The 664,793-nt window shown below is 68.5% G+C and carries 661 protein-coding genes, 8 tRNA genes, 1 other RNA gene and 3 pseudogenes; 402 read left to right on the top strand and 271 right to left on the bottom strand.

Annotation, left to right across the window (positions count from 1 at the left end; genetic code table 11):
• Window positions 1–14 precede the first annotated feature (14 nt).
• Genes AC5Y31_RS00300 through AC5Y31_RS00320 form a run of 5 tightly spaced genes read left to right on the top strand, consistent with a single transcriptional unit; the run spans window position 15 to window position 5,810 of the window.
• Window positions 15–1,418 carry a phosphomannomutase/phosphoglucomutase gene (locus tag AC5Y31_RS00300; RefSeq protein ID WP_499977367.1) on the top strand — a complete coding sequence of 468 codons (1,404 nt, stop codon included), beginning with the start codon at window positions 15–17 and terminating at the stop codon, window positions 1,416–1,418.
• The gene (locus tag AC5Y31_RS00305; protein WP_499977368.1) at window positions 1,415–2,536 is read left to right on the top strand and encodes a TobH protein; all 1,122 of its coding nucleotides are present in this window, start codon (window positions 1,415–1,417) and stop codon (window positions 2,534–2,536) included. Before AC5Y31_RS00300 ends, AC5Y31_RS00305 begins: the two co-directional genes overlap by 4 nt.
• Before the next feature lie 8 nt (window positions 2,537–2,544).
• The gene (gene manA, locus AC5Y31_RS00310; protein ID WP_065024628.1) at window positions 2,545–3,786 is read left to right on the top strand and encodes a mannose-6-phosphate isomerase, class I; all 1,242 of its coding nucleotides are present in this window, start codon (window positions 2,545–2,547) and stop codon (window positions 3,784–3,786) included.
• Entirely contained in the window at window positions 3,787–4,719 is a 933-nt protein-coding gene (locus AC5Y31_RS00315) for a cation diffusion facilitator family transporter (RefSeq protein ID WP_499977369.1), read from the top strand.
• 5 nt (window positions 4,720–4,724) lie between these two features.
• The gene (locus tag AC5Y31_RS00320; protein WP_499977370.1) at window positions 4,725–5,810 is read left to right on the top strand and encodes a type I-U CRISPR-associated protein Cas7; all 1,086 of its coding nucleotides are present in this window, start codon (window positions 4,725–4,727) and stop codon (window positions 5,808–5,810) included.
• 5 nt (window positions 5,811–5,815) lie between these two features.
• Here AC5Y31_RS00320 and AC5Y31_RS00325 read toward each other — a convergent pair whose 3' ends face one another.
• Genes AC5Y31_RS00325 through AC5Y31_RS00335 form a run of 3 tightly spaced genes read right to left on the bottom strand, consistent with a single transcriptional unit; the run spans window position 5,816 to window position 8,611 of the window.
• Window positions 5,816–6,214, bottom strand: a complete 399-nt coding sequence (locus AC5Y31_RS00325) for a PaaI family thioesterase (protein ID WP_065024631.1) — start codon at window positions 6,212–6,214, stop codon at window positions 5,816–5,818.
• A gap of 7 nt (window positions 6,215–6,221) precedes the next feature.
• Window positions 6,222–7,136 (bottom strand): alpha/beta fold hydrolase, encoded by a 915-nt coding sequence (locus AC5Y31_RS00330; protein WP_065024632.1) that lies wholly within the window; start codon window positions 7,134–7,136, stop codon window positions 6,222–6,224.
• Between the two features lie 32 nt (window positions 7,137–7,168).
• On the bottom strand, window positions 7,169–8,611 hold the full coding sequence (locus tag AC5Y31_RS00335; RefSeq protein WP_499978083.1) for an adenylate/guanylate cyclase domain-containing protein: 1,443 nt from the start codon (window positions 8,609–8,611) through the stop codon (window positions 7,169–7,171).
• 269 nt (window positions 8,612–8,880) lie between these two features.
• Here AC5Y31_RS00335 and AC5Y31_RS00340 point away from each other — a divergent pair, with 269 nt between their 5' ends.
• The 5 genes from AC5Y31_RS00340 (at window position 8,881) to AC5Y31_RS00360 (ending at window position 12,935) form a co-directional block, all read left to right on the top strand.
• Window positions 8,881–10,116 carry an alkane 1-monooxygenase gene (locus AC5Y31_RS00340; protein WP_065024633.1) on the top strand — a complete coding sequence of 412 codons (1,236 nt, stop codon included), beginning with the start codon at window positions 8,881–8,883 and terminating at the stop codon, window positions 10,114–10,116.
• Window positions 10,116–10,283, top strand: coding sequence for a rubredoxin (locus AC5Y31_RS00345; RefSeq protein WP_065024634.1), 168 nt, complete (start codon window positions 10,116–10,118; stop codon window positions 10,281–10,283). Before AC5Y31_RS00340 ends, AC5Y31_RS00345 begins: the two co-directional genes overlap by 1 nt.
• The gene (gene alkX, locus AC5Y31_RS00350; protein WP_499977371.1) at window positions 10,280–10,909 is read left to right on the top strand and encodes a TetR family transcriptional regulator AlkX; all 630 of its coding nucleotides are present in this window, start codon (window positions 10,280–10,282) and stop codon (window positions 10,907–10,909) included. Before AC5Y31_RS00345 ends, alkX begins: the two co-directional genes overlap by 4 nt.
• A gap of 76 nt (window positions 10,910–10,985) precedes the next feature.
• Entirely contained in the window at window positions 10,986–12,443 is a 1,458-nt protein-coding gene (gene ahcY, locus AC5Y31_RS00355) for an adenosylhomocysteinase (RefSeq protein WP_065024635.1), read from the top strand.
• Between the two features lie 150 nt (window positions 12,444–12,593).
• On the top strand, window positions 12,594–12,935 hold the full coding sequence (locus AC5Y31_RS00360; RefSeq protein ID WP_499977372.1) for a hypothetical protein: 342 nt from the start codon (window positions 12,594–12,596) through the stop codon (window positions 12,933–12,935).
• 9 nt (window positions 12,936–12,944) lie between these two features.
• Here the strand turns inward: AC5Y31_RS00360 and AC5Y31_RS00365 are convergent, their stop codons facing one another.
• Window positions 12,945–13,334, bottom strand: a complete 390-nt coding sequence (locus tag AC5Y31_RS00365) for a hypothetical protein (RefSeq protein WP_499977373.1) — start codon at window positions 13,332–13,334, stop codon at window positions 12,945–12,947.
• 81 nt (window positions 13,335–13,415) lie between these two features.
• Between AC5Y31_RS00365 and AC5Y31_RS00370 the strand changes: the two genes are divergently transcribed.
• The 5 genes from AC5Y31_RS00370 to AC5Y31_RS00390 all read left to right on the top strand — a co-directional run bounded on the left by AC5Y31_RS00370 (window position 13,416) and on the right by AC5Y31_RS00390 (window position 19,318).
• Window positions 13,416–14,045: a dTMP kinase gene (locus tag AC5Y31_RS00370; RefSeq protein ID WP_499977374.1), complete on the top strand. Its 630-nt coding sequence runs from the start codon at window positions 13,416–13,418 to the stop codon at window positions 14,043–14,045.
• A gap of 51 nt (window positions 14,046–14,096) precedes the next feature.
• A complete protein-coding gene (mtrA, locus tag AC5Y31_RS00375) occupies window positions 14,097–14,783 on the top strand; it encodes a two-component system response regulator MtrA (RefSeq protein ID WP_019737852.1) in 687 nt (228 codons plus the stop codon).
• 22 nt (window positions 14,784–14,805) lie between these two features.
• Entirely contained in the window at window positions 14,806–16,455 is a 1,650-nt protein-coding gene (gene mtrB, locus AC5Y31_RS00380) for an MtrAB system histidine kinase MtrB (RefSeq protein ID WP_499977375.1), read from the top strand.
• Window positions 16,455–18,281 (top strand): MtrAB system accessory lipoprotein LpqB, encoded by a 1,827-nt coding sequence (lpqB, locus tag AC5Y31_RS00385; RefSeq protein WP_499977376.1) that lies wholly within the window; start codon window positions 16,455–16,457, stop codon window positions 18,279–18,281. Before mtrB ends, lpqB begins: the two co-directional genes overlap by 1 nt.
• Window positions 18,282–18,415: 134 nt before the next feature.
• Window positions 18,416–19,318, top strand: a complete 903-nt coding sequence (locus AC5Y31_RS00390; protein WP_499977377.1) for a hypothetical protein — start codon at window positions 18,416–18,418, stop codon at window positions 19,316–19,318.
• Between the two features lie 684 nt (window positions 19,319–20,002).
• Here AC5Y31_RS00390 and AC5Y31_RS00395 read toward each other — a convergent pair.
• On the bottom strand, window positions 20,003–20,665 hold the full coding sequence (locus AC5Y31_RS00395; protein WP_499977378.1) for a DUF8548 family protein: 663 nt from the start codon (window positions 20,663–20,665) through the stop codon (window positions 20,003–20,005).
• Window positions 20,666–20,772: 107 nt separating this feature from the next.
• Entirely contained in the window at window positions 20,773–22,215 is a 1,443-nt protein-coding gene (locus AC5Y31_RS00400; protein ID WP_499977379.1) for a WS/DGAT/MGAT family O-acyltransferase, read from the bottom strand.
• 238 nt (window positions 22,216–22,453) lie between these two features.
• On the opposite strand from AC5Y31_RS00400, the gene AC5Y31_RS00405 reads away from it, so the two are divergent.
• Window positions 22,454–23,551: an Acg family FMN-binding oxidoreductase gene (locus AC5Y31_RS00405; RefSeq protein ID WP_499977380.1), complete on the top strand. Its 1,098-nt coding sequence runs from the start codon at window positions 22,454–22,456 to the stop codon at window positions 23,549–23,551.
• Here AC5Y31_RS00405 and AC5Y31_RS00410 read toward each other — a convergent pair.
• The 6 genes from AC5Y31_RS00410 to AC5Y31_RS00435 all read right to left on the bottom strand — a co-directional run bounded on the left by AC5Y31_RS00410 (window position 23,487) and on the right by AC5Y31_RS00435 (window position 30,391).
• Window positions 23,487–25,196, bottom strand: coding sequence for a GAF domain-containing sensor histidine kinase (locus AC5Y31_RS00410; RefSeq protein WP_301634282.1), 1,710 nt, complete (start codon window positions 25,194–25,196; stop codon window positions 23,487–23,489). The two genes, AC5Y31_RS00405 and AC5Y31_RS00410, sit on opposite strands and share 65 nt — an antisense overlap.
• Window positions 25,189–25,857, bottom strand: coding sequence for a hypoxia response regulator transcription factor DosR/DevR (gene dosR / locus AC5Y31_RS00415; protein ID WP_065024643.1), 669 nt, complete (start codon window positions 25,855–25,857; stop codon window positions 25,189–25,191). Before dosR ends, AC5Y31_RS00410 begins: the two co-directional genes overlap by 8 nt.
• The gene (locus tag AC5Y31_RS00420; RefSeq protein WP_499977381.1) at window positions 25,854–26,531 is read right to left on the bottom strand and encodes a universal stress protein; all 678 of its coding nucleotides are present in this window, start codon (window positions 26,529–26,531) and stop codon (window positions 25,854–25,856) included. The genes dosR and AC5Y31_RS00420 overlap by 4 nt, the downstream gene beginning before the upstream one ends.
• A gap of 94 nt (window positions 26,532–26,625) precedes the next feature.
• Window positions 26,626–27,393, bottom strand: a complete 768-nt coding sequence (locus AC5Y31_RS00425; protein WP_065024645.1) for a slipin family protein — start codon at window positions 27,391–27,393, stop codon at window positions 26,626–26,628.
• Window positions 27,386–28,039 (bottom strand): hypothetical protein, encoded by a 654-nt coding sequence (locus AC5Y31_RS00430; RefSeq protein ID WP_499977382.1) that lies wholly within the window; start codon window positions 28,037–28,039, stop codon window positions 27,386–27,388. Before AC5Y31_RS00430 ends, AC5Y31_RS00425 begins: the two co-directional genes overlap by 8 nt.
• 6 nt (window positions 28,040–28,045) lie before the next feature.
• Complete coding sequence (locus AC5Y31_RS00435; RefSeq protein WP_499977383.1) at window positions 28,046–30,391, bottom strand: nitric-oxide reductase large subunit; 2,346 nt, start codon at window positions 30,389–30,391, stop codon at window positions 28,046–28,048.
• Window positions 30,392–30,569: 178 nt separating this feature from the next.
• Here AC5Y31_RS00435 and AC5Y31_RS00440 point away from each other — a divergent pair, with 178 nt between their 5' ends.
• From AC5Y31_RS00440 to secA, 3 genes are all read left to right on the top strand, one after another.
• Window positions 30,570–31,217, top strand: a complete 648-nt coding sequence (locus tag AC5Y31_RS00440; RefSeq protein ID WP_065024648.1) for a ComF family protein — start codon at window positions 30,570–30,572, stop codon at window positions 31,215–31,217.
• Between the two features lie 131 nt (window positions 31,218–31,348).
• The gene (hpf, locus tag AC5Y31_RS00445; RefSeq protein ID WP_082966436.1) at window positions 31,349–32,053 is read left to right on the top strand and encodes a ribosome hibernation-promoting factor, HPF/YfiA family; all 705 of its coding nucleotides are present in this window, start codon (window positions 31,349–31,351) and stop codon (window positions 32,051–32,053) included.
• 108 nt (window positions 32,054–32,161) lie between these two features.
• Window positions 32,162–34,942 (top strand): preprotein translocase subunit SecA, encoded by a 2,781-nt coding sequence (gene secA / locus AC5Y31_RS00450; protein WP_499977384.1) that lies wholly within the window; start codon window positions 32,162–32,164, stop codon window positions 34,940–34,942.
• A gap of 24 nt (window positions 34,943–34,966) precedes the next feature.
• On the opposite strand, the gene AC5Y31_RS00455 is transcribed toward secA, so the two are convergent.
• On the bottom strand, window positions 34,967–35,551 hold the full coding sequence (locus AC5Y31_RS00455; RefSeq protein ID WP_499977385.1) for an Rv3235 family protein: 585 nt from the start codon (window positions 35,549–35,551) through the stop codon (window positions 34,967–34,969).
• Window positions 35,552–35,752: 201 nt separating this feature from the next.
• Between AC5Y31_RS00455 and AC5Y31_RS00460 the strand changes: the two genes are divergently transcribed.
• From AC5Y31_RS00460 to AC5Y31_RS00480, 5 genes are all read left to right on the top strand, one after another.
• Window positions 35,753–37,147: a WS/DGAT/MGAT family O-acyltransferase gene (locus AC5Y31_RS00460; protein ID WP_065024652.1), complete on the top strand. Its 1,395-nt coding sequence runs from the start codon at window positions 35,753–35,755 to the stop codon at window positions 37,145–37,147.
• Window positions 37,144–37,965, top strand: a complete 822-nt coding sequence (gene ppk2 / locus AC5Y31_RS00465) for a polyphosphate kinase 2 (RefSeq protein WP_499977386.1) — start codon at window positions 37,144–37,146, stop codon at window positions 37,963–37,965. The genes AC5Y31_RS00460 and ppk2 overlap by 4 nt, the downstream gene beginning before the upstream one ends.
• A gap of 25 nt (window positions 37,966–37,990) precedes the next feature.
• Window positions 37,991–38,506 (top strand): DUF6912 family protein, encoded by a 516-nt coding sequence (locus AC5Y31_RS00470; protein ID WP_065024654.1) that lies wholly within the window; start codon window positions 37,991–37,993, stop codon window positions 38,504–38,506.
• Window positions 38,507–38,573: 67 nt separating this feature from the next.
• A complete protein-coding gene (locus AC5Y31_RS00475) occupies window positions 38,574–39,719 on the top strand; it encodes a ferredoxin reductase (protein WP_065024655.1) in 1,146 nt (381 codons plus the stop codon).
• Between the two features lie 82 nt (window positions 39,720–39,801).
• A complete protein-coding gene (locus AC5Y31_RS00480) occupies window positions 39,802–41,064 on the top strand; it encodes a fatty acid desaturase family protein (RefSeq protein ID WP_065024656.1) in 1,263 nt (420 codons plus the stop codon).
• 17 nt (window positions 41,065–41,081) lie between these two features.
• Here AC5Y31_RS00480 and rsgA read toward each other — a convergent pair whose 3' ends face one another.
• Together rsgA and aroA are read right to left on the bottom strand one after the other, a co-directional pair.
• Window positions 41,082–42,062, bottom strand: coding sequence for a ribosome small subunit-dependent GTPase A (gene rsgA, locus AC5Y31_RS00485; protein ID WP_499977387.1), 981 nt, complete (start codon window positions 42,060–42,062; stop codon window positions 41,082–41,084).
• Entirely contained in the window at window positions 42,059–43,351 is a 1,293-nt protein-coding gene (aroA, locus tag AC5Y31_RS00490; protein WP_499977388.1) for a 3-phosphoshikimate 1-carboxyvinyltransferase, read from the bottom strand. Before aroA ends, rsgA begins: the two co-directional genes overlap by 4 nt.
• Window positions 43,352–43,706: 355 nt before the next feature.
• On the opposite strand from aroA, the gene AC5Y31_RS00495 reads away from it, so the two are divergent.
• Window positions 43,707–45,287 carry a serine/threonine-protein kinase gene (locus AC5Y31_RS00495; RefSeq protein ID WP_065024658.1) on the top strand — a complete coding sequence of 527 codons (1,581 nt, stop codon included), beginning with the start codon at window positions 43,707–43,709 and terminating at the stop codon, window positions 45,285–45,287.
• Between the two features lie 89 nt (window positions 45,288–45,376).
• Here the strand turns inward: AC5Y31_RS00495 and AC5Y31_RS00500 are convergent, their stop codons facing one another.
• The 4 genes from AC5Y31_RS00500 to AC5Y31_RS00515 form a co-directional block, all read right to left on the bottom strand.
• Window positions 45,377–46,594 (bottom strand): PPE family protein, encoded by a 1,218-nt coding sequence (locus tag AC5Y31_RS00500; RefSeq protein WP_499977389.1) that lies wholly within the window; start codon window positions 46,592–46,594, stop codon window positions 45,377–45,379.
• Window positions 46,595–46,608: 14 nt separating this feature from the next.
• A complete protein-coding gene (locus tag AC5Y31_RS00505; RefSeq protein WP_301634308.1) occupies window positions 46,609–47,811 on the bottom strand; it encodes a PPE family protein in 1,203 nt (400 codons plus the stop codon).
• Window positions 47,812–47,820: 9 nt separating this feature from the next.
• Window positions 47,821–48,120 (bottom strand): PE family protein, encoded by a 300-nt coding sequence (locus AC5Y31_RS00510; protein ID WP_065024661.1) that lies wholly within the window; start codon window positions 48,118–48,120, stop codon window positions 47,821–47,823.
• Between the two features lie 216 nt (window positions 48,121–48,336).
• Window positions 48,337–49,374, bottom strand: a complete 1,038-nt coding sequence (locus AC5Y31_RS00515; RefSeq protein WP_065024662.1) for an LLM class flavin-dependent oxidoreductase — start codon at window positions 49,372–49,374, stop codon at window positions 48,337–48,339.
• 92 nt (window positions 49,375–49,466) lie between these two features.
• Between AC5Y31_RS00515 and AC5Y31_RS00520 the strand changes: the two genes are divergently transcribed.
• Window positions 49,467–50,192, top strand: coding sequence for a class I SAM-dependent methyltransferase (locus AC5Y31_RS00520; protein ID WP_065024663.1), 726 nt, complete (start codon window positions 49,467–49,469; stop codon window positions 50,190–50,192).
• A gap of 16 nt (window positions 50,193–50,208) precedes the next feature.
• Window positions 50,209–50,964 carry an SOS response-associated peptidase gene (locus AC5Y31_RS00525; RefSeq protein ID WP_499977390.1) on the top strand — a complete coding sequence of 252 codons (756 nt, stop codon included), beginning with the start codon at window positions 50,209–50,211 and terminating at the stop codon, window positions 50,962–50,964.
• A gap of 50 nt (window positions 50,965–51,014) precedes the next feature.
• On the opposite strand, the gene AC5Y31_RS00530 is transcribed toward AC5Y31_RS00525, so the two are convergent.
• Window positions 51,015–52,322, bottom strand: coding sequence for a PPE domain-containing protein (locus tag AC5Y31_RS00530; RefSeq protein ID WP_499977391.1), 1,308 nt, complete (start codon window positions 52,320–52,322; stop codon window positions 51,015–51,017).
• 4 nt (window positions 52,323–52,326) lie between these two features.
• Complete coding sequence (locus AC5Y31_RS00535; RefSeq protein WP_499977392.1) at window positions 52,327–53,676, bottom strand: PPE family protein, SVP subgroup; 1,350 nt, start codon at window positions 53,674–53,676, stop codon at window positions 52,327–52,329.
• 211 nt (window positions 53,677–53,887) lie between these two features.
• Between AC5Y31_RS00535 and AC5Y31_RS00540 the strand changes: the two genes are divergently transcribed.
• A complete protein-coding gene (locus tag AC5Y31_RS00540) occupies window positions 53,888–54,631 on the top strand; it encodes a response regulator transcription factor (RefSeq protein ID WP_065026594.1) in 744 nt (247 codons plus the stop codon).
• On the top strand, window positions 54,628–56,043 hold the full coding sequence (locus AC5Y31_RS00545) for a sensor histidine kinase (protein WP_499977393.1): 1,416 nt from the start codon (window positions 54,628–54,630) through the stop codon (window positions 56,041–56,043). The genes AC5Y31_RS00540 and AC5Y31_RS00545 overlap by 4 nt, the downstream gene beginning before the upstream one ends.
• On the opposite strand, the gene AC5Y31_RS00550 is transcribed toward AC5Y31_RS00545, so the two are convergent.
• Window positions 56,040–57,011 (bottom strand): dimethylarginine dimethylaminohydrolase family protein, encoded by a 972-nt coding sequence (locus AC5Y31_RS00550; protein ID WP_499977394.1) that lies wholly within the window; start codon window positions 57,009–57,011, stop codon window positions 56,040–56,042. The genes AC5Y31_RS00545 and AC5Y31_RS00550 overlap by 4 nt on opposite strands.
• Window positions 57,012–57,029: 18 nt before the next feature.
• Entirely contained in the window at window positions 57,030–57,890 is an 861-nt protein-coding gene (locus tag AC5Y31_RS00555) for an SDR family oxidoreductase (RefSeq protein WP_207511814.1), read from the bottom strand.
• Between the two features lie 270 nt (window positions 57,891–58,160).
• Between AC5Y31_RS00555 and AC5Y31_RS00560 the strand changes: the two genes are divergently transcribed.
• From AC5Y31_RS00560 to AC5Y31_RS00575, 4 genes are all read left to right on the top strand, one after another.
• Window positions 58,161–58,796, top strand: a complete 636-nt coding sequence (locus AC5Y31_RS00560; RefSeq protein WP_082966647.1) for a TetR/AcrR family transcriptional regulator — start codon at window positions 58,161–58,163, stop codon at window positions 58,794–58,796.
• An 84-nt stretch (window positions 58,797–58,880) separates the two neighbouring features.
• Window positions 58,881–59,054 (top strand): CsbD family protein, encoded by a 174-nt coding sequence (locus AC5Y31_RS00565; protein ID WP_065026598.1) that lies wholly within the window; start codon window positions 58,881–58,883, stop codon window positions 59,052–59,054.
• Between the two features lie 109 nt (window positions 59,055–59,163).
• The gene (locus AC5Y31_RS00570; protein WP_301634321.1) at window positions 59,164–59,478 is read left to right on the top strand and encodes an aminopeptidase; all 315 of its coding nucleotides are present in this window, start codon (window positions 59,164–59,166) and stop codon (window positions 59,476–59,478) included.
• Window positions 59,479–59,502: 24 nt separating this feature from the next.
• On the top strand, window positions 59,503–60,009 hold the full coding sequence (locus AC5Y31_RS00575) for an anti-sigma factor antagonist (protein WP_082966643.1): 507 nt from the start codon (window positions 59,503–59,505) through the stop codon (window positions 60,007–60,009).
• 9 nt (window positions 60,010–60,018) lie between these two features.
• Here AC5Y31_RS00575 and AC5Y31_RS00580 read toward each other — a convergent pair whose 3' ends face one another.
• Window positions 60,019–60,528: an aminoacyl-tRNA deacylase gene (locus tag AC5Y31_RS00580; protein ID WP_065026599.1), complete on the bottom strand. Its 510-nt coding sequence runs from the start codon at window positions 60,526–60,528 to the stop codon at window positions 60,019–60,021.
• 193 nt (window positions 60,529–60,721) lie between these two features.
• Between AC5Y31_RS00580 and AC5Y31_RS00585 the strand changes: the two genes are divergently transcribed.
• Both AC5Y31_RS00585 and rsrA read left to right on the top strand, forming a co-directional pair.
• Window positions 60,722–61,384, top strand: coding sequence for a sigma-70 family RNA polymerase sigma factor (locus tag AC5Y31_RS00585; protein ID WP_207511817.1), 663 nt, complete (start codon window positions 60,722–60,724; stop codon window positions 61,382–61,384).
• A complete protein-coding gene (gene rsrA, locus AC5Y31_RS00590) occupies window positions 61,381–61,677 on the top strand; it encodes a mycothiol system anti-sigma-R factor (protein WP_065026601.1) in 297 nt (98 codons plus the stop codon). The genes AC5Y31_RS00585 and rsrA overlap by 4 nt, the downstream gene beginning before the upstream one ends.
• A gap of 36 nt (window positions 61,678–61,713) precedes the next feature.
• On the opposite strand, the gene AC5Y31_RS00595 is transcribed toward rsrA, so the two are convergent.
• Together AC5Y31_RS00595 and AC5Y31_RS00600 are read right to left on the bottom strand one after the other, a co-directional pair.
• Window positions 61,714–61,788, bottom strand: coding sequence for a 50S ribosomal protein bL37 (locus AC5Y31_RS00595; protein WP_011728008.1), 75 nt, complete (start codon window positions 61,786–61,788; stop codon window positions 61,714–61,716).
• 104 nt (window positions 61,789–61,892) lie between these two features.
• Complete coding sequence (locus AC5Y31_RS00600) at window positions 61,893–62,324, bottom strand: hypothetical protein (protein WP_131810610.1); 432 nt, start codon at window positions 62,322–62,324, stop codon at window positions 61,893–61,895.
• Between the two features lie 301 nt (window positions 62,325–62,625).
• On the opposite strand from AC5Y31_RS00600, the gene AC5Y31_RS00605 reads away from it, so the two are divergent.
• Window positions 62,626–62,841 (top strand): biotin/lipoyl-binding carrier protein, encoded by a 216-nt coding sequence (locus AC5Y31_RS00605; RefSeq protein ID WP_065026621.1) that lies wholly within the window; start codon window positions 62,626–62,628, stop codon window positions 62,839–62,841.
• Between the two features lie 28 nt (window positions 62,842–62,869).
• On the top strand, window positions 62,870–64,357 hold the full coding sequence (locus AC5Y31_RS00610) for a sensor histidine kinase (protein WP_065026603.1): 1,488 nt from the start codon (window positions 62,870–62,872) through the stop codon (window positions 64,355–64,357).
• Between the two features lie 75 nt (window positions 64,358–64,432).
• On the opposite strand, the gene AC5Y31_RS00615 is transcribed toward AC5Y31_RS00610, so the two are convergent.
• Window positions 64,433–64,687, bottom strand: coding sequence for a WhiB family transcriptional regulator (locus AC5Y31_RS00615; protein ID WP_019737187.1), 255 nt, complete (start codon window positions 64,685–64,687; stop codon window positions 64,433–64,435).
• Between the two features lie 243 nt (window positions 64,688–64,930).
• On the bottom strand, window positions 64,931–65,908 hold the full coding sequence (locus AC5Y31_RS00620; RefSeq protein ID WP_499977395.1) for a diacylglycerol/lipid kinase family protein: 978 nt from the start codon (window positions 65,906–65,908) through the stop codon (window positions 64,931–64,933).
• A 55-nt stretch (window positions 65,909–65,963) separates the two neighbouring features.
• Between AC5Y31_RS00620 and AC5Y31_RS00625 the strand changes: the two genes are divergently transcribed.
• On the top strand, window positions 65,964–66,374 hold the full coding sequence (locus AC5Y31_RS00625) for a hypothetical protein (protein ID WP_065026605.1): 411 nt from the start codon (window positions 65,964–65,966) through the stop codon (window positions 66,372–66,374).
• Here the strand turns inward: AC5Y31_RS00625 and AC5Y31_RS00630 are convergent.
• Together AC5Y31_RS00630 and AC5Y31_RS00635 are read right to left on the bottom strand one after the other, a co-directional pair.
• Complete coding sequence (locus AC5Y31_RS00630) at window positions 66,316–67,431, bottom strand: isochorismate synthase (RefSeq protein WP_499977396.1); 1,116 nt, start codon at window positions 67,429–67,431, stop codon at window positions 66,316–66,318. The genes AC5Y31_RS00625 and AC5Y31_RS00630 overlap by 59 nt on opposite strands.
• Before the next feature lie 5 nt (window positions 67,432–67,436).
• Window positions 67,437–68,033 carry an acid phosphatase gene (locus AC5Y31_RS00635; RefSeq protein WP_499977397.1) on the bottom strand — a complete coding sequence of 199 codons (597 nt, stop codon included), beginning with the start codon at window positions 68,031–68,033 and terminating at the stop codon, window positions 67,437–67,439.
• A 100-nt stretch (window positions 68,034–68,133) separates the two neighbouring features.
• On the opposite strand from AC5Y31_RS00635, the gene AC5Y31_RS00640 reads away from it, so the two are divergent.
• On the top strand, window positions 68,134–68,934 hold the full coding sequence (locus AC5Y31_RS00640) for a ParA family protein (protein ID WP_082966646.1): 801 nt from the start codon (window positions 68,134–68,136) through the stop codon (window positions 68,932–68,934).
• Between the two features lie 9 nt (window positions 68,935–68,943).
• On the opposite strand, the gene AC5Y31_RS00645 is transcribed toward AC5Y31_RS00640, so the two are convergent.
• Both AC5Y31_RS00645 and AC5Y31_RS00650 read right to left on the bottom strand, forming a co-directional pair.
• A complete protein-coding gene (locus AC5Y31_RS00645) occupies window positions 68,944–70,179 on the bottom strand; it encodes an Rv3212 family protein (RefSeq protein WP_499977398.1) in 1,236 nt (411 codons plus the stop codon).
• 14 nt (window positions 70,180–70,193) lie between these two features.
• On the bottom strand, window positions 70,194–71,699 hold the full coding sequence (locus AC5Y31_RS00650) for a DEAD/DEAH box helicase (protein ID WP_499978087.1): 1,506 nt from the start codon (window positions 71,697–71,699) through the stop codon (window positions 70,194–70,196).
• 255 nt (window positions 71,700–71,954) lie between these two features.
• Here AC5Y31_RS00650 and AC5Y31_RS00655 point away from each other — a divergent pair, with 255 nt between their 5' ends.
• Together AC5Y31_RS00655 and AC5Y31_RS00660 are read left to right on the top strand one after the other, a co-directional pair.
• Window positions 71,955–72,650 (top strand): ferritin-like fold-containing protein, encoded by a 696-nt coding sequence (locus AC5Y31_RS00655; protein ID WP_301634341.1) that lies wholly within the window; start codon window positions 71,955–71,957, stop codon window positions 72,648–72,650.
• 96 nt (window positions 72,651–72,746) lie between these two features.
• Window positions 72,747–73,028, top strand: coding sequence for a DUF3107 domain-containing protein (locus AC5Y31_RS00660; protein WP_065026612.1), 282 nt, complete (start codon window positions 72,747–72,749; stop codon window positions 73,026–73,028).
• A 51-nt stretch (window positions 73,029–73,079) separates the two neighbouring features.
• On the opposite strand, the gene fasR is transcribed toward AC5Y31_RS00660, so the two are convergent.
• Complete coding sequence (gene fasR / locus AC5Y31_RS00665; RefSeq protein ID WP_065026613.1) at window positions 73,080–73,763, bottom strand: HTH-type transcriptional activator FasR; 684 nt, start codon at window positions 73,761–73,763, stop codon at window positions 73,080–73,082.
• Between the two features lie 201 nt (window positions 73,764–73,964).
• On the opposite strand from fasR, the gene AC5Y31_RS00670 reads away from it, so the two are divergent.
• The 3 genes from AC5Y31_RS00670 (at window position 73,965) to AC5Y31_RS00680 (ending at window position 77,196) form a co-directional block, all read left to right on the top strand.
• Window positions 73,965–74,999, top strand: coding sequence for a DUF3152 domain-containing protein (locus tag AC5Y31_RS00670; protein ID WP_065026614.1), 1,035 nt, complete (start codon window positions 73,965–73,967; stop codon window positions 74,997–74,999).
• 90 nt (window positions 75,000–75,089) lie between these two features.
• A complete protein-coding gene (moeZ, locus tag AC5Y31_RS00675; RefSeq protein WP_065026615.1) occupies window positions 75,090–76,268 on the top strand; it encodes an adenylyltransferase/sulfurtransferase MoeZ in 1,179 nt (392 codons plus the stop codon).
• A gap of 73 nt (window positions 76,269–76,341) precedes the next feature.
• Complete coding sequence (locus AC5Y31_RS00680; protein ID WP_065026616.1) at window positions 76,342–77,196, top strand: TIGR02569 family protein; 855 nt, start codon at window positions 76,342–76,344, stop codon at window positions 77,194–77,196.
• A gap of 2 nt (window positions 77,197–77,198) precedes the next feature.
• On the opposite strand, the gene AC5Y31_RS00685 is transcribed toward AC5Y31_RS00680, so the two are convergent.
• Both AC5Y31_RS00685 and AC5Y31_RS00690 read right to left on the bottom strand, forming a co-directional pair.
• Window positions 77,199–77,495, bottom strand: a complete 297-nt coding sequence (locus AC5Y31_RS00685; RefSeq protein WP_499977399.1) for an MGMT family protein — start codon at window positions 77,493–77,495, stop codon at window positions 77,199–77,201.
• Window positions 77,495–78,289 (bottom strand): alpha/beta fold hydrolase, encoded by a 795-nt coding sequence (locus AC5Y31_RS00690; RefSeq protein WP_499977400.1) that lies wholly within the window; start codon window positions 78,287–78,289, stop codon window positions 77,495–77,497. Before AC5Y31_RS00690 ends, AC5Y31_RS00685 begins: the two co-directional genes overlap by 1 nt.
• A 57-nt stretch (window positions 78,290–78,346) precedes the next feature.
• On the opposite strand from AC5Y31_RS00690, the gene AC5Y31_RS00695 reads away from it, so the two are divergent.
• The 4 genes from AC5Y31_RS00695 to nudC are packed head-to-tail and all read left to right on the top strand — an operon-like array spanning window position 78,347 to window position 86,940.
• Window positions 78,347–81,448, top strand: a complete 3,102-nt coding sequence (locus tag AC5Y31_RS00695; protein WP_499977401.1) for an ATP-dependent helicase — start codon at window positions 78,347–78,349, stop codon at window positions 81,446–81,448.
• Entirely contained in the window at window positions 81,445–84,897 is a 3,453-nt protein-coding gene (locus AC5Y31_RS00700) for an ATP-dependent helicase (protein ID WP_499977402.1), read from the top strand. Before AC5Y31_RS00695 ends, AC5Y31_RS00700 begins: the two co-directional genes overlap by 4 nt.
• A 55-nt stretch (window positions 84,898–84,952) precedes the next feature.
• Window positions 84,953–86,029 carry a potassium channel family protein gene (locus AC5Y31_RS00705; protein ID WP_065023575.1) on the top strand — a complete coding sequence of 359 codons (1,077 nt, stop codon included), beginning with the start codon at window positions 84,953–84,955 and terminating at the stop codon, window positions 86,027–86,029.
• A complete protein-coding gene (nudC, locus tag AC5Y31_RS00710; protein ID WP_499977403.1) occupies window positions 86,026–86,940 on the top strand; it encodes an NAD(+) diphosphatase in 915 nt (304 codons plus the stop codon). Before AC5Y31_RS00705 ends, nudC begins: the two co-directional genes overlap by 4 nt.
• A gap of 14 nt (window positions 86,941–86,954) precedes the next feature.
• On the opposite strand, the gene AC5Y31_RS00715 is transcribed toward nudC, so the two are convergent.
• Window positions 86,955–87,215, bottom strand: coding sequence for a mycoredoxin (locus AC5Y31_RS00715; RefSeq protein WP_065023573.1), 261 nt, complete (start codon window positions 87,213–87,215; stop codon window positions 86,955–86,957).
• Window positions 87,216–87,282: 67 nt separating this feature from the next.
• Between AC5Y31_RS00715 and AC5Y31_RS00720 the strand changes: the two genes are divergently transcribed.
• Both AC5Y31_RS00720 and AC5Y31_RS00725 read left to right on the top strand, forming a co-directional pair.
• Window positions 87,283–89,376, top strand: a complete 2,094-nt coding sequence (locus AC5Y31_RS00720; RefSeq protein ID WP_499977404.1) for an ATP-dependent DNA helicase UvrD2 — start codon at window positions 87,283–87,285, stop codon at window positions 89,374–89,376.
• Between the two features lie 239 nt (window positions 89,377–89,615).
• Entirely contained in the window at window positions 89,616–89,864 is a 249-nt protein-coding gene (locus tag AC5Y31_RS00725) for a WhiB family transcriptional regulator (RefSeq protein ID WP_499977405.1), read from the top strand.
• A 4-nt stretch (window positions 89,865–89,868) separates the two neighbouring features.
• Here the strand turns inward: AC5Y31_RS00725 and AC5Y31_RS00730 are convergent, their stop codons facing one another.
• The 4 genes from AC5Y31_RS00730 to AC5Y31_RS00745 all read right to left on the bottom strand — a co-directional run bounded on the left by AC5Y31_RS00730 (window position 89,869) and on the right by AC5Y31_RS00745 (window position 92,876).
• Complete coding sequence (locus AC5Y31_RS00730; RefSeq protein ID WP_499977406.1) at window positions 89,869–91,218, bottom strand: macrolide-binding ATPase MABP-1; 1,350 nt, start codon at window positions 91,216–91,218, stop codon at window positions 89,869–89,871.
• A gap of 55 nt (window positions 91,219–91,273) precedes the next feature.
• The gene (locus AC5Y31_RS00735) at window positions 91,274–92,140 is read right to left on the bottom strand and encodes a TOMM precursor leader peptide-binding protein (RefSeq protein WP_499977407.1); all 867 of its coding nucleotides are present in this window, start codon (window positions 92,138–92,140) and stop codon (window positions 91,274–91,276) included.
• Between the two features lie 107 nt (window positions 92,141–92,247).
• Window positions 92,248–92,394, bottom strand: coding sequence for a hypothetical protein (locus AC5Y31_RS00740; protein WP_499977408.1), 147 nt, complete (start codon window positions 92,392–92,394; stop codon window positions 92,248–92,250).
• Window positions 92,395–92,471: 77 nt separating this feature from the next.
• Window positions 92,472–92,876 (bottom strand): hypothetical protein, encoded by a 405-nt coding sequence (locus AC5Y31_RS00745; protein ID WP_499977409.1) that lies wholly within the window; start codon window positions 92,874–92,876, stop codon window positions 92,472–92,474.
• 430 nt (window positions 92,877–93,306) lie between these two features.
• On the opposite strand from AC5Y31_RS00745, the gene AC5Y31_RS00750 reads away from it, so the two are divergent.
• Together AC5Y31_RS00750 and AC5Y31_RS00755 are read left to right on the top strand one after the other, a co-directional pair.
• On the top strand, window positions 93,307–93,891 hold the full coding sequence (locus AC5Y31_RS00750; protein WP_499977410.1) for a hypothetical protein: 585 nt from the start codon (window positions 93,307–93,309) through the stop codon (window positions 93,889–93,891).
• Window positions 93,888–94,928: a helix-turn-helix domain-containing protein gene (locus tag AC5Y31_RS00755; protein WP_499977411.1), complete on the top strand. Its 1,041-nt coding sequence runs from the start codon at window positions 93,888–93,890 to the stop codon at window positions 94,926–94,928. Before AC5Y31_RS00750 ends, AC5Y31_RS00755 begins: the two co-directional genes overlap by 4 nt.
• A gap of 67 nt (window positions 94,929–94,995) precedes the next feature.
• Here the strand turns inward: AC5Y31_RS00755 and AC5Y31_RS00760 are convergent, their stop codons facing one another.
• From AC5Y31_RS00760 to AC5Y31_RS00770, 3 genes are all read right to left on the bottom strand, one after another.
• Window positions 94,996–97,644 carry a site-specific DNA-methyltransferase gene (locus tag AC5Y31_RS00760; RefSeq protein WP_499977412.1) on the bottom strand — a complete coding sequence of 883 codons (2,649 nt, stop codon included), beginning with the start codon at window positions 97,642–97,644 and terminating at the stop codon, window positions 94,996–94,998.
• The gene (locus AC5Y31_RS00765; protein ID WP_499977413.1) at window positions 97,634–100,708 is read right to left on the bottom strand and encodes a BPTD_3080 family restriction endonuclease; all 3,075 of its coding nucleotides are present in this window, start codon (window positions 100,706–100,708) and stop codon (window positions 97,634–97,636) included. The genes AC5Y31_RS00760 and AC5Y31_RS00765 overlap by 11 nt, the downstream gene beginning before the upstream one ends.
• A gap of 78 nt (window positions 100,709–100,786) precedes the next feature.
• Window positions 100,787–102,142, bottom strand: coding sequence for a zinc-dependent metalloprotease (locus AC5Y31_RS00770; RefSeq protein WP_499977414.1), 1,356 nt, complete (start codon window positions 102,140–102,142; stop codon window positions 100,787–100,789).
• 46 nt (window positions 102,143–102,188) lie between these two features.
• Here AC5Y31_RS00770 and AC5Y31_RS00775 point away from each other — a divergent pair, with 46 nt between their 5' ends.
• A complete protein-coding gene (locus tag AC5Y31_RS00775) occupies window positions 102,189–103,208 on the top strand; it encodes a YlbL family protein (RefSeq protein ID WP_499977415.1) in 1,020 nt (339 codons plus the stop codon).
• 55 nt (window positions 103,209–103,263) lie between these two features.
• Window positions 103,264–106,227: a UPF0182 family protein gene (locus AC5Y31_RS00780; RefSeq protein ID WP_499977416.1), complete on the top strand. Its 2,964-nt coding sequence runs from the start codon at window positions 103,264–103,266 to the stop codon at window positions 106,225–106,227.
• 5 nt (window positions 106,228–106,232) lie between these two features.
• Here the strand turns inward: AC5Y31_RS00780 and AC5Y31_RS00785 are convergent, their stop codons facing one another.
• From AC5Y31_RS00785 to AC5Y31_RS00860, 16 genes are read right to left on the bottom strand one after another with little or no spacing between them, the layout of a single operon-like run.
• On the bottom strand, window positions 106,233–107,483 hold the full coding sequence (locus AC5Y31_RS00785) for a TetR/AcrR family transcriptional regulator (protein WP_499977417.1): 1,251 nt from the start codon (window positions 107,481–107,483) through the stop codon (window positions 106,233–106,235).
• The gene (locus tag AC5Y31_RS00790) at window positions 107,480–108,256 is read right to left on the bottom strand and encodes an oxygenase MpaB family protein (protein ID WP_499977418.1); all 777 of its coding nucleotides are present in this window, start codon (window positions 108,254–108,256) and stop codon (window positions 107,480–107,482) included. Before AC5Y31_RS00790 ends, AC5Y31_RS00785 begins: the two co-directional genes overlap by 4 nt.
• Before the next feature lie 2 nt (window positions 108,257–108,258).
• On the bottom strand, window positions 108,259–109,176 hold the full coding sequence (locus AC5Y31_RS00795) for an oxygenase MpaB family protein (protein WP_499978088.1): 918 nt from the start codon (window positions 109,174–109,176) through the stop codon (window positions 108,259–108,261).
• A gap of 25 nt (window positions 109,177–109,201) precedes the next feature.
• The gene (locus AC5Y31_RS00800) at window positions 109,202–109,381 is read right to left on the bottom strand and encodes a hypothetical protein (RefSeq protein WP_301634373.1); all 180 of its coding nucleotides are present in this window, start codon (window positions 109,379–109,381) and stop codon (window positions 109,202–109,204) included.
• Window positions 109,382–109,436: 55 nt separating this feature from the next.
• Window positions 109,437–110,237, bottom strand: a complete 801-nt coding sequence (locus AC5Y31_RS00805; protein WP_499977419.1) for a hypothetical protein — start codon at window positions 110,235–110,237, stop codon at window positions 109,437–109,439.
• Window positions 110,234–110,749 (bottom strand): Rv1363c family protein, encoded by a 516-nt coding sequence (locus tag AC5Y31_RS00810; protein WP_499977420.1) that lies wholly within the window; start codon window positions 110,747–110,749, stop codon window positions 110,234–110,236. The genes AC5Y31_RS00805 and AC5Y31_RS00810 overlap by 4 nt, the downstream gene beginning before the upstream one ends.
• 20 nt (window positions 110,750–110,769) lie before the next feature.
• The gene (locus AC5Y31_RS00815) at window positions 110,770–111,363 is read right to left on the bottom strand and encodes an Rv1363c family protein (protein ID WP_499977421.1); all 594 of its coding nucleotides are present in this window, start codon (window positions 111,361–111,363) and stop codon (window positions 110,770–110,772) included.
• Window positions 111,364–111,380: 17 nt separating this feature from the next.
• The gene (locus tag AC5Y31_RS00820; RefSeq protein WP_499977422.1) at window positions 111,381–112,652 is read right to left on the bottom strand and encodes an MlaD family protein; all 1,272 of its coding nucleotides are present in this window, start codon (window positions 112,650–112,652) and stop codon (window positions 111,381–111,383) included.
• The gene (locus AC5Y31_RS00825) at window positions 112,649–113,764 is read right to left on the bottom strand and encodes an MlaD family protein (protein ID WP_499977423.1); all 1,116 of its coding nucleotides are present in this window, start codon (window positions 113,762–113,764) and stop codon (window positions 112,649–112,651) included. The genes AC5Y31_RS00820 and AC5Y31_RS00825 overlap by 4 nt, the downstream gene beginning before the upstream one ends.
• A complete protein-coding gene (locus AC5Y31_RS00830) occupies window positions 113,761–114,897 on the bottom strand; it encodes an MlaD family protein (protein ID WP_499977424.1) in 1,137 nt (378 codons plus the stop codon). The genes AC5Y31_RS00825 and AC5Y31_RS00830 overlap by 4 nt, the downstream gene beginning before the upstream one ends.
• Window positions 114,894–115,928 carry an MCE family protein gene (locus AC5Y31_RS00835; protein ID WP_499977425.1) on the bottom strand — a complete coding sequence of 345 codons (1,035 nt, stop codon included), beginning with the start codon at window positions 115,926–115,928 and terminating at the stop codon, window positions 114,894–114,896. The genes AC5Y31_RS00830 and AC5Y31_RS00835 overlap by 4 nt, the downstream gene beginning before the upstream one ends.
• On the bottom strand, window positions 115,925–116,974 hold the full coding sequence (locus tag AC5Y31_RS00840) for an MlaD family protein (protein WP_499977426.1): 1,050 nt from the start codon (window positions 116,972–116,974) through the stop codon (window positions 115,925–115,927). Before AC5Y31_RS00840 ends, AC5Y31_RS00835 begins: the two co-directional genes overlap by 4 nt.
• Window positions 116,971–118,419, bottom strand: coding sequence for an MlaD family protein (locus tag AC5Y31_RS00845; protein WP_499977427.1), 1,449 nt, complete (start codon window positions 118,417–118,419; stop codon window positions 116,971–116,973). The genes AC5Y31_RS00840 and AC5Y31_RS00845 overlap by 4 nt, the downstream gene beginning before the upstream one ends.
• 3 nt (window positions 118,420–118,422) lie before the next feature.
• Window positions 118,423–119,286 carry an ABC transporter permease gene (locus tag AC5Y31_RS00850; RefSeq protein ID WP_499977428.1) on the bottom strand — a complete coding sequence of 288 codons (864 nt, stop codon included), beginning with the start codon at window positions 119,284–119,286 and terminating at the stop codon, window positions 118,423–118,425.
• Window positions 119,286–120,173: an MlaE family ABC transporter permease gene (locus tag AC5Y31_RS00855; protein ID WP_499977429.1), complete on the bottom strand. Its 888-nt coding sequence runs from the start codon at window positions 120,171–120,173 to the stop codon at window positions 119,286–119,288. The genes AC5Y31_RS00850 and AC5Y31_RS00855 overlap by 1 nt, the downstream gene beginning before the upstream one ends.
• 4 nt (window positions 120,174–120,177) lie before the next feature.
• A complete protein-coding gene (locus AC5Y31_RS00860; protein ID WP_499977430.1) occupies window positions 120,178–120,411 on the bottom strand; it encodes a hypothetical protein in 234 nt (77 codons plus the stop codon).
• 415 nt (window positions 120,412–120,826) lie between these two features.
• Here AC5Y31_RS00860 and AC5Y31_RS00865 point away from each other — a divergent pair.
• Window positions 120,827–120,900 (top strand) — tRNA-Met (locus tag AC5Y31_RS00865).
• A 75-nt stretch (window positions 120,901–120,975) separates the two neighbouring features.
• On the opposite strand, the gene AC5Y31_RS00870 is transcribed toward AC5Y31_RS00865, so the two are convergent.
• Entirely contained in the window at window positions 120,976–124,134 is a 3,159-nt protein-coding gene (locus AC5Y31_RS00870) for a bifunctional cytochrome P450/NADPH--P450 reductase (RefSeq protein WP_499977431.1), read from the bottom strand.
• A gap of 254 nt (window positions 124,135–124,388) precedes the next feature.
• Between AC5Y31_RS00870 and AC5Y31_RS00875 the strand changes: the two genes are divergently transcribed.
• A complete protein-coding gene (locus AC5Y31_RS00875; RefSeq protein WP_499978090.1) occupies window positions 124,389–125,666 on the top strand; it encodes an APC family permease in 1,278 nt (425 codons plus the stop codon).
• A 168-nt stretch (window positions 125,667–125,834) separates the two neighbouring features.
• Here the strand turns inward: AC5Y31_RS00875 and AC5Y31_RS00880 are convergent, their stop codons facing one another.
• The 5 genes from AC5Y31_RS00880 to lipP1 all read right to left on the bottom strand — a co-directional run bounded on the left by AC5Y31_RS00880 (window position 125,835) and on the right by lipP1 (window position 131,129).
• Window positions 125,835–126,038: a cold-shock protein gene (locus tag AC5Y31_RS00880; RefSeq protein ID WP_125225453.1), complete on the bottom strand. Its 204-nt coding sequence runs from the start codon at window positions 126,036–126,038 to the stop codon at window positions 125,835–125,837.
• Window positions 126,039–126,250: 212 nt separating this feature from the next.
• Window positions 126,251–127,657 (bottom strand): TIGR00366 family protein, encoded by a 1,407-nt coding sequence (locus AC5Y31_RS00885; protein WP_499977432.1) that lies wholly within the window; start codon window positions 127,655–127,657, stop codon window positions 126,251–126,253.
• Between the two features lie 25 nt (window positions 127,658–127,682).
• On the bottom strand, window positions 127,683–128,270 hold the full coding sequence (locus tag AC5Y31_RS00890) for a TetR/AcrR family transcriptional regulator (protein ID WP_301634398.1): 588 nt from the start codon (window positions 128,268–128,270) through the stop codon (window positions 127,683–127,685).
• Entirely contained in the window at window positions 128,267–130,093 is a 1,827-nt protein-coding gene (locus AC5Y31_RS00895; protein WP_499977433.1) for a flavin-containing monooxygenase, read from the bottom strand. The genes AC5Y31_RS00890 and AC5Y31_RS00895 overlap by 4 nt, the downstream gene beginning before the upstream one ends.
• Window positions 130,094–130,211: 118 nt before the next feature.
• Entirely contained in the window at window positions 130,212–131,129 is a 918-nt protein-coding gene (gene lipP1 / locus AC5Y31_RS00900; protein ID WP_499977434.1) for a LipP1 family hormone-sensitive lipase, read from the bottom strand.
• An 81-nt stretch (window positions 131,130–131,210) separates the two neighbouring features.
• Here lipP1 and AC5Y31_RS00905 point away from each other — a divergent pair, with 81 nt between their 5' ends.
• Window positions 131,211–131,594 carry a MerR family transcriptional regulator gene (locus AC5Y31_RS00905; RefSeq protein WP_499977435.1) on the top strand — a complete coding sequence of 128 codons (384 nt, stop codon included), beginning with the start codon at window positions 131,211–131,213 and terminating at the stop codon, window positions 131,592–131,594.
• A 48-nt stretch (window positions 131,595–131,642) separates the two neighbouring features.
• Complete coding sequence (locus tag AC5Y31_RS00910; RefSeq protein WP_499977436.1) at window positions 131,643–132,146, top strand: STM3941 family protein; 504 nt, start codon at window positions 131,643–131,645, stop codon at window positions 132,144–132,146.
• Here the strand turns inward: AC5Y31_RS00910 and AC5Y31_RS00915 are convergent.
• Window positions 132,143–133,120 (bottom strand): NADPH:quinone oxidoreductase family protein, encoded by a 978-nt coding sequence (locus AC5Y31_RS00915; RefSeq protein WP_499977437.1) that lies wholly within the window; start codon window positions 133,118–133,120, stop codon window positions 132,143–132,145. The two genes, AC5Y31_RS00910 and AC5Y31_RS00915, sit on opposite strands and share 4 nt — an antisense overlap.
• 103 nt (window positions 133,121–133,223) lie before the next feature.
• On the opposite strand from AC5Y31_RS00915, the gene AC5Y31_RS00920 reads away from it, so the two are divergent.
• The gene (locus AC5Y31_RS00920) at window positions 133,224–134,210 is read left to right on the top strand and encodes an alpha/beta fold hydrolase (RefSeq protein WP_499977438.1); all 987 of its coding nucleotides are present in this window, start codon (window positions 133,224–133,226) and stop codon (window positions 134,208–134,210) included.
• Window positions 134,211–134,215: 5 nt separating this feature from the next.
• Window positions 134,216–135,214, top strand: a complete 999-nt coding sequence (locus AC5Y31_RS00925) for a TIGR03617 family F420-dependent LLM class oxidoreductase (protein ID WP_499977439.1) — start codon at window positions 134,216–134,218, stop codon at window positions 135,212–135,214.
• On the opposite strand, the gene AC5Y31_RS00930 is transcribed toward AC5Y31_RS00925, so the two are convergent.
• Both AC5Y31_RS00930 and AC5Y31_RS00935 read right to left on the bottom strand, forming a co-directional pair.
• Window positions 135,211–136,326: an Rv3169 family protein gene (locus AC5Y31_RS00930; protein WP_499977440.1), complete on the bottom strand. Its 1,116-nt coding sequence runs from the start codon at window positions 136,324–136,326 to the stop codon at window positions 135,211–135,213. The two genes, AC5Y31_RS00925 and AC5Y31_RS00930, sit on opposite strands and share 4 nt — an antisense overlap.
• Window positions 136,326–137,483, bottom strand: a complete 1,158-nt coding sequence (locus AC5Y31_RS00935) for a phosphotransferase family protein (RefSeq protein WP_499977441.1) — start codon at window positions 137,481–137,483, stop codon at window positions 136,326–136,328. The genes AC5Y31_RS00930 and AC5Y31_RS00935 overlap by 1 nt, the downstream gene beginning before the upstream one ends.
• Before the next feature lie 27 nt (window positions 137,484–137,510).
• On the opposite strand from AC5Y31_RS00935, the gene AC5Y31_RS00940 reads away from it, so the two are divergent.
• Genes AC5Y31_RS00940 through AC5Y31_RS00950 form a run of 3 tightly spaced genes read left to right on the top strand, consistent with a single transcriptional unit; the run spans window position 137,511 to window position 139,805 of the window.
• Window positions 137,511–138,110 (top strand): TetR/AcrR family transcriptional regulator, encoded by a 600-nt coding sequence (locus AC5Y31_RS00940; protein WP_499977442.1) that lies wholly within the window; start codon window positions 137,511–137,513, stop codon window positions 138,108–138,110.
• A 4-nt stretch (window positions 138,111–138,114) separates the two neighbouring features.
• The gene (locus tag AC5Y31_RS00945; RefSeq protein ID WP_499977443.1) at window positions 138,115–138,810 is read left to right on the top strand and encodes a PIG-L deacetylase family protein; all 696 of its coding nucleotides are present in this window, start codon (window positions 138,115–138,117) and stop codon (window positions 138,808–138,810) included.
• Window positions 138,807–139,805 (top strand): Gfo/Idh/MocA family protein, encoded by a 999-nt coding sequence (locus AC5Y31_RS00950; RefSeq protein WP_499977444.1) that lies wholly within the window; start codon window positions 138,807–138,809, stop codon window positions 139,803–139,805. Before AC5Y31_RS00945 ends, AC5Y31_RS00950 begins: the two co-directional genes overlap by 4 nt.
• Before the next feature lie 16 nt (window positions 139,806–139,821).
• Here the strand turns inward: AC5Y31_RS00950 and AC5Y31_RS00955 are convergent, their stop codons facing one another.
• The 26 genes from AC5Y31_RS00955 to AC5Y31_RS01080 all read right to left on the bottom strand — a co-directional run bounded on the left by AC5Y31_RS00955 (window position 139,822) and on the right by AC5Y31_RS01080 (window position 165,960).
• A complete protein-coding gene (locus AC5Y31_RS00955; protein ID WP_499978092.1) occupies window positions 139,822–140,277 on the bottom strand; it encodes a flavin reductase family protein in 456 nt (151 codons plus the stop codon).
• 66 nt (window positions 140,278–140,343) lie between these two features.
• Complete coding sequence (gene nuoN, locus AC5Y31_RS00960; protein ID WP_065025217.1) at window positions 140,344–141,927, bottom strand: NADH-quinone oxidoreductase subunit NuoN; 1,584 nt, start codon at window positions 141,925–141,927, stop codon at window positions 140,344–140,346.
• Window position 141,928: 1 nt separating this feature from the next.
• The gene (locus AC5Y31_RS00965; protein WP_065025216.1) at window positions 141,929–143,503 is read right to left on the bottom strand and encodes an NADH-quinone oxidoreductase subunit M; all 1,575 of its coding nucleotides are present in this window, start codon (window positions 143,501–143,503) and stop codon (window positions 141,929–141,931) included.
• Window positions 143,500–145,437: an NADH-quinone oxidoreductase subunit L gene (nuoL, locus tag AC5Y31_RS00970; RefSeq protein WP_499977445.1), complete on the bottom strand. Its 1,938-nt coding sequence runs from the start codon at window positions 145,435–145,437 to the stop codon at window positions 143,500–143,502. Before nuoL ends, AC5Y31_RS00965 begins: the two co-directional genes overlap by 4 nt.
• 14 nt (window positions 145,438–145,451) lie before the next feature.
• Complete coding sequence (gene nuoK / locus AC5Y31_RS00975) at window positions 145,452–145,751, bottom strand: NADH-quinone oxidoreductase subunit NuoK (protein WP_065025215.1); 300 nt, start codon at window positions 145,749–145,751, stop codon at window positions 145,452–145,454.
• A complete protein-coding gene (locus tag AC5Y31_RS00980) occupies window positions 145,748–146,554 on the bottom strand; it encodes an NADH-quinone oxidoreductase subunit J (RefSeq protein WP_065025214.1) in 807 nt (268 codons plus the stop codon). Before AC5Y31_RS00980 ends, nuoK begins: the two co-directional genes overlap by 4 nt.
• Complete coding sequence (gene nuoI / locus AC5Y31_RS00985) at window positions 146,554–147,129, bottom strand: NADH-quinone oxidoreductase subunit NuoI (RefSeq protein WP_082966505.1); 576 nt, start codon at window positions 147,127–147,129, stop codon at window positions 146,554–146,556. Before nuoI ends, AC5Y31_RS00980 begins: the two co-directional genes overlap by 1 nt.
• On the bottom strand, window positions 147,116–148,351 hold the full coding sequence (gene nuoH / locus AC5Y31_RS00990; RefSeq protein ID WP_499977446.1) for an NADH-quinone oxidoreductase subunit NuoH: 1,236 nt from the start codon (window positions 148,349–148,351) through the stop codon (window positions 147,116–147,118). Before nuoH ends, nuoI begins: the two co-directional genes overlap by 14 nt.
• Window positions 148,348–150,762, bottom strand: coding sequence for an NADH-quinone oxidoreductase subunit G (locus AC5Y31_RS00995; protein WP_499977447.1), 2,415 nt, complete (start codon window positions 150,760–150,762; stop codon window positions 148,348–148,350). Before AC5Y31_RS00995 ends, nuoH begins: the two co-directional genes overlap by 4 nt.
• Window positions 150,759–152,096 (bottom strand): NADH-quinone oxidoreductase subunit NuoF, encoded by a 1,338-nt coding sequence (gene nuoF, locus AC5Y31_RS01000; RefSeq protein WP_065025210.1) that lies wholly within the window; start codon window positions 152,094–152,096, stop codon window positions 150,759–150,761. Before nuoF ends, AC5Y31_RS00995 begins: the two co-directional genes overlap by 4 nt.
• A 14-nt stretch (window positions 152,097–152,110) precedes the next feature.
• A complete protein-coding gene (gene nuoE, locus AC5Y31_RS01005; protein WP_065025242.1) occupies window positions 152,111–152,884 on the bottom strand; it encodes an NADH-quinone oxidoreductase subunit NuoE in 774 nt (257 codons plus the stop codon).
• Between the two features lie 44 nt (window positions 152,885–152,928).
• On the bottom strand, window positions 152,929–154,233 hold the full coding sequence (nuoD, locus tag AC5Y31_RS01010) for an NADH dehydrogenase (quinone) subunit D (RefSeq protein WP_499977448.1): 1,305 nt from the start codon (window positions 154,231–154,233) through the stop codon (window positions 152,929–152,931).
• Window positions 154,233–154,934 (bottom strand): NADH-quinone oxidoreductase subunit C, encoded by a 702-nt coding sequence (locus AC5Y31_RS01015; protein ID WP_499977449.1) that lies wholly within the window; start codon window positions 154,932–154,934, stop codon window positions 154,233–154,235. Before AC5Y31_RS01015 ends, nuoD begins: the two co-directional genes overlap by 1 nt.
• The gene (locus AC5Y31_RS01020) at window positions 154,931–155,485 is read right to left on the bottom strand and encodes a NuoB/complex I 20 kDa subunit family protein (RefSeq protein WP_065025207.1); all 555 of its coding nucleotides are present in this window, start codon (window positions 155,483–155,485) and stop codon (window positions 154,931–154,933) included. Before AC5Y31_RS01020 ends, AC5Y31_RS01015 begins: the two co-directional genes overlap by 4 nt.
• A gap of 22 nt (window positions 155,486–155,507) precedes the next feature.
• Window positions 155,508–155,885, bottom strand: a complete 378-nt coding sequence (locus AC5Y31_RS01025; protein ID WP_065025206.1) for an NADH-quinone oxidoreductase subunit A — start codon at window positions 155,883–155,885, stop codon at window positions 155,508–155,510.
• Between the two features lie 218 nt (window positions 155,886–156,103).
• Window positions 156,104–156,508 (bottom strand): Rv3143 family two-component system response regulator, encoded by a 405-nt coding sequence (locus AC5Y31_RS01030; RefSeq protein WP_499977450.1) that lies wholly within the window; start codon window positions 156,506–156,508, stop codon window positions 156,104–156,106.
• A 97-nt stretch (window positions 156,509–156,605) separates the two neighbouring features.
• Window positions 156,606–156,950: a DUF6285 domain-containing protein gene (locus tag AC5Y31_RS01035; RefSeq protein WP_499977451.1), complete on the bottom strand. Its 345-nt coding sequence runs from the start codon at window positions 156,948–156,950 to the stop codon at window positions 156,606–156,608.
• Entirely contained in the window at window positions 156,947–157,930 is a 984-nt protein-coding gene (locus AC5Y31_RS01040) for a phosphotransferase family protein (protein ID WP_499977452.1), read from the bottom strand. The genes AC5Y31_RS01035 and AC5Y31_RS01040 overlap by 4 nt, the downstream gene beginning before the upstream one ends.
• Window positions 157,927–159,168, bottom strand: coding sequence for an acyl-CoA dehydrogenase family protein (locus AC5Y31_RS01045; RefSeq protein WP_499977453.1), 1,242 nt, complete (start codon window positions 159,166–159,168; stop codon window positions 157,927–157,929). The genes AC5Y31_RS01040 and AC5Y31_RS01045 overlap by 4 nt, the downstream gene beginning before the upstream one ends.
• Window positions 159,169–159,189: 21 nt before the next feature.
• Window positions 159,190–159,804: a TetR/AcrR family transcriptional regulator gene (locus AC5Y31_RS01050; protein ID WP_301634435.1), complete on the bottom strand. Its 615-nt coding sequence runs from the start codon at window positions 159,802–159,804 to the stop codon at window positions 159,190–159,192.
• Window positions 159,805–159,812: 8 nt separating this feature from the next.
• Window positions 159,813–160,712, bottom strand: coding sequence for a hydroxymethylglutaryl-CoA lyase (locus AC5Y31_RS01055; protein WP_499977454.1), 900 nt, complete (start codon window positions 160,710–160,712; stop codon window positions 159,813–159,815).
• Complete coding sequence (locus tag AC5Y31_RS01060; RefSeq protein ID WP_499977455.1) at window positions 160,709–161,917, bottom strand: CaiB/BaiF CoA transferase family protein; 1,209 nt, start codon at window positions 161,915–161,917, stop codon at window positions 160,709–160,711. The genes AC5Y31_RS01055 and AC5Y31_RS01060 overlap by 4 nt, the downstream gene beginning before the upstream one ends.
• The gene (locus AC5Y31_RS01065) at window positions 161,914–163,098 is read right to left on the bottom strand and encodes an alpha/beta hydrolase family protein (protein ID WP_499977456.1); all 1,185 of its coding nucleotides are present in this window, start codon (window positions 163,096–163,098) and stop codon (window positions 161,914–161,916) included. The genes AC5Y31_RS01060 and AC5Y31_RS01065 overlap by 4 nt, the downstream gene beginning before the upstream one ends.
• Window positions 163,095–164,189 carry a homogentisate 1,2-dioxygenase gene (locus AC5Y31_RS01070; RefSeq protein ID WP_301634442.1) on the bottom strand — a complete coding sequence of 365 codons (1,095 nt, stop codon included), beginning with the start codon at window positions 164,187–164,189 and terminating at the stop codon, window positions 163,095–163,097. Before AC5Y31_RS01070 ends, AC5Y31_RS01065 begins: the two co-directional genes overlap by 4 nt.
• 191 nt (window positions 164,190–164,380) lie before the next feature.
• Window positions 164,381–165,163, bottom strand: coding sequence for a crotonase/enoyl-CoA hydratase family protein (locus AC5Y31_RS01075; protein WP_499977457.1), 783 nt, complete (start codon window positions 165,161–165,163; stop codon window positions 164,381–164,383).
• Window positions 165,164–165,177: 14 nt separating this feature from the next.
• Window positions 165,178–165,960, bottom strand: a complete 783-nt coding sequence (locus tag AC5Y31_RS01080; protein WP_499977458.1) for an SDR family oxidoreductase — start codon at window positions 165,958–165,960, stop codon at window positions 165,178–165,180.
• 69 nt (window positions 165,961–166,029) lie between these two features.
• Here AC5Y31_RS01080 and AC5Y31_RS01085 point away from each other — a divergent pair, with 69 nt between their 5' ends.
• Window positions 166,030–166,641, top strand: coding sequence for a TetR/AcrR family transcriptional regulator (locus AC5Y31_RS01085; protein ID WP_499977460.1), 612 nt, complete (start codon window positions 166,030–166,032; stop codon window positions 166,639–166,641).
• An 83-nt stretch (window positions 166,642–166,724) separates the two neighbouring features.
• Here AC5Y31_RS01085 and AC5Y31_RS01090 read toward each other — a convergent pair whose 3' ends face one another.
• The 3 genes from AC5Y31_RS01090 to hisN form a co-directional block, all read right to left on the bottom strand.
• On the bottom strand, window positions 166,725–167,933 hold the full coding sequence (locus AC5Y31_RS01090) for an acyl-CoA dehydrogenase family protein (protein WP_499977462.1): 1,209 nt from the start codon (window positions 167,931–167,933) through the stop codon (window positions 166,725–166,727).
• 45 nt (window positions 167,934–167,978) lie between these two features.
• A complete protein-coding gene (locus tag AC5Y31_RS01095; RefSeq protein WP_499977463.1) occupies window positions 167,979–169,370 on the bottom strand; it encodes an acyl-CoA dehydrogenase family protein in 1,392 nt (463 codons plus the stop codon).
• A gap of 110 nt (window positions 169,371–169,480) precedes the next feature.
• Entirely contained in the window at window positions 169,481–170,293 is an 813-nt protein-coding gene (gene hisN, locus AC5Y31_RS01100; RefSeq protein WP_499977464.1) for a histidinol-phosphatase, read from the bottom strand.
• 23 nt (window positions 170,294–170,316) lie between these two features.
• Between hisN and AC5Y31_RS01105 the strand changes: the two genes are divergently transcribed.
• Entirely contained in the window at window positions 170,317–170,631 is a 315-nt protein-coding gene (locus tag AC5Y31_RS01105; RefSeq protein WP_065025020.1) for a hypothetical protein, read from the top strand.
• 6 nt (window positions 170,632–170,637) lie between these two features.
• Here AC5Y31_RS01105 and AC5Y31_RS01110 read toward each other — a convergent pair whose 3' ends face one another.
• A complete protein-coding gene (locus AC5Y31_RS01110) occupies window positions 170,638–172,002 on the bottom strand; it encodes an FAD-dependent oxidoreductase (RefSeq protein WP_499977466.1) in 1,365 nt (454 codons plus the stop codon).
• 97 nt (window positions 172,003–172,099) lie between these two features.
• On the opposite strand from AC5Y31_RS01110, the gene prfB reads away from it, so the two are divergent.
• The 10 genes from prfB (at window position 172,100) to AC5Y31_RS01160 (ending at window position 179,462) form a co-directional block, all read left to right on the top strand.
• Window positions 172,100–173,206 carry a peptide chain release factor 2 gene (prfB, locus tag AC5Y31_RS01115; protein ID WP_065025018.1) on the top strand — a complete coding sequence of 369 codons (1,107 nt, stop codon included), beginning with the start codon at window positions 172,100–172,102 and terminating at the stop codon, window positions 173,204–173,206.
• A gap of 4 nt (window positions 173,207–173,210) precedes the next feature.
• Complete coding sequence (locus tag AC5Y31_RS01120; protein ID WP_301634454.1) at window positions 173,211–174,113, top strand: mechanosensitive ion channel family protein; 903 nt, start codon at window positions 173,211–173,213, stop codon at window positions 174,111–174,113.
• Complete coding sequence (locus AC5Y31_RS01125; protein WP_499977468.1) at window positions 174,110–174,655, top strand: Rv3103c family proline-rich protein; 546 nt, start codon at window positions 174,110–174,112, stop codon at window positions 174,653–174,655. Before AC5Y31_RS01120 ends, AC5Y31_RS01125 begins: the two co-directional genes overlap by 4 nt.
• A gap of 50 nt (window positions 174,656–174,705) precedes the next feature.
• The gene (gene ftsE, locus AC5Y31_RS01130) at window positions 174,706–175,395 is read left to right on the top strand and encodes a cell division ATP-binding protein FtsE (RefSeq protein ID WP_065022893.1); all 690 of its coding nucleotides are present in this window, start codon (window positions 174,706–174,708) and stop codon (window positions 175,393–175,395) included.
• Window position 175,396: 1 nt separating this feature from the next.
• Complete coding sequence (ftsX, locus tag AC5Y31_RS01135) at window positions 175,397–176,290, top strand: permease-like cell division protein FtsX (RefSeq protein ID WP_065022876.1); 894 nt, start codon at window positions 175,397–175,399, stop codon at window positions 176,288–176,290.
• A 2-nt stretch (window positions 176,291–176,292) separates the two neighbouring features.
• Window positions 176,293–176,793, top strand: coding sequence for an SsrA-binding protein SmpB (gene smpB, locus AC5Y31_RS01140; RefSeq protein WP_065022891.1), 501 nt, complete (start codon window positions 176,293–176,295; stop codon window positions 176,791–176,793).
• Entirely contained in the window at window positions 176,790–177,635 is an 846-nt protein-coding gene (locus AC5Y31_RS01145) for a DMT family transporter (RefSeq protein WP_082966272.1), read from the top strand. The genes smpB and AC5Y31_RS01145 overlap by 4 nt, the downstream gene beginning before the upstream one ends.
• A gap of 23 nt (window positions 177,636–177,658) precedes the next feature.
• Window positions 177,659–178,492, top strand: coding sequence for a maleylpyruvate isomerase family mycothiol-dependent enzyme (locus AC5Y31_RS01150; RefSeq protein WP_065022875.1), 834 nt, complete (start codon window positions 177,659–177,661; stop codon window positions 178,490–178,492).
• A 109-nt stretch (window positions 178,493–178,601) separates the two neighbouring features.
• Window positions 178,602–178,994, top strand: a transfer-messenger RNA (tmRNA) gene (ssrA, locus tag AC5Y31_RS01155).
• A 99-nt stretch (window positions 178,995–179,093) separates the two neighbouring features.
• Window positions 179,094–179,462, top strand: a complete 369-nt coding sequence (locus AC5Y31_RS01160) for a DUF488 domain-containing protein (RefSeq protein WP_065022874.1) — start codon at window positions 179,094–179,096, stop codon at window positions 179,460–179,462.
• A 9-nt stretch (window positions 179,463–179,471) separates the two neighbouring features.
• Here the strand turns inward: AC5Y31_RS01160 and AC5Y31_RS01165 are convergent, their stop codons facing one another.
• On the bottom strand, window positions 179,472–179,972 hold the full coding sequence (locus AC5Y31_RS01165; RefSeq protein WP_499977470.1) for a hypothetical protein: 501 nt from the start codon (window positions 179,970–179,972) through the stop codon (window positions 179,472–179,474).
• A 172-nt stretch (window positions 179,973–180,144) separates the two neighbouring features.
• On the opposite strand from AC5Y31_RS01165, the gene AC5Y31_RS01170 reads away from it, so the two are divergent.
• From AC5Y31_RS01170 to AC5Y31_RS01195, 6 genes are all read left to right on the top strand, one after another.
• Window positions 180,145–181,470, top strand: coding sequence for an MFS transporter (locus AC5Y31_RS01170; RefSeq protein WP_082966270.1), 1,326 nt, complete (start codon window positions 180,145–180,147; stop codon window positions 181,468–181,470).
• The gene (locus AC5Y31_RS01175; protein WP_499977472.1) at window positions 181,352–182,902 is read left to right on the top strand and encodes a PucR family transcriptional regulator; all 1,551 of its coding nucleotides are present in this window, start codon (window positions 181,352–181,354) and stop codon (window positions 182,900–182,902) included. The genes AC5Y31_RS01170 and AC5Y31_RS01175 overlap by 119 nt, the downstream gene beginning before the upstream one ends.
• Before the next feature lie 58 nt (window positions 182,903–182,960).
• On the top strand, window positions 182,961–184,217 hold the full coding sequence (locus tag AC5Y31_RS01180) for an NAD(P)/FAD-dependent oxidoreductase (protein ID WP_065022872.1): 1,257 nt from the start codon (window positions 182,961–182,963) through the stop codon (window positions 184,215–184,217).
• Window positions 184,218–184,262: 45 nt separating this feature from the next.
• On the top strand, window positions 184,263–184,712 hold the full coding sequence (locus tag AC5Y31_RS01185; protein WP_065022871.1) for a GreA/GreB family elongation factor: 450 nt from the start codon (window positions 184,263–184,265) through the stop codon (window positions 184,710–184,712).
• 73 nt (window positions 184,713–184,785) lie between these two features.
• Window positions 184,786–184,858: transfer RNA gene (locus tag AC5Y31_RS01190), tRNA-Ala, on the top strand.
• 309 nt (window positions 184,859–185,167) lie between these two features.
• Window positions 185,168–185,467 carry a hypothetical protein gene (locus AC5Y31_RS01195; protein ID WP_301634620.1) on the top strand — a complete coding sequence of 100 codons (300 nt, stop codon included), beginning with the start codon at window positions 185,168–185,170 and terminating at the stop codon, window positions 185,465–185,467.
• Window positions 185,468–185,615: 148 nt separating this feature from the next.
• Here the strand turns inward: AC5Y31_RS01195 and AC5Y31_RS01200 are convergent, their stop codons facing one another.
• Genes AC5Y31_RS01200 through AC5Y31_RS01210 form a run of 3 tightly spaced genes read right to left on the bottom strand, consistent with a single transcriptional unit; the run spans window position 185,616 to window position 188,641 of the window.
• Window positions 185,616–186,581 (bottom strand): D-2-hydroxyacid dehydrogenase family protein, encoded by a 966-nt coding sequence (locus AC5Y31_RS01200; protein WP_207511563.1) that lies wholly within the window; start codon window positions 186,579–186,581, stop codon window positions 185,616–185,618.
• A 1-nt stretch (window position 186,582) separates the two neighbouring features.
• On the bottom strand, window positions 186,583–187,851 hold the full coding sequence (locus tag AC5Y31_RS01205; protein WP_499977474.1) for an amidohydrolase family protein: 1,269 nt from the start codon (window positions 187,849–187,851) through the stop codon (window positions 186,583–186,585).
• Between the two features lie 19 nt (window positions 187,852–187,870).
• Window positions 187,871–188,641, bottom strand: a complete 771-nt coding sequence (locus AC5Y31_RS01210) for a class II aldolase/adducin family protein (protein WP_065022868.1) — start codon at window positions 188,639–188,641, stop codon at window positions 187,871–187,873.
• A gap of 66 nt (window positions 188,642–188,707) precedes the next feature.
• Here AC5Y31_RS01210 and AC5Y31_RS01215 point away from each other — a divergent pair, with 66 nt between their 5' ends.
• Together AC5Y31_RS01215 and AC5Y31_RS01220 are read left to right on the top strand one after the other, a co-directional pair.
• Window positions 188,708–189,547: an MBL fold metallo-hydrolase gene (locus tag AC5Y31_RS01215; RefSeq protein ID WP_499977475.1), complete on the top strand. Its 840-nt coding sequence runs from the start codon at window positions 188,708–188,710 to the stop codon at window positions 189,545–189,547.
• A complete protein-coding gene (locus AC5Y31_RS01220) occupies window positions 189,544–190,815 on the top strand; it encodes a cytochrome P450 (RefSeq protein WP_499977477.1) in 1,272 nt (423 codons plus the stop codon). The genes AC5Y31_RS01215 and AC5Y31_RS01220 overlap by 4 nt, the downstream gene beginning before the upstream one ends.
• Here AC5Y31_RS01220 and AC5Y31_RS01225 read toward each other — a convergent pair.
• From AC5Y31_RS01225 to AC5Y31_RS01240, 4 genes are all read right to left on the bottom strand, one after another.
• The gene (locus tag AC5Y31_RS01225; protein WP_499977478.1) at window positions 190,805–191,602 is read right to left on the bottom strand and encodes a L,D-transpeptidase; all 798 of its coding nucleotides are present in this window, start codon (window positions 191,600–191,602) and stop codon (window positions 190,805–190,807) included. The genes AC5Y31_RS01220 and AC5Y31_RS01225 overlap by 11 nt on opposite strands.
• A gap of 155 nt (window positions 191,603–191,757) precedes the next feature.
• Window positions 191,758–193,068, bottom strand: a complete 1,311-nt coding sequence (locus AC5Y31_RS01230) for a macrolide-binding ATPase MABP-1 (protein WP_499977479.1) — start codon at window positions 193,066–193,068, stop codon at window positions 191,758–191,760.
• A gap of 26 nt (window positions 193,069–193,094) precedes the next feature.
• A complete protein-coding gene (locus AC5Y31_RS01235) occupies window positions 193,095–193,286 on the bottom strand; it encodes a YbdD/YjiX family protein (RefSeq protein ID WP_234787248.1) in 192 nt (63 codons plus the stop codon).
• Window positions 193,265–195,529 (bottom strand): carbon starvation CstA family protein, encoded by a 2,265-nt coding sequence (locus AC5Y31_RS01240; RefSeq protein WP_065022864.1) that lies wholly within the window; start codon window positions 195,527–195,529, stop codon window positions 193,265–193,267. The genes AC5Y31_RS01235 and AC5Y31_RS01240 overlap by 22 nt, the downstream gene beginning before the upstream one ends.
• Window positions 195,530–195,632: 103 nt before the next feature.
• Here AC5Y31_RS01240 and AC5Y31_RS01245 point away from each other — a divergent pair, with 103 nt between their 5' ends.
• From AC5Y31_RS01245 to AC5Y31_RS01260, 4 genes are all read left to right on the top strand, one after another.
• Window positions 195,633–196,391: an SDR family NAD(P)-dependent oxidoreductase gene (locus AC5Y31_RS01245; protein ID WP_064854723.1), complete on the top strand. Its 759-nt coding sequence runs from the start codon at window positions 195,633–195,635 to the stop codon at window positions 196,389–196,391.
• A gap of 21 nt (window positions 196,392–196,412) precedes the next feature.
• Window positions 196,413–198,578 (top strand): acyl-CoA dehydrogenase family protein, encoded by a 2,166-nt coding sequence (locus AC5Y31_RS01250; RefSeq protein ID WP_499977481.1) that lies wholly within the window; start codon window positions 196,413–196,415, stop codon window positions 198,576–198,578.
• Window positions 198,579–198,690: 112 nt separating this feature from the next.
• Window positions 198,691–200,430 carry a ubiquinone-dependent pyruvate dehydrogenase gene (gene poxB / locus AC5Y31_RS01255; RefSeq protein ID WP_499977482.1) on the top strand — a complete coding sequence of 580 codons (1,740 nt, stop codon included), beginning with the start codon at window positions 198,691–198,693 and terminating at the stop codon, window positions 200,428–200,430.
• A gap of 172 nt (window positions 200,431–200,602) precedes the next feature.
• Window positions 200,603–201,070 carry a 2-isopropylmalate synthase gene (locus AC5Y31_RS01260; protein WP_065022861.1) on the top strand — a complete coding sequence of 156 codons (468 nt, stop codon included), beginning with the start codon at window positions 200,603–200,605 and terminating at the stop codon, window positions 201,068–201,070.
• Between the two features lie 27 nt (window positions 201,071–201,097).
• Here the strand turns inward: AC5Y31_RS01260 and AC5Y31_RS01265 are convergent, their stop codons facing one another.
• Window positions 201,098–202,573, bottom strand: coding sequence for a cytochrome P450 (locus tag AC5Y31_RS01265; RefSeq protein ID WP_065022860.1), 1,476 nt, complete (start codon window positions 202,571–202,573; stop codon window positions 201,098–201,100).
• Window positions 202,574–202,706: 133 nt separating this feature from the next.
• On the opposite strand from AC5Y31_RS01265, the gene AC5Y31_RS01270 reads away from it, so the two are divergent.
• From AC5Y31_RS01270 to AC5Y31_RS01280, 3 genes are all read left to right on the top strand, one after another.
• A complete protein-coding gene (locus AC5Y31_RS01270; protein WP_499977484.1) occupies window positions 202,707–203,354 on the top strand; it encodes a TetR/AcrR family transcriptional regulator in 648 nt (215 codons plus the stop codon).
• Window positions 203,355–203,415: 61 nt separating this feature from the next.
• On the top strand, window positions 203,416–204,291 hold the full coding sequence (locus AC5Y31_RS01275) for an SDR family oxidoreductase (RefSeq protein ID WP_499977485.1): 876 nt from the start codon (window positions 203,416–203,418) through the stop codon (window positions 204,289–204,291).
• 39 nt (window positions 204,292–204,330) lie between these two features.
• On the top strand, window positions 204,331–205,725 hold the full coding sequence (locus AC5Y31_RS01280; RefSeq protein WP_499977486.1) for a sensor histidine kinase: 1,395 nt from the start codon (window positions 204,331–204,333) through the stop codon (window positions 205,723–205,725).
• On the opposite strand, the gene AC5Y31_RS01285 is transcribed toward AC5Y31_RS01280, so the two are convergent.
• Window positions 205,695–206,375 (bottom strand): response regulator transcription factor, encoded by a 681-nt coding sequence (locus AC5Y31_RS01285; protein ID WP_301634647.1) that lies wholly within the window; start codon window positions 206,373–206,375, stop codon window positions 205,695–205,697. The genes AC5Y31_RS01280 and AC5Y31_RS01285 overlap by 31 nt on opposite strands.
• A 149-nt stretch (window positions 206,376–206,524) precedes the next feature.
• Between AC5Y31_RS01285 and AC5Y31_RS01290 the strand changes: the two genes are divergently transcribed.
• From AC5Y31_RS01290 to nrdE, 4 genes are all read left to right on the top strand, one after another.
• Window positions 206,525–207,199: a DedA family protein gene (locus AC5Y31_RS01290; protein WP_499977488.1), complete on the top strand. Its 675-nt coding sequence runs from the start codon at window positions 206,525–206,527 to the stop codon at window positions 207,197–207,199.
• A 402-nt stretch (window positions 207,200–207,601) separates the two neighbouring features.
• Window positions 207,602–207,841, top strand: a complete 240-nt coding sequence (locus AC5Y31_RS01295; RefSeq protein WP_065022854.1) for a redoxin NrdH — start codon at window positions 207,602–207,604, stop codon at window positions 207,839–207,841.
• 56 nt (window positions 207,842–207,897) lie between these two features.
• Window positions 207,898–208,365 carry a class Ib ribonucleoside-diphosphate reductase assembly flavoprotein NrdI gene (gene nrdI, locus AC5Y31_RS01300; RefSeq protein WP_064854715.1) on the top strand — a complete coding sequence of 156 codons (468 nt, stop codon included), beginning with the start codon at window positions 207,898–207,900 and terminating at the stop codon, window positions 208,363–208,365.
• The gene (nrdE, locus tag AC5Y31_RS01305) at window positions 208,332–210,503 is read left to right on the top strand and encodes a class 1b ribonucleoside-diphosphate reductase subunit alpha (protein WP_301634652.1); all 2,172 of its coding nucleotides are present in this window, start codon (window positions 208,332–208,334) and stop codon (window positions 210,501–210,503) included. The genes nrdI and nrdE overlap by 34 nt, the downstream gene beginning before the upstream one ends.
• A 4-nt stretch (window positions 210,504–210,507) precedes the next feature.
• Here nrdE and AC5Y31_RS01310 read toward each other — a convergent pair whose 3' ends face one another.
• Window positions 210,508–210,900, bottom strand: a complete 393-nt coding sequence (locus tag AC5Y31_RS01310) for a DUF5997 family protein (RefSeq protein ID WP_301634654.1) — start codon at window positions 210,898–210,900, stop codon at window positions 210,508–210,510.
• Window positions 210,901–210,928: 28 nt separating this feature from the next.
• Here AC5Y31_RS01310 and AC5Y31_RS01315 point away from each other — a divergent pair, with 28 nt between their 5' ends.
• Window positions 210,929–211,642 (top strand): LysR family substrate-binding domain-containing protein, encoded by a 714-nt coding sequence (locus tag AC5Y31_RS01315; RefSeq protein WP_301634655.1) that lies wholly within the window; start codon window positions 210,929–210,931, stop codon window positions 211,640–211,642.
• A gap of 2 nt (window positions 211,643–211,644) precedes the next feature.
• Here AC5Y31_RS01315 and AC5Y31_RS01320 read toward each other — a convergent pair whose 3' ends face one another.
• Window positions 211,645–212,733, bottom strand: coding sequence for a helix-turn-helix transcriptional regulator (locus tag AC5Y31_RS01320; protein WP_065022887.1), 1,089 nt, complete (start codon window positions 212,731–212,733; stop codon window positions 211,645–211,647).
• Window positions 212,734–212,883: 150 nt separating this feature from the next.
• On the opposite strand from AC5Y31_RS01320, the gene AC5Y31_RS01325 reads away from it, so the two are divergent.
• A complete protein-coding gene (locus AC5Y31_RS01325) occupies window positions 212,884–214,281 on the top strand; it encodes a cytochrome P450 (protein WP_301634658.1) in 1,398 nt (465 codons plus the stop codon).
• Here the strand turns inward: AC5Y31_RS01325 and AC5Y31_RS01330 are convergent.
• On the bottom strand, window positions 214,275–215,456 hold the full coding sequence (locus tag AC5Y31_RS01330; RefSeq protein ID WP_301634659.1) for an NAD(P)/FAD-dependent oxidoreductase: 1,182 nt from the start codon (window positions 215,454–215,456) through the stop codon (window positions 214,275–214,277). The two genes, AC5Y31_RS01325 and AC5Y31_RS01330, sit on opposite strands and share 7 nt — an antisense overlap.
• 119 nt (window positions 215,457–215,575) lie before the next feature.
• Here AC5Y31_RS01330 and AC5Y31_RS01335 point away from each other — a divergent pair, with 119 nt between their 5' ends.
• On the top strand, window positions 215,576–216,313 hold the full coding sequence (locus tag AC5Y31_RS01335) for a TetR/AcrR family transcriptional regulator (protein ID WP_499977490.1): 738 nt from the start codon (window positions 215,576–215,578) through the stop codon (window positions 216,311–216,313).
• 24 nt (window positions 216,314–216,337) lie between these two features.
• Here AC5Y31_RS01335 and AC5Y31_RS01340 read toward each other — a convergent pair whose 3' ends face one another.
• Window positions 216,338–217,561 carry a PucR family transcriptional regulator gene (locus tag AC5Y31_RS01340; protein ID WP_499977491.1) on the bottom strand — a complete coding sequence of 408 codons (1,224 nt, stop codon included), beginning with the start codon at window positions 217,559–217,561 and terminating at the stop codon, window positions 216,338–216,340.
• Between the two features lie 155 nt (window positions 217,562–217,716).
• On the opposite strand from AC5Y31_RS01340, the gene AC5Y31_RS01345 reads away from it, so the two are divergent.
• From AC5Y31_RS01345 to nrdF, 3 genes are all read left to right on the top strand, one after another.
• Window positions 217,717–219,672, top strand: coding sequence for a hypothetical protein (locus AC5Y31_RS01345; protein ID WP_499977492.1), 1,956 nt, complete (start codon window positions 217,717–217,719; stop codon window positions 219,670–219,672).
• Window positions 219,673–219,792: 120 nt separating this feature from the next.
• On the top strand, window positions 219,793–221,304 hold the full coding sequence (locus AC5Y31_RS01350; protein WP_499977494.1) for a flavin-containing monooxygenase: 1,512 nt from the start codon (window positions 219,793–219,795) through the stop codon (window positions 221,302–221,304).
• Between the two features lie 97 nt (window positions 221,305–221,401).
• Window positions 221,402–222,376: a class 1b ribonucleoside-diphosphate reductase subunit beta gene (gene nrdF, locus AC5Y31_RS01355; RefSeq protein WP_207511561.1), complete on the top strand. Its 975-nt coding sequence runs from the start codon at window positions 221,402–221,404 to the stop codon at window positions 222,374–222,376.
• A 28-nt stretch (window positions 222,377–222,404) separates the two neighbouring features.
• Here the strand turns inward: nrdF and AC5Y31_RS01360 are convergent, their stop codons facing one another.
• Together AC5Y31_RS01360 and AC5Y31_RS01365 are read right to left on the bottom strand one after the other, a co-directional pair.
• Complete coding sequence (locus AC5Y31_RS01360; protein WP_499977497.1) at window positions 222,405–223,106, bottom strand: nitroreductase family protein; 702 nt, start codon at window positions 223,104–223,106, stop codon at window positions 222,405–222,407.
• 18 nt (window positions 223,107–223,124) lie between these two features.
• The gene (locus AC5Y31_RS01365) at window positions 223,125–223,760 is read right to left on the bottom strand and encodes an HD domain-containing protein (RefSeq protein WP_207511571.1); all 636 of its coding nucleotides are present in this window, start codon (window positions 223,758–223,760) and stop codon (window positions 223,125–223,127) included.
• A 152-nt stretch (window positions 223,761–223,912) separates the two neighbouring features.
• Here AC5Y31_RS01365 and AC5Y31_RS01370 point away from each other — a divergent pair, with 152 nt between their 5' ends.
• The 3 genes from AC5Y31_RS01370 to AC5Y31_RS01380 all read left to right on the top strand — a co-directional run bounded on the left by AC5Y31_RS01370 (window position 223,913) and on the right by AC5Y31_RS01380 (window position 226,608).
• Window positions 223,913–224,857, top strand: coding sequence for a GlxA family transcriptional regulator (locus tag AC5Y31_RS01370; protein WP_499978095.1), 945 nt, complete (start codon window positions 223,913–223,915; stop codon window positions 224,855–224,857).
• A 143-nt stretch (window positions 224,858–225,000) separates the two neighbouring features.
• Window positions 225,001–226,146, top strand: a complete 1,146-nt coding sequence (locus tag AC5Y31_RS01375; RefSeq protein WP_207511569.1) for an MFS transporter — start codon at window positions 225,001–225,003, stop codon at window positions 226,144–226,146.
• A 48-nt stretch (window positions 226,147–226,194) separates the two neighbouring features.
• Window positions 226,195–226,608 (top strand): DoxX family protein, encoded by a 414-nt coding sequence (locus AC5Y31_RS01380; RefSeq protein ID WP_065022840.1) that lies wholly within the window; start codon window positions 226,195–226,197, stop codon window positions 226,606–226,608.
• Window positions 226,609–226,613: 5 nt separating this feature from the next.
• Here AC5Y31_RS01380 and AC5Y31_RS01385 read toward each other — a convergent pair whose 3' ends face one another.
• The gene (locus AC5Y31_RS01385; RefSeq protein ID WP_499977498.1) at window positions 226,614–227,288 is read right to left on the bottom strand and encodes a FadR/GntR family transcriptional regulator; all 675 of its coding nucleotides are present in this window, start codon (window positions 227,286–227,288) and stop codon (window positions 226,614–226,616) included.
• Window positions 227,289–227,429: 141 nt separating this feature from the next.
• Here AC5Y31_RS01385 and AC5Y31_RS01390 point away from each other — a divergent pair, with 141 nt between their 5' ends.
• The gene (locus AC5Y31_RS01390; protein WP_499978096.1) at window positions 227,430–228,596 is read left to right on the top strand and encodes a CynX/NimT family MFS transporter; all 1,167 of its coding nucleotides are present in this window, start codon (window positions 227,430–227,432) and stop codon (window positions 228,594–228,596) included.
• A 14-nt stretch (window positions 228,597–228,610) separates the two neighbouring features.
• Here AC5Y31_RS01390 and AC5Y31_RS01395 read toward each other — a convergent pair whose 3' ends face one another.
• On the bottom strand, window positions 228,611–229,663 hold the full coding sequence (locus AC5Y31_RS01395) for an NAD(P)-dependent alcohol dehydrogenase (RefSeq protein WP_499977500.1): 1,053 nt from the start codon (window positions 229,661–229,663) through the stop codon (window positions 228,611–228,613).
• A 132-nt stretch (window positions 229,664–229,795) separates the two neighbouring features.
• The gene (locus AC5Y31_RS01400) at window positions 229,796–231,388 is read right to left on the bottom strand and encodes an adenylate/guanylate cyclase domain-containing protein (RefSeq protein ID WP_499977502.1); all 1,593 of its coding nucleotides are present in this window, start codon (window positions 231,386–231,388) and stop codon (window positions 229,796–229,798) included.
• A gap of 304 nt (window positions 231,389–231,692) precedes the next feature.
• Here AC5Y31_RS01400 and AC5Y31_RS01405 point away from each other — a divergent pair, with 304 nt between their 5' ends.
• The gene (locus AC5Y31_RS01405) at window positions 231,693–233,573 is read left to right on the top strand and encodes a hypothetical protein (protein WP_499977503.1); all 1,881 of its coding nucleotides are present in this window, start codon (window positions 231,693–231,695) and stop codon (window positions 233,571–233,573) included.
• Here AC5Y31_RS01405 and AC5Y31_RS01410 read toward each other — a convergent pair.
• A complete protein-coding gene (locus AC5Y31_RS01410) occupies window positions 233,566–234,597 on the bottom strand; it encodes an iron-siderophore ABC transporter substrate-binding protein (protein WP_065022885.1) in 1,032 nt (343 codons plus the stop codon). The genes AC5Y31_RS01405 and AC5Y31_RS01410 overlap by 8 nt on opposite strands.
• A gap of 185 nt (window positions 234,598–234,782) precedes the next feature.
• On the opposite strand from AC5Y31_RS01410, the gene ctaD reads away from it, so the two are divergent.
• Together ctaD and serB are read left to right on the top strand one after the other, a co-directional pair.
• Window positions 234,783–236,507 (top strand): aa3-type cytochrome oxidase subunit I, encoded by a 1,725-nt coding sequence (ctaD, locus tag AC5Y31_RS01415; protein ID WP_064854812.1) that lies wholly within the window; start codon window positions 234,783–234,785, stop codon window positions 236,505–236,507.
• A 58-nt stretch (window positions 236,508–236,565) separates the two neighbouring features.
• Complete coding sequence (gene serB, locus AC5Y31_RS01420; protein ID WP_499978098.1) at window positions 236,566–237,792, top strand: phosphoserine phosphatase SerB; 1,227 nt, start codon at window positions 236,566–236,568, stop codon at window positions 237,790–237,792.
• A gap of 59 nt (window positions 237,793–237,851) precedes the next feature.
• Here the strand turns inward: serB and AC5Y31_RS01425 are convergent, their stop codons facing one another.
• The gene (locus AC5Y31_RS01425; RefSeq protein ID WP_499977505.1) at window positions 237,852–239,237 is read right to left on the bottom strand and encodes a PE-PPE domain-containing protein; all 1,386 of its coding nucleotides are present in this window, start codon (window positions 239,235–239,237) and stop codon (window positions 237,852–237,854) included.
• 139 nt (window positions 239,238–239,376) lie between these two features.
• Between AC5Y31_RS01425 and AC5Y31_RS01430 the strand changes: the two genes are divergently transcribed.
• From AC5Y31_RS01430 to AC5Y31_RS01475, 10 genes are all read left to right on the top strand, one after another.
• Window positions 239,377–240,231, top strand: coding sequence for an ABC transporter ATP-binding protein (locus AC5Y31_RS01430; protein WP_065022833.1), 855 nt, complete (start codon window positions 239,377–239,379; stop codon window positions 240,229–240,231).
• Window positions 240,228–241,031, top strand: coding sequence for an NUDIX hydrolase (locus AC5Y31_RS01435; RefSeq protein ID WP_065022832.1), 804 nt, complete (start codon window positions 240,228–240,230; stop codon window positions 241,029–241,031). Before AC5Y31_RS01430 ends, AC5Y31_RS01435 begins: the two co-directional genes overlap by 4 nt.
• Window positions 241,028–241,762, top strand: a complete 735-nt coding sequence (locus AC5Y31_RS01440; protein WP_082966276.1) for an enoyl-CoA hydratase — start codon at window positions 241,028–241,030, stop codon at window positions 241,760–241,762. The genes AC5Y31_RS01435 and AC5Y31_RS01440 overlap by 4 nt, the downstream gene beginning before the upstream one ends.
• An 82-nt stretch (window positions 241,763–241,844) precedes the next feature.
• A complete protein-coding gene (locus AC5Y31_RS01445) occupies window positions 241,845–242,855 on the top strand; it encodes a histidine phosphatase family protein (RefSeq protein WP_065022830.1) in 1,011 nt (336 codons plus the stop codon).
• 131 nt (window positions 242,856–242,986) lie between these two features.
• The gene (locus AC5Y31_RS01450; protein WP_065022829.1) at window positions 242,987–244,078 is read left to right on the top strand and encodes a histidine phosphatase family protein; all 1,092 of its coding nucleotides are present in this window, start codon (window positions 242,987–242,989) and stop codon (window positions 244,076–244,078) included.
• Between the two features lie 191 nt (window positions 244,079–244,269).
• Window positions 244,270–245,334, top strand: coding sequence for a histidine phosphatase family protein (locus tag AC5Y31_RS01455; protein ID WP_065022828.1), 1,065 nt, complete (start codon window positions 244,270–244,272; stop codon window positions 245,332–245,334).
• Between the two features lie 159 nt (window positions 245,335–245,493).
• On the top strand, window positions 245,494–246,546 hold the full coding sequence (locus AC5Y31_RS01460; protein WP_499977506.1) for a histidine phosphatase family protein: 1,053 nt from the start codon (window positions 245,494–245,496) through the stop codon (window positions 246,544–246,546).
• A 34-nt stretch (window positions 246,547–246,580) separates the two neighbouring features.
• On the top strand, window positions 246,581–247,549 hold the full coding sequence (locus tag AC5Y31_RS01465) for a class I SAM-dependent methyltransferase (RefSeq protein WP_499977508.1): 969 nt from the start codon (window positions 246,581–246,583) through the stop codon (window positions 247,547–247,549).
• The gene (locus AC5Y31_RS01470) at window positions 247,546–248,754 is read left to right on the top strand and encodes a THUMP-like domain-containing protein (protein WP_499978099.1); all 1,209 of its coding nucleotides are present in this window, start codon (window positions 247,546–247,548) and stop codon (window positions 248,752–248,754) included. Before AC5Y31_RS01465 ends, AC5Y31_RS01470 begins: the two co-directional genes overlap by 4 nt.
• A 77-nt stretch (window positions 248,755–248,831) precedes the next feature.
• Window positions 248,832–249,533 carry an esterase gene (locus tag AC5Y31_RS01475; protein ID WP_499977510.1) on the top strand — a complete coding sequence of 234 codons (702 nt, stop codon included), beginning with the start codon at window positions 248,832–248,834 and terminating at the stop codon, window positions 249,531–249,533.
• Window positions 249,534–249,603: 70 nt separating this feature from the next.
• Here AC5Y31_RS01475 and AC5Y31_RS01480 read toward each other — a convergent pair whose 3' ends face one another.
• Window positions 249,604–250,911: an outer membrane protein assembly factor BamB family protein gene (locus AC5Y31_RS01480; RefSeq protein ID WP_499977513.1), complete on the bottom strand. Its 1,308-nt coding sequence runs from the start codon at window positions 250,909–250,911 to the stop codon at window positions 249,604–249,606.
• Between the two features lie 83 nt (window positions 250,912–250,994).
• Between AC5Y31_RS01480 and AC5Y31_RS01485 the strand changes: the two genes are divergently transcribed.
• From AC5Y31_RS01485 to AC5Y31_RS01510, 6 genes are all read left to right on the top strand, one after another.
• Window positions 250,995–251,735 carry an acyltransferase gene (locus AC5Y31_RS01485; protein ID WP_065022823.1) on the top strand — a complete coding sequence of 247 codons (741 nt, stop codon included), beginning with the start codon at window positions 250,995–250,997 and terminating at the stop codon, window positions 251,733–251,735.
• 60 nt (window positions 251,736–251,795) lie between these two features.
• Complete coding sequence (locus AC5Y31_RS01490) at window positions 251,796–253,181, top strand: cryptochrome/photolyase family protein (RefSeq protein WP_499977515.1); 1,386 nt, start codon at window positions 251,796–251,798, stop codon at window positions 253,179–253,181.
• Window positions 253,182–253,324: 143 nt separating this feature from the next.
• Window positions 253,325–253,816, top strand: coding sequence for a TspO/MBR family protein (locus AC5Y31_RS01495; RefSeq protein WP_065022821.1), 492 nt, complete (start codon window positions 253,325–253,327; stop codon window positions 253,814–253,816).
• Between the two features lie 4 nt (window positions 253,817–253,820).
• Window positions 253,821–254,864: a type 2 isopentenyl-diphosphate Delta-isomerase gene (fni, locus tag AC5Y31_RS01500; protein WP_499977516.1), complete on the top strand. Its 1,044-nt coding sequence runs from the start codon at window positions 253,821–253,823 to the stop codon at window positions 254,862–254,864.
• Between the two features lie 148 nt (window positions 254,865–255,012).
• Window positions 255,013–255,471, top strand: coding sequence for an SRPBCC family protein (locus AC5Y31_RS01505; protein ID WP_065022819.1), 459 nt, complete (start codon window positions 255,013–255,015; stop codon window positions 255,469–255,471).
• 13 nt (window positions 255,472–255,484) lie between these two features.
• The gene (locus AC5Y31_RS01510) at window positions 255,485–255,871 is read left to right on the top strand and encodes a hypothetical protein (protein WP_301634696.1); all 387 of its coding nucleotides are present in this window, start codon (window positions 255,485–255,487) and stop codon (window positions 255,869–255,871) included.
• Window positions 255,872–255,913: 42 nt separating this feature from the next.
• Here AC5Y31_RS01510 and AC5Y31_RS01515 read toward each other — a convergent pair whose 3' ends face one another.
• Window positions 255,914–256,663, bottom strand: coding sequence for a DUF1990 family protein (locus AC5Y31_RS01515; RefSeq protein ID WP_499977521.1), 750 nt, complete (start codon window positions 256,661–256,663; stop codon window positions 255,914–255,916).
• A gap of 80 nt (window positions 256,664–256,743) precedes the next feature.
• On the opposite strand from AC5Y31_RS01515, the gene AC5Y31_RS01520 reads away from it, so the two are divergent.
• Together AC5Y31_RS01520 and AC5Y31_RS01525 are read left to right on the top strand one after the other, a co-directional pair.
• Window positions 256,744–256,977: a hypothetical protein gene (locus AC5Y31_RS01520; RefSeq protein ID WP_065022817.1), complete on the top strand. Its 234-nt coding sequence runs from the start codon at window positions 256,744–256,746 to the stop codon at window positions 256,975–256,977.
• On the top strand, window positions 256,974–257,705 hold the full coding sequence (locus AC5Y31_RS01525) for a DUF1990 family protein (protein ID WP_499977523.1): 732 nt from the start codon (window positions 256,974–256,976) through the stop codon (window positions 257,703–257,705). Before AC5Y31_RS01520 ends, AC5Y31_RS01525 begins: the two co-directional genes overlap by 4 nt.
• A 7-nt stretch (window positions 257,706–257,712) precedes the next feature.
• On the opposite strand, the gene AC5Y31_RS01530 is transcribed toward AC5Y31_RS01525, so the two are convergent.
• Genes AC5Y31_RS01530 through AC5Y31_RS01565 form a run of 8 tightly spaced genes read right to left on the bottom strand, consistent with a single transcriptional unit; the run spans window position 257,713 to window position 265,222 of the window.
• Window positions 257,713–258,708, bottom strand: a complete 996-nt coding sequence (locus AC5Y31_RS01530; protein WP_499977524.1) for a DUF5914 domain-containing protein — start codon at window positions 258,706–258,708, stop codon at window positions 257,713–257,715.
• Window positions 258,705–260,228: an FAD-dependent oxidoreductase gene (locus tag AC5Y31_RS01535; protein ID WP_499977525.1), complete on the bottom strand. Its 1,524-nt coding sequence runs from the start codon at window positions 260,226–260,228 to the stop codon at window positions 258,705–258,707. The genes AC5Y31_RS01530 and AC5Y31_RS01535 overlap by 4 nt, the downstream gene beginning before the upstream one ends.
• On the bottom strand, window positions 260,225–260,950 hold the full coding sequence (locus AC5Y31_RS01540; RefSeq protein WP_499977527.1) for a class I SAM-dependent methyltransferase: 726 nt from the start codon (window positions 260,948–260,950) through the stop codon (window positions 260,225–260,227). Before AC5Y31_RS01540 ends, AC5Y31_RS01535 begins: the two co-directional genes overlap by 4 nt.
• Entirely contained in the window at window positions 260,937–261,248 is a 312-nt protein-coding gene (locus AC5Y31_RS01545; RefSeq protein ID WP_065022812.1) for a lycopene cyclase domain-containing protein, read from the bottom strand. The genes AC5Y31_RS01540 and AC5Y31_RS01545 overlap by 14 nt, the downstream gene beginning before the upstream one ends.
• Window positions 261,245–261,568 (bottom strand): lycopene cyclase domain-containing protein, encoded by a 324-nt coding sequence (locus AC5Y31_RS01550; RefSeq protein ID WP_301634704.1) that lies wholly within the window; start codon window positions 261,566–261,568, stop codon window positions 261,245–261,247. The genes AC5Y31_RS01545 and AC5Y31_RS01550 overlap by 4 nt, the downstream gene beginning before the upstream one ends.
• Window positions 261,565–262,527 carry a phytoene/squalene synthase family protein gene (locus AC5Y31_RS01555; RefSeq protein WP_499977528.1) on the bottom strand — a complete coding sequence of 321 codons (963 nt, stop codon included), beginning with the start codon at window positions 262,525–262,527 and terminating at the stop codon, window positions 261,565–261,567. The genes AC5Y31_RS01550 and AC5Y31_RS01555 overlap by 4 nt, the downstream gene beginning before the upstream one ends.
• On the bottom strand, window positions 262,524–264,047 hold the full coding sequence (gene crtI / locus AC5Y31_RS01560; RefSeq protein WP_499977530.1) for a phytoene desaturase family protein: 1,524 nt from the start codon (window positions 264,045–264,047) through the stop codon (window positions 262,524–262,526). Before crtI ends, AC5Y31_RS01555 begins: the two co-directional genes overlap by 4 nt.
• Entirely contained in the window at window positions 264,044–265,222 is a 1,179-nt protein-coding gene (locus AC5Y31_RS01565; RefSeq protein WP_499977531.1) for a polyprenyl synthetase family protein, read from the bottom strand. Before AC5Y31_RS01565 ends, crtI begins: the two co-directional genes overlap by 4 nt.
• A 448-nt stretch (window positions 265,223–265,670) precedes the next feature.
• Here AC5Y31_RS01565 and AC5Y31_RS01570 point away from each other — a divergent pair, with 448 nt between their 5' ends.
• A complete protein-coding gene (locus AC5Y31_RS01570; protein ID WP_499978101.1) occupies window positions 265,671–266,711 on the top strand; it encodes an ATP-grasp domain-containing protein in 1,041 nt (346 codons plus the stop codon).
• Between the two features lie 26 nt (window positions 266,712–266,737).
• On the top strand, window positions 266,738–268,756 hold the full coding sequence (locus tag AC5Y31_RS01575; protein WP_499977532.1) for a hypothetical protein: 2,019 nt from the start codon (window positions 266,738–266,740) through the stop codon (window positions 268,754–268,756).
• Window positions 268,757–268,760: 4 nt separating this feature from the next.
• On the opposite strand, the gene AC5Y31_RS01580 is transcribed toward AC5Y31_RS01575, so the two are convergent.
• Window positions 268,761–269,738 carry an LLM class flavin-dependent oxidoreductase gene (locus AC5Y31_RS01580; protein WP_499977534.1) on the bottom strand — a complete coding sequence of 326 codons (978 nt, stop codon included), beginning with the start codon at window positions 269,736–269,738 and terminating at the stop codon, window positions 268,761–268,763.
• 72 nt (window positions 269,739–269,810) lie between these two features.
• Here AC5Y31_RS01580 and AC5Y31_RS01585 point away from each other — a divergent pair, with 72 nt between their 5' ends.
• A complete protein-coding gene (locus AC5Y31_RS01585) occupies window positions 269,811–270,758 on the top strand; it encodes an alpha/beta hydrolase (protein WP_499977537.1) in 948 nt (315 codons plus the stop codon).
• Here AC5Y31_RS01585 and AC5Y31_RS01590 read toward each other — a convergent pair.
• A complete protein-coding gene (locus tag AC5Y31_RS01590; protein WP_065022880.1) occupies window positions 270,721–271,389 on the bottom strand; it encodes a winged helix-turn-helix transcriptional regulator in 669 nt (222 codons plus the stop codon). The genes AC5Y31_RS01585 and AC5Y31_RS01590 overlap by 38 nt on opposite strands.
• 62 nt (window positions 271,390–271,451) lie before the next feature.
• Between AC5Y31_RS01590 and AC5Y31_RS01595 the strand changes: the two genes are divergently transcribed.
• Window positions 271,452–272,330: an alpha/beta fold hydrolase gene (locus tag AC5Y31_RS01595; protein WP_499977541.1), complete on the top strand. Its 879-nt coding sequence runs from the start codon at window positions 271,452–271,454 to the stop codon at window positions 272,328–272,330.
• Window positions 272,330–272,653, top strand: a complete 324-nt coding sequence (locus AC5Y31_RS01600) for a TfoX/Sxy family protein (RefSeq protein WP_065022804.1) — start codon at window positions 272,330–272,332, stop codon at window positions 272,651–272,653. The genes AC5Y31_RS01595 and AC5Y31_RS01600 overlap by 1 nt, the downstream gene beginning before the upstream one ends.
• Here the strand turns inward: AC5Y31_RS01600 and AC5Y31_RS01605 are convergent.
• From AC5Y31_RS01605 to AC5Y31_RS01620, 4 genes are all read right to left on the bottom strand, one after another.
• Window positions 272,650–274,695, bottom strand: a complete 2,046-nt coding sequence (locus AC5Y31_RS01605) for an MMPL family transporter (RefSeq protein ID WP_499977544.1) — start codon at window positions 274,693–274,695, stop codon at window positions 272,650–272,652. The genes AC5Y31_RS01600 and AC5Y31_RS01605 overlap by 4 nt on opposite strands.
• 7 nt (window positions 274,696–274,702) lie before the next feature.
• Window positions 274,703–275,947 carry a glycosyltransferase family 4 protein gene (locus tag AC5Y31_RS01610; RefSeq protein WP_499977546.1) on the bottom strand — a complete coding sequence of 415 codons (1,245 nt, stop codon included), beginning with the start codon at window positions 275,945–275,947 and terminating at the stop codon, window positions 274,703–274,705.
• Window positions 275,948–276,020: 73 nt separating this feature from the next.
• Entirely contained in the window at window positions 276,021–277,541 is a 1,521-nt protein-coding gene (locus AC5Y31_RS01615) for a 1,4-alpha-glucan branching protein domain-containing protein (RefSeq protein WP_065025404.1), read from the bottom strand.
• Window positions 277,538–278,332: a class I SAM-dependent methyltransferase gene (locus tag AC5Y31_RS01620; protein ID WP_499977549.1), complete on the bottom strand. Its 795-nt coding sequence runs from the start codon at window positions 278,330–278,332 to the stop codon at window positions 277,538–277,540. The genes AC5Y31_RS01615 and AC5Y31_RS01620 overlap by 4 nt, the downstream gene beginning before the upstream one ends.
• A gap of 196 nt (window positions 278,333–278,528) precedes the next feature.
• Here AC5Y31_RS01620 and AC5Y31_RS01625 point away from each other — a divergent pair, with 196 nt between their 5' ends.
• The 9 genes from AC5Y31_RS01625 to mnmA all read left to right on the top strand — a co-directional run bounded on the left by AC5Y31_RS01625 (window position 278,529) and on the right by mnmA (window position 288,706).
• Window positions 278,529–279,320: an electron transfer flavoprotein subunit beta/FixA family protein gene (locus tag AC5Y31_RS01625; protein ID WP_499977552.1), complete on the top strand. Its 792-nt coding sequence runs from the start codon at window positions 278,529–278,531 to the stop codon at window positions 279,318–279,320.
• A gap of 34 nt (window positions 279,321–279,354) precedes the next feature.
• A complete protein-coding gene (locus AC5Y31_RS01630) occupies window positions 279,355–280,311 on the top strand; it encodes an electron transfer flavoprotein subunit alpha/FixB family protein (RefSeq protein WP_301634728.1) in 957 nt (318 codons plus the stop codon).
• A gap of 46 nt (window positions 280,312–280,357) precedes the next feature.
• Entirely contained in the window at window positions 280,358–283,120 is a 2,763-nt protein-coding gene (locus AC5Y31_RS01635; protein WP_499978104.1) for an AAA family ATPase, read from the top strand.
• A gap of 92 nt (window positions 283,121–283,212) precedes the next feature.
• Window positions 283,213–283,956: an NAD(P)H-binding protein gene (locus tag AC5Y31_RS01640; protein ID WP_301634730.1), complete on the top strand. Its 744-nt coding sequence runs from the start codon at window positions 283,213–283,215 to the stop codon at window positions 283,954–283,956.
• On the top strand, window positions 283,953–284,678 hold the full coding sequence (locus AC5Y31_RS01645; protein WP_301634732.1) for an SDR family oxidoreductase: 726 nt from the start codon (window positions 283,953–283,955) through the stop codon (window positions 284,676–284,678). Before AC5Y31_RS01640 ends, AC5Y31_RS01645 begins: the two co-directional genes overlap by 4 nt.
• Window positions 284,679–284,754: 76 nt before the next feature.
• A complete protein-coding gene (locus AC5Y31_RS01650) occupies window positions 284,755–285,570 on the top strand; it encodes a GNAT family N-acetyltransferase (protein WP_499977555.1) in 816 nt (271 codons plus the stop codon).
• On the top strand, window positions 285,567–286,385 hold the full coding sequence (locus AC5Y31_RS01655) for a lysophospholipid acyltransferase family protein (RefSeq protein WP_499977558.1): 819 nt from the start codon (window positions 285,567–285,569) through the stop codon (window positions 286,383–286,385). The genes AC5Y31_RS01650 and AC5Y31_RS01655 overlap by 4 nt, the downstream gene beginning before the upstream one ends.
• Before the next feature lie 49 nt (window positions 286,386–286,434).
• Entirely contained in the window at window positions 286,435–287,619 is a 1,185-nt protein-coding gene (locus tag AC5Y31_RS01660) for a cysteine desulfurase family protein (protein ID WP_499977561.1), read from the top strand.
• Between the two features lie 10 nt (window positions 287,620–287,629).
• On the top strand, window positions 287,630–288,706 hold the full coding sequence (gene mnmA, locus AC5Y31_RS01665) for a tRNA 2-thiouridine(34) synthase MnmA (RefSeq protein WP_499977562.1): 1,077 nt from the start codon (window positions 287,630–287,632) through the stop codon (window positions 288,704–288,706).
• A 9-nt stretch (window positions 288,707–288,715) separates the two neighbouring features.
• Here mnmA and AC5Y31_RS01670 read toward each other — a convergent pair whose 3' ends face one another.
• Entirely contained in the window at window positions 288,716–289,291 is a 576-nt protein-coding gene (locus tag AC5Y31_RS01670) for a sensor domain-containing protein (RefSeq protein WP_499978105.1), read from the bottom strand.
• A 94-nt stretch (window positions 289,292–289,385) separates the two neighbouring features.
• Between AC5Y31_RS01670 and AC5Y31_RS01675 the strand changes: the two genes are divergently transcribed.
• The 3 genes from AC5Y31_RS01675 (at window position 289,386) to AC5Y31_RS01685 (ending at window position 291,258) form a co-directional block, all read left to right on the top strand.
• Window positions 289,386–290,399 carry a uroporphyrinogen decarboxylase/cobalamine-independent methonine synthase family protein gene (locus AC5Y31_RS01675; RefSeq protein WP_499977564.1) on the top strand — a complete coding sequence of 338 codons (1,014 nt, stop codon included), beginning with the start codon at window positions 289,386–289,388 and terminating at the stop codon, window positions 290,397–290,399.
• 68 nt (window positions 290,400–290,467) lie between these two features.
• Window positions 290,468–290,956: an SRPBCC family protein gene (locus AC5Y31_RS01680; protein ID WP_065025393.1), complete on the top strand. Its 489-nt coding sequence runs from the start codon at window positions 290,468–290,470 to the stop codon at window positions 290,954–290,956.
• Window positions 290,953–291,258, top strand: coding sequence for an ArsR/SmtB family transcription factor (locus tag AC5Y31_RS01685; RefSeq protein WP_109470806.1), 306 nt, complete (start codon window positions 290,953–290,955; stop codon window positions 291,256–291,258). The genes AC5Y31_RS01680 and AC5Y31_RS01685 overlap by 4 nt, the downstream gene beginning before the upstream one ends.
• On the opposite strand, the gene AC5Y31_RS01690 is transcribed toward AC5Y31_RS01685, so the two are convergent.
• Together AC5Y31_RS01690 and AC5Y31_RS01695 are read right to left on the bottom strand one after the other, a co-directional pair.
• The gene (locus AC5Y31_RS01690) at window positions 291,253–291,648 is read right to left on the bottom strand and encodes an MmcQ/YjbR family DNA-binding protein (protein WP_499977566.1); all 396 of its coding nucleotides are present in this window, start codon (window positions 291,646–291,648) and stop codon (window positions 291,253–291,255) included. The two genes, AC5Y31_RS01685 and AC5Y31_RS01690, sit on opposite strands and share 6 nt — an antisense overlap.
• Window positions 291,649–291,664: 16 nt before the next feature.
• Window positions 291,665–292,516, bottom strand: coding sequence for an EamA family transporter (locus AC5Y31_RS01695; RefSeq protein ID WP_499977570.1), 852 nt, complete (start codon window positions 292,514–292,516; stop codon window positions 291,665–291,667).
• A 214-nt stretch (window positions 292,517–292,730) separates the two neighbouring features.
• On the opposite strand from AC5Y31_RS01695, the gene ligA reads away from it, so the two are divergent.
• Window positions 292,731–294,806: an NAD-dependent DNA ligase LigA gene (gene ligA / locus AC5Y31_RS01700; RefSeq protein ID WP_499977572.1), complete on the top strand. Its 2,076-nt coding sequence runs from the start codon at window positions 292,731–292,733 to the stop codon at window positions 294,804–294,806.
• Here ligA and AC5Y31_RS01705 read toward each other — a convergent pair.
• Window positions 294,803–295,468: an ACT domain-containing protein gene (locus tag AC5Y31_RS01705; protein WP_499977574.1), complete on the bottom strand. Its 666-nt coding sequence runs from the start codon at window positions 295,466–295,468 to the stop codon at window positions 294,803–294,805. The two genes, ligA and AC5Y31_RS01705, sit on opposite strands and share 4 nt — an antisense overlap.
• 39 nt (window positions 295,469–295,507) lie before the next feature.
• Between AC5Y31_RS01705 and gatC the strand changes: the two genes are divergently transcribed.
• The 4 genes from gatC to AC5Y31_RS01725 all read left to right on the top strand — a co-directional run bounded on the left by gatC (window position 295,508) and on the right by AC5Y31_RS01725 (window position 298,873).
• Window positions 295,508–295,807: an Asp-tRNA(Asn)/Glu-tRNA(Gln) amidotransferase subunit GatC gene (gene gatC / locus AC5Y31_RS01710; protein WP_065025388.1), complete on the top strand. Its 300-nt coding sequence runs from the start codon at window positions 295,508–295,510 to the stop codon at window positions 295,805–295,807.
• Window positions 295,804–297,285, top strand: a complete 1,482-nt coding sequence (gene gatA, locus AC5Y31_RS01715) for an Asp-tRNA(Asn)/Glu-tRNA(Gln) amidotransferase subunit GatA (protein ID WP_499977575.1) — start codon at window positions 295,804–295,806, stop codon at window positions 297,283–297,285. Before gatC ends, gatA begins: the two co-directional genes overlap by 4 nt.
• A 97-nt stretch (window positions 297,286–297,382) precedes the next feature.
• Window positions 297,383–298,414: an ATP-dependent 6-phosphofructokinase gene (locus tag AC5Y31_RS01720; protein WP_065025409.1), complete on the top strand. Its 1,032-nt coding sequence runs from the start codon at window positions 297,383–297,385 to the stop codon at window positions 298,412–298,414.
• Window positions 298,415–298,519: 105 nt separating this feature from the next.
• Window positions 298,520–298,873, top strand: coding sequence for a hypothetical protein (locus AC5Y31_RS01725; protein ID WP_499977577.1), 354 nt, complete (start codon window positions 298,520–298,522; stop codon window positions 298,871–298,873).
• Window positions 298,874–298,877: 4 nt separating this feature from the next.
• Here AC5Y31_RS01725 and AC5Y31_RS01730 read toward each other — a convergent pair whose 3' ends face one another.
• Entirely contained in the window at window positions 298,878–299,264 is a 387-nt protein-coding gene (locus tag AC5Y31_RS01730; RefSeq protein ID WP_301634752.1) for a DUF2237 domain-containing protein, read from the bottom strand.
• A 33-nt stretch (window positions 299,265–299,297) separates the two neighbouring features.
• Here AC5Y31_RS01730 and tenA point away from each other — a divergent pair, with 33 nt between their 5' ends.
• The gene (gene tenA, locus AC5Y31_RS01735) at window positions 299,298–299,966 is read left to right on the top strand and encodes a thiaminase II (RefSeq protein WP_301634754.1); all 669 of its coding nucleotides are present in this window, start codon (window positions 299,298–299,300) and stop codon (window positions 299,964–299,966) included.
• 23 nt (window positions 299,967–299,989) lie between these two features.
• Window positions 299,990–301,492 (top strand): Asp-tRNA(Asn)/Glu-tRNA(Gln) amidotransferase subunit GatB, encoded by a 1,503-nt coding sequence (gene gatB, locus AC5Y31_RS01740; protein WP_499977582.1) that lies wholly within the window; start codon window positions 299,990–299,992, stop codon window positions 301,490–301,492.
• 278 nt (window positions 301,493–301,770) lie between these two features.
• Here gatB and gjpA read toward each other — a convergent pair whose 3' ends face one another.
• Window positions 301,771–302,820: an outer membrane porin GjpA gene (gjpA, locus tag AC5Y31_RS01745; protein ID WP_499977585.1), complete on the bottom strand. Its 1,050-nt coding sequence runs from the start codon at window positions 302,818–302,820 to the stop codon at window positions 301,771–301,773.
• Between the two features lie 317 nt (window positions 302,821–303,137).
• Window positions 303,138–304,259: a PQQ-dependent sugar dehydrogenase gene (locus AC5Y31_RS01750; RefSeq protein ID WP_065025382.1), complete on the bottom strand. Its 1,122-nt coding sequence runs from the start codon at window positions 304,257–304,259 to the stop codon at window positions 303,138–303,140.
• Window positions 304,260–304,511: 252 nt separating this feature from the next.
• On the opposite strand from AC5Y31_RS01750, the gene AC5Y31_RS01755 reads away from it, so the two are divergent.
• Window positions 304,512–305,216: a DoxX family membrane protein gene (locus AC5Y31_RS01755; protein WP_499977587.1), complete on the top strand. Its 705-nt coding sequence runs from the start codon at window positions 304,512–304,514 to the stop codon at window positions 305,214–305,216.
• Between the two features lies 1 nt (window position 305,217).
• Here the strand turns inward: AC5Y31_RS01755 and AC5Y31_RS01760 are convergent, their stop codons facing one another.
• Window positions 305,218–305,556: a PH domain-containing protein gene (locus AC5Y31_RS01760; protein WP_499978107.1), complete on the bottom strand. Its 339-nt coding sequence runs from the start codon at window positions 305,554–305,556 to the stop codon at window positions 305,218–305,220.
• 151 nt (window positions 305,557–305,707) lie between these two features.
• On the opposite strand from AC5Y31_RS01760, the gene AC5Y31_RS01765 reads away from it, so the two are divergent.
• The 8 genes from AC5Y31_RS01765 to AC5Y31_RS01800 all read left to right on the top strand — a co-directional run bounded on the left by AC5Y31_RS01765 (window position 305,708) and on the right by AC5Y31_RS01800 (window position 315,090).
• Window positions 305,708–306,358: a TetR/AcrR family transcriptional regulator gene (locus AC5Y31_RS01765; protein ID WP_499977589.1), complete on the top strand. Its 651-nt coding sequence runs from the start codon at window positions 305,708–305,710 to the stop codon at window positions 306,356–306,358.
• On the top strand, window positions 306,355–307,221 hold the full coding sequence (locus AC5Y31_RS01770) for a metal-dependent hydrolase (protein ID WP_499977591.1): 867 nt from the start codon (window positions 306,355–306,357) through the stop codon (window positions 307,219–307,221). Before AC5Y31_RS01765 ends, AC5Y31_RS01770 begins: the two co-directional genes overlap by 4 nt.
• A gap of 204 nt (window positions 307,222–307,425) precedes the next feature.
• Entirely contained in the window at window positions 307,426–309,291 is a 1,866-nt protein-coding gene (locus AC5Y31_RS01775; protein WP_301634763.1) for an acetolactate synthase large subunit, read from the top strand.
• Complete coding sequence (ilvN, locus tag AC5Y31_RS01780) at window positions 309,291–309,803, top strand: acetolactate synthase small subunit (RefSeq protein WP_065025377.1); 513 nt, start codon at window positions 309,291–309,293, stop codon at window positions 309,801–309,803. Before AC5Y31_RS01775 ends, ilvN begins: the two co-directional genes overlap by 1 nt.
• Window positions 309,804–309,848: 45 nt before the next feature.
• Window positions 309,849–310,850, top strand: coding sequence for a ketol-acid reductoisomerase (gene ilvC, locus AC5Y31_RS01785; RefSeq protein ID WP_301636274.1), 1,002 nt, complete (start codon window positions 309,849–309,851; stop codon window positions 310,848–310,850).
• A 121-nt stretch (window positions 310,851–310,971) separates the two neighbouring features.
• Window positions 310,972–312,447, top strand: coding sequence for a biotin carboxylase (locus tag AC5Y31_RS01790; protein ID WP_301634764.1), 1,476 nt, complete (start codon window positions 310,972–310,974; stop codon window positions 312,445–312,447).
• Between the two features lie 43 nt (window positions 312,448–312,490).
• Entirely contained in the window at window positions 312,491–314,077 is a 1,587-nt protein-coding gene (gene serA, locus AC5Y31_RS01795) for a phosphoglycerate dehydrogenase (RefSeq protein WP_499977593.1), read from the top strand.
• A complete protein-coding gene (locus AC5Y31_RS01800; protein ID WP_301634767.1) occupies window positions 314,074–315,090 on the top strand; it encodes a 3-isopropylmalate dehydrogenase in 1,017 nt (338 codons plus the stop codon). The genes serA and AC5Y31_RS01800 overlap by 4 nt, the downstream gene beginning before the upstream one ends.
• Window positions 315,091–315,102: 12 nt before the next feature.
• Here AC5Y31_RS01800 and AC5Y31_RS01805 read toward each other — a convergent pair whose 3' ends face one another.
• Genes AC5Y31_RS01805 through AC5Y31_RS01820 form a run of 4 tightly spaced genes read right to left on the bottom strand, consistent with a single transcriptional unit; the run spans window position 315,103 to window position 318,462 of the window.
• The gene (locus AC5Y31_RS01805) at window positions 315,103–316,302 is read right to left on the bottom strand and encodes an MFS transporter (protein ID WP_499977596.1); all 1,200 of its coding nucleotides are present in this window, start codon (window positions 316,300–316,302) and stop codon (window positions 315,103–315,105) included.
• Window positions 316,299–316,982 (bottom strand): GntR family transcriptional regulator, encoded by a 684-nt coding sequence (locus AC5Y31_RS01810; RefSeq protein WP_065025371.1) that lies wholly within the window; start codon window positions 316,980–316,982, stop codon window positions 316,299–316,301. The genes AC5Y31_RS01805 and AC5Y31_RS01810 overlap by 4 nt, the downstream gene beginning before the upstream one ends.
• Window positions 316,979–317,698 carry an aspartate racemase/maleate isomerase family protein gene (locus AC5Y31_RS01815; RefSeq protein WP_301634771.1) on the bottom strand — a complete coding sequence of 240 codons (720 nt, stop codon included), beginning with the start codon at window positions 317,696–317,698 and terminating at the stop codon, window positions 316,979–316,981. Before AC5Y31_RS01815 ends, AC5Y31_RS01810 begins: the two co-directional genes overlap by 4 nt.
• The gene (locus AC5Y31_RS01820; RefSeq protein ID WP_065025369.1) at window positions 317,695–318,462 is read right to left on the bottom strand and encodes a maleate cis-trans isomerase family protein; all 768 of its coding nucleotides are present in this window, start codon (window positions 318,460–318,462) and stop codon (window positions 317,695–317,697) included. Before AC5Y31_RS01820 ends, AC5Y31_RS01815 begins: the two co-directional genes overlap by 4 nt.
• 81 nt (window positions 318,463–318,543) lie before the next feature.
• Here AC5Y31_RS01820 and AC5Y31_RS01825 point away from each other — a divergent pair, with 81 nt between their 5' ends.
• Together AC5Y31_RS01825 and AC5Y31_RS01830 are read left to right on the top strand one after the other, a co-directional pair.
• Window positions 318,544–319,524 carry a D-2-hydroxyacid dehydrogenase gene (locus AC5Y31_RS01825; RefSeq protein WP_301634774.1) on the top strand — a complete coding sequence of 327 codons (981 nt, stop codon included), beginning with the start codon at window positions 318,544–318,546 and terminating at the stop codon, window positions 319,522–319,524.
• A gap of 12 nt (window positions 319,525–319,536) precedes the next feature.
• Window positions 319,537–320,910, top strand: coding sequence for an amidase (locus AC5Y31_RS01830; RefSeq protein ID WP_499977598.1), 1,374 nt, complete (start codon window positions 319,537–319,539; stop codon window positions 320,908–320,910).
• 72 nt (window positions 320,911–320,982) lie between these two features.
• Here the strand turns inward: AC5Y31_RS01830 and AC5Y31_RS01835 are convergent, their stop codons facing one another.
• From AC5Y31_RS01835 to AC5Y31_RS01860, 6 genes are all read right to left on the bottom strand, one after another.
• Entirely contained in the window at window positions 320,983–321,474 is a 492-nt protein-coding gene (locus tag AC5Y31_RS01835; protein WP_499977600.1) for a DUF3830 family protein, read from the bottom strand.
• A gap of 8 nt (window positions 321,475–321,482) precedes the next feature.
• Window positions 321,483–322,373, bottom strand: coding sequence for an ectoine hydroxylase (thpD, locus tag AC5Y31_RS01840; protein ID WP_065025366.1), 891 nt, complete (start codon window positions 322,371–322,373; stop codon window positions 321,483–321,485).
• On the bottom strand, window positions 322,370–322,777 hold the full coding sequence (locus AC5Y31_RS01845) for an ectoine synthase (protein WP_499977602.1): 408 nt from the start codon (window positions 322,775–322,777) through the stop codon (window positions 322,370–322,372). The genes thpD and AC5Y31_RS01845 overlap by 4 nt, the downstream gene beginning before the upstream one ends.
• Complete coding sequence (ectB, locus tag AC5Y31_RS01850; protein ID WP_065025365.1) at window positions 322,774–324,045, bottom strand: diaminobutyrate--2-oxoglutarate transaminase; 1,272 nt, start codon at window positions 324,043–324,045, stop codon at window positions 322,774–322,776. The genes AC5Y31_RS01845 and ectB overlap by 4 nt, the downstream gene beginning before the upstream one ends.
• A 187-nt stretch (window positions 324,046–324,232) precedes the next feature.
• A complete protein-coding gene (gene ectA, locus AC5Y31_RS01855; RefSeq protein WP_065025364.1) occupies window positions 324,233–324,742 on the bottom strand; it encodes a diaminobutyrate acetyltransferase in 510 nt (169 codons plus the stop codon).
• Between the two features lie 25 nt (window positions 324,743–324,767).
• Window positions 324,768–326,042 (bottom strand): MFS transporter, encoded by a 1,275-nt coding sequence (locus AC5Y31_RS01860; protein ID WP_301634777.1) that lies wholly within the window; start codon window positions 326,040–326,042, stop codon window positions 324,768–324,770.
• A 42-nt stretch (window positions 326,043–326,084) separates the two neighbouring features.
• Here AC5Y31_RS01860 and AC5Y31_RS01865 point away from each other — a divergent pair, with 42 nt between their 5' ends.
• From AC5Y31_RS01865 to AC5Y31_RS01880, 4 genes are all read left to right on the top strand, one after another.
• A complete protein-coding gene (locus AC5Y31_RS01865; protein WP_499977603.1) occupies window positions 326,085–326,882 on the top strand; it encodes a fumarylacetoacetate hydrolase family protein in 798 nt (265 codons plus the stop codon).
• Window positions 326,879–328,342 carry a glutamate--tRNA ligase gene (gltX, locus tag AC5Y31_RS01870; RefSeq protein ID WP_301634779.1) on the top strand — a complete coding sequence of 488 codons (1,464 nt, stop codon included), beginning with the start codon at window positions 326,879–326,881 and terminating at the stop codon, window positions 328,340–328,342. Before AC5Y31_RS01865 ends, gltX begins: the two co-directional genes overlap by 4 nt.
• Before the next feature lie 118 nt (window positions 328,343–328,460).
• Window positions 328,461–328,532 (top strand) — tRNA-Gln (locus AC5Y31_RS01875).
• Window positions 328,533–328,606: 74 nt separating this feature from the next.
• Window positions 328,607–328,679, top strand: a tRNA-Glu gene (locus tag AC5Y31_RS01880).
• Between the two features lie 58 nt (window positions 328,680–328,737).
• On the opposite strand, the gene AC5Y31_RS01885 is transcribed toward AC5Y31_RS01880, so the two are convergent.
• Window positions 328,738–329,238 carry a pyridoxamine 5'-phosphate oxidase family protein gene (locus tag AC5Y31_RS01885; RefSeq protein WP_499977605.1) on the bottom strand — a complete coding sequence of 167 codons (501 nt, stop codon included), beginning with the start codon at window positions 329,236–329,238 and terminating at the stop codon, window positions 328,738–328,740.
• A 97-nt stretch (window positions 329,239–329,335) separates the two neighbouring features.
• Window positions 329,336–330,037: an IclR family transcriptional regulator gene (locus AC5Y31_RS01890; RefSeq protein WP_301634781.1), complete on the bottom strand. Its 702-nt coding sequence runs from the start codon at window positions 330,035–330,037 to the stop codon at window positions 329,336–329,338.
• Window positions 330,038–330,067: 30 nt separating this feature from the next.
• On the opposite strand from AC5Y31_RS01890, the gene leuC reads away from it, so the two are divergent.
• The 3 genes from leuC to AC5Y31_RS01905 all read left to right on the top strand — a co-directional run bounded on the left by leuC (window position 330,068) and on the right by AC5Y31_RS01905 (window position 333,005).
• The gene (leuC, locus tag AC5Y31_RS01895) at window positions 330,068–331,495 is read left to right on the top strand and encodes a 3-isopropylmalate dehydratase large subunit (RefSeq protein ID WP_499977606.1); all 1,428 of its coding nucleotides are present in this window, start codon (window positions 330,068–330,070) and stop codon (window positions 331,493–331,495) included.
• A gap of 28 nt (window positions 331,496–331,523) precedes the next feature.
• Window positions 331,524–332,120, top strand: a complete 597-nt coding sequence (leuD, locus tag AC5Y31_RS01900) for a 3-isopropylmalate dehydratase small subunit (RefSeq protein WP_499977607.1) — start codon at window positions 331,524–331,526, stop codon at window positions 332,118–332,120.
• Window positions 332,121–332,318: 198 nt separating this feature from the next.
• Window positions 332,319–333,005, top strand: a complete 687-nt coding sequence (locus tag AC5Y31_RS01905) for an HU family DNA-binding protein (RefSeq protein ID WP_065026156.1) — start codon at window positions 332,319–332,321, stop codon at window positions 333,003–333,005.
• 47 nt (window positions 333,006–333,052) lie between these two features.
• On the opposite strand, the gene mutT1 is transcribed toward AC5Y31_RS01905, so the two are convergent.
• From mutT1 to cofC, 3 genes are read right to left on the bottom strand one after another with little or no spacing between them, the layout of a single operon-like run.
• Window positions 333,053–333,985, bottom strand: a complete 933-nt coding sequence (mutT1, locus tag AC5Y31_RS01910; RefSeq protein WP_499977609.1) for an 8-oxo-(d)GTP phosphatase MutT1 — start codon at window positions 333,983–333,985, stop codon at window positions 333,053–333,055.
• A 43-nt stretch (window positions 333,986–334,028) separates the two neighbouring features.
• A complete protein-coding gene (locus AC5Y31_RS01915; RefSeq protein WP_065026157.1) occupies window positions 334,029–336,233 on the bottom strand; it encodes an RNA degradosome polyphosphate kinase in 2,205 nt (734 codons plus the stop codon).
• Window positions 336,230–336,907 carry a 2-phospho-L-lactate guanylyltransferase gene (cofC, locus tag AC5Y31_RS01920; RefSeq protein WP_499977611.1) on the bottom strand — a complete coding sequence of 226 codons (678 nt, stop codon included), beginning with the start codon at window positions 336,905–336,907 and terminating at the stop codon, window positions 336,230–336,232. Before cofC ends, AC5Y31_RS01915 begins: the two co-directional genes overlap by 4 nt.
• Window positions 336,908–336,982: 75 nt before the next feature.
• Here cofC and AC5Y31_RS01925 point away from each other — a divergent pair, with 75 nt between their 5' ends.
• Both AC5Y31_RS01925 and AC5Y31_RS01930 read left to right on the top strand, forming a co-directional pair.
• Window positions 336,983–338,017 carry an NAD(P)H-dependent glycerol-3-phosphate dehydrogenase gene (locus tag AC5Y31_RS01925; RefSeq protein WP_301634786.1) on the top strand — a complete coding sequence of 345 codons (1,035 nt, stop codon included), beginning with the start codon at window positions 336,983–336,985 and terminating at the stop codon, window positions 338,015–338,017.
• A 27-nt stretch (window positions 338,018–338,044) separates the two neighbouring features.
• Window positions 338,045–339,148, top strand: a complete 1,104-nt coding sequence (locus AC5Y31_RS01930; RefSeq protein ID WP_499977613.1) for a D-alanine--D-alanine ligase family protein — start codon at window positions 338,045–338,047, stop codon at window positions 339,146–339,148.
• 88 nt (window positions 339,149–339,236) lie between these two features.
• Here the strand turns inward: AC5Y31_RS01930 and AC5Y31_RS01935 are convergent, their stop codons facing one another.
• Entirely contained in the window at window positions 339,237–339,782 is a 546-nt protein-coding gene (locus AC5Y31_RS01935) for a DUF3515 domain-containing protein (RefSeq protein ID WP_499977615.1), read from the bottom strand.
• Between the two features lie 40 nt (window positions 339,783–339,822).
• On the opposite strand from AC5Y31_RS01935, the gene AC5Y31_RS01940 reads away from it, so the two are divergent.
• Genes AC5Y31_RS01940 through AC5Y31_RS01950 form a run of 3 tightly spaced genes read left to right on the top strand, consistent with a single transcriptional unit; the run spans window position 339,823 to window position 341,756 of the window.
• Window positions 339,823–340,779 (top strand): thiamine-phosphate kinase, encoded by a 957-nt coding sequence (locus tag AC5Y31_RS01940; protein ID WP_499977617.1) that lies wholly within the window; start codon window positions 339,823–339,825, stop codon window positions 340,777–340,779.
• Between the two features lie 9 nt (window positions 340,780–340,788).
• Window positions 340,789–341,079 (top strand): DUF1330 domain-containing protein, encoded by a 291-nt coding sequence (locus AC5Y31_RS01945; RefSeq protein ID WP_499977619.1) that lies wholly within the window; start codon window positions 340,789–340,791, stop codon window positions 341,077–341,079.
• Window positions 341,076–341,756, top strand: a complete 681-nt coding sequence (locus tag AC5Y31_RS01950; RefSeq protein WP_499977620.1) for a uracil-DNA glycosylase — start codon at window positions 341,076–341,078, stop codon at window positions 341,754–341,756. Before AC5Y31_RS01945 ends, AC5Y31_RS01950 begins: the two co-directional genes overlap by 4 nt.
• A gap of 6 nt (window positions 341,757–341,762) precedes the next feature.
• Here the strand turns inward: AC5Y31_RS01950 and rpmB are convergent, their stop codons facing one another.
• Window positions 341,763–341,954, bottom strand: coding sequence for a 50S ribosomal protein L28 (gene rpmB / locus AC5Y31_RS01955; protein ID WP_019735921.1), 192 nt, complete (start codon window positions 341,952–341,954; stop codon window positions 341,763–341,765).
• Between the two features lie 184 nt (window positions 341,955–342,138).
• Here rpmB and AC5Y31_RS01960 point away from each other — a divergent pair, with 184 nt between their 5' ends.
• Genes AC5Y31_RS01960 through AC5Y31_RS01975 form a run of 4 tightly spaced genes read left to right on the top strand, consistent with a single transcriptional unit; the run spans window position 342,139 to window position 347,321 of the window.
• Window positions 342,139–343,785, top strand: coding sequence for a DAK2 domain-containing protein (locus AC5Y31_RS01960; protein ID WP_499977623.1), 1,647 nt, complete (start codon window positions 342,139–342,141; stop codon window positions 343,783–343,785).
• Window positions 343,786–343,787: 2 nt separating this feature from the next.
• Entirely contained in the window at window positions 343,788–346,016 is a 2,229-nt protein-coding gene (recG, locus tag AC5Y31_RS01965; RefSeq protein ID WP_499977624.1) for an ATP-dependent DNA helicase RecG, read from the top strand.
• Window positions 346,013–346,726 (top strand): HNH endonuclease family protein, encoded by a 714-nt coding sequence (locus AC5Y31_RS01970; RefSeq protein ID WP_301634795.1) that lies wholly within the window; start codon window positions 346,013–346,015, stop codon window positions 346,724–346,726. The genes recG and AC5Y31_RS01970 overlap by 4 nt, the downstream gene beginning before the upstream one ends.
• Window positions 346,727–346,733: 7 nt before the next feature.
• The gene (locus tag AC5Y31_RS01975; RefSeq protein ID WP_499977627.1) at window positions 346,734–347,321 is read left to right on the top strand and encodes a GNAT family N-acetyltransferase; all 588 of its coding nucleotides are present in this window, start codon (window positions 346,734–346,736) and stop codon (window positions 347,319–347,321) included.
• 4 nt (window positions 347,322–347,325) lie between these two features.
• On the opposite strand, the gene AC5Y31_RS01980 is transcribed toward AC5Y31_RS01975, so the two are convergent.
• Complete coding sequence (locus AC5Y31_RS01980) at window positions 347,326–348,165, bottom strand: aldo/keto reductase (RefSeq protein ID WP_065023901.1); 840 nt, start codon at window positions 348,163–348,165, stop codon at window positions 347,326–347,328.
• A gap of 1 nt (window position 348,166) precedes the next feature.
• Window positions 348,167–349,012, bottom strand: coding sequence for an aldo/keto reductase (locus AC5Y31_RS01985; protein ID WP_065023900.1), 846 nt, complete (start codon window positions 349,010–349,012; stop codon window positions 348,167–348,169).
• Between AC5Y31_RS01985 and AC5Y31_RS01990 the strand changes: the two genes are divergently transcribed.
• The 6 genes from AC5Y31_RS01990 to coaD all read left to right on the top strand — a co-directional run bounded on the left by AC5Y31_RS01990 (window position 349,011) and on the right by coaD (window position 356,000).
• Window positions 349,011–350,129: an alpha/beta hydrolase gene (locus AC5Y31_RS01990; RefSeq protein ID WP_499977630.1), complete on the top strand. Its 1,119-nt coding sequence runs from the start codon at window positions 349,011–349,013 to the stop codon at window positions 350,127–350,129. The two genes, AC5Y31_RS01985 and AC5Y31_RS01990, sit on opposite strands and share 2 nt — an antisense overlap.
• Window positions 350,130–350,194: 65 nt before the next feature.
• On the top strand, window positions 350,195–350,947 hold the full coding sequence (locus AC5Y31_RS01995) for a DsbA family protein (protein WP_499977631.1): 753 nt from the start codon (window positions 350,195–350,197) through the stop codon (window positions 350,945–350,947).
• Window positions 350,944–351,555, top strand: a complete 612-nt coding sequence (locus AC5Y31_RS02000) for a vitamin K epoxide reductase family protein (RefSeq protein ID WP_499977633.1) — start codon at window positions 350,944–350,946, stop codon at window positions 351,553–351,555. Before AC5Y31_RS01995 ends, AC5Y31_RS02000 begins: the two co-directional genes overlap by 4 nt.
• A gap of 10 nt (window positions 351,556–351,565) precedes the next feature.
• On the top strand, window positions 351,566–354,949 hold the full coding sequence (locus AC5Y31_RS02005) for a pyruvate carboxylase (RefSeq protein WP_499977634.1): 3,384 nt from the start codon (window positions 351,566–351,568) through the stop codon (window positions 354,947–354,949).
• On the top strand, window positions 354,946–355,512 hold the full coding sequence (gene rsmD / locus AC5Y31_RS02010; protein ID WP_301636277.1) for a 16S rRNA (guanine(966)-N(2))-methyltransferase RsmD: 567 nt from the start codon (window positions 354,946–354,948) through the stop codon (window positions 355,510–355,512). Before AC5Y31_RS02005 ends, rsmD begins: the two co-directional genes overlap by 4 nt.
• A gap of 11 nt (window positions 355,513–355,523) precedes the next feature.
• On the top strand, window positions 355,524–356,000 hold the full coding sequence (gene coaD, locus AC5Y31_RS02015; RefSeq protein ID WP_301634803.1) for a pantetheine-phosphate adenylyltransferase: 477 nt from the start codon (window positions 355,524–355,526) through the stop codon (window positions 355,998–356,000).
• Between the two features lie 77 nt (window positions 356,001–356,077).
• Here coaD and AC5Y31_RS02020 read toward each other — a convergent pair whose 3' ends face one another.
• The gene (locus tag AC5Y31_RS02020; protein ID WP_499977638.1) at window positions 356,078–357,328 is read right to left on the bottom strand and encodes an HNH endonuclease signature motif containing protein; all 1,251 of its coding nucleotides are present in this window, start codon (window positions 357,326–357,328) and stop codon (window positions 356,078–356,080) included.
• 51 nt (window positions 357,329–357,379) lie between these two features.
• Window positions 357,380–358,039, bottom strand: a complete 660-nt coding sequence (locus AC5Y31_RS02025; protein WP_499977639.1) for a TetR/AcrR family transcriptional regulator — start codon at window positions 358,037–358,039, stop codon at window positions 357,380–357,382.
• Between the two features lie 74 nt (window positions 358,040–358,113).
• Between AC5Y31_RS02025 and AC5Y31_RS02030 the strand changes: the two genes are divergently transcribed.
• From AC5Y31_RS02030 to AC5Y31_RS02040, 3 genes are read left to right on the top strand one after another with little or no spacing between them, the layout of a single operon-like run.
• Window positions 358,114–358,848 carry a DUF1989 domain-containing protein gene (locus AC5Y31_RS02030; RefSeq protein ID WP_499977642.1) on the top strand — a complete coding sequence of 245 codons (735 nt, stop codon included), beginning with the start codon at window positions 358,114–358,116 and terminating at the stop codon, window positions 358,846–358,848.
• Window positions 358,842–359,447, top strand: coding sequence for an urea amidolyase associated protein UAAP2 (locus AC5Y31_RS02035; protein ID WP_499977644.1), 606 nt, complete (start codon window positions 358,842–358,844; stop codon window positions 359,445–359,447). Before AC5Y31_RS02030 ends, AC5Y31_RS02035 begins: the two co-directional genes overlap by 7 nt.
• The gene (locus AC5Y31_RS02040) at window positions 359,444–361,441 is read left to right on the top strand and encodes a 5-oxoprolinase/urea amidolyase family protein (RefSeq protein ID WP_499977647.1); all 1,998 of its coding nucleotides are present in this window, start codon (window positions 359,444–359,446) and stop codon (window positions 361,439–361,441) included. The genes AC5Y31_RS02035 and AC5Y31_RS02040 overlap by 4 nt, the downstream gene beginning before the upstream one ends.
• On the opposite strand, the gene purU is transcribed toward AC5Y31_RS02040, so the two are convergent.
• On the bottom strand, window positions 361,438–362,388 hold the full coding sequence (gene purU, locus AC5Y31_RS02045) for a formyltetrahydrofolate deformylase (protein ID WP_499977651.1): 951 nt from the start codon (window positions 362,386–362,388) through the stop codon (window positions 361,438–361,440). The genes AC5Y31_RS02040 and purU overlap by 4 nt on opposite strands.
• 143 nt (window positions 362,389–362,531) lie before the next feature.
• Between purU and sepIVA the strand changes: the two genes are divergently transcribed.
• Genes sepIVA through mutM form a run of 4 tightly spaced genes read left to right on the top strand, consistent with a single transcriptional unit; the run spans window position 362,532 to window position 365,478 of the window.
• The gene (sepIVA, locus tag AC5Y31_RS02050) at window positions 362,532–363,269 is read left to right on the top strand and encodes a cell division protein SepIVA (protein ID WP_065024449.1); all 738 of its coding nucleotides are present in this window, start codon (window positions 362,532–362,534) and stop codon (window positions 363,267–363,269) included.
• A gap of 39 nt (window positions 363,270–363,308) precedes the next feature.
• Window positions 363,309–363,923 (top strand): YceD family protein, encoded by a 615-nt coding sequence (locus AC5Y31_RS02055; protein WP_499977655.1) that lies wholly within the window; start codon window positions 363,309–363,311, stop codon window positions 363,921–363,923.
• Window positions 363,920–364,639, top strand: coding sequence for a ribonuclease III (gene rnc, locus AC5Y31_RS02060; RefSeq protein ID WP_065024451.1), 720 nt, complete (start codon window positions 363,920–363,922; stop codon window positions 364,637–364,639). Before AC5Y31_RS02055 ends, rnc begins: the two co-directional genes overlap by 4 nt.
• 2 nt (window positions 364,640–364,641) lie before the next feature.
• Window positions 364,642–365,478, top strand: coding sequence for a bifunctional DNA-formamidopyrimidine glycosylase/DNA-(apurinic or apyrimidinic site) lyase (gene mutM / locus AC5Y31_RS02065; protein ID WP_499977662.1), 837 nt, complete (start codon window positions 364,642–364,644; stop codon window positions 365,476–365,478).
• Window positions 365,479–365,482: 4 nt separating this feature from the next.
• Here the strand turns inward: mutM and AC5Y31_RS02070 are convergent, their stop codons facing one another.
• Both AC5Y31_RS02070 and AC5Y31_RS02075 read right to left on the bottom strand, forming a co-directional pair.
• Window positions 365,483–366,262, bottom strand: coding sequence for a PIG-L deacetylase family protein (locus AC5Y31_RS02070; protein ID WP_499977664.1), 780 nt, complete (start codon window positions 366,260–366,262; stop codon window positions 365,483–365,485).
• 28 nt (window positions 366,263–366,290) lie between these two features.
• On the bottom strand, window positions 366,291–367,394 hold the full coding sequence (locus AC5Y31_RS02075; protein ID WP_499977668.1) for a helix-turn-helix transcriptional regulator: 1,104 nt from the start codon (window positions 367,392–367,394) through the stop codon (window positions 366,291–366,293).
• A gap of 217 nt (window positions 367,395–367,611) precedes the next feature.
• Between AC5Y31_RS02075 and AC5Y31_RS02080 the strand changes: the two genes are divergently transcribed.
• From AC5Y31_RS02080 to AC5Y31_RS02115, 8 genes are read left to right on the top strand one after another with little or no spacing between them, the layout of a single operon-like run.
• Window positions 367,612–367,824, top strand: coding sequence for a hypothetical protein (locus AC5Y31_RS02080; protein ID WP_499977670.1), 213 nt, complete (start codon window positions 367,612–367,614; stop codon window positions 367,822–367,824).
• 51 nt (window positions 367,825–367,875) lie between these two features.
• Window positions 367,876–368,262 (top strand): nuclear transport factor 2 family protein, encoded by a 387-nt coding sequence (locus AC5Y31_RS02085; RefSeq protein ID WP_499977672.1) that lies wholly within the window; start codon window positions 367,876–367,878, stop codon window positions 368,260–368,262.
• 48 nt (window positions 368,263–368,310) lie between these two features.
• Complete coding sequence (locus AC5Y31_RS02090) at window positions 368,311–368,727, top strand: OsmC family protein (RefSeq protein ID WP_499977674.1); 417 nt, start codon at window positions 368,311–368,313, stop codon at window positions 368,725–368,727.
• Window positions 368,714–368,995, top strand: a complete 282-nt coding sequence (locus tag AC5Y31_RS02095) for an acylphosphatase (protein WP_499977675.1) — start codon at window positions 368,714–368,716, stop codon at window positions 368,993–368,995. The genes AC5Y31_RS02090 and AC5Y31_RS02095 overlap by 14 nt, the downstream gene beginning before the upstream one ends.
• Before the next feature lie 19 nt (window positions 368,996–369,014).
• Entirely contained in the window at window positions 369,015–372,605 is a 3,591-nt protein-coding gene (smc, locus tag AC5Y31_RS02100; RefSeq protein ID WP_499977677.1) for a chromosome segregation protein SMC, read from the top strand.
• A 47-nt stretch (window positions 372,606–372,652) separates the two neighbouring features.
• On the top strand, window positions 372,653–373,945 hold the full coding sequence (gene ftsY / locus AC5Y31_RS02105) for a signal recognition particle-docking protein FtsY (protein WP_499977679.1): 1,293 nt from the start codon (window positions 372,653–372,655) through the stop codon (window positions 373,943–373,945).
• Window positions 373,946–374,002: 57 nt separating this feature from the next.
• Window positions 374,003–374,980 (top strand): glycoside hydrolase family 6 protein, encoded by a 978-nt coding sequence (locus tag AC5Y31_RS02110; protein ID WP_499977681.1) that lies wholly within the window; start codon window positions 374,003–374,005, stop codon window positions 374,978–374,980.
• Window positions 374,981–375,022: 42 nt separating this feature from the next.
• Window positions 375,023–376,459, top strand: a complete 1,437-nt coding sequence (locus AC5Y31_RS02115; RefSeq protein ID WP_499977683.1) for an amidase — start codon at window positions 375,023–375,025, stop codon at window positions 376,457–376,459.
• 21 nt (window positions 376,460–376,480) lie between these two features.
• Here the strand turns inward: AC5Y31_RS02115 and AC5Y31_RS02120 are convergent, their stop codons facing one another.
• Window positions 376,481–377,257 (bottom strand): SDR family NAD(P)-dependent oxidoreductase, encoded by a 777-nt coding sequence (locus tag AC5Y31_RS02120; protein WP_065024464.1) that lies wholly within the window; start codon window positions 377,255–377,257, stop codon window positions 376,481–376,483.
• A gap of 197 nt (window positions 377,258–377,454) precedes the next feature.
• On the opposite strand from AC5Y31_RS02120, the gene AC5Y31_RS02125 reads away from it, so the two are divergent.
• The 6 genes from AC5Y31_RS02125 to AC5Y31_RS02150 all read left to right on the top strand — a co-directional run bounded on the left by AC5Y31_RS02125 (window position 377,455) and on the right by AC5Y31_RS02150 (window position 386,127).
• Window positions 377,455–378,789 (top strand): PE-PPE domain-containing protein, encoded by a 1,335-nt coding sequence (locus AC5Y31_RS02125; RefSeq protein WP_499977685.1) that lies wholly within the window; start codon window positions 377,455–377,457, stop codon window positions 378,787–378,789.
• A gap of 161 nt (window positions 378,790–378,950) precedes the next feature.
• Window positions 378,951–380,375, top strand: a complete 1,425-nt coding sequence (locus tag AC5Y31_RS02130) for a hypothetical protein (protein WP_499977687.1) — start codon at window positions 378,951–378,953, stop codon at window positions 380,373–380,375.
• A 30-nt stretch (window positions 380,376–380,405) separates the two neighbouring features.
• Entirely contained in the window at window positions 380,406–381,815 is a 1,410-nt protein-coding gene (locus tag AC5Y31_RS02135) for a phytoene desaturase family protein (RefSeq protein ID WP_499977689.1), read from the top strand.
• Window positions 381,816–381,975: 160 nt separating this feature from the next.
• Window positions 381,976–383,448, top strand: a complete 1,473-nt coding sequence (locus tag AC5Y31_RS02140; protein WP_499977691.1) for an ammonium transporter — start codon at window positions 381,976–381,978, stop codon at window positions 383,446–383,448.
• Window positions 383,354–383,692 carry a P-II family nitrogen regulator gene (locus AC5Y31_RS02145; RefSeq protein ID WP_301634845.1) on the top strand — a complete coding sequence of 113 codons (339 nt, stop codon included), beginning with the start codon at window positions 383,354–383,356 and terminating at the stop codon, window positions 383,690–383,692. The genes AC5Y31_RS02140 and AC5Y31_RS02145 overlap by 95 nt, the downstream gene beginning before the upstream one ends.
• 32 nt (window positions 383,693–383,724) lie before the next feature.
• Entirely contained in the window at window positions 383,725–386,127 is a 2,403-nt protein-coding gene (locus AC5Y31_RS02150) for a [protein-PII] uridylyltransferase (protein ID WP_499977693.1), read from the top strand.
• Window positions 386,128–386,779: 652 nt separating this feature from the next.
• Here the strand turns inward: AC5Y31_RS02150 and AC5Y31_RS02155 are convergent.
• Window positions 386,780–387,961, bottom strand: coding sequence for a PPE family protein (locus tag AC5Y31_RS02155; RefSeq protein ID WP_499977694.1), 1,182 nt, complete (start codon window positions 387,959–387,961; stop codon window positions 386,780–386,782).
• 26 nt (window positions 387,962–387,987) lie between these two features.
• A complete protein-coding gene (locus tag AC5Y31_RS02160; protein ID WP_499977696.1) occupies window positions 387,988–388,821 on the bottom strand; it encodes a PE family protein in 834 nt (277 codons plus the stop codon).
• A gap of 303 nt (window positions 388,822–389,124) precedes the next feature.
• Here AC5Y31_RS02160 and ffh point away from each other — a divergent pair, with 303 nt between their 5' ends.
• Window positions 389,125–390,681, top strand: a complete 1,557-nt coding sequence (ffh, locus tag AC5Y31_RS02165) for a signal recognition particle protein (RefSeq protein WP_065026437.1) — start codon at window positions 389,125–389,127, stop codon at window positions 390,679–390,681.
• Between the two features lies 1 nt (window position 390,682).
• On the top strand, window positions 390,683–391,750 hold the full coding sequence (locus tag AC5Y31_RS02170) for an amidohydrolase family protein (RefSeq protein ID WP_499977698.1): 1,068 nt from the start codon (window positions 390,683–390,685) through the stop codon (window positions 391,748–391,750).
• Between the two features lie 11 nt (window positions 391,751–391,761).
• Here AC5Y31_RS02170 and AC5Y31_RS02175 read toward each other — a convergent pair whose 3' ends face one another.
• Window positions 391,762–392,634 (bottom strand): D-alanyl-D-alanine carboxypeptidase family protein, encoded by an 873-nt coding sequence (locus AC5Y31_RS02175; RefSeq protein WP_065026439.1) that lies wholly within the window; start codon window positions 392,632–392,634, stop codon window positions 391,762–391,764.
• Between the two features lie 47 nt (window positions 392,635–392,681).
• Between AC5Y31_RS02175 and AC5Y31_RS02180 the strand changes: the two genes are divergently transcribed.
• From AC5Y31_RS02180 to trmD, 5 genes are all read left to right on the top strand, one after another.
• Window positions 392,682–393,101, top strand: a complete 420-nt coding sequence (locus tag AC5Y31_RS02180) for a nuclear transport factor 2 family protein (RefSeq protein ID WP_065026440.1) — start codon at window positions 392,682–392,684, stop codon at window positions 393,099–393,101.
• Between the two features lie 168 nt (window positions 393,102–393,269).
• Window positions 393,270–393,755, top strand: a complete 486-nt coding sequence (rpsP, locus tag AC5Y31_RS02185) for a 30S ribosomal protein S16 (protein WP_301634860.1) — start codon at window positions 393,270–393,272, stop codon at window positions 393,753–393,755.
• Between the two features lie 8 nt (window positions 393,756–393,763).
• Entirely contained in the window at window positions 393,764–394,006 is a 243-nt protein-coding gene (locus tag AC5Y31_RS02190; protein ID WP_019736217.1) for an RNA-binding protein, read from the top strand.
• An 11-nt stretch (window positions 394,007–394,017) separates the two neighbouring features.
• Complete coding sequence (gene rimM, locus AC5Y31_RS02195) at window positions 394,018–394,539, top strand: ribosome maturation factor RimM (protein WP_499977700.1); 522 nt, start codon at window positions 394,018–394,020, stop codon at window positions 394,537–394,539.
• Window positions 394,536–395,225 carry a tRNA (guanosine(37)-N1)-methyltransferase TrmD gene (trmD, locus tag AC5Y31_RS02200; RefSeq protein ID WP_065026443.1) on the top strand — a complete coding sequence of 230 codons (690 nt, stop codon included), beginning with the start codon at window positions 394,536–394,538 and terminating at the stop codon, window positions 395,223–395,225. The genes rimM and trmD overlap by 4 nt, the downstream gene beginning before the upstream one ends.
• A 26-nt stretch (window positions 395,226–395,251) precedes the next feature.
• On the opposite strand, the gene AC5Y31_RS02205 is transcribed toward trmD, so the two are convergent.
• Entirely contained in the window at window positions 395,252–396,148 is an 897-nt protein-coding gene (locus tag AC5Y31_RS02205; RefSeq protein WP_499978109.1) for a serine hydrolase, read from the bottom strand.
• A gap of 394 nt (window positions 396,149–396,542) precedes the next feature.
• Here AC5Y31_RS02205 and rplS point away from each other — a divergent pair, with 394 nt between their 5' ends.
• From rplS to AC5Y31_RS02260, 11 genes are all read left to right on the top strand, one after another.
• On the top strand, window positions 396,543–396,884 hold the full coding sequence (rplS, locus tag AC5Y31_RS02210; protein WP_019736221.1) for a 50S ribosomal protein L19: 342 nt from the start codon (window positions 396,543–396,545) through the stop codon (window positions 396,882–396,884).
• Window positions 396,885–396,956: 72 nt separating this feature from the next.
• Window positions 396,957–397,811: a signal peptidase I gene (gene lepB / locus AC5Y31_RS02215; protein ID WP_065026445.1), complete on the top strand. Its 855-nt coding sequence runs from the start codon at window positions 396,957–396,959 to the stop codon at window positions 397,809–397,811.
• A 3-nt stretch (window positions 397,812–397,814) separates the two neighbouring features.
• Complete coding sequence (locus AC5Y31_RS02220; RefSeq protein ID WP_065026446.1) at window positions 397,815–398,522, top strand: ribonuclease HII; 708 nt, start codon at window positions 397,815–397,817, stop codon at window positions 398,520–398,522.
• Complete coding sequence (locus AC5Y31_RS02225; RefSeq protein ID WP_012393608.1) at window positions 398,519–398,824, top strand: DUF2469 domain-containing protein; 306 nt, start codon at window positions 398,519–398,521, stop codon at window positions 398,822–398,824. The genes AC5Y31_RS02220 and AC5Y31_RS02225 overlap by 4 nt, the downstream gene beginning before the upstream one ends.
• A gap of 41 nt (window positions 398,825–398,865) precedes the next feature.
• Complete coding sequence (locus tag AC5Y31_RS02230; protein ID WP_499977703.1) at window positions 398,866–399,531, top strand: GNAT family N-acetyltransferase; 666 nt, start codon at window positions 398,866–398,868, stop codon at window positions 399,529–399,531.
• A gap of 116 nt (window positions 399,532–399,647) precedes the next feature.
• The gene (locus tag AC5Y31_RS02235) at window positions 399,648–400,016 is read left to right on the top strand and encodes a YraN family protein (protein WP_499977705.1); all 369 of its coding nucleotides are present in this window, start codon (window positions 399,648–399,650) and stop codon (window positions 400,014–400,016) included.
• A complete protein-coding gene (locus AC5Y31_RS02240) occupies window positions 400,016–401,527 on the top strand; it encodes a YifB family Mg chelatase-like AAA ATPase (RefSeq protein ID WP_019736226.1) in 1,512 nt (503 codons plus the stop codon). Before AC5Y31_RS02235 ends, AC5Y31_RS02240 begins: the two co-directional genes overlap by 1 nt.
• Entirely contained in the window at window positions 401,524–402,660 is a 1,137-nt protein-coding gene (gene dprA, locus AC5Y31_RS02245; RefSeq protein WP_499977707.1) for a DNA-processing protein DprA, read from the top strand. Before AC5Y31_RS02240 ends, dprA begins: the two co-directional genes overlap by 4 nt.
• Before the next feature lie 37 nt (window positions 402,661–402,697).
• Window positions 402,698–403,555: a siderophore-interacting protein gene (locus tag AC5Y31_RS02250; RefSeq protein WP_499977710.1), complete on the top strand. Its 858-nt coding sequence runs from the start codon at window positions 402,698–402,700 to the stop codon at window positions 403,553–403,555.
• A gap of 4 nt (window positions 403,556–403,559) precedes the next feature.
• Window positions 403,560–404,720, top strand: coding sequence for an alpha-hydroxy-acid oxidizing protein (locus AC5Y31_RS02255; protein ID WP_499977711.1), 1,161 nt, complete (start codon window positions 403,560–403,562; stop codon window positions 404,718–404,720).
• A gap of 31 nt (window positions 404,721–404,751) precedes the next feature.
• Complete coding sequence (locus tag AC5Y31_RS02260; RefSeq protein WP_499977713.1) at window positions 404,752–405,651, top strand: tyrosine recombinase XerC; 900 nt, start codon at window positions 404,752–404,754, stop codon at window positions 405,649–405,651.
• Between the two features lie 2 nt (window positions 405,652–405,653).
• Here the strand turns inward: AC5Y31_RS02260 and AC5Y31_RS02265 are convergent.
• A pseudogene (locus tag AC5Y31_RS02265) lies at window positions 405,654–406,121 on the bottom strand (M23 family metallopeptidase); the annotation flags it as partial.
• 247 nt (window positions 406,122–406,368) lie between these two features.
• On the opposite strand from AC5Y31_RS02265, the gene rpsB reads away from it, so the two are divergent.
• The 3 genes from rpsB to AC5Y31_RS02280 are packed head-to-tail and all read left to right on the top strand — an operon-like array spanning window position 406,369 to window position 409,477.
• Window positions 406,369–407,205, top strand: a complete 837-nt coding sequence (rpsB, locus tag AC5Y31_RS02270; protein ID WP_024443212.1) for a 30S ribosomal protein S2 — start codon at window positions 406,369–406,371, stop codon at window positions 407,203–407,205.
• Window positions 407,206–407,220: 15 nt separating this feature from the next.
• A complete protein-coding gene (gene tsf, locus AC5Y31_RS02275; protein ID WP_065026455.1) occupies window positions 407,221–408,036 on the top strand; it encodes a translation elongation factor Ts in 816 nt (271 codons plus the stop codon).
• Window positions 408,037–408,067: 31 nt separating this feature from the next.
• The gene (locus AC5Y31_RS02280) at window positions 408,068–409,477 is read left to right on the top strand and encodes an amidase (RefSeq protein ID WP_499977715.1); all 1,410 of its coding nucleotides are present in this window, start codon (window positions 408,068–408,070) and stop codon (window positions 409,475–409,477) included.
• Window positions 409,478–409,523: 46 nt separating this feature from the next.
• On the opposite strand, the gene AC5Y31_RS02285 is transcribed toward AC5Y31_RS02280, so the two are convergent.
• The 8 genes from AC5Y31_RS02285 to AC5Y31_RS02320 are packed head-to-tail and all read right to left on the bottom strand — an operon-like array spanning window position 409,524 to window position 417,269.
• Window positions 409,524–409,946 (bottom strand): MarR family winged helix-turn-helix transcriptional regulator, encoded by a 423-nt coding sequence (locus AC5Y31_RS02285; protein ID WP_499977716.1) that lies wholly within the window; start codon window positions 409,944–409,946, stop codon window positions 409,524–409,526.
• A 39-nt stretch (window positions 409,947–409,985) separates the two neighbouring features.
• Window positions 409,986–411,458: a hydrogenase large subunit gene (locus AC5Y31_RS02290; RefSeq protein WP_499977718.1), complete on the bottom strand. Its 1,473-nt coding sequence runs from the start codon at window positions 411,456–411,458 to the stop codon at window positions 409,986–409,988.
• Window positions 411,455–412,921 (bottom strand): proton-conducting transporter transmembrane domain-containing protein, encoded by a 1,467-nt coding sequence (locus AC5Y31_RS02295; RefSeq protein WP_499977720.1) that lies wholly within the window; start codon window positions 412,919–412,921, stop codon window positions 411,455–411,457. The genes AC5Y31_RS02290 and AC5Y31_RS02295 overlap by 4 nt, the downstream gene beginning before the upstream one ends.
• Window positions 412,921–413,577, bottom strand: coding sequence for a hypothetical protein (locus AC5Y31_RS02300; RefSeq protein ID WP_065026460.1), 657 nt, complete (start codon window positions 413,575–413,577; stop codon window positions 412,921–412,923). The genes AC5Y31_RS02295 and AC5Y31_RS02300 overlap by 1 nt, the downstream gene beginning before the upstream one ends.
• Window positions 413,574–414,527 (bottom strand): respiratory chain complex I subunit 1 family protein, encoded by a 954-nt coding sequence (locus tag AC5Y31_RS02305; protein ID WP_109470883.1) that lies wholly within the window; start codon window positions 414,525–414,527, stop codon window positions 413,574–413,576. The genes AC5Y31_RS02300 and AC5Y31_RS02305 overlap by 4 nt, the downstream gene beginning before the upstream one ends.
• A gap of 5 nt (window positions 414,528–414,532) precedes the next feature.
• A complete protein-coding gene (locus AC5Y31_RS02310; RefSeq protein ID WP_499977722.1) occupies window positions 414,533–416,473 on the bottom strand; it encodes a proton-conducting transporter transmembrane domain-containing protein in 1,941 nt (646 codons plus the stop codon).
• On the bottom strand, window positions 416,470–416,943 hold the full coding sequence (locus AC5Y31_RS02315) for an NADH-quinone oxidoreductase subunit B family protein (protein WP_065026463.1): 474 nt from the start codon (window positions 416,941–416,943) through the stop codon (window positions 416,470–416,472). Before AC5Y31_RS02315 ends, AC5Y31_RS02310 begins: the two co-directional genes overlap by 4 nt.
• Window positions 416,940–417,269 (bottom strand): ArsR/SmtB family transcription factor, encoded by a 330-nt coding sequence (locus tag AC5Y31_RS02320; protein ID WP_234787510.1) that lies wholly within the window; start codon window positions 417,267–417,269, stop codon window positions 416,940–416,942. Before AC5Y31_RS02320 ends, AC5Y31_RS02315 begins: the two co-directional genes overlap by 4 nt.
• Before the next feature lie 153 nt (window positions 417,270–417,422).
• Between AC5Y31_RS02320 and pyrH the strand changes: the two genes are divergently transcribed.
• From pyrH to rlmN, 4 genes are read left to right on the top strand one after another with little or no spacing between them, the layout of a single operon-like run.
• A complete protein-coding gene (gene pyrH, locus AC5Y31_RS02325; RefSeq protein WP_301634935.1) occupies window positions 417,423–418,196 on the top strand; it encodes a UMP kinase in 774 nt (257 codons plus the stop codon).
• A gap of 16 nt (window positions 418,197–418,212) precedes the next feature.
• Window positions 418,213–418,770 (top strand): ribosome recycling factor, encoded by a 558-nt coding sequence (frr, locus tag AC5Y31_RS02330; RefSeq protein ID WP_065026466.1) that lies wholly within the window; start codon window positions 418,213–418,215, stop codon window positions 418,768–418,770.
• Between the two features lie 22 nt (window positions 418,771–418,792).
• Entirely contained in the window at window positions 418,793–419,650 is an 858-nt protein-coding gene (locus AC5Y31_RS02335; RefSeq protein ID WP_499977723.1) for a phosphatidate cytidylyltransferase, read from the top strand.
• A gap of 24 nt (window positions 419,651–419,674) precedes the next feature.
• Window positions 419,675–420,769: a dual-specificity RNA methyltransferase RlmN gene (gene rlmN, locus AC5Y31_RS02340; protein ID WP_499977724.1), complete on the top strand. Its 1,095-nt coding sequence runs from the start codon at window positions 419,675–419,677 to the stop codon at window positions 420,767–420,769.
• Between the two features lie 21 nt (window positions 420,770–420,790).
• On the opposite strand, the gene AC5Y31_RS02345 is transcribed toward rlmN, so the two are convergent.
• The gene (locus tag AC5Y31_RS02345) at window positions 420,791–421,042 is read right to left on the bottom strand and encodes a DUF2631 domain-containing protein (protein ID WP_065026469.1); all 252 of its coding nucleotides are present in this window, start codon (window positions 421,040–421,042) and stop codon (window positions 420,791–420,793) included.
• A 157-nt stretch (window positions 421,043–421,199) separates the two neighbouring features.
• Here AC5Y31_RS02345 and AC5Y31_RS02350 point away from each other — a divergent pair, with 157 nt between their 5' ends.
• From AC5Y31_RS02350 to AC5Y31_RS02420, 15 genes are all read left to right on the top strand, one after another.
• Window positions 421,200–422,036, top strand: a complete 837-nt coding sequence (locus AC5Y31_RS02350) for a helix-turn-helix domain-containing protein (protein ID WP_499978112.1) — start codon at window positions 421,200–421,202, stop codon at window positions 422,034–422,036.
• Window positions 421,990–422,391 carry a VOC family protein gene (locus AC5Y31_RS02355; protein ID WP_065026470.1) on the top strand — a complete coding sequence of 134 codons (402 nt, stop codon included), beginning with the start codon at window positions 421,990–421,992 and terminating at the stop codon, window positions 422,389–422,391. The genes AC5Y31_RS02350 and AC5Y31_RS02355 overlap by 47 nt, the downstream gene beginning before the upstream one ends.
• 19 nt (window positions 422,392–422,410) lie before the next feature.
• Window positions 422,411–423,592: a 1-deoxy-D-xylulose-5-phosphate reductoisomerase gene (dxr, locus tag AC5Y31_RS02360; RefSeq protein ID WP_499977725.1), complete on the top strand. Its 1,182-nt coding sequence runs from the start codon at window positions 422,411–422,413 to the stop codon at window positions 423,590–423,592.
• Window positions 423,589–424,806 carry a M50 family metallopeptidase gene (locus AC5Y31_RS02365; protein WP_065026471.1) on the top strand — a complete coding sequence of 406 codons (1,218 nt, stop codon included), beginning with the start codon at window positions 423,589–423,591 and terminating at the stop codon, window positions 424,804–424,806. The genes dxr and AC5Y31_RS02365 overlap by 4 nt, the downstream gene beginning before the upstream one ends.
• Before the next feature lie 13 nt (window positions 424,807–424,819).
• A complete protein-coding gene (gene ispG, locus AC5Y31_RS02370) occupies window positions 424,820–425,983 on the top strand; it encodes a flavodoxin-dependent (E)-4-hydroxy-3-methylbut-2-enyl-diphosphate synthase (protein WP_065026472.1) in 1,164 nt (387 codons plus the stop codon).
• A 55-nt stretch (window positions 425,984–426,038) separates the two neighbouring features.
• Entirely contained in the window at window positions 426,039–426,890 is an 852-nt protein-coding gene (locus tag AC5Y31_RS02375; RefSeq protein WP_065026473.1) for a GNAT family N-acetyltransferase, read from the top strand.
• A gap of 166 nt (window positions 426,891–427,056) precedes the next feature.
• Window positions 427,057–428,859: a penicillin-binding transpeptidase domain-containing protein gene (locus tag AC5Y31_RS02380; protein WP_499977727.1), complete on the top strand. Its 1,803-nt coding sequence runs from the start codon at window positions 427,057–427,059 to the stop codon at window positions 428,857–428,859.
• A gap of 34 nt (window positions 428,860–428,893) precedes the next feature.
• A complete protein-coding gene (locus tag AC5Y31_RS02385) occupies window positions 428,894–429,487 on the top strand; it encodes a DUF1707 SHOCT-like domain-containing protein (protein ID WP_065026475.1) in 594 nt (197 codons plus the stop codon).
• 102 nt (window positions 429,488–429,589) lie between these two features.
• Entirely contained in the window at window positions 429,590–430,447 is an 858-nt protein-coding gene (gene map, locus AC5Y31_RS02390; RefSeq protein ID WP_499977728.1) for a type I methionyl aminopeptidase, read from the top strand.
• Window positions 430,448–430,519: 72 nt separating this feature from the next.
• Window positions 430,520–431,083, top strand: a complete 564-nt coding sequence (locus AC5Y31_RS02395) for an alpha/beta fold hydrolase (protein ID WP_065026477.1) — start codon at window positions 430,520–430,522, stop codon at window positions 431,081–431,083.
• A gap of 89 nt (window positions 431,084–431,172) precedes the next feature.
• Window positions 431,173–432,912, top strand: a complete 1,740-nt coding sequence (locus AC5Y31_RS02400; protein ID WP_499977729.1) for an AMP-binding protein — start codon at window positions 431,173–431,175, stop codon at window positions 432,910–432,912.
• 63 nt (window positions 432,913–432,975) lie between these two features.
• On the top strand, window positions 432,976–434,340 hold the full coding sequence (locus tag AC5Y31_RS02405; protein ID WP_499977731.1) for a glutamine synthetase family protein: 1,365 nt from the start codon (window positions 432,976–432,978) through the stop codon (window positions 434,338–434,340).
• A gap of 13 nt (window positions 434,341–434,353) precedes the next feature.
• Window positions 434,354–435,055: a gamma-glutamyl-gamma-aminobutyrate hydrolase family protein gene (locus AC5Y31_RS02410; protein WP_065026480.1), complete on the top strand. Its 702-nt coding sequence runs from the start codon at window positions 434,354–434,356 to the stop codon at window positions 435,053–435,055.
• Window positions 435,052–436,413 (top strand): aldehyde dehydrogenase family protein, encoded by a 1,362-nt coding sequence (locus tag AC5Y31_RS02415; RefSeq protein WP_499977732.1) that lies wholly within the window; start codon window positions 435,052–435,054, stop codon window positions 436,411–436,413. The genes AC5Y31_RS02410 and AC5Y31_RS02415 overlap by 4 nt, the downstream gene beginning before the upstream one ends.
• Window positions 436,414–437,190 (top strand): 3-oxoacyl-ACP reductase, encoded by a 777-nt coding sequence (locus AC5Y31_RS02420; RefSeq protein WP_499977734.1) that lies wholly within the window; start codon window positions 436,414–436,416, stop codon window positions 437,188–437,190. It begins immediately after the preceding gene.
• A 4-nt stretch (window positions 437,191–437,194) separates the two neighbouring features.
• Here the strand turns inward: AC5Y31_RS02420 and AC5Y31_RS02425 are convergent, their stop codons facing one another.
• From AC5Y31_RS02425 to mtr, 3 genes are all read right to left on the bottom strand, one after another.
• Window positions 437,195–437,866, bottom strand: coding sequence for a hypothetical protein (locus tag AC5Y31_RS02425; protein ID WP_499977736.1), 672 nt, complete (start codon window positions 437,864–437,866; stop codon window positions 437,195–437,197).
• 148 nt (window positions 437,867–438,014) lie between these two features.
• Window positions 438,015–439,811, bottom strand: a complete 1,797-nt coding sequence (locus AC5Y31_RS02430; protein ID WP_499977738.1) for an acyl-CoA dehydrogenase — start codon at window positions 439,809–439,811, stop codon at window positions 438,015–438,017.
• Window positions 439,808–441,196, bottom strand: coding sequence for a mycothione reductase (gene mtr / locus AC5Y31_RS02435; protein ID WP_499977739.1), 1,389 nt, complete (start codon window positions 441,194–441,196; stop codon window positions 439,808–439,810). Before mtr ends, AC5Y31_RS02430 begins: the two co-directional genes overlap by 4 nt.
• Before the next feature lie 41 nt (window positions 441,197–441,237).
• Here mtr and mqo point away from each other — a divergent pair, with 41 nt between their 5' ends.
• The 4 genes from mqo (at window position 441,238) to AC5Y31_RS02455 (ending at window position 447,390) form a co-directional block, all read left to right on the top strand.
• Window positions 441,238–442,719 (top strand): malate dehydrogenase (quinone), encoded by a 1,482-nt coding sequence (gene mqo, locus AC5Y31_RS02440; protein WP_499977741.1) that lies wholly within the window; start codon window positions 441,238–441,240, stop codon window positions 442,717–442,719.
• 9 nt (window positions 442,720–442,728) lie between these two features.
• Window positions 442,729–443,946 carry a uroporphyrinogen-III C-methyltransferase gene (gene cobA, locus AC5Y31_RS02445; protein WP_499977742.1) on the top strand — a complete coding sequence of 406 codons (1,218 nt, stop codon included), beginning with the start codon at window positions 442,729–442,731 and terminating at the stop codon, window positions 443,944–443,946.
• Between the two features lie 33 nt (window positions 443,947–443,979).
• Window positions 443,980–445,560: an MFS transporter gene (locus tag AC5Y31_RS02450; RefSeq protein ID WP_082966625.1), complete on the top strand. Its 1,581-nt coding sequence runs from the start codon at window positions 443,980–443,982 to the stop codon at window positions 445,558–445,560.
• Window positions 445,561–445,632: 72 nt separating this feature from the next.
• Window positions 445,633–447,390: a proline--tRNA ligase gene (locus AC5Y31_RS02455; RefSeq protein WP_499977744.1), complete on the top strand. Its 1,758-nt coding sequence runs from the start codon at window positions 445,633–445,635 to the stop codon at window positions 447,388–447,390.
• On the opposite strand, the gene AC5Y31_RS02460 is transcribed toward AC5Y31_RS02455, so the two are convergent.
• Window positions 447,387–447,845: a ferritin-like domain-containing protein gene (locus AC5Y31_RS02460; RefSeq protein ID WP_499977745.1), complete on the bottom strand. Its 459-nt coding sequence runs from the start codon at window positions 447,843–447,845 to the stop codon at window positions 447,387–447,389. The genes AC5Y31_RS02455 and AC5Y31_RS02460 overlap by 4 nt on opposite strands.
• Window positions 447,842–448,360, bottom strand: a complete 519-nt coding sequence (locus AC5Y31_RS02465; RefSeq protein ID WP_065026364.1) for a hypothetical protein — start codon at window positions 448,358–448,360, stop codon at window positions 447,842–447,844. The genes AC5Y31_RS02460 and AC5Y31_RS02465 overlap by 4 nt, the downstream gene beginning before the upstream one ends.
• A gap of 183 nt (window positions 448,361–448,543) precedes the next feature.
• On the opposite strand from AC5Y31_RS02465, the gene rimP reads away from it, so the two are divergent.
• The 8 genes from rimP to AC5Y31_RS02505 all read left to right on the top strand — a co-directional run bounded on the left by rimP (window position 448,544) and on the right by AC5Y31_RS02505 (window position 456,727).
• The gene (gene rimP, locus AC5Y31_RS02470; RefSeq protein ID WP_065026365.1) at window positions 448,544–449,077 is read left to right on the top strand and encodes a ribosome maturation factor RimP; all 534 of its coding nucleotides are present in this window, start codon (window positions 448,544–448,546) and stop codon (window positions 449,075–449,077) included.
• On the top strand, window positions 449,074–450,117 hold the full coding sequence (gene nusA / locus AC5Y31_RS02475; RefSeq protein ID WP_065026366.1) for a transcription termination factor NusA: 1,044 nt from the start codon (window positions 449,074–449,076) through the stop codon (window positions 450,115–450,117). The genes rimP and nusA overlap by 4 nt, the downstream gene beginning before the upstream one ends.
• A 149-nt stretch (window positions 450,118–450,266) precedes the next feature.
• Window positions 450,267–450,539 carry a YlxR family protein gene (locus AC5Y31_RS02480; protein ID WP_064856620.1) on the top strand — a complete coding sequence of 91 codons (273 nt, stop codon included), beginning with the start codon at window positions 450,267–450,269 and terminating at the stop codon, window positions 450,537–450,539.
• 77 nt (window positions 450,540–450,616) lie between these two features.
• Window positions 450,617–453,352: a translation initiation factor IF-2 gene (gene infB / locus AC5Y31_RS02485; RefSeq protein ID WP_499977748.1), complete on the top strand. Its 2,736-nt coding sequence runs from the start codon at window positions 450,617–450,619 to the stop codon at window positions 453,350–453,352.
• 2 nt (window positions 453,353–453,354) lie between these two features.
• Window positions 453,355–453,834: a 30S ribosome-binding factor RbfA gene (gene rbfA / locus AC5Y31_RS02490; protein ID WP_065026368.1), complete on the top strand. Its 480-nt coding sequence runs from the start codon at window positions 453,355–453,357 to the stop codon at window positions 453,832–453,834.
• Window positions 453,815–454,819 carry a DHH family phosphoesterase gene (locus AC5Y31_RS02495; protein ID WP_499977750.1) on the top strand — a complete coding sequence of 335 codons (1,005 nt, stop codon included), beginning with the start codon at window positions 453,815–453,817 and terminating at the stop codon, window positions 454,817–454,819. The genes rbfA and AC5Y31_RS02495 overlap by 20 nt, the downstream gene beginning before the upstream one ends.
• 16 nt (window positions 454,820–454,835) lie before the next feature.
• Window positions 454,836–456,155: an MATE family efflux transporter gene (locus AC5Y31_RS02500; protein WP_499978114.1), complete on the top strand. Its 1,320-nt coding sequence runs from the start codon at window positions 454,836–454,838 to the stop codon at window positions 456,153–456,155.
• 11 nt (window positions 456,156–456,166) lie between these two features.
• Window positions 456,167–456,727: a sugar O-acetyltransferase gene (locus AC5Y31_RS02505; RefSeq protein ID WP_499977752.1), complete on the top strand. Its 561-nt coding sequence runs from the start codon at window positions 456,167–456,169 to the stop codon at window positions 456,725–456,727.
• Here AC5Y31_RS02505 and AC5Y31_RS02510 read toward each other — a convergent pair.
• Entirely contained in the window at window positions 456,724–457,497 is a 774-nt protein-coding gene (locus AC5Y31_RS02510; RefSeq protein WP_499977754.1) for an enoyl-CoA hydratase, read from the bottom strand. The genes AC5Y31_RS02505 and AC5Y31_RS02510 overlap by 4 nt on opposite strands.
• A 43-nt stretch (window positions 457,498–457,540) precedes the next feature.
• Between AC5Y31_RS02510 and AC5Y31_RS02515 the strand changes: the two genes are divergently transcribed.
• Together AC5Y31_RS02515 and AC5Y31_RS02520 are read left to right on the top strand one after the other, a co-directional pair.
• Entirely contained in the window at window positions 457,541–458,101 is a 561-nt protein-coding gene (locus AC5Y31_RS02515) for a DUF1802 family protein (protein ID WP_499977756.1), read from the top strand.
• 300 nt (window positions 458,102–458,401) lie between these two features.
• Window positions 458,402–460,141, top strand: coding sequence for a hypothetical protein (locus AC5Y31_RS02520; RefSeq protein WP_499977757.1), 1,740 nt, complete (start codon window positions 458,402–458,404; stop codon window positions 460,139–460,141).
• A gap of 60 nt (window positions 460,142–460,201) precedes the next feature.
• On the opposite strand, the gene AC5Y31_RS02525 is transcribed toward AC5Y31_RS02520, so the two are convergent.
• Both AC5Y31_RS02525 and AC5Y31_RS02530 read right to left on the bottom strand, forming a co-directional pair.
• The gene (locus AC5Y31_RS02525; protein ID WP_499977759.1) at window positions 460,202–460,957 is read right to left on the bottom strand and encodes an enoyl-CoA hydratase; all 756 of its coding nucleotides are present in this window, start codon (window positions 460,955–460,957) and stop codon (window positions 460,202–460,204) included.
• Between the two features lie 22 nt (window positions 460,958–460,979).
• On the bottom strand, window positions 460,980–461,291 hold the full coding sequence (locus AC5Y31_RS02530) for a hypothetical protein (RefSeq protein ID WP_499977761.1): 312 nt from the start codon (window positions 461,289–461,291) through the stop codon (window positions 460,980–460,982).
• 408 nt (window positions 461,292–461,699) lie between these two features.
• On the opposite strand from AC5Y31_RS02530, the gene AC5Y31_RS02535 reads away from it, so the two are divergent.
• Window positions 461,700–462,002: a hypothetical protein gene (locus AC5Y31_RS02535; RefSeq protein ID WP_301634993.1), complete on the top strand. Its 303-nt coding sequence runs from the start codon at window positions 461,700–461,702 to the stop codon at window positions 462,000–462,002.
• Complete coding sequence (locus tag AC5Y31_RS02540; RefSeq protein ID WP_499977763.1) at window positions 461,957–462,733, top strand: DUF5642 family protein; 777 nt, start codon at window positions 461,957–461,959, stop codon at window positions 462,731–462,733. The genes AC5Y31_RS02535 and AC5Y31_RS02540 overlap by 46 nt, the downstream gene beginning before the upstream one ends.
• Here AC5Y31_RS02540 and AC5Y31_RS02545 read toward each other — a convergent pair.
• Window positions 462,686–464,320 carry a CocE/NonD family hydrolase gene (locus AC5Y31_RS02545; protein ID WP_499977764.1) on the bottom strand — a complete coding sequence of 545 codons (1,635 nt, stop codon included), beginning with the start codon at window positions 464,318–464,320 and terminating at the stop codon, window positions 462,686–462,688. The genes AC5Y31_RS02540 and AC5Y31_RS02545 overlap by 48 nt on opposite strands.
• A gap of 7 nt (window positions 464,321–464,327) precedes the next feature.
• Complete coding sequence (locus AC5Y31_RS02550; RefSeq protein ID WP_065026378.1) at window positions 464,328–464,909, bottom strand: DUF3558 domain-containing protein; 582 nt, start codon at window positions 464,907–464,909, stop codon at window positions 464,328–464,330.
• A gap of 115 nt (window positions 464,910–465,024) precedes the next feature.
• On the opposite strand from AC5Y31_RS02550, the gene pptH reads away from it, so the two are divergent.
• The 9 genes from pptH to AC5Y31_RS02595 all read left to right on the top strand — a co-directional run bounded on the left by pptH (window position 465,025) and on the right by AC5Y31_RS02595 (window position 473,154).
• Window positions 465,025–465,990 (top strand): ACP phosphodiesterase PptH, encoded by a 966-nt coding sequence (gene pptH / locus AC5Y31_RS02555; RefSeq protein WP_065026379.1) that lies wholly within the window; start codon window positions 465,025–465,027, stop codon window positions 465,988–465,990.
• On the top strand, window positions 465,987–466,658 hold the full coding sequence (gene pptT, locus AC5Y31_RS02560) for a 4'-phosphopantetheinyl transferase PptT (RefSeq protein WP_065026380.1): 672 nt from the start codon (window positions 465,987–465,989) through the stop codon (window positions 466,656–466,658). Before pptH ends, pptT begins: the two co-directional genes overlap by 4 nt.
• Complete coding sequence (truB, locus tag AC5Y31_RS02565) at window positions 466,655–467,545, top strand: tRNA pseudouridine(55) synthase TruB (protein ID WP_499977766.1); 891 nt, start codon at window positions 466,655–466,657, stop codon at window positions 467,543–467,545. Before pptT ends, truB begins: the two co-directional genes overlap by 4 nt.
• A 162-nt stretch (window positions 467,546–467,707) precedes the next feature.
• Window positions 467,708–468,343 (top strand): TetR/AcrR family transcriptional regulator, encoded by a 636-nt coding sequence (locus tag AC5Y31_RS02570; protein ID WP_065026381.1) that lies wholly within the window; start codon window positions 467,708–467,710, stop codon window positions 468,341–468,343.
• A gap of 115 nt (window positions 468,344–468,458) precedes the next feature.
• Window positions 468,459–469,664, top strand: coding sequence for a lipid-transfer protein (locus AC5Y31_RS02575; RefSeq protein WP_499977770.1), 1,206 nt, complete (start codon window positions 468,459–468,461; stop codon window positions 469,662–469,664).
• 15 nt (window positions 469,665–469,679) lie between these two features.
• Entirely contained in the window at window positions 469,680–470,132 is a 453-nt protein-coding gene (locus AC5Y31_RS02580; protein ID WP_065026383.1) for a type II toxin-antitoxin system Rv0910 family toxin, read from the top strand.
• An 11-nt stretch (window positions 470,133–470,143) separates the two neighbouring features.
• Window positions 470,144–471,013 carry a MaoC/PaaZ C-terminal domain-containing protein gene (locus AC5Y31_RS02585; protein ID WP_499977773.1) on the top strand — a complete coding sequence of 290 codons (870 nt, stop codon included), beginning with the start codon at window positions 470,144–470,146 and terminating at the stop codon, window positions 471,011–471,013.
• A gap of 9 nt (window positions 471,014–471,022) precedes the next feature.
• A complete protein-coding gene (locus AC5Y31_RS02590; protein ID WP_499977774.1) occupies window positions 471,023–471,892 on the top strand; it encodes an SDR family oxidoreductase in 870 nt (289 codons plus the stop codon).
• Between the two features lie 17 nt (window positions 471,893–471,909).
• Window positions 471,910–473,154, top strand: coding sequence for an acyl-CoA dehydrogenase family protein (locus AC5Y31_RS02595; protein ID WP_499977777.1), 1,245 nt, complete (start codon window positions 471,910–471,912; stop codon window positions 473,152–473,154).
• A gap of 18 nt (window positions 473,155–473,172) precedes the next feature.
• On the opposite strand, the gene AC5Y31_RS02600 is transcribed toward AC5Y31_RS02595, so the two are convergent.
• Window positions 473,173–473,604, bottom strand: a complete 432-nt coding sequence (locus AC5Y31_RS02600; protein ID WP_499977779.1) for a type II toxin-antitoxin system Rv0910 family toxin — start codon at window positions 473,602–473,604, stop codon at window positions 473,173–473,175.
• Between the two features lie 39 nt (window positions 473,605–473,643).
• Between AC5Y31_RS02600 and AC5Y31_RS02605 the strand changes: the two genes are divergently transcribed.
• Both AC5Y31_RS02605 and AC5Y31_RS02610 read left to right on the top strand, forming a co-directional pair.
• Window positions 473,644–474,684 carry an AraC family transcriptional regulator gene (locus AC5Y31_RS02605; protein WP_499977780.1) on the top strand — a complete coding sequence of 347 codons (1,041 nt, stop codon included), beginning with the start codon at window positions 473,644–473,646 and terminating at the stop codon, window positions 474,682–474,684.
• A gap of 76 nt (window positions 474,685–474,760) precedes the next feature.
• Window positions 474,761–475,647, top strand: a pseudogene (locus AC5Y31_RS02610) (metal-dependent hydrolase).
• Between the two features lie 9 nt (window positions 475,648–475,656).
• Here the strand turns inward: AC5Y31_RS02610 and mntR are convergent.
• On the bottom strand, window positions 475,657–476,346 hold the full coding sequence (gene mntR, locus AC5Y31_RS02615; RefSeq protein ID WP_499977782.1) for a manganese-binding transcriptional regulator MntR: 690 nt from the start codon (window positions 476,344–476,346) through the stop codon (window positions 475,657–475,659).
• A 24-nt stretch (window positions 476,347–476,370) separates the two neighbouring features.
• On the opposite strand from mntR, the gene AC5Y31_RS02620 reads away from it, so the two are divergent.
• From AC5Y31_RS02620 to AC5Y31_RS02675, 12 genes are all read left to right on the top strand, one after another.
• Window positions 476,371–477,354 (top strand): bifunctional riboflavin kinase/FAD synthetase, encoded by a 984-nt coding sequence (locus AC5Y31_RS02620; RefSeq protein WP_499977783.1) that lies wholly within the window; start codon window positions 476,371–476,373, stop codon window positions 477,352–477,354.
• Between the two features lie 131 nt (window positions 477,355–477,485).
• On the top strand, window positions 477,486–477,755 hold the full coding sequence (rpsO, locus tag AC5Y31_RS02625; protein ID WP_065026407.1) for a 30S ribosomal protein S15: 270 nt from the start codon (window positions 477,486–477,488) through the stop codon (window positions 477,753–477,755).
• A 289-nt stretch (window positions 477,756–478,044) separates the two neighbouring features.
• Window positions 478,045–480,303: a polyribonucleotide nucleotidyltransferase gene (locus AC5Y31_RS02630; RefSeq protein WP_499977785.1), complete on the top strand. Its 2,259-nt coding sequence runs from the start codon at window positions 478,045–478,047 to the stop codon at window positions 480,301–480,303.
• Window positions 480,281–481,594: a M16 family metallopeptidase gene (locus AC5Y31_RS02635; RefSeq protein ID WP_499977787.1), complete on the top strand. Its 1,314-nt coding sequence runs from the start codon at window positions 480,281–480,283 to the stop codon at window positions 481,592–481,594. Before AC5Y31_RS02630 ends, AC5Y31_RS02635 begins: the two co-directional genes overlap by 23 nt.
• 15 nt (window positions 481,595–481,609) lie before the next feature.
• Window positions 481,610–482,635, top strand: coding sequence for a nitronate monooxygenase (locus AC5Y31_RS02640; protein ID WP_499977789.1), 1,026 nt, complete (start codon window positions 481,610–481,612; stop codon window positions 482,633–482,635).
• Between the two features lie 145 nt (window positions 482,636–482,780).
• Complete coding sequence (locus AC5Y31_RS02645) at window positions 482,781–483,689, top strand: metal-dependent hydrolase (RefSeq protein ID WP_499978115.1); 909 nt, start codon at window positions 482,781–482,783, stop codon at window positions 483,687–483,689.
• Between the two features lie 20 nt (window positions 483,690–483,709).
• The gene (locus AC5Y31_RS02650) at window positions 483,710–484,639 is read left to right on the top strand and encodes an alpha/beta fold hydrolase (RefSeq protein WP_499977791.1); all 930 of its coding nucleotides are present in this window, start codon (window positions 483,710–483,712) and stop codon (window positions 484,637–484,639) included.
• 1 nt (window position 484,640) lies between these two features.
• Entirely contained in the window at window positions 484,641–485,714 is a 1,074-nt protein-coding gene (locus AC5Y31_RS02655) for a PDR/VanB family oxidoreductase (protein ID WP_499977795.1), read from the top strand.
• A gap of 76 nt (window positions 485,715–485,790) precedes the next feature.
• The gene (locus tag AC5Y31_RS02660; protein ID WP_499977799.1) at window positions 485,791–486,807 is read left to right on the top strand and encodes an alpha/beta hydrolase; all 1,017 of its coding nucleotides are present in this window, start codon (window positions 485,791–485,793) and stop codon (window positions 486,805–486,807) included.
• A gap of 78 nt (window positions 486,808–486,885) precedes the next feature.
• Entirely contained in the window at window positions 486,886–487,623 is a 738-nt protein-coding gene (dapB, locus tag AC5Y31_RS02665; protein ID WP_065026399.1) for a 4-hydroxy-tetrahydrodipicolinate reductase, read from the top strand.
• A gap of 29 nt (window positions 487,624–487,652) precedes the next feature.
• The gene (locus AC5Y31_RS02670; protein ID WP_428844366.1) at window positions 487,653–488,090 is read left to right on the top strand and encodes a tetratricopeptide repeat protein; all 438 of its coding nucleotides are present in this window, start codon (window positions 487,653–487,655) and stop codon (window positions 488,088–488,090) included.
• A complete protein-coding gene (locus AC5Y31_RS02675; RefSeq protein ID WP_301635025.1) occupies window positions 488,087–488,548 on the top strand; it encodes an NAD(P)H-dependent oxidoreductase in 462 nt (153 codons plus the stop codon). Before AC5Y31_RS02670 ends, AC5Y31_RS02675 begins: the two co-directional genes overlap by 4 nt.
• Window positions 488,549–488,603: 55 nt before the next feature.
• Here the strand turns inward: AC5Y31_RS02675 and AC5Y31_RS02680 are convergent, their stop codons facing one another.
• The gene (locus AC5Y31_RS02680; protein WP_499977802.1) at window positions 488,604–489,998 is read right to left on the bottom strand and encodes a fatty acid desaturase family protein; all 1,395 of its coding nucleotides are present in this window, start codon (window positions 489,996–489,998) and stop codon (window positions 488,604–488,606) included.
• Between the two features lie 15 nt (window positions 489,999–490,013).
• Window positions 490,014–491,111 (bottom strand): ferredoxin reductase, encoded by a 1,098-nt coding sequence (locus tag AC5Y31_RS02685; protein WP_499977805.1) that lies wholly within the window; start codon window positions 491,109–491,111, stop codon window positions 490,014–490,016.
• A gap of 110 nt (window positions 491,112–491,221) precedes the next feature.
• On the opposite strand from AC5Y31_RS02685, the pseudogene AC5Y31_RS02690 reads away from it, so the two are divergent.
• Window positions 491,222–491,383: pseudogene (locus AC5Y31_RS02690) on the top strand (flavodoxin family protein); the annotation flags it as partial.
• 29 nt (window positions 491,384–491,412) lie between these two features.
• Here AC5Y31_RS02690 and AC5Y31_RS02695 read toward each other — a convergent pair.
• Entirely contained in the window at window positions 491,413–491,718 is a 306-nt protein-coding gene (locus AC5Y31_RS02695) for a CDGP domain-containing protein (RefSeq protein ID WP_499977807.1), read from the bottom strand.
• Window positions 491,719–491,840: 122 nt separating this feature from the next.
• On the opposite strand from AC5Y31_RS02695, the gene AC5Y31_RS02700 reads away from it, so the two are divergent.
• On the top strand, window positions 491,841–492,050 hold the full coding sequence (locus AC5Y31_RS02700; protein WP_065026403.1) for a hypothetical protein: 210 nt from the start codon (window positions 491,841–491,843) through the stop codon (window positions 492,048–492,050).
• 15 nt (window positions 492,051–492,065) lie between these two features.
• Here the strand turns inward: AC5Y31_RS02700 and AC5Y31_RS02705 are convergent, their stop codons facing one another.
• The gene (locus AC5Y31_RS02705; RefSeq protein ID WP_499977809.1) at window positions 492,066–493,553 is read right to left on the bottom strand and encodes an HNH endonuclease signature motif containing protein; all 1,488 of its coding nucleotides are present in this window, start codon (window positions 493,551–493,553) and stop codon (window positions 492,066–492,068) included.
• A 152-nt stretch (window positions 493,554–493,705) separates the two neighbouring features.
• Between AC5Y31_RS02705 and AC5Y31_RS02710 the strand changes: the two genes are divergently transcribed.
• From AC5Y31_RS02710 to AC5Y31_RS02760, 11 genes are all read left to right on the top strand, one after another.
• Window positions 493,706–494,134, top strand: a complete 429-nt coding sequence (locus tag AC5Y31_RS02710) for a VOC family protein (protein WP_499977811.1) — start codon at window positions 493,706–493,708, stop codon at window positions 494,132–494,134.
• 47 nt (window positions 494,135–494,181) lie between these two features.
• Window positions 494,182–494,631, top strand: coding sequence for a hypothetical protein (locus AC5Y31_RS02715; RefSeq protein WP_065022925.1), 450 nt, complete (start codon window positions 494,182–494,184; stop codon window positions 494,629–494,631).
• 10 nt (window positions 494,632–494,641) lie between these two features.
• Window positions 494,642–496,168, top strand: a complete 1,527-nt coding sequence (locus tag AC5Y31_RS02720) for a class I adenylate-forming enzyme family protein (RefSeq protein ID WP_499977813.1) — start codon at window positions 494,642–494,644, stop codon at window positions 496,166–496,168.
• Complete coding sequence (locus AC5Y31_RS02725; RefSeq protein WP_499977816.1) at window positions 496,165–499,296, top strand: acetyl-CoA carboxylase family protein; 3,132 nt, start codon at window positions 496,165–496,167, stop codon at window positions 499,294–499,296. Before AC5Y31_RS02720 ends, AC5Y31_RS02725 begins: the two co-directional genes overlap by 4 nt.
• A gap of 29 nt (window positions 499,297–499,325) precedes the next feature.
• The gene (locus AC5Y31_RS02730) at window positions 499,326–500,570 is read left to right on the top strand and encodes a DNA recombination protein RmuC (protein ID WP_499977820.1); all 1,245 of its coding nucleotides are present in this window, start codon (window positions 499,326–499,328) and stop codon (window positions 500,568–500,570) included.
• 9 nt (window positions 500,571–500,579) lie between these two features.
• Window positions 500,580–501,230 (top strand): TetR/AcrR family transcriptional regulator, encoded by a 651-nt coding sequence (locus AC5Y31_RS02735; RefSeq protein ID WP_499977825.1) that lies wholly within the window; start codon window positions 500,580–500,582, stop codon window positions 501,228–501,230.
• Window positions 501,231–501,291: 61 nt separating this feature from the next.
• Window positions 501,292–502,107 carry an SDR family oxidoreductase gene (locus AC5Y31_RS02740; protein ID WP_499977829.1) on the top strand — a complete coding sequence of 272 codons (816 nt, stop codon included), beginning with the start codon at window positions 501,292–501,294 and terminating at the stop codon, window positions 502,105–502,107.
• 22 nt (window positions 502,108–502,129) lie between these two features.
• Window positions 502,130–503,347 (top strand): acyl-CoA dehydrogenase family protein, encoded by a 1,218-nt coding sequence (locus AC5Y31_RS02745; protein ID WP_499977834.1) that lies wholly within the window; start codon window positions 502,130–502,132, stop codon window positions 503,345–503,347.
• Window positions 503,344–504,120: an SDR family oxidoreductase gene (locus tag AC5Y31_RS02750; protein WP_499977839.1), complete on the top strand. Its 777-nt coding sequence runs from the start codon at window positions 503,344–503,346 to the stop codon at window positions 504,118–504,120. The genes AC5Y31_RS02745 and AC5Y31_RS02750 overlap by 4 nt, the downstream gene beginning before the upstream one ends.
• Window positions 504,065–505,138: a phosphotransferase family protein gene (locus AC5Y31_RS02755; RefSeq protein ID WP_065022931.1), complete on the top strand. Its 1,074-nt coding sequence runs from the start codon at window positions 504,065–504,067 to the stop codon at window positions 505,136–505,138. The genes AC5Y31_RS02750 and AC5Y31_RS02755 overlap by 56 nt, the downstream gene beginning before the upstream one ends.
• Window positions 505,135–506,487, top strand: coding sequence for an MFS transporter (locus tag AC5Y31_RS02760; RefSeq protein WP_499978118.1), 1,353 nt, complete (start codon window positions 505,135–505,137; stop codon window positions 506,485–506,487). Before AC5Y31_RS02755 ends, AC5Y31_RS02760 begins: the two co-directional genes overlap by 4 nt.
• 12 nt (window positions 506,488–506,499) lie before the next feature.
• Here the strand turns inward: AC5Y31_RS02760 and AC5Y31_RS02765 are convergent, their stop codons facing one another.
• A complete protein-coding gene (locus tag AC5Y31_RS02765; protein ID WP_499977842.1) occupies window positions 506,500–507,240 on the bottom strand; it encodes a dienelactone hydrolase family protein in 741 nt (246 codons plus the stop codon).
• 23 nt (window positions 507,241–507,263) lie between these two features.
• On the opposite strand from AC5Y31_RS02765, the gene AC5Y31_RS02770 reads away from it, so the two are divergent.
• From AC5Y31_RS02770 to AC5Y31_RS02780, 3 genes are read left to right on the top strand one after another with little or no spacing between them, the layout of a single operon-like run.
• Window positions 507,264–508,064 (top strand): thymidylate synthase, encoded by an 801-nt coding sequence (locus tag AC5Y31_RS02770; protein ID WP_065022966.1) that lies wholly within the window; start codon window positions 507,264–507,266, stop codon window positions 508,062–508,064.
• Window positions 508,061–508,543, top strand: coding sequence for a dihydrofolate reductase (locus tag AC5Y31_RS02775; protein WP_499977845.1), 483 nt, complete (start codon window positions 508,061–508,063; stop codon window positions 508,541–508,543). Before AC5Y31_RS02770 ends, AC5Y31_RS02775 begins: the two co-directional genes overlap by 4 nt.
• Complete coding sequence (locus AC5Y31_RS02780) at window positions 508,543–509,751, top strand: winged helix-turn-helix domain-containing protein (protein ID WP_499977849.1); 1,209 nt, start codon at window positions 508,543–508,545, stop codon at window positions 509,749–509,751. Before AC5Y31_RS02775 ends, AC5Y31_RS02780 begins: the two co-directional genes overlap by 1 nt.
• Window positions 509,752–509,765: 14 nt before the next feature.
• On the opposite strand, the gene AC5Y31_RS02785 is transcribed toward AC5Y31_RS02780, so the two are convergent.
• Entirely contained in the window at window positions 509,766–510,488 is a 723-nt protein-coding gene (locus tag AC5Y31_RS02785) for a DoxX family protein (protein ID WP_499977853.1), read from the bottom strand.
• A gap of 90 nt (window positions 510,489–510,578) precedes the next feature.
• Window positions 510,579–510,815 (bottom strand): microaggregate-binding protein 1, encoded by a 237-nt coding sequence (gene mbp1 / locus AC5Y31_RS02790; RefSeq protein WP_065022935.1) that lies wholly within the window; start codon window positions 510,813–510,815, stop codon window positions 510,579–510,581.
• A gap of 258 nt (window positions 510,816–511,073) precedes the next feature.
• On the opposite strand from mbp1, the gene AC5Y31_RS02795 reads away from it, so the two are divergent.
• From AC5Y31_RS02795 to AC5Y31_RS02810, 4 genes are all read left to right on the top strand, one after another.
• Window positions 511,074–511,772: a sensor domain-containing protein gene (locus AC5Y31_RS02795; protein WP_499977859.1), complete on the top strand. Its 699-nt coding sequence runs from the start codon at window positions 511,074–511,076 to the stop codon at window positions 511,770–511,772.
• A gap of 31 nt (window positions 511,773–511,803) precedes the next feature.
• A complete protein-coding gene (thyX, locus tag AC5Y31_RS02800; RefSeq protein ID WP_499977863.1) occupies window positions 511,804–512,556 on the top strand; it encodes an FAD-dependent thymidylate synthase in 753 nt (250 codons plus the stop codon).
• 86 nt (window positions 512,557–512,642) lie between these two features.
• Window positions 512,643–513,491 (top strand): 4-hydroxy-tetrahydrodipicolinate synthase, encoded by an 849-nt coding sequence (dapA, locus tag AC5Y31_RS02805; protein ID WP_428844298.1) that lies wholly within the window; start codon window positions 512,643–512,645, stop codon window positions 513,489–513,491.
• A 7-nt stretch (window positions 513,492–513,498) separates the two neighbouring features.
• Window positions 513,499–515,175 carry a ribonuclease J gene (locus AC5Y31_RS02810; RefSeq protein WP_499977867.1) on the top strand — a complete coding sequence of 559 codons (1,677 nt, stop codon included), beginning with the start codon at window positions 513,499–513,501 and terminating at the stop codon, window positions 515,173–515,175.
• A gap of 1 nt (window position 515,176) precedes the next feature.
• Here AC5Y31_RS02810 and AC5Y31_RS02815 read toward each other — a convergent pair whose 3' ends face one another.
• Both AC5Y31_RS02815 and AC5Y31_RS02820 read right to left on the bottom strand, forming a co-directional pair.
• Entirely contained in the window at window positions 515,177–515,986 is an 810-nt protein-coding gene (locus AC5Y31_RS02815; RefSeq protein WP_065022940.1) for a mycofactocin-coupled SDR family oxidoreductase, read from the bottom strand.
• Window positions 515,986–516,303 carry a putative quinol monooxygenase gene (locus AC5Y31_RS02820; RefSeq protein ID WP_301635057.1) on the bottom strand — a complete coding sequence of 106 codons (318 nt, stop codon included), beginning with the start codon at window positions 516,301–516,303 and terminating at the stop codon, window positions 515,986–515,988. Before AC5Y31_RS02820 ends, AC5Y31_RS02815 begins: the two co-directional genes overlap by 1 nt.
• A gap of 150 nt (window positions 516,304–516,453) precedes the next feature.
• Between AC5Y31_RS02820 and AC5Y31_RS02825 the strand changes: the two genes are divergently transcribed.
• A complete protein-coding gene (locus AC5Y31_RS02825; RefSeq protein ID WP_499977873.1) occupies window positions 516,454–518,952 on the top strand; it encodes an FtsK/SpoIIIE family DNA translocase in 2,499 nt (832 codons plus the stop codon).
• Here the strand turns inward: AC5Y31_RS02825 and AC5Y31_RS02830 are convergent.
• Window positions 518,949–520,304, bottom strand: a complete 1,356-nt coding sequence (locus AC5Y31_RS02830; protein WP_499977875.1) for a wax ester/triacylglycerol synthase family O-acyltransferase — start codon at window positions 520,302–520,304, stop codon at window positions 518,949–518,951. The genes AC5Y31_RS02825 and AC5Y31_RS02830 overlap by 4 nt on opposite strands.
• Before the next feature lie 161 nt (window positions 520,305–520,465).
• Here AC5Y31_RS02830 and AC5Y31_RS02835 point away from each other — a divergent pair, with 161 nt between their 5' ends.
• On the top strand, window positions 520,466–520,972 hold the full coding sequence (locus tag AC5Y31_RS02835) for a DUF421 domain-containing protein (RefSeq protein WP_499977876.1): 507 nt from the start codon (window positions 520,466–520,468) through the stop codon (window positions 520,970–520,972).
• A gap of 63 nt (window positions 520,973–521,035) precedes the next feature.
• On the opposite strand, the gene AC5Y31_RS02840 is transcribed toward AC5Y31_RS02835, so the two are convergent.
• Entirely contained in the window at window positions 521,036–521,560 is a 525-nt protein-coding gene (locus tag AC5Y31_RS02840) for an amino-acid N-acetyltransferase (protein ID WP_499977879.1), read from the bottom strand.
• Between the two features lie 85 nt (window positions 521,561–521,645).
• Here AC5Y31_RS02840 and pgsA (AC5Y31_RS02845) point away from each other — a divergent pair, with 85 nt between their 5' ends.
• The 4 genes from pgsA (AC5Y31_RS02845) to pspM all read left to right on the top strand — a co-directional run bounded on the left by pgsA (AC5Y31_RS02845) (window position 521,646) and on the right by pspM (window position 524,376).
• Window positions 521,646–522,209 (top strand): CDP-diacylglycerol--glycerol-3-phosphate 3-phosphatidyltransferase, encoded by a 564-nt coding sequence (gene pgsA, locus AC5Y31_RS02845; RefSeq protein ID WP_301635064.1) that lies wholly within the window; start codon window positions 521,646–521,648, stop codon window positions 522,207–522,209.
• Window positions 522,210–522,299: 90 nt separating this feature from the next.
• The gene (clgR, locus tag AC5Y31_RS02850) at window positions 522,300–522,623 is read left to right on the top strand and encodes a transcriptional regulator ClgR (RefSeq protein WP_499977882.1); all 324 of its coding nucleotides are present in this window, start codon (window positions 522,300–522,302) and stop codon (window positions 522,621–522,623) included.
• 82 nt (window positions 522,624–522,705) lie between these two features.
• Complete coding sequence (gene pspA, locus AC5Y31_RS02855) at window positions 522,706–523,530, top strand: phage shock protein PspA (RefSeq protein WP_499977883.1); 825 nt, start codon at window positions 522,706–522,708, stop codon at window positions 523,528–523,530.
• A 3-nt stretch (window positions 523,531–523,533) separates the two neighbouring features.
• Window positions 523,534–524,376, top strand: coding sequence for a phage shock envelope stress response protein PspM (gene pspM / locus AC5Y31_RS02860; protein ID WP_065022947.1), 843 nt, complete (start codon window positions 523,534–523,536; stop codon window positions 524,374–524,376).
• On the opposite strand, the gene AC5Y31_RS02865 is transcribed toward pspM, so the two are convergent.
• On the bottom strand, window positions 524,373–524,786 hold the full coding sequence (locus tag AC5Y31_RS02865) for a DUF5313 domain-containing protein (RefSeq protein WP_065022948.1): 414 nt from the start codon (window positions 524,784–524,786) through the stop codon (window positions 524,373–524,375). The two genes, pspM and AC5Y31_RS02865, sit on opposite strands and share 4 nt — an antisense overlap.
• Window positions 524,787–524,792: 6 nt before the next feature.
• Window positions 524,793–525,233, bottom strand: a complete 441-nt coding sequence (locus AC5Y31_RS02870; RefSeq protein ID WP_499977887.1) for a limonene-1,2-epoxide hydrolase family protein — start codon at window positions 525,231–525,233, stop codon at window positions 524,793–524,795.
• A gap of 42 nt (window positions 525,234–525,275) precedes the next feature.
• Here AC5Y31_RS02870 and AC5Y31_RS02875 point away from each other — a divergent pair, with 42 nt between their 5' ends.
• Window positions 525,276–526,448, top strand: coding sequence for a glycosyltransferase (locus AC5Y31_RS02875; RefSeq protein WP_499977889.1), 1,173 nt, complete (start codon window positions 525,276–525,278; stop codon window positions 526,446–526,448).
• Between the two features lie 10 nt (window positions 526,449–526,458).
• Window positions 526,459–526,653: a DUF3046 domain-containing protein gene (locus AC5Y31_RS02880; RefSeq protein WP_064855124.1), complete on the top strand. Its 195-nt coding sequence runs from the start codon at window positions 526,459–526,461 to the stop codon at window positions 526,651–526,653.
• On the opposite strand, the gene AC5Y31_RS02885 is transcribed toward AC5Y31_RS02880, so the two are convergent.
• Window positions 526,644–527,294: a TetR/AcrR family transcriptional regulator gene (locus tag AC5Y31_RS02885; protein ID WP_499977894.1), complete on the bottom strand. Its 651-nt coding sequence runs from the start codon at window positions 527,292–527,294 to the stop codon at window positions 526,644–526,646. The genes AC5Y31_RS02880 and AC5Y31_RS02885 overlap by 10 nt on opposite strands.
• Window positions 527,295–527,366: 72 nt before the next feature.
• Here AC5Y31_RS02885 and AC5Y31_RS02890 point away from each other — a divergent pair, with 72 nt between their 5' ends.
• The 3 genes from AC5Y31_RS02890 to recX all read left to right on the top strand — a co-directional run bounded on the left by AC5Y31_RS02890 (window position 527,367) and on the right by recX (window position 530,309).
• Window positions 527,367–528,599, top strand: coding sequence for an oxygenase MpaB family protein (locus AC5Y31_RS02890; protein ID WP_499977896.1), 1,233 nt, complete (start codon window positions 527,367–527,369; stop codon window positions 528,597–528,599).
• Between the two features lie 161 nt (window positions 528,600–528,760).
• Window positions 528,761–529,813, top strand: a complete 1,053-nt coding sequence (gene recA, locus AC5Y31_RS02895) for a recombinase RecA (protein ID WP_207511577.1) — start codon at window positions 528,761–528,763, stop codon at window positions 529,811–529,813.
• Entirely contained in the window at window positions 529,779–530,309 is a 531-nt protein-coding gene (recX, locus tag AC5Y31_RS02900; protein ID WP_499978121.1) for a recombination regulator RecX, read from the top strand. Before recA ends, recX begins: the two co-directional genes overlap by 35 nt.
• A gap of 3 nt (window positions 530,310–530,312) precedes the next feature.
• On the opposite strand, the gene AC5Y31_RS02905 is transcribed toward recX, so the two are convergent.
• From AC5Y31_RS02905 to AC5Y31_RS02925, 5 genes are all read right to left on the bottom strand, one after another.
• A complete protein-coding gene (locus AC5Y31_RS02905) occupies window positions 530,313–530,534 on the bottom strand; it encodes an Rv1893 family protein (protein WP_065022955.1) in 222 nt (73 codons plus the stop codon).
• A 63-nt stretch (window positions 530,535–530,597) separates the two neighbouring features.
• Window positions 530,598–531,482 carry an amino acid ABC transporter permease gene (locus tag AC5Y31_RS02910; RefSeq protein WP_499977899.1) on the bottom strand — a complete coding sequence of 295 codons (885 nt, stop codon included), beginning with the start codon at window positions 531,480–531,482 and terminating at the stop codon, window positions 530,598–530,600.
• Complete coding sequence (locus tag AC5Y31_RS02915; protein WP_499977902.1) at window positions 531,479–532,156, bottom strand: amino acid ABC transporter permease; 678 nt, start codon at window positions 532,154–532,156, stop codon at window positions 531,479–531,481. Before AC5Y31_RS02915 ends, AC5Y31_RS02910 begins: the two co-directional genes overlap by 4 nt.
• Complete coding sequence (locus AC5Y31_RS02920; protein ID WP_499977904.1) at window positions 532,153–532,953, bottom strand: glutamate ABC transporter substrate-binding protein; 801 nt, start codon at window positions 532,951–532,953, stop codon at window positions 532,153–532,155. Before AC5Y31_RS02920 ends, AC5Y31_RS02915 begins: the two co-directional genes overlap by 4 nt.
• Entirely contained in the window at window positions 532,953–533,702 is a 750-nt protein-coding gene (locus AC5Y31_RS02925) for an amino acid ABC transporter ATP-binding protein (protein ID WP_065022959.1), read from the bottom strand. The genes AC5Y31_RS02920 and AC5Y31_RS02925 overlap by 1 nt, the downstream gene beginning before the upstream one ends.
• 68 nt (window positions 533,703–533,770) lie before the next feature.
• Here AC5Y31_RS02925 and miaB point away from each other — a divergent pair, with 68 nt between their 5' ends.
• Together miaB and AC5Y31_RS02935 are read left to right on the top strand one after the other, a co-directional pair.
• Entirely contained in the window at window positions 533,771–535,264 is a 1,494-nt protein-coding gene (miaB, locus tag AC5Y31_RS02930; protein ID WP_301636295.1) for a tRNA (N6-isopentenyl adenosine(37)-C2)-methylthiotransferase MiaB, read from the top strand.
• The gene (locus tag AC5Y31_RS02935) at window positions 535,261–535,866 is read left to right on the top strand and encodes an Rv2732c family membrane protein (RefSeq protein WP_065022960.1); all 606 of its coding nucleotides are present in this window, start codon (window positions 535,261–535,263) and stop codon (window positions 535,864–535,866) included. The genes miaB and AC5Y31_RS02935 overlap by 4 nt, the downstream gene beginning before the upstream one ends.
• Here AC5Y31_RS02935 and AC5Y31_RS02940 read toward each other — a convergent pair.
• The 3 genes from AC5Y31_RS02940 to AC5Y31_RS02950 all read right to left on the bottom strand — a co-directional run bounded on the left by AC5Y31_RS02940 (window position 535,832) and on the right by AC5Y31_RS02950 (window position 538,402).
• Window positions 535,832–536,512 (bottom strand): phosphodiesterase, encoded by a 681-nt coding sequence (locus tag AC5Y31_RS02940; protein ID WP_499977909.1) that lies wholly within the window; start codon window positions 536,510–536,512, stop codon window positions 535,832–535,834. The genes AC5Y31_RS02935 and AC5Y31_RS02940 overlap by 35 nt on opposite strands.
• Entirely contained in the window at window positions 536,512–536,970 is a 459-nt protein-coding gene (locus tag AC5Y31_RS02945; protein WP_301635084.1) for an SRPBCC family protein, read from the bottom strand. Before AC5Y31_RS02945 ends, AC5Y31_RS02940 begins: the two co-directional genes overlap by 1 nt.
• Window positions 536,971–537,070: 100 nt before the next feature.
• Window positions 537,071–538,402: a DUF349 domain-containing protein gene (locus AC5Y31_RS02950; protein WP_499977911.1), complete on the bottom strand. Its 1,332-nt coding sequence runs from the start codon at window positions 538,400–538,402 to the stop codon at window positions 537,071–537,073.
• Between the two features lie 356 nt (window positions 538,403–538,758).
• Here AC5Y31_RS02950 and AC5Y31_RS02955 point away from each other — a divergent pair, with 356 nt between their 5' ends.
• From AC5Y31_RS02955 to AC5Y31_RS03000, 10 genes are all read left to right on the top strand, one after another.
• A complete protein-coding gene (locus AC5Y31_RS02955) occupies window positions 538,759–539,637 on the top strand; it encodes a DMT family transporter (protein ID WP_499977912.1) in 879 nt (292 codons plus the stop codon).
• A 56-nt stretch (window positions 539,638–539,693) separates the two neighbouring features.
• Entirely contained in the window at window positions 539,694–540,611 is a 918-nt protein-coding gene (locus AC5Y31_RS02960; protein ID WP_065024006.1) for a DMT family transporter, read from the top strand.
• Window positions 540,612–540,621: 10 nt separating this feature from the next.
• Window positions 540,622–541,290: a class III extradiol ring-cleavage dioxygenase family protein gene (locus AC5Y31_RS02965; protein WP_499977915.1), complete on the top strand. Its 669-nt coding sequence runs from the start codon at window positions 540,622–540,624 to the stop codon at window positions 541,288–541,290.
• A complete protein-coding gene (gene miaA / locus AC5Y31_RS02970; RefSeq protein ID WP_499977917.1) occupies window positions 541,287–542,192 on the top strand; it encodes a tRNA (adenosine(37)-N6)-dimethylallyltransferase MiaA in 906 nt (301 codons plus the stop codon). The genes AC5Y31_RS02965 and miaA overlap by 4 nt, the downstream gene beginning before the upstream one ends.
• Before the next feature lie 4 nt (window positions 542,193–542,196).
• Complete coding sequence (gene dapF / locus AC5Y31_RS02975) at window positions 542,197–543,075, top strand: diaminopimelate epimerase (RefSeq protein ID WP_499977919.1); 879 nt, start codon at window positions 542,197–542,199, stop codon at window positions 543,073–543,075.
• Window positions 543,072–544,472 carry a GTPase HflX gene (hflX, locus tag AC5Y31_RS02980; RefSeq protein WP_499977921.1) on the top strand — a complete coding sequence of 467 codons (1,401 nt, stop codon included), beginning with the start codon at window positions 543,072–543,074 and terminating at the stop codon, window positions 544,470–544,472. The genes dapF and hflX overlap by 4 nt, the downstream gene beginning before the upstream one ends.
• A 267-nt stretch (window positions 544,473–544,739) precedes the next feature.
• On the top strand, window positions 544,740–546,062 hold the full coding sequence (locus AC5Y31_RS02985; protein WP_499977922.1) for a DEAD/DEAH box helicase: 1,323 nt from the start codon (window positions 544,740–544,742) through the stop codon (window positions 546,060–546,062).
• Window positions 546,063–546,137: 75 nt separating this feature from the next.
• Window positions 546,138–547,229 (top strand): methyltransferase, encoded by a 1,092-nt coding sequence (locus AC5Y31_RS02990; RefSeq protein ID WP_499977924.1) that lies wholly within the window; start codon window positions 546,138–546,140, stop codon window positions 547,227–547,229.
• Between the two features lie 93 nt (window positions 547,230–547,322).
• Window positions 547,323–548,483, top strand: coding sequence for an acyl-CoA dehydrogenase family protein (locus tag AC5Y31_RS02995; protein WP_065024000.1), 1,161 nt, complete (start codon window positions 547,323–547,325; stop codon window positions 548,481–548,483).
• Between the two features lie 198 nt (window positions 548,484–548,681).
• Complete coding sequence (locus AC5Y31_RS03000) at window positions 548,682–550,631, top strand: LGFP repeat-containing protein (protein WP_234787352.1); 1,950 nt, start codon at window positions 548,682–548,684, stop codon at window positions 550,629–550,631.
• Here AC5Y31_RS03000 and AC5Y31_RS03005 read toward each other — a convergent pair whose 3' ends face one another.
• From AC5Y31_RS03005 to AC5Y31_RS03015, 3 genes are read right to left on the bottom strand one after another with little or no spacing between them, the layout of a single operon-like run.
• The gene (locus AC5Y31_RS03005) at window positions 550,632–551,081 is read right to left on the bottom strand and encodes a nuclear transport factor 2 family protein (protein ID WP_499977926.1); all 450 of its coding nucleotides are present in this window, start codon (window positions 551,079–551,081) and stop codon (window positions 550,632–550,634) included. It abuts the gene before it with no gap.
• A gap of 17 nt (window positions 551,082–551,098) precedes the next feature.
• Entirely contained in the window at window positions 551,099–552,082 is a 984-nt protein-coding gene (locus AC5Y31_RS03010) for an NAD(P)H-dependent flavin oxidoreductase (protein WP_065023997.1), read from the bottom strand.
• Window positions 552,079–552,759, bottom strand: a complete 681-nt coding sequence (locus AC5Y31_RS03015) for a helix-turn-helix transcriptional regulator (protein WP_499977928.1) — start codon at window positions 552,757–552,759, stop codon at window positions 552,079–552,081. The genes AC5Y31_RS03010 and AC5Y31_RS03015 overlap by 4 nt, the downstream gene beginning before the upstream one ends.
• A gap of 92 nt (window positions 552,760–552,851) precedes the next feature.
• Between AC5Y31_RS03015 and folE the strand changes: the two genes are divergently transcribed.
• A complete protein-coding gene (folE, locus tag AC5Y31_RS03020; protein ID WP_065024010.1) occupies window positions 552,852–553,457 on the top strand; it encodes a GTP cyclohydrolase I FolE in 606 nt (201 codons plus the stop codon).
• Window positions 553,458–553,472: 15 nt separating this feature from the next.
• Here folE and lexA read toward each other — a convergent pair whose 3' ends face one another.
• Complete coding sequence (lexA, locus tag AC5Y31_RS03025; protein ID WP_065023995.1) at window positions 553,473–554,174, bottom strand: transcriptional repressor LexA; 702 nt, start codon at window positions 554,172–554,174, stop codon at window positions 553,473–553,475.
• Between the two features lie 212 nt (window positions 554,175–554,386).
• Here lexA and AC5Y31_RS03030 point away from each other — a divergent pair, with 212 nt between their 5' ends.
• The 3 genes from AC5Y31_RS03030 (at window position 554,387) to AC5Y31_RS03040 (ending at window position 556,020) form a co-directional block, all read left to right on the top strand.
• Entirely contained in the window at window positions 554,387–554,890 is a 504-nt protein-coding gene (locus tag AC5Y31_RS03030; RefSeq protein WP_499977930.1) for a LysM peptidoglycan-binding domain-containing protein, read from the top strand.
• Between the two features lie 144 nt (window positions 554,891–555,034).
• The gene (nrdR, locus tag AC5Y31_RS03035) at window positions 555,035–555,499 is read left to right on the top strand and encodes a transcriptional regulator NrdR (RefSeq protein WP_065023993.1); all 465 of its coding nucleotides are present in this window, start codon (window positions 555,035–555,037) and stop codon (window positions 555,497–555,499) included.
• A 35-nt stretch (window positions 555,500–555,534) separates the two neighbouring features.
• Window positions 555,535–556,020 carry a peroxynitrite isomerase gene (locus AC5Y31_RS03040; protein ID WP_065023992.1) on the top strand — a complete coding sequence of 162 codons (486 nt, stop codon included), beginning with the start codon at window positions 555,535–555,537 and terminating at the stop codon, window positions 556,018–556,020.
• 6 nt (window positions 556,021–556,026) lie between these two features.
• Here the strand turns inward: AC5Y31_RS03040 and AC5Y31_RS03045 are convergent, their stop codons facing one another.
• Window positions 556,027–557,001 carry a proteasome assembly chaperone family protein gene (locus AC5Y31_RS03045; protein ID WP_065023991.1) on the bottom strand — a complete coding sequence of 325 codons (975 nt, stop codon included), beginning with the start codon at window positions 556,999–557,001 and terminating at the stop codon, window positions 556,027–556,029.
• A 266-nt stretch (window positions 557,002–557,267) separates the two neighbouring features.
• Here AC5Y31_RS03045 and AC5Y31_RS03050 point away from each other — a divergent pair, with 266 nt between their 5' ends.
• Window positions 557,268–558,326, top strand: a complete 1,059-nt coding sequence (locus AC5Y31_RS03050; RefSeq protein WP_065024009.1) for a DUF4192 domain-containing protein — start codon at window positions 557,268–557,270, stop codon at window positions 558,324–558,326.
• A gap of 68 nt (window positions 558,327–558,394) precedes the next feature.
• On the opposite strand, the gene AC5Y31_RS03055 is transcribed toward AC5Y31_RS03050, so the two are convergent.
• The 3 genes from AC5Y31_RS03055 to AC5Y31_RS03065 all read right to left on the bottom strand — a co-directional run bounded on the left by AC5Y31_RS03055 (window position 558,395) and on the right by AC5Y31_RS03065 (window position 560,787).
• Complete coding sequence (locus AC5Y31_RS03055) at window positions 558,395–559,087, bottom strand: iron-dependent transcriptional repressor DtxR (RefSeq protein ID WP_065023990.1); 693 nt, start codon at window positions 559,085–559,087, stop codon at window positions 558,395–558,397.
• A 132-nt stretch (window positions 559,088–559,219) separates the two neighbouring features.
• Window positions 559,220–560,185: a sigma-70 family RNA polymerase sigma factor gene (locus AC5Y31_RS03060; RefSeq protein ID WP_064855086.1), complete on the bottom strand. Its 966-nt coding sequence runs from the start codon at window positions 560,183–560,185 to the stop codon at window positions 559,220–559,222.
• Between the two features lie 128 nt (window positions 560,186–560,313).
• Complete coding sequence (locus tag AC5Y31_RS03065; RefSeq protein WP_499977934.1) at window positions 560,314–560,787, bottom strand: DUF3099 domain-containing protein; 474 nt, start codon at window positions 560,785–560,787, stop codon at window positions 560,314–560,316.
• A gap of 66 nt (window positions 560,788–560,853) precedes the next feature.
• On the opposite strand from AC5Y31_RS03065, the gene AC5Y31_RS03070 reads away from it, so the two are divergent.
• Window positions 560,854–561,093: a DUF3039 domain-containing protein gene (locus AC5Y31_RS03070; protein ID WP_064855156.1), complete on the top strand. Its 240-nt coding sequence runs from the start codon at window positions 560,854–560,856 to the stop codon at window positions 561,091–561,093.
• 3 nt (window positions 561,094–561,096) lie between these two features.
• Here AC5Y31_RS03070 and AC5Y31_RS03075 read toward each other — a convergent pair whose 3' ends face one another.
• Together AC5Y31_RS03075 and AC5Y31_RS03080 are read right to left on the bottom strand one after the other, a co-directional pair.
• On the bottom strand, window positions 561,097–562,047 hold the full coding sequence (locus AC5Y31_RS03075) for a YihY/virulence factor BrkB family protein (RefSeq protein ID WP_499977936.1): 951 nt from the start codon (window positions 562,045–562,047) through the stop codon (window positions 561,097–561,099).
• Between the two features lie 75 nt (window positions 562,048–562,122).
• Complete coding sequence (locus AC5Y31_RS03080) at window positions 562,123–562,317, bottom strand: DUF7455 domain-containing protein (protein ID WP_065023987.1); 195 nt, start codon at window positions 562,315–562,317, stop codon at window positions 562,123–562,125.
• Window positions 562,318–562,437: 120 nt separating this feature from the next.
• Here AC5Y31_RS03080 and AC5Y31_RS03085 point away from each other — a divergent pair, with 120 nt between their 5' ends.
• On the top strand, window positions 562,438–562,791 hold the full coding sequence (locus tag AC5Y31_RS03085; protein ID WP_499977938.1) for a DUF952 domain-containing protein: 354 nt from the start codon (window positions 562,438–562,440) through the stop codon (window positions 562,789–562,791).
• Here the strand turns inward: AC5Y31_RS03085 and AC5Y31_RS03090 are convergent.
• The 5 genes from AC5Y31_RS03090 to cei form a co-directional block, all read right to left on the bottom strand.
• The gene (locus AC5Y31_RS03090) at window positions 562,742–563,029 is read right to left on the bottom strand and encodes a hypothetical protein (RefSeq protein WP_065023985.1); all 288 of its coding nucleotides are present in this window, start codon (window positions 563,027–563,029) and stop codon (window positions 562,742–562,744) included. The genes AC5Y31_RS03085 and AC5Y31_RS03090 overlap by 50 nt on opposite strands.
• Window positions 563,030–563,081: 52 nt before the next feature.
• Entirely contained in the window at window positions 563,082–564,164 is a 1,083-nt protein-coding gene (locus AC5Y31_RS03095) for a methyltransferase (RefSeq protein ID WP_499977940.1), read from the bottom strand.
• A gap of 7 nt (window positions 564,165–564,171) precedes the next feature.
• Window positions 564,172–565,692, bottom strand: coding sequence for an RNA polymerase sigma factor (locus AC5Y31_RS03100; protein ID WP_065024008.1), 1,521 nt, complete (start codon window positions 565,690–565,692; stop codon window positions 564,172–564,174).
• Window positions 565,693–565,880: 188 nt separating this feature from the next.
• The gene (ppgK, locus tag AC5Y31_RS03105) at window positions 565,881–566,699 is read right to left on the bottom strand and encodes a polyphosphate--glucose phosphotransferase (protein WP_065023983.1); all 819 of its coding nucleotides are present in this window, start codon (window positions 566,697–566,699) and stop codon (window positions 565,881–565,883) included.
• Window positions 566,700–566,724: 25 nt separating this feature from the next.
• Window positions 566,725–567,375, bottom strand: coding sequence for an envelope integrity protein Cei (gene cei / locus AC5Y31_RS03110; RefSeq protein WP_065023982.1), 651 nt, complete (start codon window positions 567,373–567,375; stop codon window positions 566,725–566,727).
• A gap of 168 nt (window positions 567,376–567,543) precedes the next feature.
• Here cei and AC5Y31_RS03115 point away from each other — a divergent pair, with 168 nt between their 5' ends.
• Window positions 567,544–567,846 (top strand): DUF4193 domain-containing protein, encoded by a 303-nt coding sequence (locus AC5Y31_RS03115; protein WP_013829371.1) that lies wholly within the window; start codon window positions 567,544–567,546, stop codon window positions 567,844–567,846.
• A 9-nt stretch (window positions 567,847–567,855) separates the two neighbouring features.
• Here the strand turns inward: AC5Y31_RS03115 and AC5Y31_RS03120 are convergent, their stop codons facing one another.
• Window positions 567,856–568,341: a DUF3093 domain-containing protein gene (locus AC5Y31_RS03120; RefSeq protein ID WP_065023981.1), complete on the bottom strand. Its 486-nt coding sequence runs from the start codon at window positions 568,339–568,341 to the stop codon at window positions 567,856–567,858.
• A gap of 25 nt (window positions 568,342–568,366) precedes the next feature.
• On the opposite strand from AC5Y31_RS03120, the gene dut reads away from it, so the two are divergent.
• Both dut and AC5Y31_RS03130 read left to right on the top strand, forming a co-directional pair.
• Window positions 568,367–568,831, top strand: a complete 465-nt coding sequence (gene dut, locus AC5Y31_RS03125; protein WP_065023980.1) for a dUTP diphosphatase — start codon at window positions 568,367–568,369, stop codon at window positions 568,829–568,831.
• Between the two features lie 30 nt (window positions 568,832–568,861).
• Window positions 568,862–569,662, top strand: coding sequence for a DUF3710 domain-containing protein (locus tag AC5Y31_RS03130; RefSeq protein ID WP_065023979.1), 801 nt, complete (start codon window positions 568,862–568,864; stop codon window positions 569,660–569,662).
• 119 nt (window positions 569,663–569,781) lie between these two features.
• Here AC5Y31_RS03130 and AC5Y31_RS03135 read toward each other — a convergent pair whose 3' ends face one another.
• Window positions 569,782–570,483, bottom strand: coding sequence for an alpha/beta hydrolase (locus AC5Y31_RS03135; protein WP_499977942.1), 702 nt, complete (start codon window positions 570,481–570,483; stop codon window positions 569,782–569,784).
• Window positions 570,484–570,563: 80 nt separating this feature from the next.
• On the opposite strand from AC5Y31_RS03135, the gene AC5Y31_RS03140 reads away from it, so the two are divergent.
• Together AC5Y31_RS03140 and AC5Y31_RS03145 are read left to right on the top strand one after the other, a co-directional pair.
• Window positions 570,564–570,935, top strand: coding sequence for an OB-fold nucleic acid binding domain-containing protein (locus tag AC5Y31_RS03140; protein WP_499977944.1), 372 nt, complete (start codon window positions 570,564–570,566; stop codon window positions 570,933–570,935).
• Between the two features lie 29 nt (window positions 570,936–570,964).
• On the top strand, window positions 570,965–571,633 hold the full coding sequence (locus AC5Y31_RS03145; protein WP_499977946.1) for a DUF3159 domain-containing protein: 669 nt from the start codon (window positions 570,965–570,967) through the stop codon (window positions 571,631–571,633).
• On the opposite strand, the gene AC5Y31_RS03150 is transcribed toward AC5Y31_RS03145, so the two are convergent.
• Together AC5Y31_RS03150 and AC5Y31_RS03155 are read right to left on the bottom strand one after the other, a co-directional pair.
• Window positions 571,619–572,281, bottom strand: a complete 663-nt coding sequence (locus tag AC5Y31_RS03150) for a potassium channel family protein (RefSeq protein ID WP_499977947.1) — start codon at window positions 572,279–572,281, stop codon at window positions 571,619–571,621. The two genes, AC5Y31_RS03145 and AC5Y31_RS03150, sit on opposite strands and share 15 nt — an antisense overlap.
• Window positions 572,278–572,946, bottom strand: a complete 669-nt coding sequence (locus AC5Y31_RS03155; RefSeq protein WP_082966372.1) for a potassium channel family protein — start codon at window positions 572,944–572,946, stop codon at window positions 572,278–572,280. Before AC5Y31_RS03155 ends, AC5Y31_RS03150 begins: the two co-directional genes overlap by 4 nt.
• Before the next feature lie 103 nt (window positions 572,947–573,049).
• On the opposite strand from AC5Y31_RS03155, the gene AC5Y31_RS03160 reads away from it, so the two are divergent.
• The 3 genes from AC5Y31_RS03160 (at window position 573,050) to AC5Y31_RS03170 (ending at window position 576,991) form a co-directional block, all read left to right on the top strand.
• Window positions 573,050–575,047: an APC family permease gene (locus tag AC5Y31_RS03160; protein ID WP_301635147.1), complete on the top strand. Its 1,998-nt coding sequence runs from the start codon at window positions 573,050–573,052 to the stop codon at window positions 575,045–575,047.
• Complete coding sequence (locus tag AC5Y31_RS03165; RefSeq protein ID WP_499978126.1) at window positions 575,035–576,219, top strand: class I SAM-dependent RNA methyltransferase; 1,185 nt, start codon at window positions 575,035–575,037, stop codon at window positions 576,217–576,219. Before AC5Y31_RS03160 ends, AC5Y31_RS03165 begins: the two co-directional genes overlap by 13 nt.
• Window positions 576,220–576,331: 112 nt before the next feature.
• A complete protein-coding gene (locus tag AC5Y31_RS03170) occupies window positions 576,332–576,991 on the top strand; it encodes a DUF6629 family protein (protein ID WP_499977950.1) in 660 nt (219 codons plus the stop codon).
• A gap of 101 nt (window positions 576,992–577,092) precedes the next feature.
• Here the strand turns inward: AC5Y31_RS03170 and AC5Y31_RS03175 are convergent, their stop codons facing one another.
• On the bottom strand, window positions 577,093–577,545 hold the full coding sequence (locus AC5Y31_RS03175) for a GbsR/MarR family transcriptional regulator (RefSeq protein WP_065023143.1): 453 nt from the start codon (window positions 577,543–577,545) through the stop codon (window positions 577,093–577,095).
• Window positions 577,546–577,595: 50 nt separating this feature from the next.
• On the opposite strand from AC5Y31_RS03175, the gene AC5Y31_RS03180 reads away from it, so the two are divergent.
• Genes AC5Y31_RS03180 through AC5Y31_RS03190 form a run of 3 tightly spaced genes read left to right on the top strand, consistent with a single transcriptional unit; the run spans window position 577,596 to window position 579,915 of the window.
• Window positions 577,596–578,480, top strand: coding sequence for an ABC transporter ATP-binding protein (locus tag AC5Y31_RS03180; protein WP_499977953.1), 885 nt, complete (start codon window positions 577,596–577,598; stop codon window positions 578,478–578,480).
• Complete coding sequence (locus tag AC5Y31_RS03185; RefSeq protein WP_499977954.1) at window positions 578,477–579,175, top strand: fluoroquinolone export ABC transporter permease subunit; 699 nt, start codon at window positions 578,477–578,479, stop codon at window positions 579,173–579,175. Before AC5Y31_RS03180 ends, AC5Y31_RS03185 begins: the two co-directional genes overlap by 4 nt.
• The gene (locus tag AC5Y31_RS03190) at window positions 579,175–579,915 is read left to right on the top strand and encodes an Rv2686c family ABC transporter permease subunit (RefSeq protein WP_499978128.1); all 741 of its coding nucleotides are present in this window, start codon (window positions 579,175–579,177) and stop codon (window positions 579,913–579,915) included. The genes AC5Y31_RS03185 and AC5Y31_RS03190 overlap by 1 nt, the downstream gene beginning before the upstream one ends.
• Before the next feature lie 21 nt (window positions 579,916–579,936).
• Here the strand turns inward: AC5Y31_RS03190 and AC5Y31_RS03195 are convergent, their stop codons facing one another.
• Window positions 579,937–581,226: an ArsB/NhaD family transporter gene (locus AC5Y31_RS03195; protein WP_499977956.1), complete on the bottom strand. Its 1,290-nt coding sequence runs from the start codon at window positions 581,224–581,226 to the stop codon at window positions 579,937–579,939.
• Window positions 581,227–581,338: 112 nt separating this feature from the next.
• Complete coding sequence (locus tag AC5Y31_RS03200) at window positions 581,339–581,794, bottom strand: CBS domain-containing protein (RefSeq protein ID WP_064855066.1); 456 nt, start codon at window positions 581,792–581,794, stop codon at window positions 581,339–581,341.
• Window positions 581,795–581,841: 47 nt separating this feature from the next.
• Between AC5Y31_RS03200 and dxs the strand changes: the two genes are divergently transcribed.
• Window positions 581,842–583,755: a 1-deoxy-D-xylulose-5-phosphate synthase gene (gene dxs / locus AC5Y31_RS03205; protein WP_499977957.1), complete on the top strand. Its 1,914-nt coding sequence runs from the start codon at window positions 581,842–581,844 to the stop codon at window positions 583,753–583,755.
• On the opposite strand, the gene AC5Y31_RS03210 is transcribed toward dxs, so the two are convergent.
• From AC5Y31_RS03210 to AC5Y31_RS03220, 3 genes are read right to left on the bottom strand one after another with little or no spacing between them, the layout of a single operon-like run.
• Window positions 583,736–584,158 carry a PACE efflux transporter gene (locus AC5Y31_RS03210; protein WP_301635160.1) on the bottom strand — a complete coding sequence of 141 codons (423 nt, stop codon included), beginning with the start codon at window positions 584,156–584,158 and terminating at the stop codon, window positions 583,736–583,738. The two genes, dxs and AC5Y31_RS03210, sit on opposite strands and share 20 nt — an antisense overlap.
• Before the next feature lie 5 nt (window positions 584,159–584,163).
• The gene (locus tag AC5Y31_RS03215) at window positions 584,164–585,435 is read right to left on the bottom strand and encodes a ribonuclease D (protein WP_065023150.1); all 1,272 of its coding nucleotides are present in this window, start codon (window positions 585,433–585,435) and stop codon (window positions 584,164–584,166) included.
• A 1-nt stretch (window position 585,436) separates the two neighbouring features.
• Window positions 585,437–586,018 carry a DUF3000 domain-containing protein gene (locus tag AC5Y31_RS03220; protein WP_065023151.1) on the bottom strand — a complete coding sequence of 194 codons (582 nt, stop codon included), beginning with the start codon at window positions 586,016–586,018 and terminating at the stop codon, window positions 585,437–585,439.
• A 244-nt stretch (window positions 586,019–586,262) separates the two neighbouring features.
• On the opposite strand from AC5Y31_RS03220, the gene hemE reads away from it, so the two are divergent.
• From hemE to hemQ, 3 genes are read left to right on the top strand one after another with little or no spacing between them, the layout of a single operon-like run.
• On the top strand, window positions 586,263–587,312 hold the full coding sequence (gene hemE, locus AC5Y31_RS03225) for a uroporphyrinogen decarboxylase (RefSeq protein ID WP_065023152.1): 1,050 nt from the start codon (window positions 586,263–586,265) through the stop codon (window positions 587,310–587,312).
• Window positions 587,309–588,670: a protoporphyrinogen oxidase gene (locus AC5Y31_RS03230; RefSeq protein ID WP_499977960.1), complete on the top strand. Its 1,362-nt coding sequence runs from the start codon at window positions 587,309–587,311 to the stop codon at window positions 588,668–588,670. Before hemE ends, AC5Y31_RS03230 begins: the two co-directional genes overlap by 4 nt.
• A gap of 29 nt (window positions 588,671–588,699) precedes the next feature.
• The gene (hemQ, locus tag AC5Y31_RS03235) at window positions 588,700–589,401 is read left to right on the top strand and encodes a hydrogen peroxide-dependent heme synthase (RefSeq protein WP_499977962.1); all 702 of its coding nucleotides are present in this window, start codon (window positions 588,700–588,702) and stop codon (window positions 589,399–589,401) included.
• A gap of 18 nt (window positions 589,402–589,419) precedes the next feature.
• Here the strand turns inward: hemQ and msrB are convergent, their stop codons facing one another.
• The 4 genes from msrB to AC5Y31_RS03255 are packed head-to-tail and all read right to left on the bottom strand — an operon-like array spanning window position 589,420 to window position 593,498.
• Complete coding sequence (msrB, locus tag AC5Y31_RS03240; RefSeq protein WP_065023155.1) at window positions 589,420–589,827, bottom strand: peptide-methionine (R)-S-oxide reductase MsrB; 408 nt, start codon at window positions 589,825–589,827, stop codon at window positions 589,420–589,422.
• Complete coding sequence (gene aftC, locus AC5Y31_RS03245) at window positions 589,824–591,122, bottom strand: arabinofuranan 3-O-arabinosyltransferase (protein ID WP_499977966.1); 1,299 nt, start codon at window positions 591,120–591,122, stop codon at window positions 589,824–589,826. The genes msrB and aftC overlap by 4 nt, the downstream gene beginning before the upstream one ends.
• A gap of 23 nt (window positions 591,123–591,145) precedes the next feature.
• Window positions 591,146–592,705, bottom strand: a complete 1,560-nt coding sequence (locus AC5Y31_RS03250; protein ID WP_499977968.1) for an alpha/beta hydrolase — start codon at window positions 592,703–592,705, stop codon at window positions 591,146–591,148.
• Between the two features lie 10 nt (window positions 592,706–592,715).
• On the bottom strand, window positions 592,716–593,498 hold the full coding sequence (locus tag AC5Y31_RS03255) for a pyrimidine reductase family protein (RefSeq protein WP_065023158.1): 783 nt from the start codon (window positions 593,496–593,498) through the stop codon (window positions 592,716–592,718).
• Here AC5Y31_RS03255 and zapE point away from each other — a divergent pair.
• Window positions 593,497–594,579 (top strand): cell division protein ZapE, encoded by a 1,083-nt coding sequence (zapE, locus tag AC5Y31_RS03260; protein ID WP_499977971.1) that lies wholly within the window; start codon window positions 593,497–593,499, stop codon window positions 594,577–594,579. The genes AC5Y31_RS03255 and zapE overlap by 2 nt on opposite strands.
• Before the next feature lie 170 nt (window positions 594,580–594,749).
• On the opposite strand, the gene AC5Y31_RS03265 is transcribed toward zapE, so the two are convergent.
• The 6 genes from AC5Y31_RS03265 to AC5Y31_RS03290 all read right to left on the bottom strand — a co-directional run bounded on the left by AC5Y31_RS03265 (window position 594,750) and on the right by AC5Y31_RS03290 (window position 598,496).
• A complete protein-coding gene (locus AC5Y31_RS03265) occupies window positions 594,750–595,283 on the bottom strand; it encodes a hypothetical protein (protein WP_499978129.1) in 534 nt (177 codons plus the stop codon).
• A gap of 74 nt (window positions 595,284–595,357) precedes the next feature.
• Window positions 595,358–596,104, bottom strand: a complete 747-nt coding sequence (locus AC5Y31_RS03270; protein ID WP_499977973.1) for a Clp protease N-terminal domain-containing protein — start codon at window positions 596,102–596,104, stop codon at window positions 595,358–595,360.
• Window positions 596,105–596,164: 60 nt separating this feature from the next.
• Window positions 596,165–596,722, bottom strand: coding sequence for a DUF4352 domain-containing protein (locus tag AC5Y31_RS03275; protein ID WP_499977975.1), 558 nt, complete (start codon window positions 596,720–596,722; stop codon window positions 596,165–596,167).
• 202 nt (window positions 596,723–596,924) lie between these two features.
• Window positions 596,925–597,167 (bottom strand): hypothetical protein, encoded by a 243-nt coding sequence (locus AC5Y31_RS03280; RefSeq protein ID WP_499977977.1) that lies wholly within the window; start codon window positions 597,165–597,167, stop codon window positions 596,925–596,927.
• A 243-nt stretch (window positions 597,168–597,410) separates the two neighbouring features.
• Window positions 597,411–598,019, bottom strand: coding sequence for a hypothetical protein (locus AC5Y31_RS03285; RefSeq protein WP_499977979.1), 609 nt, complete (start codon window positions 598,017–598,019; stop codon window positions 597,411–597,413).
• 48 nt (window positions 598,020–598,067) lie between these two features.
• A complete protein-coding gene (locus tag AC5Y31_RS03290; protein WP_499977981.1) occupies window positions 598,068–598,496 on the bottom strand; it encodes a tyrosine-type recombinase/integrase in 429 nt (142 codons plus the stop codon).
• Window positions 598,497–598,728: 232 nt separating this feature from the next.
• Here AC5Y31_RS03290 and AC5Y31_RS03295 point away from each other — a divergent pair, with 232 nt between their 5' ends.
• The 6 genes from AC5Y31_RS03295 to AC5Y31_RS03320 all read left to right on the top strand — a co-directional run bounded on the left by AC5Y31_RS03295 (window position 598,729) and on the right by AC5Y31_RS03320 (window position 602,493).
• On the top strand, window positions 598,729–599,856 hold the full coding sequence (locus AC5Y31_RS03295; protein ID WP_499977983.1) for a tyrosine-type recombinase/integrase: 1,128 nt from the start codon (window positions 598,729–598,731) through the stop codon (window positions 599,854–599,856).
• A 203-nt stretch (window positions 599,857–600,059) separates the two neighbouring features.
• On the top strand, window positions 600,060–600,266 hold the full coding sequence (locus AC5Y31_RS03300) for a helix-turn-helix domain-containing protein (RefSeq protein ID WP_499977985.1): 207 nt from the start codon (window positions 600,060–600,062) through the stop codon (window positions 600,264–600,266).
• Window positions 600,267–601,042: 776 nt separating this feature from the next.
• Window positions 601,043–601,327 (top strand): hypothetical protein, encoded by a 285-nt coding sequence (locus AC5Y31_RS03305; protein WP_499977987.1) that lies wholly within the window; start codon window positions 601,043–601,045, stop codon window positions 601,325–601,327.
• A 251-nt stretch (window positions 601,328–601,578) separates the two neighbouring features.
• Window positions 601,579–601,767 (top strand): hypothetical protein, encoded by a 189-nt coding sequence (locus tag AC5Y31_RS03310; RefSeq protein ID WP_499977989.1) that lies wholly within the window; start codon window positions 601,579–601,581, stop codon window positions 601,765–601,767.
• Window positions 601,764–602,150 (top strand): HNH endonuclease, encoded by a 387-nt coding sequence (locus tag AC5Y31_RS03315; RefSeq protein ID WP_499977990.1) that lies wholly within the window; start codon window positions 601,764–601,766, stop codon window positions 602,148–602,150. Before AC5Y31_RS03310 ends, AC5Y31_RS03315 begins: the two co-directional genes overlap by 4 nt.
• 4 nt (window positions 602,151–602,154) lie before the next feature.
• Window positions 602,155–602,493 carry a hypothetical protein gene (locus AC5Y31_RS03320; RefSeq protein ID WP_499977992.1) on the top strand — a complete coding sequence of 113 codons (339 nt, stop codon included), beginning with the start codon at window positions 602,155–602,157 and terminating at the stop codon, window positions 602,491–602,493.
• A 184-nt stretch (window positions 602,494–602,677) separates the two neighbouring features.
• Here the strand turns inward: AC5Y31_RS03320 and AC5Y31_RS03325 are convergent, their stop codons facing one another.
• Window positions 602,678–603,307: a hypothetical protein gene (locus AC5Y31_RS03325; RefSeq protein ID WP_499977994.1), complete on the bottom strand. Its 630-nt coding sequence runs from the start codon at window positions 603,305–603,307 to the stop codon at window positions 602,678–602,680.
• A gap of 46 nt (window positions 603,308–603,353) precedes the next feature.
• On the opposite strand from AC5Y31_RS03325, the gene AC5Y31_RS03330 reads away from it, so the two are divergent.
• From AC5Y31_RS03330 to AC5Y31_RS03360, 7 genes are all read left to right on the top strand, one after another.
• Window positions 603,354–604,829, top strand: a complete 1,476-nt coding sequence (locus AC5Y31_RS03330) for a terminase large subunit domain-containing protein (protein ID WP_499978131.1) — start codon at window positions 603,354–603,356, stop codon at window positions 604,827–604,829.
• A 27-nt stretch (window positions 604,830–604,856) separates the two neighbouring features.
• On the top strand, window positions 604,857–606,215 hold the full coding sequence (locus AC5Y31_RS03335; protein WP_499977995.1) for a phage portal protein: 1,359 nt from the start codon (window positions 604,857–604,859) through the stop codon (window positions 606,213–606,215).
• Window positions 606,215–606,658 carry a hypothetical protein gene (locus AC5Y31_RS03340; protein ID WP_499977997.1) on the top strand — a complete coding sequence of 148 codons (444 nt, stop codon included), beginning with the start codon at window positions 606,215–606,217 and terminating at the stop codon, window positions 606,656–606,658. Before AC5Y31_RS03335 ends, AC5Y31_RS03340 begins: the two co-directional genes overlap by 1 nt.
• Window positions 606,659–606,729: 71 nt before the next feature.
• The gene (locus tag AC5Y31_RS03345; protein WP_499977998.1) at window positions 606,730–607,002 is read left to right on the top strand and encodes a hypothetical protein; all 273 of its coding nucleotides are present in this window, start codon (window positions 606,730–606,732) and stop codon (window positions 607,000–607,002) included.
• Window positions 606,999–607,343: a hypothetical protein gene (locus AC5Y31_RS03350; protein ID WP_499978000.1), complete on the top strand. Its 345-nt coding sequence runs from the start codon at window positions 606,999–607,001 to the stop codon at window positions 607,341–607,343. The genes AC5Y31_RS03345 and AC5Y31_RS03350 overlap by 4 nt, the downstream gene beginning before the upstream one ends.
• Before the next feature lie 87 nt (window positions 607,344–607,430).
• Entirely contained in the window at window positions 607,431–608,261 is an 831-nt protein-coding gene (locus AC5Y31_RS03355) for a phage major capsid protein (protein WP_499978002.1), read from the top strand.
• Window positions 608,262–608,287: 26 nt separating this feature from the next.
• Window positions 608,288–608,581 carry a hypothetical protein gene (locus AC5Y31_RS03360; protein ID WP_499978006.1) on the top strand — a complete coding sequence of 98 codons (294 nt, stop codon included), beginning with the start codon at window positions 608,288–608,290 and terminating at the stop codon, window positions 608,579–608,581.
• A 278-nt stretch (window positions 608,582–608,859) separates the two neighbouring features.
• On the opposite strand, the gene AC5Y31_RS03365 is transcribed toward AC5Y31_RS03360, so the two are convergent.
• From AC5Y31_RS03365 to AC5Y31_RS03380, 4 genes are all read right to left on the bottom strand, one after another.
• Entirely contained in the window at window positions 608,860–609,081 is a 222-nt protein-coding gene (locus AC5Y31_RS03365) for a hypothetical protein (protein ID WP_499978008.1), read from the bottom strand.
• A 149-nt stretch (window positions 609,082–609,230) separates the two neighbouring features.
• Window positions 609,231–609,305 (bottom strand) — tRNA-Val (locus AC5Y31_RS03370).
• 17 nt (window positions 609,306–609,322) lie between these two features.
• Window positions 609,323–609,393 (bottom strand) — tRNA-Cys (locus tag AC5Y31_RS03375).
• Window positions 609,394–609,423: 30 nt separating this feature from the next.
• A tRNA-Gly gene (locus AC5Y31_RS03380) sits at window positions 609,424–609,496 on the bottom strand.
• 159 nt (window positions 609,497–609,655) lie between these two features.
• On the opposite strand from AC5Y31_RS03380, the gene AC5Y31_RS03385 reads away from it, so the two are divergent.
• Window positions 609,656–609,730 (top strand) — tRNA-Val (locus AC5Y31_RS03385).
• A gap of 11 nt (window positions 609,731–609,741) precedes the next feature.
• Here AC5Y31_RS03385 and AC5Y31_RS03390 read toward each other — a convergent pair.
• On the bottom strand, window positions 609,742–610,587 hold the full coding sequence (locus tag AC5Y31_RS03390) for a hypothetical protein (RefSeq protein ID WP_499978010.1): 846 nt from the start codon (window positions 610,585–610,587) through the stop codon (window positions 609,742–609,744).
• Between the two features lie 193 nt (window positions 610,588–610,780).
• On the opposite strand from AC5Y31_RS03390, the gene AC5Y31_RS03395 reads away from it, so the two are divergent.
• The 4 genes from AC5Y31_RS03395 (at window position 610,781) to AC5Y31_RS03410 (ending at window position 617,361) form a co-directional block, all read left to right on the top strand.
• Window positions 610,781–613,504 (top strand): type I restriction endonuclease subunit R, encoded by a 2,724-nt coding sequence (locus AC5Y31_RS03395; protein ID WP_499978012.1) that lies wholly within the window; start codon window positions 610,781–610,783, stop codon window positions 613,502–613,504.
• Window positions 613,501–614,763, top strand: coding sequence for a restriction endonuclease subunit S (locus tag AC5Y31_RS03400; RefSeq protein ID WP_499978015.1), 1,263 nt, complete (start codon window positions 613,501–613,503; stop codon window positions 614,761–614,763). The genes AC5Y31_RS03395 and AC5Y31_RS03400 overlap by 4 nt, the downstream gene beginning before the upstream one ends.
• Window positions 614,760–615,656 (top strand): GIY-YIG nuclease family protein, encoded by an 897-nt coding sequence (locus AC5Y31_RS03405; RefSeq protein ID WP_499978016.1) that lies wholly within the window; start codon window positions 614,760–614,762, stop codon window positions 615,654–615,656. Before AC5Y31_RS03400 ends, AC5Y31_RS03405 begins: the two co-directional genes overlap by 4 nt.
• A 172-nt stretch (window positions 615,657–615,828) precedes the next feature.
• A complete protein-coding gene (locus AC5Y31_RS03410) occupies window positions 615,829–617,361 on the top strand; it encodes a type I restriction-modification system subunit M (RefSeq protein WP_499978017.1) in 1,533 nt (510 codons plus the stop codon).
• Between the two features lie 20 nt (window positions 617,362–617,381).
• Here the strand turns inward: AC5Y31_RS03410 and AC5Y31_RS03415 are convergent, their stop codons facing one another.
• From AC5Y31_RS03415 to AC5Y31_RS03435, 5 genes are all read right to left on the bottom strand, one after another.
• Window positions 617,382–618,389 (bottom strand): nucleotidyl transferase AbiEii/AbiGii toxin family protein, encoded by a 1,008-nt coding sequence (locus AC5Y31_RS03415; RefSeq protein ID WP_499978019.1) that lies wholly within the window; start codon window positions 618,387–618,389, stop codon window positions 617,382–617,384.
• Window positions 618,389–619,012, bottom strand: coding sequence for a DUF6088 family protein (locus AC5Y31_RS03420; protein ID WP_499978021.1), 624 nt, complete (start codon window positions 619,010–619,012; stop codon window positions 618,389–618,391). The genes AC5Y31_RS03415 and AC5Y31_RS03420 overlap by 1 nt, the downstream gene beginning before the upstream one ends.
• Before the next feature lie 163 nt (window positions 619,013–619,175).
• Window positions 619,176–619,943, bottom strand: coding sequence for an esterase (locus AC5Y31_RS03425; protein ID WP_499978023.1), 768 nt, complete (start codon window positions 619,941–619,943; stop codon window positions 619,176–619,178).
• Between the two features lie 152 nt (window positions 619,944–620,095).
• On the bottom strand, window positions 620,096–620,716 hold the full coding sequence (locus AC5Y31_RS03430) for an antibiotic biosynthesis monooxygenase (RefSeq protein ID WP_065023163.1): 621 nt from the start codon (window positions 620,714–620,716) through the stop codon (window positions 620,096–620,098).
• 91 nt (window positions 620,717–620,807) lie between these two features.
• On the bottom strand, window positions 620,808–621,473 hold the full coding sequence (locus AC5Y31_RS03435; RefSeq protein WP_499978026.1) for a DedA family protein: 666 nt from the start codon (window positions 621,471–621,473) through the stop codon (window positions 620,808–620,810).
• Window positions 621,474–621,590: 117 nt separating this feature from the next.
• Between AC5Y31_RS03435 and AC5Y31_RS03440 the strand changes: the two genes are divergently transcribed.
• The 6 genes from AC5Y31_RS03440 to AC5Y31_RS03465 all read left to right on the top strand — a co-directional run bounded on the left by AC5Y31_RS03440 (window position 621,591) and on the right by AC5Y31_RS03465 (window position 626,251).
• Window positions 621,591–623,243 carry an acyl-CoA synthetase gene (locus AC5Y31_RS03440; RefSeq protein ID WP_499978027.1) on the top strand — a complete coding sequence of 551 codons (1,653 nt, stop codon included), beginning with the start codon at window positions 621,591–621,593 and terminating at the stop codon, window positions 623,241–623,243.
• Between the two features lie 152 nt (window positions 623,244–623,395).
• The gene (fdxA, locus tag AC5Y31_RS03445) at window positions 623,396–623,740 is read left to right on the top strand and encodes a ferredoxin (protein ID WP_064920404.1); all 345 of its coding nucleotides are present in this window, start codon (window positions 623,396–623,398) and stop codon (window positions 623,738–623,740) included.
• The gene (locus AC5Y31_RS03450) at window positions 623,737–624,492 is read left to right on the top strand and encodes a helix-turn-helix transcriptional regulator (RefSeq protein ID WP_065023166.1); all 756 of its coding nucleotides are present in this window, start codon (window positions 623,737–623,739) and stop codon (window positions 624,490–624,492) included. Before fdxA ends, AC5Y31_RS03450 begins: the two co-directional genes overlap by 4 nt.
• Window positions 624,489–624,914 carry a hypothetical protein gene (locus AC5Y31_RS03455; protein WP_301635177.1) on the top strand — a complete coding sequence of 142 codons (426 nt, stop codon included), beginning with the start codon at window positions 624,489–624,491 and terminating at the stop codon, window positions 624,912–624,914. The genes AC5Y31_RS03450 and AC5Y31_RS03455 overlap by 4 nt, the downstream gene beginning before the upstream one ends.
• Before the next feature lie 45 nt (window positions 624,915–624,959).
• Window positions 624,960–625,298, top strand: coding sequence for a cupin domain-containing protein (locus AC5Y31_RS03460; RefSeq protein WP_499978029.1), 339 nt, complete (start codon window positions 624,960–624,962; stop codon window positions 625,296–625,298).
• Between the two features lie 65 nt (window positions 625,299–625,363).
• Window positions 625,364–626,251, top strand: coding sequence for an NAD(P)H-dependent flavin oxidoreductase (locus AC5Y31_RS03465; RefSeq protein WP_499978132.1), 888 nt, complete (start codon window positions 625,364–625,366; stop codon window positions 626,249–626,251).
• Here the strand turns inward: AC5Y31_RS03465 and AC5Y31_RS03470 are convergent.
• Window positions 626,248–626,952 carry a helix-turn-helix transcriptional regulator gene (locus AC5Y31_RS03470; RefSeq protein ID WP_499978031.1) on the bottom strand — a complete coding sequence of 235 codons (705 nt, stop codon included), beginning with the start codon at window positions 626,950–626,952 and terminating at the stop codon, window positions 626,248–626,250. The genes AC5Y31_RS03465 and AC5Y31_RS03470 overlap by 4 nt on opposite strands.
• Window positions 626,953–627,045: 93 nt before the next feature.
• Here AC5Y31_RS03470 and AC5Y31_RS03475 point away from each other — a divergent pair, with 93 nt between their 5' ends.
• A complete protein-coding gene (locus tag AC5Y31_RS03475; protein ID WP_065023170.1) occupies window positions 627,046–627,501 on the top strand; it encodes a DoxX family membrane protein in 456 nt (151 codons plus the stop codon).
• 64 nt (window positions 627,502–627,565) lie between these two features.
• Here the strand turns inward: AC5Y31_RS03475 and AC5Y31_RS03480 are convergent, their stop codons facing one another.
• Entirely contained in the window at window positions 627,566–628,063 is a 498-nt protein-coding gene (locus tag AC5Y31_RS03480; RefSeq protein WP_499978032.1) for a DUF1990 domain-containing protein, read from the bottom strand.
• A gap of 85 nt (window positions 628,064–628,148) precedes the next feature.
• Here AC5Y31_RS03480 and AC5Y31_RS03485 point away from each other — a divergent pair, with 85 nt between their 5' ends.
• The 8 genes from AC5Y31_RS03485 to AC5Y31_RS03520 all read left to right on the top strand — a co-directional run bounded on the left by AC5Y31_RS03485 (window position 628,149) and on the right by AC5Y31_RS03520 (window position 636,299).
• The gene (locus AC5Y31_RS03485) at window positions 628,149–628,772 is read left to right on the top strand and encodes a PaaI family thioesterase (RefSeq protein WP_499978134.1); all 624 of its coding nucleotides are present in this window, start codon (window positions 628,149–628,151) and stop codon (window positions 628,770–628,772) included.
• Between the two features lie 84 nt (window positions 628,773–628,856).
• Window positions 628,857–630,902 carry a threonine--tRNA ligase gene (thrS, locus tag AC5Y31_RS03490; RefSeq protein ID WP_499978034.1) on the top strand — a complete coding sequence of 682 codons (2,046 nt, stop codon included), beginning with the start codon at window positions 628,857–628,859 and terminating at the stop codon, window positions 630,900–630,902.
• Window positions 630,899–631,471: an ATP adenylyltransferase gene (locus tag AC5Y31_RS03495; protein WP_499978035.1), complete on the top strand. Its 573-nt coding sequence runs from the start codon at window positions 630,899–630,901 to the stop codon at window positions 631,469–631,471. Before thrS ends, AC5Y31_RS03495 begins: the two co-directional genes overlap by 4 nt.
• Window positions 631,468–632,130 carry a phosphatidylinositol phosphate synthase gene (gene pgsA, locus AC5Y31_RS03500; RefSeq protein WP_301635187.1) on the top strand — a complete coding sequence of 221 codons (663 nt, stop codon included), beginning with the start codon at window positions 631,468–631,470 and terminating at the stop codon, window positions 632,128–632,130. Before AC5Y31_RS03495 ends, pgsA (AC5Y31_RS03500) begins: the two co-directional genes overlap by 4 nt.
• A gap of 17 nt (window positions 632,131–632,147) precedes the next feature.
• Window positions 632,148–633,071 carry a phosphatidylinositol mannoside acyltransferase gene (locus tag AC5Y31_RS03505; protein WP_499978135.1) on the top strand — a complete coding sequence of 308 codons (924 nt, stop codon included), beginning with the start codon at window positions 632,148–632,150 and terminating at the stop codon, window positions 633,069–633,071.
• Window positions 633,071–634,195 (top strand): glycosyltransferase family 4 protein, encoded by a 1,125-nt coding sequence (locus AC5Y31_RS03510; protein ID WP_499978036.1) that lies wholly within the window; start codon window positions 633,071–633,073, stop codon window positions 634,193–634,195. The genes AC5Y31_RS03505 and AC5Y31_RS03510 overlap by 1 nt, the downstream gene beginning before the upstream one ends.
• Window positions 634,195–635,244: an NUDIX hydrolase gene (locus AC5Y31_RS03515; RefSeq protein ID WP_499978037.1), complete on the top strand. Its 1,050-nt coding sequence runs from the start codon at window positions 634,195–634,197 to the stop codon at window positions 635,242–635,244. Before AC5Y31_RS03510 ends, AC5Y31_RS03515 begins: the two co-directional genes overlap by 1 nt.
• 32 nt (window positions 635,245–635,276) lie before the next feature.
• A complete protein-coding gene (locus AC5Y31_RS03520) occupies window positions 635,277–636,299 on the top strand; it encodes an alcohol dehydrogenase catalytic domain-containing protein (protein ID WP_499978039.1) in 1,023 nt (340 codons plus the stop codon).
• 72 nt (window positions 636,300–636,371) lie between these two features.
• Here AC5Y31_RS03520 and AC5Y31_RS03525 read toward each other — a convergent pair whose 3' ends face one another.
• Window positions 636,372–637,154, bottom strand: a complete 783-nt coding sequence (locus AC5Y31_RS03525) for a Coq4 family protein (protein WP_013829320.1) — start codon at window positions 637,152–637,154, stop codon at window positions 636,372–636,374.
• 58 nt (window positions 637,155–637,212) lie between these two features.
• On the opposite strand from AC5Y31_RS03525, the gene AC5Y31_RS03530 reads away from it, so the two are divergent.
• From AC5Y31_RS03530 to pdxT, 4 genes are all read left to right on the top strand, one after another.
• Window positions 637,213–637,866: a TetR/AcrR family transcriptional regulator gene (locus AC5Y31_RS03530; RefSeq protein WP_499978041.1), complete on the top strand. Its 654-nt coding sequence runs from the start codon at window positions 637,213–637,215 to the stop codon at window positions 637,864–637,866.
• 72 nt (window positions 637,867–637,938) lie between these two features.
• Window positions 637,939–638,856 (top strand): pyridoxal 5'-phosphate synthase lyase subunit PdxS, encoded by a 918-nt coding sequence (gene pdxS / locus AC5Y31_RS03535; protein ID WP_041319931.1) that lies wholly within the window; start codon window positions 637,939–637,941, stop codon window positions 638,854–638,856.
• Between the two features lie 9 nt (window positions 638,857–638,865).
• The gene (gene tesB, locus AC5Y31_RS03540; RefSeq protein ID WP_499978044.1) at window positions 638,866–639,711 is read left to right on the top strand and encodes an acyl-CoA thioesterase II; all 846 of its coding nucleotides are present in this window, start codon (window positions 638,866–638,868) and stop codon (window positions 639,709–639,711) included.
• Window positions 639,708–640,304 carry a pyridoxal 5'-phosphate synthase glutaminase subunit PdxT gene (gene pdxT, locus AC5Y31_RS03545; RefSeq protein ID WP_499978047.1) on the top strand — a complete coding sequence of 199 codons (597 nt, stop codon included), beginning with the start codon at window positions 639,708–639,710 and terminating at the stop codon, window positions 640,302–640,304. The genes tesB and pdxT overlap by 4 nt, the downstream gene beginning before the upstream one ends.
• Before the next feature lies 1 nt (window position 640,305).
• Here pdxT and AC5Y31_RS03550 read toward each other — a convergent pair whose 3' ends face one another.
• Window positions 640,306–642,309, bottom strand: coding sequence for a cellulase family glycosylhydrolase (locus tag AC5Y31_RS03550; protein WP_499978048.1), 2,004 nt, complete (start codon window positions 642,307–642,309; stop codon window positions 640,306–640,308).
• A 189-nt stretch (window positions 642,310–642,498) separates the two neighbouring features.
• On the opposite strand from AC5Y31_RS03550, the gene AC5Y31_RS03555 reads away from it, so the two are divergent.
• From AC5Y31_RS03555 to ruvB, 4 genes are all read left to right on the top strand, one after another.
• Entirely contained in the window at window positions 642,499–643,254 is a 756-nt protein-coding gene (locus AC5Y31_RS03555; protein WP_499978049.1) for a YebC/PmpR family DNA-binding transcriptional regulator, read from the top strand.
• A gap of 81 nt (window positions 643,255–643,335) precedes the next feature.
• Window positions 643,336–643,893, top strand: a complete 558-nt coding sequence (gene ruvC / locus AC5Y31_RS03560) for a crossover junction endodeoxyribonuclease RuvC (RefSeq protein WP_065023185.1) — start codon at window positions 643,336–643,338, stop codon at window positions 643,891–643,893.
• A complete protein-coding gene (ruvA, locus tag AC5Y31_RS03565) occupies window positions 643,890–644,480 on the top strand; it encodes a Holliday junction branch migration protein RuvA (RefSeq protein WP_499978052.1) in 591 nt (196 codons plus the stop codon). The genes ruvC and ruvA overlap by 4 nt, the downstream gene beginning before the upstream one ends.
• The gene (ruvB, locus tag AC5Y31_RS03570; RefSeq protein ID WP_065023187.1) at window positions 644,477–645,529 is read left to right on the top strand and encodes a Holliday junction branch migration DNA helicase RuvB; all 1,053 of its coding nucleotides are present in this window, start codon (window positions 644,477–644,479) and stop codon (window positions 645,527–645,529) included. Before ruvA ends, ruvB begins: the two co-directional genes overlap by 4 nt.
• 3 nt (window positions 645,530–645,532) lie before the next feature.
• Here the strand turns inward: ruvB and gabT are convergent, their stop codons facing one another.
• Together gabT and AC5Y31_RS03580 are read right to left on the bottom strand one after the other, a co-directional pair.
• The gene (gene gabT / locus AC5Y31_RS03575) at window positions 645,533–646,873 is read right to left on the bottom strand and encodes a 4-aminobutyrate--2-oxoglutarate transaminase (protein ID WP_109470668.1); all 1,341 of its coding nucleotides are present in this window, start codon (window positions 646,871–646,873) and stop codon (window positions 645,533–645,535) included.
• Window positions 646,874–646,904: 31 nt separating this feature from the next.
• A complete protein-coding gene (locus AC5Y31_RS03580; protein WP_499978053.1) occupies window positions 646,905–647,225 on the bottom strand; it encodes a hypothetical protein in 321 nt (106 codons plus the stop codon).
• Window positions 647,226–647,403: 178 nt separating this feature from the next.
• On the opposite strand from AC5Y31_RS03580, the gene yajC reads away from it, so the two are divergent.
• The 6 genes from yajC to AC5Y31_RS03610 all read left to right on the top strand — a co-directional run bounded on the left by yajC (window position 647,404) and on the right by AC5Y31_RS03610 (window position 655,915).
• Window positions 647,404–647,712 carry a preprotein translocase subunit YajC gene (yajC, locus tag AC5Y31_RS03585; RefSeq protein ID WP_499978055.1) on the top strand — a complete coding sequence of 103 codons (309 nt, stop codon included), beginning with the start codon at window positions 647,404–647,406 and terminating at the stop codon, window positions 647,710–647,712.
• A gap of 172 nt (window positions 647,713–647,884) precedes the next feature.
• Entirely contained in the window at window positions 647,885–649,978 is a 2,094-nt protein-coding gene (gene secD / locus AC5Y31_RS03590) for a protein translocase subunit SecD (protein WP_499978056.1), read from the top strand.
• Window positions 649,979–649,982: 4 nt separating this feature from the next.
• Entirely contained in the window at window positions 649,983–651,299 is a 1,317-nt protein-coding gene (gene secF / locus AC5Y31_RS03595; RefSeq protein WP_499978058.1) for a protein translocase subunit SecF, read from the top strand.
• 6 nt (window positions 651,300–651,305) lie between these two features.
• Window positions 651,306–652,964, top strand: a complete 1,659-nt coding sequence (locus AC5Y31_RS03600) for an ABC transporter substrate-binding protein (RefSeq protein ID WP_499978061.1) — start codon at window positions 651,306–651,308, stop codon at window positions 652,962–652,964.
• The gene (locus AC5Y31_RS03605) at window positions 652,961–653,506 is read left to right on the top strand and encodes an adenine phosphoribosyltransferase (protein WP_499978063.1); all 546 of its coding nucleotides are present in this window, start codon (window positions 652,961–652,963) and stop codon (window positions 653,504–653,506) included. Before AC5Y31_RS03600 ends, AC5Y31_RS03605 begins: the two co-directional genes overlap by 4 nt.
• An 87-nt stretch (window positions 653,507–653,593) precedes the next feature.
• The gene (locus AC5Y31_RS03610) at window positions 653,594–655,915 is read left to right on the top strand and encodes a RelA/SpoT family protein (protein WP_065023206.1); all 2,322 of its coding nucleotides are present in this window, start codon (window positions 653,594–653,596) and stop codon (window positions 655,913–655,915) included.
• Between the two features lie 80 nt (window positions 655,916–655,995).
• On the opposite strand, the gene AC5Y31_RS03615 is transcribed toward AC5Y31_RS03610, so the two are convergent.
• Window positions 655,996–656,880, bottom strand: coding sequence for a peptidylprolyl isomerase (locus AC5Y31_RS03615; protein WP_499978064.1), 885 nt, complete (start codon window positions 656,878–656,880; stop codon window positions 655,996–655,998).
• A gap of 110 nt (window positions 656,881–656,990) precedes the next feature.
• Here AC5Y31_RS03615 and AC5Y31_RS03620 point away from each other — a divergent pair, with 110 nt between their 5' ends.
• From AC5Y31_RS03620 to AC5Y31_RS03630, 3 genes are all read left to right on the top strand, one after another.
• Complete coding sequence (locus AC5Y31_RS03620) at window positions 656,991–657,668, top strand: MBL fold metallo-hydrolase (RefSeq protein WP_499978137.1); 678 nt, start codon at window positions 656,991–656,993, stop codon at window positions 657,666–657,668.
• The gene (gene hisS / locus AC5Y31_RS03625) at window positions 657,665–658,966 is read left to right on the top strand and encodes a histidine--tRNA ligase (RefSeq protein ID WP_499978066.1); all 1,302 of its coding nucleotides are present in this window, start codon (window positions 657,665–657,667) and stop codon (window positions 658,964–658,966) included. The genes AC5Y31_RS03620 and hisS overlap by 4 nt, the downstream gene beginning before the upstream one ends.
• An 81-nt stretch (window positions 658,967–659,047) precedes the next feature.
• Window positions 659,048–659,572: an Rv2576c family protein gene (locus AC5Y31_RS03630; RefSeq protein ID WP_082966308.1), complete on the top strand. Its 525-nt coding sequence runs from the start codon at window positions 659,048–659,050 to the stop codon at window positions 659,570–659,572.
• 7 nt (window positions 659,573–659,579) lie between these two features.
• Here AC5Y31_RS03630 and AC5Y31_RS03635 read toward each other — a convergent pair whose 3' ends face one another.
• Window positions 659,580–660,095: a helix-turn-helix domain-containing protein gene (locus AC5Y31_RS03635; protein ID WP_499978068.1), complete on the bottom strand. Its 516-nt coding sequence runs from the start codon at window positions 660,093–660,095 to the stop codon at window positions 659,580–659,582.
• Between the two features lie 44 nt (window positions 660,096–660,139).
• Here AC5Y31_RS03635 and AC5Y31_RS03640 point away from each other — a divergent pair, with 44 nt between their 5' ends.
• Together AC5Y31_RS03640 and AC5Y31_RS03645 are read left to right on the top strand one after the other, a co-directional pair.
• On the top strand, window positions 660,140–660,925 hold the full coding sequence (locus tag AC5Y31_RS03640; RefSeq protein WP_499978070.1) for an aldolase: 786 nt from the start codon (window positions 660,140–660,142) through the stop codon (window positions 660,923–660,925).
• Window positions 660,926–660,955: 30 nt separating this feature from the next.
• Window positions 660,956–661,828: a dihydrodipicolinate synthase family protein gene (locus tag AC5Y31_RS03645; protein WP_499978071.1), complete on the top strand. Its 873-nt coding sequence runs from the start codon at window positions 660,956–660,958 to the stop codon at window positions 661,826–661,828.
• A gap of 7 nt (window positions 661,829–661,835) precedes the next feature.
• Here AC5Y31_RS03645 and ypfJ read toward each other — a convergent pair whose 3' ends face one another.
• Entirely contained in the window at window positions 661,836–662,711 is an 876-nt protein-coding gene (ypfJ, locus tag AC5Y31_RS03650; RefSeq protein WP_499978073.1) for a KPN_02809 family neutral zinc metallopeptidase, read from the bottom strand.
• Window positions 662,712–663,192: 481 nt separating this feature from the next.
• Here ypfJ and AC5Y31_RS03655 point away from each other — a divergent pair, with 481 nt between their 5' ends.
• Both AC5Y31_RS03655 and AC5Y31_RS03660 read left to right on the top strand, forming a co-directional pair.
• Entirely contained in the window at window positions 663,193–663,492 is a 300-nt protein-coding gene (locus tag AC5Y31_RS03655; protein ID WP_065023201.1) for a PE family protein, read from the top strand.
• Window positions 663,493–663,506: 14 nt separating this feature from the next.
• Window positions 663,507–664,727 (top strand): PPE family protein, encoded by a 1,221-nt coding sequence (locus AC5Y31_RS03660; protein WP_499978074.1) that lies wholly within the window; start codon window positions 663,507–663,509, stop codon window positions 664,725–664,727.
• The last annotated feature ends 66 nt before the right edge of the window (window positions 664,728–664,793 follow it).

A 664,793-nucleotide genomic window follows, 5' to 3' on the forward strand; every position in this document is an offset into this window, starting at 1 on the left:
CAGGAGCCCTGTCCATGTCTCGGCCCGCTGCGGCTGTCCACCGTGTGATCAAGGCGTACGACGTACGTGGCCTGGTCGGTTCGGAGATCGATGAATCACTGGTTACCGAGGTCGGGGCCGCATTCGCCCGGCTGATGGGCGACGAGGGCGCCCGCCAGATGGTGATCGGCCACGACATGCGCGAGAGCTCGCCACCACTGTCGGCGGCGTTCGCCGAAGGGGTGGTCGCCCAGGGCCTCGACGTGGTCCGGATCGGTCTGGCTTCGACCGACCAGCTCTACTTCGCCTCCGGCTCGCTGGACTGCCCGGGCGCGATGTTCACCGCCAGCCATAATCCGGCCGCCTACAACGGGATCAAGCTATGCCGGGCGGGCGCCAAGCCCGTCGGCGCCGACACCGGCCTGGGCCGGATCCGCGACGAGCTGATCGCCGGCGTGGACCCGGGTGCCGGCCGGTCCGGGCAGCGCGGCGCCATCACCGATCGGGACGTGCTGGACGACTACGCGGCGTTCTTGCACTCCCTGGTCGACATCAGCGGCTCGCGCCCGCTGCGGGTCGCCGTCGATGCCGGCAACGGGATGGCCGGCCACACCGCCCCGGCGGTGTTCGGCTCAATCGAGGCGGTCACGCTGCTACCGCTGTACTTCGAGTTGGACGGCAACTTTCCCAACCACGAAGCCAACCCGCTGGACCCGGCCAACCTCGTTGACCTGCAAGCCTTCGTCCGAGACAGCGGTGCCGACATCGGCCTGGCCTTCGACGGCGACGCCGACCGGTGCTTCGTCGTCGACGAGCGCGGTGAGCCGGTGTCCCCGTCGGCGGTGACCGGTCTGGTCGCCTCCCGCGAGCTGGCCCGCGAGCCCGGTGCGACGGTGATCCATAACCTGATCACTTCGCGGGCGGTGGCCGAACTGGTGGCCGAGCGCGGCGGTACCCCGCTGCGGTCGCGGGTCGGGCACTCCTACATCAAGGGGCTGATGGCAGAGACCGGCGCCATCTTCGGCGGGGAACACTCGGCGCACTACTACTTCCGTGACTTCTGGGGCGCCGACTCGGGCATGTTGGCCGCCCTGCACGTGCTGGCCGCACTCGGCGAACAGCAGCGGCCGCTGTCCGAACTGACCGCCGACTATCAGCGGTATGCGGCCTCCGGCGAGATCAACTTCACCGTTGATGACGCAGCGGCGTGTGTGGAGGCGGTCCTCGCGGCGTTCGGCGAGCAAGCCTCCGTCGACCGCCTGGACGGGGTGACCGTCGATCTGGGTGAGGGCAGCTGGTTCAACCTGCGCAGCTCCAACACCGAACCGCTGCTGCGGCTCAATGTGGAGGCGCCCGACGCCGCCGCGGTGGATGCGGTGGTGGCCAAGGTCGCCGAGCAGATCGAGGCCGTGCCCGCCGCCGAGAAGTCACGGTCGTGAACGCGTTCTCTTCCACCGTTGACCTCGACGACACCGAGGCGCTGCTGGCCGCCGACCGGGACGGGGCGCTGTGGGCCGCGTCGATGGCCGGGGCGCAGGTGCGCGCCACCGCCGCGGCGGTCGCCGAGGGCGCCTTGGACGCGGTGCGCAGCGACAGCCGGGACTATCCGCCGCGCACGCTGATCTGGGTGGCGACCCGCGGAACGGCGGCGTCGGCGGGCAGCCTGCTGTCCGCGGCTCGCGGGGACTCGGCTCGCGAACCGCTGGTGCTGGCCGCCGAGGCCCCGGCGTGGATCGGGTCGCTGGATGTGCTGGTCGTCGCCGGTGATGATCCGGGGGATCCGGCGCTGGTCGCCGCCGCGGCGGCCGGGGTGCGGCGCGGCGCGCGGGTGGTGGTGGTCGCGCCTTACGAGGGCCCACTGCGCGATGCCACCGCAGGCCGGGTCGCGGTGCTGGAGCCGCGGCTGGGTGTCCCGGACGAGTTCGGCCTGCCGCGCTACCTGGCCGCCGGGCTGGCGGTGATGGACGCTGTGGAGACAGCGGCCACCGCGACCGACCTGGGCGCGCTGGCCGACGAACTCGACGCCGAGGCGCTGCGCAACAGCGCCGGGCGCGAGCTGTTCACCAATCCGGCCAAGATGTTGGCGGACCGGATCATCGGCCGCGAAGTCGCGCTGGCCGGTGACTGCGCGGCGACGCTGGCGCTGGCCCGGCACGGCTGCGCGGCGATGCTGCGGATCGGGCTGACCACGGTGGCCGCGACCGGACTGGCCGATGCGGTGAGCGCACTGCGGGCCCGGGCCGCCGCGGGATCCGCCGACATCTTTCATGACGAGCAGATCGACGGCCCGGCCGCCGACCGGCTGCGGGTGCTGGCCTTGACGCTGGCCGCCGACCGTACCGTGGTCGCGGCCCGGGTCAGCGGTCTGGACGACGCCGACCTGGTCGGCGCGGGGGATGTGCCGCTGTCGCCGGGGGCGCCGGAGGAAACCGCGGCACCGGCTGGGTTTTTGGAGGCGCCGGCGCCGACCGGCCCCGGCGGGGTCGAACAGCAGCTTGCGGTGTTGGCCGTGCGGTTGGAGATGGCGGCCGCCTATGTGCGACTTGTGCGGGGTTGACGAGAACTGTGGAACCACTACGCGGCGCGATACGGACCTACGCCTGGGGCTCGAGGACCGCTATCGCCGAGTTCACCGGTCGGCCGGTCCCAGCGGCACACCCGGAGGCCGAGCTGTGGCTGGGCGCGCACCCCGGGGACCCGGCCTGGCTGGAGACTGCCGACGGTGAGGCATCGCTGCTGGACGTCTTGACCGCCGACTGGGAGGGGCAGCTCGGCGCGGTGGCGCACGCCCGCTTCGGTGACCGGCTGCCGTTCCTGGTCAAGGTGCTGGCCGCCGACGAGCCACTGTCCCTGCAGGCCCACCCCAGCACCATGCAGGCCATCGAGGGCTACGAGCGTGAGGAGCGGCTCGGGGTTCCGGTGTCCTCGCCGATCCGCAACTATCGCGACACCAGCCACAAACCGGAACTGCTGGTGGCGCTGCAGCCGTTCGAGGCGCTGGCCGGTTTCCGGCCCGCGGCGCGGACCATTGAGCTGCTGCGGGCGCTGGCGGTCTCGGACCTCGACCCGTTCATCGACCTGCTCGGTGCCTGCCCGGACGGTGGCCAGTCCGACGCCGACGGCCTGCGCGCCCTGTTCACCACCTGGATCACCGCACCCCAGCCCGATCTCGACGTGCTGGTGCCCGCAGTGCTCGAAGGGGCCATCCAATACCTCAGTTCCGAGGCCGGCGAATTCGCCGCGGAGGCCAAGACGGTGCTCGAACTCGGTGAGCGCTACCCGGGCGACGCCGGCGTGCTGGCCGCGCTGTTGCTCAACCGGGTCAGCCTGGCCCCCGGCGAGGCGATCTTCCTGGCAGCCGGCAACCTGCACACCTACCTGCACGGTGTCGGGCTGGAGGTAATGGCCAACTCGGACAACGTCCTTCGCGGCGGGCTGACGCCCAAGCACGTCGACGTCCCGGAACTGCTGAGGGTGCTGGACTTTACTCCGACCACCGCGGAGGCGCTGCGATCGGCGGTGCACACCGAGGGACCCGAGGTGGTCTACCAGACCCCCGCCGAGGAGTTCGCGGTGTCACGGCTGACGCTGGACGGCGCCTACCTCGGTCATGAGGTGGACGCGCCGGCCCACCATGACGGCCCGCAGATCCTGCTGTGCACCGAGGGCTCGGTCACCGTGCACGCCAAGACGGGGACGTTGACGCTGCACCGTGGCGAGTCGGCCTGGGTGCCCAGTGACGACGGGCCGATCCGGCTGCTGGCCCAGCAGCCGGCGGCACTGTTCCGCGCGACGATAGGCCTGTGAGTGTCCTCGTCCGGTAGTACCAGGGCGATCGTCGCGGCGCTGGTCGCCAACGCCGGAATCGCCGCGGCGAAGTTCGTCGGCTATCTGATCACCGGCAGCGCCGCCATGCTCGCCGAGGCGGTGCACTCGGTGGTCGACACCTCCAACCAGGCGCTGCTGCTCTACGGCCAGCGGGCCGCGGCCAAAGCTCCCGATGCGCTGCACCCGTTCGGGCACGGACGCAGCCGCTACTTCTGGTCGTTCGTGGTGGCGCTGGTGCTGTTCAGCCTCGGCTCGATGTTCGCGATCTACGAGGGCTACGAGAAAGTCCGCCACCCGGTCGAGTTGAGTTCCCCGCTGGTGGCGGTGGCGATCCTGGTGGTGGCAATCGGATTGGAAACCTACAGTTTTCGCACCGCGGTGCGCGAGTCGCGTCCGCTGAAGGGCGAGGGCAGTTGGTTGCGGTTCCTGCACACCTCGCGCAACCCGGAGCTTCCGGTGGTGTTGCTGGAGGACACCGCCGCGCTGATCGGCCTGATGCTGGCGCTGGCGGGGGTGGGCTTGAGCATGCTCACCGGCAACCCGGTATGGGACGGCGTGGCGACCCTGGGCATCGGCGCGCTGCTCGGGGTGGTCGCGGTTTTCCTGATGGTCGAGATGCACAGTCTGCTGATCGGGGAGGGCGCCACCGTCGCCGAGGACCGGGCCATTCGTGCGGCGCTGGAACAGACCGCCAACATCACCCGGCTGATCCACATCCGCACCCAGTACCTGGGGCCCGACGAAATGTTGGTGGGGGCCAAGATCGCGGTGCTTCCCCGGCTGGATCTGGCCGCGATCGCGGCCACCATCGACGAGGCCGAAGCCAACATCCGCGCGGCCGTGCCCGCAGCCCGGGTCATCTTTCTCGAACCTGACCTGGACCGCACCCCTGTGCCAGACTCGCTGGAGTAGAAAGGTTGACCGTTTTGTCCCGCTTCTCCTACCAACAGCTCACCGCCGCGTGTCAGGCCGGCGGGGCCAGCACCTTGAGCCTGGCCACCGAGTTGGCGCCGGCGGGCGGCCCCCACGCCGCGATCAGCCCGGCCCGACGGGCCGGACGCGGCCCGTCGGCCATCGCCACCGAGACCCGCCTGATCGATGGCAATCCGACGGCGACAGTGGTCGTCGACGACAACCAGGGCCAGATCCAGCGCGTGGAAGCCGCGATCCTGCAAGGCATCCGAGATCAGCACCCGGTACTGAGCCGGGTGCCGCGCATGGAGGTCTCCTACGAGGGCGGCCGGACGGTCTACACCGATCTCGAACTGCCGCAACGGGTTTTCGACGGCCACTTTCTGACCGGGTCGATCGACGCCCACCCGGCGATCGCCCACCCGGTCTACCGGGCCGCTCGGGAGAGCGCCCCCGAAAACGCCCGCGCCCTCATGGAATTGAGCCCCGGCAGTCTGGCATTCGGCGCGATCGACGCCGCCCGCGGCACCGGTCAGAGCCGCTTTCGCGGGGCGGTCTCCGGTGAGATCATCGGCGTGCTCGTCGAAGGCGCGGCGGCGGATTCGCGCGCGGGCTCCGACACCGTCTGCTGCAGCCGCATCCTTCGCACCCAGGTACTCAGCTTCGCCGCCCTACGGCAGCTGCGATTCGACTGCGGCCCCGCCGGCGACGAGGCATGCCGGGCGTTGCTGGGCGCCTACGCGCTGGCCGGATTGGCGCGCTCGAATGCGGAGCTGAGCATCCGCGCCAACTGCGATCTGGTCGAGACCGGGCCGACGACGCTCAAACTCGACGCCCGCGACGGCGACTTCGTCGAGCTGGCAGCGCTTTCCATTGAGCAGGCCGACGAACTGCTGGAGCGCGCGCTGGTGCAGGCCTACCGGGAGGCCGACATCACCTGGCGCGGCCAGGTGCTGCGGGTCACCGGTAATTCGGGCGCCTACGCCGCGGCTCAGAACGGGGGAGTGGCGCAGGAGGCACCGGTCGCGCATGAGCCGCGCCGGTTCCGGCTGCCGCACTTCATCGAGAGCCGGCGCACCGCGGCGCACTGACCGCGCTACCCGGCGGGCAGTTCGATGGCCGCGAAGTTCACCGTCGCGGTGGCCGCGAGCTCGTCGTCGTTGCCCCGGTAGATGTCGACCTGCACGACCACCGAGCGTCGGCCGGTGCGCAGAATGGCTGCCACCGCCCGGGCCGGTCCGATCTTGATCGGCCGCAGGTAGCGGATGAAGAGATCGGTGGTGGCGATGCCGTTGCCGAATGCCGTGCTGCGAGCGGCGAGCTGCCCGGCCGCGACATCGGCCATGGTGGCGATCAACCCGCCTTGCAGTCCGCCGGCGGTGTTGACCACCCGCTCGTCGACGGGCATCTCCATGGTCAGGGTGCCGTCCGCCGACGGCACTTCCTGCAGGCCGAGCTGGGCGAACAGCTCCCTGATCGATTGGGGCGCGGTCATGGCTCGGTCAGCGCGACTCGACGCGGTCCCAGGCCTCGTCCATGGCGCGCAGAATCTCCTCGGCGCGACCGAGCCCGGCCAGGTGGCTTTCCCCGGCGATCGGATACAGCCGGGCGTCGGGGAGCAGGGAGACGGCGTGTTCCCCGTGCGCGAACGGAACGATGTGGTCGGCGTCGCCATGCCACCAGTGCACCGGCACCTTCACCTCGTCCAGCCGGAAACCCCAGTCACGGGCGAACAGCACGGCGTCGGCGATGGGAGCGGCGAGCTGCTTACGGGAGCCGTTGAGCAGGTCATCGAGGAACATCGCCTTGAACTCCGGCCGGCCCAGCAGCCGACGGTCGCCCTCGGGGGAGATCAGCGCGTAGAGCTCCAGCGCCGGTTCGGCCACCGGCCGGATCATTCGGATCAGACCGGTGGCCAGGATGCTGATCGGGCGCCCGGCGCGCTGCAGCACCGGCTCGGCGATCCGGGCCAGCGTCATCAGGCCGCTGTCGATGGCGTCGGGGCCCACCGCCGGGGCGACCCCGCCGAGGATCCCGGCGGCCACCACCCGCTCGGGCATCGCCGCCGCGCACGCCAGGGTGTAGGGGCCGCCGCCGGACAGCCCGATGACCGCCATCTTGTCGATGCCGAGCGTGTCGGCCACGGTGCGCAGGTCGTCGGCGAACTGGGACACCGTCTGGTACTGATACGGCGTCGAGGAACCGATGCCGGGCCGGTCCACCCCGATCAGGCGAATGTTCGCCTCCTTGGCGTAGACCCGCGCCTCGACCGGGATCTGGCGGCGGGCGCCGGGGGTGCCGTGCAGCCAGAACATCGCGCGGCCCTGCGGAGCGCCGAACTCGGCGAAGCCGAGCTGACGGTCTTCACCGACGGCAATGTTGCCCTCGATCTGCGGGCGGGCGATCGCGTAAACCATGCCCCGAGTGTGGCATGAGTCTGGGAGCTGGGTCACATCCCGGTTGTCGGCATGGACATCACCGTGGGCTGGGCACGCCCGCGCAGCACCGCCGAGCCGTGCCGCGCCCAGTTCCTGCGCTCGTGCTCGTCGGCGCGTTCCAGCGCGGTCTGCGAGCACAGCACGCGGGCGCTGACGGCCTTGGCGCCGTCGGCCAACCGCGCCGCCTCGTTGACGGCGTCACCGACCACCGTGTACTCGTAGCGGTTCTCGCTGCCGATGTTGCCGGCGAACACCGGACCCGCCGAGACGCCGATCCCGAAGTCCACCAACGGCAGTCGGCGAAGCGCGGTGTGCAGGGTGCGGGCGGTGGCCAGCGCCGCCGCGGCCGCACCGTCGACGGGGACCGGGGCGCCGAACACCGCCAGGGCGGCGTCGCCCTGAAACTTGTTGATCGAGCCGTGCTGCGCGTCGACGGCGGCCACCACGATGCGGAAGAAGTCGTTGAGCACCGCGGCGACCTCGTCCGGGGGATGGGTGGCCGCCAACTCCGTCGAACCCACCAGGTCGATGAACAGGATCGCCGCCTCCTGCACGTCGCCGGCGAGCGCGCGCTCCTGCTCGACGGCCAGGCGGGCCACCTCCGGGCCGACATGCCGGCCGAACAGATCCCGCAGCCGGTCGCGTTCGCGCAGGCCGGCCACCATCCGGTTGAATCCGGTTTGCAGCCGGCCGATCTCGGAGTGTTCGTAGACGCTGACCGAGACGTCCATCTCGCCGTGCTGGACCCGGGCCATCGCGGCGACGACCTCGCCGACCGGATCGGAGACCGAACGAGCCACCAGGATCATGGCGCGCATCCCGAGCAGCACCGCGACCAGGCACAGCACCAGCACCGGGGTCTCCACCGAGGCGCTGCGGTCGATGACCCACCCCATCCGCCGGCAGGCGATCAGGACGACGATGGCCGCGGCGGGCAGCGCGCAGGTGATGAACCACATGGTGACCAGCCGGGCCAGCACGCCGGGAGCAGTGGCGCGGACATCGGTATTGCGCCAGGTGGCCGCCACGATCGGCCGGAAGGTGCGGTGGGTGAACAGCATGCTGGTGCACACCGAGGCGGTTCCGCCGAAGACGACGACCATGGCCAGCAGCACGATCAGCCCGACGTCTGTCGAGCGCAGCGCGGCCAGGCCGATGGCCCCGCCGATCACCCAGGTGCCCAGCACGATCGTCGACTGGCGCCGCAAAATGTTGATCGCGCCCTGACGTTGCCCGGCGTCGGGCTGCTGACCGGCGGTGTACCAGCGCAGCGACGGCACGATGTTGGCCGTTCCCGCGATGACCACGGCCAAGGTGCCCAGCCCGACCAGCGCCGCGGTCAGGATCACGTGCTGCGGGCGCAGCAGGATATTGGCGCCGGTGGGGGTTTCACCGCTCAGGGACAGCACCACCGCGATCGCTTCGGCGCTGGTGAGCAGGTGGGCAAAGGCCAGCCCGGTCGCATAGTCGGCGCCGACCCGGAAGGCCGAACGGGGCCGCGAAGCCGCGCTCGAACCCGTCCTCGAACCTGCGCCCGTCATCGCGGTGGTGCCCATCGGTGCGTGCCCTCTGCAGTCAAAGTGCACTCAAAGCTATACGGATCCGTCGACCGCAGTGCGCCAAATCTGTGTGTACAAATTGCCATCGAATGTCTAGACGGCCGACGTACAAACAGGTAATGTCCATCCGCAACGGTGGTCGAACTCACAAGGAGGGGCTCGGGATGGCGCAAACGGGCGCGGCGGCGGCAGCTCCGCAGGCATGGCGGGACAAGAAGCGATACCTGTGGCTGATGGGCTTGATCGCTCCGACCGCACTGTTCACCATGTTGCCGATCATCGCGGCGATGAACCGGCTCGGCTGGCACACCGCCGCGCAGCTGCCGTTCTGGATCGGGCCCATCCTGGTCTACCTGCTGCTGCCCGCGCTGGACCTGCGCTTCGGCGTCGACGGACAGAACGCTCCCGATGAAGCCATGGCGCAGCTGGAGAACGACCGGTACTACCGCTACTGCACGTATGCCTACATCCCGTGCCAGTACGCCAGCGTCGTGCTGGGCGCCTACCTGTTCACCGCCACCGACCTGAGCTGGCTGGGTGTCGAGGGGTCACTCAGCTGGTTCGCCAAAATCGGGCTGGCGCTGTCGGTGGGGGTGCTGGGCGGCGTCGGCATCAACACCGCCCACGAACTGGGCCACAAGCGCGACTTGCTGGAGCGCTGGCTGTCCAAGATCACCCTGGCGCAGAGCTGTTACGGCCACTTCTACATCGAGCACAACCGCGGCCACCACGTGCGGGTGGCCACCCCCGAAGACCCGGCGTCGGGCCGGTTCGGCGAGACGTTCTGGGAGTTCCTGCCGCGCACCGTCGTCGGTGGGCTGCGTTCGGCGTGGCAGCTGGAGGCGGCGCGGCTGCGTCGGCTGGACAAGAGTCCCTGGCGGTTGTCCAACGACGTGCTCAACGCATGGCTGATGTCGGTGGTGTTCTGGGGCGTGCTGATCGCGGTGTTCGGCCCGGCGCTGATCCCGTTCGTCGTCATCCAGGCCGTCTACGGCTTCTCGCTGCTGGAATCGGTGAACTACATCGAGCACTACGGCCTGCTGCGTCAGACCCGCGCCAACGGCCGCTACGAACGCTGCACGCCCGAACACAGCTGGAACTCCGACCATCTGGTCACCAACCTGTTCCTCTACCACCTGCAGCGGCACAGCGACCACCACGCCAACCCGACCCGGCGCTACCAGACGCTGCGCAGCATGGCCGAGGCGCCGAACCTGCCCAGCGGGTACGCGTCGCTGATCGGGCTGACCTATATCCCGCCGCTGTGGCGGAAGCTGATGGATCACCGAGTGCTGGCGCACTACGGCGGCGACATCACCCGGGCCAACATCGACCCGCGCCGGCGGAAGAAGATCCTGGCCCGCTACGGGGCCAGCGACATCGAGCGGGCGGCCGCGTGATGGCGAGCTACCGCTGCCCGGGCTGCGACTACGTCTACGACGAGGCGCTCGGCGCACCCCGGGAAGGATTTCCGGCCGGCACGGCGTGGGCGCAGATCCCCGAGGATTGGTGCTGCCCGGACTGCGCGGTCCGCGAGAAGCAAGACTTCGAACAGGTCCAGGCGTGACACCCACTAATCTCGCGGTGGTGAAACGCATTCCCTACGCCGAGGCATCCCGGGCGCTGCTGCGCGACTCGGTGCTCGACGCGATGCGGGAGCTGCTGACCAGCCGGGACTGGTCGTCGATCACGCTGGCCGCGGTGGCGGAGGCGGCCGGCGTCAGCAGACAGACCATCTACAACGAGTTCGGCTCGCGCCAGGGCCTGGCGCAGGGCTATGCCATCCGGCTGGCCGACCGGCTCGTCGACTCCGTCGAGCGCGCGATCTACGGCAACGTCGGCGACGTCCATGCCGCGTTCCTGGAAGGGTTCCGGTCCTTCTTCTCCTCCTCGGCCGCCGACCCGCTGGTGATCTCGCTGCTGACCGGTGTCGCCAAGCCCGACCTGCTGCAGATCATCACCACCGACAGCGGCCCGATCATCACCCGCTGCTCGCAGCGGCTCACGTCGTCGTTCATGCACAGCTGGGTCAAGGCCAGCGAGGAAGACGCCGGCATCCTGGCCCGGGCCATCGTGCGACTGGCCATGAGCTACGTCTCGATGCCCCCCGAAGCCGACCACGATGTGGCCGCTGACCTGGCCCGATTGTTCACCCCGGCGGCAGAGACCTATGGGGTCATCGGCGGCGATTGACCCGCTCGAGCATTCTCCGACCTCCGCCGGTAGCTTGTAGCGGAGCTGATTTCACTGAACCTACGGGGGCGCACTGATGAGTTTGACCGCGGACAGCCGCAACGGCATCGACTACAAGGTGGCCGACCTGTCGCAGGCCGAGTACGGCCGCAAGGAGATCCGGCTGGCCGAGCACGAGATGCCCGGCCTGATGGCGCTGCGTAACGAGTACCACGGCGTCAACCCGCTCAAGGGCGCCCGCATCACCGGCTCGCTGCACATGACGATCCAGACCGCGGTGCTCATCGAGACCCTGGTCGACCTGGGCGCAGAGGTCCGCTGGGCGTCCTGCAACATCTTCTCCACCCAGGACCATGCCGCCGCTGCGGTCGTCGTCGGGCCGCACGGCACCGTCGAGGAGCCCAAGGGCACCCCGGTGTTCGCCTGGAAGGGTGAGAGCCTGGAGGAGTACTGGTGGTGCGCCGAGCAGGCCCTGACCTGGGACGGCGAGCCGGCCAACATGATCCTCGACGACGGCGGCGACGCCACCATGATGGTGCTGCGCGGCGCCCAGTACGAGAAGGCCGGCGTGGTCCCGCCGGCTGAGGACGGCGACTCGCACGAGTGGAAGGTCTTCCTGAACACCCTGCGCGAGCGTTTCGAGACCGACAAGACCAAGTGGACCAAGATCGCCGAGTCGGTCAAGGGCGTCACCGAGGAGACCACCACCGGCGTGCTGCGCCTGTACCAGCTGGCTGCCGCCGGTGAGCTGGTGTTCCCGGCGATCAACGTCAACGACTCGGTCACCAAGAGCAAGTTCGACAACAAGTACGGTTGCCGGCACTCGCTGATCGACGGCATCAACCGCGGCACCGACGCACTGATCGGCGGCAAGAAGGCCCTGGTCTGCGGCTTCGGCGACGTCGGCAAGGGCTCCGCGGAGTCGCTCAAGGGCCAGGGCGCCCGGGTGACGGTCACCGAGATCGACCCGATCAACGCGCTGCAGGCGCTGATGGAGGGCTACGACGTCCAGACCGTCGAGCAGGCCATCGGCGACGCCGACATCGTCATCACCACGACCGGCAACAAGGACATCATCACCCTCGAGCACATGAAGGCGATGAAGAACCAGGCCATCCTGGGCAACATCGGGCACTTCGACAACGAGATCGACATGGCCGCCCTCGAGACCTCCGGCGCCACCCGCGACAACGTCAAGCCGCAGGTCGACGTGTGGACCTTCGGTGACACCGGCAAGTCGATCATCGTGCTTTCCGAGGGCCGGCTGCTCAACCTGGGCAACGCCACCGGGCACCCGTCGTTCGTGATGAGCAACAGCTTCTCCAACCAGGTCATCGCCCAGATCGAGCTGTGGACCAAGGGCGATGAGTACGACAACGAGGTCTACCGGCTGCCCAAGCACCTCGACGAGAAGGTGGCCCGCATCCACGTCGAGGCGCTCGGCGGCACGCTGACCAAGCTGACCAAGGACCAGGCCGAGTACATCGGCGTCGACGTCGAAGGCCCCTACAAGCCGGACCACTACCGGTACTGATCTTTAGGCCTGGCAAAACCCCCGTTCCGGCGCCGGAACGGGGGTTTTTGCGCGGGGAACCTCCCGCGTGCGAGAGCCGCCGAGGCGGCGGGTCTCCGCTCCGAGGACTACGGTGGATGCAGAAGCTGATGAAGAGGGGAGACTGAGTCCATGAGTTCATCGCGATCGATTTCCACAGCGATCAGCCGCATCGCGGGTGCCGCCGTGCTGGCCGGCGCCATGGCGGTCATCGGTGTTCCCGCCGGTGAGGTCGCTGTCGCGGCGGCCAGCCCCGCGGTCGCCGGTCCCTTCGTTCCCGCTGACCTACCGCCCGGCGTCGATGGGATGCCGTTGGGCGGCGGCTGGGGACACGGCGGTGGCGGTCACGGTGGTGGCGGCCACGGCGGTTGGGGCCACGGCAACGTGGGCAAAGGCAATTGGGGCAACAACGGCTGGATCAACGGCGGCCGGATCAATGGATTCATTCACAGCGGAGGGCGCGGCGGCTGGTAGGCCAGCCGCTCAGCGCTTGGCGTGAGCCATGATCTCCGCCGGCGTGCCGCAGGCTTTTGCGTCACTGATCGACGGCCACCGGTCGGGCATCCCGGACTGATCCGGTCCACCATCATCGCCCTCGGGCGGGTCGATCGGGTGGCTGCCCGCGAAATCGATGACTCGCTGGATCTCTTCGGGCGTATAGCCGTTGTGGGACTGGGTGAGCACGAAGTCGCTGTAGGCGACACACAGCGCCTGGTAGGCGGGCTTGATGCTGTTGGAGGCCGCGTACTCGGTTTTGCCGTGGGTGACGAAAGCGAAGAACGCCGCTATTGAAGCGGCCACTGCGGCGATCACGGCGGCAGCCGCCGTGATCCAGTTCGCCCCGCTGCGTCGAGAACCTGTATCTGCGGTCATGAGCTTCCCCCTGGGTCGGCGGATGTCAGTTTAGCGGTCAGCGGTACTCCGGGTGGCAGGAAACGTGGGTAGGCTGCCGCCGTGCTGATTGCGATCGAAGGGGTCGACGGTGCCGGCAAGAACACCCTGAGCCGGGGCCTGCGGACGGCGTTCGAAGCCGCCGGGAAATCGGTGGCCACCTGCGCGTTCCCGCGCTACGGCAGCTCGGTGACCGCCGACGTCGCCGCCGAGGCGCTGCGCGGGCAGCACGGCGACCTGGCCGATTCGGTGTACGCGATGGCGTTGCTGTTCGCGCTGGACCGGGCCGGCGCCAAAGAGGAGATCGCGGGCCTGCACACCAGCCACGACGTGGTGATCCTGGACCGGTATGTGGCCTCCAGTGCGGCCTACAGCGCCGCCCGGCTGCATCAGGACGCCGGCGGCGAGGTGGTGGGCTGGGTGCGGCAGCTGGAATTCGAGCGGCTGCAGCTGCCCGCGCCGGACTGGCAGATCCTCCTGGACGTCCCCGCCGAACTCGCCGCCCAGCGCGCCCGGAATCGCGAGGCGCACGACACCGCCCGGGCCCGCGACAGCTACGAGCGCGACGACGGTCTGCAGCGCCGCACCGGCGAGGTGTACCGCGGACTGGCCCGGGCCGGGTTCGCCGGGCGGTGGCAGCTGGCCGGCCCGACGGTCTCGGCGGCCGAGCTGGCCGGCGCTCTGCACGTTTAACCTGCGAAACACGCGCGTGGTAGCAGGATTTTGTCTCGATCTGATGACACGATGTACGCCATGAGGCAAAGGATTCTCGTCGTCGACGACGACGCTTCGCTGGCCGAGATGCTCACCATCGTGCTGCGCGGGGAGGGTTTCGACACCGCGGTCGTCGGTGACGGCACCCAGGCGCTCACCGCGGTGCACGAGCTGCGGCCCGATCTGGTGCTGCTGGACCTGATGCTGCCCGGCATGAACGGCATCGACGTGTGCCGGGTGCTGCGCAAGGACTCCGGGGTGCCGATCGTGATGCTCACCGCCAAGACCGACACCGTCGACGTGGTGCTCGGTCTGGAGTCGGGCGCCGACGACTACATCATGAAGCCGTTCAAGCCCAAGGAACTGGTGGCCCGGGTGCGCGCGCGGCTGCGCCGCAACGACGACGAGCCGGCCGAGATGCTCTCCATCGCCGACATCGACATCGATGTACCGGCGCACAAGGTGAGTCGTGCCGGTGAGCAGATCTCCCTGACGCCCTTGGAGTTCGACTTGCTGGTGGCCCTGGCACGCAAGCCGCGCCAGGTGTTTACTCGTGAAGTGCTCCTCGAACAGGTCTGGGGATACCGGCATCCGGCCGACACCCGGCTGGTGAACGTGCACGTCCAGCGCCTGCGGGCCAAGGTGGAGCAAGACCCGGAGAACCCGACCGTGGTGCTGACCGTTCGAGGAGTGGGTTACAAGGCCGGACCTCCGTGATCCCCACCGGGGAGCGGCGCACGTGATCTTCAGCTCCAGACGGCGCCCCCGGCGGTCGGGTCCCCTGCTGCTCGGCGTGAACACGCTGCGCCGCGCGGCGCAGGTCGCCTGGCGCCGGTCACTGCAGCTGCGGGTTGTGGTGCTCACGATGGGGTTGTCGGCTGCGGTCATCCTGGCGCTCGGATTCGTTTTGACCAGCCAGATCACCGACCGGGTGCTGGAGGTCAAGGTTCGGGCGGCCACCGAGCAGATCGAGCGGGCCCGCGTCACGGCCGGCGGCATCGTCGGCGGTGAGGAGGCCCGCTCGCTGACCTCGAGCCTGCAACTGGCCCGCAACACGCTGATGAGCAAAACCGGCCCGGCCGCCGGCAGCGGAACCGCGGGCGCGTTCGACGCGGTGCTGGTGGTGCTCGGCGAAGGCCCGCGGGCGGCGACCACCGCCGGGCCGGTCGAGCAGGTGCCGGCCGCACTGCGCGAATTCGTCAAGGCCGGACAGGTCAGCTACCAGTACGCCCCCGTGCACGTGGAGGGGTTTTCCGGCCCGGCGCTGGTGATCGGGACGCCGACGACGTCGCGGATCACCAACCTGGAGCTGTACCTGATCTACCCGCTGGGGACCGAGCGCAACACGATCAGCATGGTGCGCGGCACCATCGCCACCGGCGGCCTGGTGCTGCTGGTGCTGCTGGCCGGCATTGCGCTTTTGGTGTCCCGCCAGGTGGTGCTGCCGGTGCGGTCGGCCTCGCGGATCGCCGAACGGTTCGCCGAGGGGCACCTGTCCGAACGCATGCCGGTACGCGGCGAAGACGACATGGCCCGGCTCGCGGTCTCGTTCAACGACATGGCCGAGAGCCTGTCGCGCCAGATCACCCAGCTCGAAGAGTTCGGTAACCTGCAGCGCCGGTTCACCTCCGACGTCAGCCATGAGCTGCGCACCCCGCTGACCACTGTGCGGATGGCCGCCGACCTCATCCACGACCACAGCGAAGACCTGGAGCCCTCGCTGCGACGGTCCACCGAGCTGCTGGTCAGCGAACTCGACCGGTTCGAGTCCTTGCTCAACGACCTGCTGGAGATCTCCCGGCACGACGCCGGGGTGGCCGAGCTGTCGGTGGAGTCGGTGGACCTGCGCTCGACGGTCAAGAGCGCGCTGGACAACGTGGGACATCTGGCCGCCGAGGCCGGCGTCGAGCTGCGGGTGGACCTGCCGAGCGAAGGGGTGATCGCCGAGGTGGATCCGCGCCGGGTGGAACGCATCCTGCGCAACCTGATCGCCAATGCGATCGACCACGCCGAGCACAAGCCGGTGGTGATCCGGATGCGCGCCGACGACGACACCGTCGCGGTCACGGTCCGCGACCACGGGGTGGGGCTGCGGCCGGGGGAGGAGAAGCTGGTGTTCAGCCGGTTCTGGCGCGCTGACCCCTCGCGGGTGCGGCGCTCCGGGGGGACCGGGCTGGGGCTGGCGATCAGCGTCGAGGACGCCCGGCTGCACCAAGGCCGGCTGGAGGCCTGGGGCGAACCCGGCAAGGGCGCCTGCTTCCGGCTGACCCTGCCGCTGGTGCGCGGCCACAAGGTCACCACCAGCCCGCTGCCGATGAAGCCGGTGACCGCCGCCGAGCGCCGCGAGCGTCGGCAGCGGGCGCGTGAACACGCCGAGCGGAGCGGGTGATGGCGCGGGTTCGGATGCGGCGGTCCAGCTTCGTCTCTCCTGCGTCGAGCCTCGCTAACCGCCGGCTGCACGCGGTGGCGCTGATACTCGCCCTGATAAGTACCGCCCTGGCGTTGGCGGGCTGCGCCGGAGTGCCCAGCACATCGGCCCCGCAGGCGATCGGCACCGTGCAGGCGCCGCCGCCGACGGTGCTGCCCAAACCCACCCCGGGCATGGACCCCGATGTGCTGTTGCGCGAATTCCTCAAAGCGACCGCCGACCCGGCCAACCGGCACCGCGCGGCACGGCAGTTCCTCACCCAGTCGGCGTCGGATGCCTGGGACGACGCCGGCAGTGCGCTGCTGATCGACAACGTGGTGTTCGTCGAGACCCGCAGCGCCGACCGGGTCGCGGTCACCATGCGCGCCGACATGCTGGGTTCGCTGTCGGACATGGGGGTGTTCGAGACCGCCGAGGGCGCCCTGCCCGCCCCGGAGCCGATCGAACTGCTCAAGACCTCCGACGGCTGGCGCATCGACCGGCTGCCCAACGGAGTCTTCTTGGACTGGCAGCAGTTTCAGGCCACCTACAAGCGCAACACGCTGTATTTCGTCGACCCGACCGGCAAGACGGTGGTTCCCGATCCGCGCTACGTCGCGGTGTCCGACCCCGACCAGTTGGCCACCGAGCTGGTGTCCAAGCTGATCGCCGGCCCGCGCCCGGAGATGGCCGGGGTGCGCAACCTGCTGGCGGCACCGTTGCGGCTGCGCGGTCCGGTGACCCGGGCCGACGGCGGCAAGAGCGGGGTGGGCCGCGGCTACGGTGGGGCGAAGATCGACCTGGACAGCCTGTCGACCACCGACCCCAACAGCAGGCAATTGCTTGCCGCCCAACTGATCTGGACGCTGGCGCGGGCGGACATCAAGGGCCCGTACGTGATCACTGCCGACGGTGCGGCGCTCGACGACCGGTTCCCGGATGGCTGGACGACCTCCGATGTGGCCACCACCGACCCGGGCGCCTCCGACGGCGCCGGCGCCGGAATACATGCGCTGGTCGGCGGGTCGCTGCTCGTCCTGGACGGACAGCAGGCCAACCGGGTGCCCGGGGCGTTCGGGCGGGAACCCGACCAGGAGGCGGCGGCGTTGTCGCGCAACGGACGTCAGGTGGCCTCGGTGGTGGTGCACCCGGGTGCCCCCGACCCGCCGGCCACGTTGTGGATCGGAGACCTCGGCGGCGAGGCGGTGCAGGCCGCCGAGGGGCACACCCTGTCGCGGCCGAGCTGGTCGCTGGACGAAGCGGTATGGGTGGTCGTGGACGGCAACAACGTGCTGCGCGCGATCCAAGAGGTGGCCTCGGGCCGCCCGGCCCGGATCCCGGTGGACTCCGGGGCGATCAACGCGCGGTTCCCCGGACCGATCAGCGAGCTGCAGCTGTCCCGCGACGGCACCCGGGCCGCCATGGTGATCGGCGGACAGGTGATCCTGGCCGGCGTCGAGCAGACCGCGGCCGGCCAGTTCGTGCTGAACTATCCGCGCCGGCTGGGCTTCGGGCTCGGCTCCTCGGTGGTGTCGCTGAGCTGGCGCACCGGCGACGACATCGTGGTGAGCCGATCCGACCCGAAGCACCCGGTGTCCTACGTCAACATCGACGGGGTGAACTCCGATGCGCCCAACGGCAATCTGCAGCTGCCGGTGTCCACGATCGTCGCCGACCCGTCCACGGTCTATGTGGCCGACCCGCGCGGGGTGTTGGCGCTGTCGTCGTCGCGGGCCGAGGACGAACAGAGCTGGTCGCCGCTGGGCCCGTTCATGGTCGCCGGCGCACAGCCGGTGCTGCCGGGCTGAGCCGTAGCGGGGAGGTTGTCAGAGTTCGCCGATACTGTCCGTCTATTGATCTGCTCCGATCTGCTCGTCTGGCTTGCTTGATCGATGTAGGTCGGCATTATGGTCAGGTAACTACGCAGAGGGGATAGCTGTCGGTGGCGCAGGAACCGTACATTGATCAGTTGAGGCGACTGAATCGCAAATCAGACTTGGCGAATGCGCTCAACGCTGCACAGCTCCTCCAGCACCAGCGGATCATCTCTCAGAACAGGGAACTTCTCGATCTGCGGCATCAGCAGCTCGCTGAGGAACGTCAGTACCGCTTCAAGATGTGGCTCCAGTCGCCGGCGGGTGTGGATTTTTCGGCGTGGTACACGAAGGCGTCCGATCTGCTCGCCGCGATACGTGCTTTTGACGAGGCTTGGCAAGGCGTCTGGGCCGCCGAGGTCGGTGCTGCTGTGCCACCGCAGGAGCGGCAGCAGGTCACCACTAATCGCTATCTGCCGAGGCCAGTACCGGTGGCCGTCAAGAAGGCGCTCAACCCGATCCTGCTAGGTGGCGCGACCGCATTCTTTTTGTTGGTTGTCGTCACGGACATGGTGGGGCGGGTGTTCGATGGCTGGTACTGGGTGATACTGATCTTGCTTGCCGTCTCGGCTGGTGCGCTCACCTGGACATCGCTGTTTGACGATCCCAATTTTGCCCGGGCTGAAGAAGCGATGGCAAATAGATTGCGCGCCAGGAGGATTGACCTGTTCGGGGTAGATCCTCTGACTGCGCCAGCTCCGGGTTGGTCTGTGAATTGCGAAGATATCGCGATTCGGCAATCGATAGAGGCGGTGATGGAGAATGCGCCGATGCAATTTCCTGGGCGAGGGGAATTGCCGGATCTCCGCGCTCCTCGATGTGTAGATCCGGCCACCGTTCGCCTGGCGCCGCATCGGGATCTGCTCGCGGTCAGCCCTTTCGCGCCACTGGGCTCGGCATTGCAGGCATTGTCGGACAGTGATGGAGCAGGGGACAGTGGCAGTCCAGCTATTTCTAACGAGGAGCGGTGATATCGCCACAGGGACACCCTGACTACAGGGCGATGGGTGGCCCTGCAAACCTCCGATTTGCTACGTTCACGAGCGTTGCGGTGGCATTGACAGTGTTGGCCGTTGGGGTGGTAGTTGCGATCCTTCAAGGCGACCGGTACTCGGAATCCTCCGTCGTAGGATCACGTCCGACGGTCACTACTCGGACGGCACCTCCATCCCGGCCGGGATTGCCTTCGGCGCAACCGGTACCAGAACAGCGATCAACCACGCAACGGATACCTGAACGGAGCGACAATCAGTTGCGGTGGGGATTCCAATCCCCGTCGGGAAATATCGGCTGTCTCCTGGATGGTCTGGTGAGTCCGGCCACAGTGAGCTGCGTAATCCGAGAACACACGTACGCCGCCCCAGAGTCGTTGAGTCCGGGCTGCGCACCCGAAGATCCGCATCGGTTCGACATGACCGAAGGCCAGTCGCCATCTATAGCGTGTGCTGCCGGGTTGGGCGATTTTGGTCTTCCCGTTCAGCAGTACGGAAAGCCACTGTCGGCAGGCAGCATCACCTGCGTAACTCATATCGATGCCGGTGTCACATGCAACGACGACCGAACCGGGCATTTCTTTCAGGTTGCGCGCCAAGCGTATACCGCTGGTTGAGCGCGTTGCTTGTCTCCGGACCGGGCGGAAACTCGGCAACCAAGCTCTAGCTGCGGCGGGGGTTGCTCATGTGCCGCCAGATGGAATGATCGAGGTCGGAGCTGGACATTTCAAGCTGTTCGGCAGCTGCCGACACCAACGCGGTAACGGCGTCAGGGCCCGGGCGCCCTCCGATGGCCTCACTGACGAATCGGGTAACTAGAGTGTCGGGTTTGACTCCATCGGTACCAAGGAGCATGAGGAAATAGGACCAGGTAACTGGGCCAAGACCGACAGTGCCGCAGTAGGCGATCTTCTGCTCGGGAGAATTCCGGTCGACATCGGTTGCGTGCCTTACGCCAGCTTCGCTGAGCCGCCTAGCGCAGTTGACGATCGCCTCAACCTTGAGGACGCCGCCCGTCTTCTGCCGGTTGGCGAGTGTCTCCGACAATTGTGTCGGTTCGATATCCGCTAGAATTTCCAGGTCGTCCCACTCAGTGCGTCCCGATGCGGCCTGGTACCGCTTGAGCGAGCCGCGGACGCCGGTGTCCGCAGTGACGCCGTATCGCGCGCGGATCGACAGAGCGGCATCGATCAACGCGAGTTCGATGCTTTGAGGCCAGCCACCTGGCGATTTGCGGATTGTGATGGTCGATTTGATGGTCGTCACCAGATGTTCGACGTCTGCTGAGAACGGTGCCATGCCACCAACTTTCTGAATACCGGTCATTCGATAGCCCAGTAAACCAAGCGCCTACGACGTCTTCGCCGGTTCAACAAGGATGCCCGGTTGCAGGGCGGTAACGCAGGTTGATCGGCGATACTGCGGATCTTCGCCTATCCCGTCGCCACCAGTGACGGGCGCCGGTGTTCGGCGTGCTCCCGGTTAGTCTTGCGCCGCTTGGCGGCGGCCACCAGCCGGGCCACCGCCGTCTCGATGCTGCGGGCGAATTCGTCGACGTCGGGCATGGTGTCGTAATCGGCCAGTACGCCGAAGAACAGGCTCTCGGCGTAGCTCAGCATCGCCACCCCGGTACGCAGCTGCAGCGCGATCGGCGGCACCGGGAGCACGTCGAGCACCGTGCGGCCCATGATGTGCAGGGTCTGCGACGGACCCGGCACATTGGTCGCGATGGTGGTGACGCCCTGTTGAGGCAGCCGCGTCAACAGCCGCACCGCCCATGCGGTCAGCGGGAACGGAATGTGGTTGGCCGCCGAGACGAACGCACTGCCGGCTTGGCGCTGCCCGGTGCGCTTGGTTCGGCTCAGCCGCGCGTGCACCAGTTTCAGCCGCCGCACCGGGTTGTCCTCCTCCACCGGCAGGTAGGGCAGCATCACCGACACCCGGTTGTCGGTCGCGTCGACGGCGTCGCCGCCGCGGGTGGACACCGGCACCAACGTGCGCAGCGTTTCGGGCAGCGGGCGTTCGCCGCGGCGGTGCAGCATGCCGCGGTAGGCCTCGGTCAAACCGGCCAGCGCGACATCGTTGAGGGTCACGTCGAACGCCTGACAGATCTGGTGGACGTCGGCGAGCGATACCTTCGCCGAGCTGTACCGGCGCATCGCGCTCATCGGTCCGTTCAACGAGGTGGGGGTGCCCTGGTGCAGCAGCCCGGCCGACAACTCGACGGTGCCGCGGGCGGCCCGTAGGGCCGCGGCGCTGATCGCGGTCGACACATTCCACAGATCGGCGGCCCAGGCCGCCGGGCTGGTATTCACGGCGGGAAGCCCGAAATGCCATTCGCCCGAATGCGATTCGTGCGAGCCCCGAAGGTGGCCGGCGAAACTCGCCACCCCGTCGCCGAGGTCGCCGCTTTCATCGCAGAGCCCGGTGAACAGGTGCGAGGTCGCGATCCCGTCGCCGATACAGTGGTGAATTTTGACCAGCATGGCCCACCGGTCGCCGGTCAGCCCCTCGATCACCCAGATGTGCCACAGCGGCCGATCCCTATCCAGCCGGCGTGCCATCTGGTCGGCGACGAAGCCGAACAGTTCGGCGTCGCCGCCCGGGTCCGGCAGCGCGACTCGCCGCAGGTGATGCGCCATGTCGAAGTCGGGATCGGCCACCCACTGCGGCGGCGCCAGGTCGAACGGGTGCACCAGCAGTTTCTGGCCGAACCGCCGGCAGCCGCTGATCCGCGCACCCAACGCGGAGACCAGGGCGGCGTAATCCGGCGGCGGCCCTTCCAAGATGACCAGGCCGCCGATCGCCAGGCTGATGTGGCGGTCGGAGTCCTCGGCCTCCAGAAAACCCGCGTCCAGTGTGGTCAGTTGCTCCATGATGCGGACCTCCCGCCTGCGTCCGCTCCTTATGATCCGCCCGCACCGGCCGGGGCCGGCAGGGCCAGAAGTCCCTACTCACCGACGCTTGCGACCCGGTGGCCCAAAGTCCTTTCCAGCCGGGGCCTTCCTGCCCTGTGCGGACCTACCGGCCCAGGAGCATGGTGAAAAAGTCACGGGTCCTTGGGTTCGGTGCCAGATCGGCTCAAGACCGTGCCGGAAGAATGGGGGCCGGATCATGGATGACCAGCCTGCCGGCTACCCGGACCCCGCGGCCGTCCGAGAGACCGTTCGCACTGCGCTTGAGCTGGCGATCCGCGCACCGTCGGTGCACAATTCCCAGCCGTGGCGCTGGCGGGTGCAGACGGCGACACAGCCGCCTCGGCTGGAGCTGTTCGCCGACCTCGGCCTGCACCTGCGCAGCGTGGATCCCGACGGCCGCGGTCTGATCCTGAGTTGCGGCGCGGCGCTGCACCATTGCGTGGTCGCCCTCGCCGCGCTGGGTTGGCGCAGCAAGGTCCACCGGCTGCCCGATCCGGCCCACCCCGAGCACCTGGCGTCGATCGAACTGTTCGGGCCAGCTCCCGGGCGGCTTTCCGAACAGGTCCCCGAGCAGATTGACGTGGCACTGGCTGCGGCGATACCGCGGCGGCGCACCGACCGCCGCTACTTCAGCGGCTGGCCGGTGGCGGCGGCCGACGTTGCGCTGATGGGTGCCCGCGCCGCCCGCGCGGGGGTGATGCTGCGCCGAATCGACGCGTTCGACCGGCTGAATGCGGTTGTGGCGCAAGCTGTCTTCGCCCACCGCAGCGACTATGACTACCTCGCCGAGCTGGCGAGGTGGAGCGGTCGGTACGGGTCGGTGGCCGGCGTCCCGGCACGCAGTGTTCCGGCGCCGAGTGCCGGCACGCCGATTCCGGGGCGGCTGTTCGCCGACCCGCTGCTGGCCCAGCCGCCCGGTGCCGGTCCGGCCCAGGACCGCGCGGTGATGCTGGCGTTGGGCACCGACGACGACGACCGGCTGGCGCAACTGCGTGCCGGTGAGGCCACCAGCGTGGTGTTGCTGACCGCGACGGCGCTGGGGTTGGCCAGCTGCCCGGTCACCGAGCCACTCGAGATCGCCGAAACCCGCGCCGCGGTACGCCGCGACGTCTTCGGCACCAGCGGCTATCCACAGATGTTGCTGCGGGTGGGCTGGGCCCCGATCAACGCCGACCCGCTGCCGGCGACCCCGCGACGCTTCCTCGATGACATCGTGGAGTGGCTGCCTGCTACGTCATCAGCGGTGCGGACCAGCGCAGTACGGTGCCGCCGCCCGGGGCCGGTTCGATGCTGAAGGCGCCGCCGGCCTGCGCGGCGCGCTGGCGCAGGTTGTCCAGGCCGCTGGGGGTGATGACCTCCGGCATCCCGCGGCCGTTGTCGGTCACCTCGATGGCCAGGTCGTCTTCGACCTTGATCTGCACGCTCAACGCGGTGGCGCCGGAATGCCGAACCGCATTGCTGACCGCCTCGGAGACCACTGCCTCGGCGTGATCGGCCAGCGCCGGTTCGACCACCGACAGCGGGCCGACGAACTGCACGGTGGTGTGCAGCCCCGATCCGGAGAACTGCGCGACGGCGTTGTCCAGCCGCTGCCGCAGCCGGGTCACCGCCGAGGAGGTCCCGTGCAGATCGAAGATGGTGGTGCGGATCTCGCCGATGATCTCCTGCAGGTCATCCACCGCGTCGCTCAACCGGCGCTGCACCGCGGCGGAGCGGGCCCGCGGAATGGTGCCCTGCAAGGACAATCCGACGGCGAACAGTCGCTGGATCACATGGTCATGAAGGTCGCGGGCGATGCGATCCCGGTCGGTGACCACGTCGAGTTCGTGCATGCGGCGCTGCGACGTGGCCAACTGCCAGGCCAACGCGGCCTGGTCGGCGAACGCGGCCATCATGTCGAGTTGTTCGACACTGAACGGATTCGCGGAGCCGTTTCGCGCCACCACGACGACGCCGGCCACCGCGTCCGCGGCGCGCAACGGCAGGATCAGAGCCGGGCCGGTCACGTCGACGCCGGCCAACCCCAGCCGGTCCACCTTGCGCGGCATGCGCCGGGCGAATGCCTCGCCGACCGGGGTCCCGGTGACCGGGATGGTGTCACCGGCGATCATCTCCATTGCCGCGCCCAAGGTTTCGACCACCAAGAGTTCTTTGACGTCGGCGTCGAAGGTGTCCGCTTCCAGCGGGATGGCCACCAGCGCCGACTCGGCGCCGGTGAGCTTGCTGGCTTCCTCGGCGATCAGCCGGAACACCGTGCTGGGATCCGTTCCGGACAACAGTTCAGTGGCGATGTCACGGGTGGATTCGATCCAGGATTGGCGCGCCTTGGCCTGTGCGTACAACCGGGCGTTGGCGATGGCGATCCCGGCGGCGGCCGCCAGTGCCTGCACCAGCACTTCGTCATCCTCGCTGAACGGCAGCCCATTGGCCTTCTCGGTGAGATACAGATTGCCGAAGACCTCGTCCTGCACCCCCACCGGCACGCCGAGGAAGGTGCGCATTATCGGGTGGTATGACGGAAACCCCACCGACGCAGGGTGTTTGGTGAGGTCATCGAGGCGCAGCGGGCGGGGTTCGTCGATCAGCAGGCCCACCACGCCCATGCCTTCGGGCAGCCGCCCGATCCGCGCGAAGGTGTCGTCGTCGATGCCCTCGTAAACGAACTCCCGCATCCGGCGGTCGTGGTCGTGCACTTCCAGCGCACCGTATTTGGCCTCGACCAGGTTGGTGGCGGTCTGCACGATGGAGCGCAGTGTGGCGTCGAGCTCCAGCCCGGAGGTGACCACCAGCATCGCCGCCAGGAGACCGTCGAGGCGGTCGCGGCCCTCCACGATCTGCTCGACCCGGTCCTGCACTCCGACCAGCAGTTCGCGTAGCCGCAACTGGGACAGCGTGTCGCGCAGGGGGCCCGGGCCGTCGGGGGATGCGTCGTCAGACATTCCGCGAGCGCTCGAGTTTGGTGGCGAAGACGGCGGCCTGGGTTCGGCGTTCCATGCCCAGCTTGGCCAGCAGTCGCGACACGTAGTTCTTCACGGTTTTCTCCGCCAGGAACATCCGGTCGGCGATCTGCTTGTTGGTCAGGCCTTCGGCGAGCAGGCCCAGCAGGATGCGTTCCTGTTCGGACAGCCCCGACAGCGGGTCGGGCTTGGCGGTGGCGCCGCGCAGTTTGGCCATCAGTGCGGCGGCGGCACGGTTGTCGAGCAGCGAGCGTCCGGCGCCGACGTCCTTGACGGCGCGGGCCAGCTCCATGCCCTTGATGTCCTTGACGATGTAGCCGCTGGCACCGGCCAGGATGGCATCGAGCATCGCCTCGTCGGAGGTGAACGAGGTGAGGATCAGGCAGCGCAGCTCCGGCATGCGGGACAGCAGATCACGGCACAGCTCGATGCCGTTGCCGTCCGGCAGGCGTACGTCGAGCACCGCCACGTCGGGCCGCAGGGCCGGGATGCGCGCCAGCGCCTCGGCGACCGATCCGGCCTCGCCGACGACGTCGAGTTCCGGATCGGCGCCGAGCAGGTCGATCAGGCCGCGGCGCACCACTTCGTGATCGTCGACCAGAAAGACCGTGACGGTGGCGCGCCCTTTCGCCGCGGCGGTCATCGCGGCGTCCCGCCGACGGTGAGCACCGAACAGCCGCCGGTGCCGCCGGCCCAGCCCAGGCTGCGCCGATCGCGAGTTCCCGAGACGAACAGCTGGATCGACTCGGCGTGCGCGGCGAGGTAGCCCTCGACGTCACCGGAGGTGACCAGCTGCAGCGGCGCGTGACGCAGCTCGGCTTCGGCCCTGGCCCATCCCAGCACGGTCTTATTGTCCGGTGACGCATCGATTTCGGCAACGATCGCCCCGTCGTGTCGGGGAGTGCCGGGGCCGCGGATCACGGCCACCGGGCAGTCGGTCGATCCGGCCAGCGCGGCGGCGGTCGAACCGGCGCGATGGCAGGTGTGGGCCACCCCGACCGATCCCACCACGACCATTGCCGCCGAGTGGGACAGTTCGATCAAGGTGGCGAGCGGGTTTCCGTGCAGCGCCTCGGTTTGGACTTGCACGCCGGCGGTGGCCCGGGCCGCCTGGCGGGCCTGCGACAGCGCGCTGGAGGCGGCGGCCTGCGGGTCGGGGGGTTCGGCCGGATCGCCGGCCGAATGGATGACATAGACCAGCTTCAGCGGCAGGTTCCGATCGGCCGCTTCGCCGGCCGCCCAGACCGCGGCGCTGTGCGCGGCCGGCGACCCGTCGATACCGACGACGACCGCCTGTGTTGACTCCCGATCACCCATGATGGCTCCCGACTGGCCGGCCGGACGTCGACCGCGCCCGGCACTGCCCAGGGTAACCGCGCCGACACGCCGAGAGCAGGGCCATTGGTCCATCTCAGCGTCTGGGTGCGCCGCCCCCCAGAAACGGGGTGATGATGTCCACCGGCAGCGGGAAGACCACGGTGGAGTTCTGGTCGGCGCCGAGCTCCAAAAGGGTTTGCAGGTAACGCAGTTGCAGCGACGCGGGATTGCGCGACAGCGTCTCGGCGGCCTGGCTCAGTTCCTCGGAGGCCTGGAGCTCACCGCGGGCGTTGATCACCTTCGCGCGCCGTTCGCGCTCGGCCTCGGCTTCGCGGGCCATCGCGCGCTGCATCGACTCCGGGATCTCCACGTCCTTGATCTCGACCACCCGGACCTGCACGCCCCACGGCTCGGTCTGGGTGTCGATGATGGTGCGCAGGTCGGCGTTGAGGTCGTCTCGGTGCGCCAGCAGGGTGTCCAGATCGGCCCGGCCCAGCAGCGAGCGCAGGGTGGTCTGGGCGATCTGGGAGGTGGCCACCGCGTAGTTCTCCACCGCGAGAATCGCTTTGAGCGGATCGACCACCTGGAACATCACCACCGCGTTCACCCGGGCGGGCACGTTGTCGCGGGTGATCACCTCCTGCGGGGGGATCGTCAGCGTCACCACCCGCTGGTCGACGCGGATCATCTTGTCCACCAGCGGAACCAGGATCCGCAGTCCCGGCTGATACAGGGGGCGGGCATGCCCGACCCGGAAGACGACGCCCCGCTCGTATTCCCGCAAAACGTGGATCGAGAAGTAGGCGAGCGCAGCCAGTACCGCGATCACGATCACCGCCACGGTGATCAGGCCCTCACTCATTGACGCGCTGCCTCCTCGAGTTCGAAAAGCCGCCCCAGCGGGTGGAGTATCGGTCGATGGCCGCTTCGACCTGGTCGAGCTGCGCCTGCGGGTCGATCCGGTGCGGTCTGTCGTGCGGGGCGTCCTGTGGGGGGTTTGAGGGAGTGTTCCACAGATGGCGGAGCAGTGGGGAGCCGCCGGCGAGCACGATCAGGATCGCTGCGGCCAGCACCAGCACATCGGCGGGCCGGTGGTTGCCGATCAGTGCCGCCAGCGGCATCACCACCCCGAATCCGGCCACCGCGCAGGCGATGCCACGGTGGAACCGGCCCGCCTCGGAATGCGGCCAGGGGTCGACCGGCCGGCTGATCTGCCGACCATGATTCGACGTGGTGCAGGTGTCCTTGACCGGGCAGGCGTTGCAGATCGACGGCGTGGCCTGGTACCGCATCACCCGGTTGTCCGGGTCGAACGAGGTCGGCCAGAGCCACTGGTCCTCCGGGCATTTCCAGGCGTCGTGATCTTCGTGGTAGGTGAACTTTCCGGTGCGCCACTGGGCGGCGCGATCGGAGGTCCGCTTGGCCATGCCGTCGAAGCCCCACGCGAAGGCGAGCAGGAGCAGCGCGTAGCCCGACATCAGCCACACCCATGCTCCCGGCATCGTCATCGTCGATCAGCCCTGTGTCGCGGCTTCGGTCTCGGTCGCGTCGGTCGCCACCGAGGTGTACAGCGCGTGCTCCGGCAACTCGTCGACGGTCTGACCGGAACGGAAGTGCCGCAGTGCAATCCAGGCGATCCAGCAGAACGGCACGACGCCGCCGACGATCAGGATCGCATCGCCTGGCAACCGCAGCCACTCCAACACGGCGTTGCCCGGCTGAGTGATGTAACCCAGCGACCGCGCTTCGAAGTAGCCGGCGTTGACCGAGTGGAACAACTGCAGCACACCCAGCGGCAGCAGGGTGACGAACACCATCCAGGCCAGGCCGATGTTCATGCACCAGAACGACAGCCGGGCCAGCTTGTTCGGCCACTTGTCCGCCGGGATCACATACCGGAAGGCGAACATCGCCAGGGCCACCGCGAGCATGCCGTACACCCCGAACATCGCCGCGTGCGCGTGGTTGGCGGTCAGCGCGGTGCCGATCTCGTAGTAGGACACCACCGGAAGGTTGATCAGGAAGCCGAAGATGCCCGCGCCCAAGAAGTTCCAGAACCCGACCGCGACCAAGAACATCACCGCCCAGCGCGCCGGGAAGTTGTGCTCACCGCCGGCTTCCTGGCGAGCGCCCAGCTGCAGGAATGCCCATGCCTCCACGGTCAAGAAGGTCAGCGGGATGACCTCGGCGGCGGAGAAGAAGGCACCCAGCGCCATGTGTTCGACCGGGGTGCCGGAGAAGTACAGGTGGTGCATGGTGCCGATCACGCCGCCGGCGGAGTACAAGATGATGTCGAGGAAGATCACCAGCAGCGCAACCTTCTCCCGCACCACCCCGAGCTGGACGAACAGGTAGGCCACCATCGCGGTGGTGAACAGCTCCAGGAAGTCCTCGACCCACAGGTGCACCATCCAGAACCGCCAGAAGTCGGCGACCGAGAAGTGCGTCTCGCTGCCGGCGAGCAGGCTGACCGCGTAGAAGGCCGGGATGGTCAGGCCGGTGAAGAAGAACACCCAGGGCAGGTTCATCCGCGAGGTGCTGGCCAGCTTGGAGCGCATGCCGCGCCAGATGATGAAGATCCACAGGAACAACCCGACGATCAGCAACAGCTGGAATACCCGCGGCAGGTCCAGGAACTCCCACTGCTGCGACAGCACGGTGCCGGGCTCGACCTTGCCGAAGATCGACAGCGCCTCGAATCCCAGGGACCCGAAGACCACCACGGCGAGCGCTCCGAGCAGGCCGTATACCAGCCACGACTGCTTGGCGGGCTCGCGGCGGGTGATGAAGGGCACCAAGAAGATGCCGCCGGCCAAAAACGCTGCGGCGGTCCAGAACAGCGACAGTTGCAGGTGCCAGGTGCGGGCCAGGTTGTAGGGCAGGAACTTGGCGAGGTCGATCCCGTAGAACTCCGCCAGGTCCGCGCGGTAGTGCTCGACGGCGCCGCCGAGCAGTGTCTGGATCAAGAACAGCACCGCGACGACGGCGAAGATCCAGACCGCGGCCCGCTGGGAGCGGGTCAGCGGCACCTCGCCGGGTTGACGGAACTCGAGCCTTGTCGTCTCGGCGCCGTGCCAGCCGATGTTCTGGCTCCACCGGCCGTAGACGGTGAACATGATCCCGATCCCGCCGAGCAGCGCGATGAGGGACAGCACCGACCACACCACGACCGATCCGGTGGGGCCGTTGTCCACGCGCGGCTCCGAGGGCCAGTTGTTGGTGTAGCTGTAGGCGTGGCCGGGCCGGTCGGCCGCCGACGCCCACGCGGTCCAGGCGAAGAACGCGGTCACGTCGCGGATCTCGCCCGGGTCGGTCATCATGTGCGGCAGCAGGCCGTATTTGGTGGAGGCTTCGCCGAAATAGTCGGCGTAGTGCCGCTGGATATCGGTGAACGCGCGGGCCTGTTTGTCGGTGAAGACCAGGGTGCCGGTGTCGGCGTTGTAGCGGTTGGTCCGGAACTCGGCGACCACATCGTCGTGCGGGCTGGTCACGCCCTGCGCCTCGAACTGGCCGGTGACATTGTCGGTGGCCATCCGCAGGTATTCGGCGGTGTAGTCCGGGCCCAGGTAGGCGCCGTGGCCCAGCACCGAGCCGTACTGCATCAGTCCGCGGGCCTGGAACAGGGTTTGGCCGCGGGTGATGTCGTCGCCGGTGAACAGTTGTTGTCCGGTCTCGGTGACCACTTTGTCCGGCATCGGCATCGATGCGGTGTAGGTGCGGTAGGCCAGGATGCCCATCACCAGGAATCCGAAGATCATCACCAGGGCCACGCCTTGGGCCCAGCCTTTGCCGATCAACGCCGTGGCGCCACCGGATTCGGGCTCTGCTGACGTGTCCAACTGCGTTGGTTTGGAGGTCATGGACGGCGACGCTAACAGTATCGAGGAATAAAATTCGTGAATCTGTAAGGGACCTCACGGTTTCGGCGTTTGGTGATGCTGCTACTGCGGACTAAAGGCCCCTTGACATGCGAATACGACATGACGTAGCACGACTTTTAGGGGCCGGTTGTCGGTGGCCGGTGCCAGTCTCGAGCGCATGCTCGACGGTGGGTTGGATCTGGTGCTTCCCCGGCAGTGCGGTGGCTGCGGCGCCCCGGCCACCGGTTGGTGCGCCGGCTGCGCGGCGCAGCTCGCCGTCGGGCCCGACGAGCCCCGCCTGGCCAGTCCGCGGCTCGACCCGCAGGTGCCGGTGTTCGCGCTGGGCCGCTACGCCGGGGCCCGCCGTCAGGCGATAGTCGCGGTGAAGGAGCGGGGGCGCACCGACCTGATCGCGCCGCTGGCTCTACCGCTGGCCGTCGCGCTGTACCGGTTGCTGTGCTGGGGGATGCTCGACCTGCCGCTGACGATCATTCCCGCGCCCACCCGGCGCAGTGCCGCCCGCCGCCGCGGCGGTGACCCGATCGGGCGGATCGCGGCCGCGGCGTCGGCCCGGCTTCCAGGCCTCACGGTGGCGCCGGCGCTGCGGATGCGGGCACTGACCCGGGACTCGGTCGGGCTGGGCAGCGGCGCCCGCGAACGCAACGTCGACGGCCGGGTGGTGCTGAGCCGGCGCCGGCTGCCCCCCGGTGACGTACTGATCGTCGACGACGTCGTCACCACCGGCGCCACCCTGGCCGAGTCGGTGCGGGTGCTGCGTTCCGGCGGTGTTGCGGTGGCCGCCGCATTGGTGATCGCGGCGGCTTGATGGCGGTGCGGCCACCAACTCGCAACGGGTCCGTCAAAGCAGTGGCACGTATCCGGCGGCATGGCTACGGTCGTCATCAAGGACGGGAACCGTGAGTACGTGGTCGAGACGACGAGAAAAGAGTGTCGAGCATGGTAAGTCAATTCGTGGAAACCAGCCGTGCGCCGGTCGATGCCGACGAGAGCCTCGATCAGTCGGGCGCCGAAATCGTGGTCAAGGGCCGCAACGTCGAGATACCGGACCACTTTCGGGTCTATGTCTCGCAGAAGCTGGCCCGCCTGGAGCGGCTGGACCGTTCCATTCGCCTGTTCGACGTCGAGCTCAAGCACGCGAACAACCGCCGGCAGCGAAAGTCCTGCCAGCAGATCGACATCACCGCGCACGGCCGCGGGCCGGTGGTCCGGGGCGAGGCCCGTGCCAACAGCTTCTACGCCGCCTTCGAGGCCGCGATCGACCGCCTGGAGAGCCGGCTGCGCCGAGGCAAAGGCCGCCGCAACGTCTCCTACGGCGACAAGACTCCGGTCTCGGTGGCCGAGGCGACCGCGCTGGATCCGGAACTCCTGGCTGCGGCGTTCAACCGGGACGGCATCGCCGAACCGGACCGCGACGGGTCCGGGCACACCGACGGCGCGCTGCATGATGGCCACGACCACGAACCGGGCCAGATCGTCCGCACCAAGGAGCACTCCGCGACGCCGATGTCCGTCGACGATGCGCTGTATGAGATGGAGCTCGTCGGGCACGACTTCTTCCTGTTCCATGACAAGCAGACCGACCAACCCTCGGTGGTCTATCGCCGGCACGCCTATGACTACGGCTTGATCCGTTTGGTGTGACGCCGTTTGAATGACACCGCCGGAACCCGGCGGGGCCGCCCCTTGCAACAGTGTCACCTACCATGGGTGACGCTCGATTAATGCCGAAGACTGAGTAGGGGACCAGCCGTGCTGTCCAAGTTGCTGCGTTTTGGTGAAGGCCGCATGGTCAAACGGCTCAGGAAGGTCGCCGACTACATCGACACGCTGTCCGGAGACGCCGAGGCGCTCACCGACGCGGAGTTGCGGGCCAAGACCGACGAGTTCCGGGAGCGCTACGAAGGCGGCGAATCCCTCGATGACCTGCTGCCGGAGGCGTTCGCGGTGGCTCGCGAGGCGGCCTGGCGGGTGCTGAGCCAGCGGCCGTTCCACGTGCAGCTGATGGGTGGGGCGGCGCTGCACTACGGCAACGTCGCGGAGATGAAAACCGGTGAGGGCAAGACCCTGACCTGTGTGCTGCCGGCCTACCTCAACGCGATCTCCGGCAAGGGCGTGCACGTCGTCACGGTCAACGACTACCTGGCCAAGCGCGACGCCGAGTGGATGGGCCGCGTGCACCGCTTCCTGGGTCTGGAGGTCGGGGTGATCCTGTCTCAGATGACCCCCGACGAGCGGCGGGTCGCCTACAACGCCGACGTCACCTACGGCACCAACAACGAGTTCGGCTTCGACTACCTGCGCGACAACATGGCGCATTCGCTGGAGCAGCTGGTGCAGCGCCCGCACAACTTCGCCATCGTCGACGAGGTGGACTCGATCCTGATCGACGAGGCGCGCACCCCGCTGATCATCTCCGGGCCGGCCGATGGCGCCTCCAACTGGTACACCGAGTTCGCCCGGATCGTGCCGCTGATGGAAAAAGACGTCCACTATGAGGTGGACCTGCGCAAGCGCACCATCGGTGTGCACGAGCTCGGGGTGGAGTTCGTCGAGGACCAGCTGGGCATCGACAACCTCTACGAGGCAGCCAACTCGCCGCTGGTCAGCTACCTCAACAACGCCCTGAAGGCCAAAGAGCTGTTCAACCGCGACAAGGACTACATCGTCCGCAACGGCGAGGTGTTCATCGTCGACGACTTCACCGGCCGGGTGCTGGTCGGGCGGCGCTACAACGAGGGCATGCACCAGGCCATCGAGGCCAAGGAGCAGGTGGAGATCAAGGCCGAGAACCAGACGCTGGCCACCATCACCTTGCAGAACTACTTCCGGCTCTACGACAAACTCGCCGGGATGACCGGCACCGCCGAGACCGAAGCCGCCGAGCTGCACGAGATCTACAAGCTGGGCGTGGTGCCGATCCCGACCAACAAGCCGATGGCGCGCACCGACCAGATCGACCTCATCTACAAGACCGAGGAGGCCAAGTTCGCCGCGGTCGTCGACGACCTGGCCGAACGCTACGAGAAGGGTCAGCCGGTGCTGATCGGCACCACCAGCGTCGAGCGCTCGGAGTACCTGTCCAAGCAGCTGACCAAGCGGCGCGTCCCGCACAATGTGCTCAACGCCAAGCAGCATGAGCGCGAGGCGCACATCATCGCCGAGGCGGGCCGGCGCGGTGCGATCACCGTGGCGACCAACATGGCCGGCCGCGGCACCGACATCGTGCTCGGCGGCAACCCGGACTTTCTGGCCGACCAGAAGCTGCGCAACCAGGGCCTGGACCCGGTCGAAACCCCCGAGGAGTACGAGGCCGCCTGGGACGAGACGCTCACCGCGATCAAGGCGGAGGCGGCCGCCGAGGCCAAGGAAGTGATCGAGGCCGGCGGTCTGTACGTGCTGGGCACCGAGCGGCACGAGTCGCGGCGGATCGACAACCAGCTGCGCGGCCGGTCCGGCCGCCAGGGCGACCCCGGCGAGTCGCGGTTCTATCTGTCGCTGGGTGACGAGTTGATGCGCCGGTTCAACGGTGCGGCACTGGAGTCACTGCTGACCCGGCTGAACCTGCCCGACGACGTGCCGATCGAGGCGAAGATGGTCAACCGGGCGATCAAGAGCGCCCAGACCCAGGTCGAGCAGCAGAACTTCGAGATCCGCAAGAACGTCCTCAAGTACGACGAGGTGATGAACCAGCAGCGAAAGGTGATCTACGCCGAGCGTCGCCGGATCCTCGACGGCGAGAACCTGGCCGAGCAGGCCCACGACATGCTCGTCGACGTGATCACCGCCTACGTCAACGGCGCCACCGGCGAGGGCTACGCCGAGGACTGGGATCTCGAACAATTGTGGACCGCGCTGAAGACGCTGTACCCGGTCGGCATCGACTACCACGAACTGCTGCACGCCGCCGACGTCGGTGAGGCTGACGACCTGACCCGCGAGGAGCTGCTCGAGGCGCTGCTCGCCGACGCCGAGAATGCCTACGCCGCGCGCGAGGCCGAGGTCGACGGCACCGCCGGGGCCGGCGCCATGCGGGAGCTGGAACGCGGCGTGCTGCTGTCCGTCCTGGACCGCAAGTGGCGCGAGCACCTCTATGAGATGGACTACCTCAAGGAGGGCATCGGCCTGCGGGCGATGGCGCAGCGCGACCCGCTGGTGGAATACCAGCGCGAGGGCTTCGACATGTTCACCGGCATGCTCGACGGGCTCAAAGAGGAATCGGTCGGCTTCCTGTTCAACGTCGCCGTCGAGGCCGCACCGGCGCCGTCGGTGGCACCGGTGGACGCTCCGCAGGGGCTGGCGGAATTCGGGTTGCGCGCCAAGGGAATCGACGGCGCCAACGGGGCCAAGGGCGTCGACGGCGCCGACGGTACCGCGGGGCTGACCTACTCCGGTCCCGACGAGGACGGCTCGGCGCAGGTGCGGCGCAGCCGCGACCTGCAGCCGGCGGGTGCGGCATCGCGGCGTGAGCGCCGGGAGGCGGCCCGCCGCGAAGGCCGCGGACCCAAACCGCCCAAGACGCGCAAGAGCTGACCGCCCGCAACCAGCGCGAAGCCCTCAGCCGATGTGCAGGGCGACGATCTGCCAGGCCATCACAGCGCCGGGTCCGGCCACCCGCTCGATGCGGCAGGCCAGCGCATGCGTACGCCGGCCACGCCGGTAGGTGCCGAACGCCTCGACGGCGCTGGTCGGCTCGGCGGGTTCATGCGGCGGTCCCAGCTTCGCCTCTCCTTCGTCGAGGCTCGCTGAACCGCCGGAATCGACCTGTTGCACGCGCACCCGCTGCAGTGTCGCCGGCCCGCCTCGGGCCCTGTCGACGGGCCGCGCCGCCAGTACCGATTCGGCCAGCCCGGTGGCCAGCAGCGGATGCAGATGCGCCGTTGGACGACGCCCATCGATCGCCTCCAGGACCCGGCGTAGCGCGGCGTCGGCGAAGACCGCGGCCGACTGCAGTGGGCCGGCCAGCCCGCCTCGCGCCGGCCGGTGCGGCCACAGTCCCGGCGGATGCCCGCGGCCCGGCCGCGACGAGGGCGCCGATACCGGCGGTACGGGCCGGCACGGAACCGCCGCGCGCGCCGGTGGTTCGTAGTCGATGACCGGCGCGACGCTCGAGCGCACGGGCGGGTTCGGGTTGAGGGTCACAGCAGCTCTCCACGAGTCGATCCGATCGGACAGCCCTGCTGGAGAGTGGCAGGATGTGTCCGGCGATCATGGCACAATCGCGGCGCGGCCGTATCCGCGTGCGCGGCGCAACGGCGGCGGGCTACCGTGAGCGGCAGTGTTTCTCCGGTTCGGGGCGCTTGCAGCGCCGTTCGGATCGAGTCGGCTGGGAGGGCGGGCTTCATGGTGAACCGGTTGTCGGCGACGGATGCGGCCTTCTACCAGTTGGAGAACACGACCACGCCGATGTACGTGCAGTCGCTGCATGTGCTGCGCAATCCGCGGGGCGGGCTGAGCTACGAGAAGTTGCTGGCCACCGTCGAGCAACGGCTGCCGCAGGTCCCGCGTTACCGGCAGAAGATCCGCGAGGTCAGCATGAGCCTGGCCCGCCCGGTGTGGGTGGACGACCACGAGTTCGACATCACCTATCACGTACGTCATCTCGCGGTCCCGTCTCCGGGCAGCGACCGGCAGTTGCACGAGCTGATCGCGCACCTCGGCCAGCAGCCGCTGGACCGGCTCCGGCCGCTGTGGGAGCTGTACCTGATCGAGGGCTTGGCCGACAATCGCATCGCGCTGTACATCAAGTCGCACCAGGCGCTGGTGAACGGAATGGCCGCACCGGCCCTCGGGCACGTTCTGGTCGACCGGACGCAGCGCCCGCCGCCGTTCGACGAGGACATCTGGGTGCCGCGCCGCGAGCCCGGCGCCGTAGAACTGGTCCTGGGCGCGGTCGGGGACTGGATGGCGGCGCCGCGCACCCAGCTGCGGGCGGTGGGGTCGACGGTCGGCAGCCCGCTGAGCTGGTGGGGTCGCAAGGCGTTCGACACCGCCCGGGCGGTCGCGCGCGGCACGGCGCCGAACAGTCCACTCAATACCCAGGTTTCGCAGAACAGGCTCTTCACCGTGGCGCAGGGCAAGCTGGAGGACTACCGCACGGTACGGGCCCGCTATGACTGCGCCATCAACGACGTCGTGCTCGCGGTGATCACCGGGGCGCTGCGCAATTGGTTGCTGTCCCGCGGCGAGCCGGTCGGATCGACCCGCACGGTGCGGGCCATGGCGCCGCTGTCGGTGTACCCCGACCACGAATACGACACCGCGGGCCAACCCATCGGTGCGGTGACCCCGTTCCTGGTGGATCTGCCGGTCGGAGAACCCAATCCGGTGGTGCGGCTTTCCCAGATCGCCTACGCCACCGAATCGCACCCCACTTCGACCGGCTTGGTGGACGCCCGCACCATCCTGACCGTGTCAGGGTTCGCACCACCGACGCTGCACGCGATGGGAGTTCGGGTTGCGACCGCCTTCGCGGGGTTCTCCGGGCGGGTGTTCAACCTGTTGATCACCAATGCTCCCGGCGCCCAGCGCCAGCTCTACGTCTGCGGCGCCAAGCTGCTCGAGACCTATAGTGTGCCGCCGCTTTTGCCCAACAAGGCGTTCACCATCGGGGTCACGTCCTACAACGGCACGCTGTACTACGGGGTCAACGCCGACCGCAAGTCGATGAGCGACGTCGGGCTGGTCTCGGCGCTGCTGGACGAGGCCCTCGCGGAGCTGCTGGAGGCGGCCACATGAGCGGCGAGCCCGCCGCCCGCCGAATCGCCGACAACGTATACGAGGCCGAGTTGCACCGGCTGCAAACCGAATTCGTCAAACTGCAGGAGTGGGTGCGGGCCACCGGCGCCCGGGTCGTGGTGATCTTCGAAGGCCGCGACGCCGCCGGCAAAGGCAGTGCTATCAAGCGCATCACCGAAAGCCTCAACCCGCGCGTGGTGCGCGTGGCGGCGCTTCCGGCGCCCACTGAACGCGAACGCGGGCAGTGGTACTTCCAGCGTTACGTCGCGGCGCTGCCGACTCGCGGCGAGATCACCCTTTTCGACCGGTCCTGGTACAACCGCGCCGGTGTCGAGAAGGTGATGGGATTCTGCACGCCGGACGAGCACGCGCGCTTTTTGGAGCAGGCCCCGGTCTTCGAGCAGCTGCTGGTCGACGACGGAATCCTGCTGCGCAAGTACTGGTTCTCGGTCTCGCAAGGCGAGCAGCTGCGCCGCTTCCGCAAGCGCCGCAACGATCCGCTGCGGCGGTGGAAGTTGTCTCCGATGGACCTCGAGGCGGTGAACCGCTGGGATGACTACTCACGGGCCCGCGACCAGATGATGGCGCACACCGACGTCGCGGCGAGTCCCTGGTACGTGGTCGAGTCGGAGATCAAGAAGCACGCGCGGCTGAACATGATGGCGCACCTGCTGTCGACGATTCCCTATTCCGAGGTGGCGCGCCGGCAGGTGGACCTACCGGAGCGGCTCGTCGACACCGGGAACTATCAGCGCCCCGATCGCGAGAACTACCGGTACGTACCCGACTACGCCGCCACCTTGACGGGCGAGGCGTGAGCGGGCGCGGCTAAGGTCTTCGCTCATGCGGGTTTACATCCCGGCGACGCTGGCCATGCTGGCCCAACTGGTCGCCGACGGTTCACTGCTGGCGGTCAGCGGGACCGCGTTCGCGGTGACGCCGGCCCTGCGGGAGTCCTATGCGCACGGCGACGACGACGAACTCGCCGAGGTGGCCCTTGCCGAAGCGGCCATGGCCTCACTGCGGCTGCTGGCCGGGGCCGCGACGGACACCGCGGAATCGGCCGGCGAGCTGCCGACCCGCAGGGCGGTGCTGGTCGCCGAGGTCGAGCCGGTCACCGCCCGTCCCGAACTGGATGCCGCCGTGGTGCGGTTGGCCGGGCCGGTCGAGATCGGCGACGTGGTCGCCGCGTATGTGGACAACGCGGCCGCCGAGCCGGCGGTGCGTGCGGCGGTGGCGGTGATCGACGACGCCGATCTCGGTGACGAGGATGCCGAGCTGGCCGTCGGCGACGCCCAGGACCACGACCTGGCCTGGTATGCCACCCAGGAGCTGCCGTTCCTGCTTGACCTGCTGTGATGTCGGCCGGAGCAAGCTGCGCTACCGTAGTTTTTCCGACCCCCGGGCAGCGAGCAGGGAAGTTTCAGTGAGCAAGAAGTATTCGTCGATCAACGCCAACATCGGCGACACCAAGCGTCCGACGGTCGCCGGTGCCGACCGCCATCCGGGCTGGAATGCGCTGCGCCGCATCGCCACCCGCATCACCACGCCGCTGCTGCCGGATGACTATCTGCGGCTGGCCAACCCGTTGTGGTCGGCGCGCGAACTGCGCGGCCGGGTGCTGGAGGTGCGCCGCGAAACCGCCGATTCAGCGACACTGGTCATCAAACCGGGCTGGGGTTTTCACTTCGACTACTCCGCCGGCCAGTACATCGGCATCGGCCTGCTGGTCGACGGGCGCTGGCGCTGGCGGTCCTACTCGTTGACGTCTGCCCCGGTGAGCGGGTCGCGCACCATCGCCATCACCGTCAAGGCGATGCCCGAGGGCTTCCTGTCCAGCCACCTGGTGGACGGCGTGGCTCCGGGCACCGTGGTGCGGCTGGCCGCTCCGCGGGGCGAATTCGTGCTGCCCGACCCGGCGCCGGCCACCGTGCTGTTTCTGACCGCCGGCTCCGGGATCACGCCGGTCATGTCGATGCTGCGCACCCTGGCCCGCCGCGACGGCATCACCGATGTGGTCCACCTGCACTCGGCGCCCACCGCCGCAGACGTGTTGTTCGCCGAGGAGTTGGCCGCCTTGGCGCGGGAGCACCCCGGCTACCGCCTGCTGCTGCGCACCACCCGCTCCCAGGGCCGGCTTGACCTCTCCGGCCCGGATTCGCTGGACGCCGAGGTGCCCGACTGGCGCGGCCGGCAGACCTGGGCGTGCGGGCCCACGGCGCTGCTGGGTGACGCCGAGCGCATCTGGGCGGCGGCCGGGATCGCCGACCAGCTGCACATCGAGCGATTCACGGTGGCGCGCACCGCGGCGGCCGAGGGCGGGGGGACCGTCACCTTCGCGGCCAGTGGCAAGAGTGTCGTCACGGATGCGGCCACCACCCTGCTCGAGGCGGGGGAGAGTGCCGGGGTGCAGATGCCATTCGGCTGCCGCATGGGGATCTGCCAGTCCTGCGTGGTGGAGCTGGTGGCCGGGCAGGCCCGCGACCTGCGCACCGGCGCCGACCACGAACCGGGCACCCGGATTCAGACCTGCGTCTGCACGGCCGCCGGTGACTGCGAGCTGGACGTCTGACGGTTACCCGTTGGTAACCTACGCAAACGTAGGTTACGATTGAGTAGGTCAAGCAGGAACACATGTTGGGAAAGGCGGTTCGATGGCGGTAACCGACGTCGAGGTGTTTGCGCACCTGACCGACGCCGATGTGGAGAACTTCGCCACTGAGCTCGACGCCATCCGCCGTGACATCGAGGCCTCCCGCGGCGAGCGCGACGCCCGCTACATCCGCCGGGTCATCGCCGCCCAGCGGGTGCTCGAGGTGACCGGCCGGGTGCTGCTGGCCGGCGGTTCGCGACGCTCGGTCCGCTGGGCCGGCACCGCGACCCTGGGGGTGGCCAAGATCATCGAGAACATGGAGATCGGCCACAACGTCATGCACGGCCAGTGGGACTGGATGAACGACCCGGAGATCCACTCCGGCGGCTGGGAGTGGGACATGGCCGGGGTGTCCAAGCACTGGCGCTTCACCCACAATTTTCAGCACCACAAGTACACCAACATCCTCGGGATGGACGACGATGTGGGCTACGGGCTGCTGCGGGTCACCCGCGATGCGCCCTGGAAGCGCTTCAACGTGTTCAACCTGTTCTACAACGCCATGTTGGCGATCGGGTTCGAGTGGGGAGTCGCGTTGCAGCACTTGGAGATCGGCAAGATCTTCAAGGGCCGCAGCGACCGTGCGGCGAGCCTGGTCCGGCTGCGGGAGTTCTCCGGCAAAGCCGGCCGGCAGCTGTTCAAGGACTACGTCGCGTTCCCGGCGGTGACCGCGCTGTCGCCCGGCGCGACGTTCTGGGCAACGGTGCGGGCCAACGCGATCGCCAACGTGATCCGCAACGTGTGGTCCAACGCGATCATCTTCTGCGGTCACTTCCCGGACGGGGCCGAGAAGTTCACCAAGACCGACATGGCCGGTGAGTCACGCGGCCAGTGGTACCTGCGGCAGCTGCTGGGCAGTGCCAATATCGACGCCGGGCAGCCGATGCGGTTCATGAGCGGCAGCCTGTCGCATCAGATCGAGCATCACCTGTTCCCGGACCTGCCGAGCAACCGCTATCCCGAGATCGCGGTGCGGGTGCGTGCGCTGTGCGCAAAATACGACCTGCCCTACACCTCGGGGCCGTTCCTGGTGCAGTACGGCAAAACCTGGCGCACCATCGCCAAACTGTCGCTGCCGGACCGGTTCCTGCGCGACACCGCCGACGATGCCCCGGAGACCCGCAGCGAGAAGATGTTCGACGCGCTGGAGCCGGGCTACTCCGGGACCGACCCGGTGACCGGGCGGCGCCGCGGGCTCAAGACCGCGATCTCGGCGGTGCGGGGCTGGCGCCGGGACAAGGGCATCGACGGACTGGCGGCCTGACCTCAGCCCTGCGGTCCCTAGGTCTCGCGCAGCGTCGCCAACAGCTGTCGTGCGGCGGCGACCCGCCGTGCGGCCGGCCCGGTGAGTGTGTCCAGGGCACATTCGGGATCGGCGGGAGGTCCCAGGTGCCCGCAGCCGCGCGGACATCCGGTGATCGTCTCGGCGAGGTCGGAGAACGCCATCAGCACGTCGTCGGGGGCGATGTGGGCCAGGCCGAACGATCGGATACCCGGGGTATCGATCACCCAGCCGGATCCGACCAGTCGCAGCGCCACCGACTGGGTGGAGGTGTGCCGCCCGCGGCCGATGACGGTGACTTGACCGACAGCTCGATCTGCTTGGGGGACAAGACGGTTCACCAAAGTTGATTTGCCGACCCCGGAGTGGCCCAGCAGCACGGTGATCCGGTCGACCAACAACGCGCCCACCGCCTCGAGCGGATCGTCGCGGCCGGCGGTGACCACCGTGAGGTCCAGATCGGCGAACTGGCCGGCGAACGGTTCCGGATCGGCCAGGTCGGTCTTGGTCAGGCACAGTATCGGCGCCAGGCCACCGGCGTAGGCGGCGATCAGCGCCCGCTCGACCAGGCCGGTGCGTGGCGGCGGGTCGGCCAGGGCCACCACGATCAGCAGTTGGTCGGCGTTGGCGACCACCACCCGCTCGGTCGGATCGGTGTCATCGGCGGTGCGCCGCAACACCGTTCGCCTGGCTCCGCGCCGGACGATGCGGGCCAGCGTGTCGGGCCGGCCGGACAGGTCCCCGACCATGTCGACGTGATCGCCGACGACGATCGGTGTGCGGCCCAGCTCGCGGGCGCGCATCGCGGTGACCTGGCAGTCCGGGTCGCCGTCGAGCACGCACCCCCAGCGACCGCGGTCGACGCTGACCACCATGGCCGACTGCGCGTCGGCGTGCTCGGGGCGGATTTTCGTTCGCGGCCGGGAGCCCCGGCCGGAACGGACCTTGACGTCGGATTCGTCGTAGTCGCCGGGCTTCAAGCGCCCGAACCCGACTCGGCCAGCATTTCCGCCCACATCCGGGGGAACGCCGGCAGCGTCTTGGCGGTTGTCTCGATGTCCTCGACCTCGACGTCGGCGACCCGCAACCCGATGATCGCGCCGGCGGTGGCCATCCGGTGATCGGCATAGGAGTGCCAGGTTCCGCCGTGCAGCGGTGTCGCGGTGATCACCAGGCCGTCGGCCGTCTCGACGGCCTGGCCGCCCAGCCGGTTGATCTCGGTGGTCAACGCCGCCAGCCGGTCGGTCTCGTGCCCGCGCAGATGCGCGATCCCGCGCAGGTGCGACACCGACCCGGGTGCGGCCAGGGCGGCCAGCGCGGCCACCGTCGGCGTGAGCTCGCCGACCGCGCGCAGGTTCACGTCAAAGCCTTCATAGGTCCGCAGTCCGCGCACCTCCAGCTGGGTATCCGAGTGATCGACGACGGCGCCGGTCCGGCTGAAGATCTCGGTGATGACGGCGGCGGGCTGCACGCCGGCGCTCGGCCAATCGGCGATGCGCACCGTGCCGCCGGTGACCACCGCGGCGGCCAGGAACGGGGTGGCGTTGGACAGGTCCGGCTCGATTTCCCAGTGCCGGGCCGCCGGCGTCCCCGGTCGCACCCGCCAGCAGTTCGGGGTGGTGTCGTCGACGTCGATTCCCGCTTGGCGCAGCATCGTCACCGTCATCGCGATGTGCGGCGCCGAGGGCAACGACGCACCGGTGTGCAGCACGGTCAATCCGGCGTCGAAGGCGGCGCCGACCAGCAGCAAGCCGGAGACGAACTGCGAGGACGCCGAGGCGTCGATCGGCACGGTGCCGCCGGCGACCGATCCGGCGCCCTTGATCGCGAACGGCAGCGTGTCACCGTCGACGGCGATACCCAGGCCGCGCATCGCGTCCAGCAGCGGCGCGATGGGCCGGTCGCGGGCCTGCTCGTCACCGTCGAAGATCACCGGAGCGGTGCCCAGCGCCGCCAGCGGCGGCACGAACCGCAACACGGTGCCGGCCAGACCGCAGTTCAACCGGGTATCGGGCTCGGGGTCGATCTCGCCGCTGACCGTGACCTGGTGGGCCACCGCCTCGACCCAGAACCCCAAAGCGCGCAGCGCGTCGAGCATCAAATCGGTGTCGCGGCTGCGCAGCGCACCGGAGAGGGTGGAGACTTGCCCGCCGCGCGCCGCCGCCAGCGCCGCCAGGATCAGCGCCCGGTTGGTCTGGGACTTCGAGCCGGGCACGGTGACCGTGGCGTCGACTGGGGTGCTGGTGGTCGGGGCCGGCCAAGTCGTCACAGGTTCATCCTGCCAGCGTTTCGCTCCGGTGCTGGTATCCGGCGGTTCAGTGAGGCTCGACGGAGGAGAGGCGAAGCTGGGACCGCCGCATCAACCCGGCGGTTCAGTGAGGCTCGACGGAGGAGAGGCGAAGCTGGGACCGCCGCATCAACCCGGCGGTTCAGTGAGGCTCGACGGAGGAGAGGCGAAGCTGGGACCGCCGCATCAACCCGGCGGTTCGGTGAGGCTCGACGGAGGAGAGGCGAAGCTGGGACCGCCGCATCAACCGGGCGGTTCAGGCGCTCGGTAGCGTTCTTTGCCGGTTGGCCGCTTTGCATCACCCGGCCGTTCACCCAGGATCATTACCATTGAGGACATGGCTCTGGCAGTGGGCTCGATTTTTGCTGAGTACACCATCCTCAAACTGTTGGGGGCTGGTGGCATGGGCAAGGTGTACCTTGCTCAGCACCCCCGGCTGCCGCGCCGCGATGCGCTGAAGGTGCTTCGCCGGTCATTGAGCGCCGACGAGGAGTACGAGGAGCGCTTCCGGCGCGAGGCCGAAGCGGCCGCCGTGCTCGACCACCCGAACATCGTGCGGGTGCACGATCGCGGCGAGTTCCGCGGGCGGCTGTGGATCGCGATGGAGTACATCGACGGCGAGACGCTCGGCGAACTGATCTTCCGCAGGTTTCCGGCCGGAATGCCGGCTGCTGACGTCGTCCCGATCGTCGCCTCCATCGCCGACGCGCTCGACTACGCCCACCGCAAGGGCGTGGTGCACCGCGACGTCAAACCGAGCAACATCTTGGTGACCGAGCAGGAGGACGGCGGGCTGAACGCGGTGCTGGCCGATTTCGGCATCGCCCGCCAGCTCAGCGGCCCCAGCGGTCTGACCGCGAGCAATTTGGCGATCGGCACCATCGCCTATGCCGCGCCGGAGCAACTGATGGGTTCCGAGGGGCTGGAATTCGCCGACCAGTACGCGCTGGCCGCCACCACCTTCCAGATGCTCACCGGCACGCCGCCGTTCCAGCACGACAACCCGGTGACCGTGATCAGCCACCATCTGAACACCCCGCCACCGCTGGTCAGCGCGCAGCGTTCTGAGCTGCAGCCCTTCGACGACGTGCTCGCCGCCGCGCTGGCCAAAGACCCCGCCGAGCGGTTCCGGAACTGTTCGGACTTCGTCACGGCGCTGGCCGAGCGGCTCGACGACTCGGACGCAGATGAGCCCTCCGACGCCGCCAGCACCGTCGTGCGGGGCGTTCCGGTACCGGCGTCCCTGGTCGCGCCGCGTCGAAGCCGGCTGGCCGTACTGGCCCGACCGGCGGTCGTGCTGCCGCTGGCGCTGGTGCTGGTGGGGTCGGTGGCGACCATCGTTCCGGGGCTGCTGGCCGACGAGCAGCCGGAGACGGCCATTGCGGCCGGTGAGGCGCCGGCCGCCATCGTGCCGCCGCCGGCCAAGGCGCCGGCGTTCGAGGGAACCTACCGCGTCGATGCCAACCGGGCGGGGGAGAAGTACAACGGTGTGCCCAATCCCCAGCCGCCCAACGTGAGCACCTGGTGGGCCGTCCGGTCGTCGTGCGACCACAACCTGTGCACCGCCACGGCGACCATGCTCGACCAGAAGGATCACCGCAAGGCGGCCACGCTGCCCGAAGGCGGCACCGACATGGTGCTCGAGTACGCCGGCGACACCTGGCGGTCTCGGCCCCAGCAGCTGGCGGCGCCGTGTCTGGGCCCCGACGGGCGGCTGGGCAACCAGACCACTACGCAGGTGCTGTCGCTGGAGCCGACCATCGCGGGCGTGCTGCACGGGGCGATGGTCGCCACCGTCGATACCAACGAGTGCGGCCAGCGCGGGGCTCAGATCTGGGTGCCGGTGGTCGCCAGCCGCTTCGGTGACGCGCCGGCCGAGGTAGTCGGCGATATCCCCAAGCCGGCCAAACCGGCCTGATTCGAACTCGACGACGCCCAGCGTGAAGCTGACTTCACGTTCGACCGTCGAGCGTGAAGCCAACTACCCGTTGGGGCGTTAAACCGCGGTTACCCGGCGCTCGGCGGCCGGTTCATCACCCGGTGGCGATAGCCGTAGCGCGGCACGAACCGGAAGCCGGTGGCCCCGCCGGCGGCAGCAGCACTGGACCCGGGCATGCCGGCCATTCCGGGGATACCGGCCCGGGGCATCACGCCGGCCTCCGTTGCGGCAGTCGTTGCGATCCGGCTGGACACCAGCGTCGCCGCGGACGGGTTGGCCGAAGCCGGTGCGACGGGCCAACTCTGCGGCACCGAAAGGGCTCCGACCTGGATACCGCGGCCCAGCGAGGCCGACGGCGTGGCGGCGCCGAAACCCGGGGTGTGGGCGGCCGCGGTCCCCGCGCTCTTGGTCGCCTCTACGGCCGGCGCCAGGGTTGCCAAGAATGCCTTGGAGTCCGCGACGGCCGGCCCGGAAACCTCCCAGCCGTTGAGCCCCTGGCCGACGGAGTCGCCGATCCGGAAGAGACCCATGGAGGAGTTGGCGAGGCGGGTGTAGGTCGTCAGCTGATTGACCATCTGTTGCAGGGCTGCCGTGGTAGGCGGCACGGTGCCGCTCCCCGGTGCGGCGGGTGACCCGGTTGCGGTGCCAGCCTGCGCGAGCGACTGCATGGCGGTCAGCGACTGTGACGACGCCTGCGAGGCCGCGGAGTTGCCGGCGGCCTGGGTGGTCGCGGCGGCCTGCGCAGCGGGCGCGGTGGGATTGGTGGTCTGCGGCGGCGAGGTGAACTCCGACAGCTGGGTGGCCGCAGCCGAACCTCCCGCGTAGCCGTACATCGCCGCGGCATCCTGCGCCCACATCGCCGCGTAGTGGGCTTCGGTCGCCGCGATCGCCGGGGTGTTCTGGCCGAAGAAGTTGGTGGCGACGAGCGTCATCAGCTGGACCCGGTTGGCCAGCACCACCGGCGGAGGAACGGTCATCGCGTACGCCGCCTCGAAGGCGGCCGCGGCGGCCTTGGCCTGGCTGGCGGCCAGCTCGGCCTGGGCTGCGGTGGTCTTGAACCAGGTGGTGAACGGTAGTGCCGCGGCGGCCATGGCGGTGGCCGAGGGCCCGCGCCACGGGCCGCTGGTCAGATCCGCGATGGTCATGTCCACCGCAGCCGCGGTCAGACTCAACTCTTCGGCCAGCACATCCCAGGCCGTCGCAGCTGCCAGCATCGGGCCGGACCCGGCTCCCGCGTACATCCGTGCGGAATTGATCTCCGGTGGCAGTGCCCCGTAGTCGATCACTTGGCCCCTTGGTGCTATCCGCCGAAGGGACGCCGTGGCATGACGGTCAACGCCGTCCCGTAGCGAGGCGCGCCGAACCCGCGGTATCCGGCACCGGCCGCGCCGGCCGCGGCCGCCGGGACACCGGGCATACCGGGCATACCGGTCGGGGGCGTCATCGGCGTCGTACCGAGGATCCCGCCGGCTGACGGAACCGAAGCTGCCGCCGCGGGTCCGACCGGGACCCACGAGCCGCCGGAAACCGGTCCCAGTGCGCTCATCGGCGGTGCGGGCGGGACCCAGGCGGGCGGCACCGAGAGGCCGCCGATCGAGCCGGCCGCGCCCGAGGCGGCGTTGGCGGCACCCGATGCCGCAGCACCGGCGGCACTCGAGGCAGCACTGGAGGCGCCCTTCATCGCGTCAGCACCCAGCTTCTGCAGCCCGAGCACACCGCTGACACCACGCCAGACCGCACAGATGTTGTTCGACTGCAGGTTCGAGCCGGTCACCAGCTGGGTCATCAGCTGGTTGCCCAGGTTGTAGTTCGGGTCGTCGAGGATGTCCTGGGCCGGGTTGCCGGTGGTGTCGGTCGCCTGCGACGTCAGCGAGTTCACCAGGCCCTGCAACGTGCCGGACGCCTTGGTGGCCTGCGTCCCGGTGGCGCTGGCGGTCGCCTGGGCGACCGCGTTGCCGGTGGCGGCCTCGCCGCCGGGGTTGGTCGGGTTCGGCGGGGCGGTGAACTCATTCAGCGTGGTCGCTGCGCTGGACTGGGCGTGATAGCCGTACATCGCCATCGTGTCCTGCGCCCACATCTCGCCGTGCTCGGCTTCGGTGGCCGCGATCGACGGGGTGTTCTGCCCGAGGATGTTGGTGTTGACCAGCTGCTGCAGCAGCTGGCGATTGGCCGTGACCGCCACCGGCGGCACGATCGTCGCGCGCGCCGTCTCGTAGGCGGCTGCGGCGGCGCGGCCCTGCCCGGCGGCCTGCTCGGCCTGCGCAGCGGTGAGCTCCATCCAGTTGATGTAGGGCGCCGCCGCGGTGGCCATCGTCGCCGAGGCCGGCCCCAGCCATTCCTCGGAAGTCAGTTGGTTGATGACCGCCCGGTACGAAGCCGCGATCGATTTCAGTTCGGCGGCCAGCGAACTCCACGCCGACGACGCCACGGTCATCGGTTCCGAGCCCGGCCCGGCATAGATCTTGGCGGAGGTGATCTCCGGCGGAGAGGACAGGTAATCCATGGCCGTGACCTAACCGGCCGCGGCCGCGTTGGCGGCCTCGGTGGCGGCGTAGGCGTTGGCACCGTTGCTCAGGGCGTTCACGAACATCTCGTGGACGGCCGCGGCCTGGGCGCTGACGGCCTGGTAGGCCTGGGCGTGGGCGGCGAACTGCGCTGCGGTCAGCGCGGAGACCTCGTCGGCGGCGGCGGGAACGACGCCGGTGGTGGGGGCCGCGGCGGCGGCACTGTGGGCGGACATCGCCGACCCGATGGTCCGTAGGTTGGCAACCGCGGCCAGTAGCGCCTCGGGCTGCGTGGTTACGAACGACATAACGCTCCTCGTCGAGTCCTTCGTCTCTGCGATCATCGATCGCGCTACCCCGGTTGGGTACACCCCAGACGCTAGGCGATTTCGACGCCGCGACACACCTGCGGACGTGCGTTTTCGGAGACTGTCAGCAGTTGTTCACCGGCCGTTCGGAACCGCGCCTGTTTCATTCACCGAACCGCACCGCGAAGTCGTGCAACCGTCACCGGCAGTTCACCTTCAGTTCATCGTGTCGGCCAACAGCGCCAGAGTGGATTCGCGTCCCGGCGCGGTGGCCGGGTCGGTACCCCGGCGGGCCGAGGCGACCGGATTGAGCATCACCTCGTCGACCCCGAACCGGCGGGCCAACTCCCGCAACTGCGCGAGCGCCTCGGCCGGCGTTCCCACCACCGCACGCTCGAGTTCGCCCCGGGCGAAGCGCTGCTGCTGCGGCGTGAGACTCGCCTGCTGGGCTTCTTCGACCAGTTCCAGGCGGACCGGCGGTTGCCCGGTCGCCGTCCGCGCCTGCAGATGCAGGTGCGGAAGTGTCAAAGCGGTTGCCTCCGCGTGTGTTTCGGCGACCACGATGTTGACGGTCAGGAAGGTGATCGGCTCGCCGGCGACCTCGCTCGGCACGAACTCCGACCGGTAGAGGGCCAGTGCCTCGGCGGTCTGCTCGCCGAACAGGTGATGGCCGAACACGTAGGGCAGCCCCTTGGCCGCAGCGACCCGGGCCGAGGCCATCGAGGAGCCCAGCAGGAAGACGCGCGGTGAGCTCAGCGCGTGCGGCGTCGCCCTGAGCACATAACTGCCGTCGGGCAGCTCCACCGACACCCCCGCCGAGCCCAACAGGGCGATCAGGTCGTCGAGATGGTCGGGAAAGTCATCGGTGTCCCGATCGCCGCGGCCGACCGGACCGCGCAACACCATCGAGGCCACCGGGTCCGCGCCCGGAGCCCGTCCGATTCCCAGGTCGATGCGGCCGGGGTAGGCGGCTTCCAGCAGCGCGAACTGCTCTGCCACCGCCAGGGGTGCGTGGTTGGGCAGCATCACCCCGCCCGAGCCGATCCGTACCCGCGAGGTGGCGGCCGCCAGCATCGCGATCAGCACCGCGGGGCTGGTCGCCGCGACCGACGGGACGTTGTGATGCTCGGCGACCCAGTAGCGGGTGTAGTCGAGCCCGTCCGCCAGCTTCGCCAGGCGCATGGTGGCCGCCAGCGCGTCCGGACTGGACTGGTCGGTGCGTACCGGCGCGAGGTCGAGCACTGAGAGACGCACAGCGGCGATCTTGCCATCACCGGGCCGGTCATCGTTGTTCGTACACCGCCCGTTCTGAATGCGTTAACCGGCGTCACGCACAGTGGGCAGCGATGAACAGCGATACCGACTTCGTCGGCGAGGCCCCATCCGGGCCGCCCGAGCCCTGGGACATCGGCCGCCCGCAGCCGGCGGTGCAGCAACTCGTGGCCTACGGAGCGCTGCGCGGCGAGATTCTCGATCCCGGCACGGGCCCGGGGCACCACGCGATTTACTATGCGGCGCAAGGTTATTCGACGACCGGAGTTGACCAGTCCCCGGCCGCGATCGCGCAGGCGCAACGCAACGCCGCGGCGGCCGGGGTGACGGTCGACTTCCAGGTGGCCGACGCCGTCGAGCTCGCCGGGTTCGACGGCCGGTTCGACACCGTCGTCGACAGCGCGTTCTACCACGTCTTCCAGGACGACGAGGAAACCCAACTGCGTTATGCGCGAGCCCTGCATCGGGCCACCACGCCGCAGGCGCGGCTGTTCATGTTCGAGGCGGGCCGCCACAATGTCAACGGCTGGCAACTGGACGGCCTGTCACCCGAGCGGTTCGGGCCGGTGCTCGCCGAAGCGGGGTGGCGCATCGACCACATCGGAACCACCACCTATCAGGGCACCTTCGACCCCAATGCCTTCACCGAGATGATCGCGGTGATGGAGGCGCTCGGCCGGGAGGACCTGGTGGCCGGGGTTCGCGCGCTGGCGCAGCGGTTCGCGATCCTGCAGCCCCTGCTCGAAGACAACCTGGTGCACATGCCGTTCTGGGCCGTCACCGCCACCCGACTCGATTAGCTGCCACCATGGAGGCATGTGCGGGCGTTTCGCGGTAACCACCGATCCGGCGCTGCTGGCCGAGCGGATCGATGCGGTTAACGAGGTGCCGGCGGACGCTGATTCGGGTCCGAGCTACAACGTCGCCCCCACCGACCCGATCGCGGCCGTGGTCAGCCGGCACACCGATCCCGACGATATGCCGACCCGCCGGGTCCGGCTGATGCGGTGGGGGCTGGTGCCGCCGTGGACCAAAGCCGGTCCCGACGGCGCGCCGGTCGCCGCCGGCCCGCTGTTGATCAACGCCCGCGCCGACAAGGTCACCACCTCGCCGGCCTACCGCTCGGCCGCCGAACACCGGCGCTGCTTGGTGCCGATGGACGGCTTCTACGAATGGCGCGCTGAACCCGCCGGTTCAGCCGGCAAGAAGGCCCGCAAGACACCGTTCTATATCCACGGTGACGGCGCGATGCTGTTCGCGGCCGGCCTGTGGTCGGTCTGGCGGGGCGACCGGCGATCCGCCCCGCTGCTGAGCGTCACGATCATCACCACCGATGCGGTCGGCGAACTCGCCGGGATCCATGATCGGATGCCGCTGCTGCTGCCCGAAAGCCGTTGGGACGCTTGGCTGGATCCGGATTCCCCGGTGGACACCGCGCTGCTGGCCGAGCGTCCGGACACGCGGGGGATCGTGCTGCGTGAGGTGTCGACACTGGTCAACAGTGTGCGTAACAACGGGCCGGAGTTGATCGCGCCGGCCGAGCCGCAGCCCGAGCAGGCCTACCTGCTGTAGCCCGATGGCGGCGACCGATTTCGTCGCGCTTGCGATCGCCGCTAGCCGACCTACCGGCCGACCAGGGCGCGTTTCTCGGCGGCGTACTCGTCCTCGGTGAGGATGCCGGCGCTGCGCAGCTCGGCCAGTTCGCGCAGTTCGACGTCGGCGCCCATCAGCAGGCCGAAGGCCGACTCCGGGGTCAGCTCGGGCAGCTCGTTGGGGCGCTGGGCCGGCCGTCGCGGCGTGGTGCTGCCGGTGGTCGGGACCCGCTGGCCCCGGGCGGCGCCCGCGCTGGCCCGGCCCGCCAGCCCCGCCGCGGCCATCCCCACCGCGGGAACCATCGTCTCGCCGGCGGCGACGGCTCCGGCCGCCTGGCCGGTGGAGGCACCGGCGGACACCAACGACACGCCGACCTGCCCGATCGCCGACGGCACCGCAGACGCCCAGGCCAGCGGCACCGACAAACCGCTGATCGAGGTCGCCGAGGACATGCTGGCCACCACCGGGAGGGCGCCGGCCAGCGCGGCCCGAGCCACTTCCTCGACTATCCCGAAGACGCCGAGCGGATCGATCAGGAAAGTGCCGAGCACATCGATGCCGAACGTGCCGATCGAGTCGACGACGAGTTCGAGGCCGGCGTTGGAGAGCTCGATGGTGGGCGCGCTGGCCGAGGCCGCGGCCGTCAACGGGCCGATGACACCGGCCAGCGCCGACGCACCCGCCGACGAGCCGGCCGGGAAGGTGGAGCCCTGCAGCGCCTGGGTGATGCCGGCGAGGAGCCCCTCACCCTGGCCCTCGGCGGCGCTGGCAGCGGCCTGCCCCACCGCACCTGCCTGGGCGGCGGCCCCGGCGGAATTGGTGGTGCGCGGCGGCTGGGTGAACGGGACGAGCTTGGTGGCGGCGGCCGCACCGGCGGCGTAGCCGGACATGGCGGTGGCGTCCTGGGCCCACATCTGCGCGTAGTGGGCCTCGGTGGCCGCGATCGCGGCGCTGTTCTGGCCCAGGAAATTGGTCGCGACCAGCGTCAGCAGCAGGCTGCGGTTGGCGGCGATGACCGGTGGCGGCACCGTCATGGCGAACGCGGCCTCATAGGCGGCGGTGGCGGCCCTGGCCTGAATGGCGGTCTCCTCGGCCTGGACCCCGACGGTACGCATCCACTGGGCATACGGCGCGGCGGCCGCGGCCATCGCGGCGGCGCTGGGGCCCGCCCAGCCGGACGACAGCTCGGTGAGCACCGACTCGTAGGCCAGGCCCGCGCTGTTCAGTTCGGCGGCCAACGCATCCCAGGACGACGCGGCTGCCAGCAGCGGGCCCGCGCCGGCGCCGGAATACATTCGGCCCGAGTTGATCTCCGGCGGTAAGAACGCGAAATCCATGGTGTTACCGGCCGAGTAGGCGCCGCTTCTCCTGAGCGAACTCTTCTTCGGTGAGGATCCCGGCGTCGCGCAGGTCAGCCAGCTCCCGCAGCTCGCCGGAGATCCGGGTGATCGGACCGTTCAGCGGTCGCACCGGCGGCGCCGCCGGCTCCTGCGGCCGGTCGGGCAGCTTGACGGTCGGGCGGGCCGGCCGCTTGGCGGCCGTTTTCGCGGCCGCCTTGCCAGACGCGGCGCCGCCGCGCCCCCGCCCGACGCCGGCGGTGGCGCGCCCGGCCAGACCGGCGGCGGCCATCGCGGCCAGCGGCAGTGCGGTGGCGCCGGCCGCGACCGGTAGGGCGCTCTCGGCGGCCGTGGGCAACGCCCCGCCGACCTGCTGGATCACCGTGGTGGTTGGGGCGGCGGTGGCCCAGGCCTGGGGCACCGACAGCCCGCTGAGCGTGGCGGCCTCGCCCATTTCGGCGCTCACCGGGGTCACCGCGCTGGCCAGTGCCATCTCCGGCAGCAGTTCGCTCTCGATCTCGCCGATCCCGATCAGGTCGATACCGAAGGAACCGGCCGCGTCGACGCCGAACGTGCCCGCCGAGTCGATCACGAAGGTGCCGAACAGGCTGGCCGCCAGCGCCGCGTAGGAGGCCGCCACACCGGGCTCCAGGGCCGCCGCCGACCCGATCGAACTGAACAGGGAGGCATCGGATCCGGCCGCCGCGGCACCCGGTGTGGTCAGGCCCTGCAGCGCCTGGGTGACCGCCGAGGCCACCGTATCGGCGTGACTGCCGGTCGCGGTGGCGGCCGCCTGTCCGACGGCGCCCGCCTGGTTCGTCGCCCCCGCCGGGTTGGTGGTCTGCGGCGGCTGGGTGAACGGACTGAGTCTGCTGGCGGTCGCGGAACTACCGGCGTAGCCGTACATGGCGGTGGCGTCCTGGGCCCACATCTCGTAGTACTGGGCATCGGTGGCCGCGATGGCCGCGGTGTTCTGGCCCAGGTAGTTGGTGGCCAGCAGCGTCATCAGCTGGGTGCGGTTGGCGGTGACCACCGGCGGCGGAACGGTCATCGCGAACGCGGCCTCGTAGGCCGCAGCGGCCGTTCGGGCCTGGGCCGCCGCGTACTCGGCCTGGGCCGCGGTGGCATGCATCCACTGGGCATAGGGGGTGGCAGCGGCCGCCATCGCCGCGGAGCTGGGTCCGGCCCAGCCGCTGGACAATTCGTCGATCACCGAGTCGTAGGCCAGGCCGGCGGTGTTCAATTCAGCGGCCAGCGAGTTCCATGCCGTGGCGGCGGCCAGCAACGGCCCGGCGCCGGCCCCGGAGTACATCCGGGACGAGTTGACCTCCGGTGGCAGCGCAGCGAAATCCATTGCTAGACAATTCTGTTGGTGGTAAACATCATGGTCTCTCCTGAATCCCCCCGGTTCGCGTCGGTCGACGGGCCGCTGGGCGCACCACTGTCCGCATTCGCTGGTGGGACGGTAAACGGTGAACTTGAAGTGAACCTGAAGAATCCGGCAGTCGACGAAAATCGGCCGTCGGGCGCTCCACATCCGGACGTGGCGGTGTTATCAATGGACCATGGCCGATTCCCGGTCCGCCGAGCGGCGCGGCGGCAATCCCTCAGCGCGTGCCGCCGAGAGCTTCAGCGTGGGAACGCCCCGGGTGCTGGTGGTGGAGGATTCGGAGACGATCCGCGAGATGGTCAGCGAGGCGCTGGTCGACGCCGGGTATCTGACCGACGCCCAGGCCGACGGCAGCGGGCTGGAGGAGGTGCTCGACGGGTTCCGGCCGGATCTGGTGGTGCTCGATGTGATGCTGCCCGGACGCGACGGCTTCGCCCTGATGGATGTGATCCTGCGCTGGGGCGAGGTCGGCGTGGTGCTGCTCACCGCGCGCGACGGCCTGCCCGACCGGCTGCGCGGGCTCGACAGCGGCGCCGACGACTACGTGGTCAAGCCGTTCGAGCTCGCCGAATTGGTGTCGCGGGTCGGGGCGGTGCTGCGCCGCCGGGGCCGGCTGCCGGCGGCCGTGCAGTTCGGCGACCTGATGGTCGACGTCGACGCCGGGGTGGCCTCGCGCTCGGGGACTCCGCTGGGTCTGACCGCCACCGAGCTGCGGGTGCTGGTCTATCTCGTCGAACAGCGTGGCCGCATCGTCAGCAGCGCGCAGATCCTCAACGCGGTGTGGGGCTATGAGGCCTACGATCCCAATCTGGTCCAGGTCCACATCAGCGGCCTGCGGCAGAAGCTGGAGGCGCACGGGCCGCGGATCCTGCACACCGTGCGCGGGATCGGCTACCGGCTGCAACTGTCGGCCTCATGACCGCCACCCCGTCGCTGCGGCGCCGCCTGACGGTGATGGCGTTGGGACTGCTCGCCCTGTTGATGCTCACCATGGGCCTGGTCATCAACACGACGTTGACCGCGATGGCCAACCGCAGCCTCCACGAGCGGCTGTCGATTGCCACGCAGCGCGCCGATTCCCTGGTGGCACTGGGGATTTCCGCTGACCAACTGGCCGAGCAGCTCAACGGCGGCGTCGTCAGCGCACTCGTGGTCACCGCGGACGGAGCCAGCTACGGTGATCCCGCGATCGAACCCGACGCGACCACCGGATCGAGGTTTCCGCCTCCGCCGCTGGAACCCGACGACACCGCGACGGTGTTGGTGCACCCGCTGGCCAACGGCGACCGGGTGATCCTGGTCGCCGACACCACCGAGGCGGTCGAGACGATGCACCGACTGCAACGCCTGATGATCGAAGCCGGGCTGGGAACTCTGCTCGTGGCGGCGATTCTGCTGGCCGGGGTGAGCCGGGCCATGCTCGCTCCGCTGGACCGGCTCACCGATCTGGCCCGTGACATCACCACCGGCGACCGCGGCCGCCGGTTGCGTCCCGACCGGCCGAGAACCGAACTCGGCCGCGCGGCAAGCGCTTTCGACGATATGCTCGATGAGCTGGAGGATTCCGAGAAGCGCGCGCAGCGGGCCGCCGACGCGGCGCAGCGCGCCGAAGCGGCGGTACGGCGTTTTCTGGCGGACGCCGCCCACGAATTGCGCACCCCGATCGCCGGCATTCAGGCCGCCGCCGAACAGATCGCCGGCAACGTCGGCCAGGACGTCGGCCAAGACGGCCAGGACGCGGTCGACCCCGAAGTGCTCCGACAGCATCGCCGCGCCACGATGCTGCTCACCGAAGCCCGCCGCGCCACCCGGCTGGTCACCGACATGCTCGACCTGAGCTACATCGACGCCGGTCTGCCACTGGAGCTCAAGGACGTCGATCTGATCGGGATCGTCGACACCCAGCTCGAGCGGGCGGCGTTACTGGCCCCGCAACTGAACCTGGGCCGCACCGGTCTGGACACCTTGGCCGTCCGGGCGGACCCCACCCGGCTGGCACAGGTCCTGTCGAATCTGTTGGACAACTCCCGCCGCTACACCCCGCCCGGTGGGCAGATCAGCGTCGACGTGCGACGCGTCGGCGGCGCGGCCGAAGTGACCGTCACCGACACCGGGGTCGGGATCCGCGCCGAGGACGCCGAGCGCGTCTTCGATCGGCTGGTGCGCCTGGACAGCGCCCGCGGCCGCGACCACGGCGGCGCCGGGCTGGGTCTGCCGATCGCGCGGGCGCTGGCCGACGCGCACGGCGGCCAGCTGACCTGTGTGTCCCACGACGGCGGCGCCTGCCTGCGACTGGTCCTGCCGATGACCGGGCCGCGACCGACCGGCTAGCTGCGGCGCAGCAACGGCTGGGTGCTGCAGCGGAACGCGCCGCCCAGCGATCGGCCGATCCCGAAGCCCACATACTCGACGGTCACGCCACGGCGTTCCAGCTGGTCACCGACCCCGCCGAAGGCCGGATCGGTCACATAGACGCCGGGGCTGATCGGCAGCCCATTGGTGATCAGCTCCTTGGCCTGCGGCAGTGAAACCGAAATCCGGTCCCAGGATGCCAACGACTCCGGAACCCCGTCGAGCAGTGCCTCTTCGCACACCACCATCAGCCCGTCGCGGATCAATCCGAGCGCGCAGTCCAAGTGCAGGATCTGCCGGTTGAGCCGGACGACCTCGACGGTGTAGCCCTGTGCGCCGAGGAGTTTCTCCAGCCAGCGCGCGCCGAGGCCGTTCGACGCCAGGCCGGAAGTGCCGACGAAGACGTGCTTGCCGAGCACCAGGACGTCGCCCCCCTCCAGGAACGGGCCGGGCCCCAGCGTCGCGTCGTCGTCGGCGGTGATCTCGGGAACCGGGACGGCGAGATAGCTGCAGGCCGCCGGATACACCCGCTCCAGCACGATGTCGCGCACCGGGAAGATTTCGCGGCGGCGGTGCCGAAACCGAACCGAGCCCTCGATCACGACGTTGCCGACGGTGAAGAACGGGTCGCGCACAAAGAAATTGGCGTACCCGTCGTGAGCTGATTTCTCGGCGGCGGTCAGCATCCGCGGCCGCAGCACCTCCACGCCGTAGCGGCGCAAAACCGCCGCGAAATTCTCGCGCTCCTGCTCCCACGCGCGTTGGCGCTGCGGATGTGCGACACCGAAATCCTGCCCGGCGGAGACATTTTCGGATTCGCCGGGCGGCAGGAACGCCAGTTCGGACTCCGGAATATGTTCCGGCAGCGCCAGTTCGGATTGTGCGAGGACCACGGTGCGCAGCGGCGCGAACTCGCTCTCGACAAAGACCGGCGGGTTCTCGGACATGTCTCCGGGGTGCCGGTGCTACGGCTGCACGTAGCCCGGTGGGTTGACGGTGTCCACCCACAGGTCCACACCGAGGTCGCTGCCGGGAACGCAGTCATAGACCGACAGGTCGGTGACGCCGGACTCGAGCAGTACGTCCTCGCAGAGCAGCGAGTTGCCGGTGTAGGAGCCGGCCGGCCGGGTGATGATCGCGTAGGCGGCGTCGGCGTAGACCTCGGGCGTGCGGGCCCGGGCCATCGCCTCGTCGCCGCCGAGCAGATTCTGCACCGCGGCGGTGGCGATCAGGGTGCGCGGCCACAGCGTGTTGGACGCGATCCCGTGCGAGCGCAGCTCTTCGGCCATCCCCAGTGCGCACAGCGTCATCCCGAACTTGGCCATCATGTAGGCGGTCGGCTTGAGCCACTTGGATTCCAGCCGGATCGGCGGCGACAGGGTGAGGATGTGCGGGTTGTCCCGTCCGATCATGTGCGGGATGCAGGCCTGCGACACCGCGTAGGTGCCGCGCACCTCGATCTCGTTCATCAGGTCGAAGCGTTTCAGCGGCACCTCGAGGATCGAGCCCAGGTTGATCGCCGAGGCGTTGTTGACGCAGATGTCGATCCCGCCGAACCGCTCCACCGCCGTCGCGACGGCATTGCGCACCGAGTCCCCGTCGCGGATGTCGCCGACGATCGGCAGTGCCTGCCCGCCGGCGTCCTCGATCTCGGCGGCCGCGGTGTAGACGGTGCCGGACAGCTTCGGGTGCGGTTCGGCGGTCTTGGCGATCAGCGCAACGTTGGCGCCGTCGGCGGCGGCCCGCTTGGCGATCGCCAGGCCGATCCCGCGGCTGGCACCCGAGATGAACATGGTCTTACCGGAGAGTGGTCCTGGGGTTGGCATGGAGTCACCCTATGCCGTGGTCACCGGCGCGGTGAGCGTCCCGGCCAGAACCCGTGCTGCGCGCCCGGCTTACGACGTAAACTGTGGACCGATCGCCACGCCTGGGAAGATGTGATGACTCGACTGATCATCCGGCGGGTGCAGTGAAAAAGGGGTGTTCCGGTGGATGCCGACGATCTCGATGCCCAGCGGCCGTCGGCCGCCGCGGGCTTCGGCACCGTCGAAACTCTGCGCTCGTCGTCGCAGTTGAGCCGCGACGCGATTCTGGAGATGGCGATCGAGTTCATCGACCGCCACGGCCTGTCGAAGCTGACCATGCGGGCGCTGGGCGCGGCTTGCGGCGTCGAGGCGATGGCGCTCTACCGCTACGTGCACGGCCGCGGTGACCTGCTGACCGGTGTCGTCGACCACATCATCGACCGGCTTTATGCCGACCAACTCGCCGCGCGGCGACAAGAAGACGGCTGGCAGGACTACCTGATGCGGCTCGCGCACGGGGTGCGCCAGATCGCCCTCGACCATCCGGAGGTCTTCCCGCTGGTCGCCACCCAGGCCCCCGAGGCGCCGTGGGTTCGGCCGCCGCTGCGCAGCCTGCGCTGGATGGACAGCTTCCTGGACACGCTGATCTCCTACGGGTTCGACGACAGCGCCGCGGTGGAGTCCTACCGCTCCTACACCACCTTCCTGATCGGGCACCTGCTGTTGGAGGTGTCCGCGCGCGGCGCGCAGCTTCACCCGGACGAGGCCCTGCTCGACGACAGCTGCCGGCCCGCGCGCGACCTGTCGAGTTATCGGCAGTTGCAGCGGCTGCAGCCGATGTTGTCCCAGGACCACAGCAGCGCCGAGTTCGAAGAGGCGCTGGAAGCCATGCTGGACCGGCTCGAGCTGCTAATCGCCCGACACTGAGGTCCTCCGCCCCCGACCAGTGTTTACGTCGTAAACCGGGTGGGTATTCGCCTGTCACACGCACGCATGAGGGAGGAGCTTCGCATGGGACTGGCGGACAAGGCGAGAAACGCTGCGCAGAACGCCGCAGGCAAGGTCAAAGAGGCCACCGGGAAGGCTACCGGCAATGACCACCTCAAGAACGAGGGCAAAGGCGACCAGGGCAAGTCAAGCCTGAAGAAGGCCGGCGAGAACATCAAAGACGCCTTCCGAGACTGACCGACAACCGAGAACGCCCGCCCCGCCCGAGTTCGGGCGGGGCGCGTTTCGGTCCGGGCGGCGCGCCGCCCGGCGACGGAGTATGCCGGGCACAGACGGGGAGCGGCAGATGGCGGTGCGGAGACTCGTCCGGCCGGTGGGGCTGGCGGCGTTGTGTGCGGCGCTGATCGCGCTGGTGGCACCGGTGTCGATTTCCGACGGCGACGGTGGTTCGATCGGCTGCGGCACCATCGTCGCAGCGGATATCTCCGGCGCCCTGGATGCCAATTCCGAGAGCCTTTCCGCAGTTCTGGTGGCCAGCCAGAGCGCTCCGCACACCAACTACGTCGCCGGGTGCCAGTCCTCGCTGTCGAGCCGGCGGGCCTGGTCGGTGGCGCTGGCGACGCTTGGGCTGATCGCCGTCGCCGTTGGGTTTACAACGTAAACGATTCGGCGTAGCTTCATCCGCATGCTCTTCGGTTTACGCCGTAAACTCGGTCGCTGCGCGGTATGGCGCGGCTGCGGGGAAGCGTCGGGCCAGGCGGGTATCGCCGAATTGTCGGCCCAGGATCGTCCGGTCCGGCTCAGCGAGGTGCTCGCCTCGGTGACGGCTCCTCCGGACGACGAGGTGCGCGTCGTGCTGGAACGCAGCGGCTCGGCGCTGGTGGTCTCGGCCGGCGGCAGTGTCGACGCGTCGAACGTAGCCGTGTGGCGGCGACTGGTCGGCGAAGCCGCTGCGGTCACCGCGGTCCCGGGTCCGCTGATCGTCGACGCCAGTGGGCTGGAGTTCATGGCGGTGTGCGCGTTCGGCGTATTGATCGAGGAATCGGCCAGGTGCCGGCGCCGGGGCATCGAGCTCTGCCTGGTGAGCGGCCAACCCATCGTCGGCCGGGTGGTGAAAGCGGTAGGGCTCGACGGCGAGTTGTCGTTCTGCGCGACCATCGACGACGCGCTGGGCGGCACGCCGCGCGTCTGAGGCCGGCTCTCACCGGGCGCTGATATCCGCGACGACCGCAACGGTCAGCCGGATCAGATCCGCCGGCGCCACCGCCACGTCCCAGCCGCGCCGGCCGGCGCTGCACAGCACCCGGCCGAAGTCCGCTGCCGAGGCGTCGACGACCGTCGGCAGCGCCCTGCGCTGGCCGAACGGCGAGATCCCGCCCAGCACGTAACCGGTCGCTCGTTGCGCCGCCGCCGGGTCGGCCAACGCCGCTTTGGGCGCGCCCAGCGCGGCGGCGACGGACTTCAACGACAGCTTCGCCGGTACCGGCAGCACCGCGACCGCCAAAGCGAGCGGCGCCGTCCCGGAGAGCTCCACGATCAACGTTTTGAAGACCTGCTCGGGCCGCACGCCGGCCGCCCCCGCGGTGGCGAGCTGCTCGACGGCCTCGGCTCCGAAAGAGCGCTGGTCCGGGTCGTGGTGGTAGCGCAGCACCTCGTGGGGCACCTGAGCGGCGATCAGGGCCGCGATGGCCCGGGTTGCCGCGCGACTCACCGAGCCAGGATACGGCGGGAAATAGCGTCGTGGCCGACGCTGTTGAGCAAGGCAGTGTGCGGTCACTACGCGCAGTTGTCGGTCACAGTCCTAGGATCGGGAAGGAGTCCGGGTGTCAACGGCGATCGGTCTGTTGGAAATCGAGCCATCGTGGGTTGTGGGCACCGCGACAGAAGGGACTGCAGCGATCAAGATGGCTGACGCCGAAAGTGTGACCGATACCGCGGCTTCGACGGAGACGACGACCCCGGTGCGCTCCGACGAGACCGACGAGCAGCTGACCGCGCGCTTCGAGCGTGACGCGATCCCGATGCTCGATCAGCTCTACGGCGGCGCGCTGCGGATGACGCGCAATCCCGCCGACGCCGAGGACCTGCTGCAAGAGACCATGGTCAAGGCCTACGCCGGCTTCCGGTCCTTTCGGGAGGGCACCAATCTCAAGGCGTGGCTGTATCGCATCCTGACCAACAGCTACATCAACAGCTACCGCAAGAAGCAGCGCAAGCCCGCCGAATACCCGACCGATGAGATCACCGACTGGCAGCTGGCCGCCACCGCCGAGCACTCGTCGACCGGCCTGCGCTCGGCGGAGGTCGAGGCGTTGGAGTTGCTGCCGGACACCGAGATCAAAGAGGCGCTGCAACAGCTTCCCGAAGAGTTCCGGATGGCGGTGTACTACGCCGACGTCGAAGGGTTCCCCTACAAGGAGATCGCCGAGATCATGGATACGCCGATCGGCACGGTGATGTCGCGTCTGCACCGCGGCAGGCGCCAGTTGCGCAGTCTGTTGGCCGATGTCGCCAAGGACCGCGGGTTCATCCGTGACGGTCAGGCATCGGAGGAGGTGTCGTCGTGACCGAGCACACCAGTGACTGCGCCACCCCGGGCCCCGGCGGCCCGGCCGCCGACTGTTCCGAGGTCATCGCCGAGGTATGGACCCTGCTGGATGGCGAATGCACCGTCGAGACCAGGGCCAAGCTGCGCCGGCACCTCGAGGAATGCCCCGGCTGCCTTCGGCACTACGGAGTCGAGGAGCGGATCAAGGCGTTGATCGCTCGCAAATGCAGTGGCGACAAGGCGCCGCGCCAGCTCTACGAGCGGGTCCGGCTGGAGATCAGCCGCACGACGATCATCCACCACGAAGGCTAGGCGGCCCGAGAAGGCCAGGACGGCTAGGGACAGCGTTTAAGCGTTGGGGCGCTTGCCGTGGTTGGCTTTGCTGTGCTTGCGATCGCGCTTCTTGCGGCCACGCTTTGCCATGATCGGTCCTCCTAGCATCTTCCGGCTGCATAGTCTCTCACACCCCGAGGCGTGACGCCGGTGGCGGGGCCTGGGGGTCGACCGGGCCCCGCCGCCGCGGTCACTTAGTGGAAGCTGCGCGCCCCGGCCAGCGTCTGCGGCACGATTGCGGCCGGCCCGGCCGCGGGCGGGGTGCCCGGCGGTGGAGTCCCCACCCCCGGAGCCCCCGGCACACCAGCGGTAGGCGGGGTCAGCGAACTGACGTCGCTGGGCATGATCGAGCCCACCCCGGGCACCACGCGGTTGAGCATGCCGTTGAGCGCCTGCAGGAAGGAGTTGGCGGCATTCACCCCCGCCGACGAGCTTCCGGCGGCCGGTCCGGGCACGCCGGGCAGCGCCGGGGCGCCGATCGGGGCCGGGATCGGTAGCGGGTCGTCGACCAGCGTCGGGGCGGCTTTGGCGGACGCCACACCGAATCCGAGGCTGGCCAGCGTCATGGCGCCGGCGCACACCAGCGGCAACCGGACTCGTGGGTTCGCAAAACGGTTTTCAGACAACGCGCACTCCTCAGTTCGACTTCGATTCGTCCCCCGCGTCACGGCGAATACGTCACGCGTTCGAAACACTGGAGTAACGGTGCTATGCAATTGTCACAGCAGAAACACGACACGGTCACGGAAGGAACTCTCTAGAACCGCTTAATTGTCTTGGAGTTCACTTAGTCGGCGCACCGGGCGGATGCCGGCGAGGGCGCCAACCGTGCGCCCCGCTCAAGCCCCGAGCGGGGTTGTGGTTCCATAAGACGGAGAATTTCGGGTGATCGCCGGAACCGTCGACTGGATGATGAACGAGGTGAAGATGGCCGAGGACGTTCGCGCGGAGATCGTGGCCAGCGTGCTCGAAGTCGTGGTCCACGAGGGCGAACAGATCGACGAGGGCGACACCGTGGTGTTGCTGGAGTCGATGAAGATGGAGATTCCGGTGCTGGCCGAGTCCGCCGGGACCGTCAGCAAGGTGGCCGTGAAGGTCGGAGACGTCATCCAGGCCGGCGACCTCATCGCCGTGATCAGCTGACCGCAGCATTCGCCACGTGACATGACCCATGTCCACCCTCGGTGACCTGCTTGCCGAACACACCGTTTTGCCGGGCAACGCGGTGGACCACCTGCACGCCGTGGTCGGGGAGTGGCAACTGCTGGCCGACCTGTCCTTCGCCGACTACCTCATGTGGGTGCGCCGCGACTCCGACGCCAGCGGCGCGCTGGTCTGCGTCGCGCAGTGCCGGCCCAACACCGCGGCCACGGTGCTGCTCACCGACGCCGTCGGAACCGTCGCCGACGCGGCGTCGATGCCGCTGGTGTTCGGGGCGTTCGAATCGGGCGTGATCGGGCGGGAAGGTCTTGCCGGGCAACGCAATACGGAGGCCGTGCCGGTCCGGCACGGCGGCCGGGTGGTGGCTGTGCTGACCCACCAGACCGCGTTGGCCGGCGGGCGCGAATCCAGCCGGCTGGAGGCGGCCTACCTGGACTGCGCGGCGGACCTGGTGCACATGCTCTCTGAGGGCACCTTCCCCGACGTCGGTGACATCGCGGTGTCGCGCTCGAGTCCGCGGGTCGGCGACGGCTTCATTCGCCTCGGCGTCGACGGCACGGTCAGCTACGCCAGTCCGAACGCGCTGTCGGCCTACCACCGGATGGGCCTGGCCGCCGAACTCGCCGGCCATGACCTGGTGGCCGTCACCCGGCCGCTGATCTCCGACCCGTTCGAGGCGCACGAGCTGGCCGAGCACGTCCGCGATTCGCTGGCCGGCGGATCGAGCATGCGGTTCGAGGTCGACGCGGCCGGCGCGGTGGTGCTGCTGCGCACCCTGCCGCTGATCGTGCACGGCGAGCCGGCCGGGGCCGCGGTGCTGGTCCGCGACGTCACCGAGGTGAAGCGCCGCGACCGCGCGCTGCTGTCCAAGGATGCGACGATCCGCGAGATCCATCACCGGGTGAAGAACAACCTGCAGACCGTAGCGGCGCTGCTGCGCCTGCAGGCCCGCCGCACCGCCAACACCGAAGGGCGCGACGCGCTTCTGGAATCGGTGCGGCGGGTGTCGTCGATCGCCCAAGTGCACGAAGCGCTGTCGATGTCGGTCGACGAGGTGGTAAACCTGGACAAGGTGGTCGACCGGATCCTGCCGATGATGAACGACGTCGCCAGCGTGGACACGCCGATCCGGGTGGCGCGCACCGGCACGCTCGGCACACTCGACGCCGACCGGGCGACCGCCTTGGTCATGGTGATCACCGAACTGGTGCAGAACGCGATCGAGCACGCCTTCTCCGCGGATGCGGACCGGCGCGGGGTGACGATCCGGTCCGAACGGTCGGCGCGCTGGCTCGACGTGGTGGTGCACGACGACGGCCACGGCCTGCCCGCCGGGTTCCGGCTGGAGACCTCGGACCGACTCGGCCTGCAGATCGTCAACACCCTGGTCTCGGCGGAACTGAGCGGTTCGCTGACCGCGCGCGACGCCCCGGGCGGCGGGACCGAGATGGTGCTGCGGATTCCGGTCGGAAGCCGGCGGACCCGTCAGGCGCTGTAAGGGCCCCCGGAAAAGGCGCACAGAACGACGCGGCCCCGACCAGGTCGGAGCCGCGTCGATAGTCCTCTGCTGGGGTCAGACCCCGCTGCGCGCCCGGGTCCGGGCGTTGCGGCGCTTGAGGGCGCGCCGCTCGTCCTCGCTCATGCCGCCCCACACACCGGCGTCCTGGCCGGTCTCCAGCGCCCAGGTAAGGCACTCGGTGACCACCGGGCACCGGGCGCAGACCTGCTTAGCGGAAGCGATCTGAGCAAGTGCGGGCCCGCTGTTTCCCACCGGGAAGAACAGTTCCGGGTCCTCGTCACGACAGACCGCCTTGTGGCGCCAATCCATAAGTCTCCAACTCCTCACTCTGAGCGCAGCAGGGCGCGCACCTTGTTTTTCGGCTGTTATAAGCGGCGGCAAGAAATGAATACGGCTTGCTTCCGATCGCTCGATCGTTTCACAGCTTGGACAGATGTCAAGAGTGTCCGTTATCACGTGGCCAACGTCACCCTTGCGCGGGGCTGCTCCCAAACCGGCGCACCGGGTGTACTACAGTGGTTTCAACTGTGTGCTCATTGGCCGCATTGGGCGCTATCTCCGCAGTTCAGCGGGGCTTTTCGGCGCAGGAGCGACGACGTTGAGGGCGTCGGGCACCGCGCGGAACGTCATCGCACTGCGCAGTCCGAGGTACTCACCGTCGATCTGGGTGGCGATCGGTGTGTCGCCGGCATCGACGCGCAGAACGGGCACATCGTCATCCCGGATGAGCTGCTTGGCGCTCAGCTTCGGCCGCTTGGACAGCATCTGCCGGACCAGCCGCAAGGTGGGCAGCACCTTCATGCTGGTGGTCGCGAACACCCCCAGCCCGGCCTCGAACGTGGTGTCGGGGTTGGTCCACACACAGCGTTCATCGGCATAGGTCCAGGGGCTGCAGTTCGAGATGAACACGAAGTGCACGCCGGCGACCGGCTCGTCGTCGCCCAGCTGCAGCGTCAACGTCGGCGCGCGGCGCGTGGTGGCCAGCACGGCGGGAACCGCCGCCCGAATGTAGCGCAGCGCGGTGACGGCGTGGCCCTTCTCGCGCTCGGCCTCCACGGCGGCCACCACCTCGCCGTCGACGCCCATCCCCGCGTTGAGCACCGACCACCGCTCACCGCAGTCGATCAGCCCGATCCGGCGCCACCGGGGTTGGCCGCCACGGCCGTCGATCAATTCGATCACCTGGTTGGTGGCGACGGTCGGGTCGGCGGCAATCCCCAGCGAGCGGGCGAAGACGTTCGCCGAACCGCCGGGCACCACCGCCACCGCGGGCAGGTGTTTCGGCGGTGCGGAACCGGGCGGTCCGAGCAGGCCGTTGACCACGCCGTGCACCGTCCCGTCGCCGCCGTGCGCGATGACCAGATCGACCCCATCGCGGGCCGCGGCCTGGCTGATCTCGATGGCGTGGCCCCGGTAGTCGGTGTGCACCACGCTGAGGTCGAGGCGGCTCTTGAGCGCGTAGGCCAGCAGGTCACGTCCGGCGGCGGTGGTCGAGGTGGCATTGGGGTTGACGATCAGCACGGCGCGCACGGGATACCAGTCTATGGGCATCGAAGCGATGACACCTGGTGGTTAGGCTGGCGGCGTGAACGCCGCCGCCGACCTACCGCGCGCTGTGCGCGGTGCGGGCCTGATCGTCGCCGTCCAAGGGGTGGCCGGGCTGGCGGTCGCCGCGGCGCTGGTGGTACGCGCCGTGGCCGGAGCGGATCAGCGGGTGGTCAACGGCTACGGCACCGCGGCGTGGTTCGCGCTGGTCGGGGCCGCGGTACTGGCCGCCGGCTGGGGGTTGCTGCGGGGCCGGCGGCTCGGTCGCGGCATCGCGGTGTTCGTCAACATGACGCTGCTGCCGGTGGCCTGGTACCTGGGAGTCGGCTCGCACCGCTGGGGCTACGGCGTGCTGGTCGGCGCGGCCGCGGTGGCGGTGCTGGCGGCGCTGTTCAGTCCCGCGGCGCTGCGCTGGGCGGCGAAACGCCAAGCGCCGTCAGAATCGTGCTGAACTTCGTCACGGTCTCGGCCAGCTCCTCGTCGGGATCGGACTCGGCGACGATCCCGCCACCGGCATGGGCCAGCGCGGATCGCCGGTCGGCGGACAGTTGCGCGCAGCGGATCGACACCACCCAGGCGCCGTCGCCGCCGGCGTCGCACCACCCGACCGCGCCGGCGTAGAAACCGCGGTCGCCCTCCAGCCGGCCGATGAGGTCGAGCGCATCCGCCGTCGGGAATCCGCCGACCGCCGCCGTCGGGTGCAACGCCAGCGCCAAATCCAAAGCGGTGGTGGCGGATTCGTGGAGCCGGCCGGTGATCGGGGTGCTCAGGTGCCAGACCGCGGCGGTGCCGGTCAACCGCGGCGCGGGCGCGATGTCGAGTTCGGTGCACAGCGGCGCAAGCGCGGTGCGCAACTGGTCGACGACCAGTTGGTGCTCATGGCGGTTCTTACCGGATTCGGCCAGCGCGGCGCCGTTGGCGGCGTCGACGGCCGGGTCGGGGGAGCGCGGCGCCGAGCCGGCGAACGGCCGGCAGGTGATCCGGTCGCCGTCGCGGGCGACCAGCAGTTCGGGGCTGGCGCCCACCAGGGCCGCCCCGGCATAGGCGTCCCCGGCGGCGCTCAAATCGACCAGATATCCGTAGCCGCTCGGATCGGCGGCGACCAGCCGGCGCAAGACGGTGCCGGCGTCCAGCGGCGCGTCGGCGGCCAGGAGCAACCCGCGGGCCAGCACCACTTTGCGCAGGGCACCCGGCGCCGCGGTCAGCTCGTGCAGGGCCCGGCGGATCCGGGCGCGGTGCTCGCTGGGCTCCGGCAGCTGCGCGGCGATGCGCACGGCGGGCAATGCCGACTCGGGCCGTGGCGACAGCGCATCGTCGCGACGGACTTGGTCCGGTGCGAACAGTGCGCACGCGTCTCCAGGGCGGAAAGGCAATGCGCCCACCACGATTGGCGCTTGACCGGACGTCAGCGCGGCCTGCGCGGCGCTGACATCACAGAAACCGGTCGCCGCCCCCTCGGCCACCAGCGTTCCGGTCGGTCCGGACAGCACGAACGACGGTGTCGTCAAAATCCTCAGACTCCCGGCCCGGTCAGCCCGAGCGCGGTGAGCTGGCGCACGCCGTGCTCGAATCCGCAGACGGCCATCGACGCCGCGGTCATCCCGAAACGCGCACCGTCGGCCAACGGCAGCTCGAGCCAGCGGGTGATCACCGCCCGGGAGAAGTGACCGTGGCCGACGAAGACCACGTCGCGCGCGGCCAGCTGCCGCAGCGCCAACGCGACCACCCGGTCGGCGCGATCGGTGACCTGCGCCACCGTTTCACCGCCCGCGCTGCCGTGCGTCCAGATCAGCCAGTCCGATTCGGATTCCCTGATCTGCTCGGTCGTCAGTCCCTCGTAGCGGCCGTAGTCCCATTCGGCGATGTCGTCGGAGATTTCATCGACGTGCAGGCCGGCGAGCTGGGCCGTGACCTGGGCACGCTTGCGCGGGCTGGAGATCACCAGCGGGTTGTCCAGCCGGAGCTTGGCGAGCGTCGAGCGGAGGGCGACCGCCTGGCGCCGGCCGGTGTCGGTCAGCTCCAAATCGCTGCGCCCGGTGTGCCGCCCGCTTGCCGACCACTCGGTCTCACCGTGGCGCAGAAGCAGCAACCGGTGTTCCTCGATGCTCACGCCCGTCGATTCTGCCCGACGGCGGACACCGAGCCGCGTTTGGTGCTGCGGGGGCCGCAAGCCGTGCCAGTATGGCGGTGGTGCAAAGGGAGGAAGCATTGTGAGCCGACTGCGGATATTGGCGGTTGCCAACCAGAAAGGGGGCGTGGCCAAGACCACGACGGTGGCGTCGCTGGGGGCGGCGATGGCCGAACTGGGTCAGCGGGTGCTGCTGGTCGACCTCGACCCGCAGGGCTGCCTGACCTTCTCGCTGGGGCACGACCCCGACAAGCTGCCGGTGTCGGTGCATGAGGTGCTGCTCGGTGAGGTCGAACCCAACGCCGCACTGGTGTCGACCGAGGAAGGCATGACGCTGCTGCCGGCCAACATCGACCTGGCCGGCGCCGAGGCGATGCTGTTGATGCGCGCCGGCCGCGAGTACGCCTTGGCGCGGGCGCTGGCCAAGCTCGATGACGAGTTCGACGTGGCCGTCATCGACTGCCCGCCGTCGCTGGGGGTGCTCACCCTCAACGGGCTCACCGCCGCCGGCGAGGTTATCGTGCCGTTGCAGTGCGAGACACTGGCCCACCGCGGCGTCGGCCAATTCCTGCGCACGGTGGCCGACGTCCAGCAGATAACCAACCCGAAACTGCGCCTGCTCGGCGCGTTGCCGACGCTGTACGACTCGCGCACCACCCACAGCCGTGATGTGTTGCTCGACATCGCCGACCGGTACGGTCTGGCGGTGCTGGGCCCGCCGATCCCGCGCACCGTGCGATTCGCCGAGGCCAGCGCATCGGGCGCGTCGGTGATCGCGGCCCGTAAAAACAAAGGGGCCCAGGCGTATCGGGAGCTGGCCGAAGCGTTGCTCACCTACTGGAAGAAGGGCAAGACGCTGCCCACCTTCAGCCCCGAGATCTAGCCACCGCCGTCAGCCCAGCGCGACCACGGTGTCGCCGCGCTGCTCGAGCACCGTGGGGCCCGACACCGCCGGAAACACCGCCGCCACTCCAGGCGGGCGGCTGACCGGGATGAGGCGTTCGAATGCGCCGGAGTGCTGGTCGAACACGCCCACCCCGCCGGTCACCGGAATCAGCAGCCGATCGGCCATCAGTGCCGCCGGTCCCAGCGGAACCCTGGCCCCGGCGGCCGGGACGGTGTAGCGGTAGGCCAGGGTTCCGGCGTCGAACACCATCACGGCATCGCCGGTCCACCAGCACACCAACCCGGTGGGCCGGGACACCTGCAGGGCGGCGCTGGCGGCGGTGGGTTTGCCCGGCAGCAGCGTCTTGGCGATCGTGGTGCCGGTCTGGTCGACCACCTCCACCCGGGGCTGCGGCGTGGGCAGATAGACCGCGGTATTGGTGCCGGAGTCGGAGTCGGTCACCGCCAGCACCCGGGCGCCGGAGTCGGCGGCCACCCCGGGCTCGGGCACATGCTGGCGCTCCGGCTCGTCTTCGTCCTTTCCGGGGCGCAGCAGGGTCAGTTGCAGATCGTCCTGTCCCGGGCAGGCCTCGAGCACCGAGACCGCCGACGACGCCGAGGCGGCCGACACCAGGGTGCAGCCCTGGCCGCGGCCGCGAGCCGACGGTTTCACCCGGGCGTCGATCTCGCCGTAGGACAGCGTCCGGACCATGTCCGAGCGCCACAGCTCCAGCCGGGTACTTCCGGCCGAGAGCACCGCACTGCCCTCGGAGGTGACGGTCACGCTCTTATCGGCATAACTGGTTCGGGCCGGTCCGCGCTGGCCGGTCGCGGCGACGATCGTGCTGACCTGGCCGCAGCCGCGGGAGTCCGGATAGACCGCGACGGCATAGCGGTAGATCCAGGACACCGCGCACAGGTCGACGTCGCGGGCATAGCTCCAGCGTTCCTTGCCGGTGCCAGGTTCACGTCCGGTCAGCTGTGGCCCGTCACCGGTGATCACCGTGCCCGAGACCATCACCGGCGCCCGGGTGACCGGGCTGGGCGCCGTCCACAGCTGGGTCAGTGCCGCCGGCAGCATAGCGGCCGACGGAGGGTTGCTCGACGAGTCCGTCGCGGGCCGGCTGACGGTGGCGCGGGCGTCACTGGTCCACCACACGATCACCCCGGCGACGACGACCGCGACCGCGATCACCGCTGCGGCCACCAGATCGCCACGGGTGCGGCGCTCCGGTCGCACCATCTCGGCGGCCCGGCTCAGTTGCCGTTCGCGGCGGCCGCCGCCTTGCTCGGCCGCCGGCGACGACGGCGGCGTGGCGCGCTGTCGTCAGAAGACCCGCCGGTCCGGGCCTCGCCGGCATCGCCGGGCCGGGCGGCCTGCGGCGCGGCGTCGGCCGCGCCGCCTTGGCCGCCGCGGGTACGCCGCCGCGACCGGTTGGGGTTACGCGGCGCCCGCTGCCGGTCGGCGGACGTCTCGCGGCGCTCGCCGGGTGTGCCCTCGGCCCGCTTGGCCGGCGACCGGGTCGGTTTGCCGATGGTGCCGCTGGCTTCGGCGGGGATGTTCAACTCGGTGAACAGGTGCGGAGAGCTGGAATAGGTCTCCGCCGGATCCGGGCAGCACAGGTTCAGCGCCTTGTCGATCAGCGTCCAGCGGGCCAGCTCATCCCAGTCGACCAGGGTCACCGCGACACCGGTCTTCCCGGCCCGCCCGGTGCGGCCGATGCGGTGCACGTAGGTCTTCTCATCGTCGGGGCACTGGTAGTTGATGACGTGCGTGACGTCGTCGATGTCGATGCCCCGGGCGGCCACGTCGGTGGCGACCAGCACATCGATGTCGCCGGTGCGGAACGACTTGAGGGCCTTCTCCCGGGCCACCTGGTTGAGGTCGCCGTGCACCGCGCCCACCTTGAAACCGCGTTCGCCCAGGTCGTCGGCCACCTTCTGCGCGGTGCGCTTGGTGCGGGTGAAGATCATCGTGGCGCCGCGGCCGCGGGCCTGCAGCACCCGGGCGACCAGCTCCGCCTTGTCCAGCGCGTGCGCCCGGTAGACGAACTGCTCGGTGGCGTCGTGTACCGCCGAGGAGTGCGGCGCCTCGGCGCGGATGTGGGTGGGCTGGTTCATGAAGCTGCGGGCCAGCGTGATGATCGGGCCGGGCATGGTCGCCGAGAACAGCATCGACTGCCGGTCGTCGGGGATGCGGGCCAGGATGCGCTCGATGTCGGGCAAAAAGCCCAGGTCCAGCATTTCGTCGGCCTCGTCGAGCACCAGCACCGTGAGGCCGCCGAGCTGCAGGTGGCCCTGCTGAGCCAGGTCGAGCAGCCGGCCCGGGGTACCGACCACCACGTCGGCGCCGGCCTGCAGCGCCTCGATCTGCGGCTCGTAGGGCCGGCCGCCGTAGATGGCCTGCACCGACAGCGGACGGTCCCCGGCTGTCAGGTACTTGGCCGCGTCGGCCAGGTCGCCGGAGACCTGGATGCACAGCTCACGGGTCGGCACCACGACCAACGCCCGCGGAATGCCGGTCAGCGGCCGGTCGGTGCTGGTGCTGACCCGCTGCAGCAGCGGGATGCCGAAGCCGAAGGTCTTGCCCATGCCGGTGCGGGCCTGGCCGATCAGGTCATCGCCGGCCAGGGCCAGCGGCAACGTGAGCTCCTGGATCGCGAAGGCATGTTCGATGCCGTCCTCGGCGAGGGCGCGGACGATCTCGTCGCGGACGCCCAATTCGGCGAAGCTGGGGGGAGAGGTGGGACGGGTGGTGGAGATAAGCGGGGTCATGCGCTGGCAGATGCCTTTCGAAGTCGGCGCGGTAGATAGGTCGATCGCGGTGTGGTCGGGGCGCACACGCTGTGACGGTCGATACCTGACTTGCCGATTCGGGGGCCCTGCACTCGCTGAGGAGGCGGGCCAACCGCGTGTACGCACATTGCGCGGCAGCGCCGAATCGGCACTGCCTGCCCGTCATACTACCTGGTCGGGCCGGGCATCGGTCCAATCCGGCGGAACGCCTACAGTGTGGTGATGAATTCGGTTCCCTCGACCGACCCGCTGACCCAGGCTTCGCCGCCGCGACTGTCCGCCGATCATCCCGGCATCAACGAGCTTTTCGCCGTGCTCGCCTACGGCGAAGTGGCGGCGTTCTATCGGCTCACCGACGAGGCCCGCATGGCACCGGATCTGCGCGGGCGGATCTCCATGGCGGCCATGGCCGCCGCCGAGATGGGTCACTTCGAGTTGCTGCGCCAAGCTCTAGACAGTCGCGGTGTCGACGTGGTGGCGGCGATGTCGAAATACGCTACAGCCCTTGACAATTACCACCGGCTCACGATGCCCAGCACCTGGCTGGAAGCACTCGTCAAGACCTACGTCGGCGACGCGATGGCCGCGGACTTCTACCTGGCGATCGCCGACGGCCTGCCCGACGAGGCGGCCGACGTGGTGCGGGCGGTGCTCGCCGAGACCAAGCATTCGCAGTTCGTCGTCGACGAGGTGCGCAGCGCCGTCACCTCCAGTGCCAAACAACGCAGCCGGCTGGCGTTGTGGTCGCGCCGCTTGCTCGGCGAGGCGATCACCCAGGCGCAGTACGTGCTGGCCGACCGCGACGAACTCGTCGACCTGGTGATCTCCGGCGCAGCCGGACTGGGCCATCTGGCCGGGTTCTTCGAACGGGCCCAGCACACCCACGACGAGCGCATGCGCGAGCTGGGATTGGCCTAACGGGCGATCGCCAGTCCGGTATCGCCGACGGCGAACAGCCGGTGGCTCCCAACTCCGGGACCGTCCACTAGCCTGCTTAACAACGCCCACCGCGACATGAAAGGGGCCGGCGTGGAGGTCAAGATCGGGGTCACCGACAGTTCGCGCGAACTGGTCATCAACAGCGCGCAGACGCCAGATGAGGTCGAGGAACTGGTCGCGACCGCGCTCGCGCAGGGCCCGGGCAACGGGGGACTGCTGTCGCTGACCGACGAGAAGGGCCGTCGGTTCCTGGTGCAGACCGCCAAGATCGCCTATGTGGAGATCGGCATCGCCGACAGTCGGCGGGTCGGGTTCGGGATCGGTTCCGACGCCGCGAGCGGGGCCAGTTCCGCCTAGCGGTGGTCGCAAGCGCGGCGAAGCCGGGCGCAGCGGGCCATCGCCATCGATCTAGCGGGTGAGCGGCACGTGTGACAACCCGCCCCAGGCGAACGCCACCGTTCCGTCCACCGCGTCGTCCTTGGAGATCGGACGGTCACTGTCCAGCCAGTAGCGGGCGCAGTCCACGCTGACCGCGACCAGCCCCACCGCCACCGCCCGGGCCCGGTGCGGGTCCAGGCCGGAATCGCGGCTGACCAGATCGAAGATCGCGTCTATGCAGGATTCGGTGGCGACCCGCACCTGGACCGCCACCTGCGGCTCGGCGACGTTGTCGTTCTCGAAGATCAGCCGATACCCCTGGCCGTCGTGTTCGATGAAGTCGAAGAACGCCTGCACCGCCGCGCGCAGCCGCTGGCGGTTGTCGGTGGTGGTCCGCAACGCCTGCCGCACACCGGAGACCAGGTTCTCCACGTGCCGGGCCAGCACCGCCAGGTACAGCTCCAGTTTCGACGCAAAGTGCTGGTAGAGAATCGGTTTGCTGACACCGGCGCGCTCGGCGATCTCGTCCATACCGGCCGCGTGGTAGCCGCGGTCGACGAACACCTCACTGGCTGCGATCAGCAGCTGGCCGCGCCGCTCGTCGCGGGGAAGCCGACTGCCCCGACGGCCGGCCGCCGGCGCCTTGGCGCTGGCCGGGGCGCGGCCGGCCGCCTTGGCGCCGCCCCGCTCGGCCGTGTCGATCGGTTTGCTCATCGACTCCTCAATCCGGGTTTCCGCGGCCGACGAAAGAGGTATCCGGCGGCCGGTGCGTGAGAGCGAGACTACGCGCTGCACGCTTCACTTCCGCCAGCGACATCCACCAATGCGGTGCGGACGGGTTCGGTACGCCCCACACCGCCGCCCGCTGGCGCGGCGAAGAGTCCCAGCTCGCAGTGCTTGTGTCATCCTGAGAAGGTGACCTACGACCCGGGGCAACACGGCGGCGGTCGAGCCCCGGTGCTTCGGGATCGTTTCCGCGAACCCCTGCGCGCGCAACGTGACCCGCTGGCCGCCGGCGCCGGGCGGCTGCGGTCGGACCGCGACGTCCACCGGCAGTGGCGCAAGCAGAGCTGGCTGGGCAGGTTCGTGTCCACCTACGGCTGGCGCGCCTACGCGCTGCCGGTGCTGATGGTGCTCACCGTGGTGGTGGTGTACCAGACCGTGACCGGAACCGGGGTGCGCGCCCCGGACATCGACGAGCCGGTCCAGGGCCCGCCGACGATCGGATCGGCCGGCACCTCGATCATCGGTGCGCCACCGCGGGGACTCACCGAATTCGACGTCAACCTGCCGACCGGCATGCTCCCCGACGGTGGCCCGTTCACCGAGGCCGGCGACATGGCGTGGCACATCATTCCCGGCACCGGATCGGTGTTCGGCCGGGGCAGCGAGAAGGTGTTCGCCTACACCATCGAGGTCGAGAACGGCATCGACACCACCGCCTTCGGCGGCGACGAGGCGTTCGCCCGGATGGTCGACCAGACCTTGCGCAACCCCAAGGGGTGGACGCACACGCCTCAGATCGGGTTCGTCCGGGTGGACGCGACCAGCGGGGTCGATCCCGATTTTCGGATCTCGCTGACCTCGCCGATGACGGTCCGGGAGGGCTGCGGCTACGAGATTCCGCTGGAGGCGTCCTGTTACAACCCGTCCTACGGGGCGAGGTCGGAACCGCGGGTGTTCATCAACGAGGCCCGCTGGGTTCGCGGCGCGGTGCCCTTTCAGGGCGACATCGGCTCCTACCGGCAGTACCTGATCAACCACGAGGTCGGTCACGCCCTCGGCTATCAGCACCACGAACCGTGCGAGAAGCAGGACGCCCTGGCCCCGGTGATGATGCAGCAGACGTTCGGCACCTCCAACGAGGACGCGGCGAAGTTCGACCCGGACTGGGTCAAGCCCGACGGCAAGACCTGCCGGTTCAACCCGTGGCCTGCTCCGATTCCTTGAGATCCGGCTCGGGAAGCGTCGCGGGCCGTTTGTCGTTGACCCCATCAACTGCTGTGATGGTGGTGGATGCGATTTTGAGGAGAGCTGTCGGTGTCGAATTCGCTGCCGCCGCTGGTGGAGCCGGCCGGCGAGCTGACCAAGGATGAAGTCACGCGCTACAGCCGCCACCTGATCATCCCGGACGTCGGCGTGCAGGGACAGCAGCGGCTGAAGAACGCCCGGGTGCTGGTGATCGGGGCCGGCGGGCTGGGCGCGCCGACGCTGCTGTACCTGGCGGCCGCCGGCGTCGGCACCCTCGGGATCGTCGACTTCGACGTCGTCGACGAATCCAACCTGCAGCGCCAGGTCATCCACGGCGTCGCCGATGTCGGCCGCTCCAAAGCCGAAAGCGCCCGCGATTCGATCAAGGCGATCAACCCGCTGGTCCGGGTGCAGCTGCACCAGGTCCGGCTTGCGCCGGACAACGCCGTCGAGCTGTTCTCCCAGTACGACCTGATCCTGGACGGCACCGACAATTTCGCCACCCGTTACCTGGTCAACGACGCCGCGGTGCTGGCGCACCGGCCCTATGTGTGGGGGTCGATCTTCCGTTTCGAGGGCCAGATCTCGGTGTTCTGGGAGGACGCGCCGAACGGCCGGGGCCTGAACTACCGGGACCTGTACCCCGAACCGCCGCCGCCGGGGATGGTGCCGTCCTGCGCCGAGGGCGGGGTGCTGGGGGTGCTGTGCGCATCCGTCGGGTCGGTGATGGGCACCGAGGCGATCAAGCTGATCACCGGGATCGGCGAGTCGCTGCTGGGCCGGCTGATGATCTACGACGCCCTGGAGATGAGCTACCGCACCATCGCGATCCGCAAGGACCCCTCCACGCCCAAGATCACCGAGCTGATCGACTACGAGGCGTTCTGCGGGCTGGTCTCCGACGAGGCGGCCGAGGCGGCGGACGGCTCCACCATCACGCCGGCCGAGCTGCGGGAGCTGCTGGACTCCGGGCGGCCGCTGGCGCTGATCGATGTGCGCGAACCGGCGGAATGGGAGATCAACCGGATCGAGGGGGCCCGGCTGGTTCCGCAGTCGATGATCAACTCCGGCGAGGGGTTGGCGACCCTGCCCCAGGATCGGATGTCGGTGCTGTACTGCAAGACCGGCGTCCGCTCGGCGGCGGCCCTGGCGACTCTGAAGAAGGCCGGATTCGCCGACGCGGTCCATCTGCAGGGGGGAATTGTGGCGTGGGCCAAGCAGATGGAACCCGACATGGTGATGTACTGACAAGCTGGGACCGCCGCATGAACCAGCGGCGAGGCTCCCCGATGCCCTGACCGTGACCGCTTAGGCTGACCGTGTGACTGTCGAGCCGCCGCCTGAGCATGTGCTGGCGACGTTCGGCCTTCGCGGCGTCGCGCCCACCCCGCTGGGTGCCGGCTGGGAGGACGGCTGGAAATGCGGGGAAGTGGTGGTGTCCATGGTGGCCGACCACGCCCGGGCCGCGTGGTCGGCGAAGGTGCGCGAGACGCTGTTCGCCGACGGCATCCGGCTGGCCCGGCCGGTGCGCTCCACCGACGGACGCTATGTGGTGTCGGGCTGGCGGGCCGACACCTTCGTGGCCGGCAGCCCGGAGCCCCGTCACGACGAGGTGGTCTCCGCGGCGGTTCGGCTGCATGAGGCCACCGCCAAATTGGAGCGGCCGCGTTTCCTCACCCAGGCGCCGGTGGCGCCGTGGGCGGACGTCGACGTGTTCATTGCCGCCGATCGGGCGGCGTGGGAGGAACGGCCGTTCGCCTCGCTGCAGGCCGGCGCCCGGCTGGCCCCGGGCTCGGTGGACGGCCAGCGCTCGATTGACCTGATCAATCAGCTCGCCACCTTGCGCAAGCCCACCAAGGGTTCCAGCCAGTTGGTGCACGGCGACCTCTACGGCACGGTGCTGTTCTCCGGCGCCGCGGCGCCCGGGATCACCGACATCACGCCGTACTGGCGCCCGCCGTCGTGGGCTGCCGGGGTGGTGGTGGTGGACGCCCTGTCGTGGGGTGAGGCCGACGACGGACTCATCGAACGCTGGGAGTCACTGCCTGAGTGGCCGCAAATGTTGTTGCGCGCGTTGATGTTCCGGCTCGCGGTGCACGCCCTGCACCCGCGGTCGACGGCCGAGGCGTTCCCGGGCCTGGCGCGCACCGCGGCGCTGGTGCGCTTGGCGCTGTAGCGTCAGAACCGGTGCCGCGCGGTGCGCAGATCCACCTTGCCGTCGGCGGCCAGAATCCCTTCGGCGCGAAGCCGTTCCAACTGCCGGGTGCTCAGGTGCGGCGCCGGCTGACCGGACGCCCGGATTACCCGATGCCACGGCAGATCGGCGGAATCTGTGCGCATGATCCATCCGACGATGCGGGGGGTGGAAAGCCCTGCTGCGCAGGCGATGTCGCCGTAGGTGGCGACCCGGCCGGCGGGGATCGCGGCGACCAGCGCGCGCACCGCCTCCACTTGGGCTTCGGTCACCGGAGCCATCAGGTCACGGGCAACCGGGCGCGGATCAACTCGGCAACCTCGCCGGGCCTGGCGTGCGGCACCATGTGCTGGCAGTCGAGGTCCACCAGCCGGAAATCCGGTCCCAGCCGTTCGGTCAGCGCGGTGATGAGTTCTTCGCCCACATACGGCGGTGAGGTTCGGGTGGCCCGCACCAGCGTGGTGGCGGTACCCGGCGCCGGCAGGACGATGCCGCGGGCCAGCTCGCTCCAGTACGACATCATCGCCGGGACGCTGATGCGCCAGCCGACACGCCCGCTCGGCAAGGTGATGAGGTGTTCGTCGACTTCGGCGTCGAGCACGGCCGGGGCCACGTCGGCCCAGGAGCCGTGTTCCTTTTCCGCGCGTGCTTCGGCGGCATCGGGATAGTCCGGGGAGGCCAGCATCGCGTCGGCGATCTGCGCCATCCAGCCGCCGTCCAAGCCGACCGCCGGATCCAGCAGCACCAGCGCGCCCACCAGATCCGGATGGCTGGCGGCCAGCTGTAGGGCCACCGCACAGCCGAACGAATGCGCGACCACCAGGACTGGCCGATCGGCCGAGCGCTTGAGCAGCGCGGCCAGCGCACTCACGTTGGCGTCGAGGGTCCACGGCGCCGCCCACGACGAGCGGCCGTGACCGATCAGATCCGGTGCCGCGACGCTGAATTCCCCCAAATGATCGTCGGCCAAGTGTTGCCAACGCTGGCCGTGTCCGGTCAGGCCGTGGATCGCCAGGATCTGGACCGGTGCGGGCGGTCCGTAGCGGTGCACGTGCAGGAGATGATCGGAATTCACTCGTTGATGGTGCCAGCCGCGGCCGGACTTGTCAGAGGGCAGTGCTGTCATGGCGGTATGACGCAGCACTGGGGATCGCATGCCGCCGAAGCGCGCGCCGCGCTCGATCCGGCAGGGCGCGGCGTCCTGCGGGTGTTCGGCGGGCCCGGGACCGGTAAGACCAGCCTGCTGCTCGACACGGCGGTGGCCCACGTCGCCGACGGCCTTGACCCCGAATCGGTGCTGCTACTCACCCCCGGCCGCATCGGCACCGCTGCACGCGCCGCGGTGACGGCGGCGCTGCTGCGGGCCCGCCCGCCCGGCCGGCCGGTGATCCGGGAATCCGTCGTGCGCACCGTGCACGGCTACGCCTTCGCGGTGCTGCAGCGCGCCGCGCGCCGGGCCGAGGCCGCACCGCCCCGGCTGGTCACCGGGGCCGAGCAGGACAGCGTCATCCGCGAACTGCTCGCCGGTGACGGAGCCGCAGCCTGGCCGCCGTCGTTGCACGCGGCGCTGGCCACCGACGGCTTCGCCACCGAACTGCGGGACTTGATGGCGCGCTGCGCCGAACGCGGCGTCGACGCGGCCGAGCTGGGCCGGCTCGGCAAGCGGTGCCGCCGCCCGGAGTGGGCCGCCGCCGGTCGCTTCGCCCGGCAGTACGAGCAGGTGATGCTGCTTCGCGCTGCGGTCGGCACCGCGGCACCCCAGGCGACCACGCCGGCCATGGGTGCTGCGGAACTGGTCGGGGCCGCGTTGGAGGCCTTCGCCGCCGACCCCGACCTGCTGGTCGAGGAACGCCGCCGGATCCGGTTGCTGCTGGTCGACGATGCCCAGCAACTCGACCCGCAGGCGGCCCGGCTGGTGCGGGTGCTCGCCGCCGGCGTGCAGCGCAGCGTCATCGCCGGCGATCCCGATCAGGCGGTGTTCGGCTTCCGCGGTGCTGAGCCCGCCGCCCTGCTCACCGACGACGCACCCGCCGTGCAGCTCTCGGTCTCGCACCGCTGCGCCCCGGCGGTGGCTAACGCCATCAACGCCATCGCCGCACGGCTGCCCGGGCCCGGCCCCGCCCGCCGCCTCGAGGGCACCGGGCCCGACGCCGGCTCGGTCGCCGTGCGCACCGCGGCCTCCGGTCATGCCGAGGCCGCGTTGATCGCCGACACGCTGCGGCGCGCCCACCTGGTCGACGGCGTGCCGTGGTCGCAGATGGCGGTGATCGTCCGCTCGGTGCCGCGCGCGGCGACCCGGTTGCCCCGCACCCTGGCCGCCGCCGGCATTCCGGTGACCCTGCCCGCACCCGGCGGCCTCCTGGCCGATCAGCCGGCGGTGGCCGCCCTGCTGGGCGTGCTGGAGTGCGCCGTCGACGGCGTCGACGGCCGTCGGGCACAGGACCTGCTCACCGGCCCGATCGGGCGCATGGATCCGATCTCGCTGCGTCAGTTGCAGCGCATCCTGCGCCGAGGCGGCTCGCGGGAAGCAGATTCCGGCGACCGGTTGGCGGCGGTGCTGTCCGGTGACTCCGGCCAGCTGCCGGCCGCTCATGCGCGCCCGCTGCGGCGGGTGCGCGCGGTGCTGCAGGCCGCGGCCCGCAGCCACGCCGACGGCCGGGACCCGCACTACACGCTGTGGCAGGCCTGGAATCGGTCCGGGCTGCAGCAACGCTGGTTGTCGGCGACCGAGCGCGGCGGGACGGCCGGCGCCCAAGCCGGCCGGGACCTGGACGCGGTGACCGCGCTGTTCGATCTCGCCGAGCAGTACACCGCGCGCACCGCCGGCGCGACCCTGGCCGGGCTCGTCGACCATGTCAGGGCCATGCAACTGGTGATGCCTCGCGCCGAACCCGCGGCCGGCGTCGATGCGGTCGCTGTGCTCAGCGCGCATGCCGCCCTGGGCCGCGAGTGGGATCTGGTCGTCATCGCCGGTGTGCAGGAAGGACTGTGGCCCAACACCGTTCCGCGTGGCGGCGTACTGGGCACCCAGCGGCTGCTGGACACCCTGCACGGCCTCGGTGACGAAGTCTCGGCCCGCGCACCACTGCTGGCCGAGGAACGGCGGCTGCTGGTGGCGGCCATCGGCCGGGCGCGTCGCCGGGTGATGATCACCGCCGTCGACGGGGAAGGGGACGGCAGCGCCGAGGAGCAGATCCCGTCGGAGTTCGTCACCGAACTCGCGGCCTGCGCCACGCCCGATGACGCCCGGACGCCGGCACCGCCGGTCGTGGCCCCGTCGGTGCTCTCGGCGGCCGGGCTGGTGGGCCGACTACGCGCTGTGGTCTGCGCGCCGGAAGCAGAGCTGAGCGATTCTGAACGTGCCGACGCCGCAACGCAACTGGCGCGGCTGGCGGCTGCCGGGGTGCCCGGTGCCGACCCGGCCGGCTGGCACGGCGCCGCGCCGGTGAGCACCGAGGAACCGCTGTGGCGCGCCGAGGATGGGCGGGGCGTCACGCTGTCGCCCTCGGCGTTGCAGAGCCTGCTGGACTGCCCGCTGCGCTGGCTGGCCGAGCGCCACGGCGGGTCCGACGGCCGTGACCTGCGCTCGACGATCGGGTCGGTGATGCACGCCCTGGTCGCCGAATCGGCCGTCACCGCAGCGGAATTGCTGGCCGAGTTGGACCGGGCCTGGCAGCAGCTGCCGTTCGAGTCGGCGTGGTACTCGGCCAACGAACTCCAGCGGCACCGCGCCGTGATCGAGACGTTCCTGGCGTGGCGGGCACAGACCCGGGGTGAGCTCACCGAGGTCGGCACCGAGGTCGCCTTCGACGGGGTGATCGACGCCGGGGACGGGGTGCGGCTCCGCGGTCGGATCGACCGGATCGAACGTGACGCCGCCGGACGGCTGGTGGTCGTCGACGTCAAGACCGCCAAGACCCCGGTCAGCAAGGACGACGCGCAACAACACGCGCAGCTGGCCGTCTATCAGCTGGCGGTGGAAGCCGGCCTGATCGGATCCGGTGAGCAACCCGGTGGCGCCCGGCTGGTCTACCCGGCCAAGCCCGGAGCCGGCGGCGCCACCGAGCGCGAACAAGACCCGCTCACCGCCGAAACCGGCGGCCAGTGGCGCGAGCGGATCGCGCAGGCGGCCGCGGCCACCGCCGGGCCGCGGTTCACCGCCCGAGTCAACGACGGTTGCCGGCACTGCCCGATCCAGCCGATCTGCCCGGCCCACACGCGGAGCGGCGCATGAACCCGCGTTACAGCCCGGCTGAGCTGGCTGAGGCGCTCGGCTTGCACCAGCCCACCGCGGAACAGGCCGCGGTCATCGCCGCGCCGCCGGGCCCGCTGGTGGTGATCGCCGGAGCCGGCGCCGGCAAAACCGAGACGATGGCCGCCCGGGTGGTTTGGCTGGTCGCCAACGGCTACGCCGACCCGGGCCAGGTGCTGGGGCTGACGTTCACCCGCAAGGCCGCCGGCCAACTGCTGCGCCGGGTGCGCTCCCGGTTGGCCCGGCTGGCCGGCGCCGGCCTGCTGGCTGCCGAACCCGGCGGTTCAGCGAGGCTCGACGGAGGAGAGGCGAAGCTGGGACCGCCGTATGAACCCGGCGGTTCAGCGGCATCGGCTCCGGTGGTGAGCACCTACCACGCGTTCGCCGGCGCGCTGCTGCGTGAGCACGGGTTGCTGCTGGGCATCGAGCCCGACACCCGGCTGCTCACCGAGACCGGGTTGTGGCAGCTGGCGTTCGAGGTGGTCAGCGGTTACCCCGGCGAGCTGCGCACCGACCGGGATCCGGCCGCGATCACCTCGATGGTGTTGCGCCTGGCCGGGCAGCTGGCCGAACACCTGGTGGACACCGAGGCGCTGCGAGACACCCACCTGGAGTTGGAGCGCCTGGTCCACACCCTGCCGCCGGGACCACGTCAGCGCGCCGAACCCAACCAGACGTTGCTCAAGATGCTCGACACCCAGACCGAACGTGCGCAGCTGGTACCGCTTATCGACGCCCTGCATCAGCGGATGCGCGCGGAGCGGGTGATGGACTTCGGCACGCAGATGGCCACCGCCGCGCGGCTCGCGCAGGCCGACGAGTCCGTCGGCGCCCGGCTGCGCGCCACCTACCGGGTGGTGCTGCTCGATGAATACCAGGACACCGGGCATGCCCAGCGCATCGCGTTGTCGGCACTGTTCGGCGGGGGATCCGACGACGGCCTCGCGCTGACCGCAGTCGGCGACCCGATCCAGTCGATCTACGGCTGGCGCGGCGCCTCGGCCACCAACTTGCCGCGCTTTGCCACCGACTTCCCGCTCTCCGACGGCACCCCGGCTCCCACCTTGGAGCTGCGGACCAGCTGGCGCAACCCGCCGGAGGTGCTGCACGTGGCCAACGAGGTCTCCGCGGAGGCGCGGCGGCGCTCGGTCACCGTGCACACGCTGCGGGCGCGTCCGGATGCGGCACCGGGCGAGGTGCGGCTCGCGCTGCTGCCCGACCTGACCGCCGAACACCAGTGGGTCGCCGAGGCGCTGCAGCGCCGCTACCGCCAGGCCGAGGCTGAGGGTGTCGCTCCGCCCACTGCGGCGGTGCTGGTGCGGCGCAACGCCGACGCCGCGCCGTTCGCCGAGGCGATCCGGGCCCGGGGCGTCCCGGTGGAGGTGGTCGGGCTGGCCGGGCTGCTGTCGGTGCCCGAGGTCGCCGACCTGGTGGCGATGCTGCGGCTGGTTTCCGAGCCGACGGCCGGGGCCGCGGCGATCCGGGTGCTGACCGGTGCGCGGTGGCGGCTCGGCGCCGCCGACCTGGCCGCGCTGTGGCGGCGCGCCGCCGAGCTGGTCCGCCCCGACCACGCCACCGAGCCGGTCTCGGCCGCCGAGATCGCCGCGCAGGCCGGACCCGATTCCGACACCGCATGCCTGGCCGACGCGCTGGCCGACCCCGGGCCAGCGGAGCGCTATTCGGCCACCGGGTACCGGCGTATCGCCGCACTGGCCGAGGAGCTGAGCGCGCTGCGCGGCCACCTGTGGCATCCGCTGCCCGACCTGGTGGCCGAGGTGCGCCGGGTGCTGGGCCTGGACTGTGAGGTGCTCGCCGCGCAGCCGGTGGCCGCCGCGTTGGGCACCGAACAGCTCGACGCGTTCGCCGACGTGGTCGCCGGCTATGTGGAGGGCGTCGGCGGCCCGGCAACCCTGCCGGGTCTGCTGGCGTACCTGGATGCGGCCGCCGTGGTGGAGAACGGGTTGGCGCCGGCCACTCCGGTGGTCGCCGCTGACCGGGTTCAGGTCCTCACCGTGCACGCCGCCAAAGGACTGGAATGGCAGGTGGTGGCGGTACCGCACCTGGTGGCGCGGGTGTTCCCGTCGACCGCCTCGCGGCGCAACTGGCTCTCCGATGCCGCCGAGTTGCCGCCCCTGCTGCGCGGTGACCGCGCCGAGCCCGGCGGTTCAGCGAGGCTCGACGTAGGAGAGCCGAAGCTGGGACCGCCGCATGAACCCGGCGGTTCAGCGAGGCTCGACGTAGGAGAGTCGAAGCTGGGACCGCCGCATGAACCCGGCGGTTCAGCGAGGCTCGACGTAGGAGAGTCGAAGCTGGGACCGCCGCATAAACCCGGCGCCCACGGTGTCCCGGTGCTCGACACCGGCGCGGTCACCAATCGAAAGCAGCTGTCCGACGCCATTTCCGAGCACCAGCGCCGGCTGGACCAGCGCCGGGTCGACGAAGAGCGCCGGCTGCTCTACGTCGCGGTCACCCGCGCCGAGGAGACCCTGTTGGTCTCCGGTCACCACTGGGGAGTCGGTGAGACCAAGCCGCGTGGGCCGTCGGACTTCCTGACCGAACTCAAGGCGGTCATCGAGGAGTCCGGCGCCGGAGTCATCGAACACTGGGCGCCGGCGCCGGCCGACGGCGAGCCAAACCCGCTGTGCGACAACGCCGCAGAAGCCGTTTGGCCGACGGACCCGCTCGGCTCGCGCCGCGACTCCGTGGTAGCCGGAGCCGCACTGGTCGCCGCCGCGATGGCCGGGGACTCCGCGGCGTCGGCCGACAGCCCGTGGGCCGCCGACGTCGATGCGCTGCTGGCCGAGCGGGCCCTGGCGGCCGCACAACCGGACCGAACGCTGCCCGGCCAGGTCTCGGTGAGCAATCTGGTCGAGCTGAGCCGCGACCCGGCCGGCGCGGCGCAGCGGCTGACCCGCCGGCTCCCGACCCGCCCGGACCCGCATGCGTTGCTGGGCACCGCTTTCCACGACTGGGTGCAACGGCTCTACGGTGCCGAGCGGCTCTTCGAGCTCGACGATCTACCGGGCGCTGCCGACGCCGACACCGCCAGGGCCGACGCGCAGGAGCTCGCCGGCCTGCAGGAGGCGTTTTTGGCCTCGCCGTGGGCGGCCCGCTCACCGGTCGCCGTGGAGGTGCCCTTCGAGATGGCCGTCGGGCACACCCTGGTGCGCGGGCGGATCGACGCGGTCTTCGCCGAGCCGGACGGCGGCGTCACCGTGGTGGACTGGAAGACCGGTGCGGCCCCGGCCGGGCCGGAGGCGCAGCGGCACGCCACGGTTCAGCTCGGGGTGTACCGGCTGGCGTGGGCCGCGCTGAGCGGCTGCCCGGAATCGAAGGTGCGGGCCGCGTTCCACTACGTGCGCACCCGCACCACCGTCGTCCCCGACGAACTGCCCGAGCTCGCCGAGCTGACCGCGCTGCTCAACGGTTGACGACCGGTGTGGTTACAGTGGGTCCGTGCGTCAGGCTGACCGATGACCGCCCGTCGTGGCAGGAGCTAGCTGGCGACGGCTGCGTCGTCTCGACGAGGCGCTGACCGCCCAACCCAGTCACGCGCTCGTCGGCGTCCTGCGCATCCCCCAGGGACAGTCCAGTCCCGGCCGCACCGTCTACCGGCGCTCCCTGATCGCGCTGGTGGCCCTGCTGGTGTCCACGATCTTCGTCTACATCGACCGGGACGGCTACCAGGATGTGCAGGGCGACCGGCTGACCTTTTTGGACTGCCTCTATTACTCGGCGGTGACACTGTCGACCACCGGGTACGGCGATATCACGCCCGTCACCGAGTTCTCCCGCCTGATCAACGTCGCGATCATCACCCCGCTGCGGATCGCCTTCCTGATCCTGTTGGTCGGGACGACCGTGGAGGCGTTCACCGAGACTTCTCAGCAGGCATTCCGCATTCAGCGTTGGAGGAAAAGAGTGCGAGACCACACCATCGTCATCGGATACGGCACCAAGGGCAAAACCGCGATCGCCGCGATGCTCGGCGACGACGAGACCACCCCGAGCGACATCGTCGTGGTGGACAGCGACCGGGCTGTGCTGGAACGGGCGAAGAGCGCCGGCTTCGTGACGGTAGACGGCGACGCGACCAGGTCGGACGTGCTGCGGCTGGCCAGTGCCCAGCGCGCAGCGGCGATCGTGGTCGCCACCGGCGACGACGCCAACGCGGCACTGGTGACCCTGACCGCCCGCGAGATCGCCCCCGAGGCCACCATCGTGGCGGCCATCCGGGAAGCCGAGAACCAGCACCTGCTCGAGCAGTCCGGCGCCAACTCGGTGGTGGTGTCCTCGGAGACCGCCGGGCGGCTGCTCGGCATCGCCACCACCACGCCCAACGTGGTGGAGATCATCGAGGATCTGCTCACCCCCGACGCCGGCTACGCCATCGCCGAGCGGGAGGTGGAGCAGAAAGAGGTCGGCGCCTCGGCGAAGCATCTCACCGAAATCGTGCTCGCCGTCGTCCGCGACGGGCAGCTGCTGCGGCTGGACGCACCGGAAGTCGATGCGATCGAGACCGGTGACCGGCTGCTCTACGTCCGTACGGTGGGCAACCAGTGAGCTTCCAGCTGCGCCAGGTGCCCCTGCTGTCGCGGATCGGCGCCGACCGGGCCGACCAGTTGCGCACCGACACCGACGCGGCCGTCGCCGGCTGGCGGGCCGCCGCACTGCTGCGGGTCGATCCCCGCAACCAGGTGCTGGTCGCCGACGGCCGGGTGGTGTTGCACGACGCCGGCGAACTCGGCGACATGCCCCCACCCGACGCGGTGTTCCTGGGCCGCCTCGAAGACGGCCGGCACGTCTGGGCGCTCCGTGGTGCGCTGCAGGCGCCGCCCGACGGCGACGTTTCGGTGCTGGACCTGCGGGCCATCGGAGACGTCTTCGACGACACCAGCGCGCAGCTGGTGTCCTCGGCCATCGCCTTGCTGAATTGGCATGAGAGCGCCCGGTTTTCCGCCGTCGACGGCACACCGACCAAACCGGTGCGCGGCGGGTGGGCGCGGGTCAATCCCGTCACCGGCGCCGAGGAGTTCCCCCGGATCGATCCGGCGGTGATCTGCCTGGTGCACGACGGCGCCGACCGGGTGGTGCTGGCCCGCCAGCACAATTGGCCGGTGCGGATGTTCTCGCTGCTGGCCGGGTTCGTCGAGGCCGGCGAGTCGTTCGAGGCCTGTGTGGTCCGGGAGGTCCACGAGGAGGTCGGGCTGGCGGTGCGCGACGTCAGTTACTTGGGCAGCCAGCCCTGGCCGTTCCCACGCTCGCTGATGGTGGGCTTCCACGCGGTCGCCGACCCGGGGCAGGAGTTCGTGTTCAGCGACGGCGAGATCACCGAGGCGAACTGGTTCACCCGCGACGAAGTGCGCGCCGCGTTAGACGCCGGGGCCTGGAGCGGCGGCTCGGCGGAGGCGAAACTGCTGCTGCCCGGGTCGATCTCGATCGCCCGGACGATCATCGAGTCCTGGGTCGGCTGATCCCGCGGAGGCGATCAGCTGCTGAGCCGATCCAGTTTCGCCTTGACCTCGCGGCCGGTCGGGTTGGTCAGCGTCGAGCCGTCGGCGAAGCGCAGCGTCGGCACCGTGCGGTTGCCGCCGTTGGCTTCCTCGACGAACTTGGCGGCGGTGGGATCCTGCTCGATATCGATCTCGTCGTAGCCGATCTCGAACTTCTCCAGGGCCTTCTTGAGCTGGCGGCAGTAACCGCACCATTGCGTGGTGTACATGATGAGCGGCGGATCGCTAACAGTCATAGCTCTCAAAGCTAGTCGCTGAGGATGGCGGGCCGCTCGCGGCCGGGCGTCGGAGGTCCCTGTCAAGATGGACGCCATGGATGCGCTGATCGCCGGCTTGGACGACGAGCAGCGCGCCGCCGTCCTGGCGCCGCGGGGGCCGGTGTGCGTGCTGGCCGGTGCCGGGACCGGCAAAACCCGCACCATCACCCACCGGATCGCCCAACTGGTTGCGGCCGGTCACGTCGCGCCCGGACAGGTGCTGGCGGTGACGTTCACCCAGCGTGCCGCCGGTGAGATGCGCTCGCGGCTGCGTGCCCTGGGCTCGGCCGCCGGCAACCCGGCCGGCGTCGGCGCGGTGCAGGCGCTGACGTTCCACGCCGCCGCGCGCCGGCAGCTGCGCTACTTCTGGCCGCGGGTGGTCGGCGACACCGCCTGGGAACTGCTGGACCGCAAGTTCGGGGTGGTCGCCCGGGCCGCCGGCCACGCCGGGCTGCGCCTCTCCAACGACGACGTGCGCGACGTGGCCGGCGAGATCGAGTGGGCCAAGGCCTCCCTGATCGGGCCGGAGCAGTACCCGGAGGCGGTGGCGGCCGCCGGGCGGGACACCCCGATCGAGGCCACCAAGCTCGCCGACGTCTACGCCGGCTACGAGGCGCTGAAGGCCCGCGGCGAAGTGGCCATGCTCGACTTCGACGACCTGCTGTTGCACACCGCCGCCGCGATCGAGAACGACGCGGCCGTGGCCGCCGAATTCCGGGACCGTTACCGCTGCTTCGTGGTCGACGAATACCAGGACGTCACCCCCCTGCAGCAGCGGGTGCTGTCGGCCTGGCTGGGCCAGCGTGACGACCTGACCGTGGTCGGTGACGCCAACCAGACCATCTACTCGTTCACCGGCGCCTCGCCGCGCTACCTGCTCGACTTCACCCGCCGGTTCCCCGAGGCCGCCCTGGTGCGCCTGGAACGCGACTACCGCTCCACCCCGGAGGTGGTGTCGCTGGCCAACCGGGTGATCGCCGCGGCCCGCGGACGGGTGGCCGGCAGCAAACTCAAACTGATCGGTCAGCGCGATCCCGGCCCGGCACCGACCTTTCGGGAGTACCCCGACGAGGTCGCCGAGGCCGCCGCGGCGGCCAAGTCGATCGCCCGGCTGATCGAGGGCGGCACCGCGCCGGCCGAGATCGCCGTGCTCTACCGGATCAACGCGCAGTCGGAGGTCTACGAGGAGGCCCTGACCGAGGCCGGAATCGCCTACCAGGTCCGCGGGGGAGAGGGCTTTTTCACCCGCCAGGAGATCCGCCAGGCGCTGGTGGCGCTGCGGCGCGCAGCAGAGCGTGGCGCCGACGGGCCGCTACCTGACGTCGTGCGCCAGGTTCTCGAACCGCTCGGGCTGACGGCCGAACCGCCGAGCGGGACCAAGGCCCGGGAACGCTGGGAGGCGCTGGGCGCGTTGGCCGAACTGGTCGACGACGAAGTGGCACAGCGCCCCGACCTGGATTTGCCCGGCTTGCTGGCCGAACTGCGGATGCGTGCCGACTCTCGCCACCCGCCGACGGTGCAGGGCGTCACGCTGGCCTCGCTGCACGCCGCCAAGGGGCTGGAGTGGGACGCGGTGTTTTTGGTGGGCCTGGCCGACGGCACCCTGCCCATCTCGCATGCCCTGGCGCACGGCCCGGACAGCGAGGCCGTCGAGGAGGAACGCCGGCTGCTCTACGTCGGCGTCACCCGCGCCCGGGTGCATCTGGCGTTGAGCTGGGCGCTGGCGCGCGCCCCGGGCGGGCGGGCGTCGCGCAAACCGTCGCGGTTCCTCAGCGGGATCGCGCCGCAGGCCGATGCTGCGGCGACACCGGCCCGGCGCCGAACCCGCGGCGCTCCGAAGCACTGCCGGGTCTGCAACAAGACGCTGAGCACACCGGCGGCCATCATGCTGAGCCGGTGTGAGACCTGTGCGGCCGACGTCGACACCGAGCTGCTGGTGGCGCTCAAAGATTGGCGACTGCGCACCGCCACGGAGCTGAAAGTGCCTGCCTACATAGTTTTTTCGGACAACACGCTGACCGCGATCGCTGAGATGCTGCCCGTCGACGAGGCCGCTCTGGTGGCCATTCCGGGCATCGGTGCGCGCAAGCTCGAACAGTTCGGTTCCGACGTGCTCGAGCTGGTCCGCAACCGGGACTGAACACGCAGGTCAGAAATTCGGTTGTGCATCCCGGGCGGCAACCGTTAACCTGCCTAACCATGAACACCCCGAACACGATCGGCGTACATGCGGCTGCTGCGGCGGCGCATGCCGCTGCCGGCGTGTCCGTGCATCGGGGTTTTGTCTAACGCATCAGCTCAAGCCGCCCGATGGCCACGGACCCAGACCAGGATCCGTGGCCATATTTTTTGCGTTATTCCCAGAACAGGTGACCAGCGATGATGAAGAACCGACCCGAGCTTCCGTGCAATCGTGATCCCGACCTGTGGTTCGCCGACGACCCCGCGGACCTGGAGCGGGCCAAAGCGCTCTGTGCCGGCTGCCCGATCCGCCGGCAGTGCCTGGCGCTGGCACTGCAGCGCGCCGAACCCTGGGGGGTGTGGGGCGGCGAGATCCTCGACCGCGGCACCGTCATCGGTCGCAAACGCCAGCGCGGGCGCCCGCGCAAGGAGCCGGTGGCCGCCTGAGTGCCTAGGGTCCGACCGCTACGGCGTCGGGATCGGTGAATCCGGGCACCAATTCCTCGGAGAGCCGCTTGATCGGCACGTGCGCGTCGAGCTGGCACATGATCGCCGTGGTGGAGGCCAGCACCCGCATCGGCATCGCCAGCTTCGGCGGCAGATCCAGCTGACGGGCGGTCTTGAGTTGCTCGACGGGGCGTTCCAGCTGCTTGCCGGCCATGCGCATCAGCCATTTGCGGCTGTAATGGAACACCTCGACCTCCACCGGCTCGACGTACTGGCGCAGCATCTCGTCGATCTCGCGTACCGAGACCTCCTGGCCCTTCTGGATGAAGCCGCCTTTGCGCATCGTCGCGATGACCTGGTCGTAGTCGTTGTCCCGGGCGTAGCGCACCGCGGCGCCCAGCTCCGGGGGGAAGCCGCCGGGCATCGGCGCCACCGCGCCGAAGTCGATCACGCCCATCCGGCCGTCCGGGAGCAGCATGAAGTTGCCCGGGTGGGCGTCGCCGTGGATGAGCTCCAGCCGGCGCGCGGCGTCCCAGGTGAACTCGGCCAGCCGGGTGCCCATCAGGTCACGTTGCTCGACGGTGCCGTTGCGGATGATCTCGGCCATCCCGACGCCGTCGATCCACTCCTGGATCACCGCCTTGGGGGCGCTGGCCACCACGTTCGGGATGAGAAAGTGCGGGTGGCCCGCGTAGGCCTTGGCGAAGATCCGCTGGTTGTCGGCTTCCAGCCGGTAGTCCAGCTCCATCTCGGTGCGCTCGATCAGCTCATCGACGACACCTTGGACATCGACACCGGGCGCCAGCTGCTTGAAGACGCCGGTCAACCGCCGAATGGTCTTCAAGTCGGCGCGCAGTGCCTGGTCGGCACCGGGGTACTGGATCTTGACCGCCACCTGGCGGCCGTCGCCCCACACGGCCTTGTGCACCTGGCCGATGCTGGCCGAGGCGATGGGGGTGTCGTCGAACGAGGAGAACCGTTCCCGCCACTTGGTGCCCAGCTGGGCGTCGAGCACCCGGTGTACCTTGTCCGCGGGCAGCGGTGGGGCGTCCTTTTGCAGCTTGGTCAGCGCCTCCCGGTAGGGCTCGCCGAATTCCTCGGGGATGGCCGCCTCCATCACCGACAGCGCCTGCCCGACCTTCATCGCGCCGCCCTTGAGTTCACCCAGGACGGTGAACAACTGGTTGGCCGCCTTCTCCATGAGCTCGGCGGTGACCTCGTCCTTCGACTTGCCGGTCAGCCGCTTCCCGAGACCGAGAGCGGCCCGGCCGGCGAAACCGACGGGCAGACTGGCCAGCTTCGCATTGCGCGCCGCACTCCCGCGCTTGATCTCTGACACCTGTCCATCATCCATGATGTCGTTGTGGCGCTGGTCACCGCGTGCGAAATCGCCGGTACACGGCGTGCGGTCAGCAGTCGCACAGCGGGTGGCGCTCCCAGCGCCGGGTCATGATCGACCCGGTGGCCAGATCCAGTTCGAGGGTGGCGTTGAGCGTCGGCGGGGGAGCCAGGCCCCGATCGGTGGCCGTCCCGCGCACCGCCGCGATCACCTTGTCGACCTGGCTCAGCGCCAGGGCCACCGTCGCCAGCACCGTCGCGCGGTCGGTGTGGGCGACGGTGTCGCGCAGCTGGGCGGCCACCGCCGGCCAGGAGGCGTCGCGATCGCGCCGGTGCAGATCGGCACATCCCAGGCAGCTGGTCTTGCCGGGAAGCACGAGCGGGCCGACCACTCCGGTGCCGTCGCGCACTCGCACCGGCAGGTGCGGCACCCGCTCGGCGTGCAGCTCGCGCACCAGCCGCGGATCGGTGACCAGATAGTCGGTCAGCACTACCAGATCCGTGCCGGCGGTGCTCACCTCGGCGTGTGGGTGGCTGCTGCGCCGGACGACGGCGCCCGAGCAGCGCAGTGACTCGACCAGTAGATCCGACAGTGGCCCGCGGCCGTGCACCCGCAGCGACACCGCCCGGTGCGGCCGGCGCGGGCCGCGGATGACGGCGACGCGTGCCTCGAGCAGCGCCCCCAGCAGGCTGTCGAGCTCCGCACCGTCCACCGGGCCGTGCCGGGCGGCCTCGATCCGCAGCTCGGCAGCGGTGGCGGGGGTCTGCATGCAGCGCAGCACGGCGGCCAGCCCGGTAGCGCTCAGGCCAGGTGGCGGCTGCACCAGGACGGCCCGCTGCGGATCCCAGCCGACCTGCACCGCCCCGTCCGGACGCAGCAACACCGGTCGCGCCGGGTCCAGCGTGTAGGCGGGTGTCTCGGACTCAACCCTGCTCACAGACCGACCCTGTCACGCCGGGGGGTGCGGCCGACTCCCGTTATCCACAGGGCCGGCCGCGGTACCCGTTCACGCGTCCAGGGCCTGGTCCTCGTGGCGCTTGATGATCAAGTTCGGGGGACGCGGATTTCCGCGGCCCCGGCCATCTCCTGCGCCTTGGCGTTGGTCATCCGTTCCCCGTTGGCGAGGTAGACGACCTCCTGGTCAAGATCGATGTCGTCAGCCGGGTCGATCTCGTAACCCTTGGCATCCATGTTCACCACTCCAGTGTGCTCGAGGACTCCGCAAGCCGGCTGCCGGAGCGGTGCGATGAACTCTGAGCCGCGAGGCTTCAGTCGACTACTCGCACTTCAAACGGGATCGCGATAGAGCCGCCGCCCTCGATCGTCTGAATCAGGGTCCTCCGGCCACCTATCTCCTCCGCGATGCCGATATGAGTTATCCAAAACCGGTTCTCGCCTGAATGGGCATCGATTGAGATTGTCTCGTCGCCGACTACGCGTGGGACGCCACTGCCGTCGACCACCTCGGTGATCATCCGATACGGCTTCTGGTGGTCGTCCGGCCCAGCCTGCATCAACGTGATGAGATGTCCGAACCCCATGAGCATGTCACCCGCGTCGTTGAACTGCCCCGCGCGGGGAACCGCGATCCAATCGAGCACACCGCCGATCACATTGAGCTTGTTGTCGACAACTTCGGCATGTTCGGCGAGGAAAGCACCTGTTATTTGCATCTGCTCAACGTACGATCTCGGTCCGACAGAAGCCGACGACCGCACGCCAGCAGGGCTAGAACCTCTAACTCACCATGTCGAGCGACGCGCTCAGCTTCGTCACCGGGAATTTGACCCCGCTCACTTCACGTACGTGGTCGCCACCCATTCGTCAGCTTCTTGTCCACGACCAGTCCCGGTTCGACGGCCGGTAGCCGGGCAGCACCACCACCAGCACACGGTCCGGGCTGGACTACGGCGTCCGAGCAGCGGAGTGATCGGGCAACAGATCCGACTGCGGCCCGCGGCCGTAGGTCCGCGTGTCATGGCAGCGCACTGCTAGTGGACCTCCGCGCTAACTTGTCGTGCCTGCAAAACCAGTCGATTGTCAGCAGCGGCTGGTATATTTTCTGGTATGTTTTCACGACTTTATCCGCTTGATGGCGAAGTCATGGCGGAACTCGGAGATAAGTTCCTGGATGCTCTGGTCGGCGCTGTCAGAGGCGCACGCGGCGACATCGCGGATATGCGCGAGTGGCGGCCCGGTTGGTTTCCGGCCATGCACAGTCGTTGTCTTTCCAACCTCATCCACGACCGGATCTGGGCGCGGTTGATCGCCGTCATCGAAAGCGACCCGAACACCGAAATCATCGAGTTCGGTCCCACCCGCGAGATCGCGGTCGGCACGCACCTTCGGCTTCGGGTCAAGCGGCACCACACCGGTGACACGATCAGCACCTACCCGACTCGGACCGCAATCGAGTTCTGGCAGCAGGGCAGCCAGTACGCCTTTCCGGGACTCGACGAGATCCGCATGGGGGTGGGGTATCGGTGGGACCGCGATACCCGCGAGATCGGTGCACCGGTCCTATCGCTGCGTGACGGTAGGGATAACGTCATCTGGGCCGTCGAGCTGGATGAGCCAGCCGAGGCCGTCAAGGTCACGTGGATCCCGATCGAGCCGACGCTGCCGACCCTCGACTTCGGGGACCTCGACCACGAGGGTGACGAGCCAGGAGCATCGGGGGAGCAATGAACCGCCTGGGAGACGTGCTCGCGATCGCACGCAAAGCGCGAGGACTCACCCAGACCGAGCTGGCCGACCTGGTGGGCCTCACCCAGCCCGCAATCAACAGGTATGAATCGGGCGACCGCGACCCAGACGAGGACATGCTGGCCAAGCTGGCCGGTGTTCTCGGGGTGACCGAGGGACTTCTCGCGCACGGCAACAAGTTCCGCGGCGCGTTGGGCGTCGAAGCGCACATGCGGCGCCAAAAAACCACCAAAGCCTCGGCGTGGCGGCAGCTGGAGGCGCGGTTGAATCTGCTGCGGGTACATGCGTCATTTCTTTTCGAAGAGGTGTCGATGGCAAGCGAACAACATGTTCCCGCGTTCGACGGAGAATTCACCCCTGCCGAGGATGCTGCTCGGATGGTGCGTGCGCAGTGGCGGATGCCGATGGGGCCGGTCGTCAACCTCACCCGATGGATCGAGGCCGCCGGATGCCTGGTGTTCGAAGAGGACTTCGGCACCCAGCGCATCGATGGGTTGTCACAGTGGGTCGGTGACCACCCCGTGATGCTGATCAATGCCAACGCCGTGCCGGACCGCAAGCGGTTGACCGTCGCTCACGAGCTTGGCCATTTGGTGCTCCACTCTAACGGACCCACCGAGAACATGGAGACCGAAGCCACCGCGTTCGCTGCTGAGTTTTTGATGCCGGCCAACGAGATTCGTACCGAGCTGCGTCAGCTTGACCTGGGAAAGCTGCTGGAACTCAAGCGCGAATGGGGCGTTTCGATGCAAGCCCTGCTAGAACGCGCCTACCGGATGGGCCTGGTGTCGGGTGAGACGCGCACCAAGTTTTACAAGGCTATGAATGCCCGCGGCTGGAAGACCAACGAACCGGGAGTCGAGTTCCTGGCCAAGGAAAAGCCCAGGCTGCCGGCCCACATCGGACAGCTACTCAAGAGCCGAGGATTCACCGACCAGCAGGCCGCCGCAGTCGCTGGATACCGCGACCTCGCCGATAGCCCCTTCCGGCCCGAGAGCGGCCACCTGCACTTGGTCTGAGGGCGGGCCGTCCTCCGTTGATTACCGCGCCACGGCCGTCATTGGGTGTTGGGCGAGGCGGACGGGCTCAGACCCCGAAGACCTTCATCACCTCATCGCCGTAGTCGTTGATCACCTTCACCGCGATCTTGCCGGTGTCGGGTTTGGCAAACGGCCGGGATTCGGTGCGGTGCAGGCTGGCCCAAGCGTCAACATCGATGTCGGCTTTCAGCGCGGTCTTGAGCCGCCGGTATGGGTCGTTGCCGCCGGTGAAGTAGCAGTGCCGGACGAAGAACGATTCCTCGTCGTAGTTGGTGTCGATCATCCACAGCGCGATTTGGCCGGTGTCGTTGTTGCGGATCTCGCCGGTGGTGGGGTCGTAGACGTCGACCCCACGCAACTCCACGATCACTTGGCCGTCATCGGTGTCGCGCAGCTCGATGTCGGGTTCGCCGAAGACGGTGAACAGGTTGCCGGCGCCGGTCTTCTTGAGTTCGGCACCGATCAGCAGGTCGGCGTTCATCCGAACCAGCAGCACCGGGATGCGGCCGAGTTTGCGCTCCCCGGCCACGTTGGCGAAACCGTCGTCGCTGGCCTCGACGGTCACTCCGTCATCTTCGGTGACACCGGTTGCCTGCGGGTCGAAGGCGAAACCCAACACGCACAGCAGGTCGATGTCACCGGCCCGGATCGCTTCCTTGGCAGCGCTTTTGATGAACGACGCGCTGACCGTCCCGTACTGCGGTCCTAGCGCCAGTCCGACCCGGCCGGCGTCGTTGCGTTCGCCGACCGCCTGGATGAACTCGCCGGCATAGGACTCCACGGTGGCGAACTCGATGCGTTCCTTGCGCTTGCCGTTTTGGATTCCGGCCTTGGCCAGGTTGTCCAGGATCGATTGTTCGAAGGTGGGGTTGTCGGCCTGCTGCGCGGCCACCGATTCGCTGATCGTCTCCCGGTTGGCGTCCTCGACGGTGCCGGCGAACGCCAGCGAGCGGTGCGGGGAGAGGCTTTCGACGGTGAACGGGCCGGTGACCCGGACCTTCTTGGTGTCCTCGTACGGCTTGTCGTAGAGCTGCTCGAAGTCGGCGTGCCGCTTGATGGCCGCGTCGATCTCCGCCCGCGACATGCCCTCTTTGATGTCGGGGTTGTTGGCGATCGACTTCAGTGTGACGTGCTGGACGCGCTCGTAGACGAAGCCGTGCCGGATATCGTTGGTGACCGGGCCTGGGGGAGCGGGCTTTCCGCTGACCGCGGCTTCCTTGGTCTTGCCCGCTTCGGAGTCGGCGATCAGGTAGTAGGGGAACTTGGCGCCCATCAGCCGCTGGCGGGCCAGTGCCAGGGCCACCCGGGAGGTGTCCATCGTGATCCAACGCCGGCCCCACTGCTCGGCGACGAAAGCCGTTGTGCCGCTGCCGCAGGTCGGGTCGAGGACCAGGTCGCCGGGGTCGGTGCACATGAGCATGCAGCGTTCGATGGTGCGTGTCGCGGTTTGCACGACATAGATCTTGGGATCGGCACGGCTTTGAACACCGCCGATGTCGGTCCAGGAGTTGCTCACTGCGAATGCTGGGAAGTCATCGAGGTATCGAACATACGCAAGTGTGTTGCGAGTCCGAGCGACCCGCCCAGCGAGCTGGAGCCTTCTCATGCCGTGCTGATTCGTTTTCCATCGGCTCTGCATCGTTGGCGTAAACTTCTGTCCGTCCACCTCGACGGGGAACCAGGATGCGGCACCTTCGCCCTTTGCACGGCCTTGGCTTTGGCTTGTGAGGTTGTCGAGTCGATACAGACGTCCGGAGTCATCTGTCTGGTTGTATTTCGACGCCCCAGCGCCACCGGCAGCCTTTTCAAGGTATACCTGTCGAAACTTCGCTTGATCTCGGTCCTTCGCATACCAAACGATGTAATCGGTTGTACCAGCAAGGAAGTCACTCGTTGCGCCGGCGGTTGTCGCGAAGGTGATCAGGCTAATGAAATTCTCGCTCCCGAACACCTCATCCAGCACACACCGCACCAAATGCACGTTCTCGTCGCCGATCTGCACGAAACAAGATCCGCTCTCGGTCAGCAGATCCCGCGCCACTACCAGCCGGTCCCGCAGGTAGGACAGATACGAACTGATGCCCAGCTCCCAGGTGTCACGAAAGGCCTTGATCTGCTCGGCTTCCCGCGCCGCGTCTTCCATCTTGCCGTCTTTGACGTCGCGTTTGCGGGCTGACACCTGCCAGTTGGAGCCGAACTTGATGCCATAGGGCGGGTCGAGGTAGACCATCTGCACCTTGCCGCGTAACAGCTCCCGCTCGGCGAGTGATCCCATCACCTGCAGCGAGTCGCCGAGGATCATCCGGTTCGACCAGTTGGCGGGGTGCTGGTAGAACTCCAACTGCGACAGCTCGTCCAGTCCGTCGAAGGAGTCGAACAGTGACAGCTCCGGTTCGTCTTCTTCACGATCGGCGGTGCGGCGCAGATTCTCGATCAGCACCCGCGGGTCGATCTTTTCCTGGATGTAGATCGGCGGTGCGTCTACCTGCAGATCTGCCGAATCCTGCTTGTCCTTACCGCGCCATACCAGCTGCGGGTCCAGGCTCGGGTCACGCGGGTAACGCAGCGGCGGTTGGCCTTCGATGGCCGGGTCGATGAACTCCTGGGCGTCGGCGGTGGGGATGTTGGCGCGCTTGTCGCCGTGCTGAATGGCCTCCACCGGCGTGGGGCCGGTCTGGACTTTCTTACGCGCCACGTCGCACCTCGTTGTAGTCCAACAGATCGGGGTCGCCGATGATTGGCGCATCGGCGTACAGGCCGTCAATCGCCTCGTTCAATACTTCACGCACGCTGGCCATTTGGGTGATCTCAATGTAGCCCCAGCGGCCGAAGCCGCCGTGGTTGTTGACCGCCGGACACCAGCTGTCCCGGGCGGTGCGGGCTTTCTCTTTCGTAGGTCCGGGGCTCTTCTGGCCGCCGGAGACCTCTACGATCAGCACCCGGTCGAAGTCCTCACCGTCGGGGCGTACCAGCCGCAGCAGAAAATCCGGGACGTAGGCGTGCGAGCGGCCCTTGTGCACATACGGGATCGCGAAGCCCAGGTGGTCGTTTTTCACGAACGCCGCGACGCGGGAGTTGAGTTCACATTCCAACGCCAGGATCTGCTCCCAGGTGTTGGTGCCCACACCGTCGAGCACCACATGGCTCACCTCGGATTTGGTCGCCTCGATCGCCGGCTTGTGGGTCAGGAAGCTCACTTGCTCCGTGGAGCCTTCTGGGGCGAAGCGCCGCAGCATCGGCCGCAGCCGGGCCTGGCGGTTGTCGTCTTGGCGGGCGATCGCGTTGACGATGGCTTCGACGGCTTCGGCCTGCTTTTCGGCGCTGGTCACCAGATAGCCGATGTTGCGCCCGGATTCGACCCGGACGCATTCGTCGATCCACTGGGAACAGATCTTCACCAGCTGGGGGAACAGCCATGGCCGCAGGTCGGCATCGTCGTGCTGGTAGTGGGTCATCAGCAGCCTGCGGGCCAGGTGAAACGCCACCTCCTGGGTGCGGAAGGTTTTCGGGTCGCGGTCGTCGCTGCGTTCGCTGCGCCCGACGATGCCGGCCGATTCGGTCCAGGTCGGTACCGTGCCGGTGCTGAGCACGAACGCGTCGGCGCCGTCGCTGGAGAAGATCAGCTGCGCGTCGGGGATCTCCATCCGGTAGCCGTCGAGTTTCGGGAACCGGATCCGCAGATGTTCGCGGCCCCCCAGCGAGCGCACCTCAAGGGCCGGCGGGCGCGGTGGTGATTCCTTGGTGGCGTGATCGGAAGGGATGAACGCGAACGGGATCCCGTAGATCTGGGCGTACTCGGGTTCGAACATCCCGTCGTCGTTGACCGCGTACGAGCGTCGGCGCAGCCCGCGGCCCACCACCTGTTCGCACAACAGCTGGCTGCCGAACGCGCGGATGCCGAGGATGTGGGTGACGGTGTTGGCGTCCCAGCCCTCGGTGAGCATGGCGACGCTGACCACGCAGCGCACCCCGGCGCCGAGCGCACCCGGCTTGCCGACGGTGTTCATCACCTCGCGCAGCAGATCTTCGTCGGTGATCTTGTCGGTGTCGGCACCGGGATGAGCCAACCGGTACTGGGTTTTGAACGCCTCGATCTCGGCGGCGGCCGCAGCCTTGAAGTCCGCCTTGAGCGCTTCACCGGATTCCAACTGGGCCGAATCGACCAGGATGGTGCGGGGCCGCTCGACCAGCGTGCCGTTCACCACGTTGCTGAATAGATCCAGGTTCCCCGGACGCAGCACGGTCTGGCCGGTGGGCGCCTCGATCTGGCATCCGGCGATCCAGTCGTAGACCAGCTTGGACACCACCGTGTTGGGGCAGACCACGATGTAGACCGGGGGCGTCTCGCCGAGCGGCTGCAGATTTTGCTGCCAATGCTTGTAGGACCGCTCGTAGCTGCGGTACAGGCTGCGCAACGCGCCTTCGAGCACCTCTGGCGGTGGCCAGTTCTTTAAGTCGAGATCGTTTTTCGATTTACGTTTGGGCAACTTGTCGCCGATGTGATCCCACAGCCGCAGATAGGTCACCAGCTCTCCGGCGGCGTCGTCATCAACCGGGGTTTGCGGCACCTTGACGATCCCGGACTCGATGGCGTCCATCAACGAGAAATCGCTGACGGTCCACGGAAAGATGTAACCCTCGTTGTAGCCCGAACCGGACAGGTAGAACGGTGTTGCCGACAGGTCGTAGATCGCCTTGACGCCGATCCGCCGGTTGATCGCCTGAATGCCCTTGAACCACACCCGCGCGTCTTCGTTGGCGGCGGCCTGTTCAGCGGTGAGCTTGCCGTGCCCGGCAACAGCCTCGATCGGCTTGTCCTGATAGCAGTGGTGGGCCTCGTCGTTGAGCACGACGATCTCCTGGCGTCCCTTGGACTCCGCCACCCCGAAATCGCGCAGCACCCGGGTCACCATCGCCTCCGGGGTCTCTTTGAACGGGTCGGTCGATTTACCGGCCAGCAGGATCTGCCGGGTGGTTTTGCTGACCCCCTTGATCTCCTTGGCGTCGCGCAGCAGAAACGAGTGGTAGTTGGTGATGATGATCTGCGCCTGGTGCAGCGCCCCGCCGAGGTCGGGTGGGATGAGGTCACGCGCCGCGTAGTAGTTGCCGGGATCGCCGGGGAACAGCACCCGCAGCCGGTCGCGGATGGTGATACCGGGGGTGATCACCAGAAACCGCTTGGCGAACCGGGCGTCCCGGGGGCTGTGCACCTTGTTCAGGGTCTGCCAGGCGATCAGCATCGCCATCACCACGGTCTTGCCCGAGCCGGTCGCCATCTTCAGTGCTAGGCGGGGCAGCGCAGAATTATGTGCGGCGTTCTCGTCGTCGACGCGGCGACGCCAGTCGGTGTAGCCGTGCCGCCCGGAGACCTCTCCCAGGAAGATTGCGGTTTCGGCCGCCTCGCGCTGGCAGAACAACACCCGGTTCTCCCGGGCGGGGTCCGACCAGTGCTGGAGCAGTTTCCGGCTGATCGGCGTGACGCGCTCATAGTCACGTCGGCGCCACTGGTCGACCTCGCGGCGCAGCTCGTTGATCAGGTCGTTGCGTTTACGGCGTTCGCCGGTGAGATCGAAATCGATCATCTCCTGCACACCGGCCCCGCGGGCGGTCTTGCGGGCGGCTGCGATCGGAATGAAGGATTCACTGGGCCGCCGGCCGCCATTGATCTCACCGGTCGGTCCATTGGGTCCGATGGCGAAATGCCTGGTCGGCGGGTCGTAGGGGCCGTTGAGGATCGGATTGTCGATCGGGTCGGCCATCCCACTCCCTTAGCTTCTGCTGTCAGCCGAACTGACTCTAGGCGTAGCCAGGGACAAATCTCGGGCGAACCCGGCGAGTCACTTATCGCCGGTGTCGTCGCGGTCCTCGCTGCCGCGCTGGAACTCGGCGATCGCCGCATCGATGTCGCTGGTCTCACCGCCCAGCATCCGGTCGATGAACGCGGCCGGGTCATCGAGGTCGGCGGCTTCGGGCAACAGGTCCGGGTGCTGCCACACCCGGTCGCGGGCGTCGACTCCGACGGCCGCGGTCAGCCGCTCCCACAGCACCGCGGCTTCGCTGAGCTTGCGCGGGCGCAGTTCCAGGCCGACCAGGGTGGCGAAGGTCTGCTCGGCCGGACCGCCGGTGGCGCGGCGCCGACGCAGCGTCTCCGACAGCGCGGCGGTGCCGGGGATCCGGTCACCCAGCGCTGCTGTCACCACCGTGCGCACCCAGCCCTCGATCAGCGCCAGCAGGGTCTCCAGTCGCTCCAGGGCGGCCAGCTGCTCCGGCGTCGACTTGGGTTCGAACACCCCCTGATTGAGCAACTCCTCCATCGCCGACGGGTCGGCCATCATCGCGGACGGGTCGAAGCCTTGGGCCAGCTCCTCGATACCCCGGATGTCGATCTGCATGCCGCGCGCGTAGGCCTCCACCGCGCTGAGCAGCTGGTTGGCCAGCCAGGGGACATGGGAGAACAACCGATGGTGGGCCGCCTCGCGGGCCGCTAAGAAGGTGACGATCTCACTGCGCGGCTGCTCCAGGCCCTCGGCCAGTTCCTCGATCGCCCCGGGCAGCAGGGCGGCAATTCCTTTGGGCCCCAGCGGCAATCCGATGTCGGTCGAGGTCAGTACCTCTCCGGACAACCGGCCCAGCGCCTGGCCCAGCTGCGATCCGAACGCCAGCCCGCCCATCTGCGACATCATCGACAGCAGGGGGCCGGCCATGCTCTTGGCCTCCTCCGGCAGCGCCGAGGCCCACACCGACGACACCTGCTCGGCCATCGGGTCGCACAGTCGCTGCCAGGTGGCCATGGTGTGCTCCACCCAGTCCACCGGGGTCCACGCGGCCGAGCCGGTGGTGCCGGCCGGCAACGAGGTCACCCCGTTGAGCCACGTCTCGGCCAGGTGCACCGCGTCGCCGATGGCGGTGGCGGTCGACCCCGTGACCGGCGCGACCGAACCGATCGAGCGGGCCGCGACCTGTCGGGCCAGGTCGTAGTTCACCGGCCCGGCCGGCCGGCCGCCGCCCACCGTGCCGGCGCTGCTGAACATCTGGCCGAGCTGCGTGAAGATCTGGCCCAGGTCGGAGATGTTGAAACCGGCACCCATTCCGAACGGATCGCTCGGCCCGGAACCCGAACCAGGTTCGCGCCCCCCGGGTCGCTCGCGGTCGGGGTCGTCCCCGGAAGAGAAACCGAAGGGCAGATCAGCCATAGACACAACCGTACCCACCGGCATCCGGCCGTTTACCATTCCCGGGGTGAACAGGCGGATTCTCACGCTGTTGGCGGCGCTGCTGCCGGTGGTCGTGTTCGGCGTACTGCTGGCGGCGGTGACCGTGCCCTTCGTGTCGCTGGGGCCGGGCCCTACGTTCGACACCCTGGGGATGGTCGAGGGCAAGCAGGTGGTCGACATACAGGGCACCACGACGCATCCGACGACCGGGCACCTCAACATGACCACGGTGTCCCAGCGAGACGGGCTGACCCTCGGCGAGGCGCTGGCGCTGTGGCTGTCCGGACGCGAGCAGCTCATGCCCCGTGACCTGGTCTATCCGCCGGGAAAGTCGCGGGAGGAAGTCGACGAGGACAACGACGCCGATTTCCGTGCGTCCGAGCAGAGCGCCGAGTACGCCGCCCTGGGCTACCTGCGCTACCCGAGCGCGGTCACCCTTGCCGACGTCCACGATCCCGGGCCGTCGGCGGGCGCGCTGCAGCCCGGTGACGCCGTGGACGCCGTCAACGGCGAACCCGTGTACACCGTCGAACAGTTCACCGCGCGGCTGGCCGGCACCAAGCCCGGCGAGACGGTGGCCATCGACTACCGGCGTAAGAACGCCGCGCCCGGCACTGCCCGAATTACGCTGGGAGAGAACAAGGACCGTCCCAACGGATTTCTGGGCGTGTCGGTGCTCGACGCGCCGTGGGCGCCGTTCACCGTCGAGTTCAACCTCGCCAATATCGGCGGCCCTTCGGCCGGGCTGATGTTCTCCCTGGCCGTCATCGACAAACTCAGCACCGGCGGGCTGGCCGGTGAGAACTTCGTCGCGGGCACCGGGGTCATCAAGGCCAACGGCGAGGTCGACTCGATCGGCGGCATCAGCCACAAGATGATCGCGGCGAAGGAGGCCGGCGCGACGGTGTTTCTGGTCCCCGCCGAGAACTGCTACGAAGCCCGATCGGACGACAACGGGCTGCAGCTGATCAAGGTCGACAGCCTTGCCCAGGCGGTGGATGCGTTGCGCACGCTCACCGGCGGAGGTCAGCCACCGTCTTGCTGAGGCCGGGTTGGCTACAGTGGGGCGGTCAGGACCACCGAGCTAGGGAGCGTGGCACGTGGGTATGCGGCCCACCGCGAGAATGCCGAAGTTGACCCCGCGCAGCCGGATCATGATCGGCAGCGCGCTCGTCGTGATCCTGTTGCTGCTGGTCGGGCCGCGGCTGATCGACGGCTACGTCGACTGGTTGTGGTTCGGGGAGCTGGGCTATCGGTCGGTTTTCGTCACGACGCTGCTGACCCGGGTGGTCGCCTTCGTGGTGGTGGGCCTGATCGTCGGCGGCATCGTGTTCGCCGCGCTGGCGATGGCCTTCCGGGCCCGGCCGGTGTTCGTGCCCTCGGGCGGCGCCAACGATCCGGTGGCGCGCTATCGCACCGCGGTGTTGTCACGGCTGCGGCTGGTCGGATTCGGGATACCGGTGGCCATCGGGCTGCTGGCCGGCATCGTGGCTCAGAGCTATTGGGTGCGCATCCAGTTGTTCCTGCGGGGCGGTGACTTCGGGATCGCCGACCCGCAGTTCGGCAAAGACCTCGGCTTCTACGCCTTCGACCTGCCGTTCTACCGGCTGGTGGTCGGGCTGCTGCTGGTGACGTTCTTCCTGGCCACCCTGGCCAACCTGACCACCCACTACATCTTCGGCGGCATCCGGTTGTCCGGCCGTGCCGGCGCGCTGAGCCGTCCGGCGCGTATCCAGGTGGTCAGCCTGATCGGCACCCTGGTGCTGCTCAAGGCCGCCGCCTACTGGCTGGACCGCTACGAGCTGCTCAGCCACACCCGCACCGGCAAGCCGTTCACCGGGGCCGGCTACACCGACATCAACGCGGTATTGCCCGCCAAGATGATCCTGCTGGCGATCGCGCTGATCTGTGCGGTGGCGGTGTTCTCGGCGATCGTGCTGCGCGATTTGCAGATTCCGGCGATCGGCCTGGTGCTGCTGCTGCTGTCGTCGGTGGTCGTCGGAGCGGGCTGGCCGCTGATCATCGAGCAGTTCAGCGTCAAACCCAACGCGGCGCAGAAGGAGAGCGAGTACATCTCGCGTTCGATCGCCGCGACCAGGCAGGCCTACGGGCTGACCGAGGACGTGGTCACCTATCGCGACTACAGCGGTGACGCACGCGCTACGGCAGCACAGGTGGGCGCCGATGTCGCCACCACCTCCAACATCCGGCTGCTGGACCCGACCATCGTCAGCCCCGCGTTCACCCAGTTCCAGCAGGGCAAGAACTTCTACTTCTTCCCCGACCAGCTCACCATCGACCGCTATCGCGACAGCGACGGCGAGCTGCGCGACTACGTGGTCGCCGCCCGCGAGCTCAACCCCGATCGGCTGATCGACAACCAGCGCGACTGGATCAACCGGCACACCGTCTACACCCACGGCAACGGGTTCATCGCCTCGCCGGCCAACACCGTGCGCGGAATCGCCAACGACCCCAACCAGAACGGCGGTTACCCGGAGTTTCTGGCGAACGTGGTCGGCGCCAACGGCAGTGTGGTCTCCCAGGGACCGGCCCGCCTCGACCAGCCGCGTGTCTACTACGGCCCGGTGATCGCCGACACCGTCGCCGACTACGCCATCGTCGGACGCAACGGCCCGGACCGTGAATACGACTACGAGACGAACGTCGAGACGAAGAACTACACCTACACCGGTGCGGGCGGCGTCAACATCGGAAACTGGCTGGCCCGCAGCGTGTTCGCCGCGAAGTTCGCCGAACGCAACTTCTTGTTCTCGTCGGTGATCGGCTCGGACAGCAAGATCTTGTTCAACCGTGACCCGGCCGGCCGGGTGCAGGCGGTGGCGCCGTGGTTGACCACCGATTCCACGGTGTATCCGGCGATCGTGAACAAGCGCCTGGTGTGGATCATCGACGGCTACACCACTTTGGACAACTACCCGTACTCGCAGCTGACCTCGTTGTCGTCGGCGACCATGGACTCCAAAGAGGTGGAATTCAACCGGTTGCTGCCCGACCGGCGGGTGTCCTACATCCGCAACTCGGTGAAGGCCACCGTCGACGCCTACGACGGAACGGTGAGCCTGTACGCCCAGGACGAGCAGGACCCGGTGCTGCGGGCCTGGATGAAGGTGTTCCCCGGGACGGTCAAACCCAAGTCGGAGATCTCACCCGAGCTTGCCGAGCACCTGCGCTATCCCGAGGACCTGTTCAAGGTGCAGCGGATGCTGCTGGCCAAGTATCACGTCAACGACCCGGTGACGTTCTTCTCCACGTCGGACTTCTGGGACGTGCCGCTGGATCCCAACCCGACCGCCAGCAGCTTCCAGCCGCCCTTCTATATCGTCGCGAAAAACCTTGTCAAGGGCGATGGTTCGGCGTCCTACCAGCTGACCAGCGCGATGAACCGGTTCAAGCGCGACTACCTGGCCGCCTACATCAGCGCCAGCTCTGATCCGGACACCTACGGCAAGATCACCGTGCTGACCATCCCGGGTCAGGTCAACGGCCCCAAGCTGGCCAATAACGCGATCACCACCGACACCGCGGTCAGCCAGGACCTCGGGGTGATCGGGCGCGACAACCAGAACCGCATCCGGTGGGGCAACCTGCTGACCCTGCCGGTGGCTCAGGGCGGGCTGCTCTACGTCGAACCGGTCTATGCCTCGCCGGGTTCCAGCGACGCCTCGTCGTCGTACCCGCGGTTGATCCGGGTGGCGATGATGTACAACGACAAGATCGGTTACGGACCAACGGTTTCTGACGCCCTCAACGGGCTGTTCGGGCCAGGAGCCGGCGCGGCAGCGACCGACATCGCGCCCACCGACGGCGGCGCCGCGGCCCAGCAGCAGCCGCCGCCGGCGAGCGCTCCGCCCGCCGCGGCGGTGCCGCCCCCGCCGGCGGGCAACGCCGGGATGTCGGCGGCGAAGGTCGCCGCGCTGCAAGAGATCGAGGCGGCGATCACCGCGGTGCGCGAGTCGCAGCGCCGCGGCGACTTCGCGGGCTACGGGTCGGCGCTGCAGCGCCTCGACGACGCGATGGCGAAGTTCAACAGCACCAAGTAGCGTCCTCAGGCACCGAAGAGCACGGCGTGCATCAGCGCGCGCACGCACGCCTGGGGGTAGGCGCGGTTGGTGGCCGGTGATTCCGCCGCGTCCGTTTCGGGCCGGTCGTAGTGCACCAGGCGGCCGACGTCGACGACCAGGCCCATCGCAGCGTGTACCAGGAAACGAGCGTCGGTTGCGGTGAGGTCGGGGCGCACCGCGATGAGCAACCGGACCCAGGAGTCGATGGTGGACCGCTGCACATTGCGCAGCACCTTCTGGTCGGCCGGCGTGAGATTGACCCGTTCGCTGTAGTAGACCGAGGCCAGCTCCGGGTTGGCGAACGAGGTGGCGACAAAGGCATCGACCAGTTGGGTCAGCGCTTCTCGCGGTTGCGGCCGGTTGCTGTTGACCCGGGACAACTCCGCCGATAGCCGGTCGGAGGAGCGCCGTAGCGCGGTGCTGAGGATGTCGGCCTTGCCGGGGAAGTAGCGGTAAATGCCCGCGACGCGCACGCCGGCCGCCTTGGCGATCTGGGCCATGCTGGTTTCTGCGTAGCCGCGTTGGTGGAACAACATCATTGAGGCGTGCAACAGCGCTTCGTAGGTTCCGGCATCCGGGGTGAAGATGCGCCACGCGGGCGCCCCGGGCGAAAAATCGTCCGGCGTGGGCAACTCCGCGTTCAGCAATGCCGACGACGCCGCGGTCAGTACGTCCCTGATGTCCTCGGCCGGGGCGCGCACACGATGGTCGGCGATACCGCCGGCGACGCTGAGCAATCCGGCCGACAGCATCCGGAGCTGCAAGACGGTCGAGGCGGGACGCAGCTCGGCCAGCGGCTCCTGCAAGCGGCGGTTGATCAGCCGCAACTGATCGACGAGGCGGGCCTCGTCGGCTTCTCGGAGGTAGCGCGACTGCCAGCGGTAGAGGCCACCGGATTCCCGATTACGCAGTGCGACATCGATAATGGCCTGTACCAGCCGATCGAGCACCGGCTCGTCGTCAGATCCGGCCGCTGGATCGGTAGCCAGATCGGTAGCGGTGACCAGTTGCTGGCTCAGCGCCAGCACGGCGTCGCGGAACAGGTCGTACTTGCTGGCGTAGTGCCGGTAGAGGGCCGGAGCGGAGATGCCGACCTCGCCGGCGATGGCTTCCAACCGCACCGAGTGGTAACCGAGCGCGCTGAAGGCCTCGGCGGCGACGCGGGCGATCTGTTCCTTGCGGTCCTTGGGGCGTCGCCGGACCGGGGGCGCCGCCTCAGAAAGGTGTTGAGTCACGGGGAATCTCGCCTCCCGCCAAGTGCCGCGCGCGCTCGGGCATTCCAGTGGTGCCGGGGTGCCAGGGTGGACAGGCGGGCCAGCCGGGCGAACTGCCGCAGCGATCGCCGGTCGGCGGCTGTGACGGTGATTCCGGTGAGTTCTCGGGCCCGGGGATGCTGCAAAGCGCGGATGGCCGGGTGCGGGACCGCACGCATCCACCAGTCGGTGGGAGCGAAAATCTGCTCACGGTACGGTTCGAAGTGCGGGCCGGCGAACAGTTTTGTGTCGCAGTAGTTCTCGAAGTAATCGAGGAACTCCGGCCAGCTCGGCGGCATCGACCGGCTCGAAATGCCATACCTGCGGTACCAGGCGCAGCATTCCTGATAGAGCTGCTCGTGTTCGGGCCCGTCGAGGGGCCGAATGAAGGTGTTGACCATGACGAACAGGGACTCTACGTAAGCGGCATGCTGAAAATGGAACGTATCGGGGCTGAGCGCATGATACTTCTGGCCGAAGCTGTCGAGGCCCTTGACGTGCTCGTGGGAGAACCGCATCTGCGGGCTCATGTCGACACCGGTGTAGACGTAGTTGACCGCCTGGGTGACGGTGCGCTTCTTGTGCAGCCAGATGCGGTCGCGCATCAACGCGTGCTCGGTGATGCCGGCGGCGATACCCGGGTGCAGCATCAGCAAACATACCGCCCTGGGCAGCACGAACAGGAAACGCCGGTCGGCCAGGACATGCCACAGCATGCTGTCGGAGTCCAAATGGTCCACGGTGGCGGGCGACATGATCAGAGCAGCGCCTTGCCTCGGCGGATGCGATAGCGCAGGACCGCCATCACCACGCTGTAGTTGAACGTGCGGATGAACCGGGGGATGAAACGGTTCACGAACGACACGAACAGGAACAGATTCTCGAACTGACGCTGTTCGGTCTCGGACCATTCGACGTCGAGCAGCTCTCGGAACATGGGGGGAAGAAAACCGATCGACAAGAACCGCAGCAGTGGTGCGAAGACCACGCGGAGGAGCGGGTTGATCATCTTGAGGTTGAACAATCGCATCAGGTATTCGCGGATCGGATCGCTCATTTCGAGAGTCTGGCAGGTGGCATTCCAGTAGGTGTCGAATTCGGCGCGGCTGGCCGGCCACTGATCAGCCGTGACCTGCAGACCGGTGGCGAGCGGCCGGGCATGCTGGTAGAAGTACTCCGCCTGCTCTTCGGTCATCTTGCCGCGCAGCAATTGATAGGTGTCCTCGTAGAAGACGAACAGACAAGCCGCTACCCACAGTTGCAGATCACGATCGAAGGCGTTGTATTTGACCGGGCTGTCCGCGGTGGAACGGACCTGCCGGTGTACCACGTTGATCGCCTCCCGGTAGGCGTCGCGTTCCCTGTCGGTGCCCAGCACCGCGAGCGCCATGTATTGGGCGGTGGTGAGCAGTCGCTTCCACGGATGTTCCATCAGCGCACCGGATTCGACCCGGCTCTCCACCACCCCGTAGCCGACACCGGGGTGGCACATCTGCATGGCGACGTTCGCGGCGGCTGCGGCCGCCGACCAAAAGTCCAGTGCCTCCGTGAGATCGAACTTTTCATCATCCCAGCGCGGGGTGTGCTGGCCGACGTGAATGCGAGTCTCGGCGGTGGTCAGTTGCCGGTGCCGGGCGTGGTCTTGTTCACGGTCCTGTTCGTGACAGGTCGACATTTCAGCGATCCTTTCCAAACGGCGGCTACGGACTGGCGAAGTACTGCGGCAGCTGGGTGAGTGCCCAGATGACACCGGCCGCCCCGACGAGCGCACCGCAGACCAGCACCATCAGCACCCCGGCGCGAAGCAGCCGGGCCTCGGGGGAGGCCAGGATTCGCAGCATGCTGACGACCAGGTCGATGAGCCGCACCAGAAGCATCATCTTCGGGGTACTCCTATCAGTGCGTGGTTCATCCGGGTGATCGATGTGGGCAGGGTCATGTTCCACCGTATTCGGGTCGCAGTGACGCCGACATTGCGGTGAGCGGCACCCGGACGACCACGGCGCCGCCGTCCATGGACCACACCAGCCGGTCCGGCGGCTGCGGATTCTCGCGAAGCATCGGGGCATCGGGCAGGTACAGGATCAGCTCTTCGGGTGACAGCGCGAAGGCCCGATAGCCGCCGGTGTAGCCGGCTCCGGCCGGGCCGGGCTGGAATTCCGCCACCGTGAAGGGGTAGGTGTTGGGGGTGTGCGGGGGAGCCGCCGCATCCAGCGCCGCCGGCAGCACCGGGGCGGCCGCGTCCGCGATGACGCGCATCGGGTCGACACCGGGCTTGAACAGGTCATCCAGGGCCAGGCGGCGTCCGGCGGCCATATCGAAGACGAAAGTGCGATAGGCATTGTTGGCCTGCATGCCGAAGGGCTCCAGGCACTCATGGACGACGAGCGACTGCACGGCGCCGGGACCGGCAAAGCTGTCGTAATAGGCGATCGCGCTGCTGTCTCGTATCGCTTCGGCGCCCGAATCGCGCCAACCGGTCATCAGCCGCTGGTAGAAGTCGCGCACGACCGGGCCGGACACTGGTTGGTCGAGCAATGGCTCGGGTAGGTCAAAGGCGATGTAGCGCTCCGCCTTTCGCGACGACACGACCAGGGTGGTGCAGCGCTGCCCGTCCCAGCGCGCCTGCAGCTCATCGCAGAAGCCCGGCGCGGAGCCGACGGCGGGCGGTGCCGGCGCTGTGCTGACGGCGGCGAGAAGAGCCGCTAGGACGCAGACCGCGTTGCGGGTACTCATGGTTGTTGTTGTCCTGCCATCACATCGCTGGCCAGCCAGCGTCCGGCTTCTTTGCGCAGGGTGATCGTCATGGCGGTGATGTCGGGTGGCGCCTTGGCGATCCGGTCCGAGGATTTCAGTGCCGCACTGGTGAAGGTCTGCTCGACGAACAGCAACACGGTCGCGGTCGCGGCGTCGGCAGACTTCACCGCCGAGTCGACGACGGTGCCGCTGGTGGTCACCTGGTTGGCGATCAGCATCGCGCGAAGCTCGGCGCTCTGCTTGGCATAGCGGTCGTGGAAGGTGCCGGTCGAGCGGTCAAGCAGCTCGGTGATCTGCCGGTCGACGGTGGCCGGATTCGCGGTCGTGAGGGCCACCGCGTATGACGCTGCGGCGTCCAGCGCTTCCCGGCCGGCGACAGCCGACCGGTGGTGCTGGTAGAGCAGCCAACTCTGATATCCGGTGCCGCTTAGTACCCCGACCGCGCAGAGCACGGCAGCCGGGCGCACGATGCGCCGCAGTCGCGTCGTCATACGTTGCCCCTCGTCGCTGCTCAAATCAGATCCACACTGCTGGCCAACCACCGGCCGTCGATGCGTTCCATAGTCATCTGGATGCGGTTGCGGTCGAGGCGTGGTTCGGAGCGGACCGCGTTGGTGATGGACTGGTCCACGAACAGCAACACCTCCACCCGGTTGGTGGTCGCGGATTTGAGGGCCGCGTCGAGGACGATGCCTTTGCCGGAAGCGTTGTTATCGATCAGGATCTGACGTAACTGCTTGGCCCCCAGGGTGTAGGCGTCCTTGAACTGGCCGGTCGCACCGTCGAGCGCGCGGGCGTAATTGCCGTCGATGTCGGCGGTGTCCAGGGTCGTCAACACGAGGGCGTAGTCCTTGGCGGCCGCCAGGGCGGCCTGCCCGGCGGCGGTGCGCGCATCGACTTGGTGCAGGCGCCATCCGGCGTAACCCGAGTACGCCAGGGCACCGATCAGCAGAGTGGCCACCAGGGCCGCCGCCACCCGGCGGCGCCCGGCCAGCGGCACGGCCGGCGCCACGGGTACGTTCTCGGCGGTCTCCGCGTCTGGCGCATCCGCCTCGAGCTGGTCGTCGATTTGGTCGAAGACGTCCGGGTCGGCGGTTTTTCCCATGTGGCTCGGCTTTCTCGTCAATTGGGGATCCATGCGGGCAGCTGCGGGCCGCCATCAGGCGTGGGCAAGGTGTAGGGCGGGTAGACCGGCGGCGGTTCCAGGGTCGCCAGCGGGTCGTGGCCCGCCGGCGGCCCGGCGGTGTCGTCACCCGGGGGGCGTGGCGCATTGCGCGCACCGCGAACCAGTAGCGACGGGTCGTCGTCGGGGCAGTAGGTGTAGCGGTACGGGGCGGGGAAATTCACCGCCGACGGCGGCTTTCGCGGCAGGTTGTAGTCGCAGCGGTGCCGGGGGTAGATGTCGGCGATCACCCAGATGCCGCCGTCGTGCACGGTGCCGGCCAGCCGATCCACCAGGGAGCCGTGATCGGGGCGCCAAAGGTCCTGCAGGGCGGGCACCCGCAGGTAGAAGATCTGCGACAGGGTGGTCAGGTTGCCCAGCAGTGCGTACACGTTCTCCCGGTTGTCGCCGATGAACCTGTCGACCTGGCCGAGTTCGGTGCTGCCGAGATCGACAAGCGTGCGGAAACCGCCGTCCATCTTGTTGACGCCGCCGAGGATCTGCTGAAGGTCAGTGCTGGTGCCGCTCAGCCCCGGTGCGACATCGCTGAAGGTGGTGAACGTGATCCGGGTGTTGCGGAGCATGCTGACGGTCTCTGGCAGGACCCCATCGAGCGTCGAGGCCAACAGCACCGTGCCATCCAACAGCGCCGACAGTTTCTTGCCGCCCTGCGGGCTGACCCGAAGTTCGCTGAACACAGCCGTCAGCTTCTCGGCGTCGACCTGGCCCAGGGCGCCGCGGCTGTCGTCGATGATCTGGGGCAACGACACCGGCACACTGGTCTGCTCCTGGCCGACCAGGGATCCGTTGGTGAGGTAGGGACCGTCGTCGTGGTCGGGACGAAAATCGAGGTATTGCTCACCGGCCACCGACAGCCCGGATACCCGTACCCGGGTGTCGCGGGGAATGGGCCGATCGGCGCGCACCGCGACGACGGCCTCGGCTCCGGCCGAGGTCAGCTGCACGCCGGTGACCCGGCCGATCGGGATTCCGCGCAGGGTGACGTCCTGGTTGACCAGCAGCCCGCCGGATTGTGGGAGCAGCACCCGCACCGAGATCGTCTTCTGCGCCGGGTTGATCCCGACGCCGAAGATCGTCACGTAGGCCGCCGCCACCAGCGTGGTCAGCGCCAAGCCGATGCCGGACAACAGAATACGGCGCCGGTAGCCGGCCTGCACCAGCCAGACACCGAGCCGGGCGAGCAGGTCGAGGAGGTCGAGGAAGGGTCTCATCGCTGCGCTCCGTAGATCCGGGACAGCAGCATGTTCCACTCATAGCGCAGGTCGCCGATCATCAGATGCCAGTCGGTGCCGTCGGTCCAGTGGAATTCGGGGTCGCCGGGGTAGTTCTTGTCGGGCCAGGGCACCAGCGTGATCTTGTCGATCTCTCCTTTGACGTGTGCGGCGGGGCCGTTCAAGGTCTTCATCAAGATGCCCAGGAACCGGTTGAACGACATCAGCGACAGTTCGGGGTCGATGGCGATCTCGTTGAACACCCGCGCCAGCTTGTTGAGGTCGGCGCTCACACTGCGGGTATCGGTGCCTTGCAGCGACGGGAATCGGGACAGTTGACGGGTGATTCGCGCCCCGGTATCGACCAGGTCGATCAAGTCGGAGGTGTTGTCGGAGATGACGTTGAGGGCCGGCGCCAGGTGGGTCAAGGAATCATCGAAGGTGTTCTGGCGCGCCGACATGGTCGCGGCCAGTTCCGATGATCTGCGCAGGGTCAGGTCCAGTTGCTGCGAGCGGGCGCTCATCCGGGACAGCAGGGTCGCGGTCTGGTCCAGCAGCAGGCCGAGCTTCTCGCCTCGCCCGCCGACCGCCTTGCCCGCGCCGTTGAGCATGGACACCAGGTGGCGCACCGTGCCGCCGTTGACCAGCGTCGCCATCGAGCTGATCAGTTCCTCGATGGTCGGGGCGTTGGCGGTTGATTCCAGCGGCAGCACCGAGCCGGTGTGCAGCAGCGGCGCGTCGTCGGGCCGGTTCTTGTCGGGCCAGATCTGCACGAAGATGTCGCCGAGCGGGGTGGCCGAGCGCAGTTCGGCGGTGCTGCCGGCATACAGCGGCACGGCGGATTTGATCCGCATGGTGATGTAGGCGTTGAAGTCCTGCGCCCGAATCGATTCGACCTCACCGATCTGCGCCCCATATAACCGCACCTTGGCCTTCTCCGGCAGGTTCAGGGCGTCGGAGAAGACCGCGGTGATGGTGTAGTAGGGCCCACCACCGCCGGGTGCGGGCAGGGCCACGCTTTCCAGATCCAGGCCGCAGCCGACCGTCAGCAGGGCCGTCGCGACCGCGACCGCCGCGCGAGCCCCGCGAACGAACCCCGTCGGCCGTCTCATGGCTGCCCACCGATCCCGTCCTGCATCAGGTCGAGCATGCTGCCCAACCCGAAATCCGGCCCGTAATCCTGCAACGTCCCGGTCGCGCACGCGAGCTGCCGCAGGCCCATCAAGTTGCAGACCTCCTTGCCGAACTGACTGTTGAGCAAGGTCTTTCCCAGCAGCAGGTGCACCCGCAGACTGCCCGCCTTGTCATCGATGACGTTGTAGAAGTTGTCGATGAACAGCGGGCCGGTGTCGAGGATCTCGCGGAGGTCACGTTCGTTGTCGGTGAGTGTCGTGGCGACCGTGCGGACACCGGTGAAGGCGTCGCGCAGCCGGTCCTGGTTGCCTTCCAGCAGTCGCGAGGTCTCGGCCAGCAGCCGGTTGATCTTGGCTCCGGTGTTTCCGGCGCCGAGGTTCTCCGCCGCCAGGATGTCGCTGAGCTGGTGAATATAGGAGCCGAATTCTCGCAGAGCAGCATCGTTCCGGGATGCCGCCTCGCTGAGTTCGGCGACGCCTGTGATGATCGTCTGGATGGTTTTCTTGCTGTGCGCGCCCTTGTCCGATCCGACTTGCAGGGCTTCGGAGAGCCGGCCCAGTGTCGCTTTGATGTCCGGTCCGTTCCCGACGGTGATCTTCGATCCAAGCGCCACGAATTCGCCGAGCGGGCCCTGGTTGTGCTCGTCGCCGCGTAATGCGCTGCCCAGCTTGTGCATCATCGCCAGGGTCCGTTCGAACTCCACCGGCGTGCGGGTGCGGTCCAGACCCAGCACGTCGCCGTTGCGCAATTTGGGCCCGCCGGTGTAGGCCGGGGTGAGCTCGACGTGACGGTCGGTGAGTACCGAGGAGGACACGGTGACGGCTTCGACGTCGGCGGGAATGTCGACGCGCGCGTCGATGGCGAGCTTGACCTCGACGTAGCCGCCCTTGGGAGTGATGCTGGTGACCTTGCCGACGTCCATGCCCAGCACCGACACCCCGTTGCCGGTGTAAAGGCCGACGGCATCTTGGAATTGGGCGGTTACCCGGGTCTTGTGCACGGCGACCCGCGGCAGGTCGGGAATCAGCTGCGGTGCGACCGCGGCGCCGGTGACGGCGAGGACCAGCGCGGCCGCACCGACGACCAGGTAGAGCTTGAGGCTGCGGCTCATTCGCAGTCCTTGAAGTACTCGACCAGGTTGAACTGCCGGGCGCGTCCGCTCAACGCGCACATCCAGGAGTCGACGAAGATGCCGGCCGGCAAGAAGACATCGGCGGCGTTGCCGCTGCCGGTGGCGTTGGCGAAGTTGCGCAGCGCCACCGGGGTGGATTGCAGAAAGCTGCGCAGCAACGCGTCGTGGTCGGCGGTCATCGTCATGAACTCATGGAAGTCGGCGATCATCTGGTTGACGGCCGCCTCGTCGCCCAGGATCCCGTGGGTGCGCTCGACCAGCAGCGTGGCGCTGGCGAACAGTCGTTGCACGGCAGCGCGGCGGGTGGCGATCTCACGCAGCACGTCGCGGCCCTGCATGACCAGCGCGCCGAGGTTGGCCCGCTGACCCCGCAGCATGGTGGTGAGCGTTTCGGTGTTGGTCAGCAGCGTGCCCAGTTGCTCGCGGCGGTCGGCGATGATGTCAGCCATCGCCTGCAGGTTGTTCAGCGCCTGGGGCAGTTCGTCGGCGACCCCGCCGAGGTTGGCGTTGAGCAGGTTCAGCGAGTCGACGAACCGGTTGGCGTCCACCGGCCCCAGGGTGCGGGTGGCCCCGGCGAGGGTCCGCTGCAGATCGTAGGGAACGGCGGTGCGCGCCAAGGCGATCGTGCGGTTCTCGAGCTGCCCGCTGCCCGCCGGGGACAGTTCGAGGTAGCGCGATCCCAAGATGGTGGTCAACTTGATCGCGGCGCGGGTGTCGACGCCCAGCGGGATGCCGCGCTCGACGTTGAATCCGACCACCACGTGATCGCCGGCGAGCTTGACGCGTTCAACGCTGCCGACCTTGACGCCGGCGATGGTCACCACGGCTCCGGAGCGGATTTGGGCGGCCTGGGCGAATTCGCCTTGGTAGCGGGTTTTTCCGACGCCCAGCCCGGAGTAGACCACGGTGGCCATCAGCACCGCGGCGATGATGATGATCGAGATCACCCCCAGCCAGGGCCGGCTGAAGGACTCGAGGGGGCGTTTGAAGGCGGCGGGGATCGGGCTCATCGGCACGCCGCCGAGTGCTGGTGGGCGAGGCCTTCGCTGGCGGTGGTGGCGCCGACGAACGCCCGGAACCAGTGGAACAGGCCGCGCCACAAGCCGAAGTCCAGTTCGCAGGCGTAGACGTCGCTGTAGGTGCCGCTCTGGGTGATCCGGGCCAGCCCCTGCAAGACGTACGGCAGGTTGGCCGCCATGTAGGCGAACCGTTCGCGGCCGTCGTTGACGCCGTAGTTGAGCAGCCCGGGCTGGCGCCCGATGAACTCTTCGAGATCCGGCGCGATGTTGTCGACGATGGTCGACAGCCGTGCCATGGTGGCGTTGATCGAGCCGACCGAGTCGACCAGCGGTTGGCGGTGGTTCGCCAACGTGACCATGGTGTCGCGCGACTGGCGAATCATGTTCTCCATGTTGGTGCTCTGGCCGGCCAAGTCGGTCATCAGCTGATCGAGGTTGGTGATGAGCGCGCTGAGGACTTCGTCGGGACCGGCGAAGGTCTCGGCCATCTGCGAGGCCTGGGTGATCAACATCAGCATCGATGTCTTATTGCCTTGCAGGGCAAGAACTGTCGCGTTGCTGATGTTATCGACCTGTTCGGGGTCCAGCTCGGCGAACAGCGGCTCGAACCCGTTGAGCATGTAGGAGACGTCCAGCGACGGGTTGGTGCGTTCGATCGGTATCTGGCCATGATTGGGCAGGATGTCGTGGGTGTCGCCGGGCCCTTGGGCCAGCCCAAGATAGCGCTGCCCGATGATGCTCTGATACGTCACCGAAGCGATCGTGTTCTGGTAGAGCTGTTGGCTGCGTTGCACACGGAACTCCACTTTGGCGGTGGTGCCGGCCAGTTTCACCCGGTCGACCCGCCCGACCCGCACCCCGGCGACGCGTACGTCGTCGCCGGGCACCATCCCCGAGGCGTCGCTGAAGATCGCCGAGTAGCTGTAGGTGGGTCCGGCGATGTCGCGGCGCAAGGTGTTGTAGACCATCCAGGTGACGGTCAAGGCGAAGGTGGTGAAGACGGCCATGCCGATCACCGATTTGCGGCGACTTCTCATCGGCCACCTTCTTTCGCTGCCGGGGACAGGTGCACCGTGCTGCCGCGCAGCAACGGCGCCAGCAGCAGCAGCGTGGGGGTATCGGCACTGCCGGTGATCCGGCTGATCTGCTGCTTTTCCAGCGGGCTGCCGACCAGTCCGACATTGCCGCCGATGACCGCGCCCGCAGGTTCGGCGGTGGGGGCTTCGGCCGGCAGCGGCGGCGGTCCCGGGGGCCCGGGGACCGGCGGGCCCTGCGGGTCGCCGGGCATCGAGTGCCGCGGCGGAGTGACATTGGGGCGATTCTCGGTCATGCCCGGGGTGGGGGAGACGCCCTGAGACTCCAGCGCGGGAAACAGGTCCGGGGCGGTGGGCACCTCGGGTGCGGTGGCGCAGCTCGGTCCGGCCAGCTCGCCGTAGCGGGGGCAGTCGGCGCGGACATAGGTGCGGCTGGGCGTCAGCGCGATCGCCGCCTTGACCTGGAGAAGATTCTCGTTGGGATCCCAGATGACGTCGTAGATCCGGTTGGCCAGGGTCTGCAGCTTTGTTGAGACGCCGTGGAACTCGTCGGCGTGATCTGCGATCACCCCGAGGGCCGGGGAGAACTGGCTGGTGATGGTGATCATCCGCTCGGTCTGATTCTCCAGGGCGCTCGCCAGCGTGGTCGCGGTGTCGGTTCCGCCCGTCAGCAGGCTGGACAGCTGCGGTCCCTTTTCGGCGATGGTGGCCATGGGCTGAATCGAGCGGTCCAGCGCATCGAACAGTTCAGGGGACACCCGCTGCAGGCCTTCGGCCGCCGCGGTCAGCGCCGACAGGGTGGTCGGGTCGGTGTCGTCTGCGGCGACGACGGAGTTCAGTTGCGCCAGAATCTCGTTGAGGTTGTGGCCGGCGTCGGTCAGCTCCTGGCCACGCCCGTGCGTGGCGGTGCCCAGGGCGGCGATCACCCCGACGGTGGTGTCGTCGGGTTTGCGGCCCAGGGGGCTGATCAACTGTCGGAGCTTGTTCAGCACGTTCTGGAACAGCACGGTGGGCAGCGACTCGTCTTCGAAGACCACCGAGCCCGAGCGCAGATGGTCGGGAGCGGCGCCGTTGTCCACCAACTGGATCGCCGAGACGGCGAACAGGTTGGCCGGCACGACGCGGGCGGTCACGGTGTTCGGGATCTGGGCCGCGTGTTCGGGTTTGAGCACGACGTGGACTTCGTTGGGCAGCCCGTGCGTGGACGGGGTGATGTCGGCGACCGAACCGACCAGCAGTTCGTGGTATTTCACATCGGAGCGAGGTGGCAGGCCGTCGCCGATGTTGGACAGCCGCACGTCGATCCGGACCAGGTTGTCCAGCCGGCCCTGGGATTTGGCGACCATCAGCGTCGCGGTGGCGACGGCGACGACGACGAACACGACGCCCAGCGCGAACACGCGGAGGTTGGAGGGTCCGCGCGGATCGGTGTCGAACGAGTTGGGCATCGTCTAACCCCCGAACCTGGCGCCGGACTCGACGCCCCACAGTGCCATGGTCATGAACATGTTCACCACGACCACCGCGGTGACACTGGTGCGCATCGCGCGTCCGGCGGCGACGCCGACGCCGGCCGGGCCGCCCGAGGCGATGAACCCGTAATAGCTCTGGATGGTCGACGACACGAACACGAACACGGTGGCCTTGAACGTCGCGTACAGCACGTCGCGGCCGTTGACGAACAGCGAGAAGTAGTGCAGGTAGGACCCATTGGATTGGCCGGAGATCAAGATGACCGAGAACTGGCAGGACAGGTAGGCGATACCCAGCGCCACCAGGAACAGCGGAACGACCGCGATGACCGAAGCGACCGCCCGGGTGGTGACCAGGAACGGGATGGGGTTGATCGCCATCGCCTCCAGCGAGTCGATCTCCTCGTTGATGCGCATCGCACCGAGCTGGGCGGTGAAGCGGCACCCGGCCTGGGCGATGAACGCCATCCCCACCATGATCGGGGCGAGTTCACGGGTGGTGGCGAATGAGGAGATCAGCCCGGTGGCCGGCCCCAGGCCTAGTAGGTCCAGCACGTTGTAGCCCTCGACAGCGACCAGTGCGCCGGCGATCGCCCCCAGCGCCAGCGCAACGGCGATGGTGCCCCCGCCCACCACGATCGAGCCGTTGCCCCAGGCGATGTCGGACAGCAGCCGCAGCATCTCGCGCCGGTAGTGCCGGAGCATGATCGGGATGGATGCGAGCGTGCGTCCGAAGAAGTGCACCAGGTGCCCGGCGCGGGCCACCGCCAGGAAGGCGCCGCCGAGGAAGGCGACGACCGCACGGAGACCGGGGAGCCCAAAAGCACTGGGAATGGCCGTCATTACAGCGCCTGCCTCGGGAACAGGATCACATAGAGCTGGCTCATCAGTACGTTGACGAACATCAGCAGCAGGATGGACTCGACCACCGCGGCGTTCACCGAGTTGGCGACTCCGGCCGGCCCGCCGTGGCTGTCGAGGCCCTTCTGGCAGCTCACGATCGCGACGATCATCCCGAAGACGATGGATTTGGCGAAAGCCAGCCACATGTCGCCGACATCGGAGAACGACGAGAAGGTGGCGATGAACGAGCCGGCGGTCCCGTTCTGCAGGAACACGTTGAAGATGTAGCCGGCAACGTAGCCGACGAAAAACGTGATGCCGGTGAGCAGTACGCCGACCGTCATCAGCGCGGCCAGCCGGGGCACCACCAGGCGCCGCACCGGCGAGACCCCCATGACCTCCATGGCCTGGATCTCTTCGCGCATGGTCCGCGATCCGAGGTCGGCACAGACCGCGGAGCCGACGGCCACGGCCAACAGCATCGCGGCGACCAATGGTGCGGCTTGGCGGATGATGACGAGTCCGGTGGCCGCGCCGGCAAGTGATGAAGCACCGACCTGTCCGGCCAGCACACTGAACTGGATCGAGAGTGTCACCCCTACCGGGATGGTGACGAACACGGTTGGCAGGAAGGCGGCGCCGGCCACGAAAGCTGTCTGGTCGATGAATTCACCGACGTCGAAGCGCCCGCGGAACAGGTCGACGAACAGGTACTGGATCGCGCGAACGCCCAGCACCACCTGGCTTCCGCCGGTGCCCAGCGACTGGATCGGGTGGCTTTTCAGGTAGTGCAGAAGCCAGTCGATCACGGCCCGCAGGCCGGGCCGGCCGACCAATTGCTGCTCTGCGAGGCGGATCAGGCGTCCCGGGGCATCCGATGCGGTCATCGAGTCACTGCATGCAGACGTCTGCGACCAGCAGCACCGGCCACGACACGATCGACCCGAGGAAGGACACCACCAGGTCCACGCCCTGCATCTCGTGCAGGTGAGCGGTGTGCGTCAAGGACCAGATCAAGCCGACGATCAGGTAGGGCGTGCCGAGGATCAGGCCCAGGCCGATGAGTTCACCGACGCTCATCCGATAGCTGAGCAGCCGGCCGATGTTATTAACGATTCCGGGCATCCGTCGCTTCTCCCACTGCGGTGGCCCTGCGCCGCACCGAGGGGAATGTGACGCAGGGCGCAGCTGGCGCTGCGGATGCAGCATGACACAGCGGGCGTAGCCCCGCAAGGGACAAGTTAATTTCGATCTGAGGTCGTGTGGAGCCGGATGGACCCGTTAAATGCTGCCTGGCAGCGGAAAACGCCAGGAATGACAGATCAAGTTATCCCGCATCTGAGCCGCTTTGGCGTGGTGGTCGAATGTGGACGGACTGCGCTGCGCGCGTTCGGGGTGCGGTGTCGGACGGGCCGCGACCTTCGGACGGACCGTCCCGGAATTGTTAATCAACGTTACGCCTGTTTTCCGGGTCGGCCGGTCTCGCGCGGCGGGCGATTTGGCGCCTTGGGCCCCCGTTCGGTAGCCTCATAGATACCGACGCGGGGTGGAGCAGCTCGGTAGCTCGCTGGGCTCATAACCCAGAGGTCGCAGGTTCGAATCCTGTCCCCGCTACTAAAGAAAGTGGCCCCCAGGCGCAAGCCTGGGGGCCACATTCGTGCCATGGGTCGGTTGCTCGTCCGAGCACGCTCACCCAGCCCACACATCCTCGACGTAGCGGTCGGACTCCACCAGGCCGATAAGCCAGTCGCGGGCTCGGCTCTCGTCGCCGCCGGTACGCGCGCGGTAAATGTCGATGAAGGCCTGCCGTACCGCCGGCGCCATCTGGGCGCCGTCACCACACACGTAGACGTGGGTGTGCTTGGCGGGGTCGCCGAGCAGCTCCCAAACCTCGTCGGCGTCGGCGGCGATCCGGTCCTGCACGTAGCGCACACCGTCCTGCGGTGCGCGGGAGAAGGCGGGGCGCATCCGGACGACCCCTGCCGCTTCGGCGGCCTCGAACTGCTCGCGGAAGATGTAATCCACGTCTGGATTTCGGACGCCGAAGAAACACAGAGCCGGCGCGTAAGGCTCCCCAACCTGTTTGGCCGCCAGGCGATCGCCGAGGAAGCCGCGGAACGGGGCAACACCTGTACCGGCGCTGACCAGGATCACATTCTTCGCAGGGTCGGCACCGGCACGGAACGCCTGGCGGGCCGGATCGACCCGCGCCCGAATCTGTGTGCCGGGGGCGGCGGCGGCCAGATGATTGGAGGCCACGCCCTGGAACAGTCCATGTCCGGACCGGGCCGGCGCATCGAGCACGCTGACCACCAGCCCGACCAGCCCTGGTGTCAGGCGGGAGGACGACGCGATGGAGTAGTGGCGGGGTGTCATCGGCTCAAGCAGTTCGAGTAGCTCGGCGCCCGTCAGTTCGCACGCTGGGAACTCCACCAGGCACTCGAATGGACTCAAGGGGCAGGGATCGGCCGATTCGGCGAGCTGCTCGAGGCGTTCACGCTCCGGTGGGCACGGGTTGGATGCGGCCAGGCGCCGCAATTGGCTCGGCGTAACCGGCTTTCGCAGCTCCACGAAGTGGGTGAGCAGTTCGCGCGCGCTCACCTCCCGATCGAGTGCGATCAACCGCCGCGAAGTGCGCCGAGGATTGATCGACAGCCGCCGTTCGGCTTCGATGCCGAGAAGCTCGAGCACCGTGCTGACGAGATCTGGCGGATTGTCCGCGAGGACTGTCAGGTGATCACCGGTCTGGTATTCGACTCCCTCGGGAAGGACAACGCGGACAAAGTGTTTTGCTCCGCCGAGGATCGCGTCGTCGCCCACCAGTGCGGTGTTGCCCAGGACGATCATGGGTGTCACCGCGAAGCGAGCGTCGATCGCCGCAGTGACCGGCCCGATGATCGGATGCATTGCGTAGAGCGGTTCGTCGGTGTCGGCGACCGGCGCCGCGTCCGGATCGCCGAAGTGCTCGCAAAGCGCTTCGTGCAACGCCACAGAGAATTCTTCGACCGTGCCGTTGAGATCCCCTGAGGTGTCGGCGGAGGTCAACGGGATCAGCGGCTGGGCGCCCAGCTGGGTCAGGCGTTCATCGATGTGCTTGGGCACCGCCTGATAAGTGTCGGCCCAGTTGCGATCTCCGACACCGAGTACCGCGAAATACGGAGCACCGTCGAGAGCGGCATCGGCACCGAGCAGCCAGGCGAGGAAGGCACGTGCGTCGTCGGTCGGCTGACCGTTGTAGGACGCGGCGACGATCACGATCGCATCCGTCTTCGGCAGGGTGCCGGCGAAGTCGTCCAGGGGCGCTACGGTGGCGGCACAACCAAGATCGGTGGCCTCTTCGGCAAGCTGCTTGGCCAGTGCCCGGCAGGTTCCGAGGTTCGAGCCATGTAGCACGGCCAACGTGGTGCCGGATCTGACCGCGGTGCTGGCCCCCAACGCGCTCCGCTTGGGTGTCGGGGCGGCCGACGCTGCTGCGCTGCGGCGGTCTTCAGGTGTTCGCCGGATCAGGCCGAGACGGAAGCCCATCGGACGCCGGCTGCGCTCGCTGTCGAACCGCAGCACATAGTGGTGCGAGTCGATCAGGCGATACCGGTGGACCACCCGGGCGATCGTCATGGTGGCCTCGTGCAGCGCGAACTGGCGTCCGATGCAGGATCGCGCCCCGGTGCCGAAGGGTTTGAACACCGCACCGGGCCTGCCGGCGGATTGGGCGGCGTCGAACCTGTCCGGATCGAAGAGTTCGACGTTGTCACCCCATTCGGGCTGACGATGAAGCGCACCCGTGAGCACGGAAACCGCCTCGCCCCGCATGATCGGGTAGCTATCGCCGATAGCGGTGTCCACCAAGGCCGTTCGGTCGAATCCTACTACGGGCGGAGACAACCGCAGCGTCTCGTTGATCACCTGCCGCAGATACCCGAGCTTTCCGATGTCGTCGTAGGTCGGCAGATAGTCGTCGTCCACCCCGAACACGGCATCGACTTCGGTTGCGACACGGGAGAGTACTGCCGGGTGATGCAGCAGGTTGTAGAGCGCGGTGGGCATCAACTCCGACGTGGTCAACTGGCCGGCGATGAGAAACGTCATGATCTGGTTGCGGATGTTGTTCGGACTCAGGAGCGGCCCGCCGTCGGAGTCGCGCTCAAGCATGACGTAGAGCAGATCGTCGAGTTCGGGTGTGGCAGTCGCCCGGTGCTGCTCGATCAGTTCGTCGAAACTGCGATGCAGATGCTCCAGTTCCTGGCCGAGTTGGGCGATGCCCTCGGTCTCTGCGAGCTTGCCCAAGGCCGCGGTAAAACTCTGCGGGATGGGGGCAAGGCCGTCGTGGCTGAACGAGTCGAATCGTGCGCCGAAGCCGGCAAGGCCGACGGTGTCCATCGCGAGCTTCTGCAGGTCGGTCGACGCATCCGCGGGTCGATGCCCGACGCAGCTATCCCAACGGTCGATCAGCTGGGTGCCGATGTCGAGCATGGCGCCGTGGTAGTTGCGCAGCCCGGCATTGCTGAAACCCGGCATCAAGACGTCGTGGGCCTTCTGCCAGCTCGGCTCACCGTGGTACGCGGTGAACAGACCGTCGCCGGCGAGCTGGCGGACCCGCTCCAGAGGTCGCATCGGATTTTTGGCGAACCGGTTCTCGTCGCACAGTTCTTCGACCAGCTCACGTGAGCACGCGTACAGCTTTCGCACACCGCTGTAGTCGGCGTAGAAGAGCGGCCCGTGGAGCTCGCCGAGTATGTCGATGGGCAGTGCATAGGGGCGGCCGACGAGGTCAGACGACGGTGGCAGCGGTCCCTCGGCGGACGGAACGTTGGCCAGTTCCGGTGGCAGCGACGCGGTGAAGTCGGCCATATCGGGCAGCATAGGCCGCTGCTGGATCCCGTTCCGGCGCAATGGTGATCATTGGCCTGGGGTTCATTTGACGCGGTCTGCCCTGTTCCCGATCGGTGAAGGTGACCGCCTCTCCGCGGTTGAACACCTAGTCGCGGCCATCAGCTCAACGGTTACATCGGCATCAGCAGCGAATATCGTGATAGGTCAACCTCGATTGATCGATTGTCGATGTGTCTGCGAAGTGGGGATCAGCTATGCCGGACGAGCCGGAGATGTCAGCGCCCGGTGCTGAACCGGCCACGCCGGCGACCTTGCGGCGCCAGTTGGGTGTCTTCGACGCAGTGACGATCGGACTGGGGTCGATGCTCGGGGCGGGGATCTTCGTGGCGTTGGCTCCGGCGGCGTTGGCAGCCGGCGAGGCCCTGTTGGTGGGGTTGGCGATCGCGGCGGTGATCGCATACTGCAATGCCACCTCTTCGGCACGCTTGGCGGCGGTGTATCCGACCTCGGGCGGCACGTATGTGTACGGGCGCGAGCGCCTGGGCCCGTTCGAGGGATACCTGGCCGGCTGGGGGTTCGTGGTCGGTAAGACCGCGTCGTGTGCGGCGATGGCGTTGACGGTCGGGTTCTATGCGTGGCCGGCGCATCCGCACGCGGTCGCGGTGGCCGCGGTGGTGGCGTTGACCGCAGTGAACGTGGTGGGTGTGCAGAAGTCGGCATGGCTGACCCGGGTGATCGTGGCTGTCGTGCTGGCGGTGCTGGCCGCGGTGATCGTGACCGCCCTCGGCGCCCGCGGAGGCCCGCTGGTGGTGGCCGCCGTGCCCTCGGCGCCGGTGGGGGGAGTGCTTCAGGCGGCGGGACTCCTTTTCTTCGCGTTCGCCGGCTACGCGCGCATCGCCACGTTGGGTGAAGAGGTACGTGACCCAGCCCGCACCATTCCCCGGGCGATCCCGATGGCTCTGGGGATCACCCTGGTGGTTTATGCGCTCGTCGCGGTCTCGGCGTTGAAGGTGCTTGGCTCGCAACGTCTTGCGGAATCGTCGGCGCCGTTGGCGGAGATCGTGACCGACGCCGGCGCACCCTGGCTGGCTCCGGCGGTTCGGGCCGGGGCGGTGGTCGCCGCAACCGGATCGCTGCTGGCGCTGATTTTGGGGGTGTCACGTACGACGCTGGCAATGGCCCGCGACCGATATCTGCCGCCGGGGCTGGCAGCGGTCCATCCGCGGTTCGGGGTGCCCCATCGCGCTGAGCTGGTCGTGGGGGTCGTGGTCGCCCTCGTGGCTGCCACTACCGATATCCGGGGCGCGATCGGTTTCTCGTCGTTCGCTGTACTGGTCTACTACGCGGTAGCGAACGCCTCTGCCTGGACCCTGTCGGCCGGAGAACGCCGTCCACCCCGGCTGGTGCCGATCACCGGGTTGGCCGGGTGCCTTATCGTGGCGTTCGCCTTGCCGCTCTCGTCGATCCTGGCTGGACTCGCAGTGTTCGCCGTCGGAATCGCCGCCTACGGTGCTCGGCGGTTCGGCGCGGCTAGCGGCAGGGACCGATAGCGAGCGCGGAAACCGCAACCGTGATGTCTCGAATCCCCGTACCGAGCGCGCGACACGCACCGCGTCCAACCCGTCGGTCCTACCCGCCCGATCAAGCCCAGTACACGGATCAAAAAAAGGGCTGCCGCAGCGTGCGCTGCGACAGCCTTTTGAAGTCTGTGTGTTCGATCAGATTACCGAAACGCCCACAGCCTGTGGACCTTTCGCGCCCTGTTCTACCTCAAACTGAACCCGAGCGTTCTCTTCGAGCGTGCGGAATCCGCCGCCACTGATCTCGGAATAGTGAACGAAGACGTCAGGCGCTCCGCCGTCGGGGGCGATGAAGCCGAAGCCCTTTTCGCCATTGAACCATTTCACAGTGCCCTGTGCCATTACTTAACTTCTCTCATTTTTCCAAGCGCATCACGCAAGATGCGCGTCATTGACGGTAGCACGGTGGATTGCCTGGTCGCGGCCCACTGCTGTGCAGCGAGCAGAGAACGATGGAGGTCAGGTTGTGGTGATGGGCGTCACCCAGCCCACACATCCTCGACGTATCGAGCATCCGACAAGCAAGAGCCGATATCAAGGAATGGCGACTGCGCTCACATCACCCATGGTGCAATCAACGTCATCGCCCCCATCACCGCCAGGCCGATGACGAACGCGACGACCGTAAAGCCCATCACCTGGCGGACATTGAGCTTCGCGATCGCCAGCAGGGGCAGTAGCCAGAACGGCTGGATCATGTTCGCCACGCCCTCACCGACGGCGACGGCCATGGAGATCAACCCGAGATAGGCCGGCGAGTGCTGGCCGATCGCCAGCGCCGAGTCGACCGCAATCGGGCCCTGCACCGCCCAGTGCCCGCCGCCGGAGGGCACGAACAAGCTGATGATCACCGAGCCGAGGAACGTCAGGAACGGCAGCGTGTACTGCGTCGCGCCGTTCACCAGCGTCTGGGCCAGCAGCGCCTGCAGCGGCTCGGCGTCCCCGGCGCCCCGGTAGGCGAGCAGCCCCACCAGGCCGCCGTAGAGCGGATATTGCAACAGCAGCGGCCCGGATACCTTCGCGGCCCCGGTGAAGGCCCGGATGAACCGGATCGGCGTGCGGTGCAGCAGCGCACTGGTGATGGTGAACAGCATGATCATCGAGGAGATGTTCAGCGCGAAACCACTCATCACGAAATACACGATGCCCGCGGCGAACACCAGCACGTTGAGGATCCACTGGTTTTCCAGCCTTTCGGCGAACGTCTTGGCGGCCTGCGGCTCGAGCGGCTGATCGTCGTCCTCGAAGACCGCGGGATCCGGTGCAAGGCTGACCGACGGCTCCATCCGCCACACCGCGAGCGCGAGCACCGCCAGCACGATGATCGCCGACAGCCAGCTGTAGGGCTGGAAGATGGTGTGGCGCAACGGCACGACGAATCCGGCGATCTGGTGGATCACATTGATCGGGCTGGAGGCATCGGTGTTGGCCAGCGCGATCGACGACGAGAGCCCCTGTGTCCAGACGATGAAGCCCATGAATGCCGCGGCGATCAGGTAGCCGAAATGCGAGTCGGGGAAACGCCGCGCGACCTGGCGGGCGACCAGCGCGCCGGCCACCAGTCCAAGGCCCCAGTTCAGCAGGGACAGAACGGCACTGACGGCAAAACACAGCAGCGCCGCCTGGACCTGGTTGCGCGGCATCTCCGCGACTCGGACGATGGCCCGCTTGAGCACCGGCGCCTCGGCCAGCGTGTAGCCGGTCACCAGGATCAGCACCATCTGGAAGGCGAAGGTGAAGATATTCTGTGGCCCCCACACCCCGCTGTACCAGGCGGTCAGCATGCCGTGAGCCGACGCTCCGCGTACCAGCACGGCGACCAGTCCGGCGACGATGAGCGTCAGGATCACCGCGAACAGATACGGATCGGGCATCAAGCGTTCGACGTAGCGGACGCTCAGCCCGGTGAGCGACTGCATGATGCCCCGACGTTTGGCCTGCTGCGCCGAGTTCGTCGTCATGGGGTGGACCCTTCCCTGGAACGTCTCAGCGCATGGTGGCGTGCAGGGCGTCGGTCATCGCCTCGATGGCGGCCTCGCGCTCCAACGGCCAACCGTCGACCAGCCACAGATGCATGAAGGAGTCGACCATGGTGTACATCATCGCGATGGCCAGCCGCAGCTGCGCCTCGGTGGCACCGGGCATGGCGTCGGCCTCGATCCACTCGGTGACGTTGGCCTCCATGGTGGCTCGGTGCGCCGCGGCGAACTCCGGATCGGCCGCGCGCGCTTGGTGCAGTGCGGTGTAGAGCTGCGGTGCGGAGGTGTAGAAGTCGACCACCTTCTCGAAGAAGGCTCGAATCGACGGCCGTCCCGACCGGCCGCCGCGCGGGGCGTCCTGCTGGGCCCACACGGTCATCCGGGTGTTGCGCAGCTCGCGCAGCACCGCCGCCTTCGAGTCGAAATGCAGGTAGAACGTCGCCCGCCCGATCCCAGCCCGGCGCACGATGTCATCGACGGTCACCGCGACGTAGCCGCGTTCGGCGAAGGCCTCCAGCGCGGCGGCCATGATGTGGTCGCGGGTCATGATGCGGTGCCGGTCGCGCATCGTGAGTCTGGGCGCGGCGGAGGTCATTTGAGGATCACCCCCTCCAGCTGGCCGGTGGAGCGCCAGGCGCTGAGCATGTCGAAGAACTCGACGGGCTTGCCGCCGAAGTTGGTCGCCAGCATGCCGTGCGGATTCTCCCGATCCCCCTCGGAACTCAGGTAACTCGGCGTGCACTCGGCGTAGAAGGCCCGGGGCTTCTCCGACGCCGCATACATGGCGGCCAGCCACTGCTCCTCGGCGGCCTTGGTGGCCTCGATGGTGCTCGCACCGCGCTGCACCAACGTGCTGACCAGGTAGGCGAAATGGCGGGCCCGTTCCTCGGCGGTGTGGGTGTAGTTGGGGGAGACCCCGGACTGGGTGTAGCCGAGGAAGAAGCAGTTGGGGAAGCCGTGGGTCTGCAGGCCGTGCAGCGTCCGCATGCCCTTGGCCCACTTGTCACTCAGGCGCACGTCGTCGCGGCCGATGATTTCGAAGCCGAGCCGGCGGGTGAACTCGGTGCCCACCTCGAAGCCGGTCGCGAAAACCAGTGCGTCGACTTCGTATTCGACGCCGTCGACGACGACGGCGGTCTCGGTGAACCGCTCGACGCCGCGTCCGTCGGTGTCGACCAAGGTGACATTGGTCCGGTTGAAGGTGTCGAGGTACTGGTCGTGGTAGCCGGGACGTTTGCAGTTCAGCCGGTACCACGGCTTGAGCGATTCGGCGGTCTTGCGATCGCGCACGGTTTCATCGATTCGTGCGCGCAGCCGTTCCATCGCCTCATAATCGGCGCGGAACAGGAAGTCGGCGATCTCGGTGGGCGTCATCTCTCGGCCGAGGCGCCGGGTCTCCCGGATCACCGCGGATTCGCTCAGTTGCAGGGCCTTCTGCGTCCAGCCGTCGTCGGTGAGATCGAGGTCCATCTCCACACCGCAGGTGACGCGGGTGAAGTTCTCCATCCGCTCGCGTTGCCAGCCGGGCTTCAGACTTGCCGCCCACTGCGGGTCGGTGGGGCGATTGCCGCGTACCGAGACGGTGCTCGGGGTCCGCTGGAATACGTAGAGCTGCTGGGCCCACTCGCCCAGGTGCGGGACGCACTGCAGCCCGGTCGAACCGGTGCCGATGACGCCGACGCGCTTGTCGGCCAGCGCGGTCAGCCCGCCGGATTCGTCGCCGCCGGTGTAGCCGAAGTCCCAGCGGCTGGTGTGGAAGGTGTGCCCGCGGAACTCGTTGATGCCCGGAATGCCCGGCAGTTTCGGCCGGGTGAGCGATCCCGGCGAGACGGCGACCACCGTCGCGGTGAACGCGTCGCCGCGATCGGTGCTGATCTGCCAGCGTTTGGCCGACTCGTCCCAGCGCAAGCCGGTGACGGTGGTGCCCAGCAGCGCGTTGTCGTACAGGCGATAGTGCTTGGCGACGTTCTGCAGGTGCTCGCGGATCTCCGGGCCGTGCGCGTAGCGCTCGGTGGGAACGTAGTTCAGCTCTTCGAGCAGCGGCAGATAGATGTAGGACTCGACGTCGCACTGCACGCCGGGGTAGCGGTTCCAGTACCAGGTGCCGCCGAAGTCGCCGGCGGTGTCGATCATCCGGATGTCGTCGATGCCGGATTCCTGCAGCCGTGCGGCAGCGATCAGGCTACCCAGACCGGCGCCGATGATCGCCACCTGGACGTGGTCGTGCGCCCGGTCGCGTTCGGTGCGCTCGGTCCACGGGTCGTCGGCATAGTGCGAGAAATCAGCGGTGACCTCGATGAACTGGCTCACCGCGTCGGGCCGCAGCCGCTTGTCGCGTTCGAGCGCGTACTTCGCCCGTATCCACTCGGGGTCATAACCCGCCGGTTGAGGGTCCAGGGAAGCCGCCGTAGCTGGCATCGCGTCGTGCTCCTCGCGTCATCCAATCTCGCTGGACATAGCGTCCAGTGAACAGACTAGGCGATATTTTGTCAGACACAACGTCTATGGCATCGGTGTTGGGGGGCCTCGCCCGCCGCTACGACATCAGCGCGGCCGCGATGTCGTCGAGCGCCCGCTTGGCGTCGTCGAATGGCCAGCGGATGAATTCGTGGATCATGCCGTCGTAGCGATTGATGCTGACGCGAACTCCCGCCTGGCGCAGTCGCGCACCATACTGTTCGCCCTCATCGCGCAGTGCGTCGAACTCGGCGGTGACTATGAGCGCCGGCGGCAGCTGGTGCAGGCTGGGGACCAGCAGCGGCGAGACGTACCCTTCGAGCTTCTGGTGCTCGCCGGTGAGGTAGTGGTCCATGAACCACTGCTGCGTCGCCCGGCTGATATTGCCGTACTTGCCGGCGAACTCCCGGATCGAGACGTTCGATCGCCGAAAATCCAGGTCTGGGTAGATCAGAACCTGGTGGGCGATAGCGGGCCCGCCGGTGTCGCGGGCCATCAGGGCGACGACGGCTGCCAGGTTTCCCCCGGCACTGTCACCGGCGACGGCGATGTTCGTGCCGTCGCCGCCGAATTCGGCGGCGTGGTCGGCCACCCAGGTCGTGGCCGCGAAGGCGGCGTTGATCGCTGCCGGATATTTGTGTTCGGGGGCTAGCGGATAGTCCACGGAGACGACGACTCGGCCGGTGCGGTTTGTCAGGGCTCGGGCCAGTCCGTCGTGGGTGTCGAGGTCGCCGAGCACGAAACCGCCGCCGTGGAAGAAGACGATGACCGGGCGTGACTCGTCCGGCTGCGGGTGATAGATCCGGACCGGTAGGTCGCCGGCTCGCGTCGCGATGATGCGGTCCCGAACGCTGGCGACGGACTCGCCGTTGCCCAGGCTTTGGGTCAGCAGACCCATGGCGTGTCGGACTTGTTGGGGAGCGAAGGTGTGCAGGTCGGCGAAGTTGGTGCCGGCCAAGCGGTCGAGGTGGTCTTGGGCCTGTGGGTGGAGTGGCATGACGCTCGGATTCCTTTCCTTGCGGGCGGTTCCTCGCTAGTCTCTGACTTGAACCGCACTTCAAGTCAAGGAGAGAAGGCCATGCTGGACATCGCCGAAGTGGCCACCCGGTCCGGCTTGGCGTCATCGGCGCTGAGGTTCTATGAACGGCGGGGACTGATCAGCTCGGGCGAACGCAACGGCCTGCGCCGCACCTACGAACCTGCGGTGCTCGACCGGCTCGCGCTGATCAGCTGCGCCAAGGCGGCCGGCTTCACGCTTGCCCAGATCGAGCGGTTCCTGCGGGCCACGCCCAGCGACACCGAATTGCGGGCGCGAATGGCCGAGAAGGCCCACCAACTCGACGAGGAAATCGCCCGGCTCACCCGGATGCGCGACAGTCTCACCCACGCTGTGACCTGCACCCACACCCCGCTGGTCGAGTGCCCGGAGTTCAAGGCGCGCATTGCCGATGCCGACACTTAGCGCTATGCCGCACTAATGTCATCGGGGTCGACACACCGGGAGGGGCACATGCCGTTCGAAGCTCATCTGGACCGGCGCAAAATCGCTTCGCTGGTCGCCATCGGCGTGGCGTTCGTACTGGCGGGGGTGTGGTTGGCCGGGGGATTCGGGCCGGTAGGGCCGATCCGCGGCTGGTCACCACAGGCCTTGCACGTCTTCGGCTGGATCGCGATCGTTTTCTTCGGCTTAGGTCTGGCGGTAGTCGCCCCGCGGCTGTTCCAGTCCGGAGTCGAGGTCCGTATCGACGCCGAAGGCGTCTACGGGCGCCGCAACGGCAAACGGGTGATCCCGTGGAGCGCCGTCGAGCGCATCGCGACCGTGGACGCCGGCCGGGTGCAGCTGGCGTACCTGTTTCTCAACGATGCGGCCGCCTTCACCGGCCGGAAAAGGCTGGGCGCGAAGTCCTTTGGGGACGTCGGGCTGTCGCTGCAGGGAACCGACGGGAACTTCGCCGACATGCGCGCCGCCTTCGACTACTTCGCGCCGGGCAAGCGGGACGACGCCGTCACCTAATCGCGCAGTCGCAGCACGACTTTGCCGGCCGCGGTGCGGTTCTCCAGTGCTGCGAGCGCATCGGCGGCCTGCTCCAGGGCGAACACCTCCGGTTGCGGCGCGGACACCGTCCCGGAGGCCAACAGCGGCTCCAGCGTGGACCACTGCCGCTCCAGCTCGCCCGGATGCGACATCACCCACGCGCCCCAGCCGACCCCGACCACGTCGATGTTGTTGAGCAGCAGCCGATTCACCTTCACCGTCGGAATCTCACCGCCGGTGAACCCCACCACCAGCAGTTTGCCGCCGGGGGCCAGCGAGCGCAGCGAGTCGGTGAACCGGTCACCGCCGACCGGGTCGAGCACCAGATCCACTCCCTTGCCGCCGGTCAGTTCGGCGACCGCCTCGCGGAACCCGTCGGCCGGCACCGTGTCGGTGGCACCGGCGGCCCGGGCCACCTCGGCCTTGGCGGGGGTGGAGACCACGGCGATCACCCGCGACGCCCCCAGCGGGCCGGCCAGCCGCAGCGTCGAGGTGCCGATGCCGCCGGCGGCGCCGTGCACCAGCACGGTGGCGCCCTCCGCCAACTGGCCGCGCGTGGTCAGCGCGAACAGCACGGTGAGGTCGTTGAACAGCAGCCCCGCCCCGGCCTCGAACGACACCGTGTCGGGCAGCTTGAATACCTGGGCGGCGGGCAGCGCGATCACCTGCGCCATCGCGCCGTTGAGCATGGTCAGAGCCGCCACCCGGTCACCGGCGCGGACATGGGCGCCGGGCGGAGCGCTGCGCACCACCCCGGCGGCCTCCCCGCCCGGTATGAACGGCAGTTCGGGTTTGTGCTGGTAGAGGCCGCGGGACTGCAGCACGTCGGGAAACGCCACCCCGGCGGCGTGGACGTCGATGACTACGGCCCCGTCGTGGCCGGTCGGCTCGTCGAGGTCGACCAGCCGGGCGGCGCCCGGTCCGTCGAGCTGAGATATCTGTACCGCGCGCATGGCGCCCCCTTCGTCAGGTGGAGAGCAGTGGCCTACCGAAAACCTAGACCACGACGCTAGACTCGCGGTGCGGCAGCGTTGCCGCATCTCCGATGGAGTGGCAATGAGTTCTCAAAGGTCCGATCGGCGGCGTAGAGGTGTCGACAGGTTTCCGGCGGCGTTGCCGTCCGGCCGCACCATGGCGGTCCGGGCAGCCGACGGAACCCGCCTGCACGCCGAGGTCTTCGGCCCACCCGATGGTTACCCGATCGTGCTGGCGCACGGCATCACCTGCTCCCTCCGGGTCTGGGGCCATCAGATCGCCGACCTGACCCGCGACTTTCGGGTGATCGCCTATGACCATCGCGGCCACGGGCGCAGCGAGGTGCCCAAGCGCGGCGGGTACAGCCTGACGCATCTGGCCTCCGATCTCGACTCGGTGCTGGAAGCCGCTCTGGAGCCGGGGGAGCGCGCGGTGATCGCCGGGCACTCGATGGGCGGAATCGCCATCAGCGCCTGGTCGGACCGGTACCGACACCGGGTCGCCCAGCGTGCCGACGCGGTCGCGCTGATCAACACCACCACCGGGGACCTGCTTGCGCACGTCGACCTGTTCCGGGTGCCGCCACCCCTGCACCGGACTCGGGTACAGGCGGCGCGCCGGGTGCTGCTGACCTTCGGCAGCGTGCCGATCGTGGGACCGGCGAACCTGGCGGTACGGCAGTTCGTGCACATGCTCGCCGTCGGTGGTGAGGCCGATGCCTCTGTCGCACCGCTGATCTGCGAGCTTTTCGCCAAGACCCCCGCGGCCAGCCGCGGTCACTGGGTGCGGGCGCTCGTCGACTCGCTCGGCCCCTCGCACATCAGTCTGGAGGGTCTGACGGTCCCGACCCTGGTCATCGGCAGCACCCGCGACCGGCTGCTCCCGATCATCGCTTCGCATCGGATCGCCTCGGCCGCACCCAATCTCGTCCGGTTCGTCGAGATGAGCGGGGGGCACTGCTCGATCCTCGAGCACCCCGACACGGTGAACCGTGAGCTGCGTGACCTCGTGGAGCTGGCCACCGGATCCGTCGACGGCCTCGCGGCCGATCGCGAAATCATCTCCTAGCGGCGGTGAAAGTCCTCACCGCGCTGAGCGGGCTGACCGGCGTCGCCGAGCAGGCGCGCGAACTGCGCGACGCCGGCGTGCACGGGGTGTTCACTTTCGAGGGCCCCCATGACGTGTTCGCGCCGCTGACGCTGGCGGCCGGCGTGGGCGGGCTGGATCTGATGACCAACGTCGCGATCGCCTTTCCGCGCAACCCGATCCATCTGGCGCATCAGGCCAATGATCATCAGCTGCTCAGCGGTGGGCGGTTCGTCCTGGGGTTGGGCACCCAGGTGCGCGCCCAGATCGAGAAGCGGTTCGGCGCCGACTTCGACCACCCGGTGCAGCGCATGGTCGAACTGATCGCAGCGCTACGGGCGATCTTCGACTCCTGGGACACCGGTGCCCGCTTGGATTTTCGCGGCGACTACTACCGCCACACCCTGATGACCCCGACGTTCAGTCCCGGGCCGAACCCGCACGGCGCCCCGCCGATCTTCCTCGGCGCATTGGGGCCCCGGCTGACCCGGGCGGCCGCCGAGCACGCCGATGGGCTGTTGGTGATGCCGTTCTCCACCAAGCGATTTCTGCACCAGGTCACGATGGCCGCCGTGCGCGCCGGGCTGCAGCGGGCCGGCCGGCGCGAAGAGGAGTTCGCCGTGGTGCCCGAAGTCATCGTGGCCACCGGAGCCACCGACGCTGAGCGGGAGGCCGCCGAAGCCGCCACCCGGATGCTGCTCGGCTTCTATGCGTCGACTCCCGCGTATGCGCCGGTGCTGGCCGAACACGGCTGGCAGGACCTGCAGCCCGAACTCAACGCGTTGTCCAAGCAGGGCCGCTGGTCCCAGATGGGTGCGCTGATCGACGACGAGGTGTTGCACACCATCGCCGCCTGCGGCACACCGGCGCAGGTGGCCGCGCACATCCGTGACCGGGTCGAGGGCATCTCCGACACCGTCTGCGTCTACCAGGCCGCGCCGGTCGCCCCGGCGCTGATCGGCGAGATCGTCACCAACCTCGCTTAAGGCGCCATGGTGACCCAGTCGGGGAACCCGGTCGGGTCGTGCCGGCCCAGTACACCGTGCTCGTAGAGGCCCCAGCCCTCCACCGGGGCGGCGTCGCCGTCGCGGCACACCGCCCGCCCCACGTGGTCGATCATCCCGAAGCTGGTGCGCCCGAGGACGCTCGGATCGGTCATGTCGTAGGTCAGCCGCTCGGTGAACTTCTCGCCCTTCCATTCCCCGTGCAGCCAGTCGCTGTCGCCGCCGTAGCCGCCGCCGACGTGAATCGGCACCGGCAGTTTGGATTCCACCTCGAAGACCACCGGGGTGCCGTCGGGCCGGGTCGCTTCGATGGTGGCCCCGGTGGCGATGCGGGTACCGGAGCGGTAGCGGGTGGAGACCCGCGGCCAGCCCAGCTGTTCGACCCGGCCGTCGCGCCAGATCCGGGTGCAGTCGTTGAGCGAACGGAACCCGTCGGGCTCCTCCTGGATGATCATCACCACCGCGAAGTCGTCGAACGCGATCGGCACGTACAACCACCACATGCCGTCGAACGGCGGGTCGGCGGGCCGGCCGGCCGGTTCGCGTTCGCCGACCGGGCGAATACCCCAGGACCGGTCGCGCGATCCGATCCAGACCGATGGGTCGACGGCGATCTGCTCGCCGTCGATGACGATCTGCCCACTCCAGGAGCCCAGTTGGGCGAAGCGCTGCGCGTCCAGCGTCACCCGGGTACCGGTGCGCAGGATGTGCCTCTGCTCCTGCACCACGTCGAACAGGCCCTCCCAGCGCAGGTCCAGCGCGATGCCCTCGGTCTCGTCCATGACCACCCGCAGCGAACGCAACGGGTCGGTGACCTCCACCCGATAGCTGCCGACGTGCTGGTTGAGCCGGTCGGAGTCGATGGCGTCGGAGAGGTGCACCGCGGTCTGAGTGTCACCGCGGCGGACCAGCACGAAGGCGTCCTTCACGCCGAGGTTGGGGTAGTAGCCGCACCCGGTGATCAAGAAGATGTCCCCGGAGCGGTCGTGGGCGTTCAGGTAGCACCGGTCGTAGAAGTTGCGGTCCGAGGAGCCCGGCCAGGCGATCGGTTGCGGCAGTTGGTGAACCGGGTATTCGTCGAGAGGTCCCAGCATCAGTTCTGTTCTCCGATCAGCTTTTTCAGCAATCCTGCGTGGTAGAAGAGGGCTTCGGGATTGTCGGGCTTCTCCATCTCCCCGAAGTGCACCCGGCGGGCCCCGGTGCGCATGAACACGATCGCCCACATCAGGCCCGCGTAGACGTAGAACCAGTGCAGGTCGCCCAGTTCGACGCCGGTGAGTCGCTGGTAGCCGGTCCGGACGTCCTCTTCGCGCAGCACCTGCGGCAGGCCGGGCAATCCGGCCAGCCCGGCGAGTTCCTCGAACACCAGGTGCGCGAAGATCACCCAGGACACGTCCAGTTCGCGCGGCCCGAGCGCCACCATCTCCCAGTCCAGCACGGCGACCGGGCGGAAGTCGCGGTAGAGCACGTTGCCGATCCGGGAGTCGCCCCAGCACAGCACCGTCTCGCCGGCGGCCGCGTCGGCCGGCCAGTTCGCCTCCAGCCAGGCGATGGTGCGGTCCAGCAGGGGCGAGCGGCCGATGTCGGGTACCGCGAACTCATACCAGTCGCGGATGTGGGCGAAGTGCCGCTGCAGCGCGGACTCGCCGCTGCGTCGCTCGTCGAGGAAGTCGAACGTCGTTGCGGCATCCGGGATCTGGTGCAGCTTGGCCAGTACCTCGATGGTGGCGTCCTGCAGGGTCCGTTGCTGTTCGTCGGCTGCGTCGGCGAACCAGTTGCTGCCGAAGGTATAGGGCATGACGTCGGGGGGCACCTGGCCGTCGATGCGGTCCATCAAGAAGAACGGCCGGCCCAGGACCTCTCCGGTGGGTTCGATCCAGCGGACCTTGGGCACCGGGACGTCGGTGAGTTCCCCGACGCGTCGCATCACCTCGAACTGATGGTCCAACCGGTAGGTCTCGAACACCGGGATGTCTTCGCCGGCCGGGGCCACCCGCATCACCCAGCGCTGCTCGACCGGGGTGCCGTCGGCGATCCAGCGGCCGGTGAGCATGATCGTCTCCGACGACATGCCGTTGGTGTCGACGCCGCTTTCCACGGTGATCTCCGGCGTGGCCCCGCCGGGCAGCTGCGTCGCAAGCCAGCGAGACATTACCGTGGGCAAGGTGGTGACATCACGGCTGGAACGCTGGATCCGGCCAACATCTCGTTCCACAGTCGGTTGGTCGACCACGGTTGCATCCTCCGTCACACTAATTACGATACGACAGGTAGCGTTATGAAAGCAGAACCTTCATCGGTTGACAAGGGACCCGGGGCCGGGCGGCCCCGTGATCCCCGTATCGACGCTGCCATATTGAAGGCCGCCGCGGAACTGGTTGTCGAGGTCGGATATTCGAATTTGAGCCTGGCGGCCGTCGCCGAGCGGGCCGGCACGACCAAGACCGCGCTGTACCGCCGCTGGCCCAGCAAGGCCGAACTGGTGCACGAGGCCGCCTTCTCGGTGCCGCCGACGGCGGTGACCGCGCCGCCGGGGGATGTGGCCGGCGACCTGCGGGCGATGATGGCCGGTGCGCGCGATGCGTTCACCAGCCCGGTGGTGCGGGCCGCCTTGCCCGGCCTGATCGCCGACATGGCCGGCAATGCCGAGCTGACCGCCCGCATCCTCGAGCGATTCGCGGGCCTGTTCGAGGTGATGCGCGGATGGGTGGCCGATTCGGTGCGCCGCGGTGACGCGCGTGATGTCGATCCCGGCCGGTTGGTCGAATTAATCGGCGGCGCAACGCTGTTGGGCATGATGTTGCGCCCCGACGATGATCTCGGCGGGGATTGGGTGGAACAGACCGCCGACATCATCGCCCACGGTGTGATGGCATAACCCGATGTCCGCCTCGACCGAACCGCAGCCCTTCCCGGCCGACTGGGCATCGCTTCTGGTGCTGGTGCCGCATCCCGACGATCCCGAGTACGGCACCGCCGCCGCGGTCGCCAAGTGGACCGCCGCCGGCAAGACCGTCCGCTACGCGCTGGCCAGCCGCGGCGAGGCCGGAATCGCCGGGATGGATCCGCAGCAGGCCGGGCCGGTCCGGGAGGCCGAGCAACGGCGGGCGGCGGCCATCGTGGGCGTGGAACCGATCGAAGGGGTCGACTTCTGGGACTTCCCGGACAGCAATATCCGTAACACGCCGGAGCTGCGCGCCAAGATCGCCTCGGTGATCGCCGACGTCCGCCCCGACGTGGTGGTGGCGATCTACGGCGGCGCGCAGTTCGCGCCGGGTGCTCCCAACCAAGCCGACCACATCGAGTTCGCCGCCGCGGTCACCGACGTCTGGGACGCGCTGGACAGCCCGCCGCGCTGGCTGTTCCAGAACGGGCCGGCGCCCACCCACGTCGAGATCGTGGACGGCTACCTCGACACCGCGGTGGATTCGCTGGCCGCGCACGAGGTCTACCTGTCGGTGCTGGATCCGAAGACCCCGGTGCGTGAGCAGGCGCGGGCGGTGATCGACATGACCAGCGCGACGCTGGCGGGCCGGCGGGTGGCCGGTTTCATCCTGGAAAGGACCACCGACCGATGACCCCTTCGCGGCCCGGACTACGCATCGGTGTGCTCGGTGCGGCGCGGATCACCCCGATATCGCTGCTCAAACCCGCAGCCGATAACCCGGAGGTGGTGGTCAGCGCGGTCGCGGCCCGCGACGGCGGACGTGGCCGCGCCTTTGCGCGCAAGCACGGCATCGGCCGGGTGCACGATGGCTACGACGAGCTGATCGCCGATCCGGACATCGACGCGGTCTACAACCCGCTGCCCAATAACCTGCACGGGCGGTGGACCCGCGCGGCGCTGGCCGCCGGCAAACATGTGCTGTGCGAGAAGCCGTTCACTGCCAACGCCGCCGAAGCCCGCGAGATCGCCGAGGTGGCCGCAGCGACCGACCGGGTGGTGATGGAGGCGTTCCACTACCGGTATCACCCGATGACGTTGCGCATCGAGGAGATCATCGCCTCGGGGGAGCTGGGCACGCTGCGGCGGGTGGACGCTGCGCTGAGCTTCCCGCTGCCGCGGTTCTCCGATATCCGCTACGACTTCTCGCTTGCCGGCGGCGCATTGATGGACGCCGGCTGTTATGCGGTGCACATGGCCCGCACCTTCGGCGGTGCGACCCCGGAAGTCGTTTCGGCACAGGCGAAGTTGCGCGATCCGCAGATCGACCGGGCCATGACGGCACAGTTGCGGTTCCCGGCCGGACACACCGGGTCGGTCCGCTGCTCACTGTGGTCGACGAACCTGCTGCAGGTCAGTGCTCGGGTGATCGGCGATCGGGGGGAGCTGCGGGCGCTCAACCCGCTGATGCCCCAGTACCTGCACCGGCTGCGGGTGCACTCCCAGCACGGCAAGCGCGTCGAACGCTTCACCCACCGGGCCTCCTACGCCTTTCAGCTCGACGCGTTCGCCGACGCGGTGCTGCGCGGCGCGCCGGTGCGCACCACGCCGCAAGACGCGATCGAGAACATGACCGTCATCGACGCGATCTACCAAGCTGCCGGCCTGCCGGTGCGCCGGCCGAGCTGACCGTCCACCGGCCGCCTCAGGCGCGGTGGCCGGGTTCGATGTCGCCGACATCGGAGAACGCCAGCAGGTCCCCGGCGTTCTGGTCGGCGTGCCCGGCGACGGGTTCCAACAGGTAACCCAGATGGTCGCCGAGCTCGATACGGCTCAGCGTCTTGCCGACGAACCAGGCCGGCGCATCGTCGAGGATCGGCATTCCCGCCGGCCCGCGATGCCAGGAGCAGCGCGCGAACTTGTCGATGTCGTCGCCGGTTTCACCGCCGAAAAGCCGGGCCAGCTCGATGTCGCGCCGCGACAGGACATGCACGGCCAGATGCTCGGACTGCGCCGCCACTCCGAAGGTGTGGTTGCGTTCGGAGACCCCGACCAGAAACCGCGGCGGCTGCAGGCTGGTCTGGGTGGCGAACCCGACCAGACAGCCCGAGCGATGCCCGTTGGCCTCGGTGGTCACCACGAACATGGTGTAGTCCAGCATCGCGACCAGGCGCTCGAATTCGTCCACCCGTCCATGATGTACCCGCCGCGACGGGCCCGCCGGGGATCAGCGCGCGAACACGGTGGCGGCATCCACTAGGTCGAGCAACGGCTGCGGGAACACTCCCAGCCCGATGGTGACCGCGGCGCACAGCGCGATCGCCGCCTTGCTCCAGACGCTGGGCAGCACCAGCTGCGGCGGGTCGGCGGGGGAGTCGGTGAAGAACATCAGCACGATCACCCGGACGTAGAAGTAGGCGGCGACCCCGCTGGTGACCACGCCGATCACCACCAGCGGGACGGCGCCGCTCTCGGCGGCGGCCTTGAACACCGCGAACTTGCTGACGAAGCCGCTGGTCAACGGGATGCCCGCGAACGCCAGCAGGAACATTGAGAACAGCAGTCCCACAACGGGATAGCGCTGCCCCAGGCCGGCCCACCGGGACATGTCGAGCTCTTCCTCGCCGCCCGAGCCGCGGATCAGGTTCACGACCGCGAAGGCGCCCACCGTGGAGAAGCTGTAGGCCACCAGATAGAACAGCGTCGAGGAGACACCGGCCGGGATGGCGGCCAGCACGCCGGTCAGCACGAAGCCCACGTGGGCGATCGAGGAGTAAGCGAGCATCCGCTTGATCTCGGTCTGGGTGATCGCCGCGATGGTGGCGACCACCATGGTCAGCACCGAGATCAGCCACAGCAGCGGACGCCACTGGTCGTGCAGGGCCGGCAGTGCCACATAGACGATCCGCAGCATCGCCCCGAATGCGGCGACCTTGGTGGCGGCCGCCATGAAGCCGGTGATCGGTGTGGGCGCGCCGACGTAGACGTCGGGCACCCAGGAGTGAAACGGTACGGCGCCGACCTTGAAGAACAGTCCCACCAACAGCAGCCCGGCGCCGATCAGCGCCAGCGGGTCGCGGCTGTGGGCGAACAACTGCTCGCCGATTTCGGGCAGTGCCAGCGTTGCCGTCGCGCCATAGATCAGGGCCGCGCCGAACAGGAACAGCGCCGAGGAGAATGCGCCCAACAGAAAGTATTTCAGCGCCGCTTCCTGCGACAGCAGTCGCCGGTAGCGGGCCAGTCCGCACAGCAGATACAGCGGCAGCGAGAGCACTTCCAGGGCCACGAACATCGTGACCAGGTCGTTGGCGGCGGGGAACACCAGCATGCCGCCGACCGCCAGCACGGTCAGCGGGAACACCTCGGTCTGGGTGAAGCCGCTGCGGGCGGCGTCGAGTTCGGTGGCGCTGCCGGGGACCGTGGATGCCTGCGGGGTGAACGAATCCAGCCCCCGGGGCACGGCGGTCGCGGCGCCCGGTCCTTCGGCGGCGCCGACGTTGCGTTCGGCGATGAAGACGACGGCCATGATCCCGACCAGCAGTATCGTGCCCTGCAGCACCAGCACCGGCCGGTCGACCGCCACCGCGCCCAGCACCGCGATGTGGCCGACGGCCGGCAAATCCCGGCCCACGGCGACGACGGCGGCGAACGCGGCGGTCAATCCGCCGACGGCCAGCAGGACCTGCGCCAGGTAGCGTGCCCGCCGTGCCACGAACGCCTCGAAGAGCACGCCGGTGACCGCGGTGCCGAAGACGATCAGCAGCGGCAACAAAAGGTCGTATTCGATATGGGGTGTTGGCATGCCCGACATGTCAGTGCGCCCCCTCAGCGGTCAGCGGTGCCGGGTCGGTCTGACCGATCGTGGTCAAGGTGTGCTCGACGCCCGGGTTGATGATGTCCAGCACCGGTTTCGGGTAGAAGCCCAGAAACAACAGCAGCGCGAGCAGCGGTGCGACGACGACGAGTTCGCGCGGCACCAGATCGCGGATGCGTTCGTTGCCGGCGGTGACCGGGCCGGTCATCACCCGCTGGTAGAGCCACAGCATGTAGATCGATGACAGCACCAGTGCGGTGGTGCCGACCGTCGCCGCCAGCCAGTACCGGTTGAAAGTGCCCAGCAATACCAGGAATTCGCTGATGAACGGGGCGAGTCCGGGAAGTGACAGGGTGGCCATCGCCGCGACCATGAAGGTGCCCGCCATGACCGGGGCCACCTTCTGTACGCCGCCGTAGTCGGCGATCGACCGGGTGCCCCCGCGCCGGGAGATCAAGAACCCGGCGATCAGGAACAGTGCCGCGGTGGACAGTCCGTGGTTGAGCATGTACAGCGTCGAACCGCTCTGGCCCTGGCTGGTCATCACGAAGATCCCCAGGATGATGAAGCCGAAGTGCGAGATCGACGTGTAGGCGATCAGCCGCATGATGTCGCGCTGGCCAATCGCCACCATCGCGCCGTAGACCACCCCGATCACCGCCAGCACGATGATGGCCGGGCGGAAATACGTTGAGGCGTCCGGGAACAGCTGCAGGCAGTAGCGCAGCATGCCGAAGGTACCCACCTTGTCCATGACCGCCATCATCAGCACCGCGGTGGCGGGAGTGGATTCCACCGCCGCGTCGGGCAGCCACCGGTGCAGCGGCCACAGCGGAGCCTTGACCGCGAACGCGAACATGAAACCGGCGAACAGCAGCTTGAGCACACCCGGGTCCACGGTGGTGGTCGCCGAGGAGAACAGCGAGACCAGTTCGCGGAAGTCGAAGGTGCCGCCCGAGGAGCCCTCCCGGGCGCTCACCACGTACACGCCGATCACCGCGGCCAGCATGATCAGGCCGCCAAACAGGTTGTACAGCAGGAACTTCAATGCCGCTTGCGAACGTTTGGCGCCGTTGCCGAAGCCGCCGATCATGAAGTACATCGGGATCAGCATCGCCTCGAAGAACACGTAGAACAGCAGCACGTCCAGCGAGACCAGCGAGATCAGCACCATCGCCTCGACGGTCAGCGTCAGCGCGGCGAAGGCGTGCGGGCCACGGCGACGCTGGCCGTCGGCCGCATCCCCGTCGTTCCAGCCGGCCAGCATCAGTAGCGGCACCAGTCCGGCGGTCAGCAGCGCCAGAACCACCGCGATACCGTCCACGCCGAGGGTGTAACTCGCCCCGAACGCCGGTATCCAGGAATGGGTTTCGACGAACTGGTAGGGAGCGGCGACGGGCGTGGTGTCGAAGCCGGCGGTGACCACGATCGCCACCGCCAGCGTCACCAGGCTCACCAGCAGGCCGGTCCACTTCGCCAGCCGCGCGGCCCCGGCCGGCAGTACGATGACCAGGCCGGCGCCGGCCAGCGGAAGCAGCCACAGCAGGCTCAGCCAGGGCAGGTTCGTGTTCACAGTTGCACCGCCAGGACTACCGCCACGACCAGCACCGTGCCGGCCAGCATCGTCAGCGCGTAGGAGCGCACGAAGCCGGTCTGCAGTCGGCGCATCAGGTACGACCCGATCGCCACCAGCCCGGCCAGGGCGTTGACCGAACCGTCCACCGCCCGGTCGTCGACGTCGACCAGACCTTGCGCCAGTCGGTTACCCGGACGCATGAACACCTCCTCGTTGAAGGCATCGCCGTAGAGATACTGGCGGGCCGCCACCGTCAGCGGCGACACATCGGTAGGTGCCGTGACCGGTATCGGTTTGCGGCCGTACATGCGGTAGGCGACCGCGGCGCCCAGCAGCACGATGCCCAGGGTGATGGCACCGGTGAGCCAGGCCGGAATGGCGTGCGCCGTCTCGTGGGCCGCACCGGTCACCGGGCTCACCACCGGTTCCAGCCAGTGCTCCAGGCGCCCGCCGATGGCCAGCGCGGCGCCGGAGACCACTGCGCCGACCGCCAGCACGATCATCGGCCAGGTCATCACCCGCGGAGACTCGTGCGGGTGCTGCAGTGCCCGCTCCGCGCTCACCTCGCTCTCTTCGGCCGCCCAGCGGCGTTCACCGCCGAACGTCATCAGCATCACCCGGGTCATGTAGAAGGCGGTGATGCCCGCACCCAGGATCGTCACCGCGCCCAGGATCCAGCCTCGGGTTCCGCCGGCGGCCAGCGCGGCCTCGATGATGGCGTCCTTGGAGTAGAAGCCGGCGAACGGCGGCACCCCGATGATCGCCAGGTAGCAGATACCGAATGTCACGAACGTCACCGGCATGAAGGCGCGCAACGCGCCGTAGCGGCGCATGTCCTGCTCGTCGTTCATCCCGTGCATCACCGAACCCGAACCCAGGAACAGCCCGGCTTTGAAGAAGCCGTGGGTGAGCAGGTGCAGGATCGCGACGGCATAGCCGGCCGGGCCGAGCCCCGCGGCCAGCACCATGTAACCGATCTGGCTGACGGTGGAGGCGGCCAGCGCCCGCTTGATGTCGTCTTTGGCGCAGCCGATGATCGCACCGAAGAGCAGCGTGACCGCACCCACCACCACCACCGCCAGCCGGGCGTCGGCCGACAGGTCGTACACCGGGCCGGAGCGCACGATCAGGTACACCCCGGCGGTCACCATGGTGGCGGCGTGGATCAGCGCCGACACCGGGGTGGGGCCCTCCATCGCGTCGAACAACCAGGCCTGCAGCGGGACCTGGGCGGACTTGGCGCACGCCCCCAGCAGCAGCAGCAAGCCGATCGCGGTGGTGAGCCCGCTGGGCCCGGCGTCGCCGACCGCGCTGAACAATCCGTCGAAGGACAGCGTGCCGAAGCCGGCGAACATGGCGAACATCGCCAGCGACAGCCCGAAGTCGCCGACCCGGTTGGACACGAACGCCTTCTTGCCGGCCGCCGCGGCAACCGGCCGGGCGTACCAGAACCCGATCAGCAGGTAGGACGCCAGGCCGACGCCTTCCCAGCCCACGTAGAGGCCCAGGTAATTGTCGGCGACGACCAGCAGCAGCATCGACGCGACGAACAGGTTCAGGTAGGCGAAGAACCGCCGGCGATCGGGGTCTGCTGCCATGTAGCCGATCGAGTAGATGTGGATCAACGCGCCGACGCCACTGATCAACAGCACGAAGCAGATCGACAGCGGGTCGATCAACACCCCGAAGTCGACCTGCAGGGCGCCGACCGGAACCCAGCTGAACAGGTGGGTGTGGATCGCCCGGTTCTCGCCCGGCCGGCCCAGCATGTCGGCCAGCAGCGCGAGGCCGATCCCGAATGACCCGAGGACGGTGGCAGAGCCCAGCAGGTGCCCCCACCGGTCGGTCCGGCGCCCGCCGAGTAACAGGATCAGCGCGCCGGCTGCCGGCAGGGCTACCAGCAGCCAGCTCAGCTGGCTCAGATTCGTCATTGAGCTTCCCACTCCTAGCCGCGCAGTAGGTTCGCGTCGTCGACCGACACCGATCGCCGGGCCCGGAAGATCGTCATGATGATGGCCAGGCCGATGACCACCTCGCAGGCGGCGACGACCATCGTGAAGAACGCCACCATCTGGCCGTCGAGCTCCGAGTGCAGCCGGGCGAAGGTGACGAACGCCAGGTTGGCGGCATTGAGCATCAGCTCGACGCACATGAACATCACCAACGCGTTGCGCCGCAACATCACTCCGGTGGCGCCCAGGGTGAACAGCATCGCCGACAGGTAGAGATAGTTCTCCGGATTCACTGGCCCGACTCCTCCCCGGTTCCGGCGTGCGCCGCGTTGCCGGTGGCGCCGACCCAGCGGTGTTGCAAGGTGTCCGACACCGACAGTTCCGAGTAGGACCCGTCGGGCAGCCGTGCGGCGATGTCGACGGCGTTGTGGCGGGCGTAGACGCCCGGCGTGGGCAGCGGCGTCGGGCGGTGGCCGGCCTGGAATCGCCGGATGGACAGCTCCCGCTGCGTCATCCGGGGTTGCAGGCGCTCGCGATGCGTCAGCACCATGGCCGCGACCACCGCGGTGATCAGCAATGCACTGGTGAGTTCGAACGCCCAGAGGTAGCGGGTGAAGATCAGCACCGCGAGTCCCTCGACGTTGCTCTGGCCGACCTCGGCCGAACTGCCGGTCGCCGCGGCGGGAGCGCCGATCCGACGCAGGTGTACGGTGGCGCCGCCGATTCCGGCGATCAGCAGCACCCCGAATCCGATACCGGCGAGCGTCGAGGCGATCCGCTGGCCACGCAGGGTCTCCACCAGAGACTCGGCGGAGTCGACGCCGATCAGCATCATCACGAACAGGAACAGCATCATCACCGCGCCGGTGTAGACGACGATCTGCACCACGCCGAGGAACATCGCGTCCTGGACGAAATAGAACACGGCCAGAGCGAGCATCGTCATCGCCAGGAACAACGCCGAATACACGGCCTTGGCGGCGGTGACGACTCCGACCGCACCGATCAGCGCCACGGCGCCCAGGACCCAGAACGTCACCGCCTCTCCGGTGGAGGTGCGGACGACGATGTCGGCGGCAAGCAGCGTGGCGTCCATCAGGCCTTGCCCTGTTTCTTGCGGTCGAGCATGACGAACAGATCCGGGTCCTCATCGAGCCCCTCGGGGCCGACCCGGCCCAGGTAGTAGTCCTTGTCGGTCGCGCCGGGCGGCATCGGGTGCGGCGGCGCGGTCATGCCGGGCTCCAGCGGTGCCAGCAACTGGTGGCGTTCCAGGATCAGGTCGGCGCGATTGTCGGCGGCCATCTCGTAGTTGTTGGTCATGGTCAGCGCGCGGGTGGGGCAGGCCTCGATGCACAGGCCGCAGCCGATACACCGCAGGTAGTTGATCTGGTAGACGCGGCCGTAACGTTCACCGGGGGAGAAGCGTTCGTCGTCGGTGTTGTCGGCGGCCTCGACATAGATGGCGTCGGCCGGACAGGCCCAGGCGCACAGCTCGCAGCCGATGCACTTCTCCAGTCCGTCCGGGTGCCGGTTGAGCTGGTGGCGCCCGTGGTAGCGCGGCGCCGTCGGCTTCTTGTGCTCGGGGTAGCCGTCGTTGATCGGCCGTTTGAACATCGTCTTCCAGGTGACGCCGAACCCGGCCAGAGCGTCTCTGAGCTTAGCCATTGACATCCTCCTTGACCCGCGGTGAATGACGCTGCGGCAGCGGTGGCGTCGGGAACGATCCCCCGGACGGGGTCGGTGCGGTGACGGGCGGTGGCGCGGGTTCGGCCCGCCGGGTGTTCACCGCGCTGAAGCGCCGATGCAGACCCATCAGCACCACCAGCGTGGTGAGCGTGCTGATGGCTATCAGCACGATTTGCCAGTGCTGGTAGCCGTCATTGCGCAGGCTGCGCATCACCGCGGCGACCAGCACCCAGACCAGCGCCAGCGGGATCAGGATCTTCCAGCCCAGCGCCATGAACTGGTCGTAGCGCAGCCGGGGCAGGGTGGCCCGCAGCCAGATGTAGATGAAGATGAAACCCCATACCTTGGCGGTGAACCACAGCAGCGGCCACCATCCGGAGTTGGCGCCGGCCCACAGGTTGATCGGGAACGGTGCGTGCCAGCCGCCGAAGAACAAGGTGACGGCGAGCGCCGAAACCGTTGTGACGTTGATGTATTCGGCGAGGAAGAACAGCGCGAACTTCAACGACGAGTACTCGGTGTGGAAGCCGCCGACGAGCTCGCCCTCGGCCTCGGGCAAGTCGAACGGCGCCCGGTTGGTCTCGCCGACCATCGCGGTCACGTAGACCACGAACGACGGCATCAACAGGAAGGTGAACCACATCCGGTCCTGGGCGGCCACGATGCCCGAGGTGGACATCGTGCCGGCGTAGAGGAACACCGCGGCGAACGACAGCCCCATCGCGACCTCATAGGAGATCACCTGGGCGGTGGAGCGGATACCGCCCAGCAGCGGGTAGGCCGACCCCGACGACCAGCCGGCCAGGATGATGCCGTACACCCCGATCGACGACATCGCCAGGATGAACAGCACCGCGATCGGCAGGTCGGCCAGTTGCAATGCGGTGCGATGGCCGAAGATGCTGACTTCCGGCCCGAGTGGCATCACCGCGAACGCGGTGATCGCCGGCACCGTCGAGATGACCGGAGCCAGCACGTAGATCGCGCGGTCGACGCCGACGGGCGTGATGTCCTCCTTGAGGGCCAGCTTGATGCCGTCGGCGAGGCTCTGCAGCCAGCCCTTCGGACCCACCCGGTTGGGGCCGGGCCGCATCTGCATGCGCCCCAGCACCTTTCGCTCGATGACGATCGCGAACAGCACCGTCAGCACCAGGAAACCGAAGATGCCCAGCACCTTGACGAGCATCAGCCACCAGGGATCGCTCATGGTCTGCGTCCAATCCGTACCACCGCACCCGGGCCGACCCCGAGATTGCGGTGCACCGCTGAGTCAGAAGAATTCATCGGCAACCACACCACCCGGTCCGGCATCTCGGTGATGACCAGCGGCAAGGTGATGTCGCCCTGCTCGGTGCTGACCGTGACCGGATCGCCTGGCGCGGCACCGATCTCGGTAGCCGTCGGCGCCGACAGTCGGGCCACCGGCTTGCGGGCGGTGGCGGCCAGGTTCGGTTCACCGGCCTGCATCAGGCCGTTGTCCAGCAGCATCCGCCAGCTGGCCAGCACGGCTTCGCCCGCCTCGGGCTGCCCCGGAGCGCCCGGCGGCACGTCGGGGGCGGCTGCCCGCTCGCCGTCCCAGGTGCCCAGCCGGGCCAGCTCGTCGCGCGCTGCCTCCACGGTGGAAAGCCCCAGCGCGACGCCCATCTCCTCGGCGAGCGCATCGAGCACCCGCAGATCCGACAGGGTGCCGCGCTCACCCAGCGCGACACCGAACCGGCGGGGGCGGCCCTCCCAGTTCAGGTAGGTGCCGGACTTCTCCACCGCCGCCGCGCTCGGCAGCACCACGTCGGCGCGCTCGGTGACCTCGCTGTGCCGCAACTCGATGCTGACCAGGAACTCGACCGCGTCCAGAGCGGCCAGCGCCGCGGCCGGGTCGGCCAGGTCAGCCGGTTCGACTCCGCCGACCACCAGCGCGCCCAGTGTCCCGTCGGCGGCGGCCGCCAGGATGGCGTCGGTGTCGCGCCCGGGCTGCGACGGCAGGTCGTCGGGGCTCTCGAGGCCCCAAGCCTGTGCGACGTCGGCCCGCGCCGCGGCATCGCCCAACGGACGCCCGCCGGGCAACAGCCCGGCCAGAGCACCGGCGTCCAGGGCGCCGCGCTCTCCGGCACGACGCGGTACCCAGGCCAGTCGTGCCCCGGTCGCCTCGGCCAGTCGGACCGCCGCGGACAGTGCGCCGGGCGAGCCCGCCAACCGCTCGCCGACCAGCACCACCGCACCGGGCTGGCGCAGCAACTGCCCGAGGTCCTGGTCGTCGTGCAGACTGTCCAGCACCGCCGCCTCGCCGCCTGGCGCCGCGGGCAGCAAGGTGCCGAACATCTTGGTCAATGCGCGGTCGGCGAACGGCGCGACGGAGAACACCCGGGTGTGCTTCTTGCGGGCGGCTTTGCGCAGCCGCAGGAAGATGATCGGCGACTCTTCCTCGGGTTCCAGGCCGACCAGCAGCACCGTGGCAGCGGCTTCCAGGTCGGCGTAGCTGACCCCGAACGGCCCTGAGCTGCCGCGCCCGGCCACCCGGGCGGCCAGGAACGCCGCCTCCTCCGCGGACTGGGTACGCGCCCGGAAGTCGATGTCATCTCCATGCAACGCCACCCGGGCGAATTTGGCGTAACCGTAAGCATCTTCAGCGGTCGTCCGGCCGCCGACCAGCACGCCGGTGCGTCCGCGTGCTGCGGCCAATCCGCGCGCCGCCACCGCCAGCGCGTGCGGCCACGAGGTGGGGACCAGGTTCCCGCCGTCATCGCGCACCAGCGGGGTGCCGACCCGGTCCGGTTGGACGGCGTAGGTGAACGCCCAGCGCCCCTTGTCGCAGTTCCACTCTTCGTTGACGTTCGGGTCGTCGCCGGCCATCCGGCGCATCACCTTGCCGCGACGGTGGTCGGTGCGCTGGGCGCAGCCGGCCGCGCAGTGCTCGCAGACACTGGGTGTGGACACCAGGTCGAACGGGCGGGCCCGGAACCGGTAGGAGGCGCCGGTGAGCGCGCCGACCGGGCAGATCTGCACAGTGTTGCCGGAGAAGTACGAGTCGAACGGCGTCTCGGTGTAGATCGCGACCTGCTGCAGGGCGCCGCGATCCATCATCTCGATGAACTTGTCCCCGGCGATTTCGTCGGAGAACCGGGTGCAGCGTGCGCACAGGATGCAGCGGTCCCGGTCGAGCAGCACCTGGGAGGAGATGTTGATCGGCTTGGGATAGGTGCGCTTGGCCTCTTCGAAGCGGGTCTCGGTGCGGCCGTGGGTCATCGCCTGGTTCTGCAGCGGGCATTCGCCGCCCTTGTCGCAGGTCGGGCAGTCCAGCGGGTGGTTGATCAGCAGCAGTTCCATCACCAGGTGCTGAGCCCGGTCGGCTTCGGCGGAGGTGTGCTGGGTGCGTACCACCATGCCGTCGGCGGCGGCGACCGCGCAGGACGGCTGCGGTTTGCGCTGGCCCTCCACCTCGACCATGCACTGCCGGCACCAGGCGACCGGATCCAGCAGCGGGTGATCGCAGAACCGCGGGATCTCGATACCCAGCTGCTCGGCGGCCCGAATGATCAAGGTGCCCTTGGGAACCGTGATCTGCCGGTCGTCGATGGTGAACGTCACCGACTCCTGGCCGTCGGCCTGAGGGGGTTGAGTCACGCCACACCGCCGTGAGATCCGTTAGGCACGAACATGCTCGCTTTCGGGTCGAACGGGCAACCCCCGTCAAGGTGGGCGATGTATTCGTCACGGAAGTACTCGATCGACGACTTCACCGGCATCGCCGCACCATCGCCCAAGGCGCAGAAGGACTTTCCGAACAGCACGTCGGCGATGTCGAGCAAGGTGTCGAGGTCTTCGCGGGTACCGCGGCCGGTCTCGAGGCGTTCGTAGATCGGGACCAGCCAATAGGTGCCCTCACGGCACGGGGTGCACTTGCCGCAGGACTCATGCTTGTAGAACTCCGACCAGCGCATGGCCGCGCGCACCACGCAGGTGGTCTCGTCGAAGATCTGCAGGGCCTTGGTGCCCAGCATCGATCCGGCCGACGCCATGCCCTCGTAGTCCAGTGGGATGTCGAGGTGTTCTTCGGTCAGCAGCGGTGTCGAGGATCCGCCCGGCGTCCAGAACTTCAGCCGATGCCCGTCGCGGATCCCGCCGGCGTACTCCAGCAGCTCACGCAGCGTGATGCCCAGCGGCGCCTCGTACTGGCCGGGCCGGTTCACATGCCCGGACAGCGAATACAGCGTGTAGCCGCGGGACTTCTCGGTGCCCATCGAGCGGAACCACTCCGCCCCGTTACGCAGGATCGACGGCACACTGGCGATCGATTCGACGTTGTTGACCACCGTCGGTGAGGCGTACAGGCCCGCGACCGCGGGGAACGGCGGCCGCAGCCGCGGCTGGCCCCGGTAGCCCTCCAGCGACTCGATCAGCGCGGTCTCCTCGCCGCAGATGTAGGCGCCGGCCCCGGCGTGCACCGTGATGTCCAGGTCGAATCCACTGCCGTCGATGTCGGTGCCCAACAGCCCTGCTGCGTACGCCTCGGCCACCGCGTTCTGCAGCCGACGCACGATCGGCAGCACCTCGCCGCGCACGTAGATGAAAGCGTGCCGGGCGCGGATCGCGTGGCAACAGATGATCATGCCCTCGATGAGCACGTGCGGCGTCGCCAGCAACAGCGGCATGTCCTTGCAGGTGCCGGGTTCGGACTCGTCGGCGTTGACCAGCAGGTAATGAGGTTTGGCTGCGGCGCCTTGATCCCCTTGCGGCACGAACGACCACTTGGTCCCAGTGGAGAACCCGGCGCCGCCCCGGCCGCGCAACCCGGATTCCTTGACCAGCTCGATGACGTCGTCGGGTTTCATGGCCAGCGCCTTGCGCATGCCGACGTAGCCGCCGTGCCGGCGGTAGGTCTCCAGCGTCCAGGACTCCGGATCGTCCCAGTAGCTGCTCAGAACCGGGGTCAGGGCGGTCGCCGCGGTGGGCGGCATCGGTGGGGGAGACGTCACTGTTGGCCCCCGTCCGCGTCGGACTCCGGCGCGGCCATGCCGTGCTCCTGGGCGAAGCGCAGCCCCGCCAGCGTCGGCCCGGCCGGTCCGCCCTGACCGTCGTCCGGACGCCCATCGGCGAATCCGGCGAGTACCCGGGCGGTTTCGCGGAAGTTGGTCAGCGGCAGCCCGCGGCTGGGACGCACCTCGGCACCGGAACGCAGCGCATCGGTGAGGTCGCGCGCCGACTCCGGTGTCTGCTGGTCGAAGAACTCCCAGTTGACCATCACCACCGGCGCGCAGTCACAGGCGGCGTTGCACTCGATGCGCTCCAGGGTGACCTTGCCGTCGGCGGTGGTCTGCTCGTCATTGACGTCCAGATGCTCCTTGAGGGCGTCGTAGATGGCGTCGCCGCCCATCACCGCACACAGCGTGTTGGTGCACACGCCCACCAGGTAGTCGCCGGTCGGTTTGCGTCGGTACATCGAGTAGAACGAGGCGACCCCGGCGACGTCGGCGCGGGTCAGCCCGAGCACGTCGGCGACGAACGACATGCCGGCCGGGGTGATGTAGGAGTCTTCGGCCTGCACCAGATGCAGCAGCGGCAGGATCGCCGAACGCGGCTGCGGGTAGCGGGCGATGATCTCCTTGGCGTCGGCCTCCAGCCGAGCCCGGACCTCCTCGGAGTAGGCGCGCGGCGCATCGGGGTGGTTGAACTGGTTGGGTTCCTCCGGTGGGCGGCCCAGCTGCAGGAAGACCCGCTTGCCGTCGGTGCCCGCGGTTGTTGGCATCAAGCGGCCCCGCCCGGTCTTCTCGGGCTGACCGTTCGTCTGGCTCACCGATCCACCCCGCCCATCACCGGGTCGATGCTGGCGACCGCGGCGATCACGTCGGCGATCAGCCCGCCCTCACTCATGGCGGCGACGGCCTGCAGGTTGGTGAACGACGGATCCCGGTAGTGCACCCGGTAGGGCCGGGTGCCGCCGTCGCTGACCATATGCACCCCGAGCTCGCCGCGGGGCGACTCGACCGAGACGAACACCTGACCCGGCGGCACCCACAGGTCCTCGGTGACCCGCTTGAAGTGGTGGATCAGCCCCTCCATCGAGTGGCCCATGATCCAGCCGATGTGCTCCTTGGAGTTGCCCTGGCCGTCCGGGCCCACTGTCAGGTCGCCCGGCCAGGCGATCTTGCGGTCTTCGATCATGACCGGTCCGGGCCGCAACTTGTCTAGACATTGCTCGACGATTTTCAGTGACTCCTTGATCTCCGCGATGCGGATCAGGTAGCGGCCGTAGGCATCACAGCCGTCATCGGTGATCACCTCGAACTCGTAGTCCTGATAGCCGCAATACGGCTCTTCCCGGCGGACGTCATAGGGCAGGCCGGTGGACCGCAGCACGGGGCCGGTGATGCCCAGCGCCATGCACCCGGTCAGGTCCAGATAGCCCACGCCCTTGGTGCGGGCCTTCCAGATGTAGTTGTCGGTGAGCAGGTCCTCGATGTCCTTGAGCCGCTTGGGCATCAGCTCGAGGAAGCCGCGGATCTGCGGGATCACCTCGTCGGGCAGGTCCACCGACACCCCGCCGGGCCGGATGTATTGGTGGTTCATCCGCAGGCCGGTGATCGTCTCGAAGATGTCGAGTACCAGCTCGCGTTCCCGGAACCCGAACAGCATCACCGACAGCGCACCGAGTTCCATGCCGCCGGTGGCCAGCGCGACCAGGTGCGAGGAGATCCGGTTGAGCTCCATCATCAGCACCCGGATCACGTTGACCCGCTCCGGGATTTCGTCGGTGACGCCGAGCAGTTTCTCCACTCCGAGGCAGTAGGCGACTTCGTTGAAGAACGGCGACAGGTAGTCCATCCGGGTGACGAAGGTGACGCCCTGTGTCCAATAACGGGCTTCCAGGTTCTTCTCGATACCGGTGTGCAGATAGCCTATGCCGCAACGGGCTTCGGTCACCGTCTCGCCGTCGAGTTCGAGGATCAGCCGCAGCACGCCGTGCGTCGAGGGGTGCTGCGGACCCATGTTGACGACGATGCGTTCGCCGGGGTCGGCGGCCTTGGCCGCTTCGACCACCTGCTCCCATTCCTGCCCGCCGACGTTCAGGACGGTGCGGGGCGTCTCGGTGCTCATTACTTGTAGGCCCTCCGCTGGTCCGGCGGCGGTATCTGCGCGCCCTTGTACTCGACCGGGATACCGCCCAACGGGTAGTCCTTGCGCTGCGGGTGGCCGTGCCAGTCGTCGGGCATCTGGATCCGGGTCAGCGACGGGTGACCGTCGAAGATGATCCCGAAGAAGTCGTAGGTCTCCCGTTCGTGCCAGTCGGTGGTGGGATAGATCCCGAACAGCGAGGGAATGTGCGGGTCGGCGTCCGGGGCAGCGACTTCCAGCCGGACGCGGCGGCTGTGGGTGATGGACCGCAGCGGGTAGACCGCGTGCAGCTCGCGGTCGGTGTCGGCGGGGTAGTGCACGCCGGAGACCCCGAGGCTCAACTCGAAGCGCAGGGCCGGTTCGTCGCGCAGCAGCTGAGCGACCGCCGGCAGCTGTGCCCGGTGGACATACAGGGTCAGCTCGTCGCGGTAGACCACCACTTTCTCTACGGCGTCGGCGAATTCGACGCCCTCGCGCTGCAGTGCCGCGGCGAGGGTGTCCACGAGTTCGTCGAAGTATCCGCCGTAGGGCCGTGGGGTTTCACCGGGTAGCGCGGCCTCGGCCACCAGCCGCCCGTAGCCGGACGTGTCGCCGGAGCCCGTGGCACCGAACAGGCCGCGGCGGACCCTGATCACGTCTTCGCTGTCGCCGCGGTCGTCACCGTCGACAGTGCCCTGGCTCACCGCAGCAACCCCCTCATCTGCCACGTGGACGGGGCCGACAGGGCCGCCTCCTCGGTTGCGGTGATCACCTGCTCCCGGTTGGCGCCCAACGGCATCTCGCGAATCTTCTCGTGCAGCTTGAGGATTGCGTACATCAGCATCTCCGGCCGGGGCGGGCAGCCGGGCAGATAGATGTCGACCGGGACGACATGGTCCACCCCCTGAACGATGGCGTAGTTGTTGAACATTCCGCCCGAGGAGGCACATACGCCCATCGACAGCACCCACTTGGGTTCCACCATCTGGTCGTAGATCTGCCGCAGCACCGGCGCCATCTTCTGGCTGACCCGACCGGCCACGATCATCAGGTCGGCCTGGCGCGGCGAGGCCCGGAACACTTCCATGCCGAACCGGGAGATGTCGTAATCCGGCGCCATCGACGACATCATCTCGATTGCGCAACAGGCCAGACCGAAGGTCGCCGGCCACAGCGAGCCTTTGCGGAAATAGCCGGCCAGGTCCTCCACGGTGGACAACAGGAGACCGCTCGGCAGCTGCTCTTCTAGTCCCATATGTAAGCCCGCCTACTCCCACTCAATCCCAGTTCAGGCCGCCGCGCCGCCAGACGTAGGCGTATGCGACGAAGACGACGGCGGCGAACAGCACCATTTCGATGAGGGCGAACACCCCGAGCTTGTCGAAGGCGACCGCCCAGGGGTAGAGGAAAACGATTTCGATGTCGAAGACGATGAACAGCATCGCGGTCAGGTAGTACTTCACCGGGAAGCGCTGACCGGGCGGAGCGTGCGGCCCGCTCACCGGCTGGTCGGTGGGTTCGATCCCGCACTCGTAGGCTTCCAGCTTCGCCCGGTTGTAGCGCCTCGGGCCGACCAGCGGCGCTATGACCACAGAAAATACGGCGAAACCGGCGGCCAGCGCGGCGAGCACCAAGATCGGCATGTACAGGTTCATACGCGGTGACGTAGTTCCCTTCCGGGCGTCGATGTGAGTTCAGGCACAGCCTAGCTCGCAGCAACCGGGCGGTCGGGAAGAATCCGAAATTGGCGGCAACTGTGACCGGCGTCACCTACTGCAGCGGTCAACGGCCACAGTGCAATTCGCTTCTGAGGGCGCCCTAACCCGGCGGTTAGCGAGGCTCGACGGAGGAGAGCCGAAGCTGGACCGCCGCATCAACTCGGCGTCGGCGTGCGCAGCAGACCCAGCACCGCGCGGCTCAGCGCCATCGGGTCGACCGGGTGTGCCAGCGCGGCGTCGGCGTGCGACCATCTCGCCAGCCAGACGTCGTCGGCGCGGCCGGTCAGAACCACGATCGGCGGGCAGGGCGCGATCTCGTCCTTGAGCTGTTTGCAGATGCCCATTCCGCCGGCCGGGGTGGCCTCCCCGTCCAGGATGGCAAGGTCGATGCCCCCGGCATCCATCTGCCGGATCACCACCGGTTCCGTCGCGACTTCGACATAACTCAACTTCGGCAGATCCGGGTGCAGCTGCTTACCCAAAGCGGTCATGACCCGGGCGCGGGTCGCGGCGTCGTCACTGTAGACCAGAATCCGCAGCGTGGCGGTGGAGGCAGACACGCAGCAGATGCTACTGCTCACCGGACGCCCATAGGCGGGTTTGACCGATGGCCGTCGAACCGACTGCCGCGCAGTGACTCTAAGCGTCTAGCGGTCGCTAAAGGTCATAGCCGGGATGGTCGATTGACAACCGGTGCCGGACCAGGGCGTAGAGGCAGGCGGTGAGCGCCTCGGCCCGGTCGTCGAGTTCACCGGCCCGGATGGCGGTTGCCAGCGCGGCCTCATCGGCGAAACCCAGTCCGGCCAGCGCCTGCGCCGGCGCATCTGCAAACCTGTCGCTCAGTTCCCGTTCGACGATGCGTAGCGCGTTGGCGGCCACCCGGGTGTGGAATCTGACCTGGCTCTCCGTGGCGGCGTCGCCGTCGCGGTTCGCAAATGCCGTGCCGAGGAATTCGGCGACCGCGGTCACGAGTTCGGTGGCGGTGGGGCGGCGGCCGGTCACGCGTGCACCCCGTCGAGCAGTCGCAGCAGGTCCCACTCGGTTTCGGAGACCCGCCGCCCGATCGTGGCCAGCTCCACCGAGCGGGCCTGCCCGCTCAGATGGCGTTCGGCCTGGTAGCGGCAGATGATTCCCCACCGCAGCGTGCCCAGCGTCAGCCACCAGTCGAACCGCCGGCGGTCGACCTCCGTCCCGGCGGCCTGCTCATAGGCGGCCAGGAACGCCTCGATCGGCCCCAGCCCGCCGGCGCCGCGATCGACCGGCGCACCGAACCGCCAGGCCCGCAGGCAGAACCAGGCCAGGTCCTCGCAGGCGTCGCCGAGGTGCACCAGCTCCCAGTCCAGCACCGCGGCCAGCTCTGCGCCGTCGACGATCAGGTTGCCCATCCGGAAGTCGCCGTGCACCAGCTGCGGCTGCGCTACCGGCGGCCGGCGGGCCTCCAGCCAGCGAAACGCCCACTCGAAGGGGGCGGTGGTGTCGTGCATCGCGTCGAGCTGGTCGCGGCAGGCAACGAGCTGGTCCTCGGCGCTCAGCGCGATCCCGGCCGGGTCGGCGCGGTGGATGGCGGCCAGGGCCTGCGCGCACTGCTGCAGCAGGGCTTCGCGCCCGGTGTCGCCGAGCTGGCGGCCGATGCGCCGGACCACCGTCTCGCCGGCGACCGCATCACAGATCAGAAACGGATTACCCAGTGCCGCAGGAGAATTATCTGCCAGCAGGATGGTCGGCACCGGGGCACCGGCTTGCCGTGCGGCGCGTTGGGCGTGTGCTTCCAGCTCCATGCTGGCGTTGCTCTCATCGGGTGGTCCGGTGCGCAGGATCAACGCTCGCCGCCCGGAGGCTTCCACCGTCTTCATGACCGCGTCGAACGCCCAGGTGGTTCGACTGGCACCGCCGGTCAGGGCGCGCAGGCCCTCGATGGTGACCGGACCCACCACCGGCGCCAGCACCTGCGAAAGCCGGTCGGCCAGCTGCTCGGCGGTCATCGTCGGCGGTCGAATCCGAACAGTCGCTGCGCGACCCGGCGGATCTGGATCTCCTCGGCGCCCTCGGTGATCCGGTAGCGGCGGTGATGCCGGTAGATGTGCTCGAACGGTTCGTGGCGGGTGTAGCCGATCCCGCCGAAGGTCTGGATGGCCCGGTCGGCGGCGTCGCACACCAGCCGGTTGGCGCGATAGTTGGCCATCGACACCTTGTCGGAGACCTCCAGGTGGTGGTCGCGGTCCAGATGCCAGGCCGCGTAGTACACCAGCAGCCGCACCATCTGGGCTTCGGTGGCCAGCTCGGCCAACGGCCACTGCACGGCCTGGTTGACCGACAGCGGCTTGCCGAACACCACCCGTTGGGTGGCGTACTCGGCGGCCCGGTCGATGCAGTACTGGGCAGCACCCAGGCTGGAGGCGGCCTGGCGGATCCGGTTCTCGTGCAGGAACGTCTGGGCTACTTCCAGCCCGCGATCCACCTCGCCAAGCACCGCCTCGGCCGGTACCTCGACGTCGGTGAGCTCGACCTCGCCGTGGTCGGTGGGCATGTTGAACGTCCACCAGTAGAACGGCACGCGGAAGCCCGGTGTGTCGGTGGGCACCAGGAACGCGGTGATGCCGCGCGCCGAGCCGGGGTCACCGGACGTGCGGGCGAAGACCAGGTCGTGGGTGGCTCGGTGCACTCCGGTGTTGAATCGCTTGGCGCCGTTGATCACCCAGCCGTCGTTGGCGGGCTCGGCGCGGGTTTCCATCCAGGTGGCGTCCGACCCGTGGGCCGGTTCGGTCAGCCCGAACGCCATCGACCGTTCACCGGTGATGAGGGCTTGCGACCATGCCCGGCGCTGCTCGTCGGTGCCGAACCGCTCCATCATGATCACCTGAGGAAAGTTCCCGACGATCGACGACTCGTCCTGCAGGTCGTTGTGCAGGCCGAGTCCCTTGTGGGCCAGATGTTCTCGGATCACCGCCATGTCGACGTTGGTTCCGTCCCGGCCGCCCAGCGACGACGGCAAGCCGTAACGTAGCCAGCCCGCGGCGTCGGCCCGGCGGCGCATCTCGGCCAGCAGTTCCTCCCAGTCCCGGTTCGGGATACCGCCGTTGGCCACGTCGGTGCGGGCGAACTCCCGGCGGTGGTCGAAGTATTGCATGTGCTCGGCCTGCAGCGGGGCGATCTCGCGCTCGATGAAGTCGTCCATCTCGGCCAGTAGCGCCGGAAGGTGGTCGGGCAGTGTGAAATCCATGGCACGTCCTTTTGTCGGTGGTCAGCAGCCGTACAGGGTCTTTCGCCAGATCGTCGACAGCGTTGCGATGGCGTCGCTGTCGCTGATTCGCCATCCCGGTCCGGACGGACCGACGAAGACGACGGTGAAGTTCTCGAACAGCAGCGCGATCGCCGCCGCGATGTGGTCGGGGTCCAGACCGAGGCCGTGGCCCTGTTGCTGGGCGCGCCGAACCGAGGCCGCGACGATCTCCATGCCGAACCGGCGGAACTCGTTCTGCAGCGCGGCGAATCGCTGCTTGGTGGCTGCAAGCTGTGCCACGGCGATCATCACACCGATGTTCTGCTTGAACATGCTCCAGTAGGCGCTGACCACCGAGGTGAAGAACTCGCTGTCCTGCGGTGAGTCCGGCAGCCGCATCTTCAGCCCCGACGGCTCGACCACGTCGGACAGAAACGACTCCGCCAGCGCTGCCAGCAGATCCTCTTTGTCCTGGAAATACCGATACAGCACCGCCGGGGACTTGCCGGCTGCCGAGGTGATGTCGGCCAGCGTGGTGCCGTGAAAGCCGCGTTCGGCGAACAGCTCTCGGGCGGCCTGCTCGATCGCCTGGCGCGTCTGGCGGCCTTTCGAGCTGAGCTCACGCGGGCTGGACATCGTGGCGTTCAGTCCCGTTTCCGGTCTCCGGCCGCCAGCAGCGCGCTGGGCAACCCGTGTCCGACGACCGAACTGGCCACGCCGGCCGCGGCGATGGCGGCCTGCAGGTCGATGCCGGTGTCGATACCGCAGTCGCCCAGCAGATAAACCAGGTCCTCGGTGGCGATGTTGCCGGTGGCACCGGGGGCGAACGGGCAACCGCCCAGGCCGCCGGCGGAGGCGTCCAGGCGGGTCACACCGGAGCTGACGGCGGCGTAGGCGCAGGCCAGCCCGGCGCCGCGGGTGTTGTGGAAGTGCGCCCCCAGGGCCATGTCGCCGATGATGGGGCGCATGGCCGCGATCAGATCGGTGACGCGTCGGGGAGTGGTGGTGCCGATGGTGTCGGCGATTGCCAGCCGGTCGACTCCGAAACCGCTGGCCGATTCGGCGATTGCGGTGACGCGGCCGGGTGCTGTCGGGCCGTCGAACGGGCAGTCCCAGGCGGTGGCGATGATGACCTCGACGGACCCGCCGGCATCGTGTGCGATGCCGACGATGTCGGGGATCGCGGCAACTGCTTCCGTGGTCGGCCGGCCGACGTTGGCCGAGCTGAACGAATCCGTGGCGCACACCACGTATTCGAGCGAGGTCAGGCCCGCGGCCACCGCCCGGGCAGCGCCACCGGGGCTGGCGACCAGCGCGGAGAACTCCAGGCCCGGGTAGCGCCACAGTTCGGCGGCGAGTTCGGCGGCATCGGCCAGTGCGGGAACCTTGGTGGGGGAGACGAACGAGGTCACCTCGACTTCGCGTACTCCGGTGGCGGCGATCGCGTCCAGCAGTTCGAGTTTGGCGCGCAACGGGATCGGCTGCTCGATCTGCAGCCCGTCGCGCAATGCCACCTCGCGGATCGAGACTTCGCTGGGAATCACAGCACCCCCTCGGCGCGCAGGGCGTCCAGTTCTGCCGCTGTCTTACCGAGCAGTCCGGTGTAGACCTCGTCGTTGTGTTGGCCGGGCCGGGCCGAGCCGGCGTTGCGGATTGTTCCCGGGCTCTCGGAGAGCACCGGGATGATCCCGGGGCCCAGCACAGTGCGTTCGGCCCCTTCGTCCCAGTGCTCGGCGAGCATGCCACGGGCCCGCAGCTGTGGGTCGTTGACCACCTCGGCGACGGTGTTGATCGGTCCGGAGATCACTCCGGCGTCACTCAGCGTGGCGATGATGTCCTCGGGCTTACGCTGCGCGGCCCATTCGCCGATGATCGCGTCCAGTTCGTCCTGGTTGCGCCCGCGCGCCACATGGCCGGCGAACCGCGGGTCGGTCGCCAGCTCGGGTTGGTCCATGGCCTGGCACAGCCGGGCGAACACGCTGTCCTGGTTGGCGGCGATCACCACCCAGCTGCCGTCACTCGCCTGGTAGATGTTCGACGGCGCGATGCCTTCCAGGCGGGTTCCCGAAGGCCCGCGCACCACACCGCCGACGTCGTAGTCGGGGATGGTGGATTCTTGGATGGCCAAGCAGGATTCGGTCAGTGCGACGTCGACGACCTGGCCCTGGCCGGTGACGGTGCGCCGGTACAGCGCGGCGAGCGCGCCCTGGGCGGCGAACATGCCGGCCAGGCTGTCGCCCAGCGAGAGCGCCAGCCGTGGTGGTGGTCCGCCCGGGAAGCCGTTCATGTGCCGCAGCCCGCTGGCCGCCTCGGCGACCGAGGCGTAGCCGGCCTTGTGGGCGTCCGGCCCGGTCTGCCCGTATCCGGAGACCCGCACGAGGATGATGCCGCGGTTGTGCGCGCGCAGCACGTCGTAACCCAGTCCCCAGCGCTCCAGCGTGCCCGGGCGGAAATTCTCCACGACGATGTCGACGTTCTCGATCAGCTGCAGGAACAGCTCGCGCCCGCGGTCGGCGCGCAGGTCCAGCGTGACGGCCTTCTTGTTGCGGGCATGCACGGTCCAGAAGAAGTGGTGGCCGTCGACCTCGGCCTGCCCCCAGGTGCGCAGCGGATCGGGCTTGCCGGGCAGCTCGATCTTGATGACCTCGGCGCCCAGGTCACCGAGCAGGCGCCCGCCGAACGGCCCGGAGATCAGCGTGCCGAGCTCGAGGACGCGGATGCCGTCCAGCGCACCGGTGGTTGGGGTCATACCGACGAGCCTACGAACTCATGCCGTTCCAGCCAATCGGTGACGATGTCGACGGCCTGGCGCAGCGCACCGCGCTGATCCGGGCCGGCGTAATAGTGGTTGGCGCCGGGGATTTCGTGCATCTCCTTGTCGGGGTGTCCGATCGCCTCGAAGAGCCGGCGGGTGTGGCTGGGCGTGCAGGCGTCGTCGGCCATGTTGCCGATCACCAGGGCGGGAACCGCGATGTCGTTGCCGCAGTCGACTCCGTCGCCGTTGGCGTCGTCGTAGCTCCACTGCGACAGCCAGCTGCGCAGCGTGCAGAACCGCGCCAGACCGACCGGGCTCATGTTCACCACCTGCGGATCGCCCAGATAGCAGCTGCCGGGGGTGCGGTCGTTGGGGTCCACCGCCGGATCCAGCCAGCGCGGGTCGGCCATGGTGCCGTGCACCACGAACGCGAACTCGTCATCGGGGCGGCCGCTGCTTTGAAGTTCGGCCAGCTTCGCCTTGACCCAGGCGGTGATCCGGCGGTTCCGCTCGATCTGGGCCTGGCGGTAGCGGTCCAGGAATTCTTCGGTGTACGGCGGCTGGTTGGGGTTGTCGGGGTTGTAGAGATCCAGCTCCGGGTCCCGCCTGGTCGGATCGGATTCGTCGAGGATCGAGGCGTCCAGCCATTCGGTCATGGTGCCGTGCCGACTGATGTGCGCGGCCAACAGCATGATGCCGTCGGCGGGGATCAGCCCGAGCTTGGTCAGGTCGGGGCCATCGCCGGACGGGCTGGCCGTCACCGTCGGATGCTGCGCCTGCTGCTGGTAAAACAGCGACAGCGAGCCGCCGCCGCTCCAGCCGGCCAACACCACCTTGGAATAGCCGAGCCGATTCTTGGCGTCTTTGAGGCATTCCCCGAGGTCTTCGACCACCTTCTCCATCAGCAGTGCGGAGTCCGTGCCGCGGAATCGACTGTTGCAGTAGATGACATGGTGGCCGGCGCGGGCCAGCGCGTTGACCATCGGCAGGTAGGCGCCACCGCCGATCGGGTGCATGAACACCAGCACGGTGTCGCTCGGGTTGTTCTTCGGCCGCAGCAGGTAGCTTTCCAGCACCACCAGTTCGGCGACGCCGCCGTAGACGTCTCGGACACCGGAATTGTTCTGGTAGGCAACCAGATACGGGATGCGTTCGTAGTCGTGCTTGGTGCTCATGCGTGCTGTCCTAGGTCGTGGGCGAGAACTTCCGGTGACGGGGTGAGCCGACGGCGGGTGTCGATGGCGATCACCTGCCAGTCGACGCGCTGGTAGTCGTCGAACTTGCGGCGGGCGCGTTCGCGGGCCTTCTCCGGCGCGCCGTGATGCACGCCTTGCGGTGCATGGCTGATCAGGCCCGGCGGCATCGGAATCCCATAGAGCGATCCGCCGTGGAAGAACGCGATCTCGTCGTAGTCGACGTTGCGGTGATACCAGGGGGTGCGCTCGGTTCCCGGCACTCCTTCGGCGGGCTTGGGTAGGAAGTTCATCACGTACACCCCGGTGGCCTGCATGAACAGGTGCACCGTCGGGGGCAGGTGCACGCTGTCGGAAGTGATCACGTGGTAGTCGGCGATGTTGAAGGTGAAAGCGAAGTTGTCGCCGCGCCACCCTTCGACGTCGATCGGATTGTGTTGGTAGTGAAGCGTCGTCGGCCCGCCCTCATGGATCAACCGGACCTCGTAGCTGTCGCGTCCGTCGTCCTCGAGGGGAGTCGGCTCGGGGATGACTGCCTGCGACGGGTCGAATGGAAAGTGCCGGCCCAGCGGTCCCGGCGGCGGGACCCGGAATTCGTCGGTGGCCTGAATCAGCAGCAGTGTCGTTTCGGCGGCGGGCACTTGTCGCCAGGTGGTCGCCTTGGGAAGGTAGACCCAGTCGCCTTCGCGGTAGTCCAGCGGACCGAACTCGGTCTCCAGTCGCCCGGAACCGGTGTGGACGAAGCACAGCAGGTCGCCGTCGACGTAGCGGACGTGAAACGGCATCTCCGCCGAGCGCCGGGACAGCGAGATGCAGCAGTCGGCATTGTCGAACAGCCGCAGCGGCCCGCCGGCGGGATCGGTGGCGTCGGTCGGTTCGAGCTGGGTGGCCAGCACGTCGATGGGCCGTAGCGGGCCCTCGGCGCGGTAGGCGGTCGGGTCGTGGCGCCGGTACATGTTGGCGGTGCGGCCGGTGAACCCGCCGCGGCCCAGTTCGTCGTCTTTGAGGCCGTCCAGATCGGCGTGCAGGCGCCGGGGAGTGGTGCCTTTGCGCAGGTGAACGAAGGATTCCATCGGTGGCCCCCGGATAGTCGTCCAGAAAGTAAAAGCAACATTACTTTTTGTTTCGGACGGGTGCAAGGGGCGCTTTGTTGCCGCGAGCAGACGCGTAAGCCCCCAAATCCGCACCAAATTGGGGGCTTACGCTGGGGGCACCTCCCGCTTGCGGGGGACTGCTCGGCGGAGGAGGGGCAACGTCTGGGGACTCAGCGGCCGACGAACTCCGCGGTGCTGCGGGACAGAAACGCCTGCACCCCGATGGCGGCGTCCTCGCTGGCGAACAGCTTCTGGACTCCCGGCACCAAGTCGGCCTCGGCCGCGGCGTCGCCGTCGCGCACCGCCTGGCGGGCACTGCGCAGGGTGGCTTGCACGCCTAGCGGCGCCTGTCGGGCGATGGTCTGGGCGATCTCGATGGCCCGGGTCACTTGCTCGCCGTCGGGTACGACCTCCTGGACGATGCCGATGCGATGCGCTTCTCGGGCGTCGAAGGTGTCGGCAGTCAGGATCCACCGCATGGCGTTGCCCCATCCGGCTGCTCGCGGGAATCGGATGGTGGCCCCGCCGAACGGGTATATGCCGCGGGCGATTTCCAGTTGCGCGAAGGTGGCCGACTCGGCCGCGACGGCGATGTCGCCGGCGAGCATGAGCTCGATGCCGAGCGTGAGCACCTTGCCGTGCACGGCCGTGACGAGCGGCTTGGACAGCTGCCGGCCGTCGACCTGCCAGGGATTGATGCCGCCGTCGGGAACGTAGGAGACGTTGTTGGCAATGTCGCCGGCCACATTGGCCAGGTCCAGGCCGGCCGTGAACATCGGTCCCTCGCCGTAGAGCACGGCGGCCCGCAGGCTGTCATCGGCATCGAATTCTCCGTAGGCGGCGGATAGTTCGCGCAGCATGACGGCGTCGAACGCGTTGCGCTTCTCGGCTCGGTCCAGGCCGATGATGAACACGTGGCCGTCGCGGCGGATCGTCAACGTCTCGTAACTCACGACAATGTCCTCCTTTAGAGCCGGATACCGGCGGTGGTGCTCAATCCGCCGTCGAGCGGGATGACCGCTCCGGTCATGAAATTGGTGGCCGGTGCGGCCAGATACACCGCGGCGGCGGCGATGTCCTCGGTGCGGCCGATGCGTTTGACCGGGCTGGCGGCCGCGAGTTGTTCGCCGACGGCGTCGAGGGTCGCTGCCATCATCTTCGACGGGAACGGGCCGGGAGCGATCGCGTTGACCAGGATGCTCGGTGCCAGCTCCGCCGCCAGGTGCCGAGTCAGCTGGTGGATCGCCGCCTTGGATGCCGAATAGGAGAAGTTGCCCACCCGGGGCACCGCCAGGCCGTCGATCGAGCCGATGTTGATCACCCGGGCGGGGTCATCGGCGGCCGAGGCGGCCTCCAGCATTGGCCGGGCCAGCTGGGTCAGCACGAACGGTGCCTTGACGTTGAGGGTCAGTACCTTGTCGAAGGCGGCCGGCGGGAAGTCGTCGAACGCCGCGCCCCAGGTGGCGCCGGCATTGTTGACCAGGATGTGCAGCCGGCCTTCGCGCGCTGCGATGGCATCGATCAGGCTGCGGCACTGGTCTTCCCGGCTGACGTCGGCGGGGATCGCATGCACCTCGCCGAACTGCGAGAGAACCTGCTCGGCTTGTCGGCAGGCCTCGGGTTTGCGCGAGGAGACATACACCCGGACTCCGGCGCGCAGGTATCCCTCGGCGATCATGTAGCCGATTCCGCTGGTGCCGCCGGTGACTAGGGCCGTCTTGCCGGCCACGGAAAACAGTTCTGGGAACACGCGTCCTCCTGCTCGGTCATCGGCTAGACTAGGTCGTCTAGACTAGATCGTCAAGATTAGAGGGAAGCGATGGCAGCCGTGGCGAAAGCTCTGCCCCACAAAGAGCGACTGCTCCGCCAGGGGATGAAGTCGTTTTATGCGACCGGGTTTCACGGCACCACTGTCGACGCCATCTTGGCGGCGTCCGGGGTGCCCAAGGGCTCCTTCTACCATCACTTCGGGTCTAAAGATGCGTTCGGCATGGCCGTGCTGGACCGTTATATGCAACTCCAGTTGGACGCACTGGCCAAGTGGACCGAAGACGAAACCCTCAGCACCACCGATAAACTCACCGGCTACTTCGCTGAACTCACCGCCCGGTTCGTCCGGTCCGGCTTCCAGCGGGCCTGTCTGGCCGGCAAGTTCTCCACCGAACTGGCGGCCGACTCCGCGCCGTTCCGCGACCGCCTCACCGTCGCACTGTCCGGCTGGCATCGCGCGCTGAGCGAGCTGATGCAGGCCGGACAGAGGTGCGGCGACGTGCGCGACGACCGCTCCGCCGAGGAGCTTTCGCACGCCGTGCTGGCACTCATCCAGGGCGCCTTCGTCATTGCGCTATCCGCGCGCGACACCCGGGCGCTCGACGCCGTCAATGCCAGCTTCGGGCCGTTGATTCAGCCACCGGTGAGCGCACCGCAGTAGTCAGGAGATGCCGCGAGCAGACGCGAAAACCCCCATTTCGGTGCCGAAATGGGGGCTTTCGCGACTGTTCGCCGGGGAAGGCGCTACTTCAGCTCGGCCGACGACAGGCCCAGCAGCCGGCGGGCCACCACCAGCTGCTGAATCTGCTGGGTGCCTTCGAAGATGTCGAGGATCTTCGAGTCGCGGCCCCACTTCTCCAGCAGCGTCTGCTCGGAGTAGCCGGTGGTGCCGGCCAGCTCGACGGTCTTGAGCGTGACGTCGGTGGCCATCCGGCCGGCCTTGGCCTTGCCCATCGACGCCTCTTTGGAGTTGGGGATGTTGTTGTCGGCCTGCCACGCCGAGCGCAGCGTCAGCAGGTAGGCCGACTCCCAGTCGGCCTCCATCCGCAGGAACTCGGCGGCCGGGGCGCTCTGGGCGTGGGCCGGCTGGTCGTAGGAGATCTCCACGCCGGCGTCGGTGAGGATCTTGCGCAGCTCCTCCAGGGCGGCGCGGGCCACCCCGATCGCCATCGCCGCGACGATCGGCCGGGTGTTGTCGAAAGTCTCCATGACCCCGGAGAAGCTCTTCTCGGTGTTGATCTCCGGGCTGCCCAGCAGGTTGTCCTTGGGGATGCGGGCGTTGTCGAACCGGATCACCGCGGTGTCGGAGGCCTTGATCCCGAGCTTGTGCTCCAGGCGTTCGACGATGACGCCGGGGTGCTCGCGCGGCACGATGAACGACTTGATCGCCGCGCGGCCCAAGGACTTGTCCAGCGTCGCCCACACCACGATGTGGGTGCAGCGTGATCCGGCGGTGACGAAGATCTTCTCACCGTTGATCACGTACTCGTCGCCGTCCAGGGTGGCCGTGGTGGTCACCGCGGCCGAGTCGGAACCGAAGCTCGGCTCGGTGATCGCCATGGCCGCCCACACCTTGCCGAGCCGCTGGAGCTGTTCGTCGGTGGCCACGCCGGAGATCGCCGCGTTGCCCAGTCCTTGGTAAGGCACCGAGAGCATCAAAGCGACGTCGCCCCAACTCATCTCGAGAACCTGAAGCAGCGCGGCCATGTTGGCGCCGTTGCGGTTGCCCTCTTTGCCCTCGTTCTCGCGGAACGCCTCGGCGCCGGCCAGCGCGTTACCGCCGGCCTTCGACACCCCATCGAACAGGGTCTCGAGCGTGTCGAGTTCGACCGGGTAGGCGTGCTCGCGCTGGTCGTACTTGCGTGAGATCGGGCGCAACATCTCGGCGGCGCCGGCGTGCGTCATCTCGACGACATGCTGCAGCTTCTTGGGCAGTTCCAGATTGATTGCCATGTCAGGTCTTTCAGGTCGGTATCGGGAAAAAAGGTTGAATGACCGCTAGATCACTACGATGCCCTCGGCGACGCCGACGGCCCGCAGGTCGCGGTACCAGCGTTCGACCGGGTGTTCCTTGATGTAGCCGTGACCACCGAGCAGCTGCACGCCGTCCAGGCCGATCTGCATGCCCTTGTCGGTGGCGATCCGCTTGGCCAGCGCGGCCTCTCGGATGAACGGCAAGCCCTGCTCGGCACGCGCCGCCCCGCGCCAGGCCATCAGGCGCAGGCCGTCGAGTTCGATGGCGATGTTGGCGCACATGAACGCCACCGACTGCCGGTTGGCGATCGGCTCGCCGAAGGCCTGGCGCTCCTTGATGTAGGGCATCACGTAATCGAGCACCGCGTGGCTGGTGCCGACCGCCAACGCCGCCCAACCCAGCCGGGACAGCGCGATCGCTTCGGAGTAATCCGCATCGGTGGCCGCGTCCTCGCCGAGGCGGGCGCTCAACGGCACCGACACCTTGTTCAGCTCGAGCTGGCCCAGCGCGGCGGCACGGACACCCATGCTGGGGTCGGCTTTGACGGTCAGGCCTTGGGCCGAAAACTCCACGATGAACAGGGCCGGCTTGCCGTTGAGCTGCGCGGCCACGATAAACAGTTCGGCGCTGGCCGCCGCCGGTACCAGGGACTTGACGCCGTCCAGCCGGTAGCCGCTCGGGGTGCGCACCGCGGTGGTCTTCAGGTTGGTGGGGTCGAACAGCGGCTGCGGCTCGGTGATGGCCACACACGCCTGGGGCACCTTCTCCCCGGCGAACTCCGGAAGGTAGGTGGCTTGCTGGTCGGCGCTGCCCCAGTGGGTCAACGCCGCGGCCACCCCGCCCGGCGCCAGGATCGGCAGGGCCAGGCCCATGTCGCCGTAGGCCAATGCCTCGGCGACCAGGACGTTGGTGATCGCGGAGCGGTGCGCGGCGATTCCGTCGAAGTCCTCGGGGATGTTGATCGCGGTGATGCCCAGTTCGGCGGCCTTGGTGATCAATTCGTGCGGGTGGTCGGCAGCCTCGTCGGCGTCGTGGGCGGCCGGGCGCAGGATCTCGGCGGCGAACTCCTCGACCGTCTCGACGATCATCTGCTGCTCGTCGTCGGGGGTCAGATCGAAGTAATCCTTGCCGCTCGCCTTGAGCCGGGTGGGGGCCTTGCCCAGGGTCTGGACCCGCTTGAACTCACGGCCGGTCGCCCCAGCCACCGAGAAGACCGTCTTGACCCCGTAGTTCAGGGTGCGGTTGAGCGGATTGCGCAGGTTGTGCCGGTCCAGAAACTCCCGGCTGATCAGGGGAGTGACGAATGCCAGTGCGGTGGCGATCGGGGTGCGCCTGGGCTTCTCCGGCCCGATGGCACTCGACCGGCCAGATCGCTTGTCCTTGGAGCCGGGGGCGAGGGATGCAGTGTCAGTCATGTCAGAGCCTCACTGAAAAGGAAAGTATCGGTGAGACCACCTTACTCCGAAGTAAGATAACTCGATAGTAAGGTGTGACGAAGTCCTCAGCGGCACCCGCCGCGGCGCCCTTAACCTGCGGTCAGGCGACCCAACACCGACTGGTGCAACAGGGCGTTGGCTGCCACCGCGCTGCCGCCGTGCGGCCCGGCGTTGCCGTCCAGATCGCTGAATGTGCCACCCGCCTCGCGCACCAGCACGTCGAGGGGGGCCAGGTCCCACACCGACACCGCCGGTTCGACGACGACGTCGACCGCGCCCTCGGCCAGCAGGCAGTACGCCCAAAAGTCGCCGTAGGCACGTACCCGCCACACCGACTCGGTCAGGTCGAGGAATTGCTCGCGCAGGCCGCGCAGCGCCCACGTCGTCAGGCCGGCGAACGACAGGCTGGCCGAGTCCAGGTCGCCCACCGCGGACACCGACAGTCGTCGTGGCGGGCCGTCACCGAACGCGCCGAACGCGCCCTGGCCATCCGCGGCCCACCACCGCCTGCTCAATGCGGGGGCGCTGATGACCCCGACGCGGGGCACCCCGTCGATCAGCAGCGCGATCAGGGTGGCCCAGACCGGGACGCCGCGGACGAAGTTCTTGGTGCCGTCGATCGGATCGATGATCCACTGGCGACCGCTGAAGGACGCTGTGCCGCCGAACTCTTCACCGAGGATCTCGTCGGCGGCCCGCTCGGCGGCGAGTATCTCGCGCAGCGCGGTCTCCACCGCCTGGTCGGCGTCGGTGACCGGGGTGAGATCCGGCTTGGTGTCCACCCGCAGGTCGAGTGCACCGAATCGGGCCAAGGTGATCGCGTCCGCCCGGTCGGCCAGCGCCAACGCCAGGGTCAGGTCTTGGTGGAGATCGGAGTCGGGATTGTCGTTGCTGTGCGCCATGGCTGCAGTCCTACCATGGCCTGATGTGGGAGATGTGGGCGCTGTTGTTGCTGCTGGCGATTCTGGCGGTGTTCGTGGCGCCGCGGTTCTTCCGGCCGGGACCGGGCGGCAAAGCGCAGGAGGGCACCTTGCTGGTCACCGGTGTCAGCCCCCGACCCGACGCCGAAGGGGCGCAGTACGTCACGATTACCGGCGTCATCAAGGGGCCCACGGTTGACGAGCACGAGGTCTACCAGCGGCTCGCGGTCGACGTGGCCAACTGGCCGAGCATCGGGGACCTGCTGCCGGTGGTGTATTCGCCCCGTAACCCTGACAACTGGAATCTGACCGGGCAGTGACCGGGCTCAGCCGCGCCCGACCCGCAGCATCTCGGCCACACTGACCAGCTTGACGCGGGGCCGGCCGTGCGGCTCACCGGAGGACCGCTCGTGGGCGTCGATCAGCTGCCAATGCTCGCCGGTGACCAGCTCGGGCTGCCGCGACAATAGCCACTTGAGCAGCTGCACGTCATGGTCGGCGTCGACATCGGCAAGCTCGGCGGCGGCCAGGTCGGCGGCGAGGGTGTCGACGGTGGCTTGCGAGTCGCTCTTGTTGGAACCGATCACCCCGGACGGCCCGCGCTTGATCCAGCCGACCACGTACTGATTGCGGGTGCCTTCGATACGGCCGTCGGCATGCGGAATGGTGCAGCTGCGCTCGTCGAACGGCAGACCCGGCGTCGGTACCCCGCGGTAACCGACCGCCCGCACCACCAGATCCACCGGCAGGACTTCGCGCTCGCCGGTGTCGCGGGCGCTGACCCGGCCCTGCTCGTCGGTGACCAGCTCGTTGCGGCCCAACACGATCTCCTGGACCCGGCCCTCGCCGCGGATCTCGATCGGGGAGGTGTGGAACCGGAACACGATGCGGCGATTGCCCGGATGCTGCTCGCGGCCGACGTAGCCGCTGAGCACCTTGTAGTTCGCCTTGGCGTGCTTGCCGGCGGCGTCGACGTCGGCGTCGGTGATCCCGGCCAACTCCTCGGGTGCGATCACCACGTCGACGTTCTCGAGGCTCTTCATGTCGCCCAGTTCCCGCAGTTCCGGGCTGGTGAAGGTGGCCTGCAAGAGCCCGCGCCGGCCGATGATCACCACCTCTTCGATACCGCGCGGTTCGAGCAGTTCCAGCGCGTGGTCGGCGATGTCGGTACCGCGCAGTTCTGCGGGATCGCTGACCAGGATGCGGGCCACGTCCAGGGCGACATTGCCGTTGCCGATCACCACCGCGCGCTTCCCGGTCAGGTCGACAGCCATGTCCTTGAAGTGCGGATGGCAGTTGTACCAGCCGACGAAGTCGACAGCCGGGACGCTGCCGGGCAGGTCTTCGCCGGGGATGCCCAGATGGCGGTCGGTTTGGGCGCCCACGGCGTAGATCACCGCGTCATAGCGTTCGGCCAGTTCCGCGGGCTGGACGTGCTCGCCGACGGCGATGTTGCCGAAGAACCGGAATCGGGGATCGGCGGCGGTCTTCTCGAACTGCGCGCTGATCGACTTGATCTTCGGGTGATCCGGGGCCACACCGGAACGCACCAGGCCCCACGGCGTCGGCAGCATCTCCAGCATGTCGACGCGCACATCGACCTCACCGCCCCCGGCCAGCTTGAGCAGGGAGGCCGCGGCAAAGTACCCGGATGGACCCGAGCCGACGATCGCGACATGGTAGGGCCGCATCCTCGAACCTTCTTTCCTTGTCGGAAGTCGTGCACGCACCGGCGTATCCCCGATGCTAAAGGTCGACCCCCGGTGCTCGCCGGTAACCTCGATAAACGTGGAACCCGACCGCCAGCCCGACATCGCCGCCCTTGACGCCACTTTGACCACGGTGGAGCGGGTGCTAGACGTCGACGGCCTGCGCAGCCGCATCGACAAGCTCGAGCACGAGGCCTCCGACCCCAACCTGTGGGACGACCAGGCCCGCGCCCAGCGGGTGACCAGTGAGCTGTCACACGCCCAGGCCGAGTTGCGCCGGGTGGAGGATCTGCGCCAGCGCGTCGACGACCTGCCGGTGCTCTACGAGCTGGCGGCCGAGGAGGGTGGGGCAGAGGAGGTCGCCGAGGCCGACGCCGAACTGGCCAAGCTGCGCGAGGACATCGACGCGATGGAGGTCCGCACGCTGCTGTCCGGCGAGTACGACGAGCGTGAGGCGCTGGTCACCATCCGCTCCGGAGCGGGCGGCGTGGACGCCGCGGACTGGGCCGAGATGCTGATGCGGATGTACATCCGCTGGGCCGAACAGCACAAGTACGGCGTCGAGGTGTTCGACACCTCCTACGCCGAAGAGGCCGGTATCAAGAGCGCGACGTTCGCGGTGCACGCCCCGTTCGCCTACGGCACGCTCTCGGTGGAGCAGGGCACCCACCGGCTGGTGCGGATCAGCCCGTTCGACAACCAGAGCCGCCGGCAGACGTCGTTCGCCGAGGTCGAGGTGCTGCCGGTGGTGGAGACCACCGACCACATCGACATCCCCGAGGGCGATGTCCGCGTCGACGTCTACCGCTCCAGTGGCCCCGGGGGGCAGTCGGTGAACACCACCGACTCCGCGGTGCGCCTCACCCACGTCCCGACCGGGATCGTCGTGACCTGTCAGAACGAGAAGTCCCAGTTGCAGAACAAAGTGTCGGCGATGCGGGTGCTGCAGGCGAAATTGTTGGAGCGCAAGCGTTCTGAGGAGCGCGCTGAACTCGACGCGCTCAAGGGAGACGGCGGCAGTTCGTGGGGCAATCAGATGCGCTCCTATGTGCTGCACCCCTATCAGATGGTCAAGGACCTGCGCACCGAATATGAGGTCGGCAACCCGGCGGCGGTGCTCGACGGTGACATCGACGGATTTCTAGAAGCCGGAATCCGTTGGCGCAACCGGCCGGAGGAGGACTGACCCGATGGTATTGGCGTTCTCGCCGGGTCAGCGCTGGCACGACGTGTGGAGCGGTGAGATCGGCCAGTGGGTCATTACCAAGGGGTTGCGGATCGTCCTGCTGCTGATCGGGGCGGTGCTGGCGGCGCGGTTCATCACCTGGGCGGCGCGCCGGGTCACCCGCCGGCTGGAACTGGGCTTTCAGGCCAGCGACGCGCTGGTGCGTTCGGAGGCCTCCAAGCACCGCCAGGCCGTCGCCTCGGTGATCTCCTGGGTCACGGTGGCGATGCTCGGTGTGGTGGTGGCCGTGCAGATCACCGGGATCCTCGACATCCCGGTCGGGTCGTTGGTGGGACCGGCCGCGGTGATCGGTGGGGCGATCGGCTTCGGCGCCCAAAAGCTGGTGCAAGACCTGCTCAGCGGATTCTTCATCATCACCGAAAAGCAGTACGGCTTCGGCGATCTGGTGCAGTTGAGCATGATCGGGGCGCCGGAGGAGGCGCTGGGAACGGTCGAAGACGTCACGCTGCGGGTCACCAAATTGCGCAACGCCGACGGCGAGGTGTTCACCGTCCCGAACGGCAACATCGTGCGATCGCTGAACCTGTCCAAGGACTGGGCGCGTGCGGTCGTCGATATCCCGGTGCCCACCAATGCCGACCTGAACCGGGTCAACGAGGTGCTGCACCAGGTGTGCGAGAACGCGATGGAGGCCGACGCCCCGCTGCGCGACCTGCTGCTGGACGAGCCGTCGATCATGGGGGTGGAGAGCATCGAATTGGGTGTGGTCAATCTGCGGATGGTGGCCCGCACCCTGCCCGGCAAACAGTTCGAGGTGGGACGCCGGCTGCGGATCCAGGTGGTGCGTGCGCTGGCCTCGGCCGGGGTGGTGACCGCGGGTGACGTGGAGCAGGTGGAGGCGCCGTGACGAACAAGCCGGACAAGCCGGCGGCCGCCCGGTCGGAGGGCGCCGGGCTGCGCTGGCCGACGCATCTGTTCAACGGCCGGGTCCGTACCTCCACGTTGCTGCTGGTCATCGCGTTCATCGCGGTGTGGTGGGTGTACGCGACCTACCGGGTGGAGCCGACACCGCCGGCCGCACCGCAGGTGGTGCCGCCCGGCTACGTCCCCGACCCGGCCTACACCTGGGTGCCGCGGACCAAGGTGCAGCAGCCGCCGGAGACCTCCACCGAGACACCCACCCCCACGCCGACCACGACCGAGCCGCCGACCGAGCCGCCGACCCCGTCGCCGGTGCCCGGGTTCCCGTTCTGCCCACCGTTCTGCCCGCCGCCCACCCCGGCGGCGCCGATGCCGCCCGAGCTGGCCCCCGGGGCCGCGCCCGAACCGTCGCACCCTCCGGCGGTCCCCGGCGCTCCGCTGCTTCCCGCCCAGACCGCCCCGCAGCTTCCCGCCCAGCCCGCCCCGGCAGGACCGGCGCCGACGACTTCGCATCCCGCGGCACCGTAGACCTGGCCTGACCGGCGGCGGCATGCCGCACGGCTAAACTGCGTGCCGTGATGATCACGCTCGACCATGTCACCAAGCAGTACAAATCGTCGGCCCGTCCGGCACTGGACGACATCAACGTCAAGATCGACAAGGGCGAGTTCGTGTTCCTGATCGGGCCGTCCGGTTCGGGCAAGTCGACGTTCATGCGCCTGCTGCTGGCCGAAGAGACCCCGACCAGGGGCGATATCCAGGTATCGAAGTTCCACGTCAACAAGCTGCCCGGCCGCCATGTCCCGAGCCTGCGCCAAGTGCTCGGCTGCGTGTTCCAGGATTTCCGGCTGCTGCAGCAGAAAACGGTGTTCGAGAACGTCGCGTTCGCCCTGGAGGTCATCGGCAAGAAGCCGGAGATGATCAACCGGGTGGTCCCGGAGGTGCTGGAGATGGTCGGGTTGTCCGGCAAAGCCAACCGACTGCCCGGCGAGTTGTCCGGCGGTGAGCAGCAGCGGGTGGCGATCGCGCGGGCCTTCGTCAACCGGCCGCTGGTGCTCCTGGCCGACGAGCCGACCGGCAACCTCGACCCGGACACCAGCGCGGACATCATGGATCTGCTGGAGCGGATCAACCGCACCGGAACCACCGTGCTGATGGCGACCCACGACCACCACATCGTCGACTCGATGCGCCAACGGGTCGTCGAGCTGTCGCTGGGACGGCTGGTGCGCGACGAACAGCGCGGTGTCTACGGGATGGACCGCTGACATGCGCTTCGGATTCCTCTTCAATGAAGTCCTGACCGGGCTGCGCCGCAACGTCACCATGACGGTGGCGATGATCCTGACCACGGCGATCTCGATCGGTCTGTTCGGCGGCGGTCTGCTGGTAGTGCGCCTTGCCGACCAGTCCCGCAACATCTACCTGGACCGCGTCGAATCGCAGGTGTTCTTGAACCCCGACGTCGCGGCCGAGGACCCGAACTGTGAAGCGCCGGCGTGCAAGGCGCTGCGCGAGCGCATCGAGGCCCGCGACGACGTGAAGTCGGTGCGCTATCTCAACTCCGACGACGCCTACGCCGACGCGATCCGCAAGTTCCCGGAGTTCAAGGACGTGGCGAGCAAGGACTCCTTTCCGGCGTCGTTCATCGTCAAGCTGGAAAACCCCGAGCAGAGTACGGATTTCGACGCCGCGATGGTCGACCAGCCCGGTGTGCTCAGCGTGCTCAACCAGAAGAAGCTGATCGATCGGCTGTTCGCAGTGCTCGACGGGCTGAGCAGCGCCGCCTTCGCCGTCGCCCTGGTGCAGGCGATCGGTGCGGTGTTGTTGATCGCCAACATGGTTCAGGTCGCCGCGTACACCCGTCGCACCGAGGTATCGATCATGCGTCTGGTGGGGGCCAGTCGCTGGTACACCCAGTTGCCGTTCCTGGTGGAGGCGGTGCTGGCTGCGACCGTCGGTGTCATCATCGCGGTGATCGGTTTGATCGTGGTGCGGGCACTGTTCCTCGATAATGCGCTCAGCCAGTTCTATCAAGCACATCTGATCGCGCGTATCGACTATGCCGACATCCTCTACATCTCACCGATCCTGCTGTTACTGGGCGCAGCGATGGCCGCGGCGACGTCGTATGTGACGCTTCGCCTGTACGTCCGGCGGTAGTGGTGGCCAAGAAGGCGGCGGGCAAGCGCAGCGCGAAGCAGGACGGCAAGCAGATCGTTGCCTCGAATCGCAAGGCACGTCACAACTATTCGATTCTCGACGTGTACGAGGCCGGGGTAGCGCTGCTGGGCACCGAGGTGAAGAGTTTGCGGGCCGGTCAGGCCTCGCTGGTCGATGCGTTCGCGACCGTCGACGACGGGGAGGTGTGGCTGCGCAACATGCACATTCCCGAGTACCGGCACGGCAGTTGGACCAACCACGACCCGCGACGCACCCGCAAGTTGCTGTTGCACCGGCGCCAGATCGACATGCTCATCGGCAAGATCCGCGACGGCAACCTGACCCTGGTGCCGCTGGCGGTGTACTTCACCGAAGGCAAGGTGAAAGTCGAATTGGCGCTTGCCCGCGGCAAGCAGGCCCATGACAAGCGGCAGGATCTGGCCCGCCGTGACGCCCAGCGCGAGGTCACCCGCGCGCTGGGACGCCGCGCCAAGGGCATGTGATCGGCGCCTCGCTGGCGCTGGTAGCGGCGGCCGGCTTCGGGACGGGCGACTTCGTCGGCGGCCTCGCGTCGCGGAGGGTGTCACCGCTGCAGGTGTTGCTGGTGTCCACCCCGCTGGCGCTGGTGGGGCTGACGGCGGTGGCGGTTGCGACCGGCGGCCCGATCCGTCCGGGTGCTGTCGGCTGGGGGGCGGCCTGCGGCGTGGCGCTGGGGCTGGCCAGCTGGTGGTTCTACGCGGCTCTGAGGTCCGGCCCCATCTCGGTGGTTTCGCCGCTGTCCGCCGTCGTGACGGCCGCGGTGCCGGTCACGGCCGGACTGCTCCAAGGCGAGCGGCCCAGCTTGGTCGCCGGCGCCGGCATCATGCTGGCGCTGATCGCGGTGGTCCTGGTGAGCCGGGAAGTCACCGACGAGGACATCCGGCCGCACCGGTTCACCCCGAAGGTGGCGTGGCTGACCATCGGCGCGGGGGTGGGATTCGGGCTGAACTTCGTGTTCATCGAGAAGGCACCGGCCGAGTCCGTGTTGTGGCCGCTGATGTTCGCGAGGTTGGCGGCGCTGGTGGTAATCAGCATCATTGCGGCCGCCACTCGTGATCTGCGGCTGCCGTCGGGAACGCCGATGAAGCTGTCGCTGACCGCCGGGCTGATGGATACCGGTGCGAACGTCGCCATGCTGGGGGCGCTGCGGAATGCACCCCTGTCGTTGGGCGGCATGCTGATCTCGCTGTTCCCGGCGGTGACCGTGGTGTTGGCCATCGTGGTGTTGCGGGAACGGGTGCACCGCGGGCAAGTGATCGGCATGGTGGCGGCCGTCGTTTCGGTGGCGATGATCACCGCCGGGTAGCGGCGGGTTTAGCATCGGATCCCATGACCGGCCCCGCCCCGACCCGGCTCGACAAGTCCGACGTGCTGGCAGGGCTTTTCGCCTGCTGGGATGGCCTCGATAAGTTGCTGGGCGGTTTGACCGACCAGCAGTGGACGCAGCCGGTGCCATTGCCTGGCTGGTCGGTGCGCGATGTCGTGGCACACATTGTCGGAACCGAATCGATGCTGCTCGGAACACCCACTCCGCAAAGCGATCTCGACGTCTCGGCCCTCGAACATGTTCGCAACGAGATCGGTGCCAACAACGAGTGCTGGGTCCGTCACCTGCGCGGCGAATCTCCGGCGGAGATCCTGGGGCGGTTCCGGACGGTGACGCAGCAGCGGCGTGCGGTGCTGGCGGCACTATCCGACGACGACTGGAACGCGCCGACTATGACGCCGGTGGGGCCGGACAGCTACGGACGGTTCATCCGGGTGCGGGTCTTCGACTGCTGGATGCATGAGCTCGACATCCGGGACGGGCTGGGACTGCCCGCCTCCGGGGCGGAGCTGGTCGGCCCGGCGGCTCGGCTGGCCCTTGATGAGATGGCCGCCGCGATGGGACGGGTGGTGGGCAAGCTCGGCGGGGCGCCGCAGGGCTCCCGGGTGGCCCTCGAGCTGACCGGGCCACTGGCGCGGACCATCCGGGTGGCGGTCGAGGGCCGCGCCCAGGTTGTCGACGACTTCGGCGGCCAGGCGCCTACCGCGGTGATCCGGATGGACGGGGTGGCGTTCACCCGGGCCGCCGGCGGGCGCGCGGCTCCCAGGGCGGTCGACCTCGACGGGGACCGGGAGGTTGCTGCCCGCATCGTCGAGCACCTGAACTTCGTTATCTGACGCGGCTGACCGGCGTGACCTCGGAAATAAAGATGCCGCATCCTGTCGTTGCAGACCGGTACCATGGGTTGTCTCGCCGAATTGGCGGGCGTAGAGAGAACAAGGACAGGGGGCTGAAAGGTTTCGACTGCGTGTGTCGAATCAAGGGAAGCGTGCCGGTGCAGGCAGGAGACCACCGTTAAGCGTCGCTGTAACCAAGTAAGCGCCAAGGTTGCACTTACTCCGGCTAAGGTCGCTCTCCAGAGCGACTTCGCTCTCGCTGCTTAAGCGATAGCGGGCCTGTCAGACCGGGACCTCCCTCGGCCCGGACCCTGGCATCGACTAGAGGGATCCACCGATACGTCCGGTCGCGGGATTTATCGGGACACCAACAGCGACTGGGATCGTCATCTCGGCTTGTTCGCGTGACCGGGAGATCCGAGTAGAGGCATAGCGAACTGCGCACGGAGAAGTCTTGAGGGAATGCCGTAGGACCCGGGTTCGATTCCCGGCAGCTCCACACCCGAGAAGCTGGCCAGAGCACACGCTCTGGCCAGCTTTCTTTTTCCGGTCCGCCGCCGGCCATGCAGCCGGGGCCGGCTTGCCGGCGATACCCTGGGGTATGAGCCCCAAAACCACGTTCCGCGTGGCCCGGGTTTACGACGAACCCAGCCAAGCCGACGGCGAGCGGATCCTCGTCGACCGCGTGTGGCCGCGGGGATTCCGCAAGGACGACCCTCGGGTGGGGCAGTGGTTCAAGGATGCGGCGCCGTCTCGGGAACTGCGCGGTTGGTACAACCACCAGCCCGAGCGGTTCGATGAGTTCGTCTCCCGCTACCAAGCGGAACTGCGCACCCCGCAGGGCACCACAGCGTTCAACGCCCTGCGCGCGCTTATCCGAGGCAAGAAAACCGTCACCCTGGTGACCGCGACCCGCAATCTGGACGGCAGCCAGGCTGCGGTGCTGGCCAAGCTGCTGGCCCAACAGTGAGGACGCGGCCTAGCCGCGGCCGGCGGTGGTGATCAGCATGCCGATCGGAATGCTCACGATCAACGCCGCGATGAACAGCCGGTAGGCGACCAGCGCCCAGCCACGTCGCGCGGTGCGCCGCACCCCGTAGAGCAACCACGCCAGTACGGCGAACAGCAGCGCCGCACCGATGTTGAACACCACGATGTGGTCGGTGACGACACCGAGCACGATCGCCGCGCCCGAGACGTTGAACGCCGCCGCGGTGATCGTCGCCGCGCCCGATGTCAGTGGCTCGGCCGCCAACAACGCTTGGCCCGCACCCAGCACCAGCTGGCCGACCCCGAGCACGAGCACCAGATAGGCGACCGCCCAGACACCGTGACGGGTCGGCGACGGCGCGGCGATGGCGGCGGCCAACCCGCCGCCGGCCACGATCGCGACTGCGCCGGCCACGGCAAACGGCTTGAACGCGGCCCGCTGATCCCACAGCGCCAACACCACCGGCCGCTGCGCCGGGTCGTCATTCATCGCTGGGCACCTCCTGCGCCGCGGTAGCTCTTCATGATCAAGTCTGCTCGGGCCTGAGATTACCGGGGGCCGACCGATGAGCCGTCTCACAGCGATCCCTACCGCGGCCTCCAGGCCCCGCCGAACCGTTGCCTAAAATCGGCGGGTGACTTCCAACGCCCCGGCTGCCCGCATGCGGCTGCCGCGGGAGGTCTTCGTCCTACTTGGCGCCAACTTCTTGATCGCGCTCGGCTACGGGGTGGTATCGCCGGTCCTGCCGGTCTATGCCCGCCATTTCGGGGTGAGCATCTCCGCGACGACGTTCCTCATCACCGCGTTTGCGCTGATGCGGTTGTGCTTCGCGCCGGTGAGCGGTCTGATGGTGCAGCGGCTGGGGGAGCGCCGGGTCTATGTGACCGGCCTCTTGATCGTCTCGGTGTCGACGACCGCCTGCGCTTTCGTCCAGACCTACTGGCAGCTGCTCGTGTTCCGTGCGCTCGGCGGCGTCGGGTCGACGATGTTCTTCATCGCCGCGGTGGGCCTGATGATCCGGATCAGCCCGCCGGATGCTCGCGGCCGGGTTGCCGGGATGTTCGCCACCGCGTTCCTGCTGGGCACCGTCGGCGGTCCGGTATTGGGAAGCCTGACAGCGGGTTTCGGCCTGAGTGCGCCGTTCCTGTTCTACGGTTCGGTGCTGCTGGTGGCAGCCACCGGCGTGTTCGTCAGCCTGCGCAATTCGCACCTGGCCGAACCGGCCGAGTCGACCGGGCCGACGGTGTCGGTGCGGGCGGCGCTGGGCCATCGTGCCTACCGGTCGGCGCTGTTGTCGAACTTCGCCACCGGCTGGTCGGTGTTCGGCCTGCGGGTGGCGTTGGTGCCGCTGTTCGTCACCGAAGTCCTGGACCGCGGGCCCGCCGTCGCCGGCCTGGCGCTGGCCACGATCGGGATCGGCAACGTGTGCGCGGTGCTGCCCAGCGGCCACATGTCCGACCGGATCGGCCGGCGGGGCCCGCTCATCCTCGGGCTCGCGGTGGCCGGGGTCGCCACGATCTTGCTCGGTGCGAGCGGCTCGCTGGCGGTGTTCCTGGTCGCGGCGTACCTGGCCGGGCTGGCCTCGGGCATGTACGGGGCGCCGCAGCAGGCCGTCATCGCCGATCTGGTCGGCAACCAGGCTCGCGCCGGAACCGCGGTGGCCACCTATCAGATGATGGCCGACCTCGGGTCGATCATCGGATCGCTGGTGGTCGGGCAGATCGCCCAGCGGCTCTCGTTCGAATGGGGGTTCGTGATCAGCGGCGCGGTGCTGCTGGTGGCGGCGGTGGCCTGGGTGCTGGCACCGGAGACCCGGGCGCGCAGTCCGATCGGCGGGATCACCGGAGAGACGTGGTTAGGCTCGGTTGATGGTGACGCTGGACCGGCTGGTCAACGTGGTGGGCAGCTACGGGGTTCGCCTGCGGTTCTGTTCCGTCCCTCGGACGACGCCGCTGAGCAGTGTCGTGATGCACGAGGTGACCGGTGAGCGCGCCGTCATCGGCGACGTCCTGCTGGCCGTCGGCGCCCGCTCGGTAAAGGAAGCGGTGCGCTGGGCGGTGGCCGCCAAGGCCGTCGCCGTGCTGGTGCGCGACGGCGAGGACAAGACCGCATTCGCCGGTGAGGGCGAGTCCCTGGCGGTGCTGGTGGTGGATCCCGCGGTGTCCTGGAGCGAGCTGGCCGCTGTGGTCTACGGGCTGGTGCTCGAGGGCAGGGAGACCGACTCTGGCCGCGGCCCAACGGATCTGTTCGCGGTGGCCGACAGTCTGGCCGATGCCGTCGGTGGGGCGGTCACCGTCGAAGACCAGCTGGGCCGGGTGCTGGCCTACTCGCGGGGCCAGCGGCACGCCGATCCGGCGCGTGCGGCGACGATCCTGAACCGGCAGGAGGCCGGCCCGCTGCGGGAGCTGTTCGAAAAACGCGGCGTGCTGGCGCATCTGGATCGCCACGATGAGCCGCTGTTTGTCGCCGCCGACTCCGAGCACGGGCTGACCGGCCGGATGGTGGTGGCGGTACGGGCCGGCCGCGAGCTGCTGGGAGCGGTGTGGGTGGCCTGCCCGGCCCCGCTGAACGGACACCGGCTCACGGCGCTGGCCGACGGCGCCCGCACGGTGGCACTGCACCTACTGCGGTCACGGGCCAGTGCGGACCTGGAACGTCAGGTCGAATCCGATTGGGTCAGCCGGCTGCTGGACGGCCGAACCGACCCGGCCGACGCCGCCGCCCTGCTCGCCAGGTTGGGCCTGCCGCAGGCGCCGCTGCGGGTGATCGCCGTGCACACCCGGATCGCCACCCAGCCGCATGCCGGGCTGTTGCTGACTTTCGAGGCCGTCACCACCGGGTTCGGCTGGTCACGTCCGGGCCGCAGCGCGCTGGCTGCCAACACGGTTTATACGGTGCTGCCCGCTCACGACGCGGCGCAGGCCCGGCAATGGGTGAGCGGGCTGCGCTCGGCGCTGCCGCATCAGGCCAGCGTGCTGGCCGGGATCAGTGCGGTCGCCGAGGTGGCCGAGCTGGCCGCGGCGCGCCGCGAGGCCGAGGAGTGTCTGGCGTTGCACGAAGCCGGCCCAACCGACGGTGTGCCGCCGGCCTACGACGAGGCCTGGGACGAGATCGTGCTGCGACGGCTGTACACCGCCGCGCGCGCCGGGCGGGTGCCGGCCCGCGGGCCGGTTGCGGAACTGCGCCGCCACGATGCGGCGCACGGGACGCCGTACGTGGCGACGCTGCGGGCCTGGCTCGATGCCCAGGGCGATCTGGCGCGGGCGGCCGAGCGGCTGGGCGTGCACGAGAACACGATGCGCTACCGGTTGCGCAAGATGGCGGAGGTGACGCCGCTGGGCCTCGACGACGCGCGTACCCGGTTCGCGGCGATGGTCGAGCTGGCGGCCGGTGACATGTCGGTTTTCGACAAAGGCTGACGTCCTCGTTGTGTGATTAGGTCAAAGCCGTTTCGGGCGATCGCCGCATCATGGAGTAATGAGCGCGGGCAATCGGATCGACGGCGCGCCACGGTCGGTGATCGTGGTGGGCGCCGGCATCGTCGGATTGTCGACCGCTTGGTTCCTGCAAGACCGCGGCGTGGAGGTCACGGTCGTCGATCGGGTCGGGGTCGCGGCCGGTTCGTCGTGGGGCAACGCCGGCTGGATCTCCCCGGCACTGGCCATTCCACTCAACGAGCCCGCCAACCTGCGCTTCGGGCTGCGGTCCCTGCTGAGCCGCGGCGCGCCGCTGCAGGTCCCGCTCAACGCGGGCCCGGCGCTGTGGAGCTTTTTGGCCCGCTTCGCTGCGAACAGCCGCCCGTCGGTGTGGCGCCGGGCGGTGCGGGCCAACGCACCGCTGAGCGCCGACTGCATCGAGGCCTACGACGTGCTGGTGTCCAACGGGGTGGATGCCCCGGTCACCGACGCCCCGATCACCGCGATCTTCCGCACCTCGGCCGACGCCGAGCGTCTGCTCGACGAGCTGCGGCGGTTCTCCGAGGCCGGCCGGCCGGTGTTCTGCACCGAACTGACCGGGGCGGCACTGCGCGAACGGGTGCCGCTGGCGTCGTCGGCGGTCGCCGCCGCCGTGCAGATCGACGGTCAGCGCTTCCTCGACCCGGGCCGGTTCGTGACCGCGCTGGGACGCACGGTAGTCGAGCGCGGCGCCGCGCTGCACACGATGGACGTCGTGGACGTGGCGCCGTCCGGAGACGGCGTGGCGGTGACGGGCCGTGACGGTACGACGTTGACGGCGGCAGCGGCGGTGATCGCCAACGGCGCCTGGCTGTCGCAGCTGGCGGCCCGCTGGACTCGGGTGCCGGTGCGGGCCGGACGCGGCTATTCCTTCACGGTTCCGGTCGACGGTCCGGTCACCGGCCCGATCTACCTGCCCGACGCCCGGGTGGCCTGCACACCGTTGAACGCCAAACTGCGCGTCGCCGGCACCATGGAGTTCGGCGATCCGGACGCCCCGATCGTTCCCTCCCGCGTCGAAGCCATCGTGGCGGCGACCCGGCCGCTGCTCGACGGGGTCCGCTGGGAGGAGCGCACCGACGTGTGGGTGGGCCCGCGCCCGGTCAGCCCCGATGGGCGGCCCTTGGTGGGGGAGGTGTGCCCGGGTACCGTTTACGTCGCCGGCGGCCACGGGATGTGGGGCCTGACGCACGGCCCGGTGACCGGCCGGCTGCTGGCCGAGCAGATCACTACCGGCAAGCAGTCCGCCGTATTGCGTGAACTCGATCCGCTGCGCTGAATCTAGTTGGTACCCAAGCAAATCTGTTCGTAAAGGAGATCGTCGATGGCTGATTCACAAAGTGTCTGGATGACACAGCAGACCAAGGACCGGCTACTGGCCGAGCTGGCTGAGCTGTCCGAGCCGCACCTGGGCTCGGGCACCGCTGATATCACCGAGCAGCAGGCCCGACAGGCCCGGATCCACCAGATCCACGACCTGCTGTCGGTCGCGGTCGTCGGGGAGGACCCGCCGGACGACGGGGTGGCCGAACCCGGCATGGTGCTCACCGTCCGCTACGACGACGGGGACACCGAGACCTTCCTGCTCGGGGTGCGCGACGACGACCAGAGCGGGCTGGAGGTCTACTCGCCGCAGTCACCGCTGGGCAAGGCGATCACCGGGGCCCGTCCCGGCGAGCAGCGCAGCTATCAGGTGCCCAGCGGCGCCAACGTCACGGTCACCCTGCTCGACGCGGTGCCCTACGGGATGCATCAGACCCAGCACCCGGCCTGAATCTCGGGCTGAGTGACCAGGTGTTTTGAGCCTGGGTATGGCGGTGGTGTAGCTTCGATGAGCACGACACCGCGGGGCTATGGCGCAGCTGGTAGCGCACCACACTGGCAGTGTGGGGGTCAGGGGTTCGAGTCCCCTTAGCTCCACTTATTTTGTTGAGTTCTGGAATTCATGCGCGTGGTCGCTGATCCGTATCAGTGCGGTAACGAATTGCATTGCAATCCGAGTTACTTACACCGCTGTGATACGGTTCATTCGCAGTCGAAAAACTGCGTGTCCGGGGGGCTGGATACTAACAATCGGAGTGTGCAGTGAAGAGCCTCGGGAGACCCGGTATCGCGATATTTGCCGGTATTGGCTTATATGCGAGTGCATTGATTTTCAGCGCCAGTGCGGCGGCTGCGCCATTTTCGGTGGCGCCGTTGCCGACGGGTGGGCCGGTGTGCGGCGGCGTGGTGACGCAGACGGCCGGCGAGGCCCTGGCGGCAGGAGCGCTGCCCGCTGGAGCGGCGGCGGCCTGCGGACCGGCCGTCGCAGACCTGACCACCCTGGCCGGTCCCGTGGTGCCGGTGGGGCTTCCTCCCGGCCCGGTGCCCCCGGTGCCGATCGCTCCGATTCCACCGATCCCCGGAGCGCCTCCGCCGATACCTTTGGTGGCGCCGGGGCCGGCCGGGGCCGCGGCGGCGAGCCCGGTGGCCGGTATGCTGACCGACGCCATCGGCGCCCCGATCGGGCTGGCCGGCGGCACCAAATAGCCCCCCGGAAAGGGCCCGCAAGCATTAGCTTGCGGGCCCTTTTCTATGCCGTCAGAATTGGCGGCTATCGATGCCCAATATTTAGCGCATAATTGTTATACGTCCGACACCGTAATGCGCTTTAGTCGTAAGGAATCACTGCTATGCGTCAACCGGTCACAATGCGTCGCGGTGTGCCCGCGCAATAGCCGACAATATCGTCGACGATATCCCGGTAGAAGCGGTCCATGCATTCTTCGGTGACATAGCCCAGGTGCGGAGTGAGCACCGTATTGGGCAGCTGCGTCAGGGGGTGGCCGCCCGGTAGGGGCTCCGCGTCGTAGACGTCGAGCCCCGCTCCTTTGATCCGGTTCGCGCGCAGCGCCTCGATCAGCGCCACCTCGTCGATCAGGCCGCCGCGCGCGGTGTTGATCAGAATCGCGCTGGGTTTCATCGCGGCGAGTTCGTCGCGGCCGACGACGCCCCGCGTCGTCTCGGAAAGCACCAGGTGAAGCGACACGACGTCGGCGGTCGCGAACAGGCTGCGGCGGTCCACCAGCTCCGCCTGGGCTTCGGCGGCACGCTCGGCGGTCAAATGCGGGCTCCACGCCGTGACCCGCATGCCGAAGGCGTGGCCCACCGTCGCGACCCGTCGACCGATCCGCCCCAGTCCGACCAGTCCCAGCGTCGCCCCGGCGAGATCGGCGCCGACGGTCTGTTGCCAGTGGCCGGCGCGCAGCGCGCGGTCCTCGGTGATCAGGTGGCGCTGCAGGGCGTGGATCAACGCCCAAGTGAGTTCGACCGTCGGGGTGATGATGCCGCCGGTGCCGCACACCGTGATCCCGAGCCGGCGGGCGGCCGCGGTGTCGATGGCGGCGTTGAACGGCCCGGTGGTGACCAGCAGTTTCAGCGACGGCAACCGGCCCAGCAGGTCGCCGTCGATCGGGGTGCGCTCCCGCATCGCCACCACGACCTCGCGGTCGGCCAGCCGGGCGACGAGTTCGTCGCCGGGTGCGATGTGTTCGCGCAGGGCCAGCAGGTCGACGGGCCGCGGGATGGGTGACCAGTCCACGGTTTCGGCGATGCCCTGATAGTCGTCGAGCACCGCGACCCGCAACGGGGAGTCCGTGTCCATCTCAGAACGCGTCCGGGTCGTGCTGAACCGCCTCAGGCACCGGATGCTGATACAGCCGAGAGGCGTTCTCCCACGTCAGTTTCCGGATCACCTCCGGCGGCAGGCCGCCGATCTGCTCGTGGATGACACGCTGGGTGTTCGGCCAGGTCGAGTCGCAATGCGGGTAGTCGGCCTCGAGCATGATGTGGTCGGTGCCGATGCGCTCGTGCTGGCAGAACGATGACTGGTCTTCGACCGCGCAGAACCAGAAGTTGCGCTGCAGCACTTCGGCCGGCGACAGGGTTTCGCCGAGCGCCTTCCAGGTTCCGTACATCTCGTGATAGCTGAGCATGTGGTCGAGCCGGTCCAGTAGCCCTGCGACCCAGCCGATTCCGCCCTCGGACAGGCAGATCTTGAGCTCGGGGAACCGGCTGGGCAGTCCGGAGTACAGCCAGTCCACCGCCGCGGAGATGGCGTAGGCGAAGAACAGCACGCCCTGCACGTCCGGCGGTGCGTCGTCGGTGGTCGACGGCGCCGAGCCGGACGAGCCGATGTGCAGGTTGACCACGGTGCCGGTCTCGGCGCAAGCAGCGATGAACGGGTCCCAGTGGCCGGAGTGAATGGTCGGCAGGCCCAGCATGGCCGGATTCTCACTGAACGTGACGGCGCGAAAACCGCGCTCCGCGTTCTGGTAGATCATCGTTGCGGCCAGCTTCGGATCCAACAACCAGGGCAGCTGGCAACCGATGATGCGCTCCGGGTAGGAACCGGCCCACACCTCGTGGTGCCAGTCGTTCCAGGCGCGAACCGATGCCAGCGCCAGGTCGCGGTCTTTCGTCGTCAACTGGAGGCGCTGCCCGGCGAAGCCCGGCAGGAACGACGGGAAGTTCAGTGAGGCGTAGACACCGTTGAGGTCCATGTCTTTGATGCGTTCGTGGATGTCCCAGGCGCCGCGTCGCATCTCATCGAACCGGGCGGGTTCGAAACCGTACTCCGAAACCGGCCGGCCGACGACGGCGTTGAACCCGACGTTCGGCAGCGATGCGCCGTCGTAAATCCAGGTCTGGCCGCCGTTGTCAGTCTCGACCACTCGGGGCGCGCGGTCGGCCAAGCTGCGCGGGACGCGGCCGGCGAAGGTGTCGGGGGGTTCGACGATGTGATCGTCGACCGAGATGACCGTGTAGCGACGGTGTGCGCGTGGCGGTTCGGGCAGGAAGGTCACGGTGCGCTCGGCGCCGACTTTGGCGGTGGTGAAGCTCGGGTCGGAGCTGAGTTCATCGATCGATTTCACCCACAAGCCTCGATTCTGCTCAGTCCAGCACGCGTCGGTCGGCCTTGATGGTCATGCGCGCCGCGCCGGCCCAGTACACGTCGGCGGCGCGTTCGATCAACGACGCCTGCATGCCGGCCATGTCGGACCGCTTCATCGGCGCGGGGGTCCGACCCGTCAGCATGACGTGGTAGGCCAGCTTGCAGACCCGTTCGATGGTCGCTGACCGATAGACCGCCTCGGCAAGCGTGCGTCCGGTGACGATCACCCCGTGCGATGCCAGGATCGCCAGGTTCGCACCGCCGATGCGCCCGGCAAGCTCTTGAGCGCGGGCGGCGCTGTCGATTTCGCCGTCGTAGCGCTCGACAAAGCACAGGTCGTCGAGGAACAACGAGCCGGTTTGGTGGACCAGTTCGGGCGGGGCGTGCAGGGATGCCAGCAGGCTGACGTAGTAGGGATGGTTGTGGATGACCACCCGGGCGTCGGGGCGGGCGCGGTGCAGTTCGGTATGGATATGAATGGCCGGGGTGACATCCCAGCGGCCGGCGACCACCCGGGCGTCCTCGTCGACGGTGCAGATGTCGGAGGCGGTGAGCTCGGCCCACCAAAGCCCCCACGGGTTGACCAGCATCTCGCTGTGGCCTTCGGGTTGCCAGGTGATGTGACCGGCCATGTTCTCGGCGAAGCCGATGTCGGCGAGGTGGCGAAACGCCACGGCCAGCGCCTGCGAGTCGCTCAACTCGACTCCGATCGGTGGCACCACCGAGGGCGACCAGACCGCCGAGCCACCGGGGCGCACCGGTTCCATCATGACCAAATCATATGGAAGCAAGGGATTTGTGTCATACGATTGCCGTGCGAGAAGGGGATCACGGGCGTGCAGCACTGGACTGTCGGCGATGTTCGGATCCACGCGGTGCTGCAGGCGGTCATTCCGATCCCGCCGTCGCGGCTGTTCGCGAACGTGCCCGGCCGATTGCCGGCGAATCTGTCGCCGGACTACATCGACGCCTCCGGCAACATCTTGATGGCGATCCAGTCCTTCCTGATCGAATCCGCAGCGGCGCGCGTGCTCGTCGACACTTGTTTTGCGGAGAGCTTCCTGCGGCAGCGGGATATACCGGACCGCTTCGGGGAATCGTTGGCCGCCACGGGATTTACCGCCGCTGACGTCACGGCGGTGATCTGCACCCATCTGCACCGCGATCACGCCGGCGGTAACACCACCGAGCGCAACGGGCGGTGGGTGCCGGCGTTTCCCAACGCCGACTACCTGGTGACCGCGGCCGAGCACGAGCACTGGTGCGGGTTCGCCGGTGAGGACCGCGCGCCCTCGGAATGCGTTGCGCCGCTGGAACACCATGGCAAGCTGCGGCTCATCGGCCCCGATCACCGGGTGACCGACGATGTCCAGCTGGTACCGACCGCCGGTCACACGCCCGGTCACGTCTCGGTGCGCATCGAGTCCAACGACGCCGTCGCGTACATCAGCGGCGACGTGGTGCATCACCCGATTCAGATCGCCGACCCCGACATCGCCGCCCTGCCCGACGCGGACCCCGTCGCCGCCCGAGGCAGCCGGCTGCAGCTGCTGCGCCGTATCGCCGACGAGCGGGCGCTGCTGCTCGGATCGCATTTCGCCGCCCCGTCGGGCGGGTTCATCGACGGCGCCGAAAACGCATGGCAACCGCTGGCCGACCGAGAGGCAACACGATGACCCAGACACCTCGCCTGCTGCCCGAGGGGTTCGACTTCACCGACCCGGCGCTGATCGCCGAACGCATCCCGCACGAGGAGTTTGCGCTGCTGCGCAAGACCGAACCCATCTGGTGGAACGACCAGCCGTTCGGGGCGTCCGGTTACCCCGACGAGGGCTACTGGGTCGTCACGAAACACGCTGATGTCCGAGCGGTTTCGCTGCAGGATGAGGTGTTCTCCTCGCACGAGAACACCTCGCTGATCCGGACCAACACCACCAGCAACCAAGACCTTCACGACGCCAGCCGCGACAACATCATGCTGTTTCTCGACGGACCCAAACACGCCAAGCTGCGCCGGATCGTATCCCGCGGATTCACACCCCGTGTGGTCGCCGGCATGCGGGATTCACTCGACCGCCAGGCCCGCGAGATCGTCGCGGCCGCCGCCGAGCACAAGACCGGCGACTTCGTCACCGAGGTGGCCTCCCAGCTGCCGTTGGCGACCATCTGTGAGCTGATCGGTGTTCCGGTAGATGAGCGCCAGCAGGTCTTCGACTGGAGCAACCGGCTGGTGGGCGGTGGCAACGGCGACCCGCAGGCCGCAGCCGACGGGATGCAGGCCTCCGCGGAGCTTCTGGGCTACGCCTACCAGATGGCCGAAGACCGCAAGAGCCGCCCCCGTGATGACATCGCGACAGCTTTGGTCACCGCGAGCATCGACGGAGAGGCGCTGACCGCACTGGAATTCGGCTACTACGTGATGATGCTGATGGTCGCCGGCAACGAGACGACCCGCAACGCCACCTCGCAGGGGATGCTGGCGTTTTTCGCCCATCCCGACCAATGGCGGTTGTTCGTGGCCGAACGCCCACCGACCATGGTGGACGAGGTGGTTCGCTGGGCGACTCCGGTGATCTCCTTCCAGCGCACGGCGCTGCGCGATGTCGACCTCGGTGGGGTGCACATCGGCAAGGGCCAGCGGGTCGGAATGTTCTACGGCTCGGCCAACTATGACGAGGAGGTGTTCGACAACCCGTTCCGGTTCGACATCCTGCGAAGCCCCAACCCGCACCTGGGTTTCGGGGCCCCGGGCGCCCACTACTGCATCGGCGCGAACCTCGCCCGCCTACAGATCAACCTGGTGTTCGGCGCCCTGGCAGACATCATCCCCGACATTCGCCGACTCGACGACGGGACACGCTCGGCGCTGCCCTGGATCAACGGGATCGATTCCCTGAAAGTGGATTTCGGGGGTATCCGCTCAAAAGGCGAAGCTATTCCTTGATGATCACCGGGTCGCCGATATTGACCCGCTCGAAGTACCATTCGGCGTCCGTGGGGCTCAGGCCGACGCAGCCGTGGCTGACGTTCTCCAAGCCCAGCGAGCCCAGCGCCCACGGTGCGGCGTGGACATAGAGTCCGCGCCGCGAGATGCGCACCGCTTGCTCGACGTCGAAGCGGTAACCCTCGGGGTCATCGACCGGGATGCCGACGCTGCTGGAGTCCATCAGGACCTTTCGGTCCTTGGCCAGCACGGTGTAGTTGCCTGTGGGCGTGGGAAACTCGGATTTGCCCATGGTAGCGGGCATGACCCCGTCCTCGCCCCAGTGCGGGCGGTGGTGCGGTGCCGGCAGCGGGCCGGCCTCCTCGTCGTCGACGGTCACGGTGAAGGTGTGTGAGGAGATGCTGGCGATGCCCACCACCTTCGCTCCGGTGCTGAAGTCAGCGGAGAGCTTGCCCACCGACAGCTTCACGGTGCTGTGCGCCGGCCAGTAGCGGTCCGGAACCCACTGCACCTCGGTGTCGTCGACCCACTCAAAGGTTCCGGCCATGGCCGGCGTCGACCGCACCGCGACAGCGCGTTCGGCGGCCCTGCGGTCTGACACCGGCGTGAAGAAGCGCACCACCACCGGATGCGCCACGCCGACAACCGCACCCGATGCCGGCTGGATTGCGGCAATGCCGCCGCCCGGTGGACGGCTCGCAGCAGCCGAACTATTTACCGGCGGGGCCACCACCGTGGTGACGGCGACCCCGACAACGACAATGGCAGAGCGCACCGATCTCCACATCTCCGCTTACCTTCCCGACCAGACAAACTGAGGTTATTGCCGTTGATGGTAAGGAGATTCGACCTGCCACCCCCGCCGCACATGCCCACGACTCGGTCAAGTCTTCATTAAGGTTTGGCCACAGCCGACCGGGCCGCGCGGCCGGTCCTCGCGTACTACGCGGCGAAACCGGGCAGCAGCTCGAGTGCGATCGCCCGAACCGGCACATGGGCGTCCAGCTGTGCCAAGATCGCCACCGTCGTCGCGACGACCCGCGTCAGCACCGCCAGGTTGGGCGGCAAATCCAATTGGCGTGCGGTCTTGAGCTGGTGAATCGACTGATCCAGTTGCGCGGCAGCCAGTTTCTGCAGCCACTGGCGGTTGAAGTGGAAGACCTCCGATGTCACCGGCTCGACGTAGCGGCGCAGCATCTCGTCGATCTGCTCGATCGCGATCTGCTCGCCGGGCTGGATGAAACCGCCCTTCTCCAGCGTGGGCAGCAGCAGGTCGTAGTTGTACTGGCCGGCGAAGCGCAGTGCCATGCCCAGCTCGACCGGCAGGCCGCCGGGCAGCGGTGCGACCGCACCGAAGTCGATCACACCCATCCGGCCGTCGGGCAGCAACATGAAATTGCCCGGATGGGCGTCACCGTGCAGCATGCCCACCCGCGCCGGTGCGTCGCCGATCAACTCGACCAGCCGGGCACCGGCCAGGTCGCGCTGCTCAACGGTGCCCTCGGCGATGATCTGCGACATGCCGATGCCCTCGATCCACTCCTGGATCACGACCTTGGGCGCACTGGCCACCACATGCGGCACCGCGAAGTGCGGGTGCCCGGCGTAGGCCTTGGCGAACGCACGCTGGTTGTCGGCCTCGAGCCGGTAGTCCAGTTCCATATCGGCCCGGTCGATCAGTTCGTCGACGACGCCCTGCACGTCCGCGCCGGGAGCCAGCGGCTTGAGTATCCCGGTCAGCCGCCGCAAGGTCTTCAGATCAGCGCGCAGCGCCTCGTCGGCGCCGGGGTACTGGATCTTGACGGCTACCGCGCGGCCGTCGGCCCACACCGCCCGGTGCACCTGCCCGATGCTGGCCGCGGCGACCGGGTCGTCGTCGAATGAGCCGAACCGTTCCCGCCACTGGGTGCCCAGCTGGGCGTCAAGTACCCGGTGCACCTTGCTCGCGGCCAGTGGCGGGGCACCCTTCTGCAGCTTGGTCAGCGCCTCCCGGTAGGGCTCGCCGTACTCGGCGGGCACCGCGGCCTCCAGGACCGAGAGCACCTGGCCGACCTTCATGGCACCGCCCTTGAGCTCGCCGAGGACGGTGAACATCTGCTCGGCGGCCTGCTCCATGAGTTCGGCGGTGACGTCGTCCTTGGACCGGCCGGCCAGCCGTTTGCCCAAGCCGAGCGCGGCCCGCCCGGCGAAGCTCAGCGGCAGGCCGGCCAGCTTGGCATTGCGCGCCGCCCGCCGCCGGGTGATGTCAGCCACCTCTCGATCATGCCTGACGAGCCCGGTCAGCAGCACCGTCCGCCGGGATCGGCGTCATAACGCCGGCGCCAGTAGTCCCGCTCGGAGAGCACCGGTTCCCCGGGATGGGCCCGGCGGCGGTACTCCAGGTAACGGCGGTAGTGGTTATCGCCCAGCAGGGTCGCCCAGTACCAGCCGACCTGGCGGGCCGCGCGCACTAGCGGGTGTGAGCGTCCCACTGCGCCTGTATCTTTCGCTCGGCCGCCGAGGGGATCAGCCCGGCGGGGGCGAACCGGCGCGACAGCACCGGCGCTGCTTCGGTCATCGGCGCGCTACCGCGAATCGCCTTGATACAGACCAGGACTCCGGTCACGAACACCACCGCGACCAGGGTGGCGAACACGATCGACAGGCTGCCCTGGATGAAGGTGTTGCGCACGACGTCGTGCAGCTGTGCCGGGTCGGCCGCCGCGCCGAACGAGGTCTTACCGGCCCGCTCGGCGTCCCGGTAGGCGAAGTGCTGTGTCCAGTAGCCCACCCGCGGATCGGGCGAGAAGATCTTCTGCCACGACGCCGTCATAGTGACCGCGAGATCCCACAACAGCGGAATGCCGGGTACCAGTGCCCATTTGAGGTTCGAGGTGCCTCGGCCCCGCTTGACCACGATCACGGTCACCACGGTCAACGCGATCGCGGCCAGCAATTGGTTGGCGATGCCGAACAGCGGGTAGAGGGTGTTGATTCCGCCGAGCGGGTCGGTCACCCCCATCAACAGGATCGAACCCCAGCCGGCGACCACCGCCACGCTGCACCCCCAGGCTCCGATCCGCCACCCCGGGTTGGCCAGTCTGCGCAGCGGTCCGCCGAGGTTGCTCAGGGCGTCCGACAACATGAAGCGGGCCACCCGGGTCCCGGCGTCGACGGTGGTGAGGATGAACAGCGCCTCGAACATGATCGCGAAGTGATACCAGAACGCTTTGAGGCCAGGACCGCCGAAGACCCGCCCCAGCACGTCGGCCATGCCCAGCGCCAGGGTCGGCGCCCCGCCGGTGCGCGACACGATCGAGGACTCGCCTACGGCCGCAGCGGCCTCGCTGATCTGATCGGCGGTCACCGGCGGCCCCCCGAGGCCGAGCCCGTTGACGTAGTCGGCGGCACTGGCGGCAGTCCCGCCGGTCGCCGCGACCGGAGCGTTGAGCGTGAAGAACAGGTGCTGGTCCAGAATCGACGCGGTGATCAGGGCCATCACCGCCACGAAGGACTCGGTGAGCATGCCGCCGTAGCCGATCAGCCGCATCTGGCTCTCTTTTTCCAGCAGCTTGGGGGTGGTGCCCGAAGCGATCAGCGAATGGAACCCCGACAGCGCCCCGCACGCGATCGTGATGAAAAGGAACGGGAACAGCGATCCGGCGAACACCGGCCCGTCGCCGGTGTAGGCGAACGTCGAGACGGCCGGAGCGGCCATCATCGGCTGGGCGATCAGGATCCCGACGGCCAGCAGCATGATGGTGCCGACCTTCATGAACGTCGACAGGTAATCGCGCGGGGCCAACAGCAACCACACCGGCAGCACCGAGGCGGCGAAGCCGTAGCCGATGATGCACCACGACAGCGTCACCGGCGACAACGTGAACCACGCGGCACCCCAGGACGTCTCGGCGACCCAGCGGCCGGACGCCACGGCGCCCAGCAACGCGACGATGCCGATCAGCGACACCTCGGAGACCCGCCCGGGCCGCAGGAACCGCAGATAGATCCCCATGAACAGCGCGATCGGAATCGTCATCGCGATGGAGAACACGCCCCACGGGCTGACAGCCAGCGCACGCACCACGATCAGCGCCAGCACCGCGATCAGGATCACCATGATCACCAGCACCCCGATGATCGCGGCGGCACCGCCGACCGCACCAAGCTCCTCGCGGGCCATCTGCCCCAGCGAGCGGCCCCGCCGGCGCACCGAGCACCACAGCACCAGGTAGTCCTGTACGCAGCCGGCCACCACCGCGCCGATCACGATCCAGATCGTGCCCGGCAGGTAGCCCATCTGGGTGGCCAGCACCGGGCCCACCAGCGGACCGGCGCCGGCGATCGCCGCGAAGTGGTGGCCGAACAGCACCCGCCGGTCGGTCGGCAGATAGTCGGTGCCGTCTTCGAAGATCTCCGCGGGAGTGGCGTGCTCGTCGCGGGGCTGCACGATCTTGCGTTCGATAAGCCTTGCGTAGCAGCGGAATCCGATGATGTAGGTGCACACCGCGGCGACGACGAACCACACCGCATTCACCGACTCGCCGCGCACGAAGGCGATCAGCGCCCACGCCACCGCGCCGACGACGGCAAGCGCACCGAACGCCAGTTTGTGGCGTGCGGAGATCGGCGAGTGATCGACCACGGCGACCGGTGGCAGATCGGGGTCGGTCTGCAGGTAGGTCACCGGGCCGTCGCGTCGCTCGATCACCTCCGGGGCGGTCGGTGCGGCCACGGTTACCTCCTTGCCAGGCCTGCCGGATGCCCGAGTGGCAGCGGTTTCCGAGCGGAACGATAACTTGTTCTTGATACTCAAGTACTTGCTTAAAGGAGTCCGCATGGAGATCAGTGGCAAGAAGGTCGTCGTCGTCGGTGGTGCCTCGGGGATGGGCCGGGCAACCGCCGAGCTGTTGGCGGCCCGCGGCGCCAGCGTCGCGGTGCTGGACCGCGAGGGTTCGGAGGGCAAAGAGGTCGCGGCCGGGTTCGGCGGCGAGTTCTACCCGGTCGACGTCACCGATTTCGCCGGCACCGAAGAGGTGCTCAACACCGCTGTGCAGGCGTTGGGCGGCCTGCACGTCATCGTGACCACCGCCGGCGGCGGGATCGCCAAGCGCACGCTGTCCAAGTCCGGGCCGCACGACCTGGAGTCGTTCCAGTCGGTCGTCGACCTCAACCTCGTCGGCACGTTCAACATCAGCCGGCTCGCCGCAGCGCACATGAGCGTCAACGAGCCCGAAGACGAGGAGCGCGGCGTCATCATCAACACCGCGTCGATCGCGGCGTTCGAGGGCCAGATCGGCCAGGTCGCCTACACCGCCGCCAAGGCCGGCGTCGCCGGCATGTGCCTGACCATGGCCCGGGACCTCGGCTCGGTGGGCATCCGGGTGCTGGCGATCGCCCCCAGTCTGTTCGCCACCGGGCTGACCAAGGGCATCCCCGACGAGTTCGCCAGCGCACTGACCAAGGACGCGGCCTTCCCCAAGCGGCTGGGCCGGCCGGAGGAGTACGCCAAGCTGGTCGCCGCCGTCGTCGACAACCCGATGCTCAACGGGCAGTGCCTGCGCTTGGACGCCGGGCAGCGGTTCGCACCCAAGTAGACACAGACCAGGAGACCTTCAATGGGCATCGCAGTAATCGACGACCATCGCGAGCTGGCCGAGGTGGCCCGCGGATTCTTGACCGCCCAGAAGGCTCGCGCGGCAGCGCGTGCGCTGCTGGACGCCGCCGACGAAGGCCGGCCACCGTTCTGGGAGGAGCTGGCCGCCCTGGGCTGGCTGGGCCTGCATATCGACGAGGCGCACGGCGGCTCGGGCTTCGGGCTGCCCGAACTGGTGGTAGTGATCGAGGAGCTGGGCCGGGCGGTGGCGCCGGGTCCGTTCGTGCCGACGGTCATCGCCTCGGCGGTAATCGCCGCCAACGGCACCGCTGACCAGCAAGCGCGGTTGCTGCCCGGGCTGATCGACGGCTCGGTCACCGCCGGGGTGGGCCTGGCCGGCGACGTCGCCCTCGACGGCGGGGTGGCCTCCGGCGACGCCGGGATCGTGCTGGGTGCCGGACTGGCCGACGTGCTGCTGCTGGCCGCCGGCGACGACGTGTTGGTGCTGGAGCGCGACCGGGCCGGCGTCAACGTCGATGTGCCCGGCAATCTCGACCCGACCCGCCGCTCCGGCCGGGTCACGCTGACCGGTGTCGGGGTGAGCGCCGACGACACCCTGGTCGGCGCGCGCGAATCGGCGCTGGCCCGCGCCCGGGTGCTGCTGGCGGCCGAGGCGGTCGGCGGCGCTGCCGACTGCACCGACTCGGCGGTGGCCTACGCCAAGGTGCGTGAGCAGTTCGGCCGCACCATCGCCACGTTCCAGGCGATCAAGCACCACTGCGCCAACATGCTGGTCGCCGCCGAGGCGGCCACCGCAGCAGTGTGGGATGCCGCCCGCGCCGACGGGGAAGACGAGTTCGCCTTCCGGCTGGTCGCCGCGGTCGCCGCCACCCTGGCCTTCCCGGCCTACGTGCGCAACGCCGAGCTGAACATCCAGGTGCACGGCGGCATCGGCTACACCTGGGAGCACGACGCGCACCTGCAGCTGCGTCGAGCCCTGACGGTCCAGGCGCTGTTCGGCGGTGACGCCCCGGCCTTGGCGGTATTCGAAAGCGCCGCCGCCGGCATCACCCGGGCCAACAGCCTGGACCTGCCGCCGGAGGCCGAGGAACTGCGCACGCAGATCCACGCCGACGCCGCCGAGATCGCCGGATTGGCCGCCGAGGCCCAGCTGGACCGGCTGATCGAAACCGGTTACGTCATGCCGCACTGGCCCAAGCCGTGGGGCCGGGGCGCCGACGCGGTCGAGCAGCTGGTGATCGAGCAGGAGTTCGGTGCCGCCGGGATCCAGCGGCCGGACTATTCGATCACCGGCTGGGTGATCCTGACGCTGATCCAGCAGGGCACCGCCTCACAGATCGAGCGGTTCGTGGAAAAGGCGCTGCGCCAGGACGAGATCTGGTGCCAGCTGTTCTCGGAGCCGGAGGCCGGCTCGGATGCCGCGGCGGTCAAGACCAAGGCCACCCGGGTCGACGGCGGCTGGAAGATCAACGGCCAGAAGGTGTGGACTTCGGGGGCACACCTGTGCCGGCGTGGGCTGGCGACCGTGCGGACCGATCCCGACGTCCCCAAACACGCCGGCATCACCATGGTGATCGTCGACATGGAGGCCCCCGGCGTGCAGGTGCGGCCGCTGCGGCAGATCACCGGTGGCTCGGAATTCAACGAGGTGTTCTTCAACGACGTGTTCGTCCCCGATGAGGACGTCGTCGGCGAGGTCAACGAGGGCTGGAAGGTGGCCCGGGCCACCTTGGGCAACGAGCGGGTCAGCATCGGCGGGGGCGGGTCCTACACCGCCGGTGTCGACCAGCGGCTGATCGCGCTGGCCCAGCAGCACCGGCAGGCGGTGGCCGACGCCGACGTGCGCGTCGGCCGGTTCGTCGCCGACGAGCACGCGTTGCGGCTGCTGAACCTGCGCCGGGTGGCGCGCAGCATCGCCGGCGCCGGCCCCGGTCCGGAGGGCAACGTCACCAAACTCAAGCTCGCCGAGCACATGGGCGACGGTGCGGCGATCGGAGCGGCGCTGCTGGGACCCGACGTCGCCCTCGACGACGGTCCGGGCGCGATGGCAGGCCGGATGGTGATGGGAGCGCGCGGCATCGCGATCGCCGGCGGCACGTCGGAGGTCACCCGCAACCAGATCGCCGAACGGATTCTGGGGATGCCCCGCGACCCGCTGATCAAGTAGCGTTCCCCATGACGCGAGCTGGGGCCCGCTTGCGGGGGAGCGTGTTTGCACAACGACACGCCGGCTGCACTGGCATTCTGCGCACGCTCGCTCGTGGTGAGGAGGACGCGAAATGGCAACCGTCGCCGACCACGTCATCGCCGCCCTCAAACGCAGCGGAGTGCGCCGCGTCTACGGGATCCCGGGCGACAGCCTCAACGGCTTCACCGACGCGATCCGGCGAGCCGGTGACTTCACCTGGGAACAGGTGCGTCACGAGGAGACCGCGGCCTTCGCCGCCGCCGCCGACGCCGCGCTCAGCGGCGGGTTGGCGGTGTGCGCCGGCAGCTGCGGGCCCGGAAACCTGCACCTGATCAACGGGCTGTTCGACGCGCAGCGCAGTCGGGTGCCGGTCCTGGCGATCGCCGCCCACATCCCACTCGCCGAGATCGGCTCGGACTACTTCCAGGAAACCCACCCGCAGAACCTGTTTCGCGAGTGCAGCGTCTACTGCGAACTGGTCAGCGCCCCCGAGCAGGCGCCGCGAATCCTGGCGATGGCGATGCGCGCCGCGGTCGAGGAGAACGGGGTCGCGGTCGTGGTCGTGCCGGGCGAGATCTTCTCCCACCGCGTCGACGACGACACCGCCTGGGGATCGCGTCCGGTACTGCCCGCCCGGTTGGTATGCCATCCCGACGAGCGTGGGCTGGCGACAGCGGCGGGCATGCTCAACGCCGCCACCAACGTCACCATCCTGGCCGGTGCCGGGGTGGCCGGTGCCCACGACCAGGTCATCGAACTGGCGCACACCTTGGCGGCCCCGATCGTGCATGCCTTACGCGGTAAGGAGTACATCGAGTACGACAACCCCTACGACGTCGGCATGACGGGGCTGCTGGGCTTCGCCTCCGGGTACAAGGCGATCAGGGAAGCCGATGTGCTGCTGATGCTGGGCACCGATTTTCCCTACCAGCAGTTCTATCCCGAGCGTGCGCAGATCATCCAGGTCGACATCCGCGGCCGAAACCTGGGCCGGCGCGCCCCGATCGACCTCGGACTGGTGGGTACGGTCACCGACACGCTCGCCGCGCTGCGCCCGTTGCTGGCGGTCAAGGACGACCGCACTCATCTGGAAAAGTCGCTGCGGCACTACGACAAGACCCGGCGGCGGCTGGACGCACTGGCGTCCAATGACCGCGACCGCACTCCTATTCGTCCCGAATACGTTGCCGCCATAGCAAATCGGTTGGCCGCCGACGACGCGGTGTTCACCGTCGATGTCGGATCCCCGGTGGTGTGGGCGGCACGCTACGTCACCATGAACGGGCACCGACGGATGATCGGGTCGTTCAACCACGGCACCATGGCGTGCGCGTTGCCGCACGCGATCGGCGCGCAGACGGTTGACCGCGAGCGGCAGGTGGTCGCGTTGGCCGGCGACGGCGGGCTGGCGATGCTGTTCGGCGAGCTGCTGACCCTGACGCAGAATCGGTTGCCGGTCAAGGTGATCGTGTTCAACAACTCGTCGCTGAACTTCGTCGAGCTGGAGATGAAGGCCGCCGGCATCGTCAACTTCGGCACTGAGTTGCAGAATCCGGACTTCGGCGCCGTTGCCCGCGCGCTGGGCATGTTCGGACGCCGGGTGGAGCAGCCCGGCGACCTGGAAGCCGCACTGGCCGAGGCGTTCGACTATGACGGACCGGCCGTGGTCGACGTCGTCACGGCCCGCCAGGAACTGTCGATTCCGCCGGCGATCACCGCCGAGCAGGCCAAGGGCTTCTCGTTGTATGCGATCCGGACCATTCTCGCCGGTCGCGGTGAGGAACTGCTCGATCTGGTGACCACCAACGTGGCACGACGCATCCTGGATTGATCCGAATAATCGGGTTGCACGCCGACTACAGCGGGACTAACCTGGCCGGATCATGCGTCATCTGCTTGTAGTAGCCAGCACCCGCAGCGGGGTCTGATTCAGACCGACCCCCCGCTGTGGGTCGGAGGCTACTACCCGTCGGTCACTCTCCTCGAGCAGAAAAGACCGAGATATGACCACAACATCGTTCGCCGACCAATTCCGGGGTCCGCTGCCACGTGAACTGCGCGACCAGGCCGCGCGGCTGTCGTGGGACGGCTTCGTCTCCGCCTACGGCCGCGCCGCTGGGCCGCTGAGCCTGAGCCGATGGCGTTGCCTCGATGCTGAGCGCCCGGCCGCCAGACTGGGCCCGCAGGGGCGCACCTACCAAGCGACCATCGCCGTCCGCGGCGTGAACGGTACCTGCACCGCCGCGGCGCACGGGCCGCTGGCCGCGCTCACCACGATGCTTCATGACCGCGGAATCACCCTGGAAATCTTGGGTTTCCACCAGCTTCGGTGTGGTGCCGAGACCGCCACGTTCATCCATGGCTCGAACGGGCGCGGCGCGGCGTGGGCGGTGGGGTTTGCGCCTGATGCCGGGCACTCCGCGCTGGAGGCGGTCATCAGCTGTGCCAACCGATTGTTGACGGTGCAGTGATGCTCGTTGGCGTAGGGGGATCCCGATCTACAACCGCCGCAACACGATCGGCATACCGTCCATCGGGATCGGCATGCCGCCGTAGTCCCAGCGCGGCTGGTAACCGGGCCGGCTCAGCTCCAGCCGGTAGCGGCGCAGCATCCGGTGCAGGATGGTCTTGACCTCCAGGCGCCCGTAGTTCATGCCGATGCACTTGTGCGCGCCGCCGCCGAACGGTGCCCAGGCGTAGCGGTGTTGCTTGTGCTCGGCACGCGGCTCCAGGAACCGCTCCGGGTCGAACTGGCGCGGGTTGGTGTAGAGCTCGGGCAGCCAGTGGTTCATCCCGGGCCAGGTGACGATGTTAGTGCCGGCCGGAACATAATGCCCGAGCAGCTCGGTGTCGCGCACGGCCTGGCGCATGTTGAACGGCAGCGGGGTGACCAACCGCAGCGACTCGTCCATCACCAGGTCGAGGGTCTCCAGCTTCTCCAGCGACTCGATGTCCAGCGGCCCGTCGCCCAGCCGGGTGGACTCGTCGCGGGCCCGCTCCTGCCACTCCGGATGTGCGGCCAGGTGATAGGCCATCGTCGTCACCGTCGACGTGGTGGTGTCGTGCGCGGCCATCATCAGGAAGATCATGTGGTTGACGATGTCCTGATCGCTGAACGTGTTGCCGTCGTCATCGGCGGTGTGGCACAGCACCGACAGCATGTCGGCGCCCTCGACGCGCCGGCGTTCGGTCACCCGCTCGGCGAAGTAGTCCTCGAGCACCTTGCGGCCCTGCAGGCCCTGCCACCATTTGAACGGCGGCAGCGAGGTGCGGATGATCGCTCCGCCCGCCCGGGTGGTCTGCTCGAACGCGTGGTTGACCGCGGTCACCAGCTCGTGGTCCTCGCCCGGTTCGTGGCCCATGAAAACCACCGCCGCCACATCGAGGGTGAGTTCCTTGGCCGCGGGGTGAAAAAGGAACCGGGTATCGTCGGTCGGCCAGTCGGCCACGATCCGGGTGATCACCCGGTCCATGTCCTCGACGTAGCTGGCCAGCCGCGGACGGGTGAACGCCCCCTGCATGATCCGCTTGTGATGCAGGTGCTCGTCGAAGTCCAGCAGCATCAGGCCGCGGTCGAAGAACGGCCCGATCACCGGGATCCAGCCCGTCGTCGAGAAGTCCTTCGCCTTGTTGGTGAAGATGGCCTGGGTGGCGTCGGGTCCCAACGCGACGATCGACGGCAGGATCGGCGACTCGGCGAAATACACCGGGCCGTACTTCTTGTAGATGTGCAGCGGGAAATCCGGACCCTGACGGAACATCTCGATGATGTGGCCGAGCACGGGCAGCCCGGAGTCGCCCATGACGGGCTTGAGCCCGCTACCGACCGGGGGCTCGGCCAGCATCTTCTGCTTCCAGTCCACGGTCAACAGCCGCTTCTCGATGGCGCCCATGCCGGGAATGGTGTTCAGCGTCGGGGTGAACCGGCGCCGAGCCTGGTCGAGAAGATATTGAGGGGTGGACATGGTCGTCATCGGCTGACTACCTCTCGGTCATGGCGTCACGGCGCGCGACAAGGTGTGGCGACTGTCACGCAACCACATCCTCAGATTAAAATTGACGCGTGTCAAGTTTGAATCCGGCGCGGCGTGGTGCAAGGTGCAAAGAATGAGTACCCAGCCCGACGCGGGCAGCCCGGCCACCGACGATGCGCGCCAGCGCCGCGGCGACAAGCAGCGGCAGGCGATTGTGCACGCCGTGCGGGAATTGTTGGAGGAGAAGCCGTTCGCGGAGCTGTCGGTCAGCACCATCAGCGACCGGGCCGGGGTGGCGCGCTCGGGCTTCTATTTCTACTTCGACTCCAAATACGCCGTGCTCGCCCACATCCTCGCCGAGGCGACCCAAGAGCTCGAAGAACTCACCCACTACTTCGCGCCGCGCGGTGCCGATGAATCACCCGCGGCCTTCGCCGAACGGATGGTGGGCAGCGCGGCGGCGGTGTATGCCCACAACGATCCGGTGATGACGGCGTGCAGCTTGGCGCGCAACAGCGATGCCGAGATCCGCGAACTACTCGACGCCCAGATCGACGCGGTGATCAATCAGATCGTCGGCGTGGTCAACGACGAGATCGCTGCCGGCACCGCCAACCCGATCAGCGATGACATCCCCGCCCTGGTGCGGACTTTGGCGGCCACCACCGCCTACATGCTCGCCGGTGACAGTGCCTTCCTGGGCGCCGACGGCGATGTGCCGCGTGGCGTGCGGGTGCTCGAGGCGCTGTGGCGCACCGCGCTGTGGGGTGGCTCGCGCTGATCGCGAGCGCGGCAGGGGATTGGATCATCTGCGTCCGGTACCGCCGGTATCGTCTGCAGCCATGACACGTGTAGCGGAGTACTACCGGGGCAAGCGGTGCTTCATCACCGGGGCGGCGAGCGGGATCGGTAGGGCAACCGCGTTGCGGCTGGCCGAGGTCGGCGCCGAGCTCTATCTGACCGACCGCAACGCCGAGGGACTGGCCGAGACCGTCGCCGATGCGCGGGCCCTGGGTGCGCTGGTTCCCGAGCACCGGGTGATCGACATCGCCGATTACGACGACGTCGCGGCGTTCGGCGCCGAGATTCACGCGCGGCATGAGGCGATGGACGTCGTGATGAACATCGCGGGGGTGTCGGCGTGGGGGACCGTCGACCGGTTGACCCACCAGCAGTGGCGAAAGATGGTCGACATCAACCTGATGGGCCCCATCCACGTCATCGAGACGTTCCTGCCGCCGATGGTCGCCGCCGGCCGCGGCGGGCACCTGGTCAACGTGTCGTCGGCGGCCGGCATCGTCGCGCTGCCCTGGCATGCGGCCTACTCCGCCAGCAAGTACGGCCTGCGCGGAGTCTCGGAGGTGCTGCGGTTCGACCTGGCGCGTCACCGCATCGGGGTGTCGGTGGTGGTACCGGGTGCGGTGAAGACCCCACTGGTCAACACCGTGGAGATCGCCGGCGTCGATCGCGACGATCCGCAGGTGGAGCGCTGGGTGGGCCGGTTCGCCGGCCACGCGGTGACACCGGAGCGGGCGGCGGAGAAGATTCTGGCGAGGGTGGCCCGCAACCGCTACCTGGTCTACACCTCCGGCGACATCCGGGCGCTCTACGCGTTCAAGCGGCTGGCCTGGCTGCCCTACAGCGTGGTCATGCGACAGGTCAACGGGCTGTTCAGCCGGGCGTTGCGGCCCTCGAAGAGCTCGCTGCGCAGTTCTTAACCCGCGGCCTCAGCGGTGTCACAGTGGCGTCCGGCGACGATGGTGAGCATGCTGCATGTCGGGGTGCGGGCGCGCTCGGCGCTGGCCGCGGCGGTGGTGATGACGGTGTGCCTGGCCATCGCCGGTGGTGTTCTGCTGCTGGTGCTGTACCGGTCGCTGGAATCGACCGCCGAGACCGCGGCGGCACTGCGTGCCGAACGCATCGCCGCCGCGTTGGCCCCTGATGGCCTCGACGACCTGGATTCGACGCTGCTGGCCACCGATGGGCAGATCGGTGTGGTGCAGGTGGTCGGGGCGACTGGGGTGATCCGGGCCGCCTCCAACGGTGCTCCCCGATCGCCGCTGGCCGTGGTGCACCTCGATGACGGCCAGGCGCGCTACGTGGGCCGCGTCGAATCGTCCACCGACGATGAGTACTGGGTGTCGGCGCGCGGTGCCGTCGCCGACGGGGAGCAGGTCACCGTCCTGGTGGCGGTGGACCGCGAACCGGTCGAGTCGATCGTGGCCAAGGTGGGCGCGCTGTTGGGCGTCGGCGCACCGTTTCTTATCGGGTTGGTGGCGGTGGGCACCTTCCGGTTGGTGGGTGCCGCGTTGCGCCCGGTGGAGGCGATCCGTACCCGGGTGGCGTCGATCTCCAGCGCCGACCTCACCGAGCGGGTGCCGGTTCCCCGAACTCGTGACGAGATAGCCGAATTGGCGACGACCATGAACGCCATGCTGTCCCGGCTGGAGCACGGCAGGGCCGCCCAACTGCGTCTGGTCAGCGACGTCTCGCACGAACTGCGCAGCCCGCTGGCCACGATCACCACCGCGCTCGAGCTGGCGGCCGGCCGGCCCGAGCTGATTGACGGCGACCTGATCGATGAATCACTGCTCCCGGAATCCCGGCGGATGAACCAGCTGCTCGAAGACCTGCTGCTGCTGGCCCGCTCCGACGAGGGCGCACTGGGACTGCGCCGCCAGGACGTCGACATCGACGATCTGCTGGCGGCTGAGGCCAACCGGCTGTACGGCACCCCAAAGATCAACGCCGTGACCGACATCCGGGCATGCCGGGTGGTGGGGGACCGCGCGGCCCTGACTCGGGTGATCCGCAACCTGGTCGACAATGCGGCCCGGTATGCCCGCAGCACGGTGACGTTGAGCTGCCGTCCGGAATCCGGCCGCGTGGTGATCACGGTTGCCGACGACGGCCCCGGAATACCGGTGGGCGACCGGGGACGAATCTTCGAGCGATTCGTCCGGCTCGACGCGGCCCGCACCCGGACGTCCGGCGGAACCGGACTCGGCCTGTCAATCGTCGGCGAAGTGGTGCGCTCGCACCACGGCAGTGTCACCGTGGGGGAGGCGGCCGGCGGTGGCGCGGTGTTCACCGTCTCACTGCCGCAACAGCATCGCCCCGATCAGTCCTCGGTGTCGGAGCGCAGCCGGTAGCCGGCGCCGCGCACCGTCTCGATGGTGGCGAGCCCGAACGGTGCGTCGATCTTGCGGCGCAGGTAGCCGATGTAGACCTCGACGACGTTGTCGTCTCCGGAGTAGTTCGAATCCCACACCGACCGCAGGATCTCGGATTTGGTGACGACATCGCCCCGGTGCCGCAGCAGGAACTGCAGCACCCCGAACTCCCGCGGCGTCAGGGTGAGCACCGTGTCACCGCGGGTCACCCGGCGCCGGGCCGGGTCCAGCGACAGGGTTCCCGCGGTGAGCACCGTCGGACGTTCCGGGGCGCCGCGCCGCGTCAGGGCGCGCAGCCGCGCCACCAGGACCACAAACGAGAACGGTTTCGTCAGGTAGTCGTCGGCGCCGATGTCGAAGGCGTCGGCCATGTCGTACTCGCCGTCCTTGGCCGAGAGCATCAGCACCGGCGTCCACACCTGCTGCGCCCGTAGCTCACGGACCACCTGGTAGCCGCTGAGGCCGGGCAGCATGATGTCCAGCACGATCACGTCGAAGTCGCCGGTGAGGGCGGTGGCCAGACCGTCTGCGCCGTCGTGTTCGACGTCGACGACGAAGCCCTCGCTGACCAGGCCCCGGCGCACCGTCTCGGCCAGCCGGGTTTCGTCTTCGACCAGCAGGATTCGCACGATGTCGCCCTCCCGATATCTTCCCGACCAGACCAGTACAGCAGAGCTTCGCCGGGTGTTCGCCGCCTTCTCAGCGCCGCCACAGCGCCCGGCGGACAAGCTGGTGACAGGGCCGGCAGAGCAAGCCCGGTCAGTTGGGAGGACCAGCGATGATCGAGGCATTCACCACCAACCCAGACACCCTGATCACCACGTTCGGGCTGCTGGGGGTGCTGGCCATTGTCTTCATCGAGACCGGCCTGCTGGTGGGGTTCTTCCTGCCCGGCGACTCGCTGCTGTTCACCGCGGGCGTTTTCGCCGCTCAAACCGACCCTGTTGTTCCGTTGTGGCTGCTGTTGCTGACAGTGCCGGTCGCCGCGATCGCCGGGGACCAGTGCGGCTATTACATCGGCGCCACAGCCGGGCCGGCGGTGCTGGAGCGTCCCGGTGCACGCCGACTCGGCCGCCACCACATCGCCCGGGCCCAGCAGTACTTCGAGACCCATGGCACGCTGACGGTCTTTTTTGCGCGCTTCCTGGCGGTGGTGCGCACGCTGGTACCGGTGTTAGCGGGCGCCTCCGGGATGCGGCATCGAACCTTCACGGTCTACAGCGTGGCGGGGTCGCTGGCATGGGGGGCGGGTCTCCCGTTGCTCGGGTACCTGCTCGGCGGCCTGGCGTTCGTCCGGGGCCACATCGACCTGATCCTGCTGGTGGTCGTGGCGGTGTCGCTGCTGCCGGTGCTGGTGGGCGTGGTCAGGGGGCGTCTGCGTGGCAAGCGCCGGCAACCGGACCCGGTTGCTGCCGCCGAGCGGGCGGAACCGGTGCTCGCCGGGATGCGCTGAGCGGGCGTCCGGGCCGCTTTGCTGGTGACCGGTCGACGGCCGGCTGTCCCGACGGCTTGTCGGTGGGCCGTGGTAGACCTGCGGCTATGAAGGATGAACCGCTTAAATGTGAGATGCGACACGCCGAAGGGCGACGGTGCCGCAGCCTCGCGACCAGCGAATTTCAACAATGTCGTTCAGAACATCTAGTATTAACACCACGGGGTGACCACTAGGTGTAGTGTTCGGGGGACCGACAGGCCCGGGATCTTCCGGTTATCCGGGCCGCGGCAATCGGCACCGATTCGGGTGCCCTGCCACGGCTGGGGGAACTGGAAAATCAGAGTCCTGGCGGCCCGCTGGACGTAGTACCTGATCCGTCATCCGTTCGTTGTCGACGATTCGCTGAGGAGTCTGCCGCCCATGAGCATCACCGTCTACACCAAGCCCGCGTGCGTGCAGTGCAACGCGACCTACAAGGCGCTGGACAACCAGGGCATCGCCTACGAGATCGTCGACATCTCGCTGGACTCCGAGGCGCGCGACTACGTGATGGCGTTGGGCTACCTGCAGGCCCCGGTTGTCGTCGCCGGCGACGAGCACTGGTCGGGTTTTCGGCCCGACCGCATCAAGGCGCTGGCGCAGACGGCGCTCAGCGCGTAATCGACCAGCGGGTCGGGTACCGGGTGGAGTTTGACTGAGAGCTGAAGGGGGTCGCCGTGTCTGCGGATTCTGAATGCAGCCTGGTGTATTTCTCCTCGGTGTCGGAGAACACCCACCGCTTCGTGCAGAAGCTGCAGTTGCCGGCCATCCGGATTCCGCTGCACGGGCGCATCGAGGTGGACCACCCCTACGTGCTGGTGCTGCCGACCTACGGCGGCGGCCGTGGGACACCGAACATCGCTGACGACGCTGCGGGCGGCTATGTGCCCAAGCAGGTCATCGCCTTTCTGAACAACGAACACAACCGGGGCCTGCTGCGCGGCGTGATCGCCGCCGGCAACACCAACTTCGGTGCGGAGTTCTGCTACGCCGGCGACGTGGTCGCCCGCAAGTGCGGGGTGCCGTACCTATACCGATTCGAATTAATGGGAACCGACGAGGACGTACACGCCGTCCGCGCGGGCTTGGCCGATTTCTGGAAGGACGAGGCATGCCACCTACCGCTGCAACTGCAGAGCAGGTAACCGCCACCACCCGCAGCGCACCGGAGGGCGAGCTGGATTTCCACGCGCTCAACGCGATGCTCAATCTGTACGACAGTGACGGCAAGATCCAGTTCGACAAGGATGTGCTGGCCGCCCGTCAGTACTTCTTGGAGCACGTCAACCAGAACACGGTGTTCTTCCACAATCAGGACGAGAAGCTCGACTACCTGATCCAGAAGGACTACTACGAGCGCGAGGTACTCGACCAGTACTCGCGCAACTTCGTCAAGTCGCTGCTGGATCGGGCCTACGCCAAGAAGTTCCGGTTCCCGACGTTTCTGGGCGCCTTCAAGTACTACACCTCCTACACGCTGAAAACCTTTGACGGCAAGCGGTATCTGGAACGGTTCGAGGACCGGGTGTGCATGGTGGCGCTGACGCTGGCCGCCGGTGACACCAAGCTGGCCGAGCAACTGGTCGACGAGATCATCGACGGCCGCTTCCAGCCGGCCACCCCGACGTTCCTGAACTCCGGCAAGAAGCAGCGCGGCGAGGCGGTGAGCTGTTTCCTGTTGCGCATCGAGGACAACATGGAGTCGATCGGCCGCTCGATCAACTCCGCGCTGCAGCTGTCCAAGCGTGGCGGGGGAGTGGCCTTGCTGCTGAGCAACATTCGCGAGCATGGCGCGCCGATCAAGAACATCGAGAACCAGTCCTCCGGGGTCATCCCGATCATGAAGCTGCTGGAGGACTCGTTCTCCTACGCCAACCAGCTCGGCGCCCGCCAGGGTGCCGGGGCGGTGTACCTGCACGCCCACCACCCGGACATCTACCGGTTCCTGGACACCAAGCGGGAGAACGCCGACGAGAAGATCCGGATCAAGACGCTAAGCCTGGGGGTGGTGATCCCCGACATCACCTTCGAGCTGGCCAAGAAGAACGATGACATGTACCTGTTCTCGCCCTATGACGTCGAGCGGGTCTACGGCGTTCCGTTCGCCGACGTCTCGGTCAGCGAGAAGTACTACGAGATGGTCGACAACTCGGCGATCCGCAAGACCAAGATCAAGGCGCGGGAGTTCTTCCAGACCCTGGCCGAGCTGCAGTTCGAGTCCGGCTATCCCTACGTCATGTTCGAGGACACGGTGAACCGGGCCAACCCGATCGCCGGCAAGATCACCCACTCGAACCTGTGCTCGGAGATCCTGCAGGTCTCCACGCCGTCGGTGTTCAACGAGGACCTGTCGTACGCCAAGGTGGGCAAGGACATCTCCTGCAACCTGGGTTCGCTCAACATCGCCAAGGCGATGGACTCGCCCGACTTCGGCCAAACCATCGAGGTCGCCATCCGGGCGCTGACCGCGGTATCGGATCAGACCCACATCTGGTCGGTCCCGTCGATCGAACAGGGCAACAACCAGTCGCACGCCATCGGCCTGGGCCAGATGAACCTGCACGGCTACCTGGCCCGGGAGAGCATCCACTACGGGTCGGAAGAAGGCATCGACTTCACCAACATCTACTTCTACACCGTGCTCTACCACGCGCTGCGGGCGTCGAATCGCCTTGCGCTGGAACGGGGTCAGTCATTCGCGGGATTCGAGAAGTCCAAGTACGCCTCCGGCGAGTTCTTCGACAAATACCTCAACCAGGTGTGGGAACCCAAGACGGTCAAGGTGCGCCAGCTCTTCGCTGACGCCGGTATCCGGATCCCCGAGCAAAGCGATTGGCAGCGACTCAAGGAATCGGTTGCCGCGCACGGTATCTACAACCAGAACCTGCAGGCCGTTCCACCGACCGGGTCGATCTCCTACATCAACCACTCGACGTCGTCGATCCACCCGATCGTGTCGCGGATCGAGATCCGAAAGGAAGGCAAGATCGGTCGGGTCTACTACCCGGCGCCGTACATGACCAATGACAACCTGGAGTACTACCAGGACGCCTACGAGATCGGCTACGAAAAGATCATCGACACCTACGCCGCGGCCACCCAGCACGTGGACCAGGGGTTGAGCCTGACGCTGTTCTTCAAGGACACCGCGTCCACCCGTGATGTGAACCGGGCGCAGATCTACGCCTGGCGCAAGGGAATCAAGACGCTGTACTACATCCGGCTGCGGCAGATGGCGCTGGAGGGCACCGAGGTGGAGGGTTGCGTCAGCTGCATGCTGTGACGGATCAGGCTCGCTTCTCGCGAGCCTGATCGGCATGCAGCGCCTTGAGACGTCGCTGTTCGCGCAGCACCTCCTGGTAGCTCTCACGTTCGGTCGCCAGCCACGGTGGCTTCTCCTCGAGCAGCTGATTGATCTGCTCGGTGGTGAGTGCATTGTCGACGCCGTTGCGTGCCAGGGCGGCGATCGAGACGCCCAACTTGGCCGCCACCAGGTTCTTGGGATGCGGCCCGTTGCGGCGGAGGTCCTGGAGCCATTGCGGCGGATCCGCTTGCAGGGCGGCGAGTTCGGTGCGGGTGATCGCGTTCGCCTGGAACTCCGCCGGCGTCGCGGGCAAGTACACGTCCAGCTTCTTGGCCGCCGTGGCGGGTTTCATGGACTGCGCGTTCGGCCTGCTCATGCAAGCAGCGTATCGGTAGCCTGATGCGGTGGCGCCGCTCTCTCTCACCCTCGGGTACGTCCCCGGCGGGACACCTGCGAAGTGGGCCCGGATCTGGGCGGAGCGCCACCCCGAGGTGCCGCTGCACCTGCACATCATCGCCGCGGCAGAGGCGCCCGGCGCGGTGCGGGCCGGCACCGTCGATGTGGCGCTGCTGCGGCCGCCGACCGACACCTCTGGGCTGGCCGTCATTCCCCTTTACGACGAGACGACGGTGGCCGTGGTGCCGACCGACCACGTTGTCAGTGCCGTCGACGAAATCACCGCCGCCGATCTCGACGGCGAGCCGCTACTGCTCCCACTCGACGACGTCGTCGAGTGGGCGAGCGCTCCGGGGAACCCGGTCGATCACCGACCCGAAACCACCAAAGACGCCATAGAGCTGGTCGCCGCCGGGATGGGCGCACTCATCGTTCCGCAGTCGCTGGCGCGGCTGTATCACCGCAAGGACCTGACCTACCGCCCGATTACCGACGCACCCGCCTGCCCCGTGGCGCTCGCCTTCGCGGAAGGGTCTCGGTCAGAACTGGTCGACGAGTTCGTCGGCATCGTGCGCGGCCGTAAACCCGGGTCCTCGCGGGGGCAGTCTCAGCCCGCACCGAAACGCACCGCCCGGGAGAAGACCCTCGCCAAGCAGGCCGCCCGCGCCGCGGCGGGCAAGGTCGCAAGGAAGCCGGGGGCCGGCCAGCGCGGTCGACGCTGAGCTCAGCGGCAGGGCGAGCGCAAGCTGAGCAGCAGCCGGATGAGGTCGGCTTGGCGATGGGTTCCCGTCTTGTCGAAGACGTGCTGCAGATGCGTCTTGACGGTGGCCTGCGACAGCGACATGCGTTCGGCGATGTCTTTGACCCCGCCGCCGTTCAGCACCATGACGGCGATCTCGGTTTCACCGGCTGTCAGGCCGTAGTGGCGGCGCAATAACGCTGGTGTGGTGTTGGATTCGTGCTCAGGATCGGCGACGATCACGATGGCGCGCCGGCCACGACCGGAGGCGGCAGCCGGATCGGTGGGCAGAACCTCGATGATGTAGGGGAGATGCCCCGAGGGGCGCGAGCACAGCAGCGAGTTTCCCGACGGATGGTCATCCCCGAGCGCCAGGGCGCTGTGAATGCTGCGCTGGAGCGCAGTGTCGGTGCTCGCGGCCGCAGCTTCGAGTCGCCCGGCGCGGGCCTGAAGCCCATCGGCCGACCGCAACAGGTGTTCGGCGGCCGGGTTGGCGTAGGCGATGCGGGATTCGAGGGTCACGACGATGATTGCGTAGCCCAGCGCCTGGGCGGCGGCATCGAGGTCATCGGTGTGGCGGTGCAGGCGCTCCAGGTGTGCTTGGCTGCGCAGGGCCTGTTGCAGATGGGGTACCAGGGCACTGAGCAGCGGGGCGAACGGCTCCATGGGGCGTGGCCCTGCGGCAAGGAACGCCAGCGGTGCCGGGCCGTCGCTGAGCCGCACGAACAAGCCCTCGGTCATCTCCATGGGCCGCAGCCAGTCGATGTGGAACTCCGACTGGGCCTGCAATGCGACCAGCGACCGTCCAGTGCGTAGTTCACCGACCGGGCCCTGTTCGACGGCTTCGAGCACGTAGTCGATCCGGTGGTAGTACCGCTCGTAATCGGCACGCACCTCCGGCGCCAGGTGCGCGGCCTGCACCGACCGCCCCGCGGGGTCTGCTCGAATCAGCGCGCAGCTCTGCCCCTCGAGCGTGCGCCGAAGGTCGCCCAGGGCTACGGTCCAGTTCTCGGGAGCCATCACTGAGCCGTAGACGGCCGCGACTATTCGCGAAAAATCGTCGAGAGTCGCCATCGCCGCATCCCGGGTTCCTCGCTCACGGGACATCCCGTCCCATATCGGACATTCTCCCGCCGCTTGGCTCGGATGATCCCTTCGATTTCCTGGGAAAATTTCAGCCATTCGGATGAGGCGGCGGCGCATCGGGCCTGATTGGCTCACGCCATGACCGTGTCCGATGTCGATGTTCGCGCATTGCCGCTGGCGCCGAAGAACCCGTTGCCGCGCTGGCGGCAATCGCGGGAGATCCGGCAGATGCACACCGGGATAGAAAAGCTGCGAGATGCCGGCGGGCCGGTAACCCGCGTGGTGCTGGCGCCGGCGTGGCTGTCGCCTCCGATCGTGGTGGTGACTTCACCGCAGGGCGCCCACGACGTGCTCAGCAGCGGCGACGTCGACCGCGCCCCGACGCATGATGAGATCCGGTATCTGCTCGGCCCGAACCTGTTCGATCTCCGAAACGAGCCGTGGCTGCCGCGGCGACGCATGCTGCAACCGTTGTTCACCAAGCGGCGCGTCGGGGGCTTCGCCGGACACATGGCGCAGGCTGCCGAGATGGTGGCCACCGCGTGGCGCGACGGGACCACAGTCGATTTGGACGCTGAATGCCGCAAGCTGACGTTGCGGGCGCTCGGGCGCTCGGTGCTCGGGGTGGATCTCGACGAGAGCGCCGCCGCGCTGGGTGAGTCGATGCGCGTCGCGCTGGGGTACATCACCGATCGCGCATTTGCTCCGGTTCGGGCACCGCGCTGGTTGCCGACGCCGGCGCGCCGTCGGGCCCGAGCCGCCAGCGCCATGCTGCATCGATGCGCCAACGACATCCTGCAAACCTGCCGGGTGGACCCGATGCTCGACGCGCCGCTGGTGCGCGGGTTGATGACCGCCGTCGACCCCGAAACGGGGCGTAGATTGTCCGACCGTGAGATCTGCGACGAGCTGATCGTGTTCATGCTGGCCGGTCACGACACCACCGCAACGACGTTGGCTTACGCGTTGTGGGCGTTGGGAAACCACCCCGACATCCAGCGAAGGGTCGCCGAAGAGGTCGCCCAGCTCGGCGCGGAGCTCAGCCCAGATGATGTGGCCCGACTGCCCTACACCGTGCAGGTACTGCACGAAGCGCTGCGGTTGTGCCCGCCCGGCGCGCTGAACGGCCGAACGGCGGTTCGCGATATCGCCGTCGACGGCTACCGGGTGCCGGCCGGTTCCCTGGTCGGAGTCGGGGTCTATGCGCTGCACCGCGATCCGGCGCTGTGGGAGCGCCCAGACGAGTTCGATCCGGACCGGTTCAGCTCGGAGAACTCTGCGGGCCGCGACCGTTGGCAGTATCTGCCGTTCGGCGGCGGACCGCGCAAATGCGTGGGCGATCACTTCGCCATGCTGGAAGCCACCCTGGCGCTGGCCACCTGTGTTCGGCATTGCGAATTCAGCTCACTGAGCACCGAGTTTCCCCTGGCGGTGCCGTTCACCACGGTCGCTGCCGAACCGATCTACGCCCTCGTCCGGCACCGCCGGGGGGTCCTCGACTGCGCTGCGGGGGGACGAACCGACAACGCTCAGTAGGTGTGCGACGGTCCTTGCTGGCCCCGGTACAGCCGGGTCAGCAGTACGTCGCGGAAGCGCGCGTTGTCCAGCAGTTTGAGGCCCGCGTTGGCCACCGCCGGCCGACCGGCCAGCTTGTGGAAGAACCGGCCACGCCGGTACTCCCGGCCCCAGGCGGCCTGCATCCGCTGGGCGTAGTTGGTGAAGTCGTCTGGGCCGGCGTTGGTCAACGCCGCGACCGCGCACTCACCGGCGGCCAACCCCGACTCCAACGCCTTGGAGATCCCGGCGCCCGAGGTCGGCCGGCCTGCTCCCAACGAGTCGCCGGTGAACAGCACGCCGGGCCGCCACGGCGGCCATGCGGTGAAACCCATCGGCAGCCGCCAGGCCCGCACCGTCTTGGACTTTTTCAGCTCGGTGATCGAGGGCAGCTCCCAGTCCCGCGGCAGGGTCTCCAGGAATTCGCCGAGGAACTGGGTGGCGTTGATGGCCTGCCAGTTCTTGTAGCTGTTGACATAGCCCAGGCCGATGTTGACCCGGCCGCCGCCCAGCGGGAACACCCAGCCGTAGCCGGGCAGTTGGTCGCCCTGGAACATCAGCTTCAGGTAGATGTCGAGGGAATCGACGTCGGGACGCACCGCCGGCATCTCGGCGCGGATCGCGATCGCCGAATAGCCGTTGTAGGCCGAGTCCAGCTTCAGCGCCCGCTTGATCGGCGAGTAGGCGCCGTCGGCGGCGATCACCGCATCGGCCAGCACCTTCTCCCCGCTCTTGAGCAACACCCCGACCACCCGGCCGGTGTCGTCGAGCACCGGTCCGGCGACCTCGGCGGACTGGCGGACCTGCGCCCCGGCCGATTCGGCGTGCTTGAGCAGCAGAGTGTCCAGCTCGGGCCGGCGCGCGACGTAGCCGTGGTTGGGCATCCCGGGGCGGCGGGGAAACGACAGCTCCCACTCGCTGGGGCTGAACACCTTCACCCGGTTGACCTGGTGGAATTTGTCGACCTCTTCGGCCAGCCCCATCTTTTGCAGATAGCTGACCGCACGGGCGGTCAGCCCGTCACCGCAGGGCTTGTCGCGCGGGAAGTCGGCCTTGTCCAGGACGACGACGTTCGCACCGGCCTGGCGGGCCTGCCAGGCCGCCGCCGACCCCGCCGGGCCGCCGCCGACGATGGCCAGGTCGAATCGTTGGGTCACTACATCTCGTCTCAAATATGCGCGTTTTTGCACCGCGGGAACTGTCTACCGATGCTAACGGACCAGTTCGCCGCGCGGTTCCCCCAGGTCAGCCACGGCAAGGCGGTAAGGTGCTTGACGTGCGCGGAACGAGCAGGCCCAAGCCGGCCGACAATGGCGGGCAGAAGGTCGATGCCCGCAGTGAGCGTTGGCGCGAGCACCGCAAGAAGGTCCGCGGCGAGATCGTCGAGGCCGCCTTCGGCGCGATCGACCGGCTCGGTCCCGATGTGAGTGTGCGGCAGATCGCCGAAGAAGCCGGTACGGCCAAGCCCAAGATCTACCGTCACTTCACCGACAAGGACGATCTGTTCGAGGCGGTCGGGACCCGGCTGCGCGACGACCTGTGGGCAGCGATCTTCGCCTCCATCGACGTCGCCACCAACTCGCTACGCGACATCATTCAACGCAGTGTCGAAGAGTACGTAACGCTGGTCGACGAGCACCCCAATGTGTTGCGGTTTTTCCTCCAGGGGCGGGTGCGCGCGCAGTCCCAGTCGACGATGTGCACCCTCAACGAGGGCCGGACGATCACGCTGGCGATGGCCGAGATGCTCAGCAACGAACTCCAAGAGCTGGACCTCAACCGCGGGGCGCTGGAGCTGGCGGCGTTCGCGGCCTTCGGTACGGCGACCTCGGCCACCGACTGGTGGCTGGGCCCCGAACTGGACAGTCCGCGCCGAATGCCCCGCGACACGTTCGTGGAGTACTTGACGACGATCATGATCAACGTCGTCAACGGCACCGCCCAGAACCTCGGCATCGCGATGGACCCCGATCAGCCGATCCACGAGGCCGTCCGGCGTGAACCGGTCGCCTGAGCTGTCGTCGCGCGACCTGTGGCGCTAGGCGCCCCGCCAGCGCAGCGCCTCCAACGCCACCGCCACCCGAACGCTGTTGTCGGCCAACGGCGTCGGCAACAATTCGTCGGCGCGAGCGATCCTGCGCAGCAACGTATTTCGGTGCAAGAACATCCGTTCTGCTGCTCGTGAGGCGTTGCACTGCTGATGGATGAACGTGAGGGCGGTTTGCTGTAGTTCGGCGTCGGCCGAGGCGAAGTCGCCGAGCGTATGCGTGATGAATCGGTCCGCTTGTTCGGGTTCGGCGCTGATCAGGGCCACCAACTCGATATCGGTGAAGCGCGCGACGCGCTGGGAGGAACCCAGCCGCATCATCATGCGTTGCGTGGTGACGGCGTCGAGATGGCTGCGCCGGAATCCGTCTATGCCGGCGGCTGTTGTCCCGACCGCGATCTGCACCCCAGGAAGGTTGTCCACTGCAGCAGCGACACCCGTCACGTCCGGGCCTGCGGGGCCCGGTATCCACACCCATTGCGTGACTGCGCTCGCCAGCACCGACAACGCGCGCTGCCCGCCCTCGGTGCGGGTCAGCGCCTCGGCCGCCGCGTCCAGGTCGGCCAGGTTGGTGGTGGACTGATCACCCCAGATCACGGCGGCGGTGTGGTTCTGCTGCAGCCGGTAACCCAGCCGGCTCTCGGCGCGCTGCCTGGTGATCGCCGCACCGTCCAGGATCAGCGCGACGGTCTCCCGGCGTTCGGCGTGCGTTCCCCGGGTCAGCGCCTCGCGTTCCAGCTGCATCTGTGAGCCGATTCCGGCGATGGTGGCGTCGATGAACGACGTCAGCGATCGGGAGGTCACGTCGAGCAGTTCGCGCAGTTCGTCGGCGTCGCGGGTGAGGGTGAACGCGGTCTGCATCCAGGACCGCCAGGCCACGTTCGTCCCGACCCGATAGGCGTCCAGCACCGCCGATTCGTCGAGACCGCGGCGGAACCCGTCGCGGACGATGAGCAGTGCCTCCGTCGAGAGGTTGGCCGCTACCGGCTCGCCGGGATGGCTGAGATTGGCGGCCGCCCAGTGCATCAGGTTGGACCGGTTGCTGCGACGGATGCCTTCGGCGAGGACCGGATCCGAGGCGATGGCTTGCGTGTACACCGCCGACAGGGTGGCTTCGTGGAGCTCGTCGAGCGCGTCCGGGGGAGCGCTGACCAAGGCCTGGGCGGTCTGCTGGATCAGCTCGCACACCCGCTCGGACGGTCGCTCCCACTCCATTAGCTGAGGTTAGCGGCAGTGGTGCACTATGCAGCGGCAACGCGGCCAATTCGGTGCGAATTGCTCTTACGTCTGAGATTCGGCGCAGCGAACAATCAGGTCGCTATCAGGTGACAGCCGTCACAGCGCACCTTGACCACACACCGGAGGACCACATGTCGCGCATCGGATCCACCCAACGCGTAGCCGTCGAGCGCGCCAACGAGAAAGCCGCCCAGCGGCGCCGGCTGCGGCAACGGCTGCGTGTCGTCGCCGCCACGGCACCGGGAGCGGTGGCCGGGGCGCTGGCGATGACGTTGGCGACCCCGCATGCGGTCGCCGCGACGGGGCCGACGGCTGCCATGCAGTCGATCATCGACCAACTGCTCGATGCACAGCAGCAGGTGTACGACACGAACAGCCAGTATCCGTTCATCATTCCGTCGGATCTTGACTCGCTGCCGCAGTACATCCAGGGCCTGGCGGCCACCGAGCTGGCGTTGCAATACGGCGAGATGTTCAGCCCCAACACCGGAATCCAGTGGTTGCTGGGGTTCCCGTGGGACGCCAACTCGGCCGACCCGGGACAGTTCTACATCCTGGTGAACCCGGACAATCAGTACGGCGTCATCCCGATCAGCGCGGATGGCACGTACACGATGACGGTCCACCCCGGTGCCGGCAGCCTCGATGTGTCGTTCACAACGCTGTCGGGCACGATCGGTTCGGAGCAGGGCTACTTGCCCACCGGCCATGTGCTCAGCCTGTCCGGGGCCACGCCGAATGCTGACGGCAGCTACACGATCACCTTCAGCTCCACGCCGCATGACGGGAACTGGATCGACACCAGTGGTGCCGAAACCATGCTCATTCGCAACTCCATCGGTGACGCCGGACTGCCGCACGACTTCTTCTCGCTCCAGCAAGAGGGCGTCGCGCCGACGTACCACCTACCGTTCCTCACAGACGAGCAACTGACGACGCTGTTGAGCAACGTCGCCAGGGATATTCCCACCACCAATGCCGATGCCGTCTACTACGACCAGACCAGGATTCCCGATTCGCTACCGCCCAACTGGATGACCCCGATCGCATCGTCGACCACCGCGATCAACGGACTCATGCCCGGTCAATACAGCACGATGGGGCACTTCCAGCTGGATGACGATGAGGCGTTGATCGTCAAGGTGCCCAACCTCGATGCCCGGTACTCCGGCCTGGAATTGGCCAACGCCTGGGGGCAGAACGTCCCGATCGTGACCGCGCAAGGCAGCCTGAACAGCACCCAGACGTTCGAAGATCCTGACGGATACACCTACTACGTTGTCAGCGCCAAAGATCCCGGGGTCGCCAACTGGATCGACACCGGCGGCCTCGTCAACGGAATGCTCGGAGTTCGCTGGCAGGGCGTGGAGGGCAACCCGACGGGTTCCCAGACGTTCTCCCAGGTGGTGAATGTCGCCGACGTCAAGGATTATCTGCCGGCCGATCACCCCCTTGTCAGCCCCGAAGAGCAGGCGGCGCTGCTGCACGAGCGCCTGTTCAATTGGAACTACAACCAGGACCAGGACCACGACATCTCCTGGCTGGGGGCCAACCTCCTGCGCTACCAGGTTATGGCCGCGATGGGCGAGGAGAACTTCGAGAAGATCTTCGGCAGCCAGATTGACGCGCCGACGGTCTGGGACCGGATGAGCGACCCCGCGCTGATGCCGAACCTGGACGCCGTCGCTTCGGAGTTCTTGACCAATCCGGCCGGTGCTATGGCGGCGTTCGTCAGCAATATGCCGTTGGCGGTCAAAGACATCGAGATGCCGATACTGCTGGCCATGATGAGTTCGAAGGCTGTCGCGGACCAGACCTGGCAGAGTTTGCAGGGCGACTTCAGCTCCGGCGACTGGACGCAGGCGTTGACGACGCTGACCGGTGGTATGGAAAGGCTCGGAACGGTCTTCGATATGGCCTGGGACGACCCGACCACCGGCATCATCGCGGGCCTGCTCAACGCGCGGGACGACATGTCGACCGGAATCCTGAACGCCGGCAACAGCTTCGACCTGAGCCCGTACTCACCGCTGATGGAGTCGCTGGTCGATCTGAACAACCAGGTCACAGCAGCGCTGATGGGCTGAGTGCCGTGACCGCCGTGCCGCCTACCCGCTGGACGCCTGCGGGACGGCGGCACGGGCGTTGACGGACTCAGGTCCAGCAAACACACTGAACATCGATACCCGAAAAGGGAGGGACGCGCGATGACGCTGACCGATCACACCGCTGATGACGCCGGCCAACGTGCACCGGTACGCACCCGGGCGCTCATCATCGGCACCGGATTCTCCGGCCTGGGCATGGCCATCGCGCTGCAGAAGCAGGGCGTGGAGTTCCTCATCCTGGAGAAGGCCGACGAGATCGGCGGGACTTGGCGTGACAACACTTATCCAGGCTGCGCCTGCGACGTGCCGTCGCATCTCTACTCGTTCTCCTTCGAGCCGAAGGCCACCTGGAGTCGGCTGTTCTCTCCGCAACCGGAGATCCTTGACTACCTCAAGGGTGTCACCGACAAATACGACCTGCGTCGCCACATCCGGTTCGGTTCGAAGGTGACCCGCGCGGCGTGGGACGACGACGAGTTCCGCTGGCATGTGTTCACCGAAGACGGCCAGGAGTATGTGGCCCAGTTCGTGGTCTCCGGCGTCGGTGGTCTGCACATTCCGCGGCTGCCCGACATCGACGGGATCGACGAATTCGCCGGTACCGCATTCCATTCCGCGCAGTGGGACCACAGCGTGGACTTGACCGGCAAGAGGGTCGCGGTCATCGGAACCGGCGCCAGCGCGATCCAGATCGTGCCCGCGATCGTCGACCGGGTTGCTGAACTGCAGCTGTACCAGCGCACCCCCGCGTGGGTGGTACCGGTGCCGCATCATCAGCTGCCGGGTGCGGTGCGACAGGCTTTCGCGGTGGTGCCCGGCCTGCGCTACGCGGTGCGGGCGGGCATCTACTGGGCGCTGGAAGGCGTGGGATTCGCGATGACCAAGCGGCCCGGCCTGCTGCGTCTGATCGAGGCGGTCGGCAAACTGAACATCCGTCGCCAGGTCCGCGACAAAGAACTGCGCCGCAAGCTGACGCCGAAGTACCGGGCCGGTTGCAAGCGAATCCTCTATTCCGGCAACAACTATTACCGGGCGGTGGCCGATCCGACGACGACGCTGATCACCGACCGGATATCCCGCATCACCCGGAGCAGCATCGTCACCGCCGACAACGTGGAGCGCCCGGTCGACGTCATCATCTACGCGACCGGATTCCATGTCACCGACTCCTACACCTACGTCGGCATCATCGGGCCGAACGGCGAGGATCTGGTGGAGCGCTGGAACCGTGAAGGAGTGGAGGCGCACCGCGGTATCGCTGTTGCCGACATGCCCAACCTGTTCTTTCTGCTGGGCCCCAACACGGCGCTGGGCCACACCTCGGTGGTGTTCATGATCGAGTCGCAGATCCGCTACGTCGCCCAGGCGATCGCCGCCGCCGACAAAGCCGGCGCGCAGGCCTTGGCGCCCAGCCGGGCCGCCCAGGACCGTTACAACGCCGAGCTTCAGGACAAGCTTGCCGGCTCGGTGTGGATGACCGGCGGCTGCAACAGCTGGTACCTCGACGAGCACGGCGTCAACCGCACCCTGTGGAGCGGGATGACCTGGCAGTACTGGCAGTCCACCCGCTCGTTGCGGGCGGGCGAGTACCGTTTTTCCGGAGTGGGCTGAGGCGACACGCAGACACAACTTCTTGTGTTGCCGCGGGTTGTCGGCCCCCAGGGGTAGTGTCGGAGGCCTAGCTTCCCGCGGGTGAAATGGGGTTGTGGTGAGCGAAAAAGTGAAGCTGATCGACCGGGTCTCGGCGATCAACTGGAACCGGGTCCAAGACGACAAGGACCTCGAGGTCTGGGACCGGCTGACCGGAAACTTCTGGCTGCCCGAGAAGGTGCCGGTCTCCAACGACATCCCCTCTTGGGGGACGCTGACCGATCAGGAGCGGCAGCTCACCATGCGGGTGTTCACCGGCCTGACGCTGCTGGACACCATTCAGGGCACCGTCGGCGCGGTCAGCCTGATCCCCGACGCGCTGACCCCGCACGAGGAAGCGGTCTACACCAACATCGCGTTCATGGAGTCCGTGCACGCCAAGAGCTACAGCCAGATCTTCTCCACGCTGTGCTCGACCAACGAGATCGACGAGGCGTTCCGCTGGTCGGAGGAAAACACCAACCTGCAGCGCAAAGCGGCCATCGTCATGCAGTACTACCGCGGTGACGAGCCGCTCAAGCGCAAGGTGGCCTCCACGCTGCTGGAGAGCTTCCTGTTCTACTCCGGCTTCTACCTGCCGATGTACTGGTCGAGCCGGGGCAAGCTGACCAACACCGCCGACGTGATCCGGCTGATCATCCGCGACGAGGCGGTGCACGGCTACTACATCGGCTACAAGTTCCAGCGCGGACTGGCCGCCCTGGATGAGGCCAAGCGCCAAGAGCTCAAGGACTACACCTACGAGCTGCTCTTCGAGCTCTACGACAACGAGGTCGAGTACACCCAGGACCTCTACGACGGGGTCGGGCTGACCGAGGACGTCAAAAAGTTCTTGCGCTACAACGCCAACAAGGCGCTGATGAACCTCGGCTACGAGGCGTTGTTCCCGCGCGACGAGACCGACGTCAACCCGGCGATCCTGTCGGCGCTGAGCCCCAACGGCGACGAGAACCACGACTTCTTCTCCGGGTCGGGGTCGTCGTACGTGATCGGCAAGGCCGTCATCACCGAAGACGAAGACTGGGAGTTCTAAAGGCCCCGGGCCGGGCCCCGCCGCATTCTCAACCGACCGTGGCCAGGTCGGGCGCCAGATAGTCGTGCGGCCACAGCGGCTCCGGGACGTCGACGCCGAACGGTGCACCCCAGCGGTTTCGTGATGAAACCTCCTGCACGGGACGACGATTGGCAGCGACACCCCACTTACCCCGTGGGTAGCCCAGTGCGAGCATGGCTGACATCGTCCAGCCTTGCTCAACGGGCACGCCCAGCAGCTCGTTGACGCGGTCGGTGAAGTTGCGGAGCACCATCGTCATGACCCCGCCGACGCCCTCGGCGCGGGCGGCGAGCAACGCGCTCCAGATCGCCGGGTAGATGTTGGCTCCGCCGAGGTCGTCGATGGCGAAGACGAACAGCAACAGCGGAACTTCTTCGAAATGGTCGGCCAGATAATCTCCGGAGTCCCTCATCCGGCGCATGGTCTCGACATGGTGGGTCGGATCCGCGCCGGGAGCCGGAGCGACCATCGGCCCCGTCCCCGTGGCGAACTTCTGGTATTCGACGGCACGGGCCTGTCGAAACAGCTGGGCCAGCTCGCGTTTGAGTTCCGGGTCGTCGACGGCGAGGAAGTGCCAGCGTTGCGTGTTACCCCCGTTGGGTGCGCGTACGGCCGCGTCCAGGATGCGGGCCTGGGTGTCCAGTGGGATCGGATCGGGTCGCAGCCGCCGCATCATCCTGGTGGTGTACAGCGCTTCGTGGATCTCCATGTTGCCTGCTCCTTTCCGCTATTCGGGCCATGGGCTGTTGAGAATGCTGTCGACCAGGTTGCCGCGCTGGAACGTCGGGTCGAAATGGGCCAGTATGTCGTCGTTCATCGTCCCGAACGTGGTCTCCGGACGATGCTTCATACCGTTGTGGAACGCCGCCAGAATGCGGTTCTTGAAGTCGGGGCGCGGATGGGCGGCGACCACCGCGTCGATGTGCGCCGCGTCCAGATCAGCCCGGCCCACACCGACCACATCGGTCTTGACACCCGCTGCGAGCAAGTGCGTTTCGGTGTCGAGGCGTCCGGTGATCTCCGGCGTCGTGTGTAGTGCGATGCCCAGCCACACCCGGTCGGCGTCGGATTGCGCTATGCCGCGGGCCACCAGGAACTCGCGTGCGGCGTCGGCGCCGTCGATCTCGAAACGCTGGGTCGAATTCCGGTAACGCGGGGTGAGGCCGAAGTCGTGAAACATCGCCGCCACATAGAGCAGTTCCAGATCTGGTTGTCGCCCCGACCGGCGACCGTGCAGCGCGCCGAACAGATACACCCGTCGGGAGTGGTGGAAGAGCACGTCGTCCTCGGCGCTGCGAATGAACTCGGTCGCCTCACGGGCGAGCGGCGTGTCGGGTATGACGACGTCAGCGATGGTCTCGATCCGCTGAATGGTCACAGTCGGTCTCCTTGGTTGGTCGAACAGAAACCAGCCTGCCGCCGATGTGCTAGGTCCACGCGGTGCGATCGAGCCGTCAAAACCTCAGATTGCGACACAATGAAGCCGTGGCTGACGCCAGCGCACCACCGCGGGTCATGGTGATCGTCGTCTTCGACGACGTGACGATGTTGGATGTCGCCGGAGCCGGTGAAGTCTTCGCCGAAGCCAACCGGTTCGGCGCCGACTACCGGATCAAGATCGCCTCGGTGGATGGGGGTGACGTCACCACCTCGATCGGGACGCGTTTAGGTGTTACCGACGCCCTGTCATCGATCGAATCCGCCGACACCGTCATGATCGCCGGCGCCGACAACCTGCCGCGCCGTGCGATCGATCCGGAGCTGGTGCAGGCGGTGAAGTCCGTCGCGGGCCGCACCCGCCGGCTGGCCTCCATCTGCACCGGGTCCTTCGTTCTCGCGCAAGCCGGTCTGCTGAACGGCCGCCGCGCCACCACCCACTGGCATGACGTCCGGTTGTTCGCTCGCGCCTTCCCCGAGGTCACCGTCGAGCCGGACGCGATCTTCGTCCGCGACGGCGAGGTGTTCACCTCGGCGGGGGTTTCCTCGGGTATCGACCTGGCGCTGGCGCTGGTCGAGATCGACCATGGCGCCGAGCTGGTCCGGGCCGTGGCCCGGTGGCTGGTGGTCTATCTCAAGCGCGCCGGCGGGCAGTCGCAATTCTCCACGCTGGTCGAGGCCGACCCGGCCCCGCAGTCCGCGCTGCGAGCGGTTACCGACGCGATTGCCGCTGATCCCGGCGCCGATCACCGGGTCAGCTCGCTTGCCATCCGGGCCAGTCTCAGTACGCGGCAGCTGACCCGGTTGTTTCGATCCGAGCTGGGAATGACCCCGGCCGACTACGTCGAAAAGGTCCGCGTCGACGCCGCGCGGGCCGCCCTGGACGCCGGCTACAGCGTCACCGACGCCGCACGGCTCGCGGGCTTCGGCAGCACCGAAACTCTGCGACGGGTGTTCGTCGATCACCTCGGCGTCTCCCCGAAGGCCTACCGGGACAGATTCCGCACCGCTCTGCGTGGCTGAACGCCGGCCCGCGCGTCGCCTTTTTGGACGAATGACGAGTCGACCGCGCTTCACGGTGTTTGCATATTCCAGTGGGGAGCGTTGATCGACCAGATCTCGGCGCCCGCCGGGGTGTGCAGCTGGCCCTGGCCACTTGGGTGTCGATGATCAACTTCTGGGCCTGGAATCTCATCGGCCCGGTGGCCATGACCGATGCGGCGCGGATGTCGCTGGGCAGTACCCAGGTCGCGATGCTGGTCGCCACCCCGATCCTGGCCGGCTCGTTGGGCCGGATGGTGGCCGGGCCGCTGACCGATCGGTTCGGCGGCCGCACGATGTTCATCGGGGTGTCGCTGGCCTCGATCGGGCCGGTGCTGGCGGTGGGTGCGGCCGAAGCCGCCGGCTCCTATCCACTGGTGCTGGCCTCGGCTCTGCTGCTGGGCATACCCGGGACGGTGTTCGCGATCGGTATTCCGTTCGCCAACAACTGGTATGAGCCGGCTCGCCGCGGTTTCTCCACGGGTGTGTTCGGGATGGGCATGGCAGGCACGGCGCTGTCGGCGTTCTTCACCCCGCGCATGGCGCGGCGATTCGGGTTGCTGTATACCCACTACATGGTCGCGGCCGCGCTGGCGGTCACCGTCGTGGTGTGCGTCGTGGTGATGAGCAACGGCGAGTACTTCTCTCCCAACACCGCGCCGGTGGTGCCCAAGCTCAAGGCGGCTGCCGGGCTGCGGGTCACCTGGCAGATGTCGCTGCTCTACGGCGTGGTGTTCGGCGGCTTCGTAGCGTTCAGCAACTACCTGCCCATCTACATCAAGACCATCTACGGGTTCTCGCAGGTGGCTGCCGGTGAACGCACCGCCGCGTTCGCGCTGGCCGCGGTGTTGGCCAGGCCCGTCGGCGGCGCGCTGGCCGACCGTATCGCGCCCAAGTACGTGGTGTTGGCTTCGCTGGCGGTCACCGCGGTGATGGCCGCCGTCGCCGCTCTCAAGCCGCCGCCCGACGTCTGGTCGGCGGCCACGTTCATCACGCTGGCCGTTGGGTTGGGTATCGGCACCGGTGGCGTCTTCGGGTGGGTGACCCGCCGCGCTCCGGCCGGCTCACTGGGAGCTGTCACCGGAATCGTCTCCGCGGCAGGGGGATTGGGCGGCTACTTCCCGCCGATCGTGATGGGCGCGACCTACGATCCGGTGCGCAACGACTACACCGTCGGACTGTTGTTGCTGGTGGCGACCGCGCTGATCATGTTCGCCTACACCGCGTTGCGGCTACACGCCCGCGAGCCGGAAGCCTCGGCAACCGCATAGTGTTGCAGTCACGCCGATCTCATCACGATCACCTTCGAGGAGTGCAGGATGACGACAAACAGCGACGCCACCACGCCGCGACGCTCTCGGGCATGGACCGCCGGAGCCGGGCTCACCGCTCTGCTGGGGCTGTTCTTTGCGTTCGACAGCATCCCGAAGATCCTCGGTGTGTCCTTCGCCCGCGAAGGCACCGAAGCGCTCGGCTTCTCCCCGGACAAGACCGCGGTGATCGGCTGGGTCCTGCTGGTGTGTCTGATCGTCTTCCTGATTCCGCGCACCGCCGTGCTGGGTGCCCTTGGCCTCACCGCCTACCTGGGCGGGGCGGTGACCATGAACCTGCATGCCGACAAGCCGCTGGCGGGTTTCGTGTTGTCCGGGGTGTATGTCGGCGTGTTGGTGTGGATCGCGCTCATCCTGCGCCGGCCGGAATTGCTGCGGGTGTTGGGAATTCGGCGCACCTGAGCGACTCAGCTTGGCGGCAGCCGATTTAACAGCTCGTCGAGGAATCCGCCCGCCTCGCGTCCGGCCGCCTCGACGTCGCCGGCGGCGATCGCCTCCACCAGGCCCCGGTGCCGGATCTGGTCCGAATGCACCGGTGTGGCGCTCGTCGTGGCCACACTGGCCATCACCACCTCGGTGAGCCCGCAGTACAGCTCGGTCAACACCGGATTGTGCGAGCAGCGCACCACCGCGAGATGAAAATCGGTGTCCGACCGAACGAAGTCGGAGTGTCGGCCCTGCTGCTGGTGGCTGTCGCGGCGATCCAACAGGGCGCGCAACGCGACCAGGTCGTCGTCGGTGCGGGCGATCGCGGCCAGACGGGCCCCCTCCACCTCCAGGCAGCGCCGTACCTGCAGCACGTCGCGCAGCTCAGAGCCGCACAGCCGGCGCACTGCACCGGACACCTCGCTGGTGGCGCGCACATAGGTCCCGTCACCTTGGCGGACCTCCAGGATGCCGCTATGGGACAGTGCCCGGACCGCCTCGCGCACGGTGTTGCGGCCGACGCCGAGCGCATCGGCGAGTTCGGGCTCGGTGGGGATTCGTGAATCGACCGGCCATTCGCCGCCGGTCACCGAGGCGCGAAGCTGTTCGATCACCTGATCTACCAAGCCGGTGCGGCGAGTGGTGACCAACGGCACAGCATCCTCCCTTCATCCAATCATAGGATGTATGCGATCCTACTTCAGGTGACCCGCGCGCCCCGTACCGCAACACGCGACCAGTACGAGCATGATCTCGAACTGGAACTCGAGGGTGCCGCCGAGTTCCGGCCGGCGACGATGGCGGCCGGCGGCGCGCTATTGACCGTCGCGGTGGTGCTGACCGCGCTGAACCTGCGCCCGGCGATCACCAGCGTGGGGCCGCTGCTCCCGGAGATGCGGGCAGCACTGGGTGTCTCGGACACCTGGGCCGGCGTCCTGACCACCCTGCCGGGTCTGTGCTTCGCCGGAGCCGGACTGGGCGCGCCGTGGTTGTCCCGCCGGATCGGATTGGGCCGCACGGTCTCGGCGGCACTGCTCACCCTCGTGGCGGGATTGCTGATCCGGGTGTGCGACGGACCTCTGGTCGTGCTCGGCGGAACACTGGTGGCCACCGCCGGCATCGCGTTGATCAACGTGCTGATCCCGGTCATCATCCGGGGGTCGTTTCCGGCGCAGGTCGGTCTGATGACGGGTATCTACACCGCGGCGCTGCAAGGGGGAGGAGCACTGGGCTCCGCGGTCACCCCGATACTCGACAACGCGTTGGGAGGCTGGCGCTCGGCGCTGGGGGCATGGAGCGCGCTGGCGTTGCTGGCGCTGGCGGCCTGGGTGGTGGGGGCCCGCGGATTCGAGCGGGCGGCCACCGCCGCACCCGCACCCGCGGTCGCGACAAAGGGCCGGTCGCTGTTGCGCAGCAAGCTGGCCTGGACCGTCACGCTGTTCTTCGGCACCCAGTCGTTCCTGGCTTACGTGGTGATGGGCTGGCTGCCCGAGGTGCTGATCGAGAACGGCACCAGCGAAACGCGCGCCGGACTGCTGCTCGGGTTGATCTCGCTGATCGCGGTGCCGATCAGCCTGATCGTCTCGCCGCTGGCCACCCGCCGCGACAGCCAAAGCGGATGGATCGTCGGCCTGGGCGTGCTCGGCATCGCCGGAATACTCGGTCTGCTGATCGCGCCGGCCGCCGCACCGCTGCTGTGGAGTGTGCTGGTGGGGCTGGGAATGAGCGTTTTCTCCTTGGCGCTCACCGTGATTGCGCTGCGCGCCCGCGACGCCGAGGACACCGCGCGCCTGTCGGGGATGGCGCAGGGTTTCGGCTACCTGCTGGCCGGCGTCGGCCCCTTCCTGTTCGGTCTGTTGCACCACGTGAGCGGCGGCTGGACCGTGCCGTGGCTGATGATGCTCGCTGTCTACCTGGTGCAGACCCTGGCGGGCGCCCTGGCCGGGCGGGGCCGCTACGTGTGAGGCAGAAGTCCAGCTCAGACCTGTCGCAGTGACGCGGTGTTGATGACGAAGCGGTAGCGCACGTCGGAGGCCAGCACCCGCTCGTAGGCGGTGTTGACGTAGTCCGGTTCGATTACTTCGATCTCGGGGCGCACCCCGTGCTCGGCGCAGAAGTTCAGCATCTCCTGGGTCTCGGCGATCCCGCCGATCAACGACCCCGACACACTGCGCCGCATCCGGACCAGCGGGCCCGGCGGCACCGCCAGCGCACCCTCGGGCATGCCCAACTCGACCAGCGTGCCGTCCAGGGTGAGCAGGTTCAGGTACGCGCCCAGATCCAGGTTCGCCGAGACGGTGTTGAGGATGATGTCGAAGTTGCCGCGCAGCTTCTTGAACGTCTCGGGGTCGCTGGTGGCGTAGTAGTGCTCGGCGCCCAACCGCAGCCCGTCCTCCATCTTCTTCAGCGACTGCGACAGCACCGTCACCTCAGCGCCCATCGCGGCACCCAGCTTGACGGCCAGGTGACCCAGTCCGCCGAGGCCGACGACCGCAATTCGCTTGTCGGGGCCGACATTCCAGTGGCGCAGCGGCGAGTAGGTGGTGACGCCGGCGCACAGCAGCGGCGCGGCGGCGTCCAGCGGAATCTCGTCCGGGATGCTCAACACGTAGTTCTCGTCGACCACGATCGCACCGCTGTAGCCGCCCTGAGTGGGCTGGCCGTCGCGGCCGACGCCGGCGTAGGTGCCGACCATGCCGCCGCCGGTGCAGTACTGCTCGTGGCCGGCCAGGCAGCTGGGGCATTCCCGGCAGGAGTCGACGAAGCAGCCGACGCCGACGCGGTCGCCGACCTTGAACTTGGTGACCTGCGCACCGACCGCGGTCACCACCCCGGCGATCTCGTGTCCGGGCACCAGGGGGTACTGCGGGCGGCCCCACTCGGCTTTGACGGTGTGGATGTCGGAGTGGCAGATGCCGGCGAAAGCGATGTCGAAGGCGACGTCGTGCGGGCCGGGGTCCCGGCGGGTGATGGTGGTCTTGCTCAGCGGGTCGGTCGGCGACGTGGCGGCATAAGCGGAAACGGTGCTCATCGGTGATTATCTCTCTTCGCGACTCGGCGTTTTTATATAGCCTAGCGAAGTAAATTGTGTGGTGGTTGTCCGTTCCCGGGCTAGGCGCGATCGCGATGCCTATTTGCCCAGCGTGAGGGCGTGCCGGGGCAGCTACGTAATCTTTGACACATCCCGCTGCGGGTCGACGTGCCGGGCGTTCGATTTGCGGCGGGTGGTCAGCGCGATACGGGCTGCCCCGCGCAGGATCCATGGTGTCTGCCGTGCCATCACGGCTACGGCCCGGTCCGAGCGGCGCATCGAGGCCTGCGGGCCGGGAGTCGGCGTCGAGGCCAGTTCGGCCTCGGCTGATCCGGCCGCCGGACCGTTGCGATCGATGGCCAGAAGTTGCCAGGTGCCGGGAACGCCGCGAAGCTCGACGCTACCGCGGTCCTCGAAGCCCGTGCCCGAGCCGACGACGAGATCGCGCACAGTACGCGACACCAGAATCTCGCCCGCGCCGGCCTGGCCGACGATCCGCGCGGCGATGTGCACGGCCATCCCGGCGATGTCGTTGTCGATCAGTTCGCACTCACCGGTGTGGATGCCCACCCGGATCTCGATGCCCAGTGCGTCGGCGTCGGTCTGCAACGCCTCGGCACAGCGGATCGCCTGCGTCGGGCCGTCGAACGTGGCGAGGTAGCCGTCGCCGGTGCTCTTCACCACCGCGCCGCTGAATCGCTCCGTGAGTTCGGCGGTGATTTCACCGAAGCGCTGCAGCACCGCTCGCCACCGGTCGTCGCCGGTCGCCGCGGCGCGTTGCGTCGACGCGACGATGTCGGTGAACAATACGGTGCGCAGGGCCCGATGTGACTGCGCCGGCGCCGCATGGCTGCCGGTGAGGAACTCTTCGACCTCCGTCAGGATCTTGTCCGGCTCGGTCAGAAAGGGTGCGTGGTCGATACCCTCGACCTCCAGGTATCGCGCGCCTGGGATATGTGCGGCGATATACCGGCCGCCCTGCACCGGAACCGCGGGGTCCTCGCGGGCATGGATGACCAGGGTGGGTGCCGTGAGCGTCGGCAGGATCGGCCGCACGTCGATCAGAAACGCCGCCTCAAAGGATGCCCGCGCCATTCCCGGGCTCGCACACATGCGTTCGCACATCGCGAGCTGGCGTAGGGACCGAAACGATGGGGCACTGATGCTGGCTGTCTCACCGTTGCCCCACCCGGACCGCACCGTGCGACCGGCTTGCTGGAAGCGGGCGAGCTGCTCGATCGACGGCGTGTAGTCCGCACCGAGCTCGGCAAGAAAAAGCGCCCGCAGCTCCGCCGGGTCTCGATCCAGGTCGTCCCAGCCCTCGAAACCCCAATACGGAACTGTGCCGGAAAGGATTAGCGCCCTCGTCCGCGTCGGCCATGTCGCCGCGAACATGATGGCGACCGGTCCACCGTCACTCAGACCGCACACCACGGCCCGTTCGAAGCCGACCGCATCCATGACCGCCTCGATCTCGGATGCTCGTTCCTCGAGCGTGCGAACTTTCGGCACCGGGTCCGACAGCCCGACCCCGGCCTTGTCGAACCAGGCAACGCGACAGAACGTACCGAGCTGGTCGACGAACGCCTTGAATTGGGGGAGGGTCCAGGCCAGCTCGACATGGGTGACGAACGGCCCGACGATGACGAACTCGATCGGCCCGTCGCCGAATAGCTGATAGGCCAGGCTGAGGTCGCCGCACTTGGCATATGACGTTTCCGGCACGGAATGAGCGTACTGCGGCCGCGGTTAGCCGTCGCCGAAAACGAAGTGGCCAGATACCACGCCGATCACACGGGCGGTCGCCGGCCCCGGCGGGAAGCGTCATCCGGAAGGAAAGCCTTGCGATACAGCAGGTTTCCGTTTCCTCGCACCCGGAAAGCGGTGCACGTCAGCGAATGCGTGTGACGCATTGCTGTGAAGTTGAGCGGCAAGGCTGAGAGTTCGCTGCAATGTCGACGGTGGTGCAATTTTCGGTGCCGTCTTGCGGCGTGAAAATGATGTCGGTGCCGCACGTTATCGTGCGCCAATGGTTACTCGCCCCAAAGTCGATCGCCTCGTCCTCTACAAGCACGGGGTGGCCTTCGTGAGTCGCCGCGGGCCGGTGGACGGCGACTTCGCGCTGACCTTTCGTCGCGACGACATGAAGGACGTGCTCAAGTCGCTGACCGTCGACGCCGTCGGCGGGAGTGCGTCGGTCGGCGCGGTCTGCTTCGACACCCCGGCGGATCCGGACACCGAACTGGCCGACCGCAATCTGCTGCTGGACTCGGGGGAGGCGCTCGTCGGCCTGCTCGATGCGCTGCGCGGCCGAGCCGTCGAGGTGCACTGCGGCGACCAGGCGCATCGCGGTGCGGTGATCGGTGTGGACGGGGCGGCCGGTGCGGGTAAGCACCGCCGGCTGCTGGTGCTGCGGTCCGAATCCGGCGCGCTCACGCTGGTCGACCTCGCCGACGCCCGGCGTCTCGACGTGCTGGAGGCGGCGTCCCAAGACGATCTGGACTACCTGATCGACCGGTCGCGCGCCGCCACGGCGGGCCACAACTGCGATGTCACCGTGCAGATCCGGGGTGCCGCCGACGACTTCAGGATGTCCTATCTGGTGGCCGCGCCGATGTGGCGGGTGTCCTACCGGGTGATCCGCGACGGCGACACGGTGACCCTGGTGGCGACGGGCATCATCCACAACCCGATCGATGAGGATCTGGCCGACGTCGAGGTGACTTTGACTACCGGCCAACCGATCTCGTTCGACATCGACCTCTACCACGGCCGCCGGGTGCAGCGGGTGGTGGTGGAGGAGAGCGAGCGCATCGCGGCGCCCCGGCGCGCCCACAGTGCCATGGCCGCAGCGCCGCGGTTGGGGGCGGACGTCATGCTCACGGCCGGCGGCTACGACGCGGCCGCCGCTGACGTCGAAACCGAAGACCGCGGTGAGTATTTCGAATACCGGCTGGGCGCGCCGGTGTCGTTGAAGCGGGGCGGCGCGGCGATGGTCCCGCTGGCGGTGGCGCCCGTCGACGCAGTTCGCCGGGAGGTGGTGTGGCGCGAGGACCGCGGGGCCGCCCCCGACATTGTGCTGGCGTTCACCAACACCACCGGCGTGGTGCTCGAAGAAGGCCCGGCCGTCATCTACGAACAGGACGGCTACGCCGGAGAGGCCATGCTGGGCTTCACCTCGCGCGGCGCCGAGGTGCGGCTGGCGTTCGCCAAGGATCTCGCGATTCGCTGCCACAGCTTCGCGAGCTTTGAGACCGTCACCACCCGGATCCGGCTGACCGCCGACGCCGTGATCGAAGAACAGCGCTGCGAGCGGCGACACACGCTGCACGCGGACAACGACCACGACGACCCGGCGGACGTCATCTTCGAACTGTTCGTGCCTCCTCAGCACTCCGTCACCGCGCAGGACGGCGCCACTGAGGCCGGCCGGGACGGGAGCTGGTGCCGGTTCGGCGTCCCGGTGGCCGGACACCAGAGCGCCGAAGCGACGGTGCTGCAGACCTGGCCGGTCTCATCCGAGATCGGCTACGACGACCTGGAACCGGGCCGGCTGGAGCAGTGGCTGGCCGGCCGGTCATTGGACGCCGGGACGGTCGGCGCGCTCTCGCAGGTGCTGGCGCATCAGAACAACGCTCGCCGGCTCGACGCGCAACGCGAACGCGCCGAAGAACAGCGCGACGAGGTCTACACCGCGCAGAGCCGCATCGCCGAACAGCTGCGGGTGCTCGGCACCGAGGGCGCCGAAGGCGAACTGCGGAACCGGCAGGTGCGTGAGCTCAACGCCCTGCAAGACCGGGTCGGTGAGTTGGACTCCGAGGTGCGCCGGCTTCGCGATGAGGCCGAGCAGGCCCGTCAGCGGGCCTCAGCCGAACTGCGGCAGCTGATCGCGCAGCGGCCGCTCAGTTGATCGGCGCGCTCACCCAGCGCAGATCGTCGACCACTCCGCGGGCCGCGATCGGTCCCTGCCCGGTCTGCCACACCTCGTTGTTCACCACAAACACCCGGCTGTCACGGTTGGCCGCCAGCCGGCGCCAGGAGACGCTGTCGAACACGGTGGCCGCTCGCGCCTTGGCCGCCGGCGAGGCAAACGACACGTAGACGATGTCACCGTCGGCCGCCGAGAAGTCCGCGCGGCCGCCCAGATCGCCGTCACCCGCGGTTATCTCGAGGTAGGGCTGGTCGGTGAACCGCTGCGCCGGCGGCCGGTCCACCCCGACCGCCTTGAGCACACTGGCGGCGAAGTTGGCCGCCCCGTACACCCGCAGGCCGTTGTCGGTGAGCTGCACCACCGACGCCTGGAAGTGGGTGGCGTCGCTGGACTCGCCGGTGGCATCGGCCTTCTCGCTGAACCTGCCCAGCACCTCGTCGGCGGCGCCGCTGCGCGCGGTCGCGGCGCCGACCCCGCGCAGGTTGTCCTCCCAGGCCGCGCCCGGCGCGCCGGTGAACACCGTCGGGGCGATCGAGGCCAGCTCGGCATATCCCGGCGTCAGGCCCTGTGCCCCCAGGATCAGATCCGGGCGCAATGCGGCGATGGCGTCGGTGTCGGGATTGCTGCGGGTGCCAACGGCCGGCAGGCCGTGCACCACGGCGCCCAGATATGACGGCTGGCTCTCCGCGCCGTCGGGCAGCGCGGCCCCGACGATGCGGGACTGGAGGCCCAGCGCGCACAGCGCATCGAGCTGATCGCCGGAGAGCACCACGATGCGCTCTGCGTCCTCGGGTACCTCGACGCCGGTCGGCTCCACCCCGGCCGCGTTGTGGACCGACCGCATCGGTGGTCCCGGATCGGCCCGGGCCGGCTCCGGGGCGCAGGACTCGTCGGGCCGGCGGTCGTTGCCGAGCACTCCGGCGCCGGCGACCATGGTGGTGGTGGTGGACGTCGGGGCCGTTTCCGCGCCATCGCCGGAACAACCCGAGACCGTGATCAGCATCACGGCCAATGCTGCCGCGGACACTGTCCGCCGGTCCGCCCTGATCACGCGGTGACGGTAACACCCGCTCGCAGCGGCCCGGGGAGGAGACGAATACGACAGTTTGTAGGAGGGCTATACCGGCGCGGAGAGGCTCGGGGTTAGGATTCGACCCAAGTTCCGGGATGCCCATGTTTGGAGGAATGTTGACCGCCGAAGCACCCCCGCGCGCAGAACTCGAGCCGAGTCGGCCGTTCCCCCCTTTGATGGGTCCCAAGGGCAGCCTGCTCTACAAGATGATCACGACCACCGATCACAAGCTGATCGGCATCATGTACTGCGTCGCCTGCATGGTGTACTTCTTCATCGGTGGCCTGCTGGCGCTGCTGATGCGCACCGAGCTGGCCGCACCGGGCCTGCAGTTCCTGTCCAACGAGCAGTTCAACCAGCTGTTCACCATGCACGGCACGGTGATGCTGCTGTTCTACGCCACCCCGATCGTGTTCGGCTTCGCCAACCTGGTGCTGCCGCTGCAGATCGGCGCCCCGGACGTGGCGTTCCCGCGGCTCAACGCCTTCTCGTTCTGGCTGTTCGTGTTCGGCGCGACCATCGCGCTGGCCGGCTTCATCACCCCCGGCGGCGCGGCTGACTTCGGCTGGACCGGCTACACCCCGCTGAGCAACGCGGTGCACTCACCGGGCGCCGGTGCCGACCTGTGGATCATGGGCCTGGCCGTCGCCGGCCTGGGCACCATCCTCGGTGGGGTCAACATGATCACCACCGTGGCGTGCATGCGCGCCCCCGGGATGACGATGTTCCGGATGCCGATCTTCACCTGGAACATCCTGGTCACCTCGATCATGGTGCTGATCGTCTTCCCGCTGCTGACCGCGGCCCTGCTCGGCCTGGCCGTCGACCGGCACCTGGGCGGGCACATCTACGACTCCGCCAACGGCGGCGAGCTGCTATGGCAACACCTATTCTGGTTCTTCGGCCATCCCGAGGTGTACATCATCGCGCTGCCGTTCTTCGGCATCGTCAGCGAAGTGATCCCGGTCTTCGCCCGCAAGCCGATCTTCGGCTACGTCACCCTGGTGTACGCGACGATGAGCATCGCCGGGCTGTCGACGGCGGTGTGGGCGCACCACATGTACGCCACCGGTGCGGTGCTGCTGCCGTTCTTCGCGCTGCTGACCCTGATGATCGCCATCCCGACCGGGCTGAAGTTCTTCAACTGGATCGGCACCATGTGGCGGGGCCAGATGACGTTCGAGACGCCGATGCTGTTCTCGCTCGGCTTCATCGTCACCTTCCTGGCCGGCGGCCTGACCGGCGTCATGCTGGCCAGCCCGCCGATCGACTTCCACGTCAGCGACAGCTACTTCCTGATCGCGCACTTCCACTACGTGCTGTTCGGCACCATCGTGTTCGCCACGTTCGCCGGAATCTACTTCTGGTTCCCGAAGATGACCGGGCGGCTGCTCGACGAGCGGCTGGGCAAGCTGCACTTCTGGCTGACGTTCATCGGGTTCCACACCACCTTCTTGATCCAGCACTGGCTGGGCAACATGGGCATGCCGCGCCGCTACGCCGACTACCTGCCCACCGACGGATTCCAGCCGTTCAACATCGTCTCCACGGTCGGCGCCTTCATCCTGGGTGCCTCGATGCTGGCCTTCACCTGGAACGTGTTCAAGAGCTGGCGCTACGGCGAGGTCGTCACCGTGGATGACCCGTGGGGTTACGGCAACTCGCTGGAGTGGGCGACCAGCTGCCCGCCGCCGCGGCACAACTTCACCGAGCTGCCCCGGATCCGTTCGGAGCGCCCGGCTTTCGAGCTGCACTACCCGCACATGATCGATCGGCTGCGTGCCGAGGCGCACGTCGGCCGTCACCCCGGCGACGAGCTGTACGAGCCCGCAAACGCTTGATGAGCCCGCTGGGGGTGAGGTGGCGCCGGGTCCGGTCCGGCCGCCGCCGCTGGTGAGCATGCCCAAGGTTCCGGTGCTGATCACGGTCACCGGCGTCGATCAGCCGGGCGTGACGTCGGCGCTGTTCGAGGCGCTGTCGCGGTATCAGATCGAGCTGCTCAACGTCGAACAGGTCGTGGTCCGCGGCCGGCTGACCCTGGGCGTGCTGGTGTCGGCGGTACCGGAGGTGGCCGACGGGACGGCATTGGCCGCCGAGGTCACCGCGGCCATCCACGGCGTCGGGCTGGACGTCACGATCGAACGCAGCGACGACGCCCCGATCATCGCGGTGCCGTCCACGCACCGGATCGTGGTGCTGGGGCGGCCGGTGACCGCCGCCGCCCTCGGAGCGCTGGCCACCGAGATCGCGGAGATCGACGCCAACATCGACATGATCCGGGGCGTCTCGGATTACCCGGTCACCGGCTTGGAACTGCGGGTTTCGGTGCCCCCCGGCGCGGCCGGCCAGTTGCAGTCCGCGTTGAGCCAGGTCGCCGCGCAGCAGCGGGTCGACGTGGCCTTCCAGGACGCCAGCCTGTCGCGGCGGACCAAGCGCCTGATCGTCTTCGATGTCGACTCCACTCTGATCCAGGGCGAGGTCATCGAGATGCTGGCCGCGCGCGCCGGCGCCGGGGACGCGGTCGCGGCGATCACCGAGGCCGCCATGCGCGGCGAACTCGACTTCGCCGAGTCACTGCATCACCGGGTGGCGACGCTGGCCGGGCTTCCCGCCGGTGTCATCGACGAAGTGGCCCAGCAGATCGAGCTCACGCCCGGGGCGCGCACCACATTGCGCACGTTGCGCCGGCTGGGTTTCAAGTGCGGGGTGGTCTCCGGGGGCTTCCGCCAGGTGATCGCTCCGCTGGCCGACGAACTGAAGTTGGACTTCGTCGCCGCCAACGAGTTGGAAGTCGTCGACGGCAAACTCACCGGCCGGGTGATCGGGCCGGTGGTGGACCGGGCGGGCAAGGCCGATGCGCTGCGCGAGTTCGCCGGCCGGGCCGGCGTGCCGCTGGAGCAGACCGTCGCGGTAGGCGACGGCGCCAACGACATCGACATGCTGGCCACCGCCGGGCTGGGCGTGGCGTTCAACGCCAAACCGGCGTTGCGCGAGGTCGCCGACGCATCGCTGAGCTACCCGTACCTGGACACGGTGCTGTTCCTGCTGGGTGTCACCCGCGCGGAGATCGAGGCCGCCGACGCGCACGACGGGGTGCTGCGCCGGGTCGAGATCCCGCCGGAGTAGCGGCGATCGCAAGCGCGGCGGAGCCGGGCGCTGCGGGTCGCCGCCATCGGCGTGGCCCCCTAAAACAGCGCGCCCACCACGATCAGCGGCAGCAACCCGAGGTCAGCGGCGATCGGGGTGCCGATGGCGTCGAGCAGGTTTCCGTCGGCGAGTTCACTGGTGAAGATCTGGTAGTCCAGTTGCGGCAGCGTGAACAGCACCGCGCTGAGCATGTCCAGTGGTGGGATTCCGGTGTGCGGTGGGAAGGCGCCGAACAGGTCCCCCCAAGTGGTGGGCACCATCGACAGCACCGAGAACTGGCTTCCCGGAAGCATTTCCGCGGATTTGACGAGTTGTTCGGCCCATGACGGCAGGAAGTACACGTAGTTGTTCGGGTCGGTCAGATCTTTGAACGCGTCGGTGACGCCCTTCACCAGGCCGTCGGCCAGGGCTTGCGGAACCTGTTGCAGCACACTGGCATCCGGTAGGAATCCGAGCGGCGTGGGCACATCGGCGAAGCCCTGATCCCAGCCGTGCTCGAGGTTGCCGTAGCCCAGGTTCACCAGCACCCGCAGTGCCGGCTGCAGCAGGTCTACCAGGGGGTTACCGATGAACGGCAGCAGTTGCAGCGGAGCCAGCAGCGGCAGGGTGTCGGCCGGCAGCATGTAGTAGTTGGTCAAGGTATCGGCCGTCGAGGTCGGCAGCGCTACCGCGTCGGTGATTTCCTCGGGGGTGAGCCCCAGGTAAGTGGTGTGTTCGAAGACGATGCCCAGCGCCGCGTTGAGGTCGGCCAGGAAGTTGATCGGGTACCGGGGGAAGTCGGCGAAACCGTCGTACTCGTGGGTGTAGATGTCGGTGGGATACAGATCGTCCGGGGTGGCGCCGCTGAACGTGAGCCCCAGGCTCGGGATCGTCGGCATGCTGTCGTCCGGCAGGTTGAACCGTTCCAGCATGCCGCCGTTGGGGTTGGCGGGATCACCGACCAGTACGAAGTGCACCAGGTCGCGGGGAACGCCCTGCTCGGCGAGCAGTGACATGGCGACGGTCTCGACGTCGGCGCCCTGCGAATAGCCGAACACGACCACCGGGTTCGCGGCGTCCACGTGTCCGTCGGCGATCTGGTCCTGGATGGCGTTGACCAGCAGTTGGGCGCCCTGCGCCTCGGACTTGTCGAACCCCAGGCCGAACGGGCCCAGGAACGGGTAGAGCCCTTCGGGGGTGGTGACGATCTGCGTAGTGCCGGTGAAGCCGTGGGGTGCCAGGTATTGGTTGACGGCGAAGTCGGCGTAGGTCTGACTCGGCGTCGGCAAGCCGCTGCCACCCAGGATGAGGGCCGTGCCGCCGCCCAGCGAAGACGTGCCGTCGGCTGCGGTGAGCCGTATCGCCTGCTCCTGGGCGTCCGGCAGCGGGGAGGCGAGGAGACCGGCGGCGAGCCCGACGGCGAGTGCGGCGGGAAAGAGAAGCATCGAACCCCCCTTAAACATTGCTCAGGCGACAGTGTGCGCGCACTGTCGCGGAAATGACAACGACCTTTTTTGCACGGCGGCCGGTGATACCGGCACCCCGGCCGGTCGCCACCGGGTCGGGGTACGGCACCATAGGGCCGTGCCCGACACCGGACGCCCCGGCCCGCTTGCAGCGGCCGACCAAGATCTGTTGATCCACTTCGAGGGCGTTTCGCTGTGCCGGGACGGGCGCTCCTTGGTGGGGCCGCTGGACTGGTCGGTCGAGCTCGACGAACGCTGGGTGATCATCGGGCCCAACGGCGCCGGCAAGACCTCGCTGTTGCGGATCGCCGCCGCCACCGAACACCCGTCCTCGGGCGCGGCCTTTGTGCTCGGCGAGCAACTGGGCCGGGTCGACTCCACCGAACTGCGAGCTCGGGTCGGATTGAGCTCCTCGGCGCTGGCGCAGCGGATTCCGGACCACGAAACCGTCCGCGACTTGGTCATCTCGGCGGGCTATGCGGTGCTGGGGCGCTGGCGGGAACGCTACGACGCCATGGATCACGACCGCGCCGTGGACCTACTGGAGAGTCTGGGCGCCGAACACCTGGCCGACCGCACCTACGGCACGCTGTCCGAGGGCGAGCGCAAACGGGTGCTGATCGCCCGCGCCCTGATGACCGACCCCGAGCTGCTGCTGCTCGACGAACCGGCGGCGGGCCTGGACCTGGGTGGCCGGGAGGAACTGGTCGCCCGGCTGGCTGATCTGGCCGCCGACCCGGACGCGCCGGCGATCGTGCTGGTCACCCACCACGTCGAGGAGATTCCGGTCGGTTTCAGTCACTGCCTGCTGCTGGCCGAGGGCCGCCCCGTGGCGGCCGGTCTGCTCAGCGATGTGATGACCGCCGAGAACCTGACGGCCGCGTTCGGTCAGTCGATCTCCTTGGACGTCATCGACGGGCGATACTTCGCCCGCCGGACCCGCGGCCGGGCCGCTCATCGGAGGCAGGCATGAACCAGCCACCACCCCTGCCGACGCGACCCGCCGCGACCGTGATGCTGGTGCGTGACGGGGACACCGCGCTCGACGTTTTCCTGATGCGCCGCCACGCCGCCATGGAGTTCGCCGCCGGGGTGATGGTGTTTCCCGGCGGCGGGGTCGACGACCGCGACCGCAGCACCGAGATCGCCTGGGTCGGGCCGGACCCGTCCTGGTGGGCGCAGCGCTTCGGCGTCGAGATCGATCTGGCCGCAGCGCTGGTGTGCGCGGCGGTGCGGGAGACCTTCGAGGAATCCGGTGTGCTGTTCGCCGGCCCCGCCGACGATCCGCAGCGCGTCGTCGCCGATGCGTCGGTGTATGCCGACTCCCGGCGCGCGCTGGCCGTCGGCGAGCTGTCGTTCGCCGACTTCCTGCGCACCGAGAATCTGGTGCTGCACGCCGAGCTGTTGCGGCCGTGGGCGAACTGGGTGACACCAGAGGCCGAGCGCACCCGCCGCTACGACACCTATTTCTTTGTTGCCGCGCTGCCGGGCGGGCAGCGCGCCGACGGCGAGAACACCGAGTCCGACCGCGCCGGCTGGGTCACCCCCGACGCCGCGATCGCCGACTTCGCGGCCGGGCGCAGCTTCCTGCTGCCGCCGACCTGGACCCAACTGGATTCGCTGGTCGGGCGCAGCGTGCAGGACGTGTTGACGCTGGAGCGCCAGATCGTGGTGACCCAGCCGAGGCTGGCCCGGCATGGCGACAATTGGGAGATCGAGTTCTTCGACTCGACGCGCTATAACGAGGCGCGCGGAACGCGGTGGCCCGGATGAGCGAATTCGTCACGCTCCACCCGTCGCCGGCCGGAGTGGCCACCCTGGTGCTGTCGCGTCCGCCGAGCAACGCCTTGACCCGTCAGGTCTACCGGGAGATCACCGAGGCGGCCGCGGAGGTCTCGGCGCGCGACGACGTCGCCGCGGTGGTGTTGTTCGGTGGCCACGAGATCTTCTGCGCCGGTGACGACGTTCCCGAACTTCGCACCCTGATCCCCGCCGAGGCCGAGCGCTTCGCGGCCGTCCGCCAGGAGGCCGTGGAGGCGGTGGCGGCGATCGGAAAGCCGACGGTGGCCGCGGTCACCGGGTACGCGCTGGGTAGCGGCCTGGCGCTGGCGTTGGCGGCGGACTGGCGGGTCAGTGGTGACAACGTCAAGTTCGGCGCCACCGAGATCCTGGCCGGCCTCGTTGCCGATGGGGCGGGATTGGCCCGATTGACCCGCACCATCGGGGCCAGCCGCACCAAGGAGTTGGCCTACAGCGGGCGGTTCTTCGATGCCGAGGAGGCGCTGGCACTGGGCGTGATCGACGATATGGTCGCCCCCGACACGGTCTACGACGCGGCGATGAGTTGGGCCGGCCGGTTTGTCGATGCCCCGCGGCAGGCGCTGGCCGCGGCCAAGGCATCGATCGACTCCGTGGCCACGCTGTCCCCAGCCGAGCGGGCCGCGGCGGACCGCCGCCGCTACGCCCAAGCGTTCGCCGCCGGACTCGGCGAAAACCCCCGATAATCACCCGTTCTAACTCTCTTATCAGCTAACGTTCAGTCACGCGGCGATGTTCGCCGCGTGCCGGCGTCAGGGAGAGAGACCAATGCAGCCACTTGCCACCCGTCTGTGGATCACCGCGACCGCTGCGCTGGTCGCCGCGGGAGCTGTCGCTGCCACCCCGGTCGCGACGCCGCTGCCCGACGTCGCCGCGGTGGACATACTGCTGACCGCCCAGGACATCACCCTGGACTTGGTGCGCCACGGCGAGTCGGTGGACAACGCCGAAGGCTATTTGGGCACCTTGGCGCCGGGTGCGGAGCTCACCGAGCTCGGCCGGCAGCAGGCGGCAGACGTCGCCCCGGCGATTCATGAGGCGTTCCCGGACGGGATCGCCGGGCTCTTCGCCTCGGAGATGATCCGCGCCCAGCACACCGCCCAGCCGCTGTCCGATCTGCTGGGAATGGACGTCACGCACCTGGCCGGGCTCAACGAGATCAATGCGGGGTGGTTCGAAGGGCGCGAACTCGACACGCTCACCCAGATCGCCTACGCCCTACCGACATTGATGTGGGTCATGGGTCAGTACTGGGTACCGATGATGGGATCCGCGATCGACCCCAACGGGGTGGCGTTCAACGACCGCGTCACCGACGCGATCGAAACCGTCTACAACCACACCGTGTCCGACCCGGACAACCCGCTGAGCAGCGCGGTGTTCGCCCACGCGGGCACGATCGCGATCTGGACGTTGATGAACGTCAAGAACCCCGACTTCGGGCTGGTCATCAAAGAGTTGCTCGACACCCACACTCCGCTGGCCAACACCGGCCAGGTGGTGATCGAGGGCAATCCGACCGACGGCTGGACGCTGGTCAGCTGGGAAGGGCACGAGGTGTCGGCAACCCCGGACCTGCTCACCGGATTGTTCGTCGACTGGCGCGATCTCACCACGGCGCCGCAGGTCGCCGCCTGGCACATCCTGGAGGCCTTCCAGGGCGGCGACCAGGCCGACATCACCGCCGCCCTGCAGACCGGATTCGACCAGGTCGTCGCGGCGATCACCGCCTTCCCGCAGGCGGTCATCGACACCTTCAGCGGGGCGCTGAGCGGCTAGTCCCAACTCGGCGGCCCGAATTCTCCGGCAACCCATTGACAGTGAGGAAAACATCAGATTAGCCTCAGGGAATCCATTTGCGCTACGCGCCGTAGCGTAACGAAAACCTGTCGCTCGCCGAAGGGAACGTCATGAACCACACCCGCCCGTGGATCACCGCCGGAATCGCCCTCGTCGGCGCCGGACTTCTCGCCGTCGCCCCGGTGGCGCCGGTAGGCGGGCCGCTGCCCGCCCTCACGGCCATGCCCGGCATCCAGCTCGCGGCCGCCGACATGGTGCTCGACCTGGTGCGGCACGGTCAGTCGGTGGACAACGTCGAGGGCGTCATCGGAACGCTGCCGCCGGGGGCGGCGCTCACCGATGAGGGTGCGACCCAGGCGGCCTATCTCGCCGACCCCGACAACCCGCTGCGCCTGGCCGACCCGAGCTTCTACGGCGGGGTCTACGCGTCGGAGTTCATCCGGACTCAGCAGACCGCGACCGACTGGCTGACGGCCGCCGGCGCGTCGGAGACCTCGCCGACGGTCCTTGCCGGTCTCAACGAACTCAACGCCGGCCTCCTGGAAGGCAGCTCGCAGTCCAACCAGGCGATGGCGATGCTGTACCTGGTGGCGCCGCTGGCGTGGATGTTCGGCCAGTACTGGGTGCCGCAGCTGGGTTCGACGATCGACACCAACGGGATGGCGTTCCAGGACCGATTCAGCGACGCCGTCGAGACGATCTACAACAACGGCGGCCCGGTCGACGCCGACGGCAACCTCAACAGCGTGGCGTTTTCCCACGCGGCGGCGATCTCCACCTGGGTGATGATGAACGTCAAGAACCCCGATTTCGAGATCTACTTCAAGTCGTTGATGCAAGGGTTGCTGCCCAACACCGGTCAGGTCGTGATCGAAGGCAACCCGACCGACGGCTGGACCCTGGTCAGCTGGAACGGAACCGAGGTGGCGGAAAACCCCGGGCTGCTCACCGGGCTGTTCGTCGACTTTCGCGACCTGATGGTCGCGCCGCAGATGGCGAGCTGGCACATCATGGAAGCCCTGCAGGGCGGCGATCCCGCCGACATCACCGCCGCGTTGCAGACCGGCTTCAACGACGTGCTCGCCGCGTTCGCCGCGTTCCCGCAGGCCGTGATCGACACCATCACCGGGTCGATGGGCGATGCCGCCGGCAGCAGCGCGGCCGACGCGGTCGGCGACGTGGTGGCGGCGCTGGCCGGCTGAACCGCAGCTGGTGCCTAGCCGGGCGCGGCGGGTGGGCCCCGCAACGCCCGGCTTTGCCGTGTTCGAGAGGCCGGCGCGCCGGCGCCTGAAGACCGACCCCGCTTATAGCTGAGAATTGCGTATTGCGCAGCTCCTTGCCGAATATGTACTGTGAATTCAGTCACAAATGTCCTGTCGGGGGAGGATTGGACATGCAGCGACTCGAGATCCGTTCGTGGATCACCACCGGGATCACCTTGATCGGCGCCGGCCTTGTCGCCGTCACACCGGGGCTCCCGCCCGCCGCCGCGCACATTCCCGATATCCAGCTCGCCGCCGGCGACGAGCAGATCACGCTGGATCTGGTGCGTCACGGGGAGTCGACCGACGACGCCACCGGCATTCTCGGCACGCTCCCACCCGGCTCTCACCTCACCGATTTGGGCGAAACGCAGGCCGCCGACGTCGCCGCTGCCATTCAGAATGAATACCCGGACGGCATCGCCGGCATCTACGACTCGCAGCTGGTCCGGACCCAGGAGACCGCGGCCCCGCTGGCCCAGGCGCTCGGCATGGACGTGCAGACATTGCCGGGGCTCAACGAGATCCCGGCCGGGATCCTCGAAGGCCAGCCACGCGACCTGCTCACCGAGATCGGCTATTTCGCGCCGATGGCCGCGTGGGTTCTGGGCAATCTCTTCGTAGCGGAGCCCGGCACCAACTTCAACGGGGTGGTGTTCGACGAGCAGGTCGACCAAGCCGTCCAGACGATCTACAACAACACCATTGCCGACCCGAACGGCCCGATGACCGATGTGGCCTACTCCAGCGGCGGGCCGATCGCGATCTGGGCCCTGATGAACGTCAAGAACCCGCCCATCTTCCTGCTTCTGCAGCAGCTGCTCCAAACCCTCGGTCCGCCGCCCAACGCGGGCCAGGCCATCTTGCAGGGCAGCCCCACCGACGGCTGGACCATGGTCAGCTGGGACGGGACACCCGTCCCGGCGACCCCGGACCTGATCACCGGATTGTTCGTCGACTACCGCGACCTGGTCACCGCGCCGCAGATTGCGCTGTGGAACATCTGGCAGGCGATCCAGGGCGGCAACTCCGCTGACATCACGGCGGCGCTGCAGACCGGCTTCAGCCAAGTCGTCGCCGCGGTCGAAGCGTTCCCGCAGTCGGTGATCGACACCATCACCGGGTCGATGGGCGACGGCGCCGGAAGCAGCACGGGCGACGCGGTCGGCGACGTGGTGGCGGCGCTGGCGAGCTGAACCCAGGGCTTGGCCGGGCGCGGCGGTGAACCCCCGGCGCCCGGATACGGCATCTGAAGGCCGAGATCGGATTTCCCTGAAATCTAGGTATTGGCGCGCTCGCTACGGTCTATGTATCGTGGTACGAGTCACATAAATGTCCTGCCAGGGGAGACGGACATGCAGCGACTTGTCAACCATTCGTGGGTGCTCACCGGGGTCACGCTGGTCAGCGCCGGCCTTGTCGCCGGGACGCCGGTACCACCGCCCGCCGGCGCGCTCGCCTTTGACGTTCAGCTCACCGCCGAGGACATCACGCTGGATTTCGTGCGGCACGGGCAATCGACCGACGACCTCAATGGCATTCTCGGCACCATGCCGCCCGGCGCCCACCTCACCGACCTGGGAGAACAACAGGCCGCGCAGGTCGCCCAGGACATTCAGCAGGAGTTTCCGGGCGGTATCGCCGGCATCTACGCCTCGGAGCTGGTCCGGACACAAGAGACCATGGCCGCGCTGGCCGCACTTTCCTGGATGCCGGCCGTGACGGTGCTGCCGGATCTCAACGAGATCCCCGCCGGTCTCTTCGAAGGACACCCCCGCGACCTGATCACCGAAGCCAACTTCTTCCTGCCGATGGCCTCATGGATCCTCGGCAACCTCTTGGTTTCGGAGCCCGGCACCAACTACAACGGGGTGGTCTTCGAGGATCAGGTCAACCAAGCCGTCCAGACGATGTACGACGACACCATCGCGGCTGACGGCCCGACGACCGCGGTGGCGTCTTCCAGCGGCGGGGACATCGCCATCTGGATTCTGATGAACGTCAAGAACCCCGATATCTGGCCGATTCTGCAGACGGTGCTGGAAAACGGCGGCCCGCCTCCCAACGCGGGCGAGGCCATCCTGGCGGGCAACCCCACCGACGGCTGGACCCTGGTCAGCTGGGACGGCATCGCCGTGCCGGCGACGCCGGATCTGATCACCGGATTGCTCGTCGACTACCGCAACCTGATCACGGCGCCGCAGATCGCGTTGTGGCACCTCTGGGAGGCCATCCAGGGTGGTGACCAGAGCGACATCAGCGCGGCGTTGCAGACCGGATTCAATGACGTCCTCGCCGCGTACGAGGCCTTCCCGCAGTCGGTGATCGACACCATCACCGGCGCGTTTGGGGGCAGCGCCGGCGGGGCCGCGGACTCACTCGCCGACGGCTTGCTGGGAGCGATCTAACCCGAGGTCGGCCCAGCCGTTAGGCTGACTCGCTATGACGAGTACGGACCCGACGCCGAACCCGCACGCCACCGCCGAGCAGGTGGAGGCCGCCCGCCACGACAGCAAGCTCGCTCAGGTGCTCTATCACGACTGGGAGGCCGAGCAGTACGACGAGAAGTGGTCGATCTCCTATGACGAGCGCTGTATCGACTATGCCCGGGGCCGCTTCGATGTGATCGTGCCGGCGGCCGACCGGGACAAGCTTCCGTATGACCGGGCTCTGGAGCTGGGCTGCGGCACCGGGTTCTTCCTGCTGAACCTGATGCAGGCCGGGGTGGCGCGACGCGGCTCGGTGACCGACCTGTCGCCGGGCATGGTCAAGGTCGCCACCCGCAACGGTCAAAGCCTCGGCCTGGAGATCGACGGCCGGGTCGCCGACGCCGAGGGCATCCCGTACGAGGACAACACTTTTGACTTGGTGGTCGGTCACGCGGTGCTGCACCACATCCCCGACGTCGAGCTGTCGCTGCGTGAGGTGGTGCGGGTGCTCAAGCCCGGCGGCCGGTTCATCTTCGCCGGCGAGCCCACGACGGTCGGCAACTTCTATGCCCGCCGGCTGGCCGACCTGACCTGGAAGACCACGGTCGCCGCGATGAAGCTGCCCGGGATGGGCTCCTGGCGTCGGCCGCAGGAAGAGCTCGACGAGAACTCGCGGGCGGCGGCCCTGGAGTGGGTGGTCGACCTGCACACCTTCGAGCCGAGCGATCTGGAGCGGATGGCCAGCAACGCCGGTGCGGTCGAGGTGCGCACCGCCAGCGAAGAGTTCACCGCCGCCATGTTGGGCTGGCCGGTCCGGACCTTCGAGTCGACCGTGCCGCCGGGCAAGCTGGGCTTCAAATGGGCGAAGTTCGCCTTCCGCAGCTGGACGACCCTGAGCTGGGTGGACGCCAACGTGTTGAGCCGGGTTGTGCCGAAGGGCTGGTACTACAACGTGATGGTCACCGGGGTCAAGCCCTCCTGAGCTACCGCTTCTCGCTGGCCGACGTCGGCTACCTGCGGTCGGCGGCCGGTACCGCCGCCCTGGCCGAGGTAGCGGACTTTGCCCTCACCGATGCCACCCGCATCGCCGACATCGCCACCCTGCGGGGTCGCTTCGGTGACCGGACGCCGGCCCTGGCCGAGACCGTCCTGCTGCGGCGCCGGGCGGCGGCCAAGCTGGCCGAGCTGCCGGACACCTCGCAGTGGCTGTTCACCGACGAGGCGCTGCAACAGGCCAGCGCCGCACCGGTGGCACGACACCGCGCGCAGCGGATCACCGCGACCGTGCCCGATGCCGTCGTGCACGACGTGACCTGCTCGGTCGGTACCGAATTGGCGGCGCTGTCCGAGGTCACCGCCGCTGTGCTGGGCAGCGACCTCGACCCGGTTCGGCTGGCCATGGCACGCCACAACCTGGCCGGGGCGGCCATGGTCGGTCTTGTTCAAGCCGACGCGTTGACCCCGGTCACCCGCAACACTGTGGTGCTGGCCGATCCCGGCCGCCGCGGTGGTGGACGGCGTCGCTTCGATCCGGCCGATTACGAACCCGCCCTGGACCGGCTGCTGGACGCCTACACCGGCCGCAATCTCGTCGTAAAGACCGCTCCTGGAATCGATTTCGAGAAGGTCGAGAGGCTCGGCTTCCAGGGCGAGATCGAAGTCACCTCCTGGCGCACCTCGGTACGTGAGGCCTGCCTGTGGTCGCCCGGACTGTCCGGGCCCGGTGTACGCCGCCGCGCGGTGATCCTGGACCGCGACGAGCAGATCACCGACGCCGAACCCGACGACTGCGACGTGCGCCCGGCAGGGCGGTGGATCATCGATCCGGACGGCGCGGTGGTGCGAGCTGGCCTGGTACGCCAGTACGGCGCCCGGCACCGGCTCTGGCAGCTCGATCCCGACATCGCCTACCTGTCTGGAGATGAACTACCTTGCGGGGTAAGGGGATTCGAGGTACTCGAGACGTTGGCCTACAGTGAGAAGCGGCTGCGTCAGGCGCTGGCGGCGCTCGACTGCGGCACCCTGGAGATCCTGGTGCGCGGCGTGCGCGAGGTACAGGCCGACCCCGATGGCTTGCGCCGGCGGCTGCGGCTGCGTGGACAGCTGCCACTGTCGGTGGTCATCACCCGCATCGGGGCCGGGACAACGGCTCGGGCAATTGCGTTTATCTGCCGTCCATCCCGGTGAACGGCCCGGTAGGCTATCGGCTTCGGGGCCATTCCTGCTTGCTGCGGCAAGTCGAGACAAAGCGAGACGAACCGACAATGCGCATCGTGGTGGCCGCCCTGTTGGCGGGCGGGGCAGTAAGCGGGTGGCTGGGCATACCAGGCCCGCCCTCGGCGATGGCGGCCTCGCCGTGTGCCGAACTGGGCGGAAACGTCGAGGCCGGCGGGCTGTGTCACGTCCACTCCTCGAACTCCAGCTACACCCTGGACATGAAGTTCCCGGTCGACTACCCCGATCAGCAGACGCTGACCGACTACCTGGTACAGAACCGCGACGGATTCCTGACCGTCGCCAAGTCGCCCGGGTCGCGCGACATGCCCTATGAAATGGACGCCACCTCTGAGCAGCACCGGTCGGGGCAGCCGCCCAAGGGAACTCAGAGCGTCGTGCTCAAGATCTTCCAGGACCTCGGTGGCCCGCAGCCGTCCACCTGGTACCAGTCCTTCAACTACGACCTGACCGCCCGCAAACCGATCACCTTCGAGACGCTGTTCGCGCCGAACAGCAAGCCGCTGGAAGCGATCTTTCCGGTCGTGCAGCGCGACCTCGAGCGCCAGACCGGTGTGCCGGCGATCCTGATCTCGCCGGGCTCGGGAATGGACCCGTCGCACTACCAGAACTTCGCCATCACCAACGAGGACGTGATCTTCTACTTCTCGCCCGGCGAGCTGCTGCCGATGAGCGCGGGTGCCACCTCGGTGCGGGTGCCGCGCACCGCGCTGCCGCCGCTGGCCGTCTGAGGCGCTCGCGAGCGCGGCGGAGCCGGGCGCGGCGGGTCGCCGTAACGGCTCTGAGGCGCTCGAACGCACCTTAGGCGGGGGCGAAGCTGAAAACCTGCCCGGCGCTGGTGGCGACCACCACCCGCCGGTCGTGGCCGACCGACACCCCGAGCGGAAACCCGCGCGATTCGGGCAGCGGATAGCTGTTGACGGTGTGGCCGTCGTTGGGGTCGAACACCAGCAGCGACAATCCGGCCGGGCCGACACTGGTACCGGCGACGACGGTGTATCCGACCTTGCCGGCCAGGCTCGACGACGACAGCGGAGTGGTGTCGTCGCGGCGCCACACCTGCTCGGCGTACTCGCCGCGGTCGGCGAACGCGACCAGGTCGGTGTCCGGCCCGCCGCCGGAGACGATCAGCCCGCCGGGCGTCACCGCCGGCGGGGTCTGGGCCAGGAACTTCAGCGGCACCGACCATTTCGCCTTCCCGTCGGCGGCGTTGATCGCCCAGAGCCGTTGGTCGCGCCCGTTGACGTAGACGGTCGCGCCGTCGGCGGACAGCACCGGGCTGGCCAGCACCCCGGCGGCGACGGCGTCGCTGGTCCACTCCTGGGTGAGCAGGGGAGTGCCGCCCGGGTGGTACTTGATGCCGACGAGTCCGGACTCGTCGGCGCCGGGCTGCCACAGGCTCACCACCACGGTGTTGCTCGCCGGTGAGAAGGCGGGGGCGGCCGCGACCGGGCAGTCCGGGCGGGCGGCGGCGCAGTCGGGCAATCCACGGCGGAAATCGGTCGGATCGACACCGTCCACCAGGTCCAGCGGGGTTCCGACGACGGTGCCGCGGTGCGCGTCGAACACCAGTGTCTGGCCCAGGTGGGTCACCACCAGCAGAAGGCCGTCGCCGAGGATCCGCGGCGTCGAGGGCATCCCGATCACCGGTGCACGCCAGCGGATCCACTGGGTGGGCGGAAACGACAGCATCGCACCCGGCTGGCCGACATAGACGTTGTCGAAGCCGTCGATGAGCGGGCCGAAGAACCCGCCGCCCTGATGCAGCCGGGTACACCAGCGCTGCCTGCCGTGGTCGGCATTCTCCCACTGCATCAGCGAACAGCCGGCCTCGGTCTGCCCGTTGAGCACCAACCAGCCGTGCACGCCCAGCGCGGGGCCGGCTCCCAGCTCGCCCTTGACCGAGCGGGTCCAGTCCAATTGCAGGTCGGTCGCCCCGGTAGTGGCGGTGTTGCTGCTGTTGGCGGCGTCGGCGTACTGGGCGGGCCAGCCCGGCGCGGGCGCGGCGTCCACCCACGAATCGGTATTGGCGCAGCCGCCCAACGTCACGGCCGCCGCTATCGCCGCCGTCGTCGCGACGGCTGCCAGGACACCACGTCGCCGCAACACAGTGGCAATCCCCAATCCCGGAGTGAACGAGTCCAGGTGAGGGTAGCGCGTGCGCTGAACCCGCTCGCGTAGGCTTTCCGGCCATGACGACCATGTGGGGTGCTCCGATCCACAAACGCTGGCGCGGTTCGCGCCTGCGGGATCCCCGCCAGGCCAAGTTCCTCACCCTGGCCTCGCTGCGCTGGGTGTTGGCCAACCGCGCCTACACGCCCTGGTACCTGGTGCGTTACTGGCGGCTGCTGAAGTTCAAGCTGGCCAACCCGCACATCATCACCCGCGGCATGGTGTTCCTGGGCAAGGGCGTGGAGATCCAGGCCACCCCGGAGATGTCGTACATGGAGATCGGCCGCTGGGTGCACATCGGCGACAAGAACACCATCCGGGCGCACGAGGGGTCGCTGCGATTCGGCGACAAAGTGGTACTTGGCCGCGACAACGTCATCAACACCTATCTGGACATCGAGCTCGGTGACTCGGTGCTGATGGCCGACTGGTGCTACGTCTGCGACTTCGACCACCGGATGGACGACATCAACGTGCCCATCAAGGACCAGGGCATCGTCAAGAGCCCGGTGCGGATCGGTCCGGACACCTGGGTGGCGGCCAAGGTCACCATCCTTCGCGAGACCAGCATCGGCCGCGGATGCGTACTGGGCGCCCACGCGGTGGTCAAGGGCGTCATCCCGGACTACTCGATCGCGGTGGGCGCGCCGGCCAAGGTGGTCAAGAACCGCAAGCTGGCCTGGGAGACCTCTGCCGCCGAGCGGGCCGAGCTGGCCGCCGCGCTGGCCGACATCGAACGCAAGAAAGCGGCGCGCAGCTAGGCGGTCCGGCCGGAACCCCATCGCGCTGCTTCGCGCCGCCCCGGCGGGCAGACTTGGCCAATGCCCGCCCTGCTGTGGTTTCGCCGCGATCTTCGGCTGCATGACCTGCCGTCGTTGCTGTCCGCGGCGTCGGACAGCAACGACGTGCTGGCCTGCTTCGTTCTCGATCCGCGGCTGGAGGCATCGTCGGGCCCGCGCCGGATGCAATTCCTGGGTGACTCGCTGCGGCAGCTCCGCGACGACCTCGATGGCCGGCTGCTGGTGACCCGGGGACCGCCCGAGCAGCGAATCCCGTCGATAGCCAACGAGATCGGCGCGTCGTCGGTGCACATTTCGGAAGATTTCGCGCCGTTCGGCCGGCGGCGTGACTTGCGGGTCCGGGCGGCTCTGGGGCAGGTGCCGCTGGTCGCCTCCGGATCGCCCTACCTGGTCTCACCAGGACGCGTACTCAAAGACGACGGCAACCCCTTCAAGGTGTACACACCGTTCTTCCGGCGCTGGCGCGAGCACGGGTGGCGGACCCCGGCCCGGTCTGACCGGACCTCGGCGCGCTGGCTGGACCCGCAAGACCTGTCGACACGATCGGCCGAACCGGTGGACATTCCCGACGCCGGACTGCCGATGCCCATCGCAGCAGGTGAGGCAGCGGCGACACGCCACTGGACGAACTTCGTCGAGACCGGGCTGGAGCGCTACAGCGAGGACCGTAACCGCCCGGACCGCGCGAGCAGCCGGATGTCGGCGCACCTGAAGTTCGGCACCATTCACCCGCGCACGATGCTGGTCGACTTGGATCTACGCCGCGCCGGCGCCCAGGCCTATCTGCGCGAGCTGGGGTTCCGGGACTTCTACGCGGCGGTGCTCTATCACTGGCCGCGCAGCGCCTGGTGGAATTGGAACCGAAATTTCGACGCCATCGAGACCGACACCGGCGCCGAGGCGCAACGGCTTTTCGAATTGTGGAAGGCCGGCGAAACGGGATTTCCGATGGTCGATGCCGGGATGCGTGAGCTCAACCAGACCGGTTTCATGCACAACCGGGTCCGGATGCTCACCGCGTCGTTTCTGGTGAAGGACCTGCACCTGCCCTGGCAGTGGGGCGCGTGCTGGTTCTTGGAGCAACTGGTCGACGGAGACCTGGCCAGCAACCAGCATGGGTGGCAGTGGTGTGCGGGTTCGGGCACCGACGCCTCACCGTATTTCCGGGTGTTCAACCCCACCACCCAGGGCGACAAGTTCGATCCCGACGGCGCCTATGTCCGACGGTGGATTCCGGAATTGGCCGACGTCGACGACGTCCATCTCAAGTGTGGGGATCGTCCGCCCGGTTACCCGGACCCCATCGTCGACCACGGTGCTGAACGCCGGGAAGCGCTGCGCCGGTATCAGTTTGTCGGGCCGAAGTCAGAGAGCGGATCAGAGGGCAATCGACGTTCGCCAAATTAACTTTTTAGAAAATGAAAACGATCGCGGATCGGGTTAGGGTGGGCGGCTGATCTGCGGTGTGCGAACCCGGAAGGCCCAGGCATCCGATCCTCGCCCACGGGGTATACGCCAGCGGTACCCACACGTCTGGTGAAAGGGCCGGTATGCGCATCCCCACCCTGGTCGGCACTGCGGCTGCCGTCCTGCTGACCTCCACGCTCGGCGCCGCCGCGACCACCCCGGCGGTCCGATCGACGTGGTATGACCACCTCCGCAAGCCGGCCTATCAACCGCCCCGGCAGGTGTTTCCGGTGGTGTGGCCGGCGCTCTACGCCGACATCGCCATTGTTTCGGCGTCGGCGATCGACCGGTTGCGCGACTCCGGGCAGGCCGGCGAGCAACGCGCCTATCAGGGCGCGCTCGCCGGCAACCTGGCACTCAACGCCGGATGGTCGTGGTTGTTCTTCAACCGGCGGCGCTTCGGCGCCGCCACGCTGCTGAGTGCGATCCTCACGGTCAGCAGCGCCGACCTTGCCCGTCGAGCGGTCAGCGTCGATAAGGCGCGGGCGGTACCGCTGGTGCTGTACCCGCTGTGGTGCGCCTTCGCCACCGTGTTGTCCGGGCATATCTCGGTGCTCAATCGCCGACGGCGGTAGCGCCATGAGTGCGGAGCCCGAGTTGATCGCCTCCCGCAAGCGGCGGCACATCGATGTGTGCCTGACCGAACGCGTTGAGTTCGAACAGGTGTCGACGGGCCTGGAGCGCTACCGGTTGCCGTACAACGCGCTGACGCAGACCAGCCTCACCGGCATCGACATGGCCACCGACTTCCTCGGGGTTCGGCTGCGAGCGCCGGTGCTGATCGGCGCCATGACCGGCGGCCCCGCGCTGGCCGGAACCATCAACCGGAACCTGGCCGCCGCCGCCCAGGAGCTGGGCATCGGGATGATGCTCGGTTCGCAGCGAATCATGCTGGACCCGGACATGACCGAACAGGCGGCGGCCAGCTTCGCGGTGCGCGATGTGGCTCCCGATGTATTGCTCATCGGCAATATCGGGTTGGCGCAGTTGTCGCAAGCCGCGGCCCCGGCCATTGCTGCAGCGCTCGACCGGGTCGGGGCGGATGCTCTTGCGGTGCATACCAATCCATTACAGGAGGCACTGCAGCGCCACGGCGACACCGACTTCTCGAGTTCGCTGGGCAGGCTAGGCGAATTCGCCGATGCGATCGGATACCCGCTGCTGTTGAAGGAGGTCGGCCACGGGATCGGCGCTGCAGCAGTGGGCGAACTGCTCAAGTGCTGCCCGCAGCCACGGGTGGCGGCGATCGATGTCGCGGGTGCCGGAGGAACCTCGTGGGCGCGCGTCGAGCAGTATGTCCGTTACGGGCACCTGCGCTACCCGGATCTGGCCGAATGGGGCATCCCGACCGCCCGGGCGATCTGCGAAGTCCGGGATGCCCTGCCGGAGATCCCGCTGGTCGCCTCCGGCGGCATCCGCACCGGCATGGACGCGGCCAAGGCGCTCGCCCTGGGCGCCGACGTCGTCGCGATCGCGCGACCGCTGCTGGCCGCCGCGATCGAATCGGCGGATTCGGTGTCGGCCTGGCTGCACCGATTCATCGAGGAACTGCGCATCTGCATGCACGGTTGCGGGACGCCGGATCTAGCGGCACTGCACACAGTTCAGCTAGCAGCTGAGTGACGACTACCGCTTGCGGCGGGGACGGTGCCTGACCGTCAAAATTTCTGTCCCGCGTAAAGCACTGCTGGGCAGCAGGTTTGACTGCTGGCCCAGTGCGGGTAGCCGGTCTGGCAGCGCCGAATGGCAGGACTTCGATCGAGAGGACAGCATGACCAGCAACATCACCGCCGCGGTGGACGTCAATCGCCCCATCCGCACCGTCTACAACCAATGGACCCAGTTCGAATCGTTCCCGCAATTCATGGAGGGCGTGGAGCGGGTCGACCAGCTCGACGACACCCACCTGAAGTGGCGGATCAGCGTCGGCCCCGCGAGCCGCGAATTCCGGGCGACCGTGACCGAACAGCACCCCGAGGAGCGGGTGGCGTGGCACTCGGACGACGGACCCGACCACGCCGGCGTCGTCACGTTTCACCGAATCAGCGATGACGTCACCCGCGTGACGGCGCAGATGGACATCGACCCGGAGGGGTTCGTCGAAAACGTCGCCGACAAACTCGGCATTCTGGACCGTCGGGTTCACGGGGATATGGAGCGGTTCAAAGAATTTATCGAAAGCCGGCCGGTGGAAACCGGAGCATGGCGCGGCGACGTGCAACGCTCCTGAGCGTCGGATCAGGGTGACGCATTTGCCAGCGTTCGACTTCCACTTCACCCGGCCCTACCTGATCGCCGGGTTGCTCTTCGGCGTCAGCCCGTCGACATGCCAGGTACGAGTGAGCAGCGGCGGCGTGGCAATCCGATTCGGGCCGTGGCGAGCGAACGTCGAGCGGGACAACATCGCCGACGCTCGGATCACCGGCCCGTATCGTTTTCTCAAAACCGCGGGGCCGGCACACTTGTCACTTGCCGATCGGGGCATCACCTTCGCGACGAATGCCGAGCAGGGGGTGTGCATCAGGCTGCACACCCCGATTCGCGCGATCGAGCCGACCGGCCTGCTGCGCCATCCCGGCGTCACTGTGACCGTCGCCGACTGCGAAGGGTTGCTGAGAGCGCTCGTGTGACGAGACAACGGGGGAGGCGACACATGGCCCGACGGATCGTGATCACCGGTGCCGGCGCTCGACCGCCCGTTCGGCTTGCAGACACCTGGCCAGGGCGCGCGGCTCACCGACGACCCGGGTCGTGATCGTGACACCGTCTCGCGGCTTTCCGCCGGCGAGGCGGGCAGCGGATAGGCAGAACCGAATCCACATGTTCACTTGGATCTCGCTGCCGACCCACAGGTGCCGGTAGAGCAGATCCACCACCCGGTTAGCCGACCGTGCCCACACCTCGATCTCGAACCGCAGCCCGGCGTTTCGGTCGTGAGCGCGGAACTCGATCTGCCCTGCTTCCATGTGGCCGGCGAGGGTACCCAGCCGAAAAGAGTTGCTGTCTCGATGAAGTACCCGCACCGGGCCGTTCCACGGGCCCGGAATCCGGAACGTGATGCGGTCCCCGGAGTGCAGTGCGCGTTGTCGGTGAGCCGGGAGTTCGACCGCCGCGGCTTCGCTGGGTACCGCGCTGTTGAGGTCGGCGGCCAGCATGCCGACAAGCTGATCGGCGCGCAGTCGCGCGTCGTCGATATCGACGCCGAACACCCGGTGATACAGCGGTCCGGTTCCGCCGGCCAGCAGTTGGCCGCCGGAGTCAGCGATGTGCTCGGGCGGCGCCGCGGGCGGCGCATCGCCGTAATCGCCGGGCGCCGTCGAGCGGTGCAGCGGGACGGTCGACCACAGATAGCGCCAGCTGACCAACGGCACGCCGACGCCGTAGCGCGCAAGGCCGGCCAGAACCTGCCGGGGAGCGTGCATGTTCTGCCCCCTTCGTGGGATCACCGCCGCTGGCGGTAGGCGGAGGGTTACCCCAATTCCTCAGCGGGTATCGCGTTGCCATGACTCTGGAAGGGCCCTGGACCGCACGGCTGTGGTTGAGCACCGCGTTACGGGGCGCCTCGGTCGGCTCGGTCGGATTGAGCGTCACGTTATGGATCCGAGCCAAATCGGTTGACCAGGCAGAACGAGGCAACGCCGAACGCAGGGCGTTGTTCGTCGGGTTGTGGCCGCAATTCTTGTGGGTCGCCGCCGATACGGTCGCCGGGCCCCAGCGCTTCGGAGTGGACGGATGATCGAGGCAGGGCACGGGCGCGTCGACTTCGCCGCCGCACTGGCCAGGCTGGCGCATCTGAAGATCAACTACGACGAAGCGGACGCTCCCGGGCCCGGGAATCCCGGCGACTGGCATATCGATGAGTCAAGCGCCTTCATCGCCACCGAGCCGCCCGGCCCACCGGTGCCCGGGGGGCCGTGGGACATCGCCTGCACGCTGGTGCGCGAGTATGAATTTGCCGACCCGCGCATCATCCGCGCGGTGTACCGGCCCGACAGTGATCTGCTGGGCCGAGACATGTTGCTCGAGGCGCGGTTTGCCGGACTGCGGTTTTATGTGGGGGTGCGGGTGACGCAGGTGGTCGACGGCTACCGAGACGGCAAGCGGGCGTGGGGATGGGCCTACCAGACCCTTGAAGGGCATTTGGAGCAGGGCCGGTTGCTCTACGAAGTGACCAAAGATGAGCAGAGCGGGCAGGTGCACCTCGTGTTGAGCGCCTACTCGCGGCGCGCACCGATTGCGAACCCGGTGATACGGGCCGGTTTCGAGATCTTCGGGAGGCGACTCCAGCTGTACTTCTACACGCAGGTGAGTCGCAGGCTGCGCAGCGCGGTGGAAACCGTCTTGGCGGGCGGCGAGGCTCCGCAGCCGACACTGACGTCAGAGGGCCTGATCATGGCGCCGTCGGGCATCAGGCGCAATCCGTTTGAGCGGTTGGCGATCAAAGCGCACCACTCCGGAGGGTGAGACCCGATCAGTGCTTGGCCCGCACCTGGTAGCGGCGCTCGGCATAAGCCAGGTCGTCGCGCCATAACCTGGTCGCGGCCAACCGCATCAGCGGTGTGATGACCGCAGCCGCGGTGAGGGCGCGCTGAAACCCAGGCCGTTCGGAGCGCGCGATGGTGGCTTCCAGCACCGCGGTGCGCGGGCGGCCATCGGCGGTGGAACCGATTGGTGCGGCATGGGTTTCGACGACACTGCCCACCCCTTCGCCTTCCACGATGCGCATCACGATGGTACGGGCGTCGGGCGAGGAGAACTCGGCGATGACCGGTACACCGAAGCGCCCCATCCGGAAGGTGACGGCTACCAGAAAGCGATCGTCCTGTTCGGTCGGGGTAGCCAGCACTTCCAGACTGCTGAATGAGTAGGGGTGAAACCACCCGCCATGCCACGGGTCGAGCCGGTTGGCGATGATGTCGGCGGGCTCACAAATGCCGACCAGCCGGGCGACGGCGTGCAAGGTGTCGCCCGTCGGTCTGGCCGGAAGCACCGGCTGCTCCAGGGGTTCTTCGCCGCCGACGGCATCAAGGCGCACCCAGGCCAGCACGCCGTCGTCGTGGCTGGTCATCGGCCGCCAGCCCAGTACGCAGCTGCTGCCGTCCAGTGGCAGCCCGTGCCAGCGGCAGATCAGGACGCCGTCGAGTACCCGCCCGGTGGCCAGGTCGGCGGCGAGATGCGGGCAACTGCGCGGCCCGACAGCCAACCGGTGCTGCGGATCGCGCCACGCCACGATCTGGACGCCTGCGACGGTGGTGCCCAGCGGTCGGTCGGGGCGCACATCGCGGCTGGCGGCGAAGGCGTACCAGTTGCCGGTCGCTCGACGTTGGGCGCGGCGGAGAGCGGCGTTGATGACGGCCGGATCGGCGTCGGAGTAGGTGGGTGATTGCGCCGCCCACGACTGCGAGGGCAGAAGTTGCAGCGGCCAGTTCTTCGGCCATCGCCGCCGTAGGTCTCGGTGAAGGCTCATGTGGCACTTCGCTTTCGCTGGTTCGCCAGCCACCTCAGCGGCCGTGATCGACCCTGGTTGGGCACGGTGTGCAGGTCGTGACCGGCAAGCCGCCACTGCCTCAGCAAGTGATTGGCGGCACTGAAGCCCGTGGTGGCGGCGCGTTCCATCAAGGCCACCGGCAGGTCGATCCGGATCCCGTCACCGGCCAGCACCAGGCCCGGCTGCGGGGTGCTGATCCCGGGTCGGTCCGCGTGCGATCCGGGCGGAAACAGCGGGCAGTCGGCGCGGTGCAGCTCCCGTTGCGCCAGCACGCCGGCCCGGGCGGTCTCCGGATACACCGCGTGCAGCTGACGGACCGCGGTCGCTGCCGAACTGGCCGAACCGTTGGCGTAGCAGTGCAATTCGACGACCGAGCCACGCCGCTCGCGCGCCCAGGTGCTTGCCTCGCGTTCGTAGCGCTCCAGCACGCTGATGTTGTCGAGCGGCGGGTGGCCGGCGGTTCCCAGAAACGCCGGCCGGTCGGCTGCGACCGGGCGATCCAGCCATAGCCGGTGGACCGTGAACGGGGGTGCGGTGCGCAGCCTCTGTATCCGCGTGCGCCACCGCTCATCGCACAAACCCGGGGATGCCGAAACGATCCGCTGCAGGCCTGTCACATCGGTGGCCAATACCACCGCGTCGGCGTCGAGGCATTCGCCTTTCGTGTCCACGATCCGAAACGACGGCGCCGGGTCGGCTTCGATGCGCAGCACCTCGACGCCGAGCCGGAAGTCGACCCCGGCGGATTCCTGGTACCGCCGCAGCGGGTTCCACAATGCCACGTCGTAATTGGCGTCGGGGACATCGAAGATCAGCCCTTCGCTGGAGCCCAGGAAATAGATGTGGAACATCGTCGCCAGTTCGGCGGCCGACAGCTCGGCCGGGTCGGCGAAGAAGCTGCGGGAGAACACCTCGAAGGCCAGATGCCGTGCAGCCTCGGGGAAGTTGATGGTCCGCAGGAAGGTGTCCGCGTCGATGCCGTCAAGTGCTTCGTAGACCTCCGGCACTGAGACGGCGGCGAGTGGCGCGGCCGCTCGCGGATTCAACCGGACCAGGTCGCGCAGCCGAAACGTGGGGCTGCGCAACGCGAACGCCAACGCATTCCACGGCGGCTGCTGCGGCAGGCCCCGGAACGTGTCGAGCCGGCCCGCGCCGTCGACGAGCGGATAATCGTCGACAGCAGTGAACATGCGCAGCTGCGGGTCGATCCGCCGCAGCAGAGCCCGCAGGTTGTAGTACTGGCGGAAGAACGCATGGAAGCCGCGGTTCATGGCGACCTCGGTGCCGTCGTGATGTTCGGTCCAGCCGCCGACCCGGCCACCGAGGTAGTTCTCCCGTTCGGCGACGACGACCGCGACACCGCGTTCGGCCAACCCGGTCGCGGCGGCCAGCCCGGCGATGCCGGCGCCGACGATCACCACCCGCGGCCGCGACGGCAAGGCCGCGGCGTTGGGCAATCCGTCAGCGGCCCGATGTGTTTGGCGGCGTGGATCGCTCATCGCGGTACATCCGCCAGGAAGGTGTGAACGATGTCGGCCTGCCAACCGGGCACCGTTTCGCTGTGCACCGCGGTGAAGCCGGCGTCGTCAAGACGCCGCCGGAAGGCCGCCGCGCCGTCGAAGGCCAGCACGCTGCGCCACAGGTAGCGGTACAGGGTGGTGTCCCGGCTGCGCCACCATCCGGCGGGAATGATGATGCCCCAGCACACCGCATGCCACCTCGCGATCGCGGCCGGTGAATCGCGCACGGAATACTCGTGAACCGCCAGCGTGCCGCCCGGTCGCAGCAGTTGACGGAACTGTCGCAGCTGAGCGTCGGGATCGGCCAGGTTTCGCACCAGGTAGGCGGCCAGGATGCCGTCGAAGGGCCCGGTTACGCCGTGTTGGCTCAGCTCCTCGACCGGGGTGTGGATGAACCGCACCGATTCCGGCCACGGTTTTGCGCGCGCGGCGCCCAGCATGCCCGCCGAGGCGTCGACGGCCACGATCTCGGCGTCGGGGGCCACCGACAGCAGGGCGGCCGTCGAGGCGCCGGTGCCGCATCCGGCATCGAGCAGCCGTAGCCCGGTGCCGCGTCCGGGCAGCCGCATACGGCGTGCGGAGAGACGCAGGTGGTCGTGGTAGCCGGGGTTCGCGTCGACCAGGCGGTCGTAGCTGCCCGAGCCCGCGTCGAATGCTGCCGGCAGGTCGATGCGCTGCCTGCGCTGGTCAGCGGGGCGCACGTTGACGCTCCCAGAGCAGTAGCACCGCGGTCAGCATGGCGAAGCCGAACAGAAAGTCTTCGACCGGAATGTCGAACGGGAATCGCAGTCCGCTGGTGTGCCGCTCGTCATAGCTGACGATCGGAGCGCTGAGTTTGGTCAGCCACCCATCGACCGGCACCTGGAAACCGAGCGCGATCAGCATCGCCAGCCAGTAGGCCGGGCGCCGGAACAGTCCGGTGCGCAGCCAGCCCAATTCCAGTGCGCACACGGCTATTACGCTCAGTATGGCCGGCGCGGTGTAACCCAGACCGCTCATCGTCGTCGCATCCGGGCGAGAATGTCGCCGACCGCGTTGTAGGTCAGCAGCGCGCAGAGCGGAATCACAATGAAGAAGAGCACTTCTTCGATCGGCACCCCGAACGGGATATGCAGCCCGGTGATGTATGCCGGATCGTAGGTCCACACACGCGCGGCGACGGCCACCTCATCCCAGATCAGGAAGACCGCGGCAACCGGGAGCACGGCGCGCAGCGTCCGGCGGGGTCGTCGGTAGACGCCGTCGCCGAACACTTCCAGCGGTGCGGTGATGGCGAGGCAGGCGCCCAGCACCAGCAGATACTGCCATCGATCGGTCATGCCGCACCGAACTCTGCGCGTCCCGACCCGGCGGTGGTGCCGGACCGTGCGCGCCAGGCGCGCAGCAGCCCGACGGCTGCGACTTGCGCCCGTCGTGCGTTGCCAACGGTCGCCCGGCGGTTGAACACCGCGTAGCCGCTGTCTTCGATGCGGTCGAGGATGGCCGAGTACAGCGTCAAAGCCGTTGCCACACAAGGACGTGACCGCGGCGCCAGCAGCGCGATCCCGTGGGCGGCGAATCGGTAGGTCTGCCGGGCGATCGCGTGTTGGGCCGTCAGTGCGCTGCGCACCTTGGTGTCGGTGCGGTGGGCACTGTGGCACCACATCAGCAACTCTCGGTCGACGCCGTAGGAATCGAGTTCGTCGGCGGGTAGGTAGATCCTGTTCCGCATCAAGTCTTCGTCGACATCGCGCAGGAAGTTGGTGAGTTGGAAGGCGCGCCCGAGCGCCGCCGCGTAGGGGGCGGCCTCGTCGGTGGGCCCGATCGCCCCCAGAATCGGAAGCAGTTGCAGACCAATGGCTTCCGCTGATCCATGCATGTAGTGGTTGAGTGCGTCACGGTCGGGATAGTCGGTGATGGTCAGGTCCATCCGCATCGAGGCCAGGAAGTCGTCGAACAGATCCGTGCTGATGCCATACCGGCGCACCGTGTGGCTGACGGCGGCCAGCACGGGATCGTCGTGCCGCTCGTCCTCGGCGAAGAACCGATCGGCGAGTCGTTGGAGTTGCTCGGCACGAACCTCGGCGCCGATGTCCGGGTCCAGGTCGTCGAGGATGTCGTCGGCGTAGCGGGCGAATCCATAGAGGGCATGGACCGCGGGGCGTTGATCCGGCGCCAGTAGCCGGGTTGCCAGGAAGAAGGTGCGGCCGTGGGCGGCGTTGATTTCTCGGCAGCGGCGATACGCCGCGCGCAACTGCGGGTCGTCGATGCCGGCGGCGGCCAACTCGCTGTGGATCATGGCAGGGGTGCTTTCAGGTCGAGGTGCGAGGCGTGGCGGCGGACAGTTCCGGTGATGCGGTCGGCGGCGAGCCGCCCGGAGATCAGCGCGGTCGGAACCCCCACGCCCGGTACCGTCGACGAGCCGGCCAGCACCGCGTTGCCGATGCCGCGGATGGTGTTGGCCGGGCGGAACGGTCCGGTCTGGCTGAAGGTGTGCGCCAACGCGAACGGCGTGCCCGCCGCCATCCCGCGGCGGGCCCAGTCGGCGGGGGTGACGACCTCGAGCACTTCGGCGCTATCGCGTAGAGCCGGCTGCAGCCGATCGCGCACCGTGTCGACCAGGCCCGCTGCGTAGGCCGGCCCGATCGCCGGCCAGTCGACCGTCCCGGTGGACAGGTTGGGCGCGGGCGCGAGCACGTACAGCAGGTCACGTCCGGCCGGGGCCAGCCCGGGATCGCTGGCCGTGGGGCGGGTGACCAGCAGCGACGGGTCGCGCATCAGTTGTCCCGCGCCGATGATGTCGGTGAATGTCTCATGCCACGCCTCGCCGAACAGGATGGTGTGATGCGCGGTCGTCGGCCGCAGCCGATCACAGCCCACGTGTATCACCACCGCCGACGGCGAGGCCCGCAGCGCTCGGAGACGACGGGGCGTGCGGCCCAACAGTTCGTAAGCTTGAGGCAGTTCGCTGGTCAGCACCAGCGCATCGCAGGGGATCGCATCATCACGGTCGGTGCGGACCGCGGTGATCCGGTCTCCGCGGCGTTCCAGTGCGGTGACGGCCGCACCGTAGGTGAACCGCACTCCGGCGCGAGAAGCTGCGGCAGCCAAGGCATCCGGCAGCGCCCGGATGCCGCCGCGCGGAAAGAACACGCCGGCAACGGTGTCCATATAGGCGATCACCGCGTAGGCCGCCAGCGCGTGTTGGGGTGCCACCCCGGCGTAGAGCGACTGGAAGGTGAACACCCGGCGCAATCGGCGGTCGCTGACGTAGCGCTTGACCATGGTGTCCCAGGCGCGGAATCCGCCGATTGCGGCCAGCCGCATCAACGGCGGGTTCAGTAGAGCCAGCGGAGTGTCGAAGTTGGCGCCGATGAAGCGGTCGATCTCGATGCGATACAGCCGGGTCAGCCAGTCCCGCAACTTCAGGTATCCGGCAGCCTGGTCGGGGCCGGCGAACTCCTCGACAGCGCTGGCCATCCGTTCGGCATCGGCGTGGACGTTCAGCGCGCTGCCATCGGCGAATCTGGCCTCGTAGGCCGGATCCACGGCGAGTAGTTCCAGTCGGTCGGTAAGCGATTCGCCGACGGCGGCAAACGCCTCGTCGATAAGGTCGGGCATGGTCAGCACCGTGGGGCCGGTGTCGATCCGGTAGCCGCCGATATCCAGCCGGCCGGCGCGTCCGCCCGGCCACGGCTCCCGCTCGATCACGGTGACTTCTCGCCCGCGCCCGGCCAGGTGCAGTGCCGCCGACAGGCCCGACAGGCCCGCACCGACCACCACGACATGGTCGGTGCGGCCGCCTACCGTGCGCGTCATCGGGAACGCTCCGTGCAGGCGGTGGCCATATGGGCCAGCGCGGTCCGAACGTTTTCCCCGATTGCCATGTCGTCCAGCGCAATGCGCGCGGTTACCAGATTCTCGGCGATCATCTTCTCGATGGCCTCCACCGCGCCGGTGTGCACGATCAGCGCGCGCCACCGGTCGACGGCACGGCTGTCGACGTCGGCTTGCTTCATCAGTTCGGCGAGTTCGCGTCGGGTCGGCGCGTCGGCCATGTGGTAGGCGGTGACCACGACACTGGTCGGCTTGCGCTCGCGCAGGTCGTCGCCGCTGGGCTTTCCGGTCGTGTCGGGTGAGCCGAACACTCCCAAGAGGTCGTCGCGCAGCTGGAATGCTTCGCCGATCTCGCCGCCGTAGGTGCCCAACCCGGCCAGGGTGGCGTCACTGCAGCCGGCCATAGCTGCGCCGATCTCCAGCGGACGGCGCACCGTGTAGTTTCCTGACTTGCGCCGCGCGACATCGAGGACGGCTTCCAGATCGGGACGGTCCCGCAGATTGCTTGCGAGGTCGGCGAATTGACCCACCGCGAGTTCGGTGCGCATCGCGTCGTAGCGTGGCCAGGCCCGCTGGAGCTGCTCGCTCTGCAAGCCGGATTCGCGCAGCATCTGCTCGGCCCAGATCAGGCACAGGTCGGCCAGCAACACGGCGCCGGATTGGCCGAATCGTCGCGACGATCCCGGCAGGCCGCGCCGGTGATGCCATTCCGCGAACTGCCGGTGCGCCGCGTGCCGGCCGCGCCGGGTGGCGGAGTCGTCCATCACGTCGTCTTGCATCAGCGCGAAGGTGTGCAGCAACTCCATGCTCGACGCGGCTGTCAGCGCGGCCCGGCTGGGGCCGGCTCCGCAGAGCCAGCCCAGGTAGGTGAACGTCGCGCGCAGGCATTTGCCGCCGATGAAGTCGACCAGGATGTCGCCGGCGATGGGCACGCCGGTACCGCCGAGCTCAGCCGAACGGCGAGCCGCCACGAAAGCGGCAACGGCGGCGAGCACATTGCGCCGAATGTGCGCCTGCCAGCTCTCGAAGCACCTTTTGTCGGCGCAGGAATTCTGCGGCAAGCCGACTTCGCCGATGAGCGAACACGTGTGTCGTTCGACCACGGACGCTCCTTCCGCAGGCTCGTTGGTTTGGGCGGTACCCGCCGGGGTTTGCACCCAAACAACGGGGAGCCGGTTAACCATTAATTGGCCACGAAAGAGCGGTTTGACCAGGTGGATCGGCGGGGGATCAGCCGGTCCGGTCGGCGAGCGGTCGGCACCGGCCGGGACCACACCGGCGGACCGATCAGCCTTCGCCTGACCCGCTCAGCGGCGGAACGCCGCGGGTACCGTGGGGCGAGGATCGCACGCGAAGAGGGTCGAAAAGAGGGAGGGCGTTTTGACGGATTTGACGGATGTTTCGAAGACCCGTAATGACCAGAACCACCGCAACCCGGAGAAGGGTTATATCGCGTTACTCGGCTGGAGTTTGAACGCCATCGATGCAGTGGACCGTTTCGACCGCCGATACGTGGTCGTCGCGCCGGACTGGGCCGAAGAATACTGTCAGCAGCACGCTATTCCCTACATCGCCTGGAACTTCGAGCGCCTGAACGAGCGGTCGATGGAGATCGCCGAAACACTCAAGGAGCGCGGCGTCGACGTCGCGATCCCACTCTTCGAAGAGACCGTGGAATGGGCGGGGGCGATCAACTCCGTCCTGCTGGACAACCCGCGGCTGCTCGGTCAAGCGATGCTGCTACGCGACAAATCGCTGATGAAGCGCCGTGCTCAGCTGGGTGGAATTCGGGTCGGCATCTTCGAGGAGGCGCACGACCGCGACGACGTCATCCGGTTCCTCAAACGGGTCAACCAGACGCTGTTGAAACTCGACGGCGACCCCAACGACCCGATCCATTTCAAGGCCTTCGACAAGGCCGGCTGCCTCGGCCACCGGGTGATCCGGGCTCCCGATGACATCGACTCGATTCCCGACGAAGAATTCCCGGCATTGATGGAATCACATCTCGACGGCTGGGAGTTCGCCGTCGAGGCGTGGGTGCACAACGGGAAGATCCGGTTTCTCAATATTTCCGAGTACGTCACCCTCGGCTACTCGGTATTCGTACCGGCGTCGCCGGAATTGGAACGCTACCGGCCGCAGATCACCGCTCAGATCGAGAAGTTGATCAAGACCTTCGACATCGATTTCGGTTTCGTCCACCCCGAGTACTTCGTGACCAGCGACGGAGAGATGTACTTCGGTGAGGTCGCCTACCGGCCGCCGGGTTTCAAGGTCTTCGAACTGTTGGAGCGCGTCTACGGATTCAACGGCTACCAGGCGCTGGCGCTGGCGTTCGACCCGAAGACTACCGAGGAGGAACTGCAGCAGTTCTTCCCGCGCGAGGTCATCGACGCCAAAGGGCACGCGGGCTGTTTCGGGGTGTATCCGCGCCGCCGGGTGGTCAGCACCCTTGCCATCCCGGAGGAGACCGAGGACCACCAGTACTTCGAATCGCACGAACTGACCGCACCGCTCGAAGAGACTGTCACCAAGCGCACCGCATTCGGCACCCACTGGGGTCTGGTCTACTTCTTCGGTGAGGATCCGTATGAGATGCGGCAGTTGCTCAAGCGGCAAGAAGAGCTTGACTTCTACCTCTGAGGCGGCACGCACGTGAGGAACCCGTTGTGAATGGGAATTCACCGGAGGGCCAGACAAACGGTGACCTAGCGACCCTGGAAAGTCGTCTGAGCAGGCTCGACGACGCGACCAGGGCGTTGGCGGAGGCTGGAACACTGGGCAAGGCGAACCGGCTGCGCCGTGTTCTGGACGGGCTGCGGCTGGTGTTGCTGCAGCCGGGTGGCTGTGCGGCGGTACGGGCCCGCAGCGCGGCGCTGGAAGAGGCCGGGCTGTTCCTGGGCACGGACTGGGCGTCGCCGCGCACCCTGCTGCCGGTGCTGACCACCGGTTCGTTGCGCAGCGCAAATCCTGACACCGTGGTGCTGGAGGCGGTCAACGAACTGCGTCTGCTCGCGGTGGCCAACGCCGAGTACAACCATCCGCTGATCACCGCCGAGCAGGCGCGGCACCATCTGTCGCAGGTGCTGGCGATCAACCTGTCGCTGCTGTTGGCCCCGCCGACCGAGGCGGAGCGCGAACTGCAGGGCCGGATGGCGCGGCTGACCCGCGACCTGTTCGGGTACCTGGTCGAGGAGCTCGGTTACGACGGCGTTCTGGACCGGCTGGTCGAGGAGATCTGGCGGATTCTGCGTCAGCGGCCCATCCAGGTCGACCAGATCAAGGCGATGATCACCCAGATCTCGATCGTGCGCAGTGATCCCAGCATCGATCTGGGCAGCGGTGCGGTGGGCACCGATCGGTTGATCACCAGCCTGTACGGCACCACCGACGGCTGTCGGGAAGATCCCGGGGTCCAGGTGTATCGCAGCCGGCTGGAATCGATGGACGAGCCGACCCTGCAGTACGAGGCGGCCGGCTTCGCGCGGTCGATGCATGACACCGGGCTGGTGTCGCCGTATCACGCAGTGCTGCTGCGGTTCCTGCTGGAAAAGAGCGACTATCTGCTCGGCGAGGCGCTGGGCCTGTCCAGCACCGGCCGCGACAGCCTGCTCTGCTTCCACGATCTGGTGCACAGCCTGATCTCGGGGGCGGTGCACGTCGAGACGGCCCAGTGCATCTACGGGCTGGCGCTGCTGCTGGAGCGCGGCATCCTCTACCAGCCGCCGGTGGCGCCGTCGCTGTGGCGTCAATTGGCGCTGCCGGTCTCCAAGGCGTCCCGGGAGCGGCTCACCCAGGTGTTCGGACAGGCGCAGGATCCGCACACCTGGCTGCTGGCGGGGACGCTGTCGATGCTCGGGCTGCCGCTCGGGGTCGGGCAGGGTGACAACCCGACCTGCCAAGCAGCGCGCGCACTGTCGATGTGGTCCTACAACGACCCCGACTACCTGCTGCAGACGATCGCCTGGGCGGCGCGCGACGACGAGATCGTCATGCACTTCGAGGGGCAGCCGATCTCGTCGAAGGACAGCGGGGGCGGGGTGGCCGCCCACCTTCCCGTCGACCTCGATCCGGTCTCGTTGCTGGTGGTGCCGCATCTGGACCGCATCTATGCCGAGATGTTCCGGCGGTGCGTCGGCCGCGACGGCGACCCGCACCGGTGGGTCAATCCGGAGTTCCACGGCTGGTGGTCCGGGCGCGGCTTCCGCATCAACGTCGACGTCGCGACCGGCAATCTGGTTGAGCTCGAAGGGTTTCTGCGACACTTTTACGCCGCCTACCACCCGTTCTACAACGGCAATCAGCCGCTGATCCACCCGCAGCCGGCCGGCATCGCCGTAACCGACAGCGCCGCCCGCTTCGTCGGCTGGCATGCGATCACCGTGCTGCGGGTGGGCCTGGACCCCGAGGGGGCCATGCGGGTGTACTTTTACAACCCGAATAACGACAGTGGGCAGGACTGGGGCGACGGTGTGGTGGTCAGCACCGCTGGGAACGGTGAACGCTTCGGCGAGGCGTCGCTGCCGTTCGAGCAGTTCGCGTCGCGGCTCTACATCTTCCACTTCGATCCGCTGGAACCGGGCGAGCAGGCCGCGGTGACCCAGACCGAATTGGACCGGGTGCTGGGCTACCTCCAGCGCAGCTGGGGCGCCGATCGCATGGTCCCCGCGGCTGCGGTCCAGGCGTGAGGCGTCAGGATTCCAGTTCCGGCAGTACCTGTTCGGCCAGCAGACGCAGGCTCTCCCAGCCGTCGTCGAGCGGTAGGCCGCCGATCAGCGGATGCAGGGTCACCCCGGCCCGGCCGGCGCGGCACTGTGCGATCAGCTCCTTTGGCGTCAGTACCTCCACCGTGCCGGCCCGGCGTAGCTCCGCGACGGTGCCCACCGGGGTTTCGTTGGGGCGCGGCACTTCCGGCACCGCCCAGGAGGCGTATTCGCGTGCCTCGTTGAGGAAGTAGTCGCCGCAGCGGTCCCAGGCCTTGTCCGGGTCGGCGCTCAGATGCGTGACGGTGTTTCCGTTTTCGGGGCTGAACACGAACCCCTGCTTGCCGTTGCGGGCGAGTTCGGCCAGATAGACCGCTTCGAGGTCGGGCATCGGCATCGGCGGCGAGAACGGCAGCCCGAACCGGGCCGCCCGCCGGGCCGCCGCGACGCTCATGCCGCCGATGAGCAGCATCGGGTGCGGCTTGGTGTACGGCTTGGGTGTCACGTCGATCAGCTGGCCGTGGAGCTCGAACGGTTCCTCGCCCCAGGCTTGCAGCAGCACGGTCAGGCATTCGTCCATCAGCCGGCCACGTCGCCGGAAATCCTTGCCGACGGCCTGGTATTCGGTTGGGCGGTATCCGATTCCGGCCACGAAGCTGACTCGCCCGGCGGATAGCTGATCGAGCACGGCGATGTCCTCGGCCAGCCGGATCGGATCGTAGAGCGGCACCAGCAGCGCGCCCACGCTGATGCGGATGGTCGTGGTGCATCCGGCGACGGCAGCGGCCATCAGCAGCGGGGCCGGTAACCATCCGGTGGCCGCGAGGTGATGTTCTTCGCAACCGATCGCGGTCACCCCGTGGGCCTCGGCGTAGGACGCCATCTCCAGCGCCGTCCGGTAACGCTCGGCATGCTCGGCGCCGGGGACATTGGTCATGTTCAGGCGCAGGGCGCTCAGTAGTGGCATGGGACTGACCGGTCACCTCCTCCGGCGTTACCGTAGCGGACGACACGATCCACCGATGGAGACGGAGCGCTGATGGCCGGACCGCCCGACCCCCAGGTGCTCGCGGCGTTGCTGGCGATGCGCGACGGCGCCGAGCAGGTGCCCCCGCCGGCGGTCGGGGACGTCGCCACCCGTCGCCGCAACGCGGGCCACCTGTTCAACCAGGCGTTGGCGTCTCGGCCACCGGTCACCGGCGTTGAGGTCCAAGAGTTCTCGCTGACTTACGAGGGCGGCACGCTCGGACTGCGATGGTATCGGTGCTCGGGCGTTGAGCAGCCGGGAAGTGCGGCACTGTATCTGCACGGCGGCGGGATGATCCTGGACTGGGCACGCCTGGGTGCGCTCTACGACGCGGCGGTGCGCGGCTACGTCGCCGCGTCCGGGGTGCCGATGCTGGTCGTCGACTACCGGGTCGCCCCGGAGTTTCCGCATCCGGTTCCGCTTCAGGACTGCTATGCGGCGCTGTGCTGGCTGGCCGGTCATGCCGCCGAGTTGGGCGTCGACGCCGCCCGGCTGGCCGTGATGGGCGACAGCGCCGGTGGGGGGCTGGCCGCCGGTGTGTGCCTGCTGGCCCGGGACCGAGGCGGCCCGGCGATCGCGGCTCAGCTGTTGATCTACCCGATGCTCGACGACCGGACGTGTGATGGCGCCGACGCTGCGAGCACCCTGCTCACCTGGAGCCATGACGACAACGTCACCGGCTGGGGTGCGCTGCTGGCCGGTGCGGCCGCCGACGGCTATGCCGCGCCGGCCCGCGCCGATGACCTGACCGGTCTGCCGCCGGCCTATCTCGACGTCGGCGGGCTCGACATCTTCGCCGAAGAAGACGTTATTTTCGCGCACCGGCTGCTGGCCGCCGGCGTCCCCGTCGAGCTGCACCTGTACCCCGGCTGCCCGCACGCGTTCGATCTGCTGGCACCCGATACCGATGTGTCGCAACGGGTTATCGCGGACCGGGTGCGGTATCTGGCGGCACTGTAGACGCCTTGCCGGGCGCGCCGAAAAGGGTTCGCAGGGCTGCTTCGTCACCGTCGATCTCCACCAGGGCGGCAACATCATCAAGGGACAACACACCTGCCGCGAGCCCGAGAGCCACGGATGCCTCGGTGTGCAGCACGGCGTCAAGCTCGCGCCCGTCGGGCATGCCCACCTCGATGCCGGACTTGGTGGCTCGCAGCTGAACCATTCCGCCGTCCACGGCGACTCCCACGGTGGAGCGATCCGCAGGTTTGCGGCCGGCGAACAGCGCGGGGAGTGCCAGCAGCAGCCACTCGGCCCGAAACTCGTCGCCCTGCGGGCCGCGGATCATCAGCGGCGTCGACCAGCGGACCAGCGCGTAGATGGGCTCGCGCAGTTGCGCGCCCCATTCGGTGAGCGCGTAGGTGACGGCGCGGCCGTCGTCGGACAAGCGCCGTTCGAGCACACCGGCGGTCTCCAGGTCGCGGAGGCGATCGGTCAGCAGGTTCGTCGCGATCCCCGGCAGCCCGTCGCGCAACTCGCGGTAGCGGGCCGGTCCGGTAAGGAGCTGGCGGACGATCAACAGGTTCCATCGGTCGCCCACCACATCCAGGGCCCGGGCCAGTCCACAGTACTGACCGTAGTCTCGACTCATCGCCACCTACTTGCTATTGTAAAGTTCACTTGATTATATCAAGTCAGTCAGGAGGGGTGGCCATGACGGTCGCGGAGAGGCCCGCCTGGGTCGACGACGAGTTGTTCCCGTTCGAGAGCCGATTCCTCGACCTCGGCGGGCACCGCGTGCATTACGTGGATGAGGGATCGGGGCCGGTGCTGCTGTTCTTGCACGGCAACCCGACCTGGTCGTTCGACTACCGTGAGGTCATCGCAGCATTACGACCAGACTTTCGTTGCGTTGCGGTGGATTACCCCGGATTCGGGCTGTCCTCGGCGGCGCCCGGATACCGGTATCTGCCCGCCGAACACGCTGCGGTGGTCGGGGCGTTCGTCGAAGCACTCGCGCTGAGCGGGGTCACGGTGGTGGCACACGACTGGGGCGGGCCGATCGGGTTGGCCGCGGTGCAGCAACACCCGAAGGTCTTTGACCGGCTGGTACTGACCAACACCTGGGCCTGGCCGGTCGGTGCTCCGCTGGTGCAGATCATGTCCCACGTGATGGGCAGCCCGATCGGACGCCTGCTGATCCGGCAGTTCAACCTCTTCGTCAACGTCATGATCCCCGTCGGCCACCGGCTCACCAAGCCCACCGGCGAGGAGATGGCCCACTACCAGAAAGCCCTCGACAGCGCCGCACGGCGGGAGGCCTCGGCGGTGTTTCCCCGCGAGATCACCGCCAGCCGCGCCTTCCTCGCCGACATCGAATCCGGGTTGCCCGACATAGCGGCGCTCCCGGCGCTGATCATCTGGGGCGACGCCGACTTCGCCTTCGGGGACAACGAATTACGGCGGTGGGAGCAGATGCTGGCTGATCACGAGACCGTGATCGTCAAGGGTGCCGGCCACTTTGTGCCCTCCGATGCCCCCGAGCAGTTCGCCGAGGCGATCCGGCGCTGGCACGCACAGTCGGGGTCATAGTGGCCTACGACGGGCAGCTGGCGGCCCGGGTGCGGGAGATGTTCGCCGATGGTCCACCGGTCCGCGAACAAGCGATGTTCGGTGGGCTGGCGTTCCTCGTCGCCGGCAGAATCGCGGTCGCGGCCAGCGCTGAGGGCGGGCTGCTGGTGCGGGTCGGTGCCAACAGCGCCGAACAGCTTTTGCGAACCACCGCCGCGCAGCCCATGCAGATGGGCGGGCGGACCATGCGCGGCTGGGTCCACATCGATGGCGAGTACCTGCGCAGCAGGCGTCGGCTCGGCGAATGGATCGACATCGGAATCGCGGCCGCGACAAGCGCTTAGAGTCGGACGGGTCTGGACGGCCACCAGATCCGGTCGCCGATCAGGGTGAACAATGCCGGAATGACCAGGGTCCGCACCACGAAGGTGTCCAGCAGGATCCCGACCCCGACGATGATGCCCAACTGGGTCAGCACGATCAGCGGTAATACACCGAGCACGCAGAACACCGCCGCCAGAACGATTCCCGCGCTGGTGATCACGCCGCCGGTGGCGGCGACCGCGGCCACCATTCCGGCGCGGGTGCCGTGTTCGCCGCTCTCCTCGCGGGCACGCGTCACCAGGAAGATGGTGTAGTCCACCCCGAGCGCGACCAGGAACAGGAACGCGTACAGCGGTGTGCCGTCGTCGAGCGCGGGGAAACCGAACAAGTGGATGCTGGCCCAGCCGCCCAGTCCGAGTGCGGCCATCGCACTGAGCACGGTCGCGGCGACCAGCACCGGCGGGGCCAGCGCGGCCCGCAACAGCACGTAGAGCACCACCAGGACTACCGCAAGGATCGCCGGGATCAGCACCTTGCGGTCGCGGTCTGCGGCGTCGCGGATGTCGAGGCCCTGGGCGTCGGCACCGCCCACCAGCGCACCGGGGTCCACGGTGCGGACCGAATCCCGCAGTGCGGTAACCGTGTCGAAGGCGCCGCCGGTCGAGGGCGCGGCGTCGATCACGACCGACCACCGGGTCGAGCCGGCCGGCGACGCGCCGGTGGGAACCGCCGACGTCACCCCGGGGACCGCCGTGATGGCCTCCCGCAGCTGTGCTGTGCGGGCAGTGGACCCGATGATGACCGTCGGGTCGGATGCCCCGCCCGGGAAGTGTTCGGCGAGGGTCTGGAAGCCTGTCACCGAGTCGGCGCGGACCCGGAACTGCTCGGTTTGGGAAAGGCCGATCCGGGCCCCGAACAACCCGGTCGTCAACAGCGCCAGCACCACCACCGCAATCACGCAGACCGGGAGCGGCCGGCGGCCCACCGCGTCGGCGACTCGGCGCCAGCCGGTGTTCGCCGAGCCCTCGCCGACACGGGGAATGAACGGCCAGAAGACGTTTCGTCCGCACAACGCCAGCAGCGGGGGCAGCACGAGCAGAACGAACACCGCGGCCACCACCAGCCCGCTGGCCGCGCAGATGCCCAGGCTGCGGGTGCTCGGAATACTCGCGGCGATCAGGGTCAGCAGCGCCAGCACCACCGTGGCGTTGCTGGCCACGATCGCCGGGCCGGCGGCACGGACGGCGGCGCGCAGCGCGCTGCGGTGCTCTGGGGAGCGGCGCAATTCCTCGCGGTAACGCGAGATCAGCAGCAGTGCGTAGTTCGTGCCGGCGCCGAACACCAACACGCTGGTGATCCCGGACGTCGAGCCGTCGAAGGTGGCCCCGGTCGCATTCGCGATCAGCCCGCCCACCACGGTGGCGACCCGGTCGGCGAAGGCGACGACCAGCAGTGGCAGCAGCCACAGCACCGGGGAGCGGTAGGTGACGATCAACAGCAGGGCGACCACCAGCGCGGTCACCGCCAGCAAGGTGATGTTGGCGCCGGAGAAGGCATTGGCGATGTCCGCGCCGAAGGCGGGGCCGCCGGTCAGGTGCGCGCTCAGCGGGCCGGGCAGCCCGTCGCTGACCGCCTCGCGCAGTGTCTGCACCGTGTCACGAAGCTCGAATCCGGATAGCGCGGCGCTCAGCTGTGCGGTGGCGATCGCCGCTTTGCCATCGCCGGAGACCGGTGCCGGCGCCGGCGGGCCGGGTAGTGCCTGCGGCACCTGCTGCATCCGGTCGCGGGCCTGCTCGACCGCTGCCAGATCGGCCTGCGTCAACACCGAGCCGTCGTGGCGGGTGACGACCAGGATCGCGGTCGCGCGATCGCCCCCGGGGAACTCGCGCTGCGCCGCGGCGACCGCAGCGGCCTCCGAGGACCCGGGCAGCAGCGTGGGTGAGGCGGTGGCGTCGGTGTTGTGGCCGCCCAACGCCATTAGTGCGGCGGAGGCGGCCAGGACCACCAGTGCCACCAGCCACGACCGATGGTGCGTGACTACGGCGGCGATCCGGTCCCACACCCGGGCGTTACCGGTCCGGTAGCGCGTGCTCGATGATCGGCCGGCGCGGCTGAGGTTCCCGCTCGCGACGCTTGGCGGCCAGGTAGACCTGCGCGGTCTCGTCGGCCACGGTGTGCCAGTCGAAGTCGGCGCTGAGCCGCTCCCGGGCGGCCACGGCGCGGTGTTGCGCCGCGGCCGGGTCGTCGAGCACCGCGCACACCGCCGAGGCCAGCGCCCGCACATCGCGCGGCGGACACGACATACCGGTGTCGCCGTCGATCACGGCCTCGCCCAGCCCGCCGACGTTCGATGCGACCAGCGGGGTTCCGGCCGCAGCGGCCTCCAGTGCGGCCAGCCCGAACGGCTCGTAGTGGCTGGGCAGCACGGCGGCGTCCGCGCGGTGCAACATCGCCAACAGTTCCTCATGATCCAGTCGTCCGACGAACCGGGTGGCCTTGAGCACCCGGTACTTTCGGGCGCATTCGATCAGCCAGTCCTGTTGGGTGCCGTCACCGGCGACGGTGAGCGTCGTTCCCGGGTGTGCTCGCCGGATCCGCGGCAGCGCGGCGATGGCGTCGTGGACGCCCTTCTCGTATTCGAGGCGCCCGACGAACAGCAGCTCCGGCGGTCCGGTGCGGGGCCGGCGGCGGGCGAACGGCCAGCGGGCGGCGTCGATTCCGTTGCGAATCACGGTGGTTTCGGCCAGCCCGGGACCGAACAGGTCAATGATCTCGTCGCGCATGGAGGCCGAACAGGTGATCAGCGAGTCGGATTCGCGCACGAGCCAGGATTCCACCGCGTGCACCTGACGGCTCAGCGGACCCGACACCCAGCCGGAGTGCCGCCCGGCCTCGGTGGCATGGATCGTCGACACCAACGGCACATCGTAGAATTCGGCCAGGGCGATCGCGGGGTGCGCCACCAGCCAGTCGTGGGCGTGCACCAAATCGGGGCGCCACAAGGTCTGGCCGCCATCGGTTTTCAACGACAGTCCGGCGCGCACCATGGAGTGACCCATTGCCAGGGTCCAGGCCATCATGTCGTCGCCGAAGGAGAACTCGTGCGGGTCCTGGGCCGCGGCGACCACCCGTACGCCCTCGCTGATCTCGTCCGACAGCGGGTGGGTGGTCGGGTCGGTGCCGGAGGGCCGGCGAGCCAACACGACGACGTCGTGGCCCGCGGCGGCCAGCGCGGTGGACAGGTGATGCACGTGCCGGCCCAGGCCGCCGATCACCACCGGTGGGTACTCCCACGACACCATCAGGATCTTCACGCGGCTGGTCCGTTCTGACGAGGTGCCCCCAACGCGCGCACTAGGTAGCGCAATGGGGAGGTCGAGCGGGGGGTCACCGTGGCAGCCTACGGGCATCCAGGGCACCGAACAGGCCGTCGGCCCGATTCCACCCCTCGGCCAGCCGTTCGGCCACGTCGCGATGGCCCGACGCCAGCGCGTCGGCGATCTCCCGGGTGGCGTGGGCGTGCAGCTGCGCCCGGTAGCGGGCGTAGTCGGCGGCGGAGTCCTTGCTCACCATGAACGGCCAGTCGCTGGACACCGTCAGCAGTGCCTCGCGCAGGATCTGGTCGGCGACCCGGTCGCGGGTGCTCGGCCCCGCCGTCTGCGCCAGGGCCTTGTCCACGGCACCCAGCGCGGTGTCGACCACCTCGGTGTTCAGCTGCACCAGGTCGGCCACCTTCTCCCCGGCCCACACCCGCCAGTCCTTACCCGAACCCCACGAACCGGGCGGCAGTTCGACCGCATCGCCGACGAACCCGGCGCCGATCGCATCCGAGAGCGTGCCGACCCGAATCCCGGCCTCGGGCAGCGCCCGCAGCACCCGGGCCAGCCAGGTCGGCCCCTCGTACCACCAGTGGCCGAACAGCTCGGTGTCGAACGCGGCGATCACATGGGCGGGGCGGCCGATCCGCTCTGCCTCGGCCCGCAGCCGGTTGCGAACCACCTCGACGAAATCGGCGACGTGGGTGTCGATCGCGGCGTCGGCGCGCTGGGGGTCATACGGCGCCTTGTGCTCGGGGTCGACGTTGCGGCCGGTCACCCGCGACGGCTTCAACCCGGTGCGGTGGTCGTAGGTGTGGAAGTCCCGGTAGGCGTCGTGGCCCGGGTAGCCCGACTTCGGCGACCACACCCGATAGCTGACCTGCAGGTCGCGGCCGAACGCGATCACGTCGGTCGCACCGACCGGGCGGCCCAGCGCGGTGTCGCCGTGCAGCGACGGGCCGTCGACCATGAAGTGCGAGACCCCCGCGGCGGCGTAGCCCTGCTCCATGCCGGGCGCGTACGCGCACTCCGGCGCCCAGATCCCGGTGGGGGAATGGGCCAGCCGCGCTCGGGCGTCGGCCAGGCCCTCGCGCAACGCGAACTCCCGCAGCCGCGGCGCCAGCAGCGGCTGGAACGGGTGGGCCAGCGGACCGCCGAGCAGTTCGACGGTGCCGGCCTGGGCCAGCTCGCGCAGCAGCGGGCTGGCGCCGTGGCGCCACAGCAGCGCGAAGTCCTCGAGGGCCTGCTCGGCCGCGGCGCACTCGTGCCGGCCGAAGTCGCGCAGATCCGCCAAGGTGGTGGCCTGGGCGGCGCGCAGCTGCCAGTTCGCCAGCCAGTGGTGCATGCCGTCGAGGCAGTAGGGGTCGTCGAGCTGGGCGGCGACCACCGGCGTCACCCCGAGGGTGAGCAGGTTGCGCCGGCCCTCGGCGGCAAGTGTCCGCAGCACCCGCATCAGCGGCAGGTACGCCGCCGACCAGGATTGGTAGAGCCACTCCTCACCGACGGGCCAGCGGCCGTGGTGGGCCAGCCACGGTAGGTGGGTGTGCAGCACCAGGGTGAAAAGACCCGGCACTGAGGGCTTTTCGCTCACGGCCGCACCGCGATCGCAACCAGATCCAAACTGTCATCGATATCCGGGCTGTCGTGCGCAAGGCCGTCCTCGACGATGTCGAAGTCCGCGGTGCGCACCGCTGCGACGTCGCGCGTCAGCTGCTGGGGCCATGGCGCGTCGGCCAGCGCCCGTTCGATCTGGGCGTCGATGATCGAGCCGCCGTGCCGGGCGTCCATCTCGCGCAGGGCCGGCCCATGAAAGACCCCGAGCATCGCCTCCAGGACGAAGCCGCCGTCGACGAGCAGCTCGGTCAGCTCGGCGGCGTTGAGCTCGCGGGTGTGGAACGGGTTGATCGGGGTGTCGCGGCCGGGGGAGAAGGTGATCCGGTTGGGGGTGGAGATCATCAACAGCCCGCCGGGACGCAGCACCCGAGCGCACTCGGCGATGAACTGCGCCTGGTCCCACAGGTGCTCGATGACCTGAAAATTGACCACGACGTCCACCGCGGCGTCGGGCAGCGGCAGCGCGGCGAGATTGCCCTGGATGGCCTCCACCCGTGGATAGCGGGCTCGTACATGCGCCACCGCGGCGTCGTCGTAGTCCAAGCCGATCACCCGGCGGGCCGCGCGTGCGATCAGATCGGCGCCGTAACCCTCCCCGCAGCCGGCCTCCAGTACGTCGAGCCCGGCGCAGCGCGGCACCAACTGTTCATAGACGACCTCGTGGCGGCGGAACCAGTAGTTCTCGACGTCGAGCCCGGGAATGGTCCGCTCGCCGGTCAGCACCAGGGTGGTGTCGGCGGGGGAGTCGGGACCCTCAGTGGATTTCATTGCCTAGGCAGGCTAACCCGAACCGTGCGCTACGCGAACCGGCTACCCCGCAGTGGCTCTATCACGACCCGCTACTCTGTACACGCGAACCGCGCTAAGTTACTTATCAGTAACATTGCCGTGCGGCTGCGTGAATCGTGACCCAGTCCTGTGGCCGGCCGTCGCAGGACCCCTTCGAGGAGGACGAACCACACTCATGACGAACATCGTGGTCCTGATCAAACAGGTCCCAGACACCTGGTCGGAGCGCAAGCTCAGCGACAGTGACTTCACGCTGGACCGTGACGCCGCCGACGCCGTGCTCGACGAGATCAACGAGCGCGCCGTCGAAGAGGCGCTGCTGATCCGTGAGCGGGAAGGCGCCGAGGGCACGGTCACCGTGCTGACCGCCGGCCCCGAGCGGGCCACCGAGGCGATCCGCAAGGCGCTGTCGATGGGGGCCGACAAGGCCGTGCACCTGCTCGACGACGGCATGAAGGGTTCTGACGTGGTGCAGACCGGCTGGGCGCTGGCCCGGGCCCTCGGCGCCATCGAGGGCACCGAGCTGGTCATCGCCGGCAACGAGTCCACCGACGGCGTCGGCGGCGCGGTTCCGGCGATCATCGCCGAGTACCTGGGCCTGCCGCAGCTGACCCACTTGCGCAAACTGGCTGTCGAGGACGGCAAGGTCACCGGCGAGCGGGAGACCGACGACGGCGTGTTCGCCCTGGAGGCGTCGCTGCCGGCGGTGGTGAGCGTCAACGAGAAGATCAACGAGCCGCGCTTCCCGTCCTTCAAGGGCATCATGGCCGCCAAGAAGAAGGAAGTCACCGTGCTCACCCTGGCCGAGATCGGGGTCGAGGCCGACGAGGTCGGGGTCGCCAACGCCGGGTCCAAGGTGACCGCTTCCACGCCGAAGCCGCCGAAGACCGCCGGCGAGAAGGTGACCGACGAAGGCGACGGCGGCACCAAGATCGCCGAGTACCTGGTCGGCCAGAAGATCATCTAAGCGCCCAGACTCACAGAGACGGAAGTAAACAAACATGGCTGAAGTACTCGTGCTCGTCGAGCACGCCGAAGGAGCGCTGAAGAAGGTCAGCTCCGAACTGATCACCGCCGCGCGTGCGCTCGGCGAACCGTCCGCGGTCGTCGTCGGCGCCCCCGGCGCCGCCGCCCCGTTGGTCGACGGGCTGAAGGAGGCCGGCGCCGCCAAGATCTACATCGCCGAGTCCGACGTGGTGGAGGGCTACCTGGTCACCCCGACCGTCGACGTGCTGGCCTCGCTGACCGAATCGGCGACCCCGGCCGCGGTGCTGATCGCCGCCACCGCCGAGGGCAAAGAGGTCGCCGGCCGGCTGGCGGCCCGGATCGGATCCGGTCTGCTGGTCGACGTGGTCGAGGTCAAGGAAGGCGCCAAGGTGGTGCACTCCATCTTCGGTGGCGCCTACACCGTCGAGGCCGAGCCCACCGGTGACACCCCGGTGATCACCGTGCGGGCCGGTGCCGTGGAGCCGGCCCCGAGCGCCGGTGCCGGCGAGCAGGTCACCGTCGAGGTGCCCGCCGCCGCCGAGAACGCCACCAAGATCACCTCGCGTGAGCCTGCGGTGGCCGGTGACCGTCCGGAGCTCACCGAGGCCCCGATCGTGGTGGCCGGCGGTCGTGGCGTCGGCAGCGCGGAGAGCTTCTCGGTGGTCGAGGAGCTGGCCGACTCGCTCGGTGCGGCCGTGGGCGCCTCGCGTGCCGCGGTGGACTCGGGCTACTACCCGGGCCAGTTCCAGATCGGCCAGACCGGCAAGACGGTCTCGCCGCAGCTGTACATCGCGCTGGGGATCTCCGGCGCGATCCAGCACCGGGCCGGCATGCAGACGTCCAAGACCATCGTGGTGGTCAACAAGGACGAGGAAGCGCCGATCTTCGAGATCGCCGACTACGGCATCGTCGGCGACCTGTTCAAGGTCGCCCCGCAGCTGACCGAGGCGGTCAAGACCCGCAAGGGATAGTTTCTTCTGCGTGAGCAGACGCGAAAGCCCCCATTTCGATACCGGAATGGGGGCTTTCGCGTCTGCTCGGCGGGAGCACGGACTCACCGGCCGGGATGCCGAATGCGCGCAACTGCAGGACCTTCTCGCACGAGCCCGCGACGGCAACGGCCAGGCGCTCGTCCTGCGGGGTGAGCCCGGCATCGGCAAAACCGCGCTGCTGGGTTACCTCACCGAGCGTGCGACCGGGTTCCGGGTGATCGGAACGGCCGGGGTGGAGTCCGACATGGAACTGGCCTTCGCCGGCCTGCAGCAGCTGTGCGCCCCGTTGATGGAGTGCGCCGGCGCGCTTCCCGAACCGCAACACGAGGCGCTGCAGATCGCCTTCGGACTGCGTTCGGGTCCGGCACCGGACCGCTTTCTGGTCGGGCTCGCGGCACTGGGCCTGCTTGCCGCGGCCGCCGGTGAGCGCCCGGTGCTGTGTCTGGTCGACGATGCCCAGTGGCTGGACCAGGTGACGGCGCAGACGTTGGGGTTCGTGGCGCGCCGCCTGCAGGCCGAACCGGTGGCGCTGGTGTTCGGGCTGCGCGAGCGGGTCGATGCGCTGACCGGCCTGCCCCGGCTGGTGTTGCGCGGGCTCGGCGAGGCCGACGCCCGGGAGCTGCTGGAATCGGCGTTGCCCGGGCGCATCGATGCTCAGGTGCGCGACCGGATCGTCGCCGAAACGCACGGTAATCCGCTGGCGCTGCTGGAGCTGCCCCGCGGCCTGTCCGCCGCCGAATTGGCCGGCGGCTACTACCGGCCCGACGTCCAGCCGGTCGCCGGCCAGATCGAACAGCACTTCCTCGAACAGGTCCGGTCGCTGCCCGACGAAACCCAGCGGTTGCTGCTGGTGGCTGCCGCCGAACCGGTGGGTGACGCCGCGTTGTTGCTGCGCGCCGCCGCGGAGCTGGGCCTGTCCGCGGCGGCCCTGACAGCGGCGCAGGAGGCGGGGCTGGTCGATGTGGCGGCGCACGTGCGATTCCGGCATCCGCTGGTGCGCTCCGCGGTCTACCGCGCGGCGACCGGCGACGATCGCCGAGACGCACACCGTGTGTTGGCCGCGGCAACCGACCCGGCGCACGATCCCGACCGCCGGGCCTGGCATCGCGCGCACGCTGCCGCCGAGCCCGACGAAGCCGTCGCCGCGGAGCTGCAACAATCCGCCGGCAGAGCCGCGATCAGGGGCGGAACCGCGGCCGTGGCAGCGTTTTTGGCCCGTGCCACCGAACTCACCCCCGATGCCCACCGGCGGGGATCGCGTGCACTCGACGCCGCCGAAGCCAAGCGAGCCGCCGCTGAATTCGACGCCGCCGGTGAGCTGCTGGCCACCGCCGAACTGGCGCCGTTGGATGCGCTGCAACGGGCCCGGCTGGCACGCATGCGCGCGCAACTGGCGTTCACCCGCGGCCGCGGTAGCGGTGATGCACTGGCGCTGGTGGATTCGGTCCACCAATTCTTTCGCGCCGCAAGCACTTTGGAACCGCTGGATGCCGCAATGGCGCAGGAGACCCTGTTGGAAGCGGTCAGCTCCGCGATGTACGCCGGCCGGCAGTTCGGGGCCGATGTGCGCCCGCACGTCACCGCCGCGCTGGCCGCCGGCTCGGCTGCGGACCACCCGATTCGACCGGCCGAACTGTTGTTGCGGGCCTTGAACACCCGAATCAGCGCGGGAAGCGTTGCCGGCGTGCCGCTGTTGCGTGCCGCTGTCGCCGCGCTGACCCCGACAAGCTGGTCCTGGCAGGCGTTTCCGGTCGGATACGAAGCGGCCGTGCACGATGCTTGGGACGACGAATCGTGGTACCGGATCGCCACGGACGCGGTACGGGTCGCGACCGACACCGGTGCGCTGGCGATGCTGCCGACGGCGCTGACGACCCGCGCCGGCCTGCACATCCAGTCCGGCGAGTTCGCGTCGGCGCAGGCATTGCTGGCCGAGGCCGGCGCCCTCTCGGCTGCCGCCGGCCAGGCCCCATTGCGCTATCACGAGCTGGCGTTGGCGGCGTGGGTCGGTGACGAAGCGGAGAGCACCCGACTGCTCGATACCGCCATGCGCGACGGGGTCGCTCGCGGTGAGGGACGGGTGACCGGGCTGGCGGGGTACGCCGGCGCGGTGCTGCACAACGGGCTGGGGCACTATCAGGCGGCGTGTGAGCTGCTGGTCCGGGCCTGTGAATACGAGGACCTGGGGCTATACGGGTGGAACCTGGTGGAATTGGTGGAGGCGGCCGTCCGGAGCGACCGGCCGGATGTGGCCGCCGACGCGCTGGAGCAGCTCGGTGAACGAACCCAGGCCGCCGGAACCGACTGGGCGCACGGGATGCGCGCCCGCTCGGCGGCGCTGCTCAGCGGTGGCGACACCGCGGAGAGCCTCTACCGCGAGGCGATCGAGCGACTGGGTCGCACGCGTATCGCCGTCCAACTCGCGCGCACCCACCTGCTGTACGGCGAATGGCTGCGCCGGGAGAACCGTCGCACCGACGCCCGTGCCCAGCTGCGGACCGCGCACGAGGCGTTCGCCCGGATGGGCGCCCGGGCGTTCGCCGACCGCAGCCGCCGGGAACTGCAGGCCACCGGCCAGAAGGCCGGCAAGCGCCCGGCCGGCGCGGGGGATGCGTTGACCGCCCAGGAGCAGCAGATCGCCGAACTGGCCGGGGCGGGACTGACCAATACCGAAATCGCCGCCCAGTTATTCATCAGCGCGCACACCGTGGAATGGCACCTGCGCAAGGTGTTCGCCAAGCTGGCCATCCGCTCGCGCCGCCAGCTGCGCGACACCCCGTGGCGGTGACGGACAGACTACGGACTTTCCGGGGTACACCCATCGCCTTGCCGGTGCCAGTGTGGACGAGACACAGTCGGCCAACGGAAGGGCGGAACGACATGAAAATCACCGTGATGGGCGCCAGCGGTCAGATCGGCACGAAAGTGGTCTCGCTGCTGGCCGCCGCCGGGCACGAGCCGGTGGCCGCCTCGCGCAACACCGGCGCGGACGTCCTCACCGGCGAGGGCCTGGCCGAGGCACTGTCGGGTGCCGACGTGCTGGTCGACGTGGTGAACTCACCGAACTTCGACGACGACCCGGTGTTGGACTTCTTCACCCGCTCGACGACCAACCAGGTGACCGCGGCCCGCCAGGCCGATGTCAGCCACTACGTGGCGCTGTCGATCGTGGGCTGCGACGCCCTGCCCGACAGCGGCTACATGCGGGCCAAGGTCGCCCAGGAACGGATCATCGCCGAATCCGGGTTGCCGTACACGATCGTGCGCGCCACCCAGTTCCACGAGTTCGCCGACGCGATCACCGCGTCGCTGACCGTCGACGGGGTGGTGCGGGCCCCCGAAGGCCTGATCCAGCCGATCGCCGGCGCGGACGTGGCCGCCGCGGTGGCCCGCGCCGCCCAGGCGGCGCCGGTCGACGGGATCGTCGACGTCGGCGGCCCGGAGAAGATGACCTTCGCCGAGCTGGCCGCGGCGGCGCTGGCGCACCGGGGCGAGTCCCTGCCGATCGTCGTCGACCCGGCGGCCGTCTATTTCGGCACCAAGGTCGGCGACACCGGGTTGGTCACCGGCCCCGACGCGACGCTGGCCCAGACCCGGCTGGCGGACTGGCTGGCGAGCCAGTGAACGACCTCGCGGGCCAGACCGCGCTGGTGACCGGCGGGACCGCGGGCATCGGGCTCGAGTCCGCGCGGCTGCTGGCGCGGCACGGCGCCGCGGTCATCATCACCGGCCGTTCGGCGCAGCGCGGCGCGGCGGCGGTCGCCGAACTCGGTTCCGGTGTGCGGTTCGTGGCCGCCGACCTGTCCGACCTCGAATCGGTGAGAGCCCTTGTCCGGCACTGCGGTGAGGTCGACATCGTGGTCAACAACGCCGCGAGCTTCCCGGGCGCGCTGACCGTCGAACAGGACGTCACGTCCTTCGAGTCGACGTTCGACACCAACGTGCGCGGCGCCTACTTCCTGGTCGCCGCGCTGGCGCCCGGAATGATGCGGCGAGGACACGGCAGCATCGTCAACGTCACCAGCATGGTCGCCTTCAAGGGTGTGCCGGGGGCGTCGAGCTACAGCGCGTCCAAAGCCGCGCTGGAATCGCTGACCCGCACCTGGGCCGCCGAATTCGGGCCGCACGGGGTGCGGGTGAACAGCGTCGCGCCCGGCCCCACCGCCACCGAGGGGGTGGTCGCCGAATGGGGCGAGGTCAACGACGAACTGGGCCGGGCGCTTCCGCTCGGCCGCACCGCACACGCGGCCGAGATCGCCGAAGCGGTGCTGTTTCTCGCCTCACCGAGGTCCAGTTTCATCACCGGATCGACCCTGCACGCCGACGGCGGTGGTGCCGCCGCCTGAATTCGTCACCGAGCGTGCACCGACCTGTCATGCGGTGATTGCCTTTACGCCGCATGACTGCGCGACCGTACCGGGTGTGAGCACTGGTTCTGTACTCATCGCCCCCGACCCCACCACCACCGACAACACCCCGCGATACTCGCTGCTGGTATCGACGGATCCTGCGCTGATCGAAGTCGCGCAGCGGCTGCGCTACGAAGTGTTCAGCACCGAGCCGGGGTTCGCGCTGCCGCACAGTGCCGACGGCCGCGACGCCGACCGGTTCGACGACTACTGCGATCACCTGCTGGTGCGCGACGACACCTCCGGCGCGCTGGTCGGCTGCTACCGGATGCTGCCCCCGACCGGTGCCATCGCCGCCGGAGGTCTTTACAGTGCAAGCGAATTCGATGTCAGCTCGCTGGATCCGCTGCGACCGTCGCTGGTCGAGATGGGCCGGGCGGTGGTACGCCCGGGGCACCGCAACGGTGCCGTCGTGCTGTTGATGTGGGCCGGGATCCTGGCCTATTTGGACCGCTACGAGTACGACTACATCACCGGCTGCGTGTCGGTGCCCGTTCACGGCGAGGGTGCGCCCGGCAGCCAGATCCGCGGCGTCCGTGACTTCGTGCGGCGCCGTCACGCCTCCCCGCACCGAGTGAGGCCGTATCGGCCGGTGGTGCTCGGCGGCAAGAGCCTCGACGAGATCACCCCGCCGGCGCGACCGGTCCTGCCGCCGCTGCTGCGCGGCTATCTGCGGCTGGGGGCGCGGATCTGCGGCGAACCGGCTCACGACCCCGCCTTCGGGGTGGCGGACTTCCCGGCGCTGCTGTGCCGAAGCGAGGCAGACACCCGGTATCTGCGCCGGCTGCGCTCGATGGCTGCGACAGCCGCCGACACCCCCGAAGCGTGACCCGGGCCGTCGTGCACCCCTGGGCGCCGCGGGGATTCTGCACGCCGGCGTGCGTGCACGGCGCCGCCGAGCGAGTTTCCCCGGCGGTGGTGGCGGCCCGGCTGGCCCTGGTGCTACTGCTGATACCGGTGCTGCCACTGCTGGCCGTGCCGCTACCGGGCCGGGTGCGGTTCCAGCGCGGCTGCTGCCGGCTGGTGCTGCGCTGCTTCGGGGTGCGGGTGACCACGACAGGCGGGCCGGTACGCAACCTGCCCGGCATGCTGGTGGTCAGTGCACACACCTCCTGGCTGGACGTGTTCGTCGTCGGCGCGGTGTCGCCGGGCACGTTCGTGGCCCGCGCCGACCTGATCAGCTGGCCCGGCATCGGGGCGCTGGCCCGCCTGCTGCGGATCATCCCGATCGACCGGCACAGCCTGCGCGGGCTGCCGGCGGTCGTCGACGCGGTGACGGCCAGGTTGCGGGCGGGCCGCATCGTCGTGGCGTTCCCGGAGGGCACCACCTGGTGCGGGCGCGCCCACGGCAGGTACTACCCGGCGATGTTCCAGGCCGCCGTGGACGCATCGCGGCCGGTGCAGCCGCTGCGGCTCAGCTACCACCACGCCGACGGGTCGCGCTCGACCCTGCCCGCGTTCGTCGGTGACGACACCCTGGTGGCCTCGATGCGGCGCTTGATCACCGCACGGCGCACCGTTGCGCGGGTGCACGTGGCGTCCTTGCAGCTGCCGGGGTCCGATCGGCGTGAGCTGGCCGCCCGCTGTCAGGCCTCAGTAAGTTGCCGGGCGCAGCCAAGCCGCCAGGCCTGCATCTTCTGCTGAAAGCATGGCTGGTCGGGTGCCTCGAAGTGCCCGGTATTCTGGGCGGGTCATGGTCTATCTGGATCACGCCGCCACCACCCCGATGTACCCCGAGGCCATCGAGGCGATGACGGCTGTCATGAGCGGTGTCGGCAACGCCTCGTCGCTGCACGCGGCCGGCCGCGCCGCACGCCGCCGGATGGAGGAGTCCCGAGAGTCCATCGCCGCGCAGCTGGGGGCCCGCCCGTCGGAGGTGGTGTTCACCGCCGGCGGCACCGACGGCGACAACCTGGCGCTCAAGGGCATCTACTGGGCCCGCCGGGACGCCGAGCCGCGCCGGCGCCGGATCATCACCACTGAGGTCGAACACCACGCCGTGCTCGACTCGGTCAGCTGGCTCGCCGAGCACGAGGGCGCCGAGATCACCTGGCTGCCCACCGAGGCCGACGGTTCGGTGTCAGCGGCCGCGCTGCGCGCGGAATTGGACGCCGGCCGTGCTGACGATGTCGCGCTGATATCGGTGATGTGGGCCAACAACGAGGTCGGCACGGTGCTGCCGATCACCGAACTGTCCGCAGTCGCAGCGGAATTCGGGGTGCCCATGCACTCCGACGCGGTGCAGGCCGTCGGGCAGCTGCCGGTCGACTTCCAAACCAGCGGGCTGTCGGCGCTGAGCCTGACCGCCCACAAGTTCGGTGGTCCGTGCGGGGTCGGCGCGCTGCTGGTGCGCCGCGACGTGACGTGTGTCCCGCTGATGCACGGCGGCGGTCAGGAACGTGACATCCGCTCGGGCACACCCGATGTCGCCGGTGCGGTCGGGATGGCCACCGCGCTGCAGATCGCGGTGGGCTCGTGCGAGGTCACTGCCGACCGGGTGGCGGGCCTGCGCGACCGCCTCATCGACGGGGTGCTCGCGGCGATCGACGACACCTGCGTCAACGGGTCGCGCACCGACCGGCTGCCGGGCAACGCACACTTCACCTTCGCCGGCTGCGAAGGCGACTCCTTGCTGATGCTGTTGGACGCCAACGGGATCGAATGCTCCACCGGTTCGGCGTGTACTTCCGGGGTGGCGCGCCCGTCGCATGTCCTGACCGCGATGGGCGCCGACCCGGTCGCCGCGCGCGGCTCGCTGCGATTGTCGTTGGGGCACACCAGCGTCGAGGCCGACGTGGACGCGGTGCTGGCGGTGCTGCCCGGCGCCGTGGAACGGGCCCGCCAGGCCATGCTGGCTGCCGCGGGGGTGCCGCGATGAAGGTAGCCACATGAAGGTTGTCGCCGCCATGAGCGGCGGGGTGGATTCGTCGGTCGCCGCGGCCCGCATGGTCGACGCCGGCCACGACGTGGTCGGCGTGCACCTGGCGCTGTCGCGCAACCCGGGCACGCTGCGCACCGGCTCGCGGGGCTGCTGCTCGCGGGAGGACTCCGACGACGCCCGCCGGGTCGCCGACGTGCTGGGCATCCCGTTCTACGTGTGGGACTTCTCCGAGCAGTTCCAAGCAGAGGTGATCGACGACTTCGTCGAATCCTATGCCCGCGGCGAGACCCCGAACCCGTGCGTGCGTTGCAACGAGAAGATCAAGTTCTCCGCGGTGGCCGCTCGCGCCGTGGCGCTCGGCTTCGACATGGTGGCCACCGGTCACTACGCCCGACTCGCCGACGGCCGGCTGCGCCGCGCGGTCGACGCCGACAAGGACCAGTCCTATGTGCTGGCGGTGCTGACCGCCGAACAACTGAGCCACGCGGCGTTCCCGATCGGTGACACCCCCAAGCCGGAGATCCGCGCCGAAGCCGCCGAACGCGGCCTGGCGGTGGCCAGCAAACCCGACAGCCACGACATCTGCTTCATCCCGACCGGCGACACCCGCACCTTCCTGGGCAGCCATATCGGGGTGCGGCCCGGCGCCGTCGTCGACGCCGGCGGGACGGTGCTGGCCGAACACGACGGGGTGCACGGCTTCACCATCGGCCAGCGCAAGGGCCTGGGCATCGCGGGGCCCGGACCGGACGGCCGGCCGCGATATGTGACCGGCATCGACGCCGCCACCGCTACCGTCACCGTGGGTGCCGCCGCCGACCTGGACGTGCTGGAGCTGACCGGGCGGACGCCGGTGTTCACCTCGGGGCGCGGGTGGGAGGGCCCCGTCGAGTGCGAGGTGCAGGTGCGCGCCCACGGCGAGACCGTCGGCGCGATCGCCGAACCGGTCGGCCACGAACTGCGGGTGCGGCTGCGGGAGCCGCTGCGCGGTGTGGCCCGCGGCCAGACCCTGGCCTGCTACCGCCCGGACGCGCGCGGCGACGAAGTGATCGCCAGCGCCACCATCGCCGGCACCGGAGACTGAGCCACCGCTCTAACCGGGGACCCCGGCCGCCATGTTCGTCACCACCAGATCGGCGACCGAATCCGAGAAGCCGCAATGGGTGACCTCCAGCAGCGCAACCGATTTAAGCAGATAAGAACGGCCGCAGTTGCCGGCACGGGTGTGTAGCGCCTGCTGGTCGGCGGCCCAGTCGCCGACCAGGCCCGGGCCGGCCGAACTGTCGGCGCACTCGGCGACGGTGCCGATGAGGGCGTCGAATGCGTTCCGGGCGGCATCCGGGTCGGGGTAGACGGCGGCGCCCTCGGAGATCAACGCCCCCTTGGGCGGGTACTGGTAGGTGATCTTGCGGAACTGGGCGAACTCCCGGCCGAACACCGTGTTCTCGGCGTAGATGTAGCGGCACGGTGGAGGGAGCGTCGCGGCGAGGTCGTCGATGTCGACCGGCGAGGTGGTGTCCATCGACGGGATAATCGTCAATTCCTCACCGGCGCCGGTGATCCCGCGCATCCGGAAGTTGTCGAGCAAGATCTTGCTGATCTCGACCCCGTCGGGTGGCAGGCGGCCTGGAATCTGCGTCGGCGGTAGGAGGCCGGCACCATCCACCATCCGGGTGCACCCCAGCAGCGCCGCGACTGCGCACAACGGCAGCAGCCGCGAGGTCCTCACTCGTCGAAGGTTAGCCCGCCGGTACGGTTCCCGGGTGAGTGTTTTCGCCACCGGCACCGGCATCGGCTCCTGGCCGGGTACCTCCGCGCGCCAGGCCGCCGAGGTGGTGGTGGGGGAGCTGGGCGGCAGCCTGGCCCACCTGGTCGAGCTGCCCGGCCGCGGGGTGGGTGCCGATCTGATCGGCCGGGCCGGCGCACTGCTGGTCGACATCGCCCTCGACACCGCCCCGCGCGGCTACCGGCTGGCCGCGCGGCCCGGCGCGGTGAGCCGGCGCGCGGTCAGCCTGCTCGGCGAGGACACCGATGCCCTCGAAGAAGCCTGGGAGATCGCCGGCCTGCGCGGTAGCGGGCAGCCGGTCAAGCTGCAGGCGCCCGGGCCGCTGACGCTGGCCGCCGAGGTGGAGCTGGCTAACGGGCACCGGGCCATCACCGACCCCGGCGCGGTCCGGGACCTGGCCGCGTCGCTGGGCGAGGGCCTGAAGATGCATCGGGCCGACTTGTCCCGCCAGCTCGACACCTCGGTGGTCGTGCAGCTCGACGAGCCGTCCCTGGCCGCGGCCGTGACCGGCCGGCTGGCCGGGGTGACCGCCCTGAGCCCGGTGCCCGCCATCGATGAAGCGGTGGCCACGGCGCTGCTCGACGGCTGCGCCGAGACGGTGGGCGGCGAGGTCCTGGTGCACAGCTGCGCGGCGGGGCTGCCGTGGACCGTGTTGCAGCGCAGCAGCATCGCGGCGGTATCGCTGGACGCCACCGCATTGGGGCCGGCCGACTACGACGCGATCGGCGCGTTCGTCGATGCCGGCCGCACCGTGGTGCTGGGATTGCTCCCGGCGGTCGCGCCGGCGCGACGCCCGTCGGTGGAGGAACTTGCCGCCGCGGCGGCCGCGATCACCGACCGGATCGGTTTTGCGCGCTCGGTGCTGGGCGAGCGGGTCGGCGTCAGCCCGGTGTGTGGGATGGCGGGTGCCACCGCGAAGTGGGCGCGTACCGCGCTCGGGCTGGTGGGCCGCGCCGGCGCGGCGCTGGCGCAGGATCCGGAGGCGGTGTAGTCACGCAACCGTAGGGTTGCATGTCGAACGAGCATCTGTTCTACTCATATGCAACCAGGAGGTTGCGCATGAGTACGGATCGGATTGAGAAGCAGGTCCTGTTGCGGGCATCGCTGGACCGGGTGTGGCAGGCGATCAGCGACCCCGCGGAATTCGGGCAGTGGTTCGGCGTACGGATCGACGGACCCTTCGTCGCCGGCAGTTCGGTGACGGCGACGATCACCCCGACGACCGTCGACGAGGAGGTCGCCCGACTGCAGGAACCGCACGCGGGCAACCGAACGACATGGCAGATCGTCGCGGTGGAACCGCGGCGACGGTTCGCCTACCGCTGGCATCCATGCGCCGGTGAGGCTGACGCCGAGGACGAACCGACCACCCTGGTGGAGTTCACCCTCGCTGAAACGGCCGACGGGGTGCACCTCACCATCGTCGAGAGCGGCTTCGACGCGCTGCCGGAGGCTCGGCGCTCCGGCGCGTTCGAGGCGAACTCCGGCGGTTGGGCGCACCAGGCGGAGTTGGTGCGCAAGTACCTGGCGCTGGGCCGGCCGGCGTGACGGCCCCGGTCTTCGGCGCGCTCGGAGACCCCAACCGGTTGCTCATCGTCAAGCGGCTGTGCGAGGGCGGTCCCTGCTCGACTTCCCAAGTCGCCCAGGTGGTCCCGGTGACGCGGCAGGCCGCCACGAAACATCTGCAACTGCTGGAGTCGGTGGGCCTGGTCAACAGCGCCCGCCGCGGCCGGGAACGCATCTGGGAGGTGCAGACCCGGCCGCTGGCCGAAGCCGGTGACTACCTCGCCGCGCTGTCGCGGCGCTGGGACGCCACCATCGACCGGTTGCGCGCCCACGTCGAGTCATAGCCCGTCGAGCAGCCGGATCAACCGCGAGGACGCGGTCAGCCGAAACGAGGCGTCGACCAGTTCGCCGACCTCATCCCAATCCACCTGGGTCGCGTCGAAATCCAGTCCCAACCAGCCTGACGGACCCAGATACATCGGATAGAAGAACCGGTTGTCCTGCTCGAGGGCGCGCCGCTCGGATTCCTCGACCTTGACCAGTAACGAGTGGGGGTAGCGCACCATCGTGCCGTCGATCTTGGCGCTGCCGCCGAAGACCGCGAATATCTTCGGCGCGCAGAACACCGGGCGGCCGTGCGAGATCTTCTCGGACGCCTCGGGAAAGCCCAAGGCGATGCGGCGCAGGCCCGCCAGGCCCGGGTCGTCGTCGTGGAACATGATCGGGTGCGGCACGCATCCAGGCTAAGCCTCAGCCGGTGGTGATCATCGCCACCGCGGCGGCCGCGAGCACCATGCCGACGACCTGCCAGCGATGAACCCGCTCGCGCAACACCACGACCGCCAGCACCACCGTTGCCGCCGGATACAGCGAGATGAGCACGCTGCCCAGCGACAGCAGCGAGGTGTGCAACGTCAGCACCATCGTCACGTTGGCCCCGGTGTCCAGCACGCCGGCGATCAGCGCCAGCCGCAGCGGGGCTCCCGACGGCGGCGCCGCGTTGCGGGTGGCCGTGGCCAGCACCACCACCAGCACGGTCGCCGCGGCGCGGGCGAACAGCAGCGGCCAGAGTCGCGACTGCAGCTCGGTGTGGTCGATGCACACGAAGTTGAGTCCGAGCGCGAATCCGGAGGCGATCGTCAGCCAGGCCACCTTGTAGGTGAAGCGGTGCGGTGCGGGTCTCCCGCCGGTGGCCTCCCGGCTGATCAGCAGCACGGCCATCAGTGCCAGTGCGATGCCGGCCGTGGCGACCGGGCTGGGTCGCTCACCGGAGAGGAACCCGAAACCGATCGGGACGCTCGCGTCGACCAGGGCGGCCAGGGGCGACACCACCGATATCGGCCCGGCGGCCAGCGCCGAGAAGAACCACCAGATACCGACCGCCTGGCTGATCCCGCCCAGTGCCCCGTAGATCACCGCGTTGGCGGTCACCGAGCCGCCGCACAGTACGGCCAAGCCGCCGATCAGCACCATCGACACCGGCGTGGAGATCAGGATCACCCGCAGCGCGGTGACCTGGCGCGCGGCCACGCCGCCGACGAAGTCGGTGACGCCGAAGCCGGCGGCCGACAGCAACGCCAGCGAGGGGCTTGAAGAGGCCATGCTTGCTCGGTGCTCCTGGTGAGGTCAGTTCCCGCGGTGGTGAGCAAGCTCTCTCACGATGGCTTACGCATGGCGCAGATTAACCACTGGCGGTGTACAGCCCGTGAACGGTTCGGGTCTGTTCGGTTTTCCCGGCGCTGGCCAGCGGGCGGACGGGGCAAGAATCACCCTGCGCCGAAACTCCGGCGGAGGCCGAACCGGATAACCTGCGGGAGTGAGCCCACAAGCGGACAGCGTCACCCCTGAGATTCGGCGGCAGTGGCACGACCTGGCCGAAGAGGTGCGCGAGCACCAGTTCCGCTACTACGTCAAAGACGCGCCGATCATCCCCGACAGTGAGTTCGACGAACTGTTCAACCGGCTGCTCGCGCTCGAGGACGCGCACCCTGAGCTGCGTGCCGCCGATTCGCCCACCCAGCTGGTGGGCGGGGCCGGGTTCACCACCGAGTTCGCGCCCGCCGAACACCTGGAGCGGATGCTATCGCTCGAGGACGTGTTCTCACCCGATGAGCTGACCGCCTGGGCGGGCCGGGTCGCCGGTGAGATCGGCGGCGACACCAGCTATCTGTGCGAGCTCAAGGTCGACGGGGTGGCGCTCGGGCTGGTGTATCGCGACGGCCGACTGAGCAGCGGGGCCACCCGCGGTGACGGCCGGGTCGGCGAGGACGTGACGCTCAACGCGCGCACCATCGCCGACATCCCCGAATTCCTCACCGCCGATAGCGAATTCCCGATCCCGGCGGTGCTGGAGGTGCGCGGCGAGGTGTACTTCCGGCTGGAGGACTTCGAAACCCTCAACGCCGGACTGGTCGCCGAGGGCAAGGCGCCGTTCGCCAATCCCCGCAACAGCGCGGCCGGCTCACTGCGGCAGAAGAACCCGGCCATCACCGCCCGGCGCAACCTGCGGATGGTCTGCCACGGCCTGGGCTACGCCGAGGGGTTCAACCCGGCCACCCTGCACGAGGCCTACGCCGCCATGAAGGCCTGGGGCCTGCCGGTCTCGGCCCACACCGCCCGCGTCGAAGGCATGGCCGCGGTGGCCGAACGCATCACCTACTGGGGCGAGCACCGCCACGACGTCGAACACGAAATCGACGGCGTGGTCGTCAAAGTCGACGACCGGGCGCTGCAGCGCCGGCTCGGCGCCACCTCGCGGGTACCGCGCTGGGCGGTGGCCTACAAGTACCCGCCGGAGGAGGCGCAGACCACGCTGGTCGACATCCGGGTCAGCGTCGGGCGCACCGGCCGGGTCACCCCGTTCGCCTACATGACCCCGGTCAAGGTGGCTGGCTCCACGGTGGGGCTGGCCACGCTGCACAACGCCTCGGAGGTCAAACGCAAAGGGGTGCTGATCGGCGACACCGTGATCATCCGCAAGGCCGGCGACGTGATCCCCGAGGTGCTCGGGCCGGTCGTCGACCTGCGCGACGGCACCGAACGCGAATTCGTCATGCCTACTCATTGCCCGGAATGCGGAACCCTGCTGGCGCCGGCCAAAGAGGCCGACGTCGACATCCGCTGCCCCAATGCCCGGTCCTGCCCGGCGCAGCTGCGCGAGCGGGTGTTCCACGTCGCCGGACGCGGCGCCTTCGACATCGAGGCCCTCGGGTACGAGGCGGCGATCGCGCTGCTGAGCGCCGGCGTCATCACCGACGAGGGCGATCTGTTCACCCTCACCGAAGACGACCTGCTGCGCACCGACTTGTTCACCATCAAGGGCGGTGTGCTGTCCAAGAACGGCCGGCAACTGCTGGCCAACCTCGACAAGGCCAAATCCCAACCGCTGTGGCGGGTGCTGGTGGCGTTGTCGATCCGCCACGTCGGTCCGACCGCGGCCCGGGCGCTGGCCACCGAGTTCGGCAGCCTGGAGGCGATCACCGCGGCGTCCACCGAGCAGCTGGCGGCCGTCGAGGGCGTCGGGCCCACCATCGCTACCGCGGTCACCGAATGGTTCGACGTCGACTGGCACCGCGCGATCGTCGACAAGTGGCGGGCGGCCGGGGTGCGGATGGCCGACGAGCGCGACGCGAGCATCGAACGCACGCTGGAGGGCTTGAGCATCGTCGTGACCGGTTCACTGACCGGCTTCTCCCGCGATGAGGCCAAGGAGGCCATCATCGCGCGCGGCGGCCGGGCGGCCGGATCGGTGTCGAAGAAGACCGCCTACCTCGTCGCCGGTGACGCGCCGGGGTCGAAGTACGACAAGGCCGTCGAACTCGGCGTGCCGATCCTCGACGAAGAGGGCTTCGCCAGGTTGCTGGCCGAAGGGCCGGCCGAGACAACGGATTAGCGCAGCAGGGTCGCGACGATCCCGGCCAGATAGCCCAGCCGCGCCACTTCGGCCGGCAGGAACGCCGGACCGCCGGTGCGCCCCAAGACGACCGCGGTGCGCGGGTTGCCCAGCGGGGCGGCCAGCAGCGCCGTGTCCATCTCCCGCCAGACCGTGGGCACCCAGTCGGCGGAGTTGTCCAGTGCGGTGGCGCGCTCGATCGGCAGCCACGGCAGCGCACCGACTTCGGTCTCGGGGGTGCCCGGACTCCCGGCCAGCCGGCGGAACCGCCCGGCGGATCCCTCGCCGCGCACCACCACGCACCAGCTGACCCGCAGCACCCGGGGTGCGTCGTCGACCAGCCTCTGCAGTTTGGCCTGGCGGTCACCGGCGGCCGCGACGCGGTCGATGAGCTCGAGTTCGCGGTGTGCCTCCAGCAGCCCGGTGTGTGGGCGCACACTGTGCACTCGTATCCCGGTGAGCCGTTCGGCGGCGGTGATCAGCACGTCGGGCATCGATCCGGGCGGTAGCTCGACCACCAGGTCGTCGATCGCCGAGCCGCTGCCACGCTCGATGACGTCCAGCGACAAGATGTCGGCACCCACCGAGCCCAGGGCGACCGCCAGCGAGCCGAGGCTGCCCGGGCGGTCGTCCAGTTCGACGCGCAGCAGATAGGAAGGCACGGCGAACACTGTTCCACAGCCCGACTAGGCTTGACGGCCGTGTCCCAGATCTCCCGTGACGACGTAGCGCACTTGGCCCGGCTGGCCCGGCTGGCGCTGACTGACGTCGAACTCGACGGCTTCGCCGGCCAACTCGACGCGATCCTGACCCACGTCAGCACGATTCAGGCCGTGGACGTCACCGGCGTGGAGGCGACCGACAATCCGCTCAAGGCCGTCAACGTCACCCGGCCCGACGAGATCGTCGCGGGCCTGACCCAGGACCAAGCGCTGGCCGCCGCGCCGCGCGCCGACGAGAACCGCTTCGCGGTGCCGCAGATCCTGGGGGAGAGCCAGTGAGTGAGCTGATCCGGTCCGACGCGGCCACCCTGGCGGCGCGGATCGCCGCCGGCGAGGTGTCCTCGGTCGAGGTCACCCAAGCTCATCTGGACCAGATCGCGGCCACCGACGACCGCTACGGGGCGTTCCTGCACGTCGGCGCCGATGAGGCGCTGGCCGCCGCGAAGGCGGCCGATAAGGCGATCGCCGCCGGCGAGGCGCCCTCGGCGCTGGCCGGGGTGCCGCTGGCGCTCAAGGACGTGTTCACCACCGTCGATGCGCCCACCACCTGCGGGTCGAAGATCCTGGAAGGCTGGCGGGCGCCCTACGACGCAACGGTCACCGCGCGGCTGCGCGCTGCCGGCATCCCGATCCTGGGCAAGACCAACATGGACGAGTTCGCCATGGGCTCCTCCACGGAGAACTCCGCCTACCAGGTGACCCGCAACCCGTGGGATGTCGAGCGGGTGCCGGGCGGGTCCGGCGGTGGGAGCGCCGCGGCGCTGGCGGCGTTCCAGGCGCCGCTGGCCATCGGCACCGACACCGGCGGCTCCATTCGCCAGCCGGCCGCGCTGACCGCCACCGTCGGCGTCAAACCCACCTACGGCACCGTCAGCCGCTACGGGCTGGTGGCGTGCGCGTCGTCGCTGGACCAGGGTGGCCCGTGCGCGCGCACCGTGGCCGACACCGCGCTGCTGCATCAGGTGATCGCCGGGCACGACCCGCGCGATTCCACCTCGCTGGACGCACCGGTGCCCGACGTTGTCGCCGCCGCGAAAGCCGGGGCCGGCGGTGACCTCTCGGGTGTGCGGATCGGGGTGGTGCGCCAGCTGCACAGCGGGGAGGGCTACCAGCCGGGCGTGCTGGCGTCGTTCAACGCCGCCGTCGAACAGTTGACGGCGCTGGGCGCGCAGATTTCCGAGGTGGACTGCCCGCACTTCGACTACTCGCTGTCCGCCTACTACCTGATCCTGCCCTCGGAGGTGTCATCCAACCTGGCCCGCTTCGACGCGATGCGCTTCGGGCTGCGCGTCGGTGACGACGGCACCCACAGCGCCGAGGAGGTGATGGCGCTGACCCGCGCGGCCGGATTCGGCCCGGAGGTCAAGCGCCGCATCATGCTCGGCACCTACGCGCTGTCGGCGGGCTACTACGACGCCTACTACAACCAGGCGCAGAAGGTGCGCACCCTGATCGCCCGCGATCTGGACGAGGCCTATAAGTCCGTCGACGTGCTGATCTCGCCGACCACGCCCAGCACGGCGTTCCGGTTGGGGGAGAAGGTCGACGACCCGCTGGCGATGTACCTGTTCGACCTGTGCACGCTGCCGCTGAACCTGGCCGGGCACTGTGGGATGTCGGTGCCCTGCGGCCTCTCCGGCGACGACGGGATGCCGGTCGGCCTGCAGATCATGGCGCCGGCGTTGGCCGACGACCGGCTCTACCGGGTGGGCGCCGCCTATGAGGCCGCCCGCGGCGAGTTGCCGGCGGCGATCTAGCCGCGAGCAGACATGAGCGCCCCCTAAAAGGCCGTCTTTTGGGGGCTTTTATGTCTGCTCGCCGCGGGAAACCGAGCCGCCCGGCAAGATGGATCTCATGCGGATCGGAGTCCTCACCGGCGGCGGTGACTGCCCCGGATTGAACGCGGTGATCAGGGCGGTGGTGCGCACCTGCGATTCCCGCTACGGCTCGTCGGTGGTGGGATTCCAGGACGGCTGGCGCGGCCTGCTGGAGAACCGGCGAATCCAGCTGGCCAACGACGACCGCAACGACCGGTTGCTGGCCAAGGGCGGCACCATGCTCGGCACGGCCCGGGTGAACCCCGACAAGCTGCGCGCCGGCCTGGACCAGGTCAAGGCAACCCTCGACGACAACGGCATCGACGTGCTCATCCCCATCGGCGGGGAGGGCACGTTGACCGCGGCACACTGGCTGTCACAGGAGAACGTGCCGGTGGTCGGGGTGCCCAAAACCATCGACAACGACATCGATTGCACTGATCTCACCTTCGGGCACGACACCGCCCTGGAGGTCGCCACCGAGGCCATCGACCGGCTGCATTCGACCGCCGAATCCCACCAGCGGGTGATGCTGGTCGAGGTGATGGGCCGCCACGCCGGCTGGATCGCACTCAATGCCGGCCTGGCCTCCGGTGCGCACATGACGTTGATTCCCGAACAGCCCTTCGATGTCGAAGAAGTGTGCCGGCTGGTCAAGCAGCGTTTCCAGCACGGCTCGTCGCACTTCATCTGCGTCGTCGCCGAAGGGGCCAAACCCGCCGCCGGATCGATGGAGCTACGGGCCGGCGGCATCGACGAGTTCGGCCACGAGCGGTTCACCGGGGTCGCCGCGCAATTGGCCGTCGAGATCGAGCGGCGGGTCAAGAAAGAAGTGCGCACCACGGTGCTGGGGCATGTGCAGCGCGGCGGCACCCCGACCGCCTACGACCGGGTGCTGGCCACCCGGTTCGGTGTGAACGCCGCCGACGCCGCTCACGCCGGTGAGTACGGAATGATGGTGTCGCTGCGCGGCCAGGAGATCGGCAGGGTGGCATTGGCCGACGCGGTGCGCCAGCTCAAGGTCGTACCGCAGAGCCGCTATGACGACGCGGCGGCATTCTTCGGGTAGTTCGCGTTTGTGCATCATCTGTTGGGGAAATAGTCACCGAATGGTCGATGCGTGTTCGGCGGACTACGGTTCGCTTACCGGGTGGACGAATGTCGGGGGGCGCGAATGGGGAAGTTGTCGCGGGTGGCCGCGGCGCTGTGCGCCGTGCCGGTAGGGCTGGCCCTGGCCGCCCCGGCGTACGCCAGCGGCGACGCGGTAAGCGGATACGTCGACGAGCACGGTGGCGAGGTCTGTGGGTTCATGAGCGACCAGCCGACGCTGGCGGGCGTCAAACACGCCGTCGACCACATCCTGGCTACCAGCGGTTTGCCCCAGGACCAGACCGGACAGTTGCTGGCCGGATCGGTGACGGCAGACTGCCCCCAATACGGCGAGCTGGTCGAGCAGTTCGTCTGGTACGTCCATCACCGTCAGCAGCAGCAACAGAATGGCGGCATCGGCGCCGTGCTCGGCTCGTAGCGGATCACATATCGCCCAGGTCGTCGGGCACGTCAACGGCGTAGGCGCGCAGCACATCCAGCGGAACCACGTCGAGGGTGCGTTCATGGGTGGCGGCGAGCACCACCGGAGCTGCACGCCCATCACGGTGCGCCCGAAGCCAATTCACCGCGGTGACACACCAGCGGTCACCGGGGGCCAGGCCCGGAAACCGATAGGCGGGCATCGGCGTGGACAGGTCATTGCCGATCGAGCGCTGGTGCTCGAGGAACTCGGCGGTGACCACCGCGCAAATGGTATGCAGTCCAATGTCTTCCGGACCCGAGGAACAGCAGCCGTCCCGGTAGAAACCGGTGACCGGGTCACTGCCGCACGGTTGTAGCGGATCGCCCAATACGTTGCGCTCGGACATCCGGCCAGTTTAGTGGGCGGGCTACGGTGGGTCATGGCCAATCGCACACGTGACGCACTCTGGGGCCAGGCCGCTGAGATCTATCAGCGAATCTGCGCACACCCGTTCATCACCGGACTCACCGACGGGACCTTGGGCCACGACCGATTCCGCTACTACATCGTCCAGGACGCCCACTACCTGCGGGCCTACGCGCGGGCGCTGGCGGGCTGTGCGGCCAAGGCGCCGCTCGAGGAGGAGTTGACGATGTTCGCCGAGCACGCCGGGGTGGCGATCGGCGCCGAAACCGAACTGCACGCCGGGCTCCTGACCGATCTGGGGCTCGACGCCGGCGCGGCCGCGGCGGTTCCGGTCGGCCCGGCCACCCAGGCCTACGGCAGCTACCTGCTGGCCGTCACCGCATCCGGTTCCTACGCCGAAGCCGTCGCGGCGGTGCTGCCCTGTTACTGGATCTATGCCAGGGTCGGTGAACACCTGCAGCGCCACGGCTCGCCCGAGCCGCTGTTCCAACGCTGGATCGACACCTACGCCGGCCAGGAGTTCCAGGAGGTGGTCGATGCGGTGCTCGCGGTCACCGATCGGGTCGGCGCGGACGCGTCGCCGGCCGAGCGGGAACTGATGCGCCGGCATTTCCACACCACCGCACGTTATGAGTGGATGTTCTTCGACGCGGCCTACCGGATGGAGGACTGGCCGGTGTGATCGGGTCACCTAGACTTTCGGCCATGACCGCTGCTGTCGCCGAACTGCTCGACTACGACGACGTCGTCGCCCGCTTCGACCCGGTGCTGGGCCTGGAGGTGCACGTCGAGCTGTCCACGGCCACCAAGATGTTCTGCGGGTGCTCGACCGCATTCGGCGCCGAACCCAACACCCAGGTGTGCCCGGTGTGCCTGGGGCTGCCCGGTTCGCTGCCGGTGCTCAACGGCGCCGCGGTCGAATCGGCGATCCGGATCGGGTTGGCGCTGAGCTGCGAGATTGCCTCCTGGTGCCGGTTCGCCCGCAAGAACTACTTCTATCCCGACCAGCCGAAGAATTACCAGATCTCTCAGTACGACGAGCCGATCGCGTTCAACGGTCACCTGGACGTGCCGCTGGAGGACGGGTCGGTGTGGCGGGTGGACATCGAACGCGCCCACATGGAGGAGGACACCGGCAAGCTCACTCACGTAGGCAGCGACACCGGCCGCATCGAGGGCGCCAGCGAGTCCCTGGTGGACTACAACCGGGCCGGCGTTCCCCTGATCGAGATCGTCACCAAGCCGATCACCGGAGCCGGTGAGCGTGCCCCGCAGATCGCCCGGGCGTATGTGACCGCGCTGCGGGATCTGCTGCGCTCCCTGGACGTCTCCGATGTGCGCATGGATCAGGGGTCGATGCGCTGTGACGCCAACGTGTCATTGATGCCTACCGGGACAACGGAATTCGGAACCCGTACCGAGACCAAGAACGTCAACTCGCTCAAGAGCGTCGAAGTGGCGGTCAGCTACGAGATGCGTCGCCAGGCCGCGGTGCTGACCGGCGGGGGCACCGTCATCCAGGAGACCCGGCACTTCCACGAGGCGGGTTACACCAGCCCGGGCCGGGTCAAGGAGACCGCTGAGGACTACCGCTACTTTCCCGAGCCCGACCTGGAGCCGGTAGCGCCGAGCGCCGAGCTGGTTGAGCAGCTGCGCGGCACCATCGGTGAGCTGCCGTGGCTGGCCCGCAAGAAGATTCAAGACGAGTGGGGCGTCTCCGACGAGGTGATGCGGGATCTGGTCAATGCGGGCGCGGTCGAGTTGGTGGCGGCCACCGTGTCAGCCGGGGCCTCCAGCGAGGCGGCCCGGGCCTGGTGGGGAAACTTCCTGGTGCAGAAGGCCAACGAAGCCGGTGTCGAACTCGACGCCCTGGCGATCACGCCGGCGCAGGTCGCCGAGGTGGTGTCGCTGGTGGAGTCGGGCGAGCTGTCCAACAAGCTGGCCCGCCAGGTGGTCGAAGGAGTGCTCGCCGGGGAGGGCGAGCCGGCCCAGGTGATGACCGACCGCGGCCTGGTCGTGGTCCGCGACGACTCGGTGATCCAGGCGGCGATCGACGAGGCGCTGGCCGCCAATCGCGATGTGGCCGAGAAGATCCGGGGCGGCAAAGTGCAGGCCGCCGGCGCCATCGTGGGCGCGGTGATGAAAGCCACCAAGGGCCAGGCCGACGCCGCCCGGGTGCGCGAACTGGTGCTGGAAGCCTGCGGGTAGTCCGGCCGCCTCAGCCGGCGGCGGCGGCGCCGGGGAGCTGCGGCAGGTGACGGACTTGCTGGTAGCTCCGGTGCTCGAAGATGAACTGCAACCACCGCACGTCGATCAACATCGTGTCGTCATCCTTTTCGCTAGGTGACTCCCAAGGTAAAGCCGATATTTAAGGCCGCGGGGGCGCAGTCGGTAAAGCTTCTGTGAGAACCCGATCGCGCGACATCGGCGACGAAAGCGGCCCCCTCCGCGATCGGAGGGGGCCACTCGTGGGCTGGAGATCGGGCCTACAGGCCGATCGAACTCGCCAAGTCGGCGAGCAGGTCGGTGCCGACCGCGCTGCCACCGGCGGCCACATCGTCGAGCGGATTGCCCACGCCGTCCCAGCCGAGAGCGTTGGCGATGATCTCTTCCAGGCTTTGCCACGCGCCCAGCAGCCCGACGCCTTGGCCCTCAGCCACCAGCGGGAAGCCCATGAGGCCGGTGGTCAGCCCCAGTCCGTTGATGATCGAGCCGCCGATGCCGGGAGAACTGCCGTCGAAGATCTCCTTCACGAAGCCTTCGACGTCGGTGCCGGTGAGGCCGGGCGACAACAGGCCGCCGAAGGTGTAGCTCAGCTGGGTGACGTCCAGAACCGCGGGCAGCAGACCGGCCTCGGTCAGGGTCGGCAGCAGCGCGTCCAGGTTGAGGGTGGCCCCGTTGAGGAACCCGCCGACCATGTTGGCCGGGATGTTGGCGATGTCCTGCAACGCCGCCGTCCAATCCGGGTTGTCGCCGGACAGTGCGGTGCTGATCTCGCCGATGCTGTTGCTCAGCGCCACCAGCGGGCTGATGGACGGGCCGAGCGCGCCGATCAGCACCCCGCTGAGCGGTGACGCCAGAAAGGAGAGAACCGGCGTGAGCTCATCGGTGCTGAGGGGGAAGTCGTCGGGCATGTACTGCGGCATCACCAGCGCGATCAATGCCTGAAGCGCGTCGTTGCTCAGCAGCAGCGGTGAGATCGTCAGGTCGGTCACCATGCTGGGCTGCACGATGGCATCGATGACCGCCTGCGGATCGATGGACACGCCGTTCATCAGGTCGGCGATCAGTTGCTGCCCGGCCACCATCGGGGCCGCTGACATGGCGTCCCACAGCGTGGTGGCGTTGGTCTTGGCGGTGTCGAACACGTCCTGCCAGGCACCGAAGAAGTCGAAGTCGGCCGTCAGCGCCACAGCAGATGAGTGCGCGGCAGGCAGGCTCGGCAGCGGCGCGGTGACCGGGGCGGCGGCGATGGCGCCGGCGCCGATGAGCGCCGCGCCGGTGACGATCCATGGTGAGCGAACAACGTATTGCATGGGTCTCCTCATTACTATTGCTGTGACGGGTCGCACGGCTTCCGAAACATTACTTGAAAGTAGTGTAGGAAACTAGTCAACGCAGAACTTTTTTTACGCAGCCGTAACAACACGGCGGACGACGGTCTACGTTTCTGGAGTCGACCCACAAAATCCAAGTTCAAGCCGATTTTTAGTCCACTCTTGGGGCAGTTGCGGACCGCCACTGGCCGTGGCCGTTCGCGCAATCCGGCGAACGCTGACGCGCTTGTCCCGTCCAATTGCAAAGATTGGCCTGAGTTGACCTATTGCAAGCTCAGGTCAATGCATGACCCGGATCAATCCTTGTCGTCATTGGCGCGCGGGAACCCGCCGCCGGACGGGAACAGCGGGAACACGACGTCGTCGAGCTTCTCCGCGTCGCCGGCGGTCTTGTTCACCGTCGCGCCCCAGACGTTGCCGTCCGGCGACATCTTGACGGCCCAGACGTGGCCGTGGGAATCCTGGCGCATGACCTCCGGCTCGCTGGTGACCGAACCGGTACCCGAGGCCATGCGCACGGCGACGGTCTGTTTGGTGTTGATCAGGTTGACCAACACGATGCCGTCCATCGCCGCACACCCGGCGATGCCGGGCTTGTCCGGCCAGGTCCACACCGTCGACACCTGGGAGTCCTTGGTGATGCGCTGCAGGCGGTCGCCGCTTGGGCTGCGGTCGGTGACGTAGAGCGAGCCGTCGACGCGGTCGACGCACAACCCGCCGCCGGCGCCCAGCCCGCTCAGCGCGGTGGTGGGGGCGGCCTGGCCGATCGTCGTGGGTTGCTCGATGCGCAGCACCTTGCCCGCCGTCGACCCCGGGTCGGCCGCCGCGGCCGGATTGCCCGCGTCGCCGGTCAGCACCACCAGGGTGGTGGGGCTGGTGAAGACCAGCGCGCCGGTGTTCCCGGTCGCGCCCTTGGGGATCCCGGTCAGGATGTCCTTGGGCACATCGCCGTCGGCGACCCGGATCACCCGGTTGTCGGTGGGGGTGCTGATGTAGGCGTACATCAACCGGTCCTGGGCGTAGGTCGGCGACAGCACGATGTCCATCAACCCGCCGTCGCCGGCCGGGTCGACGCCGATAACGGTCTTCACCTTGGGTTCGGCGGTCAGCGAGATCTCTTTGACCGCGCCGGTGGTCCGCTCGGCGACCAGCGCAGATTTGCTGTCGGCGTGCATGATCAGGCCGCTGGTGCTCTCCAGGCACCCCTGCATCACCCCGGGCGCCGGGCACTGCTTGGGGAAGGGGTTGGCCGGCAGGGGTGGCGGCGGCGGAGGCGTCGTGGTGGGCGCCATCCCGCGGCGGGGCACGGTGGTGAAGGGCTGGGACTGCGCGTCGTCGAAGTGCGCGCAACCGGTCAGAACCAGTAGGGCCGCGCCCAACACGACAGGCACCCGGTGAACCGCCCCGCGCATCCGCATGCCCGCCAGGTTACGGACACCGGGCCCGGGTCCGCCACGAAGCCCGTTGTAGCGCGGTGTCGTCGAGTCCGCACCAGGCCGGAATCGATTCGCTAACGAAGCCGTTCAAATCCCCAATCCCGCCGGGGTTGCCCTTACCCTTGCAGGGTGAAGAGTCAAGGTGAGGGCTCACACTGGCGTCGGCCCGGTGGAGCTGCCGACGCAGACAAAGGACGTCCCGAGTCGGCACGTCTGGTAGATCCGGAGGACGACATGCCATCGCCGACTTATACCGGTGATTTCGAGACTGCTGCTATCCCGCCCTATGACCCGACCGGCTCCCGTCCCCTCGGCGGCGACTACAACCCGCTGCCGTACGCCGAACCGCAGGCCCCCGCCGGGCGGGTGCCCGGTCCGGTCGGCGCTGACACCGAGGATCCGTTCCGGGTGATGGACCGGCGCGGAACCCAAGATCTGGGCCTGCTGATCCTGCGGGTGGGCCTGGGCGTGCTGCTGGTGGCCCACGGTCTGCGTCAGCTGTTCGGCTGGTGGGGCGGCCAAGGCGTGACCGGATTCAAGAGTTCGATCGCCGACGCCGGCTACCAGCACGCCGACATCCTGACCTACGCCGCCGGTGGCGGGCAGATCGCCGCCGGGCTGCTGCTGGTGCTGGGTCTGTTCACCCCGCTGGCCGCCGCCGGCGCCCTGGCGTACCTGATCAACGGCGTGCTCGCCGGCGTCTCGTCGCAGAGCCCGGGCCGCTTCGAGTTCTTCCTGCCCAACGGTCACGAATTCCACCTGATGCTGATCGTGGTGGCGGTGGCGATCGTGCTGGTCGGACCGGGCCGGTACGGGCTCGACGGTGACCGCGGCTGGGCCCGGCGGCCCTTCATCGGGTCGATCGCGGCGTTGCTGCTCGGGATCGCCGGCGGCGTGGCGATGTGGATCTTCCTCAACGGGGCGAACCCGATCGGCTGACTCACCGATACGGGTTGGGTACCCGCCCGCCACTGGCTTCGGTGAGCAGCGGCAGGGTGGCGAAGCTGACCGCCGGCAAGCGCAGTTGCTCGCCGTCGTGCAGGTGCGCCCGCGCCCACGACCCCCGGTTGAACCCCAGCCCGGCGATATCGTCCCAGTCCACCGAGCGGCTGCCGAGCAGGGTCCGCACGGTGACCTGGCGTGCGTCGGCGACGGTCCGCCACCGGGCGATCAGCGTCGAGGCCAGCACTGGCAGCACCAGTACCGGCGCGGTGACCGGCCAGGTCAGGACCGGTATCAGCAAGCCCAGGGCCAGGAAACCGACCGCGAAGTGCGCCATCGGCGAGATTCGGATCACCAACGGTGCGGGATCGGAGGAGTGGGTGGCCACCCTCGCATGATGTCACCGCCGGAACCGGTCGTGCCGCTCGCGGCCGAAAGCCGGAACAAAAAATATTGACTACTTATTTTAAGTAGCGCATGATGGCCCCATGGCGCCGACCAGACCTCGCCGGACCCAGGCGGAGCGGACCGCGGGGACCCGGCACGCGCTGCTGGACGCGACGCTTGACGCGCTGGTCGAGGTCGGCTTCAAGGGCACCACGACCACCGAGGTGGCCCGCCGCGCCGGGGTGTCGGTGGGGGCGCTGCAGGGTCACTTTCCGAGCAAGGTCGGGCTGTTGACCGCCGCGATCGAGTTCGCGCTGAACCGCCGGATCGAGGAGTTCGAGCTCTTGATGGCGGGCCTCGAACCCGCCGCCGACAGGCTCGACGAGGCCTTCGACCTGCTGTGGTCGATGTTTTCCGGCCCGACCTTCACCGCAACGCATGAACTGTGGGTGGCGGCTCGCACCGACCCCGACCTGGCGCCGGCGATCATCGAAACCGACCGGCAGTTCGCGGAAGCCTGCGAGCGGGTGTACGCCCAACTGCTGGCCCCCGCCGGCCCGGAAAGTACCGCCACGGCACAGTCGCGCGTCGGCCTGCAGATGGCTTTCGCGCTGATGAACGGCCTGGCGATGTCGCGCTTGATCGACGGCTACGAACCGTTGGCCGCCAACGACATTCTCGACACCTTCAAGACGCTGGCCCGACCGCTGGTGGCCGGCCCGGCAGACCGACAACCACAGGAGGCGCCATGACCGCCGACCAGAACGGCCACCATCCCGCACGGCCGGCGGTGCACCCGCGTCGCATCCGGTTCAACTACCCGGTCGCCTCGCTGGATCGGCACTACGTCGCCGGCGACCTGGTGATGAGCCACGTCATCGCCCACCTGTCGGCGGTGTTTCCCGAGGGCGAGGACTTCTTCGTGCGCTCGGTGCGCCACTTCGCCGACCAGATCACCGATCCGGAGCTCAAGGAAAGAGTCAAAGGGTTTGTCGGCCAAGAGGTTTCGCATGGCCGTGAACATCGCGAGCTCAACGAGCGGCTGGGCCAGATGGGTTACCCCACCGCTCGGGTGGATCGCATGGTCCGCCGCCAGCTGAAGTTCGTCGAGCGGCGGCTGTCCCCGCTGAGCCGTTTGGCCATGACCGCGGCCGACGAGCATTTCACCGCGGTGTTCGCCGAGACCCTGCTCAGCGACGAACGCGCCCAGGCCCTGCTCGGGGAATCCGAGGTGCGGTCCATGCTGCTGTGGCACGCCGTGGAGGAGTCCGAGCACCGGTCGGTGGCCTTCGACGTCTACCGGGCGGTCGGCGGCAGCGAGAAACGGCGCATCCGGGTGATGCGGGTGATCCGGCTCACCTTCCCGCTGAGCGTGGTCATCTACTCGCTCATCTCGCTGTTCTCCGACCGGGCCGCCTACAACCCGGTGCGCCTCGTCCGCAGCTTTGCCGCCCTGCGCCATTCGCCGTTTCTGACCCGGGCCGTGTTCCGCCGGCTCGGCGACTACAACCGGTACGGCTTTCACCCCGACGACCATGACAACACCGCGCTGCTGGAGCACTGGACGGCGGCGCTGTTCGGTGAACAGGGATCACTTGCCGGCCATTTGCACTGAGCGCACCAAGGGAGTCATTTGACGCCCGGTCGGTGCAGCGACTACCGTCTTCGGCTATGGACAACGGCATGCTCGTAGTAGCCCCCTGCGCGTTGGTTGTTGCCTGAGCTTTCAACCACCAACGCGCAACCCTCGTGCAGCAGCTGAGCTGGCGGGGGTTTTTTGTTGCCACCAGTCCAATTCACCAGAGACAAAGAGGAAACCGTGAGCGCACCCACCACGCGACCGTCGCAGCGGTCGGCCGCCACCGAGGGGCCGCAGCCGGCCAACGGGGGCCCCTCCGCCGAGAAAGCCAAACCCGCGGCCCGGCGCGTCGCACCCGAGCAGCTGACCGGTGCCCAGTCGGTGATCCGGTCGCTGGAGGAACTCGACGTCGACGTCATCTTCGGTATCCCCGGTGGTGCGGTGCTGCCGGTCTATGACCCGCTGTTCGACTCCAAGAAGCTGCGCCACGTGCTGGTCCGTCACGAGCAGGGCGCCGGGCACGCCGCCAGCGGTTACGCGCATGCCACCGGGCGAGTGGGGGTCATGATGGCCACCTCGGGGCCGGGCGCCACCAACCTGGTCACCCCGCTGGCCGACGCGCAGATGGACTCGATCCCGGTGGTCGCCATCACCGGTCAGGTCGGGCGGTCCCTGATCGGCACCGATGCCTTCCAGGAGGCCGACATCTCCGGCATCACCATGCCGATCACCAAGCACAATTTCCTGGTCCGCAACGGCGACGACATCCCCCGGGTGATCGCCGAGGCATTCCACATCGCGGCAAGCGGACGGCCTGGAGCAGTTCTGGTTGATATCCCCAAGGACATCCTGCAGGGCCAATGCACCTTCGCCTGGCCGCCGAAGCTGGACCTGCCCGGCTACAAGCCCACCACCAAACCGCACAACCGGCAGATCCGGGAGGCCGCCAGGCTGATCGCCGCGGCGCGCCGGCCGGTGCTCTACACCGGCGGCGGAGTGATCCGCGGCGACGCCTGCGCGGAGCTGCGTGAGCTGGCCGAGCTGACCAACATCCCGGTGGTCACCACCCTGATGGCGCGCGGCGCCTTCCCGGACAGCCACCGCCAGCACCTGGGCATGCCCGGTATGCACGGCACGGTGTCGGCGGTGGCCGGCCTGCAGCGCTCCGATCTGCTGATCACCCTCGGCGCCCGCTTCGACGACCGGGTCACCGGCCAGCTGGACTCGTTCGCCCCGGACGCCAAGGTCATCCACGCCGACATCGACCCGGCCGAGATCGGCAAGAACCGGCATGCCGACGTGCCGATCGTGGGCGACGTCAAGGCCGTCATCACCGAGCTGATCGCCGCGCTGCGCACCGAGAAGCTGTCGCTGGACTTGGACGAGTGGTGGGCCTACCTCGACGACGTGCGCTCCACCTACCCGCTGAGCTACGGCCCGCAGAGCGACGGCAGCCTCGGTCCGGAGTTCGTGATCGAGAAATTGGGCCAGATCGCCGGACCCGAGGCGCTGTACGTCGCCGGCGTGGGCCAGCACCAGATGTGGGCGGCGCAGTTCGTCAAGTACGAGAAGCCGCGCACCTGGCTGAACTCCGGGGGACTGGGCACCATGGGCTTCGCGATCCCGGCGGCGATGGGGGCCAAGATGGGCCGCCCGGACGCCGAGGTGTGGGCGATCGACGGCGACGGCTGCTTCCAGATGACCAACCAGGAGCTGGCGACCTGTGCGATCGAGGGCATCCCGATCAAGGTCGCGCTGATCAACAACGGCAACCTGGGCATGGTGCGCCAATGGCAGACCCTGTTCTACGGGGAGCGCTACAGCCAGACCGACCTGGCCACCCACTCGCACCGCATTCCCGACTTCGTGATGCTGGCCGAGGCGTTCGGCTGCGTCGGATTGCGTTGCGAGCGTGAAGAAGACGTCGAAGACGTGATCAAGGCGGCCCGGGCGATCACGGACCGCCCGGTGGTGATCGACTTCATCGTCGGCGCCGACGCGCAGGTGTGGCCGATGGTGGCCGCCGGCACCAGCAACGACGAGATCCAGGCCGCCCGCGGTATCCGGCCGCTGTTCGACGACGAGGACAACGAGGGGCACGCCTGATGACAACCGGCTGGAAAACCCACACCCTGTCGGTGCTGGTCGAGGACAAACCCGGCGTGCTGGCCCGGGTGGCGGCGCTGTTCTCCCGGCGCGGCTTCAACATCGAGTCACTGGCCGTCGGCGCCACCGAGACCAAGAACATGTCGCGGATGACAATCGTCGTCTCGGTGGAGGACACCCCGCTCGAGCAGATCACCAAGCAGCTCAACAAACTGATCAACGTCATCAAGATCGTCGAGCAGGAGGACGACAACTCGGTCTCCCGCGAGATCGCGCTGATCAAGGTCCGCGCCGACGCCGGTACTCGTGGCCAGATCGTCGAGGCGGTGAACCTGTTCCGCGCCAGGGTGATCGACGTCTCGCCGGAGTCGCTGATCATCGAAGCCACCGGCACCCCGGCCAAGTTCGAGGCGCTGCTGCGGGTGCTGGAGCCCTATGGCATCCGCGAGATCGTCCAATCGGGTCTCGTATCGTTGTCCCGCGGTCCGCGCGGCATCGGCACGACCAAATAGTCCCCCAGAAGAGATAGAAAGAAGTGACACAAAGTGGCAGTTGAGATGTTCTACGACGACGACGCCGACCTGTCGATCATCCAGGGCCGCAAGGTCGGTGTGATCGGCTACGGCAGCCAGGGCCACGCGCACTCGCTGAGCCTGCGCGACTCCGGCGTGCAGGTGAAGGTGGGCCTCAAGGAGGGCTCCAAGTCGCGGGCCAAGGTCTCCGAGCAGGGCCTGGAGGTCGACACCCCGGCCGAGGTCGCCAAGTGGGCCGACGTGATCATGCTGCTGGCGCCGGACACCGCGCAGGCCGAGATCTTCACCAACGACATCGAGCCCAACCTGAAGGCCGGTGACGCACTGTTCTTCGGCCACGGCCTGAACATCCACTTCGGTCTGATCAAGCCGGCCGCCGACATCACCGTCGGGATGGTCGCACCGAAGGGGCCGGGGCACCTGGTGCGCCGCCAGTTCGTTGACGGCAAGGGCGTGCCCTCGCTGATCGCGGTCGCCCAAGACCCGACCGGCGCCGGTGAGGCGCTGGCGCTGTCGTACGCCAAGGGCATCGGCGGCACCCGGGCCGGCGTCATCAAGACCACCTTCAAGGAGGAGACCGAGACCGACCTGTTCGGTGAGCAGGCCGTGCTGTGCGGCGGCACCGAGGAGTTGGTCAAGGCCGGCTTCGAGGTCATGGTCGAGGCCGGCTACGCCCCGGAGATGGCCTACTTCGAGGTGCTGCACGAACTCAAGCTGATCGTCGACCTGATGTACGAGGGCGGCATCGCCCGGATGAACTACTCGGTTTCCGACACCGCGGAGTACGGCGGGTACCTGTCCGGGCCGCGGGTGATCGACGCCGACACCAAACAGCGGATGCGCGACATCCTCTCCGACATCCAGGACGGCACCTTCGTCAAGCGCCTGGTCGCCAACGTCGAAGGCGGCAACAAGGAACTCGAGGGGCTGCGCAAGGAGAACGCCGAGCACCCGATCGAGGTCACCGGCAAGAAGCTGCGCGACCTGATGAGCTGGGTGGACCGGCCCATCACCGAGACGGCCTAGTTTTTGCGCCGAGATTGAAGCCGCGCAGGCAATGTCCGAGAGGACGCCTGCGTGGCTTCAATCTCGCGGCGGTCAGGGCCAATCCCGTGGCCCCGCTCTCCCACCGGTGCACACTGTTGGAATGCACACCGGTGGGTCGCAGCTCAAGCCGCGCCGCCCGCTGCGCGGCCTCTCGGACATCCGGGCGTTCTTTCACACCAACACCGTTCCGCTGTACTTCATCTCGCCGACCCCGTTCAACTTGCTGGGCATCGACCGCTGGGTACGGAACTTCTTCTACCTGACCTATTTCGACTCGTTCGAGGGCGAACATCCGCGCGTGTTCGTGCCCCGACGGCGCAACCGCATGGATTTCGACTCCATGGAGGACGTCTGCAACTACCTGCTGCGCGACCCCGAGACCCTGGAATTCATCGCGCGCCGCGGCCCGGGCGGCCAGGCTTGCTTCGTGATGCTCGATGAGGCAACCCACGCCCTCGCGCACGAGGTCGGCCTCGAGGTCATGCAGCCGTCGGCGGAGCTGCGCCGCCGCCTGGGCTCCAAGATCGTCATGACGCGCCTGGCCCAGAAGGCCGGTGTGTCGAGCGTGCCGAACGTGATCGGGCGGGCGAGCTCCTACGACGACCTGTTGGTGCTGGCGCACAGCGGCGGGCTGGGGGAGAACCTCGTCGTGCAGTCCGCCTATGGAGACGCCGGAACGACGACGTATTTCCTGCGCGGCCAACGCGATTGGGACCGGCACACCGGTGACCTGGCCGGCCAAGAACTCAAGGTGATGAAGCGCATCCGCAATGTCGAGGTGTGCCTCGAGGGCGTCGTGACGCGCCACGGCACCGTCGTCGGCCCCGCGATGTCGAGTCTGGTCGGCTATCCCGAGCTGACGCCCTACAAGGGCGGTTGGTGCGGCAACGATGTGTGGCGCGGGGTTCTGACGCCGGACCAGACGCACACCGCGCGAGCAATGGTGCGCAAACTTGGCGATCGCCTCCGCCGCGAGGGGTACCGCGGCTACTTCGAGGTGGACCTGCTGCACGACCTGGACTCCGACGAGCTGTACCTCGGCGAGGTGAATCCTCGCCTGAGCGGCGTGAGCCCGATGACGAACCTGACCACCGAGGCGTACGCCGACGTGCCGTTGTTCCTGTTCCACCTGCTGGAGTATCTGGGCGTGGACTACGAGCTCGACGTCGACGAGATCAACGCGCGCTGGGAGCGCGGCTACGGCGACGACGACGTCTGGAGCCAGTTGATGATCTGGGAGACCTCGTCGCACGTCGAGTTGCTAACCGCCACCCCACGTACCGGGATTTGGCGCCTGGATGACGATGGGCGGGTGTCTTTTGCCCGCCCCGCCAACGACTGGGCGTCGCTGATGGACGAGTCGGAGGCGTTCTACATGCGCGTCGCGGCGCCCGGTGACGTGCGCTGCAAGGGTGCCGAACTCGGTGTGCTGGTCACCCGCGGGCACCTGCAGACTAAGGACTATCGGCTCACCGAGCGGTGTCGGCGCTGGGTCGAGGGCATCAAAGCCCAATTCCGCTCGACACGCCTGACACCGGGGGAGCCGACCGTTGCGCGGCTCGTGGCTCGTGCGTGACGCCCGGCTCCGCCGTCCCGGCAGCCATCGTTAGGCTGTCCGGGTGACTCTGCCCGTGGTTTTGATCGCTGACAAACTCGCCCAATCCACCGTGGCCGCCCTGGGTGACCAGGTCGAGGTGCGCTGGGTGGACGGCCCGGACCGGGAGAAGCTGCTGGCGGCCGTCCCCGACGCCGACGCCTTGCTGGTGCGCTCGGCAACCACCGTCGATGCGGAGGTACTCGCCGCCGGCACCAAGCTCAAGATCGTGGCGCGCGCCGGTGTCGGCCTGGACAACGTCGACGTCGACGCCGCCACCGCGCGCGGCGTGCTGGTGGTCAACGCTCCGACCTCGAACATCCACAGCGCCGCCGAGCACGCGATCGCGCTGATGCTGGCCGCCGCCCGACAGATCCCGGCCGCCGACGCCTCCCTGCACGGCCGCGAGTGGAAGCGCTCGTCGTTCTCGGGCACCGAAATCTTCGACCACACCGTCGGCGTGGTCGGCCTGGGCCGAATCGGCCAGCTGGTCGCGGCGCGCCTGGCCGCGTTCGGCGCCCACATCGTCGCCTATGACCCGTACGTGTCGGCCGCGCGGGCCGCCCAACTGGGCATTGAGCTGCTGTCCCTCGATGAGCTGCTGGCCCGCGCCGACTTCATCTCGGTGCACCTGCCCAAGACCCCCGAGACGGCGGGCCTGATCGGTAAGGAGGCGCTGGCCAAGACCAAGCCGGGGGTGATCATCGTCAACGCCGCCCGCGGCGGGCTGATCGACGAGGCCGCCCTGGCCGAGGCCATCACCAGCGGCCACGTCCGTGGCGCCGGCCTGGACGTGTTCGCCACCGAGCCGTGCACCGACTCGCCGTTGTTCGACTTGCCGCAGGTGGTGGTGACCCCGCACCTGGGCGCCTCCACCTCCCAGGCGCAAGACCGGGCCGGCACCGATGTCGCCAAGAGCGTGAAGCTGGCGCTGGCCGGCGAATTCGTGCCGGACGCGGTCAACGTCGGCGGCGGCGCGGTCAACGAGGAGGTCGCACCCTGGCTGGACCTGGTGCGTAAGCTCGGCCTGTTGGCCGGTGTGCTCTCCGACGGGCTGCCGGTCTCACTGAGTGTTCAGGTGCGCGGCGAGCTGGCCTCCGAAGACGTGGGGATCCTGAAGCTTTCGGCACTGCGCGGACTGTTCTCGGCGGTCATCGAGGACCCGGTGACGTTCGTCAACGCGCCGGCCCTGGCCGCCGACCGCGGGGTGGACGCCGAGATCGGCACCGCCTCGGAGAGCCCCAACCACCGCAGCGTCGTCGAGCTGCGGGCCGTCACCGCCGACGGGTCGGCGGTCATGGTGGCCGGCACCCTGTCGGGTCCGCAGCTGGTGGAGAAGATCGTCACCATCAACGGCCGCAACTTCGACCTGCGGGCGCAGGGCGTCAACCTGATCATCAACTACTCCGATCAGCCCGGCGCGCTGGGCAAGATCGGCACCCTGCTGGGATCAGCGGGTATCAACATCCACGCGGCGCAACTCTCCGAAGACGCCGAGGGACCGGCGGCGACGATCCTGCTGCGGGTAGACCGCCCGGTGCCCCCCGAGGTGCAGTCGGCGATCAGCGCGGCCGTCAGCGCCAACGTGATCGAAGAGGTCGACCTGTCATGAGCGTCAAACTCGCGATCATCCCCGGTGATGGCATCGGCCCGGAAGTCATCGCCGAAGCCGTGAAGGTGCTCGACGCGGTGCTGCCCGGCACCGAGAAGACCAGCTACGACCTGGGCGCCAAGCGCTATCACGCCACCGGTGAGGTGCTGCCGGATTCGGTGCTCGACGAACTCCGCGGCCACGACGTGATCCTGCTCGGGGCGATCGGCGACCCGTCGGTGCCCTCGGGCGTGCTCGAGCGCGGCCTGTTGCTGCACGCCCGGTTCGCCCTCGACCACCACGTCAACCTGCGCCCCAGCCGGCTCTACCCGGGGGTGACAAGCCCGCTGGCCGATCCGCCGGCCATCGACTTCGTGGTGGTGCGCGAGGGCACCGAGGGGCCCTACACCGGCAACGGCGGGGCGCTGCGGATCGGCACCGAGCACGAGGTCGCCACCGAGGTCAGCGTCAACACCGCCTACGGCGTGGCCCGGGTGGTGCGCTTCGCGTTCGAGAAGGCGCGCGCCCGGCGCAAGCACCTGACCCTGGTGCACAAGAACAATGTGCTGACCTACGCCGGGTCGCTGTGGACGCGCACGGTGGCCGAGATCGGCAAGGAGTATCCGGACGTCGAGACGGCCTACACCCACGTCGACGCCGCCACCATCTATTTGGTCACCGATCCCGGCCGGTTCGATGTGATCGTCAGCGACAACCTGTTCGGCGACATCATCACCGACCTGGCCGGGGCGGTGTGCGGCGGAATCGGGCTGGCGGCCAGCGGCAACATCGACGCCACCGGAGCCAACCCGTCGATGTTCGAGCCGGTGCACGGCAGCGCCCCCGACATCGCCGGGCAGGGTATCGCCGACCCGACCGCGGCGGTGACGTCAGTGGCCATGCTGCTCAACCACATCGGTGAGCACGCCGCCGCCGACCGGGTGGACGCGGCCGTCGAGCAGCACCTGGCCACCCGCGGTGCGCAGAAGCTGTCCACGGTCGCCACGGGCGATCGGATTCTGGGCCTGCTCTAGGTATTCCGCGTTTTACTCTGCGGGGCGGTCGGGGTCGGCGGGCACCACCGGCAGCGCGGCCAGCGGGAACAGCGCGCAGACCGCGAACGCCAGGGGATAGCCGGCCACGCCGATCAGGGTGCCGAACAACGGCGGTGCCAACCCGCCCGCGAAGTGTTGGCTGGTGTTCTGGGCGCCCAACGCCCGCCCGCTCCAGAACGGTCCGGCGATCTCGGCGATCGCGGTGAACGCCAATCCGTTGTCCGACACCGTGATCACCGACGCCACCACGATGAGCGCCACACTGATCGGCGAGCCGGCCCAGGCGGTCACCGCCAACGCCAGCATGGTCACAGCAGCGGCGACGGCGATGGTGCGCACCGGCCGCAGCCGGGACCCGACCCGGTCCGACCAGCGTCCGGCCCCGATCCGGCCTGCCGCTCCCAACAGTTGGCTGACGGTGACCAGGACGCCGGCCGCGCCGGCCGACCAGCCCCGCTCGGACATCAGCCATACCAGCATGAACGTCCACACCATGACCTGCGGCACCACCAGCAGCACCGACATCGCGTGGATCCGCACCAGCAACACCGACCCGCGGTAGGGATTGGCCAGGTGCTCGGCCGGTGCGTCGGCGCGCGGTGGACGGGGCGGGTCACTGACCCCCACCGCGCAGGCCAGTGCCGCGGCCGCACACACCGCAGCGGGGAACAGCAACGCCACGCCGATGCCGTGGTGTTCGGCCAGGCGCGGAATCACCAAGGCGCCCAGTGCGACTCCCAAGGGCTGTGCGGTCTGTCGGATGCCCATCGCCAGGCCGCGCTGATGCGCGGGAAACCAACCCACCACCAGCCGGCCGCTCGCGGTGTTGCTGCTGGCCGCGGCCATGCCGCCCAGCAGCAGGAAGGCGCCGGTCGCGGTAAGTGAGCCCCCCGAGGAAGCGGCCGCGGCCCCGAACGCCGCCAGCGCGGTCAGCGCCGAGCCCGTTACCAGCACCAGCCGCTCACCCAGCCGGTCCACCAGATAACCCCAGGCGATCAGCGTGGCCACCAGACCGAAGCTCGGCAACGAGGACAGCAGCCCGGCCCGGGCCAGATCCAGGCCGCGGTCGTTGTGCAGGGTCGGGATGAGGAACGCCACACCGTTGATGAACACGTTGGCGCACATGGTGGCCGTCAGCGCCAATCCCAGGATCGACCAGCGGCGCGCGCTACTTATCGCGTCAGCGGTCACCCGGTGATCGTCGCACGCCGTACCAGCAGCCGGCGGACCGCATCATCCATGTGCTCCTCGATCAGCCGGATCGCGACGGCTTCGTTGCCGTCGCCGATCGCCTTGCGCAACACCACATGTTCGGTGACCTGTTCACCCAGATCGGGGTAGGCCTCTTCGAGTTCGCCGAGCAGGATCCGGGTCTCCGACAACAGGGTGCGCATTGCCCGGTGCAACCGTGGGCTGCCCGCGCAATCGACGAGCACCTCGTGGAACTCCTGGTCGGCGTCGGCCGCCGCGGCCTCGTCACCCCGGGTGGCGGCAACGCGCATGGCCTCCACCGGTGCGCGCAGCCGGGCCGCGGCGGCCCCGGGATCGCCGCGCAGCACTTCGGTCACCGCGGCCCGTTCAATGGTCTTGCGTGCCTGGTAGACATCGCGCACGTCGTCGTCGGTGAGCTCGACGACGAAGATGCCCCGATTGCGTTCGCTGCGCAGCAGTCCCTCGGCCACCAGACGCTGCATCGCTTCGCGCAACGGACCGCGGGACACCTCGAACTGCGCGGCCAGGCTCGCCTCGCCGAGCTGCTGACCCGGCGCCAGCCGGCCGCGGATGATCGCCGCACGGAGCCGCTCGGCGATCAGCTCCGGCGTGGAAGGCCTGCTCAACGGCTCGAACCCGGCGTCTCGTGACAGTGTCATGGGCTGTCCTCGAACAATGTGCCGAGTCCCGTTGCCCGCCCGGCTATTCCGGCGATACGCAGACCCTCCCACACCGTCACCGCGTTGGCGGTCAGCACCGGCTTGCCGAGCAGCCGCTCGAGCTCGTCGACTTGGGCGATGGTGTGCATGGCGGTGTCGGGGATCAACAGCGCATCGGTGTCCGGCACGTCATTGCCCAGCGCGAGGTCCCGGATCTGCGACCGGGTGAGGCGGCCGACCTCGGCGGCGGTGGGGATACCGGCATCGCCCGTTGCCGCGACGGTGACGCCATGGGCGGCAATGAAATTCGCGAACAGTTCGGCGATGTCGCGCGGATAGCTGGCTGCGACCGCAACGCGTCGGCAGCCCAGTGCGGCCAGGGCGTGCACGAAGGCGAACGATGTGCTCGAGGCGGGCACACCGGCTTCGGCGGCCAGCCGGTCGACCTGGTCGGCGGCGCCGTCGGGGCCGAACACGAAGCTGCCCGAGGTGCAGGCCCAGACCACGGCGGCCGGCTGCTGTGCGGCCAGCAGCGCGGCGCCCTGCGCGAGCTTGGCCGGGCTGCCGAGATCCATCAGCTCCGGCACGGCATGCAGGTCGGTGCCGTAGATGTGCACGACGGGCAGGTCCGTCCCGAGCAGCCGGGCGGCGTGGCCGTAGTCGGATTCCGCGGCGTGATCGGGGTAGATAAAACCCACGCAGCCGACGCCGCTCATTGCGGGGCTCCGGTGAAGACGTCCCGCAGCCATTTGCCGGGGCCCATCATCGGCAGGTTCATCCGCCCCAGGCACGCCCACATCGTCAGTTGGTTCGCCGTCAGGATCGGTTTGCCGAGCATCTCCTCCAACGGCGCGATGATGTCGTAGGTGCGCAGATTGGTGCAGCTGACGAAGATCGCCTGGGCGTCGGGACGGTCGGCGGCGAGAATCCGTTCGGCCACCGTGCGGTAGTTCACCTTCCAGATGCCGCCGCCCAGGCCCAGGTGATCCGAATGCAGCACCGTCACCCCCAGTTCGGTCAAGAACGCCCGCAGCAGATCGGTGAGTTCGGCGTCGTAGGGGGTCAGCACGCACACCCGGGAGATGTCCAGCGCGATGAGCGCCTCGGCCAGTGCCCCCGAGGTGGTGACCGCGGCCTTGGCGCCCGCCGTTTCGATCGCGGTGACCAGGGTCTTCTCGTAGTCGACACCGCGGATGAAGCTGCCCGATGCGCACAGGTAGGCGACCACCTCCGGTTCGACGTGCAGAACGTCGCGGGTGGCGGCCTGCAGGTGGTTGGTGTCGGAGACCAGTTCGGCCATCGCCCGGCTCACCGGCACCGGCTCGTAGTGGGTGCGCGCGAGGTGCAGCGCCACCTCGGCGGGGATCCAGCGCCACAGCTCACGCTCGATCGCCAGATCGAAGGGCGCGATGATGCCGACATCGCGCTGATCGACCAGCCCGTCGAAATCCGGTACTCCCGGAAACAGGGACAGATCCATGGGTTTCCCCATACTGACGTTCCACCCCCAGGCCAGCCCTGGATTGTTGACAATCATACGATCTGTTTTTACCGTGTCAATGTGGACACGCGTCCGGTGGTGACTGTCCAGCACGGCGAGTCGATTCCCGCTCGACTCGATTCGATCAGCGCAGACGCCGAGTTGCGGATGGTTCCGTCGGCGCGGCTGGTCGAAGCGATCACCGGCGCCGATGTGCTGTTCCTGTACGACTTCTCCTCGCCCGCGCTGGAATCGGTGTGGCCGGCCGTCGATGCACTGCGCTGGGTTCAGGTTGCCGCCATCGGGGTGGACGCGGTGCTGTTCGACGGCCTGATCGACAGCGACGTCGTGGTGACCAATTCCCGCGGCATCTTCGAAGAGCCCATCGCCGAATACGTGCTGGGACAGATCCTGGCCTTCGCCAAGGACTTCCGGCGATCCGGGGAGGCTCAGCGCGACCGACGGTGGCAACACTTCGACACCGAGCAGATCGCCGGTGCGTCGGTCACCATCGTCGGCCCCGGGCCGGTCGGCCGGGCCATCGCGCGGTTGCTGCGTGCGGTCGGAATGTCGGTACGCGGCGTCGGCCGTTCAGCGCGTGAGGATCCCGACTTCGGGGCGATTACCACCGACGTGCCGTCCGCGGTCGCTGATGCCGACTATGTGGTGCTGGCCGCGCCATTGACGCCGCAGACCCGCCGCATGGTCGACGCCGGCGTGCTGGCCGCGATGCGCCCGACCGCCCGGCTGATCAACGTCGGTCGCGGTGAGCTGGTCGACACCGAGGCGCTGGTGTCGGCCCTGCACGCCGGCGCCCTTGCCGGCGCGGCGCTCGACGTCGTCGACCCCGAGCCGCTGCCGCCGAACCACCCGCTGTGGACCACCCCGGGCGTGCGCCTGACCCCGCACCACAGTGGCGACATCACGGGTTGGCGAATCGCATTGCAGCAACAGTTCATTGCGAACTTCCGGCGGTACGTGTCCGGTCAGCCGCTGCACAACGTCATCGACAAGCGCCGCGGATACGCGCCGTCGACGACTACGCCGAACGGAACCGGTTGAGGAGGCGTGCACATGACTCATCCCACCGAACTGACCGCGCTGCAACTGGTTGCCGCCTACACCTCTGGTGAGCTCTCGCCGGTTGAGGCAACCGCCGCGGCGATTGCGGCGATCGCCGAGCGCGATGGCGAGGTCAACGCCTTCTGTCTGGTCGATGAGGAGGCCGCACTGTCGGCGGCCCGCAAATCCGAAGCACGCTGGAGCGGCAACTACACCAAGGGCCTGCTCGACGGGGTGCCGGTCGCGGTCAAAGACGTGTTCCGCACCGCCGGTTGGCCCACCCTGCGCGGATCGCTGCTCGCCGACGCGGCCGGGCCGTGGCCCGACGACAGCCCGGCGGTCGGCAAGATGCGTGACGACGGAATGGTGCTGCTGGGCAAGACAACCACCCCGGAGCTGGCGTGGAAGGGCGTCACCGACAGCCCCCGGAGCGGCATCACCCGCAACCCGGTGGACACCGCGTGCACCGCGGGCGGGTCGTCGGGCGGCAGCGCGGCCGCGGTGGCCGCCGGGATGGCGCCGTTGGCGATCGGCACCGACGGCGGGGGCAGCATCCGCATCCCGGCGAGTTTCTGCGGTGTGGTCGGCTTCAAGCCCACCCACGGACGAGTCCCGATGTATCCGATCAGCCCGTTCGGGCCATTGGCCCACGCCGGGCCGCTCACCCGGACCGTCGAGGACGCCGCACTGCTGATGGACATCATCGGGCTACCCGATCATCGGGATCCGACGTCGCTACCGCCGACGCTGACCACCTACCGTGGCGAAGTCCGGCGCGAAGTGGTCGGCCTGGACGTCGCCTACTCGCCGACGCTGGGCTATGTCGACGTCGACCCGCAGGTCGAGGCCGCGGTTGCCGCGGCGGTGCAGGCGCTGGCCGATGCCGGACTCAACATCCTGGTCGCCGACCCCGGTTTCGCCGATCCGATCGATGCCTTCGAGGTGCTGTGGGCGACCGGGGCGGCAGGCAGCCTGCGTGGTCACGAAAAAGACCGTGGGCTGGTCGATTCCGGCCTGGCCGAGATGTGGGAACGGGGCCTGGCGGTTTCGGCGGTCGACTATCTGGCCGCCCGCCAGATCTGCGTGGACCTGGGAATGGCCCTGGGGCGCTTCCACGAACGCCACAACCTGCTGCTCACGCCCACGGTGCCGATCCCGGCCTTCACCGCCGGGCACGATGTGCCGATCGATTCCGGCATGCGCTGGTGGGCCCAGTGGACGCCGTTCACCTACCCGTTCAACATGACTCAGCAACCGGCGCTGAGTATCCCGATCGGTAAGACCGCCGAAGGTCTGCCGATCGGCCTGCAAATCGTCGGCCCGCGGCACAGTGACGATCTGGTGCTGGCGGCCGGCCTGTTCGCCGAGCGGGTGCTGGGCTTCTAAGCACGCGACCAGACGCCGAAGCCCCCAAATTCAGTGCGTTTTAGGGGCTTTCGTCTCTGCTCGCGGGAGGAACTAAGAACGGGCAAAGGCCAACTGCTCACCGACGGCACCGGCCATCCACAGGTCGTTGCACGCGGCCGCCATCTCGGCCAAACCCTCTTCGATCGTCGCGAACACATTGCCGGGCACCCAACCGACGTCACCGTTGAGCAGCAGGTTGTTGCGGCCGTAGAAGATAGCCAGGTCGGTCGCGCCCAGCGGTGAGTTCCCTTGGCCGCCTTTGTCATAACCATAGGCGGGGTTACCGATGTCGCCGGCGTCAAAGCCGAAGAAGCAGACGTCGCCGGGGATCGGCGTCACCGTGGTGTTCTCCCGCCCCGGGTTGCCCAGCGGCGGCAACAGTGTGTAGACCTCGTTGCGGGCGTATTTGCCGTGGTAGGCCTGGCCGGCGAGCGGCAACGCCTCCCAGACCAGGGCGCAGGTCCGGGGCGCCTCGTCGTCGAGCAGCCGCGCGCGGCACGACACGCCGCGGCCGGTCAGCGTGATCGACACGAAACGCGCCACAGCAGCCCTTACACCGGGTCGAAGGTTCGGCTGGCGACGAAGGTCGGCCGCGGGGCGGCGGCGCCAAACGGCTCCACCAGAGTGTTCTCCACGCTGTTGTAGACGATGAAGACGTTCGAGCGCGGATACGGGGTGATGTTGCTGCTCGACCCGTGCATGCAGTTGCTGTCGAAGAACACCGCCGACCCGGGCGGGCCGGTGATCTGGCGGATGCCATGCTGCTCGGCCATCCAGGTCAGGCTGTCGTCGTCGGGTGTGCCGATCTCCTGCTGCTTCAGCGACGAGCGGTAGTGATCCGGCGGCGTCTCGTCCGGGCAGGACACGAACCAGCGGTGCGAACCCGGCATGATCATCAGCGAGCCGTTGCTGTCCAGGTTCTCGGTGAGGGCCACCGAGACGCTGATCGCCCGCGGGCTGGGCATGCCGTCCTCGGCATGCCAGGTCTCAAAATCGGAGTGCCAGTAGAACTCCCGGCCATTGAAGCCTGGCTTGAAATTAACCCGGCTCTGGTGCACGTAGACCTCCGAGCCCAGCAATTGGCGGACCGGGCCGACCAGACGCGGGTCGGCGACGAGCGCGGCGAACGCCGGGCTGATCCGGTGCACCTCGAAGATCGACCGGATCTGCCCGCTGTCCCGCTCGCAGATGGAGCGCTCGTCGGCCGCCAGCACCGGGTCGGCGCGCAGCCGGTCCAGCTCATTGCGGAGGTCGGCAACCACGTCGGCGTCCACCAGGGCGTCGACGGCCAGGAATCCATTGGCATCGAACGCCTCGACGTTGGCCGTCGGCAGCGGCCCGCTGTTGGCCGCCGTGCCCCAGACCACCGGGTCCTGCCGCGGCTCGATGCCGAGGGTGACGTTGTTGCGGGTGGGGTAGTGGTCGGTGACGGCCGTCGTCACGAAGCGGTCTCCTGGGTTTCCTCGGTGAGCAGGGGGTAGGCGCCGGTCTCGTCGTGCACCTCCTGACCGGTGACCGGCGGGTCGAACACGCACACCATGCGCAGGTCGGTGTGGGCCGAAACACGGTGGTGTTCGTGCCCGTCGAGCAGGTAGAGGGTGCCGTCGCGCAGCGGGTGCACCTCACCGGTCTCCTCGTTGATCAGCTCACCTTCGCCGCCGACGCAGTACACCGCCTCGACGTGGTTGGCGTACCACATCGAGGTCTCGGTACCGGCGTACAGGATCGTCTCGTGCATGGAGAACCGTTGCCCGTCACGGGCCAGCAGCAACCGCTGGCTGTTCCAGGTCTTCGATTGCACGTCGCGGTCGGTGCCCTTGATCTCGGCGAGGCTACGAACGATCATCCTTTGGCTCCTGAGGTAGTGAGTTCTTTGGCGGCTACGGCTTCGATCGCATGGGCCGCGATCGTCAGGCCTTCGGCCAGGTCGTCGTCGTCGATGACCAACGGCGGCATCATCTTCACCACCTCACCCTCCGGTCCGGAGGTCTCCAACAGCAGGCCGCGAGCGAACGCCTCCTTCTGCACCGCGCCGGCCAACTCGGGCCGGTCGAACGCCACCCCGCGGATCAGCCCGCGACCGCGGGTCTCGACCCCGTCGAAGGGCTCGATCACCTCGGTCAGCGCCTGTTCGATCTGCTCGCCCTTGCGGATCACCTGCTTTTCCAGCAGGTTGTCGGTCCAGAAGTTCAGCGCCGCGGTGGCGGTGACGAACGACGGGTTCTGGCCGCGGAAGGTGCCGTTGTGCTCGCCGGGCTCCCACACGTCGAGCTCGGGCTTGAACAGCGTCAGCGCCATCGGCAGGCCGTATCCGCTAATCGACTTGGACATGCAGACGATGTCCGGCTCGATGTCGGCCGCCTCGAAGCTGAAGAACGGCCCGGTGCGCCCGCAGCCCATCTGCACATCGTCGACGATCAGCAGCAGCTCGTGGCGCTTGCAGAGTTCGGCCAGCCCGTGCAGCCATTCCAGCCGGGCGACATTGATTCCGCCCTCACCCTGCACCGTCTCGACGATCACCGCGGCCGGCTCGTTGAGCCCACTGCCGCTGTCCTGCAGCAGTCGCTCGAACCAGATGAAGTCGGGGGTGACGCCGTCGAGGTAGTTGTCGTAGGGCATCGGGGTGGCATGCACCAGCGGGATGCCGGCGCCGCCACGCTTCATCGAGTTGCCGGTGACGCTCAGCGAACCCAGCGTCATACCGTGGAACGCGTTGGTGAAGCTGATGATGCTTTCCTTGCCGGTGACCTTGCGGGCCAGCTTCAGCGCCGACTCCACCGCGTTGGTTCCGGTGGGGCCGGGGAACTGCACCTTGTAATCCAGCCCGCGCGGCTTGAGGATCACCTCCTCGAACCGCTCCAGGAACTGACCTTTGGCCACCGTGTTCATGTCGAGGCTGTGCACCACCCGGTCCGAACTGAGGTACTCCAGCAACGGCGCCTTCAGGTCCGGGTGGTTATGGCCGTAGTTCAGCGCCCCGGCGCCGGCGAAGAAGTCCACGTATTCGGTGCCGTCGACGTCCCAGATCCGGGAACCTTTGGCCCGGTCGAATGTCACCGGCCAGGACCGGCAATAACTCCGTACTTCGGATTCAAGGGTTTCGAAAATACTCATGGTTTCCTCCGTCCGTCGGTCACATACAACGGAACGGAACGACAGGTCGAGTTAAAACTCGTGCCGCGGGTGATCTCGGCTCGACCTACCACCCCGCTCGGATGCCCCCGGCTAGCTTTGCCGGGGCTCACTTTGCGCGGTCGCGACCTTACCGAGACCAAATTGTTATCTCAACCTTGTCATGCTGTTACCGACGTGGCGTGTCTACCCGCAACGGGCCGATGCGAAACAGCTCCTCGGCCAAGTGGGACTCGGGGAACAAACCCGCCCCGAACAGCTCGGAGCACTCGAGGGCGGCCTCCCAGCGGCGCGCGAAAGCGCCGAAAAGGCGGCGGCTGGCCTCGTTGTCCGGTGTGATTGACGTCTCAAGGTGCGTGCCGCCGTCGGCCACCAGGTCGGCCGCCAGATGATCGAGCATCCGGCCGGCCAGGCCTATGCCGCGGTGCGCGTCGTTCACCGCCACCTGCCAGACCATCAGCGTTGCGGGCTGCTGCGGGCGGCGGTAGCCGGTGACGAAGCCGGCCGGCTCGCCGCCAACCTCGGCGATCACCGAGCTGGAGGCGAAGTCGCGGCACCACAGCAGGTAGGCGTAGGGCGCGTTGACGTCGAGGGTCGCGCTGTCGACGGCCATCTGCCACAGGGCCGGGCCGTCCGCCACAGTCGGTGTCCGAAGATGAATGTCAGCCGGGTCCGTCATCTGATCGACGGTACGGGGGAGGCGATCACGGATTCGCCGACGGGTCAGGCGGCGGGCCGGGCGGCACCCGCAGAGTTCGCAGCGCCTCGAGCACCGAGCGGCCCTCGGGCTCGGCGCGGACCGGCACCAGCCGCCACGCAACCAGCGGGAACAGCCCGCACAGCGCGAAGGCCAAGGGGTAGCCGACCGCGCCGATCAATGCACCGAACACCGGGGGCGCGATTCCGGCGGTGAGGCGCTGGGTGGTGTTCTGCGTGCCCAGTGCGCGTCCGCTCCAGTACGGCCCGGCCATCTCGGCGACCGCCGTCGACGACAGCCCGTTGTCCAGCACGCTGATCACCGCCGCGACGACCATCGCGGCTTCGGCCAGGTGGGAGTGCAGATGATCGGTCACCCCGAGCACCACCATCGCCACCGCACCGGCGACGGCCAGGCTGCGGATCGGTCGCAGCCGCGAGCGCACCCGGTCGGACCATCGGCCGGCCAGCACCCGCCCGGCGGCGCCGAGCAACTGCGACACCGTCACCAGGCTGCCGGCGGCGGCGATCGACCAGTCCGTGTCGACGATCAGCCACACCAGCATGAAGGTGGCCAGCACACACTGCGGAACCATCAGCAGCGCGGAGGACACATGGATGCGCCACAGCACCTTCGAGCCGCGGTAGGGGTTGGACAACTCCGCGCCCGTCGCCGCCGACCGCGATCTACGGGGCGGATCGACCACCCCGATGGCACACGCCACCGCCGCCACCGCGCACAGCGTCGCGGGGAACATCAGCGCCCGCGCCAGACCGTGCTCGGCAAGTTCCGGAATCACCTCGGCTCCCAAGGCGATTCCCAGCGGCTGCGCCGTCTGGCGGATCCCCATCACCAGCCCGCGCTGGTGCGGCGGGAACCAACCGGTCACCAGCCGGCCACTGGCGCTGTTGGCGCTGGCGGCGGCCATGCCGCCCAGAAACAGAAACGCGCCGACCCCGACCAGTGAGTGCATCGACGCGGCCCCGAAGGCGGCCAGCGCGGTCAGCGCGGAGCCGACGGACAACACGATCCGCTCGCCGATGCGGTCCAGCAGGGCGCCCCAGGCGAACAGCGTCAGCACCATGCCGAAGCTCGGCATCGAGGCCAGCAGACCCGCCACCGCCAGATTGGTGTCCCGCTTGGTCTCCAGCATCGGGATGACGAAGGCGATGCCGTTGATGAACACGAACGAGCACAGCGTCGCCACCAACGCCACGATCATCACCGACCAGCGTGCAGCAGTGCTGATCGACTCCGTGGACACCTGGTCATGGTTCCACATGCCACTCGGTGTCTGCTGGCCACGAACACTAGGCTTGCTCGAATGCGCCTAGGCCGAATTGCCAGCCCGGACGGGGTTGCCTTCGTCAGTATTGAAGGAGACCCGGACCGGCCCGATGACATGACCGCGATGACCACTCGCGAAATCGCCGAGCACCCGTTCGGCACACCGGAGTTCACCGGCCGGTCCTGGCCGCTGGCCGATGTGCGCCTGCTGGCTCCGATCTTGGCCAGCAAGGTGGTCTGCATCGGCAAGAACTATGCGGCCCACATCGCCGAGATGGGTGGCGCCGCACCGGCCAACCCGACCATGTTCCTCAAGCCCAACACCGCGATCGTCGGGCCGAACGTGCCGATTCAACTGCCCGCCAATGCGTCCCCGGTCCACTACGAGGGCGAGCTGGCCGTGGTGATCTCGCGGCCGTGCAAGGACGTTCCGGCGGCCCGGGCCCGCGACAACATCCTGGGCTACACCATCGGCAATGACGTGTCGGCGCGGGACCAGCAGAAATCCGACGGCCAGTGGACTCGGGCCAAGGGGCACGACACCTTCTGCCCGGTCGGGCCGTGGATCGTCACCGACCTCGACCCGACCGACCTGACGATCCGCACCGAGGTCAACGGGCAGGTCAAGCAGGACAGCCGGACCTCGCTGATGATGCACGACATCGGCGCCATCGTGGAGTGGATCTCGGCGGTGATGACCCTGCTGCCCGGCGACCTCATCCTCACCGGCACCCCCGACGGCGTCGGCCCCATCGAACACGGCGACACCGTGTCCGTCTCCGTCGAAGGCATCGGAACCCTCACCAATCCGGTTATCCGCAAAGGAAAGTCGTGACCGCACCCGCTGTTCGCGTTCGGTTCTGCCCATCTCCGACCGGCACACCGCACGTCGGCCTGATCCGCACCGCACTGTTCAACTGGGCCTACGCCCGGCACACCGGCGGCACCTTGGTCTTCCGGGTGGAGGACACCGATGCGCAGCGCGACAGCGAGGAAAGTTATCTGGCGTTGCTCGACGCGCTGCGCTGGTTGCAGCTGGACTGGGACGAGGGGCCCGAAGTGGGCGGTCCCTACGGCCCCTACCGGCAGTCGCAACGCGCCGACATCCACCGCGACGTGGTGGCCCAGCTGCTGGCGGCCGGCGAGGCCTACGAGGCCTTCTCGACGCCGGACGAGGTCGAAGCCCGTCACCTGGCCGCCGGCCGCAATCCCAAGCTGGGCTACGACAACTTCGACCGGGACCTCACCGACGAGCAGCGTGCCGGCTACCTGGCCGAGGGCCGCCAGCCCGTCGTGCGGTTGCGGATGCCCGATACCGAGCTGGGCTGGAACGACCTGGTGCGCGGGCCGACAACCTTCCCGGCGGGCACGGTTCCCGATTTCGCGCTGACCCGCGCCAACGGGGATCCGCTGTACACGCTGGTCAACCCGGTCGACGACGCGATGATGAAGATCACCCATGTGCTGCGGGGTGAGGACCTGCTGCCGTCCACGCCCCGGCAGATCGCGCTGTATCAGGCCTTGATGCGCATCGGCGTGGCTGAGCTGATCCCGGAATTCGCGCACCTGCCAACGGTTTTGGGCGAAGGAACCAAAAAACTGTCCAAGCGTGATCCGCAGTCGAATCTGTTCGTGCACCGCGACCGCGGCTTCATTCCCGAAGGGCTGCTGAACTACCTGGCGCTGCTGGGCTGGTCGATCGCCGACGACCGCGACGTGTTCGGTCTCGACGAGATGGTCGCCGCCTTCGATGTGGCCGACGTCAACTCCAACCCGGCCCGGTTTGATCAGAAGAAGGCCGATGCGCTCAATGCCGAGCACATCCGGATGCTGGACGCGGGAGACTTCACCACCCGACTGCGCGCCTACTTCGACACCCACGGTCATGACACCGGGTTGCACGACGCCGCCTTTGCGACGGCAGCGGCGCTGGTGCAGACCCGCATCGTGGTGCTCGGCGACGCCTGGGGACTGCTGAAGTTCTTCAACGACGACGCCTACGCGCTGGACCCGCGCGCGGTTGCCAAGGAGTTGGGGCCTGAGGCCGGCCCCGTCCTGGACGCCGCCATCGCCGCGCTGGAGGGGGTGGGGGACTGGACCACCGAGGCTATCGAGGCTGCGCTGAAGGCCGCGTTGCTGGAGGCTCTGGAGCTCAAACCGCGTAAGGCGTTCGGCCCGGTCCGGGTCGCGGTCACCGGCGGGTTGGTCAGCCCGCCGCTGTTCGAGTCACTGGAGCTGCTGGGCGCAGAGCGCAGTCTGGCGCGGCTGCGGGCGGCCCGTAACGGCGTCGGGTGAGCGCGATGAGTACTTCGCCGTAGAAGTTTGGTAGTCTGCTCGTCGGCCCACAGCGGCTGGCTCGAAGTGCCCGACCGGCACTGTGACCAGCGGTTATGGCGTGGCCAATGTTGGTCCTTGGGGTATGGTGTAATTGGCAACACAGCTGATTCTGGTTCAGCCATTCTAGGTTCGAGTCCTGGTACCCCAGCAAAAACCGGTCCGCCGCAAGCGATTAGGCGGGCCGTTGGGGTTGGGCTATGCTGACAACCCGGAAATGTTCTAGCCCCCGTCGTCTAGCGGCCTAGGACGCCGCCCTCTCACGGCGGTAGCGTGGGTTCGAATCCCATCGGGGGTACAAATCAAAGGCCCGCACCTTCCCCAAGGTGCGGGCCTTTGTGGATTGCGGGGCGGGCTCAGGCGCTCGTCGGCGCGGTCGAACCGGCCAGCGGCATCGCCGGGAGCCCCAGCTTGCGGTGGTCCCAGGACCGGGCGCGCCGTGTGACGATGCGCACAGCCACCCGGTTGTTCATCATCGCCTCGACGCCCGGCTTCATCTCGTCGCTGTAGGGCCCGGTGTAGCGCTCCCAGACGCTGACCCCGACCCGGAAGCAGGTCTCCGGGTCGTCGACGATCTCGGCGACGCCTTCGAACGACACCCCGCGCAGGGTGTCGTAGGTCTGGCCGGCCTCCAACAGGAAGCTGACGCGCGGATCACGGCGCAGGTTGACCGCCTTCTGCGACTTGGCCTTGGTCTCGAGCCAGATCTCGCCGTCGAGCACCGCGTACCACATCGCGGTCAGGTGCGGCTGGCCGTCGGGGCCGATGGTGGCCAGCGTTCCGGTGCGGTGGCTGGTGACGAAGTCGGCGACCTCGGCGTCGGTCATGACGATCTGTCCGCGCTGCTTGGTTCCCATCCCAGCAGTCTGGCAGGTGGTCAACGTGACCCGGCGAGCAGACGCGAAAGCGCCCTATCTCGGCACGGAAGGGGTGCTTTGGTGTCTGCGCTCGGCGTTATAACCGGGCGGTGAGTGCCTCGGCGGCCGCGAGCAGTGCAGCCGCCCAGCGCGCGCCGGGACGTCGTCCCATCCGGTCGATCGGACCCGACACCGAGATGGCCGCCACCACCGTGCCGCGCTGGTCGCGCACCGGCGCTGAGACGCTGGCCACACCCGGTTCGCGCTCGGCGACGCTCTGCGCCCAGCCGCGCCGGCGCACGTCGGCGAGGGTGCGGCTGGTGAACTTGGCCTCCGCCAGCACTTCTTGCTGGAGCGCCGGTTCGGCGTAGGCCAGGAGGACCTTGGCTCCCGAGCCGGCCGTCATCGGCAGCCGGGCGCCGACCGGAACCGTGTCCCGCAGCCCCGCAGGGGGTTCCAGCGCTGCCACGCAGACCCGCGCGGAGCCTTCGCGACGGTACAGCTGCGCGCTCTCGCCGGTGATCTCCCGTAGGCGCGGCAGCACCGCTGCGCCGGCTGCGCGCAGCGGATCGTCGGCACGGGCCGCCAGTTCGGCGACCGCGGGACCGATCTGCCAGCGGCCGTCATCGTCGCGCCCGAGCAGCCGGTGCGCCTCGAGTCCGGCGGCCAGCCGGTGCGCGGTCGCGCGAGGCAGGCCGGTGCGGTCGCACAGTTCGGCGAGCCCACACGGCGATTCGGCGACCGTGTGCAGCACCACCAGGGCTTTGTCCAGAACGCCGATGCCGCTATGCTGTCCCATATACAGATACTAACGTCTCAGAATGTGAGAATGGTAATGACGCAACAGCCTCGCACCCTGGCCGAAAAGGTCTGGGCCGACCACGTCGTGGTCTCCGGCGGCGGAACCGAACCCGACCTGATCTACATCGATCTGCACCTCGTTCATGAGGTCACCAGTCCGCAGGCGTTCGAGGGTCTGCGCTTGGCCGGCCGCACAGTGCGGCGCCCGGATCTGACCATCGCCACCGAGGACCACAACGTTCCGACGGTCGATATCGACAAGCCGATCGCCGACCCGGTGTCGCGCACCCAGGTCGAGACACTGCGGCACAACTGCGCCGAGTTCGGTATCCGGTTGCACCCGATGGGCGACATCGATCAGGGCATCGTGCACATCATCGGGCCGCAGCTGGGTCTGACCCAGCCGGGCACCACCGTGGTCTGCGGTGACAGCCACACCTCGACCCACGGTGCGTTCGGTGCGCTGGCGATGGGCATCGGGACCTCGGAGGTCGAACACGTGCTGGCCACCCAGACGTTGCCGCTGCGGCCGTTCAAGACGATGGCGGTCACCGTAGAAGGGGAAGGCGGGCGATTGCCGGCGGGGGTCACCGCCAAGGACATCATCCTGGCGGTGATCGCCCAGATCGGAACCGGCGGTGGCCAGGGCTACGTCATCGAATACCGGGGCAGCGCCATCGAGGCGCTGTCGATGGAAGCCCGGATGACGATCTGCAACATGAGCATTGAGGCCGGCGCCCGGGCCGGGATGGTCGCTCCCGATGCGACCACCTACGAGTATCTGCGCGGCCGCCCGCATGCCCCGGCCGGCGCGGACTGGGACGCCGCGGTGACCTACTGGGACAGTTTGCGTACCGACCCCGGTGCGGTGTTCGACGCCGAGGTCTTCTTGGACGCCTCGGCGCTGACCCCGTTCGTCACCTGGGGCACCAACCCCGGCCAGGGGGTGCCGCTGGGGGCGGCGGTGCCCGATCCGGAGACGATCACCGACGAGGGCGCGCGGCGGGCCGCGGAGAAGGCGTTGGCCTACATGGACCTTCGCCCCGGGACGCCGATGCGTGAGATCGCGGTTGACACGGTGTTCGTCGGGTCGTGCACCAACGGACGGATCGAGGATCTGCGCGCGGTGGCCGACGTACTGCGGGGTCGGCAGGTCAGCGAGGGCGTGCGGATGCTCGTCGTGCCGGGATCGATGCGGGTGCGTAACCAAGCCGAAGCCGAAGGGCTCGCCGAGGTTTTCACTGCCGCCGGTGCCGAATGGCGTCAGCCCGGCTGCTCGATGTGCCTGGGAATGAACCCGGATCAGCTCGCTCCGGGCCAGCGCTGCGCGTCGACCTCCAACCGCAATTTCGAGGGCCGGCAGGGCAAAGGCGGGCGCACCCACCTGGTGTCTCCGGTCGTGGCCGCCGCCACCGCGGTCCGCGGGACGCTGTCGGCCCCGGCCGACTTGAACTGACCGCCACGGTATTTAAAGGAGTTTAGTCATGGAAGCTTTTCACACCCATACCGGAATCGGAGTCCCGCTGCGGCGGTCCAATGTCGACACCGACCAAATCATTCCCGCGGTCTATTTGAAGCGCATCACCCGGACCGGATTCGAGGATGGCCTGTTCGCCACCTGGCGCACCGAACCGTCGTTCATCTTGAATCTCAAGCCGTTCGACCAAGGTTCGGTGCTGGTTGCCGGGCCGGACTTCGGCACCGGTTCATCGCGGGAACACGCGGTGTGGGCACTGCTCGACTACGGCTTCCGGGTGGTGATCTCCGCGCGTTTCGCCGACATCTTCCGCGGCAACGCCGGCAAGGCGGGGTTGCTGGCGGCCCAGGTGGCCCAGGACGACGTCGAACTGCTCTGGAAACTCATCGAGGCAAGCCCGGGACTGGAAATCACTGTCAATCTTCAAGATCGGAATATCACCGCCGGAACGTCGGTGGTGGCGTTCACTATTGACGACTACACCGCCTGGCGACTGTCCGAAGGGCTCGATGATATAGGCCTTACGCTGCGGAAACTCGACGAAATCGATTCTTTCGAGGCGGCCCGGCCGGACTGGAAACCGCGGACCTTGCCGGCCTCGTAACGGTCTCGTGACGGTCTCCGGAAGCCCATTTCCGGTTGATTGAACGCCTCTCGTCAGCGGCCAAGGGCGGGAACCGGATTGCGGAATTGGCCGATAATCTCATCTGAAATTGCGCGTGGCTCTTGGATATCAGTGGTATCAGGGTTTACCGTGTGCTCTAGTCGGCTCAAGTAGGGCCACTGGTTTCGGAGGGATTGGATGAACAAAGCAGAGCTCATCGAGGTGCTCACAAAGGAATTGGACACCGACCGTCGGTCGGCTACAGAAGCCGTGGAGCATTTCGTCAATGCCATTGTGCGTGCCGTCCACAAGGGTGAGAGCGTCACCATCACCGGGTTCGGCGTGTTCGAGCGCCGCCGTCGCGCCGCGCGCGTGGCCCGCAATCCCCGTACCGGTGAAACGGTCAAGGTGAAGCCGACATCTGTCCCTGCGTTCCGGCCGGGCGCGCAGTTCAAGGCGATTGTGTCTGGCGCGCAGCGCGTCCCGTCCGAGGGTCTCGCGGTCAAGCGTGGCGCCGGTGCCGGTACCACGGCCGCGAAGAAGGCGGCGAAGAAGTCGCCGGCCAAGAAGGCCACCAAGGCCGCCGCCAAGAAGACTGCCGCCAAGGCTCCGGCCAAGAAGGCCGCTGCCAAGAAGACGGCCGCCAAGAAGGCTCCGGCGAAGAAGGCCGCAACCAAGGCCGCGGCCAAGAAGACCACGGCCAAGAAGACTGCGGCCAAGGCTCCGGCGAAGAAGGTGACCGCCAAGAAGACTGCGGCCAAGGCTCCGGCCCGCAAGGCCGCAACCAAGGCTCCGGCCAAGAAGGCCGCCGCCAAGAAGACGGCGGCCAAGAAGGCTCCGGCCAAGAAGGCCACCAAGGCCACGGCCCGAAAAGGCCGTAAGTAACCACGAATAGCCGGGCGCCGCGGGGAATCCCCGCGGCGCCCGGTCGTTCACACCAGGGCGTGCGTCGCCAACGGACTCCCCATGTGGTCTGCGGCGATCAACCGGCCCCCCGACAGTGACAGCACCCATGTGCTGCCTTTGCGGTTGCGGGACTTGTCCGGGGTGACGCCGTCGCGGGCACACCACCACGCGATCAGGTCCGGAATCACCTTGCCCTGCGTGCAGATAACCGGCGTGCCGCCCAGCCTGGCGATCTCCAGCACCCTGCGGTGGGCCTTCTTCGGCCTATGCGTGTAGGCCTCTTCGGTCAGCGTCGGCTCGTTATGCACGGTCACGCCGAGTTCGGCGGCCAGCGGCTCGACGGTCTGATGACAGCGCACCCGATCGGCGGCGTAGACGTCGGTGGCGCCGAAGGCCAACAGCTGGTCGGTGAGCGCCTCGGCCTGTGCGCGGCCTTTCTTGTCCAGCGGGCGCAGCGTGTCGTCGCCGGAGAACCGGGAACGGCGCCCGGCGGTGCCGTGCCGCACGATCAACACCGTCTGGGTGTCGGCGGGAGCCTTGGCGAACCGCCGCAATATCTTCCGGTCGTAGGCGTAGTGCAGTTCTTTCATCGCGGCGCTGACCGGTAACCAGACCAGATCGTCGACCTCGCGGTTGGGCACGAAGTCACCGCCCAACGCTCGTGCGCTCCAAAAACGCACCTTCTTGACGCCCTGGGCCACCGGATAGCTGACCGAGCCCAGCCGGCAACCCAGCTGGGCATGCTGGCCGGTCTCCTCGAGGACCTCCCGTACCGCCGTCACCGGTTCGGTCTCTCCGGGATCGACTTTGCCTTTGGGCAGTGACCAGTCGTCGTAGCGGGGGCGGTGGATGAGCGCCACCTCGACGGACTTTCGCCGCATCCGCCACAGCACCGCACCGGCGGCGTGGATGGTCTTACCCGCCGGCGGGGAGCCGTTCGACGAGGTCGTTGTGGGCACCTTCACTCCTGCAGGTCAATTCGGGCCTCGTGGACGGGGTGGGTCAGGGGTTGCGGTGTCGTTCCATCAACGACACCTGGTGGTCTCGCACGGTCGCGCCGCCCTGCGGTTCCGCGGTCCACTGGCCGTCCGCCCCGAGTTCCCAGCAGCGGGTGGCCGGGTCCATCGCGGAGTCGAACACGTCGCCCAGTTGAGCGGTCAGGCGCGGATCCTTCACCCGCACCATCACCTCGACCCGCCGGTCCAGGTTGCGGTGCATCATGTCGGCGCTGCCGATCCAGAATTCGTCGATGGCGCGGCATTCGATGATCCGGGAGTGCTCCAGGAAACGGCCGAGGATCGACCGAACGACGATGTTTTCGGAGAAGCCTTCGACTCCCGGCCGCAGTGCGCAGATCCCGCGCACCACCAATTCGACCTGCACACCGGCGCGCGAGGCGCCGTAGAGCGCATCGATGACCTGCTCGTCGACCAGGGAGTTGAGTTTCAGCCGGATCCGGCCCTGTCCGCCGCCGGTGCGATGGGCGGCGATCTCGCGTTCGATACGTTCGATGATCCCGGACCGCACGCCGTGCGGGGCCACCAAGAGGTTGCGGTACTCCATCTTCCGCGAATAGCCGGTCAGCGAGTTGAACAGGTCGGTGAGGTCGGCGCCGATGTCGGGGTCGGCGGTCAGCAGCCCGACGTCCTCGTAGAGGCGCGCGGTCTTGCTGTTGTAGTTGCCGGTGCCGATATGGCAGTACCGGCGGATCGCCGAGCCCTCACGGCGTACCACCAACGCGACCTTGCAGTGCGTCTTGAGGCCGATCAGTCCATAGACCACGTGCACGCCGGCCTGTTCCAGCTTGCGAGCCCACTTGATGTTGGCCTGCTCGTCGAACCGGGCCTTGATCTCGACCAGAGCCACCACCTGTTTTCCGGCCTCGGCGGCGTCGATCAACGCGGTGACGATCGGCGAGTCGCCCGAGGTGCGGTACAGCGTCTGCTTGATCGCCAGTACTCCGGGGTCGGCGGCGGCCTGCTCGAGGAATCGCTGCACGCTGGTGGCGAACGAGTCGTAGGGGTGGTGCACCAGCACGTCGCCTTCTCGCAAGGTGGCGAAAATGCTTTTGGGGGTTTCTCGTTCGGCGAACGCCGGGTGAGTGGCCGGCACGAAGGTGCGGTCCTTGAGGTCCGGACGGTCCTGGCGGTACACCTGCCACAACGCCGACAGGTCCAGCAGCCCGGGCACCTCGATGACGTCGCCGGGGTGTACGTCGAGCTCTCGCAGCAGCAGCTCCAACATGCTCTCGGTCATGTCGTCGGCGACCTCCAGGCGCACCGGCGACCCGAACCGGCGGCGCGCCAATTCCCGTTCCAGGGCCTGCAGCAGGTCCTCGTCGCGGTCCTCCTCGACCTCGAAATCGGCGTTGCGGGTGATGCGGAAGGCGTGATGCTCGACGATCTCCATGCCGGGGAACAGCACCGGCAGGAAAGCCGCGATCAACTCCTCCATCGGCAGGAAACGGATCTCACCGCGTCCCTCACCACCGGCATCGAGTTCGACGAACCGGTCGACGTTGTCGGGGACCTTGACCCGCGCGAAGTGATTACCGCCGTCCTCGGGGCGCTTGACCGTCACCGCCAGGTTCAGGCTGAGCCCGCTGACGAACGGGAACGGGTGTGCCGGGTCGACTGCCAACGGCGTCAGGACCGGGAACACCTGATCCTGGAAGTACACCGACAGCTGGTCGCGTTCGGCCGGGAGCAGGTCGGCCCAGGTAACGATGTGGATGCCCTCGTCGGCGAGGGCCGGCCGCACCGATTCGAGGAACACCCGCGCGTGGCGGGTGGCGATCTGCTGGGTCTGCTCACCGATCCGGCGTAGTTGCTCGCGCGGTGTCAGGCCGTCGGCCGAGCGCACCGACAGGCCCATCTCGTCGCGGCGTTTGAGCCCGGCGACCCGGACCATGTAGAACTCATCGAGATTGGAGGCGAAGATCGCCAGGAACTTGGCCCGCTCCAACAGCGGCAGCGAGGTGTCGGCCGCCAGCGCCAGCACCCGCGCGTTGAAGTCCAGCCAGCTCAGCTCCCGGTTCAGGTAGCGGTCCGCGGGCAGTTCATCGCCGCTTTGGCTCGGCAGGGCCGCGGTGGCCGCCGGCGGCGCGGTCGGGGTGGCCTCATTGGGGCGCCAGTCGGTCTCGTCGCCGCGCGCCTCGGTCAGTTGGCCGACCTCGATTTCATCCACTCCGAAATCATTACTCATCAACGGCTGCTGCTGCCACCGATCGTGGATTGCGCGAGGGCACGGGCGGTCGACGGGCCGACCCCGAGACGCCGCGCCACCGCCAGATCCTCGGGCGTGTCGATGTCGCAGCGCAGGCCCGGCCAGGCTCCGGTCAGCTCCAGAGCGCCGGACTGTCGGTGCCGCGTCGACGAGTCCCGCCCGAACCGTGGGTCCAGGGCGCTGCCGAACGCGAACAGCGCGGCGGTGCCCATTCCGTGCCGGTCGGCCACGAAGCTGCGCGGGTGGGCGCGGGCGGCGGCGATCGCCTCCTCGAGCTCGTAGGACTGCAGGGCCGGTAAATCCCCTTGTAGGACCACGATATTCGGCACCGATCCGGCCACCGCGCGTTCGGCGGCGGCGAGTGCGTTGTTCAGCGGGTCGCCGTGGCCGTCCGGAGTCGGATCCGCCAGCACCTCGGCGCCCAGGTCGGCCGCGGCCGCGGCGGCGGCTTCGTCGGGGGTGACCACGGTGATGTGCTCCAGTCCCCGGGCGGCCGACGCGGCGACGATGGTGTCGACCAGCATGGCCAGCACCACGGCCTCGCGCTGTGGCGCCGGAAAAGCCGGCGCCAGCCTGGTCTTGGCCACGCTGAGCCGCTTGACGGCGATGATCAGGCCGATACCCGCTTCCTCGGCCACCGCGTTCACAACCGACATCCTGCCAGCGTCGGGTTCGTCCGCCGCAGCGTCGGTGCCAGGTTAGGGTGATCCGCCTAAGGGAGGTGATGTGCGGTGGGCACCGAGAGCGCGGAAAACACTGTCGCGGTGATGGGAGCCGGAGCCTGGGGCACGGCATTGGCCAAGGTGCTCGCCGACGCCGGTAGCGAGGTCAGGCTGTGGGCGCGCCGATCCGACATCGCCGCGCAGATCAACGAGACCCGCCGCAACCCCGGCTATCTGCCCGGCTTCACGGTGCCGGACGGGGTGCGGGCCACGACCGACCCGGCCGAGGCGCTGAACGGCTTGACCACGGTGGTGCTCGCCGTACCGGCGCAGACCATGCGGTCCAACCTCGAGACATGGACGCCGCACCTGGCCGACGGCGCCACCCTGGTCAGTGTCGCCAAGGGCATCGAACTGGGCACCCTGATGCGGATGAGCCAGGTAATCGCGTCGGTGACCGGGTTCGATCCCGGTCAGGTCGCCGTGGTCTCCGGCCCCAACCTGGCCGCCGAGATCGCCGCCGAACAGCCCGCCGCAACGGTGGTGGCCTGCACCGACTCCGGTCGCGCGGTGGCGCTGCAGCGAATGCTCAACACCGGCTACTTCCGCCCGTACACCAACGCCGATGTGATCGGCACCGAGATCGGCGGCGCCTGCAAGAACGTCATCGCCCTGGCCTGCGGGATGGCGGCCGGGGTGGGCCTGGGGGAGAACACCGCGGCGGCGATCATCACCCGCGGCCTGGCCGAGATCATCCGCCTGGGTGTAGCGCTCGGCGCCAAGGGGGCCACCCTGGCCGGCCTGGCCGGGGTGGGCGATCTGGTGGCCACCTGCACCTCACCGCAATCGCGCAACCGGTCGTTCGGCGAGCGGCTAGGCCGGGGCGAGGCGATGCCGCCGATACCGGGATCGAAGGGGCTGTCGGGCACCACCGACGGTCACGTCGTCGAAGGCGTGACGTCGTGTCAGTCGGTGCTGGCGCTGGCGTCGAGCTATGACGTGGAGATGCCGCTGACCGACGCCGTGCACCGGGTGTGCCACGAAGGCTCCTCGGTCAACGAGGCGGTGGCACTGCTACTGGGACGGCGCACCAAACCGGAGTGAGCCCGGCGTTGCCGTACCCTCTGGCGTGTGAATTCCCACGAGCGCACCCGGGTGGCCGTCGTGTTCGGCGGCCGCAGCAGCGAGCACGCGATTTCCTGCGTGTCAGCGGGCAGCATCCTGCGCAACCTGGATCCGCAGCGTTTCGAGGTGGTCGCCGTGGGGATCACGCCGGAGGGCTCCTGGGTGCTCACCGACGGTGACCCGGACGCGCTGGTGATCAACGGCCGGCAGCTGCCCGCGGTGACCATGGCCTCCGGTGCCGAACTGACGCTGCCCGCCGACCCGCAGCGAGCCGGCCAGTTGCTGGCTGTGGGTGCCGGACAGGTGCTGCAGTCGGTCGACGTGGTGTTCCCGGTGCTGCACGGACCCTACGGCGAGGACGGCACCGTGCAGGGGCTGCTCGAGCTGGCCGGGGTGCCCTACGTCGGGGCCGGGGTGCTGGCCAGCGCCGCCGGGATGGACAAAGAGTTCACCAAGAAGCTGCTGGCGGCCGAGGGCCTGCCGATCGGCCCGTACGCGGTGTTACGCGGCCGGCAGGCGACATTGTCGATCGACGACCGGGAGCGGTTGGGACTGCCGGTGTTCGTCAAACCCGCGCGCGGCGGCTCGTCGATCGGGGTCAGCCGGGTGACGTCGTACGACGAGCTTCCGGCCGCCATCGCCCAGGCGCGCCGGCATGACCCGAAGGTCATCGTCGAGGCCGCGATCGTCGGCCGGGAGCTCGAATGCGGGGTGCTCGAATTCCCCGACGGCACGGTGGCCGCCAGCACGGTCGGGGAGATCCGGGTCGCCGGCGTCCGCAACCGCGACGACTCCTTCTACGACTTCGCCACCAAGTACCTCGATGACGCCGCCGAACTCGATGTGCCCGCCAAGATCGACGACGACGTTGCAGAGGCGGTGCGCCAGTTGGCGATTCGCGCTTTCGTCGCGCTGGACTGCCAGGGCCTGGCCCGGGTGGACTTCTTCCACACCGACACCGGCCCGGTGATCAACGAGATCAACACCATGCCCGGATTCACCACCATCTCGATGTACCCGCGGATGTGGGCGGCCAGCGGGGTGGACTACCCGACGTTGCTGGCGACGATGGTCGACACCGCACTGGCCCGCGGGGTGGGACTGCGCTAGCGCGACTGCGCTCCCGGAGCGTCGAGCGTGCATTCAGTGCGAAAAATCAGGCGAATATTCGCCGTGAGTACACGCTCGTCGTGCGCCGCTAGCGCGCCGGCCCCGGCCTGATCGGCACCGCGTCCAGCTTCGCGGCGATCAGATCCGACAGCTCCTGAATCGGGGTGGGCCCCGAACCCCGGGGAAGCGTCAGCGCCAGATAGACCTTCCGGTCGACGGCATACCAGGTGGCGCGCTCGCCTTCGCGGACCTCGAACCACTGCACCTGATCGACCACCTGGATGGGCGAGCCCACCACGAAGTCGGCCGGCCGATCCAACCCGCAGCGCAGTACCACCGTCCCGTCGGCGCCGGCCGTCCAGGCCGCCGCACCCTCGGGTGCCGGCTCGGCGATCTCGGCGCGCCGGTAGTCGCCCAGCTGCGGCGGCAGCGCATCGAGCACGGCGCGGCAGGGCGCGTCGCCGGCATGCGGGGCCGGCACCGTGGCCAGGCGGAGCGGCTCGGTCGATGGCGCACCGGGTTGGCGCGCTGCCGCGAACACCAGCGCAGCGCCCACCGCGACGACGGCGACCACCAGCGCGGCGATGAGCGCCGCACGTGGCGGCCCGTCGGCGTCGGTCCCCGGATTGCTCACACCCCGTGCTCCCTTTTCATCGCACCTACACTCGGTGGCTGTGCGCGGTACTGAGCCCACGCTGGGTCAGCTTGGAGAGTTTCCCATGATCGACCGGCTGGTGGCCGGCCGCCGTCAGCCCGCCACCACTGAGCTGGGTCCCGGGGACGACGCGGCGGTGGTGCGCTGCGCCGACGGCCGCAGCGTGGTCTCCACCGACATGCTGGTCGAAGGCCGGCATTTCCGACTGGACTGGTCGAGCCCGCACGACGTCGGGCGCAAGGCGATCGCGCAGAACGCCGCCGACATCGAGGCGATGGGCGCCCGCCCGACCGCGTTCGTCGTGGCATTCGGCGCCCCGGCGCACACCCCGGCCGCTGATGCCGCCGCCCTGGCCGACGGCATGTGGGCCGAAGCGCAGCGGTTCGGTGCCGGCGTGGTCGGCGGCGACCTGGTCCAGGCGGATTCGTGGGTGGTGTCGGTGACGGTGCTGGGCGACCTGGCCGGCCGGGCGCCGGTGCTGCGGTCCGGGGCGCGGCCGGGGTCGGTGGTGGCGGTGGCCGGCGAGCTGGGCCGCTCCGCGGCGGGTTACCGGCTGCTCGGTGCCGCCGTGTCCGATTTCGAGGAGCTGCGGCGACGCCACCTCGTGCCGCAGCCGCCCTACGGCCAGGGCGTGGCGGCCGCCGACGCCGGGGCGCAGGCGATGACCGACGTCTCCGACGGCCTGCTCGCCGACCTGGGCCACCTGGCGTCCGCGTCGCAGGTGACGATCGAGGTGTCCACCGCCGCGCTGGCCGCCGACCAGCAGGCGCTGGCCCCGGCCGCCGCCGCCCTCGGCGCCGACCCGTGGGCGTGGGTGCTGGGCGGGGGAGAAGACCACGCCCTGGCCGCCGTCTTTCCCGGCGCGGTGCCGGCCGGGTGGCGGGTGATCGGTCAGGTGGCCGACGGACCGGCCCGGGTGCTGGTCGACGGGGCGCCATGGGATGGGGACGCGGGCTGGCAGTCGTACGGCAGCTAGGGTGGCGCGGTGAGCGTCTACGTGATCGCCCAGCTCCGATTCACCGACCGCGCCGCTTACGACCGGTATCAGGCGGAGTTCGCCGGCGTCTTCCGTCGTTATTCGGGAACGCTGCTGGCCGCCGACGAGTCACCAGAGGTCGTGGAGGGACACTGGGACCGGGAGAAGGTGGTGCTGATGTCGTTTCCCGACGAGGACGCGTTCCGCCAGTGGGCCGAATCGCCGGAATACCAGCGCATTTCGCAAGACCGGCAAGCTGGCGCCGATACGGTGGTTCTGCTGGTGAAGGGACTGGCGTGACCGCGCGTCCGCTGCCGGAGCTGGTCGAGAGCGGTTGGGCCACCGCCCTGGCGCCGGTGACCGAGCAGGTGGCCTTGATGGGAAAGTTCCTGCGCGAAGAAGTCTCGTCTGGGCGTGGCTACCTTCCCGACGGTCAGAACGTGTTGCGCGCCTTCACGTTTCCGTTCGACGCCGTGCGGGTGCTGATCGTCGGCCAGGACCCGTATCCGACGCCCGGGCATGCCGTGGGACTCAGCTTCTCCGTCGCCCCGCAGGTGCGGCCGCTGCCGCGCAGCCTGGAGAACATCTTCACCGAGTACACCGCCGACCTGGGCTATCCGCGGCCCGCCAGCGGTGATCTGTCCGCCTGGGCGCAGCGCGGCGTGCTGCTGCTCAACAGGGTGCTCACCGTGCGGCCGGGCAACCCGGCGTCACACCGCGGCAAGGGCTGGGAGGCGGTCACCGAGTGCGCCATCCATGCCCTGGTGGCCCGCGAGCAGCCGATGGTGGCGATCCTGTGGGGACGCGACGCCGGGACGCTCAAGCCCATGCTGGCCGACCACTGCGTCGCGATCGAGTCGCCGCACCCGTCGCCGCTGTCGGCGTCGCGAGGGTTCTTCGGGTCGCGGCCGTTCAGCCGCGCCAACGAGCTGCTGAGCCAGCTGGGCGCCGAGCCGATCGACTGGCGGCTGGACTAGGCGGACTTAGCCGCGGGCGACCTTGCCGGCCTTGATGCAGGAGGTGCAGGCGTTCAGGCGCTGCTTGTTGCCGCCGGGACGGGCGGCGTGCACGGTCTGAATGTTCGGGTCCCACCGACGGCTGGTCCGACGGTGCGAGTGGGACACCGACTTGCCGAAGCCGGGGCCCTTTCCGCAGATATCGCACACGGCAGCCATATGTGACACTCCTCAAAACGTCTGCTTGAGGGCCAACGACCTGAGCGGGTGGCCCGACAACCTGATCAGGATACCCGCCGGGCCGGGCAACCACCAAAACGGCCCGACGCAGCGTGAGCTGTGCTGTCGCGCGCAGTGGTTAGGCTTGCAGCCACCGGAGGTGGCGGCAGGAAGGTGGGTGCAGGTGGGCAACCCCGATCGTCGGCTGGATGCGGCCACCTTGCGGGACTGGGCGCACACCGCTGTCGGCGATCTGATCACCCACACCGACGAGATCAACCAGCTCAACGTCTTCCCGGTCGCCGACTCCGACACCGGCACCAACATGCTGTTCACCATGCGTTCGGCGCTGGCCGAGGCCAACACCGAGGCCGCCTCCGGTGAGGTGGCCCGGGTCGCGGCCGCGCTGTCATCGGGCGCACTGCACGGAGCCCGCGGCAACTCCGGGGTGATCCTGTCCCAGATCCTGCGCGGCCTGGCGGATGTGACCGCCGCCGACGGCACCGCCACGACCACCGACGTCGACGCCACGCTGTTGGGCGCCGGCCTGCGCCACGGAGTCGAGCTGGTGATCACCTCGATGGGCGGCCGCGAGGTGCCCGGCACCATCGTGTCGGTGCTGCAGGCCGCCGCGGCGGCCGTCGAGCGATGCGTGGCCCAGGGCTTCGGGCTGGGCGCGGCGATCACTGCCGCCACCGATGCCGCGGCCGCCGCACTCGAGCAGACCACCGAGCAGCTCGACGTGCTCGCACAGGCCGGCGTGGTCGACGCCGGCGGCCGCGGCCTGCTGGTGCTGCTCGACGCGCTGCGGTCGACGATCACCGGGCAGGCGCCGGTCCGGCCGGTCTACCAGCCGTCCCCGCAGCCACGCCCGCCGGACGCGGTCACCGAACAACCGTCGCCGCAGTTCGAGGTGATGTACCTGCTCGGCGAGTGCGCCCCCGAAGACACCGACCCCCTGCGTGAGCGGCTTACCCAGCTCGGCGATTCGGTGGCGATCGCGACGTCAGGGGTGGTCGGCGGCTATTCGGTGCACGTGCACACCGACGACGCCGGTGCCGCCGTCGAGGCGGGCCTGGCGTTCGGCCGGCCGCGGCGCATCCAGATTTCGGCGCTGGGCGGGGCGACCGGCCTGCCGCCGGGCAGCTGGGCCCGCGAGCGCGCGGTGCTGGCCGTCGTCGACGGGGAGGGTGCCCAGGAGCTGTTCGCCTCCGAGGGCGCCTGCGTGCTGCGGCCAGACCCGCACAGCGCCGACCCGGCCACGATCGTCACCGCCCAGCAGCTGTTGCGCGCGGTGGTCGACACCGGTGCGGGCCAGGTGATGCTGCTGCCCAACGGCTACGTCGCCGCCGAGGAGCTGGTCGCCGGGTGCACGGCGGCGATCGGCTGGGGCATCGACGTGGTGCCGGTCCCGACCGGGTCGATGGTGCAGGGGCTGTCTGCGCTGGCGGTCCACGACCCGGGCCGGCCGGTGGTCGACGACGGCTACACCATGGCGCGGGCGGCGGGCACCACCCGCCACGGTTCGGTGCGGGTCGCCACCGAGCAGGCGCTGACCTGGGCCGGCACCTGCCGGCCCGGGGATGGGCTGGGCATCGCCGGCGATGAGGTGCTGATCGTGGCCGGCGACATCGGCGCGGCCGCGATCGGTCTGATCGACCTGCTGCTGGTGGCCGGCGGTGAACTGGTCACGGTGCTGTTCGGGGCCGGTCTCGGCGCCGAGGTCGTCGACGTGCTGGCCGGACATGTGCACGATCGGCATCCGGGAATCGAATTGGCGACCTACCTCACCGGGCATCGCGGCGACGCCCTGCTGATCGGGGTCGAGTAGCGATGGCCACACTGGCCGACCGGCTGGATTACCTCGTCGGCTCCGACGCCGCCGGAAAACTCGACGAGGCGTTCGGCATCCGCACCGTCGGCGACCTGCTGCGGCACTACCCGCGCAGCTACGTCGAAGGCACCGGGGTCCGCGGCGCGGCGGACAGCCGCCCGGTCGAAGGTGACCACATCACCATTGTCGACACCATCGGCTCCGCGGAGCTCAAAGACATGCAGCGCCGCAAAGGGAAATACCTGGCCGTCACCGTCGGCAGTGGCCGCAACCGGGTCAGCGCGACGTTCTTCAACCCCAAAGGCCTGCGCTGGCGGCTGACCCCCGGGACCCGGGTGATGCTGTCCGGGGAGGTCAAGCTCTTCCGCGGTGCGATCCAGCTGACCCACCCCGACTTTTTGGTACTCAAGGAAGCCGACGGCAACGAGCAGGAACGCAACTTCGGCAGCAGTTCGCTGCGCAATATCGCCGACGCCTCGCAAAAGGTCAGCGGGCAGGTCAATCAGGCGGATTTCGAGCGCAGCTGCTATCCGATCTATTCCGCGACCGCCAAATTGCAGAGCTGGGACATCTTCAACTGTGTGCGGCAGGTGCTCGCGGTGCTCGATCCGGTTCCCGACCCGCTGCCGGCGGCGGTGCGCACCGAGCGCGGTCTGCTCGGCGAAGACGAAGCGCTGCGCGCGATCCATCTATCGGACAGCGCCGCCGAACGAGACCGTGCCCGCGAGCGACTCGCCGTCGACGAGGCCTTCGGCCTGCAGTGGGCGCTGGCGATGCGCCGGCACGGCGAGCTGTCCGAATCCGGCCCGCCGGCCCCGCGCCGCGACGACGGGCTGGTCGCAGAATTGTTGGGCCGGTTGCCGTTCGAATTGACGGCCGGCCAACGCGAGGTACTTGGCGTGCTCGAAGGTGAGCTGGCCGCCAGCCGTCCGATGAACCGGCTGCTGCAGGGCGAAGTCGGCTCCGGCAAGACGATCGTGGCGCTGCTGGCGATGCTGCAGCTGGTCGATGCCGGCTATCAGTGCGCGCTGCTGGCGCCTACCGAAGTTCTTGCCGCCCAACATGTCCGCTCCATCCGCGACATGCTCGGACCGCTGAGCCTGGCGGGCCAGCTGGGCGGGTCGGACAATGCCACCGCGGTGGTGCTTCTTACCGGTTCGATGTCGGCGGCCGCCAAGAAACAGGCCCGCGCCGAGATCGCCGCCGGCCGGGCTGGCATCGTCGTCGGCACGCACGCCCTGCTGGTCGACGCGGTCGAGTTCGACAACCTGGGCATGGTGGTCGTCGACGAACAGCACCGCTTCGGCGTCGAGCAGCGGGACCGGTTGCGCGCCAAGGCTCCCGACGGCATCACCCCGCACCTGCTGGTGATGACCGCGACCCCGATCCCGCGCACGGTGGCGCTCACCGTCTACGGCGATCTGGAGACCTCGACGCTGCGGGAGCTGCCCCGCGGCCGCCAGCCGATCGCCAGCTCGGTGATCTTCGTCAAGGAGAAACCGGCCTGGCTGGAGCGCGCTTTCGCGCGGATCCGCGAGGAGGTGGCGGCCGGCCGGCAGGCCTATGTGGTGGCACCGCGCATCGACGAGGCCGACGAGGACCGCAAGCCCGGTTCGGACGAGGAGAACGGCCGCACCTCGGCCACCGCCGTGGGACTGTTCGATCAGCTGCGGGCCGGGCCGCTGTCCGGGTTGCGGCTGGGCCTGATGCATGGGCGGCTCACCGCAGACGAGAAGGACGCGGTGATGGCGGCGTTCCGCGCCGGGGCGGTGGATGTGCTGGTGTGCACCACGGTCATCGAAGTCGGCGTCGACGTACCCAACGCCACAGTCATGCTGATCGCCGACGCCGACTGGTTCGGCGTCAGCCAGCTGCACCAGCTGCGCGGCCGGATCGGCCGCGGTGAGCACGCCAGCCTGTGCCTACTGGTGACCTCGAGCGGCCCGAAATCCAAATCCGGCAAACGTTTGGCGGCCGTCGCCGGCACGCTGGACGGCTTCGCCCTGGCCGACCTGGACCTGCGCGAGCGCGGCGAGGGCGACGTGTTGGGCCGCGACCAGTCCGGCTGGCGTGGCGGACTGAAGCTGCTGTCGCTGGCCGATCACGCCGAGCTGATCGAAGCCGCCCGCGACTACTGCGTCCAGGCCTGGGTTGCCGACCCGTCCGATCCCGGATTGGCCCGGCTGGCAGCGCCTTTCACCGGCATCGACTATCTGGACAAATCATGACCAACCGCAAAACGCTGCTGTGGCTGGCCGTGGTGGCGCTGCTGGCCGTCGTCGTCGCCTTTCAGACCGTGTCGGCGGCCGGAAACCGCAGCCGCGCCCTCGCCGCCCGGTCCGGCATGCCCACCGTCGCGCCCGGCACCGACGTGCTGGCCGGAATCCCGGTGGTTGCCGCGCGCACCCATCGCTACGACTATCGCCGGTCGGTGTTCGGCGACGCTTGGGACGACGACAACGACGCGCCCGGCGGCCACAACGGCTGCGACACCCGCAACGACATCCTCAACCGGGATCTGGTCGACATCACCCACGTGTCGACCAAACGCTGCGCGCAGGCGGTGGCCACCGGTGTCCTGCACGACCCGTACACCAACGCCGTCGTCGCCTTCACCCGCGGCGCCAAGATCGGTGAGGCGGTGCAGATCGACCACATCGTGCCGCTGGCCTACGCCTGGGACATGGGCGCATCGGGCTGGCCGTACCGCCAGCGGCTGCGGTTCGCCAACGACCCGGCCAACCTGCTGGCGGTCGCTGGGCAGGGCAACCAGGACAAGGGCGATGCCGGGCCGGGGCAGTGGATGCCGCCGAATAAATCATTCGCCTGCCAGTACGCCGTCGCCTACATTGCGGTCGTGCGGGGCTACGCGCTGCGGCTCGACGAGGCGTCGGCCGGCGTGCTGCGCCGGGCCGCGGCCACCTGCCCGGCCGGATAGGACGGGGATGACGATCGACCATTGGGCCACCGCGCCCACGCTGCGCGGTGAGCATGTGCTGCTGCGGCCGACCGTGCTCGCCGACGTCGCCGGGCTGGCGCGGGCCTACGACGTCGAGTCCACCCGGTATTTCCTCTACGGCAGCCAATCCGGTCCACCCACCGAGCAGTCGGTGGCCGAGGCGCTGGCATCGCAGCGCCAGGTACTGACCCAGGTCGATGCCGCCACCGGCGACATCGTCGGGACCACGTCGATCTACGACATGAGCCAGCCGCACCGCCGGGTGACGGTCGGCTACACCTGGCTATCGGCCCGGGTGCGCGGCTCGGCGGTCAATTCCGAATCCAAACTGCTGTTGTTGGACCACTGTTTTTCCACCCTGGGCGCGGGCCGGGTGCAGTTCAACGTCGACGATCTCAACGAGCGCTCCCGGCGGGCGGTGCTGGGCATCGGCGCCACCGAGGAGGGCGCGCTGCGCCGGCACGCCCGCCGCAGCGACGGTTCGTGGCGCACCACGATGGTCTACTCGGTGATCGACGACGAGTGGCCAGCGGTGCGGACCGGTTTGGTGGAGCGGATCAACCGCCGAGCGTGACGGCTTACAGGCCGGTGTAGGTCAGCGGGTCCTCGCGCACCCGGGTGCCGTCGTTGAGCCCGTTAAGAGTGTCCATGTGCTCGGCGGCCAGCTCGAAGCCGAAGACGTCGAGGTTGCTCGCGATGCGCTCGGGGTTGGCCGATCGCGGGATGACGACATTGCCCAGCTGCAGGCTCCACCGGATCAGTACCTGCGCGGGGGTCTTGCCGTACTCGCCGGCGATCGCCGTCACCGCCGGGTGGTCGAGGAGGCGGCCCACCGCCAGCGGGCTGTAGGCCTGCGTGACGATTCCCCGCTCGGCGTGGAACGCCCGCAGCTCGGCTTGGTTGAGCAGGGGGTGCAGCTCGATCTGGTTGACCGCCGGCGTCTCGAAAGCCAGGTCGATCGCGTCGTTGAGGTGCTCCTCGGTGAAGTTGCAGACCCCGATCGACCGGGTCAGCCCCTGCTCCCGGGCCTGGATCAGCCCGCCGAAGCTGTCGACGTACATGCCCAGCGGCGGGGCCGGCCAGTGGATCAGGTACAGGTCCACATAGTCCATCCCGAGTCGCTCCACGCTGGCATGGCAGGCCTCGATGGCTGCGGTGAGCCCCTGGTCGGCGTTGGCCAGCTTGGTGGTGACGAAGAGCTCGTCGCGGGCGATGCCGGACGCGGCGATCGCCCGGCCGACCGCGGCCTCGTTGCCGTACACCTTGGCGGTGTCGATCAACCGGCAGCCCAGCTCGAGAGCGGCCGAGACCGCGCGCTCGGTCTCGGCGTCCGACAGCTCGGCGACCCCGATGCCCAGAGTCGGCATGCTGTGGCCGTCGTTGAGCGCGATGGAGGGGATCGAAGTGCCCGGCGTCATCTCACCTACCTGTGTAATCGAATGTGCGTGGATCGGGTCCCAGTCGCGCGCCGTCGTCGAGCGAGGATATCGCGGTCATCTCGGCGGTGCCGAGTTCGAAGTCGAAGACTTCGGAATTGCTGACGATGCGCTCAGGGTGGACCGATTTCGGAATCACGATATTACCGAGCTGAATGTGCCACCGGATCAGCACCTGCGCCGGTGTCTTGCCATAACGCTGTGCGACCTTGGTGACCGTCGGGTGCTCCAGCAGCGAACCGCGGCCCAGCGGCGCCCACGCTTCGGTGGCGATGCCCAGGCGGGCGTGCACCTCCCGCAGTTCGGCCTGGCTGAACCGGGGGTGCAGCTCGACCTGGTTGACGACGGGCACGATGCCGGTCCCGTCGATGAGCATCTTGAGGTGTTCGGGGGAGAAGTTGCTCACCCCGATCGAACGGATCCGGCCCTGATCCCGCAGATGGGCCAGCGCCCGGAAGCTCTCGACGAATTTGCCGCGCGCCGGAAGTGGCCAGTGGATCAGGTACAGGTCCAGGGTGTCCAGACCGAGCCGGTCCATGCTTTTGTCGAACGCGACCAGCGTCGAATCGTATCCCTGGTCGGCGTTCCACAGCTTGGTGACGACGTACAACTCGTCGCGCGGCAGTCCGGATGTCGTTACCGCACGGCCGACCTCGCGCTCATTGCCGTACAGCGCCGCGGTGTCGATGTGGCGGTACCCGGCCGCCAAGGCGGTGCGCACCGCCTGCTCGGTGTCGGCGGGCGAAATCTTGTAAACCCCGAAACCGAGGGAGGGGATGGAATTACCGTCGTTGAGCGTGACCGAGCGCAAGTTACTTCGAACAGTCATGACACGAAGTCTGCCAGGCGCACCCGCCTCCGGGTCGGCGGCGCGGTGGGCCGAACAGCTGCAGAACACCGCCTTCTCCGTGGGTATGAAGGTGACCCCGATGCTGCCGATCGGGGTGCAGCGGCTGATGACCGGTGGACGGTCGGTGACCATCAACGGCAACACCTTGGACCCCACGTTGCGCTTGGCGTTGGCCGGGCTGCGCGCCCTGGGCATCAACGGCCTCGTCGCCGACGACGACGCGGCGGCCTCCCGCGCTCAGCTGCGTGAGCTGACCGCCGGGCTCGGCGGCACCGACATCCAGGGTTGCGATGTCCGCGACATCACCCTGCCCGGCCCGGCCGGTGACATCGCCGCCCGGCACTACCGGCCGGCCGGTTGCCCCGACAATGCGGCCCACCCGATGCTGGTCTTCTATCACGGCGGCGGATTCGCGATCGGCGACTTGGACACCCACGACGCGATCTGCCGGCTGACGTGTCGTGACGCCGAGGTGGTGGTGCTGTCCGTCGACTACCGGCTGGCCCCCGAGCACCCGGCGCCGGCCGCGGTCGACGACGCCTACGCCGCGTTCCGATGGGCCCATGCGCACGCCGCGGAGCTCGGGGGAATACCCGGGTGCGTGGCCGTAGGCGGGGACAGCGCCGGCGGCAACCTGGCCGCCGGGGTAGCGCTGCTGGCCCGCGATGACGGTGGACCGGCGCCGGTCCTGCAGTGGCTGCTCTACCCGGTGACCGACGTGGCGGCCCAGACGACCCGCTCGCGCACGCTCTACGGCGACGGCTACCTGCTGACCAAGCACGACATGGACTGGTTCACCGCCCGGTACGTGGGCCGCTCACCGCTGGACCCGAGCGACCCGCGGGTGTCGCCGTTGCGGGCTGCCGACCTATCCGGGCTGGCGCCGGCACTGATCGCGGTCGCCGGTTTCGACCCGCTGCACGACGAAGGCGAACAGTTCGCCACGGCGCTGCGCGAGGCCGGGGTTGTCGTCGACCTGCGCCGGACGCGGTCGCTGACGCACGGTTTCATCAACCTGTTCCCCCTCGGCGGCGGCAGCGCCACCGCGACCACCGCGTTGATCTCGGCGCTGCGGGCCCACCTCAGCCGCGGCTGAGGCCGCCAGCCCACGCCGGTACGCTGAACCGCAAACCGACCACCGAACACGAGGACCAACCGACTGTGGCCAGCAAACCCAAACGCCCCGGCGCCTCCGGCTTGAAGGCCGCCGATCACAAACGCAACCTCGCCATGCAGATCGGGCTCGTCGCGATCGTGGTGCTCTTCGCGGTGGGACTCATCGGCTACATCGTGGTGTCCAACAGCCACAAGAAGGGCGCCGGCGCCGGCGAGGCGATCCGGGTGACCTCGAGCAAGCTGGTCAAAGACGACAACGACGAGCCGAAGGCCGTGCTGTCGTTCTATGAGGACTTCCTCTGCCCGGCTTGCGGCAACCTCGAGCGCGCGCTGGGGCCCACGGTGTCCCGGCTGATCGACAGCGGGGCGATCGCCGCCGACTACCACATGGTCGCGATCCTGGATCGCGCGCAGAACGACAACTACTCCTCGCGGGCCGGTGCCGCGGCCTACTGTGTCGCCGACGAGAGCATCGACGCCTTCCGCCGGTTCCACACCGCGCTCTACACCGACGAGTTGCAGCCGTCGGAGATCGGGACCGACTTCCCCGATAACAAGCGCCTGATCGAGCTGGCCCGGCAAGCCGGTGCCGCCGGCAGCGTTCCGGGCTGCATCAACAGCGGCAAGTACCTCAAGATGGTGAGTGGCATGGCCCAGGCCGCCGGAATCCACGCCACGCCCACGCTGCGCATCAACGGCGAGGACTACCGTCCCTCGACCCCGGAAGCCCTCGTCGCGAAGATTCGGGAGATCGTCGGTGACGTGCCCGGTATGGACGTCCCGGCCACCCAGTCGTGAGTATCGCGGCTCCGGCGGTCGACCCAGCCGCAACGCCGGCCTCGCAGGCGTCGGCGGCCCCGCGGGCCTGGGCGGTATTGATCGCCGGAGTCATCGGGCTGGCCGCCTCGGTCACCCTGACCGTCGAGAAGATCCGGCTGCTCACCGACGCGTCGTATATCCCGTCGTGCAACCTGAACCCGGTGCTGTCCTGCGGGCCGGTGATGGGCACCCCGCAGGCATCGGTCCTGGGTTTCCCCAACCCGCTGATGGGCATTGTGGCGTTCACCGTGGTGGTGGTCACCGGTGTGCTGGCGGTGACCAAAGTGTCTCTGCCGCGGTGGTATTGGGTTGGTATGGTGGCCGGCACCTTGGTGGGTGCCGGCTTCGTGCACTGGCTGATCTTCCAGAGTCTGTACCGGATCGGCGCGCTGTGCCCGTACTGCATGGTGGTGTGGGCGGTCACGATGGTGCTGCTGGTGATATTCGCGGGAATCGCGTCGGATGAGGATCGCGGAATATCGGGGCTTTTGCACCGGTGGCGGTGGACGTTTGCGGCGTTGTGGTTTATCGCGGTATTTCTGTTGGTATTCCTGCGCTTTCAGGATTACTGGTTGACGCTGACTTAAGGAGTGCCCTGTGATCTCCAAAGTGCTGGTCGCCAACCGCGGAGAGATCGCGATCCGCGCGTTTCGTGCCGCCTATGAGCTCGGGATCGACACGGTGGCGGTCTATGCCTATGAGGACCGTAATTCGGTGCACCGGCTCAAAGCCGACGAGTCCTACCAGATCGGCGAGGCGGGGCATCCGGTGCGCGGCTACCTGTCGGTGGAGGGCATCGTGGCCACCGCCAAGCGGTGCGGCGCCGACGCGGTCTACCCCGGGTATGGCTTCTTATCGGAGAACCCGCGGCTGGCGCAGGCCTGTGCGGATGAGGGCATCACCTTCGTCGGCCCGAGTGCTGCCGTGCTGGCGCTGGCCGGCAACAAGGCACATGCGGTGGCCGCCGCGCGGGAGGCCGGTCTGCCGGTGCTGGCGGCATCGCAGCCGTCGCGCTCGGTAGAGGAATTGGTTTCCGCGGCAGCCGATATGTCGTTTCCGCTGTTCGTCAAGGCGGTCGCGGGCGGCGGTGGCCGCGGGATGCGCCGGGTCGCTGATATCGACGGGCTAGCCGAGGCTATCGAGGCCGCCAGCCGGGAAGCCGAATCCGCGTTCGGCGACGCGACGGTGTATCTGGAGCAGGCGGTGATCAACCCGCGCCACATCGAGGTGCAGATCCTGGCCGACACCCACGGCAACGTCGTGCACCTGTTCGAGCGGGACTGCAGTGTGCAGCGCCGGCATCAGAAGGTCGTGGAGTTGGCGCCCGCGCCCAACTTGGACCCGGAACTGCGGGAGAAGATCTGCGCTGATGCCGTCGCGTTCGCGCGGCACATCGGCTACAGCTGCGCGGGAACGGTGGAGTTCCTGCTCGACGAGCGCGGCCACTATGTGTTCATCGAGATGAATCCGCGGATTCAGGTGGAGCACACGGTGACCGAGGAGATCACCGATGTGGATCTGGTGTCGGCCCAGTTGCGGGTCGCCGCCGGGGAGTCCCTGGAGGATTTGGGCCTGCGCCAAGACGACATCGTTTTGCATGGCGCGGCGTTGCAGTGCCGGATCACCACCGAGGATCCGGCCAACGGTTTTCGTCCCGACACCGGCCGGATCACCGCCTACCGCAGCCCCGGCGGTGCTGGTATCCGGTTGGACGGCGGCACCAACCTGGGTGCGGAGGTCAGCCCGCACTTCGACTCGATGCTGGTCAAATTGACCTGCCGGGGCCGGGATTTCCCCACCGCGGTGAACCGGGCGCGCCGGGCCATCGCCGAGTTCCGCATCCGGGGCGTGTCGACGAACATCCCGTTTTTGCAGGCGGTGCTCGATGATCCCGACTTCCGGGCCGGGCGCGTCACCACGTCGTTCATCGATGAGCGCCCGCAACTGCTGACCTCGCACGCCTCAGCGGACCGGGGCACCAAGATCTTGACCTATTTGGCCGATGTCACCGTCAACCAGCCCCACGGTGCGCGCCCGTCGGCGGTGTACCCGCGCGACAAGCTGCCTGAGATCGACCTGTCGGCGGCGCCGCCGCCGGGTTCCAAACAGCGGCTGATGAAGCTCGGGCCCGAGGGATTTGCCCGCTGGCTGCGGGAATCGCCGGCTGTTGCTGTTACCGAGACGACGTTTCGCGATGCGCACCAGTCGCTGCTGGCCACCCGGCTGCGCACCAAGGGCCTGCTCAACGTGGCCCCCTACATCGCCCGCACCACCCCGCAGCTGTTGTCGATGGAGTGCTGGGGCGGGGCCACTTACGATGTGGCGCTGCGCTTTTTGAAGGAGGACCCCTGGGAGCGGCTGGCGGTGCTGCGTGAGTCGCTGCCCAACATCTGCCTGCAGATGCTGCTTCGGGGCCGCAACACCGTCGGCTACACCCCCTATCCGGAATCGGTGTGCTCGGCGTTCGTGGCAGAAGCGACCGCTACCGGTATCGATATCTTCCGGATCTTCGATGCGCTCAACAACGTCGACTCGATGCGCCCGGCGATCGACGCGGTCCGCGAAACCGGTTCTGCGGTGGCTGAAGTCGCCATGTGCTACACCGGTGATCTCACAAATCCCGCCGAGAACCTCTACACCCTGGACTACTACCTGAAGCTGGCCGAGCAGATCGTCGACGCCGGCGCGCACGTGCTGGCGATCAAGGACATGGCCGGGCTGCTGCGGCCCGCGGCGGCCACCACGCTCGTCGGTGCGTTGCGCAGCCGCTTCGAGCTGCCGATCCACGTCCACACCCACGACACCCCCGGCGGGCAGCTGGCCACCTACGAGGCGGCCTGGCACGCCGGTGCCGACGCCGTCGACGGGGCGGCCGCACCGCTGGCCGGAACCACCAGCCAGCCCGCGCTGAGCTCGATCGTGGCCGCCGCTGCCAACACCGACTTCGACACCGGCCTGTCCTTATCGGCGGTGTGCGACCTGGAGCCCTACTGGGAAGGGGTCCGAAAGGTCTACGCGCCGTTCGAATCCGGTCTGGCCGGGCCCACGGGTCGGGTGTATCGCCACGAGATCCCCGGCGGTCAGCTGTCCAATCTGCACCAACAGGCCAAGGCGCTGGGGCTGGCCGACCGGTTCGAGGACATCGAAGCCAACTACGCCGGAGCCGATGCGGTGCTGGGCCGGCTGATCAAGGTCACCCCGAGCTCGAAGGTGGTCGGCGACCTGGCGCTGGCTCTGGTCGGCGCCGGGATCACCGCCGAGGAGTTCGCCGCCGACCCCGCACGGGTGGACATTCCCGATTCGGTGATCGGCTTTTTGCGCGGCGAACTGGGCGAGCCGGCCGGCGGATGGCCCGAACCGCTGCGCACCAAGGCCTTGGCGGGCCGCGAACCGGCGCGCGAAGTCCAGCAGCTGTCCGCCGACGACGAGGCCGCGCTGGCCCTGACCGGACCCAAGCGCCAAGCCACCTTGAACCGGCTGCTGTTTCCCGGCCCCACCAAGGAATTCGAGGAACACCGCGAGCTCTACGGCGATACCTCACAGCTCTCAGCCAACCAGTACTTCTACGGATTGCGACAAGGCGAGGAGCACCGGGTCCGCCTGGAGCGCGGCGTGGAACTGCTGATCGGGCTAGAAGCCATCTCCGAACCCGACGAACGCGGCATGCGCACGGTGATGTGCATCATCAACGGCCAACTGCGGCCGATCGAGGTGCGTGACCGCAGTGTGGCCAGCCAGGCACCGGTAGCCGAAAAAGCCGACCGCACCAAGCCCGGCCACGTTGCGGCGCCGTTTGCCGGCGTCGTCACCATCGGCGTCTCAGAGGGCGATCAGGTCAGCGCGGGACAGACCGTCGCCACCATCGAGGCGATGAAAATGGAGGCCGCCATCACCGCACCGGCACAGGGAACCGTGGCCCGGGTGGCCGTCGCCGAGACCGCCCAGGTCGAAGGCGGCGACCTGCTGGTGGTGCTGAGCTGACCCGCATCGTCGGCGGCACCGCGGGCGGACGGCGCATCCTCGTGCCGCCGCGCGGCACCCGACCGACCACCGACCGGGTACGCGAGGCACTGTTCAACGTGCTCGACGCCCGGTTGGACCTGACCGAGATGGCAGTGCTGGACCTGTACGCCGGGTCGGGGGCGCTGGGACTGGAGGCACTGTCGCGGGGCGCGGCCACGGCGCTGTTCGTCGAATCGGACCGTCGCGCCGCCGAGGTGCTGGCCGCCAACATCGCCGCGCTGGGTTTGTCCGGTGCGACGCTGCGGCGCGGCACGGTGGCCTCGGTGCTGACCGCCGGTACTGATCGGCCGGTGGATCTGGTGCTGGCCGATCCGCCCTACGAGATCGGCGCCGCCGACATCGACGCGCTTCCGGGGCTGCTGGCCGCCGGCGGCTGGGCCGGGCCGGGCACCGTGGTGGTGATCGAGCGGGCGGCCTCGAGCCCTGCGATGCGGTGGCCGGACGGCTGGGAGGTGTGGCCGGATCGCCGCTACGGCGACACCCGGCTGGAGCTGGCCGAATGGTCCGGCCAGGACTGCTAGCGTCTTGAGCCATGAGCGGTGCGTTGTGCCCTGGTTCGTTCGACCCGGTGACGCTGGGACACGTCGACATCCTGGAGCGCGCGGCCGCGCAGTTCGATGAGGTGGTGGCCGCGGTGCTGATCAACCCGGCCAAGAAGGGCATGTTCAGCCTGGAGGAGCGCCTCGAGATGATCACCGAAGCCACCGCGCACCTGCCCAATGTGCGCGCGGAGTCGGGCCGGGGCCTGGTGGTCGACTTCGTCCGCGAGCGGGGGTTGACCGCGATCGTCAAGGGCCTGCGCACCGGAACCGACTTCGAGTACGAGCTGCAGATGGCCCAGATGAACAAGCACATCGCCGGGGTGGACACGTTTTTCGTGGCGACCACCCCGCGGTATTCGTTCGTGTCGTCGTCGCTGGCCAAGGAGGTGGCGTCGATGGGCGGCGACGTCTCCGATCTGCTGCCCGAGCCGGTCAACCGGCGGCTGGCGGAGAAGCTGGGCTCGTAACCGCTGCGTTCGGCGAACAAAACTCGTTATCTGCCAACGCTTTTGAGTTGCGGTTCGGTGCCGTGGCCGTGTTCTGCTCAGGTGGTGTTCGGTGGTGGTTGGGGTTGGAAGGGTTGGTACCACCACCATTGGGCGCGTTCGCCGGTGGGTCCGGGGCATGGTGGTACGGCTGGTGGGGGTTTTTGGGGTGGTCGGGCTAGCGATGCCGACTCCAGTGGCTGGTTGTTGTTGTCGGTGATGGTGAGGTTGGCGGCATCGCCGGTGATGGTGATGATGCCGCGGTGGTGCAGTCGGTGGTGATATGGGCAGACCAGTACCAGGTTGGTCAGCTCGGTGGGGCCGCCGTCTTCCCAGTGGGTGATGTGGTGGGCGTGCAGGCCGCGGGTGGCCCCGCAGCCGGGAACCACGCAGGCCCGGTCGCGGTGCTCGAGGGCGCGGCGTAGTCGGCGGTTGATGGCGCGGGTGGTGCGCCCGGCGCCGATGGGCTCGCCGTTGCGTTCGAACCAGGGTTCAAAGGTGGCGTCGCAGGTCAGGTATTGGCGTTCGGCGTCGGTGAGCAGTGGGCCTAGGTGCAGCTGTGCGGCGTTGTTTTCAACGTCGAGGTGCATCACCACGGTGGTGTGGTGGCCGTGGGGGCGGCGGGCGGCTTCGGTGTCCCAGCTGGTTTCGATCAGGCGCAGGAACGCATCGGTGGTGCTGGGCAACGGCGGCCGCTGCTCTGAGGCACCGCCGCCATCCTCGTGATCGCGCTTCCATTCAGCCATCAGCGCATCGAGATGGGACTGTAGGGCGGCGTCGAACTTTGCCGCATCGAGGGGGTTGAGTGTGATGCGCCAGCAGCTGCCGTGTTCGTCGCTGGTCTTGGTGATGGAGCGTTCCGGTTCGGCTCGGGGGTCGGGGTCGGGGCGTGGTTCGAGCTTGACTGCGGTGCGCAGTTGGGTGACGGTGGCGACCCCGACCAGTTGCGCGTAGTGCTCGTCGGATCCGTCGGCGGCGTGCTGGGCGATCACGCCGACCTGATCGAGGGAGAAGCGGCCTTCGCGCATGCCTTCGGCGCAGCGGGGGAATTCGTCGAGGCGGTGGGCGATGGTGGCGATGGTGTGGGCGTTGCTGGGCGATACCCCGGTTTTCCAGGCGACCAGGGCCGGGATTGAGCGGACGCCCGTGGCGCCCCACAGGCCGTCGCGGTCGATCTCGGCGACGATTTCCACGATGCGCCCATCGATGGCGTTGCGTTGGCCGGTCAGCTCGGATAACTCCTCGAACAGCACGTCCAAGCGCTGGGCAGGACCCCTCCTAGGGGTGCTGGACAGTGCGGTCGTTGACATGAGTTCATCATCACAGCGGGGTCCGACAACTTCCGGCGTCGATCCGGCGGGCTATCCCCGTGGCCACCCCAAACGCTCCGCCGTGCCCTTCCGCATCCGGGCAAACCCCCTGGCGCAGCCCAGTACCCGCAGGGCGGCCTCCGCGGTGGCCCAGGGATGGTCGGGCGGACAGCTGCGGTCATCGGAGCGGCGGTTGATGACCGACTCCACCAAGCGGAACGGGAGGTCGTCGGCCTCGCCAGGGCCGTCGTGCTCGGCGATCACCGCGCGGGACAGCTCTCGGTAGTAATCCCGCAACTGAGCCCGACGCCGGCGGAACTCGGCGAAACGCTCGACGCGAAGCTCCGGAAGCAGATACAAGGTGCCCAGATTCCAGCGGCCGCCGCAGAGTTGGGTGGTGTCGGCGACGACGAGCGTGTGCAGCCGGAGCGCCACGGGGCCGCCTTCGGACAACAGCTCGCCGGCCAGCTGCAGCGAGGTGTCGACGGTGCCGGCCAGCAGCGCATCGAGGATGTCGTCCTTGGCGGCGAAGTGGTGATACAGCGAGGCCTGCTGGATACCGACGCTCTCGGCGATTCGCCGGGTAGAGGTGGCGGCATAGCCGATGGTGGTGAACAACTCAGCTGCCGCATCGAGGATCTCGTCGCGCGCGCTGTGGCCCGGGCGGCGAGAGGCCACCAGCCGGGGACGTCCGCGTCGATCGGTCTGCATGGCCCTCCACCCCACGTTTCTATCGACTGATAGGTAATCATGTTAGGGTGCGGATGTCGAGAGGAGACACACCGATGAGTACCGCCTCGACCGGCGGCGCCCGTTCGCACGCCCGCGCTCAGGCGCACCAGGCCGAGATGCGGGTACCGGCGGTCCCCGACGACGTCGACCCGACGACGCTGTTCTGGGCCGAGTCCGTCCCGGCGGATGGCTACGCCACCAAGGTGCTGGCCCGCGGCAGCCGGATCCGGCTGATCGACGCCGACGGCGGCGCCTGCGCGCATCTGCTGCTCTACCGCGCCGAAGCGCCCTGGGAGCGGCTCAACGTCGCCGACACGATGAAGGTGCCCTGGCAGGCGTACCTGGGCTCCGGCCATCCGCTGCTGTCCGATCAGGGCCGCGTCCTGGCCACCGTCGTCGCCGACTCCTCGGGTCACCACGACCTGCTGTGCGGACCCGACGCCACCGGCCGGCAGCAGCTACTGCTGGGCGCGATCAAGCACGGGATGGACATTCGCGACGTGGCGCCGTCGGTGGCGTTGTTTCGGGGTGTTCGGGTCGATCCTTCCAGCGGCGCATTGGAATTCACCGGGTCGGCGGGGCCGGGGGCGGCAGTCGACCTGTTGATCCACCTGCCGGCGGTGCTGGTGGTGGCCAACACCGCGCACCCGCTGGATCCCGACCCGCCGTCGACCGCGATGGATGTGCTGGCCTGGAAGGCCGGCGAGCAACTGAGCGCGCTGTCCAATCAAGACCCGGAATACCTGCGGGCACTGGAGAACACCGAGGCGGTGGTGGCGGCATGGTGATCATCTCCGAGGATGTGGTGCCGGCCCGCGCACCCTGGTCGGCGGTGGTGCGCGCCGGGCAGCGGCTGCAGATCATCGACCTGCACGGCAACCAGGCGGTGGATTGCCTGCTCTATGACGCCAACGATCACACCCGCCGCTACAGCGCTCAGGCCACCGTCGCCGCCCAGCGCAACATCTTCGTGAGCACCGGTACGGCGCTGCGCAGTGCCGACGGCACCGCCCTGATGACCGTCGTCGCCGACGACGTCGGCAACCACGACACCATCGCCGGGGCCTGCTCTCAGGAGTCCAACACGCTGCGCTACGGCCACCACACCGCCCACCAGCACGCCTGCGTGGAGAACTTCCTGCTCGAAGGCGCCAAGCACGGGCTGGGCAAACGCGACATCGTCTCCAACATCAACTGGTTCATGAACGTGCCGGTCGAAGCCGACGGCACACTGGGCATCGTCGACGGCATCTCGGCGCCCGGCAAAGGCGTGACGCTGCAGGCCGAGATCGACACCCTGGTGCTGGTGTCGAACTGCCCGCAGATCAACAACCCCTGCAATGGCTTTGACCCGACTCCGGTGCGCATGGTGATCACCCGGCAATGATCGGTATCGAGGTGGTCCGCCCGGGCGTGTTCACCACCGTGCAGGACTGGCCCGGGCGCGTCGGCTACTGGCATGTCGGAGTGCCGCCGTCCGGGCCGATGGACGATCTGTCGTTTCGCCTCGGCAACCGGGTGCTGGGCAACTCCGAAGGCGCGGCCGGTCTGGAATGCACCAAAGCGGGCCCCGCTCTGCGCTTTTCGAAGTCCGCCTGGATTTGCGTCACCGGTGCGGCGGTGCCGGTCAGCGTGGACGGTGCCCCGGCGTCGCAGTGGCGGCCGGTGCGGGTACCGGACGGCGGCCTACTGGAGATCGGCACCATTGTCGGGCCCGGCATGCGCTGCTATCTGCTCGTCGAGGGCGGGCTATCGGAGCCGGAATACCTCGGCAGTGCTGCGACTTTCACCCAGGGCGCGTTCGGCGGGCACCATGGGCGGGCCCTGCGCGAAGGAGACCGACTCGGCGCGGCCGGCGGCGACGGCACCGCACCGGCGCTCACCCGCGTACCCAGCCAGAGCCAGCCCAGTATCGGCCGGCACTGGGAACTGGCGGTGACCGAGGGGCCGCACGCCGCGCCGGAATTTCTGACCCGCGCCGATATGGCCACCCTGACGCGCACCGACTACACCGTGCACTTCAACTCCGACCGCACCGGCGTGCGGCTGGTCGGACCGAAACCGCACTGGGCGCGTCAGGACGGGGGAGACGCCGGCCTACACCCGTCCAACATCCATGACACCGCCTACACCGTTGGCGCACTGGACTTCACCGGCGACACCCCGATCCTGCTCGGGCCCGACGGCCCCAGCCTCGGCGGATTCGTCTGCCCGGTGACGGTGGTGCGCGGCGACCGCTGGAAACTCGGCCAGCTGGCACCCGGCGACACCGTGCGGCTGGTGCCGATCCGGGCCGAGCACGCCCCACCGGCAACAGTGCTGAGTGCGCAGCGGCGCGCGGCACTGCCCGTCGTGGTCTCGCGCTCCGGCGACGGCGACGACGGCGTGCTAGAACGCTACACCGGCCGTGACGGCACCGCCGTCACCCTGCGACGTGCCGGTGACGGCGGGGTCTTGCTCGAATACGGGCCGATGACATTGGATTTGGCGCTACGAGCGCGGGTGCAGGTGCTCTACGACCAACTTCGGCAGCGGGGACTGCCCGGGCTGGCCGAACTGACGCCCGGTGTGCGGTCCCTGCAGATCCAGTTCGACACCGAGTTGTCCTCATGCGCCGAGGTGATCGAGCAGGTGGCCGCCCTCGACGACGCGCTCCCGCCGTGCGATGAGCTTGTCGTGGCGAGCCGCTCGGTGCGCCTGCCGCTGAGCTGGGACGACCCCGCCACCCATGAGGCCATTCGCCGCTATGAGTACGGCGTGCGGCCCGACGCGCCATGGTGCCCGTCGAACATCGAATTCATCCGGCGCATCAACGGACTCGACGACATCTCGCAGGTCTACGACATCGTGTTCGACGCGCAGTACCTGGTGCTGGGCCTGGGCGACATCTACCTCGGCGCCCCGGTGGCCACCCCGCTGGACCCGCGACACCGGCTGGTCACCACCAAGTACAACCCGGCCCGCACCTGGACGCCGGAGAACGCCGTTGGGATCGGCGGCGCCTACTTGTGCATCTATGGCATCGAGGGACCCGGTGGCTACCAGTTCGTCGGGCGCACCACCCAGGTGTGGAATCACCGGCACGCCACCGCCGGGCTGTTCGATCCCGAAACCCTCTGGCTGCTGCGCTACTTCGACCGCATCAGCTTCTATCCGGTATCCGCCGAGGAGCTACTGGAGTTGCGGGCCGACACCGCGGCCGGACGCGGCCGGGTCGAGATCACCGACGGCGAGTTCTCATTGCCGGACTATCGCCGGTTCCTGGACGGCAACGCCGATGCCATCGCCGGATTCCGCCGGCAACAAACGGCGGCGTTCGCCGCTGAACGCAGCGCCTGGCGCCGGGCCGGCGAAATCGGGGCCGCCGCGGGAAGCCCCTAGAGCACCACCGTTTCGTTGTCGACCCGGATCACCCGGTCCTGGCAGTGCCACTGCACCGCCCGCGACAACACCGCTCGCTCCACATCGGCGCCCAGTCGCACCAGATCGCTGACGCTGTGGGTGTGGTCGACGCGCACCACGTCCTGCTCGATGATCGGCCCCTCGTCGAGGACCTCGGTGACGTAATGCGCGGTGGCACCGATCAGCTTGACGCCACGTTCTCGCGCTCGTTGATAGGGCGCCGCACCGATGAACGCCGGCAGGAAGGAGTGGTGGATGTTGATCAGCGGGCAGGCAAGCGCCTCGATGAACTCACCGGTGATGATCTGCATGTAGCGCGCCAGCACCACCAGGTCGACGTTGCCGCAGAGCAGTTGCAGCTGACGCTGTTCGGCTTCGGCGCGGGTCTCGCGGGTGGCGGGGATGTGGAAGAACGGCACCCCGAACGGGCGTACCTGTTCGGCCAGGTCCGGATGATTGGAGATCACCATCGCCACGGTCATCTCCAGCTCGCCACGCCGGTTGCGCCACAGCAGATCCAGCAGACAGTGGTCGGCCTTGGAGGCCATGATCGCCACCCGCTTGGGCTTGGCGGCCTCGGCGAACCGGTAGTGCATCGCGAACCGCTCGGCCACCGTGGCGCCGAACCGCTGTTGGAGTTCGTCGATGGCAGCGGGCAGGCCGGGCAGGTGAAAGATCGCCCGCTGCACGAACGTCCCGTCCTCGGGGGCCGTCGAGTGCTGATCCAGCGAGATGATGTTGGCGCCGGCCTCGGCCAAAAAGGCGCTGACCGAGGCGATGATGCCGTGGCTGTCGGGACAGCGCAGCAGCAGCCGGCCGATGTCGGTCACCGGTTGAGCGCCGGACCGGTGCGGATGGGCCTGCGGCGGCTGTGCCGGCGTCGGTGAACCCGCGGGCCCCCGAGCCTCCCCGGAACCGTTCGTCATGGCCGCCCTTCGCCGATCCGGAATACCAACGGGCCAGGCTACCGGTGAAGTGGACCAAAATCCGACACACCGAGCAGCTAACGCAGTCACATACGTAACAGAGGGCACACTGGTAACAACAACGATGCCTGGAGGGTGCTGCCGTGTACCGAGTGTTCGAAGCCCTTGACGAACTGGGCTCCATTGTCGAAGAAGCCCGTGGCGTGCCGATGACGGCCGGCTGCGTGGTGCCCCGCGGTGACGTCCTGGAATTGATCGACGACATCCGGGATGCGATCCCCGGCGAACTCGACGACGCCCAGGACGTGCTCGACGCCCGCGACTCGGTGCTCAACGAGGCCAAGGAACACGCGGACTCGATGGTCAGCTCCGCCACCGCCGAATCCGACTCGCTGGTCAGCCACGCCCGCGCCGAGGCCGACCGGCTGCTGGCCGACGCCAAGGGGCAGGCCGACCGGATGGTGGCCGAGGCGCGCGGGCACAGCGAGCGGATGCTCGGCGAAGCCCGCGAGGAAGCCGCCCGGCTGACCGCGACCGCCAAGCGTGAGTTCGAGACCGCGACCAGCCGTGCCCAGGCCGAATGCGACCGGCTGGTCGAGAACGGCAACGCCGCCTACGAGAAGGCGGTTCAGGAGGGCATCAAGGAACAGCAGCGGCTGGTTTCGCAGAACGAGGTGGTGACCTCGGCGCGGGCCGAGGCCACCCGGCTGATCGACTCGGCGCACGCCGAGGCCGACCGGATGCGCGGCGAATGCGACATCTACGTCGACGCCAAGCTGGCCGAGTTCGAGGACTTCCTCAACGGCACGCTGCGCTCGATCAACCGCGGCCGTCACCAACTGCGCACCGCCGCCGGCACCCACGACTACGCGACTCGCTGACCGGCGAGCGCGGTGGCGCCCGCTGCGTAGAATCGCGGCATGGCAAGGCACCCGGACGCAGGCGTGAAGAGCGGGCGGCGAAAGCTGCCGTCGCCGTTCGTGGTGAACGTTGCCCGGCTGGGCCGGCGTCCGGGCTCGATGATCGCGCTGCACGAGCAGCGCCGCAGCCCGCGCCGCATCGGGCTGGACCTGGTGGCGATCCCCTCCGACACCGCCGTCGAGCTGGATCTGCGGGTGGAGTCGGTCTCCGAGGGCGTGCTGGTCACCGGCGCGGTGTCGGGGCCGACCGCGGGCGAATGTGCGCGCTGCCTGCAACCGCTGACCGGCGACATCGAGGTCGAGTTGACTGAGCTGTTCGCCTACCCGGACAGCACCACCGACGCCACCACCGACGACGACGAGATCGGCCGCGTCGTCGACGACGCCGTGGACCTCGAGCAGGCGATCGTCGACGCGGTCGGGCTGGCGTTGCCGCTGTCCCCGCTGTGCGACCCCGACTGCCCGGGCCTGTGCCCGGACTGCGGAGTCGCGTTGGCCAGTGTGGAGGGGGCCGAACCGGGCCACCACCACGACAAGATCGACCCGCGCTGGGCCAAGCTCGCCGAAATGGCCGGGCCCCCGGGCACGCAGGTGACCGACGACGGTGACCGGTGAGCCGTCCCCGGCAGGCCGTGCTCGACGCACTCGGAGTGGACCTCTCCGACGACCTGCTCACGCTGGCGGTCACCCACCGCAGCTACGCCTACGAGAACGGCGGCCTGCCCACCAATGAGCGTCTGGAATTCCTCGGCGACGCCGTGCTCGGGCTGACCATCACCGACGAACTGTTCCACCGCCACCCCGACCGGCCCGAGGGCGACCTGGCCAAACTGCGCTCCAGCGTGGTCAACACCGCCGCGCTGGCCGCTGTGGCGCGCCGGCTGACCGACGACGGCCTGGGCGCCCACCTGCTGCTCGGCCGCGGGGAGATCAACACCGGCGGGGCCGACAAGGCCAGCATCCTGGCCGACGGGATGGAGTCGTTGCTGGGCGCGGTGTACCTGCAGCACGGCATCGACACCGCGCGCGCGGTGATCCTGCGGCTGTTCGGGCCGCTGCTGGACACCGCGGCCACCCTGGGGGCGGGCCTGGACTGGAAGACCAGCCTGCAGGAGCTGACCGCGGCCCGCGGCCTCGGCGTGCCGGGCTACCAGGTCAGCTCGACCGGACCGGACCACGACCGGGAGTTCACCGCCGTCGTCGTCGTGTCCGACACCGAATACGGCGCCGGCGTCGGACGGTCGAAGAAGGAAGCCGAACAAAAGGCGGCGGCGGCGGCCTGGACGGCGCTGGACGCCTCCGACACCCCGGCCGCCGGTTCGTCCGGGTAGCGATGCCGGAGCTTCCCGAGGTCGAAGTGGTGCGCCGCGGCCTGCACACCCACCTGATGGGCCGCACCATGACCGGTGTGCGGGTCCACCACCCGCGCGCGGTGCGCCGCCACGAGGCCGGCCCCGCCGACCTGACCGGCCGGCTGCTCGGTGCCCGCATCACCGGCACCGACCGCCGCGGCAAGTATCTGTGGCTGCTGCTCAGTACCGACGAGGCGCTGGTGGTGCACCTGGGCATGAGCGGACAGATGCTGCTGGGCGAGCTGCCCGACACCAAACACCTGCGGATCGCCGCGGTGCTCGACGACGATACGTTGGTCAGCTTCGTCGACCAGCGGACGTTCGGCGGCTGGCAGCTCACCGACCTGGTCACCGTCGACGGCAGCAGGGTCCCGCTGCCGGTGGCGCACCTGGCCCGCGACCCGCTGGACCCGCACTTCGACGCCGAATCAGTGGTGAATGTGCTGCGGCGCAAGCATTCGGAGATCAAACGTCAACTCCTCGACCAGACGGTGGTCTCCGGGATCGGCAACATCTACGCCGACGAGGCGCTGTGGCGCGCCGGCATCCGCGGCACTCGGATGGCCGACACGCTGTCCCGCCCCCGATTGCGAGCACTGTTGGAGGCCGCCGCGGCGGTGATGGGTGACGCGCTGGCCGCCGGGGGCACCTCGTTCGATTCGCTGTATGTCAACGTCAACGGCGAGTCCGGCTACTTCAGCCGGTCACTGGACGCTTACGGCCGCGAAGACGAGCCGTGCCGGCGCTGCGGTACCTCGATCCGCCGGGCGAAGTTCATGAACCGCTCGTCGTACTACTGCCCGAAATGCCAGCGCTGACGGCTCACTCGAAGATGTCGCGGTACACCCGCCCCGCGGGCAGTGCCGGATCGACGAACCACTCCCGGCCGAACATCAGCCCGGCCACTTGCGGAGGAAGCCGCATCAACACCGCGAACAGGCGCGCCGCCGCACCGGTGGTGCCGATCTGCGAACGGTGCGCGGCGAGCGCGTCGCGCTTCTGCCGGGCGAACCGAAAGACGTTGATCCGGTGGGTGATCGATGAGCTCGGTGCGTACGCGGTGCGAAGCACGTCGCGCCCGTAGGGCGCCGGCAACCGCAACAGCCGAGCGGCATTGGCGACTCGGATCAACGTCTCCCGGGGCATGGTGGCCTCTAACACCCGCGGTGTGCCCGCGAGTTCGGCGGCCCGCTTGCCGACGTGATGCACCTGCACGTGGTCACGATGCCCGTAGCCACCGTTGGCCTGGTAGCTCAACAGCAGGTCGGCTTCCTCCTCGCGCAGAATGGCGGCCAGCCGCCGGGCCGCCTCCTCGGTGTCGGCACGGGCGAATCGGACCCGGCCCGGCGGGTCGGGATAGAACTCCGCGCCGAACCCGCTGTCGGCGTAACCAAGGCATTCGACCCGCTTCGCGCCGAGAACGTCTGCGCTGGAACGTAGTTCGGTGAGTCGGATATCCCCGTCGTCGTCGGCACCGACGCGGCCGTCGGTCGCCACCACCACGATCACGCGATGCCCGCCGGCTGCCGCGCGAGCCAGGGTCCCGCCGGTCAGCACCACCTCGTCGTCCGGATGGGCATGGAACGCGACGACGGTGGCCATGAACGATCAGTATGCTCGGCGCGCATCCTCACCGCTGCAGCGGGTCAAGGGTGCTCAGGAGGCGAACGAGTTCGGCCTGGCGATGCACACCGGTTTTGTCGAACACATGCCGCAGGTGGGTCTTCACGGTATTCAGCGACACGGACAACGCCTCGGCGATCGGAGCCAATCCCTCGCCCCGCATCACCAACAGGGCTACCTGCGCCTCGCTTTGCGTCAGGCCGTACAGGCGCCGCAGCAGCGTAGCCGGCGGTTCCGGCTGCCGCTCGGGATCGACGATGATGATCATCGCTCGCTTGGCATGCAGCGCCGCAACTGGATTCGGTTCGATCGGCAGCACATGCAGGATATAGGGCCGCCGGCCCGAGGTCCGCGCACACAGGAAGGAGCCACCCCAGATGTCGCAGCCGTCCAGATCCGCTGCGCGGCCGATGCTGCGTTCCAACTCCGCGTCGGCGCGGCGGGCTTCAGCCTTGATGCAGCCGTTGTCGATCCGTAAACCGTCACCTGCGCACAGAACTCGCTCGGCGGCAGAGTTGACGTAGATCGCCCTGCGCCCTTCGACGATGACGATCCCGTGGCTGACGGCCTCACTGGCCCGGGCGAGGTCGCCGCTGCGGTGATCGAGGTCCTCGAGGCGGCCCTGCATACGCAGCGCCTGCTGCAGATGGGTGCTGAGATGGTCGATCAGTGCGAGGTGCTCCGGACTGTCGAACCGATCCGATTTCTTCACACTCGCGATGGCAAGGCTGGTGACCGCCGGCCCGTTGGTGAGGCGCACGAAGAGCCCGTCGTCCAGCCCGTTCGGGCGCGCCCAATCGATCTGAAATTCGCAATGTTGGTAGGGCCACATCAGTTCTGCGCCCGTTCGCACTGCCCCGACCGGGCCCGCCTCGACCGCGCAGAGCACGTGGTCCAACCGTTCGTAGTGCGCCGCATAGGCCTGCGCCGCGGACGGCGGCATCTGAGCGTACTTGATGATGCGCGAGTCGTTGTCGCTGAACACCAGCGAAGCGGTGTGCGCGTCGAAGGCGCGGGCGATCGCCGCCATGGAGGTATTCCATTGCTCCGGGGCCAGCACCGCGGAGTAAATACCAGCGATCAGTTGTGAGAATTCATCGATCGCGAACATCGCCTACCCCGAATTCCCCGATCGGCCTGCGCATCCCACACATCCGCATCCCCCCGTTGCGAAGCGCTGGGAAGACCGCTGTCTTCTTGCCGCAAAAGTGTACTCGGATCTCATCCATTGGGATGAGGCAATTTCACGGCCGCGGTGCTTGCCTGAAGATGTGTTCGCCGGTGGTTTACGGACACGAAAATATCACTGGCGCAAGGAGGTGACGGTCATGGCGCAACTGGCCATCCACCCCGGGTTGGCGACTGCCTTCGGCGCCGCCGCACATCATGTGCAACAGCGCGGCCATGAGGTTGCCGCAGCATTGATCGTCGCGATTTGCCGCGTCCGCAGCAGATTGCTCGAACCCGGAGATCTCTTCCCGCAATTCGAGTCGGTGTACATCGAAAACGCGCGGATGTCCCGGGAGATGTACCGGCTGTGACGACGAAAGTTGGCCGGGGACAAAGGCAATACCCACGAAAGGAATCGAAGGATGTCTGAGCAGAACATCGAACTGGTCCGGAGCGGTTATCAGGCGTTCGCCAGCGGCGACAGCGAAGCCTTGATGGCGGTCTTCGATGACGACATCGAATGGGTGCAACCGGGCGAGAGCGCGGTCAGCGGAACCTACCGGGGCAAGGCAGAACTCGGCGAGTTCCTGGCGCGGTTGGCCGCCAAGGAGCCGACCATCGCTCCGCATCGTTTCCTGGCTGACGGCGACACGGTCGTGGTGCTCAGTGAAGCCTCCATCGGCGGCGAACGTTCGCACAGCGCCGAGGTTTACACCATCCGCAACGGCAAGACGCTGCGGGTCGAGGTGTACGGCGACACCGCCATGATGGAACGCCAGTACGGCCGAAAGAACGTCGCGGCCGTCTGATCGACCGCCGGCGTAGCGAGGCGCCGGGTTGGCGGTAAAAATGTCCCCATGACGCAATTGTGGGTGGAACGAACCGGAACCCGGCGCTACACCGGCCACAGTTCCCGGGGCGCGCAGGTGCTGGTCGGCAGCGAAGACGTCGACGGCGTATTCACCCCCGGCGAACTGCTGAAGATCGCCTTGGCGGCGTGCAGCGGCATGTCCAGCGACGCCCCGCTGGCGCGCCGGCTCGGTGACGACTACCCGGCGACGATTCAGGTCTGCGGTCCAGCCGACCGGGACCAGGAGCGCTACCCGCTGCTGGCGGAGACCCTGGAGCTGGACCTGTCGGCTCTGGACGAGTCCGAGAAGCAGCGGCTGCTGACCGTCGTACGCCGCGCCGTCGACCAGGTCTGCACCGTGGGCCGCACGCTGCAATCCGGCACCGAGGTGCGCTTCGAGGTCGCCGATCGTGGCCGGCCCTGACGCCCGGCTCAGCGCCTGGGTCCACGGCCGGGTCCAGGGGGTGGGCTTTCGGTGGTGGACGCGGTCGCGCGCGCTGGAGCTGGGGCTGACCGGTTACGCCGCCAACCGCCCAGACGGGAGGGTGCACGTTGTCGCGCAGGGGCCGCGCGAGAACTGCCAGCGCCTGCTGGAGCTGCTGCAGGGCGGCTCCACTCCCGGCCGGGTGGACACCGTGGTCGCCGACTGGGCGGTCGCCACCGAGCCGATCAACGGATTCAGCGAACGTTAGACCGGTAGTCTCACACCCCGTGCACCTCAAGAGTCTGACGCTGAAGGGCTTCAAGTCCTTCGCCGCGCCGACGACTCTGCGGTTCGAGCCGGGCATCACCGCGGTGGTCGGGCCCAACGGGTCCGGGAAATCCAACGTGGTCGACGCGCTGGCCTGGGTGATGGGCGAGCACAGCGCCAAGACGCTGCGCGGCGGCAAGATGGAAGACGTCATCTTCGCCGGCACCTCCTCACGCGCCCCATTGGGCCGCGCCGAGGTCACCGTCACCATCGACAACTCCGACAACGCCCTGCCGATCGAGTACGCCGAGGTGTCGATCACCCGCCGGATGTTCCGCGACGGCGCCAGCGAGTACGAGATCAACGGCGCGAGCTGCCGGCTGATGGATGTCCAGGAGCTGCTGAGCGACTCGGGCATCGGGCGTGAGATGCACGTCATCGTCGGTCAGGGCCGGCTGTCGCAGATCCTGGAATCGCGGCCCGAAGACCGCCGGGCGTTCATCGAAGAAGCCGCCGGTGTGCTCAAGCACCGCAAGCGCAAGGAAAAGGCGGTCCGCAAGCTCGACGCGATGTCGGCCAACCTGGCCCGGCTGACCGACCTGACCACGGAGCTGCGCCGTCAGCTCAAACCGTTGGGCCGCCAGGCCGAGGTCGCGCGCCGCGCCGCCACCATCCAGGCCGACCTGCGGGACGCCCGGCTGCGGCTGACGGCCGACGACCTGGTCACCCGGCAGACGGAGTTCGCCGGAACCACTGACGCCGAGGCGACGCTGCGCCGCGAACACGACCAGATCACCGAGCGGCTGACGGTGGCCGCCGACGAGCTGACCGCGCACGAGTCCGCGGTCGCCACCTTGACTCAGCGCGCCGAGGCCGCCCAGCAGACCTGGTTCTCGCTCTCCGCGCTGGCCGAGCGGGTCAGTGCCACCGTGCGCATCGCCAGCGACCGCGCCCAGCATCTCGACGAGGACCCCATCGCCACCGGCGGCGTCGACCCGGACGCGCTGGAGGCCGAGGCCGAGCAGGTGGCCGCCGCCGAGCAGCAGCTGCTGGCCGAACTGACCGAGGCCGGCACCCGGCTGGAGGCCGCCCGTGCCGAGCTGGCCGAACGCGAACGTCGCAGCGCCGAGGCCGAGAAGGCGCACCTGGCCGCGGTGCGCGCCGAAGCCGACCGCCGCGAGGGCCTGGCCCGGCTGACCGGTCAGGTGGAGACGATCCGGGCGCGCGTGGAGTCGATCGACGCCCACGTGGCGCAGCTGTCGGCGCGCATCGAGGAAGCCGCCACGCGCGCCCAGGCCGCGCAGGCGGAGTTCGAGACGGTGCAGAGCCGGGTCGGCGAGCTCGATCAAGGCGAGGTCGGCCTCGACGAGCAGCACGAGCGGACGGTGGCCGCGTTGCGCCTGGCCGATGAGCGGGTCGCCGAGCTGCAGGCCGCCGAGCGCGGCGCCGAACGGCAGGTGGCCTCCCTGCGCGCCCGTATCGATGCGTTGTCGATGGGACTGGAACGCCGCGACGGCGCCGCCTGGTTGGCCCAGAACCACAGCGGGTCCGGGCTGTTCGGGTCGATCGCCACGCTGGTCAGAGTGCGCTCGGGCTACGAGGCGGCGCTGGCCGCGGTGCTCGGCTCGGCCGCCGACGCGCTGGCCGCCGAGAACGCCGGTGCGGCGCGCACGGCGCTGAACGCGCTGAAGAGTGCCGACGGCGGGCGGGCCGCGATCGTGCTGGGGGACTGGCCGCTGTCGCAGCCGGTGGAACAGACCGGCCTGCCCGACGGGGCGCAGTGGGCGCTGGAGTTGATCGAGGCCCCCGACCGGCTGCGCGGCGCGATGACCGCGATGTTGTCGTCGGTGGTGGTGGTCCCCGATCTGCCCGCAGCCCTGGATCTGGTGGCCGCCCGCCCCGGCGTGCGGGCGGTGACCGTCGACGGCGACCTGGTCGGGGCGGGCTGGGTCAGTGGCGGTTCGGACCGCAAGCCTTCGACGCTGGAGATCAACAGCGAGATCGACAAGGCGCGCGGCGAGCTGGCCGGCTCCGAAACACAGGTCGGACAGCTCAGTGCGGCCCTGTCGGGCGCGTTGGCCGAGCAGGCCGCCCGCCAGGACGCCACCGAGCAGGCGCTGGCCGCGCTCAACGAATCCGACGCCGCGATCGCCGCGACCCACGAGCGGCTGGGCCGGCTGGGCCAGGACGCCCGCGCCGCCGAGACCGAGTGGCGCCGCCGGATGCGGGAACGCGACGAGTTGGAGTCCGGCCGGGCGCAGGCCGTCACCGAGCTCGGCGAGATCGAGGCCCGGCTGCGCAACGCCGAGCAGGACCAGCCGACCGCCGCTGGCGAGCCGGTGGACCGGGAGCAGATCGCGGCCGCCGCCGAGGCGGCCCGCAGCGTCGAGGTGGAGGCCCGGCTGGCGGTGCGTACCGCCGAGGAACGCGCCAATGCCGTTCGGGGCAAGGCGGATTCGCTGCGCCGGGCCGCCGCCGCCGAACGCGAGGCGCGGGTGCGCGCCGAACAGGCCCGCGCGGCCCGTGCGCTCGCCGCGACCACGGCGGCCGCGGTGGCCGAGGCCGGGACAGCGTTGGCCCGGCGTTTGCAGCTGGTGGTGGCGACGGCGGCGCGGATCCGAGACGGGCTGGCCGGCGAGCGTCAGCAGCGGGTCGCCGCGATGGCCGCGGTTCGCGAGGAGGTGAACTCGCTGAGTACCAGGATCACCGCACTCACCGAGTCGCTGCACCGCGACGAAGTCGCCAAGGCGCAGGCAGCGCTGCGCATCGAGCAACTCGAGCAGACGGTGCTCGAACAGTTCGGCATGAGCTCGGCGGACCTGATCGGCGAATACGGCCCCGAGGTTCCGTTGCCGCCGACCGAGCTGGAGCTCGCCGAATTCGAGCAGGCCCGCGAACGCGGCGAGCAGGTGACCGCGCCCGCCCCGATGCCCTTCGACCGGCCCACCCAGGAGCGCCGGGCCAAGCGCGCCGAGCGCGAACTGGCCGAACTGGGCCGGGTCAATCCGCTGGCACTGGAGGAGTTCGCCGCACTCGAAGAGCGCTACAACTTTCTGTCCACCCAGCTGGAGGACGTCAAGGCGGCCCGCAAGGATCTGCTCGACGTGGTCTCGGACGTCGACGCCCGCATCCTGCAGGTGTTCACCGACGCCTACGCCGATGTGGAACGCGAATTCACCGAGGTGTTCGCGGCGCTGTTCCCCGGCGGCGAGGGCCGGCTGCTGCTGACCGACCCGTCCGACATGCTGACCACCGGTGTCGACGTCGAAGCCCGCCCGCCCGGCAAGAAGGTCAAGCGGCTGTCGCTGCTGTCCGGCGGCGAGAAGTCGCTGACCGCGATCGCCATGCTGGTCGCGATCTTCAGGGCCCGACCGTCGCCGTTCTACATCATGGACGAGGTCGAGGCCGCGCTCGACGACACCAACCTGCGTCGCCTGCTGGCGTTGTTCGAGATGCTGCGGGCCCGCTCGCAGCTGATCGTCATCACCCACCAGAAGCCGACGATGGAGGTCGCCGACGCGCTGTACGGGGTGACCATGCAAGGTGACGGGATCACCGCGGTGATCTCCCAGCGCATCCGCGGTGAGGAACTCGTCTCCAGCCAAGCGTGAACCCGGCCGTGAACCCGGGCTGGGTACTCCCTGCGACAATGAACGTCGTGTCGTCTCAAAGTCTGTGGATCGCTGTGGCGGTCGTTGTCGCGCTGGTTCTGGTCGGTGTCCTGATCTTCGGCCTGGTGCGCCACCGCCGTCGGCGCATCAGCCTGACCGCGCCGCAGCGCGAGAGCCTGGACCGCTCGGGCGGCTACGCCGCCTCCTCGGGGATCACGTTCAGCCGAACCGAGGAGGCACCAGCCCCCGTCATCGGCGACGACGCGACAGTGCCCCGGGACGCACCCCGGCGCACCATCACCGATGTCGACCTGCCCGAAGCGCCTCCCGAAGCGGCTCCCGAACCTCAAGCACCGCCCGCTGAAGCCGTCGAGCCGTCCGTTGAGCCGTCCGTCGAGCCGTCCGTCGAACCGGAGATCGAGCCGGTGGACGGGCGGATGCAGCGCCTGCGCGGTCGGTTGGCCAAGTCGCAGAACGCATTGGGCCGCAGCATGCTCGGGCTGCTTGGCGGCGGCGACCTGGATGAGGACTCCTGGCAGGACGTCGAGGACACCCTGCTGGTGTCCGATCTGGGGCCGACCGTCACCGAATCGGTGGTCGCGCAGCTGCGCGAACGGCTGGCCGGCGGGCAGGTGCGCACCGAGGCCGACGCCCGCGTGGTGCTGCGCGAGGTGCTCATCGGCGAGCTGCAGCCCGGCCTGGACCGCTCCATTCGGGCGCTGCCGCACGACGAGCATCCGTCGGTGCTGCTGGTGGTAGGGGTCAACGGCACCGGCAAGACCACCACCGTCGGCAAGCTGGCCCGGGTGCTGGTGGCCGACGGCCGGCGGGTGGTGCTGGGCGCGGCCGACACGTTCCGGGCCGCGGCGGCCGACCAGCTGCAGACCTGGGCGGCGCGGGTCGGCGCCGAGGTGGTCCGCGGGCCTGAGGGCGCCGATCCGGCGTCGGTCGCGTTCGACGCCGTCGACACGGGTGTCTCGGCCGGTGCCGACGTGGTGGTCATCGACACCGCCGGCCGGTTGCATACCAAGACCGGCTTGATGGACGAGCTCGGCAAGGTCAAGCGGGTGGTGACCCGCCGCGCGGCGGTCGACGAGGTGCTGCTGGTGCTCGACGCCACCATCGGGCAGAACGGACTGGCGCAGGCCAGGGTGTTCGCCGACGTCGTCGACATCACCGGGGTGGTGCTGACCAAACTGGACGGCACCGCCAAGGGCGGCATCGTGTTCCGGGTGCAGCAGGAGCTGGGGGTGCCGGTCAAGTTGGTCGGGCTCGGCGAGGGGCCTGACGACCTGGCACCCTTCGAGCCGGCGGCCTTCGTCGACGCCTTGCTCGGCTGAGCGACCCGGCGCCGATCGTGACCGTCTTGTGACCTCAGGCCGGCCATAAGGTAATTTTTGGCTGTGCTCCCCTCAGCATTTGGCGCCCTCGCGCGCCGTCTCGCCCCTCTTTTGACTGTTGCGGCCCTCGTCGGCGCCGCTCCGGCCCTCGCCGACGGCGACAACCCGCTGGCCGGCATGCCCTTCTACGTCGATCCCATCTCGAAGGCGATGCATGCCGCCAACGCCCAACCCGACAGCGCCGAGCTGGCCCGAGTCGCCAACACGCCGCAGGCGTACTGGCTCGACCAGGCGTTCGGGGCCGGTACCGTCGGCGCAACGGTGGCCCGGCACACCGGCGCGGCAGCGGCGGCCGGCGCCATGCCGGTGCTCGTGCTCTACGCCATCCCACACCGCGACTGCGGCAGCTACGCCGCCGGCGGGTTCTCCTCCGGGGCGGCCTACCGCGCCTGGGTCGACAGCATCGCCGACGGGATCGGCGGCAACCCGGCCGCGATCGTCCTCGAACCCGACGCCCTCGCCATGGCCGACTGCCTCTCCGGGGACCAGCGTCAGGAGCGCTTCGACCTGATCAGCTACGCCGTGGATACGTTGGGCCGCAACCCGGCTACCGCCGTCTACGTCGATGCCGGGCACTCGCGCTGGGTGAACGCCGGCGAAATGGCCAACCGGCTCAACCAGGCCGGGGTGGGACGCGCCCGTGGCTTCTCCCTCAACAGCACGAACTACTTCACCACCGAAGAACAGATCGGTTACGGCGAAGAGATTTCCGGGATGACCGGCGGCAAGCACTACGTGATCGACACCTCGCGCAACGGTGCCGGCCCCGCCGAAGGCGACCCGTACGGCTGGTGCAACCCCAGCGGCCGGGCGCTGGGTGCGGCGCCGACGACCGACACCGCGGGCGCGCACGCCGACGCCTACCTGTGGGTCAAGCGGGTAGGGGAGTCCGACGGCAGTTGCGGCTCCGGCGAACCCGCCGCGGGACACTTCGTCAGCGAGTACGCGATCAACCTGGCGCGCAACGCGGGGTAGTCAACCGCGCCGGCACGGTTCCCGTCGGGTAAACCAGAAGCCATGAGCGGACTTGCCGAAGAACTCCGATGGACCGACGCCACCGCCCAGGCGGCGTTGGTGGCCAACGGTGAGGTCACGCCGACCGAGCTGCTGGAGGCCGCGATCGAGCGAATCGAGCGCTCGAACCCCGGGCTGAACGCGGTGGTCATGAAGTGGTTCGACCACGCCCGATCGGTGACAGCCGACCTGCCTGATGGCCCGTTTCGCGGGGTGCCTTTCCTGCTCAAGGACCTCTACGCCGACTTCGCCGGGCAGACCCTGTCCAATGGCAACGCCGCTCTCAAAGCCGCTGGCAGAAAAGCCAATTCGGACAGCACCCTGGTCGCTCGGTTCAAGGCGGCCGGGCTCGTCATCGCCGGGCGGACCAACAGCCCCGAGTTAGGCAGCCTGCCCACCACACAGCCACTGGCGTGGGGACCGACCCGCAACCCGTGGGCGCCGGAGCGCACGCCGGGCGGGTCCAGCGGCGGGGCGGCGGTCGCGGTGGCCACCGGGATGGTGCCGTTCGCGCACGCTTCCGACGGTGGCGGCAGTATCCGCATCCCGGCCTCGTGCTGCGGGATTGTGGGACTCAAGCCGAGCCAAGGCCGGATCACGGTCGGTCCGGCCCGGGCCGAGGCGGGGCTGGGGGTCGAACTGTGCGTCAGCCGTTCCGTGCGTGACACCGCCGGGCTGCTCGACGCGGTGCGCGGTCCCGGCGTGGGGGACACCGTCATCGCGCCCGAGCCGCAACGCAGGTATGTCGCAGAGGTCGGTGCCGACCCGGGACGGCTGCGTATCGGATTCCTCGATGTGCATCCGCGCGGCGAATTTCTGCACGAGGACTGCCGATCGGCGGTCCGGGCGGCGGCATCGATGCTGGAGGGACTCGGGCACATCGTCGAGCCGGCCTGGCCGTCCTGTCTTGCCGACACCACGCTGACGCAGCGGTTCATGGCCTTGTGGGCGACGCAGATGGCGTTGGCCGCCCGCGATATCGGCGCCACTCTCGGACGCGAGGTGACCGCGGCGGACATGGAACCGGTGAACTGGGCGCTGGTCGAGCAGGCGCAGCGGTTGACTGCCATCGACTACGCCGCAGCGCAGGCGGCGGGCTGGACCTTTCGGCGTGCGCTGCAGCAGTGGTGGGCGGACGGCTGGGATCTGCTGCTGACACCGACGGTCGCCGAACCGCCACCACTGCTGAGCGAGTTCGAGAACGAACCCGCGTTTCCGACCGCCCCGCAGCGGCGGGCCGGCCGGTTCGCCGCGTTCACGCCGCCGTTCAACATGAGCGGACAACCCGCGATCAGCCTTCCGCTGTACCGCAACGCCGATGGACTGCCGATCGGCATTCAGCTCGCCGCCGACTACGCCCGCGAGGACATCCTGATTCGTGTTGCCTCGCAACTGGAATCAGCACACCCGTGGTCGGGGGCGCATCCGCCAGTCGGTTGAGCGCGCGAAACCTACTACTAGCTACTTCGGGGGCATCCGGATGCCGCCGTCCACCCGGACGACCTCGGCGTTCATGTAGGAGTTGGTGAGCAACTCGACCACCATCGACGCGAGCTCCTCGGGCTTGCCGAGCCGGTGCGGGAACAGCACGGATTCACCGAGTTTGGCTTTGAAGGCTTCGGATGCCTCGCCTTCGCCGTAGATCGGGGTGTCGATCAGGCCCGGCGCGACGGTGTTCACCCGGATGCCGACCGCGGACAGGTCGCGGGCCACCGGCAGGGTCAGGCCCACGACGCCACCCTTGGACGACGAGTAGGCGGCCTGGCCGATCTGGCCGTCGAAGGCCGCGACGCTGGTCATGTTGACGATCGCGCCCCGCTCGCCGGTGTCGGTGAGTTCGTTGCGGCTCATCGCGGTGGCCGCGATCCGGATGCAGTCGAAGGTGCCGACCAGGTTGATGTCCAGCACCTTCTTGTACGCATCCAGGCTGTGTGCCGACTCGAATTCGCCGTCCTTGCCGATGGTGCGCTGGGCCCAGCCGATGCCGGCCGAGTTCACCAGCGCCCGCAGCGGACCGAGGTCCGCGGCGGTGTTGACGGCGTCGATGATCTGCTCGGTGCTGGTCACGTCCACCGGCACGAACACCCCGCCGATCTCGTGGGCCAGCTCCGCACCTTTGTCCGCCTGCAGGTCGGCCACGACGACCCGGGCACCCTTGTCGGCCAACTGGCGGGCAGTTGCCGCACCGATTCCTGATGCGCCACCGGTAACGATCGCGCTTGCTCCAGTTATATCCACGGCAGACACTTTACGCGGACGCCTTTCCGGCCCGGGTTTCGGTCGAGGGAATTGGCCGACATTATCACTACGTCCAATAACCGGAGTTATGTCAGCCTGGCTGGCGTTCGGCGGAACGACTGACTAAAACTGTTGCGGGTGATCTAATTTCGATCAGGTAACGGTTCGATCGCAGGGTCAGTGGGTTGGGAGTTTTCATGGGAGAACTGGTCGCGATGTCGCGTGCGGGGGGAGCGGCTGCGCCCCGCCGTAGGCGCGTAGTCGTCGCTGCCGTAAGTGTTTTCGCCGTGTTCGCCGGCATGGTCGGCGTGTTGCCGCTGACTGCGCGGTCGTCCGCTGCCTCGCCGCCGGCGGTGCAGTTGACCGGCGGAGGTACCGCATTCGTTATGGGCGGCAGCGGTATTCCATTGCCATCGGACGGATATGTTAACGCCGCCGACCTGTTCTATTTGCAGCCGCACGGCTTCACCGGCACCGCGCAATCACTGTTCACACCGCAGTTGTACTTCCCGGGAAACGTCTCGGAAGTCCAAGGCGCCCAGATCCTGGCCGAGGCGATCAACAAGGAGATCGCCACCGGGCAGGTGAACGCCGACAACCCGGTGTATGTGTTCGGTTACTCCCAGAGTGCGGCGATGTCGTCGATGACGATGGAGCAGCTCTACCACCAGGGCGTGCCGGCCGAGGACGTCCACTTCGTGCTGGTCGGCAACGCCGCCAACCCCAACGGTGGCATCGTCGAAATGCTCAACCTCTGGGATGGCGACATCACGTTCTGGAACGGATTGATGCTCGGCCACCCGACCCCGGATTACTTCAACACCGACGTCTACACCCTGGAATACGACGGCTACGCCGACTTTCCCCGATATCCGCTGAACCTGCTGTCGACTCTCAACGCCGTAGCCGGCATGTTCACCCAACACATCGCATATCTGGGCCTGAGCCACGACGACATCGCCAACGCAATTCAGTTGGACACCACCGACCCCGACAGCCTCACCAACTACTACATGATTCCCAGCGAGCACCTGCCGCTGCTCGAGCTGTTGCGGCTCAACCCGGTCTGGGGCGCCCCACTGGCCGCCCTGCTGGAACCGAGCATGCGCATCCTGGTGAACCTGGGATACGGCAGCCTCACCGAAGGCTGGAACCAGGGGCCGGCCAACGTGCCCACCACCATCAGCTGGGACCTGTTGCCGAGCAACATCAGCTGGGCCGACATCAACGCCGCCCTGGCCAACGCCTGGACCCAAGGGCTTCAGGACGCGTTCAAGGAACTGCAGAATCTCAACACCTATCTCCCCGGGGGATTCCTTGGCGACGACCTGTTCTCGTCGATCTTGACCGCGGCGCAGCGCGTCTACTTCGACATCCAGGACACCGGTTGGTGGTTGGGCGGTTCGGCTGCCGCCACCGACCCCGCGGACGGTTCGGACCTCGCGAGCTCCCTCGGGTCTCTCGTGGACGGCAACCCCGACGTCTCCTGGATCGCCGACCTGCTCGGCCTGGACACGATCGCCCCCGCCTAAACCAGCTTCGGCCAGTGGGCACAGCACAGTCGCAGAAAGGTCAATTGACAATGAATCGTCGTCATCGTCGCAGCTCCGGTGGGCGTGGTCGCGCCGCGGCCGGCCGGTTGTGTCGTGCCGTGGGCGGTGCCGCAGCGGCGTTGGCGCTAGCGCTGACACCCATGGCGACCGCACCGTCGGCCCAGGCGGATTTCGATTTCTTCGATCCCGGAGCCTGGCTCGACCTGTCTGACCTCAACTCGGCCGGCCTGGACGGTGCCGACATCGGCGTGGCCAGCTTCGACCCCGCCGACATCGGCTCGGTCGACTTCAATGCGTTCGAGCCGGCCGACTGGGCGCAGCTCTACCAGGACGCCTTCTACCTCCCGATCCACGACGCGCTGCAGAGCTTCCTGCACAACGCGGGCAATCAGCTGGTGATCGACTTGATCAACACCCCGTGGGTGCTGATGTTCGGCCGGGATCTGATCGGCGACGGCATCGATGGCTTTACCGGCGTCAACAACTCGCTGTTCGGCTGGCTCGGGCTGGGCGACCTCGGTGACGGCGGATTCCTGTTCGGCGACGGTGGCACCGGTGCTGCCGGTGTGGCCGGGGTCGACGGCGGCATGGGCGGTGCCGGCGGCGATGCCGGCTTGTTCGGTAACGGCGGTGCGGGCGGTCAGGGGGCCGCCGCCTACCTGGGCGCCGACGGCACGGTGATCGAGGCCGGTGCCGGTGGCCAGGGCGGCTCGGGTGGTTTGTGGTTCGGCGACGGCGGCGTCGGCGGCCAAGGCGGTACCGGCTTCCACGACACTCTCAGCGGCCCGAGGCTGGTGGCGCACGACGGCGGTGAGGGCGGCTCCGGGGGCGACGCCCTGGCCGGGTGGGGCTTCGGCGGAGCGGGCGGCCGCGGCGGATCGGGCTGGGTCGGTGTCAACGGTTCCGAGGTGACCGCCCTCAACGGCGGTGACGCCGGCAACGGCGGGACCGGCGGCAAGGCCGGGTGGTTCCTGGGCATCACCGGTGACGGCGGTGACGGCGGTACCGGAGGAGCCGGAGCGGCCGGCGCCGCCGGCACGGCTTCCCAGCCGATGGGCGGCAACGGCGGCAACGGCGGCGACGGCGGCCAGGGCGGAGCGGCCGGTGCCAGCAACGCGTGGGTCGGCGGAGCCGGCAAGGCCGGTATCGACGGTGACGGAGGCTCCGGAGGCAAGGGCGGTGCCGGTTTGAACAACCCGCTCGGCGTCGGGGGCCGCGGTGGCGACGGTGGCTCCGGCGGAGCCGCGGGCAACGGCACGACCGGTGGCACCGGCGGTGCAGGCGGCGCCGGCGGAGCCGGTGGAAGCGGCCTGACCGGCGCTAACGGCGGCCGCGGCGGGAACGGCGGCGCGGCGACCAACTTGGTGGACAGTGCCGGCGGTGCCGGCGGTGCCGGTGGGGCTGGCGGCAACGGCATCGTCGGACCGGGCGGCGACGGCGGCCACGGCGGCAACGGCGGAGCCACCGACGGCGCATCCGGCAGCCCGGGCGAGCCCGGTGCATCCAACGACGGCAGGACAGGTGGCGCCGGCGGCGCGGGCGGTGCACCGGGCGATCCCGCCTAGCGTCGCGGGCTGCCGGCGGGAGGTGGCGGCGTGAGCACAGCGATCGTGGTGGGCGGCGGGCCCAACGGGCTTGCCGCCGCCGTGACGCTTGCTCAGCACGGGGTGCGGGTCACGGTGCTCGAGGCCGCCGACGCGGTAGGTGGCGGCACCCGCAGCAGCGAGGCGATCCTGCCGGGTCTGCTGCATGACGACTGCTCGGCCATTCACCCGATGGCGGTCGGCTCCCCGTTCCTGTCCGGCCTCGATTCCGGCCGCTACGGCTTGCAGTGGCGCTGGCCGGACGTCGACTGCGCGCATCCGCTCGACGACGGCAGCGCCGGGGTGCTGTACCGCTCGGTCGAGCAGACCGCGGCCGGCCTGGGCCGCGACGGCGGCCGCTGGCGACGTCTGTTCGGCGGTCCGGTCGCTCGGTTCGATGCGCTCAACGAGGACATCATGGGCCCGCTGCTGCGGTTGCCGCACCACCCGCTGACCCTGGCCCGCTTCGGTGCCCCCACGACACTGCCCGCCTCGGCGCTGGCCCGCTGGTTTCGTACCCCGCAGGCACGGGCGCTGTTTCTCGGCGTGGCCGCGCACGCGTTTCGGCCGCTGCACTATCCGATGACCTCGGCGATCGGGCTGGGCATCCTCACCGCGGGCCACCGGCACGGCTGGGCCGTGGCCGCGGGGGGATCGCAGGCGATCGCCGACGCGATGGCCGCCGCGCTGATCGAACTGGGCGGCACCATCGAAACCGGCGTGCGGGTGGCTTCGGTATCGCAGCTGCCGCCCGCCGACGTGACGCTGTTCGACCTGGCCCCCGACGCCGTCGCGCAGATCCTCGGCGACCGGTTGCCGAGCCGGGTGGCGCGGGCCTACCGGCGGTTCCGCCGGGGGCCGGGGGCCTTCAAAGTCGACTTCGCCCTCGAAGGCGGGGTGCCGTGGACCAACCACGATGCCCGGCTGGCCGGCACCGTGCACCTGGCCGGCACGCACCGCGAGCTGGCCGCCACCGAACGCGACGTCCACGCCGGACGCATGCCCGAGCGGCCGTTCGTCCTGGTCGGTCAGCAGTACCTGGCCGACCCGCAGCGATCTGTCGGCGATGTGCACCCGGTGTGGACCTACGCCCACGTGCCCCACGGCTACACCGGGGACGCCACCGCGGCGATCATCGCCCAGATCGAGCGGTTCGCCCCGGGTTTCCGTGACCGCGTCGTCGGTCAGGCCGTGCGCAGCACCGGCGAGATGGCGGTCTACAACCCCAATTTCGTCGGCGGTGACATCATGACCGGCGCAAAAGATGTTCGCCAGTTGGCCTTTGGCCCGCGCGTCACACTCTCGCCGTACAGCACCGGAATTCCCGGCACCTATATCTGCTCGGCGGCGACCCCACCGGGGCCAGGCGCGCACGGCATGTGCGGCGCCAACGCCGCGCGCCTGGCACTGCGCCATCTGTAGCCGAATCCGGCTGTCGCGGCCCGAATTGCAGCCCGGCGGTGTGAGCAGGTTGTGACATGTCCGCAACAGCGCGGCGCTGCAGCCGAAACAACCACTACGCATTGTTTGACCAACTTGATCTACATATCGCGCAGCTGGGTCGGCGAGGAGGTCTGGACACTTGGATCGTTTTCCGATTTTGGGGGTGCCGGACACCGGCGATACCGCCTGGATGCTGATGAGCGCCGCGCTGGTGCTACTGATGACACCCGGTCTGGCGTTCTTCTACGGCGGGATGGTGCGCGTCAAAAGTGTGCTGAACATGATCATGATGAGCGTCAGTGCCATGGGTGTGGTGACCGTGCTGTGGGTGCTTTACGGGTATTCGCTGGCCTTCGGTGAGGACGTGAGCAATGTGCTTGGCCGCCCCACCGATTACTGGGGTCTGAAGGGACTAATCGGTGTCAATGCGGCGCCCGCCGGTTCGGGCGGCACCAGCTCGGCGGTTGAGATTCCGGTCGTCGGTACCGTGCCGCAGAACGTTTTTGTCGCGTTTCAGTTGATGTTCGCGATCATCACGGTGGCGTTGATCTCCGGGGCGGTTGCCGATCGGTTGAGGTTCGGAAGCTGGCTGCTGTTCGCCGCTCTGTGGGTGAGTGTGGTGTACTTTCCGGTCGCGCACTGGGTGTTCGCGTTCGACGGAGCGGCGGCGGCCCACGGTGGCTGGATCGCCAACAAGCTGCATGCGATCGACTTCGCCGGCGGCACCGCGGTGCATATCAACGCCGGCACCGCCGCGTTGGTACTGGCGGTCATTCTGGGTAGGCGCAGCGGCTGGCCGGCGGCGATGCGTCCGCACAATCTCCCGTTGGTGATGCTCGGCGCGGCCATGCTGTGGTTCGGCTGGTATGGGTTCAATGCGGGGTCGGCGGTCAGCGCGAACGGTGTCGCGGGGTCGACATTCATCACCACCACGGTGGCAGCCGCCGCGGCAATGCTCGGTTGGCTGTTGGCCGAGCGAATCCGAGACGGGCATGCCACCTCGCTGGGTGCGGCGTCGGGGATTGTGGCCGGATTGGTTGCCATCACCCCGTCGTGCGCCTCGGTGAACGTTGTCGGCGCCCTGGCCATCGGTGCCGTTGCCGGCGTCGCCTGCGCCTTGGCAGTGGGCTTGAAATACCGTTTCGGCCTGGATGATTCGCTTGATGTCGTCGGGGTACACCTGGTCGGCGGGTTCGTCGGTACCGTGCTGGTGGGTCTCTTGGCGGCGCCCGCGACCGCTGCGATCGCCGGTGGTGCCGGCGTATCTCCGGGCTTGCTCTACGGCGGCGGTACGCAGCAGTTGTGGCGCCAGATCATCGGCGCGGGCAGCGTTGCGGCCTATTCGGCGGTGGGCACGGCTGCCGTGGCATGGATCGTCAAGTACACCATCGGACTGCGTCTGGGCGCGGAAGCTGAGGCCTCGGGCATCGACGAAGCGCTACATGCTGAAAGCGGCTACGACTTCGCGGTCGGCGGCAGCCCGGGTCCTGTCCATTCCGCCGAAGAGAGAAGTGAATATGAAGCTGATTACCGCGATCGTGAAGCCCTTCACGTTGGACGGCATCAGGACCGGCTTGGAACAGGCGGGGCTGCAGGGCATAACGGTCAGTGAAGTTCGGGGTTATGGGCGGCAGAAAGGCCACACCGAGGTCTATCGGGGGGCGGAGTATTCGGTTGATTTCGTGCCGAAGTTGCGGGTCGAGGTACTGGTCGACGACGCTGCGGTAGAACAGATTCTGGACATCATCGCGCGCGCGGCACGCACCGGAAAGATCGGCGACGGCAAGGTGTGGGTGAGCCCGGTGGAAACCGTGCTGCGGGTCCGCACCGGTGAGCGTGGAGCAGATGCCCTATGAGATCTGACCCGAGTTGACCTCGGTGGGCCGCGATGACGCAACGCGAAGTGGAGCCCGCAACACGGTCAGTGCGATCTTTCTGCACGACCACTGATTTGGCGCGGGCACGGGCAGCGCTTCGCTCAGAGAGCGCGGACCGGCTGGATTCGGCTGGGCTGCGGGATGAGTGGCGACGGCTGCACGAGTACTGGTTGACCGCGAAGGCGGCGGAGATCGGCATCGTGGCAGACAGCGGATTCGCAATCGTGGCGACCGGTTCACTGGGCCGGTGCGAGTTGCTACCCCACTCAGACTTGGACCTGTTGCTACTGCACGACGGCAAATCAGCCGAGGCAGTCGAGGAGGTTGCGGCGCTGTTGTGGTATCCGCTGTGGGACGCAGGAGTACGCCTCGACCACAGCGTGCGCACCGTAGCCGAGGCCATCGAGGTCGCCGGGGCTGATCTGCTTGCGAACCTGGGCATGCTGGATGCGCGCCATATCGCCGGAGATGAGCGGCCCTCGACGCAACTGATCCGCGAGGTACGCCACCGGTGGCGGTACGGAATCGGTTCTCGCTACGGTGAACTCGTCGAAACGACGCACGCGCGGTGGCGGCGTAGCGGCGAAATCGCGCATCGCGTCGAGCCCGATTTGAAATGCGGACGCGGAGGGTCGCGCGATGTGCAGTTGCTCAACGCATTGGCGATCGCTCAACTCGCGGACCGTGCGACTGTCTGCAGTTCGGAGATCGCAGGTGGTTCGGTCGATGCGTCCTACGTCCGGCTGCTTGACGTCCGTACCGAGTTGCATCGAGTCTCCGGGCGCGGGCACGAGCTGCTGATGGCCCAATACGCCGACGAGATCGGTGCTGCGTTGCGCATCGGCGACCGGTACGAACTGGCGCGCAGCCTGTCGGATGCGGCTCGCACCATCAGTTATCGCGTTGACGCGGGTCTGCGAATCGCTGCCAATGCACTGCCGAGACGCGGCATCTCAGCGGTGCGGCCGCGGCTACGGCGACCGCTGGATGACGGCGTGGTCGCATTCGCCGGAGAGGTGGTACTGGCCCGCGACGCCCGGCCGCAGCGCGATCCCGGTCTGGTGTTGCGGGTGGCGGCCGCGTCTGCCCGCACCGGATTGCCCATCGCGTCAGCCGCGTTGAGCCGCCTGGCCCGCGATCCGCCCGAGCTGCCGGAGCCGTGGCCTCGGGAGGCTCTCGATGATCTTTTGGTGGTATTGGCCGCCGGCCCGGCAATCGTGACAACCATCGAAACGCTGGATCGCAGCGGGCTGTGGGGCCGGCTGTTCCCGGAGTGGGCGGCTATCCGCGATCTGCCGCCCCGCGACCCTGTCCACATCTGGACCGTCGACCGGCATCTCATCGAGACCGCGGTTCGGGCCCAGGCGTTCACAACCCGGGTGGCGCGGCCCGACCTGCTGGTCCTAGCGGCCTTGCTGCACGACATCGGCAAAGGCCGCGGTGGCGATCACAGCCTGATCGGTGCTGAGCTGGTGGCCCGGATCGGTACTCGGCTGGGTCTGTGGCCCAGTGATGTCACGATGCTCTCCACTTTGGTGACGCACCACTTGCTGCTGTCGAAGGTCGTCACTCGGCACGACCTCAATGATCCGGACGTCATCGCGGGTGTTGCGGCGGCGCTGGGCGGAGACGTGGTGACGCTCGAGGTGCTGCACGCGTTGACCGAGGTCGACGCGCTGGCAACCGGTCCGGAGACATGGAACGGTTGGAAGGCAACGCTGGTCGCCGACCTGGTTCGGCGCTGCCGCCTCGTCATGGCCGGTGAGCCGCTGCCGCAGGCCGACCCGATCGATGCCGAGTACGTCTTGCTGGCGAAAGCGGGTGACGTACACGTGGACCTACGCCGCGACGCCGGTGGACGCGGCTACCGCGCGGTCATGATCGCGCCCGCGCAGCGCGGTCTGCTGTCGAAGGCTGCGGCGGTGTTGGCGATGAATTCGTTGCGGGTGCACGCCGCGACGGTCAATGTTCGGCATGGGGCGGCGATCACCGAGTTCGTGGTGTCTCCGCACTTCGGCTCACCGCCGGTTGCCCAGCTCGTCGGTGAGCAGTTCCGCCTGGCGCTCGCGGACGGTATCGACGTCCACGCCGGGTTGCAGCGACGCCACGACGAATCGCACCGGATCACCTACGGTGAGGTTCCCGCCGGGGTGCCGGTGAGCGGTCCGGCGGCCCCGCCTCGCATCTTGTGGTTTGACAGCACCCCCGGCCGGCCGATCATCGAAGTCCGTGCTGCGGATCGCCCCGGCCTCCTGGCACGGCTGGCGGCGGCGCTGGAACGGGCCGGCGCCGACGTCATGTGGGCGAAGGTCACCACGCGGGGGTCGACGGCAGACGACGTGTTCTGCGTCGTCCTGCCTACGCCGGTAAATCGAACGGTGATCGAGAAACATCTGCTCACCGCATTGGATTGAAGCAGTACGTTTCGGCCATTATTCAGACCGCGGCCCGCCGTTTTCCTGTTCCCGAGTAGGCGTGGAGTTCATCGGTAGTTCGTGTGTGTGCCGATTAATTGGCGCTCGCGTTAATTGGCGCTCGCGAAAAATATCTTGCTCCAGGGTTTGGTGTATCTCGGGCAGGATCCCGACGAATTGATCCAATAAGCGATTGGATAGTTGCATTCTCCCGAAATGGGCTGCCGGCGACCGCGGCAGGCCGCTCGGTGAGCGAGCCGCTGGGAGTCAGAGAGCTGCCAGGAATGACGCGTAGCCTGTGAGCAGGGTGAAACACGGACGAAACATCAGGACGTGGTGATGAGGCTTTGCAGCACGATGACGTGCGCGCGGTTGGGTGCTGTCGGCGTGGCCTTGGCGGTCGGGTTCAGCGGTGCCCCCGCGTTTCTGCCCGGGCCGGCGAGCGCGGCGACTGAGTCGCCCAGTCGGGTGCTGTCAGCGCCGAGCGCAGGTCCTGTTGGCCCCGAGACATGCATCATCGGCCTCAACTGTGGCTGCATCCGCTACCGAACCTGTCCGGGGCATCGGCGTCCGCCGGTCCGTACCCCTGAGCCCCAGATGGACGGGAAAGCCCCCGCAGTGACCAGAGACCAAGGGGCCGCTCCGGCAGCTGTCACACGAACACTTGTTTGGGCATCACTGTCGGCTTGACGCCGTAGCGGGGCAGACCTGAACCGGACCCGGAGCGTCCGGCTGAGCCCGCTGACCCGATCCCGGCCGGCACGGCATGCATCGGCGCAGCCTCTTCGGCGGCAGCGGTCCAGCCCGAGCCTGTCGATGCCGCGACTTGCGTTCCCGCCGCTGCCGACCAAGAAGCCGGGACGGACACCTCGCCGATCGTGGCCGCTTGGCCCAGTCCCGCCACCACCGGCGCCGCGCCGGAAGCCATCGCCCCCGCCGGTTGCGCCATGCCGGCCAGCACCGCTGGGCTCAAACCGGCTGCGAGACCTTCGGCGCCGACAACGTCGGAAGCCAGGCTGGCCGGGCCCGCCAAGGCCAGGGTGTGGCCCAGCGACACCGCCGTCGGGATCGCGGTACATACAAACCAAGCCGCAGTGTTCACGCCTCCGTTAATGGCATTCGAGAACAACGGGGTGCCGAGAAAGAGGTCGACGGCGTTGCCGAGGGGCATGGCCGCCGATGTTGATGTTGCCAGCGGTGAGGTGACCGTCTGTAGCGCCCCCTGCAGGGTCGTGAGGGCGTGGGCCAGTTCCTGCTGGAGCCCGCCGGCTGCACTGGCGCCGGCGACCGCCGCCCCGGCCGGATTGGTGGGTTGCGGCGCCGGAGACATCGGCGACAACTCAGCTGCGCTGGCCGACGATGTGCTGTAGCCGAACATGGCCAGGGTGTCCTGCGCCCACATCTGCATGTAGTGGGCCTCGGTGGCCAGGATCGCCGGGGTGTTCTGCCCGAGCAGATTCGACGCGACGAGTGCTGCCAGCTGGGCCCGATTGGCAACGATCACAGGCGGGGGCACCGTCGCCGCGTGGGCGGCCTCGAAGGCTGCCGCCGACGCCATCGCCTGCGAACTGGCGTGGTGGGCGGCAGCGGAGGTGGTGTTCAGCCACGCCAGATAAGGCGCTACTGCGGTGGCCATCGCCGCCGCCGCCGGCCCCGTCCACAGTTCGTCGGTCAGCTCCGAGATCACCGACTGGGCGGACGCTGCCGAAGTTTCCAGCTCGGCGGCCAGGCTGCTCCACGCCGAGGCGGCTGACACCAGCGGTCCGGAACGGGCTCCGCTGTACATCCATGCCGACACGATCTCCGGCGGCAATGCTCCGAAATCGAAAGACATGCTGGTATCCCATCTCGTCGGCTGGCCTAGACGGCGGGTTGCTTGGGAACGACGGTGGGCTTGGTGCCGTAGCGCGGTACGCCGAATCTTCCGACGCCACGGTCGCCCGATGCTGCTGACGGCAGGGCGGCCGGCACGGCTGCCATGGTTGGCGCGGTTTGCGGGACAGCCACGCTCGCGGCCGCCAGGCGAGCCGGAGTGGCGGCCGCGGCCGCCACACCGTCCCCGGCCCAACCCGGCGCGGTTGCGGCGCCCATTGCGGTGGCCGGCGCGGCTCCAGCTGCCATCGGTGTCGCGCCCATGCCGGCCGTCGCGATCGGTCCCGCCATCCCGGCCAGCATGGCCTGGTCCAACCCGGCCAATCCGCCGGCATCGGCGGCGACCTCTTCGGGAAAGTCGAGAAGGCCGCCACCGGCCAGGCCGAGCAGGGCCGAGCCGGCTGAGGCCCAGTTGCCCATCCCGATGTTGCCGATGTTGGCGGCGTTTCCGGACAACAGCGAAGAACTGCCGCTGGTCGGAACACCGAGGACGTCGGTCAAAAACCCTTGGATCGCCGCGTCCAGCGATGTCGTGGATTGGTTGGTCGCCTCGGCGGCGGAGTACATGACGGCGTTCTGCCCGAGGGCCCGCACAAGCTGCTGGTGAACGACCGCCGCCTGGTCGCTGATCGACTGGTAGAGGCTGCCATAGGTCGCAAAGAGGGCGGCTTGTAGTTGCGAAACCGGGTCCGTGCCGGCCGGGGCGATGGCGGTGGTGGGGATTCGCGCCGAGGCGCTCTGTGCGACCAGGACTTCGCCGATACCTTGAAGTTGTCCCGCGGCTGACGTCATGGCTTCGGGCGCCGCTTTCACAAATGACATGCGTTCTCCTCCCAAATTGCGGGCCCGACCGTCGAGTGATCCGCGGTGTTTGGTGCCACCCGCACGCTGAGAATTTCACGAATTCGGGTGGGTGGAAGAGGCGTAACATTCTGTTAGCGGCTGCATACAGAAGTATTAACGCAGCCAATGGCCCGTGAGTGCCATGAAACATTGCATTAATCGCCACGATTCGTCGCATTAACTGTGCGATATTTCTAACTTCGCAGTTACATTATCGCCAGGTCCGACTGCCGCCACCGCCTCGACCGCGCCCAGTTGGCCGACACCCTTTAGGCTGGCTGCGTGTTCGAATCACTGTCCGACCGGTTGACCGGTGCTCTTCAGGGGCTGCGCAGCAAGGGTCGTCTCACCGACGCCGACATCGACGCCACCGCCCGGGAGATCCGGCTGGCGCTGCTGGAAGCCGACGTATCGCTGCCGGTGGTGCGGGAGTTCATCGGCCGGATCAAGGACCGGGCCAAGGGCGCTGAGGTCTCCGGTGCCCTCAACCCGGCCCAGCAGGTCGTCAAGATCGTCAACGAGGAGCTCATCGGCATCCTCGGCGGGCAGACCCGCACGCTCACCTTCGCCAAGACCCCGCCGACGGTGATCATGCTGGCCGGTCTGCAGGGTGCGGGCAAGACCACCCTGGCCGGCAAACTGGCGACCTGGTTGCGGGGCCAGGGCCACACCCCGCTGCTGGTGGCCTGCGATCTGCAGCGCCCGGGCGCGGTCAACCAGCTGCAGGTCGTCGGCGAACGCGCCGGGGTCGCCGTGTTCGCGCCGCATCCCGGTACCTCCGCCCAGGCGCACGAGGCGCAGATCGGCCCCGGTGACCCGGTCTCCGTCGCCGCCGCGGGCCTGGCCGAAGCCAAGGCCAAGCACTTCGACGTCGTCGTCGTCGACACCGCCGGTCGCCTCGGCATCGACGAGGAGATGATGGCCCAGGCCGCCGCCATCCGCGATGCCGTCCAGCCCGACGAAGTGCTGTTCGTGCTGGACGCGATGATCGGCCAGGACGCCGTCACCACCGCCGACGCCTTCCGCGAGGGTGTCGGTTTCACCGGTGTGGTGCTGACCAAGCTCGACGGTGACGCCCGCGGTGGTGCGGCGCTGTCGGTGCGTGAAGTCACCGGCGCGCCGATCCTGTTCGCTTCCACCGGGGAGAAGCTGGAGGACTTCGACGTCTTCCACCCCGACCGGATGGCCAGTCGCATCTTGGGCATGGGCGACGTGCTGAGCCTGATCGAGCAGGCCGAGCAGGTCTTCGACGCCCAGAAGGCCGAGGAGGCCGCCGCCAAGATCGGGACCGGCGAGCTCACCCTGGAGGACTTCCTCGAGCAGATGCTGGCGATCCGCAAGATGGGCCCGATCGGCAACCTGCTGGGCATGCTGCCGGGCGCGGGCCAGATGAAGGACGCGCTGGCCGCCGTCGACGACAGCCAACTCGACCGGCTGCAGGCCATCATCCGCGGCATGACTCCCGCCGAGCGGGCCGACCCGAAGATCATCAACGCCTCCCGCCGGCTGCGTATCGCCAACGGGTCGGGGGTTGCGGTGTCCGAGGTCAACCAGCTCGTCGACCGGTTCTTCGAGGCCCGCAAGATGATGTCGTCGATGATGGGCGGCATGGGCCTACCCGGCATGGGCCGCAAGAGCAGTACCCGTAAGGCAAAGGGCAAGGCGGGCAAGAAGGGCGGCAAGAAGCGGGGGCCCACCCCGCCCAAGGCGCGCAACCCGTTCGGTGCCATGCCGGCCGGTTTCCCCGACCTGTCGCAGATGCCCGAGGGGCTCAACGAGCTGCCGCCGGGGCTGGCCGATTTCGACCTGTCCAAGCTGAACTTCCCGGGCCAGAAGTAATTTGGCGGTGCACGTTCGCGGCCGCGGGCTGCCCGATGACGAACCGGTCGAGTACTGGATCGTCGACGGCGCGGTCACCCTCGAGCCGGTCGACGACGCCGAGACGGTGTTCTCCGACGGCTGGATCATCCCGGGCCTGGTCGACGCGCACTGCCACATCGGGATCGGGCCCGGCGGCCCGGTCGACGCCGAGGAGGCGTTGCGCCAGGCCGAAACCGAGCGTCGCGCCGGGGTGCTGCTGATCCGCGATGCCGGCTCACCGATCGACACCCGCGCCTTCGACGACCGCGCCGACTTGCCGCGCATCATCCGCGCCGGGCAGCACCTGGCCCGCACCAAGCGCTACATCCCCGGGCTGGGCCTCGACATTGACGACGAGAGCAAGTTGCCGGAAGCCGTTGCGGCCCAAGCCCGTCGGGGCGATGGCTGGGTGAAGCTGGTCGGGGACTGGATCGATCGGGGGATCGGCGACCTGGCGCCGCTGTGGTCCGACGAGGTGCTCGCCGCGGCTATTGAGGCTGCTCACGCCAACGGCGCCCGGGTCACCGCGCACGTCTTCGGCGAGGATGCCCTGCCCGGCCTGATCAACGCCGGCATCGACTGCATCGAGCACGGCACCGGCATCACCGACGACATCATCGCGCTGATGCTGGCCCGTGGCACCGCTCTGGTGCCGACGTTGATCAATATCGAGAACTTCCCCGGGATCGCCGATTCGGCGGCCAAGTACCCGACCTACGCCGCGCACATGCGGGCGCTGCACGCGAGCTGTCGGGAGCGGATCGGCGCCGCCCGAGAGGCCGGGGTGCCGATCTATGCCGGCACCGACGCCGGCGGCATGGTCGCCCACGGCCGGATCGCCGACGAGGTGCACGCCCTGACGGGGGTGGGCCTCAGTGCCACCGAGGCGCTTGGTGCGGCCTGCTGGGATGCCCGGCGCTGGCTGGGTGTCCCGGGACTGGAACACGGCGTCCCGGCCGACCTGCTCTGCTTCACCGAGGACCCGCGCCGCGGGCCGGCGGTACTGGGCCGGCCGGATCTGGTGATGCTGCGCGGGCGGGTGTACTGAGTCGCGCCGGCCTACAGGCTGCCGACGCCGCCGGACATCGGGCCCTGCGCGAAACCCCAGTCCAGCAGCGCGGAGGCCTGATCCCAGTAGGTCGGACCACCCTCGTGGATCAGCCCGTACATCATCGCGACCACCAGCCGCCGGCCGTCGCGGGCCGCCGCGCCGACATAGGTCTTGCGGGCCGCATCGGTGAATCCGGTCTTGCCGCCGAACGCGCCCGGATACCGGGCCAGCAGCTCGTTCATGTTGACGATCGGGCGCTCGCCGGTCTCGGTGGGAAACATCGCCGACGGCTGCGCGGTGATCTGCGCGAACACCGGGTTGGCCATCGCCGCCCGGAAGATCGCCGCCAGGTCGTGTGGGGTGCTGGCGCCAGGGCCGCCGGGGCCGTCCAGGCCGGACGGCGTGCTGGCGTGGGTGTTGGTCGCGCCGACCGCGGCCGCCTTGGCGTTCATCTTCGCCACGGTCACCTCGGGCCCGCCGAGCATGTCCGCGAGAGCATTTGCGGCGTCATTGCCCGACACCAGTAGCAGGCCTTCGAGCAACTGACGCGCGGTGTAGCCGCGGCCCGGCTTGAGCCCGACGCAGTTGCACTCCACCGCGGTGTCGGCCGGGGTGGCGACCACGGTGTCATCGAGGTTGAGCTCATCGAGCACCACCAGCGCGAGCAGCACCTTGATCGTGCTGGCCGGCGGGGTGACGGCGTACCCGTTCTGCTCGGCGAGCACCTGCCCGGAGTCCAGGTCGGCGATGAGCCAGTTCGGCGCGGGGCCGGCCGGAACCGGTGCGGAGCCCAGTGGCTGGGCGACATCGGCGGAGGCGGTCACGGCGGTGGTGGCGAGCACGGTCAGCACAGCCGCGATTGCGGCCAGAAGTTTCCGCATGGCGGGTCAGCCTACCGCCCCCTACCACTGCAGTGTTGAATCAAGGAATGCTGAGCCAGGCCGAAATGTCGGACCGGTGGCAGATCCAGCAGCTGCTGGTCGACTACTCCACCGCCATCGATACCCGCACCTTCGACGACCTCGACGCCGTTTTCACCGACGATGCCTACATCGACTACCGCGCGATGGGCGGTATCGAGGGGCACTATCCCCAGGTGAAGGCGTGGCTGGCGGAGGTGCTGCCGAATTTCGCCGGCTACGCCCACATGCTGGGCCTGCCGTCGATCCGGGTCGACGGCGACACGGCCACCGCGCGTACCTTCTGCTTCAACCCGATGGTGTTCGGTGGGGAGAAGCCGGCAACCATGCTGCTGGGCCTGTGGTACGACGACGCGTTCGTCCGCACCGCCGACGGCTGGCGGATGACCCGCCGCGTCGAGACCAAGTGCTTCGAGAAGCTGCCGTAGGGCGATTTCTGCGCAGCGGGCCGGTTCTGGCACAATGGGCGGCTGTCCGTCGTGTGACCGTGCCCTTATCAGGGCGTGCGGCGTCACGGCGCAACACGCGAGGCAAAACCGGATGGGGGCAAATCCGCCCGCATCGCTGAATTGCAGCGTGCTACTCAGGAGTGATTCATGGCTGTCAAAATCAAGCTGACCCGGCTCGGCAAGATCCGCAACCCGCAGTACCGCATCGCGGTCGCCGACGCGCGCACCCGCCGGGACGGCCGGTCCATCGAGGTCATCGGCCGCTACCACCCCAAGGAAGAGCCGAGCCTGATCGAGATCGACTCGGAGCGCGCCCAGTACTGGCTGTCGGTCGGGGCTCAGCCCACCGAGCCGGTGCTCAAGCTGCTGAAGATCACCGGTGACTGGCAGAAGTTCAAGGGCCTGCCCGGTGCCGAGGGCAAGCTGAAGGTCAAGCCGGCCAAGCCGAGCAAGCTGGAGCTGTTCAACGCCGCGCTGGCCGAGGCCGAGGGTGGCCCGACCACCGAGGCGACCACGGCCAAGAAGAAGAAGGCACCTGCCAAGAAGGCCAAGGACGACGCCAAGGACGAAGCCGCCGAGGCCAAGGACGAGGCTCCCGCTGCTGAGGCCGCCGAGCCGGCCACCGAGAGCTGAGTGCGGCCGTGAGTGCCGTGGTGGCAGATGCCGTCGAGCACTTGGTGCGCGGCATCGTCGACAACCCGGATGACGTTCGCGTCGACATGGTGACCAACCGGCGTGGCCGCACCGTGGAGGTGCACGTCCACCCCGACGACCTGGGCAAGGTCATCGGTCGCGGCGGTCGCACCGCCACCGCGTTGCGCACCCTCGTCGCCGGTATCGGTGGGCGCGGTATCCGCGTGGACGTGGTCGACACCGACCGATAGCCGGCCGGCTCATGGAGCTGACGGTCGGACGGGTGGTCAAAGCTCACGGGATCACCGGCGAGGTCGTTGTCGATGTCCGCACCGACGACCCCGAAGAGCGTTTCGCTCCCGGTGCCGTGCTGTGTGCCAAGAAGCGCGGCGAGCAGCCGCGCGATCACGTGGTCGAAACCGCGCGCCCGCATGGTGCCCGGCTGCTGGTGCGCCTGGCCGGGGTTTCGGACCGGGATGCGGCCGACGCCCTGCGCGGCAGCCTGCTGGTGATCGACTCGGCAGACCTGCCGCCGATCGATGAGGACGACACCTACTACGACCATCAGTTGGAAGGTCTGCGGGTGCGCACCAAGGCGGGCGAGGACCTCGGCACGGTGACCGAGGTGCTGCACACCGGGGCGGGCGAGCTGCTGTCGGTCCGGCGTACCGGCGGCGGTGAGCTGCTGGTGCCGTTCGTGTCCGCGATCGTCACCTCGGTGTCGCTGGCCGAGCAGCTGGTGTGCATCGACCCGCCCGACGGGCTGCTGGACCTGTCACCGTGAGGGTCGACGTCGTCACCATCTTCCCGGACTACCTGGACCCGATCCGGCAATCGTTGCCGGGCAAGGCGATCCAGACCGGGCTGGTCGAGCTGGCCGTACACGATCTGCGGCGCTGGACCCGCGACGTACACCGCTCGGTCGACGACACCCCGTACGGCGGCGGGCCGGGGATGGTGATGAAGGCGCCGGTGTGGGGCGAAGCGCTCGACGAAATCTGTTCGGAGCACACGGTTCTGGTCATACCCACGCCGGCGGGCACGCTGTTCGACCAAGCCACCGCCGAGCGGTGGAGCCAGGAACGGCATCTGGTGTTCGCCTGCGGCCGTTATGAAGGCATCGACCAGCGGGTCGCCGACGACGCCGCCCGGCGGATGCGGGTCGAAGAAGTCTCGATCGGCGATTATGTGCTGGCCGGCGGCGAGGCCGCGGTGCTGGTGATGCTCGAGGCGGTGCTGCGGCTGATGCCCGGAGTGCTGGGCAATCCGGTCTCCCGCCACGATGATTCGCATTCCCCGGATCGCGACGGACTGCTGGAGGGGCCGAGCTACACCCGGCCGCCGAGCTGGCGTGGCCTGGAGGTGCCGGAGGTGCTGCTGTCGGGCGACCATGCGCGAATCGACGCGTGGCGCCATGAGGCCGCGGTGGCGCGGACCAGAAAGCGCCGCCCGGACCTGTTGGGGGAGTAGCGAATCAGGCCGATGGCGGGGATCCGCTAGATCCGGCCGCCGGGGAAGATCGTCTTGACGGCCTGGGTGATGGTGGCGCGCGCGGTGGCGTCGTCGCTGGGCTGCAGCGACTCGATCACCACCACGTAGCGACGGTCCGCGCCGACCACGCCGGTCGACAGGTGCATCCAGTTGTTGCCGATGCAGCACATCCAGCCCTGCTTGACGGCCACCGGCTCGTTGTACAGGCCCTCGGGAATCCCGAACCGCTGCGGGTAGCCGTCGATGCCGGTCGGGGTGGACTGCGCCAGGTCGTTGACGATCAGGTTGGCCCGGTCCGCGGGCAGGCCACCGGAGCCGTTGAGCAGCATGTCGTAGTAGCGCGCCAGGTCCGGCGCGGTGCTGATGGTGTTCCACCAGGCGCCGTTGGACGGCGGCGCTGTGCCGGCCAGGCCGTAGCGGCTTGCCACCCGGGTGATGATCGCGTTGCCGCCGCCGGAGTTCCAGAACGTCTCGGCGGCCCCGTCGTCCGAGGCGCGCAGCATGACTTCCAGGGCGGCCTGATCATCGGCCGACAGGGCGGCCTCCGACTGGTGCATCAACAGGTCGTCGGCGATGAACAGCTTGGCGACCGAGGCGGTGGCGATCGACCGGGTGTTGCCGTTGGTGACCAGTTGGTGCGAGATCCGGTCGAGCACGGCCACCGAGATGTTGGCGCCGACCTTGGCTGCTTCCTCGGTCGCGTCCTGCATGCGTGCCGCCAGCCCGTCGACCACGGCGGCCGGGGGAATCGCGGGGGCGCGGGGCGCCTCGATCGCGGTCGCCACCGGCGCCACCTCCGGCGCCCGGTACTGCGGGGGCCGCGGGGCGGCGGCGCCGTAGACCTTCTCGTCGCAGCCGAACACCACCGTCGAAATCACCATGACGATGGTCAGCACTAGCATCGATGGCCGCACGGCGGGTGGCCTCCTCAACAGGTATTAGTCGCGTAAGACGCCGACATCTACGGGCTCGCCACACGTGCTGCCATCGGCCCGCCGGTTAGGTTACCGCGACCGCACCCAGATCGCGCAGTCCGCCTTCTCATCAGGCTTATCACGATGCGGACGCTTCCCGCGGGAGCGACCAGCGGCGATTTGCACGATTTCACTGGTTGCGCCGCGTCTGGCACAATTGAGCAGTTGTTGCCCGGCAGTTGACTCTGCAGCGGGGGCCCGACGGCTCGCCGAACCGCACGATGCGACAATATGCCCGAACCCATCGGCTCGGTTACCGTCTGCACGCGCACCCGCGTGCGGCCCGGTCGGCAGCCGCGACCCGCGAGGAAGTGTTTCCGCAATGAACACGCTGGACATCGTCGACAAGGCGTCGCTGCGCGACGACATCCCGGCCTTCGCCCCCGGCGACACGGTCAACGTGCACGTGAAGGTGATCGAGGGCACCAAGGAGCGCATCCAGGTGTTCAAGGGCGTGGTCATCCGCCGGCAGGGTGGCGGCGTGCGTGAGACCTTCACCGTTCGCAAGGAGAGCTACGGCGTCGGTGTGGAGCGCACCTTCCCGGTGCACTCGCCCAACGTCGACCACATCGACGTCGTGGTCCGCGGTGACGTCCGCCGGGCCAAGCTGTACTACCTGCGCGAACTGCGCGGCAAGAAGGCCAAGATCAAGGAGAAGCGCTGACCCGCGCCTCCGCTCGGGCGATAGCCTCCGGTCGGTCTTCGGCGCTGCCGACGCGGTCACTACCCTGATCTCGTGACCGAAACCACGGGCTCGTCACCCGAGAACTCTCCCGAGGCCGACCAGCCCGAGGTCCCCGAGGCCGCCGAGGCCCCTGAGGCCGACGCCGCCGAGGCGCCCGAGGAACGCAAGCACTCCACGCTGCGCGAGTCGGTCGTGCTGGTGGCGATCGCGCTGGTGCTGTACTACCTGGTGCTCACGTTCGTCGCACGCCCCTACCTCATCCCGTCGGAGTCGATGGAACCGACGCTGCACGGCTGTCACGGCTGCGTCGGCGACCGGATCATGGTCGACAAGGTGACCTACCGGTTCAGCGCCCCGCGCCCCGGCGACGTTGTCGTCTTCCGCGGCCCGCCGTCGTGGAACGTGGGCTACAAGTCGATCCGGTCCGACACCACCGCGGTGCGCTGGGTGCAGAACGCCCTGTCCTTCATCGGATTCGTCCCGCCCGACGAGAACGATCTCGTCAAGCGGGTCATCGCGGTCGGCGGCCAGACCGTGCAGTGCCGCAACGACACCGGCCTCACCGTCGACGGCAAGACACTCGACGAGCCCTACTTGAACCCGGCCACCCTGATGGTCGACCCGATGGTCTACCCGTGCCTGGGCCCCGAGTTCGGTCCGGTGACCGTACCGGACGGCCGGCTGTGGGTGATGGGCGACAACCGCACGCACTCGTCGGACTCCCGCGCGCACTGCGACACCGTGGCCATCCAACCCGATCTGCAGCGCCGGACCCTGTGCACCGGCGAGAACGTCGACGCCGGCACCGTGCCGGTGAGCAATGTGATCGGCAAGACCCGGTTCATCGCCTGGCCGCCGTCGCGGTGGGGGCCGGTGAGAGCGATAAACCCGCAGCAGGGGCCGTAGGCGATGGCCCCGGCCTGGCCGCCGCGCACGGTGATCCGCCGCTCACCGGGGCTGCGCACCCTGGAGTCGGCGCTATATCGCAGTGGGCTGGGGCCCGTGGCCGGGGTCGACGAGGTGGGCCGCGGCGCCTGCGCCGGACCGCTGGTGGTGGCCGCCTGTGTGCTCGGGCCGAGCCGGCCCGCCGCGCTGGCGGCGCTCGACGACTCCAAGAAGCTCACCGAGAAGACCCGTGAACAGCTGTTCCCGGTGATCCGCCGGCACGCGCTGGCCTACCACGTGGTGTTCATCGCACCGGCCGACGTCGACGTGCGCGGCGTGCACGCGGCCAACATCGAAGGCATGCGGCGCGCGGTGGCCGGGCTGGCCCTGCGCCCGGGTTACGTGCTCTCCGACGGGTTCCGGGTACCGGGACTGCCGATGCCGTCGCTGCCGGTGGTCGGCGGCGACGGCGCGGCGGCCTGCATCGCCGCGGCGAGCGTGCTGGCCAAAGTCACCCGCGACCGGTACATGGCGGCGCTGGACGACCCCGGCTACGGCTTCGCCGAGCACAAGGGGTACTCCACCGCCGCGCACACCGCGGCGCTGACGGCGCTGGGGCCCAGCAGTCACCACCGCTACTCATTCATCAACGTGCGCAACGTGGCGGCGCTGGCCGCGGCGGCGACAGGGACAATGGAGACGAACCGAGCAGAAGGACAGCTGAGCCGATGAGTGCCGAAGATCTCGAAAAGTACGAAACCGAGATGGAACTCTCGCTGTACCGCGAATACAAGGACATCGTGGGGCAGTTCAGTTACGTCGTGGAGACCGAGCGGCGGTTCTATCTGGCCAACAGCGTGGAGATGGTGCCGCGCAACGCCGACGGCGAGGTGTATTTCGAGCTGCGCTTGGCCGACGCGTGGGTGTGGGACATGTACCGACCGGCGCGGTTCGTCAAGCAGGTACGGGTGGTCACCTTCAAAGACGTCAACATCGAAGAGGTCGAAAAGCCCGAGCTGCGGCTGCCCGAATAACACCCCAGCGTCACCGGCGGGTTCGGTCTAGGCTGACTGACATGACCGCTGTCGACCGTGCCGTCTCCCGTCGGGAGATCACCGATGCCCTGCTCAAAGCCATGGAACGTCGCCACGAGGTACTCGACGTGATCGTGGACGCCGAAGACCGCGCGTCGGCGGTGCAGGCGATCGCGAACCTGCTCGGCACCTCACCGGCGGGCTGCGAAGCGGTGATCGGGATGTCGTTGGATCAGCTGACCAAGGATTCCCGGAGCCGGATCGCCGCCGAACTCGACGACCTCAACAACGAGCTGACCTTCACCCTCGGCGACCGCCCGGCCAGCTCCGGGGAAACGCTGGTGCTCCGCCCGTTCGCCGGCGAGGCCGATCGTGACATCTTCGAGCTGCGCACCACCGACGTCGGCGCCAGCGGCGACGGGTCCGGCGCTCCGGCCGGCGTTCTCGACGACGAGATCCGCTCCGCGCTGTCCCGGGTCGATGACGAGGACGCCGCGTTGTTCGTCGCCATCGACGGTGCGCAGAAGATCGGCATGGTCTTCGGCGACCTCAGCCGCGGCGAGGTGAACGTGCGGATCTGGATCCACCCCGAATACCGCAAGATGGGCTACGGCACCGCCGCGCTGCGCCGCGCCCGTACGGAGCTGGCGGCCTACTTCCCCGGTGTGCCGCTGGTGGTTCGGGCTCCGGGCGCCCACGCCGGCTAGATCCGTAACCTGGCGGCTGTGGATGAAGTCGCGACTGGGGACAACTGACTGAGCTGCAGCCGTTTTCGGTACAGCGCGGCTCGACGCTGTCGGTGCGATGACCGACCCTGGCCGGCATGACAACCATGACGCGCGCCGAGCTGGGGGCGCTTGGGGAACAGCTGGCCGTCGACCACCTGATCGCGCAGGGGTGGACGATCCTGGCCCGCAACTGGCGGTGCCGGTACGGCGAACTGGACGTGATAGCTGCCGATGCGGCCGCGCGCGCCGTGGTGTTCGTCGAGGTGAAAACCCGCACCGGTGACGGGTTCGGCGGGCTGGCGTACGCGGTCCCGCCGGAGAAGGTTCGCCGGGTGCGCCGGCTGGCCGGAGTGTGGCTCGCCGGCCGGCAATCCCACTGGGACGCGGTCCGCGTGGACGTGATCAGGGTGCGGATCCGGCGGTGCCAAATCCCGCAGATCACCCACCTGCGGGGGGTGGGCTGATGTCGTTGGGGCGGGCCTATTCGGTCGCCATGCGCGGCCTCGATGGTCTGATCGTGGAGATCGAGGCCGACATCGCCTCGGGCCTGCCGGGGGTGCATCTGGTCGGCCTGGCCGACGCCGCATTACAGGAATCGCGGGATCGGGTGCGGGCCGCGATCACCAACAGCGCGCAGCGGTGGCCGCAGGCCCGGCTGACCTTGGCACTGTCACCGGCCACGCTGCCGAAGATGGGTTCCGTCTACGACATCGCCCTGGCCGCGGCCGTGCTCTCGGCGGATCGCGACACGCCCTGGTCGCGGCTGGAGAAGACGGTGCTGCTCGGTGAGTTGGCGCTGGACGGGCGGATCCGGCCGGTGAACGGGGTGTTGCCCGCGGTGCTGGCGGCCAGGAACGACGGCTGGGCGCGCGCGGTGGTGCCGGTGGACAACCTCGCCGAAGCCAGCCTGGTGGACGGCATCGAGGTCTGCGGCGTGGCGACGCTGGGACAGCTGCACGGCTGGCTGGAGGGCAAGTCACGGCTGCACGGCCGGATCACCACCGCGGCTCCGGGGGCGGAGCCGGGCGCGGACCTGGCCGACGTGGTCGGTCAGGCCCAAGCGCGGTTCGCGGTCGAGGTGGCGGCGGCCGGATCGCACCACCTGATGTTGACGGGCCCGCCCGGGGTCGGGAAAACGATGCTGGCCCAACGTCTTCCGGGACTCCTTCCGATGCTGAGCGAGGACGAGTCACTGGAGGTCACCGCGATCCATTCGGTGGCCGGGCTGTTGTCCGGCAGCGCGCCGCTGATCACCCGCCCGCCGTTCATCGCACCGCACCACAGCTCCAGCGTCGCGGCGCTCGTCGGGGGCGGTTCGGGAATGGCGCGGCCCGGGGCGGTGAGCCGCGCGCACCGCGGGGTGCTGTTCCTCGACGAGTGCGCCGAGATCCGGGTCAGCGCCCTGGAGGCGTTGCGCACACCGCTCGAGGACGGGGAGGTCCGGTTGGCCCGCCGCGACGGCGTCGCGTGCTATCCGGCCCGCTTCCAGCTGGTCATGGCGGCCAACCCCTGCCCGTGTGCGCCGGCCGACCCGCGGGACTGCACGTGCAAACCGATGGAGAAGCGACGCTACCTGGGCAGGCTGTCGGGACCGCTGCTGGACCGGGTGGATCTGCGGGTGGAGATGCATCCGGTGCGGGCCGGGGCATTCTCCGTCGTCGACGGCGAGTCGAGCGCGCAGGTACGGTCCCGGGTGGCAGAGGCACGCGCTGCGGCGGCGCAACGCTGGGGGCCGCACGGATTTCGCACCAATGCCGAGGTCAGCGGGGCGTTGCTGCGCCGCAGGTTTCGGCTCGGTACGGCTGCGATGGCCCCGTTGCGCACCGCGCTGGACCGCGGACTGCTGTCCATCCGCGGTGCGGTGCGAACTCAACGCGTGGCCTGGACACTGAGCGACCTGGCCGGGCGGACCTCACCCGGGCCGGACGAGATCGCCGCGGCCCTGAGCTTTCGTCAACCGGGCGCGAACCGATGAGCCCCGACGACCGCACCCTGCTGGCCTGGGCTTACCTGTCCCGGGTCGCCGAGCCGCCGCGCCCAGACCTGGCCGCGCTGGTCGGGCGGGTCGGTGCCGTCGAGGCCGCGGAGCGGATCAAGTGCGGTGCGGTCGACACGGAACTGGCCAAGCACACCGAGGCTCGCCGGGAGATCGACCTGGCCGCCACGGATCTGGAATTACTCACCCGACGCGGTGGCCGCCTGATCACCCCCGACGACGACGAGTGGCCGACGCTGGCGTTCGTCGCCTTCGCTGGTGCGGCGGCCGCGAAGAAACCGGATTGCAGCCCGCCGATGGTGCTGTGGGCGCTGGGCCCAGCGCTCCTGGATGAGGTCGCCGAGCGTGCCACGGCGATCGTCGGGACCCGGGCGGCAACCGCTTACGGCGAACTGGTGGCCGCCGACCTGGCCGCCGGGCTGGTCGAACGCGACGTGGCGGTGGTCTCCGGCGGCGCCTACGGCATCGACGGTGCGGCGCACCGCGCCACGCTCGCCGCCGACGGCACCACGGTGGCGGTATTGGCCGGCGGCATCGACATCAGTTATCCGGCAGGCCATTCCGCGCTGCTGCACCGTATCGGCGGCAATGGTCTCCTGGTCACCGAATATCCGCCCGGGGTCCGTCCGGTCCGGCACCGGTTTCTGACCCGCAACCGGCTGGTGGCGGCGCTGGCCGGCGCCACCGTGGTGGTCGAGGCCGGTCTGCGCAGCGGCGCGGCCAACACCGCCGCGTGGGCGCGGCTGCTGGGCCGCCCGGTGGCCGCGGTTCCCGGGCCGGTCACCAGCGCGGCGTCGGCCGGCTGTCACGTGTTGCTGCGCGCCGGCGCCGAACTGGTCACCCGACCCGACGAGGTGATCGAATTGGCCGGGCGGGTAGGGGAGCTGGCCGCCGTCCCGCCACATCCGGTGACCCCGCTGGACGGACTCAGCGCCGCCGAACGTCGGGTCTACGAAGCTCTGCCGGGCCGCGGCACGGCGACCGTCGATCAGGTCGCGATCGCATCCGGTCTGGCCCCGGCACAGGTGTTCGGGCCGTTGGCGATGCTGGAGGTGGCGGGTCTGGTCGAGCGTCGCGACGGCAGTTGGGCGATAGTCCGGCGCAGACGGTAGCTCGTATAGTCGGCGAGAACAGCAATGGGGAGGCAGCGTGGCAGGAAGACCGGTTCACACCTTCGCGGTGGTCCGCACCGAGCAACTCTGCGAACATATGGTGCGGGTGGTGTTGGGTGGCCCCGGGTACGGCACCTTCCGCCCGAGCGAATTCACCGACTCCTACGTCAAAGTCGTCTTTGTGCGCCAGGGCATCGACGTCGCCGCGCTGCCGCAGCCGTTGACACTGGACAGCTTCGACGGCCTGCCCGAGGAGGATCGTCCGGTGATCCGCACCCTCACGGTGCGGCGCGCCGATCCGGTCGCCCGCGAGATCGCCATCGACGTCTCGGTGCACGGCGACCACGGCGTCGTCGGCCCCTGGGCCACCGGAGCTCAGCCCGGCCAGCCCGTCTATCTGATGGGCCCCAACGGCGCGTACGCGCCCGACCCCACCGCCGACTGGCATCTGCTGGCCGGTGACGAGAGCGCGCTGCCGGCGATCTCGGCCGCCCTGGAGGCGCTGCCGGCCGACGCGGTCGGCAAGGCGTTCATCGAGGTCGCCGGCCCGGACGACGAGCTCGCGCTGGCCGCTCCGCAGGGGGTGCAGCTGAACTGGCTGCACCGCGGCGGGCGCGCCGATCTGGTCGGGCAGGACCGGGCCGGCGACCACGCCCCGCTCGTCGAGGCGGTCACCACCACCTTGTGGCTGCCCGGCCAGGTTCAGGTGTTCATCCACGGCGAGGCGCAGGCCGTCATGCACAACCTGCGGCCCTACATCCGCAAGGAGCGCGAGGTGGAGGCCAAGTGGACCTCGATCTCGGGGTACTGGCGGCGCGGTCGCACCGAAGAGACGTTCCGGCAGTGGAAGAAGGAACTCGCCAGCAAAGAAGCAGCCGAAGCCGCGGCGGGCTAGCGACATGGCGTTCGGGGACTACCAGTTCGAGATCTATCTGCAGGGCCTGGCCGGGGTGGTGCCTGGGCTGCCGATGACTTACACCGAGTTGGAGGCCAAAGCCGCGGCGGCGCTTTCCCCGTCGGTGTGGTCGTATGTGGCCGGCGGTGCCGGCGACGAGCGCACCCAGCGGGCCAACGTGACGGCGTTCGACGGGTGGGGGCTCATTCCGCGGATGTTCGTCGGCGCCACCGAACGCGACCTGTCCATCGAGATGTTCGGACTGCGGCTGCCGTCCCCGATCTTCATGGCACCGATCGGTGTCATCGGTATCTGCGCCCAGGACGGCCACGGCGACCTGGCCAGCGCCCGGGCCGCGGCGGCCACCGGCGTTCCGATGATGGTGTCCACCCTGACCGCCGACCCGCTGGAGGACGTGGCCGCCGAATTCGGCGACACCCCAGGGATTTTCCAGCTGTACACGCCCAAGAACCGGGAGTTGGCCGAAAGCCTGGTGCGCCGTGCTAAGTCGGCAGGCTACAAGGCCATCGTCGTCACCTTGGACACCTGGGTTCCGGGCTGGCGGCCGCGTGACCTGGCGACCTCGAACTTCCCGCAGCTGCGCGGGCACTGCCTGGCCAACTACTTCTCCGACCCGGTATTCCGTGCGGGGCTGGCCCAACCGCCCGAAGAGAACCCGCAGGCGGCCGTGTTGTCCTGGGTGCAAACCTTCGGCAACCCGCTGACCTGGGACGACCTTCCGTGGTTGCGGTCGTTGACCGATCTGCCGCTGATCGTCAAGGGGATCTGTCACCCCGATGACGCCCGGCGCGCCAAAGACGGCGGCGTGGACGGCATCTACTGCTCCACCCACGGCGGGCGTCAGGCCAACGGCGGGCTGCCGGCGCTGGACTGCCTGCCGGCGGTGGTGGCGGCCGCCGACGGGCTGCCGGTGCTGTTCGATTCGGGCGTCCGCACCGGCGCCGATATCATCAAGGCGCTGGCGTTGGGCGCGACCGCGGTGGGAATCGGCCGGCCGTACGCCTACGGGCTGGCGCTGGGCGGGGTCGACGGGATCGTGCACGTGCTGCGCTCGCTACTGGCCGAGGCCGACCTGATCATGGCGGTCGACGGCTATCCGTCACGGCTTGATCTCACCCCGGACACGCTGCGGCGCGTCACGTGAGCATTTGGACGCCTTCTGCCACCGTGACCCGGTGGACGCGATTCTCCAGGAGTTCGACGAGCACCTGGCTTTGGAGCGGGGACGTTCCGAGCACACCCGGCGTGCCTACCTCGGTGACCTGCGGTCGCTGTTCGTGTTTCTCGCCGAGCGCGGGCACAGCGGTATCGAGGCCCTGAGCCTGCCGCTGCTGCGTAGCTGGCTGGCCCAGCAGGCCGGCGCCGGCGCGGCCCGCAGCACGCTGGCACGGCGCACCTCGACGGTCAAGACGTTCACCGCCTGGGCGGCCCGGCGCGGCCTGCTCGCATCCGATCCCGGGGCGCGTCTTGCGCTGCCCAAGGGCCGCCGGACGCTGCCCGCGGTATTGCGCACGGACCAGGCGCACGCCGCGATGGTGGCCGCGAAATCCGGTGCGCAGCAAAATGACCCGCTGGCGTTGCGGGATCGTTTGATCGCTGAGTTGCTGTATGCCACCGCCGTGCGGGTCAGCGAACTGTGCGGTCTGGATCTCGACGACGTCGATTCCGGACGTCGGCTGCTGCGAGTGCTCGGCAAGGGCAACAAGCAGCGGACGGTGCCGTTCGGCGAACCGGCCGCCGAGGCGCTGCAGGCCTGGCTGGCCCGCGGGCGCCCACTGTTGGCGACCGCGGAGTCCGGCCCGGCCCTGCTGCTCGGAGCCCGCGGCGGGCGCCTGGACCCGCGGCAGGCCCGCACCGTTGTGCACCAGACCGTCGCCGCGGTCGGTGGCGCCCCCGATATGGGGCCGCACGGGTTGCGCCACACCGCGGCCACCCATCTGCTGGAGGGCGGGGCGGATCTGCGCATCGTGCAGGAACTGCTCGGGCACTCCAGCCTGGCCACCACCCAGCTCTACACCCATGTCACGGTCGCGCGCCTGCGTGCGGTGCACGAGCGGGCCCACCCCCGGGCCTAGCGCAGCGGCTTGAGCCGGATCGGCGTGGAAGCCAGCAGTCCCAGCGGGTCGAGGTAGTCGGCGCGCGCGGCCGGGCCCCACATCGCGCCCCAGTGCAGGCAGGCCGCGGCACCGCAGCTCGGATGGCCGGAGTCCAGGGCGCCGATCACCGTCGTCGCGGCCACCCGCTGGCCGGGCCGCACCGACGCGCGAACCGGCTGATAGCTGGTGCGCAGTCCGCCGGGGTGGGCCAGCGACACCACCGGCACGCCACCCGCCAGGCCGGCGAAGACCACGGTCGCGCTCCCGGCGGCATACACGGGCTGACCTGCGGCGCCGGCCAGATCCACCCCCCGGTGGCCGCGCTGCCAGTCCGGCCGCGGCGCATCGAACCCCCGCACCACCGCCGGCCGCGGACGCAGCGGCCAGTCCAGTCGCGCCGCGTCGCCGTGCGCCGGGGCGGCCAGCAGTAGGCTTGCGACCAGGAACAATGCCACACACCGCATTCGCCCAGTTCACCCCGGCGGCCCGGAAACCGGCCAGTCACCGCTGTGGACAAAGCACCTGTTCGGGCGGTGTAAACTCATCTGCGCAGTTCGCGTATGCGGACTGACTTCGCGTGTCTGCAATACAACCGGATGCCGGCGGTCCCCGACAGGGGTCCGGCATCTCAGCAGTCACCAGGGCCCGGCCTCACCCGTCGCCGGGCGACAACCGACACAAAGGAATCATGGACTCATGGCTGTTGTAACCATGAAGCAGCTGCTGGACAGCGGCGCCCACTTCGGGCATCAGACCCGTCGTTGGAATCCCAAGATGAAGCGGTTCATCTTCACCGACCGCAATGGCATCTACATCATCGACCTGCAGCAGACGCTGACCTTCATCGACAAGGCGTACGAGTTCGTCAAGGAGACCGTCGCGCACGGCGGGTCGATCATGTTCGTCGGCACCAAGAAGCAGGCCCAGGAGTCGGTCGCGGCCGAGGCCACCCGGGTCGGCATGCCCTACGTCAACCAGCGCTGGCTGGGCGGCATGCTGACCAACTTCTCCACCGTGCACAAGCGTCTGCAGCGGCTCAAGGAACTTGAGGCCATGGAGCAGACCGGCGGCTTCGAGGGACGCACCAAGAAGGAAATCTTGATGCTGACCCGCGAGAAGAACAAGCTGGAGCGCAGCCTCGGCGGTATCCGCGACATGGCCAAGGTGCCGTCGGCGGTCTGGGTCGTCGACACCAACAAGGAGCACATCGCCGTCGGCGAGGCCCGCAAGCTGGGTATCCCGGTCATCGCGATCCTGGACACCAACTGCGACCCCGACCTGGTCGACTACCCGATCCCGGGCAATGACGACGCGATCCGCTCGGCGGCGCTGCTGACCAAGGTCATCGCCTCCGCGGTGGCCGAGGGGCTGCAGGCCCGGGCGGGTCAGGGCAACGGCGAGGGCAAGGCTGCGGCCGAAGCGGTTGAGCCGCTGGCCGAGTGGGAGCAGGAGCTGCTGGCGGGCGCCACCACCTCGGCGCCCGACGCCGACGCCGCAGCTGCCGGCGCCGAAACCACCACCGACGCATCGTAGGAAAGGCACACAACAGTGGCGAACTACACCGCTGCCGACGTCAAGCGGCTTCGGGAACTGACCGGCGCAGGCATGATGGACTGCAAGAACGCGCTGGCCGAGAGTGACGGCGACTTCGACAAGGCCGTTGAGGTACTGCGCATCAAGGGCGCCAAGGACGTCGGCAAGCGCGCCGAGCGCGCCACCGCCGAAGGCCTGGTCGCCGCCAAGGGCGGCGCCTTGATCGAGCTGAACTCCGAGACCGACTTCGTCGCCAAGAACGATGAGTTCAAGGCGCTGGCCGAAGAGGTCGTCACCGCCGCCGCGGCGGCCAAGACCTCCGATGTCGAGGAGCTCAAGAGCGCCAAGATGGGGGACCGCACCGTCGGTGAGGCCATCGAGGCGCTGTCGGCCAAGATCGGCGAGAAGCTCGAACTGCGCCGGGTCGCCTACTTCGACGGCACCGTGGAGACCTACCTGCACAAGCGGGCCTCCGACCTGCCGCCGGCGGTGGGTGTTCTGGTCGAGTACACCGGTTCGGACACCGAGGCAGCCCACGCGGTGGCGCTGCAGATCGCCGCGCTCAAGGCCAAGTACCTGAGCCGCGACGACGTGCCCGCCGACCTGGTGGCCAACGAGCGCCGCATCGCCGAAGAGACGGCCAAGGAGGAGGGCAAGCCCGAGGCTGCCCTGCCCAAGATCGTCGAAGGCCGGGTGACCGGCTTCTTCAAGGACGTGGTGCTGCTGGAGCAGTCGTCGGTGTCCGACTCGAAGAAGACGGTCAAGGCGCTGCTCGACGAAGCGGGCGTGAGCGTGACCCGCTTCGCGCGGTTCGAGGTCGGCCAGGCCTAAACGGTCCTGGTGGCCTTGCTAGCGTCAGGACATGCAACATGTCCACGCTTTCGGCGACGACGCGCTCGGTGACTCCGATACGGTCGGCCTGGTTCAGCGGATCCGATCAGGCGACGTGTCGCCCGCCGAGCTCGTCGACGCCGCGATTGCGCGCACCGAGGCGGTCAACCCGCAGCTGAACGCGCTGGCCTACCAGGCGTTCGACCGCGCCCGGACCGAGGCGACGGCACCCCGCGGGGGCTACTTCGCGGGCGTGCCGACGTTCGTCAAAGACAACGTCAACGTCGCCGGGATGCCGACCATGCAGGGCACCGACGCGTGGCAGCCGCACGCCGCTGCCGCCGACGGCGACTTCGCCCGGCTCTACCTCGGTACCGGGCTGATCGCGCTGGGCAAGACCCAGCTGTCCGAATTCGGGTTCAGCGCCGCCGCCGAGCACCCGCGGCTGGGCGCGGTGCGCAACCCGTGGAACACCGACTACACCGCGGCGGCGTCGTCGTCGGGTTCGGCGGCGTTCGTCGCGGCCGGGGTGGTGCCGATCGCCCACGCCAACGACGGCGGCGGCTCCATCCGCATCCCAGCGGCCTGCAACGGCCTGGTCGGCCTAAAACCGTCGCGGGGCCGGCTGCCGCTGGACAAAGACCTGCGCGCCATGCCGGTGCGCATCGTCTACAACGGGGTGGTCACCCGCTCGGTGCGGGACACCGCGGCCTTCTACGCCGAAGCGGAGCGGATCTGGCGCAATACCAAGCTGCCGCCCATCGGCGACGTCCGGGCACCGGGTGCCCAGCGGCTCAAGATCGCGGTGATCACCCAGTCGATCCAGCGCGAGACATCGGCGGAGATGCGCGAGCTGACCTTGAAGATCGCCGCGCTGCTCGAGGAGCTCGGCCACCGCGTCGAATACCTCGACCGCCCGCCGGTGCCCGAGTCGTTCGCCGACGACTTCCTGCTCTACTGGGCGTTTCTGGCGACCGCGCTGGTGCGCGGGGGGCGGCGGATGTTCGGCCCCACCTTCGACCGCAGCCGGCTGGACAACCTGACGCTGGGGCTGGATCGCCATGCCTCCCGGCGCCTGCACCGGCTGCCGCTGGCGATCGCCCGGCTGGCGAGTCTGCGCCGCCACACCGCGCGGTTGTTCCGCAGCTACGACGTGGTGCTCACCCCGACACTGGCCCACGAGACCCCCAAGGTCGGCCACCTGGATCCCACCGCCGACTATCAGCAGATCATCGACCGGCTGATGGACTGGGTGGCGTTCACCCCGCTGCAGAACGCCTCGGGTGACCCGGCGATCTCGCTGCCGCTGGCCGAGTCTGCGGCCGGATTGCCGGTGGGCATGATGTTCAGCGCCCATTTCGGCCAGGACGCCCGGCTGTTGGAGCTGGCCTACGAACTGGAGGCGGCCAAGCCCTGGCCCACGATCACCGGCCGGGGCTAGCGGCGGTCGCAAGCGCGGCGAAGCCGGGCGAAGCGGGCCGCCGCCATCAACACTGGTCGCCGATTCGTTCCAGCATCTGCCGGAACCGGTGCTGTTCGGACGGACTCAGGGCCGCCAGAACCCGGCCGTCGGCGACCCGCACCGCCTCCTCGGCCTGTGTCAGCAGTTCGCGACCGGCGTCGGTCAGCGTCGCCGGCAGCGCCCGCCCGGACGGCACCGACTGCGGCCGGCTCACCGCGCCCCGGTTCTGCAGCCGGTGCAGCACGGTGTTCATGGCCTGCGGTGTGACGCTGGTGTGGCGGGCCAACTCGGCGCTGGACAACCCCGGGCGCACCGAAAGCACCCGCATGCACACGAATTCGGGAAGCGTCAGCCCCAGCGGTCCGAGCACCGCCGAGACCTGCGGGCGCAGCGCCGAGCTGACCCGGTACAGCAGATAACCCAGCGGAGCGCTGTCCACGTCACTCATATCAAAGATCCTGACATACCGGGTCGCGGTTACGAGCCGCTATAAATCGTTTCCGGCATACGACAGGTTGAAGCTTTTGTTCGTCAGCGGGAAGTCCGGGACGATGGTGTCGCTCATGCAAACCGGCAGCGCGGGCCAGTTGAACCAGGACGGGTCGACGATCTTGGCGCGCGTGATGACTCCGTCGGCGCCGATCTCCACCCGGTGCACGATGGTGCCGCGCCAGCCCTCGACGATCCCGACGCCGGACCCGCCCGCCGCGGGAATATCCGCCGTGAACTCGAGCGGCCCGCGATGGTTCTCGATCAGGTTGCGGCACAGCGCCACCGAGGCGGCGAACTCGTCGCGACGGACCGTATAGCGGGCGAGCACATCGCCGGCCGTCGCCGTCACCTCGGTCACCGGCAGGTCGGTCAGCGGATGGTCGAGGCGGGCATCAGTGACCAGCCCGCTGGCCCGTGCCACATAGCCCAGTGTCGCAAGCGCTTCCGCATCGGCCCGATGCAGCACCGAAGTGCCGGCCAACCGGTCGTAGATCACCGAGTTGCCCAACGTAAGCTCGGCGATCTCGGCGATGTCGTCGGCCAGCTCCTGCAGCTGCTCCGGATCGGGGAGTGTTTGCAGCACAACGCCACCCGGCCGGATCGCCTGGCGCAACAAGCGGTGGCCGGTCACGTGCGCGTTGATCCGCAGTAGCTGCTCGCGGGCGCGTTGGGCGTGGACGTTGGCCAACCCGAAGCTGACATCGTTGGCCAATGCGCCCAGATCGGCGGCGTGGTTGTAGAGCCGCTCGAGTTCGACGAGCAGAGCGCGCAACCGGTGCGCCGGATCCGGCAGCTGGAGCCCGAGGGCGTCCTCGACGGCCAGGCTGTGCGCCAGTGCGTGGCCGGCAGAGGTATCACCGCTGATCCGCTCGGCGAGTTCGACGGCGGCGCCGGCGGCCCGGCCGGCAAACAGTCGCTCGATTCCGCGGTGCACGAACCACAGCCTCGCCTTGAGCCGCAGTATCGATTCCCCGACCACCGAGAAGCGGAAGTGCCCCGGCTCGATCAGGCCGGCATGCACCGGCCCGACCGGAATCTCGTAGACACCGGCCCCCTCGACATTGAGGAACGGGAAACGGCCCGCCGCAACGAAATCCGGCGGTGGCCCGGCATCGTTGCGCATCGGGTGCCAATTCTCCGGCCAGTGCGCGTGCCGTACCAGGCGGCGGGGCTGGGGATGGCCGACCGGGGTGATCCCGTAGAGGTCGAGCATCTCCCGCTCGAAGCGGCCGGCCTGAAACGACAGCCCGGCCAGGGAGGGTATCGATGGCCGCTGCGCCGGGACGGTCAGGGTCAGCTCGGTACGTCGGTCCGGCCGGCCCGCCAGGAATAGATACACCACCCGCAGGCTGTCGCCGTCGTCGTGGGCGGCAACCAGTGCGAGCCGGAAGCCGTCGGCCAGCAACCCCGCGGCCGCGCCGGCCAGCTCGGTGTCGGTGACCGCAGCGCGGGTAACCGTCGCTGTCACAGTGCCCCCAGCTGGGTTGCGGCGGTGGTGAACAGGCCCGCCAACGGGCCCGCGGTTATTCCCAGGGCCACTGAGACCAGCACACCGGCCACCAGCGCGGCCGCGACTGTGGCCGGCACCCGGATCGCCGGTCCGCCGGCGCTCGCGGCGCCCAGCAGCATGCGGCCGGAGTTCGCGGTCAGCGCGGCGAACGCCACCAACAGCGCCGTCAGTGCCAGTGCCAGGGCCCAGGCCAGCTGGGCGTCGGCCAGCGACATGGCGATCGCCAGCTCACTGGCGAACATCGCGAACGGCGGCAAGCCGAGCAGCACCACCATGCCGACGGCGAATGCGCCGCCCACCAGCCGTGATCTGCCCAGCACCGCGGTGATCTCGCTGATCGCTGTGGTGCCGTGGGCGGCCTGCAGCTGGCCGCCGGCCAGGAACAGCACTGTCTTGCCGACCCCGTGCGCCAGCACGTGCAGCAGCAGCGCGGCGATCGCCGGCACGGTGCCGGCCGCAGCGGCGACCGCGATCAGGCCCATCGTCTCCATCGACGAATAGGCCAGCATCCGTTTGAGATCGGCGGTGACGGTCAGCAGCAGCGCGGCGATGAGCATCGTGGCCAACCCGGTGATCAGCAGCGCGGTACGCAGGAATGTGGGGCCCACCGCGGCGTCGACGATCGGCTTGAGCCGGATCAGCACCGAGAACGCGACGGACAGCAGGACCCCGCTCATCAATGCCGAAACCGGCGCCGGTGCCTGACTGTGCGCATCGGCCAGCCAGCTGTGAAACGGTGCCAGACCCATCTTCGCGCCGTAGCCGATCAGCAACAGGGCACCGGCCAACCGGGTGACCGCCGGGTCGAGTCCGGCGGCATGGGCCACCAGGACGTCGAGGTGCAGCGCATCCTCGCTGCCGGCACCGGCATGGCGAGCGGCGAAGTGCAGCAGGACGGTGCCCAGGAACGCGATGGTGATGCCCACCGAACACACCATGACGTACTTCCAGGTGGCCTCCAGCGCGGCACGGCTGCGGTGGTGCCCGACCAGAAACGCGGTCACCACCGTGGTGGCCTCAACGGCGACCCACACCACCCCGATGTTGTTGGCCGACACCGCAAGAGCCATCGCAGCCAGGAACGCCGGGGTGAGGATGCCGTACAGCCGTGCGCCACGAGGATCGGTCACCCCGCGGGCCAGCTCGGCGTCGATGTAGCCGATACTCGCCCAGGTCGCCAGGCTGCCGACCACACCGATCACGATCAGCATGGTCACCGACAGCGCGTCGGCGCGCAGGAAGCCGTTCAGTGCCAGATGCGCGCGGTCGTCAAGCCGAAACCCCAGGGCGACCCCGCTCCCCAGAATCGTCAGCGCCGACACCAACGTCGCGACAGCGCTGAGCCGGCGCCAGCCGACCACGACGGAAATCAGCGACGCCACAACGGGTGCCAGAAACGGAAGCAGCATCAGTGGTGTCATCAGTCGCGCAACTCCCGCAGCAGGTCCAGGTCCACTCCGCCGAAGGCGTTGCGCAAACGGCCGGTCAGCACACCGAGCACGATCAACACGAACAGGACATCCAGCGACGCGCCGAGTTCGACGATCAGCGGGACACCGGCGGTCAGCAGGAAGGCGGTGGCGGCGATCCCGTTGTCCAGCATCAGCAGTCCGACCGCCTGTGAAATGGCATGGCGGCGGGTCGCCATCATGAACAGTGCGACCAACACGGTGGCGATAGCGGCCGGGGCGGCGTTGGTCGCGGTGCTGCGCTGCAGGTCGACCACCGGCTGGGCGATCGTGAACGCCGCGACCACCAGGGCGGTGACCACCAGCAGTGATGCGGCGGTGCTGACCAGGGGGGTGGCTTCGCGGCGTTCCTGCCGTTCGGCGCCCAGCGCGCGGGCCAACAGCCAGGGCAGCGCGACGGCGCGCACGGCGAACACCCCGACCCCCACCGCGATCAGGGCCCGATCATGGTCCTGCACACCGCGAATCACCGGGATGGCGGCCAGCGCAGCGCCCTGGGCGACGAGCAGCCCCCGCACGATCGCCGACAGGTCGCGGCGCCAGACGGCCAGCACCGCGGCCAGCAGCACGCCGCCGGCGGCCAGATCCAGCATGTTGTCGTAGCTCATCCGCCCGCCCCGGTGAAGAAGTTCGCTGCCGTGACGGCCAGCAACGCCAACACGAAGGACCCGGCCAGCAATTCGGGCACCCGGAACAGTCGCAGTTTGGCGATGAACACCTCGATGCCGGCCAGGGCGCCCGCCAGTAGGGCCACCTTGATCGCGATCGCACCGGCGCCCACCGCCAGGTCGACCGGGCTCGGATTCGCCCCGGCGATGCCCCACGGGAAGAACAGGTTGGCCAGCAGCGCCAGCAGCACCGTCAGCCGCATGCCGCCGGCCCACTCGATCAGGGCGAGCTTGGGGCCGGCGTATTCGAGCACCATGGCCTCGTGCACCATCGTCAGCTCCAGGTGGGTGGACGGATTGTCCACCGGCAGCCGGCCGGTCTCGGCGACGATGACGATGACCAGCGCGACGAACGCCAGCGCACTGGCTAACGAGATCATCTGGCCGGGGTGCTCGATGGTGTTGCCGACGATGGCGCCCAGATTGGCCGACCCCGCCGGAATCGACAGCGCGAACACCGCCAGCAGAATGGTCGGTTCTACCAGTGCTGCGATGGTGATCTCCCGGCTTGCGCCCATCCCTCCGAATGCCGTCGCGGTGTCGATTCCGGCCAGCGCCAGCGCCACGGTGCCCAGGAACAGCAGTCCCACCACGGTGATCAGATCGGCGACCGGGTCCAGCGGCGAGCCCGTCGCCACCAGCGGTGCGGTGGCGACGATGACCAGCGTGGTGGCGGCCAGTGCGGCCGGCGCCGCGGCGAACACCCAGGTGGTGCCGAGTGGCTTGAGCAGCTGCTTGCCGAGTAGCTTGCGCAGGTCGCGCCACGGTTGCAGGACTCCGGCGCCGGCGCGGCCTTCGGCGCGCGCCCGGACCTGTCGCATCAGGCCGATCACCAGCGGGGCGCCGAGTATGACACCGGCGACCTGCACGAAACCGGCCAGAAAAGTCATCGCGTTCATCGCGCCACCAGCGCAGCGATCAGCACGCCGAGCGCGCCGTAGGCCAGGTACAGGTGCACGCTGCCGGTGTGGGCGCGCCGCACCAGCTGCGCGGCCCCGGCGACGGCCCGCAGTACCGGGGCGTACCAGCGCTCCTCGATGACGTCGGCGACCCGCGCCCGGTAGGCGATTCGCTCGACCACATAGGTCGACGCTGCCTGGCCGCTCACCTCGACGCCGGTGTCGAAACGCAGCACGTCGTCGAAGACCTGCTGCAGCGGTTGGGCGAACGACGTCGCGGTGTACTGCATGCGCGGGGTCAGATCTTCGGCGCCGCAGGCCCACAGTGGCACCGTGGCCGGCTCGGGTCGTTGGCGCGAGCGCCATCGGGAACCGATCGCCACGATCAGCACGGCGGCGGCCAGCGCGGCGGCCAGCAGGGCCGGTGCCATGGAAGCGTGCAGGCCCGGCAGGTGCAGGAACACCCCGAGCGCCGGCGCCTCGCCGAACACTGGCAGCGTGTCGAGCACCCGGGTCAGCATCGGGCCCACCGCACCGGGGGCGACGGCCAGCACCACGCAGGCGGCCGCGGGCAGCGCCATCGCGGCGATCATCGTGCCGGGTGATTCTCGCGCCGCCGCCGCGGCATCCGAGCGCGGGCGGGCCAGAAAACCGATCCCGAACGCCTTGACCATGGCGGCCACACCCAGCCCGACGGTCAGCGCCACCGCCCCCACCGCCAGCGGCATCACCAGCGCGATGGCGACATCGTGGCCGGCCCGGGCGTGCATCAACGACTGGATCAGCAGCCATTCGCTGACGAAACCCGCCCCCAACGGCAAACCGGCGGCGCCGAGGGCGGCCACCCCGAACAGCGCGGTGGTCACCGGCATCCGGCGGGCCAGGCCGCCGAGCCGGTCCAGGTCGCGCAGGCCGGTGGCGGCCAGCACCGATCCGGCGGCGAAGAACCCGAGGCTCTTGAACGCGCTGTGGGCGATCAGGTGCAGCAGTGCCGCGGTGAGCGCCACCGCCGCGGCCGGCTGCGAGCCGGCGCCCGCCAATAAGGTCGCGGTGCCCAGGGCCAGGGTGATCAACCCGATGTTCTCCGTTGTCGAATAGGCAAGCAAGCGTTTGAGATCGGTGGCCACCGACGCCTGCAACACCCCGTACATCGCCGACGCGCCGCCGGCGATCAGCAGCGCCCACGCCCACCATCGGGGACCGGGCCCCAACAGTTGCAGGTCGATGCGGATGATGCCGTACACACCGAGATTGACCATGGCGGCACTGAGCAGCGCGGAGACCGGGCTCGGCGCTTCCGGATGCGCCCGTGGCAGCCAGGCGTGCAACGGCAGCAGACCGGCCTTGGAGCCGAAACCGATCAGGGTCAACACGAAGACCGTGTTGCGCACGCCGTCGGGCACCGCGCCGATCCCGGCGAACTCGTCACCGGCGGCCGCCGCCAGCATCACCATCCCCACCAGCAACGCCACGAAGCCCAGCTGCGTCATCACCGCGTAAATCAGTGCGGCCGAGCGCACCTCGCTGCGGTGTTGATCGGTGAGCACCAACACCAGTGAGCTCAGCGCCATCAGTTCCCAGGCGAACAGGAACGTGGTCACCGATCCCGCCGCCGGGACGGCCAGCAGCGTGCCGACGAACACCGGCAGGGCCATCAGCGGAATGGCGCCGAATTTCTCGTGCCGGGAGTAGCCGATCCAATACAGGCCGGCCGCCACCGCCACCGCACCGGTCAGCACCATGAAGAAGCCGCCGACCGGCTCCACCCGCAGCTGCACGCCCAGCAGCGGCAGCAGCCAGCCGATCCGGATCGCCGGCACGTCGCTGAACACGCCGGTCAACCCGACACCGACTCCGGCGGCGCCCAGTCCGATCGTCGTCGAACCGCTGAGTAGTGGGCCGACGGCGTTGCTACGCGAGAGGTGGGAGTCAGTCACCTTCCGGTCACCGACCGAAGTGCGGCGACGATCTGGTCGGGGGTGGGCGGGCAGCCGGGAATCTCGACGTCCACGGGCACGACCTCACCGACGGCGCCCACCGTCCCGTACGCCTGCGCGAACACCCCGCGGTTCAGCGCACAGTCACCGCAGGCGATGACCCGCCGCGGGTGCGGGGTGGCCTCGACGGTGTTGCGCAGTGGTTCGGCCATGTTGCGGGTGACCACCCCGGTGACCAGCAGTGCGTCGGCATGCCGCGGGGACGCGACGAGCCGGGCGCCGAACCGTTCGGCGTCATACACCGGACCGAAGGCCCCGGCGATCTCGATCTCGCATCCGTTGCATGATCCGGCGTCGACGTGACGTACCTGCACCGAGCCGGACAGCCCGCGGGGCGGGTCGGCGGGCGGGCGGGCGCCGGCCGGTTCGGTGATGCGGCCGAGCCGCAAGATCCTGCTGAGCCAGCTCATCGGCCGGCCCGCAGATCGTCGAGCAGGGCGACCTGATCGTTGAGCAGCCCGGTCAGCGCCTTGCGCGCCACCGCGAGCAGTTCGGTGATCACCGGCGAGGCGATGGAGTAGACCACCGTGTTGCCCTCCTTGGTCGCCACCACCACTCCCGCGCGCCGAAGCACCGCCAGCTGCTGAGACAGGTTGGACGCCTCCAACCCGATCTCGGTTAGCAGCTCGCCGACGGTGCGGTCGCCGTCCGCCAGCAGCTCGAGTACCCGAATCCGGGCGGGGTGGCCCAGAGTCTTGAAGAATTCGGCCTTCAGCTGGGGCAGCGAGTTCGGCACGGACCCGACCATAGCAGCGAAAACATCAATTGAAAATTTTTTCATCTGCTGTGCTCTTTTGCTGTCGGGGTCACCACCCCCGCGCACCGTTTGACCGGCCCGGTAGGGCAGGATGACAACTGCCGTCGCGGACGATTCTGCGATGGCGCTGTCATGCGCGGAGCCCCGAGGAGCCTGATGACGGAGCCGACGAGTACCGACCCGGTGTCACCGACCGGCCGCCCCCATTACTCGCGGGTGCTGCTCAAACTCGGTGGGGAGATGTTCGGCGGCGGGCAGGTCGGGCTCGATCCCGACGTCGTTGCCCAGGTCGCCCGCCAGATCGCCGAAGTGGTCCGCGACGGTGTGCAGGTCGCGGTCGTCATCGGCGGCGGCAACTTCTTCCGCGGCGCCCAGTTGCAGGAGCGCGGCATGGAACGGATGCGCTCGGACTATATGGGCATGCTCGGCACCGTGATGAACAGTCTTGCGTTGCAGGATTTTCTGGTGAAGGAAGGCATCGACACCCGGGTCCAGACCGCGATCACGATGGGCCAGGTCGCCGAGCCCTACATTCCGTTGCGTGCCCAGCGGCACCTGGAGAAGGGCCGGGTGGTGATCTTCGGTGCCGGCATGGGCCTGCCGTATTTCTCCACCGACACCACCGCCGCCCAGCGGGCGCTGGAGATCGGCGCTCAGGTGGTGCTGATGGCCAAGGCGGTCGACGGCATCTTCACCGCGGACCCGCGCCTGGACCCCGACGCCGAACTGCTCACCTCGATCAGCCATCGCGAGGTCATCGACCGTGGGCTGAAGGTGGCCGATGCCACCGCGTTCAGCCTCTGCATGGACAATGGCATGCCGATCCTGGTGTTCAACCTGCTGACCGACGGAAATATCGCCCGGGCCGTCGCGGGTGAGAAGATCGGGACACTGGTCACCACCTAAAAGAGGAGAGGCGCACATGATCGACGAGGCTCTCTTCGACGCCGAAGAGAAAATGGAGAAGGCCGTGGCGGTGGCTCGCGACGATTTGGCCACCATTCGCACCGGCCGGGCCAACCCGGGCATGTTCTCCCGGATCGTCATCGACTACTACGGTTCGCCCACCCCGATCACCCAGCTGTGCAGCATCAACGTGCCCGAGGCGCGGCTGGTGGTGATCAAGCCGTACGAGGCGTCCCAGCTGGGCGCCATCGAGACCGCGATCCGCAACTCGGATCTGGGCCTGAACCCCAGCAACGACGGTGCCCTGATTCGGGTGGCGGTGCCGCAGCTCACCGAGGAGCGGCGCAAGGAACTGGTCAAGCAGGCCAAGGGCAAAGGCGAGGACGCCAAGGTCGCGCTGCGCAACATCCGCCGCAAGGCGATGGAGGAGCTGCACCGCATCCGCAAGGACGGCGACGCCGGTGAGGATGAGGTCGGCCGGGCGGAGAAGGACCTGGACAAATCCACCCAGCAGTACGTGAGCCAGATCGACGAACTCGTCAAGCACAAAGAAGGCGAGTTGCTGGAGGTCTAGCGGCCGTCAGCAGTCAAAACCCGTGGCAGACAACGACACCGGTGCACCCACCGGTCCAAAGCAGTCGCGGGCGGGACGCAACCTCCCCGCCGCGATCGTGGTGGGGGCGCTGCTCGCCGGGATGCTGGTCTACACCCTGTTGTTCGCGCCGCGCTTCTGGGTGCTGATTCTGGCGGTGGCCACGCCGATCGCCACCCATGAGATCACCAGGCGGCTGCGTGAAGTCGGCTACGACGTGCCGTTCATCCCGCTGGCCCTCGGCGGGCAGGCGATGCTGTGGCTGTCGCTGCCGTTCGGGGCCCGGGGAGTGCTGGGCGCGTTCGGTGCCACCATCGTGATCTCCATGATGTGGCGGCTGGTCGACAAGGGGCTGCACCACGCCCCGGTCAACTACCTGCGGGACGTGTCGGCGATGATCCTGATCGCGGTCTGGGTGCCGCTGTGCATGAGCTTCGCGGCCCTGCTGGTTTTCCGCGACGACGGTCCCGGCCGGGTGCTGTGCCTGCTGTTTCCGGTGGTCTTCTCCGACATCGGCGGGTACGCCGTCGGTGTGCTGTTCGGCAAGCACCCGATGGCGCCGGCGATCAGCCCGAAGAAGTCCTGGGAGGGTTTCGCCGGATCGATGGTGCTCGGTGTCGCCGCGGCGGTGTTCGCGGTGACGATGTTCCTCGACCGGCCGTGGTGGGTGGGGCTGCCGCTGGGGGTGCTGCTGGTGTTCACCGGAGTCTTCGGCGACCTCATCGAGTCTCAGGTCAAACGCGACCTGGGCATCAAGGACATGGGCCGGCTGCTGCCCGGCCATGGCGGCATCATGGACCGGCTTGACGCGCTGCTGCCGTCGGCCGTGGTGACCTGGATCGTGCTGACCGTTCTGCCGTGAGTCACCGGCATACTGGAACAGATCATGACGCAACAGCTGGTGTTCACCGCACCGCGGCGGGCCCTGCCGCCGCGCCATTTGGCCGACCTCGACCCGGCCGGGCGTGCCGCCGCCGTCGCCGAACTGGGCTTGCCGGCGTTCCGGGCCAACCAGCTCGCCCACCACTACTACGGCAGGCTGATCGCCGATCCGCAGCAGATGACCGACCTGCCGGCCGGGGTGCGCTCCGCGGTGGCCGACGCGCTGTTCCCCAGCCTGCTGACCGCGGCCAGCGAGATCGAGTGCGATGCCGGCGAGACCCGCAAGACGTTGTGGCGGGCACACGACCACACCAAATTCGAGTCGGTGCTGATGCGCTACCCGCGCCGCAACACCGTGTGCATCTCATCCCAGGCCGGCTGCGGCATGGCCTGCCCCTTCTGCGCGACCGGCCAGGCCGGGCTCACCCGCAACCTGTCCACCGCCGAGATCCTCGAGCAGGTGCGGGCGGCGGCGGTGGAGCTACGGGATCGGGATCACGGGCGCCTGTCCAACATCGTGTTCATGGGCATGGGGGAGCCGCTGGCCAACTACGCCCGGGTGGTGGCCGCCGTCCGCCGGATCACCGAGCCGCCGCCCAACGGGTTCGGCATCTCGGCGCGATCGGTGACGGTGTCGACGGTCGGGCTGGCCCCGGCAATCCGCAAGCTCGCCGATGAGGGGCTGGGGGTCACCTTGGCGCTGTCGCTGCACACTCCGGATGACGAGTTACGCGACACGCTGGTCCCGGTCAACAACCGCTGGAAGGTCGACGAAGCGCTCGACGCCGCCCGCTACTACGCCGACGTGACCGGCCGGCGGGTGTCGGTGGAATACGCGCTGATCCGCGATGTCAACGACCAGCCCTGGCGGGCCGATCTGTTAGGCCGCAAACTGCACAAGGCGCTGGGGCAATTGGTGCATGTCAACCTGATTCCACTCAATCCGACCCCGGGCAGCGACTGGGATGCCAGCCCCAAGCCGGTGGAGCGGGAGTTCGTCCGGCGCGTGCGGGCCCAGGGCGTGGAGTGCACCGTGCGTGACACCCGCGGGCGCGAGATCGCCGCGGCCTGCGGTCAATTGGCGGCGGAAGACCAGTAAAGGCGCCCGGGGATCTGGCGCTTAGCGCAGCCAGCCGCGCTTGCGGCCGATGATGTCGCGCAGCACGACGAACAGCGACAGCGCGGCGAACGCGAGCAGGAAATAGTCCTCGACGTGGCCGATGTGGTTACCGCGCAGCATCAGCAGCAGGAATCCGACGATGCCGAGGCCGACGATGTGCCAGGTGCGGTGGTTGATCGCGCTCCAGCCCCAGGCCGCCGAGGGCACCTCGGCGGTGTCCACACCATGGCGTTCCACTTCGGTACCGGCCACTTCGACTCCCTACTTTCAGCTGAGCGACTGCGCAACATTCTGACATATGGCAACTCGGCCACCTACCGTGGAGGCCATGGCCACTGATGCCGTCGACGGGCCGCAGGTCTGGGATTTCGTCGTGGCGCCGCCGCGCACTGCGCCGGGCGTGACGTCGATGGTCGGCTACCGCGCGCTGGACGTCCCCGAGACCGTGCACCGGGGACTTCCGTCGTCGACCCTGACCTTCATCGTCAGCCTCGACGAGGGGGTCGAAGCCGCCGGGACCGCCGACGCGCTGCCGGCGGCGCGGCCGACTCCGATCATTCTCGGCGGCCTGCACGAGCAGGCCAGCCACGTGCGGCAGCGCCGCGGACAGACCGGTGTGCAGGTGGCCCTGCACCCGCTGGCCGCGCGGGCGGTGTTCGGCGTACCGGCCGCCGAGCTGAGCGTGACCGACTTCGACGCGGCGCCGGTGTTGGGCCGCGCGTCGGCGCGACTACATGAGCGGGTTGCCGACACCCGCGGGTGGCCCGACGCGTTCGCGCTGGTTGCGCAATATCTGATGGCCGGCCGCCGGTGCCGCGCCAGCGTGCGACCCGAGGTCGCCTACGCCTGGCATCTGCTGGAGCGCAGCCGGGGGCGCACGCCGGTGGCCGTCGTCGCAGACCAGGTCGGGCTGAGTCAGCGGCACCTGACCACGCTGTTCCGCCGCGAGGTGGGGCGAACCCCGAAGGCGGTGGCGCTGCTGATGCGCTTCGAATACGCCACCGCTCGGATGGCGGACGCGGCGCGCGGACGCCGCCGTGTCGATCTGGCCGGTATCGCCGGCGAGGCCGGTTACGCCGACCAGGCACACCTGACCCGCGAGTTCGTTCGGTTCGCCGGTGTGCCGCCGGGGGTCTGGCTGGCCGAGGAGTTCCAAAACATTCAAGACGGCGGCCACGCCGCAAGGTCACAGTGGTGTCATGACCACTTCGAATCCGACCGTTTGGTTGACCCTGCAGGCGCATGACGCTCGCAAACTCATCGACTACTACGTCGACACCTTCGGGTTCGTCGTCACCGCCCGCCACGGCGTCGACGGCGACACGGTCAAACATGCCGAACTGCTCTGGCCCGAGGGCACCGGCGGCATCATGCTGGGTAGCCACCAGCCCGGCAACGACTGGTGCCGTGAGCCTGGCACCGCCGGCGGCTACATCGTCACCGCCGACCCCGACGGCCTCTACGAGCGGATCGTGAGCCGCAACGCCGACGTCGTGTCGCCGTTGGCCGGCACCGACTACGGGGCCCGCGAGTTCGTCGTCCGCGACCCGGAGGGCAACCTGTTCAGCTTCGGCGACTACACCGGGGAACCACGCGACTGATCTCGGGCACAATGGGCAGGTGAGTGTGTCTGCGCGGCGCCGGACCAAAGTCCTGTTGTTGGGCTCGACCGGTTCGATCGGCACCCAGGCGTTGCAGGTCATCGCCGCCAATCCGGATCGCTTCGAGCTGGTCGGGCTGGCGGCCGGCGGCGGCCATCCCGAACTGCTGGCCACCCAGTGCGCCGAGACCGGCGTCGCCAACCTCGCCGTCGCCGACACGCAGGTCGGTGAGGCCCTCGACGCCCCCTACCGCGGACCCGAGGCCGTCACCCGGCTGGTGGAGGACACCGAGGCCGACGTGGTGCTCAACGCTCTGGTCGGCGCCCTGGGACTGCGTCCCACGCTGGCCGCGCTGGACACCGGCGCCCGTCTCGCCCTGGCCAACAAGGAATCGCTGATCGCCGGCGGCCCGCTGGTGCTGCAAGCCGCCCAGCCCGGCCAGATCGTGCCGGTGGACTCCGAGCACTCCGCGCTGGCGCAATGCCTGCGGGGCGGCACGCCCGACGAGGTCGCCAAGCTGGTACTCACCGCCTCCGGCGGGCCGTTCCGGGGCTGGAGTGCCGCGGATCTTCAACATGTCACGCCCGAGCAGGCCGGCGCGCACCCCACCTGGTCGATGGGCCCGATGAACACGCTGAACTCGGCGTCGCTGGTGAACAAGGGACTCGAGCTCATCGAGACCCACCTACTGTTCGGCGTGCCCTACGACCGCATCGACGTCGTCGTGCATCCGCAGTCGGTCGTGCATTCCATGGTCACCTTCACCGACGGGTCGACGATCGCCCAGGCCAGCCCGCCGGACATGCGCCTGCCGATCGCGCTGGCCCTGGGCTGGCCGGCCCGGGTGCCCGGCGCGGCCGCGGCCTGCGACTTCACCAGCGCGTCGACGTGGGAATTCGAGCCGCTGGACCAGGCGGTTTTCCCGGCCGTTCAGCTGGCCCGCCACGCCGGTCAGATCGGCGGCTGCATGACCGCGGTCTACAACGCCGCGAACGAAGAAGCAGCCGAAGCATTCCTGCAAGGCCGGATCGGCTTTCCCGCGATCGTGAACACCATCGCCGATGTGCTGGCCGCGGCCGACCAGTGGGCGGCACAACCCGCTACCGTGGACGAGGTACTCGACGCGCAGCGCTGGGCCAAGGAACGAGCGGCTCGCGCCGTCGAGGCGACAGCTACGAGAAAGGTCGGAAGCACGCGATGATGTTCGCGATCGGCATCGCGCTGTTCGCGCTGGCCATCCTGGTGTCGGTGGCGCTGCACGAATGCGGTCACATGTGGGTGGCCCGCGCCACCGGCATGAAGGTGCGGCGTTATTTCGTCGGGTTCGGCACCACCTTGTGGTCGACGCGCCGTGGCGAGACCGAATACGGCCTCAAGGCGATTCCGGCCGGTGGCTTCTGTGACATCGCCGGCATGACCGCGGTGGAGGAACTGGCGCCCGACGAAGTCGACCGCGCCATGTACAAGCAGAAGACCTGGAAGCGGGTGGCGGTGCTGTTCGCCGGGCCCGGGATGAACTTCATCATCGGCCTGGTGCTGGTCTACGGCATCGCGGTGATCTGGGGCCTGCCCAACCTGCACGCGCCGACCACCGCCGTCATCGGCGAAACGGCTTGCGTGGCACCGGAAGTCGTCAAGGGCGAGCTGGGCCCCTGCGCCGGTCCCGGTCCGGCGGCGCTGGCCGGCATCCAGTCCGGCGACGTGGTGGTCAAGGTCGGCGACACGCCCGTGTCGACCTTCGAGGAGATGGCCGCCGCCGTGCGCAAGCAGCACGGCGTGACACCGGTCGTCGTCGAACGCGACGGCACCGAACTGACCAAATACGTTGATGTGACCCCGACCCAGCGCTGGATCGCCGATGGGCGCGACAGCGCGGCCGTACCCAGCACCGTCGGCGCCATCGGGGTGGGGGCCGCCCAGTTCGGGCCCACCCAATACAACCCGTTGACGGCGGTGCCGGCCACCTTCGCTTTCAGCGGCGACCTGTCGGTGCTGCTGGGCAAGTCGCTGGCCAACATCCCGTCCAAGGTCGGTGCGCTGATGCACGCGATCGGCAACCCGAACGGGGAGCGCGACCCGGAAACCCCGATCAGCGTGGTGGGCGCCTCGATCATCGGCGGCGACACCGTCGATCACGGCCTGTGGGTGGCGTTCTGGTTCTTCCTGGCGCAGCTGAACTTCATTCTGGGTGTGCTCAACCTGGTGCCACTGCTGCCGTTCGACGGCGGGCACATCGCGATCGCACTCTACGAAAAGCTGCGCAACGTGGTCCGGTCGGCACGCGGGAAGGTCGCCGCCGCACCGGTGAACTATCTCAAGCTGATGCCGGCCACGTACGTAGTCTTGGTAGTGGTGGTCGGCTACATGCTGCTCACCGTGACCGCCGACTTGGTCAATCCGATCAGGCTGTTTTGACAGGAGAGCCCTCATGAGCGTCGGCCTCGGTATGCCGGCGGTGCCGGCCCCGACCTTGGCGCCGCGCCGCAAGACCCGCCAGCTGATGGTTGGCGGTGTCGGGGTGGGCAGCGACCACCCGATCTCGGTGCAGTCGATGTGCACGACCAAAACCCACGACGTCGACGCGACGCTGCAGCAGATCGCCGCGCTGACCACCGCCGGCTGCGACATCGTGCGGGTGGCCTGCCCGCGGCAGGAAGACGCCGACGCGCTGGCCATCATCGCCAAAAAGAGCAAGCTGCCGGTGATCGCCGACATCCACTTCCAGCCGAAGTACATCTTCGCCGCGATCGATGCGGGTTGCGCTGCGGTGCGGGTGAACCCGGGCAACATCAAGGAGTTCGACGGCCGGGTCGCCGATGTCGCCAAGGCGGCCGGCGCCGCCGGGGTGCCGATCCGGATCGGCGTCAACGCCGGTTCGCTGGACCGGAGGTTTCTGGCCAAGTACGGCAAGGCCACCCCGGAGGCTCTGGTGGAGTCGGCGCTGTGGGAGGCGTCGCTGTTCGAGGAACACGGCTTCGGCGACATCAAGATCAGCGTCAAGCACAACGACCCGGTCGTGATGGTGGCCGCCTACGAGCAATTGGCCGAGCAGTGCGATTACCCGCTGCACCTGGGCGTCACCGAAGCCGGCCCGGCGTTTCAGGGCACCATCAAGTCCGCCGTGGCCTTCGGTGCGCTGCTGTCCCGCGGCATCGGCGACACCATCCGGGTGTCCCTGTCGGCGCCGCCGGTGGAAGAGGTCAAGGTCGGCACCCAGATTCTGGAGTCGCTCAACCTGCATCCGCGGGGCCTGGAGATCGTGTCGTGTCCGTCGTGCGGGCGGGCGCAGGTCGACGTCTACAAGCTGGCCAACGAGGTCACCGCGGGGCTGGAGGGGCTTGACGTCCCGTTGCGGGTCGCGGTGATGGGCTGTGTGGTTAACGGGCCCGGTGAGGCACGCGAGGCGGATCTGGGGGTGGCCTCCGGCAACGGCAAGGGCCAGATCTTCGTCAAGGGCGAGGTGATCAAGACCGTTCCCGAGGCGCAGATCGTCGAGACCCTGATCGAGGAGGCGCTGCGCTTGGCCTCAGAAATGGGAGCGATGGGCGACGGCGCATCTCCCGGCGGCCCGCCCACCGTCGCCGTAAGCTGAACGCAGCCGATCCGCCGACGGCGTGCGGCGGTTGAGTTCGCAAGAAAGAGTCACCATGTCGGCTCCGCCGGATTCTCGTCTCGAACAGCGACGGGTGTCCGTCGTGCGTGACGCCGCGGCGGTCTGGCGAGTGCTCGATGCGGATCCGGTCGGCTCCTGCATGGTGGCCGCCCGGGTCGCCGACCACGGCGTCGATCCCCGCGCGATCGGCGGGGAGCTGTGGACGCGCGGCGGTGTCGAGGAATCACTGTGCTACGCCGGGCCGAACCTGATTCCGCTGCGCGGGGCGGCGGCTGACCTGACCGCGTTCGCCGACAAGGCGGTCAGCGCCATCCGCCGCTGTTCGTCGCTGGTCGGCCGCGCCGAACTCGTATTGCCGATGTGGCAGCGCCTCGCCGACGTCTGGGGCCCGGCCCGCGACGTGCGCGAGAGCCAGCCGCTGATGGCGCTGCACACTATGCCCGGCTGCCCGATGGATCCGGAGGTGCGTCAGGTACGCCCGGACGAGCTCGACGCGTACCTGGTGGCCGCCGTCGACATGTTCATCGGCGAGGTCGGGGTGGATCCGCGGCTCGGTGACGGCGGCCGGGCCTACCGCCGGCGGGTGGCCAACCTGATCGCAGCGGGTCGGGCCTGGGCGCGCTTCGAGCGCGGCGAGGTGGTGTTCAAGGCCGAAGTGGGTTCGCAGTCGCCGACAGTGGGCCAGATCCAGGGCGTCTGGGTGCATCCGGATCGACGGGGGCAGGGCCTGGGCTCCAGCGGCACCGCCATGCTGGCCGGGGTGATCGTCGGCACCGGGCGCATCGCCAGCCTGTATGTCAACGATTTCAACGCGGTGGCCCGCGCCGCCTACGAGCGGGTCGGGTTCACCCGGGCCGGCACCTTTGCCACCGTGCTGCTGGACTGAGCGCGGCGCGTGCGACGGGCGCCCGGCGCGCCGAACGTGCAATCTCTGCGAAAAATCAGCGTGGTCTTCGCAATGGATGCACGCTCGGCGCGAGATCGGCGTGATCACATTCGGTCACGGTGCGCCTCCGGGCCTAGCCCGTGTCCGTTTCGTAACATCGGCACCAATGGCAACAAAAACAACATCAGTATCAGCTGTCCTGCTGATCGTGCTCGCCCTGGCCGGGTGCACCCCCCGCCCGGACGGGCCGGCGCCCACCGCCGAGCGGTTCTTCGCCGCGTTGGCCACCGGTGACACCGCGACCGCCGCCGAGCTCAGTGATGACCCCTCGACCGCCCGCAGCGCCCTCAACGCCGCCTGGGCCGGATTGCAGGCCGAGCACCTCGACGCGCAGGTGCTGGGCGCGCGCTACAACGACGACACCGGCACGGTGTCCTACCGCTACACCTGGCAGCTGCCGAAGAACCGGACCTGGTCATATGACGGTCAGCTCAAGATGGTGCGCAACGAAGGCCACTGGGCGGTCCGCTGGACGGCCACCGGCCTGCACCCCCGGCTGGGGGAACACCAGACCTTCGCGCTGCGGGCCGACCCGCCGCGGCGGGCCTCGGTCAACGAGGCCGGCGGCACCGACGTGCTGGTGCCCGGCTACGTCTACCACTACGAACTGGACGCCGGGCGGGCCGGGAAGAACCTGATGCACACCGCGCAGGCGGTGATCGACGCGCTGCGACCGTTCGACGACACCCTGGGCGATCCGCAGTGGCTCGCCGAGCAGGCCAGCTCCTCGGTCACCCCGCTGGATCTGATCACGCTGCGCAAGAACGACCACGATCGCGTCGAAACCGCCATTGGCAAGCTGCCCGGGGTGGTGATCACCCCGCATGCCGACCTGCTGCCCACCGACGACCGCTTCGCGCCGGTGCTCATCGGCGAGGTCAAGAAAACCGTCTCGGCTCAACTCGAGGGCGAGGCGGGCTGGCGCGTGGTCAGCGTCAACCAGAACGGTGTCGACGTCGCGGTGCTGAACGAGGTGGATCCGTCCCCGGCGCCGTCGCTGACGATCAGCCTGGACCGATCGGTGCAGCGCGCCGCCCAGAACGCGGTCAACACCCGCGGCGACAAGGCGATGATGGTGGTGATCAAACCGTCGACCGGCGAGCTGCTCGCGGTCGCGCAGAACACCGCTGCCGACGCCGACGGCTTGGTCGCGACCACCGGCTTGTACCCGCCCGGGTCGACGTTCAAGATGGTCACCGCCGGTGCGGCCATCGAACGCGACATGGCCTCACCGAACTCGATGGTGGGCTGTCCCGGCGAGCTCGACATCGGCCAGCGCACCATCCCCAACTACGGCGGGTTCGACCTCGGCCTGGTGTCCATGTCGCGGGCGTTCGCCAACTCCTGCAACACCACGTTCGCCGAGCTGGCCAGCCGGATGCCGCCGAGGGCGCTGTCGCAGGCGGCCAGCCGCTACGGGATCGGGGTGGACTACCTGGTGGACGGCATCACCACCGTCACCGGTTCGGTGCCGCCGACGGTGGATCTGGCCGAACGCACCGAGGACGGGTTCGGCCAGGGCAAGGTGCTGGCCAGCCCGTTCGGTGTCGCCCTGGCCGCGGCGACGGTCGCCGCCGGCAAGACCCCGGTGCCCCGATTGATCCAAGGACGGCCCACCGCGGTCAACAGCCCGGCGGTTCCGCCGGTGAGCACCGCGATGCTCGACGGTCTGCGCCAGATGATGCGGCTGGTGGTCACCGACGGCACCGCGCGCGACATCGCCGGCTGCGGGCCGGTGTTCGGCAAGACCGGGGAGGCCGAGTTCGCCGGCGGATCGCATTCCTGGTTCGCCGGCTTCCGGGGCGACCTGGCCTTCGCCGCGCTGATCGTGGGCGGCGGCAGCTCGCAGTACGCGGTGCGGATGACCAAGGTGATGTTCGACTCGCTGCCGGACAACTTCCTACTCTGACGCGACGCTGCGCACGGCGGTAAGTTGAGAAGCCATGACGGGCACTGATGACGACGTGGCGGCGGTGCTGCGCATCTCGGATGCCGACCGCAACGGGACGCTGCGCCGCCTGCACAACGCCGTCTCCCTCGGGCTGATCGACATCGGCGAATTCGAGGAGCGGGCCGCCCAGGTCTCGCAGGCCCGGATGCGCTCGGATCTGGACACGCTGATCGGGGACCTCCCCGGGCCGCGTGCCATCGTCACCTCGGCGGCCGACCGGGTCGAATTGCGCGGCTGGGCCGGCTCGCTCAAGCGGCACGGCGAATGGATCGTGCCCACCCGGTTGGCGTTGGTGCGCCGCCTGGGCTCGGTCGACCTCGACCTCACCAAGGCGCGCTTCGCCGGGCCGGTGGTCGTCATCGACCTCGACATGCGGTTCGGCTCCGTGGACATCCGGTTGCCCGACGGCGCGAGCGCCTCGATCGACGACGTCGAGATCTATGGCGGAAGCGCCCGGGATCGCCGTAGCGACCCACCCGCCGAAGGCACCCCGCACCTGGTGCTGACCGGGCGGGTGGTGTGCGGCTCGGTGGACATCAAGGGCCCCCGGCGGCCCTGGCTCAACCGGCACCGGCTGCGCCGCTAGCGCCCGAACAACGCCGTTCTGAGCCCGCAGCAGCCGGTCCCAGCCGCGGGGCGCGAATCTACTCCGAGCCGCCGCTTTCTCCGGGGCCGTTAAGCTGGCGTGATGCCCGTTCGTGCCCCGCTTTCCCCCGGCGTGCTGTCCCCGACGCTGCCGGTCCCCAAGTCGATCCCGCGTCCGGAATACGTCGGCCGAGCCACCGCCGCGGAGGGTAGCGAGCCGTGGGTGCAGACCCCCGAGGTGATCGAGAAAATGCGGGTGGCGGGCCGGATCGCGGCGGGCGCGCTCGCCGAGGCGGGTAAGGCCGTCGAGCCGGGGGTGACCACCGACGCACTCGATCGCATCGCCCACGACTACATGGTCGACCACGGCGCCTACCCGTCGACGTTGGGCTACAAGGGCTTTCCCAAGTCGTGCTGCACCTCGCTCAACGAGGTCATCTGCCACGGCATCCCCGACTCGACGGTGATCGCCGACGGTGACATCGTCAACATCGACGTCACCGCCTACATCGACGGCGTCCACGGCGACACCAACGCCACCTTTCTGGCCGGAGCCGTCTCGCAAGAGCACCGCCTGCTCGTCGAGCGCACCCGGGAAGCGACGATGCGGGCCATCAAGGCGGTCAAGCCGGGCCGTGCGCTCTCGGTGATCGGCCGGGTGATCGAGGCGTACGCGAACCGATTCGGCTACACCGTGGTCCGCGACTTCACCGGACACGGGATCGGGACGACCTTCCACAACGGGCTGGTGGTCCTGCACTACGACCAACCCGAGGTCGACACCGTCATCGAGCCGGGGATGACCTTCACCATCGAGCCGATGATCAACCTCGGGGGCCTGGATTACGAGATCTGGGATGACGACTGGACGGTGGTCACCAGCGACGGCCAGTGGACCGCCCAGTTCGAGCACACCCTGCTGGTCACCGACGACGGCGCCGAGATCCTCACCCTTACGTGATCGTGGCTGGTGAGCTGCTGAGGACCTGCGAAAACCGCCCGGTGCGGGCCCGCTGGCTGTAGCGTGGCGGAGATGCCTGGCACGATGATGACGATCGACGGGTTTCCGATCCCGGTCGATATCGCCGGCCCGCACAACGGGCCCGTCGTCGTCGTGCTCGCAGCCGCCCAGCACCCGCTCACCGCCTACGACGCGGTGTGTCAGCGGCTGCACACCGCCTCGTTGCGCACCATCGTGATCGGCGCCGACCCGCGGCTGACGCCCAAGTCGGTGGTCGGGATCCTGGATTCCCTGGGAGTCCAGTGCGGCGTACTCGTGGGGGACCGGACCGGCGGTGACAATGCCTGGGAGCTGGCGGCGACGCGCCCGGACCGCTTCACCGGCCTGGTGGTACTCGATCGGGGGCATCCGCGGGCACCGGATCTGGGCGGGGCGATCCGCGACGAACGCTGCCCACCGGTGGAGATCAACACCACCGTTCTGGTCAGTTCCCGGGCGTCGGCCTCGGTGGCCGACGCCAGCCAGCGGTTCGTCTACGGCGAACACCGTCTGGTGATGCTGCCGGGGCGCCGCAGCGCCCAAGAGTTCACCGCGCAACTCGCGATGGAGATCGTTTTGCGGGCCAGTACCTGGTAACGGTTGACAAGAAGAGTATTTTCAGAGGGCCGAGCGTCGTCGGGGGACCTTCGGCTGAAAAGAACCGATTGATCACGTGGGGGGTTCAAGTGTTGTCGTCGGCACAATCGATACCGGCACTGCTGCGTCAACGCGCTGAGCAGTGGCCGGACCAGCTGGCTTTCACCTTCATCGACTACGAGGTCGACCAGGCCGGGTACTCCGAGACCCTGACCTGGTCGCAGCTGCTGCAGCGCACCGAGGCTATCGCCGTCGAGGTGGCCGCGGTCGCCTCACCGGGGGACCGGGTCGCGCTGCTGGCGCCGCAGGGCCTGGAGTACGTCGTCGGATTCTTCGGGGTGATGGAAGCCGGCTGCATCGCGGTGCCGTTGCCGGTGCCGGCGTTCGGCAGCCACGACGAGCGGGTCACCGGGGCGCTCAAGGATTGCGCACCGGCCGCGGTGCTCACCACGTCAGCGGTGGTCGGCGATATCCAGAACTGTGTCGGCGCGATCGGGGGCCGTCCGCCGGCGGTCATCGAGATGGACCTGCTCGACCTCGACTCGCCCACCGGATGGAGCGGCACCGGGGCGCTGACCACCAAGACCGCGCTGCTGCAGTACACCTCCGGCTCCACCGGCTCGCCGCGGGGCGTCGTGGTCTCGCACCGGAACATCTTCGCCAACATTGAGCAGGTGATGGCGGACTATTTCGTCGACGACGGGGGAGCGCCCCCGCCCGACACCACCCTGGTGTCCTGGCTGCCGTTCTACCATGACATGGGCCTGCTGCTCGGCATCATGGGTGCGGTCTTGATGGGCCGCCGCACCGTGATCATGAGCCCGATCGCATTCCTGCAGAAGCCGGCGCGCTGGATTCAGCAGCTGGCCATCAACTCCTGCTCGTTCACCGCCGGGCCGAACTTTGCGTTCGAACTCGCCGCGCGTCGGACCACCGACGAGGACATGGCCGGGCTCGATCTGAGCGGCGTGCACACCATCCTCAGCGGCAGCGAACGCATCCATGCCGCGACGATCCGCCGCTTCAACGAGCGGTTCGCCCGCTCCAATCTGCCTTCCAACGCGCTCGCGCCGTCGTACGGGTTGGCCGAAGCGATGGTCTACGCCGGGTCGGCGCCTCGCGCCAAGCGGCCGGTGACCTTCCGGCTCGACTACGAGAAGCTGGTAGCCGGTGTCGCAGAGGCCGGCCCGGCCGGCGCCGAGCTGGTCAGCATCGGCCCGCCGCGCGCCTGCACGACGCGCATCGTCGACCCCGAGACGCGCACCGAGAACCTGCCCGGCCAGGTCGGGGAGATCTGGCTGCACGGCGGCAATGTCTCCAGCGGCTACTGGCACAACCCGGAGGCGACCGAACGCACCTTCGGCGGGCGGATCGAGGATCCGTCCCCCGGCACACCCGCCCAACCCTGGTTGCGCACCGGCGATCTGGGCGTCATTCACGAGGGTGAGCTGCTGGTTGTCGGCCGCATCAAGGACATGTTGATCGTCGACGGCCGAAACCACTACCCCGATGACATCGAGGCGACGGTGCAGGAGCTCACCGGGGGCCGCGTCGCTGCCATCCCGGTCAGCGGGGAGGGTCGTGAGCAGCTGGCCGTCATCGCCGAGCTCAAGAGCCGCGGCACTCCAGAGGAGGAAACGCAGCGGCTGGCGGATCTGAAACGCGACGTGGCAGCGGCGGTTTCGCGGTCACACGGGGTGCGAGTGGCCGACCTCGTGCTGGTCGCTCCCGGCTCCTTGCCGATCACCACCAGCGGCAAGATCCGCCGGTCGACGTGCGCTGAGCGCTACCAGTCGCAGCAGTTCAGTCGGCTGGAGCCGATCGGCTGAGCACGGGCAGGTAACCTGACAGCACTCAAACGTCAGGGGGGCTGTCGTCGGTGAAGGAGCGCAATGACCCGGCCCGCGATGCTGTCCCAGGTCGAACTGCAGCAGCTGGTCGGGTGCGGCGAGATCGACACTGTCGTGGTGGCGCTCACCGACATGCAGGGCCGGCTGGTCGGTAAGCGGGTCACGGCGCAGCACTTCCTCGACGAGGTCGCCGGGCACGGCGTGGAGTGCTGCAGCTATCTGCTGGCGGTCGACGTCGAGATGAACACCGTTCCCGGCTACCCGATCGCCGACTGGGGCACCGGCTACGGCGATCTGGTGCTGCGACCGGACTTCGCGACGCTGCGGCGCATCCCGTGGCTGCCCGGCACCGCCCACGTGCTCGCCGACGCCTACTGGCCCGACGGCAACCCGGTGGCGGTGTCGCCTCGCCAGATCCTGGCCGCGCAGCTCGCGCGGCTGGCCGAGCGCGAGCTGGTCGCTTACGCCGCAACGGAACTGGAGTTTCTGGTCTTCGACGACAGCTACCGGCAGGCATGGGCCGGCGGTTATCGCGGCCTGACACCGGGCACGGACTACAACGCCGACTACGGCCTGGTCGCCGGCACCCGGCTGGAGCCGCTGCTGCGTGACATCCGCCTGGGGATGACCGGCGCGGGCATGCGCTGTGAGGGCGTCAAGGGGGAGTGCCACACCGGCCAGCAGGAGATCACCTTCCGCTACGACGAGGCGCTGGTGGCCTGCGACAACCACAGCGTCTACAAGAGCGGCGCCAAGGAGATCGCCGACCAGCACGGCAAGAGCCTGACGTTCATGGCGAAGTTCGACGAACGCGAGGGCAACAGCTGCCATGTACACCTCTCCTTGCGCAGCACGGACGGATCCGCGGTGTTCGCCGACCCGGCTGCGCCGCACGGCATGTCGGCGATGTTCCGCAGTTTCCTGGCCGGCGTGCTGGCCACCTTGTCCGAGCTGACGCTGTGCTACGCGCCGAACATCAACTCCTACAAACGATTCGTCGGCGGCAGTTTCGCTCCCACAGTGATCGGCTGGGGTCTGGACAATCGCACCTGCGCCTTGCGGGTGATCGGCCGCGGCGACTCGCTGCGGATGGAGTGCCGGGTCCCCGGCGGCGACGTGAACCCCTACCTGGCGGTGGCGGCCCTGATCGCGGCCGGCCTGCACGGAATCGACAACGAGCTGGAATTGCCCGACCCGGTCGAAGGTGACGCCTACCATGCCGGGTTACCGCATCTGCCGTCGACGCTGGCCGGGGCCGCCGACGCGTTCGCCGAATCGGCGATGGCGCGCAAGGCTTTCGGCGACGACGTCGTCGCTCATTACCTGCACGGTGCGCGAGTTGAGTTGGACGCGTTCAACACCGCGGTGACCGACTGGGAGAGGGTTCGCGGATTTGAACGGTTCTGAACCCGACCGTCCGGTGGTCGGCCTGACCACCTACCTCGACCGGGCGCAGACCGGCGTCTGGGATGTGCGCGCGGGCCTGCTGCCCGCCGACTACCTCGAGGGCATCACCGCCGCCGGCGGTATTGCGGTGCTGCTGCCGCCGCAGCCGGTGACGCCCGAGATCGCCGCACGGGTGCTCGACGGTGTTTCCGGCCTGGTGATCACCGGCGGCAGGGATCTCGACCCCGCCGGTTACGGCCAGGCGCCGCACGTCGAAACCGATCGGCCCGACACCACGCGGGATGCCTGGGAGTTTGCGCTGCTGGCCGAGGCGCTGCGGCGCGGGCTGCCGGTGCTGGGTATCTGCCGCGGCGCCCAGGTGCTCAATGTCGCGCTCGGCGGCACGTTGCACCAGCATCTGCCCGACGTGCTCGGCAACAACGGGCACCGGGCCGGCAACGGCGTGTTCACCCCGATGCCGGTGCGCACCGTGGCCGGTACCCGACTGGCCGAGCTGGTCGGTGAGACCTGCCAGGTGCAGTGCTACCACCATCAGGCGATCGCCGAGCTGGGTGACAAGCTGGTCGTCAGCGCGCGTGATGACGACGGTTGCATCGAGGCGATCGAGCTTCCCGGGGAGAATTTCGTGGTCGCGGTGCAGTGGCATCCCGAGGCGTCGCTGGATGATCTGCGGCTGTTCACCGCGATCGTGGGCGCGGCGGAAAGGTATGCATGAGTACTGATCTCATCAACCCGGCTACCGGGGCGGTGTTCACTTCCGTCGAGCATGTCGACGTCGCGGCCGTCGACGACGCGGTGCGCCGGGCGCAGGCAGCGCAGAAGCGGTGGGCGCGACTGGCGCCGGCCGACCGCGCGGCAGCGCTGCGCGCCTTCGCCGCGACCGTCGACGCCCACATCGGAGAGCTGGCCGCACTGGAGGTGACCAACGCCGGACACCCGGTGTCGGCCGCCGAATGGGAAGCCGGGCATGTCCGCGACGTGCTGCAGTTCTACGCGGCCAGCCCGGAACGACTGTCGGGTCAGCAGATACCGGTGGCCGGCGGGCTGGACGTGACCTTCCACGAGCCGCTCGGCGTCGTCGGGATCATCACCCCGTGGAACTTCCCGATGCCGATCGCCGCATGGGGCTTCGCCCCGGCGCTGGCCGCCGGCAACGCGGTGTTGATCAAGCCCGCTGAGTGGACTCCGCTGACCACCATCCGGCTGGGCGAGTTGGCCGTCGAATCGGGTTTGGAGCCGGACCTTCTGCAGGTGCTGCCCGGCCCGGGTGCGGTGGTGGGCGAGCGACTGGTCACCCATCCGGATGTGGCCAAGGTCGTGTTCACCGGTTCCACCGTCACCGGCACCCGGGTGCTGACCGCCGCGGCGGCTGGAATCAAGCGGGTCACGTTGGAGCTCGGGGGCAAGAGCGCCAACATCGTGTTCGCCGACTGTGATCTGGAGCGTGCGGCGGCGACCGCGCCCTACGGCGTGTTCGACAACGCCGGGCAGGACTGCTGCGCCCGCAGCCGGATTCTGGTGCAGCGCAGCGTGTATGACCGGTTCATGGAGCTGCTCGAGCCCGCGGTGTCCGGTGTTGTGGTCGGCGACCCGGCCTCCCGCGACACCGAGATGGGTCCGCTGGTGTCGCAGCCGCACTGGGACAAGGTGGCCTCCTATGTGCCCGACGACGCACCGGTCGCGTTCCGCGGTCAGGCGCCGGCCGGCCCCGGGTTCTGGTTCCCGCCGACGGTGCTGACCCCGGCGGCCACCGACCGGTCCGTCACCGAGGAGATTTTCGGCCCGGTGGTGACGGTGTTGCCGTTCGAGGAAGAAGCCGATGCGGTGGCGCTGGCCAACGACACCCTCTACGGGCTGTCGGGCTCGATCTGGACCGATGACCTGTCGAGGGCGCTTCGGGTGTCGCGGGCGGTGGAAGCCGGGAACCTGTCGGTGAATTCGCATTCCTCGGTGCGCTTCAACACCCCGTTCGGGGGTTTCAAACAATCCGGGCTGGGCCGGGAGCTGGGGCCGGATGCCCCGCTGGCCTTCACCGACACCAAGAACGTATTCATCGCAGTAAAGGAGATGTGAGTGACCGATCTGACCCAACGTCTGGCCGGGCGGGTTGCCGTGGTGACCGGTGCGGGCGGGGGAATCGGCCTGGCGGCCGCCCGGCGCATGCGTTCGGAGGGTGCGCGCATCGTGGTCGGAGACCTCGATCCGTCGACGGGCGCCGCGGTCGCCGACGAGTTGGACGGTCTGTTCGTGCCGGTCGACGTCTCGGATCAGCAGCAGGTCGACGCGCTGTTCGACACCGCGGCGGCGACGTTCGGCGCGGTCGACATCGCCTTCAACAACGCCGGGATCTCCCCGCCGGATGACGACCTGATCGAAAACACCGAATTGCCGGCCTGGCAACGTGTTCAAGACGTCAACCTGAAATCGGTGTACCTGTGCTGCCGGGCGGCGCTGCGGCACATGACGCCGGCCGGGCGCGGCTCGATCATCAACACCGCGTCTTTCGTGGCGGTGATGGGTTCGGCGACGTCGCAGATCTCCTATACCGCCTCAAAGGGCGGCGTGCTGGCGATGTCGCGGGAGCTCGGGGTGCAGTACGCCCGGCAGGGTATCCGGGTCAACGCGCTGTGCCCCGGGCCGGTGAACACCCCGCTGCTGCAGGAGCTGTTCGCCGCCGACCCGGAGCGCGCCGCGCGCCGGCTGGTGCACGTACCGGTGGGCCGGTTCGCCGAGCCGGAGGAGATCGCGGCCGCGGTGGCGTTTTTGGCCAGCGACGACGCATCGTTCATCACCGGCTCGACCTTCCTGGTGGACGGCGGGATCAGCTCGGCGTATGTGACACCGCTGTAAGCGGTTAAGGCCCGTCGGCGTGCCCGTGCTGGCGGCGACCAACCCTGGCGACGCATCTCCGGACGGGGCGATCCACGGCTTCCCAACTCGGCGCCCACTCTGCGGGTTTCTCAAACCGGCACGGGGTACGGAAATCAAACTCGTTCTCGCCGTTTCTTCGGTAGATCACGCGCATCAGCCAGGAGCCTGTGTCCGCCACGAACCCCTTGCTTTCACTTTCGCTGATGCACAATGTGATTGACTCCCACATCATCCGTAATCCCACCATCGGATTGCTGACGTGTGAAAGCTTCTCTTCGCCATGGCTATTTCCGGTGCGGCCGTAGACCCACAGGGCCGGGTCCTCACCCCGGAGCGCCAGGTACGCGTCGAAATCGGTGCGGGGGTTATGACGTGTCAGCTGGAAGGTGATGGTGTTCGGGATGTCCGCTGAATCCGTCTCGATCATGTGTTCATCGAAGCTGATGCGCCACCATTCGTCCTGGCCTCCGACGTCTGCCCAACCGCGAGCCGATGCGAGAAGGCTTGCCAGGTCATTGAGGCCGGGAACCGTGATGTCCTTGAGGCCAGGAACGAAGTCCTTTGCCGGAAACGCGGCCCGGCGTTTCTCGCCGGCCGCGGTGACATACCGGAATTCTTCTGCGACGAAATCGGCGGTCAACACATCAGTATTCATGCCGCTGGACGCTACGGCAGGCTACCGACAGGAAATTTCTGTGGCAGAAGTGAATGCAGTGGCGTAGCGCCGAGGGCGAATGGCTAGCCCCTGTGCCCGGACTGCCGCGAACACTCGCCCAACGGCCCGTAACGGTGCCGCCCGGTCCTCAGAACCACTCCGGGCGCATCTCCAACGTGGTGCGGTCCAGGCTTTCCAGCAGGTCGAGCTGCGGGCCGGTCTTGGGCAGTTCGTAGCGGAAGAAGTACCGGGCGGCCTGGCGCTTGCCGTCGTAGAAGTCGCCGGTGCGCCCGGCGGTGGCCAGCAGCTGCTCCAGCCACATCCAGGCGATCACCACGTGACCGAAGGCCTCCAGGTAGACGACGCTGTTGGCCAGCGCGGCATCGATATCGCCGGCACCGAACATGCCCGCGGTGACCGTGACCAGCCGCTGGAGCACGGATTCGAGTTGCCCTGCGGCGTCAGCTGATTCACCGCCGGCCTGCCGCGCGGCCGCGATACTGTTCGACATCGCCCGCTGCACAGCGGCCAGGTTCGCCCCGCCGTGCTGGACCACCTTGCGGCCCAACAGATCCAGGCTCTGGATGCCGTGGGTGCCCTCGTGGATCGGATTGAGCCGGTTGTCCCGGTAGTGCTGTTCGACGTCGTATTCGCGGGTGTAGCCGTAGCCGCCGTGGACTTGGATCGCCAGGTCGTTGGCGGCCAGGCACCACTGCGACGGCCAGCTTTTGGCGACCGGGGTCAGGATGTCCAGCAGCGCCGTGGCGTGCTCGCGTTCGGTGTCGGATTCTGCGGTGCGCGCGATGTCGACGAGCCGCGCGCAGTACAGCGCCAAAGCGAGCGCCCCCTCGACGTAAGACTTCTGTGCCAGCAGCATCCGTTTGACATCGGCGTGTTCGATGATCGGAACCTGCGGTGCCGCGGGGTCTTTCGCCGATACCGGCCGGCCCTGGGGCCGGCTGCGGGCATAGTCCAGCGACTTCAGGTAGCCGGTGTAGCCGAGCGCGATCGCGCCCATGCCGACTCCCAGCCTGGCTTCGTTCATCATGCGGAACATGTAGCTCAGCCCGCGGTGCTCCTCGCCGACCAGATAACCGACGGCGCCCGGCTCACCGCCTGGTCGGTAGCCGCCTTCGCCGAAGTTGAGCACGGTGTTGGTGATGCCGCGGTAGCCCATCTTGTGGTTGAGTCCGGCCAGTACGACGTCGTTGCGCTCACCGGCAAGTCCGTCGGGTCCCACCAGATATTTCGGCACGATGAACAGCGAAATGCCTTTGGTGCCGGCCGGGCCGCCGGGAATCTTGGCCAGCACCAGATGGACGATGTTATCGGTCAGTTCATGGTCGCCGCCGGAGATCCACATCTTCGATCCGAACAACCGGAACGTGCCGTCGGCGCGCGGCTCGGCGCGAGTGGTGATGTCGGACAGCGATGACCCGGCCTGCGTCTCCGACAAGCACATGGTCCCGGTGAAGCGGCCGGCGATCATCGGCTTGACGAAGGCGTCGATCTGCTCGGGGCTGCCGAACTCGGCGAGCAGATTCGCGTTGGCCATCGTCAGCATCGGATAGCCGGCGGTGCTGACGTTGGCGGCCAGCAGCCAGGCGAAACCGGCCTGGGCCACCGTCATCGGAAGTTGCGCCCCGCCCAGGCCGTAGTCCATCGCCATGCCGATCAGGTCGGCGTCGGCGCAGGCGGCCAGCGCCTCCTTGACCTCACCGATGACGGTGACGGTCTCACCGTCGAAGGTGGGCTCGTGGGCGTCGCTCTTCTTGTTGTGCGGGGCGAAATATTTACCCGCCAGCTGTTCGCACAGATCCAGCGCGTCGGAGAACGTGTCCCGGGAGTGCTCGGCGAACCGGGGGCGCGCGGTCAGCTCATCGATCCGCAACCAGTCGAACAGCAGAAAATCCAGGTCTTGCCGCGACAGCAGAAGGGACTTCATCGCGATCCTTTCAGGCCCAGCAGCGCGTTCTCGACGACCTCCGGCAGTGCCGGATGGATCCAGTACTGGCCGCGGGCCATCTCCGGCGCGGTCAGGCCGAAGCTCATCGCCTGGATCAGCGGCTGGATGATCGACGACGCCTGGTGGCCCATGATGTGCGCGCCCAACAGCCGACCGCTGCCACGTTCGGCGATCAGCTTGACGAACCCGGTGGTGTCCTCCATGGCCCAGCCGTAGGCGACGTCACCGTAGTCCTGGACCTTCACCGAAATGTCGAAACCCTGTGCAATGGCCTGAGTTTCGCTCAAGCCGACTGCGGCGATCTGCGGATCGGTGAACACTGCGAACGGCACGTAGCGGTGATCGGTGGCCCGCATCGAGGCGGTATCGTCCCAGTCGCACAACAGGTTGTGCTGCACCACCCGGGCCTCGTGGTTGGCGACGTGCTTGAGCTCGTAGGGGGAGGAGATGTCGCCGAGCGCGAAAATCCCGGGCGCGCTGGTTCGTTGGTATTCATCGACCACCACCCGGCCGGCTGCGACGTCGACCCCGGCCTGTTCGGCGTCGAGCAGATCGCCGTTGGGCACCCGGCCGGTGGCCACCAGCAGTGCATCGGCACGCACCAGTGACCCGTCGTCGAACTGCAGCTCGACACCCGAACCGACATTGCGGGCACCGGTCACTTCGCGTCGCGCCCGCAGATCCCACTTGCGCGCCACCACCTCGGTGTAGCGCTGGGCCACCGTCTCGTCGGTGTGCCGTAGCATCATGTCGCTGCGGATCACCACGGTGACCCGGACGCCGAGTGCGGAGAACACGTGGGCGAACTCCGCGGCCACGAAGCCGCCGCCCACGATCACCAGGTGCTCGGGCAGCTCGGGGATGCGCATCACGTCGTCACTGGTGTAATAGCGCACCCCGCTGTCGGCGATCACCGGCGGAATCCAGGTTCGCGCTCCGGCGGCGATCACCACCTGGGTGGCGGTGAACTTCTCCCCGTCGCTGGTGCGCAACAGGTACTTGCCGTCCGAGCCGACCGGCCCGAACCCGGTGTGTGCGGCGTAGACGTCGACGCCTTCCAGGCTGCGCCGATACTCCTCGCCTCCGGCGGCGATCGGGTCGATGCGACCGAAGACCCGTGAAACGATGTCGGGCCAGCGAATCCGCTCGATGCGGGCCTCGACGCCGTAGCGCGACGCCTCGGCGATCGTCTGCGCCACCTCGGCGGCGTAGACGAACATCTTCGTCGGGATGCACCCCACATTGAGGCAGGTCCCGCCGAAGGTGCCCTGCTCGCAGATCGCCACCCGCTTGTCGGCATACCGCTCGTCGAGAATGCTGTTGCCCGAACCGGTTCCAATGATGGCCAGGTCGTAGCTCTCCATGGCGTCAGCCTAAACGGTGCCCGCCCATTAGCCTGAGAGCCGTGCCCACCGCCGCCACCACCGACATCGCACTGATCGGCGCGGGCATCATGAGTGCCACCCTGGGCGCGATACTGCGCCGGCTGGAGCCGGAGGCCTCGATCACCGTCGTGGAGCGGTTGGACGCCGCCGCCGCTGAGAGCAGCGACCCGTGGAACAACGCCGGCACCGGCCACGCCGGGCTGTGCGAACTGTTCTACACGCCGCAACAGCCCGACGGCTCGATCGAGATCGCCAAGGCGGTGCGGGTCAACGAGCAGTTCCAGGTGACCCGCCAGTTCTGGTCCTATGCGGTGGAAAACCGCATGCTGGAGCAACCGCGCGACTTCGTGCGTGCCATCCCGCACGTCAGCTTCGTGCATGGCGCCGCTGGTGTCGACTACCTGCGCCGCCGCCATCGCGCGCTGGCGTCCAACCCGCTGTTCGCCGGAGCCGAGTTCATCACCGACTTCGACGAGTTCGCCGCGCGGCTGCCGCTGATGGCCGCGGGTCGCAACGCGGATGTCCCGCTGGCCTTGGATTGGGCGCCCCAGGGCACCGACGTCGACTTCGGGGCGCTGGCCTCCCAGCTGATCGGCTACGCGGCCCGCGACGGCGCCGCGGTGCTGTTCGGACACGAGGTGCGCAGCATCGGCCGGGAATCCGACGGCAGCTGGACACTGGGCCTGGTCAACCGCCGCACCGGTGAAAGCCGAACGCTGAAGGCCAAATTCGTCTTCGTCGGAGCAGGGGGAGCCACGCTGGGCCTGCTGCGCAAGGCCGGCATCTCGCAAGCTCGCGGCTTCGGCGGGTTTCCCATCGGCGGCCGGTTCCTGCGCTGCGGGGCCCCGGACATCACCGCCGCCCACCGCGCGAAGGTGTACGGCGCCCCGGCCCGGGACGCGCCGTCGACGACCGCGCCGCACCTGGACGCCAGGGTGGTCAACGGCGCGTCGTGGCTGCTGTTCGGGCCGTTCGCGGCGTGGTCACCGCGCTTCCTCAAGCACGGCCGGGCCACCGATCTGCCGAGATCGGTCCGCTTGGACAATGCGGCCTCACTGCTGGGCGCCGGGATCCGGGAGCGCGAGCTGGTCGGTTACCTGCTGGGCCAGCTGCGCCAACCGCACTCCGCCCGGATCGACGCGCTGCGCGAGTTCGTCCCCGACGCCTACGGCCGGGACTGGTCGCCGATCCGGGCCGGCCAGCGCGTGCAGGTGGTTCGGGCCGGACGGTTGGAATTCGACACCACCATCGTCAGTGCCGCCGACGGAAGCATCGCGGGCCTACTCGGCGCCTCCCCGGGGGCGTCGACCGCGGTGCCGGCCATGCTCGAGGTGCTGGCGCGCTGCTTCGCCGGCCGGTTCGCGGGCTGGCTGCCCAGGCTCACCGAGATGGTGCCGTCGCTGGGCACCCGGCTCTCCGACGAGCCCGCCCTGTTCGAGCAGGTGTGGAAGTGGGGAACCCGACAGCTGCAGCTGCACCCGGCGGCCGGTGACCCGCTTTAGAGTGACCGGGTGACGGAGAACCCATACCTGGTCGGGCTGCGGCTGGCCGGCCGCAAGGTGGTCGTGGTGGGCGCGGGCAGCGTCGCACAGCGGCGGCTGCCGCTGCTGGTGGACAGCGGGGCGGAGGTGGTGGTGATCGCCACCAGCGCCACCCCGGCGGTCGAGGCGCTGGGGGAGCGCAAGCCCGGCATCACGCTGGTCTCGCGCGGCTACCGGGACGGGGACCTGGCCGATGCCTGGTATGCGATCGCGGCCACCGATGACCCGGACGTGAACGCCGCCGTGGTCGCCGAGGCCGACCGGCGCCAGATCTTCTGCGTGCGTGCCGATCTGGCCGTCGAGGGTTCCGCGGTCACCCCGGCCACCTTCGGCTACGCCGGCCTGTCGGTGGGGGTGTTGGCCGGGGGTGAGCACAGCCGGTCGGCGGCGATCCGTTCGGCGATCCGCGAGGCTCTGCAGGACGGCACAATCACCGTGGAAGCCGAGGCGCCCGATGATGTGGTGCGCGGTGGGGTGGCACTGGTCGGCGGCGGGCCCGGCGATCCGGAACTGATCACGGTGCGCGGCCGGCGCATGCTCTCGCACGCCGACGTCGTGGTGGCCGACCGGCTCGCGCCGCCGGAACTGCTCGCCGAGCTGGCGCCGCACGTCGAGGTCATCGACGCCGCCAAGATCCCCTACGGGCGGGCGATGGCCCAGGACGCCATCAACGCCCTGATGATCGACCGCGCCACGGCCGGCAAGTTCGTGGTGCGACTCAAGGGCGGCGACCCGTTCGTGTTCGCCCGCGGCTACGAGGAGGTGCTGGCCTGCGCCGAAGCCGGGATCCCGGTGACGGTGGTGCCCGGTGTGACCAGTGCCATCGCGGTGCCGGCGCAGGCCGGGGTTCCGGTTACCCACCGCGCCGTGAACCACGAATTCGTAGTGGTCAGCGGGCATGTCGCGCCCGACGACCCCGAATCGTTAGTGAATTGGGATGCGCTGGCCGCGATGCGCGGAACCATCGTGCTGCTGATGGCCGTCGAACGCATCGAGCAGTTCAGCGCGGTGCTGCAAAAAGGCGGCCGACCTGCCGATACTCCGGTGCTGGTGGTCCAGCACGGCACCACGCCCGCCCAGCACACGCTCCGAGCCACGCTGGCCGACGCGCCCGAGAAGATCCGCGCGGAGGGCATCCGACCTCCCGCAATCGTCGTTATCGGAGCGGTCGCGGGCTTCGGGGTTTAAACATCTCTTAATATTACTGTAGGGTAGCCAGCTATGACTGCTCTTGATGATGCAGGACGGGCGACTGCGCAGTGGCCGGCGGATACCGCCGGAGCGGAACCCCCGGGGCGTCACGGCTCGGCCCTCGTGAGCCGGACCAGCAGATTGGTGTCGTCTTTGCTGCCGTCTCGTCGGTTCATCTACGCCGTGATCGCCATCGGCGGTATGCAGTTGCTGGCCACGATGGACAGCACCGTCGCGATCGTCGCGCTTCCTAAGATCCAGGATGACCTGGGCCTGTCCGATGCCGGCCGCGGCTGGGTGATCAGTGCCTACGTGCTGACCTTCGGCGGCCTGATGCTGCTCGGCGGCCGGCTCGGCGACACCATCGGCCGCAAGCGCACCTTCATCAGCGGCGTCGCGCTGTTCACCATCGCCTCGGTGCTGTGCGCGGCGGCCTGGGACGCCCCGACCCTGGTGATCGCCCGACTGCTGCAGGGCGTCGGCGCGGCGATCGCCTCGCCGACCGCGCTGGCGCTGATCGCCACCACCTTCCCGAAGGGGCCGGCCCGAAACACCGCCACCGCGGTGTTCGGCGCGATGACCGCGATCGGTTCGGTGCTGGGCCTGGTGGCCGGCGGCGCACTGACCGAGGTCTCGTGGCGGCTGGCGTTCGCCATCAACATCCCGATCGGCGTGCTGATGATCTACCTGGCCCGCACCGCGCTGACCGAGACCAACCGGGAGCGGATGAAGCTGGACGCCGCCGGGGCGCTGCTGGCGACCCTGGGCTGCACCGCCGCGGTGTTCGCCTTCACGATCGGCCCGGAGGCGGGCTGGGTCTCGGTGCTCACCATCGGCTCCGGCGCGGTGGCGGTGGCCGCACTGCTGGCATTCGCCGTGGTGGAGCGCACCGCCGAGAACCCGGTGGTGCCATTCAGTCTCTTCCGCGACCGCAACCGGCTGGCCACCTTCGCGGCCATCTTCCTGGCCGGCGGCGTGCTGTTCAGCCTCACCGTGACCATCGGCTTGTACGTGCAGGACCTGATGGGCTACTCGGCGTTGCACGCCGGGGTGGGGTTCATCCCGTTCGTGATCGGGCTGGGTGTGGGGCTCGGGGTCTCCTCCCAGTTGGTGCGCCGGTTCCCGCCGCGGGTGCTGGTGATCGCCGGCGGCGTCGTGGTGCTGGGGGCGATGATCTACGGCTCGACCGTCGACCGGGATATCGCGTACTTCCCGAACTTCGTGATGTTGATCGTGCTCGGCGGTCTCGGGATGGGTGTGATCGTGGTGCCGTTGACCCTGTCGGCGATCGCCGGTGTGGGCTTCGACCAGATCGGCCCGACGTCGGCGATCGCGCTGATGCTGCAGAACCTCGGTGGGCCGATCGTGCTCGCGGTCATCCAGGCCGTCATCACCTCGCGCACGTTGTACCTCGGCGGCACGAACATGCCGGTCAAGACCATGAACCCCGCTCAGATCGCCGCGCTGGATGCCGGCTACACCTACGGGCTGCTGTGGGTGGCCGGGGTCGCGGTGCTGGTCGGTGCCATCTCGCTGCTGATCGGCTACACGGCCAAGCAGGTCGCGCACGCGCAGGACGCGCAGGACGCCTTCGGCGCGGGCAACCTGTAACTCCGGGCGCTGCGCGGACGGCCCCGAATGCGGGTCCGCGGCCGCTCACGGCGAAAGATAGGCTCTCGGCCTGTGATCACCCGGATGTCCCAGCTGTTCCTGCGCACCCTGCGCGATGACCCCGCCGATGCCGAAGTGCCCAGCCACAAGCTGCTGATCCGGGCCGGCTACGTCCGGCCGATCGCACCGGGGCTGTACAGCTGGCTGCCGCTGGGCCTGCGGGTGCTGCGCAACATCGAACGGGTGGTGCGCGAGGAGATGAACGCCATCGGCGGCCAGGAGATCCTGTTCCCGGCGCTGCTGCCGCGCGCCCCGTATGAAGCCACCAACCGCTGGACCGAGTACGGCGAAACCATGTTCCGGCTGCAAGACCGCCGCCGCAACGACTACCTGCTCGGGCCCACCCACGAAGAGCTGTTCACCCTGACGGTCAAGGGGGAGTACGGCTCCTACAAGGACTTCCCGGTGCTGCTCTACCAGATCCAGACCAAGTACCGCGACGAGGCGCGTCCGCGCGCGGGCATCCTGCGCGGCCGCGAGTTCGTGATGAAGGACTCCTATTCCTTCGACGTCGACGACGCCGGCCTCAAAGCCGCCTACGACGCGCACCGCGAGGCCTACCAACGGATCTTCGACCGGCTGGCAGTGCGCTACGTGATCGTCTCCGCGGTGTCCGGCGCGATGGGCGGCTCGGCCTCCGAGGAGTTCCTGGCCGAAAGCGAGGTGGGCGAGGACACCTTCGTGCGCTGCGTGGAATCCGGCTACGCCGCCAACGTCGAGGCGGTGACCACCGCCCGCCCCCCGGCCCAACCGATCGAGGGCCAACCGGAGGCGCAGACCTACGACACCGGTGACACCCCCACCATCGCCACCCTGGTGGACTGGGCCAACGGCGCCGGCCTGGGCCGCACCGTCACCGCTGCCGACACCCTGAAGAACGTGCTGCTCAAGGTGCGCCAGCCCGACGGGGAGTGGGAACTGCTGGGCATCGGGGTGCCCGGCGACCGCGAAGTCGACGAGAAGCGGCTGGGCGCTGCTCTCGAGCCCGCCGAGTACGCATTGCTCTCCGACGGCGATTTCGCCAAGCACCCGTTCCTGGTGAAGGGCTATATCGGCCCGAAATCGTTGCAGGACAACGGTGTTCGCTATCTAGTCGACCCCCGTGTGGTGACCGGCACCAGTTGGATCACCGGCGCGGACGCGCCCGGCAAGCACGTTGTCGGCTTGGTGGCCGGACGTGATTTCACCGCCGACGGCACGATCGAAGCCGCCGAGGTTCGCGACGGTGACCCGTCCCCGGACGGGGCGGGCACGCTGGTCAGCGCCCGTGGCATCGAGATCGCCCACATCTTCCAGCTCGGCCGCAAATACACCGACGCGTTCGCCGCCGACGTCCTCGGCGAGGACGGCCGCCCGGTGCGGCTCACCATGGGCTCCTACGGTGTCGGCGTGTCCCGGCTGGTCGCCGTCATCGCCGAACAACAGCACGATGAGCTGGGCCTGCGCTGGCCGGCGTCCGTCGCACCGTTCGACGTGCACCTGGTGATCGCCAACAAGGACGAGGCCGCCCGCGCCGGGGCCACCGACCTGGCCGCCGAGCTCGACCGGCTCGGGATGGACGTGCTGTTCGACGACCGGCAGACCTCACCGGGAGTGAAGTTCAAGGACGCCGAGCTGCTCGGCGTGCCGTGGATCGTCGTGCTGGGACGCGGCTGGGCCGACGGGATCGTCGAACTGCGCGACCGGTTCTCCGGGCAGACCCGCGAGCTGTCCGTCGGCGCCGACCTGGCCCGGCAGATCCTCGCCGCGATCCGCGGCGAGGACACCTAGTCCTGGCCGCCCGGGAACGCCCGGGTGATCGGCCAATTACCCAACGCCTGGTTCCAGTGCGCGGCCAGCACCGCGGTTTGGCCCAGCGCGGTGGCCGCGAACTCCCGGTCCGAGGCTTCGCGGGCCTGCTCGACGACGGCGCGCCAGGCGGTCGCCGTGTCGTTTTCCATCCGGACCGCCAGCCGCACCGCGTCGTCGGACGTGCTCAGCGGCAGGGGCAGCTGGTATCCGGCGGCAGCGGGCGGGACCGGAACCGAGCGGGCGGCCAGGATCGCGATGGTCGCGTCCCGGCGCTCGCGGTGCTGACGGATGGTGGGGACCACCAGGTCGTTGAGCTCCGGCACGGAGTACGCCGACACCATCCCGTAGCCGTAGACGACCCCGTATTCGGTGGCCAGAGCATCGCACAGGGCGGCGTCGGGGCCGCTGAGCGCACCGGGTTCGACCGACGTCATGACTGCGTCACCAAGGCGACCGCGTAGGAGGCCGTGCAGGCCGCTGCGATGGAGGCCAGCAACCCGGCCCGGTAACCCGACGAGGCGATGGCCAGCTTTCCGGCGCTCTCAGCCGCGGACCGCAAGGCGTTGACCACCTGGGACACCGTCGGGGCGGTCCCCTCCGGCGTGCTGGTCGAGGTGGTGGTTTCGGCGGCCTCCCGCGCCGGCTGTCCGGCGGCCCGGGCGATCTCGGTGGCCAGCGCGCGCGCGTGTTCGGCCCGTTCCAGCGACACCTGATCCAGCGCCGCGGCCAGCGCTTGCGAGCCCGGTCCGGTCAGTGCCGCCCCGGCCGCGGCCGCCAGGTCGCTGTCGCGCCGCGCCAGCTGCAACTGCGCTTCCAGGTCGTCGAGCGCCGGCGGCGTCGGGGACGAGCCGCACGCTGGTGCCGCCAGGGCGATCAGGGCGAGCATGCCGGCGCCGGTCAGCACGCGCCGCCGGTCGATGGCGGTCAGGGGGCCGGGCACCTGAGACATCCTGCCACCCCGGGGCCGCCGGAGGGTCGCGGCGTGGCCGGTAGGGGGGCCGACCGCTGGCGTGGCGGCGCTTTTCAGCGGTTTGCTGTGGCTGTGCACGCCACGGCGTATCGTTGGTGGCTGGTTCCCGGCCGCGCCAGTCGCGGGGGAAACGTCCGGACAACTCAAGACGAGGAGCTCGCCGTGGCCACCGGGCTACCTTCGCAGACACAGGTGATCGAGCTGCTCGACGCTGAGTTCACCCGCGCCGGATATGAGATCGAAGACGTCGTCGTCGACGACCATGCGCCGCTGCCCCGGATCACCGTGGTCGCCGACGGCGACACCCCGCTGGACCTCGACACCGCTGCGGCGTTGTCGCGCTCGGCGTCGGACCTGCTCGACGGCCTCGACTTCGACGGCCAGTACGTGCTGGAGGTCAGTTCCCCAGGGGTGCAACGACCGTTGACCACCGCGAAGCATTTTCGGCGCGCGCACGGCCGCAAGGTCGAGGTGACCTTGTCCGACGGAACCGGTGTGACCGGTCGGGTCGGTGTTGTCGAGGACGACGTCGTGACGCTGGTGGTGCGCGCCGGGCGGGACTGGAACCGGCGCCGGTTGCCGCTGAGCGACATCAGCAAAGCGGTGGTGCAAATCGAGTTCTCGCCGCCGAGCGCACGTGAGTTGGAGTTGACGGGCCGTAAGGCCGGGGATGCGGGAACGGAGGCGGGCGGATGAATATCGACATGGCTGCGCTGCACGCGATCGAGGCCGACAAGGGCATCCCGGTCGACGTCGTGGTGGAAACGATCAAATCGGCATTGCTCACCGCGTACCGGCACACCGAAGGGCACCAGGCCGACGCGGTCATCGACGTCGACCGCAAGACCGGCATGGTGCGGGTGCTGGCCCGGGAGACCGACGTCGACGGCAATGTCATCAGCGAGTACGACGACACGCCCGAAGGCTTCGGCCGGATCGCGGCGACCACCGCCCGCCAGGTGATCCTGCAGCGGCTGCGCGACGCCGAGAACGAGAAGGCCTACGGCGAGTTCTCGGCGCGGGAAGGCGACATCGTCGCCGGCGTCGTGCAGCGCGATGCCCGGGAGAACGCCCGCGGCGTCGTCGTGGTGCGCCTGGGCACCGAAGCGAAGGGCTTCGACGGTGTCATCCGGCCCGCCGAGCAGGCGCCGGGCGAAGGCTACGAGCACGGCGACCGGCTGCGCTGCTACGTGATCGGCGTGACCCGGGGGCTGCGCGAACCGCGGATCGAGCTGTCGCGTACCCATCCGAACCTGGTGCGCAAGCTGTTCGCCCTGGAGGTCCCCGAGATCGCCGACGGGTCGGTGGAGATCGTCGCGGTGGCCCGGGAAGCCGGTCACCGGTCCAAGATCGCGGTGGCCTCGCAGGTTCCCGGGCTCAACGCCAAGGGTGCCTGTATCGGCCCGATGGGCCAGCGGGTGCGCAACGTGATGAGCGAGCTAGCCGGCGAGAAGATCGACATCATCGACTACGACGAGGACCCGGCGCGGTTCGTCGGTAACGCCTTGTCGCCGGCCAAGGTGATGTCGGTGACGGTGATCGACCAGGCGGCGCGTGCCGCCCGCGTAGTGGTTCCGGACTTCCAGCTGTCGCTGGCCATCGGCAAGGAGGGCCAAAACGCCCGGTTGGCGGCCCGGCTCACCGGCTGGCGTATCGATATCCGCAGCGACACCCCCGAGCCTGCCGCCAACGGCGCCGAGCACGAGGCCGGCCGGGGCGTGGCCCAGGAGCACTGACCCGGCTTCGGATTCGGGTGGTTCAGACGACCGCCCGGGTATGGGTAGACTGAGCCGTGATCCAGCGCGAGACTTCGGCAGCCGCCTCGCGAACGCACCGCTCCCCGCGGGGACCGGTGCGCACGTGTGTCGGGTGCCGGAAACGCGAGTTGGCCGCCGAATTGCTTCGGGTGGTCGCTGTGTCGGGGAATGGCAACGAGGCCGTCACCGTTGACAGGGCGGGCAGCCAGCCGGGCCGGGGTGCATGGCTGCATCCCAGGCCGCAGTGCCTGCAGGCGGCGATCCGGCGACGAGCGTTCGCGCACGCGCTGCGGATCAGCGGTTCCCCGGATGTATCCGGGGTGGAGGAGTACTTCGATCAACAGATCGGCTCACCGCCCCGGGCAACAGAACAGGTAGCGAAGAACATGAGCACACCGTGAAGTCCCGATGACCATGCGTCATAGCTAAACCCGAGGCGCGGCCCACCACCGCTGTCGCCTCATAGACAGGAGAAGTAGTGGCAAAGGCCCGCGTACACGAGTTGGCCAAGGAACTCGGTGTCACCAGCAAGGAAGTCCTCGCTCGTCTGAGCGAACAGGGCGAATTCGTCAAGTCGGCGTCCTCGACCGTGGAAGCCCCCGTCGCGCGGCGGCTGCGCGAGTCGTTCGGCGGCGGCAAACCCGCAGCCAAGAGCGAGGCGCCCGCGCCGGCGGCGCCCGCCAAATCGGCCGCTCCGGCCGCGCCGGCTCCCACGCCGGCCGCAGCCGCTGACAACCCGGCCGTCAAGGCCGAAGCCCCTGCGGCCCCTGTGGCCCAGCCGTCGGCTCCGGCCGCTCCGGCCGCCGCGGCCCCGGTGCCCGCAGCGCCGCCGCCTGCGCCGGCGCAGCCCGGCCCGTCGCCCGCTGCTCCCGGCCCCCGTCCGGCAGCACCGGGTCCCAAGCCCGGCGCCCGGACACCGCGCGTGGGCAACAACCCGTTCTCGTCGGCGCAGCCGGTGGAACGCGCCATCCCGCGTCCGCATCCCCAGGCACCCCGGCCGGGGGCACCCCGGCCCGGCATGCCGCGTCCCGGCGGCGGCGCGACACCGGGCAACATGCCCGGCCGCACCAGTAACTTCGGCGCGCAGGGCCGCCCCCGTCCCGGCGGCCCGCCGCGGCCCGGCGGCGGTGGTCGTCCGGGCGCTCCCGGCGGCCGTCCCGGTGGTCCCGGCGGCGGTCCCGGCGGTAACTACCGCGGTGGCGGTCCCGGCGGCGGTGGCGGTGCCCCCGCCGGCGCCGGCGCCGGCGGCTTTCGGGGTCGCCCCGGCGGCGGTGGTCGTCCCGGCCAGCGCGGTGGCGCGGCCGGCGCGTTCGGCCGTCCGGGCGGCGCGCCCAAGCGCGGACGCAAGTCGAAGCGGGCGAAACGCGCCGAATACGAGAACATGCAGGCACCGGTCGTCGGTGGTGTGCGGTTGCCGCACGGCAACGGCGAGACGATCCGGTTGGCCCGCGGCGCGTCGCTGTCCGACTTCGCCGAGAAGATCGACGCCAACCCGGCCGCGCTGGTGCAGGCGCTGTTCAACCTCGGTGAGATGGTCACCGCGACCCAGTCGGTCGGCGACGAGACCCTGGAGTTGCTCGGCAGCGAGATGAACTTCGTCGTGCAGGTGGTCTCGCCCGAGGACGAGGACCGCGAGCTGCTGGAGTCGTTCGACCTCTCCTACGGCGAGGACACCGGCGACGAGGAGGACCTGCAGAGCCGCCCGCCGGTGGTGACCGTGATGGGTCACGTCGACCACGGCAAGACCCGCCTGCTGGACACCATCCGCAAGGCCAACGTGCGCGAGGGCGAGGCCGGCGGCATCACCCAGCACATCGGCGCCTACCAGGTGGGCGTCGACTTCGACGGCTCCGAGCGGCTGATCACCTTCATCGACACCCCCGGTCACGAGGCGTTCACCGCCATGCGTGCCCGCGGTGCCAAGGCCACCGACATCGCGATCCTGGTGGTGGCCGCCGACGATGGCGTGATGCCGCAGACGGTGGAGGCGATCAACCACGCCCAGGCCGCCGACGTGCCGATCGTGGTGGCGGTCAACAAGATCGACAAGGAAGGCGCTGACCCGCAGAAGATCCGCGGCCAGCTCACCGAATACGGCCTGGTGCCAGAGGAATTCGGTGGCGACACGATGTTCGTCGACATCTCGGCCAAGCAGGGCACCAACATCGCGGCCCTGGAGGAGGCGGTGCTGCTGACCGCCGACGCCGCCCTGGACCTGCGGGCCAACCCCGACATGGAGGCTCAGGGTGTGGCGATCGAGGCGCACCTCGACCGCGGCCGCGGCCCGGTGGCCACCGTGCTGATTCAGCGCGGCACGCTGCGGGTCGGCGACTCGATCGTCGCCGGTGACGCCTACGGCCGGGTGCGGCGGATGGTCGACGAGCACGGCGACGACGTCGAAGAGGCGCTGCCGTCGCGGCCCGTGCAGGTCGTCGGCTTCACCTCGGTTCCCGGCGCCGGCGACAACCTGCTCGTCGTCGACGAGGACCGGATCGCCCGCCAGATCGCCGACAAACGCAACGCGCGCAAGCGCAACGCCCTGGCAGCGCGGTCGCGCAAGCGGATCTCGCTGGAGGACCTGGACTCGGCGCTGAAGGAAACCAGCCAGCTGAACCTGATCCTCAAGGGCGACAACGCCGGTACCGTCGAGGCGCTGGAAGAGGCCCTGATGGGTATCCAGATCGACGACGAGGTGGCACTGCGGGTGATCGACCGCGGTGTCGGTGGCATCACCGAGACCAACGTCAACCTGGCGTCGGCCTCGGACGCGATCATCATCGGCTTCAATGTGCGTGCCGAGGGCAAGGCCACCGAGCTGGCCAACCGCGAAGGCGTGGAGATCCGCTACTACTCGATCATCTACCAGGCCATCGACGAGATCGAGAAGGCTCTCAAGGGCATGCTCAAGCCCATCTTCGAGGAGAAGGAACTGGGCCGCGCCGAGATTCGCGCCATGTTCCGGTCCTCGAAGGTCGGCAACATCGCGGGTTGCCTGGTCACCTCCGGCATCATGCGCCGCAACGCCAAGGCGCGGCTGCTGCGCGATTCCGTGGTGGTCGCCGAGAACCTCACGGTCTCCTCGCTGCGCCGGGAGAAGGACGATGTCACCGAGGTCCGCGACGGCTACGAATGTGGTCTGACGCTGACCTACAGCGACATCAAGGAAGGCGACATCATCGAGACCTACGAGCTCGTAGAGAAGGCACGGACCTAGCCATGGCTGACCCGGCACGCGCGCGCCGGCTGGCCAAGCGGATCTCCACGATCGTCGCGTCGGCGATCGAGTACGAGATCAAGGATCCGCGGCTGGCCGGAGTCACGATCACCGATGCCAAGGTGACCGCCGACCTGCACGACGCCACGCTGTATTACACGGTGCTGGGCCGCTCTCTGGACGAGGATCCCGACTATGGCGGCGCTGCCGCCGCACTGGAGGGCGCCACGGGCGTGCTGCGGTCCAAGGTCGGCGCCGGCACCGGGGTGCGGTTCACCCCGACCCTGACGTTCGTCCGCGACACCGTGCCCGACGTCGCCCACCGGATGTCGGAGCTGCTGGCGGCGGCCCAGGCGGCCGACGCCGACCTGGCCCGCATCCGGGAGGGCAAGCAGCCGGTCGGGGACCCCAACCCCTACCGGGAGGCGCCGGCGCAGCCGGGCGCCGAAGACAGCGGTGACGGTGAGCGATCGCGCGCCTGATCCGCTGCCGCCGGGTCGGCGCGTCGACGCCGCCGGTGCCGTGGAGCTGCTGGCGGCTGCAGGCACGCTGGCGGTGATCTGCCATGTGCATCCCGACGCCGACACCATCGGTGCCGGGCTGGCACTCGCGATGGTCTTGCGCCGGTGCGGCAAGGCGGTCCAGGTCAGTTTCGCCCGCCCGGCTTGCCCCGCCGAGCTGCCGCAGTCGCTGCGGTCGCTGCCGGGCGGCGAGTTGCTGGTCAGCCCCGAGACGATAAGCCGCGAGGTCGATCTCGTGGTGACCGTCGACGTCTCGAGCGCTGATCGGCTCGGGGCGCTCCAAGAGCTGGCCGCCGCCGGTTCTGAATTGCTGGTGATCGACCACCATGTGTCGAATCAGCTGTTCGGAACGGCGAATTACGTTGACCCGTCAGCGGATTCGACGACCATGATGGTGGCAGATCTGATCGACGCATGGGGCGAACCGATCGACGAAGACGTGGCGCACTGCCTGTATGCCGGGCTGGTCACCGATACCGGCTCATTCCGATGGGCCAGTGCCCGCGCCTACCGGCTGGCGGCGCGGCTGGTCGGCGTCGGCGTGGACAACGCGACGATCACCCGCACCGTGATGGACACCCATCCGTTCGGCTGGCTGACGATGCTCTCGCGGGTGCTGGCCGATGCGCAACTGCTGGCGGATGCCGCGCATGGTCGCGGGCTGGTCTATGCCGTCGTCGACTACGCCGAGTGCAGCGCCGCGCGGCCCGAAGAGGTGGAGAGCATCGTCGACATCGTGCGCACCACCGAGCAGGCCGAGGTGGCGGCGGTGTTCAAGGAGGTCGAGCCGGGCTGCTGGGCGGTGTCGATGCGGGCCAAGTCGGCGGTGGACCTCAGCGCGGTGGCGGTGTCGTTCGGCGGCGGGGGACATCGGCTGGCCGCCGGCTATTCGGTCACCGGCGGCGCGGACGACGTGGTCGCTGCCCTGGTCGCCGCGCTGGCTTGATCCGCCCATGACGGACATGCCCGACGCCGTTGAGTCGGCCGGGGCCCGCCGGATCGTGGCGCTGGCGCTGCCGGCGCTGGTGGTGCTCGCCGCCGAACCGCTCTATCTGCTGTTCGACACCGCGGTCGTCGGCCGGCTCGGCGCCCAGGGGCTGGCCGGGCTGGCGATCGGCGGGCTGATTCTGGGCCTGGTCGCCTCGCAGGCCACCTTCTTGTCCTACGGAACGACGGCGCGCTCGGCGCGGCACTTCGGTGCCGGCGACCGCGCCGCCGCGGTCGCCGAAGGGGTGCAGGCGACCTGGCTGGCGTTGGGCCTGGGCGCACTGATCGTCATCGGGGTGCAGGCCGCAGCGGTGCCACTGGTGTCGGCCGTCGCCGGCCATGACGACATCGCGCAGGCCGCGCTACCTTGGCTGCGGATCGCGATCTTCGGCGCTCCGGCGATCCTGGTGTCGCTGGCCGGCAACGGCTGGCTGCGCGGTGTGCAGGACACCGTACGTCCGCCGCGCTATGTCGTTGCCGGATTTGCGCTTTCGGCCCTGCTGTGCCCGCTGCTGGTGTTCGGGGCACTGGGTATGCCGCACTGGGGACTGGCCGGCTCGGCGGTGGCCAACTGCGCCGGTCAATGGCTGGCGGCGCTGCTGTTCCTGCGCGCACTGCACTGCGAGCGGGTCCCGCTGCGGCCCGACCCGGCGGTGCTACGGGCGCAACTGGTGATGGGCCGTGACCTGATCGTGCGCTCGCTGGCCTTTCAGGCCTGCTTCGTCTCGGCGGCCGCGGTCGCGGCGCGATTCGGGGCCGCAGCGCTGGCCGCGCATCAGATCGTGCTGCAGCTGTGGACGTTTTTGGCGTTGGTGCTCGATTCGCTGGCCATTGCCGCGCAAGCGCTGGTCGGAGCCGCACTGGGTGCCGGCCACGCCGGTCACGCCAAGTCGGTGGCGGCCCGGGTGACGGTGTTCTCCACGGTGGCCGCGGTGGTGCTGGCCGCGCTGCTGGCCGCCGGTGCCGGTGCGCTACCCGGACTATTCACCAGCGATGCCGCGGTGCTGGCCGCAGTCGGGGTGCCGTGGTGGTTCCTGGTCGCCCAATTGCCGCTTGCCGGAATCGTTTTCGCTCTCGACGGGGTCCTGCTGGGCGCCGGCGATGCGGCGTTTATGCGCACCGCCACGGTGATCAGCGCGCTGGCCGGCTTCCTACCGCTGACCTGGCTGGCGCTGATCCTGGACTGGGGACTGGCTGGCATCTGGTCGGGCCTGACCACGTTCATCGCGCTGCGGCTGGTGTTCGTCGGGTGGCGCGCGCTCTCGGGGCGATGGGCGCAGACCGCCCGCCAGTAGGATCAGCCGGCATGAGCGGTCAGCGGGATCGGATGCTCCGCGGGCAGCGGTATTTGCCCGATGATCCCGACTTGGTCGCGGACCGCCGAGCCTGCCGGCGTTTGGTTGCCGCGTTCAACGACACCGCGCCCGACGATGACGACCGGCGCCGCGACCTGCTGGGGCAGCTGCTCGGATCATTCGGGGCGGGTTCGGTCATTGAGCCCCGATTCTGTTGCGACTACGGCAAACATATCGGCATCGGCGCGAACTGTTTCATCAACTACGACGCCGTCCTGCTCGACTGCGCGCCGATCACCATCGGCGACCACGTGTCGATCGGCCCCCGCGCCCAACTGGTTACCGCCCTGCACCCGATCGACGACATCGAGGCCCGCCGCGCCGGCTGGGAGTCGGCGGCGCCGATCACCATCGGCGATAACGCCTGGCTGGCAACGGGTGTCATCGTCTGTCCCGGCGTGTCGATCGGAGCCGACACGGTCGTCGGCGCCGGCAGCGTGGTGACCCGGGACCTCCCGGCCGGGGTGCTCGCGGCAGGCAACCCCTGCCGGGTCATCCGGTCACTCGGCTAGCCGATTGTCCGCGTCTCACCCACTTGCGCGCGACCGCGATTCAGTACGGCCTCCCGGTTGGCGGCGACATCGGCGCCGCTCACCTGGCGCAACCACCGCCGCGATGCCTCCGCCTCGATCCACAACCCGGCCGCTGTCTGCGCTTCATCGATGCGGTGATAGGTGCCCAGCAGGGCCCGCACCGCGTCCTGGTTGTTGCCGACGATCGCCGCAGCGGTCTTCCGGGCGGCCGGCAGCAAATCGGCGTGCGGCACCACCTCGGTGACCAGGCCGGCCCGCAACGCGTCGGCCGCCGACAGGTAGTCACCGGTCAGGCTCATCCGGCGGGCCAGGCCCACCCCGACACGTTGGGGGAGCCGTACGGTGAGACCCCAGCCGGGCAGGATCCCGACCCTTGTGTGGGTGTCGGCGAAGCGGGCCTGCTCGGAGGCGATCAGGATGTCGCAGGACAGCGCCAGTTCCAGCCCACCCGTCACCGCGGCGCCGTTGATCGCACCGATAACCGGCTTGCTCAGCGTCGGCCATTGTGGAGAATCGCCGAGCTGTGTGGTGGATGCGCTGAGTTCCTTGAGGTCGACACCGGCGCAGAACACCGGATCGGCGCCGGTGAGGATCACCACGTCGACGTCGTCGTCGGTGTCGGCCTCGGCCAGCGCGTTGAATGTGGCATCGCACAACGCCCGGGACAGCGCATTGCGGGACTGCGGGCGGTTGAGGGTCAGGGTGCGGATGCGGCCCTCGGTCCGAACCAGCAGGATGTCGTCGCTCACCGCTTCACCGTAGCCGGGCGCGCAACTACCTATCGTGGAGGGCATGTGCGCCGCTGCGAGTACTCCCGCACTCAAGGAGTGGAGCGCGGTGGTGCATGCGCTGCTGGCCGGGCGGCAGTCGATCCTGTTGCGCAAGGGCGGAATTCACGAAAAACGCTTTGCCGTGGCCGCCGACGACTTCCTGCTGTTCCCGACGATCGCGCACAGCCACGCTGAGCGGGTACGGCCCGAACACCGTGACCTGCTCTGCGCGGCCGCCGCCGATTGTGAAGATGACCGGGTGTTGGTGCGCGCGGCGGCCAGGGTCGTCGCGGCACTGGCGGTCAACCGTCCCGACGGGCTCGCCGCCATCGAAGATCTGCATATCTGGACAGGTGAATCGGTGCGGGCCGACCGGCTGGACTTTCGGCCGAAACATCGGCTGGCCGTGCTGGTCGTGCAGGCGGTGCCGCTGGTGGAGCCGGTCTGGCTGACCCGGGCCCCCGCCTACGCCGGCTGCAAAAGCTGGCTGCAGGTCCCGATACCCCGCAAACAGTCCGCGCCGGTGTATGACGACCGGACGCTGGGGAAAGTGGCGGCCCGGGTCCGCGCTGCGGTGGGCTAGCGGGTAGCCATCGGTGACATTCACCGACCGGCCGCGTGTGACGACCGCGTCAATCGGGACGAACAAGTCGACGTAGGCGATGCCCGAGCTGTGGGCCCGGGTGGCGGTCAGGTCCACCCAAGTGAACAGCATTACCGTTTTCGAACAGTCATCAGAAAAACGAAAAGTTTTTCGCGAGCCTATCTATACATTCAGGTTACTCAACGGTAACATACCGCTGGTTGTTAGGGCTGCCACATGACGTCGCTGGGGCGGCGTGGGCACTCATCTCGGATAACGCACGGAACTAGGAGATACGGAATGATGAATCATCGGTTGATTACCGCAGGTCTAGCAGCCGGAGGCGGACTGCTGACCGCGGCGTTTCTGCAGGCGGCTCTCGCGCTCGCGGACGCCAACGAGGTCGCCGGCCCCAGCGCTGGCGGTGCTGACGCCTTCACGATCGGCGGCTACACCTTCGACCCGTTCAGCAACTTCACAGGCGCTGATGTCGAAGGTTTTTCCCTGGTTCACCCGCTGACCAGCGCGCCGCCGCTACTGACGCTGGGCGGCGGGAACGTTCTGGGTACTACGACCGCTCCGCAGGATTTTGCGGTGTACAACGCCGACGGCACCGAGCTGGGCAGCATCAACTCCAGCGTGGTGGTGACCAACCTCGCCGGCTTCACCAACACCGAATTCACCGTCACCGACGTGACCGCCGCCGATGGCGCGTCCGCGGCGGACCTGCCCACCGAGGGGGCGGTCTATGACGTCTTCAACTTCGGCGGCGGCTTCGCCAACATCTACACCGCCGTCCCGGGAGCCGACGGTGCCAACGCCACCATCACCGACACCTTCGTGACGCCGTTCGGGAGCATGGACCTGAGCTCGCTGTTCGCCGGCATCGATGCCTCGGCGCCGCTGCAACCGGGCGATGCGTTCGCGGCGCTGCAGGCCGGGGCTTCCGGGGGTGGCGAGGCTGCCTTCGCCATTGGCGGGCTGACGCTGGACCCGTTCCTCGTCGACGGCAACGATGTCAACGTGGGGGAGGGCTTCGCTCCGATTTCCGCACTCGGCGGTGTCGCTCCCTTCCTTTCCATCGGCGGCGCATCGATAGGTGACCCCAGCCACCACGGCAACGGCCTCGCCTCGCAGGACTTCGACGTCTACAGCGGTACCGGCGACGACGCCACCAAAATCGGTACCATCAACACCTCGGTGGATGTCACCAACCTGTTGGGGCTGACCAACACCCAGCTCGTCGTCACCGACACTTCGGACACCGGCGACGGCCTGCCGACGGTGGGCACGGTGTACGACGCGTTCAACTTCGGCGGCGGTTTCGCCAACGTCTATATCGCCACCCCGGGCGAGGGCGGCACCGTCACCGACACGTTCGTGACGCCCTGGGGCAGCATGGACCTGAGCTCGCTGTTCAGCGACATGGGCACCGGGACCTCGCTGGACCCGGGTGCCGCGTTCACCGGGCTGCAGGCGGGCACGGTCGCCGGCGGCGAGCAGGCCTTCGCGATCGGTAGCACCACCTTCGACCCGTTCACCGGATCCGGTGCCGACACGGTCGAAGGCTACGGTCCGGTCTATCAGACCATCGGTTCGCCGCCGCTGCTGAACATCGGCGGTGGCACCCCCGGTCTTCCGCTCGGCGGCATGTGGTTCGGGCTCCCGATCGCGCCGCAGGACTTCAACATCTACAACGGCACGGGTGCCAACGCCGAGCTGCTGGGCACTGTGAACGCCCAGGAGACTGTGACGCAGCTGCTGGGCCTGACCAACACGTCGTTCGTCGTCGGTGAGGTCACTCCCGCCGACGGTGTCGACGCGGTGAATCTGCCGGCGATCGGTTCGGTGTATGACGTGTTCAACCTCGGTGGCGGCTTCGTCAACATCTACACCGCGATCCCCGGCTTGGACGGCGCCGTGGCCACGGTTACGGACACCTTTGTGACGCCGTTCGGGGACTTCGATCTGAGCTCGCTGTTCGGCGGCTTCGACGCCTCCGCGCTGCTGGACCCGGGCGACGCGTTCCTGGGTTGGTAGCGGGTTCTGCTCACGCACCCGTCCCGGGCGGCGCACCTGCCGCCCGGGACGGTGCTTTTCTCAATGCAGTTGGGCGCGACCGCGTTCCAGCACGGCCTGGCGGTTGGCGGCGACATCATCGCCGCTGACCCGGTTCATCCACTGTTTGGCCGCGGTCGCCTCCATCCACAACGCGGTGGCGGTCTGCGACTCGTCGATGCGGTGATAGGAGGCCAGCAGCGCCCGCACCGCGGCCTGGTTGTTGCCGACGATCGCCGCAGCCGCAGCGCGCGCCGCGGGCAGCAGTTCGGCGTGCGGCACCACCTCGGTGACCAGGCCTGCTCGCAGCGCATCGGCCGCCGACAGGTAATCACCGGTCAGGCTCATCCGGCGGGCCAAGCCCACGCCGACCCGTTGCGGCAGTCGCACGCTCATACCCCAGGTTGGCATCAGCCCGACTCGGGCATGGGTGTCGGCGAACCGAGCCTGTTCCGAGGCGATCAGGATGTCGCAGTACAACGCCAACTCCAGACCGCCCGTCACCGCGGCACCGTTGATCGCGCCGATCACCGGCTTGGTCAGCGCCGGCCACTTCGGTGAGATATCCGGCAGCGCAGCTGAATCGCTGAACTCCTTGAGGTCCAGTCCGGCGCAGAACACCGGGTCGGCGCCGGTGAGGATCACCACGTCGACATCGGCATCGGCATCGGCCTCGGCCAGTGCGGTGAAGGTGGCGTCACGCAACGCAGTCGACAGCGCATTGCGGGCTTGTGGGCGGTTGAGGGTCAGGGTGCGGATCCGGTCCTCGGTTCCGACCAGCAGGATGTCATCGGTCACCGCACCACCGTAGGCCGCGGCCTTAGCGCCGGGACCGAAGGGTGCGGATGATTTGTGCGGACAAGTCCGGGTCGCAGAGCAGTTGGTCGATCAGGGCGGTCATGACCTCCTGCCCGGTGATGCGGGCGCAACCCACCCGGTCGGTGGCGTCGCGCTGCCAGAGGTCGAGCGCACGGTGCTGGGCCGGTGACAAGTCGACGGTTCGGCGCGTCCGGGTCTGACGGAGCGGGATCGGTTCGGTGGGCTTCATGCCCGGCTCACGGGCCGGGCCCCAGTCGGCTGTTCGCTGAACGCCGACACTGCGCTTATCGAGTGGGTCGTTGGCAGCGCTCATTGGGTGACCTTCGGTTGCGGTGGGGCCTCACTACCTGCCGCCAGCGTAGCCCGGTAGCTGACTGGGCGTCGCGGAGCGGATCAACTCGACGTTTCCTATTTGATGCGGCCAACGGACTTCGATATCCCTGCCGGAATTATTCTGATTCGCCTATATAAGACATTTGTGCGGCACTGATCACGTCATATTTTCAGGAAATAAGGAAGCTCGTGAATCAGTGCTTCAGTACGTCAGTACATACTTGTTGACCTGCTATGGCCGCTCAATCGTAACGGTTTTCGGCTCGGATGCCCAATTATATGCAAGGCGGAAAAACATTTACTGCCTCCCTGTTTGAGACGCGGTCACGGTGCTAGCATCCGAATATCGCAGAGAATTGACCACAGGCCAGGAATGAAGGAGGATCTGATGTCGATTTCACTGAATTCGCGCCGCCGCGTGGCGGCCGGAGCGATCGGCGTCGGCATGTTCGCCGGCGCGCTGTTGGCCGGTGCTGCGGGCTCGGCGCAGGCCGCCCCGGAGGGGTTCTCGGCGTCACCGCCGGCGACGGTCCAGATGGCCGACGCTCCGGCTGTGCTCGGCGGCCAGCTGCAATCTGTCGGCCCCACGACGCTGGCCGGCGACTGGCACGCCGGGCCGATGCCTCAATGGTGGGGCCATCACTGGTGGCACCATCACCACTTCTGGCACCACTGGTGGTGGTGGTGGTGACCGCGGCCAAGCCGGAACCTGACCGCGGGCGGCGCGCTGTTGGCCGCCGCGGGCTGGCGGTGGTGGCGGCACTCGGCGCGGGGGCAGCCCTCGCCGGGTGCGGCCCCAGCGCCGAGCCGGATTCGGCTACCCCGCGACCGGCCGCTGCCGAACAAGCGGCGCGGTATGACATCTCGCGGGTGGACGCCGTCAAGGACGACTTTCCAGCGGGCTTCACCGCGGCGGCGCACCCGGCCAAGACGCTGGGGGAGCAGGACATCGCCGGGTCGGGTGTCGCCGCGTTCACCGACGCCCGGGTCGATCCGCCGCAGTGCCGTTCGGTGGTCATCCCGCGGTATGCCGATCCGACGGTGGGCACCCAAGCCGCCGGTGTGATCGCCCAGGGGGATCAGGGCAACATGTACGTCGTTGCCCTGCGGTCACCGAACCCGGTTGCGGCCGGGGATGATCCGGCAGGCTGCGATCGGATCTCGCTGTCCGGCTCGCCGCAGGCGACCGGGACCGTCGAGCGCCTTCCGGGACCCGGCATCGCCGGTGCCACCACAACCGGGGCCAAGCTGACCGTCGAGGATCCCCAGGAAGATCCCGACTACCTGTACACCGCGGCACTCGACGACCGAACGTCGATCGTCGTGATGGGCAGTGCGGACGCCCAGTTGGATCCGCAGCGGCTGATGTCGGACCTACTGGTCAAGGCCGTCGCCGCGGTCCGCGGGCAGCAGCAGTCGTGATCGGCCGAAACGCAGCGTGTGTGTCGCCGGTTGCACCCGCGTGGCGCTGATCGGCGCTTCACCGGTGCCCGGGTTCGCCGCGTAGCGGGGGTGGTTTCCGCCGCCGATCAGCACCCGGATCCGGGAGCCGGCGGGGAAACGGCGCGCCAGGGCGTCCAACTCGATGCGCACCGGCCCGGTGTGCTGCCGCAGCCGTCGGTAGCCGTCGGTGACATTGACCGAGCGGCCGCGCGCGTCGAGCTCGCTGACCCGGACGAACAGGTCGACGTGGCCGGTGTCGGAGCTGTGGTCCAGCTCCAGCACCGGGACACCGCACACGTCCAAGTCTTCGGTCAACGCGGCGCTGGTGAAGCTGAGCATGTCGGCGCGCCGGTGCAGCCGGCTGTCGTTGCGGTAACCGCCGGCTGCGGACAGCAGTCGCCCGCCGATCGTCGGGGGCGGATCGCGGGGATCGAAGCGGAAAGTGGCCGGCGGGGCGGCCGCATCCGGTGCGGTGGCCGCGAGTGTGCCACCGGGCTGCAGATACCAGGGGCACGCGGCGTCGGCCGGCGCCCAATCCGACCGGTCTTCCCAGCCCCGACCGGCCGTGAAGATCCGGACCCGGCTCGGCCGCGGCGTCGTGGTCGAGCCGCGCAGATGGGTGTCCAGCCACTGCAAAGACTCGGCGGTGACCAATCCCAGGCCGGCGGTCAGCATCTGGTTGTGCGTCCAGGGCCCGATGGTCATCGCGACCTCGGCGCCCCGGTCGCGCAACGCCCGGTACTGGGCCAGCGTTTGATCCAGGAACAGGTCTTGCCAGCCGCCGAGCAGCAGCACCGGAACCCGTGACTGCTCCAGCGCCGCGGGGTGGCGCAGCACATCCCAGAACGGGTCGTCGGCGTCGGGGTGTTCGACCCACGACTCATACCAGGCCGAGCCGTCGCCCAGCAGTTTCCGGCCGGCCGCACCCAACGGCCAGCCGGCCGCGGCGCGCTTCACCTTGCGCTGGGCGGTCAGCTGGTGGACACCGGCCCGGATCCGCGGGCGGTCTTCCTGGTGGGCCATCAAGTGGCTCCAGCCCAGGAAGTCATTGAGCGCGAACGACCCGGCGCCCCAGGTGGACTGGTAGAGATCGTGCGGCCCGACGGTGATGACCGAGGCCGCCAGCTCCGGTGGCGGATCGGCCAGCAATGCCCACTGGGTGAAGCCGAGATACGACAGCCCGATGGTGCCGAACGAACCGGTGAACCACGGCTGGGTGCGCAGCCACGCCACGGTGTCTGCGCCGTCGGCGGCCTCGTTGACCATGGGCTCGAACACGCCCGCTGACCCGAAGGTGCCGCGGACACTCTGCAGGATCACCCGGTAGCCGCGGGCGGCGTACATCCGCCCGAACACCAGCGCGAACGGAAAGCCTCGGCCGTACGGGCAGCGAACCAGCAGGGTGCCGCCCACCTCGCCGGTCGGTTGGTAGTGGTCGGCCGTCAGGGCGACACCGTCGCGCATTTCGATGCGCTCCCGGCGCACGGTGTAGCCGGTGGTGGGCGCGGGCAGCCGACGTAGCGCCCGGTTCAATACGACATCGGCGAGGCGCGGGGCAGTCTTCACCAAGGGATCAGTATTTGTAGTGCGGCGCCAGCTGGTGGGCGCGCATCAGGTTCTCGGTGGGGCAGTCCACGTCCGGGCTGGAGTAGACCGGCGAGTAGTACAGCGACTGCTGGATCACGCCGTAGCTGGTCTTGAACGCCACCATGCACGAGTACCACCAGCGGTTGTTCCACTCGGTGGGCTTCATCACCCAGTACTGCGCCGCACGGTGCCCGCCGATGTTCATCTCGATCGCGTCGGCCGGCAACGTCTCGTCGTAGCTGCGCCACACGAACGTCTCGACGGCCATTTGGTAATTGCCGGCATCGAACTCGCAGCGCACCCCCTCGACCGGCTTGGGCGGGGTGAACGCCAGCCCCAGTTGGGCGATGACGTCGAAGGGGATGTCCTCGCAGGCGTCGAACGGCCGCGGGTTGGTGAGGTTGACCGGTTTGCTCGAGGTGGGCGGTGGCGCCAGCGGCATCGCGGTGGAGCGCAGCTGCACCCCGCCCTCGCCCGAGACGCTGCCGGGAGGGGATTGCTGCCCCACCATGACGACGGCCATCACCAGCGCGCTGACCGCGGTGATCAGCCGCAGTTTGGTGAGCATGACACTCCTCGCTTCCGCCCGGTGTTCTGCCGGGAGTGTACAAGTTGTGGCCCCGGCCACTCCCACGAAGGCGAGAACACGTTTCAGTTCGCCGGACCCGTTAGGCTCGAACCCCGTGACCACCCGTGAGCCGACGGCCTCGCACGGCCCGACCCTGTGGGCGATCTCCGACCTACACACCGGCCACATGGGCAACAAGCCGGTCACCGAGTCGCTGCATCCGGCCACCGGTGACGACTGGCTGATCGTCGCGGGTGATGTCGCCGAACGCACCGATGAGATCCGTTGGTCGCTGGACCTGTTGCGCAAGCGCTTCGCCAAGGTGATCTGGGTGCCCGGCAACCACGAGCTGTGGACCACGACCAAGGACCCGATGCAGATCTTCGGGCGCTCCCGCTATGACTACCTGGTCGACATGTGCGACCAGATGGGCGTCATCACCCCCGAGCACCCCTTCCCGGTCTGGACCGAGGAGGGCGGCCCGGCCACGATCGTGCCGATGTTCCTGCTGTACGACTACACGTTCCTGCCCGCCGGGGCGACCAGCAAGGCCGCGGGTCTGGCGCTCGCCCGGGAGAACAACGTGGTGTGCACCGACGAGTTCTTGTTGTCGCCCGAGCCGTACGGCACCCGCGACGCATGGTGCCGTGACCGGGTGGCCGTCACCCGCAAGCGACTCGAAGACCTGGACTGGATGACGCCGACCGTATTGGTCAACCACTTCCCGATGGTGCGCGAGCCCTGCGACGCGCTGTTCTATCCGGAGTTCTCGCTGTGGTGCGGCACCACCGAGACCGCCGACTGGCACACCCGCTACAACGCCACCTGTTCGGTCTACGGCCATCTGCACATCCCGCGCACCACCTTCTATGACGGGGTGCGCTTCGAAGAGGTCTCGGTGGGCTACCCGCGGGAGTGGAAGCGACGCCCGCCGCACCGCTGGCTGCGGCAGGTACTGCCCGACCCGCAGTACCCGCCCGGCTATCTCAACGAGTTCGGTGGCCACTTCGCCATCACCGACGAGATGCGTGCGGCCAGCGCACAGTTCCGGGAACGCCTGCGGCAGCGGCAGTCCCGATGAGCAAGCTGCTGGACACGGTGCTGGATCCGGTGCCGGGGCATTCGCTGGCGTGGGCCGAACGCTACGACGACCCACCCGGGTTGGCCCCGCTGCCCGAGGAAGAGCCGCTGGTGGCGCGTTCGGTCGCCAAGCGCCGCAACGAGTTCGTCACGGCGCGCTACTGCGCTCGGCTTGCGCTCGAGGAGCTGGGCCAGCCGCCGGTGCCGATCCTCAAAGGGGAGAAGGGCGAACCGTCCTGGCCCGACGGCGTAGTCGGCAGCCTGACCCATTGCGCGGGTTTCCGCGGCGCGGTGGTGGGTCGCAGCGCTGACGTGCGGTCGGTAGGCATCGACGCCGAGCCGCACGACGTGCTGCCCGACGGCGTGCTGAACGCGGTCAGCCTGCCGGCCGAGCGCGCCGAGCTGGCCGCGCTGTCAGACGGTCAGCACTGGGACCGGATCCTGTTCTGCGCCAAGGAAGCCACCTACAAGGCCTGGTTTCCGCTGACCAGGAGGTGGCTGGGCTTCGAGGACGCCCACATCAGTTTCACTGTGACCGGCGAGGCGTCCGGGGCATTCGTGTCTCGCATCCTGATCGACCCCGCAGCCCTGGCCGGGCCGCCACTGACCGAGCTGCGTGGCCGGTGGTCGGTGACGAACGGGCTGGTGCTGACGGCGATCGTGCTGTGAGCACACCGGTGCAGCCCGGCTTGGTGATCGTCGACAAGCCGGCCGGAATCACCAGCCACGACGTGGTTTCGCGGTGCCGCCGATTCTTCTCCACCCGCAAGGTCGGCCACGCCGGCACCCTGGACCCGATGGCCACCGGCGTGCTGGTGATCGGCATCGAACGAGCCACCAAGATTCTCGGCCTGCTCACCACGTCGGTGAAGTCCTATGCCGCCACCATCCGGCTGGGTCAGACCACCTCCACCGAGGATGCCGACGGCGAAGTGCTGCAGACTGTTTCAGCCACGCACCTCGCCGACTCCCAGATCGTCGACGCGGTTTCGGACCTGCGTGGGGATATCTTGCAGGTGCCCTCGGCGGTCAGCGCGATCAAAGTCGCCGGCAAGCGCTCCTACCAGCTGGCCCGGGAGGGTCGCGCCGTCGAACTGCCGGCCCGCCCGGTGCGCATCGATCGCTTCGAAGTCCTCGCGGTGCGCCGCACCGGGCAGTTCGTCGATCTGGACGTCGAGGTGGATTGTTCGGCGGGTACCTACATCCGGGCGCTGGCCCGCGATCTCGGCGGCGAGCTGGGGGTGGGCGGGCACTTGACCGCGCTGCGGCGTACCCGGGCCGGCAGCTTCGGCCTGGATCAAGCCCGCACCCTGGAGGAGCTGGGAGACGCCCCGCGGCTGAGCTACAGCCTGGATGAGGCCTGCCTGCAAACCTTTCCGCGCCGCGGCCTGACCGCCGACGAGTCACTCGACGCCAGCCACGGCCGGCCGCTGGCGCCCGCGGGCCTCGACGGCGTCTATGCGGCTACCGCCCCGAATGGGCGGGTGATCGCGCTGCTGGAGGATTCCGGGCGGCGGACCAGATCGGTGGTCGTCATTCGCCCGGCAACGCTTTAAACCGTCTCGACGACCTGCTGCACGAACCGGGCCAGCTGCGCCCGGGCCCGTGCGCCCTCGGGAAGCGGCTGCATCAGACAAACCTGCCAATATGAACGTAACTCCGCCTCGCGCCGCTGCCGCAGGTATCGTTGAGCGGCTGATGGCGGGAAGGGGAGCGAGATGGCGACCGGTGTCGACGAGCAGCGCGGGCGGCGCACCCAAGCGCAGCGCAGTGCCGCGATGCGGGTCCGGTTGCTCGATGCCACCATCGACTGCCTGGTGACCTACGGTTACGCCGGCACCACCACACCGCGCATCGCCGAACTGGCCGGTGTCACCCGAGGCGCCCAGGTCCACCACTTCCGGTCGAAAGAAGACCTTGTCGTGGCCGCGGTGGAACACCTGGCGCAGCAGCGCACCCAGGCCGCCATCCGCGAACTCGGTCAGGTCGACTCGATCCCCGATCCCGTCACGACAGCCCTGGATTTCCTCTGGGAATCCCATCAGGGGCCGATGTTCATTGCGACCGTGGAACTTTGGGTGGCCGCCCGCACAGACCGGATGCTGGCCCGGCACATCGAACGAGTGGAACCCGTCGTCAACGGCACCCTCATCGCGGCGATCGCCCAGTTGATGCCCGGGCATCCCGCCCAGAAGGAGATCCGCAACGTCGTCTACACCGCGATGGATGCGTTGCGGGGCATCCTGGTGTCAAGCTTCATCGACGACGATCCGCAACGTGCCCGGCGGCGCTGGGAGCGGGCCTGTGTGCACTTGCGCCAGGTCGCCGCCGGCGTCTTCCCGCAAGCCGACTGATCGCACCGGGCCGGCGAGTCGCTGCGCAGGCCGTTCCGGGCGTCTCTGCACCCTCTTGTAAAGATGCAATCAGGTCTGTATGTTTCTAGCCACCTGGTGGATGCGGAGGAGAACCATGGCGAACAAGGTGTATGTGATCGGCGTCGGGATGACGAAGTTCGAGAAGCCGGGCCGGCGCCACAACGACGACGGGTCGGCGTGGGACTACCCGGACATGGCCCGCGAATCCGGCACCAAGGCGCTGGCCGATGCCGGGATCGACTATCGCGAAGTGGAGCAGGGCTACGTCGGTTACGTCTACGGTGAGTCCACCTCCGGGCAGCGGGCGCTGTACGAGCTGGGGCTGACCGGGATCCCGGTCGTCAATGTCAACAACAACTGTTCGACCGGTTCGACCGCGCTCTATCTCGCCGCCCAGGCGATCCGGGGCGGGCTGGCCGACTGCACCATCGCGCTGGGCTTCGAGAAGATGAAGCCCGGCTCGCTGGAGTCCACCTACGACGACCGTGCCCAGCCGATGGAAAAGCATGTGCTGGCGCTGGCCGAGATCTCCGAGGTGCTGTTTCCGGTGGCGCCGTGGATGTTCGGCGCCGCCGGCCGCGAACACATCAAGCAATACGGTTCCACCGCCGAGCATTTCGCCAAGATCGGTTACAAGAACCACAAGCATTCGGTGAACAACCCCTATGCCCAGTTCCAGGACGAGTACACCCTCGACGACATCCTGGGTTCCCGGATGATCTATGACCCGCTGACCAAGCTGCAGTGCTCGCCGACCTCGGACGGCTCGGGGGCGGCGATCCTGGCCAGTGAGGCGTTCGTCGATAAGCACGGACTGGCCGGGCAGGCCGTCGAGATCGTCGGGCAGGCGATGACCACCGACTTCGCCTCCACCTTCGACGGCACCGCCAAGAACCTGATCGGCTATGACATGAATGTGCAAGCCGCCCAACGGGTCTATGACCAGTCCGGGCTCGGGCCGCAAGACTTTCAGGTCATCGAGCTGCACGACTGCTTCTCGGCCAACGAGCTGCTGCTCTATGAGGCGCTGGGCCTCTGCCCTGAAGGCGAAGCCCCCAAGCTGATCGACAACGGCGACACCACCTACGGCGGTCGCTGGGTGGTCAACCCCTCCGGGGGGCTGATCTCCAAGGGCCACCCGCTGGGTGCCACCGGTTTGGCGCAGTGCTCCGAGCTGACCTGGCAACTGCGGGGCACCGCCGACAAACGACAGGTCGACGGTGTCACCGCCGCCCTGCAGCACAACATCGGGCTCGGCGGCGCCGCCGTGGTCACCGCCTACCAGCGCGCCGAGCGCTGAATCGAAGGAGAAAGCATGGGACACATCGAGGCCACCAAACAACTGGCGGTCGGCCCGGAAGCACTGTGGAACACCGTCTGCGATCTGTCCAGCTGGGACAAGTGGTTCACCATTCACGAAAAGTGGCTCGCCGAGCCGCCCGCCACGCTGACACCGGGTGCGACGTTGACCGCCAAGATCGTCATGCTCGGCATGGCCAACAAGATCGAGTGGACGGTCGATAAGGTCTCCGAAAAGGGGAGTGCCGGAAGCAGTCTGACCCTGTCCGGGACCGGGATGGCCGGGGTTAAATGCCGGTTCGAGTTCTCGGTGACACCGTCCGGAGACGGTGCGCAGTTCAGTGTCGCCGGCGATTTCGAGGGTGCGCTGATCAAGGGTGCGCTGGGCAAGGCGGTCGAAAAGGACGGCGCCAAACAACTCGACAAGACCCTCGCGCAGCTCGAGGCGCTGGCCGCGTCGGCGGTCTGAGGCGGCCTGGGATGTCTGACGATCTGGCATTCGACGATGCCGGGCTGGACAAGTGGAGTGACGAGGACCGCTTCGAAGTCACCCGGGAGCGGATCGTCGAGTACGCCGAAGCGACCAACGATCCGATCGCCGCGCACCGCAGCGGCGACCTCGCACCGCCCGTGTTTGGGATCGTGCCGGTGTTCGAGTCGCTGCTGGTTCCCGCTGTCGAGGTGGCACCGGTCGAGCTGATCCCGCGGGTGGTGCACGGCGAGCAGGACTTCCATTTCCACCGGCCCATCCGACCGGGAGACAAGCTGGTCTCCCGCGGCAAGATGATCGGCTACGAAGGACTGGAGAAGGGCACCCGCGCGGCGATTCTGCTCGAATGCCGCACCGAGGAAGGCGAACTGGTCAACGAGCAATACGTGACCTGTTTCTTCCGCGGACACAATGCGGGCAAACGGATCGGCGAACTGGGACCCGGGCACAAGTTCGATGACGCACTGCGGCAGCGGGCTCCGATCGGCAAGGTCGTCGGCCACGTCGACACCGACCAGACGTTCCGCTACGCCCCGGCATCCGGTGATCCGATGCCGATCCACCTCGATGAGGACGTCGCCAAGTCGGCCGGCTTGCCGGGCATCATCGCCCATGGGCTGTGCACCATGGCGTTCGCCTCCTGGGCGGTGCTCACCGAGGTCGCCGACTCCGACGTCACGCGCCTGCGGCGGCTCGCGGTGCGGTTCTCCAAGATGGTGCTGCCCGGCGACGACTTGGAGACCCGGATCTGGAAGGCCGATTCGACCGAGGGCGCAACGACATACGCGTTCGAGACCGCGCGGGTAGGCGCCGACGAAATGGCGATCACCGACGGCTTCGCCGTCATCACCGACAGCTAGGAGACTTTGATGGGCGCATTGGAAGGCCGGGTCGCGGTGATCACCGGCGCCGGACGCGGGATCGGGCGCGAACACGCCCTGCTGTTCGCCGCCGAAGGGGCCGCAGTGGTGGTCAACGACCTGGGCGGGAGCAACGCCGGAGAGGGCGCCGACACCACCACCGCTGCGCAGGTGGTCGAGGAGATCGTGGCCTCCGGCGGGCGGGCGGTGGCCAACACCGACAACGTCGCCGATTGGTCGTGCGCGAAAGGCGTTGTCGAGCGGGCGATCGACGAGTTCGGCCGGCTGGATGTGCTGGTCAACAACGCCGGAATTCTGCGGGACTCTTTCATTCCCGGCATGGAGGAGTCACAGTGGGATGCCGTGATCGCGGTGCACCTCAAGGGGCATTTCGCGATGCTGCATCACGCCGCGGCGTACTGGAAGGCGCAGTCCAAGGCCGGTGACCAGCCCAATGCCGCCGTGATCAACACCGCCTCCGGGTCCGGAGTCACACTGCCCAATCCCGGTCAGGCGAACTACGGCGCGGCCAAGGCGGGCATCGCCGCGCTGACCCTGATCGCTGCCGAAGAACTGGACCGCTACGGGGTGCGGGTCAACGCCATCGCCCCGATCGCCCGCACCCGCCTGACCTTGGCCACCCCCGGTATGGGTGCGCTGATGGCCGAACCCGAGGACGGGGAGCTGGACCTGTTCAGCCCGGCCAATATCTCCCCATTGGTGGCCTATCTGGCCACCGACAAGTGTCCGGTCACCGGCACGGTGTACGCGGTGCAGGGCGGCGCCATCTCGCGGCTGGCCGGCTGGCACGACGTCGAGACCATCGAGACCGACGGCATCTGGCAGATCGACGACATCGCGGCACGGCTGCCGCACTGATCCTTGGGAGAACACCGATGTTCGAGTGGTCCGACACCGACCTGATCATGCGCGACACGGTGCGGGGGTTCATCGACAAAGAGATCCGCCCGCACCTGGATGCGCTGGAAAGCGGTGAGCTGTCGCCGTATCCGATCGCCCGCAAATTGTTCAGCGAGTTCGGCCTGGACGTGCTGGCCGGCGAAACGGTCAAGAACATGCTGGAAAAGCAGCGCGCCGCAACAGACGCACCGGCGGCCGACCGCGAGTCATCCGGCGGCCTGGGCGATTTGGGCGGCCAGCTATCCATGGCGGCGGTGATGGTCGCGGAGCTGTCCGGGGTCAGCATCGGGCTGCTCAGCACCGTCGGCGTCAGCCTGGGATTGGGGGCGGCCACCATCGCCAGCCGCGGCACCCTGGCGCAGAAGGAGCGCTGGCTGCCCGATCTGATGACGCTGGACAAGATCGCATGCTGGGCCATCACCGAGCCGGACGCCGGCTCGGATGCCTTCGGCGGGATGAAGACGTACGTCAAACGCGATGGAACCGACTACATCCTCAACGGGCAGAAGACGTTCATCACCAACGGCCCCTTCGCCGATGTGCTGATCGTCTACGCCAAGCTGGACGACGGCTCGGGTGCCGATCGGCGGGATCGTCCGGTGCTGACCTTCGTGCTCGACGCCGGGATGCCGGGACTGACCCAGGGCAAGCCGTTCAAGAAGATGGGCATGATGTCCTCACCGACCGGTGAGTTGTTCTTCGACAACGTGCGCATCACCGGCGACCGGTTGCTCGGGGAGACCGAGCAGCACACCGGTGGCGACGGGCGGGAAAGCGCCCGGGCCAATTTCGTCGCCGAACGCGCGGGCGTGGCGCTGATGTCGCTGGGCATCATCGACGAATGTCACCGGCTGTGCGTCGATTACGCCAAGACCCGCACGCTGTGGGGGCAGAACATCGGTGCGTTCCAGTTGATCCAGCTCAAGCTCGCCAAAATGGAGGTGGCCCGGATCAACGTGCAGAACATGGTGTTTTCGACGCTGGAGAAAGTGCGGGCCGGCAAGATCCCGTCGCTGGCCGAGGCGTCGGCGATGAAGCTGTACTCCTCGGAGGCGGCCACCGAGGTGGCGATGGACGCGGTGCAACTGTTCGGCGGCAACGGCTACATGGCCGAATACCGGGTCGAGCAATTGGCCCGCGACGCCAAGTCGCTGATGATCTACGCCGGAAGCAACGAGGTTCAGGTCACCCACATCGCCAAGGGCCTGCTGAGCGGCTGATTCGCGTGATCCGGGGGCTCAGGTGTACAGCGTTTCGAATCGCTTGATCGAACTCTCGATGTCGCCCTTGACGGCGCGAGCGGCAGCCGCCCCGATCGGTCCGAACAGCGGCCGGCCGCCCATGTCCAGCCGCAGCGTGAAACGCGAGCCCGCGCCGGCCGCGGAGATCGCCAGTGACAGACCGTATTTGGTGCCGCCCACCCCGGCACCGGTGAGTTCCAGCAGCGCCGGCGGATCGAACTTGCGGACCGTCCAGGTGACCCGGTTGCGCATGCCCTTGGCCCCGGCGACCCCGACCAGCGTCGTTCCGACGGCGAGCTCGCCGGGCAACTCGCAGCGCCAGCCCTGGTGCATCGACAGCCAGTCCCCGAGTTCACTGAGGTTGGACGCGTGGGCCCAGGCTTGCTCGGGCGGCAGTGACAGCTCGCGGGACAGTTCGAGTTTGGCCATCCACCGATGCTAGACGCCGACTTGATACCTTCGGACGCCGTGGTGGCCGCCGAAGCTCCCGCCCAGGGGGCGCACTGGGATGTCCCGCGACCGGTGGCGACCAGCAGGCATCTGATCGAAGCGGCAGGCCTGCACGGGGTGGCCGTGGCCGACTGCCTGGCCGGCACCGGTGTGGCGGTGGCCGACATCGACGACAGCGCCACCGAGGTTCAGGCCGGCCAGGAACTGGCGATCTTGCGTAATATCCTTGCCCGCCTTGCCGACCCGCGGGAGTTCGCCCGCGATGTGGGTGTCCGGTACAACTTCGCCAACATGGGCATCCTCGGCTATGCGCTGTTGGCCAGTCCGACCTGGGGTGACGCGGTCAACGTCGCCTGCCGCTTCGCGACGCTGTCATCGAGTTTCCTTCGGATCACCCGCTGCGACACCGACACCGGCACCGTCATCGAGTTCGACGACAGCCAGGTGCCCGCCGACGTGCGGCAGTTCATGCTCGAACGCGACCTCTACGCGCTGATCAACCTGGCGCCGTTGCTGATCGGCCAACTGGAATCGGCCGTGCCGATCCGGGTCGAGGTGCCCGGGATCGAGGTGCCCCAGGGCCGTCTCGACTTCGCCGGGCTGGCTATCGAGGTCGACACGTCGTCATCCCGCAGCGCCATCACGATCCCCAACGAGGTGCTGGCGCAGGCGATGCCGGCCGCCGATGCCGTGACCGCGCAGGTCTGCGTACAGCAGTGCGAAGAGCTGTTGACGGCGCGGCGCCAGCGGCGCGGGATGGCCGCGCTGGTGCGTACCCGCCTGGTCCGCGACCCGGGCCGGCTGCCGTCGATGGCCGACATCGCCGCCGAGCTCTGCATCGCCGAACGGACCCTGCATCGCCGGCTGGCCGCCGAGCACACCAGCTACCGTGCCCTGGTCGACGAGGTCCGGGTGACGCTGGCGGCGGCGCTGCTCGAATCCGGGCTCACCGTCGAGGAGACCGCCCGCCAGCTCGGCTACTCCGAGACCGCCGCATTCACCCGGGCGTTCGGCCGGTGGACCGGCACGCCGCCGAGCCGGCACCGCCGCAAGCCGTGACGTGGTGTCCGAATAGGTCAAATAGCTGTCCGGTTCGCGCATTACATCGATCGGCCCGCCCGGTCAGAGTGAGACCATGACTGCATCTCACGACGTGGCATACCCGGCGGTGCGCCGGATGAGCTTCGAGTTCGGCGCGGCCGACACCGACAAGTACTTCGCTGACGACAACATGGTGTTCAGCCACCTGATCGCGATACTGTCGGCGATCTTCCCGCCGGGCGAAGAGATCTTCGTGCGGTCGGTACGCCGCTACCAAGACCAGATCGCCGACCCGGCCCTGCGCAAGCGGGTGGCCGGATTCATCGGGCAGGAGAAAACTCACGGGCGCGGGCACCGCGAGCTCAACGAGCAGCTCACCGCGATGGGTATCCCACCGCGTGGTTCGAATACCTGCTGGAGAGCACCGAGCGGATGGAGAAGTTCCTCGACAAGCAGTATCCGAGCCCGGATCGGCTGCCCCGGCTCCGGCACTTCTTCCTCGGCTTCACCGTGGCCGCCGAGCACTTCACCGCGGTGTGGGCGGAGAACATCCTCAAAAGCCCCGAGATTCAGGCGATGATGTACGACCCCGAGATTCGCAACCTGCTCAACTGGCATGCGTTGGAAGAACTGGAACACAAGTCGGTCGCCTTCGACGTGTATCGGGCTGTCGGCGTGCCGGAATCGACGCGCATCCGATGGATGCGGTTCGCGCAGAACTGTGGCATCCCGATCCTGGTGCTGTTCGCCTGGCTCTCGATCGCCACCACCGACCGCGAGGGGCGCCGGCACCCGATCCGGATCCTGCGGGAGACCGTGCAGATGCTGCGCACGCCGATGTGGACGGGCTTCTACTCCGCGATGAGCCCGTTCAAAAAGCCCGGATTCCACCCGGCCCAGATCGACACCACGGAGCTGGAAGCCGCATGGCGTCACAAGCTTTTCGGAGAGCAAGGACAGCTCGTCGGCCACCTGAGGTGATCCGGCTGATCACACCACCCAGATCGCCTGTGCCGCAGGGCTTCCCAAGTCTATGGTCGCCTGCTCGCCGGCGGGCGACTCCAGAGCCACCGAGATGATCCCGGCGAACTCGCGGCGGGTCAGCACCTGGACGCGGGCATCGAGGCTGATGCCCACCCCGTCGAAGTAGCGCAGCATCTCCGGGTCGGCATCGGAGATCCGGGCCACCGTGCCGGAGTCGCCGTCGGCGCACTCCCACAACTGCCGGGCCGGTGGGGTGGGCACCTGCCCGTCGGCCGCCGGGATCGGGTCGCCGTGCGGGTCGCGCTGCGGAAATCCCAGTTTGGCGTCGATGCGGTCCACCAGCGCATCGGAGACCGCGTGCTCGAGCACCTCGGCCTCGTCGTGCACCTCGTCCCAGCTGTAGCCCAGTTCGCGCACCAGAAACGTCTCGATCAACCGGTGCCGGCGCACCATGGCCAGCGCCGCGCGGCGTCCCTCGTCGGTGAGGGTGACCGCGCCGTACTTCTCGTGGTCCACCAAGCCGGCTTCGGCGAGTTTGCGGATCGATTCCGATGCGGTGCTGGCTGATACACCGATCTTCTCCGCCAGCATCTTGGTGCTGACCTTGTCGGGTGACCATTCCTGCGCGGTCCAGATGACCTTCAGGTAGTCCTGGGCGACGCTAGTCAGCCCGTCCGACTGCTCCCAAGGGCTCACGGCACACAGTTTAGGCTTGCTGATGTGCAGCGGTGGCGGGGGCAGGACGAGATCCCCACAGACTGGGGCAGGTGCGTGCTCACCATCGGCGTGTTCGACGGTGTGCACCGCGGCCATGCCGAACTGATCGCCCATGCGGTCAAGGCCGGTAAGGCCCGTGGTGTGCCGACGGTGCTGATGACCTTCGACCCGCACCCGATGGAAGTGGTCTATCCGGGCAACCATCCCGCGCAGCTCACCACGTTGGCGCGCCGCGCCGAGCTCGTCGAAGAAGCCGGCGTGGATGTCTTCCTGGTGATCCCGTTCACCTCCGACTTCATGAAACTCCCCCCGGACCGCTACATCCACGAACTTCTGGTCGAGCACCTGCACGTGGTGGACGTGGTGGTGGGGGAGAACTTCACCTTCGGCCGCAAGGCGGCGGGCAACGTCGAGACGCTGCGCCGCGCCGGTGAGCAGTTCGGTTTCGGGGTGCAGTCGGTGTCGCTGGTGGCCGAGCGCGCCGACACCGACCCGGCCCAGTCGGTCACCTTCTCCTCGACCTACATCCGGTCCTGCGTGGACGCCGGCGACGTCGTCGCCGCAGCCGAGGCCCTGGGCCGGCCGCACCGGGTCGAGGGACTGGTGGTGCGTGGGGATGGCCGCGGGAAGGACCTGGGCTTCCCGACCGCCAACGTGGCGCCGTCGGCGTATGCGGCCATTCCGGCCGACGGCGTGTATGCGGCGTGGTTCACCGTGCTGGGGCACGGCCCGGTGCCCGGCACCGTCATCGCCGGTCAGCGCTGCCGGGCGGCGGTGTCGGTCGGCACCAACCCGACCTTCTCCGGGCGGGCCCGCACCGTCGAGGCGTTCGTACTGGACCAAACCGCCGACCTGTACGGCCAGCGGGTCGCCGTCGATTTCGTCAGCCGGATCCGGGGCCAGGAGAAGTTCGACTCGGTGGCGGATCTGGTGGCGGTGATGAACACCGACGTGGACAAGACCCGCGCTCTACTGGCCGAAGACTGACTGATCGGGCCTGGATCGGGCCGGGATTGGTCTGGGCCGCCCCGGCGCTGCTAGACTCCCCGCTCGGTGTGCTGCAGTCCGCGGTGGCCGCCGTAATGACATTCGCGGGACCGATTGATGGAGATGTTTTCGTGGCGCTGACAGTCGAGCAGAAAAAAGAGATCCTGGGCAACTACGGTCTGCACGAGACCGACACCGGTTCTCCGGAAGCGCAGGTCGCGCTGCTCACCAAGCGGATCGTCGACCTCACCGAGCACCTCAAGACCCACAAGCACGACCACCACTCCCGGCGCGGCCTGCTGCTGCTGGTCGGCCGGCGGCGTCGTCTGCTCAAGTACCTCGCCCAGGTCGATGTGGCGCGTTACCGCTCGCTCATCGAGCGCCTGGGCCTGCGTCGCTGACAACCGGCGGCAACCGCCGCCGTGTAGAGTGAGACCGTTCCGGGCCCCGCCCGGAGATCGGTGTGGCCCACGCAGTCCGCGCGCGTCACTCCGGCACGTCACGACGGGACACGTTCGGGGCGATCAGCCCAGACCTGAGTCGGGCGGTCTTCGGTAGTGGCAGCCGGGTCGAGGAGTACTAGAGATCCGGCCGCTTCGATCGACGACCGTAGCCGCATCCAGGTCCGCACTGGTCCACGTCTGGCGTTGCGAAACAGCTGAACGAACCAGGAAGGCCGTACGGGCGTCCATGTCTGCAATTGAAATTGAAGAAGGCGTTTTCGAGTCCACCGCCACCATCGACAACGGGAGCTTCGGCACCCGCACCATCCGCTTCGAGACCGGCCGGTTGGCCCAGCAGGCGGCCGGCAGTGTCGTCGCCTATCTCGACGACGAAACCATGCTGCTGTCGGCGACCACCGCCAGCAAGGCTCCCAAGGAGCACTTCGACTTCTTCCCGCTCACCGTCGACGTCGAGGAGCGGATGTATGCCGCCGGGCGCATCCCCGGCTCGTTCTTCCGCCGCGAGGGCCGGCCGTCCACCGACGCGATCCTGACCTGCCGGCTCACCGACCGCCCGCTGCGCCCGTCCTTCGTGGACGGCCTGCGCAACGAGATCCAGGTCGTCGTGACGGTGTTGAGCCTGAACCCAAACGACCTGTACGACGTGGTGGCGATCAACGCTGCATCCGCCTCCACTCAGCTCGCCGGCCTGCCGTTCTCCGGCCCGGTCGGCGCGGCCCGGGTGGCGCTCATCGACGGCAGCTGGGTGGCATTCCCCACCGTCGAGCAGCTCGAGCGCGCGGCGTTCGACATGGTGCTGGCCGGACGCACCCTCGATGATGGTGACGTCGCGATCATGATGGTCGAGGCCGAGGCCACCGAGAACGTCATCGAGCTGATCGAGGCCGGTGCGCAGGCGCCGACCGAGACGGTGGTCGCCGAAGGGCTGGAGGCGGCCAAGCCGTTCATCGCGGCGCTGTGCAAGGCCCAGCAGGAGCTGGCCGACGCCGCCGCCCGCCCGACCGCCGACTACCCGCTGTTCCCCTCCTACGGCGAGGACGTCTACTACTCGGTGGCCTCGGTGGCCACCGATGAGCTGGCCAAGGCGCTGACCATCGCCGGCAAGGCCGAGCGCGACGATCGCACCGAGGAGATCAAGGCCGAGGTGGTCGCGCGGCTCGCCGAGACCTACGAGGGACGCGAGAAGGAGATCAGCGCGGCCTACCGCAGCCTGACCAAAAAGCTGGTGCGCCAGCGCATCCTGACCGACCACTTCCGCATCGACGGCCGCGGCATCACCGACATTCGGGCATTGAGCGCGGAGGTCGCGGTGGTGCCCCGGGCGCACGGCAGCGCGCTGTTTGAGCGCGGCGAGACCCAGATCATGGGTGTGACCACGCTGGACATGATGAAGATGGCCCAGCAGATCGACTCGCTGGGACCGGAGACGTCCAAGCGCTACATGCACCACTACAACTTCCCGCCGTACTCGACCGGTGAGACCGGCCGCGTCGGTTCGCCCAAGCGCCGCGAAATCGGCCACGGCGCATTGGCCGAGCGGGCCCTGGTTCCGGTGCTGCCCAGCATCGAGGAGTTCCCCTACGCCATCCGGCAGGTCTCGGAAGCCCTGAGCTCCAACGGATCCACCTCGATGGGCTCGGTCTGCGCCTCCACGCTGGCGCTGCTCAACGCCGGGGTGCCGCTGAAGGCGCCGGTCGCCGGCATCGCGATGGGCCTGGTCTCCGACGACGTCGAGATCGACGGCAAGACCGAGCGCCGGTTCGTTGCGCTCACCGACATCCTGGGCGCCGAGGATGCGTTCGGCGACATGGACTTCAAGGTCGCCGGCACCAAGGACTTCGTCACCGCGCTGCAGTTGGACACCAAGCTCGACGGCATCCCGTCCCAGGTGCTCGCGGGCGCGCTGGCGCAGGCCAAGGACGCGCGTATGACCATCCTCGAGGTGATGGCCGAGGCCATCGACGCCCCCGACGAGATGAGCCCGTACGCGCCGCGGGTCACCACCATCAAGGTTCCGGTGGACAAGATCGGCGAGGTGATCGGGCCCAAGGGCAAGATGATCAACTCGATCACCGAGGAGACCGGCGCCCAGATCTCCATCGAGGACGACGGCACCGTGTTCGTCGGCGCCACCGACGGCCCGTCGGCGCAGGCCGCGATCGACAAGATCAACGCGATCGCCAACCCGCAGCTGCCCAAGATCGGTGAGCGGTTCCTGGGCACCGTCGTCAAGACCACCGACTTCGGCGCGTTCATCTCGCTGCTGCCGGGCCGCGACGGGCTGGTGCACATCTCCAAGCTGGGCAAGGGCAAGCGCGTCGCCAAGGTCGAGGACGTCGTCAAGGTCGGCGACAAGCTGCGGGTGGAGATCGCCGACATCGACAACCGCGGCAAGATCTCGCTGGTGCCGGTGGAGGACGCCGCCGAGTCGGCCCAAGAAGCGGGGTCCACCGAGCCTGCCGATGCCGCTCCCACCGAGAGCTGACATCGCGCACGCCGCACTGCGACGTACCACGCTGCCGGGCGGGCTGCGGGTGGTCACCGAGTACCTCCCTGCGGTCCGTTCGGCGTCGGTGGGCGTCTGGGTCGGCGTCGGATCACGTGACGAGGGCGCCACGGTCGCCGGTGCGGCGCACTTCCTGGAGCACCTGCTGTTCAAGGCCACCCCGACCCGCACGGCGGCCGGCATCGCCCAGGCCATGGACGCCGTCGGCGGAGAGCTCAACGCCTTCACCGGCAAAGAGCACACCTGCTACTACGCCCACGTGCTCGACACCGATCTGGAGCTGGCCGTCGCGCTGGTGAGCGACGTGGTGCTCAACGGGTCCTGCGCGGCCGCCGACGTCGATCTCGAGCGCGACGTGGTCCTCGAAGAACTCGCGATGCGCGACGACGATCCCGAGGACGCGCTGGGCGACGTGTTCTTGTCGACGCTGTTCGGCGACCATCCGATCGGACGGCCGGTGATCGGCAATGTCGAATCGGTGTCGGCGATGACCCGCGCCCAGCTGCGCTCGTTTCACCAGCGTCGCTACACCCCGGAGCGCATGGTGGTGGCGGTGGCCGGCAACGTCGATCACGACACCGTGGTGGCACTGGTCCGAGAACACTTCGGGCATCGGCTGGTTCGCGGTCAGCGGCCCGCTACCCCGCGGCGGGGGACCGCCCGGATCCCGGGTTCTCCGGGGCTGACGTTGGTCAACCGGGACGCCGACCAGACCCACATGTCGCTGGGGGTGCGCGCCCCGGGGCGGCACTGGCCGCACCGTCAGGCGCTGGCAGTGCTCAACACCGCCCTCGGCGGGGGGTTGAGTTCGCGGTTGTTCCAACAGGTTCGGGAATCGCGCGGGCTGGCGTACTCGATCTACTCGTCGGTGGACACCTTCGCCGACGCGGGTGCACTGTCGGTCTACACCGCCTGCCAGCCGGAGCGGTTCGCCGAAGTGGCGGCGGTGACCACCGAGGTGCTCGACTCGGTCGCGCGCGACGGCATCACCGCCGAGGAGTGCCGGATCGCCAAGGGATCCTTGCGCGGCGGACTGGTTCTGGGACTGGAGGATTCGGGTTCGCGGATGAACCGGCTCGGCCGTACCGAACTGAACTACGGACGGCACCGTCCCATCTCCCGTACCCTGCGGGAGCTGTCCGCGGTCACCCTCGACGAGGTCAACGCGGTGGCGCACCGACTGTTGGGCGGGCCCTACGGGGTGGCGGTGCTCGGTCCCTACCGATCGAAGGGGGCGCTCCCCCGCCGGCTGCGGGCACTGGCCGGTTGATGGCAGGCTAGGGGGATGGCTTTCAGCTTCTCCGAACTCGCGGTCCCACTGCTCGGTGCGCCGATGGCCGGCGGTCCCAGCACACCGGCGCTGGCGGCCGCCGTGTCGCAGGCGGGCGGGCTGGGTTTCGTCGCCGGCGGTTACCGCACCCCACAACAGTTGGCCGACGACATCACCGCGGCACGCAGCGCCACGGCCGGCCCGATCGGGGCCAATCTGTTTGTGCCGCAACCCAGTGATGCCGATATGGTGCTGCTCGACGAGTATGCCGATCTGCTCGAACCACTGGCCGAGCATTACGGCGTCGAACTGGGCCGGCCCCGCTTCGGCGACGACGACTGCTGGCCGGAGAAGCTCGACGTGATCGCCGACCTACGGCCCACGGTGGTGTCGTTCACGTTCGGGACCCCGGCGCCGGAGGACCTGGCGAGGCTGCGGGCGCTGCGCATCATGACTCTGGTCACGGTGACCTCGGCGTACGAGGCCGGTATCGCGGTGGCGCACGGCGCCGACGCGTTGGTGGTGCAGGGCCCTGGCGCCGGCGGGCACCGTGGCAGCTTCGCGCCCGACGTGCGGCCGGGCAGCGAGCCGCTCGAGGATCTGCTGGCCGAGATCGGCCACGCCCACGGTGACGTCCCGCTGGTGGCGGCCGGTGGTCTGGGCACCGCGAGCGATGTGGCCGGGGTGCTGGGACGCGGTGCGGTGGCCGCCCAGGTCGGTACGGCACTGCTGCTGGCGGACGAGGCGGGTACCAACCCGACGCACCGTGCGGCGCTGACCAATCCGGAGTTCATCAACACCACGGTGACGTGTGCGTTCTCGGGCCGCTACGCGCGCGGACTGGAGAACGACTTCACCCGGACCTTCGACAACGTGGCGCCGGTGGGGTATCCGGAGATCAACCACATGACCAAACCGATCCGGGCAGCGGCGGTGGCGATGGATGACCCGCACGGGACCAGCCTGTGGGCTGGGACCGCCTACCGGACGGTCCGCGGGGCGCCTGCCGCCGACATCGTGGCGGCATTGGCGCCGGGCTGATCCGGTCGGGCCCGGTTGCTCCGGCCCATCCATCCCTCCGGCGCGTTCAATGTAGGCAGTACCGGTGGTATCGTTGTACCCTGGCTAATCATCTGTCCAAGGCAAAGACAAAATATGCTTCTTTGTAAACGTGATGGGGGTTGACATGCTCAAGGTCGACGACAGCGCCGCGGGCCCGCATGACGGCTCACTGGACCACGAGCGGATCGTCCTACAGGCCCGTGACGTCGGATTCGACTGGTCGGACCTGCCGGTGCACTACCTGCCCGGGGAACCCTTCGCCACCCATTTCTGCAACGTGCTGCACCTATTGCTGCCCGCCGGCGAGGAGTTCTTCGTCGAGGTGTTCAAGCAGGCGCTGCCGTTGATCAAAGACGACCAACTGCGCCTCGACGTCCAGGGGTTCATCGGGCAGGAGGCTACCCACGCGCAGGCGCACACCGGCGTCGTCGAGGCGCTGGCCGCCCGCGGCATCGACATGTCACCGTTCACCGCCCAGATCAAGTGGCTGTTCGCTCGCCTGCTCGGCGACCGGCCGCACTGGAGTCAGCGCCGCCAGCAGCGCTGGCTGCTGGAACGGGTGGCGCTGGTCGCCGCCGTCGAGCACTACACGGCGATCCTGGGGGAGTGGGTCCTCGAGAGCCCCGCGCTGGATGCGGTCGGCGCCCATCCGGCGATGCTGGACATGCTGCGCTGGCACGGCGCCGAAGAGGTCGAGCACAAGGCCGTCGCCTTCGACGTGATGAAGCACCTGCGGGCCGGATACTTCCGGCAGGTGCGCACCCAGTTGATCGTCACGCCGATGATGCTGTGGCTATGGGTGCGCGGCCTGCGGTTCATGTACAAGGTGGACCCGCAATTGCCGGCCGGAACCAAGCCGCGCTGGCGGGACTGGTTCACGGTCTCGCGGCGTGGGCTGGTTCCCGCTCCGTTCGAATTCATGCCCGCCATCGCCTCCTACTACCGGCCGGGCTTTCACCCGGCCCAACTCGGCGGGGTCGAGAAAGCGGTCAACTATCTGGCCATTTCGCCCGCCGCCCGCGCCACGCACTGACCACCGACAACAGGGGCCACATGAGCACTCTCACCGCATCCGACGGCGTCACGCTGGCGGTGCACGCCTACACCGACCTAGACCCGGGGCGGCCGACGATCCTGGCCGTTCACGGCTACCCGGACAACCACCACGTGTGGGATGCGGTGGCCGAGGAGCTCGTCGAGACGGGCCGCTACAACGTCGTCGCATACGACGTGCGCGGTGCGGGCGCGTCCGCTGCGCCGGCGGACAGGTCGGGCTACCGGCTGCCTCAGCTGGTCGACGACATCGGTGCGGTGATCGAGCACCTGGGTGTCGAACAGGTCCATCTGCTGGCCCACGACTGGGGTTCCATTCAGGGCTGGGCGGCGGTGACCGACCCCGCCGTGGCAGCCAAAATCGGTTCCTACACCTCGATTTCGGGGCCCCATCTGGAGTACGCCGGCCGGTTCCTGCGGTCGCCGCGCAGCCTGCGGGCGTTCGCGGATGTGGTCCGGCAGGTGCTGGAGTCGACCTACATCTGGCTGTTTTTGACCCCGCGGTTGCCCGAAGCGCTGTTCCGGTCCGGATTCGGCGGCAGACTCATCGAGACGCTGGAACGGATCGGCCGCTCCGGCGGCCCGCGACGGGCCACCCACCGTGCCGAGAACGACTACGTCAACGGCCTCAACCTCTACCGGGCGAACATGCCGCGACCGATGATGAAGCCATCCGTGCCGCTGCCCTCCACCGAGGTGGCCGTCCAGGTGCTCGCACCGCGCCTGGACCTGTTCGTCAGCCCCGCCCTGCAGCGGTTCACCGGTGCGATCCCGCCGCGCAACCGGGTGCTCGACATCGACGGTGGGCACTGGGTGGTGACCGACCGCCCCGAGGTGATCGCCCGGCTCACCGGCGAATGGGTGGACCAGCATGTGGCCGGCAGCGCAGACGCTCCCGACACCGACATCCCTGAGATCCGGCAAAGCTGAAATGCCGCAAGACATCTGGCGTTCGCGACCCCCGGACCTCTACGGCCGGCGCAAACATGACCGGTTCTTCAGCCTGCTCTGGGGATCGGTGACGATCTTCAGCGGCATCTCGGGGCTGTCGAGGTGGAAGCCGTCGCGGGTCGCGCCGGTCTCGCGGACCATCGCCGCGGTCGTCACCAAGCGGGAGATGCTGACCCCGGACGTCGTGGCGCTGACGATCGCCGACCCTCACGGCCTGCTGCCGTCCTGGACTCCGGGCGGTCATATCGACGTGCAGCTGCCGTCGGGCCGTCGCCGCCAGTACTCGCTGTGCGGGGTGCCCGGCCGACGCACCGAGTACCGCATCGCGGTGCGGCGGCTCGACGACGGTGGCGGCGGGTCGGTGGAGATGCACGAGTCCTACGCTGTGGGCGACACCTTGGTGTTCGAGGGTCCGCGCAACGCGTTCTATCTCGGCACCGATGAGAGCGACGTGCTATTCGTCATCGGCGGGATCGGGGTAACCCCGATGCTGCCGATGCTGCGCGAGGCCGCGCAGCGCCGAATCAATTGGCGCGCCGTGTATGCCGGCCGCAGCCGGGCCGACATGCCGCTGCTCGACGAGGTGCTGGCGGTGGATTCCGAGCGCGTCACGGTATGGGCCGACGACGAACACGGGCGGTTCGCCGGCACCGACGAACTGCTGGCCGATGCCGGTCCGCAGACCGCGGTGTATGTGTGCGGGCCGACCGCGATGCTCGAAGCGGTGCGCGCCACCCGCAACGAACACGCCGATGCGCCGCTGCACTACGAGCGGTTCAGCCCGCCGCCGGTCGTCGACGGCGTGCCCTTCGAACTCGAGCTGGCCCGCTCGCGGCGAATGCTGCTGATCCCGGCGGACCGTTCGGCGCTGGATGTGATGCTCGACGCCGACCCGACCACCGCCTGCTCATGTCGGCAGGGGTTCTGCGGCACCTGCAAGGTCAAGGTGGTCTCCGGTGATGTCGACCGGCGAGGACGCACCGCGGAGGAGTGCGACGAGATGCTGGTCTGCGTATCCCGGGCCCGCGGCGGCCGGATCGTCATCGACGCCTGAGCGAATTGGCGTTAACTTCCAGGCGGTTTCGGCAAATCACGGCGCGTTCCTCTAGGCATCCCCCTAGACTGCCCGGATGCTCGGAGCCGCTTCACTTCATCGCGCAAGCCTGCCCGCCAAGCTGATCTACGGGGTCGCCAACGCCGTCACCCCGCGCCTGCTGCGGCGGCTGGTGCTGCACGCCGGCAGCGGAACGGTCGCCGGCCGGGTGACCACGGTGGGCCGCCGGATCAACACCGTCGCCAAGCTGCAACGGGTCCGGCCGTTCGTGGGAGTGGGCTTCGTTCGCGGTGCGGGCGCCGACGTCCCGATTGAGGTTGTCCGCGCGGCTGATCGCGGCCGGGCCCTGGGCGAGGCGTTCGCCGACGGCGCCATCCTGTATTTCCACGGCGGCGGCTTCGTCACCGGGGGCCTGGACACTCACCTGCATGTGGTGGCCAAGCTCGCCCGACGCACCGGGCTGCCGGTCGTTCACGTCGACTACCGGCAGTACCCGCAGGTGACGGTGGACGGATCGGTGGACGATTGCATCGGCGCCTACCGGTGGCTGCTCGGCCTCGGCGCCGACCCGGACAAAACGGTTCTCGCCGGGGACTCCGCCGGTGGGTTTTTGGCATTCGCGACCGCGCTGACCGGCCAGCAGCGTGGCCTGCCGGCCCCGGCCGGGGTGATCGGGATCTCGCCGCTGCTGGAGCTCGACGGGGTCGCGCGCACGACGCACAGCAATTTGCGCGCCGACGCGTTCGGGATACCGGCGGTGCTGCCCGACATCATCGATCTGGTGTGCCCCTCGGCGAAGCTGCGCCACGATCTGTCGCCGATCAACGGCCGGCTGGAGACCATGCCGCCGGCCCTGCTGATCGCGGCCGAGTCGGAGATTCTGCGCTGCGATGCCGAACGGCTGCACGCCGTGCTGCAGCGGCTGGGCCGGCCCAGCCGTCTGGAGGTGTGGGCGCGCCAACTGCACGCATTCCCGGCGTTGTTCCCCTTTCTGCCGGACAGTCGGGCGGCGTTCGATCTCATGTGCCGGTTCGTGGCCGAGCGCCTGGCCGCAGCCGATCGGCCCGAGGAGGCCCGCCGGGAGGTGTCCTGACGCTTGCTGCCGTGTTGAGGGCGGCGGCCCGCTGCGCCCGGCTTCGCCGCGCTCGCAGTCCCCGCTAGGGTGGCAGCCATGCGGGTAGCAGTGCTGGGCGCCAAGGGCAAAGTCGGTGCCACGATGGTTGCGGCGGTGCGCGCCGCCGATGATCTGACCCTGTCCGCGGAGGTCGACGCCGGTGACGAGCTGAGCCTGCTGACCGCCGGGGACACCGAGGTCGTGATCGACTTCACCCACCCGGACGTCGTGATGGACAATCTGAAGTTCTTGATCGACAACGGGATTCACGCGGTGGTCGGCACCACCGGATTCACCGCCGAGCGGCTCGACCAGGTCCGCTCCTGGTTGGCCGCCAAACCCGGTGCGTCGGTGCTGATCGCACCCAACTTCGCCATCGGCGCGGTGCTGTCGATGCACTTCGCGGTGCAGGCCGCCAGGTTCTTCGAATCGGTGGAGGTCATCGAGCTGCACCACCCGCAGAAGGCCGATGCGCCGTCGGGCACCGCCAGCCGCACCGCCGCGCTGATCGCCGAGGCCCGAAAAGGCCTGCCGCCCAACCCCGATGCGACCAGCACCGGCCTGCCGGGAGCGCGCGGCGCCGACGTGGACGGCGTTCCGGTGCATTCGGTACGTCTGGCCGGGCTGGTCGCCCACCAGGAGGTGCTGTTCGGCACCCTGGGCGAGACGCTCACCATCCGCCACGACAGCATCGACCGGACGTCGTTCGTTCCGGGGGTGCTGCTGGCGGTGCGGCGCGTCGCCGAATTCCCGGGCCTGACGATCGGCCTCGAACCCCTCCTCGACCTGCAGTAGGCGTGGTCACAGTGTCGGCGGCCGCCCGGATGAAGGCACTCATCGCCTTCATGTGCCTGGCACTGTTGATGTATCTGGTGTTCTTGGGCCGGATCGCGGTGCTGCTGATCACGTCCGGCTCGGCGCCCGCGGTCGGGTTGGGGCTGGCGCTGCTGGTCATGCCGTTCATCGGCCTGTGGGCGATGATCGCCACCCTGCGCGACGGCTTCGCCCATCAGCGGCTGTCCCGGCTGATCGCCGACGACGGTATGGAACTTGACGCCAGCGCGTTGCCGCGACGGCCGTCGGGTCGTATCGAACGCGACGCCGCTGATGCCCTGTTCCACACGGTGCGCGCCGAACTCGACGCCGACCCCGATAACTGGCGGCGCTGGTACCGGCTGGCCCGCGCCTACGAGTACGCCGGGGACCGGCGCCGCGCGCGGGAGACCATGAAGACCGCGGTCCGGCTGCAGGACAGCCGATGAGCAAGACCCTGTTGATCGTTCACCACACGCCGTCGCCGTACTGCCAGGCCATGTTCGAGGCGGTGTTGTCCGGGGCGACCGATCCCGAGATCGAGGGGGTCGAGGTGGTGCGCCGCGCGGCGTTGGCGGTGTCGCCGGCCGACATGCTGTCCGCCGACGGCTACCTGCTGGGCAGCCCGGCCAACCTGGGCTATCTGAGCGGCGCCCTCAAGCACGCCTTCGACGTGTGTTACTACCCGATCCTGGATTCGACCCGCGGCCGGCCCTTCGGGCTGTATCTGCACGGCAACGAAGGCACCGAGGGAGCCGAACGTGCCGTCGACTCCATCACGACCGGCCTGGGGTGGATGAAGGCCGCCGACTACGTCGTGGTGTCCGGTAAGCCCACCAAGGCCGATATCGAGGCGTGCTGGAACCTCGGCGCAACGGTCGCTGCGCAATTGATGGGGTCGGCGTGATCGGACCCGGAAGCCGTTGGGCGATGCGTCCACCGCACTGAGTAGGGTCGCCGCGCTAGGCGTTGCCACGCGGTGGCGGCTGCACCTCGACACCGCCGTACTCGTGTTCCGGCCCGGCATCAGGGTGTTCGGCGGGTAGTCGGTCACGGAATCGGCTGGCCTCGCTGGGGCCGCCGGGGCCGGTTCTCCGCTCGGGGCTGTGGTATGGCCCAGGCTTCGGCCGAGGTTTCCCGCCGGGGAATGCCAACCGGAAGATACTGCGGTGCACCGTAAGCCACTGTTTGGAGAACCGCCCGGAGTTGTAGGGCAACTCATAGCGCTCGCAGATGTCCTTGATCCTGGGCGCGATCTCGGAGTACCTGCTACTGGGCATGTCCGGATACAGATGGTGTTCGACTTGGTAACCCAAGTTGCCGCTGATGACGTGGAACAGCGGACTGCCCTCGATGTTGGCTGCGCCGATCAACTGGCGGACGTACCACCCGCCGCGGGTCTCGTTATCCACTTCCTCTTCGCTGAATGTGTAAGTCTGGTCGGGGAAATGCCCGCAGAAAATGATGGCGTGAGCCCACACATTGCGGATGAGATTAGCCAGTGCGTCGGCGGCCAGGGTGCGCAAATAGGTACTTTCGACACCCGGCAACAGCCGGTCCAGCATATTCGCCGTGACGCCGATCCGGCCCTTGCTCGAGATCTTCCGAAGCCGCCGGCCGACACGCGACTTCGCCGGCTGATCAATTCGGCCACGAAGGGCCAGCTGGGCCAAGGCAAACGCGCCGGCGCTGATCGCCGGCCAGCCGAGATAGTCCTTGACAATCTGCGCGCGCGCCTTACCTCGGATTCCCTTGAGCTCCTGGCGCACCTCCGACCACGGCTTCTCACCGCGCTGTGCGGCGCGGAAGTCGATATCGTGAACGGCCACGCCCCATTCGAACAAAATCGTCAGCAAAAAGTTGAACAGTGGTTGGGCGAGCCAGACCGGATGCCACGGCTGATTCGGGTCAATCCTCATTATCTCGTAGCCGAGATCGCGATCCTTGCCCCGGATGTTGGTGTAGGTGTGATGGATATAGTTATGCGAGTGTTTCCACGCTTTCGCCGTTGAGGCGGTGTCCCAGTCCCACACCGAGGAATGGACGTCGGGGTCGTTCATCCAATCCCATTGGCCGTGCATGATGTTGTGGCCGAGTTCCATGTTCTCCAAGATTTTGGCCATACTCAGACATGCCGTGCCGAGCACCCACGCAGTTCTTGACCGCGATGCCAGCAACAGCACACGTCCGGCCACGACGATCTGGCGCTGCACCGAAATCACCGTCTTGATGTAGTGGCGGTCGCGATCACCGAGTTCAGCGAAAACCTCGTCGTGGATCGCATCGAACTCTTTGGCAAGTTTTTCCAGTTCCTGCTCGCTCAGACGGGCGAGCGGGCTCTCCGCAGTAGTGGTCACTGTGGCTCCCTTCGATCACAGTTCGAGTTCGACGTCACCTTCGGCAGTGTGGATACAGATCCTCACGTCTTGTCCGATCGGCTCGCTGACATCCCCGGAACGCAGGTCGCGCACCTTGCCGGCCTTCAACCTCCCAACACAGGTGTGGCAGATGCCGATTCGGCAGCCGTACGCGAGGTTCAGACCGGCCTGTTCGCCGGCTTCCAGAATGGGCGTGCCTCCATCGCATTCGACAGCAGTCTCGCTTTCGAGGAAGGCAACCTTGCCCCCTTCGCCTGCGCCGGCGTTGCCGCCGATCTTCGGCTGGAACCGCTCATAGTGCAGCCGATCAGGGTCGCCGTTGTCCTCCCAGTGCTGGATCATCGCATCGAGCAATTCGCCCGGACCCGAACAGAACGCTTCGCGTTCGCGCCAGTCCGGACACAACTCGTCCAAGTCGCTCGGCGACAACCGGCCGCGTTCGGCCGTGAGCCGCAGATCCAGCCGCATGTGTTCGTGGCGGCGGTCGAGGTCTTCCAGTACCGGCAGGAACATCACCTGCTCGCGGGTGCGGGCGGAATGAAACACCACCACGTCGTCCAGCTCACCGCGGTGATCCAGGCTGCGCAGCATGCTGATGATCGGCGTGATGCCGCTGCCGGCGCTGATGAACAGCATTTTCGCGGGCAGCGGCTCGGGCAGGGTGAAGACGCCCTCTATTTCGCCGAGCCGTACCAGCTCTCCGGGCTGAATTTTCCGGACCAGGTATGGCGACACCACGCCGCTGTCCACCGCCTTGGGCGTGACGCTGATCAGCCCGTCCTCTGGCTGCGGATCCGAAGTCAGCGAGTATGCGCGCCAGTGGTACCGGCCGTCGATGACCAAACCAAGCCGTACATACTGGCCCGGCTTGTGGCCCGGCCACTCATACCCTGGGCGAATCAGTACGCTGGCCGCTTCGGAGCCCTGCGGCTCGACCCGCTCGACCTTGCCGCGCAACTCTTTGGTCGTCCAGAGCGGGTTAACCATCTCGAGGTAATCGTCAGGGCGCAACGGACTGAACAGATGCCGCACCGCTCGCAAAAACAATCGACGGCCTCGTGGGACGTTGGGTTCGGCACCTCGTTCGGCCATATCCCGACTCCCTCCGGGCTGGCCGTGCGAACCGCCCTTGAACATGGCAGGCCTAAAACCTGCTTGGCGGTAGGTAACCCGGTCTGGGAGGTGTTGAAACCCGATTACGTGTAGAGGGGGCTGCGGCGGTGCGCCGCGTCGCGCGGGCGGTGTCGCCGGCCGACATGCTGTCCGCCGACGGCTACCTGCTGGGCAGCCCGGCCAACCTGGACTCTCTGAGCGGCGCCCTCAGGCACGCCTTCGACGTGTGTTACTGCCCGATCCTGGACTCGGAAGCGCGCTGGGGGCCGGGTTAGCACAGCTAGGGGCCGATGTGGGTCTCCGGTTGATAGAACGAGTGGAACGGATACTGCCGGCCCAGCGGACCCATCTGGTGGCAGTCCTGCTGCGACGGCGGGGATTTCGGCGGCTCGTAGTAATAGATCACGCAGCGCTGCCAGCTACCGTCGGGCTGAAGCGGCCCGTCACACTTCTGGGCGGTGGAGAAGAACAGCAGCGGATTGTCCTGGCACCCGGCCCGGGCCGTCGGCGCCGCGCCGAGCCACCCCGCCATCAGCGCCGCGACCCCCAACACGGCGGTCAGACCACCCGTGACGTAGCGCTTCACGGCCATTCCCTTCCCGTCCCAATGTGTTGCCGAGAGACTATGCCGGATGTCGCCGGGGTTTGGCGGGTTTGCGCCCGCCGTTTCCGCCCAGTTCCCAGAGTGAGGCGATAGGCTGCGATGCCGTGACGCAAGCAAACGACACCCAGGCCACCGCCGACCTGCTCGCGCGCACGCTGGAATCGGTGCGTGCCGCCCATCAGGACCTCTCGGAGCTGGTCAAGCACAAGGACGGAATCCATGCCGTGGCGCACACCGCCAGGGGCACCGCACTCATCCACGACCTGCGCAAAGAACTCGACCAGCTCAACAAGATCCTGCCCTTCAAGAGCTAGTTGCCCGCCTGCTCGTCAGGGTGGGGCTTTGTTGAGTGCGCGTTCGGAGTTGATGCGGTGGGCGCGGTCTTGGATTCGGGTGCGTTTGCGGGTGGGCATCATCAGGCCGCGGCTCGCGGTTGGTGGGGCGGGTGGGGTTGTTGGCGGTGGTGTGCCGGTCGGCATGTGCAGGGTGGGGAAGAGCAGTGTGCTGCCGGGTTGGGTGGTGTAGGTATGGCCGGTGGGGCTGGTCCAGTCCACGGTGCCGTCGGGGTGCTGGGTATCGTGCCAGCCGCCAGGTCCGGTCCAAAACGTCTTGAGCAGGTGGTGTTTTCGGCACAGGCAGCGCAGGTTGGCTGGATGGGTGGGCCCGAGCGGGTAAGCGATGGCGTGGTCGAGGTCGCAGTAGTTGGCGGGCTGGTCGCAGCCGGGGAAGCGGCAGGTGAGGTCGCGGGCCCGAATGAAGGCGGCTAGTGCTGTTGAGGGTCGGTAGTGCGCTTCGGCGGGCAGATCGTCCGGGTGCCGTAGTGGTTGGACGGTGGCGCCGCTGTTGGCGAGTTGGGCCAGCAGCGGTGCGGGGACTGTGCCGCCGCCGATGATGTGCCCGCAGCGTGCTGGCCGGGCGTGGGTTGTGGGGGCCGGGGCGGTGGGCGGTTGGTCGCCGTTGCCGAATCGTGGGTCGGCCGCGGTGTCCAGGGCGGCTTGGTCGGCCAGGACATAGACCGTGACGTTGGCGGCCCGGGCATCGGTGCGGGCGCTGGCCGGGCAGTCGGTGTTGGCGCAGGCGCAGGCGAGGTTGTCGGCTCCGGTGGCCAAGGCGCCGAGGGCATCGGCGCGGCGCTGGGCCAGCGTGCGGGGATCGTCGTCGCAGACGGTGTGGGCCAATTGGGTCAGGCGCCGGTCTAAGGCGGTGGCGTCGGTGGCAAACAGCCGGCCCCACAGGGCGGTGGTGCCGTTTTCGCTGTTGCGGGTGTCGACGACGAGGTCGCGGCCCCGGGCATCGCGCTGCTGGCGCCGGATGGCGTCGGGGTCGTATCGGTCGATCAGGGCGTCGATGGCCGCCGCGGTCTTGGCCGCCGAGAGCGGCCCCAGGTCGGTGGCGATCTCGGCGAGGTCGGTGTCGACGGCGTCCAACAGGTAGGGGTTGGTGATCAAGGTGGTGCGCCAGACGATCGTGGCGACCAGTCGGGTGTTGATCGCCCCGTCGAGAAACAGCGCGGCGACCTTGGGCAGCCGCTCCCGCAGGGCGGTGGCCAGATACATCTGCGAGGACGCCATGCCGTGGCTGATCTGCTCGGCAGCACCGACCTCGGCGGCTGCGGCATCCCAGTAATCGCAGGACCAGCGCGACCGGTTCACCGCATCGCGCCCGCGGGTGCGCCGCGCGACCAACTCACCGATCGCCGCCAACCGGCGCGCCGAGGCCGCCGCCTCCACCTGAGACCACCCGGCAATGGCCGCCACCAGCAGGGTGTCGTCGGCACCCTCCAACGACTCCGGCCCCGGCAACCCATTATCGAACATGTGTTCGATTGTACGCGGTTCCACTGACTCGCGCTTTTGGCATGGTCGCGAGTTGTGGAGAACTGGCGGCGTCGGCTGGGAGGGTGGTTGTCAAGAGCGCGGGCCCGGCCGCTGCAGCTGGGCGTCACCCCATACCGTCTAGGCTTCGCGGCATGGATCAGCAGGTGCATTTCGTCACTGTCGCTGCAACCGACCTGAATGCCACCCGACGGTTCTACGCTGCCCTGGGTTGGAGCCCGCTGCTGGACGTCGAGGGCGAGATCATCTTCTACCAGAGCGCGCCGGGGCAGCTGCTGGGCTTTTTCGACGCCGACAAGTTCAACGAAGATCTGGCACTGCCCGGCGACCATTCCCGGGTCTCCGGGGTCACCCTGGCGCACAACGTCAGCAGCCCGCAGGACGTGACCGCGCTGACCGAGGCCATGGCCGCCGCGGGCGGCACCGTCCTCAAGGCGCCGCAACCGGGCCAGTTCGGCGGCGTGTTCCACGGGCAAGTCCAAGACCCCAACGGACTGATCTGGGAGATCGCCCACAACCCGAACTGGCGAATCGAGCCCGACGGCACGGTAAAACTCGGCTGACGTCGTAGGGTTGCGCGGGTAGGTAGCGCGAAAGGAACGGCACAACGATGCCCACTCTGCTGAGCATGGCGCTGGGCGCGGCGCCGATCTTCGGTGGAGCGCTGCTGACCGCGGCGGCCGGGCAGCTCAAGGGCCCGGATCTGCGCGGGCTGATCAAACAGGATCTCGACCTGCTCGACCGGATCCCGGCGGAGCAGACCACGCGGCGCACCGAGCTGCAACGCACCATCGACGAGCGGATCGACGACCTGGTCGCCGCGTCCGATAGGAGCCGGGCCCTGCGCGCCGCGGCGCTGTCCTATCAGGGCAACTGGCGCGACGTGGTGCTGTTCGTGTGCTCGGTGCTGTTCACCTACGTCTGGTGGCACATCAACCATGAGCGCGGCAACTGGCTGCCCATGTTCGTGGTGCTGCTCGTCGCATGCGTCACGTCCGCGGTCTACGCGTTGCGCGGGACGCTGCGCAGCCTGGCGCACCGCCGTCGGAGCCGGCGATGACGGGCCGCTCATGACGAACGTCATTGAGATTTCGCGGCGGCACAACCCTTTTCCGGCGACCGGGGTGATCCGCGATCGCAACGGCGTCTCACACTACGAGCGGCTGCCGGCCACCCTGATCGATCTGCTGACCGAGCAGGCTGAGCGCCGGCCCGACAGCGAGGCCGTGGCGGAGCTCGGTGTCGGGTCGCTGACCTATCGGCAGCTGTGGCAGCAGGCGGCGCGGGTGGCCGGCGGGCTGCGCGCTGAGGGCCTTGGGCGCGGTGACCGGGTCGGCGTGCGCTATCCCGCTGGGCTGCACTGGGTGCTGGCGTTCTGGGGAACCGTGATGGCCGGTGGCATACCGGTGGCCGTCAACACCCGCTCGGCCGCACCGGAAGTCGACTTCGTGCTCGCCGACGCCGGGGCGCAAGTGGACCTGGCGCCCGGCACCAAGCTGCCCGACGGGCAACCGTATGTGGCCGACGGGCTCGAACCCACCGACACCGCGGCGCTGTTCTACACCTCCGGCACCACCGGGCGGCCCAAAGGGGTGCCCACCACCCATGAGGCGTTCTTGACCAACGCCGAGAACATGATGCGCTCCATGGGCCAGTCCCGCGAACTCGGCGAGGAGCTGCGCACCTTGATCTCGGTGCCGCTGTTTCACGTGACCGGATGCAACTCCCAGCTGTTGGCCGCCGCCTACGCCGGGGGTGCGGCGGTGATCATGCCGGCGCTAAGCCTTCCCGAGTTGATCACGGCGCTTCCGGCGCAACGCATTTCGTCGATGGTGACCGTGCCTGCGGTCTACGCACTGTTGCTGCGGCATCCGGAGTTCGCCCGCGTCGACGTGACCGGGGTGCGCTGGGTCGGCTACGGTGGCGCCCCGACAGCGCCGGCGCTGGTGCGCTCGCTACGCGAGGCGTTCGGTGCGGCAACAGTGTTCAACGGATACGGCATGACCGAGACGGCGTCGCTGATGACGGTGCTGCCGGACTCCGACGCGGTCGCCCACGCGGACTCGGTCGGCTACGCGGTGCCGTCGGGAGACATCGGTGTCGTTCCGCTCGATGACGATCGCACCACCGGCGAGCTGGTGGTGCGCGGCGCGAATGTGATGAGCGGGTATTGGAATCGGCCCGACGCCACCGCAGCGGCCATCATCGACGGATGGCTGCACACTGGTGATGTGGTCCGCGTTGACGACGCCGGCCGGGTGCACATCATCGACCGGCTCAAAGACATCATCATCCGCGGCGGCGAGAACGTCTCGAGCGTCGAGGTGGAAGCCGCGCTGCTGTCGGCACCCGGCGTCGCCGACGCCTGCGTGCTGGCGGTGCCCGACGACGTGATGGGCGAGAAAGTCGGCGCCGTCCTGCTCGGAGACGACATCGACGTCGCCGCGGTGCTCGACTACTGCCGCGGTCAATTGGCGGACTTCAAGGTGCCGCAATACATCACGGTGGTGGCAGAGGAACTGCCGCGCACCGCCAGCGGCAAACTACTCAAGGGGCAGCTGCGTGCGCAGGTGCAGTGGGGCGACCCGCTGCGGTGACGACCCCGGTCCCGGCGCCCAAGACGGTGCTGATCGCCAACCGCGGAGAGATCGCGCTGCGGATCATTCGCACCGCAACCGAATCGGGCTATCGCACGGTGGCCGTCTACGCCGAGGACGACGCCGGCAGCCCACACGTACACGCCGCCGATGACGCGATCGCGCTGCCCGGCGCAGGCCCTTCGTCCTACCTTGACCAGGCCGCCATCCTGGCCGCCGCCGAGAAGTCTGACGCTGAGCTGATCCATCCCGGCTACGGATTCCTCTCGGAGACTGCGGCATTCGCTCGAACCGTTGCGGCGGCGGGAAGCACCTTCGTCGGCCCCGCCCCGGAACTGCTCGAAATCTTCGGCGACAAGTCCGCCGCGCGCCGCGCCGCGATCAGCGCCGGGCTGCCGGTGCCGGCGGCCACCGACGGTGCCGCCGGCGCCGAGCAGATCCGGGAGTTCTTCGGCGCCCATCCCGGCGGAATCATGGTGAAAGCCTTAGCCGGAGGCGGCGGCCGGGGGATACGCACGGTCCGTGCTGCCGACCAACTCGAGGACGCCTATCGGTGGTGCGCCGCCGAGGCGCGAGCCGGGTTCGGTGCGCCGGCAGTGTTCGCCGAAGAACTCATCGAGGGCGCACGCCACATCGAGGTGCAGATCGTCGCCGACGGCGTGCGGGCATTGGCGGTGGGTGATCGCGACTGCAGCATCCAGCGCCGCTATCAGAAGCTGATCGAGATCGCACCCGCTCCGGGGATCTCCGCCGAATTGCGTACCGAGCTACACCGGGCAGCCGCGCGACTGTGCTCAACAGTCGGGTACCGGGGGCTGGCGACCGTGGAATTCCTGGTTGCCGGAGACGATTTCGTCTTCCTCGAAGTCAACCCGCGCATCCAAGTGGAGCACCCAGTCACCGAGGCCGTCACGGGGCTGGACCTGGTGGCGGTCCAATTCCGGATCGCCGAGGGCGCGACGCTCGACGACTTGGAGCTGCCGACCGGCGCGCACGGGATCGCGATCGAATGCCGAGTCAACGCCGAAACGGTCGCCGCCGACGGCACGGTGCAACCCTGCGCCGGCACCGTGACGGCGTTCACCCCGCCGAGCGGGCCCGGGATCCGGGTCGACACCTACGCCCGGCCGGGCCTGACCATCGGCCCGCGCTATGACTCGCTGCTGGCCAAGGTGATCACCCACGTGCATGGCGACTCGTTCGCAGCGGCATTGCGCAAGGCGCGTACCGCGCTCGCGGAGCTGGCCATCGTCGGCGTCGGCACCAATGTCGGGTTGCTGGACGCGGTGCTGGCCGACGAGGCGCTGCGGGACGGCGTCGTGACGACCGGTTGGCTGGACCGCCGACTGCCCGCGCTGGTCGCGGACTTGGCGCCGAGACGCGACGAGCGTCGGCCGCACACAACGGTTCTCGACGCGGGCGAACAGGTGCTGTACGCGCCGATGGCCGGCACCGTTGTCGAGCTGGCGCCCGACGTCGTGCTGGAGGCGATGAAGATGCAGCACGTGCTTGCTGCTCCCGGCGCGACGGTGCGCACCCTGGTCACCGTCGGGCAGGTTGTCGGCGCCGGAGACCCATTGCTGGTGTTCGTTTCGGCAGGCGACGACGACACTAAAGGCCCCGGTACCGGCCCGGAGCTGGATTCCCCTCGCGCCGATCTCGACGAGGTCATCGAGCGGCACCGGCTCACCCGCGACGAAGGTCGCCTGGAGGCCGTCGCCAAACGGCACCGGCAGGGCCGCCGCACCGCGCGGGAGAACATCGCCGATCTGGTCGATCCCGGCAGCTTCGTCGAATACGGGGCGCTGGCGGTGGCGGCGCAGCGCAGCCGGCGCTCGGAGGAGGACCTGATCACCAACACGCCCGCCGACGGACTGGTCGCCGGGTTGGCGACGATCGGCGCGGCGCCGGTGGCGGTGGCCTCGTACGACTACACCGTGCTGGCCGGTACCCAGGGAATGCGCAACCACGCCAAGACCGACCGGCTCTTCGAAGTGGCTGCCCGCCGGGGACTTCCGCTGGTGCTGTTCGCCGAGGGCGGCGGCGGGCGTCCCGGGGACACCGATGTCGCGGGCATGGCCGGGCTGGACCTCATGACGTTTCGCGCGCTGGCGGCGCTGAACGGCCGCGTGCCCCTGGTGGCGGTCGTCTCCGGCCGCTGTTTTGCCGGCAACGCGGCGTTGGCCGGGGTGTGCGACGTGATCATCGCGACTCCGGATGCCAACATCGGCATGGGCGGCCCGGCGATGATCGAAGGCGGTGGGCTGGGCGTGTACCGGCCCGAGCAGATCGGGCCGATCGAGGTGCAGCGCCGCAACGGGGTGGTTGCGCTGGCGGCACGCGATGAGCCGGACGCGGTGGCGCTGGCGAAACGCTACCTGTCCTACTTCGGTAAGGCGGTGACCGACTGGGCCGAACCGGATCCGAGGCTGGCCCGGCATGTGGTGCCGCAGAACCGGTTACGCGCCTACGACGTGCGCCGAGCGATCGAGGCGATCGTCGACGCCGATTCGGTGCTGGAACTGCGACCGGATTACGGGGTCGGGATCGTGACGGCGCTGGTGCGGGTGCACGGCATCGCCTACGGGCTGGTGGCCAACAACAGCCACCACCTCGGCGGCGCGATCGACGCGGAGGCCGCCGACAAAACCGCCGATTTCTTTGCGCTCTGCGAATCGTTCCGGTTGCCGGTGGTGACGTTGTGCGACACGCCCGGATTCATGGTCGGCCCGGATGCCGAACGGGAGGCCACCGTGCGCCGGTTCAGCCGGATGTTCATCGCCGGAGCGCGTCTGACGGTGCCGATGGGAATGATCGTGCTGCGCAAGGGCTATGGCTTGGGTGCGATGGCGATGGCGGGCGGTTCGTTTCACGCCCCGCAGTTCACCGTCGCCTGGCCGACCGGCGAGATCGGCGGGATGGGACTGGAAGGTGCGGTGCGGCTGGGGTTCCGTAAGGAACTCGCCGACGTCACCGATGCCGATCAGCGCCAGCAGCTCTTCGACCAGCTGGTGGAGGAGGCCTACCGGCGGGGGCGGGCACTGAGCGCGGCGATGACCTTCGAACTCGACGATGTGATCGACCCGGCGCAATCCCGGGCATGGATTGCGAGGCTGTCCGACGGCTGAATGTCGGTGCCCCGCGCTACGGTGCGCCCATGGACACGGCCCTGTTGATCCTCCTGACGTCACTCGCGTTGCTGGCGGTGATCCTGCAGGTCGTAGCGCTGCTGCGTCCCGGCGGGGCGATCGGGCCCGAGCAACTCACCGCGCTGCGCGGCGACAGTGAACGGGTGGAGCGAACGCTGCGCGAGGAGCAACATGCCGGGCGGGCTGAACTCGCCCAGGCCTTCCACCATTGGCAGACGACGTTGCACCGGTTCGGTACGGCCCAGCAGGACACCCTGGAGAAGCTGGGCTTCACCCTGGATCGTCAGCTCAAGAGCCTGCAGACCGACAACAGTGCGCAGCTGGAGAAGATGCGCGCGACGGTGGACGAGAAGCTGCAGGCGACCCTGGAAACCCGGCTGGCTCAATCGTTCACGCAGATCTCGGAACGCCTGGAAGCCGTGCAGCGGGGTCTCGGTGAGATGCAGACGCTGGCGACCGGGGTGGGCGATTTGAAGCGGGTGCTGACCAACGTCAAGACCCGTGGCATCTTCGGGGAGGCGCAACTGGCCGCGCTGCTGGCCGAGACGCTGACACCCGAGCAGTACGCCACCAACGTGGCCACGGTGCCGGGATCGACTGCGCGGGTGGAGTTCGCGATCCGGTTGCCCGGCGGGACCGGTGCCGGCGAGGTGCTGTTGCCGATCGACGCGAAATTCCCGCGTGAGGACTTCGAGCGCCTGCTCGACGCGCAGGAGAACGCCGACGCGGCGGGCGAGGCGGCCGCGCGGCAGGCGTTGGTCCGGCGGATCGAAGCCGAAGCCGGAGACATCTGTGACAAGTACCTCGCGCCGCCGCACACCACCGACTTCGCGATCCTGTTCCTGGCCACCGAGAGCCTCTACGCCGAAGTGCTGCGCCAGCCGGGGCTGTTCGAGCGGATTCAGGCCAAATACAACGTCACCCTGGCCGGGCCCACGACGCTGGCGGCCCTGCTCAACAGCCTGCGGATGGGCTTTCGCACGCTGGCGATCGAGCAGCGCAGCAGCGAGGTGTGGCAAGTGCTCGGCGCCGTCAAGACCGAGTTCGGCAAATTCGCGGCCGTACTGGAGAAGACCCGCAAGCAACTCGACACCGCCCGCAACACCATCGACACCGCCGGCGTCCGTACCCGAGCCATCGAGCGCAAACTGCGCGGAGTGGAATCACTGCCCGAACCGGAGGCCGACGCCATGCTGGGGGAGCTGGCCGAGTGCGCCGGCCCAATGGGCGAACTTGACGTCGGATTCAGTTAGGATATTCCGATGGACGCCGTTCCGGTCGCACCGGCCCGCCAGCTGCCGGCGACGGTGCGCGGGGCGCGCACCCGGGCGGCACTGGTCGCGGCGGCGCGCAGGGTATTCGAGCGGGACGGCTATCTCGACGCCAAACTGATCGACATCACCAAAGCGGCCGGCTGCGCCACCGGGTCGTTCTACACCTACTTCGCGAACAAGGAAGAGATCTTCGCCGCCGTCCTCGAGCAGGCGAAGCGGGACATGATGCATCCGGGCATGGGCCGGGTCGGCGGAGCCGATGATCCTTACGCGGTACTCGAGGCGAGCAATCGCGCCTATCTGGAAGCGTATCGGCGCAACGCGCGGCTGATGGGGCTGCTGGAGCAGGTGGCCCAGATCGATCCGAAGTTCCGCGCCTTCCGGTCCCAGCGCGCCGATGCGTTCATTCAGCGCAATGCCGCCGGAATCGCCGACCTGCAGGAGCGCGGGTTCGCCGCCGCCGACGTCGATCCGCTGCTGGCATCCCGGGCGCTCTCGGCGATGGTCAGCCGGCTGGCGTACAGCGTCTTCGTGCTCGAGGAGGCCACCGAGGACGCCGGTGCGGACTTCGAGGTGCTGGTCACCACGGTCACCCGGCTGTGGGCGAATGCCCTGCAGTTCCGCTCGAACGGCAATTGAGTATGAAGCCGGATTCAACTAGGGTCACTGTCGCTGCGAACTCCAAGAGCAAGGATTGCCCATGAAGGTTGCGGAACGGGTCGCCATCGTCACCGGTGGCGGCGGCGGCATCGGCGGCGCGCTGGCGGCGGCGCTCGCCAAGGCCGGGGCGCGGGTGGTGGTGGCCGACCTGGATGCCGAGGCCGCGACCGCGGTGGCAGAGGCGATCAACACCGAGAAGCCGGGCGCGGCGGTGGGTTGCGGCGGCGACGTCGCCGACACCGACGTGATCCGCGAGCTGATCGCCACGGCCGAGCGCCAGTTCGGGCCGGTCGAGATGTACTTCGCCAACGCCGGCATCACCGGCGCGCCCGGCCTGGATGCCGGCGAAGCCGACTGGGACCTGGCCATCGACGTCAATCTGCGCGCCCACATCCGCGCCGCGCAGTTGTTGGTTCCCGGCTGGGTGCAGCGCGGTGAGGGGTATTTCGTGTCCACCGCGTCGGCGGCCGGTCTGCTCACCCAACTGGGCGGGGCCGCCTACGCGGTCACCAAGCACGCGGCCGTCGGGTTCGCCGAATGGCTCAACATCACCTACGGCGACCAGGGGGTGCGGGTCAGCTGCCTGTGCCCGATGGGCGTCAACACCAAGCTGCTCTATGCCGGTGAGCAATCCGGCGAGGCGCTGGGCGATCTGGCCACCCGGGCGGTCACCGCGGCCGGCGAGGTGCTCGAACCGGCCGCCGTCGCCGACGAGGTGCTCGCCGCCCTCGACGACGAGCGCTTCCTGATCCTGCCGCATCCGGCGGTGCTGGAGATGTATCGGTTCAAGGGAACCGATTACGACCGCTGGCTGCGCGGCATGCGCCGCTACCAGAGCGGCCTGCTCAATACGTAAGTGTCCTAGGTGAGGAGTCTGCATGTCCCTGTTCGATGTCTCGGAGCGCGCAGCGAAATACCGGTCCGATCTGCTGGAGTTCATGGACTCCGCGGTGTATCCGGCCGAGTCGGTCTACGAGACGCAGATGGCCGAGGCCGGCGATCCGCATTTTCAGCCCCCCATCTTGGAGGAGTTGAAGGCGCAGGCGCGCGAACGCGGTCTGTGGAATCTGTTTCATCCCCACCCGGAATGGGGGCCGGGGCTGACCAACCTCGAATACGCTCCGCTGGCCGAGATCATGGGCCGCAGTCCGCATCTGGCGCCGGAAGCCTGCAACTGCAGCGCTCCCGACACCGGCAACATGGAGGTGTTCACCCTCTTCGGCAGTGACGAGCACAAGAAGAAATACCTCAAGCCGTTGCTGGAGGGCACCATCCGGTCGGCGTTCGTGATGACCGAACCGCAGGTGGCCAGCTCGGACGCCACCAACGTGCAGATGTCGATGGCCAAAGAGGGCGATGACTACATCCTCAACGGCCGTAAGTGGTTCGCCTCCAACGCATTGCACGCCAACTGCAAAGTCATGATCGTGATGGGCAAGACCGACCCCGACACGGCGACCCATCGACAGCAGTCGATGATGGTGGTGCCCATCGACGCCCCGGGCGTCACCATCATGCGGGGTCTGCCGGTGTTCGGCTACCAGGACCGGGAGGGCCACGCCGAGATCGACTTCCGTGACGTTCGGGTACCGGCCAAAGACGTGCTCAAAGGCGAAGGCGAGGGGTTCGCGATCGCCCAGGCCCGGCTGGGGCCGGGCCGCATCCACCACTGCATGCGGGCCATCGGCATGGCCGAGCGGGCACTGGAGTTGCTGTGCAAGCGCGCCCAGTCCCGGGTCACCTTCGGCAAGCCGATCTCCGACAACGCCAACATCCGCGACTGGATCGCCGAGGCGCGCATCGACATCGAGATGATCCGCCTGCTCACCCTCAAGGCCGCCTATCTGATGGACACCGTCGGCAACAAGGCGGCGCAGGTCGAGATCGCGGCGATCAAGGTCGCCGCACCCGAAATCGCGCTGAAGATCGTCGACCGCGCCATCCAGGTGCACGGCGCCGGCGGCGTCACCGACGACTTCCCGCTGGCAGCCTTCTGGGCGCACCTGCGGACCCTGCGACTCGCCGACGGCCCCGACGAGGTGCACAAGCGCGCGATCGCCCGCCAGGAACTGGCCAAGTACAAGGAGGCACGATGACCACACCGGATCTGCAGGGACGCACCGCGATCATCACCGGCGGGTCCCGCGGCATCGGGCTGGCGATCGGCCAGCGCCTGGCCGAGGCGGGCGCCAACGTGGTTTTGACCTCACGCGATCAGGACAGCGCCGACGCGGCGGCAGCCCAGGTCGACGGCAACGTGCTCGGGGTGGCCGCGCACGTCGCCCAAGACGATGCCGCGCAGCGGTGCATCGATCTCACGCTGGAGCGGTTCGGCAGCATCGACATCCTGGTCAACAACGCCGGCACCAATCCCGCGTTCGGTCCGTTGCTCGACCAGGACCACGCCCGGTTCGCCAAGATCTTCGACATCAACTTGTGGGGACCGCTGCTGTGGACGTCGTGCGCGGTCAAGGCGTGGATGGGTGAACACGGCGGCGCCGTGGTCAACACCGCCTCCATCGGCGGGCTGAGCTTCGCGCCGCTGATGGGTATGTACAACGCCACCAAAGCTGCGCTGATCCACGTCACCAAGCAATTGGCGCTGGAACTCTCGCCCGGAGTGCGGGTCAACGCCATCTGCCCCGGCGTGGTGCGCACCAAGATGGCCGAGGTGCTCTGGAAAGAACACGAGCAGGCACTGTCGACGACGACACCGCTGGGCCGGATCGGTGAGCCCCTCGACGTGGCCGGCGCGGTGGCGTTCCTGGTGTCGGATGCCGCGAGCTGGATCACCGGGCAGACCCTGGTGGTCGATGGCGGCCAAATCCTCGGCGACGCAAGCGGTTTCCGGGCGGGCTTCGGTGGCTGAAGTGCTCGGTGTCGACCCGCCGATGGTCGCACGCTGGATCGCGCAGCTGGGGATCCCCGTCACCCGTCCGGTGAAATTCGAGCGGATCGGGATCGGGCAGTCGAACCTGACCTACCTGGTTTCCGATGCGGCCGACCACCGGTGGGTGCTGCGCCGCCCGCCGGTGGGCACGTTGCTGGCGTCGGCCCACGACGTTGCCCGGGAGGCGCGGATTCTCGCGGCCCTGGAGGGCACCGACGTGCCCACGCCGCGGGTGTACGGGCTGATGCGCGATCCGGATGACACGCCGCTGCTGTTGATGGAGTTCGTCGACGGCGTGGTGGCCGACCGGATGTCGGTGGCCGAGTCGCTGACACCGCAGCGTCGCCGGGAGATCGGGCTGTCAATGCCTAAGACCCTGGCCAAGATTCACGCCGTGGACATCAACGCCGTCGGTCTCGCTGATCTGGCCAGCCACAAGCCGTACGCGCAGCGTCAGCTCAAGCGCTGGTCCGGTCAATGGGAGAAATCCAAGACGCGCGAGCTGCCGGCGCTCGACGACCTGACCCGGCGGCTGGTCGCGGCGGCCCCGCCGCAGCAGGAACTCACCTTGGTGCACGGCGACTTTCATCTGCGCAACGTGATCACCTCACCGCAGAGCGGGAAGGTGGTCGCCGTGCTGGACTGGGAGCTGTCCACCCTCGGCGACCCGCTGGCCGATATGGGCAGTCTGCTGGCGTACTGGCCGCAGCCCGGCGAGGAGCACATCGCCGGGGAGTTCATCATCAGCACGCTGGACGGCTTCCCGGACCGCGCCGAGCTGGCCCGGGTGTACCTGGAGCAGACCGGGCGCGACGCGGCGACCCTGCAGTACTGGCATGCTCTGGGACTGTGGAAGGTCGCGATCATCGCCGAGGGGATCGTACGTCGGGTGCTGGACAACCCGGAGAACAAAGCCGCTGCGGGCACCCCGATCACCGCGTGGATCGATGCGCTTGTGGACAAGGCCCGCGAGGTGGCCGAGCAAGCGGGCATCTGAGACCGGAGCCCGACCTGGTCGACGGGGTGCCGCGCCGCAGGATCGCGGTGGCGTCGCTGGTCGGCACCACCATCGAGTTCTACGACTTCTACGTCTACGCGGCCGCGGCCGTCACCGTCTTCCCGCACCTGTTCTTCCCGTCGGGAAACGCTGGCGCGGCACTGCTGGCCTCGCTGGCGACGTTCGGACTGGCATTCGTGGCCCGGCCGGTGGGGTCGATCCTGTTCGGCCACTTCGGCGATCGGCGCGGCCGCAAGACCACGCTGGTCGCCTCCCTGCTGGTCATGGGCGTGGCCACCTTCCTGATCGGGCTGCTGCCGACCTATCACCACATCGGCCTGGTGGCACCGGTACTGCTGGCCGTCCTGCGGTTCTGCCAGGGGCTGGCCCTCGGTGGGGAATGGAGCGGTGCGGCGTTGCTGGCCACCGAGACCGCCAAACCGGGCCGACGGGCCTCGGCGGGAATCTGGCCGCAGCTGGGTGCGCCGTTGGGTTTTCTGCTCGCCACCGCGATCTTCCTGGTTTTGCTGCGATGGCCGGAGCAGTTCCTCACCTGGGGGTGGCGGGTTCCGTTCCTGCTGAGCGCCGTGATGGTGGCCGTTGGGCTGTATGTCCGGGTACGGCTTACCGAGACCCCGGTTTTCGCGCAGGCCATCGAAACCGGCCAGCGCGTCGGTGCGCCGATCGCCGAGGTGGTTCGCGGCAGCTGGCGCCAGCTGATCATCGGCACGCTGGTGATGGTGGCGACCTACACGCTGTTCTACACCGTGACCACCTGGACGCTGAGCTACGGCACCGGCCAGCGTCCGCCCGAGGGCGCCGGGTTGGGCTACAGCTACGCCGACTTCCTGGGGTTGCAACTGATCGCGGTGCTCTTCTTCGTGGGCGTGCTGCCGCTGTCGGGGGCGCTGGCCGACCGCTTCGGCCGGCGCCCGGTGCTGCTGGTCTTCACCACCGGAATCATGCTGTACGGAACCACGTTTGGCGCTTTTCTGGGTCCGCACCGGTCCGCAGGGGCGATACTGACGTTCCTGATCATCGGGATGACGTTGATGGGGTTGGCATTCGGCCCGATGAGTGCGGTGCTGCCGGAATTGTTCCCGACCAACGTCCGCTATACCGGCTCCGGTGTCTCCTACAACGCGGCGAGCATTCTGGGGGCGGCGGTGGCGCCGTTCATCGCCACCTGGCTGGCCACCGAACATGGCGTGCGTTGGGTGGGCGGGTATTTGTCGGCCGCGGCCGCGTGCTCCTTCGTGGCGTTGTTGGTGATGCGCGAGACCCGCGACACCGCACTGGGTGACGTCGCGATCGCCGATCACGTCGGTGATGCGCTGCATCCCGGCTGATCGGCCGTACGCCTAACCCCCGAGCGCGCCGCCGAACACCTGCCGCATCGCCGCCCAGTGCCGGGCCGCGGCGTCGGCGTCGTAGGGCGCATTGTCGGGGACGGCGAAACCGTGCGCGGCCGGATAGAACTCGACGGTGTGCTCGACACCGGCGGCGGCCAGCGCGTCGGCCAGCGTCGCGGCATGGGCTTTGGTGAAAGAGGCGTCGTTCTCGGCCCCGGCCACATAGATGGTGGCGCGCATCCGATCGGCCGCCAGGTGCGGGCTGTCCGGGGTATCGGTCACCAGGCCGCCGCCATGGAACGACGCCACGGCGGCGACCCGATCCGGGAGGCGCCCGGCCACCACCACCGAGGTACGCCCACCCATGCAGTAGCCGCACACGCCGAACTTCTCACCGCGAACTTCCGGCCGGCCGGCCAGGTAGTCGAAGAACGCCGCGGCGTCGGTCGCCATCACGTCCGGGGTGACCTTGCCAATCATCGAGAACAGCCGGCCACGCTCTTTGGCGTCGCCGAACACCGTGGCCATGTCGAACGGCGCCCAGCCGGGGCTCCGGTAATACACGTCCGGCAGCAGCACGGCGTACCCGTAACCGGCCAGTTCGGCGGCCATGTCATCAAAGGTCTGTCGCACTCCGCCCGCGTCGGGATACATCACCACCCCGGGCCAGGGGCCGGGGCCCTCCGGGGTGAACAGCTGCACCGGGCAGCTGCCGTCGGGCGTGGTGATCGTGTCGCTGACGTGGGCCATGACTTCCGTTCTAAGCTATGGAGGTGCCGATCGCCACACCCTATGAGGATTTGTTGCGGCTGGTGCTCGAAAGGGGCACGCCCAAGGCTGACCGGACCGGCACCGGCACCCGCAGCCTGTTCGGCCACCAGCTGCGCTACGACCTGTCCGCGGGCTTCCCGCTGATCACCACCAAAAAGGTGCACGTGCGCTCGGTGGTCTACGAGCTGCTGTGGTTTCTGCGCGGCGACTCCAACATCGCCTGGCTGAACGAACACGGCGTTACCATCTGGGACGAATGGGCTTCGGCGACCGGTGATCTCGGTCCGGTGTATGGGGTGCAGTGGCGCTCCTGGCCGGCCCCGACCGGGGAGCACATCGACCAGATCGCGCGCGCGGTCGAGTTATTGCGCACCGACCCGAATTCGCGCCGCATCATCGTCTCGGCGTGGAATGTCAGCGAACTGGACAAGATGGCGCTGGCGCCGTGCCACGCCCTGTTCCAGTTCTACGTCGCCGACGGGCGGCTGTCCTGCCAGCTGTATCAGCGCAGCGCCGACCTGTTCCTCGGGGTGCCGTTCAACATCGCCAGCTATGCGCTGCTCACCCACATGATGGCCGCTCAGGCGGGGCTGGACGTCGGGGAGTTCGTCTGGACCGGCGGGGACTGCCACATCTACGACAACCACGTCGAACAGGTACGCCAGCAGCTGTCCCGAGAACCCCGCGACTATCCGAAACTGGTTTTGGCGCATCGGGATTCGATCTTCGACTACACCTTCGACGATATCGGGATCGTCGACTACGATCCGCATCCGGCGATCAAAGCGCCCGTGGCGGTATGAGCGCGCTCGCGTTGATCTGGGCGCAGTCGGTGTCTGGAGTCATCGGCCGGGCCGGCGGCATCCCGTGGCGGCTGCCCGAAGATCAGGCGCGCTTCAAGGAACTCACGCTGGGGCATCGGGTGGTGATGGGCCGGCTGACCTGGGAATCCCTGCCGGCCTCCGTGCGGCCACTGCCGGGACGTACCAACGTGGTGGTGACCCGCGACCCGGACTACCGCGCCGACGGCGCCGAGGTGGTGGGCACGATCGACGCGGCCCTGACCGAGGCCGAGACCTGGGTGATCGGCGGTGCGCAGATCTACGCGCTGACGCTGCCGCTGGCGACCCGCTGCGAGGTGACCGAGGTCGAGATCGACCTACCCCGACAAGACGCGGATGCTGTCGCGCCGGTTCTCGACGAATCCTGGTGGGGCACCTCGGGGCCGTGGCTCAGCAGCGACAGCGGCTTGCGCTACCGGTTCCACAGCTACCATCGCTGATGGTGACGTTGACCTCGGCGCAGGCGCGCCGGATCGCCGTCGCGGCACAGGGATTCGCCGAATCCAGGGTCCGTGCTGTCACCCGGGCCCACCTGAAGCGACTGATCTCCCGCATCCAGGTGCTGCAACTGGACTCGGTGTCGGTCGCGGTGCGCGCGCACTACGCCCCGGTGTTCAGCCGGCTGGGACCCTATGACCGCAGCGTGCTGGATCGGGCCGCGTGGAGTCACAGCGCGCGGTCCCCGCGGCTGCTGGTCGAATACTGGGCGCACGAGGCGGCGCTGATGGCCGTCGACGACTGGCCGCTGATGCGCTGGCGGATGGGGCAATACACCCACGGCCGGTGGGGCAACGTAGCGCCCAACCCCGAGTTGGCCGACGCCATCGTCGCCGCGATCGCCGAGCTGGGCCCGAGCACCGCCGGGCGGATCGAGGACCACCTGGCCGCCAGGCCCAGCCGCGGCAAGGGCAGCTGGTGGAATCGCAGCGACACCAAGTGGGTGGCCGAGGCGCTGTTCGCCGCCGGGGTACTGACCACTGCCACCCGGGTCGGGTTCGCCCGTCACTACGACCTGGCGCAGAACGTGCTCCCGCCCGACGTGCTCGCCCGACAGGTCGACGACGACGAGGCGGTGCGGGAGCTGGTGCTGCGGGCGGCAACAGCACTGGGCGTGGGCACCGAGGCCGATCTGCGCGACTACTTTCGGCTCTCAGCCGACCTAGCCAAACCGGCGATCGCGACGCTGGTGGCTACCGGTGAGCTGGAGCCGGTGGCGGTGACCGGTTGGGATGCGCCGGCCTATCTTCTTGCCGGGCAAACGATTCCGCGGGCCGATCGGGGTAGCGCGCTGCTGTGCCCGTTCGACCCGCTGATCTTCTTCCGGCCCCGGGTGCAGCGACTGTTCGGCTTTCACTATCGGCTGGAGATCTATACCCCGGCGCACAAGCGCCGATTCGGCTACTACGTGTGGCCGTTCCTGCTGGACGGGGAACTGGTCGCCCGGGTGGACCTCAAAGCCGACCGGACCCGCGACGCCCTGCACGTCGTCGCGGCGTTCACCGAAGACGGCCGGGACCGGGAGCGGGTGGCGATCGCGCTGCTCGCTGAGCTGGAGTCGATGGCGTCCTGGCTGGGGCTGAGCGATGTCAGCGTGGGAGAGCGCGGGGATCTGGTCGCCGCGCTGCGCCGCACCCGGCCACGGCGGTAAACCGCAGCACCGGCTCAGCGGTGCAGGCGCCGGCGGGCGCTTTCGGCGAGTGTGGTGGCGTTTTCCCGGGCCGCGTGCACCCATTCGGTTCCGCGGTCGGCGGCGACTTCGGCGAGCTGCGAGCCCCGCTCACCGGCCGCTTCCAGTAACGGTCCGGCCTTCTCGCCGACCAGCTCGGCGAGTTCGCGGCCGTGTTCGGCGCCGGACTGCAAGCCTGCGCTGACCCGTTCGCCGACCGTCTCGAGCACCGCATCACCGGAGGTGGTGGGTAGCGCCGTGGCCGCCCGTTCGTAGGCGTGCCGTGCGGCACGGCGGGCCCGCCAGCCCAGCGAGGGTTTTCCTTCGGTATCCGAGGCCGCGATCATCAACCCGCCGATCAGGCTGACGTCGGTCAATAATGCTTGGCGCTGTTGGGCCCTGCGCTGCGGGTCGGGCTCCGCCCAGAACATGTGGCCGCCTGCGCTGCCCGGAATGACCGTGCATGCCAGTGCCGCCGCCGCAATCCGCGGCATCCTGCCGCTGGCCAGGAGGAGACCACCACCGATCTGCACCAGCGCGTTGACTCTGGCGAACGTTTCGACGTCGGAGGGCACCTTGGCCGCTACGTCGTCCGGTAACTGCTTGAGTCCGTCGAACGCCGGGCGGGCCGTCTGGCCGGCTTGCTGCGGCCGGCGCAACGACTCCACACCCTGACCGACAAACGCTGCCGCGAGCAGCGGACGAGCGATCCTGCGCATCAACACACGGCCTCCTGGGGAACGCAGATCCGGCGCCTTTGCTGCGGCGCCGGCGAGTCAAAACTCGCCGGCGCCGCACCGCCGGTGGGATTACTGTTCGGCACGCTCGCGAGCCTCATCAGCTTCGGCTTTGGCCCGGGCCTTTTCGGCCTCGGCCTCTTTGGTCGCGACCTCGCGTTGAGCCTCGGCCTTGTCCTGCTGCGCTTGGCCTTCCCGCTTGAGCGAATCGTCACCGGTCACCGTGCCGGCAGCCTCTTTGACCTTGCCCTTGACGTCTTCGACGACGCCCTTGATGCCGGCTTCGGGTCCACTGTCCTTGTCACTCATGTGGTGCGCTTCTCCTCTCGGTCAAGCCTGGGCGGACCTCCGCGTAGTGCTGGCCGTCCGCCCAGCAGGCGGCTCCGGTGGCCGCTGATACGCCGGGATACCCGCCGGACTTACAACGTAAACTTCGCGCGCCGCCGGATTGCCTCCCTCGGGTAGTGCGCCCCGGCACCGGATTTCGCTAATCTGGCCGTTAACTGATCGGTGACGCCCTCAACTGGCGTGCGGATCCCAATGGTCGGAAACACGGGATGTGATCGCGTGCGGGGTTCGGTTTCGTTGGTTTTCGGTGTCGGCTGCATTCTGCTCGCCGGCTGCGGCAGTAGCGGAGGTGCGGCCAAGCCCACCGCCAGCGCGCCGGCACCGACCACCACGACCGCCACCGTCGCGCCGGTGGCCGAAGAAGGCCTGCGGGCACTGCTGCTGTTCCCCGAGGAGATCGGCCCGATCATGGGCGTCACCGAGATGAAGGCACACGCGCCCCACGATGTGCTGCCCGATGACAGCACCACGATGCAGCCGCGGGAGTGCCTGGCCGTCGACGGGGTCGCCCAAGAACAGGTGTATGCGGGCAGCGGTTTCAACGCGGTGCGTGAGCAGAGCGTCAGCGACGGCGAAGACAACGCCCACTATGTGGATCAAGCGGTGGTGCTGTTCCCGACCGCCAAGCAGGCCATGGCTTTTTTCGAGGCCTCCGCCAAGCAGTGGCCGCAATGTCACGAGTACACCCACACCCAGAGTGGATCGGAGTGGACCGCCGGGCGGATCTCCAACGCCGAGGGAATGCTCAGCACCGTCGCCACCCAGCAGAACGCCGGGGAATCGGCGTGGCAGGCCTGCGGGCGGGCACTGACGGTGGCCAACAACGTCGTCGTCGACGTCAACACCTGCAGCACCGACCCCAAGGACTCCGCGGTCGTCATCGCCCGGCAAATCGCCGCGAAAGTGCCGAAAAGCTGACGCCGGGCCGGCACGCCTTAAGGTGAGTGCCGTGGCCGACACAGCGCCGCTGCGCGTGCAACTGATTGCCAAGACCGAGTTCATCCCGCCGCCGGACGTGCCGTGGAGCACCGACGCCGACGGCGGGCCGGCGCTAGTCGAATTCGCCGGCCGAGCCTGCTACCAGAGCTGGTCCAAGCCCAACCCGAAAACCGCCACCAACGCCGCCTACCTGCAGCACATCATCGACGTCGGGCACTTCTCGGTGCTCGAGCACGCCGGCGTGAGCTTCTACATCACCGGAATCTCCCGGTCGGCCACCCACGAACTGATCCGGCACCGGCACTTTTCGTTCTCCCAGCTGTCCCAGCGCTACGTCCCGGAACCGGACTCGCGGATCGTGGTGCCCCCCGGCCTGGAGGACGACCCGGAGCTGCAGCAGATCCTGGCGCAGGCCGCCGACGCCAGCCGGGCCGCCTACACCGCGCTGCTGGACCGGCTGGAAGCCAAATTCGCTGGTCAAAGCAACGCCGTATTGCGACGCAAACAGGCCCGGCAGGCCGCCCGCGCCGTGCTGCCCAACGCCACCGAGACCCGCATCGTGGTGACCGGCAACTATCGGGCGTGGCGGCATTTCATCGCGATGCGCGCCAGCGAGCACGCCGATGTCGAGATCCGCCGGTTGGCCGTGGAGTGCCTGCGACAGCTCACCGGGGTGGCCCCGGCGGCATTCGGAGACTTCCAGATCAGCGCCCTGGCCGACGGCACCGAAGTCGCCACCAGTCCGCTCGCCACCGAGGTCTGAGCAACTCCGCGGCGCCAGGTACCCTTAGGCCCGTGAGCAGCAGCGTATTCGATGCCAAGGCGCAGTTGGGCACCGTGCTGACCGCGATGGTGACGCCCTTCAGTGCGGACGGCTCGGTGGACACCGACGCCGCCGTACGCCTGGCGAACCGCCTGGTCGACGCCGGCTGCGACGGCCTGGTCCTTTCCGGGACCACCGGCGAGTCGCCGACCACGGCCGACTACGAGAAGCTCACCCTGCTGCGCGCCGTGGTCGAAGCGGTCGGCGACCGGGCCCGCATCATTGCCGGGGCCGGCAGCAATGACACCGAGCACAGTGTCCGGCTGGCCGAGGCCTGCGCCGGGGTCGGCGCCGACGGCCTGCTGGTGGTCACCCCGTACTACTCGCGGCCCTCGCAGTCCGGGCTGCTGGCGCACTTCACCGCCGTCGCCGACGCCAGCGGGCTGCCGGTGATGCTCTATGACATCCCGGCCCGCTCGGCGGTGCCGATCGCCCCGGACACCATCTTCGAGCTGGCGGAGCACCCGAACATCGTCGCCATCAAGGATGCCAAGGGCGATCTGCACGCCGCCGCGCAGATCATGGCCGAAACCGGGCTGGCCTACTACTCCGGCGACGACGCACTCAACCTGCCGTGGCTGGCGATGGGGGCCACCGGGTTCGTCAGCGTGATCTCGCACTTCGCCGCCGGCCAGCTGCGCGACATGCTGGCCGCCTACCAAGCCGGCGACGTCGTCACCGCCCGCAAGATCAACGTCTCGATCGCGCCGCTGTCCAATGCGATGGGCCGCACCGGCGGGGTGACTTTCGTCAAGGCCGGCCTGCGGCTGCAGGGCATCGACGTCGGTGACCCGCGGTTGCCGATGATCCCCGCCACCGCGGCCGAGGTCGACGAACTGGCCATCGACATGCGCGCCGCGTCCGTCCTCGGGTGAGGTGCGAGTGAATGAGGATCTCAAGCCGCCGGGCCCGCTGACCGCCGGCGGTCTGCGCGTCACCGCGCTCGGCGGCATCAGCGAAATCGGCCGCAACATGACCGTTTTCGAGCACCTGGGCCGGCTGCTGATCATCGACTGCGGGGTACTGTTCCCGGGCCACGACGAACCCGGGGTCGACCTGATCCTGCCCGATATCCGGCACATCGCCGACCGGCTCGACGACGTCGAAGCGCTGGTGCTGACCCACGCCCACGAGGACCACATCGGCGCCATTCCCTTCCTACTCAAACTGCGGGCCGACATCCCGGTGGTCGGATCGAAGTTCACGTGCGCGCTGGTTGCCGCCAAGTGCCGCGAACACCGCATCAAGCCGGTGTTTGTCCAGGTCGCCGAAGGCCAGCGCAGCACCCACGGGGTGTTCGAATGCGAATACTTCGCGGTGAACCACTCCATTCCGGATGCGCTGGCGATCGCGGTGCACACCGGGGCCGGCACCGTGCTGCACACCGGCGACATCAAACTCGACCAGTTACCGCCGGACGGGCGCCCCACCGACCTGCCCGGCATGTCACGGCTGGGCGACCGGGGAGTGGACCTGTTCCTGTGCGACTCGACCAACGCCGAGGTGCCCGGTGTAGGCCCCAGTGAGAGTGAGGTCGGCCCCACCCTGCACCGGCTGATCCGGGGCGCCGAGGGTCGGGTGATCGTGGCGTGCTTCGCCTCGAACGTCGACCGGGTCCAGCAGATCGTCGACGCCGCGGTCGCGCTGGGCCGGCGGGTGTCGTTCGTCGGCCGGTCGATGGTCCGCAACATGGGCATCGCCAAGGACCTGGGCTTTTTGCGAGTCGCGGACTCCGACCTGGTCGACATCGGCGCCGCCGAGATGATGCCCCCGGAGAAGGTGGTGCTGGTCACCACCGGAACCCAGGGTGAGCCGCTGTCGGCACTGTCGCGGATGTCGCGCGGCGAGCATCGGTCCATTACGCTGACCGCAGGCGATCTGGTGGTGCTGTCGTCGTCGCTGATCCCCGGCAACGAAGAAGCCGTCTACGGCGTGATGGACGCGCTGGCCAAGATCGGCGCCCGGGTGGTCACCAATGCCCAGGCGCGCGTGCATGTTTCCGGGCACGCCTATGCGGGCGAACTGCTGTTCCTCTACAACGGGATCCGGCCTCGCAATGTGATGCCGGTGCACGGTACCTGGCGGATGATGCGGGCCAACGCGGCGCTGGCCGCGCGCACCGGGGTGCCGCAGGAGTCGATCCTGCTGGCCGAGAACGGGGTCAGCGTGGATCTGATCGCCGGGCAGGCCAGCATCGCCGGGGCGGTGCCGACCGGCAAGATGTTCGTCGACGGGCTGGTCGACGGCGACGTCGGCGATGCGACACTGGGGGAGCGGCTGATCCTGTCGTCGGGTTTCGTCGCGGTCACCGTGGTGGTGCGCCGCGGCACCGGCAAGGTCGTCGCGCCGCCGCATCTGCATTCGCGCGGTTTCTCCGAAGACCCCAAGGCATTGGAACCGGCGGCGCGCAAGGTCGAGGCGGAACTGGAATCCCTTGCCGCCGAGCGGGTTACCGACCCGGCTCGAATCGCCCAGGCGGTGCGCCGCACGGTGGGCAAGTGGGTCGGCGAGGTTTACCGGCGGCAGCCGATGATCGTGCCGACCGTTATCGAGATCTGAGCTACCTCTTGTTGATGTAGCCGGCGTCCACCGGCAGCGTCACACCGGTGATGTAACGGGCCGCATCGGATACCAGCCAGAATGCGGCGTTGGCGACGTCCTCCGGTTGCAGCACCTGCACCGGCAACGCGTTGCCCATGTCCGGTCCGCCCTGGGTGTCGATTCCCTCCAGCCACTTCCGGGTGAACTCGTTGTCGATCATCGGCGTCTGCACACCGGCGGGATGCAGGGAGTTGACCCGAATGCTATGTGGCGCAAGTAGGTTGGCGTATACCCGCATCAGTCCGACGATGCCGTGCTTGGCGGCGGCGTAACCCAGGGATCCCGCCGCAGGAGCTGCCAGGCCGACCAGCCCTGCCACCGAGCTGACCAGCACGATCGACCCGCCGTCACCTTGGGCGATCATCGGCTTCATCGCCACATCGACGGTGTGGTAGATACCGGTGAGGTTGACGTCGATCACGTCCTGCCAGGCGTCCTCGCCCGCCATCGGCGCAATTCCGGCGTTGGCGATCACGAAATCGAGCCGCCCGAGTTCGTCGAGGCCGGCCTGCAGGGCGGTGCCCAGCGCGGCGCGATCGCGGACGTCGGCTTCCCGGGCCACGATGCGCGCACCGGTCTCTTCGACCAGCTTGACCGTCTCCGCCAGATCGTCGGCGGTGGCCAGCGGATACGGCACGCTGGAGATCTGTTGGCACAGGTCGACCGCGATGATGTCGGCGCCCTCGCCGGCCAACCGCAGTGCGTGGGCCCGGCCCTGGCCGCGGGCGGCGCCGGTGATGAAGGCGACTTTGCCGTCCAGGGCTCCCATCACTGGCCCCGGAGCTGGCCCTTGGCCGGGTCGCCGGCCGGCAGCGGCTGCAGCATCTTGATATCGGGCGCCCCGGCCAGGTGCTCCTTGAGGTTGCCGAACATCTCGGCGACCGCCGGCGCCGCCGAGTGTGCCTGCAGTGCCTCGGCGTCCGCCCACTGCTCGATGAACACGAACGAGCCGTCGGCTTCGTGCACCGAGTACAGCTGACAACCCGGCTCCTCGTGCACCTGCCCGACTGCTTTGGTGCAGATCTCCCGGGCGAGGTCCACCGACTCCGGCTTGACGGGGAAGGCGGCGACGACGATTACCGGCATGAAGGTCTCCTTAGACAGGCTTACGTGTGGCTCTGTCACCGTACGCAGGCGCGATGTGACCGGTGCCACGCGGGTGACTCCGACGCGGCCCCGCCAGTGACCAGTGTGGCAGATGGTGCGAATGAGGGTATTGCAGTTAGGCTTGCGGCTATGGCGAGTAAGACGGCTAGTGGGACCGGAGCTCGATCGGGAACGCGAACTAGCAGGTCAAAGGCTGGCTCGCGGGCCAACTCCCGGCCGGCCCGCGCTGCGGCGGCGCGTCGCAAACCGGCACCGCGTCGGCAACGCTCGGGACTGGCCGGGGCCGGGCTGGCCTGCGGCCGGGCCGCCCGGGCGGGCTGGCTGATGGTCGCCAAGGCCGCCGGCGGCACTGCGCGATCGGTCGGCCGCGCCCACGACATCGACCCGGGCCATCGCCGGGACGGCATCGCGCTGGCACTGTTGGGCCTGGCCGTGGTGACCGCCGCCAGTTGCTGGCTGGACGCCGCGCGGCCGGTCGGGGCATGGATCGACACCGGGCTGCGCGCCGTGATCGGCGGGGCGGTGGTGTTGCTTCCGGTGCTCGCCGGCGTCGGCGCCGTGCTGTTGATGCGCACCGAACCCGACCCGGAGAACCGGCCCCGGCTGATCCTCGGGTCGGCGATGGTGGCCCTGCCGATCCTGGGCCTGTGGCATCTGTGGTCCGGCTCCTCGCCGACCCCGGAAGGCCGGCTGCACGGCGCCGGTTTCGTCGGGTTCGCCATCGGCGGGCCGCTGGCCGACGGGCTGACCGCCTTCATCGCCGCGCCGCTGCTGTGCATCGCCGTGCTGTTCGGGGTGCTGTTGCTGACCGGAACGACCCTGCGCGAGGCGCCCGAGGCGTTGCGTGATCTGTTCACCGCGCGCGGGTATTCCGACGACGACTACTACGAAGATGATTACGACGACGGCTACGACGATGACGACGCCGCCGTCGCCGACGACGACGATGGGGCGCTCGCCGACGACGCCCCGGACTGGCAGTCGCGCACCCCGCTGGACAACTACCCGCTCTCCGAAACGGATGTAGCGCCCGCCGATGTACCCAAGCCCGCCCGCCGTAAGCCCAAGCCCAAGACGGCCAAACCGACCGACACCACCGTCGTGCTGGACCGGGTGGTGGAGGGGCCCTACACGCTGCCGCCGCTGAGCCTGCTGATCGCCGGCGATCCGCCGAAGACCCGCACCGCCGCCAACGAGGCGATGACCGACGCGATCACGTCGGTGCTCGAGCAGTTCAAGGTCGACGCCGCGGTCACCGGCTGCACTCGCGGCCCCACCGTCACCCGCTACGAGGTGGAGCTGGGGCCCGGGGTCAAGGTCGAGAAGATCACCGCGCTGCAGCGCAACATCGCCTACGCGGTGGCCACCGAAAGCGTGCGGATGCTCGCACCGATCCCAGGTAAGTCCGCGGTCGGCATCGAGGTGCCCAATACCGACCGGGAGATGGTGCGGCTGGCCGACGTGCTGACCGCGCCGTCCACCCGCCGCGACCACCACCCGCTGGTGATCGGCCTGGGCAAGGACATCGAGGGCGATTTCATCAGCGCCAACCTGGCGAAGATGCCGCACCTGCTGGTGGCCGGCTCCACCGGCTCGGGCAAGTCCAGTTTCGTCAACTCGATGCTGGTGTCGCTGTTGGCGCGGGCCACCCCCGAAGAGGTCAGGATGATCCTGATCGACCCGAAGATGGTGGAGCTCACGCCGTATGAGGGGATTCCGCACCTGATCACCCCGATCATCACCTCGCCGAAGAAGGCGGCGGCCGCGCTGGCCTGGCTGGTCGAGGAGATGGAGCAGCGCTACCAGGACATGCAGGCGTCCCGGGTGCGCCACATCGACGTCTTCAACGAGAAGGTGCGTTCCGGGGAGATCACTACGCCGCTGGGCAGCGAACGGGTCTACCGGCCCTACCCCTACATCCTCGCGATCGTCGACGAGCTCGCCGACCTGATGATGACCGCACCGCGCGACGTCGAGGACGCCATCGTGCGGATCACGCAGAAGGCCCGGGCCGCCGGCATTCACCTGGTGCTGGCCACCCAGCGTCCCTCGGTGGACGTCGTCACCGGTTTGATCAAGACCAACGTGCCGTCCCGGCTGGCGTTCGCCACGTCCTCGCTGACCGACTCGCGGGTCATCCTCGACCAGGCCGGCGCGGAGAAGCTGATCGGGATGGGCGACGGACTGTTTTTGCCGATGGGTGCCAACAAGCCGGTCCGGCTGCAGGGCGCGTTCATCACCGACGAGGAGATCCACGCCGTCGTCACCGCGGCCAAGGACCAGGCCGAGCCCGAGTACACCGAGGGCGTCACCACCGCCAAGTCGACGGGGGAGCGCACCGACGTCGACCCCGACATCGGCGACGATATGGAGGTCTTCCTGCAGGCCGTTGAGCTGGTGGTGTCCAGCCAGTTCGGCTCGACCTCGATGCTGCAGCGCAAGCTGCGGGTCGGCTTCGCCAAAGCGGGCCGGCTGATGGACCTGATGGAGACCCGCAGCATCGTCGGCCCATCCGAGGGCTCCAAGGCCCGCCAGGTGCTGGTCAAACCCGACGAGCTGGCCGCGACCCTGATGGCCATCCGCGGTGGCGGCGAATCGGACGACGACGCCGATGACACCGACGATTAGACGTTGACCACCAGCGCCAACCCGTGCCGGTCCCGGCCCGACCGCCTGGGCCGCTTGCTGCGAGCCAGCAGGCGGGTCACCGCGGCTTCGATGCCGCGCGCGAGTTCGTCGGCGCCGGCGACGGCGTCGTAGTCGGCCAGGATGCCGAAGAACAGCTCATCGGCGTAGCGCAGAATCGCCGCGCCGGTGCGCAACTGCAGCGCGATCGGCGGAATCGGAAAGACCGCGGACACGGTGCGCCCCATGATCTGCAGCGGCAACTCCGGGCCGGGAACCGTGGCCGCCAGCGCCACCACGCTGCGTTGCGGCAACCGGGACAACAGGTTGGTCGCCCACGCGGTCATCGGGGCCGGAAGCGCGCCCGCCACCGCCCGCACGGCGGTGCTGCGCTCGGCGGCGACGGCGGCCTCGGCCAGCCGGGCGTGCACCATCCGTAACCGGACCACCGGGTTGTCCTCGTCGACCGGCAGCCGAGGCAGCAGCACCTCCTGCGGAGTCGGCACCAGGGTCCGCAACGAATCGGGCTGCGGGCACTGGCCGCGGCGGATCAAGATGTTGCGGTAACTCTCGGTGATCGCCGCCAGTGCCACGTCGTCGACGGTGACATCGAAGGCGCGGCAGATCTGGTCTACCTCGGCGGCGCGGACCCGAGCCGCGGTGTAGCGCCGCCGGCTTGTCAGCGGCCCGTTGAGCGGGCCGACCGGCCGCAGCAGGCCGGTCGCGAATTCCGCAGCGCCGCGCAGCATTTGCTCGGCCTGCACGACCCCCATCATCGCGTCGACGGCGATCGAGGTCGCGGTCGACAGCGCGCCGTGCCACCCGGTGCGCTGCCCGGCGCTCTCGGCGGGACTCACAGCGCCCGGCCCGCTGCCGTGCGCCACCCCCGCATCGGACAGTCCGGCCAGGATGTGGACGGTGGCCACCGCGTCGGCGATGCACGGGTGAACTTTGACCAGCAGCGCCCAACGGCCGCCGGACAGACCCTCGATCGCCCAGATCTCCCACAGCGGCCGGTCCCGGTCCAGCCGCCAGGACATCAATTCGGCCACGACGGCGAACAACTCGTCGTCGGTGCCGGGGCTCGGGACCGCGACACGGCAGACATGGCGGGCCAGGCTGAAGTTGCCGTCGTGCACCCACTCGGGCGCGCCCAGGTCGAAGACCCGGCGGCGCAAGCGCTGGGCGAACCGGGGGCAGGCCGAGATCCGCTCGCCCAGTATCGATATCAGTGATTCGTGATCGGGGATCGGCCCGTCCAGCACCGCCAGGGCGCCCATGCCCAGATGCGTGTGCCGGTCGGCGTCCTCCACGTGCAGCAAACTCGTGTCCAGCGGCCTCAGGTGGTCGGTCATGGCAGCCTCCGGGTGTGTGCAACTGTCAGTACCACTATCTCGTTTCGGGACTGGCCGCGGCAGGGCCGGAAGTCCCGAATGGCAAGGACGCCGGCGACGAGTCGGAGGCACGCCCGGGGAAGAAGATGACAACAGGCTGAGTCGGCGGAGATAATCACCGGATGGATTGGGCGAGATTATTCAGTTTCGATACGCCGCCTGCCGAGATCGTGATCCGCGGAACGGTCATCTACGTAACCATCTATGCGCTGCTGCGGGTGGTCCTCAAGCGGGAATCCGGCACCAACGGCATTACGGATCTCATCGTGGTGGTCTTGATCGCCGACGCCGCGCAGAACGGCATGGCGGGCGGCTATCGATCGATCAGCGACGGCATCTTGCTGGTCAGCGTGATCATCGGCTGGTCGTTTCTGCTGAACTGGGCGGCGCATCGCTGGACCTGGGCGGCGCGGATCCTCCGGCCGGGTTCGCTACTGCTGATTCGCGACGGCGAACTGCTGTACAACAACATGCGCAAAGAGATGATCACCGAGAGCCAGCTGCGCGAGCAGGGACGCAAGCAGGGCATCGTGGATCTCAGCGTGGTGCGCGAAGGCCGGATGGAGTCCGACGGTCAGTTCAGCTTCATCATCGGGGCGGCCCCCGGCTTCCTCGCCTCGACCGCGTAAGCGCTTGATGCGGCGGTCCCAGCTTCGCCTCTTTTTCGTCGAGCCTCGCTGAACCGCCGGGCGCTACAGCACAAGCAGCATCCGGGTGTTGCCCAAGGTGTTCGGCTTGACGTAGCTCAGGTCGAGGAATTCGGCCACACCGACGTCGTAGGAGCGTTGCATCTCCTCGTACACCTCGGCGGTGACCGGGGTGCCGTCGATCTCGGTGAAGCCGTGGCGGGCGAAGAAAGCGGTCTCGAAGGTCAGCACGAACAGTCGCTGCAAATGCAGCTCGCGGGCGACCTGCAGAAGGCGGTCGACGAGCGCGTACCCGATACCGCGACCGGTCTGGGCCGGATCCACCGCGATGGTGCGCACCTCACCGAGGTCCGACCACAACACGTGCAGGGCGCCGCAGCCCACCACGCCCTGCTCGGAGTCCTCGGCCACCCAGAACTCCTGGACCGCCTCGTACAGCGTCACCAGGTTCTTCTCCAGCAGGATTTTGCCGGCGTAGATGTCCACCAGCTTCTTGATCGCCGGGACGTCGGATGCCCGCGCACGCCGGATCAGGGGCCGCTGGACCGGTGGATCACCCGCGTGGTGCACAGATGCACAGTATCGGTTTCTCACTTCTGGCTGAGTAACGGATATTCTGTCTGCCGTGTCGGGGCAACCTCAAACCGGTCCGGCGGTGACGCGCGTCCCCGTGATCAATCTCGCCAACGCGTTGACCGTCATGCGGATGCTGTTGGTCCCCGTCTTTCTGCTGGCGCTGTTCGCCGAAGACGGCCATGACGCCAAGACCCGCATCGCTGCTTTCGTGATTTTCGTGGTGGCCATCGTCACCGACCGGCTCGATGGCGCCCTGGCCCGCAACTACGGGATGGTCACCGATTTCGGCACCTTGGCCGATCCGATCGCCGACAAGGCACTGATCGGTGCGGCGTTGATCGGCCTGTCGATGCTCGGCGACCTGTGGTGGTGGGTGACGGTGCTGGTGCTGGTCCGCGAGATCGGGATCACCGTGCTGCGGTTCGCGGTGCTGCATCGGGGTGTGATCCCAGCCAGTCGCGGTGGGAAACTCAAGACGCTGGTGCAGGCGGTCGGGATCGGGCTGCTCGTTCTGCCGCTGACCGGTCCCTGGCTGGTGACGGCCTGGGTGGTGATGGCCGCCGCCGTGGTGCTGACGGTGGTGACCGGCGTGGACTACCTCAGGTCGGCGCTCGCCGATCTCGGCGGGCCCGCCCGCAGCTAAACCGGCGATCCGGGAACCCGCAGGGGCGTCGCGGGCGTTGACCTTGGTGACTGTCGGTTTTGCAGGGTTGACCCGATTAAGGAGTACACGATGACGGCTTTGCTGCGGGAATCGGTCGGCGAGGTGTTGCGCCAGGCCCGGACGGCTCAGGGGCGCACCCTGCGCGAGGTGTCGGATTCGGCGCGGGTCAGTCTGGGGTACCTCTCAGAGGTCGAGCGCGGCCGCAAGGAGGCGTCCAGCGAGTTGCTCAACGCGATCTGCGCGGCGTTGCGGATCCCGTTGTCGGCGGTGCTCTTCGATGCCGGCAACCGGTTGGCGCGTGCCGAGCGGGCCGAGCGGAACCTCGGGGTCAGCCGTATCGATGCCGGTACCAAGGTCGTCATCCCGCCGATCCGGGCGATGGCCTCGGCGTGACGTGTCGAAGCTTCACCCGGGTACCACCGAACCGATAAGTTAGCGGCAGACCGCATCGCAAACAACCAGACGGAGCTGACTGATGGCCAACCCGTTCGTCAAGGCGTGGAAGTACGTGATGGCGCTGTTCAACGCCAAGATCGACGAGCACGCCGATCCGAAGGTGCAGATCCAGCAGGCGATCGAAGAGGCGCAGCGGCAACACCAGGCACTCACCCAGCAGGCCGCCCAGGTCATTGGCAACCAGCGGCAGCTGGAGATGCGACTGAACCGGCAGCTGGCCGACATCGAGAAGCTTCAGGTCAACGTGCGCCAGGCGCTGACGCTGGCCGACCAGGCCACCGCGTCGGGAGACAGCGCCAAGGCCACCGAATACAACAACGCCGCCGAGGCGTTCGCGGCTCAGTTGGTGACTGCCGAGCAGAGCGTGGAAGACCTCAAGGCGCTGCATGACCAAGCGCTGACCGCTGCCGGTCAGGCCAAGAAGGCCGTCGAGCAGAACGCGATGGTGTTGCAGCAGAAGATCGCTGAGCGCACCAAGCTGCTCAGCCAGCTCGAACAGGCCAAGATGCAGGAGCAGGTGAGCGCGTCGCTGCGGTCGATGAGCGAGATCGCCGCGCCGGGCACCACCCCCAGCCTCGATGAGGTGCGCGACAAGATCGAACGGCGTTACGCCAACGCACTCGGCGAAGCGGAACTGGCGAGAGGGTCGGTGCAGGGCCGGATGCTCGAGGTGGAACAGGCCGGCGTGCAGATGGCCGGCCACTCCCGGTTGGAGCAGATCCGCGCGTCGATGCGCGGTGAGTCGCTACCGGCCGGCGGCACCGCCGCCGCACCGGCCCCGCCCACCCCGGCGGCTCCGCAGTCGGGCGCCGACCTCACTCCCGAGAATCCGCTGGAGCGGTAGTCGATGGCCGTGAGAGTCGGAGGGCTGCGAGGCCGGAGCCGGGGCGCCCTACTTCAGCGCGCCGTCGACCGTGCCAGCGAAGCTGCCGACGTCCTGGCCGACAAGCTGGGTGCGATCGCCGACCCACGGGCCAGATTGCTGCGCAAGCGTCGGTGGGCGCTGCGTTTGGGAGTGCTCTTCGGTGCCGCCTGCGGGTTCTGGTTGGCTGTGACGGCTGTCCTGGCGTCCTGGGCCACCCCGTGGTGGGTGCTGCTGATCACCGGGCTGGTCGCCGCGGGTGCGGCCGCGCCGGCAACGCTGCTGTTGCTGCGGTACCGCTGGCTGCGCTCGGTGCCACTGCCCGCGGCGCGCACCGTCACCGCGCGGCGCCTGCCGCCGCCCGGGTCGGCGGCGCGACCGGCGATGTATGCGCTGGGCGCCTCCGAGCGCGGCATGGTGTCGCTGCTGGGCGTACTGGAGCGCGGCCGGTTGCTGCCCGCCGGTGAGATCACCGAACTGACCGCCGCCGTCAACGGGGCCGCGTCGACGATGGCGGCCACCGCCGCCCAGGTGGTGTCGATGGAGCGCGCCGTGCAACACAGCGCGCAATCGCGCGAATACCTGGTGCCGACGATCAATGCGTTCACCGCACAGTTGAGTGCCGGCGTTCGCCAGTACAACGAAATGGTGACCGCCGCAGCGCAACTGGTCGCATCGGCGAACGACAGCTCATCCACGCCGACCGGCGATCCGATGAATTCGCCGATGTCGCAGCAGCGTTACCGCGAGGAGCTGACCACCGCGACCGACCGCATGCTGGGCTGGGCGCAGGCGTTCGACGAGCTCGCCGAGCTGCCCCGAATCTAGATGTCGTCGCTTCGCTGATCGACTGATTCCGGCCGCGCGCCGTAGCGTTCGGCGTAGGACCGGTGAATGTGGGCATCGCGCTCGCGCTTGCGTGCGTCGGCGAGCTCCGGGTCGAGGCCGTGCATCCGCAGCATGTGCTTGCGCCACACCTTGTTGAGCGCATGCGAGAACAGGATCGCCATGAACCAGATCGGAAACGTCATGCTCACGTGCGTCATGAAGTCTGTCGGCAACAGCCAGAACGGGATCAGGATCAGCGTCGTCGGCACGACGGCGCGCATGATCATCCGGATGGTGGCGCCGGGGCCGGCCAGGTCGTTGCGAACCCAGTCCCGCATCTCCGGCGGCAGCGGGCGGCCGTAGCAGTACCGGAGATATTGGATTGCGTTGGGTCGTCGGCGGGTGGTCAATACGGCCTACAAGGTCGGGCGTAGCGCGGGAAAGACGGTCGCCGCCACCGCCCGCAGCGTCGCCTTGAACATATCGAAGAAGTCGAAGTAGTCGCGCCACAACGTGATACGCCCGTTGTGGACCTCGAACACCCCGCACACCCAGAATTGCAGACGCAGCGGACCGAAGGTCAGCGCATCGGTGCGCTCGGTGAGCACCGCCGCGCCGTCAGCAGCGATGCGGTGGATTTTCACGTCGAAGGCCGCCCGGCTCGCCATCCGGCGGAACACCCCGATGGTGGCGCTGCGGCCGTAGATGGTCGGCAACCCGACATTCTGATACACCACGTCCTCGGCGAGTGCGGCCGCCGCGGTGTCGAGATCATCGTCGGCGAGGGCATCGAGGAACGTCTCCACCGTGCGGACATTGTCGGCCGTCGCGGTCTGCTGGACACTCGGTTCGGTCATGCCTCCCAGCCTAGGCCCGCCGGCCTGTGGCACGGTAGGCCGATGCGCATCGTGGTAGTCGCCGGGCCCGACCCCGGCCACGCGTTCCCGGCGATCGCGTTGTGCCGGCGCTTCGTCGCGGCTGGGGACGCGCCGACGCTGCTGACCGGGGTGCAGTGGCTCGCCACCGCGCGCGCCGCCGGGGTGGACGCCGCCGAGCTGCTCGGCCTCGATGCCACCAGCGACGACGACGACGCCGACGACGGGGAGAAGCTGCACCGGCGGGCGGCCCGCATGGCGCAGCAGAACCGCGAGCAGCTGCGGGACCTGGCCCCGGACCTGGTGGTCTCCGACGTGATCACCGCCTGCGGCGGAATGGCCGCCGAACTGCTCGGCATCCCGTGGGTCGAGCTCAGTCCGCATCCGCTGTACCTGCCGTCCAAGGGCCTGCCGCCGATCGGCAGCGGGCTGGCTCCCGGCCGCGGGGTGCGGGGCCGGCTGCGCGACGCGGTGATGCGGTCGCTGACCGCACGATCGGTGCGAACCGGTCTGCGCCAGCGCGCCGAGGCCCGGGCGGGCATCGGCCTGCCGGAGCGCGATCCCGGGCCGGTGCGGCGCCTGATCGCCACGCTGCCGGCCCTCGAGGTGCCCCGGCCGCACTGGCCCGCCGAGGCCGTCGTGGTCGGGCCGCTGCACTTCGAGCCGACCGAAGAGCTGCTCGCGGTGCCGCCGGGCTCGGGCCCGCTGGTGGTGGTGGCGCCGTCCACGGCGTCGACCGGTGCCGCCGGGCTGGCCGAGCTGGCGGTGCAGCACCTGGTGCCCGGCGACGCGCTGCCGGCGGACGCCCGGATCGCGGTGTCGCGGCTGAACGGCCCCGAGTTGCCCCTGCCGCCGTGGGCCGTGGCCGGTCTGGGGCGCCAGGACGAGCTGCTCAGCCGCGCCGATCTGGTGATCTGCGGCGGCGGGCACGGCATGGTGGCCAAGTCGCTGCTGGCCGGACTGCCGCTGGTGGTGGTGCCGGGCGGAGGCGACCAATGGGAGATCGCCAACCGCATCGTGCGCCAGGGCAGCGGCCGGCTGATCCGGCCACTGAGCCCGGCCGCACTGGCCGAGGCGGTGCGTGCCGTGCTGGCCTCACCTAGTTACCGCGACGCCGCACGACGGGCCGCCGAGGGCGCCGCCGAGGTGGCCGACCCGGTGCAGGTGTGTCACGAGATACTTTCGCGCGCTGAGTAGGTTGGGACGAGTGCGCCTGACCGAATTCCACGAGCGGGTAACGCTGCGTTTCGGTGCGGCCTACGGCGCCACGGTGCTGACCGACCACGTGCTGGCCGCGGTGGGTGGCCGGACCGCTGCGCAGGCGATCGAGGACGGGGTGGAGCCCCGCGATGTGTGGTGGGCGCTGTGCGCGGACTTCGACGTCCCCCGCGATCAATGGTGAGAGTGGTCGTGCGGTGCCACGATGCTGCGGACCAGGGCCACGGACAGGTCCGAGCAGAGGGCAGCCAGTTCGGCGGGGGACTCGACGGGGTCGGCCAGCCAGGCTTCGATGATCTGATTGACGCCGCCGACGATGAATAAGGCGCCGCGGCGTAACTCCGCAGGCGACGGAGGTTTGCCGTCGAGGACGCCGGGAGCGTGCTCGACGATCGAATCGGTGATCAGATCCAGGATGCGCGCGCGGTGCTCGTTGAGTCCGGGGACGGCGGACAGGTCGCTGGTGGCGATGCGGTGAATGTAGGGGTCCGCGGCGATGAGGTCGAGGAAGGCCGTCAGCGCCGACCGCAGCTTGTCGGTGAGCGTGCCGGGATCACCGACGCCGGCGGTGACCATCGCTTCGAGCAGCTGGTCACGGACGTCGTCGGAGACGGCGAACAGCAACGCGTCCCGATTACTGAATTGTTCGTAGAAGTAGCGCGGGATCAGCCCCGCGGCGGTACAGACGCCGCGGACGGTGACTTCGCTGAGGCCGGATTCACCCCAGATCCGGCGGCCCGCGGCCAGCAGTTTGCCCCGGCGTTCGGCGCGGCGGTCGACCGCGCTGATGCCGCCGTAGTCGCGCACCACGCCCGGGCGTTTCATTGACATCACCCTACCTGCGGCTTAAGTTTGGAACACGGCCGTTATCCAAAATGTGCGCAGGAGGCTTAGCCGATGACGTCACCCGTAGTGGGGCCCGTCGTGGCCATCCCGACCCGCCATCCGGACGCGCCGGGTGCGATCCCGGCCAGCATCCGGATGCTGGCCGGGGTGTTGGCGATCGCCAAGCCCACGCCGGAACGGTGGCGCCAGATCGGTGCGGACCTGACCGCCGGGGACGAGCCGATGCAACGGCTGGTCGAGTGGATGTCCGGGGTCAAGGAGGCGCGGGCGGTCTTCGATCGGATCCTCGCCGACGGGCTGGCTTCGGTGCCCGACGCCCCGCAGCCGCTGCGCGAGTTCTTCGGGGAGTTCGAGCCGATCCCGGACTGGGTCGACATGGCGCGGGTGCGCCGCGGGCAGCGCGCCCTGCGCCGAGGCGGTGCCGATGGCACCTACATCGCCCGCGACGTGTCCTTCCTGGGCGGCTACCAGTTCTCCTCGTTCAACAAGACTCTGCTGCGCACCGGCGTGCTGGAGAAGGGCTCGAACAAGCGGTTCGCCGAGACCCTGCAGTGGGCGATGGACGTCACCGGTGACGGGGGATTGGAGCCGTTCGGTGTCGGCTATCAGGCCACCATCCGGGTCCGGCTGATCCACGAGTACGTGCGCCGGCACGTGGCCGGCCTGCCGGACTGGCGCAGCGACGAATGGGGGCTGCCGGTCAACCAGACCGACATGGCCGCCACCCTGGTGGGCGCGTTGATCGCACCACCCGCGGCCGGGCTGGGACTGGGAATCGTGTTGTCGCCGAGCGAACTCGAGGACATCGCCCACCTGACCCGCTACGTCGGGTGGCTGATGGGCGTCCGCGACGACTGGCTGCCGGGCAGCTTCCGCGACGGCGTCCGCATCCTCTACCAGACCCTGGGTGCGCTCTCCGCGCCCGACGAGACCACCAAGCAGCTGGCCGGCCCGATGGCCGACGACCCGCTGCAATGGCACTTCAGCGCCCTGCCCGGCCTGCGGCGCCGGATCGCACGGGCCCAGCACCTCTCGATGACCAGCAGCTTTTTGGGGCCGCGCGCGATGCACAAGCTGGGCTTGCCGGTGTTCGTGTTGCCGTGGTATCCGCTGGTGCGGATGCCGGTGAACCTGGCTCGCAGTCTTGCGGCGCTGATCCTGCCCGGTGGGCTGGACCGCGCGGCGCTGCGCGGGCGCCGTGAGCAGGTGGAGTTCATGCGCACCATGGTGGGCGATGAGGACACCGCCATCGGGGCCTCGGCGCACGTGATGCGGGTGGCGTAAGCCGCCGGAATTCGACACGCCGACACACCGCGTGTCTGACTTGATTCGAACACCCGTTCGCCTACTGTGGAGAGAGTTCGCCGGGTTGTCGGACCCTATCGCTAGCGTCACGGCCAACCGACCGAGAACCGGTCAACCGAACACCGAACCACAGGAGAGACATCATGGCGCAAGCACCTGACCGCGAGAAAGCACTCGAACTGGCGATGGCCCAGATCGACAAGAACTTCGGCAAAGGCTCGGTGATGCGCCTCGGCGACGAGGTGCGTCAACCGATCTCGGTCATCCCGACCGGGTCGATCGCCCTGGACGTAGCGCTGGGCATCGGTGGTCTGCCCCGCGGCCGGGTCGTCGAGATCTACGGACCGGAGTCCTCCGGTAAGACCACGGTGGCGCTGCACGCGGTGGCCAACGCCCAAGCGGCCGGCGGGATCGCGGCGTTCATCGACGCCGAGCACGCGCTGGACCCCGAGTACGCCAAGAAGCTCGGTGTGGACACCGATTCACTGCTGGTGTCTCAGCCCGACACCGGTGAGCAGGCGCTGGAGATCGCTGACACGCTGATCCGCTCCGGCGCGCTGGACATCCTGGTCATCGACTCGGTGGCCGCCCTGGTGCCGCGCGCGGAGATCGAGGGCGAGATGGGGGACAGCCACGTCGGTCTGCAGGCCCGGCTGATGAGCCAGGCGCTGCGGAAGATGACTGGCGCGCTGAACAATTCGGGCACCACCGCGATCTTCATCAACCAGCTGCGGGAAAAAATCGGTGTGATGTTCGGCTCTCCCGAAACGACCACGGGCGGAAAGGCTTTGAAGTTCTACGCCTCGGTGCGCCTGGACGTCCGGCGGATCGAAACGCTCAAAGACGGCACCGACGCGGTCGGCAACCGCACCCGGGTCAAGGTGGTCAAGAACAAGGTCAGCCCGCCGTTCAAGCAGGCTGAGTTCGACATCCTGTATGGCCGGGGCATCAGCCGTGAGGGCTCGCTGATCGACATGGGTGTGGATCAGGGCTTCATCCGCAAGTCCGGTTCCTGGTTCACCTACGACGGTGAACAGCTCGGGCAGGGCAAGGAGAACGCCCGTAATTACCTGCTGGAGAACGTCGACGTGGCCAACGAGATCGAGAAGAAGATCAAAGAGAAGCTCGGCATCGGTGCCGTGCTGACCGATGGTTTGGCTGATGACGTCCTGCCCGCTCCCGTCGACTTCTGAGCCGGCCGAACCCAAGCGTGAGGAGCAGGCGAAGTCACTGTGCCTTCGCCTGCTCACCGCGCGGGCTCGCACCCGCGCCGAGCTCGCCGGTCAGCTGAGCAAACGCGGCTACCCCGACGATGTCAGCGCCCGGGTGCTGGACCGGCTGGCCAAGGCCGGCCTGATCGACGACGTCGATTTCGCCGAGCAGTGGGTGCGCTCCCGGCGCGAATACGCGGGCAAGGGCAAAAAGGTGTTGGCTGCCGAGCTGCGCACCAAAGGCGTCGCCGAGGAAGTGATCGCCGGGGCGCTGGCCGATATCGACGCCGGCGCCGAGCGTGCACGGGCTGAACAGCTGGTGGTTGGCAAACTCCGTCGGGAAACCCTCGGCGAGGACGACATGCGCGTCACCCGGCGGCTGGTGGCGATGCTGGCCCGCCGCGGCTACAGCCCGTCGATGGCCTACGACGTGGTCTGTGACGAGCTGGCTGCCGAGCGGGAGCGCCGGCGGGTCTAGGGCTCAGACCTCGTCGACCTCGTTTTTGTCGGTGAAGACTTCCTTGGTCCGCTCGACCGCATGAGTGGCGATCTCCATGGAATCCTGGACGATCGCACTGACGCCGCCGGAGACGTCCCCGCGGATGATGTCGCCGGCGTCCTCGACGATGTCAGAGGCCTTCTCGACAGCGTGGGTGGCGATGTCGCGGGCGGCATTGAAGGCGTCCTTGGGGGTGAGAGCCATCAGAGTCTCCTGTCGCTAGCTGGTGGGTCCGACTCTAGACGCCCAGCCAAGCCCGCGCAGTGCCTAGACGACCTGGGCTCCGGGGGTGCCCTCCGGCTCGATCGTGGCCGCCTCCAACGGGCTGTGCCGCGAGCGGCGCAGCCGGCGCTCCAGTGCGATGGCGCCGGCCGACAACGCCAGGTTTCCGGTGATCATCAGCGCCGCGATCACCAACAGCGCCGGGAGGTAATTGCTGTACTGAGAACCGACCACCGTGCCCTGACGCACCATTTCCACGAACGTGATCTGGTAGCCGATCGCGGTGTCTTTGAGCGCCACCACCAGTTGGGAGACCAGCACCGGCAGCATGGTGGTGACGGCCTGCGGCAACAGCACCAGCCGCATGGAGCGGCCCCAGCTCAGGCCCAGCGCGGCGGCCGCCTCGGATTGCCCGGCGGGCAGGGCGTGCACCCCGGCGCGCACGATCTCGGCGATGACAGCGCCGTTGTAGAGCGTCAGGCCGGTGACCACTCCGGCCAGGGCGAGCTGCTGCGGCGGGAACACGTCCAGCACGCCATAGACGAAGTAGGCGAAGATCATCATGATCAGCACCGGAATCGCCCGGAAGAACTCCACCACCACCGCACAACTCCAGCGCAGCGGCCGCAGCCCCGACAACCGGCCGACCCCGAGGCCGACGCCCAGGACCAGCGCCAGCCCGATCGACCAGGCCGCTGCGGTCAGCGTGCCCACCACCCCGGGCAGCACGTAGGTCCGCCACAGATCGGCGGTCAAAAACGGCGCCCACTTCTCGGCGGTCAGCTGGCCCTTGGCGGACAGTCGCGAAAACACCAGCCAGGCCAGCAACGCCGCGGCCAGCACCGTGGCCACCGACATGGCGCGGTGGCGAACGCGGGCGCGCGGCCCGGGCGCGTCGAACAGCACCGTTGACGACGCGGCCGCGCTCATCGCGTCACCGCCCAGCGCCGGCCCAGGTACCCGAACAGCAGGCCCAGCGGCAAGGTGAGCACGACGAATCCGGCCGCGAAGATGGCGCCCACCGCGATCAGCGCCGCGGTGTTCTCGGTCATCGACTTCATCAGCAGTGCCGCCTCGGCGACCCCGATCGCCGAGGCCAGGGTGGTGTTCTTCGTCAAAGCGATCAGCACCGAGCCCAGCGGAATGATCACCGCCCGAAACGCCTGGGGCAACAAGATGATTCGAAGATTCTGCCCGAAGCTCAGTCCGAGCGACCGGGCCGCCTCGGCCTGTCCGATCCCGACGGTGTTGACGCCGGCACGTAGCGCCACGCTCACGAACGACGCCGTGTACATCCCCAGTCCGAGCACCGCGAGCCGGAAGTTGCTGTCATCGATCGACGTCGGGGAGCGCGGATCGCTCAGGGTCACGCCCAGCGTCTGGGCCAGGCCGAACGAGCACAGCAGCAACAGCAGCGTCAGCGGGGTGTTGCGCACCAGGTGGACGTAGCCGGCGCTGAGCCACCGCAGCGCCGGCACCGGAGCCAGTCGCATCGCGGCCAACCCGGTGCCCAGGATCAGAGCGAAAATCCCGGATAGCACCGCCAACTCGACGGTGACGGTGAAGGCCTGAAAAATCTGGCCGCGATACTCGGCGAACATCATCGCTCGATCGGCGGCGGATCGGGCACCGCGAACCCGGCGGCGCCGAAGTTGTCGACGAACGCCGCCCGCCAGGATCCGTCGCGTTCCATCTGCTCGAGCGCGTCGTTGATCCGCTGCCGCAGAACGTCGTTGCCCTTACCCACGCCGATCCCGTACTTCTCTTCCGAGAACCGCCCACCGACCAGCTTGAACGCCCCGGGGCTCTGGGCGGCGTACCCGGCCAGGATCACGTCGTCGGTGGTCACCGCGTCGATCGCATTGTTGCGCAACGCCTCCACGCACGCCGAGTAGGTGTCATAGCGCTGCAACTGCACGCCGGGATAGCGGTCCTTGATCCGCTGGGCCGGAGTGGATCCCGACACCGAGCACAGCTTCTTGTGGCGTTGCAGCGACGCGGTGCCGGTGATGTCGGTGTTGTCGGCGCGCACCAGCAGGGACTGCCCGGCCAGCAGGTAGGGACCGGCGAAGTCGACTTTTTGCCGTCGCGAATCGGTGATCGAATAGGTGGCGACCACATAGTCGACCTGGCCGTTGCGCAGCAGCATCTCGCGTTGGCCGGACGGGGCTTCCAGCCAGGCGATGCGCTGCGGCGGGTAGCCCAAGGCGCCCGCGACGTAACGGGCCACGTCCACGTCGAACCCGCCGAGCGTGCCGTCCGGCTTCTTGACGCTCAACCCGGGCTGGTCGAACTTGACCCCGATGGTGATCTTGCCGCTGTCGTGGGCGGTGCACGCGACCGACAACGACGCCACCGCCACAGCGGCGGCCAGCACATGCAACAGCCGCGGTGCGCGCATCAGTGGTCGAGAATTCTGGTGAGAAAGTCTTTGGCGCGCGCGGACTTCGGGTCGGAGAAGAACTCTGCCGGGGCGGCGTCCTCGACGATGGCGCCGTCGGCCATGAACACCACCCGATCGGCGGCGCGGCGGGCGAAACCCATCTCGTGGGTCACCACCACCATCGTCATCCCGTCCTCGGCCAGTGAGCTCATCACCGCCAGCACCTCGCTGATCATCTCCGGGTCCAGCGCACTGGTCGGCTCGTCGAACAGCATCACCTTGGGGTTCATCGCCAGCGAGCGGGCGATCGCCACCCGCTGCTGCTGACCGCCGGATAACTGGGCGGGGTGTTTGCCGGCCTGATCGGCGACGCCGACCCGCTCCAGCAGTGCCATCGCCCTGCGCTGGGCCTCGGCCCGCGGGGTCTTGTGCACCTTCATCGGTGCCAGTGTGACGTTGTCGAGGATGGTCTTGTGCGGAAACAGATTGAACGCCTGGAACACCATCCCGACCTGCGCGCGCAGCCGGGCCAGGGCGGCGCCCTCGGCCGGCAACGGCTGACCGTCGATGGCGATGGTGCCCGAGTCGACGGTTTCTAGGCGGTTGATGGTGCGGCACAGCGTCGACTTGCCCGAGCCCGACGGGCCGAGGATCGCCACCACCTCGCCGCGGGCGACGTCGAGACTGATGTCGGCGAGCACATGCAGGTTGCCGAAGTACTTGTTGACGTCCCGGATGGCGATCATGGGCGGCCCGCCGCTGGTCATGGCAGTCGACCCTACCCAGGAGGCGCCCGCCGCCGTACCCGGTCTTGATCAATCCGATCGATCCGCTCATCGCCGGCGGCCGTACCATAGTCCGGGTGAGTTCGCCGGTGATTTCCGAACAGCTGCGCACCTATGAGGTGCGTACCTACGGCTGTCAGATGAATGTTCACGACTCCGAACGCATCGCCGGCATGCTCGAACAGGCCGGTTACCGCCGCGCCGCCGCGGGCTCCGACGCCGACCTGGTGGTGTTCAACACCTGCGCGGTGCGCGAGAACGCCGACAACAAGCTGTACGGCAACTTGAGCCACCTGGCGCCGAACAAGCGCAGCAACCCGGACATGCAGATCGCGGTCGGGGGCTGCCTGGCCCAAAAAGACAAGGACGGTGTGCTCAGCCGGGCGCCGTGGGTGGACGTCGTGTTCGGCACCCACAACCTGGGTTCACTGCCGGTGCTGCTGGAGCGGGCCCGGCACAACCGGCAAGCCCAGGTCGAGATCATCGACTCGCTGCGGGAGTTCCCGTCGTCGCTGCCGGCGGCACGGGAATCGGCTTACGCGGCCTGGGTTTCCATCTCGGTGGGCTGCAACAACAGCTGCACCTTTTGCATCGTGCCGTCGCTGCGGGGCCGCGAAGTGGACCGCAGCCCCGACGACATTCTCGCCGAAGTCGCCGCACTGGCCGACCAGGGCGTTCTCGAGGTGACGCTGCTGGGCCAGAACGTCAACGCCTACGGTGTCTCGTTCGCCGACCCGGAGTTACCCCGCGACCGCGGCGCGTTCGCGTCGCTGCTGCGGGCCTGCGGCGACATCGAGGGCTTGGAGCGGGTCCGGTTCACCTCCCCACACCCGGCCGAGTTCACCGACGACGTCATCGAGGCGATGGCGCAGACCCGCAACGTCTGTCCCACGCTGCACATGCCGCTGCAATCCGGCTCGGATGCGGTGCTGCGGGCGATGCGCCGCTCCTACCGGGCCGAGCGCTACCTGGGCATCCTCGACCGGGTCAGGGCCGCCATTCCGGATGCAGCGATCACCACCGATCTGATCGTCGGATTCCCGGGCGAGACCGAGCAGGACTTCGCCGAGACCCTGGAGGTGGTGGCCGCGGCCCGATTCTCCGCCGCGTTCACCTTCCAGTACTCCAAGCGTCCCGGCACGCCGGCCGCCGAGTTGCCGGATCAGCTCCCCAAAGAGGTTGTCCAGCAACGCTACGACCGGCTGATCGAACTGCAGGAGCAGATCTCGCTGGAAGAGAACCAGGCGCAGATCGGCCGCACCGTCGAACTGCTGGTGGCGGTCGGGGAGGGGCGCAAGGACGCGCAGACGGCGCGGATGAGCGGCCGGGCCCGCGACGGCCGGCTGGTGCACTTCGTCCCGGGCGGCGCGCAGGTGCGTCCCGGTGACGTGGTGACCACGACCGTGACCGGCGCGGCACCGCATCACCTGCTGGCCGACGGGGATCTGCTGAGCCACCGCCGCACCAAGGCGGGCGACATCGCGGCCGGGCCCCCGCCCGGGGTCGGGCTGGGCATGCCGAAGATGCCGGGAGCCGCGCGGTGAACGGCCGAGCCGACAACGCCGGGGAGCACGGGGACTTCGAGGCCTACCGGGCCGACATCGAAGCCGCGGAGCGCCGGGTGGCCAGCGAAATCGACCCCGGCGGTAGGGGCCTGGTCGTCGCGATCGGCGTGTTCGTGCTGCTGGGATCGTTTCTGCTGCCGCACACCGGGGCGGTGCGGGGCTGGGACGTGCTGTTCGCCACCAATGGCGCCGACGAGGCAATGGTGTCGCTGCCTTCGCGCCTGTTCATGTGGCTCGCGCTGGTGTTCGGCGCCGGGTTCTCGATGCTGGCCCTGCTGACCCGCCGCTGGACGGTGGCGTGGGTGGCGCTGGCGGGCTCAGCGGTGGGCAGCGTGGCCGGCCTGCTGGCCGTGTGGTCCCGGCAGACCGTGGCCCAAGGCCATCCGGGCCCCGGTTTCGGGCTCATCCTGGCCTGGGTCACGCTGATCGTGCTGACGTTTCATTGGGCCCGGGTGGTGTGGTCGCGCACCGCGCTGCAGTTGGCCGCCGAAGAGGAGCGCCGCCGCAACACCGCGCAGCGCCAGGTCCTGGGCCTGCTCGACGAGCTCAGGCCTCCTGAGGACCAGCCGCCGCGCGACTAGCCGCCGGCGCGTCCCTGCCGTCGCGGCTGCCGCGATAGGCCTGGGCCCGCAGTTCGGCGAGCCACCGGGGCCGCAGGTGCACCCCCGGTGCGGTGTTGACAACCGGATCGAATGACACGTCCTCGCCGTGATCGAGGCCGGTGAGCACCAGCCGGGCCAGCGGGCGAAATCCCGCGGTGCCGCGGGCCTGGTCGAGGTCGAAGCAGACCCGGTCCCGCTCGATCTGATCGCCGATGCTGCCCAGCGCCACTCCGAAGCCGTGGACCGGCGTGCTCAGCCGTGCCCGCAACCACCACGTGCTGTCGCGGTAGCCCAGCGGCATGAGCGTGGTCATCGTCAGGCCCGCCCACGACACGACGGGCCGCAACCCGACCGCCCGGCCCACGGCCCCCGAACCCGCTGACACCAGCAGGATGTCCCAGGGGCCCGGCGCCCGCAGGGCCAGTCCGATCGCGTCGGGCAGCGGCCCCGGGGTGCCCGCGCCCTTGGAGATCCGAGCGACGACCTCCGACGAGGCCAGCGGAAGGCCCTCGTCGGCGGGTGCGATCCGCTCGAGAAAGCCGGTCGCCAACACCCCGGTGGGATGAAACACCCGCCGGGACCGCGCCGCGGCGCCCCAGCGAAACACCTGCGCGGCCGGGTCCATCAGCGGCGCGGCACGTCTCCGCGCCACGAGCCGGTTTCGGCGGGCACGTTCTCGATGAAGTCTTTGAACCGCTTGAGATCCGCGTGGACACGGTGGTCGAGGATGTTCAGCTTGTCGGCGACGTTCTCCACGACACCGTCCGGGTCGATGTCCATCTGGGTGGTCACCCGAGTGGTGTCCTCGTCGATCTTGTGGAATGTGACCACGCCGCCGTGCCGGGGGCCGCTGTCGGATCGCCAGGCCACCCGTTCTTCGGGGTGCTGTTCGGTGATCGTCGCGTCGAACTCGCGGGTCGCTGGCCCGACCTTGATCGTCCAGTGCAGGTGGGTGTCGTCGCGCTGTTGGATCCGCTCAACGCCCTCCATGAACAGCGGGAACGACTCGAACTGGGTCCACTGGTTGTAGACCGTGCGGATCGGTCGCTTGACGTCGAGTGCGGCGGTGATGTTGCTGGCCATAGTTACCCCCAAGTGAGATGGTCGCCAGTGAGACGGTTGTTGTCACTGTGGGGTTAGCCCGGTGCACCCGAGCGCCAAACATCGCCGGGTCAGCGCCGGGTCAGCGCCGGTTGAGCGCCTGCTCGGCGGCCTGCGCCCATTGCCGCCACTGCTCGGCGCTGGCGGTGGCCTCCGCAGCCTCCTTGTCCCGGCCGGCGGCCTGGGCCTTTTGCGCCTGACGTTCGAATTGTTCGGCGCGGGTACGGAATTGGGCAGCGCGGGCCTCGGCCTCGGGATCCACCACGGACGCCTCGGCGGCGGCGCCGGCATCCCGGACCTTCTTCTCCACCGCCCGCAACCGCCGCTCCAGCTCGGCGGAGCGCTCCCGGGGCACCTTGCCGGTCGCGTCCCACTTGGTGACGATCGACCGCAGCGCGGCGCGTGCCGCATTCTGGTTGGCCGGGTCGATCCGCTCGGCCTCGGCCAGCAGCGCCTCTTTCGCCGTGGCATTGGCCACCAGTTCGGCGTCGCGTTCGGCGTTGGCGGCATTGCGCGCGGTGAAGAACGTGTCCTGGGCGGCCTTGAACCGCTGCCACAGCGCCTCGTCGAGATCCTTGCTGGCCCGCCCGGCCGCCTTCCAGGTGTTGAGCAGCTCCCGGAACGCGGCACTGGTGACCGCCCAGTCCGTCGAGCCGGCCAGCTCCTCGGCGCGTTTGCACAACCGTTCCTTCTCCTCGCGCGCCCCGGCACGTCCGCGGTCGAGGTCGGCGAAGTGCGACCCGCGCCGGCGATTGAAGCCGTCCCGGGCCGCCGCGTAGCGCTTCCACAGCGCGTCGTCGGTCTTGCGGTCCAGGCCGGTGATCGTGCGCCACTCCTCGAGGATGGTGCGCAGCCGGTCGCCGGCGGCTTTCCACTGCGTCGAATTCGCGGCCAGCTCCTCGGCCTCGGCGGCCAGTGCCTCCTTGCGGGCGGTCGCGGCGGCCCGCTGCTCATCGCGCTGTGCCCGGTTGGCGGCGGCGGCGGCGCCGGCACGCTCGCCGACCGTGGCGATGCGTGCCGCCAGCGCGTCCACGTCACCGAGAACACTTGCCGTCGGCAACGTCTCGGCCAGCGCCGCCGCGGACGCCTTGATCTTGCGGGCGTCGCCGCTTCCGGAGGCCAGCCGCTCCTCGAGCAGGGTCACCTCGGTGCTCAGGTCGTCGAACCGCCGGCCGAAGTGCGCGAACGCGGCCTCGGGGTCGCCGGCCTGCCACGAGCCGATCTGCCGCTCGCCGGACGAGGTGATCAGCCACACCGTGCCGTCGTCGTCGACCCGTCCGAAGCGGTGCGGATCGCTGGCCGGCGGGCCGGCGATCACCGGGCCGGGGCGGGCACCCGGCTTGGGACCGGGACGCGGGCCCGGACGCGGGCCCGGGCGAGGAGGTGGGGCGGAGGAACCGCTGTCGATAGTCATCGCTGTCGTCACCTCACCCTTCGCGGGAGACCCGCGCACCTGCCGCGCACCGCGGCGCCTTGCCTCTAGAAGTATCCAAGCGTATTCAAGCAGGTACCCGCCACGCTGTGCCGCTAACTCGGCGGTTCAGCGAGGCTCGACGGAGGAGAGGCGAAGCTGGGACCGCCGTTGGGGCCGGGCGGTTCAGCGAGGCTCGACGGAGGAGAGGCGAAGCTGGGGCCGCCGTTGGGGCCGGGCGGTTCAGCGAGGCTCGACGGAGGAGAGGCGAAGCTGGGGCCGCCGTAGGGGCCGGGCGGTAACCTGTTCGATCGCCGACGGGTGTCACTGGGATACCGCAGGCTTTGAGGAGTCCGCCAGTGGCGAAAGAGACCGTCGTCGTCTTGCTCGCACTCGCCGCGGCGCTCTTCGTCGCGATCAGCGATGTGATCCACCAGCGCAGCGCCCACCGGGTCGCCGACGAGTCGATCGGCCACCTTGCGCTGTTCGCTCGCTTGCTGGCCGACCGGCGCTGGTGGGTGGGCAGCGGGGTGGCCGCGGTGGGTTTCGTCCTGCAGGCCGCCGCGCTCGGGCTGGGCTCGGTGCTGCTGGTGGAGTCGCTGCTGGTGACCTCGTTGCTGTTCGCTCTGCCGCTCAGTGCGCGGCAGTCCGGCCGGCGACTGGGCCGGTCGGTCTGGATGTGGGCGGCGCTGTTGGTCGCCGCCGAAACCGTGATCATCACCGTCGGTCACCCCACCGCAGGGCAGGCCCGCGCCTCGTTCGACACCTGGATCTGGGTGATCGCAGTGCTGGGTCCGGCGGTAGTGCTGTGCCTGGTGGGGGCGCGCGTCTGGCCCGGGCGGGTCGAGGCGGTGCTGCTCGCGGCGGCGTCGGCCATCTCCTGGGGCGTCGTCGCCGTGCTGACCAAGGGACTCGTCGAGTTGATCGGCGACGGACTGCGGCCGCTGGTGAGCTCGCCGGAGCTATACGCGTGGGCGGCGCTCGCGGTGGCAGGTACCGTGTTTCAGCAGTCGTCGTTTCGCGCCGGAGCACTGACCGCCTCGTTGCCGACGATGACGGTGCTGGAGCCGACGGTGGCTGCGGCGCTGGGCGTGGCGTTGCTCGGTGAGGTGGTCCGGCCCGGCCGCAGCGGCGGGTTCCTGCTGGCCGCGGCGCTGGTCATGCTGGTCGTCGCGGTCGCGGTGTTGTCGCGAGGCGAGGCGGTGGTCGACGACGATGCGGCTGCCCCCGCGGCGTAGCGTTGCCCGGTTGCCACGCCGCCGGACGGTATTCTTGCGCGATTGTAGGGAGGGTCATGTCGACAGGGAATGTCATCGCGGCGCTGCTCGCACTGTGCGCCGCGCTGGCGTCGGCTACCGGCGACGTGATCCGCCAGCGGTCCGCGCAGGAGATCACCGACCAGCAGGTCGGTCACCTGAAGCTGTTCTGGTTGTCGCTGCGCGACCCGAAATGGTGGGGCGGCGGCGCGGCGGCGGTGGCCAACTACGCCCTGCAAGCGGCGGCATTGGCCGTGGGTTCGGTGATCCTGGTGACCGGGCTGCAGGTGACCGCGCTGCTGTTCGCGCTGCCGATGTATGCCTGGTTGACCCACCGCCGGGTGACCAACTGGGAATGGATGTGGGCGATCGTGCTGGCCGCGGCGTTGGCCGTGGTGGTGATCGTCGGGGATCCGACCGAGGGCAAACAGCACGCCCCGGCGGCTACCTGGATCACGGTGTCGGTGGTGGTGGTCACGTTGCTGCTGGCCTGCGCGGTGGCCGCCCGCCGACTCCGGGGCCGGCCGGCAGCCGCGGTGCTGCTGGCCGTGGTGGCCGGTACCTCGCTGGCGGTGTTCGCGTTGCTGACAAAAGTGCTCGTGGAGATGATCAAGGCCGAGGGTGTGGAAAACGCGCTGGAGTCGCCCGTGGTGGTGCCCTGGCTGATAGCGACGCTGGCCGGAATGATCTTCCAGCAGTCGGCGTTCCGCGCCGGCGCATTGACCGCCTCGATGCCGACGATGACGGTGGCCAAGCCGCTGGTGGCCAGCGCACTGGGGGTGCTGCTGCTCAACGAGCACATTCAGGCCGGCGGGATCGAAGACGCCGCCGTGATCATCGGGGTGGTGCTGATCGTCATCGCGACGGCGGCCTTGGCCAGGGGTGAGGCCGCCACCATCGTCGCCGACGCCGGAGGCGCCGACCGGGCCACACCGGTGGCGTCACCGACGAGCTAGCCGGGGTCTCGTGCTGGGACCGATAGCGATCGTGCCGTCGGCGCCGGTGCTGGTGCCCGAACTGGCCGGTACCGCCCCCGAGGCGGCCGAGCTGCGGGCCGCGGCGCTGGCCGCAGCCGCATCGCTGCCGCCGCGCTGGGTGGCGTTGGGTGCCGGAGCCGACGGCGTATTCGGCCCGGACACTGCCGGCAGTTTCGCCGGATTCGGCGCCGACGTGGCGGTGCGCCTGGCCCCGGGCGTCGAGCGACCGGCCGACCTGCCGTTGGGTGTCCTGGTCGCCGGCTGGATGCGCGGGCAGTTGCGGCCGGATACCTCGGTGATGGTTCACGCCCACACCGACCCGGCCGCCGCGCTGGCCGCCGGCAGGCGGCTACGTGCCCAAATCGAGCAGTCACCGGAGCCGATCGGGGTGCTGGTGCTGGCCGACGGCGCCAACACCCTGACCGCGGCCGCGCCCGGCGGGCACCACCCCGAAGACGTCGGCGTTCAGCGCGCCCTCGACGACGCCTTGGCCGCCGGCGACGTCGCCGCACTGGCCGACTTGCCGCCGCAGATCGTCGGGCGGGCGGCATTCGCGGCGCTGGCCGGCCTGGTCGAAACCCCGCCGCGCACTGCCACACAGCTCTACCGCGACGCCCCCTACGGCGTCGGCTACTTCGTCGGGGTCTGGGAGCCGTGAGGCCGATCGCGGTCGTGGGGCCCACCGGCACCGGCAAGTCGCAGCTCGCGCTGGACCTGGCCGAACGGCTCGGCGCGGAGATCGTGAACGCCGACGCCATGCAGCTCTACCGCGGCATGGACATCGGCACCGCCAAGCTGTCGCCGACGGAACGACGGGGCATCGCGCACCACCAACTCGACGTCCTCGACGTCACCCAGACCGCGACCGTGGCCCGCTATCAGCAGGCCGCAGCCGAAGACGTCGAGGCGATCGCGGGCCGCGGCGCGGTCCCGATCATCGTCGGCGGGTCGATGCTCTACCTGCAGGCGCTGCTCGACGACTGGTCGTTTCCGGCCACCGACCCGGCGGTGCGGGCCCGCTACGAGCAGCGACTGACCGAGGCCGGCGTGGCGGCGTTGCACGCCGAGCTGGCCGTCGCCGACCCGGCCGCGGCGTCGGCGATCCTGCCCACCGACGGCCGGCGCATCGTGCGGGCGCTGGAGGTGGTGGAGCTGACCGGGCGGCCGTTCGCCGCTTCGGCGCCCACTATCGGCGACCCACGCTGGGACACGGTGATCATCGGATTGGATTGCGACACAAGTCTTCTCGATGAACGGCTGGCCGCCCGCACCGACACGATGTTCGCCCGCGGACTGGTCACTGAGGTCGCGACGCTGTTGGCGTCCGGGTTGCGCGACGGGGTCACCGCCGCCCGGGCCCTGGGCTATGCCCAGGTGATTGCCGACCTCGATGCGGGCGGTGACGGTTCCGGCGCCCGAGAGCCGACCTTCATCGGCACCCGCCGCTATGTGCGCCGCCAGCGGTCCTGGTTTCGCCGCGATCACCGCATCACCTGGTTGGACAGTGCCGCCGACGGTCTGCTCGACGCGGCGCTGGCCGCGTGGCGGCACGTATCCTGAGCACATGCTTTTCGCCAAGGGCCACGGCACCCAGAACGACTTCGTCGTATTGCCGGACCTGGGCGTGGAACTGGATCTGAAGGCTGCCGCGGTGGCCGCGCTGTGTGACCGGCGCCGCGGTCTGGGCGCCGATGGCCTGCTGCGGGTGACCACGGCCGGGGCGGCCGTAGGCGCCGGGGTGCTGCAGCACCTGCCAGAAGGGGTGGCCGCCGAGGACTGGTTCATGGACTACCGCAACGCCGACGGCTCGGTGGCCGAGATGTGCGGCAACGGGGTTCGGGTGTTCGCCCACTACCTGCGGGCCACCGGCCTGGAATCGGCCGACGAGTTCGTCGTCGGCTCGCTGGCCGGGCCGCGTCCGGTGACCGTGCACCACGCCGACGCGGTGCGGGCTGAGGTCACCGTCGACATGGGCAAGCCGAACCTGCTCGGCAGCGGAGGGCCGGCTTTCGAGGCCATCGTCGGCGGGCGGCGCTTCGCCGGCCTGGGCGTCGACGTCGGCAACCCACACCTGGCGTGTGTGGACCAGGGGCTGTCGGTCGCCGAACTGGCTGCCCTGGACGTGGCCGCACCGGTGTCCTTCGACCCCGCCCAGTTCCCCGACGGCGTCAACGTGGAGATCCTGACCGCCGCCCGCGACGGCGCGGTGTCGATGCGGGTGCACGAACGCGGGGTGGGGGAGACCCGGTCCTGCGGCACCGGGACGGTGGCCGCCGCGGTGGCCGCGTTGGCCCACGGCGGCGCGTCGACCGGCACGCTGCGCGTCGACATCCCCGGGGGACAGGTCAGCGTCACCGTCACCGAGGCCACCAGCTATCTGCGCGGCCCGTCGGAACTGGTGGCGCGCGGTGACATCGCACCGAGCTGGTGGGCGGCGCTGTGAGCTATCCGGAGGTCCCCAGCACCGGTGAACTGGCCCTCGACGACCGCTCCGCGCTGCGCCGGGTCGCGGGGCTGTCCACCGAGCTCGCCGACGTTTCCGAGGTCGAATACCGCCAGCTGCGTCTGGAGCGGGTGGTGTTGGTCGGGGTGTGGACGGAGGGCAGCGCCGCCGAGGCCGACGCCAGCATGGTGGAACTGGCGGCGCTGGCCGAAACCGCCGGGTCCGAGGTGCTCGAGGGGCTGATCCAGCGTCGTGAGCGGCCCGACCCGTCGACCTACATCGGCTCGGGGAAGGCCGTCGAGTTGCGTGAGGTGGTGCTGGCCACCGGCGCCGACACCGTCATCTGCGATGGCGAGCTGTCCCCGGCGCAGCTGACCGCGCTGGAGAAGGCGGTCAAGGTCAAGGTGATCGACCGCACCGCGTTGATCCTGGACATCTTCGCTCAGCACGCCACCAGCGCCGAGGGCAAGGCGCAGGTGGCGTTGGCGCAGATGCAGTACATGCTGCCGCGACTGCGTGGTTGGGGCGAGTCGATGTCGCGACAGGCCGGTGGCCGGGCCGGTGGCAGCGGCGGCGGGGTGGGGCTGCGCGGCCCCGGCGAGACCAAGATCGAAACCGACCGGCGCCGGATACGGGAGCGGATGGCCAAGCTGCGCCGCGAGATCAAGGCGATGAAGCAGGTGCGCGACACCCAGCGCAGCCGCCGCATGCATAGCGACGTCCCCTCGGTCGCGATCGTCGGCTACACCAACGCCGGCAAGTCCAGCCTGCTCAACGCGCTGACCGGCGCCGGGGTGCTGGTTCAAGACGCACTGTTCGCCACGCTGGAACCCACCACGCGCCGTGGGCTTTTCGAGGACGATCGACCTTTCGTGCTGACCGACACCGTCGGTTTCGTTCGCCATCTGCCCACCCAGTTGGTGGAAGCCTTCCGTTCCACGCTGGAGGAGGTCGCCGACGCCGAGCTGTTGGTCCATGTCGTCGACGGTTCCGATCCGGCACCGCTGAGTCAGATCAGTGCGGTCCGCCAGGTGGTTTCCGAGGTGATCGCCGAGCGGGACGGCCAGCCGGCCCCGGAACTGCTGGTGGTCAACAAGATTGACTCCGCCGGTGACTTGGCGTTGGCACAGCTGCGCCGGGCGTTGCCCGACGCGGTGTTCGTTTCGGCGCGCACCGGCGACGGCATCGACGCGCTGCGCCGCCGGATGGGGGAGCTGGTGTCGCCGGTCGATACCGCGGTGGATGTCGTCATCCCTTATGGCCGTGGTGATTTGGTGGCCCGAGTACACGAACACGGCCGGGTGCAGCAGGCCGAGCACGGTGACGGCGGCACCCGGATTCGCGCGCGGGTGCCCGCCGCGCTGGCCGCCAGCCTGCGCGAATTCGGCCAGGCGTAGCAGCCGTTCGCGGCGTGTGATCGGTCACAGAAGTTTCGGGCTGCGCGCACCGGTGCGCTAGGCTCACAATCAACGCTGGTGTCCAAGGACGCCGGTACGTCGTGGAACGCTTACTCACCACCGATATCCGGTGGACGGTGCGTCCAGCACAAGCTCTTCTCGCGGCGATCGATTTTGCCCACCGGCAATCTCGCCACTTTGCGCCGCCAGTCACCCGACCTCTTACGGCTTGAGCAGCGCAACCGATGCCGGAAAGGCACCGCACTCATGATCACATCCTTCGCCGACCTCGGCGTGCCCGCACCACTGGTGGCGGCGCTGCACGACAACGAGATCACCGCGCCGTTTCCGATCCAGATCCGTACCCTGCCCGACACTCTGGCCGGGCGCGACGTGCTGGGCCGCGGAAAGACGGGCAGCGGCAAGACGCTGGCGTTCTCAATTCCCTTGGTAGCCAGGCTCGCCGACACCAGACGACACCCGAACCGGCCGTCGGGTCTGATACTCGCGCCCACCCGGGAGCTGGCCACCCAGATCACCGCGACGGTCAAACCCCTTGCGGCGGCTTACGGCTTGACGGTCACCACCATCTTCGGCGGGGTGGCGCAGAGCCGGCAGGAGACGGCGCTGCGCGGCGGCGTCGACATCGTGGTGGCCTGCCCGGGGCGCCTTGAAGACCTGATGAAGCAGAAGCTGATCAGCCTGGACGACGTGCAGATCACCGTGCTCGACGAAGCCGACCACATGGCCGACCTCGGCTTCCTGCCGGGCGTCACGCGGATTCTGGCCGCTACGCCGGCCACCGGTCAGCGGCTGCTGTTCTCGGCGACCCTGGACAACGGGGTGGACAAGCTGGTGCGGCGCTTCCTGCACGACCCGGTGTCGCACTCGGTCGATGACATCGCCGCGCCGCCGCCGGCCATGACCCATCACGTGTTCCACGTCGCGGGGGCGCAGGACAAAAAGGATCTGGTGCACCGGTTGGCGTCCGGCACCGGCCGCCGAATCCTGTTCATGCGCACCAAACATCAGGCCCGTAAGCTCGCCAAGCAACTGACCGAGGCCGGTATCCCGTCAGTGGACCTGCACGGCAACCTGTCTCAGCCCGCGCGGGACCGCAACCTGGCCGCGTTCAGCACCGGGGCGGCTCGAGTGCTGGTGGCCACCGACATCGCTGCGCGCGGCGTGCACGTCGATGAGGTGCAGCTGGTGGTCCACGTCGACCCGCCGGCCGAACACAAGGCCTACCTGCACCGCTCGGGTCGCACCGCACGCGCCGGCAGCGCCGGCGACGTGGTCACCGTTGTGTTGCCCGAACAGCGCAGGGACACCCAGGTGCTGCTGCGCCGGGCCGGGATCACCGTCGCCCCGCAACAGGTCGGCGTCGACTCGGTGCCGGTGCAAGCGTTGGTCGGCGAGGTCGCCCCGTTGCAGATGCCCGCCCCCAAGGCGGCCCCACCGCCGCGTCCCGCGTCGCCGAAGAACCGCGGATCGGGCAGCGGCCGGCGGCGTCGTGCCGCGGCGCCGGGAGCCCCGCAGCGACCGGCACGGCGGGGCGGTTCGCGCCGGACCGGTGCGGACGCGCGGTAATCCGCACCGGAGACCTCCAAGTGAAGTAGCCGGCTACCCTAGTGCCGCCGTCCCCGGCAGGGGTTTGCTCGAGGGATGTCTGCACCCACCAGGTTGCCGCCGCCCAGGCTGGTCCGCGCCGTCGAGCGGGTCCGCGACAGGCTATACCGGCTCCATCAGCGGCTTGCGCCGGCGCCGGCGGTGATGATGGAGATGATCCTCGCCGCCTGGATGTCCCAGGCGATCACCGTGGCCGCCGAACTCGGCGTCGCCGACGCCCTCGCTGACGGCCCCCAGCCCATCGAAGAATTGGCGAGCAGAGTCGGGGCGAACCCCGACGCGCTGGCCCGGTTGCTGCGGGCACTGATCAGTCGCGGCGTGTTTCGCCGCCGCCGCGACGGCCGCTATGAGCTGAACGCGCTGGCCGACACCCTGCGCCGCGACGGTTTCCCGTCGATGGCCGGCATGGCACGGTTCGTCGGGTCACCGCAGCATCGTGAGCATTGGAGCCTGCTGGCCGACGCGGTCCGGACCGGTAAAGCCGTCATCCCGCAGCTACGCGGTATGCCTGCTTTCGACTACCTGGCGCAGGAGCCTGATCTTGCCGAGGTGTTCAACCAGGCGATGACCAGCGGCTCGGAGTGGGCGGTGGCACCGCTGGTGTCGGCCTACGACTTCAGTGGCTATCCGACGATCGTCGACGTCGGGGGCGGGCACGGCCGGCTGCTGGCCGCAGTCCTGGCGGCCGCTCCGCACGCCCGCGGTGTGTTGTACGACCTGCCGCACGTCGTCGCGGGTGCCCCGGCGCTACTGGCCGAGCACCGGGTGACAGACCGGGTTCGCGTCGTCGCGGGATCGTTCTTCGATCAGGTCCCCAACGGCGGGGATGCCTACCTGCTCAAGAACGTCATCCACGATTGGCCGGATGAGCAGGCCGCCCAGATTCTGCAGAACGTGCGGGCGGCGACCCGGCCCGGTGCGGTGGCGTTGTTGGTCGAACTGGTGATTCCCGAGCACGACCGGGAGTTCTTGGGCAAGTGGGCGGACCTGGAGATGCTGGTGGGGGCGGCGGCCCGCGAGCGTACCGCCGCCGAATACCGCGGTCTTCTCCAGCAGGCCGGGTTTGCGATGACGCGCGTGGTGCCGACCGCGTCGCCGTTCAGTGTGGTGGAGGCGCGGGCGGTGTGACTACTTGGGCGGTCAGCGCGGGCCCATGACCTACCAACCATCCGGTTGGTCTATTGTCGTCGGAAAGATTCCGTCGATCTCGGAGGTCAGGCGATGAGCGCCGCAGTCAAGTACCAGCGAACCCTGTTCGAGCCTGAGCACGAGCTGTTCCGGGAGTCCTACCGGGCGTTTTTGGACCGCCACGTCGCGCCGCACCACGAGGAGTGGGAGAAGGCCAAGATCGTCGACCGCGGCGTCTGGCTCGAAGCCGGCAAGCAGGGCTTTTTGGGCATGGCGGTGCCCGAGGAGTACGGCGGCGGCGGCAACCCGGACTTCCGTTACAACACGATCATCACCGAGGAGACCACCGCGGGTCGCTACAGCGGCATCGGGTTCAGCCTGCACAACGATGTCTGCGCGCCGTACCTGCTGGAACTGTGCAACGACGAGCAGAAGCAGCGCTGGCTGCCCAAGTTCTGCACCGGTGAACTGATCACCGCGATCGCAATGACCGAGCCCGGAACCGGTAGCGACCTGCAGGGCATCAAGACCCGGGCGGTCAAACAGGGCGACCACTACGTCCTGAACGGGTCGAAGACGTTCATCACCAACGGCATCCACTCCGACCTGGTCATCGTGGTCGCCCAGACCGACCCAGAGAAGGGCGCGCAGGGCTTCAGCCTGCTAGTGGTGGAACGCGGCATGGAGGGCTTCGAACGCGGACGCCACCTGGACAAGATCGGGCTGGACGCCCAGGACACCGCCGAGCTGTCGTTCACCGACGTGCACGTGCCGGTCGAGAACCTGCTCGGTCAGGAGGGCATGGGCTTCATCTACCTGATGCAGAACCTGCCCCAGGAACGGATCTCGATCGCGATCATGGCCGCCGCGGCGATGGAGGCCACCCTCGAGCAGACCATCACCTACACCAAGGAACGCAAGGCGTTCGGCAAGCCGATCGGCAGCTTCCAGAACAGCCGGTTCCTGCTGGCCGAGCTGGCCACCGAGGCCACCGTGGTGCGGATGATGGTCGACGAGTTCATCCGGCTGCACCTGGACAAGCAGCTGACGGTGGAGCAGGCCGCGATGGCCAAGTGGTACACCACCGAGAAGCAGGTCCACCTGATCGACCGCTGCCTGCAGTTGCACGGCGGCTACGGCTACATGCGCGAATACCCGATCGCCCGGGCCTACCTGGATTCACGGGTGCAGACGATCTACGGCGGCACCACCGAGATCATGAAGGAGATCATCGGCCGCAGCCTGGGTGTCTAGCCCCCTGGCGATCAGGGCCGTGAGCTGCGAATTCCGCGGTATCGGGCGCTCGGTGGCGGCTGGTGGCTTCGGCATCGATTCGGCATCGGCTAGGTATCTGTTTCCGCAATATCGATGACTTCGCTTCGCAATACGGGTCGATTGCGGGAAGGTTTATGCCGGAAACATTTGCGTCGATTGCGGTGCCTGGGAGGGCTGGTGACTAGTCGGAAAGATCGGTTCGGCAAGACGGCGGTGCGCATTGCGCTCGGCCTCGCGACGACGGTCACCGTGCTGCTGTCGGTACAGACCGCGGCGGCGACGCCGGACAGCGACGCCCATGACGCCATCACCGCGGCATGGCAGGCCGCCGGCGGCGATGGCTCCCCACTGGGCCCGCCCAAGGGCGACGTGCACCCGGCCGGCGTCGGATTCGCCCAGGACTTCACCGGCGGCACGATGTTCTTCACCCCCGAAACCGGTGCCAAGGCGCTCTATGGCGCCATCCTCGACAAGTACGAGGCCCTGGGCGGGGCGGCCACCAACGACCTCGGGTTTCCCAACATCGATGAGGTGCCGGGGCTGGTCCCGAACAGCCGGGTGGCGATCTTCTCCGGTCGCGACAACCCGGTGATCTTCTGGACGCCCGAGCACGGCGCCCACGTGGTCCGCGGCCCGATCAACGCCGGCTGGGACAAATTGGGCAGCTCCACCGGCGCGCTCGGGGTGCCGGTCGAGGACGAGAACTACGACGGTGCGGTGGTGACCCAGAAGTTCAGCGCCGGCGCGCTGTCCTTCGACGGGGCGACCAAGACGTTCACCACGGTGCCGCCGGAGCTGGCGGCCCAGCTGGCCGACCTGCAGGTTCAGCTCGACCCGACCGCGGCCATCGACCAGGCCTGGCGCACCGCCGGCGGCCCCTCGGGCGCGCTCGGCGCCAAGCAGGGCGACGAGTATGTGGTCGGCAACGACGGCGTGGGCCAGGATTTCGCGCACGGCAAGGTCTACTTCTCGCCGGCCACCGGAGCCAACGCGGTCGAAGGCGAAGTCCTGGCCAAATACGAGTCGCTGGGCGGTCCGGCCGGCAGCGATCTGGGCTTCCCGATCACCAGCACCGCCGACGGTTCCCTCGCCGGAAGCAAGTTCAATTCCTTTGCCGCCGAAGATGACCCGGTGATCTTCTTCAGCCCGGACAACGGCGCCTTCGTGGTGCGCAGCGCGATGAAGGCGGCCTGGGACAAGCTCGACGGTGCGTCCGGGAAGCTGGGCGCCCCGGTGGGCGATCAGGCCCTCGACGGGGACGTGGTTTCGCAGAAGTTCACCGGTGGGGCGATCTCCTGGAACCAGACGACCAACACCTTCAGCGCCGAACCGGCCGAACTGGCGCAAGCCTTGTCGGGCTTGCAGATTCCCGGGGCGAACCTGCCCAACAGCAGCACGTCCACGGCGCCCGGTGTCGCCAAGGAGACGCACTGGAACTGGCTGTGGGTGCTGATCCCGGTCGCGGTGCTGGTGGTGCTGGGGGCGCTGGCGGCCGCGGCGATGTGGTGGCAGCGCCGCCGGCCGGCCGCGGCGCCCGAGGAGCGGGCGCCGGTCGCGGTGCCCGCCCCGGTCAGCGACGACTACGACGACGATGACGAGGCGTGGGCCCACCAGGAGCAGCAGGACCACGAGGGCACGGTTCGGCTGCCGAGCCGATACGGCAGCTCGTCGTTCGGTGCGGCACCCGAGGAGTCGCCGGATCAGTCGATTCCGGATGCGCCCTGGCTGCACTACGGCGAATCCGACGCCGGCGACGAACCCGACGACGATGACGAGGCGGACACCGCGCCGACGCGGGTGGTGACCGAGGAGGATCTGGGTACCGGCCGGCACGCCGTGGGGCACGGGGCTTCGGGCAGCGAATCGCGCGCTTTCGGCTCGGGGGCGCAACCTCGCGCGTTCGGCGCGGGCCGGCGCAGCTTCGGTGCCGAGGAGTCGGTCCATCCGGTGATGCACCTGCCGCTGGATGACCCCTACCAGCAGCCGGAGGGCTACCCGATCAAGGCGAATATCGGCTCGGGGCTCTACTACACCCCGCAGAACGCCCTGTACGACGACACGCTCGCCGAGATCTGGTTCGCCACCGAGGATGCGGCCCGGCTCAACGGATTCACCAGGGCGGGCTGATCACCGCAGCGGCAGCGAGTTTCGTTCACTGTCCGGGCGGGGCCCGAAGATCCGGCGCTGATCTTCGGTGATGGCGACGTCGTCGATGCTGGACTCGCGGCGGCTCATCCGGCCGTCGTCGGCGAACTCCCACAGCTCGTTGCCGTAGCTGCGCCACCACTGACCGTCGGCGTCCCGGCTTTCGTACTGGTAGCGCACCGCGATCCGATTGCCGTGATAGCACCACAGCTCTTTGCGCAGCGCGTAGTCGCGCTCGCGCTCCCATTTGCGGCGCAGGAACGCCTCGATTTCGGCGCGCCCGCTGATGAACTCGTCGCGATTGCGCCAGACCGAGTCGTCGGTGTAGGCCTGCGCCACCCGCTCGGGGTCGCGGGTGTTCCAGGCGTCCTCGGCGGCGGCGACCTTACGTTGCGCCGACTCCTCGTCGAACGGCGGGCACGGGCCGAACATGCCGGCCTCCCTGGGTGTCACGGCGTCAACCGCGCCAGGGCTTCGGCGGCCGGAACGATGTCGTGGATGCGGTGGATCGTCTCGCCGGCGTAGAGCGCCGATCTCTCGACGACGGCCGGGTCCATCCCGGCCAGCGGCAGCGCCGGGGTATACAGCGGCACCGTCGGCCGCTGGAGGGCAAGGATCGTGCCCTGGGCGCTCACCGGCATCAGCCGGCTCAGTCGCGCACCGGCCCGATTGAATGCCCGCACCGCCGGTGGCCCGAGTTCGTTGCGCGCACACCAGCGTTCGGTGGCCGCATTCGGGATGACCCGGTGCGCCAGCGGCCAGCCCATGCCGAACAACATCGTGCGGATGGTTCGCTGGGCGCCGAGCACCTTGTGCTTGTAGGCCGGATGTGCGCGCGACTCCTCGGTGAGCAGAAAGCGGGTGCCGGCAATCGCTCCGGCGGCCCCGGCGGCCAGCAGTGCCCGGACGTCGTCGGCGTCGGCGACCCCACCGGCGGCCAGCACCGGTGCTCCGCCTGCGGCCTCAAGCACCTCGGGCAGGGTCACCTCCAGCGGCCGGTCGGCCATCAGGTGGCCGCCGGCCTCGACGCCTTGGGCCACCAGTCCGTCAGCGCCGGCGGCCAGCGCCCGGCGGGCTTGCGCGGCGTCACCGGCGGTGCACAGCACCGGGATTCGCGCCGCCCGCAGTGCGGCGATCCCGCGTGCCGGAGCGCCGTCGTGAAACACCACCAGGGCGGCGCCGGCCGTGATGCAGGCATCGATGTGGGCGCGGCGGGCGAACGGCACCAACAGATTGGCCGCCACCGGACGCCCACCGGCCAGCGTCACGGCGCGACGCAGCTCCGCGGCGAAGCGGCGCGGATCGCTCAGCCCGACGGTGCCCAGCCCGCCGGCCGCCGATACCGCACCGGCCAACTCCGCTCCGGCCACGCCGCCGCCCATCCCGGCCTGCATGATCGGGGCGCTCAATCCCAGCGACTCCAGCAGACTCATCGGTGCGGCCCGACATGTTCGAGGGCGCGGACCGTGACGCAGCACCGCCGCTCGCATGGAGTCAGCGCCGCGCGCTGCGGCGGTTCGCCGGCGCCCTCCAGCATGCCCCGGATCAGCTGCAGATTGAGCCCGCACACCTCTTCGGTGTACTGGCGCGCCAGGCGTTCGAACGGGCAGTTGCGCAGCTCGATATCGCCATCGCCGGTGACCGCCGGCTCATAGCCGAACTCGCAGAGCGCGTCGAAGACGTCGTGTTCGGCTGCCCCGGTCCGCCCGGCCCGGCGGGCCGCTGCCGCGATCGCCGAGCGCACGGTGCCGGCGTCATCGGCGACCATGGCGGTGACCAACAGGTCGGCCAGCAAAGCGTAGTTGCGCGGCGGCACGCTCACCGAAAGCTCGTCTCGGGTGCGCGAATAACGTTTGGCAGGGCGCCCGGCACCGGGCCCGGAGCGGCCGGCCGGCCGGGCGTAGCTCACCGAGAGAATCCCCGCCTCGGCCAGTTTATCGAGGTGGTAGGCCGCCAGGGTGCGGCTGATGCCGGCGGCGCTCGCGGCGTCGTCGCGGGCCACCGGCTCGTCGCGGGATGCGATGTACTGATAGAGCCGCTGCCGCACCGGATCGTCCAGAGCGCTCAATCCGGCTAACGGATCCAGGCCGCCGCAGGGTGGGGTGCTCATCGTCCCAATGTAACACCAAAAAATGTTGACAAATAGGGTCGAATGCGGTCAATCTGAACGCATCGCTGACACGTGGGATGGGGGAGATTGAGATGTCGGTAGCCGTCTACGCCGACCTGCGGGTGGTTGATGGGCCGGTCCCGGACCTGGACGCCGCCGAGCAGGCCGCCGCGGCGTTCCTGCACGCCCTGGGCGTCTCCACCGACGATGAGGCGCTTGCGGGTACACCGCGCCGGATGGCGCGGGCCTATGCGGAGATGTTCTCCCCAAAGCCGTTCGAGGCCACCACTTTTCCCAACGACGAGGGATACGACGAACTGGTGCTGGTGCGCGACATCCCGTTCCGTTCGGTCTGCGAGCACCATCTGCTGCCGTTCACCGGAACCGCCTGTGTCGCTTACCTGCCCGGCGATCGCATCCTCGGCCTGTCCAAGCTGGCCCGGGTCGTGGACTACTTCGCCTGCCGGCCGCAGGTGCAGGAACGCCTCACCAAGCAGGTGGCCGACTGGCTCACCGAGCACCTGCGCCCGCGTGCTGTCGGGGTGGTGATCCGCGCCGAGCACACCTGCATGACGTTGCGCGGCGTACACGCCACCGGGTCGACCACCGTGACCTCGACCCTGCTGGGCACGCTGCGAACCGACGCGCGCTCCCGCCAGGAGTTCTTCTCCCTGGTCGGCATCGGCGGTAGCCGGTAGCCGCCGAATCGCCGGTCAGATCTTGCGGATGACGGTCACGACCTTGCCCAGCACCACCGCGTCGTTGCCCGGGATGGGGTCGAAAACCGGATTGTGCGGCATCAGCCAGACCTGACCGCCGGCCCGTTTGAAGGTCTTGACGGTGGCCTCGCCATCGATCATCGCTGCCACGATGTCGCCGTTGTCGGCGACGTTCTGCTGGCGCACCACCACCCAGTCGCCGTCGCAGATCGCGGCGTCCACCATCGACTCACCGACCACCTTGAGCAGGAATAGCTCGCCTTCGCCCACCAGTTCGCGGGGGAGCGGGAAGACGTCTTCGACCGCTTCCTCGGCCAGGATCGGCCCGCCGGCCGCGATCCGGCCCAGCACCGGAACGAAGGTGGGTTCGGGCAGCGCATCGGATCCGGCCAACTCCGTCCGTGGAGCCGAGCCGGAGGCCACGGCCGATTCGTCCGGGCCGCGGACGTCGACGGCGCGGGGCCGGTTGGGGTCACGACGCAGGTAACCCTTGCGTTCCAGCGTGCGCAGCTGGTGGGCGACCGAGGAGGTCGAGGTCAGCCCGACGGCGTCGCCGATCTCCCGGATGCTCGGGGGGTAGCCCCGTTCGTTCACCGAGGCGCGGATGACGTCGAGGATGGTGCGCTGCCGGGCGGTCAGCGGTGAATCGGGCACAGATGCCAGTCCCGGGCCGGTGGTCTTGCTGCTGTCGCTCATAGCGGCGAATGTAGTCCTCTGGCCGCGATTAATCAAACATGTGTTCGACGCGTGTCGCGCGGGAGTTCGAAGCCGGCCGAGTATGTCGGTGGCGGTCGCTAACGTATTCGACAACGAATCGATCACACGTTCGGACATCGAACATACAATCGATTATGATTCGAACAGTCGAGCGAACAGGGTCGCCGACGCCGAGTGAGGGAGAACCGCACATGATGCTGATCGACACGAGCGCTCCGACGTTCGACCAGGTCGGGACCGACCGGTTCGGGACCCGTCGCGGTCCCGGTGTGTCGCGGCGCGCGTGCGCGGTGCAGACCCGGCCGCCGCGGCTGGTGCGGAGCCGTCCGGGCGGCGCGCCGCTTGAGCACCGGGGCAGCGGCGTGCTGATGTCGCGCACCGCGCACCGGCCGCAACCGGTCAAGCCCATCACTCCGGCGACCACCGTGGTGCTGGCCTTGATCGCCGCAGGCATCACGGTGTGGCTCGGGCTGGTCGCCCAGTTCGGTGCGTCGATGGCCGGCGGTGGCGCGCCCGCAGTGCCCGAGCAGCTGGGTGTGGTCCGGGTTCAAAGCGGCGAGAGCCTGCAGCGCTTGGCGGCCCGGGTCGCACCCGACGCGCCGACCGCTCAGGTCGTCGACCGGATCCGCGAGCTCAACAACCTGGAATCGGCCGCCGTGGACGCCGGCCAGCCGCTGATCGCGCCGATCGGCTGAACGTCGATGTCCGGCCGGCCGCGGCCCGCGCCCACTGCGGCGCGCCGCCCGGCACCCGCGCAGGTACGCTCACTGGTGTCCCAGTGGTCCGGGCCGCCCCAGCTCGTGCAGGTGTCCGGCTCTCGGCACGGCGAAGGAGCGGCCATGCATTGCCCGTTTTGTCGCCATCCAGACTCCCGGGTGGTGGACTCCCGCGAAACCGATGAAGGCCAGACCATTCGCCGCCGCCGGTCCTGCCCGGAATGCGGTCGTCGCTTCTCCACGGTGGAGACCGCGGTGCTGGCCGTGGTGAAACGCAGCGGCGTCACCGAGCCGTTCAGCCGGGAGAAGGTCATCAGCGGGGTGCGTCGGGCATGTCAGGGCCGGGACGTCGACGATGACGCGCTCAACCTGCTGGCCCAACAGGTCGAAGACGCGGTACGGGCGGCCGGCTCACCCGAGATCCCCAGCCACGAGGTGGGTTTGGCGATTCTGGGCCCCTTGCGCGAACTCGACGAAGTCGCCTACCTGCGATTCGCCTCGGTGTATCGCTCGTTCTCATCGGCGGCCGACTTCGAGCGGGAGATCGAGGCACTGCGCGAACATCGCCAGGTACCCAGCACCGGTTGAGCTCGCCGCGCCGCGCCGCGCACTACGCTGGCTCCATGGCACCCGACCTGCACGCGAATCTGGTGGAGCTGGCCCCGCTGTTGGGCACCTGGTCCGGCCGGGGCTCGGGGGTGTATCCCACGATCACGTCGTTCGACTACCTCGAAGAGGTGAGCTTCTCGCACGTCGGCAAGCCGTTTCTGATCTATGGCCAGAAGACCAAGTCGGCCGCCGACGGCCTGCCGCTGCACGCCGAGACCGGGTACCTACGCGTCCCGCAACCGGGCCGGATCGAGTGGGTGCTGGCCCACCCGAGTGGGATCACCGAGATCGAGGTGGGCAGCTACCAGGTGACCGCCGACGGCATCGATCTCGAGATGACGGCGCCGACGATCGGGCTGGCACCCACCGCCAAGAAGGTGACAGCGCTGCGCCGCCACTACCGCCTCGCCGGCGACGAATTGTCCTACACGCTGGATATGGGTGCGGTGGGTCAGCCGGCGCAGAACCACCTCACCGCCAGCCTGCGGCGAACCGGGTAGCCCCCGTCAGTCGTCGCCGCGGTCCTTCTTGGCCTCCTGGGCCAGGAAGCGTTCGAATTCGGCGCCCAGTTCGTCGGCGCTCGGCAGATCCTCGTCGCGCGCCAGCAACGAACGGTTCTCCTGGGCGGCGATGAACGCGTCGTACTGGCGTTCCAGTGCCGCCACCACCTGGGCCACCTCGGCGCTCGCCTCGACCTGCTCGTCGATCTTGGCTCGGATCTCGGCCGCGGCCACACCGAGTTCGCCCAGCGGCAACTGCAGTGAACCCGACTGGGCCGCCTGCCGCAGCAGAGCCTCGGCCGCCTCCGGGTAGTCGGTCTGCGACACGTAGTGCGGCACGTGGACGGTGAACCCGACCACCTCGTGGCCGTGCTGGGCCAGCCGATACTCCAGCAGGTTGGAGGCGCTGCCCGGGACCTGCACCTCGGCGATCCACGGGGTGAAATCGGTGATCAGCTCCCGGTTGTTGGAGTGCGCGGTCAGTGTCACCGGCCGGGTGTGCGGGACCGCCATCGGGATGGTGCCCAGCCCGATGGTCCGCCGGACCCCGAGCCGCTCGGCCAACAGCCGCACGGCGGTGATGAACCGCTCCCACTTGAGGTCCGGCTCCATGCCCGCCAGAAGCAGAAACGGCGTCCCCGCCGTGTCGCGTAGCGCGTACAGGCTGAGCTCGGGTTCGGCGTAATGGGTGAAGTGGTCGGTCTTGAAGGTCATCACCGGCCGGCGAGACCGGTAGTCGAGCAGGTCGTCGATCGCAAAAGAGGCGACCAGCTCACTGTCGAGGGTGGTCTTGAGGTGGCCGGCGGCCAGCCGGATCGCGTGGCCGGCGTCGGAGAAGCCCTCCAGCGCGTGGATGAGGACCGGACCCACGCCGTCCGGCGACGTCAGCTGAGGCGCCGGGACCTCCAGCTCGTACATGCCGCCTTGCTCGGCCTGATAATGCCGGTCCGGGGCGGGACCGGTGTCCGGTTGGTCGGCCATTGCCTCTGCCTCCTCATCGATCTCAGTGCGGATCGCACCGCCTAGTTTCCCCCACTTCGGGCCGCATCGGAAAACGATGCGCACATGCGACCGACAACGCGCGGGTGCGTCGACCGCATTCCCCGAGGGGTTCCCGTTCGCTCAGCGATGAAATCCCCTTCGATTCGCGCGCGCTCGGCTCACAGTTGCGGCTTCATCCACAAAGTGGCCGCCGACCGCACGCGGGTGCGCCCCCGATGACGGTGGGCGTCGTCAACGTTGCTGCCATGACGACGAAGCAACCCGAATTCACCTTGAATCGGCCCGGAGCGCTGATCGCGGCGCTGCCGGCCATCCTCGGCTTCGTGCCGGAGAAGTCTTTGATCCTGGTCGCGATCGACGGCGGTGAACTGGGCTCGGTGCTGCGGGTCGACCTCACCGACGAGCTGGCCGATACCGTCGGCCACCTCGCCGACGTCGCCGCGGCCGCTGCCCCGGCGGCGGCGATCGCGGTGATCGTCGACGCCGATGGAGCACATTGCCCGGTCTGCAACGACCAGCATCGCCGGCTGGTCGACGCCCTGTCGCTGGAGTTGTCGCGCCACGACATTGAGCTGCTCACCGTGCACCTGGTGGACCGGGTGGCAGCCGGGGGCCGGTGGCACTGCGCCGATGGCTGCGGCGCCGGCGGCCCGGTCGACGACCCGGAGGCCTCGCCGCTGGCTGCTGCCGCGGTGCTGGAGGGCAGGCGCCTCTACCCACGCCGAGCGGACCTGCAGGCGGTGATCGCCCCCGACGACGCGGCGCGCCGTGCCGCGGTGAGGGCCGCGATCGATGACTATGCGGCCGACCGGTCGGCCGCGGTCAAGGCCGGGGGACAGGACCGGGCCCGCCGCGACGTCGAAGCGATGCTGCAGGCCGTGATCGCGCTGGCTGATGGTGAGGAGCCCAACGAGGCGGACCTGGCGCGGCTCGGATGTTCGCTGACCGATGTGCTGGTCCGGGACACTCTGTGTGCGTTGGCAATCGGCGAACACGCCGGCGACGCGGAGATGCTGTGGTCGGTGCTGGCCCGCGCCCTGCCCGAGCCGTGGCGGGCCGAGGCGCTGGTGCTGCTGGCCTTCGGCGCCTACGCGCGCGGAGACGGACCGCTGGCCGGGGTATCGCTGGAGGCCGCGTTGCGGTGCGCGCCGGAACACCGGATGGCGGGCCTGCTCGACACGGCGCTGCAATCGGGATTGCGGCCGGACCGCATCCGCGGGCTGGCCGACACCGGATATCGGCTTGCCCGACAACTCGGGGTGCGGTTGCCGCAGCGGCAGGGTTTCGGTCAGCGGGCCGGCTGAGCCCGGCGGTTCAGCGAGGTTCGACGGAGGAGACGCGAAGCTGGGACCGCTACATGAACCCCGGCGGTTCAGACCTTCTGGACCTTGACGGCGTGCGCCATCTCGTAGGGCAGGCTGACATCGGTGTGCCCGGGCATCACGATGGTCACGCCGTCGTCCGCGTCGGCCTCGACGGTCACCCGGGCGTTCGGCACCACACCGGCCTCTTTCAGCCGGGTGATCAGGTCGATGTCGCCTTGCACGTGCTCGGTGAGCTGGCGCACCACCACCGCCACCGGCGAGCCCGCCGGCAGCTCGGTCAACCGGACCAGGTCGGCGTCCCAGGACCCGGAGTCCGCGCCGAAACCGAGATCCAGCAGACCCGGGATTGGGTTGCCGAACGGTGAGGTGGTGGGGTTGTCGAGCACCTGCACCAGACGACGCTCGACGTCCTCGCTCATCACGTGCTCCCAACGGCAGGCCTCGGCGTGCACGTCTTCCAGGGGGAGCCCGATGATGTCGACGAGCAGTCGCTCGGCAAGCCGGTGCTTGCGCATCACCGACACCGCCAGGGCGCGGCCCTTCTCGGTGAGTTCCAGGTGCCGGTCACCGGCGACCCTCAGCAGGCCGTCGCGCTCCATGCGGGACACCGTCTGGCTGACGGTCGGCCCGCTTTGCTCCAGCCGCTCGGCGATCCGAGCACGCAGCGGGGTGACACCCTCTTCCTCAAGGTCATAGATCGTCCTGAGGTACATCTCGGTGGTATCAACCAACTCATTCATTACGCGCCTTCCGTCCCCGCTGAGTCTACTTCGGCAGGCCAAACCGCGGTTAGCGAGCGACGCCGAGGGCGCCCCGGCGGCAGACATGGCCGCCGGGCCGTCGCAATGCTGCGGCGGCCCGGCGGGAAGGGGTCAGCTGGCGTAGGAGCGCAAGCGGTCGGCGCGCTCGCCGTTCCGCAGCTTGGCCATCACCTCACGCTCGATCTGGCGGACCCGTTCGCGGGACAGGCCGAACAGCTTGCCGATCTGATCCAGCGTGCGGGGCTGCCCGTCGTCGAGGCCGAACCGCAGCCGAATCACCTGGTGCTCACGCTCGTCCAGGGTCGCCAGGACGCTGCGGATGTCGGTGTGCAGCAGCTCGGAGATCACCGCGTTCTCCGCGGACATCGCCTCGGAGTCCTCGATGAAGTCGCCCAGCGGAGCCTCCTCGTCCGAGCCGACCGGCATGTCCAGGCTGACCGGGTCGCGGCTGTGCTCCAGCAGGTCGTTGATCTTCTCCGCCGGAATACCGGATTCGGCGGCGAGCTCCTCGTCGGTGGCCTCGCGGCCGAGCTGCTGATGCATCTCACGCTTGATCCGGGCCAGCTTGTTGACCTGCTCGACCAGGTGCACCGGCAGGCGGATGGTGCGGCTCTGATCGGCCATCCCGCGGGTGATGGCCTGGCGGATCCACCAGGTGGCGTAGGTGGAGAACTTGAATCCCTTTGCGTAGTCGAACTTCTCCATCGCACGGATCAGCCCGAGGTTGCCTTCCTGGATCAGGTCCAGCAACGGCATCCCGCGACCGGTGTAGCGCTTGGCCAGTGAGACCACCAGGCGCAGGTTGGCTTCCAGCAGATGCCGGCGGGCGTCCGCGCCGTCGCGGACCACCGCGGCCAGCTCGCGCTTGCGCTTCTCGCCGAAGCGCTTGCGGGTGTCGAGCAGGTGCTGCGCATAAAGCCCGGCCTCGATGCGTTTGGCGAGCTCCACCTCGTCGGCGGCGTTGAGCAGTGCGGTCTTGCCGATACCGTTGAGGTACACCCGCACCAAATCCGCGGCTGGACTCTGCGCGTCCAGGTCGCCGTCGATCCGACTGATGGTGGCATCTGCCCTTGCCATTACGGCCTCCCGTTGATCGGCTTCAGCTGTCACACGTGTCAACGTCTGACACGGGTGCAGAGTTCCCGCCGGATCGCTTTTCCACACCACTTGACGTGCGGGAATACCGGGATGTCTTTGAGAATGTACTAAGAACCGGTACCGTGCGGCGGTTCGCCGGCCGCGCCGCGACCGGACTCGCGCGACTCGGACCCCGGCTCGCAGGGAGGCGATCCGGGCCCGGGCTCGACAGGCCGCGGCTGCTCCAGCGCCCGGCGTCCGGCGGTGGGGAACAACGGTGTACGTGCCGGAGCGGCATCGTAGCGGCGCGGCTCATCGGCGCTGCGCGGCGGCCGGTCGTTGGCGATCAGCACCGCTATCCACGGCAGCGGTATCGAGGCGACCAGGATCAGCAGTGAGATCAAGCCGTTGTGCCACATCCCGTAGGCGATCGCGGCCAGCACCAGTGCCGGCACCCGGAACGCCATCAGCGTCAGGTACTTGCGTACCCGTTCGCGGTGCTGCTGTTCGAAGGACGGGGCGGCCGCAGTGATGAGCACCGGCCGACCGTCGTCGTCGAAACCCAGCTCGGGGCCGTGCTTCATCACTCCACTGTCCCACACCGACCGGTGTCGCGGCAGCAGGGGTTTTACGATCCATGGAGTTCTGGGCACAATGGGCAGATGGGCATACAGACCGACACTCTCGAGCGCACCGATGCCGAGGAACGCGTCGATGACGGGACCGGCGACGACACCCCGAAGTTCTTCCACTACGTCAAGAAGGACAAGATCGCCGAGAGCGCGGTCATGGGCACCCACGTGGTGGCGCTGTGCGGTGAGGTGTTCCCGGTGACCAAGTCGGCGAAACCTGGATCGCCGGTCTGCCCGGACTGCAAGCGGATCTACGCGACCCTCAAGAAGGCGTGAGCCTCAAGAAGGCGTGAGCGGATCGTCGTCGCCGGGATCGGTTCGGGACGTCCGAGACGCCACCCAGTCGCGCAACTGGCGCAGGTGGGTGGACTCCGCCGGCCACTCCTCCTGAACGGCGGCGTTCAGCTCGGCGCCCAACATGATGGCGAAACCGAGTAGAAACGCGAACAGCAGGAAGGCGATCGGGGTGGCCAGCGCCCCGTAGGTGTAGCCGGTGCTGGTGATGTAGCGCAGGTAGACCCGCAGCCCCAGCGTCGCGACGACGAACACCGTGGTGGCCAGCACCGCACCCATCACCAGCCGGTGCGAGGGCAGGGGCTTGGGCAGCGAAACCCGGTAGAGCACGGTCACGGCTACCAGCAGTCCCAGCACCAACGCCGGGTAATAGCCGAACCGCAGCAGATCCGTCCACCGGGTGGGCAGGTGTTCGGCCACCGCATGAGGGCCCAGCGCGGCGAACGGGGCCCCGGCGACCGCGATCACCAGCATCGCCACATACAGGCCCAGCGCGAAGAACCGCTGCCGCACCGGATGACGCAGGGCGGTCTGATCATGTGCCTCGACCACCGAGTCGACGAACGCCGAGATCGCCGAGGAACCGGCCCACAGCGAAATCACGAAGCCGAGCGAGACCACCTCGCCCCGAGCGTTGGAGACGATGTCCCGCACGGTGGGTTCGATGATTTCCACCACCACGTTCTTCGAGAAGAAGCTGCTGGCCATGCCGATCAGCCGGTCCTGGATGGTCGCCAAGGTGTCCGGGCCGAACAACGGTGCTATGTAGGACAGGCTGCCCAGCATCCCCAGCAGCAGCGGCGGCAGCGACAGCACCGACCAGAAGCCCGCCTGCGCCGACTCGGCGAAGATCGAGTCGTCCCAGCTCTTGGCCAAGGTGCGGCGGGCGATGCGCAGCAGGTGGTGTCGGGAAGGTCGGGGAATCTGGTCAGTCATGACCAGCCCAGCATTCCTGACAAGTGGTGCTGCTGCACAACTCCCGCCGACGCGGGCGTGTTGCGGGGCTTGAGGTTAGGCCTCGTCCGCAGCGCTGACCTGAATCACGGCCGCCAGCTCGATCAGCTTGGCTTCGTGCTCGTTGGCGTGGTGCTGGCAGAAGAGAAGTTCGGCACCGGAGGGCAGCGTGGCTCGCACCCGGGCGGCAGCACCGCACCGGTCGCATCGATCAGCCCGAGTCAGTTCGGGACTGGTCAGAGTCGCGTTCATGGGCTCCTCCGTTCTCGCGGTTGGTCTCAAGTGTGTCAGACGCTCGGGCGTTCGGCGTTGTTCCCGGCTTCGGCTGTGTCGTGTCTCACCCGAGGCGGCGCTAGGGCAGGATCGACGACGATGAACGCTTCCGGCATCCTTGTGCATTTGTGCAGCGCCGGGGAATGGGCGAGCGCGCAGACGTCGGGTGCGCTGCGTCCCGAGTCGTTGGACAGTATGGGTTTCGTGCACCTGTCGACACCGCAGCAGGTTCATCTGCCCGCCAATCGGCTCTACCGGGGCCGCACCGATCTGGTGTTGTTGCAGGTGGACCCGGCCAAGGTGGAGGCGCCGGTGCAGTGGGAGCCCGGCGTGCCGGGCGATCCGGAATCGATGCTCTTCCCGCACCTGTACGGGCCGTTGCCCGTCGGCGCGGTGATCGGTGTCACGCAGTATCGGCCGGGCCCGGACGGTGCGTTCGCCGCGGCCGATTGAGGTTGATCGGGGTGGTCGGTTTGGCCGCTGACTTCCGGGTGAGTTCGCTACGGGCGAACACGTTTTGAGCCTTGTTGATTAACGCGGCGGGCACCCGCGGCCACGCGGCGGCGACGGCGTTGACCGCCGAGAGCACAGCAGGATCCAGGGTGGCCTCGGCCGGCGCCGGATGGCCGTGGGCCACCGCGCGCTTGAGCAGGGCGGTGAAGGTCTGCGACGACTCGCCATCGGTGGACATCGACGGCGATCCTACGCGCCGGCACATCCGGCCGGGCGGTTAAACCGGGCGGTTAAACCGGGCGGGCCTCGATGATCGACATCGGACTCGCCGTGGCGATCACCCGCTGCAGCCGGAATCCCGCCTGCGACAGCAACGCGGCGTACTCCCTCCGGGTGCGTTCTTGTCCGCCGGCGGCGACCAGCATCTCCAAATCGAGCACCAGGCCCAGGTGGGCGGGCGCGCCCTCGGGCAACACCATCTCGAACAGCAGCACCTTGCCGCCGGGCGCGATCGCGCTGCGGACATTGCGCAGAATTTCCAGCGACCGGTCGTCGTCCCAGTCGTGGATGACGGTCTTGAGCAGATAGGTGTCGCCGCCGGAGGGGACCGACTCGAAGAACGACCCACCCGCGAGATCGCAGCGCGAGCCCACCCCGGCGGCGGCCATCGTCGCGTCGGCGCCGGCCACCACCCGCGGCAGGTCGAACAGCACCCCGCGAGCATCCGGCGCCTGACGCAACACCGCGGCCAGCAGCGCGCCGTGGCCCCCACCCACATCCACGATCAGTTTGCTGGTGCTGAAATCATATGTGGGAACGGCGGTTTCGATCGCGACGGCGGACGCTCCGGTCATGGCGTCGTTGAAAACCTGCGCCAGTTCGGGATCGGTGTCGGTGTACTCGAAGAAGGACATTCCGCGCACCTTGCTCACGGCGGTCTCGCCGGTCCGCACCGAGTGTTCCAGGTTCGACCAGTGCTCGCGGTGCGCCGGGGCGCCGATGAACGCGACCATCGGGGCGACACTGGCCGGGTTGTCGGAGACCAGCGCGCGTCCGGTACGGGTCAGGGCGAACCGGCCGTCGCGGCGCAGTTTGAGCACCGAGTTGCTGGCCAAGGCGCGCATCAACCGGTAGGTGGCACCAGGGTCGGCACCCACCTGCCGGGCGACGTCCTCGGCGGTTCGTGGGCCGTCGTTGAGCGCGTCGGGGATGCCCAGCCGCACCGCGGCGTGCATGGCCTGGGCCAGCCACGCCCCGAAGCCCAGCTCCAGGATGGCCACCGGGGCTGGGACGGTGGCGTGCCGCAGGCGCTGCAGGCCGCCACGAAACGCGTTCAGGACGGCGAGCAGCGCCGCCGGTGGTGCTGTGGTCACCTGTCGCCTAGTCGAGGTAGTCGCGCAGGACCTGAGACCGGCTGGGGTGCCGGAGTTTCGACATGGTCTTCGACTCGATCTGGCGGATGCGCTCGCGGGTGACCCCGTAGACCTGGCCGATCTCGTCGAGGGTGCGCGGCTGGCCGTCGGTCAGGCCGAACCGCAGCCGCACCACGCCGGCTTCGCGTTCCGAGAGCGTCTCGAGCACCGACTGCAGCTGATCCTGCAGCAGCGTGAACGAGACGGCATCTACGGCTACCACCGCCTCGGAGTCCTCGATGAAGTCGCCGAGCTGGGAGTCGCCCTCGTCGCCGATGGTCTGGTCCAGCGAGATCGGTTCCCGGGCGTACTGCTGGATCTCCAGCACCTTCTCCGGGGTGATGTCCATCTCCCGGGCGAGCTCCTCGGGGGTGGGCTCGCGGCCCAGGTCCTGCAGCAGCTCACGCTGGATGCGGCCGAGCTTGTTGATCACCTCGACCATGTGCACCGGGATGCGGATGGTGCGCGCCTGGTCGGCCATGGCGCGGGTGATGGCCTGGCGGATCCACCAGGTGGCGTAGGTGGAGAACTTGTAGCCCTTGGTGTAGTCGAACTTCTCCACCGCGCGGATCAGACCGAGGTTGCCCTCCTGGATCAGGTCCAGAAACGCCATCCCACGGCCGGTGTAACGCTTGGCCAGCGACACCACCAGCCGCAGGTTGGCCTCCAGCAGGTGGTTCTTGGCGCGGTCGCCGTCCCGGCAGATCCAGGCCATGTCACGCCGGTAGGCGACGGCCAGCTTCTCGCCCTTCTCGGTGTGCTCGGCCATCTTCTGGGTGGCGAACAGACCGGCCTCGATGCGCTTGGCCAGCTCGACTTCCTCTTCGGCGTTGAGCAGCGCCACTTTGCCGATCTGCTTGAGGTAGGCGCGCACCGAGTCGGCCGAGGCGGTGAGCTCGGCGTCCTTGCGAGCCTGACGCAGCGCTTCGGACTCCTCTTCGTCCCAGACGAAATCGCCTGACGCCTTGTCCTTTTCGGAGGGTTCGGCGATCTCGTCGTCGTCGTCGCCGGCCTCCTCGGTGGCCGCGGCGGTGGTGGTCGAGGCGTTGTTGTCGCCTCCGGATTCGTCGTCGGACTCGGCGTCGTCCTCGAGTTCGTCCAGGCTCAAGTCGGCGTCGTCGTCGATGTCGTCCTCGCCGGGCTCGCCGTCCAGTTCGGCGTCGGTGTCCAGATCCTCGGTCGCGAGGTCGACGTCGGCGTTCTTGGCGCCCTTGGCGGCCGCGGCTTTCTTGGCCGGGCCCCGGGTCGACCGGGCCTTGGGCTTGGTGGCGTCGTCGGAGGCGTCGCCGTTCGTGGCGGCGGCGCTCTTGGTCGCCGGGCGCGCTGCTGTCTTGGTGGCCTTCTTGGCCGGGGCGGCCTTGGTCGCCTTCGCCGCGGTGCGCTTGGCCGGGGTCTTGGTGGCGGCCTTGGCAGGCGGCTTGGCGGGCGCCTTGGCGGCACTGCGCTTCTTCGGCTCCTCAGTCGCCGGCTTTGCCTTGCTCGCTGCCACGTCCACCCCTTCGGTCGGACTGACTTTCGGTTCGCAGGGCCGTGCGCAACCGAAAGTGTCGGGTTATGTCGAATGTCGGCTCTATATCAGTTGGGTGATCAACTGGGATAGTCGCCGCTATCGGTTAGGCGGCCGCCGTCGACCATTGTAACGACAGTCGCGGGCGACAATCGCTGAGCGGGCGGAAATCACCGGGTGACGTCGGTGGCAGACGCCATCGCGGCCCCGACGATTCCCGCGGTGTTCTGCAGTGTCGCGGCGACCACCGGGGTCCGGTTGCCCAACAGTGGCACCCACTGGTCGGCTTTGCGGCTGATGCCGCCGCCGGCGATGATCAGGTCGGGGCAGAGCGCGTCCTCGATGGCCACCAGCACCTTGGTCACCTGCTCGGACCACTTCTTCATGCTCCAGTTCTTGCGCTCCTTGACCGACGCGGCGGCCCGGTGCTCGGCTTCCTTGCCGTCCACATCGATATGCCCGAGTTCGGTGTTGGGCAGCAGCTTTCCGTTGTGGATCACCGCCGAACCGATCCCGGTCCCGAAGGTGAGCAACACGACCACGCCGGTGTTGTCCTTGCCCGCTCCGAAGCGCTCTTCGGCCAGTCCGGCGGCATCGGCGTCGTTGAGGATGACGACGGGCTGGCCGTCGAGTGCGGCGGCGATCGCGGCTTGGGCGTTCACCCCGATCCAGGACTTGTCGACGTTGGCGGCGGTGCGCACCACGCCGTCGACCACCACGCCGGGATAGGTGACCCCCAGCGGGCCGGTCCAGCCGAAGTGCCGGACCACCGCGGCGACGGTCTCGGCGACCGCGGCCGGTGTCGCGGGGCTGGGCGTGGGCAGCTTGTAGCGTTCGCCGATCAGCGCGCCGGTGTCGAGATCGACGATGCCGCCTTTGATGCCGCTGCCGCCGACGTCGACGCCGAACGCCTGTCGTTGCGGCCCGGTGCCGCCGGTGGTCGCAGCAGGCGACGCGGTCAGGGAATCGGTCGAGTCGGTGCCGGTCATCCCTCTCCTCTTACGGGGTCGCTGGTCAGCAGGTGCCGGAGTGGATCTTGGTCAGCAGCGCCGGGTCGGGCAATCCGGTGGCATCCGGACGCAAGCCCGCCAGCGCCGCTTCGATGTCGTCGCTGTGGGCCAGGTTGACGAAGTCGCTTCCGACCGCCAGGTCGACGGAGTCGTCGAGGCGGTCGTCGCGGAACAGCTCGGTGCACGGGGCCACCAGCCACAGCGCCGCCGCGGCGGCTTGTCCCGCCTCGCCGAAGCGGATCTGGCCCTGGCAGTCCAGCCGGTCGTTGGCATAGACCGGGTCGTTGGCGGCGGTCGGCTGGGCGAAACCGTCGTCGCGCAGCGCGTCGGCGACATCGGCGGCCTGCCCGGCCCGGCCACTGGCGTTGAGCACGCGGGCCTTGACGTCGGCCAGTTTGGCCGGGGTGGTGGTCATCATCGCGGCCCGCGGCACCTGGATGCCGAGCCGCGGCTGGTCGGGTTCGGTGGGCGCCGACGGAGGGTTGCACACCGCGGCCTCGTGAACGTCGGCCGGCCGGGTCAGTGCCACGGTCCAGGCCACGGCGGTCAACAGTGCCAGCGCGGCCAAGGCGTAGGCGGCGGGACGATAGTTGCGCCGCCGGAAGGGCAGGCCATGCTTGTCGAACTCGGTGCCGGAAGTGATTTGCGCGACCACGTACGCACTCTAGAGGGCGCGCGAGGCGGCGATCACCGTGGTCAGGAATGTAATGTGATGCAAATCACAGTTGATCTGGACGCGAACCGGGCACGAATCATTTGGTGGATGCGTTCGACGCTGGTACAAAGCTCGCGCAGGGTTACGAGGGGACGAGGGAAGAAGACCATGGCTACCGACTACGACGCCCCGCGTCGCACCGAGACCGACGACGTTTCCGAGGACTCACTCGAGGAACTCAAGGCCCGGCGGAACGAAGCGCAATCCGCCGTGGTCGACGTCGACGAATCCGAATCCGCCGAATCCTTCGAGCTGCCCGGCGCGGACCTGTCCGGCGAAGAGCTGTCGGTGCGCGTCGTCCCTAAGCAAGCCGACGAATTCACCTGTTCGAGCTGTTTTTTGGTTCAGCACCGCAGCCGTTTGGCCAGTGAGAAGAACGGCGTGATGATCTGCACCGACTGCGCGGCCTGACCCCGTCCCTCAGCCCTGCAGGGCCTCCAGCACTCGCTGCGGATGGCGGCAGCTGATCAGCCAGTACGGCGTCGGGTCATCGGGATCATCGAGTACGACCAGCACCATCGGCCCCACCCAGCCGCGATGCACGACATAGGCCGCCGGATCGAGCTGGCGGCCCAATGCCGCCGACTTGGCCGACTGCGGAACCTCGGCCGCGCGGGCGATGACGCTCACCGGCAGGTGCGCCTCGCCGACCCACAGCTCACGCGTGTCGGAGGTCTCGACGACGCGCACCTGGATGCGTCCCAGCCACAGCAGGGCGGCCACGGTGATCGCGAAGAACACGGCGAACGGCAGCCAGCCCGGCAGGCTGCGCAGGCCCAACCGGACTTCGTAGGCCATCAGGCCGTTGCCCACGAACCCCAGCGGCCACCACCACCAGGGCACCCACAGTTGCTCGCGGTAGCGCACGGTTTGCGGTGCCTGGTGGTTCAGACGCGATCCCGACATCCGGCTAAGAGTAGTCTTGCGGCTCGTGTCGCCCAGTCTCGCGGTTGTCCGCCTCGATCCTGATCTGCCGCTGCCGAGCCGCGCCCATGCCGGCGACGCCGGCGTCGACCTCTACAGCGCGGTCGACGTCGAACTGGGACCGGGCCAGCGTGCCCTGGTGCCCACCGGTATCGCGGTGGCGATCCCGTTCGGGATGGTCGGCTTGGTGCACCCCCGATCGGGTTTGGCTGCGCGGGTGGGGCTTTCAATCGTCAACAGTCCGGGAACGATCGACGCAGGTTATCGCGGCGAGGTTAAGGTGGCATTGATCAACCTGGACCCGGCGACGCCGATCGAGATCCATCGGGGGGACCGGATCGCCCAGCTGGTGGTACAGCGGGTCGAGCTGCCCGAACTGATCGAGGTCACCTCGTTCGATGAGGCAGGGCTGGCCGGGACCACCCGTGGCGCTGACGGGCACGGCTCGTCGGGCGGGCACGCGAGTTTGTGAGAAGCGAAGCGACGAAGATGGGCGGCTGTGATGGCATTCGGTAGGGGCAAGCGCAAGACCGGCGGCGACGAGCCGACGCGCGCCGAGCCGCAACCCGAGGACTCCGAGGACCTGGAAGACGTGGACGCGGGCGAGGAGCTCGACGGCCCGTTCGACATCGAAGATTTCGACGACCCCGCGGCGGCCACGACGGCCCGACTGGATCTGGGTTCGGTCCTGGTGCCGATGCCCGCCGGCGCCCAGGTCCAGGTCGAACTGAGCGAGGCCGGCGTGCCCAGCGCGGTGTGGCTGGTGACGCCCAACGGACGGTTCAACATCGCCGCCTACGCCGCGCCCAAGTCGGCGGGGCTGTGGCGCGAGGTGGCCACCGAGCTGGCCGACGCGCTGCGCCGGGACTCCGCGAGCGTCAGCGTCATCGACGGCCCGTGGGGCCGGGAGGTGGTCGGATCGGCGACCGGCGCGGTCCGGTTCATCGGGGTCGATGGCTACCGCTGGATGGTGCGCTGCGTGGTCAACGGACCGCACGAGTCGATGGACGCGCTGACCGAGCAGGCCCGGGAAGCCTTGGCGGACACGGTGGTCCGTCGCGGCGACACCCCGCTACCGGTGCGCACCCCGTTGCCGGTGCGGCTGCCCGAGCCGATGGCTGAGCAGTTGCGGGCCGCCGCCGCTGCCCAGGCCGCCGCCAGGGGCCAGGCGCCGGCCGGTCAGCAGCCGGCCGGGGGAGCAGCGCCGGGCGCCGGCGGTGATGTGCCGCCGCCCGCGCCGACTGCTCGTCGCAGCGCGGAGGGATCCGCGATGCAGCAGTTGCGCACTATCACCGGCGGTTAGCGAGGCTCGACGGAGGAGAGGCGAAGCTGGACCGCCGAATCAACCCCGGCGGTTAGCGAGGCTCGACGGAGGAGAGGCGAAGCTGGACCGCCGAATCAACCCCGGCGGTTAGCGAGGCGCTACCAAGCTTGGCCCAGTGCCGTCAGGCAGGCGGTGCCCAGCACGGACGGGTCGGCGCCGATCTCCTCCAGGGTCACGGTGCACAGCGCCGCCCGCGGAGCGGCGGCCACCCATTCGGAGGCGGCCTGCAACGGATGCACCGCGTCGTCGACGGCCGCGGTAACCCCCATCGGCGCCGCCAGGGTGGCCAGCTCGGCGCAGGTCGGGGCGACATAGGCCGCGGCCTGCTCCAGGGCGTCGGGCAGCAGCGGCCACTGGTCGGTCCAGGAGCGGGTCAGCTCGTCGGCGAGCCAGGCCGGGCTGGTCGCCCGCAGCTGGGCCACCACCGCCGGCAGCCCGTCACGGCGCAGCTGCTCGGCGCTGTAGCGGGCGGCATGGGCGGCCGGGGCGGCGTCGGGCGGGCCGGTCCAGGCGGGTAGTGCGGCCAACACCGCGACCACCTGCCCCGGATGGCTCAGCGCCCACGCGGTGGCCACCGCCGCGCCGATCGATACGCCCCCGACGACGATCGGGCCGGATCGGGCCGCGCCGTCCAGCGCCGCGAGATAACCCTCGACGAGACGGTCCGGTTGCGGACGGTGTGCGATCAATTCGGCGCCCACCTGCTGCAACGGCGCCTCGAACGCCCGGCGTACGTAGTCGTCGTCGGATCCGGTTCCCGGTAGCAGGACGGCCGTCACACCGCGCAAATCAAATGCCACCCCTTGATCGTGCCGGGTCGTGTGGCATTGGGTAATCAACAGGTCTACCCTAGCGGGCGCACACACTTGAGGGAGAGGGCATGGCTGCGCCGAAGGGATACCTGCGCCGGCTGACTCGGCGACTGACGGAAGATCCTGAGCTGCGCGACGTCGGGGAGTTGTCCGACGAGGCGCTCAATACCGGCGCCCAGCGCGCCATCGACTGCGAACGCGGTCAAGAGGTCACCATGGTCGGCGTGCTGCGCAGCGTGGAAGCCAACGCCAAAGGGTGCGTGGGCGGGGTCCGCGCCGAGCTGTTCGACGGGACCGACACGGTGACGCTGGTGTGGCTGGGGCAGCGCCGCATTCCCGGAATCGACTCGGGCCGCACCCTGCGGGTGCACGGCCGGGTCGGAAAACTCGAAAGCGGCTCCAAAGCCATCTACAACCCGCACTACGAAATTCAGCAGTGAGCGCCGGAGACCGCCAGCCCGGAGCAGTGATGACCGACGACTTCGGCCCCCAGGGGCCACAGCGGCTGCTGGACCAGATCGGCGGGGCGGCCGGCGTGATCTACTCGTCGTTGCCGATCGTCGTGTTCGTGCCGGCCTCCAGCCTCTTCGGGCTGCGGGTTGCCGTCATGGCGGCGCTGGGCACGGCCGCGGCGGTGCTGGTGTGGCGACTGATCCGCCGGGAATCCACCCAGCCGGCCGTCTCGGGATTCTTCGGGGTGGCCGTGTGCGCCCTGATCGCCTATCTGATGGGCGACTCCAAGGGCTACTTCCTGCTCGGGATCTGGACCTCGCTGGTGTGGGCGGTGGTGTTCGCCGGATCCATCCTGATCCGCCGCCCGGTGGTCGGCTACATCTGGAGTTGGGCCAGCGGGCAGGGCCTGGCCTGGCGTGAGCTGCGGGCGGCGATCTACGCCTACGACGCGGCGACGCTGACCTGGGTGCTGGTGTTCGGGTCCCGCTTCGTGGTGCAGCGGTTGCTCTACAACGCCGACCAGACCGGCTGGCTGGGGGTGGCGCGCATCGCGATGGGTTGGCCGCTGACCGCGCTCGCGGCCCTGGTGACCTATCTGGCGGTCAAATACGTGCAGCGGGCGCTGGATTCCCGGTCCGACGCCGACGCAGCAGACGGCCGCGAACCGCGGTCAGTGCGCGGGTAGCAGCAGCTGGCGCAGTTCGTCCTCGACCCCGCTCGACGCGACGAACAGCAACTCGTCGCCGCCCTCGAGGGGCTCGTCGTCCTGGGGCACGATCACCCGCGTCCCGCGCAGGATCGTCACCAGCGCAGCGTCGCGAGGCAGCGACAGCTTGCGCACCGGCTTGCCGCCCCACGGGGTGTCGTCGGGCAGCGTGATCTCCAGCAGGTTGGCCTGGCCCTTGCGGAACTCCATGAGCTGCACCAGATCCCCGACCGCGACGGCTTCCTCGACCAGCGAGGCCAGCATCCGCGGCGTGGACACCGCCACGTCCACCCCCCAGGCGTCGGTGAACAGCCACTCGTTGCGGGGGTCGTTGACCCGGGCGACCACCCGGGGCACCGCGAACTCGGTCTTGGCCAGCAGCGAGAGCACCACATTGGCCTTGTCGTCGCCGGTGGCGGCGATGACGACGTCGAAGTCCTCCAGGTGCACCGACTCCAGCAGGCTCAGCTCGCAGGCGTCACCCAGATGCCACTGGGCATCGGCGATGTCCTCGACGTCGATGTGCTCCGGGTTGCGCTCGATCAGCGTCACCTGGTGGTCACTGTCGAGCAGTTCCCGGGCGATCGACCGGCCGACGGCCCCGGCCCCCGCCACCGCGACTTTCATTCCAGGTCCTCGCTGGGCGGCAGTGCGGCGATCGCGATCGCCTCGGCGACACGGCCCGACACCGCGACGATGTACACCTGGTCGCTGGCCTGGATGACGGTCTTGGGCTCGGGCAGGATGCCGGTGCCGAACCGGATCAAGAACGCCACGCGGGCGTTGACGGCGGCCTCCAGGTCGGTGACCGGGCGGCCGATCCAGTCCTCGTGCAGCACGACCTCGGCCACCGCGACGGTGCCGGTCGGGTCGCGCCACTTGGTGGTCTCGCTCTCGCGGGTCAGGGCGTCGAGCAGCCGGTCGGTGGTCCAGGGCACGGTGGCGATGGTGGGAATCCCGAGCCGTTCGTAGACCGCGGCCCGCTTGGCGTCGTAGATACGTGCGACCACCCGGGCCACGCCGAACGTCTCGCGGGCCAGTCGCGCGGCGATGATGTTGGAGTTGTCACCCGAGGACACCGCGGCGAACGCCCCAGCCTCCTCGATGCCGGCGCGCAGCAGCACGTCGCGGTCGAAGCCCATGCCCAGCACCCGCTCGCCGCTGAATTCCGGGCTGAGCCGGTTGAACGCGGTGGTGTCACGGTCGATGATGGCGACCTCGTGGCCGATCCGGGACAGCCCGTCTGCCACCGAGGCCCCCACCCGGCCGCACCCCATCACAACTACCCGCACCTGCACGGTCCTTTCGGCTGGTTTCGGCTGGCTGTCGCCCGCAGTAGTGCCCGTATTCGGTGAACGCTACCGCCAGAGCCGCCCTGGCTTACCCTTGGCTCTCGTGTCGAATATTTCCACCGCTGCGCGGCGGCTGCTTCTGGGCCGGCCGTTCCGCAGCGATCGGCTCAGTCACACGCTGTTGCCCAAACGCGTCGCGCTGCCGGTGTTCGCCTCCGACGCGCTGTCCTCGGTGGCCTACGGCCCCGAAGAGGTCTTCCTGGTCTTGTCGGTGGCGGGCATCGCGGCCTACCGGCTGACGCCGTGGGTCGGCCTGGCCGTGGCGTTCGTGTTCATCACCGTGGTGGCCTCCTACCGCCAGAACGTGCATGCCTACCCCTCCGGCGGCGGCGACTACGAAGTGGTCACCACCAACCTGGGGGGCACGGCGGGCCTGACCGTGGCAAGCGCACTGATGGTGGATTACGTTCTGACCGTTGCTGTCTCGATCTCCTCGGGGATCGCCAACATCGGTTCGGCGATCCCGTTCATCGCCGATCACAAGGTGGCGTTCGCGGTGGGGACCGTCGTGGTGGTGGCCGCGGCCAATCTGCGCGGCATCCGCGAATCCGGCACCGCGTTCGCCTTTCCGACGTATGCGTTCATGATCGGTGTGTTCGCGATGCTGGGCTGGGGACTATTCCAGATCTTCGTGCTGGACCATCCGCTGCAGGCCGAATCGGCAGCGTTCAAGATCCACTCGGCGCACGGCGAGGTGGTCGGCGTGGCCCTGGTGTTCCTGGTGGCGAAGTCGTTCTCGTCGGGATGTGCGGCGCTGACCGGGGTGGAGGCGATCAGCAACGGTGTGCCGGCGTTCCGCAAACCCAAGTCGCGCAATGCGGCCACCACGCTGTTGATGCTGGGCGTCATCGCGGTGACCTTGATGATGGGCATCATCGTGCTAGCGAGGGAGACCGGGGTGAAGATCGCCGCGCGCCCGCACGAACAACTGATCGGGGCGCCGGCCGACTACGACCAGAAGACGCTGTTGGCGCAGCTGGCCGAGACGGTCTTCCGCGGCTTCCCGCCCGGATTGTGGATCATCGCCGGCGTGACCGCGCTGATCCTGGCGCTGGCCGCCAACACCGCGTTCAACGGCTTTCCGGTGCTGGGCTCGATCCTGGCCCAAGACCGGTATCTGCCACGTCAGCTGCACACCCGCGGTGACCGGCTGGCGTTCTCCAACGGAATCGTGTTTTTGGCGGTGGTGGCCATCGCCTTCATCGTGGCGTTCGGCGCCGAGGTCACCGCGCTGATCCAGCTCTACATCGTCGGGGTGTTCGTCTCGTTCACGCTGAGCCAGATCGGCATGGTGCGGCACTGGAACCGGTTGCTGCGCACCGAAACCGACCGGGCGGCCCGCGTCAAGATGATGCGCTCCCGGGTGGTCAACACCATCGGCTTCGTCGCCACCGGATCGGTGCTGATCGTGGTAATCATCACCAAGTTCCTGGCCGGCGCCTGGATCGCGATTGTGGCGATGTCGGTGCTGTTCGTCATGATGAAGATGATCCGCCGGCACTACGACGCGGTCAGCCAGGAGCTGGCCGAACAGTCCGCCGCGCTCGACGATCAGGCGGTGCTGCCCAGCCGCAACCACGCTTTGGTGCTGGTCTCCAAGCTGCACCTGCCGACCCGCCGCGCGCTGGCCTACGCCCGGGCGACGCGTCCGGACTCCCTGGAGGCGATCACCGTCAACGTCGACGACACCGAGACCCGCGCTTTGGTCCGCGAGTGGGAGGACAGTGATATCACCGTGCCGCTCAAGGTGATCGCCTCGCCCTACCGTGAGGTCACCCGGCCGGTGCTCGACTACGTCAGGCGCATCAACAAGGAGTCGCCGCGCACCGTGGTGACCGTCTACATCCCCGAATATGTGGTGGGGCACTGGTGGGAACAGGTGCTGCACAACCAGAGTGCGTTACGGCTCAAGACCCGGCTGCTGTTCATGCCGCAGGTGATGGTGACCTCGGTGCCCTGGCAGCTCAACTCCTCGGAACGGCGCAAGGTGCTGGCGCCGCACCACGCCCCCGGTGACACCCGGCGAGGATTTCTGGAGTGAGCGACCATGAGCTGACCCTGGTCACCGACGCGCCCGCGAACGGCGGCAGTTGTGTGGCCCGCCATGACGGCCGGGTGGTCTTCGTGCGTTACGCCCTGCCCGGCGAGCGGGTGCGGGCGCGGATCACCGCCGAGCGCGGATCGTACTGGCACGCCGAATGTGTCGAGGTGCTCGAACCGGCGGACGGCCGGGTCGCCTCGCTGTGCCCGATCGCCGGCGTCGGCGGTGCCGGTTGTTGCGACCTGGCGTTCGTCGACCCGGCCGCGGCCCGTGCGCTCAAGGGCGAGGTGGTCTCCAACCAGTTGGCCCGGCTCGGCGGCCATGACTGGCAGGGCGAGGCCGAACCGGTGGGCGAGGGCGGTCCGACCGGCTGGCGCAGCCGGGTCCGGCTGGAGGTCGGCGCCGACGGGCGGGCCGGGTTTCACCGGTATCACAGCGAGGAGTTGGTCACCGATCTGCGGTGCGGCCAGTTGCCCGCCGGGATGATCAAGGGACTGGCCGAGCAGAGCTGGCGGCCCGGCGACCACGTCCATGTGGTGGCCGACGACGACGGCGTCCGGCACGTGGTGAGCACCGGCCGCAATCATCGCCCGCAGGTGCACGAGGGCGACTATCACGCCACCCAGTGGGTCGGCCGGCGGCGCTGGCAGATCCCGGTGACCGCGTTCTGGCAGGCGCACCGGCACGCGGCCGCGCTCTACAGCGCGCTGGTCGCCGACTGGGCAGCCACAGAGGCCGGCATGACCGCCTGGGACCTCTACGGCGGGGCGGGTATCTTCGCCGCGGCACTGGCCGAGGAGGTAGGGGAGTCCGGCCGGGTGATCAGCGTCGACACCTCGCGGGCGGCCACCGGCGCCGCCCGGGCCGCGCTGGCCGATCTGCCGCAAGTGTCGGTGCGGACCGACTCGGTGCGCCGGGTGTTGGGTGCGCAGCGGACCGCTGCCGACGTCGCGGTGCTGGATCCGCCGCGCGCCGGCGCCGGACGCGAGGTGATCGAGGCGCTGGCGGCCGCGGCCGTACCGCGCCTGGTGCACATCGGTTGTGAGGCAGCATCTTTCGCCCGCGATATCGGGCTGTACCGCAAGCACGGCTATGCCGTGCAACAGATCCGGGTGTTCGACGCGTTTCCGCTCACTCATCACGTGGAGTGCGTGGCGCTGCTGGTGCGCTAGCCCTGACACAGCAGCGGGGCAGCCAGAAGGTCGATGTGGCCAGACGCTGCCTGCGAGGAAAACGGGATTACGGGCGTGGCGGCGGGGGCACACTGGGGCGATGTGTTTTTCGATGACGGCCGATCTGGTGGCCGGCACTGCGCTGCTGCCAGTCGCTGCGCTTTCACTACGCGAGGTCAAAGCCGCCCGGGAGCTGCCGTTTGCGCTGTTACCGACGGTCTTCGCGGTGCACCAGTTCATCGAGGCGGCGGTGTGGGCGCATCAGGACCGTGACCTGTCCGCCGGGCTCGGCCACCTTGCGGTGCTGGCCTATCTGCTGATCGCGTTGCCGCTGTTGCCGACCCTGGTGCCGGTATCCGTGGTGTTGCTGGAGCCACCCGGCCGCCGGTTACGTGTCGCGCCGTCCGTACTGCTCGGCGCGGTGGTGTCGGCATATCTGCTCTATGTCGTCCTGGCCACGCCGGTCTCAGTCACCCGGCACCGGCATGCGCTGGACTACCAAACCGGTATCCAGCACGCCGGCGTGTGGGTGACGCTCTACATCGTCGCCGTCATCGGGCCGGCGCTGCTGTCGGGTTACCGCTCGATCATCGCCTTTGGCGTCGTCAACCTGGTGGGCCTGGTTGTCGTCGCGGTGCTCTACACAAAGGCGTTCGCGTCGTTGTGGTGCATCTACGCCGCGGTCGCGTCGGTGCTGGTATTGGTGCACATGGTGCGCCGCAGGAATTTTCGCGACCCGTCCGGGGCGCCTCGTCAGCCGAGCACGAAGTAGCGCAACCACAGATACGGCGTCGCCTGTGCGACAGCGGTTTTCGCCCGCGATATCGGGTTGTGCCGCAAACACGGCTACACCGTGCAGAGTGTGTCGCGCTGCTAACCCGCTGATTGCTCGCGCCAGCGGTCCAGCAACGCCGGGATCTCGCCGAGCAGAAACGTGTAGAAGTCCCGCATCTGGGTGAGCCGACGGTGGGCCGGGTGGTCAGCGCCGATGGCCGCGATCCCGGCCGCCGCGGCGTCCTGCATGGCTGAGATCGTCACGTTCTGGTTGGTGAACAGCACCGCCCACGCGTCGTCGCGCAGTCGATAGTGCTCGCGGCGGCTGGCCGGCACCGGAACCCGTTCGGCCAGCCCGACCGCGGTGAGCATCTTCATCGCCCCGGAGATCGCGCCGGCGCTGGCCTGCAGCTTCTCGGCCAGCTCGCCCATCGTCATCGTGGACCGTTCGGTGAACAGCAAGGCAGCCAGCACCCGGGCGGTCATGCGCTGCAGTCCGAGACCGGTCAACGTCAGCGCGAGTTGTTCGGCGATGTCCGCGTCATCCGCCACCGGAACTCCTAATGTTCATTAATTTCTGAAATGTCAGTATATTCGATCAGGTGTTGGACGACGGCGAGACCACCGAAGTGATCCGGGTGCGCGGACTCACCTACAGCTACCCGAAAGCCGAGCAGCCGGCGGTTCGCGGCATGGACTTCTCGGTCGACCGCGGAGAGATTTTCGGTTTCCTGGGCCCCAGTGGTGCCGGCAAGTCCACGACGCAGAAGCTGCTCATCGGCCTGTTGCGCGGCCACGGCGGCCAGGCCAGGGTCTGGGGCCGCGACCCAGTGGCGTGGGGACCCGACTACTACCAGCGCATCGGGGTGTCCTTCGAACTGCCCAACCACTACCAAAAGCTCACCGGGCTGGAGAATCTGCAGTTCTTCGCATCGCTGTACGCCGGCAAGACCGCCGACCCGATGGCCCTGCTGGATGCCGTCGGCCTGACCGAATACGCCGACACCCGAGTGAGCAACTACTCCAAGGGCATGCAGATGCGGCTGACCTTCATCCGATCGCTGATCCACCACCCCGAACTGATCTTTCTCGACGAACCCACGTCCGGCCTGGACCCGGTCAACGCCAACAAAGTCAAGGACATGGTGCGCGATCTCAAGGCACGCGGCCGGACCGTCTTCCTGACCACCCACGACATGGCCACCGCCGACGAGCTGTGCGACCGGGTGGCATTCGTCGTCGACGGCCGGATCGTCGCACTGGACAAGCCCGCCGAGCTGAAGATCGCCCGCAGCCAGCGCATGGTGCGAGTGACCTACCGGTCCGAGCAGGGTGGCCTGGCGAATGCGGACTTCGCCATGGACACCCTGGCCGACGACGCGGCGTTTCACGCGGTGCTGCGCGAACGACAGATCGAGACGATCCACAGCCGCGAGGCCAGCCTCGATGACGTGTTCGTCGAGGTCACCGGCAGGCAGCTGACATGAGCCGGCTGGTGGCCGCGCTACGCCTGGAGCTGATGTTGCAGGTCCGGCAGAAGTTCCTGCACGCCGCGGTGTTCTCGGGTCTGATCTGGCTGGCGGTGCTGCTGCCGATGCCGCCGCGCCTGCGCACCGCCGCCGAACCGTATGTGCTGATGGGCGATACGGCCATCATCGGATTCTTCTTCATCGCCGGCACGGTGTTCTTCGACAAGCAGGATCGGACCCTGTCGGCGATCGTCGCCACACCGCTGCGATTCGGCGAGTACCTGACCGCGAAACTCACTCCGCTGGCCGGGATCTCACTGGCGGTGGCCGTGGTGGTGGCCGGCGTGGATCGCGTCGGCTACCACCCGGCTCCACTGCTGGCGGGGGTGCTGCTGGCGACCCTGGTGATGCTGCTGATCGGATTCACCACATCACTGCCGTTCGCGTCGATCAGCGACTGGTTCCTGACCGCGACGATCCCACTGGCGGTGATGTCACTGCCGATGCTGCACTACTCGAGAGTGTGGCCCTCGCCGCTGTGCTACCTGATCCCCAGCCAGGGGCCGTTGCTACTGTTCGGCGCCGCCTTCGATCAGCTCAGCCTGGCGCCCTGGCAGATCGCGTACGCGCTGATCTATCCCACACTGTGCATCGCCGGGTTGTACTTGGCGGGCCGGAAATTGTTCGCCCACTACATTATCGAGCGGTCGTGATGGCGGGCTGGCGCGCAGTGGCCGCCTTCGGGCGCAACGATCTGCGCGGCACCTACCGCGATCCGCTGCTGGTGATGATCGTGCTGGCGCCGGTGATCTGGACCACCGGGGTAGCGGTGCTGACACCGCGGGTCACCACCATGCTCGCCGAGCGCTACGCGTTCGACCTGGTGCCCTACTACCCGTTGGTGCTCACCGCATTTCTGTTGCTGACGTCCATCATCATCACCGGTGGTCTGGCCGCGTTCCTGGTGCTCGACGAAGTCGATGCCGGCACGCTGACCGCCCTGCGAGTCACCCCGGTGCGGCTATCGGTGTTCTTCGGCTACCGGGTGGCCACCGTGATGGTGGTGACGACCGCGTACGTGATCGCCACGCTGTCGTTCAGCGGGATTCTGCAACCGGGCCTGGTCCCATCGCTGATCCCGATCGGGCTGGTGGCGGGCCTGTCCGCGGTGGTGACGCTGCTGCTGATTCTGGCCATGGCCAGCAACAAGATTCAGGGCCTGGCCGCGCTGCGTGGCCTGGGCATGCTGATCGCCGGGTTGCCGTGCCTGCCCTGGTTCATCGACTCGGGCTGGAACCTGGCGTTCGGGGTGTTGCCGCCGTACTGGGCGGTCAAGGCATTCTGGGTGGCCGGCGACCACGGTATGTGGTGGCCGTATCTGGTCGGCGGGGTCGTCTACAACCTGGCGGTCGCGATACCGCTGTACCGCCGCTTCATCGCCAAGAACACCTGACGGGATTGAACACCGCAGAAATCAACCGAACACGAAGTAGCGCAACCACAGATACGGCGCCGCCAGTGCTATCGAGACCACCGTGACCACGATGCCCTTGCGGGTGAACTCCCAGAACGTGATCGGATTCCCGGCGCGGCGGGCGATGCCGAGCATCACCACATTGGCGCTGGCTCCCACTGCGGTCAGGTTGCCGCCGAAGTCGGCGCCGAGCGCCAGCGCCCACCACAGGGCATCGGGGTGCAGATCGTTGGGCAGCGTGGTGCTCAGCTCGGCCACGATCGGTGTCATGGTGGCCACGTAGGGGATGTTGTCGATGATGCCGGACACCGGCGCGGACACCCCCAGGATTCCCATCGTGGTCAGCAAGGCGTTGCCGCCGGTGAGTTCGGTGGCGCTCTGGGCCAGGGCGGCGATCGCCCCGGTATCCACCAGGGCGCCCACCATCACGAACAGGCCGGCGAAGAACAGCAGGGTCTCCCACTCGACGCCGGACAGGTAGTCCGAGCGCTCCATCTTGGAGATCACGATCAGTACCCCGGCACCGAGCAGCGCCACCACGGAGGGCTCCAGGTTCAGCGCGGAGTGTCCGATGAACCCGGCAAACACCCCGGCCAGCACGAGGCCGCACTTGATCAGCAGGCGGCGGTCCCGGATCGCCTCGTGCTCCTCGAGCGCCATCACGTCGGCGACCCGGTCGGGGTCGACGGTGAACGATCCCGGAAACAGCCGGGGCAGCATGAGGATGAAGGCGATCAGGACGATGACCACGATCGGCGCCATGTGCACGAGAAAGGCGTTGAACGACAAGCCCGCTCGGCTGGCGATGATGATGTTGGGCGGATCGCCGACCAGTGTGGCGGCGCCGCCGATGTTGGACGCGAACACCTCGGCCATCAGAAACGGTGCGGCGTTGATCTCCAGCCGGTCGCAGACCAACAGGGTGACCGGGGCGATCAGCAGCACCGTGGTGACGTTGTCCAGCAGCGCTGATGCAACAGCCGTCACCAGCACCAGCAGAATCATGATGCGCAGCGGGGAACCCTTGGCCCGCTTGGCCGACCAGATCGCGACGTACTCGAACACGCCGGTCTGGCGCAGCACGCTGACGATGATCATCATGCCCAGCAACAGGAAGATGACGTCCCAGTCGATGCCGGTTTTGCGGGAGTAGAAGATGTCGTCGGAGGAGATGACGGGCAAGATGACCACCGCGGCCGCCCCGGTCAGCGCCACCACCGTCTTGTTGATCCGGTCGGCGGCGATGAACCCATAGGCGATCACGAAGACCGCGACGGCGAAGTAGATCATCGGGGGAGCTCCGCACAGCGGTCGGCCGCAACCCCCACCATGCACCCCCTGGATACGGAATCATTGACGCCGACCAGGCTTGCCGGTACACCGCATGAAAATGGATACGTTATCAGCCGCGCCGATCAGGTTTGAGCGCTGCCGCGAGCAGTCGCGAGGCGGTGATCACGCCGAGCAGTTTACCGTCCTTGACGACGGCCACCAGCGGGCTGCGCAGCTGGGCCATGGTGGAGGCGACTTCGATGAGGGTGTGGGCGGGCCCGGCGGTCGGCAGTTCGGGCAGGTGTTCGGGCAGCACATCGCGCACCGTCTTGCCGTGCAATTTCTCCGCGGCGCGATCGGCCGCGCTCTCGCTGAGCACTCCGGCCAGCGACGGGTCGTCCTGGACGTATCCGGGCAGGATGAAACGCACGACCTGTGAGGCCGGCAGCACCGCGTGCGGCTTGCCGGCGGGGTCGATAACCACGATTCCGGGCAGTCGGTGTTCGGCCAGTAACCGGGCCGCGTCCACGGCGTCGGAATCGATGGACACCACCGGGAACTCCTCAGCGATCTCCTCGGCGCGCATACGACGACCATACGGTGGTCACCCGTCGCCATGCGTAGACTGGCCGGATGCTTGAAGGGATCCGCGGCCCCGCCGATCTGCAGCACCTCTCGCAGGCTCAGTTGGCCGATCTGGCGGCGGAGATCCGGGAGTTCCTGATCCACAAGGTTGCCGCGACAGGCGGGCACCTGGGCCCCAATCTGGGCGTGGTGGAGCTGACACTGGCGCTGCACCGGGTGTTCGACTCTCCGCACGATCCGATCATCTTCGACACCGGCCATCAGGCCTACGTGCACAAAATGCTGACCGGACGCAACCGTGACTTCGGCAGCCTGCGCAAGAAGGGCGGGCTGTCGGGATACCCGTCTCGCGCCGAGAGCGAGCACGACTGGGTGGAGTCCAGCCACGCCAGTGCCGCGCTGTCGTACGCCGATGGGCTGGCCAAAGCCTTCGAACTGACCGGGCACCGCAACCGGCACGTGGTGGCCGTCGTCGGCGACGGTGCGCTGACCGGCGGCATGTGCTGGGAGGCGTTGAACAACATCGCCGCCGGTAACCGGCCGGTGGTGGTCGTGGTCAACGACAACGGCCGCAGCTACGCGCCGACCATCGGGGGTTTCGCCGACCACCTGGCCGCGCTGCGACTGCAGCCCGTCTACGAGCGTCTGCTGGAGCGCGGCCGCGTCGCGGTGCGCGGCGTGCCGGTCGTCGGGGAGATCGGCTACCAGGTGATCCACAGCGTCAAGGCGGGACTCAAGGACGCGCTGGCGCCGCAGGCGCTCTTCACCGACCTGGGCCTGAAGTACCTCGGCCCAATCGACGGCCACGATGAGGCGGCGGTGGAGTCGGCGCTGCGCCGCGCTCGCGGCTTCGGCAGGCCGGTGATCGTGCACGTGGTCACCTGCAAGGGCAAGGGCTACGGTCCGGCCGAGAACGACGAGGCCGAGCAGATGCACGCCTGCGGCGTGATCGACCCGCTCACCGGGTACGCCACCGAGACCGCCGGCCGCGGCTGGACGGCGACGTTCTCCGATGCGCTCATCGAGTACGGCACCAAGCGACGCGACGTCGTCGCGATCACCGCCGCGATGCCCGGGCCCACCGGGCTGACGCCGTTCGGGCAGCGCTTTCCCGACCGGATGTTCGACGTCGGGATCGCCGAACAGCACGCGGTCACCTCGGCGGCCGGTCTGGCGATGGGCGGCCTGCACCCGGTGGTGGCGGTCTACTCGACGTTCCTCAACCGCGCTTTCGACCAGGTGATGATGGACGTCGCGCTGCACAAGCTGCCGGTCACGCTGGTGCTGGATCGATCCGGGATCACCGGCCCCGACGGCGCCAGCCACAACGGAATGTGGGATCTGTCGATCCTGGGTGTGGTGCCGGGGATGCGGGTGGCCGCCCCCCGCGACGGCATCCGGTTGCGCGAGGAACTCGGTGAGGCGCTTGAGGTCCAGGACGGTCCCACCGCGCTGCGGTTCCCCAAAGGCGATGTGGGCGAGGACATTCCAGCGCTCGAGCGCCGCTCCGGGGTCGATGTGCTCGCCCGGCCGACGGACGGGCTGGGCCCGGACGTTCTGCTGGTCGCCGTTGGGGCGTTCGCGCCGATGGCATTGGCGGTGGCCGACCGGCTGCACAACCAGGGCATCGGCGTGACGGTGATCGACCCGCGCTGGGTGCTGCCGGTGCCGCAGGTGATCGCCGAGTTGGCCGTCGCCCACAAGCTGGTGGTGACCTGCGAGGACAACGGTGTCGCCGGCGGCGTCGGCTCGGCGGTGTCGGCGGCGCTGCGGGCTGCCGACATCGACGTGCCCTGCCGGGATGTCGGTCTGCCGCAACGCTTCTACGACCACGCCTCGCGGGGGGAACTGCTGGCCGAGGTCGGCCTGACCGCCCAGGATGTGGCCCGCCAGATCACCGGCTGGGTGGCGGCGATGGGCAGTTCCAACTGCGTCGAAGAGGTCAGCGAGCACCTGGATTAGGTCGCGGAGGCCAGATCCTGTCGAACAGCCAGGTGAACACGAACGTGTAGACCAGGAAGAACGCCAGCAGGCCCGCCTCGAGACCGAAAGCCTGCAGCAGGGACACGCCCAATATCCACGCCACGACCGGCAACAGCACCACCACCAGCCCGCCTTCGAAGCCGATGGCGTGCGCGATCCGGCGCGCGACGGTGCGGGTTTGGGAGTCCTGCCGCCGCTCCCAGAACTCGAAGACGGTGTTCCACACGTAGTTCCAGACCATTGCCACCGTCGATGCCGTCACCGCCATGACGCCCGAGCTGCCGCCACCGAAACCCAGGACGACCAGGCCGAGGGCGGTGAGCACGATGGCGATGAGTTCGTAGCTGATCACGTAGCTGATCCGGCGCACCACGGCGGACACCCGGATCAGCCGCCGTCGGCGGTGGTGCCGACGGCTTTACCGAGCGCGGCAGCCAGCAACGGCACCGTGAGCTCGCGTTGCCACGGTCGGGCGTCGCCGGCAATCAGGAACGCCTCGATCGCCGCCGCGGGTTCGGGTGTCGCCGGATCCCAGTCCCAGCACAGCCGGCGCACCAGCTCGGGGGAGAGCAGGTTCTCCGTCGGCACGCTCACCTGCTCGGACAGCTGGCCCAGCGCGGCGCGGGCCGCATCCAGTCGCGCGGCCGCCTCGGGCTTGCGCCGGGACCAGCGCGACGGCGGCGGTGGGCCGTTTTGGGGTTCGACGGAATCCAGCGGCTCGGGGTTGTCGCGGGCGGCGGCCAGCGCGGCCAACCAGGTCGCTGCGCTGCGGCGCTGCTTGGGCCCGCCGAACACCGGTAGGGCGAGCAACTCCTCGACGGTGGTGGGATTGGCCACGGCGGCGGCGATGATCGCCGAGTCGGGCAGGATGCGCCCGGGGGCGATATCGCGGCGCGCGGCGATCCGGTCGCGCACCGTCCACAGCTCGCGCACGGCGGCCAGGCCGCGCCGGTCGCGCACCTTGTGGATGCCCGACGTACGCCGCCAGCGGTCCCGGCGGGTCGACGTGGTGAAGTCGGTGATCCGAAGATGGTTGAATTCCTGTGCTGCCCAGTCGCTTTTATGCTGGCCGGCCAGCACGTCGGCGATGGCCCCACGCAGTTCGATCAGCACCTCGACGTCCAGCGCCGCATAGTTGAGCCAGTCGGCGGGCAGCGGGCGTTTCGACCAGTCGGCGGCACCGTGGCCCTTGGCCAGCCCCAGCCCCAGCAGGCGCTGCACCATCGCGGCCAGGTTGACCCGTTCGAAGCCGGCCAGCCGCCCGGCCAGCTCGGTGTCATAGAGCGCCTTCGGCCACATGCCGACCTCGGCCAGGCAGGCCAGATCCTGGTCGGCGGCGTGCAGGATCCACTCGTCGTCGTCGAGCACCTCGGCGACCGGACGCAGCAGCGCCGCCGGATCCTCGCCGGCGCCGACCGGGTCGATGAGCACGGTGCCCGAACCGGCGCGCCGGATCTGGATGAGGTAGGCGCGGTTGGAGTAGCGGAAGCCCGAGGCCCGCTCGGCATCCACCGCGAACGGGCCGTGGCCGCCGGCCAACTTCTCGGCGGCGGCGCCGATCTGCGTCGCGGTGACCGACACCTCAGGCACCCCGTCGGCGGGATGCGGCAGGGGAGTCGGCTCGGGCTCGTCGGATGCCGGTTCTGTCTGCCCGGACATCTCAGACGCGGGTTCGGGAGCTCAGGTCGGTGATCCCGACCGGCGGCAGCCCCGCAGCGTGTTCGAGGACCTCGCAGAACGCCTGGACGTGCGCGCCCAGCTCCGGTGTGGTCGCGGTCCAGGATGCGCGCAGCTCCAGTTGGTGGCCGCGGGGCGGGCCGGAGATGTCGCCGTAGCGCACCGAGGTGGTCGCCGTGACGGTGCCCCCCAGCGCGGTGACGTGCTCGGTGCGGGAGCCCAGCGCCTCCACCAGCCAACTCCAGGCGACCTCGGGCAGCAGCGGGTCGATCGCCTCGTGCGGATCCAGATCGGCCTGGATGAACGCCACCATCCGCATGGTGCCGTCCCAGGCGTCGGTGCCGTCGGGGTCGTAGAGCAGGATCAGCCGGCCGAACGCGTCGCCGTCGGAGTCCTCCGGTACGAAGTCGGTCTCGGGGTGCTTGACCTCGGCGCCCAGCGCATAGCTGTAGGGCGCCAGGCGCTGGGGCGGCCGGATCGGCCCCAACTCGATCTCAGACCGCACCGTCGCGGCATGCATCGTTGCCACCGCTTCGCGGAATGGGGCAGGCTCGGCTGATGTCACTGGCGCCGCTCCTTAACTCATCGCTGTGCCCCGCGTCGCCAGCGGCCGGCCCCCGGGTGCTGTTGCGCACCGCCGCGACGCGGGTCGCCGGATCTCACGCTAACCCCCGGCGCCGATCGGCGCAGACAGGCGCGCCGAATCACCGGCGGTTCAGCGAGGCTCGACGGAGGAGAGGCGAAGCTGGGACCGCCGCATGAACCGCGCGGTTCGCCCGCGTAACGCGGCCGTGGCAGCATTGACCTCGATGAGTGCCCGTCGTGAGCTGCCTGAGTCGTCCTTCCTGGCCGCCGCTGCCGGCCGGCAACCCGCCCGGGTGCCGGTCTGGTTCATGCGGCAGGCCGGCCGGTCGCTGCCGGAATACCGAGACCTGCGCGCCCAGCACAGCATGCTGGCGGCCTGCTTCGATCCGGAGCTGGTCTGCGAGATCACCCTGCAACCGGTGCGCCGCCACGACGTGGACGCGGCGATCCTGTTCTCCGACATCGTGGTGCCGCTGCGCGGTGCCGGGGTGGACCTGGACATCGTGCCCGACGTCGGGCCGGTGATCGCCGAGCCGGTGCGCAGTGCGGCCGATATCGCCGCCCTGAAGCCGCTGGAACCGCAGCAGGTGACGGCCGTCGCCGAAGCGGTGTCGCTGCTGGTGGACGCGCTCGGGGACGTGCCGCTGATCGGCTTCGCCGGAGCGCCGTTCACCCTGGCGTCCTACCTGGTCGAAGGCGGCCCGAGCCGCAACCACGCCCGCACCAAGGCGATGATGCTGGCCGAGCCGGACAGCTGGCATCAGCTGATGACCAGGCTTACCGATCTGACCATCGCGTTCTTGACCGTGCAGCTGGACCACGGCGTGGACGCCATCCAGCTGTTCGACTCGTGGGCCGGCACGCTGAGCCGGGCCGACTACCGCAGCTTCGTGTTACCGCACAGCACCCGGGTGTTCGCGACGCTGGCCGACGCCGGGGTACCGATGACCCATTTCGGCGTGCAGACCGCCGAGCTGCTGGGCGCCATGGCCGAAGCCGGGCCCACCGTGGTCGGGGTGGACTGGCGGACCAGCCTGACCGATGCCGCCGCGCGGGTCGGCGCGGGCTTCGCCCTGCAGGGCAATCTGGATCCCGCGGTGCTGTTGGCGGGCTGGCCGGTGACCGAACGCGCGGCGCGCGCCGTCGTCGCCGATGGCCGTGCCGCGGTGGCCGCCGGAGCATCCGGTCACATCTTCAACCTCGGGCACGGCGTGCTGCCGGAATCGGACCCGGGCGTGCTCACCGATCTGGTGTCGCTGGTCCATTCGTTGTGACCACGTCGTACTGCGTTGTCGGAGGCGGCATCTCCGGTCTGGCCGCCGCTTACCGGCTACGCGCGACGCTCGGTGACGCGGCCGAGATCACCGTCTTCGATCCGGCCGACCGGCTCGGCGGGGTGCTGCGCACCGAGACCCTGGGCGGTATCGCCGTGGACGTGGGCGCGGAGGCGTTCGTCGCGCGCCGGCCCGAGCTGCCCGCCCTGCTGGCCGAGCTGGGCCTGGCCGACCGGGAACGCACCACCACCGGGGTGCGGCCGCTGCTGTACTGCCGCCGCCGGCTGCATCCGCTGCCGCCGGGCACGCTCAGCGGAATCCCGTCCTCGCCGGGGTCGATGGCCGGACTGGTCGACGAGGAGGCCATCGCCCGCATCGCCGGCGAACCCAGCCGCCCGCTGACGTTCGAACCCGGCAGCGACCCGGCGCTGGGTGCGCTGGTGGCCGACCGGTTCGGCGAGCAGGTGGTCGCCTGCTCGGTGGATCCGTTGATCGGCGGGGTGTACGCAGGGACGGCGGCGACGATCGGACTGCGCTCGGCGGTCCCCGGCCTGGCCGCTGCGCTGGACGGCGGCGCTGCCAGCCTCACCGAGGCGGTGCGGCGGGCACTGCCGCCGACGACCGGCGCACCGGTGTTCGGCGCGATCGCCGGCGGCTACCAGGTGCTGATCGATGCCCTGGTGCGCCGCAGCAGGCTGCGCTGGGTGCAAGCGGCGGTGACCCAGATCGACCCGACCGGAGATGGTTGGCTGTTGCGGGACGCCGCCGGGGGCTTCCACCGCGCCGCCCGGCTGGTGATGGCGGTGCCCGCCCACGTGCTGGCCCGTTTGGCCACCGGATTCGCCCCGCGCACCGCGGCGGCAGCCAGTCAGATCACCCACGCCTCGTCGGTGGTGGTGGCGATGGCGGTGCCCGCCGGTGCGGCATTCCCGGACAACTCCGGGGTGCTGGTCGCCACCGGGGAGCGACTGCACGCCAAGGCGATCACCTTGACCTCGCGCAAGTGGGGCAGCTGGGGTTATGGCGGCAAGGTGGAGGTGCTGCGGTTGTCGTTCGGCCGGTTCGGCGACTCCCGCACCCGAGCCTCCGAGGCTGAGTTGGTGGCGTGGGCGATATCCGACCTGGAAACCGTCTTCGGCGCTGCGGTCGACCCGCTGGAGGTGTTGGTCCAGCGCTGGCCTGCGGCGATGCCGCAATACCGGTCCGGGCACGCCGCGCTGGTCACCGGGCTGCGCGCCGGGCTGCCGCCCACGGTGGCGGTGGCGGGCAACTACCTCGACGGCATCGGGGTGCCGGCCTGCGTCGCAGCGGCAGACCGCGCGGCCGCGGCCGTGATCAGCGCCACCCCGGCGCCCTAGCGGCGGCGTGTCGTGGCAGCATGGGGGCCATGGCGCACCTCGATTACGACAAGCTGAATTCCACCATCCGCTACGTGATGTTCTCGGTGTTCTCGGTGCGTCCCGGGGTGCTCGACGAGGGGCCCGGCACCCGGGATGAGGTCGCCGACCAGGCGGCCACCTTCCTCAAGCAGCAGGAAGAGCGCGGCGTGGTGATCCGCGGCCTCTACGACGTCGCGGGCCTGCGCGCCGACGCCGACTTCATGATCTGGAACCACGCCGAGCGGGTGGAGGACTTACAGGCCACCTACACCGGCTTCCGGCGCACCGCGCTCGGCCGGGCCTGCACCCCGGTGTGGAGCAACGTAGGACTGCACCGGCCCGCGGAGTTCAACAAGAGCCACGTCCCGGCGTTTATCGCCGGTGAGCCGGCCGGTGCCTACATCTGCGTGTACCCGTTCGTGCGCTCGCACGAGTGGTATGTGCTGCCCGAGGAGGACCGGCGCCGGATGCTGGCCGAACACGGGATGGCCGCCCGGCCCTACAAGGATGTCCGCGCCAACACCGTGCCGGCGTTCGCGCTCGGCGACTACGAATGGATCCTGGCGTTCGAGGCGCCCGAACTCGACCTGATCGTCGATTTGATGCGCGATCTGCGTAACACCGAGGCCCGCCTGCACGCCCGCGAGGAGACCCCGTTCTTCACCGGTCCCCGCGTCGAGGTCGAGCAGTTGGTGGCCGCCCTGCCCTGACGCGGCCCAGCGCCCGCCTCAGGACGACGGCACCAGCCGCAGACAGATCGAGTTGATGCAGTACCGCTGATCCGTCGGGGTGGGGTAGCCCTCACCTTCGAAGACGTGGCCCAGGTGGCTGTGGCAGGCCGCGCACAACACCTCGGTGCGACGCATCCCCAGGGACTCGTCCGGGCGCAGGATCACCGCATCGGAGTCCGCCGGATCGAAAAACGACGGCCAACCACAGTGCGACGGGAATTTCTCTGTGCTGCGGAACAATTCGGCGCCGCATGCCCTGCACTCGTAGACACCCTCGGTGGTGGTGTTGGTGTATTCACCGATGTTGGGCGGCTCGGTACCGCCGCGGCGCAGCACGGCGAATTCCTCGGGGGTGAGTTTGCGGCGCCACTCGTCGTCGGTGAGCGCCACCTTGGGAGAGGTCATGCCTCCACGTTAGCCCTGTCGGGTTTATCTGCCAGCCACGCCGGATCGATCCCGTCGTCGAGGCGGCCGGCCTCGCGGGCGTCCAGGTAGCGGTAGCACAGCACGGCGCACACCACGATCAGCAGCAGCGACCAGCCGTAGGTGATCTTGAGGTAGTCCAGCGGCCGCCCGACATTCATCCACCGGAAGATCAGCCATTTGTCCAGCGTCATGAACCCGTAGATGCCCAGCCACGCCGGCCAGTTGCGCAGCACCGAGTTCGGCAGCACCACCGTCATCAGGAACGGGACCAGCACGATCGAGTAGTAGCCCTGGCCCAGCGACAGCACCAGAAACGAGGTGGTCAGTAGCACGCCCGAGGAGGTCAGCAGCCAGAACCGCGGGTCTCGGGTGCGGTAGTAGCGGTAGAGCAGCCACAGACTGACGGCCGCGATCGCGGTGAACAACACCCGCAGGAACAGGATCAGCGGAGACGGCAGGCCGAAGAACACGCCATTGCCCAGGATCGAGGAGTTGAAGTAGTCGCGGGTGCCCATGATGTAGGGCACGGTGTGGGTGAAGTAGCTGGTCGGATCGCTGGCCAGCGGGAACGCCACCAGGTTGAACAGCACCGGCGCCACGACCGCGCCGATGAGCGGCCGCCACTGCCTGTTGAGCACCGGAAGCAGCAGCAGCGGCGCCAGCACCGGTTTGACCACCAGGGTCAGCCCGATGGCCATACCGGCCCACCACTGGCGGCTCTCCCGGCCGTCGAGCACCCAGCGCAAGAACAGCACCTCCGCCAGCAGGATGACGCCGTTGATGTTGGTGAATACCAGTGTGCTGGAGACGCTTTCGGTCAGAAACAGCGCCGCCAGCAGGGCCGGGGCAGCCACCGAGGTCAGCGCGAAACCGAACATCCGCAACAGCAGGTAGGCGGCGAGCAGGATGGCGATGGTGTTGGTGGCGATGAACGTGTACCGCGACAGAGTTTCGGGCAGATACCCGAACGGCGACATCAGCAAGGTGCCGCCGGGCGAGTAGAGGTAGTGCGGGTCGACGTAGTCGAAGTGCTCGTTGTAGATGTCCAGGCCGTGCCGGAAGTTGAGCACCGCGCGGTAGACCGGCTTGAAGTCGTCGGTGATGTTGCCGTTGAGCGGCAGGATCACCGCGCGGTGAATCAACGACATGATGGCCACCGGCCACAGCACCGAACGCAGCACGGTCGCGGCGCTCGGCGCGCTGGTCGGTGGGCGGAAGGCGGTCAGCAGACTGCTGCGAAGTGAGTTAACTGCCGTCACCAGCGCACCGTACACCGAACGGGTGCGGCCGCCTCAGCTCAGGCCGGGCAGTAGACGTCGGTGTCGGGCAGCTTGCCGCTGTCGAGATAGCCGATCAGCGGGGGTAGCGTGCAGGACGAGTACACGGTGGCCCCGTGACCGATGCCCTGCCACATCACCCGCTTGCTGGCCGCGCCGGCGTTGATGACGGCCGCGGCGGTGGCCGCCACACCCTCCTCGCCGACGATCGGGTCGTTTTGCACCCCGAACAGCAGCACGTCGATCTTGAGCTCCTTCGCCGCCTCCGGGGTGGCGCTGCTGGGCCAGCTCAGGCACTGCGCCATATCGAGGGCGCCGACGGCGCCGAACTGCGGGTACTCCTTGCCCCAGGCGACTAGCAGCTCCCGGACCCGGTCGGGGGTGGGCCGGTTGAGCGCGTCGGCGCACGAATTGATGAAGTGGCCGTCGCTGCCGACGGTGCCCTGGGCCCGGTTGATCAGGTTGTTCAGCAGGTTGGCGTCACCGCCATGCGCGCCGGCCAGCGCCCTGGCCAATTCGTTGGTGCTGCTGACACGGTCACCGATGGGATAGCCCAGGGTGCTGACGATGGCATGGGTCACCGCGGCCACCGAGGCGCCGCCCGGACCGTTCCCGGTACGGGCGGAGTCCAGCACCGCGTCCACGACACCCTTGGGGTCGGGCGCCAGGGCGCAGTTCACCGCGACGCACTGGGCGGCGAACGCCTCGAAGGCCGCCTCCTGGCCCTTGATCCGCTGCTCGGCGGCGGCCTCGGCGGCGACGCCGAGCGGGATGGGGGAGTCCAGCGCCAACCGGGCCACCTTGCCGGGATGGGATCCGGCGTAGGCCAGGGCGACCTGGGCGCCATTGCCGATTCCGATCAGGGCCAGCGCCGGAACGTCCCAGATGCTGCGCAGCCGTTCGAGGTCGGTGGCGGCGTGGGTGTTGTCGTAGGAGGACTCCCCGGGCGAGATGGCGTCGGTGCAGTCGGTGGTGGCGTCCATCGCGACGGTGCCCAGGTTGGCCACCGGGTCGTCGCCGGGGGCGAACTGCGCCAGGTTCCACATCTCGTCGCGATCACCGCGGTCGCGGCAGTCCACCGGGCTCGACATGCCGGTGCCGCGCCGGTCCACGGCCACGACGGGGTGGCCGGCGAGCACATCGGCACCGCCGCGCGCCAGCCAGGTCGGCAGCTGCAGCGAGGACGGCAGGTCCCAGCCGGTGGTGAACACGACGGGCCCGGCGTCGGCGGGGGTCTGCACCGAGCGGGCTCGCACCACGCCGATGCTGATCGCCGTCGAGCTGCCGCCGAGCGGGTCGACGTCGGCGTCGTAGCTGGCGCAGTCCAGCCGCACCCCGGGGGTGGCGGGCACCGCGGCGTCGTTGAAGACCCGGGCCGTGCAGTCATGCCAGGGCAGGTCGTTCTTGGGTACCTCGACCGGCGGAGGGCCGGCCGTGTCGGGGGTGGACTCGGGTTGGCCCTGCGGGCCGGCGCCGGAGTCGGTGGCGAAGCGCGGGTTCGCGGCCAGCCCGGGCGCACAGCCGGACAGCACGACAACCACCGGCAGGGCGGCGGCGAGCGCGATCCTGGCAAGATTCATGCCTGTCACCTTATAGGCGGACGCCTTTGACGTAGCGGCCGTAGAGGTAGCCGGACTCGTCGGTCAGCAGATGCGCACAGTGCATCGGAATCGCCACCTCGCCGGGGCCGGTGGCGATCCGGCGCGCTAGGCCCCCGACCAGAAAAGGGGCGACGGTCAGACACAGCTCGTCGAGCAGATCGCGTTCGATGAAAGAGCCCAGCAGCATCGGGCCGCCTTCGGTGAGCACCCGATAGTGCCCGCGGGCGCCCAGCGCGGCCAGCACCGCTGCCTCATCGACCCGGTCCGGGTCGCCGGTCGAGCAGTCCTGGACCTCGGCGTGGCCGGCCAGCCGCCGCCGGGTGTCCTCGGTGGCCGCTGTGCTGGTCAACACCAGCGGCGGCAGCTCGGTGTCGGTGAAGATCCGCAGGTCGCGGTCGAGCTGCCCGGACTGGGTGACGATCGCGATCCGGGGCACCTCGGACTGTCCGCGGTCGCGGCGGCGCTGGCGCTGCGCGACGCTGAGGCGGGCTCCGCCGTAGTTCTCCACCCGGACCGTGCCCGCGCCGACCAGCACGACGTCGGCCAGTGCCCGCAGCAGCATGAACAGGGCGCGGTCGCCCGGATTGCCCAGGCCGCCGGACCTCCCGGACAGCGTTGCGCCGCCATCGATGCTGCCGATGAAATTGGCGCGCACCCACAGGCGCGGGTGCTCGGGTTCGGGGTAGGCGTACAGCCGGGCCAGTTCGGCGTCGTCGACGGGTTGTGCCGAGTCCAGTCGGGTGAAACCCGGATCTGCGCTGAGGTCGGACATGGCCTCGATTGCACCATGTGGCTACAGTTCCTGCGTGCCTAATCCCGCCGTCGAGGGAATCGACCACCTGGTGGACCGGCATCCGGCCGTCTCACCGGAGCGGTTGATCGCGCAGCTCACGCCGCCGCCGACGTTCTCTCGCGCCAGCTTCGCCAGCTACCGTCCCGACCCCGCCGAGCCCACCCAGGCGGCGGCCGTGGCGGCCTGCACCGCGTTCTGCGCGCAGGCGGTTGAGCGGCGGGCCGGTCGGCGCAAGCTGCTCGGCAAGCGCGAAGTGCTGCCGGGCGTCGGGCTTTACCTCGACGGCGGGTTCGGTGTCGGCAAGACGCACCTGCTGGCTTCGGTCTACCGCGAGATCACCGAGACCGGCGATCCAGGGCAGCCGCATCGGACGGCGTTCGCCACGTTCATGGAACTCACCCAGCTGGCCGGGGTGTTCGGGTTCACCGAGTGCATCGAGTTGCTCGGCGGCTACACCGTGGTGTGCATCGACGAGTTCGAACTCGACGATCCGGGCAACACCACGCTGGTGTCGCGGCTGCTCCTAGAACTGGTGGCGCGCGGGGTCTCGGTGGCCGCCACGTCGAACACCCTGCCCGACCAACTCGGTGAGGGGCGCTTCGCCGTGCAGGATTTCCTGCGCGAAATCCAGGCGCTGGCAAGCATTTTCACACCGGTTCGGGTCGACGGCCCGGACTATCGGCATCGGGACCTGCCGCCGGCGCCCGAGCCGCCGTCGGCGCAGCAGGTCGCCCAGCGCGCCGCGGCGACACCCGGTTCCACCCTGGACGACTTCGACGCGCTGTGTGCGCACCTGGCCACCATGCACCCGTCGCGGTACCTGAGCCTGATCGAGGGCGTCACCGGAGTCTTTCTCACCGGCGCGCACCCCATCGACGATCAGAATGTGGCGCTGCGCCTGGTGGCACTGACCGACCGGCTCTACGACGCGGGCACTCCGGTGGTGGCGTCCGGGGCCAAGCTGGACGACATCTTCAGTGCCGAGATGCTGGCCGGTGGCTATCGCAAGAAATACTTGCGGGCCACCTCCCGGCTGCTGGCGTTGAGCAGCTGCGGTTAGCGAGGCTCGACGGAGGAGAGCCGAAGCTGGACCGCCGCCATCAAACTCGGCGGTTAGCGAGGCTCGACGGAGGAGAGCCGAAGCTGGACCGCCGCATTGAACCCGGCGCTTCGCGAGGCTCGACGGAGGAGAGCCGAAGCTGGACCGCCGCATCAAACCCGGCGGTTAGCTCACATATTCCACTGCGCCAGGCGCAGGCCGGTGTTGCGGGACAGCATCGTGACGTGGGTGACCAGGCCGCGGTAGACGTCCCAATACACCCCGCCGGTGACGGTGGAGCCCGCCGGCGCGTTGGTGAGCAGCGCGTCCAGGGTGGTCGGGTCGTCGGTGTGCTTGGACACGTAGGCGTCGCCGCCGGGCGTGACGCCGTTGAAGGTGGTCGAGGCCGCCATGATGTAGGGGTTGGGCACCGTGATCGGGTGGATGGTCACGTTCGCCCGCCAGGGACCGCCCTGCGCGCGCCAGCGCGGCGATCCGTTCTGGCCCCAGCCTGGCGGGATCTCACTGGGCACCACGTCATGCACGGTCACGTCGGCGACGATCGGGCCGAAGGCCTCGTCCTGGTACTGGATGCGCAGCGTGTCGCCGAGCCGGCCGATCGGGGCTTCCGGCGTGGTCGTGGGCGTGGCGTAGCCGACGGCCGGCGCCGTCAGGGCCACCACGGTGACGACGGAAGTGACCAGGGCCAGAATCCAGCGATGCATCATGTCCTTCTTCGGTTGGTTGGAGGAATCTTGGCATATCGCGGTTGCGGGTGCACCAGCCTTGGCCAGGGAGATCAGTCCGCAGCGTCGGCGCCGCCGGTGGCCGGCGTGACGGTGATGGACTCCAGGGCCGCGGCGAGGTCGGTCTCGATGCGGTCCCGGTCTACTCCGGCGCGATGCAGCGGTCCGGTGTCGTCTTCGGCGTCGAACAGTGCAAGCAGCAGGTGTTCGGTGCCGATGTAGTTGTGGCCGAGGCGAAGTGCGATGCGAAACGTCAGCTCCAGTGCCTTGCGGGCCGGCCCGCTGAACGGGATCAGCGCGGGCGGTTCGCCGACGCCGGGGGCAAGGGTGACGGCTTCGGCGACGGCGCCCGGGTCGATGCGCTGTGCGGCGAGCAAGGCGCTGGCCAGTGCATCGGGGTCGTGCAGCAGGCCCAGCAGCAGATGGTCGGGGGTGATCTCGGTGTGGCGTGACCGGTGGGCGGTGTTCTGCGCGGCCACCACCGCACTGCGCGCTCGCGGCGTGAACCGGGCGAAGCCCTGCTCGGCGTCCAGCGTGGCGGCCTCGGCGCGCGGGACGAACCGCTTCTGCGCCGCCTGCTTGGTGACGCCCATGCACTTGCCGATCTCCGTCCACGACGCGCCGGAGCGGCGCGCCTGATCGACGAAGTGCCCGATCAGATGATCGGCGACCTCGCTGAGGTGCTCGGCGGCCAGAACGGCGTCGGTCAACTGCTCCAGCGGATCGTCGTGCACGCCGGTGATGGCGTTGATCAGGTCGTCGAGCCGGATGGGCGGGCTCGGGGGAGTGGGTTCAGCCATGCGTCAACTGTAGGTTGACGGTGCCGCCTCGTCAACCAACGGTTGACGTCTGCGGGTCGGCTACGGGAGCGACCATTCCCCGAAGTCGTAGGCGAACCCCGAGGATGGGGCGTACTTGACCTTGGTCGGGGTCACCCCGTGCGGCAGTGCGAACACCACGCAACCAATCGCCGACTCGCCGGGGCTGAGGCGGAAGATGCCGGATTCGAAATTCGTGCACTCGCTGACGTTGTTCAGATCCGGGGTGTAGCGCTGGCCGTCGGAACCGAACACCGAGACGTTGATGTTGACGTCGCCGTCGATGTCCACCGTTCCCGGGTCGGCGATCTTGAGCCGCGTGGCGATGTAGGTGGCGCCGCGGTCACCGCCGGCGGGGGTGATCGTCGCGGGGTTGATGACCCCCTCCAGGGTGACCGCGATGGTGCTGCCGTCGGCGCGAGTCAGGGTCAGGGTGTCACCGATGTGCCCGGTGGCTTTCGGTGCGGCACTGGTGGTTTCGGTTGAGCTGGGCACGTCGGTCGATGACGGCGCCTGCGGCGATTCGGTGTGGCCCGAACACGCCGCCGACACACCGGCGGACAGCAGTGCCACTACCGACAGGGCGACGACCGGTCTCATGGGGTTCACTTTCGCTACCTTTCCACCTACGGGGGCGTTGCTACCGATTGTGCTGCCTAGCTGCCGGTGGGTGCGGAGCGACTCGCGATTCGGCCGCATTCCCGCCGATGCCGCCGGGCCGGACGCTCGGTAAAAGGGTCATTGCTGCGCCTCGTCCCTGCCGGCCGGGCGCCGGGTCGCAGCGTGCAACTTGATCACCAAATCACCACCGCCACAGGTACTTGGGGCATTGTCCGGCGACGACGGAGCGAATGTAGACGCGGGCATCGGTGTTGGAGGCGTCCGGGCCGAGTACCTGGCGCACGGTCACCGAGTTTTCCAGTCCTTCGGGCGTGTTCCCGGCTGCGAGTAGCCGACAGATCGCGTTGCCGGCGGGATCGGCGTGTGCGATCGGAGCGGCGAGGAACGCGAGGGCCGCGAGCGTGGCGAAGACGAGGCGCTTCATGCGCGAACCGTATCGCTGGCTTCTGACATTTAGTCGATGCTGGCCTCTCCCGCACGCACCACGCGTTCAATCACCGCATCGCCCTCGGGTGATGCCGTAGCAAGCAGCTGCTCGGCGAGCTCGTGGGCGGTCACAGCGTCTGATCTTAGACATGAAGCGGGACGCCAATCCCCTGTGAAACAGGGGGACGTCCCGCAAGGCCAACGATACGCTCAGTCCCAGACCATCTGGCGAGCGTCACCGTTAGATGCCGTGGCAGCCGTCTTTGAGCACCAGGCCCACTACCAGTGAGGCTTCGTCGTAATCGCGGTATATGCCTCGGTCGACCAAGGTCAGGGCCAAATCGACCGGTTGCATCTGCGGGTACTGGTTGTGCAGCGAGCAGATCATGGGTTCGGCGATGCGGGCTTGAGGGGTGGCTAGCGGGGGTGTCGATGTGGTCGGCGCCGATGGTGGAACCACCGCGGTGGGCGGTGGTGCGGCGGCGGAAGGCGGCGGGGCGACGGGGGCGGGTGGTGGAGCGGCGGCCGGCGGCGGGACCACGGGCGCGGCAGCCGCCGCCGACGCGGCAGAGCTGGCCGGCGACACGGTTGCGGCGGGCACACCGGTCTCCGGCGCGGTGGTCCGGCCGAGGACAAACGTCGCCGCGGCCACCGCGGCGGCAGCCACCAGCACCAGCGCCGCGATCCACGCCGGCCGGAGACGCGGCGCCCGGTACTCGACGACCGGCATGCTGCTGGTCCCGGCACTGTAGGCAAGAGCATCGGTGTCGGCCGGCGCCGGACCCAGCTCCGTGGTGGGCAGTGGACCGTCGGCCGGCGCTTCCTGAGTGGCGTCGTCGTTGACGGACATGACTGCTCCTTCTCCCCAGTGTGACGCTTGAACGGTAGTCGCCGCGCATCACGCCGCGGGGCGAAAACGTTGGCGCCGACGACGGCAACCCCCGTCCGGCCGCGCCGCTAAACGGGTCCAGTCGGTCGATCGCCTCGACGCCGCGCTCATCCGTGACTTGCTTGTAATGGCTGTGCTCGTGAGACTTTCGTGCCGCAGCAATGTTTGGACGGTCCGCAGGCACGCGCCGCTGGCAACCAGCGTCGTCCCGTACCAGTGCCGTAGTCGGTGTGCGGTGCCTCCGGCGATACCCGCTCGTTTGCACGCCTCGGAGACCGCATCGGCGACGCAGCGCTTCTGAATGTGTTGCCCAGGCCGACGCGAGTTTCCAGGGAGCTGGTGATCCAAAGAGCGGACGATGCGGACTGCCGCGCCGTCACATCGTGGGCGGTGACGGACATTGGGGACTCCGATCTGTTGATCGGATCGCGCCCGCATTTTGCCGATGTGGCACGTATCTGGCACGTACCGGGTTGTTTGGCCCTAAAACCGCAGGTCAAACGTGGTGCGCGGTACTGGGATTGAACTTGATCTAGCAACATGTTCCGGGTAGGTGGTTCTACCTGCGCTAACAGGCGATTACCTGCTAACATGCTAAACAGTACCACCATGACACGAGCGGACATGAGCGGCACAGCTACACACCTATGTTGCATGTAAGTTGTATGGCATGGGCAGCAAACGGAGCTTCGGGCGGATACGCAAGTGCCAACCATCGGGCCGCTACCAAGCGTCGTATACCGGTCCCGATGGCAGGGTGCACAAGGCGCCCAAGACGTTCGCCGCGAAGGTCGACGCCGAAGGTTGGTTGACAGACCGTCGCCGCGAGATTGACCGCGAGCTTTGGTCACCCCCGGCGACAACCGAGCAGAAACGCGCCAAGCGTGAGGCCGAGGTCAAATTCAAGGACTACGCCGACAACTGGCTTAAGACACGCACCGTCCGAGGTCGACCGCTTAGGCCGCGCACCGTCGCCCACTACGAGCAGATGCTTGAGAGCTACATATTGCCGACGTTCGGCACCAAGCCCGTACGCGACATCACCATGAACGACGTTGACCGCTGGTACGCCAAGACGTTGGCGGATAAGCCGACGATGCGGGCACACACCTACAGCCTGTTGCGAACAATCTTAGAGACCGCCCGCGCCCGAGACCGACTGCTAGACACCAATCCATGCCTTATACGGGGTGCCGGCACTGCTCGGCGCAAGATCACCCCGAAGCCCGCGACAACAGCGGAGCTAGAGACGATTGTGCGCGCCATGCCGGAACAGCTACAGGCAATGATTCTGCTGGCGTCGTGGACGGCACTCCGGTTCGGCGAGCTTGTCGAGCTGCGGCGCGGCGACATCGAAGGCAACGTGATCCGGGTGCGTCGCGCAGCGGTGCGCGTAGATGGCGGTTGGGTAATTGGCGATCCCAAGAGCGACGCCGGTATACGCGACGTGACCATTCCTCCGCACGTAGTACCGGCCATTGAACGCCACCTTTCAGAACACGTGGGCCGGAAGCCGGACGCGCTGATGTTCCCTGCTAAGAGCGGTGGGCACCTGCAGCCGTCAACCGTCCAACGGCACTACTACAAGGCGCGCACGGCAGCTAAACGGCCTGATCTACGGTTTCACGATTTGCGGCACAGCGGCGCCGTGATGGCGGCGCAGACGGGCGCGACGCTGGCCGAGCTGATGGCCCGGTTGGGCCACAGCACGCAGGGCGCGGCCCTGAAGTACCAGCACGCGGCACAGGGCAGAGATGCGGCCATAGCGGCTGCCATGTCTGAGCTTGCCAAGACGTAATGTCTTGGGAGTGTCGTCCCCTATGGGTTACAGTTAGTCCCGTCACGGCATAACGTGACATGTGGACGCGGACAGCAACGAAATTCCCCGGTACAGCACGAAACGGTCTTACCGGATGCGTCCAGTTTAAATAATTCGGCGGCGTATTCCGGCCTTTTTTGGTCACGCCGCCCGACTGGAAATCGTTGCTGGGAGTGCAGACAATGTTTGACTTACCTCGTCGGCCAACTATCGGCCAAACCGCAGAGCACTTAGGTTTGAGTGATAGGACGGTCCGCCGCATGATCGCAGACGGCCGCCTCAGGGCTTACCGGATAGGGGAGCGGTCTATTCGGGTCGATAGGGATTCGGTTCTGGCACTTGAAGTGCCCATGTTCGCTGCCTCGCCAAAGCGCTATCGGATGGCGTGAGAATGGCCGGAACGGGCGGACCTGTAGGTAAACCCGCAGGTCAATGCCACGGCATTCTGCTAATGCGCAAATTTGAGGGCTGGTGAGTATGCTTATAGTAGAAGCAAAAAATAGTCAATGTTTAGTAGAGGGGTGTATTGGGTCAGATGGTCGCCAAACCTCACCACCACGCAGCCCTAAACGAAGCAAGCGGCAAGACGTAACCGGGGCGCCGGGACTGCAATTTAACCAGGCCGGCATCTTCTACAGGAACCGCCACGAAGTAGCGCCAGAGGGCGTGCATAAGCACCTGATTGACCCCGGCAAGAACTACGACGGCCCCGTGCCGCCAGCGTACGGCGGGCTGTGGACGGGCGCATATTTGCGCGATCCCGACGACGATCGGGAAGACGAGAACGCCGCGCTCGTTGTAGATCGACGCCGCCGCGCTGCTGACCTTGTTGCTTACGAGTGCTTTGGTCCGCCGCCTGGTGGCTGGTCTAGATCATGGGCCGTTCACTTGGACGGCAATCCCCGTAACCCGGCACCGGACAATCTCTGTTGGTCAAACGCGGTCGCGCTAGACGTCGATTGGCGGCGCCGCGACACTGAGCACCTAATGGTGTCGGAAGTTGTGGCGCGCCAGATGTTCAACAGGGAGTCGCGTGGTGGGCAGTACCGAGCGCACAAAGGCAAGGGAAGTCATCCGGACGTGTTCGCCCACGAACAGTTAGACGTTCCGCTGCGGCACCGCATGGTGCACTACCCCCCCAACAGGGCGCGAGAATGGCGCGCGGATGGCGCAGCGCCTAGGCGATAGACAAACTGAAATATATTATCAAAAAGGGGTAATTGTGGCTAATGATGCAACCTTGAAGGTTGATGAATTTGAGTATCTAGTTGACGAGTCTAAGACGTGGATCGGGCTACGGCTGCGGGTCAATGATGGCTATTCGCACACGCTTGATTCTTTGACGATTCCTATGGGCGCGGACGATGCGCTGGCGGTCGGCGCGGCGCTAATCGCCTACAGCGATTACGTTGCTGGTCGCCCGGTTCGGGACTGGTCAGCACTGAACTAGCAACTAAGTCAGACGTTGAGCCCCCGGCCAGTTCTTTCACCGCTTTCTCTGGCCGGGGTTCCGTCGCAACAAGGGGGAATTATGGGTGTCGTTGTTCTACAGCGAACGCATTGCTACACGCTCACCGTCGACGGGCGCCCGGTAGCCGAACTGAATACAACGCAAGCGCGTGATCTAAGCGCGGCGCTAACGGCGCTGCTAAGCCAACCGTCCGACGTTAGGACGCCAGCTACGGCGCGCTGGGTAAGCGCGTGACCGCCGAGATACAAGCCGAGCGCGGCGAGAGCTACCGCATCCATGCGGACACGCAGGCCCGGCGTATTCGTCTCAGCCGTGTCTCTAGCAATGGCCGGCTGAACGCAATCGTTTTCACCGTTGCTGACGTACTGGCCGTAACCAACGCGCTGGTTGACGCAGCCGAACAACTAGCCGAACGATGAACCGCCCGTGCATCGCTTGCGGGACGCTGGTAGCTACGGGCAGTCGGTGCGCTGACTGTCGACCACCGCACCGCACGGCGCCACGCGGAACCAAAGGCCGCACCGCCACCGATGCACGCTGGCGCAAACTAAGCCAAGCGCAACGCAAACGAGTTCCATTCTGCGAACTTCGGTTAGCGGGCTGTACCGGCGGCGCAGACACCGCCGACCACATCCTGCCGATAACCCACTACCCGCACTACGCGCGAACACCGGAGAACGTCAGGTCAGCTTGCCGGCGCTGTAACAGCTCACGCGGCAACAACTACACCGACGCAGAACGCGACCAAGTGCTAGCAGCAATCGCGACACGCAAACGACGTCAGCGCCGGTCGCTACGATGAGAACATGGCCGCTGTCGTCATAAGCCTAGAGATAGGTGAGCCACCTATCCCAGCTCACCGCAAGCTCGCCAACGACATTCACGGCGTCGCTATCGGCATCCTGGTACTTCACGGCGTGGCGCTGCTCATTGCCCTCGTCGTGACCGGCGCAATCATCCCGCTCACCCTTTACGTCGTGCTGCCCATCGCCGTTCTCGTGATGGCTAGCCGGTACGCAGGCAGCAGGTTCCGTCAGCACTTCGCACGCCGAGACCAGCTCATCGCAGACGCCGACAAGCAACACCAGCAAGTCATGGCCGGTGACGACGCAGGCATCTACGGCAACTACCCGCCCGCCTGCTAGTTAGCTGCACCCAACCGGCACCAGTCCATGTGACACCGCTGACTAGCACAAACCTAAGACAGCAAACACTTGACAAGTTAGCTAACACGCTCAAGCTAAGGTAAACCCGCAGGTCAGAGCGCATATCCGGGGGGCGCCCCCTTGGCGCTCCAGCTATCCCCTCGAACGGCCAGCGCGGAGCCGATTACACTTCCCGCTCTGGCGCTGTGACTTCGTTCTCGGATCGCTTCGCGGTGGACAAGTCATGCAACGTACTTCGGGCGCTTGGATTTTTGTCAAAGTATTCGCGAAAGCGCCTAGCTACAAGAACAGATTCTTTCAAAAATGCATTTCGCTCTGCGCTGTACGCGGTGTACATTTCGCGCTCGCGCAATAGCCGTACATATAGTAGTGAGATGATCCATGACAGTCTGTAGTCCCATTGATCTTCGGCAATAGATTCGTCGCGACATACTTGGTCAAAGATTTGCTTTATCTGTGAACCAAAGCTGTTCGTGAGTTCTGTTATATCACTTGGCGCAAGGTCGTGGTCAAGCCTATGCGCAATCTTGTTTCGTAACGCGTTGAATTTGTTGTAACTCGGCACGTCTTCGGGCCATAGGAAGCCGTGCGCGACCGCGAGATCGAGCTTCTGCGGAAAATTGAACCGCCCGAGGTCCACGCGGTCAGGAAATTTCAGCTTGGTCTCGATGAGGGAGATCAGCGCGGACTCGATAAATAAGTGACCCCGGATAACGCGCTCAAGTGGGCTGCCGGTTTCAAGTATCGCGGCGAGCCGCGAGTTCAGTGTTGTGTCGTCCTTCCACTCAGTCACCGCTCAAATCTTGGCGCGGTTCGTTGCAGTTGTAAAGGAGCAAATTTTGCGTGCTGGCCCTAAGCGGGCCGTTGATGACAGTGTGTTGCCGTTTCGGCCACGGTCGAACGGCTCAGCGGCATTCGCCGCGTTCTGTACCAAGTTCATACGCGTGCCCAAGGGCACTGGGGCGGGTGGACCGCTCAAGCTGCGCGACTGGCAGCGTGACCTAGTTGCCAGCGTGTTGGATGCTGATCCGCAGCCGCGTGTGGCCGGGTGGTGCTTGCCGCGCGGGCAGGGCAAGTCAACGCTGGTGGCCGCGCTCGGCTTGTACGAGCTGATGACGGGCGGCGAGGGCGCGACGGTGATTGTTGCCGCCGTTGATGAGCGGCAGGCCGGCATCGTGTTCGGCGTCGCTGCCCGCATGGTCGAGCTGAACGCGGACCTTGCTAGCCGCGTGCAGGTGTTTAAAGACCGGCTAGTGGTGCCGGCGCGGGGCGCGTCGTTTGTGTGTCTACCGGCGTCGCCGCCTGCGCTAGAGGGCTTGGACTACACGTTGGCAATCGTTGACGAGATTGGCCGTGTGGCGCCGGAGACTTGGGAAGTGATTGCGCTGGCGCAAGGTAAGCGGGCGCGGTCGACGCTTATCGGCATCGGGACGCCCGGCCCGAACCCGGAGAATGTTTTGGCCCGATTGCGGGCGTACTCGATTGACCATCCGGACGATGCCAGTCAGGTCTATGTCGAGCACAGCGCGGCAGGGTTTGAGGATCACCCGCCGTCGTGCGGGCACTGTTGGGAGCTGGCGAACCCGGCGCTTGATGACTACTTGCACCGTGACGCGTTGCGGGCACTGTTGCCGCCGAAGATGAGCGAAGCGCACTTTAGGCGCGCTCGGCTGTGTCAGTTCATCGGGCCAGTGGAAGCCGCGTTTTTGACCGCTGACGTGTGGGACGGGTTGAGCACGGGCCAGCCGATACCGGACGGTGCCGAGATTGTGGTGGCGCTTGATGGTTCGTTCGGTGGCGCTTACGCCGATACGACGGCGGTCCTGCTGGGAACTGTCTCGGCTGCGCCGCACTTTCAGCCGTGGCGGGTATGGCAAACAGACGGGTCGGATGAGTACCGGGTGCCGCTGCTAGATGTCGAGGACTCCATCAGGGAAGCGTGCAGGCGGTATCGGGTGCGCGAGGTTGTTGCGGACCCGTTCCGGCTTAATCGGACGCTGCAAGTGCTGGCGGGCGAGCGTATCCCGGTCAGTGAGTTTCCGCACTCGCCGGCTCGGCTGACGCGGGCGACAACGGACCTTTACACGGCTGCGCAGAATGGTCGGCTATCGCATGACGGCAGTGAGGTACTGCGGCGCCATGTGCTGGCGGCAACGCTGATCGAGAGCGATCAGGGTTTGCGCCTTGGCAAGGTGTCGCGGTCGCGGACTGCGCCGAAGATTGATCTTGCCGCGTGCATGGTGATGGCGCACAGCCGCGCGACTTGGCATGCGGGACAACAGAAGCCGCGACGGCGAACTGTGTCGTTCGCCTAACAACTTAATACAGGAAGACAACTAAATATGAGTTCTGACTTGCTCGTTGAGCTGCTGAAAACGCTTGAGGCGCCGCAGTCGCGTTATGTCGAGCTGGACCGCTACGCGACCGGGCGGCAGCCGTTGGCGTACTTGAGTCCAGCGGCGCGCATCGCGCTACCGGCGCTGAACAGGATTGTTAGCAATATCCCCGGTTTGGCGGTTACGTCGCTGGCGGAACGGCTTAAGGTGACCGGTTTTAAGGGCGCCGATGTGTGGCCGGACTGGGCGCGCAATGACCTAGACCAGATGTCAACGATCTTGCACCGCGAGGCGCTGACGTTCGGTGATGCCTACGCGATTGTTTGGGCGCGTCCGGATGGTTCGCCGCTGGTGACGGTGGAGTCACCGCTAGAGGTGGCCGTGATCCGTGATCCTGCTACCCGCGAGATAACCAGCGCGGTCAAGCGGTGGACCACGAAGACGGAAACGCACGCAATGGTGTATCTGCCTGATCGGGTGGAGCACTGGCGGGCCGATATGACGGATGCCGCGAACACGGCGTTAACGCTGGTCGAGACGCTTGATAACCCGCTCGGCGTGGTTCCGGTCGTTGGGTTCTGTAATGCGGCCCGGATTTTGGGCTGTGGCCGATCCGAGCTAGACGACCTAATTCCGCTAGTGGACGGGTTGAACGCGACGCTTGCCGGGTTGGCGGTGGCACAGGAATACACAGCGCGTCCGCGTCGGTGGGCGACCGGCATTGAGCTTGCCGAGGAACCCGTACTTGATGGCGACGGCAAGCCAGTTGTAGATGGCGACGGGGAGCCGGTTACCAAGACGGTAAATCCGATTCCCGAGGGCGACCGGGCGATGCTGTCAGAGAACGATGCGGCGAAGTTCGGGCAACTTCCCGGGGCCGATCTTGCGGGCTACGAGGCCGCGTGCCGTATCTGGCTACAGCAAATCATGGCGTGTTCGGCGTTGCCGGCACATATGGTTGGGATAACCACCGAGAACCCGTCAAGCAGTGAAGCTATCCGGGCGAGTGAGTCGGCTTTGACGGCGCGCGCTGAGCAGCGCCAGGCGGTGTTTGGTCGGTCATGGGAGCAAGTGGCGCGGCTGATGGTCGCGATCCGTGATCGGGTGCCGGTTGAATCGGTGACTGTCGCGGTGGTGTGGCGCGATCCGTCGTCCACGTCGGTCGCCGCCGAAACCGATGCCGTTGTGAAGTTGGTTCAGGCCGGGATTATGAGTAAGTCGGGCGCGTTGCGTCGGCTTGGGTATTCCGAAGATGAGATAACTCAAGAATCCGTGAACCGTGCCAGTGAAAAACAAAACGAAACCGAGCTAGGTGTGTTTTATAACAGTCAACCGGGTTCGGTCAGAATTAACGAGGCAGCATAATGGGTAACATTGATTCGGGGTCAGGCGCCCCGCAGGGCGACGAATCGGCCCGCGGCGGCACCACTACCGCCGAGACGGTAGACAACACGGCAGATGAGCAATCAGACGACAATACGGACGGCGAGACGTTTCCGCGTGAGTATGTAGAGAAATTGCGTAGTGAAAACGCTGAGCACCGGACTAGGGCTAACAAGTTGGCCGCGCAGCTACATACGGCACTTGTCGAGGCAACCGGGCGCCTCGAAAACGCCGCTGAACTAGCATTCGACCCTGAACACTTGGACGACCCCGACAAGCTCACGGCGGCAATCGACGCATTGCTAGAGGCTAAGCCTTATATGGCTAAGCGGGTTGTGGCGGGGGATGCCGGCCAGGGTCCGCGCGGCGACGGCCGCAAATCCGCGCCGGAAAGCTTCGCTGACCTATTCCAGGGAGTTCGATAATGCCGAGCGTGCATCTAATCCGGGACATTAAGACGCATCGGGTACCGCCCACAGTTCTAGTGTCGCCACGTTTGGGCGCCTACCTGATGGCGCAAGCGACCGACGTTGCCACCATCTACCGGGGCATTGTGGCAAAGCGGACGGGCCGGCTGGCGGCATCTGCGGCGCCATCGGTGGCGATCGGCGGGCACAAACACGACCGGCTTATCGGCAAGGTCACGGTAGGAACGGGCGTCCCACACGCGGCAGTTCACGAATTTGGCGCGCCCCACAACCCGGCAAAGCAGGGCGCCCACGAACTACGCGAAGCCTTGACGATGTGGAAAGCGCGTAAGAACGGATGAGAGCCGAAACACTGACGGTATTCCGGGGGGATACCGATAAATATGGCAACAGTGATAAGGCCGAGCATGGAACCGTTGAGGGTTTGTTTGCGTGGGGTCCGGGTGTCACCACGACACGAGCGCGGGCGGATGGCGGTAAACGTGAAGCCGCCCTTTTACAGGTAGAGCTTTATGTTAAGCGGGGATCGGACATTAAACCCCGTGACAGGGTCAAACGTGCCGGCGGGCAATTGTTTAAGGTGCTGGCGGGTCCGGCATGGGACAACGATGCACCGCATTCGGGGCATAACTTTGGTTGGGTAGTTTTCCAGGTGGAACAAATAACCAGCAGTAACAACTAGACGCCGGGAGCGTCACACAGAATTATCACCTGTCCAGGCGGCGGGTACACAATTACATAATAACTAAATACATGGAGATAACTTAATATGGCTATTCTTGATAGCAATCTGGCGCAGGCATGGACGCCAGAACAGTACGGGCAGCTTATCGACACGGTGCTTGCCGCAAAGTCCATTGCGTTCCAGGCAGCTACGGTGGTGCAGACCGGCAGCGAGACTATCCGTTTCCCGATGCTGACCGCCGATCCGGCGGTGGCGTGGTACGGGGAAAATGAAACTATTGCGTTGACCGATCCGTCAACCGATGAACTGGTGATCACACCGACGAAGGTTGCGGGCCGTACGCAGATCAGTAACGAGGCAGCCGCCGACACTAACCCGGCGGTGGCGCAGCAGACCGGAAACGCGTTGGCGCGCTCGATTGCCAAGGGTGTCGACAAGGCATTCTTTGCGAACACGACGGCAAAGGGTCCGAACGGTCTGCTGTCGCTGACTGGCGTGAACGTGGTCGACACCGGGACTGTGACGCTGACTAGCCTTGACCCGTTTCACGAGGCCAAGGCTGCGGCGTTGGCTGATGGCGCCACGATCAGCGTGTTCGTGCTGGCGCCCGACGTAGCGCTAACGCTGGCTAAGGCCAAGGAACAGACCGGCTCAAACAAGGGCCTGTTCGACAACGTGAGCGATGGTGAGGCGCTGGCCGGGGTGCCAGTCCTGGTATCTACCGATGTTGCCGCCGGCAACGCGTGGGGCTTGGACGCTACGCAGATTTTCGCCGTGCAGCGCACCGGTACCACGGTGGTCACGTCGGCCGATGCGGCGTTCGCCGAGGATGCGGTGCAGGTTCGGGCTACGGCACGGATCGGGTTCGGCTTCGCCAATCCCGCTGGCATCGTCCGCTTGTACGACGCGTCCTGATCATGGCGGCACCGACAGTAACGGACTTGTCGGCGTTCACCGGGCGAGAACTCGACGGCGACCAGGCGACGGCGGTAATCCAGGTGGTTACCGCCCTAGCCGGCGCCTACACGCGCGGCCGTGGCTTTGCCGCAGGGGAACCGAACACGGATGTCCGGGCGGTGATCTTGTCGGCGTCTGCCCGGTTGATCGCGGACCCGTCTCAGTTGGTCTCTGATGAGCAGATGGGGCCGTTCAAAGTTTCGTACCGCGCTGGCTTCGAGGGCTGGTCTACAGCCGAGCTGGCGGTACTCAATCGCTACCGGGAGCGTGCCCGGTAGCTCACAGGCATACCCGGCGATACGTCGGGTAGTCCCCAACCTGGATGCCAATCTCTAAGGAGGTGGCGATGCGGTGCCCGTAGTCAGGTTGGGGTGACATAGGCAGGCGATTAGACATTTCGTCTGGCTACCACTTGATACGAAAGAAAGATATGACCAGCGGCATGGTTGCGTGCCGGGTTATTGGAGTAGCCCCGGCGTTCTCCTAAGAGCGTGACCAAACGGGACCGGCCCCGGGACGGATTAAAGGACCGTTCCGGGGCCGGGACCGTGCCTAGCTACTGGACTGCGGGCACCCACACCTTGCGGGCGTCCATGCCCGTCTCCGCCATCCACAACAGGATGCGCGCCGAGGGCGGTTCGTCACCGTTGACGGTGCGCCGGACAGTGCGGTAGCTGACGCGGGCGGCTTCAGCTATAGCGACGGTGGTGGTGTAACCCTTGGCGCGGGCTTGGGCGTAGAACTGCTCACGGTCGAACGTGTGCGGGGTGCGTGTCATAGGGCCGAACGTACCGGCGGGGTGAGGGCGCATTGTGTCCATGTCGCATATCTCCTAGCGGTGTGGTGGTCGCCCGGAGACATCTTGCATGGATGTTGCATGAAACTTGACAAGCCGATCTAGTTACCGTGGTTTACCTGCGTAAACCGTGGTGCGCGGTACTGGGATTGAACCAGCGACCTCTTCCGTGTCAGGGAAGCGCTCTCCCGCTGAGCTAACCGCGCTTAGAGCCAAGGAACGGAGGTGGAGACGGGAATCGAACCCGTGTGCACGGCTTTGCAGGCCGTTGCCTCACCACTCGGCCACTCCACCGCAAGGGTTTGATGCCACTTGACACCCTCGAGCGGATGACGGGATTCGAACCCGCGACCCTCACCTTGGCAAGGTGATGCGCTACCAACTGCGCTACATCCGCGTGCCACGAGCGAGATCGTCGCCCGTCGCGATGCAGAACACTAGTCCACTGGTGTGAGACAGCACAACTTGCCCTGTCAGATCGGCGAGTCGGGCGAAAATCGGCCTGCGCATTGAAGCTACGGGGACCGGCCGTGCTAGTGTTCGACCTCGTTCATCCGGTCTCGTAGCTCAGGGGGAGAGCGTCCGCCTCACACGCGGAAGGTCGCTGGTTCGATCCCAGCCGGGACCACCATCTCGCGCAGGTCACGCGGTCGTGTGGCGGCCGATTCCGGCGGACGACGTGGCCACCTCGAGTGCCAGGCCGCGTGCAGTCTTAATGGTCGGCTCAACGACTTCGCTGAAGTACGGATACTTGGTCGAATGCCAGTTGAGCGTCGGGTGCCGCAGCGACGCCCAAACGAACTGATTTGAGTCGAGTTCGCAGTGCGCGATGTTCGCGTTGACAGGTTCCCTAACGCCGAGGCTGGCGCGCAGCGTCTCATCGAGGACGGTTCCTTGTGAAATGATCAGGGTGGGTTTGAGAATGTCGATAGTTGCCCTCATGTGTCTGGCGCATGACGCCCGCATCATCCCTGTCGACCGAGACGACATGGTGTCCTTCTTCACGGCGGTGCACCAAAGCATGTTGACCATCGCATAGGCCTCGAACAGATGCGGAGCTCGGCCCTTCGCCAGAGGAAGGTGGACCGATTCCGATTCACCGGCCGGTAGGCCGAAGGCGAGCTGGAGGGTGAACGTCACGCCTCGCATGTGTGGGTTAAGTTTCCGAAATGGCTTTTTTGCGGCCACCAGGGCGACGTGGTCGCTGCGTTCGGCCACCGTCACACCCGTGCTGGTTGATCCGAACTCGATCGGAACAACCAGCACGCGCAGCGGTACACCGTCGACGAATACGTCAAAGCATGGGCCCACCATTTGACCTTGGCCTTCGTAAAATGCCGTCCCTGGCTTCTTCATTGCTGAGGCACTGCACATGTCCTTGGACAGGCACACGAAGCCATCGTTGACGTTCCAGATCTTGTCGCCGAAGTATTGCTCCAGCTTCTTTCTTTTTCGCGTGGACGCCGCGCGATCGACGGTGAAAGTCACTCCAGTCACCAGCCTGGGTGCGACCGGGCCGGGCACACGCGTACGCGACGAATTCGGGTGTTCATAGGCAGAGATTACTGTCGGTCGCGGCTTTCCTTGGTCACCTCTCTGTGTCGCTGCCCTGGCGGATTTTGGTGACGGCAGAGCGATTCCTGGCCGACGTTCGGTGGGCCTCGGTAATGTTCACCGCGCCATGGGTGATGACGACGATGCCAGCCGCCTTCCCGCAGAGGCGCGCGCCCGGGTGCTTATCGACCAGCAGCTCACCCAAGCGGGCTGGCAGGTGCAAGACAGAAAAGACCTGAATCTCTTCGCCGGGCAGGGCATCGCCGTCCGCGAAGCCATCATGAAACCCGGGCACGGCCGGGTCGACTACCTGCTGTACGTGGACAAGGCCGTCGTCGGCGTCATCGAGGCCAAACCCATGGGCACACCACTGTCGGGTGTGGAGTGGCAATCGGCGATGTACGCCGACGGCCTGCCGCCCGAGGTGCGCCTGGCTGCCAAGACGAAGGACGGCCGGCTGCCGTTCGTGTTCGAGGCGTCGGGCGTGGAAACCCATTTCACCAACGGCTTCGACCCGGCGCCACGGGCGCGGCTGATTTTCAACGTCCCGCAGCCGGCGACCCTGGGCCGCATATTGCGCGACGCGGAAGCCTCGCCTGAGCAGCCGACGTGGCGCGCCAAGGTGCGCGACCTCCCGGCCCTCGAGACCGCCCCACTGCGCCCCGCGCAGATCACCGCCATCAACGGAATCGAAAATAGCCTCGCCGCACAACAATACGACCGCTCTCTGGTGCAGATGGCGACCGGGGCGGGGAAGACGTATACCGCAGTCACCGAGGCGTATCGACTGCTCAAACACGGTGGCTTCAACCGAATTCTGTTCCTGGTCGACCGCAATAACCTCGCCGATCAGACATTGGCGGAGTTCCAGAATTACCGGACCCCGGATGACGGCCGTCGTTTCACCGAGCTCTACAACGTCGCCAAGCTATCCAGCGCCGGGCTGCTGGGCTCGACCAAGGTGGCGATCTCCACTATCCAACGGGTCTACAAATTCCTCAACGACGGCGAGGTCAGCGACACAGAGGACCCCGACCTCGACGAGTACACCCCGGACGTCCCGGTCACCGTCTCCTACAGCGCCGCGCTACCGCCGGAGACCTTCGACGTCGTGATCGTCGACGAGGCGCACCGCAGCATCTACGGCGTGTGGCGTGGTGTCCTGGAGTACTTCGACGCCCACATCGTCGGCTTGACCGCCACCCCGGGTAAGCAGACCTTCGGGTTCTTCCGCCAGAACCTAGTATCGGAATACACCTACCCCCAGTCGGTCGCCGACCGTGTCAACGTCGACTTCGACATCTACCGCATCCGCACCAAGATCAGCGGAGAAGGCTCGACGATCGAGGCCGGAACCATCGTGCCGAAAGTGGACCGGCGCACCCGAGAGCAACGCCTGGAAACGCTTGAGGAGGACCTGGAATACGGCAAAAGCGACCTCGATCGCCAGGTCACCACCACCGACCAGATCCGCACCGTCTTGGAGGCCTTCCGGGACCGCCTGTTCACCGAGATCTTCCCGGGCCGCTCCACGGTGCCCAAGACGTTGATCTTCGCCAAGGACGACAACCACGCCGAGGAGATCGTCACCCAGGTCCGCCAGGTCTTCGGCAAGGGCAACGATTTCGCAGCCAAAATTACCTACACCGCCCGCGACCCCAAAGGACATCTGCAGGCGCTGCGGACTAGCCCCGCACTGCGGATCGCGGTCACCGTCGACATGATCGCCACCGGTACCGACGTCAAACCACTGGAATGTGTGTTCTTCATGCGTGATGTGCGCTCCGCCCAATACTTCGAGCAGATGAAGGGCCGTGGTGCGCGCACGATTGCGCCCGCCGATTTTCAGGCCGTCACACCCGATGCGGAGACCAAGACCCGCTTCGTCATCGTCGATGCCATCGGTGTCACCGAACACCCCTTCGTCGAGCCGCCACTGAACCGGCAGAAGTCGGTCAGCCTGAAGAAGCTGCTGGGCAAGGCGGCAACCCTGACGCTGACCGAAGACGAAGCGGCCACGCTGGCCTCCCGGCTGGCCAAACTCGAACTCGACCTCACCGACACCGAGCGTCACGAACTCGACGAGGTAGCCGGCGGACCGGTGCGCGACATCATCCGGACATTGGTCGACGCGGTCGAACCGGCCACCACCTCGCCCGAGGCAATCCAGGCCGCCATCGAGCCGATCGCGTCAAAACCCGCCCTGCGCAACCGGATTTTGGAACTGCGCCGCGCCCATGACCGGGTAATCGACGAGGTCAGTCGCGATGAACTCATCGAAGCCGGCGGGGTGGTCGACACCGAGCGGGCCCGCTCGATCGTCGAGTCGTGGCGGGCCTACCTCGATGAGCACCGTAATGAAATCACCGCGATCCAGCTTGCCTACGAGGCCGCTGAGCAGCGCATCGATTTCGGCTACCTGCAGGGGCTTGCGGTGCGGATCGCGCGGCCGCCGCACAACTGGACACCCGACATACTCTGGGATGCCTACGCGGCGATTGACGCATCCAAGGTCCAGCCTTGCGCCAGGCATACGCTCACCGACCTGGTGTCGCTGATCCGCTACACCATCGGCGTCGACGACGAACTCGTTCCCTACGCTGAGCGGGTGCGCGAGAAGTACGTGGCGTGGCTGGCTCAACAGCAACAGGCCGGTGTGGTGTTCAGCGATACCGAGCGCTGGTGGCTGGACCGGATGGTGTCGGTGATCGCCAACTCGGCGGGCATACGGGTCGAAGACCTCGACGACGCGCCGTTCACCGAACGAGGCGGAACCGACGGTGCGATAAGGGATTTGGGGGAGCGGGCCGGGGAGTTGATTGAGGAGTTGAACGCGGAGTTGACTGCGTGAGCTGGCCAGTCGTCGCATTGGAAGACTTGAAATCCCAGGAGCCCAGGGCGATCACCGATGGGCCATTCGGATCGAATCTTGCCCGCCGTCACTATACACTGTCGGGCCCGAGAGTTGTCCGACTTCAAAATATCGGTGATGGCTATTTTGTCGATAGCAAGGCGCACATTTCGGGCGAGCATTTCGAATCTCTCCGGGCGCACGAGGTACAGGCGGGCGACTTGTTGGTGGCATCATTGGGCGACGTACTGCCTCGCGCATGCCTCGCTCCTGCGACGCTGGGACCTGCCATTGTGAAGGCGGATTGCATCCGTGTGCGGCTTGGCGACCAGGTCGACCCTCGGTGGGTGCTTTATGCGCTGCAGCGCCCCGAGGCCCGGTGTTGGGCTAAGGAGCACCGCCACGGTGTCGGCCGGCCAAGGCTCGGATTGAAGGCGATTCGGCAGATTCCCGTTCCTTTGCCGTCGCTTCCTGAGCAGCGTCGCATCGTCGGCCTTCTCGAAGATCACCTCTCACGCCTGGACGCTGCGGAGTCGTACTTGAGTTCGGCGGAGTCCCGACAGGTGGTTCTCCATGGTCGGCTACTCGATGCGGCACTTGCCGGGGTCGACACGGCCGCAGTGCCGTTCGCGAGCACATTGCGGTCAGGACTTGCCAACGGTCGTTCTGTTCCAACCCAAGCCGGTGGTTTCCCGGTCCTGCGCCTCACGGCACTCCGTGAAGGAAAGATCGACTTGAGTGCACGAAAGGATGGTGCGTGGACTAAATCAGATGCATCCCGGTTTCTTATCGAGCGCGGCGATTTTCTAATCTCGCGGGGAAATGGCAGCCTGCGGTTGGTGGGACTGGGCGGGCTCGTAACTGACGAACCGGACCCGGTTGCTTTTCCAGACACGTTGATCCGCGCACGCCCCGATAGCGAACAGCTCGACCCCGACTATCTCGCATTGGTTTGGAACTCGGTCGTTGTCCGTCGACAGATCGAAGCATCCGCAAAGACCACCGCTGGGATCTACAAGATAAATCAGAAAGACCTGGGCGGCGTGAATATCCCCATCACGTCGGTCCAGCAGCAGATGGCCGTAGTTGCTCGCGTGCGGGAGTCCCGTGACGCTCTTGCTGTCGTTGCGCAGGCGCGGAATCGGGCACTTGCCAGGTCGTCGGCACTGCGCCGCTCGTTGCTTGCTGCAGCCTTTTCCGGCCGACTGACCAGCGCAGCACCTGACTTGTCGCAGGTGGAAGAGACAATCACCGCATGAGTGGCAAGCAGATCAAGCTCTTTCTGGTCGACGGCACTCCGGGTGGATTGACGACGGCGGAGATCACCAACTGGACCGGCCATGTGTTGCGGGCCAGCCGTTCGGACTTGGCGGACCTGCTCAACCGCGATGAGGCTCAACGCACTGGCGCCTACATGTTGCTGCGCGATGACGAGGCCGCCGTCGGTGGCGTCCGGTGCTACATCGGTGAGACCGACATCGTCGCCGAGCGGCTGCGGAAGCATCAGCGCGACAGGGAGTTCGATCGGGTTGTCGTCATCACGTCGAAGGATGCCAACCTGACCAAAGCTCACGGCCGCTACCTGGAGTCGCGGCTGATTGAGCTGGCAATACGTGCCGGTCGGGTCAGCCTGGACAACGGCACTGTGCCCCCGGTCCCGGCGCTTCCGGAGGCCGACGCCTCCGACATGGACTACTTCGTCGCCCAGCTTCAGATCGTCCTGCCCGTTCTCGGGGTCAACGCGATCCGGGTCCCTGAGCCGAAGTCCGTGGCCCCTGCGTCCCCTGAAGCGGCCGAATCACCGGTCTTCACACTTCGCCATGCCAAATTCGGCGTCGACGCCCAAGCCCAGCAGATCGACGGGGAGTTCACCATGCTGGCGGGCTCACTCGTGGTCGGATCCTGGCACGGTGTCGGCAAGGCCGACAGCACCGTGAAGGCCTACGCCTCCTATCGAGCTCAGCATGGGCAGCTGCTCGCCAGCGGCGCCATCGCGGTCGAGAGCGGGCACGGTCGCCTGACCCGCAACATTGTATTTTTCTCCCCCTCCACCGCCGGCGCCGTCGCGCTGGGGCGGTCCTGCAACGGCCGCCGTGAATGGATTTCGCCGGAAGGGATATTCGGCGAGTGGGAAAGCCGCGGGGTCGAGTAGTGCCCGTAGCGCTGGACGGTCAGCAGGGACGTGGCGATGTGCCGAAGCAAAGGGATTGCCCCGGCGCGGCGACCGCGGGTGCGGCCTCGTCCGGGGCTTACCTCAGCGAGAATACGCGCGCATCAGTCGTCGTGCGCGTTGCAAGCATTACATTCTAGGAAGAGGCGGCCGTATGGCGATCGACAATGGTGACTCTGGCACCACGCGCACGTCTGATTCTCGTCGCCTGGTCGACAAGCTCTGGAGCTACTGCAATGTGCTGCGCGACGACGGCGTCGGCGTCATCGAGTACACCGAACAGCTCACCTACCTGTTGTTTTTGAAGATGGCCCACGAGCGGGCCACCCGCGCACTCAATCCGCAGCAGATCGTGCCCGCCGAATACTCCTGGCAGAAACTCCTCGACGCCGAGGGCACCGACCTCGAAGTCACCTATACCAAAATCCTGGTCGGACTCGCCCAGCAGCCCGGCACACTCGGCACTATTTTTCGCAAGGCGCAGAACCGGATTCAAGACCCTGCGAAGCTCAAACGCCTGATCGTCGATCTGATCGATAAGGAGAACTGGTCAGCCTCCGGCACCGACCTCAAGGGCGACGCCTACGAAGCGCTGCTGGCCAAGGGCGCCTCGGACAAAGGATCAGGCGCGGGCCAGTATTTCACCCCGCGTGATCTGATCCGGGCGATCGTCGACGTCATCGACCCGACACCGACCGACACCGTCGTCGACCCGGCCTGCGGCACCGGCGGCTTCCTGCTGGTCGCCCACGAACACGCCGCGGCCGACGCACAGAATCTGACTCCGACCCAGCGCACGCACCTGCGCGACGACTTCGTCACCGGCTACGAGCTGGTCGATGGAACCGCGCGGCTGGCCGCGATGAACTTGCTGCTACACGGTATCGGCACCGCCGATGGCGATTCGCTGATCGAGGTGCGCGACGCCCTGGTCGCCGACCCCGGCAAGCGGTGGTCGGTCGTGTTGTCCAATCCGCCGTTCGGCCGCAAATCCTCACTGACGATGGTCGGTGCCGACGGCCGCGAGGTCCGCGAGGACATCGAAATCGAACGGCAGGACTTCGTCGTCACCACCAGCAACAAGCAGCTCAACTTTCTACAGCACATCATGACCATCCTCGACATCAACGGCCGCGCCGCCGTCGTGCTGCCGGACAATGTGCTGTTCGAAGGTGGCGCGGGGGAGGTGCTGCGGCGCAAGCTGTTAGCCGACTTCGACCTGCACACCATGCTGCGGTTGCCCACCGGAATCTTCTACGCCCAGGGCGTGAAGGCCAATGTGTTGTTCTTCGACAAGAAGCCGGCCTCCGAGCGGCCGTGGACTACCAAGCTGTGGGTCTATGACCTGCGCACCAACCAGCACTTCACCCTCAAGCAGAACCCGCTACGCCGTGGCCACCTCGATGAGTTCGTCGACAGCTACCTGCACGGCAAGCCGCGCGACGAACGGGTCGAGTCGGAGCGATGGAAGCCGTTCGGCTACGACGAACTGATCGCCCGGGACAAGGTCAACCTCGACATCACCTGGCTGCGGGATGCCTCACTCGAGGATGCCGACAACCTGCCGGCACCCGAGGTGATCGCCCGCGAGATCGTGGAGGATCTCACCGCCGCGCTGGTGGAGTTCGAAGCGGTGGCCGCAGCCCTGGAAGCTGCCGCGAATGGCGATGGCGCGAGGCCTGATTGAGTCGGGTCTCGTCCGCGCCGTCACAGCAGGGCCGCGTGAACGCGAATGGCTTGGAGGCAGTCGGCGAAGCTCGGCCGGAATCCGTATACCAACTCCATCGCCGTTTCGTAGCCGCGCTCCAGCACTGCCCGACATGCCACCGGCATATCGAGTAGCGGACTGTCGCCGTACCCCTTGGCAGGGCGGGGCGTGTAGCTGAAACCCGCGTCTTTGCTGTGCTTGTCGACGTCTGCGCATAATGCGCCCACGCCATCTCGGCCGAGCGCTGCGAGTGCTCCGATCAATTCCTCGTTGGCGAGGAGCCGCTGAACGTCGTAAAGATGGCGTCCTGCCTTGAGAAGACGGCCCCGGGCTGTCTCATCCGGATATCGGCTCACCCCGTCGTGCAAGAGCGCGAGCTTCTCAAGGAGCGTTCGCTCGGGAGCCAACACCTCCACGGAGACGGGCGCGAATTCTTCCCATTCCGAGGACGATTCGCGGAGTTCGCCGATGGCGTACTCAGCAGCCATCGACTGTATGCCGTGTTGCTGTGTCGGGTGTTTACCGCCTCGGGAGCCCATTTCCAGGAGCACACCCGAACTCAGCGCTGCATGACCAGACGCGCGAGATATCGGATATTGGTAGCGGACGTTGCGCTTGACACCGGTCGTCGAAGCCTCTGCTATGACGCCGGACTGATCAAGGTTGAGATGTCGGGTCACCGCATCGCGGATCCGTTTGAGCACTTTGTCTTTCGCGCTCAAACTCACGTCGGCGGCCGCGGGGAAGCCCACAAGAAGGTCGACGTCTTCTGAGAACCTTTCGATCAGACCGTAGACGCGACTCAAACTTGTCCCGCCCTTGAATATCGTGCGCACGGCGTGCTGGCTGCCATCCTTCGCGACGACAACTTGCGGAATGGTTGCGGCGCGCAGAACCTCGGTCAGCCAAAAGTCTTTCTCGACGAAGTCCAAAGCAAGGCCGCGTGCGGAAGCGGTCGCGCCGATCAGAGCTTGCAACTCGTCAGCGCTCTCCCTCAACAGGGCCATCAGACGTGAAGATCGCACGACGAAAGCTCGCCAACGAGCCGGTAGTAGTTTTCCCTAGCCGCCGGCGAACGTTCGCCGCGAACCGCGTCGCCGACCAGTTCGATATTGACCTTGCCGTCCCGGACCGCGGCATCGGCCGCTGACACCAGTGCCGGCCAGCCGTGGTCAACGGTTCGTTCCCAATCGCCTCGCAGTAACTCGATCAGCGCGATCTCGAGGTAGGTGAGGTCGCGCCGGCGCATGTTGTTGCGCTTGGAGATTTTGACACCGGGGACTGACGTCGGAACGGGGCCCGCGATGGTGAGAGCCGTTCGCGCAGGGACCTGGGTGGTTAAACCGAGCGCTTTCGCCGCGGCAACGCCGGTGGGTCCAACCCCCTTAGAGCCGAGCACTTGGGCCGCGATGTCTTCCGCTGACGGCCGCGTCATTCCATAACGCGTTTTCACTCCCTTGAAGTACAGACCGTTGCGGATCGGCAATATCTTGCCGGCCTTCCGCGCACGGGACAGCGCGCAGCTCTTAGCGGTAGGCGAACCCGGTAGGTCGTTGACATGAACAAACCTCCCGCTCGGGATCGCGTCCAGAGCCTTACCGGGGCTCATGGCGGCGAACTGTGCGTTCATGACATCAAAGTGTACTGAATTTCTTTCATAATGGCAGTGCAGGCGGCACGGCCCTGGCCTGAAGGTGACACGTCGAGCCCCGTCACGAACCGAACGTCGTTTCGGGCGGTGCGGTGTGAGTTCGAAGAGCGCGTGGCTCGGGACCCCTCGCGCTGCGCAGGTGTCAGGCGATCATCGGGTCGATCGCCGACCGGGGTACCAGCACGTGTAAGGCCCCGGCTGAAGCGGGCAACAACACGCCCTGGTCGAAAAAGAAAATCACCCCGTCGTTGACCACTGCGAAATTCTGATAGTTGGCGGGGTCGTACAACGCGGTTTGCGCGAACGGCAACGGTGGCGGCGCCGTGGTGGACGTGGCCGTAGCCGACTCTCCCGGTTCTGCGGGCGGCGGTGCCAGCTGCTGCTGCAGGTCAGCTTGGACGATCGGGGCGACGGTCTTCAGCGGATCGTCCACCTGCCACAACGGGGTGTGTTCTTTGTCGTCCGGTGCAGCCGCGTAGGTGATCGCCTTGCGGTAGGTCTGGTCCCAGTTGAACGCCTTGTACGTCGTCTGTGGCTGCGCCCCGCCGACGTTTTTGTTCACTGTGAACACCACCGCTTGCGTGCCGCGCGGGGGAATCGACGAGGTGTATTCCGTCGGCTTGATGCTCAACTCGTACGGTGTGCTGCGAGGCGCGCCAGACTTGGCCGAGTTGAGGAACGCGTCGCGTGTCTGGGCGACGTACTCGGCGACCGACTTCTGGTCCGGGTAGTTCAGCGGAATGCTGATGTCGACCTTGTACCCGGGGTCGGAGAGCTGGATCTCACACGTGCGGCCGGCATTGCCACCTTGGAGCTCGGCGCAGTAATCCTTCGGGGCCGCCACAGCCACGCCGGGGCAACCGACCATGGCGGCTACCGTCACGACCACGGACACGCTGAAAGACCGCATGGGTGATACCTCCTAGCAAAGGCGGCAACGCGCCGCGAGCAAAGGTTAACCTGCGGTCCCCCTACCGCGTCGTCTCGCGTAAGCCGTTGCAACACCTGCTGCTCGCCGAAGCACACCCCACGTGGGGCGTCGCCTACTACGGCTAGCGGCGCTCAGGCCATCTCGGGCACATTCAAGTGCGCGATCGCCAGGTCGAACTCGGCGACCTCGAGGACCTCGGCGCCGGCGTCGTTGACGGCCCTGGCCCAGATGGCCTGCTCACCGCTGCGGCTGGCCACCATCGCCGCACGGTCGTCGAAGCTGATCGACGACACCGCGCGCCCCGAGCTCCGGTCCACCAGCAGGGTGGTGCTGCAGAAGCCGTCGAGGTCGGCCATCTCGGGCATCAGCGCCAGCTTGTAGGTGTCGATCATCCGCTCGCACCTGGCCGGATCGGTCCGCAACCAGGTGACCCGCACACCTGCGTGGCGCCGGGACCGGTAGTCGCGGCGTACCGCGGCGACCTCCCAGCGGGTGATCTCGGCGGTGGCGTGGAAGATCTCTCTGGCGCGGTCGCACAGCTGCTGGGCACTGTCCTCGCTGGCGCGCAGGGTGTCCTCGTCCAGCCAGGACGACGTCACGATGCACCGGCCGGCGTCGCGGTCGACCAGCATCGACATTCCCGCGCAGCCGTCCTCATCGGCCAGGGTCGGCATCACCACGCCGCGAACGTGAGTGATCCCCTCATCGAGGAATGACGGATGGGCGTGAATTGTGGTTGCGCGCGCGAACATATCGGCCTCCGGCTGATCGATCGGTGGCGACGCCCCGGCGGCGCCGCCGGTCCCCTTCCACCATGCTCCGCCGATGCTGCGGCGACAACCCCTATTCGGCGAGTTCTTGAACGGAGTCCGCTTCGTGACGATGTTGGGCCTCCAGCTCGGCGATCCGAGCACCGACGCGTCCCCGCAGCGCGATCGTGCCGATGACACCGCCGAGGATCGCCACCAGCAACGCGACCCAGGAGAACCGGGACAGCCAGTGCTCGGCGGCCATCCCGGCGTAGTAGACCAGGGCGGTGGTGCCGCCGGCCCAGCAGATCGCGCCGGTCACGTTGGCGACGAGGAACTGTGGGTAGCGCATCTTCAGTGCCCCGGCCAGCGGCCCGGCCAGGATGCGCAACAGTGCGACGAACCGGCCGAAGAACACGGCGCTGGTGCCCCAGCGGGCGAACAGGTGTTCTGCGTAGGCGATGTGACCGGGGCCGAAGTGGTTGGGAAACCGTGCACCCAGGCGGTCGAAGAGCGGCATGCCGAAGCGCCGCCCGATCGAATAGCCGATCGAATCGCCGATCACCGCGCCGACGATCGCCGCCCCCGCGACCCCGGCCGGGTCGACCGCCAGGTCATGGCGCGACGACAGCAGCGCGGCCCCGACCAACATCACTTCACCGGGCAAGGGGATGCCGAGGCTCTCGATCCCGATCACCCCGCCGACGAGCAAATAGACCGCCAGGGGCGGGATCGACTGCAGCAGGACATCCACCGACATGCGGCTAAGCATGCCTGACGCTGGCCGGATGCGCCCGCCCAGACCATGGTCGGGCCAATAGCGCGTCACCTTGTAGCGTTATCCGGGCGCATACGGAGGTCGAATCGAGGAGTGGCAGTGGAATTCAACCTCGCCCAGGTGTTCTCGGCGGTGGCGTCGGCCATCGGAGACCGGGACTGCGTGGTGTTCGGCGACCGGCGGTGCAGCTACGCCCAGATCGAGGACCGTGCCCGCCGGTTGGCGCACGTGCTGCACGAACGGGGCCTGGGTGCGCGCCGGGAGCGTTCGGAATTGGCCGCCCATGAATCCGGACAGAGCCATCTCGCGCTGTATCTGGCCAACGGCAACGAATACCTGGAAGGCATGCTGGGCGCCTACCACGCCCGCGTCGCCCCCTTCAACGTCAACTACCGCTATGTGGCCGACGAACTGGTCTACCTGCTGGCCGACGCCTCGGCCGAGGCGATCATGTACCACGCGCGGTTCGCCCCCACGCTGGCCGAAGCGCTGGCCCAAGCCGGCGACCAGCTGCCGGCGATGCTGCTCATCCACATCGACGACGACTCCGGCAACGACCCACTGCCCGGCGCGCTGCGCTACGAGGAGTTGCTCGCAACCGCTTCCGATGAACCGCTGAACCTGCCGCTATCCGCCGACGACCTCTACGTGCTCTACACCGGCGGCACCACCGGCATGCCCAAAGGTGTGCTCTGGCGCCAGCACGACATCTTCATCAACGCGATGGGTGGCCGGGAGTTCGGCACCGGCGCCATTCCCGCCAGCCTGGCGGAGGTCGTCGAACGCACGCGGGCCGGCGGGCCGGGGTCGATGACGGTGGCGCCGCTGATGCACGGCGCCGCCCAGTGGGCCGCGTTCATCACGGTGCTCGGCGGCCGGCCGTTCGTGATGTCGGCGACCACCGACCGGTTCGACCCGGCCGCGACCTGGGAACTGGCGGCCCGGGAGCGCGTCATCTCGCTCTCGATCGTCGGCGACGCCTTCGCCAGGCCACTCGCCGACGCCCTGGAGAACGGCCACTATGACCTGTCGAGCCTGTTCGTGCTGGCCAGCGACGGTGCCCCGCTGACCGCCCCACTCAAGCAGCGGATCCTGGACCTGCTTCCGCAGCTGTCGATCCTCGACGCCGGCGGCTCCTCGGAGACCGGCGCGCAGATGGGCCAGACCACCCGCCGCGGCCAGGCCTCTACTGGCCGGTTCACCCCGAATCCCGGCGCGGTCGTGGTCAGCGAGGACATGAGCCGCATCCTGCGGCCCGGCGACGACGAGATCGGCTGGCTGGCTCAGCAGGGCTATGTGCCGCTGGGATACCTGGGCGATCCGGAGAAGAGCGCACGGACCTTCCCCGTCATCGAAGGCATCCGGCATTCGGTCCCCGGGGATCGAGCCCGCTGGGATGCCGACGGCGGCATCGAGCTGCTCGGGCGCGACTCGGTGACGATCAACTCCGGGGGCGAAAAGATCTTCGCCGAGGAGGTCGAAGCCGCCGTCGCGCACCATCCCGCCGTCTACGACGTCGTCGTGGTGGGCCGGCCCAGCCGGCGCTGGGGCAACGAGGTGGTCGCCGTGGTGCAGCTGGCCGAGGGCGCCGAGGCCACGGCCGAGGACATCGTCGCCGAGGCGGCCCGCTACATCGCGCGCTACAAACTGCCCAAGGATGTGGTGTTCTGCGCGCGTGTGCAGCGCTCGCCGTCCGGCAAGGCCGACTACCGCTGGGCCGCGGCGCAGGCGAGCGCGGTGCCGACCGTCTGAGTGATGAAGCTGTCTCGGAACGCATTGCTGCGCAATATGTTTCGTGACGGCATCCGGGCCATCGCGGGCACGTGCCGAGGGCGGAAATCCGCGGGCGACATTTAGGTCCGCCCTTCTAGTTTCTACAAAATCCCTTGTGTAAACTCTCGCGCATGGCATATGTGATCGGGAAGCCGTGCGTTGACGTGATGGACCGGGCCTGCGTGGAGGAGTGCCCCGTCGACTGCATCTACGAAGGCGGGCGAGCCCTCTACATCCATCCGGATGAATGTGTGGACTGCGGTGCCTGCGAGCCGGTATGCCCGGTCGAGGCCATCTACTACGAGGATGACCTCCCGGACGAGTTGCAACCCCACCTGGCCGACAACGCGGAGTTCTTCACCGAGGCGCTGCCCGGCCGCGATGAAGCGCTCGGCTCGCCAGGCGGCGCCGCCAAGGTCGGCGCGCTCGGCGTCGACACTCCGCTGGTGGCCAGTTACCCGCCCCAGGGGGAGTGAGCGACATCGCCAAACCGGCCGGGCCACCTGGAGGACGTCGTCTTGACGTACTTCGGCTGGTGCAGGCCGCTGACGAGCCGCTGAGCATCGCCCAGATCGCCGACGAGCTGGGCGTGCACCCCAACACCGTGCGTTTCCACCTGGACACGTTGGTGGAAGAAGGCCGCGTCGAACACACCGAACCCGACCACAAGGGCCGGGGCCGTCCGGCGCTGATGTTCCGGGCGATCCGGCAGATGGACCGTGGTGGCACGCGCCGGTTCCGGCTCCTCGCCGAGATCCTCACCATCGGCCTGGCCGCCGACCAGGACCCCGGCGCCAAGGCGCTGGCGGCCGGCCGGGCATGGGGGCGGCGACTGCGGCCGCTGCATGGCCCGGCCGAGCCCGTCGACGCCGAGGAGTCGACCGACCATCTGGTCGACATGCTCGACGAGTTGGGATTCCAGCCCGAGCAGCTCGAGCCCGACGGCGTCGGCGACAAGCAGCTCGGTCTGCGCCACTGCCCGTTCCTCGAGCTCGCCGAAACCTCCACCGAGGTGGTCTGCCCGATCCACCTGGGCCTGATGCAGGGTGCGCTGGAGGCCTGGAACGCACCGGTGACGGTCGACCGCCTCGACTCGTTCGCCAAGCCCGATCTGTGTGTGGCGCATCTGAAGTCGGTGGACGCCGATGCGCCCAGGCCGGCCCCGAACGGGGCTCGGATCGAGCAGTCGCCCGCGCTGCCGGTGCGAGTGGAAGGGCCGACCGGGTGAGCGCTGCCTCCGCCGTCGCGGTCGCCGCGACATTTCTGTGGCTGGGCATGGTGGTCGCGATCTCGTTCATGGAAGCACCGCTGAAGTTCCGCGCGCCCAACGCGACGATCCCGGTCTGCCTGGGGATCGGCCGGTTGGTGTTTCGGGCCCTCAATGCCGTCGAGTTCGTTCTGGCCGCGGCCATCGCGGTCGCGTTCGCGATCGAGCGCCCGAGCGCCGGCACCGTCGTGGCGTTCGTGGTCGCCGTGGCTATGTTGTTCACCCAGATGCTGGCCGTGCGGCCGCGCCTGAGCCGCCGCGCCGACCAGGTGCTGTCGGGGCTGGAGGCGCCTCGTTCCCGTGCTCACTACGCCTACGTCGGCCTGGAGGTGATCAAGGTCGCCGCACTGGTGCCACTGGGCATTCTGTTGCTGTCTCGCTGAGCCGTTCGACCCGCTAACCGACCCGACGAGTGAGAAGGACTACCGATGGAATCGACCTCCCTGACCGCGTTGGCCGACGAGAAGCTCGCCGAGGCCAAGCAGCATCACAGCGGGCGCGCGGCCCACACCGTCTACGGCGGCTCGGTGCATCATCTGCGCCAGACCCTGGTTGCCCTGCAGGTCGGCCAGTCGCTGGCCGAACACGACAGCCCGGGGGAGTCGACCCTGCAGGTGCTGCGTGGCCGGGTCCGGCTGACCGCCGGCGACGACGCCTGGGAGGGCTCGGCAGGCGAGCTCGTCATTCTGCCGCGCACCCGCCACGCGCTGGAGTCGCTGGAGGACTCGGTGGTGCTGCTGACGGTCGCCAAGAGCGCATCCCACTGAGCGTGCCGCTGAGCACACCCTGGTCGAAGCGGGCCGGTCTGCAGCTGCCCATTCTCAACGCCCCGATGGGCGGGGTGGCCGGTGGGCGGCTGGCCGCTGCGGTCACCGCCGCGGGCGGGCTGGGCATGATCGGCATGGGCAGTACCGCCACGGCGGAATCACTGGCCGGCGAGCTGGCCCTGGCCGGGCCGGCGCGGTTCGGAATCGGCTTGGTGGACTGGGTGATCCGCGATCAGCCGGAGCTGCTCGATGCCGCCCTGGCAGCGCGCCCGGCGCTGCTCTCGGTGAGCTTCGGCGACGACCTGTCCTGGGTGCAGCGCGCCCACGCCGCCGGAATACCAGCCGCCACCCAGGTCTATGACGCCGAGACCGCCCGCCGTGCAGCCGACGCCGGGCTGGACCTGGTGGTGGCCCGCGGCGCCGAAGGCGGGGGGCACGGCGAGATCCGGCTGGCCACGCTGCCCCTGCTCGATGCCGTGCTGGACGCCGTGGCGGTACCGGTGCTGGCCGCCGGGGGGATCGCCTCGCCGCGCAGCTTGGCCGCGGTGCTGGCGGCCGGCGCGGCCGGCGCCTGGCTGGGCACCTGCCTGTCGGCTTGCCCCGAGGCGTTGACCGGCGACGGCGCCCGGCGCGCCCTGATCGCGGCCGCCGGCACCGACACCGTCAGCACCCGGGTGTTCGACGTCGGCCAGCGGCTGGATTGGCCGACGCGCTTCCCTTCGCGGGTATTGCGCAATGAGTTCGTGGGCCGCTGGGCGGGCCGAGAGGAGACGCTGGCCGGCGATAGCGAAGCCGGCGCGGAACTGGCTGCCGGGATCGCCGCCGACGATCAGCGCATCGCCCCGGTCGACGCGGGCCAGGGCGTGGGGATGCTGCACGACAGCCGTCCGGTGGCCGTGGTCATCGACGAGTTGTGCGCCGGGGCCAAGCAACTGCTGGCGCGCTGGGCCTAATCGGGGTCCGCTGCGGCACGCAGCACGACGCAGCAGCGCGACGGGTCCGGGCAGAGCCGGGTCTGCGGGCAGTGCGGCTCCAGTGCCTCGCTGACGCCGCTGATCAACGCGAGGTTCATGGTGCAGGCCAGCTCCGTCTGGGCCTGGGCCAGCGCGTGGAACGGACAGTTGGCCAAGAAGACCTCGCCGTCACCATCGCGGGGTTCGTAGCCGTGTTCGCCGAGCACGCCGATGGCCAACTCGAGTGCGGCCATCGCGTCGGTCGGCGCCTGCCCCGCGGTCGCGGTGCTGCCGAGTTCGCGGCCAAAGTCGCGGGCCAGGGAGCGCAGTACCTCGATCGCCGGAGTGCCGGTGCGGGCGGATTCGGCGATCGCGTCGGCCATCAGCCGGCCGGCCAGCTCGTACTCCCGCGGCGGCAAGCTGATGGCGATTTGGTCAGGCGAGCGCCGGTAGCGCTTCGAGGGGCGGCCCGCGCCGGGGCCGGAGCGGCCGGTCAGCCGGGCGTAGTCACTCTGCAGCAGGCCGTCGGCCTCCAGCCGGTCCAGATGGAACTTGGCCTGGTGGCGGGCGATACCGGTCGCCGCGGCAGCCTCGTCGCGGCTGACCGGGCCGGGTTGGGCGGCGACGAATCGGTACAGCTCGCGGCGGACCGGATCGGCGAGTGCGCCGATTCCCGTCACGTCGCGGTCGCGGTTGGCCATAGTTCGTGAACTTCTATCGGATGAAACTCTTGACGTTAGATTCTACCCGTTCTAACGTAGAAAATATAAGCCGTTAGAGTTGAGGAGGGCGTTATGAGTGCCACCGGTCATGCGAGTTCACCTGCCGTTTCGGAGCGGTTGAAGGATCCGGTGTTCGAGGCGTTCTTCGTGCTGCGGACCCTGTTCACGGTCGCTCCGATCCTGTTCGGTCTGGACAAATTCTTCAACCTGCTGACGCACGTGCCGGGCGGCGCGGGACCGAGTCACTGGGACAAGTACCTTGCCGGCTGGATCAATGACATTCTGCCGGGCAACGGCGACCAGGCGATGTACCTGATCGGCGCTATCGAGATCGTCGCCGGTGTCCTGGTCGCGGTCGCGCCGCGGATCGGCGCCTGGGTGGTGGCAGCCTGGCTGGCCGGCATCATCGTCGACCTGCTCACCTTGTCGGGCTACTACGACGTCGCGCTGCGCGACTTCGGTCTGCTGGTCTCCGCGGTAGTGCTGGCCCGACTGGCTCAGGCGGTGCACACCCGCCAGTTGACCTGACACTCCGCCCGCACCGACTCGCGACCGCGCCACGGTCACCCGATCCGTCCGTGGCGCGGTCGCGTCACACCGCCCGCAGATAGCGTTTGGCGATCACGCGCTGGACCGCCGATGTCACCGGCCCGCCCGCCCTGATCCACCATTTGTTCGGCCGGAAGAACGATCGCACCTGCGCATAGACCAGGTCATCGGCCGGGTCGTAGCGCACCGCGAACAACTCCTCGCCGCAGCCGGGGTGTCCCGGCAGGGTGCCGTAGGCGAAGCCGCGCCGATCGGGTTCCGAGACCACGTAGACGACCCGGCACGGTGCGGTCAACAACCCCATTCGCACCACCACGGTCGCGCCCACCTGCGCGACGTCGCTGTCCGCCCGCACACCCAAGCCGGTCCCGCGCTGCATGCCCCAGTGCAACACCGCTTCGCCGGCCTCCTCGAAGCGCTGTCGGCCGCGGCCGATCGGGGCGGTGTGCTCCAGGTGCTGATACCCGTCGGGCAGCGCCCCCGCGGTGGCGCCCACCTCCGCGTAGGTCAGCGGCAGGTCACGCAGCTCGCTCAAGTCCACCGGCCCACCCTCCCAGGCGGTTGAGCCTGCGTCCAGGGCGCAAAAGTGCGAGCGGGATGCGCCCTGGACGCAGGGTCAACGTTAAATAGGACGCGTGCAATTCCCACATGCCGGCGGCGGGTTCAACCCGCCCGAGCCGACCGAGAAGGGCGGGTCGGACTACGGCCGGTTCTTGGAGATGATGCGTGACCTGCAGGACCACGCCCGCGCCGTCGACGCCCCCGCCGCGGTGATCAGCCGGGCCGCCGACGCGCTGCAGGAAGTCTGCGACCTGTTGGCCCCGTACGACGCCGACGAATGGGCGTCGCCGTCCGGGCGCCGGCTGGACCTGCCGATGCGCGGCAACCTGCTTCCGGTGCCGATGAAGCTCAAGAAGGGCGACGACGGGCGGCTGCACGGCTGGGCGCGATTCCGGCGGTTCCACCTGGGGCGCAACGGCGCTGCCCACGGCGGCGCCATCGGGCTGCTGTTCGACTCGGTGCTCGGGACCGCGTCGTGGCTGCTGACCGGCGGGCCCTACCAGCGCACCGCCTATCTGCACATCAACTACCGCAGCATCGTGCCCATCGGTAAGGAGTTGCAGGTCGAGGCGTGGGTCAGCCGGACCGAGGGCCGCAAGATCTTCGTCGAGACCACCCTGCGCGACGGCGATACGCTGCTGGCCGACGGCGAGGCGTTGTTCGTGGTGCTCAAACCCGGCCAGCCGTAGATGCCCTCAACGGTCGGCCACCACAGCCCCGATAGCATGGTCGCGGACGTTTCGACCACCTCGCATCCCCTTGGAGACCACGCCATGAGCGCGCCCGCACAGCCCGCCCCGATCCGGGTTCCTGCCGGCACCACCGCCGCCGATGCGGTGCGCGCGGCGGGCCTGCCCAGCCGCGGCGCGCCGGATGCGATCGTGGTGGTGCGCGACGCGCAGGGCAAGCTGCGCGACCTGGGTTGGGTTCCCGACACCGACACCGAAGCAACCCCGGTGGCCGCCGATACCGAAGACGGCCGCAGCGTCATCCGGCACTCGTGCGCGCATGTGCTGGCCCAGGCGGTGCAAGACCTGTTCCCGGCCGCCAAGCTCGGCATCGGCCCGCCGATCACCGACGGCTTCTACTACGACTTCGACGTCCCCGAAGCCTTCACCCCGGAGGATCTGGCTGCGCTGGAGAAGCGGATGCGGGCCATCATCAAAGACGGCCAGTTGTTTTCCCGGCGGGTCTATGAGTCCAAAGACGCCGCCCGCGCCGAGCTCGCGAACGAGCCGTACAAGCTGGAGCTGGTCGACGACAAGTCGGGCGACAGCGACATCATGGAGGTCGGCGGCGACGAGCTCACCGCTTACGACAACCTCAATCCCCGTACCCGGGAACGGGTTTGGGGCGACTTGTGCCGCGGCCCGCACATCCCGACCACCCGGTTCATCCCGGCGTTCAAACTCACCCGCTCCTCGGCGGCCTACTGGCGCGGCGACCAGAACAACGCCAGCCTGCAACGGGTCTACGGCACCGCATGGGAGTCCCAGGAGGCACTGGACCGTCACCTGGAACTGATCGAGGAAGCCCTGCGCCGCGACCACCGCAAGCTCGGTGTCGAACTCGACCTGTTCAGCTTCCCCGACGAGATCGGTTCGGGCCTACCAGTTTTCCACCCCAAGGGCGGGATCATCCGCCGCGAGCTGGAGGACTACTCGCGGCGCAAGCACATTGAGGCCGGCTACCAGTTCGTCAACACCCCGCACATCACCAAGTCCGAGCTCTACGAGACCTCCGGACATCTGGAGTGGTACCGCGAGGGCATGTACCCGCCGATGCACATCGACGCGGAGTTCGCCGAGGACGGATCCCTGCGCAAACCCGGCCAGGACTACTACCTCAAGCCGATGAACTGTCCCATGCATCATTTGATCTTCCGGTCGCGTGGGCGCTCATACCGTGAACTTCCGTTGCGGCTCTTCGAATTCGGCAGCGTGTACCGCTACGAACGCTCCGGGGTGGTGCACGGCCTGACCCGGGTCCGCGGCATGACCCAGGACGACGCGCACATCTATTGCACCCGGGAGAGCATGCGCGACGAGCTGGCCTCGCTGCTGCGCTTCGTGCTCGACCTGCTCTCCGACTACGGCCTGGACGACTACTACCTGGAGCTGTCCACCAAGGACCCGGAGAAGTACGTGGGCTCCGACGAGGTGTGGGAGGAGGCCACCGAGACGCTGCGCGAGGTCGCCGAGGCGTCCGGGCTGACCCTGGTCCCCGACCCGGGCGGTGCGGCGTTCTACGGGCCGAAGATCTCGGTGCAGGTCAAAGACGCGCTGGGCCGCAGCTGGCAGATGTCCACCATTCAGCTCGACTTCAACATGCCCGACCGATTCGAGCTGGAGTACACCGCGGCCGACGGCACCCGGCAGCGCCCGGTGCTCATCCACCGGGCGCTGTTCGGCTCGATCGAGCGTTTCTTCGGGGTGCTGACCGAGCACTATGCCGGGGCGTTCCCGGCCTGGCTGGCGCCGGTGCAGGTGGTCGGCATCCCGGTCGCCGACCAGCACGTGGGCTACCTGGAAGAGGTTGCCGCACAACTACGAAGCCGTGGGGTGCGGGTCGAAGTGGACGCCAGTGACGACCGGATGCCCAAGAAGATCGTCAACCACACCAATGCCAGGGTGCCGTTCATGCTGCTGGCCGGCGACCGCGACGTCGACGCCGGCGCGGTCAGCTTCCGGTTCGCCGACCGCACCCAGATCAACGGCGTGCCGCGCGACGAGGCGGTCGCCGCGATCGCCGGCTGGATCACCGCCCGCGACAACACCGTGCCGACCGCGGACACGCTGAAGGTAGGCGGCACCCAGTGACCGGCGACGAGGGCGGCGAGCAGGGGATCATCGACACCGGCGTCGGTGAAGCCGACCGGCTGGAGCGACTGTGGACGCCGTATCGGATGACCTACCTGGCCGAGGCGCCCCTCAAGCGCACCGAAGCGGGCTCGGCGCGATCCACCAGGCCGTTCACCGACATCCCCACCATGTCCGACGAAGACGGGCTGGTGGTGGCGCGTGGTGAATACGTCTACGCCGTGCTCAACCTCTACCCCTACAACCCCGGCCACCTGATGGTGGTGCCCTACCGGCGGTTCTCGGAGTTCGAAGACCTCACCGAACCCGAGGGCGCCGAGCTGATGGCGTTTATTCAAAAAGCCATCCGGGTGATCAAGGCGGTGTCGCGCCCGCACGGGTTCAACGTGGGGCTGAACCTGGGCGAGTCGGCCGGCGGGTCACTGGCCGAGCACCTGCACGTACACGTGGTGCCGCGCTGGGGCGGCGACGCGAACTTCATCACGATCGTCGGCGGCTCCAAAGTGATCCCGCAATTGCTGCGCGACACTCGCCGGCTGCTCGCCGACGAGTGGGCGAAACAGCAATGAGCAGGCTGCCTTTCCTGTCCCGGGCGACGTTCGCCGGTATCACCACCCCGGTGGCGCGGGCCTTCCTGCGGGCCGGGCTCACCGCCGACATCGTCACGATCCTGGGCACCGCCGGTGCGGTGCTGGCGGCGCTGACCCTGTTTCCGACCGGTCAGCTGTTCGCCGGCACGCTGGTGGTCTGGTTCTTCGTGCACTTCGACATGCTCGACGGGGCGATGGCGCGCGAAAGCGGCGGCGGCAGTGCGTTCGGCGCGGTACTGGACGCGACCTGCGACCGGATCAGTGACGGAGCGGTGTTCTGCGGGCTGGCGTGGTGGGCGGCGTTCGGTTTGGACAGCGCCCCGCTGGTGGTCGCGACGTTGATCTGCCTGGTCACCTCGCAGGTGATCTCCTACATCAAGGCCCGCGCCGAAGCCAGCGGCCTGCGCGGCGACGGCGGTTACATCGAACGCCCGGAACGGCTGATCATCGTGCTGGTGGGGGCGGGATTGTCCGATCTGCCGGTGTACCCGCTGCCGTGGGCGCTGCACGTGGCGATGTGGCTGCTGGCGGTGGCCAGCCTGATCACGTGTGCCCAGCGGCTGCACACCGTGCGCACCTCCCCGGGCGCGGTGGAACCGCTGCCGGACGCCGACGGCGAGGGAACCACCGGATCGTGACTTTCCTGCCGAGCGGTCTGCGAGTTCCCGGGCTCAGCCGGCTCGACGCCTGGGCCACCGACGCCGGGTTCGCTGCCGGCTGGATGATGGTGCGGGCGCTGCCGGAATTCGTCGCCCGCAACGCCTTTGACGCCGGCGCGTTGTTCGCGGCGCGCGGCAGAGGCCCCGAGCAGTTGCGCAAGAATCTGGCTCGTGTGTTGGGGGTGGCACCGGCCGAGGTGCCGTCGACGCTGATGCGGGCCTCGCTGGCCTCGTACGCCCGGTACTGGCGTGAGGCGTTCCGGTTGCCCACGATGGACCAGGCGGAGTTGGCGGCGCAGCTGCACGATTCGGTGCAGGGCCAAGAGAACATCGAGGCGGCGTTGCGCGCCGGTCACGGCGCGGTGCTGGCCTTGCCGCACAGCGGCAACTGGGACATGGCCGGGGTGTGGTTGGCCCAGACCCACGGCGGGTTCACCACGGTCGCCGAACGGCTCAAACCGGAGTCGCTGTACCGGCGCTTCCTCGACTTCCGCGAGAGCCTGGGCTTCGAAGTGCTGCCGCTGTCCGGCGGCGACCGCCCCCCGTTCGAGGTACTGGCCGAGCGACTGACCGGCAACGGGGTGGTCTGCTTGATGGCCGACCGCGACCTGACCCGAAGCGGGGTGCCGGTCGACTTCTTCGGTGCGACCACCCGGATGCCGGCCGGCTCGGCCAAACTCGCGATCCACACCGGTGCCGCACTGCTGCCGGTGCACTGCTGGTTCGAGGGCGCGGGCTGGGGTATCCGGATTCATCCGCCGCTGGACTGCGCCGGCGGTGATGTCGGGGTGATCACCCAGGCGCTGGCCGATAGGTTCGCCGAGGGCATCGCCGCTTACCCCGAGGACTGGCACATGATGCAGCCGCAGTGGGTGGCCGACCTTCCCGAGTCTCGGCGGGCGCGGCTGGGGGAGAGCTGATGCGGATCGGCATCGTCTGCCCCTACTCGTTCGACGTGCCGGGCGGGGTGCAGGCTCATGTGCTGCAGTTGGCCGAGGTGCTGCGGGCCCGCGGGCACGAGGTCAGCGTGCTGGCGCCGGCCTCGCCGCACGTGGAGTTGCCCGACTACGTCGTCTCCGCCGGCAAGGCCCTCGGTATCCCCTACAACGGGTCGGTGGCCCGGCTGCAGTTCAGCCCGGCCGCGCACCGCAAGGTCAAGAAATGGCTCATGCAGGGGGAGTTCGACGTGTTGCACCTGCACGAGCCGAACGCCCCCAGCCTGTCGATGCTGGCGCTGAACGTGGCCGAAGGCCCGATCGTGGCCACCTTTCACACCTCGACCACCAAATCGTTGACGCTGAGCGTGGCCCAGGGCTTGTTGCGGCCGATGCACGAGAAGATCATCGGCCGCATCGCGGTGTCGGACCTGGCCCGGCGCTGGCAGATGGAGGCGCTGGGATCCGACGCCGTGGAGATCCCCAACGGGGTCGAGGTGGCCGCGTTCGCCACCGCGCAGCCATTGGCCGGTTATCCGCGCCCCGGGCGCACGGTGCTGTTCCTGGGCCGCTACGACGAACCCCGCAAGGGGATGGCCGTGCTGCTGGGTGCGTTGCCGGCGCTGGTCGAGAAGTTCGCCGACGTGGAGGTTTTGATCGTCGGCCGGGGCGATGAAGCCGAATTGCGCAGCAACGCAGGCGCGTTGGGGGGCCACCTGCGATTTCTGGGGCAGGTCGACGACGCCGAGAAGGCGTCGGCGCTGCGCAGCGCCGACGTGTACTGTGCGCCGAACACCGGTGGTGAGAGCTTTGGCATCGTGCTTGCCGAGGCGATGGCCGCCGGGGCCGCGGTGGTCGCCAGTGACCTGGATGCGTTCCGCCGGGTGCTGTGCGACGGCGAGGCGGGCCGGCTGGTGCCCGTCGATGACCACGAGGCCCTGGCCGCCGCCCTGATCGAGGTGCTCGAGGACGATGCGCTGCGGGCGTCCTATGTGGCGGCCGGCCGCGAGGCGGTACGCCGCTTTGACTGGTCGGTGGTGGCCGATCAGATCATCCGGGTCTACGAGACGGTCGCCGGCGCCGGCCGCAAGGTCTCGGTGGGCGACTGATGGGTCCGACGATCGTCGGCACCGTGCTGGTGCTGATCGCCGTGGCAGTGCTGGCCGCCGCGGTGGGCTGGGCCTATCAGACCGCCAACCGGCTCAACCGGCTGCACGTGCGCTGCGAGCTGTCCTGGCAGGCGCTGGACGGGGCGCTGGCGCGCCGCGCGGTGGTGGCCCGGGCCGTCGCGATCGAGGCCTACGGCGGCGCGGTGGCCGGGCGCCGGCTGGCGGCTCTGGCCGATGTCGCCGAGCGGTCCACGCGAGACGCTCGCGAGACGGCCGAGAACGCGTTGTCGGCCGAACTGGCGATGGTCGAACCCGCCTCGTTGCCGCCGGCGATGGTGGCCGAGCTGGCCGACGCCGAAGCCCGGGTGCTGCTGGCTCGCCGGTTCCACAACGACGCGGTCCGCGACACGGTGGCACTGCGTGAGCGGCCGCTGGTGCGGGCCTTGCATTTGGGCGGAACCGCGCCGATGCCAACATATTTCGAGATCCTCGAACGAGCAGGCATGCAGGGGCACGGCGATCAGGGCGTGCTGGATCCGCGGGTTTCGGCGCGGGTGGTGCTGCTCGACGAGACGGGGTCGGTGCTGCTGCTGCGCGGCCGCGACCCGGCCCTGCCGGACGACGACGCCGCGAACCCGGCGCCGCGCTGGTGGTTCACCATCGGCGGGCAGGTGTTGCCCGACGAACCGCTGGCCGAGGCGGCGGCCCGGGAATTGGCCGAGGAGACCGGGCTGAAGGTCGACCCCGGCGAGCTGGTGGGGCCGATCTGGCGCCGCGACGCCGTCTTCGAGTTCAACGGCGAACGGCTCGACAGCCAGGAGTTCTTCTTCGCCTATCGCACCGGCCGGTTCGAGCCGTCGGGCGCCGGCCGGACCGGGCTGGAGCAGCGTTACCTGCAGGGCCACCGTTGGTGCGACGCCCCCGCGATCGCGGAGCTGACCGCCGGCGGTGAGCAGGTCTATCCGCTGCAACTGGGCGAGCGGCTCGCCGAGGCGGCCCGGCTGGCCGACGCTGCCGGCTCGACTCCGGACGTCCGCCGGATCACCTGACCGCGGCGGGTTGATCCGCCTAGCCTGGACAGGTGAATCCCAAGGCATCCCATCGCGCCGTTCAGGTACCGTCCGTCGGCGCGCCACTGACCCTGGTCGACGTCGAGACTCCCGCACCGGGGCCCGATCAGGTCCGGATCGCCGTCGCTGCCTGCGGTGTCTGCGGTACCGATCAGGGCATCGTCAACGGCGGGTTTCCCGGCCTGAGCTGGCCGTTGACCCCCGGGCACGAAATCGCCGGCACCATCGCAGAAGTCGGTGCGGCCGTGGCGGGCTGGGAGGTGGGCGACCGGGTCGCGGTGGGCTGGTTCGGCGGGCACTGCAACCGCTGCATCCCTTGTCGCAAAGGCGATTTCATCCACTGCGCCAACGGGCAGGTGCCCAGCTGGCATTACCCGGGCGGATACGCCGAGTCGGTGACCGTCCCGGCCAACGCACTGGCGCGGGTCCCCGCTGAGCTGTCCTTCGCCGAGGCGGCGCCGATGGGCTGTGCCGGGGTGACCACGTACCACGCGCTGCGGTCGACGCAGGCGCAGCCGGGCGACCGAGTCGCGGTGCTGGGTCTGGGCGGTCTGGGCCACCTGGGCGTGCAGTTCGCCGCCGCGATGGGATTCGAGACGATCGCGATCGCGCGCGGAGCCGCCCGCGCCGACGACGCCCGGGACCTCGGCGCCCAGCACTACATCGACTCGACCGCCGGGGATGTCAGCCAGGCGATGCAGACGCTCGGGGGCGCGGCGGTGGTGCTGGCCACCGCGGCCAACTCGGCGGCGATGGCCGCCACCCTCGGCGGGCTGCAGCCGCGCGGGGAGCTCGTCATCATCGGGGTCAGCGCCGAACCGCTCCCGATCGCCCCGGTGCAGTTGATCGGGCCGGGACTCAGCATCGTCGGTCACCCGTCGGGCACCGCCCGCGACGTCGAGGAGACCATGGCTTTCGCGGTGCTGTCCGGGGTGCGGGCCCGTATCGAAGAACGGCCGCTGGCTCAGGCCGCGGAGGCCTACGCCGCCATGGCAGACGGCCGGGCTCACTACCGCATGGTGCTGACCATGTGATCTTTCTCCGGCGAGCAGTCGTGAAAGCTCCTATAATCCGCCCGAAATGGGGGCTTTCGTGTCTGTTCGCGGTCAAGCAACGCCCGCGTCGTAGTCCCAGCGGGTGGGTGGGGTCATTCCCGGCGGCATCCACCCGATGAACAAGTGCCCGTCGCGATGCGCGCGGGCGGTCGGCTCGATTCCCAGCAGTTCGCGCACCTCGGCGAGCGGCTTGTCCAGCAGCTCTTCGTAGGGGGCGGCCATCAGGTTGTCGGCGCGTTGCCCCCGACGGACCGCCTCACGGAAATAGCGCAGCTTGCGGCGTGGGGAGGCGGGGATGAGTGGTCCCAGCAAGCCGAGGGTGAGCGCCTTCAGTGCACCGGAGGGCTCCATCTGGCCGCAGTGGAAGCCGAGGTTGCCGAACTCTCCGCCCATGTCCGGACCGTAACCCCCGAGCGTGTGGAACATGTCGTGCAGGGCGGTGCCGCGCCGCATCATGTAGAAGAAATCGTCATCCCAGCCGCGACGCTCGGCGATCGGCCGGATCACGGTGTCCACGTCGAACACGCCGGCATCGAGCCGGTTGGTGCGCAGAAAAGAACGGTAGGCGTGGCCCAGCGATCCCGCGGGCAACGAGGCCAGGTAGTCGTCGTCGCCCAGCAGCGCCAACAGGTCCGGCTTCTCGGCGAACAGCCTCCGGCCGTTGGGATGCGCCCGCAGCTGGTGGTAGCTGCGCGCCAGGATCGGAGCCGCCAGGCCCACGATCAACTCGAAGGCGGAGCCCCCGTTCTTGCCCGGGTTGGCCAACAGCCGCCACGAGCCGAAGACTGCCGGCCAGTCACGCTGTTCGGGTACACCAGTAAACGCTGCGGCCATGCGACGATCCCTTCACCGGATGCTTCGATAATAGACATTTGAATGGAGATGTCCATATATGTCGACGAAGACGACCCGCGGCCGAGGCAGGCCACCCGGTGGCGGCAATCCTCCCGAGCACGCTCGGGAGTTGCTGCTCGACGCCGCGGAACGGTCGTTTGCGCACCGGGGCTACCGCGCATCGACGATGCAGGTCATTGCGCGGGACGCGGGCTACACCCGCGCGGTGATCTATCGGCATTTCGGCAGCCGAGACCAGTTGTTGGACGCGCTGGTGGTGCGGGTGGCGGTGCGCAAAATGGCCGCCATCGCCGCGCGGCTGGAGACCACGACCGACCCCGGCGACCTGGTGACCGAGTCACTGGTGATCGTGGCCACCGAAGTCGGCCAGGACCCCCTGCTGCGGGTGATCTCCGAGCACACCGACGAGGGCAACGTCGCCGCGATGATCGCCCGGTCGGCAACCCTGAGCGAGGTGCTCGCCGGGCAGTTCGAGATGGGATTTCACCAGGCCGGCGACAAACTGCGCGCCGGCCTGCGCCCCGGCGACGCCGCCCGTTTCGTGTTGTCGGTGGCGCTCGGGTTGCTGCTGGGTCTGGTTCCCGGCGCCGACGACGCCGAACAGGTCCGCCGGTATGTGAAGGTGTTCGTACTTCCCGCGCTGGTCGCCGATCCGTCGCCGGCCGGACCGGTGTTCACCGCTTCGGGGTAACGAGCGGGAAAACCGGTGGCGTCGGCCCACTACACTGAGCGGGTATCAGTGGCCAGCAAGGAGAAGCATTCAGTGGACAGCGCGGCGCAGAACGGTTCGGCACCCGGCGGGCAGACGGGTACTGCGCGAGTGAAGCGCGGCATGGCCGAGATGCTCAAGGGCGGCGTCATCATGGACGTCGTCACCCCCGAACAAGCCCGGATCGCCGAGGGGGCCGGCGCCGTCGCGGTGATGGCGCTGGAGCGGGTGCCCGCCGACATCCGCGCTCAGGGCGGGGTGTCGCGAATGAGCGACCCCGACATGATCGAGAGCATCATCGCCGCGGTCACCATCCCGGTGATGGCCAAGGTGCGCATCGGGCACTTCGTCGAAGCGCAGATCCTGCAAAGCCTCGGGGTGGACTACATCGACGAGTCCGAGGTGCTCACCCCGGCCGACTACAGCCACCACATCGACAAGTGGCAGTTCACCGTTCCATTCGTGTGCGGGGCGACCAACCTCGGTGAGGCGCTGCGCCGGATCACCGAGGGCGCGGCCATGATCCGCTCCAAGGGGGAGGCCGGAACCGGCGACGTCTCCAACGCCACCACCCACATGCGTGCCATCGGCGGCGAGATCCGCCGGCTCACCTCGCTGTCCGAGGACGAATTGTTTGTCGCGGCAAAGGAACTGCAGGCGCCTTACGAACTGGTCGCCGAAGTCGCCAAGGCCGGCAAGCTGCCGGTGACGCTGTTCACCGCCGGTGGCATCGCCACCCCGGCCGATGCGGCGATGATGATGCAACTCGGCGCCGAGGGGGTGTTCGTCGGCTCCGGCATCTTCAAGTCCGGTGACCCGGCGGCGCGGGCGGCTGCCATTGTGAAGGCGACCACCTTCTACGACGATCCCGACGTGCTGGCCAGGGTGTCGCGCGGGCTGGGCGAGGCGATGGTCGGCATCAACGTAGAGGACATCGCGCAACCGCACCGGCTTGCCGAACGCGGCTGGTAGACATTCTCCGTGGCGATCGAAGAGATCCTCGATCTCGAGCAACTCGAGGTCAACATCTACCGCGGCAGCGTGTTCAGTCCGTTCTCGGCCGACAACCAGCGCACCTTCGGCGGGCACGTCGCCGGGCAGGCGCTGGTGTCGGCGGTGCGCACCGTGAACTCGAAGTTCCGGGTCCATTCCCTGCACGGCTATTTCCTTCGGCCCGGAGACGCCAAGGCCCCCACGGTTTTTCTGGTCGAACGCGTGCGTGACGGCGGTTCGTTCTGTACGCGGCGGGTCAATGCGGTGCAGCACGGCGAGACCATCTTCAACATGTCGGCGTCGTTCCAGAGCGAACAACGTGGCATCGAACACCAGAACGCGATGCCCGGCGCACCCGACCCGCAGGACCTGCCCGACATCGCCGCGATGAAGGCCTTCGACGACGCGGGCTTCAAGGCGTTCGCCGAATGGGATCTGCGCCGGGTGCCGCGCAAATCGCTGCCGCACATTCCGGGCAAGGTTGCCGAGCAGCAGGTCTGGTTTCGCCACCGGGATCGGTTGCCCGACGACCCGGTACTGCACATCTGTGCGCTGGCCTATATGAGCGACCTGACTTTGCTGGGCTCCGCCTGGTCGATCCACGCGGGCGACCGCGACCACCTGCAGGTGGCCTCACTGGACCATGCGATGTGGTTCATGCGTCCCTTCCGCGCAGACGAGTGGCTGCTCTATGACCAGTCGTCGCCGTCGGCGGGCGCCGGCCGGGCGCTGACCCAGGGCAAGATCTACAACCAGGCCGGGGACATGGTGGCGGCCGTCATGCAGGAGGGGCTGACCCGATACCCGTCCGGATACACCCCCGCCGGTCAGTGAGCGGCCCGCGCATCGGCGTGCTCGCACTACAGGGCGATGTGCGCGAACACCTCGCCGCAGTTGCCGGCGTCGGCGCCGAGCCGGTGCCGGTGCGTCGCCGTGCGGAACTCGACGCCGTCGAGGCGCTGCTGCTTCCCGGTGGGGAGTCGACCACCATGAGTCATCTGCTGCGGGAGCTGGAACTGGTCGATGTGCTGCGGGCCCGGCTGGCCGACGGGATGCCGGCCTACGGTTCTTGCGCGGGAATGATCCTCTTGGCGAGTGAGATCGCCGATGCCGGCGCCGAGGGGCGTGCCGCCATCCCGTTGGCCGGCATCGATATGACGGTGCGGCGCAACGCTTTCGGACGACAGGTGGACTCCTTCGAGGGCGACGTGAGCTTCGCCGGACTGGCCGAGCCGGTGCACGCGGTGTTCATCCGGGCGCCCTGGGTGGAGCACGTCGGGCCCGAGGTACAGGTGCTGGCCGAGGTCGCCGGGCATCCGGTCGCGGTGCGACAGGGCGGCGTGCTGGCCACGTCGTTTCACCCGGAGGTGACCGGGGATCGTCGGATCCACCGGCTGTTCGTCGACATCGTTGCCGGGCAGGCCTGAGCTAGCCGGCGGGCCGCACCGTGACGGTGACGGTGTCGGCGCCGTCGTTCGATGCGATGGTCAGCATGGCGGCGTTGGGCTCCGACACCACGTGGCCGCCGGTGACACTCACCTGATAGCCGTTCGGGTATTCGACCAGCGGCGTGGAGATGGTGGTCCTGGACCCGGCATCGAAACTGCCCAGGCCGTCGGCCCGCTCGGTGGAGTAGCTGAACTGGAAGGTCCCGGTTGTCGAGTCGAACGACCAGGTAGTCGGCGTACCCGAAATCTCCTGCGGGTACGGGGCGGCCAGCGTTGCCAGCTTCTCGGCGTCGACGTTGTCACCGGCGGGGGGCTGGTCGGGGTCACGGACCAGCCATCCGTAGCCGCCGCCGGTGGTGGTGATGTCGCCCTTGTCGGTGTACTCCCACTCCGCCCAGCCGAAGCGGTACTGGTCGGCGATCTTGAGCATGTCGCTGATGTGTGCGTAGTCGTTGGTGGATCCGAACTCACTCAGGAAGACCGGGATATTGTGTGAGTTTCCGTACTGCACCGCATCGCTCGCACTCTGGGCGCCGAGTCCGAACCCGGGCAGGAACTTGTCGGCGTAGTCGTGGAACGACAGCACGGTGTTCGGGTCGTCGACGGTGCCCAGGGTCAGCGGCAGCCCATTGGTGGTGAGCAGGTCCGGTTCGAAGTACACCGATGTGCTCGGGTCGACGGACCTGATTGCCGAGATCACCTGGTTGTAGAACGGCGTCAAGATCTGGGCGCCGAAGTAGGAGCCCACCCCGTTGCTGCCTCCCCAGGGTTCGTTCATGATCTCGTAGCCGGCCACGTCCGGGTTGCCGTTGAAGTAGTCGGCGATGTACTGCCACGTCAGCGCGTAGTGGTTGAGCAGCCCCACTTCATCCGGGGCTTTCGCGTTGGACCACAGCGCATCCCAGGCGGCGTACTGGGCCGGGTTGAAGAAGTAGTCGAGCGGGAAGCCCAGGTTGAGGTTGGGCATGCCACCGGTCTGGGTCGCCCACTCCGGCGCGCCCTCCCCGCCGAACACGCTGCTGTAGCTGTCCTGGTGCATGTCGAGAATGACGCGAATGCCGTGGCTTGCCAGGGTCTGCACGGTCTCGTTGATCGAGTCGAGGTAGTCGCGATCGAAGACGCCGGGCTGCGGTTCCACCCCGGCCCAGATGACGCCCAACCGCACCACGTTGAACCCGTTGGCGGCGAGGAATTGCGCGTCGTCGTCGCTGAAGCCGCTCGCCGAAGGCGTGAACGGCGGCAGCTTGTACACCTGGTTGAGCCCGTGCAGCATGACGACGCGGCCGTCGCTGTCGGTGATCCAACTTCCGGTGACGCCCAGCCCGCCGTCGGTGGCGACCGGTGGCCCGCTCGCCAGGGTGCCGAAGTGGCCGACCGTGCCGTGGCTGCCGAGGATGCCGCCGTTGCCGCCCGCTCCGCCGAGCGGGGGCAGGCCGCTGGCGGTGTCGCCGTCGCCGGCGTTGCCGCCGTCGCCGCCGACCCCGAACAGCCAGCCGCCGACGCCGCCGTCACCGCCGCGCGCACCGGCGCCCCCGTCACCCCCGTCGCCACCGTTACCGAAGAGGCTCAGCGCCGCCCCGCCGTGGCCGCCGGCCTCACCGCTCCCGGTGGCGTCCCAGCCGTCGCCCCCGTCGCCGAACAACAACCCTCCGTCGCCGCCATTGGGGTTCTCGGCCGTTCCGGCGGCGCCGTCACCGATCAGATAGAGCCCGGAGAGCTGGTTGACGACGCCGGCGATCTGCTGCCCGAAATCGCTGTTGATCCACTCCTCGATACCGGTGTGCAGGGGTTCGATGACCCACTGCTGAAACGAGGCCTCGGCGGCGGCCGCGAACATGTCCGGGTCGGCGAACCAGGCGCCGATGTCGAAATCCTCGGCACAGGCCTGCGGTGCAGTGGTCAACGAGGCGATCCCGACGGCCAGGAAGGCCCCAACCGCCGTGCCCGCGCCGGCGACCCGACGCCGCGCCTTCTTAGACTTCACACTGCGACTGCACAGGTTGTCGGGCATAAAGACCTCCACGACGTTGTGAGTGATCTCATAATTATCACGGTTATCGCCGGCGCGCGCGTGATTGGCGCAGCAAGTACCGCGCACGATGCGGCCGCACCGACACGGTGGCCGTAGACTCGGCACGCGAACTTTTCTCCAGTAACAGTGAGGTAGGGCGGCATGAGCGGCCATTCCAAGTGGGCCACCACCAAGCACAAGAAGGCCGTCATCGACGCCCGCCGCGGCAAGAACTTCGCCCGGTTGATCAAGAACATCGAGGTCGCGGCCCGGGTTGGCGGCGGCGACCCGTCGGGCAACCCCACGTTGTACGACGCCATCCAGAAGGCCAAGAAGAACTCGGTGCCCAACGACAACATCGAGCGGGCCCGCAAGCGTGGCGCCGGTGAGGAAGCCGGTGGCGCGGACTACCAGACCATCACCTATGAGGGCTATGGGCCCAACGGGGTGGCGGTGCTCATCGAGTGCCTGACCGACAACCGCAACCGCGCTGCCAGCGAGGTGCGGGTGGCGATGACCCGCAACGGTGGCCAGATGGCCGACCCGGGCTCGGTCGCCTACTTGTTCAGCCGCAAGGGGACGGTCACCCTGGACAAGAACGGGCTGACCGAGGACGACGTGCTGGTGGCGGTGCTGGATGCCGGCGCCGAGGACGTCAGCGACCTGGGGGAGAGCTTCGAGGTGATCTCCGAGCCGGGCGACCTGGTGGCGGTGCGTACCGCTCTGGTTGACGCCGGCATCGACTACGACTCGGCCGAGGCCAGCTTCCAGCCGTCGGTCAGCGTCCCGGTGGACGTCGAGGGCGCACGCAAGGTGTTCAAGCTGGTCGAGGCGCTCGAAGACAGCGATGACGTACAGAACGTCTGGACCAACGTCGATCTGTCCGACGAGGTGCTGGCAGCGCTCGAAGCCGAGTAGCGCCTCCGCGTGTCCTACCGCGCGGTGTCGGTCCCAACCGCTACTGTTCGAACAGATGTTCACTACGGTAGGGAGCGTGCGGTGCGGGTGATGGGTGTCGACCCCGGGCTGACCCGCTGCGGGTTGTCGGTGGTCGAGGGCGGCCGGGGGCGCCAGGTGACCGCCTTGGACGTCGACGTGGTCCGCACGCCGGCCGATCAGCCCCTGCCGCAGCGGTTGCTGACGATCAGTGACACCGCCGAGCACTGGCTCGATACCCACCGCCCCGACGTCGTCGCCGTCGAGCGGGTGTTCTCCCAGCAGAACGTCTCCACCGTGATGGGCACCGCCCAGGCCGGTGGGGTGATCGCGCTGGCTGCCGCCCGCCGCGGCATCGATGTGCATTTCCACACGCCCAGTGAGGTCAAGGCCGCGGTGACCGGCAACGGCACGGCCGACAAGGCGCAGGTCACCGCGATGGTCACCAGAATCCTTGGGCTGCAGCAGAAGCCGACACCCGCCGACGCGGCGGACGCGCTCGCGTTGGCGATCTGTCACTGCTGGCGCGCCCCGATGATCGCCCGGATGGCGGCCGCCGAGGCGCTGGCCGCCGAAGCGCGGCGCCGCTACACCGCCAAACTCAAGGCGGCGCGGGCATGATCTCTTCCGTGCGCGGTGAGGTCATCGACATCGCACTCGATCATGTGGTGGTCGAGGCGGCCGGGGTCGGCTACAAGGTGATGGCCACCCCGGCGACGCTGTCGACGGTGCGCCGCGGCAGCGAATCGCGGTTGATCACCGCGATGATCGTGCGTGAGGATTCCATGACGCTGTACGGCTTCCCCGACGCCGACGCGCGTGATCTGTTCCTGACGTTGATCGGGGTGTCGGGAATCGGGCCCAAGATCGCAATGGCCGCCCTGGCGGTCTATGACGCGGCCGCGCTGCGCCGGGTGCTGGCCGACTCCGACGTCACGGCGCTGACCCGGGTGCCCGGCATCGGTAAGCGTGGGGCCGAGCGCCTGGTGCTGGAATTGCGCGACAAGATCGGGCCGGTGGCAGCAGCAGAGGGTGCCGTCTTCAACGGTCATGCCGTGCGCGCCCCGGTCATCGAAGCCCTTGTCGGGCTGGGTTTTGCCGCCAAGCAGGCCGAGGAGGCCACCGACAAGGTGCTCGCCGAGGATCCCGACGCCAACACCTCTGATGTACTGCGGACCGCGCTGAGCCGGCTGGGGAAGACCAAGTGAGCGAACCCGACGACGCAGATGCCCGCGAGGTGTCCCCGGCGCTGACGGTCGGTGAGGGCGATATCGACGCCGGCCTGCGCCCACGCAGCCTGGCGGAGTTCATCGGCCAGCCCCGGGTGCGCGAGCAGTTGCAGCTGGTGATTGAGGGCGCCAAGAACCGCGGCGGTACACCGGATCACATCCTGCTGTCCGGCCCGCCCGGGCTGGGCAAGACGTCGCTGGCGATGATCATCGCCAGCGAGCTGGGCAGCTCCTTGCGGGTGACCTCGGGGCCCGCGCTGGAACGGGCCGGAGATCTGGCGGCGATGCTGTCGAATCTGGTCGAGCACGATGTGCTGTTCATCGACGAGATCCACCGCATCGCCCGGCCCGCCGAAGAGATGCTGTACCTGGCCATGGAGGACTTCCGGGTCGACGTCGTGGTCGGCAAAGGTCCAGGGGCGACATCGATTCCGCTGGAAGTGGCACCGTTCACCCTGGTCGGGGCGACCACTCGCTCCGGCGCGCTGACCGGCCCGCTGCGGGACCGGTTCGGCTTCACCGCGCACATGGATTTCTACGAGCCGGCCGAACTGCAGCGGGTGCTGACGCGCTCGGCGGCGATCCTGGGCGTCGAGCTCGGGGCCGAAGCGGCCGCCGAGGTCGCACGCCGATCCCGTGGCACCCCGCGGATCGCCAACCGATTGCTGCGCCGGGTACGCGACTACGCCGAGGTGCGCGCCGACGGGGTGATCACCCGCGACGTGGCCAAGGCCGCCTTGGCCGTTTACGACGTCGACGAGCTGGGTCTGGACCGCCTCGACCGTGCGGTGCTGTCGGCGTTGACCCGAAGTTTCGGCGGCGGGCCGGTCGGCGTTTCCACCCTGGCGGTGGCGGTGGGGGAGGAGGCGGCCACCGTCGAGGAGGTCTGCGAGCCGTTCCTGGTGCGCGCCGGGATGGTTGCCCGCACCCCGCGGGGCCGCGTCGCGACCCCGGCGGCCTGGACGCACCTGGGCATGGTGCCGCCGGCCGGCGCGGCGGGACTGGGGCAACAAGGGCTGTTCGAGTAGGCCCTACAGCTTGGCGAGTTCGCCGGCCAGCACGTCCAAGCCCTCGGTGAGCAACTCGTCAGTGATGGTCAACGGCGGCAACAGGCGCAACACGTTGCCGAACGTGCCGCAGGTCAACACGATCACGCCGGCCCGATGACACGCCGCCGCCAGCGCTTGGGTCAGCGCCGGATCCGGTTCGGCGCTGCCGGACCGCACCAACTCGACGGCGATCATGGCGCCGCGGCCGCGGACGTCGCCGATGCGGTCGTCATCAGCCTGCAGCCGGCCCAGGCGCTCGAAGACCACCCGCTCGATCTGCCGGGCCCGCCCGACCAGGTCGTCGGCCTCGACGGTGGCCAACGCCCCCAGTGCCGCCGCGCATGCCACCGGGTTGCCCCCGAACGTCCCGCCCAGGCCGCTGACCTGGGGGGCGTCCATGATCTCGGCGCGGCCGGTGACCGCCGACAGCGGGAGCCCCCCGCCGATGCCCTTGGCGGTACAGATCAGGTCGGGCTCGATGGGTTCGTGCTCGCAGGCGAACATCGCGCCGGTGCGCGCGAAGCCGGTCTGCACCTCGTCGGCGATGAACACCACGTCGTTGTCGCGGCACCAGGCCAGCACCGCGGGCAGGAAACCCGGTGCCGGAACGATGAATCCGCCCTCACCCTGGATCGGTTCGATGACCAGCGCGGCCAGGTTGTGGGCGCCGATCTGGTTCTCCAGGACACCGATGGTGCGCTCGGCGGCCCGCTCGCCGTCGCTGCCCAGCTCCTTGTCGATCAGGCCGTCCCGGTAGGGGTAGGACGTCGGCGCGCGGTAGACGTCGGGTGCGAACGGCCCGAAGCCGCTCTTGTAGGGCATCGACTTGGCCGTCAGCGCCATGGTCAGGTTGGTCCGGCCGTGGTAGCCGTGGTCGAACGCCACCACCGCGGACTTACGGGTGTAGGACCGAGCGATCTTGACGGCGTTCTCCAAAGCTTCCGCGCCGGAGTTCAGCAGCACCGAGCGCTTCTCGAACCTGCCCGGGGTGAGCCGGTTGAGTGCTTCGGCGACGGCCACATACCCCTCGTAGGGCGTCACCATGAAGCAGGTGTGGGTGAACTCGCCGACCTGCTGGCGTACCCCGTCCACCACGCGGGGTGCGGCATTGCCGACGGTCGTCACCGCGATACCCGAGCCCAGATCGATCAGCCGGTTGCCGTCGACGTCCTCGACGATGCCTCCTGCGGCGCGCGCCGCGTAGACCGGCAACGTGCTGGCCACCCCGCGTGCCACGGCCGCCGCGCGGCGCCCGGCCATCCGCACCGAACCGGGGCCGGGGATCTCGGTGGCCAGGTGACGGCTCTGCGGCAGCGGCGGCACAGACATGACAGGTCTCCTCAGCGGCCGCGGTTCAGACTTGGCCGAGCGGGCGGCAGGCGTTGCCGAAGGGGTTCCACCATTCCCCGGCCGGGCAGTCCAGCGGTGTCGGGCCCTGACCGAGAGGCATGCAGGTGTTGGTGCTGGGCTCCCAGTACTGGCCGCCGGGGCAGTCCAGCGGTGTCGGGCCCTGACCGAGGGGCATGCAGGTGTTGGTGCTGGGCTCCCAGTATTGACCGCCCGGGCAGTCCAGTGGTGCCGCCGACCCGATGGCGGGCGCTGCGATCGCTCCTAGCGCCAGGGGAGCCGCCGCCAACGCCACCGCGGTAGCCAGACCCCACGCAAAGCTTCTCATCGGCCAACCTTCCCTCAAGAATCCTGACCCCCGATTTCCCCCACAGCCTAAGGGGCCAACTGCGGTCCCGGCGTCGAGTCGCGCCACACAATGGCAGACTGTTGTCATCACAGCGGCCCGTCACATCTGGTCGGGTGCTGAAATCCAGTACGAACAAGTTGAAAGATCGGTTGTCGTCATGAACAGCATGGTTGCCTTCCTGCCGCTATTCATCGTCATGGGCGCGTTCATGTTCTTCGCCTCGCGGCGGCAGAAGCGCGCGATGCAAGCCACCATCGACCTGCACGAGTCGCTGCGGGTGGGGGACCGGGTCCACACCACCTCCGGGATGGAGGCCTCGATCACCGGTATCACCGACGACACCGTGGATCTGGAGATCGCGCCCGGCGTGGTGACCACCTGGATGAAGCTGGCGATCCGGGACAAGATCGAGCCGGAAGAGCTCACCGCTGACGCCGCGGTCGAACAGGCCACCGAAGACGCCTAGCGGCGATCGCGAGCACGACGCGCGGAACGCCCGCCCAACGACCGAGCCCGCCAGCCGGGCACGTACCCTTTTGCGGGTGCAGTCGAACTGATCGTCGCGAGCTGGCCCCCCGCGGAGCAGCCCCGACGATCGCGAGAGCGCATCGTGCAATGAGCGAAGGAGACTCAACAACGTGGCATCGCCTTCGGCACCGGTGCACCCTGCCCGCAACATGGCGGTGTTCCTGGCAATGCTCATCGGCGTCTTCCTGCTGGTGTTCCTGACCGGAAACAAGCTCGCCGAGCCCAAGCTCGGCATCGACCTGCAGGGCGGCACCCGCGTGACGCTCACCGCCCGCACACCCGACGGCTCCGCCCCGACCCGCGACGCGCTCAACCAGGCCCAACAGATCATCAGCGCGCGGGTCGACGGCCTGGGGGTGTCCGGGTCCGAGGTCATCATCGACGGCAACAACCTGGTTATCACGGTGCCGGGCAGCGACGGTAACGAAGCGCGCACCCTCGGGCAGACGGCCCGGCTCTACATCCGGCCGGTGATCAGCGGGGTCTCGGTGGAGGAGGCCAAGCAGGCCGGCGGCGGCCAGATGCCCGGACTTCCGGGCGGACCCGGGCGGCCCGGCCTGCCGCCGGGCGTTCCCGGCGTCCCGGGTGGCGTTCCCGGCGTCCCGGGTGGAATTCCGGGCATGCCTGGCGGTATCCCCGGCGCCCCGGGCGGAGTTCCCAGCATGCCGGGCCTGCCCGGCTCGCCGGCCACCGGCGGCCAGTTCGGTTCGGGCGGGCAGGGCCTGCCGGGCGGTGGCGGTGCCGGCGGCGAAGGCGCGTTCGGCGGCGGTGCGTTCGGCGGAGGCAACGAGTCGCATCCCCAGCAGCCCCTGATGCCACCGGCGCAGCCGCGGCCCTACCCCCTGGAGCCGGCCCCCTCGCCGACCACCACCGCGGAGAGCCCCGGGCCGGAGAACACCACCGAGGTTCCCGGCGGCACCGGGTCCCCGGGCGTCCCGCAGCCGGGTACGCCCGGTGAGGCGCCGATCCCCGGAGCGCAACTGCCGGGCATGCCGCCGGTTCCCGGCCAACCGGGCCAGCCGCAGGGCCTGGCGGCCCGCATCGCCGCCGAGAAGCGGCTGCGCCAAAGCGACAACAAGGTGGTGCAGGCCCTGGCCCTGCAGATCCAGGCCAGCCGGTGCGACAAAGAAGACATCCTGGCCGGCAACGACGACCCGGATCTGCCGCTGGTGACCTGCTCGCAGGACCACCAGACCGCCTACCTGCTGGCGCCGTCGATCATCAGCGGTGACCAGATCGCCGACGCCAGCTCCGGAATGGATCAGCGCAGCGGCTCCAACATCGTCCAGGTGCAGTTCAAGAGCGCTGCCGCCGACATCTGGGCGGACTACACCGCGGCCCACATCGGCACCCAGACCGCGTTCACCCTGGACTCTCAGGTGGTCAGCGCGCCGCAGATCCAAGAGGCGATCCCCGGCGGCCGCACCCAGATCACCGGCGGCTCACCGGGATTCACCCAGGACGAGGCACGTCAGCTGGCCAACGTATTGAAGTACGGGTCGCTGCCGCTGTCGTTCGAGGCCTCGGAGGCCGAAACCGTTTCGGCCACACTGGGAATGACCTCGCTGCGGGCGGGTCTGATCGCCGGCGCGATCGGCCTGGCGTTGGTGCTGATCTACTCGCTGCTCTACTACCGGGTGCTCGGGGTGCTGACCGCGCTGTCGCTGGTGCTTGCCGGCGCCATGGTGTACGCGATCCTGGTGCTGTTGGGCAGATACATCAACTACACGCTCGACCTGGCCGGCATCGCCGGTCTGATCATCGGTATCGGCACCACCGCCGACTCGTTCGTGGTGTTCTTCGAGCGCATCAAAGATGAGATCCGAGAAGGCCGTTCGTTCCGCTCGGCGGTGCCGCGCGGCTGGACGCGGGCCCGCAAGACGATCGTGTCCGGCAACGCGGTGACCTTCCTGGCCGCGGCGGTGCTGTACTTCCTGGCGGTCGGCCAGGTGAAGGGCTTCGCGTTCACCCTGGGGCTGACCACGATCCTGGACTTGGTCGTGGTGTTCCTGGTGACCTGGCCGCTGGTGTACCTGGCGTCCAAGTCGCCGACGCTGGCCAAGCCGACCTACAACGGCCTCGGCGCGGTTCAGCAGGTGGCACGCGAGCGGCGGGCGGTAGCCAGGGCGGGCGGCAGACCGAGTGGCAGGCCCGGAGCCAAAGCGGGCGCGCGCGTGACCGCCCAGTCGACGGGACAGGGATAGCCAGATGGCCAAACCGAGCACCAAGGGCGGCACGAAGCGCGCCACGAAGAACACCGACGCGGTCGAACTGACCGACACCAGCACCGCCGTCGAGGAGACGGCCCGCAAGACCACCGGCACGCCGCGGCCGCCGAAGCACAGCTTCTTGTCGCGGCTCTACACCGGTACCGGTGCGTTCGAGGTCATCGGCAAGCGCCGGCTGTGGTACGCGGTCAGCGGCGCAATGGTCGCGATCGCCATCTTGAGCATCCTGATCCGCGGCTTCACCTTCGGTATCGACTTCGCCGGCGGCACGAAGGTCTCGTTCCCGCGGGGCGAGACCTCGGTCACCCAGGTCGAAGATGTCTTCCGCAGCAGCGTCGGCAACAGCCCCGAATCGGTGGTGGTGGTCGGCAACGGCTCGTCGGCGACCGTGCAGATCCGCGCCGAGACGCTCACCAACGAACAGACCGAGAAGCTGCGCGACGCCCTGTTCGACGCGTTCCAGCCCGTCGGCCCCGACGGGCAGCCCAGCAAGCAGGCGATCAGCGACTCGGCGGTGTCGGAGACCTGGGGCGCGCAGATCACCCAGAAGGCCGTGATCGCGCTGGTGGTGTTCCTGCTGCTGGCGTCGCTCTACATCACAGTCCGCTACGAGTGGTACATGACGCTGGCGGCGATGATCTCCATGGTCTTCGACGTCCTGGTCACCGCCGGGGTGTATTCGCTGGTCGGCTTCGAGGTCACCCCGGCCACCGTGATCGGGTTGCTGACGATTCTCGGGTTCTCCATCTATGACACCGTCATCGTGTTCGACAAAGTCGAGGAGAACACCCACGGCTTCGAACACAAGACCCGGCGCACCTACGCCGAAGAGGCCAACCTGGCGGTCAACCAGACCTTCATGCGGTCGATCAACACCAGCCTGATCTCGGCGCTGCCGATCATGTCGCTGATGGTGGTTGCGGTGTGGCTGCTGGGGGTGGGAACGCTGCAGGACCTCGCGCTGGTGCAGTTGGTCGGGGTCATCGTCGGCACCTACTCGTCGATCTACCTGGCGACGCCGCTGCTGGTCACCCTGCGGGAGCGCACCGAGCTGGTGCAGAACCACACCCGCAAGGTGATGCGGCGCCGCAAAGCCGCTACCGGCACCACGTCCGCACCGGCCGTCTTGGAAGGCGCGGACGACGCCGAGGACACCGCCGAGGACGACGACGAGGCGACCGTGGCCGCGGGTGCCTCCGCCCCGTCACCGGCCGCCCCGGCACCGGGCGCCAAGCCGGTGCGCCCCACCAGCCGGCGCAGTCAGCGTCCGACCGGCAAGCCGGACGCCGGACGGTAACGGAAGATGGCGGCCCGCTGTCGGCCTGCGGCGGCGTGGGTGGTGGCGATCGCCACCGCGGTGGGCGCCTGGTCGGCGTCGGCATGCACCAGCGCCACCGTCGATCAGATCGACTACGCCGTCGACGGCGGCCTGAACACTTACAACACCACCTCGGTGGCCGGTGCCGCCTCGGCGGCACCGCAAGCGTTCTCGCGCACCCTGACCGGCTTCGGCTACCACGGCCCCGAAGGCCAGATCGTCACCGACCACGACTTCGGCAGCATCTCGGTGGTGGGACGCTCCCCACTGGTGCTGGACTACCAGATCGCTGAAGCGGCGGTCTATTCCGACGGCCACCCGATCGCCTGCGACGACCTGGTGCTGGCCTGGGCGGCTCAATCCGGGCGGTTCGGCGGCTTCGACGCCGCCAGCCGCGCCGGCTACCTCGACATCGAGCACATCGACTGCGAGCCCGGCGCCAAGAAGGCCCGGGTGTCGTTCTTCCCCGACCGCAACATCGTCGACTACGAGGAACTGTTCGCCGCGACCTCGATGATGCCGTCGCACGTCCTCAGCGCCAAGCTCGGACTGAACGTCGCCGAGGCGGCGCTGGGCAGACTCGGGCCGGTCGAGGAGGTCATGCCCAAGGTCGCCGAGGCCTGGAACACCACCTGGCAGCTCGACCACAACGCCGACCTGCGGAACTTCCCGTCCTCGGGTCCCTACAAGATCGACACGGTGCTCGACGGGGGCGCGGTGGTGCTGGTGGCCAACGACCTGTGGTGGGGCGCCAAGCCGGTCACCAAGCGAATCACGGTGTGGCCGCAGGGCGCCGACATCGCCGACCGGGTCAACAAACGCGTCGTGGAAGTCGTCGACGTGGCGACCGGGTCGGCCGGGTCCGTGATCACCCCGGACGACTACCAGAGCAGCGACACCCCGTCGGGCGGTATCGAACAGCTGATCTTCGCCCCGACCGGGCCGCTGTCGGAGATCCCGGCGCGCCGAGCGGTGGCGCTGTGCACCCCGCGCGACGTGATCGCCCGCGACGCCGGTGTGCCGATGGTCAACTCGCGCCTGAACACCGCCATGGACGACGCGTTCGACCAGGCCGAGAACGTGCCCGAGGCCGAGCAGTTCGTCCACGCCGACCCAGGTGCCGCCCGCGACACGCTGGGCGGCAAACCCCTGACGGTGCGGATCGGCTACCGCGGGCCCAACACCCGGCTGGCCGCGGTGGTCGGGGCGATCAGCGGATCGTGCGCCCCGGCCGGCATCACCGTCACCGAGGTGGCCTCCGACGGCATCGGGCCGCAGGCGCTGCGCGACGGGCAGATCGACGTGCTACTGGCGAGCACCGGCGGATCCACCGGCAGCGGCTCGACCGGGTCATCGGCGATGGACGCCTACGAACTGTTCAGCGGCAACGGCAACAACCTGTCCGGCTACCACAACGACCAGATCGACGGCATCATCTCCGCACTGGCGGTCACCGCCGACCCCGCCGAGCTGGTGCGGCTGCTGGCCGAGAGCGCCCCGGTGCTGTGGGCCGACATGCCGACCCTGCCGCTGTACCGCCAGCAGCGCACCCTGCTGTCGTCGAAGAAGACCTACGGCGTGGCCGCCAACCCCACCCGCTGGGGTGCCGGCTGGAACATGGACCGCTGGGCGCTGCAACAGTGAGAACAGCCGGAACGGCAGACGATGGCGCCGCCGAGATCATCGCGTCGTTGACCCGCGAAGTGGCCGACTTCCCGAGCCCCGGCATCGCGTTCAAAGACCTCACCCCGGTGTTCGCCGACGCCGCCGGGCTGGCCGCGGTCACCGACGCGCTGGCCCGAATCGCCGCCGGGGCCGACGTGGTGGCCGGCATCGACGCCCGCGGATTTCTGCTGGCCGGGGCGGTCGCCGCCCGGCTCGGGGTGGGGGCGCTGGCGGTCCGCAAGGGCGGCAAACTGCCGCCGCCGGTGCTCACCGAGGCCTATCAGCTCGAATACGGCCAGGCGGTGCTGGAAATCCCCGCCGACGGCATCGCGTTGGCCGGCCGCCGGGTGGTGATCCTCGACGACGTTCTGGCCACCGGTGGCACACTGGCTGCCACACAGCGGCTGTTGTGCCGCGCCGGAGCCGAGGTCGTCGCGGCGGCCGTCGTGCTGGAGCTGGCCGATATGGGCGGACGCGCCGCGGTGGCGCCGTTGCCGCTGCACAGCCTGCGCCGGATTTAGCCGATATTCTCGTGGTCGGAGGTGAGCTACGTGGGCTCTGACGAGGGCTTCGAGGCCGAGCGGCGCGAGAAGGAGGGCGGCCAGCCGGTGGCGGTCTTCCAGCCGCCTGACCAGGACTCGCCCACCGAGCGCACCGATCTGCTCAAGGTGCCCACCAGCGCCTCGCGGCGGGTGCGGGCCCGGATCGCCCGCCGGATCACCGCCCAGCGCGGCGCGCTGAGCCCGGTGCTCGAGCCGCTGGTCGCGGTGCACCGGCAGTTCTACCCGAAGGCGAACCTGGCGCTGCTGCAACGCGCCTACGAGGTCGCCGAACAGCGCCACGCCACCCAGCTGCGGCACTCCGGGGACCCTTACATCACGCATCCGCTGGCGGTGGCGACCATCCTGGCCGAACTGGGCATGGACTCCACCACGTTGGTGGCCGCGCTGCTGCACGACACCGTCGAAGACACCGGCTACACCGTGGAGGCGCTCGCCGGGGAGTTCGGCGACGAGGTCGCCCACCTGGTCGACGGGGTGACCAAGCTGGACAAGGTGGTGCTGGGCACCGCGGCCGAAGCCGAGACGATCCGCAAGATGGTCATCGCGATGGCGCGTGACCCGCGGGTGCTGGTGATCAAGGTCGCCGACCGGCTGCACAATATGCGCACCATCCGCTTCCTGCCGCCGGAGAAGCAGGCCCGCAAAGCCCGTGAGACGCTGGAAGTCATTGCGCCCCTGGCGCATCGGCTGGGTATGGCCACCGTCAAATGGGAGCTCGAGGATCTGTCGTTCGCGATCCTGCACCCGAAGAAGTACGAGGAGATCGTGCGGCTGGTGGCCGACCGGGCGCCGTCGCGCGACACCTACCTGGCCAAGGTGCGCACCGAGATCATCAACACGCTGGCGAAGTCCAAGATCGCCGCGACCGTCGAGGGCCGCCCCAAGCACTACTGGTCGATCTATCAGAAGATGATCGTGCGGGGCCGCGACTTCGACGACATCTACGACCTGGTGGGGCTGCGGATCCTGTGCGACGAGATCCGGGACTGCTACGCCGCGGTCGGCGTGGTGCACTCGCTGTGGCAGCCGATGGCCGGCCGTTTCAAGGACTACATCGCCCAGCCGCGCTACGGCGTCTACCAGTCGCTGCACACCACGGTGATCGGCCCGGAGGGCAAGCCGCTGGAGATCCAGATCCGTACCCGCGAGATGCACCGCACCGCCGAATACGGCATCGCCGCGCACTGGCGCTACAAGGAAGCCAAGGGCCGCAACGGGGTTCCGCACCCCAACGCCGCCGCCGAGATCGACGACATGGCCTGGATGCGTCAGCTGCTGGACTGGCAGCGGGAGGCCGCCGACCCCGGCGAGTTCCTCGAGTCGCTGCGCTATGACCTGGCCGTCAAAGAGATCTTCGTCTTCACGCCCAAGGGCGACGTGATCACCTTGCCCACCGGTTCGACCCCCGTCGACTTCGCCTACGCCGTGCACACCGAGGTCGGCCACCGCTGCATCGGTGCCCGCGTCAACGGCCGGCTGGTGGCGCTGGAACGCAAGCTGGAAAACGGCGAAGTGGTCGAGGTTTTCACCTCCAAGGCCCAAAACGCCGGGCCGTCCCGGGACTGGCAGCAGTTCGTGGTGTCGCCGCGGGCCAAGGCAAAGATCCGGCAGTGGTTCGCCAAGGAGCGCCGCGAGGAGGCACTGGAGTCCGGCAAGGACGGGATCGCCCGCGAGGTGCGCCGGGTGGGCCTGCCACTGCAGCGGCTGGTCAACGGCGAGTCGATGGCCGCGGTGGCCCGCGAACTGCACTACAGCGACGTGTCCGCGCTCTACACCGCGGTTGGTGAGAACCACATCTCGGCGCACCACGTCGTGCAGCGGCTGGTGGCCCAGCTCGGCGGCGTGGATCAGGCCGAGGAGGACCTGGCCGAGCGGTCCACCCCGATGACCGCGCTGCGCCGGCCGCGCAGTGACGACGTCGGGGTCGAAGTGCCCGGAGCGCCCGGCGTGCTGACCAAACTGGCCAAGTGCTGCACCCCGGTACCCGGCGACACCATCATGGGCTTCGTCACCCGCGGCGGCGGGGTGAGTGTGCACCGCACCGACTGCACCAACGCCGACTCGCTGCGCCAGCAGGCCGAGCGGATCATCGACGTCAAGTGGGCGCCGTCGCCGTCGTCGGTGTTCCTGGTGGCCATTCAGGTCGAAGCGCTGGATCGGCACCGGCTGCTGTCGGACATCACCCACGCACTCGCCGACGAGAAGGTCAACATCTTGTCGGCGTCGGTGACCACGTCCCGCGACCGGGTGGCGATCAGCCGGTTCACCTTCGAGATGGGCGACCCGAAGCATCTCGGGCACCTGCTCAACGTGGTCCGCAACGTCGAGGGCGTCTACGACGTCTACCGGGTGACGTCCGCGGCCTAGTTGCGTTTCTTGGCACGAGCAGTCGCGAAAGCCCCCAAAAACGCCCGTCAGAAGGGGCTTTGGCGACTGCTCGCCGGGGACTAGTCGGCGCGGACGGACTTGACGGTCACCTTGGTGACGGGCGGGCCGTCGGTGCCGCCGCCTTGGACGCCGGCCGCGGCGATCTTGTCCAGGGTGTCCAGCCCGTCCTGCTGAATCGTGCCGAACACCGTGTACTGCGGCGGCAGCATCGAGTCCTGGTACACCAGGAAGAACTGACTGCCGTTGGTGCCGGGCCCGGCGTTGGCCATCGCCAGGGTGCCGCGCGGGTAGCGCACCGGCTGCTGCGCGGCCGGGTCGTTCGCCGCGTACTGGTCGGTGGGGTATTCGTTGGCGAACTCGTATCCCGGGCCACCGGTGCCGTCACCGGCCGGATCGCCGCACTGCAGCACGCTGAGCATCGGTGACGTGGTCAACCGGTGACACTGGGTGCCGGAGAAGAAGTCCTTGGCGCCCAGGCTGATGAAACTGTTGACCGTGCAGGGGGATTGGGCGTTGTTGAGCATCAACCCGATGGGGCCCTGGTCGGTCATCAGCGACACGCTGACCTCGGCCGGCTCGGTGGGGACCTTGCCGGAGCGCGGCGGATCGACCGGCTTGCCGGCCGGGCGCGCCTTCGGGTACTGGCAATCGGCGCCCAGGGTGGGCGAGGCGGTGAACTTCGGCAGCTGCCCGGGTTCGGCCGGCGACGCCGAAGCGGAGTCGGCCGGCTCGGAGGTCTCCGACGTCGAGGAGGCGTTGACGCTGCCGGTATCGCCGTCGCCGCGCAGCACCACGAACACCACACCGGCCACCAGCAGCACGGCCACCACCGCGCCGGCGATCATCAGGATCCGGCGCTGCTTGCGGGCCGCCTCGGCGCGCTCCTGCACCTGCTGGTCCAGCTTGCGCTTGGCTTGGGCGCGCCGTTCTTCATTCGTGGACACCGCCGGATTACCTCCCTGGCTCGCGGGTGAGTCGGCTCTACAGTCTGCCAAAGTCTGCCAGCACCGCCCACGTCCACGCCGCAACGGCGCGCAATGGGAAACTGGTGCACGTGTTGGTCACCGGATTCCCCGCCGGAATGCTGGCGTGCAACTGTTACGTGGTGGCGCAGCGGCAAGGCGCCGACGCGATCGTCGTCGACCCCGGCCAGCGGGCGATGCCCCGGCTGCGCCACATCCTCGACGAGAATCGGCTGACGCCGTCCGCGGTGCTGCTCACCCACGGCCACATCGACCACATCTGGTCGGCGCAGAAGGTCTCCGACACCTACGGCTGCCCGACCTACATCCACCCCGAGGACCGCTTCATGCTTACCGACCCACTGCGGTCGCTGGGCACGCTGCCGGGCCAGGCGTTGTTCGGCGTCTTGAGCAAGGTGATGTTCTCCGAGCCCAAACAGCTGGTCGAACTCGAGCGCGACGGGGACAAGATCGGCCTGGGCGACACCACCGTCACCGTCGATTTCACTCCCGGGCACACCCGCGGTTCAGTGGTCTTCCGGGTCGAAGGCGACGCCGACGAGATGGTGTTCAGCGGGGACACCCTGTTTCAGAACTCGGTCGGCCGCACCGATCTGCCCGGTGGCAGCGGCCGCGATCTGCTGACCTCGATCGTCGACAAGCTGTTGTGCCTCGACGATGCGACCGTGGTGCTGCCCGGCCACGGACCCGCGACCACCATCGGCGCCGAGCGCCGGTTCAACCCGTTCCTGGAAGGGCTGAGTGCGTGAGCACCTTTGCCGCCCCCAAAGGGGTGCCCGATTACGTCCCACCCGCTTCGGCCGGCTTCGTCGCGGTGCGCGACGGGTTGTTGGCGGCGGCCCGTCGTGCCGGCTACGGCGACATCGAGCTGCCGATCTTCGAGGACACCGCGCTGTTCGCCCGGGGGGTGGGGGAGTCCACCGATGTGGTGTCCAAGGAGATGTACACCTTCGCCGACCGCGGAGACCGGTCGGTGACGCTGCGCCCCGAGGGCACCGCCGGGGTGGTGCGCGCGGTGATCGAGCACGGACTGGACCGCGGGCAGCTGCCGGTCAAGCTCTGTTACTCCGGGCCGTTCTTCCGCTACGAGCGTCCGCAGGCCGGCCGGTACCGGCAGCTGCAGCAGGTCGGGGTGGAGGCGATCGGCGTCGACGATCCGGCGCTGGACGCCGAGGTGATCGCGGTGGCTGACGCCGGGTTCCGCTCCCTGGGCCTGGACGGCTTCCGGCTGGAGATCACCTCGCTGGGCGATGACACCTGCCGGCCGGCCTATCGAGAGTTGTTGCAGCAGTTCCTGTTCGGGCTCGACCTCGACGAGGAGACCCGCCGCCGCGCCCAGATCAACCCGCTGCGGGTGCTCGACGACAAACGCCCGCAGGTGCGCGAGATGACCGCCGCCGCACCGCTGATGCTCGATCACCTCTCCGATGCGGCCAAACAGCATTTCGACATTGTGTTGGCACATCTGGATGCCCTGGGGGTGCCCTATGTGATCAACCCGCGGATGGTGCGCGGCCTGGACTACTACACCAAGACCACCTTCGAATTCGTGCACGACGGGCTCGGCGCGCAGTCCGGCATCGGCGGGGGTGGGCGCTACGACGGGCTGATGAGCCAGCTCGGTGGGCAAGACCTGTCCGGGATCGGCTTCGGGCTCGGGGTCGACCGCACCTTGTTGGCGCTGGCCGCCGAGGGCAAGACGGTGGGGGTGCGCACCCGCTGCGACGTCTTCGCGGTGGGACTGTCCGAGGCGGCCAAACTGCGCTTGGCGGTGCTGGCCGGCCAGTTGCGGGCCGCCGGTGTGCGGGTGGATCTGGCCTATGGCGGTCGCGGCCTCAAGGGCGCGATGCGCGCCGCCGACCGCTCCGGCGCCGTGATCGCCCTGGTCGCCGGTGACCGCGACCTGGAGGCCGGCACCGTCGGCGTCAAGAACCTGGCCACCGGCGAGCAGGTCGATGTGCCGATCGACGGCGTGGTCGCCGAGGTCGCGGGCCGGCTACCGCGAGCTTGCGACGATGCCGGAAAATCCGGGGAAACGCCTGCGTGAGCGCATTTTCGCCCCCCGCGGGCGACGCGATTCAGAGCGTCCGGTGCTGACCCTCCGGTACCGTGACGCGGTATGACGACCATGCGGAACGTGACAGTCAGGTTCGGAACGGTGCTGCTGATGGCCGCCGCCGGAGTGGCAGCCAGCCAAGCGACCTCCCTTGCGGACCCCGAGCCCACGACGCCGCCGACGGCCGAAAGCCCGGCCGAAGCCCCGGCGGCAGCCCCGGCCGAGAACTCAACAGAGCCCTCGGGCGAAGCACCCCCGAAGAAAAGCTCGACCAACGGTCACGAGGTCACCTACACCATCACCGCTACCAGCGACCTGAACACCAACATCTCCTACATCAAGACCGACCCGCCGAGCATGGCGGCCTACAACGCCAACGCCTCGGAGTACCTCGAGACCGTCAGGGCGCCGATCGCCGGGGGGCAGCCGCTGGTTTACACCGCCACGCTGGCCGACCCGGGCCAGTGGGCGCTGGTCACCGCCAGCGGAGGCTTGCGGGTCAACCCCGAATTCCACTGCGAGATCGCCGTCGACGGCGAGGTGGTGGTCTCCCAGCAGGGCGGCAGCGGCGTGTCGTGCTCGACGCGCCCCTGGTAGCCGCAGCTCACCGCGCGGCCACGACGACGACCTCGGCGGGCTCACTGCCCACTGTGCGGAGGCGGTGGCTGATCGAGGCGTCGAAGTAGGCGCTGTCGCCGGCGGTCAGCGTCCACGTCGCATCGCCGTACTCCAACTCGACGGTTCCGGTGTGGACGAACACGAACTCCTGGCCCTGGTGTAGGGGATGGGCGTCGCGCGCGGTGCGCCCGGTGGGCCGTACCACAAACGGGGACATCGACTTTGCCAGCATGCCTGACGCCATCGCCCGGTAGCGTTGCCGGTCCGCGGTGCGGTCGGCGGCCCGGTCGACGGCGATTTTGTCCTCAGCGCCGCGTTCGGAGAACAGTTGTGCCACATCGGCATCCAAGGCCTGGGCGACTTTGATGGCCGTCGCGATCGATGGTGTGCTGTGACTGCGTTCGATCTTGGACAGGTAGCTCTTGGTCAGCCCGGTCCGCTCGGCGAGGGCTTCGAGGGTGAGCCCGCGTTGCTTGCGGACCGCGCGCAACAGTTCGGTCATCACCCCATGATGACACAAGGTGTCCTATCGAATACCATGTTGTCATGGCCGAGACATTCACCGACTCCAAATCCGAGTTGATGCAGCGTGCGGAGCGTCGATTCGCGGAGAACTTCGGGCAAGACAGCTGGTCGACCCGCCAGAAACTGGCGTTGACCTGCCGCGCGCTGTTCGACCGCGGCCACGACTCGGGGCTGGCCGGTCAGATCACCGCCCGGGCCGAGACGCCCGGCGCCTACTACACCCAGCGGCTCGGCCTCGGGTTCGACGAGATTACCGACGCCAACCTGCTGCTGGTCGACGAAGACCTCAACGTCATCGAGGGCGAGGGGATGGCCAACCCCGCCAACCGATTCCACAGCTGGATCTACCGGGCCCGTCCGGACGTGCAGTGCATCGTGCACACCCATCCGTTCCACGTGGCCGCGTTGTCGATGCTGGAGACTCCGCTGGTCATCTCGCACATGGACACGACACCGCTCTATGACGACTGCGCGTTCCTGCCGAACTGGCCCGGAGTGCCAGTCGGCAACGAGGAGGGCGAGATCATCTCCGAAGCCATCGGCGACAAGAAGGCGATACTGCTGGCGCACCACGGCCAGATCGTGGCCGGCGCCAGCGTGGAGGAGGCCTGTTCGCTGGCGGTGCTGATCGAGCGTGCCGCCGCGCTGCAGCTGGCCGCCATGGCCGCCGGGACCATCAAAGAACTTCCGGAGAAGCTGGCCCGTGAAGCCCACGACTGGACCCTGCTGCCCAACCGCAGCCAGGCCAACTTCGCCTACTACGCCCGCCGCGCCTTGGCCGGCCACCCCACTGTGATCAATCAGTAAAGGGATCACCCGATAAGCAAGGAGTCTCTCGTGGCAGCACAGTTATCTGGAGTCATCGGCTACCCGGTGACGCCGTTCCGCGACGGCGGAATCGACACCACGGTCCTGACCACCGTCATCGACCGGCTCGTCGAGGCCGGGGTGCACGCCATCGCTCCGCTGGGCAGCACCGGTGAACTCGCCTATCTCGACGAGGTCGAGTTCGAGACCTGCGTCGACGCCTCGATCGCCGCGGTCGCCGGACGCCTGCCGGTGCTGGTCGGGGTCTCGGATCTGACCACCGCGCGTACCGTGCGCCGCGCCCGCTATGCCGCGCAGGCCGGTGCCGACGCGGTGATGGTCTCGCCGGTGTCGTACTGGAAACTGTCCGAACGCGAGATCACCGCGCATTACCGGGCCGTCTCCGATGCCATCGATATCGACATCGTGGCCTACAACAATCCGGCTACCTCCGGGATCGACATGAGTCCCGACCTGCTGGTGGCCATGTTCGAGGGCATCGAGCACGTGACCATGGTCAAGGAGTCCACCGGTGATCTGAGCCGGATGCTGAGGATCGCCACCCTGTCCGACGGGCGCCTGCCGTTCTTCAACGGCAGCAATCCGCTGGTGCTCGAGGCGCTGCGGGCCGGTGCGGCCGGTTGGTGCACCGCGGCACCCAATCTGCGTCCGCAGCCCTGCCTGGACCTCTACACCGCGGTCACCGCGGGTGAGTTGGACAAGTCTCAGGCGTGCTACGACAACCTCAAGCCGCTGTTGGAGTTCATCGTGGCCGGCGGGCTGCCCACCACGATCAAGGCCGGCCTGGAGATGCTCGGGGTGCCCGCCGGGGAACCTCGTCGCCCGTTGTTGCCGCTGGACGAGGCGGGGCGGTCCGAACTGCGCGGGCTACTGTCGCTTTGACCCGGGGCTAACCGAGGTCGGCAGCGGCGAAGGTGTCGCACTTGTTGGGTTCGCCGCTCTGATAGCCGACGGTGAACCAGTGCTGGCGCTGCGTCGAAGCGCCATGGGTCCAGGACTCCGGGTTGACGCGGCCGGTGGCGGCCTGCTGGATGCGGTCGTCACCCACCGAGGAAGCCGCGGACAGCGCGTCGCGGATGTCCTCGTCGGTCAGCGGCTTCAAGAACGGTACGCCGGTGCTCTTCTGTTTGGTCACCGACGCATAGTGCGCCCACACCCCGGCGTAGCAGTCGGCCTGCAATTCGGTGCGCACCCCGGCGCCGGTCGCGCCCTGCGCACCGTGCTGGGCTCGGCCGAGCACGCCGCGCAGGTTCTGCACATGGTGGCCGAACTCATGGGCCACCACATATTCCTGGGCCAGCGGCCCGCTGCTGGAGCCGAACTGGTCGACGAGCACCTGGAAGAAGTCGGTATCGAAGTAGGCGGTCTGGTCGGCGGGACAGTAGAACGGCCCGACCGCGCTGTTGGCGACCCCGCATCCGGTGCTGGTCTGCCCGGTGAAGAGCTGCACCTGGGGGCGGCTGTAGCCGCGCAACAGCTCCGACCACACCGCGTCGACCGAGTTGGCGGTGGCCACCACCCGGCACTGCACGTATTTATTGGCGTCCGCCCCGGTGCGGCATTTGCTGAGGTCGAATCCCGGCGCCGTGTACTGCCCGCGATCTACCGGCTGCTGGCTGAGCACATCGCCGGGATCGGCCCCCAGCAGCAGCGCCACCACCATGATCACCAGCCCGGCGACACCACCGCCGATGGCGATCCCACGACCGCCGCCGCCGGATGAGGTGGTGCTGGTATCGATCTGCATGCCTTCGTTGAAGGTCATCGCACGCTCCGTCGGATTTCCGTAGGTTCAAGGTGGCCGGCCGACCTGCTTGTGGGGCTCCTTAGCTTTGCACATCCGCGCCGGCGACCCGGGCGGGTTGACGGCGGCTGACGGGGCCTAATGCCGGTACTTCGCTAAGTGAAGACAACGTTGTCTGACCAGTTCCCAAACCTTTACTGAATGTTTGTCGCCGTGCTGTACGGGGCGCTGACGCCGGTGTTACGTTCTGCTTCCGGCTGCAGTGGGAGATCACTCCTGCAACGGCCGCCACAGCTATCCGGAGAGGTGGTTTGCTCGGTGGACACGTCAGCTCATCCCGTTACGCGCCTTCAGTGGCGCCGCGGCCCGAGCTGCCGGTCGCATCGGCAACCAAAGCTTTATCAGACCGTTATTACACGAGTCCGCTAGAGTGACGCGCGTCAACTACTGACCCAGACTTCGTTCGCGTAACACCACATCGCTGCAGGTTCCAGGAGGAAAGATGTCATTCGTAACCGCCCAGCCGGAGGTTTTGACGGCGGCTGCGGGCAGCCTGTCCGGAATCGGTGATTCTATGACCGCGGGCATGGCCGCCGCGGCCGCCCCCACCACGGGTGTGGTGCCCCCTGCCGCCGACATGGTGTCGGCGATGACTGCTGCCCAGTTCGCTACCCACGCGCAGCTTTTTCAGCAGGTCAGCGCCCAGGCTGCGGCGGTTCACCAGCAGATCGTGGCCACCTTGAGCGGGAACTCGAACGCCTACGCCCTCACTGAGGCTGCCAACGCCGCATCGGCCGGCTGAGTCAGGGCGCGTCAATGAGCTTCAGTGTGTTTCCGCCGGAGATCAACTCCGGCTTGATCTATACCGGGCCGGGTTCGGCGCCTCTGCTGGAGGCGGCAGCGGCTTGGACCAACCTGGCAGCCGAACTGTCGACGTCAGCGACGGCGACGCACTCGGTGGTCACCAACCTCGCTTCGACCTGGACCGGGATGGGGTCGGCGGCGGCGACGTCTTCGGTGGCGCCGTATGTTGCCTGGCTGCAGCAGGCGTCGGCCAACGCCACCCAGAACGCGGCACTGGCCACGCAGGCGGCCGCCCTGTTCGAGGCGGCCCGGGCCGGGTCGGTGCCGCCGCCGGTGATCGCGGCGAACCGGGCGATGCTGCTGGCGTTGATCTCGACCAACTTCTTCGGGCAGAACACCCCGGCGATCGCCGCGACCGAGGCCCAGTACGAGGCGATGTGGGCGCAGGACGGCGCCGCGATGGACACCTACAACGGCTCGGCCCAGGCCAACAACAACCTGATGCAGGTCCAGTCGTCGCCGCCGAACTCGGCACAGGCGACGTCGTCGACGCCCGGGTCGGCCGACGGAAGCTCCGGAGCTCCGATCCCCGGAGACGGCACCACCCCGCCCGTCAACCCGGGCTACAACCTGTCGACCGTCGGCGGGATCATGGAAACGCTCGGCATCGATCCGAGCGCGCTCGGCATCACCGACGCGACTCTCCTTGCCACCCCGATCAACTCGCTGACCTCGCCCATGACGATGGGTACTTCGTTCGGCATGATGGCGATGCGCATGCTGATGATGCTCCCGCAGCTCGCCCGTATGGGCGCGATGGGCGGCACGATGGGCTCCCTGGCGGGCCAGACCGCCGGCGCCGGCGGCGCCGGAACCCTGATGACCCAGATCGGCGACTTCGTCAACGACAAGCTGCAGGGCGCGGTCGGCGTGCTGGCCGGCCACTTCAGCTCGGCCACTAACGCCATCTCCGCCAAGCTCGGCCAGGCCGCCTCGATGGGGGCGCTGAAGGTGCCGCAAGCGTGGTCGATGGCCGCCGACGGCATGGTCCGTGCCGCTCCGGTGCTGCCGTCGACCACGGTCAGTGCCCCCATTCAGACCATGTCGGCGTCATCGGGGCTGCCCGGTGGCCCGTTCGGCAACGCGCTCATGGGCGCCATGGCCGGACGCGGACTCGGAGCGGTCGCCGCCAAGGCCCCCAAAGTTATGCCCCGTTCGCCGGCCGGCGGGTAACGGAAGGGGCCTGAACACACGTGTCCGCCGGGCCGCCGCCCGGCACCACAACGAATTCCGAGCAAG

The organism is Mycobacterium sp. NGS18, from assembly GCF_059813185.1.

What these genes read in the sequence shown, in the direction of transcription:
- AC5Y31_RS00300 (WP_499977367.1), top strand. Translation starts at nt 15, where the DNA reads ATGTCTCGGCCCGCTGCGGCTGTCCACCGTGTGATCAAGGCGTACGAC.
- AC5Y31_RS00325 (WP_065024631.1), bottom strand. Translation starts at nt 6,214, where the DNA reads ATGACCGCGCCCCAATCGATCAGGGAGCTGTTCGCCCAGCTCGGCCTG.
- AC5Y31_RS00330 (WP_065024632.1), bottom strand. Translation starts at nt 7,136, where the DNA reads ATGGTTTACGCGATCGCCCGCCCGCAGATCGAGGGCAACATTGCCGTC.
- AC5Y31_RS00340 (WP_065024633.1), top strand. Translation starts at nt 8,881, where the DNA reads ATGGCGCAAACGGGCGCGGCGGCGGCAGCTCCGCAGGCATGGCGGGAC.
- AC5Y31_RS00345 (WP_065024634.1), top strand. Translation starts at nt 10,116, where the DNA reads ATGGCGAGCTACCGCTGCCCGGGCTGCGACTACGTCTACGACGAGGCG.
- ahcY (WP_065024635.1), top strand. Translation starts at nt 10,986, where the DNA reads ATGAGTTTGACCGCGGACAGCCGCAACGGCATCGACTACAAGGTGGCC.
- AC5Y31_RS00360 (WP_499977372.1), top strand. Translation starts at nt 12,594, where the DNA reads ATGAGTTCATCGCGATCGATTTCCACAGCGATCAGCCGCATCGCGGGT.
- AC5Y31_RS00365 (WP_499977373.1), bottom strand. Translation starts at nt 13,334, where the DNA reads ATGACCGCAGATACAGGTTCTCGACGCAGCGGGGCGAACTGGATCACG.
- mtrA (WP_019737852.1), top strand. Translation starts at nt 14,097, where the DNA reads ATGTACGCCATGAGGCAAAGGATTCTCGTCGTCGACGACGACGCTTCG.
- lpqB (WP_499977376.1), top strand. Translation starts at nt 16,455, where the DNA reads ATGGCGCGGGTTCGGATGCGGCGGTCCAGCTTCGTCTCTCCTGCGTCG.
- AC5Y31_RS00395 (WP_499977378.1), bottom strand. Translation starts at nt 20,665, where the DNA reads ATGACCGGTATTCAGAAAGTTGGTGGCATGGCACCGTTCTCAGCAGAC.
- AC5Y31_RS00400 (WP_499977379.1), bottom strand. Translation starts at nt 22,215, where the DNA reads ATGGAGCAACTGACCACACTGGACGCGGGTTTTCTGGAGGCCGAGGAC.
- AC5Y31_RS00405 (WP_499977380.1), top strand. Translation starts at nt 22,454, where the DNA reads ATGGATGACCAGCCTGCCGGCTACCCGGACCCCGCGGCCGTCCGAGAG.
- AC5Y31_RS00410 (WP_301634282.1), bottom strand. Translation starts at nt 25,196, where the DNA reads ATGTCTGACGACGCATCCCCCGACGGCCCGGGCCCCCTGCGCGACACG.
- dosR (WP_065024643.1), bottom strand. Translation starts at nt 25,857, where the DNA reads ATGACCGCCGCGGCGAAAGGGCGCGCCACCGTCACGGTCTTTCTGGTC.
- AC5Y31_RS00420 (WP_499977381.1), bottom strand. Translation starts at nt 26,531, where the DNA reads ATGGGTGATCGGGAGTCAACACAGGCGGTCGTCGTCGGTATCGACGGG.
- AC5Y31_RS00425 (WP_065024645.1), bottom strand. Translation starts at nt 27,393, where the DNA reads ATGAGTGAGGGCCTGATCACCGTGGCGGTGATCGTGATCGCGGTACTG.
- AC5Y31_RS00430 (WP_499977382.1), bottom strand. Translation starts at nt 28,039, where the DNA reads ATGACGATGCCGGGAGCATGGGTGTGGCTGATGTCGGGCTACGCGCTG.
- AC5Y31_RS00435 (WP_499977383.1), bottom strand. Translation starts at nt 30,391, where the DNA reads ATGACCTCCAAACCAACGCAGTTGGACACGTCAGCAGAGCCCGAATCC.
- AC5Y31_RS00440 (WP_065024648.1), top strand. Translation starts at nt 30,570, where the DNA reads ATGCTCGACGGTGGGTTGGATCTGGTGCTTCCCCGGCAGTGCGGTGGC.
- hpf (WP_082966436.1), top strand. Translation starts at nt 31,349, where the DNA reads ATGGTAAGTCAATTCGTGGAAACCAGCCGTGCGCCGGTCGATGCCGAC.
- AC5Y31_RS00460 (WP_065024652.1), top strand. Translation starts at nt 35,753, where the DNA reads ATGGTGAACCGGTTGTCGGCGACGGATGCGGCCTTCTACCAGTTGGAG.
- ppk2 (WP_499977386.1), top strand. Translation starts at nt 37,144, where the DNA reads ATGAGCGGCGAGCCCGCCGCCCGCCGAATCGCCGACAACGTATACGAG.
- AC5Y31_RS00470 (WP_065024654.1), top strand. Translation starts at nt 37,991, where the DNA reads ATGCGGGTTTACATCCCGGCGACGCTGGCCATGCTGGCCCAACTGGTC.
- AC5Y31_RS00480 (WP_065024656.1), top strand. Translation starts at nt 39,802, where the DNA reads ATGGCGGTAACCGACGTCGAGGTGTTTGCGCACCTGACCGACGCCGAT.
- AC5Y31_RS00495 (WP_065024658.1), top strand. Translation starts at nt 43,707, where the DNA reads ATGGCTCTGGCAGTGGGCTCGATTTTTGCTGAGTACACCATCCTCAAA.
- AC5Y31_RS00505 (WP_301634308.1), bottom strand. Translation starts at nt 47,811, where the DNA reads ATGGATTACCTGTCCTCTCCGCCGGAGATCACCTCCGCCAAGATCTAT.
- AC5Y31_RS00510 (WP_065024661.1), bottom strand. Translation starts at nt 48,120, where the DNA reads ATGTCGTTCGTAACCACGCAGCCCGAGGCGCTACTGGCCGCGGTTGCC.
- AC5Y31_RS00520 (WP_065024663.1), top strand. Translation starts at nt 49,467, where the DNA reads ATGAACAGCGATACCGACTTCGTCGGCGAGGCCCCATCCGGGCCGCCC.
- AC5Y31_RS00525 (WP_499977390.1), top strand. Translation starts at nt 50,209, where the DNA reads ATGTGCGGGCGTTTCGCGGTAACCACCGATCCGGCGCTGCTGGCCGAG.
- AC5Y31_RS00530 (WP_499977391.1), bottom strand. Translation starts at nt 52,322, where the DNA reads ATGGATTTCGCGTTCTTACCGCCGGAGATCAACTCGGGCCGAATGTAT.
- AC5Y31_RS00535 (WP_499977392.1), bottom strand. Translation starts at nt 53,676, where the DNA reads ATGGATTTCGCTGCGCTGCCACCGGAGGTCAACTCGTCCCGGATGTAC.
- AC5Y31_RS00540 (WP_065026594.1), top strand. Translation starts at nt 53,888, where the DNA reads ATGGCCGATTCCCGGTCCGCCGAGCGGCGCGGCGGCAATCCCTCAGCG.
- AC5Y31_RS00545 (WP_499977393.1), top strand. Translation starts at nt 54,628, where the DNA reads ATGACCGCCACCCCGTCGCTGCGGCGCCGCCTGACGGTGATGGCGTTG.
- AC5Y31_RS00550 (WP_499977394.1), bottom strand. Translation starts at nt 57,011, where the DNA reads ATGTCCGAGAACCCGCCGGTCTTTGTCGAGAGCGAGTTCGCGCCGCTG.
- AC5Y31_RS00555 (WP_207511814.1), bottom strand. Translation starts at nt 57,890, where the DNA reads ATGCCAACCCCAGGACCACTCTCCGGTAAGACCATGTTCATCTCGGGT.
- AC5Y31_RS00560 (WP_082966647.1), top strand. Translation starts at nt 58,161, where the DNA reads ATGGCGATCGAGTTCATCGACCGCCACGGCCTGTCGAAGCTGACCATG.
- AC5Y31_RS00565 (WP_065026598.1), top strand. Translation starts at nt 58,881, where the DNA reads ATGGGACTGGCGGACAAGGCGAGAAACGCTGCGCAGAACGCCGCAGGC.
- AC5Y31_RS00570 (WP_301634321.1), top strand. Translation starts at nt 59,164, where the DNA reads ATGGCGGTGCGGAGACTCGTCCGGCCGGTGGGGCTGGCGGCGTTGTGT.
- AC5Y31_RS00575 (WP_082966643.1), top strand. Translation starts at nt 59,503, where the DNA reads ATGCTCTTCGGTTTACGCCGTAAACTCGGTCGCTGCGCGGTATGGCGC.
- AC5Y31_RS00585 (WP_207511817.1), top strand. Translation starts at nt 60,722, where the DNA reads ATGGCTGACGCCGAAAGTGTGACCGATACCGCGGCTTCGACGGAGACG.
- AC5Y31_RS00605 (WP_065026621.1), top strand. Translation starts at nt 62,626, where the DNA reads ATGGCCGAGGACGTTCGCGCGGAGATCGTGGCCAGCGTGCTCGAAGTC.
- AC5Y31_RS00610 (WP_065026603.1), top strand. Translation starts at nt 62,870, where the DNA reads ATGTCCACCCTCGGTGACCTGCTTGCCGAACACACCGTTTTGCCGGGC.
- AC5Y31_RS00615 (WP_019737187.1), bottom strand. Translation starts at nt 64,687, where the DNA reads ATGGATTGGCGCCACAAGGCGGTCTGTCGTGACGAGGACCCGGAACTG.
- AC5Y31_RS00645 (WP_499977398.1), bottom strand. Translation starts at nt 70,179, where the DNA reads ATGGTGCGACCGGAGCGCCGCACCCGTGGCGATCTGGTGGCCGCAGCG.
- AC5Y31_RS00655 (WP_301634341.1), top strand. Translation starts at nt 71,955, where the DNA reads ATGAATTCGGTTCCCTCGACCGACCCGCTGACCCAGGCTTCGCCGCCG.
- AC5Y31_RS00660 (WP_065026612.1), top strand. Translation starts at nt 72,747, where the DNA reads ATGAAAGGGGCCGGCGTGGAGGTCAAGATCGGGGTCACCGACAGTTCG.
- fasR (WP_065026613.1), bottom strand. Translation starts at nt 73,763, where the DNA reads ATGAGCAAACCGATCGACACGGCCGAGCGGGGCGGCGCCAAGGCGGCC.
- AC5Y31_RS00685 (WP_499977399.1), bottom strand. Translation starts at nt 77,495, where the DNA reads ATGGCTCCGGTGACCGAAGCCCAAGTGGAGGCGGTGCGCGCGCTGGTC.
- AC5Y31_RS00695 (WP_499977401.1), top strand. Translation starts at nt 78,347, where the DNA reads ATGACGCAGCACTGGGGATCGCATGCCGCCGAAGCGCGCGCCGCGCTC.
- AC5Y31_RS00700 (WP_499977402.1), top strand. Translation starts at nt 81,445, where the DNA reads ATGAACCCGCGTTACAGCCCGGCTGAGCTGGCTGAGGCGCTCGGCTTG.
- AC5Y31_RS00715 (WP_065023573.1), bottom strand. Translation starts at nt 87,215, where the DNA reads ATGACTGTTAGCGATCCGCCGCTCATCATGTACACCACGCAATGGTGC.
- AC5Y31_RS00720 (WP_499977404.1), top strand. Translation starts at nt 87,283, where the DNA reads ATGGACGCCATGGATGCGCTGATCGCCGGCTTGGACGACGAGCAGCGC.
- AC5Y31_RS00725 (WP_499977405.1), top strand. Translation starts at nt 89,616, where the DNA reads ATGATGAAGAACCGACCCGAGCTTCCGTGCAATCGTGATCCCGACCTG.
- AC5Y31_RS00730 (WP_499977406.1), bottom strand. Translation starts at nt 91,218, where the DNA reads ATGGATGATGGACAGGTGTCAGAGATCAAGCGCGGGAGTGCGGCGCGC.
- AC5Y31_RS00740 (WP_499977408.1), bottom strand. Translation starts at nt 92,394, where the DNA reads ATGGATGCCAAGGGTTACGAGATCGACCCGGCTGACGACATCGATCTT.
- AC5Y31_RS00745 (WP_499977409.1), bottom strand. Translation starts at nt 92,876, where the DNA reads ATGCAAATAACAGGTGCTTTCCTCGCCGAACATGCCGAAGTTGTCGAC.
- AC5Y31_RS00750 (WP_499977410.1), top strand. Translation starts at nt 93,307, where the DNA reads ATGGCGGAACTCGGAGATAAGTTCCTGGATGCTCTGGTCGGCGCTGTC.
- AC5Y31_RS00755 (WP_499977411.1), top strand. Translation starts at nt 93,888, where the DNA reads ATGAACCGCCTGGGAGACGTGCTCGCGATCGCACGCAAAGCGCGAGGA.
- AC5Y31_RS00765 (WP_499977413.1), bottom strand. Translation starts at nt 100,708, where the DNA reads ATGGCCGACCCGATCGACAATCCGATCCTCAACGGCCCCTACGACCCG.
- AC5Y31_RS00770 (WP_499977414.1), bottom strand. Translation starts at nt 102,142, where the DNA reads ATGGCTGATCTGCCCTTCGGTTTCTCTTCCGGGGACGACCCCGACCGC.
- AC5Y31_RS00790 (WP_499977418.1), bottom strand. Translation starts at nt 108,256, where the DNA reads ATGTCGCCCGCCACCGTGGACCATTTGGACTCCGACAGCATGCTGTGG.
- AC5Y31_RS00795 (WP_499978088.1), bottom strand. Translation starts at nt 109,176, where the DNA reads ATGTCGACCTGTCACGAACAGGACCGTGAACAAGACCACGCCCGGCAC.
- AC5Y31_RS00800 (WP_301634373.1), bottom strand. Translation starts at nt 109,381, where the DNA reads ATGATGCTTCTGGTGCGGCTCATCGACCTGGTCGTCAGCATGCTGCGA.
- AC5Y31_RS00805 (WP_499977419.1), bottom strand. Translation starts at nt 110,237, where the DNA reads ATGAGTACCCGCAACGCGGTCTGCGTCCTAGCGGCTCTTCTCGCCGCC.
- AC5Y31_RS00810 (WP_499977420.1), bottom strand. Translation starts at nt 110,749, where the DNA reads ATGACGACGCGACTGCGGCGCATCGTGCGCCCGGCTGCCGTGCTCTGC.
- AC5Y31_RS00815 (WP_499977421.1), bottom strand. Translation starts at nt 111,363, where the DNA reads ATGGGAAAAACCGCCGACCCGGACGTCTTCGACCAAATCGACGACCAG.
- AC5Y31_RS00820 (WP_499977422.1), bottom strand. Translation starts at nt 112,652, where the DNA reads ATGAGACCCTTCCTCGACCTCCTCGACCTGCTCGCCCGGCTCGGTGTC.
- AC5Y31_RS00825 (WP_499977423.1), bottom strand. Translation starts at nt 113,764, where the DNA reads ATGAGACGGCCGACGGGGTTCGTTCGCGGGGCTCGCGCGGCGGTCGCG.
- AC5Y31_RS00830 (WP_499977424.1), bottom strand. Translation starts at nt 114,897, where the DNA reads ATGAGCCGCAGCCTCAAGCTCTACCTGGTCGTCGGTGCGGCCGCGCTG.
- AC5Y31_RS00835 (WP_499977425.1), bottom strand. Translation starts at nt 115,928, where the DNA reads ATGAGCCCGATCCCCGCCGCCTTCAAACGCCCCCTCGAGTCCTTCAGC.
- AC5Y31_RS00840 (WP_499977426.1), bottom strand. Translation starts at nt 116,974, where the DNA reads ATGAGAAGTCGCCGCAAATCGGTGATCGGCATGGCCGTCTTCACCACC.
- AC5Y31_RS00845 (WP_499977427.1), bottom strand. Translation starts at nt 118,419, where the DNA reads ATGCCCAACTCGTTCGACACCGATCCGCGCGGACCCTCCAACCTCCGC.
- AC5Y31_RS00850 (WP_499977428.1), bottom strand. Translation starts at nt 119,286, where the DNA reads ATGACGGCCATTCCCAGTGCTTTTGGGCTCCCCGGTCTCCGTGCGGTC.
- AC5Y31_RS00855 (WP_499977429.1), bottom strand. Translation starts at nt 120,173, where the DNA reads ATGACCGCATCGGATGCCCCGGGACGCCTGATCCGCCTCGCAGAGCAG.
- AC5Y31_RS00860 (WP_499977430.1), bottom strand. Translation starts at nt 120,411, where the DNA reads ATGCCCGGAATCGTTAATAACATCGGCCGGCTGCTCAGCTATCGGATG.
- AC5Y31_RS00870 (WP_499977431.1), bottom strand. Translation starts at nt 124,134, where the DNA reads ATGGCCGACTTCACCGCGTCGCTGCCACCGGAACTGGCCAACGTTCCG.
- AC5Y31_RS00875 (WP_499978090.1), top strand. Translation starts at nt 124,389, where the DNA reads ATGTCAGCGCCCGGTGCTGAACCGGCCACGCCGGCGACCTTGCGGCGC.
- AC5Y31_RS00880 (WP_125225453.1), bottom strand. Translation starts at nt 126,038, where the DNA reads ATGGCACAGGGCACTGTGAAATGGTTCAATGGCGAAAAGGGCTTCGGC.
- AC5Y31_RS00885 (WP_499977432.1), bottom strand. Translation starts at nt 127,657, where the DNA reads ATGACGACGAACTCGGCGCAGCAGGCCAAACGTCGGGGCATCATGCAG.
- AC5Y31_RS00890 (WP_301634398.1), bottom strand. Translation starts at nt 128,270, where the DNA reads ATGACCTCCGCCGCGCCCAGACTCACGATGCGCGACCGGCACCGCATC.
- AC5Y31_RS00895 (WP_499977433.1), bottom strand. Translation starts at nt 130,093, where the DNA reads ATGCCAGCTACGGCGGCTTCCCTGGACCCTCAACCGGCGGGTTATGAC.
- lipP1 (WP_499977434.1), bottom strand. Translation starts at nt 131,129, where the DNA reads ATGCCACTCCACCCACAGGCCCAAGACCACCTCGACCGCTTGGCCGGC.
- AC5Y31_RS00905 (WP_499977435.1), top strand. Translation starts at nt 131,211, where the DNA reads ATGCTGGACATCGCCGAAGTGGCCACCCGGTCCGGCTTGGCGTCATCG.
- AC5Y31_RS00910 (WP_499977436.1), top strand. Translation starts at nt 131,643, where the DNA reads ATGCCGTTCGAAGCTCATCTGGACCGGCGCAAAATCGCTTCGCTGGTC.
- AC5Y31_RS00915 (WP_499977437.1), bottom strand. Translation starts at nt 133,120, where the DNA reads ATGCGCGCGGTACAGATATCTCAGCTCGACGGACCGGGCGCCGCCCGG.
- AC5Y31_RS00920 (WP_499977438.1), top strand. Translation starts at nt 133,224, where the DNA reads ATGAGTTCTCAAAGGTCCGATCGGCGGCGTAGAGGTGTCGACAGGTTT.
- AC5Y31_RS00930 (WP_499977440.1), bottom strand. Translation starts at nt 136,326, where the DNA reads ATGCTGGGACCTCTCGACGAATACCCGGTTCACCAACTGCCGCAACCG.
- AC5Y31_RS00940 (WP_499977442.1), top strand. Translation starts at nt 137,511, where the DNA reads ATGAAAGCAGAACCTTCATCGGTTGACAAGGGACCCGGGGCCGGGCGG.
- AC5Y31_RS00945 (WP_499977443.1), top strand. Translation starts at nt 138,115, where the DNA reads ATGTCCGCCTCGACCGAACCGCAGCCCTTCCCGGCCGACTGGGCATCG.
- AC5Y31_RS00950 (WP_499977444.1), top strand. Translation starts at nt 138,807, where the DNA reads ATGACCCCTTCGCGGCCCGGACTACGCATCGGTGTGCTCGGTGCGGCG.
- AC5Y31_RS00955 (WP_499978092.1), bottom strand. Translation starts at nt 140,277, where the DNA reads ATGCTGGACTACACCATGTTCGTGGTGACCACCGAGGCCAACGGGCAT.
- nuoN (WP_065025217.1), bottom strand. Translation starts at nt 141,927, where the DNA reads ATGTCGGGCATGCCAACACCCCATATCGAATACGACCTTTTGTTGCCG.
- nuoL (WP_499977445.1), bottom strand. Translation starts at nt 145,437, where the DNA reads ATGACGAATCTGAGCCAGCTGAGCTGGCTGCTGGTAGCCCTGCCGGCA.
- AC5Y31_RS00980 (WP_065025214.1), bottom strand. Translation starts at nt 146,554, where the DNA reads ATGGACGCCACGCTGCTTGCCGCCGACATCGTCGTCCGCACCTCCACC.
- nuoI (WP_082966505.1), bottom strand. Translation starts at nt 147,129, where the DNA reads ATGTCAATGGCTAAGCTCAGAGACGCTCTGGCCGGGTTCGGCGTCACC.
- nuoH (WP_499977446.1), bottom strand. Translation starts at nt 148,351, where the DNA reads ATGAGCGATCCCTGGTGGCTGATGCTCGTCAAGGTGCTGGGCATCTTC.
- nuoF (WP_065025210.1), bottom strand. Translation starts at nt 152,096, where the DNA reads ATGCCGCCCACCGCGGCGACCGCCCTGACCCCGGTTCTGAGCAGCTAC.
- nuoE (WP_065025242.1), bottom strand. Translation starts at nt 152,884, where the DNA reads ATGCCAACAACCGCGGGCACCGACGGCAAGCGGGTCTTCCTGCAGCTG.
- nuoD (WP_499977448.1), bottom strand. Translation starts at nt 154,233, where the DNA reads ATGAGCACCGAGACGCCCCGCACCGTCCTGAACGTCGGCGGGCAGGAA.
- AC5Y31_RS01020 (WP_065025207.1), bottom strand. Translation starts at nt 155,485, where the DNA reads ATGGGACTAGAAGAGCAGCTGCCGAGCGGTCTCCTGTTGTCCACCGTG.
- AC5Y31_RS01025 (WP_065025206.1), bottom strand. Translation starts at nt 155,885, where the DNA reads ATGAACCTGTACATGCCGATCTTGGTGCTCGCCGCGCTGGCCGCCGGT.
- AC5Y31_RS01040 (WP_499977452.1), bottom strand. Translation starts at nt 157,930, where the DNA reads ATGACCGCCGAGCAGCTGGCCGACCGGCTTTCGCAGGTGCTGGCGCCG.
- AC5Y31_RS01045 (WP_499977453.1), bottom strand. Translation starts at nt 159,168, where the DNA reads ATGGATTTCACACTGCCCGACCACCTTCCGGCGCTACTGGCCGAGATG.
- AC5Y31_RS01050 (WP_301634435.1), bottom strand. Translation starts at nt 159,804, where the DNA reads ATGTCCAGCCCGCGTGAGCTCAGCTCGAAAGGCCGCCAGACGCGCCAG.
- AC5Y31_RS01060 (WP_499977455.1), bottom strand. Translation starts at nt 161,917, where the DNA reads ATGACCCCAACCACCGGTGCGCTGGACGGCATCCGCGTCCTCGAGCTC.
- AC5Y31_RS01065 (WP_499977456.1), bottom strand. Translation starts at nt 163,098, where the DNA reads ATGAGCACCAAGCACGACTACGAACGCATCCCGTATCTGGTTGCCTAC.
- AC5Y31_RS01070 (WP_301634442.1), bottom strand. Translation starts at nt 164,189, where the DNA reads ATGGAATCCTTCGTTCACCTGCGCAAAGGCACCACTCCCCGGCGCCTG.
- AC5Y31_RS01085 (WP_499977460.1), top strand. Translation starts at nt 166,030, where the DNA reads ATGGCAGCCGTGGCGAAAGCTCTGCCCCACAAAGAGCGACTGCTCCGC.
- AC5Y31_RS01090 (WP_499977462.1), bottom strand. Translation starts at nt 167,933, where the DNA reads ATGGCAATCAATCTGGAACTGCCCAAGAAGCTGCAGCATGTCGTCGAG.
- AC5Y31_RS01095 (WP_499977463.1), bottom strand. Translation starts at nt 169,370, where the DNA reads ATGACTGACACTGCATCCCTCGCCCCCGGCTCCAAGGACAAGCGATCT.
- hisN (WP_499977464.1), bottom strand. Translation starts at nt 170,293, where the DNA reads ATGGCGCACAGCAACGACAATCCCGACTCCGATCTCCACCAAGACCTG.
- AC5Y31_RS01105 (WP_065025020.1), top strand. Translation starts at nt 170,317, where the DNA reads ATGTGGGAGATGTGGGCGCTGTTGTTGCTGCTGGCGATTCTGGCGGTG.
- AC5Y31_RS01110 (WP_499977466.1), bottom strand. Translation starts at nt 172,002, where the DNA reads ATGCGGCCCTACCATGTCGCGATCGTCGGCTCGGGTCCATCCGGGTAC.
- AC5Y31_RS01120 (WP_301634454.1), top strand. Translation starts at nt 173,211, where the DNA reads ATGGTATTGGCGTTCTCGCCGGGTCAGCGCTGGCACGACGTGTGGAGC.
- ftsE (WP_065022893.1), top strand. Translation starts at nt 174,706, where the DNA reads ATGATCACGCTCGACCATGTCACCAAGCAGTACAAATCGTCGGCCCGT.
- ftsX (WP_065022876.1), top strand. Translation starts at nt 175,397, where the DNA reads ATGCGCTTCGGATTCCTCTTCAATGAAGTCCTGACCGGGCTGCGCCGC.
- AC5Y31_RS01150 (WP_065022875.1), top strand. Translation starts at nt 177,659, where the DNA reads ATGACCGGCCCCGCCCCGACCCGGCTCGACAAGTCCGACGTGCTGGCA.
- AC5Y31_RS01160 (WP_065022874.1), top strand. Translation starts at nt 179,094, where the DNA reads ATGAGCCCCAAAACCACGTTCCGCGTGGCCCGGGTTTACGACGAACCC.
- AC5Y31_RS01165 (WP_499977470.1), bottom strand. Translation starts at nt 179,972, where the DNA reads ATGAATGACGACCCGGCGCAGCGGCCGGTGGTGTTGGCGCTGTGGGAT.
- AC5Y31_RS01170 (WP_082966270.1), top strand. Translation starts at nt 180,145, where the DNA reads ATGCGGCTGCCGCGGGAGGTCTTCGTCCTACTTGGCGCCAACTTCTTG.
- AC5Y31_RS01175 (WP_499977472.1), top strand. Translation starts at nt 181,352, where the DNA reads ATGGTGACGCTGGACCGGCTGGTCAACGTGGTGGGCAGCTACGGGGTT.
- AC5Y31_RS01180 (WP_065022872.1), top strand. Translation starts at nt 182,961, where the DNA reads ATGAGCGCGGGCAATCGGATCGACGGCGCGCCACGGTCGGTGATCGTG.
- AC5Y31_RS01185 (WP_065022871.1), top strand. Translation starts at nt 184,263, where the DNA reads ATGGCTGATTCACAAAGTGTCTGGATGACACAGCAGACCAAGGACCGG.
- AC5Y31_RS01200 (WP_207511563.1), bottom strand. Translation starts at nt 186,581, where the DNA reads ATGGACACGGACTCCCCGTTGCGGGTCGCGGTGCTCGACGACTATCAG.
- AC5Y31_RS01210 (WP_065022868.1), bottom strand. Translation starts at nt 188,641, where the DNA reads ATGATGGAACCGGTGCGCCCCGGTGGCTCGGCGGTCTGGTCGCCCTCG.
- AC5Y31_RS01220 (WP_499977477.1), top strand. Translation starts at nt 189,544, where the DNA reads ATGACCCAGACACCTCGCCTGCTGCCCGAGGGGTTCGACTTCACCGAC.
- AC5Y31_RS01225 (WP_499977478.1), bottom strand. Translation starts at nt 191,602, where the DNA reads ATGTGGAGATCGGTGCGCTCTGCCATTGTCGTTGTCGGGGTCGCCGTC.
- AC5Y31_RS01245 (WP_064854723.1), top strand. Translation starts at nt 195,633, where the DNA reads ATGGAGATCAGTGGCAAGAAGGTCGTCGTCGTCGGTGGTGCCTCGGGG.
- AC5Y31_RS01250 (WP_499977481.1), top strand. Translation starts at nt 196,413, where the DNA reads ATGGGCATCGCAGTAATCGACGACCATCGCGAGCTGGCCGAGGTGGCC.
- poxB (WP_499977482.1), top strand. Translation starts at nt 198,691, where the DNA reads ATGGCAACCGTCGCCGACCACGTCATCGCCGCCCTCAAACGCAGCGGA.
- AC5Y31_RS01260 (WP_065022861.1), top strand. Translation starts at nt 200,603, where the DNA reads ATGACCACAACATCGTTCGCCGACCAATTCCGGGGTCCGCTGCCACGT.
- AC5Y31_RS01265 (WP_065022860.1), bottom strand. Translation starts at nt 202,573, where the DNA reads ATGACGACCATGTCCACCCCTCAATATCTTCTCGACCAGGCTCGGCGC.
- AC5Y31_RS01270 (WP_499977484.1), top strand. Translation starts at nt 202,707, where the DNA reads ATGAGTACCCAGCCCGACGCGGGCAGCCCGGCCACCGACGATGCGCGC.
- AC5Y31_RS01275 (WP_499977485.1), top strand. Translation starts at nt 203,416, where the DNA reads ATGACACGTGTAGCGGAGTACTACCGGGGCAAGCGGTGCTTCATCACC.
- AC5Y31_RS01280 (WP_499977486.1), top strand. Translation starts at nt 204,331, where the DNA reads ATGGTGAGCATGCTGCATGTCGGGGTGCGGGCGCGCTCGGCGCTGGCC.
- AC5Y31_RS01290 (WP_499977488.1), top strand. Translation starts at nt 206,525, where the DNA reads ATGATCGAGGCATTCACCACCAACCCAGACACCCTGATCACCACGTTC.
- AC5Y31_RS01295 (WP_065022854.1), top strand. Translation starts at nt 207,602, where the DNA reads ATGAGCATCACCGTCTACACCAAGCCCGCGTGCGTGCAGTGCAACGCG.
- nrdE (WP_301634652.1), top strand. Translation starts at nt 208,332, where the DNA reads ATGCCACCTACCGCTGCAACTGCAGAGCAGGTAACCGCCACCACCCGC.
- AC5Y31_RS01310 (WP_301634654.1), bottom strand. Translation starts at nt 210,900, where the DNA reads ATGAGCAGGCCGAACGCGCAGTCCATGAAACCCGCCACGGCGGCCAAG.
- AC5Y31_RS01320 (WP_065022887.1), bottom strand. Translation starts at nt 212,733, where the DNA reads ATGGCGACTCTCGACGATTTTTCGCGAATAGTCGCGGCCGTCTACGGC.
- AC5Y31_RS01325 (WP_301634658.1), top strand. Translation starts at nt 212,884, where the DNA reads ATGACCGTGTCCGATGTCGATGTTCGCGCATTGCCGCTGGCGCCGAAG.
- AC5Y31_RS01340 (WP_499977491.1), bottom strand. Translation starts at nt 217,561, where the DNA reads ATGGAGTGGGAGCGACCGTCCGAGCGGGTGTGCGAGCTGATCCAGCAG.
- AC5Y31_RS01345 (WP_499977492.1), top strand. Translation starts at nt 217,717, where the DNA reads ATGTCGCGCATCGGATCCACCCAACGCGTAGCCGTCGAGCGCGCCAAC.
- AC5Y31_RS01350 (WP_499977494.1), top strand. Translation starts at nt 219,793, where the DNA reads ATGACGCTGACCGATCACACCGCTGATGACGCCGGCCAACGTGCACCG.
- AC5Y31_RS01360 (WP_499977497.1), bottom strand. Translation starts at nt 223,106, where the DNA reads ATGGAGATCCACGAAGCGCTGTACACCACCAGGATGATGCGGCGGCTG.
- AC5Y31_RS01370 (WP_499978095.1), top strand. Translation starts at nt 223,913, where the DNA reads ATGGTGATCGTCGTCTTCGACGACGTGACGATGTTGGATGTCGCCGGA.
- AC5Y31_RS01375 (WP_207511569.1), top strand. Translation starts at nt 225,001, where the DNA reads ATGATCAACTTCTGGGCCTGGAATCTCATCGGCCCGGTGGCCATGACC.
- AC5Y31_RS01380 (WP_065022840.1), top strand. Translation starts at nt 226,195, where the DNA reads ATGACGACAAACAGCGACGCCACCACGCCGCGACGCTCTCGGGCATGG.
- AC5Y31_RS01390 (WP_499978096.1), top strand. Translation starts at nt 227,430, where the DNA reads ATGGCGGCCGGCGGCGCGCTATTGACCGTCGCGGTGGTGCTGACCGCG.
- AC5Y31_RS01395 (WP_499977500.1), bottom strand. Translation starts at nt 229,663, where the DNA reads ATGAGCACCGTTTCCGCTTATGCCGCCACGTCGCCGACCGACCCGCTG.
- AC5Y31_RS01405 (WP_499977503.1), top strand. Translation starts at nt 231,693, where the DNA reads ATGGTTACTCGCCCCAAAGTCGATCGCCTCGTCCTCTACAAGCACGGG.
- AC5Y31_RS01410 (WP_065022885.1), bottom strand. Translation starts at nt 234,597, where the DNA reads ATGCTGATCACGGTCTCGGGTTGTTCCGGCGATGGCGCGGAAACGGCC.
- serB (WP_499978098.1), top strand. Translation starts at nt 236,566, where the DNA reads ATGCCCAAGGTTCCGGTGCTGATCACGGTCACCGGCGTCGATCAGCCG.
- AC5Y31_RS01425 (WP_499977505.1), bottom strand. Translation starts at nt 239,237, where the DNA reads ATGCTTCTCTTTCCCGCCGCACTCGCCGTCGGGCTCGCCGCCGGTCTC.
- AC5Y31_RS01435 (WP_065022832.1), top strand. Translation starts at nt 240,228, where the DNA reads ATGAACCAGCCACCACCCCTGCCGACGCGACCCGCCGCGACCGTGATG.
- AC5Y31_RS01440 (WP_082966276.1), top strand. Translation starts at nt 241,028, where the DNA reads ATGAGCGAATTCGTCACGCTCCACCCGTCGCCGGCCGGAGTGGCCACC.
- AC5Y31_RS01445 (WP_065022830.1), top strand. Translation starts at nt 241,845, where the DNA reads ATGCAGCCACTTGCCACCCGTCTGTGGATCACCGCGACCGCTGCGCTG.
- AC5Y31_RS01450 (WP_065022829.1), top strand. Translation starts at nt 242,987, where the DNA reads ATGAACCACACCCGCCCGTGGATCACCGCCGGAATCGCCCTCGTCGGC.
- AC5Y31_RS01455 (WP_065022828.1), top strand. Translation starts at nt 244,270, where the DNA reads ATGCAGCGACTCGAGATCCGTTCGTGGATCACCACCGGGATCACCTTG.
- AC5Y31_RS01460 (WP_499977506.1), top strand. Translation starts at nt 245,494, where the DNA reads ATGCAGCGACTTGTCAACCATTCGTGGGTGCTCACCGGGGTCACGCTG.
- AC5Y31_RS01465 (WP_499977508.1), top strand. Translation starts at nt 246,581, where the DNA reads ATGACGAGTACGGACCCGACGCCGAACCCGCACGCCACCGCCGAGCAG.
- AC5Y31_RS01475 (WP_499977510.1), top strand. Translation starts at nt 248,832, where the DNA reads ATGCGCATCGTGGTGGCCGCCCTGTTGGCGGGCGGGGCAGTAAGCGGG.
- AC5Y31_RS01485 (WP_065022823.1), top strand. Translation starts at nt 250,995, where the DNA reads ATGACGACCATGTGGGGTGCTCCGATCCACAAACGCTGGCGCGGTTCG.
- AC5Y31_RS01490 (WP_499977515.1), top strand. Translation starts at nt 251,796, where the DNA reads ATGCCCGCCCTGCTGTGGTTTCGCCGCGATCTTCGGCTGCATGACCTG.
- AC5Y31_RS01495 (WP_065022821.1), top strand. Translation starts at nt 253,325, where the DNA reads ATGCGCATCCCCACCCTGGTCGGCACTGCGGCTGCCGTCCTGCTGACC.
- fni (WP_499977516.1), top strand. Translation starts at nt 253,821, where the DNA reads ATGAGTGCGGAGCCCGAGTTGATCGCCTCCCGCAAGCGGCGGCACATC.
- AC5Y31_RS01505 (WP_065022819.1), top strand. Translation starts at nt 255,013, where the DNA reads ATGACCAGCAACATCACCGCCGCGGTGGACGTCAATCGCCCCATCCGC.
- AC5Y31_RS01515 (WP_499977521.1), bottom strand. Translation starts at nt 256,663, where the DNA reads ATGCACGCTCCCCGGCAGGTTCTGGCCGGCCTTGCGCGCTACGGCGTC.
- AC5Y31_RS01520 (WP_065022817.1), top strand. Translation starts at nt 256,744, where the DNA reads ATGACTCTGGAAGGGCCCTGGACCGCACGGCTGTGGTTGAGCACCGCG.
- AC5Y31_RS01525 (WP_499977523.1), top strand. Translation starts at nt 256,974, where the DNA reads ATGATCGAGGCAGGGCACGGGCGCGTCGACTTCGCCGCCGCACTGGCC.
- AC5Y31_RS01530 (WP_499977524.1), bottom strand. Translation starts at nt 258,708, where the DNA reads ATGAGCCTTCACCGAGACCTACGGCGGCGATGGCCGAAGAACTGGCCG.
- AC5Y31_RS01535 (WP_499977525.1), bottom strand. Translation starts at nt 260,228, where the DNA reads ATGAGCGATCCACGCCGCCAAACACATCGGGCCGCTGACGGATTGCCC.
- AC5Y31_RS01545 (WP_065022812.1), bottom strand. Translation starts at nt 261,248, where the DNA reads ATGAGCGGTCTGGGTTACACCGCGCCGGCCATACTGAGCGTAATAGCC.
- AC5Y31_RS01550 (WP_301634704.1), bottom strand. Translation starts at nt 261,568, where the DNA reads ATGACCGATCGATGGCAGTATCTGCTGGTGCTGGGCGCCTGCCTCGCC.
- AC5Y31_RS01555 (WP_499977528.1), bottom strand. Translation starts at nt 262,527, where the DNA reads ATGATCCACAGCGAGTTGGCCGCCGCCGGCATCGACGACCCGCAGTTG.
- crtI (WP_499977530.1), bottom strand. Translation starts at nt 264,047, where the DNA reads ATGACGCGCACGGTAGGCGGCCGCACCGACCATGTCGTGGTGGTCGGT.
- AC5Y31_RS01570 (WP_499978101.1), top strand. Translation starts at nt 265,671, where the DNA reads ATGGAGATCGCCGAAACACTCAAGGAGCGCGGCGTCGACGTCGCGATC.
- AC5Y31_RS01580 (WP_499977534.1), bottom strand. Translation starts at nt 269,738, where the DNA reads ATGCCACTACTGAGCGCCCTGCGCCTGAACATGACCAATGTCCCCGGC.
- AC5Y31_RS01585 (WP_499977537.1), top strand. Translation starts at nt 269,811, where the DNA reads ATGGCCGGACCGCCCGACCCCCAGGTGCTCGCGGCGTTGCTGGCGATG.
- AC5Y31_RS01590 (WP_065022880.1), bottom strand. Translation starts at nt 271,389, where the DNA reads ATGAGTCGAGACTACGGTCAGTACTGTGGACTGGCCCGGGCCCTGGAT.
- AC5Y31_RS01595 (WP_499977541.1), top strand. Translation starts at nt 271,452, where the DNA reads ATGACGGTCGCGGAGAGGCCCGCCTGGGTCGACGACGAGTTGTTCCCG.
- AC5Y31_RS01620 (WP_499977549.1), bottom strand. Translation starts at nt 278,332, where the DNA reads ATGAAATCCACTGAGGGTCCCGACTCCCCCGCCGACACCACCCTGGTG.
- AC5Y31_RS01625 (WP_499977552.1), top strand. Translation starts at nt 278,529, where the DNA reads ATGACGAACATCGTGGTCCTGATCAAACAGGTCCCAGACACCTGGTCG.
- AC5Y31_RS01630 (WP_301634728.1), top strand. Translation starts at nt 279,355, where the DNA reads ATGGCTGAAGTACTCGTGCTCGTCGAGCACGCCGAAGGAGCGCTGAAG.
- AC5Y31_RS01635 (WP_499978104.1), top strand. Translation starts at nt 280,358, where the DNA reads ATGGGGGCTTTCGCGTCTGCTCGGCGGGAGCACGGACTCACCGGCCGG.
- AC5Y31_RS01640 (WP_301634730.1), top strand. Translation starts at nt 283,213, where the DNA reads ATGAAAATCACCGTGATGGGCGCCAGCGGTCAGATCGGCACGAAAGTG.
- AC5Y31_RS01660 (WP_499977561.1), top strand. Translation starts at nt 286,435, where the DNA reads ATGGTCTATCTGGATCACGCCGCCACCACCCCGATGTACCCCGAGGCC.
- mnmA (WP_499977562.1), top strand. Translation starts at nt 287,630, where the DNA reads ATGAAGGTTGTCGCCGCCATGAGCGGCGGGGTGGATTCGTCGGTCGCC.
- AC5Y31_RS01670 (WP_499978105.1), bottom strand. Translation starts at nt 289,291, where the DNA reads ATGGTGGATGGTGCCGGCCTCCTACCGCCGACGCAGATTCCAGGCCGC.
- AC5Y31_RS01680 (WP_065025393.1), top strand. Translation starts at nt 290,468, where the DNA reads ATGAGTACGGATCGGATTGAGAAGCAGGTCCTGTTGCGGGCATCGCTG.
- AC5Y31_RS01695 (WP_499977570.1), bottom strand. Translation starts at nt 292,516, where the DNA reads ATGGCCTCTTCAAGCCCCTCGCTGGCGTTGCTGTCGGCCGCCGGCTTC.
- AC5Y31_RS01720 (WP_065025409.1), top strand. Translation starts at nt 297,383, where the DNA reads ATGCGGATCGGAGTCCTCACCGGCGGCGGTGACTGCCCCGGATTGAAC.
- AC5Y31_RS01725 (WP_499977577.1), top strand. Translation starts at nt 298,520, where the DNA reads ATGGGGAAGTTGTCGCGGGTGGCCGCGGCGCTGTGCGCCGTGCCGGTA.
- AC5Y31_RS01730 (WP_301634752.1), bottom strand. Translation starts at nt 299,264, where the DNA reads ATGTCCGAGCGCAACGTATTGGGCGATCCGCTACAACCGTGCGGCAGT.
- tenA (WP_301634754.1), top strand. Translation starts at nt 299,298, where the DNA reads ATGGCCAATCGCACACGTGACGCACTCTGGGGCCAGGCCGCTGAGATC.
- gatB (WP_499977582.1), top strand. Translation starts at nt 299,990, where the DNA reads ATGACCGCTGCTGTCGCCGAACTGCTCGACTACGACGACGTCGTCGCC.
- gjpA (WP_499977585.1), bottom strand. Translation starts at nt 302,820, where the DNA reads ATGCAATACGTTGTTCGCTCACCATGGATCGTCACCGGCGCGGCGCTC.
- AC5Y31_RS01750 (WP_065025382.1), bottom strand. Translation starts at nt 304,259, where the DNA reads ATGCGGATGCGCGGGGCGGTTCACCGGGTGCCTGTCGTGTTGGGCGCG.
- AC5Y31_RS01755 (WP_499977587.1), top strand. Translation starts at nt 304,512, where the DNA reads ATGCCATCGCCGACTTATACCGGTGATTTCGAGACTGCTGCTATCCCG.
- AC5Y31_RS01760 (WP_499978107.1), bottom strand. Translation starts at nt 305,556, where the DNA reads ATGGCGCACTTCGCGGTCGGTTTCCTGGCCCTGGGCTTGCTGATACCG.
- AC5Y31_RS01765 (WP_499977589.1), top strand. Translation starts at nt 305,708, where the DNA reads ATGGCGCCGACCAGACCTCGCCGGACCCAGGCGGAGCGGACCGCGGGG.
- AC5Y31_RS01770 (WP_499977591.1), top strand. Translation starts at nt 306,355, where the DNA reads ATGACCGCCGACCAGAACGGCCACCATCCCGCACGGCCGGCGGTGCAC.
- ilvN (WP_065025377.1), top strand. Translation starts at nt 309,291, where the DNA reads ATGACAACCGGCTGGAAAACCCACACCCTGTCGGTGCTGGTCGAGGAC.
- ilvC (WP_301636274.1), top strand. Translation starts at nt 309,849, where the DNA reads ATGTTCTACGACGACGACGCCGACCTGTCGATCATCCAGGGCCGCAAG.
- AC5Y31_RS01790 (WP_301634764.1), top strand. Translation starts at nt 310,972, where the DNA reads ATGCACACCGGTGGGTCGCAGCTCAAGCCGCGCCGCCCGCTGCGCGGC.
- AC5Y31_RS01800 (WP_301634767.1), top strand. Translation starts at nt 314,074, where the DNA reads ATGAGCGTCAAACTCGCGATCATCCCCGGTGATGGCATCGGCCCGGAA.
- AC5Y31_RS01810 (WP_065025371.1), bottom strand. Translation starts at nt 316,982, where the DNA reads ATGACACTGTCACGAGACGCCGGGTTCGAGCCGTTGAGCAGGCCTTCC.
- AC5Y31_RS01815 (WP_301634771.1), bottom strand. Translation starts at nt 317,698, where the DNA reads ATGAGCGGCGTCGGCTGCGTGGGTTTTATCTACCCCGATCACGCCGCG.
- AC5Y31_RS01820 (WP_065025369.1), bottom strand. Translation starts at nt 318,462, where the DNA reads ATGGATCTGTCCCTGTTTCCGGGAGTACCGGATTTCGACGGGCTGGTC.
- AC5Y31_RS01830 (WP_499977598.1), top strand. Translation starts at nt 319,537, where the DNA reads ATGACTCATCCCACCGAACTGACCGCGCTGCAACTGGTTGCCGCCTAC.
- AC5Y31_RS01845 (WP_499977602.1), bottom strand. Translation starts at nt 322,777, where the DNA reads ATGATCGTTCGTAGCCTCGCCGAGATCAAGGGCACCGACCGCGACGTG.
- ectB (WP_065025365.1), bottom strand. Translation starts at nt 324,045, where the DNA reads ATGAGTATTTTCGAAACCCTTGAATCCGAAGTACGGAGTTATTGCCGG.
- ectA (WP_065025364.1), bottom strand. Translation starts at nt 324,742, where the DNA reads ATGACGGACCCGGCTGACATTCATCTTCGGACACCGACTGTGGCGGAC.
- AC5Y31_RS01860 (WP_301634777.1), bottom strand. Translation starts at nt 326,042, where the DNA reads ATGTGGAACCATGACCAGGTGTCCACGGAGTCGATCAGCACTGCTGCA.
- AC5Y31_RS01865 (WP_499977603.1), top strand. Translation starts at nt 326,085, where the DNA reads ATGCGCCTAGGCCGAATTGCCAGCCCGGACGGGGTTGCCTTCGTCAGT.
- AC5Y31_RS01885 (WP_499977605.1), bottom strand. Translation starts at nt 329,238, where the DNA reads ATGGGAACCAAGCAGCGCGGACAGATCGTCATGACCGACGCCGAGGTC.
- AC5Y31_RS01890 (WP_301634781.1), bottom strand. Translation starts at nt 330,037, where the DNA reads ATGGGACAGCATAGCGGCATCGGCGTTCTGGACAAAGCCCTGGTGGTG.
- leuC (WP_499977606.1), top strand. Translation starts at nt 330,068, where the DNA reads ATGGTAATGACGCAACAGCCTCGCACCCTGGCCGAAAAGGTCTGGGCC.
- leuD (WP_499977607.1), top strand. Translation starts at nt 331,524, where the DNA reads ATGGAAGCTTTTCACACCCATACCGGAATCGGAGTCCCGCTGCGGCGG.
- AC5Y31_RS01905 (WP_065026156.1), top strand. Translation starts at nt 332,319, where the DNA reads ATGAACAAAGCAGAGCTCATCGAGGTGCTCACAAAGGAATTGGACACC.
- cofC (WP_499977611.1), bottom strand. Translation starts at nt 336,907, where the DNA reads ATGTCGGTTGTGAACGCGGTGGCCGAGGAAGCGGGTATCGGCCTGATC.
- rpmB (WP_019735921.1), bottom strand. Translation starts at nt 341,954, where the DNA reads ATGGCTGCCGTGTGCGATATCTGCGGAAAGGGCCCCGGCTTCGGCAAG.
- recG (WP_499977624.1), top strand. Translation starts at nt 343,788, where the DNA reads ATGGCCACACTGGCCGACCGGCTGGATTACCTCGTCGGCTCCGACGCC.
- AC5Y31_RS01970 (WP_301634795.1), top strand. Translation starts at nt 346,013, where the DNA reads ATGACCAACCGCAAAACGCTGCTGTGGCTGGCCGTGGTGGCGCTGCTG.
- AC5Y31_RS01975 (WP_499977627.1), top strand. Translation starts at nt 346,734, where the DNA reads ATGACGATCGACCATTGGGCCACCGCGCCCACGCTGCGCGGTGAGCAT.
- AC5Y31_RS01980 (WP_065023901.1), bottom strand. Translation starts at nt 348,165, where the DNA reads ATGACGCCGGGCACTTCGATCCCCTCCATCGCGCTCAACGACGGCCAC.
- AC5Y31_RS01990 (WP_499977630.1), top strand. Translation starts at nt 349,011, where the DNA reads ATGACACGAAGTCTGCCAGGCGCACCCGCCTCCGGGTCGGCGGCGCGG.
- AC5Y31_RS01985 (WP_065023900.1), bottom strand. Translation starts at nt 349,012, where the DNA reads ATGACTGTTCGAAGTAACTTGCGCTCGGTCACGCTCAACGACGGTAAT.
- coaD (WP_301634803.1), top strand. Translation starts at nt 355,524, where the DNA reads ATGAGCGGTGCGTTGTGCCCTGGTTCGTTCGACCCGGTGACGCTGGGA.
- AC5Y31_RS02020 (WP_499977638.1), bottom strand. Translation starts at nt 357,328, where the DNA reads ATGTCAACGACCGCACTGTCCAGCACCCCTAGGAGGGGTCCTGCCCAG.
- AC5Y31_RS02025 (WP_499977639.1), bottom strand. Translation starts at nt 358,039, where the DNA reads ATGCAGACCGATCGACGCGGACGTCCCCGGCTGGTGGCCTCTCGCCGC.
- AC5Y31_RS02030 (WP_499977642.1), top strand. Translation starts at nt 358,114, where the DNA reads ATGAGTACCGCCTCGACCGGCGGCGCCCGTTCGCACGCCCGCGCTCAG.
- AC5Y31_RS02035 (WP_499977644.1), top strand. Translation starts at nt 358,842, where the DNA reads ATGGTGATCATCTCCGAGGATGTGGTGCCGGCCCGCGCACCCTGGTCG.
- AC5Y31_RS02040 (WP_499977647.1), top strand. Translation starts at nt 359,444, where the DNA reads ATGATCGGTATCGAGGTGGTCCGCCCGGGCGTGTTCACCACCGTGCAG.
- purU (WP_499977651.1), bottom strand. Translation starts at nt 362,388, where the DNA reads ATGACGAACGGTTCCGGGGAGGCTCGGGGGCCCGCGGGTTCACCGACG.
- AC5Y31_RS02055 (WP_499977655.1), top strand. Translation starts at nt 363,309, where the DNA reads ATGGCAAGGCACCCGGACGCAGGCGTGAAGAGCGGGCGGCGAAAGCTG.
- mutM (WP_499977662.1), top strand. Translation starts at nt 364,642, where the DNA reads ATGCCGGAGCTTCCCGAGGTCGAAGTGGTGCGCCGCGGCCTGCACACC.
- AC5Y31_RS02070 (WP_499977664.1), bottom strand. Translation starts at nt 366,262, where the DNA reads ATGGCCACCGTCGTCGCGTTCCATGCCCATCCGGACGACGAGGTGGTG.
- AC5Y31_RS02075 (WP_499977668.1), bottom strand. Translation starts at nt 367,394, where the DNA reads ATGTTCGCGATCGATGAATTCTCACAACTGATCGCTGGTATTTACTCC.
- AC5Y31_RS02080 (WP_499977670.1), top strand. Translation starts at nt 367,612, where the DNA reads ATGGCGCAACTGGCCATCCACCCCGGGTTGGCGACTGCCTTCGGCGCC.
- AC5Y31_RS02085 (WP_499977672.1), top strand. Translation starts at nt 367,876, where the DNA reads ATGTCTGAGCAGAACATCGAACTGGTCCGGAGCGGTTATCAGGCGTTC.
- AC5Y31_RS02090 (WP_499977674.1), top strand. Translation starts at nt 368,311, where the DNA reads ATGACGCAATTGTGGGTGGAACGAACCGGAACCCGGCGCTACACCGGC.
- AC5Y31_RS02115 (WP_499977683.1), top strand. Translation starts at nt 375,023, where the DNA reads ATGAGCGGACTTGCCGAAGAACTCCGATGGACCGACGCCACCGCCCAG.
- AC5Y31_RS02125 (WP_499977685.1), top strand. Translation starts at nt 377,455, where the DNA reads ATGGGAGAACTGGTCGCGATGTCGCGTGCGGGGGGAGCGGCTGCGCCC.
- AC5Y31_RS02130 (WP_499977687.1), top strand. Translation starts at nt 378,951, where the DNA reads ATGGCGACCGCACCGTCGGCCCAGGCGGATTTCGATTTCTTCGATCCC.
- AC5Y31_RS02145 (WP_301634845.1), top strand. Translation starts at nt 383,354, where the DNA reads ATGAAGCTGATTACCGCGATCGTGAAGCCCTTCACGTTGGACGGCATC.
- AC5Y31_RS02150 (WP_499977693.1), top strand. Translation starts at nt 383,725, where the DNA reads ATGACGCAACGCGAAGTGGAGCCCGCAACACGGTCAGTGCGATCTTTC.
- AC5Y31_RS02155 (WP_499977694.1), bottom strand. Translation starts at nt 387,961, where the DNA reads ATGTCTTTCGATTTCGGAGCATTGCCGCCGGAGATCGTGTCGGCATGG.
- AC5Y31_RS02160 (WP_499977696.1), bottom strand. Translation starts at nt 388,821, where the DNA reads ATGTCATTTGTGAAAGCGGCGCCCGAAGCCATGACGTCAGCCGCGGGA.
- AC5Y31_RS02175 (WP_065026439.1), bottom strand. Translation starts at nt 392,634, where the DNA reads ATGCGGAAACTTCTGGCCGCAATCGCGGCTGTGCTGACCGTGCTCGCC.
- AC5Y31_RS02180 (WP_065026440.1), top strand. Translation starts at nt 392,682, where the DNA reads ATGCTGAGCCAGGCCGAAATGTCGGACCGGTGGCAGATCCAGCAGCTG.
- rpsP (WP_301634860.1), top strand. Translation starts at nt 393,270, where the DNA reads ATGGCTGTCAAAATCAAGCTGACCCGGCTCGGCAAGATCCGCAACCCG.
- rimM (WP_499977700.1), top strand. Translation starts at nt 394,018, where the DNA reads ATGGAGCTGACGGTCGGACGGGTGGTCAAAGCTCACGGGATCACCGGC.
- AC5Y31_RS02205 (WP_499978109.1), bottom strand. Translation starts at nt 396,148, where the DNA reads ATGCTAGTGCTGACCATCGTCATGGTGATTTCGACGGTGGTGTTCGGC.
- rplS (WP_019736221.1), top strand. Translation starts at nt 396,543, where the DNA reads ATGAACACGCTGGACATCGTCGACAAGGCGTCGCTGCGCGACGACATC.
- AC5Y31_RS02220 (WP_065026446.1), top strand. Translation starts at nt 397,815, where the DNA reads ATGGCCCCGGCCTGGCCGCCGCGCACGGTGATCCGCCGCTCACCGGGG.
- AC5Y31_RS02225 (WP_012393608.1), top strand. Translation starts at nt 398,519, where the DNA reads ATGAGTGCCGAAGATCTCGAAAAGTACGAAACCGAGATGGAACTCTCG.
- AC5Y31_RS02230 (WP_499977703.1), top strand. Translation starts at nt 398,866, where the DNA reads ATGACCGCTGTCGACCGTGCCGTCTCCCGTCGGGAGATCACCGATGCC.
- AC5Y31_RS02235 (WP_499977705.1), top strand. Translation starts at nt 399,648, where the DNA reads ATGACAACCATGACGCGCGCCGAGCTGGGGGCGCTTGGGGAACAGCTG.
- AC5Y31_RS02240 (WP_019736226.1), top strand. Translation starts at nt 400,016, where the DNA reads ATGTCGTTGGGGCGGGCCTATTCGGTCGCCATGCGCGGCCTCGATGGT.
- dprA (WP_499977707.1), top strand. Translation starts at nt 401,524, where the DNA reads ATGAGCCCCGACGACCGCACCCTGCTGGCCTGGGCTTACCTGTCCCGG.
- AC5Y31_RS02255 (WP_499977711.1), top strand. Translation starts at nt 403,560, where the DNA reads ATGGCGTTCGGGGACTACCAGTTCGAGATCTATCTGCAGGGCCTGGCC.
- rpsB (WP_024443212.1), top strand. Translation starts at nt 406,369, where the DNA reads ATGGCTGTTGTAACCATGAAGCAGCTGCTGGACAGCGGCGCCCACTTC.
- AC5Y31_RS02280 (WP_499977715.1), top strand. Translation starts at nt 408,068, where the DNA reads ATGCAACATGTCCACGCTTTCGGCGACGACGCGCTCGGTGACTCCGAT.
- AC5Y31_RS02285 (WP_499977716.1), bottom strand. Translation starts at nt 409,946, where the DNA reads ATGAGTGACGTGGACAGCGCTCCGCTGGGTTATCTGCTGTACCGGGTC.
- AC5Y31_RS02295 (WP_499977720.1), bottom strand. Translation starts at nt 412,921, where the DNA reads ATGACACCACTGATGCTGCTTCCGTTTCTGGCACCCGTTGTGGCGTCG.
- AC5Y31_RS02300 (WP_065026460.1), bottom strand. Translation starts at nt 413,577, where the DNA reads ATGAGCTACGACAACATGCTGGATCTGGCCGCCGGCGGCGTGCTGCTG.
- AC5Y31_RS02305 (WP_109470883.1), bottom strand. Translation starts at nt 414,527, where the DNA reads ATGACTTTTCTGGCCGGTTTCGTGCAGGTCGCCGGTGTCATACTCGGC.
- AC5Y31_RS02315 (WP_065026463.1), bottom strand. Translation starts at nt 416,943, where the DNA reads ATGAGCTGGCTCAGCAGGATCTTGCGGCTCGGCCGCATCACCGAACCG.
- pyrH (WP_301634935.1), top strand. Translation starts at nt 417,423, where the DNA reads ATGCGCGGAGCCCCGAGGAGCCTGATGACGGAGCCGACGAGTACCGAC.
- frr (WP_065026466.1), top strand. Translation starts at nt 418,213, where the DNA reads ATGATCGACGAGGCTCTCTTCGACGCCGAAGAGAAAATGGAGAAGGCC.
- rlmN (WP_499977724.1), top strand. Translation starts at nt 419,675, where the DNA reads ATGACGCAACAGCTGGTGTTCACCGCACCGCGGCGGGCCCTGCCGCCG.
- AC5Y31_RS02350 (WP_499978112.1), top strand. Translation starts at nt 421,200, where the DNA reads ATGGTCGGCTACCGCGCGCTGGACGTCCCCGAGACCGTGCACCGGGGA.
- AC5Y31_RS02355 (WP_065026470.1), top strand. Translation starts at nt 421,990, where the DNA reads ATGACCACTTCGAATCCGACCGTTTGGTTGACCCTGCAGGCGCATGAC.
- AC5Y31_RS02365 (WP_065026471.1), top strand. Translation starts at nt 423,589, where the DNA reads ATGATGTTCGCGATCGGCATCGCGCTGTTCGCGCTGGCCATCCTGGTG.
- ispG (WP_065026472.1), top strand. Translation starts at nt 424,820, where the DNA reads ATGAGCGTCGGCCTCGGTATGCCGGCGGTGCCGGCCCCGACCTTGGCG.
- AC5Y31_RS02375 (WP_065026473.1), top strand. Translation starts at nt 426,039, where the DNA reads ATGTCGGCTCCGCCGGATTCTCGTCTCGAACAGCGACGGGTGTCCGTC.
- AC5Y31_RS02380 (WP_499977727.1), top strand. Translation starts at nt 427,057, where the DNA reads ATGGCAACAAAAACAACATCAGTATCAGCTGTCCTGCTGATCGTGCTC.
- AC5Y31_RS02385 (WP_065026475.1), top strand. Translation starts at nt 428,894, where the DNA reads ATGACGGGCACTGATGACGACGTGGCGGCGGTGCTGCGCATCTCGGAT.
- map (WP_499977728.1), top strand. Translation starts at nt 429,590, where the DNA reads ATGCCCGTTCGTGCCCCGCTTTCCCCCGGCGTGCTGTCCCCGACGCTG.
- AC5Y31_RS02395 (WP_065026477.1), top strand. Translation starts at nt 430,520, where the DNA reads ATGCCTGGCACGATGATGACGATCGACGGGTTTCCGATCCCGGTCGAT.
- AC5Y31_RS02405 (WP_499977731.1), top strand. Translation starts at nt 432,976, where the DNA reads ATGACCCGGCCCGCGATGCTGTCCCAGGTCGAACTGCAGCAGCTGGTC.
- AC5Y31_RS02415 (WP_499977732.1), top strand. Translation starts at nt 435,052, where the DNA reads ATGAGTACTGATCTCATCAACCCGGCTACCGGGGCGGTGTTCACTTCC.
- AC5Y31_RS02425 (WP_499977736.1), bottom strand. Translation starts at nt 437,866, where the DNA reads ATGAATACTGATGTGTTGACCGCCGATTTCGTCGCAGAAGAATTCCGG.
- AC5Y31_RS02430 (WP_499977738.1), bottom strand. Translation starts at nt 439,811, where the DNA reads ATGAAGTCCCTTCTGCTGTCGCGGCAAGACCTGGATTTTCTGCTGTTC.
- mtr (WP_499977739.1), bottom strand. Translation starts at nt 441,196, where the DNA reads ATGGAGAGCTACGACCTGGCCATCATTGGAACCGGTTCGGGCAACAGC.
- AC5Y31_RS02450 (WP_082966625.1), top strand. Translation starts at nt 443,980, where the DNA reads ATGACTGCTCTTGATGATGCAGGACGGGCGACTGCGCAGTGGCCGGCG.
- AC5Y31_RS02460 (WP_499977745.1), bottom strand. Translation starts at nt 447,845, where the DNA reads ATGACGTCGGTCGAACCCGGTGCGCTCAGCGGCCCCGACGCCGCCCTG.
- AC5Y31_RS02465 (WP_065026364.1), bottom strand. Translation starts at nt 448,360, where the DNA reads ATGTCTCAGGTGCCCGGCCCCCTGACCGCCATCGACCGGCGGCGCGTG.
- nusA (WP_065026366.1), top strand. Translation starts at nt 449,074, where the DNA reads ATGAATATCGACATGGCTGCGCTGCACGCGATCGAGGCCGACAAGGGC.
- rbfA (WP_065026368.1), top strand. Translation starts at nt 453,355, where the DNA reads ATGGCTGACCCGGCACGCGCGCGCCGGCTGGCCAAGCGGATCTCCACG.
- AC5Y31_RS02500 (WP_499978114.1), top strand. Translation starts at nt 454,836, where the DNA reads ATGCCCGACGCCGTTGAGTCGGCCGGGGCCCGCCGGATCGTGGCGCTG.
- AC5Y31_RS02505 (WP_499977752.1), top strand. Translation starts at nt 456,167, where the DNA reads ATGAGCGGTCAGCGGGATCGGATGCTCCGCGGGCAGCGGTATTTGCCC.
- AC5Y31_RS02515 (WP_499977756.1), top strand. Translation starts at nt 457,541, where the DNA reads ATGTGCGCCGCTGCGAGTACTCCCGCACTCAAGGAGTGGAGCGCGGTG.
- AC5Y31_RS02520 (WP_499977757.1), top strand. Translation starts at nt 458,402, where the DNA reads ATGATGAATCATCGGTTGATTACCGCAGGTCTAGCAGCCGGAGGCGGA.
- AC5Y31_RS02530 (WP_499977761.1), bottom strand. Translation starts at nt 461,291, where the DNA reads ATGAGCGCTGCCAACGACCCACTCGATAAGCGCAGTGTCGGCGTTCAG.
- AC5Y31_RS02535 (WP_301634993.1), top strand. Translation starts at nt 461,700, where the DNA reads ATGTCGATTTCACTGAATTCGCGCCGCCGCGTGGCGGCCGGAGCGATC.
- AC5Y31_RS02550 (WP_065026378.1), bottom strand. Translation starts at nt 464,909, where the DNA reads ATGCTCACCAAACTGCGGCTGATCACCGCGGTCAGCGCGCTGGTGATG.
- pptT (WP_065026380.1), top strand. Translation starts at nt 465,987, where the DNA reads ATGAGCAAGCTGCTGGACACGGTGCTGGATCCGGTGCCGGGGCATTCG.
- AC5Y31_RS02570 (WP_065026381.1), top strand. Translation starts at nt 467,708, where the DNA reads ATGGCGACCGGTGTCGACGAGCAGCGCGGGCGGCGCACCCAAGCGCAG.
- AC5Y31_RS02575 (WP_499977770.1), top strand. Translation starts at nt 468,459, where the DNA reads ATGGCGAACAAGGTGTATGTGATCGGCGTCGGGATGACGAAGTTCGAG.
- AC5Y31_RS02580 (WP_065026383.1), top strand. Translation starts at nt 469,680, where the DNA reads ATGGGACACATCGAGGCCACCAAACAACTGGCGGTCGGCCCGGAAGCA.
- AC5Y31_RS02585 (WP_499977773.1), top strand. Translation starts at nt 470,144, where the DNA reads ATGTCTGACGATCTGGCATTCGACGATGCCGGGCTGGACAAGTGGAGT.
- AC5Y31_RS02590 (WP_499977774.1), top strand. Translation starts at nt 471,023, where the DNA reads ATGGGCGCATTGGAAGGCCGGGTCGCGGTGATCACCGGCGCCGGACGC.
- AC5Y31_RS02595 (WP_499977777.1), top strand. Translation starts at nt 471,910, where the DNA reads ATGTTCGAGTGGTCCGACACCGACCTGATCATGCGCGACACGGTGCGG.
- AC5Y31_RS02600 (WP_499977779.1), bottom strand. Translation starts at nt 473,604, where the DNA reads ATGGCCAAACTCGAACTGTCCCGCGAGCTGTCACTGCCGCCCGAGCAA.
- AC5Y31_RS02630 (WP_499977785.1), top strand. Translation starts at nt 478,045, where the DNA reads ATGTCTGCAATTGAAATTGAAGAAGGCGTTTTCGAGTCCACCGCCACC.
- AC5Y31_RS02635 (WP_499977787.1), top strand. Translation starts at nt 480,281, where the DNA reads ATGCCGCTCCCACCGAGAGCTGACATCGCGCACGCCGCACTGCGACGT.
- AC5Y31_RS02640 (WP_499977789.1), top strand. Translation starts at nt 481,610, where the DNA reads ATGGCTTTCAGCTTCTCCGAACTCGCGGTCCCACTGCTCGGTGCGCCG.
- AC5Y31_RS02645 (WP_499978115.1), top strand. Translation starts at nt 482,781, where the DNA reads ATGCTCAAGGTCGACGACAGCGCCGCGGGCCCGCATGACGGCTCACTG.
- AC5Y31_RS02650 (WP_499977791.1), top strand. Translation starts at nt 483,710, where the DNA reads ATGAGCACTCTCACCGCATCCGACGGCGTCACGCTGGCGGTGCACGCC.
- AC5Y31_RS02655 (WP_499977795.1), top strand. Translation starts at nt 484,641, where the DNA reads ATGCCGCAAGACATCTGGCGTTCGCGACCCCCGGACCTCTACGGCCGG.
- AC5Y31_RS02660 (WP_499977799.1), top strand. Translation starts at nt 485,791, where the DNA reads ATGCTCGGAGCCGCTTCACTTCATCGCGCAAGCCTGCCCGCCAAGCTG.
- dapB (WP_065026399.1), top strand. Translation starts at nt 486,886, where the DNA reads ATGCGGGTAGCAGTGCTGGGCGCCAAGGGCAAAGTCGGTGCCACGATG.
- AC5Y31_RS02670 (WP_428844366.1), top strand. Translation starts at nt 487,653, where the DNA reads ATGAAGGCACTCATCGCCTTCATGTGCCTGGCACTGTTGATGTATCTG.
- AC5Y31_RS02675 (WP_301635025.1), top strand. Translation starts at nt 488,087, where the DNA reads ATGAGCAAGACCCTGTTGATCGTTCACCACACGCCGTCGCCGTACTGC.
- AC5Y31_RS02685 (WP_499977805.1), bottom strand. Translation starts at nt 491,111, where the DNA reads ATGGCCGAACGAGGTGCCGAACCCAACGTCCCACGAGGCCGTCGATTG.
- AC5Y31_RS02705 (WP_499977809.1), bottom strand. Translation starts at nt 493,553, where the DNA reads ATGTTCGATAATGGGTTGCCGGGGCCGGAGTCGTTGGAGGGTGCCGAC.
- AC5Y31_RS02710 (WP_499977811.1), top strand. Translation starts at nt 493,706, where the DNA reads ATGGATCAGCAGGTGCATTTCGTCACTGTCGCTGCAACCGACCTGAAT.
- AC5Y31_RS02715 (WP_065022925.1), top strand. Translation starts at nt 494,182, where the DNA reads ATGCCCACTCTGCTGAGCATGGCGCTGGGCGCGGCGCCGATCTTCGGT.
- AC5Y31_RS02720 (WP_499977813.1), top strand. Translation starts at nt 494,642, where the DNA reads ATGACGAACGTCATTGAGATTTCGCGGCGGCACAACCCTTTTCCGGCG.
- AC5Y31_RS02730 (WP_499977820.1), top strand. Translation starts at nt 499,326, where the DNA reads ATGGACACGGCCCTGTTGATCCTCCTGACGTCACTCGCGTTGCTGGCG.
- AC5Y31_RS02735 (WP_499977825.1), top strand. Translation starts at nt 500,580, where the DNA reads ATGGACGCCGTTCCGGTCGCACCGGCCCGCCAGCTGCCGGCGACGGTG.
- AC5Y31_RS02740 (WP_499977829.1), top strand. Translation starts at nt 501,292, where the DNA reads ATGAAGGTTGCGGAACGGGTCGCCATCGTCACCGGTGGCGGCGGCGGC.
- AC5Y31_RS02745 (WP_499977834.1), top strand. Translation starts at nt 502,130, where the DNA reads ATGTCCCTGTTCGATGTCTCGGAGCGCGCAGCGAAATACCGGTCCGAT.
- AC5Y31_RS02750 (WP_499977839.1), top strand. Translation starts at nt 503,344, where the DNA reads ATGACCACACCGGATCTGCAGGGACGCACCGCGATCATCACCGGCGGG.
- AC5Y31_RS02755 (WP_065022931.1), top strand. Translation starts at nt 504,065, where the DNA reads ATGGCGGCCAAATCCTCGGCGACGCAAGCGGTTTCCGGGCGGGCTTCG.
- AC5Y31_RS02765 (WP_499977842.1), bottom strand. Translation starts at nt 507,240, where the DNA reads ATGGCCCACGTCAGCGACACGATCACCACGCCCGACGGCAGCTGCCCG.
- AC5Y31_RS02775 (WP_499977845.1), top strand. Translation starts at nt 508,061, where the DNA reads ATGAGCGCGCTCGCGTTGATCTGGGCGCAGTCGGTGTCTGGAGTCATC.
- AC5Y31_RS02780 (WP_499977849.1), top strand. Translation starts at nt 508,543, where the DNA reads ATGGTGACGTTGACCTCGGCGCAGGCGCGCCGGATCGCCGTCGCGGCA.
- AC5Y31_RS02785 (WP_499977853.1), bottom strand. Translation starts at nt 510,488, where the DNA reads ATGCGCAGGATCGCTCGTCCGCTGCTCGCGGCAGCGTTTGTCGGTCAG.
- mbp1 (WP_065022935.1), bottom strand. Translation starts at nt 510,815, where the DNA reads ATGAGTGACAAGGACAGTGGACCCGAAGCCGGCATCAAGGGCGTCGTC.
- dapA (WP_428844298.1), top strand. Translation starts at nt 512,643, where the DNA reads ATGGTGACGCCCTTCAGTGCGGACGGCTCGGTGGACACCGACGCCGCC.
- AC5Y31_RS02815 (WP_065022940.1), bottom strand. Translation starts at nt 515,986, where the DNA reads ATGGGAGCCCTGGACGGCAAAGTCGCCTTCATCACCGGCGCCGCCCGC.
- AC5Y31_RS02820 (WP_301635057.1), bottom strand. Translation starts at nt 516,303, where the DNA reads ATGCCGGTAATCGTCGTCGCCGCCTTCCCCGTCAAGCCGGAGTCGGTG.
- AC5Y31_RS02825 (WP_499977873.1), top strand. Translation starts at nt 516,454, where the DNA reads ATGGCGAGTAAGACGGCTAGTGGGACCGGAGCTCGATCGGGAACGCGA.
- AC5Y31_RS02830 (WP_499977875.1), bottom strand. Translation starts at nt 520,304, where the DNA reads ATGACCGACCACCTGAGGCCGCTGGACACGAGTTTGCTGCACGTGGAG.
- AC5Y31_RS02835 (WP_499977876.1), top strand. Translation starts at nt 520,466, where the DNA reads ATGGATTGGGCGAGATTATTCAGTTTCGATACGCCGCCTGCCGAGATC.
- clgR (WP_499977882.1), top strand. Translation starts at nt 522,300, where the DNA reads ATGACGGCTTTGCTGCGGGAATCGGTCGGCGAGGTGTTGCGCCAGGCC.
- pspA (WP_499977883.1), top strand. Translation starts at nt 522,706, where the DNA reads ATGGCCAACCCGTTCGTCAAGGCGTGGAAGTACGTGATGGCGCTGTTC.
- pspM (WP_065022947.1), top strand. Translation starts at nt 523,534, where the DNA reads ATGGCCGTGAGAGTCGGAGGGCTGCGAGGCCGGAGCCGGGGCGCCCTA.
- AC5Y31_RS02870 (WP_499977887.1), bottom strand. Translation starts at nt 525,233, where the DNA reads ATGACCGAACCGAGTGTCCAGCAGACCGCGACGGCCGACAATGTCCGC.
- AC5Y31_RS02875 (WP_499977889.1), top strand. Translation starts at nt 525,276, where the DNA reads ATGCGCATCGTGGTAGTCGCCGGGCCCGACCCCGGCCACGCGTTCCCG.
- AC5Y31_RS02885 (WP_499977894.1), bottom strand. Translation starts at nt 527,294, where the DNA reads ATGAAACGCCCGGGCGTGGTGCGCGACTACGGCGGCATCAGCGCGGTC.
- AC5Y31_RS02890 (WP_499977896.1), top strand. Translation starts at nt 527,367, where the DNA reads ATGACGTCACCCGTAGTGGGGCCCGTCGTGGCCATCCCGACCCGCCAT.
- AC5Y31_RS02905 (WP_065022955.1), bottom strand. Translation starts at nt 530,534, where the DNA reads ATGGCTCTCACCCCCAAGGACGCCTTCAATGCCGCCCGCGACATCGCC.
- AC5Y31_RS02910 (WP_499977899.1), bottom strand. Translation starts at nt 531,482, where the DNA reads ATGAGCGCGGCCGCGTCGTCAACGGTGCTGTTCGACGCGCCCGGGCCG.
- AC5Y31_RS02915 (WP_499977902.1), bottom strand. Translation starts at nt 532,156, where the DNA reads ATGATGTTCGCCGAGTATCGCGGCCAGATTTTTCAGGCCTTCACCGTC.
- AC5Y31_RS02920 (WP_499977904.1), bottom strand. Translation starts at nt 532,953, where the DNA reads ATGCGCGCACCGCGGCTGTTGCATGTGCTGGCCGCCGCTGTGGCGGTG.
- AC5Y31_RS02925 (WP_065022959.1), bottom strand. Translation starts at nt 533,702, where the DNA reads ATGACCAGCGGCGGGCCGCCCATGATCGCCATCCGGGACGTCAACAAG.
- AC5Y31_RS02940 (WP_499977909.1), bottom strand. Translation starts at nt 536,512, where the DNA reads ATGGACCCGGCCGCGCAGGTGTTTCGCTGGGGCGCCGCGGCGCGGTCC.
- AC5Y31_RS02945 (WP_301635084.1), bottom strand. Translation starts at nt 536,970, where the DNA reads ATGGCCAGCAACATCACCGCCGCACTCGACGTCAAGCGACCGATCCGC.
- AC5Y31_RS02950 (WP_499977911.1), bottom strand. Translation starts at nt 538,402, where the DNA reads ATGACTATCGACAGCGGTTCCTCCGCCCCACCTCCTCGCCCGGGCCCG.
- AC5Y31_RS02960 (WP_065024006.1), top strand. Translation starts at nt 539,694, where the DNA reads ATGTCGACAGGGAATGTCATCGCGGCGCTGCTCGCACTGTGCGCCGCG.
- dapF (WP_499977919.1), top strand. Translation starts at nt 542,197, where the DNA reads ATGCTTTTCGCCAAGGGCCACGGCACCCAGAACGACTTCGTCGTATTG.
- AC5Y31_RS02985 (WP_499977922.1), top strand. Translation starts at nt 544,740, where the DNA reads ATGATCACATCCTTCGCCGACCTCGGCGTGCCCGCACCACTGGTGGCG.
- AC5Y31_RS02990 (WP_499977924.1), top strand. Translation starts at nt 546,138, where the DNA reads ATGTCTGCACCCACCAGGTTGCCGCCGCCCAGGCTGGTCCGCGCCGTC.
- AC5Y31_RS02995 (WP_065024000.1), top strand. Translation starts at nt 547,323, where the DNA reads ATGAGCGCCGCAGTCAAGTACCAGCGAACCCTGTTCGAGCCTGAGCAC.
- AC5Y31_RS03005 (WP_499977926.1), bottom strand. Translation starts at nt 551,081, where the DNA reads ATGTTCGGCCCGTGCCCGCCGTTCGACGAGGAGTCGGCGCAACGTAAG.
- AC5Y31_RS03010 (WP_065023997.1), bottom strand. Translation starts at nt 552,082, where the DNA reads ATGAGTCTGCTGGAGTCGCTGGGATTGAGCGCCCCGATCATGCAGGCC.
- AC5Y31_RS03015 (WP_499977928.1), bottom strand. Translation starts at nt 552,759, where the DNA reads ATGAGCACCCCACCCTGCGGCGGCCTGGATCCGTTAGCCGGATTGAGC.
- folE (WP_065024010.1), top strand. Translation starts at nt 552,852, where the DNA reads ATGTCGGTAGCCGTCTACGCCGACCTGCGGGTGGTTGATGGGCCGGTC.
- lexA (WP_065023995.1), bottom strand. Translation starts at nt 554,174, where the DNA reads ATGAGCGACAGCAGCAAGACCACCGGCCCGGGACTGGCATCTGTGCCC.
- AC5Y31_RS03030 (WP_499977930.1), top strand. Translation starts at nt 554,387, where the DNA reads ATGATGCTGATCGACACGAGCGCTCCGACGTTCGACCAGGTCGGGACC.
- nrdR (WP_065023993.1), top strand. Translation starts at nt 555,035, where the DNA reads ATGCATTGCCCGTTTTGTCGCCATCCAGACTCCCGGGTGGTGGACTCC.
- AC5Y31_RS03040 (WP_065023992.1), top strand. Translation starts at nt 555,535, where the DNA reads ATGGCACCCGACCTGCACGCGAATCTGGTGGAGCTGGCCCCGCTGTTG.
- AC5Y31_RS03045 (WP_065023991.1), bottom strand. Translation starts at nt 557,001, where the DNA reads ATGGCCGACCAACCGGACACCGGTCCCGCCCCGGACCGGCATTATCAG.
- AC5Y31_RS03050 (WP_065024009.1), top strand. Translation starts at nt 557,268, where the DNA reads ATGACGACGAAGCAACCCGAATTCACCTTGAATCGGCCCGGAGCGCTG.
- AC5Y31_RS03055 (WP_065023990.1), bottom strand. Translation starts at nt 559,087, where the DNA reads ATGAATGAGTTGGTTGATACCACCGAGATGTACCTCAGGACGATCTAT.
- AC5Y31_RS03060 (WP_064855086.1), bottom strand. Translation starts at nt 560,185, where the DNA reads ATGGCAAGGGCAGATGCCACCATCAGTCGGATCGACGGCGACCTGGAC.
- AC5Y31_RS03075 (WP_499977936.1), bottom strand. Translation starts at nt 562,047, where the DNA reads ATGACTGACCAGATTCCCCGACCTTCCCGACACCACCTGCTGCGCATC.
- AC5Y31_RS03080 (WP_065023987.1), bottom strand. Translation starts at nt 562,317, where the DNA reads ATGAACGCGACTCTGACCAGTCCCGAACTGACTCGGGCTGATCGATGC.
- AC5Y31_RS03085 (WP_499977938.1), top strand. Translation starts at nt 562,438, where the DNA reads ATGAACGCTTCCGGCATCCTTGTGCATTTGTGCAGCGCCGGGGAATGG.
- AC5Y31_RS03090 (WP_065023985.1), bottom strand. Translation starts at nt 563,029, where the DNA reads ATGTCCACCGATGGCGAGTCGTCGCAGACCTTCACCGCCCTGCTCAAG.
- ppgK (WP_065023983.1), bottom strand. Translation starts at nt 566,699, where the DNA reads ATGACCGGCACCGACTCGACCGATTCCCTGACCGCGTCGCCTGCTGCG.
- AC5Y31_RS03115 (WP_013829371.1), top strand. Translation starts at nt 567,544, where the DNA reads ATGGCTACCGACTACGACGCCCCGCGTCGCACCGAGACCGACGACGTT.
- AC5Y31_RS03120 (WP_065023981.1), bottom strand. Translation starts at nt 568,341, where the DNA reads ATGTCGGGATCGCGTCTGAACCACCAGGCACCGCAAACCGTGCGCTAC.
- AC5Y31_RS03130 (WP_065023979.1), top strand. Translation starts at nt 568,862, where the DNA reads ATGGCATTCGGTAGGGGCAAGCGCAAGACCGGCGGCGACGAGCCGACG.
- AC5Y31_RS03140 (WP_499977944.1), top strand. Translation starts at nt 570,564, where the DNA reads ATGGCTGCGCCGAAGGGATACCTGCGCCGGCTGACTCGGCGACTGACG.
- AC5Y31_RS03145 (WP_499977946.1), top strand. Translation starts at nt 570,965, where the DNA reads ATGACCGACGACTTCGGCCCCCAGGGGCCACAGCGGCTGCTGGACCAG.
- AC5Y31_RS03150 (WP_499977947.1), bottom strand. Translation starts at nt 572,281, where the DNA reads ATGAAAGTCGCGGTGGCGGGGGCCGGGGCCGTCGGCCGGTCGATCGCC.
- AC5Y31_RS03170 (WP_499977950.1), top strand. Translation starts at nt 576,332, where the DNA reads ATGACGGCCGATCTGGTGGCCGGCACTGCGCTGCTGCCAGTCGCTGCG.
- AC5Y31_RS03185 (WP_499977954.1), top strand. Translation starts at nt 578,477, where the DNA reads ATGAGCCGGCTGGTGGCCGCGCTACGCCTGGAGCTGATGTTGCAGGTC.
- AC5Y31_RS03190 (WP_499978128.1), top strand. Translation starts at nt 579,175, where the DNA reads ATGGCGGGCTGGCGCGCAGTGGCCGCCTTCGGGCGCAACGATCTGCGC.
- AC5Y31_RS03195 (WP_499977956.1), bottom strand. Translation starts at nt 581,226, where the DNA reads ATGATCTACTTCGCCGTCGCGGTCTTCGTGATCGCCTATGGGTTCATC.
- AC5Y31_RS03200 (WP_064855066.1), bottom strand. Translation starts at nt 581,794, where the DNA reads ATGCGCGCCGAGGAGATCGCTGAGGAGTTCCCGGTGGTGTCCATCGAT.
- dxs (WP_499977957.1), top strand. Translation starts at nt 581,842, where the DNA reads ATGCTTGAAGGGATCCGCGGCCCCGCCGATCTGCAGCACCTCTCGCAG.
- AC5Y31_RS03215 (WP_065023150.1), bottom strand. Translation starts at nt 585,435, where the DNA reads ATGTCCGGGCAGACAGAACCGGCATCCGACGAGCCCGAGCCGACTCCC.
- hemE (WP_065023152.1), top strand. Translation starts at nt 586,263, where the DNA reads ATGAGTGCCCGTCGTGAGCTGCCTGAGTCGTCCTTCCTGGCCGCCGCT.
- hemQ (WP_499977962.1), top strand. Translation starts at nt 588,700, where the DNA reads ATGGCGCACCTCGATTACGACAAGCTGAATTCCACCATCCGCTACGTG.
- msrB (WP_065023155.1), bottom strand. Translation starts at nt 589,827, where the DNA reads ATGACCTCTCCCAAGGTGGCGCTCACCGACGACGAGTGGCGCCGCAAA.
- AC5Y31_RS03250 (WP_499977968.1), bottom strand. Translation starts at nt 592,705, where the DNA reads ATGAATCTTGCCAGGATCGCGCTCGCCGCCGCCCTGCCGGTGGTTGTC.
- zapE (WP_499977971.1), top strand. Translation starts at nt 593,497, where the DNA reads ATGGCCTCGATTGCACCATGTGGCTACAGTTCCTGCGTGCCTAATCCC.
- AC5Y31_RS03255 (WP_065023158.1), bottom strand. Translation starts at nt 593,498, where the DNA reads ATGTCCGACCTCAGCGCAGATCCGGGTTTCACCCGACTGGACTCGGCA.
- AC5Y31_RS03265 (WP_499978129.1), bottom strand. Translation starts at nt 595,283, where the DNA reads ATGCATCGCTGGATTCTGGCCCTGGTCACTTCCGTCGTCACCGTGGTG.
- AC5Y31_RS03270 (WP_499977973.1), bottom strand. Translation starts at nt 596,104, where the DNA reads ATGGCTGAACCCACTCCCCCGAGCCCGCCCATCCGGCTCGACGACCTG.
- AC5Y31_RS03275 (WP_499977975.1), bottom strand. Translation starts at nt 596,722, where the DNA reads ATGAGACCGGTCGTCGCCCTGTCGGTAGTGGCACTGCTGTCCGCCGGT.
- AC5Y31_RS03280 (WP_499977977.1), bottom strand. Translation starts at nt 597,167, where the DNA reads ATGAAGCGCCTCGTCTTCGCCACGCTCGCGGCCCTCGCGTTCCTCGCC.
- AC5Y31_RS03285 (WP_499977979.1), bottom strand. Translation starts at nt 598,019, where the DNA reads ATGTCCGTCAACGACGACGCCACTCAGGAAGCGCCGGCCGACGGTCCA.
- AC5Y31_RS03290 (WP_499977981.1), bottom strand. Translation starts at nt 598,496, where the DNA reads ATGCGGGCGCGATCCGATCAACAGATCGGAGTCCCCAATGTCCGTCAC.
- AC5Y31_RS03295 (WP_499977983.1), top strand. Translation starts at nt 598,729, where the DNA reads ATGGGCAGCAAACGGAGCTTCGGGCGGATACGCAAGTGCCAACCATCG.
- AC5Y31_RS03300 (WP_499977985.1), top strand. Translation starts at nt 600,060, where the DNA reads ATGTTTGACTTACCTCGTCGGCCAACTATCGGCCAAACCGCAGAGCAC.
- AC5Y31_RS03305 (WP_499977987.1), top strand. Translation starts at nt 601,043, where the DNA reads ATGGCGCAGCGCCTAGGCGATAGACAAACTGAAATATATTATCAAAAA.
- AC5Y31_RS03315 (WP_499977990.1), top strand. Translation starts at nt 601,764, where the DNA reads ATGAACCGCCCGTGCATCGCTTGCGGGACGCTGGTAGCTACGGGCAGT.
- AC5Y31_RS03320 (WP_499977992.1), top strand. Translation starts at nt 602,155, where the DNA reads ATGGCCGCTGTCGTCATAAGCCTAGAGATAGGTGAGCCACCTATCCCA.
- AC5Y31_RS03335 (WP_499977995.1), top strand. Translation starts at nt 604,857, where the DNA reads ATGAGTTCTGACTTGCTCGTTGAGCTGCTGAAAACGCTTGAGGCGCCG.
- AC5Y31_RS03340 (WP_499977997.1), top strand. Translation starts at nt 606,215, where the DNA reads ATGGGTAACATTGATTCGGGGTCAGGCGCCCCGCAGGGCGACGAATCG.
- AC5Y31_RS03350 (WP_499978000.1), top strand. Translation starts at nt 606,999, where the DNA reads ATGAGAGCCGAAACACTGACGGTATTCCGGGGGGATACCGATAAATAT.
- AC5Y31_RS03355 (WP_499978002.1), top strand. Translation starts at nt 607,431, where the DNA reads ATGGCTATTCTTGATAGCAATCTGGCGCAGGCATGGACGCCAGAACAG.
- AC5Y31_RS03365 (WP_499978008.1), bottom strand. Translation starts at nt 609,081, where the DNA reads ATGACACGCACCCCGCACACGTTCGACCGTGAGCAGTTCTACGCCCAA.
- AC5Y31_RS03395 (WP_499978012.1), top strand. Translation starts at nt 610,781, where the DNA reads ATGGGTGATGACGACGATGCCAGCCGCCTTCCCGCAGAGGCGCGCGCC.
- AC5Y31_RS03405 (WP_499978016.1), top strand. Translation starts at nt 614,760, where the DNA reads ATGAGTGGCAAGCAGATCAAGCTCTTTCTGGTCGACGGCACTCCGGGT.
- AC5Y31_RS03410 (WP_499978017.1), top strand. Translation starts at nt 615,829, where the DNA reads ATGGCGATCGACAATGGTGACTCTGGCACCACGCGCACGTCTGATTCT.
- AC5Y31_RS03415 (WP_499978019.1), bottom strand. Translation starts at nt 618,389, where the DNA reads ATGGCCCTGTTGAGGGAGAGCGCTGACGAGTTGCAAGCTCTGATCGGC.
- AC5Y31_RS03420 (WP_499978021.1), bottom strand. Translation starts at nt 619,012, where the DNA reads ATGAACGCACAGTTCGCCGCCATGAGCCCCGGTAAGGCTCTGGACGCG.
- AC5Y31_RS03425 (WP_499978023.1), bottom strand. Translation starts at nt 619,943, where the DNA reads ATGCGGTCTTTCAGCGTGTCCGTGGTCGTGACGGTAGCCGCCATGGTC.
- AC5Y31_RS03430 (WP_065023163.1), bottom strand. Translation starts at nt 620,716, where the DNA reads ATGTTCGCGCGCGCAACCACAATTCACGCCCATCCGTCATTCCTCGAT.
- AC5Y31_RS03435 (WP_499978026.1), bottom strand. Translation starts at nt 621,473, where the DNA reads ATGTCGGTGGATGTCCTGCTGCAGTCGATCCCGCCCCTGGCGGTCTAT.
- fdxA (WP_064920404.1), top strand. Translation starts at nt 623,396, where the DNA reads ATGGCATATGTGATCGGGAAGCCGTGCGTTGACGTGATGGACCGGGCC.
- AC5Y31_RS03460 (WP_499978029.1), top strand. Translation starts at nt 624,960, where the DNA reads ATGGAATCGACCTCCCTGACCGCGTTGGCCGACGAGAAGCTCGCCGAG.
- AC5Y31_RS03465 (WP_499978132.1), top strand. Translation starts at nt 625,364, where the DNA reads ATGGGCGGGGTGGCCGGTGGGCGGCTGGCCGCTGCGGTCACCGCCGCG.
- AC5Y31_RS03470 (WP_499978031.1), bottom strand. Translation starts at nt 626,952, where the DNA reads ATGGCCAACCGCGACCGCGACGTGACGGGAATCGGCGCACTCGCCGAT.
- AC5Y31_RS03475 (WP_065023170.1), top strand. Translation starts at nt 627,046, where the DNA reads ATGAGTGCCACCGGTCATGCGAGTTCACCTGCCGTTTCGGAGCGGTTG.
- thrS (WP_499978034.1), top strand. Translation starts at nt 628,857, where the DNA reads ATGAGCGCGCCCGCACAGCCCGCCCCGATCCGGGTTCCTGCCGGCACC.
- pgsA (WP_301635187.1), top strand. Translation starts at nt 631,468, where the DNA reads ATGAGCAGGCTGCCTTTCCTGTCCCGGGCGACGTTCGCCGGTATCACC.
- AC5Y31_RS03510 (WP_499978036.1), top strand. Translation starts at nt 633,071, where the DNA reads ATGCGGATCGGCATCGTCTGCCCCTACTCGTTCGACGTGCCGGGCGGG.
- AC5Y31_RS03515 (WP_499978037.1), top strand. Translation starts at nt 634,195, where the DNA reads ATGGGTCCGACGATCGTCGGCACCGTGCTGGTGCTGATCGCCGTGGCA.
- AC5Y31_RS03525 (WP_013829320.1), bottom strand. Translation starts at nt 637,154, where the DNA reads ATGGCCGCAGCGTTTACTGGTGTACCCGAACAGCGTGACTGGCCGGCA.
- AC5Y31_RS03530 (WP_499978041.1), top strand. Translation starts at nt 637,213, where the DNA reads ATGTCGACGAAGACGACCCGCGGCCGAGGCAGGCCACCCGGTGGCGGC.
- AC5Y31_RS03555 (WP_499978049.1), top strand. Translation starts at nt 642,499, where the DNA reads ATGAGCGGCCATTCCAAGTGGGCCACCACCAAGCACAAGAAGGCCGTC.
- ruvA (WP_499978052.1), top strand. Translation starts at nt 643,890, where the DNA reads ATGATCTCTTCCGTGCGCGGTGAGGTCATCGACATCGCACTCGATCAT.
- AC5Y31_RS03580 (WP_499978053.1), bottom strand. Translation starts at nt 647,225, where the DNA reads ATGAGAAGCTTTGCGTGGGGTCTGGCTACCGCGGTGGCGTTGGCGGCG.
- yajC (WP_499978055.1), top strand. Translation starts at nt 647,404, where the DNA reads ATGAACAGCATGGTTGCCTTCCTGCCGCTATTCATCGTCATGGGCGCG.
- secF (WP_499978058.1), top strand. Translation starts at nt 649,983, where the DNA reads ATGGCCAAACCGAGCACCAAGGGCGGCACGAAGCGCGCCACGAAGAAC.
- AC5Y31_RS03600 (WP_499978061.1), top strand. Translation starts at nt 651,306, where the DNA reads ATGGCGGCCCGCTGTCGGCCTGCGGCGGCGTGGGTGGTGGCGATCGCC.
- AC5Y31_RS03630 (WP_082966308.1), top strand. Translation starts at nt 659,048, where the DNA reads ATGCGGAACGTGACAGTCAGGTTCGGAACGGTGCTGCTGATGGCCGCC.
- AC5Y31_RS03635 (WP_499978068.1), bottom strand. Translation starts at nt 660,095, where the DNA reads ATGACCGAACTGTTGCGCGCGGTCCGCAAGCAACGCGGGCTCACCCTC.
- AC5Y31_RS03640 (WP_499978070.1), top strand. Translation starts at nt 660,140, where the DNA reads ATGGCCGAGACATTCACCGACTCCAAATCCGAGTTGATGCAGCGTGCG.
- ypfJ (WP_499978073.1), bottom strand. Translation starts at nt 662,711, where the DNA reads ATGACCTTCAACGAAGGCATGCAGATCGATACCAGCACCACCTCATCC.
- AC5Y31_RS03655 (WP_065023201.1), top strand. Translation starts at nt 663,193, where the DNA reads ATGTCATTCGTAACCGCCCAGCCGGAGGTTTTGACGGCGGCTGCGGGC.
- AC5Y31_RS03660 (WP_499978074.1), top strand. Translation starts at nt 663,507, where the DNA reads ATGAGCTTCAGTGTGTTTCCGCCGGAGATCAACTCCGGCTTGATCTAT.